A 690,666-nucleotide genomic window follows, 5' to 3' on the forward strand; every position below is an offset into this window, starting at 1 on the left:
TCGTAGAACTAGGAAAAAACTTCATTACTCCTTTTGACCGTGAAGATATTCACACATTGGCAACAGGATTAGATGATATCGCAGATTATATCTACGCTTCTACAAAATATATCTTCTTATACAAATCTCCTGAGATGAAAGCTTATTCAGACTTCTCTCTGTTGATCCACAAAGCATGTCTTGAAATTCAGAATGCAATGAAGAACCTTAAAGGCTTCAAGAACATGGAGCAGGTGAAAGAAGCTTGTATTAAAGTAAACTCTATTGAGAATATTGCAGATGATTTGCTTTCTAACTCAATGGTAGATTTATTCGAAACTAATGATGCCATCAACATTATTAAAGTTTCATCTGTATTGAACTATCTTGAAATCGTAACGGATAAAGCAGAAGATGTTGCCAATACAATTGAGAACATCATGATTAAATACGCCTAAAAGATAACAATACATAGCAAAAAATGGAATTTCCGATTTTACTTGTAGTTATTATTGCGTTGGCGTTAATCTTTGATTATATCAATGGTTTCCATGATGCGGCCAACTCGATTGCAACTATCGTATCTACAAAAGTTTTAACTCCATTCCAGGCTGTACTTTGGGCAGCACTTTGGAACTTTGCAGCTTTCTTTATTGCTGCTTATATTATTGGAGAATTCAAAATTGGTAATACAATTGCCAAAACAGTTAATGAGAATTTTATCACACTTGAAGTTATATTTTCCGGCTTGATGGCAGCCATTGCCTGGAACCTTCTGACATGGTGGTTTGGAATTCCTTCTTCGTCATCACATACCTTGATTGGAGGATTTCTGGGAGCAGCTTTGATGCATGCTTTCATGATGGACTATCATGATGTAGCAGCAGCACAACCAGGGCTTGGATTCTGGGATACCGCTAAAGAAGCTATGAGCCAGGTTACCCACCAGAGTGTTGTAAAGTTTGATAAAGTAATTCCTATCTTCCTGTTCATTTTTATGGCACCGATTATAGGGATGATTATCTCCATCATTATTACATTAATTATTGTTCATCTTTATAAGAGATCAAATCCACACAAAGCAGATAAATCTTTCAAGAGATTACAGTTGGCTTCGTCAGCACTGTTTAGTTTAGGACATGGTTTGAATGATGCTCAGAAAGTAATGGGGATTATTGGAGCTGCTGTAATTTATTATCACGTTAATATGCTTCAGGATGTACAGTATTTGGATATTCCTTCTGCAGAACGTTTTAATTACTTTGCACAGCACTATATTTGGGTTCCTTTAGTTTCATTTATTGCCATTGCCTTAGGAACAATGAGTGGTGGTTGGAAGATCATCAAAACAATGGGAACTAAGATTACTAAAGTAACTTCATTAGAAGGAGTAAGTGCAGAAACTGCAGGAGCTATTACTTTATTTATCACAGACCACTTTGGTATTCCTGTATCTACAACACACACCATTACAGGTTCTATCATCGGGGTAGGATTAACGAAAAGAATTTCTGCTGTAAGATGGGGAATTACGGTAAGCTTACTTTGGGCTTGGGTATTAACCATTCCAATTTCAGCATTGGTAGCAGCAATCACTTATCTTATTGTAACTTTCCTTTTTTAAGATAAAAATCACAATTATCATATAAACTTTGTCCATTTGGGCAAAGTTTTTTGTTTTATAGAGCCTTGAAAAATTGTATTTTTGTTCAAATTATAAGATTTTATGGAATTTTTAGACAGATATCAGCAAATTGTTGGTGACGCCATCAATAAGTACACTTTTAAAGATAAACCTACGGAGCTGTATGAGCCGATGAACTACATTATTTCCCATGGTGGAAAACGTCTTCGTCCCATTATGGTACTGATGGCTTGTGATTTGTTTGGCGGAGACCTGAAACAGGCTATAAAACCATCTTTGGCTATCGAGTTTTTCCATAACTTCACCCTGATTCATGATGATATTATGGATGAGGCTCCGTTAAGAAGAAATAAGCCTACAATCCACACACTACACGGGATCAATGTGGGAATTCTTTCGGGAGACGGATTAATGCTTAAAGCTTATAAATTCTTTGAAGATCTTGAACCTGAAATTTTTAAAGCTTGTATCAGAATCTTTACCCATACTGGACTTCTTTTATGTGAAGGACAACAGTATGATATTAATTTCGAAACCCAGGAGAATGTAACTTTTGATGATTATATCAGAATGATTACCTACAAAACGGGAGTGCTAAGTGCTTCTTCTTTTGAGATCGGAGCCTTAATTGCAAAAGCTGATTTTAAAGATGCAAAAGCAATTTTCAACTTCGGAAAACACATCGGAATTGCATTCCAGATTATGGATGATTATCTTGATGTATTTGGAGATCAGGCGCAGTTTGGTAAAAAACATGCCGGAGATATCTACGAAAATAAGAAAACAGTTCTTTACCTGTTAGCAAGAGAACATGCTACAGATGAGGAAAGAAAAGAGTTGGATTACTGGTATTCTAAAAAGACAGATAATATTGATAAGATCTATGGTGTTGAAAAGATCTTCAGAAGAACAAAAGTGGATGAAAAAGCACTTCGTTTGATCGAAAAACACAACGAAATCGGTCAGAGCTATCTTCAGAAAATTGATATTCCTGACGAAAAGAAAAAGCCGTTTATTGAGTTGGCAAATTATTTACTAAGAAGAGAAAGCTAAATAAGGTTGAAGATGATAGGTAGTAGGTGGCAAGATTGCCTGCCACCTATTACCTGCCACCTAATATCTATACAATGAAATTCAGAACCGAGGTTGATATCCCGAAATCAGAGAAAAAGATAGAAATTGAAGATCGAATATTTTCAATAGGTTCCTGTTTTGCCTCTGAAATGACTGAATTACTGAAAGATGGCCAGCTTCAGACCCTCAATAATCCTTTTGGGACGATTTTTAATCCCTTTTCTATTAATAATGCGGTAAAAAGACTCCATGATTCGGAGTTCTATGTGGAAGAAGAACTGATTACCTATAATGAAGAATATCTCTCATTAGATCATCATATGAGTTTTGATACGAGATATATTCATCAGACATTGGACAAAATCAATGGTTCTATTGAAGCAGGAAATGCCTTTCTTCAGGAAGCAGACTGGATCATTATTACGTACGGATCCTCTTTCATTTATGAGTTCCTTCCGAAACAAAAATTGGTGGCTAATTGTCATAAGATTCCACAGAAATTCTTTGAGAAGAGATTGTTATCACATCAAGAGCTTACAGGTTCCATTTACAATACCATTCTGGAACTTAAAGATATCTGCAAAGAAGGAGTTCAGATTTTATTTTCTGTTTCTCCGGTAAGGCATACCAAAGATGGAATGGTTGAGAATCAGTTGAGCAAATCCAAGTTAATTACGGCTGTTCACGAATCTATTTCTCTATTTGAAGACTGCCATTATCTGCCTGTTTATGAGATTTTGATGGATGATTTGAGGGATTATCGTTTCTATAAAGAAGATATGATTCATCCGAGTACTCAAGCCGTTAATTATATTTTTGATAAGTTTGGAGACTCTTATTTTTCGGAAGAAACAAAGGGATTCATTAAAGAAAATTTTAAGATTATGAGAGCATTGGAGCATAGAACCAATGATACAAAAGATCCGAAATTTATTGAATTCAGAGAAAAATTAGATCAGAGAATAGACCTACAACGTAAAAAGGTAAAACATAAAATATTTTAAATGCCTGATTTCACTGGAATTGATTATTTGAAAGATGGAAACGAAAGGCAAAGAAAAGCTTACGAACTTCTTGCAAAGCATCGTATTTTTGAAAAATTAAAAGATTATTCACCCATTTTAGCAGGAACTATTCCGATTGAAATTGATATAGAAGGAAGTGATCTGGACCTTATTTTTGAGGTGGATTTAAGATTTGAGGAAGACTTTCTGGATGATTTAATGTTTAGCAGGTTTATTCCTGATAATATAGAAGTAGAATATCCCATCATAAACGGTGAAAAATGTATTATTTTAAATTTTATGCTGGAAGGGTTTCCCATTGAGGTTTTCGGACAGAATAAACCTACAATTAAGCAGAATGCCTATCTTCATATGATTGCTGAACACAAAATATTAGAGGAAAAAGGAGAAGAATTTAAACACAAAATAATAGAGCTTAAAAAACAGGGAATAAAGACAGAACCGGCTTTCGGAATGTTACTGGGGCTTGAAAATCCTTACGAAGATCTATTAAAATTTTAAATAAAATGATTGATACACATACCCATTTATACGCAGAAGAATTTGATGAAGATAGAAAAGATGCTATCCAAAGAGCTTTAAATAAAGGAATTACAGAATTTTATCTTCCTGCTATTGATTCTGGATCTCACGAGAAAATGCTGCAGCTGGAAACAGACTATCCCGGGCAGATTTTTTCAATGATGGGGCTTCATCCTTGCTATGTAAAACAGGAATCCTGGGAAAAAGAACTGGAAATCGTTAAGAACTATCTTAACCAAAGATATTTTCCTGCGATAGGAGAGATCGGAATTGACTTGTATTGGGATAAAACAACTTTGGATATTCAGGTGAAAGCTTTTGAACAGCAGATTGATTGGGCTATTGAAAAAGACCTTCCGATTGTAATTCATACCAGAGAAAGCTTTGATGAAACATTCGAAGTACTGGAAAGAAAGAAACATCCGAAATTAAGAGGAATCTTCCATTGCTTTTCCGGAAATTTGGAACAGGCCCAGCATGCGATTGACCTGAATTTTATTTTAGGAATCGGCGGAGTAGTGACCTTTAAAAACGGGAAAATAGATCAGTTTTTGAGTGAAGTTCCGTTAGATAAAATCGTATTGGAAACAGATTCTCCTTATCTGGCACCGGTTCCGCACAGAGGAAAAAGAAATGAGAGCTCGTATCTTGATCTTGTAGCCGGGAAGCTTGTGAATATTTATGGTAAGGATTTTTCTGAGATAGATAGAATTACAACTGAAAATGCAAAAAGAATTTTTTTTAACAGTTAAAATCTATGGATAAATTATTAACCCCAACGTTGAATAAATCAATTTCCATTGTTTTATTCATTCTTTATTCTGCTATGAACCTTTCGTTTCTTGTAAAGTATGGGATAAGACAGTCTATTATACCAATTTATCTGTTGATAGCCGTATTTATTCTTGTTCATTTTCTTATTTTTAAATACAGTCATCAGATATTTTTAAAATTTAGAGAAAGACCTTTTATTTTGAAGGCTTTTATTGTGAGTGTTGCATTAGCTTATATTGGTTTGTCACATGTTTTTACAGACCCTTATAAACTCAATATAGACCGATGGCAGACCATAGAATACTCGCTTAGATATTGGCTTCACGGTAAATATATTTATGATACGGAAAACTTTGTAGGAAATTATCCTTCCTATCTTCCTGGGCAGCTTCTGGTGGCTGTAATTTTCTTTTTTATAGGAAATGTTGGCTATCTTCAGGTTGCAGCATTTCTTCTATTCTGTTATGCCATTATAAAAGAATTTAAAAATAGAGAAGTTAAATGGACTGGTATATTTCTTTTAGCTATTTCATTATCTTATATTTATGAAGTCGTTTGTAAAAGTGATCTTATTTCTTCATTTATTATAGTCTCTGCATTTATATTGTACTGGCATAGAAAATTTGAAAAAGACTATTTTAAGAATCCGTTTTTATTAGGGCTTTTATTGGGCTTTATCTGTCTTACAAGAAGTGTAGTTATTATTCCGCTTATCTTATTTTTTATGAAACCATTTTTGGCTACCCAAATAGCTAATAAGGTAAAAGTAGGTGTTGGCTTTGTCATTACATTTTCTTTACTGCTGGCTACAGTATTGCTTCCAGCAAAAGATTTTGATTATATTTTAAAATACAATCCATTACAGCTGCAGGGGCAGGCAAATAAATATGTTACATTATTTTTCCTGGCAGTTACCATTATTCTGTCTTTTTATGTCAATAGAGTAGAGCAGGTATTTTATCTGTCGTCAGTTATTATTTTTGCAATGATGGCATCCTATGTTTTTGAAACTATTATGCTGGGTTGGACATTTGATTATATGAACGTTTCTTATCTGGCTATAGCACTTCCATTTTGTATTATAGGATTTTGTTATACAAAACAGAAAAATATAGAATTTGAAAATATACAGTAAAAAAAGTCCTTTTCATTTTTGGAGGCCACTGAAAAAGTGATTTCAGAGATGACAAAAAAGAACGAAAACCGAAAGGTTTTCGTTCTTTTTTGTTGTATGTTAATATTGTAATTCAATGATTTATGGATGCTAGTTCAGTAACAAAATATTCAATTAAGTATTTACTCTGATTTATACGATCTGATTGTTCCAAAAGAAAAAATTCTAAACAAAATCAATTGACTTATTGATTTTTCATTCAACTACGAGGAACTTTTACATAAATATTGCCTGAACAGTGGGCGCAATGCCCAGAGTCTGATCAGACTGTTCAAATACTTGCTTTTGAAAACCATTTATACCGTTTCCGATGTAGATGTGGTAGAGAGCTCCCATTATGATATGTTGTTCAAATATTTTTTTGGAAATGGCTCCGGAAGAGGAGGTTATCAATTCAATTTCACTCACAAAATTCACAAAATTACGGTTGAAAGACACGGATCTGCTCAATGTATTGATTGCTAAAACCGTAAATGTCGCTATTGAAAAAGGTATTGTACTATCCAAATCTATCTACTCATACTTTGTCGAGATCCAATCCGTTTTCTGCCATCGAGGTGATTAGAGAACGCTCGAAACTACTTCACAAAGCGATTTATCAATTTGATGATGAATTTAAAAAACGGATGCCTTAAAAAAATGTTGAAAATGATATCAATAAAGAAATAGCTTACTGCAAAAATCTGGAGAAATGTATTGATGATGAACTATCTATAAGCTTGATCCCTGCGGTAAAGGAAAAACTAAACCTGCTGAAAGAAACCCTGGAAGATGCCGATGAAAATTTAATTTTATCAAAAGATTCCGATGCCAGAACAGGTCATAAATCTGCCGACAGGTCATTTTTTTGCTACAAAACGCATCTGGTGATGACTGAAGAACACATCATTACGGCAGCAGTGGTTACTTCGGGAGAAAAAGGAGATGCCTAAACTATTAGAAATAAGCAAAAAAAATGGAATAAAAGTAGATACCATTATTGGTGATGCTGCTTATTTGGGGAAGGAAAATCTTAAACTTGCCAATGAGCAGGAAGTTAAAGTTGTTTCAAGGCTGAATCCCTCCATAACACAGGGTTTTAGAAAGGACGAAGATAAGTTTGATTACAATAAAGATGCGGATCGGTTTGTTTGTAAGGCAGGGCATTTGGCAATACGAAAAGCAAGTCAGAACAAAAAAAATGTAGGCAAAAACCAAGTAGATACGTATTATTTTGATGTCGAAAAATGTAAAATTTGCTCTTTTAAAGAGGGTTGCTACAAAGATGGAGCGAGAACAAAAATCTATTCAGTGTTGATAAAATCAGAATTACATCAAGAGCAAATGGCTTTTCAGCAAACGGATTATTACAAAGAAAAATCAAAACATCGCTACAAAATAGAAGCCAAAAACAGTGAGCTTAAAAATGTTCATGCTTATCACAGAGCCACTTCTTACGGAATTGAAAATATGCAAATGGAGGGAGCTATGGCTATTTTCACAGTCAATTTAACAAGAATACTGAAATTAATGTAGAAAAAAAGCAATTTGCAAGGGCTGTGTAAAAAAATCAGTAAGAAGTTCAAATAAGCCTCATAAAACCTAACGAAAAAAGTAATCACAAAAGAAAATCCCTTATAACAGGATTTTAAATCTTGTTATAAGGGATTAAATATCATCTGAAAAAATCATAATCATCAAAATATGTGATTTTTTTCAGTGGCCTCCATTTTTGAAAGGGACTTTTTTTTATTTTTTTCGTGTAAAATTCTTATTCTTAGGCTTTTTAAATCCGGTAGAAGGTGTTTCGGAAGGATTTGGCTTCTTTTTATTTCTATTATTATTGGGTCTGGAATTATTATTCGGTTTCTGTGACCTCTCAGCACCTGCAGCAGCAGGTTTATTATTAGAATCTCTTTTCTGTGCTACAAGATTATCCGTATGGAACGGGTGATTTTTGATCACAGGAATTTTCTTTCCAATAAGCTTTTCCGTATTTTTCAGATTAAGAAGATCTAATCCGTCCACAAAAGAAATAGAAGATCCTTCAGCTCCGGCTCTTCCCGTTCTTCCGATTCTGTGTACATAGGTTTCAGAAACGTCAGACAGTTCAAAATTGATTACAAATTTCAGTTCATCAATATCAATTCCTCTTGCAGCAATATCAGTAGCTACCAGAACTCTTGTTTTCCCTGATTTGAAGTTATTAAGAGCATTCTGTCTCGCATTTTGAGATTTGTTCCCGTGAATAGCCTCTGCAGAAATTTCATCTTTCTGAAGCTTTCTTGCAATTTTATCAGCACCATGCTTGGTTCTGGAAAATACTAATACAGAATCTGCGATATCGTTTTGAAGGATATGAGATAAAAGATTCAGTTTGTTATCCTTTTCTACAAAATAAACAGATTGTTTAATGGTGTCAGCAGTAGAAGAGACAGGGGTAACTTCTACCTTTACAGGATTATTTAGGATAGAATTAGCCAGTTTCTGAATTTCTCCAGGCATCGTTGCAGAGAAGAAAAGAGTCTGTCTTCTTTGTGGTAAAAGCTTGATGATTCTTTTCACATCATGTACAAAGCCCATGTCAAGCATTCTGTCTGCTTCATCAAGAACGAATATTTCAAGATTTTTTAAGCTGATAATACCTTGCGCAATAAAGTCAAGAAGTCTTCCTGGTGTAGCAACCAGAATATCAACCCCTCTTTTTAAAGCAGCTTCCTGGTTTCCTTGTTTCACTCCTCCGAAGATAACAAGTTCTTTTAACGGAAGATATTTACCATAAGCTTGAATGTTTTCCTCAATCTGAATCGCCAATTCTCTGGTAGGAGTAAGGATTAAGGCTTTAATATTTTTGTTCGGTATTTTATTTTTAGATAGATTCTGTAGAATAGGAATAGCAAAAGCTGCTGTTTTTCCCGTTCCTGTTTGTGCACAGCCTAAAAAGTCTCTGCCTTGTAAAATTTCAGGAATAGATCTTTCCTGAATGGGTGTTGGAGTTGTATATCCTTGTTCCTGGATTGCCTTAGCAATAGGTTCTATTAAGTTTAAGTCTGTAAAATTCAAATGAATTATTTTAAAATTTAAATAAAAATTCTCTCTTTTTGAAAGAATTACATCCTGCAAAGGTAAGTTAAAAATTTAAGAATTGTATTTTAAGCTTCAATAACCTGTATGTAAAAGATGAAAGTTATTAAGGTTAAAGTATTGAGTTTCATTATGAGCTTATAAACAATTGCTTATTTGGCTGTTAGAATATCAACTTTCTGACAAAGAAGGAGTAATCATTACATCATCATAATAAGCAAAAATAAAGAGGAACAAAACAGCTCCTCTTTATTTATATTTAAAATCAAATTCTCAAATTTGAGATTATCCGTGTAACTGTTTCCAGATGGCATCCTTCAACTCTATAAGACCTTCTCCGGTAACTCCAGAAAAGAATAAAGGCTGTTTGTTCTCTGGGAATTCAGCAGCAATTTCCTTTTTCAGTTCATCATCCAAAAGATCGGATTTTGAAACAGAAATAATGAAATCCTTATCTAAAAGCTCAGGATTGTATTCCTTTAATTCATTTTCCAGAATTTTAAATTCCTGAAAGTGATCTTCAGAATCTGCTGGAATTAAAAACAAAAGGATAGAGTTTCTTTCAATATGTCTCAGGAATCTGTGTCCTAATCCTTTTCCTTCTGCTGCACCTTCAATGATCCCTGGAATATCAGCCATTACAAAAGATTTGTAATTTCTGTAATCCACAATTCCTAGGTTAGGGGTCAGGGTAGTAAAGGCATAGTTGGCAATTTTAGGTTTTGCTGCGGAAACAGAAGCCAGAAGTGTAGATTTTCCGGCATTCGGAAACCCAACCAATCCTACATCGGCTAAAATTTTAAGCTCGAAGACTATATAGCCTTCCTGGCCGTCCATTCCGGGTTGAGCATATCTTGGAGTTTGATTGGTAGAAGATTTGAAGAATTCGTTTCCTCTTCCTCCTTTTCCCCCTTCCATCAAAATGATTTCCTGCTTGTCTTCAAGAATCTCGCCGATAATTTCTCCTTCTTCATTTTTAGCGATAGTTCCGATGGGAACATCAATATAAATATCAGAACCATCAGCACCGGTAAGCTGGTTTTTTGCTCCGTTTTCACCACGCTCAGCTTTTATATGGCGGGTGTATCGAAGCGGAAGTAAAGTCCATTCCTGAGCATTTCCTCTCATAATGACGTGGCCACCACGACCTCCGTCACCTCCATCGGGACCTCCTTTTGGAATATACTTTTCACGGCGAAGGTGGGCAGAACCAGCACCTCCGTGTCCGCTTTTACAATGGATCTTTACGTAATCTACAAAGTTAGACATATAGTATTTGTTACGAGTTGCGAGCTACGGGACGAAAATACGAATCCCGTATCCCGAATCTCGATTATTTAATTTTCTCTACTTCAGCGAAAAGTTTCTCGGAAATTTCGTTAATTTCTCCTACACCGTTTACTTCAACATATTTACCTTGTTGCTTGTAAAGTTCGGCTACTTCTGCTGTTTTAGTATAATATTCTTTAATTCTGTTTTCGATGATCTCTACATTGCTGTCGTCTGATCTACCGCTGGTTTCTCCTCTTTTCAGAAGTCTTTCCACCAAAATTTTATCCTCTACGATTAATGAAAGACAAATATCTATTTCATCATTAAGTTCTTCTTTAACGATTTTTTCCAAAGCTTCTGTCTGAGCAGTAGTTCTTGGATATCCATCAAAGATAAAACCATTAGTATCGGTAGGTTTTCTGATCTCGTCAATCAGCATATCTGTTGTTACCTGATCCGGAACCAATTCTCCTTTATCGATGTAAGACTTAGCCAGTTTTCCAAGTTCAGTATCATTTTTCATGTTGTATCTGAAAAGATCACCTGTTGAAATCTGCTTTAGATTGAATTTCTCGATTAGATTCTGAGCTTGTGTTCCTTTTCCACTTCCTGGAGGGCCGAACAGAACTATGTTTATCATAATGTTGTTTCGCTTCCGGCAATTAGCAGCTGCTTTTTGCTTTTAGCTTTATTTAGTTAATATTTTACTTTATTTCGATTTAATATTTAAAGCTAAAAGCCGGTAGCTAGTAGCTATAGGCATTTTAATGATTAATTTGTCCGTCTTCTAATTGATATAAATTAGGTAGGTTTCTTCCCAATTCATCATAATCCAATCCATAGCCAAGAACAAATTTATTTGGAATTTCCTTTCCAATATAATCCAGTGTGAAATCCTTCTTGTAAATCTCAGGTTTCAGTAAGAAACTTGCAAGTTTTACAGATTTAGGACGTTGTGTTTCCTGAAAATATTTGAAAAGACTTTCAACCGTGTTTCCTGTATCAACAATATCTTCTACAAGAATGATGTGACGGTCTTTCACGTCTTTTGTAAGTTCCATTTTTTGATAAACAATCCCTGTAGATTCAGTTCCTACGTAAGAACTCATTTGAAGGAAAGCGATTTCGCATTCCCCAGGATAATATTTTAAAAGATCTGAGAAGAACATGATAACCCCATTCAAAACACCAATGAAAACAGGAACTTCGTCTTTGTAATCTTCATAAATTCTTAATGCTGTCTCTTTTACAATTTCCTGAATTTCGGCATCCTCTAAATAAGGAACGAAAGTTTTGTCGTGAACTTTAATACTTTCCATAAAAATTTTTAGTAGTTGGCAAAGTTACGGATTTTAGATTTTTCATTAAAATGTTTTTGTGTTTAATCACGGATTTATACTATATTTGTTCTTTTAAAACCCATAAATACAGACATGTAGGATATAATTTCTTTCACATTCAATGAAACAGTAACCAATGAGTTGCTGGTGTTTAACCTTTATTAAGAAAGAAATCATGATTTTACTACAAAATATATCCTTTGGGTTTCCGGGAGGGGAACTCCTTTTTAATCATACCAATTTAACAGTACCGTCTCAAACCAAATCGGCTTTGGTTGGAAACAATGGCGTGGGAAAATCTACTCTACTGAAGATAATATCAAATGAATTACAGCCATTAGAGGGAAGTATCAATATCCAGGGTGAAATTTTCTACGTTCCTCAAATGTTCGGAAATTTTAATCATTTAACGATCGCAGAGTGCCTGAATGTTGATCAAAAACTTTTTGCCCTTGAAAAAATTGCAGGCGGGGAAGTAGATGACCTGTATTTTGATATTCTAAATGATGACTGGGATATTGAAGAACGTTGTCAGAATGCATTGCTGTATTGGAACCTTCAGGATTTTGATTTAAACCAAAAACTAGAAGGATTAAGTGGCGGACAGAAGACCAAGGTTTTCCTTGCGGGAATTCAGATCAATCAGCCTGATATTATTATGTTGGATGAACCTACGAATCATCTGGACTTGGAGGGAAGAAAGCTGTTATATGACCTCGTTGAAAAAGTAAACGCTACCATTGTTATTGTTAGCCATGACCGAACATTGCTGAACCTTGTAGATACGATTTTTGAACTAAGCAATCAGGGAATTGCTACATACGGCGGAAATTACGATTTCTATACGGAACAGAAAGAAGTAGAAGATGAAGCCTTACAAAATGATATTCACGCTAAGGAGCGAGCTCTGAAAAAAGCAAAAGAAAAAGAACGTGAAACCATAGAACGGAAACAGAAACTTGATGCCAGAGGAAAACAGAAACAGGAAAAATCCGGGGTGGCCAGAATTATGATGAATACCCTGCGGAACAATGCTGAAAAAAATACTTCAAAGCTGAAAAGTGTACATACAGAAAAGATCAGTGGTATTTCAGGAGACTTGAGAGACTTGCGTTCTTCTATCAGGAATTCCGATCAGATGAAGGTCAATTTCAATGACTCCGGCTTACATTCAGGAAAAATTTTAATTACAGCTGAAGATATTAACTTTAGCTACGAAGAAGAAAAGCTCTGGAAAGAGAATCTAGATTTTGAAATACAAAGTGGAGACAGAATTTCCATTAAAGGCTCTAATGGTTCAGGAAAGACAACCCTCATCAAACTTCTTTTGGGTAGCATAACACCTTCTGTTGGAAGTATTAATCGTGCTGAATTCAACAGTATTTATATCGATCAGGAATATTCACTAATTGATAAGGTGCTTACGCTGTATGATTTTGTGCAAACATTCAATGACAGTGCTTTGCAGGAATCAGAAGTGAAGACATTGCTGTCCCGCTTTTTATTCAGTAAAGAAACATGGGATAAAAAATGTGGGGTCTTAAGTGGAGGAGAACGTTTGAGGCTGCTTCTGTGCGGGCTTTCTATCAGTAATAAAGCTCCAGATATGATGATCCTTGATGAACCTACCAATAATCTGGATTTACAGAATGTAGAAATTCTCACAAACTCTATCAGAGATTATCATGGAACATTGCTGGTGATCTCTCATGATGAAGTTTTTCTGGAAGAGATTGGAGTGAGCCGTGAGATTTTATTGGGCTCATAAAATATTTATATTGTTTGTCATTCCGCAGAAATCCGGATGAGCATAAGATTTCTGCGGAACAACAAAATTATTTAGTTTCTGATAATGTCCAGTTGAAATAGATGTTAGTGTTAATAAGATCAATAAGAATATCAGCCAGATTAGAATGTTTGCCTAGATTGACAGGTGTTTGTTTTAAAATTTCTTCCAATTGTTCTTTATTATAATAATGAAACTGTATTTTATTGTTTTCATCCCGAGTAGAATATCCAATTCTGTTTCTTAATAAAACGGTTATCAGGTTATTAAGATCTTCACTATCATCATCTCTGTATATATCATTGATTACTAGATGGTAATTGCTGTTTTGAATATTGTACTCTTTATGAAAAATTCTTATTAATCTTTCCTTATTTAATTTGGTGATTACTTCAATAAGAGCTTGTTTTACTCCTGTAGCACTTCCAAATTCAAATATTCTCCCATCTTTTTTTACAAGAAGTATTGGTCCCTGACCTATTAGCATTACTTTTTTATCTTTTGCTTGATAACCGAAGACAAAGATATCATCATAATCTTCTGTGTAACTAATCTCAACGTGATCTCCAGCATTATTTAATACATATTTTTCGGCTATTTTTATAATTTCAGTCATGGAATTTTCTTGCATTTTATTTTTTCATTTTCTTAATAGCATCCAGGTAAATCTTCTTGATGCTGTTTTTTTCTTCTTTTTCACTGATGTTCTCAAGGGCGGGGAGAAGAGTCTTATTGTGTGGTGTTTTCAGTTTCAGGATTTCTCCCAATGCCAAAGCAGCACTCCAACGGACAACCGTTCCTTCGTGTTCTGTATTGGCCAGCAGATTGGTAATGGCCAGGTCCAGATTCTCTGGAAATAATTGAGCTGTATTACCAATCACTTTGGCACTTTCCCATTTTATTCGGGGAGCCTTTTCATTAAGGGTATTGGTAACGAATGTGAATACGGCTTCATCTGCGAGGTTAGGATTCTGCTTGGTGGCATATTCCATAGCTTCTATGCAGGTTCCTTTTATAGGATCTTTTGCTTTCTCGGCAAAGGCGATCAGTTCATCTGTTGGTAAAGAAGTATTAATGATCCATTGGCTGATGATCTCTGTTTTCTCTTTTGCTTTGGTAGCATTATCTTTAAAAAGTTCTTCTATAGTCATGGTGTTGATTTTAATTTTTCCAGCGTTCTAATTTAGGAATTCCTTTGGAAAATAAACCGGCCAGAAAACCGGGGATTACAGAAAGTATAAAAGGCATTGCGAGGGAAACAAAACACCCAGTCTGTATGTTTCCTAAGAGAATCATCACTATTAAAAATAATAAGAAGCTTATTGATTCATTCTGCTTCTTTCCTCCTCATTCCCGAAATTTCTATCCTTAGATTTCAAATCATTATTTCCGAATCTGTAGCTTAATGAAAGCCTGAATCCTCTTGTATAATTATTGTTTCTGAAATTGGTTTCAATCCCATTAGACTGATAAGAGATCAGAGGCCTTTGGCTGTTCAGAAGATCAGTTCCGGTAAGAGATACTGAAAACTTTTTATCCAGACACAATACTTTTACGGTAACATCCAGAATATTCATCGTAGAAATATGGAAGATCTGGTATCTGCCCGGAAGTTGTAAGCCATAATTAACACTTAAGGAAACTGTTTTTTTCTTGTTAAGGGTAAAGTCATTATTGCTGTACATGTAAGCATTGTAACCATCAATAGAGGCTGTGTAAGGAACTTTAGATTTTACATTCTGATAATTAACATTAAACCCTGAAAAGCTGTTCCACCATTTTACAGCGCTGAAATTATAAGAAGTTGAAAAACCGATCTGATAAGTGTCAGCATAATTCATAGGTGTATTTCTGGTAACATTGGTTTCAGGATTTAAAATAGACAATGCCTGCCCGAAATCTGAAACTTTTGAATAATATAATGAAGAAGTCCATTTTTGTCCCTTGATATAGGAAAACTCTAAATTATCAATAATAGAAGGCTTCAAATAAGGATTGCCCTCAGAATAGTAAAACGGACTTGTTCTCACCACAAACGGATTCAGATAATCAAAATCCGGACGTCTGATCCTTCTGTTATAATTCAGTGAAAAAGAATGATTGGTATTCATGGTATACGTAAGATAAGCAGTTGGAAACAGTTTGATATAATCATTTTTATCAGTTTGATTACGGTTCTCAGAAAACCCGATTGTTTGAGTAGCTTCAGCGCGTAATCCAAGCTTAGCTTCCCATTGACTGTTGAATTTTCTGCTCAATGAAAAATACAAAGCTTCATTGTATTCCTTATAAATGAAAGTATTGGATTGATCCGTATTAAGTACAGCATTCCCTGTTTCTTTATTGTATGCTGAAAAATTATTGTCAGTACGGGTAAAAGAAAAACGGCCGCCGAAATTAAGATCTGCCCAAGAAAGTTTGGTTTCCAGATCTGCTTTCCCAGAATAATTTCGAATTTTGTTCACGTTGGAATTCAATGCTGAAAAATATGTGCCGGAAAGCATTTGCATGTGGGCGTCAAGTTCACTGCCATAGAAATCCCTTACATCATCCTTTTTATAGTTAAAGAAATCAAAATCTGTGGTTAGTACAGTTTTAGCACTGTCCATTTTTATAGTATTAAACCAGTTTAAGCTGTTAATATTAGGTTTATTGGAAGATTCAGTTTCAGAAGAAATGAAAGAAGTTGGCTGGGATGTTTCATAACTCATTCTTGATGTAAGTGGTGAACTTGAACCATTTTCTTTACTGAAACTACCCAAATATTTTACTCCGGTTGTCCATTGATCTGTGATTTTATAGTCAGCTCCAAAGCTGATGCCCAGATTTTTATTTTTACTTGTACTTTGAGTATTCATAACCCATAATTCGTTCTGATAATAAGTATTGGTTTGGGAACTCGAGTGAAACTTTTGTTGTTCTACATATACAGAAGATTGAAGAGAAAGTCTTCCATGATTATAATTAAACATTCCCTGAACACTGTTTCCGGCATAGAACCTCTGGGTATAATTGGTGCCTACACTGGCATTCCATGAATTACTTTTAGCTGTTTTAAGCTTAATATTGATGATACCGTTGTTTCCTTCCGCTTCATATTTTGCTGGTGGAGAAGTGATAACCTCAATACTTTTAATATTATCCGAAGGAATGGTTTTCAGGAAAGCAGCAACTTCACTGGCTGGAATTTTTTGAAGACGGTCATCAATCATAATCAATACATCACCTTTCCCCACGATGGAAATCGTTTCATCTTGAACTCTTACCATCGGAGCAGATTTTAAAGCATCCAAAGCGTTACCACCTGTTGAAGCAGTTGAGTTTTCAACATTATAAATCAATCGGTCTACTTTTCTTTCAATAATTTTTTTCTGCATTTTTATCACAACAGTTTCTAAAGAAGTTTCATTTTTGGTTTCCTTTTCCTGAGCATTCATTGTGTTTAAGAATAAAAGGAGTATCACTGGAAGGAGTAAAGTTTTCATGTCTTTATTTTTCAGTAAAACTGGGGCATTGAGCTAGCTGAAACCAATTTTATCGACGTTCCTGGGGTTTTTGTCGACAAACCCGTTGCGGAGCTTTTCCATAAAAACCTATTTTTACAAAAAAATAATAACCGATATGGGAAAACTATATCTGAATAAAAAGACAGAGGCTGGCCTGCATATCTTATTTTGGCTGCTGATTCTGTATTTTATGTTGGTGGGCAAACCACTTTCTTTCGAAATACCGGAGCTGGACCTATTCTTTAAAACCTATGCTGTAGTTTTTGTGCTGACCTTCTATTTTAATTATGTCATGGTAATGCCTAGGATCTTCAAAGATTTTAAATGGATAAAGCTATTGGCCGGAATTATCATTACTTATCTGTTCTTTACATTAACCCGATTTGTGATTGAACAAATTCTTACAGACTGGTGGCTAGGGCAGGTGAATTACACAAATCCGGTTCTGGGAAGCTATCTTCTGGATAATCTTGCCTACAGCAGTAAGCCTATTATTTTTAGCTCATTTTTATGGTTGATTATCCATGTGATAAGACTCTTAGAATATAATAAGGTGATTCTGGAAGAACAGAAAAATACGGAAATCAAATTCCTTAAAGCACAGATCAATCCGCATTTTATTTTTAATACCTTAAATAATATCTATTCAATGGTTCATTTCCAATCTCCGGAATCCCTTTCTGCTATTGAAAAGCTGAGCAGCATCATGCGTTTTACCACTTATGAGGCCCAAAAAGAACATATTGCCCTGTCAGAAGAGCTGGATTATATAAAAGCTTATATAGAGCTGGAGGAATTAAGACACTATGAAAATAATATCGTAAAATGGCAGTCCGGAATTAAAGATGAAAAACAAAGAATAGCACCCTATATTTTGTCGCCATTGATAGAAAATGCATTGAAACACGGAGCTTATTCAGAGAAAGATCCCATTGAAATCAATATAATTTCTGACGATAAGAATCTGAATTTTGAAGTCATTAATTCTATAGGAAATAAAAAAACAGATAAACTGGGCGGTATTGGCTTGGATAACCTTAAAAATAGGTTAGATATGCTGTATCACGGTAAATATAAACTGGAAACCATCCGTATTGAAAATAAATTTAAAGCATCCATACAAATTCAACTTTCATGAAACAAAAGATCAATTGTATTATCCTTGATGATGAACCCTTTGCGGTAAGGCTTTTAAATGATTATGCCCTAAAAACAGATCTGCTGAATATCATCTATGCCGGAAGTGATGTGTATGAAGTCATGAAATTGTTGGGTTCAGAAAGTATAGATCTTATTTTTATTGATATTCAGATGCCTGAACTTACAGGAATTGAAATGATGAAAATGTTCAATAAGAATCATAATTTCATCGTAACCACTGCCTATGCTGAATATGCTCTGGAAGCTTTCGATTTTCATGTTGTCGATTTTTTACTGAAACCTATTACTTTCAATCGTTTTTATCAGGGAGTACAGAAATTTATACAATGGCAGCAGGCCTTCATTCCCGAACCGCAGATGGATCATCTTTTTGTGCGGTCAGACAGAAAATACTACAAAATAGCCTTTGATGAGGTCATTTATATTGAAGGATTAAAAGATTATATCAGAATTCACACCATCAATGATAAAGTGATGGTGCTTGAAAATATGAAAGATATTTTAGAAAAGCTTCCTGAAAACAGGTTTATGAGGATTCATCGGTCTTACATCATAGCGACTGATAAAATCAAAGTCATTGAAGGAAACCGTATTCAGATGAGAAACCAGGACTTTGTGACAGTAGGAGAGACCTACCGGAAACTTTTCTCAGAATGGATTGAAAGCAGTGGAAGATAAAACCGCTAGATGTGTAAATAGGTTGTTTTTTTATTGACCTAGGAATCAGGAGCGTTAAGAAAATTTCAATGTAATCCGTTAAAAAATTCCCACTGTCTGAGCATGGCTGGCCCATCGAATCGAAGCTGTATCAAGCGATCCATGCGAGTTTGGGAATTTTAGGAGTATATTTAAATTTTTAGCAGATGATTCCAGTCTTGAACTTTTGTATACTTTTGTTTCAAGACAAAAGTATAACAAGAAAAATCTGCAAGAACCTATTGACAATGTTTCAACATCCAATAATAAATCTCATTCAGCACCTGTTCCCGTATCTCCTCATTTAAAATTTCATGACGCATTCCCGGATAGATCTTTGCATTCACATCCTGAAATCCATCAGCTTTTAAATGGTTAACGGTAAGTATAACTCCTTTACTGAAATCGCCAATCGGATCATCCTGTCCGCTTACAAACAGAAAAGGGAACGATGGCGAAATAGAAGCAGCCCAATTTCTTGAGGTTGCTCTTTTATAAACAGTAAACAGGGTATAAAAAGCATTGTGAGTGAAAGGAATTCCACACAATTCATCCTGTTCAAAAGCTGTCCTGTTTTTAGGATTAATGCTGAGCCAACTCGTATCACCAAAGTCTTTATCATTTTTAAAATGCTTATTGTTTACCTTCGTAAAAACAGAATTTAAAAAAGTACGATGATGAGGTGCTATCATATTAGCTAATGATAAGTAGCCTCTTAATACATCAATTCCCGGTAAAGGTCCGCCAGTACCTGTAATGATGGCCCCTGCAAATTTTTTACTGGCTCGCTGAAGAAGGCAACGGGTAATAAACGATCCCATCGAATGTCCCAATATAAAATGAGGAACATCCGGATATTGCGCTGCAAGATGATCTGCCATCATTTCTGCATCAGCAATTAATCTCTCATCCGGTTTCTCAAGCTGAAAGAAACCAATATCTTTTTTCTCTTTTACAGATTTTCCATGGCCCAGATGGTCATACGTAAGCACTGCAATTCCATGATTGGCAAAGAACTCTGCTATTTCTGCATATCTTCCACTGTGTTCCTGCATACCGTGTACGATGAGGAGGGTGGCTTTTGCTGTTTGTGGGAAAAATAGAGTGGAGAACAGCAGGGAGTCGCTGTTCATATTGGAGACTAAATAATCAGACTTTTTTAAAATAACCATATGTATTAATAATGAGATTTAAAAGCAAAATCAATTAAGGGCCTATTTGAGTTATCAATATTTACTATAAAATTATCAATTAAATCAAAAAAAGCTAATTTGTTTTCATTAAGAATTAGAATCTCAGTTGCAATTTGGGCATCCTTAATACTTTTACCACTGATGATCAAATTTATATTATCACTTGGAGTAAAAGTGTTTTCCTTAATAAACTTATTGAATATCTCTGTAAATTCTTTTGAATAAAATAGTATTTCTTTGAAGTTTTTAAAAGAATTTATTACGTTTTTAAGGCTTCCTTCTAGTTTTGTCAAACTTATATCATTTTCGAATTTATATTGATTACTTCTATAAAATTGATTAATATGTTCTTTAATGTAATATTTTTTAAATTCATAAGGGTATAGCTCAGATATTAATTCCAATAAGAATGTATGAAGACCTTTATGGTTATGTTTTTCTGCTAATTCTTTTAAAAAATCCTTTCGAGTTTCTTCATTTAAATTAAATATATATCTCGCAGCAAAATATTCTTGAATAGATCTATGAATAAAACTTAAAATATTTCCATCTTCAATTATTAGAGACATAGCGACTTTTAAATCTTCAAGGTAATTTTCAATATTAAGATTAATCTTATAATTTTTAATAATGTCTCTAATAATAGATTCAAATTGCAATTGGGTAAAATTAAATAGGTTTTGGAAATAGCTTATAAAGGCAAAAGCATTCAATAGAAATTCAAATTTTTCTCTTTCAAGTTTTGAAAGCTTTGGTCTTCGATAGCCACTTTTAGAATAGGTTTCATGTTTTTCAAATAGTGCATCAAATACTTGCCAATAAAATTGAGATTTTTTAGGAGGTATTTTAGGGTAGCTTTCATATGAATTCATAAAAAGAATTAAAAAAAGAGGATTATTAAGTAATTCTAAATATTTTGAATTAGCTTTTAGTTTTAAAGTGTTAATAACTGCAGAAGCTAATTCTTCATTGTTGAAAAGTTGTTTTTTTATAAATATTTTTACTTGCTCAAATCCTTCTATGCCACTTAAGTAAATATTAGTAAACCCTTCTAAATTTGTAGCAGCTGTAAATGGTCTCGTTGTTAAGATGAATTTGTTTTTAGAAAATTTAGTTACAAAGTCTGTGAAATCCTTTGTTATAATATTTTTGATTTCACTATCTAGTTCATCATAACCGTCAAGAAAAAAAATAAATTCACCACTTTCAAACATTTTTTCAAGTGTTTGAGTATCTAACCCTATTTTATTGAATATTAAATGGTCACTAAAAGCTATGAACATATAATTTTCAGTTATTTTTTTCTTCTTTGTGTTTTTAGAAATTTCAATTTCGTTGAAATCTCTAAAATTAAAAATCACAGGAATTTTATAGGATTTTACTACACATTCAATATAAAATTTTTTAATAAAGGTGGTTTTTCCTGATCCACCATTTGCAATTATAGTAACATTATTTGTCTTGTCTAGGAAGTCATTAAAGTTATTTATATTAAGGTTTAGATCAATATTATTAATTGTTTTTAATTTTAATGGGAAATAAATTTTGCTTAATAAAACATTTTCTTTGTGAAGAATTGTTTTTATATAAGAAAACTTTTTAGCATTACCTGTTGTATACTCGATGATTTTATTGCTAATTATTTGCTTTAATTTTGGCTCGACAATATTTTTTAATTTTTCACCAAGGTATTTAGCTAATTCAAAAGTTGTTTTTTCATCCATTGTTTAATGATACTTAATAGATATAAATTTAGCTAAAAAAAGTAGAATAAAAAGTTTGTTTTGATAGATGATTTTCACCCTACCCAAAAATAAATATCCCCTATAATTTGGCAGTCATTTTTTTTAAAAGTAATTTTGCACGAATCTTAAAACAAAAGTAAAATATGTCAACTTATGTAGTTGTAGGTCTTCAGTATGGAGATGAAGGTAAAGGTAAAATCACGGATGTTTTATCAGCAAAATCGGACTATGTAGTACGTTTCCAAGGGGGAGACAACGCTGGTCACACGGTATATGTTGGTGAGGAGAAATTCGTTCTACACCTTCTTCCTTCAGGAGTTCTTCAATGCAAAGGGAAATGTATCATTGCAAACGGAGTAGTGGTAAACCCTAAGTCTTTTATTAGAGAAGTTGGTCAAATCGAGAGCAAAGGCTTGAGAACAGATCACATTTTTATCAGCAGAAGAGCGCATGTGATCATGCCTTACCACATCCTTTTGGATACTTACCGTGAAGAGGAGCACGGAGGAACTCAGATCGGAACAACCAAAAAAGGAATCGGACCTTGCTACGAAGATAAAATCGCAAGAGTCGGAATCAGAATGGTTGACCTATTAAACCCTGAGATTTTAAGAGATAAAATTGAGAAAAACTTAAAATTTAAAAATTCTCTTTTTGAAAAATATTACGGAAAACCGACATTAGACGTTGAAGAAATTTACAACGAATATTTAGAGATCGGAAAACAGCTTCAGGACAGAATCGTTGATACTGAATTAGAGCTAAACGAAGCCATCAGAGACGGTAAAAACGTTTTATTTGAAGGAGCACAGGCTTTAATGCTTGATATCGACTTCGGTACTTATCCGTATGTAACTTCATCTTCTCCATCTACAGGAGGAGTTTGTTCAGGAGCAGGAGTTCCGCCAACATCGCTTCAAAACCTGATTGGTGTTGCAAAAGCATACTGTACAAGAGTAGGTAACGGACCTTTCCCATCTGAATTAGACAACGAATTAGGTGAGAAGATCAGACAAATTGGTGGTGAATTTGGAGCAACTACAGGTAGACCAAGAAGAACAGGTTGGTTAGACCTTGTTTCTTTAAAGCATGCTTGTATGATTAACGGGATCAATAACCTTGTCATTACAAAATTAGACGTTCTTACAGGAATTGAAAACCTTAAAATCGTTACGCATTACAAAACTGAAGACGGAAAAATTATCGATTACTTTACTTCGTCAACAGAGAAGTTATACAACTATGAGTCTATCTACCAGGATTTACCAGGTTGGGAGGAAGATATCACAAAAGCGAGAAGCTATGATGAACTTCCGGACAATGCTCAGAAATACATCGAGTTTATCGAGAAATATTTAGGAATCAATGTATACTTAGTTTCTGTAGGTCCTGAAAGAAGTCAGAACATCATCAGAAAAGAATTATTCTAATATTCTTAGACTATATAATAACAGAGAGGCTATCATTTGATAGTCTCTTTTTTTGTTTGCTATCTATGTTGACATAGATGATTAAACCTTGACATGGATAATAATGTACTCTCAAAATATTGATGTTATTGAAAAATCTTATATATAATCCAATGGAAAACAATAGAGTACCTCAATTTACAATGAACAATATTGTAATTAGCTTATACTTTACCATTGCATATGCTGTTTTGATAATTGTTTATTTAGGGCTGCCAATAAATATCCATAGTAATTTTCTGCCGATACTATTTATTGTTTGTAGCTTGTTGTTTAGCATTGCTGGTATTTATTTTGCCGGTAAAAGTTATAAAAGAGCAAAGATCAGTTCGGTAATTCTCATTATTATCAATACGGCGGGCTTATTAATACCATTGATAATGCTGCTGATGATTTTTACGTAATTCAATACCCTGGTGAATTTTAGGTATATATTTTCAATAGTTGAAATGTTAAAATTTAAACATTTTCATAAAATTTTATAATATTATGTTGTTTTGGTAAAATTCTGGCAAATATTTTGATATTGAAACATTGCTTATCGATAAGAACTAATAAAACTAATAATCACATTTTTTTAACAGTTTAAATAGTAATAGTGATGAAACACCAGAATCAGAACCAGGAATTTCGTTTTAATGAAGTTCTTTTTGAACACCGCAACAAAGAATACGGTGCCTATGTATTAAGAAACGAATCAGATAGAATACTAACCAAAGCACTTTTTGTAGGAGTAAGTTTATTGGCGGCAATTTCAATTACTCCACTTGCTATCTCAGCATTTAAAACAGAGCCTGTGGCAGAAGAACCGGGAGGAGTTATTATTGACTTTATGCCAGAGATTCCAGACACACAGGTTACTCCACCAGTAACAATTACACCTGTAAAGCCCGCAACGGCTCCGGATGTAAAAACATTTGACAGAACGGTTCCTACGCCATCAAGAGACGCTCAGGATAATGTAAAAAAAGATCCTGTTCCGGATGATGCTGTAGCAGGATTTACAAATCATTTTAAAGGAGATGTGGTAGAACCTAATACCCATGTTCCTACAACGCTGCCTGTGAGTTCAGGACCGGTAATCAATACGCCGCCACCAACAATTCAGGATCCGGTGGATAAAAATAAAATTGCAGAAGCAGGAGAACTTGGTGTAGAAGCCAATTTTAAAGGCGGAATAGATTCTTTCAGAAATAAAGTCATGAACAACTTCGATGGTTCGGGATTTGAATCAGAAGAAATAGTAAAAACTACAGTTACATTCATTGTAGAAATGGATGGAACAATTTCAGGGGTAAAAGCTAACGGAACCAATGCCGATTTTAACAATGAGGCAATCAGAACAGTGAAGGCAATTTCAAACAAAGGAACATGGGTTCCCGCCAAAAATAAAAAAGGTGAATTTGTGAGAAGTTACTTCAAGTTTCCAATCTCCATGAAGTTTGATAATTAATATCAAAAATCAATTTTTAATAGTTATCCACAAAGATTTTTTTTTGTGGATAATTTTTTTTATCGCTAAATTGCTTATTAACAATATTTTAACTCAATTTTGATTTTCCCCATCTATCGGGAGCGAAGAAAAAAGTGTATTTTTGAAACTTAAAGTTCTAATAATGGCAAAAATCATAGGTATTGCTAATCAAAAAGGTGGGGTAGGAAAAACTACTACCGCTGTAAACTTAGCAGCAGCATTAGGAGTATTGGAAAAGAAAATATTGATTATTGACGCTGACCCTCAGGCCAATGCAACATCTGGTTTGGGAGTAGAAGATGTTCAGTATTCCACATATAATCTACTGGAGCATAGTGCAGATACAAGAACCTGTATCAAAAGAACGGCAACGCCGAATCTGGATATTATTCCATCACATATAGACCTGGTAGCAGCAGAGATCGAATTGGTAGACAAGGAAGATCGTGAATATATGTTGAAAAAAGCCCTGGCCAGTGTAAGAGATGATTATGACTATATCATCATCGACTGTGCACCGAGTTTAGGTCTGATTACAGTGAATGCTCTTACTGCAGCAGATTCTGTAATTATTCCGATCCAGTGTGAGTACTTTGCATTAGAAGGACTTGGAAAACTTTTGAATACCGTTAAAAATGTTCAGAAGATCCATAACAAAGATCTTGGAATAGAAGGTCTCCTTCTTACTATGTATGACAGCAGATTAAGACTATCTAACCAGGTAGTAGAAGAAGTAAATCTTCACTTCCCGGAAATGGTTTTTGAAACAATCATCAGCAGAAACGTAAGATTGAGTGAAGCGCCGAGTTTTGGAGAAAGTATCCTAAACTATGATGCAGAAAGTAAAGGAGCGGTTCAGTATATTCAGTTAGCTGAAGAAGTTCTTTTAAAGAACGAAAATTTAGTAAAGAATTAAATTAATAATAAATGGCCAATGAGTGAATGCTAGGCATCACTTACCAAACATCATTTATCAATTATATCTATGAAGGACAAAAAAAGAGCTATGGGACGCGGCTTGGGCGCCATTTTAAGTGCAGAATCCAAAGCAACTGTCAATTCCGCTACAGATGAGGGAGCAGATAAGTTTGTGGGAAATATTGTAGAAGTTGCGCTTGAAGATATATATCCGAACCCAACGCAGCCGAGAACTTATTTTGATGAAAAAGCATTAGAAGAATTAGCACAGTCTATTAAAAATTTAGGGATCATCCAACCGATTACCCTAAGAAAAGACGGTGAAAAATTCGAGATCATATCTGGGGAAAGACGTTACAGAGCAAGTAAAATTGCAGGGTTAACAACCGTTCCTGCATATATCCGTTTAGTGAATGATCAGGAGCTCCTTGAAATGGCTCTTGTTGAAAATATCCAGAGAGAAGATCTTGATGCCATCGAAATTGCCCTTACTTATCACAGGCTTTTGGAAGAAATCGGTCTTACTCAGGAAAATCTAAGCCAGAGAATAGGAAAGGATAGAAGTACCATTACCAATTCAATCAGGTTGTTAAGATTGAATCCGGATATTCAGAATGCCATCAGAAGCGGGGAAATTTCTGCTGGACATGGTAGAGCTATCATCAGTGTTGAAAGTGAAGAAGATCAACAGGTTTTATTCGATTTGATCATTAAAGAAAAATTAAATGTCCGCCAGGCTGAACAGGCCGCGGCAGCATTAAAAAATCCAAAATCTGCGGTTGCTAAAAAAGTAAATGCAGAACTTTCCAATAACTATAAAAGAGCCCAGAAGACTATCGCTGACATCCTGGATGTAAAAGTGGAAATCAAGGCTTCTGGAAATGGTAAAAAAGGTAAAATTGTTCTGGACTTCAAAAATGAAGAAGAGCTGGAATATATTTTATCCCATATTAAATAAATGAAGAAAATATTTTTCACATTTTTCTTGTGTATCGCTGCATGGGCTTACTCACAAGTTGCCCCTATTGATACAGTTCGGATACAGACACCTCCGAAAGAAGAACTCCGTTTGGTAAAACCAAGCAAAACGGAAGCAAAGATTATTGAAGATCTTGAAAAAGCAAACGGACCTACCAGAGTAACTGTAAAACTTAACCCAACCAGAGCTGGATTATACTCAGCTGTATTGCCGGGTTTAGGGCAGTTCTATAATAAAAAATACTGGAAAATTCCAATTGTTTGGGGAGCTGTAGGAGCAGGAGTAGGGATTGCGATATGGAATGATAATCAATACAAGAAATACCGCGAATACTATATTGCTAAGCTAAACGGTACCCCCAATGAATTTGTGGATGCCCGTCCCTGGTTAGACAAGAGAGCGTTAGGAAATGCTCAGGACAGAGCAAAAAGGCAAAGAGATTATGCAATTGCCATTACAGGGCTTATCTATATATTGAATATTGTAGATGCCGTAGTAGACGCACATCTTTATGAAAGCCGCCATGACCCTGATTTGACCTTTAAACCATCGTTGATCCAAGATCAATATGGATTTGATACACCAAAAACAGGATTTGCTTTAAGTTATAGATTTTAATAGACAATACATACATAAAACCGAAAGGTGATGTGTAATAATAAACATAAAAAAGATTACATGAAAATAGCATTAGTTGGTTACGGTAAAATGGGTAAGATCATTGATGAGATCGCACAAAAAAGAGGTCACGAAGTAGTGGCCCGCCTGAAGGAAACCCCAACTGCTGAAAATCTTAATAATCCGGATGTTGTTATTGAATTTTCCTTACCGGAAGTTGCTTATGACAATATCAAAGCCTGTCTTGAAAATGAAATTCCCGTAATCTGCGGAACAACAGGATGGCTGGATCAGAAAGCTGAAATAGAAAAACTGGCTGTAGACAATGGTACAGCATTTTTATATGGTTCAAACTTTAGTTTAGGTGTTAATTTATTCTTTGCTTTGAATGAAAAATTAGCAGGTCTGATGAAGAACGTAGATGAATACTCTTGTCAGCTGGAAGAAATTCACCACATCCATAAAAAAGACGCTCCAAGCGGAACCGCCATCTCTATAGCAGAAGGAATCATCAATCACAATTCGAAATTTGATGCCTGGAAACTGGAAGAAACAGAAGGTAACCAGCTGGGAATTTTCGCTGTTCGTGAAGATGAAGTTCCTGGAACTCATAGTGTTTTCTACAGAAGCGAAGTGGATGAAATTGAGATCAAGCATACCGCATTCAACAGAAATGGCTTTGCATTAGGAGCAGTAGTAGCTGCCGAATGGATCAAAGACAAAAAAGGAAACTTCGGAATGAAGGACGTTTTAGGGCTTTAATTGTAACAAATTCTGTAAATTGCAGACCAATTATGAAAATGGTGAATAGTGAATTGTCAATAGCGGAAAAGCTGTTATCATTTATTACTCATCATTTATCATTTATATCATAAGAACAGGCACAAAAAAATTATGAATTATTTTTTAACGTATACAGTGTATGTCCTCATTTTATCCGTATTAATGGGGATTTCAACATGGAAGTTGTTTAAGAAAATGGGGTACAGTCCTTTATTTGCATTTATCCCTTTCTATAACTATTTTATTATCCTGAAAGAGACAAAACATCCGAAATGGTGGGCCATCCTTTCATATCTTCCGATTGTAGGACCAATCATGATGTCTGTTTTCCATCTTTATTTAGTGAAGAAATTTGGAAAAACACTTTTCAAGGATCAGATCCTTACCGTGATTCTTCCGTTTATCTATATGGCAACCATCAACTATTCTAAAGATGTAGAACTGGAAGATGAAAATGCAAATGACCTGTTTCTTACCGATGAAGAAAAAGAAGCAAAAAAGAAAGATACATTTTTGGGGTCTATTACCTTCGCAGTAGTATTTGCAACCATTATTCACGTTTTTGTAACCCAGCCGTTCGGGATTCCTACAGGTTCCATGGAGAGAACCCTTTTAGTAGGAGATTTCCTTTTTGTAAACAAATGGAGCTATGGATACAGACTCCCAATGCGCCCAGTAGCAATACCATTCCTTCAGGGAACAATTATGGATACAGGGGAGAAAGGGAATCCGAAAGATGATCCTAAATCCTATGCAGATGGAATTAAACTGCCTTATACAAGAATTTTACAATTCAATAAACCACAGAAAAATGATGTAGTAGTTTTTAACTATCCTCAGGATTCTGTTCATACAGCAATCGATAGAAAAGACCCTTATGTAAAAAGATGCGTGGCTACAGCAGGTGATACTTTTGAAATGAGAGCCGGAAGACTTTTTGTGAACGGAAAGCCTGAAGCAGTTTTAGGAGATCAGGAAGTACAGCACAGATATATTGTAACTACAGATAGTCAGTTAGACATTCCTACATTATATAAAGCTTATGGGTTTTTGCCAGTAGTGGAACAACAGCAGAATAACGGAGGATTTATTTATGCTTTTCAAGGTCTGACAGATAAGATTGCTAAAGATATTAAAGAGCTTCCTCATGTAATTACGATGAATGAAGATGTTTCGGTGAAAGGAGAAGCTGCAATAGCTTATAGAGATGAAGCCAGAACAAAAATCGATACAACACAGTCAATTTTCCCTGTTAACAAACCTTGGAATCAGGATTGGTACGGACCAGTAAGAATCCCTAAAAAAGGAGACGTGGTAGCCATCAATAATGAAACGCTTCCCATGTTCCAGTGGATTATTTCTGAATACGAGCATAACAGCTTAGAAAAGAAGAATGGAAAAATCTTTATCAACGGAAAAGAAGCGAATCAATATACTATTCAACAGGATTATTATATGATGGTAGGAGATAACAGAGATGCTTCATTAGATGCAAGGTTCTTTGGTTTCGTTCCGGAAGAAAATATCGTTGGAAAACCAATGTTTACATGGATGAGTCTTCAGGGAGCTTTTGCAGACAGCAGTTCTTCGTATCAGGCACCATTCAAAATCCGTTGGGATAGAATGTTTAAAGCAACAAACACAGGAGAAGCCAATAAAACTTCATATTGGTGGATTGCTGCAATGATTTTAGTATTATTCTTCGGTTGGGAGTATTTCGTGAAATTATTCAGAAAGAAAAAAACAGAAGACGAATTATAAATAAAATTAAACTTAAAATAGAATGAAGTATTTGAAAAAATACTTCATTTTTGCATTATGAATATGAAGAATGTTTTATTGCCGGTATTTTATATGCCGCCGGTTTCATGGTTTTCAGTGTTTTTAGATGCTGAAAATGAAGTAGTATTGGAACAGTTTGAGAACTTTCCAAAGCAGACCTATAGAAACAGAGCCAATATCTATGGGGCTAACGGGAAATTATCTTTGATTATTCCTATCAATCATAACGGGAAAAGAGAATTTAAAGATGTTGAGATTTCTTACAGGGAAGATTGGAGAACACTTCACTGGAAATCAATTCAGACAGCATATCAGAGTTCTCCTTACTTCGAATATTATGAAGATAAGTTCAGAAAAATATTTGATCTGAAAGAAAAGTTTCTTTTGGATTTTAACCTCAAAGGGCTAGAAGCCATCCAACAAATACTGAAAACAGAAAAGGCACACTCTTTGAATGAAGAATATATCAAAAATCCGGAAGGGATCAGTTTTAGAGAAAAATTTTCCGCAAAACTTCCTTCAGAATTTGAAATGGAAAGCTATTATCAGACTTTCTCAGATAAATTCGGATTTTTAGAAGATTTATCGGTTTTGGATCTTATCTGTAACAAAGGCCCCGAATCGCTTATTTACATAAAAAATATAAAACATTAATAGAAGGTCGTCAATACCTAAATTTCATTGCGAACAAACGGATGACGGCTGTTATATGACTTTAAAACAAATATCAATATATGAAAAAGGTATTATTAGCTGCAGTTTTTTTGACAGGTTTAGGATTTTCCTTTGCACAGGAGTCAAAAACTAAAAGTACTGATCCAAAAGAAGATAAAAATCTAATGATGTGGTATCACAAAGATTTTGCCACTTCAAAAGTGTATGGTGTTAATACAGAAAATGCATATAAGTATCTGGAATCAAAAGGGTTGAAGCCTAAAACGGTAATCGTAGGAGTTTTGGATAGTGGAGTACAGGTAGATCATCCGGGATTGGTTAAAAATATGTGGAGCAATCCTAATGAAGTGCCTGGAAACGGGAAAGATGATGATGGAAACGGATATGTCGATGATATTCACGGATGGAACTTCATAGGAGGGAAAAACGGTGATATTGATATCGATAATATGGAAGTAACAAGAGTTGTTGCCAAATACAAACCTCTGTTTGAAGGAGATGACTCTGCAAAAAACAAAGCTAATCAGGCTAAAATGCCGGAAGACTTTGCTATGTACATGAAAGCCAAAGATCTTTTCACAAAGAAAAGTGTTGAGTCTCAGCAAAACTTCAGAACGTACTCTATGATTAATGAGCTGATCCCAAATATGGTGAAGCTGTTGGGGGGGAAACCGGTAACTGCAGAAAATATTGCTTCCATTAATAAGCCTACGGATCAAAAGGATGCCGTTGCTCTGGAAGTGTTAAGCCAGGTTTCTCAAAGCCCGGACTTTAAAGGAAAATCTTCTGCAGAATTTGAAGAGAGAATGAAAAAAGATATGAAGGAGGCTATCGATCATTTTGCTCCTGCAGCAAAGCAATACGACCTTTCATATGATCCAAGAAAAGAAATTGTAGGAGATAATTATGATGACTATTCTGAAAAGAATTACGGAAACAATCATTATGAAGGACCTGATGCAGAGCACGGAACTCACGTAGCCGGAATTATTGCAGGGCTTCCTCAAGGTAAAGAAATTCAGCACGGTATTGCTTCAAGAGTTGCTAAAATTATGACAGTAAGAGCTGTGCCTAATGGAGATGAAAGAGATAAAGACGTTGCCAATGCAATTAGATATGCTGTAGATAATGGTGCTAAAATTCTGAATATGAGCTTCGGTAAGCCTGTTTCTCCTGGTAAAAATGTAGTTTGGGATGCATTCAAATATGCTGAAGATAAGGGTGTTCTTTTAGTAAAAGCTGCCGGTAATGAAAATGAAGACGTTGCAGAACATTTAGCATATCCTACCAACTATAAAAATGTTAATGATGAAAAACCATTTGTTAATAACGTGGTTGTAGTAGGGGCAAGTACAAATGATAACAATGCACTTAGAGCAAGCTTCTCTAACTTCAATAAGAAAATGGTAGATGTTTTTGCTCCAGGGGAAAGAATTTACTCAACAGTTAAAGGAAGTAAGTATGAATATTTAGACGGAACATCCATGGCTTCTCCGGTGGTATCCGGGGCTGCAGCAGTTCTGTTGGCTTATATGCCGAATCTTAAACCTGACCAAATTATTGAGTCATTAAAAAAATCAAGCAATCTGAGTGCAACTAATGGATTCGCTGATTTTTCTGTAGCAGGAGGTGTTATAGATGTGAAAAAAGCTGCTGAATATGCTTATAATAACTTCTATAACGGAAGCAAAGCTTCTGTTGTTAAAAAAGCAATCAAAGCCGTTAAAAAATAATTATTTATAAATGATTGAAGTATCCGTTTTATGAACGGAAAACTTAGAGATATAAAGGAAAAACCGCGATATAATGCTGTTTTGCTTTCTTTAAAAAAAAAGCTAAAATATTCATTTTTAAATATCTAATAAAAAAGTCCGAAATTTTTCGGACTTTTTTATTTTTTAATTACAATTTTGGCACGGTTTTTTGTAACTTTATTGTAACAAAATAATAAACAACAAAATGAAAAAGTTACTACTTGCAGGGATGTTAGGAACATCACTTTTTGCAGTGTCTTGTTCCTCTGTGAATAACGCAGCTACATCTCAGAATCAAAGAGCAGATTTTCTTAAATTAAAAGGAGATTGGCAGATTGTGAGCATAGACTACGATAAAGGGTATAAAATTAAGCCTTTTGACGAAGGGGCGGATGCGCAGTGTTTCGTTGGAAGCCACTGGAGATTAATTCCTAACAACTGGACAGGTGCTTACACTCTGAATGGAGGAGGAAGCTGCCCGGCAATTACACAGCCTATCAAGTTTGAAATCAAGAATGGTGATACATTTATGTTTAAAAAAGTTCTTGCAGGTACAAAAGCAAAACAGAATGTAGCAGGTTATACTTTATCGGTAATCAACCAAAGTACAGATCAGTTTTCTCTTCAGCAAGACGTTCCGTTTGAAGGAGGAAGTGTAAAAGTTGTTTACAACTTCGAAAGAACTGGAATGAAATAATTTAAATAACATAAAAGATTAAAAAAATGAAATTTACTAAAACATACGTAGGAGCCCTTTTCTTGTCATCAGCATTATTATTGACAAGCTGTGAAGCGGTTCAGAATTCTAATCACCAACAAAGAGGTACTGCTGTAGGAGTAGCTTCAGGAGCTGTACTAGGGGGAATCCTTGGAAACAATGTAGGAAAAGGTGGAAACGGTGCTATTGGTGCTGTACTAGGTGGTATTATTGGTGGTGTTGCTGGTAACGTCATCGGTAACAAAATGGATAAGCAGGCTAAAGATATTAAAGAAACTTTACCAGGTGCTCAGGTAGAAAGAGTAGGAGACGGTATTAAAGTTACGATGAATGAAAGTATCGTAAACTTTGCTTTCGACTCTTCAAATCTTACTTCTGTTGCCCAGAGTAATTTAGATAAATTAGCTAAAGTATTGGTTGATAATCCGGATACGAATATCAATATCTATGGTCACACAGACAGCGTAGGTAAAGATGCATACAACGTAGCACTTTCTCAAAGAAGAGCAGATGCTGTAAAAGCTTATTTAGTAGGAAAAGGATTGGCAGGAAGCAGAATGTTCACTAAAGGTGAAGGTAAAAATATGCCGGTGGCAAGCAACGATACAGACGAAGGAAGAGCTAAAAACAGAAGAGTTGAATTCGCTATTACTGCAAATGAAAAAATGATTAACGATGCCAAGCAAGGGCAGTAATTAATTTAACATATAAATATTTTCGTAAAAGACCGCCCCGGCGGTTTTTTTTGTATTTTTATGCCAGTCAATTTTTAATTTATTATTTTTGTAATTGAAATAACATAAATGAAAAAATATTTAAAACTGCTCCGTGTAGAGCAATGGGTGAAAAACCTTTTTGTATTTGTCCCTCTATTTTTCTCCGGTAATATTACCAACCTTGATTTACTTACCAAAAGTATCTTTGCTTTTATCATTTTCTCATTCGCAGCAAGTGTTGTTTATATTCTTAATGATTATAATGACATTGAAGCGGACAGGAAACACCCTGAAAAAAGAAGACGTCCACTGGCAAGTGGTGCCATCTCAAAATCTACTGCAATAGGAATCCTCATAGGGCTCGTGATTGCAGATATCGCTTTTGTAGGTTTTGCCCAGCTGTATTTTCAGCAGCCGCTGTGGAAATTCGCAACCATTATTGCTTTTTATGTGTTGATGAATCTTGCGTATACTTTCAGATTAAAGCATGTTCCAATCATTGATATTTTTATCATTGCTATAGGATTTGTACTGCGGGTTTTGGCAGGCGGTTACATTACCGGGATCAGTATTTCCCAATGGGCGATCTTATTAACTTTTGTTCTGGCATTAGTATTAGCTATCGGAAAAAGGAGAGGAGAACTTATCAATGCGCAGGTTTCAGGAAAAACAAGAAAAGCTCTGGATGGTTATAATGTACAGTTTGCAGACATTGCATTGTCTATATCCATCACATTGGCGATTATTTGCTATCTGATGTTTACCCTTTCACCGGAAGTACAGGCAAGATTCCATGAAAGAGTATTTTATACCGTAATTTTCGTTGTATTTGCTCTTCTAAGATATCTGCAGCAGACACTGGTGTACAATAGAACAGAATCTCCTACAAAAATTGTGTACAGAGACCGTTATATACAGGTTACTTTATTACTTTGGGTGGCCACATTTTTAATTCAAATTTACTTTAAGAAATGAAGCCGAATTTCACACAGAAAGTTACAAACTGGGGTAATTACCCGGTAGTAGAAAAAGAAATGAGATCTGAAGACAGCTTCAAAAACATAAAAGAATTCGTACTCAACCACAATGAAGTTATTGCAAGAGGAAACGGAAGATGTTATGGAGATGCTTCATTGGGTGAAAGCATATTTTCTACCAAAAAATTAAATAAATTCATCAGTTTTGACCGCTTGAACGGGATTATAGAGTGTGAATCCGGAGTATTACTCTCGGAGGTGCTTGAAATTTCAGTTCAGCAGGGATACTTCCTGTATGTAACTCCGGGAACAAAATTTGTTTCCGTGGGTGGAGCTATTGCTTCTGATGTACATGGAAAGAATCACCACGCAGAAGGTTGTTTTTCAGAATATGTGATTGAATTTAAACTGATGGTTGAGAATGGGGAAATTATTACCTGTTCAAGAGAAGAAAATTCAGAAAAGTTCTGGGCTACCATTGGTGGAATGGGACTTACAGGGATCATTCTGACTGCAAAATTTAAGCTTAAAAATATAGAATCTGCTTATATCCGCCAGGAAAGTATCAAAGCAGAAAACCTTGATGAGATCTTTAAACTGTTTGACGAAAGTGAAAGCTGGACGTATACCGTAGCATGGATTGACTGTCTTCAGAAAGGAAAAAATATCGGAAGAAGTATTCTGATGAGAGGAGAACATGCTTTCCAGCACGAATTGCCTCAGAGTATGGCAAAAACTCCTTTAAGATTAAAGAACAAGTTACAGCCTACTATTCCTTTTTATTTTCCGGGATTTGTATTGAATGCCTTGACAGTAAAGATTTTCAACTGGTTGTATTATAAAAAACAATCCAAAAAAGAAGTTAAGAACTTTATTGATTATGAAACGTTTTTTTATCCTTTAGATGCCATTAATGAATGGAATAAAATCTACGGGAAATCCGGGTTCATACAATATCAGATGGTGATTCCGAAAGAATCTGGAAAAGAAGGAATGAAAAGAATTCTTGAAACGATCGCCAACAGTGGAAATGGTTCATTCTTAGCCGTGTTGAAACTTTTCGGGAAAAATAACCCGGAAGCTTATAATTCTTTCCCTGTAGAAGGGTATACACTGGCACTGGATTTTAAAGTAAATTCAAAACTTAAAAAACTGGTAGAGGAGTTGGATAGTATTGTTCAGGAGTTTGGAGGAAGAATTTATCTTACCAAAGACAGTATGAGCAGATCCTCATTAACCAATTATCTGAAAAACATTCGAAGTCCTAAATTTGTGTCTTTACAGCACAAAAGAATCTTAAATAACAACAACTCATAATGATAGTTCTGGGAAGTACATCTGAAGTGGCACAGGCTTTTGTGGAAAAAGCACTTCAGGAAGGAGAAAAGTTTGAAAAAATCTATCTTTTTACCTCAAATAAAGAAACTACAGAAAGGTTTGCAAGACATATTGATGTGAAATTTCTGCAGCAGTCCGAAGTAATAGAGCTGGATCTGTTGAACGAAATTGATTATAACAAATTTGATTATATCAATTCAAATGTATTATTTTGTGCCGTAGGATATTTAGGAGAAGGAACCGAAGAAGGCTTGTATGATAATAAGAATACAGAGCGTATTATTAATATCAATTACTCTAAACTGATTCCGGTAATGAACTATTTTGCCCATAAATTTGAAAGCAGAAGATCTGGAACGATCATTGGGCTTTCATCAGTGGCAGGAGATCGTGGAAGACAGAGTAATTTTATTTACGGAAGTGCAAAAGCTGCTTTTACAGCTTATCTGAGTGGTCTCAGAAATTATCTTTTCAGTAAAAAAGTACATGTACTAACGGTAAAACCTGGGTTTATGGCAACTAAAATGACAGAAGGCCTGCCTTTAAATCCTAAATTAACCGCAACTCCCAAGCAGGCAGCAGCTTGTATTTATAAAGCGTTCAAAAAACAAAAGAACGTGGCCTATGTTTTGCCGATTTGGAGTCTTATTATGATGATTATCAGGAATATTCCTGAATTTATATTTAAAAAGTTAAAGCTTTAAAAAAATGAAAAAGTTGTATTGTTTTGATTTTGACGGAACCCTGACGTATAAAGATACCATGTTTATGTATCTTAAATTCTATGATTCTACAAAATATAGAATACAATTTTTAAGACATGTACCGCTTTTCATTCTGCTGAAACTTAAATTAGCAGAAACCGAAAAAGTAAAGAAAAGTTTTATCGGATCTATCCTAAAAGGGCAGACGCAGGAAAAAATAGAACTAAAATCCAAGCAGTTCTTTGAATTACATTATCCTAAAATTGTAAGAGAAAATGCGCTGGATTTTATTCAAAATATCGATAGGAATAATACACAGAGTTTATTGGTAACTGCCTCTTTGGATATCTGGGTGAAACCTTTTGCCGAGGTATTGAAAATGCAGCTTGTTTCTACACGGGCAGAGTTCAAGAACGGTGTCTTCACAGGAAACTTCATTGGAAAAAATTGTAACGGTAAAGAAAAACTGGTTCGAATAAAGGAAGAAATCCACGATTCCAAGTATGATAAAATTATTGCATTTGGGGATACTTCAGGGGATAAGCCAATGTTGAAATGGGCAAATGAGGGACATTACCAATTTTTTCACTAATTTTGGGTGATAAAAGTGTAAAAAATGAAAAGTCTGTTAATTGCATTTGCAGCCATCCTGATGAGCTGTGCAAGTACAACATCATCTCAACAAAAATCGTCTGATATGCAGCAGAAAGCAGAACTTCTTGTAACCAACTCTCAAGGAGGTGCTGAAAGGTCAGGTTTCAGGATCATTAAAGATGAAAAAGAATACCTTGCTTTGGGAAAAAGTGGTTTTCAACTTGTGGAAGAGGGAAAAGATCCTGCAGCCAATTATCCGAAATTTCCAAAAGACAAGAAAGTTGTAGTATATAATCTGGGAAGCTTCAGATCAGGCAGCCATAGCATCAATGAGATTAAAGGAGTGTCTGTAAAGAATAATATCCTGTATGTAGAAGTTCCGGCTGGTGAGCCTTCCGGCGGAATGGAAATTCAGGTGCTTTCCAATCCTTGGTTCGTTTTTGCTGTTCCTGCAGATTACCAGTTTACCTCCGTAGAATTAAAATATTCAAAATAATAATGGATAAAATATATTTAGATAATGCCGCAACCACTCCGCTTGCAGAAGAAGTTATAGATGCAATGGTTGGTACGATGAAGATGAACTTCGGAAACCCGTCTTCAACTCATAGCTTTGGACAGGAGGCTAAAATACTTATTGAAAATGTAAGAAGACAGGTTGCAGACTATCTTCATGTAACTCCTGCTGAGATCATTTTCACTTCCTGTGGAACAGAATCCAATAATATGATTATCAAATCCTCGGTAGAACACCTTGGAGTAGAAAGAATCATCAGCTCGCCTTTGGAACATAAATGTGTTTCTGAAAGTATCCTGGATATGAAAGCGAGAAAAGGAGTAGAGGTGAATTATATCCGTCCTAATGAAAAAGGAGATATTGATCTTAATAAATTAGAAGAGCTATTAAAAGCTTCAGATAAAAAGACTTTGGTAAGCTTAATGCATGCTAATAACGAAATAGGAAATATCGTTGATATTAAAAAAATTGCCGCATTATGCAAAGCAAATAATGCTCTTTACCATTCCGATACTGTGCAGACCATGGCTCATATGAATCTTGATTTTTCAGATATTCCTGTAGATTTCGCTTCATGCAGTGCCCATAAGTTTCATGGACCAAAAGGTTCAGGTTTTGCTTATATCAGAAAATCAACAGGATTGAAAGGAATTATTACCGGAGGACCTCAGGAAAGAAGTTTGAGAGCCGGAACTGAGAACGTTTGTGGTATCGTAGGATTGGGTAAAGCGTTGGAGCTTTCTCTGAATCATATGAATGAATATACCCAGCACATGCAGGAAATCAAAGATTATGCTATCGAAAGGTTGTCTGCAGAAGTTAAAGGGATAAAATTCAACGGAAGAAGTGCTGAAAAGGAAAACAGTCTTTATACGGTTTTAAGTGCTTTATTGCCTTATAAAAACCCTTTAATTGGTCTTCAGCTGGATATGAAAGGTATTGCGATTTCCCAGGGAAGTGCATGTTCTTCCGGAGCATCTAAACCATCAATGGTTATGATGATGGTTCTTTCTGAAGATGAAATGGATCATTGTACGCCATTACGTATTTCTTTTAGCCACTTAACAACAAAAGCTGATATAGATGCATTAGTCAATGCTTTAAAAGAGATTTCAAAGGACTATGCTATAGAAAAAACTAATGTTGAGCATAGATAGCCTTATGATGTAAAAGTCGTAATTTTGAAGACTCAATAGAAGAATTGAAAACAAGAAAATAATATTAATTAAAATAAAAGAGACAAAAATGGCTTTAGAAATTACAGACAGCTCATTTCAGGATACGGTTTTAAAATCAGACAAACCGGTATTAGTAGACTTCTGGGCAGTATGGTGTGGCCCTTGCAGAACATTGGGACCAATCATCGAAGAAGTTGCATCAGATTTCGAAGGAAAAGCAGTAGTAGGAAAAGTGGATGTAGACAACAACCAGGAAATTTCAATGCAGTATGGTATTAGAAATATCCCTACAGTTCTTATTTTTAAGAACGGAGAAGTAGTAGATAAACTAGTAGGTGTGGCTCCAAAAGAGGTAATCGCTGAAAAACTAAGCGCTCACTTGTAAAAAAATAAGTTTGATAATGAATGCCTTCCACCATTGGGAGGCTTTTTTTTTGAAAATAATTTGCAGGTAATAAAAAAAGGTGTAATTTTGCAACCACGAAAAAGAAACGACGTTCTTTCAAACAAAAACATGATCCGGTAGTTCAGCTGGTTAGAATGCCGCCCTGTCACGGCGGAGGTCGCGGGTTCGAGTCCCGTCCGGATCGCATAAAGTTTTTCAATCACTTTTAAAAAAGATTGATCCGGTAGTTCAGCTGGTTAGAATGCCGCCCTGTCACGGCGGAGGTCGCGGGTTCGAGTCCCGTCCGGATCGCAGAAGTTTTCTCAATTTCTTTTTAAAAAAATTGATCCGGTAGTTCAGCTGGTTAGAATGCCGCCCTGTCACGGCGGAGGTCGCGGGTTCGAGTCCCGTCCGGATCGCAAAAAGTCTTCTAGAAATAGAAGACTTTTTTTGTTTTTCCAGAACCGGGAGTTTTAATTTACTTACATGAAGTATTGATTGGATTATTAAGATAGTCTTTCCCCTGAGGTGGCTGCACAAAGTAAGGCGTTCCGTAGGTATTTCCTGGACGGAAAAAATCAGTGGAAACAACCTGGGCACCGCTGCTGAAAGCTGCTTTGGAACGGGTGAAATCATTAACCTTAGCTTCATAGGTTTCAATGTCCGATCTTGTTCTTACCATATACCCCTGTTTTACCAGATCCTGGATTTCTTTTTGTCTTACAATAGCATTATCCCTTAATATGAATCCGGCAAAGGAATCCTCAGGTTCACTGTTCAGAAACATGACTCTTTCTTTTAGAGAATTATTAATAAGATAAGGATTGTTTTTAGAAGATAAAGTCCCTGCACTTCCGGGTAATAGCATAAAGATGAACTTTCCTTTGCTCTCATTTAATGTTGGCCAGTTGTTATGGGTAACAGCTTCTTTTAATGTGCTGTATTTTCCCTGAACATCTTTTGGGGTAATGATCTTATCTTTTCCAAGATATTTTACAATTTCAGCATCCAGATCATTATAAGCTTTTTTATCAAATGCTAAAACCTTTGTGCTGTTTTCGAGAATCGGGAATCCTGAATCCTTTGCTTCAATCATCATAAAGACAGGAGTGTGTCCGGGATGCTGATCTGACCATGTTCGAAGAGTTGTAAGAGCATCTTTCAAAGTAGGATAATGGGTTCTGAAATCAATATCTGCCATGTGTAATACTTTAAAACCGGGTTGATCCAATCCTTTCGTGCTAAAAGGAGCTAAATCTGTTACCCCTTTCGCTTTTAAAACTTCATAAGAGGCAGGATGGCTGAATCTATTGCCTTCAGGATCATAATAAACATCTATTTCCAACCCGCGGAGATTGGCATTAAGCTGTTCAGTGAAATCAGGATGGTTATAGTTTAATCCCTCTTTTAAATCCATTCCGTTGGGGTGATATTCTTTGAACTTCGCTTTTTGTTCTTCAGACATCATACTGTCATATTTCTGCATCATTCCTTTAATGATTGGAGTGACCATATCCAAAACTTTGGGATCTACTGGTTGAGCATATGAATTATGTGTTCCTACAATCTGCAGCTGATTGATTTTTGGATTCTGACATTGATTCTGTGCTTGTAATAATGCTGTCATACAAAATGCAGCTCCGTATATATACTTTTTCATTGATGAATAAAATTTTCTGATTAGAAGTTGTAAGTGAATCCCATTTGTCCGCGCATTCCTGAATAGGAAATATTCTCTACACGGTCCTTAGCTCCCATATAGTAGCGGTTGGGTTCATTAAAAATATTGTTAAGTTCTAAAAATAGCCTGACTTTCTTTGAAATGCTGTAGGAAGTAGAAAGATCTACCGTGAAGTTTTTATCAAAATATTGGTAATGATCTGCGCCTGCCGCAGCTCTGATCTCACTTACATAGTTTCCTTTATAATTCCCGGCAACCCGAAGCATCAGCTTGCTGGTTTCATAAAATAATATGGTGTTGAAGATATGTTTGGCCTGATTAGGAATGGTAGTAGACATGGTTCCGGTCTGCTGGCCATTTTCATAGATTGGCATATTCATTTTGGAAGAGATATAGGTATAATTTCCCTCAAAACCCAAATTTTTCAAAAATCCCGGCAGGTTTTCAAAACGCTTGGAGATTCCAAATTCAAAACCAAATAATTTTGCCCCTTCCAGGTTTTTAGGAGCAGTGAAGGTGTAGGTTCTGCCACCAATATCCGTCACCGACTGATCTTTATAAATCAGATTGGTAATATCTTTGTAAAATACTCCGGCGGTAATAAGGTCCAGCTTTCCAAAATAGTTCTCAAACATAAGATCAAAGTTGTTGGAATAGGTAGGATTGAGTTTAGTATTTCCCTGAGTGATGATGTTGGTAATGTCGTTTACAATGGTTCCAGGGTTCAGATCATTGAAATCTGGTCTTGCAAAAGAACGGGTGTAAGCTAATCGTAGAATACGATCATTGCTGATATTCCATTTTAAATTGACCATAGGAAGCACAACATTATAGGTTTTGCTGTCTTTAATATCTTCCGTTTTATTATCCTTGTCTGAAACTACCTTTTTTCCCCAGAATGTAACGTCATTATATTCATTTCTGAAACCACCCAATACCTGAAGTTTATCGGTCACTTTCCAGGTTCCCATCATATAAGCTGCCCAAACATTTTCGGTTCCACGGTAAGAACTGGTGATATTGGAGCTGCTGTTTTTAGAGCTTACTTGCGTCAGTCCTAAGCTATTCTGTGTAGCGGGATTGTACATCTGATCGATCTGTCCATTGGTAATCTGATCGATGATAGCGGAATTATAAGGGTTTCCGAGAGGGTTCATAAAACCGCCTCTGTATGGAAATGCTTCACGTTCAAGTTGACTCAGATAGGTTATGGGAGCTCCGGGAATTCCAAGAGAAGATTTAGGCATCCATACCAGTAAAGAACTGTCGACGTTTTTGTTTTTATTGTTATATTTTGTTCCGAATTTAAGTTCAAAATTATCAGACACTTTATACTTTAGATCTACCTGTCCTCTGAGATCTGTTTCACTATTGTGGTTTTGGCTGAGTATAATTTGGTTTAATTTTAGTTTATCCGCTGCTATCATCTGTTGGTTATAAGGCTGAGTATAACTTCCGGTATCTCCAATACCATCCGGAGCATCCATCGCCATATATTTTCTTCCATCCACAGAAAGATTTCCATAGGTCATAGGCTGTACAAAATTAACCATAGGATAACCTCTTTCATTTTTGTCTAAATTCTCAGGAGAATTGAATCTGAACTCTGAGCGGGCTTTTGATAAAGACCAGTTTACTTCCAGGCGTTGCCCCACCTGATGATTTCCACCCAGCTGCATAGAATACAGGTCGGTAAGATAATCTGCATGGCGGGCCTGAAGCGTTACATTTTTATTGTCAAAATTAAAATAGGTTTCTCTTACCGATTGCCCGTCCTTGTATTGGCTGTATAAACCTTTAAAATATAATTTATTCCTGCTGTTTATCTCATAATCCAGACCTAGATTAAATCCCAGCGTTCTCCGGTTGGCCAGATAATCACGAAGCTGCAGCTGATTGATAGAGTAGGAGGCTGTTTTGTCTTTCAGTCCGTAGTTGAAAATATTTCTCATCTGATCTATAGCGGTAGAACGCTCCCAGATAACCGCAGAAGAAATAAATTTCAGTTTATCGGTAATCTTGTTTCCGTAGACAATGGAAGAGTTATACGTTGGGGATTTCGACATATTAACATATCCGGAAGACATACTAATGGCTAACGTTTCCTTATTGGGAGAAGTTTTGGTAATGAAATCTACATTTCCACCAATAGCATCTCCATCCAGATCAGGAGTTAAGGCCTTAGATAGGCGTACATTCTGAATAAGTTCCGAAGGAAAAATGTCCATTTGAACCCCACGGTTGGCATTATCACCGCTTGCACTAGGCATTCTGTTGCCATTTAAAGTAGAAGCAGTCCATTGTATAGGAGTTCCTCTTACAGCTACAAAGCGTCCTTCTCCCATATCGCGCTCAATAGATACTCCCTGCATTCGTTGTACAGCATCAGCGGCGTTACGGTCCGGAAGTTTTCCAATAGCATCTGCAGAGAGTACTTCTGTGATGGTATTGGAGTTTTTCTTCATTGTAATGGCCCTTGCTTGCGAGGCTTTGTACACGCTGGTAACCACTACTTCCTGAATACTGTTTTCTTTAAGTTTAGTACCGAATTTAACCAATCCAAGATCAACTTCCTTTTTATCTGTTACATTGAAAGGAATGTAAATAGTATCATATCCCTTGTATTCTACGATAAGTTTGTAGCTCCCATCATGAACATTACTCAGAACAAACGATCCATCAGTATTGGAAGTGACCTTTTGTCCACTGTTTTCAATATAAACCAGCGCATTGGGAAGGTTTCCCTGGCTGTCTACTACAGTTCCGTGAACTGAGGTCTGTGCAAAGGCTAAAGGGCCTAAAAGAAAAAATGCTGCTTTTGTTAGAAAAAGACTTTCTCGTGACATCTTAGTGAAATTTTATGCAAAGATGCCAGCTCATCAAAAAGTTTTAGTTCATTTAAATTTTATACTACTTTTTCTGTTGAGTTCGTGATGAACTGTATTGTAAATCAAGTATTTACTAATGTTAAATAATTGTAACTTAGTGAACAAGCTGAGATGGCAGACAGTCAAATTCCTTCTTAAAATATTTATAAAAAGTAGATTTGGATTTAAAACCACATTGAAAAGCAAGATCAATAACACTGGCAGAAGGATCCTCAGACAAAATCTGTTTAAAATGTTGAATACGGTTTCGGTTAGTATATTCGTGGAAATTGGTGTTGAGGTGTTTATTAAAGGTGATGCTGAGATCGGCTTTGCTTATTTTTAAATGGCTGGAAAGTTGATCCAAGGTAAATTCTTCATCCAGATAAACAAGGCTTTCCTGATAAAACGTGACAATAGCGTTCTGTACGGTATCAAAATCTATTTTTGAAAGATCTTTATACTGATAAGTTTCTTTAGGAGCTGAAAACTGAGGTGTATTCTGTTGTTCCAGGAGTCTGTGCTGGTACGTTAAAATATAAACATACAAAATCCATCCGAACTGGAAAAGGAATAGCAGATTGTAGATTTTCTGATAGATCAGAGTATTCCAGCCCAATTGATAAACAGCCCAAAATACAAGCACTCCTATTAATACATAACAAACCAGATAACGGAAATTGCTGGCTACCGGATGAGTAATGTTTTTACGGTATTTTGTCAGAAAATAGATGCAGGTAACAAGACATGCCACCCAATAAGAACTGTAATAAGTGAAATAAGCCTGATAAGATCTGATGGCCATATCTGCCCATGATAGATCTAAGATTTTTGCTGTAAGAGCAATGACATGATGAACAACCACTAATGTGAGCGGAAAGATCAGGTATTTAAGCTTGTCTCCCCATTTTGCATGAATTAAATAGGCTGAAATATATAAAAAAATCAGTCCTTTAAAAACACGAAGACTTCCCGGGATTTCATACAGAACAGATTCATAGCCAAATCTTTGGATGATGAAATATTCATATCCCATATCCAATGCAACGACTCCGATATACAATAACAGCATATTCAGAACAGATTCCCTGTTTTTGATGAGATAGAGTAATAAGGTGAGGGTGATAAGTGCCTGTAGTACAACTACCATAATGATGTATAACATGATAACTGATATTTTGTCAAAATTATAGATAATAAGGGTAGGGTATCTTTAACAAATTATTAAATATCAGCCAGACAATGAATGATTGGGTGTTTTGTAAAATCGGATACTTATTATTACCTTAGCAATTAATGCAAAATTTGATGTCAAAAAAGAAGTTCATATTATTATCCATACTGAAGACCTGGTTTTTCTCAACAGTTATTTCATCCATTCTTCTCATTGTGTTTATGAACCTTACTAAACCGGAGGTGACAGAATATCCGAGAAATTGTGATATGAGTGGTTTGGCTTATGGTCTTGTAATTATTTGGATTTTGTTTTTAGGTATTGCTTCATTCAGTAGTTTGCTTTCACTTGTAAGATCGTTTCAGAGCAAAATAAAAACAGCTCTTTGCTGGCTCTTGCTTCCGATTATTTTCATCATCTATTATTTCTTTATGATTACGGAAGGACAAAAAATCAGTGGAGAGGATATTCTGTTTTTTCTGATAGCGAACTTTCCATGGTTTGTCTTTTGGGTATTTTATTATTCTAAATTTAACAGGCTTTTCTTTAAACAGATTGATAGCTAATAATAGTAGCTTCAGAGTCGGTAGCTGTTTGCTTTTTATGAAGTTAAAAAATGATTTGATGAGTATAGGATCAAAAAAAATTACTGCCTGGTAGGACAGTAATAGTAAAAATCAGTGATATGGTGGGTGATCAGTTTGTAAGCAGAGATTTATGCTGTTTAAAAAGGCTGATCGGTGAGGTTGCTTTTAATTCAGTCAATTATTTAATATTTAGTCTGAATTAGGTGTCATTGTCTGAGTTATTTTACGATAAAAACTTGACGAATCAACTTTGTTTGGACCGAATCTTTGGCAACTTCTATATCATGGTTATTGATGACATTGTTGGTTTTGTTTTTCTAATTTGCTTGCGTGCTACATCTTCCAGATTCATCCTAATGATGGTATTTCCGAAAAAAAGGTACAACCATGCAAATCATTTGCAAATCTATATCACAGCATTTTGAGAATTACTACACTTTTGTGTAGATTTGTGGTATGAAAGCTAAAAACTATCCTTTAGTGTAGTAGTGAAAAAAGCTTTTCAAAAATATGGAACAGATTAAAAGATTTTTTAACGAAAAAAATGAGGTCAGTAAAGATGCTGACATTGATTTCAGCCAGGACGGAGAATATCTTGAGGCTGTAAAAGCTCTTGCCAGAACTACGTACCAAAGCTTGTATGTCATCAATTATCAGACTAGAGGATTTGAATATGTCTCAGAAAACCCTCTTTTTTTGTGTGGCAAAACCTCAGAAGAAGTAAAGAATCTTGGGTATGCATTTTATTTTCAGAATGTGAAACCGGAGGATGTGGAAATGCTGATTAAGATTAATGAAGCAGGATTTAAATTTTTTGACAAAATTCCGATAGAGGATAGAAAGCGGTACTATATTTCCTATGATTTCTATCTTATCAATGGTAAAAAGAATATGATTTTGGTGAATCATAAACTTACCCCAATGTTCCTTACAGAAGATGGCCAGGTGTGGAAGGCTCTGTGTGCTGTTTCATTATCCAATAATACGTCTTCCGGAAATGTAGTGCTTAGTAAAGAGGGTTCAGATGAAATCTGGAGATATGATCTTACAGCAGATAAATGGGAGAAAGATGAAAGAATAAAGTTATCTTCCCGGGAACATGAGATCTTGAGCTTATATGCCAGTGGCTTGACGATCAGTGAAATTGCTGAAAAACTTTTCATTACATCAGATACTGTGAAATTCCATCGTAAAAAACTTTTCGAAAAAATTGGAGTTAGTAATATTGCAGAAGCTTTATCTTATGCTAAAACCAATAAACTGCTTTAGAAAAAAAACTTGAATTACCGTTTTTTTACGGTATTTTTCAGAATGTCTTTTAGGATTCAATTTTAGGTCTGATATTTGTACTGGGTAGCCAAACTAAATGACCTATTTTATTTATGAAGAACATATCTGTGAAAAAAACATTTCTATACACCTGTTTATGCGTGTTATTCCTTGTTTCCTGTAAGAAAGAAATAGAAAAGATCAGCGATACTTTTAAAGATACAGTTTCTGCTTCCGAAACCCCGGAAACAGAAAAAGACTCTATAAAGAAAGATTCAGTACCTGTGGTGAAAAAAGAATCAGCTCCGCCTATGATGCAGGAGAATGGTTTTTATAATGCGTTTGTCCTTCCAAAAGATAAAAAAATGCGGGATTCTGTATATGCAGAATTCAGTAAAAAGTATGATGAGAAGGAACGTACTGCTATTTTAGCGTTAAACAGACTGGATTCTAAAAGCAAATGGAATGCTGATACCTTGGTAGTTCCTGCTAAAATAGATACCACTTTGATGGCGTATTCGCCGTTCCCTATGCAGCTTGATGTATTAAGCGGTGTGAAAAAATTTGTGATCTTCTCATATCCTATTCAGGCTTATGCGGTATATTCCAACGGAGGTCTTGTGAAATGGGGCCCAACGAGTATGGGTAAAAAGGCAGCACAAACAACAAGAGGACTTACTTTTGCCAATTGGAAAAAGAAACTGTCTATTTCCACGGTAAGCAGTGAATGGAAACTTCCTTATAACTTTAATATCCATAATATTGGCGGTATCGGATGGCATGAGTATACACTTCCCGGATATCCGGCATCACACTCATGCTTAAGGTTATTGAGAAAAGACGCCCAATGGTTATATTCTTATGCAGATACCTGGATCCTGAATCCCGGTGGTGCTACTACAAAAGCAAGAGGTACTGCGGTAATGGTATTTGGTGACTATAATTGGGGCGGAAGAAGGCCTTGGAAAAAGCTTTTGAATGATCCTAATGCCAATAATATATCTGTAGAAGAATTAACGAAATTATTAGAACCGGATGTCCCTAAAATGCTGAAAGAGCAAGCCAACAGAGAAAAAGTGGCTGATTCTATTAAAACCGCTAAAGCAATGGCAACCCCTATTCAGAATGAAAGACCTACAGATACGTTGTCTAAATAATCTTCTTTTCAAACTGTAAAGTAGATTCTTCGGCAAACTGTCTTAATTTAAGCATTTCATTTTTCCCTTTATGCTGCCCGAACCTTGCAGCAAGATAAGTGAGAAGAATAAAAAATAACATGACAAAAGAAGCGCTCAGTGCCCAAGGGTATTCAGCGCTTTTTATTTGTTTTTCAACGTAATACATGGTAAAGAAAGTCATCCAAAAAATTGAAAAAGAAAAATAAAGAAACATAAAGAATGTCCACACAGCAGAACTGGGACCAAAAACTCCTCGTATTACCGTTTCTTCATCTTCCATTTCAATACGCAAAGCAAGACGCGGTTTCCAGTAATTGTCATATTCTGTTTCCACCCAGATGGTGGCAACCTCTTTATTGATGTTACCAGAAAATTCATTTTTATGATCGGCGAGATATTTTTTCAGACTTTCGGCATACTCTTCCTTGGTAAGGTGCGTAAACATCTTAAATCTCGGGCGGGTTCTTATTCTGTCTAAGGTGGTTTCTTCAGTTGTCATATTATTTATTCTTGATACGGAATAGGGTCTTCCAAATTAAAACGGAAAGTTAATTTTTCTTCTTGTCTCTGAATAATCATGGTGATACTTCGCCCTTCAGAGGATTTCATAATTTCAAGGATTTTTTCAAGCGTCATGTCTGATGTTTTATCTCCATTGATGCTGATCACTTTGTCATCCTTTTTTAATCCTGCTTCATAAGCCGGCGAATCTTTTCTCACTCCTGCAATCGCAAATATGGGTTTCAGTCTGAATTTATATTGAAACGAATCTTCTTTATAGGCTTCATTTACTTTACCTGCTTCGGTAGTAGCCCGGGTATCAATTCTTACCCTGTCTTCCTGCCATTCCATTCCATCTTGTCTGAAATCCAGTCCGCTCATATTAAAGTGGAAAGGATCATCAAAGTTTCTGTTCTTCTTCAAATATAGCTTATTATTGGGATAATCGAAAATGAGAGAAAACCGTCTCATAATTTCACCGCCTACAGAGCCTTTTCTGTCTTTTACCAGATTCACATGTTGAATAGAGTATTCATCAGGCATTGCGGTAAGAGGTTTTTCAAATTTAAAATCACCAAGATAAAAATTATGGATTCTGCTTCTTTTGCCATAAATATCCCCATTGAATCCGCGGCCAAGAAAATCATCAATATTAGGTCTGTTATAAACAAAATCTTTAATAAGAGTAGGGAAGAGCCATATTGCATCACTGTTTCCAAGGTCAATCAGAAGTTTTGAGGCTTTCTTTTCACGGATCATTTCTACATCAGCATTAAGATAAGGCTTGTCCTTTTCAATACTGATCGGAAGCTTATCAAACTTTCTTACTTTTCTTTTAAATACATCTGTATTTTCGTACACTGTTATTTTTTTAGAAATATAATCAATAGCAATAGGATGATCTTTGAAAAAATGATAACCGATAACTCCGTTTACAGGAATTCCTACGTGGGAAGAAATATTGAATTCTTCACTAAGAATCACATAAAGAGACATGGAGGTATTAATCATTACATCTCCAATTCTAGCTAAATTACGCTCCGATTTTAATCCATCAATACTTAAGTTCCCTCCAAGCCCGGAAAACTTTATTTTTTCAACATTATCCAGTTTAAGCTCTTTATTTTCTAAGCTGAATAGAATGGTTTCCGCAACTCCGGTATCCACCATAAAAGTCAGATCTGCACCATTAATGTTGATGGGAATGAAAATAAGATTGTTGATGAGTTGAAAAGGGATTACCGCTTTTGGTGTATTGATTAGCCGGAAAGAGTTCTGGGCATGGATAAAAATACCCAAAAATAAACCCAGTAAAAGTAGCTTTAGTTTCATTTACTGAATTTACTGAATTTATCTTTATTGTAATAAAAAAAACATTCCAAATACAGGAATGTTTATATAAACTACAATGAAGTTGTTATTTTTATTGAATTTATTTGAAAATTAAAAACGGCCTATTTTGAGAAGAAATCCATTAAATCCATATAATTTTTCTGATTAACGCCATGTCCGCTCATGTATTCTCTGAATGTGAAATAACAGTTAAGGTCATAAAGCAGTTCTGCAGCCTTTCTACCCCAATCAATTGGAATCACTGCGTCATCTGTGCCGTGGGATACAAAAAATCTTAGTTTTTCCAGTTTCTTTTTATCTTTCACAATTCCGTCCAGGATCTTCTCTTCTGCATAAGCACTTAAACAGGCAATATTTGTAAATAACTCAGGATATTTTAGAGCCAACGCATAACATAAAATTCCTCCCTGGCTGAATCCGCATAAATGTACTTTGCTTTCAGTAAGACCGTAATTATTTACTATTTTTAATATGCTTTCCAATACAGCATTTAAAGATTCCTTAGCCTGAGAAACATCAATGAAATTTTCCGGATCATTAAAATTAATATCATACCATGAATATCCTTCAAACTGAGTATCTCTCGGGGCTCTGAAACTGATGATAATCCAATCTTGTGGAAGGGTTTCTCTAAAGCTGAAAAGGTCTTGTTCATTGCTGCCGTAGCCGTGAAGCATAAAAAGTATAGGAGTAGAAGAGGTAATATTTTCCGGCTCTCTTACTAAGTAATCTAAATTCATACAGCAAATATAATTAATAAATTACATTGTAAATCCCAACTTTTATGATTCGTGTAAAGGAGTTTAAAAAATCATTTTAAAAGATAAAAAATAAGGGTTAATCTTTGAACAAAAACACTATAATTCTATTTGTAATATTATTGGTTTTTATCAGTATTAAAATAATTCTAAGTATAAAGATGTTTTATGTTTAATAATTAGAGGATTACGTTGTATTATTGGGTTTTTAAAGCTTGATTTTGTTTTTATTGATTTGATATTTTTTGTAAAAAAATGTTGTAAAATTTTTATTAAAGATATTTTTATATTAATAAAAAACTTATATTTGGAACATTAAAAAATCTATTTGGAGAAATGAAGCAATTTTACAATTTAAAAAGTTTACTTAGACTTTCTTCTTTATTCGTTTTGTTATTTTCAGTGATTACTGTTGTCAATTCGTGTAAAAAAGATGACGATGATGAATTTCAGGATCATGTGGTTCAATTTTCAGCGAAAGCTACTACGGGATCAGAAATTATCTCTGTGGTAACTCAGGTAGGTACTGCCCAGAATACTATATTTAGTACTCCCACTGCTCCTTTAAAAGAAGGCTGGACAAGCGGAGATATGTGGGTTAATTCCAGCCAGGCACAGATTAATTTTGCGGCTAATGCTATGTTACCACAAGAAAATTCTGAACTTACAATTACTCTTATGATAGACGGAGAAGTTGTTAGAACTGCTAAAGTTACAGGGAAAGGTGATAACAAAGTTGTAAAGTTTGCCTACAGTTTCCTTGAACCATAAATAAACTTTACTATATAAAATAGAAACCGCTTTTTTGGAGCGGTTTTTTTATTTTTCAATAAGGTTATGCTCTATAGCTTGGTTTACGAGTTCGGTAGAGTTTTTAGCCTGAAATTTCTGAAGAAGATTTTTACGGTGAGTATCTACAGTAAGCGGGCTTAAAAAGAGCTCTTCTGCGATCATATTGCTTGTTTTTCCCTGTGCTACAAGGTGCAGAATCTGTTTTTCCCTTTTGGTGAGTCGGGGAATGGGGAAATCATTTTGAGGAGGTCTGCTGATGATCTGCTTGGTTTCATTACAAAAAACAATGTCTCCGGATAATGCTCCTTTGATACAGATGACCAATTCTTCAATAGATGTATTTTTGAGAAGGTAGCCACTGGCTCCATTTTGGATAGACTGCATGATGATACTTCTTTCAGAGCGGTTACTGAACATAATTACCGAAGTTTCGGGAGATATTTTTTTAATTTCCCTGCAAAGTTCTGTACCATTAGCATCAGGCAGGGTAATATCCAAAAGAATAATATCAATCTTGTTATTGCTGATAAAGTCAATAATTTCCGAACCGGAAATAAATGTTTCGGGAATATTAAAAGAAGGCTGGCTTTTCAGCATCATTTTCAGTCCTTCGATGACGATAGGGTGATCGTCTACGATAACAATATTTATTTTTTCATTCTCCATTTATGTTGAGCTCTATATTAATCGTTGTACCTTGACTGTCTGAACTGATCTCCATGTTTCCTTTCAGATAATCGACTCTGTTCTTTAAGTTGCGGAGTCCCATGCTTTTGTTTTTGGGTTCTTTGCTGCTTTCAAATCCTTTTCCATTGTCTTCAATAGTGATGAGAAAATCTTTTTCAGATTGGGAGCATTGTAATAAAATATTGGTAGCTTCAGAATGCTTGATAGCATTGGCCAATAATTCCTGTGCAATCCTGTAAATGTTAAGCTGAATATTTAAAGGCAGATTCTTTTCGATATTGATCGCCTGGAAATCAATTTCAATATCCTTTCTGTTGTAAAATTCACAAAGATCATTTAGGGCAGTTTCCAGCCCGAAATTAAGCAATGATTCAGGCATAAGGTTTCTTGCTACATGCCGAAGTTCACCTACGGAATTATCCAGCTGTCCCAGGATTTTATAAAACTCCTGATCTTTCTGAGGGTCCAAATGGCTGGCAGACCATGTTGAAAAATTGATTTTTACTCCGGCCAACATTCCGCCTAGACCATCATGAAGATCTCTTGCAATACGTTCTCTTTCCCTTTCTTCTCCTTCAAGAATGGCTTTGGTTAAAGAAAGTTCTTCCTTTTGTTTGATGTCATTAATCTTCTGTTCAGAGATTTTTTTATTTTTTCTAAAAATAATATAAAGGAAAATCAGGAGACTTACAACTAATAGTAAAATAAGGCTTAATCCCCATAAATAGGAATTTTTCTTATTAACTTCCAGCTCTTTTTGATTCTTTTCTGCATTTAATGTGGCTATTTTTCTTTCCTTTTCCGCAGCATTGAACTTAGACTCAATTTTATTGATCTCAAGCTTTACATTTTCAGTGTTCAGGCTATCATTAAGTTTGGAATATTTCTGTTCCCAAGCCAAAGCTTCCTTGGTATTTCCCATCTCTTCATTTAAAGAGGAAAGCTGTTTATAAATAGTTTTTCTGTTATTAAGATCAAGAACAAGGGATTTTTCGGTTAAAATGTCTTCCAAAGTGCCTTTAGCCTCGTTATATTTTTTTAATTTTCTTAAAATGTCATACTTATTGAAATAAAACATCTGTGCCAATAGATTTTGATTAAATCTTTTAGCATAAGAAAGTCCTTTTTCAATAACAGGTAATGCTTCAGGGTTCTTTTGTCTTGTAATACAATAAAGTGTTTTAGCATAATAGTAAAAAGCATTGACGGAGGCATCCGGATAAGGACTGATAAGCGCTTCGGCTTTATCCAAAAACTTTTTAGCTTCATCTCCTTTGGCCTGATAACAAAAATTGTTTGAATAATTTAGATAGGTGAAAAATAGTTCAGAAGAATTCGGATAGTATTTTTCAAGAATTTGTAAAGCTTTAGCGTTATACGCCTCAGACTTTTTAAGTTCGGCATTGTAAGTAAGGATGACGGCAAACTGAGTATACAAGAATCCTAGGTTCCTGCTATTCTCATATTTTTTAGCTAATGGGATACTTTTTTCAAGAATGGTCTTCACCAAAAAAGGATAACCTTCCTTGTCTTTTTGCGTTACTCCATAACTATACCACGCTGAAGCCTGGAGAAGATCAGATTCCTCATTTTTTATTTTTGATAAAGTATTGATCGCCTTTTGATACAAAACAGCTGCTTTTGCTTTATTACGGTCCAGATAATATTGCGCTTCGTAGAAATTATATTTAGCTGAAAGAAAAACATCACTTTTGATGAATATTTTTCCACTTTCCAGATATTTTTTGCTTGAAACTGAATCAATATTTCTGTAATAGTTTGATAAAAGAAAAGCGGCGTTTGCTTTCGATGTTGTTGTTCCGTTACTTCTTACAATGTTTTGCAAGCTATCTAAATAGGGCCTTTCATCAAGGGGAATCAGTTGCTGCGATTGTACACCAAAGGACAGGAATAGGTTTAACAGGATCAGTAATCTCTTCATCAGGTATCAGTTCTGTAGAATATATTTTTTATAAACGGTCAATTTAATTAAAAATTTCAGCATAAAAAATACCTGAATTTAGGTAGAAAAAATTACACAATTTTCAGGATTGATAAAGTTTCAGGACTCCAATAGTTTTGCAAGTACGGAATCACTAATCATAGACTATCAAATAAAGTAACTAAAATTTAAACAAAAAAATTATGAAAAAAACGAGAATAAACCAGCTGTTGAAAGGTACATTTGTAGTGCTTCTTGCAACAATGTTAATGGGATTTGTAGCCTCTTGTAGTAAAGATGACGATGATACCCCTAACGTAAATGGAGCAGGGAAGAGCCACAAAGTAGTTTTTAAAGCGATAGCTTCTGCGGGAAGTGATATAGACGTAGCAGTGTATGGAATTGATGGTAATCCAACTACCGCTTCCAGCCTTAGCGGAACAACATGGTCAAGCCCTGAAGTTACTGCAGAAAAAGGTGCCTATAATGCTAATGTAGCGGTAAATGCTGTAGGATCGAATGCTTCTTCTACCTTAAAGGTTCAGATCTGGGTAGATGGTGAATTGAAAAAAGAAGGAACTTCCAGCGGTCAGTATTTATCTGCTTCTGCAAGTTATGTATTTTAAAAAAACTAATACTTTCAAAATAAAAAGTGGCGCTGAGATTCATCTCAGCGCCACTTCCACTTTTATATGGTAGTAAAATTAAATAACCTTTACAATGAAATAGCTTTTCTTCCCTTTTTGAAGCAATAAGAATTTGCCGTCAATAAGATCCGTTTCATTAGCTGTAAAAGTATCATTTACTTTTTGCTTGTTAACAGAGATTGAATTTCCTTTGATTTCTCTTTGTGCTTCACTCTTAGATTTTAGGAATCCTGATTTTTCAGAAAGAAGATCAACAATGTTTATGCCTAATACATCAGCTTTTGCTACTTCTTTTTGTGGAACTCCGTCAAAAACTTCAAGGAAAGTTTCTTCATCAAGGCTTACCAAATCTTCAGCAGTAGAACGTCCGAAAAGAATTTCAGAAGCTTTAAGCGCTTTTTCATATTCTTCTCTTCCATGCACCCAAACGGTTACTTCTTCAGCTAATCTTTTCTGAAGTTTTCTTTCGTGGGCTGCTGTTTTATGTTCTTCAATTAAAGCTTCAATTTCCTCTTTTCCAAGGAATGTATAGAATTTAATGAATCTTTCAGCATCTTCATCGGTAGCATTCAACCAGAATTGGTAGAATTTGTATGGAGAAGTCTTCTTTTTGTCTAACCAATAGTTTTCTCCGCTTTCAGATTTTCCGAATTTAGAACCATCCGCTTTTGTAATCAAAGGAACAGTTAAGGCAAATGCTTCACCCTGAGCTTTTCTACGGATTAATTCTGTTCCTGTAGTGATATTTCCCCACTGGTCAGAACCTCCCATCTGAAGCTTCACATTATTGTTTTGATATAAGTGAAGGAAATCATATCCCTGAATTAACTGATACGTAAATTCTGTAAAACTCATTCCATCTGCACCAGATTCTCCTGAAAATCTTTTCTTTACAGAATCTTTGGCCATCATGTAGTTAACCGTGATGTTCTTCCCAACGTTTTTAGCAAAATCAAGGAAAGAAATATTTTTCATCCAGTCATAGTTGTTGACCAGTTCCGCTTTATTAGGCTCATTCCCTGCAAAATCAAGGAATCTTGAAAGCTGATTTTTCAAGCAGTCTACATAGTGTAAAAGAGTTTCCTCATCCAAAAGGTTTCTTTCTGCTGATTTTCCGGATGGATCACCGATCATTCCCGTAGCTCCACCTACCAAAGCAATCGGTTTGTGACCATGCTGTTGAAAGTGTGCTAAAATTTTTATCTGAATAAGACTTCCGATATGTAAAGAATCGGCCGTTGGATCAAAACCAATATATGCAGTAGTTACCTCTTTATTCAGTTGTTCATCGGTTCCAGGCATCATATCAGCAAACAGACCACGCCATTTCAGTTCTTCTATAAAGGAATTCATTGATTTTTTTCTTTAAAATTTTAAGTTGCAAAGATAATAAATTCAAAAGTATAAAGTGAAAAGCGTAGGAAGGTAAAATTGTAAAAGGATTGAAATAATAAATAAAATGAATACTTTCTCTGATTGACTATTCACTTGCGAAGCAAAATTCACTATTGACAGCTGATTGGGCTTTGCATTTTCAACCCAAATAATCTATATTTGTTATTAATGAACGACGAACAGCTATTTCTGCTCATTCAAAAGGCCAAAGATAAAGATCAGAAGGCCCAGACTAAACTCATTAATGTTTTTTGGGTGGATGTTTTCTCTTTTGTGATGAAAAAAGTGAAAGATGAAAATGATGCCGATGAAATCACTGTAAATGTTTTTTCCAAAGTATTGTCGAAGTTGGATATGTTCGATCCACATTTTCAGTTTAAAACCTGGATTCTAACCATTGCTCAGAATACGGTTATTGATTTTTGGAGAAAAAAGAGTCGTGAAAATGAAGACGCTGTTGAAAACCTTGATGAGGTTAAAAATCAATATGCAAAATCTCCCGAGGAACTTTTAATATCTGAAGAAGAGCAAAAGAAAATCATTAAAACCATTGAATCTCTGGATGCCAATTATCAGGATATCATCAAGCTGAGGTTTTTTGAAGAAAAAAGCATCAAGGAAATTGCAGAAGAATTGGGGATTTCTGTTGCCAATACTAAAGTTCGTGTGATGCGTGCTAAAAAGGTACTTGCCGAGTTGCTTAAGAATAATGAGTTTGAAGATAACTAAGAATGTTATTGGAAAATACAAAGACGCTAAATGTTATAGTATATTTAATGTAAGACTCAAGGATTTTATCTCTGATAAAATTGAATACTTTTTATGTCTTGCTGATTTTGCAGATCACGCAGATGACATTAGAAACCTCAAAATCATTTTAAAAAAGATTATTTTTATTACCACGCGAATAAGATATCTAAAGCTTAGTCCTAAAATCTCCGAGGTAAAAGAATATAATGTTATAAACCTGTTAGGTTTAAAGTTAATTGGGTGAAGCAACTCTATATATATTCCTGCATTTGTAGTAAACTATATGAAAATCTCCTGCTTTGTTTTAGGAAGTATAATTTTTACACTTTTATCATTTCTGTTCTGAAGATTGATCTTGACCCCCTTTTTAATGTATGTTTCTTTTTGAGAAGGCCCGTATTCTTTAGTATTATCAACATCATTCTTGAAATTAAGTTGTCCGGTAGAAAGATTAAAATCCACATTTTTGATATAATCTCCGGGTCTTCCAGAGCTTGAAGTATGTCCTATCAATTCAAAATGCCCGTTCTGATATCTGTATTTATCAGTATAGGCCCATTTCCAACTGCTGCCTCCGAAATGGTTTATAATTAAAACCCCTTTCTCTATGCTGGTTCCCGAATAAGGATCACCCATAATACCCCCGGATTCACTATCAAGAATTGCATTCGTTGATTTTTCGAGAATCGTCCATTGTCCATTAACTTTTTTCAGGATCTGAATTTCACGGATTTCGCCCAGTTCACCGGCATCCTTTGTATTATAGACGATTACTTTTTCCGGAATTTGATCTCCATCCAGGTCCCCATCCACAGTTTGCAGGATAGTGGAGCCTTTTGGCTGAAATTCTTTTTGAGCCCAACAAAAGGTACTGGAAATAAGTGATAAGATACAGAATATCGTCTTCATAAAATATTTTGAGCTCTGAAATTACAAAATTATATGTTTCATCAATATCTGTCTTTGATTGTTTCGATAAAAAAATCACTAACTTTGAACCTCAATTTGAGGAATAAATGGAAAATTTAGTTCAAGATACTACCGTTCAGAAACCAAAATGGATTCGTGTAAAACTTCCTACCGGAAAGAACTACAGAGAATTAAGGACTTTGGTTGATAAATATAAATTAAACACCATTTGCCAAAGCGGAAGCTGCCCGAATATGGGGGAGTGCTGGGGAGAAGGTACAGCAACATTCATGATTTTAGGAAATATCTGTACAAGAAGCTGTGGATTCTGTGGAGTAAAAACAGGAAAACCGCTTGATGTAAACTGGGATGAACCTGAAAAAGTGGCGCGTTCGATCAAATTAATGAAGATCAAACATGCAGTTCTTACTTCTGTAGACCGTGATGATATTAAAGATATGGGATCTATCCTTTGGGCAGAAACTGTAAATGCTGTAAGAAGAATCTCTCCGGGAACAACTATGGAAACCTTAATTCCGGATTTCCAGGGAATCACCAAACATATTGACAGATTGGTAGATGTTGCCCCGGAAGTAATTTCTCACAACATGGAAACAGTAAAACGTTTAACCAGAGAGGTGAGAATTCAGGCAAAATATGAAAGAAGCCTTGAGGTTTTAAGATATCTGAAAGAAGCTGGGCAAAGAAGAACCAAAACAGGGGTGATGCTTGGTTTAGGTGAAACTAAAGATGAGGTTTTCCAGACAATCGAGGACATTAGAAATGCCAATGTAGATGTGATCACTCTTGGACAATACCTGCAGCCCACTAAAAAACATCTTCCTGTAAAGAGATTCATTACTCCGGAAGAATTTGATGAACTGGGCGATTTTGCAAGAAGCTTAGGTTTCAGACATGTTGAAAGTTCACCTTTAGTAAGAAGTTCTTACCACGCAGAAAAACATATTCATTAAAATACAGACCGCTCAGTAATGGGCGGTTTTTTTTTTGATAGGAAGATAACAAATGATGAGAGATAATAGACGAATAGATAATAGATTTGGGAACATAGATTAGTACTTTTAAACTTTCTTAACTATTATCCATAAGGAATGGCTTCCATCATTCCCCTCCTCCGGAGGGGTGGCAAAAATTCAAAGCATTTTTGACGGGGTGGTTGATAACAATCCAATATCAAAATATCCCCAAACATCTGCGTCATTTGTAGGAAAAATAAAAAAACATCTAAGCTCGTAAAATGTAAATCTGCGTTATCAGCAAAATCTGCCGAGATAATACCAAAAACTATTTGTTACAAGAAGATTCCCGGTTAATCACTCCAATCCGCCCATTAATTTCAATAGGCTTAAAATGCTTTTTCTTGAATTCTGAAGGAGTTTCTCCTGTATGCTGTTTAAACAGTTTATTAAAATAGGAAAGACTTTCAAATCCCACCTGAAAACAGACCTCAGTTACAGAAGAATCTTTCAACAAAAATATTTTAGCCTGGTTGATTCTGTAATTATTAACAAAATCTGTGAATGTCATATTAGTTTGCTTTTTAAAATAACGGCAGAAAGCAGGTGTGCTTAAACTGACAATCTGTGCGATCTCGTTTACATTAGGTTTTTTATCATGATTTTCGTGGATGTAATCGTAGATCGTTCCCATTCTGATTTTATCATTCAGGAACCATTTGATTCTTGTATCTTCCTTATTAAGCTCATGCACCTCTGTGGAATTGGCCAGAATCTGTAGGATTTCAATTAATCCCATTAATGATTCAAAAGAGTTTTTTTCCTTAAGAAGCTGAAGTTTTTTAACAACAATATTTTTGGTTTCGCCAGAGAAAGATAACCCGAGGTAAGAATATTCTAAAAGGTTTTTAATATTCTCAAATTCAGGAACAGGAATAATGATATCCTGAAGAAAATTTTCCCGTATTTGCAATACCAATTGTTTACATTCCGTCTGTATACCATAATCAAAATTAAGATGAGGAACATTGGCGCCAATAAGAAGTAATTCACTGTCAGTAAAACCTGAAATATTTTTTCCCACATGTCGGATTCCGTTGGATGCTTCTACGTATACCAGTTCTATTTCAGGGTGATAATGCCAGAAAAAACAATTTTTCAGACTGGGAGCAAATACTTTGAAAGATTTACCCTTTTCAAACTCAATAGTCTCTTTCTGAATCTTCATTTTGTTCTGTTTTGATTGTTTGTAGATCTAAAATTAAGTAAAAAGGTTAATATGGAGCAAGTTTTTATCATTCAAAGAGGTGTGAAATTCAATCTTTCTTTCGAATTTTGCACTTTCAAAAATAAAGATGGCTCACCATTTTTAATTTCAATACATTAATTCAGAAAAGAACATACAATGAAGATTGATAAAAGGATAATACCGCTGGCGATTGGCGGATTGGGAATAGGAACTACGGAGTTTACCGTTATGGGGTTATTGCCGGATATCGCAAAAACCCTAGAAATCACAATTCCACAAGCAGGACATCTTATTGCTGCTTATGCAATGGGAGTGGTAATCGGAGCACCCATTCTTATAGGATACTCGGTAAAGTATCCACCTAAAAAAGTACTGATTGCTTTTATGATTCTGTTTACTTTATTTAACGGGCTTTCTGCTATTGCTCCTAATTATGGAACGATGTTAATCATCAGATTTATGTCTGGACTTCCTCACGGAGCTTTTTTCGGAGTAGGAACTGTAGTAGCCGCTAAAATGGGTGGAAAAGGGAAAGAGGCATTTTATATATCAATGATGTTTACAGGACTCACGGTAGCCAATCTGGTGATGGTTCCTTTGGTGACCTATATTGGACATACTTTCCATTGGCGATTATATTTTGCTATTGTCGCTTTAATTGGTGTTTTCGCTCTATTATTTTTAAAATTATGGCTGCCAGCAATTGAGGCTAATCAAAATACCCATTTCATGGATGAGTTAAAATTCCTGAAAAAGAAGCAGTCGTGGCTTGTATTGGCTATTACAGCGATTGGATTTGGAGGTCTTTTTACATGGTTGAGCTATATCACGCCTCTAATGACTGTTATTTCCGGAGTTGAAAGCAGTCAGATGGCCTATGTAATGGTTCTTGCCGGGGCCGGTATGGTGGTAGGTAACCTTGCGGGAGGAATTATTTCAGATAAATTAGGACCTGAGAAAACCTGTGCACTTCTGATCTTTTTAATGATGATCTCACTGGTAGGAGTGTTTTTGCTTTCAGAACATCAAAATATCGCTTTCTTATTGACTTTCATGTGTGGAGCTTTATCCATGTCAATTGCTGCACCCATTAATATTATGATGATGAAAGCAGCCCCGAAAAGTGAAATGATGGCCGCAGCTTTTATGCAGGCAGGATTTAATATTGCGAATGCAATGGGTGCTTTTTTTGGTGGAATTCCTTTGGAATATGGATTGCCGTTCAACTACCCATCGTTAGTAGGAGTAGGAATGACCTTTATCGGATTTGTAATCAGTGTAAGATATATGTACCTGTATGGTTCACAAACAGCAAATGAAGAAAAAGCGGTTTCAGAAGGTGTTTCGTGTGATAAATAGAAACTCATACCTATAAAAACCAAGCATAGATTATAGAAAATCTTATCTGTGAGAATATCCATAATTAAACATAAAAAAGGCTGTCCCAACGTTAAAAATAGACTTTTGAGACAGCTTTTTAAATTAATACATTATTTTGTCAGACTAGAATTTAAAAACACAGCCGCAAACGCTCATTTTGCTTTCTACAACTGTTGTCCATTGTCCGTTCCATGTACCGCCATAGGATGCACAGATAGCAGGACAGATTTCTTTAGCATCTTCGTTGTTCCAGATAGGTCCGGCTAAAACGTCTAGCGTATATTCTGTGCTGCCTGTTGGTTGAGTGTTTAATTCAACTTCTATAACGCTCATTTGTCCTTCTACAATGGTAGTCCATTGTCCAGTAAACTTTCCTAAGTGTGCCGCAGCAATACGTGGTCCTAATTTTTGGGCTTCGTCGTTGCTCCAAAGTGGTCCTGCAATAATGTTGGTTTTGAATGTTGACATGGTATAAATTTTTAGTTGGTTAATATTACAAATGTAATCACCATTTTGGGATATAATTACAGTATAATGTACCAAATTTATTATTAGGTGTTTTTACGTATCTGTTTGATATTGATTGTTATATAATGAAAAAGACTGCCTTTTAAGACAGTCTTTCATTGTTTTGTAAGGTTGATTAAACTTCCACCTCATTGCCATTTTTGCACCAATAAAGCGCATTGTATAAATTTTCTTTTGGAAAAGATTTAAACTCTCCCGGCATCAGAACACTGAAAATATCTGTAAAGTCCTGTATTGCTTTTTTATCTGTAACAATAGCGGTCCGATTCCATTTTGCAAGATTTTTTATTCCCAGCAAGAGGTCTTCAAGCCATGCTCCCATGGTAAACTTATCCAGATCGGTATCCAAATACAGTAAGTAATTCAGCTCACCAAATTGGTCTACTTTCTCTTTCACACGCGGAATTACCAGTTTTTCAAAATCTTCTTTCGTCACTTCCCCGGTTGCACTGAATGCCGCAACATTCTCCGGAGCTTCTGGAATAATTGTTATCATAGTAAATATTTTATGATGGTTGGAATTTAATAAAGCAACAATAATTAAACCATACATTCATCAAAAATTGTTAAAACAGGTATAAATATTGTTATTTTTAATATAAAAATAACAATATGGATCTCAAATCAAATGAACCTTTTTGGCTTTTAAAAAACGGACTGATTGCTACGTATCCTTCTTTAAAATCAGATGAAAACTGTGATGTCTTAATCATAGGCGGCGGAATTACAGGAAGTCTTATTGCCCATCAAATGGTAAAGGACGGCTATGAAACAATCCTCATTGATAAACGCGAGCTTTGTAATGGAAGTACCTCTGCCACCACTTCAATGCTGCAGTACGAAATAGATGTTCCTCTTTATGAATTAATAGGAAAAATAGGAAAAAAAGGAGCTGTTTCAAGTTATAAAGCTTGTTCAGATGCCATAGATATTCTTGAAACACTTGTAAGAAAAATACATTCCAATGCGGGATTCAAACGTAAAAAATCATTGTATTTTGCTTCGAAAAAGAAAGATACCGAATGGTTAAAGAAAGAATATGAAGCCAGAAAAAATGTTGGATTTGAAGTTCAATGGCTCAATGCAGATCAGGTTCTGGAGAGATTTGGATTTGAAAATACCTATGGTGGTATCTTATCAAAACAAGGAGCCAGTATTGACGCCTTTCAGCTTGCCCATGAACTGTGTAAACATAATGTAAGAAAAGGATTGAAAATCTTTGACAAAACTGAAATGGTAGAAGTAGAGTATCACAAAGGCTTCAATATTGCTAAAGTTGATAATGGTTTTCAAATCAGAGCAAAGAAAATAATTTATTGTATCGGCTATGAAAGCAAAACTTTACTGAAAGAGAATTTCGTTAATCTGAAAAGTACTTATGCTGTGGTTTCCGAAGTAGATCATGACAAATTTAAAAATATAACCAGTACTTTAGTCTGGAATACCGATGATCCTTACCTCTATATGCGGACTACAGATGATGGCAGATTATTGATAGGTGGTGGAGATGAAGATTTTTATGGTGCTGAGAAAAGGGATGTGATTCTCAACAAAAAAGAAAAAGAAATTATAAAGAATTTAAAAAAGATAAAACCTGATTATCATTTCTATCCAGATTTTGTGTGGGCTGGAACTTTTGGAGAAACAAAAGACGGACTTCCCTATATTGGAGAACATCCAAAATTCAAAAATTCTTACTTTGTATTGGGCTTTGGTGGAAACGGAATTACCTTTTCAGTAACCGGAATGGAAATGGCTTCTTTGTTTATGAAGGGAAAAAAACATCCATTGTCTCAATATTTCAAATTTGGACGATAGAACATTCTTTAATCATGAAAAAATACAAATAATGTATATAAATAAGTACACTTAAGCAGAAAAACAAAGGTTTTCAAAACTTAAGTGTACTTTATTTTACAAGGTTTACTTTAAGTGTTAACCCTTCTTGTATTGAGCTTTTTTATAAGCTATATCCATTTTTCTTTGCGAGTTCTTGTATAGAACTTTCAATGGCTTTTCCAAGATCATCAGAATCATTACTTCCTCTTTTTTTCATCTCATTATCAATGTAGGTCTGACGCTTTTTAGAGAGTTCTTCAATTTCTCTTTGAATTTTTTCACGCTCTGCTGATTTTATAGACACTGCTTTTTTTATTTCCTCCTTGCTTTTTCCTTTCAGTTCATCAGGAAGTTCACTTGCTTTCATATTGGCAATAAAGCTGTCATCTTTTTCTGCTTTGTCTATCAGGTCCCAATGCTCATTTTTGTAAGCATTCTTTTTAGACTTGGAAACCGTTCTTTCGACCAGATTAGAAACAGATTGTACTTCTGCGTTTTTATCCTGAGTAATTTGCTTCATCTTATATTCAGAACCACGATTTCCATAGTAAATATAGGTATCATTCAGTTTGGTGTTACATTCCGAAATCCTGATGTCATACGGCGTTTCAATATAGATCACCTTTTTATCACTGTCGATATTAAAATATTTTCCACCTCCTGTTGTTGCGCCATTCTGCCAGAAGCCCTGAATTCCTTCTTCCCGGCTTCCGCAGTAAATGGTATTGGTATAAATATTTTTATTTTTTGCTTTTGAGATGACTTCTTTATAGTCAATTCTTCCTTGGTTGAAAGGCTCATTACCCGCAATATAAATCAGTTTCATACTTTTCTCATTACCATCCCAGTTCAGATTGGCAGAGGCATCCCGGATGACAGCCCCACAATATTCACTTCCGCCATTAGTTCTTAAAGCAAATAATTTTTCAGAAACAAGATCAAGGTCCTGAGTAAGAGGAGTAACCTGACGAATATAGTTTTCATCCCGGATTCCGTCGTTTCCATATTCATAAAGGGCAATTTCAACTTGTGGAGTCTGGCCGTTATACTTTAATGTGGTTAATGTATTAACGATGTTCCAGAGTCTAGATTTTGCTTGGTCAATTAATCCGTCCATACTATTGGAAGTATCAAGTAAAAGAGCTACCTGGATTTTATTGTCCTTTGATATTGTGTTTACAGGGGATACGGAAGCATTTTGTACCGTTAACTCGGTATTTTTTGGATCACTTTTCGAGCAGCTGATGGCCGGATTGGTACCAGAGTTTAAAAAAGCTGCTGCAATGGCTAAGATTTTTAAAGTTGTCATATGATTATTTTTTAGGTTATCTGCTGTAATATTGGACCTGCATATCTCTTGGATACTTAACTTCATAAGAGAAGTTGATCTTTTCAGAACCTCCGGAACTGATGTTTTTGTTCCAAAGGATACTTCCTGTTTTTTCATCAAGACTTCCCCCACCAGTTTCTATAGCTTTCACTGAAATTTTAGAGTTTTCACTGATAGGAAGCTGATCTAGCACTTCCAGTTCTATACTTTCTTTGGTATTGTTTCTGATGCTGATCTGGTAGGCTTCAGATTCCCATTTATTGGAGTTCATCGGTTTCTGAGACGCTTTATCTTCCAGTTTGATTCTTTTTACTGTGATTCTTTCCTCCACACCAAGAGAAATCGGGAACTCATCTTTTACATAATTGCTGGTAATATTGGTTTTTCCAATATAATTATCTTCAAAATAGATGTTCGCTTCGCCATTAATCAGGTTGAGGTTCTGCCAGTTTTTTACAAAAGCTATCAGAAATACCTGATTGTTAAGTTTGGGAACTGTATGGTATTTGTAGGTGGCATCAATCTGTTTTTTATCCAGAATGACGTATTGTTCTTTTTCCTGACTTAGAATTGTTTGGTTGTAATTCAGTTCATAGAGCACATTCATTTGGTTATCAGAAACCGAAGCAATTGGGATCTGGCCTGGTTTTGCAGTGATGTCCTGTCTCATTTGGTAAACATTCATCAGTGCGGATTCTTTTTTAGACTTGTAATCGGCAACTTCGAGTATTGGATTATGAATCGTATATTCTGAAATATACAATGGAGAAAGAATAGGTCTGTCCTGATTGTATGATGGTCTGTAAGTGGATACAAACAATTTTATATTTTTCCAATCCTGTCCTGTTTTTTGGTAGATCTTGCCTTTATAAATCATTTCAAGAGGCTTCTTTACAGATTCGGCACGAAGATCATAAGAAGGTATCCATCCAGCATCGGAAACGATATAGCTGACCCCCAGATTCAGGCTGGTATCATTATCCGCAAGAATTTCAAGTAACAATTCTTTTCTGTTGGTGTTTTTATGAGTTTGTTCCTCATCAGATTGCTTATTTAGCTTTGCAATGCTCTCATCCAGTGTTGTTTTCTGCTCATTCAGTACAAAGACCTGATTATCAATTTCCAGCATTCTTTTCCTGTAAAATTCTGTAAGCTTAATCAGTTGTTCCTGCGGAGTAGATTTATCATTGGTAGATACTTTTAAATTATCATTGATGATATTCTGTTCTCCGGTAAGGTTTTTAATCTGAATACTTAATAGGTTTACCTGTCTCTGAAGCTTTTTTCTTTCATCAGCCAGTTTTTTTTCACCATCAGAAAGCTGATCTTCCTTCAAAAAATTACTTTGCGGAGTGATGGATAGGAGAGTGGTATTTTTTTCAAGATTGATTTTATAGGTATTTTCATCCAGATTGTTAGGTAGATTGACAATTCTTACCATATTTCGCCCCTTTTGAAGATTGACATTAGTATTTCCGAAAACTTTTGCTCCCTGAAGAAATACCGTAGCCTGCTTTACTTCAATTTCCTTCTTGATTTCCTGTGCCTTGAAGAAAACTACTGAAAATATTGTGATTAAAAGATAGCGTTTCATCGTTTATTATTTTAAATTATGAAGTAAAATTACCCGTATTTAAACCTGAAATTGGGGATACTTGGTGAAGAGAGGCTTTCACTTGGTGAATGGCTAACCACATATTTTTATTCTTTTTTGCCACGAATACCTTTTGTAAATCTAAAGGCATTCGTGGCCCAACAAAAACAAAAAAGGCTGCCAAAAATATGGCAACCTCTCTTAAATCTGTTATTTTAAAGAATTTCGTATCTCGTTTTGATACTATATTTTAACTTGATGTTTTCGATGTTGTCAAAAGAAATGTCTACCGGCGCATCTGCCATTTCAAGCTGTACATTGCTCATTCTACCTTTGTAGGCAACTGGCATCACCATGTCGCTGGTGTAATCTTCAATCTCAACAATTTCAAGAACATTCCCTACTTTTTTGCCCATGCTTTCCAACAGGTAATCTGCCTTTTCTTTCGCTGCTTTTAAAGCATTGATCTTTACTGCTTTTCTGAAATCTGCAATCTTGGTGTTCTTTACTTCTGAGATGCTCAGGCTGCTTACCCATTTCTGGTTCAGATCTTCAAAGATTTTGCTGAGGTTTGATTTTGCATTTGCTTTAAACACATAGTTCTTAGAAAACTTTCCGTTTTTGGCGTAAATATTCTGGTACGAAGATTTAAACTTGATATCCTCGTTCTTTACACCTGCATTCTTAAGGATATCGAACATCTTCTTCTCATTGTCTGCCAGATCATTTTTGTTATCTCCTTTTATTCCGATGCTGAAGGTAACTTCATCCGGTTCTACTTCCATTTCAGCAATACCTGTTACTTCAATTGCGTTTTTCTTTACTTCCTGAGCGCTTACAAAACTTCCCAGTGTTAAAATTCCGATTAATAAAAAATGTTTCAATTTCATAATTTCTTGTTTTTACTTTTAAATTCTGATGTAAAATTAGTTCGATCTGAAGCTGAAAATCGGGAGACTTGGTGAAATGGAACTTTCACTTGGTGAGTTGATATAAAATGAAAGTTTTTATTTAATAATGATATTTTAACCATTAAGCTTGATTAAGCTGTTAAGAAAAGTAAGATGAGCTCTGCTTTAAGAGCAAGATGCTTCTTTTAATATGAATAATTGTTGTAACTTATATAAAATCATGATTGATAGTGTTTTAATATAGAGAGTGGGTGAAACAAGGTTTTGACTTGGTGAAGGATAGAAGCTGATCAATAAAGTTTTACTTACTTTGCAGTAAAGATTTGAAATCCGTGAAATTAGTTTTTAAAATACTGTTTATTTCAATATTGATGGTGGGAAATTATTTCTCAGCACAGGATACTACGAAGGTTTCCCAAGCAGTGAAATCTGCTGCAAAATTGAAGAAAGCTGTAGATAAAAATGATGATAAAGGAGTTGCTGATACGTATGTGGGAATGGCCTCTGATTATTATAGTCAAGGGAATTATCCTAAAAGTGAAGAATACCTTATTAAAGCCAAAGCTTTGTATCAAAAGCTTAATGATAAAAAAAATCTTGAATCTGTTACCAGAAAACTAGCTCAATCACAGGAAAAACAAAATAAAATAGCGCCTGCGCTCAGCAATTATAGTAGGGCCGCACAGATGAGTTACAGTGAGAAAAGTAAGACGGTTAATTCCAATGATGTGGCAAGGCTTTCATCTCCTACACCCGAACTTCGGGCAGAGGCCATTCAGAACAATATTAATATAAGCAAAAAAGAAAACGATCAGGGCAATGTAGCAGAAGGATACAGTCAGCTGGCAGATGTCAATATACAGCAGAAAGACATGTATAAAGCCGAAGAAAACCTGAATAATGCTTATAAAATTTCAAAAAGAGAAGCCCCACAACAAGCTTTGGCCATTAATCAGAAACTGGCCGACCTGTATGTTGAAAATAAAAACTTTGATAAAGCCATCGAAGCTAAAAAGAAAGTTCTGAAGGAAGATTTTGTAAAGGAAAACTCACAGGAAAAAGTCAATCAGATTCAGGAACTGGCAGATATTTATATTAAAAAAAATGATCCGAAAGAAGCGGTAGACCTGTTGAAGAATGCATACGGAATTGCTTTGGATAAAGGTCATACATTAGAAGCTCAGAAGAGTGTGAAAAAACTGGACAGTTTGTATGCCATTTCAGGAAATGTTGATGCTTCCGTTCAGTTGTACAGAGACTTTCTGGGAAAACTTCCGAATCTGGTTTCCAAAGACAGAAGCCTGGTAGATAATAAGATTCTGGAAGATACGGAACAGAGAATTTCTCAGCTGGAGAAGGAAAAAGAGCTAAAGGACGAGCTTATTCGTAAGAAAAATGTCTTTAATTATGGTTTGATCGGAGCTTTGATTCTGCTGACCGGCCTGGTTATTTTCATTTTTAGAACCCTGAAGAAAGTTCAGAACAAAAATAAAAAAATAGCGCTTCAGTCTCTCAGACGGGAGATGAATCCTCACTTTATTTTTAACAGTCTGAATAGTGTTAATCACTTTATTGCTACTAATAATGAACTGGAAGCCAATCAATATCTGACTAAGTTTTCAAAACTGATGCGAGGAGTGATGGAAAACTCTACCGATGATTTTATCCCTCTCCAGCAGGAACTGGATTTGCTGCAAAACTATCTGGCGTTGGAAAAAACACGTTTTGCAGATAAATTTGATTATGAAATTGATGTAGATGAAAGCCTGAATCTTCAAAACCTACAGATTCCCGGAATGCTCGTACAGCCTTTCCTGGAAAATGCCATCTGGCACGGACTGCGTTACAGAACAGAAAAAGGGTTGTTAAAATTAAGCTTCAAGAAAAACGAACAACATTTAAAGATCATCATTGAAGACAACGGAATAGGAATTGAAGAAAGTAAAAAACAGAAAACCCAGCACCAGAAAACCCGCGAGGGGAGAGGTATGAAAAATACCCTGGAAAGAATTCAGCTGCTGAATGATCTGTACAAAAAGAATATTACCTGCTCTGTAAAAGATAAAGAGAATAATAAAGGTGTTTTGGTCATTATTCAAATTAATCTGCTATAAAAACAATACCATGAAAAAGCATATATCTCTGTTCACTCTGATGATGAGTCTGTTTTCGGGAATTTTATCTGCTCAGGACATTGACAGTATCAGACTTACTCATATTCTTGAAAGTCTGAAGCTTGACAAAATCAAGATAAAGGAGGAACTCTGTGTGGAAAAGAAAATGCCTAATGCAGAAGGTTCTTATATTGCGGTTATTCCGGTTGTGGTGAGTCAGGAAGAAGAAGATTATGTTTTTACCGTTCAGAACTATATACTCATTACAGACAATAATGGAACAATAAAGAACAGATATCTTGACCCTACTGAGCTTAATTCCGATGCTGTTAACCTAAGAAGCTTTGCCATTGATACTGGTTTATACAATATCAGTACAAACATCCGTGCATTTGGAGTAAAGGCAGATTTTGTAGGAAGCAGTAAACCTAATCCTTATGCTTCAGGTACAATTTCAATGTATTATCCGGAAGGAAAGACGCTTAAAAAAGTTCTCGATCAGTTTGAATTGGATTCTACAAGTGGTGAATGGGATACCCGATGTAACGGAGAATTTGAGGATACCCATTCTTATATTATTATGGATCAGTCCAAGACCAACAATTTTACCGATCTTAAAATAAAAACCATTTCAGTAGCCACAATCAATGAAGAAGTAAAAGGGGAATGTAATACTAAAGAAACCTCAAAAACATCTTATAAAACACTGAAGTTTAAAAATGGTTATTATCATTTTTAAACTGAGTTCGGATTACAGGAATTTTCTGATTCTTTTAACGTTGGGATCACAAAGATTTTTAATTAAAATTGAAAAGGATTTCGTTCGAAAAGGCATTTTATTTAGCAAAGGTATTGGCTGTTTCATTGCTGAATGAAACGTCTTTTCGGTCTTAAAAAATATGAGTATTCCAAGAATAACTTTGCGAGCTATTGCGTGATAATAATATACGTGAGCAAAGTATTCATCCTTCTCAGAGTGGTATCTATTCTATGTTTTTCTTGCCATTGCGGAATGCATTATAACCATATTGATCGTAGTGTACGCTTGGAAATGGAAAAGAATAGGGTTGGTATTGGGAAGATTGCGGGGTTGATCAAATATTCCTAATTTGCATCTGTAATGTAGTCCTTGTACCCTAATATTTAAACCCAATGAAGATTAAAGCTGTAATTGTAGATGATGAACTGATTGCAAGAGAGGTGTTGAGAACCTATCTCACCAAATACTGCCCACAGGTAGAAATTCTAGGTGAAGCTGAAAATATTAAAGAAGCTGTTCCTCTGATTGCTGAAAAGCAACCTCAATTGGTATTTTTAGATGTAGAAATGCCTTTCGGAAATGCCTTTGACGTATTGGAAGCTACCAGAGAGTTTTCCTACAAAACTATTTTCATCACTGCATTTTCACAATACTCTTTACAGGCTTTAAATAAATCTGCAAGTTATTATATCTTAAAACCAATTGATATTCAGGAACTCATTCTGGCCGTAAACAAAGTTGTTGAAAGTATAGAGAAAAAAGAAGAACTCAACCGGAATAAAATTCTGCTGGAGAACTTAAAATTAAAACCTGAAAAACAACAGCTTATCCTTCCCACCTTACAAGGATTTGATGTCGTAAAAACAGAAGATATTGTAAGGCTTCAGGCAGACGGAAATTTTACGCAGGTGTATCTTACAGATGGCTCAAAGAAAATGGTATGCAGATTTCTAAAGCATTTTGATGATCTTTTAGAAAGCCCTTTTGTGAGAGTTCACCGTTCCCATATCATCAATACATTTTTTGTGAAATCTTACCATAAAAGCGGAACTGTAATGCTTGCTGATGATACTGAAATTGAGGTTTCAGGAAGCTTTAAAGATAATTTTCTGAAAGTTTTTTCCTAGAATTTATCGTTCTTTAACAGCCCAAAGGCACTATTTTTGACGTTTTCATCACAACCACACAAAATTTTCTGTTATGAAGACCTTTCACAAAATAATCCTTCCTGTTTCATTGGGTGCTTTGGCCTATATGGCTTTTCATTCCTATTCTGTAGGAATTCCGAGAGGAGCTGTAGCAATAAAGAATTTTGATGTTAAAAAATATCTCGGAAGGTGGCATGAAATAGCCCGTTTTGATTACAAATTCGAGAAAAATATGGATAACGTTACTGCGGAGTATTCAGAGAATCCCAATGGCAGTATTCAGGTTAGAAATAAAGGATACGATTATATCAAAAAAGTATGGAATGAATCCATTGGAGAAGCTAAATTCGTTAAAAATGCTACTGAAGCAAGGCTGAAAGTATCCTTTTTTAAGCCTATCTGGGCTGGTTATAATGTCATTGATATTGATGAAGATTATCAATATGCTTTAGTCGCTGGAAGCAGTTTAAAATACCTCTGGATTCTCTCCCGTACCACAACCATTCCGGAAAGTATCAGACAACGTTTCATTGAAAAAGCTCAAAAAATTGGTTATAATACAGATGAGCTGATCTGGGTGAAACATCATCAATAATAAAGCAGAAAGGCAAAATTACCACATGGTAAATTCGCCTTTTATCCTTTTATTTTTTATCCTTTGATATACTCCTTCCATTCCTCAAAGCGGTAATCAATGACCTGTTTCATCAGATCATAATTTTCGTAGGTATCTTCAATGTGGTAGAAGGTTTCATATTCGTAATCATTATCTTCAGCTTTACCATCAAAAAGGTTCACGTAATCATCAGCAAAAGAACTGTATCTGTTGCCAAAATCAGTGTCATCTGCGTAATAATCCTTTGCAAAGCAGTTTCCAAGGTCATTAAGATCATATTCTGAGAATTTACCGTCACATGAATCCATGATAAATTCAGCCCCTGTAATTTCTCTTCGTTTTAATTTTTCAATTTCCTCTTCATTATCTTCTTTCAATTCATCGGAGATCAGGTTATTATGGATACACCAGTTCAGGAACATCCCGGTATGCGTTGCTCCGTTTTTCTGAGGAAGCCCCTCAGGAAAATCACCACCATAATGCCATGACGCATCATCATATTTAGACATAATTTTAACTAATTTTCGTCAAAAATAGAAAAAATCAATTTATATTGCCGCAGCCGCATATTTTTCCGTCCTTTGCAGGAGAATTTTTTTCAAGAATCTCATATATGGAAAAAGCAGTCCTAATCACTATTGGTGACGAAATCCTTTCCGGAAATACGGTAGATACCAATTCCAATTTTATTGCCTCTGAATTGAAGAACATCGGGATAAAGGTTGTACAGATCTTTACCATTTCAGACGAAATAGATATCATTAAAACTACATTAAGGACCGCTTTTGAACTGGGTGATCTTATCATTACTACTGGCGGGTTAGGCCCAACAAGGGATGATAAAACCAAAAAGGCGCTTGCCGAATTTTTCAATGACGAAATTGCGTTGGATGAGGTTACGTTTAATCACCTTAAAGGATACATGGAAAGACGCGGAAGAGCAGACATTCTGGAAAGAAATAAAGAACAGGCTTTTGTTCCTACAAAATCTATTGTTTTTCAAAACCATTTCGGTACTGCTCCATGTATGATGATGGAGTTGGATGGAAAACTGAGCTACAGTTTACCCGGTGTTCCTTATGAAGTAAAACCATTGATAAAAGATCAGATTATTCCTTATTTACAGGAAAAATTTAACCTTAATTATATTCATTCAAAAATTGTTTCCGTAGTGGGAATTCCGGAGAGTATTCTTGCAGATACTATTGAAGACTGGGAACTTGCCCTTCCTGAAAATATTTCATTGTCTTATCTTCCGATAGGAACCAGAGTGAAATTGAGGATAACGGCATCAGGAGACAATGAAGAAGCTTTACAACAACAGACTGAAGACGAGATTCAAAAATTACTTCCTCTCATCAAGGATAATGTGATTGCTATCTCTGAAGATAAAATCGAAAATATTCTGGCTGAAATTCTTACTGAGAGAAAACTGACTATCTCCACTGCAGAAAGCTGCACCGGTGGAGAGCTGGCAAAAATGATTACTTCAGTTTCCGGAAGTTCAAAATATTTTCTTGGTGGAATGGTAGCCTATGCCACGGATAAAAAAATCAAAATTTTAAATGTTTCCGGAGAAACGGTAGATCAGTTTACGGTAGTCAGTGAGCAGGTAGCCCAGGAAATGGCAAAAGGATGTCAGGAATTGTTTGATACCGATATTTCCCTTTCTACTACCGGTGTGGCAGGTCCTGGAAAAGGGGAGGATGGGAAAGATGTGGGAACCGTTTTCTACACCATTCGAATTAAAGATCAGGAAGTAACCTCAAAATTATATATGCCTCATCTGGAAAGATTGGATTTTATGAACTTCGTTTCCCAAAAGGTCATTCAGGATCTTGTGGGTCTTTTGATAAGTCCGTAAACGAAACGCTATTTTTTTAATGAATTTCAAGGTGATGTTCACACTTTTTGAAAATCATTCATTAAAATTTTAAAGTATGGAAAATTCCAAACAGATTTTTCAGACCAATAGCAAAAAACGCTGGAAAAGTGTACAAAGGGGAAGCCGTTTCTTTATTTTTATGGCGGTACTCCTGTTTTTGGCTTTAGGGCTGATGATGGCCGGGACAGAAGTCCTAAAATTCCTTTTAAAGAAGATTATAAAGCTGTAATTACAGCCAATAAGCCTTATCTTAAGGAAAATAAAATTTCTAAAGAATATAAAGGGTTCAGAAGCTTTATTTCTGAAAAAACAATGCATACCAATCTTGCCAAGATCGAAAAAGCAAGAGCCGAAAGACTTAAAAATCAAAAGAGAAACTGGGCACAATTTCCCGGTGGAATCCGTTCAGCATTCTATGTAGCATGGGATCCGCAGTCTTTGAGGTCTCTGAAACGAAGCATCAGACACGTCAATTTGGTTTCCCGGAATGGTTTTTCCTTGATCCTAAATCAGGAAATTTGAAAACCAATATCGATCCGGAAGGATACAAAATCATCAAAAGAACAGGAGTCGCAGCCATGCCGATCCTAAGTAACAACTCTGATCAGGAATTTCATGCTGAAGGGGTGGGGAAAGTATTGAATGACTCCAAAAAAAGCACTGCTCTTATCCAAAAACTTACCCAACAATGCTTGAAATACCACTTTAAAGAAATGTAAAAGAGATAGCAACATCTTAAAAGGCTGGAAGCAGGAAGTTACTTTGAGTTGTATGATGACTGAGAGTTACCATATAACTGATTTTTAAAAAGTTAAAAAGAGTTGTATTGGTTATTTTTTATGATTTTCATAACTTCCAGCTTCCATCTCCCAACTTCAAACCTGTCTGAATTATAAATTCGTATCACGCTCTGATGGTATTTGTTTAAATTTGTTTTACAAAAAAGTAACAAATAAGAAATAAATCATACATATTGTATAAATTGTTATCATAATGAAAAAACTAACGCTTTCTTTGTTTCTAATAGCAGGGATCTGCTCTCAAAATACAGTGAGTGCACAAGGTACAGCTGCTAAAGTAGCAGTAAATAACACAGATAAAGGTCTAGACCTTAGCTTAATGGATACATCAGTGCGTCCACAGGATGATTTTTATAATTATGTAAGTGGAACCTGGATGAAAACAGCGAAAATTCCAGCTGATAAACCAACTTGGGGGAGCTTCAACAAATTAGGAGAGGATACGGATAACAATTCCATGACCATCTTGAATTCTCTTTTGAAAGATAAGTTTACTGACGGAAGTGAGGGGAAAAAGATTCAGGATTTATACGCTTCTTACATGAATATGCAGAAGAGAAATGCTGATGGAATTAAGCCTATTCAGGAACATCTGAATAACATTGATGGGATCAAAAATATGGCTGACCTTCAGAATTATCTGGCTTCTGTAACAAAAGAAGGTGAAAATATTTTCTACGGATGGGGAGTATATGCTGATCTAAAGAATTCTAATATGAATGCTGTTTACTTAGGTGATGCTTCTCTTGGTTTAGGAAGAGATTATTATCAGAAAGTAAATGAAAAAAATACAGAAGCTATTGCTGAATATCAGAAATATGTAGCTTCTATGCTGAAGGAATTAGGGTATAAAAATGCTGACGAAGCAGCAAAAAATATCGTTAATTATGAAAAAAGCATTGCAAAGACGCTTTTAACAAACGAGCAAAGTCGTGATAATACCCTTCAGTATAACCCTAAAACAATGGCTGAGCTTTCTGCGTTGGTAAAAGGGGTGGATCTCCCGGCTTACCTTAAAAAGGTAGGGGTAAATACAGATAAAGTAATTATTGGAGAACTAGAATATTATAAGAACTTTGATAAATTGGTGAATGCTCAGAACCTTCCGATCATCAAAGATTATCTGAAATTCCACATGATCAATGGAAGTGCATCTTATCTAAGTGAAAAACTTGGAGATATGAAGTTTGCTTTCTTCGGTAAATATTTAAGAGGTCAGCAGGAGCAGAGAGCACTGAACAAAAGAGGCTTTGAATTGATCAATAGAAACTTAGGAGAAGCTTTCGGTAAACTATATGTTGAGAAATATTTCCCGGCTGAGGCTAAGGCTCAAATGGTTGAATTGATTGATTACTTAAAGAAGAGTTTTACACTCCATATCAATAACCTGACTTGGATGTCTTCTACCACTAAGGAAAAAGCAATGCAGAAATTGAATAAATTCACTGTGAAAGTTGCTTATCCGGACAAATGGAAAGACTATTCAAAACTGGAGATCACATCTGAAGCGAAAGGAGGTACATTATACAAAAACCTTCAGAATATCGGGGAGTGGCAGTATAATAAAGATTTAGCAAAAATCGGAAAACCGGTTGATAAAACAGAATGGGGAATGACTCCACAGACTGTAAACGCTTATTACAACCCGGTATACAATGAAATTGTATTCCCTGCAGCGATCCTTCAGCCGCCATTCTTTAATCCTCAGGCTGATGCAGCAGTAAACTTTGGAGGGATTGGCGCTGTTATCGGTCATGAAATAAGCCACGGATTCGATGATTCAGGAGCTCAGTTTGATGCAGATGGTAACCTGGTAGACTGGTGGACTCCGGAAGATAAAGCGAACTTCGAAAAAGCAACTAAAGCACTTGCTGCTCAATATGACAAATATGAGCCTGTAAAAGGAACATTCGTAAACGGCACCTTCACAAACGGTGAGAACATCGCTGACTTAGGTGGAGTAAACATCGCTTATGATGCCCTTCAAATGTACTTAAAAGATAAAGGAAATCCAGGAAAAATCAGTGGATTTACTCAGGATCAGAGATTCTTCCTAAGCTGGGCAACCGTTTGGAGAACTTTATCAAGTGAAAAATACATGATCAACCAGGTGAAGACAGATCCGCACTCTCCGGGCTACTTCAGAAGCTTCGGTCCGCTAATCAACGTTGATGCATTCTACAAAGCATTTGATGTGAAAAAAGGAGACAAATTATACAAAGCTCCGGAAGACAGAATCAAAATCTGGTAAAATAAATAAACCGTTCAGCAATGAGCGGTTTATTGTTTTCAGATAGCAGACTCGGAGAATCAGAATGAGTTGAAAATATTAGAACCATTAAGAGTTTGTAAGAAATTAAGAAAAGTTAAGACGTTAAAAAAAATCAAACCTAACCTATAGAATTAAAAGATAAATTTTTCTTTTTCTCTTCAGATTAACTCCAATTTTTTGTTCAGCCCCCAAGTTCCGGTGAAATTTACCTGAAAATAATGTAACAAACTGTAAATCAAATACACTTATAAGAGTGTAAAGTTAATACTATGAGAAAACTGATATTTTCCCTATTCTTACTTACGGGGATCTGCACTCAGAATTTGGTGGATGCACAGGCTAAAACGATTAAAACAGCAGTAAATACTATAGACAAAGGCTTAGACCTTGCTGCAATGGATACTTCAATACGCCCGCAGGATGATTTCTATAATTATGTGAATGGAAGCTGGATGAGAACAGCTCAAATCCCTTCGGATAAACCGGCTTGGGGAAGCTTTGACAAGCTTGCAGAAGATACGGACAACAATTCTATGACGATTCTGAACTCTCTTCTGACGGATAATTTTGCTGTAGGAAGCGAAGGTAAAAAGATTCAGGATCTTTATGCTTCTTACATGAATATGCAGAAGAGAAATGCTGATGGAATTAAACCTATTCAGGAGAAACTTAATAAAATTGATGCTATCAAAAACCTTATAGATTTTCAGAATTATCTGATTTCAGCGACAAAAGAAGGAGAAAATAATTTTTATGGATGGTCTGTGAGTGCAGATCGTAAAAATTCCAAGATGAATGCTGTTTACTTGGGAGTTCCGGCTTTAGGACTTTGGGGAAGAGATTATTATCAGAAAGATAATGAAAAAAACAGAGAAACTCTTGCAGAATACCAAAAGTATGTAGCATTGATGCTAAAAGAATTAGGATATATCAATGCAGATAAAGCGGCAAAAGGAGTTGTAGAGTATGAAAAAAGCATCGCAAAGACTTATTTGACGAATGAACAGAGCCGCGATAATACTCTTCAGTATAATCCACAGACTATGGCTGAGCTTTCAGATTTGGTAAAAGGAACAGATCTTCCTGCATATCTTAAAAAAGCAGGAGTCAATATAGATAAAGTGATCATCGGAGAGCTGAACTACTATAAAAATATGGATCAATTAATTAATGTAGAAAATCTTCCGGTGATTAAAGATTATATGAAGTTTCATCTGATTAATGGAAATGCAGCTTATTTAAGCGAAAAGCTTGATTCTATCAATTTCAACTTCTATGGAAAATATTTATTCGGGCAGAAAGAACAGAGAGCATGGGATAAAAGAGGCCTTGAATTGATTAACAGGAATATAGGTGAAGCATTTGGTAAACTATATGTTGAAAAATATTTTCCCGCAGAATCCAAAGCCCAGATGGTTGAGCTGATTGATTATTTAAAGAAAAGTTTTGCAGTTCACATCAAAAATTTAACATGGATGTCTGCAGCCACTAAAGAAAGAGCAATGGATAAGCTTAATAAATTTAGTGTAAAAGTAGGATATCCGGATCAATGGAAAGATTATTCAACATTAGAAATTATTCCTGGAAGTTCTTTATATAACAATCTTCAGAATATTGCGGCATGGAATTACAATAAAAAGCTGGAGAAAATAGGAAAACCTGTTGACAGGTCAGAATGGGGAATGACACCACAAACTGTAAATGCTTATTACAGAGCTGTAAACAATGAAATCGTATTTCCGGCAGCTATTCTTCAGCCGCCATTCTTTAATCCTAAAGCTGATGCAGCGGTAAATTTCGGGGGAATAGGTGGGGTAATCGGCCATGAAATAAGCCATGGATTTGATGATTCAGGAGCTCAGTTTGATGGTGACGGAAATTTGGTAGACTGGTGGATGCCTGAAGATAAAGCTAATTTTGAGAAAGCAACAAAAGCTCTTGCTGCCCAATATGCCCAATATGAACCTGTAAAAGGATCATTCATCAACGGAATCCACACTAACGGAGAAAATATTGCAGATCTAGGCGGGGTAAATATAGCTTATGATGCCCTTCAGATGTATTTAAAAGATAAAGGAAATCCTGGAAAAATCAATGGATTTACTCCAAGCCAGCGGTTTTTTATGAGCTGGGCTACGGTATGGAAAACAAAAGCTCCTGAAAAATATCTTCTTCTTCAGATAAAAATTGATAAGCATTCTCCGGGATATCTCAGAAGTTTTGCCCCACTCATCAATATCGATACATTCTACAATGCCTTTGATGTGAAAAAAGGAGACAAATTATACAAAGCTCCGGAAGACAGAATCAAAATCTGGTAAAATAAATAAACCGTTCAGCAATGAGCGGTTTTGTTTTTTAGGGATCAGGTAATAGGTAATAGGTAATAGGTAATAGGTAATAGGTAATAGGTAATAGGTAATAGGTAATAGGTAATAGGTAATAGGTCGGAACTTATGAACTACTTTAACCAAAATCCATAAGAAACGGCTTCCATCATTCCCATCCTTCTGAGGGGCGGCAAAAATTCAAAGAATTTTTGCCGGGGTGGTTTACAGGTCCACAATATTTCTATTTCCAGCCAACCCCAATTTACCTGCTAAAAAACTTTAAACCATAAACCTTAAACTTTAAACCCCAAAACTCATTATTATTCTCATCAATTCCCAATTATCCTTCATTACTTATCATTAAAGTTCGTATATTTGGTAAGTTTGTGTACAATCAAAAATTATCTTCAATGAAAAAGCTAAATATTGGTATACTTGCCTTTTCGGGTATAGTATTGCTAAATTCGTGTGGTGCAGCAAAGACTGCAGGGACAGAGACAAAAACAGAGGCTACAGCAAAAGTTGCAACGCCTGCAAAAGAAGAAGTAAAAGAGGAGGGAATCAATTTATCTTATATGGATACAGGTGTCCGTCCGCAGGATGACTTTTTTAGCTATGTGAACGGAAATTGGGTGAAAACTACACAAATTCCTTCAGATAAAGCCAACTGGGGATCTTTCAATGCTTTGAGAGAAAATGTAGATGATGCTTCATTGGATATTTTGAACAAAATCCTTACTGAGACATATCCTGCAGGTTCTGAAGGAGAGAAGATCCAAAGTCTTTACGCATCTTTTATGGATACATCCAAAAGAAATGCAGATGGATTAAACCCTATCAAAGCTGATCTTGCAAAAATTGATGCTATTAAAAGCCTTAATGATCTTCAGAAATACCTTTTAGAAGCTACAAAACTGGGAGATAACTCTTTCTATGGATGGAGAGCAGGAGCAGATATGAAAAATTCCAAGATGAATGCAGTATATCTTGGTGGGCCGGACCTTGGGTTGGGAAGAGATTACTATCAGAAAGTAAACGAAGCCAATACTAAAACATTAGGACAATATCAGGCTTATGTAGGAAAATTATTCGGAGTTTTAGGGTATAAAAATTCTACTCAGGCAGCGCAAAATGTAGTGGATTTTGAAAAACAACTGGCAAATTACTTACTGACACTGGAGCAGAACAGAGATGCCAATTTAAGATACAACCCTAAAAACGTTTCGGAATTATCAGGTTTAGTGAAAAACGTTGATCTTGCAAAATACCTTAAAGAAGCAGGGGTAAATACAGACAAAGTAATCATCGGAGAACTGAAATACTATCAGAACATGGATCAGTTCGTTACCCAGAAAAACTTACCTTTATTAAAAGACTATCTGAAATATCACCTGATTAACGGTAATGCCAGTAACCTTGATGAAAACCTTGAGCAGATCAGATTTGATTTCTATGCTAAAGATTTACAGGGTCAAAAGGAACAACGTCCTATGAACAAAAGAGGTTTAACTCTTGTAAACGGTGTTCTTGGTGAAGCTTTCGGGAAATTATATGTAGAGAAATACTTTACTCCGGAAGCAAAACAGCAGATGGAAACCTATATTGATTACCTTTTAAAATCATTTAAAACCCATATCACGAATATCGATTGGATGTCTCCTGAAACAAAAGTAAAAGCTCAGGAAAAACTATCCAAGTTCACGGTAAAAATTGCATATCCGGATAAATGGAAAGACTATAGCCAGTTAAAAGTAGAATCTCCAAAACAGGGCGGATCATTATATGCAAACCTGCAGAATGTATCAGCTTGGCAATATCAGAGAAATCTGGATAAAGTAGGAAAACCGGTTGATAAAACTGAATGGGGAATGTCTCCACAAACGGTAAATGCTTACTATAGTGGTTCAAACAACGAAATCGTATTCCCCGCAGCAATCCTTCAGCCTCCTTTCTACAATCCTAAGGCAGATGCAGCCGTAAACTTCGGTGGAATTGGAGCTGTAATCGGTCACGAGATCTCTCACGGTTTTGATGATAGTGGTTCCCGTTTCGATGGTGATGGAAACCTTAACAACTGGTGGACGGATGCTGACCGTAAGAACTTTGATGCAAAAGTGGCTCAGTTAGCTGCTCAGTACAGTGCTTATGAACCGGTAAAAGGAAGCTTTGTGAACGGCAAATTTACAAGTGGAGAAAATATTGGTGACTTAGGCGGAGTAGCAGTAGCTTACGATGCTCTTCAGATGTATCTTAAAGATAAAGGAAACCCAGGAAAGATCAGTGGATTCACTCAGGATCAGAGATTCTTCATGAGCTGGGCTACCGTTTGGAGAACAAAAGCAACCAATGAATATATGATTAACCAGGTGAAAACAGATCCGCATTCTCCGGGAATGTACAGAGCTTTTGGTCCATTGGTGAATCAGGATTCATTCATCAAAGCATTTGATATTAAATCGGGAGATAAAATGTACAAAGCTCCTGAGGAAAGAATAAAAATTTGGTAAGAGTACCAAAATATTGTTAGACAAGAAAGCATCCATCCCATATTGAGATGGATGCTTTTTTAATATGCTTTCTTATAATTCCGGATCACAAACTTTATTCCGGTTTCTATAATATCGCCCATTGTTTTGCAATACTTGAAATTGACATCGTAGGTAAGTTTCCGCAATGCTGTTTTTAACTCTGTAACATTGGCTTCCGGTGCAATATTGTCTTTTTTCATAATAGAAATGAGTTCATCAAATCTATTTTGGCTACTGGTTACTCTTTTTACAATTTGTGAGCGTACTTCCTTACGATACTGTTCTATAGAATTCGGTTTCAGTTTTTCCAGTACCATAGTAACCATCTGGTTGTTTTCTTTGAAATACTGAGGAAGATAAACTTTCAGATTCCCCTCATAGCTTTGCTGATCAAAATCGATGGGGCGAATTCTGTAAATAACCTGGTCAAAATCGTGTATAGGAATAACAACATAGTTATAAGAGCGCATGTCACCAAGCAGCCCAATGAGGCAGCGTTCATTGAACTTCACAAATTCCTTGGAAATCTGTGCCTTTTCCTGTTCTGTACAATGGGACATATGTTTCTGAATAAATACATCTCCGGGAATTCCTAAGATATGTTCCTCTATCAAAGTATTTTTGTAAATCAGAAAGTTAATCCGGTTGGGAGAAAGCAGGTCTTCCAATTCCAGTCCATATATACGGGAAGCATCAGCCTGTTTAATATAAAAGTTGGTATAATTATCGTTCAGAATATTTCTTACCCTAATTCTGAAAGGTTTAGAATTTCCGAAGGTACAGAAATCAATGGTATCTACTGTCAGGTAAGGTAAAGTAGCTTCATCTCCGTCAGAATGAAGGAGGGTGTAAATCTTATTTAGATTAGCCTCTATTTCTTTAAACTCAAATTCAGGATACAGTACACCCAGCCATAAAGTATCTTTACCTTCTTTATCCAGAATACGTACACTGTCACTGAATCTTAACAGGTCTTCATACAGAAACCGGATCTTGGTAGTTCTGTTATGTTTTTCCAAATACTGCTCTAATGCTTCCGAAACAGGATATATTGGTTTTCTGAATGCTATCTTTACATCTTTCATCACTCTGTTTACTTTATTTAAATATAAAGAATATTTTTCCTCATGTCAGAGAAATTCCTATTTAACACATATTTGTTGTTTTTTATCAATGCAAAATTGTACAAGGATTTTATTTTATCTCTTTATAGTTTGTTTTATTTATTTTTCATAGCTTAGTGACATCGTAAGACAGTGATTTTATGCTAAATAAATATAGATAAATTTAAATAATTTAAGAAAAATCTTGACAAAATTTTGTATGTTACAGTTTTTTTTTAAATTTAAACTCTGGATTTGTAATTTATTTGATTCATATGTAAATTGCTAAAAGACAGATCCAAACCCAAATAGTAAATCTCAAAATAATAATAATATGGCAATGTTTAATTATGGTGTTGGCGGAAACGAGGTAAAAGTAGACGCTAATGAAGCTATTCAGGAAATACAGGAAAATAAATCACTGATAGTAAGCCAGCTTACAACAGACGAATCTTATACCCCTGAAATTGTAACAGGATTAAAAACAGTGGAAGATGTGTTCAGACATTTTCAGCCTTCTGTAGCTGTACAGCACGAAACAGAAGATGGAGGAATGGTTGATGAAGAATTCCGTTTTCAAAATCTTGGAGACTTTACTCCTAAAAGCCTTACTCAGAAATCTGACTATCTTCAGCAGCTGAGCATGGAGCAGGAGCAGTACAACAAAATTGTACGTCAGTTGAAAACTAATAAAATTCTTCGTAATATGCTGGAGAACGACCAAACAAGAACGGCGTTCATCGAAGTATTGAAAGAAGTAGCACAAGAACTTGAAAAATAATTAAAGACTTACATTAAATCATGGATAGCAAATTACAGGCGCAAGAAAGCCAGCAGCAGGGACAGCAGCAGCAGCAGCACTCAGGGCAACCGAAAGGCAACCCGCTTGCTGAGCTCAATAAAATGGGAGGTTTTGGCTTTGTTGAATCCGTTGTAGACGGTATCGCCAATATGAACCCAACTAGAAAAGCAAGGAAAGAAATTTTCCTTAACGATAATAATAAATCAGACGAAAGAAAAGAACTTCTTCAGAAGATCAATCTTTGGGTAAGCCTTTTAGAAGGCAGCGAATCTGCAGATAAAATGGCTGATACGTGCAAAACTAAAGCACAACAGGCTGATCAGAACCTAAAGAAAAACCTAAAAAATACACTGGATGCCGTTCGTCTGTTGGAAACCAACTACAGAACTGTAGCTCAATTCTACAAAAATACAGAATTGGATAAAGTGGATAACGTAAGTATTGTTAATGCAAGCCTGGATCAGGTTTCAGACTTAGACAATCCTTTATTCATTGATGCCATTTCTGAAGAATTCAAAAATTACTACGACCGTTTAGACCTTAGAGATAACTATTCAATCCTTGCTATCCCTGGATATTTAGGATCTAATAAAGTTATTGAAAAGTGGGCTAAAATCTGTAACGAGAACAAAGTAATGATGGTTACAGACTTTGCGAACCTTGATAAGCCGGATGACGTAGTAGATTTATTCCATTCTGCAAACCTTACAGGTGGTGAACTTCACAGAAGTAACGTTATCATGACATGTAACTGGCTGGTAGGACGTGGAAAAGCTGAAGAAGTAGGTGAAGAAGAAAATGTAGAACTTCCACCTTCCACTTCACTAGCAGGAAAAATCCATAAAACACTGATGTCTCAGGTAGCAGCAGGTAAAAAACATGGTAATATCAACGAAGTGGACGCTGTAAAATTCGAATTGAAGAAAAGTGAAATTTCTCAGTTGGAAAAAATGGGTCTTGTACCAATGGTTAACGAATATGGTAAAATTATGGCTTTCTCTGCAAAGACATTATTTACAGGAGACAACATCGGTCTTCAGACATATTCAGTAGTTCGTGTATTTGACTATGTAACTAAAGTATTACTGGACTTCCTAAACAGAAGAGCCTTCGAAAACTGGAATGCTAAAAACGAAGACGATTTGAGAAGACAAATTGTAACGTTCCTTGACAATATCAAAGGACCGGACAAATTGATTGAGAAATTTAAGATCGTTCGTTTCGAACAGGATAGAGTAAACAAAGACAGAGTGTGGCTTGATATCCGTATGACCCCTTATTTCCCTACAAAAAGTTTCGTAATTAAATTAGACGGACACAAAGGAGATGACGGTAACGAATGGGATGCAGAATATGCTCAGGAATAATAACACCTTATTTTTAATAATAAAAACCGATGCATTTTTTACATCGGTTTTTTTCTACCAATATCTATGAATATTAAAATGAAAATTAAACTTACCATTGGCCTGCCTGTATTATTAATGGCTCTTTTAGTAAGCTGTGAAAAAAAATACCAAAGTCCGGGCCAGTACGAGGAAGACCTTTTTGCAGATGAACGTCAGGAAGGGAAGGCTTATATCATGGACGAAGAAGAGTGTTTCGATGGCAGTGAATTGGTCTTGGCAAGTTCAGAAGTAAAGCTTGCAGACAGTTCGAAAGGCCGTGGAAAAGCATTTTTTCTTTATAAGGTTAGCTCCGGAAGAATTTTGAAAACAGTAAGAGATTCCACATTGGATATGCCGATGATGTTTTTATCACCTCACAAGTTAAAGCTGAAAGAAGATTCCATGTACTTATACCTGAAAAAATTGGATGGATATCGTTTTATAGCCAAAGAAAGAAACCTGAAATATCAGTGGTTAAGGGGAGCTTCGGTATATTCAGTGAAGAAAAAATAAAATAAACCTATCTTTGTGGTCTTGAAATAATGCTCAGAGTAAAGAGATAAAAGTCTCTTCAAGGATTTAAACAGATTGGTTTTTGGAAAAGAATAATGCAGCCTCAGATTTTCTTCATATAGGAAACAGGCTTTTGGAATGGTATAGAAATAATGCAAGAGATCTGCCTTTCAGACAGACAAAAGATCCTTATAAAATCTGGATCTGTGAAATTGTATTTCAGCAGACAAGAATCAATCAGGGGCTTAATCATTATAATAATTTCATTAAAAGGTTTCCGGATGTAAAAACCTTGGCCGAAGCTGAGGAAAATGAAGTTTTGCTCTACTGGAAAGGCCTGGGGTATTATTCCAGAGCCATCAATATTCATAAAGCTGCCCAGCAAATTATGAATGATTATCATGGGGTATTTCCAAATCAGTATGATGAAATTTTAAAACTGAAAGGAATTGGAAAGTATACAGCTGCAGCCATTTCAAGTATCTGTTTTGGAGGCAAGATCCCGGCGGTAGACGGAAATTTTTACCGGGTTCTCAGCCGTTTGTTTGCAGACGATTTTGATATTTCAAACTCAAGGGCATTCACCTATTTTTCAGAACTGGCGACTCTTGTAATGCCGGATAACGTTGGAGATTTCAATCAGGCGATGATGGATATCGGTTCAGAGATCTGTAAACCCAAAAATCCATTGTGTGGAGAGTGTCCGATTAATGAAGACTGCCTTGCTTTTTCTCTTCAAAAAATAGCAAATTATCCTGTGAAAACAAAAAAAGTAAAGACTGAAGACCTTGCTTTAACCTATTATTTTGTTCACAGAAATGGAGAATTTCTAATCCGTCAGCGAAAAGATGACTTTATCTGGAAAAAATTATTTGAGTTCCCAATTTCTGTTTCTTCTGAAATGGAAACTTTTATTACAGGCTCGAAAACAGTTAACCATAAACTGACACACAAGAATTTAAGCATTGAAATATTTAAGGTTGAGGTAACTTCAGAAGAGATATGGAATCGTTTTGTTGCTGAAAATCAATACCAGATTACGGATGTTGAAGGTTCTCACGAAAAATCCTTTCCGAAGCCTTTGGAAAATTACATTCAAAACTCATTGAAAGACTGAAATTTGTCTTCCGAAATCTGAAATCTAATTTGTACTTTTGCAAAATGATTAAAAAAGTCATTTTTATTTTTGTATCACTGCTTTTAATTTCCTGTGGAAAAGATCCGGTTCCGAAACCGTACGGAGAACTGCGTCTGGAATACCCGGCACCGAAATACCAGAAGTTTGAAAACAACTGTGCTTATACTTTCGAGTATTCGGATTTTGCCAATATTACAGCAGCGAAAAAACCTTGTTGGTATTATCTGAACTATCCGAAGATGAAGGCAAAGGTTTTCGTAACCTATTATCCGATACAGAATGACTTTGCTCAACACATCAAGGAAGCCGAAAAAATGGTGTACGAACATACCATCAAAGCCAGTTCCATAGACACGAAATCCTTTGAATATCCTGAAAAAAAGGTATACGGAAATTTCTATGAACTGAAAGGACAGAGTGCTTCCAATCTTCAATTTTACATTACAGACAGTACGAAACACTTCGTAACTGCTTACTTATACTTTAATACGAGACCGAAACCGGACTCTCTGGCTCCTGCAGTAAACTATATCAAAAACGATATGAAACACATGCTGGACTCTTTTGAATGGAAAAAATAATTACTTTTAATATACATTGAAAAATATATGAAACTTTTAGTTGTAGGAAGTGTTGCATTTGATGCAATTGAAACACCATTTGGTAAAACGGACAAAATTTTAGGCGGAGCTGCTACTTATATTGGGATCACTTCATCTATTTTAGGCGTTAAATCCGGTATTGTTTCTGTAGTAGGAGGAGACTTTCCACAGGAACACCTTGATATGTTTACAAAGAGAGAAATAAATATCGAAGGAATTGAAATTGTAAAAGAAGGAAAAACATTCTTCTGGTCAGGAAAATATCATAATGATTTGAATACCAGAGATACTTTGGCTACAGAAGTAAACGTATTGGAGAATTTCGATCCTAAAATCCCTGATTCAATGCAGGATGCCGAAATTTTATTACTTGGAAATCTACACCCTGGAGTTCAGTTATCCGTATTGGAAAAAATGAACAACCGTCCTAAACTTGTTATCCTTGATACCATGAACTTCTGGATGGATTGTGCATTAGATATTCTGATGGATATGATTGCTAAAACAGATGTAATTACCATTAATGACGAAGAAGCAAGACAACTTTCTGGAGAATATTCTTTAGTGAAAGCTGCTAAAAAGATCCACACAATGGGACCTGAATATGTTATCATCAAAAAGGGAGAGCACGGAGCTTTACTTTTCCATGACAATAAAGTATTTGCAATCCCTGCACTTCCATTAGAAGATGTTTTCGATCCAACAGGAGCCGGAGATACTTTCGCAGGAGGTTTTGCTGCTTACCTTGCTAAAAAAGAAAAAATTGATTTCGAAACCATGAAATCTGCATTAATCGTAGGATCTGCTATGGCATCATTCACTGTAGAAAAATTCGGAACAGAAAGAATTCAGGAAGTAAATGAGTCAGATATGTTCAGCAGATTGAGACAATTTAAAGAATTGACGACATTTGATGTTGAACTGCAGTAAATAAGTCTTTTTAAGAAATATTTATAATAAAAAATTGAGTGAAATTCGTTAAGAATTCTAAATTTGCAACTTGTTAAAATAGTAAAATGACAAATAAACTAAAAATCACTTATCTTCTTGGGATTTTCATCATGATATTTTCATCCAATATGATGAATGCCCAGCTAAAACCGGGAGATTTAGTGGATGGTATTGCTGCTGTAATCGGAAATGAAATTGTTTTGGAATCAGATGTTACGGAGCAGATGAATTATGGGAAACAGCAGGGAGCTAATAACACAGATAAATGTGAGTTCCTTGAAAGCCTTATCAACAACAAACTTCTTGTATACGAAGCAAAAAAAGATACACTAATTGAAAACCGTTCTGCTGCAATCAAAGAGCAGGCTAATCAAAAATACCGTCAGTTGCTTTCTCAATTTCCGGATGAAAAAACATTATTAGCTGCTTATAAGTTCAGAAATTCTTATGAAATGAAAAACGCTATCGAGAAAATCGATACGGATCAATATTACGGACAGGCGAAATACCAGAGAATTACTGAGAAAGCAGATGTTACGCCTAACGAGGTTACTGACTTTTATAATATGTATAAAATGCAGTTGCCACAGGTAAAAGATGAAGTTACTTTAGCTCAGATTATGATGTATCCTACCTTAACGGAGGCTCATAAACAGGATCTTATCAACAGACTGAAAAAAATTAAGAAGGATATTCTTGGTGGAGAAACTTTTGAAAGCCAGGCAAGAATCTACTCTGAAGATGAAGGTTCCGCTTCCAATGGGGGATTATATAAAAACATCAATAAAGGACAGATGGTGAAGCCGTTTGAAGCTGCAGCATTAAACCTTCAGGAAAACGAAATTTCAGACCCTATTGAATCTGAATTCGGATACCACATCATTCAGTTACTGAAAAGATCAGGAAAAGTATATGATGCAAGACACATTCTTTTGAAAGCTACTCCTACTGATGAAGAAATGAAAACAGCAAAAGCAAAATTAGACAGCATCAGAGGTTTAATTATAGACGGAAAGATGACGTTTAAAGATGCAGCGTTCAAGTTTTCAGATGATAAAAAAACCAAGTTCAATGCAGGTGTAATTCCTGGTGGAGACGGTTCTGATAAAATTGAAAGAGAAAGTATCCCTGGAACTATCAGCTACGAATTGGCAGGTTTGAATAAAGGAGATGTTACCACTGCTTTTGAAGATGAAGATAACAGAAGAAAAGCGGTGAAAATCATTAAATTGGAAGATGTTATTCCTGCACACCAGATCACTCTTGAAACAGACTTTAGCCGAATCAAGCAGATGGCTCTTAATAAAAAGAAAAACGAAATGGTTGAGAAATTTGTCAACTCCAAGTTACCAAATACTTTCATCTCCATTGACGGACGTTACGATAGCTGTAACTTCAAATCCAACTGGAAGAAAGAATCAATCAAAAAATAAAATCAAAACCTTCAGAATTTCTGAAGGTTTTTTTGTATCCGAAAATAATTAAAGGAGGTCTTCCATTTATCAAGTAGAAGATTTGTTTTGTCATTCTGACGAAGGACGAATCTCTGTATATCTATTCAAAAATAATAGGTTGGATTTCTGAAGTGAAAAATAACAATACTCAAGATTATATGTAATCTTATCATTCCATAGGAATCTAAACAACGCATCTTACAAGCATACATAATGAATTTTAAAAGAACTTAAATGCATAAAGTCTGAAGTTTAATGTCTATAAACTATTACACAATTTTTATGATTTTTATAGTTGAACATCATAGATTATTTTCCAAATATTTCAGTCTTAAATTATTCTCGTAAAACCTTTGTTTTTAGTATTTTTACGCATGAGCAATTTTATAGATTTCAACGCAGCAAAAAAATTACATGATATGCAGGCCAGTCAAAATAGAATTTCAGAACTTTTTAATATCAAATATCCCATTATCCAGGCAGGCATGATCTGGCATTCCGGATGGAAGCTGGCATCAGCTGTTTCCAACTGTGGTGGATTAGGATTAATAGGAGCAGGAAGTATGTATCCTGATATCCTTAGAGAGAACATTCAGAAGTGCAAACAGGCCACTGATAAGCCTTTTGGGGTGAATGTTCCTATGCTGTATCCCAATATTGAAGAAATCATTCAGATTATTCTGGAAGAAGGAGTGAAAATTGTATTTACTTCAGCCGGAAATCCGAAAACATATACAGAAACCTTACAAAAAGAAGGTTTAAAAGTAGCTCACGTAGTTTCCTCTACCAAATTTGCCATAAAGTGTGAAGAAGCAGGAGTAGATGCAGTGGTTGCTGAAGGATTTGAAGCCGGAGGTCACAACGGAAGAGATGAAACCACAACCTTCTGCCTTATTCCAAATGTAAAAAAACATATTTCCAAACCATTAATTGCAGCTGGAGGAATTGCTTTAGGTTCTCAGATGAAAGCAGCAATGATTCTTGGAGCAGACGGAGTACAGATAGGTTCCCGTTTTGCCGCTACTACAGAAGCAAGTGCTCATGAAAACTGGAAAAAGAAAATCACAGAACTTCAGGAAGGTGACACTCATCTTACATTAAAAGAATTAGCTCCTGTAAGAATGGTTAAAAATAAATTCTTCAGCGAACTGGAAGATATTTACCAGGCTGGAAGAAACAAAGAGGCCCTTATTGCATCATTAGGAAGAGCAAGAGCAAAACGTGGAATGTTTGAAGGTGATATGGAAGACGGTGAACTTGAAATAGGGCAGGTTTCAGCCTTAATTGATAACATCCTTCCGGTAGAAACCGTCTTTAATCATTTGCTGAAAGAATTTGAGGAAACAAAAATGCCTTCTTTTTAAAAAATTGGGAGAGATAGACACTATTATATTTGAATTGATGGAGGAAAGAATCATTGATGTAAAAGGGAAAAAACTATACACAGAATATTATCATTCATTTGAAGGTAAGCCAACTATTGTTTTTTTGCACGATTCGCTAGGATCTGTACAACTTTGGAGAGACTTTCCTGCGAAATTATCACAATCCACACAATGCAACGTTCTTGTTTATGATCGTTTAGGATATGGAAAATCTCATCCGATGCCTACTCATGTAAGACCGGTAAATTACATGGAATTGGAAGCTGATCTCTTAAATGAGTTGTTAGTGGAACTCAATATTGAGAATGCTATTTTGTTTGGACACAGTGACGGAGGAACCATTGCTTTAATCACGGCAGCAAAATATCAGGAAAGAGTAGAAGCTGTTATTTGTGAAGCTGGACATATCTTTGTGGAAGAAGTAACTTTAAAAGGTGTTTATGATGTCTGGGAAGCTTATAAAACCACTAATCTGCCGGAACGTCTGCATAAATATCATGGTGATAAAGTCGAGACATTATTCAGAGCCTGGACAGAAACCTGGACCCGTGACGATTACAGAACCTGGAATGTAGAATATCTTTTAAAGGATATTAGCTGTCCGCTTCTGTTCATTCAGGGAGAAGCCGATGAATATGGTACTCTGGATCAACTGGAGAAAACAGTTTCTCAGGTAAGTGGCAATGCGGAAAAATATATTATTCCGGAAGTCGGGCATACACCACACAAAGAAATTCCGGACTTGGTTTTGGAAAAAGCTGTGGAGTTTATCCGTAATAATTCTTAAGCCGAAAAGACTTAACGAAATAAAAATAGGAAGCTATCTCACTTTGAGGTAGCTTTTTTAGGTATAAATGCATAATAAAACTTAATAAACCTGAGTTCTGGATAAGACATTTCTGTTTTTAGTAAGTAAGGAAGCCTGGAGCTTGGAGAGGGAAGTGAGTTGAGGTTAAAAAAAGCACTTACAACCCTGTCATTTATTATTCCTTTAAAGACTGCTTCATCAAATTTTACGGCAACGTCAGAAATTGTAGCTCCGATAGTAACTTCCAACCTCTCGCTTCCAGCTTCTAGCCTATTATCCTTAATTTTCTTATCCCGAACTCAGGTTAATAATGTATTCTGTGAGTTTTTTTCACTCTCTCTTATACTTGTTGTTACGCTTATACCTATTATATACTGTGAATTTGTACAATATGTATTTAAACAAGAATCAGAATGATTTAAAATATTTTAAGATGAAGAAGACAGTAGCCCAATTATTTTCTTAATATATAAAATTGAGTAAGATAGAGTATATGTGATTTTATGAAAAAATGAATGGCATTAATGTGCAGTCATAGTAATTATCTTGGCCTAAAATTACAATAAACATACAATAAATATCTCTATTATGGGATATAATATTTTATATTTTTGAAAATAAGGTTTTTAGTAGGTACGAAAATTAATGATGCAAATCATTAAATGTTTGTTTGAGATGAATGTGTGAAGAGATGCAATTTTGTATCTCTTTGCTTTTTAAGCTTACAATAACTGAATTTCAGCCGCAATATTTGATCTTGCCTGTGCTTCATATTTCTCTCTGAAATAATCAGTTTTAAAGATACTCTCGAATTCCAGAAAATGCTTAAGTACCTTTTTTCTGCCAGGCTTATAAAGAAGATCAGGATAAATAGAATATTCCTTTCTAATCATTCTGGTATACGCCAGATAAGTTTCAAGGTCTTTCCCTAAAATGGAAAGATCAGCATCTAAAAGATAATTGGTGTCTTCATCTTCTGATTTTTGATGATGTTTGGTGGCCAGAATTTGATCAGAAATAAGGATTATATTACTTTGACATAAACCAAGTTCAGTAAGCCTTTCCGTAGCTTTTAAAGCACTTTTCTCCTCATTGGATTTAGAGTTTGTATTATAAATAATATCATGATAGAAAACAGAAAAAGAAACCGTGGTAAAATCAGAAATATTACTTTTTACATTTTCAAACTCCGTGAACATGTTTTCAAGATGAAGAAGATTGTGATAATGTCTGTCTTTTTCAGCGTACTTAGTTTCAATCTCTTTCCATAGGCTATTGATTAAACTTACATCTTTGGTGAAAGGTAAACAAAGCTGTTCAAATTGGTCTTTTAGATTCATGATGAAAAGATATAAAAAAAGGAACTTTTAAAAAGTTCCTCTGTTTGCTTCAAGAACAGCTTTAAGCTCAGCCCAGCCTCCGCCGTTATAACCGTCCTTTAATCCTTGAGCACTTAGGTATTCCAATGCTTTTCCGCTTCTGTTTCCACTTCTGCAGAATAAGATTACCGGCTTTTCAATAGATAGGATCTCATCCTGTCTGTCTTCTACTTCACCCAGTGGAATATTTTTGGCACCATCTATATTTCCGTCCATTTCAAGCTCCATTGGCTCACGAACGTCGATCAATTCATAGTTTCCGGATTGTATTACTTCTATTAAAGACATAGTTGTTTGTTTTAAACATTAAATTATAGACGAAATTACGTAATTTTTTTTTGAAAAAATTCTTAATTAAAACATATATTTTAGAAAGAATGCTGTATTCAAATGAAACAGGAAGGGGATGACAAAACCTAAAGATTGATAAAATAATCTTAATTTTGCAGTGTGAAATTAATGAACGCTGGTGCTGAAAAATATTCCGGACTGATAAAATCCAAGGCTAAAAGCTTTGGATTCCAGAGTTGTGGCATATCTAGAGCAGACTTTTTGGAGGAAGACGCTACACCCCTTGAAAAATGGTTGAAAAACAATTTTAATGGGGAAATGAAATACATGGAAAATCATTTCGATAAAAGACTCGATCCAAGATTGTTGGTAGAAGGTTCTAAATCTGTAATTTCACTTTCTTACAATTATTTTCCTGAAGAAAAGATCCCTATTCTTGAGAATTTTAAAATATCAAAATATGCATACGCTGAAGACTACCATGAGGTCATCAAGGAAATTCTTCGTGAAATGGTTGCTGAATTGCAGGAAGAAATAGGAGAATTCGGATTCAGGGTTTTTGTAGATTCTGCACCGATAATGGAGAGAAGCTGGGCTAGAAAATCAGGAATTGGCTGGGTGGGGAAAAATGCAAACTTAATTACCAAACAGAACGGATCTTTTTATTTCCTGGCAGAAATTATCTGCGATCTTGAGCTTATGGCCGATCATGAAACAACCGACCATTGCGGAACCTGTAGAAAATGTATGGATGCCTGTCCCACAGATGCTATTGTGTCAGAAAAGATCATTGATGGAAGCAAGTGCATTTCTTATGCTACCATAGAACTGAAAAATGAAATTCCGGATCATTTCAAAAATAAAATGGAAGATTGGATGTTTGGCTGTGATATCTGCCAGGATGTATGTCCCTGGAACCGATTTTCTGCACCTAATAATCAGAGCAGATTCAAACCCAATGAGGCCCTGAAGAACTTCAAAAAAGGAGAATGGAAAGAACTTACTCAGGAAATTTTCTCCGAGATTTTCAGAAAATCACCTGTAAAGAGAACCAAATTTGCAGGTCTGAAGAGAAATATTGAATTTTTAGAGCGGTCTTCAGACTGATTTTTGCTTACCTATTTGGTGATAATTCCTACCTTGGAATTTTTTCAAGTTCCAAACAAAAGCTGATAATTGACCATTCCTTAGATTTTCAACACTAAGGAGGTTTTGATTTAACTGAATAAGTTGTCTAAAAATCCTTTCCTAAAAAGAAAAATTGATTTTCAGGAGATCAGAATCTCACCGAAAATCAACGTTTTTTTTGTATTCTTTTTGGAGCAGTTTTTACTCTTACTTTAAATCTTTTCTGTGACTTGGTATTTTTACGCATATTTGTGAATATTTCGTAATTAAATATAGCTATTTTTTCGATTAAAAAAAATACTTTTACGGAAAATTATATATTAAATTTTATTCAAAAACATGACTGTGAAAACCATTTTAATTTACACATTGAAAATTCTGGGAGTCATTCTGGGAATTGTAATTGTTTATGTTCTTCTGGGATTACTGATTCCGTTTATTCCGGTTTCAGCCAAAGATGATGGGGAGCCGAAAGATATTGCTATTTACATTTATACAAACGGTGTTCATACCGACATTGTAATGCCTGTAAAGAATGATATGAAGGATTGGAGTCTTATGATCCCTTTTGCAGATACAAAATCTAAGAAAACAGATTATAAATATATCGGAATAGGATGGGGAGATAAAGGTTTTTATCTGGATACGCCAACCTGGGCTGACCTGAAGTTCTCAACAGCTGTAAAAGCCGCTTTTTGGTTGAGTGATTCCGCCATGCATTGTACTTATTATTATGCCATGAAAGAAGGAGAAGATTGTAAAATGATTATGATCAGCAGAAGTCAGTATCAAAACTTAATTAAATTTGTAGAAGATAAATTCGATAGAGATCAGAACGGAAAATTCATGCTGATTCCTACCGATGCAGTATATGGTGATAACGATGCATTTTATGACGCCAAAGGAACCTACAGTTTCCTTTATACCTGTAATACCTGGTCAAATAATGCTTTAAAAGCTGCAGGGCAGAAAGCTGCTCTTTGGACTCCCTCAGATTTTGGGATTTTCCAGCATTATAAATAAATATAAATCTGTTTTACATAGTTGTTCTATTGCTTTATCATCAATAGAATGAAAATTCAGCAAAGCCTGTTTTGGTGTGGATGTATAATTAAAAAGAAGTAAGATGAAACATAAGCTTTTCCGTGAACAACAATTAAACTGTGATATAGAGACCGCCTGGAAATTCTTTTCCTTAGCCAACAATCTTTCAGAAATTACACCGAAGGATATGGGATTTACGGTATTGACAGAAATGGAAGATGATGAAATTTATGAAGGAATGCTCATTGATTACTATGTTTCTCCATTATTTGGGATTAAAATGAAATGGCAGACTGAAATCATCCATGTGGATTTTCAGAAAAGCTTCATCGATTACCAAAGAAAAGGTCCTTACAAATTATGGAATCATCATCATGAATTTATCCCAAATAATGAAGGTGTTTTAATGAGAGATACCATAGATTATGAGATTCCCATGGGATTCTTTGGCGAAATGGCCCATTCTTTATTCGTGAAAAATAAATTGGAATACATCTTTGATTACCGTTTCAGAGTGCTGAGCAGGTTGTTTTAAGGAAAAAAAATGTTCTGCCTGTCATTCTGACGGAGGAAGAATCTCATTGATTGTTTTTACAGATTCTTCATTCCACTCCTGAACTGCGTTTGCAGACCTTCAGTCTGTATTCAGAATGACAACAAATATTCATTCTTTGTCATGCCGCAAGAATCTCTAGATTTTTGCTCTCATAATATGCCAAAGACTCCAATTACTAAAAAAAACGTGATTTTATCGGCATTGTTTAAGTTTTTTTAACAGTTAAAAGGCAATAACTCCATCAAAATTTCTTATTTTTGCAGCACTATCGTTTTTTACTAAAAACTAAGTATTCTGATTGACATGGCAGGTCTGAGGTCACTTTTCTATTTCTATATCATAATGGTTTTTACCCTTTTCAATTCGAATTGGGCAGAAACATCATTACAGAATATTCCTCACCTTCCGCATGTAAGCAATATCCATTTGCTGGATGTTTATGAAGAAGCCGATATGAATACGCATGCATTGCCTGCAGCTTCTAAAATCGTAAAACATTCACTTCGTAAAGACGATCCTGCAGTGGGGGATTTCTCAGCAGCTTTAAAAATTGCTCCGAAAATTACTCTTCCTGATATTGCAGTTTCTGCGATTTGTGGAGTCAAATCCTTTCTCCATCTCCTCCAATTGTACTAGTTTAAGTTATTGAAATTCAGATTATTTTAACGAAAATTTTATAACTTAAACATTCAAAAATGTATTTTAAAAATGTAATAATTTGCAGTCTTGCAATATTATTCGCAGTGTCATGCAATAAAGACAAGAAACAAAACGATCAAAAAGAGAAAGAAGTTCCCGTACTGGAAATCAAGGAAAAAGATACCTTGGTAAGCAATCAGTTTGTGACCGATATTCAGGCTAAGAAAAACGTGGAGATGCGTTCCAGAATCGGTGGAATTATTCAGCATATTTATGTTAATGAAGGACAGTTTGTTCATCAGGGACAGCCATTGTTCAAAATCAATGATGCTGAGTTACAGATGGAACTTTTAAAGGCCAATGCTGCTTTGAAACAAACTCAGGCTGATGTCCGTATTGCTGAAGTAGAACTGAAGCAGATCCAGAGCCTTCATGCTAAAAAATTTGTAGCCAATAATGAGCTGGAGCTGGTAAAAGCTAAACTTTCATCCGCTCAGGCTAAGCATGCTTTTGCAGATGCTGAAAGAAGAGCCGTACTTCAGAAAATCAGTTTCACAAAGATTACAGCCCCTTTTGATGGAGTAATAGACGTTATTCCTCTTAAAGACGGAAGTTTGGTGGAAAATGGAACTTTATTAACAACCTTATCACAGCTTAACGAGGTTTACGCCTACTTTTCAATCCCGGAAAACCTTTATTTTGAACTTTTAGCCAATGATAAGATAGGAAGTCATCAGAAAATTGAATTAACGCTGCCAAACGGCGTGAATTATCAGTTTAACGGAGCTTTAAAAACCGCTGAAGGAGAAATCGACAGAACTACGGGATCTATCCGATATAAAGTTCTTTTCCCGAATCCTGACCGTCTGATTAAACACGGTACATCAGGTAAACTTATCATTTCCGAAAATCAGGATAATGCCATTCTTATTCCGCAAAAATCTACATTCTCCATTCAGGATAAAACCTATGTTTTTGTAGTGGATAAGCAGAATAAAGTGAAAATGACAAACATCAAGATCGGAGCCACTCTGAGAGATTCCTATATGGTGGAAAGCGGTCTTAAAAAAGGAGATTTAATCATTTATGAAGGTACTCAGTCCTTAAAGGATGGTGATATTATTAAAATTAAAAAGAAGTATTAATCTTTCATAATCTTTAAATCAACTTATTATGGTAGAGATGTTTATAAGACGAAAGGTTCTTTCGTTGGTTATTTCCATATTGTTTGTATTGCTGGGAATTATGGCGTTATTAAAGATGCCGATTACCCAGTTCCCGGATATTGTACCCCCTTCAGTAACAGTAACAGCAAAATATACCGGAGCCAATGCTGAAGTATCGGCCAATGCGGTTGCTCTCCCACTGGAGCGAGCCATTAATGGAGTTCCGGGAATGACGTATATGTCAACGGTAACTTCCAATGACGGGCTTACCCTGATTCAGGTTTTCTTTGAAGTGGGAACAGATCCGGATGTAGCGGCAGTAAACGTTCAGAACAGGGTAACAACTATCCTTGATGAACTTCCCGAAGAAGTAATTCGTGCCGGAGTAACTACTGAAAAGGAGGTGAACAGTATGCTGATGTACCTCAACATTACGAGTACAGATCCAAGTCAGGATGAGCAGTTCATTTATAATTTTACAGATATTAACGTTCTTCAGGAACTGAAACGTATTGATGGAGTAGGCCGTGCTGAAATCATGGGGCAGAAAGAATATTCTATGAGGATATGGCTTGATCCACAGAAGATGGCAGCCTATAATATTTCTGCAGATGAAGTCATTACTTCACTGCAAAAACAAAATATTTCGGCAGCACCCGGAAAAGTGGGAGAAACGTCCGGGAAAACTTCCAGTCAGCTTCAGTATGTAATCAAATATAAAGGGAAATTCTTTGAACCTAAGCAATATGAAGAAGTTCCGATCCGATCCGATGTAGACGGAACAATCCTGAAGCTTAAAGATATAGCTAAAGTGGAATTCGGGGCGATGAACTATGGAATGGTTTCCAAAACAGATGGAAGACCTTCTGCATCCATTATGATGAAGCAGCGTCCTGGATCCAATGCCTCTGAAGTAATTGAAAGTGTAAAAGCTAAAATGGAAGAATTAAAAGGGACTTCATTTCCACCCGGAATGGAATATAATATGGCCTACGATGTTTCCAGATTCCTTGATGCTTCCATCAGTGCAGTATTAACAACCCTTATCGAAGCCTTTATTCTGGTAGGAATTGTAGTGTTTATCTTCCTTCAGGACTGGCGTTCTACATTGATCCCTGTATTAGCCGTTCCCGTGGCATTGGTAGGAACCTTTGCCTTTATGAATATGCTGGATTTCTCAGTAAACCTATTGACATTATTTGCTTTGGTATTGGCTATCGGAATTGTGGTGGATAACGCCATTGTCGTCGTTGAAGCCGTCCACGTAAAAATGGAAGAAGGTATGAACGCAATGGATGCTACAATCAGTGCTACAAAGGAAATTGCAGGAGCAGTAGTAGCGATTACCATCGTAATGTCTGCTGTATTTATTCCGGTGGCATTTCTGGATGGTCCGGTAGGAGTATTTTACCGTCAGTTTTCATTAACGCTGGCGATCAGTATTGTTATTTCAGGGGTGAATGCATTGACACTTACTCCGGCATTGTGTGCCATTATTTTAAAACCACACAATCACAATAAAAAGAAAACGATTATTGACAGAGCTTTCCAAAGTTTCAATACCGGTTTTGAAAGACTGACGAATGGCTATGTTGGAATTCTATCAAAATTTGCCACAAGAACTACAGTTACTTTTGGGTTGCTATTCCTGTTCATTGGGTTAACGTTTGTAACCAGTAAGTTCCTTCCAACCGGATTTATTCCAATGGAAGACCAGGGAATGGTATATGTAAGTGTAACCACACCGCAGGGAGCAACTGTAGAAAGAACGGAAAAGGTACTGGATGAAGTAACGGTTATTGCCAAGAAAATAAAAGGTGTAGAAAACGTAACCACTCTTGCCGGATACAGTATTGTAACAGAAATTGCCGGTTCATCCTATGGAATGGCCATGATTAACCTTAAAGACTGGAAAGAAAGATCCATTTCTGTTAATGAATTGATTACCGAGCTTTCAGAGAAAACTAAAGGAATTGCTGATGCTCAGATTGAGATCTTTGCTCCGCCAACTGTTCCTGGATTCGGAAATACGAGTGGCTTTGAATTGCGTTTGCTGGATAGAACAGGAGGAACTATTGAAAATACGGATAAGATCACCAAAGATTTTGTCAAAAAACTGAATGAAGCTCCTGAACTGCGGAACAACTTTACCAGCTTTGATGCTACTTTCCCGCAATACATGATTAATGTAGATTATGATATGGCTGCGAAGAAAGGAATATCCGTAGATAATGCAATGTCCACATTGCAAACCATGCTGGGATCTTATTATGCCACCAACTTTATCCGCTTTAGTCAGATGTATAAAGTAATGGTTCAGGCAAGTCCGGAACATAGAGATACTCCTGAAAGTATCCTTAATTTATACCTGAAAAACGATAAAGGGGAAATGGTTCCTTTTTCAACATTTATCACCATTGAAAAAGTATATGGACCAGAAGTGTTAACGAGGTACAATATGTATATGTCAGCTATGATTAATGGTGAGCCTGCAGATGGCTATAGCTCGGGGGATGCTATTGCTGCGGTAGAGCGTGTTGCTAAAGAAACGCTTCCAAGAGGTTTCGACATTGAATGGTCCGGGATGACAAGAGAAGAAATCTTATCAGGAAATCAAACCGTATATATTTTCCTGATCTGTCTGTTGTTTGTATACCTTTTATTAGCTGCCCAATATGAGAGTTTCCTTCTTCCGATGCCTGTATTATTAAGCCTTCCAACCGGAATCTTTGGTTCTTATATCGCATTGGTATTGGCCGGATTGGATAATAATATTTACGCACAGGTTGCTCTGGTCATGCTGATCGGTCTTTTAGCGAAAAATGCGATTCTGATCGTAGAATTTGCTGTAGCCAGAAATAAACAGGGATATGATATTATTCCTGCGGCCATTGAGGGAGCAAGACAGCGTCTGAGACCTATCCTGATGACTTCCTTTGCCTTTGTGGCTGGGCTTATTCCATTGTGTATTGCTTCTGGAGCCGGAGCAATCGGTAACCGTTCCATTGGTACGGCGGCGGCAGGAGGTATGTTGATAGGAACTATCTTCGGATTGGTGGTTATTCCTGGACTGTATATATTCTTTGCAAAACTTGAAAATAAGAAGAAAGATGAAAAGATTAAATCATAAACATATATTGTACGGCATAGCTGCCCTAAGCTTGGTATCATGTGCTGTTCCAAAGGTTGCTGATATCAAAAAAGCGCAGACACTTCCGGAAATACCTGCTAAAACAGCAGGTTCAGAAGAATTTCAGCAACTTGATCTGAAAGCTTATTTTACTGATGCTCATTTATTGGAGCTTTTTAATAAAGTAGTCCAGGCCAATCCGGATTTTCAGATTGCACAGCAAAGAGTGGAAATTGCCAACAGTTTCCTGCAAAGATCAAAGATGGATCTTTTGCCTTCTCTTGAAGTAGGAGCAGAAGCTACCGGAAATCGTTATGGAAAATATACGATGGAGGGAGTGGGAAATTATGATACCAATCTTTCCCCCAATATCACGGAAGAGCAGAAAATTAACCGTGATTTCACTCCTAATTACTGGTTAGGAGCAAGAAGCAGCTGGGAAATTGATGCATGGGGGAAGTTGAAAAATAAGAAAATTGCCGCCCAAAAGAAGTATCAGGCTTCTACAGAAGGATTGCGATTACTTCAGGTAGAGCTTTTCACCGATATTGCTAACCTGTATTATCAGTTGGTAGCTTTGGATAACCGTTTGGCGATTTATCAGAAAAACTATAACCTTCAGCAGAGAGCTTTTGAAATTGTTCTGGCACAGCGTGAAGTAGGTAAAGCCACAGAGCTTGCCGTACAGCAGTTCAAAGCACAAAATAACAACTGGCTGGCAGAAATAGAACATATCAAAGTAGAGATTGTAACCGTTGAACAGGCTATTACTACTTTAACAGGAAGCTATGGCGGAGATGTGAAGCGTGGTAAAATCTTAATGCCTACCAATATGGATGTTTTAAGTAAAACCATTAATGTAGAAGCTGTTATACACTCAAGACCGGATGTGGCAGCCAATTATTATGTGTTGGAGGCTTCGCAGGCAGATGCAAAGGCTGCAAGAGCAGCTTTTTATCCGAAAATCGATCTTGGAGCCGGAATTGGGATCAATTCTTTCTCTGTAGAAACATTTTTCAAACCAAGTTCATTAGCAGGCCAGCTGTTGGGTGGGTTAATGGTTCCTGTTTTTAATAAAGGTCAGCTGAAATATGAGTTTAAAGTAGCCAGCAAAGAACAGGAGATTGCTTTTTTAAATTATCAGAAAAGTATCACCACAGCATTCAATGAACTTCAGTCTATTTTGAAACAGACCAGGATTTATGAAAGGGTTTTAAAATTAAAATCAGAAGAAGTAGGTTTTCTGGACCGTGGAGTTGAGGTTTCCAATGATCTTTACCTAACAGGATACGCCAATTATTTTGAACTAATTAACTCACAGAAAAGTAAATTGACCGCAGAGCTTGATTTGTTACAGTTCCAGCATCAGAATACGAGAAACAATGTTCTGTTGTTTAAAGCTTTAGGTGGAAAATTGAATTAAAAATAATCAATTACTTTTTCGGTTTTGTAAACCGACCATTTTTATTTTTTACGATGAATAAAGAGGCTGTCTCAGTATGAGGCAGCTTCTTTTGATTTTTAAAGAGATTATAATTTTTTTGTTAAATAATTCCCCGTTAGTAGAATATTATCATATTTAGAACTCAATTAAAACTATTTAACCCGAGTTCGGGATAATAAAATTAAGGATAATAAGCTGGAAGCTGGAAGCGAGAGGCTGGAAGTTACTATCGGAGCTACAATTTCTGACGTTGCCGTAAAATTGATGAAGCAGTCTTTAAAGGAATAATAAATGACAGGGTTATAAGTGTTTTTTTTAATCTCAACTCACTTCCTTCTCCCGGCTTACTTACTGAAAACAGAAATGTCTTATCCAGAACTCAGGTTATTTAACTATGAAAAATTTGAAAAAGTCTTAAAGGCTGCACAAGGTGTGGAATTATGGATTATTCGAAATTCGGACCTAAAACACAATTAAAAAGGTACAGTATAATCACTGAGATCCTGAGTTAACAGATGGTTGCCCATGTGTTTGCATTAGAATCTGATTTTCGTAAAAAGGTCTCCGCTTTGAGACAATGCTTTAATAAAAAAGAGACTGTCATTAAGACGGTCTCTTTTTGTATCGTTTAAAAACATATCTGCAATATATTACAGAATGTGTTTATCTTATTTAACAATCTGGATTTCAACTGCAGAAAATCCTTTTGGAGATTTTTCCTTTTCAAAAGAAACTTTGTTTCCTTTTTTTACCGGTTCTATACAGTTATTATTGTGGAAGAAGATATTTTCTTTGGAGTTATCTTCAGTAATGAAACCATATCCTTTTTCACTAAGGAAAGTAACAATTCCTGTTTTTCTTGGATCTTCTTCAATAATAGGAGCTGCTCCCAATTGAATATCATCAAGATTTACTTCCTGTCTTTGTTCAGGTGGAGTAGAAGTTAACCTTCCGAATTCATCTACATACATGAAGACATCCTCCGCTCCTTTGTTGTTGTTCGTTTTACGTTCTTCGCGTCTTAGCGCTTTTTCTTTTTGCTTTTGAATTTTTTTCTTGAAATTTTCCTTTTTAGAAAAAGAATCTGCCATAAATTATTTTTAGTATTTAGTTTCTATAAATTGTATTGTTCACTCTGGTCTGCCTTAGACCTTAAAGTCCGTCGATGTTTCCTGTTGTGGGGTTTCCTAATCATACAGAGCTTTAAAATTCCGACAAGTATTGTTCTGGGTAGAAAAATAAAAGTTTAAAATATGGCTGCTCAAAAAGCAAAGACAGAATACGTATATTCTAAGTCATTACAGAAAACAAAGTAGAGACTTTGGTTAATAATATGCAAATATACAATAATAAAATGAATAAAACTGTTTTTAAATGATTGATTATCAGAAATGGTTTTTATGAAAAGTTAACCGGATGTTCTTATTTACATAGGAATAAAGCAGCAATGGATGTTTTTCACAAAAAATCCTCAGATAAGCTGAGGATTTAAAAAAAATATATTAAGAATGAAATGGTGTGTGTTAATACGGGTGGGAGAGCATCAAATGCTGTGCCTAAAATTCACTTAAGCTGGAAAAGTTAAGCGTCTGTTTAATATTAGAAACCGAATTCAAACTCTATCTATCTGGTAGATAATAGGATATTGAGAGAAATATGTTTATATAAATTTTTTGATATTTTACAGAAGTTCTTATGCTTAAAATGGGATCTGTTTGAAATTCCCGAAAAATTCACCATGTTGAGATAGCTTTTATTATTCATCTTTGCTTCATCAACAATTAAAAATTAAAAAAATGTCAACACAAAATGTCAATGGAAAAGTTGTTTTAATAGCCGGGGGAGGTAAAAATCTTGGTGGATTATTGAGTAAAGGTTTTGCAGCAAAAGGAGCGAAACTGGCTATACACTACAATAGTGAAAGCTCCAGAGCAGAAAGTGAAAAAACGCTGGCAGAAGTTCAGGCACTGGGGGCTGAAGCATTTCTGTTTCAGGGAGACCTTACCAAAGTAGATAATATTGCTAAATTTTTTGATGAAACCATTTCCCGTTTTGGCGGTGTGGATATTGCGATCAACACAGTAGGAATGGTACTTAAAAAGCCATTCTCAGAAACTACGGAAGCAGAGTATGATACTATGTTCAATGTTAATTCAAAATCAGCGTATTTCTTTTTACAGGAAGCTGGTAAAAAAATAAATGACCACGGTAAGATTTGTACGATTGTAACTTCATTACTGGCTGCATATACAGGGCTTTATTCCACATATGCAGGAGCAAAAGCACCGGTAGAGCATTTTACAAGAGCAGCATCTAAGGAATTTGGAGCCAGAGGAATTTCTGTAACAGCTGTAGCGCCAGGTCCTATGGATACTCCGTTCTTCTATGGTCAGGAAACAGATGATGCAGTAGCTTATCACAAATCAGCATCTGCATTGGGTGGACTTACCGATATTAAAGACATTGCTCCACTAGTAGAGTTCCTGGTAACTGACGGTTGGTGGATCACAGGGCAGACAATCTTTGCCAATGGTGGTTACACAACAAGATAACTAGAACAACCCATTTAAATAAAAAGCTCACTGAAAATTATTTTCAGTGAGCTTTTTTTATTTTTTAAAGAGAAACTATATTGTTTTCATCTTTCTTTTTTCCAATATACTTTTAATAATGAAGAAAAGACCCAGAAGAACAAAAGGAATACTTAAAAGCTGTCCCATATTTAGGCTCATTCCATGTTCAAATTCTACCTGGTCTACCTTAATAAATTCAATCAGGATTCTCATAATAAAGATTAAAAGAATACTGATCCCGAAATAGAATCCTTTTCCAATTTTAAAGAGGTCTTTCTTGTAAATAAGATACACAAGAAGGAAAATAATAAAATAGGAAATCGCTTCATAAAGCTGGGCAGGATGTCTAGGAAGATTATCTACCTGGCGGAATATAAAGGCCCATGGAACATCAGTAGGAGTTCCAATGATTTCAGAATTCATAAGATTGGCAAGTCTGATAAAAACTCCTGCCAATGGAAGTACAATAGCAATGGCGTCCAAAACAGTCATTAATGGTATTTTAAACTTTCTGGCATAAATCAGAAGCATAATCATCAGTCCAATTCCGCCACCATGGCTTGCAAGTCCTGCAAAACCGGTAAAGTGGTAAGCTCCATCCGGCCCTTTCTGGATTGGTAAAAATATTTCTAACGGATGCTGGGAATAATAATCAAAATCATAAAAAATACAGTGTCCCAATCTGGCACCAGCTAATATTCCAATAAGTGCATACGAAAATAAGGCTTCATGTGCCTGTATACTTAAATTTTCTTTTTTATAAATGCTTTTTAAAATATTAAAGCATAAAACAAGCCCTGAAAGAAATAACAGGCCATAATATTTAAGGGAAATCCCTAAAATATTAACGATTTCAGGATTAACATCCCAGTTGATATATAATAAACTCATTGATATTGTTATCGGATTTTACGGTTGCAAAGATAAGAAAATAGGATTTTGAAGTAATAATGCTGTTTTTTTGAGTCTTATGTTTTGACTTGTAATGTTTTAAATGCTATTTTCTTGATGTTGTGAACAAACTTTGTACTATAAAATAGTTACTGTTTTTTTCATAAAAACTGAGGGTAATTTAAAATCATTCTTGAAGAAACATTTTATAACTTTAAGCTGAGTTTGAAAAGTTTTATTGAGTTGGCTCTGAAATAATTTTATACTTTTCATTTCCATACTTATAATCAAAATAACACCATACAGAAATTAATATGCATCATCAACTGGAAAAGCATTATGTAAACAGAATAGGCTGGCTTAGGGCAGCTGTTTTGGGGGCCAATGACGGATTGCTGTCCACTACAAGTATTGTCATTGGTGTTGCAGCAGCAGAGCCGGAGCGGAATATCATTATTCTTGCTGCTCTGGCAGGAATGATTGCCGGTGCAATGTCTATGGCTGCCGGAGAATATGTTTCTGTAAGTTCACAGGAAGATACGGAAAAGGCAGATCTGATCCGGGAACAGCGGGAGCTTGAAGAAATGCCGGAAGTAGAACTTCAGGAGCTGGCTAAAGTGTATGAAAAAAGAGGCTGCACGAAGGAAACAGCCATGCAGGTTGCTATTGAGCTTACCGAACATAATGCATTGGAAGCCCATGCTAGAGATGAATTGGGAATTAATGAAATTACACAGGCAAAACCTTTGCTGGCAGCAATAGCATCATTCGGATCATTCGCGGTAGGTGCACTGTTGCCATTTACTGTTTCTATTGTGGCGCCTATCAAGCAAATGGTTTACTTTCAATATGGTTTTTCTATTATATTTCTGATGCTTTTAGGGGCAATTTCAGCCAAAGCTGGTGGCTCCAGTATTAAAAATGCAGTATTGAGAATTTGTTTCTGGGGAACCGTGGCTATGGGGATTACGGCATTGGTAGGACATCTTTTCGGGGTGAATGTAGCATGATGTAGATTAAGTTTCTAATACACTATTTAAAGGGTTTTAAATGATAAGTAAATGATTTTCAGATTATATTTTACCTAACGATTGTTAGTCGTAGAAGTACTACACTTTTTGAAATTTCCATGTAATTTGTATTGCTGTATTGCAAATAGATCTATATTTGGTGATATAAAACAACGAATCACACAATATTAACGATTAAAATTTACAATCATGGCAGAAAGAAATTCAAGAGGAATTTTAAAATTCAACAACGGAGAAGGACAAAAGTTATTAAAACTTAACTACAGCGTAGCAAGATCTACAGACGTTTCAGGACGTGTAGCATCAGATCCTTCCAATGCTCTTATCAAAATTACAGTAGAAGCTACAGAAAAATCAGACATTCTGGAAAGCTTACTCAATGGAAAGTACAAACCTACAGTGGGAGAAATTACTTTCAACAAATCTCACGAGGAAGGAACATTAACAACCTTAAAGTGGCAGAACGGTTATGTAATCCAGCACGAAGTAGATTTCGATGCAGTGGATGAAAACAGTATGTATATCACTTTTGTTGTAAGTGCAGAACAAATTGATTTAGGAAACTCTGCTTACCATGGAGCTTGGCCTACAGCGTAAGAACCTAGTTTTTTAAAAAATCAAGTACATATAAACAGAATGGTATATTAAATACTGTTCTGTTTTTTTGGCTCTGATAAATACGTCAGAATCTGAGAAAACATTCTTGCTAATTTCCTGTGATTGTTAAAATAAATCAAGTAAAAGTGGATTTCATATTGTAAAAAATTTATAATTTTATATAAAGGCTATTGTTTATAGAAATTTTTTCTGAAAATAAAACCTACCAAACACCTTACATTAATATGACTAAAAATATCTCGAATTCCGAAAAGATTTCGGAGAATCATATTCCTGGAATCAACCGTGTGGTGAAGCTGGATATTGTGATTGAAGGCAAAATGATTAAACATTTCAAACACTTCCGCCTACAGCAGAGTGTAAAGAAGCACCATAATTTTGAACTGACATTGGCCCATGATACCTTAGATGGGGTACAAAAGCATGATCTGGAAGAAGCTCAGCAGTTTTTAGGAAAACGTTTAACTGTAGTTTTTAAATATAAAGATGTAGAAGGAAGTCCTGAAAGAACCTTCGTAGGGGTTATTACAAAAGTAGGATTCAGTCAGGAAAATCACAGTCTTGGAAATATTGTACTGAAAGGGTACAGTCCTACGATTCTCCTGGATTCCGCTCCTCATACCCAGAGTTTTGGAGGTGACCAACCCGTAAATATGGGAATTATTGCCACCGACGTCATAAAACAGGGCATCGAAAACAGTAAATTTGATGTGAAAGTGAATGCTAAAGCATCTGCTCAGATTTTGTACAGTTCCCAATACAATGAGACCCATTACAATTATCTCTGTAGAATGGCAGAAGCCTATGGTGAGCAATTCTTCTATGACGGTGAAATACTTCATTTCGGAAACATGCCACCCCAGAATAAAGCAGTAGAACTGATCTATGGAAGCAATGTTTCAGATATTAACGTAGAAATGAAGGCAGTGCACATCAAACCTCGTTTTTACGGATATAACAGCAGTTCCAATGCTAAATTGATTTCCGGAGAAACACCTATTAAGCATGTAGGAAATCTTGCAAAAACAGCTTATCAGAATAACGATAAGATCTTTAAAACCCCATCATTACAGGTTGCTCCAATAAAGGCAGCTACGGATATGGATGTGGTTATTTCCCAAACCAGCACAGCAGGAAGCAGAGCAGTAGATGTTTTTACCGTTTCAGGTGGCACCACCATTCCGTTTCTGTATCCCGGATGTGTGGCAGATATCAATATGAGGAAAACCGACAGCAATCAGACTTCTTATTTTACCAAATTAATGGTCACGGAAGTTATTCATGAAGTAGATACACTGGGACGCTATGAAGGAAGATTTGAAGCCATAGCCTCAGATACAGGATATATTCCAACTCCTGATTTTACCGTGCCTATTGCAGAAACTCAGATAGCAACAGTGATCTCTAATACAGATCCGCTGGGGCAGGGAAGAGTTACCGTAAGATTCGACTGGCAGCTGCATGATACCACCAATTTCATCCGTATGATGGCTCCTGATGCCGGAGGTACCGATCAAATTACTCAGAATAGAGGATATGTAGCCATTCCTGAGGTAGGAGATCAGGTGATGGTAGGTTTCGTTCATAATCATCCGGACCGTCCGTTTGTGATGGGCGGAATGTTTCATGGCGGAACGGCTCTTGGCGGTGGCTTAGACAATCATTTAAAATCAATCCAAACCAGAAGCGGGATTAGAGTTTTGATGAATGATGCTGAAGGAAGCGTTACCATCATTGATCCGAGTGGAAATAACTATTTCATGGATGGAAAAGGAAACATCATCGTAACCGCTCCAAAGAATATGACATTCAATGCAGGGGAAAACCTTACTATAAATGTCGGACAGGATATGAAGACTACCGTAGGAAATGATAATGCCATTAATATTACCAATAATCATAAGTTTACTTCAAGGAATTATAAACAGACCATTAATGAAAATAAAACCATCAATGTAACAGGTGATTTGAAGGAAACAACATCCACTACTACCCATAAGGCAAAGAATGGAGATATCCTGCTGCAGAGTTCAGGAATAGCCAAAATGTTGGGTAAAATTGATGCTAAAGTAAATAAAGGATAAAAAACACATGGCAATACGTCTCATGTAGTTTACTATTGAAGATTATAACGTGTTCATAATGAATAGAATAATAAAATACCTGTTAAGCTTTTTATTTTTTACCCAGATTTCGTGTCAGGAAAAAAAGGACCATAAAAAAACAGTAACAATGACAAAATATGAGTGGACTGAAGGGACTTCTGCTCCTTTAGGATATCCGATGGAAGTGTATAAAGGAGGAATAGAATGTGAAGGAGGAGAATGGGTAGGACTGGACATCGGGTTATCACCGGGAGGAAATACCTGGGGAACCATCAATAATGGAATGGGAAGTAGTTTTAAAGGTATTCCTACTCGTCTTGACTTTATCTGGATGTCGTATATGGAAAATCAGTTCTATATGATCGATAGTCAGATAGACACTGGAAAAATAAAAGAATATTTCAGTAAAGGATATGATATTAAAGCGAGCAATGGAAGTGGAAATATAAAGCATTTAAACTACAGTAAGATAGGCATAGGAATGGCTCCCGGAGGAATCGTTGTAGTGTGGGTAGCCGGTGTAGGGATGCAGAAAGAAATAGGAAGATATCTTGGGAAAAAAATAACCATTCCTGAATCGGAAATAGCTAAGCTGGACAGTCATGAGGACCGTTTTTTCAGAGATGATTATCTACAGGAAATTCATACCAGTGAAAAAAATGTTCCTTTAAAAATACAACAGGAAAACAAGGGGAAACCTATCCCTTTTGGCCTATGGGACTCTTATAGGATTCTGTATAACTGGAAACCTGCCTTCGAACTTCCGGAGAAAGGGAAACTCAATCCTCTGTCAGATGTAGGAATGACAATGATCAACGGTGAAATGGATCAGCTGGATTTTTCTAAAAACTCTCCTGGAGATAACGGACCTAAGGCGATACCTCAATCCTTTTCTTTTTCTGTAGTGGATGCTGGAGATACAAGATATGGAGCCGGTTGTAAACTTAATGAGAAGTCTGCTTTTGAAGCATTTTCAAAAGTTTTTGGAAGTGATCCGAAGTCTACGAAGGCCAGCCTGGTGATTAAAATAAACGAATCATACAGCTTTTTTACCGTACTGCTGAAAGGTGAAAACGGAAAAGAAGCTTTTATTAAGACAGAAAATCTGGAAATGTTTAAATCCAGAAAGAAATAATGCATATCGAACTATAATTAAATATTGATTATGGGAAAAACATTTGTATATAATACCGGAAATTCTTCCCCTCCGATTGATGAAATACATCTGGAGATAGGTGTTTTCTTTGATGGTACCCTTAATAGCCTTAAGAATACTGAAATGAGGGAGAAATATAGAGATGGTAAGAATAAAATCGAAAGTAAAGATACTGATGCTGAAGTTCTGATCAAAGAAGAAGCTATCAAGAAAACTACTGAGGAACAGGAAAAGCAGTATGAAGGATTGAAAAACAAAGACATCTCTGAAGGGGATAAAGAGTCCGACCGTTTTCTTAAGGCAAGTCACAGAGGATGGCTGGACAAACAAGGAGTGGATAATAGCTATAGTAATGATTATACCAATGTAGCAAGAATGTATAAATGTTCCCAAAGGGACGAATATGGGGTATACGTAGAAGGGATAGGAACATTGGATGGGCGCAGAGATGTAGATGACGGCTTTCAATATGGATCCGGGCAGACCGGAGTAAGGGGGAAAGTGAGAAAAGGCTGTGAAATGGTGGCAGACAGAATTGATGCCCTTAAGAAAAAATATTCTCCGGAAAAGATGCTCACTAAAATTACCATTGATACTTTCGGATTCAGCCGTGGTGCCGCTGCAGCCAGAAATTTTTCTTATGAAATCAATGGAAGAAAAAGGCCCCAAGATGTAGAAATCAAGAAAAAAATAAAATTTGCAGGGTACAGAGAAAGCCAGTCGTATGGAAATGATGGCCTGATTGCTGAGTATAAAGATATTTGGATAGATAAAGATAAAACAGAAGTAAATCCGGCTTATCTTGTAGATGGTAAGCTTCCTAAATTCGGTTTTTTAGGTTACTATCTTTTAAGCAAGGAAATTCTGACCAAAGAAGAATTGGAGGAATTAGAATTGGATGTCCGGTTTATAGGAGTTTATGATACGGTTTCCTCTTATGAGGAGTTTGGAGATATGGGTGCATTGGAAAGAGTGGGGTACCGAGGTCCTTTGCATGCTACATTTGGATCTCAACATAATTTCGGAGATGACAGTGAGCAGCTTCAGCTCAAAAACCCGGGACCTTATTATAAAGCCGTTCACTTTACGGCGATGGATGAACATCGTGAAAATTTTTCACTAACCAGATTTCCGGGAAGCGTTGAGAAAGACTTCCCAGGAGTACATTGTGATATTGGTGGGGCCTATGAAAACGGAACAGAAACCGTAGACGAAATAGAAGTCGCGGATAAACATCCTGGGATAGGATTCAATTCTTATAGTTCCTGGAATGCCCTGAAAAGGCTGGAGGAGAGAATGCAGGAAATTAAAGCTGGACATTGGTATCATGATGGTCAGATCAGTATAAAAAAAGAAAGTCATTTATGGATTTTCCAGTATCATAAAATAAGAGGAGTCCGTTTTCTTAGAAAAGAATACAGTTATATTCCGCTTCAGTTTATGGAAAAACATGGGATAGGTTATTATAATCATCAAATCATAATAAAAACCGATACTACTTATTCTATTAAGGGTGATGAGCATCTGCCGGCTGCAAAAAATCATCTGGAAAATTACGTATTTGGAGATGGAAAACCATGGCATTTTATCAAGGATGAGGATCTTGGAAAAGAAGCTGCCAGATTAAATGCTGAAGCAGCTTTGGAATCTCCGACTTATGGTAAAGATAAAGATGGAAACCGGATCGTCAATCTTCCAGCGGTGCAGGTTACTTCACAACGCTGGCAGGATTTACTGAGAACATTAAGGAATAAGTACCTTCATTGGTCGGCTAATAGAGACTGGATGGGAATGGATCCCAATAATGATTATCAAAGAAGGATATATTAGGTATGGCAGCAAACGTATTGCAAAATCTTCATCAGAAAACTTATCGGTTGGAGACCATTGTTACAGAGTGGAAAAATCCGGTGTACTCCACCCGGAAAAGCTATGCCAGAGAAGTTGAGGTTTATTATTATGGAAAAATAAAAGGAGAGCATGACTTTCAGGTTCTGGTTACCCATTTCGATTTTTCTGAAGAAGAAGGAACGATGGATAAATTTTTAAAAAAGATCAGCTATTTATTTGATGAAATAGAATGTAGGGTAGATGACGAAGGAAATATTACAACGATAGATAATTTGCTTTTCTTACGATTAAGATGGACAAAAATTCAGGCAGATTTGTCTGAAACCCATAAAGGAGATGCTGTAGACCGTTATTTCAGCCAGATCAGTGATCTGCTGGAAGATGAAACAAAGCTGATTGATTTTCTGGGAAGTTATCAGATGTTTGGATTGTTGTTTAATGGCCTGTTACAGGCATTTGATGCCAAAAAGAAAAGAGAATCTCCGGAAGGGTTTACAGAGATCATGACACCAGTGAAAGAAGGTAATAAAATGAGTTTAAAGATCTCTGCTGAAAATCTTGAACAGACAGATACCGATGACTTCAGGGGGCTATTTGTAAGCAGAGAAGACCAGCTTGAAGAAGGATTTATAGAAGTCAGAAAAAACAATTTCCATTTAAAACATTCATTATTATGGGTAGGGTAAATAACGACGGAGATAATACCGCTCCGGGAACTGTACCGGACAATGAGCAACAGAGGGAGGATAACAGAAGGAAGATGGATGATAAACGGGCGGAGGATGCTGAAAAAGAAAAAGCAGAAGCCGGCCTGAAAGTAGTCATCGATACAGCCACTTTGGAATGTACGCTATGCACCAATCCTAAAGGAATAATGGTTGTTAATTACAATACACCAACCATTCAGGAAAAGAAAACAGCTACAATAAAGGAAAAAGGTCCTAAAAGCCTCGTGTTTACCGGGAACTGTCTAAAAAGTCCTAATGCTGCTCTGCCTTGTGCTTCTGTGATGAATGTAGGGGAATGGCAAAAAGTAGGTACCTATCTTTCCCAGGAGCAGCTTGTATTGTTGCAGCAAAGCACAATTCCCTGTAATTACGGACAGATTGATATTAAAATTACTGATAGCGGACAAGTTCATCAGCCGGATAGTATCGAGGCAAAAGGAGCACCTGTTCCGGATCCGAAAACAAAAGATAAGAAATGCTATTGCAACCGGGATTTTACTCCTGAGGAAATGAATGAGATTGTTATTGAGCTAAGAAAAGGAGAGATCACGAGCTACATTACCAGAAAATCAGTAGAAATGGTAAATGGAGTTAAAAAGAAGGTATCCAAAAAAGTACCTTTCACAGTGTACGATCAACCCAATACCAAGGATTTGTTATTTGCCAATCAGTCTGATATAAAAAGAGCCGAACATTTATCTGTAGAAGATTCTTCCTATGAAAAAGTAACAGATATGATTAATAAGACTCTTAAAAAGTATAATATCAATACCTGTATCAGAAAAATTCATTTCATTTCACAGGCTTATCACGAATCACACAGATTCAGAGCCACATTTGAAGGGAGAACAAAAGATAATACACCATCCAATTACAGAGGAGGGTATAATTTTCAGGGAAGAGGATTTATGCAGTTAACTCATGACGATACTTATGTAAAATATTACAATAAGGTAAATGGCACCAATGAAGACACTAAGAATAAGAAATTTTATACAGAGACCCTTGTTCCCTTTGCTTCGAAAGTAGCAACTAATCTTGAATATGCTTTTGATTCTGCGGGTTGGTTCTGGCAAAATGATGATAAAGTAAATGCAATTAATGTCAATATGAATGAAGCTGCTGATAAAGATGACACCTTGTATGTATCTCAGGGAATCAACGGTAGGGTAAAACATCCCAATGGTCTGGAAGAAAGAATCAAATATGTAGCTGATCTTAAAAAAATTATGAATTATGAAAACTGTATCAGTAAAAAGAAATAAAATGGTTTTTCTGTGGATCTTTATGTTCATGGGAGTGCTGGCTAATGCTCAGGAAATAAAGATTTGGGATAAGACATTGAAGGCTAATATCATTGCTCATCAGAAAGTAACTGATGACAGCACCTTTTTATCTATAGACAGGAAAGAGAATAAATGGCTGGCCCAAAATGTAAATATAAAAACAGTCAATTACTGGAGTCGTGCTCCAATAGAAGTAACTTCAGATGGTTGCGGAAAAAATACCTTAATCATCAAGCGAACCTTCTTGGGAAATAGCATTGTTGGGGATAGACTTTATTTCAAGAAAAACAAAGGGAGATATTATTTTAAGGTTCTTAAAGAATTTGAACAAAAAGCTGAATAATAAAGATATACAGAAATAAGAATACAACCTTGAAAAAAAATATACTATTAATCCTATTGCAGTTATCTTCAATTGTTTTTTCTCAATCTGGAAAGAAACCTCCCGTCATTACTATATCCAAATTCTATAAGCTTGGTTTTAAAACATATGATAAAGAATTTAAAATGTATCAGAATCCTTTTATTTTAAATGGTCATAAAAAATATAAAATAGAAGGATATGGCAGTATGAATTATTCTGAGGGTGAATTGCTCGGAATTTCTCCTAATAAAAAATATATTGTACTGGATCATATTTCAAAAGGATATGCAGATGATGGAGTACATAAAAGACTCTATGAAAACTATTTGTGTGTAATTGTAGATGTTCCTAAGAAGAAAGTCGTCATGAATATGCAAAGCGATTGTAGTGGAGAATGGAATAAGAATAACCAATGGGTAAGTAACAATAATGTCATATTCCCATAAGTACAATAGGTAGATTAATTTTCTCACTATTTTTAGCTGTATTTTTCCATGTGCAGGCTCAGAATATTGCCGGAAGTTATTTTCCTGTGGAATCCAAATGCCGGATTCATTTAAAGATCGATAAAAACAACCATTTCACCTTTATTATAAAAAAGAAAAAAAAAGATACAGGGAGTTACAAAACTTTCAAAAGAAGATCGGGTTCTCTATCAAGGTACAGGCGGAATGTTTAGTAATGATACGATTGATATGCAAAATTCAGGAAACACTATGAATCCCTATCACCACTTTAAAGAGTGTGATGAGGTGTATATCCATTGGGCTAAAAAATCCATTTGAAATCTGTTCAGGAAACAATCCGGACCCCAATCAGGGAAATATTTTCAGTAAAGTTCCTTCAGAAAGATATTTTTCCCTGAATGGAGTAGATTATGTATTAAAAGCTTATACAACAACCATCCAGTTTATTATTTCATTTACAAAAGTATAATTTTAAGCTTTTAGAACACTTTTAAAATAAGCTCTTGATGCTAAAAGGTATCAATTCAGGTTAGAGTATCCACTTTTAGGAAAAGTAGAAAATTGATATTAAAATTTTAATCAAGATGTGGTCTTTAAATGCAAATATTTCTAGATAATGATAAACTTATAATATTTAATTTAAAGTTTATTTCTAAGCTTGATTTTAATTTATATATTGCGCTTCGATTTTATATAATATGGAAAATACTTAACGAAAATTTAAAGAAAAATAAATTAATAGAGAAATAGTCTCCCAAATACGAATTTTTGTTTTCCTAATTCAATTCCTTCTTTTATTTATGTATAAAACTAAACTACTAACTGTAACCACATTTCTATTTTTTATTTTTTCAAATATTTATGCTCAGGATAAAACTATTGATTCTTTGAAAAAAGAAATATTAAATTCTAAAATACATGATACCCTCAAACTCTCGAAAATAGCAAATCTGATAGATCAAATACCTTCAAATAGTCATACATCCGATGTATTGACCAAGATGATGGGGGAAATTGCGTCCAAAAATTTAAAGAAGACCAACAGTAAGGATTTACAAATAAAATACACCCAGTACTTAGCAATTTATTACACTAACTTATCTTCAATGTATGAAGCCAAAAGAGATGTTGTAAAAACATTAGAGTATGCTGATAAAAGTATAGCTCTTTTCAAATCAACCGGAGATTACTATGAAATGAATTATACCCTTGTAAATAAAGGTATATTCTATTCTCACATCAATGAATATGAAAAAGCAATATCATGTTTATTTACTGCACTGAAATATTTCGAGAAAGACAAAGACAAGAACCAGGAAGGAATTTCCTATGTAAATTCAGTAATGGGTACGGTTTATATTGACCAGGGAGAATATCTGAAAGCCATTGAATCCTTAAAAAAAACGGTTAATTACTTTGAAAAAAAGAAAAATCTGACGGGTAATGATAAATACACTTTAAGTATGGTATATTCCAATTGTGGATCTTCCTATTTATTATTAAAAAAATACCCTGAAGCAGTATCTTATTTCAATAAAGCACTTGCCCTTTCCAAAGAACTTGGAGATTATGCGACTAGCAGTATTATTCTGAATAAATTAGCACAGGTAAAGATAGAGGAAAAAGAATTTGAGGAATCGGATTCGCTTTTAAGAAAAGCTCTGGAAACAGATAGTGGAGAATTGTCTAAGGCCAATACTTATATCAATTTAGGAGATCTGTATTACCGGAAAAAAGAATTTATCAAATCTCAATCCTTTTTAGAAGAAGGATTTTCAATAAGTAAAAAAATTAACAATCTGCAACTTCAGGAAAAATCCTCAAACCTGTTATTTAAAGTTTATAAAGAAAATAATAATTTTAAAAAAGCACTGGAAGTATATGAATTTCAGAATAAGCTACAGGACTCCAGTAATGTTGAAGCTTCTAAAAATGCATTGGCACAACAGCAAATTAAATATGGTTTTCAAAAAAAGCAATTCAACCTGGAATTAAATGCGGAAAAGAAAACAGCAGCTAAAAACAACTGGTTGATTGCGCTTTCAGGAGCATTGTTACTGGTACTATTGGGCGGATATTTCTATTATCGTAATAATAGGCAGAAGCAAAAAATTACAATTCTTGAAAAAGACAGAATAAAACAGAAACTTTTACTTTCTCAAATGAATCCGCATTTTATTTTCAATTCGATAGATAATATTCAGAGTCTTATTATCAATGGGAAAGAAACTGTTGCGGTATCTTATTTGAATAGTTTTTCCAAATTAACAAGGCAAATTCTGGAAAATTCTAATGAGAATTATATCTCGCTGCAAGAGGAAATTGACATGGTTGAAAATTACTTATCCATACAGCAGCTTCTTTATAATGACAGATTTAATTATAGTATAGATATTGTAAATGTGTCTGATACGGAGTCTTATTTTATCCCGCCAATGTTAACACAGCCGTTTATAGAAAATGCTATTAAACACGGCATCAGAAATAAGGATGAAAAGGGAATGATCGAAATTGCTTTTTCTTTCAGTCAAGAGAAATTATTTTTTGAAATAATAGATAACGGTTTAGGATTTAATGATGTGAAAAAACAGTCCGGTCATAAATCAATGGCAATGAAAATCACCAAAGAAAGATTACTGAATTATACCCAAAATAAAGAATTTGAAGTACGATCAGAAAATAAAATTGACGCGGAAGGCAACATACAAGGCGCCAAAATTATATTTGAAATACCCTACATTCACGAAAACTAATATACCATGTTAAGAGCTATCGTAATTGATGATAACCAGGAAATCAGAAAGAAAAACTGTACTCTGATTAAAGCCAATTGTCCTAATATTACAATAATCGGACAGGCCGATTCTGTAGAATCAGGAGTCGAAATCATCAGACAGTTATCCCCCGATATTGTTTTTCTTGATATTGAGATGCCAGACGGTACCGGCTTTGACCTGCTTCAAAAGCTAAGTCCCATTACTTTTAAAATAATTTTCATTACAGGGTATGAAGATTTTGCCATAAAAGCTTTCCGTTTTTCAGCTATCGATTATTTATTAAAACCATTAAATGCCAATGAATTGGTGGAAGCTGTAAAAAAAGCTGAAGAAATATTGAGTAAAGATATTTTTGATATAAAACTCAATAATTTATTTGCCAATCTTGAACGTCCGAAGAATCTTCAAAATTTAGTTCTTAAAACTGCTGATAAGATATATTCTGTTAATATCCAGGATATTGTAAACTGTGAGTCAGATAAAAACTATACTACTTTTTATTTCATTAATGCGCCTAAGCTGGTGGTTTCTACCAATTTAAAAGAATATGAAAACCTATTATCCCCATTTAATTTCTTTAGAACACACCAGTCACATTTAATCAATATGGCCTATTTCGATCACTATATCAAAACAGACGGCGGGAATACCATAGTGATGAAGAATAAGGTGGCAATTCCGCTTTCGGTACGAAAAAAAGAGGACTTTCTTCTTTTGTTACAGAACCTTCAGGTTCAATGATTTTAAACAGATTTATTTAAAAAGCTAACGAATTTATTATCAATTCCGGCAAATGTTCATTTGTCGGAATTGTTATGACGTATTGTTTTATTATTGCATTGTGAATGTGGAAAATAGCAAGCTTAGAAGGAATAGATTTTTAATGGCTAAGTTCCTGAAAAAAACAAAAAACTAATAACCTTATCCCACGCTCTGATTTTATGGAGTTTGGGATTTTTCTTTTATATGAAAACTCAGAAAGCGCACGAATTTCCTCCAGATCCTTACGAATATTCATTTACTAAAATCCAGGGGAACTTTTATTCTATTTTTGAAAACGCTTTTAGCAAAGCATTATATAACTATTAACCATATGTAAAATTAACCAACAAATTTATGAGAGTGATAACTTTAATTTTCATGATTCTACCTAAGGCTTTATCTCTAATCGCATTTGTTGGGATAGTCATTTCTTCAGTTTGTGCTTTTATGAGCTGCAAATTATACCTTAAAAAACAAAAGGATATACAATCTATTACGCTGTATAAAATGTTCAGGCGTGCTATCAACACGATTGTATATATGAAATGTTTCCCTGAATGTATAAGAAATGGTATACCGAAAATTTCATTTCCAAGAGGTGAAGAGAGATCAGATAATAATGTAATTTTCAAAACGTCTGATACTATTTGCAATGAAAGCAAATCTCAAAAAATATACTCTATATTTGCCTACTATAAAAAAAATATAGAACTAAATAACCATTACAAACTTTTATTAAGATGAGGAAGAAAATTACCCTATCCTTACTTTTGATGCTTTTTCTCATGGCATCAAAAATTTCAGCTCAGTGCACAACAGGGATTCAATATCCTGCTGGGATTCATCAAGCGACTGGTGCAGCTGGCTCGAATACGATCAACTCCGATGCAAGAACCGGCGAATATACCAATGTGCATATTGAACCATCAAAGTATTATACCTTTTCCACATCGGTATCTACTGATTATATAACAATTACCAATAACACAGGTACACAAGTAATTGCCTCTGGGGTTACACCTGTAAGTTTTGTTTCGGCTTATAATCAAACGGTTCGGTATTACATTCACCAAAATGCACAATGCCAAACCACCAATCAGTTTGCACGAACAAGAAAAGTAACTTGGGTTACGGCTCAAGCGTGTTTAGATGTGACACCAACAGGTGTTTCGAATATTTCACCAGTATCATGCACAATCAATTATACTACGCCTGCCACTGCACCTGCTTTTGGCTATCAAGCTTATGTGAGTACTTCATCTGCCACGCCAGGAGCAACAGTACCAGTATTTACTTCTACAACAAATTCGCTTTTTGTTAATGATTTAAACCCAGATACTAGCTATCATTACTGGTTGCGTTCTGATTGTGATTATCAAAAAAGTGCTTGGATATATGGTGGGACTTTTACAACAATTTCTTCACTGTTATGTAATAGTGCCTATAATGGCATTTATCCTTCAGCTACCATTACACCAAACTGTACAGGGAGTGATGATTTTTTTGCCACGAATGTAAAAAGTGGTAGTTTTTCCAATATAGCTGTTGTTCCAAACACTCAGTATCAATTTAAAACCAATTATGGTACCGATTTTATTACCATTACTAACGCTTTAGGGACGGTTGTTTTGGCAAGTGGTACAAATCCTGTAAATTGGAATTCGGGCTCTACTTCTGGAGTTGTTCGTTTTTATTCTCATGACAATGCCCAATGTGGTTACGGTATGACTACAACAAATCCGCGTAATAAATATGTAAATTGTATTACAACATCTGTTACTTGTATACCTCCATCTAATTTGGCAGTGGCCAACATTACTTCCAATTCTATAAGAATGTCTTGGGCTGCTCCAACGAATGTACCAAGTAGTGGTTATGAAATTTATATGGTCACTACAAATACGGCTCCAACAGTCAATAGCACAGCTACACATACCAATACTACTACAACGAAAGACATTAATGGTTTAACAGCGGGTGTTACCTACTATTATTGGATTCGATCTAATTGTGGTACAGAAAAAAGCAGCTGGGCTTCAGGTGGCTCTTTCACAACAAACCAATCATTAAGTTGTAATGGAGCTATTTATGGTTTGTATCCAGATGCTGCTTTTACGCCTTCATGCACTGGTAGTGCGGAGACTATTACTTCTAGTGCTTTTGCAGGACAATATTCTAATGTAAATATTACTGCCAACCAACAATATGTGTTCTCTTCTTCCGTGGGAACTGATTTTATAACAATTACCAATAGTGCAGGAACTTCAGTTTTAGCAAGTGGCCCAACACCATTAAGCTGGTCTTCAGGTACAAATACAGGTGGGATACGTTATTATTTACATAGTAATTCTAACTGTGGATCACAAAATACAAACAGAACTAAATATATTCAATGTGCAACAGCTGTAAATTGTGGATTACCTTCACAATTATCGGTTTCTAATATTACATCAAATTCTTGCAGATTGAGCTGGACAGCACCAGCAACAGCGCCAACAAATTATGATATTTATATTATTACATCCAATACTGCACCAACAAGCACTACAACACCTTCTGCAACAACCACATCGGCAGGTGCGGGAGTATTGAATGGAATTTCGGCAGCGACAACTTATTATTATTGGATAAGATCTAATTGTAATGGAGCTAAAAGTGCTTGGGTTTATGGTGGAAGTTTTACTACACTTGCTGCTTTAACTTGTAATGGGGCAACGCATGGTTTATATCCAAATGCTACTTTTACCCCAACCTGTACTGGTAGTCCGCAACAAATTGTTGCCGATGCTTATGCTGGTGAATATTCAAACGTAAATGTAGTTTCTAATACACAATATACTTTTTTTAGTTCGAATTCCTCAGATTATATTACAGTAACCAATGCTTTAGGAAATACGGTTCTAGCATCAGGTACTACACCTCTAAACTGGGTTTCGGGTACTTATTCAGGAGTTGTTAGATATCATATAAATACCAATGCCTCTTGTGGTACACAAAATACAAATAGAATAAGATATATTCAATGTATGGGACTAGCTACTTGTGGAGTTCCTAGTAATTTATCAGTATCTAATATAACTTCAAATTCTTGCAGCCTTAATTGGTATCCGCCAGCAACTATTCCTACTAATTATGAAGTATATTTATCTGCAGTAAATACAGCACCTGTAAGTGGAACAGCTGCAACTTACTCAACAACTGGCCCTGGAATAGCTTCATTAAATCCATTAACATCTTCAACTACCTATTTTTATTGGGTGCGTTCTAATTGTAATGGAACAAAAAGCAACTGGGTTTCTGGAGGAAGCTTTACGACACTTCCTACAGGTTGTTGGAAAATGGTAAGTACAGGTATGAGTCATTCGCTTGGAATAAAATCAGACGGAACACTTTGGGCTTGGGGGTCCAATGATTTTGGGCAATTGGGTGATGGAACAACCATCGCAAAAACAGCTCCGGTACAAATTGGAACGGCAAATGACTGGCAAAGCGTGAGCGCGGGCACACTTCATAGTATGGCTATTAAAACCAATGGCACACTTTGGGGATGGGGAATTAACGGAAATAGCCGATTAGGTGACGGAACAACTAACGGTCGAGTTTTCCCTGGTCAGATAACTTCAGACACGAACTGGCAGAGTGTTTGTGCTGGAGATGTAAATACACTAGCCATAAAAACCAATGGAACGCTTTGGGCTTGGGGTTATAATGGGAATGCTCAATTTGGAGATGGAACAACTAACAACCGATCGACTCCTTATCAAATAGGAACAGCTACTAACTGGCGTAGTGTTGATGTAGGATCGGTACATACGCTGGCTACTAAAACTGATGGAACACTTTGGGCATGGGGAACCAATTCATACGGTCAGGTAGGAGACGGCACTACAGCTACTAGATTTACTGCCTTACAAATAGGAACCGAAACTGATTGGCAGGATGCTGCTGCTGGAGGTTTTCATTCCGTAGGATTAAAAACGAATGGGTTACTTTATACTTGGGGTAAAAATCTTTATGGACAGCTTGGTGATGGTACGAATACCTCTAAATCAGCACCTAATGCAGTGTATGATGGTGTTAAAAGTATTAGTGCCGGTTCTGATCATACTGTAGGAACTACTTCTTATGGAAATATGTGGTTCTGCGGTATGAATACCTTTGGTCAATTAGGTGATGGAACAACCGCTAGTAAAAACACTATTACAGTGACCAATTCAAACAATCATCAAAAGGCTATAACAGGATTTGATCATACTTTCTTATTAAATTATGATAGCTCTATTTCTAGCTGTGGTTTAAATGGAACAGGACAATTAGGTAATGGTTCCACAGCGAATAGTTCTTCGTTTGTATCTCTTACATGTCCTGTAAGTAATCTGGCAGTTGAAGAAACTATATCTTCAACAAATAATTTAAAAGTTTTCCCAAGTCCTGTAAGTGATATTTTAAATATATCTTCTGATCAAAAAATTATCTCAGTAACAATTTTGAATACTGCAGGACAATTGATCCTGACCAAAGTGATCAACAATAAAATAGCAACAGTTGATGTTTCAGGATTGATATCAGGAGTTTATATGGTGAAAATAAATTTAGATAACAGAAATGTAAAAACAGTGAAAGTAATTAAAAGATAAGTAAAATAAAGTATCAGATATGTTGATATCATATTTTTTTAACCATAATAATTGATTTTCAATTCTCTACAATAGAAAATGAAAAACAGAAGAGGCCGTCTCACAACTGAGGCGGTTTTTCTTGTTAAAAAGTAAATAATTTTTATATATTTTGATTTGTTTTTTTTTTTTTTTTTTTGTATATTTATTTGGTAATCAATCAGATGTATGGCTTTTAAACATTATAATCAAAATCAGCTGGTTTTATTTCCACATACTTTTGACGATCTGATTCCTATGGATCATCCTGTGCGGATTGTAAATGAAGTTTTAGACAAGATCAACATCAGCCCTTTATTAGATGCATACCGCAAAGAAAGTAACGCTAGCTATCATCCCCTGATGATGCTCAAAGTGATGGTTTTTGCGTATATGGAAAATATTTATTCCTCCCGTAAGATAGAAAAGGCCATGCGGGAAAATGTTTTGTTCATGTGGCTTTCCAATATGAATATTGCCGATCATAATACCATTGCCCGTTTTCGAAGCCAGAAACTGCAAACTGCATTTAAGGATGTCTTTACACAGGTGGTTTTTATGATGCATTTTTAAATCTATCTTATGATGAAGTTTTGAAGTTTTGGAAACATATACAAAATGAAACAGTCTTTTCTACAAAACATGGAACTAAAGGTGATGAATATAGAAATGTTTTAACAGTTATAGATGATACTGAATGGAAACAAGAGTATAACTTCAATAACTTTTTTAATGATTTAGAAGAAAAGGAGGAAAGGAAACTTCGTACACGTAATTTATTTTATGTAGAATGTTCCAGAGCAAAGGAAAATCTTGTAGTATTAATGTTGTCAAAAGTAGACGATTTAGCTCTTGAAAATATAAGAAAATGGTTTAAAGAAGAAAATATCTTAGATATAGAGGAATTTATTAAACCTGAATAAAAATATCTAAACAAATTATTATTTTAACAGAATATGAAATCACCTTTAAATATACATCCTCCTAAAAATTGGCAAGACTTTGAAACTTTATGCTTGAAGCTTTGGGGGGGAATATGGAAGATTCCCAATGAAATCGAATTTAATTCAGACAATGCACAAGGTCAAAACGGAGTTGATATTTATGGCCCGGTAAATAATGGATTAAATTATAATGGAATACAGTGTAAAAATAAGAAGTTAAATTTGATTAATGGTTTGCCTAATAGAATTACCATAAAAGATATTCAAGAAGAAATTGATAAAGCTAAAGGCTTTCAACCTAGTTTAAGTAAACTAATAATTGCAACTTCACTTCCTAAAGATCAAAAAGTTGAAGAATATGTTAGAACAACAAGTGTAGAAAATATAAAAAATGGCCTTTTCTCTATTTAAATTTGCTTCTGGGAGTTTTTTGAAAGAAAATTATCTGAATTTCCAGAAGTCTATAATTGGTATGTTAAAAATGAAGATTTTCATAGGGTTAGAAAGGTTTCTATAACTTTTGACAATGGAGGCAACGAAATTATTTGTCATCCAAAATTCCAAAAAAATATTAATCGTTATATTCTAAAGCCAAAAATAGAAATTTTAGAGGAGGAAGTTGATTATAGTGTTCCATTAAGTAGAGTTATAGATAAATATGATTCTTTAGACAAAGCAATTAATAGTATTCCTAAAAATAGCTTGAACGAGATGTTTAAAAAGATTAATTTTAATAACCACCCTCTTCATCTTAAATATAAATGGGAGCAAAATTGTTGGTTAAAACTTCAAATTACAAATACTGGTCAATCGGTAATTGAAGACTATAAAATTGAACTTGAATTTGAAGGAGATTTTGAAAAAGTTGGAGCGGAAAGCGGTCATTTCTTATATAATCCTAATTATATAAATAATGTTAAGGAATATAGAAATTCTAATAAGGCTTTGATTATTGTTCCAAAAGATCAAACACTTGTCCAAGGAGATAGTTTTACTTCCGGAAATTTTTATATTGAACCAAAAGTAGGAGAAGGTTCTGAAGTTAGATTAAATTGGAAATTATTATCTCGGGACTTTACGGATACAGGTAGTTTGATAATAAAAATTATGCCTAAATTTCATAAAGTTTTTTTAGATAATGAAATTGATAATATAGAAGATGTGCGCGAAGAAATTTCATATAAACTTATTGAGAGACCAGGAATGTCTCAAATAGGTTATGTAGATTATTTTGATAAAGAATCAGATTATAATTTTGAATAAAAACTATGTTAGTTAATCAATTTGACCAAATTATTACTTTAATAAAACAAGCTCAAAATAATGCTTTGAGATTGGTAAATAAAGAATTAATCAATCTCTACTGGAACATTGGAGAATATATCAGTAACAAAGTAGAGAATTCTGAATGGGGAAAATCCGTAGTTGAAGAACTTGCTAGTCATATTCAAAAAACAGAACCGGGAATAAAAGGTTTTTCAGATAAAAATCTTTGGAGAATGAAGCAGTTTTATGAAACTTATAAAGATTTTCCAAAACTCTCACCACTGGTGCGAGAAGTTTCTTGGACAAATAATCTGATAATTTTTTCGAGAGCAAAAACTAATGAAGAAAAAGAGTTCTATCTAAAATTATGTATAGATGAAAGGTTTAGCAAAAGAGAATTAGAAAGGCAAATTTCTTCTTCTCTTTTTGAGAGAATAATGATTGGAAATGAAAAACTCTTACCAGTGTTGAGAGAATTACACCCCAATATTTCAAATACCTTTAAAGACAGTTATATATTTGACTTTCTAAATCTTTCTGAAGCCCATAACGAAAGTGATTTGCAAAAAGGATTAGTCAGTCAGTTGAGAAATTTTATCTTGGAATTAGGTAAAGATTTTCTTTTCATTGGCGAAGAATACAAACTACAAGTTGGAAATAGTGATTTTTATGTTGATTTATTATTCTATCATCGAGGATTGCAGTGTTTGGTCGCTTTTGAACTCAAAGCGGATAAATTTAAACCGGAACATTTAGGACAACTCAATTTTTACCTTGAAGCATTAGATAGAGATGTAAAAAAGTCCAATGAAAATCCCAGTATTGGAATATTGCTTTGCAAAGATAAAGACAGCGAAGTGGTGGAATATGCTTTAAGTAGATCGCTTTCCCCTACGATGGTTTCAGAATATAAAACACAACTTCCGGATAAAAAAATACTTCAGAAAAAATTGCATGAATTGTTTGAAAAGTCTAAAAATATAGATTGGAATAAAGAAAGTTAATAAAAATTTAATCCCCTTTTTGGCTACCCTAAAAAATTAAAAACCTCTGAAAATAAAATAATTTCAGAGGTTTTTTGTACCCAGGACCGAACTACCATATTTTTTTAGTGAATTTTAATTAGTTTTAATTGTTCGTATATTGTTATATTTGAGTAAGATAAAATTTGATTGTTTAAATTTTAGTCAGTTTTTTTGATTTTAATTTTTAAAATGATCCCCTTTTTATTCCCCCTTTATTTTGTTTCATCTATTTTAAATTTAAAATGAAGTACTATTTCGAATTAAGAAAGGATAAAGTAACTCAAGATAGCTTAATGCCTATTCGTGTTTTAATAAAACATGAGAAGACAATAATCAAACGCAATACTGGTGAAAGTTGTGAGCTTAGATACTGGAATGGATTTAGAGTTTCACCAAACTCTAAAAAAGAAAAATACAATAATCATTTAGAAATTAATGAGACATTACAATCTCTTGAGAATAGAATTAATGACGTTTTTCTTTTTTTTAGAGCCAATAAAATTCCATTTAATAAAGAGACTTTTATTGAAAAGTTTGATTCCAAAGATGTAGTCGTTTCTAGTTTTGATTTCTTTACTTGTTTTGATGAATTTATTGAGATAGGTAAATTATCCAAAGCTTATAATACAACGAAAGCACAGACTACTGTCAAAAATTTTTTAAAGGAATTTGAAAATGATACTAATTACAAAATTGAATTTGAATCAATAAACGATCGTTTTTTTGAAGAATTATCCAGGTACTGCTTTATTGAAAGAGAAATAAAAAATAACTATTTTGCTAAGATTATTGCTGTATTGAAAACAATGCTCCGATTCTGTATTAAGAAAGGATATCATAATAAAAGAGACTTTGAGGATTTTAAGGCTACGGAGCATGATATTGATATTATATACCTAACATTTGATGAGCTTTTAAAGTTAAATAATCATGATTTCGATAATGATAGACTAAGCCATGTTCGTGATTTCTATTGTATGGGTTGCTTTACAGGCTTAAGGTTTTCTGATTTAGCAAAGCTCCATCTAGCCAATATTTCGGAGGATCATATTGTACTATCTATACAGAAGACGAAAACACAAAATCATGCTATAAAGATAAATAAGTACGCTAAAGCGATTCTTGATAAATATAAGGATACAATCTATGAGCCATTACCTTCAATTTCCCAACAGAAATTTAACGATTATATAAAGGAATGTTGTGAAAAGGCAGAGATTGATACAATGACAACTATAAATTGGTTTGTAGGTTCTAAAAAAGTTTCCAAAACAGTCCCCAAATTTGAGCTTATCAGTAGCCATACAGCCAGAAAGACCTTTATAACCAACTCTCTTCTATTAGGTATGGAACCAAAAGCAATTAAGAAGATTGCAAATATTAAGAAAGATGCTGTTTTGGATAAATATATGAAAGTTACTGAAGCGTTTACTGATGATCAAATGGATAAAGCATGGAAATAAACAAGTTGAATTTTACGAGATATTTATATAATTCTGAAGTGGCTCAAGTCACTTTAAATGAATATTTCTATGAGAATGCTGGTGTTTTAAATATGCTTGAAAAGTATGAGGACATTTCTTATTTAGATTTATCCTCACAGTTTTTTTTCTTATACCGAGAGAGAGAAAAATTTATCCATAATAACAGTCATTTTTTAAATTCCAATTTACAACATTTACAATCTGTTTTTGGACTTTTAGTCACATATGAAGCCAAACTGTATAATAAGGATGCCTCAGGTGTTTTTACGAAGTATGAATTGGCGAAAGGCGAATATTATTACCCAATTTCACTAACAGATTATTTTTTTCCAATCAAAGTTAATTTTGAATATGAAATAAAAAATATAAATGATGTAATTAATTATATCTATTTATTTCTAAGTATAGAAATCTTAAGAATAATAAATCTGATACTTCAGAGGTATCAAAGTTCTAATTACGGAAAATTAAGTTTGATGGGAAACTTTCAAAGTTTTAATGATAGAGAATTACTATTAATTTTTCCTTTTTTATTTAAAAATTTAGATGAATTAAAGAATGAGATCAAGCAGATTTTTGAAGAACAAGAGTTTGAAACAATTTTTGATGAAAAATTCGAAATTTTAAAAAATAAATTTAATAATATACTTGATGAAATTTCTCATAGAACAAAATATAACTATTTAAAATATTTCAATTTCTTTGAATTCAGAAAGAAAGGTTTGGATTTATATGATGAAAATGACGTAGTAGAAGAATATTTGAAAAGATTTAATTTCCCCCAAAAAGAAGCAGATTATTATATTACATTCTATAGAATATCGAATGATTTTCAGTTACCTAATATTGATTTTTTACAGGATTTTGACCTAGAAATTAACATTGAAAATTCTTGGCTTATAAATGAAGCTTTTCCGTCAAAATTTAAAACTGCATCTACAGAATCTCGTATAAAGACAATAGAAAACAGCTTGGGAAATCTAAGTCTGAAATCTAATTTGGAAATAATAATAGATACAAAAGAAGTCATAAAATTATTCGATAAATTTATTGATTTAACATTCTCTGGTGTAAAGCAACCGGAATTTAAAAAAGTATTTTCAGAACTAGTTTATTTTATAAAAAATGAAAATGCTATTGAATTACCCAAAATACAGAAAATGGATATTGAGGATATAAAATATTTTATGGGCTTTTTTGATTATTTTAAAGGGAAAATTTTCAATTATAAAATTAAAGAACTGAAGACTTTACTTCTTATCATATCTGATCAGATTGACCATTTTGAAAACTCTAGTATAGATAAGGCACATTTAAGAAACTTTAAATTAACAAAAGAAAAGATAAGGATACTAAATTCAACAGTCCCAATAGAATTTTTATAAAATTCTAAAACCCCTTATAAATAAATACATTGAGTATAAAATAGAGTCCCAAAATTATGGGACTTTTATTTTGCAGTCTTTTGATGATGAACTTTGGCTTTAGAAAAACCAATAAAAGTAAATTAAAATGTCAACACTACTTTATTCACATTCAAAAGGAGATTTAGAAAAGGCAGTAGAAATTATTCTTTCTAAAGCAAGCAACTTTATAATTCCTGAAAAGACAGCAGAAGATCAACCTGAAGATCTTATTTCTCAAACAGCAGCTTCGAAATTCTTGCACGTTTCAATTCCTACAATTATAGATTGGAGGAAAAACAAAAATCTTCCTCACTATAATTTTAGTGGCAGGTTCTATTATTCTAAAAAAGAGCTTTTAGAATATGGTCGAAATAATAGAAAACAATAATTCAGGGCAATGAAAGATTTACATCAGTTGATCAGAGAATTAGATTCGTTGCCTGATAATTTTAAGAGAAAACAGTATTTAGAAGACTTAGTAAAAGATCAAAATCTCCCAAAACATCACAATCGAAGAATAGCATGTAATATTCTTATTGAGGATAATTTTATAGAAAAGTATTACAGAAAGAATATTATTGAATTGCTAAAAGAGAAGTTTCAAAAGAGGATTATTCAAGTCAATTTATTGATATGGAGAATTTTAAAATTTTATAAAAGATGAATGAAAAAATTCCTTACCTCAGAATAGGAACCGTATATCACAAAACAGTTGAAAAACCTCTTATATCAGGAGATACTATATCAATTTTGGTTAAATGGACCAGAGAGGCAATTATAAATGATCATGGTAAAAGTTATATAGCAAAAGTTCCTAAATATGATGGCTTTTGCTGTGTTCCAAGCCATTTGAGTTATCAAAAAATAATTGCAGGATTTTACAATATATATAATGAAATGCCTGTGAAAATTTTTGAGGGTGAAACGGATGTTGAATCGTTAAAGCGATTAACTCCCTTTTCAATAGAGTTTATGAAACATATTTTCGCAGAACAGATTGAATTGGGTTTTGATTATCTTAAAATTCTTCTTGAAAGTCCTACACAAATATTACCAATTCTTTGTCTGGTAAGTAAGGAGCGATCTACGGGAAAATCGACATTTATAAAATGGCTAAAAGCAATCTTTGGATTGAATATGACTTATATTAAAGGAGACTCTTTTGCAAGTCCATTTAATGCTGATTGGGCAGCCATGTTACTTGTAGCAATAGATGAAGTTTTCTTTGATAAAAAAGAGATTACTGAACGCCTAAAATACCTTTCAACAACGAATAAAGATAAAATAGAAGCTAAAGGAAAAGACCGTGAGGAAGTCGATTTTTTTGCAAAGTTCGTACTCTGTTCGAATAACGAGGATTCTTTTATACAAATTGATGAAAATGAGATAAGGTTCTGGATTATAAAAATTAGTCCAATTAAATCTGAAAATACGGAGTTTCTGGATAGCCTTATTAAAGAAATACCTTATTTTCTAAGATTTCTATTTGAAAGGAAGTTCTATTCTGAAAAGAAAACTAGAATGTGGTTTTCTAAGGAAGAAATAAGAACAAAAGCCCTGCAAAAACTTGTCTGGAGAAGTAATAATAAGTTGGAATCCAAAGTGATTGAACTTTTTCATGAACTTTTTGAAACTGTAGAAGATTTGGAAGTTAACGTGATTCCTGCGGATGTTCTAAATATGTTGAATAAGATGTTTAAAAATTCTTATTGGGTAATAAATGATATCAGAAAACTCCTTAAAGAATCCTGGAACCTAGAGCCTCAGAAAAACTCTTTAGCCTATATTAAATATGATCTCGATCATGGTGGGAGCTTTTATCAGCAAAACCGTATTGGTAGGTATTTTACAATAAACAAAAAATTTATTTCTGAAAAATTTGATGAATTGATGAATTAATTGATAGTGAAAAGAAAATCAATAAGTTAATATTCATCAAACTTCTCATCAAATCTTTAAACCCAATTTTTTGATGAAGAAATGATGAGATGATCTACTAGAATTTGATGAGTTGATGAGAATCTGATGAGAGTGTAAGGTATTGTATTTTAATTTTTTACAGATGTTTCTCATCAATTCATCAAAAAAACACAAGAATTTAACCCAGCTTTTTAGATTATGAATTGTAAGCAATTTAACTCAATAAAATTGGAAGAGATTCTTTCTTCCTTGGGATATCATCCCACCAAACAAAGTCAAAAAGAATTATGGTTTTTAAATCCTTTCGGAGACGAAACTCAAGCTTCCTTTAAGATAGATATTAATAAAAATCAATGGTTCCTGTTTTCCGATGGGATAGGAGGTAATAATATTGATTTCGTTAGGAGATATCTTAATTGTTCTGTGAAAGAAGTGCTATCGTGGGCAGGTGAACGAAATTTTTTTTCTTTTCATCAGCAAACGGATATTCTTGAGCCAACATATAAAATAAATGAAGTTTCAGAACTTCAAAATTGGAATCTTAAGAAATATTTAAAAGAGAGAGGACTATCAAGTAAAATATATAGGTATCTACATGAAGTCAAATTTATAATGAACGGTAAAAAACTGTATGCCATTGGTTTTAAAAATGACTCAGGAGGATGGGAGTTTCGAAACTCTTTTTTCAAAGGTTCGATATTGAAAAAAGATATTTCACTAATTAAAAATGGATGTCAAAATGTCTGTGTTTTTGAGGGGTTCATTGATGCGCTTTCTTATATAGAAAAACAAGACCTTTTGGATGTTGATATACTTGTTTTGAATTCAGTTTCATTAATTAATAAAGCAATAGAAACTTTAAAAAACTACAATAAGATCTCTTTATTTCTTGATAATGACAAGGCTGGAATTAAGTGTAAAAATGAGTTTATTACTTCCTTTCCAGAGGCATTGGATTACTCTCATATTTATCAAAACTATAAGGATTTAAATGAGTATATAACTCATGAAAAACCGCAAATTATTAGGGTGGTTAAATAGCAAGACGGAACTGGGCTTTATGCCCTGTTCAGTCTTGCCCTACGGGGTTAAAAAATTGATAATCAATTTTTTACAATTTATTCGCCACTTTTTTTAACATATTATGAATATGTATTTTTTATAATGTGTTGATTGTCAAATGTAAATAATATAATACACACTATATGGAATCAAAAAAATCACAAAATAGCACACTTGCAATTTCTCACGCAGATAGTAAAGATTTGGAAAGGTTTTGTCAAAAAATTGGGATTACAAAAAAAGAATATATACGCCTATCTCTAAATTATTTTCGCCGTTATGGAATAGATCCTATGATAAATGAAAATCCTCATTCAGAGGTCACAAAAATATTAAAAAGGGTTGAAGATTTATTTGCATTTGGGAAAGCCCAGGAAACAAAAATTTTACTTCCATTTTTGAAAAGAATTGAAGAATTATTTCAAACAATAAAGGGGGAAAATGAACAAGAACAAATTAATTTAAAAATTATTTTATACATCTTATGTATTAAAGATTCCGAGAAATCCAACATTCCGAAAGTTGCAGAATTGTTTAAAAACAGATATGAGTTTATTGAGAATTTTGTAAATGAAAAAATCCCAAATGCACATTAAAATTCTCGGTGGTGGTAATAGTACTTATGCTAACACAGGAAGTTGCGGAGCACTTGTAAATTACTTACAACATGAAGACTATAAAATGATCTTTGATAATCAGCCTATCAATCATTTTTTTTCTTTGACAAGCGATAATGTGCCTCCCGATGAAGTACAAATTAGTATAGATCAGAACAAAGCAAAGCTTTGCAAAGATGATTCAAAGTTTTTTAGTGTTGTTGTTTCTCCAAGTCCTGATGAGATTAAAAACCTGGGTGACAACGAAAATGAAAGAATTGAAAATTTAAAAAGCTTTGTTCGGCAGGAAGTAATGCAATCTTACGCAGAAAACTTCAATAAAAATTTAAATAACGAGGATATCATGTTCTATGGTAAAATACACAGAGAAAGAGGTAGCGAGAGTAACGAAGACTTGCATGCTCATATCATTATTAGTAGAAAGACTATTGATAATAAAATAAAAATTAGTCCACAAACTAATCACAAGAATACTCAAAACGGGAAAGTTAAGGGTGGATTTAATAGAAAAGAATTTATGAATAAATGTGAAGTTTCATTTGATAAAAGGTTTCAATATCAAAGAAAATTTGAAGATAGTTTTGAGTATAAAAATGCTTTAAAGAATGGTTCTTTTGAATCTAAACAAAAGGCTTTTCAAAAAGCAGCAGAAATAAAGTATAATGAAGATACAAAAAAGCAAAACAGACCTAGAGAAATCAATCAAAAGATTGTTATAACCACTCAAAAAATAAAAAGATAATGGAAAATGGTTTTATTAAAAGTATGATGATCTTGTTTATACTCATGATTATCGTTTTGTCAGTGTTTTATGGCGTAAAAATCCTCTATGAAATTAATTTTGGTGGTTGGATTTATGGATTTAAAATTGTAAAAAGTATAATATTGAGCCCTAATAATATTAATTCATTAAAATTATGGAATTTGGCTTTTTGCATAGTAATGGAACTATTGATTTATTGGATTGAGTTATTTTTTCTTAAATTGATTTTTCCATCTTTAGTGCCTGTTTATAAAAAGTACACGGATTTTATTTTTTATCCTATCCGCCCTTTATTTACTAAATTTTCATTATTTAATTTTTCAAATAGCGTTATTACAAAGAAATCTACAATTGAAGAAAATAGTACAACAGTTGATTTAGAATTAATGAATGATGGAAAACTTACAATTCCTAATCCTTATAGGGGAATTTTAGTGATTGGTGGAGCAGGATCGGGAAAATCTGAAAGTATTGCAGTTCCATTAATCCGTGAATTTTCTAAACTTGATTTTACAGGTATTGTTTATGATTTTAAATTTCCTGCATTATCTGATGAAGTAGAAACATTCTATAGAAATAAGCCAGTAAAGCATTTTGTTTTGAATCTTAATAATGCCGAAAGAACTCATAGAGTAAATCCGTTACACCCTAAATATATGCCACATGTAGCTTATGCCCGGGAGTATGCAACTGCTATCATAAAAAACTTAATGAAAGAAAGTATCAAAAGGGAAGATTTTTGGAGTAGATCAGCGACTGATCTGTTAACAGCCTGTATTTGGTATATGAAACAAAATCATCCTCATTTTTGCGATTTACCTCACATCTTTAGTTTAATCACTTCAGACCATAAGAAATTAATTGAATTATTATCGAAGCATGATGAAACAAGAGATATGATAATTTCATTGGCTACAGCTTTAGAGAGTGGAGCAGGAGAACAAATTGCAGGAGTAGTTGGAAGTCTTCAGGGGGCAATATCACAAATAAATACGCCTGAATTTATGTACATTTTTGGAGCGGATGAATTTAGTTTAGATGTTAATGATCCCAATAATCCAATAGTCCTAACAGTGGGTAGTAACCCAACCATTGCCGGTGCTTTATCTCCTTTATGTTCTTTGGTTATTACTGTAGCATCCAAGCAAATGAATACACCTGAGAGACAAAGTTCTTTTATATTATTGGATGAGTCTCCAACTGTGTTTATTCCAAATATTGAGGTTGTTCCGAATACAGGAAGAAGTAATAAAATTTCAACAGTATTATTTTGTCAAGATCTTTCACAACTTAATGATAACTACGGAAAAGAGAAAGCAGAAGTATTATTTGCAAGTTGCCTTAATCATTTTTATGGTAGAGTTGCTAGTTCTCATACTGCGGATATATTAAGTAAGCAATTTGGAAAAGAAGATAAATATTTTGAGAGTAAAAATACGTCTCGTAGCACAAAGAATATTTTAATTAAAAATTATGGTAAAACTTATGCTGTACAAGAAAGAGAAATCTTTAGAAATTCAGAGTTTATGAATTTACCAGTGGGAGTTTTTATTGGGAAGATATCAGATAGTTCCAGACCTTTTTTCTACGAAAAATTTAAAACAGTTAATCCACGGCAGAAAGAAAAAACTATTAATAATCTTCCACAGCATAGTAGAACTGATATCTCAAATTTTTATAAGGCTGTTAAAGCTGATATTTCTGATATTTTTAATGGTATAAAGAGTCATTCTACAGAAGCAATTGATATTATACCTAAAAAGATCGAGAAAATTGAAAAAGATCAGATTGTCGAAGAAACTCAAAATTCAGATAATTCTCATGCAGAGACTTCGGATAATTCAAATGGGAATATTGATGATGAACTAACAAGATTGTGGAATAATTTAAAGAATTAAAAAATGAAAGGATTTTATATATATATGTTTTTAAATAAAGAGAATCAGCCTCTTTATATCGGCTTAACCACTAATTTAATAGGAAGGATTGAGGATAACCATTTTAAGCTTGTTAGTACAGGATTAGATGAGAGTTGTCTTAATGAAATTTCAAATATACTTTATCATGAATGCTTATCCTCTGAAGATATGAAGATAAAAGAAAGATTTTTGATAAATAAATTAAATCCTAAATATAACATCTCTTTTAATTCGAATAATGAGTTTTCATTTGACATTAATATAGATTGGTATTCTTATGATGAATTTGAAACGAGAATGAGACTGAAAAAATATGAAAAATTCTCTTTAGAAATTCAAAATATACTACTATCACAAGACTCTTTAGATTATTCGAAAACAACTAATGCAAAAATTTCGAATGAAGCTAATAATTTATTAAAGAGAATTTCATTTTCATCTGGCATTCCTGGATATAAAATTATTAGTAGCTTAATCATTGACTTTTATAATAAACATATTGAAGATTTTAGAATTGAAGTTTAAATGAAAAAAACCTCTATTATAAAGTATAATAGAGGTTTTTAACAAATAAAGGAACTGTTCAGACTCATAATCCTGCCGAAGCTGTTCAGATTATATTTGTCCTGTCCCTTTTGTAAATATAAATACATTTTATCAAAGAAACAATTTTTTCAGTCGTCACTTCCTCAGACTGCCCGTTTTTTCAAAACGATTGTCATTCGTTGCTTCTTTGTTCAAAATTTGTTTCTTGAGCCATAACTCTCACATATAATCCATTTGGAATTTCAATTGCTTTTTTAGAAGTTCTTTTCTTTCCAATAATTCCTAATCCCTCAATTCCATTTTCTGAGTATATCTTCATTTTTACAGGGTGGATTTTTTCATTAAACTTAATGGTATTAATTTCAATAAAGAGACGCCCGTCTTTTTCATTAGCAATCCCGGAAATTACTTGATTTTTTTTGATTTCCATTCCTGAAATTATAAGAGGTTCAAGTAGAATAAAAGTTAATGTTCTTCCATTTTGCACTTGCCCTGAAGTAATTAATCTAGCTTTAACTTGCTTTTCTAGAGTTTCAACTTTTGAAGTTAAAAAATGTGTGGGGATTGTTTTAACTGGGGAAATTGCAAAACTTAAGCTTCCAGCCATTAAACAGATTGTTAAAATTGTTTTTTTCATACTAATAACTTTTTGTGAATGTAAATTTTTTAAGTTTAAAAATCAATACCATTTATAAAGGATTATTTTTAAGAAAATTAGAATAGGAAATTCTTATTATATTTATTTCAAAATAGTAAATATGAAAAATATTATTAAAACACTGAGGATTATATTGATGCTTCCTTTTATATTTTTGCGAATGGTAATTGCAGCCATAATTTTAATAATAAAGTCGATAGCTCGTAGAATTCTGAAAAATGAATTTGAGGATGATCAGAAGTTTTTGGAAATTTCTGATCATAAGAGAACCGAACTGTATAAAGAGAATGAAATATTGATAGAAAGAAATAAACAGTTGTCTAAAAGGCTTGAACGCTTGAAGTATATTATTGAAAAAGATAATAATTCAAAAACTGAAGTTTCTTTAACTAAAAATGGTGAAATAGTTTTAATAACTTATTCTCAGATAAATATTTTTGATAAAATTTGTTTGTCAGGCGAAAATGGAGATGGTAAATCTTGGGATTGTGTAATGAGTTTTAAGAATTATGGCAGTGAAATTAAGATTGCTGACTTTGTAACCAAAAATGATTCAGAAAATAAAGGCTATGGCAGGGCTTTAATGAATTTTGTTATTGCGGAGGCAAAAAGAAAGAATATTAAATGTATAACAGGAGATCTTTCAAGTGTTGATTCTGACAGCTATGAATGGCTAATTCCGTTTTATGAATCATTTGGTTTTGATTGTATATTGTTTAATGATGATAAAAAAATAAGGGGAAGTATAAGACTAATGCTGGAGAGTCCTATAAAAAAGGTGAGTTAAAAATTAAAATTGTATAAGTTTTTAAACAGTTCTGTTAGTATTGGGCGGTATCAATACTAATATAATCGTAAAACTTTTCAAATCCGATTTTTTGACAAAGAATATTTGATTCGAGAATGTCGGCATCTGTCATTAGGTATATAGTTTTTTGCTGATTTAATAATAGATTAGAACAGTAACTTAAAAGTATTTGTCCATACCCTTTGTTACGGGATGATTTATTAGTAAATAATATCCCTGGACTTGAATCTTTTATAGAACAAAAGGAAATGATACTATTATCTGTTATATCGTTAATAGTGAAAATTTCATCTGATAAGATTAAGTCATTAATTCGCATATACATATCTTGAATTGTCTTGTCATTGTTGCCCTTATATTCTTCATGATAATACATTTGAAGCATTTTAGCCAATTCAGGAACTCTTTCAAAACCAGGTCTTTGAATATTGTAGGTTGAATAATCAAATTCTTTTACTGAAGAGCTTTTATAGAAGCTTCTTTTTTTTCCTATTTGATAATCTTTTATTTTTGCTTTATCAAGGATCTCAAGAATTAATTTTGAAGTTCCGGAAATAAAAGAGTGATTTTCTATATCAAAATCAAATGCTACTAAAATCTCATTTATTTGGTTTGCATCCCAGTTGCTACCATAGATTGAAACTAAACGATCTGTATTCACTATAATGATCCATTTTGAAGGATCATTGTTATCGACATTGACTAAAGAGTCTGAATAAATTTGTTCGTAACCATTTAAAACAGATTCTAATTGATTCTGTAAGTAAGTGTATTGATAGAGCGATTTATCTGCAAAATTTTGATTAAGGAAATCCCTGAAAAAGGATGGGTTATCATTTGCTATATAGTTCATTTATAATATGTTTATTTCAAAAATACAATATTTTTGTTGGTAGAAAATATTATTAAGCTAAGGAAAATAAAAAAATTACTAACAACATTTATTATCTTTCATTAAAAAGATTATATCTAAAATCTAAATCCTCCATTTTGTTAATCTTAACTAACGAAGATAAATTCATGCTATTTTTATTATTTGATACAATTTCATTATTGTAATTGTTGATATGGAAATCCTGCATGAATACATTTGTGTGAAGCAGATATGTATATCCTCCATAATAAAACTCATATAATCTATACTTTTCATGTAATTCTATATGTGGTTGCATGAAATGGAGTTGAGGGTTATCAAGATGTTCCTGATCGATAAATAGTATAGGTTGTAAAGGTTTCAAATAATATAAAGGGATATCATTCAAATTATATCGAGCAAACTCTCTGATAAAATTAAATTCTTCTGAATGAGAATCTCCACATATTCGTTCTCGTTCTTCTAAAAATATTTTATATATACCACGTTTGAAACTTCTTGCAAAGTTTTCTTGGAATTTGCTTTGAAATTTATATTTCACTCTAATACCAATCTTACGTTGCTCAAGATTAACCTTAAAATATTCTGAAGTAAATCTTTTGTAAGAACGGATATTTTTTTTATCCGAAATTAAAAACCTTGATAAGTTGAATATCTCCTTAATTGATAAATCTACTGAGGGCTGAAAGCTTTGCTTTTTTCCGAATGCAAAGTTACAATCATCACAAACATTTAAACAAATATTTTTTCCTCCTACTGATTGTGGAAAAGTATGTGCTATAGTATTAAAGTTTGTATTATTATCGTTTCGGCTACACCAAATGCATATCTTCATATATAGTTGTAGTTTGGACTTTTATTGGATTAATTTTTCAATTGAGATCAATTAAGCTAAGATACAAAATAAAGAGAAGTACTTTGTTTAGTATAATATTAAAAAGAACTAATAATAATTCTAGGGAAAATAAATTAGTTAACGATATTATTAACAGTAGTTAAAAAAAACAATCCCCTTTTTGATCCCCTAAAAATCAAAAACCTCTGAAAATCAAATGATTTCAGAGGTTTTTTGTACCCAGGACCGGGATCGAACCGGTACTCCTAAGAACTGGTGTTTGAGACCAGCGCGTCTACCAATTCCGCCACCTGGGCTTGATGTTTACTTCAAACGTGATGTTTGTTTCAAATTGGTGTGCAAATATAGGAACTTTTTTCAATGTTCAAAAGCTTTTTGAAAAAAAAGTTTTAAAAATTTATCTCCAAACCATCGTAGGCAAGGTGCATTCCGGGTGGAAGTAGTTTATCTTCAATATCATGCACCCCTAAATGATGACTGATGTGAGTTAAAAATAATTTTTTAGGTTGTAGTTCTTCAAACAGTTTGATAACATCGGGAAGGATAAAATGAGCCGGATGGGGATCAAATTTCCTGATACAGTTTAAAATCAGGACATCCAGATTCTTTAATTTTTCCTTTTCAGTGTCAGAAATAAAACCTGCATCTGTAATATAAGCCAGGTTTTTAAACTTATATCCAAAGACACTTATTTTAAAATGAATCACCTCAATAGGGGTAATTTCTGTATCTAAAACATGGAATGGCTTATTTTCAATCTCATGAAGCTCAAAAGCCGGCGCACCGGGATATCTTACATCTGTAAAAGCGTAAGGAAAACGGTTTTTAATCTCATGCGCGACTCTTGAATAACAGTAGAGTGGAACATCCTTTCCGCTTTTAAAAATAAGCGGACGCATGTCGTCAAGCCCGATTACATGATCGTTGTGTTCATGGGTAATCAGTGCGAGATCTACAGTATGTTCATGATTAGTAAGCATTTGTTGCCGGAAATCCGGACCGCAATCTATGAGTATTTTTTTATTTTCATCCGTAGTTACCATTACGGAAGAGCGAAGACGTTTGTCTTTTGGATTTTCGGAAATACACACCTCGCAGGTGCAGCCAATAACAGGCACACCCTGGGAAGTACCGGTTCCTAAAAATTTCAACTTCATTTTGTTTTGAGGTTGGTTTAATTTTGGTAAATTTACAAAAAATTTAATGTCCTAATGTATCAGAAACTAACTCCTAAACAAAAAGCATTAACAATTAATCTAGATCCTACTATTTATGGTACTTTCGCAGAAATTGGAGCAGGGCAGGAGACTGTTCGTCACTTTTTTAGAGCAGGGGGAGCTTCCGGTACGATTGCTAAGGCGATGTCTGCTTATGACAAAGATTTTAGTGATGCCATCTACGGAAAAGAAGTAAAAAACAGGTATGTTACCCAAAATAGACTTCGTAAAATGCTCCGCTATGAAGTAGCATTAATCGAAGAGAGAATTTCAAGGGATAACAATCCGGACAGAAAATTCTTTTCCTACGCCAATACAGTAACCACCATCAACTTCGACAAAACAGTAAAAGGCCACGGCTGGGTAGGAATCCGTTTTCAGACTAAAGAAAATGAAGATTACAATGAGATCGTTATCCATGTGAAATTCAACGAGAATGATGCTACTTTGCAACAGGAAACGTTGGGTAATCTTGGGGTAAACCTTATTTTCGGAGCTTTTAATTACTTTGATAATCCAAGAACTTTAGTAGAATCTTTATACGATGATGTGGCAAAAGACAACCTTGAGATTGATATGATCGATTTCAGTGGTCCTGCTTTTGAATATGTAGACAACAGACTGATGTCTCTTCAGTTAGTGAAGAATGGTATGACTGATGCGGTGATCTTCAACTCTCAGGGGAACAATATGCTTCCGGCAGATGTTTTATACAAGAAAAACATCTTTGCGGTAAGAGGAAGTTTCAGACCTGTAACGAAAGTAAATATTGATATGCTTCAGAACGGAATGGATATGTTCCTGAAAGATGCCATCTGTACCCATGAAGAAACAGAAGTTCTTATTGAAATTACCATTTCCAATTTGAGAGCAGATGGAGATATTGATGAAAGAGACTTTCTGGATAGAGTAGATATTCTGGGTAAATTAGGATATACTGTTATTATTTCAAACTTCTCGGAATACTATAGACTGATTGATTATTTCGCATCTTATACAAGTGGAAATATCGGGGTTGCAATGGGAGTAAACAACCTGTTGATGGTATTTGATGAGAAATACTATAAAAACCTTTCAGGAGGGATTCTTGAAGCATTCGGTAAATTTTTCCGAAACGGGATGAGGGTATATCTGTATCCTTACAAAGATCCTGAAACTCATCAGCTATTGAATTCTACCAATCTTAAAGTAGAAGAAAACCTTAAGGAATTGTATAAATATTTCATGCGTAATAATCGTATTGTAGATATTACAAACTACAATCCTGAGTTTTTAGAAATCTACTCAAGAGAGATTTTAAGAAAAATAGCATGTTGCATTAAAGGCTGGGAAACTCAGGTTCCGGAAGGTGTAGCAGAAATGATTAAAGAGCGTGGAATGTTCGGATATAAAGAAGAACTTCCTTTAAAACAATTCTCTTAAAAATATTAATATAATGTCAGAATTAAAGAAAAGACTTTCCTCTATTCTTGAAAGTCCAAAACATAATACAGAAGAGAAGCTTGAAAAAGTTTGCCACCTGCTAGATCAGGAAATCTCTTATTTTAACTGGACAGGTTTCTATTTTAAAAATGGAGATAAAGATGAATTGATCTTAGGTCCCTATGTTGGAGCTCCAACAGATCATACCATTATCCCTTACGGAAAAGGAATTTGCGGTCAGGTAGCCATTTCCAATGAAACATTTGTAGTGCCTGATGTGCATGAAGAAAGCAATTATTTAAGCTGTTCAATTGATACTAAAGCTGAAATTGTAGTTCCAATCTTTAAAGACGGGAAAAACATCGGTCAGATTGATATTGATTCTCACACGATTGATCCTTTTACGGCTGAAGACAGAGAATTACTGGAATGGCTTTGTAATGAAGTTTCCAAGATTTTGTAATCAAATTCAAAAGAATAAAACTCCGGCTCTTATGACCGGAGTTTCTTATTTTTATGGATTGTTGGTCGTGATAACAAACATGATTAAAGGTTCATTACCTGTATTTTCGATAGAATGATAACCTATAGAACTAATAGCTGTAATATCTCCTTTCTGAAGTTTTTTTGTACGAATTGGCCCGTCTGTTCCGGTTCTTTCACGATATTCTCCGGTTCCATGTACAACCACATACAATTCTTCTTCATTTCTTTCATTGTGAGTATGAAACCCGGATTCATCACCCTTGTTCAGTAGAACCATATAAGCAGCCAGACGATTATTAGCCAGTTCCTTCTGTTCGAACATCTGTATCATATGCACAGTTCCGTTTCCACCATACATGTTTTCGCGTTTATCGATGCGTGTGAAGGCTCGTTCATCCTTTCCAAATGGCATTACGTAAAGGTGAATGTATTTTGAAACCTCTCGTATAACGTGCTCAAATTCTGCTCCTTCAGATAATATAACAGTAACGGACATATGTTTTTTGTATTAATTCAGATCAATGTACCAAAAATTATAGGATAAGACAAGGAGTAATTTTTATGAGAGATTTTTTCTATTAAAAATCATATCTGCATAGCATGTATTTCTGCCAGTAATTCTTTAAAGTAATGCTCACATTTCGCAATATGAGTTCCATACCAGGAAAACGCTTCTCCATCCACAATCATAATCTTTTTTTCAGGATAGAAAGCCCGCAGCTCTTCAATATGCTTCTCTTTGAAAGGGAACGGCTCAGAAGATAGCATAATCACATCAGCTTTCTCCAGATCTTCAGTAGTAATTTCCGGGTATCGTGTTTTGTCTTTAAAAATATTTTCAAAGCCTATTTCCGTCAGTATTCTATGAATGAATGTATCTGAACCAATCGTCATATATGGGTTTTTCCAAATGAGATAGGCGGCTTTTACAGGATTCTCAAGCTTAGCCTGATTAAGCATTTCGTAGATTTTAAGATTGAAAAGTTGGGCTCTTTCTTCCTTTCCCAGAAGCTTTCCCAGACTTTTAAGCAGATAATAATTATCTTCAATAGTTTCTACATTGGTAACTATAACCCTGAAGTCATCCATTAAAGCTTCCACCTGTTCTTTGATATTTTCCTCTTTATTGGCAAGGATTATGTCCGGCTGTAGCGCTTTAATTTTTTCAATATTGATATTTTTTGTTCCCCCAATGATAGGAACATTTTTTATCCTTTCTTCGGGATGGATACAGAATTTTGTTCGTCCGATAACTTCATTTTCCGTAAGGCCTAAATCAAATAGCGCCTCTGTAATAGAGGGTACAAGTGAAACGATTTTCATATTGGCATTTTAGATGATGCCTAAAATTACAAAAGTTTTCCGGTTAAGAAAAGTCCGGCTACCGTAAAATAGATGATTAATCCTGTAACATCCACTAATGTCGCTACAAATGGAGCTGAAGATGTGGCAGGGTCAAGATTTAATTTCTTTAAAACAAATGGAATCATAGAACCTGATAAAGTTCCCCATAGTACAATAGCAATCAGGGAAACAGAAACACTCAATCCTACATATACCCAATATTGGCCATAATCGAAAAGACCAATCTTTTGCCAGAGCATAATCCTGATAAATCCAATGACACCTAAAATAGCGCCCAGACACAAGCCGGAAATGATCTCCTTTTTCATAACGTACCACCAGTCTTTCAGATTGATCTCCTGAAGGGCCATAGCACGGATAATCAAGGTTGCGGCCTGAGATCCAGAGTTTCCACCACTGGAAATAATCAATGGAACAAATAAGGCAAGAACAACAGCTTTTTCAATTTCTTTATCAAAATATCCCATTGCTGAAGCAGTCAGCATTTCAGAAACGAATAAAATAATCAGCCATGTTGCTCTTTTTTTAATCATTTCTGTCCATGAAGTTTGAGTATAGGGAAGGTCTAACGCTTCCAATCCCCCGAACTTCTGAATATCTTCGGTATTTTGCTGTTCAATCTGGTCAAGAATGTCATCAATTGTTACAATTCCTACCAGAACGCCAGCTTCTGTGATAATAGGAAGGGCTCCACGATCATATTTCTCGAAATACGTTACGGCATCCTCTTTAGATGTTGTAGTGGTAATGGCAACAAAATGATTGTCTGTCATATCAGAAACCAAAGTATCTTCCTCTTCCAATAATAAAGTTCCGATGGCAAGGTCGTCAATCAGGCGGTTTCTTTCATCCACTACATACAGATAGTTCATGGTTTCCACCTTTCTTCCTACCTTTTTAATTTGTTGAAGGCATCTTTTTACAGTCCATTCCTTACGGATTTGGATATAATAAGGCGTCATCAGACGGGCAATGGAATCAGAATTATAGCCCAATAGCTTCAAGGCAATCCTTCTTTCCTGTGGGTTAAGATGATTGATGGAATATTTAATCAGCTCATCAGGAAAGTCCTCAAAAAGGGAAGTCCTGTCATCAGGAGTCATTGCATTCAAAATTTCGGAAACCTCGTCACTTCCGATACTTCTGATTGTATCTTCTTGGAAATCAGGGTCGAGGTGGGAAAATACCTCTGCTTTGTACTCTTTTGGAACCTTCAGGAACGCAAGCAGCCGCTCGTCAGCTGGAAGTTCGCTGAGAGTTTCGGCAATGTCGGCGGGATTGAAGATAAGTTCGTCTCTGGAGTTCAAAACGTGAATTTTTAGGATATGCAAAAATAATTCAAATTTTTAAGACTGAGTAATAAACTGGGAAATTTAAGGATTTATTAAAGTCTAAAACTTGAAAAACAGCATTAAAAAACACCCACCGAAGCGGATGTTAAAAATTAAATTTAAAAAATATCCTTTTAATCAAGAATAGGTTCGCATTCTATAATAGGAGAGGGAAGGCAGAACCCACCCGTACAACATTCACCGGGATCACATTTAGGATAAGTACTTCTGCATTTTTTCATTTGTAAGCTTCCTTTTACTTCTTTTTGCTCCTTTCGGTTCAGTCTTTTAAGATTGAATTTTTCATGAGAATTGATTTTACCTTAAAAGCTCAAAATTATTCTTCAAAACAGATATATTCCATACATACTCCTTTGCAGCACATTCCGAAAATACATTGTGAGTGTTCTGTACATCTTGTAAGACCTGCTCCCTTAATTTGCTTTGCAGTTTCTCTGCTGATTTTCTTTAGATTTTTCATAGTTTTTTGGATTTAATTGTGATACTAAAATAATAAATATTTTCTAATTATTCATTTGATGGTGAAAATATTTAAATGAAAATAAGTATTTGATTTTTATTGTTTTGTATAAATGAAAAACACCTGAAAAACACAGGTGTTGAATTTCTTATCATAGTTTATTCCAAAGGGCAAGGGTATAAAACACATGTATTTCTGCAACATGATCCACCCGGACATTCAAAATGCTCAATGCATCGTTTGATGATTCCTCCTATAATTTCTTTTTGTGCTTGTCTGCTGATTTTCTTTAAATTTTTCATGTTATTCGTTTTTAAAGCTTAGTATTCCAGACAAATAAACGGTGAACAAACTCCATTACAGCACCATCCCACTGGACAAGGATTGGTTTCGCTACATCTTTCAATTTTTCCGCCATTAATTTGCTTTGCAGCTTCTCTGTTGAGTTTCTTTAAATTTTTCATATAATTTAGTTTTAATGTTAGACTAAAATAGTGATAATTTTTAAATTAATCATTATTTGGTGAAAATATTTATTTGATAATCAGTTTGTTATGTGTTTTTTTAATTTCTGTTATAAAAAAAGCATCTGCGAAAACAGATGCTAAATGTATTTTTACTTTCTAATCTATTATGGGGCACATGTAGGGACTACAAACACCATCACAACACCATCCTATTGTACACGGTCTTGTATTGCTACATCTTGCAATAGCTCCTCCATTGATTTGCTTTGCTGCTTCTCTGTTGAGTTTTTTTAAATTTTTCATAGATTTTTGGTTTTAATGTTAGTCTAAAGTAATAATTTTTTTTCAATTATTCATTATTTAGTGAAAATAATTAATTGGATATCAGTTGTTTGTTGCTATGTTTTCGAAAGAAGGAAAGCCTTTTTAGCATAAACGGGCATTATGCATTGGAGGTTAAAAAGGATTATAATTCTGGGCAAGGAGCATACATGCAAGCATTTGTGCAACATGATCCACTCGGACACTCGAAGTGATATTCACATTTTTGAATGCCTCCATTTCTACCTCCACCCAGAATCTCTTTCTGACTGTTTCTGGTTAATTTTTTTCAATTTTTCATAATGATTTAGATTAAATATAAAACTAAAGTAATGAAAGAAGAACAGCGGTGTAGAATGATAAATATGTATTGCAGGAAAAGAGCTATGAATAACAGTTATTTTTATTAATCTGTTATACTCTTACTGATGATTGAAAAATGAATGTAAAAGAGAAAATAGAATCTGTCCAAATCATTGGCGATTCTTTTGTGAGGTAAATTGATTATGTACTCAATAAGAGTAGGGGAATCAGAACGTTAAACTTAAAACATTAAACTCTACAATTCCGCTTCCGTAGGCTTCAGTTTTCTCAGTTTTTTAATGATTCCTTTAATAGCTCCTTCCGTACCTATTTTTACAGAATTTACCGTAGAACCCAGAAGACGCATATTTTTACGATAAGTATCATGATCTGTTTCTGCAACCAGATTTCCATCAGCTCCAAAAAGCTTCAGGCTTACTACTACCTGATTGGAGAAAACGTATTTCCCAAAACCTACTTTAAAGTAACGTACTTTAGAAACAATCGCAAAATCTGCATCGTTATTGGAGCAGTAGTCCATAATGGTTTGCTTATCTATACTATCAAAAGGAACCTGTACTTCTGCACGGAGCATTTTATTTCTTCTTCCGCTGAAATTATCAGAAACGGCATCAAAGAAAGCATTGTTGGTAGGCTCCTTAATTTCATCAATATCAGGCTCTACCTCGGGATTGAAGTATAGAACTTTTTTTATTTTATCATCGGTATTTCTTTGTGCTTGTACTGAAGTAAAGCCAATGAATAAAAAAGTAGTAACGGCTGTAAAGAATATAAATTTTCTCATTTGTAATTCGAATGCAAAATTACTGCCTTTTCGTTAAATTGTGTAAAATTTATTAAGAAATTTTTAACATTTTTTTCTATCAAATTTGATTTATGAAATCAATAATGTTTGCAGATTCAAAAAATAGTCGTAATTTTGCACCCGTTACATAATAATCATTAAACAATATTGGAATGTACTTAACAACAGACAAAAAGCAGGAAATTTTCGCACAACACGGGAAATCTGCACAAGACACAGGAAGCGCAGAAGGACAAATCGCTCTTTTCACTTTCAGAATTAATCACTTATCTCAACACCTAAAGGCTAACCGTCACGATTTCAACACAGAGAGATCTCTAGTGAAATTGGTAGGTAAGAGAAAAAGTTTACTAGATTACCTTAAGAAAAAAGATATCGCAAGATATAGAGCAATTATTGCTGCATTAGGACTAAGAAAATAATCTATAAAGATTTTCAAAATAAAGCAACTTCGAAAGAGGTTGCTTTTTTTGTTGCTTATGTCCCGTCCTGAAATAAGTTGATATGTAAACGTACTACTCAATTTTTTCATCCTCTATTTTCTACGCAAAAATATTGCGCACTATCTTTATTACTTTGCACTATCAAAAAATAAATAGCCTGGAAATAGGATTAACATAAAAATCAAAATAATTATGAAAATACGTTTCAAAGACAAAGAAATAGCTATAAGTGTAAATGCGCTTCAGAACGAGTATAAAGTTGTTGCTAAAGAAAAAGATCGGCAGGGTGAATATGTTTATACCTATTTTAATGATGAGTTGCATGTAATGAAAATATCAGATAGTTATATTGAAATTACCGATGATGATATGTCTGATATGGTACAGAGAAATGAGCTTGGTTTTGGGAGTGAATTTTATATTAATGAATTTTTTATACAATTGTTACCTTTAAATAATGGGCATTTTATAGATATAAGCCATATTTGGTCAGCAAGCAAGGTGTTCAGATATTTCGAAAAATATAATTATCAAATTCCGGATTCTTATAGAGATAAAGCTTTGAACGAAAATTATAAGATGGGACTTATTGAAGGTTTTCTGATGGCTATAAGACCTTATATGGAACGAAAATTTATAGGTGGAAATTATTTTGAAAGTTTCAAATTCTATAAAGGAAAAGCAGTCTCGGAAATTGAGCTTGAAATTAATGATAGTCTTGAAGAACTGAATATCATAGAATATAAACAACTTTTGAAGAATTTTATTGAAAAATATTTACATGATACTGAGGGAAATGCCTACAACTCCAAAGGATTTTCTAATACACTTTTTGCATTAATTGATGCTCTTTTTATCTACAATATCACCCGTATTTTTTCCTATAAAACCTTCTATGATAATTGTTTTGTCATAGAACATCAGAGTGAATATTATTACTTAAATCAGTTCTGGTGGGGATAAGCTTTCGATTTGATGTATTGGGTTAATTCACTTTAATATCTAATTATTTCACTTTTTCCCAATCTTCCCCAAATGTGTATTCTGAAAGCTATCCGGATATTTCAATCCATAGCCTAATATCCTGTCAAATGCAGAGTGTGAAAATAAAATAGCTCCTATCATCTGTAAATAGGGTATGGATAAGGTGACCCCAACAAGATAGACTATAACAGCTACACCAAAATGATGAAACAGGTTGTAACAGAATGCACCAACTTTATTATTAATTGTATATCCCAGCATGGAAATATCAGGAGCAAGGAACAAAGCTGCAAACCACCACCATGAATATCCTGTTTGGGAAAAGGCCAGAATTCCAAGGACTAAAAAAGCTGTGTATTCAAGTTTTAATTGGATGTTCATCAGAAAAAATTTAAGTGATCTATAAAATAGGTCGGAATTTCAGAAACAAAGTTACATACTGAGCGTATTGAAAGGCGAAATACCACTATTTGCTATAAGAATAATACAATAAATTCGGTTATTTATAGCTATTAAAAAGCAAATTCAAATATCTGCGGAATCAGTGAGATCTGCAAGAGAAATTTAGATTCCACGCTACACTTCGTTACGCTCTGAATGACAAAAATGGTTATTCTATTAATTAGCTATGGAATATCAAAATTTTATCTTTGATAAAATTCTTGTGCCCTATAGCAGTAAATCTGTCAAAAATCTTAGCGACTTAGCACTTTTCAACATTATTTTAGCTACAAATACACGAATGAAATAATGCTTTTATTAATGTATGTGCTTTAAAATATGAGAGCTATCATCACTAAGATACTAGACAAAAAATAGGCTGTTCCAGAGATGAAACAGCCTATAAATTTATTTATATGTATATTATTTAATGTCCTGTTTTAGCTTCAGTGCTTTCCACATGCCCAAGGTATTTGCTGCAGTAAGCTCCAAAAATTAAGATCACCAGATAACAGAATACAGGAATAATGAATGAATGCTGTACTCCAAACTGATCGGCAAGATAACCCTGGAAAATAGGAACGATAGCGCCTCCTAAAATCGCCATTACTACTAAGGATGATCCCTGGCTTGTATATTTTCCTAATCCTGAAATGGCTAAAGTATAGATGTTAGAGAACATAATGGAGTTGAAAATTCCGATTCCTAAAACACTGTACATTGCCATTTCTCCATGGTTAACCATTGTGGAAATCAATAGAATAACATTAATGGCAGCAAAAATAGAAAGCGTTCTTGCCGGAGCAGCTTTTCCTACAAAGAAGGCTGCAAAATTCAGTAATATGAATACCAGAAAGAAGCTGATTTGTTCAAAGCTAAGGTTGACAATGCTGAAGATGACAAGGAAGACTACTGCTGCAGCTCCTAACATAAAAACGGCTTTTTTAGCCTGGCTAATAGAGTGGTTTAATGAAATGGCTCCTAAGAAACGTCCGATCATCGCTCCTCCCCAATATAAGGAAAGATAATTTTTACTGATCGCTTCGTTGAATTTCATGGTTTCTTCAAGAAAACTGATAATGAAACTTCCTACGGCTACTTCACCACCAACATAGCAAAACATAGCAAAAACTCCGAATTTTAAGTGGTTGAATTTCAGAGCGCCCCAACCTTGAACCGTTTCTTCAGTTTCTGTTTGAAATGAAGGAAGCTTTACCCTTGAAATTAATAATCCTACTAATAGAAGTATTGCTGCAAAGATTAAATAAGGAATTCTTGTTGCTACTGCACTGAAAGTTCCGTCCGGCTCAGAAAATAATTCAAAAATTAAATGTCCACCCAATACCGGAGCAATTGTTGTCCCGAAGGCATTGAAAGCCTGGGTCATATTCAATCGGCTGGATGCAGAATCTTCTGAACCAAGTAATGAAACGTAGGCATTGGCAGTGATCTGTAACACGGTAAATCCTAAGCCTAAAATAAATAAAGCCCCCAGAAATAAAGGATAATAAGAGAATGTTGCTGCCGGGTAAAACAGGATACAGCCTAATGCTGCCAAACCGATTCCGAACAAAATTCCTTTTTTATATCCCACTTTGTTGATGGGGTCACCTTTAGAAATGGAAATCAGAAAATAAATCAGAGATCCGATAAAGTAAGCTCCGAAGAAACAGAACTGTACCAGCATGGATTCGAAAAAGGTGAGTTTGAAGAGTTGTTTCAGATAGGGGATCAAAATATCATTCATGCAGGTGATGAATCCCCACATAAAAAACAGCAGGGTGATGGTAATCAATGGAACCGTATAATTCCTGCTTTGAGTTTGTACTTCTTTATTCATAAACATTTATTTATTCCTTAGCTTTTCTGCCTACAGCATCTATTTGTTGAAGCAGGGCAAATATAGGGATCAGCCCAGGGTTCTGCAATTATTTTAAGTTTTTTTACAATGGAATTTATACTTTTTATGTGATTAAAATATTATTTCCATTTTTTGAGACAATAATACAAAAACACTAGAGTTTTTCAATACAATATCATAAAAAATAGTGTTTTATTTTCAGAAATGATGAGGATGTTTGAATTGCGGATGTTAATTTTTGAAACTTTCATAAAACTGATAGCCAAATTTTTGTATTTTGACAGCCTATTTATGCAATTGAAAAATTTAATATATCATTATTATATAGTACCTTTGCACACGAAATTTAAAGAGTTTAAATATTAATTCATACTCAATACGGAGTATTAAGAAGACAAATTTATGAGTATACCTCAAGCGTTTACAGAAATGATTACTCTTGCTGATGGCAGAGAAATCACTATTGAAACAGGGAAATTAGCAAAGCAGGCTGATGGATCTGTGGTAGTAAAAATGGGTGGAACAATGCTTTTAGCAACTGTTGTAGCCAATAAAGAAGCAAATCCTGGTGTAGATTTTTTACCTTTAACAGTAGATTACAGAGAAAAATTCTATGCAGGTGGAAGAATTCCTGGAAACTTCTTCCGTAGAGAAGCAAGACCTTCTGATCAGGAAATTTTAACAATGAGATTGGTAGACCGAGTATTGCGTCCACTTTTCCCTGAAGATTTCCATGCTGAAGTTCAGGTAATGATTTCTTTAATTTCTTATGACGGAAAAACAATTCCTGATGATTTAGCTGGTTTAGCAGCTTCTGCAGCGATTGCAATTACTGATATCCCTTTCAACGGACCTATGTCTGAAGTAAGAGTGGTAAGATTTGACGGACAACTTTCTATCAATCCAAGTTATGAAGAATTGAAAAATTCTGAATTAGATATTATGGTTGGAGCTACTAAAGACTCCATCGTAATGGTAGAAGGAGAAATGAAAGAAATTTCTGAGCAGGAAATGTTAGAAGCTATTAATTTTGGTCATGCTGAAATTAAAAAGCAAATTGAGGCTCAGGAGAGATTAGCAGAAAAAGTAGGTAAAGCTTTCCCTAAAAGAGAATATTCTCACGAAAATCACGACGAAGAAATTCGTGAAAAAGTATGGAAAGAGACTTACGATAAAGTATATGAAGTAGCAAGAACTCCATCTGGAAAAGAGGAGAGAGGTGAGAAATTCAAAGCAGTTCGTGAAGAATTCTTAGCTCAATATGCTGATAATGAAGAGGAGTTGGAAAGAGTAACGCCTTTCGTAAAAGTATATTATCATGATGTAGAGAAAGAAGCAATGCGTCAGATGATCCTGGAAGACAATATCCGTCTTGATGGTCGTGACCCTCAGACTATCCGTCCGATCTGGTCGGAAATTGACTACCTTCCGGGAGCTCACGGTTCTGCAGTGTTTACAAGAGGTGAAACTCAGTCTTTAACAGCAGTAACTTTAGGTTCTGTAAAAGATGCTAACATGGTAGACAGCGTAATCACACAACATGACGAAAAATTCTTCCTACATTATAACTTCCCTCCATTCTCAACGGGTGAAGCTAGACCTTTAAGAGGAACTTCAAGAAGAGAAGTAGGACACGGTAACCTTGCTCAAAGAGCATTACAGGCAGTTATTCCTGAAGAAAATCCTTATACAATCAGAATTGTTTCTGACATCCTTGAATCTAACGGTTCATCTTCAATGGCAACAGTTTGTGCAGGAACATTAGCACTAATGGATGCTGGGGTACAGATTACAAAACCTGTTTCCGGTATTGCAATGGGATTGATCACAGATGCAAAATCGGGTAAATTCACTGTGCTTTCTGATATCTTAGGAGATGAAGATCACCTTGGAGATATGGACTTTAAAGTAACAGGTACTGCAGACGGTATCACTGCTTGCCAGATGGATATCAAAATTCAGGGACTTTCTATGGATATCATGGAAAAAGCTTTGATGCAGGCTAGAGATGGAAGATTACACATCTTAAATAAAATTACTGAAACTATTTCTGAACCAAGAGCTGATGTGAAGCCTCATGCTCCGAAAATGGTTGTAATGGAGATCGCAAAAGACTTCATTGGTGCTGTAATCGGGCCTGGTGGAAAAATTATTCAGCAGATGCAGAAAGATACAGATACCGTTATTGCTATTGAAGAAGTTGGTGAGATCGGACGTATTGAAATTGCAGGAACAGACAGAGAAAAGATCAATGCTGCTGTTGCTAAGATCAATGAAATTACTTTCGTACCGGTTGTAGGTGAAGTTTACAAAGGTAAAGTAGTGAAAGTAATGGATTTCGGAGCTTTCGTTGCTATTGCTAAAGGAACAGAAGGTCTTCTTCACATTTCTGAAATTGAATGGGCTCGTTTAGACAAAGTTCCTTATGCTGAAGGTGATGAAGTAGAAGTTAAATTTATGGGTTATGATGATCGTAAGAAAATGAAGCTTTCCCGTAAAGTTCTTTTACCAAGACCTGAAAGAACTGAAAGACCTGAAAGATCTGAAAGACCAGAGGGTCAAGGTAGACCAGACGGACAAAGAAGACCAGAGGGGCAAAGAAGACCGGATGGACAGAGAAGACCGGAAGGACAAAAACCACAAGCTGAAAAACCAGCTGAAGATCAAACACCTTCTACTGAAGCTTAAGAAAATTATTCTTAGATATAAAGAAATCCCTCTATTTTGAGGGATTTTTGTTTTACAGAGGTATTATTATACTTGTTTTTCAATAAACAATACAACAACTCTTCATACTCTAGCTTCCTATTCTCTGTTTTAGATCTTCAGCTCCTCCGGTTTTTCTCGGCAGTCCGTTTTTAGAAGAACCGAAATTGTAAGTATAAGAAAGCGTCACCACACGAGTATCTCTTTTTACGGCAAAGTTTTCGAGATAATCATTATAAACGGTTTGTCCTTTTATATTGCTTGTAAAGAACATATCTGTGAAAGAAAATTTCAGAGTACTGTTATTTTTAAATTTCTTCTGGGCACCGATATTCAGATACCAGTTCGGGCTCATATCCAGGTAAGCGTACACTTCTCCTGCCTTATAATTTCCTGTAAGTTCAGCAGTGAAACCATTTCCAAGTTTGAATGAATTGATACTGTTGATATTGAAGGTGAAATTCCCTTTATTATTAATCTGTGTTCCTGAAACATTTCCAGTGTAGGAACCATAGTAGAAATTAGCGCTGTTGTTCATATCCCACCATTGGGTTACTTTCACAGGAGCAATGAGATATAATCCGAAATAAGATACAGAATTGAGGTTTTCAATCGTTTGTACAGTAACTACCTGCCCATTTTCTGCCACAGGTTTAAGAATATCCGTGATATTGTTTGAGGTTTTACTGTAGCTTAAAGTTGCAAAATATTTATTGCTCAGGCTGTATGTCAGCTCATAATTCATAGTGGTTTGTGCGTTCAGGTCAGGGTTTCCTGCCTTCAACGTAGTGGGATCAAGATAAAATTTAAAAGGATTCAGCTGGTTATAGCTTGGCCTTGTGATTCTTCTGCTGAAATTGACTTCAAGGTTGCTTTTATCCGTCAGATCATAAGAAAAAACAGCACTTGGAAATAATTGCGTATAATTTCTTTTGTTGATCTGATTGGTAGTAATTTGGGTACCTTTTACATTGGTGTTTTCCATTCTTAAACCTGCTGTGGCTTTAAATTTTTCCCATTTTTTAGAGAGATTTCCATACACTGCATTAATATTTTCTTCGTAAATAAAATGGTTGGTTTTGGAGAGGTCGGGGATAAGTACTCCGGAGCTGGCATCGAAGAATTTCAGATCATTATCTGTTTTTACAAAGCTGGTTTTAATTCCTGTTTCCAGTTTCCATTCATCTTTAAAATTCTTGGTAAGGTCAGATTTTAAGGAATAGATATTCAATTTTCCGTCCATATCCCCTTTAATAATATTCAAGTTATCCGTTCCACTATCTATTTCATGTGTTCTGGTATCAAAACTCTGCAGCGAAGAATTGGCGTAGTTGATATAGTCAAAATCAGTAGAGATTTCAGAACCTAAAGAATCGATTGTGTATTTATGATTAAGGTTGAATGAAAGATTGGTCCAGCGGTCATTGGAAGTGTTCGCTGTAGTGAATGTGCTTTCCGGAAGGCGATTACTGCCCAGTGTCAAATTAGAATTATCTCCATTGATATTGAATTTGTTGGAAACCAATCCTACAGAAAATCCCAGTACATTTTTATCATTCAAATCATAATCCATTCCTGCTTTGGCTACATGACTGTTGAATCTGAATTTCAGATAATTATCCTGTATATAGGCTTTTTTGAAATTGTTGTTTTCATAAAAATTTCTGTCCAGAACCAGTCCGTTGTAAGCTTCTCTGTATGCGAAGCTGTAATTCCCGAAAATATTGATTTTTTTATTTCGGTGGTTGATGCTGAAGCTGTTGTTGTTCTTTACATATTTTCCCATACCCAAAGAGGTTGAAATACTGCCGTTTGTGCCTTTTCTCTGCTCTTTTTTAAGCTTGATATTAATGATGGAAGATCCGGCTGCATCATATTTTGATGAAGGGTTCGTAATGAATTCTATTTTATCAATGGTAGATGAAGGTATTCCTTTAAGATAGTTGGCAAGATCACTTCCGGTCATTGGGGTATTTTTGCCGTCAATTTGGATCAGGAGGTTTCCTTTTCCTCGAAGGCTGATGTTATCATTGTTGTCAATACTGATTCCCGGTGCTTTTTCCAATACCTCAAAGGCAGAATTTCCGGTGCTGGCAATGCTGTTCTCTACATTCATAATCATTTTACCATCCTGCCTTTCAATCATAGGCTTGGCTTTGGTGATCGTTACGCCTTCAATAGATTTTATAGCAAGATCAATAGAAGGAAGAGTTGTGTTATCAGCCAATGAAATATTGTCTGAATGGTAAACCTCAGATCCGTTTCTGCTGATTTTGAGATGATAGGTTCCACCTTTAAGATCATTGAATCCGAATTTTCCATTGGAATCTGCAATTTCTGTTTTAATCAATTTATTATCAGCATCCAAAAGATTGATTTCCATTTGTTCCGCTTTGTCAGATTTAATGCTTCCTGACAGGGAAAAATTCTGTGTACTCTGTGCTGACAGTGCGCTGGTGAAGAACAGCAGCAACCAGAGAAATAGGAGTGAAGATATTCTGGCCATAGTGTTTTTATTGTTTAGGGTTGAGACAGTTTTCTGAAATTTTGAGTAAAGCGGAATACATCATTTCAAGCTCATCTTTGGAGACTCCTTTCAAAGCAACCTCTCGGTTGTTTTCAACGATATTCTGAACCTCTTTGATAACCTTTTTTCCGGAATCTGTTACTTCCAGATTCGTTTTTCTGCGGTCATCGGGATGAACGTGTCTTGTGACGTATTCGGATTTTACCATTAAATCAATAATTCTCGTCACAGAAGCGTTGTCCTTAAAAACAAGATCACCAATTTCATTCTGGGTAATTCCCGGGTTTTCCAGAATAGCTTTGATAATCAACCACTGATCGATGGTTATACTAAAACCATGGGCTTTCAGTTGGCGTTGTGCATAGTTTCTATAGGCTCTAATGGCTTTGTCTATGTTGTAGAATATGATTGAATTTAATTTTTCCATACTTTCAGATTAAAATGATGTATCAATTATTGATATGTCAATTAATTTGTTGATACAATTTTTATTTTGTTACAACTCCTGAAAAAATATTTTTATTAAAGGATTAAAAAATATTGAAAGATCTATATTCTTTTGTTGATATATAGGCGTTTTTAATGAAGAGGTTCAATTTGAAAAATACTATTCATATATCAAAGTCAATTTCAGTCTAACAAAGAAATAATAATTCAAACTATGGGGAAAACACCTATGTTTTTTTGATTGATTTTACTTATTATTGCATCATAAAAACACATATCCAAATGATAATTTATTATGTAAAAGAAGGACAATCCCTTGTTGACCTTTGTCATGAGGTACAGCTTGAAAATCCTGAGTATTTAAGGGACTATCATAATCAAAACTGTCCTTTGTCGGAATGTTTTGAGGGAGATATTGTTCAGGGAATGAAACTTTATATACCATTATCACAAGAAATCCGTGAAATTAACAAGAAGATCAGAGATGATAGCCAAAGCTTTTATGATTTCCCAGCTAATGGAAAATTCCCTTTTGACTTTAAACTTTGGGAGGGAACTTATCAAATTACCCAGACTACCTATTCCGATGATACAATCCTTGAAAAGTATGAAAACAAAGTAAGATTAGATCTTAAAGGAATTAAAGATGGGTATTATCACTTTCTCTTTTCAGCATTTGACTTTAGAAAAAATGAAGACACTTCAGATACCAAAGTGGATGCCCTTGCAAAAATGTGTATAGAGGTTATCTACCCAATTCGATATAGTATAGATTCTGAAGGAAAACTTATTGATATAGTACTGACAAAGAAAACAGAAGATATTGTTTCTGAATTGGATTCCATAAAGAACTTTTTTCCAGATCAATATTCTTCTGATTATATTGAAAAGATGAAAAGTATCATTGGAAATCCAGAAATCCTTTCTCAAAAGTTTAGAAATACACTATTTAGCTTTTTTATGTTTGGGACATTCTATAGAACCCAATTAGGAAACTGGACAAGTTCAGATGTTTATTATGATTTTTGTCCCTGGATTTTTGATGCTCAGCCGATAAGATTTGAATTTCAAAACATATTATTATCTAAAGATATTGTAGATGATGAAAGAGTAAAGATCCAGCAAAAAGGTATCTCTATTGATAGTCGAAACCTGGAAGGATTACACTTTATAGATTCCAAGTTCGATGAGAAAACAGATATAGAAAAGAAACCTATAGATTGTGAACATTTTGCAGAATATCTTTTTAACCGAGAGAATTTATCATTGTATAAAATTGAAGCAGGATTTCAATATTTCGGGCATGAAAATACCCAAAGAGAAGATTTTTTACTAGAAAGAATTACAGATAATTATTAAATTTGAAACCACCAAAATCACAATACGATGTCAGAAAATACTTCCCCTCACGATGGTAAATACTTCGTGGTCCAAAAAGGAAAAGTCCAGTGTAATCAAGGGAATCAATTTCCACAGTTTAAAGTTACCTCGCACCAAAAACATTATTGGAATAACAAAGAGGGACAAGCGGATTATTTAGCAGTGACAGAGGATGACGTACAGTTTAATCCACCTGGCCCTAGCTTCGGACAATGTAAACTGAAGCCAAGTTCAGGAGGCTATCTTCCCTGTACTTTTGCTCCTGCAGGAAAATGGTAAAAACCCTATGAGAAAACCAAAGTCATGAGCAAGAGTTGTATTACAGAACTCTCTGAACTTATGTGTGCAACAGGTGGGAAAATCACCATAAAAGAACATGGACAAACTGCGCAGATAACTAAGCAGAATGTCAGAAAGGCGGACCCTAAAGAGCAACAGAATATAAATCCACTGCTTGACTACAAAGAATTTCAGGATGAACAGGAAGAAGATGTAAACATCTGCGAATAAACACAAACACAAATATGGGAAAATTAACAATCATCGGAAACGATAAACCTGTGATAGGAAAACAGGAAATGTATTCTGTTTCTACAATAAATGGCTGGCTGAATCCTTTACAACCTATTAAAAACCCTTTGCAAGTACCCAAAGCACATTGGGAAGTTATGGTACAGACTAAAACAGGATGGAGAAAAGGCGGAAGCGATAAAGAAGGTCAAATAGTTCCTTATATTTTCGGACAGAAAAGTTTGCTCCATAAAGGGATAAAGATTGTAGTACAGCAAGGAAATGATAAAGGAGAGCTTATTGTACATCCACAAAGGGCTAAAGAACCTAAAATAACCAGAGTGGAACTTTTGGATGCCAACTATAAACCTATTCCAAAAGGTAAGAAGCTGAGCTACAAAGACACCATTATTGCAAGGGCATATTGTGTAGAAATGTTTGAGATGAATATTGCTTTTACCCTTTGGGAAGATGATGCTCAGGGAGAAGGACACAATCCCACAATAAATGCGTTGAACAAAATTAATCCCGTCCCCGTACTTAGCAGAGTGAATGAAAAAGGAATGGCAGAAGCTGTTTTCAGATTACCTTTTTACACAATGGCTGTACTGATTGCCAATGCACGCACTGCATCAGGTGATAAAAGTGAGGGACCCACTCACGAATATTATGTAACGGCTGATGTGGTTAGTAAACATATACAAAAAGCAAGTCCAAACATTAATATAGTTAACCCTACTCATAACCCCGAACCTCCAAGAAAAAGAGAGGCTCCTAAAGGACATACTCCCTCACCAGCAAAGCCTAAAACATCTCCTGCTCCAGAGAAGCCCAAACCCCAAACCAATTCTTCAAAGTTTCCAGTAACTACAGGTGGGAAAAAGAGTGATGATCCTCAAGGAAAGATACTGAGTGCCGAATTTGTGGATAACAATGGTAATAGACTCCATTCTTCGAAAGTAGGAACTACTGTAAGAATAAAGATTGTTGCAAAGGAGATGAAAGACAAAAAAGTGAAGGTAAAGATATGGGAAGAAGATAACTTTACATGGACCCATGATATGATTTTTGAAAAAGATTGTATTTTAATTGGTGACAATAATTACATCAATAATGTGCAGCTCACAAAGCAAATGTTTGATAAAGCCAAAGACGGTGGCAGTGACAGCGCAAGGCAGGATTATTTTATAGAAGTAATACATAATGATACGTCTGTGACTTCTGCCGTGATGCCTGTGAGTGCAGATGCAAAGCCTACGGAAGTAGAAAGTGGGAATAGTCCTGTGATGGTGAAGGAGCCGAAATTGGAAAAGAAAAAAGAAGAAACGGTATGTGAATGTGAAGCAAGGGTGAGAGCATTTATTAGGATGCTTAGGGTAAAAGAAGGTACTGAAAATGAAATCGGTTATACAACGCAATACAGTGGAAAACAATTTTCAGATTTCAGCGAACACCCTCAGGAAGTTGTAACCGATAGCAAAGGAAAACATCGCTCATCAGCAGCAGGATCCTATCAAATAATGACTGATACTTGGAAAAATTTGAAAGGCTATTATCAAGATAAAAATAAAAAATGGAATTATTCTGGAAAATTAGATTATGCAAAAAGATATAATATTTCAAGCTTTGATCAAGAATCCCAAGATAAATTTTGCCTAGTTATTATGAAGCACAACTATGTAGATGATCGTGCCGATAGTTTTTATAATCCCACAGTTTGGAAAGACAAAAAGAACAAGATTCATGATATTGCACAAGAACAAAAGCTTAAAGAATGGCGAAAAAGATTTAAAAAGCAGCAGGGTGATATTATTCAAATGATTATTGATAATGATATTAAAAGAGCTGCATTAATCTCCAGTCTGTGCTGGGCTAGTTTACCAGATTCTCCCTATGGTCAACAGAGCTCAACATATACTTTTGACATGGTAAAAGCTATTTATGAGGAAAAATTAGCCCAAGAACTTATTGAACCTAATAAAGAGTTACATTTGAAAAAAGGTTTTTTAAAAGAATTTGGTTATGGATGTTGTGGAGACAATATTAAAAAAGAAGAATTATTACCTAGTAAATGTCCTAACGACTGCTCACAATGTTTTGAGTATTCAGATGTAGTTCCTACTCCTAAAGTTAATGATCAAAGTGGTAATAAAAATCATAATAGATATAAAAAAGAATATAGAATCAAATCAAATGGTAAAAAGTATTATCATACTGGAACGGATATTTTAGCAGCTGTTGGTACAGAAGTACACTCAATGATGTGTGGAGAAGTAGTTCATATAAGAACGGACCTTCCACAAAATGATTATGTTAAAGGATATGAAAGCCCTACTAGTTATGGGAATACAATAACAATTAGATCTAAAGATAAAACTGGAAAAATTGTATATCATTTCTACGCTCATTTATCCAAGGTAAAAGTCAGCGTTGGAGAAAAAATAAAGCACAACCAAATAATAGGGTTATCTGGAAGTACAGGGAATGCTATGCATGTTGAAGTTAAACACAGACATATACATGTAGAGGCCGGAACCTCTTATTCTACTATAGGGGGATCTGATAATAAACAAAGGTGTAAATTGAATGCAGATTTGAATCCAGAAAATTATATGAAATCTAAATTTGACAATAAAGGCAATACATTATGAAGAAACTAATTAATATTTTTTATTTTTCTATATTAATATCAGGAGTTATTTCTTGCAATGGTCAAGAGAATAAAAAAAATATAGTTACAACTATTACGACTGAAAAGACTAGTAGTAAAAATCAAGCAATTCCTGATTTATTTGATAAAAAATATTTTCATGGCTATCAATTAAGTCCGGATTCAGATTATCCAATTTATACTTATATAGATAAAGATATTGGAAGTTTAACTGTAAATTTTATCAATAAAAATATTGAAAAACAAAAGGAATGGCTACAGTTTGATTTTACGAATGGCCTAGATGGTGGTGATGATCCTGATGATAAATATTTCAGTGATTTGGATAATATTATTAAAAGAAAATTAGAACCAAATTTAAAAGATTATGAGATAATTGCTGAGTATATTCCATTAAAGTATTTGCAAAAGCAAACACTCGATTTAATTTATCCTTATATAAAAACTTATTACTTATACAATAAAGAAAAAAAAGAATGGCAATTTATTAAAGAAATCAAGATTAATGACAGTTCTAATGAAAAGAATATTACTACATTACTAGAACTAAATTCAATGATTAATCTCAACCAGAAAGATAGTTCTCATATTCAAAATAATACAGTAACATTACCTCTTAAACAATATGATGGCGTATGGTTTTCTGATTGTAGATCAAATCTTCATGTATCCCTTTCTTCAACAATTACTAACGCTCAATTTATAATTCCAGAGCGATTTGCAATGAATGCTCAATTGAAAAAAATAGATACTAACAAATATGAATTGTATTTCACAGACTTTCCTCCAATAATTCCCTTACCTGACAATATGGAAGTTTGGGATAATATGGATAATAAAAAGCCTGTGGGTGTCATTGAGTTTATGGGAGAAGGCAAACTAAACTTAACATGGTTTGGATTTTATCATAAAAAATTGAAAAAGAATATTGAAACAGAAAATCCATTTGATAGTAAGCATACGACTATTGAGCTTATAAAATGTTCTGATAAATAATAATGTTTGAGTTTAAATATTAAAATGAGAGAGCTATTATTTATATTAAGCCTATTTGTGTTAGCAAACTGTAATTATCAGAATAAGAATTCAGATAATAAAATTTCGCATGCAGTTGTTGATAGTAATAAAAAAATAGAATTTGAAAAACTTTTTAATGAAGGCTCGATCATAAAATTTACTCCTAAGGATTTAAACTCTAATAATCCAGAAATTGTAGCATTTAAAAATTCATTGAATAATTTTGAAAAAACCAATCCTACACAAATAGATTTTAATTTAAACACATTACTATTACTTATCAATAATGAAACATTTAGTAATAATGAATATTACATTCATGATAGCTGGTTAAAATATTTTATTACTAAATATAAATTTGACAAACCTACAATTGATACATTGATGAGTACCGCAATTAAACAAGAGGATTTTGCAGCAATAAAAACACTTAGTGGAAATTACATTTTCTCAAAAAAAGAACTTAAGGATAGTCGAGAAAAAAAAGTATACAAAGACGCTCTAAATGGTAAATTAGATATTGATGAATATTATGATCCTACGTATTCCAAAATAGACGAAATAGTATCTTTTATTAGCCATAAACTTTCCCAATATACAATACAAGACCCAGATGGCTACACAAACCTAAGAAAAAATAAAAATACCTCCTCAGAAATTCTACAAAAAGTAAAATCAGGAGAACATATTGAGGTTTTGGATAATACTGGAGATTGGTTCTTAGTAAAAACTAAAGAAGGAAAAGAAGGATATATTCATAAAAGCAGAATAAAATCTCCAAAGTCATAAGACTTCGGAGATCATGGATTTTTAAATAATCCATCAATCTGTTTTCGGACAGCATCATTGGGAGAAACTTTATAGAATTCCTGAAGCAGATCCAAGGAACTCGGTTTTTTAGGATATTGATTATTATTAAGGAAGGCCTTCAATGCAATATTTACTTTGTTTTCGCCTATTAAATCGCTTAATTTCACCATCGCAACAGCTCCTTTGGAATAGGAGATATGAGGAACATCTCCGGTTGCTCTGTAGATGGGAAGGTTTTCAGATAATCCTTTTTCGTTATCATAGATTTGCTGGTGAACCTTTATTCTTTCCATCATTTGTTCCTTTCCGTGCATTTTTTTGTAAAGCATCATTTCGGTGTACATGGCAAGGGTTTCGGTAAGCATTACAGAGCCTTCTCGGTCATCGGGATTAATCTGGCTATTTCCCCACCAAAGATGGGAGAGCTCATGTCCTGCCAGTTCATTAATCACATCCTGTTTCTGATCGGCATGTATATTGGCGTGAAAGACCATATCTTCAGGCATAAAAATAGCAGACGGGTAGGCTGTGGCCGCAAAGCCTCTGGTAAAAGATGATATTTCTGCAAAATTGATGGTTTTGAACGAATATTTCCCAAAATTCTGCTGACAGTAATCCAAGGTGAGCTGAGCATTTTTCAAGAGATGATCTACATTTTCAAAATGATCTTTATGATAAAAAATATTGATGGAAATACCTTTATAATGGATACTTTTCATCTTATATTCAGCGGAAGAAACAGCAAAACGGAAAGGAATGTTTTCTGCTTGATACTGAAAATAATTCCGGTCTGATTGGGTCCATTTCTTTATCAGATCACCGGTTCCTATTGCACTTTGATGCTTTTCAGTGGAAATTACCATCTCAAGATTGATAAAGTCCTTTTTGAATACTTCCGGAGCCTCCGGTTTCTTTATTTTTCTCAATTTTCCAAGTTGATATTGATGGCGTACATCCTGATCCTGAATTTCATAATCCTTCTGGTAGCCAATGGTAGGGTAATATCTGCTGATTCTCATAAAAGATCCGTTTTCAATAATAGCATTAAAAGACTGATGTCCATTTACAGCGAACCATTGATAGGATATTTTGAAATCCAGAGTGGCCATGTCATTAGGTTTCAAAACATTTTTTAATGAAACTTCGGAAGTGTTTTCAGTGACAGTAATTGTTTCAGCTTCAGATTTAAAAGTAGCCGTTATCAGCTTCAGATCAGCATTAAAATTAACAAGAACTTTATCAATAGGCTGGTCTGTTTGGTTTTTAAGAGTATAGCGACCTATAATTTCATAGGCGTTTTGTGATGGATACAGTTTAATTTCAGTTTTAATATCTGTGATATCAGGTTGTGGAAGACTTTCATACTTACGGAAATCTTTTTCATATTGAACAGAATTCAAAATCTCTTTTTCATCATCTTTAGGAATATAACCTTTCATGAAATAGCTTCCAGCCACAACGCCTGAAGTGAATAGGATAGCAGTGAAAACATATTGAAGAACGGACCCCTTTTTAAGCTTAATAAAATCATTAATCAACCATAATAAAGCCATTATTCCAGCTCCAAACAAAAGTCTTTGTCCAAAAGCCTTTTCATAGATTCCATACCCGTTGAAATTACTGTAGCTCCCTTTAAAGTCTGAAAATATTCTTAAAACAGGATAGGAAAGAAGTTTACCGGAAACAGGACCTGCGAGCAGGAAAACAGCAAGAATAGAAATTCCCAGCGCAATAAATTTGTTCGGAATACTGTTATTAATTAACAAAGCAAATCCTGAAAATAAGATCACTGGAAAAGTATTGAAAAGAAAAACAGCGAGATAGGCACTCCAATCGATATGAAAGTACTGATAAGCAGCTTGAAAAATAAGACTTTCACCAATTAAAATTGCAGTAAAGAAGAACAACAGAATACTGATGGAAATAAAATGTCCAGCCAGTTTATTCTTTGAGAAAAAAGTACTGTTTTCAATGAGTGAAAATCCGGATGATTTCGATCTCCAATACAGATCGTTAAGAAAATAAGCAGCGATCATCAATCCGAGTAAGTGAAAGTTTTCCGATATGGTGGTTGCCATAAGCCCTGAGCTGGCATATTTCTGCGGCAGACGAATTCCTTTTTCAATTTCGGCATACATTTCCATTCCCACTGCAAATACCAAGAGAATAGTAACTGCAGGAACAGTGATACTTTTGAACAGATAAATCAGATCTATTTTGGCAAAGGATAGTATGGATTGCATGGTAGAAACCCTTCCATAATTAAGTTGTACTGAAGCATATTCGGATTTTAAGATCTTTGGTTGAAAATCGTATTTGAGGGGTGTTTTTTTCGCTTTTTGCTTTGAAGTATCAGAGAAAGAAAACAGCTTTAAACTCAACCATAAAAATCCTATAGATATCAAAAGGCAGAAACCCCTGTTGAAAATTAAATAGCCTGTGATAGGGACAAACTGTACATTTTTTTGTTCAGCAGTAAACGATCTTGCATTCAGAAAGTAAGAAGATAATCCAAAAGGGTCAAGTAGGGCTGAAAGCTGTTGGACTTCTAATGACTGTGGCATAGCTCCTGTCATGAATGGTGAATTGGAAAATAATAAGATAATCATGTAGAACACATACAGTAACAATCCGCCAATGACGACCAATAGCTTTTTCCGGTACATAAAGGCTATTAAAAAAAGAAGACTGCACACCAAGAGTGTATTAACCAATCCAAATATCAACAAAGGGTAGAGGTAGTAAAATATATTAAATCCTTCCTGCATTTCACTTCCGGTACGTAAGCTCTGGCCAATGATAAAACCAAGCATCAGAAATGAAAAACTTAAAAATGTCTGCAGAAAATAGGTCTGGAATTTTCCTTTGAGATAAGTCTGTTTTGAAAGTGGAAATGAAAATAAAACGATATCAAACCGGGAATCCTGCTCTTTAAATAAAAGCTGTAAAGAAAATATGATGGCAAAGAAAATGATGGAAAGACTCAGCATTCCGGTCATAAATCCAATGGTATAAGGTGAGTTTAAATAGATTCCTTCTCCCACAGAAAGGTTGAACTGATTCCCGCAGAAAATACCAAGTATTACAAGGATTAAGGCAATAAGATAGGTTAGCCAGTGCTTGGTATTGCGTCTGACTTCAAAAGAAAATATGACATTCATGGCTAAGGTTTTTGTGTTAAAGTATAAAAGTAAAAGTGCTCCAGTAAAGGATTTTCTGCATTAAAATCTTCAGGAGTTTCTTCGGAAAATATGGTGATATGATGATTTCTCTCTATTAATTGTCTGCTGATGACCTTGTAATGGGAATAATAGTTTTCCAGATCATTGTTATCAATAGAACGAGACCATATTTTATGTTCCAGTTCTGCCATTAATTGTTTCGGCTCGCCTTTTCTAAGGATTTTTCCATGATTCATGACCGCAATTTCTGAGCACAAATTTCTTACATCTTCAACCAAATGGGTGGAAAGAATAACAATTATATCCTGACTGATATCATTCAGGAGAATGTTGAAACGGTTTCGCTCTTCGGGATCTAAGCCTGCTGTAGGTTCATCTACAATAATAATCTTTGGATTTCCCAGTAATGCCTGAGCTACTCCGAAACGCTGCTTCATCCCACCGGAAAAAGTATGAACTTCCTTTTTTTGAAAATCAGAAAGATTTACTTTTTCAAGCAGATCCAGAATTTGCTTTTTACGACTGCTGCTGTCTGTAATTCCTTTCAATACAGCAATATGCTCTAAAAGATCATAGGCAGATATTTTAGGATAGACTCCAAAATCCTGAGGTAGAAATCCTAAGTTTTGTTTGATGAATTCAGGGGTTTTAACAATATCAACGTCATTAAAAAAAATGTTTCCCGAACTGGGTTTCTGCAATCCTACAATGGTTTTCATCAGGGATGATTTTCCGGCTCCATTCGGACCTAAAAGCCCAAACATTCCGTTGTTGATTTCCAGAGAAATGTTATCAATGGCCTGAAAACCATTTTTGTACGTAAGAGTAAGGTTGTTGATGGATAAGGTATTCATAATATTGAGTTTGGGTAATAGGAGGGTAGGTAATCCTGTTGAGGACTACTGATAGATTGAGTAATAGAGAGACGGATAGATAATAGACGAAGAGAGGAGAGACTTGGAGATTCGAAAATAAAGAACAAAGTGTAAGACTTTCGCTTTCAAATACCAGAATATTGAAAGAATGATAACCTTAAACTATGAACTTTAAACTCTTAGTCCTTATACTCCAGAATATCTCCGGGCTGGCATTCCAGGATTTTACAGATGGCCTCCAACGTATCAAAGCGTACTCCTTTGGCTTTTCCGGTTTTGAGGATGGAAAGGTTGACGGGGGTAATTCCCAGTTTTTCTGCCAATTCTTTACTCTGCATTTTTCGTTTGGCTAGCATTACATCTAAGTTGACTATAATTGGCATGTTAAATAATTAGGTCTTGTTCGTTTTGCAAATGTAGCCCTTGCTTAAAGATATTCGCAAGAAACAGACAGAAAATTCCAAGCATAAAGTGAATAAACACCAGTCCCCAGATGATACTTTCTACTTCCACAAAGAAACTCGCGACGATAACCAGAGGAAGTGGGATAAAAATATTAAAAAGGTAAAATCTCTTAAGTTGTTTTATATGTTCTTTTGTAAAAAGCTTAGGCTGGAAAAATACTTTGAAAACCTTTGCTGATAGCCAGAAAAAGATCCCATAAGGAATTAAAACCAGCAAAAATGAAAAGATGATATAGGGATAATTATCTTCTATATTCAGAAATGGTTGCTGGGTAAACGGATAATTGATATGTAAATATTGACCATTACCATAAGGCGTTACCGAGAACCCCGTGACAAGGCATAGCAGAGCATACAATGCTGTTATTAAATATCCCGCAGATAATATTGAGCAGATATAAAATAAAATTCTGGAAATATTTTTGGTCTGATTCATATCACGATCATTTATTAGTATTGCAAATGTATAATTAATTATCGCAAAACAATAATTAATTTAAATAAAATTTTATTTTAGTGCTTAATGAGGAATAAGAAACCGTTGCAAAAATCCTTATCTTTACTATTAAAATATAATCATCATGGCTTATAATATTGAACTGGCAGACAGGGTTCGTGAATGGCTGGCCCATGTGAATGATATTAAAATTGAAGAAAAGAAAATGTTTGGCGGGCTTGCATTTCTGGTGAATGACAAAATGTGTATCAACATCAGTCATGACAATCTGATGTGTCGCTATAATCCAGAAAAGGAAGAGGAAGTAGCAGAAAAAATAGGTTTTCTTCCTATGATTATGAGAGGAAAACAGCTAAAGGAATACTGCTATGTAGAACCTATCGGCTTTCAGAAACCGGAGGACTTTGAATATTGGATGCAGATCTGCCTGGATTACAACAAAATTGCCAAAGCTTCGAAGAAGAAGTAAGTTCCCTTTAAACATAAAAAATCACCGCTAAGGCGGTGATTTTGTCGTTATTTTGTATTCCTGTTTTCTTTGTTGGTTTCAGAAAGGTTCTTAAATTCTTTCTCAGTGACTTCCTTTCCTTCAAAGTAATACTTGATCTTCTGGATGCCGTCATTGGCAATGTAGGTAGATTTCCCGTGCCTCTTTTCGTCCTTCCAGCTTACCTCATTGGTGCTTTTGTTCTCATACCAAACGGACCTTATTTTATTTCCATTCTCATCATATTCCGTTTCAGAGTAGACAAAAGGAGTACCATCCTGTTCATAATTGAAATACTTATGAATGCCTATCCGATGACCGTCTTTAAAGTGGTCAACATGAATGATCTTGCCCTCTTTGTTATAATAGGTAGTATCAAAATTTGCATTTTTTACGGATTGCGTTTTACCATCAGGAAAATAAATGATTTCCTTGATGAATTTATCATTCTCATAATATGCCTCACTCTGAAGGTTTCCCATATCATCATAATATTTGTTGGAAATCCTTTTGTTCTGATCGTAGTTTTCCTGATTCTTTAAAAGATTATTACGCTGATAGAGTTCTTTTGCTCCATGCAGTTTGTCATCTTTATAGTTGGTAACATTATCCAGCTCTCCGCTAGGGTAGTAGGTCTTCCAGGTTCCTGTTTTCTTTCCGGTGTTATCGTAGTATTCCTCTGATTTTATCTTTCCAACATCATAATAATTTTTATGGGTTCCTATTGGTTTGCCGAAGCTGAAGAGATTCTTGGAAAGAAGTTCCCCGTTCCTATTGTATTTTTTTACATAGCCATTGAATTGATTGTTGAAATAAGTAGCGAAGAATCTTTTGACACGTTGTGGCTTTTTCTTCTCTGTTTTTTTATCAGACTGATTCTTTATGTCTGTAGGAGTATCAATGCTGTATACCGTATAAGGTCCATTTTTGATATCTCTTTCAATGATGTTATACCCTACAAGAGGGGTTCCATTGTAGGAAAGCTCAACCTGCCCTTTCTTGAAGTCAGAAGGATAGATGATGGTAAGGTTATCATTGGAGATAGACACAGGACCAATAATTTTACCGTTACTATAGTTCCCTTGAATAATATATTCCTTTGGCTCATAACGCTCCTCCGGATCGGAGAAATATACCTTTTTGATTCCATGCTTCAGGTTGTTCTTGTAGGGAACTTCGGAATAGAGTTTTCCGGATTCGCTGTATACCTTGTGTAGCCCATCCAGCTTCCCATTTTTATAAGAGATCTCCTGAAAAAGTATTCCGCCTGGATAATAAATCTTCTTTATGCCATCAATCATTTTGTTCTTGAAAGGAGTTGTGGAGTAGAAGTTCTTGTATAGTACTGTATTTACTTCAATCTTATCAGATTTTTCAAGATCTTCTTTCAACCCGGGATAATCTTTTTCAATCTTGTCAAGGTCTGTCAGAAAGTCTTCCGGAGTGAACATTTTATCTTTAAAGAACGCTTCTTCATAGGCTTTTGTTATCTCCTTGCTAAGAACAGTATAGGAAATCACTTCCGAATCATAATCGTAGTAATTCTGAGCTGATGCAAGGCTTGTGGTAAAAATAAGAAGCAGACTGTATTTCTTGAGTTTCATGGTTTAGTTTTTAAAATAAAGTTGACCTTGTTTGTTGGCGAATCCTAATAATTTTCCTTTCTCATCTTCCAGAATAATCATCATTGTTCCTTGTGGAATTCCGGCTGACGTATATTGGCTGCCGCGGTAAGGGTAGCTCATCAGGACATTACGAATAGGGTAGGAAAAGACAGGTTCAACTAAATTGTTTTCCATACTGCCGTTGGGGATGACGGGTTTCAGTAATCCATATTTTCCATCTTTTTTGATTTGAAGAAAACTTCCCGAGCCATAGGTTACCTTTTTATTGACGATTTCATCATACACAGGCTGAAGGATGTATTTACCAAGAGGATTGACAACTCCATATTTCCCATCCTTAATGACGGTCCAGTTACTATAATTATCGCTATAGAAAGGATCATTGAGGATGACATCATCAAATTCATCAGGAAAAATCATCTGTTGTAGATTATTGATCAGCCTATACTTCATTTTCCCATTCTTTTTGTTTCCTAACAGGAAAACCTGTCCATAGTATTGGGAATCGGATCCGGGGCTTATTACTTTAATCGTTTCAAATTCCGTAGGCTTCTTCTCACTGATAAGAATTTGGTTTCTATCTTTATGAATAAAGGTCATATAACTATAGTACGTATAGATGGTATCACCCACTTTTTTCTGTGGCAAACCGCTCAGACTTTCAATCTTAATGCCTTTTGAACCTCTTGGAAGTTTCACTCTCCTGGTTACTTTCTCATTTTTTATCTGGTTATAATGATAGGTGACATACGGAAAGTCATTCTCTATCGAATATGAAACTCCTACCTGTATAGGCTGTTTCTTCACTTCCTGATAGTCTGAACCATTGGAAACTTTTTTCCCCGATGAAGGCGGTGGAGGTGGTGGAGAGTAGTATGAACTTTTTACCCCTTCATCGTAACCTTTATATACTTCATAAATGGTATTCGGTTGTTTTATGGTTTCCTGATATGAACTTCCCAAATAATCTCTATTACGATTGGTGTCCTTTACGATTCTTTCATTGAAGTTTTTGGATGTGACGGGCTCCAGTTTCTTGTCATGCATTGTCATCTTTACTTCAGACAATGGATCGGTTTCGTTTTTTCGATATCTGATATCAAGTTCATAAGCATCTTTATTTTCCACAACAGAAATAGAATAGTAATCCTTAAAGACATACTGGGAAATCTTATGTTCCTTCGGGTCCCAGACGAAAAAATCTTCCTTCATGTTTTCATTCAGAACATGAAAAATAAAGCTGGTGCCAAATTTTTCTCCCATCCACATGGAAAGGACAGGGTTTTCAGTAATCTTTGTACCATCTTTATCCAAAATGACTCTACTTTTTTTATCATTGTCGTATTCCGCAATGATGAAACCTTTATAAGTAGGAAAGATATTCTTGAATTCGGGAAGGAGCACTTCTTTTCCACTCAACAGCATTCCTTTCTTTCCATCTTTGAAGCTGTGAAGAAGGTTGAAGTCATAATGATCCTGCTCATTGAACTGAATAGAATCAAATTTTGGAGCAATGATTTCACTGCCGGCATAATTGGAAACTCCCCACAGATTTCCATCCCTGTAAGGAATATACAATTCCTGTGCATAGGCAGATATACTTAAAAGAGAAAGTGAAAAAAAAGTAAATTTTCTTGAAAATATGAATTTCATTTTTTAGTTTTTGCAAAAATAGTTTAATTTATTCGTTGTAGAAGCCTATTGTGAAGGTCCTTAAATACTTTTTCTCCTACAAATAAAGAGCTTCACGGATATCAACCAAAATCTTTAAGGATTTTTGTGTATCAGGATAATCCGGAAGGTCAGAAATAGCATATTGTTCCTCAATGGATTGTATCAATTTCTCCGTTTTCTTCATCACCGCCTCATAAGACCAGTTTCCGGCTTTAATATCCAGTAATTCATCTCTGTTTTCTACACGAATTTGTAGGGAATGATTCCTAAATATCTGTTCGCATGATTGCAGCAAACGGATGGTGTGCATCATATTCTTACTGTCATAGTTCTGTCCATGCGTTTGATTGACGTTGTATCGGTCTTCATTGCGTTCTTCTACCCATTTCCAGTATTCCCTGTAATCTTTGCAGTAGGTAGAGTAGGCATCCAGATTACAGAACAGATAAGCTTCCGGTTTTTCATCCTTGGGAACAGAAGATACAGAAACCTGGTTGGCTTCTTCATGCTGGATAATTCCTTTATATTTCAATGTTTCTGAATCATCATAAAATAAAGCAAACATTCCTTTCGTATGGTCAATAGCTGTTAAGCCACATTTTTCCTGAACTTTCCGATATTCCGAAAGCCATTTTTTCAGAGGAACAGAACCTTGGCCGTCCAGAATAAAGCAGAAATCTAGAACGGATTTTCGTTCCTTGTCTATAGGATTCAGAATCTTTTTGTTAAGACCTTTCGCCTTTTTGATCTGGGAAACAGCATATCCGGCAAAGGTATCCTTGCACAGTTTGGAGAGAAAGTCTTCTGGTTTCAACAGGTCCATTAACGGATGTTTGTACAGAATACAGTCCTCAGGACTTGCCAGAACTTCCAGAATATTAGGGTTATTCTTTAGTAACAGCTCCACAAACCTCCCGATTTCATAATAAGTAATATCATTCATCTCATTAGAGATCTGTGAAATATAGTTCAGTCCAAAGAAATCTTCCTTCGGCAGATAATATACTCCACGGATATCGGTATCTGAAGTTTCAGTTGCCAGCCCGAAAGCCCGGCTTCCGGAGATGGCTTCAAAGAGGAGGAGGTTTTTATTTTTGAGGTCTTGGATGGTCATTTTAATTATTCAAATAACAATTTTTTTATAAAGTCTATTTTTTGGTAAGTGATGATGGTATCATCTACTTCAATTCTTTCCACATGATCTTGTGAGCGGCCTGCAACATATCCGGTTTTATCACCATTAATTATTAAAAACTCTTCGCCACCACAGGTCTTAAATGTGAAAATACCAATATAAAAAGGGATGGTTTTAAATTTGTTAAGACATTCATTCAAAAAGGAAAAATCAATATGGTTTGAAACAAATTGTTTTTCAAGCGGAGAATATTCGTAATTCCCTTCATTCAGCATATTTTGAAGTATTTTGGAATCAGTCTTTACACTTATACTTTGAGTAATAACAAATTCTACAAATTCCTTTGTATAGAATATCTTAAAATCGTCAGCATTTTTAAGCGCCTGATAGTAAATATTGGTCGATTCATCAGAAAATCGGACAAAATAGTTTTGTATGATTTGAGGAATTGTAATTCCATACTGAGCTTGTATGTGATCACAATGACTGATGAAAGTTTTATTCTGGTTCATTAATTCCACTTTTTAATAAGGATATTGTTCTTTTCTTTCTAAAATTCCTCTGATAACTTCCTGCAAAGGTCTAGGTTGTGTAAGAACTTTATATTTTATCCCTTTTGTTGTTTGATAAGATGATATGCAGTCTGCCACATTGCCCTTTTCTTCATTATTGAGAACCAGATGATCATAATGCCCTAGGTCCATAGTCATGGTTAATTCCTGACCGGACTTTTTGAACTCTTCATAACATTTGTTGATGAACTCAAAATCAGGGTTAGTTCTATCAAAATACTTTTCTTTCATACGATATTCATAAATAGCTTCATTAAGCTGCTCTGACAATTCAGTCAAATCGGCATCGGGTCCATGAAGTTCTTGGTATCGGGTAACGATCCATTCAATAAAGGCCTCTGTATAGAAAATGATAAAACTATCATCATCCACATGCCAAAAAATACTATAATAATAATTGTGTTTAGGCAGATCATACTTTTTGAAAGTTTCAATCACTGATAGAGGGACTTCAAGCCCTATTTCTTCCTTTAAGAATTGACATCTTTCAATAAATTCATGTATTTTTTCTTCCTCTTGAGGAATTGTTTTTTCAGTTTTTTTTTGAGGGATCTGGGTATCCTTCTTTTTGAAAAAATTAAGTATTTTCATTTTGTCTTTCTTTAAAGTTTCAATATCTCCCTAAAAACCCTCTCCATCTCAGTTTTATCCGGCTTCCCACTTGTCAAACCCTTAGATTTTTCCTCATTATAAGATATAGTCTTCTCTAAAAACTTAAACAACTCCCAATCATTCGGATGATAATAAGCTTCTCCTTTAGTAGCTTTTAAGGTTACGAGATCTTCTATTTTTGTTCTGGTTTTATCATCTGTTAAAACAAGCAATTCAGTGAACAATACTGGAGGAACGGTTCCTTTTTCTACGATCCATTTTCCGGTTAAGGTGGTTCGCAGACAATAAAAATAGCTTTTTAATTTTACTTCATCAGCTCTGCAGACTTCCAGGTATTTTTTGCTCATGCTTAAATAATGATAAGAAACGGCTACTGGTGAAAAGCAAGCATCAGCTAATGGTTTGAAAAGCTCTACAAACTTTGTGTTTTCCGTATAAACGATAGGAGAGTAGAACCAGCTCAATAAAGCGGCATTCGACTTCAATAAAAGATGAAATGTCTTTCTAAGATCCCATCCGGAGCCATCCAGATCATCTTCGGTCATAAATTCTATCGTTTCATCCTTATCCCAAGGCGAAAGATACCAGTCTTTTTCATTGCGGTATATAAAACGTATATCATAATCGCTGTCCGGTGATGCAAAACCCCATGCTCTGCTTCCGGATTCAACGGCAAGAAGGACTTCTACACCTCGTGCTGCCTCCACTTCTTTTATCTTTTCTAGTATTTTTGGTGTCATTGTTTTCAATTTTATAATGCAAAGTAAGGGTAATGGTGCGCAATGTTATTACGTAGTTGTTTTGAGTTTGATAGTGGAAGATTTTTAGAGTAGGAAAGTTCAAGGTTGGCAGTTATTGAATAGTTTCAAATCTAAAATCCGGGATTTTTGTCTCTCATCTCTTCGTCTATTATCTATTTTCCCTCTAACACATCCTTTATCCATTACCCAAAATACCCCTTATTTCACTAATATTGCACTTTCTCTATTTAACATAACTACTTTTACAACCATGTTGACAACAGACTTACAGCATAGAATTGATTTCAAGACAAAACCTTTAGGCGCATTAGGACATCTGGAACATCTTGCCCACAAAATAGGAATGGTTCAAAACACAACTTCTCCACAGCTTTCAAATCCTCATATGGTAATTTTTGCTGCCGATCACGGGATTGCAACAGCAGGAGTAAGTGCCTATCCGCAGGAAGTTACGTATCAGATGGTAATGAACTTTTTAGGCGGTGGAGCAGCTATCAATGTATTCTGCAGGCAGCATGGAATCAATATTAAAATTATAGATGCCGGAGTCAATTTTGATTTCCCGGAAGAGTTGGATTTAATGGATAAGAAAGTCAGAAAATCCAGCCGTAATATTCTGGAGGAACCAGCCATGACGTCTGAAGAATATCAACAGGCTTTGCAAAATGGAAGATCGGTAGTGGCTGATATTGCTGAAACAGGCTGTAATATTATTGGATTTGGTGAAATGGGAATTGGAAATACTTCCGCTTCTTCACTGATGATGAGCCAATTGTTTGACCTTCCTGTAGTAAGTTGTATCGGACGTGGAACAGGATTGAATGACGATCAGTTGCAGAATAAGATCAGTATTTTATCAGCAGCGATAGAGAAATATCCGGACATTAAAACTCCGGATGAAATTGCACAGACTTTTGGTGGACTGGAAATTGTTCAGATGATCGGTGCAATGGAAGAAGCCTTCCGTCAGAATATGCTGATTATGGTAGACGGGTTTATTGCAACTGTTGCAGTTGCCACCGCATGGAAAAAGAATCCTGATATTCTGAAAAACTGTATATCCTGTCATGTAAGTGACGAAAACGCCCATCTTCAGCTTCTGGATTTATTGGGACAGAAAGCTTTACTGAATCTTAATTTAAGACTGGGAGAAGGAACAGGCTGTGCATTGGCTTATCCGCTTATTCAAAGTGCTGTAAATTTCCTGAATGAAATGTCCAGTTTTGAAGATGCTCATGTTTCAAATAAAGAATAAATGAAGACCATAAAGAATGAACTGATCTACTTTGCAACGGCACTCATGTTCTTTACCAGAATTCCGGTTCCGTTCACGATTCCCTACTCAGGAGAGATCATGAATAAATCTCAGAAATACTTTGCATGGGTCGGTCTTTTGGTAGGATTGATAAATGCAGGGATTTTATATCTTTCTACTCAGCTTTTTAATCTGGAAATAGGAATTGTACTGATGATGATAAGCAGTGTTCTCCTAACCGGAGCATTCCATGAGGATGGTTTTACAGATATGTGCGACAGTTTCGGAGGCGGATATGGAAAAGAGAAGATCCTTACCATCATGAAAGACAGCAGGGTAGGAGCTTATGGAACTATTGGAATTATTTTATTATTTGCTTTAAAATTTCTCAGTATTCAGGCTTTGGGAGCTGTTGATCTGATGAAGACTTTGGGGATTATTATCCTGGCACATACTTCAAGCCGTTTTATTTCAGGAACGATGATCTATACCCATCAGTATGTGACGGATATTGACGTTAGCAAATCAAAACCTTTGGCGAATAAACCTTTGGATAGAATGGCTTTATTGGTTGGCTTTATCAGTGTTTTACTTTCCTTTGTTCTAATTCCTGATTGGAGATTAGTGCTGGCTTTTGCATTGGCTTATTTAGGGAAAATCTGTATGGGCTGGTATTTTAAAAAGCATATCGGCGGTTACACCGGAGACTGTCTGGGAGCTGTACAACAGGTCACAGAAGTATTATTTTACTTAGGAACAATGATTATATGGAAATTCATCTGATTCGTCATACGGCTGTAGATAATCCAGAAAATCTGTGTTATGGATTTGCCGAAATACTCTTACGAAAGGAATATCCGGAAGATTTTGAAAGCTTGGATCTGGATAACGATTTTAACTTAGTAATTTCAAGTCCGGCGCAGCGTTGCTGTCTTTTGGCGGAATATTTCAAGTTTAATTATTCAACTGATGAGAGACTTCGGGAAATGAATTTCGGAAACTGGGAGCTGCAGAAATGGACGGAAATTCCCGAGGAAGAAATCAATCCATGGTATAAAGATTTTATCAATGTTAAAGCTTCAGGCGGAGAAAATCTCCTTGAAATGCAAACGCGTGTCCTTAGTTTTTGGAATGAATTAATTACTAAAAAAGATGTAGAAAAAGTTCTGATTATTGCCCACGCTGGGGTAATTCGTCTGATTTTGCATTCAATACTGCAGTTTCCGCTAGAAAATATGTTCAGCATTCAGATTGATTATGGTAAGAAAGTGATTATTCAAGTGAAAGATGGAATTTTTTCTGTTGTAAATGTGAATATATGACAAACAGTGGTTTTAAAAATAAATCTGCGTTATCTGCAAAATCAGCGAGAGATAAAATAAAATCATCAGCTAAAATAAAAGCGCCATTCAAAATTTTTGAACAGCGCATTTTTATTTAAAAACTTTAATAAAGCTATCTTTTTCCAGACTCTCCAGAGAGAAGTCGAAATCAGCTTCTGCTCTTTCTGTCGTAATCTCTGCTCCCAGCTCTTTGATAAGCTCATTGAAGGACATTGCTTCATACCATTGCTGATACAATGCACTGGTTGCCATTACAGATACTTCCGTATTTCCTGAAACATGAGAATGACCCGCTCCGAAATTCAACAGTACGAAACATTGTTTTTCGCTTTTTGGCAGCAGCATTCCCAGAATCATTTGCTTTTGGACAGAATTACATCTGACTTCTGCAAAGAGATGGTTAGGATTCATCATATAATCATAAGAAATGTTGTCTCCTTTTCCGATAACGATTTTATATCCACAGTTGGCATCTCCGCTGAAAACGTTGTTCATTACAAGCGTTGGAGTACTCAGACCTTTATTGGCATAAAGATATTCAACAGCACCGTTAGGAGCAGAAGTCATATCTCCGGAATACATCAATTGTCCCTCACCATAATTATAAGCGGCATTCCAACCTATTTTTCCGGCGATATTCAATCCGGAAAGGTCCAAGTCATGAGCGCCCCATTGATCTTCCCAATAGACACCAACGGCTAGTCTATCTCCATAAAAACGGGTTCCGGTAGGAATGTTTCCAACAAACATTTTTTCAGAAGTTGGGAGTGCAAATTCTATATTCTCGGGAAAATAGAATTTCTTTCCGGAAATATTTTCATACTTCAGTTTCAGAAAATCTAAAATAAATTCATAGTTGAATTGATTCACATACGTTTCCTTACCTTTTTTAACCCATGATTTTCCGTTTCTGATTCTGTACACAAAAGTATCCTGACCATACATTCTTGAGTAACATGCTGACAATGCTTTAAACAATGCAAACGGTGTTGCATTTTCCAGCCAATGCCAATCGCTGTTTTCCAGCAAAGTATTGGTAGCATTATTCAATGGGTTTGAAATTAATGGCTTATGATGTACTTTAGACAGCTTCGAAATTTTATTAATCGTTTTCGGAGCTCTGTTTTTATAAGCCAGAAATAACGGCTTAAATCTGTTGAAAATTTCTGCCAGTTTTTCCATCCCAAAGCTTTCGAACAGATAGGTTGGGTTGAACTTACTCTGCTTAATTAAACCTATCAATTCATCATTTTTGATTAAAAGTGTTGTCTGGGTTGTCTTATAAATCACATAACGGAAAAACTCAACAGGATTTTCAGGATAAATGTCGTATAGATCAGCTATTTTTATAATGGCTTCTTTATTTCTGATATTTTCCTTTCCTGTAAAATCATATTCCAGTTCCGTATGCAGAATATACAGCAAATCATCAATTGTTTCTTCTTTTAAAGCAATTCCGGATTTCAATAGAGAAAGACATTTTTCCTGCATTTCTTCTACGGTATAAGCCTTTATTACTTTAAAAATCAACTTCATATCAGGAATATTCAATATTTCTGTAGGAATATAAATTTCACTCTGAAAATTACTTCCATAGGTTGAAATATAGTGTTGAATCTGTTCAAACAACAAGTCAATTCTGGAAGTGTTTTTTATTTTCTCCCAAGACTTATGGAACGTTTTATTCAAATCATTTCCATTCAGCTTTTCTTTTGAATAATAGGAGATGATTTCTTTTTTTGCCCAAACTGCATTAGGTTCAATAATAAAACCGCCATTAGAAATAAATGGCTCTGCATTCGATTCTTTGGCTAGTACAGCATTGAATAATTGTAGTGTTTTCATTGTTTTCATTTTAAAAAAATAAGTGAGGAGTATGTTCATTAAAAGTGAAGGGTATAGGAACTCCTTTTACCTATAGTTTTATAAAAGCGGGGAGTAATTTATCCGAAAAATATAGGAACTCCCTTTGCCTTATAATTTGTAAAAAGGCGGAAAGTATTTCTAACATATAGGAACTTTCTTTGCCTGAAATTTTATTGAGGAGCAGACAGGGCTCGAACCTGTGACACACAATTGGGATTCATAGGAACTTTATTTGCCTGCAGCGAAAAGTAATTTTGTTGCTCTACCATCTGAGCTACTGCTCCTGCCTTTATGAAAAAAGTTTTCATGAACCTTACAGGCTTTTACACCCGCAAGGCTTGGTCATTAGTTTTTTTAACAACCTTATAGATTTTCAAAAACCTATAAGGGGTACTATTAAAGTTATCAATTATGCTTTTCTATATTTTTTCTTTTTCTTCCACGGTGCATTTTTCTGAACGTCACCCGCCATAATACACCCGTAAGGCATCACTTCATCCAGTACTTCACAAAGTCCGTATTCTTCAATCTGTGCTCTTACATTGGCCGCACTTTTATAAGCGCTTGGCAGCTCAGAGATATCAATTTCATTGGAATAAAATCTGATATCCAATCCTGCAGTTTCCTCATTGAAGATCTCTTCAGTGGTTTTATGGGCCAGAGATCTTTTATGCTGACTTCTGCTGTAATTTCTTCCCGCTCCGTGTGGGGCAAAACCAAGGTTTCTCTCATTGGTCTTTCCCTGAACAATCAAAACCGGTTCAGCCATATTCAACGGAATCAGTCTTGGCCCGGTGATATCAGGCATGAACTTATCATCCAGCGGAGTAGCTCCTTTTGCGTGATAAAACAGATCTCCATCTTTGAAAACAAAATTATGCTCATTCCAATATCTGTTTTCTTTTTCAATTTTCAGTTTGTTCAATACTGCATCATGAATAGAAGTATGGTTTTCTTTTGTCCATGTTCTGATAAGCTGAAGAGCTTCCCAATAGGATTTTCCTTCTTCAGTATCATAAGGAATCCATGCATTTTCTCTTAACGTTTCAGGAGAAATATCCTGTCTGAAACGATTGGCTACTTTCATTCCTTTATCATAGAGTGCAGCACCCGGAGCTCTTGATCCATGATGCGTAACTAACATTGTATTTCCCGTATTTTTGGAAATTCCAACGAAAAGGAAATGATTTCCGTCTCCCTGCGTTCCCATATGAGAACGGGCAATGCTAATCAGTTTTTCATCTTTTAAGAATTCATTTTCTCTGAATGCATCCATCAATTCCTGAGACATAGGCATCTGTTCCCCTCTTGGTCTTCCTCCGTATCCGAAATGTGTCACAGAATGAGCCGCATCCAGAATATCTTTAGGATTAACCTTTCCAAAATCAGTAAGCATAACAGAACAACAGATATCTGCGCTATGGAATCCCGGGTGAATGGCATTTTTTGCAACCACTACACCTCCGACAGGAATCTGACCTTCAGGACCTGTAGGACAGGCATCAGGCATTAAAGCTCCGGCAGTTAGGGTAGGGGTTTTCATCAGCTTATTCATGGTTCTGATTACTTTCTCTACATTATCCGTTTCATTTTCATGCTCAGCTCTGATGTTAATGATAAACTCAGGAGCGGTTTCATGAAGTGGAATAAGCTCAGGCTGTTTAAACTGTTCCAGATATTCTTTGATCTGAATTTCATCCAGATGATTTTCATTAATATAAGTAATGGCATCTTTAAACCATTTAGCTGGTCTATATCCCAATTCGATTAAGTGATTTCCGTTAAATTCCATTGTTATGTCATTTTGATGATGCAAAGTAATAACGTTATTACGCAATAGTTTTGCGTAGATGTAAAATTTTTGATTATTTTTACAAAAAAATATAAAAAAGGCAAATTCGCTGATTTGAAAATTAGAGTCTTGGCCTTAAGTAAAGAAAATTAAAACTTACAACTATGATGTTATTAGAACAATTAAAGCACTTTCCTGAAACCGTTCAATTCAATGATGTGATTGCTTATATAGATGCCAACTACGATTTTACTCCTACAGCATTCAAAAACGGAAATACAAGAAATGAAGAAGGGCAGAATAACGGTTCATGTAAAATATTCGGTTTTGCTTCTTACCACGGCCTGACCAAAGAAGAAACGCTTCCGCTTTTCGGAGAATTTTACAGAGAAGATGTTCTTAAAAAACCTAATGGAACAGATCATCAAAATATCAGAAACTTCATGGAATTCGGATGGGATGGATTAATCTTTGAGGGAAATCCATTGAAGGAGAAATAGGTTTTTAAGTTAAAATAATCATTATGTCATCTAATAAAAACGCTCTGATCCGCTATAAAACATTAGATAAATGTCTCAAAAACAAATACCGGAAGTATACGCTGGAAGATCTCATTGATGAGTGTTCCGAAGCTTTGTTTGAATTTGAAGGCAAGGAGTCTTATGTGAGCAAAAGAACTATTCAGCTGGACCTTCAGAATATGCGGAGTGAAAAGTTCGGGTATGAAGCTCCAATTGAAGTGTATGAAAGAAAATATTACCGGTACAGCGATCCGGAATACAGCATTCATAATATTTCCGTGAATGAAAGCGATCTGAAGGCGATGAATAATGCTGTGCAGATCCTGAAACAGTTTAAAGACTTTTCAATGTTTAAAGAAATGAACGGTGTGATTCAGAAATTGGAGGATTCTATCCATTCTACCAGCCAGAAATCCATTATTCATTTGGATAAAAATGAACAGTTGAAGGGGTTGGAGCATATTGATATCCTGTATGAAAGTGTACTTAATAAAAAAGTATTGAAGATTTTATACAAAAGTTTTACGGCAAGAGAATCCAGTGTGTATACAGTTCATCCGCAACTGTTGAAGGAATATAACAACCGTTGGTTTCTGATTTGTCTTTACAAACAAAAAATGTATAATCTTGCATTGGATAGAATGGAAAGTATTGAAGTGGATGAGAAAGCTTCCTATATTGACAGGAATCTGGATGGTGATGATTATTTTAAAGATATTGTAGGTGTTACCGTTGCAGAATCTATAGTTCCTAAGAACGTAGTTTTTTTTGTAGATGCAGCGAATGCTCCTTATGTGAAAACAAAACCGCTGCATAAAAGCCAGGAAATTATAAGTGAAACAAAAGAAGGAACTCTTTTTAAAATCTGTGTACAGATCAACTATGAATTAGAAAGACTGCTGCTGGGCTTTGGAGACTCTCTGGTGGTACATAAACCTCATAAATTAAGATTGAGAATGGAAGAAAAATTCAAAGCTGGAAGTAAAAATTATCAGGAGTTGATAATTCCTGAAAAAAACTAGTTTTCAAAGGAATTCATAGGTTATTTATGGATTTAATCTACTATTTGTATGTAAATTATTTATGGAAAATTTCTCTCTGATTTTTATATTGGCTTGGTAATTGCAGTCACTAGGTACAAAATTACACTATGAAATCAAGAATATTTAAAGCACTTATTGCCATTATAGCACCTATAGCGATTGAGTATATCGTTAAAAAAATATCTGAGAAACTTGATAAAAAAGAAGATCAGAAAGAGAAAGAACCAAAGCAGATTACTGCTTAAACGCAAAAGTAGTTAAAATTTAAAATTTGAAAAGAGACTGTCATATTGGATGGTCTCTTTTTTTGTGGAATGATGAGATGGGCGAGAAGTTATGGGCATAACCACCCCGTCAAAAATTCTTTGAATTTTTGCCACCCCTCCGGAGGAGGGGAATGTGCAGTCCTTCAACTGAAATATTTATTGTGAAATTCAATGAAATCGGAGATTTTTAAAAACTTATGTGTGCATCTCAGCAGCCCTTATTTTAACTTTAAAAATAACTTAAGTGTTAAAAACTTTTGTGGTTAAATAAATTTTGACAATTTATATGAAGTCATAAACCCCGTTTTTCCATCCCAAAACCTTAGAAGAATCAGCCTTCAGCCAGTTTTTCAAAATGGTAGCGTAAACTTTTCTGAAATCTTCAGTATAGATCAGATCCCCTTCATTTAAATTCTGTAAATCAGGAAGGTTGTTCAGTAAACCTTTCTTTTTAAGGTTTCCACTAATGAAAAACATTTGGTTGGCTGTTCCGTGGTCCGTTCCGTTGCTGGCATTTTGAGCCACTCTACGTCCAAATTCAGAGAAAGTCATCAAAAGAATATTATTGAATAAGCCGTTGCTTTTCATATCCGCAACAAAGGATTCTACCGCTTCATTAATATCACCGAACAGTTTTTTCTGACGGTCATTCTGGTTCACATGAGTATCAAAACTTCCAATCGAAAGATAGTAGACTTGGGTATTGATATCTGATTTGATTAAAGAAGCCACTGTTTTAAAATCCTTTCCCAACTGAGAATTAGGATAAGTCTGCTCTGTTTTTTTTGCTTTACTTTTATCAAAGATATAGCCTGCATTATTAATGGTAGAACCTAAAGTCTGATAAAGGTAAGAAACCGTTTCGTCATCGTGATGATGGTCATAAAGTGATTTGAAATATTTCTCCTGACTGGTCTGATATAATCTTTTAGGATCTTTAAAGGCAAAAGCTTTGTTATTTTCTCCCTTCAGGGCAAGACTCAACATGTCATCTACTTCCAGTGCCTGAGTAGGATGCTCACAACGGTAGCATTCTTCATCTAAAAAGCGGCCCAGCCATCCGGTATCCAGAAATTCATCACTTCTGCTGGCGGATTGCCAGATATCCATGCTTCGGAAATGGGATTTATCCGGATTGGGGTAGCCTACATTGTTCATAACGGAAAGCTCTCCGTTATCAAAAAGTTCTTTAAAATAGGGTAGAGAAGGATTAATTCCCGCTTCATCAGTCAGTGATAAAGAATCCTGAACTGCAAGCGTTTTTCTTTCCCTGAAATAGATATCGTTTTTTGCAGGTATAATCGTGTTCAACCCATCATTACCGCCTGTAAATTGGAGGACCACCAGAATATTCTGATTGGAATTCAGAGCTTCATCCAGTGTCATAGCTTTTAAAAAGTTAGGCATTAAGAAGGAAGCTGTGGCCAGTGAACTTATTTTGAGGAATTCTCTTCTTTTGATTAACATAGTGTTGGATTTAAGTGTAGGTTACAGGTAACGAATGGTTTACATTAATTGATACTCCGGAGTTGACATCAGGTTAATAATAGTCATTTTCGTGCTTTTATCAGAGAAATTATTTACTGTATTCATATCCAGACTCTTGGGGTTTTGGATCAGATAATCTTCACAGTTTTTATGGGTAAAAACCTGATCTACACGGTTCCAGTCTATCGTGATATTCGGATTTTTAAAGCTTTTATTTAAAGCCGTTTCTTTAGATTTCATTCCCATATCAATGTCATCATCCTGTCGCGGACTGTATTCCAGTGGACGAAGACCCGACCAGATCTGCGGTACCTGAAGTCTTAGCATCAGGGTAGAACTGTCAATCCAGGCTCTTCCATTGGGCCATCCTGCAACATTGGGCGGATAGAGCAGCATTTGTCCTAACAGCTTTTGATATACGATGAGGTTTTCAGGATTCTGAATCTGCATCGGAAGTATCCGCATTATCCCGGCCATCAGTTCTATTGGGGATTTTATTCTGTTTCCGATATTTTTCTGATCGTAAAACCATGAGCTTGAAAAGATATCAGCCATCAGTTTTTTAATATCATAACCGGAGTTGTAGAAGCTTGTGCTTAGGGTATTCACAATATTCTGATCTACATTTTCATTGACGAAAAACTTATAGATCTTGGTAGTAATAAATTTTGCAGTTGCTTTTTGATTCAGAATACTATTTAAAATATCAGTACCACTAAAATTATCTGTTTTTCCCAAAAAGGTCTTGTTTCCTTCATCGTGCTGGTTCTTTCTTTCCTTAAAGTTTCCCTCTTTATCATAACTCCATCCTGTAAATGCTCTGGCTCCTTCTCTAACATCTTTTTCCGTATAATTTCCCCTTCCCATAGTAAAAAGTTCCATAACTTCACGGGCGAAATTTTCATTCGGATGATCCTTTTTGTTTTGCTGGTTATTCAGAAAGTTAAGCATGGCCGGAGACTGGCTTACCTCAAAAAGCAGATCTTTGAAATTTCCCAATGCATTTTTCCGGATGGTATTTAATAACTGTCGGTTGAATTTTGGATTAAGAACCCTCGATGCAAAATGCCCATGCCAGAAAAAAGCCATCTTTTCTCTCATCTGTTCCTTGCTGTTCACCATTTTATCCAGAAAATTGAGATTCAGTTCTTCGTTCTGAGCTCTATAGACCCGCTGCATTTCCTTTTTCTTTTCAGCAGGAGCAATAGTGTTCATTTCATCTGCAGTAGAATCTATATCTGGTGTATCATAGGTGATCTCTGTAAAGTGATCTTCTTTAAATAATTCATGAATCAGCATTTTTGTGTTTTTATTTTTCAAATCATCAATTTGATTAATTCCAACACCGAAGCCTGCGCGCCAGAGAAGATGTTTGTTTTTTAATAATGAATCAGCCATGGGGAGAGCATTTATTTTTTTGATGTTTCTGAAGAGAGAAGGTTAAAATGATAACGGGTTAAGGTTTGTTAATATTATAATGAGTAATGAGTGTGGGTGGTAGATGTGTTGGAAAACGCTAAAGGGCGCTAAGATTTTTTAGAGTATTATTATGTTTTTAAGGCGCAAGGGCTTTATCTGCGATAAAATTGAACCCTGTTGATCTCACGCTGATTTACATGTGCAGCAGATGATTATGAAATAATTATAAAATGTACATTTTAATCGCCACGAATACCTGAATAAAAAAGTTAATAAATAATTCGTGGCATTCGTGGCAAAAAATAAAGCAGTATCCTTGCTTAGAATCTTGGATTCTCTTGCACCTTTGCGTTTTCCAGGAATAGAATCTGTTTTATATCAATAAGTTGCGTTTTTTATTCTCCAAATTTTTAACTTTTTATACTTATTTCACATTTTAGGCTCGATTTTTTATAAAAATTGTTAAACAATCATTTAAAAATTAGCATAAAATAAATATCTGATAATCATTTTGTTGTGTTTTTTTAGAGTGTTAAAAGAGATGAAAAAGCCTCCAATGGCACGATTTTTACATCCTCTTGTTTAGTAAAATTTAAAAATTAGAGTTATGAAAATGTTTAAACAAGCAATATTGCTGGCTGGAATTTTAACAGCAGGTATAGCAAGCGCACAGAATTCAAAAATGAATAACATGATTAAAGTGGGCGCAAATGTTGGTTTAGCAGTTCCTGCAGATAACCTTTCTGCAGCAGTAGGAGTGGATGTAGCTTACCAGAACCTGATTACACCTGGATTTGGATTAGGTATCGCATCTGGATATACTCACTATTTTGGAAAAGAAAACAACGGTTATAAAAATAATGATGTAGGGGTAGTTCCTGTAGCTGCATTAATCAGAATTTATCCAAAACAAACAGGTTTCTATTTCGGAACTGACTTAGGTTACGGATTTTTAGTAGGAGATAAAACTGTTGCTTCTAACACGAATGTTGAAAGAGCAAGCGGTGGATTCTACATCAAACCGGAGATCGGATACCACAATAGAGACTGGAACTTCTTCGTACAATACCAGAAGGTTTTTGTAGGAACTAAAGGAGATTTAGCTGGTCAGGACTATAATGTGGGGAATATCGGCGTAGGATTCGGTTATAATATTCCATTAGGAAAGTAGTTAGATTTAATATATAAACAATTATTAACCAAAACCTTTTCACGAAAGTGGAAAGGTTTTTTTGTTCTGTGCAGGATTTACGAAAACAATTATTATATTTGGTAAAATTTGAGGTTATGATTCTGAATCCAAAATTTCCACTTTATTTACCAGGAGTAGAGAACAGTAATAATGATAATGTTTCTATCATTGGAGCAAGTCTTCGTGAAGATATAACAATCTTAGGCTATTTTGTTTCCGGTAACGGAGGTCTTGAGATTACACTACAAAATACTTATTCTACTAAGGAGTATGCTTCTTTTAATGACATCTTAAAGAAGTTTATTCAGGATAATCAGTTGGACAATGTAAAACGTCTGGGAATGGCTGTGCCAGGCCCTGTAATTGACGGAAAAAGTAATCCAGTAAGACTGGGCTGGAACTTAGATGTTGAAGAATATAAAAGAGAATTCGGTTTTGAAAAAGTAGAAATGCTGAACGATCTTGAAGCTTCTGCTTACGGAATGGCTCTTCTTGAAGATGATGACCTTGAAGCGATTTATACCAGCGGTCATCTTGAAAAAGGGAATGTAGCAATCCTTGCTCCAGGAAATGGATTGGGAGAAGCAGGATATTTCTTTGACGGAAAGAACTTAAGACCTTTCGCGACAGAAGGAGGACATTCTGAATTCTCACCAAGAACGAATGTGGAGGTTGAGTTTTACCAGTTTCTTAATAATATCTATGGTATTGTGAGTTGGGAAAATGTATTATCTAAGTCCGGGATATTCAATATTTATCGTTTTCTTAGAGATGTAAAAAGACATCCCGAGCCTGAATGGTTAGGAGAACGTCTTGCTAATGGTAATTTCGTTGAAGAACTTTACAAAGCAGCAGTAGAGGATAATGTATTGATCTGCAGAATTGCTTTAGATACTTTCCTTGAGTTTCTGGCAAGAGAAGCCAATAACTTAACGTTAAAGTTAAAAGCTACAGGAGGTCTTCTGATTGCAGGAGATATTCCTCAGATGGTAAGAGAATATATCGATAAAGCTAAGTTCTACGAAAAATTCAAGATCAGTGATAAAATGGAGGGAATGCTTAGAAACATCCCGATCTATCTGGTCAAGCAAAATCATACAGCATTAAAAGGTATGGCACTGTACACAGCCTACTATCAAGCATAAAAAGAAAACTCCGAAGAAATTCGGAGTTTTTTTATGGGATGATATTATTCATAAAAATAATTAAAATTCTTGATATAGATCAATGAAATCTATCAAATAAGTTGGCTACCTTTGTCCTAAACTTAATTAAAATAATTCTAAACAATGAAAAAAATATTTTTATTAGCAGTATTAGCTGGTGGTTTAGCTTTCGGACAGTCCAAAAAAGTAGTTGCATCTGATGTTCACTGGTGGGGATATAAAGTAGCAAAATCTGAGGCAAGTTCTCACGATGGAACGGTGAAAGTAAAATCAGGTGATATGGTAATGAAAGGCAACCAACTTGTAGGAGGAAACTTCGTATTGGATATGACTTCTATTAACGCTACTGATCTTACAGGAGAATATCAGCAAAAATTGAATGGACACCTTAAGAATGGTGACTTCTTTGAAGTTGAAAAATTTCCAACTGCTAGTTTCAAAATTACAGGTGTAAAGAAAAACAATGATAAAATCTACAACTCTTTAGTAACAGGAACCCTTACTTTGAAAGGAAAAACAAGCCCGGTTACTTTCCCTGCTAAAATTTCTTACAGCAAGGGAGTGGTAAGTTTAGTATCTAACAAATTCTCTTTCGACAGACAGAAATTTGATGTTGCTTACAAGTCTACAATGCAGGATGTTTTTGTGAAAGATGATATTGATATGGTAGTAAAAGTAACTGCTCAATAAATTAATCAAAAAAAGATTGTTAAAAGTGTAGAAGTTCTACACTTTTTTTTATTTTTGTTGAATTGTAAATAAAAAAGAATGAAAAGATTACTATTGTTTGCTATGGTGTGCGCAAGCATATCATTTGTTTCTGCCCAAAGGAAATTTGATAAAGTTTCAAAAGTGACTTCATCAGAGATCAGGTGGTGGGGATATAAGGTTGTAAAAACTGAGGCTTCCTCCCATTCAGGAACGATAAAATTAAAAAGTGGAAAATTCAACTTCGATCATACTGTATTGGTAGATGGTGAATTTATAATAGATATGAGAAGTATGATGGCTGGTGATGTTTCTGATGAAGATCAGATCAAACTAACCAATGACCTGAAAAGTACGAACTTTTTTGAAGTGAAGAAATTCCCGGTTGCCAAATTCCATTTGACTAAAATTATTCCATTAGCAAACAGTGAGTATAACTCTACAGTATACGGAGATCTTACCCTTAAAGGTGTGAGAAAAACCATTACTTTCCCAGCGAATGTATATGTAACTCAGTTTACTACAGTGATTGAATCTGCGAAGTTCTCTCTCAACAGAAGAGACTTTAAAGTATTCTATCAGTCTTCATTAAAAGATTACTTCATCAAGGACGAAATGGATATTCAGTTTAAAGTGTCTACTGAAAAGCTGGATAACGAAAACAGAGTTCCTGCAAAGAAGAAATAAAATAAAATTAAATGTTGATAAAAAAGCAGTTCTTAGGAGCTGTTTTTTTTGTTGAATGATGTCGTTTCCGATTGTGATATTTATCAGAGGGATAGCTTTTGTATGCTTTAGATTCTTGCAGAATAGCAAAGCGCGGGCATAGTGTACTGTATTTCTTTTTGATATTCTGAAAGAATCTCAGCATAGTTTAGAAGGCAGTATAGTCCTTTAAATAATTAAAAAATTATAGGTTAAATTCTTTTTAATCTCAATAGCCGCTTTTCTGCATTTTTTATAAATTAGTAGGATGAAAATTTATGTTGTAAGCGGTCTTGGAGCAGACTTCAAGGTACTTGAAAGATTACAATTTCCCAAGCATTGTGAACTTATTTTTATAGACTGGCTCATCCCGGAAAAAAATGAGCCTTTTCATGCTTATGTAGAAAGAATGGCAGAGAAAGTAGATACTTCGGAGCCATTCTGTTTGGTTGGGTATTCTTTTGGCGGAATTATGGTTCAGGAGATCAATCGTTTGAAACCAGCCGAAAAAGTAGTCATTCTGGGAAGCATCAAATCTGATAAAGAAAAATCCAAATTCATAAAGACTGGGGAAGTAACTAAAATCCCTAGAATATTACCCGTAGGACTGTTTAATACAAGGGCGGCCAATGTATATGCCGTACTCAGAAAATTATTTGATCCTAAAAATCCGAGGATCTTTCAATATTTCAGAGTAAGAGATCCTTATTATCTGAAATGGTCTGTAGAAAAGGTTGCTGAATGGAAATTTGAAGAGAATCCAAAGGTCATTCAGATATTGGGGGATAAGGATATTGTTTTTCCAATCAGAAATTCAAAACCTGATTATATAATTAAAGGAGGAACACATCTGTTTCCGGCCACTAAAGCCAAAGAGGTTTCTAAAATCCTGAATGAAATATTCAGTGAAAAAGCAATAATGTTATTAGATGAATAATTTTTAATGGGGTATTTGTTGAATAAATAGCTTTTTTATGATATTTATATGTAATTTTGATAGGGTTAAATATAAATTTTATGAAAATAGGATTAAAATGGATCGTTTCATTCTCACTTATTGCATTGGTTGCTATTGGAGGCTTGTTCTGGAATCCGGTTACAGATATTTCTGATAAAGGAGCGTTTTTAACTGAAGATAAAATTGTAGGAGCAGATGTAGCCTGGATTTTAGCAGCAGCAGGACTTGTATTGCTGATGACGCCGGGATTATCCTTTTTTTATGGAGGAATGGTAGGCAGGAAGAATGTAATTTCTACCATGCTACAGAGTTTTATTGCGTTAGGGGTTATTTCTATGGTTTGGGTGGTGGTTGGCTTTTCATTATCCTTCGGTGAATCTCTGGGGATTACCATTGCCGGGAAACATTATGGGATTATTGGAAATCCGTTAAGCTATCCTTTTTTTTATGGAGTAGGGAATCTGCCGCATAGCATGATGGCACCCACTATTCCTTTTATTCTGTTTGCCTTATTCCAGATGAAATTTGCCGTTATTACTCCTGCAATTATTACCGGATCTTTTGCAGAACGGGTTCGTTTCATTTCTTACCTTTTATTCATTGTTCTGTTCAGTATTTGTATTTATACTCCGCTTTGTCATATGGTATGGCATCCTGACGGTCTTTTAAACAAATATTTTGGTGTGAAAGATTTTGCAGGTGGTACTGTTGTGCATATGAGTGCTGGTTTTGCAGCACTTGCAGGAGCTTTGGTATTGGGAAAACGGAAAAATCCGCATCATGAACCTTCTAATATTCCCTATGTACTTCTGGGTACAGGAATGCTGTGGTTCGGATGGTTTGGATTTAATGCAGGATCTGCTTTAAGTGCTTCTGCTTCTGCAGCAACTGCTTTTGGAACTACTACCATTGCTTCAGCTTCTGCCATGATGACCTGGATATTTTTTGACAGGATCAACGGGAGGAGCATATCTGCCCTGGGAGCATGTATTGGTGCGGTGGTAGGTCTTGTGGCTATTACACCCGGATGTGGATTTGTCAGTATTCAGGAGAGTCTTTTCATAGGGTTTATTTCTGCCATTGTTTCTAATCTGATGGTCAATTGGAAAGCCTTAAACAGAGTAGATGATACCCTGGATGTTTTTGCCTGTCATGGAGTAGGAGGTATTATGGGAATGATTCTGACGGCCATTTTTGCTCATGGTGAAAAAGCAAGCCTTCTTCATGGTGGCGTTGAGGTATTCCTTCATCATCTGGCTGCATTATTTCTGGTGTCTGCATTTACTTTTCTCGGATCTTTGTTGTTGTATAAAGTTACCAATGCCATCATTACATTAAGAGTTTCGGAGGAATCTGAAAATATGGGACTTGATCTTTCCCAACATCAGGAGCGCTTTAATTGATGAATAAAAAATAGAGCCTTATCTGAAGGCTTCGATTAAAAAATATCATATTATGCGATAGAATGAATGGCATTGAAGATTTCATTTTTTGAGTTTTCAAAGATTTCGCCGCCAAATTCTTCGTTATCTAATGAAAAGATGGTCGTGTCTGTAATTCCCATGATTCCTAAAATATGTTTCAGATAGGTCGTCTGAAAATTGACATGTCCGTTTTTTTCATTTTCACCATATCCGGTGTCGCCGCGGGTTGATAATATAAATGCTTTTTTGTTTTCAAGCAGTCCTACATAATCACCATCAGGAACTCCGGATCTGAATTTCCACGTTTCATTAATTCTCATGATCTGATCTATATAGGCTTTTAATCCACTCGGGATAGACCAGTTGTACATGGGAACTCCAATAACATACACATCATGTTCTTTAAGCTCTTTTATCAATTCATCACTTAGTTGTAAAGCTTTTCTGTTTTCTTCTGTTCTGTCTGGTGTTTTTTTAAACGCACCGGCAATCCACCCTTCATCAATATTGGGAATGCTGTCAATTCCGGTTTCCCTGTAAGTGAATATATCGGAAGGACATTTTGTTTTCCAGTTTTCTACAAAAAGTTGGGTTAGTTTTCTGCTGTAAGATCTTTCACTTCTTACACTGGCATTGATAATCAGTATTTTCATTTGTTATGATTTTATAACAACAAAATTCCTGATTAATCATTAGGTAAAAATTGATCTAGTTCAAGAGGATTTATTTTTTTTCCTGATCCTGCTTATAAATTCTGCAGATACGCCTAAATAGGAAGCTATTAAATATTGTGGAACTCTGGAGGCAATATCCGGATAGGTTTCCATAAAATCATAATATCTCTGTTCCGCCTTAAGCATGTGGTTAAAAACAATTCTTTTCTCAAGAGTTCCCAAATAGCCTTCTAAAATAATTCTGAAGTATTTTTCCAAAGAGGGAATTTTTTCCAGCATTTTTTGAAAAGAGGGTTGACTGATCTGCAGAAGAGTTGTCTTTTCAACAGCCTGTATATTGTAAATGGATGCTTTTTGTTTGGAGAAACTGGAGATGTCGGTAGCCCACCAATGGTCAATAGCTAAAAAAAGAATTTCTTCATTTCCGTTTTCAGTATTGATGCAAAAAGCCTTTAAAACCCCTGAAACAATATAGCTGTCATGTCGGCAGATTTCTCCGTTTCTTAACAGGAAATCACCTTTTTCCAATGTTTTCTCTGTCCAGAAACTTTTACAAAGGGAAATCTCTTCCGGACTCAGTGTAACATGCTGTGTAATGCTCTTAATTAATGTTTCCATTCAAAATAATTTAAAGAGAACTTGGTCATGGAGATGAAACAGATAAAAGATATTGGCTAATTTACAAAAATACAGGTTAGCCATTTATTATATTCATGATGAAGGGCTGCTAATTGTGAAGTTTTACTATGCATATTATAAGATTTATCATGTATCTTTGCTTTGAGGAAAATGAAGAATCATTTATGGAATCAATATCGGTTTTTGAGATTATTAAAGTAGGGATAGGTCCGTCCAGTTCGCATACGATGGGGCCATGGAATGCAGCATCTGCATTTATCAGGATTATAAAAAGAGAAAGATCAATAGAGGAAGTAAAAGAAGTCTTTCTTGAGTTCTTTGGCTCACTTGCGAAAACGGGAATCGGACACGGAACAGATATTGCAGGAATGCTTGGTCTGAATGGAGAAGATTATAAGACGATCAATACTACCAAAATTGACGAGAAAGTAGATTACATCAAGAGTACTCAAACCATCAATCTTGGTGGCGAGAAGGTGATTCCGTTTATTTATGGGCATCATCTGATCCTGAATATGAAGAAATCTCTTGATTTTCACCCGAATGGAATGATCTTCAGAGCTGTTTTTGAGGATGGAACCGAGCTTGTTCAGGACTTCTATTCTGTAGGAGGTGGTTTTATTGCCAGTCAGGAGAAAAACTCAATTCAAAAACAATGTGTACGTACATTGTATCCTTGTCATAAAGCTTCGGATATTGCAAAATACTGTGAAAAGCTTGGGCTTAGCAAAATATCAGATTTAATTTTTATCAACGAAGAAAGCTGGAGAACTCAGGAAGAGACGAAAGCAGAAGCTTTGTATATCTGGCAGCAAATCAAGGAGTGTATTTACAAAGGAGTCAATAAGGAAGGTATACTTCCGGGAGGATTAAATGTTTCCAGAAGAGCAGCAGGAATCAACAGGAAGCTGCTTGGAGATAAAATATATAAGAATAAAGATGAATGGTTTCAGCAGGTTGTGGATGCCGAAGAAAACTTTACCAATATCAATAAATGGATTGCCTGTTTTGCACTGGCAGTGAATGAGGAGAATGCGAGCTTCGGAAGAATTATTACAGCACCTACTAATGGAGCAAGTGGTGTAATTCCGGCAGTTTTGATGTATTCTCAGGCGTTTACAGATTCTATCAGTGAAGATGATATCATTCGCTTCTTATTGGTGGCAGGAGAAATAGGGACATTATTCAAGAAAAATGCGACGATCTCAGCAGCAATGGGAGGCTGTCAGGCAGAAATCGGAGTTTCATCTGCTATGGCTGCAGCGGGGCTTACAGAGATTTTAGGTGGAAGCGTTGGGCAGGTATTGATGGCCGCAGAAATTGCTATGGAGCATCACCTTGGATTAACATGTGACCCTATCAGAGGATTGGTACAGATCCCTTGTATTGAAAGAAATACAATGGGTGCTATGAAGGCCATTACAGCTGCCAATATTGCATTGGAAAGTGATCCTGCCAAAGCAAAAGTAACTTTGGATGAAGTAATTCAGACGATGTGGGAAACCGCTCTTTCGATGAGTGACCGTTTCAAAGAAACTTCTGAAGGCGGATTGGCGATTGCCGTGAATGTTCCGGAATGTTAATTGAGAGTATTTATTTACAATATCAAAATCCTTAGATTGCTTGTCTAAGGATTTTTTGTTGGATATATTGATTTGTTGTGAGGTATAACCACCCCGTCAAAAATTTAAAGAATTTTTGCCCCCCTCCGGAAGAGGGGAATGATTACGTTTTCAACTGGAGTATTTGTGAAAAGCTACTTATTGGAGTGTTTTTTATTGAATACATATGTTTTTCCGCCTTGTATCATTTTGAGTTGGTGGTTTTCAGGATTGAAAGTGAGTTTTATTCCCGCTTTTTCAAAGGTAAACTGGTCTCTTTCTGCGGCAGTCAACGGAAACTCTGCCTGATTGGTAGCCTGAGCATATAATCCTTCTTCTTTGACGAATATTTTTAAGCTTAAATCAATATCCTTTGAAGTGTAATCACCCACATATTTTTCCAGATCAGCAACAGGAATTTTAGCATTATTAAATACCGGATATTGATAATCCCTGCCATATACCAGATTCATAAGGGCAATGTAGAAACTGTTGTGTGGAAAGTTCTGACCATTAATAGTTATGGCATATGATAATTGATCTGTGGGTTCAAAGGTTAAGATAGAATGACTTCCTGCTGTATCTCCTCCATGTCCGTAGGAAATAATATTGTAGAAGGGAACTTTCATGATCCCAGACCCAAATACTTTTTCTTTTTTATTGGAAATCATCATATCAAGAGTTTCTTTCTTTATGAATTTACCATTGAATAAAGCATTGATGAAAATATTCAGGTCTTCCGGAGTAGAGGTGATATCTCCCAATCCGATACAATTGTGAAAATCAAAATCTTTAACTTCTGTCCAGCTATCTTTTATAAATTCATAGGATCTGAAAATATTCTTCGGATTATCGAGTACAGAAAAAGTATGAGGCATAGGAGCTTTGTTCAATATATTTTCCTTTAAGATCTCATTATAAGGCTTGTTATGGATCTTTTCCAATATTCTGCTCAGTAGGAAATAGGCAGAGTTGGAATACCTCGCCCTTTCTCCGGGTTTAGATTGTATATCATTTTTTTTGATCACTTCAATAATGGCTTTGTCACCTACCGGACCTTCAAATAGCCAATTGTTTTTACCTGCTTTTCCTACATAATCTCCCAATCCGCTGGTATGATTCAGCATGGTTTGGATCGTGATCTTTTTAGCATTGGGAATTTCAGGATAGAATGTTGAAAGAGGCTCGGTAAGACTTAGTTTTCCCTGTTCTATAAGCTGAAAAAGCATCACTGCAGTCATAAGTTTACTGATGGAACCTATCTGATATCCGGTATTTTGGTCATAGGTTGTATTCGCAGGCAGCAGGTTTTGGCCAAAGTCTCTCTTATAAATTGGTGTTCCGTTTCTGAAAATAGCTATACTTCCGATTTCCTGATTATTCTGAACCATATAGTTTAAGAAGTCATCAATTTTTTGAGTGTTGATTGCTTTTCCGTTGAGGTAAGGGATGTTAGAACTCTCCGGTTTGCTATCTCTGTAAAGGTTAAGAGCTATTGTTCTTCCATTCTGAATCAGGTTTCCTTCAAAATGATCTGTTTTATAGATTCCTTTGTAACCTGCATTGATACTTCCTATTTCAAAACTGAGCTCATTATTGTTGAAATCTGTTTTTTCTACAGGAATTTCCCTTGAACTTTGTTTGGGGCTGATAAGAATAGAAGTGTAAGCTTTTGATTTTTTTGATATTTTAAAGATAACAGGAAGTTTAATGCTTTGGGTATCCAATTCACCGTTCCAGGTTCCTTCAATTTGGGCGTAAGAAATCTGTGCCAGACATGCCAGCACCAATAATAATTTGATTTTCATGGTATTTTAAATAATTTTATTAATTATGACTTGACAGACTAAAGTGCTCACCAATGAAACAACACAGAAGAGCACAATATGCTGCCATTTTTTGATATTGGTTGCTGTTTTAAACCCATTATAAAAAAGAGTGATGCTATAGATCAAAGTGATAATGGAAATAAGAGTCATGGAGATCATAATCAGGAAATCCAGAAAAGGAAAGGTTCCTGAAGGATCAGACTCATACTTGATAACATTTTTTCCAGCAAGCTTAATGTATGATATTTTTCCAATGCATTGAAAAAGGATCAGAGCAAGTTGGGAGATTAAAACGGTATTCACAATATCAATGATTCTTGTTTTACTGTTTAGAATTTTGCCTAAAATAAAAAGAACTACAATCGCAGCCAGAAAGCTTAGAAGGGTAGTAGTTGCTATTATTTTGAATGAAGCATTCTCCACATTGCTGATTCTGTAAATACTTGTAAAGGCAGTATTTGTCCAATATCCTGTTGCAATGGAAAGAATAACGGCCAAAATTCCGGTAAGGAGAAGATGTTTTTCATCAAACCTTTCAAACGGATTAAAAATAGTTTTCCAGTTCATTGTGTATAGGTTTACAGGTTATTTTTAAGTTGTTCAATCTTGGTAATCAGGTCATCCATTTTATTTCTCATGGTTGGGTAGGATAGACCTGCCTGCTTGGCCATTTCTTTAATGCTTCCGCTGGACAGGAAGAAATTAAGGATAAAATCCTGTTCATCACGATTCAGTTTTAGAAGAACCGGAAGTTCATAATCTCCGCTTACCTCAGTTTTACAGCTTGGGCATTTCATTTGGCTTACGTTAAGAGTGTTGTCACAGCTTGGGCAGACTATCGGTAACTTCATTGAATTTATTTTTTACGAAAATAATATATTTTTTAATAAAGTTAAAATATTTTTTAATTTTATTAAAGTTTTACTTAAAAAATGAACAAAAAAATAACTGCAAAAATTCCTTTTGCAGTTAATAATATACCGTTTTTAATAAGTTACATTTTGATTTTCAGTATGTTACCTTAGTATTCCTCTGATTCTGTTGGCATTGGTAATCAATTCTTCCAGATATTCATAGTTTTCTTTTTCTAAAGCAGATTTGAATTTTCTGAGCTGAGTGATATGTTCATTCAAAACATCCAGTACATTTTCTTTGTTCTGTTTAAAGATCGGAACCCACATTTCAGGATGTGATTTGGCAAGACGAACGGTACTGGAGAACCCGGAGCTGGCAAGCTGAAAGATGGTTTCTTCCTCACGTTCTTTTTCCAAAACTGTGTTGGCAAGAGCATACGATGTAATATGGGAAATATGGGAAATGTAAGCCGTATGAATATCATGATCTTCTGCATTCATGTAGATGGTATGCATTTCAAGGGCGTTCACAATGTTTTCAACTACATTCAATGCATCTTCTGCCGATTCTTCTTTATTGCAGATTACTCCTGCCTTTCCTGCGAAACTTTCAGCAATGGCAGATTTAGGTCCGTTGTTTTCGGTACCCCACATCGGGTGAAAGGCTACAAACCTTGAACGTTTCGGATGGTTTTTCACAGCACCTACAATTCCTGCCTTGGTGGAACCTGCATCCATAACGGTCTGATGATCTGACACAAGATCCAGTACGCTTGGTAACAGTTTTCTTGCAGCATCTACCGGAATAGCAAGAATAATAAGATCTGCATCTTTGACTCCCTGTTGCAGGTCTGCACCAGCATCAATTATTTTCAAATCTAATGCTTCGTTGATATGTTGTTGGCTGTTATCGATTCCGTAGATGAAGCTGGCGATGTTTTTTTCTCTTAACTTCAAGGCCATTGAACCTCCAATTAATCCCACTCCAATAATACTTATTTTCATCTTTTTAAATTTTTTTAAATAAAAAAACCTCGTCCTAGGACGAGGTTTTAAATTATGTTCATAAGAATCCCTATCCCAGATCTGAGTTAAAAATTCTATAATAATATGTTTCGTTGTTAAAATTCACAATGCGAAATTATAAAATATTTTTTAAAGTCGGGAACTTTTTATGATTTCTTTTTGAGAAGAATAGGAGTATTGTACTGCCAGTCATTGCTGGGTACTATTTCACTTTGGAGAAAATATTTTCCGTTTTTCCTGTATACAACAGCCAGAGTGTCGGTAGGAGAGTGGTTAGTCATAGAATTACCTTCAATTTGTCTGATGTATTTTACAATGATCTGTTTTTCATTTCCGGTGATGCTGCAAACGTCTGTAAAAAAGGTTTTATAGCCAAGTCCTCCAAAAGTACAGCTGTCTTTGGTGATGGTGAGATCATAATCCAATGTCATTTCAGCGTTTTCATCCAGTTTTCCAAAATCATGAGAGATGGAATATTTTCCTTTCCATTGGGCATGAAGGGAATTTCCAGCATCTTTTGAAGGTTCTTTCGGAAGACTTTTGCAGGAAATAATGCTTAAAGCAGTAAGAATAAAGAATATTTTTTTCATGATGTTGAATGAAATTTAATCAGCACTGTGAATGATGGTTCTTTTTACATCATTGCCTTTTTGTTCCAATTCAAGGGTAGTTACACCCCCTGCAAATAAGAATTCAATTTCAACTTTGTTGGGCGAAACTTTATAGCTGATGGCTTCCAATCCATCCTGATGAATTTCCTTTTCACTGCTTTGTTTGGGTAGTTCAGTAAGAAGAAGCTCTGCTTTTTCCACTGCTTTTTCCTTGATGGTTCTTTGGTAAATATCGTCCATTTTGCTTTTAGGAAAAATGCACTCCAGCTGAGTTTCATAATCAACTGTTTTCTCCGGGCATTCTTTTAATGTAGGGATGATCTTACTTTCTTCAACAGTCTTTTCTTCAACAGCTTTTTCTGCTACGGGAGCTTTCATAGCAGAACTGTCTTTTTTCATGGTTTCTGTTTCATTTACAGTCTGTTTTGTATCGTTTTTACAGCCTGTTATCAGTAACAGGGTAATCGCGATGAAGCTTATTTTTTTCATTAATAACAAGATTAAGTTTATTTAGTATTTCTACTGGATTTTCCCATAAAGGGTCTTCCTATGGATTTCAGGGGAACAGGTTTATGGAAAATACAGGTTTCAGGAATAGAAGGTTGTTCAGATGGTTTTATCAGTTCCCAATTCATTTCTTTGTAATCAACAGTCCAGTCTGAAAGTATAGCTTTTCCTTTATGGGCAGAAGGGTTAGAGGGATTGTGAAATTCTATTATAGCTTTTCCTTGTGATATAATTCCAGTAATGATTCCTTCCTCCGGTTTATCCTGTAGAGTAAACCTGTAGGTTCCTTTTATGCTGTCCCTATTTTTTGTATTTTCTAATGTAATACTGAATAATTCATAATCATGAGAGTATCCGGCTTTCCAAACTCCTGATATTGTGTCTTTAATAGTTTGGTCATTAGCAATCTGAGAAATTTTTTCTGCCCCAATACTGTCACGGATACTGATTTTGTCCTGCAGTGTCAAAGGTTTATTCTCCCCGTTTTTTTTACAGGAAAGTATTCCTAAAACAGATAGTAAAAATATGATTTTTCTTATTTTCATGATTCCAGCTATTTGTATGTACTTTTGATTTTATGGAGTACCATTTACTTTATGTTCTGAAGAGCTGAGTTTTGAAGTGAAATTTTCTCTCCATTCATTGGCTTTTACTTCATCATTTTCACTTTTTAGAGTAAAATGACTTAGGGTTTTCCAACTATTATCATTGTTATTATACTCATATAGAAATATAGTTCTCGGAATCTTTGGTGTGTATGGAGCATCAAGATTAGGAGTATGTTTCAAATACTTTTTGGGTGTATGAAAGATGAAAATATTAAACTCTTTACTAAGCCCTTTGAATGACTGCTGGCTGAGTTTTTTATCAATCATGGTATCTGCATCCTGATCTTTATACTGGCCTGCCTGCTGGCTGTACCATTTGGCAGCTCCAATTTTAGGAACAAGAATAAATAGGGTTTCTCCATCCCGGTAAGAGAAGTCAAAATTACGGTAAACTCCTTCTGTACCTGTACTGGTTATGCCTTCCAGATCATCAATAGGGTAGTTGATGAAATCTATATTTTCCTGTTGAGGTTTTACAATTGTTTGAGCAGGTTTTATAATATCATGTTCTTCTTTTTTCTCAGAAGCTTTGAGGGTTGGAGAAGGTGAAGCTGCTCCTTTAGTGTTGGTTTCAGTTGCTTTTTTACATCCTACCAACAATAATAAAAGATAAAGGGGAATAATCTTTTTCATGGGGTTGAATATACCCCTTTTTAAGTTTAGGTTTATTCACTGTTTATGGGGATTTTTGTCTTTAAAAATGATTTTAGGCATCATAGTACAAATCTAAGATCAGATGACCTTTTTCATCACACCATTTTATCCAGAAGTTATGATCATGGTCATCTTTTACCATCAGCCAGCTTCCTTCAATTTTAACAGGATAATAAAAGCTGTCTTTATCAAGTGGTTGTGATAGGGCTTTACTATCAGGTGCTGTTCTTAGAGGGTTTTCTTTTTCATTGAAATCAACTGAAAATACAGTCAGAATATGTTCTCCAGCGGTTTGATATACAAAATTAGAATCTGATACTTTAATATACTTGATGGTATTTTTATCTTCATTTACCAATACTTTATAGAGCCCATTTTCTTTGCCTAAGAATTTGAAAACTAAAAGAGTGTTTTCAGGTTTCATAGAGTAGGGGATTATGTTGTCATCATGGAAAGTATCCGTCATTTGAAACGATTTCCATATGGAATAATCTTCGTTATAAAGTTGGATAAAATCCTTTTGCTGATAAGTATTCTTTAAGACCACAAAACCTTTGTCTGTTTGCTGTGCAGGAACTTCTTGTCCATCTTTCTTTTCAGAAGGAGATATGCCTGATTTTTCTTTATTGAATTTGGATTGGAAAGAATTTGTTGTTTTTTTATCCTGACAGGAAAGCGTAAGCAAGGCTGTTAGAACAACAGTGGAAAGTATTTTTTTCATGGTGTATCAAATATACAAAGGAATGGATATAAATCTGTTTATTTGGATTGTATCCTGCTTTTATGAACATATCCTTTTTTTCCTTCTTTAGAAACTACCAACCACCAGTCTCCACTTTGATCTAGAACTTCAATTTTTTCCCCCGTTTTTATTTTTTGTATAATTTGAGACGAAGTATTTTTATCCTTTCTTAGGTTAGTAAAGCCATCGGGATCTATTATTGTTGAATATATTTTTTCTTGATTACCTTCTTGCAGAAGTTCATAATCTTTTGAATACTTTTCAAGAGAGGGATAACCATAATATTTGTTTTTTTGAAAAGAGTCTTTTAATTCAGGATGAGAAACATAGATATTATTTAATAACAAATATGATTTGTCTGATTGAATATCAATATCCTCTTTGCCAGTGAACCCAAGTTGTAAAAGATAGGCAATAGCTTTTTCTAATGTAGCATGAGGGATGCCATTAGTTTTTATAATATTTTCTTTATTATCAGCTAGATAACTTGTTAGTGCATTTAAAAAAGAATCTTTAGATTTTAAGCGTACTAACAACTTTTCTCTCAATTTAAATGAGTTTGTTGAGGTATTATAGAATACAAATGGTAATCTAGAGCTTTGTTCAATATCATCCCAATTCTGAATATTTCTAACTGCAGCGTTGAAAAGAACTTCATTTTTTTCATAATTAAATAAAACCACCAAATCGATTGCAAGATCTGGATTCTTAGCTGCTATATTTAAGATCGATGTCAAATCATTCTGATAAATAATTTTATTTAGAGATAATAATTCTTCAAAATAAGGAAGCTTTTTGTTGTTATTTATATCAACCTTAATGCTATCTAAATCCGGTAAAATATCATTACCTATTTTAATATATTTCCCCTGTTTTGATATTTGGTAGCTTCATTGAATGCAAGAAAATCATTGTATCCACCTTGAAGTTTCTCAGGTTTAATACCAAGTAGATCCACATTAATTTTATTGAATTGTTCCTCTGTATTCTTGAATTTATTATTCTTGAAATAACTTTCAATTGTTTTAGTTTCCTTATTTTCAGGGGAAGGAAGTGTAGATTCTTTCTGTTTGCCTGAACATGAGATTAAAATAAAGATTAGTGGGAGTAAGAAATTTCTCATTTGTGTTATATGTTTTTACTTCATTTTGTCTTTAACTCTTTGTGTTATTCCGTGCTCATCTTTTGATGGGCTCTCGATGAGAATATAATTGATATATATCTTATTACACTTAATAATAAAGATTATATTTCTCCATTTCAACATCTAAAGACTCATCCAGATAATGTAGAGAATCAGATTTGATTGTACCATCAACTCCTATACTGCTTTCTGTATAAGAAATAATACCCGCTGAATTTCCTCTAAGAGGATTTAAGGGAAAATATTTTATTTGTCTTTTTATTAAAATAAGATAGACAATTGTAATTGCCGAAACCATCTCCTGAAATATTTCTGTAAAACTGCATTGAGTCGGTTTTTTTATTGTTGAGGTAAGTAAAGAGATTTACTTTTACTGTATTTCTATCAGTTTGTTTTTCTTTTATAAGTTTAATGGAAATATTATTTTCTAAAGGCAAAGAAAGTTCATTGTTTTCAGCTAAAGAGTATTGTTTCAAATACTCTTCATTTTGTTTTTTTAATATTAAATATCCTTTTCCGTTTTTTAGGGAATTGAAATAATTTGCATTCGCAAGAATAGAATCTCCAACAAAATGACTTTTATTGTGTATGACGTTTTTTGGTGAAGTATCTATTGCCTGTTTACGGCATATGCTGACAGATATTGTCAATATCAAAGCGGAGTAGCTGTATATTTTTTTTACGTTTTTCATTTGTGTTTACATTTTTTATTTCATCCTATCTTTAACTCTTTGTGGAACTTTGGACATATCTTTTGATTGGCTGCTCATAAGATTATAATATTTTGTATAGGCTTCTTTTGACTCTTGTTTATTGTTAAGCCCCCATTTCGAATCAGCATAGTTTAACCAAGCTACAACCCTGTTAGGATATTGTGAAAGTATTCTATTAAGAATGAAAATAGAGTTATTGTAGTTCTTATTTTGCTCCTGATAGTAGGCTATATTATTATAGTCGTTAACTGTTTTTTTATTTAGAGGGTATTGTTTTAAAAGTTGAGTGATTTCATTATCATTTAATGATGAGGTACATTGATAGTCTTTATTAACCTTTGAAACGATATCCAATGCCTGTCTTAAATCCAACTTCCTAGTATACATAACCAGATCTTTTTCTGTAAATGTATTGATCTCGTCAGGGGAAAAAGCTGGACCATTTAAAGGTATATAAGTATATGACAGTTTACAAATATCATCCTGTTCCACATAAGTTTCCTTTGAAAAATCTATTTTATTTAATTGTACAGTATTGGAGCCTGATGTAAAATAATATTTATAAGTAAGAAGATTATGGGGATTATCATCTTCACTAGTCTTTTTTACTATGAGAGAATTATTTTCAAAATAAACATCATCTGATTTTGGAACAATGGATTTTGTTTCGAAGTTTACAGTGTAGTTATTGTCTTTTAAAGAAAATGTAAAATTAGTTTTATCTTTAATTATGGAGTTTTCTTTTTGTAATACGCATTCGTCTGGGCTATAGAATTGTCCTTTTGGAGACTTTATAATTTTCCATTTTAAAGTACCATCATCATTAATTATAATTTCAGCTTTTCCTTTGTCATTTTGATTGCTAAAAAAACTATAAAAATCAACAATAATTTTTCCATTATTTATAACCCCTTGGATGTTGTATTCTAAATCATTTTCGCAATCTATTTTGCCACCACTATTTGCAATTGCGCAATATTGTGCTTTTATACTATTATTGTTTTGGACAATATTCAATGTAAACATTTCTTCCGGTACACTAGAATTTTGTTGCTTTTTAACATATTTCCATTTTCCTGAAATATCAATAATTTTGGTATCGGATACTTTTATTGTAGAATCCTTTAAATTTGTTTTATCATCATTAATGGCTTTTGCATTATTCTCTTTACAACTAAAAAGAAACATTAATAATAAAATTAAAAATCTCATATTATGATAAAGTTTAAGTTATCATCAAGTTTATTATCCTTCTAAGAAAAGGTCTTGATCATTTGGTAGTATTAGTGATAAAGAAATTATTTTTTTAGAACTATATTTTTTATACCTAATAAGATGGTGAATGTTGTTTTTACTTACATATCTAAGCCAATTCCATCGCCTTCAGTCTTTGCATCATTCCAATACTTCTCAAAAGAAGGTAACCCATAATATTTTTGTTTTTTAAATTCATCCTCATATTTCTTTTGTAAATCTTCTGAAGAATGCTTGTGAAAAGTTCCCATAAATGCAAAAGTTAAACCTGTTTTTTCTTTATGTTTTTCTCCAAAATATAATAGGTAAGCTATAAGTTTAGATTTCTCATGAAAATCCAAATTTTCTAATTTTATTCTATCCGTCCTTATATCTTCTAAAACAGATACTATTTCTTTTGAATATTTTTCAGGGTCAGAATCCATGTATGAAAAAGTGTCGGAGTGGATATTGAAGCTCTTATCACAGTTTTTAGTATAAAAAACCTTTAAATATGTTTCTTTGTCATCTGAGTATTTTTCAATTCTGTTTCCTTTGACATACCATTCTAAAAGATCTTTATCTTTAACATAACCAAAATCTCTAACCAATGTTTCAAGAAATGCTTTATCATTAAATTTTAGCCATGCAAGATCAGCTTTGCTATCATTAAATAAATATTTATTTTGAGCAATAATGTTTTGAGGAATATGAGTAGAGTAGTTTTGTCCATTAATTGTGACAATATTTTTTAGTAAGATAAATGGTGTAAATAATTTATTCTTTTGATCAAAAAATATATTTCCTGTTTCAGCAGATGACTCAAATAAGTTATCTTCTAATGTACTTTGTGATCCGTCCAGAAGATTACCATGATATACAAGATATCTTGTGTTAATTTTTCCATGTTGATTACAGTTGATATTCAAACCAAAAATAGAGTTTATTTTTTTTGTGAAATTTTCGTTTGAGGGTTCTTTATAACCTTTGTTTTTTAAGTCTTTAATGATTAGGTCTGAAAGAACATTTAAATCTATTTCGGATAAGGTATATTTATCTTCGGTTTCCTCATTTTCCAAATAGGCTTGCTTATCAAGAATATCCTTGACTTGGTTAGTACTAATATCTCGTTTTATAACTGTATTCGTAGGTTTGACAACCTCTTCTTGTTCTTTTTTGTTTTTGCCAGAACATGAAATTAGAATAAAGATTATTAGGATTAAAAAGTTTTTCATTTGTGTTTTTTTATCAATAATGAACTTTATAGATCTCTACTTTAAATCCATCATTTTAATGTTGAATTTTTCGAATGGGATAAGCCCGAAATCTTTTGTAGTCAGTTCTGTTTTAGATTCTTTTTCATCTCCAGAAGACATTTCAGTAGTTAAGATGGAGTATCTATGCAAATAAATTCCTTTTTTAATCTTATCATATTTAAATGTTATAAAACTCCTATTAATGATACCACCACCTCCATTAGCTTGTTCTACTGTAAAGTAATTGTCTTTAATTTTAATATCAGAAAATCCTGATGCTACATTTTCAGGATAATAAGGCTCAATTATATTATCATTGGTTAATGTTGTAAATCTATTTTCGCTATTGCTTAATTTAACAACTACTTTGAAAAGCTTAGAATCACTGGGGGTTATTTCTTTATTCCATTGAGTGCTAAAGACCGTTATTTGGTCAAGTTTTCCGTCCTGATTAATATCAGCTTCTTTTTCACTAATAATAGAATATTTATTATCTTTTTCAATTCTAGAAAGTTTTATTTCTTCAATTTTCTTTAGTTGAAAATTCTTTTGTGATTGATTTAGGGAAACTTCAATATTTGCTATTTCTTTATTAAGAGACAACATAATTGTTTTTTTTTGTTTATTGCTTTCAGCATTTTCATTTTCATAAACAAAGTTTCCGTAATAATATAAACTCTTTTTTATATTGTTATATAAATAGACATGGAAAATTGAACCATAATAATCATCTCCCTCTATTAGAATAAAATGATTTTCATTATTTTTAAAATTCCAAATATTTATATCAGCACTTTCAATAGTAATATTGGTCTCATAAAGATTATTATTTACAAACAAATTTAAAGTTTGTTTTTCTGATGGAATTAGTTTACAAATGAGCTCTGAGAATTGATAGGAAAATTCATCTTTATCCTCTGAAATTATTTTTTGTAAGATGAAATTAGAGTGTATGCTTTCCTCTTTTTTCGATTCAATTTTTTCTAATTTATTCTTTTTATCTTGTCCATTGCAATTAAATAATGTTATTAATAGCAGTGGTAGAAACCATTTTCTTATTATTTCCATTCTTTTTCTTTTAATTTATTTTGAAAGTCAATTTCGCTTTTAGATAGTTCATTTTCTGTTTTGAAATGAAAATACATCGCAGGGTTACATTTTCCTTTAAGGCCAGCAGCTGATCCAACATTAGATACTTCAAAGTGTAAGTGAGGGTTTCTTGTGGTAAAGTTTTTACCTTTCCATCCAGATATTCCTGTCAAGCCAATTACATCATTATATTCAACAGGATCTCCTTCTTTGAAAAAATCATTTTTACTTAAATGCCAAAATGTTAAATAAATTGTTCCATTATGATTAAATTCTCGTTCTAATATTTCTCCTTTATTTTTATATGTGGGCTGATATGATTTGTTTTGTAAAGATTTAAATGTTTCTTTATCTAGTACTTCAATTACCACAACATTACCTGCCATAGATTCTGAAGTATATATTTTACTTATTTTTCCTTTAAAACAAGCATAAACTTTCGTTCCTGGAACTGCTAACAAGTCACAGCCTGTGTGATTTGCCGACCCATCCCTTATCTTTTCTCCAAATGACCCATGCCAAGGCTTATATCCTCCTCCTTGAGAATATAAACATAGCATTGGATTATCAATTGGCATCCTCCATTTGCCATTAGTCTGTGGTGAACTTTTTTTAGCATTATTTATTGTACATTGATCAATTTTAAAAACTTTTGATGTTATTGTGTCAAAAGTATCTTGCTTAGGCTGATGATTTTTTGATACTCCATTTCGAATCACATCATTTCCTACTAATGGACAAATTTTTCCTTTTACATCTCTTGTTGTATTAGCGAGTTCATTTATTTTTTTCCATTTAAAAAAGATCATTCCACTTGATACACATAAATCTATTCTTTCTCCAATAGCATCCGGATTTTTCAAAACATCAACATTATTGTATTTTAATGTATAAGGATTACAATATTTATAAAATCCTTTTCCAGTTACTTGTATTAAACCTCTACCTCTATAATTCCAACCATCATTTGGCTCTGTATTTTCTAACTCCTTAGCCTTTGCAGCAGGAGGGGAATATGCATAATTCGCAATTTTTATTTGAGTCTCTATTGGAACATCAATAGCTTTCGGGTCTTTTCTATCTCGTATTGCACGTCCCCAAAGTTTTGCTTTTTCTCGTCCTTCTTTAGTTTGAAAAGCTTTAAATGTACCAATAATCGATTCCCAATAATAATTAAACCCTTCTCCTTCTTTTAAATTAAGAGCATCCCCAGCTTCAACTCTAGCCTGTGCAAAGAAATGAGCTTTATTCCAGCAAGTATTCATTCCCAAGTCCTTCATGTACTTAGTATAGGTATCTGCCACAATTTTTCTATTAGCTTCAGAAGCATTTGGAAAGATGGTTTTTAAATCATCCACAGTTATGGCTTTATCACAATTAGGGCATCCTCCTGTCTTTGTCTCTGGCTTAGGATCCTTTTTCACCCCAGTCGCCGTATTCCCATTATTCTGTGGCTTCGGAACTTCCAGAATATCCACATCAATAGTTTGTGATTTAGCAGAGATATCTAGAAAGATGACTTCTGCAAAGATCTCCTGTTGGCCTCCTTTCCAATATTCTCCGCTATCCGGGTTTTTAGGATCATTTCCTATTTCCCCGGTTTTTTGCATTTCCTTTGTGAGAGGAATAAGAACATCTACATGGTTTGTTAGAAAAGTATGCTCTTTACTGTAGAGCAGATCATCTCCTATAAGATCATGTTCCCAAATTTTAAGTATGTACTTTTTACCTACAATGTTAAAAGAATCTATAGATACCCTTATGGTTTCCCCAAATTTAGGATTTTTAGTGAATTCTTTTCCATTTTTATCGGTTAGCTTTACTTTGGTAATTTTTCCATTTTTATCAGGTTGGTTATTAGGAGAATTAGGTCTCGTCGATCCTTTTGGAGAATCCGGTTTAGGCTTGGGTGGCGGTGGCTTTGGTTGTGACTTTCCACCATTGTTATTTCCTGTAGGTTTTTTAGGAGGAGGAGTAGGAGCTTTATACTCAGGATTATTGGCATTAGCATTATCTGAGGCTTTTAATTTCCCATTGTATTCTGCAGTCACATAATACTCGTGTTGTTTTTTATCATCTTCCCTTTTGTTGGCAATAGCAATATAAGTAGTAAGCAGTGCAAAATTCCAGCGGGCATTTCCCTGACTGTCTACCAATACAGGTGGTGATTTTAGGATAAACTGATTTTTTTTATTGTGACCATCGCCTTTCTCATCATCTTCCCAAAGGGTGAAGATGATACGCTCGCCTTCCATACCCTGGCATTTAGCTACTGCCCATAGGCGGTCCTGATAACTTAATTTCTTATTCACTGGGGTACCATCCTGGAAAGTGAGTTTTACGTTAAGGATGTTTTTTTCAGCAGAAGGCTGCTGTTCATTCTTTTGAGGCTGTACAATAATAGACATAGGATCTTTACCTTCTGGTTTGTCCAGATAGCCTTCAACTCTGTAAGTGTACTGCCAGGCATCTTTACCAAAAGTAAATTCGCCCACTTTTTTCTTGATATTTGTGGTGGTAAATTTTCCATCCGGTCTTTTTCTGAACAATTCCCAGGTAACAAGGGATTCTTTTCGTTCATTAGCCGGAGTATTGGGATACCATTCCGTTACTTTATACAATGCTTTTTCTCCTGTTTTGGGAGAAGTATTACCGGTGATTCTTGAAACGCCTTTTTTTGCCATGATCTTTTAGTGTTTGGGTTACCAGGCGTCTGCCTCTTGTTCGTCCGTTTCCGCTTTGAATTGATCAAAATTAACAACAGGATTATAAACCTGCTGTTCCTTTGTATCTGCGCTATTTACGTGGCTTTTACCAGCCTCACTTTGCTGGCCATGTTTTAAGATGGTTATTTTTCCACCTGTGGTACACATCAGTTCAGAGATTTCTGTAAGACAGCTCTTTCCCATGACCTTTACTTTTTCATAGGTTTTTTGCCATTTTCCGGCTGCTGCATAAGCACAGGGAAGATATCCTCCGGAAGTAGGTTTAAGCTTACATTGTCCAAAAGGTTGTGCAGGAGGATCTAGCTGTACATCATCTTCTGTTACGGCAAGATAATCAGCCTGTCCTTCCTGGTCATTCCAATAATGTTTCTGATGACTGGTTACCTTAAATTTTGGAAATTTGAAGCCCTGATTGCATTGTACCGTTCCTTTTTGGATGACAAAATATTTGCCTTCGTGAGGTCCGGAGCTGCTTTCTCCACCCTCATCTTTCTTTTCTTCTTTTTTATCCTGTTTTTCCGTTGCTTTTTCAGAAGATTGATTTTCATCAGAGGATTGTTCTGAAGAAGAATCTTCACCAATTCCTTCCTCTGTGGTTTCTTCCTGAGAAGATGCGCTGGGAGTATCTGTTTCTTCAGCCATAAGCTGAGGATCTTCCGGAATGATGATTTTCTTTCCCGGAATAGGCTCCTGCATGATATCCTCCTCTGAGCAGTGGAGATTATGATAGGTCTTTAAGATACCTTCATTTTTCAGCTTAAATTGCTGAGCCAGCGAGCTGAAGGTGTCGCCCTGCTGTATGACATAGTTTTTCATATTATCCTTGTGTTATGGTGATTTTGTGTTGTTGAAGAGATTCTTCTTCACGCCAAAGATGTATGCTGCCTGAAGCTTGAAGAAGATTTTTCTTATGAGTGGTGTATTCTATAATTATATTTCCTGAAACAGGCTCATCAACAGGCTCATTATACTTTGTTCCTGTTCTTAATTCCTGTAAACTGTAAAACTCTGCGCTGTTTCCTGTTAAAATGGTTGTTATATGATCCTTATCTTCATTGTTTTGTTCGATCGTCATATGGCAGAGGATTGAAAAGGAATTCTGGGAAAAATAGAATGATTCCGTCCAGTCAGCCTTCTTATAAAACCAATCCATTTTAGGGAATAAAGTCTGAAAGAGAAGGGTACTCTGAAACTGTTGCAGAAAAAGCTTTTTATCAGTGATTGTATTTTTAAAAGTATCCAGATAAGTTTTAGAGATTTCTCCAATGAAAAAATCCTCTAGGTTTTTACGTTGATCAGCAAAGGTTTGAAGGATCTTCTTATGATCGGCAAATCCAGTAATTTTACCCTGTTCATTTATTATAAAGTCAATAGGCATAATGCTTTTCATACAATTGATCGCAAGATCACTCATTTTAGAATCGGGGAGAGTGCCGTTCAAAACAAAGCGATCCTGGCTGTAGGATAGTATATAATGACTTGTATTTTTGTCTTTAAGCATCGTAAGATGGACGGTGTAGTCAATGGTTACAGAAGATTCCAATGGGCTTTCAAACGATTCTGAGACCTTATATTTCCTGGCAAAAAATGATTCTGATAGGTGTGAAAGCAGAAGTGCTTTTTTTCTTTCCTGATCTCTTTGCTTTTCGGTTTGGATATTAAGGGGAACAAAAACATTTTTTACTTCATTGAGGTTCTCAAACCAAATTCTATCCATTTTTCCACAATGAGAATTGTGAAATGATTTAAGCTCTTCTCCGGTGATACCTAACCGGGAAGCTATGGAGTTGAGGGTATCTCCATGGCGAACCTTATATTCTAAAAAATCAATTTCCATCAAGTGTGAATTATCGTATAAAACTATAAAAAAACTGAATTTGAAATGAATTTTTAAGGCAAAATCTGAAAAATTGTAGTAAAACTACGACAAAAGATTACCCCGTGTTTGGGATTAAATTTATAGAGAGATTTAGTAATTTTGTGAAAGATGAATCTAATGATGCCGGATAGAAACCATAACCTTTACATATAATGATATGAAGAATAAATATTTACAAAGCTTCCTGATAGTCCTGCTAACCTTCCATTTGGGGTACGCAGAAATATTTCTCCATACATCGCCGGATTCTTCCTTAAAAAAAGAAGATACCATAAGAATTAAGGAAAGTCTTCATGAAGAAGATATTGAAGCCAATGAATACCTGAAAGACCGGTTAAAACCCATTCAGGCTAATTTTAAAAGGATCAATTCTATTACCCAATGGACAGGTATTAAAAAGAAAGATATTGAAGGCGAGTCTGCGGAAGGCGGAGAAGCTACCTATTACTATAAAAACAAGCGCCTGGAAAAGATTATGGCCAGACATTATGGAGAAATGGGACAAGTTCTGATTGAATATTATCTGCTCAACGGAAAGTTATCCTTTGTTTTTGAAAAAGATTATGAATACAATCGTCCGCTATTCTATGATGCAAAAGCAATGAAAGAAAATAATGATACGGAAGCTTTTGATTTTGAAAAATCGGAGATTACAGAAACCCGGAATTATTTTGAAAAAGGAACCCTGATCCATATTGTAAACAGTCAGGATTGTGGGGCGCCATTCAGCGGAAGTTATATGGCTGAAGAGGAGAAAAGTATACTGGATGCCTTTGCAAGACTTATAAAACTGGAGAAAGGAAAATAAAAGTTTTCATTTTACTATATAGGCACAAATGATTCATTTTTTATTTTGAAAATCGTAGATTTTCAAAAACTTAAGTGCTCTTCTTAAGCATGAAGTCTTCAACTTAAAAACCTCAAGTGTTTAAAACCTTTTGCGACTTTTGTGGTTTAAAAATGAAGTTTATTTCATCTCTTTAATAAGGTTAAGGCGTTCCTCCACCTCTTTGATCCTACTGATCCAATAATTAATACCCTCCTGATTTGTCACCGTTTTCTTAAAAGCATCACGGTTCACTGCCCATAGCTTAGAGCCATTTTGTTGATATTCAATTTCACGTTCTCTTTTCGTTTCCGGTTCTATGCGGTATCTCCAATACACCAGCGAGTGCATATATTCTGCGCGGATTTTTTCAAGGTAACCGATAATAGCCTTCCGATCTTGCGGAATATATCCCGGTCCGGAACAGCCACAGGAATGAAAAGTAATTCCTACAGTATATAAATCCCTGATATGTGCCCATTGTTTATGATCATTCTTTGCCGGTGATTCAAAGTCAAGTCCCATATTGGCCATAAGGTTCCCACATTCTGGGCATTTGGCTTCTACAGAAACCTGTGCATCTCTGTCTACATCTTTTAAAACACGACGTTTGAAGGTTTTCTGACAGTTGAAACAAGCATAGTGACATTTATAAACCATCATGGCATATCGACACATAGGATAATCTTTGTTTTTATAGTTATTAATTATTTTTTCTCTTCATAGCTGATTCCCATAAAACTGCTGGCACTTCGAGGATCATAAACCGACCAGACACTTCCCCAGGGAAAAATGAAAGTACAGCTTGGGTAAGGTGTTTTCTTTTTCCGGGTTGGAGGCATTCCCAATATCAAAGTCAGAAATTTATTATTTCGGTAAAATACCTGCATTTCCTTTTCTTCCGTCCATTCATTCCAGTCTTTGGCATCAGTGCTTTCCCATGTATTCATGTGCATGCTGTGCAGCTGATCTCCCAAAAAGCAGAGACTCAAGGAAAGTTGATGGCTTTCAATGTCTATAGCTTTGAAATAATACAAAAAATATCCGGTTTTTACATCCCACATATTATGATACTTTTCTATATAAAAATCAGTCTGTTTCAGCTGATTCAGCGGCATTCCCTTGTACAATTGAGTGCTGAAATCTTCCAGTTTCAAGCCTCCATTTTCATTGTTAACCAGCATATTCAAAAAAATGAAGCTATAAATATACCCGTTTTTTCTTTACAGACAACGAATAATATTTACAGCTTCCAGTAGAAATAGAAAATATCGGTGTTACGGATTTGATATAATTAATGTTGAAGGAATATCAGAGAGCCAAAGACTCTTCGTATCGATCAGATTTTTCCAGCTTTTGCTGCTGATGAGCATCAGATCCTGAGAATTCAGGAATTCTTTTTCAATTTTTTTCTCGTTATACAAAGTGATGTGATTAGGAGCCACCTGTTCAATGCTTCGGATCAGTTCTTTCACCTCGATATTGTTACGGATTTGTCCTGCAGCATCAAGAATGATGATCTGAGAATTATTATTGTTAATTAGTCTTTTGGCATATTCAAGAAGATAGAAATCACTCAAATTGAAGATCGGAACAAATACCTTATCCGCAGCAGTGAAGTCTTTCTCCACCAATACACCTACAGGAATATTGGTTTTATCCAGGATCTGTAGCGTAAAGTCGTCAAAAGGAGAGTTATTGAAGATATTACCCTTGCCTTTTACTGTATTCAAAAGCTTTTCAGGGTTAATAATCTTGGTGGTAAAACCGAGTAGTCTTCCTAATAAACTTCCTTCATACATAGACTTTCCAAGCATAATAAGCAGAAGGTCATAATGTCCTTTATTGGTAATGCTGGTCAAGTCATTTTCTATATCGGTAGAGGCTTTAAAAAGGGTAGTGACCTCCAAATTCAATTCATGTGATTTTTCGATGACATTCTGAAACTGAGACTCTTCATATTCATCCATATCATAAGCATGCAGTTCGTCAACAGGAGCAATATTCATGGCTGTAATGCTTTTATTGCCATTCATTTTATGGGTGAAATCATGAGCCAGTTTTAATAAGGTACTTCCGGATTCCGGTTTGTCAAAGGATAATAATACCCTATATTTTGAATCGTTGGCAGGATCAAGAGGTTCATTTTCATCTTTTTTTGATTTAAAAATAAAATTAATGAAGTCTAGAGCCGGACCTGTCATAAAAGTGGTAAACAAGGCCATAATAACAAGCATTGCAAAGATTTCAGGGCCTAATACACCAAGATCATATCCAATGTTCAGAACAATAAGCTCCATTAAACCTCTGGTATTCATCAGAGCACCTATGGTTAAGCTTTCTTTCCAGTTTATTCCGACAAATTTAGCCGTGAGTGCACTTCCTGCAAATTTTCCAATAACAGCCGTTAAAATAATAAATCCGGCCGTCATCCAAAGGTGGCTGTCATTCAGTAAGCCGATTTGAGTACGAAGTCCTGTGAAAACAAAGAATAATGGAAGAAGAAGCACCAATGCCACATCCTCTACTTTATCGATAAATAACGTACGGAACTTGGTGTTTTCCGGCATAATCGCTCCGGCCATAAATGCTCCGAATAAAGCGTGAATTCCTATAACTTCAGTCACATATGATGATAAGATTAAAGTCAGGAAGAAAATGGCTACCATCGGTTTGCTGATGGTGTTTTTACCAGCCTGAAGATCTCCAATTCTTTTGAGGAATGGTCTTACGATTTTAATCATCAGAAGAACATAGGCAATAGCCATGATAATAACATAAATGGAGCTTGTAAAAGAACCCGCCTTTACAATAGCAATCACAGCCGCAAGAATACACCATGCAGTAATATCATCTGCTGCGGCACAGGTAATAACAATAGTTCCAAGCTTGGTTTTTTGTAAATTTCTTTCCTGAACAATCCTTGCCAATACCGGGAAGGCCGTAATACTCATAGAAATGGCAATAAATAAAGCAAAAGAGGTAAACTGTATCCCCCCAGGTGCAAATTCCTGATAGATAAAATAAGATAAACCAATTCCGAGTGCAAAAGGGATAATGATACTGGCATGGCTGATGACTACTGCATCATGGGCTTTCTTTCTTAAAACGCTAAGATCCAGTTCCATTCCCACAATGTACATGAATAGAATTAATCCTATCTGGCTCAGAAACTGTAAGTTTCCTAATGATTCTTTTGGAAAAAGAAATGCTGAAAATTCAGGAAAATACATTCCCAAAAGCGATGGTCCCAAAACAATCCCTGCAATCATTTCTCCGATTACAGAAGGTTGTTTGATCTTCATACAGAACCATCCGAAAAGCCTTGCAGTAAGGATAATGGTAACAATCTGTGCTAATAATAATGCTAATGGATGATGAAGATTTGTTTTAAATGATTCCTGAAAGTTATCCCAGGTAGATCCGGTGCTTGTTTTAGTGACAATATTCTCCTTAATCTCTAACGTTTGTCCTTCAATAATGAAGAAGTACATCAGACAGGAAAAGACTGCTATGGTAGTGATGTAGAAAATTAAATTTCTGTATTTCCCCAAATTCATGATTCCTTTATTTTGATGCAAAGTTGATAAGAATAAACTGAGATTAAAATAGTTTGTTTTTAAAATGTAATGAATACGGTAAAAAATGTAATAAAAATCTTAGTATTGAAATAAAGTTTTTAAATGTTCTTTTGTCTTGAAACAAAAGAACGAAAAATTCAAGACTTGGAAACTTCCGCTAAAAATGAAATCTGTTCTCTAAAAACTCTAAACTCGTGCGGTAGCTAAGTATTTTTATTATCAACATTTGTCCCGCACTCAGACAATAGAGTTTTCTTAACGTTCACAGATATCATTTTTTTAACGCTCCAGTTTCCTAGGTCGCTCAAAAAGTCATCTGATTAAATCTAGTTTATGGAATGAATTTTAGAAACTATTTTGTAAACAACTCCATTAATGAATTTTTGTAAGCATCACCAATCTGAAGCTTAAGAAAGTGATCGTCTTCTGAAGGAATAGTAGTGATAATTTCGTTGGTACCCAATACTTTGATAGAAGATAATGCAATGATTTCTTTTTTATTGACCTGTGCAAAATCCTTAGCCGGAAGCATTTCCAGAAGGTTTTTAAAATTAAGATTCTTTAAAACAATGGTGGTTCCGTCATGGAGAATAATATCCTTATCCCGGCTATCAATCTCAGATGTTTTGATATAAGCAATTTGTTCCGTTAAAATAACCGTTTTACCAATATTGCTATTCCATTCGATAAAGGTTTTCTTCTGAATCGTGTTGATTTGTTCTTTAGCCTTTTCAAAAGCCTGAATAAGACGTTCTTTTTTAATCGGTTTTCTTACATAATCCACCACATTGAGGTCAAATGCTTCTGCTGCATATTCTTTGTAGGCAGTGGTGAAGATAATTTTTTTGGAACCGGAGATGATTTCCGCAACCTGAAGTCCTGTCATACCCGGCATTTCAATATCTAAAATGCATAGGTTGCAGTCAAGGGAATCAATTTCGTTCAGGAAGATTTTAGGATCATTAAATGCTTTTACTACTTCTACGTCCTCAATCTGTTCGCATAGAAGTTTCAAATAGCTGATGGCTAATAATTCATCATCCAGAATAACGCATTTTATCATAGAATTCTCCTAAATTGATTTTTAATTCTGCAGTGAAGATACCGTTTTTTGAACTTTTTTCCAGATGATAATGGGTATTGTAGATCATTTTTAATCTCTGATCCAAAGACTGGCTTCCAAAACCGCTTTTTTCTTTTTCCAGACTATTCTTTAAGGAAGCTTTATTGCTTACTTTCATAGTGAATACTCTGTTTTCCAATTCCATAAAAATAGAGATAAAGGAATCCTGGGCCAGAAAATCTGTGTGCTTAAAAGCATTTTCAATAAGATCAACAGAAATAAGAGGAGCGAAAACCTTTTCTTCATATACCGAATCCGATTTATTGATCTTAAATTTAATTCTGAAGTCGAAGAGAGGGTTCACTTTAATTTTATTGATCTCAATAAGGCTTAAAGCGAAGTTTAATTCCTCTTTTGGGCTTACATATTTATTGTTGCTTTCGTATAAAATATAATCCAGAACATTCGCCAGTTTATCCAGAGACATATAGGTTTGGTAAGCATGAGACTGAACGGAATTAAGGATGTTTTTAAACAGATGCGGATTCAGTTTGGTCCCAATATGTTCTAAACGAACTTCATTCAGCCTTTGCTCAATGATTTTATTGGATTCTGAAAGTTTTGTATTTCTCTGAGTCAGCTTTTGATTTTTACTGAAGAGATAGATACTTGCAGCCAGAAAAAGGAAAATGGCAAAAACTCCGATGAAAATCAGATAATCATGAATCATGTAGTAATTGCCTTCCATAAAGTAAATTATTGAAACTATTTAAGCTTCTTAAGGCTGTTTACGGTCAATGTTTCTTCACACTTTTCAAAAGTGATCTCGTAAGACGGATTTTTTTCAGGATAGGTGATAAGATACTCCGGACATGGTTTCTTTTGAGCATGGCTTTTGTCAAAATCTACTTTTCCGTTGGTAATGATGCTGTCTTTTACAAACTTTTCATCAATCTTGTAAGTGCTCATTGCTGTTTTAGCCTCTTCAGAATATTTGAATTCTTTAGAAAGAGATTCGGCGATCACTCGGCTGTTGGGTAAATAACCGCTGCAGCTTGCGCCTTTTTTGTTTAATATAAAAAATACGAGAAGTAGACCCGGAACGAAGCCTATTGCATAAAATTTAAGTTTTTTCATTTAGAAAATTAAAAGATTGATATCGTGGTACGTAAGTCCGAAACGGTCACAGATGATCTTTTTGGTATGTCTTCCCTTGTACATATATAAGCTCTGCTTCATTTCATTTTTTCGGATCAGCATGTTTTCAAAGCCGCCCTCTTCGTCATAATTTAAAATATAGGAAAGGAAGAAGTTCGAGATAGCCTTTGTAGTGGTTCTCGGCATTCTTGAAGTAAGGTTAGGAAGTCCGCAGTGGATAACACCGTGCTTGATGATATAAGGATCTTCCATAGTGGTCAGTTCAGACGTTTCAATCACCTTACCGTTGTCTATCGTAATATCGATGATGACACTGCCTTTTTTCATGTTCATGACCATATCTTCAGTGACAATAGGCGTCATATTTAATCTTGGAAGTGCTCCAATCACTACATCAGCGCGTCTTAAACTTTTGCTGAACTCCTTAGGATCGATGATGGAAGTCGGTACACGGCTGTCTACCATTGTGTGAAGCCTTCTTAATTTTGATAATGAGTTGTCGAAAACCTTTACACTCGCGCCTAAACCAATAGCTGCCTTTGTCGCAAATTCACCTACAATTCCGGCTCCTAAAATAACTACTTCAGCAGGTCTTACTCCTGTAATTCCCCCAAGCATTAAACCGTTGGACAGCGCTAATAATTCTGAAGCATATAAAATAGAAACGGTTCCTGCAATTTCACCGATTAATCTTACCAATGAAAGCTGCTTGTATTCATCTACGATAAATTCAAAGGCAATAGCATTTATTTTTTTCTCTGCAAGTTTAAGGAAATACTCCTTGTCTCTAAGGTTGATCTGAAGTGCTGAAACCATATAAGTATTAGGCTTCATATAATCAATTTCATCCAGGGTAGGAGGGTTGATTTTCAGAATCAGATCCTGCCCGAAGGCTTCCTTCGGATCATTGGTGATTTTTGCCCCTGATTCAGAATATTGTAAATCTGTAAAAAATGACCCTTGTCCGGCGCCTGATTCTACAATGATCTCATGGCCGTGCTCTACCAATACCTGTACAGCGTCAGGACTAATGCAGGTTCTCCTTTCGTTAAGACAGGTTTCCTTAGGAATTCCAATGCTGAACTGTTTTCCTTTCTTTATAACCTCCAATTTTTCCTCTTTCGGCATCAATTCTTCTTCTGTGAAAGGAGTAAAAATATTTGTACTCATCCTTAAATTAAATTATGTCTTACAGATTGTTATTTTACACTCAATTAATAAGCAAAGATACATAATATTTACTCGAATGAAACTTCTCTGTTTTCACCTGTATTCACAATGCTCATTGTGTGATAGTTGAGCCCGTAGAGCTCTTCTTCGTACACTTCCGGCCACTCAATGATGCATAAAAAAGAGTTGTCAAGGTATTCTTCAATTCCAATATCATATACTTCTTCAATGTTTTTTAAGCGGTAAAGATCAAAATGAAATACTTTTCCTTTCGAAGTCGTATATTCATTAACAATAGAATAAGTTGGAGAACTTACTTCATCATTACTTCCTAGATTTTTAAGCAAAAACTGAGAGAAAGTAGTCTTTCCTGCACCCAGATTTCCCTTCAATAAAAGGATATTATGTTTTAATTTAGGAAGAATGCTGTTAACAACTTCCTGCCAGTCTTCGATTGTGTGTATAGTAAACTGCATAGGCTGATTTGTCTGCAAAAATAATGAAATAAGTTTTAGAGTGGGAGAGTTAAGAAGAAGTTTTAGAATTGTGAAATAGCCGGAAAAAGGTTGTCAAAATTTTATAAACCATTTATAACTCGAACTTATGAACGTTAATCCTTTTTGATGCTCAAATTCTATGATTTAAAGTTTATGAACTTTTTACATACTTCATAAACTTTTGCATAAAATACCTAATTTTGCAGCATGATTTCCAAGCAGACCATAGATAAAATATTCTCCACAATCAGGGTAGAAGAGATTGTAGGTGAATATGTGCAGTTGAAAAGAGCAGGGTCTAACTTTAAAGGACTCAGTCCTTTTCATGAAGAAAAGTCTCCAAGTTTTGTTGTTTCACCAAGTAAGCAGATCTGGAAAGATTTCTCTACCGGAAAAGGAGGAACAGCCATCTCTTTCCTGATGGAAATTGAAAACTTTACTTATCCCGAGGCACTTCGCCACGCAGCTAAGAAATACGGAATTGAAATTGAGGAAGATCTGCGTGAAATTTCTGAGGAAGCCAAACATGCCCAGACGGAAAAAGATCTGCTGTATAAAATTCATGAAGTTGCCAATACTTATTTTCAGGAAATCCTTTGGGATAACAAAGAGGGAAGAAGTATAGGATTATCCTACTTTAAAGAAAGAGAGCTTAAAGATGATATTATTAATAAGTTCCAGCTTGGATATTCTCCTGAACAAAAGAATGCATTTACAGCTTATGCTTTAGAAAAAGGATATACTAAAGAGATTCTTGAAAAATCGGGACTTTCTATTTTCCCGGAAAACACTCCGGCGGGAGTTGACAGATTCCGTGAAAGGGTTATTTTCCCAATTCATAGTTTCTCAGGTAGAGTACTTGGTTTTGGAGCAAGGATTCTTAAAAGTAATGTCAAAACGGCAAAATATCTCAACTCGCCGGAAACCGAGATTTACCATAAATCCAATGTTCTTTACGGATTAAACCAAAGTAAACAGGCTATTTCAAGAAAGAACGGCTGTCTTTTGGTGGAAGGGTATATGGATGTGATTTCCCTTCACATGTCAGGTATTGAAAACGTTGTAGCGAGTTCAGGAACTTCCCTTACCACTGAGCAAATCAAGTTGATTAAGAGACTTACGGAAAATGTAACAATTCTTTTCGATGGTGATAATGCCGGTATTAAAGCCAGTTTCCGAAGTATTGATATGTTGCTGACCGAAGGAATGAACATCCGCGTTTTGCTTTTCCCTGATGGGGATGACCCGGATTCTTTTGCCAGAAAACATCCACAGGAATATGTAGAAAAGTACATTGAAAATGAAGCGATGGATTTCATCGACTTTAAAGCGGAAATTCTGTTGAGAGATGTAGGAAATGATCCTATCAAAAAAGCGGAGGCGATTCGTGATATTGTAAAATCGGTTTCCTTTGTACAGAATGCGTTGAAAAGGGAAGTTTATCTGAAGGAAGTTTCCAATAAATTCGGACTTTCCGAGCAGAGTCTTTTCAATGAGTTGGATGTTCAGAAGCAAATTACCCAGAATCAAACCCATCATGTTCAGCAGCAACAGAAAGAAAAAGCTGCTCCAAAGCTGGAGATTGTTCCTCTGGATAAAGAAAAAGAAGATCCTTTCCTGTTTGAAGTATTGTTTATGGAGAATAAGCTTATTGAACACATGTTGGCGTTTGGAGATATTGTCCTGAAAAGGAGAAATGAAAATAATGAAGAATATCAGATCACCGTCATTGAAGAAATTCTGCATCATTTTGAAGAAGAACAGTATACATTTTTAGTCAAAGGAAATGAGATCATTATCCATCAGGTGAAAGAGGGAATTCAGAAAGATGAATTGAGAAGTGGAAACTTTTTTGTATCTTTTATGGACGAAGAAATTACCACAAAGGTTGTAGATGCACTGATTCCTTTGGATGAATTGGAAAACTGGGCTTCCAGAAATATTTATCCCCCGAATTATGGTGATAAGGTTGCAGATCAGATCACAGGTGACGTTTTGCTGCATAAATACAGATATATTGATTATCTGATTACAGAAACTGCTAAAGAACTGGATCAATACAGCAGCACTGATGAAGTAAAATATTATGAGCTCATCAAAAAAATCACCTTATTGAAACAGGCTTCCATCAGACTAAGTAATATCATTGAGTATTCTCCGATCAAAGGAATTTATATAGATAGAAAAAGATAGTTTAAAGACAAAAGGATTCCTGATTCTGTGACAAAAAGTCTTATAAAATTTTAGGAATAAATATTGTAATTTAAACTTTGCAAATATTTTTAAATAATACATAATATAAATATGGACATTAAAAAAGAATTCAGAGATTTCTCTGTAAAACATTTAGGAAACAACGGTTTGGCTACCGATCAGTATATGGGAATGTATGGCCCAACGAACTTAACTCCGTACATCATGGAAGAAAGAAGATTAAACGTTGCTCAGATGGACGTTTTCTCCCGTCTGATGATGGACAGAATTATCTTCCTTGGAACAGGAATAGATGATCAGGTAGCGAATATCGTTACAGCTCAGCTTTTATTCTTAGAAAGTGCAGATCCGTCTAAAGATATTCAGATCTATATCAACTCTCCTGGTGGAAGTGTATATGCAGGATTAGGTATTTATGACACCATGCAGATCATTAAGCCGGATGTAGCTACAATCTGTACAGGTATGGCGGCTTCAATGGGCGCAGTATTATTGGTTGCCGGAGAAAAAGGAAAACGTTCTGCACTTAAGCATTCAAGAGTAATGATTCACCAGCCTTCAGGAGGTGCTCAGGGAGTAGCTTCTGATATGGAGATCAACTTAAGAGAAATGTTGAAATTGAAGCAGGAGCTTTATGACATTATCGCTCACCATTCAGGACAGACTTACGAGTGGGTAGAAAAATCTTCCGACAGAGATTACTGGATGACTTCAGAAGAAGCGAAAAGTTTCGGAATGGTAGATGAGGTTCTTCAAAGAGCAGAAAAAAAATAATTGATTGTATAATCATATCGAAAAACGCATCCAAATCGGATGCGTTTTTTGTTTTAGCCATGAATGAACGAATTGTATTGGAACATCATGACAAAGTAAGTAGCATGAGGAAAGTTACAATTGAAGACCTAATAATTCCCCTGCGATGGGGGCGTCGAAAATTCAAAGAATTTTTGACGGGGTGGTTCAATAATTCCCCTCTCTACTTCTTCACAATCTTATGCACCGTGGAACCATTATTAGTCTTAATCTCCATCCAATATACACCAGCATTTAAAGATTTAACATTGATCTTCGTTGCATGGGAAGTCATTACTTTCTGTCCTAATGAAGAATACATATTGACTTCTATGATATTCTCAGGACTTTCAATCTGAATAAAATCACTCGTTGGATTAGGATAAATATTGAATAATGCTCTCTTATTTATTGTGGCAACAGACAATGTAGCGTTACTTGCTTCAGTAGGAGTGAAAGGTTTTCTGTCTCCAAAGCTTAATCCAAACCATGTATTGTTACTCAATTGGATTTGGCTCAGATCCGCCTTTTTCTGCCAGCTGGAAAGATCTTTTCCGGTGTATAATTTCCAGTTTTCCGCTCCGGAGTTGTTTCCGGTAAAGGTATTTAACGACAAATTGGAAATCTGATTGTTGCTGGAAGTGAAATTGAAATAAGGAGCTTGAGATTGGATAAGCTGTAAGGCCTGTTCTGCTGTTATAGTGCCATTATATTGAATTCCAAAAACAAAAGAGTTGGCATTACCATTAGAATTATGGGTTCCAAAATCTACAACAACAAGACTTCTGTTGTTTCCTGTTCCAATCCAATGGGTAATTTGAGATGAGGTGTACCATTGAGAACTATAAGCTGGTACTGGAGTGGATGGTGGGGTATCCATTTCATCAATACCATAGGTAATACCAAACCATAACCCGTCTGTTAAAGCAGTATAACCTACACCATTATTTTGATTAGACATGTTCCCGGCATTGGGACCAGTCCAGGTAATCCAGTAATCATCTGTACTTGGAGTATGGTGATTATAGGTAAAACTGTACAGAAATCCTGAAGGAATGTCAGCCTCTATTTTAGGTTCTGCCGCCACAATAGCGTTAATCATGTCTTCTGCCATTAAATTATCACCATCAAAGCGAAACCCCCATGCATAAGATGCAGGTGTATTACTGTCATTGAAATCGGCAATGAAATAAGCCTTTTTAGAACCGGTTCCTACCCAAAACTTAATGTCGTTTTCTGTGAATTGGGCAAAGAAAAACTGCGTACAAAGCAGTAAGAAAAAAAAATAGATTTTTCTCATGATATAATTAAATTAAAGTTTTATTCCCGAAACTTATGTATTAACAGGATTATCTTTAATCCTGAAATGTAAAGTGTGTTCAAGGCAGGTCTCCTGGCTCGCATCCTATAGCCAACCTTCCCGGAATGTTGATCCAGTGGTTCATTTTATAATAGCTATAGGTAAAAAACAGCTTACAGTTGCGGGTACAGCTCAAGATTTGAATGATATTCTCACTTGATTCCCTATTGTGAACAGTGTTCAACCTTAAAAACGATGCAAATATATCATATAATTTTTTGATGTCTGTTTTGTGAATTATATAGCCTGTTCTAGCAATTCTTAAGGCTAAATCGGGTTTTGTGATAATGGATTTAATTGATTGGTAATGAATTGTGTTTTTGGTTTTTATTTTCAGAGTTCAATGAGGTATTTTGTTGTTTATACTGAATTCATCTCAGGGTTCTATTGTTAAAATAGAATTATCATTGCATTCAAGATCAGTTTATAATCAATTTATACTTTCGCGCCATAAAAGTTAATATGAAAAAATTACTATTATCTGCTTTGGTGCTATCTGTAGTATGGTCATGCAGCAAAGATGATTACAACAATATAAATAATCAGGATATTAATTACTCTAAACTTCCTCAGGAGTTTCCTTTTTCGACGCTGGCAACAGTGAACGGAGTGGATGTAATTAATGGCGGATTCGGTTCCGGAGCGGCTGCTCATCCTACAAGAAAAGGAGAGTTTTATGTTATTACAGACCGTGGCCCGAATACAGATTACAAGAGCGGGAAAAAGTTTTTAGCACCCAATTTTACTCCTACCATTATGCATTTTAAAATTAATGCTGAAGGAAAGGTGGAAGTCATTAAATATATTAAACTTAAAAATCCATCCGGACAGCCTATTACAGGACTTCCAAACCCTATTGGAATGGGAAGTACAGGTGAAGTGGCTTATGATGCAGCAGGAAATGAACTGGGTACGGATAAATATGGATTAGACAGTGAAAGTATTGTGGCAGCACCTGATGGTACATTCTGGGTTTCCGATGAATACGGCCCACATATCGTTCACTACAATGCCGATGGAGTAGAGTTGGAAAGAATAAGCCCAATTGGTGTAAATACAGGAACAAGAAAGTTACCTGCTGTTTTAGCCAAAAGAAGAGCAAACAGAGGAATGGAAGGACTTTGTATGACTCCAGATGGAAAAACGTTGGTAGGAACAATGCAATCAATGATGCTTGTTCCGTCAAAAGCTCTGGCAACGAATACAACCTTAACGAGAATTGTAACTTTTGATATTAATACCGGGCAAACGAAACAATATCTGTATAAACAAGATGGTGGTGCTTCTGACTCGGTTTGTGATATTACAGCATTAGGGAATAATGAATTCCTTGTGATTGAAAGAGATGGTAATTTCGGAACACAGGGCGGAATTAAAAAGGTATACAGAATCAACCTAAGTGATGCAACGGATGTAACCGGAACTGACCTGGCAGCCGTAGACGGAATGAAGGTGAACGGAAAATCCTTGGAACAGTGCACTTGGGATGAGCTTACCAATGCAGGAATTAAACCTGTTTCTAAAAAATTAGCCGTAGACTTGGTTGCAAAACTGGGCTATGAACATGATAAGTTTGAGGGAATTGTTTATTTAGGAAATAATAAACTGGCTGTTTTCAATGATGATGACTTTGGTGTGGTGGATGACGGAAACGGAAATCCTAAGGCAAAAATTTTGCCTAAAACGGGTAAGGTTGATAAAGGAACTATGTATATAGTCGATATTCAATAATTAGATTTTTTTTAACGGAAAGCGGCGGAATTTATTCCGCCGTTTTTTATTGTATGCCCATTCATGGAATTATTCAATAGAAATGGCTTCAGCCTGTTTAAAGAATAAGAGCAATTTTCCGTTGGCTTTAACTCAAACCTATAATAAACCCTCTGAACAATTACTTCCAGAGGGTTCTTTTTATAATCTTGGTCATTGCGTAAGAATTTAAACTATAATGTAGAGATTCTTCCTTCGTCAGAATGACAAATTATATGTTTATTATTCTTCTTAATACTAATTAAAACCCTCAATAATTTTAGAGAAATCCTCTAATTTCAAAGCAGCACCTCCAATCAGACCACCGTCAATATCAGGTTGAGAGAAGATTTCCTTAGCATTATCCGGCTTCACAGAACCTCCGTAAAGGATAGAAACCTCATCTGCTACTTCCTGACCGTATTTAGCGGCAATGATGCTTCTGATGTGTGCGTGAATTTCCTGAGCCTGCTCAGGTGTAGCAGTTTCTCCTGTTCCAATAGCCCAAACCGGTTCGTAAGCAATTACTACTTTTTTGATCTCTTCAGCAGAAAGCGTGAAAAGAGCAACTTCAGTCTGGTTCTTTACCACTTCAAAGTGCTGTCCAGCCTTTCTTTGCTCAAGAGTTTCCCCGTTGCAATAGATTGGAATAAGACCTTTATCTAAAGCTAATTTTACTTTTCTGTTACAGTGAGAATCTGTTTCACCGTGGTATTGTCTTCTTTCAGAGTGCCCAATTAATGAACCCGTTGCGTCGATAGACTCCAGCATATCAGCAGAGATTTCTCCTGTGTAGGCGCCGCTTTCGTGCTCGCTCATATCCTGAGAGAATACTCCGATTTCATCCTTTTCAAAGATGTCTTTAGCCATCATTAAGTATAAAGATGGTGGAGCGATCCAAACTTCACAGTTGGTAGCATTATTGTTTTTATAGCTTAGTAACTGAATCATCAATTGTTGTGCATCAATTACATTTTTGTTCATTTTCCAGTTGCCTGCAACTATTTTTCTTCTCATAAGATTTATATTGATTTATTTTACTTTTTAATTAAACTCACTTTTTGAATCTGCATTATCTGCAAAATCTGCGAGAGCCTTATTGATTAATTCCTTCTAAATTTATCAATGTTAGATGTTATATCCTTGATCAATTTTTTTGATTTGAGGATGATTACAATCCCCATAAATTTTTCAGAAGGATATAGAAAGTATGTTCTTCTTCTGTTACCTTATTATCTGCTTTGATCAATGATTTTGCAAACTGAACAAACTTTAGTCGCTCATCTTCTGTAGAATCATCAAGGAAACATCTTCCATGAAATTCAAAGTGATCTTTCCATTCTTCAGGCTGTAAAAGAGCTAATGTATCAAGTTCATTATCAAGGTTCATTCTGAATGGAAACTCATCTGCCAGATATTGTTGTACCAGCATTCCTTCCTCAGGAGCAAACTCTCCGTCTACAGAAGAAAGGATCATTAATAAGTGGTAACCGGCGATAGATTTATTTGATTTTTGCATAAATTTTAAAATTAAGTTTAGTGTTTAAAGTTACAGCCTTTACAAGCTTGATTTTTTAGTCATTATTTCTGAAATTCATGATTGACTTGCAAAGCAGAATTGACTATTCATGTTTATTTTACATAATCCTTTGCAGGCTGTTTGTCAACTATTTTTCCGTTTTGAAGAATCAGTACAAAAGGGTTGCTTCTGGCGATAGTTTTAATGGCTGTACCGTCCATCATAGCATTTTTAATGGTTTTAAAAGTATTCTGGTCTGTAGAAACACCATAGAGAAGGGCTCCTTTCTGTGCATTTACTTTAGCCTCTACTTTTTTAAGAAGTTCAGCAGAAATCTCTTTCGGATGATAAGAAAATACTAAAATAGCTTTTGGAGCTTTGATGATTTCATCCGTAAGTTCCATTCCTGTAGGATCTTCAATCTTGAATTTTACAATCTCAGATTTATATCCTTCTTTCACAAGAACAGATTCATTTTTTCCTTCTTCAATTTTCCATGGTGAACCTTCTGCCCAGTATTTTGTTTCCTTGATGTAATCATCCTGATTCACCTTTAAAACTTCACCTGTTTTTTGATTTTTCAGTGAATAAAAAGTCTTGTATTCAGATGGATTTTTATTGATCTTTTCTTTCTCTTCTTTAATGTCTGTTCCTATTTTGTAATCACGGAAATCGATGACCGGTTCATGCATAATTCCCTGAGCCATAATATAGATCATCACCAGAGAAAATGCCGCAAAAATATAATATTTGAACTTACCTGTTGCTTGTTTTCTAGTGCTGCCATACTCATCTGTTTTACGGAAATCTTTTTTGTACAGTACAAACAGAATGATCAATCCTACAAGAAGTGCCACATCTTTAAAGAAACTCTGCCAAGGTGTAAATTTAATAGCATCTCCGAAGCAGCCACAATCTGTAACCACATTGAAATAGGCAGAATAGAATGTAAGGAAACCAAAGAACACACAAAGTGCAATTAAGGCTGATAAGGTAAATTTAAGCTTCATTTTCAGCAGCAGCATAAATCCTAAGAAAAGCTCCAGCACAACAACGATAATTGAAAACAGCAGGGCAAATTTTTCAAAAAACGGCATATTGAAGACTGCAGGTGAAAAATATTCCTCCATTTTAAAGGAGAATCCTACTAAATCCACAGCTTTTACAAAGCCTGAAAGGATAAAAATGACAGCGATAATAAAGCGTAATAAACCTTTGATCATATTAAATAGTTTTGGGTTCGAATTGGTTTTTTTGTTCTGAGAATTTAATCAGGCAGAAAACGGCATAATTCAGCATATCGAAATAATTAGCGTCAAGACCTTCAGATACGATGGTTTTTCCCTGGTTATCTTCAATCTGCTTGGTTCTTAATACTTTCTGGTAAATTAGATCTGTAATCGAGGAGATTCTCATATCCCTCCATGCTTCACCATAATCATGGTTTTTTCTTTCCATTAAAGCCTGTGCCTCATTGGAATATTTGTCATACAGACTTAAAATTTCTTCCTTATTTTCATTAAAATCATTGGAAAGTCCTTTTTCAAGCTGAATAAGTCCAATGATAGAGTAATTGACAATTGCGATAAATTCATCTTCCTCACTTTCATCCACCATTTTTACATCAGTCATTTGCAGCGTACGGATTCTATTGACTTTAATATAAATCTGATCCGTAATGGAACTTGGCCTTAAAACCCTCCACGCCGGTCCGTAATCCTGTAACTTTTTACTGAAAAGATCACGACACTGACTGATAATTTTCTCGAACTGTACTGATGTTTTTGACATATAATTTCTTAATCTTCCAAATATACGAATTCGGTTTTGTTTATGAAATGAGTTTGATTTGAATTATGTTTGAGAATTTAACGGTTTTAGAGTGGGAGCGTATTAGGGTTGGAGCGCATATGAGAATACAATATACGCCGGAAATTTGCTTCTTTTTTTTCTGATTCTCTGGTTTTCCATTCCCGTACAAATCACTAATTTTGCAGTATTATAAATCATTCATCACTTATCATTCATCAATCTCATGCTCTCTAACTCTCAAACATACTCTATCAACTGCAACGGCAGGCTTGTGCAACTGGACACCCCAAAGATTATGGGAATCCTCAATCTTACTCCGGATTCGTTTTCAGATGGAGGTAAATTTAACGATGAAAAACTGGCATTAGAGCATGCTGAAAAACTACTGAAAGAAGGAGCGGAAATTCTGGATATAGGCCCGCAGTCTACCCGTCCAAATGCTGAATTTTTGACCAGTAAAGAGGAGATTAAAAGAATTGGAAATGTGATTTCTAAGATCAAAAAAGAATTTCCGGAAGCGTTGATTTCTTTAGATACTTTCTATGCTGAAACAGTAAGGGTTGGATTCAATGAAGGGATAGATATGATTAATGATATTTCTGGAGGACAATATGATGAAAAAATGTTTGATACAGCTGCAGAAACAAGGCTCCCGTACATTTTAATGCATGTCAATCCGTCTTATGAAACAATGCATGATAAGATTAAGTTTGAAGATATAACGTTGGAAGTAAACCAATATTTTTCTGAAAAGACCAATGAACTGTTACAAAAAGGAGTGAAAGATATCATTTTGGACCCTGGTTTTGGATTTGGAAAAGCAGTAGAAGATCAGATGAAAATGATTAATGAGGTTGAATATCTTGGATTTGGAAAACTTCCTTTGCTTATCGGGATTTCAAGGAAATCATTTATCTATAAACCACTTGGGAAATCTCCGCTTAATATCACTGAAGAAACACAGAAATTACACATAAAAGTGCTGGAGCAGGGAGCGAAAATTTTAAGAGTTCATGATGTGGCTGAAACCAAAGAAACGGTTAATCATTTTTTACGAAAAAAATAAAAAGTATTAAAAAAGCTTGTGAGTTTTTAAAAAGTTTATACATTTGCAATATGAATTTTACGAATCAGAAAAATATTATTGTCATTTCTATTGCAGCTGTTGTCATTTACAACAGTCAGGAAACGGCATTTTAAAATAGATTTTTATTTAAATTATATATAAGCCGTTTCATTTTTGAAGCGGTTTTTTTGTTTTAATTTTTTAGAGTACAATTATGTATCAGTTATTCGCAGTAATTATTATCGTCATTATTATTCCCTTACGTGTGTGAGACGGAAGATGTATGACTGTACATATATTGAGCCCTCTCACACTGTGAGAGGGCTTTTTTTATTCCCATTTCTTAAATTTTAACCCACTATAACATGTATTACAACGACGACACAGTCATCTATTTTGATGGAAACTTCATGAAAGCCAAAGACGCAGGAACTAATCTTTACGGACAGTCCCTTCACTACGGATATTCGGTTTTTGAAGGAATTAAATCTTACCGTACAGCCCATGGAACAAGGATTTTTAAAGCCAAAGAACACTACGAAAGATTGAAGAGATCCGCAGAACTGATGCATATTCCCTTCGAATATTCAGTAGATCAGCTTACAGAACTTACTTATGAACTATTGGAGCTGAATGGCTTTACAGATGCTTATATCCGTCCTCTGGTAACCTGTTCGCCCAATATGTCCCTTTCAAAAGGTAAAGAATCTTACCTGTCTTTATTAGCATGGGAGTGGAGTAATGGCTATCTGGCAGATAAAATGAAGATCATGACTTCAGGCTTTCAGCGCCCTAATCCGAAAGCTTTTAAAGTAGAAGCCAAAGTCGGTGGACATTATGTGAACTCCATTCTGGCTTGTCAGGATGCAAAAGATAAAGGATATGACGAAGCTTTAGTTCTGGATGAAAATGGAAATGTTGCAGAAAGCTCGGGAGCCAATGTTTTTTTCGAAAAAGACGGAACCTTATTTACTCCGGCAAAAGGAAGTATTCTTCCCGGTATCACCAGACAGACTGTTTTTGAAATATGTGATGAACTGAATATTCCCGTTAAAGAAACCTTCTTTAAACCCGAGGAAATGAGAGGCACGGATGCCGCATTTTTCTGCGGTACAGCAGCCGAAATCGTTGCTCTGGATTCTTTGGACGATATTCCTTTCACCAAACAATGGGAAGATACAGCAAGTGAAAAGGTACAACAGGCGTATTCAAAATTAGTGAGAGTTCTGTCATTGTAAATTTTTAAAATTTAAATTATTGATTATTAATTAGTTATGATTGATTTTTAAATGGTTGGATATTGTATTTTTAGAAAAACTGAGAATTAAAAAAATATTACAAACTGTAGTTTTGAACGAAAATTAAATAAAAAAACAATCATTTAAACAGACTGGAAGAACAACAAACGCAGGAAAATATGTTAAATAAATATTCAAAAACATTCACACAAAACAGTGAACAGCCGGCTGCGAAAGCTATGTTATATGGGATTGGCTTTACAGAAGAGGATATGCAAAAAGCGCAGATCGGGATTGCAAGTATGGGATATGATGGAAATACCTGCAACATGCACCTCAACGATCTGGCCAGAGTGGTCAAAAAAGGAACATGGAATCATGGATTGGCAGGGTTGATCTTTAATACCATTGGGGTAAGTGATGGAATGAGTAACGGAACTGATGGGATGCGCTATTCACTGGTAAGCCGGGATGTGATTGCAGACAGTATTGAAGCCATTTGTGGAGCTCAGTATTATGACGGACTTATTGCTTTGCCTGGCTGCGACAAGAATATGCCGGGAACAATCATTGCGATGGGGAGGCTGAACAGACCTTCATTGATGGTATACGGTGGAACTATTGCTCCTGGATGCTACAAAGGTGAAACTTTGAATATTGTCTCTGCTTTCGAAGCTTTGGGTAAGAAGATTGCGGGGGAAATCTCAGAAGAGGATTTTGATGGAGTAGTCAAGAATTCTTGTCCCGGAGCAGGTGCTTGTGGCGGAATGTATACAGCCAATACGATGGCTTCTGCAATAGAAGCGTTAGGAATGAGCCTTCCCTATTCCTCTTCCAATCCGGCTTTAAGTAAAGAAAAACAAGAGGAATGTCTGGAAGCAGGGAAATACCTGAAGATCCTTCTGGAAAAAGATATCAAACCTTCAGATATCATGACCCGCAAAGCTTTTGAAAATGCACTTCGTCTGATTGTAGTTTTAGGAGGCAGTACCAATGCTGTTCTTCATTTCATAGCAATGGCTAAAAGTGTTGGAGTATCTGTTACTCAGGATGATTTTCAAACAATGAGCGATTGTACTCCTGTGTTGGCAGACCTTAAGCCAAGTGGAAAATACCTGATGCAGGATTTACATGAACACGGAGGAATACCGGCAGTCATGAAATATCTGCTGGAGGAAGGATTGTTACACGGAGATTGCTTAACCGTTACCGGAAAAACATTAGCAGAAAATTTAGAAGATGTTGATTCATTGGATTTTAATACCCAGAAGGTTATAAAACCATTATCAAATCCGGTAAAATCTACGGGTCATTTGAGAATTCTATACGGAAACCTTGCAGAAAAAGGAAGTGTTGCCAAGATAACAGGAAAAGAAGGAGAACGGTTTGTTGGAAAAGCCCGTGTATTTGACGGTGAGAAGAACCTCATCAAAGGAATTGAAGATGGAACCGTACAACAAGGTGATGTGATTGTGATCCGTAATGAAGGACCTAAAGGAGCTCCCGGAATGCCGGAAATGCTAAAACCTACAAGTGCTTTGATTGGTGCAGGGTTGGGAAGCAGTGTTGCTTTGATTACGGATGGTAGATTTAGTGGTGGAACTCATGGATTTGTTGTAGGGCATATCACTCCTGAAGCTCATGAAGGTGGACTGATCGCCTTTGTGGAAGATGATGACCTTATAGAAATAGACGCTGTAAATAATACCATACAGCTAAACGTTTCAGAGGAAGAAATTAAAAAAAGAAAGCAAGGCTGGGAAAAACCCGCTCTAAAAGTTAAGAAAGGATTGCTCTATAAATATGCATTAACTGTATCATCCGCGGCTGAAGGCTGTGTAACGGATGAAATCTAAAATCAAACATCATGAATAATTTACATCAATCAACAGCTACAGAACTGAGCGGAAGCCGGATTATCCTTGAAGCATTTCTTCATGAGGGTGTGAAAACCGTTTTCGGTTATCCCGGTGGGGCTATCATTCCCATTTATGATGCGCTTTATGATTACAAAGATCAGTTGGAGCATATTCTGGTTCGTCATGAGCAGGCAGCGGTACATGCCGCACAAGGATTGGCAAGAGTTTCCGGAAGAGTAGGCGTAGTAATGGCCACAAGTGGTCCGGGCGCAACCAATCTAGTGACAGGATTAGCTGATGCTTTATTGGATAATACGCCATTGGTATGCATTACAGGACAGGTATTTGAACATCTTTTAGGAACAGATGCCTTTCAGGAAATTGATGTTATGAATATCACCAGCCCCGTTACCAAATGGAATTATCAGGTAACAGATGCCAATGAGCTTCCTGAAGTATTAGCTAAAGCATTTTATATTGCAAAATCAGGACGTCCGGGGCCGGTACTTATTGATGTGACTAAAAATGCCCAGTTACAGAAAGTTTCATACAAAGGATATTCTCCGTGTAATTCTTTAAGAAGTTATAAACCGGATCCTGTTCCATTTCTGGAAAATATTGAGCAGGCAGCAGAACTCATTAATCAGGCAGAGCGTCCGTTCATTATTGCGGGACAGGGAATTATACTGGGAAAAGCCGAAAAAGAATTTCTGGAGTTTGCAGAAAAATCCGGAATTCCGGTAGCGTGGACGGTTTTGGGAATGGGCGTTCTTCCTACAGATCATCCACAGGCAGTAGGAATGGTTGGAATGCATGGAAATTACGGTCCCAATATTCTTACTAATCAATGTGACGTTCTGATTGCTGTGGGAATGCGCTTCGATGATCGTGTGACAGGAAGACTGGACCAGTATGCGAAGCAGGCAAAGGTTATTCACTTTGATATTGATCCATCAGAAATCAATAAGAATGTAAAAGCAGATGTTCCGGTTCTTGGAAACTGTAAAGAAACCTTACCGATTCTTACCGCATTGATTCAGGAAGGAGAACATCCGGAATGGCATCAAAGGTTTAAAGACTGCATGGAAGTGGAAAGCATCAACCTCATCAATGAGGAATTATATCCTAGTGAAGAAGAGATTACCATGGGAGAGGTGATCAGATGTCTCAATGAGATGACCAAAGGAAAAGCTGTGATTGTAACGGATGTAGGGCAACATCAGATGGTAACCTGCAGGTATTCCAACTTCCAACACCCACGGACTAATGTTACGAGTGGAGGATTGGGAACAATGGGTTTCTGTCTTCCCGCCGCAATAGGAGCAGCTTATGGAGAACGCAATCTTCCAGTTATTGCAGTAATGGGAGATGGAGGTGCCCAGATGAATATCCAGGAGTTGGGAACAGTGATGCAATACCATCCGGAGGTTAAAATTTTAATACTGAATAACAGCTATCTGGGAATGGTAAGACAGTGGCAGGAGTTATTTCATGAAGAACGATATTCTTTCGTGGATATTCAGAGTCCGGAATTTGTGCAGGTAGCAAGCGGTTATCATATTCCGGGAAGAAAAGTAACCCAGAGAGAAGATTTGAAAGAAGCTCTTGAAGAAATGTTTACTCATAAAGGGGCTTTTCTGCTGGAGGTGATGACAGGAAAAAAACACAATGTATTTCCAATGATTCCCCAGGGAAAAAGTGTTTCAGAAATTGTATTGAATCATAAATCATAAAATCAACAAAAATGAAAACAGAACATAAAGAATATACCATAACAGCCTATACAGAGGATTGTTTTGGACTGATGAGCAGAATCAATGCTATTTTTTCAAGACGGAGGATTTCCATCACTCATTTCAATATGGGACCTTCAGAAACAGAAAATATAAAAAAGTTTGTGATTACCATCAGAGAAACAGAGGAATCTGTTCAGAAGATTACCAGACAAATGGAAAAACAGATAGATGTATTGGAGGTTCATTATCATAAAAATCCATACCTCACAGCAATAGAATACGCTAGCTAAGCATAAAAACAGAACCAGTTATATGAACAGCTGAAATAACACTTAAGATATTTTAAGTCACAAGCTTGATGCATATCAAGTACACTTAAGTTTTTTGAAAATCTTTGATTTTCATCTTATGTGAACTTCTTATTCAGCATTATTTAAACTTACTAAAGTGAACTTAAGTGTTAGAATAAAATCTTTTTTCACTTACTATTTCTTAGAAAGGTAAGTGCTATCAATCAATAGTATAAAACAACAAAATAAAATTATAGAAAATGGCAAAATTAAATTTCGGAGGAGTAGAAGAAAACGTAGTAACAAGAGAAGAATTTCCATTAAAAAAAGCTCAGGAAGTATTAAAAGATGAAGTAGTGGCGGTAATCGGTTATGGAGTACAGGGACCGGGACAGGCATTAAATCAGAAAGATAACGGAATTAATGTGATTGTAGGTCAGAGAAAAAATTCTAAATCCTGGGATAAAGCATTGGCAGACGGTTTTGTACCGGGTGAAACTTTATTCGAAATAGAAGAAGCTTTGGAAAAAGGAACCATCATCTGCTATCTTTTGAGTGATGCCGCACAGATCGAATACTGGCCCAAAGTAAAACAGCATCTTACACCCGGAAAAGCATTGTATTTCTCTCATGGTTTTGGAATTACTTTCAGTGAACGTACCGGAATTGTTCCTCCAGCGGATGTGGATGTTTTCCTTGTAGCTCCGAAAGGCTCAGGAACTTCATTAAGAAGAATGTTTCTTCAGGATAGAGGCTTAAATAGCAGCTTTGCCGTTTATCAGGATGCCACAGGAAAAGCGAGAGAGAGAGTAACTGCACTTGGTATTGCGATAGGGAGTGGATATTTATTTGAAACAGACTTCAAAAAAGAAGTATACAGCGATCTTGCCGGAGAACGAGGAACATTGATGGGAGCGGTACAGGGAATATTTGCAGCACAATATGATGTATTAAGAAAAAATGGGCACAGCCCCTCAGAGGCATTTAACGAAACTGTAGAAGAACTTACCCAATCTTTGATGCCATTGGTTGCAGAAAACGGAATGGACTGGATGTATGCCAACTGTAGCACAACTGCTCAAAGAGGAGCTTTAGACTGGTGGAAACGTTTCAGAGATGCAACTTCTCCTTTATTTGAAGAATTGTATGACAATGTTGCTAAAGGAAATGAAGCTCAAAGATCCATCGACAGTAACAGTAAACCTGATTACAGAGAAAAACTGGAAGTTGAATTAACCGAATTAAGAGAAAGCGAAATGTGGAAAGCAGGAAAAACGGTGCGTAGCCTGAGACCTGAAAATAATTAATAAAAAAGAAGAATGAAGACGGGAGAAACCTATTTATCCGTGTTGGATAATGTGTACAAAGCAGCGGAAAGACTTAAAAATGTGTGCGTCATAACACCATTGTCTGTTAACAGAAATTTATCGGGAGTTCATAATGCTCAAGTGTACTTTAAAAGAGAAGATCTGCAAAGGGTAAGATCCTATAAAATTCGTGGGGCTTATAACAAAATGTCAACCATGGCTGAAAAGGAGCTTTCCACAGGAATTGTTTGTGCCAGTGCCGGTAATCACGCTCAGGGGGTTGCTTTTGCATGCCATACCATGGAAGTAAAGGGAACTATTTTTATGCCTTTACCCACTCCGGGACAAAAACTGGAGCAGGTTAGGATGTTCGGCGGGAACTATATTGATATTGTTTTGCATGGAGATACCTTTGATGAAGCAAAAGATGCCGCGATGAGGTTTTGTAATGAAAATAACGGAACATTCATTCACCCTTTTGATGATCCTGCGATCATTGAAGGGCAGGCAACAGCGGCATTGGAAATTCTTGAACAGTCAGATGAACCCATTGACTATCTTTTTGTACCTATAGGCGGTGGAGGATTGGCGGCTGGTGTTTGTTCTGTCTTTAAAGAATTGTCTCCTCAAACAAAAATCATTGGAGTAGAACCTTCAGCTGCAGCAAGCATGAAAAAAGCACTGGAAAATGGGAAACCCGTACATCTTGAAAAGATCAGTCGCTTTGTAGATGGTGCTGCCGTACAGCAGGTAGGAAATCTCACCTTTGAATTATGTAAAAATACATTGTATGATGTGGTTACGGTAGAAGAAGGGCTCGTGTGTGAAACTATTCTTTCCTTATATAATAAAGATGCTATTGTTGTGGAACCGGCCGGCGCTCTTTCTGTGGCGGCTTTAGAAAAGTATAAAGATCAGATAGAAGGGAAAAATGTGGTGTGTATCATCAGTGGAAGCAATAATGATATTACCAGAATGGAAGAGATCAAAGAAAAAGCTTTACTGTATGCAAACTTAAAACACTATTTCTTGGTAAGATTTCCACAAAGGCCGGGAGCATTGAAAACTTTTGTAATGGAGGTGCTTGGGCCTAATGATGATATTACCTTTTTTGAATACACTCAGAAAAATTCGAAGGAAAAAGGGATAGCCGTGGTAGGGATAGCATTGAAACAAAAAGAAGATTTTACTCCTTTGATGGATAACATGAAAAAACAGGATTTTTTTGTTAACTACCTCAACAATGATCCTTCCTTGATGAATTTGTTGATTTAATTTGAAATACATCCACATTTTTATTAGCCACAATTGCACGAATTATTGATTGTCTATAGATGAGGAAAACTAGATGCTGATATTTATGTAAGAAGAAAATGATAGCACTCAACTAAAAACCATTCTTTCATTCGTTGCATTATCAAAAGAAAACTCCGGCTCACATTCGTGAGCCGGAGTTGGTCATTTATCTTTCAAGCGTGAAATTCGAAATCACTTTCGGACGTTCAGCTTCATTAGCTACTTTCCATGATGTTCTGTACATCCATTCTGTCATTTTATACAGCTTCTTGTAGTTGATGTTTTCAGACTCATCCTGTGGAGTATGGTATTGGTCATGCAATACGCTGGTAAAGAATATTGCAGGAATACCCACTTTAGCATAGGGAAGATGATCACTTCTGAAGTAAAAATATTCAGCATGATTTGGGGAATCCCAATCTTTTAAATATTTGAATTTTGTACTTTCATTATTGGCATCTTCAGCCATTTTTACAAGCTCTTCAGAGTTTTTATGCGGAGCATTTCCTCCTAATAAAGCGGCTTCATTATTATCATTTCTCCCGATCATATCGCCATTAAGAACAGCTACGATATTTTCTTTCGGAACTACAGGATGAGCTGCATGCCATCTTGATCCCAATAAACCTCTTTCTTCAGCACCGTGGAATACAAACAGAATGCTTCTTTTTCCCGGTTGTTTTTTGTAAGCTCTTGCCATGGCCAGCATCGCAACGCAGGTACTTGCATTGTCATCTGCACCGTTGTAGATGGTATCGTTTTTTACAGGATGTCTGATGCCGTCGTGATCCTGATGTCCGCTTAATAAAACGTATTCTTTTTTAAGAACAGGATCTGTTCCTTCAATTTTCCCGATGATATTTACGGAAGGGTATTTGTAGGTTTCAGTCAGTAGATTCAGAGATACTTTAGGATTGTTTTTTACCCAGTTGGCATTCTCTCTTTTGATCCAGAGAACAGGAATATTATTCGTGATCTTTTCTCTTAATCCTTCCACGCCATACGTTCCTCTGGTCATTTGAGGAAGTACTTCCACCCAGCTTTTGTCTGAAATATCATCAGTAATGAAAATAATGGCTTTTGCTCCCAGTTCAGTAGCTTTATTGTAATATTTTGTTCTTACAAAACCAGGATATCTTCTTACAAAAAGAGTCATTTCTTTATCAATGTTCTTGTCAGAAGCATTTATTGCCAACACTTTTCCTTTAAGATTCAGTTTGGTAAGATCTTCAGGTTCTGTATTTCCAGCATAGACAATTTCTGCGTCTAAAGCAGCATTTACAGGCTCTGCAACTAGGAAATCTTTCCACAATTTCAATTGATTATCTCCAATCTTCAGATTGCTTTGTGGAGTCGTCTGATGTCTGTACATATCAAAAAACTGGAAAAAGGTACCATTATCACCAGCAGGTTTCATTCCGGCTTCTTTGGCTTTATCTGCCAGCCACATCGATACTTTTAATTCATCCAGAGTTCCTGCTTCACGGCCCCAGAACTGATCTGCTGCCAATTCATACATATCCTTTCTGAGATCAGCTTCTTTAATGGCTGATACCAGTGGCTTTTTATAGTTTTGGGCATTTCCGATACTGAATAAAAGAAGACCCAGTAAAGAAAAAATATAATTCTTATTCATTGGCTTTTAATTTAAACTGCCAAGCTTATCAGCAAACTGTTTGGAGAACTCTTTTCTGTCTTCTTCCAGTTTCTCTGTATTAGATGGCAAAATATAGTTGAAAAGGATTTTATCTTCGTTGTCTAAAAATATGATTTCTTTTTCATTTCCGTCAATCATTTGTGAGAAAATAGCCCACATGGAAGTATCTTTTAATTTTAATAATTCAAAAAAGCCTTCCGCTTTTATTTCTATTCTTTGCATATTCTTATAGGTATAATGTACGTTTTGAGTAATGGTAAGGAGTTAAAATTCAAGGAATTTTAGCTTAAACTGAATGGCAAAATTCTGTTTGAATTGCGGAGTCGCATAATAACCCACTCTGTAGAATAGTCCCAGATTGAAATAGCTGGAAAGGAAGTTATTCCATTCCAATCCCACTTCCTGATACAGATGATCCAGTTTTTTGAATTTGAACTGGTGGTATTCCGGATGTTTCATATCTCCAATGGTTCCACGCAGTACAAAATCGAAGCTTGAAACATTGTGTCCGAAACTTTTAAAGTACAACGGCAATTTATGGGTGAAATAATAGGCAACAAATTTGTCGTTGTAATATTTTCCACCTTCCAAAGTAGCAAAACCAAGGAATGAGGTAAGGTTAAAATTGAAATCTTTACCCGGAGAGGCAAGTCCGTTCATGGTGAAGTTCTTCCATATTGGAGCTTCTCCTAAAACAACCCCGCCATATAATCTGAAACCTGTGGTTCCTATTGGAGTTTTAAAATTATGTACAAAAAGGGCATCAAAACGTGAATAATTGAAACTTCCACCAGCCATTTTGTAGCTCTGCTCATAATTGAAATACAACTCCGGATATTTCTGATCAATCAGAGATTTTCCCTGTGGCGTCATAATATTGGTAGAGTTCGGCGAGTATTTTAATGTAAATAAGGTATTGAAATTCTTGAAGGAAGAACCACTATCTCTGAACTGATAATCAAACTGAGCTTCCTCAATATTTCTTCTTATGGCAAGTGCAAGGGTAAGTCCGTTGGTTACATCATTCAGATAAGATAATGAAGCCCCTTTGAAGTGGAAATATTTATCATTGTTCAGGTTATTTCCAAAGTTCATCATTCTCATTTTGAAGTTCCAGAGTCTTCTGTAGAATTCTCCTGACGCTGTTACATCATCATAAAAATCAAATCTGAAGAATGAATTTTTTTCCAAAGTTGTTTTGATATCTATTCCCATCCCATATTTCCATCTCCTGTCTTTTACGCCATACGCAAAATAATAGTCCGGTGAGAAATAAGGGTTGAAATTTTCATTGATCTTCACTTTTAATCCCAGCCTGAATCCTTCGTAGGAATTATAGTTGGCAATTTCGTCTACAGCAAAATCTAGAACACCCACTCTTATCTGCCCGTTAAGCAACCCCGAAATGATCTGTGCTTTGCTGTCAATTTTATATTTTTTACCAAGGCTGTCGATAGTCTTATATGTATTATATTCTCTTTCAGTGAGTTGTTCTGTTCTGTACTGATCCAGAGAATGTCCGTCAATACTTTTTACAGAGAAGGTATACCCTTTGAAATCTTTAGGCTTTTCTTCAATAGGAGAGGCAAAGTCAAAATATTTCGAGGTAAGGAAGGCATAAGTTCCAAAGCTTCTTTTATCCTTTTTGTCGGTATGTTCCTTGTCATCCATAGCCATTTTACCCATTTTAAGCTTGGTGGTTTCATGGGAAAGGAACCATTTGTTGTTGTAGAAAATCCAGGTACTGGTAATGATTCCATCATTCTTACTTTTACTGAAATTCTCAATTTTTTTAATTCCATAAGTATCAGTATCAATATAGATAGCTCCTGTGTATTTTGTTTTCTTATCAGGATTTTTATAATTGACTTCACGGAAGCGGATGACAAAGTTTTTTCTTCCGTCAAGTTCTATGGTATCGGAAAGGAAATATCGGTAAAGGCCTCTGTTTTCCGGTTTTACCTGTTCCGGAATAATATCTCTGTTACTTTGCTGAAGAGCAATCATTTCATAGACCGGCTGTTTCAGACCTGAAATTCTGTTGTCAAGAATATTGATCTTTTCGCCATACTTTTTGGAATACAGAAACTCCTGTGCTCTTTCCCAAAGGAAGAGTTTGCTTTTTGCGAATATCTTTCTTGCACTGATGTTATTCAGCGAGTCTTTTTCTCTCTTTTTCTTGAAGAAATTTAAATCATTAAAATACTGATTGAATTGAGTTAGGCTATCCTCATCAATATCCAAAGAGATTTTTTCGTAAGATTTATAAGCGTAAGAACCTAAACTTTTAGGGGAATTTTCATGGAACAGTTTGTTTACTTTTTTAAGGATTTCCAAAGCTCTTGGATCACTTTTGTCCTCAATCACTACTGTTTCAATATTGGTTGTTTTTGAAGATTTTTTACTTAGTGAAACCTCCATGCTGCTTTCTATAGGTGTTGTCCCATTTTGATACAACTCAGCTTCTACCTCAATGTTTTTGCATGCTGTTTTAAATTCCAGAACTCCCTGAGTATTGGTATAGCCAAGAATAGTATTGCCACAGAAAACCTTGGCATTAGAAATAGGCTTCTGGCTGGAGTCATCAACAACTTTAATTCTAAATTGTGAGTGCCCCCAAAAGCAAATCAGGAAAAATAATAACTGTAAACCCCTTTTCATGTAAAAAAACTAGGTCAAAATTAATAATATTTATTGTGGTATAAAAGTTTTTAACACAGTATAACATTGATTTAATCTAAGATAGGGATGGAATTTTCCCAAAAGATTAATTTTAAATTTTGAAGACAGATTATCTTTCTGAAGTTTCTGAAAATTCCCAATAAAAAACTCCTGAATTCTATCTGTTCAGGAGTTTTTTACCGTTGCTTAAATTCAGTATTATTTATTGGTCATCTAAAGCCTTCATAAATTCAATAATATGATCTATTTCAAGTTCAGTTAGCTGCAAAGGAGTATCAGAAAGTGTTTGGTTTTCTACCTTGAATCCGAAACCTTTTCCACCTCCTTTATTATAAAAGTTCATGACATCTTTCAATGTTTTATAACCTCCGTTGTGCATATAAGGTGCTGTTTTATGAATGTTTCTGAGAGTAGGAGTTTTGAAGGAATGCTGTAATGCAGCTACTGTTTCATGAAACTTTCCTCTTCCCAGGTCATTGTCAAATGTTTTATTGTCTCCATTCGTTGCTATCCCTAATATTTCCTGTTCTGTTTTTTTGAAAGTAGGGGGAACGGTACCATTGAACAAAGGAATAAAATGACATATTGCACATTGGGCTTTTCCAATAAAGAGGTTAAACCCTCGTTTTTGGTTTTCGGTCATTGCCGATTTATTTCCCTGCATATATTCATCAAAATTGGAATTGAACTTTGCCAAGGAACGGATATAGCTGGCTAATACATTCTGAAGCTGCCATACCTCTGTTTTTTGGGAATGATAAATCTTTTTAAATGCAGCCTGATAGTTTTTATCTTGGTTAATTTTGTCAAGAATGACATTTAAATCACCATGCATTTCTTCTTTATTAGAGATAACATCTGAGCTTTGCCCTTCCAGATCATCCTTCCTCATATCCCAAAACTGACCATGCTGAAATCCAGCATAGTTGAGGGAAGGAGAATTTCTTGCAAGTTTTGAATTTTCAAGCGACATAGATCTCGCAAGTCCATCAGTAAAAGCTTTTTCTGGAATGTGGCACGTTGCACAGCTGCGGTTGTTATTATTTGATAACATATTATCATTAAAAAGCTGCTGCCCAAGAGCTGCCTTTTGTTCAGAAAAAGCATATTCTTTTCCAGGTGTGAAAGCATTCGGATTGAAGGCATTTTTAGAAAAAAATGTATCAGCATTTTTGTTTAAGGCGGTCGTTACCTCTACATCAGGAATTTTTTCCTGATTTTTAAAATCAAGCATCAGAGCGGTGATCTTATTGAGATGATCCGGTATAAAGCTTATATAATCAAATGTATTCTTATCCGTATTTTTTTTCAGGACTTCTGTAGCAGCATTGATCTCCATTATAATACTTTTTAGAGCTTTATCTTTTGATCTTACGGTTGATATTTGTTCCAATGTTTCCCTAATACCTTCAAGTGAAAAAGGAATTTCCTTTAAAAAAACTCCGGAAATAGGGGTGTCAAAACCTGAAATACCTAAACTGGAAATTCTGAAAGCTTCCTGTCTCAAAGCATCAAAAACCTGATCTTTGCTGATGGTAATGACCTGAAAATTGGTTTTTATAGTGTTGCTTTTATTGATGAGTTTGTTCAGCATTCTGGTCACCTCATCTTTATTTTCTTTTTGGTAAGGATAAAACATTTCTTCCAGAACCTGCAGTCCTTCGGGTTCTATTTCTGTATGTTCATCCATTTCTATTTCAGGAAGTGCCGGCCCGTTAATGAATCGGGCAGAGTGGGGAAGAAAGTATTCTATAGCCCATTCCATTTTTTTGTAGGTCTTTCTGATATTTTCAAACTTCTCCTGAAGAAGTTTTTCATCAGAGTCCTTAGAAACAAGGGTTTTCAGTTCATTGATTTGTTTTTCAAAATCACTGTTGTTGGTAATGATTCTGTTTTTTACAGAACCCAGGTCTTCGTAAACCGGCTGCTGCTTTTCTCCTTTACAATATGAAAGGACAAGAAGTGCTGTTGCGGAATATAAAAGAAGAAGTATCGGATATTTTGAAAGTTTTTTCATAAGTATGAAAAAGTATCAACAGGGATTTTCTGTTGATACTTTGATTGATATGAAGTAATTAAAACTATTTTTCTACGTTTCGGATAATTACAATTTGTCCACCTTCTTTGTTGGTGTTGACTCCGGAACCGTCAGGGTTTTTAAATTTATCCAACTGCCATGTGTGAGAGTGGATATTAACGGCAAATGTATTAGGAACCCCGATGATATCAGAAATGTCAACCATTGCTCCATATTCCCATGAACCGAATTTCTGAAGGTCTCCGGATTGGTTGTATGCTGTATTCCATGCAGAATTACCTCTGTTATGTTTCATATTCAACCATGGCTTATATTGCTTTGTAGCGATATTCAATTGCCAGATATGAGAATCATGGTTGGCTGCTTTGTAATAGGAGTCTCCATCTTCCTGGATGTAAACATAATTTTCAGTTACACATAAATTATCAGGATTAATCAGGTTATTGCCCGGATTAGAATCTCCTTCCGCAACTACTTCTAATTTTCCTGTCAGCATATTGCTGGAGTTAAGAACAAGTTTGTACACTCTTCCCCACATTGTTAATCCCGGTTTTGGATTTACCCCATCGGAAGATTCTCCGGTAGCAGTAAAGTAGATCTCTCTTCCTTTTCCTGCCCCTTTTCTGTAATCTACGTCTTCTACCCTTGAAAAACGGATTGCATTATTATCAATGTTTTTCTGGTTGATCTGAGCTCCGGTAAGATTTTTGGCGTTAGGAATCTCAACAAACTCCACATCGTAGGTGTTTCCTTTCGTTATATCTGTTTCAGTATAATTATTATTTGTTCTTTTCAGAGCATATAGTTTACCGTTGTTCAGGTCTCCCTGAGTGTCTGCTACATACATGATCAGCTGTCCTGCAGACTGGTGAGATGAAGAATAAGACTGGTCTTCACCGATCAGGATATAAGATTTTCCATTGGAAACATCCTTAGGAAGGGGAACTGCATTTTCCATAGAAGCTTTTCCTAAAGCCGGTTTTACTCTGGTTTTATCGGATGCCTGAGATGCGGGAGCCAATGGGTCTAAAGCGTGAACCATACTTTCTTCACCAGATTCTCCTGCAGTAAGGAATGCACTGAAACCATGAATTTCAGGGGTTGCCAAGGTAGCAGAGCATAATCTTGTCATTCCGCCTGTTCCATTTAAAATATATTCTCCTTTTATAGGTCTGAAAGTTTTATCCAGATATACTCTTGATACAGATTGTTTGATCTCGTGGTTGGTAATCATCAGATAACCGTCAGATTTAGGATCTTTCATGATTCCCATTCCATCCGGCTGTCCTCCGAAAACAAAATCAGGAGAGCCTGGAAGAACATCAGAACTGGAAATAAGTGTGGTAATATTTAAGTTTTCAAAACCAGTCATCCCATACACAAAAGCGGACTCTTTAGAGAAGTTTTCAATCTTGACCTTGTCATTGATAGGAGTATTTTCACCTCCGTTATTGTCATCGTTACAGCCTTGAAAAACAAGGGCAGCAAAGATTAAGGTTCCAATAGTTTTGTTAATTTTCATAATTAATTTTTTAAATTTCGATTATGACAAAACTAAAGGTTTAGTGTTAATTAGACTTTACGGGGAGAAAACAAATAGCTTAAGATTAAGGAAGGATTTGTTAAGGAATAGTCAATAATTAGAACGAATATAAATAAAAAAACTCCTGAATTGAACAATTCAGGAGTTTTCAATATGTTGAACTATTTTTTAAATATTCAGAGCTTTTTGGTAAGCATTTTCCAATCCGTCAAGGTTTTTACCACCAGCAGTAGCAAAACCAGGATTTCCACCACCACCACCTTGAATTTCTTTAGCAAGATCTTTTACAATAGCTCCTGCCTGATATTCTGCTGCCAGATCCTCAGAAACTCCTACAGTAATCATTGGTTTACCATCGGCATCAGAAAGAATGATCGTTACCGAAGTTGGGATCTCTCTCTTCAACTGGAATACAATATCTTTAACAGAACCCGCATCCAGAGAAGTCTTTTTCACTAACAACTGCTTGTTGCCTTTCTGTTCGTAAGCATTCTTCCAGTCACCGATTTCTCCTTTTGCTTTTTCCTTTTTAAAAGCGTCTACTTCAGCCTTTAATGAGGCATTTTCCTCGATTAATTTCTCGATAGATCTTACAACATCTTTAGACTTCAGCAATTGAGAAAGTTCAATGATCTGTTGTTCAAGATTCTTAAAATATTCTTCAGATTTGTCTCCTGAAATCGCTTCAATTCTTCTGATCCCTGCAGCAGCAGACCCTTCAGAAGTGATTTTGAAAAGACCGATCTCGCTGGTGTTTTTAACGTGAGTTCCCCCGCAAAGTTCCTTAGAACTTCCGAACTGGATCATTCTCACATTGTCACCATATTTTTCTCCAAATAAAGCCATTGCTCCTTTCTCCAAAGCTTCCTTAATCGGAATACTTCTGAATTCCTGTAATGCAATGCTTTCTTTAATCTTGTGGTTTACTTTTTCTTCAATTAAAGCAATTTCTTCTTCAGTCATCTTATTGAAGTGAGAGAAGTCGAAACGAAGATAATCAGGACCTACGTAAGACCCTTTTTGCTCTACATGAGTTCCCAGAACATCTCTTAACGCTTCATGTAAAAGGTGAGTTACAGAGTGGTTGGCCTGAGAGTTCTTTCTGTCAGTAGCATTAACTTTAGCATAGAAAACAGCACCAGCATCTTTTGGAAGACCGTTAATTAAAGAAATGATAAGACCATTTTCCTTTTTAGTTTCCAGTACTTCGAAGCTTTCTGTAGCGTTTTCAAGAACACCCTTGTCTCCAACTTGTCCACCGCCTTCTGGGTAGAATGGAGAGCTGCTTAATACCACCTGGTAAAATTCACCGTCTTTATTTTCTACCTTTCTGTATCTTGTAATATACGTTTCAGATTCAATCTGGTCATATCCAACAAATGATTCAGGTTTTTCTTCTAAAACAACCCAGTCGTATACTTTCTGAGCAGAATCTGCTTTTGAACGAAGTTTTTGTTTTTCCATTTCAGCTTTGAAGCCTTCTTCATCAATCGTTAATCCTTTTTCCTCAGCAATAATTCTTGTTAAGTCATCAGGGAAACCATAGGTGTCATACAATACAAAAACCTCTTCGCTTGGTAATACTTTTAGATTATCAGCAATGGTTTGTTGAACTAATTTATCAACTCTGATCAGACCATTTTCAATGGTTTTTAAGAATGAATCTTCTTCACTTTTGATGACTTCAGAAACCAATTTTCCTTGCTTTTCAAGCTCAGGGAAGAAAGGTCCCATTTGTGATTGTAATACAGCAACCAATTTATAAAGGAAAGGTTCTTTCATTCCTAAGAATCTGTAAGAATAAGAAATCGCTCTTCTTAAAATTCTTCTGATCACATATCCTGCACCTCCGTTAGAAGGAAGCTGCCCGTCTGCAATCGCAAAAGAAACGGCTCTGATATGGTCTACTACCACACGGATTGCAATATCTTTTTCGTCTTCTAAAATTCCTGTGTATTTTTTTCCTGAAAGTTCTTCAACTTTAGAAATCAGTGGTGTGAAAACGTCTGTATCATAGTTGGAAGATTTTCCCTGAAGCGCCATACAAAGACGTTCAAAGCCCATTCCCGTATCAACGTGCTGAGCAGGAAGTTTTTCCAGAGACTTATCAGCCTTTCTGTTGAACTCCATGAAAACCAGATTCCAAACTTCCACAACTTGAGGGTGGTCATTATTCACTAATTCAAGCCCTGAAACTTTAGCTTTTTCTTCAGGAGTTCTCAAGTCAACATGAATCTCTGAACAAGGTCCGCAAGGTCCGCTTTCACCCATTTCCCAGAAATTATCCTTCTTATTTCCGTTGATGATTCTATCCTCTGCAATATGAGATTTCCAGAAATCATAAGCATCCTGATCTCTGTCAAGGTTTTCAGATGCATCTCCTTCGAAAATCGTTACATATAAATTCTCTTTTGGAATTCCGTATACTTCAGTCAATAATTCCCAGGCAAAAGCAATAGCCTCCTTTTTGAAGTAATCCCCGAAAGACCAGTTCCCTAACATTTCAAACATAGTGTGGTGGTAAGTATCTCTACCTACATCATCCAAATCATTGTGTTTTCCTGAAACTCTTAAACACTTTTGTGTATCGGCAATTCTTGGGGCCGTAGGTGTTTTGTAGCCAAGGAAAAAGTCCTTGAACTGCGTCATTCCTGAGTTGGAAAACATAAGAGTAGGGTCGTCTTTCAGCACAATAGGAGCTGAAGGAACGATAAGGTGCTCCTTACTTTTAAAATAGTCTAAAAATTTTTGACGTATCTCTTGTGATGTCATAGTATTGCTTTTGCTTTTTTTAGTATCAAATTTTGATAAGATGCAAATTTAAGATTTTTAGGTGATTTAATATCTAATATTTGATATTTTCAGGAGTGATTTATTAAATATTTGATATAATAGTTTCTTATCCCAATGAATATTTTGGTAATGTTCTTTTTAACACGCAAAGTTTTGTGAACCATCCCTAAATATTTTAAGGTGCAAGGAAATGTTTTTAATGTTGTTGGATTTTTTTAAACCATTAGATTCAATAAGGTGATAAGGGAAGTTAAGAATAGCTTTGCTTTAAGGATAAAGCTTATTAAAAATCGGAAGATTTTTTCTTAACTTAACTAAACTTCTTTAATAATCTTAAAGGTTTAAAATATACTTAGTTCATATAGTTTCAAATAAATAAAAATTCGTGTATTCGTAGCCAATAAACCAGTATACAATGTTATCGGAGATAAAATCTTTGCGGCTTAAAAACACCCTCATTATCTAAAATCTTTTGCGTCTTGCATTTCCAACAAGAAACCATTCGCTTCCAAAATGTTTTTTGTTCATCTCCATTTAACTTATTACCTTCGCTAAGATCTGAATAAGATAAAAAACATACATACAATGATGAAAAACGAGATCCTGAAAATCTGGATAGAACAATACTCCGGACCGCTTCTGAAGAAGGCTTTATATCTGCTTTCCAATAAAGAAGATGCTCAGGATGTTGTTCAGGATGTCTTTATTGCAGCCTTTTCCAATTATGATTCCTTTGAAGGGAAAAGCCAGCCGCTGACTTGGTTAATGGCTATTCTGAATAGAAAAATTGCAGATTTTTACCGGAAAAAATATAAATCGGAACCCAGTGTAAAATTGGATCATTTTTTTGATGAAACAGGATCATGGAAAAATAATGATGTATTAAATGATTGGAATGTTTCAACGGAATCTGAGCTTCTGGATAATCCGGATTTTAACAAAACCCTCGAAGAATGTATTGAAGAATTACCTGCCAGATGGAAAATTTTACTTAAAATGTACTACATCGAAGAAAAAAAAGCACCTGATGTGAGTCAGGAATTAAATTTTTCTACGACTAACCTTTGGAAGATTCTTCAAAGAAGCCGTATGCAGCTTAGAGAATGTCTGGAATTTAATTGGTTTTCAAGATTATAAAAAATGATAAGAAAAATTCTACATATGTTGTTTTTACCATGCATTGAAGCCACTTTGCTTATGGAAAAACGAAATGCTCAAACAATTTCTGCCGGAGAAAACAGAAGGTTGAGCATCCATATATTTGTTTGCAAATGGTGTAAGGTTTATAATGAAAAACTGAAACTACTGGATAATATTTTTAAAAAGACAATTACAGAAAAGAATACTGAAATTAATGAATCTGAAATTCAGGATTTTAAAAATAAAATGATGGATAAATTAAATTTCTAAGAAAAAAATTGTCAGGATTTTGAAATTGTTCCGACTATACTTTTGAAAATAATAAAAGTATTCATTCAAAATCTTAAAAAATGATAGGAACAGGAAAAACATCGGGCAAAAATCAATCAACGTATACTCTGGGGTATTATATTTCTCTTTTCGGAGCAGCACTCATCTTACTTTGGATTGGGATTTTCAAATTTACTCCAACTGAAGCCTCTGCAATAAAACCTTTGGTGGAAAACCATTTCTTAACTTCTTTCGTATATAAAGTAATGAGTGTTCAGACAGTGTCAAACCTTATCGGAACGATAGAAATTATCATTGCTTTACTACTCATATTTAGTGCGAAATTTGCTGTATTAAAAAGATACGCCGGAATAGGAATGATTGTCATTTTCCTGGTAACGTTAAGCTATCTGTTTACCACTCCCGGGACGTGGAAAATAGTGGATGGAGTTCCTGTTACAGACTTTTTTATATTGAAGGATCTGATGCTTTTAGGATTTGGACTCATGATTTTACAAAATAAACAATAATGAATAAAAAGCTAAATATGAAAAATATATTAATTGTACTCGGTATTATTCTGGGTATTGCAGTTTTTGCTGCAGAAAGTGGGCTTTTTAAAAAGAATAAGCCCGCTGAAACAGACGTGAAAAAAGAAAAACAGGAAATTATGGATAATAAAAACGTAAGGGAAATTTATTTTGCAGGCGGATGTTTCTGGGGAACAGAGCATTTTTTTCAACAGATTCGTGGAGTGGTGGGAACGGAAGTAGGCTATGCCAACGGGAAAACTCAGAATCCTACCTATGAAGAAGTAGTAAGCCATACAACAGGTTTTGCAGAAACAGTGAAAGTAAAATATGATCCTGAACAAGTGGATTTGAAGTTATTGATTGATCTGTATTTTAAAACCATTGATCCTACAAGTCTTAATCAGCAAGGGAATGACAGGGGTGACCAATACAGAACAGGAATTTATTATACAGATAAAGCCGATGAAGCTCTTATAAAAGGTGAAGTTCAGAAGCTGGCAAAAGGATATAGCAAACCGGTTGTAGTAGAAACAATTCCTTTGAAGAATTTCTACAAGGCAGAAGACTATCATCAGGATTATTTAGATAAAAATCCGGGCGGATATTGCCACATTGAACCGGGGCTTTTTGAAATGGCTAAAAAAGCCAACCCGCTTCCTAAAGCAACTACCTATCAAAAGCAGGATAAAAAAGTTTTAAAGCAAAAACTAACTGCAGAACAATATAATGTAACGCAGGAAAACGGTACAGAAAGAGCTTTTCAAAATGAATACTGGAATGAAACCCGGGAAGGCATTTATGTAGACATCACCACAGGGGAACCGTTGTTTATTTCAACAGATAAATTTGAATCCGGCTGTGGATGGCCAAGTTTTTCAAAGCCCATTACGAAAAGTTTGATTGATGAAAAACTGGATCGTACCCACGGAATGACAAGGGTAGAAGTAAGAAGTAAAATCGGGGATGCTCACTTAGGACATCTTTTTACGGATGGACCGGAAGATAAAGGCGGACTTCGTTATTGTATCAACAGTGCTTCCCTAAAGTTTATTCCAAAAGCAGAAATGGAACCAAAAGGATACGGAAAATATCTTCCGTTGTTAGATAAAAAGTAATGTGAAAGGAAGGCTGCCAATTGACAGCCTTTTATTTTTTGAATTAATGCCACATTTGAAATCGTTCTTTAATGCTGAGCATGGAGATATTCAGAAATATGAGAAATCCAAAAATAACATAGAATGACTGTTTGGGAAGATCAGGTAAATATTTTAAAGTATCAAAGCCTTTATAATGGCTTTCTTCGCTGTAATAAATAGTGTTGGCCTCAGTTCCACAAATATCATTATAATTTCTTTCAATTTTATCCGAATCTTTATATTCATGAAGAGCAAAAAAATGCCCTGTTTTTTCCATATCGACACCATACATTTCCTGATGAGAAAGTGTCATCGCATCAATAAGTGAAATAAAATCCTGATAACTATTATTATCGTTGATGATAAATTCTATTCCAGATTCTTTCTCATTTCTTGTCTGCAACTTTTTAAGTTCTGAAACATACAATTTCTGATTTTGCAGAGCCGTATTAGGGGAGACAATTATCTTTTTATAACTCCAGTTTCTGTAAGGCTCAAAAGTATTGTCAAAAGTTCTATTGGGTCTGACTTTCGCCGGAAGCCCAAGATCCATTACACTATATGGTGGATGAACCCTCTGATTTCCATAATACCAGAATAAAATAGGAATCAGTACAGCACTGATCAATCCGGGAACGTAGTATATTTTTTTCATGCTTAGTTTTTGACAAAGCAGAATGAAAATATTAAGCCAAAAAAAGTGATCCGAAATCGAACCACTTTACAATAATCTTTAAATATTTTAATTATTCAATCTTTAAATTCTAAACATTAAGATCTACCAATCTCTTTTCTTCAGAATCCAGTATGATCCAACGATAAAAACAGCACACCATACCAAACAGGCTATAAGGCTTTCTGTAGGATAGTGGAACTCATATTTCAGACCCATCATTTTGGCCATATTGAGCCTCATCATCGGATTGGGAATAAGATTAGACATGCTTTCCAATGGCAAAAGATGCGTGATAAAAAAGTCATTTTGTAGGATCTCATTTCTTTGTGGGCCCTGCATTCCTTTTACTTTTGTGAAAACTTCAAGCGCAGTTAAAATTCCTTCGCCAATCCAGAACACAAAAAGAGCCAGAAAAACGAAGACTGATTTTCTTAGCAAAATGGACAGGAACATTAAGAAACAGAAGAATGTAAATAGTTTCACAAAATAATTTCCAACGAAGAAAATTTCTCCGAAAACCTTTGATGACTCTGTAGTATTTGAATATTGATATCCTAATAACATCGTAATAACAAATACAATTATGGTAGAAAAAATGGTGAAAATACTTATCGTGAACAGTTTTGAAGTGATGAATTCTTTTCTGCTCAATCCGTCAATTGTATTTTGTTTGAACATCCGGTTGCTGAATTCCTGTGAAATGGAAAAAACAATGATCAGTCCCAGGAAAATTTTCAATAAAGCAACAATCCATGTGGTAAAGTTCCAGATTTCAGGAAAATTATAAATGCCCTGTTCTTTCAGGTTAACAGTTCCTCCAAAAACATCAAAATCTACCAAACCTATGAAAAGCAATGCGATAAGAATAGCAAAATAAAGAAGTGTGAAAACTTTAAAAGGTCTGTAGTTCAGATTTTTATAATATTCTAGTTTTAGTAATTTGATCATGATTAGTTTGTGTTTTTTACAAGTTCAAGGAATTGAGATTCAAGAGACAGCTTTTTCTTGGTCAGATGAGATAAGAAAACACCTTTCTCTGCCAATTTTTGATTCAAGGCCGAAGCCGAAATCGATGCATCATCACGGATCTGCGCTTTAATAAGCTCTCCTTCCTGATGTATGGAAGTAAACCATTGGAGTTCATTCAGGGTATTTAAAAGCAGGGCGTTGTTGTCTGCCTTTAATTCAAAATAACCATTGTTGGACGTCATCTCATCCACCCTTCCACAGTAGATGGAATTTCCCTCTTTCAATACAATCACATGACTGCATATTTTTTCAATTTCATCCAGAAGATGGCTGGCTATAATGATGGTAATGCCTTGTTTTGCAATATTATTGATGATATTCCGGATTTGAATGATTCCTTCAGGATCAAGTCCGTTTGTTGGCTCATCCAAAATCAGAACCTCAGGATTATTCAGCATGGCAGAAGCAATCGCAAGACGTTGTTTCATTCCTAAAGAAAAAGTTTTGAAAGTATCTTTTCTTCTCTCATAAAGGTTTACGATTTTCAATACCTCTTCAATCCTTGAGTAAGGAGTTTCTTTGATTTCCGCAACAATTTTAAGGTTGGTTTCAGCACTCAGATAAGGATAAAAGTTAGGCTGTTCAATAATGGCTCCTATTTTCTTTAACGTTTCAGGATCTGTCCCTTTCTTCCCAAACCAAAACCAGTCTCCGCTTGTAGGATTAATGGTTGAAAGTAACATCCCGAAAGTCGTGGATTTACCACTTCCATTGGGGCCCAGAAGTCCGTAAACATTTCCTTTTTCGACGTCAAAAGAAATATTGTTGACCACAACTCTCTTGAATTTTTTTGTCAGATTCTTTACTGATAAAATTTTTTCCATGTATTTTGTTTTACATAGTAGTAGTCTATATAAATTAGGGAATGTTACAGAATTATCATAAATCAATTTAAATTTAATGGTAAATACATTAAATTTGATAGAATTAATCAACAGTTATGAAGCTAATTAAACTCGCAGAAGAACTGAATGTTTCTGCAGAAGCGATAAAACAGTTTATACAGGATTTTGATCTGGAATTGGTAGACTGCATCAGTACCAACTTTGAAGTAAAAGAGGATTTTGAAAAATTTGCCCGTGAAAATGTAGATTTCTTAAGGCTGTATGAAAAAGATCTGGACAAGAATAAAACGTTGGAACAGATTGCTGAAGTCATCAACCAGCCAAAGGATAAAGTAGAAAAAGCAATTAAAGACAATAATCTTAATATTTTTGATAATGGTTTTTTCAAATCTTCCATTTCCAGTTATGGAATCGATAACAAGCTGGGTGGGAATTATCAATTTGTATATGACTATTTCGGACACAAAACCAGCCTCCAGCAAAGAGATTTTATAGGCTACAGAGACCTGTTTTTTTATACATCAGCAGTTCTTGAACCATTTTTAAATCCTCAACAGATTAAAGACTGGGGAATCAATAAACCAGCTGGAATTATTTTATATGGACCTCCGGGAAGCGGTAAGATTTTCTGGGCCAATAAAATTGCTGAAATCATAGGCTATCAGTTCAAAGAAGTGAAAAAACATTATCTGGGAACATCATTGATTGACGGTAATCAGATCAATTTCAGTGATTTTCTTTTAACTATGATGAAAGAAAATAAAATGCTGCTTTTCCTTGATGATTTTGATGAAATTATGATGCAAAGGAAAGCAGAGAATGATATTTCATCCTGTAATCTGGAAGCTCAGGAACTTATTCTCCACTATATCGAAAAATTTGAAAAAGAAGGAGTGCTGATGGTTGGTTCTGCGAACTCTGTAGCAGAAATTGATGAAGAAATTTTAGCTCCCGGAAGGTTTGATGTGATGATTCCCATATTCCCGCCTAATGCGTCAGAGCGTTCAGAGATTATTTTATACGCTATGACGAGAGGGCTTGAAGAAGATTCCTTGTTATATAAGATCCTTAAAAATAATAAAGCAGATAAAGTTCCTTTCTGGCATGATGCTGCTTCAAGAATGAAAACCTTTAGCAATACCATGCTGATTGATTTTACTCAAAGTTTAAAGAAACGAATTAAAAACCTTTATCAGAGAACCAGAAACGAAAAGCTTAAAATCGATCAGAAACTTATCAATGGAGCGTTAAGAGATGCCGCTGCAAAGCTCACTGAAGAATACCTCGATCAGGTAGCCCAATTTTTGGCAGATGTCATCATTAATAATTTTGACGAATTCCGTTTCAGAATTCAGGCTTTAAAAAATGAACTCGAAACCTATAAAGTGGTGGAAGAACCCAGACGTGCAATTGGGTTCCATCACAATGGAGAAAAGGAAGAATAGGCAGGATATGAGATTCGGGGTACGAGTTATGAAATGTTGGAATATCAGAAGTTAAAGCTGTAATCATCCAATAATTTCCTTTTTCAACCCCCTTTGTCTATCATCTATCCGTCTATTATCTCTTCGTCTCATGTCTTCCATTATCATCAATTACTCATCACTAATTACTCATGGTCAGCGTCTGGGAACAGGAAACCTTTTACCGTACAAGAGATATTATCATCATTGGGGCCGGATTCTCCGGGCTTTGGACAGCTATTTCCATTAAGGAGAAGTTTCCTGAGAAATCTGTATTGATTATTGAAAGAAATGCTGTTCCATTAGGGGCTTCCACACGAAATGCCGGTTTTGCCTGCTTTGGAAGCTTTACAGAAGTAATTGGTGACTCTAGAAAGATGGGTTGGGAAAAAACATTGGATCTCGTTAAAATGAGGTTTGAAGGGCTTCAAAAGATCAAACAGTATTTTAAAAGCGATGAAATAGACTTTGAACTCAGTGGCGGCTACGAAATCCTGAATAATGACGAACCTCTGCTACATATAAACGAAGTGAATGAAAAACTTAAGTCTGTAACCGGACTTGAAGAAACCTATTCCTTACAACAGAATAAAATAAAAGAATTTGGGTTGGGTAAATCTCAGTTTCTGATTGAGAATCCATGTGAAGGAAGCCTGCATTCCGGAAAACTGTTGCAGAAGCTTATGGAGAAATGCTACGAGTTGAAGGTTGAGTTTTTGTTGGGAACTGAAGTGAAAAATATAGAAGAAGCCTCTGATAAGGTGAATATCTACTTTTCAGAGGGAATTTCTGTAAAAGCCGATCAGTTAATCCATTGCACCAATGCATTCAGTTCAAAATTCCTGGAAAAGGAAAATATAGTGCCTGCCCGGGGACAGATTCTCCTGACGGAACCTATAGAAAACTTAAAGTTAAAAGGAACTTTTCATTATGATGAGGGCTTCTATTATTTTAGAAATCTAGGGAACCGTGTGTTGTTAGGTGGTGGAAGAAATCAGGATTTTAAAACGGAAGAAACCACCGCTTTTGAAACCACAGAGTTTCTGCAGCATCACTTAGAAAATTTCCTACAGGAAGTTATTTTACCCAATCAGGAATTTAAGATTGCATTACGCTGGTCAGGAATTATGGCGATGGGAAATGAAAAAACACCAATCGTAAAAAAACTTTCAGAAAGACAGCTTTGCGCAGTACGGCTTTCCGGAATGGGAGTGGCATTGGCTCCGAAAATTGGTGAAATGATTACCACTATAATTTAAATACAATGAAATATTTACCTTTTGAACATATTATTTATAGTACCAATTTGTCTGAAGAAGAAGTTATCACAAGACTTTCCGGCTGTGTTGAACCTACAAAATTTGGTTTTAGAAAAAGATCAGACAAAGAATACGAAGGGATATATATGAGAACGGTTTTGAAATCAATAGAATTATAAAAAACAGGAATTCTTTTGCTCCTGATATAAGTGGAATCATTCAGAAAAATAATAATAGGGTACAAATTGAGGTTAAAATGAGGCTGAAGTGGTATGTACTCATTTTTCTGATAGGTTGGTGTTCGTTAGTAATGCTTTTCTTACTGGTTATGTTAGCTAAAGAAAGAGATATAATAGACATTTTTCTTCCGATATTTATGCTGGTGTTTGTGTATGCTTTAACAATGATTGGCTTTAAAATAGAAAGTAATCAATCAAAAGATGATTTTAAAAAGTATTTTGAAGCAGAAATAAAGAGAGAATAAAAGACAATAGACGAAGAGATAATAGATGTGAGATAGAGAAAAAGGTTCTAAGAAAGATTAAAAGATGAGACTTGCTTTATTGGGAATTTTAAACTTCAAACCTTAAGTTTTAGATCACGAACCTTGAACATTGCTCTCTTAGCTTTCCACTCTAAAAGAATTCCTTATTTTTGCAAAAAAGAAAGAATCGTGATAAACAACGACCAGATAAAAGAAGTTCAATCCAGAATTGAAGACTTACATAGATATTTACAGATTGAAAAAAAGAAGATCGAAATAGCCAATGATGATGAAAAGACAGCGGCTCCTGAGTTTTGGGATAACCCTAAGACTGCAGAAGCTTTTCTGAAGCAGCTTCGTTCCAAGAAAAAATGGGTGGAAAGTTATGATGAAATTCATTCCCAGTTTGAAGACATGCAGGTATTGGTTGACTTTGCTAAAGAAGATCCCGATTCAGAAAAAGAATTGGATGAAACATTTCCACAACTGGTAGAAAAAATTGAAGACCTTGAGTTCAAGAATATGCTTTCCAATGAAGGTGATGAATTGTCTGCGGTTCTTCAGATCACTGCCGGAGCCGGAGGAACAGAAAGTTGTGACTGGGCATCCATGTTGATGAGAATGTACACGATGTGGGCAGAAAAACAGGGCTATAAAATCCGTGAACTGAACTTCCAGGAAGGAGATGTAGCCGGAGTGAAAACTGTTACCCTTGAAATAGAAGGAGAATTTGCTTTCGGATATTTAAGAGGCGAAAACGGAGTTCACAGATTGGTAAGAATTTCACCTTTTGATTCTAATGCAAAACGTCATACCAGTTTCGTTTCCGTGTATGTTTATCCTTTAGTAGATGATACGATCGAAATTAATATTAACCCTGCTGATATATCTTTTGAAACGATGAGGTCTTCCGGAGCCGGAGGTCAGAACGTAAACAAGGTAGAAACAGCAGTACGTCTTCGTCACGCACCTACCGGAATTATCATTGAAAACTCAGAATCCCGTTCTCAGCTTCAGAATAAAGAAAAAGCAATGCAGCTCTTACGTTCCAGATTATATGAAATGGAATTGGAAGAACGTATGAAGGCCAGAAATGAGATTGAAGCCAATAAAATGAAGATCGAGTGGGGAAGCCAGATCAGAAACTACGTCATGCACCCTTACAAATTGGTAAAAGATGTACGCTCAGGTCATGAGACCTCGGATGTGGATGCTGTAATGAACGGAAATCTGACTCCTTTCCTTAAAGCATTCCTGATGGCCGATGGTACCGCAGTTTCTGATGATGATCTCGACCTATAAATATTATTTGAAATTTTAGTTAAAATCTTATAATTAATTTTTGTTTCAGACATTTTAGACTTACTTTTGCTGTTCATCGATATATATGGAAGATTTCAATAGCTGGAAGGATTTATTAAACCCGGAGTTTTATATTAAAATGGGAGGGTTTTGGCTTATTTTATTTATTGTTTTTGCTGAAACAGGTCTTTTTGTAGGTTTTTTTCTACCCGGAGATTCACTATTGTTCGTTTCAGGAATTTATGCCGTTGAAATCATCAAAGAGACGTTTGGATCTACAGGAAGTGATTTCTTAGATACAACGATCCTTGCCTCCGGAGTAGCGCTTGCTGCCATTGTAGGAAATGAAGTAGGGTATTATTTTGGAAGAAAAACAGGTCCTGCTTTGTACAAAAGACCGGATTCAATGCTTTTCAAGAAGAAATATCTTTATCAGGCGCATGATTTCTTTGAAAAACATGGTGCGCTGGCAATTATTATGGCAAGATTCTTACCTGTGGTAAGAACCTTTACTCCAATTGTTGCAGGGATTGTGAAGATGGACAAAAAAGAATTCCTAAGAGATAACGTTATAGGAGCAGTTCTATGGTCATTTATTTTGATCTTTGCAGGACATTATCTTGATAAACTTTTCATGGAGCAGTTTAATATTAATCTGAAAGAAAAGTTAGAATACATTATCATTGTAATTGTATTGGTAACAACACTTCCGGTGATTATCAAATTTATGTTCGGAAAGAAAGAAGACTTTTCTAAATACGAAAACAAGGATTTTGAATAGAATTCAAATCCACTAAAAATACAAAGGCTGTCTCATTTCGGGATAGCCTTTTTTTTAGCCATGAATGCCCGAATAAAAAGATTTGTACATTTCGTGACTAACTTTTATATAAATTTAGTTTTTAGAGGCATGGATAGATTACTTGCTAATCCAATCCAGAATATTCGGATAGATAATACTGTCTCTTTTTCTTTTGCTGAAGAACCTCGGTGCATGGCCTGTTTTCTCCATAAAGACAAATTTGTGGGGAATATTCATAAGAGTAAGCGCTGAATCCATAGCAATACCCTGATGCTGGTTGACCAAAAAGTCATGATTTCCCTGAAATAATAAAGTAGGAACATGGGTGATATTGGCAATAGGACTGGCTTCTTTAAAGGCTTCTGAAAGATTTTTACGGTCAAATTTAGTCCCTACAACCTTTTGAATAGTAGGAGAGGTGTATTTAGAATAAAAAGAATTCAGATAGTCAGGGCTGTAAAAATCGGTAGGACCGCTTAAAGAAATAATTTTTTTAATCTGATCCGGATGCTGGTAACCATACAGTAAAGCCAGATGTCCGCCGGCACTTTCACCAAGAATAACATAATTATTGGGCTGAAGTTCTGCTTTTTCTGATAAAGAATTAAACTTTTCAATTACAGAGCTAATATCCTCAAGCTGTTGTTTATAAGTGATTTTTTTCTTTTGAGAAACCAATCGGTAATTCATGTTGATGCTTGGGATCTTATTTTTGAAAAGCATTTTCTGGATCTGGATCATGTGTTCCTTTTTTCCCAGTGACCAGGCTCCACCATGCACAATAAGAACAACAGGAGAGTTTTCAGCGTAATTTTTGGGAAGAAAAACATCCATTTTTTGTCTTTTATGCTCCCCATATTTTAAGTTGTAGATTTTCTGCTGACCTCCAGGGCCTACCCAAACTCTGAATTTTGTATTACAGGATTGCAAAAGGAAACTGATGCTTCCCATAACAAAAAAATGATACCTGAGAATGAACTTTTTCATTAATTAAATTTACAAAAAAATTGATGTATTATCAATGATAGATATCAAAATACTTAAAGTCTTTCAGCGGTTTTTGATGAAAGTCCTTTTTTGATGCTGATAACATCTTTTTCTCCTTTCTTGATAATGAAAGAAATTTCGCTGTCATCATCCTGCAGGAAAAATACATCCTCTTTTTCAGCCAGCATTCTCACTTTGGGAGTAGTAGTATTCTGAATAAAGAGCTGACCATTTTCGTACAGAATATGAATAATACTATCGTCCGCAAGTTTATAATTACCGGCATATTTTTTAAGTAAATCAGTACTTAAAGTGACTTCTTTCTTAGGTTGTGGAAGAGTATAGGTTTGATCTAAAAGTGCTGCTAAAATAGTGTTCCCAGCTTTTTCCAATTTTTTACTCGTGATATTATTGAGAAGAATAATGCTGAGATCCTCTTCAGGAAGCATAGCAAAATAGCTTGTAGAACCTTCGATATTTCCACCATGGTTGATGAGTTTTTTTCCATATAGATCATCAATAAACCATCCGTAACCATAGCCGCTCAAATAAGGTGTTGCAGCTTTTTTAAATGTTTCTTTGGATACAATTTTATAGTCTCTTAATCCTTTATAATAATTGTAAAGGTCTTCAGTCGTACTGTAGATCTGTCCTGCAGGTCCTGTTAATGTTGAATTCCAGACTTCTGTTTTTTCCTGTCTTGTATTTGAAATATAAGAATAAGGAACTGTTTTATACTGGCTTTTCAGAGCCAAGTAGTTAAATCCGGTGTGAGTCATATTCAGTGGATTTAAAATATTTTTCCTTATTGCATCTTCATAAGAAAGTCCCGTTATTTTTTCAATAATAATTCCTAGCAGGATATATCCTGAATTGGTATACGAGAATTGAGTACCCGGTTCAAAAGCCAGAGGTTCTTTTTTAAAAAAAGAAAGCTCTTTATCTTTGGTAATACTTTTTCCGGTGTGAAGCAGGCTGAAATATTCCTTGTTTTGTAATACTTCGTAGATGCCTGAACTGTGGGTAAGGAGGTGTTCAATGGTGATTTCATTTCCTCTTGGATAATCGGGAATATACTTTAAGATAGGATCATGTACAGAAAGTTTTCCCTCTTCACTTAATTTTATAATCATTAGCGCTGTGAAAGACTTGGTCAAAGAAGCAATCTGGTAGGCACTTTCGTTCTGATTGAGGATCTTTTTTTCTGCATTTTGCCAGCCGTAAGACTTTTCAAAAATGATTTTATTCTGATAATGGATTAAAGCTGTTCCATTAAATTTATTGATAGCTGTGTAAGCTCTTATGATACTGTCTATTTCTTGCTTTTTCTTTTCCTGATCTATAGTGCTGATATTCGTTTCAGTCTGGGCTTTTAAAGGAGAGCAAAATATGCTGAGCATAAAGATTGAGCATAGTAAGGCTAAAATGGAGAATTGACGGCGCATAGTATCAGATTTAAAAAACGGTTAAAAGTAAGCGGATTTTTTTATGTTGTTAGTACATAGTTTATTATCTATAAGAGTTTGAATACTAAACTGAAGATAGCTTTATAATTTATCTGGGAATTGTGTAGCAAGTTATAAGTTTTCAGCATAGCGACTCAGGGAATTATTGTATCTGGGTAAATGTTTTGAAATTGCTTTTAGGGTTAGTGATAATGCTTCTTTGTATTCTCCTGCTGAAGAAAGGGAAAGAGCTAGAAAAGAATCCACTGCATCATTCAGTTCATCCGAGTAGTTTTCTTTTTCTTCTCTTAAAATATGGATGCTTTCTTCTATTTTTCCGTTATTCCTTAATGTACTTGCTAGTTGAATCCTTGCCCTTCTTCTTCGTAAATCGGATAATCCCAGGTCTAATGCTGCTCTGTATAACGGTTCGGCTTCCTCTTCATGTCCGGTGGAGTCAAAGGCACATGCCACTTCAAACTCCGCAATGCCTTGTGAATCTGAAAGTAGGAGGACATGATCTTTAATCTGTTGAATAAATACTTCGTTAGTTATTGTCCCAAGCTTCTGCCAGATACTCTGTAATTGGATTTCCCAGTTTTCATCCATTCTATAGGTTTTAAACAAAGATATGAAATATTGAAAGTGGAGTAGTGTTTTATCATTCTCATCATTCTTAAAATTATTGTCATATTATGAATTAAAAAATGGAATTAAATATTTATTTTTGTTGAACTTAACAAAGATTAAAAAAACATTAAAATATGGCGTCAGGCTTTTTTGCAATTTTAGATGATATTGCAGCATTGATGGATGATGTAGCAGTTACCAGTAAAATCGCTACACAGAAAACAGCAGGAATTTTGGGTGATGACCTGGCTGTAAATGCAGAAAAAGCCACAGGCTTTCTTTCTTCCAGAGAACTTCCGGTATTGTGGGCTATTACCAAAGGCTCTTTTATCAATAAGTTGATTATTCTTCCTATTGCGTTTCTGCTCAATTGGCTCTATAAGCCTGCGATTGAGATGATCCTTATTCTGGGTGGTTTATATCTGGCTTTTGAAGGCGTGGAAAAAATTATTGAATTCCTGTTTCATCGCTCCAAAAAAGGACATGAGGTAGTGGAGGAGAGCAAAGAAGATGAAGACTCTGAGGTTTCTGAAAAAGCAAAGATCAATTCAGCGATCAGAACAGATTTTATTCTTTCCATTGAAATTGTAATCATTGCTTTAGGCACTGTTATTCAGGAGAACCACCCGTTAATTACACAGATTCTTACCGTTACTTTCGTATCATTTATTGCAACGGTGGGAGTTTACGGGATTGTAGCTCTTATTGTGAGAATGGATGATGCAGGTTTTAAACTTATCAAAAAGAGTAATGATAAAGGATTCTTTTCTACATTGGGACATCTTTTAGTAAAAGCATTGCCTATAATCATTAAAATTTTAGGCGTTGTAGGAACAATTGCTCTGATTCTGGTTTCAGGAGGCATTTTTGCCCACAATATTCATTATCTACATGAATTGCTTCCAACATGGCCGGATATTTTGAAGGAATTCACCTTCGGAATGGTAGGTGGACTGGCTGCGGTTCTTGTTTTTACGGCTGGAAAAGCAATCTATTCCTTAGCTACAAAAAAATAATTGAAGCAAAATAGAATAAAAGAATCCTGTATCATGTCGATACAGGATTTTTTATGGGTTTCATTCAAACAGAAATAAAACTCTCTGGATAATCTTACAACATACTATTTGTCACTCTGAAAGAATATAAATGGTTGAAAGGGTGGAATTTAACTTTGAATCCTTGTGAGAAAATAGAAGTACGGTGCAGAATATCTATACACTTTACACAAAAAAAGAGGCCTAAGCCTCTTTTTATATTAATTGAATAAATCTTTTACTTTATCAAAAAAAGTTTTCTCCTTTCCGGAAGGTTCTGCAACCATTTCTCCGCTGGACATTTGCTTTTCAAAGAAGTCCTTTTGCTCCTTAGTAAGCTTTTGTGGTGTCCATACATTGATATGAATAAACATGTCTCCTTTACCATAGCTGTCGATGCTTGGAAGACCTTTTCCTGCCAATCTTAAGATTTTTCCGGATTGAGTTCCAGGATCAACGGTAATTTTCACTTTTCCGCCAACAGTAGGAATTTCTTTTTTCGTTCCTAAAGCAGCTTCAGCAAATGAAACATACAATTCCTGGTGAAGATTGTCTCCTTCTCTCTTGATGGTTTGATCTACTTCCTCCTCAATGATTACTAATAAATCACCTGGAGTTCCGCCAAACGGAGCATCATTTCCTTTTCCTCTTACATTAAGCTGAATTCCGTCTCTTGCTCCTGCAGGAATATTGATGGTGATTTCCTCCTCATCTTTTACAAGACCTTGAGCATTAGCTCCAGTAGGAATTTTATCAGCAACTTTTCCGATTCCCTGACAAGTTCCACAGGTAGTCTGAGTCTGCATTTGACCAAACATCGTGTTCATCACTTTAAGCTGAACACCGGAACCGTTACAAGTAGGACAGGTTTTTGAAGTGGCACCTTCTGCCATCTTCATTTTTTTAACTTTAATGGTTTTGTGAGTTCCGTTTACCATTTCCTCAAGGTTCAGCTTGATTCTGATTCTTAAATTAGAACCCTTTACCTGCTGGCGGCCACCGCCACCACCGCCGAATCCTCCGAAACCACCACCGAAAATATCTCCAAACTGACTGAAAATATCTTCCATGTTCATTCCGCCTCCGAAGCCTCCGCCTCCGAAACCACCATTTCCGCCCATTCCGGCGTGACCGAACTGGTCATATCTGGCACGTTTCTGATCGTCGCTTAATACTTCGTAAGCCTCAGCAGCTTCTTTAAATTTTTCTTCAGCCTCCTTATCCCCTGGATTTTTATCCGGGTGGAATTTGATGGCCATTTTACGGTATGCTTTCTTTATTTCGTCGGCAGATGCAGATTTGCTGATCTCAAGAATCTCGTAATAATCTCTTTTTGACATGACAATTTAATAATTGATTGTTGATAAATGATAAAAGATATTGTAAAGCTAATAAGTGAAACATTCATCAATTATCACTCATCATTTATCATTTATGAATTTTAGTTTCCTGTTACTACTTTTGCAAAACGGATTACCTTGTCATTCAAAGTATATCCGGTTTCAATAACATCTACGATTTTCCCTTTCAGGTCCTCAGATGGAGCAGGAATTTGGGTTATAGCCTCATGGAAATCTACATTGAAGCTGTCTCCAGCATTTACTTCCATAGTTTTTAATCCTTTTTCAGTAAGTTTATTTTTGAATTTTTGATAGATAAGCTCAACCCCTTGAAGATCAGTTGGATTTCCGTTTTTAGCGATTTCTTTTAATGCTCTTTCAAAATCATCTAAAACGCCCAACATAGAAACTATCATATCCTGATTGGCATATTGGAAGAATTCCATTTTCTCCTTAGAAGTTCTTTTTTTATAGTTTTCGAATTCAGCATATAATCTGATGTAACGGTCTTTCTCTTCTGCCAAAAGTTCCTCAGCAGAAGGAGTAGTTGTCACATTGTCCTGAGGTGTAGCCTCATTCTGAATCGTGTTATCTTCCTGATTATTGATGCTTTCTTCGTTAATATCCTGATTTTCCATAATTCAATATTTATTTACTCAATTGTTTGACAAAGACTCTGCCAAAGGAAAAAATAGGACATTAAGGCAGAAAAATGATAGTGATTATATTGAAAAGAGATAAAACTACAGACGTAATAACATCATTAGCTTAATTACATAACACGATAATAAGCAGAATCGCTTTCATGTGCTCTAAAGAACCCGAAGAGCCATCATGTATTATTATAAAAAAGGAGTTTTGTTATTATTCATGATTAGTATTCCGGAAAATAGCCAAAATATCCTTGTAACTCATCAAACTCTATCATCTTCTAACTCTCACATCCCGGAACTCGAACCTCGTATCCCGTACCAAATTACTGCTCTCCCGTAAACGTCTGATACAACAGATATACATTTAAAACAATGATAATAAGGGAAATAATCCATACACAAACCTTTAAAAAGGGCTTGTTCACAAATTCACCCATTTTAGCCTTATCATTGGTAAACATTACGAGCGGAACTACAGCAAAACTTAACTGCATAGATAAAATAACCTGACTTAAAACCAATAATTCTGTGGTTCCCTGTTCTCCGTAAAGGATCGCAACAATTAACGCAGGAATAACGGCAATAAGCCTTGTGATCAATCTTCGTAGCCACGGTTTTAATTTAATATTCAAAAACCCTTCCATCACGATCTGACCTGCTAAAGTTCCTGTAAGGGTTGAGTTTTGTCCGGAAGCCAATAATGCGATCGCAAATGCAATACTTGCCATTGAAGCTCCTAAAATAGGAGTTAGCATCTGATAAGCATCGTGAATGTCGGCTACATGCTGATTTCCTGTAGTATGAAAAGTAGCAGCAGCCAGAATTAAAATAGCAGCATTGATAAAAAATGCCAGCATCAAAGATACTGTACTGTCTAAAGTTGCAAATTTGATGGCTTCTTTCTTACCTTCTCTATCACGGGTATAATCTCTTGTCTGTACAATACTGCTGTGAAGATACAAATTGTGTGGCATCACGGTAGCCCCTAAAATACCAATGGCGATATAAAGCATGGCCGGATTCTGAATGATTTCTTTTTGTGGAACCAATCCACCAAGAATTTCATTAAAAGCAGGTTTGGAAATAACAATTTCATAGGCAAAGCAGGCAAGAATTACAAAAATAAGTCCACCAACAATACTTTCAATCCATCGGAATCCCTTTGCCTGAAGGAGGAGAATTACCAATACATCTACAGTCGTAATCACAATTCCCCAAGTGAGAGGAATATGAAACAGTAGGTTTAAAGCAATTGCTGAACCGATGACTTCGGCAAGATCACAGGCGGCAATGGCTATTTCACAGAATATCCAGAGAATGAAATTAGTGGTAGGGTTGAAGTGGTCTCTACAGGCTTGTGCCAAGTCTCTTTCAGCTACTACTCCCAGCTTAACAGATAAATGCTGTAAAACGACTGCAAAAATATTGGAGATAAGGATTACAGAAAGCAGGGTATACCCAAATTGTGCCCCTCCGGCAATATCAGTAGCCCAGTTTCCCGGATCCATATAGCCTACAGCAATCATAAGCCCGGGTCCTGCAAAGGCTAAGTATTTTCTCCAAAAACTGGCATTTTTTGGGACTTTAATAGAAGAATAAACTTCTGATAAAGAGTGTGATGTTTTATCTTTTCGCCAGGCGCTTTTTAAATTGAAATTCATAAATGTTAGAAATGACTAACAAATTTAATTAAATAAATGTAAACACAAAAAAACATAGCATAAAAAAATCCCGGAAATCATTTTCCGGGATTCAATTTTTATTGATTCTAAAGATTATTTAGCAAATCTTACAGACATTTTTCTGTCAGCAGCTCTTTCAGCATCAGAAGCTTTTGCGTCTACTTTAGCAAATTTACTTCCGTAACCTTCAGCCCCAAGTACCTGAGCCCCAACTCCTGCTTTTGCTAAAGCAGCTTTGATGAAGTCGGCTCTTGCCTGAGAAAGTTTTACGTTAGAAGCTTCATTTCCTGTTTTATCAGTATATCCACCGATTTTGACTTTTGAATCAGGGAAAGCTTTAAGAATAGCTACTAAGTTATCCAACTGTCCTTGTGATCCAGCTTCTAATTCAGTAGAGCTACCCATTTTAAAGTTTACATGGTCGAAATCGTACCATTTGTCTTTCAATACAGCGTCATCTGCAGCATTCTTGTATCCTCCGGATTTCAGGAATGAAATCATCTGATCTTCCATACCTCCTTTGTATCCTTTCAGCATTACTCCGTTAAGGTCGATGTTTTCATCGGTTTTCGCTGCAGGAGCTGTGGAAGCTGGAGTGGATGTTGTTGCAGAAGCAGTATCTGTATGTGTTCCTGTTGAGTCTGAGGTAGAAGTCATTGTAGTAGTAGTTTGCTTCTTCTCACACTGTTTCCAAAGGAAATATCCAGCTGCTATTAATAATAAAAGCGGAAGCAACCATTTCCAGATTGAACCTCCGCCTTGATTATTATTATTGTTATTTTCAAACTGTTCTCTTATTTCTCTTGCTCCTTCACTCACATTTTCTCTTGCTGTAGCAACACCTTCAGCGATGTTATCTTTAGCAGTAGAAGTTACTGAAGAAACTGTTTCTTTAGCCTGACCGAACCAATTTTCAGCTCCTAATCCAAAAGAAGCCAAAGAAAGACCTGCCGGCAGTAAAGAAGAAATAATGCCTTTCTGATCATTCAGTAAGCCGGAAATACCTGAAGCACCCAGATTATTGTCTGCAGCATACTTTCCTACTGTGCCTACTGTAGCCCCGGTAACCAGGTTTAACAAAGAACCTGCAGAATTGTTGCTGATTCCCGAAAAACTGGCAATGGAGTTTACTAATCCGCCTATTTTATCTCCAAAAAGAGAAGATAATAAAGTGGAAATAATAGGGTTATTAGATGATCCACCTAATAAGTTTCCTAAAATTCCGCTTGAAGAGGCTTTTGTAATAGCATCCAGAACGCCAGGGTTGTCTGCGTTATTGGCTAAACCACCTACTACAGCAGGTAATAAGCCACCAATTGCTTTAGAAATACCGGATTCGCTTTCTCCAAACTGTGATGCAGCCTGTGAAACCAAAGCGGGACCTAATTGTCCTTTAATTAAATCAATGACATTTAAAGACATAATAATAAATTTTTTTGATTAATGTTGATATAAATTTAAACAAAAATCCGTCCAAATGTCACTTTTTTTTGAATATTTCTTTGAAAAGTAATGATTTTTTTTAAAATCATTAAAATTATTAATACGCTTTTGCGAATAACACACGTCTCTTAGAAGGTTTTCCGGAAATTAGAGAAATACCTTCTTCGATGTCATTATCCAAAGGAATACATCTGATAGTCGCCTTCGTTTCGTCCTTAATCTGCTCTTCCTCTTCAGCTGTACCATCCCAGTGGGCATAGATAAATCCTCCTTTTTCTTCAAGAACTTTCTTGAATTCTTCGTAAGTATCTACTTTAGTGATGTTATTTTTTCTGAATTCAAATGCTTTGTTATAAAGATCCTGCTGAATATTTTTTAATAATTCTTCAATATAAGTATCTATACCTTCGATAGAACGAACTTCTTTAGTAAGGTTGTCTCTCCTCGCGATTTCCACCGACTTGTTTTCAAGATCTCTTGGTCCCATGGCAATTCTTACCGGAACTCCTTTCAATTCATATTCCGCGAATTTCCATCCTGGTTTGTTCTGAGTGTCGTTATCAAACTTCACAGAAATACCTTTAGCTTTTAATTTAGCCTGAATATCTAAGGCCACTTCACTGATTTGTGCTAATTGCTCTTCTCCTTTGAAGATAGGAACAATCACTACCTGAATTGGTGCCAATGTTGGAGGCAATACCAATCCGAAGTCATCAGAGTGAGTCATAATTAAAGCTCCCATCAAACGGGTAGATGTTCCCCAAGATGTTGCCCATGCATGTTCAATTTTTCCTTCTTTGTTCGTGAATTTTACATCAAATGCTTTCGCAAAATTCTGCCCTAAGAAGTGAGAAGTTCCTGCCTGAAGAGCTTTACCGTCCTGCATTAATGCTTCAATACAATAGGTTTCATCTGCTCCTGCAAATCTTTCAGAAGGTGTTTTCAATCCCTGTACTACAGGCATTGCCATAAAGTTTTCTGCAAAATCTGCATATACTTTATTCATTTTTTCAGCTTCTTCTACCGCTTCTTCTTTGGTAGCGTGAGCTGTATGCCCTTCCTGCCATAAGAATTCTGCCGTTCTAAGGAAAAGACGGGTTCTCATTTCCCAACGTACAACGTTTGCCCATTGGTTGATAAGAATAGGAAGGTCTCTGTAAGACTGAATCCAGTTTTTATACGTATTCCAGATAATTGCTTCAGAGGTAGGACGAACAATAAGTTCTTCTTCCAATTTTGCATCCGGATCTACAATTAGTTTTGAAGGATTGTCAGGATCGGTTTTTAATCTGTAGTGGGTAACTACCGCACATTCTTTTGCAAAACCTTCTGCATTTTTTTCTTCAGCCTCAAATAAGCTCTTGGGCACAAAAAGCGGGAAGTATGCGTTAACGTGACCTGTTTCTTTGAATTTCTTATCCATTTCATCACGCATTTTTTCCCAGATTGCATAGCCATACGGTTTGATTACCATACATCCACGCACTCCTGAGTTTTCAGCTAAATCAGCTTTTACAACCAGCTCGTTATACCATTTGCTGTAATCTTCGCTTCTTGAGGTTAATTTTGCCATTATCTTTTAAAATTTTTTTAACTTTTGCACATTATTGTTATCTAAAAATAAAAATCTATTTTTGATAGATTTTTTAATCAGTATTGGTACATTTTTGGTACAGATTGCAAATATAATTTAAATTAAAAATTTTTACGTTATCATGAAAAGAAATATACATAAAAATTTGCTTGGTCTGCTAAAATCCAAAGGGATATTAGCAATATCAGGTGGATTGTTGCTTATGTCTTGTGGTGCTCAGATGGGAGGGTATAGCGAGACGGATGGGGTATATTATGACCCTAATAAGGATACGCTGCCGGAAGGAGTAATCATTAATGGTGGCGGAAATAGAGTAGGAGACTACTACGACTACTATCAGGATTCTAATGTGATTCAGAATGCACAGACGAATTCCAGAGAACAGCAAAATAAATATAACGATTGGAGTGATGTGGATGCCAATTGGGGAAATGCTACAAACTCTGACTGGGGAATGTATGCAGGTTCTCAAACCAATTACTATGACAATTCCTGGGGATATCCTGGAGGCTGGTATGGAGGCTATAATCCATATTGGGGCTGGAACCGTGGCTGGGGCTGGGGTGCTGGCTTTTCATGGGGTTGGGGCGGATCATTCGGCTGGGGCTGGGGTGGCTCTATCGGATGGGGAAGTCCATGGGGATATTCTCCTTATTGGGGCGGATATTATGATCCGTTCTGGGGAGGTTATTATGGAAACCCATATTGGGGCTATGGAGGTGGCTACTGGGGTGGTTATAACAGACCTTATAGAAGAAGTGGTTCAGATAGTGGATTCCGTAATACAGGTATAAATAATGCTGTATACAGAACGAATACGGCTAGAAACAACAACGGATTTAGAAATAGTTCCGGTGGTGGTTTCAGAGATCAAAATTCTGGAGGATTTAGAAACGGAAATTCCGGTGGATTTAGGAATGACAACTCTGGTGGTTTCAGAAATGGAAACTCCGGTGGGTTTAGGAATGGAAATTCCGGTGGTTTCAGATCTGGTGATTCTGGAGGATTCCGCAATTCTACCCCTCCACAACAACCAAGATACAACAATGGCGGTTTTAGATCCGGTGATTCTGGAGGCTTTAGAAACAGTGGCGGATTTAATAATTCCGGTGGTGGTTTCAGATCTGGTGGTGGTTCATCAGGCGGTGGCGGCTTTAGAGGCGGTTCATCCGGTGGCGGTTCTAGATCCGGTGGCTTCAGATAATATTCAACTTCATAAAAAACTATTAAAAAAATAATGTTAAAAAGATCTTTAGTATTAATGAGCATCTCTGCTGCTTTTTTTGCGCAGGCTCAGGATATATCAGTGATTAAAAACTCTGCTGAGGTTTACTCAAACTCCCCTAATATTGGTTCTTCCAAGTTTAATGCAATGGCAGGAGCAAATGGAGCATTAGGTGGTGATGCAAGTTCATTATTAACAAACCCCGCAGGTTTAGGGGTTGCTATTTCAGGAGATGCTTCTGGTACGTTGTCTATTAACAGTAATAAAAATACAAGTTCATTAGCAGGGTCTTCAGTAAAGTATACAGTTAATAAAACAGATATAGGAAATGCAGGTGGAGTAATCGCTATTCCATTGATGTCAAAGACTGGTTGGAAATTCATCAATATTGGGGTGAATTATTCCAATCAATCTATTGAAAATTACGTGGAATCTCCAGGAAATCCAAATGTAATTATTCCTAAGAAACTTACAAAGGATGGAGTTGATTATAATGCGAAAATGTCTTATTTAGGCCATAATTATGATAGATTAGGGAATCAGTCTAAAATGAACATTGGTGTTGGAGCAAACTATGAAAATCGTTTTTATATAGGGGCAGGATTAAATTTTCACTATGCCAGTATTGATCAAAGTGAGCATGCTGCATTCGGTTTGGATTTAGATAATTCTGTAGATACTTATAAAAAACAGTTTACTCCTTATTCTGAGCGTTCCAATGGTTTCTCAGCTAGTGTTGGGGTTATTGGGAAGGTTAGTAATCAATTGAGATTGGGGGTATCTTTAGAAACTCCGACTTGGTGGACTATTGACAGAGCATTCACTGAGTATTATGCAAATAAAGAAGATAATAATAATATTTATTATCAAAACTATGGTGAGGACAGATCATTTAGATCTCCTATGAAAGCTACCGTGAGTGCAGCTTTTGTTCCTAATAAAAACTTTGCACTGAATGTAGATTATACTTTAGGACTTACCAAGCCTAAATATACTGTAAGTGGTGATGCTGAAGCAGATTTGAACTCATTTTTCAATGATCTTTACAAAAATGTATCAGAAGTAAAGGTAGGAGCAGAATATAGAATTCAGAATTTCAGATTAAGAGGAGGTTATTCTTATGCTTCAAGCCCTTTTGATGCCTTTTCAATTAATGCATATAACAATGCAGGATCTGTTAGCAATACCAACTATAGTGATATGATCTTAGGTTCAAGAAATACAATAGGAGCAGGTATTGGGTATGATTTCGGGCAGTTTTATGTAGACGCTGCATATCAAAATATTACCTCTAACTATAAGAACCCGTTTTTATATGGTGATGCTGGTGCAGGAACAGGATATTATTCCGGAGACTTCGATGTTGCATCTTCTGCTTCAGTAGTTTCAGAAGTTAAAAACATTAGAAATAATTTCTTTGTTACAGTAGGTTGGAAATTCTAAACATTCTGTAATAAATGGCCATAAAATAAAAGCTCTGAATTTTAAAATTCAGAGCTTTTTTATGCTTAAAAATAAGTTTTAATGATGGTGGAAAAGGTGCATGATCAGAGCGAGAGAAACGCCTAATACTACGAGTCCTATTTTAACCCAGTCAATATTGTGGTTCTTATTGCTTTCAAAAATAATCACAGATGAGATGTGAAGGAAGATTCCGCCCACAATAGCCAGAAAATAAGGCTGAAGATTTGGGTTGAAATAATTTCCCAATAACATTCCCATAGGAGAAGCGAGGGCAAAAAGAGCTACAATCAATAGAGAAGGGTAAGAAGATGAACTTTTTGATTCTCCTTTTCTGTTGAATAAAAATGCTCCCAAAATAAATGAAATAGGAAGATTATGAAATACAATTCCTAAAAGATAAGGAGACAGCTCATGTTTTTCATTGGCCAATGGGATCCCTTCAATAAATGCATGAATGAAAAGTCCTACCATTAAAGCCATTGGTAGAATATTGTGCTCGCCATGATGATGGAAATGTCCGTGTTCAAAGCCTTTGGTAAGTGCTTCCAGGATCATTTGCAGGAGAACTCCCGCAATAACGAATATTCCCAGATTGCTGCCAACTGAAGAAGTATAAACCTCAGGAAAAACTTCGTTCAAACAGATTGTGATCAGGAAACCTGCACTTAATACCAATAGATTTTTAGCCAGCTTTTCCTTTTTACCAAAGTGTTTTCCCAGAAAAACTCCGGCTATTACACTTAAAATCAGTAAAAGTACTGTTATCATTATTTTTTCTTAAATAAGTTGATGCAACGTGGGGAATTTTCTTTATTAAATTCATTCAGCTGGTAATCTCCCCAGATTTTTATCCTTTCAAAACCACATTCTGACGCATAGGTATGAATAGCATCCAAAGTATGAAGCTTTACTTTTTCAAAGAAATGAAAAGACTGACCTTCTGTTTCGAAACGGATATCTTTAATAATATGTCTGCCTTCAATTTTTTTCAGAATTTTAAAATCAATATCACCACGGGTAATCATGGTTTCAGGAACCATTGTATTTCTTACATATTCCTCATTCAGATAATCCAGAACGAAGTATCCTCCGGGCTTCAAAGAATTGTATACAGATTGAAATACCTTTTTGTCATCATTTTCATTATCGAAATAACCAAAACTTGTAAACAGATTGAAAACAGCATCCATTGGATCTGCATCAATCGGGTTTCGCATATCATGAACCTGAAAAATCAAAGTTTGATTTTCATACTGTTTATCAGATTCGATACTTTGTCTTGAAAGATCCAGTCCCAAAACATCATACCCCAATTTGTTGAGGAAAACAGAATGTCTTCCTTTTCCACAGGCAAGATCAATGATCTTGGATTGAGGCGGAAGCTGTAGGTCCGCAGTAAGTTTTGTAATGAAGTTTTCAGCTTCAGTATAGTCTCTGTTGCTATAAAGCAAATGATAATAAGGGGTATCAAACCAAGATTCAAACCATTCCATAATGCAAAAATAACTAAATTTGTGGTCTTAAAAGAAAAGTATTTTATAACATGGAAAGATTGAAAAATTCAATTGACCGATGGGTTGGATGGTTAATCTTTTAATTATTAATGCTTTAAAACTTTTAAATCAAAATTATGGATATAGAAAATCTACAAATACAGATCAAAACATTCTTTGGACTGGAGCAAATTCTGGCGGAAGAAATCAAGAAATTAGGAGGAAGAAAGGTTGAAGTGAAAAATAGAGCGGTTAATTGTGAAGGGGATCTTGGTTTTCTTTATAAGATCAATTATTCTGCGAGAACGGCATTAAAAATCTTGGTTCCAATTCATCAGTTTAAGGCTTTTAACCAGCATCAGTTCTATGACAGATTGTTCAAATTTGAATGGGATGAATTTATGGATGTAGATCAGTCTTTTTCTATTGATGCTACAGTGAATTCTGAAACGTTCAAGCATTCTCAGTTTGTGACTTTAAAAATGAAGGATGCAATTGTAGATTATTTTCAGGAGAAACATAAAAGACGCCCGAATGTAGAAACAAGAACTCCGGATATTAAGTTCCATCTTCATATTGACAGAGAATTAGTGATGATTTCCATGGACTCTTCAGGTGATGCTTTATTTAAAAGAGGATACAGAAGAGAGCAGGGAGAAGCTCCAATTAATGAAGTTTTGGCAAGCGGAATGCTACAATTGGCTGGCTGGGATGGAAAAGGAAACTTCCTTGACCCGATGTGTGGTTCCGGAACATTGCTTATTGAAGCAGCGATGATTGCTTTGGATCTTCCGGCTCAGATTTTCAGAAAAAGATTCGGATTCCAGAACTGGAAAAACTACGATGCTGATTTATTCTCTAAAATTAAAGAATTCAGAATCAATAGAGTGAGACAGTTTGATGGTAAAATTGTAGGGTATGATATTGATTCCAGAATGCTGAATGCTGCAAGAATGAATGTGGAAGCTGCTGAAATGGAGGATGTGATTGAGATCAGAAAACAAAATTTCTTTGATTCTAAAAAAGATCTTTTCCCATTATTGATGGTATTCAACCCACCTTATGACGAGAGAATTTCAATCAACGATGATGATTTCTACAAAAAGATAGGAGATACTTTTAAAACGAATTATCCAAATACTCTTGCATGGTTAATTTCATCTGATCTGGAAGCGGTGAAAAAGATCGGTTTACGACCTTCAAGAAAAATCAAACTTTTCAACGGAAAGCTGGAAACACGATTCCTGCAGTATGAGATGTATGAAGGAACTAAAAAAATACATAAATTAGAGGACAAACAATAATATATGTCTTGGAACTTTCTTGATATATTGGGAACTGTAGCAGATGTAGTTTCTGTAGTAGGAACTAGCCCTGTGAAAGATTCTGATGCTCGTACCCGAAAGAAGGATAAGCAAAAAGATAAATATTTTACAGAGAAAGTCAGCGCAGGATTTATTCTTGCGTCTGCCATTCTCTTTTTCGTCGTTTTTCATAAACCATTGCCATCAGGAGATCAAACACCAGCTTTGATTGTAGCATCATTAATAGGAATAGCTATTTCAGCTTTACTATTTTTTGTTTTGAATGTCATGGAGCTTTATTATTTCAAAAGCATTTTTAAACTGCTTCTTTTCAGCTGTTCTGTGATTGCATTTTTTATTTCGTTAGTATTTTATATCTACTTTAAATCGGGGTTGTTTATCTAGAGAAATATTTCCAATTAAATAATAAACATAGGTTGTACTCATGTGGTACAACCTATGTTGTTTTATCTTGCGAGCGAAGGAGCAAAGCCATACTGTTTTTTAAAGGCATGTGAAAAATGGGAGAGGTCTTCAAATCCTACTTCCAGGAAAACATCGGAAGGCTTTTTATTTTTTTCTGATAAATGATAATAGGCCAGTTCAAGACGTTTTTGAGTAAGCCATCGCTGTGGAGTGGTTTGAAAAATCTTTCTGAAATCACGGTTAAACGTTGATAAACTTCTCCCCGTCAGATATCCAAATCGTTCCAAAGGCATATTGAACATATAGTTTTTTTCCATAAAACTAATCATATCTACTTTTCCCGGCTCGTCAAAATCAGCAAGTACAGAATCTATATCCGGATCAATTTCCCTTAAAATACTAATGGCTTCAGTGATCTTTAAATGAGCTATATTTTCAGGAAATGAACCTTCTATTTCAAAATAAGGAATGAGAGAGGCCAGGCAGCTGTTCAGAAGCGGATGACTGCTAAAGCTATAAATACTGGATTCCCGATATCCTGTTTTCTTTTGATCATCAACAGAGCTGTAAAACGCTTTCAGGCGTTCTGTTGTAAGATGCATAACCACCGCTTTATGAGGAAGCCCGTCTTTTGGATAGTTGATAATCGTGGCAAGATGATTCCTCGGGATCAGAAAAATATCTCCAGCTTTGAACAAATAGGTTTTATTGGCCTGAATAATTTTCGTTTCTCCTGATATAAACCAGACCAGCATATGATATTCAAAAACTGTTTCCGTTTTGAACAGCTTATCATCATAACTGGAAAGCTTGATATCCGGTGTCAGGTATTGTATCTGGAAATCCATTGTCAAAAGTTTTTCATTACAAATGTATTTAAAAAACAATTATTTGGTGTCAAAGCGGAATCCCAACATCTTTTCACTCAGTTTCCATAACTCTTCTGCATTTTTCTTGTCAATAGAATAGGGCTGTACCCCACGGATGGTAGCTGGTTCATTAAACCTGTGTTCAATTTGTCCTCTGTCGATCTCCGCAATATCACAGTTTTCACAATAAACTCCACCTATTTCGTTGAGTTGAGTACTTACGGCGCACCAGACTGTTGTTGCTGCTCCTTGTGGTAAGGTTTTCAGTCGTGCTTCAACTTCCGGTTTGATATTTCCGTTCTCATCATGTGTTCCAAGCTGTTTAAAAAGTTCAAGAGGTTCTTCTCTGCCCAGATCTGTTCCGTATACAGAACCCGGGTGAAGAGAATAAGCTCTGATATTGAATTTTTTTCCTCTTTCGTCAAGTTCTACCGCAAATAAATTACAGGCTGTTTTGGATTGCCCATATCCGGAAAGTGTGTCATAATCTCTTTTCTCAAAATTAGGGTCTTCAAAATTAAAAGAAGACATCTGATGTCCGTAAGACGAAACACTTATAACTCTTGCGCCATTCGCTTTTTTCAGAGCCGGCCATAGTTTTGCGGTAAGATGAAACTGTCCAAGGTAGTTCGTTGCTAGTTGAGATTCAAAACCCCTGGCGTCTCTGCGGAGAGGAACCCACATAATTCCTGCATTATTAATGAGGAGATCCAGACTTCTGCCTGATGCGACAAATCTTTCTGCAAAAGAATCAATGGATGCCGGATCCATCAGGTCCATTTTTTCAAGTTCAAAATTTTCAATTCCTGTAAGGTTTTTCTCCGCCTTTTCAATATCTCTGGCGGGAATAATAACATGCGCTCCGGCTGAAGTAAGGACTTTTGTGGCTTCAAGGCCGATACCTGCATAACCGCCGGTAATGATAATATTTTTTCCGGTAAGATCAATTCCTTGAATAACTTCCTGAGCTGTTGAAAACGTATTAAAGCCAGATTGAATAGGTTGCTGCAGCGAGTTGTTAGTTGGTTCCATTTTTTTGTTGTTTTAAATTTCTATAGCAAAATTAGGAGGGATTCCTCATGTTTATTTTGTTTAAAATGTCAAATAACTTGGCTTAGAATTTCATTTGTAATCTCCATGTATTAAGAAAAATAGAATTATATACCGTTAATTTCTCTGAATAAGCTGTTAAACTGTTTGTAGGTTGTTCTGTGAATAAGTAATTTTGAAAAATTTTCAATTTGAAACCTACTATTTCCATTATCGTTGCCATTTACAACCGAAAAGATGAACTTTTTGAGCTGCTGACCTCTCTTACCCAGCAGACAGATAAAGAGTTTGAGATCATTATCGTTGATGATGGATCAATCATCGATCTGAAGCCTACGATAAAAAATTTTGAAGAGATTTTAGATATTAAATATTTCAGAAAAGACAATTCCGGCCCGGGACTGACAAGAAATTATGGAGCGCAAAGAGCAGCTAATGAATGGCTGGTATTTGTAGACAGTGATGTGATTGTTGAAAAAGATTATATTGAACATATTAAAAAAGATATCCTGACGATTCCTTGTGATGCATTCGGTGGTGCTGATAAGGCTCATAAAGGCTTTAATTTGATGCAGAAAGCGATTTCTTATTCCATGACATCTGTTTTTACTACTGGAGGAATCAGGGGAAGTAAGAAGGCGGTTTCAAGGTTTCAGCCCAGAAGTTTTAATATGGGCGTGAAAAAAGCAGTCTTTGATAAAGTAGGTGGTTTTTCCGAAATGAGAATAGGAGAGGATCCGGATTTATCGATGACCCTTTGGGAAAACGGATTTACAACTGCATTTTTTGATGATATTGCTGTATATCATAAGCGTAGGGTAGACTTTGGGAAATTCTCAAAACAGGTGTATCAGTTTGGCTGTGCAAGACCAATTCTTAATCAGAGGCATCCTAATTATGTGAAAATCTCCTTTGCGTTTCCTACCTTATTTATGTTAGGTTACATCATGGGATTTATTGAATATTTTATGATGGGAAAAGGATTTATTCTTTCTTTCTATGGATTATATACTTTTCTGGTATTTTTTCATGCATTATTACTGACTAAAAATATCAGTATTGCAGGAATGGCGGTGATTTCTACCTATATTCAGATGTTTTCTTACGGATATGGATTCCTGAAATCCTGGATTTTACTGAATGTTGTGAGAATGAAGCCTGAGGATGCATTTCCGCATCACTATCATAAGAAGTAATGGCCCATTTTCGCTGTAATCTATGTTTCTATGTTGTTTAATAATTGGAATACACGGATTTCACAGAAGTTTATAATTCTAGGTGTTATATTGGGTTCTAAAGTCTATTCCTATTGATTTTTTTGATAATGATAATATCCGGTTTGTTATTCAGATATAGATAAACCTATTGAATGAAATTCGGGTTTGAATAAAAAATAAAACAGGCTGTTTCAAGTGAAATAGCCTGCTTTTGTACAATAAAATTTAGGATATAGAGATGTTTTCATGGTTAAGAACTCCTACTTTCAGCATGCATTCTTTCATTTTATGATAAGTTCTTTTGATGTCGTGATCCAAACCGATGGAGAATCTGATTAATCCATCAGAAATACCAATTGAAGCACGCTCTTCTTCCGGAATCTCGGACGAAGTTGATTTTCCTGAGCAGGAGAACAGGGTTTTGTAAAACCCTAAGCTCACGGCCAGATAACCAAGGTTTTCTGTCTGCATCATTTCCATTAGTTCATTGGCTTTTTCTGTAGTTCCGGCATCCAGTGTTAATAGCCCTCCGAATCCGTACTCTTCATCAATCATACTTTTCATGAGTTCATGATTCTTATGAGAAGGTAATCCCGGATATGACACTTTTAAACCATCCTGCTCAAATCTTTCAGCAAGATACAGGGCATTGTGGCTATGTTGTTTTATCCTGATATGAAGGGTTCTCAGGTTTTTCAGAATACTTGAAGCTCTTAAGCTGTCCATAGTAGGTCCCAGCAGCATGCATGCGCCGGAGTTTACATTTTTAGTATCATCAATAAATGCCTGAGTGCTGCAATATACACCACCAACAGTATCACTGCTTCCGTTGATGAATTTGGTTAAGCTGTGGATTACAACATCTGCTCCAAATAATTGAGGAGAGATGGAAAGTGGTGAAAATGTATTATCTACAATCAGTTTTAAATCATGTTTTTTACAGATTTCAGAAAGTTTTCTAAGATCTGCCACTTCAAGCAGCGGGTTGCTTACACTCTCACAATAGATCACTTTTGTGCTAGGAGTGATTGCATTTTCGATAGACTCAAAATTATTGATGTCCACGAAAGTAGTTGCTACATTGAACTGGGGTAAAAAGTTTTTAAGGAAGGCATAGGTTCCCCCATAAATAGTTCTGCTGGAAATGATATGGTCTCCACTTTTGCATACCTGCATCAAAACAGAAGTAATAGCTCCCATTCCGGATGCAGTAACGTTGGCAGATTCTGTATTTTCCATTTTTGCCAAAGCCTGAGCCAGATAAAGATTCATAGGTGATGAATGTCTGGAGTACAGATAGCATCCTTCCGCATTTCCTTCAAAAGTATCGAACATGGTCTTTGCAGAAAGGAAAGTGTAGGTAGAACTGTCAGAAATAGAAGGGTTTACACCTCCGAATTCGCCAAAATACTGAAGATCCTGGATCTCGTTGGCTGCGTTAAAGTTTTCCATAAGCATTGTTTTTGTTTTACCGGCCTAATTTGCGCTATTTTCCTAATTATTACAACATAAAATTGAATTTATAGAATATAAAACTGTAAAACATTGTTTATTTAGAAAATATAATTGCTATCTTCGGAAATATTAAATTTCCACCAAAAATTTATCTATGGAACTTGATGATATTGATAAAAAACTGCTTCTGTTTTTACAGGAAGATTGTAAACAAACCACCAAAGAACTTTCCGGTAAGCTCGGATTATCGGTAACAGCTATTTATGAGCGAATAAAAAAATTAGAAAATGCTGGTGTTATTTCAAAGTATGTAGCCTTATTGGATAGAAGTAAAGTACAGCGTAATTTTATCATTTTATGTCATGTGAAATTAACACAACATAAGAAAGAATTTGTTCTGCAGTTTGAAAAAGAAGTGATGAATCTTCAGGAAGTAACCGAATGTTTCCATGTAAGTGGAGATTACGATTATATTCTTAAAATAGGAGTAAGAGATATTGAAGACTATCGGAATTTTATGCTGACGAAGCTTACGACGCTTCAACACATCGCAAGCACGCACAGCTCATTTATGATTTCTGAAGTAAAAAATACAACAGCAATTGTTTTGTAAGAAATTTTTATTCCTTAAGCCTTCTGTTATTATTCATTACTCATCATTAGACAAGGACTCCGTTTTTAGAAGCAATTGGATCAGGAATCTCTGTTTCTCCCATCATTTGAAGAAGATCAATTTCAATTGTTCGGCAGATGGAAAGTATGGGAACATCAAACATTAATCCTGCAAAAGGATTTTCTGAATAGTCTCCTACCAATTCCATAATAATATAGATCCATCCAATAATAATACAGAAAGGAATAGAGGTCCAGATTCCCCAATCTCCCAGCTTAGCAAACTCATTCACAAGTCCTAAGGGAAGGAGGGTAATGAAAAGGATATTAAAGACAAACGCTGTACTGGCAAACTGTCTTGGCGAGGGGAATTTTTTGATTCTCTCTGCCTGTCCCTGAAAACCATAAAATTCATTCAGACTGTTTTGTAACTGTGTCTGATTGAAATCTGTGATGGCATTCATGTTTTTTAACTCATTAATATCTTTAGCCTGTTGTGAGATCAGGTAGGTCGCAAAATTTTTATATTCACTTTTCAACTCATATTCTTCTTCTGAAAGATATTTATGTAAGAAAATAGGAGCTCTTCCGTAATCTGGAAAACCTGCCTTAATCAATCTGTTTCTTCTGAGGTTGATATTCCCGAATTTATTATTTTCACTACTGATATGCTCCCATTCTGCTGGGATCAAAAGTTGTTCACGAAATGTATAAAGCCATGCAATATGACGGTTGATAATCTTTTTCTTACGATCTTCAAGATCAAAAATACCTATTTTTTCATTTTTAGTATCAAAAGCCTGTACCATGGAAGCAAATGAACGGCTGGAGTTTACAATTCCGCCCCATATTTTTCTGGCTTCCCAAAGTCGGTCATAAGCTTGGTTGTTTTTAAAACCTACTAAGAAGGCTTCTGCAGTACCAATCAATGCCACGGGAACCCATGGGATGGTCATCCAATGCCAGTTAAAGAAATAAAACAAGACAGCAATCAGAGTACACCAGATAGAGATTAAGATAAGATGTACACCGGATAGATTGAGAACCTGTTTGTAATTGACGTATTTTGTAGTGATCATAAAGGAAATTGTGTTTTGTGTGCAGACAAAATAAGTACCAAACTTTAGGAGGGAGTATCATATAATGCTTGCTATAAATTCATGTTTCGGGTTTCTTTGAGGGATAATGTTTTAAAATTGAGTTTGATAATCTTAAATAAAAGTAATGAAAAAAATGCATAAAAAAACCTCTAAATAATTTTAGAGGTCTCATTTTATATTGATTTAATATTGTAGCATTTCTTCGATCTTCTTGGAAAGCTTTTCTGCATTCGGAAGCATCTCTTTTTCCAGTACTAGATTGATAGGAACTGCCGGAACATCCAAGGCCCCCATGGTTTCTACCGGAGCATCCAGATATTTAAAGCAATTCTTAGAAATTCTGTGTGCGAAAGCTTCTGCAAACGAGTTGTTAAGTTGCTCTTCCGTCAAAACAATACATTTTCCATGAGTTTTTACTCTTTCAAACACTAATTCTTCATCCAAAGGTATGATGGTTCTTAAGTCTATCACTTCAACTTTTCCGTTAAAGTTCTTAGTCGCTTCTTTCGCCCAGTAAACCCCCATTCCATAAGTTACAACTAATAAGGTTCTGCCTTTTTCTGTTTCATTCTTATCGGCCTCAATCACAATTTTACCTTTTCCGAATGGTAAAACATAATCTTCAGCAGGTTCAATGGTCTTCGCATCTTCAGTTCCCGGAACTTTACTCCAGTATAGTCCTTTATGCTCTAACATAACCACTGGATTTGGGTCATAGTAAGCAGCTTTTAATAATCCTTTGAAATCTGCAGCGTTACTTGGATATGCTATTTTGATACCTTTAATATTAGCCAGAATACTTTCAACACTTCCACTATGGTAAGGACCGCCGCCGCCATAAGCTCCGATAGGAACGCGGATGATGTTGCTCACAGGGAATTTTCCACCGCTTAAGTAATTTGATTTTGAAATTTCTGTAATTAATTGGTTGATTCCAGGGTAGATGTAATCAGCAAACTGAACTTCAACGATAGGTTTCAGGCCTACAGCACTCATTCCTGTTGTAGAACCGATAATATAAGCTTCCTGAATGGCTGTATTGAAAACTCTTTTGCTTCCAAACTTCTTTCCAAGAGTTACCGTTTCACGGAAAACTCCACCAATTCTTTCACCTACATCTTGTCCGTAAAGAAGAGCTTCAGGATGTTTCCACATCAACTCCTGTATCGCATGAATAGCTGCATCTACCATTACAATCTTTTCACCATTAGCAGGCTCACGAGTTCCTACTTCCTCAGTAATTGGAGTAGGAGCGAAGATATGCTGCATTACAGTTTCAGGTTTTGGATCTTCAGCGTTTTTAGCTTTTTCAAAAGCTTCTTCAGCTTCAAGGCGTGTCTTTTTTGTGATTTGTTTTAAAAGATCCTCGTCTGTACCTGTTTCCAGTAAGTGTTTTCTAAGGATTTCTCCCGGATCTTTAGCTCTATGTTTTGTTAAATCTTCTTCGTCTCTATAGAATTCTCTTCTTACTCCTGAAGTGTGGTGTCCGATTAATACTGTTTTTGCACAAACAACCAGAGGCTTTCTCTCTGTTCTTACAAAATCTACAGCCTTTTTCATGGCTTCGAAACTTTCCACGAAATCAGTTCCATCAACTCTCATTCTGCTTAATCCTGTAAACCCTGCAACAAAATCGTAGGCATCACAGGTTCTGGCTTCTTCTTTAGTTACGGAAATTCCCCATTCATTATCCTGAACAAGGAAAATGATAGGAAGCTGATGTAATGCTGCAAATTGTAATGCTTCACTTACCTCACCTTCTGTTACAGAATTGTCTCCAAGACTACATACCACTACAGGATTGTTTTCAAACTGTTGAAGATTGAAATCCTGGATATATTTTATTCCCTGGGCAACACCAGTCGTAGGAATAGTCTGCATTCCTGTTGCAGAACTTTGATGAATAATCTTAGGTTTGTTTTCATCCCTGCTTGAAGGGTGAGAGTAATAGGATCTACCTCCTGAAAAAGGATCATCAGCTTTAGCCAATAATTGAAGCATCAATTGATAAGGTTCAAAACCGATTCCCAGAAGGATGCTTTCATCTCTGTAATAAGGAGAAATCCAGTCTTCTTTTTTTAATTGGTAGGCAGTTGCTAATTGGATGGCTTCGTGGCCTCTTGAAGTACTATGAACGTATTTACATATGTTTCTGTTTTCCTCATAAATGTCGGCCATTGCCTTAGCAAGCATCATATGATTGTACGCTTTAAGTAAAATATCCTGAGAAACTTTTTCGTGAAGTGTATTTTCCATAGGAAGCAAATATATATAAAAAAAACAAAATACTAACAACTGTTAGTATTTTGCAAAAAAAATATGAATTTGTTGATTATTCCTTAATGATTTTTTTAGAAATAACATCATTGTCGGTTTTTACTTCAATGATGTAAATTCCTTTTGTATGAGCCGATAAATCAACTACTTCCTTGTCACTGTTTATGGTGCCGTTTTGTAATTTTTTACCAGACAAATCATAAATTGTGAAGGTGGATTTTTTAGGTGCTTTCAGGATGTTTATTACGTCTTTTGTAACGGAAGGAGCAACAGCTAGATTGCTTAAAACTCCCGATTTAGACTCTTTGGTTCCTAATACTTCATTATGCCCTGTTACAATGATAGAATAATTTTGAGGAGCATTAGTGCCTGTATTGTTTTTCAGGGTTCCTTTATTATTAATGACGATCTTATAATTTCTTCCGGCTACCGGAGCGTCTACAATTACCTGTTCAACATTGTCCACTGTATTATCTCCTTTTAACGCAGTCATAGGATTGTTGTAATCAAGTCTCCATGGAAGGTAGGTGGTGTTATCTGTGGTGTCAACAATTCTTAAATCCAAATCATTAACTAACTTAGATGTTCTATTGTTGTGAACATTCACCCACTGGCTTGTGAAGTTTGTGAATTCAGGGTCTGTCCATGAAATAGTTACTTTTAATGGTTCATTTCCAGATGCTTTAACTGTCTTATTATTAGGGATTTCATTGTTTAATGTTTCATCGTTGAAAATAACAGTATTGTTGGATTTTCCTACAAGCAATTCTGCACCTTTTTTAGCATTAATAAATCCCCACCCAAAATGTGGATCAGGGCCTGGGTTTCCTGCTTCTAAAGCAGAATGGATCATGAGTGTTTTTGCAGAAGCTGCATTTAAAAGATTTCCGGAAAATAATTGTTTGTTAATCTGTGTCCATAATCCAATAATCCCTGTAACAACAGGTGCTGAATAAGAAGTGCCATTACCAACTGTAAGGCTCTGGCTTCCCGTTGTGTTATTATCTGAACTGGCACTTGCTACAGATGTTCCTACAGCACTAATATCAGGTTTTATACCACCATCATCTCTTGGTCCTGCACTACTATAAGAAGAATGGATAACGTCTGTTGAGGATGTATATCTTCCTTCATTAGTTGTAATTCTGTCAGTGGCTCCTACTACAATAATGTTTTTTGCCAAAGAGCCAATACCAATACAGTCATATCCTTGGGAGCAGTTGTTGGGAGGTAATGTATCTGTTGATGCAAATTCTACCAGATTTCCATTATCGTCTTCATAATATTTTTTATAATTACTGGTAGCTGTGCTTGGGCCATCTCCGTAAGAGTTTCCTGAAGATTTTACGATGATGTATGAGGGATTATTGTAAACAATTTGATCATAATCCCTGTCATTATTATGATAAGTACCTTGTGCATCATAAGAAGTATTTGGGCTGGTAAAAGCGCTATTCCATACCCATGCAGCTGCTCCATTGACTGCTCCTTCACTCCAACCGTAATTAGCTCCATACGAATGATTGGAAATATTAGGCTGTGCTTTAATTATTTTTTGAAAAATAGTACTTGGGCTTGTCTCACCGGGTAATGTTGTCTGTAAGAAAGCATAAGCATCTATAGTTGAATTAGGAGCAATGCCTTTAAAATTTACAGCTCTGGTGGTACCATTATTAAGGGTGACAGTATAAGGGTAATTTCTGGCTCCAATAAAGCCGGCAACAGATGTTGCGTGATCTCCATATATAAGAGTGGTAGCTTCTTTATTACTTATTCTGCCTGTAGCATTGTTGAAAAAGACGTGACCGTCAAATACTCTTCCTGGAGTACCAGGAATAGAGCTTCCGTCAAAAATAGTAAACTTAATACCTTCACCATTAAATGAGCCTGTTAAGCCGCTAATCGTACCTCCCTGTAAATAGTCGGAATTAGAATTCATAATCTGGTCCTGATCATAGGCCTTATAGAAATAAGGTTTGTTTTCAATAAAGCCAGCTAAGCTAATTCTTTGCTTTTCAATTTCTTTTAAATCTTCCGGATTTCTGTTTTGTCCATAGCGTTTGGCTATGTAAGCATCAAACTTTTTACTGTTTTCAATTCTCTGGTTTTCAAATTTTCTTTCCAGTATTTCATTGTTTTTTTGTGCACTTGTTAATGAAATAATCAAAGTGCTGATCGAAATAAAGATTTTCTTCATAATATTTGATAAATGTTTAAAGGTTGCTGTGTTTTTTCAAATATATGAATATTGTATTTTATTTCCTTTTTTAGTGTTTATAATTTTATTTTTTACATTGTTTATTGGGTTTTATTTTGCTTTTGATTTAAAAATTTAAATTATTTTTAATTTTTCTAGTTTAATTTTCGTTCAGGTTGAGATAAGGAATAGGTAGAATAGAAATAATTGAATAGGACTTTTAATGAAAAAGAGTATGAAGAATATGAGTTCTAGTAAAAAATAAAAAAGGATACCAACAGATGTCGGTATCCTCTATAAATTTATATTGTGTAAGATATTACTCTTTAATCACTTTTTTAGCCACTACATCTTTGTCGGTTTTTACTTCAACAATGTAAATTCCTTTTGGATGGGCAGATAAATTAATTGCTTCTTTTTCACTGTTGATATTTCCGCTTTGTAATTTCTTACCAGACATATCATAAATAGTGAATGTTGATTTCTTAGGAGCGTTTAAGATATTAGTTACATCTTTGGTAATAGAAGGGGCAACAGCAAGTTCGCTTAAAGCTTTAGCACCTTCTTTGGTTCCTAAAGATCCTGCGGTATGTCCTGTAACAATAATTGAATATTTTTGAGGAGCTGTAACACCTGGTGTAGCGTTGTTCACCAGTGTTCCTTTGTGAAGGACTTCAATCTTGTAACTTCTTCCTGCTACAGGAGATTCAATAACTACTTGCTCTACATTATCTACAGTATTGTCATCCTTAGTTGCAGGAGCTGTTGGATTAATAGGATTAAGCTTCCATGGCATATATACTGTATTAGTAGAGGTGTCAGTAATTCTTAAATCTAGATCATTTACAAGTCTAGAGTTTCGGTTATTGTACGCAGCTTCCCAACTGATACTTCCAGGAAGCTTAAATTCTGGGTCAATCCAGGAAATAGTTACTTTAAGAGGTTCGCTTCCTGAAGCATTTACTATTTGGGTGTTTGTACTTCCGTTGTTTAGGGTTTCCTCATTGAAAATTACAGTATTATTAGATTTTCCAACTAAAAGTTCAGCTCCTTTTTTCGCGTTGATGTATCCCCAACCATACCACGCATCAGGACCTACAGTTCCTGCTTCAGATGCTGAATGTACCATCAATGTTTTAGCTGTGGCAGCGTTCATATCTGCATTGTTAAACATTGATTTATATATTTGCATCCAAAGTCCGATAATCCCTGTTACCTGTGGTGCAGACATTGAAGTTCCACTGTTGATTTGCCAAGCAATGCTTCCTGTAGTGTTTTCTGCAGTTGATGCCATCCATATATCTGATCCCGGAGCTGCAATATCTGGCTTAATACCTCCGTCATCTCTTGGTCCAGCACTACTATAATCAGCTTTTACGACATCTGTTGAAGTGGTATATCTATAATTATTAGTAGTGATAACTTCTGTAGCAGCTACGACAATAATGTTTTTAGCTAGAGAACCAGGTCCTATGCAGTCTCCACCGTTACCACAGTTTGTTGCTGGAAGGGTATCTGTTGCTGTAAACAAAACAGGATTATTATTATCGTCTTTGTAATACTTAGGAGCTGTTGATCCACCCGGTAAGGCTGGTCCCATACCAAAATAATTACCTGCAGATTTTACAATAACATTTGTAGGGTTAGTGTATACAATGTTATCATAGTTTTGATCATTAGTAAAATAGGTGCCTTGTAGATCAAAAGTAGCATAAGGCTCAGTATCGGTAGCAGGATAGTAATCTCCATTCCAAACCAGAGCAGTTGCACCGGAAACAGTCGCAATAGTCCATCCTGAATTACTTCCATAAGAGTGGTTAGAGATTTTCGGCTGAGCTATGAGGATTTTTTCAAATACAGTACTGGTAGCTGTATTACCAGGTAATGTTGTTGTAGCAAATCTATAAGAATTCATTGTTGAATTTAATGCTATTCCCATTGCATTTCCAGTTTGTGTTGTCCCATCAGTTGCTGTTGCAGTTAGAGGAGATGATTTTGCCCCCACAATACTGGCAACACCGGTAGCATGTGCGCTGTACGCATTTGTAGCAGCTTCTTTGTTTGTAATTCTGCCAGCTGTATTGTCAAATGCAGGGTGTGCGGCGTAAATTCTTCCTCCGTCAAATATGGTATAAAGTATTCCTTCTCCCTTAAAAGATCCTGCCAGTCCAGCGACACTACCCGCTGTAGTTAAAGCATCTGCATTAGTGTTCAAAATTTGATTTTGATCATCTGCTTGGTAGAAATAAGGTTTATTACGGAAAAACCCTGCTAGATTAGCTTTTTCTTCTTCAATTGTTTTCTGGATGTCGGCAGATTTCGCAGTGCTTCCATACTTTTTTGCAACATAAGAGTCAAACTTAGCGCTGTTCTCTTTGTTTTGTCTTTCAAACTCTCTTTTTAATCCTTCATTGTTTTGCGCACTTAGCATTGAAATAGCTAAAGTACCGACCAAAAGTAAATGTTTCTTCATAATGGTTAGTAAATATTTAAAATTGTAACGGCTCAAATATAGGCTAAAATATTTATAAAATTCTATTTAGAATGATTAAACATTATTTTTTTTAATATTTTAATCAATGTTTTACATGTTTTTGAGTTAAATGTGTTTGATTTACTAAATGTATTTGATTTTTATATTGTTAAATTTATACAGTGTGGGTGTTGGGACTTTAAAGACAGTAAATTCGAAAAAATGAGTAACTTTACATTCTCTTTTTTATAAAAAGTTAGAAAATTATATGTATTTAATTTTTGACACAGAAACAACCGGTTTACCAAAAAATTTCAATGCTCCGCTTTCAGATTCAGAAAACTGGCCAAGAATGGTTCAGATTGCATGGCAGGTGCATGATGATGATGGTAATTTAATTGAAAATCAGGATTATATAATAAAACCTGAGGGCTATGATATTCCCTTTAATGCTGCCCGAATTCACGGAATTACAACGAAAATTGCTAATGATGAAGGACGTGATCTACAGGAGATTTTGGAAGAATTTTCAAAGGTTCTTGAAAAGATAAGAGTAGTTTCCGGACACAATGTTGAATTTGATTACAATATTGTAGGAGCAGAATTTTATAGAAAAAATATAAAAGACAATCTTCAGGAAAAACCCAGAGCCGATACGATGATTCTGGGAACAGACTTTTGCCAGTTAGGAGGAGGTCGTGGAGGTAGATATAAATCTCCTAAGCTTGAAGAGCTTTATGAAAAATTGTATGGTAATAAATTTGATGAAGCTCATAATGCTGCTGCCGATGTAAATGCTACCGCCAGAGCGTTTTTCGAAATGATGAGAATAGGAGTTGTTCCTGCTGAAACGTTAAAAATTTCAGAAGACCAGCTCGCTTATTTTAAGAGCCTTTATCCGGATCCGATAAAGCCTTTCAATATTGTTATCAGAAGACAGGTTGCAGATTTCCATAATAAGAAGAAACAACAGGATTTCGGGAGTATTGATGAAATTGATTTAGGAAAATATTTCAATTTTGACAACCATAGTGTTTTCTCAACGCTTACGGCTACTACAAGCATTAATGATCTGATTAAAAAAGCTTCTGATGAAAACTTTCCGGCTGTCGGAATGGTGGATCTTGGAAATATGATGGGAGCTTTTAAATTCGTTTCTGCTGTGGAAGGAGCTAACGGAGACAGAGCGAAAAAGCATAAAGAATATTTAGCCAAAAAACAGGAAGCAGAAGAAAATGGTACTCAATTTAATGAAGCAGAACCTGTTTCTACACCGTTGATTCCAGTTGTTGGCTGTGAATTTTATATTTCAGATCGTTATGAGCAAAAGCAGTTTACCAAAGATGATCCCGACAGGAGGACTCAGGTAGTGCTTTTGGCAAAAGACTTTAATGGATATAAGAACTTAGCAAAACTTTCAAGTATCGGTTTCTTAAAAGGATTCTATTTTGGGGTTCCAAGGATTAGCCGTGAACTGATTGCTGAATATAAAGAAGGAATTATCGCTTTAACTTCCGGAATTTTAGGAGATATTCCGGATGCTATCCTGAATACCGGGGAACAAAAAGGAGAGGAGCGTTTTAAATGGTGGAGTGAAACTTTTGGAGAGGATTTTTATGTTCAGCTTCAGAACCATAATCTACCTGAAGAAGAACACTTAAATGAGGTGCTGTTATATCTGGCAGATAAATATAACGTTAAAATCCTGGCTCAGAACGAAACCTTTTATACCAATAAAGATGATGCTAACATTCAGGATATTGTAAGCTGTATCAAAGACGGAGAAAAGCTTACAACACCTATCGGAAAAGGATTTGGGAAAAGAAGAGGACTTGCTACCAAAGAGTATTATATTAAAAACTCTGATGAGGTAAAAGAAGCTTTCCTTGCTTATCCCGATGCCTTTGAAGCCTATGAGGAGTTTTTTGCAAAATTTAAACCCTATACTTTAAAAAGAGACGTTCTCCTTCCAAAGTTTGATATCCCCGAAGAATTTATCCATACAGAAGATGAGGTAGACGGAGGAAAAAGAGGGGAGATGGCTTATCTTACCCACCTTACTTATGAAGGAGCGAGGAGAAGATATATTGAAACTGGAATTACAGATGAAATTAAAGAACGTCTGGATTTCGAATTGGAAGTAATTGCCAATACCGGATATCCGGGTTATTTCCTTATTGTTCAGGATTTTTGTAATGAGGCCCGTAATATGGGAGTGTGGGTAGGGCCCGGAAGAGGATCGGCAGCTGGATCGGCAGTTGCTTACTGTATCGGAATTACCAACGTTGACCCCATTAAATATGACCTCCTTTTTGAGAGATTCCTGAATCCTGAAAGGGTTTCAATGCCCGATATTGATATTGACTTTGATGATGAAGGTAGAGACCGGGTTATTAAATGGGTAATTGAAAAATATGGACAAAGCCAGGTAGCACAGATTATTACCTACTCCGTATTGGGGGGGAAATCCGCGATTAAAGATGCCGGAAGGGTGCTGGATGTTCCAATTCCTGATACAAACAATATTGCTAAACTTATCCCTTCTACACCAGGGATGAACATTGCGAAAGCATTAGCAAAATATGATAAACTGAAACCGGAAGAACAGATGCTTGTTGATGAAATGAGATATGTTCTGGAAAGTCCTGATGATGCACGTCACGGAGTACTGGCAAGTGCTAAAAAGATGGAAGGGTGTATCAGGAATACGGGGATTCATGCCTGTGGTGTAATCATTACTCCGGAGGATGTGAGTAACCTGGTTCCGGTAACTATTGCCGCTAAAGATGCTGATATTCTGGTCTCTCAGTTTGATAACTCGGTGGCAGAAAGTGCAGGTCTTTTGAAAATGGACTTCTTGGGTCTTAGAACCCTTACCATTATTAAAGATGCCTTAAAATTGGTGAAAGCAAGATATGGATTAGATATTGATCCGGATCTTATTCCGCTGGATGATACGAAGACATATCAGTTATTTAAAGAAGGAAGAACGGTTGGGATTTTCCAATATGAAAGTCCCGGGATGCAAAAGTACATGAGGGAGCTTAAGCCTACGGTTTTTGCCGATCTTATTGCGATGAACGCACTGTACCGTCCGGGTCCAATCAAATACATTCCGAACTTTATTAACAGAAAGCACGGTATTGAAGAGATTGTTTATGACTTACCGGAAACAGAAGAATATTTAAAGGAAACTTACGGAATTACCGTTTACCAGGAGCAGGTAATGCTTCTTTCCCAGAAGCTGGCCAACTTTACAAAAGGTGAGGCGGATACCCTGAGAAAAGCGATGGGTAAGAAACAGATTGACGTTCTTAACAAAATGTACCCGAAGTTCATTGAGGGAGGTAGAAAAAATAACCTTAATGAAGAAAGATTGGAGAAAATCTGGAATGACTGGAAAGCGTTTGCTGAATATGCCTTCAACAAATCCCACTCAACCTGTTATGCTTTTATTGCTTATCAGACGGCATTTTTGAAAGCCAACTATCCGGCAGAATATATGGCGAGTGTGATGAGTAATAACATCAACAATACCGATTCTATTACCATGTTCATGGAGGATTGTAAAAGTATGGGAGTCGATGTTTTAGGACCTGATGTGAATGAATCCCAATACAAATTCTCTGTAAACGAAAAAGGACAGATTCGTTTTGGACTGGGGGCAATCAAGGGAATCGGAGAAGGTCCAAGTGAAGCGATTACAAGAGAAAGAGAAAACGGAAGATTTAAAAATATCTATGATTTTTTTGAAAGGATATTGCCTTCCCAAATGAATAAAAGAGTAGCGGAAAGTTTAGTGGTTGCCGGAGCTTTTGATGAACTGGATGCATTCCACAGAGGTCAGTATTTCGATATTGATATGGCGGGAAAAACCAATCTGGAAAGATTAATCAGATATGGACAAAGTTTTCAGGAGAGCAAAAACGAGATGGAGCATTCTCTGTTTGCAGATTTTGCAGATGAAGTTCAGATTGAACAGCCAAAACTGCCTCCTTGCCCTGAATGGCCCAATATGCACAAGCTGAATAAGGAAAAAGAAACCATTGGATTCTATCTTTCTGCCCATCCGTTAGATGAATTTAAATATCAGTTCCAGTTTATGCAGGGAAGACTCTCTAAAAAGTCGGTTCTGGAAAAAGAGGAGGAAGAAAAGACTGCTGCTGATGAAGCTCCTGTTTTGGAACAGGATTCACAGGATGAAACTACAGATCTTACTGAAATTGTTTCTGATGAATTGTCTGTAGGAGAGGAAGAAATAATAGAAGAAACAACCAAAAAGGCAGAGCCAAAAGGAAATTTCTTATTCCTAAATCTTGATGAGGTAGATGCATATAAAGAGCAGGCTTTTGCTAATAAACAGGACGAGTTGTTTGAAGAAAAAAAGAAAGACTGGAAAACCCTTCAGAAAGAAAGAGAAAATGGAGGTGGCGGAAAAGAATATACGGTAGCAGGTCTTATCACAGAATACAGGGTTCAGGATGGCTTCAGAAGCGGTGAAAAAGTTGCTTTTGTGACTTTGGAAGACTATTCAGGTTCTTATTCTTTCAGATTAGGGGATAGGGATTATATGAGATTGAAGGAGAAACTTGAAGTACAGAGGTTTGTTATCTTTAAAATAAAATTTGCTCAGGTAAAAGACGGAAGAGTTTTTGTGAATGTAAATGATGTAATTGAGCTTCAGGAAGCATTTGAAAGATTTGCTAAGAGTATCTCTTTGGTAATGGATGTGATGGATGTAAGACCTGAGGATCTGGATTTCTTCAGAACAGTATTAGATAGAAATAAAGGAAATCAGAAACTGAAATTCTTCATTAAAAATATTGATGATGATTCTCATATTGAAGTTCAGTCTATGAAACATTCTGTAGATTTGAATGGAGATCTCATCAAAGAAATACAATTACTGAATAAATATGAGTTCTATCTGAACTAAAAAGATAAAATAAATGAACAAAAAAAGTGGCTTTTGGCCACTTTTTTTGTTTAAATAAGCTAAATATCTGATACTATTTGTTTTACATTAGAAATATTTTTTTATGTAAAGTTGTTATTTTTATATAGGTAGGGATTTGTTATTTTTTTTATTTAATTGTCTGATAATTAGTTTTTTATTTAAATTACTTCCAATTGATAAATAATTGTTAAAATTAAATAATTGTTTAATTTTATTTAAAAAATAATTAGTTTTTATGATTTAATAATTTATATTTTTTAATAATTTATGATATTTACTTAAATATTTTATATTTTTACCGCCCTAACTATTTTTACTATTTATGAAAAAACTTCTACTTGCGTGCATGCTGGTTCTTGGAATAGGAGCCTCTGCACAAGTTCAACTAGGGAATGGTGCTTCAACAACCAGCACCTCTGATGCAATACCCTGGAGTAATTATTACAAACTTTCCTATTGCCAACAGATTATTAAGAAATCAGAACTGAACACCAATGCAGGCAATATTACTGGTCTGAAATTCTTTCTGGGAAGCACTGCTTCTTTATTGAATTCTAATGAGATTGTAGTGTATTTGGGTCATACGCCGAATGATACATTTGCTAGTACAACGTCATGGATACCTGCCTCTTCTTTGACGCAGGTATTTGCGGGTACAGTTACCAATACTAATGGTGTTGTAGAAATCACATTTACAACACCTTTTGCTTATAATAATACGGATAATTTGGTTGTTGCTATAGATGAAAATAAAGACGGATATGATACCTCAGCATCATCGAGCGAGTATTTCTATAAATATTCAGTAGCTTCAAACTCCAGTCTTTATTACAGAAATGATACTACAAACCCTGACCCTAACAATCCTACAATTACAGGGACTAGATCAGGATACAGATCGGTAATGCAGGTCTTGGGGTTAATGCCGGCGACCCCTCCGGCATGTAGTACAATATCAACTCCTGCTACTGGGGCTACTGGGGTTTCTTTAACGCCTACTTTTAGCTGGGCTGCTGCTGCGGGGGCGAGTTCCTATGTAGTGAACGTGGGAACCACATCAGGAGGAAATAATATTGTGAATAATGTAGATGTGGGAAATGTTACAAGTTATACATTACCAACAGCCTCAGCGTTATCTTATATGACGACATATTATCTTACTGTTTCACCTAAGAATGCTGTAGGAGGAGCAACAGGATGTACTGAGACAAATTTTACAACAAAAAACATTCCTTGCCCGTCTGTTTCTGTTCCGTCTTCTTCTGCAACAGGTGTTTCCAGAACTCCTGTATTTACCTGGACTGCGTCCGATGGAGCCACAGGTTATAAAATCTCTATCGGAACAACCACCGGAGGAACTGATATTGCAAACAATTTGGATGTAGGTAATGTCACAACTTATAACTATAATACGCCACTTGGCTACAATACAAAGTATTTTTATACGATCAAAGCCTATAATGCGACTTTGACATCTTCGGGTTGTAGTGAAAGAACTTTTACAACATTATCATTCTGTCCTACGGTGTCTGCGCCAAGCTCATCGGCGACAGGAGTTGCGCTGAAGCCAGTATTTACTTGGTCTGCACATCCTGATGCAACAGGATATAAACTAACAATAGGAACAACACCTGGAGGAGTTGATATTCTGAATGGATTTGATGTAGGAAATGCACTTACCTATACGTATCCAAATGAATTGAATTCTAATACAAAATATTATTATACAATCAATTCTTACAATGCTACTCAGACTTCTTCAGGCTGTTCAGAAAGAAATTTTACGACTTTATCAATTTGTCCTACAGTTTCAGCACCGGCATCTTCTGCAACTGATGTTTCGTTGACCCCTACCTTCACATGGGCTGCTGTAACAGGGGTAAGCGGATACAAATTAAGAATTGGTACTACACCTGGAGGTACAGATATTATGAATAATGTAGATGTGGGAAATGTAACAACTTATACTTTACCTACTTCTCTTAATAATTCAACACTTTATTATTACTCAGTTGGTGCGTATACAGCTACCCAGAGTTTAACTGCATGTACCGAAAGAAGTTTTGTAACGGTCTGCAGTCCTGTTACAACATTCTTTGAGAATTTTGATGGGGTAGCATCTGGAAGCTGGCCTGTATGTTGGGGTAAAGTAGGTTCCGGTGGAAGTGCCAATACACAGACTGGGTCAATTGGAAGCTCTCCAAATGTCCTATATATGTATTCTACATCAACGAGTTCTATGGCGGTTGTGAAAATGAGACCTGTAAGTACATTAGATACTGGGATTTACAGATTGAGGTTTAAAGCCAGATCAAATTCAACAGTAGGTGGGAAAGTTGAAGTAGGGTATTTAACTGATCCTGCATTAGCCTCTTCTTTTGTAAGCCTTGGAGTATATACAACAACAAGCATCTCGGCTGCAGATACTTTTATTGTGAATAATATCACTGCCCCGGCCGGTATTACGACATTAGCTTTCAGACATACAGGAAGCCCGGCAAACAGTGTTCTTATCGATGATGTATCCTATGAATTGACTCCTGCTTGTTCTGAGCCAACGGCAATAGCTGTATCCAATATATCAACCCAAACTGCAGATATTGCATGGGCGGCTCCTACTTCAGCTCCTGGAAGTGGTTATGAAATATATTATTCGACTACAAATATAGTTCCTACAATGGCTACCACTGCCACTGTAACAAATATTGCTGCTACAAACAAAACATTATCAGGTCTTTTGCATAGCACAATGTATAATGTTTGGGTAAGATCAAATTGTAATGGTGTAGATAAAGGAGTTTGGATTGGGCCGCTTTCATTTACTACGGCATGTTCACCAGTTGTCCCTAATTATTCTAATGACTTCTCATCTTTCCCTGGTATATGTTGGTCAGTAGCTTCAGGAGGTTCACCTGCTACAGGGGCTACTGGTACTACTGCACTATGGGCGGCAGATGGTTTCCTTAATGTAGGAAGTACAGGTGCTGCTAAAATAAACCTTTATAGTACTGACAAAACAGGATGGTTGAAAACAGCCTCGTTTGATCTTTCTGCAGGAGGATATAAAGTTGAATTTGATTATGGTGTGACAACTTTTGGAGATACTACTTCTTCAGCTATGGGAAGTGATGATACGCTACAGTTTATTGTTTCAACTGATGGTGGAACTACATGGACCGTTTTGAAAAGCTGGGGAGCAGCTAACGCACCTTCCAATACATTGAATACATATACATTGGATCTTGCTGGGTATAATAATCCAAATACAATCTTTGCATTTTATGGATCCTCAGGTACTGTAAATGATTTGCAGGATTATGATTTCTTTATAGATAACTTTAAAATTAGTGCCTCACAGTTGTCAACCTCTGAAATAAAAATAAAAGAAGCTCTTAAAGTTTATCCAAATCCATTCTCTGAAACTTTAAATATTTCCGATGTTTCTAAAATAAAATCTGTTCAGATTATTGACGGAGCAGGAAGAATTGTGAAAACAATCGAAAATCCTTCTGCTATACTTCAATTAGCAGACTTGAAGCAAGGGATGTATTTAGTTGTATTACATATGAAAGACGGATCAAGACAAGTGGTTAAATCAATTAAGAGATAAAACCAATTAATATAATAATTTGAAGCAGTAACTTAATGGTTGCTGCTTTTTTTTAATATTTTTTTAATTTTATATTAAAATTATTATAAATTTGATAAATGTATTAACACCTTAAAAAAATGTATATGAAGAAAATCTTACTTTTGTGCTTACTGATGGTAAGTATGTTTTTAAGTGCACAAATTACCTTAGGACAAGGAAGCACTGTTATCGGAAAGGTTCCGGTTGACAGCTATTGGGAATACTCCTATTCCCAACAAATATTTACAAAGCAAGAAATCAATGCGAATGCCGCAGGAAACATTACAGGTCTCAAATTCTATCTGGATCCTGCTGGAGATATTACGAACTCATCAGATTGGGTTGTTTATTTAGGACATACCTCTAAAACTGAATTTGCATCTGACACTGATTGGGTTCCGGCTTCGGATCTTACAGAGGTATATGCCGGTACAGTAAGTAATGTGAACGGAATGGTAGAACTTACTTTTGCTACTCCTTTTTCTTATAATAATACACAGAATCTAGTGATTGCAGTTGATGAAAATAATCCTGAGTATGACGATGAGCGAGTGTTTTATGTACATCACCTTAATAATACATCTAGCAGATCTATTGGGAGTATAAGTAGCTTTTCAGATATTGATCCTTCAGATCCTGAGTATGGCAGTATATTTGATTATAGATCTGTTGTTACTTTTATGGGGCTAACACCTGGTGCAACACCTGCCTGTACTTCTTTAATATCACCAGCAAATAATGCTGTTATGATACCATTATCTCCTGATATTAGCTGGTATCCATCACCTGGTGCTACAAGTTATAAAATATCTATAGGGACCACTCCAGGAGGCTCTAATATCGTGAATCAGCAAACGGTAACTACAACGAGTTTTACTCCATCAGCACCTCTTTCTTTAGATACTACTTATTATGTGAGAATTATAGCAGTGGGAGCAGGAGGAGAGTCTTCAGGCTGTTCCGAAACAAAATTTTCCACCACACTATCTCCTCCTTTGAATGATGAATGTACTACAGCAGTTACATTAACGGTAAATCCGGACATGAATTGTGGAAGTAAAACATCTGGGCATACCTTTGAGGCTACTGATTCCAATGTACCTGTAGACCCATGTTATGGGGAAGCAGATGATGATGTATGGTACAAATTTACTGCAACCTCAGTATCTCATACAATTTCATTGAGTAATATGGTTTCTATTGGATCAGTGGAGAGCTATTCACTTATGTTTCAGGTTTTAAATGGTGATTGCAGTAATCTGGCAAATGTTGAGTGTTCAGATTATGATGAGTTTAAGGTAATTTCTGGTCTTACGGCAGGGGAAACCTATTATGTAAGAGTGTTTACCGATGGAGGAGCGGGTGAGGCTCAAAGCTTTGATATTTGCATAGGAACAATTCCACCACCACCAATAAATGATGACTGCTTAGGAGCGTTACCTGCTTCTGCATTCCCTTATGCATATACACAATCTGATGCAGCAGGAGCTACTAATAATAACGGATTTATTTCAATCTGCTCTAATAGTATGAATGATGGAACATGGTTTAAATTCACAGGAGATGGTACTGTTCATAATATTAAAGTATCAATGCCGGCAGGAAGCAATTTTGATCCTCAGATAGGAGTCTTTAGTGGTACTTGTGATAATTTAGTATGCGAAAGTACTATTGATAGTAATGGCCTGGGTAGTGCAGAAGAAATCTCAGTACCAACTGTGGTAGGAACTGTATATTATGTAAATGTAGGACATTATAGTAATGGCACAGATAATTTAGAGGGAGCATTTACTATTACTATTAATAAAGAAACTCTTGGAACGTCAGAAGTGTCTAAAGCTAAGAACGAGATTAAAGTATATCCAAACCCATTTGCTGAGGTATTGAATATTGCAAAAGCAGATCTTGTGAAATCAGTCTCTGTTATGGATGTTTCAGGCAGATTGGTGAAAACTATTGAAAGCCCTTCATCTGTTCTTCATTTAAGTGATTTGAAACAAGGTCTTTATGTAGTGGTTTTGAATATGAAAGACGGAACAAAGCAAACAGTAAAAGCAATTAAGAAATAATTAATTAATCTATTATAGAAGAAGGCGGATCGTTAGGTCCGTCTTTTTTTATCCCTAATAGTTGATTTACAGAAGTAAATATGATTGTTTTAATTAAAAAAACTATGTTTTGGTATAGAGAATGACTTTAAATTTTATTTTAACTTTAAGGTAAATGTGTAAAATAATAAATAAATGAATTGGATTTGGAAATAAAATGAACTGATTTGTCATTTTTTATTTGTTTTGGTTTGATTTTCAATATTTTAATAGGATTATTGTTAATTTGGTAATTAAGTTAACACCCAAAAATATATATATGAAGAAAATCTTACTCTTGTGCTTACTGATAGTAAGTATAATTTTAAATGCGCAAATTACCTTAGGAGAAGGAAGTACAGCAGTTGGAAATATTCCAATCAACACGAATTATAAATATTCCTATTCTCAACAGATCTTTACTAAACAGGAAGTTAATGCTGGTGCAGCGGGAAGTATTTCAGGGCTTAAATTTTATGTAAACTCAGCAGCAGATTTCAATAATTCATCTGCCTGGGTAATCTATCTTGGACATACCTCTAAAACAAACTTTACATCAGGTAGTGACTGGATTCCAGTGACGGGGCTGACAGCAGTTTTTTCAGGAGCTGTTACAAATACAAATGGAGTAATAGAGGTTGTATTCTCTATACCATTTGCTTATGATAATGTACAGAATCTGGTGGTTGCAGTGCATGAAAATACTCCGGGTTATGATTTTGATGATGACTCATTTTCTGTATATGGTCTTCCGGGTGTACAGAATAGATCTATTTTATATAAATCAGATAATAGTGATCCTGATCCTTCAAGTCCACCAGGAGGAAGCTTGCAGGAATACAGATCTGTTGTTAGTGTAATGGGGCTTACTCCAAGTGCAATACCTGTTTGTGCTGCTGTTATTTATCCGGCAAATAATGCTACTCAGGTGCCGTTATCTCCCGCTATTACCTGGAATGCATCATTTGGTGCTACAGGTTATCAAGTTTCCATTGGAACTGTACCCGGAGGAACAGATGTTGTCAACCAACAAACAGTAACTACAACAAATTTTACCCCCTCATCTCCACTTACGGCCAATGCCACTTATTATCTAAGAGTTGTTTCGGTAGGAGCCGGAGGGGAATCTCAGGGATGTACAGATATAAAATTTAAAACATTGCCACCTCCTCCCTCTAATGATGAATGTGCAGGTGCTGTTGTGCTTACAGTAAATCCGGATCTTAACTGTGGAAATGTTACAGCCGGAACAACCCTTTCAGCCACAAATTCAGGATTGGATCCGAATCCGTGTGATGGCAGTCCTGATGATGATGTGTGGTATAAATTTACAGCAACAGCTTCCAGCCATATCATTTCTCTTAAAAATATAGCCTCTGTTGGAGCAGAATCAGAAATTGATACCTATTTTCAGGTTTTCAGTGGAGATTGTGGGAATATGACCAGTATTTTATGTTCGGATCCCGATACTGGAACAGTTGATGGGCTTAATCCCGGAGATGTTTATTATGTAAGAGTTTACAGTTATGATGAGGGTGCAGAATATGCTCAAAGCTTCAATATCTGTATCAGGACTTTGCCTCCACCACCATCTAATGATGACTGCGATAATGCGGTTATGCTGACGGTGAATCCAGATATGAACTGTGGAGCTATTACTCCAGGAACAACACTTTCTGCAACGGATTCAGGAGTGGCACTAGATCCTTGTATTGGTAATCCTGATGATGATGTATGGTATAAATTCACAGCTACACAGTCTTCACATATTGTTTCGCTTAAAGATGTACAGTCCGCAGGAACAGGAACCAGTTCAGATATTTATTTTCAGGTTTTAAGTGGGGTTTGTGACGGTTTAGCAAGTGTTGTTTGTTCAGATGATGATTCAGGAATTGTAGATGGCCTTACAGCAGGAGAGACCTATTATATAAGAGTATACAGCTACGGAGGGACAGGGTATGCTCAAAGTTTCAATATCTGTATAGGAACATTGCCATCCCCTCCTTCCAATGATGAATGTGCTACTGCAGTTACATTAACGGTAAATCCGGATTTAAATTGCGGAAATAAAACATCCGGACATACTCTTGGGGCAACAGATTCAAGCCTACCTGTTGACCCTTGCGATGGAGAAGCCGATGATGATGTGTGGTTTAAGTTTACAGCAACTTCAACTGCCCATATAATTTCATTGAGTAACATGACCTCAATAGGATCAGAATCAAGTTATTCACTTTTATTTCAACTTTTCAATGGAGATTGTAATAATCTGACAAGTTTTACCTGTTCAGATTATGAGGATTCTGTAACATTAGATGGGCTTACTATGGGAGAGACTTATTATATAAGAGTTTATACAGATGGTGGTGCAGGAGAAGCTCAAAGCTTTGATCTTTGCGTAGGAACCATTCCTCCGCCTCCGGTAAATGATGACTGTTCAGGAGCTTTAATTGCATCGGTGTTCCCTTATGTGTATACACAATCTGATGCAGCAGGAGCTACCAATAATAACGGATTTATTGAAACCTGTTCTAATGGTATGAATGATGGAACATGGTTTACTTTCACTGGAGATGGTACAGTTCACAATATTGCTGTTTCAATGCCTTCGGGAAGTGGATTTGATGCGCAGATAGGAATATACAGCGGTACATGTACTAATTTAACTTGTGTAGATACTGTAGATAATGAAGGATATGGTGATACGGAAACATTGTCTGTTCCAACAGTTGTCGGAACCGTATATTATGTAAATGTCGGGCATTACGATGATAATGATGATGAGATGGAAGGAGCATTTACTATTACTATTAATAAAGAAACTCTTGGAACGTCAGAAGTATCTAAGGCTAAGAACGAGATTAAAGTATATCCAAACCCATTTGCTGAGGTATTGAATATTGCAAAAGCAGATCAGGTAAAATCAGTCTTCATTTTGGATGCTTCCGGAAGATTGATGAAAACAATTGAAAATCCTTCTTCAGCCCTTCATTTAAGGGATTTGAAACAGGGAATGTATTTACTGGTTCTGAATATGAAAGATGGATCTAAGCAAACAGTAAAAGCAATTAAGAAATAAATGCAGTTGACGGAACATTCAATGATGTAACGAATAGTATATTGGATTAAAAAAAGATGAGCGAAATTTTCGCTCATCTTTTTATTTTTAAATGATCTGTTATTGATCACTCATTACCTGTTACTCGTTATTTGTTCGGCACCGGCTGTATATCTCCCGTATTCATCAGGTCGAAAACAGTTGGGAAGAACATTACAAGAATAAAATAAATAATAATCATCAGCACTATTAATGCAAAAAGAATAATTACTAAACTATTCGGCTTGTTTTTCTTTGTTGATTCCATGACATTGTGGTATTTGGTGAATAGATTAAACTAACACCTAAATATCAAGCTAATTTCTTGCCACACTGTTTACAGTACCTTGCATCATCGTCAATATCCTCATTGCCGCAACGGTCACATATCTTTTCCAGATTCTGTCTTTTGTTTCGCATCTCTGCCGTTACAATTCCTGTAGGAACAGCTATAATAGAATAACCGGCAAGCATCAGTATAACAGCGAAAAATTTCCCCATAGGAGTAATAGGAGAGACATCTCCATATCCTACTGTGGTTACCGTTACTACGGCCCAGTAAATAGACTGTGGAATGGTTTCAAATCCCTGTCGGCCACCTTCTACCATAAACATAAGAGAACCTACAATCACTGAAAATATAATCAGGAAAAGAAGAAATATATAAATTTTTCTTGAACTGTTTTTTAAAGCCCTTACAATAAGATAACCGTCATTCATGAAGTCCAATAAATTGAAAATCCTGAAAACTCTCAGCATTCTCAACATTCTGAAGATCAGAAAATATTTGGTGATAGGAAAGAAAAAACTAAGGAAGAAAGGGGCTAGAGCAAGAAAATCTATAATCCCCATAAAACTGAAGAGATAATGTTTTTTATTTTTTACTACAGCAATTCGCATAGAATATTCTATGGTAAAAAAAATAGAGATAATCCATTCAAGAATCAGGAATGTATAATGAAATTTTTTATCAAGCTGAGGTACGCTTTCCATCATAATGATAGCAGTACTCACAAGAATTAAAGAAAGTAAAGTAATATCGAAAAGTTTGCCGAGTCTGGTATCGGAGCGATAAATTATCCGGTAAAGGTATCTTTTCCATAAAGTGTCCTCAGGAACAAGGTTGTGTTCTCTTTCCATTTTAATGGGTTTATTTCACGGCGAAGTTAATAATTTCTATTAAGTAGTAGGTAAAGATATGATTGTTAAAAGAAACTTACAAATGTTAATGAAGTTTCTATCATTAAAAAGTGAATTATTTGTATTTAAAATACTGTTTATCAATATATTATAATTAGTAAAGTACGGATAAAAAATGACATATAAAAATTTATTTCTTAACGTATTTTTAGTTTTAGTTTGTAATTTTATCCTACAAAACATAAGATCATGATAAAAATATTAACTTCGTTAGTGCCAATGTTCATATATGGTTTTGTATTTGGACAGGTTGGTATTGATACTACCACTCCCAATGGAGCGACAGTATTGGATATTGTGTCTCATCAGAAAGGTATTCTGATTCCTCGGCTTACAGATACAGACCGAGATACATACCTGGCTGATAATATTGCATCAACAGTGCCTCCTGCAGGTGTTGTGAATGCTAATCTTACTGCAGGAACTCTTATTTTTAATACGACAACGAATAATTTCCAGTATTGGGATGGTACCCTCTGGAGACAGCTTTTTGTTCCCACATCCTCTCAGGCTGGTAATGACGGTGTCGTTAAGGTGAATTCTGGAAACACAAATGTAAAACCCACTTTCAGTTTAGTTGCATCAGGAAATGGCTATGGTACAAGACAACAGGTAATTTATACCACTCCTTTGGTCTTTGCTGCCAGCCCTACTACAAGCTGGCCGGAAACTACTGTTCCATTTCCTGGCGTTACATCCAATATCTATACTGCTAATAATAAGTGGAGAGAAAATGAAATCTATGGTCAGGTTCATGTCTGGAGGTTGATTGCTAATATTATGCCCAACTCCAATTCAATAGGATCTTTAAAAGCAACATTCAAAAACCCTGATTCCGGATTTGAAGTTAATTCTATTCAGCTTGTTCCAAGCGGCTCCAATGGAGTAGGTAATCTTCTTACTTTTTATTTCTATACCATTGCAGACCCTGCGAGTCTTGATCCCGGAAGAGGTTATGAACTCTTTATGGAATCAGATATAAACTGTGGAGTAGAGATAGAATCCTTTACAAGAGTATCACTTTTTAAAGATTAAATGGCATTACATTATTTTTTCATCCTTAGCCGGTCTTCATCAGCCGGCTTTTTGTTGGTGTAGAATTTTTTTCTGAATCCTTCTAAAATTAATATCTTCGCTGTAACTGTAAAATATAGACGAATGAAGCTAAGAACTGTAATTTCAAAGATAGAAGAGGAAATAAGTATAAGACAGGCAGAAGATTTTGATAACGTAGGCCTCCTATGCGGAGTTCCCGATCGTGATGTATCCGGAATTCTGGTTTGCCATGATGCATTGGAAAATGTAGTACATGAAGCCATTGAGAAAAACTGTAACCTGATTGTATGTTTTCATCCTATTATTTTTTCAGGACTAAAATCTTTAACCGGGAAAAATTATGTAGAAAGAGCTGTTTTAAAAGCTATTGAAAATAAAATTGCCATTTACGCTATTCATACAGCTTTTGATAATGATTTCTTTGGAGTAAATCATGGAATATGCAGTCAGTTGGGATTAAAAAATATGAAGATCCTTCAGCCCAAAGAAAACAACTTAAAACAACTGACGGTTTTTGTACCTAAAGATTATTCCGAAAAAGTAAAGGAAGCCCTATTTTCAGCAGGAGCCGGAAGTATAGGGTTTTATGATGAATGTAGCTTTACCATTAATGGAAACGGAACGTTCAGACCTGTTGAAGGTTCTAATCCATTTTCCGGACAGCAGAATATTCGGGAGAATGCTGATGAAGATATGATTTCCGTTATTTTTGAAGGGTTTAAGCAAGGACAAATCGTGGGAGCCATGAAAGCGGCACATCCTTATGAAGAAGTTGCCCATCAGATATACAGTCTTGATAATAAAAATCATCATGTTGGTTTGGGAATGTATGGTGAGTTGGAAGAAGAAATGGATGAAAAGGATTTCTTAGGATTTGTAAAAGAAAAATTTGGTCTTGAAGTCATCAAACATTCTGCTTTTAATAACAAAAAAATTAAAAGAGTAGGAGTGTTGGGAGGTTCCGGAGCCAGTGGAATACGTGCTGCAGTTTCCAAAAAATGTGATGCTTATCTTACCGGAGATCTTAAATATCACGACTATTTTTTAGCAGAGTCTAAAATGTTAATCTGTGATATAGGACATTATGAATCAGAACAATTTGTCACTCAACAATTATTTGAAATTTTATCACAAAAATTTAGTACATTTGCAATTTCAAAATCTATTGAAAAAACAAACCCAGTAAATTATTTCATTTAAATATGGCAAAAACCAACGATATTTCAGTTGAAGAAAAATTAAGAGCTTTATACGATTTACAGATCATTGATTCAAGATTGGATGAAATCCGAAATACTAGAGGAGAATTGCCAATTGAAGTTGAAGATCTTGAAATTGAGATTGAAGGTCTTGAAAAGAGAGCTGAAAAATTTCATGCAGACATTAAAGATCAGGACGATCAGATCAAAACAAAGCATGAAGTGATTAACCATGCAAAAACTTTAATTGAGAAGTACAAATCTCAGCAGGATAATGTAAGAAACAATAAAGAGTTTGAAGCATTAGGAAAAGAAATGGAATTCCAGGATCTGGAAATTCAACTTGCTGAAAAAAGAATTAAAGAGTTCGGAGCTAAAATTGCTCACAAAAATGAAACTTTAAGTGAGTTGAATGGTAAGATCAACGATTTGAAAAACCACTTGAAATTCAAGAAAGAAGAATTAGAAGGTCTTGTTTCTGAAACTCAAAAAGAAGAAGAATATTTGTTAGAGCAGTCTAAAGAATATGCAGGTAAAATCGATGAGAGATTGTTAGCTTCTTACAACAGAATCAGAACAAACTCTATCAACGGTCTTGCTGTAGTAGGATTAGAGAGAGGAGCTCCAAAAGGATCTTTCTTCACTATTCCACCGCAAAAGCAAATGGAAATCGCTCAGAGAAAGAAAATCATAATTGATGAGCACTCTGGAAAAATCCTTGTTGACGATGAGTTGGTAATGGAAGAAAACGAAAGAATGAAATCTGTAATTAAATTCTAATTATTGATTTTCAACAATACAAAAGCTGTTTCATTTTGAGACAGCTTTTTTGTTTTGCTGAAACACGAATTATCCACCAGTTTTTTGTCATTGGCTACGCTGAATCTCCGATTTCCGATGAAGAGGGATCTCAACATGGTAAAATATAGGGTTGGATTCCAGCGGGAATGGCAAAGGGTGTATTAAAAAAATCTGCATAATCTGTGAAATCAGCGAGAGTGAAAAATTCAATAGCAACAGGCTTTAGCCAAAACCTAATTAAACTCCACAAAAAAACCGCTTCGTTTGAAGCGGTTGATATTATTTTAATCTTGATGATCGTACATCTTATTATAAAGGGCTATAAACTTCTCTTTTACCGCCTTTCTCTTCAGTTTCAGTGTGGGAGTCAGAAGCCCGGATTCGATACTCCAAATCTCAGGAGTTAGCTCAATTTTCTTAATTTTCTCCCAGTTTCCAAGGTGTTCATTAATTCCATCAATTTCTTTTTCAATTCTCTGTTTCAGTTCTGTGCTTTTTGCAATCTCTTCAGGAGTAGAACCAATATTGATATTGTTTCTCATTGCCCAGTTTTTTGCAAATTCAAAATCAGGTTGTACCAGAGCACATGGCATTTTTTCGCCATCACCTACAACCATAATCTGCTCAATGAATTTTGAGGCCTTAGCCAGGTTTTCAATAGTTTGAGGGGCAATATATTTTCCGCCAGATGTTTTGAACATTTCCTTCTTACGGTCAGTGATTTGTAAGAAGCCATCACTATCAATGTGGCCAATATCTCCTGTTTTAAAGAATCCATCTTCGGTAAATGCTTCCTTAGTCATTTCTTCATTCCGGAAGTAACCTTTAAAGACAGAAGGTCCTTTTACTGTAATTTCACCGTCTTCCTGAATTTTAACCTGTAAATTATCCAATGGAATTCCTACAGTTCCTACTCTCATTTTTTCAAAACTATTTACAGAAATTACAGGTGATGTTTCTGTTAATCCGTATCCTTCCAAAATAGGAATTCCTGCATTCTGAAACATTAAATTCAGTCTCGTAGACAAGGCCGCAGATCCGGAAACTAATGTAACGATTTCACCTCCTAAACCTTCTCTCCATTTTGAGAATACCAGTTTGTCAGCAATAAGTTCCTGAATTCCTGACGGCTTAGAAACAGACTTCTTTTTGGTAATCAAATTCAAAGCCCAGAAGAATATTTTTGATTTTAAACCTCCTGCAGAAGAACCGGTATTGTAAATTTTATCATATACTTTTTCTACTAGTCTTGGGACTACAGTCATATAATGAGGTTTAACTTCTTTTACGTTTTCACCCATTTTTTCGATGCTTTCAGCGAAGTAAAGAGAAAAACCGTTGTATTGATAAAGATAGAAAAGCATTCTTTCAAAAATATGGCAGATAGGAAGGAAGCTTAAAGCTCTTGTTTCCTTATAATCTATGCTTTTTTTCTTTGGAATTCTTGGAATTGCACCCAATACATTGGAAACAATATTATTATGAGTAAGCATTACTCCTTTAGGTCTTCCCGTAGTTCCTGAAGTATAAATAATAGTAGCTAAATCTTCCGTATTAATAGCATTGGAAAGATCTTCCACTTCAATTTGAGTAGATTCATCCTCACCAAGATCCAGAATTTCACTCCAGTTGGCAGCACCGCTTATTTTATCAAAAGTAAAGATTCCCTGTAAACTTGGGATGTTGTGCTTTACCTTCATTACCTTATTAAGAAGTTCTTTATCCGAAACAAAGCAATATTTTATTTCAGCATTGTTGAAGATAAATTCGTAATCCTCCGGAGAAATACTTGGATAAACCGGTACCGAAACAACACCGATTTGGGAAAGCCCAAAATCCATTATTGCCCACTCTGTACGAGAATTGGTGGTTATCAAAGCGATCTTATCACCCGGTTTTATACCTAACTTCAGTAATCCTCTGGATATTTTATTTCCTTCATTAATAAACTCCTGCGTAGAAGTTTTTTTCCATTCACCATTATACTTTGTTACAAACATATCCGTTTTAGGATATTTTGCTAAAGCGTAGTGCGGAATATCGAATAATCTCTTGATCGTCATGATTTTTTAAATAATTTATAAATAAATCTAAATATAAGCATTTTTTTTAATTGTATACATCTGAATTTGATAATTGGAAATAAGTTGAATGTGTGCCATAACAAATTCTGTGCAAAAGCGCTCTGGAAGCCGTAAAAATGGATTATCAGAATCTTTCTATAACAGAATATACCTCTTCATTATTAACAGGTGTTATCAATAACCTAACATCTGTTTTACAACCCATCAATATCACAAAATCCCGAATCCCGAACCCTGCATCCGGAATCTCTTCCATCTCCCTTTCCATCAGTCTTTTCCCTGCTTTTAATTTATTTTTTCAGATTTGCTTAAAAAGTGTAAATTTACGGCTATCTAATTATTTTTTTTATGGACTTTAATTTATCGGAAGAACAGCTGATGATTCAGCAGGCGGCAAGAGACTTTGCACAGAACGAACTATTACCTGGAGTTATTGAAAGAGACCGCGACCAGAAATTCCCTGTTGAGCAGGTGAAGAAAATGGGAGAAATGGGCCTTTTAGGAATGATGGTGGATCCTAAATACGGTGGTGCAGGTATGGACAGCGTTTCTTACGTGCTGGCAATGGAGGAGATTGCAAAAGTAGATGCTTCTGCAGCTGTTGTAATGTCTGTAAACAATTCATTGGTTTGTGCTGGTTTAGAAAAATTTGCTTCTGAAGAGCAAAAAGTAAAATATCTTACTCCTCTTGCAAGCGGACAAGTTATCGGAGCATTCGCTTTATCTGAGCCGGAAGCTGGTTCTGATGCTACTTCTCAGAAAACAACTGCTGAAGACAAAGGAGATTACTATCTTTTAAACGGAATCAAAAACTGGATCACCAACGGAGGTACGGCTACTTATTATATCGTAATTGCACAAACTGATCCTGAGAAAAAGCACAAAGGAATTAATGCCTTTATTGTAGAAAGAGGATGGGAAGGTTTTGAAGTAGGAGTAAAAGAAGATAAACTGGGAATTAGAGGAAGTGATACCCACTCTTTAATCTTCAACAACGTAAAAGTTCCTAAAGAAAACAGAATTGGTGCAGATGGATTTGGTTTCAATTTTGCAATGGCTGTATTGAACGGAGGTAGAATCGGTATTGCTTCTCAGGCATTAGGAATTGCTTCAGGAGCTTACGAATTAGCTCTGAAATATGCTAAAACAAGAAAAGCTTTCAAAACTGAAATTATCAACCACCAGGCTATTGCATTTAAATTAGCAGATATGGCTACTCAGATTACTGCTGCAAGAATGTTATGTTTCAAAGCAGCTTGTGAGAAAGATGCAGGACAAGATATCTCTGAAAGCGGAGCTATGGCAAAACTATACTCTTCTCAGGTAGCAATGGATACTACTATTGAAGCAGTGCAGATTCACGGTGGATACGGATATGTGAAAGAATACCACGTAGAAAGATTTATGAGAGATGCAAAAATCACTCAGATCTACGAAGGAACTTCTGAAATCCAGAAAATCGTGATCTCAAGAAGTATCGCAAAATAAATAATAATAAAACACAGTTTCTATGAAAAAATCTTTGTGGATCACCCTCGGTGTCGTACTGCTATTATTAGGAGTATTTGTATGGTATAAGTTCTTCTTCGTTTTTGGAGAAGGTGTAAAATCCGGATACCTGAATTATGCCATGAAAAAAGGCTATGTCTTCAAAACTTATGAAGGTAAACTGATTCAGGAAGGATTTGGAAAAGGAAAAACGGGAGGTATTACAAGCTATGAGTTTGAGTTTTCCGTAGATGACCATGAAGTTTTCAAACAATTGGAAACCAACAGTGGTAAAACCTTTGATCTCCATTACAAAGAATACAATGGCGCTCTTCCGTGGAGAGGAAATACAAAGTTTGTCGTAGACAAAGTAGTGAACATGAAATAATTTAAAAGGCTTCCGTTTTGGAGGCCTTCTTATTTTACAAGATCCATTGGTTCATACTCTGAAAATAACCCTGTTAATGTTATAGTATTTTTGATGATGCACTCATTTTTTTGAGCTTATTGTATTACAGGATACTAATCAATTTTGGTATTGTTTTTTTATAAATATTTTTACTAAGCATGATTTAGAAAGAAGTTTCATATTTTAAGAGGCTGCTGAATTTCAAAATAATTATGTATAGAATAGTGAAAATCAGTGATTTATTTTTGGTAATCAATAAGTTTATTACTTTTGATTCATTAAATAAATCACACTATGATGAAAACTTTATCTCTATTGCTTCTTTTTGGAGCAGTAATACATGTTACTTCCCAAATTGGAATCAATACACCGCAACCTACTGAAACATTAGACGTTAACGGCTCAGTACGTATACGAAACATTAAACAAACAGGTCCTAATGCTTCTGCAAAAGATTCTATTGTTGTATTTGATAAGGGTGGCGTTCTTAAAAGAGCAACGGCTTTCCAGATTATTACTCAGGGTAATGGATTAACCTCTGTAGTGACAGCAAGCCCGTTAACGGGAAACGGAACAGCTTCTAATCCGGTTATTCTTGGGCAGAATGGTGCGTCCAACGGACAGTTACTTCAATGGAACGGCACGACATGGATCCCTGTTTCAGCATCTGCTTTGGGAACTATAGCATTAAACCTTGGAACTTCAGGTAATGATATCAACATCTTAAATTCACCTGCTTCTTTAGGAGAAAGTATAAAGCTCAATGTGCCGGATGCAAGTACCACAGCGAGGGGAGTGGTTACTACAAGCAATCAGTCGTTTACAGGAACAAAAATGTTTTCAGCTGTGGGGATAAACACTTCCACACCTAATGCATCTTCACGACTGGATGTTAATGGTAATTTTAAACTGGGAAGTACCGGAACAGTTAATAAAAATGTGATTAATTTTTCAACATCGGTCAATAATTTGATCAGTAGCGGAGATTCAACATTTTTAACAGGAGCTTTTAATTCCTCAGGGATTTTGGACGTCAATGTGACGATCCCTGCGGCAAATAGGCCAACTTCTACACAGGCCATAGTAAGTGTATCCCCGAATTTTGATTTGCCGGGAGCTGTATCAATAGCTTCAGCAAGACTTACTTCTTCTTCCAATGTAAGAATACGTTTTATGAATACAGATAGAAATAATGCGCAGACTATATCCGGAACCCTGTTTATTACCATCAGTGAATTTTAATTAGAATTTTGTTTCCTATAAATTAATATTTTTTTGATGTCTCTCTCACGTATTGTCTTCTAAATATAGGGTTATTCCGCCGAAAGGGGCATGTATTTAAATGTATAATTTGCCTATTTGAACTAAAAGTTCCTGTTAACAGGAATACTCATCATTGAGATATCTGATATTGTTATCAATAAAAAAATCGATCTTGTGATGGATTTAAAACTTTAATGGGCATCTTTATCAGGAACATTTTTGTTTCTCTTTTTATAAAAATAATATCCAATACCACCAATCAGAAACACTGGCCATAACGGAAGCAGAAAAAGAAAGACTGAAGTAATTACATCCCATCCGGATTCAATGGCTGCCAAAGATTTTCCACCAAAAGTTTTAGGCTCCTTTTCCGCTTCAGTTTTATCAGTGATATTTACATCAATACTGCAAATGGTGTTGTCTGCATAATTACGTCCTGTAACCTGAATATCTCTGGTTTCAATATCTCCTATATTGCTGTTTAAAGCTTCCATTAATCCATCAAAATGCTGGATAGGAACTTTAATGTTCAGATTGTAGATCTTTTGATTTTCACCACGCTGATTGGCAGATTCAATATAAGACTGATTTTCACTTTTAATATATCCATTGTTTTTGATGGTTTCCTCTCTGATGATTTCTTTTACAGTTTCCACATTATCTGCTTTCACTACAAGATATCCTGTTTTTACCATTTTATCTTTAGGTACATTCAGTTCATAATTGTCGTTATTTGGTTTCTCTTTGTAAATGATTTTGGTTTCTTTAATCACTTTAGGAGCCGAAACGTTTGTAGCTACTTTCTCGGATTTCTTAACTAAAGAATCTTTTTTCTCAACTTTTGATTCCAGTTTGGTAGAAGCAATCTTATCGGATAATGAATCTACCATTTTGGAAGTACTTTCTATTTTCTCCTGGATATCATTTTTAGCCCCTTCAATATCTTTTATTCTTATACTTGCTGAATCAAGAGCCTGGTTAGCAGTTTTGCTGGCATTATCAATAGCTTCAGAAGCAACAGTAGCAGCGCTGTCTATACTATTTACAGTTTCCTCAATTTTAGATTTGGAAACTTCACCTTTTTGACTGCACGCAATAAAAGCGCCTGATATAGTAATGAGTAATATGAACTTTTTCATAACATTATTTTTTTTGATGAAGTAAAATTAGTCATGAAGCTTCTGAAGTACTTGTAAATGAAGTGTATTTTCATCGTAAAATTATAACTGTAGTATTTTCAGTGTTTTGTATTTGTTTTACAAAAGATTTACAAACCCCCTTTATATTAAATTTCAGACAATACAGTCTGACTTAAAACCAATATCACAATGAGAGCTGTTATAATTTCTCTCTTTTTGACGGGGTGTCACAAAAAATCCGCAGAAAAAACTTCTGCGGATCTCTATATTGTATTTAGCAATTTTGTTTTAATTAATTCTCTCTAAACTCACTGATAAAGTGAAGTTTCACATTCGGGAATTTTTCCTGCGTCATATGAATGGTGAAAGAAGAGTCTGCTAAAAATACCAATTGATTGTATTTATCTCTGGCAAGGAATCTTTGTTTTAATCTTGCAAATTCTTTAAACTCTTCAGATTTCTCATCAGCTTCTACCCAACAAGCTTTGTGCATTGAAAGTGGCTCATAAGTACATTTTGCACCATATTCGTGCTCCAGACGGTATTGGATAACCTCGTACTGAAGAGCTCCTACCGTTCCGATGATCTTTCTTCCGTTCATTTCTAACGTAAATAACTGGGCAACTCCTTCATCCATCAACTGATCGATACCTTTTGCCAATTGCTTAGCTTTAAGGGGATCATTATTGTTGATATAACGGAAATGCTCCGGAGAGAAGCTTGGTATTCCTTTGAAGCTTAGCTTTTCACCCCCTGTTAAAGTATCACCAATTCTGAAACTTCCTGTGTCATGAAGACCGACAATATCACCTGGGAAACTTTCTTCCACTACCTCTTTTTTATCAGCAAAGAATGCATTCGGAGAAGAGAATTTCATCTTTTTACCTTCTCTTACCAATAGATAGTTTTCGTTTCTCTTGAATGTTCCGGAAACAATTTTCACGAAAGCCAGTCTGTCTCTGTGCTTAGGATCCATGTTCGCGTGAATTTTGAAGACAAATCCTGTGAAAGTGCTTTCTTCCGGCTTTACTAAACGGGTATCGCTTTCTTTAGGCTGTGGCATCGGAGCAATGTCGATGAATGCATCCAATAACTCACGAACTCCAAAATTGTTCAAAGCAGAACCGAAGAATACAGGTTGTAGGTCACCTTTCATATAATCTTCACGATTAAACTCAGGGTAAACAGACTGGATTAAATCAAGCTCTTCTCTTAAAGTAGCAGCAGCTTTTTCACCAATCACATCATCTATTGAAGTGTCATTAATATCATCAAACTTAATAGAATCTCCAACCTTTTGCTTTTTTTCTTCTAAAAATAACTGAATATTGTCTTCCCAGATATTATAAATCCCTTGGAAGTCGCTTCCCATACCAATGGGTAAAGAAAGTGGGCAAACCGTCAATCCTAATTTCTGTTCTACTTCATCCAAAAGATCGAAGGCATCCTTACCCTCACGGTCAAGTTTGTTAATGAATACCAACATCGGAATGTTTCTCATTCTACACACCTTAACAAGTTTTTCAGTTTGTTCCTCAACCCCTTTGGCAACGTCAATAACAACAATTACTGAATCTACGGCTGTTAAAGTTCTGTAAGTATCCTCAGCAAAGTCCTTGTGACCCGGAGTATCAAGAATGTTGATTTTATGATCTCTATATTCAAATGCCAATACGGAAGTTGCTACAGAGATCCCTCTCTGTCTTTCAATTTCCATAAAGTCGGAAGTAGCTCCTTTTTTTATTTTGTTGGATTTTACCGCACCTGCTTCCTGGATTGCACCCCCGAAAAGAAGTAGTTTTTCCGTAAGAGTAGTTTTTCCGGCATCCGGGTGGGAAATGATCCCGAAGGTCTTTCTTTTTTGTATTTCTTTGATTAAGTCTGACATATCGTATTTTGAAGTTGCAAAAATCGTGATTTTTTACGAGGTTTTCAAATTTAAATTACGGGAATGTTGGTGGAGGAATCAGTGTTTTTGAGATTCAGGCTGAAAAGGCAGAAATAGAATTAATATTTTACGATCAATTTTTTAATTCAGCTAATAAAAATACAAGACCAAAAATGGCTCCACTGATCACAAATACTGCAAGAATTAAAAGCCAGCCTCCTAATGAAGTTCCTTTGCTATTGACTTTCCAGGTAGTAGGATCAATAGAAAAGCTACTGAGAGCCATAGGATCTATTTTTAAATCCGGACGAAAAACCGTAATTCCATGCATAAAATGGGCATATAAAGTAAATTTGTTCTTTACAACATGAAGGGGAAGGTTCATATCAATACGTCTTCTCGTTTCTTCTTTTTTTCCATGTTTTAAGGTTACTTCAAGAAAAGGAACAATGCTCCCTCCAACTGTTGTTACCGTATAAATATCAAAATCTTGATTTGAGGAACGAAGCTCTGTGTACAATATCTGTTCTACGATTTCATTTTTTGAATTGTAAAATAAAAGTCCGGTATTATCAACAACGATCTTCCTTGAAAGATTTTTTCTCTTTATGATATAGTACCGGGTAGCAGGAATTAAGATAAGAAGTGAAATTCCCCAGCATATCAATGCAGGTGAAAGCATAGTTTCAGATCCTCTTTTATAGATTCCATAAACGGGACCGAGGATAAGAAGGCTGAATAATAAAAACAGCATCCCGAAAAAAGTGGACTGAAGAATGAAAGTGGCCAACCTGTTAATTTTAGATTCAACACCGGCGAAAGGAATTGCTGTATTTGTTTTTATGATATTCATGGTACTGGGGCTAATTTAAGTATTTTCTTTTTTAGTTGCCTGTAGCATTCAAAAAAATTATCTTTGTTTCAATAAATTTTTACAGAAAAAAGAATGGAAAATAGCAGGTATCCGAAGTTTACTTTCACATGGCTGGGCGCTGTTACTTTAGTGGTTGGGTTATTTGTGGGAACGATGGCTGTGTCTTTATTCAGTACCTTTTGGAAAGTGGCTTTCAAAGAAAATCTTGAGTTGAAAGATTGGTTTCTCATGGTAGCCAATTCTGTAGGATTCATTACTGCCATTGCTTTCTTCGATTTTTTTATTGTGAGAAGAACTACCCAAAAGAAACTTAATTTCAATCTTTCATCCGTTAATTTTTATACGTACCTCCTTATTTTTCCGATGATGGCCGGGATGATGTTTATTTCAGAGTTTACCACAACGCTGATTCCTACATCAGGTCCCTTTTTCGGAGACTTTTATGAATATTTCATTCAACTTATGAGCCAGCTAACCGATAATCCTGTGGTGATGATTATCATGACGGTAATTATGGCACCCATTTTTGAAGAGATTATCTTCAGAGGGATTATTCAGAAAGGATTAATTAATAAAGGAGTGACACCATGGAAGGCTATTTTATATGCATCCATTATTTTTGGAGTAGTTCATGGAAACCCATGGCAATTCATCAGTGCTGTGATGCTGGGGTGCGTGTTAGGATTGGTATATCATAAAACAAAATCTTTACTGATGCCGATATTGTTGCATGCATTTAATAATCTGACATTGTCATTATTGGTACTGTATGGTAAAGATGAAAGCTTTGCAAAAGTTTTTAATGTTTCAGAATGGTTGATTTTGGCTGTAGGAATTGTACTTTTTTCTTTGTTCTACTATCTTTTTATGAAGAGATATAAAGTGCATTATTCTGAAATGTAATCAACAGCAGTTAAAAAGTAAAATTGAAAATGAATATAGAAATGGAATTATTGGTAGCTACACACAACGAGCATAAAAAAGAAGAGATTCAGCAGATTTTAGGGGATGATTGTATCGTTAAAAGCCTTACGGATTATAATATTCACGAAGAAATTGTAGAAGACGGAGACTCTTTTCATGCCAATGCCCTTATCAAAGCTAAATATTGTTTTGAAAAGACAAGGGTTCCAAGTTTGGGGGATGATAGCGGACTTGTTGTAGAATCTTTAGACGGTAGACCTGGGATATTTTCTGCCCGTTATGCCGGAGATCACGATTTTGCTAAAAATATCGAAAAAGTTTTGGAAGAAATGCAGGGAATAGAAAACAGAAAAGCTTACTTCGTTACTGTTTTATGCTATTATGATGAAAACGGAGCCCAATATTTTGAAGGAAGAGTTTATGGAAATCTATTGACAGAAAATAAAGGAGTAAAAGGATTCGGGTATGATCCGATCTTTGTTCCTGAAGGATATGACAGAACCTTTGCAGAAATGGAACCGGAAGATAAAAACAAGATCAGCCACCGGAAGCAGGCACTGGATCTGTTTATGGACTTTTTAAAAGTAAAATAATCAATATAACAGATAAATAAAAGTCATTTTTCCATGAAGGGGAAATGACTTTTTTTATGCATTTCCTGTTGAAATGTAAAGGTAAAATATATGTTTTAAAATTTCTGTCGTACATTTGTTACAAGAAACTATTGATTTGAGTACTTATTTAACAATATTAGGTTTTAATTCAGCGATTCCGACTATCAACTCCTCACCCACAGCCCAGCTGCTGGAAATGGAAGAAAGGCACTTCCTGATCGATTGTGGGGAAGGAACACAAGTGCAGCTGAGAAAAGCAAAAGCCAGATTTTCAAAAATTAACCATATTTTTATTTCTCACCTTCACGGAGACCACTGTTTTGGACTTCCGGGACTTATTGCCTCTTTTCGACTTTTAGGACGGGATAATCCCTTACATGTTTATGGTCCCAAAGGAATCAAAAAGATGATGGAAACTATTTTCCAGATTACAGAAACCCATCGTGGTTTTGAGGTGGTTTATCATGAACTGGATAAAGACTATTCAGAAAAGATCTATGAAGACAATAGGGTAGAAGTGTATACGATTCCTCTGGATCACAGAATCTACTGTAACGGTTATCTTTTTAAAGAAAAACCTAAAGACAGGCATTTGAATATGAAAGAGATTGCCAAGTACAGTGAAATTGAAAGCTGTGATTATCACAACATAAAAGCAGGGAAAGATTTCGTACTAAGTGATGGTTATATTCTTAAAAATGAGGTATTGACTCTCGATCCGACCCCATCTGTATCTTATGCATTCTGTAGCGATACCCGTTATCTTGAAAGTGTTATTCCAATTATTAAAAATGTTACGGTTCTGTATCATGAATCTACCTTCCTGCATGATTTGAAGGAAATGGCAGATTATACAGGACATACCACTGCATTAGAAGCGGCAACAATTGCTCAAAAGGCTCAGGTAGGAAAGCTTATCCTGGGGCATTTCTCTAATAGATATGCAGATTTAACAGTGTTTACTGATGAGGCCCGAAACATTTTCCCTAATTCATTCCTTCCAAAAGCTCTGGAAAGTGTAAAAATTTGAAAAAATTATGTTGAAGTTTGAAGAGCTTAGAAGTTTTCTGGATGAAAAGGCAGACCAATACAACGCTCCTGATTTTATAGAAAATGACCCAATACAGATTCCGCATCGTTTCTCATTAAAGCAGGATATTGAGATTGCAGGTTTTTTGGCAGCAACCATTTCGTGGGGGAATAGAAAATCGATTATCAATTCTGCCAATAAAATATTGGATATTATGGGGAATTCTCCTTATGATTTTGTGATGAATTATTCTGAAAAAGATGTAAAAGATATTCAGGATAAAAGCATTCACAGAACCTTTAATGGAGAAGATTTTTCTTATTTTATCAAGCAGTTCAATAGAATTTATACAGAGAATGAAAGCCTGGAAGATTTATTTAAAGTAAAAGAATCTGAAACCAATTTTCAGCACGCAATAGAAAGATTCAGAAACAGTTTTCTGGAGATGGAAAAACATAGAAGCCATAAACATATCAGTTCGCCTTACAAGAACTCTTCAGCTAAGAGAATCATTATGTTTCTGAGATGGATGGTGCGTAAGGACAAGCGTGGAGTAGATTTTGGAATCTGGAAAGATATTGATCAGAAATATCTGTCTATTCCATTAGATGTACATACCGGAAATATCTCAAGAAAGCTGGGATTGCTGGAAAGAACACAAAATGACTGGAAAACAGTGGAAGAATTGGATATTACCATCAGAAAATTTGATGATAAAGATCCTGCAAAATATGATTTTGCCCTGTTTGGATTAGGAGTAACTAAGGAACTGTTGTAAAAATTAAAAGGATGAAAAAATATAATGAAAAAGCAGAAGTTCTGGAAAAAATAGCAGACAGTATAACCTCATGGATAGGATCTATTCAGTCTCTGATAGTGCATACTCTCTTGTTTCTTACTTCGTTTTTGCTTCCGATGCTGCATATTGTTGATTTTGATAAAATGCTTCTGATTCTTACTACAGTACTTTCTCTGGAAGCTATTTATCTGGCGATCTTCATTCAGATGTCTGTAAATAAAAGTCATGAAAAAATTGAAGATATTCAGGAGGATATTGAAGACATTCAGGAAGATATTGAGGAAATTAGCGAGGATATTGAAGAAATTAGTGAGGATATTGAAGAGATTAATGAAGATATAGAAGATATCCAGGAAGACATTGAGGAAATTAGTGAAGATATAGAAGAAATTAATGAAGAAGAAGATGAAGAAGATCACAATGAAAAGGCCAAAAATGTGATCCTGAAAAGCAATGTAAATTCAAATAAAAATGAAATAAAGGCATTGAAGGATATTATTGCTCAACTTCGGAATGAAATTGATGAATTAAAAAAGGAAGAATAAAGAGTCTTTGAAATAAATCAATCATAAAAAACAGGTTAATACAATTGATCTGTTTTTTTTATGATGGAATATCTTTTTATTTACAATTAGTTTAAAAATAAAATATATTTATTGTGAATTTTTACTAAAAAGTGATTGATATGTATGTGAAATGCTGATTTGATATTGTTATTTTTGCTACATTTGAACAAAATCAAATTAAAATGTTGCATTATAGATTTAAACACTACTTTTTTCTTTTGGCTTTTTTACTTACTTCTGCTTCTGTATTCTCACAGGTTGGTCCTAGCAGAAAGCCTGCAAAAATAAAACCTACAGGGGCAAGTTTGAAAGCCGGAAATTTTATAGATGTGAATGTTGCGCCTTATCCGGCAACAGGTTATTTCCCGGAACAGCTGGTAAAAGATATTCTGATTAATGGAGGAAGTACCTGTACGACAGCAAATATTACCAATGTTACAGTATCTCCTAACCATACCATATTTGATGACAATAGATTTTGGGGGTATTTTAACAGAGGAACCGCAAATTTTCCCTTTAAGGATGGAATTGTATTAACTACCGGTTATGCAAAAGATGCAGGAAATAGCTTTAATGATAATATGAGTAAAGAACCTGGCTCGGGGAGTGATCCTGATCTTGTGGCGGCTACTAACGCTACGGTAGAATTGAAAGATGCAGTAGCGCTTGAATTTGACTTTGTTCCTAATTCTACTCAGGTAAGATTCAATTATATATTTGCTTCTGAGGAGTATTCCGGAGGTTATCCATGTACTGGTTTCTCAGATGCATTTGCACTTTTGCTGAAAAAAGTAGGTGATCCTACTTATACTAATTTAGCAGTTCTACCTGGAGGTGCCGGGCCGGTGAGTGCTACGAATATTGTTCCAGCAGGACCTAACTTCTCTTGTGGTCCGATTAATGAGGCTTATTTTGGAGGAATTAATACCCCCCACGTAGGAATCAATTATGCTGGGAGAACTATTCCTTTGACTGCTATTGCGACTGTAATTCCTGGAGAAACTTATCATTTCAAAATGGTTATAGCAGATGCTAAAGATCATAGCTTAGATTCTGCTGTTTTCCTGGAAGGAGGATCATTTGACATCGGGGTTAAAATTGTAGATGAAACCGGGGCAAACCTTCCACCTACTATCAATATGTGTGATAATACTCCTAAGACATTAAAAGCTCAGTTGGAATTGGTTCCGGGAATGACCTTCCAGTGGTATAAAGATGGGGTTTTAATTCCAGGAGCAACCAGTGTTGCTTACGTTACCACTGAGCCGGGAGTGTATTCCATAAAAGTGATGGTCCCTGGAAGCCAGTGTCCGGGAGAAGCTAAAATTACCGTTATAGGAGGAACGAGTCCTACAGTACAAAATGCAGTTCTTAAGCTTTGTACAACCCCTACCGTTACTACTTTTAATTTAGAGACTGCAATCCCTATGATAACGACAACGCCGGGAGCAGTAACTCGTTTTTATACGACTCTTTCAGATGCACAGGCTCAAAATAATAACTATATTAAAAATCCAACCACCTATGATGGAACGGATGGCCAGGTATTACATGTCCTTGTAACTAACGGAGGATTTTGTAGCAGAATGGCAACGCTTACTCTGAATAAGGAAGCAACCCCTACTGCTGGCCTGAATGTTGCAAAACTGAAGATATGTTTAGGAGAATCTGTACTAATGACAGCAACGGGTGGGGTAACCTATGAATGGAAAGATACAGCTTCTATTACAGATGGAACAAGAACTGTGAGCCCAACGAAAACAACAACCTATTCTGTATATGCTATCGGAGCTCAGGGATGTAAGTCTGCAAAGCCGGCAGAAGTTACTGTAGAGGTAGTGCCAGCTATTGTTTCTGCATTAAAGGGTGGCCATATCTGTGAAGGAGACAGAATTGTTTTAGATGCAGGTTCTGGTCCGGGATATACCTATGAATGGAATACAGGTGAAACAACACAGTCTATTTCAGTAAATAAGCCAGGAGAATATACAGTAACCATCAATAATGGAGTTTGTTCTAAAGAATTTAAAACGCAGGTTATAAAAGCTGTTGTCCCTGAAATTATTAATATTAATTATAATGACAGAGGAACGATGATTCTTACGGCAAGTAACCCTAGTAATGGGATATTGGAATATTCTGTAGATAACGGACTTACGTGGCAGACTTCCAATATATTTGCAAATGTGCCTAAAAATGAAATCATTTCCATTCGTGTCAGAGTGAAGAATACAAGCTGTGTAGGCTTTATTGAATACTTTACTTTTGTGATGAAAAATGTAATTACTCCGAATGGTGATAATATCAATGATCTTATTGATTTCAGAGGAATAATCGGATATAAGGATTTCAGTGGTAAAATCTTTGACCGTTACGGAAAAGAAGTGTTCAAGGCTGAGAAGGTAAGGCCGTATTGGGATGGTTACTTCCAGGGTAAACGATTGCCGTCTTCATCATATTGGTACCAGGTTACCTTTGAAGATCCTGCGAGCAAATTGCTAACTATGAAAACAGGTTGGATCCTGCTTAAAAATATAGAATAATTTAAAATGAGAATTGAAAGACTGACTGTTTTGTCAGTCTTTTTTTATGAGATTAAAATAAATAAAGTTGATATTCTACGATAAATAAATTTGAATTAGTAATAATGTAAATAATGTTAAATTGAATTTCAATCAAAAAAAATAGTATTTTTGTTTAAAATAATATAAAATGTTAAATAGGAGGAAAGGAAGTTTATTTTTAGTGTTATTTTTTGTTTTTATAGGAACCTTTATTTTTGCCCAGGACAGAGTGGTAAAAAAGAGCGTGCTCCCAAAAAATAATGGTGCTGCTGCTAAAGCTGGAGCCTTTATAGATATAAACACTTCCAATTATCCTGAGTCTTCTTACAGTATCACTCAGCTTGTAAAGGATGTCCTTATCTCAGGAGGGGGATGTGCCAGTAATAATGTAAGCAATGTGGTAGTGTATCCGAATTTGCCTCCATCTAATCAGAACAGAAGCTGGGGGTATTTTAATAAAGCAACTACAAATTTTCCATTCAGTAAAGGGATTGTTCTTTCTACGGGATTTGCTAAAAATGCAGGAAATTTCCCAGTTGCTGACCTTAATGATGATCTGGGAACAGGAGGAGATGATGACCTGGCGGGTGCTTTAGGTATTCCTCCAGACAAACTGAAGAATGCTACCTATATAGAGTTTGATTTTGTTGCTATTTCCTCTGAAATTACTTTTAAATATTTATTTGCTTCTAAAGAATATCAGGATAATTTCCCATGTAATATTACAGACGGTTTTGCTTTGTTTTTGAAAAAAGTTGGAGATCCTACCTATACTAATTTAGCCGTACTTCCAGGGGGTGCAGGACCAGTGAGTGTAACGAATATTCGTCCAGGGTATCCTAATTGCTTACCTAAGAATGAAGCTTATTATGGAGGGACCAATAGTATTCCTAAGATTGAAACTAATTTTGAGGGTCGTACCATTCCTTTAACGGCAAAAGCAACTGTAGTTCCCGGGCAAACCTATCATTTTAAAATGGTTTTAGCTGATTTTCAGGATCCTAATTATGATTCAGCTGTATTTTTAGATGCGGGATCATTTGATTTGGGGGTAAATATTCTTGGTCCTGGTGGAGTGAAGCTTCCAAGCTCGGTGAATATGTGTGATAATACCCCACAAACTTTCACAGCTTCCGTTCAGGTGCCTAATGTAACCTATCAATGGTTCTTAAATAATAATCCTATTTCCGGAGCAACCAATGCCAGTTATACGGCAACACAGCCTGGTGTGTACACTGTTAAAGTGTTTATACAGGGAAGTTCGTGTCCGGGAGAAGCAAGTATTACTGTTGTAGGAGGGACTTCTCCTACAGTACAGAATGCTACATTAACTGCTTGTTATGTTGCCGGAAATCCTACCTTTAATTTACCTATAGCGCAGCCAGCCATAAGCACAACAGCAGGTGCGGTCTTTACTTATTATACAACACAGGCCGATGCAGATGCGGGAAATGCCAATACAATTCCTAATCCTGCTGCTTATCAAAGTGCAGGTGGAAAGGTCTATGTAAGAGTTATGAATGGTTTCTGTGCAAAAGTAGCTGAACTGACTCTGGTGAAGGCTCCCCAAATGACAGTATCTATTGTGCCTCCTACAGTATTAACTTGTGCTAACTCTCAGATTACACTGGATGCTTCAGCTTCAGTTTACCCTGCCGGGGCAACATTTAATTGGGCTACTACAGGAGGAAATATTGTTTCAGGAGGAAATACTTTAAATCCTGTAATTAATGCACCAGGAACCTATACATTGACGATATCACAGGTGTATCAGCCTGGAAATATTACTTGTACAGCAGTGGGAGCAGTAACGGTGACAGGAAATAGTGCACCGCCTAATCCATCACTTACAGCTCCTAAGTTGAAAATTTGTAAAGGAGAATCAATAACACTTACAGCTTCAGGAGGAGCTACTTATAATTGGGGTGGTGGTCTTCCCGGAAATGGAAATACACAAACCGTATCACCTACAGTTACTACAACGTATACTGTAACTGCTATTGGAGCTAATGGATGTGCTTCTGCTACGCCGGCAACTATCACTATTGAAGTGTCAGAGCCATTTACAGCACAAAATGCTATTCTGCATAAGTGCTATCAACCGGGACTAACCTATAATCTTAAAGAATCAGAAGGGCAGATTACTACAGCTGCAGGGGTTACATTTACCTATTATGTGGATCAAAACGATGCTAATGCCGGTAATGGTAATTTTATTGCAGCTCCTACAACATATTCACCAATTTCCGCAAACCAGACCGTCTTTGTGAGGGTTAGCAATGGGGGGTGTAGTTATGTAGTTTCTCTGCAATTATTAAGAACTTCAGAAACCACTTTAACAATAGCTGCACCGCAGACGATTACCTGTACAACTCCTCAAATTACACTTAATGCATCTGCTTCTGTAATACCGGCAGGGTCTACCATTACCTGGACTACAGTTGGAGGAAGTATTTTGTCAGGGCTTAATACTCTTACTCCTGTAGTTAATGCAGGAGGAACCTATACATTAACTGTTAAAAATGTATTCCAGCCGGGAAATCTGAGTTGTTCATATACTGCAACAGTAACAGTAACTCAGGATAAAGTAGCGCCAGTGGCAACCTTGGTTTCATCACAATCCCGTATTTGTGAAGGTGAATCAGTAACCTTAACTGCATCTGGTGGAACTACCTATATTTGGGGGAATGGTCTTACAGGTACCGGAAATACACAAACCGTGTCTCCTACAAGCACTACAGTATATACCGTAACTGCTGTTGGAACTAATGGATGTGCTTCTGCCCCTGTAAATGTTACAGTTCAGGTTGGGCCTCCGATAGCAGGGGTTTCAGCGGATAAAGTGAAAATATGTGCCGGTGAATCTGTTACTCTTACCGCTACAGGGGGAATTACCTACAATTGGGTAGGGCTTACCGGAAACGGAGATACGCAGGTAGTAACGCCTACAGTTACTACAGAGTATTCTGTATTTGCATTAGGAGGAAACGGATGTAGCTCTCTCGCTCCTGCCAAGATAAAAATTGAAGTAGTTCCTGCCATTGTTTCTACATTGGAAAATGTATATGTATGTGCAGGAGATAATGGAACTCTTGATGCTGGAGCTGGGCTTAATTATACGTACCTGTGGAGTACAGGAGCTACTACACAGACGATTACTACAAAAATTGCCGGAACTTATTCTGTAACTATCAGCAACGGTGTATGTTCTAAAGTCTTTACGGCGCAGCTTATCAATCCTGATCTACCTGAAATTATCAATGTTGTACATAATAAGAATATACTGACGCTTACAGCAAGTAATCCAACAGGAGGAACTTTGGAGTACTCTATAAATAATGGAGTAACCTGGCAAGATTCAAATGTATTTAATGGTGTTTTGGATAATACAATGTATCATTTGATGGTTAGAGTGAAAAATGCAAAATGTGGAACTTCAATAGATTATTTCACTTTCGTACTCAGCAATGCCATTACTCCTAATTTGGATGGGAAAAATGATACAATAGACTTTAGCGGAATTAGTGGATATAAAGATTTTGCAGCTTCTATTTTTGATAGGTATGGAGCGGAGGTCTTCAAGGCAACAAAAGGAGATGTTATATGGCGAGGATCTCTAAAAGGAATCAATTTGCCTACAGGGACTTACTGGTATAGGGTTCAGTGGGAAAATCCTGCAAATAAGAAATTAGAGGAGCGTTCAGGTTGGATTTTATTAAAAAACAGAAACTAAAATAATTAAATAATTTAAAATAAACAGTAGAGCCCTTCATTATTGGAGGGTTCTGTTGTTTATTGTCTTAAATATAGATGGTGTTTTTAATATATTTTTCGAATAGTAGTGAATTTTATAAATTATATTTTGAATTTGAATTATCATTTTGTTAAAAATGGTCATATTGCTTTTAATTGTGTATTGTTGGTTGAAATGTTGTAGTTTTTTTATAAAAAATACAAATATGTGTATTGTATATTTAAAAAAAAATTAAATTTGTTGAAACAAAAATATTATGATAAGATACCTACCGCTTTGTTTGTTTTTTTTATTTATCTCAAATTTTTCTTTTTCTCAAAATCAACAACCCAGACAAGTCATAAAAAAACAAGCGTCTGCCCAGGCTAAAAAGGCAGGAGCTTTTATTGATGTGAATGCTCCGGGATATCCGGAATCCAATTTTACGATAGAAAAATTGGTGAAAGATGTATTGATTTCATCAGGAACCAATACTTGTATTACTCCGAATGTAACCAATGTGAAAATTACTCCTAATCATGCTGTAGGAGAAGCTGATAGAGCCTGGGGGTATTTCCATAAGGCAACAACCAACTTTCCTTTTAAAGATGGGATTGTGCTTTCTACAGGGTATGCAAGGAAGGCTGGTAATAGCTTTGAATCCAGTAACAGTGATACCAATGGAGGAGGTACGGATAGTGATCTGGCACAGGTTATTGGTGTAGCTGCAGATGATTTAAATGACGCGGTGCTTTTGGAATTTGACTTTGTTCCTACAACCTCTCAGATTAAATTTAATTATTTAATTGCATCTGATGAATACACGGGGACATTTCCCTGTAAATATGCAGATGCATTTATTATATTATTGAAGCCTACATCAGGAGGCCCTTATACGAATATGGCAATATTACCGGGAGGAGCCGGACCAGTAAGTATTACCAATATTCACCCGGCAATCGGAACTACCTGTGGGGCTGTTAATGAACAGTATTTTGGAGGGTATAATACTCCAAGTGTTGTTACCAATTTTAACGGAAGAACAGTTCCTCTTACAGCTATTGCTGATGTAGTAGCGGGACAGGAATATCATTTTAAAATGGTTATTGCAGATTATCTTGACCATAGTTTCGATTCTGCAGTATTTTTGGAAGGAGGTTCCTTTAATATTGGAGTAGACCTTTTAGGCCCTGGCGGAACAAAATTGCCTAGTGATATTAATGTTTGTGATAACGTACCTCAGGTGCTTACCGCTTCTGTAAATGATCCAAACTTATTATACCAATGGTATTATAACGGAACTTTGATTCCTAATGCTACAACCAACGTTGTTACTGCTACACAGCCCGGAGTCTATACGATTGAAGTAAGTGTTCCCGGAAACCCTTGTCCGGGTAAAGCTTCCATTGAAATTCATGGAGGAACAACACCTGTTGCCCATGATGCCACATTATTGCTTTGTAGTACACCGGATATTACAACATTTGATTTAAGTACCATTAAACCAACTATCAGCACAACGCCGGGAGCTGTATTTAAATTTTATGAAAATCAGGCTGATGCTTTGGCTGAAAATAATAATTATATCCAAAATATTCTGAACTATAATGGTACTGATGGCCAGATATTGCATGTAGTTGTTTCAAATGGCGGTTTTTGTAGAAAAATAGTTGAATTGAAATTATTTAGAGAAGAGACCCCTGTTGCCAAACTGAAAACATCCGCTATACAAATATGTCCGGGAGAAAGCGTAACGCTTACGGCTGAAGGAGGAGATACCTATCTTTGGGATAATTTCTCTGGAACAGGCAATATACAGACGGTTACACTACATCAGACTACTGTATTTACTGTATATGCAATAGGAGCAAAAGGATGTAAATCTCTTAACCCTGCAACCATAAGAATTGAAGTGGTGCCTGAAATTAAAAGTCCTTTAAAAGACGTTGAAATATGTGATGGAGACCTTGTAACCCTGGATGCAGGTGCAGGAAAAAATTATAAATATAAATGGAGCACAGGAGCTACTACACAAAAGATAGATGTAGAGAAATGGGGAATCTATACAGTTGAAATTGATAACGGATACTGTAAAAAAATCTTCTCTGCTCAGGTAATGGGAGCTGCTATTCCTTATGTGATCGGAATAGATTATCAGACATCTAAAAAGACACTGACAGTTTCTGCAGTAAACCCTCCAATGAATAATATACCAAGCAGTCTTGAATATTCTATTGATAACGGAATTACATGGCAGGAATCTAATGTATTTACAGGACTTTTAGATAATACCAATTATACCATCCTGGTGAGAAGAGTAGGAACCCACTGTATAGGAACTTTTGACTTCTTTACTTTGCAGATCAACAATTTTATTACTCCTAATAATGATGGAATTAATGATGTGTTGGATCTGAAGTCTTTGGGGCAGTTCAAAAACTTTACAGGTTCTATCTATGACAGGTATGGGGTAGAGATGTTCAGATTCACAAAAGAAACCCCGATTTGGGACGGAACTCTAGTCGGCAAGAGATTGCCTTCTGCAACATATTGGTATAAGTTTACTTACGAATATCCTAAATCTAAAACTCAGATGAACTGGTCCGGTTGGATCATGTTGAAAAACAGAGAATAATAAATAAAAGAGAGCCTTTCAGATGAAAGGCTCTCTTTATACAAATACCAATAAAAGCTCCTCTTTAAAGGAGCTTTGTTATATATATTATTGGTTTTCTTTCCAAAGATTTGTGAAGTGAATGAAATCAGATACACTGAGTTCTTCCGCTCTTTTATCTAAAAACTCATGACCTTTTAAAGCTTCGGGAATATTTAAAGTTTTCAAAGCATTGGATAGCTTTTTTCTTCTTTGGTTGAAGCCGGTCTTTACAATCTGTTTAAAAAGAACCTCATTTCCGGCTAAACCTTCTTTAGGGTTTCTTGTAAGACGGATAACGCCAGATTTTACCTTTGGTGGCGGATTGAAGACATTTTCATGTACCGTAAACATATAGGATACATCATAATAAGCCTGAATAACAACAGAAAGAATACCATAGTCTTTAGTCCTTGGAACGGCAGCAGTTCTTTCAGCTACCTCTTTCTGAAACATCCCTACCATTTCAGGAATCAACTCATAATGGTCTACAATCTTGAATAATATCTGAGATGAAATATTATACGGGAAGTTCCCGATAATAGCAATCTGCTCATCTTTGATAAAATTAAAATCCTGTTTCAGGAAATCTCCTACAAAAGTATTTTCCGTAACCTTAGAATAGTTGTTTTTCAGGTATTCTATAGATTCCGTATCAATTTCGGCAAGGTAAATGTTATGATCTTTTTCAAGAAGATATTTGGTAAGAACTCCCATTCCGGGACCTACTTCCATAATGTTATTATAGCTCTCAAAACTAAGACCTTCTACAATTTTCCTTGCGATGTTTTCATCCGTCAAAAAGTGTTGACCAAGATGCTTTTTTGCTTTTACACTCAATGTTTTTTATGATTTTATTAACAGTGATTTTCTCTTTTTCGTTCCCAAATTTCGGAAGATTTTTTCTATTTTAGCCAAAAATTTTAATATTAATGGCTAAATCTGTAGATGAGTTTAATAAGAAAAGGCTTCGGTCCAGCAATATTACAGTAGTGATAAGTATTGCCTTAGTGTTATTTTTGTTAGGGTTAATGGGGCTTATTTTAATTAATGCCCAGAAATATTCTGACTATATCAAAGAGCAGTTGGTGGTGAACGCCTACTTTGATGAAAATTATGACGCTAAAGATTCTGTAAAAATTGCAAAAATGGAGGAAGAAACTTTTAAAAAGGTACAGACATTAGCTCCTGTAAAAAAAGCAACCTATATTTCAAGAAGCATGGCCGCTACGGAAGCTAAGAAAAGTATGGGGATTGATAGTGATGCACTGTTTGAAGAAAATATCTTCCCATCATCTATTGAAATTGCTTTAAAACCTGAATACGTAGATCCTGCAAAAATTGATGAAGCAATCAAGGTAATAAAATCAGTTCCTGGTATCATTGATGTGAAGAATGACAGTACTTTGATGGTAGATGTTTACAATAACCTGAGCAGAATCTTAAAATGGATTTTTGGATTTTCATTACTGTTCCTTGTATTGGCTGTAGTGCTAATCAACAACTCGATCCGTCTGAAAATTTTCTCCAAGAGATTTATTATTAAAACCATGCAGTTGGTAGGAGCAAAAAGAAGATTTATTCTTAAGCCTTTTATCATTGAAGCAATTGTTTTAGGTGCTATAGGTTCTTTAATCGGGCTTCTTGCTCTGGGAGGGGTTTGGTATTATTTCACAAGCCAGATCGGATCAGCTTTTGTACAGGACAACAATCAGTATTTCTGGTTAGTAATCTTGGTGTTGGGAGTAGGAATTTTTATTTCTGTCTTAAGTACTATTTTTGCAACATGGAGATTCTTAAAATCAAACGTTGACGATTTATATTACTCTTAAAAATGAGCAAAAAAACAAATAAATTTTCTGCTTCAGACTTCGGAAGTGAAGCAGAAGCACCACAGGAAAACACGTTCTATTTCGGACAGCAGAACTTTAAATGGATGCTGATAGGGCTGGCATTTATTGTGGTTGGATTTCTTTTGATGATGGGGCCTGATGCTAATACTGTAGATGGTAAACTTGATCCCAATTCATGGAATGACGATATCTTTTCTATCAGAAGGATCAGAATTGCTCCGTTATTTGTTGTGATAGGTTTTGTAATAGAAGTCTACGCTATTTTAAAAAGAAAATAAATAAAAATTTATATTTTGAGATTAAGAGATTAAGGTATTTAGAGTCCCGTACTTTAAATATCTCAATCTCTTAATCTTTTAATTTTTGTAAAAGAATTATGGATATAATTAAAGCGATTATTATTGCTATCGTAGAGGGATTAACAGAATATCTTCCTATCTCATCTACAGCACATATGGGATTCACTGCCAATTTATTGGGCATGCCCGATGATGAATTTCTAAAAATGTTTCAGGTGTCCATTCAGTTTGGAGCCATCTTATCAGTTGTAGTGGCTTATTGGAAGAAGTTTTTCGACTTGAAAAATATTCAGTTTTACTTTAAGCTGGCATTTGCCGTAGTTCCTGCATTGGTGTTGGGGTATTTATTCGATGATAAAATTGAAGCTGTTCTGGGGAATCAGATTGCTATTTCTTCTGTATTGGTTTTAGGAGGTGTTGTTTTATTATTTGCGGATAAATGGTTTAAAAATCCTACTATTGATGATGAGAAAGGGATTACTATAAAAAAAGCAATTACCATAGGATTCTGGCAGTGTCTGGCTATGATGCCGGGAACAAGCCGTAGTGCTGCTTCCATTATTGGTGGTATGGCACAAGGGCTTACCAGGAAAGCCGCTGCAGAATTCTCTTTCTTCCTTGCTGTACCTACTATGTTAGCCGTAACGGTGTATTCCGTTTTTGTAAAAACATGGGGAAAGGAAACTCCTAATCCTCAGAAGGGATATGAAATGATTATGGCTTCTCAGGATCACATTATGATTTTTGTAATTGGGAACGTTGTGGCATTCATTGTAGCACTTATCGCGATCAAAGCATTCATTGGAGTGCTTAACAAATATGGTTTCAAACCTTGGGGATGGTACCGTATTTTCGTAGGAGTGGCTTTATTAATCTACTTTTATTTCTTTAAATAAAAAACATTCATCATCCATTCATGACGGCGGAAGAACTGAAATCAGGATACATATTTTTATTGGATAAGCCTTTGGACTGGACTTCTTTCCAGGCTGTCAATAAAATGAAATATAAATTGAAAAGGGAGTTTGACCTTCCTAAAAAATTTAAAATAGGACATGCAGGAACCCTGGACCCAAGAGCGACTGGACTTCTCATTGTTTGTTGCGGAAAATTCACCAAAAAGATTCCTGAAATTCAGGACGCGCCTAAAGAATATTGGACGGAGATCAAAATAGGAGTACAAACTGAATCCTATGATACTGAAAAACCGGAAATCCTTCAGCAGGATATTGCCCATATCACAGAGGAGCAGGTAAAAGAAGCTTTGGAAAAATTTGTTGGAGAGATTGAACAGAAACCACCGGTGTATTCTGCCATAAAGATTGATGGTGAAAGAGCCTATAATCTGGCAAGAGCAGGAGAGGAAGTGGAAATGAAATCCAGAAAAACTACGATTCATTATATCAATGATATTACAATAGACTTTCCTTTGATAAGTTTTACCGTTGGATGTTCAAAAGGAACTTATATCAGAAGTCTTGCCCATGATATTGGCCAGGAATTGGGAGTAGGAGCTTATTTGACACAATTGAGAAGAACGAAAATCGGAGATTATAAAATTGAAGATGCTACAGATCAGTTTTTAAGTAACGATTTTAGATTTTTAGCAAATGAAAAATGATATCAATTACGGTAGAAACTAATGGAAAAGACACGTATTAATAAATATTTATCAGAAGTAGGGTACTGTTCAAGAAGAGCAGCAGATAAGCTGTTGGAAGAAGGAAGAATTAAGATTAACGGGAAGATTCCTGAATTGGGAACCAAAGTTTCCGATGATGACCTCGTGGAAGTAGATGGAAAACCTATCAGAGAGCCACAGGAAAAACCTGTTTATATTGCTTTCAATAAACCTGTAGGAATTGTATGTACTACAGATACAAAACGTGAAAAGAATAATATTGTAGACTATATCAATCACCCAAAAAGGATTTTCCCGATCGGAAGGCTGGATAAACCCAGTGAAGGGCTTATTCTTTTAACCAGTGATGGTGATATTGTAAATAAAATCTTGCGTGCAAGAAACAATCACGAAAAAGAGTATATCGTAAGAGTAGATAAGCCCCTTAATCCGAGATTTCTTGAAAAAATGAGAAATGGAGTGCCTATCCTGGATACCGTGACTAAAAAATGTGAGGTGGAAAAGATTGATGATATGAATTTCAGAATTATTCTTACCCAAGGATTAAACAGACAAATCCGTAGAATGTGTGAATACCTTGGCTACGAAGTAAAAAAACTGAAAAGAATTCGTATCATGAATATCAAACTTGATCTCCCAATCGGAAAATGGAGAGACTTAACAGAGGATGAGCTGAAGTCATTAAACACTTTGCTCACAGATTCAAGTAAAACAATCGATTAAGATTATATAATTAATAAGCTATAAATGATAAGTAGGAAGTATTTTCCTACTTATTTTTTTGGGACGTATATACAAATTTTCATGATGCTTATTATTTAGTTAGTATGTACTGTCATTGACTACGTCGGCATAATATTCATCAACTAAAAGGAGATAATCTTCGATTTCTGACGAAGGAAGAATCTCATCTATGACTTAGATTGAATGACAATGGTGTAAAATTGTATATAAATACCTTTTTTAGTATCTGTTGTTATTAATAGGCTCCTTCTTGTACAGAAATAACAATTGGAAAGAAGGTTAAGTAATTAATGTTTATGAAATTCACAAATAAGTGTAATATTTTCAATTTTTTATTGAAATTGTATTATATTTATAACATGAATAACTAGATAACTGAAAATCATGAAATTAAAATTTAACCAAGTTCCCCTATTTATCATTATTTTGATGATATTTTCTAATTGTCAACATGAAAATCATCCAGAGATTCCACACGACACTGCTTTTTTTATTGATTATAGAAGTTTAACAGGCCAGTCAGATGGTATAGCGGTGATAGAGCTTGATCCTGAAGCTCCCGATTTTGGAAATATTAGTAATAAACTTGAGTTAGGTATTGGTGTTCTGCCTCATCATCTTTATTACAATCAGAACAAAAACAAATTGTATACAACGGCTTTGGGAGGCAGCTATCTTTATGAAATAAAAACAGAAAAAGATAAAATAGGACAGCCCAAATTAGTAAGTGCAACACCTATTGATACTGGAGAGAATACAGTGGGAGAAAATTTATTCTTCACCAATGACGGAAGATTCTTTATGACCTTTATGGGTGGAGCAGGAGGCCTAAAGGATGGAAGTGTAGGTGTTTTTAATGCTAATAATAATCAACTTATCAAAACCATCAAAGCTCCAATTCAAGACAATCCCAATAAATTTATTATGTATCCACATGGTATTTCTGTGAATGAAGAAAAAGGGCTCATGATGGTAACCTCTACCATTCACCCTGATCTTACCAGTGGTTTTGGAAACACCTGTACCTTAATAGATCTGAATACTTATGAATTAAAAGAAACCTATCAGGTTGCAGACTCACCAACGGATTTATCCAGCCCTGTCGAAGTTTTATTGCTTCGTGGAAAATTTCCACAATATGCCCTTGCCACAACAATGCTTGGAGGTGATATCTGGATTGCTCCATACAATGCTGCCACTAAGAAATATGATGCTTTTACCAAAATATTTGATGGAAGTACCCAAGGATTAGGCTGGACGCTCGAAATGTACATTGATGATAACAACAGACTCTATGTAAGTTTTGCAGATCCTGGAAAAGTTCTGGTCTTTGATATCAGTAATCTTCCGCAACTAAAACTTTTAAAAACCCTTACCGCAGATAAAGGAGCACATCACATGGTTTTCTTTAAAACTAAAAAAGGAAAAGAAGTGGTAGCAGTACAAAATAACCTGCTTGATATTCCTAACTTAAATTCCGGTACCATTAGTGTTATTGAAATTGCAACCGGAAAAACCCTTGGGACAGTTAATTTACGTTCCAAATATGGAATACTTCCTGAATCAATTGAAGGAACTAATGGTCCTAGTAATTATATGCATCACTAAAATATAAACCAATGTTTCAGATTAGAACTCTCCAAAATAGTAGTACTTGTTTTGGGGAGTTCTTATTTGTTGATATGATATGTTTACTCAATACCATATTATTTTAAATACAACTTCATCCTTTCTTCATATTCAGGTTTTAATTTCAGAAACTTTAGAATTTTCTTATCATCAGGATAAGTTGTCCGGTAGAATATGATTTTATCTGCGGAATATTTGAAATAGGGATGATCTTTAAGCCAATCTTCAGGAGCATCTGTTAATGTATATTTAGGAACATTGGAGGTATCCAATGGAGCAATGGATATTAATTTTTGAACCAATTCTTTATCAATATTATAAGTATCCAGAATCTGCTGTTTATTAACAAAACCCCTTAGCTTTTTTCTAAAGCCAATCATAGAACCGGCACTTTTTTCATCCAACCCAAATTCTATAAGCTGTTTGAACGTAATAGTGTTGAGATCTGTTTTTGAAAAATCCGTTTTTTCCTGCTGTATTTCCACTTTCTTTATAGTCTCGGGATTGAGTTTAATAAAAGGTCTCATCTCCTGAAACTTTTCTGCAGAAATGACAAAGCATTTTTGAATGTCATCCATGTTTTTAAAACTGCCATGAAGATTTTTATCGCGGTAATTGACGATAGTCTGAGCTTGTTTATCTGAAAAACCAAATGCTTTCCACCCTTCAACATCAAGGCGGTTCGGATCAAAAGTATAATATTGTACCTTTATCTTATCAGGATAATTGAAGCCGGAAGTCTTAAAATTTTCAGGAGTTTTTGAGGGTAACAGTAGATAAGGTTTCAGTTTATTGTAATTTTCCTGAGAAATGATAAAACATTCTTTGAATTTCTCCTTACTGATAAAGCTGCCACCCAAATAATTTTTATACTTTATAATAGCTTCGGCCTGCCTTTCACTGAATCCCATTTTGATCCAGTCATGGGAAGTTTTGAGATCAGGATTGAAGTTTCCGGAAACTATAATTTCTTTCTTTTCAAAGTTGTTAATACATTTTGAATTATCCTTTGCAGAAACCTCAGGAAGTAGAATGAAAGGTTTTATTTCTTCAAATTTTTCATCAGAAATAGCATAGCATTTTTTTAGCTGCTCTTTGGATGTAAAAGCTCCGCCTACAATATCTTTATATTTAAGAATAGTAGATACCTGTTTTTCAGAAAAACCAAGCTTTTGCCACCTTTCCGGAGTTAAAATATTCGGATTAAAATCTGTTAGGTTAGCAGTAACTGAGGTGCCGGCAATAAATTTTATATCAGGAAAAGGTTCTTTATTCCTGCTTGTATATTGCTGAAAAGCCAATAGAATAGTCAGTAAAATGACCATAAAAGCCAGTTTTTGGTAATAGTTTTTTCTCATCATATGTATAATGTATAAACATATTGATAAAAACCATGCATGGCAATGCCGAGGGTTGAAATGCTTGATATTAGAATACAAAAAATTGTAATCTGTTAAAAATTAATCCCTTGTATTCTTTGGCGTAGAATGATTTAAAGAAAAGTTGAAGAGGTTATTCAGTGTCTCTATCACCTAATGATTCTTTCAGCTTTAAAAGCTCTGCTTTTACAAACTCAAGGCGGTCAATAATGGTGATGGTTTCTGAAATTTTACTATTGGTAGTCAAGGCAACACGGGCTCCATCCAATGTATATCCTTTTTCTTTTACCAAATGATAGATCATCTGTAGGTTCTTGATGTCCTCAGGAGTGAAGTAGCGATTTCCTTTTTTATTCTTTTTAGGTTTGATGATAGGAAATTCCTGTTCCCAATAGCGTATTAATGAAGTGTTTACATCGAATGCCTTAGCGACTTCTCCTATGGAGTAATACAGTTTATCAGGTAAGTTTATTTTCATTTTACAGCTCCTAAACTTCAAAGATAAAAATTTTTTAAAGTTTTATCCAAATATATCTTGCAAAGTCCTGTGATAACCCGATTTTTTAATCAATAAATAAAATATCATTGTTTCGTGAAAAAAAATATAAGAGGAATGATATTTTTTATAACTTAGTGAAACACAAAAACCTACAATGATTATGAAACATTATTTCTTTATTCTTGCACTGATGATTCCTTTTCTGGGATTTTCACAGTGGAAAAGGACCGAACTTAGGACCGAAAAAGTTAAAAAAAGTCAGGAAAAACTCGAATTCTCAGGACTTTATTCACTTGATGCTAATCAGCTCAAACAACTTCTGAAAAGTGCACCTGCCCGCTTTTCAGGTCAAAAAGGAGCTGTTATTTCTCTTCCTACTGCTAAAGGTAGGTTGGAAAAGTTCCAGGTTTGGGAGTATTCTAATATGGCTCCTGAACTACAGGCAAAATATCCTGATATAAAATCCTATGTAGGAACTGCATTGGAAGATCCTAGCGTATATTTAAGATTCAGTTTGTCTCCAGTGGGGTTTTCTTCTATGATAACCCGTTCCGGGATATCAGAATTTATAGAGGTTTATACAGAAGACAGAACAGTATACGCCGTTTTTGACTCTAATGCAAGAAGAGGACAGGATAAAGAACCTTTTGAATGTTCCACAATGGATGACGTGACGAAACATGCTGTTGAAAAAAAAAACAATGCTGTAAATAAAAAAACAGCGGGGGTTAATACTTTTAGAATGGCTATAACCTGTACAGGAGAATATGCACAATATCATTTGAATGCTGCAGGAACTCCGGCTAATGCTACAGATATACAGAAAAAAGGAGTGGTATTGGCTGCAATGAATGCCAGCTTAACCAGAATGAATGCCGTTTTTGAAAAAGATTTGTCACTGCATTTTAATTTGATTGCTAACAATGATATAATTGTTTTCCTAGATCCCGCTACTGACCCTTTTGATGAAACGGATACAGATGATGGTAATGATTATGACCATATAGGAGCATATTATGCAATATCTGAACGTATTGGTGAAGAAGATTATGATATGGGACATTTATTTGATAAAAGAGGAGCGAACGGTGTTGCCGGATTAGGTGTAATATGTAATACTTATAAAGCAGCAGGATATACATCATGCAATTTTCCGGAAGGAGATACTTTTGATATTGATTATGTAGCTCACGAAATGGGACACCAATTAGGAGCAAATCACACATTTTCTTCATACTTAAATGGATCAGGTACCTCAGAAGTAGAACCTGGAAGTGGAACTACTATTATGGCGTATACGGGAATTACCGGAGGAAATACAGATGTTCAGTTTAATTCCCATGATTATTATCACACTTTTAATGTAACGGAGATTAAGAACACAATAAACGGGATTACCTGTGGTGTTAATACTCCTTTTACTACAGCAGCTCCTGCAATTAACGCCGGATCAGATTATACTATTCCAAAATCTACTCCTTTTGTTCTGAAAGGAACAACATCTGATGCTAATAATTCATCATATACATACACATGGGAGGAAATGGATGCTGCCGGAAATGCTGTAGTGGGAGCAAGCTCTGTTGCTTATTTAACAAAACCTTCCGGGCCAAACTTCAGATCTTTGCCACCAATCAGCACATCAACTCGATACTTTCCTGATTTTAATAAAGTATTAGCCGGAGTGCTTACCACTCGTTGGGAATCTGTGGCAGGAGTAGCAAGAAGCTTAAATTTTACACTAACAGCAAGAAATAATAATCCTATTGAGCCACAAACAAGTAAAGATGAGACAGTCGTTACTGTGAATGCAGAGGCTGGTCCCTTTCAAATAACAAGCCCTACCTTTGGGCAGTCATTAGGTTCAGGGAATACTTTCAATGTGGCCTGGGATGTTGCCAATACCACTCAAGCTCCGATTAATACTGCAAATGTTAATATCAAATTATCTACGGATGGAGGAAACACATTTACTGTAGTTGCGGCTAACACTCCTAATGATGGTAATGAGCAGATAACAATACCTACAGGCTCTACTTCAGCCAATGCTTTTATTATGATAGAAGCTGTTGACAATATTTATTATGCAGTGAGCCCAAGCTTTGTGATAGATTATAGTGTAACCGGTGAAAACTGTAGTACTTATACCTATAGCGGAGGTCCGATAACCATTAAAGATGGTCCTGGAGGAAGCAATATATCATCACCTATTGTGAAAGTCCCTTTAATGGTAAATAATTCCGGAGTTATTACCAAGATTAAAATAACACCTGCTGTTACCCATCCGAATGTAAGACACCTATCTTTGGGTATTGAAAGTCCGACAGGAGCTTCTGCTTTATTTTGGAACCGAAGCTGCAACAATTCTTCCGGAATTACAGCGGCATTTAGTGATGCCGGAGCAGCTGTTACTTGCGCTTCGCCAGTTCAGGGAGAAACTAAATCGTATGAAACTTTAGCTATTTTTAAAGGTCATAAAGCACAAGGAGAATGGGGCCTTTTTGCATCAGACAATAATCCGGGAAGTGTAGGGGCTATTACAGGATGGGCACTTGAAGTATGTACTCAACAGACAGAAACTTTAAATACCAGAGAGGTATCCTCTTCTCCATTAGCTGATGATATTAAAGTATATCCAAATCCAAGTGATGGTAATTTCTTTATCAAATCTCAGAATATAAAAGGCGAGGTGAAAGTTACTTTATTTGATTCAAGCGGAAGATTGATTTATTCGTCAGCTTATCAGAGTGAGGGAAATAATACCAAGGAACTGAATGTTAATGTACCGAAAGGAGTATATGTAATCAGCATTAACTCTTCCAAAGGAGTATACAACAGTAAACTGGTTATAAAATAATAAGCATTCAATAGTATAAAGAGGGTCGGCAATAGTCGATCCTTTTTTGTATTGGATTTGTAGCTTGGCTTTATTTATAGTACTTTTATCATCCATTTATTTATAGGATGAATTCTATTTCCGTTCTTCATATTGATCTTTTTCAGGGTAAGAATCCTTCGGATTTTTATTTTAATACGATGAAAAACCATTTGATTGTGGGACATCAGCATCTAGAAAAACCTCATAGGCACGATTTTTATGCAGCTGTTCTTTTTACTCACGGAAATGGTGTTCATGAGATAGACTTTCAGCGGTATGATGTTTCGGAAGGAAGCTTGTTTTTTCTCTCACCGGGACAGATTCACAGTTGGGAGCTTTCAGAAGATATAGAAGGGTATATTTTCTTTTGTTCCCAGGAATTTTACGAAATGCATTATGTGAATCAGAAACTGAGAAATTTTCCTTTTTTCGGCTCAGTATCTTTTCCTAGAAAACTGCAACTGGATGTCGTAGAATTGCAAAAGAACATCCATTTGTTTCAGGAACTGGGAAGGGAGCATCTATCTAACAATCTGATGAAAAATGGACTTATTCTATCATTAATGTCTCAGATTTTCATCAATTCAACCCGGCTGTTTTCAAAGGACTTCGATACACTAACCTCTTCTGCCGGACTTTCCTATTTTAAGCATTATCAGGACTTTGAAAGCCTTATCGAGCAACATTTTACTGAACATAAATCCATTGCTTATTATGCGTCTTTATTGGGCATTTCATCAAAACATCTGAACAGAACCGTACAGGCGGTAGTGCAGAAAACAGCTACAGAAGTTATCACAGAAAGGGTAGTGCTTGAAGCTAAGAGAATGCTGATGTACCTCGATGAAAACCTTGTAGAGATTGCTTTCAGGCTAGGTTATGAAGAATATTCCTACTTTGTAAGAGTCTTCCGGAAAAATTCCGGAATGACCCCTACTCAGTTTATGAGGAAATATAAGGCCTAATTTGGATTTAAAGTTCAAGGCTCAAGATTCGAAGTTTGAAGTTTATAGGGATGGTTATCAGTTGAAGATTGTATGTTATCTTTGTACATTCCAAACCCCGAATCTTACCTCTTTATCACAACACAAGCTTAAATGGTCCTTCAAACGTAGTTTCAAAAGAATCTACCATTTTTCCTTCTTCATCAAAAACACCAATCGTCATATTTTGTTTAGAGAATTTGATTTTATCTTCAGGGAAAGATATGTTGATATTTCCTTTTAAGATCTGGTCTCCTTTTAAAATAATCTTTTCAGATCCGAAATAAGTAATTTCAGCATCTTCAGGAGTGATGACTTTAATGGTCAAAACTTTTTTCTCATTAGATTTATTCAGAAGTGTATAAATGAAGGTATTGGTAATTTTACCATTTTTAATGAAGAATGTAGAACCAGCAGGCTTAATGAATTTAGCTTCCATAGAACCACGATCATACATTAAAAAGCCAAGGAATCCTACTAAAAGAGCAAGAATGACTGTTGTAGCCTTCATTCTAGAAGTGAATTTAAACTTTTCACGATTTTCAATTTCAGATTCAGTGGCATAACGGATCAAACCTTTAGGCAAGCCTACTTTATCCATAATCTCATCACAGGCATCAATACAAGCTGTACAGTTGACACATTCCAATTGCTGACCGTTTCTGATGTCAATTCCTGTAGGACAGACTACAACGCATTGATTACAATCTATACAATCTCCTTTACCAGCCGCTTTTCTGTCTTCATTGTTTCTCCATTTTGAACGGCCTTCCCCTCTTTTAAAATCGTAATATACGTTGATCGTCTGTTTATCAATTAGAACCCCCTGAAGTCGTCCGTAAGGACAAACCAGAGTACATACCTGCTCACGAAGCCATGCAAAGACAAAATAGAAAGTCATCGTGAAAAAGATCATTGTAATAAACTTTAACGGATGCTCTGAAGGACCTTCAACCATAATCTGGAAGACCTGTTCATATCCTACAATATACATGAACATGAAAGTAGAGATGGTAAGAGAAATCAGGATAAATACAGACCATTTTGTCAGCCTCTTTCTTATCTTTTCAGCATCCCATTCCTGTCTGTCGAGCTTCATTTGTTTGTTTCGGTCTCCTTCAATCCAGTATTCTATTTTGCGGAATACCATTTCCATAAATAAGGTTTGCGGACAAAGCCAGCCGCAGAATATTCTTCCAAAAACCACGGTGAACAGCATGACAAAAATGACAGAGGTAACCGCTCCCAAGGCAAGGATAAAAAAATCCTGAAGGTAAAATGGCTGTCCAATGATAAAGAACTTTCGGTCAATAACATTAAATAAGAAAAATGGATTATTGTTAATCTTTAGAAAAGGTAATCCGAAGAATAAAGCCAATAAAGCATAACTGGTATAGTTCCTGTAATTGGTATATTTTCCTTTCGGCTTTCTTGGGAAGATCCATTTTCTTTTTCCGGTCTCATCCATTGTTCCTACCGAATTTCTAAAATCTTCATTTTCAATTTCCAGGGATTTGATATTGTTGGACTCTGCGCTCATTATCGTATGCTATAAAAGTATTTTAGTAATATTTGTTATCCGGATCAATTCCTGTTTACCAAACTGAATTTCTATAGATAAACGGTATTGATTCCTCTACTGCAAAGCTCTGAATTATATCTGTCGACTCCTAATATGATCTACTTCAAAAATAGGACAATTGGGACATTTTGTGTTTTGTGAAATAATGTATCAATAGGAGAAAATATTTTTGAAAGCAAAAAAGCATATCGTAAATTGCAGATCTAAAAATGAAGTATGAAGAATATTTGTAAAGCAGGCCTGATTGGTTTGGTTTTCGCATTAGTAAACTGTCAATCAGTAAATAGTAGTAAAATGTTTTATGAAGGAGTAAAACCTAAAATGGTTTCTGATAAATTTAGTTTTACAGAAGGCCCGTCAGCAGATAAAGAGGGAAATGTATATTTTACCGATCAGCCTAATGATAAAATCTATTACTGGGACTGGAAAACCAATCAGGTTATAGAATTCTTAGATAAAACAGGAAGAGCAAACGGAACTCATTTTGATAAGGATGGTTTCCTGATTACCTGTTCAGATGATAATGGAGAAATGTGGAAGATCTCAAAAGATAAAAAAGTAGAAGTATTATTCAAAAATTTTGAAGGTAAAAGATTGAATGGTCCTAATGATGTGTGGAATGATGCTTTTGGAGGTATGTATTTCACAGACCCTTTATACAAAAGAGATTATTGGGTAGATTTTAAGGAAGAATTACCTAATAAAAGCCTTTACTACAGAAATAAAGACGGAAAGATGAATAAGTTAGACACCTTCACCCAACCCAATGGAATTGTAGGCAGTGAGACTTTAAAAAAATTATACCTTTCAGATATTGATGCCGGGAAAACGTATGTGTATGATATTCTGGGAGAAGGAAAATTGTCTGAGAAAAAATTATTCTGTGAAATGGGTTCGGATGGAATGACGTTGGATAAACATGGAAATCTTTATTTAACAGGAGACGGAGTGCATGTTTTTAACCGTGATGGAAAGAAAATTTATCACATCTCTATTCCTGAAAAATGGACTTCCAATGTGACCTTTGGAGGAGAAAATAATGATGTCTTATTCATTACGGCCTCAAAATCGGTATATACTTTTCCGATGAGAGTGAGAGGAGTAAAATAATTTTTGTGTCATTGCGAGGAGCATAGCGACGAAGCAATCTCTTATCATTCAACATGGTTGCAGGTATGAGATTGCTTCACTTCGTTCGCAATGACCATATGGTATTGAGTGGTAGGCTTAATAAGCAACTTCCATTTTTACTTTTTTTCCTTTCAGTTTTTCATTCTGGAGCTTTCTCAAAAGAGCATTTACCTTATTTCTGGAAACTGCAACATAAGAAGTAGTGTCTTTTACTTCAATAACACCCACATCTTCTTTTTGTAATTCTCCTTTTTTAAGCAAATATCCTACAATATCCACTTTATTAACCTTGTCTTTTTTTCCTGCACTGATGTAAATTGTCTGGAAAGGTGTTTTCTGTGGAACTTTAGTAAATCCGGCAACACTTTCTTCAGGGGTATCGTTTTTGATGAACGGAAAATTTTCTTCTTCCGTCATAATCAGATAGACAAAACCTTTGGCATTCATTCTTGCAGTACGTCCGTTTCTGTGAATGAAAGCATCTTCTTTTGGAGGAAGCTGATAATGTACAATAGATTCCACTTCAGGAATATCCAGTCCGCGGGCAGCAAGGTCGGTGGTAATTAGGATTCTTGCCGAGTCATTTCTGAATTTCAGTAAGGCACGTTCTCTTTCATCCTGTTCCATTCCGCCGTGGAAAGTTTCTCTGTCGATTCCCATTTGGTGAAGAAGCTCAGAGATACGGTCTACTGCATCGCGGTGGTTACAGAAGATCAGAGTTCTCTTGTTTCCGATTTTACAAACCAAATTGAATAATGTATCCAGTTTCTCCTCAGAAATAGTCATTACTTTTCTTAGCTGAATATCCGGTTTTACTTCATTCTCTTTAAGGAAACTGATTACTTTTTCATCTTTTAAACCAGTAAATGCAGGAATTTCATCCATTGCTGTTGCAGACGTTAAAATTCTTTGAGAAAGCCCTTTTAAAGAACTACAAATAAATTCCATATCATCATGGAAACCTAGTTCCAAAGCCTTATCAAATTCATCCAGAACTAATGTCTTGATTGTTTTAGGATCAAAATTATTATTTCTTACGTGATAGGTAATTCTTCCGGGAGTTCCGATTAAAACAGCCGGAGCTTCAATTAAATTATTGACTTCAATCTTTTTATCATGTCCACCATAGCAAACGGAAACTTTAAAATCAGTTCCCATTGATTTGAAAACCTGTTCAATCTGTAATGCCAACTCTCTGGCAGGAACTAATATTAATGCCTGAACACCTTGAACATTCTTTTTCAGGTTTCTAAGAACAGGAAGTAAAAAAGCAAGGGTTTTTCCTGATCCGGTAGGAGAGAGCAAAACAATATCCGTATTGTTTTCAGACGCTTTATAAGTAGATTTCTGCATCTGATTCATATCCTGAATCTGCAGCTTTTGATAAATTGATTGTAGTTCCATGGTGCAAAGGTAGTGAATTTAGAGAGCAAGTTTCGAGTTAGGGAATTTTTGAATTACGGTATGCTGATTTTCAAGGTGGGATAGTTTTAGGGTACAGAGTATGAGATTCGGGTATGAGAGGGAAAGAGGTTTAAGGTTGCAAGGATTTAAGGGTGGGGATATAGGGATAGTCAAATAATAACCCTAATCTCAGTGTAAACTTCAGTCTCAATCTGAAATTCTAATATCTTCCACCTATTTCAATCTACTGAGTATCTCTTTTCCCCTTAATAAAGTAATAGGATAAGCTTCCTCTGGTTTGGAAATGGCCTTTTCATAAAATTCTTTGGCGGTACTGGTGTTTCCCTGAGTGAAATTGATGAAGCCTGATATTTCGTACATGAAATTGCGGAGCCTGAGATCTTTTTCTTCTTTGGTCGAGAGGTATTTTAGAAGTTTTTCAGCGGAATCCAGACGGGTGTCTTTGTAGGGGTTGGCGTCATATCCGTTAGGTTTGCTGAACCAGTAATCCCACATGGCTCCATTATTGTGCTCGTTCCATGAGTATTTAATCAACTGTAGAGCCACTTCGAGGAGAGCTGGATCCAGATTTTTATTCTTGGAATCCGATTTTTCACTTTCAGCAATATAACGGTTGATTGTGGTATCAGCGCCTTTATCCTGTATTTCTTGAAAAATAAATTCTTTAAGGTATAAAGAATGGTTTTTTGAAAAATTTTCATAAGCGAATGAAGCAGGAAAATGATCCGCCAGATTTTCGATGCGGTAACCTTTTTTGAGTTCTGATTTTATATCAATTTTATATACCGTATTGTAGTCATGAAAAAGATATACATAGATAATTCCTTTTTTAAGGTCACAGATGGTAGAATATAAAGTATTCAGTTCCCCTTCCTGATGCGTCTTGTCTAAAATAGTTTTTAGAAATCCAATGGTGTTTTCCTTAGAGGTGGCAAGCATTTCATTGGCTATGTCCGGCCTTCTGCATGAAAGTTTTCCATTGATCATATTGCAATTTGAATTCACCTGAAAGTCACCTGTCTTTTCTATGATTCCTCCGGGGGTGATCACAATAGAATTTCCTTCTTTATCAGCAAGTAAGGCCTTGGCAGATATGGCATAATCATATTTTTTTAAAAAGACCATGGCTTCTTTTACGGTTTTGCATTTTCCTAGTATTTCCCACATCAGATCTCCTTTGTAAGGGTTCTTTAGGTGCAGTTTACTCAGGTCATAATTAGCTGCTGCAAAATCATAGAACAGGCCATATTCATTTATTGCTGCGGCAGTCTGCATATCAGGTGCTCCAAAGCTGATGGATCCATAGCGGTCTTTGGTAGCAGGATTATACCAGATTCTGGTAAATGGTGTGGTATCATCTTCATTAGCTGCAACAAATACTTCCCCAGCTCTGGAGCATGAAAATATAGTACAGGCTCTTATGGTATTGATACTACAGAATAGTATACCGATTAAAATAAAAAGATTTTTTCTTTGCATGATTTGTTGTATTTAATTAGACTGCTTAGCACAATGTTCTCTTATGGTAAAACAACTTTGCTAATAAATGTATTACATTAAAGTTAGATTTTCTATTGATATTCAATGAAAATAGAACGGGATATATTGTTTATCTTAAATAAAGAACGTATCTTTGCACCCACTTTTGTGGCGAAAAGGTTTGAAGAGTAAAATACTTATAATTAATTACTTCCGTATTTTTTAAATCCGCATTTATTCAAACCGTTAAAAAAGAAGGAATACAAATTTTATTAGAAAATGTCAAAAGAGACAAATTCAGCAGAGGTTATTTTAAACCAAAACGTAGCACCAGAACAATTTGATTGGGATTCTTTCGAATCAGGTCTTGATGCAGATGCAAGAAAAGAAAAAAGCGATTTAGAAGAAATCTACAACGGATCTCTTAACAGCCTAAACGATAATGACGTTTTAGTTGGTAGAGTTGTAAGATTAACTGATAAAGAAGCTATCGTAGACATCAACTTCAAATCTGAAGGTGTTATTTCTCTTAACGAATTCCGTTACAACCAAGGCCTAAAAGTAGGTGATGAGGTAGAAGTAATGGTTGACAAGAGAGAAGACAAAACTGGTCAATTACAATTATCTCACAGAAAAGCAAGAACGCTTAAAGCTTGGGATAAAGTAAACGAACTTCACGAAACTGGAGAAATCGTTAACGGTTTTGTTAAATCTAGAACTAAAGGTGGTATGATCGTTGACGTTCACGGAATCGAAGCATTCTTACCTGGTTCTCAAATTGACGTTAAGCCAATTAAAGATTACGATCAGTTCGTAGGAAAAACTATGGAGTTCAAAGTTGTGAAAATCAACCCTGAGTTCAAAAACGTAGTGGTTTCTCACAAAGCATTGATCGAAGCAGATATCGAAGGTCAGAAAAAAGAAATCATCGCTCAACTTGAAAAAGGTCAGGTTCTTGAAGGTACTGTTAAGAACATCACTTCTTACGGTGTATTCATTGACTTAGGAGGTGTTGATGGATTGATCCACATTACAGACCTTTCTTGGTCTAGAGTGAACCACCCATCTGAAATCCTAGAGGACGGACAAACTGTAAAAGTTGTAATCCTTGATTTCGATGATGAGAAAACAAGAATCCAATTAGGTATGAAGCAATTAGAAGCTCATCCTTGGGATGCTCTTTCTGCTGACATGAAAGTTGGAGATAAAGTAAAAGGAAAAGTAGTAGTTCTTGCTGACTATGGTGCATTCGTAGAAATCGCTCCAGGTGTTGAAGGATTAATCCACGTTTCTGAAATGTCTTGGTCTACTCACTTAAGATCTGCTGGAGATTTCGTAAAAGTAGGTGATGAAGTGGAAGCTGAAGTATTAACTTTAGATAGAGAAGAAAGAAAAATTTCTCTTGGTATCAAGCAATTGTCTAAAGATCCATGGGAAAACATCGAAGCTAAGTATCCGGTAGGATCTCAGCATGTAGGAACTGTAAGAAACTTCACTAACTTTGGTGTATTCGTAGAGCTAGAAGAAGGTATCGACGGATTAATCTACATCTCTGATCTTTCTTGGACTAAGAAAATCAAGCACCCATCTGAGTTCTGTGCAGTAGGTGATAAATTAGATGTTGTAGTTCTTGAACTGGATATCCAAGCTAGAAGATTATCTCTAGGTCACAAGCAATTGACTGAAAACCCATGGGATAAATTCGAAACTAAATATGCTGAAGGAACTATCCACGCTGGTAAAGCAGTAGAAGTTCACGATAAAGGAGCTTCTGTACAATTCGAAGATGCTGAGGTTGAAGCTTTCTGCCCTTCAAGATTATTAGAGAAAGAAGATGGATCTAAAATCAAAAAAGGTGAAGATGCTCAATTCAAAGTAATTGAATTCAACAAAGAATTTAAGAGAGTTGTAGTTTCTCACACAGGGATCTTCAGAGACGAAGAAAAGAAAAACGTTAAAGAATCTTCTTCTAGAAACGTATCTTCTTCTTCAAACAACGAAGAAAGATCTACTCTTGGAGACATCGATGCATTAGCAGAGTTGAAAAGAAAAATGGAAGAAGGTAAATAATCTTTGAACCATTTATAAATAAGGAGCCGCTCATTTGAGCGGCTTTTTTGTGTACTTTATTTTCAGGAGCTTTTTCCCGCTATCCACTCATACTCCTCGCGCCATCGCACTCCAACACCGGGATCCCCAAATTCTCCGGCTCATGCTGTGGGGTAACCGTTCCTATCGGGGCTAGGAAAGGATCACAATGATGAATAGTTGTAGATAAAATAACGGAAACAGTGAATAAACCTGTTAGGTTTATATTTTGGTGAAATTTTCATTATTTATTTAAAATAGATTAAAATACATCATGGTACTGTGATAAAAATACTGTTTTCATAAATCAAAATAAAATTTTAACCATGAAAAAAACTTTTTTATTCTTTCTTCTGACATTTTTGTAATGTCATGGAGTGGCTTTAAGGCACAACAAGGTATTGATTATGTCATCATGCTGGATAATTGAAGCTCTACTACTAATGATAGCTATACCAAAATGAAGCGTGTTGCAGAAAAGTTAATGGAGCAGCTCCTAGCTTGTAATCCCACACATAGAGTAGCTGTTGGTTTTGAAGCTAATTCTAAAGTGATTGTTAAAAAATAACTAACTATAATCAATTTGAAAGATCACCGCAAGCAAAGCTTGCGGCGATCTCATTTATCTATCATGTCAATACTTCAAAATAATTTAATTTATATGTTGTACCTTTGCAGGCTGTTAAAAAAATTATGAAGAAGAAAAATATACTAAAAGGTGTTTTATTTGTAGGAATTGGTGCTAGTATATACGGAATGTTGGCCACTTTTGTGAAAATGGCCTATCATGATGGTTTTACAACGTCTGAAGTAACTACATCCCAATTTGTACTAGGTTTAGCAGGACTTTTGATCCTGAATTTGATTCAAACCCTAACCTCAAAAAAGAAATTATCAATGCCAAGCTCCAAAGAGGTCAGAATGCTGATGCTTGCTGGAACATCATTGGGAGGAACAAGTTTGTTTTATTATATTGCAGTTCAGTATATCAATGTTTCCATTGCTATTGTATTGCTGATGCAGTCGGTATGGTTCAGTGTAGTAGTGGAAAGTATTATCACCAAAAAACTGCCGAATGTAAGAAAAATTGTTGCTGTAATTATCGTATTACTGGGAACTGTTTTAGCTACCAACCTTATTAACATGGAGATCGAGCTGGATTGGCATGGAGTCTTCTGGGGATTGATGGCGGCGGCTTCGTATACATTAACGATGTTTACGTCGAACACGTTGGCTACTCATCTGCCTGTTTTCAGGAAGAGTATTATTATGCTGGCAGGTGGCTCCGTTGTTGTTTTTGCATTCCTGTTCTTTGCACAGATAGGGCCTATGTATTTTGACGGATTAAAAGCTTTCTATTTAAATTTCACAGAAAATACAGAGCATATTCACTCTTTCAATTATTCAATATTCTTGACATATGGTTTTGTTTTAGCTTTGTTTGGAACGATTATTCCACCCATTCTGTTCAATATCGGTTTCCCGAATGCAGGACTAGGACTGGGAAGTATCGTTTCTTCATTGGAACTTCCGGTTTCAGTAACAATGGCCTTCGTTTTATTGGGTGAAGAAGTATTTTTAATACAGTGGGTAGGAATTGCATTGATTCTTTTCGCTATTGTTTTAATGAATCTTCCATCCAAAAAGGAAAAAGAAGTTTCTATGGCAGAATTGTCTTAAAAAAATAATATTTAACTAAAAATAACAGTTGAAAACCGTTCCTTTTGGAGCGGTTTTTTTAATTTTAAAAGCTTAAAGTAAAGTACCATGAGATATTTCAGAAATATATCCACTGCAATAGCATTCGTAGCCGGATCAGGAATCTTGTTTTCACAAATAAAACCACTGGATGCGATGTTGTCTGAGTATCAATATCCTTACGAAGTACATGTTAAGAATTTAAAATCACAGGATAACGATCTGAAGATGGCTTATATGGATGTGAAGCCTCAAAAAGCCAATGGGAAAACCATTCTGCTTCTCCATGGAAAAAACTTTAATGGTGCTTATTGGGAAAGAACAGCCAAAGATCTTTCAGAAAAAGGTTTTAGGGTCATTATTCCGGATCAGATTGGGTTTGGGAAGTCTTCAAAACCTCACAGTTATCAGTTTTCTTTTTCACAGCTGGCCGAAAATACAAAAGCTATTCTGGATGAATTAGGGATTGATAAAACAATTGTTCTGGGGCATTCCATGGGAGGGATGGTTGCTACAAGGTTTACCTTGCTTTATCCTGAAAAAGTACAAAAGTTAATCCTTGAAAATCCTATCGGGCTTGAAGATTATAAGACATTTGCTGCCTATCAGAATATAGATCAGGCTTACCAATCGGAGCTTAAGAATACAGCTGAAACCTATAAGAATTATCAGTTGAAATTCTATTATGACAACAAATGGAAGGCAGAATACCAGCCATGGCTTGATCTTATTGCCGGCTGGACTCTTCATAAAGACTATCCGCAGGTGGCATGGGATGCTGCTCTGACTTCCGATATGATCTATAACCAGCCTGTTTGTTATGAATTCAAAAATATAAAAGTCCCGACTTTACTGATTATTGGAACCAGAGACAGAACAGCAATAGGAAAAGACAGGGCTCCCAAGGAACTTCAGTCCAAAATGGGGCAGTATCAGGAACTGGGAAAGAAAACCCAGCGTGAAATTGCAGGATCCCAGTTGGTGGAACTTGAGAATGTAGGCCATCTTCCACATATTGAAGTGTATCCTAAGTTTTTTGATGCTTTATATAATTTTATTAGATAACTATATAGTTTTACACTAATTCTGTTATGATTGTGTCATTCTGACGAAGGAAGAATCTCGTATATTGCTTAGATTCTTCCTTCGTTAGAATTTCAATCGCGTAAAATTGTATATAATTTAAATAACCTGAGCAAATTTTTATCAAAATTATTTTTATGCAATCTGGCTGTAGCAAGGAGTTAAAACAATTGTATGACTTCCTATTTATCCAAAATGGGTGATAAACAGAATTTTATTAACTTTGGGGAAACACTAAAGATACGCTAAGTTAATAATGTCGGAGATCAGATTATCTAAAAAACAAATTTTACACAGACTAAATACGATCAAAATAAAACCTTCCGGACTTCAAGGGAGAAGGTATGGAGTATCTGTGAAATACTATTCCGGTAATGAGGAAAAACCTTCCAAAAGAATAGATTATACTATAGCAGCGAATTTGAATGTTGAATATGGAAAGGGATCATTAAGCATTAATAAGGAAGATATTTTTTACAACCAGCATGAAGCAGATCAGATCAATGAGATTATTTCATCAGCATTATCTGCTACTATTTACCCTGTGGAAGTAGATCTTAATGAAAAAGGAACGGGAACAGGTGAGATTATCAATCATGATAAGATGCTGGAAAGGTGGAAGATTCAAAAATCAAAAATATCTGATAAATACAGCAGTAAAGAATTGGATGATTTTTTTGCCGGTTTTGAAAGTAAGCTTCAAAATAAAGCAGTTATTGAACAAAGTCTGCACAATGACTGGTTCTGGAACCTGTTTTTTCATCCCAAATTCATTCATTACGGAGATACCAGAAGAGTAGAAAGAGATCTGTATCTTTCCGTGATTTCCTATCGAGGACCGCTGAAGTTTTCGGGAATACAGACCATCGATAAATTTCCTACAGATTATCATTCCTTTGTTATAGAATTTGAGAGCGAAGAATTATTGGCTCCGCGGTATTTTTACCCTGAGGGGCATCATGAAGATGGTACTCTTTATATGACGCTTAAGGTCACTTTCGATCATGATCTGTATCATCATTTTCCAATGCACACAAGAGCTTATTTTGAAGTATTCTCAAGAGATTGGTCGGGGGAAAAAGTGTTCGTGAAAAAGATACATTATACCCAATACCAGATTGGATCAGAGGAATATAAAGACCAAGTACTGGATGAGAGCAGTCCTTTTATTACGGGTGGCCTTGTAAAAGTTCCGCCTAATAAATGGGGATTTGATAATTTCGAAAGAATAGAAAATGATTGGTAGCCCTTATCAGTTCAACAAAAAGACTTATTTTTACAAAAACACACCAAAATGTCACTAAAAGAAAAAGTAGTACAGGGAGCAATCTGTCAATGTAAATTTGGCACTGCTCCGGATAAATTGAAAGTACTTACGCAAACCAAATATTATGTGAATGACAATGCTGGTAGCAGTAAGCTTGCTGCTACCCATAAAGATATCGGAGCTACCTTTGAGAAGAACACTTTCGGTTCATGCGCCAAAAAAAATAATACCCCATGTTCTGCTGTAGTAACCCAATGGAGCGGCTATTACGAAAAAGAACTCTACGATCCACCCGGAGGCTATATCCTGCTGCAAGACAGCAAAGCAACCTGTCCCATCGGAGGAACAGACTGTATTTCTATCATGAAATCCGGACAAATGGGAGAACCTACCAAAAAGAATCTTCAGAATGCGGATAGTGAATTGCAGTCGCATGTGAATCCGGTGATGGATATGAAGAACCTTGACAAAAAAGATCCTTATAAATTCTTAAATGCTGAATAATTATGCCAAGTAATATTGAAAATACAGTTGGATTGCAGGGCTGTTACTGGAAGGTCAACGGTCAAACATTTGAGCCAAAAAAGGGGGGGACTTATGTTTTATATACAAAAGATACGAATGAGTTCTTTGTGGATGAAACTTGTGTAGGGGGAAAATCAAAAAATCCCAAACATACTGTTGCAAATGCAAGATGGGCTTTTATATATGATATTTTTTTTCAGAGCTTTAAAAATGCAGAGCAGAAAGATATAACAACCAATCTTTGGGGCCCACTCAGTGGAGGGACAGAAGTTGTCAGCAAATATGCGCTGGGAACAAATTATAAGGTAGGAAACAGTATTGCATTCAATCCTCAAGGTGATGTTTATTATTATGGATATAAGCAGAGAATTGAGCTGTTTAGTGATAGCCCTGGAACTGGGTTTTATTTTTACATTGTCCCTGTAAATAAACCTTTGATTAATTTTGCATATTTCAATAAAAGTGAAGAATTAAGGCATTACGGGGAAACAGCTAATCTTACAGTGATGTTTCATGGGTTTAACTTTGATGAGAAAAATAGGTATAAAGCCAGGGTGTTTCTATTTGAAAATACTGGAAAAGAGGCAGCATTGACTGAAACCGGTGATTTTGAGGACTTAAATCTTTGGGAGAACATCATTATAAAAGAGTTAGAGCAATACGAATCTGATAGTAATCATAATATTTACCTACGCCACAATTTCAATATCAATATTGATTGGAAAAAAGGAGAGAATAAAAAGAAAGATTTTACGATAGCTGTTGAAGTACTAAAAACCCCTAAAGATAAGAAAAGAGAAGACTGGAAAAGAGTTGATTTTAAAAACTTTGCCAAAGAGCCTACAACTGATTTGGTAAATTACGATAGCAAATTACTAAAATTGCAGGATGTAGATAAAAAGAACTCCATTTCCAGCAGGTTTATGGTTTCCGAAGAGTTGATGGATCAATACCTTGAGCGTATTGAGAAGGAGAAAAACAACATGATTCAGTATATTGGGGATATTGAATATAAGCAAAGAGAATTCGATCCATGTGGATATTCAAAGATTACGGTAAAAGATGAGGATGATAAGGAAAGAGACCCTTTGGTTATATTTGATGAAATGGCAGCCGTTGGATCAATTGATAAAACTGAGCAAAGTTTTGCTATCATAACAGGAGATACCAGGAAGAATATTTCCATTACTCTCGATAAACTTACTACACAAGATACTTTTTGTCAAGGCTTATTACTTGAAGATGGGCAAAAACATTCTGAAAAAAAGAATGTCTTCCAAGTAGACAAAGTATATGCTGCCTTAAAAAATGGAGCTACCCATGTAAGACAGGCTGATGCTACTCACCATGAACAGCAGAAAGGTGCAGGAGTTGCAACAACCAAAGAAAATGAAAATGATACAGACGTTGTAAAAACAAATAATGTATATGAAGTTTCTGGGGTTCAGCAGTGGAAGGAAGGGACTGATTACAAGATTGATAGTAATGAGAAAATTACCTTGATGTTGAAGTATTTGTATAACAGAACGGCCTTAGAGGATACCCAAAAGAAATATCTGGGACCCAAAAATAATGGTTTAGTAAATACTTTGTGGTTATTTAGATATTTTATTCTATCTGATGATCTTGCTCAAACTTTTTTCTTGCCGGTAAGCACATGCAGATACCCTAACCAGCTGGTAAAGGTTAAAGTGTATCCGGATATTGAATGGGAACTGGCATTTTTAATTACTATTGGAGCTGGTTATTCTAATAAACTTAGATTTGAGAGAACTAGATTAAATGCATATCATAGAGGATACAACTTTAGGTATTTAAGAGATGAGCTGAATGTTGAAGTTAAAGAAACGGCTAATTTAGGTTGGTCTATTGCTGGTAAATGTGTAGAAAATGGCAATGAACACTCGTTAGGATTTGATGGAATAAAAAGAACTGTTGAGCTACTCGTTTCAGGTTTTAATGCGAGTCTTGAGGTTCTTAATATCTTAAATCCGGATGGTACAAATCCTGCAGATAGCGCGGCTGTAAGTAAAAAAATTATTGAGATAGATTTTGCTATAGACCCGCCTAATATTGGATTTGCCCTCAGTAAAAAATTTGGAGAAGCTACCACAAAAGAAATTGTACCTATTTATAAAGGTGGATTTAGGGCAGACCCTCTCATCGGAATAACGATCAGTGTTGATATGGTTCCTATTATTGGGAAGGCGGGATTAATAGGTAAAATTATAGATTGGATTATATTTGCAGTTGAAACTTTGACTAGCTCTGAAGTCTATATAACATTTGAAGCAGGTCTGGCAGTTAAATTTGATTTCACTTTATCCTATAATAGAGTGGATGGATTGGATAGTAGAAGCCATGGTGAACAAGTGGTTACTGTGGAAGTACCTATTAGTGTGAAAGCAGGGTGTAAAAGTGATGATGTTATTACAATTGCAGCTGTTACCAGAGGTGGAAGGACTTATCCTGAGCAAAAATTAGAAAAATGGAAAGTTGAAGGGCAGCTTAGTACCACTTTTACATTTACAAAGACCTACGGATATGATAAAGAGAAAAGTAAACAATATGAAACATCAAAAGGAGTCTGGAATCCTGCTGAAATAACTATTACTTGTTATATGATTACAGCCTCTAAAATAACTGGACAGCCAAAGAAAAGTGAAAAGTTTAAACTATTTGATGAGAAAACATTATTTGAAAATCCTAAAAATTATACAGATGAATAATAAAAAATATAATATCAAATTCTTCTTGCTATTGGCTTTATTTGTTGTCTTTCAAAACTGCCAATCCCAATTAAAAGAAAATCCTAAGTATCTAGGATCTAAGGAAGGGAGTATAGATTTAGATAAAGTAACTTTTAAAGAAAATATTGATACATTATTTTCAAAGGTTCCTCACGTTGAGCTGGATAGAACAAATGAAAAAAGTAAAGCTTGGTTATATCGAAATAAAATTGAAGATAAGAATGCTAAGGTATCCATAGTTAACCTTATGGAGCTTAGCAACAATCGGGTAGATGTAATTGCAGATAAAGACAAAAAAATACAAGCCTTTACATCATTTATAGAAACCAATAGAGATCCTGGTAATCTCATTAATGATTTGGATAAAAAATATGGTAAATATAGAGTTAAACTTAAACCCAATAAAAGATTGGAATTTTCTAACTCAAAACTTTATCAATGGAATTTTCCGGATAAAATTTATGCCATAACAATTTCTAAATTGCAAGAAAAAGAATACACAGTGAATATAGCTGTTGTTAAGTCTAATATCGATAAAAATACAATGTCAATAGATCTTTCTCCTATATGTTTGGATAAAGATTGTAAAGAAAATTAATATAACCACAATGCAGCATAACTATAAGAATCCTATATATGAGTTTTCAATTGATTCCCGTGAATGTTCAATTGATTTAAAAATAAATGGACTTCCTTGTTTTTCAAACTATGAACCAGGAGGTGTAGCAGTAGATTGGCCTGTAAACACTAATTTATTATCATCAGGCAAACAATTTTACTCATTAAGCCTGATGCCTTATGAAGATGAAGATTTTATAAATAAAAAAGCGATTGTTAAAGCTAAGATTTCCGTTAGAGATTCTTTAGATTTGTCTAAACCAAGATTATTGATTTCTGAAATTTCAATTCCTGATTTTTCAAAAGAAGAAGATTTAAGAAAAGAACTTCATATCAGAGGTGAATTTGATGCTAGTATCCCTTATAACCATGAAGGTTGGGTAAATTCCGTAAACATTATAAATGAAGATAAGGAACTGCTATTTGAAGAACTGAAAGATTTTTATGATGACTTGTACACTATTTTCAAGACTCACAACATCGATAAATATAAATCTCTAACCAATGTTCGATTTAGAGAATTATGCGGGTCGTTTTATCTTAATGATGAAGAAATGAAGAGAAGGGAAGTTTTGTTTATACCTAAATTTAAAGGAGCTATAGGCAAAGTATCTATTGAGAATTATGAAATGATTTTTTTAGCGGAAGGCAAGCTGGTTGCATTAAGAATACCTAATGAACCAATAGGATTAAAATTCATTTCCGATGATGATACTGATAATATTATCTATGAACAAGCTATTTTTCATCGAAAAAAGCCAGGTGATTCTCTTTCTCTGATAAGATAATAGCATAAAGATATATTCTAACGAATAGAGTGTTTCAATTAATGGTATTATTAATCTAAAATTAAATAGCTATTGTATGTTCTTAAATAAATACATAGAAGGAAACTTTCTAGTCATTGAAACGATTTTTTTCAAAGAAAAAATAAGAATTGATTCTATTGATGATGTTGTGATTTTTAATAAGTATCCTTCCAGAAAATATGCTATATATATGTTCTTTACTCAACCGATAAAATATGAAGCCAATAAAGGTTGGATTAATAGGATTTTCACGTTTATTCACGTGCACAATAATAATCCTTGTACGATCAAAAGAACCTATTACGATCATGAGATTGAGCCTTTACTTTTAATGATAAAGAAATGTCTTCCTGAGGCGCATTTGCCTGATTTGAAAGAAAGTTCATACTGGAGGACGGACGATGGAACGAATGTATTCTCCACGATGAAGGTTATTTATAGTCGAGAAAAACTTCTTTTAGCAAATATATTTAGAAAGCATGGGATGATGAAAGGATAAAATACTTTTATCTGTGTGAAGAGATTCAATAAAATAAAAAATGATGAGTAAAAATCTTTATCTTTTGTTCTTTCTAATAAATATTGGAGCGTTTGCTTGTTCCAATATTTATGGTCAGATAAAAGACGCAGCCATCAATTCCATCCATTCATATAGTACCACACCTGTCTATTCGCTACAAATGAATAAACAAGGATGCAAACTGGTTGTTGAAATGGAAAACAATGTTGACTATAGATTAACAGAGAATAGAGGAGAAAGTATTATGTTACCTTTAAACGTGATGATTACTAAAAGTGGTGAGCAAACTTTAAAAATTAAAATTTATCCAAAGGACGGAGACCAATATATTACTAAGTATGCCCATGTTAAAATTAATATTTTTAATGCACCTGATAAAAGTAGTTCTTTAAAAGATTACAAAAAAATAGCTGAATTTACTTTGCCAGAAGGATTAGAAAGTCAAAAACTTCCTTTTTATGAACATACAATTGATTTTGATGCTACAGTTCCTTTTGATTATAGTAAAGAGTTAGATAAGGCAGTTGCCCTTAATAAAATTCCTAATATTGAAGAGCTGGTGGTAAAAAAGTATAATGAAGTAAGAACCATTTGTGGAAAATCAGATGTAGCTGCATATACAAGCCTTAGTGCCCACTCTGCTGCCTTAGTATATAATGCAACATATACTGATATTCAGGAAGTGAAAAATAAAAGTGAGAATCAATATGGGATTGTAGATTCTAAACTAAAAAATAGAACTTTTATTCCTATTGAAAATTATTATATGCAATTCTATGCAAATAATAAAATTGTAGCATTATGGCAAAGAAACCACAACCCTTTATTGTATTTGAAAGGTGAGAACTCAGCAGGGAAAGTAATTGAAGGTGGCGATCCTTTATTTTTATATATGCCTGAAGGGAGTAATGAATTAAAAGCTTGGTAAAGGATTTTGATGGTTAGAATACATGGGCTTTTAGGATTTATAGTAAGAAATTTTTTTCTGTTTTTTCAAATATATGCTATCGTATATGTTTTTATTAACTCATATATTAATCAATGGTTTTCCCTAAATAGAGAATCTTTTTTTGAATTTGAAAAAGCCGTTGTTATCAATTTTTTTCAGGCAGAAATTTTATTCCTATATCTCTTTTATAAGAAGATTAGGAATAATAATAAGTCTGCTAAATTGAAAACTATTTATTTGAACTATCTGCATGATATGGAGAAACACGGAATTAATAAAAAGAAGGCTTTGATATCTATGTTGATTGCACTCATTATTTTAGTATCAATTTTTACTCTGTTGATATTGAAATCCCCATTTGGTAGCTTTATTGAATTAGTGATAGGACTTAATGAAATAATGATAAAAAATGTTGAAATATTGGTCCCATGTCTCTTATTTGCTGTTTTTCTATATTTTCAATTAAGATACGAGAGGCAAGATACCTCTTTCAGTGCCTATAGTCGATTTGGTATTATTATGTATAGCTTTTTTATTGCATTTCCAATATTTATTCTTCTATATGTTGTACGAGTTTATTTTTCGGGAAAAACAGAAGACTCTTTTGTGCCAGCAGGATTATTGGCCATTAATTTATCTTTTTTGATTACAATTATTAAGCAGAAGAGAATGGAAGGTAAACGAAATAAAGATATAGAACTTTCAAAAGTTGAGAAAAAGTAATGAATTGTAAATCATATGGTTGTAAAATAAATATTCCTGTTTTCAAATAAAAATAGAGTATATTCTGAGGCTAAAGTTAACTTACAATGAAATTAAGCGTAACTACAATGAAATTTTTAATATTCCTTTTATCCTTTACTTGTTTTTATGAGTGTGGAAAAGCTATGAAAAGCAAGCAAGAGTCTGTTGAATTGAAAAAGAAAACATATTATTTATATTACACCTTACGTGGAAATTATGAAGTTTTTTGTAACGGGATATCTCTATCTGAATATACGGATCAGGATGGTACTGCTATTGCCTCGGAATATTTAAATCCTCTAATCTCAGGTAAAGGAATGCAGACTGTCAGTATAAAAATAAATAGTTCTGATAGTAATATTTTGTCTCCGGAATATTTAAAAGGAGTAAAAATATCTCTTTATTATAGTGAAAATGGAGATGAAGGAGACTTGGTATTAGTGAAAGATTTCACCTTGAAGCCTTATAATGAAAACCAGCCAATGGTATTTGAAACATGGTCATTCAATGCAGATGTAGATTATGAAAATGAGAATCCATTAAATTCAGCAAGCGACTTAGCAAAAGAAGACTTACACAAACTGAGTGAAGATGTATTGAATAAATACAACGAGGTTTTATCTATTATTAATTCAGGTGATGCAAATAGATACAGTGAAATATATAAGAATTCTTTCAAAAGAGAAACAACTTCCATGTATTTGGATGTTAACGACACTCAAAAATATATAAATAATTTAAAGAGCAGAGTAATTGCCAGTAAAGGGTTTATGAAACCTATTGAAGGATATAAAATTAACATTAATCCTAATAATAAAATTGTAGAATTAACATCCAGCAAAGGTAAGCCCGTGCTTTATTCAATTGATGATAAAAGAAAAATCAAATTTTTCAGCTTACAGCTTTATCGCTCTTCAAAAACTGGAAAACTTGAGGTTTATTAAACCATGAAAAATAACAGTTTCTGGGTAAGCTTTTTCTTCCTTGTATGTATGCTTTTATTCCTTGGCTTCGGGGGAAAAGGACTTTATTACAGCTTAGAAAAATTTTATAAGCATACCAGTTTGGTGTTGAGTGGTGTAAAAACGGAAGGACATATTACAAGCTATACAGAAAGCAGAAAGCAAGAGAAGAATAAATATAAAAGGTTCTATTCTCCGATCATTAGCTATTATGACACTGCTAACAGGTCTTATACACTATATGCTGATTATAGCAGTAATAGTAAAGAATGGTCAAATGAAGTAACAATTTATTATGATAAAGCTGCTCCTTCAAAAGCCATTCGGGGTGGACTTTGGTATTTATGGTTTTCGCCGTTTATTGTACTGTGTCTGTCCTTGATTCCTCTGGGGCTAGGAATATATCTTCTTAAATATAGTATCAGAAATATGATGGGTGAAAAGTATAATAGAATTTGATTATTCACTACCCACAAAGCAACACTAAAAATACATAATGATGAATAGAATATTGCTTATATTTTTAATGATTTCTAGTTTTTCCTGTAGTCAGAAAACTAAAAGTGTATCAGCTGAAAACTCGAATGAGAATAAGACTTTTTACTTTATAGATTATGATTACAATAAAAAATGTGGTTTTGAAATATATATCAATGATATTCTTGTTCAGCGGTATACAAAACCCGCTGAAATAGCTAATGGAATCACTTCTATTAATTCATGTATCATAAGTTCCGGGAAACAGGATGTAAAAGTAATTTTATATCCTTTTAAGAATAAAGAAAACATAGAATCAGATGCTGATATTAGTTTGAAAGTCTTTTATTTGGATAATTATGATAAAAATAAAATCTTAACATCTTCGGGTCAGGGTAAAGTCATTTTTGATCTATCCAGTGCGGTAATAGATAAAAAGAATTCTAAGAAATGGAGTTATACTGGCCAGTTTCATATATCAAATATGCCTTATCATGTTGAGGGTTGGAGTAAATCCAAAAGCTTAAAGGGGATTCCTGGTATTGAAAAGAAAGTAAGAGATAAATTTGCCGTATTGCATAAAGCTTTGGATGAAAAGGACACCAAGCAATTTATGAAACAGTTGGCCAAAAGTATGAAAGAATCTAAAAGTTTTTATTATCTGACAGATAAAGATCAGGAAAATAGTATTAAGGAGCTTGAAGATCTTTTGTCTAAACCTAATATAAAAAGTGCACCTTTAGATAATACAGTTGTGAAATTTTATGCAAATGGACATTTAGCTTCATTAGAAACAATTGATGGCGAACCTGCATTAAGAATTATTCAGAAACAGGAAGGTCATAAATCAGAAGATGTTTTTCCTGTAATGCTTTTCATTCCACAAAACTCTGATGAATTAGAAGTGATAAGATAATCTTTAAATACAGATCTTTTACCATCCCTAAAACGCAATTTAATATGAGAAAAAAACTATTAATCTATTCTTTCCTATTGTTAGCAATTACTTCATGTCAGTCGCAGGAATATGGGAAGGATATTTTTGACTTAGAAAAGCTTTCTTTGACCCTGAATGTTGAGAAATTTTACAAAAAATCAATGGCAGGTTCAATAAGAGACCTCAATCATGTTGAAAAGAAGACCGTTAATGAATATGATGTAAGCTTGTATGGAGATAGAAATACAATAGTGGGAATAGAATACGATGTAAAAAGTTATTCACCTGAAGATACGGTCGCAAAGTTCAGGGAACTTACTTTTTCACAATTGGAGGCATTCACTACAGAAAAAGGGGATTTGATGCTAATGTCTGCTACAGGCCAAATCTCTTATGACAAAGTTCAAAATACAATAAATCAATTAACAAAAACCTACAAAGAACCTACTGTTGAAATACAAGAGTTCTCATTGTTTAAATCTTACCACTATACATGGGTTTTAGATGACAGATTAATCCAGATTGTCTCCGGAAAAAAGCTTGATTTTGATCAGCCGCATACCATATTAAGCGAAAAAGATAAGAAAGAAATCCAGGAAATAGAAAGTGATAATTTAGCACAAACGCATTTGTATATTTGTAATAAAGCGTATGTAAATCAATTGAAAGGAAAGTTGAACTCCGGAGATTGGTCTGACTTTAAATAAGGTATTTCATTTTGAAATTATCAGAAAATAAAAGCATTAGAACCTTTGGTTTTTTCGCTCCGGCTTTTAAATATGTCGGAATTATTTTCACATGGGTTAGCTTGATAAACAATGTGGATCCACAAAATTTCCTCACCGTTTTTGAAAAAAAGATTGAGTTTGAAATATTTCTGTTATCAGTCAGCTTTTTTCTAATAGGGCTTGGTCAAAATACCAAAACGAAAAATGATCCTGCAAATTATAGACTGTACATTATATTGTTTTCCTTATTCACCATAGGTTCTGTGATCGCAGTTTGGAATAATATTCAATTACTAACTTCAGTTCTTATCATTATGTTGACGAATCTGATAAGTTTTATAAGCCAGTCGGGTGAATATGGAATTTCAGCAAATGATATATTTATAAGTGGAAGAGGTTCAGTTTTTTGTTTTGTATGGGCTGTAATCTACGGAATTCCTGTCGGGCTGCTTTTAAAGTACTTCAACTTATGGGAAAATACTTTAATTTTAGGCACTGCAGTGATTGGCTATTACGTCGTATTATTGTTGTTTGAAATCAAATTTTTGTTAAAATCAAAATGATGAATAATACACCTAAAACCTAACAATCTATGTTTTATAAATTCTATTCAGAAGATCATTTTTTAATTCTTGAAAATCCATTCCTTAAAGAAAAAATAGCCTTTAATTCCATTGATGCTATTGTGATTTCTAGTCAATTTCCTTCCAGAAAATATTCTTTGTATATGTTCTTTACCCAGCCGGTGCAATATGAGGAGAAAAAAGGCTGGTGGAATAAAATCATCTGTGCCATCATTAATAATAACAATAATCCCTATCAGATCAACAGATCATATTATGACAATGAGATTGAACCCTTGCTTGTACTGATAAAGAAAGGTCTGCCGGAAGCAGATCTTCCTGATCTGAAAAATAGTCTGTTTTTGGAGAACAGATGATGGAACAAATATTTTTTCAAAAATGAAGGTGATGTATAGCAGGGAAAAGCTGCTATTGGCTGCTATTCTTAGAAAGCATGGGATGATGAGAGGATAATTGAATTTATCGTATTTTAACCATGAATAAATCAGCTAAAAACAGTTCTTTAGTGAGTAAACAGATTTTTATAATATTATTTCTGATGATAATCGGAAATGTTGGATGTTCAGGCAAATATAATCCCCAGGAAATTAAAAATGAAATCAGTATCAATCAGCCAATATACGAACTGGAGATTGAGGCTCAAGGGGCTTATTTCGAGGTGTATATTAATGATGTTCCTGTTTATTTTCATTATCAAATTGGTGCTACAGTATTCCGGATGCCTGTCAATAATTTCATACCCAAAAGTGGTGAACAAAAAATTTCATTAAAAATGTTCTCTATAGATGGAATATCATTTCCTTCCAATGCGGATGTATCTTTAGCAATTAATGAATATCCGAAAGGAGAGGCACAGCAGAGTAAATCTGTATTTTCTTATCAAACAATCGCTTTTGAGCCTAAAAATACTGGCAGTTTTAGCATAGAAAAATCATTTGAAGCCAATATTCCTTATCAATTGATTGATTGGAGACAAGGAGTTGATCTTACCAAGGAAGACCCGGAAGCAGTGAGAAAAGAAATAGAAAAAGTATATAGAGAGTATACGGAAGCATTTAAAAATGCAGATTTATCCAAATATAAAACATTGGCAAAATGGAGGCAGGAGAATATCTTTACTTCAATGTATTATACACAGGATCAGAAATCTCAGGTTGAGAAATCTTATGTTGATGGAATTCAAAACCAAAAAGTTAAACTTTTTCCATTAGAAAACTATAAACTTGTGTTTTATGGAAACGGAAAATTGGCCGGTCTCCAGAAGAAAAATGAAGCTCCGGGAATTTATATTGATAGTGAAAACAAAGACGATGCATTTTTGGAGTATATATTATTATACAGAAAAAGTAAAAATGCTCCTTTGGAAGTTATTCTGTAAAGAACTTAAGATGTTGCTGAAAGGCAAAAATTATATAATCAAATGAAAATCAAATATACACTCATCATTCTTTTTCTCAATCTGATGATGATTTCCTGCCAGTCAAAATCCGGACAAACAGATTTGAATATTCTGCAGGAACCTAAAAATGTTTTTAGTAATAAAACATATCCGTTGAGGTATCATAATTATATAGATGAGGTTCATAGTAGGGTTGTATTACAGGGCGCTCAGATTCAGGAAAAATGGCAGCCTTTCAAAGATCATAAGGTTGATTATATGGCTGTCTATTGTAATAAAGAAAGAATCATTGGTTTTAAAGGATATTTAGAAGCTGATGCGAAAAATAATAGAGATAAGACCTATCAGGATCTTGTAAAACAGATCTCAGCAGATAAGAATTATCGGCAGATTGAATTAAAAAAGGATGATCCGAATGTTGTAATCAATGAATGGGAATCAAAAGAATTGATACTTGGTTTAAAATATGAGAGAATAAATAAAAGTATTGCTTTGATAGCCGTACATAAAAGTGAGTTACCTTATTTTTATGATAAAGTCTTCTATGATGAATTTTTAACTTTAACAAAATTCAGAAACACTGATTCCAAGATTCATTTGAAAGAATTAAAAGTATTGCCTTCAGCGAATGATAAAAGTTTTTACAAAGAAAAATTTAAGGATCTGAAAAAGGAATATGAGACTAAATGAATCAGGAAACCAGTATAGAACAATGAAAAAATAGATAGCCCTTTGTTGTTTTTATCAACATATTATTCAAGAGAAAAGACCGCTTATAACTTAAACGGCCTTTTCTTTGGGGTAGAGGATCAATAAGGTAAGAACTCCAATTCCTGAAAAAATGAGACATGAAATTCCCAGATTCTGAATAAAACCTATACTTACCAAACCACTTCCTATCAGTACATAATAAATAAGCCCCAGCAAAGCTCCTGCGCTTCCGGTTTCGTTTTTATAATTGATTAACGCGGTGCTTAGAATATTTGGAATAGCTATACTGAAGGCCATCACAATAAAGAAGTAAGGAATCAGAAAATAAATTCCATAACCTGTTAAGACCCATACCAAAACAGATGCTGTAAATGACCCGGTCACACTGGAGGTAACCAAAACCTTAGGAGTAATATTCTTCAACAACAAAAATCTGTTCAGTTTTGCCCCCACAAAAGTTCCTGCAGCCAATATAATACTGCTGTATCCAAAAATATAGGATGAATACTGCTGTTCTTTGAAAATAAAAGGAGCCAGTGAATAATAGGAAAACAACAAAACATTAAAGCTCATAACCAATAAACAGCATCTGATGATTTCACGGTCTCTGAGCATTCGCTTTAATAAACCAGATAGAATCTTAAAATTGATTTCTTTTCTGGAATGGTGAGTTTCAGAAACATTTCTTCTGGAAAGAATATAAAATACCACTGCCACCAGATATAAAGTAATAAAAACCCCTTGATGGCCGGCTGAAGAAGACAGTACTGAACCAGTGGTCATTCCTATGACCGGACTGATGGATAAACCAATCCCAATCCATGAAAATACTTTGCTGATATGGTCTTTGTCATAGGTGTCACGCAGAATCGTCTGAGTAACGATGGAGCCTACAGAAATTCCAAATGCGGAAATAACTCTGGCTGTAAGTAAAACCATAAAGTTAGGAGCAAAAATGGCAGCAAAAGTCCCAATTCCATAAGTAATCAGCCCATATTCCAACGATTTTTTTCTTCCGATTCTGTCGCATTGTACACCCCAAAATGCCACTCCCAGAGCAAACGCGATAAAATACAGACTTATTGTTAAGGTTGTAGATTCTTCATTCACTCCAAATGTTTGCTGAACCATTGGCAAAACGGGACTGTAAATAGTTTCTACAAATTGAGGAAGCATGACCAGAAGCGTCAATAGCCAAAGCGGATTTGTCTTTTTCATTTTTTTCTGCAAAGTTTTGAAAAATTCAGTGTATATTTATAATGATATAAAAACAAAAAGTATCAAAAATAGGACATGGCGGTATTACAACAGAATGAAGAATTTGATGCTGATGCACTGAAAGGAAAAGTCATTGGAATTGCTTCCGATATGGTCATGCATGATTCCGGATTTCATAACCACAAAACAAAGGCGCAGCTGTTGTATGCACCTTCCGGCTGTATGACGGTAACTACTTCCGATCGGCAGTTTGTATTGCCGCCATTCAGAATGTTGTGGATTCCTGCTAATGAAAGTCACCGGGTAAATTTCCGAAATATTGTAGCCTACAGATCTGTTTATTTCGACAGTGAATATGCTGAGAAATATATGAGTTCCAGTCTTAGAGTTTTGCACGTAAACCCTTTGTTAAAAGAAATTATTGAAAGAATCTGCTTCTGGGAATGGACAGCTCTGAATACTACTCAGAAGAACCTTTTAAATGTATTCTGGGACGAAATAGGAAAGGCTCCTGAAGAAAGGCTGGAGCTTAAAATGCCTATTGATAGACGTTTTAAGAGAGTAGTAGAAGAGTGGACAACAAGAACCTCTATGCCTCCTATGCTGAAAAATCTGGCGGAAGAAACCGGAGCGGTGGAAAAGACAATCACCCGTATTTTTAAAAAAGAAACCGGACTTTCTTATCAGGAATGGAGACAACAATGGCGCCTTCAACGATCGATAGAGCTTTTAGTGGACGGAAACTCAATAGGGGAGGTGTCTCATCTCTTAGATTTCTCCTCAGACAGTGCCTTTATTGAATTTTTTAAAAAACACACCGGTTCCACACCATTGCAATATCTCATGAAGAACGGGTAAGCTGATATTTAAACTTAAATCATTGTTTATCAGTATATTTCTTGTCCTATGCATAGCCCTTTTAAAAATACTTTCTATAAAATTATATAAGCAAACTAAAATAGATACCATGAACGATTACACCAACACAATAGAAGTAAAAACCACTGCAGACAAAGCGTACAATGCCTTATCTCATCAGGTTTCCCTCTGGTGGTCAGAAATATTTGAAGGATCTTCAGCACAAGCGGGAGATAGGTTCTCAATAAGATTCGGAGCTGATATTTACAAAACAATGCGGGTGGAAGAAGCAAATCCTGATACGAAAATGATCTGGTATGTAGAAGACTCATTAATTGCCCTTCCTGAGTTAAAGAATCAGACAGAATGGATTGGAACAACCATCATTTGGGAAATAGAGCAAAATAGAGAACATACACAAATAAAAGTTACCCATCTCGGACTGAATCCAGATATTGAATGTTATGATGTCTGCTCCAATGGTTGGGTACAATTCCTTGGCAGCTTGAAACTCTTCCTGGAAACCGGAAAAGGAACACCATACAAAAAAGGATAGGATGATATTAGGATCTTTTCGCAAAGGCTATCAGAGATCTTTAAGAATACTAAATATTACTTATTGCTGATTGCTGATTATTCATTAATTATTAACCACAGATAATACAGATTCTCACAGATATTAATGGTAAATGTAAACTGAATTTTGACTGACCTAGGAATTAGGAGCGTTAAGAAAATTTCAATGTGATCCGTTAAGAAATTTCCATTGTCTGAGCATGGCTAGTATTTTTAATCGAAGCAGAACCGAATGATCCATGCGAGTTTGGAAATTTTAGGAGTACATTTCAATTTTTAGCGGATAATTCCAGTCTTGAACTTTTGTATACTTTTGTTTCAAGACAAAAGTATAGCGGGAGAAACAAAAGTTTATCTCTAACGTAGCAAAACAAATCAAATATTGAATTTGAATATCAATATTATTCTCATCATTCATTTAACTACAGATAGCACAGATTTTCACAGATATTAATGGTAAATGTAAACTGAATTTTGACTGACCTAGGAATTAGGAGCGTTAAGAAAATTTCAATGTAATCCGTTAAGAAATTTCCACTGTCTGAGCATGGGATATCTTTTGAATCGAAGCAGAACCGAATGATCCATGCGAGTTTGGAAATTTTAGGAGTACATTTCAATTTTTAGCGGATAATTCCAGTCTTGAATTTTTGCATACTTTTGTTTCAAGACAAAAGTATGGAGAGCGAAAAAGGAAAGTATGATTTAGATCCTTTCAGGATAACAAAACTGGCGGGAGAAACAAAAGTTATGAAATAAACATCTATCTCTCACGTAGCAAAACAAATCAAATATTGAATTTGAATATCAATATTATTCTCATCATTCATTTAACTACAGATAGCACAGATTTTCACAGATATTAATGGTAAATGTAAACTGAATTTTGACTGACCTAGGAATTAGGAGCGTTAAGAAAATTTCAATGTAATCCGTTAAGAAATTTCCATTGTCTGAGCATGGCTAGTATTTTTAATCGAAGCAGAACCGAATGATCCATGCGAGTTTGGAAATTTTAGGAGTACATTTCAATTTTTAGCGGATAATTCCAGTCTTGAACTTTTGCATACTTTTGTTTCAAGACAAAAGTATAAGTAAGAAAATTACTCATAAAAAAAGGAAGCTGTTTACATGTAAACAGCTTCCTTTTGCATTTATTGTTGTCTGAATTATTTCTTCTTGTAAGCAGCGTCTTTAATTCTCGCTTTTTTACCTCTAAGATCTCTGAAGTAATAGATTCTAGCTCTTCTAACTCTACCTCTTCTGTCAACCTCAATTTTCTGAAGTGCAGGCATGTTGATAGGGAATACTCTTTCTACACCTACATCACCAGACATTTTTCTGATTGTGAAAGTTTTTGTAGAACCAGTACCTCTTAATTGGATAACTGTTCCTTTGAAGAACTGAGTTCTAGTCTTTTGTCCTTCTTTAATTTCGTAATACACAGTAATTGTATCACCTGCTTTGAATTCAGGGAATTCTTTTTTCGCAATGTACTTGTCTTGTACGTACTTTAATAAATCCATTATTAATAAAATAAAATGTTAAAGCTAAGCAACTTACACGCTTATCGTCAGAGGTTGAATAACAGGCTGCAAATATACAAAATAGTTTTTGAATATACCAAATATTTAATGTGCTAAAAACAATAATTTTTTCATTCCCATTTCATTAAAAAATTAACAGATTCTTTAAGATTCCATCAGACAGAGTTTATATGGGACATCTACTTTTGCCCGAAATGAAAATCAGAGTGCTGATTTTTTTAAATTATTGATTTACACATTAAAACTCTATATGTCATTTTAAAATTAAGCTATTATGAAACATTATTTCTTCTTTTTTTGTTTCGCGGCTCAGATGGCGTTCGGACAGGTTTTGTTCCCCTATCTTCAAAACCCGACTCCGAATTCCATGATCGTCAATTGGAAGACCGCTTCCGATAACGAGACAACCGTGATCTATGGGGATTCCCCAACCAATCTGAATGTAACGGTAACCGGTACTACCAATATCTTTTCAGATACAGGCTACAACAATAATTACTATTATCACACGGCGAAGATTGCCAACCTGCAGCCGAATACCAAGTACTATTATAAGATTAAAACCGGAACTAATGAATCTACGGTTTACAATTTCAGAACACTTCCTTTACCTGGGCAGCCTGTAACAGCCAATGGAAAGATCCGCTTCCTGATTATGGGAGATAATCAAATCAAGGCTGAACCGAGATATGACAGTCTTACCCTGAATGCTTTTAAAAAATTAAAAGAGAAATTCGGAGCCAATACAGATCCATCCGATAATATTGCTCTTACTTTTATGGTAGGAGATCAGGTGGATGTAGGAACACTGGATCATTATGAGAATGTTCACTTTAAAAAGAATATCAAATTATCACCTTATTTACCAATCCAGACAACTGTAGGAAACCATGAGACATATGGAACTCTCGGAATGAATTCTTATTATGCACATTTCTATATTGATGAGATCAGATATAAAGGCATTACTTCAGGAAACGAGAATTATTATGCTCAGCAGGCGGGGAATGTATTGTTTATCAGCTTAAGTTCTGAACACACTGGATCTGCCCAGCATACTTGGTTGCAACAGGTTTTAAATGAAGCAAATAACGATCCTACAGTAGACTGGATCATCTCATTAAGCCACAGACCTTATCAGGCAGAGCAGTATGTAGGAGATATTTCTACGTGGGTAAGAAACAATGCCGTTCCACTTTTGGTAACTTCTGATAAATATTTAATGCATGTTGGAGCACACCACCATTTGTATCACAGAGGGCAATTGAAAAATACACCTAATTATCAGATTATTTCAGGAGGAACGGCTTGGGATCAGTATTGGGGAATGTCTAATGAACAGGATTTTGATGATGTTCAGAAAACATTAACGGATTGGACTTATCAGATCGTGGAAGTAGATATTCCAACCGGAAAAGTAGATATAGAATGTTATTCTATTGGTGGAAAATATACCAAGAAAAATAATGAACTGGTGGATTCATTCCATAGGTATAAAAATCAGTCAAAACCGGCAAAACCATCGGTTATAAATACATTCTCAGGTCCAGTTACTTTGCCTTTAACATTGAATGGAAGCGCTTTCTCATCATCTAACGGAGAGCTTCTAAACACCACTCAGTTCTTAATTAGTAAAGCAGCAGATTTTTCTGTGATTGAAAAGGAATTCTACCGTGATTTTGAAAACTGGTTCGGAAAAGACGGAAACGGAAATCCTGATAAAACCAAGAACTTAAATGAAGGGGTAGATATTACAAAAGCAACTTTAGCATCGAACTCAATTCCGAACGGAACTTATTATGTAAAAACCCGTTACAGAGACAGAAATCTTGAGTGGAGCGACTGGAGTGATGTTAAACAGTTTGAAATTACAGGAAGTGTGGTTTCGAATCCTACATTTACTTTAGATAAAACGGAATATGCTCAAAATGAACCTATTGTTGCTACTTTCACTGGCGGTCCTGGAAATCAGCAGGATTGGGTAGGAATCTATAAAAAAGGACAGACACCGGGAGGAGCTGCAACTGCACAGACCTATCTTTATACTAGCGGACAAACAGCAGGAACAGCTACTTTCAATAATGGTTTGCCTAATAAAGGTCAATATTTTGCAGGCTTTTTTGCCAACAACGGATATACGGATATTGCTTCAAGAAAAAGTTTCTATGTAGGTCCAAAGGTCCAATTGCAGGCTACAGCAGACACTTATCCGGTAGGCGGAACAGTAACCATCAATTTTACGAATGCTCCAAGTTTACAGAAAGACTGGATCGGAATTTATAAAATGGGACAGACTCCGGGCACTACAAATTCCATAAAATGGAGCTACGTAACCACTGCATCCGGAACACTTAATTTCACAGGACTTCCAAAAGGTTATTATTATGCTCAGTACTTACTGGAAGACGGATATAACGGAATTGGAGAAAAGGTATTCTTTAAAGTAGGAGATATCGTTACTGAATTATGGATCAACAAGCCTGTATTTTCATTAGGTGAAAATATTACCGCTTCATGGACGGATTCTCCGGGAATCATTAAAGACTGGTTGGGAATCTATCCTCAGAATATTCAGACACCGGATGATAACTTTGTTTCTTATACTTATTTTGATGGGGTAACACAGGGCACCAAAACGATTACAGGAAATGTAAACGGTGTGCCAACCGCACCAGGAAATTATTATATGGTGATGTTTACCAACGATTCTTATACTGAAGTTTCAAATAGAGTACAATTTCAGGTAAGCTCGGGATCTTTGGGAGTAGAGGAGGCAAAAAGTACAGAGAAAAATGTAATTCTGTATCCAAACCCTACAAAACCAGGTGAACCCACCTTCATTAAAAGTGATTATCCAATCGAGAAAATTGAGTTGGTATCAGCAGCAGGAGAATTACTATATGAATCAAAGAATATTCATAACCAGCGCTTCTCTTTAGTGAATGAAAGTCTACCGAAAGGAGTATATTTTGTAAAAGTTCACGCAAGAAAACTATTTACTTTAAAACTGATTATCCAGTAATCAAATAGTTTCATAATCAAATAAAACAGGCTGTCAGAAATGACAGCCTGTTTGTTTATGCTCAGTTGATATTTTTTCCCACAGATTATACAGGTCCCCATAGATTTTCCATAAACATCTTCAAAATCCGCTCAATCCGCTCGAGATAAAATCATTATAAATAAAACGTTCGCTTCATCAAATCAATGCTAATTGATTCCTCTTAGTTCCCTTAAAATATTTCAGTATCAATCATCAAACTTTGCGTTTTAAAAACATTAAGAAGAGTAAAGATTTTAAGGTAATTTAAGCTTCATCCAAGATGAATTTAAGATGCTGGTAAACAAATAGCTTTAGCTGTTTCTCTTAACTTTTCTTCACCTCTTAAAAAAACTTAATGGTTCAAATTCCCACAAATATCTGCGAAATTCGTGTAATCTGCGGGAAATAAAAAACATAGGTTTTTAAACCTAAAAAAAGCAGTTCCGAAAATGAAACTGCTTTATATATCTTTAAATGATTTTATTATTCAAAATCACTGTACAACTGATCCTCCTGAATGATAGTCTGGCTATCGCTAGATAAATAATCGTCACCAGTATCAGCCAAAATTTTAGAATCCTGAAGAAGTTTTCCGTCTACATTATAAACTTTTAATAGAATCCACTTTCCGCTGCGTTCAAGTTCTTTTGCCCCACTATAATCTTTTATTCTGATTTTCCCACTTTGAAGAATACCTCCTTTTACAGAAGCTTTGTTCGCTGGCTTACCTTTTATATACTGTACAATCTGACCTGTAAAACTGTAATCGTACTCATCCTCATTTACAGGTTGGTTATACGTGTACAAAATAGCACCTTTATTGTCATAGACTGTTGCATCGTAAGCGTTTTGCTTGGTGTTTAACTTCTTCTCAAACTTTAGCTTCTTCTCTTCAGTGTAGTTTCTTGTATTCACCAGAACACCATCCTTATACTGCATTTCAGTAAGCCCTTCATAAGCGGTACCATTGTAAGGCATATCTTCCTTATAAGTTAAGGTAGATCTTAGTTTTCCATCAGGAGAATAATATTTAATCTCCTGAGTAGAACCGTCCTTTAGAGTCTTTTCTGTAGTAAGCTTTCCTTCTTCATCAAAATCCTTATTAAGAATCTGTGAACCTCCTTTATAAACATCTATGGTTGAAATATAGCTGTAATCATAACTGAATTGATAATCTTCACCATCCAGAGGGGTATAGGTGTCATTTTCCTTATCATATTGATACGTCAGGTTTGCGATAATCTTTCCGGATTCATCATACGTGGTTTTGGAACCATCTTTTTTACCTCTTTTCTGCTCCTGAAGAACCTTTCCGCTTTTAGCATAGATAACACCTTCTTTGACGGTACCGTCGCTTTTGTATTTTTCAATTTTGGAAATCCTCATCGGATTATAATAATAGTCTACCAGTGTTCCATCGTTGTTGGATTCAGAACTGAGACTGCCAATATACTTCCCCTTTTCACCATAATATTTATTGACATAGTTACCGTCTTTACCGGTAATAGTTTCACTTCTGATCCCTTTGATATCCTCATCATAAATAATGGTTTGGGTGGGAGTGGAATTCTCATATAGAGTAAAGGTGTTGTAGTAATACTCATTTTCCGGATCTTTATAGCTGATCATTTTTCCTGAAAAAGTACCATCAGGCTTGTAAACCATATCCTCCAACAGCCTGCCTTTAGTGTCATAAGATTGGGATACTCCAACTTGTTTACCGTTAGAATAGGTTACAACACTCATTACTTTTCCTTCAGGCGTGTACCATGTTACTTTACCGTCAAAAACTTCGTTACTTGGAGTGGTATCAGAAGCCAGACCTTCCATTTGAAGTGTTCCGTTCTTATAAAAATCTTTAATTAAAGTAAGTTTACCTTTGGGAGACGTTTCACGGTAATATTCCATGTTTTCTTGGGTTGTCTTTTCCCAGTTTTCATCAAAATAAGTTTTTTCTTGTGCATATACGTTGATGCTGAGTACTAATGCAAGTAACGCTGACGTAAATAGTTTTTTCATGTTATATTAAGTTCTGATTTTAAGTTTGTGATGATTTGCTTTTGAATACCAATATGAATGAAAGCAAGAGGTAAAAGCATTGAAGAGACAGTGATTACACTGCCGGAAATAATTTCTATACTAATATTGTGTTTGTATCCGAGGATTAAAAAAATGATGTTTTTTGAATTTAAGCCTTCAAATATAAATCAATTTTACGAGATTTATGGAAAAAAATGAACCAGTTTGTTCACTTTTAGCGGTAAAAATCTGACTGTGATCTTTTTAATATGAAAATAAATATTCGGGATGGGATAGAGATCAGGATCTTTTTCCAATGATCACAGATACGATAAATTTTTATTAAATTTAGCCAACAGAAAAATCTAATATTTCATGATAGATAAAAGAGTAAAAAATGCAAAGGAAGCCATCGAAGGAATTAAAGATGGAATGACGCTGATGCTAGGCGGGTTTGGACTTTGCGGAATCCCTGAAAATTCAATAAATGCCCTGGTGGAAAGCGATGTGAAAGATTTGACCTGCATTTCAAACAATGCCGGAGTAGATGACTTTGGGTTGGGACTATTGCTTCATAAAAGACAAATCAAGAAAATGATCTCTTCTTATGTAGGGGAAAATGCTGAATTTGAAAGACAAATGCTTTCAGGAGAACTGGAGGTAGAACTTACTCCGCAGGGAACATTAGCTGAAAAATGCAGAGCAGCTCAGGCTGGAATTCCAGCTTTCTACACTCCTGCAGGCTATGGAACTGAAGTGGCGGAAGGAAAAGAAGTAAAAGAGTTCAAAGGAAAACCTCATATTTTAGAACATGCTTTTGACGCTGATTATTCTATTGTAAAAGCCTGGAAAGGAGATCATGCCGGAAATCTTATTTTCAAAGGATCTGCCAGAAACTTTAATCACCCGATGGCTGGTGCAGGAAAAATTACCATTGCTGAGGTAGAAGAATTAGTAGAACCCGGAGAATTAGATCCAAACGAGATTCATATTCCGGGAATTATGATTCAAAGAATTTTTCAGGGTGAAAAATTTGAAAAGAGAATAGAGCAAAGAACCGTTAGATCTAAAGAATAAATTTCTGAAGATTACGATTGAGAATAACAAAGCGCTGAATGTATTTTCAGCGCTTTCTTTATTGAGTAAATTTAGCTCTTTTAGGGTCCATTTTTTGTGCTGTCATTTTGGATGAAGCAACGCGGAATGAAGAATCTCAAGATGAAAATTTCCCGTAGATTACACAGATTTTTATAGATTCATTATCTGCCATGTCTACTTAACCTGCTAGATAAAGAAAAAATAAACATCGCCAATGATGATGGATGTAATTGACTATGCTAATTGTTTTTATGATTGAGATACAGTCGTTTTCCTTTCTCCAATCTGCTGTCTCCACATGGCATAATAAAGCCCTTTTTCAGCAATCAGATGATCGTGAGAACCTGTTTCTACAATTTGACCACGTTCCAGTACGTAGATTTTATCTGCATGCATGATGGTGCTTAATCGGTGGGCAATCAGAACGGTAATTTGTTCCCTTTCCTCTGAAATTTGCTTTATAGTAGAGGTGATTTCTTCCTCAGTAATACTGTCCAGGGCGGAAGTAGCTTCATCAAAAATCAATAGATGAGGTTTTCTTAAAAGTGCTCTTGCAATGGCAATTCTTTGCTTTTCACCACCACTCAGCTTTAATCCACCTTCACCAATAACGGTTTCTATTCCTTTTTCAGCTCTTTCCAATAATCCGGTACAGCTCGATTTCTGCAACGCAACGGTAAGTTCCTGCTCAGTAGCTTTAGGATTTACAAAAAGAAGATTTTCCTTGATTGTTCCTGCAAAAAGCTGAGTATCCTGCGTTACAAATCCAATCTGATTTCTCAGTTCATCAAAATCAAATTCTTTTCCGTTAATATCATTGTAAAAGATATTTCCTTCCTGAGGCCTGTAAAGTCCAACCAACAATTTTACCAATGTGCTTTTTCCAGATCCGCTTGGCCCTACAAATGCAATGGTTTCCCCATTTTTCACATCAAAAGAAATATTATTCAAAGCTTTATACTGAGCCGATTGATGCTTGAAAGAAACATGTTTGAATTCCAATTCTTCAATAGCACCAATTTGCTTTGGATGAAGTGGTTTTTCCTCCACATCCTTTTTCATTAAACGGTCGAAATTTTGAAGTGAAGCTTCAGCTTCTCTGTACGAAATTATAATATTTCCGATCTCCTGCATAGGCCCGAAAATAAAGAAGCCATAAAACATCAGGGAAAGGTATTGTCCCGGAGTAACAACATTTTTAAAGATCAGATACAAAAGCGTCAGGGTAATCATCTGTTGAAGAAAATTAACCATCGTTCCCTGAATAAAACTCAAAGAACGAATGCTTTTTACCTTTCTTAGTTCAAGTCCCAGAATTTTATAGGTGTTGTTATTCAGTCGTTTAACTTCCTGGTTGGTTAAGCCTAAACTCTTTACAATCTCTATATTTCTAAGACTTTCCGTAGTACTTCCGGCTAATGCAGTTGTTTCAGAAACAATATTCTTCTGAATGACTTTAATTCTTTTACTCAATAAATTAGTGATAAAAGCAATCAGAAAAATTCCACAAATATATACTGGCATAATCGACCAATGTAGACGGATAGCATACACCGAAACGAAAATAATGCTTACCAGAATCCCAAAGAAAATATTAATGAAATTGGTAATAAACTTAACTGAATCCTCTCTTACTTTGGTTAAAATAGATAAAGTTTCTCCACTTCTCTGGTCCTCAAATTCCTGATAAGGCAATGCCATTGAATGTTTTAGACCGTCTGTAAAGATCTTCGCCCCAAATTTTTGAGTAATAACACTCACTACATAATCCTGAAAAGCTTTGGCAATTCTGCTCACCATTGCAGTTCCGATAAGTAAACCTAAGAAATAGAAAGCTCCATGGTATATTGAAGTTCCATAAAGGTATTCATCTATATTTCTGGGTAACAGTTTTTCCTTGTCAAAGAAATTAGGATGGGTGACCAGCTGGTCCAAAATATTCCCTGTAATTGCAGGAGCAAATAAAGAGAAAACCTGGTTAATGGTGGCCAATAGCAAAGAGATGATAATCAGCCACTGATAAGGTTTAAGGTATTTTAAAAGTATCTTCATTCTAGTAAATAATGAGGCAAAATTAATGATATTATTTTTACTAACGATGTTAATTATTAATGACAATGATCTGTTGTTGAGGAAGATTTGACACTGGATGACGGAAGAATGAAATTATAAAGTATATAAGTAACTCTGTTTTTTTTTAATCTAAATGAAGAATAGTATGGTAGTTTTTTGACCAATACTAACCTCCAGCCTCCTGCTTCCAACTTCCTGCCCGATAAACCCCTTTTGTATTCGGCTGAAAATAATTAAATTGCAGTCTAAGTTTTAATTATGCTTACAAAAGAACAAATTGCCAAAAGAATTTCAAAAGAACTGAGAGATCGTTATTATGTAAACCTGGGAATCGGAATTCCTACTTTGGTTGCCAACTATGTTCCGGAAGGTATTTCCGTAGAATTCCAGAGTGAAAATGGAGTGTTGGGAATGGGACCTTTCCCTTTCGAAGGAGAAGAAGATGCAGATATCATCAATGCCGGAAAACAAACCATTACTATTTTAGAAGGAGGTTCGTTCTTCGATTCTGCTTTTAGTTTTGGGATGATTCGTGGACAGAAAGTAGATCTTACCATTCTTGGAGCAATGGAGGTTTCCGAGAATGGAGATATTGCCAACTGGAAAATTCCGGGAAAAATGGTGAAAGGAATGGGGGGAGCTATGGACCTGGTAGCCTCTGCAGAAAATATTATCGTTGCCATGATGCACGTAAATAAAGCCGGAGAAAGCAAGATCCTTAAAAAATGTACACTGCCTTTAACGGGAGTAAACTGTGTGAAAAAAGTGGTTACTGAATTAGCCGTATTGGAAGTAACTCCAAAAGGGTTCAAACTGCTGGAAAGAGCGCCGGGAGTTTCAGTAGAAGATATTATCAAAGCAACAGAAGCAGACCTTATCATTGAAGGTGAAATTCCTGAAATGCAATTTTAATACAATACAAACCTTGTCAATGGCAAGGTTTTTTTTATTTTTACCAGTAGTTTTTCTGTCATTCTGGATGAAGCTACGCGGAATGAAGAATCCCTTTGAAAACAATTATTTTCTCTCGCAGATTCTGGAGATTACACAGATTTTTATTAGTGGCGAATATCATACATCTTAATCAGCAGATTGGTCTCCGTCTTTACTCACTTAAAATCTATTTAAGATATAAATAAAAAGGTTGCTTCCCGTATGAAACAACCTTTTATATTCTTTTTAACTTTAATTTATCTATTAGCATCCTGCGCTCCGAAAACCTTCTGCAATATGCTTGTTGTTCTCATAGCCGGTGTATTTCTGATTCCGCTTTCTTTATCAGCTACCATTTTGAATACTCCATTGATGGTTTCTGTAGTCACATATTCATTAAGATCAGTAGTTACAGATTGTCCTGTAAAAGTGTTATATTTTGAAATCAGGTTTTTCCAAACCGCATCAGCACCTACTTTTCCTAAAGAAGCCTTTACTTTGGGCTGAAAAGCGGTAAATAATTGGCTCTGGGTTTTACTTTGCAGGTAGCTTGTTGCCGCATTATTATTCCCTAACAGAATATTTTTAGCATCAGTGATTGTCATAGAAGTAATGGCATTGGTGAAAATAGGTGCCGCTTCCGTTACAGCATCTTCTGCTGCTCTGTTTAATAATTTTACGCCTTCATCAGCCAGACTGCCCAATCCTACAGAACGTAAAGTCATATCAACCTTTCTTAATTTTTCAGGCATTAAGATTTTTACAGCTTCATTTTTCAGAAAACCGTCTGTTAAAGCCAGTTTCTTCACTCCATCCGTTACTCCTACACTTAAAGCTTCTTTTAATCCGGAAGAAATCTGAGTTGAGGTAAGGTTTCCAACATTAAGAGGAGACGTTTTTGTTGAAGTAGAAATGGGATTTGTTGTGGTCGTGTTTGTTGTAGTAGCGGCTGTGGAACCTTTAGTAGCCTGTGGATTGTTAAGATCAATTCCTGTTTTGTCTTTAACCGTTGATTTTAAAATATCAAGAAGTTGTGCCTGTGTAGAAATTGAAAGGAATAATCCGGCTGTTATAAAAATGCTTTTTCTCATTGTATTTTTTTACAAATTTAGATGTTTAATCTTGTAAGTGACGTAAGCTTATCAAAAAATAAACCATAATTTTTTTCTGAATTTAAAAAAGAGGATATTGTTGATGTAAATGTTTGATTTCTAATTTATTTTAAAGTTAAATAAATCTTATGCAATGATTGGGTTATTGATGGAAATTAATAGTCTTTCAGAAAAAGGGAATGGTTTTTTTTACCACTAATTCTGTCATTTTTCAAGCGGCTCAATAATGATTTCCTTTAGGGTTAAATATAGAATCTGAACCATTTAAAAGTATTGGAAAATAAGTATATTAGCTAAAACTTTAACCCCATCCAATGGTACGAACCTTTTTAGTATTTTTTGTGTTGCTTTCAAACCTAGTATTGGCTCAAGATAAATTGAATCTCATTCCTTATCCTCAGAAAGTTGAATTTTTAAATGGAGAATTTATCATTCCTGAAACCTTTATATTGGAAGGAAAACCTTTAAAAGAAGAAGGATATATCAAAAAACACTTTACTAAGTTTAAATACGGCAAAAAAGATGAAGCCCATTTAGTATTCGGATTGTTTCCGCCATCAATAATGCCTTTAACAGAAGAGCAGAAAAAAGAAAAATACGCGATTGAAATTTCATCCAGAGGTATTGCTATTCAGTCTTATACAGAGCAAGGTCGTTTTCTGGCCCTTCAGACAGTTATTCAAATGATAGAGCAATATAAGGAAGTTGGGAAAATCCCTGCTATGAAGATCGAAGATCAACCTAAATTTGCATGGCGCGGAATGCATCTTGATGTCTGTCGTCACTTTTTCACCGTAGATGAGGTAAAACAGTATATTGATTATCTGGCGATGTATAAACTGAATACTTTTCACTGGCATTTAACCGATGATCAGGGATGGAGAATTGAAATTAAAAAATATCCTAAGCTTACTCAGATAGGCGCAAAGCGTAAAGAATCAATGATAGGAGCTTACGTGGATAATACCTTCGATGGAAAACCATATGGCCCTTATTTTTATACTCAGGAACAGATCAAAGACGTTGTGAAATATGCCAAGGAAAGACATATAACAGTGGTTCCGGAAATTGAAATGCCTGGCCATGCCCTCGCAGCTTTGTCTGCTTATCCGGAATTGGCCTGCACCAAAGGTCCTTTTGAATCTGCTACGAAATGGGGCGTTTTTGATGATGTTTTCTGTCCTAAAGATGAGACCTTTAAATTTCTGGAAAATGTTTTGGATGAGGTTATGCAATTATTTCCGTCACAGTATATTCATATCGGAGGGGATGAATGTCCTAAAACAAGATGGAAAGAATGTACCCATTGTCAGGAATTAATTAAAAAGAATAATCTGAAGGATGAACACGGGTTGCAAAGCTATTTCATTCAAAGGGTTGAAAAGTATATCAATAGTAAAGGACGAAAAATCATTGGTTGGGATGAAATCCTGGAAGGAGGATTGGCCCCTAATGCCACTGTAATGAGCTGGACTGGAGTAAACGGTGGAATTGAAGCAGCAAAAGCAAAACATTTTGCTGTGATGACACCTGGAGCTTACTGTTATTTTGACCATTATCAGGGAGATCCACAGTCTGAACCTAATGCATTTGGCGGATTTACCCCATTGGATAAAGTATATTCTTATAACCCAATTCCTGCAGAATTAAATGCTGAACAGGCTCAATATATTCTAGGCGTTCAGGCCAATCTATGGACTGAATATATTCTGGATTTCAAACAGGTGCAGTATATGATTTTTCCAAGATTGATGGCGCTTTCCGAAGTTGGATGGGGTACTTCAGATCCTAAAAACTATAAAGATTTTGAAAACAGAGTTATCAGCCATTTCAAAATACTGGACAAAATGAATGTTAACTACGCGAAAAGTATCTATAATATCTCAGGAAAAGTAATTCCTTCAAATAACGGAATTGCCTACGAACTTTCTACTTCACAGAATTCAAAAGGAATCAGATATACTTTAGACGGAACTGTTCCAACGATTAATTCCAAGACCTATCAAGGTTCTCTTTCCATCCCAAATTCTTTAACGGTTAAATCTGCTTATTTTGAAGATGGACAATTGAAAAGTGCAGTTTCTTCACAAGAGTTTACCATATCGAAATCAACAGGAAAAAAGATTACCCTTGAACAGCAGCCAAGTGAAAATTACTCCTTCGGTGGAGCTTTTACGTTGGTAGACGGAATTATCGGAAATGTAAAGAAGCTGGGCAAAACATGGCTGGGCTTTCAGGGAAAAGATGTAGTGGCAACCATTGATTTTGGTCAGAAAACCGACTTTTCAGAAATCTATTTTAATACCTTGGAAAATAAAGGAAGTTGGATTCATCTTGCAAAATCTGCTAAAATTTTTGTTTCTGACGACAACAAAGATTTTAAAATCATCAAAGAAATAGGAAAGGAAGACATTCAAAATACCAAAGGAAAAATACAATTGAAACTAGGTAAGCAAAATGCAAAATATCTGAAGGTTATGATTGAAAATGCAGGAATTATCCCAGCAGGGAATCCCGGTGCTGATTCTAAAGCGTGGCTGTTTATTGATGAAATTGGCGTAAATTAGCCCTATTCAATTAAACAACATGCAGGATACCATACTTTCTTCAGAATTTTCTTCTTCACCAGATCTGGTAGAAAAACTCTATCAGTACGGAATCACTAAAAATTATCATGAAGGAGATATTATTTTAGATGAAAACGCTTCCATACGTTCCATTCCCATTGTAATGAAAGGGATGATGAAGGTGATCCGAACCGAAGAAGATGGACGCGAGATCCTGTTGTATTATATTAAAGCAGGGGAGAGCTGTATCATGTCTTTTCTGGGGGGAATGCACCATGAAAAAAGTATTGTAAAAGCAGAAATAGAAGAAGACGCTGAAATTCTTTTCCTTCCGATAGATAAGGTTGCATTATTCATCAAAGAACATCCGGAATGGCTGGATTATATTTTCAGACTTTATCACAAACGCTTTGAAGAATTACTTGATATTATCAACGCCATTGCCTTCAAAAAAGTAGATGAAAGACTCCTGAATCTTCTCCACAAAAAAGCGGAACTTACCAATTCTAATACTATAAATACTACTCATGAGCAACTCGCCAACGAATTGGGAACCGCCAGAGTGGTGGTATCAAGGCTTCTGAAGCAGCTTGAAGAAGACGGCAGACTAAAACTGGGTAGAAACAAAATCACTCTTCTGAAATCTACCAATTAATTACAATTTCTCTTCTCTTTTCTAAATTCCGGTTAATAAACACTCATATTCCCCTCCGGAAGGTTGTCAATCCTTATGTAACAAAAGTAGCTGTAGTTCTTCTCAAACAATTCCATTTTTGCATTATAATAGTTGAACAAATGGAAATTATAGGATATGCAGCATCCGTTTTAATTGGTGTTTCTTTAGGTCTAATTGGTGGTGGTGGAAGTATTCTGACTGTCCCCGTATTGGTGTATCTTTTTGGAATTGATACCCTGCTGGCTACAGAATATTCTCTTTTTATTGTGGGGATAAGTAGTGCCGTAGGTTCAATAACCTATTTTAAAAAAGGATTGGTTGATTTTAAAATGGCTCTGATATTTGGAGTACCCTCTGTTATTTCAATTTTTCTAACCAGAATGTATCTGTTACCTCTCATTCCGGAAGACCTTCTCAGGATAAAAAGCTTTATAGTAACTAAAAATATTTTTCTGCTGTTGATTTTTGCCGTTTTGATGATTCTTGCCTCCTATAAAATGATTAAGGGTAAGATTTCCGAAGATATGGATGGAAGTGATTTTAATAGCAATAAAGCTCTGCTGGCTGCCGGAGAAGGAGCAATAGTAGGTGTTTTAACTGGGTTGGTGGGGGCAGGAGGAGGTTTTATGATTATCCCTGCATTGGTTAACCTTTTAAAAGTTCCGGTGAAAACTGCGATAGGAACTTCACTGGTTATTATTTCTTTAAACTCTCTGATTGGCTTCTCTTCATCCATCAACCATGTAAAAGTAGAATGGAATTTATTGCTCTCTATTACAGCTATTGCTGTCATTGGGATTATCATAGGCTCAAAGATTTCAAAAAAGATTGATGGTAAAAAACTGAAACCGGCATTCGGATGGTTTATTCTGGTGATGGGAATTTACATTATTACCAGGGAAATATTTCTTTAAACTTGCTTGTGTAACAAAAGTAACTGTAGGAGAAAACAGAAAAAGGGAACTTTGTATAAGAAAACAAATTCAAAAATAAAATAAGATGAAAATAGAACAGATTTATACAGGATGTTTGGCTCAGGGAGCATACTATATTACTTCAGCCGGAGAAGCTGCCATTATCGATCCTTTAAGGGAAACCCAGCCTTATGTGGAAAGGTTAGAAAAAGATGGAGTGCAGTTAAAATATATTTTTGAAACCCATTTTCATGCAGATTTTGTCAGTGGTCATCTAGATTTAAGCAAAAAAACAAATGCTCCAATCGTTTACGGACCCACTGCAAGACCTGAATTTGAGACCATCATTGCAGAAGATGGCGAGATATTTGAAATTGGAGATATCAAGATAAAAGTACTTCATACACCCGGACATACATTGGAAAGTAGTTGTTATCTGCTGATTGATAAAGAGGGAAATGAAAAAGCACTTTTCAGCGGAGATACCTTATTTCTGGGAGATGTTGGTCGTCCTGATCTTGCCCAGAAAGCGACGGATATGACGCAGGAAGAACTTGCGGGATTGCTATATGATAGTTTATACCATAAAATATTACCTTTAAATGACGATATTACCGTATATCCTGCCCATGGAGCAGGTTCTGCATGTGGTAAAAATATGCAGAAGGAAACAATTGATACATTAGGGAACCAGAAGAAAACAAACTATGCTCTTAATCAGAACAACAAAGAAAACTTTATTAAGGCTGTAACAGATGGACTTTTACCACCGCCTGCCTATTTTGGAATGAATGTGATGATGAATAAAAAAGGATATCATAGCTTTGATGAAGTATTGTCTAAAGGATTACAGACTCTTACGCCTGAGAAGTTTGAAGCAGTAGCAGAAGCTTCCGGAGCCTTGATTTTGGATGTTAGAAATAATGGTGAATTTGCTGGAGGATTTATTCCGCAATCAGTCAATATAGGATTGGATGGTGATTTTGCACCATGGGTAGGAGCCTTGATTGGAGATGTAAATCAGCCTATTCTGTTAGTCACAAACCCCGGAGATGAAGAAGAAGCGGTAACCAGATTAAGCAGAGTAGGGTTCGATCATATTCTGGGCTTTTTAAATGGTGGTTTTGATGCTTGGAAGAACAGTGGAAAAGAAACTGATTCTGTAAACCGTATTTCTGCAGGACAATTTGAAAGAGAGATAGAAGGTAGAGAAGTTAAAATTATTGATGTAAGGAAAGAAAGTGAATATGCTGCTGAACACGTAAATGAAGCTTACAGCAAACCTTTGGCTTATATTAATGAATGGATTGATGAAATCCGGACAGAGGAACATTTCTATCTTCATTGTGCCGGCGGATACAGAAGTATGATGGCAGCCAGTATTCTTCAGGCAAGAGGATACAGAAACTTTACAGAAATTGAAGGCGGTTTTAATGCCATTGCTTCTACAGGAGTTTCCAAAAGTGATTTTGTCTGTCAAACTAAAGTTTTAAAATAATAATAAAATAGATATGTTGGAGATCATAAAAGAACCGTGGCCATGGTATATTGCGGGACCTTTAATTGGATTAACTGTTCCTGCCTTACTGATAATGGGTAATAAATCCTTTGGAATCAGTTCCTCGCTGAGACACATCTGTGCAGCTTGTATACCTGTCAATGTCAACTTTTTTAAATATGACTGGAAAAAAGAAGCCTGGAACCTGTTTTTCGTATTGGGAATTTTCTTGGGAGGAATGATAGCAGCCAATTTTCTACTGAATCCATCGGAAATTACTGTTAATCCAGATCTGAAAACCGAGCTGGCCGGCTACGGAATTACAGATTATACCAATCTGGTTCCGGCTCAGCTCATGAATTTTGAAAGTCTTTTTACTTTAAGAGGATTTATCATGATGGTAGTAGGTGGATTTTTAGTAGGCTTTGGAACCCGATATGCAGGTGGATGTACCAGCGGCCATGCCATTATGGGGCTTTCCAATCTGCAATGGCCTTCTTTGATAGCTACTGTTTGCTTCATGATAGGTGGATTTCTAATGGCCAACATTATTCTGCCGATGATCCTTTCCTTATAAGTTTAATTTTTTAAGAATCAAATCAATGTTAAAAGAACAAGAACAAAATATCCGCCATCAGGATGCTGTTTGTGTCAATGAAAGTACACTAAATCATCCATGGTATTACCATTTAAAATATCTGGCAGCGGGAATCATATTTGGAATAATCTTCGTAAAAGCTGAGGTTATCAGTTGGTTCAGGATTCAGGAAATGTTCCGTCTGCAATCGTTTCACATGTATGGAATTATCGGAAGTGCTGTTTTGGTAGGAATGGTTTCAGTAGGGCTGATTAAGAAATTCAATATCAAAACAATCCACGGAGATCCCATTACATTAACCCCTAAAAAGTTCAATAAAGGTCAGATTTATGGTGGATTGATTTTCGGTTTTGGCTGGGCGATTACCGGAGCCTGCCCGGGACCACTTTTTGCCCAAATCGGAACCGGAGCTTTGGCAGTGTCTGTTACCCTTTTAAGTGCCATTGCCGGAACCTGGGTATATGGATATTTCCGAGATAAACTGCCACATTAACACTTATATTCATTACTGATAATCGTAGATTTTCAAAAACTTAAGTGTCAATGTTTTGTAGTTCAATGAACATATAAAACAAAAAAAGACAGCGAATATTAATTCGTTGTCTTTCTGTACAAAATTATGAAAAAATGAAGTTTTGTGCGCCCAGAGCCATATAAAGATTGATGCGTTCCATTTTATCCTGAAGTTCCAGGTTGATAAGATTTATCTCATTTTTAAGAAGATCCCGTTGCTTACGGATCAGCATGAAACTGTTATTGGTTCCTACCTTAATTTGTTTTTCAGTGAGGCTGATATTTTTTTTCAGTTCATTGATGGCTTTACGGTTAAAACCGCTCTGCTTTTCAATAGAATTCAGGTTTGCTAATGATGATTCCACTTCATTTAACGCATTCAGAACTGCTTTTGAATACTCTTCAACAGTCTGTTTTTGCTGGGAATTTTTTATTTCTACATTCTTTTTAAGCTTTCCACTATTGAAAATAGGAGAAACTAACCCACCACCTACTCTCAGTAAAGGATTCGTAAATAATGAATTAATAGATTCTACATTACTGCCGGCAGTCCCTAGTGAAGAACTTATGGTAAGAGAAGGAAGTCTTGCTGCATTAGCCTGCTGAACCTCATAAAAAGCCTTTTCTATCTGAAAATGATAAGCCTGTATGTCTGATCTGCTTTCTAAAAGCTCCAAAGGAAAAGAAGAAGGGATATTATGTTGTACAGGATTAAAAAAACGCTGTGTTGTTAATTTTCCTTCAGGATATTTTCCGGTCAGCAGCTCAAGAGATCTTCTGGATTGCATGTTGGCGTTTCTGATTTTTTCAAGATATCCCTGCAAAGAAATAATTTCTGCAGAGATATTAGATAAGTCAAGAGCATTGGCAGTTCCCACTTTTTTCTGAATACCATATAATTTTTCCAGCTCTTTCGTTTTCTGAATATACCCTTCAATCATTTGCTCCTGAATGTTTCCGGTAATATTGAGATAATACGCCTTTGCAATCATAGCAGCAATAGACTGATGTAACAGGGTGTTTTTATGCTTGGCAGAAAAATAATCGCTGGTACCGACCATTTGCGCAGACTTATTTTTACCCCATAAATCAATTTCCCAGCTGGCTTTCAGTGCGAGACGGCTGATCTGGCTTTCACTCACCAGATTATTGGATGTATTGGCAACCGCACTCACACTGGGATAAAGATTAGTTCCTGCAATTTCCATCGCCAGTTCAATCTGATTGAGGTTTTCCTTAGCAATAATAATATCAGAATTATACTGCATCCCTTCATTGATAAGTGCTTCCAGTTGAGGTGTCTTAAGATCCGTAATCCAATCATAAGAAAGAGATCTTGAATTAGCATTTCGGTCAAAAATCCAGTCATCCGGAATGGTAATATGAGAGGCTATTTCACTGTTTTCCTTCAACTGATTTATATTTTCTTGGGTAGGCTCCTTGTAGCCTATGCATGAGCTTAGACTTACAGCCAGGATTCCTGCCATGATGAATCTTTTGTACATATTAATGAAGTTTAGGAATAAGGAAGTTAATTTTGCTGCTGATTCGTACCATTACTTTACGGATAAGATGTAGAGGTTTAATATGATCCGAATAAATAACCGCTGTTCCTCTGGCTCCAACTGTCAGTTGTTTTTGGTTATCTTCCAGAACAAACTTGGCAATCATCTTTCCATCCGTTTCCGGTAATTGTCTGGCGGTATCAGGAAGTCCTGCTGTAGATCCATTTCCACCAAGCATTCCTCCGGCATTGTTCATAATACCCTGGCTGGTAGCGTCAATAACATATTCAAGTTTAGCCTTAACAACCTTTCCCGGTTCTGTTTTAAGAGCAAGTTCTACTTCATCACCATTCTTTACAGCCTCAAGTTCGTTTTGGGCAAAGAATCCGATGACAGACTGCTGTTTCTGAATCAGAACAAAAGCAGATTTAAACGGAGCCATAATAGCCCCTTCATTAAGCTGAACATTGGGAATAATCCCATCGGTAGGTGCTAAAACAACAGTTTGAGATAAGTTCCATTTAGCCTGATCCAGTTTAGCCTGAATTTCAGATACAGAAGAGTTTTCTCCATTATAAGAAGCATTAGACTTTGTTTCAAGAGATTGTTGCTGAGCCTGCGCAGCACTGATACGGGATTGTAAATCCTGAACATTCGTCATCGCCTGTTCCAGATCAAACTTGTTGGCAGCCCCTGCTTCTACTAATTCTTTATATTGACTCACTCTTTTGTTAGCCAGATCAAGTTGTGACTGTAAACCTGCAATATTTTTTCTGGATGCAGAAATATCCGTGTTGTAAGAGTGTACAGTAGCTTTCATATTACTGAGTTTTGCTTCCAGAGATTTAATTTCCTGTACATAAGGTTCTCTGTCCAGAACAAATAATGTATCTCCTTTTTTAACTTCCTGATTGGTCTTTATATATACTTTTTTAACTTTCCCCAAAACCTGTGTAGTGATATCCACACTTCTGTTTCCTACCTTTACATCAGAAGTAATAGGACAATAGTAATTAAGGCTTAATATTAAAGCTATAGATCCAAAAATAGGAAGAGAGTACACCACAACCTGTGTGGTAAATGTCCAGGGAATCAGTTTAAATTTTTTGATAAGCAGCCAGCAGATTCCGGCATATATGGCAACGAGTAATTCTAGCATGTTGATTAATTTTCAATTGTGTTAAGTTCTTCTTCCTGTTCTTTAAGAGTGTCAGGGGCATTTTTGGGTTGATTTTGATTGCCATAATCATAATTCGCCCAGATTAAAGCAACCGGCCATAAAAGGCCTCCAAAAATAAGAGAGAGGAGGCACATGCTTTTTATGGCGTTGAGCTGAGGATGATTCTTTTTTTCGGCTACTTTTTCCGGATAAATGTGAACTTTCCAGAAAAGGTAGATCCCGGCCAAAGGTAAAACAAGTAAAATGAGCCAGGATGCACCATCAGCTATATTGTCTTCTATTCCGCCTGTTGATGCCTGAACAAAATTGCATGAGAGTAACAGGCAGAGAAGTAAGGATATTCTTTGCATAATATATTGGTATAAGGTAATATTTAAAGGTAAAACAAGGGGGTAACCGGACTGTAAATGCCAGTCAGTTAGCTTATATCTTAATGAAGATTAAAGAGGATTCAATATGATAAATTGTCGTCAATGATATTTTTCTCATTTTTTGCTTTTAATAAATTGGGTAACAGTATTTTGAGTAAGCAAAAATAGATCGAATAAAATGAGAAAAAGTATTCCTAAGTTATTTTTTTCTGTCGTTCCTTTTTTTATGAACCCTTGCAGTCATCCTTGAGAGAGAATTGGGAGTAATGCCCAGAAAATTGGCAATATACTTTCTGTTGGCATTTTGAGAAGTAAAGGGACGGTTTTGCAGAAACTCTTCATATCTGGAATGAGGAGAAGTAGAGCAAAACTGTTCAGTACGTACCTTTAATATATTGATAACCTGTTTTAAAGATCTCAGGTACATATTGTAAATACCTCTGTGCTTAAATGCAGCTTCTTCAAATTCATTTTTGTCGAATAAAAAGATTTGAGTTTCTATAACAGCTTCTATCGTATATTTTCTCTCACTTTCCTCAGCGTAGGATTCCGGACTTGCCATAATAACAGCTTCCTTTTCCGAGGGTAAAAACAGATTGGTTTCAATGCCGTTTTCATCATCAAAGAAAAATCTCAGTAATCCGTTGGAAAGGATAAAAAGTTGACTAAAAGACTGTCCTGGCTCTACCAGTTTTTGTTTTTTTTGAAGAAGTTTTGGTGTACTAATGTTGATCAAAACATTAATTTCCTCATCAGATAATTCCTGAAAGAAAACAATATTCCTGAAAGTCTTAAATAGGTCCATTACGTCAGTAAAGATAATCAAAAATCAGATATAGATATTCGTTGCCTCATCTTAAGGATTTCAAAGAAGTTTTTTTTAGATTTGTTATCACTATAATTTTGATATACAATGAACAATAACCGAAGAAATTTTATCAAAAAACTGGGAATCGCAACTGCAGCACTGGCTGTAAATCCATTGGATCTGATGGCGAAAGAATTGCCTGAAAACAATACCGTTACCAATAAGCCCATCGTTCTCTCAACCTGGAATTTCGGGATAAAAGCCAATGAAGAAGCCTGGACGATCCTTGGAAAAGGAGGAAAAGCGCTGGATGCCGTTGAAAAAGGAGTTCGATTGGTAGAGCTGGATCCCAAAGAGAGAAGCGTAGGTTATGGTGGTCGTCCTGACAGAGATGGCAGGGTAACATTAGACGCCTGTATTATGGATGATAACTACAATATAGGTTCAGTGGCCTGTCTTGAAAACATTAAAAATCCTATTTCTGTAGCCAGAGCTGTGATGGAAAAAACACCTCATGTCATGCTGGTAGGAGACGGAGCATTACAATTTGCTCTTTCACAAGGTTTCAAAAAAGAAAATCTTCTCACTGAAGAATCCGAAAAAGAGTGGAAAGAATGGCTGAAAACAAGTAAATATAAACCCATTGCCAATATTGAAAATCACGATACCATAGGAATGATTGCCCTGGATGCAAACGGAAATCTTTCCGGAGCCTGCACTACCAGTGGAATGGCTTTTAAAATGCATGGAAGAGTAGGAGATTCTCCCATTATCGGAGCTGGTTTATTTGTAGATAATGAAGTAGGAGCAGCTACAGCAACTGGGCACGGTGAAGAAGTAATAAGAACTGTAGGAACTCATCTTGTGGTAGAATTAATGAGACAGGGAAGAACTCCGCAACAGGCCTGCAAAGAAGCTGTAGATAGAATTGTAAAGATCAATCAGAGAAGAAATAAAAATCTGAAAGATATTCAGGTAGGTTTTATTGCGATCAATAAAAAAGGAGAGTATGGAGCTTACTGTATTCAGGACGGATTTAACTTTGCCGTATACGATCAGAAAGGAAACCGCCTCGAAACACCTGAATTTGCCGTGAAATAATATACAAGTGTTATAGCCACAAGTAAAAGGATAAACTCATTTGTGACTAAAGACAGTATGAAAAACAAAATCACTTGCGCATTTGTGTAAACCAATAAATTTAGACAAAAGATAAACCGATAATATAGAATATGAAAAGAACGATTATCGCTTCCCTGTTTTTAATAATAGGATGTAAAGAAGAAAAGAAAGAAGCATTAGTTACCCAACCGAAACCCGAAGTGAAAGAAAATGTAGTCCAGGAAACTACGCCTCAGATAAATGAGTCAGAAGAAGCGAAAAAATGGCTGGAAAAAAGTATCGAAGACTACTTTAAATCAGATCTTGGTAATCTGGATAAGAATATGCAGAAAATAACCACCAAGGATTATTACGATTATAAGGGAGATGCCATGGGTGTTGATATGGATGTAGATGGAAGTCTTACTGAACAGGAATTCAAAGATAAATGGAAAGGAAAATTTGATATTAAAAAAGCAGGTATTGGAGTTGGATTCTTAATTGCAGGCCAGGACTGGTCTAAAATAGAAGTAACAAAATGTCAGTTGATCTCAGAGAATGAAAACAGCTATCTGTTTGATGTTGTTCTTACTGATAAAGATCCGAAAGCTGTATATCCGATAAAAGTAAAAGTAATTAAAGAAAACGGATCTTTTTTAATTGCTGATGTATTACAGGATGTTCCTGAATTTAATTAAAAGATAGAAAGATAATGTCAAAAATAGAAATAGCATGCTTTAATCCAGAATCAGCAATGATTGCTTTTGAAAATGGAGCTGACAGAATAGAATTATGTGCAGGATTAAGCGAAGGGGGAACAACTCCTGATTTTAAATCTACAAAAGACTTAAGAGAAAAGATACACATTCCAATCTTTGTCATGATCCGTCCGAGAGGTGGTGATTTTACCTATTCGGATGCTGAATTTGAGCAGATGAAGAAAGATATAGCCGCTTTGAAATCATTGAATGTCGATGGTTTTGTATTCGGTATTCTGGATGAAAATGATGAGGTGAATATGGAGCAAAATAAAGCATTGGTTGAATTGGCTTCACCACTTCCATGTACATTCCACCGTGCCTTCGACAGAGCAAAAGGTCTTGAAGAGTCTTTAGAACAAGTAATTGAGTGTGGTTTTACAACCATTCTCACATCAGGTCAGAAGCCTAATGTATCAGAAGGAAAAGAAAACCTGAAAAAATTAGTTGCCGTTTCTAATGGAAGAATTGAAATTCTTGTGGGGGGAGGCCTCCGTTCCTCAAATATTGAAGATGTAAGAGAAGCTACAAAAGCTGGTTACTTTCACTCTTCAGCAATTACAGATGGCAGTTCCTTTGCAAACCCTGATGAGGTGGTCGCTTTGAAGAACAAATAATTATTATATACTTCATTTGTCATTCTGAATATAGACTGAAGGTCTACGAACGTAGTTCAAACGCAGAATGAAGAATCTTAAAACATTGTAGAGGTTCCATGTTCCTCGGAATGACAAAACTAATTAATTTTTTAATTTAAACGCAAAGTTTTATGTTATAGACTTTTATATTTTAAGGAAGCAAAGTATGGCGGCAAAGCCACTGAATAAGCAGATGAATAACGTTCGCTTCATCATAATCGATTGCAAATCGATTTCCTCTTAGCTCCCTTAAAATTAAAGCATACTCAAAATAAAAACTTTGCGTTAAAAAAATACACACAAATGACCGAAAACGAATTGTTTTACAGAATAATATATAGTTGTAAAAGTTCATTGTCTTTGAAGAAATAAATAATTATTACTCTAAACGCAAAGTTTTATGTAATAGACTGTTATATTTTAAGGAAGCAAAGTAAGGAGGCAAAGCCGCTGAATAAATAGATGGATAACGTTCGCTTCATCACAATCGATTGCAAATCGATTTCCTCTTAGCTCCCTTAAAATTAAAGTGTACTCAAAATAAAAACTTTGCGTTAAAAAAAATAAACACACAAATGACAGAAAACGAATTGTTTTACAGAATAATATATAGTTGTAAAAGTTCATTGTCTTTGAAGAAATAAATAATTATTACTCTAAACGCAAAGTTTTATGTAATAGACTTTTATATTTTAAGGAAGCAAAGTAAGGCGGCAAAGCCACAGAATAAACAGATGGATAACGTTCGCTTCATCACAATCGATTGCAAATCGATTCTCTCTTAGCTCCCTTAAAATTAAAGCGTACTCAAAATAAAAACTTTGCGTTAAAAAAATAAACACACAAATGACAGAAAATGAATTATCTTACAAAATAATAGGAGCAGCCATAGAAGTTCATAAAAACTTAGGCGTTGGATTATTAGAAAGTGCATATGAAACAGCTTTGGCTTATGAATTAAGAACACTAAATCTCAATGTAAAACAACAAGTCGTTTTACCATTACAATACAAAGAGATTGCAATAGAAAATGCATATAAAATTGATCTTATTGTAGAAGATAAAGTGATTGTAGAGGTTAAATCTGTATTAGAATTACATCCTATTTTCCATGCACAGGTTTTGACTTATTTAAAGCAGACCCATATAAAACTTGGACTTCTTATTAATTTTAATAGTGAACTCATTAAATATGGAATTCACAGAATTGTAAACAAAATTATTGATGCATAAAACTTTACTTTTTGCCTTTCTTATGATTCAGAATATTCTTTTTGCCCAATATTCTGAGAGAAGTCTCTCTTCTGAAAACTGGAAATTCAAAAATTCAAAAGATAAAAACTGGCTTCCGGCAAAGATCCCCGGAACAGTTCATCAGGATCTTATGGCTAATAAACTTATTCCAGACCCATTCAAGGATGAAAATGAGAAGAAAGTTCAATGGGTAGAAAATGAAGATTGGGATTATCAGACTAACTTTGAGATTTCACTCAAGGAGTTTGATTATGATAATATTGACCTTGTTTTTAACGGACTGGATACATTTACAGAGATTTATCTTAACGGAACACTCCTGAGAAAAACAGATAATATGTTCAGGAAGTGGGAAATTCCGGTGAAAGAATATTTGAAACAAGGGACAAATCTTCTACAGATAAAGTTTAAATCTGCTGTTAATGAAGGAAAAGAACTGGCAAAAAAAGTCCCGTTTACCATGCCTGAATCGCCACGAAGTTTTGTGAGAAAAGCCCAATATCAGTTTGGCTGGGATTGGGGACCCAGATTGGTAACAGCAGGAATCTGGAAAGAGGTAAAGCTGGAGTTCTGGGGAAATGCAAAGGTTAAAAATATTCAGGTTCAGCAGAAGTCTCTCTCCGATACTCAGGCTGAAGTGTCATTTAATATGAACATTTTTGCTGAAGAAGAAGGAGAATATTTTACGTGGTTCAACTTAAACAGAGGAATGCATAAATTCCATCTCAATAAAGGTTTAAATACCATTATCCTACCTTATAAAATTAAGGATCCGAAGAGATGGCAGCCTAACGGAAGAGGAAAGCCTGATGTATATACAACAAAGATTACCTTATATAAAAAAGGGGGAAGAATTATTCGTGATATCAACGTGACTTATGGGTTGAGAGATATTGAACTTATTCAGGAGAAAGATGAAAAAGGAAAATCTTTTTATTTCAAAGTCAATGGAAATCCTTTATACATCAAAGGAACCAACTGGATCCCTGCAGACAGCTTCTCTCCAAGAATCACAAAAGAAAAATATCAGAAACTGGTTAAAGCTGCTAAGGAAGCTAATATGAACATGATCCGGATTTGGGGGGGCGGAATCTATGAAGATGAAGAATTCTATAAAGCCTGTGATGAAAACGGAATTCTGGTTTGGCAGGATTTTATGTTCGCTGGAAGTTTTTATCCTGCAGATAATGAGTTTCTGGATAATGTGAAAGAAGAAGTAAAAGATCAGGTCAACAGACTTCAGAATCATCCATCCATTGCATTATGGTGCGGGAATAATGAAATTGATGAAGCGATTGTCAATTGGGGATATCAAAAGCAATTTAAATATTCAAAAGAAGATTCTATACAGGTATGGAAAGATTATAAAAAGCTGTTTCATGAAGTTATTCCTAATGTGATGAAGCAAAGCCTTACACCGGATAGAAACCTGTACTGGCCAAGCTCTCCGTCAATAGGATGGGGACATAAAGAAAGCTTAACAGAAGGAGACTCTCACTATTGGGGAGTTTGGTGGGGAGAACAACCTTTTGAAATTTATAATGAAAAAACAGGCCGGTTTATGTCTGAATATGGATTCCAGGGAATGCCAACGTTAGCAACAACAAAATCAATGTTCTCAGGAGTTTCAGATCTGGACTTACAAAATCCAACCATTAAAGCTCATGAAAAACATGCAAGAGGCTGGGAGATCATCAATAAATATATGGAACGGGACTATAAAATCCCAACGGGTTTTGTGAAATATAATTATGTTTCTCAATTATTACAAGCTAGAGGAATGCAGATTGCAATAGAAGCCCATCGTAGGGCAAAACCTTATAATATGGGAACATTATATTGGCAGCTTAATGATTGCTGGCCGGTGGTTTCATGGTCGTCCATTGATTATTTAGGAAATTGGAAAGCATTTCACTATCAGGCAAAAAGAAGTTTTGAATCAGTGTTAATTTCAGTTGCAGAAAGCAATAAAGCCTATGAAATCTATCTGATTAGCGATGTATTGAAAGAAATAAAAGTTGACGTGAAATTTGAACTCATGGATGTTGAAGGAAAGCAGTTATGGAAATCCAATATCACCAAGGATCTAAAGGCTGATGTAAGTGAGAAAATTTTCAGTATCAACAAAGCAGATTGGGCAAAATTTGATTTGTCTAAAGCGGTTTTAAAAATAAGCTCAGACACTGAAGATGCGAAATTCGAGAAGCATTTCTTTCCGGTAAAGCCTAAGGATTTAAAACTATCAAAACCCAATATTACCATTAAAAAAATATCACCAACAGAAATTGAAGTTTCAACAGATGTTTTAGCAAAAGACGTATATCTTATCGGAGATGCCCATTTCAGTGATAACTTTTTTGATCTGTTGCCGGGAACCTCAAAAAGGATTACTCTTTCCAGATCTTTGGAGAAAGTTGAGGTGATGAGCTTGTTTGATATTTTTTAAAAAACATTATTTTGAATTACCAAAAATTGGTAACTTTGATGTGTTGAATTTAAAATCAGAATACTATGGGACGTAATACATCCGTTTCTTTGGGAGATTATTTTGAAGATTTTGTAGATCATAAAGTCTCAGAAGGTAGGTATAAGAACGCGAGTGAAGTTATTCGTGCCGGATTAAGACTGCTGGAAGAAGAGGAAAATAAAATTCAGCTTCTTAAAAATGCAATTCAGGAAGGAATTGACAGTGGAATTGCAACAGACTTTAATCCTGAAAAGCATCTTGAATCTCTAAAGTCTAAAATCAAAAAATAAATGGGTACTTATTTTTTTACCCATAAAGCCATTGAAGATCTTGCTGAAATTTATGAATATACATATGAATTTTGGTCAGAAAAGCAGGCAGATAAATATTATGCCGAGTTAATCTATTGCTGTCAGATGCTTTCAGAAAACCTGAGGGTGGGAAAGGTTTACAGTGAAATTGGAAGTGATATTCAAGGCTTTCTTTCTAAGAAGCATATCATTTTTTATAGGATAAGAAGTTTGGATGAAATAGAAATCATCAGAATTCTTGGAGCAGAAGTAGATATTAAGAACAGGATAAAAGATTAAAATATACAGAGACTGAAATCTGCTTAATCCCCAATAACCTGCGAGAGAAAATCATCATGTCTCATAGGCTTGTGGAACAGATAAATCCTAAGTAAGACCTAAAAAATGACATTTTTCCATTCCCAACTCAAAAATCAGCCGTAAATTTGTCCTACATTATTCTTTTACAGTTATGGTAAATTTTGTTCTGATTGCAGTATGTATTATTGCAGGAATGGTATTCAAAGCAACAAAATCTATCCACCCGGATGCCCACAAGGGGATCAATACCTGGATTCTTTATCTTGCTCTACCGGCAGTTTCATTTAAATATCTGCCCAAAGTACAATGGACAACAGAGATGCTTTTTCCGATTGTCGCTACTTTTTTAATCTCTGTATTCTGCTTCTTTTACGTGATGTTTTACAGTAAAAGCCGCGGATATTCAAGGCGTTCAAGAAGTACGCTCGAATTAGCAAGCGGGTACAGTAATACCTCTTTTATAGGGTTTCCTTTGATTAGTGCGTTCTATGGTGAAAGTCTTCTGAGTATTGCGATTATATGTGATCAAACCATGTTTTTTGCCCTTTCAACATTAGGAATTATTGCCGCAGTGAAAGGAGGCAGCAAATCTGGAAAAGTGAGTGCCGCGTTTATTTTTAAGCGATTAATTACATTTCCACCATTAATTGGTTGTATTTCTGCCCTGGTATTGTCTCAATTCTTCGATTTAACCTTTGCAGAACCGCTTTTTGATAAATTAGCTGCTACAGTAAGCCCATTAGCTTTATTTTCGGTAGGTTTACAATTGAAGTTCAATGGTTGGAAAAAACTGATTCCTCAAATGTCAGCTTCTATGCTGTATAAACTGATTTTAGCTCCGGCCATCGTGTTAGGAATGGCTTTATTGTTAGGGATAAAAGGAGATGTCGCAAAAATTACTGTATTTGAAGCGGCCATGCCTACTTTAGTGACTTCAAGTATCATTGCAGAGCAGTTCAGGCTCAATACAAAACTAACCAATCTGATCATTGGAGTCAGCATCATTGTTGGATTTTTTACCTCTGCTTTTTGGTATGAAATAACCCAGCTTCTTTTTTGATAAATAAAGGTGAACAAAAATGTCCACCTCAGTATGTTTATTTTATTTAGGGTCGTCAGGATTCCAACCTCCGCCTACACATGAGACTTTATGAGTGAAATCATAAGTATTCACCCCATTGTTGAATTCGTAATTAAGTGTTTCTCCTGGGCCTAAGAAATAGGTTGCACTGGTAATCTTTAGTCTAAAGTTTCCTGTTTTTATTTCAGTAAATTTTCCGCAAGGAACAAAACTTTCCAGCTGACAAGCAGTATCTAATGTAGCCCATGTTTCCCCTTTAGGAATGATAACAATTGCCCAGGGATTAGGTACGGATAAATAATTGCCATTTTGGTTTTTTTGTTGCAAAGTCAACTTAAATTGAATATCATATGGAGCAGGCTGAGAAATATGTAATTGGACATTCCTGTTATCCAGTAAAGAATTATAACAAACAGGAGTTATAGGATCCATATTTAAAGTTATGATTGTATTATTTGAAGTTGTTTTTTTTGCAATTTTTGATAATGTCAGATCGGAATGCTTTTCTAAAGAAACATCTTCTGACCCTTCATTATGACATGATGCAATCATGAATAAAAATGATGATAGTACTACTAGTTTTTTCATGGAATTATTTTTTTCACTAATTAATGAAAAAATATAAAGCAATCCAAGGTTGAGAAAGAACAAAAATGAAATGAGATATAATTTTGCAGTTCTCTCTGGAAACATTTAATTTTACACCTTAAATATTTCCCTTGACATACGCTCAAATTGTTTTACCGCTGAATTTAAAAGGATCCTTTACCTATAAGGTTCCGGAAGAACTGATTTCTGAAATTCAATTGGGAATGCGGGTTCTGGTACCATTTGGCGGGAAAAAGATCTATACGGGAATCATTTTTGAACTTCATGATAATGCTCCGGATAACTTTGTGACGAAGGATATTATCAGTATTTTGGATGAAAAGCCAATACTTCCTGAAGAACAGATCCTTTTCTGGAACTGGCTTTCCGATTATTATCTTTGTAATCTCGGAGAAATTTACAGGTTGGCTTTTCCATCTTCATTAAAGCTGGAGAGTGAAACCTATTTAAAATTAAAACCTGGTGTAGTTGTTGACTTTGAAAATCTGGATGTCAACGAAATGTATCTTATTCAGGCATTGGAAGTGAGGCAACTTGTTAATCTAACAGACATTGAAGCCTTTATTCCAAAGAAGGAAATTATCAAAACCATCAATTCACTGATTGATCTTCAGTATATTGAGATTGATGAGAAAATTGCAGAGAAATATAAGGCTAAAGAAGTAGCTTATGTAAGAATTAATGGTGATGTTTTGAACAATCAGAACCTTACAGAAATTCTTTTAAAATTAAATAAAGCCCCTAAGCAAAAAGATCTATTCCTTCTTATTCTGGAGAAGCAGACTGAAAAACCTGATCTTAATATAAAAAAAGCAGAGCTGTTTGAAGACGGTTACTTTGGAAGTTCTCATTTCAAGGCACTGGCAGAGAAAGGTCTTGTTGAGGAATATTATATGCAGAAAGACAGGATTGAAAGTTACGAAGGAGAAATTGAAGAGATCGAAGAACTTTCTGAAGAACAGAAAACCGCAAAATCCGAGATAGATGAAGCTTTTGAAGAAGGAAAAAATGTATTGCTTCACGGGGTAACATCGTCCGGGAAAACCCATATTTATTTAGAAAAGATTGAAGAATGCATCAGAGAAGGGAAGAATGTTCTGTTTTTGCTTCCTGAAATATCATTGACCAAGCAAATTACCCAAAGACTGGAAAAGAAATATGGCAGGCAATTAGGTTTTTATCATCAGAAACTGACTGATTTTGAACGGGTAGAAGTATGGAGAAGAATAAAGCAAAATGATATCCGTATCCTTGTAGGAACCAGAAATGCCCTGTTTTTACCCTATCAGAATTTAGGTTTGATTGTGGTAGATGAAGAACATGATTCCGCGTATAAGCCAAGAGAAGTCTCGCCTTATTTTAATGCTAAAGATGCCGCTCTGGTTTTGGGTGGTTTATATAATGCCGGAGTTATCCTGGGCTCTGCAACACCTTCTGTTGAAAGTTATTACAGAGCCAGAAAAGATAAAATGAAATACATTTTCCTGAATGAAAGATTTGGAAATGTAAATCTTCCTGAATATGAGCTGATTAATTTCAAAGAAGCTCAGGAATCTAAGAATGTGTCCGGGAATTTTTCCTCAAGACTTATTGAGGCCATCAAGCATACCATTGATGAAAAGAATCAGGCTATTGTTCTTCACAACAGACGAGGTTATGCCAATGTTATAGAGTGTGAAACCTGCGGTTATGTGAATTACTGTTCCAATTGTGATGTGGTAATGACCTATCACAAGGCGGCCAATGAAATGAAATGCCATTACTGCGGTCAAAGAGCTTCAAAACCAAGAACCTGTCCTAAGTGTAATTCCGAAAACCTGAATGAAAGAGGAGTAGGAGTAGAACAGATTCATGAGGAAGTTTCTAAGCTGTTTCCGGAGAATGAGGTGGACAGAATGGATGTAGATTCTATGCGCAAGAAATTCGCTTACGAAAAACTGTATGAAAAGATTGAAGATGGGGAAACCGATATTGTAGTAGGAACCCAGATGATTTCCAAAGGGCTTGATTTTGACCATATAGAATTGGTAGCCATTCCTAAAGCAGATTCCTTATTATATGTACAGGATTTCAGAGCTGAAGAACGTGCTTATCAGTTGATTACACAGGTTGCCGGAAGAGCGGGAAGAGCTTCAGGAAAGGGTAAAATCCTGATCCAGACCTATAATCCCGATCATTCTGTTTTTCAGTTGATTAAAATGAATAATCCGGCGAAGATCTATAAATATATCCTTACCGAACGGCAGAAATTCCATTATCCGCCATTTACCAAGCTGATTATGATTGAACTGAAACACAGAAGAGATGATAAGGTAGACCGTGCCTCTCAGTTTCTAGGTTCAATCCTGAGAAAATATCTTCCTGAAGAATGCATTTTAGGTCCGGAAAGAGCTCAGATTGCCAGATTGAATAATTTATATCAGTTCCAGATTTTACTAAAATTACCACGCGGGAAAAACTATGAGAAGTTTAAAAGCATGGTATTGATAAGTTTGAAAGAATTTGATGAAATTACTGCTTATCAAAGCATTAAAAAAGATGTTTTTGTTGATTTTTAACAATTTTTAACAAACTTTACAGTCTTTTATAAGACGTCTGTGGTCCGTTATATAACAATAATTTCTACTTTTGATCGTTGATTAAGTGTTTGGCTTTTTTATTGAATGATTTAACTTATCATTTTCTACAGGCTCAAACTATAGAACAAAAAAAGGATAGATGGTAAATTTCAGAAAATATATTTCAAGTGCAGCGGTGTTGGCTTCCGGTCTTTTCCTGGCTCAATCTACCGTTTCTACTGTTCTTTACTCTCAGAATTACGACAATCAGAAAAACAGCTTAAACCTTCCGTCGCCCGTAAGTTCGATGGTGGAGAGAAGCGTATTGTCGGCTAAAGAACTTGTAGACATTAATGTAAACACAATGATGGCGGATCCTGTGCTGAAAAATGCAAACTGGGGATTCGTGGTGTATGATCCGAAAACAAAGAAGGTGATCTCTTCTTATAATGAAAGCTCTCCGTTGGTTCCGGCTTCCACTACAAAGTTGCTGACTACAGAAACAGCATTAAACCTGTTAGGGGAGAACTACCGTTGGCTTACTCAGTTAGAGTATGCAGGAACTGTAGATGAAAACGGAACATTAAACGGAAACCTTTATATAGTAGGAAGTGGAGATCCATCCCTGGGAACAAATAAAGCAGGAGCAGGATCTTACAGAGACATTATTTCAGATTTCATAGGTGGGCTTTCACGTGAGGGAATCAGAAAGGTAAATGGTGATATTATCATTCAGACAGCGCTTTTCAAAGGCAATATTGCAATGCTTCCGGAAAATGTTGTATGGTTGGAAAATAATAATTACTATCTGCCTGCAGGAACTACCCGCGCAATTAATCCGGCTAATGAAAAACTGATCGTAAAGAAATCCGGTTTCTCTACAGAAAAGAAGTTTTTCTACGTTTCACCATATGCTCATCAGATGGTATATGCTGAAAAGTATGACGGCGATGGGGGTTTAACAACAAAACTTCCGGATGCACCGGCTTACCTGGCCAATTCTTTCAGAACTACCCTGGTAAAAAGCGGAATTCCTGTTACCGGAAAAGTATTCGCAAAAATGACAGATCCGGCTCCGGAAAACAGAAAAACGATCTCTGCTTACAAATCTCCTACGCTGGGTGATATTGTGTATTATACCAATCAGCATAGTGACAATTCTTTGGCAGAGGCTTTATTAAGAACAGTTGGATTCCAGAAATTGGGAGATCAGACTTCAGAATCCGGAAGAGTAGTAGTGACAGATCACTTAAAAGATGCCGGTTTTGATATGTTGGGACTTACTTATATGGATGGAAGCGGACTTTCAAGAAGCAATAATGTGACTCCCATTTCTCAGGTGAAGTTTTTAACTTCCTTAATGGATGAAAAATATTACAGATCTTATTTAACATCTTTACCTATCGGCGGACAGTCCGGAACACTGAAAAGAATGTTCATAGGAACCGGAAACGGACAGGTTTTCGCGAAAACAGGAACTTTAAATAAAGTGAAAACATTAGCCGGTTATCTGAAAACAAATTCCGGTAAAACCTTAGTTTTTTCGCTGATGGTGAATAACTATTCAGGATCGGTAGATATGGTGAAGAAAAGAATGGAAAAAATTCTTGAGCCGGCTCTTGACCTTTAGAAAGGATTCAATAATTTATTAATCTTCAAGATTATAAAAAAACTAAAATCATGATGTATAGACTATTATTACTATCAATGTTTGTTTCTATATTTGTAAAATCACAAAATATTGTAGGAGTACAAACAAATTATACAACAGCTTTGTTATCTGATTTTGACGCTTTTCAAATAGATAAGCAGGCAAATGTATACCATCTCGAGTCTCCGACTTATCCAAGAAAGCTCAAAAAAATAACACCTAATGGAGACTATGATACAAACTTTGGAGTTAATGGTGTTTTGACGAGTTCTTTAAGTAATACATTTAATGATTACAGGGCAGATTATTTAGTTACGGATAGTAATATTTTTTTTATTAAAAACAATTTTGTTGAGAAATTTAATTCATCAGGAAATTTAGACACTAGTTTTGGTAATAATGGTATTCTTTCATTGCAAATTGATAAACTTGCAGGGTATAATGGTAACTTTATTTTTTTTAATAATGGAAACATTATTAAAAAATTTGATAAAATTAGCGGAATCGTTGATCCTACTTTCCAAATTCCTCTTGCTAATAAATTTATTATTACAGATCAAAATATAATTTATACCACTAGCGGTAGCACTGTAAAGAAATACGATATTTCTACAGGTACTTTGGATACTACTTTTGGTATTCAAGGGGTCTATACTGATACTCGAAGTGGTGAATTTATTGTGGATAATGGTACAAGCAATTTGTATTTTTATTTTACTTCCTCTGGTTCGAATGGGATTAACAGATTTTTTTCTAATGGTCAGTTAGATAGCACATTTTCAGTTCCTCAGATGGAGTTAAACCTTGCAATTCAACAAGATGGTATTAATGGTGTTTCAACTGATAGTGCTGGTAGGGTTTTATTTTTTGGAGGTGATCTTATTTCTAGAATAGGATTGATATTCCGTTTATTAAATAATGGTACAATAGATAATACTTTTAATGCTGGAACTTTCTATTATCGAAAAAGTGATGGTTTCTATCTAAGGGAGGTAAGACTAGTTGACGATAATACTTATATTGGTACGTATAGAACTAGATTAGGTTTAAGTAGTTCAAAGTATGGTAATGTAAAATATGTGAGAACTTCATCATCACTTGGTATAAAGGAGGTTAATAATACTACAGTATTAATTTATCCTAATCCTGTAAAACAATACGTAAACATTGAATTGAAAAACAATGAGAAAATTGTGAATTTACAAGTGGTAAGTATGGCTGGAACATCACAAGTTATTGATGTTAAGAATATTCAAAATAATAAAGTTAACTTAGATTTTTTACCGATAGGGAATTATATTTTAAATATTACAACGAATAAAGGTACCTATACTCAAAAAATATTGAAAAAGTAAATTCCTATTTAAGCTTTTTTTAGGGAAAAGCTACCATAAAATCAGCAATTTAGAGTTGTTGTATTTTGTTTATTGAGAAAATAAAAACTTAAACAAGTTTATTATAAAAACCTTTTAATCAATGATTAAGAGGTTTTTTTTATATTTGAATACTACAATACTCCTACATATGAGAAAATTCTATCTTCTGATGCTGAGTTTTTTAATCACTCAGCAGGTTTATGGCCAAAAACAGGATCATCATATTGAGATGAAAGGATTCACTGAAAAGGAAACGAAATCTTTCACCCAAAAAATGGGCGCTGGCAACATAAACCCCAATACTCTGAATTATGATCTGCAATATCAGAGGATGGATTTAAATATTGACCCTGCTGTTTACTATATTTCCGGATCTGTGACTTCGCATTTCAAACCTAATCAGAGTATGGGAAACATTTATTTTGATTTTACCAATCTTCTGACGGTTTCCCAGGTGCAATACCATGGAAACAACATTCCGTTTCAGCAGCTTTCTACCCAGGAGATCAAAATAGATTTTCCTGCTTCTCTATCAGCCAATGTTTTGGACTCATTAACGATTCATTATTCCGGTGCTCCGGCAAACAATACGGTCAAGGTTGGAAATCAGGGCTCTAATTCAATACCTGTTTTCTCCACTTTAAATGAGCCTTACGGTGCACAAGACTGGTTTCCTACCAAGCAAAGCTTGAATGATAAAATTGAAAAATTTGATTTTAAAATTACCACTCCACAACAGTATAGTGTAGCGGCCAATGGAAAACTGATGTCGGAAATTATTACAACAGCTACCGGGAAGAAGCTGACCTTTTGGAGAACAATGTATCCTACGGCTGCCTATCTCATTGCTTTGTCTATCACAAATTTTGCTAAGCTGAACAGTACTATAGGAAATCCACCATTTCCGTTTGTCAATTATATTTATCCGGCAACAGTCGGAAATCCGGAATTGATGTCCAATATTGAATGGACAAAACAGATTATGGATGTTTTTGAAACCTATTTTGGTCCTTATCCTTTCCGCAATGAAAAATATGGACATATGGAATATATTAATGGCGGCGGAATGGAGCATCAGACAATGTCTTCTATGATTGGCTGGCCTAAATACCTTATTGCCCATGAGCTTGCCCACCAATGGTTTGGCGATAAAGTAACCTGTGGAAAATGGAATGACATATGGCTGAATGAAGGCTTTGCCCATTTTGGAGAGTATGTTGCCAATGAAAAACTGATTATGACCCATGATGAGTTTATGAATTATCTGAAAGGCCGGATTGATTATATTACCAATAATCCAGGAGGCGCAGTCTATGTTCCAGATACACAGCTTAATAATATAAACCGAATTTTTGACAGCAGGCTAACCTATACTAAAGGAGGTTATGCCTTAAGAATGTTAAAGTGGATTTTAGGTGACAATACCTTTTATCAAGCACTGAAAGATTATCATGAAAGACCGGCGCTGGCTTATAATTATGTAAATACAGCCGATTTTAAAGCTTCTTTACTTCAATCAACCGGAAAAGATTTCACAGAATTTTTTAATGACTGGATCTATGGGGAAGGATATCCTACTTATGCGATAAAATGGAAACAAACAGGAAACCAGCTGGCATTTAAAGTTTCTCAGACCCAAAGCAGTTCTACGGTAAGCTTTTTCGAAATGCCTCTGCCTGTAAAAGTAACCGGAACAGGTGGGCAGATTACTTATGTAGTGCTTGATAATACTTCCAATAACCAATATTTTACTGAAAATATATCGTTTCCCGTTGCTGATGTTCAGTTTAATTATGAATACCAGATGGTAGAAAAAAATTCTACTGTTGTTCAGGATAATACTTTAAGTGTTTCTTCTGTAGACATGGATGACTTTGGCCTATATCCTAATCCTGCCAAAAATGAACTTTATCTTAGAGGCATTAATAGAGAGACAGTCTATTCAATTCATGGGATTGATGGTAAACTGATAAGGAAGTCAGTATTCAAACCGGGAAAGGCTATACAGATCGGGGAACTGATTCCCGGAGCCTATATTGTTAGTATAAACGAAAAACATATTAAGTTTATTAAACATTAGGTAATTATATACAGTTTTACACTAATACGGTTATCTTATTATTATGATTCTGTCATTCTGAATGTAACGAAGTGAAATGAAGAATCTAAGCCATATTATGAGATTCTTCCTTCGTCAGAAATCGAAGATTCGACGTAGTCAATGACAGTGGTGTAAAATTGTATATAGTCTCCAAACATTAAATATACGATAGATATAAAAGCTTTCAGATCAGAAAGCTTTTATGTTTTTTGAAAGCTTTTGTACCTCTTCTCTTAGCCGCTTTTACCTTGTATCTGAACCATTTTTCCTTAAACATATTCCGCATGATATTATCAAAATTTCTTGTAATAACCAGGTTCTTAAAACCACGCCATTTTTCAAGAAAACTTGATGGCAAAGCCCTGACAGATACAGAATATCCGCCGGTTTCATATTGGATGTAATGCCACCATCCGGAGGGTATGTAAAGCGTTTCACCGGGATGAAGGACAGCCTCATAGCCATTTAAATAAAGTAAGCCTGGATATTGTCTGTAATCTGGCGTTTTTATATTAGGTAAGCTGTGAAAATTATAGGGTAATTTATACATCAGATCAGATTGTTCCCATGGAAACAGCCAGATCCGTTTAATTCCTTCAAATTGAGTGATGAAAACATGGGACATGTCAATATCAATATGATTTCGGGTAGCAGACCCTTCACCACCGAAAAACATAAAGGGTAACCATTTTAATATTTTGCCATTGGTAACATCATTATAGATAATATCATTTTTAAGTTCGGGCTTTATGCTCAACAGATTAAATAAGAACAAACGATGTTCAGTAGGAGTGGAGTCTATCAGATCAAGATAATCGGAGAAAGTAGTCTGTGCAATGGGCTGGCTCGCCACTCTGTCCATAGAATCCATTTCGCTGCCATATATATCTACTTGTTGATCTCCTGCTATTTCCTTGAAATACTCATAATTCCATTTTTTGAAAGCTGGGCTTTCAGGATCTACAAAATCTTCTATAATGACAGGGATCTGAGATTTCATATGATGAGTTATAAAGTTTCTTGGAACAAGTTTCTTTGTTTTCTTTACCGGAATCAATTGCATATTCAGAAATTTTAAACAAATATAAATATTATCCTACTGAATTAGTGGACTAATAATGTTAAAAAATAAACTTAAGATCAAATTTTAGAATTAAGCCTATAAAAGGTTTTATTTTACTGCCTTTTTAGTAAATTAGCACATCTAAAAAATTACTAAAAATGATTTCTGAAAAATACCTACAACATTTACAGAACGAACTTCAAAATATTGAGAACGACGGACTTTACAAAAGAGAAAGAATCATCACTTCTCAACAAAGTGCAGAAATTGAAGCGAACGGAAAGAAGCTTTTGAACTTTTGTGCCAATAATTATCTTGGATTATCTAACAATCCGGAGGTTATGAAAGCTTCTCAGGACATGATTCAGTCTCATGGTTATGGGATGTCATCTGTACGTTTCATCTGTGGAACACAGGACATTCACAAAGAATTAGAGAAAAAGATTGCTGATTTCTTAGGACTTGAAGATACTATTCTTTATGCAGCTGCTTTTGATGCGAATGGAGGTGTTTTCGAACCATTATTTACTGAAGAAGATGCTATTATTTCAGATGAATTGAACCATGCTTCTATCATTGATGGAGTGCGTCTTTGTAAAGCAGCAAGATACCGTTATAAAAACAATAATATGGCTGATCTTGAAGCACAGTTGATTGCTGCTTCAGAAAAGAAACACCGTTTCAAAATTATCGTAACAGATGGAGTTTTCTCTATGGACGGAATTGTAGCAGACCTTAAAGGAGTTTGTGACCTTGCTGATAAATATGACGCTTTGGTAATGGTTGATGATTCTCACGCAACCGGGTTTATCGGAAAAACAGGAAGAGGAACTCATGAGGCTAATGAAGTAATGGGTAGAGTAGATATTATTACTTCTACGTTAGGAAAAGCTTTAGGAGGTGCTCTAGGAGGATTTACTTCCGGTAAAAAGGAGATCATTGATATGTTGAGACAACGTTCTCGTCCTTACTTATTCTCGAATTCATTAGCGCCAGGAATTGTAGGTGCTGCTTTGAAGGTGTTGGACATGATTTCTGATAATACTTCTCTTCGTGATAAAGTAATGGAAAATGCAGAATATTTCAGAACAGAAATGAAAGCCAAAGGTTTTGATATTCCTGATGGTGATGCTGCAATTGTTCCGGTAATGCTTTACGATGCACCACTTTCTCAGAAAATGGCAGAAAAGCTAATGGATGAAGGAATCTATGTAATCGGATTCTTCTATCCGGTAGTACCGAAAGGAAAAGCAAGAATCAGAGTTCAGTTATCTGCTGCTCACACGAAAGAGCACCTTGATAAAGCCATTGCTGCTTTTGAAAAGGTAGGAAAAGAATTGGGAGTGATCTCTTAATTTTTGAGTTGAATAAGACCAATGAAATATAATCTTCGGCTCGGGGCGGCTTTGCCGCCCCGAGCCGAAGTATTTTTTTATATAGCTGTACTATTGAATGACTTTTGATCGGAATATTAGCTTTTCTCAATCAAAAGAAAATTATTTTTAAAAATTATATAATAAGCTTATCTTTGCTGTTAATTTTTTCTGAATGCTTTATACAATCATCAAAGCGCTGCACATCATTTTTATGGTAAGTTATTTTGCGGGAATTTTTTATCTCGTGAGAATCTTCGTTTACTATAAGGATACCGATGAATTTCCTGAAGAAAAAAAGAAAATTCTGAGGGAGCAGTATACATTTATGGCCAGAAGGCTATGGAATATTATCACCGTTCCTGCCGGAGTAATCATGGCAGTATGTGGATTGGTTATGATCTTTTTAAATCCGGGACTGATGAAAATGGGCTGGTTCCATTTAAAACTCACCTTCCTGATCGGACTTGCCATCTATCACTACTGGTGTTGGAAAAAAGTACTGAAGTTGAAGGCATTGAATGGAAATACATTAGAAACTGCTAATATTAAACTGAGACAGACCAATGAAATTGCTACATTCATTTTATTCCTGGTGGTATTCACTGTAATCCTGAAATCGATGGCAATTGAGTATTGGTGGCAATTAATTGCAGGATTTTTCGTTCTTGTATTTCTGATTATGATGACTGTAAAACTCGTTAATAAGAATAAAAAAAAGAAATAATTGTTTAAGTGAAAGAACAGGTGTGCTTTACATCTCTTTGCTTTTTACATTTTACTAAAAAACTATGATTGCAATTTTAAAGAAAGAACTTTGGAGTTACTTTGGAAACTGGAGTGCATGGGTAATCATTGCCGCTTTCAGTTTAATAGGGACTCTTTTCCTGTTCTTTTTCGACAACGATTCCAATATTTTTGAGATCGGGGCAGCCTCGCTGCAGAGCTATTTTGTGTTGGTTCCATGGCTTTTAATGTTCATTATCCCGGCACTTTCCATGAAAACTTTTGCTGAAGAACAACAAACAGGAACGCTGAACTGGTTATTTTCACAACCATTGAAAGTTTCAGAACTGATAGCGGGAAAATTCCTATCTGTATGGATTGTTGGAGTCCTGTGCCTGATTCCTTCATTAATTTACCTTTATACTGTTTATGTACTCGGCGTTCCGGAGGGTAATATAGACCTTGGAATGACCTTTGGAAGTTATATTGGACTGATTATTTTAATTGCTGCCTTCTCAGGAATCGGGATTTTAGCTTCTTCATTATCACAGAATCAGATTATGGCTTATCTGTTGGGTGTTTTCATGTGCTTTATCATGTATTTTGGAATCGAACAGCTGGCAAGCTATAAACTTCTTGGTGGAGCAGATTTTATCCTTCAGAATATTGGTTTTTACCAGCATTTCCTTGGGTTTACAAGAGGACTTATAGATCTGAAAGATGTTGCCTATTTTATTCTGGTCATCAGTGCGTCATTAGTATTGTCTAATCATTTTATTAACAAAAAGAAGTAGATTATGAAGAAGATCAATGCTAAATCTCCGTTGGGAATTTTCTTAATTGCAATTATCCCTCTGGTTATTATTCTTACTTATTCAGGAATAAGACTCGACTTAACAAAAGAAAAAAGATATACCCTTTCTGAAAGTACCATTAAAGTATTGGAATCTGTGAAGAAGCCTTTAACGGTAGAAGTTTACCTTGAAGGTGATTTCCCGGCAAGCTTTAAACAGCTTCAGGGAGAAACGAAATTCATGTTGGAAGAGTTCAGAAAGATTAATCCAAAAATCGATTTCAAATTTATCGATCCTATTAAAACAAAGATGTCTCAGGATACTTTGATGGCAATGGGAATGCAACCCTCAATTCTTCCAGACGTAAAAGATGGAAAAATTTCACAAATCACGCTTTTTCCGTATGCTGTTATAAAATATGACAATGACGGAGTTTCTATTCCGTTGGTTGTACAGCAAGCAGGGATTGATGCAGATCAACAGTTAACCCGTTCTATTGAAGGTCTTGAATATAACCTGGTTTCAAACATTAAGAATATTGCTACTAATAAAAGGAAGAAAGTAGGGGTTCTGGTTAATCAGGATGAACTAAGTCCGGATGAATTCCAGGGATTCATGCAGCTTGCTATGGAAAATTATGATGCAGGGCCTATTATTCCTAAAAATCAGACTGAGCTTAGCGTAGCGGATATTCCATTATTAAAGCAAATGAGTGCTCTGGTGATTGCAAAACCAAGAAAAGCTTTTACAGACAATGAAAAGGTAATTCTTGACCAATATATCATGAACGGTGGGAAAACGCTCTGGATGATTGATGCGGTAAATGCCGAAATGGATACGCTGACGAGATCTAAAAAAGTAATGCCTTTCCCGGTGGATATCAATATGACTGATTTCTTCTTCAACTATGGATTAAGAATCAATAATGCGTTGGTAAAAGATGTGAAGAAATTTGCTTTATTAAGACTGGTAACAGGAGAGGTAAGTGGAAATCCGCAGTATACAAGTTTACCATGGCCTTATTATCCTCTTGGAATTGCTGAAAATAATAACCCGATCACCAGAAATATCAACCCTGTAAAATTCGAGTTCCCAACTTCTATTGATACATTGGGTGGAAGAAAGAATATTAAAACAAAAGTTCTTTTTGAATCAAGCGAAAGAACACTGTTGAAACAGGTGCCGAATTATGTTGATTTGAAAGAAATTGCCACTGTAGACAGTCTTGGACAAATGGAAAAACCAAGCACTCCGAAAATCTTTGCAGTAGCAGTAGAAGGAAAATTTAACTCTGCATACGCTTCAAGGATTGAAAGGAAATCTTATCCCGGCTTTAAAGCAGCAAGTCCTGAAAATAAAATGATCGTAATTGCAGACGGCGATATAGGACGAAATAAAATAATTAAAGGAAAACCACTTCCATTAGGAGTAGACATGCTGACGAACGAACAGTTCGGAAATGAGCAGTTCCTGAGAAACGCCTTAGATTATCTGCTGGATGACAGCAATCTGATGGAGCTGAGAAACAGAAATATCGAAGAAAGACTTCTGGACAGACGAAGAATAGAAGAAGAGAAAACCAACTGGCAATGGCTGAATTTATTACTTCCATTAGCTATTATTGGCCTTATCGGAGGATTGTTCTTCTGGCTGAGAAAGAAGAAATTTGGATAACATAAAAGAGAAGCTGTGAGGCTTCTCTTTTTTATTTAGGGTTTTATTTTTACAATTTTATTATCTCTGATAATGACAATTTCACTATTACTTTTTCTCTTGAAATCAAGCATCTTTTCATAAGCTTTTTCAAGTCCTTCTAAAATTTTTATTTTTCTTTCAGCTCTATCTTGTTTTGTCATAATAATTTTTTATTTCATTGAATTTTTCATTGTAGTAAATAACAATGTCTTCATTTATATTCTTCTCAGCAATGAGAATAGGATTACATCTTCAGGAATATTATGTCCACCTTCTTTAACTCTGCTTTTTACTCGTTCCTTTGCTAGCTCAATATTTTTTAGCCAAAAAAATAAAAGAGTAGTATTATAACCTTCTTTTTTAGCTGCTAAAACTTTCTGCTTATATATTCTGGTAGCTAATGTTGTTTCAAAAGCAAAATTCTAGAAGCTCATCAACTCGAGAAAGCATAATTCTGCCAGCTTCAAAAGCAACTTTTTCAGGCTGGAAAGGTGATAACCCTCTTGCAATTTCATCTGCATTAACAAATTCTTTACAATCTAGAATTTCAGGTAGAATGGTAAACGATGCTGTTGTTTTTCCAGCTCCATTACACCCTGAAATTATGTAAAGATTTTTTTCTTTCATCAATACAAATTTAGGACTTATTTTTAATTTTCATTATTAATATTACTGTTCATTATTTTTCTTACTTAAATTTAGTTGATATTTCTCCAACACATTCCATATCCCATAAAAAGCATCATTTCCTTTCTTATCCGAAAAATTAGTATTGAAAATCATGATTCTTCCCAGACTATTTTTAGGATCAAAAAACATCATCGACATGACTCCCGGATCTCCACCCGTATGACCAATATAACCCGTATAGCCAAATCCCATGAATATTCCTACATTATAAGATTCACTATAAGGATTTTGAGTATTTCTTTCGGTAAAGTTAGCATCAGAAAGTTGTGGCTTGAAATATTCCTGATAGCTTTTTCGGCTCAGAATTGTTCCTTTTCCATTATATCCTTTGATTAATTCAGTTAAATACTTACTTAAATCAGTAATGCTGGTGATAAAGCCACCATCAGGATAGGTTGCAGAAAAGTAATAAGGTAAAACTGTTTTAGGATTTTCGTAAAGTTTGGAGAATTTCGAAAATTGAATCTCTTCAAAATTCCAGCCCGAATTGTTCATTTGTAAAGGTTTCAGAATATATTGTTTGGTAAATGAACTGAACTCCTGACCGGTTGCCTGTTCAACAATAAAAGCAGCCAGTGCAGTCCCTACATTGGAGTATTCATAGATTTCTCCCGGTTTATGGGTAGAAAAACTGTTTGTATTCCATTTTCCATGTTCGGACAATACATTTTCTAAAAAAGTGGACATAGCAAAGGCAGAATCAGAAGGATTAAATAGCTGTTCATTATTAAAATTGAGTTTTTCCCCCTCCAGATTTTGATTAGATTTTAAGAAATAGTTTTTAGATAAATAAAATTCATTGTCTAGAATAGAAGAGGTATGAGTAGCCAGCTGACGAATGGTTATGGGTGTCTGTGGGAATTGAGGATTGATAATTTTAAATGGTACATATTTTTGAACAGGATCATCCAAATTAAGTTTTCCTAATTCCTGAGCTTTCAAAAGAGCAATTCCAACCAATGTTTTAGAAACAGAAGCAATATTTTGAATCGTATTTACGGTGTAGGCTTTCTTTTCTTCTGCATCCGCAAAGCCAAATCCTTTCTGATAAAGTATTGATTGGTCATTAACAATAGAGACAGAAAAGCCATTGAAATTCCCTCGTTGATATATTTTATTGATTTCCAGGTCTAAAGAGTCACTGGTCCTATGAGAAGCAGTAGGTGAATTGGTTTTCATGAACTGACATGAAATCAACAATAGAGAAGTCATAAACAAGATGAAACTTTTTCTCATAAGCTTTTAATAATAAGACATTTGAGTATGGTATTTTATTACAATATGATTAAAGAATAATGAGAGAAGTTAAGAAATTATCGATATTCAACAACAAAAGTTTTTCAAACATACCAACTTTAGTTCATTGAAGAAAGCTCAAATTATTGTATGAAAAAACTCACCAAAGATGAATATCTATTATTTTCATAAAACTTTTGGGACTTTTGTGGTTTTTTTTAGTAATGAAGATAAAAAAAGAGAAACTCTACTGCTTCTCTTTTATTTTTTATTCTTCTAAGTTTTACTTCTCGGGTTATTAATGATTTTCCAATACAGGAATAAGATGTTCCCAATTCAGCTGTTTGGCATAATCCAGTGCTGTTTTTCCGGCTTTAGATTGGATGTTTTTATCAGCGCCAGCTTCCAGTGCAGCCTTTACGGTAGTTAAATTTCCGGCAATGGTTTCTCTGTGAAGAAGGGTTTGCCCGTTGTCGTCAATTTGTTTGATTTCATCCGGATATTCCTGTAAGAATTTAGTGAAATCGTCTTTCATATTTCTGCTCATAGGATGCTCAATAAGGTTTTCAGGTTCTTCTTTCTGTTTATTCACAACTAGAATATCATTGAAATCTCCGAAATCCAGCTGCCAGGCATTATCGTGATCCTTTCTTTCCGAAGCAGACATATCTGAACGCATTTTTTGAATGGTAAATCCACCATAAGACTTCGGAAGCGGATCAGCTGATGAAGAGAATAATTTTGAAAGGCCCTTAGGCTTCTGTACACTGGGAGTGATAGCAAAAAGCCAGTCGCTGATTTCAGTAAGGGGAATATCAATAAAATCTCCAACCTGAACATTTCTTAGTGTATTGGGTTCGTTAATTAAACATCCGGTTACACGGTCACCATCAAAACCAATATCATTAATCCACATGTGCTCAATATTGGGTTCTCCTGTTTCCGTTTCTTCTGAAAACATTGCTTTTACGCATGAAACATCAAGTCCCGGAATAATTCTTCTGTATTCCCAGGATTGCTCACGCCAAAAATATTTAAAAGTTTCCTGTGCTTTTTTGTAGGCCTCTATCATTTGCGGGTCACTTCCGTCTGCCCAAAAAATAGGATTGTCTTCCATATAAAAATAAATTGTGGTTGTTTGATGTATTAAAAATTAATTCTTGTAAGCCTCTTTCGGAAGCAATGCTGCCGTTTTGTAATAGCTGATATCCACCGGACATTTTTCCTGAAGCTCATGAAAAGTTTCATAATCATAATGAGCCCAGTTCTGTTCATTATCAGGATCTGAAGTTTTATCAACCGCCAATTCAAGCGTTCCGTCTTCTTCATAGCTGCATTCTAGAGCGGCATACTTTTCTCCGTTTTTATCCATAGTATACCAGCATTTTACAGTTCTTTCAAGCTGTGGCTCGTGAGTTTCGTTGTCAATAACCTGTGAACATATAAAATTTTCAGGATCATCCGTTTTAAAAACAGTTTTGGATATCAAAGGAAGATCGTCTACAGACAGCGAATACAGTTTATTGGTAGTAACAATGAATCCGTCGGCAATTTCCTTTTTTTCGATGTCAAAAAAATCAGATTTTTCTTTCAGGTATTCCAGAACTTCATCCTCATTGTCTCCTTCGTGTAAGAAATAGTTGATGTTGTATATACTTTCTTCGTTGATGAATTCAATCTCTTTCAGTATATCAGAATCACTTTCGTAATAATACAGATGATATTCATCTAGCTTTGTAGCTTTGCTTTTGGAGATGACTTCTCCAAAAATGTTTTTGTACACTTTTCTCATTGTTAATCATGTTTAGTTTCATCTATTAGTTTAAGTGGTATAGAGCAAAGATAGTTTTCTTTTTTATCTTAACCTAAAGTGTAAAACGGTATTTATTTCGTAATTATTTCAGATGTCCTTTATAAAATCCTCATATTCGTAATAAAATCTCTCAAACCCATCCATTTTTTCAACGAAGAATTCAAAAATTTCCTGCCAAGTATTTCTATTGAAAATTGAAACCCCGTGTTTTTCCACCCAAATCCGACTGATGACCTTTCCGTTTTCCAGCGTAAAATATTCGTCTTTCTGAAAATCTCCTATAAAATCTTTTAAAATGTCTTCCAAAGACCATATTTTTTCATAATAAGCATTACGGAAAATCTCATCTTTCATTTCTATATCAAGAGAAACCTCTACTTTTTTATTGTCTGCAGAGAATTTAAATGCCATATCCTTGACCTTTGTGTCATACAGGATCCATTTTCTTGGAAAGGATTTTCCAAAAGCTGTCCAAAATTCCTTTTTGAGTTGTTGTGCTTCTTGTTTACTGAACATAGGGCAAACATAACGATTTAATAGGAAAAAGGCAAAACTATGAAGGAACAAAAAGCTAAAAAACAAAGCTATTTATGAGCCCTTTTGTAATTTTGTCTTTTAACTTAAACATATTAAACAATTTTCTTATTTTTGCTGTAATGCTATCAAAAAAATCTCAATATGCGTTTAAGGCACTTTCATATCTTGTAGAAAAAAGAAATGAAGGTCCGGTTCTTATTTCCGAAATTGCGGAACACAAAAAGATACCTTTAAAGTTTTTAGAAAATATCCTGCTTGAACTGAAGAAAGCAGAGATCCTTGACAGTAAAAAAGGAAAAGGAGGCGGATACTTCTTGAAGGAAAATCCTGAAAATGTGAAGTTAGCTAAAATTATACGCCTTGTGAATGGTCCTATTGCCATGCTTCCCTGTGTGAGTCTGAACTTTTATGAAAAATGTGAAGACTGCAACGAAGATCACTGTGGTTTGCATGATGTATTGATAGAGGTTCGGGACGCTTCACTGAATATTCTTGAGAAGAAAACTTTAATGGATCTGGTCGACTGACCTGATCCTTTTTTTTGAAATATTAGTCTACTTATTTTGTAGGATAATATTTTTATTGGATATTTGCATGACTTCAAAAGAATAAATTATGATTCCAAAAGAAGATGCAGAAATGATGAGCCCCAACTGGAAAGGAGAGATGTTGAATGACGATTTGAATGTAAAGAAAAACAAACTTACAATTTTAGAGCTATGGTGATTACAAGAAAAATTCAGATAAGGCTCAATGTATTGTTTGTAACAATTGCCCTGGTATCAGTAGCCGTTTTTTCCCTCTATGAACTGGGCTATTTTGATGATCTGCAACAGATTCTGGCGAAGGATCATCATATTTTTTACTGGATGCTTCTGGTGGGTGTTTTTGCAGAAATTGTAGCCGGATCAATGGGAATGGGTTATGGAGTAATCTGTACCACCACATTGTTGCTCCTGAATATTCCTCCTCATATTGTAAGCGCCAGTATTCACTCCGCAGAAAGTTTTACCACGGCTGCAGGAAGTATAAGCCATATTAAGCTTAAGAATGTAAGTAAGAGTCTGGTGAAAAAATTAGCTGTTCCAGCAGTTATTGGAGCAGTTATCGGGGCGGTTAGTCTTACTTATCTTGGAGAATATTACGCGAAGATTACCAAAACATTGATTGCTTTTTACACCCTATATCTTGGATTTCAGATTCTCTCTAATGCTTTTAAAGGTAAACAGAATAAAGCACTTAAAAGAAAAACCAACCTTACAAGGCTTGGAGTAATTGGAGGATTTATAGACTCTTTTGCCGGAGGAGGATGGGGCCCTTTGGTAACCGGAACCCTTATTAAAAATGCTTTTACGCCAAGATTTGCTGTAGGAAGTTCTACGGTTGCAAAGTGTATCCTGACCATTACAGCTGCTGTTACTTTTTTCTTTACTCTCGGAATTCAGCACTGGAATATTATTTTGGGGCTTTTAATTGGTGGAATTATTACTGCACCTTTCTCGGCTATGCTTACGGCAAAGCTTCCGGTGAAGAAGATGTTTGTTGTCATTGGAACTTTAGTAATTGTGATGAGTTCTATAACTATTTATAAATCAGTATTCAGTTAAAAAATATGTAGGAAAGTGTAAAAATAAAAGGGTCAAAAATAAATTTGATTTTGAAAATATTTTACTTTTACCTCAATAAATATTAGAATATGAACTTACATATCATTGCACTTTTTAAGTTTAATGAAAACTATCTGATGGAAGCCGTAGAGCTTTTTCAAAACCTGGTAAAAGAAACAAGAAAAGAAGAAGGATGCCTGCAGTATGACCTTATTGAAGATAAAGACAACAAAGGGACATTCTTCCTGATTGAGCTTTGGGAAAGTGTTGACCATCATAACAGACACAACGGACAGGATCACTTGCTGGACTTCCGTAAAGATGCTTCCAAAATCATGGAAAGTGGAGCGGAGGTTTACAAAGGATTTAAAATATACTAAACCAATAAAAGGCGGCTTCAGTATTCTGAAGGCCGCCTTTTTATTAGAAAAAATAGAAAGTATTGTGAGTAAAATATTATTTCACGATAAGTTTTTTGGTATCTGAAGTACCACCATAGGTAATTTTTACCATATAATTGCCTGAAGTAAGATGAGACAGGTTCAGATCCTGTTTGTAAAATCCTGTTTGATTGGTTAATTCAGCAGCGTGTACCTTTTTTCCGGTAAGGTCATATACTTCTACACTCCCTTTATTGCTTGCCTTTTCTTTAACATCAAATAGAACTGTTACTTTTTTATCTGCGGTTGTAGGGTTTGGGTAGATTCCGAAAGAAGCTTTTTTACTTACTTCTGTAATGCCCAGCGATCCTGTAATTTTTTTATACTTGAAAAACATGTTTCCTGTACTGGAACCGTCACTTTGTGTAAAATACATTCTGTAATAATCGCTGTCTTTTTTCACATAATAAACAACATTATCCTTTAAAGTTGTAATGCTTTTCCATGAATGACCAATGGATGTAATATTAGATGAGAAATTATTAGCTGCAGGGATATTTCCATTGGCTATCTGCTGAGTTTCCGGGGCTACCATTGCTACTTTTATACCAGGGCTTTGAATTGCTCCTGCCACAGGGTACATCTGAATACCATTATAGAAAGTAAAATATTTTGTAAATACTAAATCCCATGTGTTTCTTGGAGGTTCCATATTAGGAACTTTTGCTCCGGTATCAAATGAAAAATAATTGAAGAAAGCATCATCTGTTCCGTTAGCTATAGTCCTTGTTTCCGTAGGACTCCACGCTGTACCATTCCACTTAGAGTATTTGAATGTGTATCCGGCAAACGCATCTTCAATTGCGAATTTAATATAAATTCCTGAAGCATATTTTAGAACAAAAATCGCTTTTCCCTGAACATGATGAGTTAATGTATTATAAACTCCCCATCCTGTAGAAGGAATATTAGGATTAGGAGCTGTAATAGGTCCCTGTTCAAAAGCTCCCTGGCTCCAGTCTGTAGTTTGGTCCGGGTTATAAAGAGGAGCTCCCCAAGAGCTTTCATTATTGATATCGATATTATCCCATTCAGCTAAGCTGGTTGCAGCGGTATATACTTCAATGTTCTTAGCATCATTAATTCTTGTTCCCGTTGTGTAAGGAGAAACTCTATAGAATGCTACATCCCACGCATTTGCAGGCTGAGACACCATATTTCCATCAGTAAAATTAAAGAATGAACGATTCTGGTATCCACTTCCCAATGTCATATTTGCTTGGGTGTATCCTAATGCATCTGTCTGTGCCAAAACGGTCTGTTGAACAGTAAGGGCAAGCATCGAAGCCAATAATAGTTTTGTTCTCATAATTTATTTTTAACATTATTATTTAGAATGATTCAACAAAAATATATAATTATTTTTAATCATTCTAAATAAAAACATGATTTTTGTCTTATTTTAAACTTTTATAGAAATAAAAAAGCCGAAAGGAAATTTCCTCTCGGCTTTATAAAGGCCAATAATAGTCTAATAAACCTTATTTTTTAATAAATTTTGATTGAATCGTTTTTCCATCAGCACTTTCAATAGTGATGTAATAAACACCTGTCTGAAGCGTACTGATATTGAATTTTTGTCCGCTAAGTTTCCCTTCTGCTACTTTCTGCCCTCCGGAAGAATAAATGTGTACGTTTTTAAGATCTTTCTTACTTCTAAATTCCAGGAAGGTATTATCAGAATTGAGTGCAAACCTAATTTCATCTTTTGATATTTCTCTGTCGCTTACTCCTAATGAAGCTGATATATCATACACTACATCATCAATTTGAATCGCCGTATGTACAGAAGTTGGGGTGAATTTGAATACAATATAAGAAGCGGATGAAGCTGGAATATTTACATTTGAATTAAGAATAGTCCCAACTTGAGTCACATGAATAGCGTTTCCTACTGGTACAAATGTAGACATATCAGCAGGATTAGATGCTAGTCCTACCTGAATTGTTCCTGTACCAGGTGATGAAGCTACCAATGTTGCTGTAAATGCCAGGTTTTTATCTCCTGTTGGAGACTGTATTTGTGGGGTAATTAGATAAGATGAATCTGTAGGGTTTGTTCCAGAATAAGATTGAACAGATTTATTGGCAGTACCTGCCACAATCATTCTTGGAGAAACTGGAGGGGGCCCGGGAATAGTAATCATAGGTGCTACAATCGCAGACCAGCCAAATTGTGGGAATGTTGTATTTCCTATAGTGAAATTATCAAAGTTTTCGTGGATTGTGGGTAGCTGAGCTTTAGCAGTAAATGCTGTAAGTAGCAGAGTCCCTAATAGTAATTTTAATTTCATAGCTCAATATTTATTTAGAATTATTATACAAAAGTATATATTTATTTTTAATCATTCTAAATAAAAAGTTTTATATTTGTCGAAATTTTTACCCTTATGAAGAAGAAAGTGCTTTCCGTTCTGTCATTATCCATTGCTTTTTGGATGAATGCACAAGAAAAGGATTCTCTTAATCAAAAGAAAGTTGAAGAAGTTGTTATTACAGGGCAGTATAAACAACAATCTATCAATAAATCTATATATAAAGTGGATGTCATAGATGCCACACAGATCAAAAATATGGCAGCTGCCAATGTTGCTGATGTTTTAAATCAAAGTCTTAACATTCAGGTTACTCCGGATTCCAAATCAGGAAATTCTACCGCCAATATCATGGGACTTGATGGGGATTATGTAAAGATTCTGATAGACAATATTCCGATGGTAGGAGATACAGGATTGGGCAGTAATATTGACCTTACAAAAATTGCTTTAAGTAATATTGAGCGTATTGAGATTGTAAAGGGAAGTATGGGAGTAGAATACGGAAATGGTGCTGTAGCAGGGGTAATTAATATCATTACGAAGAAAAACAATACAAAGAAGGTGAGTGTAAGAGGTTCACTTCAGGAAGAAACAGTAAGGAACAATTATGATCTTAAGAAAAGAGGGCAAGGAAGACATATTCAGAATCTGAATGTTGATTATAATATTAATAAGGAATGGTTTGCCAATGTGAACTTCAATCATAACCAATTTATGGGATATGAAGGAAATAGTGAAGGGTATAAATATTTTGGACAGGATGGTAGAAGAGGATATGAATGGAATCCAAAAGATCAGTACGAATCTTCCGCATTGATAAGATATTCAAAGGATAAAACAACATTTTTTTATAAGATGTCTTACTTGAAAGAGAATTTCAATTTCTACAATCCGGAGGTTAGCAGACGTCCGCTGAATGATGGATTGGGGGGAGTAGAATATGAAAGCAGGGATAGAAAATACAATACACATCGTTGGGTTCATCAGTTCAATATTCAGACTAACCTTGGACATATACGATATATGGGGGATTTCTCTTACCAAAATCAGGATAGGAAATATTTTGACTACAATTATGATATTCCGAACAGAACCATCAAGAGCCAACAAGAAGAAAAATCTTATTATAAAACAGATGTGATTTATTCAAGAGGGATGTTTAGTAATTTCCTTGATAGTAAAACTTTTGATTTCCAGCTTGGTTATGAATTGGATTATACCAGTGGATATGCTGCACTGATTGCCGGAGATTTCTTTGAAGAGGCAGTGAAAAGAAAAATTTTCACCTATTCCAACTTCCTTTCCGCAGAATGGAATATCTCAGATCGTTTTTCTGTGAGACCAGGGGTAAGACTTTCTTTAAGTGAGAACTTTGAGAATCAGTATAATTATTCCCTTTCTGCAAGATATAAAACTTCTGAAAATTCAAACCTGAGAGCGATCGTAGGATCTGCAAACCGTTTTCCAAAATATGATGAGCTGTATACCTATTTCGTTAATCTTAACCATGATATACAGGGAAATGCAGACTTAAAACCAGAAACCGGGTTTTCAGTAGGAGCATTCTGGGATCAGAACTTTACAACAACTAATGACTGGAGAATTGGCTATAGCGTAGATGCATTATATCTTGACGTACGTGACAGAATTGATATGATGATCATCAAAGAACCTTCTACTTATAAATATATGAATATCAATAAGTATAAGAACATGTTGTTATCAGCTAATGTAGACTTCAGAAAAGATCAGTTTGCTTTTTCCATAAGAGGATCGGTAAATGGGAGATCCATTTCGATGAATGAAGTAACGAATGATTCTGCTGATGACTTCCAATATATTATGCAGGCAGGAGCCTCTGCCACCTATAAACTGAAAAATACAGACACTAACTTCTCACTTTACTACAAATATACAGGAGAGGATAGACTTTATGTTGCAGATGCAGCGGGTGGTGTGCGTCTTGGGAAAACAGATTCGTTCCATATGATGGATTTCATTGTAAGCCAGCCTTTCTGGAACAACCATTTTGAGATTTCTGCAGGAGTTAAAAATATCTTTGATGTAACTAGTGTAAAATCTACTGCTCTTCCTGGATCATCTCATACTGCAGCTTCCGGAACAATTAATTTATACTATGGCAGAAGCTATTTTGCAAGACTAATGTTTCAATTTTAAATAACAGTATTATGAAGTATTTAAAAATAGTATCTCTCCTTTCCATTATGGCTGCTACACAGTCATGTCTTTCTGCTGATGAAGATCCTGTGGCGGTTCGCCCTATGACGGGATCTGAAGTAAATGTTGCAGTAGGTGGAGCTACAGAACCTAACCAGGTTTGGATTGATTTAAGTGATCATGATAAGCCAAGTGTCAATAAAAGAACAGATTGGGATCTTGGATTTTATTCCGGAGATGATTTCCGGGTAATTATCAATGGTTCTTTGGCAATGACTGTTATTAAGATTCCTGATGCTACAGATCTTAATAAAGTAAAGGAGGTTAATGTTGCAAGTTTAAAGGAAATTGCCCAGGTGGGAACTTTTGATGCTGAAAATCTGAAATATATTGATAATCCAAATGGTAATTTCCTGACACAGACTTCAGGTATTGAGACTATTAAGGAAAACGATGCTGACAATCCGATTTATCTGGTTAATATGGGTAGAGAAATACCTGCTGTGGGTAGTATAGCACCAGGATCTGTAGCATTATCCGGAGATGAGAGAGGCTGGAAAAAAATTCAGATTGTAAGAGCTCCAAACGGCTACAAAATCCGCTATGCTGATTTAAATGCTGATAACGCAAATATTAAAGAATATATCATTACCAAAGATCCTGAATACAACTTTACATTCTTTAATCTTAAAACAGCTTCTCCTGTAAAAATTCAGCCTAAAAAGAAAAACTGGGATCTGGTATTTACCACATTTACCAATGAAGTGTTCATGGGTCCTGGAAACAGTGCAGGAAGTTATTTCTATGCAGACTTTATTGCAACCAATACCCTTAATGGAGTAGGTGCTTATCAGGTAAATGTAACGGGAAGCTTGGATGAAGCGTACAGTGCATTCAAACTAAAAGATGTAGATGCTTCCAAATTTGTTTTTAATGACCACAGAGCCATCGGGGATAAATGGAGAACTACTACCGGAACAGCTGCAAATCCAGTTCCTTTTGTATATTCAGATCGTTTCTTTGTATTGAAAGATGCTGAAGGGTTCTATTTTAAGCTGAGATTCAATACCATGAAAGACAGTAAAACAGGTGAACGTGGCTTTACTAATTTTGAATTTGAACCCTTATAAAAAGTCAGATAATTATATCAGAATTTAGAAAAATAAAATATATATCTATGAAGAAATTTATCCTTGCAGCTTCTGTTCTTGTAGCAGTGTATTCATGCAAAAAAGAAGAAGGTGTTAAAAAAGAAAATACAACGGAAGCTACTTCTGAAGCTCCAAAAAGCAATAATAAAATTGTAACCCTAAGCGGCGGAATTACAGAGATTGTAACTGCTTTAGGTCACGAAAAAGAAATCGTTGGAACAGATGTTACAAGTACTTATCCGGCAAGTTTAAAAGCTACAGCTAAGGATCTTGGACATGTAAGATCTATGACTATTGAACCGATTATGGCCGTAAGCCCTACTTTAATTCTGGCTTCAGATAAAGATATCAACCCGGAATTATTAGGAAAAATCAAGACATCAGGGATCAAAACTGAAGTTTTCAAACAGGAATATACCGTTGAAGGAACTAAAAAACTGATTGAAGAGGTAGCCAAAGCAGTAGGGAATACAGATTATCAGAAACTGAATGATAAAATAGATGCTGATCTGAAGCAGATTCAGCCTCTTACTAAAAAACCAAAAGTATTATTCATTTATGCAAGAGGAAATATGCTGATGGTAGCAGGTAAAAATACCCCAATGGCCTCTTTAATTAACCTTGCAGGTGCAGAAAACGCAGTTAATGACTTTGAAGATTTCAAACCATTAACACCGGAAGCAGTTGTAAAAGCTAATCCTGATGTATTGTTCTTCTTTGAAACAGGATTACAAGGAGCAGGTGGAAATGAAGGAGCATTGAAGATGCCGGGAGTTTCCCAGACAAACGCCGGAAAAAATAAGAAGATCATCGCAATGGATGGAGGGTTAGTGTCAGGTTTTGGACCGAGACTAGGAGAAGCAGCAGTTGGATTAAACAAACTTTTAATTGAAAACACAAAGTAAATTATATTTTTACCTTACTATAAGTACCATATTTCTGGTAATTCTGGCAATTTCGGCACTTTATATCGGCGTTTATGATTTTAACGGAGTGTCACCGTTTACCATTTTGGGACAGTATATTAAAGGAGAACCCCAATTGTCACTTAGTGATAAATATGTAATCTGGGATGTAAGAAGTTCCAGAATTGTAATGGCCATTTTAATAGGAAGTATGCTGGCTGTATCCGGAACCACATTACAAGGATTGTTCAAAAACCCGCTGGCAACAGGGGAGGCAATAGGTTTAACATCAGGAGCTACATTATTAGCGGCATTTGCCATTGTGCTGGGCGGGCATTTTAAACAGTATCTTCCTGAAGTAATCCAGTTTTCATTAGTAGGTATTTCTGCTTTTATAGGAGCTTTGCTAGCTATGATGCTGGTGTACAGAATCTCTACAAGCGCCGGAAAAACAAATGTGGTAATGATGTTGTTGAGTGGAGTTGCAATCACGTCCATAGGGTTCTCCATTACCGGATTTCTAATTTATATTTCAAAGGATGAACAGTTAAGAGACCTTTCATTCTGGAATATGGGAAGTCTTGCAGCAGCAACGTGGACGAAGAATATTGTTCTGGCAGTAGTGATTGTTATTTCCTATACTATTTTGCTTCCGAAGGGAAAAGCATTGAATGCAATGATGTTAGGAGAGAAAGATGCACAGCATTTAGGAGTTAATGTAGAAAAACTGAAAAAGCAGATTGTGATTATTACATCACTGATGATAGGAACCTCTGTGGCATTTTCAGGGACAATCGGTTTTGTAGGTCTTATTGTGCCTTATATTTTAAGACTTTTATTCAAATCGAATTATGTCTTCATTCTGCCGTTGTCGGCGGTGTTGGGAAGTATTCTGCTTTTAATTGCAGATACCATCAGCAGAAGCATTGTGGCTCCATCAGAATTACCGATCGGTATTTTAACCTCCTTGATCGGCGGACCAATTTTTATTGCTATTTTAATTAAATTTAAAAAATCACTCTAAATGATAAAAGCACATCAGATCAATTATCTTCACAAGGATTTTAAAATTCTTGATAGCGTTGATGTCTCTTTGGATTACGGAGAGTTTTTGGCAATCGTTGGCCCGAACGGAGCAGGGAAATCAAGCCTTCTCAGCGTATTAGCCAATGAAGTAAAGCAAGGGAAATCTAAAATTTTATTTAAAGATAGATCCATTGCTGACTGGGGAATAAAAGAGCTGTCTCAACACAGGGCTAAGTTCTCGCAGCACAATTCCAATGAAATTCCTCTGCAGGTAAAAGATGTTGTGATGATGGGAAGGTATCCTTACTTTGATGCCCAACCCGGAAAGGAAGATCTGGAAGCTATGAATAATATGATGTATGAAACTGATGTTTTTCATCTGAAAGACAGGGATTACAATACCTTATCCGGAGGAGAGAAACAACGTGTTCACCTTTCTAGAGTGATGGCCCAGCTTCAGAATGGAATTGCTCACAAGATGGTTTTTATGGATGAACCTCTGAATAATCTGGATATAAAGCATCAGTACAAAGCACTGGAAATTATAAAAAACTTTACTAAAAAAGCCAATAGTGCGATCGTTGTTTTACATGATTTGAATCTTGCCGCTCAGTTTGCAGATAAGATTTTGCTTATGAAATCAGGAAAAGTGTCTGCTTATGGAACTCCGGATGAAGTTTTTACTTCCGAAAATATAAGTAAGGCTTACAATTTTCCTTGTACTATTTGTGGACATCCTATTACCAATAACCCAATGATCATTTTTGGATAACCATGAAAAAAGAAGAATTAAAAATCCTGGCACAGAATCTAGCCAATCCTCAGGGAGAAAAAGGCGTAGAGATTGGTGAAATGATGAATGCCACTAACATCGGTATGACGTTAGAAAGTATCAGAACTCTTTTGATAGAAGACGATGAGAATATCCTTGAGATAGGACATGGAAATGCAGACCACGTAAAAAGTATTTTGAACCTGGCTACTGGGTTGAAATACACAGGGGTTGATATTTCTGAAACCATGCATCTGGAAGCCAAAAGACTGAATCAGAAGTTTGAAGATCAGGCAGATTTTGTACTGTATGAAGGGAAAGTACTTCCTTTTGCAGATAAGACTTTTGATAAAATATTTACCGTAAATACGGTTTATTTCTGGGAAGATCCTGTTGGTTTTTTAAATGAAACTTACAGGGTTTTAAAAGATGAGGGATCTTTTGTTTTAACTTTTGGTCAAAGAGATTTCATGGAGAAACTGCCTTTTACAGCCTATAATTTTAAGCTTTATAATAATGATGAAATGGAAGAACTGGTTTCTAAAAGTCATTTTAAAAGAATGAAAACTTCAGAAAGAGAAGAAAAAATAAAAAGCAAAACAGGAAACGAAACAATACAAAGAATCTATACAATTTTAACTATAAAAAAATAAAATAATGAGCATATTAGTGAATGATTTAAAGGAAAAATGGGAAGCTCTGAAAGCTGAAAATCCACATGTAAGAATAAGAAATGCAGCAGCACAATTTGGAGTAAGTGAAGCTGAATTATTGGTAACAGGTATAGGAGAAGGAGTAACAGTTCTGAACCCTGACTTTCCGGGAATTCTTACAGAGGCAGAGAAATTAGGAAAAGTAATGGCTCTTACCCGTAATGATGAGTGTGTTCATGAAAGAAAAGGAATTTACCAAAACGGAGATTTCAGCAGTCCCCACGCCCAGCTTTTCGTAGGTGAAGATATTGATCTTAGAATTTTCCTTAACCACTGGAAGTTCGCATTTGCAGTAGTAGAGGGAGATAAGAAAAGCCTTCAGTTCTTTGGAAAAGACGGATTGGCGCTGCATAAAATCTACTTAACTAAAAACAGTGATGAGGCTGCTTTCGATGCTATCGTAGGAAAATTTAAAGCTGAAGAGCAAAACCACGCTTTCACCTTTGAAGCCGTAGCTCCAAAACAAGCAGAAAAGCCGGATGCGGAAATAGATGTTGAAGGATTCAAAAAAGCATGGACAGAATTAAAAGATACACATGATTTCTTCATGATGACGAGAAAATTTGGGGTAAGCAGAACTCAGGCTTTAAGATTGGCCCCGGAAGGATTTACCCAGAAAATTGATAACTCAAAAGTTGTCAACATCCTTGAAGAAGCTTCAGAAAAGGGTACACCAATTATGGTTTTCGTTGGAAACAGAGGAATTATTCAGATTCATACCGGAAATGTAAAGAAAACCCTTTGGCACCAGCAATGGTTCAATGTAATGGATCCTGATTTTAATTTACACCTGGATGTTACCAAAATTGCAGAAGCATGGATTGTGAAAAAACCAACTGAAGACGGAGAAGTTACCGCTATCGAAGTATTCAATAAAGAAGGAGATTTCATTGCTCAGTTCTTTGGAAAAAGAAAACCAGGAATTCCTGAACTTCAGGAATGGAAAGATCTTGTAGCAACTCTTGAACAATAAGTAATTAGATGATTTTAAGGGGGCCGTTTTGTTTGTAATATTCAAAGCGGTCTTTTTCTTTTAGATTTTGGAAGGCATTGTAAAAAGCCCCAAAATATTACGTAATTTATGGTTAAATTAAAATAGAAAAGATAAACAATGAAGAATATTTTGATAGCAATTTTGCTGACGGGTTTCTGTTCACTCAATGCACAGAACTTTAAAGCGTATCAGTTTTACGACCAAAAGGGTAAAGAGATAAAAACAGATAAATTGGTTAAGGAATTGGCAGATTATGATGTAGTTTTCTTTGGAGAAAATCATAACAGTTCAATCAATCACTGGCTTCAGCTTAAAATAACAGAAGCTTTGTATGAAAAGAAAAACGGACAGCTTATTCTGGGCGCTGAAATGTTTGAAAGAGATAATCAGGCTCAGCTGAACCAATATTTAAACGGAAAATTTGATGCGAAAACATTGAAAGACTCTGCCCGTTTATGGAATAATTATGCAACAGACTACAAACCGCTGGTAGATTTTGCTAAAAATAAAAAGCTGAGCTTCATTGCAACAAATATTCCGAGAAGATACGCCTCACAAACAGCAAAAGAAGGAATTGAATCTTTGAATAAATTAAGTGATAAAGAAAAAACATACATTGCTCAGTTACCCATCAAAGTAACTTTGGATACCCCAGGATATCTTGAAATGAAGGCGATGATGGGAGATCATGCAGAAGGGACTAAAGTGATGAACTTTATCTCTGCACAGGCTACAAAAGATGCTACCATGGCTGAATCTATCCTGAAAAATATTCAGGCAGGAAAAACCTTTATTCATTATAACGGTAATTATCACAGCAAAGAATTTGGCGGAACCTATTGGTATATCAAACAGAAAAATCCAAATTTAAAGATGGCAGTAATTTCTGTTTTTGAATCGGAAGATTCTGAACTGAAAGTTCCTTCAAAAGACTATATTCCAACGGAATTCAATCTTGTTATTCCTGGTGATATGACGAAGACTTTTTAATTTTGTTTCTTGATGATTGCGAAAATTTGAACCATTAAGATTTTTGAGAGATGAAGAAAAGTTAAGAAAACAGCTAAAGCTATTTGTTTAGCAATACCTTAAATTCATCTTGGATGAAGCTTAACTTACCTTAAAATATTTATTTTCTTAATGGTTTAAAATCCTTTCTTTTTTATATCTCAAAGATCACACTGATTTTGCAGGGTTTTTAAATATAATCTTTGTCATTCCGTAGGAATCTAGCCTTATATTTTAACCTTATTGTGTTGGTAATTTTCTGAATTAAAGGATGTTGTATGGTTTATTTCGGTTATGGAAACAACTGCTATCAGAAAAATATCAAATTCAAGAGGAACGGGTAACCCCTGAGCGTAGTCGAAGGGTAGCCCGTTCTTTCTTTATATAAAGATTCCAATGTCTTTAGCCAAAATCTTAATAACCACATTATAAAATTAAAGAGCTAACAGTAACCCCCAGCCTCACTCTTCCATCTTACCGCCTTAAAACGCCAACATCATTACCCATTTTCACCCAACAATCTCTACCTTTGTACTACATTCGGTTTGTATGAAAAAAATATCCATTCTATTTATACTTTTTGTAGGGCTGCTTAATGCCCAGAAATTAACATCTGATGAACTGTCTATTATCAATCAGGGGAATGCAGATTCAGCGTTACCGATCTATCAGACTACCGATACTCATCAGCATAAAACCTTACTGAGTCTTTCTTCGGAAATCAATCCGACCGATCCAAGTACTGCTGTTCTGGTGAAAAGAATGAAGGAATCTCTTCTTTCAACCGATGGTGGAGTAGGTATTGCAGCTCCACAGGTGGGAATCAACAGAAAAGTAATTTGGGTACAACGCTTTGACAAAGAAGGAACTCCTTTGGAATACTTTATCAATCCGGTGATTGTATGGCGGTCTGATTTACAGAACTTGGGACCTGAAGGAGATCTATCAATTCCTGATTTCAGAGACCAATTTTACAGAAGTAAAGTCATTCAACTGGAATATGTAGATTTGAAAGGGCAGAAATATTCAGAAATTGTAGAAGGCTTCACCGCTGTGATCTTCCAGCACGAAATTGATCACCTTTTCGGAATTTTAATTTCCGATAAAAAAGAAAAAGAGAAAAACGATTCTTACAAAAAGGTAGAGGCCTACCAGAAAAGTGATCTGAATAAGAGATAAAACTTAATATGAGTAATGAGTAATGAGTAATGAGTAATGAGGTGCCAGCTAGACAGAATGCTTCATCGAATCGATGTATCGATTGCCTCTTTGCTCACTTAAAAATAAAACATTACGAAAATCAAACTTTGCGTTTAAGAAAACACAAATTACACTAATGCTTAGCACAAATCACACAAATTTTGCATTGAGAATATCCACAATCATCAGTGTTCATCAGAGAAAATCTGTGGTTAAAATAAAAAATGAGCTGTTTTTGAAATAAAAACAGCTCATTTTAATATAATTATAAAAAAATTGGATTAATCATTGTTGGTTACAGAAAGCTTAACCTCAATATTGTTTCTTGTTGCATTAGAATAAGGGCAAATCTGATGCGCTTTCTCCGTTAAAGACTGAGCTTCTTCAATAGAAACTCCCGGAATATTAACATCTAATTCCACTGCTAATCCAAAACCTCCGTTTTCAATTTGTCCTATGCTTACCTGAGCTGCAACAGTTGTTTCACCTGTTTTTACTTTAGCCAGACTAATCACTCTGTTCAAAGCACTATCAAAGCATGCTGAATATCCGGCTGCAAATAGCATTTCAGGATTTGTGAAGTCATCATTGGCTCCACCTAATGCTTTTGGCATTTTTACTTCAAGGTCCAGCACTCCGTTTTCACTTTTTACATGACCATTTCTTCCGCCTGTAGCAGTGACTTTTGTTGTATATAACGTTTTCATTATTTTTCTATTTTTTTTAGTATTTTTAAAACTGTTTCTTTGAGCTCCAACAGTTCTTCAGGCTGTATCCCGATCTTTTCCTGGATCTTACCCGGAATTTCGCAGGCCTTTTTCTGAAGCTGTTTTCCGGCTTCGGCTAGAAATACTTCAACAACTCTTTCGTCCTCTTTTTTACGTTTTCTTATGATAAATCCTTTTGTCTCCAGTCTTTTAAGAAGGGGAGTCAGTGTTCCACTATCCAGAAACAGTTTTTCTCCGATATGAGTTACGGTAAGTCCGTCTCCATTCCATAATATCATCATGACGAGGTATTGTGGATAAGTGATGTCCAGTTCATCAAGAAAAGGTCGGTATAGACCGGTGATCTCCTTAGCAATGACATATAACGGGAAACAGATCTGGTTTTCTAATTTTGGGGTATTTGAATGTTCCATAAGATTGAATACGAAAGATTCGTGAAGGTATTACTTTTTAATGATAAACTCATCCATTGAAATACGGACTTTTTTCATAGAAGACAGCCAGTCATTGGCTTCGTCGCGGTATCCAAGGTATAAAAGACTTACACTTTTTAAGCCTAATTCTTTTAATCCCAGTATTTCATCTACCACTTCATTACTGAACCCTTCTGCCGGAGTGCTGTCAATTTTAAGTTCAGCAGCCTGGGCAAGAGCAATTCCTAAAGCAATATAAGTCTGGCGGGCAGTGTGTGCAAAGTGCTGTTCAGGAGTTTGCGCTCCATACATCTCTTTGATTTTATCTGTATAACTTCCAAAACGTCCTCTTGGAAGATCTCTTACATCAGTATGATGATCGTATACTTTGTCAATTTTTTCATTAGAATAGCTGTCCCAGGCAGCAAATACCAAAACATGAGAAGAATCTCTCATTACTTCCGGGTTTAGAGCTCCGGCAACCATTTTATCTTTTAATTCCTGATTCTCTACTACAATAATACGGAAAGGCTGTAGTCCTGATGAAGTAGGAGCCAGTCTTGCTGCTTCCAGGATCGTATTTAAATCTTCGTTTGATACTTTTTTAGTTGGGTCATAAGCTTTTACGGCATGTCTCCAGTTTAAGTCTTCTATTAATGACATTTTCTTTTATTTTAAATTAAACTATTTGATGATTATTTATTTCCAAATTTTACTTTGTGATCAATTAACTATGCAAATATACAAGCAATTAAATTGTGTGCAATTTAATTTTGAAAGATTTTATTGATAACTATTATTTATTTTATAAAAAATATATAAATAACCTGAGTTCTGGATAAGACATTTCTGTTTTTAGTAAGTAAGGAAGCCTGGAGCTGGGAGAGGGAATTGAGTTGAGGTTGAGAAAACCACTTACAACCCTGTCATTTATTATTCCTTTAAAGACTGCTTCATCAAATTTTAGGGTAACGTCAGAAATTGTAGCTCCGATAGTAACTTCCAGCCTCTCTCTTCCAGTCTATTATCCTTAATTTTCTTATCCCGGACTCAGGTTAGGTAGATTTTTGTTTTTTTTCAGCATGTTTCGGATTTTTTTCCATCATAGGGATTCCAATCTTTGTATTAGAATTTTAAAACTAAAAACAATGCAGAGATTTAAAAACAAAACAGTAATTATTACTGGTGGAACTAACGGAATGGGTTTAGCTACCGCTCAGAAGTTCATAGAAGAGGGCGGGCGTGTTATTATCAGCGGCCGAAGTGAAGAAACAGTTAACAATGCTTTGGAGAGATTAGGAGAAAATGCTTTTGGAATTATTTCCGATGCAGGCAACATGAAGGACTTACTGAATTTACAGCATGAGGTTAGAAAATATACAGAACAAATTGATGTTATTTTTGCCAATGCTGGGTATGGAAAATTTGCTCCGGTAGAAAATGTTGATGAAAACCAATTTGATGAACTCTTCAATGTTTTAGTAAAAGGACCTTTTTTCACTGTCCAGCAGTTGCTGCCATTGATGAAAACAGGAAGTTCAGTTATTTTTAATACTTCTGTTGCTACAGAGATTGCCATGAACAGTTTTTCAGTATATTCTGCAGCGAAATCAGCAGTGCAGTCTTTCATTAAAACGTTTGCGGTAGAATTTACAGAACGCGGAATTCGGGTGAATGGGGTAAGTCCGGGGCATATCAAAACCAATATTTTTCATAATACGGGTTTGGGGCCAGAGCAAATTGAAGCTGCGGTTCAGGATATTATTCCTACAATACCTTTTAAAAGACAGGGCAATCCTGAGGAAATTGCCAGTGTAGTCCTGTTCCTTGCATCAGAAGAGGCTTCTTATATTCATGGTGCAGAAATCAAGGTAGATGCAGGAATTTCTGTAATAAGATCATAGATTGAGATCATGTAAAGCTTACTTCACCTCATTGATTTGTTTGATGATATTGGTTTTACTTTCAATACCAATATTATAGGTTTTACCATTTTTAAAACTCAGATTAACCTTTTCCATTAATGCTTTATAATCAGAAGATTTTTTTGAAAGATAAAAGACCTGAGCACTTATTCCTATGGCTACACGTACAACTTCTTCCGGTTTATCCGGATCTTCAAGGATGTTGTTGATAGTAGCATTATTATACCAGGTTAATTTCTGGGATTCAGGGTTAGAAGAACAGGATGTAATCATGGTAAACAGTAATAATAAATAAGTCCAGACTTTCATAATAATAAGTTATTGAGTAAAAAGCTCCTGCAATATAAAAATAAATGCAGGAGCTCTATAAAAATTTAGTTAGAATCCGCAATGTGCAGTACTAGGTACCGAAGCAAAACAGCCTGAAAGAGCTGAGAATGCTGTTAATGTACAATTGGTATTAACCAGATTGTTATCATATAATAAAGATCCTGATGGACTTCTGTAGTAAACATTTCCTGCTGTATTAGCATAAGAAGAAACAGAAGTAGAGCCACAAGTAGAGTTGGTACACGCCGCTCTCCATGCAGTATCAGTGATAGGACCTGTTGAATTTAGAGAAGGGTCAATAATTCTTTTTTCAACAACTCCAGATGCATTTTTAAAGCTTACCAATACAGCAACGTGATATACCCATGATACACAGCAAGTACCGGTAGAAGCTCTTAAATTACCATATACGAATTGTTTTTCACACTCATATCCGGCATTGTTTAAGATCTGTCTCATTTTGTGAGCTCTTGCATAACATCCGTCTACAGGAAATCTGAAAGTGATACAAGGAGAAGAAGCTGTAGAAGTTCCGCAAGATTGATTTTTGATCTGAGTAAATAAACTGTTTAAAGTCGCCAAGTTAGGAATAACACTCGTTAATTTTCTGTTTGCGCTGCCTTCTGCTTTTACTTCTTTAGTTAAAGCAGATTTAAAGAAGCGGATGTCTTCCAATGTTGGGCTTCCTACCTTCGCAATTTCATTGGAATTAGCTTTAAGGAAAATATGAACCGGAGATTCATTTTTTACGGCCTCGCTAATCATAGAAATATAAGCTTCGTTTTCCTTAGTGTCTTTAATTTCATAAGGCTGAGCTGAAAGGATAAAGGAAACTTTATATTTTCCGTCTTCTTTATCGAGTCCTACAGGAACAGTTCTTCCGAACTCTTTCATTGCAATTTCTTTAGATTGCGGATTTACAGTTTCCTGATTCGCACTGGAATCTGAACAGGAGTTGATGGACAGTACTGATACAAATACCATCAGGGATAGCAAAATTTTTTTCATAGTTCTCATATTTTGGTGGATAATGATTTTCTAAATAGCATCTTGTTTATTCACTATTTAGTGATAATAAAATTATGAAAAATTCAAATATATGCAAGTAATATTTTCAAAAAATAATTAATATTTAAAAATGATTCACAAAAAAATCCCTATGCATCGACTGCATAGGGATTATGATATTTAAAATTTATTTTTATTTGTAAATCAATTCTGCCTGGAATACATCTGCAAAATGTTTTCTGATTTTTGCTTTTATATCTTCCATTTCTTCCGGTGTTAACTCTCTTTCAAGTTCTCTTTTTAAAGAAGTAACCTGCTTATCCTTAATTCCACATGGAACAATGTATTCAAAGTAACGCATATCAGTATTCACATTCAGTGCGAAACCATGTAGCGTTACCCATCGGGAAGCTTTTACTCCCATTGCACAGATCTTTCTGGCATAAGGTTTCCCAACATCCAGCCATACACCGGTTTCTCCCTGGGAACGTTCTCCTTTAAGCCCGTATTCCCCAATAGTTCTGATGATAACTTCTTCAAGATTTCTCATATACAAATGAATATCTGTAAAGAAATTCTCAAGATCCAGAACTGGGTAACCCACAATCTGACCATAGCCATGATAGGTGATGTCTCCGCCACGGTTGGTTTTTACATACGTGGCTTCTATTTCCTTCAGTTTATCAATTCCGGCCAGCATATTTTCTTCATGTCCGCTTTTTCCTAAGGTATACACATGAGGATGCTCTACAAAAAGAAGGTGGTTCGGAGTAGTGATATGCTGTTCTGCAGGCAGGTCACGGTTCTTTATTTTAGTCTCAATAATATCTTTCATCAGTTTTTCCTGATAGTCCCAAGCGGGCTGATATTCTTTAACTCCTAAATCTTCAAATTCTACTGCTTTATTTTGATTTGTATTCATTTCAATTTTTGATATACAAATTTAGTGAATTTTAAGCTTTTATGGAATGGATAAAATCTATGGCATTTTTCTTCCAATCTTTATCCTGAAGCAAAACATTCACAAAGGCTGTTCCGATAATTCCTCCATCTGCTTTCTCCGTTACATTTACAAAATCTTCTTTTGATTTTATTCCGAAACCAATCATTACCGGGTTTTTAAGAGGTAGATCAGCCAATCTAGTCAGATAGTTTTCATTTTTTAAAACCGTATTTTCGTTTCCGGTAGTGGAAGATGAGCTTACTGCATACAGAAATCCTGAACTTAATGAATCCAGATACTGTATTCTATCATTCGAAGTTTCCGGAGTCACCAGAAATGTGAAATTAAGGTTGTGCTTTTTCAGAATATGCTGATAGTTTTTCTCAAATTCGATAGGAGGAAGGTCTGGAAGAATAAGCCCTGAAACTCCACTTTCCGAACATTCTTTACAGAATTTTTCAAAACCAAAGCTCAATACGGGATTGATGTATCCCATTAAAATAACCGGAACTTTTATTTCGTTTTTTATTGTTTTTAACTGAGAGAAAAGCTTTTCGATGGTCATCCCGTTTTGAAGGGCCAGTTCATGGGCTTTTTGAATTACAGGCCCATCTGCTACAGGATCAGAATAGGGCATTCCAATTTCAATCATGTCTGCTCCGGAAGCCTGGATCAGTTGTATAATGTCTGCAGTATTTTCCAGTTCCGGAATTCCTGCAGTGAAATATATATTTAGTTTCTTCATTTCTTTATAGTATAATATATAATGTACAATGTTGTACAAATAGAATAATAAATCAGATCGATTATAAATTTTTAAGATATGTTTCCATATCCTTATCTCCACGGCCGCTCAGGCAGATGACAACGATATCATCTTCTTTGAATTTCTTCTTGTCTAAAACAGCAAGAGCGTGAGAACTTTCCAAAGCAGGGATAATTCCTTCAAGTTTGGTGAGTTCAAAAGCACATTTTAGAGCTTCATCATCATTGATACTGAAAAACTCAGCTCTTTTTTCCTGAAATAAGTTGGCATGGAAAGGTCCTATTCCAGGATAATCAAGTCCTGCAGAGATGGAATGGGGTTCAATAACCTGTCCATATTCAGTTTGCATTACAAGACTTTTACTTCCGTGAAGCACTCCAAGAGTTCCTAAGAATGTAGTAGCAGCAGATTTCCCTGAGTCAACTCCAAGTCCTCCGGCTTCAGCAGCAATAATTTTTACTTCTTTTTCGTCTACAAAATGGTAAAATGTTCCGGCAGCATTACTTCCACCCCCTACACAGGCAATCACATAATCAGGATTTTCTCTTCCGATTTTCTCTTTAAGCTGTTCCTTGATTTCTTTTGAAATGATACTTTGAAATCTTGCTACAAGATCTGGGAAAGGGTGGGGCCCAACCACACTACCAATCACATAATGAGTAGTGACAGGGTGGTTGATCCAATCTCTTAAGGCTTCATTTACGGCATCCTTCAGCGTTTTTGATCCTGAAGTAGCTGCTATAACTTCTGCTCCTAACATCTTCATTCGGGCTACATTGGGTGCCTGTCTCTGAATATCGATTTCTCCCATGTAAACAATACATTCAAGACCAAGCAAAGCACATGCTGTTGCAGTGGCTACACCATGCTGCCCGGCTCCTGTTTCTGCGATAATTCTTGTTTTTCCAAGACGTTTTGCCAAAAGAACCTGCCCTAAAGCATTATTGATCTTATGAGCTCCGGTATGGTTAAGATCTTCGCGTTTTAAATAGATCTGGGTATGGTATTTTTCACTTAAATTTTTAGCAAAATATAGCGGTGTTGCTCTGCCTACATAATTTTTAAGCAAATCCTGATATTCATTCTGAAACTCTTCAGACTCAATAATTTCAAGATAATTCTTTTGAAGTTCTTCTACATTCGGATAAAGCATTTCGGGGATAAAAGCTCCTCCAAATTCTCCATAATATCCGTGTTCATCAGGGTTTTTATAATTCATTTCTTTATTCTTTAGTAATTAAATAAGCGTTATGTTGTGCACTCAAGCTACTGAGTTGTTCTTTTTCTTTTTGAGAAACATTAAAAATTAAAATATCATCATCTTCCGAATTGATCCATTCAGAACCTGCATGTTCCTTAATGGCTTTTGCCTTGTCATACAGAATTTCAATATTGCATTTTTCATAAAACGGACGAAGATTGGCGTGGCAGAAACCAATCGTTTCCAGATTTCTTTGGATAACATTTTCTTTAAACTTCTGTACCAATATTGCTCCATATCCTTTTTGCTTATGAGTAGCAACCAGTCCTACGGTTTCTGCAAAGGCATATTGATTTCCGGAAATCTCCAGTACAAAATCAAAATTGAGACGGAGAACTGCCAGAATCTCTGATTGCGAATCCAACAGAAAATGAAACTCCGAATCTTTAAAAAAGGTACGGAAATAAGGCCGTTTCATTGTATTCCATGCAGAAATATCCCATAGTTTTAGGATATGTTCAATATCGCTGTCTGTTAATTCATTAATTTGTTTAATCTGGTATTTCATGAATTTTTAATAATAATCAAAATTAATAAAGAGTCCCAACGGGACGATTTAACCGATAGCAAAGGATGAAATCCTTAGCTATAATCATTGTATCTAATCCCACAAAAATTTTTCATCATATTCCATTTTATGTTTTTCCAGTATTTCAACAAATTCATTTTTAAAATCCTGTTTTTGATGATGCTGGCGTTGATTTTTAATATATTTTGTCACAATATGAATATCTTTTTCACCCACTGAAAATGCACCATAACCATCCTGCCAAAAGAAATCCTCATATTTTTTACCTTTTGTCTTGATCCATTTTGAGGAATGTGCCTTTATCTCCTGAACCAATTTCATTAATGCAATCTTCCTGGACAATCTACAAAGAATATGAATATGATTATCTGTTCCGCCTATCTGTAATGCATGACTTTCAAAATCTTTACATAATGTGGCTATGTAGGCATACAATTCTTTTTCTATGTTTTCATCTATAAAATCGTTCCTGTATTTTGTGCTGAATACAATGTGGATGTAATTTTTTACTAATGATTGTGGCATTTGTGTGTTTTTTGGTGGTTGATATTAATATGTTGTCATGTATGTGTTTGTTATTAATATTAATTGGAATGTTTCCAATTCTGGGTTAAATCGCCCCGTTGGGACTCTGATGAATGTTGGATTTAAAATTTTTGATCCTGTTTACATCCTTATCACCCGGGGCGATTTCAAATTTTGAATTAATATCTAAGGCAAAAGGTTTCTGTTTCAATCCTTCCATATTTTTGATGTTCTCTTCTGAAATACCGCCGCTCAGAAAATAGGGTAGTGGCATTTCAAATTGATTTAATAAGCTCCAGTCAAATTGTTGTCCTGTCCCTCCAAATGCCTTACTGTCTGTATCAAATAGGTAATAGGAAATAGGTTGCTGATTCTGAGTTTCAGAGTTGTTACTGAAAGTATGTGCTATTTTTCTCTTATTTTCAGAGGAATCGTTTCCGATTCTTATCACCTTGATTATTTTAACATTGGGATTCAGCTGTTTACTTAGTTCAATAATTAGACTATCTTCTTCATCACCATGTAACTGAATCAGGTTAAGCTTTGCTTTTTCTGCAATTTCAACAATTGTTTCAACTTTTTCATTGACAAAAACCCCAACTTTTCCCTGATGATTAATTTGTGCAATATCTTCCAGCCTCAAATGTTTCAAAACATATCTCGGTGATTTTTCATAGAAAATAAAACCTAAAAAATCTACGTTCATGGTTATTAATTCCTGAATCTGATCTGGTTTTGTCAGGCCACAGACTTTGAGAGCAGAAGAGATGTGAGTGGTTGGTTGCTGGTTCATAGGAGTTGATTGAGAAGTGACGATATAGATTTTTAGTAATGCTGAGAAATATTTATTTTCAAATTAATAAAGAAAATTCTTCAAATGCTTTTGCAGGATCTGTATCCCTCATAAAATATTCTCCCATCAGGAAACCATCAAATCCCTTTTCCTTTAAAAATTTAAAATCTTCAAGACTATAAATCCCGCTTTCTGCAACAGATAAAGTATCTTTAGGAAGTTGATCTTTTAGCTGAACGGAATGTTGTAAATCAACTTTAAAATCGTTCAGGTTTCTGTTATTAATTCCCACCAAGTCAATATTAGAATTAAAATGCTTTAGTTCTTCTTCGGTATGAATTTCCAATAAAACTTCCAGATCCAGTTCGTGAGCCAGTGCTGTAAACTCCTGAACCTGATTCGGTGAAAGACAAGATGCAATCAGTAAAATAACATCAGCTCCCATGCTTTTCGCTTCATAAAACTGGTATTCATCAATCATAAAGTCTTTACGCAGAATAGGAATATTGATGTGTTTTCTTACATTCAGAATATCCTCAAAACTTCCGCCAAAAAAGTCTTTATCTGTAAGGATAGAAATTCCGCTGGCTCCAAATTTTTCATAAGCTGAAGTAACATCCAAAGGCTGAACACTATTATTAATGATTCCTTTAGATGGAGATTGCCTTTTAAACTCAGCAATAATTCCACTTTTGTTTTTAATGGACTCTTTCAATGAAGAACTCTTTCTTTCGAAAAAGTCTGAGCTTCTTAACTGATCGATAGAAATAGCTGCTTTTGAAACGGCAATTTCCTCTTTTTTTCTTTCAATAATTTTATCTAGTATGGTCATTTAATACAGAAATTTAATAAGATGGTGAAAAATTATAAACCATTAAGGGACATTAAGATGATAAGATAGATTAGGCTCTATCAAAGATCAGTAATAAAGAATACTGTTGAATAAATAGCTTTAGCTATGATCTTAACGATTCTTCATTCCTTAAAAATTCTTAATAGTTCAGAAAATAATAAGACTAATTAATTAAAAGTTCAAAGGTTTTTAATGCTTTTCCGCTTTCTAAGCTTTCCTGAGCCAATAATAAGCAATCATCATATGTTCCGTATTTGTGTGTATGGTAAAGGGCTACAGAAGCATTAGCTAAGACCACAGAGTTTTGCTGTTCGCTTCCTTTTCCTTCCAGAATATTCATAAAGATTTTTGCAGTTTCTTTGGTTGTGTTTCCTGCTTTAATATCTTCCAATGTTACAGGATTGAAGCCTAAGTCTTCTGCAGAATAAATTTCTTCTCCTTTTTTAGTGATAATTTTGCTGTCGTGGGTAAGGCTGATCTCATCATAACCATCCAATCCGTGAACTAAAATAAACTCCTGTTCCTCTTTTTGCAAAAGGTATTGATAGATTCTTGCAATTTCCAGATTATACACTCCAATCATGGAATATTGAGGCTTTGCAGGATTCACCAAAGGTCCCAGCAGATTAAAGAAGGTTCTTAATCCCAGTGATTTTCTCAATAATCCAACTGATTGAAGAGCAGGGTGGAAGTAGGGGGCATGCAAAAAGCAGATATTAGCTCTTTCAAGATCTTCATTCAGCTGCTCTGAACTATTCTTGAACTGATACCCCAGTTCTTCCAATACATTGGATGAGCCTGTAGTGGTTGAAGCCCCGTAATTTCCATGTTTTGTTACCTTCTGCCCGGCTCCGGCCACCACAAAGCTGGCCAACGTTGATATATTGATTGTGTTTTTTCCGTCACCTCCCGTTCCTACGATATCAATGGCATTGCTGGCATCAATGTGTATAGGAACAGCCATCTGCAACAGAGCTTCTCTAAAGCCTTCAAGTTCTTTCAGTGTGATATTTCGCATCAGGAAAACACTGATGAAAGCTGTTACTTCTGCTGCATTGAACTTATTCTGTGCGATTTCAATCATCATGGCCTTTGCCTCAGACTTTGACAAAGTATTGTGATTGAACATATATTGCAAAATTTCTTTCATTTGAGGAGTTTTTATGGTTGATGGATGTTGTGTTGTTGTTTTCATATTAGGCTTACTTCATTAGACTTTGGTTGAAATGATAATCAACTACTTTTAAATAGATTTTTACTGATTTAGAAAGTTTCGGATGATTATTTCTCCGTCGGGAGTTAGGATACTTTCAGGATGAAACTGTACTCCGTGTACATCATAAGTTTTATGTTGAAGAGCCATAATCATCCCATCTTTATCGACTGCTGTAACTTCCAATTCATTAGGGAAGTTTTCAGGATTAACAGCCCAACTGTGGTATCTTCCTACCTCAAGTCCTGATGTTAAGTCTTTAAAAAGTTTAGTATCTTCTTTTATCAATTCAGTGGTAGTTGCCACTCCGTGGAAAATTTCAGAAAGGTTGATGAGGTTTCCGCCGAAAGCTTCTGCAATGGCTTGCTGTCCTAGACATACGCCTAAAATGCTTTTAGTAGGCGCATATTTTTTAATCAGCTCTAATAAAATTCCAGCTTCTTCCGGAATTCCCGGGCCTGGAGAAAGGATGATCTTATCGTATTGTCCAACTTCTTCCAAGGTAATCTGATCATTTCTTACCACATCCACTTTCTGATTCAGAATTCTTTCGATGATCTGGACAAGGTTGTAAGTGAAGCTGTCATAGTTATCGAAAACAAGAACTTTTACCGGTGATTGCTGAGCGTTTATATTGTTGTTCATTTCTTTTTTGTTGTAGGGTTAATGAGTGAAGAGTTGATGAAGTTTTTAATTTTCTACTATTTTTTCTGCTTTCTCCACTGCTTTTTTCAGAGCATTTAATTTGTTATTCACTTCCTGCAGTTCACTTTCAGGTACAGATTTCGCAACAAGGCCGGCTCCTGCCTGATAATACAGTGTATTGTTTTTGCTTAAAAAGGTTCTGATCATAATGGCCTGATTACAGGTTCCGTTTAAACCTACTATACCAATACATCCTCCATAATATCCACGGGAATCTTTTTCATATTGATTGATAAGTTGAAGAGCTTTATGTTTAGGGGCGCCACTTAAAGTTCCCTGTGGGAAGGTTGCAGAAATCATGTCAAGAGGGTTGATCTGTTCCGGAAGATCAGCGGTTACTTCACTTACCATGTGAATCACATGTGAGAAAAGCTGAATTTCTTTTAGTTTGGTAACGGTTACGTTTTTGCCGAGCTTCCCAAGATCATTACGGGCAAGGTCTACCAGCATGGTATGCTCTGCATTTTCTTTAGGATCATTTTTTAATATTTCAATTGCCTTAAGATCAGCTTCAAGATTCCCTGTTCTTTTAGAAGTTCCTGCAATAGGGTGGATAATCGCTTTGTTATCTTTAATGATTAATTGGCTTTCAGGGCTTGATCCGAATAGTTTGTAGTTTCCATAATCAAAATAAAACAGGTATGGAGAAGGGTTGATATTTCTCAAAGCACGATACACATTAAACTCATCTCCTTTAAACTTCTGTTCAAACCTTCTGCTCAGTACCAATTGGAATACATCACCTCTCATACAATGTCTCTGTGCTGTTTTTACCAGTTCGATATAATCTTCATCCGTAAGATTGGAAGTCTCCTGGCCATTTTTTTCAAATGGATACACCGGGGTATTTTGGTTTTTGATGAGGTTTTCCAAAAGGTGAAGTTCAGATTTCACCCCTTCCATTTGATTCTCAATAATATGCATTTCATCATTGAAGTGGTTAATGGCAATCACATATTGGTATAATCTGTATCTGAGAATCGGAATTTCTACTTCCGGGCTTTGTGCTTTTAAATTGATATTTTCAAAGAATTGTACGGCTTCAAAACTTGTATATCCGAAAAGACTTTGTGCAGTCTGTTCAATAGGGTTGTTAGTTTTTTCACAGTCAAAAACAGTACGGAAATCTTCAAATATATCCGTGATATTGCGTTCCATAATGAACTGCTTTGCAGGAGTAGAGTCAGGGAATTTAATCTCAAACTCATTTAAATTTTTCACTTCAATTCCTGCAACGGCATTGATGGCTATAAAGGAAAAATTATTGTCAATACTTTTTGAATCGGAGCTTTCCAGAAGAATAGTATCTCTGAACTTATCTCTTATCTTAAGATAAATATTCATGGGAGTATGAAGGTCTCCAAGAGTTTTTTTCGAAACGGTTTTTATTTTGATTTTCTGTGTAAACATCTGCTGTTTTATTTTTTTGTAAGATTTTAGGAATAAAAAAAGGCTTCAACGGTATCCGTCAAAGCCTTGTATATTGTTTTGTTTATATCTGCTGTTGGGTTAGCAACATGACAATACCTTCAGACCCGACGAAGAGTTTGAAAGCCACCACCAAATATTGTTGCTCATTGTAAACATGGGACAAATGTAGAAATTTTTTTAATACAAAAAACAAAAAATTCAAAAAAAATAAAAAACTTAATATTTAATTTGTTTTATTTCAATTGTTTAAGTTCTTTTTTGAGTTCTTCAAGCTTTATTTTATAACTTTCCTCATCATAAGATGCTGTATAATCTTCCAACGCTTTGATGTATTCTGCAATGAATACTTTATTGGTTCTGTCTGCTTCATATTTGATTCTTGCAGAATTTACCGGAGCTAATTTAGAGTATTTAATGAGTGCTTTTCCTTCTTCTGATTCATTGTAAAGAATCACAATATTTTTTTCATATCCCGGAATGTATTTTACGGGGAAACTTATTTCCGTTCGTGGAATTCTGATGGCGTTTTCAATGGGGTAAATTGATGCTGAGGTTGTAGAAAAGAAGGTTGAAATATACTTTCCATCCTGTTTTTTAACTACTGCTTCATAATCGTGAATGTACATGTCATTTAATGTTGAATTGGTCTCCACATCAGAAGTAATGATTGCTGTACTCTCCACTCCATATTTGTTGAGAAACCACGCATTCAGAAACTGACCACAAAACCCGTTTAAAATGGAAAGTGGAATAGCAAGAACCAAAAACCAGATTTTTTTAGTGAGATAAGATAATAATCCCAAAATCAAAAAAAGAAGAATCACAGTATAAAAACCATGATGGCTGGTAAAAAACAGAATTTTTGAGATTAAAACCATATCCAAATTTTACAGTAATTTCTTTGAGATAAATCTAGTTTAAACTTATCAAAAAAATAGGAAAGGAGCAATATTTATTTACTTATTTCGGATAGGGAGCTATACAAAGAGATTCGGAAGAATTAAACGCAGGGTTTAGCAAGATTTTGTTTCCATTACTTTACAAAACCCTGTGTTATATCTTTTAATGCACAGGTTCAGACAGAGGAATGTCAGTGGCTCCGCTGTAAAAGACAATTAAAGTAGCACCTTTTTCTCCGGTTTTGCCTCTGTGAGCAATATTAACCATTTCCGGAAGAACCTGCCCTTTTTTTACCCATTGTGTTTTACCATCTTCTTTTCTTTCTATCTGGATTTCTCCTTTTTCCACGTAAGCCGCATTGATAACAGGGTGTTTATGCCAGTCCAGTGCTTTGTTAGGCGGAACAGAGATTTTAAGAACAGAGATTTCAGGCTGTCCGGTCGGGTAGCTGGCATACAGTGTTCCCTCCCATGATTTTGTGGTTTTCAATAATGTTACAGATTCAATTTTGTCTGAATATTCTGATTTGGGCTGTTCATTATCAGAGTCATGACAGGATAGAGGGAAGGAAAGGATAGCTGACAAAATAGCTGTTCTGAATAAATTTCTTTGAGTCATACATTTTAGATTAATAGTTTGTATTTTAATGTGATCTGTTATACAAAAATAATAACCTAATTTAAATTTTCCCTATTTATTGAATTATTTTTTGTTAAAAAGATAAAATATCCAAACTCTTAAAATATTTTTCAAAGAAAACATTTGTCATAAGCTGAAACGTTTATTTTTTATATTTTTGCTTTCAAATTAGAAAAAAATGAAAAAAGTATTCGCAATCGCATTTATTGGAGGTTTATTATTAGCAAGCTGCTCTAAAAAAGCAGATCACTCATTACAGGACAGCAACACTATGCTTGAAGAGCCGGCAGCAACTACCGTTGTAGATTCTACTGCTAAGCCTGCTGCTCCAGTTGCTGCAACTCCTGCTCCTGAAGCTGCTAAAACAGATTCTACAGCGAAGAAATAATGAAAAATTTATTTTTGGCGGGAACTTTAGGTCTTGTGATCTTTTCCTGTTCTAAAAAAGAAAATACAACAGAAGTAGCGTCTTCAGATGCTGCATCGGTGTCCGCTCCAGCTCAGTCCAATCTTTCCGGTGATCAGATCATGGAAACATTGGATTGTTCGGGGTGTCACTCTGTTAATGAGAGAATGATAGGACCTTCTTATCAGGAAATAGCTGCTAAATATTCTGATAAGGATATTGAATTGTTGGCTTCCAAGATCATAGAAGGCGGTAGTGGAGTTTGGGGCGGAGTCCCTATGGCTGCTCATCCACAGGTATCTAAAGAAGATGCTAAAAAAATGGTGGAGTATATTCTAAGCCAGAAAAAATAAAAGATGTCCACAGAAAAATCCAGTCTGCACACAAGAAATCTGCATCGTAATCCCTATGATTTTGATCTGCTTATTTCTTGTGTGCCAGAACTGAAACATTATGTCTTCGTGAATGTTCACGGGATAAAAACTATTAATTTCAGTATTTCTGAGGCTGTAAAATTACTCAACAAGGCCTTACTTTTTCATTTTTATAATGTTAAAAATTGGGATATTCCTAATGCCAATTTGTGTCCTCCCATTCCGGGACGTGCAGATTATGTACATTATATTGCTGACTTGCTGACGGAGCAGGGTGAAATTCCAACAGGTCCCTCTGTAAAAGGATTGGATGTTGGTGTAGGAGCTAATCTTGTTTATCCTTTAATTGCCCATCAATCTTATGGTTGGGAAATTGTCGGTACAGATATTAATGAAGAGTCATTAAAAAATGGCCATTATATTCTGGATCAGAATCCAGATTTATTATCAACAATTCAATTACAGCATCAGCCAGATTCCAAATATGTATTCAAGAATATAATAGGTTCTGAAGATAGGTTTACATTTTCTATGTGTAATCCTCCTTTTCATGACTCAAAAGAATCTATGATAAAAGGAAATCTTCGGAAAACAAAGAATTTAACTAAAGGAAAGGATCGAAAAACGGTACTTAATTTTGGTGGACAACAGTCAGAATTATGGTGTGAAGGCGGAGAATTGGCATTCATTACCAATATGATTCATGAAAGTGTTCAATATTCATCTCAGGTTCTTTGGTTTACCTGCCTGGTTTCTAAAAAGGATAATCTTTATAAGCTGACTACACTTTTAAAGAAGGTAAAAACAGTAGAATTTAAAACTATTGATATGGCCCAGGGACAGAAAATAAGCAGAATCCTGGCCTGGACATTTATTCCTAAACAGAAACGAACCGAATGGTTTAGTAGGAAATAAAGCTTCTGAATGTAAAGATTGTGATTTAAGTTTTGTTTGGTCTAGAATTATTCGGAAAACTTAAACTACCCGTCAAAAATTCTTTGAATTTTCGCCACTCCTCCAGAAGAGGGGAATGATGATACTTTTCCATTTCAATATTTGCAAAAAGTATCGGTTTTTAAAGTTGATTCTTTAATTTTTGACCTTGAATTCAATTGTAAGATTTCGTGTCTCTTATCTCTTCGTCTATTCTCTTTATTTTAGCTTCTATAGCCCAAAGTTTTCCCTGTTCACCATCTTCATTTTAAAATTTCTGAAAAAATCAATTGACGGTCAACTCAAAAATGCCTAAATTTGTACGCTTTTAGAAAAATAAGAAATGCAATTATCAGAACAAGAAATCATTAGAAGAGAAAAGCTGAATAAGCTTACTGAAATGGGGATTAATGCGTTCCCTGCGGATGAGTATACCATTACAGATACTACAGAATCTATAAAACAGGACTTTTCTGAAAGTAAACAGGTGAAGATCGCTGGTAGATTAATGTCCCGCAGAATTCAAGGAAAGGCTTCTTTTGCAGAATTGCAGGATTCTAAAGGAAAAATTCAGGTTTACTTCAACAGAGACGAGATCTGTCCGGGAGAAGATAAAGAATTATATAACGAAGTGTACAAACACCTTCTAGATATCGGTGATATTATTGGTATTGAAGGAGAGTTGTTTACCACTCAGGTAGGAGAGATGACGGTTTTAGTAAAGAACTTTACGCTTCTTACTAAGGCTTTACGTCCGCTTCCTCAGGCAAAAACAGACGAAAATGGTATTGTACACGACGGATTTACAGATCCTGAATTGAGATACAGACAGCGTTATGTAGATTTAACGGTAAACCCACAGGTAAAAGAAATTTTCGTGAAGAGAACAAAATTGTTCAACGCGATGAGAACTTTCTTTAACGATGCAGGATATTTTGAAGTAGAAACTCCAATTCTACAGTCTATTCCTGGTGGAGCAGCTGCTAAGCCTTTCATCACGCACCACAATGCATTGGATATTCCATTATATTTAAGAATTGCGAACGAATTATATCTGAAAAGATTGATCGTAGGTGGTTTTGACGGAGTATATGAGTTTTCTAAAAACTTCAGAAACGAAGGGATGGACAGAACTCACAACCCGGAATTTACTGCAATGGAAATCTATGTAGCTTATAAAGACTACAACTGGATGATGGATTTCACAGAAAAACTACTGGAATTCTGTGCTATTCAGGTAAACGGAATTACAACAGCTACATTCGGAGAACATGAAGTAGATTTCAAAGCTCCTTATCCAAGAGTTTCCATGACGGAAGCTATCCTGAAATTTACAGGTTTCGATATCACTGGCAAAACAGAGAAGGAATTATATGACTTTGCTAAGTCTATTGGAATTGAGGTGAATGAGACAATGGGTAAAGGGAAATTAATTGATGAGATTTTTGGTGAGAAGTGTGAAGGAAACTTCATCCAGCCGACTTTCATTACAGATTATCCTGTTGAAATGTCTCCACTGACTAAGAAACATAGAAGCAAAGAAGGTTTAACTGAGCGTTTTGAATTGATGGTGTGTGGTAAAGAAATTGCCAACGCTTATTCAGAGCTTAATGACCCAATCGATCAGAGAGAACGTTTTGAAGCTCAGATGGCTTTATCTGAAAGAGGTGATGATGAAGCAATGTTTATCGATCAGGACTTCTTAAGAGCTCTTGAATATGGGATGCCTCCTACATCAGGATTAGGAATCGGTATGGACAGATTAATTATGTTCTTAACGAACAATGCATCTATCCAGGAAGTATTATTCTTCCCTCAAATGAGACCGGAGAAAGCAGTTCCTCAAATTGAGTTAGGAGAAGATGAAAAAGTGATACTAGAAATCCTTAACTCTCAGGAAGAGGCTATGTCTTTAGCGGAAGTAAAGGATAGAAGTCAGTTATCCGGTAAGAAATGGGATAAAGCTTCTAAGACTTTAACAAAGAATAATATTGTGAAAGTAGAGAAGATTGATGAAAATCTTCTGATGAAACTAGCATAGTTTTATACAATATAATAATAAAAACCGGTGCGGAATTATTCTGTACCGGTTTGTTTTTTCCATTTTCTTAACTGTGTTCCGAAGTTCTGGTATTAGTAAATAATGTACTAAAAATACTATCTTTGGAAAAAAACCATGAAAAAAACGTTTCTATTTCTTTTTCAACTAGTGGCAACAATTGTTATACATGCCCAATTTATTGCCATAGACGAAAACTATACATCAGTTCCACTTGCAATTTCCTCAGGAGTGTCAAATAATTATGATTTTACAACTGATGGAGTGGCGTATGTATCAACCACAGGGAATATTATAAACAAATATACGCCCAATGGAACTTTAGATTCAAGCTTTGGCATAAATGGTAGCTTAGCATCACCTCTATCTGGGAGTAAACCACAGGTAAAGGTCACCCCAAATAATCTATACATATTCTCGCAGAATAAAATAGTTAAATATTCTTTAGACGGAATATTGGATACAACTTTTGGAACTAATGGTATAGTTACGTTTGATTTAAATGATGTGATTAGTAGTATTGTTGTAAATACAGATTCTTCATTGTATGTGAATGTAGGAGGTCATTTAAGTTCTGCGAAAGGGATAAAAAAAGTTTTACCTACCGGATCGGTAGATCCATTATTTCTTATAGCTGGTAATAATGTCGATTTTATGTCAATGTCCAGAACAAGTAGTAACGAGATACTTACTTATTGTAGTGAGGGTCCTCCTTTTGGGAGTAAGGTTTATTCTATTAGAAAATATAACACCCAGGGAAGTCTAGATACAACATTTGGTAATCAGGGAAGTCTAGGAGCGAGTGTATTCATGCTTAATGATGAAATAAATGTAGATAGTAATAATAACATTTATATTTTTGATGAAAATTTATTTGAGCATAAAATATATAAATATACATCTAATGGAGTGAAAGATTCTGGCTTTGGTAATAATGGTACATTGTCTTTATCTTCGAATGTAATTGGTATTGGTGGTTTATCTAGTATGGATATAGATGAGAATGATAAATTAGTAATATTTGCAGGCGGAATTGTGAGAATCAATAGCAATGGAACTTTAGATAATACGTTGCATAATGGTCAATATTATTGCTTGTGGGCACCTGCAGCTTCTTTTCCACCAGGTGCAGGTTCAGGATCTATAAGTACAAATTATGGTAAAAGTCTCAAAAATGGAGAATATATTGTTGAGCTTAGAAAACGAATAAACCTATCTATTAGTGAGTTTAAAACATTCAAACTTATTAGGAGTAATGTTAATACTTTGGCAACAGATGAATCTTCAGCAGAACTTCCAAACTTCCAAGTTTACCCGAATCCTGTTAATGATATTTTACATATAAAGTTAGAATCCCGTGAAAAATTGCAAAAAGTAAGTATCTATTCTATGGATGGAAAACTCATTTTTTTGGGAACAGATGCGAAGATGGATTTGGGAACATTGTCCTCAGGAAATTATTTAGTAGAAATTAAAACGGATAAGAATGTATATACTAAAAAAGTAATTAAAAAGTAACAATTAATTTTTAGTGTTAAAAAAACCGGTGCAGAATTATTCTGTACCGGTTTGTTTTTTCCATTTTCTTAACTGTGTCCTAAAGTTTTTAAACGGAGCTACAGTATTAATATGTATCCATTTCCAAACTGGCCATTTGGCGGGTGTTGTTGCCCATTTTCTTTGTTCAGGTTCAAATAGGATTTGGTCATCAAGTTTTTCAATCCATTCAATAATTTCATTGACCTGTTTTTGCAAGAGCTCTTTTTGTTCTGCTAAACTATAAGAACCATATTGTTCATAGAAAGACTGATATAATCCTTTTAGATTATTCCATTTATATTCAGGAGTAGGTGTTTTTACTTCCATTCCTTTCTTTTCATCAGCTTCCCACTGCAGAAGCAGATGGGTCCAGCCAATTTGATAGGATATATTCTGAGACGGCGTTTTATCAACACCTGGTTTTAGCATATCTTTTTCATCTTCTTTAATATCATCAAACTCCTGATCATAGAGAAGGAATCTTGTTTTGATCTCTTCAACAAGTTCTGTTTTGTTCTTATAATCCTGCATATTACTTTATTTTCTAAGCTTACTGAAAGAAGCCATAAGGTAAAATAAAAACGGAAGAATAAATAATGAACCCAGCATCAATGCCCACCCCAATGCTGAAATGGTTTTTTCAGGAGCCATATGCTCTAATAGCGAAAGATGCTGTCCATTCCCTAATAAAATAATATCCGGATTATGCTGATAGGTTGCTGCCACAAGGATCATCACCATCTGGAAACCTGCCAAAGCTCTTACAGGAAGTAATTTTTGGTTACTCAAAGCTCTTAAAATAAGTAATAAGGCAACGGTAGCAAAGGCAATCGCCATAATTCCTAAAGGCTTTGAAAATACCCACATCAAAAGAGGAATATCAGAAAGGTAAGCTGTAGCAAACACAAGGATTCCTGTAATCACCACAAAGATCATCGTTTGCTTTGATTTTCTGATCATTAATAATAACTCTTCCTTACCACGGGTTTCTCTCAATGAAAAAATAGAAGCCAGATAAGCACAAAGCGCTACCGTAAATAAACCTACAGAAACTCCAAACCAGTTCAGCCAGCTGTAAATATACAGATCCAGAAAGGTGGTTGCATCAGGATTAATAGAGTGTGATACTGTTGCTGCTGCTATTAATCCCAGGAAAAAAGGAGTTAATAGACTGGCATAATAAAATATCTGTGTATATAAAACCTGCCAGTTATCCTTTACCGCATCATAATGCCTGAATGTAAAAGCTGTCCCTCTTGCAATAATTCCTACAAGCATTAAGACTAAAGGGATATGAAGGTAGGTAGACATGGTGGTATAAATTTCAGGAAAGCCAACAAAAAGGATTACAATTGCAATAATCAGCCACATGTGATTCGCTTCCCAAACAGGAGCAATAGATTCATACATGATCTCATGTGTTTTATGGCGGGCTTTTTTATTGGTGAACATCTCTACAATGCCTGCTCCAAAGTCAGCACCTCCCAGAATAATATAAAGACAGATGGAAAGCCAGAGAAAACCTATAACAATGTAGATCATGATTTTTTGTTTTTATCGTTAAACTGTGGGTCTGTTGGATCATAAAGTTTTGGTACCATCTGTACCTGTCTTCTTAAAAGGAAAACCAGGATCAATGATAATGATATAAATATCGCAGTGAAGAAATAGAAAGAATATTGTATTCCCGGCATTGGGGTTACGGCATCAATCGTTCTCATGACTCCATAAATGATCCATGGTTGTCTTCCTACTTCAGTTACTGTCCATCCTGCTTCCAGAGCAATATATCCAAAAGGAGTAGCAATAAGGAATGTTTTTAATAACCAGTTTTTAGTCAGCCATTCTTTTTTGAAAAAGAAAGCATACAAATAAATAGCTCCTATACCTATCATCACTACTCCAAAGAAGATCATGATCTGAAAAGCATAATGAACAACGGCAATCGGGGGCCATTCATCTCTCGGGAAATCTTTAAGACCCTTTACTTCAGTATTGAAGTCGTTGCTTACCAAAAAGCTTAGTACCTTTGGAATTTTAATAGCATATTTTATTTCCTCTTTTTCTTCATCAGGAATTCCACCAATCACAAAGGCTGCTCCTTTTTCCGTTTCAAAGTGAGCTTCCATTGCAGCAAGCTTGATAGGCTGTCTCTTTGCTACAGATTTTGCAGCCACATCACCACTCAAAGGGGCTCCGAATGCTCCAATTAAAGCAAAACCTACTGCAATCCTGAATGCTTTGGTATGAAACTCCACATTCTTTTTTCGCATAATTAAAAAGGCATGAACTCCGGCTACAGCAAATCCTGTTGCACAAAAAGCTGCAACTGTCATATGAAGAGCCTGTGGAAACCATGCATCATTGAACATTGCTTTAATAGGATCTATATTAAGGTATTGTCCGTTGATATAATCGAAACCGGTAGGAGAGTTCATCCACGCATTGGCAGCTACCACCAGAATACCAGATGCCAATCCACTTACTCCTACAAGAAAACCACAGAACCAGTGAAACCATTTATTGAATTTATCCCATCCATATAAAAAGAATCCGATGGCGATAGCTTCAATAAAGAAAGCTGTCCCCTCTAATGAGAATGGCATTCCAAAGATAGGACCTGCATGTTTCATAAACCCGGGCCATAGAAGTCCCAATTCAAAGGAAAGCATAGTTCCTGAAACAGCTCCTGTAGCAAATAAGATGGCAACCCCTTTGCTCCAGGCTTTTGTTAATCCTTTATATATTTCATTATTAGTTTTTAGGTATTTCCAATGGGCAAAAGCCATTAGAAAAGGCATCACCATTCCCACACAGGAGAATATGATATGGAAGCCAAGAGAAAGCGCCATCTGGGCGCGGGCAGCTATAAAATCATCCATAATATCAACTTTTCAGTAAATAAATTTACGCATAAATTATTGATGTTGAGTATGATTTAAAACAGTAGAGATATAACAAATACATTTTAACTTTGAATCTTTTATTGGTTAGCTATTTCTTATGTTTCCTCTAAGAAAACTCAACATTTTTTTGACACTTTTTAACTTTCATACCTCGAAAAAAATCACGATATTTGTAAGTCTTTGCATATAGCAAGATTTTTAATATTTAATATGAGTCAAAAACAATATACAGCTAGTAGTATTCAGGCATTGGAAGGAATGGAGCACGTACGTATGCGCCCTTCAATGTACATTGGTGATGTAGGATTAAGAGGCCTTCACCATTTGGTTTATGAAGTAGTAGATAACTCTATCGACGAAGCATTGGCAGGATTCTGTGACACGATATTCGTTGCCATTAAAGAAGGAAACGGAATCGAGGTTAGCGATAACGGTAGGGGTATTCCGGTTGACTTCCACGAAAAAGAACAAAAATCTGCTCTTGAAGTTGTAATGACGAAAATTGGAGCCGGTGGTAAGTTCGATAAAGATTCTTACAAGGTTTCAGGAGGTCTTCACGGAGTAGGGGTATCGTGTGTGAATGCACTTTCCAACGAAATGATTACTACTGTTTACAGAGACGGGAACGTTTACCAGCAGATATATTCAAAAGGAAAAGCTCAAACAGGAGTAGAAGAGATCGGAAACAGTGATAAAAGAGGTACAAAGCAGTTCTTCCAGCCGGATGATACTATTTTTACAGAATTAGTTTACAATTACGATACATTAGCAACCCGTTTAAGAGAGCTTTCTTACCTTAATAAAGGAATTACGATTACCCTTACAGACGAAAGAGAGAAGGGAGAAGATGGTTCTTTCAAATCAGAAATTTTTCATTCTGAAGGAGGGTTAAAAGAATTCGTTGCTTACATTGATGGAAACCGTGAATCTATTATGGAGCACGTGATTTTCATGGAAGGAGAAAGAGATAATATCCCTGTAGAAGTAGCAATGCGTTACAACACTTCTTTCAACGAGAATCTTCACTCTTATGTAAATAACATCAACACTCATGAAGGAGGAACTCACCTGGCAGGTTTCAGAAGAGCTTTAACAAGAACTTTAAAGAAATATGCAGACGAATTGGGGCTTCCGGCAAAAGAAAAAGTAGAAATTACAGGAGATGACTTCCGTGAAGGATTAACCGCTGTAATTTCTGTAAAAGTAATGGAACCTCAGTTTGAAGGACAGACCAAAACGAAATTAGGGAATTCTGAAGTTTCTGGTGCTGTAGATAAAATTGTAGGGGAGATGCTTACTAACTTTTTGGAAGAGAACCCTAATGAAGCTAAGACTATTGTTCAAAAAGTTGTTCTAGCTGCAAAAGCAAGACAGGCTGCTAAGAAAGCCCGTGAAATGGTTCAGAGAAAATCTCCAATGGGAGGTTCAGGACTTCCCGGAAAACTATCTGACTGTTCATCTAAAGATCCGGCAGAATCAGAAATATTCCTTGTAGAGGGAGATTCCGCAGGAGGAACCGCTAAACAAGGACGTGACAGACACTTCCAGGCGATTCTTCCATTAAGAGGAAAAATTTTGAACGTAGAGAAATCTATGCTTCATAAAGTATATGATAACGAAGAGATCAGAAATATCTATACTGCTCTTGGAGTTTCTGTAGGAACAGAAGAAGATAGCAAAGCACTGAACATGGCTAAATTGAGATACCATAAGATCGTTATCATGACCGATGCCGATATTGATGGATCTCACATTTCTACCCTGATTCTTACTTTCTTCTTCAGATATATGAAGGAACTTATTGAGAACGGATATATTTATATTGCTCAACCACCTTTATATTTATTGAAGAGAGGGAACAAAAAGATATATGCTTATAACGAGAAAGAACGTGAAGAGTTTACTCTAGAAATGTCTCCGGACGGAAAAGGAGTTGAAGTACAACGTTACAAAGGTCTTGGGGAAATGAACCCAGAGCAGCTTTGGGAAACAACTCTTAACCCTGAACACAGAATTCTGAAGCAGGTGACTATTGATAATGCAGTAGAGGCAGACAGTGTTTTCTCAATGTTGATGGGAGATGAAGTTCCACCAAGAAGAGAATTTATCGAGAAAAATGCGAAATATGCAAAAATTGATGCATAAACGTTTTTAAAATATCAAAGAAAAGCTTCTAATTATTTAGAAGCTTTTTTTATATTTGAACAAACCAATAAAAAATAATAATATGTTAACTCTTTTACAAACAGACCCCTACAATGGGGTAGATGCAGTTTCTGGTGCAGCCGCTGCGGGATTAGGGATTGGATCAATGTTTATTAGCTTACTGGTATATCTGTTTTACGGGTATTGTATGTTCAAAATCTTTAAAAAGGCAGGCAGAGAAGATGCGTGGGCAGCTTTCGTTCCTATCTACAATGCTATTGTTATGCTGGATATTGTGAAAAAACCAATATGGTGGATCATCTTATTCTTAATTCCATTCGTAAATCTTTATGCCGCATGGGTAGTCAACGACAGATTGGCTAAAGGTTTTGGAAAAGAAACACCCCTTTATACAATTTTGCTATTTTTCTTAGGATTTATTTTTATTCCCGTGCTTGGGCTTGGAAGTGATACTTACGACAGTAAAAGAATACCGAATGATTAATTAAATAACAAAAGAACAAAAGAACAATAAAGACTTCAGAAATGAAGTCTTTATTGTTTGATATATATTAGGATATAGTATTAATTGTAATCTTTTGTAATATTAATTCTACAAATATTGAATTATTTAGATTGCTATTTATCCTAAATTTGGAAACGCAGACAATATGAAGTTTACCATTTCATATTTAAAAATTAATCTTAAATGATTAAAAAGGAATAATACATTCAAAACGTCATTTCTGTTTGTATAAAAATAACTTTTGATTATTTACAGCCTTATATTAAGGTAGATTTAGGATAGTGCTTTTTTAAGTATTAGTTGAGGCTCCACATCGTGGAGCCTCTTTATTTCATCAATTAGAGAAAATTATATATTGTAATTAATTGAAAATCAATATGTTTTTGCTTTGTTTTTAGTGAGGTTAATTTTTTTTGATATTATTTTTTTAACAGTTATTAGGATTTTATTATTTTTGCCCAATTATAATGACCATGATGAAAATATTATTTCTTGGGGCCTTGTCTACAGCTTCAATGTATTTCGCCCAAATCTATCCGGCATCTTCAATTCCAGAAAACTTAAAGAAAAATGCTAATGCAATCATCAGAAAAAATCTAACAACAGTTCAGATTAATAAAATAGATGAAATAAAATACCAATACAACACCATAACTACAGTTTTAAATAAAGATGGAAGTGAAAAAGCAATAGCTTATATTCCTTATGATAAAGCAAGAAGTATTTCTGATATAAAGGTTATTATCTACGATGAATTTGGTAAGAAGATAAAAAGCTATTCAAAATCGGACTTTAGCGACTTTGCCAATAATACACAAGGAGTGTTTTATTCTGATAACAGGGTAATGGTATTTTCATATACTCCTGTTCAATATCCTTATACTATTGATTTTTCATATGAGTCTGAAGATAAAAATACCATTTTTATTCCTGACTTTGTACCATTTTATTCTACCAATACATCTTTGGAAGAAGCACAGATGAAAATTATCAATACTTCTGGAATTGACCTTCGAACCAAAATTTATCCGTCAAAGTATAATTATACCTCAGTAATTGAAGGAGGAAACGGAAATGAAAAAACGTATTCTTATAAAAATGTTCCAGCAATTGGTGAGGTTTCAATGATCCCGGAAACTGTTAAAATATTACCTAAAGTAAGTTTTGCGCTTACCAAGTTTAACCTGGCTGGAAAACACGGAACATTGAATAACTGGACAGATTTCGGAACCTGGTATTATAACAATCTTATTGATCCGGTGGCGGTATCCACTCCTGATATTAAAGCTGAAGTGGCAGCTTTACAGCTTCAGGGTTCGGTAGAAGAAAAAGTAAAGAAGATCTATCAGTATATGCAGACCAAAACCAGATATATATATGTGGGATTAGGAATTGGCGGCTGGCTTCCTATGATGCCAGATGAGGTTCATAAGAAAGGATATGGAGACTGTAAAGGTCTTACCAATTATATGAAAATCTTATTGGATGAAGCTGGAATTCCTTCTTATTATTGTGTTATCAATTCAGGATTTTCTCAGGTTTCTTTTGATCCGGACTTCCCTAAAATGGGTGGAAACCATGCTATTTTAATGGTTCCTACAGAAAAGGGAAATATCTGGCTTGAAAATACTTCACAACAGACGGCATTTAATCATTTGGGATATAGTACGACGGACAGGAATGTACTTTCCATAAAGAAAAATGGAATAGAGCTAATTAATACTCCGGTATATTCAGCGGATCAGAATAAGGAAAAACAAAAACTGAAAATAAAGATAGGAGAGGATAACAGTATTACAGGGGAAGGAAATTTTTTCTACACCGGAAGTCAATATGATTACAATCTTGGATTTGTAAACTTTAGTCCGAAAGAAAAGAATGATGCCTTGAAAAAAAGGCTTGATGTCTTAAACTTTGAGAAAGTTGAAATGAAAAACTTTGTTAATAACAAAGACAATGCTGTCATTACCTATGATATCGATTTTAAAACCAATAATTATTGTAAAAATGCAGGTAGCAGTCTTATATTCAGAGCGGTTCCTATTTTTTCAGACAGTGTTTACAAAACAGATGAAAACCGTGAGCTTCCTTTTGAAATAAGACAATCTTTTGAAGATGAATATGAGATCAGTTTTATGATTCCTAAAGGTTATAAAACTGATGAAACTCCTGATGATTCCAATATCAGCTCTGAATTTGGGAATTACAAACTAAGTTTTGTTAAAAATGGAGAAGAAATAAAAGTAATGCGGAAGATTCAGATCAATAAAGGAACTTATCCAAAAGAGAAATACAATGATTATGTAAGGTTCAGAAAAAAAATAATCAACCTGGATAACTCAAAAATTTTAATCACAAAAATATAAAAGATGAAAAAAATAATATTAGTGCTGATATGTTCAGCAAATGTAATGATGGTTCAAGCTCAGAAGCATGAGTTTCTAAACCCACCTAAATTTTCTGATTCAGATCTTTCCAAAGCAAAATCATTATTAGATGAAACAGCTTCTGCAGAGATTTTATATAAGTCTGTACATTTTATGATTGATAGTTCTACAGGGTACCTAAATAAAAAAGTATTTTATAGAATAAAGATTTATGATAAAGATAAGGCAGAAGATTGGCTTAATCTTGAAATTCCTCTTTATCAGATGAGTAGCAGTAATCAGGAAAAACTGAACAAATTCAAAGCTTTTACTTACAATCTAGAAAATGGAAATGTGGCCCAGACAAAAGTAGAAAAAAGCTCTCAGTATAAAAGTAAAGAGAGCAAAAATGTAAATATAACGAAGTTTGCTTTTCCTAATGTGAAGAATGGCTCTGTATTAGAATATCAATATGAGGTTTTATCTCCATTTTTGTATTCAATTCCAGAAGTTTTGATTGAAACAGATACGCCTTCTCTTTATACAGAATATATTTTTGATACGCCAATGAGTATTGCTTATAATATTAGCTATACCGGAGGTTTAGCTCCTAAATATAAAGTGATGGAAGAACAGTCTATTTACGGAGGTCAATATAAAACGTTTAGGTTTGCGTATGAAAATGTAAAAGGATTTAAAACAGAAAAGTTTGTTAGAAATGATAGAAATTATAGGACAAAAGTAAGTGCGGAGTTGAATTCCACTTATTTTAGTCAGATGAATACATATTCTCCTTCAGGAGGAGATCTTAAACTTTATTCATCTTCATGGGATCAAATTCGCAAAAGACTATTTGAAAATGAAGATTTTGGATTAGAACTGAAGAAGACAAGATTAGCCAAAGAGAATATGCCTTCAGGTATAATGGATATGAAAACGGATATTGAGAAGGCTAATTCTATTTTTTCATACGTTCAAAAAACATTTACATGGAATAAAAATAAAGGTATTTACGTAGAAGATGGTATTAAAAGGCTATTGGAAACAAAAGTAGGTAATGCTGCAGAAATTAATTTATTCCTTATTATGCTCTTGCGTGAAGCGGGCATTAAGTCTGATCCGTTGATTATTTCTACTGTAGAAAATGGGTTTATTAATCTTTTGTCACCCAATGTTTCTAATATGAATTTTGTATTAGCAGTAATAGATGTCAATGGTGAATATCATACTTATGATGCTACTTCTAAGCAGTCTTCTGTAGATCAGTTGCCTTTGAGAGACTGGAATCAATATGGAATTCTATTAGCAAAAAATAAAGCTGAGCAGATTCAAATGAAAAATATAAAGCCAAGTAGTACTTTCCTTACAGTAGATGCAAAGATTAATGATGATGGGAGTATTTCCGGATCTTATTCCGACAGAGATACAGGAACTTTTGCCATGCATGTAAAAGATAGCTATGATGAAAATCCTGAAAAATATAAAAAACAATATAAAGAGAATTTCTCAATAGATTTTACCCAAATTGATGCTAAAGTATTAGATACTGGAGAATTTGAATGTGCAATGAACTTTTCTTCATCCAATTTAATAGATAGAGTAGGAAAAAAAATAATCGTCAACCCAATGTTATTTTTAAGCAAAACATTTAATGAATTCGATCAAATGGAGGTTAGAAAATATCCTATTGACTTCGGAGCACCTACTACAAAAGTTAAAAAGGTGACACTTGAAATCCCTGAAGGATATACCATCGAAGAATTACCTAAGAATAAAAGAATTGTGACTGACGATAAACAGATAGAATACAGTTATATGATTGAGCAAAAAGGAAATAAACTAGAAGTAACATCTACTACAAAGATTTCCAGTGCCGATTATCCAAAAGAATATTATCCTGCATTCAAACAAATTTGGGGAGTAGCTTCTAAACATGAAAATCAGGTGATCAGCTTAGTAAAGAAGTAATTGTGAACTATTTGTAACCGTAATTTTATTTTTTTTGAATAATTTTTTTTAAAACCATTCATCTTTTGAATGGTTTTTGTATTGAATACCAAAAATTAGAATTATGAAAAATACAATAGCTGTTCTTGCACTTTCGTCATTATTTGTTTTTACTGCCTGTAAGAAAAATGAAACAGCAGCAACATCAACGGAGAAAACAGAAAATAAAAAATCTGAAGAATTTGTAGTAGACTCAGTAATAATAAAAGATTCTACAAAAATTACCGATTCCTTAAAGCTTAATTATACTTCCAAACTGTTGGTGTTTCCTACTATAAAAGATAAAAAGCTGTTAGACAGTATCTATTTCCAAAATGATAAAATAAAAGACTTTTCCAAGACTGGCCTGCAGGCTTATCTGGAGACTGAAAAAAATAATTACTTCAGCTCTGTAAAAAATGACAGTAAGGATTGGGCTTCAGATATTACCTATGCCCAGGATTGGTATTCAAGTTCCCATATGAACCTCGTATCCAATAGTAACGGCTATATGCATATTCAATATACAGGAAGCGGATATGAAGGTGGGGCACATGACAATTATGGATTTTCAGAAAGAATATTTGACCTTAAAAACAATAAAAAATTAGAATTAAAAGATATTACTTCCACTTCAAAAGCTAAACTTGAAGAGATGCTGATGAAAAATATCAATAACATCAACAGCGGAACCATGGACGGAGACGGAAGTGTAAAAAACTCAGAAATGTTACTGGTAGAAAAGATTCCGGCTTCAAACAACTTCTATTTTGATGATAAAAACCTATATTTTCACTACAGTCCATATGAAATTGCAGCATTTGCAGCAGGAGATATCACCATTCCTATTTCATGGGAAGAGTTGAAAGGCACTTTAAATGTAGAATTTAAAGAAAGAATGAAAATTAAATAGCTTAATGCTTCCGGGTTCAGGAAGCATTTTCTATTTTTGTGGTAATGGAAAAAGTAGCTTTTATCATCAATCCTTTTTCGGCCAAAAAGAATTATCAGCCGTTTTTGAATGAACTTAAAAACAAGGTAGGTAATCCTTTGTATTATGTCTCCGAATCTATTCCGGGAACAGACGAATTTATCAGAACATATTTTGATAAAGTAGATATTTTCGTAGCCATTGGAGGTGACGGAACAATTTCTACCGTGGCAAAGAATCTGATTTCTACAGATAAAATACTGGCTATCTTCCCGGCAGGATCAGGAAATGGATTTTCCAATGAGACCCGTTTCAGTAAGAATCTGGATGAACTTTTAGAGAAAATAAAAGCTAAACAATCCAGAAAGATTGATACTTTTACTGTCAACGACAGGCTTTCCATCAACGTTTCAGGAACAGGGTTTGACGGAAAAGTGGTAAAAGAATTCGAAAAAACCAGTCGTGGTTTTAAAAACTATATCAAAGTTTCACTGAAAACATTCTTTAACTATAGACCGATTAAGGTTACCTTTTTTGATGAAGAATATAAACAGTACAATGGCAGATACCTGATGCTGAATGTTGCTAATACCCGCCAATTTGGAAATAATGCCTATATCGCACCCAAAGCTAGTAAAAGTGATGGATTGGTAGACATGGTTTTGGTTAAGAAATTCCCTTTGACCTATTCCGCTTTGTTCGCTTTCAGAATGTTTACCAAAAGATTAAAGGATGATGAGTATGTAACTTATCTTCCTGTTTCAGAGATTTCATTTAAAGTCAATACCAAAAACTGGCACCTTGATGGTGAGTTCAATAAGATAGAATCACCAGTTCATGTGAAAGTACAGCCAGCAAGCTTGAATATTTTAGTTTAAAGTTATTGGGTGTAAATTTCATCATTCACTATTCACTTGCGAAGCAATATTGACTATTGACAGCCACTGCAGTCCCGTATCTTTTATTTTTTTATTTGGAAATCTCCTTCCAACTCTTTTTCAATTACATCAGGATTATCCAGACAATACTGTAACTGCTTTTTATCCAGCTGCTTTTCCCAATTTGCCACAACAACAGTGGCCACAGAATTTCCGATAACATTCGTTAAGGCACGACATTCACTCATAAACTTATCAATTCCTAAGATAAGTGTCATTCCAGCTATTGGAATTTCCGGGACAACCGCTAATGTTGCTGCCAATGTCACAAAACCTGCACCGGTAACACCTGCTGCACCTTTTGAACTTAGCATGGCTACCAGAAGAAGCATCAGTTGTTTTTCAATGGGAAGGTGAATGTTGAGTGCCTGGGCTATAAACAGTGATGCAAGTGTCATATAAATATTAGTTCCGTCAAGATTGAAAGAATACCCCGTAGGAACCACAAGGCCTACAATCGTTCGGGAGCAGCCTGCTTTTTCCATTTTTTCCATGATTCCCGGAAGGGCAGATTCCGAAGAACTTGTTCCCAAAACCAAAAGAAGTTCTTCTTTAAGATAAAATAGCAGCTTAAAAATATTGAATCCGTTGTACCAAGCCACCGATCCTAAAACTAAAACGACAAAAAGGAAAGACGTAATATAGAAAGTAGCCACCAGGAATATAAGATTCAAGACAGAATGAAGACCATATTTTCCTATGGTAAATGCCATGGCTCCAAAAGCGCCGATGGGGGCAAGTTTCATTAGAATATGAACAATTTTAAATATCGGAGCAGACAGGTTCTGAAGGAGATCAGTTACTTTCTGGCTTTTTTCCTTTGTTAAAACCAATGCAACACCCATTAAAATAGCAACAAGAAGAACCTGAAGAATATTATCACCTACCAAAGGGCTAAAAAGCGTTTCTGGAATGATATTCATAATAAACCCTGTAAGCGTAGATTCATGAGCTTTCTCCTGATATTCAGATACATTTCCTGAAAGGGTTGCCGGATCAATATTTAAACCATGACCGGGCTGTAAAAGGTTTCCAACCACGAGACCAATGATAAGGGCTAGGGTAGAGAAGGTAAAAAAATAGATCATTGCTTTTATGGCAATCCTTCCTACTTTTTTGAGGTCAGTCATATGAGCAATTCCCAAGGTAAGTGTAATGAAGATGACCGGAGCAATAATCATTTTTACCAATTTGATAAATCCATCCCCTAAAGGTTTCATTTTTTCTCCCAATTCAGGATAGAAGTTTCCGAGTAAAACACCTGCACTAATTGCGACGATAACCTGGAAATAAAGCTGATTGTGTAAGTTTTTTGCTTTCAATGAACAGTCGTTTTGTTTTTTTAAGGGCGAAAATTAAGAAATTTCATCTAAAAAACTGACAAAAGTCATGGGAATTAATCTGTTGCTTCTTACTTGATAGATGTAAAAAAGACTTCGGCTTTATTCTTTGCAGACAAAATCGTCTATAGAATGAAGCCGAAGTTATATTGTTGGTAAGGTAAATATTTATTCTACTGCTACAGAGTCATCACCACGCCCGTCTGCCACAGCATGGATGTTTCCGCTTTCGTCAATGACAATCACTTCTGTTTTTCCGATTTGTTTTACCTTTTCAAAGGTGTAGTTTTTCTTTTTCAGTTCTGCGATCGTGCTTTCAGGGAAATTGTTTTCCACTTTTATTGTTTCTGGCAACCATTGGTGATGGAATTTAGGAGCGTTTACCGCAATATTAGCGTTTTGCTTAAAATCAACTACATTGACAATAGATTGATACACAGAAGTCGGAATTGTAGTTCCTCCCGGAGTTCCCACTACCATATAAGGTTTTCCATTTTTAAGCAGAATAGTAGGCGTCATGGAAGAAAGCATTCTTTTATTGGGCTGAATAGAATTTGCTTCTCCGCCTACCGCTCCAAACATGTTCGGAACTCCTGGCTTAATGGAGAAATCATCCATTTCATTATTTAAAAAGAAACCGGCTCCAGAAACGAGTACTTTACTCCCATAATATCCGTTTAGGGTAGTGGTTACAGATGCAGCATTTCCATCCTTATCAAGCACAGAAATATGAGTGGTTTGAGTTGATTCTTTAGGCTGTTCTATGATTTTTCCGACTTCTGCACTTGGAGTTGCCTTATCAAAGCTGAAACTTTTCCATCTTCCTTTTAAGTATTCGTCAGAAATCAGATAAGTAGTTTTATCCTGAATAAAATCCGGATCTCCCATATATTCAGCTCTGTCAGCAAAAGCTCTTCTTTCCGCTTCAGTCATGATCTGAACAGCTTGTGCTGAGTTCTGTTGGTACTTTTCAAGGTTTTCAAAGCTAGCCATTCTCAACATTTGGGCAAGAAGTAACCCACCGCTTGAAGGTAAAGGCATTGAAACTACGTTATTTCCCTTGTATTCAAATTCCAGAGCTTTTCGTTCTGCAACCTTATAGTTTTTAAGGTCTTCCAAAGTAATGATTCCGTTCCCTCTCTTCATTTCATCGATCAGAAGATCCGCTGTTTTACCTTCATAGAATCCTTTTGCGCCCAGTTTTTGGATCAGTTTTAAAGTTTCTGCCAGGTCTTTCTGTATTAAAAGGTCGCCTGCTTTCCATGGGACATTCTTTACAAAAATGATGGCCGATTTATTATGTTTCTTAAAATGTTCCGTATTATTGTTAAGCATCTCAGCTTCCTGTTCAGTGATGGCGAATCCCTGTTCTGCCAGATCAATAGCTGGCTGAATGATCTTTTCCATTGGAAGTTTACAGTATTTCAGCGTAGCAAAGAATCCGGCCACACTTCCTGGAATACCTACTGCCAGACGTCCGTTTTGAGATAAGTCTGTGTTGGCTCTTCCGTTTTTATCGAGATACATATCTATGGAAGCCTTTTTAGGAGCTGTTTCCCTGTAATCCAGCGTGAATTTTTCACCATTATTCTTTACACCCACTAAAAATCCACCACCGCCAATATTTCCTGCCTGTGGATACACTACAGCTAATGCGTACTGAGTTGCTGTAATGGCGTCATAAGCATTTCCACCCATTCTCAGGATTTTTGCTCCCGCTTCACTGGCTAATGGATGTGCAGATACTACTACACCTTTATTCTTAACCTTTACCTCTTTTACAATATTGATATCTGTAAACTGAGCCCAGCTAAGCTGGCTGGCTAATATAATCGAAGCAATTAAAATCTTCTTCATACTGATTGTTTTTCTTATAACAAAAATATGGAAATTACATCAATAACCTTAGCTTGAGGTAAGGAAAATAATACCATGAAGTCAGGAAGTTGGCAGAGAGATACTGGAAGCTTGTAATGGGGTAATAAATTGTAAATAGCCTTTACGATTGAAGTATATTAGTTCGGGGATTTTTAAAATAATTGTTTCATTTTCAGTGATTTAATGTTTTTTTTTTATTCTTGCTTCAGGCTTCCTGTTGTGATGAGAAATAGAAATGTTTTATCAGAGTTTAAGTTAAATAATTTTCACGGCAATTGGGAAATATATTTTAAATACACCTTTATTATTATGGTTGACATGTTTTTTTTACTTTTGTACAATTCTAAAAAAAATCTAAAAAATGGAATCCTATACGGAAAGAATACTGATTACAGGTGCTTTGGGACAAATCGGCACCGAGCTTACCAATAGACTTGTTGAAATTCACGGAGCGGAAAATGTTGTCGCTTCTGGTCTGGATAGATGGCAGGAGGGAATTACTTCTGCAGGTCACTATGAGAGAATGGATGTTACCAACACTCAATTAGTGAGACAGGTTGTAAAGGATTATGATATCACTACAGTGTATCACCTGGCATCGCTTTTATCCGGAACTTCGGAAAAACAGCCTATTTTTGCATGGAAACTGAATCTTGAGCCTCTTCTTCATTTTTGTGAAATGGCGAAAGAAGGGCTTCTTAAAAAGATCTTCTGGCCAAGTTCCATTGCGGTGTTTGGAAAAGGAATTCCAAAGCATGATGTAGGACAGGATGTAGTGCTGAATCCAACAACTGTTTATGGAATCTCTAAGATGGCAGGGGAGAAGTGGTGTGAATACTATTTCGATAAATATGGAGTGGATGTAAGAAGTATCAGATACCCTGGATTGATTTCCTGGAAGACTCCGGCAGGTGGTGGAACAACTGATTATGCTGTTGAGATTTTTTACAAAGCTATTGAAGACGGAAAATACACAAGTTTTATTTCCGAGAACACAGGAATGCCAATGTTGTATATGGATGATGCCATCAATGCAACTCTGAAATTAATGGACGCTCCAAAGGAAAGTGTAACCGTTCGTTCATCTTATAATTTAGGAGGAATGTCATTTACTCCAAAAGAATTGGCGGAAGAAATTAAGAAAGAAATCCCGGATTTCAGCATTGATTATAACCCGGATTTCAGACAAGCTATTGCAGATTCCTGGCCAGCTTCTATTGATGATTCTGTAGCTAAAAAAGATTGGGGACTAGCTTATGATTTCGGAATTTCTGAAATGACGAAAGATATGATTAAGAATCTCAAAGTAAAACTAGCTAAGTATTAATAACGTTAAGTAATACTTTGATTAAATATTATTTTAACATCTGATTTTTAATTTATTATAACTTTTATCTAAAATTTAATTTAAATGGTTTTATTAACTTTTAACATTACAAATATTGAGTCAGAAGCAAAAAACGGCTCTCAGATTAGCAGTGGTGAAAGGTTGAAAATTACCGAAGAGAATACAAAAGCGATTCTCAGAATTTTAGATATTCATGATACAAAAGCAAGTTTTTTTGTAGAGGTTTCTCTCACTGAAAAACTGCAGAATCTTATAAAAGCAATTTCATCCAAAGGGCATGAAATTGCTTTTTATAATCATGGTTCAAATCTTGAAGAAATAGAAAATGCCAAGAAGAATATTCAGGAACTTTTAGAAAAACAGATACGTGGAATTCGTCAGAAAGATGTAAAAATCTCACAGGAAAGTCTGAAGCTTTTGGAGTTCAATTATGTCTCTAATATAGATAATGCCAATATTCTTTTTCCGTTCAAACGCCTGAAAAGAGATACCGAAATTACAGAAGAAGATGGGCTGAGTATTGTGCCGGAAAGTATCTCTCCTTACAGTCAGTTGCCTTACAATGATTTTGTATTTCAGATTCTGCCAATGAAGTATTACCAGAACATGGTATTGGAAACATTGCAGAATGAAGAATTTGTTTTGATCTATCTTAATGCATGGCAGTTTACGGATTTCAAGAAATACCGTTTTGATATTCCTTTTTACCGAAGCTTATTTTCGGGCAAAAAAATGGAGGACAAATTAGATGCCCTCCTTACTTTTCTTAACGAGAAAGATATGGCTACTTCCCGTATGAAAGATTATATATTTTAGGTTATAGGGATTAGGTTGTAGAGATCAGAGGAACGCTGTTTGTCATGGTTGACTATATTTAGTTTCTTAATTTCCAACTTAAGCCTTAAACTTTGAGCTCAACTAGCTTAGTTCAAAAAGAGTGATCTCCGGTAAAACACCCACTCTTCCCGGGTATCCCAATACTCCGAACCCTCTGTTTACATACAGTAACTTTCCTTCGCTTTCATAAAGATCTGCCCATTTTGGGTAACGATACTGAACAGGTGACCATTTTACATTTTTAAGATCCAGTCCAAACTGCATTCCGTGAGTATGTCCTGAAAGGGTTAAGTGGATGTTTCCGGGGTGTTTTTTTACCACATGATCAAAATGGGTAGGGTCATGGCTCATTAATATTTTTGCTGCGGATTCCGGAACTCCTTTTAAAGCGTCATCAATTTTGCCGAACTGAGGGAATGGTTTTAATCCCCAGTTTTCAACCCCAAGAATGTATAGTTTTTCTCCGTTCTTTTCAATGATTCTGTGCTCGTTTCTCAATAGATCAAATCCTGCCTGTTTTTCATAATCAATCAGGGTGTCAAGGTTCTTTTTCTTGGCTTCCGGAGAATCCCAGGTTACATAATCAGCATAATCATGGTTTCCCAATACAGCAAATTTACCGTCTTTAGCCTTAATTTGTGAAAACAAAGGAATGAATGGTTTGAACTCATCAGCTACATTGTTAACCATATCTCCGGTGAATAAAACAAGATCGGGCTTTTGCTCGTTGATCAGATCAATAGCATGTTGCAGTTTGCTGGGATCAGAGAAGCTTCCACTATGAACATCAGAGATCTGAATAATTTTATATCCTTTAAAACTTTTTGCAAGATCGGGGAATTTAACCTTTACTCTTCGCACCTTATGGCGGTATTTCCCGAATGTAATACCATCAATGAACAGGGCAGAAAACACTCCACTCATACCCAATCCGACAAGGCTCAGGAATTTTCTCCTTTCCGGGAAGAAATTTTCAGACGGTTTTGCAAAGCCCACCAAATAACCTCCGGTTCTTACAATATCATCAATCAAGAGGAATAAAACAATAAAAACTTTTGGAAGAATAAATATCAGAAATACTGAGATCATGATCTGAGCTCTCAGCATGCTTCGGTCTGATCTCTGATAATGGGTAACTTCATAAGCGAAGATGGCATACACAATTAAAGATACTGTCCAATACCCCGTTCTTATCCAGAAGTTGTCTGTAAGGGTTCTGATGGCCTGATAGATGTAAATCTCCAAAAACAGGAAGATTCCAGCGGTGATTAAAAGATTCTTTGGCATATTCTGATTCAAAAAAAGCACAAAAGAAGACTTCCTTTGTGCTTTTTATATTTTTAATTAAAATTATTTTTAAGGAAATCTGTAAACGATAGCATTGATGTTCATTCCGGCACCTACCGAAGTCATTACAATGTTACCATTCTCTTTAAACGATTGACCTTCCATTTTTCCTTTAATTATTAAATCATACATAGTAGGAATGGTAGCAACAGATGTATTTCCAAGGTTTTGGATCGTCATAGGAGAGATGGCGTGATCGTATTCTTTCACATCGTAAAGTCTGTGAAGTCTTTCAATCATAGCGTAATCCATTTTAGCATTAGCCTGGTGGATAAGAATTTTGTCGATATCTTCAATAGAAAGTCCTGCGTCAGTAATGGTGTCTTTAATAGCTACAGGAACGTTTTTAAGAGCGTATTCATAGATTTTTCTACCTAACATTCTTACGTAAAGACGCTTTTGATCTACTTCTTTGTTAATAGATGGCTGATTTTCAAGATAATTCAATTCAGGACCATTGTCGCAGATGGTATTGTGAGCAATGATTCCTACATTTTCCTCATCTGTTGCTTTTACGATTACCGCTCCGGCACCGTCAGCAAAGATCATTCTGTTTCTGTCATGCGGGTCAGTTACGCGGCTTAAAGTTTCAGCTCCAATAATAAGAATAGTTTTGGCAACCTTAGCTTTAATAAGGTTGTCTGCTAAAATCATACCTTCTACCCATCCCGGGCAACCGAAAATCATGTCATACGTTACACATTTTCTGTTTTTAATTCCTAGTTTGTTCTTAACTCTTGCTGCCATTGTTGGCATAAAGTCCGCGTATCCGTTCTCGGTAACTTCCCCGAAATTACTTGCGTAAATAATATAGTCCAGTTCTTCGCCGTCTACTTTTGCATCCTCAAGGGCAATTTTTGCGGCTTCATAACCGATCTGTGAATTGGAAAGATCATCTTCAATAAATCTCCTGTTTTCGATTTCTGTAATTTCTACAAACTTCGCAATGGTCTCTTCCACAGGTTTTTCAATCTTTACTCCATCTTCGGTGTAGAACTCGGAATTCATGAAGTAATCTCTACCAACAACTCTGTTCGGAATATAACATCCAGAGCCAATAATGATCGTATTCGACATTCGTTTATATGATTTTTTTAAAGATGCAAAGTTAATAATTAATATTAATAACAGAGAATTAAAAATATTATTAAATTTGCAAAAATTGTACTTTACAATCTATGAAAAACAACCCATCCTTAAAAGGCTTACTTATTGCAGGTGTGGCGTTTATCGTTGCCTTTGGGATCTACTTCCTTTTTTTAGCCAAGAAGAATTATTATGTTGTAGATAATCCTACCCCCAACACGTATTACTTTAAAATCAATAACGGTTCTGAAGGAGTTATATCAGCGGGGCAGTATGTGCATGTGGATTTGAATAAGGGAAAAAACTCTATTCAGGTTTTCGATCAGAATAAAAAAATGCTTTACGATTCGGCATTTGAAGTAAACAAACTTCGTGGTCTGCTTAATATTGCGCATCAGGATTACTACGTGAATGAACAGTACTACGGGTATAACCTTAAAAAAGATTCGTTATTGACAGCGCTTGACAAGACTGTTATTGACGGTAAGGATTACTACGGAGGAGCAAAGCGTTTCAATAAGCTTTACACAGAAGATTTTTATTACAATGTAGATGAAGATTATGACAAAGTGATTAAGAATGTCCAGAAAGTGGAATCAAGATCAAAAGTCTTCAGAAAGCAGGATTTCCTAAATTATTATAAAGAATATTACAAGTTTTAAGTTTTGACAAAAGATATCACTAAAGTTACTCCCTACAATTCTGAGGCTACTAAGAAGAGCCAGGTAGAGGATATGTTCGACAATATTGCACCAAAGTATGACCTTTTGAACCATGTTTTATCCATGAAAATTGATGTTTTATGGAGAAATAAATTGGTAAAATGGATGAAAAATGATAACCCGCAGGAAGTGCTGGATGTGGCTACAGGAACGGGAGATCTCGCAATTACGATCGAAAAAGGAACCGGTTCAAAAGTAGTTGGTTTAGATTTATCACAACAAATGCTCAATGTTGGCGTTATTAAAATAAAAAAACTTAAATTAGACGGCAAAATTTCCATGCAAAAAGGAGATGCAGAAAATTTACCTTTCGAGGACAATAGATTTGATGCTGTTTCCGTTGCATTTGGAGTAAGGAATTTTGAGAACCTTCCCAAAGGTTTGGCAGAGTTAAGAAGAGTAGTTAAAGATAACAAGAGTGTTTATATACTGGAGTTTTCAAAGGTTGAGGGTTTCATGGGGCCATTTTATATGTTTTATTTCAAAAATATATTGCCTGCAATAGGTAAACTGGTTTCCAAAGATAATAGGGCGTATACATACCTTCCGGATTCTGTAAATGCTTTTCCTTTTGGGGAGAAGATGAAGCAAATTCTTTTAGATACGGGATTTAAGAAAGTTGAATATAAAAAATTAAGTTTGGGTATAGCCACAATTTATAAAGCAACAAAGTAACCTATGAATAAATTTCTATTAAAAGCACTGGTTTTAACCTCAGTAAATGTTGCCGTTTTTGCAAACGCGCAATTTAGAACCCGAAACAGAATGGATAAGTTGGAAGATTTCGACGAGCAGAAATTCAGTTGGGGTTTTTATTTGAACGGGAATAAACTTGGCTACCGAATCGTATTACATCCAACCTATGGGATGAAAGATAATCAGAATCTTGTTACCAGTACTAAAGAAAGTTACAGCTTCGGTGCCGGGCTTATCGCCAAATGGAGACTGAATGATTATCTGGATGTAAGAGTAGAGCCGGGGCTACAGTTTGCACAAAGACAGCTGACTTTTAATACTCAATCCAATGATGTGTATGCAGGTGGATCTGTAACTAATCCTCCTTTTACACCAATCCCTTTACAGGAAAAAGATAAAGTAAGGGATATTAAATCTACATTGGTTGACATTCCGGTACTTTTGGAGCTTCACGGAAGAAGATGGTACAACTCAAGACCATACGTTGCAGCTGGGGTAAACTATGTAGTGAACCTACAGTCTAACTCAAGTTCTACGGATGATAATATGCAGCAGATCTTCAGAACGACTACTCACAACTTTGCGTGGTCTGCAGAAATGGGAATCCAGTTTTATTTCAATAAATTTAAACTGACCCCTGCTATTAGAGGAACATTTTTCATGAACAATGAAAAAGTAGCTGATAATGCTACGACACCTCCTTACTGGGCTTCTGCAGTATCTACATTACAGACCAGAGCCATAATGTTTGTACTGAAATTTGAATAAGAAATTATCATATTAAAAATACTCAGGAGATGCTTTTGCATCTCCTTTTTTGTTGGAAGATCAAAATATAGGACTATTTATTTTTGTTAGTGTTAATATTTTTTTATTTTTGCTTCTAGTTAGAATATACAAACCTGAAATGCTTCAAGATTTAGAAAACAATTTTTCAGAATTAGAGAGAAAAATTTCGACTCTGCAAAAGAACTATAAGAATCTTACCGAAAATTTGGCAGAATTAAGTTTTGAACATGAAGAATTGAAGAAGAAGTATGATGAGGAAAGAAGAAGAAATCAGGTATTAGCAGAAGAACAAAAAAATATAAAGCTTTATTCAGCAATATCAGGAAATCCTGAACACAATAGGTTAATGAAAAACCATATCAACAGATTGGTAAAAGAAATTGATTTCTGTATTGCTCAGCTTCAAAACAGTGGATTATAATGGAGGTAAGGAGAATAACCGTAAACATTGCAGGAAGAGTGTATCCGCTGAACGTACCGGCAGCAGAAGAAGAAACTTTGCGTAAGGTAGGGAAGCAGATCGAGAATATGATTAAAGATTTTGAACAGAACTTCGATGTAAGAGATAAACAAGATGCTTTGGCGATGTGTGCCCTGAAACTGGGGACCAATGCAGAAGTAGTTTCTCTTAACTACGAGAAAAATATTAATTCTACCAACGAAAGATTACAACAGATCAATCAATCGTTGAATGAAATCGGGAAATAGATTTTTTTTCCTGAACAAGCTGCCTACAATAATTCTAACACATTAAAGGTAAACTCAACGCTAAACAATTACCGAACAAATGTCCATCGAATGGCGTGCCGGTCTTCCGGATTACAGACAGTGGAAATCAGTTCAAATCGTGTTGATTAGGAGTTTACTCTCAATCTCTGGATTATTGTAGGCTTTTTTTATTTTTAAAGGATATGAATACAATTAAAACTCAATATACATTATGATAGAAGTTATAGTCGGTGTTGTATGTTTAGTAATCGGGGCTGCCGTGGGAATGATGTTCTCAAAAAGCTCTCTGAATACTAAGGCAAAATTTATTATAGATGATGCTAAGAAAAACGCCGAAAACCTTATAGAAAAAGCTAACGTACAGGCTGAATCCATAAAGAAAGAAAAGAATCTTCAAGCTAAAGAAAAATTCCTTGAATTGAAATCACAGCATGATGCTGATATCCAGTCCCGCGAAAAGAAAATGCAGGAAGTTGAAAAAAGGACTAAAGACAAGGAGCATAAGTTTAATGATGAGCTTAGCAAGATTGGAAAACTTGAAAAAGATTTAGACAAACAGATTGCTGATTATTCTAAGAAGAATGAAATTTTAGACAGAAAACAACAGGAATTAGATATAGCAACCGCTAAAAAAGTAGAAATACTTGAAAAAATCTCTAATTACACTGCTGATGAAGCTAAAGCAGAATTGGTAGAAACCATGAAAGCTGAAGCTAAAACAAGAGCTCAGGCACACGTTCAGGGTATCATGGAGGAAGCTCAGATGAATGCTAAGAACGAAGCGAGAAAAATTGTTATTCAAACAATTCAGAGAATCGGAACAGAGCAGGCTATCGAGAACTCAGTATCAGTATTCAATATTGAATCTGACGAAGTAAAAGGTAGAATCATTGGTAGAGAAGGTAGGAATATCCGTGCTTTAGAAGCTATAACAGGAGTGGAAATTATCGTTGATGATACTCCGGAAGCGATCCTTCTTTCATGCTTTGATCCGGTAAGAAGAGAAATCGCAAGACTATCCCTTCACAGATTGGTTACCGATGGTAGAATTCACCCGGCAAGAATCGAGGAAGTAGTAGAAAAAACAAGAAAACAAATCGAAGAGGAGATCATTGAAGTAGGAAAGAGAACGATCATCGATTTAGGAATCCACGGATTACACCCTGAATTAATCAAGATCGTAGGTAGAATGAAATACCGTTCTTCTTATGGACAAAACTTACTACAGCACTCAAGAGAAGTAGCTAATATCGCTGCAACAATGGCTGCTGAATTAGGATTAAATGTTAAGTTGGCTAAGAGAGCAGGTCTATTACACGATATTGGTAAAGTTCCTGAGCAGGAATCAGAATTACCACACGCGTTATTAGGAATGCAGTGGGCTGAGAAATACGGAGAAAATCCAGAGGTCGTAAATGCTATTGGAGCTCACCATGACGAAATTGAAATGAAGTCTCTATTATCTCCAATCATTCAGGTAGCCGATGCGATCTCAGGAGCAAGACCAGGAGCAAGAAGACAGGTATTGGAATCTTATATCCAGAGACTGAAAGACCTTGAATCTGCAGCATTAAGCTTCGATGGAGTATCTAGCGCTTATGCCATTCAGGCCGGTAGAGAATTAAGAGTAATGGTAGAAAGTGGAAAAGTGAATGACGAAGTAGCTTCTCAACTGTCTTACGATATCTCTGAAAAGATCCAGAATGAACTTACTTACCCTGGACAGGTGAAAGTAACCGTAATTAGAGAAACAAGAGCCGTGAATATTGCAAGATAATAATCGGATAAAGATATTTTATAAAAACCTTTCAAGAAATTGAAAGGTTTTTTATTTTTATCAAAACTTAACAATGCAAGAACTATCACTGTCTTCAAAGCTGAAATACATTTTCTCTATTCCTGTTATTATCTCGGCCCTGGGCTATTTCGTAGATATCTATGACCTTCTCCTGTTTGGGATTGTAAGAATTCCCAGTTTAAAAGCATTGGGGCTTAATCCGGATGCAGACGGAACTTTTATCCTGAACTGTCAGATGGTAGGGCTTCTTATTGGCGGAGTATTCTGGGGAATCTTCGGAGATAAAAAAGGAAGGCTTTCTGTACTCTTTGGCTCTATTCTGGTGTATTCTCTGGCGAATATTGCCTGTGGTTTTTTACCTTATTTTCCAAAAGAGCATTTGGTGTATCAATATGCTGCTTTAAGATTTATTGCAGGGATAGGTCTTGCTGGAGAGCTTGGGGCAGGAATTACCCTGGTTTCTGAGAGTCTGCCGAAGAATTTAAGAGCAATTGGTACTTCAGTAGTGGCAGGTTTTGGATTGATGGGGGCTGTTGTGGCCCAATTAACCGTAGAATTAGCCGGAGGATGGAATATTTCCTACATCATTGGCGGAATAATGGGAATCCTGTTATTGCTGTTGAGAATAAGTGTTTCAGAATCCGGGATTTATAAGAATATGGAACATAAAAACGTCTCCAAAGGAAATTTCCTATCTTTTTTTACCCATAAAGACAGATTGATACGATACTTGAAATGTATTGCAGTAGGACTTCCTACCTGGTATTGTATAGGGATTCTGGCTGTTTTAGCCAATCAATTTGCCCCTGAGTTCGGGATTAAAGACATCAGCCCCGGAAAGGCAATTATGTGGGCTTATGTAGGGATTTCTGTGGGAGATCTGGCGAGTGGTTTTATTTCCCATGCTTTGAAGTCGCGTAAAATGGCCATATTCTATATGTTGCTTTTCACTCTGGTCGGAGTTGGGATTATGTTATTGGGAAATACCAATACAGAGACAAAATATTATATTTTCTGTGTGTGGCTGGGCTTGGGTACCGGATATTGGGCGATGTTCGTTACCCTTGCAGCAGAGCAGTTTGGAACTAATATCAGAAATACAGCTACCACTACGGTTCCGAATATGGTAAGAGGATTGGTTCCTGTAATGATCCTGGCTTTTGATTTCCTTAAAAGGAATTTTTCTGTAATAGAAAGTGCTGCTATTGTAGGTGCTGTAGTATTTGGATTGGCATTCTATTCTTCACTGACGATTTCGGAAACCCATAATAAAGATCTGGAGTTTATGGAATAGATTTTATGTTGTTTAAAAAATATAAGTAATATTGTCTTGTTTTGTAATCTCATAATCGTATTACAATCAATAAATTATTATAATTTGAATTTATTTTTGTTGCAAATAATTTATTTTTGTTTAACTTTGGAGAGTAACTAAAACTAAATCACATGAACATTATTAAAAATGCCAAAAAGCTAAAAAAACAAGATCTTAAAAGTATTACAGGAGGAATAAGCGGTAAGCCGGATTTATCTCTTTGCGGATGCAGCTGCTCAGGCGCTGTAACAGGACCTGAATATTGCTCTCAATATATGGGTTGTCTGCAGGTTTATACTTGCGGGGAGGTTTAAGAAATTATTTCAATACGAAATAAACATTTCCACATTTAATAGGCAGCACCCTTCTGATTTCAGGAGGGTGCTGCTGTTTTTATTGAATAATATATAACAGGCTTCCGATACTGATGGTAACCCAAAGCAATACAGCGGTAAGCAAGGGCTTAAAACCTATTGTTTTTAAAGTTTGGATGGAAAGGGTAGAACCGATAAAGAATAAGGTTAAATTCAGCCCGGATTTAGCAAAGGAGGTAATGGCAGTGCTAAATTGATCCATAAAAGGAAAATAAGTGTTCAGTAGAATAGCCAGAATGAAATACCCGATAAACCAAGGGATTTTAATTTTTGAATCCTTACTTTTAAAAATGAACATGGTTATTAGAGAAACAGGGATGATCCATAAAGCACGGGCCAATTTAACCGTAGTTGCTATTTTTAAAGCTTCATTACCATATTTACTGGCTGCTCCTACCACTGAACTTGTATCATGAATTCCAACCGCGCACCATAGCCCAAACTGTTCCTGTGACAGATTCAAAAGATGCCCGATAGCCGGATAAACGAATAATGCGATAGAGTTTAATGTAAAAACAATTGCTAATGCTAAAGAAATTTGTTTTGTGCTCGGTTTGATGATAGGAGAAACTGCTGCAATAGCACTTCCTCCGCAAATAGCAGTTCCGGCAGAAAGAAGATAGGATAATGGTCTTTCGAGTTTAAAGATCTTTCCTAAAAAATATCCAAGAACCATTACACTGATAATACTTACAACAGTTAGCATTAATCCTGTTTTTCCTGCATGAAGTGCTTCATTCAGTTTTAATCCAAAACCTAATCCGACAATAGAAATCTGTAACAGCAGATGAATATATTGATGTAAATGTTTTTCAAATGGATTTCCCATAAAAACCGCCAGGGCAAAACCTAATGTAAGGGCAATGGGAGAAGAAATTAATGGAGTAAGGCATAAAACAGCCAGTCCAATAAAAATTACTTTTTGTATTCTTTCATTGAGAATGAAATCTTTCATATTGTGAACTTTTAAAATCTGGTTCAAAATTCGGCAATATGTTATTATAAAGTAAATTGTATTTTGTTATGTTGGATAACTTTAAGTTATAAAAGATAAAAGATAAAAGATAAAAGATAAAAGATAAAAGATAAAAGATAAAAGATAAAAGATCTTGTCGTTAAACAACCATTATCCTGCACACATCCATCCGGATATCAACATCAATAGGGGTGGGCTATAATCCTGAGCATAAACAGAAGGTTTACGAACGAAGTTCACGAAGGAAGCCCGGCTGCTCAACAAATTAAATCATTCCATTGGCTTTAGCCAACACCTAAAAAACACATGGAAAATGATAGTTTTTTTGTTTGATTAAAAGATTTAGCATTGAGAAAAACTACTCTGCAAATCTTAAAAACAGTTCTATTAGTTCAGACTGTTCTCCTTTAGGTAAAATAAAATGAAAATCTCTTTCAATGCTGAAGTTTTTAATGTCAATAACAGTCAGAACATTATTTTTAAGTTCATTTAAAATAGTGCTGATAGAAAGGAAAGCCATACAATCCGAATGAAGCAGGTAATTTTTGATACTTTCACTACTTCCCAGCTGGATGACGGTGTTCAGTTCATGAATATTAATGTCCTTTTCCTTTAATCGGTTTTGGATAAATTCAAGAGTTCCGGAGCCTTGTTCGCGGAAAATAAGGCTAAGCTGATACAAGTCTTTTACATTGAGCGTTTTATGTGCCAAAGGATGATCTGATTTAGCTGCCAGAACAATTTCATCAGGTTTAAAAGTTTTGTAATCAAAATAAGAAGACTGTGATTCTCCTTCAATAATACCCAAATCAATCTTTTCATCTTTTAAAAGAGATGAAATGGCTTCAGTATTCCCTGTAAGAAGCTCAATTTTAATGTCTTTATAATAAGCATTGAACTTGGCTAAGGTTTCAGGTAAAATATATTGGGCAACTGTGGTGCTGGCTCCAATAATAAGTTTTCCCTTGTGTTGCTGATTAACCTGACTGATCTCAAATTCCAGATCACGATAGATATTTCTAATCTTTTCAGCATATTCATACAGGATTTTCCCACTTTGTGTCAGTTGTATGGAAGTTCCTTTTCTGTCAAATAATTTAGTGCTCAGCTGCACTTCAATTTCTTTGATGTGTTTGGTAACTGCCGGCTGCGAAATATGAAGCTCCTCAGAAGCTTTAGTAAAACTCAATCTGGAAGCTACCGTATGGAAAACTTTTAACCTGTAATCGAACATAGCACAAAAGTACGGATTATAGTTGTATTTCGAAGAGTAGAGTTTGTGATACGGGTTGTCTAAAAGGTATAGTATACAATGGGTAACCATTCCGCCGGAGGGGTGGCAAAAATTCAAAGAATTTTTGACGGGGTGGTTTACAAATCAATTTTTAGTTTCTCCAATCTCTATTCATTCTTACAAAAAATCAGAAACAGATCTGTCCTGTTGGTTTTCATACCTCCTGTTTTTAGCCTCTCCAATCTTTTGCTTACTGTAAATACTGTTATGCCCTGAAAGAAGATAGGAAACAACACAGGCTATAGCCACATAAACGCCACATTCTGCTCCGAATAATTCAATTCCCATCAGCATACAGGCCAATGGAGTATTGGTGGCTCCGGCAAATACGGCAACAAACCCCATTCCAGCCAATAATCCAAAAGGTAATGGAATAAATAGAGATAATGCACTTCCCAGTGTAGCCCCAATAAAGAATAAGGGTGTCACTTCACCTCCTTTGAATCCTGCTGAAAGAGTAACAATGGTAAAAACCATTTTTAGAGCAAAATCATATAAGGGAAGCTGTTTTTCAAAAGATTCAACAATCACAGGAACTCCAAGACCAATATATCGTGTTGTGCCTATGAACAAAACTGCCAAAGCGATAATAGTTCCTCCAACAACGGGACGAAATGGCGGATATTTAATTTTTGATTTAAAGACAGAACCTGCCCAATGAATAGTTTTACTGAAAGCCGCTGCACAGATTCCAAAAGCCATACCCGCTAAAATGCTATACAGAATTGGCAAAAATTCCAGTTTTGGAATAAAATCAATATAATAATGGGTATGTTTTACATTCCACAGGTTAGTAGCCCAATCGGCAAGTATAGCTGATGCAAAAGCCGGAAATATGGCATTGTAACGTATTCTTCCGATCAGAAAAACTTCAAGTCCGAAAACGGCTCCAGCCAAAGGAGTTCCGAAAACAGAGCCAAATCCTGCAGCAATGGCGGAGATCATCAATATTCTTCTTTCGTTCCTATCAAGTTTAAAAGGTTTACTAAGTTGATCTGCAATAGCCGCCGCCATCTGAAGCGCTGTTCCTTCACGGCCAGCTGAACCTCCAAAAAAATGAGTGACAATGGTTCCCAGATAAACAAAAGGGGCCATTTTGAACGGAATAATCCCTTTAGGATCATGAATATTGTCAATCAGAAGATTATTTCCTGCTTCAATATCTTTGCCCCAATAATAATACAGCAGCCCAATTAAAAAACCGGCAACTGGAAGCAAAGCAATCAACCATAGATGACTTTCCCTGAAATTAGTAGTCCATTCCAATGACTGTAAAAATCCTGCAGAAGCACTTCCTACCAAGGCTCCAATGATAAGACTGATGACCAGCCATTTAAAAATATAAGGGATCGCTGGAAATTTTCTGAAAAAAAATTTTATATGAAAAATTGCTTTTTGACCAAGTGTTCGTTGATTTTTTGACATAATAATCCTGATTAGTTATTGTTTAATAATCTCTCAATCAGGCGTCATCAGCTTTTGTAAAGCGGTTGGGTAAGGAAGAACACCATTTCCTTTTGATAATGCAAATATAAGAATTAAGGATAAAAGATAAAAGATAAAAGATAAAAGATAAAAGATAAAAGATAAAAGATCTTGTTGTTAAACAACCATTATCCTGCACACATCCATCCGGATATCAACATCAATAGGGGTGGGCTATAATCCTGAGCATAAACAGAAGGTTTACGAACGAAGTTCACGAAGGAAGCCTGGCCGGCCGGTCAAATAAATTAACATTTCATTGGCTTTAGCCAAAACTTAAAAATATCGTCTGTCTGTAATCCAAATCCAAAGAACTTAGTGGAAAATTAAAGGAATTGGTGATTAATATATAGGATAATGCATTGCTTTATCTATCTCAATCGGATTATTGTATTTTCTTATCACCTCCTGCATGCTCTTGGTTTGAGTATTCAGCTCATCCACATTATGAATTTCCTTGCCATTAATATTAATTCTAAGATCGTTATTAGATTTGCTGAAATTATTCCTTTCAAAGGCAAAAGGATCACTGTAAAACTCCATCATCAGCTTCTGTTTTTGCTTTTCGTTGATAGAAATCGCTTTATTTCCAAAATTGGATTCCAAAAAATCTGAAGTGGAGGAGATTTCAGGAAGTTTTCTGCTTTTGATAAGAGTATACATGAAATTTTTCTTAGCATCTGATAATTCAAAGATCAAACCGGGTAATCCTCGTAATTTAAATGGTCCTTCATTAAAAGGAATATCTTTACAGAACCATGCAGTCCAGCTTCTTCCGCCAAATGTAGTGGTTGCTTTTTGTAAGGTGTAGTTTTCTATCTTTTTAGTTTCATCAGTAATCGTCCAATTGATTTTATCGGTGGTTTTAAATGAATAATACCCATTTTTGATATTGATGAAATTTTCGTGATCAAAGGAATTGATCTTTCTTTTCACTACCTGTCCTGTCATATCAGTATAGCTGGAATTCATTCCGAATTTCTTATTCAGGGAATCTGTAGTGGCGAGACCCTTCCCATAGAACTTCACTTCTTTAGGGGTGATATCCAGAATCATATTAAGTTTTTCATAGCCAGCCTCAGTAGAATCCATCTTATACTGAAGTTCATAGATAAATCTATGCGTCTGTGCCTGAATAAAAACCATCAATAGAATGGCTGTGATTGTAAGAATATTTTTCATGTTATACTTGGAATGGATTGATACTAAATTAGATAATCCTAATTTATTGTACAATGAAATAATGTGAAAAGTAGATGTATGATTTTATATCTTATTTCTGATGCTTATTTCCTCAAACACAAATTGCCCTCAAAAACTCGCATCCCGTACCTCGTATCATTTTCCTTAAACACTTTCACCCTAAAGCCTTCAAACTTTATCCCTATTATAAAAAAGGCTTCATCTCATCCTCAATTTGTGTTCTCAGTTCCATCAGGCGTTTAGCATACTGTTCCTTTTGTTTTTCCTCTTCTGTTTCAGGAATCCATTTGGGGACAGGCAGTTTTTTACCATTCTCATCTACAGCTACAAAAACAATGATGCAGTGGGTTTTTTTATCAAAAGTAGGTTGTTTCAGGTTTCGGGAAAATACATTAATGGAAATGTGCATGCTTGAGGTACCCGTATAGATTACCTGAGCTTCTACTTTTACCACTTCACCGATTTTAATCGGATCATAAAAACGAATTCCTCCCACATATACTGTTACGGAATAATTTCCACTCCAGGTGGTGGCACACGCATAGCCTGCCTGATCAATCCATTTCATAACGCTTCCTCCGTGCACATTTCCACCATAATTAACATCTGATGGCTCTGAAATAAACTGAAAAGTAATAGGTTTGTTCTGCATCTTTATAAAATTTGAATAAAGTTATTTAATAATTTCGAAAGTTTTAGATTAAATCCTACTTTTGAAAGACGAAATAATAATGAAGTAGAATTTTAACCAATAACAGACAAGAATAGCAATGAAGAAAGTATTTTATCTGAATACCTGCGATACCTGCAGAAAAATTTTAGCACAATTTGACCTCACAGACTGGGAACTTCGTGAGATTAAAAAACAGCCTATTACCAAAGAAGAATTAACAGAAATGCATACACTCACAAAGTCATATGAAGCTTTGTTCAGCAGAAAATCTACTCAGATCAAGTTGAGAGGGCTGGATGTGAAGTCTTTGGGAGAAAAAGATTTTAAAGAATTACTATTAGATCACTATACTTTTCTAAAACGTCCTGTATTTATGACTGATAAGGAGATTTTTGTAGGAAATGATAAAAAGAACGTAGAAGTTTTGCAGGCATTTTTCAATGTAAATTAAATTTCCCCTCGTTTAAGATTATTCATTTTATAAATTGACAGCTGAACATTCATTGTGATGCTTATAGTAAAACTGCTGTAAAGGTAAAGCCATCGAAAATAGTAAAAAGTAATAAAGCTTTATATATACTTAGCTATCTAAAAACTTTTGAGACCCATACAAAAGAATATATTGGAAAAGATACAGCCACAAACCATCCGGAGTTTTCCGGATTCAATGGACAGTACTTTTGTGGCCAAGCCTTTATTTAGATTTTTGGATATCAGTTATCTTATCATGAATGAAACTAAAAGAGGGTTATCCAGAAACCGGAACTGCCTTATAAAACAATGAGCTTCTATAATCAGAGAAACAAGTTTTATTTTTCCGAATCTGAAGGTGGTTTTATGGAGCCAGGATTGTGAAAAATATTTTGATTTATCAATAAAGAATAGTTCAATGGATAAAGAGCCATACACCGCAGATATTCTGTGGTGTTTTTGTGTAGAAAGATTGTTATCTGTAAGTAGTTGATTTTTAAATAACAGCTTAGTGTTTAGGGGGATTTACCCCTGTATTGGTTACTAAGAGTAAGAAGAGGTTGCAGCAAAGCAATCTTTTTTTGTTTAGTGAATTTGAAAATAAATATCCGTTTTTATTATTAATGTGGTTTAAAAAAAATATTTATTTGTAATGTTTATGTCATTTTTTTTATTGATAATATTTATTTAGTTGATGGCGTGGTTGTTTTTGATTATTATTTAGTTGTTTTATTGGTAAATTTGTAAATTAGCGAATACGAGGCGCTGAAATTTCTCTGTACCTTAAAAAACACATTTCATTCTTTTAAAATAAAATAATTAAAACGATTATGATGGAAAAACAATTTAATCCTGTGATTAAAGCTGTACAAAGCTTAAGGAAACTTTCATTAGATATTAAGACAACAAATAAAGAAATCCAATCAAGTGATAACGAAATAAGACGGGAAATTGAAGACTGCGGAAAGCTAATTGCCACTACAAATGACAATATGATCATTAATTTATGGATAAAAGAAAAAGCGAAGCTTATAGAGAATGCTAATGCATTGCTTAAGATCTTAGAAAAAATTGAGGAAAAGTTTAAAAAAAAAGAAACTTTAGGTTTAACGGAAGTCTGGGAGACCCATGAAGAGTATAAAAATTTAGTGTTAGATAATTTTGTTACAATGGAAAGAATGGGGACTGCCATTTTTATTGACAGCAATCTTGAAAAATGGGAAGGTATCTGGAAAGATATAAAGAGTTCATTAAATAAAATACTTTCAATATCTGAAACTTATCATCTCAAACTAAAAATGATGGAGGCGCTGAAGCCTGATGAGATTGATGATTTAACAGTAGATATTCTTAATCATATTCCCTGGAATTATTCTGATGAAGATGCTTTTAAATATGAACAAGACTATTTGGTTGCCTATAATGAAATAAAAGAATCCCAGTCTAAGAAGAAAAATCTTTGGGATAAAATTTTAAATGCATTAGCTGGAGGAATAGAAGAAACGCCGGCACATAGAGTACAAATGCGAAGGTGGATGGAAGGTGAAGGAGGTAATAAATAGTAGGGTTTCACCTGTCTAAAAAATAATTGATAAAAAACCGCAGTTTAATATTTATCTGCGGTTTTTTTGTGTTACAATCATTTAAGGCCTCATTTTTCTTGGAATTACAATATTCAAGGCCAAGTGCACATGAAAAATAATGTGAAATTAAAAATCTATAAAAAAATCAGAATAGGAAAATTCCTACTCTGATTTAAGTATATTATGAGTTGTAAAACGGGTCTTAGAACTCGTTATTTTATACAAAAGGAGCTTTTACCACTTTAGCAGGGATATTCTTATTTCTTACCTGAATAAAAATTTCAGAACCTAATTTGAAGTGAGGCTTGTCTACATAAGCAAGACCTAAACCGATCTTTTTCATTGGAGACTGTGTTCCGGAAGTTACTTTTCCGATTACATTTCCTTCAGCATCTACAACAGGATAATCATGTCTTGGAACTCCCTTGTCCGTTAGTTCAAAAGCTACTAATTTTTTAGTAACACCTTCTTCTTTCTGTTTTGCGAAAACTTCTTTAGAAACAAAATCTTTATCAAATTTTGTAATCCATCCTAAACCAGCTTCAATTGGAGAAGTAGTATCATCAATATCATTTCCGTATAGGCAGAATCCTTTTTCTAGTCTTAAAGTGTCTCTGGCAGCCAGTCCGCAAGGAATAATTCCTTCAGCTTCACCGGCTTTCATTACTTCATCCCAAAGTTTCTCTGCGCTTTCGTTTTTGAAATAGATTTCAAAACCTCCGCTCCCAGTATATCCAGTGTTGGAAATGATGATGTCATTTACTCCTGCAACACTTCCTACTGTAAAGTTATAGTAAGGAATTTCAGAAAGGTTTACATCAGTAAGTTTTTGAAGAATTTCAGTAGCCTTAGGACCTTGAATGGCTAATAACGACATGTCATCAGAAGCATTGGTCATTTTTGCTCCGAAAGTATTGTATTTAGAGATATGATTCCAGTCTTTGTCAATATTGGAAGCGTTAACTACTACGAAGTATTTGTCATCCTCCATTTTGTAAACGATAAGGTCATCCACAATTCCTCCGTTTTCATTTGGAAGACATGAGTACTGAGCTTTTCCATTTTCAAGAGCATCTACATTATTAGTCGTCACGAATTGTAAAAGATCTTTAGATCCAGGACCTTCTATAAAAAATTGTCCCATGTGGGAAACATCAAACAATCCTGCTTTTTCTCTTACTGCAAAATGCTCTTCTGTTACTCCTGAATATTGTACAGGCATTTCAAAACCTGCGAAAGGTACGATCTTAGCTCCTAATGACGCATGTTTGTCGTATAAAGCTGTTTTCTTCATATTTAATTTTTATTTCTTTATTTTAAAACTGTTAAAAGTCTCATTAAATAGGGTCATATAGTTTCCGTTCCAGAATTTCTGACCACAATTAATAGTGACCAGGTACAAGTCCTTATCTTTTTGAAAGGCTCTTGTAATCCAGAAAAGTTTTTCTTTTTCATCAAAATATTCGTAGAAATATTCTGTATATCCTTTTTTACCTCTGCTTTCCTTTACCTTTTTTTCCGCATCTTCAGATTTATAAAGTGCCAGAATGAATTTCTTCGTTTCGGTTTTAGGAAGATTCAGGTCGTGATATTCGGAAATGGTAATCGCTCCGATTTCATTGGTAGGGAAAATATTAATGATATCACTGTCATTGGTAGATTTCCAACCTTCAGGAACATTGATAGAGTAGTTCGTACTGTCATAAGTTGTTGCTTTTTGAGCAAAAAACAGACTTCCTGATAAGATGGCAGTAAAAAGAAGTATTTTTTTCATCGTTAAAAATGGTGTTTATATTCTTCAAGGATGATTTTAAACCATTCCGTAAAGTGTCCAGGATTTTCAGAAATCTCTTTATCCAGGTCTTCAGGAGAAATAAATCTTACTTCTTCCACTTCCTCTTTATTCAAATTAAAGTCAGATTCATAGTTTCCTACAAAAACATGGTCTAGTTCATGTTCCCAAAGGCCACTACCTACATCTGCTTTGTAAATAAAGCTGAATTTCTCTGAAAGTTCCGTATCTATTCCCAGTTCTTCTTTTAATCTTCGCTGGGCTCCGGCAAGATAAGTTTCCCCAATTCTGGGGTGTGAACAGACCGCATTGGTCCATTGATTCGGAGAATGGTATTTTCCTGATGCTCTTTTCTGAAGAAGCATTTCGCCCTTACTGTTGAACAGGAATACAGAAAAAGCCCGGTGTAGCAGGCCATTAACGTGAGCTTGCTGTTTTTCCATCAAGCCCAGAACTACATCATCAGGATTTACTAAAATTACTAATTCTTCCATTTTTACAAATGTAAGAGTAATAAATGTATTTTGGAAATTTTTAGGAAAACATTATATCATGTTGAATGGGTAGGAAAGGGCATAAAAAGTAAAGTTGAAACCTAAGACAAGATTCATTAAACCCTCAAATATTCTCTATTTCAACATATAAACTAAAATTTAAAAAGAAAAATTTTAATCATAAGGCATTAAATTATGAATAAAATGTTTATATTATTCACTAAATAGCGATTTTTGTAGTAAATTTTTAACATAAACTAAGATTAATACACCTGATTGATATAAAAGCCGTAACTTTGTCACTCAAATTTTCGTGATGGAATTAGAATACATAGAGCACATCAGTCCTATTCTTAAGGATGGAGTTAAAAATTACTTAATTGATATAGACGGAACCATTACGGATGACGTTCCTAATGAAGAACCTGAAAGAATGGTTACCTGTGAACCCTATCCGGATGCTTTGGAAACTATTAATAAATGGTATGATGAAGGACATCAGATCTGTTTCTTTACCTCAAGAACCGAAAACCTGAAGCAAATCACAATTGATTGGCTGGATAAGCATGGGTTCAAATACCACAGTGTACTCTGCGGAAAACCAAGAGGAGGAAATTATCACTGGATTGATAATCATTTGGTAAGAGCAACAAGATACAAGGGAAGATTTACAGACCTGGTAGAAAAGCAAGTAACCATTGAAGTGTTCAAAGAAGACGAAGAATAAATTTAATATAACGAAAGATTTAAAAATTGAATGGAGTGTATCCTTTAATTTTTAAATCTTTCAACTTTTAAAACAGTTGTATTTATGAAAGTTTTAGCTAATGACGGCCTAGACCAATCTGGAATTGATGCATTAACAGAAAAAGGATTCGAGGTGATTACTGTAAAAGTTCCACAGGAATTTTTAGTAGATTATATTAACGAGCACCAAGTTCGTACTTTATTGGTAAGAAGTGCTACGCAGGTAAGGAAAGATATTATTGATGGCTGCCCATCGCTGGAAATCATTGGAAGAGGGGGTGTAGGAATGGATAATATTGATGTAGACTATGCAAGAGAAAAAGGGATTCATGTCATCAACACACCTGCAGCTTCTTCAGAATCCGTTGCTGAGCTTGTTTTTGCGCATTTATTTTCAGGGGCGAGATTCCTTCAGGATTCCAACAGAAAAATGCCTTTGGTAGGAGATACAGAGTTTGCTGGTCTTAAAAAAGCATATGCATCAGGGATTGAATTGAGAGGGAAAACCATCGGAATCGTTGGGATGGGAAGAATTGGCCAGGAAGTGGCAAGAATTGCCCTTGGACTTGGAATGAGAGTGGTTGCAGCGGATAATAATGTAGGAAGAGCAAGCATTAAAGTGAAATTCTACAACAATCAGTTCATTAATGTAGATATAGAAACAGAACCTTTACAGGAAGTTTTAAAACATTCAGACTTTATTACGCTTCACGTTCCGGCTCAGAAAGACGGTTATATGATTGGTAAGAATGAGTTTGAAATCATGAAAGATGGAGTGGCGATTGTTAACTGTTCAAGAGGTGGAGTAATTGATGAATCTGCTTTAATTGAAGCTTTGGATTCCGGGAAAGTGAGATTTGCTGGCCTTGATGTTTTCATTAACGAACCAACCCCTTCTAAAGAAATTCTTAATCATTCTAAAATCTCTTTGACGCCACACACAGGTGCTTCTACTCTTGAAGCTCAGGATAGAATTGGACTTTCTCTGGCAGATCAGATCTCAAGCATTTTACAGATCCAGTAATTGGACTTATAAGATAAAAAGTAAAAGCACCTTCACATGAAGGTGCTTTTATATTGTAAACTGTTAATGAACAGATTATATATTGTTTTTGCTTTTCAATAAATCTCGGATTTCTGCTAATAGCTTTTGATCGTCTGTAGGTCCTGCAGGAGCCGGAGCATCTTTTTTGTTAACTTTATTAGCTCCTTTAATGATAAAGAAAAGAACTATAGCAATACACAGGAAGTTGATAACTGCAGACAGGAAGTTTCCATAAGCAACACCATTCCAGGTAAGTTTAGCAATGTTTTCTGCACCTGCCGCTTTAAGCGCAGGGTTTAAGATCAAAGGGGTAATAACATCTTCCACTAAAGATGAAACAATTTTACCAAATGCTGCACCAATGATTACACCTACAGCAAGATCGAGAACATTTCCTTTAAAGGCAAACTCTTTAAATTCCTTAACAAATCCCATAATTTATATTTTTTTAATTAGTATATACACAAAAATATAATTAAAAAATGTAAAAAACACTACTTTTTATAGTTTTTTATCCCAAAAAACAGGATTTTTATTCTAAATTGATATTATCATTTTTGATAGAAATTGTAACTTTAACCTTATATTTTATCTCATTAATGATGTCCCTGTATTTTTGTTATCGGGACCTTATCGTAATGAAATATCTTTTATAATTTATTTAAAAGCTAGATTCACTTATGAAAATATTCACTGCCGGACAAATCAAGAGTTGGGATCAGTTTACAATATCCCATGAACCTATCAATTCTATTCAATTGATGGAAAGAGCCTCGATGGGTGTAGCCAATTGGATATCTGAACACTGCAAAGTTCATAGGAAGGCGGTTGTCCTTTGTGGTAATGGAAATAATGGCGGTGATGGGTTTGCTATGGCAAGAATGCTGTATCTGAAAGGTTTTGATGTAGATGTATTTGTTAATGATCCTAAAGGAAAATTCTCAGAAGATGCAGCTGTGAACCTTAAAAGATTACAAGGGATTTCTGGGATTTCCGTAGGAAGCTTTAATCAAATTGAACAATATCACTTTGATGATAAAACAATTATTATTGATGCACTTTTCGGAACCGGATTATCAAGACCTTTAGCTGATGAATATAAAGAGTTGGTAGACTGGATCAATAAGAAAAATAACATTAAAATGGCAATAGATCTTCCTTCCGGACTTTCTGCTGACGGACTTTTGGATGGTGATTCTGTTGTTTTAAAAGCCAATTATACATTAAGTTTTCAATCCTGGAAAAGAAGTTTTCTTCATCCGGAAACAGGAAAATACACCGGAAAAGTAGTTATTCTAAATATCGGACTCAGTGAAAATTATCATGAGGCAACTGAAACAGATTATTTTGCAACTGGTGACTCCTTTGCGGCATCTCTTTTTAACCTCAGAAATGATTTTGCTCACAAAGGAAATTACGGTAAAGCAATTATTGTGGGTGGGAGCTATGGAAAGATAGGTGCCGTAGTGCTGGCAACAAAATCTGTCTTGAAAACCGGGGCCGGACTTACTTTTACATTAGCTCCTCAATGTGGGTATGAGGTATTGCAAACCACTTGTCCGGAAGCCATGTTTATAAAAGGTGGCGAGCATTTTATTAAGAGTTTTGAGATTGATAAAGGAAAAACGGTAGGAATTGGTCCCGGTTTGGGAACTCATAAAGAGACTCAAAAAGCTCTTTTGGCTTTCCTGAAAGATTATCAGTCACCATTAGTTTTGGATGCTGATGCATTAAATATTATTTCTGAAGATCAGAAAAACCTTCAGTTAATTCCTGAAAATTCAATTATCACTCCTCACCCCAAAGAGTTTGAAAGACTATTCGGGGCAACGGAGAATTCATTTAAAAGATTAGAGCTTGCAAGAGAAAAAGCTAAGGAACTGAGTATTTATATTGTATTAAAAGATCATCATACGCAAGTGATTACTCCCGAAGGAGATGTTTATTATAATCTGACTGGAAATGCCGGATTGGCCAAAGGCGGGAGCGGAGATATTCTGACCGGAATTCTGACGTCTCTCCTGGCACAAGGTTATTGCGAAAAAGATACCTGTATTCTAGGAGTCTGGATACATGGAAAAGCGGCTGATTTTGCAGCAGAAAAACATTCAAAAGAGTCTATGCTGCCTACAGATGTAATTGATGAATTGGGAAATGTTTTTACAGAACTAAATAGAAAAACACACAGAAGTTTATAAGTTAAGAGGAAGAATATCATAAAACTTAAATGCAAAAAAGGCAAATCTGTAATGAACAAATTTGCCTTTTTATATTTTAAAACCTAGAATATTTATATAGTCTAATTATTCAGGTTTTGCATTTTCTGCTTCCGTAATTTTAAATTTCTTGGAAATAATCATGATAATAAACCCGGCAAGCATAAACGGAATAGATAGAACCTGTCCGGTATTTAAACCTCCAATCTGGATGAATTCATCACCCTGAGGTTCTTTCAGGAATTCAACGAAGAATCTGATCGCCCAAAGAATGATAAAGAATAACCCAAATAGCCATCCTTGCTGGTATTTTTTATTTGTTTTTCTATAAAGAACCCATAATAAAATGAAAAGAGCAACATATCCTACCGCTTCAAATAACTGGCTCGGATAACGAGGAACGGTAAGTCCGTATTCGCTGCTTTGCTGTGGGAAAAGTAAAGCAAAAGGAGAATTAGGATCAGCTGGTTTTCCTACAATTTCAGAATTGAAGAAGTTCCCCATTCTTACAAACGCACCGCCTAAAGCTACTACAATCCCTAATCTGTCATATACCCAGAAAGGATTTTTTTTGATGATCTTATATGAATAATAAAGAGTGGTAAGGATCAATGCTATTGTTGCTCCATGGCTTGCCAATCCTGAAAATCCGGTAAATTTGATCCCATTTTTGGTGCTAATCGGTAAAAATACACTCCAGAAGTCCTCTTTAAACAGTTCCGGCTGATAGAAAATAACGTGTCCTAATCTTGCTCCAAGAATAGTTCCTATCAATGTCCATGTGAAAAGCGGCTCAAGATATTTCTGGTTAACATTATCAATTTTAAAAATTTTGGTCATTAAAATATACCCGAAACCAAATGCTAAGACAAACATTAAGCTGTAAAAGTGTAATGTAAATATCCAGAGATGGATACCTTTTGAAGGATCCCATATTTTAAAGGATGTTTTAAGTTCTACTTTATCAGTATCAGAGATAGGTTTTGCAGATTTTACAGCATATTTGTATGTGGTGATATTATCCTTGGTAGGAGCTGTGTCAATCAATTTAAAGTTTTTATCCAGAAACTGATATTGTGAATCCTTGAATCTTGCCAGTGTTGAAACGCCGTAATTATAGTAAGCAGGCTCAAAACTGGATTCGTTAAGGATGACAAGAACATTCTCTTTAATTCCCCTGTCGGGAAAAACAGCCAGATCCCCCATTTCTGTAGTGGAATAGATTTTCACGGGAACATTATTTCCATTGACATCTAGAGTTCCGTCAGATAGACCTCCTGGGTATTCCTGTGCAAACAGACACTGAGTAACCAATGCAAATATGACAAGGTAAATTCTGAAAAAAATATTACTCATTTTTCTATTGATTTAATAGTTTGTTATTTCTTATTGATGCTTGTGTTTAGGTGGAACAGGATCATAACCGCTTCCTCCCCACGGATGACATCTTAAAATTCTTTTAAATCCCAGCCAGAAACCTTTAAATATACCATGAACCTGTAAAGACTCTATCATATAATGAGAGCAGGTAGGTTCGTAACGGCAGTTTTTAGGAAGTAGGGGCGAGATAAACCACTGGTAAAATTTTATCAAAATTACCATAGGAAATGTAATGATTTTATTGAATGTAAGTTTCAAAACAATGCAAAAATAGGGTAAAAAAATGAAAATTAGTTTAATTTTGTTAGAAGTTTCAGACCATAGAAATCTGAAATATTGATCTTAAAAATAAAATACTTTGAATCAAAATATTCCATTAGCTGAAAAATTAAGACCTAAAACCCTGGATGAAGTTTTGGGACAGGAACATCTTACCGGCGAAAAAGGGACGATCAGAAAAATGATCGAAAATAATACCTTGAATTCCCTGATCTTTTGGGGACCTCCGGGAACAGGAAAAACCACGTTGGCAGAAATTATTTCTGAAAGTTCAGGGCGGAAGTTTTATAAGCTTTCTGCAGTTTCTTCAGGGGTGAAAGATGTGCGTGATGTGATTGAAGATGCTAAAGGACAGAATTTATTTTCCGGAAAATCTCCCATCTTATTTATTGATGAGATCCATCGTTTCAATAAATCCCAACAAGACTCGCTGTTGCATGCTGTAGAAAAAGGCTGGATCGTTTTGATAGGAGCTACTACAGAAAATCCAAGCTTTGAGGTAGTTTCTGCTTTGCTGTCCAGAAGTCAGGTGTATATTTTGAAGGCGCTAAGCTTTGAAAAACTGGAAGAACTTATTGATATTGCTTCTGAACGATATAATAAAGATGAAGGGACGGATTTTAAAATTCTTGAAAAAGAGGCTCTTATTCAGTATTCAGGAGGAGATGCCAGAAAGCTGATTAATTCTGTAGAGTTGGTTTTGAATCAGTATAAAAATACAGATACCCAAGAGATTATCAATTCAGATGTGCTGGAAGTTCTTCAGGAAACAATGGCGCTGTATGATAAGAATGGTGAGCAGCATTATGATATTATTTCTGCTTTCATTAAATCAATGCGTGGAAGTGATCCCAATGGAGCTGTGTATTGGCTGGCGAGAATGCTTGTTGGAGGAGAGGATATTAAATTTATTGCAAGAAGAATGCTTATTCTGGCAGCGGAAGATATTGGATTGGCTAATCCTAATGCGTTGGTAATTGCCAATAACTGTTTTCAGGCGATCAATGTGATCGGAAATCCTGAGGCAAGAATTATTCTAAGTGAAACGGCTGTATATCTTGCTGTTTCTCCTAAAAGCAACTCTGCCTATATGGCTATTAATGAAGCAATGGCATTAGTGAAACAAACTGGAAATTTACCAGTACCTCTCCATTTAAGAAACGCTCCCACCAAACTGATGAAGGATTTGGATTATGGAAAAGAATATAAGTATGCCCATTCCTATGGAGGGAATTTTGTAGATCAGGATTTTCTTCCTGAGGAAATCAAAGAGGTGAAACTGTATGAACCTGGAAACAACGCTACAGAAAAAAAGATCTACGAAGAACTGAAAAAGAAGTGGGGAAAGAAATATTAAATAAAAAAGGATAACATGAAAATGCTATCCTTTTTTGTATTGTTAAAAACTACTTTGTTGTATAAATAAATAAAGTTGATTTTCCGTTGTAATCCTTCTTCTCCGATTTTGCCATAATAGCTGTGAATATTTTAGTAGATGAATCTGTAAATTCATGTCCATCAATAAAAACAGAATTATCAGAAGGAATATCACTTTGTTGGTTTAGCTGTGCTAATGTCATCCTATCAAAACCAAGGCTTTTATTAAGTTTATATACGGTAACACCGTTGGTAAAAACAGAACTGTATTTTTTCAAATTAGCAGGAAGGCTCGCTGCACTATTATAGGTCTTTAGGACCTGTGTGCGAGGACTTGCAGACTTGAACAGATCTTCTGTTCCAATCATATTGTCAGCCACAGCAAGCTTTTTTTGTGCAAATAAAGTTGCAGATGACAGTATTAAAAAAGAATAGAGTAATTTTTTCATAATCAGAATATGTAACTGTTAAAAACGTGATAAATATAGTTATTTTTTGTAAAATGTGAATTAAATATTGGAATGTTTTACATTTTATTTAGAAATAAAAACCTTTAGCCTAATTATAATTCCTGGTTTTTTTCATTTTTTTCTTTGGTGTCAACCATATTTTTGATAATGTTTTTAAGACGCTGAAAAGTGAATGAACTTAATAACAGGATAATTCCCAGAGCAATGAATGCGCTGATTCTTGAGATGTTATCCATTTGCCAGACATCATAAGCGTAAAGCTTTAAAACCATTAAACCAATCAGGGCAAACCCAACTTTGTTGTATTCCTGAATGTTTTTTCTCAATCCTATATAAATAAATATACTCGCAAGAATGGCCCAGAGGATAGGTAAATAAAGAATGTTGAAATGATTTCTTATGGCATAAGAATCTTCTACACCATGAGATGCCGCCAATACATATAAGTGATGAAGTTCACAGCTGACCGAAACAATGAATGCTAGAGAAACGACCCAATATGATATCTTTGATTGATGAAATCCCGTATCAGGAATAATTTTTAAAGATACATATATAAGAGGGATCCATTGAAGCAGATGTAATAGATAAAAACTGTGCTTAAGTTGTTTTGATAAAATATCTGTAACTATTGATGAGGTGGAAGCAGAAATGTTAATCATTATAAGGAAGAAGAACAGGTAGATCAGCCCTGTTTGAAGATCTTTGGCGATACTTAGTTTTTTTCTGAAAAATAATAATATAAAAATATAATAGATGCTGTACAGTAGTGCTACACTGGTTATTGCGGCCCAAGGTAGGGTGTTGATGTGATAAATGATTTCAAGAAGAATGGCGGTGTAAATAACCCCATAACTTGCAGCTGTAATGAGATCTTCAAAAAAAGTATGAGTTCCCGTTTCTGTTTCTTTACTGGTGTTTTTTAATAAATATAAATTAATCCCGGTGGAAACAATAGTTACCAGACTCGTTAAAAATACAGGGTTGAATACAATGTTGAGGTTTGTCGCATTGAAATATTCACACCAGGTAATAAGCTGTGCGAAAATAACCAACGGGAAAAGGACATGAAAACATGTTTTAAAAATTTTATGGCCTGTTTTTTTCCATATAAAAAGGAGTAGGGTTGCTTCTATAGCCCAAACGCTGGTGATAAGATGAGCTTTAAACTGTAGAGCAATAGCTATTGTAATCAGACTGACGGTTACTCCTGAAAAAACAGAAAAAGGAATCCCAAAGTCTCTTTTTCCATATTCCCTGAAAAGAAAAACAGCATTCACTAATGCAAAAATAAGGGGGAAGATAATCACAGGATCATATTGTAATTCATTAAAGATATAAGTCAGGCCTATAATACTTGAGCAGTTGATAAGAGCAAGCATTAAAATATCCGGAATAGAAAGCTCAGTTTTTCTGAAATAATCAAGAAGAGCAAAAATGTAGAAAATAATATAGCTGATAAGATAGAACGTAATGCTCAAAAGTTCAGGAAGTTCTATTGTCCAGTAAAAAAGGTATATGCTGGTAAAGATATAAGCTGTCCATCCTACACTTTTCCAGTGCTGAAGGAAAGCAACGGCCAGCATTCCAATATTTAATAAAGTAAGGTAAGTGAAAAGGAATATATAGTTATTTTCTCCTGTGCTAATCATTAGAGGCGCTGTAAAACCACCTATCAATGAAAAGATGATTAAAACTTCACTTCTGTAATAATAGGATAAAATGATGGCAGCAGCGGTAATTAATGAAGTGGTAAGAAAGGCTGTATTCTGGCTGAAAAGATGATATTCTCTGAAAGCAATAGTTGTTGTGAAGTATAAAACAGCAATTCCACCTCCGGTGATGATGGATGCAAATGTTTTATAGTTTTTTCTGAGAAAATGTCCTGTAAGGATGATGGCTGTTCCGGTACAAAGACCAATTCCGGCTCTTGCAGTTTCTCCAATCCAGTTTTTATCAATAGCGTATTTTACAAAGTAGCCTATTCCGAGAACTAAAGTGAAAATACCAACAACAGTAAGGATGTTTTGTTTCAAAAATTCAAAAACAGGACTTAGCCAGTCTTGTTGAGGTATTGGAGGGTGTTCGGGATTTTCATTAGGAGTTATAGTTTCCTTGTGGGGTTCAAATATTGGTGCTTGCGATGGTGTGGAGGTTTCTTCAGGAGAGGTGACTTCCTGAAGGATCTCAGGTTGTGTTGTCCTTTTATTGACTTTTGAACTAAGGTCTGATACCTCTTTTTCAAGTTTCCGAATTTTGGTATTCAGGTTGTTGAAAATAATGGCAATGACTACAATCAGGATAACCGCAAGATACTCATTCATTATATAGTTTTTATCAAATATAAAGAATTTTGAAATGGTATTAAAAAATTAACCCATCACAACAGCGGCGATGGGTTAACGATATAGATAACTAACAATATGTCTAATTAATTAGATACTTTATAGATATAGAATGAAGAAACAGTGGATGCTAAAATCGATAGGTTTAGAAGGTTGCTTCCTGTAAGGCCAAAGCTTACTTTGTCTCCTGCCTGGAAAGAGTATAGTGAATTTATACTCGACTCAGATATGGTTAGACTTACTAGCCCTAAATCAAGACCTGTAAACGGTCGGCTGTCAATAATTGTACCAATTCCACTTCTTGTTCTTGCTATTCCAATACCATAACCGTTTACAAGAAGGTTTGCCTGTAATCCGGTTCCATATCTGAAGGTGTATCCTATCATATAAACTCCTGTAGATGGAATGATGAAAGAACTGTCTGAATTAGAAAACATACTTGCTGATCCTATTGTTCTTTCATCTGCCTGGAAATTGACAGGTCGGAAGTTTGATGGAAATAGTGTGATGTCTATAAGACTGATTCCAGCTGTTTTTTTAGCCGCAAACATTGCTGAGTTAACATTAGCTGCTCCTATTAACAATTGTGGATCCATAGCAAATACTTCTGTAGTTCCATTGTCTTGAACCAAAAGCTTATACCCGGGTACTGTAATTGCTGAAGGTGTGTTTCGAACCTTCATGTTTCCATTGATATCCAATGTTGCTGTCGGGGTATTGGTATTAATTCCTACTTGTGAAAATAATGGTAAGGTAGCAAAAGCTACAATTAGGCTGTAGATTTTAGTTTTCATGATCAAATTTTTATTTAGTTGCTAGCAAAGATACAAAAATACTAAACTTGATATTATGAATTTTTTACTTTTAACGTTAATATGGTATTAAATATTTAAACGTATGTTTATATTTTAGTGTATATTATTACATATTTTAATTACGAATTATTTTTTTTGTTTGATTAAATGAATGTATATGAGGATTTTGAAAAATAAAATTATCCCTTTTGTGTGGGTTACTTTTTGGGAGTTATTTATTGTTGTCAGCCAGATATTGTTTTATAATAATAAAAAAGCACTGTTGAGGTAACAGTGCTTTTGTAATGAATATGTTGGTTTATTTTAACTCTCTAAAAGGAATTCTTTATAATTTCCAAGAAAATCAATATCTGCATTGATGGATTCGAGTTCCTTCAAAGCATTCCCATGGAGTACATCTTCCCACGGACCTTCTACATTAATAAAGAAGAAATAATTGCCCAGCCCGGTCTTTAATGTTCGGGATTCAATCTTGCTGAGGTTCATTTTTCTCCATGCGAAAACCGATAAAACCTGGTGAAGTCCTCCCGGATGGTCTTCAGGAAGGGTTACAAGCATTCCAGATTTCTCTCCTAATGTTTCCAGTTGGCTGTTGTCGTATTTATTTTGCTGTTTAGAGATGATGATAAATCGGGTATGATTTTGTTCAAAATCCTGAATATTACGGTTGATGATGGTTAACCCATATAAATTGGCTGCAAACTGATTTGCTACTGCAGCAATTTTAGAATCTTTGTTTTCTGAAACAAATTTAGCTGCTGCTGCTGTAGAAGAAAAGTCCTGCTTGGGAATTCCTTTATAATGAGTGTCTAAAAAATGGAAACTTTGAGCCAGTGCCTGTGGATGCGAATAAATCCTTTCTATCTCCTCAATAGAGTTTTCAGGATGAATCATCAGATGGTGGGCAATCGGCATTACAGCTTCCGCTTCAATTTTTATAGACGGTGTCTTATACAAATAATCCAGCGTCATTGATACGGTTCCTTCTATGGAGTTTTCCAAAGGAACAACAGCTTTAAGTGCGTCTCCGCTTTCTACTGCCCCAAAACAGTCCAGAATGCTGGCTTGTGGTAAAAGCTCATCATCAGGAAAAAGCTGTGCTGCGGCAAGCTGGGTAAAGCTGGCATGAGGCCCTAAAAATGCTATCTTCATAAGTAAATATATAAGGTGTTGTTGTCAAAAGACAAAGGTGCGAATTATAGTTCAAAGTGCAAGGGGAGAGTGTTTAAAGTTCGAAGTTTAAAGTGGCAGGCTATAGAGATTAAGTTTTGTATCTCCACTCTTTATATCTCCTGTCTCAAACCTCTATAATGTATCTTCTGTTGTATCCTTCCAATTAGATTCAATCATCTTCATCAGGAAATCCGGACATTTGATGACTTTATTGGTTTTGGCATCTAAAAAGAAAAGGGTAGTGGAAGCTTCGGTAATTTTAATATGTTCTTCATTGTAAATTTCATATTCAAATTCAATTCTTACACCGGGGATTTTTTTTACATAAGTATGAATTTCTAACTTTTGGTCATACAAAGCTGGACGAATATACTTAATTTTGTAATCTGAAACAGGTAGCCAAATTCCTTGGTTTTCAATTTCATCGTATGAAATTCCTATACTTCTGAAGAGCTCAACCCGGCCCACTTCAAAGTACTGAGCGTAGTTGCCATAGTAGACATATTTCATGGGGTCTGTTTCTGCGTAACGTACTCGTATTGAGTGTGTTGTATGTATCATTTTAGGTCTTTAATTATACATACAAATATATTTTTAAATAATCAATACCTGCAATATTTTTTTTTAAAAAGAAAATATTGGACCTTTGTCTCCCTTCTGAAAACAGTACAAACAAAAGAATAATCAGGGCATAAAAAATGGATGACAATTTAATGATGATATGGCAGAAGTGCCTTCAGTTTATGCGTGATAACTTGAACGCAGCTGAAGATAATTCTGACCTGAAAAAACTTGAAAAATCTTTCGATATGTTATTTGATAAGGTACAGCCACTTTCATTAGTGTCTAATAACCTTACACTTATCGTACCAAGCGATTTTTACAAGGAATATATAGAGGACAATTACTTGTCCTTACTTTCTGCTGCCCTGAAGAAAAATGTAGGAAAAGGAGTTAAATTATGGTATTCCGTAATGGAAAACAGACCAAAAGGTGAGGAAAAACCGGTTACCATGAATATGAAGGGACAAAGCGTTCCTACTCCAAAAACACAGGAAACAATGCCACAAGGATTCTCAGCTAATATTGTAAACCCTTTCGTGGTCCCTGGAATTAGAAAAGTAAATATTGATTCTAACCTGAAACCAGACTATTCTTTTGATAGCTATGTAGAAGGAGAAAGTAATAAATTTGCAGCTACCGTAGCAAGATCTATTGCAAAAAGACCAGGAGCTACAGCATTCAACCCATTATTCTTATATGGAGGATATGGAGTAGGAAAAACACACTTAGGCCAGGCAGTTGGTCTTGAAGTAAAGAATCAGTTTCCGGACAAAGTCGTTCTTTACTTATCTTCAGAAAAATTCATTCAGCAGTTTATTTCAGCTGCAAAAGCACATAAGCAGACAGAATTTGCTAACTTCTATCAAATGGTAGATGTATTGATTATCGATGATATTCAGTTCTTATCAGGAAAATCAGCAACTCAGGATAGTTTCTTCCACATTTTCGATCACCTGCATCAAAATGGAAAGCAGATCATCCTTACTTCTGATAAAGCACCTGCAGATATTATGGATATTCAGGATAGAATTGTTTCCCGTTTTAAATGGGGACTTTCTGCAGAGATCAAATCTCCGGATTTATCTACAAGAAGACAGATCATTGAAGATAAATTAAGCAGAGACGGAATTGTTCTTCCGGGAGATATGCTTGATTTCCTTGCTGTTGAAACTAAGACAAACGTAAGAGAATTAATCGGGGTAATTAACTCAGTAATTGCATATTCTACAGTATATAAGAGAGATTTAAGTCTTGAATTATTAAAGGAAACCATCAATAGAATTGCTGCCAATCAAAAGAAGGTAATCAATATTCCTTATATTCAGGAAGTGGTATGCGACTATTTTGGAATCAAAAAAGAGCAGCTTCTGTCTAAAACAAGAAAAAGAGAGATTGCGTTACCAAGGCAATTGGCGATGTATTTTTCAAAGGAGTTCACGAACTCCACATTCACTAAAATTGGTGAAGAAATGGGTGGTAAAGACCATTCTACAGTAATGTATGCTTGTGATACCATCAAGGATGTATCGAAAATTGATAAAGAAATCAAGAAATATGTTAAGGATCTTACCGAAAGAATTAAGCAGTAAGATGATCTTAAGCTAAAATATTAAAAAATGAAGAATAGTTTTATTCTTCATTTTTTATTTAGATTTGTTGAAACAAATAAATGTTTATTACAATTTAATAAATATCAGACTATGAAAATCCTGATGGTTTGTCTCGGAAATATATGCAGAAGCCCTTTAGCAGAAGGAATTATGAAAACAAAAGTGCCGGAAAGCTTTGTGGTAGATTCTGCCGGAACGATTTCTATGCACGAAGGTGAATATCCGGATAAAAGAGCCATTAAAACTGCTGCCCATCACAATATTGATATTTCCAGACAAAGATCAAGACCCATTACAAGAAGAGATTATGAAACTTTTGATAAGATTTTCTGTATGGATATAAATGTCCTTGAAGATGTTGTTACCAACGCTAAAAATGAAGCGGAACGTCAGAAAATATCATTATTCCTGGAAGTATTGGGAGACCATAAAAATGCTGAGGTTCCGGATCCCTATTGGGGAGATATGAAAGATTTCGAAAATGTTTTCCAGCTTTTGGATAAAGGATGTGATGCTATTAGAAACCAAATCCTAATAACATAACCATGAAAAAACTACTATTATTACTTGTGCTAAGCTTTAATTTCTCTTTCGCTCAAACCAAAGATGAAACAGAAATACTTAAAGTAATGAATGACTTTATGGAAAGTATTAAAACAAGGAATGAAACTCAATATCTGTCCTTATTTCAGGAACCGGTACTCTGGACCGGAATTTACAAAGACAGAACGCAGGCTAAACGCCTCGAGAAAAATCCCAAGGCAGAATATTATTTTGCCGATGATTATAAAGCTTTCATCAAAGGCTTTAAAGACGACAAGTCTGAAGAAAAATTTGACAATATTAAAATCGTTGAAGATGGAGCAGTAGCTTCTGCTAATTTCGATTACAGCTTTTGGTATAACGGTAAAATGGAAAACTGGGGGAAAGAAATCTGGACGCTGATGAAAATTAACGGAATCTGGAAAATAACTTCTGTCACATTTTCCATGGACCTTGCAAAATACTTCCCACAACCTTCACTAAACGAAAGAACTAAAAAATAAAACAATGCTTTTTTTACTCCCTGCTTATTTATCAGAAAACACCTCTGTTACTCATTTTGCACCTGTTATTAAGGATTATATCATGCAAACGGACTACTTCTTCGTGGAGAACGAAAAAACTGCCAGAAAGGTTGTTAAATATTTCGCTCCTGAAAAGAAACAGGCAGATTTAAAACTGTTTTTATTAGATAAGTATACAGAAAACGCAGATATTAAAGAAGCCCAGCAACTGATGTTGAAAGGGCAGGACTTTGGATTACTTTCAGAAGCTGGACTGCCATGCATTGCAGATCCTGGAAATCTGATGGTAAAATGGTGTCATGAGAAAAACATACAGGTAGTTCCTATTTCAGGGCCGTCATCTATTATTTTGGCCCTAATTTCCAGTGGATTCAACGGGCAAGAGTTTACCTTTAACGGATATCTTCCAATTGATAAAGGAGAGAAAAAGAAACAGATTCAACAGCTGGAAAGCTTAGTTCAGAAAACAGGCTACTCCCAGATCTTTATGGAAACTCCTTACAGAAATAATCAGCTTATTGAAGATCTGACTAAGTTTCTGTCTCCTAATACGAAGCTTTGTATTGCTGCCAATATTAATGATCCCGAGCATGAGTTTATTAAAACAAAAACAATCAAAGACTGGCAAAAACAGAAGCCTGAGCTTCATAAAGTGCCTGCTGTATTTGTATTAGGAAAATAAAAAAATAACGATGAAAAATAACCCGTTCCTTACTATTTTTCTATTGTTTTGTATTCAGGTATTGCTTGTCAAATACCTGGATTATATAGATTTTGAGATGGGGGAAGGCTTATCTTTAGCTTTTATGTGTTTTTTAATTCCAATCGTTTCTATAGTTCTTAATTTGTTTATCGGAGAATCCGGGTATAAAAAACCATTCAGGTATTTTACTTTTTTTATTGTAATCATTTCCCTTTTGGCATTTGTAGCATTGTCTTATTTAGGTGCTTTAGGAAGAGCTTACCAGCATTAAGAATATGAAAAAAACAACCATAGATTATCTGAATTTTTGTCTGGCAGGTGTTTTTATTGTGCTGGTTCTTCTCTATGGAATTGCTTTGCTGAAAAAAAAGGAATTTAATAAGGTAAGCTGGTCAGCGAAGATCGTAAGTAAGGAGCTGAATTCAAAAGATGATAAAGCAAATATGCTTAAGATCATTGATGTGGTTTTTATCAATACTTTTAATCATTCCAAAAATACATTACATTTTGATTCTCCAAAATTAATTGTTTCAAAAGGATCTGATTCTGCCTATTTTTGGACACAAGATGATCTTTTACCGGATTCTTTATCCATTAAATACTTTTCAGTTAATGAGAAAAAGTTTTATCAATTGAATACAAAGCTTCACTTGGAAAAAATGCAAAATTCTTTGGAAAATAAGAATGAAGGAGCAGATGTAAAGATGGAAATTCAAACGAAAGGTAAGATTTCTGTGATGATTGAACAGCCGGGAAATAAAAATTTCGGATCAAAATTAATTCAAAGTTTTCAGGCAAAAGAAGTTCAGGGAACGCTGAGAATGTTGGTGTATAGCCAATATGAAAGGAAGGAATATAATGATTTTCCTTCCCTGAAAGACGTTTCAGATTATTCTGATATTCTTATCCAAAAATACCCATGGATAGTGAAAATTGAGACTGAAAACACTGAGAAAATTTCAGAAATTTCTGCTTATGCTTTTGATGGAAAATCAATGAGAACTGACAATGAAACCTTTGAGGATGTGAAACTTAGAAATCTTCCCAATAGGTTTTCTATTGACTGGGGAAATACACAGAGATATGGAAGTAATTATTCCTTTGACAGTCAGGAAATTTTGAATGCTTTTAAAGATTTAAATCAGATAAAGAGTAACGAGCCCATACTGATTACTTTTAAATTGTTAAAAAATGCTTATCCGAAAGCTGAAATCTCTAAAGGAGGAAAAACGATCCCTTTAAAAGATCTTTACCCGGATATTCCAACAAAATATGCGCGTTAAAATAAAAACCGAAGCTCCGTAGAGATTCGGTTTTATTAGTTTATGTAAGGAAATTTATTGCTTTTTCTTTTTCCATTTTCTCCATAGAGCAACAATAAGAGGAATCAATAATAAGAATGGCCAAAAAGAAATAATCCCTAAGAAAAAGGCTACAAAACTGTTCCAGCCTTCTGTTATGGAATCTACAAAACGGCTCCCAAATCCGATTTTAGAGGTGGCAGAACTTCTTACCTTTTCTTTGTATAGGTTTAGATTTAAAGTGCTGTAATTCACCCTGTCATCTATAAAGCGAAGCGTTCCTTCAGCCACATCAATTTCATCTTCCAGTGCACGGATTTTTTCCTGAATCTCCAGCATATCTTTAGTGGTGGTCGCACTTTTGAGCATATCCCGATATTTTTCAAGATAAATTTTCTTGTTGGCTAATTTAATGGATACATCAGTATATTCCTCGGTGACATCATTAGAAGAAATGTTTTTTGACAAAACAGTACCCATACCATCTGAAAATGAACTGATGAGCATATCAAAGTGTTTGTGGGGAACTCTGATCGTCAGTTCCAGATTATCATTCATATCTGTATTTTGAAATTCTTCTTTTTGAATATAAGCGCTATTCTTTTTTATAATTTCATACACCTGATTTTGAGCTTTTTTTATATCTCCCACCTGAATTTTCATCTCTCCGTTTTTAATAATTTTTCTGGAGACAGTATCAGTTTCTTTTAAAGTAGGAAACGAGGTAATGCCAGATTCAGTCTTCTCAGAAACGATGTGAGGTGGAGAAGGAGCTTTAGTTTCAGGAATAATTTCCAAAAGATCTGCATTTACAGACTGTTTGTCAGGTTCTTTTTTGCTGCAATGGATAAGAATTAGACAAAATAAAGATAAAAGTATATTTCTCATATATAGTTTTTGAAATTTTATCAAAAACTGTGCTTTAAATAATGATTATCTTAAAATAAATTGATTTTTACACGATGAGAACCGTTTTATCTCTCAATATTGTTATAATTAATATCTGATTCCGGTTTTTTTCAGAATAAAACCTAACAGCCAGATGGGTCCGATCAGTAGAAACTGAATATCCTTCAGGAAAGATGGTTTTTTCCCTTCAATCTTATGCCCGATAAACTGAAAGATCCATGTAACAATAAAAACACTGAGATAAAGCATCCAGGATTTTTTACCAAGGCTAATATTGGTAAGATAAATACAATGTTCTGCCAAAAGCATAATCAAAATCATGGTAATCCCAATTAATAAAGATAACCTTAGATAATACAGACTAATCAGAATAATGGCAACTAAGCTTACAATACTGATACATCCAAGATAGGAAATACAGAAATGGGGCGAAGGAATCAAAGAAATAAACCCTAGAATAGAACAAAAGATTAAAGGCACACAAAACCAGTGAATGAACTTGTTAGTCGCATTTCTATGGCTTTTGCTATATTCTGCAAATAATAAATCAACCTTTCTCATACTGACAGGAATTGGATTAATGCTAAAATAATAAAATTTTGTAATCAGTGATAAGTTTGCTTACATTTGTGTTATGTCTGCCTTAGAAAAGTTCGGAGTTGAAATTTTTACGCAAAAAAATATTTTCGAGAGAATTGCTGTTGATAAGCCTTTCCGTCCCGATAATCCGGCTTTTATTTTTATTAAATCAGGTACTATAAAACTTCGCCAACACTTCAGTGATCTTGAGGTTTCTGCCAATATGTTTATGGTAACCGATCCCCAAACCATCTATGAAGTGATATCAGTAACTGACGATTTTCAGTCCAGAATGGTTTCTTATAAGAGAGAATTTATTTCTGCTTTATCGTTAAAGTTCAACAGACTGATTACGTATCGATATTTCAGACAGCAGATGAATAAAGGAGTTCCTTTTCCTGAAAATGAAATGGAAGTGGTCTGGAAAAGTGTCAATTTTCTGAAATATATTTTGGATTCTGAAACGGATATGCTGTATAAAAAAGAAATGGTAGAGCATCTCTTCTCTGTTTTCTGTTATCAGATGGCTGGAATCATATCTAAGGAAGATACTAATTCTATGAACCAGATGTCCAGGCAGGAAGAAATAGTCTTTGTATTTCTTACAGACCTTTCCGAATATCATCTTACAGAAAGAACAGTAGAGTTCTATGCCGAAAGACAATCCATTACAACCAGACATCTTTCTTCGGTAGTCAAAGAAGTAACAGGAAAAACAGCAAGCCATATCATAGCTTTAATTGTTATGAATGAAGCCAAAGTACTCCTGAACTCTTCCAATAAACCTGTTTCAGAGGTATCGTCTATCCTTGGTTTCAGTGATCAGTACGCGTTTTCACACTTTTTTAAAAAACATATGGAAGTGAGCCCTAGGCAGTACAGACATCAGTTTGAAAACTAAAATCCTACATTTGAACATCTTTTTCCAAATATCAAACATTTGATTGATTTTGTTGTTGTCCTAACTTTGCATCTGTAAAACAAGGTAAAATGACAAAGAAAATAAAAACAGCACTATCAGTTCTGATAGCAGCTTTTCCTGCGCTGTTTTTTTCGCAACAGGTTAAACAGCTGACCGCAGGTGAGATTGCTGAACTGGCAGTTCAGAATCATCAGCAGTTGAAAGTTTCAGCTCAGAATATTGATATTGCCAAACAGAATATCAATGTGGCTAAGCTTCAGAAACTTCCAACAATTACGGCTTCTACAAGCCAATTCTATTTGGGAGATGCCGTAGCCATTGATAAAGATTTTTCAAATTCTACAAAGGTTCCGATGCCTCATTACGGAAGTTCGTATGCGGTTCAGGCAACACAGTTGATCTTCAAAGGAGGATTGGTGAATAAATCCATTGAAATGGCCGGGCTTCGTGAACAGCTTTCCGAACTGGATCTGGAGAAAAATAAGCAGGATGTGAAATTTTTAGTGATTTCCAATTATCTGGATGTCTATAAGATCATCAATCAGCAAGAGGTTTTTCAGAATAACAAAAAGTTAGCTCAGGAACGTCTTAAAAATATCCAGAAGTTCTATCAGCAGGGAATGGTGACCAGAAACGAGGTGATTCGTGGTGAGCTAGCTCTTAAAAACCTGGATCAGGGAATTCTGACACTTTCAAACAATAGAAAAATCCTTAATTATAATTTAAATATTGCATTGGGTTTATCTTCTGACACAGAAATTGTTCCTACTGAAAATCTGGAGAACAAAGAATCTGGAATCGGGATGGATTATTATATGAATCTTGCTCATGACAGCAATCCAGTGTTGAAATCAGCACAGAAAAATATTGCAGTAGCCGATAAGAATATTGAAATTATAAAAACCGATAATATGCCTACTCTGGCAGGATTTGGTGGCTATACTTTACAAAGACCAATTACTACGAGAAACCCTGTTTTGGATATGTATTCAGGAGGTTGGCAGACAGGAGTTTCTCTTAGTTACAATATTGATACCCTGTATAAAACAAAGGAAAAAGTAAAATTAGGGGAACTGCAGAAAAATCAGGCGAATGATGCCATGACTTTGGTACAGCAGAATGTAGATATGGGCGTGAATGCAGCATATACCAAATATCAGGAAGCTATTCAGCAGGCAGACATTCTTAATGATTCTAAAAGGCTTGCGGAGGAAAACTACAAAATTACCGAAGCCAAATACCTGAATCAATTGGCTGTACAGGCGGAAATGATTGATGCCCAGAACCAGAAACTACAGTCAGAACTGGATTATGCCAATGCAGAGATTAATGTTTTGTATCAATATTATAACCTTTTGAAAGCTACAGGAACACTTTAATTTTTTAAACTGAAATCAACACAATGGAAAACAAGGAACAAACTACTCAAAATACTGCACCAACTCCCGCAAGACCAGCGGCAGATAGCAAAAAAAAGCAGAACAAGAAAAATAAAATCAGAGCGATTATTTCCAATATCATCGTTTTTCTGGTAATCGGATTCGGATTATTCTGGTTGATCCGTGAATACTTCCACATCGGAAACAAAACTTATACGGAAGCGGCTCAGGTAGAAGAATTCATTAACCCGATCAATACGAGGGTTTCTGCTTATATTAAAGAAATTAAATTTATTGAACACCAAAGAGTAAAAAAAGGAGATACATTGGTTATTTTGGATGAACGTGAAATCCTTACCCAATTAGGACAGGCTGAAGCGGCTTATCAAAATGCTATGGCTCAAAAAACAGCAACAAGTTCTTCCGTAAACACAGTTTCCAACAACATCAATGTAATGGAATCTAATATTGCCGGAGCAAAAGCAAGACTTTGGAATGCTGAACAAAACCTGAACAGATACAAAAACCTTTTATCTGCGGAAGCAGTAACAAGACAACAATACGATCAGGTGAAAACAGAATATGATGCTCAAAAGGCAGCTTATGAAACGTTGGTAAATCAGAAACAATCTGCAAACCTTTCCACTACAGAAGTGAAAAGTAAATTAGGGATCAATGATGCAGAGATCAAAAGAACAAAATCTGCGCTGGACATGGCCAGAATCAATCTTTCTTATACTGTGATTACTGCCCCTTACGATGGAGTGATGGGAAGAAGAACGATTTCTGAAGGACAGTTGATTCAACCGGGTCAGCAAGTGGCAACCATCGTATTGAACGGTCAGAAATGGGTAACAGCTAATTTCCTTGAAAGCCAGATGCCGAATATTAAAGTGGGAGAGAAGATGACAATGACGGCAGATGCTTTGGGTGGAAAACAGTTTGAAGGAGTGGTAACTGCGGTTTCTGCAGCTACAGGATCAAGATATTCAAGTGTACCAACCGATAACTCAACGGGTAACTTTATTAAAGTACAGCAGAGAATTCCTGTAAGAATCGAGTTCACGGCTTCCAATAAAAAAGAAGACCTTGAGAAGCTGAGTGCAGGGATGAATATGAATGTGAACATTAATTAAGACTAAATGATGGAAGATATCAGATTTCAGACATTATGCAGCATGGAAAGCTAAGGTTGAATGTTTAGAAAGTCTGTTCTCTGATATCTGAAATCTATCATCTAAAAAAATATGTACAACAAAGGATTATATAGTGACTGGGTACCCAAACCCGTACAGCTTCTGCTGATTGTATTGCTGCTTGCCGTAGTAATGCCGATTGGTGGGGTGTATACAGGAAACATCAGTTATCTGGTGAGTGGTACCGGAGCTATGACAGAATATTTTATGTGGGCGAATTATGCAACCACTATTGGAATGGGAGCTTGTATGCCTGTTGTCCTCAGAATCAAAATGAGGTTCAAAGTAAGAGATAAAATGGTGCTGCTACTGGTTCTTTTAGGATTACTGAGCTATATCAACGGAACTACTTTACAGCCTATGATCTTCGTGTTTTCAGCCTTATTGATTGGATTTATGAAGATGATGGTAACTATAGAACTCTTCCTGCCATTGATGGTAATGATTGGGAACAGAGGAATTTTTTATGGAGCATTCTATACATTTGTTCTCGTGATGAATCAGGTGGCAGTGTATTACTCAGCAGAGTTTGCTCTTCTTTATAACTGGCAGCAGTTTTATATTTTTACAGCAGTTTTATGCTTTATATTAGCATTGATACACTGGATTTTCATGCATAACAAATACTTTGCTCTGAAAGTTCCATTGCATTATATCGACTGGCTGAGTATCCTGCTTTTCATTTCAACGTTTATGTTTTCGGCTTATGTGTATGCATTCGGAAGACAGCAGGACTGGTTGAATTCGAAGAATATTATTAATGCAAGTATTGCAGCCTTTGTGAGTTTTGCATTGCTTTCCATTCGTCAGTTAACCTTAAAGAGACCTTATCTTTCATTCAAAATTTTTACAAAAAGTAATGTGCAGAACGGTTTATTTATGCTGTTTTGGCTGGGAATGTTCTTAGGAACGGCTTCTCTTCAGAATACTTTTGCTGTAGGAGTTTTGGGATATGACCCATTGACTAATGCCAAGCTGAGTATGATGATGATTCCCGGAATCATTGTAGCCGGAGTAATTGCTATATTTTGGTTTAAAAAAGAAAAACCATTGAAAATGTATATTTTTTCAGGGTTTGCAGGGATGATAGGATATGCAATCATTATGTACTTTTCCATGGTACTGGAATTCAGCTATGATAATTGGTATCTGCCTATGTTCTTAAAAGGCTATGGAATGTGTTCTCTGTTTATCTCTGTATGGTTCTATACTCTGGATAAGCTTGAAATGGATGAAATGCTTGCAGCTATCGGATTGGTATTGGTTTGGAGAACATTTTTAGCGGTAGGTATTTTTTCAACCTTGTATTCTTGGTTACAATACCGTTTTCAGGTTACAGCAGTAGGAGATCTGGCTGTTTATATGGATGGAATGACGGTAACTCCGCAGAATGTGATGGCTAATATGAAAGCCATTCAGCTTAATGCTATTTTGATAGCAACCAAAAAGATATTCGGATTTATTATTCTTATTGGTTTTGGAGTCTTGATTTATGTAATCACACACCATTTTGGAGCCAAAAGATTTCAATACTTCAGATTTGTCAGAGTTCTTGGCGGTAAATCTGTTATTGCAAGAAGAAGACTTCGTGAACGCAAAAAATTATTAGAAGAAATAAAAGACGCAGCAGGGCCTGCGATGTAAAGATACCTTGTTTTTCACAGTAAGATCCTGGTCCTTAGTTGGGCTGGGATCTTATGATTTTTAGGAAGGAAGCTGGTGGCTGGAAGTGGGAAGTTATGATAGACGGTTTATAACTGTTACCCTTTTAATAACCTTTATCCCAAAAGAAGTTATTACAACTTTTAGAGGTTCTGGGTTTACAGATAACTTCCATCTTCCATCTTCCAACCTTTACACCAAAAAAGAGAAAAATTTCACCCTTTCTTATTTTTATTGTTTCTAAATAAAAATTATCTTTGTGGGATTATAAAACTTTGATTTGAAGGAATGAAAAAGCATTATGCATTCATAGGTCTGTTAGCATCGGGATTGATGTTTTCCCAAAATGTTAAAGACTCTGTAACCTCTAAAGGAATAGAAGATGTTGTGATTGTAGCATCCAGAAAACCTACCAAAATTTCTGAAATTCCCGGTACCGTTTGGGTCGTTCAGAAAGAAAAAATTCAGGAACAGGCTAAAAGTGGAGTTCCGATTAAGGAAATGTTATCCATTTTAATTCCAAGTATGGATATCGGGCCACAAGGAAGAACCAATTACGGACAGAACATGAGAGGACGTTCTGCTCTGGTAATGATAGATGGGGTTTCTCTGAACAGTATCCGGGCAATCAGCCGCCAGTTGGATGCCATTGATCCATTTAATATTGAAAGAATAGAGGTGCTTTCCGGAGCAAGTTCTATTTATGGAGGAAATGCAACCGGTGGTATCATCAATATCATTACAAAAATACCATCGAAAAAAGGAATCAGCGGAGAAACTGAATTGGGAATACGTACAGGATTTATGGGCAAAGATGACCATGATTTCCGTGCAGCTCAGTCTATTGCAGGAAAGGGAGAAAAGTTTTTCGGAAGGCTGGGAGTTGCCTATCAGCAAAATGGTGGAGTGTATGGGGCAGATCAGAAACAGCTGTTTACAGACATTACCCAAACCGATCTTCAGTACAATCAATCTATTGACATCTTGGCGACCGGAGGGTATCAGTTTAACAATAAGCATAAAATAACGGCTTCCCTTCAATATTATAACTCCAAATTTAATGGAGACAGAAGCTTGTATTTAGGTGAAAACTTAGGTGCTTTTATCAAGAAAGACGGGAATTTACTGGAAATGAGAGATGGTTTTTCTTCCGATAAAAATGTGGGTACAGAACGCTATATGGCAACAGTAGCCTATAATGGAAACGGAATTCTTGGAGGACAGGATCTGTATATTCAGTTAGCCACGAGAGGTGAAAAGTTAGGATTTTATCCTTTTCCTGGAAATGTAGCTCTGGCAAATAAAAAAACTGCAGCTTATATGTCTTCATCTCAACAGGACACCTATTATTCAGGGATAAAGGCACTATTATCAAAATCATGGAAAGGATTGAACGTTACCTATGGAGCTGATATAGATTTTGAAAAGTTTGAAGGAACCCAATCAGTATATGATATTACAAAAACAATGTCCAGTGGTGGATTAATCAACGAGACTCAATACAGGCTTGGAAGATATCCTACTAACCACTCACAAAGTTATGCAGGATATGTTCAGGCAAAATATAATATCATTCCTAAACTACAGCTTAATGCAGGAGTACGTTACCAGCACATTAATGTAAAAATGGATGATTTTGTAGGTTCTGAACAGCAAACACAGATTGCCATGGGATATGGAACTTCTGCTTCTGCTATTCCGGGAGGAGAAAGCTCTTATAACGTAACATTAGCGAATGCCGGATTACTCTATAAAATCAATGAGAAGCACCAGGTCTGGGGAACATTCTCTCAAGGGGCAAGTTTAGCAGATCCTGCTAAATTCTACGGAATTGGGAAATATACCCTGAATGGAACGAATTGGGATGTCATTTCAAGTATCAATGTAAAAGATCAGCCTTTACAAGCCATCAAAACCAATCAGTTTGAAGTGGGGTATCGTATTAATAAAGGGGGATTGAGAGCACAGATTGCCGGGTTCTTAAGTAATTCTGACAAGACAGTAGCTGTAGATAAAAAAACATTCCAGATTCTTGTTAACGATTTGAAATTAAGAAATATGGGAATTGAAGCAGAGATTTCCTATTCCATGAATAATGGAGTTTATTTCGGAGCAAGCGGATTATTAATAAAATCTGAGGTCGACAACAAAGGAGAATGGCAGAAACAGGAAATTTATAATGCATCACCATCCAAATTGGTAACCTATATTGGATATAATGTAAAGAACTGGTCATTTAGATTCCAATCATTACAGAATTTCAAGCAGAAGGATGAACTTAAGAATGTTGTTGAAGGATACAATACATCAGACCTTATGATAGGTTACCGATTCCAGTTTGGAAAATTCAACCTTGGAATTCAGAACCTGTTCAATACAGATTATCAGACCATCTGGAGCAAGCGTTCCCAGGTTTTATATTCAAGCTACGGAATTCCGGACCTGTTTAATTATAAAGGAAGAGGCAGAACATTTAACCTGTCTTATACTTTTGAATTTTAAAAAATAAGATTAGGGTAATAATGCCTTAGTCTGAATCAAATAATTTCTACAAATCCGGTTTCTGATATTGATTGGAAGCCGGATTTTAACTTAAAAATTAATTCAGTTATGGCTCAAATTTCAACAGGGCAATTCATTGCCGAAGTCACACGAAAAGAATACATCACCGATCATTTTATCAGAGTGTATCTGTATTCTCCGGAAGTTCATTTGTTTAAAAATACTACTGTTGGGGATAATAATAAGATTGCGATTCCTCCGGTTGGATTAAACGAAGTTCATTTTCCGACTATAGAAAATGATGAATGGGTATATCCGCCAAAAGAAGTGGCTCCATCTATCAGAACTTACACACACAGAGGAATTGATCTGGAAAAGAATGAAGTGTTCATTGATTTTGTGGATCATGGAGACGGAGGTCCGGCCTCAAAATGGGTAAGAGATGCAGAAGCAGGATCAAAACTTGGTGTAATGATGCGTCTGGATGGAAAAGAGTTATATCCTGAAGCAGAATGGTATTTATTGGCAGGTGATGCTACCGCAATTCCTGTTTTGAGTGCTATTTTAGAAACTCTTCCTGAAACAGCAAAAGGAATCTGTATTATTGAAGTTCATGGAAAAGAAGATGAACAGATATTGGAAACCAAAGCAGATATTGAATTTAAATGGCTTCATAATTCCAATCCTCAAATCAGCAGCGAAATTGCTGATGTGGTAAAGAATATTGATATTCCTGAAGCTTCAAAATTCGGGTATGTAGCTTGTGAATTCTCCAGCGTTAAAGAAATACGTACTTACCTTCGAAAAGAAAAAAACTGGACTTCAAAAGAGCTCTATGCATTTTCTTACTGGAAAGCAGGGAAAGCAGAAAACGAGTCACAGGCAGACAGACACGAAGAAAAGGAATCAATAGTATAAGAGAAGATAGGGGAGATGAATAGATGATAGACGGATAGATAATAGACGAGGAAAGAAAACTTAGAGTTTTAAATTTGAGACCATTGAATGAAGAACAACTTTAAACCTTGAACTTTGAGCCTTGCGCTTTGAACTTTACTGCTTGAAGCCGTATCTTTGCCGCTATGAAAGATTTAATGGGCCAAGCCATCTGGGATTATTATCATGATGAAAATCCTGAAGACCTGCAGACGGAAACGTCAATTTCTGAATTGGATGAACTTCCTGTAGATTATTTGTTCAGGGATTTTGAAGATATGAATGATATTGAGCAGAAAGCATTGCAGCTATCTAAAGGGAAAGTTTTGGATATTGGAGCCGGAGCCGGTTCACATGCTTTATATCTTCAGAATGAAGCTGATTTTGATGTTACAGCTTTGGATATTTCTCCAAAATCAATTGAAGTTTGTCAATTAAGAGGAGTTGAGAAGGCTGTTTGCAAGAATATTCTTGATTTTTCAGGAGAAACATTCGATACTGTTTTGTTATTGATGAATGGTACCGGAATCTTTGAAGGATTATCTAAAATTGATATTTATCTTCAGAAACTGGGAACTTTACTGAATGAAGGCGGACAGATTCTGATTGACAGTACAGATATTCTTTATATGTTTGACCGTGATAAAGATGGTGGAGTCTATATTCCTGCCGGTGGGTATTACGGAGAACTGGAATATGTTATTCACTATAAAGGACAATCTGAAAAACCGATCACATGGCTTTATCTTGATTTCAATACTTTGAAAAATGCTGCTGAAAATAATGGATTTACAGTAGAAAAAGTATTGCAGGATGAAGATTCTTACTTGGCAAAACTGACTAAAACACAAGCATAAAGTTTGTCGAATCTCAGTACCATTTATAAAAGCATAATCTAGATTCCTACGGAATGACAAAAAATAAAAATTTAATCCTGAAATTATGTTTCAGGGTCTTTTTATTATAAAGTTAGAATAAAAAAATAAGACTGGTGATTCCTATAAAAAAGGCTGCTTCAAAATGAAACAGCCTTTAATTTTTATATTTAGATATTAATTATCCAATCTCAATACCGTTTTCAACATTGCTGTCATCCGGCGTTACGAAAGATAATTTACCATCCGGTTTAGTTGTTAATAGCAACATTCCCTGAGATTCAATGCCTCTGATTTTTCTCGGAGCAAGGTTTAATAAGATCATTACCTGCTTACCAATTATTTCTTCAGGGGTAAAGCTTTCTGCAATACCTGAAACTACAGTTCTTACATCTACTCCTGTATCTACAGTAAGTTTCAGTAATTTATCAGCTTTTTCTACTTTTTCAGCTTCTAAAATGGTAGCTGTTCTAAGATCTATTTTAGTAAAATCATCAAAAGTGATTTCTTCTTTCATTGGATTGGCGTTAGGGTTTGTTTTCTTATTGTTTTGTTTGGTGTCTTCCAGCTTTTGAACTTGAGCTTCAATTACATTGTCTTCAATTTTTGAGAATAGAAGAGAAGACTCATTGATCTTATGACCTGTTTCAATTAAAACAGATTGCGTTTCAACCTCACTCCAGCTTTTCTTTTCAACATTGAACATATTCAATAGCTTTTCAGAACTGAAAGGCATGAATGGTTCACATAACTGAGCTAAACCAACGGCAATCTGAGCTCCCACAAATAGAGACTGAGCTGCTTTCTCTGGATTATCCTTGATGGTTTTCCAAGGCTCTTCATTCTGAAGATACTGGTTTCCGAATCTTGCAAGGTTCATTAAAGCAGATAAAGCATTTCTAAATTCATAGTTATCCAGGAATCCTGAAATTTCTGCTGCTGCTTTATTGATCTCTTTTAATTCCGGACTGTTTACGTCTCCCTGAGGAACAACTCCGTCGTAATATTTATGAATAAGAACAGCAACTCTGTTGATGAAGTTTCCGAAGATTCCAACCAATTCAGAATTGTTCTTTGTCTGGAAATCCTTCCATGTAAAGTTATTATCCTTAGTTTCAGGAGCTGAGGAAAGAAGAGCATATCTTAAAACATCCTGTTGTCCCGGGAAATCTTCTACATATTCGTGTGCCCAAACCGCCCAATTTCTTGATGTTGAGATTTTATCATTCTCAAGGTTCAGGAATTCAAAAGCAGGAACGTTTTTAGGCATAATATAATCTCCGTGTGCCTTCATCATTGCTGGGAAGATAATACAATGGAATACAATATTATCCTTTCCGATAAAGTGTACCAGATCACTGCCTTCACTTTGCCAGTAATCTTTCCAGTCTTTTCCGTTTTTCTCAGCCCATTCTTTCGTGAAAGAAATATATCCAATTGGAGCATCAAACCAAACATAAAGAACTTTTCCTTCTGCATCCGGAAGGGGAACAGGAACGCCCCAGTTCAGATCTCTGGTCATGGCACGTGGCTTCAATCCGTCGTTTAACCATGATTTAACCTGACCGTATACGTTAGGTTTCCAGTCATCTTTATGACCTTCAATAATCCATTCGTTTAAGAAATCTTCGTATTCATTAAGTGGCAGATACCAGTTCTTTGTATCTTTAAGAATAGGAACGTTTCCGCTAAGCATTGATTTCGGGTTGATCAGTTCAGATGGAGAAAGGGTAGAACCACATTTCTCACACTGGTCACCGTAAGCATTCTCATTGCCACAGTTCGGGCAAGTTCCTACAATATAACGGTCAGCCAAGAATTCTCCTGCCTGCTCATCAAAATACTGTTCAGAAACTTCTTCCGTAAATTTCCCTTTTTCATAAAGAACTTTGAAGAAATCCTGGCTGGTTTCATAATGCTTTGGAGAAGTCGTTCTTGAATATTCATCAAATGAAATTCCCAGATCAGCAAAAGATTTTTTAATAATCCCGTGATATTTGTCAACGATATCCTGAGGAGTAACTCCCTCTTTTTTAGCTCTTATGGTAATAGGAATACCGTGTTCATCCGAACCACAGATAAACGCTACATCTTTTCCTAATCTTCTCTGAAATCTTGCGTAAACATCCGCAGGAATATAAACACCTGCCAAATGTCCTATATGAACAGGGCCGTTTGCATAAGGCAAAGCTGCCGTAATCATCTTTCTGTTTGACATTTATAGTAAAGTTTTGACTGCAAAGATAAGGATTATCTCTTGAATACCGCTCTTTGTGGAGTTATTATGATGAATCTTGCCGTTTTTCAGAGTTCAATATGAAATTAAGTTAAACAAATGTTTAACTTTTTGTTAAACTAAAACAAATGTTATGCATCGCATACTATCGTGTAATAAATTGAACCGTATAATTTTAACTAAAAACGGTTTCGTAATATACATAATTTTATCATAATTTATATTAAAATTATAATAATTCTAATTTTTTTTTAAATTGCAAGACTGGCTACAAGCCGGATTTAAGACTGAAAAAACGAAACTATAAAAATAAAATTGTGAAAAATTTTACAACGGTATTAAAGATAGCACCTGCATTTTTACTGGCAAGTACAGTAATGCAGGCGCAGATTAAAGACTCTGCCACCAAAGAGAAGAAAATCGAGGAGGTAGTCTTGATTGGATATGGTAAACAGAAGAAGTCGGATCTTACAGGTTCTATTACTTCTGTAACAGCCAAAGATTTTAACGGTGGAGCAACGTCTGCAGGACAGCTTATCCAGGGTAAGACACCCGGGGTACAGATTACCAATAACAGTGGTGCTCCCGGTTCAGGAACTGCTATAAGAATTAGAGGTACAGCATCTTTAAATGGAAATAATGCTCCATTAATTGTAATTGATGGTGTGCCACAGGACTTTGTAGGGGTAAACGGAGCTTCTGATCCTTTATCATTAATAAATCCTAGTGATATAGAATCTTTTGACATTCTAAAAGATGCTTCAGCTACTGCAATCTACGGTAACAGAGCAACAAATGGGGTTATCTTAATTACGACTAAGAAAGGATCTGCAGGAAGATTTAAAGTAAATTTCTCTACAGTAACTTCTGTTTCTACCAAAATGAGTAATGTAAATGTTTTGGATGGTGATCAGTTCAGGGATTTTGTGAATGCAAATGCATCTGCTGCCTATAGAGCTAAATTAGGAACAGCTAACACGAACTGGCAGAATCTTATCTATCAGGCTGCCTGGGGAACAGATAATAACGTGTCTTTCTCAGGAGGTGTTAAAGGGCTACCATACCGTTTGTCATTAGGGTATAATGAACAAAATGGTATTGTAAAAACGAATTCATTTAAAAGAACTTCAATTGGATTAAACTTGAACCCTAAGTTTTTTGATAATCACCTTTCTGTAAACGTTAACGCAAAAGGAACCTTTACAGATAATAGATTTGTAGACGCAGGAGTAATTAGAGCGGCTACTTACTTTGATCCTACGCAGTCAGTATATTCCGGAAACTCCAAATTTGGTGGTTATTATGAATGGCTGGATGCAGGTGCTCCTAATGGATTTAATGTGAATGCTACATCAAATCCATTGGGAATGCTGAATGGTATCCGTGATGTTTCTTCCGTATGGAGGGGACTTGGAAACATTCAATTAGATTATAAGTTTCATTTTCTTCCAGATCTACATTTTAATGTAAATGCAGGATATGATTATACAAAAAGTGACGGCCAAAAATCTGTTAGTCCTATTTTCAGACCAGGAATAAATGATATGGGAAGTTCCAGATTATATAGTATGGAAAAGAAGAATAAGTTATTGGAAACTTATTTTAACTATCTTAAGAAAATTACCGCCATCAATACAAGTGTAGATCTTACAGCAGGGTATTCTTATCAGGATTTCCTTACGGTTATACCAGGAGAAACTAATTATAAAGGAAATGCAGCAACTCAGGTTAACAGAGATTTTGAAACAAGAAATACATTACTTTCTTTTTATGGAAGAGCTATTTTTACGATTGCTGATAAGTATGTAATTTCCGGATCCATGAGAAGAGATGGTTCTTCAAGATTCTTTAATGGAACCAGAGATAATGTTTGGGGTAACTTCCCTGGGGTATCTGTAGCCTGGAAATTAAATGAAGAAAGCTTTATTAAAGATATTTCAGCCATCAGTAATTTGAAAATTAGAGCGGGTTGGGGGAAAACAGGTCAACAGGAACTTCCTGGATTGGATGGGAACAGACCTAATAACTATCCTGCTTATGCTTCATACGCTGGAAGTAATCCGGGAGCTTATTATGAATTAGGTAGCCAATATTATTATATGTTCCGTCCTACCAATTATAACCCTAACTTAACTTGGGAGACAACTACCACTAAAAACATTGGGGTGGATTTCGGTTTTGCTAAAAATAGAATTACAGGTTCCATTGATTTATTCAGAAAAGATACAAAAGACCTTTTGGTATACGTGAATACACCTGCCGGAGGAGTGAGTAATGCGAACTGGATGAATGTTGGAAACATGAAAAATGAAGGGATAGAAGGAAGTGTTACTTTCGTGCCTATTAAAACTGAAAAAACAACCTGGGAAGTAAGCTTTAATGCAACCCATTATAAACCAGTTGTTACAAACCTTTTACAGAGAGCAGACGCGTCTTTTAATATTGCTGTTGGCGGTATAGAAGGAGGAGCAGGAAATATGATTCAGGCTCATGCAGTAGGACAGGCACCAAACTCTTTCTGGGTGTTCCAACAGGTATATGATGCGAATGGTAAGCCTGTTGATGGAGCCTATGTAGACAGAAATGGAGACGGGAAAATAGATACTGGTGATAAGTATTATTACAAATCTACCACTCCAGATGCATTATTAGGATTCTCAACAAAACTTAATTATAAAAACTGGGATTTTGGATTAAGTGCAAGAGCTGTATTAGGAAATTATGTGTATAACAATGCGGCATCAAACAGTTCATTACAGTCTGCATCTACCAATGAATATCTTCAGAATGTCTTTTATACTGCGCCAGAATATGCTCTAAAAGATTCCAACAGATATTTTTCTGATATATATGTAGAAAATGCTTCTTTCTTTAGATTAGATAATCTGAATGTCGGATATAATTTCGGAAATATTTTTAATAAAAACAGTAATCTGAAAGTATATGCAATGGCACAAAATGTTTTTGTAATCACTAAATATAAAGGGGTTGACCCTGAGGTGTTTGGTGGTATTGATAATGGATATTATCAAATGCCTAGAATTTATTCCTTAGGACTTAATTTTCAATTTTAAACTAGAAAGAAATGAAGAAATCAAATATAAAAATCAAAAGTTTAGTAATAACAGCAGCTGTAGCTATGTTGTTTTCTACAACTTCCTGTATAAAAGATCTTGAAAGAGAACCTATGACTGATGTTACAGCAGATGTTGTCTTTAAGGATTTTGGAAATTATCAGAATGTATTAGCTAAATTATATGGAGGACTGGCCATGGGTGGCCAAGTATCAGGAGACGGAGGGAATTATCCGGATAGTGATATAAGTGGGATCAATGGCGGATTTTCACAGTATACAAGATTGATGTATACATTAAATGTTGTTTCTACAGATGAAGCGGTAATTGGTTGGAATGACGGGAATTTACATACTATTCATAAGATGACATGGGATTCTTCTAACGAATTCATCACTGCAATGTACTATAGAATCTATACAGAGATAGGACTTTGTAATGAGTTTTTGAGAAATGTAACTGATGAGAAGCTTGCACAGAATGGTATTACAGGAAGCAACCTTACTGAAGCTAAATATATGAGAGCGGAAGCTCGTTTCCTAAGAGCACAGTCTTATTATCATGCCTTGGATATGTTTGGAAATGTACCTTTTGCAAAAGAAGATTATCTTCCAGGAGCAGTGGACGGACCTCCAAGAATAGAAAGAGCAGCTTTATTTAATTTCGTAGAACAGGAATTGTTGGCCAGTGCGAATGACATGAAGGAAGCAAAAACAAGTGTGTATGGACGAGCTGACAAAGCCGCTGCATGGGCTTTATTAGCAAGGCTTTATCTTAACGCAGGGGTTTATACGGGAACGCAAAGAAATAATGACTGTATCACGTACTGTAATAAAGTAATAGGGGCAGGATATACCTTGAAATCTGATTATAAATCACTGTTCCTTGCAGATAATGATCAAAACAATCCGGAAGCTATTCTAACGGTTAATTTTGATGGTATTAATACACAGACAAACGGAGGAACAACTTATTTGGTTCATGCTGCAATAGGAGGTTCAATGAAAGCTTCTGACTTTGGGGTTAATGGGGGTTGGAGTGGTCTTAGAACCACTAAATCATTTGTTGAAAAATTCCCGGCTAATGGTGCGGATAAAAGAGGAAACTTTTATACAGACGGACAAAATCTGGAAATTAATGATTTAGGATCATTCAATGATGGATATGCATTCATTAAGTATAAAAACGTTAAAAGCAACGGATCTGCTGGATCTAATACAAACTGGGTTGAAGCAGATATTCCATTGTATCGTTTAGCAGATATTTACTTGATGTATGCCGAAGCAACTCTTAGGGGTGGAAACGGAAATATGACGACTGCTGTAGAATATGTAAATCAGCTGAGACAAAGAGCTTATGGAAACGGAAGTGGGAATGTTTCATCTATTAATTTAGACTTTATATTAGATGAAAGATCAAGAGAATTATCCTGGGAAATGACAAGGAGATCAGATCTTATCAGATTTGGGAAGTTTACATCCGGAGACTATTTATGGCCTTGGAAGGGAAATGTGAAAGGTGGAAAAGCGGTTGAAAGCTATAGGAATCTTTTCCCTATTCCGGCTAAAGATATCATCGCGAATCCTAATTTAATTCAAAATCCAGGTTATTAATTCTAAAAACGTCTATTTAAAATGAAAAATATATTTAAAATAGTAAGTATGGTTTTCATAGGATTGTTAGTGATTTCCTGTGAAAAAGATGAAGATCAGGCCGTGCTTCAGCAAACAAAAAACTCTGCTTTGGCTGCAGATGCAAAAACTCTGGTTCTTCTCAGAGATAATGAAGCAGATAAAGCGGTTAAATTTGATTGGACGAACCCACAATATAATATTTCTGTTGTCTATAATAATTCATTGGAATTTGCAAAGAAAGATACAGGATTTAAAGATGTTAAAAGTGTAGATGTTAACGCAAAAGATCTATCTACAACTTATAGTGTTAAAGAGTTCAATAAAATAATGAATGATGCGGGCTTTTTGCCTGAAAAAGTAGTGGATGTTGATGTTAGAATGAAAACATCTGTGGGTAACGCAGTGTTTTATTCTAATGTAATTTCTATGACTGTCACACCCTACCTTGCTGAATATCCACCATTTTATTTAGTAGGAGAAGCTTCTGCAGTGGGATGGAATGCTGGAAGTGCGCAGTTGCTTTATAAAGATGAGAATATCTCTACAATCTATACCTATCTGGAGAAAGGAAAAGCGTTCAGATTTTTAGGACAACAAGCTTGGGATCCTACTAATTATAGCTTGGATGCAGCAGGAATAAAAGATGGTAATAAATATTTCAAAACATGGTCCACAAACTTATCAGCAGCAGATGCTGAAAATATTAAATTTAATGGAGAGTCTGGGATTTACAAAATTGTTGTTGATTCAGAGCCAGTGAAGAAAACCCTTACTATTTCATCTTCTTCAATTAGTCTTTGGAATCCTACAAACTTATATTTAGTAGGATCCGTTAATGGTTGGAATATTGGAGGTGCTATCCCAATGACAAATTTAGGCGATGGTAAATTTGAACATATTATTGCTCTTTCAGCGGGAAGCCAATTGAAATTCGTAGGCCAGCAGAGCTGGGGAGAACTTGAATGGGGAGACCTTAAAGCTGATAGCAATACAGGGTATTTGGCTCCTAAAGGGAGTAATGGTAATATCAAGTTTGATGGGACAGGAGGAAACTATAAAATCATTGTAGATTTAAAATTAGGAGTGTACTCTATAAAGCCATTATAAAACATTAAGTTTAATTATAAAAGCAAAGTGCTGCTTTACCGCAGCACTTTATCTATTTTTTTAAGTTAATAAATAGTCATTATGAAGAAAATTACAGTTGGAGCACTCTTGCTCTCAATGATGTTTACAGGTGTGAAAGCACAATCTTTAAAATCGCCGGACGGTAAATTTGAAATGAATTTCCAGTTAAAAGATGGAGTTCCTTTCTATAATCTGAAATACAATGGTGCGGTGGTAGTTGAAGATTCAAAATTGGGATTGAGATTATTTAAAGACACAGCCATAAAATTTGCTTCTGAAATAGCCAAACCAGAAGATGCAAAATACGACCTTAACAACGGTTTTGCGAAGGTAGATGAAAAAAGAGACTCTAAAAACGAAACCTGGCAGCCGGTTCTTGGAGAAAAGAAAAATTATATCAACAACTACAATGAATTAGCGGTGACGTTAAATCAGGCTTCTACAGACAGAAGTATTGTAGTAAAATTCAGACTTTTCAATGATGGTCTTGGATTCAGATATGAATTTCCACAACAGAAAAATCTTAATTATTTCGTGATCAGAGAAGAAGATTCTGAAATTGATTTCCCAACCGATATGAAGGCTTGGTGGATGGTAGCAGATTATGATTCTCAGGAATATCAGTATCAGGAAACAAAAGTTTCCGAAATTCCTGCAAAATGGGACAAAGCATTTGATGCCAATGCTTCTCAGAGCTTGGTGAAAAATGCAGTTCAGTCTCCATTGATGCTTAAGAAAGAGGGAAAATCACCTTTATACATCAACGTTGCAGAAGCGGCAGTATTGGATTATCCGGTTTCACATCTTGAAGTAGATGCTCAGAACTTTAAGTTCAAAACACACTTAACGGCAGACAGACAAGGAGCAAAAGGGTATATCCAGACTCCATCAGTAACTCCTTGGAGAACGATTATCGTGGCGCCAAAAGCTGAAGAGGTAATGGATTCCAAAATGATCTTTAACCTGAACGAGCCTACAAAATATACGGATACCTCTTACATTCACCCTACAAAATACATGGGTGTTTGGTGGGAAATGATTATCGGAAAATCTCAGTGGGCGTATTCTACCGCTGAAAATGTTCATTTGGGTAAAACAGACTTTGCGAAGTTAACTCCAAACGGAAAACATGCAGCAAACAATACGAAAGTTAAAGAATATATCGACTTTGCTGCGGAAAACGGATTCCAGGGATTACTGATCGAAGGATGGAATATTGGCTGGGAAGACTGGTTCGGACATTCTAAAGAGTTTGTTTTTGATTTCATCACTCCTTACCCGGATTTCGATATCAAAATGCTGAACGATTATGCTCATTCAAAAGGAATTAAACTGATCATGCACCACGAAACTTCAGGTTCTGCTACGAACTATGAGAGATGGGCGGATAAAGCTTTCCAAACGATGAATAAATATGGTTATGATGCTGTAAAAACCGGATATGTAGGAGATATTATACCAAGAGGAGAGCATCATTATTCTCAATGGACCATCAACCATTATTATAGGATTGCTGAAAAAGCAAACGACTATAAAATTATGGTGAACTCTCATGAATCTGTACGTCCTACCGGAGAAAGCCGTACCTATCCGAACTATATTTCTGCAGAAGCAGCGCGTGGAACAGAGTATGAAGCATTCGGAGGAAACAAGCCGGATCACCAGACAGTACTTCCGTTTACAAGATGGATGGGAGGATCTATGGATTACACACCGGGAATTTTCCAGACGAAATTAGACTATTATTTCCCTGGAGATACACGTTTTGTAAAAACTACATTGGCCAAACAGCTTGCATTATATGTAACAATGTATATGCCGCTTCAGATGGCTGCAGACCTTCCTGAGAACTATAAAAAGCATATGGATGCGTTCCAGTTCATCAAAGATGTAGCTGCTGATTGGGATGATACGAAAATCTTATCTGCAGAACCGGGAGATTATGTAATCACTGCCAGAAAAGCAAAAGGTACAGAAAACTGGTTTGTAGGAGGAATTACGGATGAAAACAAACGTGAATACACGGTAGATTTCTCATTCCTGGATAAAGGTCAAACCTATGAAGCAACCATCTATGAAGATGGAAAAGATGCTGATTATATCAATAATCCTCAGAGTTATCATATTTATAACAAAACAATCACAAGCAAATCAAAAATTAATTTTAAAATGGCTAGAAGTGGTGGTTTTGCAATAACAATCAAAAAAAAGTAATTATTTTGTAAAAGTTTTATTTTTCGTTTGATAAAATATCTATATTTGGAGAATTATTATAATTTATTAACCAAAACTATTTTATCATGAAAAAGAAACTAAAAATTACCAGTAACTTAGAGCAAAAGAACATCCTTAAAAAAGCAATGCAGTCTTCTGAAAATGTAGATTTGTATAAATCTATTTTCGGTGGCGGAAATACTGTTATCATCTCACCTGATAACTGTAGCGTAACAGCCAGATCAGGAGCGTCTGCTGCCTATAACAGAGCTGATCAATTCTTATTAGCTACCACTAAGCTATAATTACTAAATTAAAATGTATAGTTCTTCGCTATGGCGGAGAACTATTTTTTTATTCTATAGGATATGATTACATCTTTTGTATTAAAGGTTGCAAGTAGATGCAATCTCAACTGTTCGTATTGTTACATGTATAATTTGGGTGATAAAACGTATTTGAAGCAGCCTAAATTCATGTCAATTGATACTATAAAAGTTTTTGCTGCTAAACTTAATGAATATTGTCTGGATAATAATTTGAATAATATACAGATTGTTTTTCATGGAGGAGAGCCCTTATTAATATCCAAAGAGTTTTATCGTGAATCTATCAGAATTTTCACGGAAATACTTCCCGATAATTACTTTGATTTTGTGATCCAGACCAATGGTGTTGGGTTAGATGACGAGTGGTATCAACTCTTTAATGAATTGGATATCAGGGTGGGGATCAGTATAGATGGTCCCAAAGAATATCATGATAAATACCGTGTTTTTCACAATGGAAAAGGTTCTTATGATGAGGTAAAGGAGGCCATTGTCTTGGGACAAAATTATGGACTTAATGGGGTTTTGTCTGTCATAAATATTAAAATTCCTCCTCAGGAATTGTATAATGAAGTGAAGAATCTTAACGTAAAAGGTCTTAATATTCTTCTGCCGGATGGTCATTTTGATCAGCTTCCTGATGGGATGGAAAAGGAATTGGTTAATACGAAAAATTATACCCCCTATGCTGATTGGCTCATAGAGTTATTCAAGATCTGGAAAAATGATAAAGACAGGATGAGTGTCAGATTTTTTAAAACACTTATTGATCTGATTGTGGGTGAGGATGAAGGCGATCAGATTTTAGGTAAAAACATCAATGGAGTTGCTGTACTGGAAACCAATGGTAATTTAGAAGTAGCAGACTTTATAAGAGCTTGCTATGAAGGCATCACCAGAAATAATATTAATATTCATACCCATGCTATTGGTGATGTTTCTAAAGATAGGCTTTTTGATGTTTATATGAATGCTCATTCAATGGTATCGCAGAAATGCCTCAACTGTTCCATTTATGATTTTTGTGGAGGCGGATTTTTAGGCAATCGTTATTCTAATGAAAGAGGTTTTGATAATCCTACTATTTATTGTCATGACATGATTAAACTTATTACCTATATTCAGAATGATATTATAGATGGAATTCCAAAAGAGGCCCAAGAGGAAATGGAATTGTCTAAAGTTTCTTATGATGATATAGTTAATGAGCTGGAATTTGAAACTGAAGAAATTATGATTGAAACTGAAGTTAAAGAGAAATTAATGCATTATCGTTTAGCATGAATCTAAAGAAAGGAATGTATTTGGCTGGTGATTCTTGCTCTAACTGGAAAAATCAGCTTAAAATCAATAAAGGAGTAGTGGCCGAAAAAATCGTCAATACAGGAATTGAGTATTTTGATAATGCCTATTTACCCGATGATAAATGGCGGGATCTTACTGAATCTGAATACAAAATTCTTTCTTATTCAGAGAAAGGAAATAAAATGTTCAATACCTTAGGGTTGGGCGAGATACCTGATGAATTGAAAACCTTGTTTAAAGCAATAAAGCTGGAGGAGTGCAAGACTCTTTTTGATGTGCAGCCTAAGTTTCAGGAAGATGAACAACTTACATTAAAGCTTAATAAAGTTTTAAATCAATTTCTTAATCAAAAATCTGATACTCAGAAATACAATTTTCATCGCATTACAAGATGTCTTCCGGATATGCATACTACTACTTTTCATCTCCATAATAGGGAGCATATAAAGTATACAGGTTTGCATATAGACCAGAGTACAAAGTTTACTCCCAATACAGCGTATAAATCGGACAATAGGATTTCAATCAATATTAGCGAAGAATCCAGATATCTGTATTTTGTAAACTTAACATTGAAGCAAATTTACACAGATGTTAAGAAGCATTATCAGGATATTGCTGTTACCTCAGATAATATTGTAGAATTATTTTTCTCTCTGTATCCGGATTATCCGATAATCAGAATAGAAGTAAAACCTTATCAATATTATATTGCTCCTACAGATAATTTCATTCATGACGGAAGTACGCTGGGGAACAAGAAGTTTGATATAACCATGGTATTTGTGGGAGAATTTAATAATTACTAATCACTATGAAACTAAAATCAGGAATCAAAATATACGGTGAGAATTTAGAAGATGTCTTAGAAATTAATTCTGGTCTTGTTCATCATTCAGAACAGGAACCTGTAGAAATTGTATTCAAAGACCTTAAGTTCAAAGCGCAATATGAACCCAATGCACATCTGGCAAAAAGAGACTGGAGAAAACTTTCAGAGAAGGAACTTGATACTCTAAAAGGAGATCATATCAATAAGAAAGATTATAATTCGGTTTTTATAGGAGAAATTCCTGAAGAATTGAAAGATATGTTCCATCAACTTAATCTTCATTCCGCTACTTCAGATAGTGATGCATTTCAAAAATTCATTGAAAATAAAGACTTGGTTCAGGAACTAAATACCCATCTTAATGGCGTGTTGGATGAAATCTCATTAGCGCCTTATAGATTTATGAGTATTGCCACCAACTACCCCAATAGTGAAGTGGTTTCTTTAAATAAAAGAAAATTACCTGAAAATTATACCTTTAAAGACATCCATTATATAGGAGTGCATAAAGACAGTTCTAAAGACATGACTCTGCATACCTGTTATCAGTATGGGAACAGATTTACCATCAATTTAGGTGAACAGCCCCGATATTTTTTATTTATTAATCTTACGATGAAGCAGGCATGTAACATGCTTAAAGAAAAAGAAGAACTTAAGGATGTAGAAATAACCAATGAAAATATTACAGATTATTTTTTAAAGCATTATCCGGCCTATCCTGTGATTAAAGTAAAGCAAGAACCTTATCAGTTTTATATTGCTCCTACGGATAACTGTTTTCATGATGGTACCACAATAGGCAATACAGCCATAGATGTTGTAATGACTTATTTGGGTAAATTTTGTATATAATTTAAATAGTATTGAGGTATGAAGTCTTTTTTATCATTATTGCTTGTCTCGTTTTTAACTTCCTTTTCATTCGCCCAGAATAAATTACTTGTTCTAAAAGCAAATGGACCTAAAGCCGTCATTTATGAAAAAGATAATGGCTTAAAAACAGACTGGAATATAGATCCTAAAATTAATCCGGATGTCTATACGGTATCCAAAATAGCCGCTTCTAATAAACGGGTTACTATAAAAACAGATATAGACTCTCTTATTATAGATCTCAAAAAAGGAGAAAAAAAAGACTTTATCATTCTTTTGAAGGGTAAAGACTCTGCGCTGACAAGAATTGAGTCTCTGCCACCGAAAGATTTTAGTAAAATGTCCTTTAAAGACACTCTGCAGCTTCATATTAATGAGCAGAATACGATATTCGTAAAAACAGTACTTAATAAAGTGGATACCCTTTTACTCAATTTTGATACGGGTACAAGTGATCTTGTTCTTACGCAGGAAACATTGAAGAATAAAATCAAAAGCTCATTAAAATCGGGGGCCAATATTCTGCAGATCGGAAAAAAAGAATATCAGGGTTTCAATATTTATCCGGCACAACTTACCGGTCATGGTACAGATGGTAGATTTGGTTGGGATTTATTTGATGGAATGATTGTAGAATTAAATCATGATAAAGGTTTAATGGTAGTGCATTCTCAGCTCCCATCCAAAGTAAAATCTGAATATTCTCAGGTTCCGATAAAATATTATAATAATGTCTTTCAGGTTCCGGTAGATATTGTTCAGGGTCAGGCTAAAAATAAAGATTGGTATCTGTTTGATACAGGATATCAAAGAACAGCGATGCTGGATGGCCCTTTATTGAATGAACAAGGTTTTCCAACAGATAAAATGACAGTCATTAAAAAAGTAATCATGAAAGGAGCACAAGGCAATGAAATTCCTGTTATGACCTCCAATCTTCAAACTTTATCATTAGGAAAAACAAAACTAAAAGACATTCCTGTACAGCTATTGTCTCAAAGTAGACCCGTAACGGGTACCAGGATGAATATTTTGGGTAATGAAATCCTGAAAAGGTTTAATATATTTCTGGACTTTCAAAAAAATATTGTTTATCTGAAGCCTAATAAACTGGTTGATGTTACTTACATTGAAAGTAAATAATCTGAGTTCTGGATAAGACATTTCTGTTTTTAGTAAGTAAGGAAGTCTGGACCTGGGAAAAGGAAGTGAGTTGAGGCTAAAAAAACACTTACAACCCCTTAATTTATTATTCCTTTAAAGACTGCTTCATCAAATTTTATGGCAATGTCAGAAATTGTAGCTCCGATAGAAACTTCCAGCCTCTTATCCTTAATTTTCTTATCCCGAACTCAGGTTGAATACATTTTTTTAGATCTGTGTTTTTAATATACAATTAACAAATAAAAAGTCCCCAAGTTATATATAGCTTGAGGACTTTTTATTTTAATTAGGAGTATATTCAGGCTCAGTAGCTTCTTTCGGTTCAGCTTGGGCAGGTAATGGTTTATTTTTCACCTTTTCTTTATATTCCTTCTGGAACTGTTTTACGGTTTTACCAGTTCCGTCATGTCTCCATCCCGGCGAATAGAAGAGATATTTCAGACGGTCTTTGAAAGAAAGTCCCGGTTGTCTCAGGTCTTTTCCAATTCTTCTCCATTCGTAAAACAGGACTGTGGCCGGATCTTTAGACTTCATTTTAGGATAAATACCATATTTTACAGGAACTTCTGGATCTTCCTTTTCAAATGTTCCAAAGATTTTATCCCAGATGATCAATCCCATTCCCATGTTACGGTCAAGGTATTTAATATTACAGGCATGATGCACTCGGTGATGAGAAGGCGTTACTAAAATATATTCCAGAAAGCCCATGCTTTTTATAGATTGCGTATGTACAAAGGTTCCATAAATCTGAATAGCAGAATAAGCTACCATAACATGCAGTGGATGGAATCCGATGAATGCTAATGGAGAGAAGAATAAATACCTGTACAAAGGTTGAAATACAGGACTTCTGAACCCTGTAGTGATATTGAAATAATCAGAATTATGATGGGTAATATGTACCGCCCAAAACACACGGGAATGATGGTCTACATAATGATGAACATAATAAGCAAAATCCTGAGCCAGGAATACAGCAATCCAATACCAGATTCCAACCTCCCAGTCAAAAATACGATGATAGTAAAAGAACATCATCACAAGCATGGAAAAACCTTTCATAATGATGTCAAGGCTATAATTTAAAAGAGCCAAAAGCACATTGGTAGCTACATCTTTCGTTTCATAAAGTTTCTCTTTATTGAAGTGGCTATACACCATCTCTATAAAAATAATACCTGCGAATAAAGGAATAGCCCAAGGGTAAACAATGTCTGGTCCATCACTTTCAAACATCTTACTAAAATCAAACATTTTTTCTGTAAATTTAAAAATAAAACCGTTAAAAATTGCTTATTTTGGATTAAATATCTTTTTAATGTGATAATTTAATGAAAATTTAATAAAAAAATAGAACGCGAATTGTGAAATATTGTTGATTTCTTTTAAAACAGGTTGTCAATGCCATTCTATTTCTGTACTGAATTTTATCAAACCAAAGAATCTTTGTAGGATTGATGGATAAAAGAGAATTCTGCTCATCATTTTATAATAACTCTAAAGTTTTTTTCGTAATTTGCTGCTAAGTTGTTCATACTTAAATTGTTGAGTGTTTAAATGTAACTTGCTGGTTTTCAAAATAATGAGCAGTATTCTTAATGGCATTCTATAGTACACAGCTAATCATTAAATTGGAGATTACAACTAAGTTATGAGAAAAATATATACGTTTTTTGCCCTTTCCGCTGCTTCAATAGCTTTTTCCCAATCAACAATGTTGGAAAAAGTAGAACCGGCTTTCTGGTGGAAAGGAATGAAAAATCCTGAACTTCAGATTCTTGTTTATGGAAAAGGAATTGCCAATAATGAGATCTCTCTTTCAGATGGTGTACAGATTAAAAATATTCAAAAGGTAGAAAATCCAAACTACGTTTTTATCACAATCAATACCAATGAAATCAGCGTTCCGAAGTTTAGCATCAATATTGAAAAAGATAAAAAAAATCTGGGTTCTTATACCTATGAACTGAAACCAAGAAATTCAGGAGCTGCAGACCGGGAATCTTATACTTCAAAGGATGTGATGTACCTGATTATGCCGGATCGTTTTGCCAATGGAAACGAAAAAAACGATTCTGTTCCGGAATTAACCGAAAAAGCAGATCGAACTTTACCCAACGGAAGACACGGCGGAGACCTTCAGGGAATCATCAATAATTTGGATTACATTCAAAACCTTGGTGTAACAGCTGTTTGGTTAACACCTGTGAATGAAGACAATGAAAAAGTATATTCCTATCATGGATATGCCCAGACAGATCTGTATAAAATTGATGCCCGCTACGGAACCAATGATGACTACAAAAAGCTTTCTCAGGAATTAAATAAAAGGAATATGAAACTGGTGATGGATTATGTCACCAATCACTGGGGTATTTCTCATTGGATGATAAAAGACCTTCCCACAAAAGACTGGATTCACTGGTTCAAAGAAGGAGAGGATGGTTTCAAAAGATCCAATTACAAAATATCTACACAGTTTGATCCCAATGCTTCGGATATTGATAAAAAATATGCACTGGATGGATGGTTTGATAAAACAATGCCGGATCTTAACCAGAAAAATCCTTTGGTTTTAAAATATTTAACCCAAAATGCTATCTGGTGGATTGAATATGCAGAATTAGGAGGTTTTCGTGTAGATACCTATCCTTACAATGACAAAGAAGCCATGGCAAAATGGGCCAAAGCCATTACCGATGAATATCCCCAATTTAATATCGTAGGCGAATCTTGGTTGTATACCGCAGGACAGATTTCAGCTTGGCAAAAAAACTCCAAGACAGGAGAAGCAGCCGGATATAATTCAAACCTGCCCTCTGTAATGGATTTCATGCTTTTTGGAGATATGCCGAAAGCCTTTAAAGAAAAAGAGGGCTGGAATGCAGGAATGATTAAACTTTATGATTCTTTCAGCAGCGATTTCCTTTATCCGGATATCAATAACATCATGGTCTTCTTTGAAAATCATGATACTGAAAGATGGAATGAAATCTTCAATGCAGACCCGAACGTTTACAAAATGGGATTAACCCTTATCTCAACAGTCCGTGGAATTCCGCAGATCTATTACGGTTCAGAAGTAGGAATGCGGGGAAATAAAGAAAAAGGAGGCGATGCTGATATCCGCAGAGATTTCCCGGGAGGCTGGAAATCTGATAAACAAAACGCTTTCAACCCAGCTACACAAACCTCTGAACAAAAAGAATTCTATCAGTTTACCCGGAAATTATTGAACTGGAGAAAAGGGAAAGAAGTCATTCATACCGGAAAAACGAAAAATTTTGTTCCGAAAGATGGAGTATTTACCTATTTCAGATATAACGATAAAGAAAGTGTAATGGTGGTCATCAACAATAATAAAAAAGATCAGACGTTAGACTTAAAATATTTTGAAGAATCTTTAAAAGGGTTTTCCAAAGGCAAAGAGGTGATTTCAGGCAAAGAATTTTCATTACAGAATACTTTAACAATTCCTGCTAAAACACCATTCATAATTGAACTAGAAAAATAAATAATACTATGAAAAAATTAATAGCTGTTCATACTCTTATCCTGTTTTTATTCGGATTTACATCAGTATCAGCACAATCAGACAAAACATTTGAAAAAGAAAAATCAGAGATCAGAACGATGCTTGATGCTTTCAACGTAGCTGCTGCCAAAGCTGATTATATAGGTTACTTCAATTTTTTTGCCGATGAGTCCACATTTATTGGAACGGATGCTACAGAAGTCTGGAATAAAAAAGAATTTATGGTGTGGGCAAAACCTCATTTCGATAAAAAGAGAACCTGGAATTTTACAGCATTGAAAAGAAATATCTACTTTAGCAAAGATGGAAAGCTGGCTTGGTTTGATGAATTATTGGATACTCAAATGAAAATCTGCCGTGGTTCAGGAGTGGTAGAGAAGATCAATGGACAATGGAAAGTAAAACAATACGTCCTTTCTATGACGGTTCCTAATGATGTTGTAGATAAAGTAGTAGCGGAGAAAACAACTCTTGAAGATGTTTTGATTAAAGAATTAAAAACAAAATAAGCATAAAGGTAGCTATGGCTGGAAAAATGAAACCGGAACTTTCACTTACTCAGATCATCAATATGAGTATGGGATTCCTCGGAATCCAAATGGCATTCGGATTACAGAATGGAAATGCAAGCCGTATTCTTGCCAATTTAGGAGCAGATGTTCACGAACTGTCATGGTTCTGGCTGGTAGCTCCTATTACAGGACTCATTGTTCAGCCTATTATCGGACACATGGGAGATAACACCTGGAGCCCGTTGGGAAGAAGAAAACCTTATTTCCTGATTGGAGCGGTCTTGTGTGCTATAGGATTGGTATTATTGCCTAATGCAGCTTCTGTAACCCAGATGTTTGTAGCCAATGCCCTTTTATTGGCCGTAATTTTCCTCGCGATGATGGATGCTTCCGTTAATGTTGCCATGGAGCCCTTCAGAGCATTGGTGGGGGATATGCTTCCAAAACATCAGGGAACCATCGGTTTTTCAGTACAAACCATTCTGATTGGGTTTGGTGCAGTACTGGGGTCGTATTTGCCGGATTGGCTGACTAAGCTTGGTGTTTCCAACGTAGCACCTAAAGGTTTTGTTGCAGACAATGTCATCTATTCCTTCTATGTGGGCGCAGTATTGCTGATTATCTCTATTCTGTATACCATCATCACAACTAAAGAATATTCTCCGGAAGAATTTGCAGCCTTTGAAGATGGAAAAGAAATAGAACATGAAAAATCTAAATTTTCAGATATTTTCAAAGATTTCGCCGGCATTCCTACTCAGATGAAAAAGTTGGGAATTGTTCAGTTTTTCTCATGGTTTGCCCTATTTACCATGTGGGTGTTTACTACCAGTGCTTTGGCAACCCATCATTTGGGACTTTCTCCGGAAGATACCCATTCAAAAGCATTCAATGACGCAGGAGATTTAACCGGTAAACTCTTTGGAATGTATAACCTTTGGGCTATTCCATTTGCCTTTTTATTGACACCAATTGCCAAATGGATCGGTAAAAAACAAACCCATGCTTTGGCTTTGTTATGTGGTGGTTTAGGACTAATTTCCATGTATTTTATCAAAGACGTAGATAACCTATGGATTTCAATGGTTGGGTTAGGATTTGCATGGGCAAGTATCCTTGCAATGCCATACGCCATGTTGATTGAAGTGATTCCACAAAGAAAAATGGGAGTTTATATGGGAATATTCAATTTCTTTATTGTCATTCCGCAGATCATCAATGGTTTGTTTGGCGGACCTATTGTAAGCAGTGTTTTTGGGAAACAAGCTATGGATTATGTTGTGGTAGGAGGTATCTGTATGCTGATTGGTGCTGTAGTCACAATGATCTTCGTTAAATCTGAAGATGAAACTCCTAAAGAAATCGAAGAAGAGATTAAACAAGTACATTTTTAGTCTGGAGCAAAGAAAACAGAAGTTGGAAATAGACCATCTATAAAATAAAAACATTATTAATCAAATTCAATAGAAGCGGGCTTTAGCCCGCTTTCATATTTAAAATACATTTCAATTGGGCTTTTGCTAAAACTTATTTATATTTATAATCCTTTATGAAGGTAAAAAAGAAAAAATGTCAGAAAACGAACTTAATAAATTTGATAATCTTGGGTTTACTCAGGAAGAATTAGCTGAATATGATGAACGTGTAGATTTCTTCTATACCAATATCATCAATGCATTAATTCTTTTTACTTATAATGTAGAAGAATTAAATAAAATGACACCTATTTTAATAGATCCGCTGACAGAGCTATACGAAGAACTTGATTATGCTTTTTTGCCTGTGTTATTTGAAACAGTTTTCAGGAATAAGCTTATTGAAGCATCCTTAAAAGAAGAACTCTTACTATTCAAAAAGAAAATAGATGATACTCCCAATGAAATCTGGGATTGGGAATTTTTAGATGCTCATGAGTTTTGGAAAAATATAAGACTTGATGCTGAAAAGCTTCTCCATAAAATGAATATAGAAACCAGAGAATATAATGCGGAATATACTACAATAATTAAAAGATGATAATTAAATCTAAATAAAATGTTTTTGTATGGATACAGTATGAAAATCTGCAAAATCTGTGTGATCTGGGAGAAAACGATATCCATAATTTTTTCAGATTTCTTAGCATTCTTAGGTTTCTTTGCCACCTTGCCTTCTTTCTTATCCTACATCAACTTTTTTTCACCTCCACATCCCTTACATTTGTACCATAAATAATCACAGAAATGAAAACAGTATATCATAAAGCAGATTCAAGAGGCCATGCTAATCATGGCTGGTTAAACTCTTACCACACATTCAGTTTTGCGAACTATCAGAACAGAGACAGAATGAACTTTGGGGTACTAAGAGTATTGAATGACGATACCGTTTCTCAGGGAATGGGATTCGGGACACATCCACACAGGGATATGGAGATTATTTCTATTCCTTTGGAAGGAGATTTGGAGCATAAAGATTCAATGGGAACTACTGCGGTAATCAAGAAAGGGGAAATTCAGGTGATGAGTGCCGGAACAGGAGTACAACACAGTGAATACAACAAAAATAAAGATGAAGAAGTAAAATTTTTACAGATCTGGGTTTTTCCAAAAGAATTGGATGTTGAACCACGATATGATCAGAAAAGTATCAAAGAAGGTGAAAAAGTTAACGGATTCCAACAGATTTTATCTCCTAATAAGAACGATGATGGAGTCTGGATTCATCAGGATGCCTGGTTTAATATTGCCAATTTCAAAAAAGACAATGGTAAAAACTATATGTTGAATAAAAAAGGCAACGGAGTTTACGCATTTGTTTTAAAAGGAAGTGCAAAAATAGGAGACCGTATCCTGAATGAAAGAGACGGATTGGGAATCTGGGATACTCAGAGCTTTAATATTGAAGCAGTAGAAGACACAGAAGTGTTATTGATGGAAGTCCCAATGGAATTGCCTTCTTATCTTAAATAAAAAACTAAATTTGTATCCTTAAAATAAGAATAAAATAGAATCACTATCAGCAAAGTGATCCTTTAATTCATAACTTAAAAATTTAATACGAAATATGAAAATCTTAGCAATAGCAGGAAGTAACTCAGAAGTTTCAATGAACAAACAGTTGGTAGCTTATGCATCAACATTATTTGATAAAGCAGAAGTGGAAGTGATTGATTTGAATCCTTTCGAAATGCCAATCTATAAGCATGAAAGAGAATTAGCAGGTGGAGTTCCTCAGGAAGCTCATGATTTTGCAGCTAAAATTGATGGGGCAGACTTACTGTTGGTTTCTTTAGGAGAACACAACGGAACGTATTCTACAGCATTCAAAAATGTGTTCGATTGGGTATCTAGAATTAAAGACAGAACCGTATGGAATGAAGTACCTATGTTATTGATGTCTACATCACCTGGAGGTAGAGGTGGAGCTGGAGTTTTGGAAGCTGCATCTAAACGTTTCCCTTTCCATGGTGGAAATGTGGTAGAAACATTCTCGCTTCCTTTCTTCAATGATAACTTTGATAAAGCTGAACAAAAAATTTCTAACGCTGAGAAAGACAGTGAATTAAAGGAGAAAGTAAAGAAGATTGCGGCTATTGAAACCATCCTTGAAAAATAGAATTTGAATATTCATTTAAAATTACTATTTTTGCAAAAAGAAAAGAGATGAAAATTCAGACCTCCTATAAACAATGTTTTTCTCATAAAGGGAAAATTGTGGGCTCTGAAATTCTGAGATAAAATAACGGCCGATAATCTGAAAAGATTGTCGGCTTTTTTATTTTCTAAATCGAATATAAAAAGTAAAAATATAAAAGTGAAATGCATCAGTATGCCAATGCAATAATATACCAATTTTCCGGTTTTCAAAATTAGACTATTGTTACATTGTTAAACTGATATACTGTTACATTAAATAAATTATTAAGCATGAGCAACACTTACAAATCAGCAGGAGTAGACAAAGAAGAAGGATACAAAACGGTTGACAAGATTAAAAAAGCAGTTGGTGAAACCCACAATTCCAATGTGTTGAACCACTTGGGGAGTTTTGGTGCTTTCTACGAAATCGGTGGATACAAAAATCCGGTTCTTGTTTCAGGAACAGATGGAGTAGGAACAAAACTTAAAGTTGCTTTGGATACCAAAAAATATGATTCTATTGGGGTAGACTGTTTCGCAATGTGTGCTAACGATATTCTTTGCCATGGTGCTAAACCTTTATTCTTCTTAGATTATTTAGCTTGTGGAAAGCTTGATTCTGAGATTGCAGCTGAAATCGTTTTAGGAATGGTAGAAGCTTGTAAAGATAACAACTGTGCATTAATTGGTGGAGAAACTGCTGAAATGCCCGGAATGTACCAGCCCGGAGATTATGATGTTGCCGGATTCTGCGTAGGAATCGTAGAAAAAGACCAGATCATTGACGGTTCTAAAATCAAACCAGGTAACAAAATTATCGCATTGCCAAGCTCAGGATTCCATTCCAACGGATTCTCTTTAGTAAGAAAAGTATTCCCGAACTTCGAAGAAGAATTTGAAGGAAAACCTTTATATGAAACCCTTTTAGTTCCTACAAGATTATACTTCAAAGATATTCATAAAGTATTGGAAGAAGTAAAAGTAGAAGGAATTGCTCACATTACAGGAGGTGGTCTTTACGAAAACGTTCCAAGAATCATCCCTGAAGGACTTTGTGCTTCTATCGACGAATCAAAAATCAGAATTCCTAGTGTAATGCTTGAGTTGGAGAAGAGAGGTGGCGTTACAAGAGAAGAAATGCATGGAACATTCAATATGGGTGTAGGTATGGTGATTGTTGTAGATGCTGAACATGCTGAAAAAGTATTACACCTTTTAGATGATGCTTACGAAATCGGAGAAATCACTGAAGGAACTGAAAAAATAAATCTTTCATTTTAATGTACCAATTTAACACTGTAACATTTTACCAATTTAAAAAATTGTTACATTGCTAGACTGATACATTGCTACATTAATTTATGAAAAACATCGTTATACTCGTTTCAGGTTCGGGAACCAATCTGCAGAGAATCATAGATACCATTGACAGCGGAGAGATCCAGAATGCAAAAGTAAGTTTGGTAGTTGCTGACAGAGAATGTTTCGGATTGGAAAGAGCAAAGAATCATAATATAGAAACCCTACTTATTCCAAGAGGAAAGAATTTCAGCAGTGAATTGGCTAAAGTAATCCCACAAGATACAGATCTTATTGTATTGGCAGGATTTTTATCCATTTTAAAACCTGAGTTCTGTGAAAACTGGAATGGTAAAATAATTAATATTCATCCGGCATTGCTTCCAAAGTTCGGAGGAAAAGGAATGTGGGGAATGAACGTTCACAATGCAGTGATTGAAGCCAAAGAAGTAGAAAGTGGGGCAACAGTACATTTTGTAACACCTGGTATTGATGAAGGAGCAGCTATTCTTCAGAAATCTTTTGAAGTAACAGCAGATGATACTCCCGAAACATTAGCCCAGAAAGTTCACCAGATTGAATATGAAATTTTTCCTTTAGCGATTAATAAAGTCCTGGGAAATTAATAAATATAACAATGTACCAATGTACCAGTTTACCAAATTAAAGGTATTGTTACATTGCTAGACTGGTACATTGCTACATTAATAAAAAAAATCTAAGTAAAATAAAAAGTAATTCGGAGGTGAAAGACCCGGATACAGTTTGAAATAACTGTGAAAAGTAAAAATTGAAAGTAATGAGTAAAAAGAGAGTTTTAATCAGTGTTTCTGACAAAAGTGGATTAATTGAATTCGCACAGTTTTTGGAAGCTCAGAATTATGAGTTGATCTCCACAGGAGGAACGTTCAAACATTTGAAAGACGCTGGTTTAAATCCAATTCAGATTGATGAGGTAACCAATTTCCCTGAAATGTTGGATGGCAGAGTGAAAACTTTACACCCAAAAGTTCACGGTGGACTGTTAGCCGTTCGTAACAACGAAGAGCACATGAAAACCGTTCAGGAGCATGGAATTGGTCTGATTGACATGGTTATCGTAAACCTTTACCCTTTCTTTGAAAATGTGAACAAAAACATTTCTTTACACGAGAAAGTAGAGTTTATCGATATCGGTGGTCCGTCTATGCTTCGTTCTGCAGCGAAAAACTTTGATTCTGTTACCGTAATTACTGATGTAGAAGATTATACAACTGTAAAACTGGAAATGGAACAAAACGGGGATACTTACATTGAGACTCGTAAGAAACTTGCAGGAAAAGTATTCAACCTTACATCAGCTTATGATGCCGCTATTTCAAGAATGCTTTTAGATGAGGAATATCCAACGTATTTAAATGCATCTTACAAAAAGGTTTCTGACTTGAGATACGGTGAAAACCCTCACCAGTCCGCAGCTTACTATGTTTCTACTTTCGAGAACGGAGCAATGAAAGACTTCGAACAGCTTGGAGGGAAAGAACTTTCTTTCAACAACCTTCGTGATATGGACCTTTGCTGGAAAGTAGTTACTGAGTTTAAAGAAGAAATGGCTTGTTGTGCTGTAAAACATTCTACCCCTTGTGGAGTAGCTATCGGTACTTCAGCATTGGAAACATACCAAAAAACTTTCGAATGTGATCCGGTTTCTATCTTTGGCGGAATTGTTGCAATGAATTATAAAATTGATGCGGCAACAGCTGAAGAACTAAACAAAACATTCCTTGAGATTGTAATGGCTCCGGATTTTGAAGAAGAAGCTCTTGAAGTTTTAAGAAAAAAGAAAAACCTAAGAATCATCAAAATCGTAAATCCTGTTTCCGACAAGAAAACCTGGGTTAAAGTAGATGGAGGTATCTTGGTTCAGGATAATGATTTACATTTCTCTGATGACATCAAAGTAGTTACTGAAACTCAGCCTACGGAGGAACAGAAAAAAGCATTGCTTTTCTCTCAGAGAGTTGTAAAATATGTAAAATCTAATGCTATTGTGGTTTCCAACGGAATTCAGGCTTTCGGAATCGGAGGCGGACAGGTAAACAGAATCTGGGCTACACAACAGGCAATAGAAAGAGCAAAAGAAAAATTCACAGGAGATTTAGTATTGGCATCAGATGCATTTTTCCCTTTCCGTGATGTAGTAGATTTCTGCGCTCAGGAAGGTATTAAAGCAATCATTCAGCCAGGAGGAAGTGTAAAAGATCAGGACAGTATAGAAGCTGCTAATGAGCACGGTATTCCAATGATGTTTACGGGTGTTAGACACTTTTTTCACTAATTAAAATAGAATTAAAAAATAATTAGGGATTGTAATTATAGCATCCAAAATTATATATTTGTAGAATAAGACTAGATAATAAATAAAGTATGAGAATATTAATCATAGGTGAAGGTGGTAGAGAGTCTGCTTTAGCAGCAAGGCTTCAGAATGACCCGAGAATTTCTAAAATGTTTTTTGCTAACGGGAATGCTACTACCGATGCAATAGGGAAAAATGTTCATTTATCAGAAATCAAAGAACTTAGAGATTTCGCTATTAAAGAAAAGGTTGATTTAACAATCGTTGGACCAGAAGCTCCATTAGTAGCTGGGATCAAGGATGAGTTCAAAAAACACGACCTTAAGGTTTTCGGACCTACTCAGAAAGTAGCAAGTCTGGAAGGAAGTAAGGCTTTCTCTAAGAAATTCATGCAGACCTATGATATCAAAACAGCTAAAGCGGTAGTATTTGATTCATATAATGATGCTAAAGAATACATCCAGACACAGCAGTATCCTCTAGTGATCAAAGCAAGTGGTTTAGCAGGTGGAAAAGGTGTTGTAATCTGCGATAACCTTGAAGAAGCTGAAGCTACGATCCACGATTTCATGATCAGAAGAATCTATGGAGACGCTGGTATCCGTTTAGTAATCGAGGAATATTTACAAGGATTTGAAGCATCTATCATCGCTTTCTCAAACGGTGAAAAATTGTTTCCTTGTATCGCTGCAAAAGATTATAAGAAAGCTGGAAACGGTGATACAGGACCAAATACAGGAGGTATGGGGTCAGTGGCACCAAGCCCGGAATTTACTCAGGAGCACTACGCTGATTTTGAGCAAAATATTTTAGAACCTACTATTAAAGGTCTTAAAGCTGAAGGTTTCAGTTTCAAAGGAATCATTTTCTTCGGATTAATGGTCACTAAGAACGGAGCTTACCTTCTTGAGTACAACATGAGATTCGGAGATCCTGAAACTCAGGTATTGATGGCTCTTATGGAAAACAACCTTCTAGATGTGATCCAGGATTGTATGGACGGAAAAGACATCGAGCTTAAGTTTAAAGACGAAAAAGCAGTTTGTCTTGTAATGTGTTCAGGCGGTTACCCAAGAAACATTGAAACAGGTTTCGAAATTACAGGAGAAGATAAAGTAAAACACAGTAAGCTGTTATATGCAGGAGCTGTCACAAAAGGAGATAAAGTAGTTTCCAATGGCGGTAGAGTCTTGAACATTGTAGCTACAGGAACAACTTTCGAAGATGCCCGCAAAAAAGTTTACGAAGACGCAGGTCATGTACATTTCGATTACGGCTTCTACAGAGAAGACATCGGAAAGTTTTAATAAATCACGAAAAAAGATTTGGAGCCATTCCAAGTCTTTTTTTGTAAAACAGTTAATATTAGAAATAAGAGTTCAGATACTAGATTCCAGACTTCAGACCAAAAATCTGAAATCTGATGTCTTAAATCTGAAATCTTTCAAACAAATCAATTATCAAAAATGAACAACGGTATTATTATTTTAGATTTCGGATCCCAGTACAACCAGCTTATCGGAAGAAGAATCCGTGAGATGGGAGTGTACTCTGAAATCTTACCTTTCAATACACCTTTACAAGATATTATAGCAAAACAGCCAAAAGGAATTATTCTTTCAGGAGGACCAAGTTCTGTAAATGCAGAAAACGCTCACCTTGTTGAAAAAGAACTATACGAACAGGGAGTACCTGTTTTGGGGATTTGCTACGGAATGCAGATGACAGCCCACCTTTTAGGAGGAAAAGTAAACAAGGGAGAAAAAGGTGAATACGGAAAGGCTAATCTTGAGATCGTTAAAGAGAGCTCTTTATTAAAAGGAGTGACTCAGAACTCTGTAGTTTGGATGAGCCACTTTGATGAGGTGGGAGAGCTGCCTGTAGGTTTTGAATTAAATGCAAAATCAGGAGTAATTGCTTCTATTTCCAATGAAGATAAGAAAATCTTCTGCGTTCAGTTCCACCCGGAAGTTTCTCATACGGAAGAAGGAGGAAAAATGCTTGAAAACTTCGTATTTGGAATCTGTAATGCGGAGAAAAACTGGAAGCTGACAAACTATATTGAAAAAACAGTTGAAGAAATCCGTGAAAAAGTAGGAGACAACAAAGTAATCCTTGGTCTTTCAGGAGGTGTTGACTCTTCTGTAGCAGCAGTTTTGATCCATAAAGCAATCGGAGATCAGTTAACTTGTATCTTCGTAGATACGGGATTATTGAGAAAGGATGAAGGCAAGAAAGTAATGGATCAATATGGAGAGCACTTCCATATGAACATTAAAATGGTGGATGCTCAGGAAAGATTCCTTTCAAAATTAGCAGGAGTAGATGATCCGGAAGCGAAGAGAAAGATCATCGGAAACGAATTTATCCACGTATTTGATGAAGAATCTCATAAAATTGAAGGTGCTAAATTCTTAGCTCAGGGAACCATTTACCCAGACGTTATCGAAAGCCAGTCTGTAAACGGACCATCTGCAGTAATCAAGTCTCACCACAATGTTGGAGGACTTCCTGAAGATATGGACTTCGAATTACTAGAGCCATTAAGAGAGCTTTTCAAGGACGAAGTAAGAAGAGTAGGAGAAGAATTAGGGATTCCTCATCACTTGGTATACAGACACCCTTTCCCAGGTCCTGGATTAGGAATCAGGGTACTAGGAGCTGTAGATGCTGAAAAAGTAAGAATCCTTCAGGAGGCTGACGATATCTTTATCGAAGAATTATATAAAAACGATCTTTACGAAAAAGTATCTCAGGCTTTCGTAGTATTGCTTCCTGTAAAATCTGTAGGAGTAATGGGAGATGAAAGAACTTACGAATACACAGCTGTAGTTCGTTCTGCTAATACGATCGACTTTATGACTGCAACATGGAGCAGGCTTCCTTATGAGTTCCTTGATACTGTTTCAAGCAGAATCATCAACGAAGTAAGAGGAATCAACAGAGTAGCTTACGATATTTCAAGCAAACCACCTGCAACAATTGAGTGGGAATAATTTCAACTTGAATGTAAAATATAAATCCTACCCGCTTGGGTGGGATTTTTTTGTTAAATGTTTTTATTATCTCTGAAAAAAATACGTATTTAGCAGAAAATAATCATGAATACTAATTGAAATGGATTACTGTTAATAGAAAACAAAATCCATGGAAATCTAAATAGATATATGAGAAACACCCTGACTCTATTATTGCTTCTGACGATAACTGGTATCTTCGCACAATCTAAAAAGTTTATCATTGAAGAATTAAACTTACCGGATCCGGTACAAACCATTTCCAATTCCAATTATAATAGAATTAAACTTCAGGATATTCGGATTGATCCGGCAGACTATGGGGGTGTGATGAAAGGAGTTTCGGATAGAAAAGCAAAAGTTAAGTTTAGCCCAAGCTTTGAAGATCAGTTATCCAGTATGTTTGATAAAGGGATTGAAAAGTCTTCGGTTGGAGATCAAGAATTACTGGTGCAATTAAGAACCCTAAATTACAAGGAAGTTACTATTGATATGGTGCAGTATGGATATTTTAATTTCAGAGCGCTGATTTTTGGAGGTAAAGAAAATCAATACCAATTGCTCAAGAAAATTGATACTACGATGGTCCTGTTTAAAATGGATGTGACTAAAAAGCTGGAAGAGCAGTCCTTGGATTATCTCAATAAAACTATTTTCGAAACTGTTTCTGCTACTTCTATTGATAATAAAATCTATACACAGGAAGATATTAATAATTATGATAAAATAGCAAAATCACAGTTACCGTTATATACCCAACCTAAATTAAAAGATGGGGTTTATATGAATTATAAATCTTTCAGTGCTCAAGTTCCTGATAAGCCTATTGATGAAATACAAGTAAACCTTGGGATGATTACTAAAGTGGTTTATGTTGATGATAAAGGGAAAAAGAAAAATGCCAAAACTGAATCTTACGCAGTGGTTACTCAAGGGAAAGCATATATAATGTATGAAGGAGAATTATATCCTATGAGAAAAACCTCCGAAGATTTTTATTTTATTTCAAAAATATATGACAGGCCAACTGGAGAAAGGCAACTTATATCCGGTACTACAGGGGCAATGATTGGTGGTGTTATAGGTGTTTTAATTGCCGGCGGAAAACCCAAAACATATGAATGTCAATTAGATTACTTTAATGGGAAATATGAGATTGTGAGAGAAATTAAACCTCAGAAACTGAAAGAAGTCTATCACTTAAATGAAGAATAAGTGATTATTAAGTGGGAAAAATTTTCAATTTAATTTTAAAATAATGATCCTGCCCATTTAGGTAGGATTATTTGTTGAGTTTATAAAGTCTTAATTTTTGTGTCATACTTTTATTTTTTGATCAATTAGCTCTTGTGTATTTAAGATTCTGTTTAAGTATAGATGCTTATTAGTTATAAAATTTTCACTAAATTTAAGTAAAAATATACCCAATGCAAATAGATACAAGACCTCTGACTGTTCAGGATTATGATGAGCTGGCAGAAACAATGAAAAGAGCCTATCCGCAAATGTCAGAATCCATATGGTCTAAAAAAAGCATAGAAAAACTGACAAGAATATTTCCCAATGGACAAATCTGCATTACAGTAGACGGAAAATTAGCGGCAGTAGCGCTTTCCATTATTGTCAATTATGAAGAATTTGGGGATGATCATACCTACAGCGATATTACAGGAAATTATACCTTCAACACCCACTTATCTACCGGAAATGTTTTATATGGAATAGAAGTCTTTGTAGACCCCGAATTTCGTGAATTACGCCTTGGAAGAAGACTTTATGATGCAAGGAAAGAACTTTGTGAACAGCTAAACTTAAAGTCTATTGTCCTTGGAGGAAGAATCCCGAATTATCATAAGCATAGTCACGAGTTTTCTCCAAGAGAATATATCCGAAAAGTAAGAGATAAAGAGATTTATGATCCGGTATTGTCTTTCCAGCTTTCCAATAACTTTCTTCCGATAAGAATCCTGAAAAAATATCTTCCTGAAGATGAAGCATCGAGAGAAAATGCGGTTCTCTTACAATGGAACAACATCTATTACAGCAGAAAACCTAATACCATGCAGGACAGCATTATCCGTCTTGGACTCGTGCAGTGGCAGATGAGACACTTCAAAGATATAGAAGCTTTTTATGAACAGGTGGAGTTTTTCGTGAATGTAATGGGAGATTATAAATCCGATTTTGTTCTTTTCCCTGAACTCTTTAATACACCTTTGCTGGCTCCTTTCAACAGTCTTTCCGAAAGGGACAGTATGATAGAGCTTGCAAAACTTACTGAAGATATTAAAAAGAAAATTTCTGAGCTGGCCATCAGTTATAATGTCAATATCATTTCCGGAAGTATGCCTGTTTTTGATAATGATACTAATGATTTGTATAATGTCAGCTATCTTCTTCACCGTGACGGCCGTATGGATGAATACCGAAAAATTCACATCACACCGAATGAGAAACGATATTATGGGATGAAAGGAGGTAATGAAATAAAAGTTTTTGATACAGACTGTGGTAAAATAGGTCTTGTCATCTGCTATGATGTGGAATTTCCGGAATTACCAAGAATTTTAGCAGATCAGGGCATGAAAATATTATTTGTACCTTATCTGACCGATACTCAGAATGCCTACATGAGAGTTCGCCACTGCGCAGCAGCCAGAGCCATAGAAAATGAATGTTACGTTGCGATTGCGGGTTGTGTAGGAAACCTTCCGAAAGTAAATAATATGGATATCCAGTTTGGGCAGGCCGCTGTATTCACCCCCTCAGATTTTGCATTTCCATCCAATGCAGTGAAAGGAGAGGCTACTCCGAATACGGAAATGACATTGATTGTAGATGTAGATTTGAATTTACTGAAAGATCTCCATCACAACGGCTCGGTTCAGGTGATGAAAGACCGCAGAAAAGATCTTTATGAAACCTATCTTAAATAACAAAACAGAATGCGAAAGCATTCTGTTTTTATTTACCTAAAATTTTTTGAGCGAATTATTTATACTGTGGGCAAACTACCGCAGGACAAATCAATCCAGGGCACTGTGGAAGTCCATCAGTAGGGCAGCATTGGTATGAGCATTTACCACCGATAATGATTCCGCTTCCGGAAACGGTTTTTAATTGTTCTCTTGAAAGTTTGCTGTTACGTAAATTTTTCATGTTGTAATACTTTTATTGGTTTGTTTTAATATTTTTACTCTGTAAATATATAAATTATTATTATACATGACATTCTTTTTTCATTATGCTTAGAAATAACAATCTAAAATACTGATTATGTGATGGTATTTTTAATCTCTGTATAGTGATTTTTTGTCGGTTTTGTAATAAAATAACCTAAGTTTAGGGTGGAAATTTTTGCTCAAATGAGCATGAAGTTAGTAATTGAAAGCGAGAATTAATAAAAGTTATCAACGATGATTCTATCTGTGGTTTCATTTTTTAGAAAATTTAATAATGAGACAGATAGTAATGGTAGGGATAAAAGTAACTTCCAGCCTCAAGCTTCCCACTTCCCACTTTTAATTTCGGCTTTCTTATCCAAGCTCAATCTCAAGTGAAAATAAGATTAGGAACAGTTTTTGGAGTAAATTGCACCTACTATTGATATATTATGTTTGATAAGCAACAAAGAAAACTGAAAAGATCCGCAAGACTGATTTCTGTATTAAGCAAATACGGCTTTAAAGATATGCTTGCAAGAATGAATGGTGGAAATAAACAGGAAGAAGTTTCCGGTAATTCGGATGAGGTTATTTCAAAAGGAACGGTTTATGAAAGGATCAGACTCGCTTTGGAAGAATTGGGACCTACTTTTGTAAAGCTTGGACAAACATTCAGTAACAGAGAAGATCTGTTGCCACCGGAACTGATTCAGGAGCTGCAGAAGTTGCAGGATAAGGTTGAAACGGTAGATATGGATGTAGAAGAAGCTCTGGAAAGTGAGTTTAATATTTCCGTGAAAGATCATTTCCTGGAAATTCAGAAAGAGCCGTTGGCTACTGCCTCTATTGCACAGGTGTATAAAGCCGTATTACTGGATGGAAGTCCTGTTATTTTAAAACTCAGAAAACCTGATGTACAATCTGTAATCGAAGATGATTTATTACTCATCAAGGACATTGAAAAATTAATTTCAGCCTATTCGGAAATTGGAGAGAAGCTTAATCTCAAACAGGCGATTTCTACTTTTGAAAGATCTCTATTAGAAGAAGTTTCTCTGATTAATGAGAAGAATAACATCCAACAATTCAGACTCAATTTTAAGAATAACAAAGAAACCTATGTTCCTAAGGTTTATGATGAATTTTCCAACAATAATATTCTTTGTATGGAATTCATTGATGGGATCAAGGTAACCGATAAATCTGTTCTTTTAGCCAATGATATTGATCCTGTAAAAGTTTCTGAAGCCGGGCTGAGACTTTTTGTTTCTCAGATCCTAGACTATGGATTCTTTCATGCCGATCCACATGCAGGAAATATTTTAGTAAAAAAAGATGGACGAATTGTCTTTATTGATTTTGGAGCAGTAGGAAAGATTCAACCCAACGATAAGGAGATTCTTGAAAATCTTATCGTAAGCTTTGTCGCTAAAAATCCACATAAAATAGTCCGTTATCTCAAAAAAATGGCGGTGAGCTATGAAATTCCTGACGAAAGAAGATTTGAAAACGATGTAGAAGATATTTTGAATTTCGTACACAGTTCTTCATTACAGGAGATCAACGTACAGGTGATTATTAATAAAATGAAGGATATTTTGAAAGATAACAGACTTTATATGCCTGATTATTTTTATCTTTTATTTAAAGGAATTAGCTTGATAGAAGGAGTAGGAAGAAATATAAATCCTGATCTGGATATCGTAAAAAGCCTTCATCCCTACACTAAAAAAATATTTACCAAAAAGATCAATCCGAAAAACCTTTTAAAAACAGGAATGGATCGGATGATGAATTTCACAGACAATGTAGATGAAATCCCAAGAGAACTTCGTTCAGTACTCCAAAAGCTGGATGAAAATAAATTTACAGTCTCCAGTGAGATTAAAAATATAGAAAAGACCAATCAACTGATCAAATCCAGTGTGGTTAATCTGATTTTAGCAATGATTTTAGCAGCAAATATTATCGCGACGTCTATTGTTTTTACATCAGAATCCGGACCGAGAATAGGAGAGTTATCTTTGGTGGCTGTTCTGGGCTTCATTTTTTCAATCATTTTAATATTGATACTTTTGCTGAGAGTAACGAGGAAATAAACGTGTTACGGAATTTGCTTTTTGAATTATATGCCTTTTATATTTCGCACCAAAAATAAAACAATGAAAAAACTAATGATACCTATTATACTTTCCTGCAGTGTATTTGCCATGGCTCAGGAAGGAAATGAAGAGAAGACCCAAGGAGACTTTGATGGAAACGGAACAAAAGAATATGTGTATGTTAAGGTCAGTGATTGCAGTGATGAATGTGATGGGAAATGTGATACTACCGTTTATTTCAGTGATAAAAATATAAAGCCATTCACTATTTCGATGGCTAAAGGCGGTACTTTATACAACCTTGGGGATCTTAACAATGACGGAAAGGATGATATTGGCTTTTATCCCAATTGGTGTACCAGCTGCTGGCATCCGTTTTATACCTATACTTTAAGCAAAACGGGATGGAGACCATTGGTAGACCCTATTTCCACTCATTGTAACCAGTGGGAAGAAGATAAATTCCCTGTTAAAAAAGACCCTAAAAAGACCGGAAATGTTATCATCACTACCAGCGAATGGAAAGATGATGATATTAAAATAAGCAGTAAAAGCGTAAAGGTACATTGAGGCAGGTAAGAGATTAAAATTCAAGGGTAATATGAGTTTTAAAGCAGATGTTTTATACCTTACTTCTTGAAATCTTGTGTCTCTCTTCTTCTTATCCCTTTTCTGTTTTCTAAAACCTGATTTTACATTATAATATTAATACCTATCTTTGCAAAATGGAAAAACTCACTTTTGCAGATTTTGACCTGCCGGTTAAAATTCTTGATGTTTTAGCAGATTTAGAATTATTTGAGCCTACTCCGATTCAGGAAAAAAGTTTGAAGCCTATCCTTTCCGGGAGAGATGTAATGGGAATTGCTCAAACCGGAACCGGAAAAACATTGGCGTATCTTTTACCCGTTCTTAAAACGTGGAAATATAGTAAAACTGGAAATCCAACTGTTTTAGTATTGGTTCCTACAAGAGAATTGGTGGTACAGGTAACGGAAATTCTTGAGAAACTGACTGAAAATATTACTGCAAGAGTAATTGGAATATACGGTGGAAAAAATATCAATACCCAGAAACTATTATTCAATGATGGCTGTGATATTTTAGTAGGCACACCAGGAAGAGTAATGGACCTTTCCATAGATAATGCCATTTCTCTTAAAGAAGTTCAGAAGCTTATCATCGATGAATTTGATGAGATGCTTAACCTGGGGTTCAGACCACAGCTTACCCATATTTTTGAAATGATGAAAGAGAAGAGACAAAATATTCTTTTCTCTGCAACCATGACAGAAGCTGTAGACGGGATGTTGGAAGAATATTTTGCCAGCCCTATAGAAATTTCATTGGCAAAATCAGGAACTCCGCTTGAAAAAATTGAACAGACTGCCTATAAAGTTGAAAATTTCAATACTAAAATTAATCTTCTTGAGCACTTATTGAAGACTAATGCAGACATGTCTAAGGTATTGATTTTTAACAATAATAAAAAACATGCAGACCTTCTTTTTACTAAGATTGATGAGCTTTTCCCTGAACAATTTGATGTTATTCACTCTAATAAATCTCAAAACTACAGGCTTAAGGCGATGAAAAGCTTTGAAAATGAAGAAATCAGAGGTTTAATTACAACCGATGTAATGGCGAGAGGTCTTGATATCTCAAATATTACCCATGTTATCAACTTTGAAACACCTGATATCCCTGAACAGTATATCCACAGAATCGGTAGAACAGGTAGAGCTGATAAAGAGGGTAAAGCAATAACTTTTGTTACCAAAAAGGAAGAACCTTTAATTCTGGATATCGAGCTTTTAATGGATAAGGAATTACAGTTTAATGACTTCCCTGAAGGCGTTAAAATTAATCCGAACAAAATTGCTTCAGAAAAAGATGAAGTAGTGATGAAAAATCCTGCACAGGTAAAACTGAACGATGGAGGAGGAGCATTCCATGAGAAAAAAGTGAAGAATACAAAAGAAAACTGGGGTGGACCTTCAAAAAGAAAAGTACCCAAGAAGTTTGGAGCTAACAGATCACAGCAGAAAGCAATCTCTAAATCGAAGAGAAAGAAATAATAAAAAAAGCGGCAAATCTGCCGCTTTTTTATTTCATATAAGGAGTAATTACCTTAGTCCAGATCTGGTATCCTTCAGGTTTAAAATGAAGCATATCCTCTACAAAAATATCTTTTCTTACATTTCCGTTGGTATCTTCCATTGCTTTGGTTACATCTATGAATTCTGCATTGGGCTGTTTTTTCATAAATGCTTCAATCCTGGCATTGGCTTCTTTAATCTGAGACCAAATTTTCTCTCTGCTGGGAGAGTATTTCATCGAAATATAATCTACTTCAATATTAGGGAATCTTGCACGTACTTTTTTATAAAAGCTTTTGTATCTCTTTACTACTTTTTCTGCTTTCAACTGATGGTTATCAGCAAAATCATTTTCACCGCAATAGATAATGATCTGCTTAGGCTGGTAAGGAGATAAAAGATCATCTGCAAAATAATTAAGATCAGTAAGCCTTGAACCTCCAAAACCTCTGTTGATAATAGTTTTAGTTGGAAAATAATCTGCTACATCAGTCCATTTCGTAAAAGATGAACTGCCTATTAATAAAATAGCGTTTTGGGGAGGTGGACTCTGTTGATCTTGTTTTTTGAATTCCTGGATGTCATGCCAGAACATTGGCTTTTTTTCCTGCGAAAAGGCAATAGTAAAACACAGCAATAGAAATGCTGATAGAATCTTCTTCATTGTATTCAGTTTTAAAATTTGAGATAAAAGTAATAAAAAACTCCCGATGTACGGGAGTTTAAGTTTTATCTTTTATAAGTAATGTAGGTGACATCTATAATCTTGTCTCCGTTTTTATCATAATTCCCAACCAGTTGTGTGAGTCTAAGCTCGGTTTGGGTAAGCATATCAACTCTGAAGCTCATATTGTCAGCCTCATCTCCTTCTCCTTTAAGTTGGATATTCAGGGCTTTAGAATCGGCATCATAAGTATAATTTCCTTCATTTTTAGCAGCAAAGTGGCAGTTCGTTCCTGCTGCATCACCATCATATGCCGTATAACTTACATAATTGTCAGTTCTGAAGAAAAGTGTATTTTTCGCGGTGCATCCTTCCGGAGTTGTAGTTTCAAGCACAGTTTTATTATCTTTTCCTGAAATAATTTCTGTCTTTACTTCTTTCCAATCCCCTTTCATAATATCCATTTCATAGGCGGTAAGGTTATCATCATCACAGGAAGTAAACGCCAGAGCTGAAAAGGCAAATAAAAGTAGCTGTTTTTTCATTTTTACAAATTTAAGAATATGCTAAAATATAAATAAATTTGAAATATATATGATGAAATGATCTTTTTTTAAACGAATGTTTACAAATAAGTCAATTTTTGAAAGGCTGTTTGAGATTTTAAATAGATATGGATCTAAAAAGGAATATTTGTCTTAAGATAAAAGATAAAAGATAAAAGATAAAAGATCTTGTCATTAAACAACTATTATCCATTAGGATACCAATATGAATAAAGGGTGGGCTCCCTTTGAAGGATTATAACCCACCCTAAAATATATCAACGAATCCATTGGTTCTAGCCAAAACTTAAAGTAGAAACCTTTAAACCTTGAATCCTCTAATAGCTCATCTCTACAATCTTGGAAGCATCCTGAGGAGTTAGTTTTTTATACTCTCCAAGTCCCAGCCAGTTTCTATCTGTAAAGGCTTTCTCCACTCTTTCAGCTGTACCATTATAGTCTTCCGTGTAATCTGAAAGTTTGGTTTTGATATGCAGACTGTGGAAGAATTCTTCAAGTTTTTTAATTCCCAGTTCCGCTTTTTCTTCAATGCTTCCTTCTTTAATTCCCCAAACTCTTTCCGCATACTGAGCCAGTTTCCCTTTTTTATCTTCAAAATTATAACGGTAGTGAGAAGGGGCAATGATAGCTAGTGTTCTGGCATGGTCAATACCGAAGTAAGCGGTTAGTTCATGACCCATAGCATGTACAGCCCAGTCTGTAATAACGCCTTTCTGAATTAGTCCGTTTAATGCCATTGTACAGCACCACATAAAGTTTCCGGCAGCATCATAATTGAAATCATCAGCCAATACTTTTGGAGCTGTTTCCTGAAGACTAATCAAGATACTTTCTGCAATTCTTTCCTGAAGATCAGCAGAAGAAGGAGCCGTCATATATTGTTCCAATACATGGGTGTACGCATCTGTAATTCCGTTAACGATCTGGTTTTTTGGGATAGACTTGATGACTTCAGGATCTAACACAGAAAACTTAGGGAAAAGTCCCGGGCCGCCGGAAGATAATTTTTCATTGGTTTCTCTTCTGGAAATAACATATCCTGAGTTCATTTCCGAACCGGTTGCCGGAAGTGTCAGAATACTCCCAAATGGCATTCCTTCCCCTTCAAAAGTTCTCACCTGTTTCCTCAGAATATCCCAAGGTTCACCATTATAATTGGCTGCTGCAGAGATAAACTTAGTTCCGTCAATCACAGATCCACCCCCTACGGCAAGAAGATAATTGATATTATTTTCCTTAATAAAGCTAATGGCATTAATTAAAACTTCATATTCAGGATTGGCAGGAACTCCACCGAATTCATAGAGTTCATGATCTTTTAAAGCCTCTTTTACCTGGTCATAAACACCATTATTTTTAATACTTCCACCACCGTAGATCATTAATATTTTGGCATCTTGAGGGATTTCTTTGGAAATTTTAGCGATTTCTCCCTTTCCGAAAAGTATTTTGGTTGGATTTTTAAACTCGAAATTAAGCATTGTTCTAAATTTATTTTACTCAAATTTACGGAATGAAAAAGGAAAATTAAGTTAATGAAAGTTTAAAATTGCTATTACAGAATTTCATAAAAGCTATTAAAAGCTGATCTCCCAACCTGTCTCCATGGATAATTAATTGACTGTCTTTATTTAGACTCACAGGAAAGATAACTTTTGGCTCTTTTAATAAAGTTTTCTTTATCCTTTTTAATATCTTCCAGCAGTTTCTTTCTCTCTTCAGGAATCGTTAGATATTTGTCACCCCATAGATTGATTTCAACAATAATCGGAACCAGATCAATTCCTTTTTCTGTAAGATGGTATAAGATCTTTAATTTGTTTTCAGGATGGTTCTTTTTATCAATAATTCCATTTTCCAATAGATTCTGAAGCCTTGTCGCCAGAATATTGGACGCAATTTTTTCATCAGCTTTTTGAAGCTCACCATAAGTACATTGCTTTTTAAGCATCAGATCACGGATGATTAATAACGACCATTTATCACCCCATATTTCCAGAGAGCAACTGATAGGACAGTCTGACCTTTTTTTACTCATTTTTTTAATTTAAAAAAATATTACTTGCAAATTGAAAGTGTTTATCTTAATTTTGCTTTTGTTTTGCAAGTAAATTTAATCATAAATAATTAATAAATCAAATGGAAAACTATGATATTGCCGTGATTGGCTCAGGACCCGGAGGATATGTAGCAGCGGTAAGAAGCGCACAATTAGGCTATAAAACAGTAATTATCGAAAAATATGAAACATTGGGCGGAACCTGTACCAATGTAGGCTGTATTCCAACAAAAGCTTTGCTGGACAGCACGCATCATTATGCAGAAGCTCATCATAAGTTGAAAGAACATGGAGTTAAGCTTGATAAGGTAGAACTTGATTTTATCCAGATGTATAAAAGGAAATCTGAAGTAGTAGCTAAGAACACCAGCGGACTCGATTTCTTAATGAGTAAAAATAAAATTACCCGTCTGAGAGGTACAGCGGGTTTTATCAGTAATACCACCATACAAGTGGTTAATGAAACGGAGTCTAAAGAAATTACCGCCAAAAATTATATCATTGCAACAGGTTCAAAACCATCCACTATTCCGGGAGTGGAAATTGATAAAAAGAGAATAATTACTTCTACAGAAGCCTTAACTCTGAAAGAAAAACCGAAATCTATGATTATCATTGGCGGAGGTGTAATTGGAGTGGAAATGGCCTCCATCTTTAACCGTATCGGAACTCAGGTCATCATTCTTGAATATGCAGACCATCTTATTGCGGCTATGGATCATGAATTAGGGAAAAATCTTCAGAAAATTCTAAAAAGGGAAGGAGTTGATATCCGTTTAGGACAATCAGTGTATAAAACGGAAAGCTCAGATGCTGGAGCTAAGGTCTTTTTTAAAGATAAAAATGGAACGGAAAATGAATTGGAAGTCGATTACATTCTGGTTGCAGTAGGAAGAAGTCCTTATGTAAAAGGATTGGGGTTAGAAAATACAGATGTACAATTAGATAAACGTGGGTTTATTCAAGTTGATAAAAGTAACCGAACTTCCGTTTCTAATATCTATGCCATTGGAGATGTGATTGGCGGAGCAATGCTTGCTCATAAAGCGGAAGAAGAAGGCGTTTTGGTTGCGGAGACCATTAACGGACAACAACATCATATCCATTATGATCGTATTCCTTCCGTTGTATATACCTGGCCGGAAGTAGCATCCGTTGGGTATACTGAAGAATATCTCAAAAAGAATAATATAGCTTACAATGTGGGTAAGTTCCCGTTTTCAGCCAGTGCAAGGGCGAGAGCTTCCATGGATACTGATGGGTTTGCGAAAGTTTTAGTTGATCCGAAATATGGAGAAGTCCTGGGAGTGCATATTATCGGAGCAAGAGCTGCAGATCTGATTGCACAAGGAGTCATTGCACAGGAATATGAAGTGACAGCAGAAGATATGTTCCGTATTTCCTATGCGCATCCTACTTATTCAGAGACACTGAAAGAGGCTTATCTGATGGCATCAGGACAAGGAGCAATTAACATCTGATACTGAACCATAAAAGCTTTATCTAAGATAGATTGTTTACCGTTAAATATCCTTTTCAATTGCCACGAATGTACTAATAATGTAACTCGTGTATTCGTGGCAAAAAATAATGGGTATTCTATTGAAATTTTATAGCCTGGTGCATTTCAGATACTATAAAGTGGTACAATCCTCACTTTTTGAATAGACTCCGTTGCTTTTGGCTTCCAGTTTGCCGGTCTTACTATTAATCTTAATTAAAAATGATTCCTTAGTCACAGGGCAGCCTTTAGACTGTAAAGCATATAAGGAAATAGAATGGTCTTCAATTTTATAAGAACCTGTAAAACGATTTTGAGTATCGATGGAGTAGCCATAAGTTTTAGCCAGTAAAATAGCTTCGGGAAGATTATCAACCGTTCCGATAAAATCCCTTAATTGCTGTTCATTGGAAAAATAAACAGATCTTTCTTTTCTACATGCCAAAATATAGGAAAAACAGTTATTTCCAATGCATTTCTGAAAAAAACCTTTTTCCGGAACCGGCTCATTAATCGTCATAAAATCTGGAGCCTGACTTTCATAGATCACGGCTTTGTCAGGATCAGGATCATTGGTGAGGACTCTCCAATAAGCGTATTCTTTATTGGGAATGACGAATGGATACAGATATTCAGGAGTGTCCAGAATATCAGGGATTTTTTTATAATCATCAGGAACCTTGATCTGTGCAGAAAGCAGATTGGAAACGATCAGGGAAAGTGTGATGATAATTTTCATAAAGAAAGGTGTTTTCAGAGCAAATTTACGAAAATAACTGATGTTGCTTAGTCCATCAGGAAGATTATAAAAACTTCATAGGGTATCCTGTCTTAATATTTCCATTGATAATTTTCTTCAGTCTGGATTCAATCATTCTTCTTGTCAGCGGTTTTAAATGATCGATATATAAAACTCCCTGCGTATGGTCATGTTCATGTTGGATGATTCTTGCTGTTAATCCGGTGAAGGTTTTGGTATGTTTGATGAAATTCTGATCGAGATATTCAATGGTAATTCCCCATGGTCTTTTCACCTTTTGAGACAGACCGGGAATACTTAGGCAGCCTTCATAATCTTCCCAGGTTTCTTCAGAAGAATCAATAATCTTAGTATTAATAAAGGTTCCTCTGATCCCTTTATTATTCTTTTCAAAATAGAGAAGCTGACTTTCAGTATCAAGGTTTTCAAAAGTAATTTGACTGTCAACAATAAAAAGTTGCAAAGGCTTATTAATTTGAGGAGAGGCAAGTCCACATCCGTTAGAATTTTCCATGGTTTCCCACATATTGATAATGAGGTCCTGTATTTCCTGGCTGTTTTCACTAATCTGCATGCATTTTTGTTTTAAAATGCGGTTCCCATAGGCTATAATAGGTAAATTCATTGAAATTATTTTCTGCAAAGTTCAGCTGAAGAGAACAGATATACAATGAACCTATGTTAATTAATCTGCCTGCGGATTCTGCTTAAAGCTTGTGGAGTAATTCCGATATAAGAAGCAATATATTTCAGGGGAACACGCTGTAATAGCTCAGGTTGCTCAGTAAATAATTTTAAATAACGTTCTTTTGCAGTAAATTTCAATAAAGAAAGTTCTCTTTTGCTCTTGGCAAGAAACAGTTTCTCAGATGCAAAACGTCCTAAATGATTTCCTACATTCGTCTGGCTGTAAATTTTCTGTAAGTCGTTATATGAGATTTGCCATACTACGGTCTCGGTTAATGCCTGCATCTCATATTCAGAGGGAGTTTGGGTAAGAAAAGAATCATAGGCACAGGTGAATTCCTTTTCAAAACTAAAGCTGAAAGTATAACCATGTTCATCATCAGGAATATAAAACCTTACCAGTCCGGATTCTATGAAAGACAGATAGTTTTCCGTATCGCCCTGCTGGGTAATGATATCGTTTTTAGCATACACTTTTCTGCGGAAATATCCTGCGATAAATTCCCACTCAGATTCCTGTAGCTTTACGATTTGCTCATAATATTCTCTCATGTAACCCATATTCGAAAATTTTAATGTAATCTCTTATTCAAGAATAAATCAAAGGGCAAAGTTACGAAATGTTTAATTGAGGATATCGATAGGAATGATGTATGGAGCGCCTAACTTTTTATGTTAAAACAGGATATAATCCCCCTTATTATTTTTATTTTTCAGGTTACAATAAAGTTTTTATTTTTTGTCATTTATCAATTCAACTAATTCCAAAATCACTTACATTTGTTATTATGAGACACGACCAACGCGCAGAAAAATTCAGGCAGATCGTGGAAAATAAATTCCAGATCTACAATTCATTATTTATGAGCCTGCCTTATGATAAAATGACTAATATTGGGATGCTGCTTCCTTTTCTTTATGAGGAAAGCAAAACCGGCTACGAAGGCGGCAAAACACCCGAAGAAATTGTTGAAGAATTCTTTAAAAACCATACCGATCTTCAGACTGAAGAACAGAAACTTGAACTGCTTTTTAAAATCATCCAGTATATAGAAAGACAGGTGGTTTTATTTGATAGTATCGAAGATGCAGCGTTTCCGAATCTGCATTCAGAAAGTGATGGCGGAACTGTTACCAATCTCTTTGAACGTTCCTTCCAGGATCATAAAATTGAAAAAGTACGGGAAAAGCTAAAGGATTTCAGTGTGAAGGTAGTGTTTACAGCTCACCCCACTCAGTTTTACCCAAGTTCAGTACAGAGAATTATCCAGGATCTCAGAGGAGCCATTACAAGTGATTCTGTTACCCAGATTGATACCCTTTTACAGCAGTTAGGAAAAACCCCTTTTGTAAACAAAGAAAAACCAACTCCTATTGACGAGGCTTTGAGTATTATTTCCTACCTGAGATATGTGTATTACGATACAATCGGTGAGTTATTTACCAAGATTAAAAAAACTTTTGGAAATGGAAATTTTCATCTGCATGAAGATATTATCCAGCTTGGCTTCTGGCCGGGAGGAGATCGTGACGGAAACCCCTTTGTAACAGCAGATGTTACCAAAAGAGTAGCAGAGGAGCTTCGTTCAGCCATTCTGAAATCTTATTACAGTCACTTGAAATTCATCAGAAGAAGGTTAAGCTTCAGAGGAGTTTCAGAAGTACTGACAGCGTTGAGTGAGGAATTGTATGCTGCTATTTTTGACGGTAAAACCATCACAGCCGAAGATATTTTAAAGAAAACCGACGAGGCTGAAAAAATATTAGTGAATGAGCATAATGCACTGTTTTTAGATCTTTTGGTTAATTTCAGGGATCGTGTGAAGATTTTCGGAACTCATTTTGCGACATTGGATATCCGCCAGGACAGCAGAATTCACCAGAAAGTAATTGATGAGGTTTTTGCAAAAGTTTATGGAAGTGAAGAAGCGGATTACGAACAGAAATTCAATAAGCTGATTAAGGTTTCAGGCCCTGTAAATGCAAATGATTTTGAAGACATTGTAAAAGATACATTGTTAACAGTGTCTCAGGTCTCTGAAATTCAGAATTTAAATGGGTTGAGAGGAATGAACCGCTATATCATCTCCAATTCCGATGCGGTGAAAGATGTAATGAACGTTTATGCTTTCTTTAAGATCTGTGGATATCAGGATGAAGACATCAATATGGATATTGTACCGCTTTTTGAAACCATGGAAGGGCTTGATAATGCAGAACATGTGATGAATGAGCTGTATCAGAATCCTGTTTATAAAAAACATCTTGAAAGAAGAGGAAACCAACAAACTATTATGTTGGGCTTCTCTGATGGAACTAAGGATGGTGGTTATTTAAAAGCCAACTGGGAAATTTATAAGGCTAAAGAAGTGCTGACAAAACTTTCAGAACAAAATAATATCAAAGTTGTGTTTTTCGATGGTAGAGGCGGACCTCCTGCAAGAGGTGGTGGCAAAACCCACGATTTTTATGCTTCCCAGGGAAAAACGATTGCCAATAATAAAATTGAGCTTACCATTCAGGGACAAACAATTACAAGTATCTTTGGAAATAAAGAACAGGCAAAATACAATTTTGAACAGCTTTTGACAGCCGGAGTAGAAAATGATGTATTTAAAAATGCTAAAAAAGACCTTACAGATAAAGAAAGAGCTTTAATTATTGAACTGGCAAATATCAGTTATCAGAAATATTCAGATTTGAAGGCGCATCCAATGTTTGTTCCTTATTTACAGGAAATGAGTACCCTGGAATATTATGGTAAAACCAATATCGGAAGCCGTCCATCCAAAAGAGGAAACGGAAATGAACTGAAGTTTGAAGACTTAAGAGCCATCCCGTTTGTAGGGTCATGGTCGCAATTGAAGCAGAACGTTCCTGGATTTTTTGGGTTTGGCTACGCAATGCAGCAGATGAAGGAGCAGGGTAGATTTGAAGAAGTAAGAGAATTGTATAAAGGATCAGACTTCTTTAAAACCTTAGTGCTGAACTCCATGATGAGTATGAACAAGTCTTATTTCCCATTGACTTACTACATTAAAAAGAATCCTAAGTTTGGAGCCTTCTGGAATATTCTTTTCAGTGAATATGAACTTTCAAGAGATATCATGCTGGAGCTTACCGGGTTCAAAATGCTTCAGGAAGAAGACCCGTTATCCAGAAAATCTGTAAAAATCCGTGAAAAAATTGTTCTCCCATTGCTAAGTATTCAGCAATATGCACTGATGAAAATTCAGAAAGGAGAGGGAAATAAAGAAGCCTATGAAAAATTAGTGACAAGATCATTATTCGGAAATATTAATGCGAGCAGGAATTCAGCTTAAAAGAAATAAACTCATAGATAACTTGAATAAAAAGTGGCAGCCTCATTTGAGGCTGCCACTTTTTATTCTTTAATGAACTTTTCATAGTAAACTTTATCTTTTGAGAGGATTTTGAGGTAATATACTCCTTTTGCAAAATCATCAATCTTTACAGATTTTTGATGGTCTACTTTTCTTATCAGCCTTCCCAGATTATCGTAAATTTCCAGTGAGTTGATCTCGTTTTCTGAAGCAATATTCAGGATATTTTTAACAGGGTTAGGAAACAGAGCAAATTTTTCTTTTTTAACAACTTCAGACGTATTTAATACACTGTTATATAGGCTTCCGAAATTAAGAATACCATATCCCATCTGATCTGTATGGTTAGGATATAATGAAGCTGTTTGTCTTAGTTTGGATTTAAGCTGGTCTCTGTTCATGATAGGAAATGCCTGAAGAAGACAGGCAACTCCACCAGCGGCAATGGGAGTAGCAAGGGAAGTTCCGTTAGTTGAATAGGTGGTATTCCCTAAAACCGTTGCTGTCGCAGTTCCCCGTGTACTTCCGTCCGGTTTAACAACTCCAAGTGAGTTAGGACCATAAGATGAAAAAGTAGAAGAATTCCCTGAAGAATCTACAGCGCCAATGGTAAACACTTTAGCATTGTCTGAAGGGGTAAGAAGATAATGCCAAGAACCAGTTCCGGAATTTCCTGCGGCAGCAAGAACAAAAATCCCTTTTTCTGCAGCAATTCCTGCTCCTCTTGCAATAAAAGAGGTGTTTCCGTTCAGGTTAGCATAAGTGTAATTGTATATTGGATTATCAAAAACATTATATCCAAGTGATGTGGTGATGATTTCTACGCCTTTTCTGTCTGCTTCTTCAGCTGCTTCAATCCAATAGAGTTCTTCTTCCGGAATTTCAGCCGTTGTATTTTCACTGCGGTACAGATAAAAATCTGCATCAGGAGCTGAACCTACAAATACATTTTCGAGATAGCCACCTATAACACCTAAAACGGTTGTTCCATGGGCATTCAGAGAAGGGTTGTAAATGTCAGTAGATTTAGTGACAAAGTCATAACCTCCTTTTATTTTGTTATTATTTCGTAATCTTAGAAAAGCATCTCCGGTATTTACGGTAGGAAATCCGGTGTCAATAACGGCAATAGAAACTCCGGTTCCGGTATAGCCGGCCAGATGAAGAGGTCTAATATTGCTTTGGTCTATCTGCGCTGTACCAGTACCATATTCAAAAGTGGTAAGAATCTTTTGAGTATTTGTAGGCATTTTCCATTTATTGACAGGTGCTGGCTGTACGGTAGGAGCTCCGTTTCGGGCAAAACTTTCTACAGACAAAACAAAAGGCTGTGTTTGTAAAAGAGTAATTTGAGCAGGAGTTGCATTTACCGCAGCTCCATTAAGCCATTTAGAATAATCGGTGACAGTAAATCCCAGATTCTGAAGATTTTGTATATAGGATTGTTCTATAGGAGCATCCTGGTCATTAAGCGATATCCCTAATGTAGTTCGTCTGTCAAGTGATTTTTGACTAAGCTCAGAAAGAGGATTGGCAAAAAATGCAGCTTTATTAGGCTTATCCTTAAAAAACACAAAAACAAGCTGAGTTTGTGCAAAGGTATAGGAGTAACCTGTTAGGAAACAAAAGAGTAAAATTTTTTTCATATAAATTTTTGTATAAAGATAAAAACAAAATCAATAAAATTTTTGATAGGATTTTAAAATCCTTATTTTTACAGAAATAATTTATTTATGAAAAAAATTCAGATGGTTGACTTGCAAAGTCAGTATTACAAAATAAAGAATGATGTAGACAATGCAGTTTTAAATGTAATGGATTCCGCAGCTTTTATCAACGGTCCTGAAGTAAAGTCTTTCCAGAATGAATTGGAGTCTTATTTAGACGTAAAACATGTTATTCCATGTGCTAATGGAACTGATGCATTACAGATTGCTCTTATGGCGTTGGATTTGAAGGAGGGAGACGAAATCATTACTGCTGATTTCACTTTTGCTGCAACAGTAGAGGTGATTCATCTGCTTAAATTGAAGTCTGTTTTGGTAGATGTTGACTATGATACATTTACAATTTCAACAGAAGCTTTAAGAAAAGCAATTACACCAAAAACAAAGGCTATTATTCCTGTACATTTATTCGGACAGTGTGCGAACATGGAAGAAATCCTTAAAATTGCTGAAGAGCATAATTTATACGTAATTGAAGACAATGCACAGGCAATTGGTGCAGAATATACATTCTCTGACGGAACTACAAAATATGCCGGAACAATGGCAACCGTAGGAACAACCTCTTTCTTCCCTTCCAAAAACCTTGGATGCTATGGGGACGGAGGTGCTATTTTTACCAACAATGACGAGCTGGCACACCGCTTAAGAGGAATTGTAAACCATGGAATGTACGAAAGATATTATCATGATGAGGTTGGAGTAAATTCTCGTTTGGATAGTATTCAGGCTGCAGTGTTAAGAAAAAAATTACCACACCTGGATTCATACAATGAGGCGAGAAGAAAAGCAGCTGATTATTATGATGAGGCATTCGCTGGTAATGAACATATTTTAACTCCACAGAGATCTGAGAGTTCTACTCACGTATTCCACCAGTATACACTGAGAATTCTGAACGGTAAGAGAAATGAACTTCAGAAGTTCCTTACAGAAAAGGAAATTCCTGCAATGATCTACTATCCGGTAGCATTAAGAAAGCAAAAAGCGTATTTCCAGGAGAGCAACGCTGCTGATTTTGTGAATACAGATAAGCTTTTGGATCAGGTAATCTCTTTACCAATGCATACGGAATTAGACGAAGAACAGTTGAAGTATATTACAGACGCTGTACTTGAATTTATGAAATAATGAAAAAAAAGATTTTTCAATATGGATTAGTGTATTGGCTGGCTATTTTGATCAATGGAATAATATCGTTCTTTTATCTTGCCTATTCCTATTCCATATTGATAAGTCCTGAGATTGATCCTAAGGATATCATTCCTCTAATATTAATTGTTTTGATAGGAGTATTTTCTCCCATTCCGCTGTATTTTTTAATAAGGAAACACAGACTTGCAGTTTTAACTTATTCAATACTATTAATATTAGTTATTACAAACTTTTTAGGTTCGGTACTTTGGATTGTTATATCTGAAGGAAAAACCAAGGATGGTTTGCCTCAGTCAGATTATCTTTTATCACTTGGGATATACCTGCTGATTTTCGGATTATGGCTTATCATTGTCAGAAAATATAGGTTTAAAGGAATGAAAACTGATCTTGAAATAGAAAATATAGGAAAACACGAAGATTAAAAAATGGCGATACTTGTTACAGGAGGACTTGGATATATTGGTTCTCATACCGTTGTAGAACTGCTTAATAATGGCTTTGAAGTTGTTATTGTAGACGATCTGTCCAATTCGGAAAGGTTTATTTTAAATAATATTGAGGAAATTACAGGTAAGAAGCCTGTTTTTTATCCTTTTGATCTGAAGCGTAAAGAACTTCTTGCTCAGGTTTTTGATGCCCATACCATTGATGGCTGTATTAATTTTGCAGCTTTTAAAGCGGTAGGAGAGAGCCAGGTAAAACCTGTAGATTATTATGAAAATAATTTATTTTCTCTTATTAATATCCTACAGGAGTTTAAAGAAAGAGAAATCTCAAACTTTATTTTCAGCTCTTCATGTACTGTATACGGACAGGCAGAGGTAATGCCGATTGATGAAAATACGCCATTAAAAATGCCTGAAAGCGTTTATGGGAAGACCAAGCAAATGGGTGAGGAGATCCTTATCGATTTTGCTAAGGCATATAATCGTAAAATCTCTTTGTTAAGATATTTTAACCCAATTGGTGCACATCCGTCTGCAAAACTTGGAGAGTTGCCAATAGGAATCCCTAATAACCTTGTTCCTTATGTAATGCAAACTGCTGCAGGAGTTCGTGAGAAACTAAGTATCTGGGGAGATGATTATCCAACCGAAGATGGAACAGCTGTTCGTGATTATATCTATGTTGTAGACCTGGCTAAGGCTCACGTAGCAGCCTTGAAAAAACTCATAGAAGACCAATCTGGTGAAGCTGTGATTGATACTTATAACCTGGGAACAGGAAGAGGATCATCCGTTTTGGAAGTGGTGAAAGCATTTGAAAAAGCTAATAACGTAGAAGTTTCTTACCAGATCTGTGATAGGAGAGAAGGTGATATTACAATTGCTTATGCAGATCCTTCCAAAGCAGAAAGAGAGCTTGGCTGGAAGTCTGGCACATCTTTAGAAGAGTCTTTAAAGACCGTTTGGGAATGGCAAGAATATCTCAATTCGAGAAACTAAATTCATAAATTCAATCATTATGGCTTGGAATCCTGAAGTATATGACCAATTTAAAGAAGAGCGTTCAGCGCCTTTTTTTGATCTGTTAAAGCTTGTAGAATCAAGAACGGGAATATCTGTTATAGATCTGGGATGCGGAACCGGAGAGCTTACCTCAAAACTTTTAGATTATTTGGAAGATTCAAAGGTTTTAGGAATAGATTCTTCTGAAGAAATGCTTCAAAAGGCAGCTCAGTTCAAAACAAGCAGGTTGACCTTTGAAAAAAGAAGTATTGAAGAGCAGCTTCATTTGGGAGATACTTATGATTTGATAATTTCCAATGCTGCCATCCAATGGTGCAGTAACCATAAAGAACTTTTTCCCAGAATTATCAGTAAAATTAAAGAAGGTGGACAATTAGCAGTACAGATTCCCTCTAATCACGAATATGTGGTACATCAGCTCCTTAGAAAAGTGGCAGGTACAGAACCTTTTAAAAGTGCTTATAATGGATGGGAAAGAGAATATGCTGTTTTGACAATTGAAGAATATGCCCGGATATTATTTGAGAATAAAGGAAAGGAGATTACTGTATTTGAGAAAGTATTCCCTCATGTTCTTGAAGATGCACAAGCAGTATTTATCTGGGCTTCCGGAACAGCGATGCTTCCTTATATAGAAAAGCTTCCTGATGAAATGAAAGAAGAATTTAAAAACAATTATAAACAACAATTACAAAATATCTTCCCTGAATCACCGGTCTTTTATCCTTTTAAAAGAACATTTATTTCGGCGAAGTTTTAATTTTAACATTAATATGAAGACACAAAGAATAGGTATTACATTTTCCTCATTTGATTTATTACATGCAGGACATATCAAAATGCTTGAAGAAGCAAAAACAGTGTGCGATTATCTGATTGTTGGACTGCAGATTGACCCATCTCACGACAGACCAAATAAAAACAAGCCAAGCCAGACAATTGTGGAGCGCTATATTCAGCTAAAAGCTGTAAATGCAGTAGATGAAATTATTCCTTACTACACAGAAGAAGATTTGTTGGATATTTTAAAATCTTTTGTAATTGATATAAGAATCATTGGTGATGATTATATAGACAGAGATTTTACAGGTAAGCAATACTGTGAAGAAAAAGGAATTGAGATCTTTTACAACAAAAGAGATCATAGGTTTTCCACCAGCGACTTAAGAAAAAGAATCTACGAAGCTGAAAAAGAAAAAGCTGAAAGAACTGAAACTGTAAAATAAAAAGAATAAAAAACCCGAAATTTAAATTTCGGGTTTTTTTTGTATTACATTGGACCGCCGCCCTGTTCGTCATCTCCTTTAGTATTGGAGTTAATATCTTTTTTAATCTTTGGTTTGGCATCAACCTTTTCACCCTGCTTAAATTTGTAAGTGAAAGACAGTGCGAATTGTCTCGGCTGCCACTGCATCTCCATTTCTCTGGTAAACTGAGCGTTATCAGAGAAGTTTTTCATCTTTCTTGTATTAAATATATCTCTGATATTGAATCCGATAATTCCATTTCCTTTCCAGATCGTCTGGCTTATCCCTAAATCTACACCATACATCGCTTTACGATTGTTCATAGCTGTTTTCTCTGCAGCTCTGTAGAAACTTTGAATTTGTAAGCTTAGGGTCTTTGTAGGCTTGAAGGTATTGTTAAAACGTAGTCTATAAGAGAAACCGGTACCTGAGAAGTCATTTAAGGTTTTTGGATTATCAGGGAATAAGTTATAGCTTCCAGTATTTTTATACCCGTAAAGGTCGGCAGAAAGCATTATTTTCCACCAGTTGAATGGATCATAAGTTCCATTCAGATCCAAACCGTAATTAGTTTCTGTACCTACGTTGAAAGGAATTGTATTCACTGCACCTGTCTGATCTATATACTGATATCTGTTTTGCTCGTCTTCAGACTTTCTGAAATATAAAGTAGGATTGAAAGTAATCTTTTTATTAGAAAGGTTATATCCTAGCTCGAAAGAGTTTTCGTAGGTTGGGTTTAAGTTGGGATTTCCTCTGAAATAGTTTCTGTCATCATCAAAAGACATAAAAGGAATCAAAGAAAAAGCTCTCGGACGGTTGATTCTTCTTGAATAATTTAACAAGATCTGATTGTTCTTAGCCAGATCATAGCTTAAAAATACAGATGGGAAAAACTTAGTATAGTTTTTATTGACTTCCGGAGTATTTGCCGGATTTCCATTTAAATCATAATTTTGAAAGTTAACATCAATTTTTGAAGTTTCACTTCTTAATCCTAGCTGATAAGCAAATTTTTCTCCGATTTTACTTTTAAACTGTGCATAAACACCCAAAATCTTTTCAGAATATACTGTGTTACTTGTGAAATCATACCTAGTATATGCAGGCTGCCCGTTATCACTTTGATCTACAAAATAATTGTAGGTATTTCTGTTATAATCATAACGCGCTCCAGATTCTAATTTAGACTTTTCTCCTATCGGAAGTTCATAATCTATTTTTCCGATGAATGTATCAGTTTTAGAATCTGTGATTACATTATTAATAACGCCGTTTGGTTGTAAAATATTTTGAACGAATGTTCTTTGAACAATTTGGTTAGCTCCATCTGTTTTGTTCGTCTGGTAACTTGCAGATGCTGATAATAATTGTCCGTTATCTCCAATTTTCTGATCAATTCCAAAGTCTAACTGAGTAGCCAGGTTTTTATTGTTTCCATAGCTGTTTCTATCTCTTAAAACATTAATTACACCAGAAGAAGAGCTAGTGTATAGTCTTTCGTTATAAGCATTAAGCCCTGTTTGGTCAGTATCAAAGCTTCTGATCATTCCGGAGAAGTTGATGGAAGTCTTATCGCTGAAATCATGGGTAAAACCTGCTGTAACATTGTAAGTGTCACTTTCTCTTGTCGTTTTACCATTTTGTTGAGAATACTGTGTAAAAGGGAACGCATCAGAAGACAAACTACTGATGTCATCCTTTCTCGTAGTGGTATTCTTCATGGTGCTTTCGTTTTTCTGATAGCCGCCACCACCATTCAGGAACCATGTCCAGTTACCTTTTCTCCAATTAAGATTGGCATTTAGATTGGTTCTTGGAAGGTAACCTAGCGTCCCGGTTATAGTACCATTGAAGCCCATCTTTTTATCCTTTTTAAGAATAATATTCAGAATACCTGCTGTTCCACTTGCTTCAAATTTGGAAGAAGGGTTGGTGATTACCTCAATTCTTTCTATCTGATCAGCCGGAATACTTTGCAGAGCATTGGCTCCATCATCTATTCCAAGAAGAGAAGATGGCTTTCCGTTAATCAAAAATTTTACGTTGGAATTTCCTCTCATAGAAACCGTTCCGTCCGTATCTACAGAAACTGAAGGCACATTGGTTAAAACATCCTGAAGGTTTCCTCCTTTACTTACAATATCCTGTGAAGGATCATAAGTTTTTTTGTCAAGTTCTACTTTATAAGCTTTGGTTGATGAAGCTGTGATAACAACGCCCTGTATTTCATTGGTTTTGCCGTCAATAGTAGAAGTAGTTTCTGCCTCAATAGATAATGCTCCGATATTACCTGCTGCTGCAATATTTTTGCTGACAACATTTTTTTTGTAATCAATAGCCTCTACGGTAATGTCATAACTTCCGGGAGTAAGCTGTAATTTATATTGTCCTTTTTCATCCGTCAATACAGCATCGCTTAATGATTTGTTAGCTTTATTACTAAAGGTTACAGAGGCATAGGGTACCGGCTGGTTCTTCTTATTGACAATGGTTCCTGAAACATCAGCCTTCTCCTGGGCAAAAGCCATAGCAGCAGCCGAGAGTACTAAAGTAAGTCCTAGTGTTTTTCTGGTAAAAATATTGACAATTTCTGTCTTATTCTTCATAGGTTATTTTTTTGTATAAAATCGTGAAAGGATAACCCTTAACATTTTGAAAATTAATATTTATTTGATTTTCAAAATGTTATGATTTATTTATTGTTTTTTTGATCTATAAAATATGGGTGTCCGCTAAGCCTATTTTATGTTTTTTGAATTCAGCCAATCCTGATAAGCTTTTGCATTTACAGCATGCTCTTCCGCACTTGCCGTAAACTTATGGTATCCAAATCTTGCAGGATCTGCACACATAAATATATAATTATTATTTTCTGCATTTAAAACCGCATCTACTGAGTTTTTATCCACCACACAAATTGGTCCCGGAGGAATTCCTGCATTAGCGTAGGTATTATATGGAGATGGAGTAGACAGATGTTTATATAATACTCTTTTAATTGATTCTTTAAAGTTCGTCTGCTTATTGATTGCATAAATTACAGTTGGGTCAGACTGAAGTTTCATTCCTTTTCTGTAACGGTTTAAATATAAACCGGCAATGGTTTTCATTTCATCCTTTTTTCCTCCCGATTCTTTATATACAATGGATGCAAGGGCATAAATTTGTTCTCTTGAAAGCCCTAATTGCTGTTCTTTATTTTTTCTTTCACTGGTCCAGAACTCATTGTACTGATCTTCAAATTTTGCAAAAAATTCTCTTGGGCTTACAGTCCAGAAAAAATTATAAGTATCAATGAAGAAATATTTCTTTAGATCTTCAATGTCTTTATATCCTTTTTGTTGTGCCACCAGATCCAGATCATGTACAAAATGAAGAGAATCCAATTCTGTTTTTTTGGTAACCTTTCCAATCATCTGGTACATATCTCCAAAATCTCCGATTCTGAATGAATTTGCTGTTTGGTTACCAGCTTTAATCATATTAACAAGGTCTGTATTTCCTTTTCCACTTTGGATATGATAACGTCCTGCTTTAAAATTAGCAGCAAGGCCTTTATCTTTAGCTACCACTTCAAAAGATTCACGGTCTTTGATGTAGGGAGCAATAGAATCCATGATCTGATTAAAGTTTGCCTTATGAGGGATCAAAACATAACCGTCCTTTTCTACATTGTTTCCAAAATATTTATTATAAAATCTCAATCCAAAAAATCCTGCTACTACAAAAACAAGCAGAATGATAATGAGAATAGCTTTTTTCATTCCTAATATTATTGATTAAAAGTTTTTGATTTTAAAGAAGCTCTACCTTACCTTTAAAAACTTGCTTTGCAGGACCTTCCAGCCAGATGTTACAGAAAGAATCACCACTTTTTTCAGCATATACCTTAAGATTTCCACCTAAAGTTTTAACTTTTACAGAAGTTAGATTGTCTTTTTGAAGAAAAGTTAAAGCAGAAGCCGTAACTCCTGTTCCACAACTGTAAGTTTCATCCTCAACGCCTCGTTCATAGGTTCTTACAAAAATCTCATTGTCCGAAATTTTTTCTACAAAGTTGACATTAATCCCTTTTTCTTTATAATTTTCCGAATTTCTAATGGCATGCCCTTGGGTATAAACGTCATAATCGGCAATATTTTCTACATATTGTACGTAATGAGGAGAGCCGGTATTTAGAACAGCATCATTTCCATCATGTGAAATGGTGTCTACATCAATCATTTTTAGTTTAATGATCCCGTTGTGAATTTCTGCTTCATGTTCACCATCTATGGCAATAAACTTACATCTATCTTCAAAAACGTCAAGGAAAAAAGCAAAAGCTACAAGACATCTTCCGCCATTTCCACACATGGTGCTTTCTCCGCCATCAGAATTATAGTATACCATTTTAAAATCATAACCAGGATCGTTTTCCAGAAGGATAAGCCCGTCGGCACCTATTCCGAAACGTCTGTCACATAGTTTTTCAATGGTGTTTTTGTCTTTAGGAAACTGAAGGTCACGGTTATCTACCATTACAAAATCATTTCCCGTTCCCTGATATTTATAAAATTCCATATTGTTTTTTGTCTAAATGAAGAAACAAAATTAATATATTAAAACGAAAAACGAACAGTGTTAACTGTTCGTTTTCTTATTTATAATTGTTATTTATAATCATTTTATCTAAAGCCACCGCTGCTTTGTTGTCTGACTGAACCTGAGTTTGAATTGGAGTTAGAACTCGAGCTTGGGCTGCTGCTGGAACCACTTCTGAATCCACCATTTGATGATGATTCAACTCTTCCGGTGTTTGTGTTTCCTGAACTTCTGAACCCACCAGAGTTTGTTCCTCTGTTTTCAAAGGTGTTGTTCTGATTTCTGAACCCGCCGTTGCTTTGGTTATTCTGATTTCCCTGATAACCGTTGTTTGAGTTTCTGAACCCACCACTGCTGGTATTTTTAGAATTTCGGTCATTGTTATTATATCTTCCGTTATTATATGAATCACCATTATTACGGAAGCCATTATTAGGTCTCTGTGAAGTAACTGTAGTTTTTCTTTCTACATATACTTTTCTTCTGGAGTTATTATAAGTGTCATAATAGTAAGGAATACCATTATCATAGTAGTAATTAACGTTGTTTCTATAATAATAGCCGTCATTACCATAATATCCGCCACTACCATAATATCCGGAAGGGGCATAGTAATAACCATTGTTATAATATGGGTCACCATAACCATTACTGCCATAACCATCTGTATAGGCAAGGCAAGATGTTAAAGTGCTTATAGCAAAGATACTAACTGCTATTTTTAATAAATTTTTCATAACTTTATTGTACTTTTTTTTCTTTAAAACTTTTTTTCCAACTAAGGTATCCTAGGATAGCCATTATAGTAAATACCAAATATTGAACCGAAGTGATACCAAGACCCTTAAAAATCATCATAGGAATGCAAATAATATCTCCGATAATCCAGAAAATCCAGTTTTCAATGCGCTGTTTGGCCATAAACCACATTCCTACTAAAAATATTGAAGTGGTAAAAACATCCATCCAATTGGCCCAATCCAAATGATATAATCCGAAGTTGGTACCTTCCATTGAAAAATGATTGTCAATATAAGGTTTATAATAATAAATAAGAGTAACCAGTCCCAGACTTAAAATAAAAAGAATAATGGCGTAGTTCCATTCCTTTTGAGTAGCCCAGGTAACATCTACATGGATACGATCTTCAGAATTTTTGGCCCACAAAATCCAGCCATAGACGCTCATTATCGTATAGTATACATTAATCAGGCAATCTCCCAGTAACCCGAAATTGAAAAGAATATATACATAGATCAGGGTTGAAATAATGCCGGTAGGGTATACCCATATATTTTTTTTAATGGAAAAATATACGCTCAAAGTTCCGAAAATAGCACCTGACGCTTCCAGCATAATCTGTAAAGAATCGTAGCTTTCATAAGGTTTTACAAAAAGATCATATAAATTCATGCGATCAAAAATAAGCAAAAATATGGACTTTTTAAAATGGATTAAATAATGTGTTGTTCAGGTTTTTAAAGGCTTTAATGTAAAATAAATGATGAAAGTTTAACGATAAACGTGGGAGTTCCTAAATTTTTTATATTTTCGTAAATCCTTAATAAATAAAAAAACATGTCGAAAATTTGGGTTAAAAAACCACTAAGTGCCTATGAGGCAGATATGAAGAAAAGTGAGCTGAAAAAAGTCCTTGGAAAATGGAGTTTAACAGCAATAGGAGTAGGTGCTATCATTGGAGGTGGAATCTTTGTTCTTACGGGAACAGGAGCCTATTATCATGCAGGGCCAGCACTTGCAATATCCTTTATTATCGCAGGTATTGCCTGCGTTTTTGCAGCATTATGCTATGCGGAGTTCGCTTCCATTATTCCTGTTGAGGGATCTGCCTATGCCTACGCATATGGAACAGTAGGAGAAATTTTTGCATGGGCAATGGGCTGGTGCCTTATTCTGGAATATGCAATGGCCAGTATGGCTGTTTCTGTGAGTTGGTCCGGATATTTTACCAAATTTCTGAAGATTTTTGGGGTTCATTTACCGGCTTATCTAACTTCCGATCCTGCCAGTTATACAGGAGAAGGCTTTTCTATGAATCTGCCAGCATTTATCCTTGTATTACTGATTACTGCATTGTTGGTAAAAGGAACCAAGGAAGCAGCAGGAGCTAACAACCTGATTGTTTTAATGAAAACCTCTGCAGTTGTATTTGTAATTATTGCAGGAGTATATATCATTTTTTCTAATACTGATCTTTACAATGCTGTAGATGGCGTTAAAAACTGGAAACCTTTTATTCCTGATCAGATAAAGCTTAAAAACTCTGAGGGGGACATGGTTTCTGCTTATGGTATTAAAGGGATTATATCCGGAGCGGCGGCCATTTTCTTTGCTTATATTGGTTTTGATGCTGTTTCTACCCAGGCAGGAGAAGCAATAAACCCTAAAAAGGATGTTCCTTTTGCAATTATTACTTCATTGTTGGTTTGTACAGCTTTATATATTTGTGTATCTCTTGTATTAACAGGAATGATGCATTATACAGACTTTAATCCTGAAGGAAAATATCCGGATGCAATTAAAGCACCTGTGGCTTATGCTTTTGAAATTGCCGGAAAACACTGGGCAAGTAACGTGGTAACAATTGCCGCAACGGTAGGTTTGATTTCTGTAGTAATGGTAATGATGATGGGGCAGTCCAGAATCTTTATCGGAATGGCAAAAGACGGGTTGATTCCTCAATTCTTCGGTGAGCTTCATCCAAAAACAAAGACGCCTTACAAAGGAATTATTTTGCTAGGAGTAGTGGTAGCATTTATTGCAGCTTTTACACCAATTTCTACTTTAGCAGATATGACAAGTTTCGGAACTCTGTTTGCATTTACGCTGGTTTGTATTGCTGTTTGGGTGATGAGAAAAAAAGAACCGGAATTAATCAGACCGTTTAAAGTTCCTGCATATAAATTAATTGTAACATTGGGAGTGGTTATCAATATTTATTTAATTTTTAACCTGAGTGCCCATGCGTTGGAGCTTTCTGCAGTATGGCTATTTTTAGGAGGACTGGTATATTTCCTTTATGGAAAATCAAACAGTAAACTTAACAATCCTGAAAAGTATAAAGACGTAGACTAAATATATAAACCGCTTCGGCGGTTTTTTTGTTGGAAATTAGCCATAATAAAATATATGAAAAAGTTTTTGTCCCTTGTATTCCTATCTGTAGGAATCACTGCATTTTCCCAACAGGTGGAAAGTATTGAAACAATTCTTAATGATAAAATTAGCATCAGAGCTATTGAACTCTATGATAACAAAGTCTGGTACAGTGGTTCTGATTCTAAATTCGGGTTTGTGGATCTCAGCAATACCAAACATCAAAAACAAATTAGACTTTCTGATGAAAAGCTGGAATTCAGAACCCTGGGACAGGATAAGAATTCATTTTACACCATCAATATTGTGAGTCCGGCCCGTTTTTTCAAGATCAATAAAAAGGATTTGAAATCACAGATTGTTTATACAGATTCTGCAAAAACAGCTTTTTACGATGCTTTGCATTTTGTGAATGATAAGTTGGCGTATACTTTTAGTGATGCAGATAGTGACCTGTTATTAAAATTGGCTGTTTATAAAGATGGCAAATGGAAAATGTTTACGAATAATGTAAAATTGAATGATGGTGAAGCTGCCTTTGCTGCCAGTAATACGAATATTTCTTCTACCAGAAAATATGTATGGATTGCAACAGGAGGTAAAGCTTCAAGAATCTTAAGACTGAATCTTAAAACTGAAAAGCTCGAAATTTTTAACACCCCTTTTATTCAGGGAGAATCTTCCCAGGGGATGTATTCCATAGATTTTAATGATGACCAATTCGGAGTTGCAGTAGGCGGTGATTATACCAAGCAGGAAGCTAATATTAATAATATTGCTACTACGCATGATGGTGGAGAAACCTGGCAGATTCAGGCTTCAGGGCAAAATGCAGGATATATGACCTGTGTGAAAATCAAACCGGGTTCAAAAGGGAAAGAGATGATTGGAGTAGGTGATCAGCATATTAGTTATTCATCAGATTTTGGAAAGACGTGGAAGAAAATTTCCGATGAAAAAGGATTGTATGTCGGGCAGTGGATTGATGGGAATAAGGTAGTGGTTGCAGGAAAGGATAGAATTTTAGTAATGAAGATAAAGTAAGAGTTTAACATCTCAATATAAAAGATTCACAAGATAGTGTTTCCTCATTGATGCCGGAACTCAGATCAAAAAAATAAATGAAGCTAATAGAATTTATCACTATCTCTATAACAGGTTTAGTTAGTGTATTTAGACTCATTCTAAACTATAACCTAATATAATTCATAGGTTAAAATTCATAACTAATGGTTAATTTTGTAGGATGGAATTTTAATAATGTTAAACTTCCTCACCTTATAAAATTTTATTTTTCAACATGAACTCTTTAATAGATAAGTATAATATTCCCGGACCCCGTTACACATCTTATCCTACGGTTCCTTATTGGGATGAATCTACATTTTCACCGGAAAGTTGGAAGGAGAGCGTAATCAGGTCGTTTCATGAAAGCAATGCAGAGGAGGGAATTTCTATTTATATCCATTTGCCTTTCTGCGAGGCATTGTGTACATTCTGTGCATGTCATAAACGTATTACAAAACAGCATAGTGTTGAAGTTCCGTATCTGGAAAGTGTTTTAAAAGAATGGAAACTTTATCTTGAGCTTTTTAATGAAAAGCCAAAACTGAAAGAATTACACCTTGGTGGCGGTACTCCTACATTTTTCTCTCCTGAAAACCTGAAAATTTTATTGGAAGGAATCTTTTCCACTGTAGAGATTGCAGAACACCCGGAATTCTCATTTGAAGGACATCCGAATAATACCACGAAGGAGCATCTTCAGACTTTATATGACCTAGGTTTCAGAAGAGTAAGCTTCGGAGTTCAGGATTATGATCCTAAAGTACAGAAAGCGATCAATAGAATTCAGCCTTTTGAGAATGTGAAAAACGTAACGGAATGGGCTAAGGAAATTGGGTACAGAGGGATCAGCCATGATTTGGTCTTCGGACTTCCACATCAAACCTGGGAAGCGATGGAGCATACCATCAGAAAAACTATGGAGCTGAAGCCGGATAGGCTGGCATTTTACTCTTATGCACACGTTCCATGGGTAAAAGGAGTAGGGCAGAGAGGTTTTGATGAAAATGATCTTCCAAGTGGAGAAGAGAAACGCCGTTTGTATGAAGATGGTAAAAAGTTGCTTCAGGATTTGGGATACATTGAGGTAGGAATGGATCACTTCTCTTTAGAACATGATGATTTATATCAATCTTTGATTCATAAAAAGCTTCACAGAAACTTTATGGGGTATACTTCAAGCAATACGCAGCTTATGGTAGGGCTTGGGATGTCTGCTATTTCAGATTCATGGTATGCTTTTGCTCAGAATGTGAAAACTGTAGAGGAATATCAGACGATGGTAGAAGAGGGTAAAATTCCTGTTGTGAAAGGACACGTTCTGAATGAAGAAGACCTGATGGTAAGAAGACATATTTTAAATCTGATGTGTCAGCTTGAAACTACTTTTACCGTAGAAAATTCTTTCCCTGAGCTTGATAATGCATTAGATATGTTGAAAGAAATGGAAAATGACGGATTGGTTGAAATCTCCGGCAAAGAAATTAAAATTACAGAAGCAGGTAGAGCTTTCACCCGAAATGTAGCGATGGTTTTTGATCTCAGAATGATGAGAAATAAACCGGAAACGAGAATCTTCTCAATGACGATATAAAACAAAAGCGATTCAACACTGAATCGCTTTTTTATTTGCTTATAGTTGTAATGTATTCTGTTTAGGGAAGTAATAAAATGTGTGAGGATTTTTTAACGCAACACTAGCAAGGGGATTTTGCGTTGTGTATTATTTTCGTCTGCAGCGGCATAATGTTAGTCTTGGCTGAGTGCAACATCCTTGCAAACTTTTTGAAAAGCATTATTGTTAAAATACTTAGCGCACCCTTTAGCGTTTAAAGCAAACTATTTCTACTTAATAACAATTTTCTGGCTGTAAGATTTATAATCACCCGATTTCAGATTGATAAAATAAACTCCAGGAGTAATTCCGGAAATATCAATCCCTTTTTCATTAATGATGTGATCTTTTTCTAAAACTTTTCTTCCCTCTGTGCTAATGATCTCTGCGGTTAATTTTTTATCTTTAATTCCACTGATGAAAACTTCTTTTGAAGCAGGATTTGGATAAATTTTTATTGCTTCTGAAAGATCATTTTCACGGGTACCTAATGACCCTGTTGTAATTTTAAATACTTTCCCGCTATTCACTGCGGCAACATAAAGTTCTTTTTGAAGATCCTGCCCGAAAGTAGAGAACCCATTTCCGCTGTAGGCAGACGTCCATATAATCGAATTATCAGCATTCAGGATGCCTATCTGGTCAGAACAAAAGTCTGCAAAGAAATATTTCCCCTGAAGTGATGGATATAGAGAGCCTCTGTACACATAGCCGCCGGTAATGGAGCATTTTCCGCCGGAATGATCGTATACAGCAATGGGAAACGTCATTGAAGACTGAGTTGGGCATCCTGCTGTGTTGTAAGCATTATTTCCTTCATAACAACGCCATCCGTAATTGATGCCTGCTTGTGATAAGGGCATTTTATTGATTTCCTCAATGGCTCCCTGTCCTACATCTGCAATCATGGCATTGCCGGTAGTGAGATCAAATGAGAATTTCCATGCATTTCGAAGGCCATAGGCCCATACTTCATCGGCTCCGTCAACACCAGCACCTGCAAAAGGGTTGTCGGATGGAATATTGTATGGGGTTGGGTCTGTTGCATTCACATCTATTCTCAGCATTTTCCCCAGTAATACATTTTTATTCTGAGCATTGTTATTGGGGTCTCCGCCACTTCCGCCATCTCCGGTTACGGCCCAAAGTTTTCCATCAGGAGCAAAATGAATACTTCCCCCGTTATGGTTGGCAAATGGCTTGGGAATATTCAGCAGTATTTTTTCAGAATTAGGATCAGCTATATCCGGATTAGTTGGATTAACGCTATATCTTGCCAGTACAATATTTCCCGCCGTGTTGTTATAATACACAAAAAAATACCCATTGCTTGAGTATTGCGGGTGGAATGCGAGTCCTAAAAGACCTCTTTCTCCATTAAAAACAATTTTTGAGGAAATATTCAAAAAATTAGTTGGATTAATAGTCCCGTTAGGATGAATTATTTTTATCATTCCGTTCTGTTGAACTACAAATAACCGGCTGTCATTAGCGTTTGTAATCTCGACCGGACTGGTTAATCCGGTGGCAAATTCTTCCAAATTAATGCTTTGAGCATTAACGATTAAGGAAGAAAAGATACTTAGAGCAAAAAGTGTTTTTTTCATAATATTTTGATAGTTAAGGTGTTGAAGTATGAATGAAATTTTTATACCAATTAAATATTATAGACTTCACTAAGATACTCTAAAATAATTGTTAAATCTTAAATAGAAATCAGAATGCTGATATATCTGAAAATAAACCATTTCTGTTGTTAAAAATTCATAAAATACAAGAAAATCATTATATTTGCCGACTTAATTTAACGTAGTTATAACAAAATGCAAGGAAAAGGACTTATTACAATTGTTGCTATTGTCCTGGGGTTGATTTGCTTAAACGAGCTATTACCAACCTGGTACGCCAGCAAAATTGAATCGCAGATCGAAGCTGCGAAAGGAAACGAGAAAGAGATCAAACGAATCAAGGAAGATACTCTTAATCTTGGGTATACGAAGCTTTATTATTCAAAAGCTAAAGACAAGGAAATGAAATTGGGTCTTGACTTAAAAGGAGGGATCAACGTTCTATTGGAAATCAACCAGAGAGATTTGGTAAATGATTTAACCAATTTTTCTACAAATCCTATTCTTATTGAGGCTTTAAACAAAACTGATGAAGCTCAGAAAAACTCAACAAAATCTTACATCGACAACTTCTTTGAACAGTTCGATGCGATTAACAAAGCGAAAGGAACAAACCTAAAGCTTGCTGATCCGGAACTTTTCGGAAACACAAACTTATCTGAAATCAAGTATAATACTACTGATGAGCAGGTAAAAAGTATTGTTAAGAGAAGAATTGATCTTTCTGTAGGAACAGCTTTCGAGGTAATCAGAACGAGAATTGATAAGCTTGGAGCGATTCAGCCAAACGTTCAGAGAGTACCTGGTACAGCTAGAATTTCTGTAGAAATGCCTGGTATGAAGGATATCGACAAGGTAAAGAAAATGCTTCAGACTTCTGCAAAACTTCAGTTTTGGGAAGTACAGCAAGTTACTGAAGTGGCTCCTTATTTCCAGACATTAACAACTATGGTTGCTGCAAAAGGAGATTCTATGGGAGTTGCAAAGAATGTAAACTTCATGAACCTTTTACAGCTTGACAAATTAAGAAGTAATGGTGTTGCGAACGTAAAATTGTCTGATACAGCTGCTGTAAATAAAATCTTGAACAGCAAAGTAGGAATGGCTTTACGTCCTGCAAACATTAAATATACACAGTTCATGTGGGGTTACAAACCTGAAGCTACAAGTCCTGATGATTTAGTATTGTATGCAATCAGAAGTAACATCAACCAAAAAGCTCCGGTAGACGGTGCAGTAGAAACTGCAAACATCAGCTACGACGAACTTGGAAGAGTTGTGGTAGACATGCAGATGGATTCTAAAGGAGCAAAAGAATGGAAAACTTTAACGGAGAAAAACGTTGGAAAACCAGTCGCTGTAACGCTTGATAACAGAGTGTATACTGCTCCAAACGTTGTAAATGCTATCCCTAATGGTAGAACTCAAATCTCTGGTAACTTCTCTCAGGAAGAAGCTAAAGAATTGGTTGACGTTTTGGGTGCTGGTAAATTACCTGCAGGTGCTAAAGTAGTTCAGGCTACTCAGGTAGGTCCGTCATTAGGACAGGAGTCTATCAACGCTGGTATGATTTCATTTGCAATCGCATTCTTAATTATCATTGTTTATATCATTTTCTATTACGGTGGTGCAGGGGTGTACGCTGTAATTGCGATGGTAATTAACCTTTTCTATATTTTCGGAATTATGGATTCCGGAGACTTCACCCTTACGCTTCCTGGTATCGCTGGTATTGTATTAACGATGGCTATGGCGGTAGACACGAACGTAATTATCTATGAAAGAACGAAAGAAGAATTATTTGCTGGTAAGAGTATCTTAGAAGCTTATAAAGACGGTTTCAAGCACGCATTAAGCGCGATTATTGACGGTCACTCTACTACGTTACTAACAGCAGTTGTATTGTTCTTCTTCGGAACAGGACCTATTAAAGGTTTCGCATTGACATTGATGATCGGTATTATCATGACATTGTTTACTTCTGTATTATTATCAAGAGTAATGATCTTCAGCAGACTAAACAAAGGTAAGACCCTTTCTGTATGGACTGCTCCTACGAAGAACCTATTCAGAAATACATGGATCGATTTCATTGGAAAAAGAAAATACGCATACATCATCTCTGCAGTATTAACAGTAATCTGTGTTGTTTCTATTGTAACTAACGGATTCAAATATGGTATCGACTTTACAGGTGGTAGAAACTATGTTGTAAGATTTGATAAGGAGGTTAATGCTAATGATGTTGAAGAAAAATTAGTTAAACTATTCAAAACAGAAGATGGTAAAAACTCTTCTGTAGAAGCTAAAACTTTCGGAAATGCTAAGCAGTTAAAGATCTCTACAGATTACCTTATCGAAGATGAATCTTTAAAAGCTGACCAGACTATCGAGCAGAAGTTATATGAAGGATTAAAAGGAGATCTTCCTTCTAATATTACTTTAAATGACTTCAAATCTGCAGACAAAGATCACGCAGGTATCATTTCATCTGAGAAAGTAGGACCTACTGTTGCTGATGATATTCAGACACACGGTATTCTTGCAGTAGTGGCTGCATTGGCTGGTATCTTTATCTATATTTTATTCAGATTTAGAAAATGGCAGTTCTCTTTAGGTGCTGTTGCAGCATTATTCCACGATGCGGTTATTATTTTAGGAACGTATTCATTACTTCATAAATATATGCCGTTCAACATGGAGATCAACCAGGATTTCATTGCTGCAATCCTTACGGTATTAGGATATTCAATCAACGATACGGTTATTATCTTCGACAGAATTAGAGAATACCTAAGAGAGAAGAAATCTTTAACACTAGCTGGATTGTTTGATGACTCTATTTCAAGTACATTGGGTAGAACATTCAACACTTCATTCACTACGATTTTGGTGATCCTTGCGATATTCATCTTCGGTGGTGATAACCTAAGAGGATTCATGTTTGCTATGTTAATCGGTATTGGATTCGGTACTTACTCATCAATTTTTGTTGCATCGGCAATTGCTTATGACTTCCTTAAAAAAGGAAAAGAAGATGAAGTACACGGAAAAACGACCTCCGATAAAGAAGTACTTGCTTCAAAATAATACAAACTACAATAAATTAGTAAAAGCCTTTCGAAAGAAAGGCTTTTTTTATTTTCTGCGCACACCTTAGTTCTTCCTCTATGAGTAGAAGCACCTATCAATAATATTACAGTCCTAAGTGATAAACTTATGTGGGTTTTGTGCTGCCTATAGACTCATAAAATAAATAGGAATGTTTTCCATCTTGATATACTTGTTATTATTTCCATAATGCCTATTTTTCATTGTTTATTACTTATTTTTCCTTACGTTTCCCAACTGTACATTTTTGAACATTTTTTTTCGTCAAAAAAAATGATGAAATTTAACATAAATTAGACTTATTATTGAATAAATCTAACTCTGGAGATTAAAAATTTCGCGCAAAACATTAATAATAAGTATTTTTTTTAAATGTTGCATGTGTATGATTATTTTAGTTAAAAAAAATCAAATAAATGTAGAATTATGTGTTAAATTATTATATATTTACATAAAACAAAACAAAAATGAAATTCGAAAAATTATTCGTGGCTGCGGCACTATGTGCTGGCAGCGTTATTACTGCGCAGATAGGAATTGGTACTCCCAATCCTGATAAAAGTTCTGCTTTAGATGTGACTGGCACCAATAAAGGTGTATTAATCCCTAGAATTTCCGATCTCACCACAGTGGCCACTCCAGCAAATGGTCTATTGGTTTATGATCTGAAAAGGCAGGCATTAACCCAAAACATTGGAACACCCGCTACACCAAACTGGGTTCCCATTAGTGGAAACATCGTTAAGTTCTTCTACATGCCCTCTATCAGCATTGATACTTCTACGTTGGGTACAGGTAGAACATTGGACCTATACCAATTGTATAAAACACAGTTTTCTACTCCGAAAGTTACAAGTACAGGAGCTCCAGCAGCCATTCCTTTCTTTGTGAATGCTACAGATCTGTACTATTATGTAACGGATTTTGATGGAAATGTTTTAAGAAATGTAAGCATTGATGCCAATGGTATCCTGCGCTATGACGTAGTGGGAACGGCTACAGCATGCTCGTTTGTTAATATTGTATTTGTAATCAAATAGTTTTAAGTGGCATACAGTCATTGCGATCATCTCTGATTAGGTAGGGATGAGTATTATTTCGTGTACAATTAACAGCTTAAAATTATCAATGATGAAAATAAATTCAATATTACGTTATACTTTTATAGCGCTATGCTTTCTGGTGTCAAACAAGATGCTTTCTCAGGAAATGGTCTCCCTGCCCAATGGTGGCTGCGGAAGACTGTTGGATACTAATACTTCAAGTGCAAATAATGGTGGATTTCTATGTTTCAGGCTAGGAAAAGAAGCTGCTAATCCTACTAATATGACAGATACTGATGTAAATTCTTTTGCCTCTTTAAAACCGGGGACAGGTGCAGGTCTTTTTTGTAATATGCATGTGGGAGTAGGAACAACAGGTGCTGATTTCCCAGCAAATAAACCTGTTTACATTGATTTTGCTTCTGATGGATTTAATTTTAATCCTAGTTTTAATGGTGGTAATTTTGTGTTTTACAATAATGGTACTGAGGTTTATAGAACTGGTATTAATGGGCACTTTTTCTTTGATTTTGGAGATAACCAGGAACGTCGGATTATTAAAGTGATTCCAACTGTAGCATGGGATGAAGTGAGGCTAGCTTTCGGAGAGACTATAGGTATTGGTTTCTCATTTAGTCAGATGAGGGTTTATAATATTCTTTCAGAGTATTATATTGATCCTATGACCTATTTATCTCAACCTTCAGATAGAACAGTCCCTGTAGGTGGATCTACTACGATGACAGCTGTTATCAGCAATACGGATATTGATGAAACACCTGCAAATGTTACCTATCAATGGCAGATTCTCAACGGAAGTACATGGACAGATCTGGCGAACAATACTAATTACAGCAATGTTACGAGCTCTACACTCAATATCAATAATGTTCCTGTAGGATTTAACAATAACCAATATAGAGTAGTTGCAAAGTCAAGTTTTTATACTTGCTCATTTCAAGCTATTTCCAATATTGGTAGGTTATTTGTGAACGCAGTGAACAATCCGGGAACGATTGGAACAGATCAAACGGTTTGTCTGGATATCAATAGTGATCCGGCAGCGTTTACAGTAACTGCAGCTGCTCAGGTCACCGGAAATGCAGAATATCAATGGCAGAGTTCAACAGATAATGTAACTTTTACAAACATCACCAACGCTACTTCTGCAACATATGATGCTCCGGCTGTTACACAGACTACCTATTACCGTCGTGGAGTAAGATCAACCCTTAATGGAAATATTACAGCTTATCAATTCAGCAATGTGGTAAAAGTTACTCTTAAGAAGAGCTGTCTCATCAAATGCATCATAACCAACCGTATGATTTCTGCAAAACCTAATAGTAATTAACACTATATATTAACTTAATGGTAAAAAAGACCTGTTTCATGTTCATTTGAAATCAGGTCTTTTTATTTTATGGTTATCAGATCTTTAATTTCCTGTCCTTAGAGTTGTTGGAAATAATATAAAAACATAGTGTTTTTTAAGATGATTCTGTTATTCAATATTATACTTATTTAATATCGTAAAATTTAGAACCATTATTTTTAAGATTTGATTAATTTTGCACCATCATGGAAAATTCAAAGAAAAAAGCTGCAATAGGCTTTATATTTATTACTTTACTGATTGATATTACGGGCTGGGGAATCATTATTCCTGTTGTTCCCAAATTAATTGAAGAGTTGATTCATGCAGATATCAGTGAAGCCGCAAAATATGGTGGCTGGTTGGGATTTGCCTACGCATTTACACAATTTATCTTTTCTCCACTGGTGGGAAATCTGAGTGACAAATATGGGCGTAGACCTATTATTCTGATTTCGCTTTTCGGGTTTGCAATAGATTATATTTTCCTTGCACTGGCCCCAACTATCTGGTGGCTGTTCCTGGGAAGAATTATTGCAGGAATTACGGGGGCAAGTGTAACCACTGCGAGTGCTTATATTGCAGATATTTCTACGGACGAAGACAGAGCAAAAAACTTTGGACTGATAGGAGCAGCCTTCGGTTTGGGTTTCATTATAGGACCGGTTTTGGGGGGCGTTTTAGGACATTACGGCGCAAGAGTTCCTTTTTATGCAGCAGCAGCTTTATGCCTTCTTAATTTTCTTTACGGCTATTTCATTCTTCCTGAAAGTTTGGATAAAGATAAAAGAAGAGAATTTAACTGGAAGCGCGCGAATCCTGTGGGATCTTTCAAATTTTTAGGAAAACATCCGGAAATTTCAGGGCTTATTACTGCTTTGATTCTGATCTATATTGCAGGGCATGCCGTACAGAGTAACTGGAGCTTCTTTACCATGTATAAGTTCAACTGGACAGAAAGAATGGTCGGGATCTCATTAGGAGTTGTAGGTTTACTTGTTGGTTTGGTACAGGGACTTTTAATCAGATGGACTACACCAAGGCTGGGAGAGCAGAAGAGCATTTATTATGGTCTTGCTATGTATGCTATAGGATTGTTATTGTTTGCATTTGCTTCAGAAGGGTGGATGATGTTTGCTTTCTTAGTTCCGTATTGTCTGGGAGGAATCTGTGGTCCTGCTTTACAGTCAGTGATTACGAAAAGTGTACCTTCTAATGAGCAGGGAGAACTTCAGGGAGCATTAACCAGTTTAATGAGTGCAACATCTATTATTGGTCCTCCAATGATGACCAATCTGTTCTACTTTTTTACGCATGATGAAGCACCCTTCGAGTTTTCAGGAGCACCATTCTTCCTGGCATTTATTTTAATGGCCATTAGTGTAGTGATTACATATTCTGCTTTTAAGAAAAAAGGAAAGATTTAATAAACCTGACTTTTAGCTGGATAATGAATCAAAATTATTGCTTTTAAGATGTAAATTGTATTTCTCAATACAAGCCGGAATAGTTCAAATCAATTCTTCATCTGGATTGGGAAGGTAGAAATTGGGAAAAAATAAGGTTAATATATCATAGGATTTTAGCAATTAGATAGACGTAAAAAATTATATTATTGGATTTTCTTTTTTGTTATTAATTTTTATCGTAATATTGCGATATAATTATTCAAACTATGGGAGCAACGAAAACGGACCATTTCACAGATAAGCAAAACAAGATAGCTACAATTGCAAAAGCATTAGGGCATCCTGCCAGAGTTGCTATTATTGAATACCTGCTAAAGGTAGACACTTGTATATGTGGAGATATTGTTAATGAACTTCCTCTAGCACAAGCAACGGTTTCCCAACATTTGAAAGAATTAAAGAATGCAGGGCTAATAAAAGGAAACATTGAGGGGACTGCCATCTGTTACTGTATTGATGAAAATACTTTTGGAATATTAAAAGATTATTTTTCAAATATAATACTGACTGTTTCCAATCAAAAATGCTGTTAAGCATTTTTTTATTCACATTTATCGTAATATAGCATTTAACCAATAAATAAAAAAACAATGAAATTATCTGAAATCAAAGCAATTTTACCAACATTAGCTAATGTTGAATTTCAATTAGAAAACGGAGATTTTGTTCCCGAGCATTTTCATATTACAGAAGTAGGAACTGTAACAAAACACTTTATTGATTGTGGGGGAAAAGTCCGCCATGAAAAGGTGGTTAATTTTCAATTATGGAATGCCAATGATTTTGAACACAGACTAAAACCTGGGAAGCTTTTAAATATTATTAACCTTTCTGAAGAGAAACTGGGTATTGAAGATGATGAAATTGAAGTTGAATATCAAAATACTACTATTGGAAAATATGATTTAGAGTTTAATGGAAAAACTTTTGTTCTTAAAAATAAGACAACAGCTTGTTTAGCTCAGGATTCCTGCGGTATTCCTGCAGAAAAGCAGAAAGTGAGATTATCTGAATTATCTTCAAGCCCAACTTGCTGTACGCCAGATTCCGGATGTTGCTAAAACTGAATAACTCAAAATAAATAAATTATGTATTCCCAATTATTAGAAACAATAGAGTTATTAAACAATCAAGAAATTAGCGAAGATAGAAAAGCTATTGTAAGACCCTTAATTGACTTTATTCAGAAAAATTCTGATGACAAGAAAGCAATTGATATTAATTTTATCTGTACCCACAACTCAAGAAGAAGCCATTTATCGCAAGTTTGGGCACAGGCAGCAAGTACATATTTTAATATTCCGAATGTAACTTGTTATTCAGGGGGAACGGAAGCAACCGCAATGTTTCCTAAAATTGCAGAAACTTTAATGGAGCAAGGTTTTTTAATCATGAAAATTTCAGATACAGAAAATCCTGTATATGCTATCAAGCATGACGAAGATCTACATCCCATTATAGGTTTTTCTAAAAAGTATGATAGTGTATTTAACCCTACACATGGTTTTGCTGCAGTTATGACTTGTTCGCAGGCAGATGGCGGATGTCCTTTTATTCCAGGAGCTGACAAACGTATTTCTATTACTTTTGAAGATCCCAAAATTTCAGATGGTACTCCTGAACAGGAAAAGATTTATCATGAAAGAAGTTTGCAGATAGGAGCAGAAATGTTTTATGTTTTTTCACAAATAAAAAAAATAAAATGAAAATAATTTCAATTGATAGGGATCATTATCCGGATATTTCCAATATATACAAACAAGGTATTGATACAGGTATTGCAACGTTTGAAATCTCTGTTCCATCATGGGAAGTCTGGAATGAAAGTAAACTACCACACAGTAGGTTAATAGCAGTTCAGGATGATACTGTATTGGGTTGGGCTGCCTTATCTAAAGTGAGTAGTCGTTGTGTTTATGAAGGTGTAGCTGAAGTAAGTGTTTATGTATCTGAAAATCATAGAGGAAAAGGTGTGGGCAAAGCTTTAATGCAATATCTCATAGAAGATAGCGAGGCTAATGGGATCTGGACCTTACAGTCGGGAATGTTTCCGGAAAATGAAGCTACTATAGCATTGCATGAAATTTTTGGATTTAGAATGATTGGATATCGGGAGAGAATAGGAAAACTCCGAGGTATATGGAGAGATAGCGTAATGATGGAAAGAAGAAGTAAAGTAGTAGGGATAGATTAAATACATAGTATGCAGCCAAAATTAAAATTTCTGGATAGATTCCTTACACTTTGGATATTTTTAGCAATGTTTTTAGGGATAGGTTTAGGCTATTTCTTTCCGGGCATGTCAAATATAACCAATTCTTTGTCCGTTGGAACTACAAATATTCCGCTGGCAATGGGTTTAATAGTCATGATGTATCCACCATTAGCAAAAGTTGATTATGCTCTATTACCAAAAGTTTTTACAGATAAAAAAGCTATAGGAATTTCCTTATTATTAAATTGGGTAATAGGTCCGGTATTAATGTTTGTATTGGCTGTTGTTTTCCTTAGAAATGAACCAGATTATATGATTGGTTTAATTCTCATTGGCTTGGCAAGGTGTATTGCAATGGTACTCGTGTGGAACGATTTAGCAAAAGGTAATCGTGAATATGGAGCATTATTAGTTGCTTTGAATAGCATATTTCAAGTGCTTAGTTATAGTTTTATGGTTTGGTTTTTTATCAATATTCTACCTAAAAAATTAGGCCTGGCTAATTTTAATGTAACGGTATCCATGGGAGAGGTTACGGAAAGTGTTTTTATATATCTGGGTATTCCTTTTATAGCAGGTTTCTTAAGCCGTTATTTATTAATCAAATTAAAAGGTCTGGAATGGTATAACAGGAAATTTGTTCCTAAAATTTCTCCACTCACTCTGTATGCTCTTTTATTTACAATTGTAGTAATGTTCAGTCTGAAAGGAGATAAGATCCTAGAGCTGCCATTAGATGTTTTAAAAGTAGCTGTACCATTAATAGTATACTTTGTTCTGATGTTTTTTGTGAGTTTTTTTATCAACAAATCATTCAATGTTCCTTATGATAAAAATGCTTCCATAGCCTTTACAGCAACAGGTAATAATTTTGAATTAGCTATTGCGGTGTCTATTGCGGTGTTCGGGATTCATTCTCCACAGGCATTTGTTGGAGTGATCGGGCCATTGGTAGAAGTTCCCGTTTTGATATTACTTGTAAAGATAAGTTTATGGTTAAAAAAGAAATATTATTAGTAAAAATAGATGTACTTTTCCCAATATCAGAAAATGATTGATTTACTCTATTAATAATAATGATGTGAATTTCTAAGAAATTTTCTCAGACATTTGCTAATGTAAATAGTTAAAGTTAAAATCATGGATGATTTAAAATTAGACAAATACCTTAAAAGAATTCATTATTCCGGCGATTTGGGAGCGAATATGGAGGTTTTAAAAAGAATCCATCAGCTACATCCTCAGTATATACCTTTTGAAAATATAGATTCCTATACAGGAATAGTTCCGTCACTGGATTTAGAGTCTATTTTTCAGAAGTTGGTGGTTGAATCCAGAGGTGGATATTGCTATGAGCAGAACCTGCTTTTGAGCGAAGTACTGACATATCTTGGGTTTAAGGTACAATTGCAGTTGGGTAGAGTATTGTGGAGAAAAGATGAAAACAGCAGTGCTGCTAAAACACATCTGTTGCTGATTGTAGAATGGGAGAGCCAAAAATATCTTGTAGACTGTGGTTTTGGAATCGCTACATTGACCGGTCCTTTACTCCTGAATGAACAGGAACCACAGGAAACTCCTAATGAACAATTTAAAATTTTGCATAAAAACGGAACCTATACACTCTGGATCTGGAAGGAAAAGTGGCTGCCCGTTTATCGTTTTGAGCTGGAGCATGTAGAACCTCTTGATCTTGAGATTTGTAATTGGTATCTGTCCACTCACCCGGAATCTAATTTCAGAAAAAACCTGGTTTTTTCTAAGGTTGATCCACTTGCGAGGTACACGTTTAGTGATCATACATTAAATATCAGAAAAAAGGCTGGGGGGAAAGAATCGGTTTCTATTGAAAGTGAAGTCCAACTGGCTGAAATGCTGAAGGATGTATTTGGGCTTAATGAAAATGCCATAGAACTTCTGAAACAGAAAATATAAAAACAAACTTTCATTATTGATTATAATTATATAAATAAAGGGAAGCTGCTAACAGACTTCCCCTTTATCATTTTAAAAATTTTATATTCTATGAAACTAAGGATATAATGATTTGTATCCATTGCTTACCATATTACTGCCCAATCCTGAGAACGATACAGAGAATTTGCTGGCATTAAAGCTTAAAGATCCTGTTGGAGTACAAAGTCCCAATGCATACTGACATTGTCCGTAAGCACCTGTTTTCTTAGTAACCTTACTTTCACTTTTTGCTTTTCCTAAGCTGATGTTGGACCAGTCGTTAACATCTGTGTTGGATACAGATGAACCAGTATAGTAGATGGTAATCTGATAGCCCATTTCACCTCTTTTAGATCCCCAAAGCCATTTGGCAGTCCACCATTCTTTATACCATTTGGAGACTACTTTTGCAGCTGCTGTATTTGAATTTTCTACGGTTCCTCTTGTATCCATCATGATTAATCCTCCAAGAACATTATCCCAGATAATTCCTGAATCATTATAGAAGCAAAGACTGGTGAATTTCCCATTTTTGTTGCTCCAGATTACTTCCATAACGTTGGTTCCTGTTTTTATTTCTTCAGTCACCATTTCTTTTAATCCGGTTTGGGCAATGTTAAGATCATCACCTACATAGAGATCACCAATTCTTCCCAATTTTACAGTTGAAAGATCCATAAGATTTCCTACAGCAATAAATTGATCCTTGTCAGAAATAAGGTTTTTTGAAATTTCAATTCCTTTTTGAGTCGAAATTTGTCCTATCACCTTCACACCAGCCATTTGTATATCACTTTTCAGATATTTTTCAAGGCTTTTTTGTGATTCATCTAACTGAGCCTGTACAGTACTGGGAACAGCTTGTGAAATAGAAGTGGTTTCTCTTTGCAGATCAGCAGTGGTAATTTTTGTCTGAGCAGTTTCCTGTTTGGTGATTTCATTGTTCTCATCACTACAGCTGCTAAGTGATAATACCGATAAAACGGCCATCAATTTAAAGACAGTAACTAATTTTTTCATAATATATTTAATTTAGGTTGTGCATAGTAAATATACTTAAACCTTGTGTAATTCTCAATATTTTGAATTAATTATTTGTTAATTTGAAAGTAATTGTTGTTCGAGAGAAAGGATTTGAAAAAAGAACAGGGGTTGGAGAGATAATAGACGATAGAAAAGTAGAATGGAATTTAGAACTGAGATTTGAGATTATTGAAAAAATCTAAGTATTGAACTTTAAATTCAAAACGAGCAATCAGGCACTTCATGAAATAAACTTTGAACGATGAACCTTGAACTTTAAACCTGCTTCCCATTCAAAATCTTAAAATTTGTTTAAATTTTTAGTTTACGGCAAATAAATGTATAATCTTTTGTAATTTTACAGCATGGAATTAAGCATTGGAGAAATGGCATTGATTGCAATAGCAATCGTTGTATTATTCGGTCCGGATAAACTGCCTCAAATTGCACGTGACTTGGGTGCAGGTGTTAGAAAAATGCGTGGTGCAGTGGAAGATATCAAAACTGAGATCATGAAGGAAACAGACAACCCTGTTTCTGAAATTAAACGTGAAATTGAGAAAGTAAAAGATGCTGCCAAAGATTTCAACCCGATGAAGGACATTGAAAAAGATGTTCTTACAGAGCCTGCTTCTACTACTCAGGAACCTCCAAAACCCAAGCCTGCCGATGACGAAACCTATGAAGGGCCTGTAAGCAGATAATGTATGGAGGAAATTATTCAGGAAGATAAGCAGGTATTTCTATACCTTAATAATTTGGGCGACCCGGCCTTTGACCAGTTTTGGATGCTGATATCCAGCACATGGATCTGGGTACCGCTTTATAGTATATTCCTTTATTTTTTATACAAAAACTACAAACTAAAATCTTTAGTTTTTATTCTTATATTTTTAGCACTTGGAGCAACGGTTTCAGACCAGCTTGCAAGTGTGTTCAAATATGGAGTGGCAAGGCTAAGACCATGTCATGATTCCAGTTTGGAACATTATATGAGAATTGTGAAATGTGGGGGACAGTATGGATTTTATTCTGCACATGCGTCCAATACATTCTTTTTAGCTGCATTTTTAAGTATTTTGCTTAAAAATAAACTTAAATGGTTTCCTTATGCTATATTTGTTTGGGCTATAGTGGTTTCCTACAGCCGAATATATTTAGGAGTGCATTTTCCAATTGATATTTTGGTGGGGGCGTTTGTTGGATCTTTATTGGGAGTGATATTTGGTGCACTCGCGAGAAAAGTAATCAACAAACAAAATATAACTTCATGAAAAAATATTTATTAGTTTTAGCTTCCCTTAGCTTCTCCTTAAACGTCTTTTCCCAGGATAAAAAAATGGCTGAAGAATGTTTTAAAAAAGCAGATTATAAATGTGCTGAAGAACAGTATTCCAAACTGTCAGAGAAGGAGCAGATCCGAAAAATTCAATCAGAATATTATAATTATCTCGGAACAGCGCAAAGAAGATTAGGAAAAACCAATCTTGCTTTTAAATCGTATGATATGGCTTTAAAAACCAATCCGATGTCTGTCTCTGTATATGAAAATCTTTCTTCATTATACAGCCAGAAAGGGGATAAGAAAAAGGCATTGGAGTATATTGAAAGCGGACTTAAAGTAGATGACAAAAGTCCTGATTTATACCTTACCCGTTCCAAGATCTATGAAGCCCAGGATAAAAAAGATTTGGCTAAAGCAGACCTTAATCATATCCTGACTTTTGCTCCGGATTATATTTTTGCCCAAACCGGTTTAGCCAATCTGAAAAAAAATAATGGCGAACTGGAAGATGCATTGAAAGATTACAACAAACTCATTGCCGAAAAACCTGAATCATTGCTGTATAGTGGAAGGGCAGATGTTTATCTGAAAATGAAAAGAAATAAAGATGCACTTGCAGACGTTAATAAAGCGATTTCTATTGATCCGAAATTTGCCCAGGCATTTGTAACAAAAGCATTGATCTTATTTAATACGGCAAAGCCAAAAGAAGCTTGTGAAAATCTCGACAGAGCTGTTAGTTTAGGTTATGAAAAAGCCATATTAGCTGAATATTATGCTAAATGCGTTAAAAAATAAGATATCTCATCACTACAATACCTGCCAATAGGATTGTTTTACCGTGAAAAATAATATTAATTAATAGAAAACAGTTGAATATAGCTATACATCTATCTTCAGCTGTTTTTGTTCATATAAAAAATAACATGTTAAATGTCGTTCTTGTAGAACCCGAAATCCCCAATAATACAGGAAATATCGGGCGCTTATGTGTGGGAACAGAATGTAAACTGCACTTAGTTCATCCCTTCGGATTTGTAATTAATGATAAAAACCTGAAGCGGTCCGGATTGGATTATTGGGTTCATCTTGATGTTACTGAATATGCCAATGTAGAGGAATGGATAAAAAGTATTCCGGATCCGTCACGTGTATTCTTAATGAGTTCTCATGCAGAGAAATCATATCTGGAAAATGATTTTCAGGATGGAGACTGGCTTGTTTTCGGAAAGGAAAGTGTTGGGCTGAGTGAAGAGATCTTGAACCAATTTGAATACCATCTAACCATTCCAATGTCTAAGCTGATCCGAAGCTTTAATATTGCCAATTCTGTAGCTTTTGTAGTAGGAGAAGCCAAAAGACAGATCGGTTTAAAAGGATAGACTATTATTTACAGGTTAAGAAATAAGTGACTTTTAATCATTATGATAAGGCTTTCCCTGAAGAATCTGATCTGCACGGTAAAGCTGTTCCACAATAAAAAGGCGGATCATCTGATGGGTAAAAGTCATTTTAGATAATGACATTTTTTCATTAGCTCTGCTATAGATATCTTCTGAAAAACCATAAGCACCGCCAATCAGGATATGTACTTTTTTTACAGAAGAATTCATCCATGTATCAATTTTATGAGAAAATTCACGGCTGGTAAACTGTTTCCCTTTTTCGTCAAGAATAACAACCAGATCATTTTTATCAATATGATTAAGAAAAAGCTTGGCTTCCTCTTTTTTAAGAAGATCCGGTGACAGGTTTTTGGCATTTTTAACATCAGGAATCTCAGTAATTTCAAAATTCCAGTGCTTGGGAAGGCGGTTAAGGTAATAATTAATCAGGGATGTTATTTCCTTATCATCCGTTTTGCCGATACAAAGTAAGCTGATTCGCATTGTAAGAAGTTTCAGGCGGCAAAGATAGTGATTTTTACCGGTTGGAGCTGGGTGATAAACGTTTCAAATCATTGTAGCGATTACTGTAGATATTTATGATAATTTAAAGCTTAGCAGTTAACAGTCTGAATACATTTTTAATTATTTTAATAGTCTGCAGTTAATTTGAAAAAGGCCATAACTATAAAAAGGAAATGATCATGATTTTTATGGTGAATGTCAATAAGTCTCCATTCTCTATAATTTGCATGGTGGAGCAGGAGAGGGAAAATGTTTATATTTGTAAGAGATAGAGAAAATATCTTTAAAACTCATCATTTGGGTTTGATATTTGATCTTTTGACTAATCACGAAATTGCAGCAATAGATGAGTGTAAAAGTTCCCAGATTTATCCTGAAAGTTCAGGCGTTTTTTGATAACATCCATATTCCTGTTTTGGGAATATCGCTTTGGCAGATGTTTCAGATTTATATCTCCGGGATTTTTAAAGGAAAGATAGGGCGAAAAGCTGCTGCTATTTCCTGGAGCTTTACCATAAGTTTATTCCCTTTTATTCTGTTTTTACTTTCGGTCTTGCCTTATATGCCACATTATGACAAGCTTCAGTTCTATATTTTTGATGTGTTGATGCATAATGTTTTCCCATCCAATATGGAAGGCGATGTGAGAGGTTATATTGAAACCAATATCATCCCCAATATGAAAGGAATCAGTAATCTGACCATTGTATTGGCACTCATTTTTGCCACAAATGGTACTTTTTCCCTGATTAACGGATTTAATGAGAATGCAGAAGAGAAACTCAGCGATGTAAAAGAATTTATTCTTTCATTCTTTATTACAATAGGTTTTATTACCATTGTGTTTTTAACGCTTTTTGGAGTCTATTATGTAGAGGTTGTAATGAAGCTTTTCACACCTGCTTATGATGTAAGCTGGCTGGTAGATAACCTTTCCAGTATCATCGGATTTGTCTCTTTCCCATTGTTTTATTTTATCCTTTTAACCCTGTTTTACTGGTTGGGAACTGTGAAAATTACAAGATTCAGACAGGCTGTTCCGGGAGCGATTCTTACAACCGTCTTATTTGTGCTTACCACCTATATTTTTGCGATCTATGTGAAAGATATTGCCCGATATAACGTTCTTTACGGATCCATTGGAAGTATGATTCTGCTGATGGTTTGGGTGAATGTGAATGTCTATCTTTTGCTTTTCGGGAATGAGTTGAATATGGCGATCAGAAAGCTGAGAATAGAGAAGTTGCTGTCTGATGAGATTCAAAAGGAAACAGTTTACTATCATGCTCCGATTACAGAACCGGATTTTGAAAATGATGAAGAACACCAAAGAAAGCTGGAAGACCAGAAGAAGAATTAATCTTCCTCCGGTTCCATATTTTCTTTAGAACTTAGACTTAAGATCGTAAACCCTAGAATGGCTGCAATAAAAGAGGCAATCAGAATCGCAAATTTAGCTTCATCCTGAATCACAATTTCTCCTTTAAATGATAATAAGGCAATAAAAATGGACATCGTGAATCCGATTCCTGCCAAAAGACCTACACCAATCATCTGAGCCCAATTACTGTTTTGAGGTAAAGAACTAAGTTTTAATTTGATGGCAATCAAAGAGAATAAGTTAATTCCGATCAGCTTTCCAAGAATCAATCCGCAGATAATTCCTAATCCTAATGTACTCGTAACGCCTGCTAACATTTCACTTGAAAAAGTAATATTGGTATTGGTTAAAGCAAAAATAGGCATGATTAAAAAACTTACCGGAACATGAAGCTGATGTTCCAGTTTTTCCAATGGTGAAATTTCTACATTTGAAGCATTGGTTGGGATTGAAAATGCCAGTAAAACCCCTGCTATGGTGGCATGAATTCCGGAGTGATGTAGGAAATACCATAAAAATAATCCAGGAATAATATAAAATATCGTTTTGGTAACTTTTAAAAAGTTGAAGATAAATAATAGAGCTGTTACTCCAAAAGAGAGTAGAAGATAGCTCCAATGGATCTGGTCTGTATAAAAGATAGCGATTACAAGAATAGCTCCCAGATCATCTACAATGGCTAATGCTGCAAGGAATATCTTGATTGAATTAGGGATTTTCTTTCCCAACATTGAAATAATAGCCAAAGAAAAAGCAATATCAGTAGCCATCGGAATTCCCCAGCCATTGCTGTATTCTGTCCCGGAGTTGAAAATACTGTAAATAACTGCAGGTACAACCATTCCGCCTACTGCTGCAAAAATAGGTAATGATGCATTCTTGAAAGAAGAAAGTTCGCCTTCTACAAGCTCTCTTTTTATCTCCAATCCTACCAGAAGGAAGAACACTGCCATCAGGCCATCATTGATCCAGATGCTGACAGGATAGTTCAGATCAAACAGGTGAGTGCCTACTTCCTTGTCTAAAAAGCTCTGAAAGCTTCCGGCAAGAGAAGAGTTGGCAATAAGTAATGAAATAAGCACGCAGAAAATAAGAATGATTCCTGAGGCTTGACTGTTGTTGAAAAATTTTTTAAAATAAAGTGATAAATTCATGTTTAAGATTGTAGTCGTCTCACTCTCGAGACTCCATTAATATTCTTGAGCTTCTTGAAGGTTTCCTCCAATTGCCCCTTATTCTTGACTTCAAGATTGATGTTTCCGGTGAAGACGCCGTTGTTGGATTCAATAGACAGGCTCTTCATATCCATTCCCATGCTTCCGCTGATGACCGTAGTAATATCATTAATCATACCCATTCTGTCAAGGCCTTCAATCTCGATTTTTACTCTGTTCTTGAAGCTTTCTTCATTAACCCATTTAGCTGGAATAACACGATAATCATATTGTGCTCTAAGGTTAATAGCATTCGGACAGTTGTCACTGTGTACTTTAATTCCATCGGAAATGGTAATGAATCCGAAGATTTTGTCTCCCGGAATTACGGTACAGCATTTTGCATAGCTATAATTCAGTTTTTCCTCATCTTTTCCAAAGACAATCATGTCAAGGTTTTGTTCTTTCGGCTCCTCGTAATGAGTGTTTTTGGATGGAGATTTCCTGAATCTGGAAAGTAAGTTGTTGAATACGTTTTTACTTTCAATATATTTCCTTAAACTACTTGCATCCAGTTCATTGGTCTGGAATTTAAGGAATAGTTCCTGTGATGATTTTAAATTAAAGAACTTCTGTAATTTATTGATTTCTTCATCATTAAAGTTGATTTTTGCATGACGAAGTTTTCTCTGTAAAGTTTCTTTTCCTTCTTCTACCAGCTGATTTTTCTGGGAATTCAGATAACTTTTAATCTTGGATTTAGCTTTTGAAGTTACTACAAATTCCAGCCAGTCCGATTTAGGCTTCTGATTCTGAGAAGAAAGAATATCTATCTGATCTCCATTTTGAAGAACGTAGGAAATAGGAACCAACTTGCCATTAATTTTAGCACCCAAACACTTCATACCCAGATCCGAGTGAACAGAAAATGCAAAATCCAGTGCCGTTGCATTGGTTGGCAGGATCTTGATTTCTCCTTTTGGAGTAAATACAAATACTTCTTTTGAATAAAGATTCAGTTTAATATTATCCAGAAGCTCGGAAGTAGAAAGGTTTTGCTGCTGTTCAAGCACTTCACGGATTTCCGTAACCCATTTTTCAAAATTACGGTCATCTGAGCTTTGTTTATAGCCTTCTTTGTATTTGTAATGTGCTGCAACCCCTTTTTCAGCAATTTCATCCATACGTTCGGAACGGATCTGTACCTCAATCCATTTTCTATCAGGGCCTAAAACTGTCAGGTGCAAACTTTCATATCCTGTAGAGCGGGGTTGAGTGATCCAGTCGCGCATTCTTGATGGGTTACTGTGATAAACATCCGTAACGATGGAATAAATCTTCCATGCCAGAAATTTTTCGTTTTTAGCATCCGATTTATAAATGATTCTGATGGCATAGTTGTCGAAAACTTCTTCAAAGGGAACCCCCTGTTTCAGCATTTTTCTGTAAATAGAAGAAATAGCCTTTGCACGGCCTTTGATTTTAAAGTTTAAACCTTCTTCACTAAGTCTTTCAGAAGCTTCTTTTTTGAATTCTTCAATGTACCTTTCACGGCTTTCCTTGGCCAATTCTAATTTCTCCGTGATTTCATTGTATACCTCAGGATTATTGTATTTTAAAGAAAGATCTTCCAGCTCGGATTTGATATTATACAATCCAAGACGGTGTGCCATCGGAGCATAGATATAAACTGTTTCTGAAGCAATTTTTTTCTGCTTGTCCGGAGCCATGCTCTCCAGGGTCCGCATATTGTGAAGACGGTCTGCAATTTTAATCAGAATAACCCTGAAATCTTCAGACAGGGTGAGCAACAGTTTTCTGTAGTTTTCCGACTGTACAGAGATATTCTGATGGTTCATAATGGATATTTTGGTTAATCCATTCACGATACTGGCGATTTTCTCACCAAAGATCTTTTTCAGATCCTCATAGGTGTAGTCGGAATCTTCAATTACATCATGCAGCAATGCACAGGCAATAGAGGTAGCTCCCAAACCGATCTCTGTAGCTACAATTTTGGCTACAGCGATAGGGTGGTAGATGTAAGGCTCCCCGGATTTTCTCCTTTGGTCTTTATGAGCATCCAATGCAATATCGAATGCTTTCCGGATAAGCTTGTTATTTTCCTCATCCAGTGTTCTGTATGTGTTAGAAATCAGATCCTTATACCTTGCAAGGATCTCTTTGTTCTCTTGTTCTAAATCGTAACTCATTTGTGCAGATGCCTATATTTAAACGAAAATACGAAAATTTTTACTTTTTTCAAACATAAAAAATCCGTAGCACGCACTACGGATTTCCGGTTATTTAGTTTTATGTTGATTAGAATTTCACCTCTGAATTCATGCCGTCACTTGCGGTCTTGATTTTAATATCAGGGCTGTTGTGGATTTCGGCTTTGTTTCTGGCATCAATGTACTTTTTAATTGTATCGTAATTGGCCTGCTCAATGCTCATATTTTCGAATAAATAAGTTTTAATAACAGCATTTTGTGAAAAAATGCTCCGGGCACTATCCACCTGGCCATTGTCCTTTACCGCCACACTTACCAGGTATTGGGCGTTACTCGCTTCACTGTTAAGGTATACAATGTAATCGGAAATAGGAATTCCTGAATTTTCCAGATCACTCTCAAGCTTTTTGTAATCGCTATGGTGCTCAAATAGCCCAGCTAATATATTTGACATAATTAATGGGTTTTAAAGTTGTTATTAAAGTTACTGAAAATTTTCTTATTTTTTTAATGTAAATGCAATAAAATTTATCTATTAATATTTTATCTATAATGTAATGTTAAAGTATTTGAAAACATCTATTGAACATACGTTTGAATTAGAGATGTCAGCAAAATAATTTTCATTAACTTTCATTCAATACTCTGCTTTTAGCAATACTATTATTTTGAAACCATTATCAAAATCATAAGAAAATGCATATAAATGAACTGGAAATAAGTGAAAATCTTGTTCAGTCCCTGCTGGATAAGCAGTGTTCTCGTTGGGCAAAATTACCATTAAGCCGTGTTTCTTCAAACGGAACTGTGCATACCCTGTATCGCCTGGGTAAAGAATTTATTATTCGTCTTCCCAGAATTGAATGGGTAGAGGGAACTGTGAATGATACTATTGAAAAAGAATTTAAATGGATCCCTTTGCTCAGTAAATTGGTTGATGTTTCTCTTGGAGAACCTGTATTTAAAGGCGAAGCAGATGAAAATTATCCATGGTCCTGGACCATTGCAACATGGAATGAAGGGGATAATCCGGATTTTGAAAAGGAAAATGAATACAACGTATTGGCGGAAGATCTGGCGGATTTTTTAAATAGCTTACATACAATAAAATTATCTGGCGGTCCTTGGTCCAGAAGAGGTGTTCCTTTACAGGCGCAGGATGTAGACACAAGAAAAGCCATCGCAGAATTAAAGGCTGAGATTGATGTCCGGGCTGTTACTGAATTATGGAATCAGTTGCTGGAAACTCCTCAATGGAATCAGGATCCTTTATGGGTGCATGGAGATCTTTTACCGGGAAATATTTTAATCCGGGATAACCGTCTTACTGCTATCATTGATTTTTCTGACCTTGGAATTGGAGATCCGGCATGTGATTTAATTATTGCGTGGAGCTTATTTAATCATTCTTCACGACAGGTATTCCGGAATTATTTGCAGTATATTGATGAAGATACCTGGAAGCGTGGAAAAGGATGGGCACTTTCCATAGCATTGATTATGTTACCTTATTATAAATATTCAAATCCTTTTATGGCTTCATTGGCAGAACGTATGATTGCTAATATATTGAATGATAAATGATTTTTTTTGATAAAAAATAAAAGCCTTGGGAAGAGTTTGGGTTCTCAAGGCTTTTGTTATATATTTTAAATTGAATTAAATCCTTTCATTCTTGATTTCATCTACAATTTCCGGGTTCAGTAATGTGCTGGTGTCTCCGAAGTTGCTAAAGTCTCCCTCGGCAATTTTTCTAAGGATTCTACGCATAATCTTACCGGAACGTGTTTTCGGAAGCCCTGAAACGAACTGTATCTTATCCAGTTTGGCAATAGGCCCGATCTGATCGGAAATCAGTTGATTGATTTCCTTCTTCAGATTTTCCTTATCACGGCTTTCCCCCGTTTCTTTAAGCGTTACATAGCCATATAAAGCATTTCCCTTAATGTCATGAGGATAGCCTACAATGGCAGATTCAGCAACAGCGGGATGCTGGTTGATACTGTCTTCAATAGGTGCCGTTCCCAGATTATGCCCGGACACGATGATAACGTCATCTACACGTCCTGTAATTCTGTAGTAACCCACTTCGTCTCTAAGAGCGCCGTCTCCGGTGAAATATTTTCCAGGGAAAGCGGTAAAGTAAGTTTCTTTATATCTTTGGTGGTCACCCCAGATGGTTCTTGCAATTCCCGGCCATGGAAAACGGATACATAAGTTTCCGGTTACCTGATTCCCTGTGATTTCATTGCGCTTATCATCCATCAGAACAGGCTGAATTCCCGGTAGAGGAAGAGTTGCATAAGTAGGCTTGGTAGGAGTAACAAAAGGAAGTGGCGAAATCATAATTCCTCCAGTTTCAGTTTGCCACCAGGTATCAACAATAGGGCATTTTTTCTTACCAACATGATCGTTAAACCAGTGCCATGCTTCATCATTAATAGGTTCTCCTACAGATCCAATCACTTTCAAAGAGCTCAGGTCGTGCTTGTCTACCCATTCTGTGCTTTCTTTAGCTAAAGAACGGATAGCAGTAGGAGCAGTATAGAATTGAGTAATTTTATGCTTTTCAATAACTTCCCAGAAGCGATCCGGCTCAGGATAGGTAGGAACTCCTTCGAAAATGACTGTAGTGGCACCATTCAACAGTGGACCGTAAAGAATGTAGGAGTGACCGGTAATCCAGCCAATATCAGCTGTACACCAATAAATATCATTTTCCTTATAATTAAATACGTTTTTGAAGGTATAGGCGGTGTAAACCATGTATCCGGCACAGGTATGAAGCATTCCCTTTGGTTTTCCTGTAGAACCGGAAGTATAAAGAATGAAAAGCGGATCTTCAGAATCCATAATAACGGTTACAAAATCAGGAGAAGCCTTTTCGTACAGATCAGCCAGCCAGTAGTCTCTGCCTTCTTTCATTTTGATTTCGTTGTGGGTTCTCTTAACTACCAGAACCTTTTCAACAGTTGGAGTCTTTTCCAGTGCTTCATCAATAATGCTTTTCAGATCCAGAACTTTACTTCCTCTGTAACTTCCATCGGCTGTAATCACCATTTTGGCTTCACAGTCATTCACTCTTGAAGATACCGCAGAAGCAGAGAATCCGGCAAAAATAACGGAATGAACTGCTCCCAGTTTAGCACATGCGAGCATGGTAACAGCAAGTTCCGGAATCATCGGAAGATAAATACATACTCTGTCTCCTTTTTCAATTCCCATATCTCTTAAAACATTGGCTGTTTTATTGACACGGGCGTATAATTCGTTGTAGGAAATATGCAGAGCTTCCTCCTTAGGATCGTTTGGTTCCCAGATAATAGCTGTTTTGTCTCCTCTTATGGAAAGATGTCTGTCCAGACAGTTTTTGGTAATATTAAGCTTGGCGTTTTTGAACCACTCGATTTTAGCTTCATTCATATCGTACTTAACAACCTTGCTCCATCTCTGATACCATACAAAGTTCTGATCGGCTACCTTGTCCCAGAATTTCTTCGGATTTTTGATAGACTTTTTATAATCTTCAAAATATTGTGGTAAATCTTCTATTAAGTAATTTCTCATATCCCTTTCGTTTTTTGAAATTTGAATTGTATTGATAATTTGTTTTTTGACTTTAGGTTTTGGTCGTAATTTAAATCAAAATGATATTTAAATATATGTTTAATTTTTCGTTTAGACCCCATATTCACTGATCTTTTGCTGGATTTCTTCAATGATTTTTTCATCATCAATCGTAGATGGAATCTGAAAATCTTTTCCATCCAATAATGTTCTGATGAGCTTTCTTAAGATCTTTCCCGATCTTGTTTTAGGTAAGCGTTTGACAACCATTACTTTTTTCAGAAAAGCTACAGCGCCGATCTTTTCGCGAACCATTTGGATAATATTTTTTTCAATTTCCTCCTCGGTAATAGCAGACCCATTTTTTAAAACAACGGTTGCAAAAGGAACCTGACCTTTTAAATCATCATCAATTCCCACCACAGCACATTCTGCAACATCAGGATGTGAAGAAACAATCTCTTCCATTTCTGATGTGGAAAGTCGGTGACCTGCTACGTTGATGACATCATCCACTCTTCCTGTGATAAAAATATAACCATCTTCATCCTGTATGGCTCCGTCACCGGAAAAATAATATCCTTTGTATTGTGATAAATAACTGTTTTCAAAGCGGTTGTAATCCTTCCAGATTCCCAGCATGGCTCCTGGCGGAAGAGGAAGCTTTATGACTAAGTAACCTTCATGGTGTGGATCGAGCTCCAGCCCATTTTCATCAAAAATTTTGATGTCGTATCCCGGAATAGGTTTTCCGGCAGAAGCTCTTTTGATCTGGTAGTTTTCATCAAAAGTCAATAACCCAAGCATTGGCCATCCAGATTCTGTCTGCCACCAGTGATCAATAGCGGGAACTCCAATATGTTCTGCAAACCAGTCTAAGGTAGCTACATCACATCGTTCACCGGCAAGGAATTGCTTTTTGAAGTTTGACAGATCATATTTTTTAACCAGTTCACCATTCGGATCTTCTTTTTTAATGGCTCTGATGGCTGTGGGAGCTGTAAACATAACCGAAACCTTATATTCTGAGATGATTCTCCAGAAAGTTCCTGCGTCAGGTGTCATAATAGGCTTTCCTTCGAAGACGATTGTTGTATTTCTATTAATGAGTGGTCCATAAACAGAATAACTGTGTCCAACGGCCCATCCAAAATCGGATGCAGCCCAATAGGTTTCGCCGGGTTCAACACCATATATGTATTTCATGGAGAATTTCAATGCTGTGGCATAACCGCCGGTATCACGAACAATTCCCTTGGGTTTTCCTGTTGTTCCGGAGGTGTAAAGCAGATAGAGCGGGTGAGTGGATTCTACAGGAATACAATCGATGGGTGCTGATTTTTGAACCAGCTCTTCATAATCAATAAGTCCGTCAAACATTTCATTTTGATTATCTACTAATTTCCGGTTGTAAACGATGATGTTGTCTACTTTATCCTGTGCCAGTTCAATGGCTTTTTCTACCAATGGAAGGTAAGGGATTCTTTTGGCGATTTCCACACCTGCAGTAGCTGTAATTAAAGCTTTAGGTTTGCAGTCATCAATCCTTACCACAAGCTCATGAGGAGCAAAACCTCCGAAAACAACATTATGGATCACTCCAATCCTTGCACAAGCAAGCATGGTAAAAAGTGTTTGTGGGATCATAGGCATATAAATAACAGCAGTATCTCCCTTTTTTAGTCCTAAAGATGCTAGCCCGCCTGCTAATTTTGATATTTCTTCCTTAGCCTGATTGAAGGTGTATATTTTCTTCTGACCTGTTACCGGAGAATCATAAACAATGGCATTCTGATCTCCAAAACCATCTTCAATATGTTTGTCAATACATACATAGCACATATTCAGTTTTCCATCGGCAAACCACTGTGGATAGTTGTTGGTATCTTTTGAAAGGATCTGTTGAGGGAACTCAAACCATTGTATTGCATCGGCCTGTTCTTTCCAGAATTTTTCTTTGTCTTCTATGCTTTGTTTAAATAAAATATTTGTATTCATATCAATAGTCTTGTGTTTGGTGTTTTTTGTTATCCTTGTCTAGGTTTTAAACCTTGACAAGGATCATTTTTCTCTAAAACATCTCTTCAATCTGCTGCATCAGTTTCTTAATAGAATAAGGCTTTGTTACGTACGCGTCAGCTCCCATTTCAAGACCTTTTTCAATATCTCTCGGGTTGTTCTTCGCACTCAGAAAAATGACTTTTGTATTTTTTAGATTTTCGTCCTGTTTGATCAGGTCTAATGTGCTGTATCCATCAAGATTAGGCATCATGATATCGAGTAGGATCACATCCGGAACCATTGTTTTTAAAAACTCCAGAACCTCTGTTCCATCACGGGCAATGTAGACATCGTAACCGTTCTTTTTAAAACTGTATTCCAGTGACATTAATATTTTGTGTTCGTCATCCGCAATGATTATCTTTTTCATAAAGGCTTTTTAAAGGTGTTCAACTTCATTTTTAATCTCGTTTATTATTCTGTCGGGAAGGCTGATGGTAAAGGTTACTCCGAGACCGCTGTTTTCAGCTTTTATACTTCCGCTGTGGGCTTGTATTATTTTTTTTGAAATGGCTAGTCCAAGTCCGCTTCCTATAGGTTTTAAAATATTCTGATTTTTGGATTGATAAAACTTGTCAAAGATCATTTCCAGATCTTCTTCAGGAATGTGTTTCCCTGTATTGAAAATGGTAATCACCAATTGATTTTCCTTTTCAAACAGTTTAGTCTGTATCGTTCCCTGTTCATCTGTAAATTTTAAGGCATTTCCCCATATATTCTGAAGAAGCTGGATCATTCTGGCTTCATCATATTCAAATATAACCCGATTCAGGAGATTGACTTCACTTAAATGGATGTTTTTCTGTTGTATCAGATGGAGGAGAGGCTTTAATGCTTTTTTATAGGTTTCAAGAATGTTGTTTTGTTGGATGCTTAATAAGATTTCACCATGCTGAAGCTTATCAAGGTAAAGAATATCGTTGATGATTTCACTTAGTCGGTCAGATTCTGTGATAATATTATTTAAAAACTCCTGTTTGATCTCAAAGGGAATGTCATCGTCGTCAGCTAAAATTTCCCCTGCAGAACGGATTGCGGTGATGGGAGTTCTTAGTTCATGAGCAACAGAATCGAGGAAGTCATCTTTTTGACGGTCTTTAACGATCAGGTTTTCATTAGCATTTCTGAGATCATCAGAAAGTTTCTGTAATTCTTCAGACTGTTCCGTTAGCTTTTTGTTTAAGGTGATGTTTTCCTTAGATTCTTCAAGGATATTTAAAACTTCCTTCAGAGAGATTTTATCCTCTTTAGTTACCCCTTCAATCAAAATCTTAGCTGAAGCAGTTCCGATTCTTCCGGCCAGAAGGTTTTCCGAGAACTTGATGAATCTTGAATCGGCCGTCTCTGTTTTAGAATCAATATTATATTTTAAATTGAAAATTCTTAAGGCCTGTTCGGTTTTATTTTTACCTAAAAACCGTTCCAGAATATTCTGAATGTCTGAAATATAGGCAGTTCCTCTCCAGATAAAAGCATTTTCATGGTTTTGAATGTATTTATCAATGTCTACATACAGCTCAGCAAAGTTTCTTTCACGGTAATTCCCCTTAGTGCTCACTGAAATAATGGTAAACAAACCTGTATTCACTAGAATTGACCAGAAAAAGATCTGTGGTATCCTCGCCAGATAAGGAATCGTGAAGAAGGTGAAAGAATTGTACATATCTCTTAAAACTCCTTTGAATTCCTGGTTGTAGGAGAAATAATACTGTGGAATGATTAATCCGAAATAACAGATGGCTAATCCGGCTGCAAGTCCAATCACAGCGCCTTTATAGCTTCCTCTTCTCCAAAATATAGCTCCGAAAAAGGCAGGAGCAAGCTGTGCAATAATAACAAAAGATATTAAACCTACAGAATCCAGCGATGTTTTTAAAATGAAATATTTATAAAAAACAAAGGCCATAATAATCAGGGCAAAAATGCTGAATTTTCTGATGTTAGTGATACTTCTTGTGTTTTGTACTTCATTTTCAGACTTCAGTTTTCCAAGCAAACCATAAGGAATAATAAGGTTGTTGGAAAGCATGATAGATAAAGTAATTGCCGAAATAATAATCATGGAAATACATGAACTTAATCCACCAAGAAAAACCAAAACGGTGATTAAAGTATTGTCAAAATGTTGTGGAATTAGAATAGAATAGAACTCCGGATTTACTTTTTCACCATCAAAAATTAATCTTCCGCCCCATGCAATAGGAAAAATAAATATGGTGAAGATCAGTAAATAAAGCGGGAAAAACCAGATGGCTGTTCTGATGTGTTTTTCCTGTCTGTTCTCAACAATCGCTGTGTGAAACTGTCTGGGCAATATGCAGATAGCTGTAGCTGAGATCATACATAAAACCATCCAGTTCATCGCGCCTTCAATACCGTTGAAGGTGTTTTTTTGTTTAAAATCTTCAAAACGGCTCGCTTTCTGGTAAATGTCATTGAATCCGTCAAAAACATAATAGATCACAAAAAGCCCAAGAATAATGATGAAAAAAAGCTTTAAAAAGCTCTCCAAAGCAATGGCAGAAATAATTCCCAGTCGTTTTTCCGAAGCATCTACATATCTCGTTCCATAATAGGAAGAAAATAAAGCAATTAAAATAACAACAAATGTCGCGTTATCGGTTAGGATATTCTTGGACATAGGAGTTTCGGTTACCAAATGAAAAGTTTCAGATATTGCCTTGATTTGCAATCCGATATAAGGAACAATTGCCAGAAGACAAACTACAGTGATAATGGCGCCCATGCTTCTGCTGTTTCCATATCGCAATGAGATAAAATCTGCAAGGCTGCTTATTTTATTAACCCTGGCAATTCTTACAATTCTGGTGTTGATATAAATCCATGCAGGAATAATCATAGCAGGGCCAATATAAATCGGTAAATAATTTAACCCGCCTGTAGCCGCTACACCAATGCTTCCGTAGTAAGTCCATGCTGTACAATACACCGCCAGTGACAATGCATAAATGTAGGGATTGTTGATCCAGAACTTACTTCTTTTCTTTTCCGCCAGATAAGCAACTAAGAACAAAAGAGCAAGATAGAACAGAACCACAAAAAATAATGCGAAACTACTCATCATACCTTTTTACAATTACAAAAGAAATGACAATGGAGATCATCCATATAATGAACAGGTAAATCAGAATCATGGGATAGCCCAGAACCTCTTTCTCACTGTTGAAAAGAAGAGAAATAGGAATACTGAAAGCAATCATCATTCCGATGCTCAGGATAATCAGTTTTTGTTCATGTCTCTTTTTCATAACTATTTTAGTTCTTTACTGAAGCATATGGCTTCTTCACGTCCGATGTAAATTCCATAATTTTCAATGACCTTATATCCATTTTTCAGATAAAATTTCACGGCATTTTCATTTTTTTTACGGGTTTCCAGATAGATGTATTTATAGTCAAATTGTTTTGCAGCTATTTCTAAGGCTGAGAGAATCTTTCCGCCTAGCCCTATGTTTTTTTTCATGGAGAACATGCGTTTAACCTCACATATTTCTGGTGAGAGGGGGCGAAAGCCTCCGCAGGCTATAGCTTTTTCATCACTTACAGCAATCAGAAACAAAGCTTTCTCCTGTATAAAGTCTTCAAGGTTTGCACTTTTGCCTCCACTCTCACCGGAGATTGTAATAAGAGAAGTATTTAATCTATGGACTAGATCAATAACTCTTTTATCTTCAGAGGGACGAGGAATTGCTTTAATTGTGATGTTCATTTTTTATAATTGATAACAGATAATTGATAAATGTGGCATCCATCAATTATCTGTTTTATATTGCTTTTAAATTTTTTCGTCAGAATATTCTCCTGTTAAAGCATAATAACCGAAAACAGCCATTCCGCCTGAGATAATCGGCATCAGTACAAACAGGATGATGATTCCGAAAACCAGATCTTCCTGTTTTCCTGAAGTGATCTTGGGAATTCCCATTACTGTAATTCCAAAATATCCTACGATCACTGCAATTGCGATCCAGAGGATGCCTAATATTTTTTTTAGTCCGTTCATTTTAGTAGTTTTAAAATTAATAAAAATTTAAGTGATTCAATGATTAATCGTGAAGATTATTGTTCTTATTTTTAAGATAAATTAATCCGATAATCAGACAGACTGTTGCCACTCCAATCGGATACCATAACCCTTCGAGATACCATGTTGCATGTCCGGCTTCTTTTCCGGTAGTCACCAGATAAGTAGCTACGGCAGGAAGAAGGCCTCCAAATACACCATTTCCAATATGATAAGGCAAAGACATAGAGGTGTAACGGATTCTCACCGGGAACATTTCAACAAGGAATGCTGCAATAGGTCCATAAACCATTGTTACGAAGATAACCTGTATGAATACCAGGAAGACCAGATACCATTTTGTACTATTGCTCACTTTTACAGATTGTGAAACCTTTGGCTCTTCAGCTTTTCCATCTTTCATAACCGGGCCGCTTGGTGACCAGTGAACAATACTGTCTTTTTTAATGAGAGTTCCATCTGTGAAAAGAGTTTCCTTATGGAAGGTAACAAGGCTGTCTGTAGCGATATCCTTGTGAATTTTAGCGGTTCTTTTTTCTGTAATTCCGCTGGAAGCTACTGTTTTATTTTCGAGACTTACACTTTTGAACATGCTGTCATAAATCGGCCTATAGGCTAAAATAGCCACCAGCATTCCGGTCATCATCACGGCTTTTCGTCCGATTTTATCTGATAACCAACCGAAGAATACAAAGAAAGGAGTTCCTAAAAATAATGCGGTGGCCATTAAATAATCTACCTGAGTAGAATCAATATTCATTACTTTCTGCATGAAGCTCATCGCGTAAAACTGCCCTGTATACCAGATTACCCCTTGCCCCATAGCAGCTCCGAAAAGAGCAAGCAAAACAAATTTAAAGTTGAATTTATTACCAAAGCTCTCCTTCAAAGGATTTTTAGAAGTTTTTCCTTCACTTTTCGCCTTTGCAAAAAGCGGAGACTCTTTCATATTTTTTCTGATAATATAGGAAACCCCTACCATTAGAATTGAAATCCAGAAAGGAACTCTCCATCCCCAACCATCGAATTCTTCGGGAGAAAGCGTGCTCTTGGTGATTAAAATAACGATCAGTGAAATAAAAAGCCCGGCTGTGGCTGTAGTTTGGATCCATGAAGTCCAATAACCTCTTCGATGGGGTTGTGCATATTCTGCTACATAGGTGGCAGCACCTCCGTATTCCCCTCCAAGAGCAAGACCTTGTAATAATCTCAGGATTAAAACCAAAACCGGAGCCAGAAATCCAATGGTTTCATAACTTGGGATACATCCGATAAGGAAAGTGGAGAAGCCCATGATCAATAAAGTAACAAGAAAAGTATATTTTCTTCCGATAATGTCACCAAGTCTTCCGAAGAATAGAGCTCCAAAAGGTCTTACTACAAATCCCGCTGCAAAAGTGGCTAGTGTAGATAAAAATGCTGCAGTCGGATTATCTGCCGGGAAAAACTTGGTGGCTAAAACAATGGCTAAACTTCCGAAGATATAGAAGTCATACCATTCTATCAGTGTTCCGAGTGATGAGGCGGTGATAACGCTCCAAATGGTTCGGTTTTTCTGCCTGTCAGTCATATTTTCGTAGCTTTCGTGATGATTTTCGCTCATATTGATTAGTTTTTGATGTTAGTAAAGTAATTTTGAATTCTTCCAAATACCGTTGGATAGATTTTCTTTCTGAACCATTAAGGAATTTTAAGTGCTTAAGGATAATTAAGAATATAGCTGAAGCTATTTTAACAACAGCTTCTTCATCATCCTCCTTGATGAGGTTTAACTTTTCTTAAATTCTTCATCCTTCTTAATGGTTTTAATTTTATAAGTAAATTTGGAACTGTACAATGAATTCTCCTTTTGAAGACGGGCTTTCAGTAGGATTGGTGTAAACCGGTCTTGTGGAGTATTGTGTTGTGATTTTTGCATGATGCCCGTCAATAAACCAGTTCGCTCCAATATCAAACTGAGAAGATGATTTATCAAAAGCCTCGAAGTTTTTATGAGTATAAGCTGCAAAGGGCTGTATTCTGATTTTTGGTTTCTCTGCCTGACTTGGCAATAGTAAACCGGCCTGCGCGTAGATAATATTACCTGTTCCGATAGTTGGTTGTAGATTTCCGGGGCCTGCAATGGCTTTATTGCCTGTAAAATTAGGATCAGAAGCTGCAATATTCATTGTTCCCAGATTTCTTACATAGTTTGGACCGAAATTGTAGTTATAATATCCGGCGTAAGCAGAAACTGCCATTTTGTTTTTTGCTTCTCCCAGTGGAATATCTGCAAAAGCATCTACTGCAAAAAGAGTAATGTCATGTTTTTCAACATTTGAATTCACGGAAGTTCTGGTTCCATCTGCCTGATGATAAAACCCGGCTCCCACATTGAAAACTTTCTTCGTTCCCAGATAAGATCCTACTTTGAAAGGTAAGGTGTTGGATTCCTCATCAAGGAATTGGTATTCAACATATCCTGCTTTTGAAAAACTTGGATTTCCATTATTGTCTACCGCTACAGCCTTTGACGGATCGGTTACATTCGCAGGAGCAAGGTCTGTAGCAAAAGGTTTGTTTAAGCTGAAACGATATTCCAGTTTTCCGTATTTACCCTTGGCGAACATTCCAATTTGCCTTCCAAACTGATCCGAATTATCAATCAATGGCCAGGAGAATACCGGAGAATCTACGGTAAGGAAGTTAAGAGTAGAAGCCATGGTCATGCGGGAAAGTCCCATGTAATAATGAAGCCCTGCCCCTAAAGATAAACTGAATTTTCCTGCTTCTCCAGGTAAAATAACTGCGTATTCGTTCCAGGCATCATGAAAAAACAGCTGGGTTTTTTTTCCGTTTCCATAACCTCCTGTTCCAGACGTACCTGATGCACCGCCGTTAATGAACGTTTGATTATTGATTCCAAAATGAAGAAGGATCATATATCTTTTGGAGATCTGTGCGTACGTTAAGGCACGTAATCGTCTGTTTCCCAGATTCCATGTATTGTCTGTAGGTTCATTTCCAACCATACTTCCGGGATTCATGGCGCTGTTTCTTAGCCAAAGCTGATCCCATAAAATAAATCTGATGAATTTGTCTCCCTCGGGATTGAGGTTTATTTTTAATCCACTGCCGTAATCTGGAGAACCCTGCGAATACATAGAACCGCTGATTAAGGCTACTCCAATTAATGTAAGTAATTTCTTCATAAATTATCAATTTTTGGCGTTGTTTTTTGTGAAAGCCAAATTGGAATTAATAATTTGTTTACGAAAATTTAATATATATTAGTGGTAATAGTATAGGTATGATTTGTTGCGTGTTGCAAGTTTCGGGTTTCGTGATCCGGATTTTTGAATTTGTTTTATGTTTAAATTTATGATAATTAAGCTATTAGTATTTTTGACTCTAGCGCTTAGTGCCTCGTATCTCGCTTCCTGAACCCCAAATCTACTTCTTAAACCTTTCCCACTTAATCAGCATATACTTATCTGCAAATTGAGTAATGATAATCCCGGCGTTTTTGATATTCTCTTCTTTAGCAATATATTCAATTAATTCATTTTGTTTCAGTATTTTATAAACAGGATGGAATTCCGAATGTGGAGGCCTTGTGATGTTGTATTTTTTGATCCATGAACTTATGGTGACATGAGAAACCCCGATAATTCTTTCAATTTCGCGGTAGCTCAAGCCTTCAAGATATAGCTGTAATGCCTTGGTTACATAATAGTCATCAATCTGTTTTCCCAGTTTTTTAACAGTAAAATAATAGTTGCAGCTTTTGCAGTGAAACCGTTGTTTCTCGTTAACAATACCGCTTTTAACTACTTTGTTGCTCTTGCATTTTGGACATATATTTTCCATAACTATATTATTTTAGCAAATATATAATAAATTAGCAAATATATATTTCTGAATAAAGATAATTTTACCTGTATAATTTTTTAAAACAAAAAAAATATCTTTTTAATTTGGTTTTTAAAGGAATTATATTTTAAATTTGCCAAAAAAATTAGATAAATAAATGGAAATAGAAATTTCCTCATGCGAACATCTAATGTATGTGAGTGAAATACAGCAGGAAATGTATGATTCTGCACAGCGTAGAGGAACGGGAATCGCAAAACGTTCCATAGAATATTTGAGTAAGAAGATTTCAGAAGGCAATGCTGTGGTAGCTACTGAAAACGGAGAGTGGGTGGGCTTCTGTTATATAGAGACCTGGTCACATGGGAAGTTTGTGGCTAATTCGGGATTGATTGTATCCCCAAAATTCAGGCATGGTGGAGTTGCTACTCAAATTAAGCATAAAGTTTTCCAGTTATCTAGAGAAAAATATCCGGAAGCAAAAGTATTTGGATTAACAACAGGTCTTGCGGTAATGAAAATCAATAGTGATTTAGGGTACAAGCCGGTGATTTATTCTGAACTAACTCAGGATGAGGAGTTCTGGAGCGGTTGTAAGAACTGTGTGAACTATGAGATTTTAATGAAAAAGGAACGTAAAAACTGCTTATGTACAGCGATGTTGTTTGTTCCGGAAAATATAAAAAAGAATGAGGTTGTAAACAATCAGCCTGATGATAATAAAATAAACAGTGTTGCGAATACGCAGCCAGAAATTAAATATAGCAATGAACAAGAAAGTCATCTTAGCGTTTAGTGGAGGTTTAGATACTTCCTACTGTGCAAAATATCTTAGCGAAACACTGGGGTATGATGTGTATGCGGTTACTGTAAATACCGGAGGTTTTTCCAAAGAAGAAGAAAAAGAACTGGAAAGAAAAGCTTTAAACCTTGGGGTAAAAGAGTACAGGTGCGTAGACGCTCAGGAAGATTATTACAATTCTTGTGTAAAGTATTTAATTTTCGGGAATGTACTGAAAAATAACACGTATCCTCTTTCTGTAAGTGCTGAACGTACCATTCAGGCGCAGGAAATTGCAAAATATGCCATTGAAATAGGAGCAGATGCTATTGCTCACGGAAGTACAGGCGCAGGAAACGATCAGGTTCGCTTTGATCTGATTTTTCACGTAATGTGTCCGAATATCGAGATCATTACACCGATCCGTGATATGGCTTTATCCCGTGAAGAAGAGATTGAATTTTTGAAAAGCCATGGCTATGAAATGGAATTTCATAAAGCGCAATATTCGGTGAATAAAGGACTTTGGGGAACTTCTGTAGGAGGAAAAGAGACTTTAACATCAAGAAATTATCTGCCGGAAGAAGCGTTTCCATCTCAGGTTCAGGAAATTCAACCTTCAGAATTGGAGATTGAGTTTAAAAATGGAGAGGTTGTAGGGGTGAATGGAGAATGCTTTGAACATTCTGTATATGCCATTCAGAAGATAGAAAAATTAGCTTCTGCTTACGGAATTGGTCGTGATATTCATGTGGGAGATACTATTGTAGGAATTAAAGGAAGAGTAGGGTTTGAAGCGGCGGCAGCCTCAGTGATTATCAAGTCTCACCATTTATTGGAGAAACATACGCTTTCAAAATACCAGCAAATGATGAAATCCCAGTTATCAGACTGGTATGGAAACTGGCTTCATGAAGCGCTTTTCTTAGATCCGGTGATGAGAAATATTGAATCTTTCTTAACGGATTCTCAGAAAACAGTGAGTGGAAAGGTGTTTGTAACCCTTCATCCATACAGATTTGTTTTAAACGGGATTGAATCTGATCACGATTTAATGTCTGATAAATTCGGAAGCTACGGAGAAGCCAACAGAGCATGGACAGGAGAAGATGTAAAAGGATACACGAAAATTGTAAGCAACTCCTTAAACATATATCACCAAATCAACCAAAATATCAACTAAAGTTCCGAAGGAACGGTTTAACCCAAGATAGGACGCAGTCCTGTCAGTTTGAAAATGAAGAAAACAGTAGGAATAGTCGGAGCCAACGGTTATACAGGAAGTGAGCTGATACGCTTACTGGCTTTTCATCCCCATGTGACATTGAGTTTTTTATATAGTCGTTCGAATTCGGGAACAAGAATTTCTGATTTGTACCCGGATTTAACGACAGTTTGTGAGCAGGTGCTTACAGATCAACCGGAAGAGGTGGATGTTCTTTTTCTGTGCCTTCCCCATAAGGAAAGTCAGAACTGGCTAACTCAAAATCCGGTTAAAGAAGAAACATTGGTTATTGATTTAGGAAATGATTTCCGTTTGGATGGAAACTTTGCAAACAGAAGTTTTATCTACGGATTGCCGGAAATCAATAAAAAACAACTGTCAGGATCAAAAAGTATTGCCAATCCGGGATGCTTTGCCACAGCCATTCAGTTAGCATTATTGCCATTAGCAGGAAAAGCGTTGTTAGATGAGGTATTCACCACCGGAATTACGGGTTCTACAGGAGCGGGACAGTCTTTACAGACGACAACGCATTTTACCTGGAGGAATGATAATATATCAGCTTATAAAACTTTAACCCATCAACATGTGGAGGAGATTTTACAACAGTTGATTTCATATAATAATAAAGAAGTAAACCTGAATTTTGTTCCATGGAGAGGAGATTTTGCAAGGGGGATTTTTACAAGTTCTACAGTGAAAACAGATTTGGAGCTTAAGGAGATAGAACAATTGTATCAGGATTTTTATGCGGAGGCGCCTTTTGTTACAGTTAGTGAAAAGGCAATTGATTTAAAGCAGGTTGTCAATACCAATCGCTGTGTGATTCAGATTGAAAAGAGTGGGAATGTTGCCGTTATTCACTCAGCGATTGACAATTTGTTGAAAGGAGCTTCAGGGCAAGCTGTACAAAACATGAATATCGCGATGGGCTGGGAAGAAAATACAGGTTTGAATTTGAAACCAATAGCATTTTAATGCAGTAATGTATTAGCTGAAATGTACAGGAACGCATAAACTCGGACCTCGTATCATTAATCATTTATCAATTATCATTTATAAAAAGACATGAATTTATTCAACGTATATCCATTATTTAATATAAACCCGATTAAAGCCCAAGGATCTTTCCTTTGGGATGATAAAGGAGAACAATATCTTGATTTTTACGGAGGGCATGCTGTAATCTCTATTGGTCACAACCATCCGCATTATCAAAACAAACTGAAAGAGCAGCTAGAGAAGATTTCTTTCTATTCCAACTCAGTTCAGAATGAATTACAGGTAGAATTGGCCAACAAACTGGGAAAACTTTCAGGATATGAAGATTATAACCTTTTTCTATGTAATTCAGGAGCTGAAGCCAATGAGAATGCATTAAAATTAGCTTCTTTTCACAATGAAAAAAGCAAAGTGCTTTATTTCTCAGGATCATTTCATGGAAGAACTTCTGCAGCAGTTTCGGTAACGGATAATCCTAAGATTGTTGCTCCTGTGAACTTTTCAGAACGATTCATCAAATCTGAATGGAATGACATCAAACAGCTGGAAGAAACCTTTACCGTACATGGAAATGAGATTTCATCAGTAATCATTGAAGGGATTCAGGGTGTAGGAGGAATCATGATTCCAACGGCAGAGTTTTTATCTAAAATTAAAGAGTTATGTGAAAAATATAACGCTGTGTTGATTTTGGATGAAGTACAGTCAGGATACGGAAGAAGCGGTTATTTCTTTGCTCATCAGGAATTTGGAATAGAAGCAGATATCATTACCATAGCCAAAGGAATGGGGAACGGATTTCCGGTTGGCGGAGTTTTAATTCATCCTAAATTCCAGGCAAGTAACGGTTTGTTGGGGACAACGTTTGGTGGAAATCATTTAGCTTGTGTAGCATCGATTGCGGTTCTGGATGTCATGAAAGATGAAAATCTTATCGAAAACGCTCAACAAATGGGTGAGCATATTGAAAGTGAAATTAAAGGTTTACCACATATTAAATCTATCCGAAGGAAAGGGTTGATGATCGGAATAGAACTCGACAGAGACTGTTCAGAAGTAAGGAAGAGCTTACTGTTCGATCATCATATCTTCACCGGAAACTCTAATGATAAAACCGTGTTGAGGGTTCTTCCTGCACTGAATATCAAAAAAGAGGAAACGGATCTTTTTATCAATGCTCTGAAAACAGTATTGGAAAGCATTGAAGATTAAAGAGACTAGGAAGGCAGAATACAAAATAAGAAAGGGAAGATAAAATTCTAGCGCAATATTTGTCATTCCGTTGGAATCTAAACAGAGTAACTAGCCTTCAAAATCTTTAAACCACAAAAGTAACAAAAGTGTTTAAGTAAAATTTTTGTGGTTGAATCAAAGAATTATAGGTAGAAATCTTTAAAATCAATTTAAAATGAAAAAATTCACCGCTGTAAGTGATGTAGAAAACTTACAGGAAATCATAAAAAAAGCTTTAGAAATAAAAGCAAACCCGCTTTCAGAAACAGAAAAAGGAAAGGGGAAAACTATAGGACTTGTATTTTTAAATTCAAGCTTAAGAACCCGTTTAAGCAGCCAGATTGCAGCACAGAACCTTGGTTTGAATATATTGACGTTAAATGCAGCACAGGAAGCATGGAATCTTGAATTTGCTGACGGAGCTGTGATGAACGGAGATACTGTAGAGCATATCAAAGATGCTATTGAGGTTTTAAACCAATATTGTGATATCATTGCAGTACGTTGTTTTGCAGGAATGAAGAGCAAGGAGGATGACGTGAATGAAAGCATTTTAAGCCAGTTTGAGCAGCATGCAAAAGTTCCTGTTATCTCTTTGGAATCAGCAACCCGTCACCCGTTACAAAGTCTTGCTGATTGCATTACCATTACAGAAAACTGGAAAAAAGATCATAAGCCAAAAGTAGTTTTAACTTGGGCTCCACATATCAAACCGATTGCTCATGCTGTAGGAAATTCCTTTGCAGAATGGATGCAGGAAATGGATGTTGAGTTGGTAATCACTAATCCGGAAGGATATGATTTGGATCCGGCTTTTACAAAAGATACAAAAGTGATTCACAATCAGGAGGAAGCATTAAAAGATGCAGACTTTATTTATGTAAAAAACTGGTCTTCTTTTGATGACTATGCTGCAATGCCTGAAGTAAAAGAAGATTGGATGCTTACCAATGAAAAACTGGCGAATACCAATCAGGCAAAAGTAATGCACTGCCTTCCGGTTCGTCGTAATGTAGAATTAAGTGATGAAGTAATGGACGGAGAAAATTCCATCATTTACCAACAGGCAAAGAACCGTATTTTCTCAGCACAGGCTGTCTTCAGCGAAATTTTAGACGAATTGAAAACTGAATAGTTATTTAAATCAACCATGTCAAGGTTTAAAACCTTGACATGGTAAACAATAGAAACAGAGTCCCGAAGGGACGATTTAACCCAAGATAGGAATTTATTCCTATCAGTCTACCAATACAATAAATGTAAAATAAAAATGAAACAGAAAATATACATCATAAAAATAGGCGGAGCGCTCATTGATGATGAACGATTGCTGGATCAGTTTTTAGATCAGTTTTCCGAAATTAAAGAAAAGAAAATCCTTGTGCATGGCGGAGGGAAGTTGGCAACTACTTTGGCTGATAAACTTGGCATAAAGCAGAAGATGATCAACGGAAGGAGGATTACGGATAAAGATACATTGGATATTGTAACGATGGTATATGCTGGTGGAATCAATAAAAATATTGTTGAAAAATTACAGCAGAAAAAATGTAATGCCATAGGGTTTTCTGGAGCAGATGGAAATCTGATTAAAGCTAAAAAAAGAGAACATCCTGAAATAGACTTCGGATTTGTGGGTGATATTAATAAGAAGAGTGTGAATAAGAAGCTTGTTTCAAAATTCATTAAGTTGGACCTTATTCCTGTCTTTTCTGCTATTACCCATGACAAAAAAGGAAATCTCTTTAATACCAATGCAGATACGATTGCTTCTGTGATGGCACAGGCTTTATCGGAGAAATATGAAGTAGAACTGTTGTATTGTTTTGATAAGCAGGGAGTGTTGGAAAATGTTGATGATCCGGAATCTCTTATCAAAAGTATTTCTGAAGAGGATTTTACAACGCTGAAAGAAGAAGGAAAGCTTCACAAAGGGATTTTGCCCAAACTTGAAAACGCTCTTGGAGCCATAAAGAATAATGTAAATAAAGTGTTTCTGATTAAAGAAACAGAACTGAAAAACCATATAGAGAATCATCATGCAGGAACTGAAATCTGTTTATAATAAAGAAGAATTGTTGAATAATGCTGTTGAGCTGCTTAAAAAGCTGATTGAAATTCCTTCATTCAGTAAAGATGAATTCAATACATCGGTGGAGATTGAAAACTTTTTCAAGAAACATCAGATCCCAACTAAGCGTTTTAAAAACAATATCTGGGCGGTGAATAAAAACTTTGATGTATTTAAACCATCAGTTTTACTGAATACACATCATGATACGGTAAAGCCTAATAAAGCTTACACCCTTGATCCGTTTGTACCAATTGAAAAAGACGGTAAACTTTTCGGATTGGGAAGCAATGATGCCGGAGCTTCTCTGGTTTCTATGGCACAGGTTTTTTTACATTTTTATGATAAAGAAGATTTAGAATATAATTTAGTGATTGCGTTGACAGCAGAGGAGGAGATTTCAGGTTTTGACGGAATCGAGGCTCTGTTTCCACAGTTACCCAATATAGAACTTGCCATTGTAGGAGAACCCACGCAGATGAATCTGGCAATAGCTGAAAAAGGACTGTTGGTAATTGACGGAGAGATGAAAGGAACTCCTTCTCATGCTGCTCATCCTAATGACGATAATTCCATTATAAAATGTATGCAGGATCTGCAGGGAATTTTAAATTTTAAATTTCCGAAGGTTTCAGATTACCTGGGTGAAGTTAAAGTAACTCTGTCCGGAATTCATGCCGGAGTACAGCATAATGTTGTGCCTGAATCCTGTCATTTCACATTGGATGTAAGGGTAACAGATGAATATTCCAACAAAGAAGCCTTTGAAATTATCCAGTCACAGATGAAATCAATGCTTACTGCGAGGTCTTTCAGGTTGAATTCATCGAAAATAGAAATGGATCACCCGTTCGTAAAAGCAGGCTTGGAAATAGGAAGGACAACCTATGGTTCACCAACATCTTCAGATCAGGCCATCATTCCATGTACATCTGTAAAATTAGGTCCCGGAGACAGTAGGCGCTCGCATACAGCAGATGAATTCATCTATATCAATGAAATAGAAGAAGGAATTGAGATCTATATCCAGATTTTGGAAAAAGTGTTATAAAGGATGGAAGCGGGGAGCTTGAAGTTGGAAGTTATTTCAGTTGATAATGAAATTTCAGTCTCTTAATTCAGCCTTCTTCAAATATATTTTGACTACGCTCAGCAGGCATTAAAGTTTCGTTTTTAATAAAGATTTATGCAAAAAATACCATTAGAAAGGAACTTTAAATAATAAGGAAATGTTTTTTTATAGTTAATAGTAATAAGGATCGCCTTGCTGGGCCAGTCAAAATCAATCAAATATTTTAAATCGGACTGTGATAAAATCGGTAAACGATGTGTGCAGTCTTAGAAAATCAAAACTTACTTATGAAAAAAATATGGCAAAAGGACGACCTGGCCACCAATATATTAGTCAATAACTTTACCGTAGGAAAAGACCTTGACTTTGATGAACGTTTAGCGAAATATGATGTTAAAGGTTCTATGGCACATTGTAAAATGCTTGCAGAAACCGGAATTATTTCTCACGAAGAATCGGAACAGATGCTGACGGTATTAAACGATATTTTACAGGAAATTGAAAGCGGAAATTTTGAAATTGATAAAGAAGCTGAGGATATCCATTCTCAGGTAGAAGCAATCCTGATTACAAAATTAGGAGACACCGGAAAAAAAATCCATACAGCAAGATCAAGAAATGATCAGGTTTTATTGGATATTAAACTGTATTTATTGGATGAGATTCGTGAGATAACAGCTCTTACCGATGAGTTTTTCCAGATTTTAATCCAATTGGCAGATCAGCATAAAAATGTATTGCTTCCGGGGTATACCCATTTGCAGATCGCCATGCCTTCCTCTTTCGGATTGTGGTTTGGGGCGTATGCCGAAGCACTTTTAGATGATGTTGAAATGCTGTTTTCAACCAAAAATATCATTAATAAGAACCCACTTGGTTCAGCAGCAGGGTATGGTTCCTCTTTCCCGATCAACCGTGAGAGTACTACTTATAATCTGGGATTTCAATCCATGAACTATAATTCGGTGTATGCTCAGATGACTCGTGGAAAATCAGAAAAGTTATTGGCAATGGCAATGGCAACTTTAGCAGGAACACTTGGGAAATTCGCCTATGATGTGTGTCTGTATCTGAACCAGAACTTTGATTTCATTAGCTTTCCAAAAGAATTTACAACAGGAAGCAGTATTATGCCCCATAAAAAGAACCCGGATATCTTTGAACTGGTTCGAGCACGATGCAACAGAATTCAGGCGTTACCGAATGAACTGATCTTATTAACGAATAATCTTCCATCCGGATACCACAGAGATGGGCAGCTGACAAAAGAAATTCTTTTCCCTGCAATTGATTCATTAAAAGAATGTCTGGAAATCTTAAGCTATACCTTGCCGAATATTCAGGTAAAAGATGGAATTCTGGAGGATGAAAAATATAAATACCTGTTCAGCGTAGAAAAGATTAATGAAGAAGTGAAAAACGGAAGCTCTTTCCGAGATGCTTATGTAAAAGTAGGGCAGGAGATTGAAAACAATGAGTTTGAATTTGAGCCGGGTGCTTTGGATCATACTCACCAGGGAAGTATAGGTAATCTTTGCCTGGATAAAATAGAATACCAGTTCAATAAACTGAAGAATAAATTATTAGGTTAAAATCTGAACCATTAAGATAATAAAAGCTTGAGCGAACATAAAAATCTAAAAATTACTTTAGAACCGCCTTATGTTTTATCGTTGTGAAATCCTTAAATCTTAATTGCTTAAGCGGTCTTAATGGTCGGATTTTATTTTGATCTTTGAATTTGATGATTGTGATGAGAACCAGAAAGGTTCTTGAAAGAACTTTAAGATATGATGAGTTAAGAAAAGTTTGAAATTTAACGCATAGCTTTGTCATTCGCTTGCGAATATTCTTAACTTTTCTTCACTACTTAAAGTTTCTTAATGGTTTAAAAATTTAAAAATTATTCAAGATCAATCTTGAACTTGGTAGATTTTTTCACCTCATGAAGGACGATGGAACTGTGATACTGTCCGATATTAGGAATGTTTGAAATAACGTTGACAGCAAACTCATTATAAGAGTTGATATCTTTGGCAATAATCTTCAGCATGTAGTCATACTCCCCGGAAAGACTGATGATTTCCTGTACTTCATCATACTTTCCAATATGTTTTTCGAAGGTTTCCAAAACTTTCTTGGATTGCTCTTTAAGACGTACGTTACAGTAGACTACAATATTCAGACCCAGTTTCTCACGGTTTAAAAGACCTACATACTTCTGAATGATCCCCTGCTTCTCCAATTGTTTGATTCTTTCATACGTTGGAGTAAAGGTAAGACCAATCTTTTCTGAAATTTCTTTCACTGATAAAGTAGAGTCTTCCTGTATAATGCTGAGAATCATTTTGTCTTTTAAATCCATAGAATAATGTTGCGTTGTAACAAAAATATTAATTTTAAATGAGAATAAGGAAATACTCAGGGTTTTAATTTATTTTAAACTTTGTTTTTGTAGGTTCATAAAATTGTTGTATCTTTGCACCTAATGAATAAAAAAGCATTTATATCATTAGATTTACCGGGCGAAAGCGCCCTTTACGATATTTATTGTTATTAGCGAAGATTGTTGTCTTCGCTTTTTTTATGCTTAAAAATTAAGATTATGTTTACGATTACAGAACTAAGTACCGAGAAAATCAACAGTATACTGACAGAAGCACTGGCTTTCAGTAATGGAAAAACTGCTAAAATTGAAGGCGAAGTTTTTTGCTCCAATCTTTTCTTCGAAGATAGCACAAGAACAAAGACAAGCTTTGATATCGCAGAAAGAAAATTAGGATTGCAGGTTGTTCCTTTTGATGCGTCGCACAGTTCTGTAAATAAAGGAGAGAGTCTTTATGACACTGTTAAGACGATTGAAAGTCTTGGAGTAAATCTGGTAGTGATCCGAGATAAGAAAGACAGATATTTTGAGGAACTGAATAATATTAAAATTCCTGTAATCAACGGTGGAGACGGAACAGGAAATCATCCTTCACAATGTATGCTGGATCTGATGACCATTTATCAGGAATTCGGAAAGTTTGAAGGATTAAAAATAGGAATTGTAGGAGATGTAAAACACAGCCGTGTTGCCAACTCAAATGCTGAAGCCTTAAGAAGATTAGGCGCTAAAGTATATTTTTCAGGACCCGAACAATGGTTTGATGAAGGAGCATTAATTAACGGAACTTATCTTTCAGTAGACGAACTGATCGCTGAAGTAGATGTTCTGATGTTATTGAGAATTCAACATGAGAGACATGATGCTGCGATGAGCTTCACAGCATCTGACTATCATAAAAGATATGGCCTGACTAAAGAAAGAGAGCAGGCTATGAAAAAAGAAGCAATCATCATGCATCCGGCACCTATCAACAGAGGAGTTGAAATTGACTCAGATTTAGTAGAATGTAAGCGTTCAAGAGTTTTCAGACAAATGGAAAACGGTGTTTTCGCCAGAATGGCCATCTTAAAAGATGCATTGGAAGAAAAAGGATTTACCTTTAAGTAAAAGAGCCAAGATAAAAGTAAAAAGTACGGTGAGCTCCGTAGGAGCGACCTGTTAATAGCCATGGGGTGAAACCCCTGGAAGATAATAAAGACAATGATTATGTGAGCCCCGTAGGGGTGACCTGTTAATAGCAATTGTAGGGACACCTCCCTATTAATAACTATTAATAACAATAGGGTAAAACCCTTGGGATATAAAAAAGCCTCGTAGAGGCAACGTGTTAATAAAAAAGAAAATCTAAATAGAAAAAATGAAGAAAAAATTAATACTGGAGTCCGGTGAAGTGTTTCATGGAGAAGGTTTCGGAGCAGAATTGGAAACTGCAGGAGAAGTAGTTTTCAATACCGGAATGACAGGGTATCAGGAATTGATCTCTGACCCATCTTACTGTGGTCAGATAGTTTGTATGACCTATCCGCTTATCGGGAATTATGGTATTAACCGTGATGATTATGAAAGTATTGAGCCGGCAATTAAAGGACTTATCGTAAAAGAACTTTGTGATCTTCCTTCCAACTTCCGTACTCAGATTACTTTAGATGAATTATTTAAAAAGAAAAACCTTTCAGGAATTTCAGGAATCGATACAAGAAGACTAACAAGAATTCTTCGTAACTCAGGAGTTGTGAAAGGAAAAATCGTGAATGCAGATGCAGACGAAGCAGCGACAGCTGCAGAGCTAAAAACAACCACTTTCCCAATCAATCAGGTGGAAGAGGTTTCTACTAAAACACCTTACGCAAACCCTAACAGAGGTTTCAAAGTAGTATTGGTAGATTTTGGTGCTAAATTGGGAATCATCAGAGAATTATCTCAAAGAAATTGTGACATCATCGTGGTTTCTCACGATACTACAGCAGAAGACATTCTGTTGATGGACCCAGATGGAATTATGCTTTCAAACGGTCCTGGTGACCCGGAAGATGTACCACACGCATTAGATATGATCCGTGGATTATTAGGAAAAGTTCCAATCTTCGGAATCTGTTTAGGACACCAGCTAATTGGTCTTGCTTGTGGAGCAAAAACATTTAAACTGAAATTCGGACACAGAGGAGGAAACCACCCGGTACTGGATTTAGCGAAAAATACGGTAGCAATAACCTCTCAGAACCATGGATATGCAGTAGATCAGGAAAGTTTGAAAGGAACAGATCTTATAGAAACTCACATCGCTCTGAACGACAGAACCAACGAAGGATTAAAACACAAAATCCACCCTTGTTTCTCAGTTCAGTATCACCCTGAAGCGAGCCCGGGCCCTGAAGATGCAAACTACTTATTTGATGAGTTCATCCAGTTAATGGAAGACTTTAAGAAATAAGAAAGACTTCAGATATTAGACATCAGATAACAGACTTTATCATGCACAATTTTGAAAAACTGGTTTTTTGGCAGAAATCGATTGAACTTGCAAAACAAGTTTACACCATTTGTGCAGAATTACCTAAAGATGAAAAGTTTGGTTTAATTTCTCAAATTAAAAGATCTGTAATTTCTATTCCTTCAAATATAGCAGAGGGAGCAGGAAGAAATAATGATAAAGAATTTTATCACTTTCTTGGAATTGCAAATGCGTCCTCTTTTGAGTTGCAGACACAGTTAATTTTAACTAGAGAATTAAATTTACTTGACGTAGAAAAAGTCAATAGTCTAATATCAAATCTGAATGAAATTCAAAGAATGATTTATACATTCAAATCTAATTTAAAAAAGTAAAACATCCTGTTGGAAGTCTGAAATCTGACATCTAACATCTTGTATCTAAAAAAAGAAAAATGGCAAAACGTACAGATATAAAAACAATTTTAGTAATCGGTTCAGGACCTATCATCATCGGTCAGGCAGCTGAATTTGATTACGCAGGAACGCAGGCTTGTCTGTCTTTGAAAGAAGAAGGCTATAAAGTAATCTTGATTAACTCAAACCCTGCAACAATCATGACAGATGTGGAAATCGCTGATAAAGTATATATTGAGCCGATTTCATTACAGTTTGTAAGCCACATCATCAGAAAAGAGCGTCCGGATGCATTACTACCAACACTTGGAGGCCAGACTGGTCTTAATATGGCGGTAGAACTGGAAAAATCAGGAATTCTTGAAGAATGCAAAGTAGAAGTATTGGGAACTAAGCTTTCTGCCATCAACAGAGCAGAAGACAGAGACCTTTTCCGTGAATTGATGAGAGAATTGAATGAGCCGGTTCCGGAATCTGATATTGTAAACACAGTAGAAGGAGCATTAGCCTTTGCTGACGAGATCGGATATCCTGTAATTGTTCGTCCTGCCTTTACCATGGGAGGAACAGGTGGAGGTATTGCTTCCACTGAGGCAGAATTGAAAGAGATTGCTGAATTGGGACTAAAACACAGTCCGGTTACACAGTGTCTTATCGAGAAATCAATTGCAGGTTTCAAAGAAATTGAGTACGAAGTAATGCGTGATGCAAACGACAACGCGATTGTAGTTTGTAACATGGAAAATATTGACCCGGTAGGAGTTCACACAGGAGACTCTATCGTAGTAGCACCTTCTCAGACCCTTTCAGACAGAGAATATCAGTTATTGAGAAATGCTTCTTTAAAAATTATCAGAGCATTGGGAATTGAAGGTGGATGTAACGTACAGTTAGCTTTAGATCCACATTCATTCGATTACTATATCATTGAAGTAAACCCTAGAGTTTCCCGCTCATCAGCTTTAGCAAGTAAGGCAACAGGATATCCGATTGCAAAAATTGCTGCAAAGATCGCTGTAGGATTAACTCTTGATGAAATCATGAACCCGGTAACAGGAAAAACATACGCATGTTTCGAACCTGCTTTGGACTATGTAGTTACTAAATTCCCAAGATTCCCATTCGATAAGTTCGAAACGGCAGACAGAAGACTTTCTACTCAGATGAAGGCTACTGGTGAAGTAATGGCGATCGGAAGAAACTTTGAAGAGTCTTTACAGAAAGCGATCCGTTCATTAGAAACAGGAATCAAGCATTTAGGATTAAAGACTAAGCAGGCTCAGGCACTTACTGCTGAAGAAATCGAAAGAAGAATCAGAGTGTGTGATGATGAGAGATTATTCATCATCGGAGATGCTTTAAGAAGAGGATACGACTGGGAACAAATCGTAGAATGGAGCAAAATTGATAAATTCTTCATCTGGAAGCTGAAAAAGCTGGTAGACTTCGAAAAAGTTATTGCTGAAAACAAATTTGATAAAGAAACATTAATCGAAGCTAAGAGATTAGGTTTTGCAGATATCAATATCGCAGTTCTTTGGGATGTGAAAGAGCGTGAAATTTTCAACTTCAGAAAAGAAAACGGGATAATGCCGGTGTACAAAATGGTAGACACCTGCGCCGCTGAGTTTGAAAGTGAAACTCCTTATTTCTACGGAACGTACGAAGAAGAAAATGAAAGTGTAGTTTCTGATAAAGAAAAGATCATCGTTTTAGGTTCAGGACCTATCAGAATCGGACAGGGAGTTGAGTTTGACTACGCAACAGTTCACTCAGTGTGGGCAATCAAAGAAATGGGGTACGAAGCGATCATCATCAACAACAACCCTGAAACAGTTTCTACAGACTTCTCTATCTCAGATAAATTATACTTCGAACCCTTAACAGAAGAAGATGTAATGAACATCATCGAGCTTGAAAAACCTAAAGGAGTAGTAGTACAGTTCGGAGGACAAACAGCAATCAACCTTGCAGATAAATTAGCTTCTCACGGAGTACAGATCTTAGGAACTTCGTTAGAAGATCTTGACAGAGCTGAAAACAGAGATAAATTCGAAAAAGCATTACAAGAGCTTGGAATTCCTCAGCCAAAAGGAAGAACTTCAACCTCAAAAGAAGAAGCAATAGAAATTGCCAATGAAATCGGTTATCCGGTATTGGTACGTCCAAGTTATGTTTTGGGAGGTAGAGCAATGGAAATTGTGTATACCGAAGCCGAGCTGGCGCACTATATGGAATTTGCAGTAGAAGCAAGCCCTGAGCATCCTATCCTTGTTGATAAATACATGGTAGGAAAAGAAATTGAAGTAGATGCGATCTGCGATGGTGAGACAGTGGTCATTCCAGGGATTATGGAGCACATCGAAAGAGCAGGGGTTCACTCCGGAGACTCTATCGCAGTATATCCGCCACAGAACATTTCTCAAAGTGAAATAGATACTTTAGTAGATTATACTCAAAGATTAGCAAAAGGATTGAAAGTGATTGGATTGATGAACATCCAGTACGTACTTTTCGAAGGAAACGTGTATGTGATCGAAGTAAATCCACGGTCATCAAGAACAGTTCCTTTCTTATCTAAAATCACAGAGGTTCCAATGGCAAACCTTGCAACAAAAGCGATCTTAGGACAGAAATTAGCAGATCTTGGGTACAAAAACGGTTTAGTTCCGAATAAAGAAGGAGTCTTTGTAAAAGTACCGGTATTCTCTTTCTCAAAACTGACAAAGGTTGACATCTCTTTAGGCCCTGAAATGAAGTCTACAGGAGAGGTTATGGGGAAAGATACTACTTTAGAAAAAGCCCTTTACAAAGGATTGGTAGCAGCAGGAAGAAAAGTTCCAATGCACGGTTCTATCTTGTTCACAGTTGCAGACAAGCATAAGCAGGAAGCAGCAGATTTGGCAGCAAGGTTCCATGAAGTAGGTTTCAGAATCTGGGCTACAGAAGGGACAGCGAAATTCTTCGAAGAAAAAGGGATTCCTTGTAAAATAGGATACAAAATAGGAGAAGAAAGCGTAAATCTTATCGACCTGATCCAGAAAGGAAAAGTTCAGTATGTTGTAAACACCACTACTAAAGGTAAACAGGCAGAAAGAGATGGATTCCAGATCAGAAGAATGAGTGTGGAAAACGGAGTTCCTTGTTTAACTTCAATGGATACGGTAGAAGCAATTCTAAAAGTAATCGAAAGCATGAGCTTCAAAATGGAGACCATGTAATTTCGGAAAACAAATATTCCCAATCCCGCAGGTTATCTTGCGGGATTTTTTTATGTAAAGAATTGATCTCTAAATATTTTGTTTGCTTAAAAGTTTTAAATTAGTGAAGGAAATTTATTTGGGTTAACTGATATTGAGTTCTGTTTCGTACATTGATTTTCAGATTCAGCAATGCAGATATGGTTAAAAACCTTTAAAAAACAAAAGATTAAAATTATCGATTATGAAAAAAATTGTATTACTTTCCTTCTTCTTTCTTTTCTGTGAAACTTTTTCGCAGGAAATGAAAATAAAAAAAGAAAAATGGCATTGGAACAACAATAAAGTTAAACAAGACACCATTGCAGGTTATGCACAGGTATTAAAAGTTGATAATATTTTATACATTTCAGGAGCTGTAGCAAGCGAAATAACTCCAGAAGGAATTACATCTGTATATAATGATTTAAAAGCTTCATTGGCTAGTTTTGGAGCAACATTTGAAAATGTTGTAAAAGAGAATCTATATACAACAGATATAGATGGAATGAAAAAATTAAATTACGTCAGGAAAAAATTTTACAAAAAAGACTTTCCTGCAGCTACCTGGATACAAATACAACGATTATATATGCCTTCAGCCAAAGTAGAGGTTGAATTAATTGCCCATCTGCCGAAATAATTGTCAATAAATCCGTGAGCCTTTTTTGCGGGTACAGAAGAAACCATTCTAAAAATAATCTATTTATTTTTAGAAAAACCATCTAAACTAAAATGAGTATTAAGGCAATTACTTTAGGATTTTTAAGTTCTATTTTCGTTCTGATGCTTTTAGGATGTTCTTATTTGACCGAGTTTTATATTCAAAACCAGACCGGAACCCCCAAAATAATAATGATTAATTATAATTACCCGATTTCAAAAGCCATTAAGGATGAGCCTGCCGGCTTCGGATTTAATTATGAAAACGGAATATTGTCTCCCCGAGATTTTCGAAAAATCAAAAACCTTAAGTCCATTGAAAAAATAGAAGTAAAAGATTCTGCCATTATTTTGGAAGTTCAGCCCAATTCAACTACAAGGATTGACAGAAGCCATAACGGAAACTGGAGATATAGGATTAAAAGCGTTGAGGTTAATGGAAAAACCTTTAGTCCGGAAGAATTGAAGAATAAGACTAAGTTCATCAGTAATGATTATGTTTATAAAATTGAATGAATATTTTGTGAGATATAATTTCTTATTAATGCTTGAAAATAAACCTAACAGGTTTCAAAAACCTGTTAGGTTTAGAATACAAATACACGAATTTCCTTACAGAATACTCAATGACAACCGGAGAGCACTATTTAATTATATTCGAAAACAATCATATAAAATCTATTCAGAAGAATGTTGGGCATTATGATTGAAAAAGATTGAGCTCACATGTTTGATATTTATTATCAGCAACAATTTGCGATATCAATTGTAGGATTTCAAATTTATTATTCAGATAAAATAATTGTATAAAAATAATCTAAATTGCTGCCTAGGCCGTATATTAGCATAAAGAGATGTACATCACCATGAAATACAAATATTTAGTTTACATTCCGTTATTGACAATTACTTCCTGTAATAAGTCTGAGAAAAAAGTTGAAGCTTCTAATTCTGTACTCCAAAAAAAATACATCACTTTGGCATCCGTGAAAAATCCGTCCGGGAAAGAAATATCCTGGAAAGGATTTCTGAATGGAAAAACCCCGGTGTTTATCCATTACCAAGTGGATGGTAATCTAATTGTCGGAGAAATTACCTACCTGAATACTAAAAATAAATTGCCTATAACACTTTTAGGAACCATTGAAGATGATAATAGCTACAGAATTTTAGAATTTGAAAAATCTGGAAATATAACGGGCGTCATTACCGGAAAACCAGCGGAAGGCACTTTCAAAGGAAGTTGGTTTTCACCAAAGACCAGAAAAGAGCTTGTACTTAATCTTGTAAAGAAGGATACTGCTCTCGTTTCAGATGGGATAGAAACAAAGTTAGGAGATCTGTTCGGTCGTTACCGTTACCAGTATAGTGAAGCAGGCTATCAGGGAGATTTAGAAATTAAGAGATTGCCAGATTCAAAAGCTGTTTTTGGAATAACATCAGTTACCGGGGAACCGGCAAGAAATCTTGCACAAATAGACGATGACACCATCAGCCTGAAAGCAACCGATTTTGTATATAAACTGGCGGATACAGATGATTGTGAATTTAGAGTGAAGTTCTACAAAGGATTTGCTGTGGTTCAGTATACCCAGGGAGTATGCAGCGGGCAATTCGGAATGAATGCCACTATTGAAGGAATATATCTGAAAACAAAATAATCAACAGTATTCTGGCCATTTATTGTTACCCGGTACTAGTGGCAGAGAAAGTTTGTATTTGATAACGAAAAATGGAACTATCGGTTCGGATAAAATGGATATAAAAAGTAAACTATTTAATTTTTTTTGCTGATTTATGTAAGAGGTTGTAAATTAGGGGATCATAAATAAATTATTCAGGAATTATGATAAACTGATCAAATTCCATCAAACTATAAAACAACCATGGCAGAATATTACGCAAAATCTAGTGATTCTTTATCCTTTGAACTCATCAATGATGCTCAACTGACAGGAAAAATTACCTATAAAAGTTGGTTTAATTTTAATGCTGTGATTGAGCTGGCGGACCATCAAAGTTTTCAGGTTGAGCCCAAGGGTTTATGGGGAACAACCATTGAATTGAAGGACAACGAAAAGGTTCTTTTAAAGTTTAGAATGAACTGGAATGGCGAAATAATTGTGCAAACCTATTTTGATGGAGTAAAAGAAAGCTTTGTATTTAAGCACAGAGGGGTTTTCAAAGATTCATTTGTACTTACAGATAAGGTGGGAACAGAACTCTTAGTAATGAAACCTCAGTTTAAATGGAACCTTCTGAATTATGAATATCAGATCACTACTTCCAATGACTTTGAGATGTATTCCAATAAAGATATTCTATTGCTTACTTCATTACACTGTGCAAACTATTATATGTCTATGATGGTTGTTGTTTAAATAATAGAAATGAATTAGATAAAATGTAAATACATTGATATAAAATATACTGTTTAAATTTCATGCAGTATTGAAATAAAAGGGTTTGTGAGCTTTCATAAACCCTTTATTAATGGGCTTTTTCAATAAGATAATTTTATGATTTCTGTCATGTTTTTATTTAGAATTAATAAAAATAAAGTAATTTTGCGGCACTAAGCTTAATTATAAAAATGAAAAAAACTATTATTTCTGTATCATTATTAGCCGTCACCATGTTAAGTGCACAGGAAAGTGATACCCTTAAAGTAGCCGAAATCCAATCAGTATCCCTTCAGGGAACCCATAATTACAGAACCAAAAAATCCGAATCAGTAGCAAGACTTCCTTTGGAAAACCTTGAAAATCCAACGGTTTACAATCTTGTTCCTAAAGAAATCATCAGTGAAATGAATGCTACAGATTTCAATACCGCAATGGCATCAGCGCCGGGAGTGGTAGTTAGCAATAGTGTGAACGACAGTGGTAATGATATTTTTTTGAGAGGCTTCAGTTCCAATGCCAGTTTCAGAAACGGATTGATTCAAAACCCAAGAGTACAGTCGGAAATTACAAATGTTGAAAGAGTAGAAGTAATCAAAGGACCATCAGGAACATTATTCGGTGGAACCTTAGCAAATTATGGCGGGGTAGTGAATATTGTGACCAAAAAACCGCAGGAAAATTTCGGGGGAATCATCAATTATACTACCGGAAGTTGGGGAATGAACAGAATCACAGCAGATGTAAATACCCCTTTAAATAAAGAAAAAACAGCATTGGCAAGATTCAATGTAGCAGCGTACTCTCAGGATTCTTTTCAGGATGCAGGATATAACAAAGGAGTGTTTTTCTCAGGAAGTATTTTATATAAAGTAAGCGATAAAACTACAGTAACCTTAGACACAGAATTCCATGCTCCGGAAAAAACATTGAATGCTTATGTAAGACAGTCTGAGAAATTGACTTACCATTCGATGAAAGATCTTGCTGCCATTCATGGCAGATCATTTACCAGTAATGATGTTGGATCGAAAAGAACCAATTTTGTGACGATGGCTGAAGTTACCCATAAATTCAATGATCAATGGACTTCCAGAACATCATATCAAAGAGGAGAAGCCAACGAGAAAGAGTCCATCTTCTTGGTTTTAAACTATATGGATGATAATAGAGTGAGCAGAAGCATACGTCCTTTTGACAACTATAAGATCACAACAGACAATATTCAACAGAACTTTATGGGTGACTTTAAAATTGGAGGTTTAAGAAACCGTCTGGTAGTAGGATTGGATTATTTCCAACAGACCAGCAAAAACCAATATCCTGTATTTACCGTGGGTAAAAATACAAACTCAGCCTTTGCTCCTTATCCTTTAAATGGAGTAATTGGAGAAAATTATGGAACAGAGAAAGGAAATGATATTATTCAATTGAATGCTACTTCTGATTGGACTCCTATCTCCCGTGATGTTGTGAAGAAACTCCCAAGAACCGGAACAAAATATGAAATTACACAATACAGTACTTACAGTGCCTATGTTTCCAATGTATTAAATGTTACAGATAATTTACTTGTAATGGCCAGTTTAAGAATGGATCATTACAAAAATGATGATATTAAAAGAAATGGAGTAGCTGGAAATGACGGATATAGCCAGACACAATTCTCTCCAAAATTTGGTTTGGTATATGAAATTAAAAAAGATGAAATTTCATTCTTTGCCAACTATGTAAATGGGTTTAAAAATATTGCTCCGGGTCTTAATCAGGATGGTGTTCTTACTAAATGGGATCCGGAACAGGGAAACCAGTTTGAAGCCGGGTTTAAATTAGATCTGTTGGGTAAAAAACTATTATCAACGATTTCCTATTATAACATGAGAGTTAAAAATAGAGTTATTGCTGATCCGGGAGGACTTGGAAGCAGACAGGATGGTAATATTAAAAATCAGGGATTTGAAATGGACCTTGTAATTAACCCGGTGAAAGGTTGGAATATCGTTGGTGGATATGGGTTTAATGATAACCGTTATGATGACAGAAGTAAAGATGCTGGAAAAAGAGTAGCATGGGCACCTAAACATGTCGCTAATCTATGGACTAGTTATAAAATCATGGGGGGAACCTATGAAGGATTAGGTTTCGGAGCTGGATTTAACTTTGTAGATAAAACGTATATCAACATTAGCAACCATTTCCTTGCACCGGCTTATACAACAGTAGGGGCTACCGTGTTCTACGACAAGAAAAAATACAGAATTGGTCTCAAGATGAATAACGCGCTGAATCAAACCTACTGGAACTTCTACGGACAGCCACAAAAACCAAGAGAACTCCTGGCCAACTTTGCATTTAAATTCTAACCCCTTTAAAACCATAAACAAATTGTCTCAAACTTAAAGTTTGTTGGAAACGCATAATGACACAAAGAAAGAACTGAAATACTGCTTTAAGGCGTTAGAAAATCAAAGATTTTAAGTAGGTAATAAACCATCATTATATTAATTTTAGTAATTATATATAGAGTTACCTTAATTTTTAATAGATAATGCAATCTTCTCCAACATCCACGTAATCTGTGAGATCTGCGGGAGACAATACAATGCAGTCTAAAATTTTATCGAAGATAAAATCTTTCCGTCCTTATAGCATAAACATGCTGCAGAATATTTGCGCTCTTGCATTTTCCAACAACAATAATCGAAAGACAACCCTCTGATTTAGATATGGAAAATAAAAAAACTACCCCCAAGAAAAAACAGGGAAAATCCCTGACCAAAAGAATTACAGGATGGCTCCATCTCTGGCTCGGACTTGTTTCCGGGATTATTGTACTTACCGTTACACTTTCCGGAACGGTTTTCGTGTTTTGTGATGAGATTGTTGACCTTTGTGCCGGAAGTGCCAAATATGTTCAGACTCCGGCCCATACAAAAAAAATGACTCCGGAAGAATTACTGGTTAAATTTCATGAACAGGTTCCGGACAGAAAAGCTTTCTATTTTGATAGCTATAGAGATGCAGACAGAACTTTTCGAGTAGCCTCTGCTACCAAACCGCCAAAAGATAAGAATGCTGAAAAAACAGAAAAATCTAAAGGTAAGGGGCGTGGTCCGAGAGGTGTTTTCGCCTACCATTATCTTGATCCTTATACCGGAAAAGTAATGGGATCTACAAAAAGCTATGAATTTTTCTATGTGGTAGCCCACATTCATGCCCAATTGCTGGCAGGTAAATTCGGAAAAACAGTGGTAGGAGTAGCTTCCATTATATTTTTCATTCAATTGATTGGCGGCTTAATTCTCTGGTGGCCAAAAAAATGGAATAAAACAACAAGAACCACTGCATTTAAGATCAAGTCAGGAACCAAGTGGCGTAGAAAAAATTACGATTTCCATAATGTTTTCGGGTTTTATTCACTCTTGCCAGCTGTGTTTATTACCATTACCGGGCTGATTATGGCTTATAAAGTTTTGACGGACCTTACTCAGGTTACTTTTGGAGGCGCTCCTGATGCCCATAAGATTGCAGAACAATATGATCCGGTATATGATCCTGATAAACAGGCATTACCTTTTACAGATTTTATAGACCGTAGTTTTAAAGAGATTCCTATGGCACAACAAGTCAGAATGAGTGTCCCACGTAAAGATTCTGCAACAGTTTACAATGTGGTAGCTGCTCAATTTATAGGATTGAAAAGTATTATTGATGGAAAAAGTAAAGAAGTCAATAAGTATACAGGAGACGAAATTAATTATCCAAAAGAAGTGCTCATGCATGAAGTAATTGAGCATATGAACTTTGATCTTCATGTAGGATATTGGGGCGGAATGTTCGGGAAGATCTTCACATTCGTTATCGGAATTATCTGTACCAGTCTTCCGGTTACTGGATTTCTGATCTGGTGGGGAAGAAGGAACAAATCCGGTAAAAAAGGAAAAGAAATTAAAAATATTCATCAACACAGAAAAGAGTCACAACATGAACAATTGGTTTAAAATTTTATTTTTATCTGTATTTTCATTCTTCACATTGGGGAAAGCTCAGGAAAAGCTTATAATAGGAGAGAAGCAGACCTTATTTTCTAAGGTTTTAAATGAAAACAGGGAAATCTGGATTCATCTTCCTAAAACGTATAATGATACAACCATCAATCCTGCAAAATATCCGGTTATCTATCTTTTAGACGGTGAAATCAACTTTGAATATTATACAGGACTGACAGATTTTATTGCCAGAACACCCTATGCGGATATTCCGGAATGTATTGTAGTGGGAATTAAAAATACAGAACGTACAAGAGATCTTACCCCAACAAAATCACAAAAGAAAAGTCCGGTAAATCCTGCTGTAACTCTTTTTGCAGACAGTGGCGGAAGCGAAAACTTTGTGAAATTCATGCAGGAAGAACTAAAGCCATTTATTAGCAAAAACTACAGAACACAGGAGTATTCAGTTTTGGTAGGGCATTCATTCGGTGGATTATTTGCCATCAATGTTTTTCTTACCCATCCCGATTATTTCAATGCATATGTTGCCAATGATCCAAGTTTATGGTGGGATAATGAAGTAACCATTTCAAGAACACAAGCTTATTTGGAAAAGAATAAAAAATTTCCGGCCAACAAATCTTTATATGTTTCTCAGGCAGATAACGAAGAACAACAGAAAAACTGGAATTCAGATATGACCCAGGCCATTGAAAGATTTAAAGGAATTGTAGAGAAAAATGGTACTTTGAATTATAAACATAGCTTTTTTGAAGGCGAGACCCATGGAACGGTTTCTTATCCTGGAAATTACGAGGCTTTAAAATTTATATTCAAAGGTTTCAGAACAGACATTAAGCAGCTTGCTAAAAATCCGGGTTTATTGGAATCAGAATATAACACATTTTCAGGAAAAATGGGGTCAGAGTTTACGCCTTCAGAATCTTATCTGAATGTAGCTCTTAAATTCATGAAAAGTAATGACTTCAAAGAATCCGAAACTTATTTTATAAACCTGAAAAACAAACTTTATCCTAAGGTTAAATAATTGAAATATGCTATAAATAGGATGTAATTGGGGGTAGATTGATACAGATTCAATCTACCCCCATGTTTATTTTGACTTATTGGTTCTTTAAAAGGCTTTGCAAATCCCTGTTGAACTCCTCCTGTGAAGTTTCAAGCTTTGAAAAGAACTCGCGATCAAAATTTTCAACAGCAATCACTGCTTTTTTAATCGTTTTCTTTCCGGTTTCAGTTATTTCAATAGTTTTAGCTCTTGTGTCCGTCGGATGTTCTTTTCTGCAGATAAACTCTTTCTTTTGTAAAGCTCTCAATACCTGAGAAGTCGTCATTGGATCTATTTTGGTATGATGTGAAAGAATGATCTGGGTAACTTCAGTTTTTTGAAGAGACAGCCAATGAGTGCTGGCTAATATAACAAATTGTGAATGAGTGAGATCAAACGGCAATAATGCTTTCTTAATTTCCCGCTGCCAAAGATTGGTAACCTGCCACAGTAAAAAACCGGAACTGTCCTCAGCTTTCTGTACACTGAATGTATTATCCTTATTCATTTAGATCATTTTTGAAGCAATTAAATTAAAATCTTTTTCAGAAATTTCAAAAAGCCCGTAACGGAACGGATAACCCCAGAATTTTTTATTCTCAATGAAATCAAGCTGATCAATCAGCGGAATGATGGAACATTCTTTACAGTCATAAAATTCTATATCTCTTCTGAACGGATTAAATGTTTCTGTCATTTGAAAAGAATAGACTTCCTCACCCATTACTTTTCCTATTGCTGTGAAATTCTGTAGTTTTTCAGAACTATTCATTTTTATTTTGGAAGAATACACGATAATATAGTCTCCCTTTTTCATTCGCTGCAACGGAGCCTTCTTCCCATGGCAAACCTGTATAAAGTTACCTTCAACTCCACGTTCTGTATGTTCTTTAGACACAGAGGCCATCCAGTATCTTATCATAATTTTTTTGCATTTTTAATTTGATTGGCAATATCTTCCGGGAGATGTTGTACAATATCATTTGCTACCAGTTTTATCCAGAGTTTAGATAGTAATCCTGTAACAGTCATAGTGATTGTAATCCTTAGTCCATTTTCAGTTTCTTCATAGATGTGCTCTCCATACATTTTAGCTAAAGGAAATGAGGTTAAATCAGTAAATTTTTGTAAAGGAATTATTTCAATAAGCTTGATTTTTACTTTTGGACCTCCTTTAGGTTTCAAAATAAAAGATTCTCCCTCCTTAAACTCTCCTAAAAGGGTTGAATACTCAACTGTTTCATCCCAATCTTTCCAACGATCAACGTCTGTTGCCAATTTCCAGATCTGCTCTCTTGTAACTTCTTTTGTATGTACTGAATATGATTTTTTCCACATAATTATATTTTGTAAGTACAAATATAATAAGTGTACATATTAAATACAAACAATGCATACTGTTAATTTAAAGAATAAATTGTAATGTTTTGTTTGTTAGTGTTTTAAAGTTGATTATTCCTGTCTTATAAAATAAAGACAGGCAAAATTAAAAAATGCCATGGGTATCCAGAATGGAGATGCCAGTACTGTCGCAAAAATAAACATAGGAATTACTCCTTTTAACCCGGCAGTTATTATGGTGTCTGTTGGTAAGCGGTTACCCATTGAAGTAAAAATACAGGCGATTAATAAGGCAGAGAGGCTTAGAACTGCTGAAATTCCAGCCAATTTCCATCGTTCATATTTTTTAGGATTTATGCTTAATTTATAAAATGCAATTCCATAAATTATGAATACAAACAGTGAAATAAGGATATTATAAAGGAAAGGTAAATCCGGAAAAATAATGATTAATATGATGTTGCCAATCAGTAAGTTAATGAAAATGCAGAGCATAAACAGGAGTATATTTTGTTTCATAATTGTGCTTTTGTGTTGTGATAAAATTACATTATTTTTTGATTCTGAAAACTGTCTCTGCAAAAAAAAGCAAACCTGTATATTCACAGATTTGCTTTTGAAGTTATTTTCATGAAAAATCTCTCACAGATAATGCTGATTGACCATATCTGCGCATGAATTTTTCTGTTCAGTAATTTTAATGTCTGTTATCACAATTAATACTAAGCTCTGTACTTTCTTTATCTAAAAAGGTAATGGCCCGACATCCGAAAGAAGGCGAGATAAAATTAAAGACTACCGGTGCCTTTCCTTTAAAAAGTCTGCCTGTCCATTGAGCATAATAATTCGTTTCCTCATTGGGCATTTTTTCAAGAGGATTAAACTCTGCACCATCCTCAATGGTAAATGTTTTCTCAAACACTTTTTCATGATGATCGTTAATGACTACCAGTTTGCGTTCCTGAGGACCATATTCTTCAAGAAGATCCTGTACATAATAGGTTAGGTTTTCATAGGTATATTGATAAGTGCCACCATACTTAAGCGTGGAACCGGAAAAATATTTTTTCTGAATATCGCCATCTGCCTTTTCCCATTTAATCATCTTCATCTTATTTTCTACAAATGGACTTTTACTGCCAAAATAGGCAATTACATTCATGTATTTATCAAAAATATCGTTGCCTTTTTGAGTGCCAATTTGGAATCCAACCATGTAGGATTCAGGATCAATTTCTTCCCCTTCACCCATATAAGGAGAAAGATAGGCAACTGCTTTTAATTTACTTACAGGTATTTTTTGCAGTTTATTCTTTTCGTAGTTGTAAAGATAAAGTGAATCATTTTCAGTAATGTGAATGCCATCCAGTATTTTTTTTCTGTACGTAGGATCCAGTTCAATATAAGTCATCTTTTCAAAAGGAACGTCCTTTTGTTTCTTTAGAAAGTCTGCCGGAATAGTATTTTTGCCGTTGTAAATGTCCGATACGGAGATAAAAGTATCCATAAGATCCTTACGCTGCATGGTGGAAACATTGAAAATGTTGAAATTCTTAAAATCTATTTCCTCTTCCGTTGTAGCCGTTTTTACAGAATCTTTTACAATGGCTGGCTGATCCTGAATTGGTTTTTTGTCGTCCTTTTTACAACTGATAATCATCAGCTGTGAACATAAAAGCACTAAGGCTGTGTTAATCTTCATTATTAAGAATGTTTTGAATTTAATTTATAGTAAGGCTCAGAATAATATTTACTGGGTTTAATGTATGCCACTTTCCTGTCAGCATCAAAAATCCAGATAAATCTTCGCATCATGTCTGCGCCAAAATAACTAACATTTTGATTCTTAAGATCTCCTGCAAAAAATCCTACAGGAGCCTCTCTGAAAACAAAATCACCAAGTTTGAAAGATGGAAGAATTCCCTGTTTAATAACCAGAAGCTTATTACTGGAATTTTTCAGCGTTTTTTCTCCAATAATCTTTAGTTTTTTGTTGAGATCATATTTTTCAGCAAAATCATTACTATACAATATACCTCCTGAGTAACCGGATTGAAGCACAAAATAAGTTCCCTGCTGCTTATCTCCATCTATAACATTATCCCCAGAAATGTGAAAAACTTCGTTCTCAAAAGTAATTTTAATAGGCTGAAACCCTTTCAGATCAGGTTTCTGATTATAAATCACAAACTGGTTGCTGTCATAATCAATCTTAAAGATCTTTCCCTCAAAAAGTCCTGTTCCAATTTTTCCATCAGCTTCCAAACCAGCCAGCTGATTGTCTGTAAACGTAATGTCTCCCCAGCTCATGCTGCCAATATCTACTGTATTATGTTCACTTATTTCCTCTTTATTAAAAATAATGTGATCTGCTTTCCGCTGCCGTTCCGGAGAAATAGCACCATCCTTCATGGCAATTTGAAACATCAGATCTAAAGAATCCTTTTTGTTTACAAGTGTTTTTACAATGATGTTATTATATTTTGTAACCCGGAAAGGAATAGTTTGCTGGGCTTTTATGCAGAAAAATCCAAAGGAAAGAAGCAGTGAAAAAACTGTTTTTTTGAGCATTATTCGTGATTGGTATTTAAACCTTTAAATTTACCCATTATCTTTGGAACACCAAATAATAAAATGATATGATTGAAAAGTTACTTCAAAGCGGAATTCATTGGGAACATAAAGAATTTAAAAGGAATGAATTCCTGAAGACTTCAGGAAGTACGGATACTTATATTTATTTTATCGAAAAAGGAAGTGTGAGGATCTTTATGACAGATGAAAGTGAAGAAAGGATTATCCGTTTCGGATATGCCGGAAATATTATTGTCTCTCTGGATTCTTTCCTTTCCGGGAAACCTTCGGAACTTTATATTCAGGCCATCAAGAAAACAACGGTAAAAGTGTCTTCAAAAAAAGATTTCTATGAATTTATTCAATCTAATGAAGAGCACATGAAATTTTGGATAACTGTTTTGGAAGATCTTGTACTGCAGCAGCTGGAAAGAGAAAAAGATTTACTGATCAATGCTCCGGGTGAACGTTTTGAAAGAGTTTTAAAAAGAAGTCCGAAGCTATTTCAGGAGGTTCCCAATAAATATATTGCCAATTATCTCAGGATGTCTCCGGAAACCTTATCAAGGCTTAAAAAATCTTGAGTTCAATCAAGATTTAAGAATAAACCAATTCGGAAATTTGTAAAAAAACAGTAATGAAAATCTCAACTACAGTATTGTTAGACGAATTAAAAAGCAGAACCGGACAACATTTGCAATATGCTGAAACTCTTTTATTGAAACCGGAAAATGAACTGAATTTCAGAATGACTGCTGATAGCTGGAGTACTTTGGAGTGTCTGGAACATCTCAACCGTTACGGAGACTTTTATATTCCTGAAATCTCACGTAAAGTTTCTTCTTCCAACACAACCCCGAAATCTGACTTTAAGCCCGGAATTCTAGGAAACTATTTTGCTAAAAGCATGCTTCCCAAAGAAAAACTAAATAAGATGAAGACGCTTAAAACCATGAATCCAATTCATAGCGAGTTAAATAAAGAAGTTGTGAATGAATTTATAAAACAGCAGCAGCAATTACTGGATCTACTGGACCAAGCAAGGTATATTAATCTGGAAAAAATGAAAACTGCTATCAGTATTTCAAAATTAATAACCCTGAAATTGGGAGATACTTTCCGTTTTGTTATTTATCATAATGCAAGGCATATAGCCCAGGCAGAAAGAGTTTTAAAGAATATATAAAAGAGAGCGTATGAATTCCGGAAAAGTAGTAATTTTAAACTAATGGAAATCATACACCAAAAAACGATACAGACTCCATTGGGAGAAATGATAGCCTGTGCTATAGATCAGGGCATCTGTTTGCTTGAGTTTACAGACAGAAAAAATATTGAGAAGCAGCTCAAAGCTTTATCAAAGCAACTGAAAGCTGAAATTGTAGAAAAGGAGCACACCCATTTTCAACAGCTGGAACAGGAGTTAAAAGAATATTTTGAGGGCAACAGATCCAAGTTTGAAGTTCCTTTATTTACCACAGGTACAGAATTTCAGGAAAAAGTATGGCAGCTGCTTCGTGAAATACCAATGGGAGAGATCAGAACCTACAAGCAGCAATCAGAATTTCTGGGGAATCCAAAGGCAATACGTGCTGTAGGAACAGCCAATGGAATCAATAAGATCGCTATTTTAATTCCATGTCATCGTGTTATTGGCTCCAATGGGGAATTGGTAGGTTATGCAGGCGGAATCTGGAGAAAACAAAAGCTCTTGGAACTGGAAAAAGCCATTTTATTTTAAGTTGATGGAAGCAGGATGTACTGTAAGTCGTTTAATGAATGGTGTTTATTGTGAAATCTGGTCAAAAGCTTAGATATATCACTTAAATTGACTTAAATTATTGACTTACTTTCAATAACTTCCAGCTTCCTGCCTCTAACTTCCTTACTCAAAAAAATACCTGTTCATTTTTCGGTTGCAGCCACCTGAACAATCTTCCTACTTTTGAATAAAAAAGATAATGATCAGTTTCAAAAATTTACACCAAAATAATGAACCTCTATTATTGGGCAATGTATGGAATGTACAGAGTGCAAGAGTATTAGAAAAGGCTGGTTATAAAGCCCTGGCAACCTCAAGTTCGGCAGTTGCGATGAGTTTAGGATATGAAGATGGAGAACAGATGAGCTTTGAAGAGTATTTTTATATCATCAAAAGGATAAAAGCATCCGTTTCAATCCCTTTATCTGTAGATTTGGAAGGCGGATATGGAAATACCCATGAAATAATTGTTTCCAATATCATACAATTACTGGAAATAGGTGTAGTAGGAATAAACTTGGAAGATAGCTGTATGGTTGACGGAAAGAGAGAGCTTTTAAATAGCGATGTATTTTTTAAAAAATTAAGTAATATTCTGTCAGCATTGAAGGAAAGAAGGAGTGAAATCTTTATCAATGTAAGAACCGATCCTTTTTTATTAGGAATAGAAAATGCATTGGAAGAAACAGTAAAGAGAATTGAACTGTTTGAAAAACTGGATGTAGATGGAGTATTTGTTCCCGGAATGACCCATATTGAGGATATTAAAACAGTTGTAAACGCCACATCTCTTCCAATTAATGTGATGTGTTTAGCTGATCTCCCGGGTTTTGAAATCTTAAAAACATTAGGAGTAAAAAGGATTACTTCAGGAGCTTTTTTAAACAATCATATTTACCGCGAGCTCGAAAGAATCAGCAATACAGTTACAAATAACAAAAGCTTTGCAGCACTTTTCATCTGATTATGGAACTTACAGAACAAATTATGTACGATGCTTCCTTTCGTAAGGATTCTTCGTTTGAAGGAATTTTCTGGATGGGAGTTAGGACAACCGGAATATTCTGCCGGCCAACCTGTACTGCCCGTAAACCCAAATTTGAAAACGTAGAATTTTTTTCCAATACAAAAGAGGCTATGTTGAAAGGGTATCGTCCCTGTAAAGTTTGTAAGCCGCTGGAAACCATGAATGTAACACCTTTGTATATCAAGGAGTTGCTGCAGGAGATTTCTGGTGACCCTACTTTAAAACTTAAAGATTATGATTTAGTGAAAAGAGGGTTGGAGCCGGCAACGATACGCAGATGGTTTCTGAAACACCATGGAGTAACATTTCATACTTTTCAGAGAATGTCTAAACTGAATACAGCATTTAAAAAACTTCAGCAAGGAGAACTTGTTACAGAAGTTGCTTTTGATTCAGGGTATGAAAGTTTGAGTGGCTTTAATGAAAGCTTTAAAAATATTTTCGGAGTTTCGCCTGGCAAAAATAAAACAGAAAAGATTATTGATCTGAAAAGAATTGAAACCATGCTGGGAACAATGGTTGCCTGTGCTGATGAGCATGGAATTTGTCTTCTTGAGTTTTCAGACAGAAAAGCTCTTCCTACAGAACTGAAGAATATTTCAAAATCCTTTAATGCTAATATTGTGCAGGGAGAAAATCCTCATTTTACAAAGTTGGAAAAGGAACTCTCCGAATATTTTGAAGGGAAAAGAACTGAGTTTACAGTTCCTCTTTCTCCGGTAGGAACTGCTTTTCAGAAAGAAGTATGGGTGATTCTACAACAAATTCCTTACGGTAGAACAAGAAGTTATCAGGAGCAGGCTGATATTCTCGGAAATTCTAAATCAGTTCGGGCTGTAGCCAATGCCAACGGATTAAATAAAATATCCATTCTGATTCCCTGCCATAGAGTTATTGGAAGCAATGGCCATCTAACGGGCTATGGGGGTGGAATCTGGAGAAAACAAAAATTATTGGAGCTAGAGAAAGCTATTTTATTTTGATTTTCGTAATTTTAAACAAAAATTTACACGTGAAAAAGTTATTAGCAGCAGTTTGTATTTCAGTTTCAGCGTTCACTTTCGCACAGGATTATTCTGTACCAGCGGCAAGTCCGCGTCAGAAAGTAGAACAGCAGTTTTCTATGTCTAAAATTTCTGTCGACTACGGAAGACCGGGAGTAAAAGGACGTAAGATTTTTGGAGAACTGGTTCCTTATGGCCAGATTTGGAGAGCAGGAGCTAACTCATCTACAAAAATTACATTTGGACAGACCGTTAATTTTGGCGGGAAAAATGTTCCGGCAGGTACTTACGGATTATTCATTGTTCCTACTGAAAAAGAATGGAAAGTAATTCTGAACAAAGATTTCCAGCAGTGGGGCGCATATACTTATGACCCGAAACAGGATGTGGTAGATGTTACAGTACCGGTAAATAAACTGGCAGACAAACAGGAATGGTTTGAAATTACCCTGAACCCAACAGATGAAAACTCAGGAAATCTTGTGATTAAATGGGATATGAATCAGGCTGAAATTCCGTTGAAACCGGCGAAATTAGATACAGTAATCAAGATTTCTGATAAGTTGAAAGAAATCCAGAGAATAGAATCAGACTCTAACAAAAAAGGCTAAGCATGAATTTTTCTATTCAGCCTGTTTTAGAGAATGAAGAATTTCAATTAATCCCCTTACAGCAAGGGGATTTTGAATCTTTATATGAAGTAGCATCAGATCCTAAAGTATGGGAACAGCATCCTAACAAAGACCGTTATCAAAGAGAAGTCTTTGAAAATTTCTTTCTGGGAGCCATGGAAAGTAAAGGCGCCTTCAAAATTGTTGAGAAAGCAACGGGAGACGTACTGGGAAGCAGTCGTTATTATAACTTTGATGAAAATGACAGTCATATTTTCATCGGCTATACTTTCTATGGTACAAAATCTTGGGGAAAAGGAACCAATCCGAAGGTTAAGAAACTGATGTTGGATTATATCTTCCAACATGTAGATAAAGTTCATTTTCACATCGGAAAAGAAAATTTCCGTTCACAGAAAGCACTGGAAAAACTTGGTGGGATAAAAATAGCGGAAGAAGAAGTGGCTTATTTTGCAGAACCTACAAGAACCAATTTTGTATACGAGATTAAAAAAGAAGATTGGGCATGAAAAAATATAAAATCCAGCAATCACCATTTGTCGTTCCTACTACAGATGGAAAACTGATTGAAGAACATTGGGGAAATTCTACAGGAAATTCTAATATTTCCATTGCCCACATGGTAGCTCCCCCGGATTGGAGCGAGCCTCATCAAACTCCTGAATTTGATGAATTTACTTACATCATTTCAGGGAAAAAACAGTTTGAAATTGACGGAGAAATTGTAGTACTTGAAAAAGGAAACAGTATTCTTATAGAAAAAGGAGCAAGAATCCGTTACAGTAACCCATTTTCAGAGCCTTGTGAGTATCTTGCGATCTGTCTGCCTGCATTTTCAATGGAGCTGGTAAACAGGGAAGTGGAAGGAGTAGATTAAAAGTATTTATGGTGACACAGATTTGTCCTGAATGTAAGGGGAATTCTTTTACATGGTGCTCTCGCTGTAATACAATACAAAAAATAGAAAAGCTGTCTCGAAACTGAGATGGCTTTTTTGTCTTAAAACTGAGTAGAATATTTTAATTAAAAACAATAAAAAAAATATTTTAGATATCAGTAAGTTATCTTTTTGATAAGGATATCATCATCTGTAGATACCGATTGTTATTAATTATTTTGTAAGTTCGCGCGCCGAAAATAAGTAGGTACATTTAACTTTTTAATAAAATATATGAAAAACAATCTATCCCTTGTATTGTTGTTAGGCATTGCGCTTTCCACAACTTCTTGTGCAACCATTTTTACAGGAACCCGTGATAAAATTACTTTCAATTCCACTCCTGAAGGAGCTAAAGTAATTCATAATGGAGAGGAAAAATGTGTGACACCTTGTACTGTACCTATTTCTAGATCTTTAAGTAAGCAATTCGTTACTATTGAAAAAGAAGGCTTCGATTCACAGAAAGTAAAGCTGGATAAGTCATTTAATGCAGTAACGCTTCTTAATATCCTGTTTGGAGGGGCAATAGGCGTTGGAATTGACGCTGCAACAGGCTCTCTGACAAAATATTCTACTAAGAAATATAATATTGAATTAGAGGCAAAGCAACCATAAAATAAAGATGTAAAAATAATAATGTACCAATGAATGACTCACGCCAAAGCATTGGTACATTGCTATACTGTTATATTGTTACATTGAATTTACTTCAGTATTTCCTTTAAAAACATCAAGGTATGATTCCAGGCTCTTTTAGCCATTGTTTCATTATAATCCGGAGATTTAGGATCTGTGAAAGTATGTTTAGAATGAGCGTAAGTAATGATTTGCCAGTCTGCATTTCCCTCATTCATTTCTTTGATGAGGTTGCTGTAATCTTCAGGTGTTACTCCTTTGTCATCTGCCGGATTTTCAACCAAAATTTTAGCATTTAATTTTTCATTTTTTCTGCTTTGATCTCTTCCCAGGCTTCCATGAATAGAAACTACTCCGGCAACAGGTAAATTTCCTCTGGCAGATTCCAGTGCGCCTGTTCCTCCGAAACAATATCCGATAATGGCTGTTTTATCAGCAATGGCTCCATTCTTTTTCAGCTGTTCTAATGCCAGTGAAATTCTTTTTTGATATTCTGCATAATTCTTTTTGTAATACCCTGAACTTTTAGCTGCCTCTTCACTGTTAGCAGGAATTTTTCCTTCCCCATAAATATCTGCAATGAAAGCAATATACCCTTGTTTTTCAAGTTCAAGGGCTGCTGTTCTGGCTTCTTCATCAATGCCCTTCCAGGCGGGAAGAATAAGGACTCCGGGAAGTTTTTTTCCTGCATTGGAAGTTATTAAACCATTCAGTTTTTGTGAACCGTCCTGATAGGAAACCGTTTTAAGGTTTTGGCTGAAAAGGCTTCCTGAAACGATAATACATGCGGTTAATAAGATTGAACGTATCATATTTTTTATTTTTTGTGATAGTTTAGGAGTATTAAAATTGCTTATAGCTCAATGTTTCAATTACTAATAAACTTTTTTTCATATTGACTGTATTACTTATCTAAATTAATGAAAATAACTTAGTTGAGAATTATTAAATATTTATAATGTAGAGAATCAGATCTCAACACCCAGATGAGCCAGTTCCTGCTTCAGATCTGTATCCGGCTGAATATGGATGGTATTGAATCCAAGCGCTTGTGCCATTTCAATATTCTTAGAATTATCATCAATGAAAACAGATTCTTCTGCATGGATGTTATATCTTTCCAGTAAAACGTGCCAGATTTTAGGATCAGGTTTAATCAGTTTTTCCGTTCCGGAAACCACAATTTTTCCATCAAAAAGCTGGAAGAAATCATAATTTTCCAAAGCATAAGGAAATGTTTCAGCAGACCAGTTCGTTAACCCGAATAACTGATAATCTGTATTTTTTAATTGTCTTAAAACGTCAACATTCTGAGGGATATCGCTTTTCAGCATCACAGTCCAGTTATCATAATAAGCCCTGATGTCCTTTTCCCATTCCGGAAACTTTTTCACCTGGATTTCAGTTCCTTCCGAAAGACTTCTTCCTCGGTCCTGTTCAATATTCCATTCATCCTGAGCGATATTTTCCAGAAAATATTCCATTTTTTCATCATCCCTGAAATAATCCTTAAAGAAATATCTAGGATTCCAATCCATTAAAACCCCTCCGAAATCGAATATTATATTTTTAATTTTCATATTGATATTTGTTCTTTATTTTTTGCTCAAACTTTAGTCTGGTTTATAAAACACATATTGCTCATTTTCATAGTAGGCATGAATATGCTGAAGCCCATTCGTTAAGATGATTTCTTTAGCTCCGATAATAGAATTATATCGGGCAGTTTGTTCAAATGTTTTTTCCGTTAATTTGATTTGCGGAGCTTTACATTCGATAAGAATTACAGGTTCTGTTTTTTCGGTCACTAAAAGGTCAATTCTTTTGGTAAGACCATTGAGAACGATCTTTTTTTCAGTGATTAAAGCGGATGCAGAGTAGGACTTTACAGTAAGATAATAGTGGATCCAATGTTGCCTTACCCATTCCTCAGGAGTGAGCAGAAGATAAGTTTTACGAACCAAATCATAAATAAAAAACTTATCTTTGTCTTTCTTGAATTTAAAATCAAAAGTTTCCTGAAAATTCAGTTTTGGAAGTTCCATTAATAAGATGAAAGAATTAGATTTAATCCTCAAAAATATTAAAAATAAAGAAGTTTTACCTATTTATTTTTTCCACGGAGACGAAGCCTACTTTATTGATGTTGCCGTAAAAGCCCTTGAACATAACTTTTTGGAAGAGGATGAAAAAGCCTTTAACCAAACCGTTACGTATGGAAAAGATACTTCTTATCAGGAAGTTCTTTCACTGGCAAGACAGTTTCCTATGATGGGAGATAAACAGGTAATTATCGTAAAAGAAGCTCAGGATCTGAAGTTCAATGAAGAGGAAAACAGAATTCTGGATGCTTATGTTGAAAATCCTGTTCCTTCTACAGTTTTGGTTTTTGCTCATAAACATAAGAAGTTGGACAGCCGGAAAAAGGCTGCTAAAGCTCTAGATAAAGCCAAAGCGCTTTTCCTTAGTGAATCTGTAAAAGAAAGCAACCTTCCGAAATGGATTTCTGATGAATGTATAAAGCTGAAAATTAAAACCGCTCCTAATATTTCCCATCTTTTAGCAGAATATCTGGGAAACGATCTTTCAAGAATTGCCAATGAACTAAATAAACTGAAGATTATCCTTAAAGAAGGAGAAGTACTGGACGGAACCATTGTTGAAAACCATATCGGGATCAGCAAAGAGTACAATATTTTTGAACTTCAGAAGGCATTGGGAACAAAAAATGCTAATACAGCCTTTAAAATTGCCCATTTTATGGGTAAAAATCCCAAGAATAACCCTTTTGTGATGATGCTGGCAAGCCTTTACAATTATTTCTCCAATGTGATTATTTATCAGACGATGGCAGGGCAGCCACCACAAACCATAGCGTCTCAAATGGGTGTGAATCCTTATTTTGTGAAAGACTATGCAGAAAGTGCAAGATTATATCCTTTAAAACATGCCACAAGAGTCATTTCCATCCTGAGAGAGTTTGATATGAAAGGAAAAGGTCTTGGAGCTGTGAATATGGGAGAAGCAGAACTTATTAAGGAACTGGTGTATAAAATTATCAATGTAGATAAGATTAAAATGAAGGTCTAATTCTATGTTTGAGATAAGAGACCGAGATATGAGAGGCGAATAGATAATAGACAGGGAATAGATATCTTAAAAATAAATTATCAACTTTAAACCTCGTATCTCGTAACTGGCATCTAGCCCCTAAAAGCTATCTCTTATACCCTTATTGACAATCCACATATCTCTTATTGACAACTATCATTAAAATAACTTTAAAAAGCCGACAAAAATTACGAAATTAGCGGTCTTAATTTAATTACATCTTTTTTCGAACAAGTAAATTATGGAGCAAAACATTTTAGATTGTGTGATCGTTGGATCTGGGCCTTCTGGTTTCACAGCTGCTATTTATGCAGCAAGAGCAGACTTAAAACCTGAATTGTATACAGGTTTGGAGCCGGGCGGACAATTAACTACAACTACTGAGGTTGATAACTTTCCAGGGTATCCAGCAGGGATTACAGGTCCTGAAATGATGATGGATCTGCAAAAGCAGGCAGAAAGATTTGAAACTAAAGTGCATTATGAAATGATCACTAAAGCTGAGTTCTCAAAAGAAGTTGGCGGTGTTCACAAATTATACGCTGGAAATAAAGAGATCTTTGCTAAAACTGTAATTATTTCTACAGGAGCAACAGCAAAATATTTAGGTCTTGAAGATGAGAAGAAATATGCAGGAGGTGGAGTTTCTGCTTGTGCTACTTGTGACGGATTTTTCTACAGAGGAAAAGATGTAGTGGTAGTAGGAGCTGGAGATACAGCCGCTGAAGAAGCTACTTATCTTGCTAAACTTTGCAGAAAAGTAACATTATTAGTGAGAAAAGACGTTTTCAGAGCTTCAAAAGCAATGATACACAGAGTAGAAAGTACTCCCAATATTGAAGTGAAATTTCACCATGAGCTTATCGGAATTGAAGGAGAAAACAGCTTAGTAGAAAGAGCGGTAATTATCAATAACCAGACTCAGGAAAAGTCTACTGTAGATGTTGAAGGAATCTTCATCGCTATTGGCCACAAACCGAATACAGATATTTTCGTAGGTCAGGTAGATCTTGATGAAAACGGATATATCGTAACAGAAAAAGGTTCTTCAAGAACAAATCTACCGGGAGTTTTTGCGGCAGGAGATGTTCAGGATCATATCTACAGACAGGCTATTACAGCTGCAGGAAGCGGATGTATGTCCGCAATGGATGCAGAAAAATATTTAGCTGAATTACACTAATTATTTAGCTTTCAATTATACAAGGCGTGCCCAATGGGTGCGCTTTTTTGTTATTAATAACGAAGTGCTTTGGTTGGAAAACGCTAAGATTTTCAACTCTGTAAACTTATTAATCCTTCAAATAAAGTAGAGTAATGTAATGAAAACATTAATATATTTGCGAAGTTTCAAAATGATTGAATATAAAACTTAGTAAAACAACAGGCATGAAAAAAGTAACCGCAATTGGAGGTATTTTCTTTAAATGTAAAGATCCGGAACAGGTAAATGATTGGTATAAAACCCATCTTGGCGTGGAAACCAGTCCATACGGAGCTAAATTTGACTGGAGAGAAGCGGAATCTGATAAAAAAAGATACACGCTATGGAGTCCGTTTAAAGAATCTACCCAATATTTTGAACCTTCAGAAAAGGATTTTATGATTAATTATCATGTGGCGGATATTGAAGCCTTGGTAGAGGAGTTAAAGAAGGAAGGTATTACGATTCTGGATGAAATTGCAACGTATGAATATGGAAAGTTTGTTCATATTATGGATCCCGAAGGAAATAAAATTGAACTGTTTGAACCGGCAGGAGAGTAGAAGTCTGTGGCATAGTAAAAATAGGAACTGTTTCTGAATGGAGCAGTTTTTTTGTTTTTCGGAACTTCAATCTATTGTGAAATAATAAAGCATTGCGTATATTTGATTGTTAGGTGATATTTTACGAAAAATCATTGTAAAAGAAAATGGAGGAAATTTTTAAAACATTCAGGCCTCAAAGTTCTATTGTTAGAAAATATGTTGACTATTATTATTTGGACATTAAAAATAATAATACAACCAATGAGTTTCAATGTTTTCCGCACTTTAATAACTCGATTTCTCTTTATAAATCCCATATCAGATTAGAAACCAAAGAAGTGATTTATGATGAAAACGCACCTCCATGTCAAATTTTTACACCAATTCGGGAAAAAGTTCTGCATGTAAAACAATCCGGAAAAGTGTATAGAATTGTAGTTGTGTTTCATCCTTTGGGAATTCATCAGTTTTATGAAAACCTCGATTTTACGGACTATATTACTGGCTATGATTTTTTTACTCAGAATGAACTGAATGAAATTTTCTCAACAACAGACACTGAAATTCATAAAAGCCTATTGGATGGGTTTCTTGAAAAAAGATTCAAGAAATTTGAAAATGTAATTCTAGAGAAATCTATTGATTATATTTTCAATCATTACGAAAACTTTTCAGTGGAGAAAATCTCGAGAGAAATTGGTGTTAGCCGACAGCATATAAACCGACTTTTTCAGGCTCATTTGGGAGTTTCTGTTAAAAAATTCAACGAAATTGTCCTGTTCAGACAAACCATCAATCAGAAACTTTTTGAAAATCCTGACCGTAATTTTACAGAGCTTGCTCACGAGTTTAATTTTAATGACCAGTCTCATTTCAATAAGACTTATAAAAACTTCACAGAAAATTCTCCAAAATCCTTTTTCTCTAAAGGAACTATCTTGGGGCAGGAAGATACACTCTTCTGGCATTTACTACCTTAAATAATAATGTTCCATTTTTACAAGTTTTTCTGATTTGCTGTTATTAGTTTTGTCTCATAAATTTTATTGATGAGATATGGTATAATGATGCTTCTGATTTTTTTTGGCTTTTTTGTAGAAGCACAGGAAAATTATTCTACAATTGCTGAAAAGGCATCGGAATTAATGGAGGAGGCTAAAGATGAAGCAGGTTATAGAAAAGCATTTGATCTGTATGAAAAGGCATTCAAAATTTTTCCTGAAAGTATTGATAGTGAAGGATTGTATAGCGCATCAATTCTGGCTTCAAAACTGAAAAGTAATGATAAAGCATTTCAGTATCTTATATCACTTTCATCAGTAAAAGGCGATGGGAACAGCTTTCCTGGCTGGAATTACATTCTTGAAGAGGATGCTGAAAAAGAGTACAAAAATCTGCTCTCAGATCCAAGATGGAATGCATTGAAGCAGCAGACTGAAAAATATAAAACGCAGTTTTATAATGAACTACAGGAAAAAGAAAATGAGTTTTATGATGTTAATAAAAATAATCTGAAGGAAATTAAAGACTCTGAGGTACTATACAGAGCAATTAGAAATTTCAATCCTTACCAGCCGAAAAAGGATAGGGATTATTCTATTGCATTCAAAATAAATGATACTGTTAAAACCTCATTTTTTATTCATTTTCCTGCTCATTATAATCCTCAAAAGAAATATAGTTTACTGTTTTTTCTTCATGGGGCTGTAAGGAATAATGAATTGATAGACTATCAGCTGGCTGATTGGAATTTAAGCGGCTGGAACAGGTATTATAAAAAATATGCAGACTGGAATGATGTGATTATGGTTTTTCCAAGAGCTAGCAAACAATACAACTGGATGCTGTCTGATACTGGATTTTTTATGATTCCTGAAATGCTTAAACAGATTAAAAAGACGATTAATATTGATGATAACAAGGTTTTTATATCAGGACACTCCAATGGAGCAACAGGTTCTTTTTCTTATCTGATGAAGCAGCCCACGCAGTTTGCAGGCTTTTATGGATTGAACACCTATCCTAAAGTTTTCACAGGAGGAACGTTTGTGGAGAATATTAAAAACCGTTCGTTTATCAACTTTTCAACCGATAAGGATTATTATTATCCACCAAACGCAAATGATGATTTTTCAAAACTGATGAAGGGAATACATGCTGATTACCAGGAATTCCGTTACAGTGGATTTCCACACTGGTTTCCTCAGTTCGACGAATCTGAAGTAGCTTATCAGATTATTTTTAAAGATCTGAAGAGTAGAGAAAGAAATCCATTTCCCTTGGAAATTTCATGGGAATTTGATGATGAAAGATATGGAAATATAGATTGGATTTTCAACATTAAATTAGATACACTGAGTAAGAAAGCGAACTGGCACAAAGAACTGAATTTTAAAATCAATAAGTGGCTGGCTTATGATGATCATGATAGTTTAAAAGTTCAGAACGTAGATAAAAAGGCATTTGATTTTCCAAGAAAATCAGGTAAAATAAAAGCAGAATATGAGCGGAATATTTTCCGGATTGAAACCTCTGATATTAAATCTCTTTCAATCAATATCTCACCGGAAACAGTGGATTTGAAAGAAAAAGTAAAAGTGTATGTCAACGGAAAACTTTATTTCGACGAAAAAATAAACTACAACCATGAATACTTACTTGAGAATTTTTTTAATACTCAGGACCGGGAGCAAGTCTGGGTTAATTATATTGATGTAAAAATATAATACCCTATTGATTTCCGGGAAAGTAAAAACCTGTTTCGAAAGAGACAGGTTTTGTTTTTATGTATATTGAAAACTCATTAATCCAAAATATAAATTTTCTTTTCCTTAAGATTAAAGCCTAGTTTCTTACCCAGCCAGTTAATACTTGTTTTGCCCTCATAGATCAGGCCTTCCACAAAGAATACATTGGGTTTATCTACTTTCGCAAACGAATTGGAAACAGTGTTTACACTTCCTTTGTAGAACTTATTGGTAATCGCAGGATTGAACTCGCTTTTCTTTTCAATAAGCTGAAGTCCTTCTTTCTTAATGTTTAAAGTATTCATAAGACGCTCACTCAGCCAGAAAGAATCATTTCCGGCACCGGAGTCCAGCAGAACATTGATTTTGATATCGTTGACGTTAATATAAGTGGTGATATCCAGAGACTGGTCTGCATTGGTAGACAGTTGAATATCTACGACTTTCTTACCACTTAATTTTTCTTTTGGAAATACAATTTCTTTAGTTGTATAATCTATAATGAATTCAGTGTCATAAAGCATGGGCAGGGAGATAAGTCCGTCTATTCCCTTGATCTCCATATCGTGGGTAGTGTACCAGGTGTTTTTAAATGCTTTACCGTTAAAAACAATCTCTTTTGATTTAAACATCGGTACCGTAAGCTGTTCCCCGGTAGCACGAAAAGCGGTAAGGAAATTATAAGAATCCTTTTGACTAAGGTCTTTGGAGAAATTATTCAGAAAAAGATTAACACCCCCGCCGGTATCAAAAATAAAATTTCCTTTTTTACCCTCTACCTCGGCTTGAACAATAAGATGGCCGGATGGTAATATATTGAGCGGTGATTTTTGCGCGAATGCAGTCGAAGAGTATAGAAATACAGATGCGGCAAGAACTGTTTTTTTTTAATGATTGATTGAACATTGATAATGTAGTTATTGTTTTTAATACTGTTCACCATTAATTGATGAATATTGCAAATATAAAGTAAAGTCATTTAATCAGAGCTTTTGTAATCGTCGATTCTTGCCATAAGGCAAGCCGACCAACAAATCAATTTAATTTAATAGCTTTACTAAACTAACTGATACAAAAAATATTACATATGACTCCCCAATTTGAAGCAGGAATTAATATTGCCATTAAAATTCCGAAAAGTAAATACGAGAAGACCATAGCTTTTTACAGAGATATTTTAAAATTACCTGTGGAGGAAAAGAAAATTAATAACCCCACGGTCTCCAGAACCCATGAAGTGAAATTCGGGAACAATATCATCTGGTTAGATTGTGTGGATAATTACACGCATTCAGAAACCTGGTTGCAGCTCACTGTTCCTAATGTTGAAGAAGCAACACAATATCTGCGGTCAAACGGAGTGGAAACCTGCGATGAAATTGAGGAGCTTCCTGAAAATATGCATTGGATTACGGATCCGGCAGGCACGGTGTTTAATGTACAGCAAACTTCATCCTGAGATAAAAACAAAATAGCTCACAAATACAAGAAAACCTACTGTAATGAGTAGGTTTTGTTTTTATAGAGAAAGAAAATTGCTGTGTTTTAATACTTTTCCAAATCAGAAAAACTTAAATCCTGAATTTTGGGCAATGATTTTATTTTGATCTTTTGAGTTTTCTTATTTAATATTTTATCTGAGCCTAGTTCTTGCTGAAACTCTAATTTAGTTTGTGCTAAGAAGTCTATTTTAGCTTCAGACGTAGTATTTTTCCCATCCCAGATTACCCGTGATATTTTAATCAGTTTAAAATTATTTTGATTAAGCCTGAATTCATAAGAACTTTTCCGGTTATTAATATCAGTAAGCATTTTTAAGTTACCGTCTTCAATAAAAAACTCAGGAATGTTATTTCCGTTATGTTCCCCTTTTTTATGGGCGGGATATTCACTTTCAATGATTTTGGTAGAAGATACTACCAGCTGAAGTTTTTTATTGGGTTGTGAGAGGAATATTTGTATTTTTAATGGTCTGGTCTCATCCTTTACATCCATTTCTACAACAACTTTGTCATGAGCTTATCTTTATTCAGATCTCCTTCTTCATTTTGTACCTGAGTGGTATAATTATTTTTATCAGCCGTTTTTTGTGAGTATATATTGATTGTTGCTAAAAGAAGAAATAAAACAATATACAGCGATGATTTTTTTTATATTTTGTTTATGATAAGGATTTGGTTTATAGATACTTTAGTTGTATTAGTTTGACATAAAAGTGGAATCCGATCCGCGGTTATTGGGTTTTATCGTTCACCTAGAGGAATATCTATTAATCTCTCTTGTTTCATTCTGAACTCAGTTTCGTTAATCGGTTTATATACCACTTCAGTGCTTACGGGATATTTTGCAAGAAGGCTTTTGGGCCTGATCGGACGCTTTTCCAATCCACCACCACAGTTTGGGCACACATTTTTAAAAATATTGTCAACACAATCTTTACAAAAGGTACATTCAAATGTACATATCATGGCTTCAGGAGAATCATAGGGTAAAGGTTTCTTACAATTTTCGCAGCTGGTTCTGATCTCTAACATGTATTAAATGGTTCTGATTATTTGAAATACGAAGTTAGCTTAAATTTAGGAGAGATAGAGGTATTTTTATGATTATTGGGTTTGTTTATTTTGCTGGATTCTTATGAGTTGTATATCTAAGTTTATTCCAAAATAATCCTAGCCAAAACTCTTTATTTAAATGCTGTAATATATTTGGCAACCAAATCCAAAATTTTCGTGGAACCTGCTCCAATCAATATATTATTTTCGTCTACATTATTTTTCTTTGCCAGTTCGGAGACTAATTCTGGTGCAATATTCCAATTATATCTATTGGTTAATTTAATATCGGTTGAAATAGCTTTTAAAGCAAGAGGTGAGGGGGGCATAAGGATTTTCGTTTGAACGCAGAATAATAGATGAGTTGTAGTTAAAGATTGATGAGAGATAATTTTGAAAATGGTATGTATAGAGTACTTATCATGAGTGAAGTTTTTCAAGTAATCATTTTCAAATAGGAGAGAAGGGATTGTTTATGCCAAAAAAAGAGCCCTTATAAAAAGGCTCTCTTAGCGGAGAGTGAGGGAAATGAATCTTGTTAAAATCACCATAACTCATTTTGTGTAAGTGTTATATTTATCAATGTTTTACATGTGTTTGTGTAAGTGAAAATATATCGTTTTATGGTTAAATGAAAAATAATAAAGTCCCTGATAAAATCATTATGAGTTATACAGGTCATACCAGCTTAGAGGTGTTCAATAATTATTACCGTCCGAGTGAAGAGGATAAGATTAATTATATGAATGAGGTATTTAAATAATCCGTAAGCTTTGATGATAGCTCAAAAAATATTATTTTAGAGAATGGATCAAAAGAAAGTTTACGGACGTTGGAATTTTTGGGAAGAATTTGCAGGTTTTCCTATGATGATTTATTATTGGATCAGGGGTGAAAGGATTCAGAAAATGTTGTCGAACAGGATTGAAAAAGCCTAGTATAAAGCCAGCCAATTGATTCTAACGGAAAAAATGAAACATGAGTTTCTTATTGATTATGAAAAGCTGGATAACTTTTTCAGCTTCCACTTTAAAGAAATTGATACATCCAGAAGTCATAATTTTGACGAGAAAATTAAATACTGTTTACATCAGCACAGAAAAGAATCATCCAGACAATTAAGTTCAAGCAATTTAATGAAGCTTCAGGAGAATTTCTTGAGTGGTACTGAAGCTACGCTATTTCTGTACTTTGTATTGGATAGCAAGGTAAAAAGAGAGATCCGGTTGTCTGATATTATGATTGGAGAAAACAGCTCAGAAATTTTCTTGATTTTTTAAAGCTTAAAAGTTTATTGATGAAATCATAATCTACTGGTCGATCAAAAATTCTCAGTGATAAGAATACACAGATTCTTAAAAGACAACCACATTATTAATCCTGATTTTCAAGATACAACAATCATGGAAGCTATGGAAAATGAGTACAATACCAACTTTGATAAAGGAACATTTTCCAGAGCCATCCTTGTAATACCCAGAAAATATGAACCGAGCAATTTTAAAACAAAATTGCTCGGCTCCTTATCTTTTTATGCTTAGAAAATCTTCACTTCTCTATATTTTACGAATGTGCCTAAACAGACTCTTAGTCTTAGAAACTAAAACCAGCCATGAATGAAAAATAATTGAATAAAATTTAAAATACTATGGAGTTATTTTAACATAACTAACAGAAGACCTCCCATTTATATTATTAATTATTTGAGTATCTCTAAGAGAACTGCGAACTCCCACATAATATGTAGTAGGGTTTGCAATCGTTATTACTAAAGTTCCTGTTCCCGTTCCTCCGTCCTGAGCGGCACTAACTGCATAAAGTAAAATTTCGGTATTAGGTACTGCATTTCCTGCAGAAGGAGCAGTACTGAGAAATCCTGTTGCAAACCCTTGACCTGTTTCCCCTGATGTATTAATCACCTGTGCTCGTAAACTATAAGTTATAAGGTATGTACCACTTGTTGGCAAAGTAAAGCTGAATACATTGTAATTAGTTGTGCCAGCTGTAATGTTTATGTTTGCACCAACCAATAACTCTCTTCCAAAAGCGGGTGTAAATGAGGAGCCTTGAACAGTAACTATATTCCCAGAATCATCTACCCCTAAGGTAGCTCCACTTGATACAGGAGATGTAGAAGTAAGATTTGTGAATTTAAGTCCTGATACATCCGCATTTCCTGAGTTTATTTCTAATTTCGATGTAGGAGACAGAGTTCCTAATCCTATATTTCCAGCAACATCAATAACCATATCATTTTCAGTTTGTGCTAAAGAGGGCACCCCTACTAATGGATTATCTTTTGCCCCGTCTACGTGAAATATTTGTTGAGGATTTGGAGTATTAATACCTATCTGTGAAAAAAACAAACCAAAACATAGGACTGAAGATAAGGTAATAAATTTTTTTTTCATTACTTTTTAATTTGAGATGTTAAATTTGACTATTAATTTATGTATTTAGAATCATTTTCTATCTAAAGACTTGCAAGTATACAAAAAAAACGTAATATCAATTGAGATTATTAAGAGCCTATTTAAATTTAATGGCTAACTAACATTTATTTTCAAATAGGAGAGAAGGTATTGTTTATGCACAAAAAAAGAGCCTTTATAAAAAGGCTCTCTTAGCGGAGAGTGAGGGATTCGAACCCCCGGACCTGTTACAGTCAACAGTTTTCAAGACTGCCGCAATCGACCACTCTGCCAACTCTCCTTAAACTCCGACTGTATCGTTGTTTTCAGTGGTGCAAATATAGAACGATTTTTAGTTTATGCAAAACTTTTCCCGCATAAATTTAAACAAAACTCAATAATCGGCTAAAAATCAGATTGATTATTTTTATTGATCCTTGCAAAGTGATGGAGATTTCTCTCTATTTAGTTGTGTTCATCGAGTTTTTGAGTGAAAAGCTTTTGCCTTTTTCTAGCGTAAAAGAAGCAAGAAAGAGAAATTGTTCTCAAATTTTTTATTTGGTGCATTTTTTGCAATGCCTGTCAGACTTAAAAAATTAATTATTTATGAAATTATCTTATCTGGGAGCGGGTATTTTAAGTATGGCTTTAACATTCACTTTGGGGTCTAATGTTGTTTTTGCGAATCAGCCTTTTGCAAGCACTATAGAACATGTACAGAATGATTCTGATTCCGTAAAAGTTGAGAATCTGGCTAAAGAACTGAAAAAGTTGAAGCCTATTAATACCAATGATTTTAAAAGCAAATTTAAAAAAGAGATTAACGGTTTTAAACTTACAGAAGTTACGGCTTTTGAAGATAAAGAAACAGGGTCTTATGCTACAGCGAATTATGCAAAAGGATCTCAGAATGTCTATTTAATGGTAACTGATGGCGCCGGAGTGGGAGCTGAGCAGGTGAAAGGAAGTCTTTTAAGTTATTTGGAGCTGAAAGCAATGGAGGAACCTGGTGATAAAACCAATATTAAAAATTATAAAGGCTGGTTGGTTTACTTTGATCATAGTATGTATGAAAACGATAAAATGACAAGTATCCAATATCTGGAAGGAAACAGATATGGAGTAGTCGCTTCAGGAAATAATATCTCCCTTGAAGAACTGAAAAGTCTTTTAGATAACGTTAGTTTATAAAATTACTTACAACAAAATATAGGCTCTGATTTATGAAAATAAATCAGAGCTTTTTTAATTGTAGAATAATCACTATAGTAATTATACCTAAAAATAAGTTTCAGCCTTTAATTTTAGTTATTTATTCCCTGAATTCCCTTATTCATCTCTTTATTTCCTTGGTTCATTGTTTTGAATATCTCTTAAAACCCTTTACTCAGGATCATTTCAAAAAAGCATGAGATAAATTCTTATGGTTAAAAAAAACGGATTCTGAAGAGCATGAGGTATTGGCGAAACTTCAACAGCTATTGAGCAATAATCAATCGGGGGGAAATTATAAAAAACGCTTTACGGTAAATACTTATCAGGGTATTTACTTCCTGAATACAGGAGATATTGCCTTCTTTGAGACCGATGAAGGTATTGTCTTCGCAGTCGAAATATCTGGTAAGAAGCATTTACTCAACGAATCTACATTAAAGGATATAGAAAAGTTACTCAATCCTTCAGGATTTTTTAGAATTAACCGCAGGGAGCTTGCACATAAACAACATGTTGAAAGAATAGAACAGTATAATAAATATACACGGGCTATTCAGGTGAAAGAGTATAAAAAAATCACCTGATTACAAGTAAGGGGAGTACTATTGCTTTTTGTAAGTGGATTGAAGATTAATCTAAGCACTTAATAAAGCATTAATTATAAATATTCCTGTCCGATATTTGTGCGTCCCAATCCCTATAAAAACATATCTTAAAATATTTAGAGCGAATTTTTTTTACATCTATTCTAAAAAAATAGATTTACATTAATGAAAAGCCTAGGTTTTATAGGCTTTTTGATGTAAATTAGATCTGAATTTGTTTCTTTTTATCAGAAATTTTATATTATTAAGTAGACAAAAATTAATTTAACTTTGTCAATTGAATAATATATGAAATTATTGAATTTTTATTAATAATATTATATTGTTTAAGACTAATAAAAGGGACTTGAGAAAACAGAAGATTAATTTACGTGGCAGTAGATATGAAATATAAATTCTTAAATTTTAAATTAAGGAAGGTTGTTCATTACTCGTTGATTATGTGTATCTTGTTGATACAGGTGATTATAGGTGTATTTTTTTACAATGAGTTTGTGAATGAGAAAAAGCTGCAGTTTATCAAAAGGCAGTTGGAGGATAGTAGGGCATTGGGAGGACTGACGGATAATTCAAGGAAGGATTTCATGGATGCGCAGGAGCATCTTCAAAGATATATGGTGAGCCAGGATAATAAGGACCTGCAACTTTATTTTGAGTCATTAAGAAAACTTAAAAAGAATTTTGATAAGATCGGGGAGTATGAAAATACAAGCCCAAGGCTGAAAAATACTCTGGCTCAGAAGAAAATGGATACCATGAAGGTAACCAAACTGAAAACCCTTATAGATTCTGTATACGAAACCTCTTTGAAGCTTCCTGCAAAGATTGAGGATCAGAAGTATGAGCCTGCAAAGTATAAGAATGACTTTGAGAACTTGAATGTACAAACCCGTACCTACGCTGATACTATTAAGAAAAAAGGTTTTATGGGGCGTTTGAAGGATGCTATAACAGGAAAGGTGAACGTTCAGAAAGAAAGTACTGTAATTACTTTAACGAATAATAAAACCATAGACATTTCCAATGTAAAAACTGAAATGGATAAGGCTTTAAAGTCCATGGATAAGCATTATGCTACAGAAGTAAAGAAAGCACAGCAATATGCAATTAAAAATCAGCGTGAGAATATTCAGTTTTACAGCAATTTCAGTAAGCTGTTAGTGTATAGTAACGGATTGATTGATGTATATGAAAATGCCATTAAAGATTTCAAATCTGAACTTGAAAAAGAATATACCAAACAAAGTTCTGACAATAATAAAATCAGAAGATATCTTGTACTTGGGCTGATGGTCTTAATGTTCATTGTATCCATTCTTATTATGTACTTTACAAGAGTAGCCTTCGTCTACGAAAGAAAACTTGATGCAGCCAATAAAGAAATTAAGAACAACCTGAATTTCAAGAACAGAATATTGGGGATGTTGAGCCACGATTTAAGATCGCCGTTGAAGATCATTAATATCTTTATTGATAAGATTTACAGATCAACAGGGGATGAAACGATTAAAGATTATCTGAAGTCGATTAAGTTTACAAACAGTACGCTTCTTCTGCAATCTAACCAGATTCTGGAATATACAAAGAATCAGGATGCTGAAAAGAAACTGATAAAATCCGTGTTTAATCTTAAAGAAGAGATCGGCTCCATTGTAAAAGTGATTTCCCCTTATTTGGAGACACGAAACAATAAGTTTGCTGTAACAGACAGAATTCCTGAAGGAGTTGTCGTATTTTCGGACAATATCAGAATTAACCAGATCTTTATGAATATTCTGGGGAATGCCAACAAGTATACAGAAAACGGAAAGATTGATCTTGTGATGACCACAGAGCCGCTGGGAAATGATAAAATCACCTTGATTACAACAATAGGAGATTCTGGAGTAGGAATTTCAGAATCTGATTTGAAAAAGATTTTTGATCCTTATTATCAGGGAACGGTTTCAGATGAGGTTGATAATCTTGGAGTAGGATTAGGACTGAATCTTGTAAAGGAAATTGTAGAATTGTTTGAAGGTGAAATTTCAGTTTCCAGTAAACTACATAAAGGAACACAGGTGACATTCAGAATCAATTTAAATATCAATAATAAATAATGGAAATGCCAATTGAAAACAAGGAAACCATATTCCTTTTAGCAGATGATCACAGTATTGTACGGCAGGGAATGGAGATCGTTATTAATGATATTGCTCCCAATGCAAAAGTATACCATACTTCATCTTTACAGCAGGCCATGGAGCTGATAGAAACAAAGGGAATTGAAATCGCTATTATTGATGCTCATTTTCCCGAAGGAAACAGTCTGCATATTTTACCGCAAATGAAAAGGGCAAACCCAGATATTAAGATCCTTATTTTTACAGGACTTGAAGAAGATCTGTATGCCCTAAAGTTTATAAAAGCTGGTGCCAATGGATATCTTAGTAAATTAAGCGAAGAGGAAGAGGTAAGAGAAGCTGTTTCTCAGTTTATCCAGAAAGGAGAGTATTTTTCAGATCTGACAAGAAATTTATTAGTACAGTTCATTTACAACCCGAATGTAATAAGCCCACTGAGCCATTTAACCAAAAGAGAGCTGCAGATTGCAGAACTGTATGCAGACGGATTTGGAAACCTGGAAATTGCGAATAATTTAAATATAAAGCAAAATACAGTAAGTACAATCAAAAAAAATATCTTTGAAAAGCTGAAAATAGAAAATATTGTAGAGCTGATTGATCTTATCAAAACGCATCATAAAATATAGAACTTCCAACGTCTATTCCGCACTTCTTTATTGGTTCAGTTATTTTTATCGATAAATATCTATACCCCATCTGATATGTATCGATGGGGTTTATAGATGATATTATCCTGCGATGTCGTTACTTTGTAGTATAAAATTTACCAAATGAATTGCTAATGCTTTTTTTAGTTTTTTCACTTCATTTGAACCCGTAAATTGAAGTAACTATAAAAATAATAAACTATAGTTATGCAAAACACAAAACACAAGTGATGAAAAGGAATTAATACAAGTGATGAGATTAATATAGAAGTGTATGAATGACCTTAAACGTGGATTTCTTGAAAAAACCAAATGATAAGAAAAAAACACAAATTACTATAAAGAAATCCAAGGTGTGGTTACCAGTACAAGAGAAAAGGGAGGCAATGAAAGCCTCCTTTTTTTATGATTATATATGATCTGTTTTCAACTTAAAACCATTATCAATTCTTTTGCTTTTTATATAGCGTAAGCTTAGTATTAGCATTACGGTTAGGGTTATAATTATCATAATTATATGATAATTCAACCATTTGTGTTTCTGTTTCCCATATAACTTTGGATGGGTTTTCAGAAACAGGTTCTCCCAATTTTTGTTTTAAGAAGGCGTGTAGCCATTCAAATTTAGGGGCAAAGATTTTGTGGGTATCCAGATTTTGCCAGGCCTCAAAATTATCCTTGTTATGAATGGTTGCTCTGGATTGAGTTTTCCATTGGAATTCAATAAGCTTCAGTGATTGATTCTCCGGAGAATAAAAATAGGAGGTTATCAAATGGATGTACTTGCGCTCTATTTTCTGATAAACTCTTGGAATTTCATCACATGACGTACTACAGCAATCACTACAACAATCATCACATATAGAATATTGAGTAAGATTCAATGCATTTTCTTTTTTTTCAATGCGATCAATCTGTTGGATAGATAAAGTATTAAAATGAGTGTAAAAATCCATGAAGTTCTTTTCAACCCATGATTTTGTGTAAGGCTCTCCCAATATGGGTTCCTGATATTTATTTTTGAGCGTAATTATATTGAGTTTGTTTTTGTCTATTTCAATAATTCCGGATCGGTTAGGATCGCTGGTAGAAAACGGAAGAGTCTGGTATTCATTTCCTGGGACATAGTTCATCTTTGTATAAGGTGACCGGTAAGAACCAAACTCATCTTGATATCCAATATATGGAGAATAGACATTTTTTTCATAAAGGGGGTGGTAAGGACGGATATCATCTTTAATATCAAAAATATTGATCAAATTATCATCTTTTAAAACAACTATTTTAGTGGAGCCACCCTCCGAATACAGGTGATAGAGATTTTGCTTCACTACAAAAGATGTTGCCAGAGAAGATTGAAACATAAACATACCAGAAAATTTATTTTGGTATAAAACTTCGGTTCCTTTTTGTGGGTCATCTTTAGAAGTTGGATGGTGATCAGCATTAAACCTTCCACTGGCCTCCAGTTTCTTTGGATCTTGGATTTTGAGAATCATAGTAGGTGTGCTGAGGTAATAAACATTATTAAGTTTATTGACTATCGCATTTTCTGTAAAGACTTCATATTGCTGTCCGGTCTTATTATCCTTAAACCACGTTTTAGAGCAGCAGTCGTCTAAACTACGATTGAATACCGTATAATTTTGATCTTTGAAAATAATATTTGATGTACTTAAATCTCTTATCCATTTCTTTTTTTTCTCATCAAGATAAAATGAAGCATAGCTCTTGTAATTGGTGGTGAAAATAGTATCATTCCTTACCGTTAGATTGTAATCTGAAAACTGAATAGGGGGCGGCGGAATGGTAGCCTTAACTTTTCCACTCTCATCCAGAATGTAAAAGTTTACAATGGTATATTTGCCCAACGGATTGTCTTTTTCAAAATAACAGTAGTATTTTGATTTATGCTTTAGAGACGGTCCTAAAGTTCCCGGAATATTGATTTCTATTGTTTTAAAGCTTACTTTTAACTCATCCGACTGGCAGGATTGCAGTAATAAAAGGACCATAAAGGCCTGAAGAATATATTTCATGGATTGGTTTGAAGTCCTAACTTACGAAAAATACTACAAACTGTAAAGTAAATATGAAATTAGAAAGAATCCGGAAGAGGGTAAAAGCTCATTATTGGAAACTATTACTGGATAAGAATTCCTACTTCCGGCTTCCTTCTTTATTTAAATTTCTGAATGGCTTCAGCGCTTACCGGAGTAAAAAAATTAATCAGATTTCCATCCGGATCACAAAATAGAAGAGAACGGTTGCCCCAAGGCATTGTTGTAGGTTCCTGTATAATATGATCTGTCAGATTTTTAATCCTTTCATATTCACGATCAACATCAGCAACCAGAAATTCTATAATGATAGTACTTTGTCCTTTTGATTCTGTAGGGTGCTCACCACCAAACATTTTCATAGTACGCATGCTTCCGATGGCTATAGTTATGGTATTTGTACTAAGTTCAGCGAAGTCTTCCGTATACCATTGAACTGCGAGTTCCATTACTTTTTCATAAAACTGAACCGATTGCTTAATATCTTTTGTGATGATTCTTAAAGATGCTAATTTCATATAATTCTGTATTTAAAATAATTTGATACAAAATTAAGAGCAGGTTATGACAACGGGATGTCAGTAGGGTTTTGAAACGGAAAGTTAAAACAATTAAAGTGATCTCTTAGTAAAAATTAGCAATGTGAATGAGCTGCTTAAAATCAAGAATACATATTTTTCGTCCTTCAGATTTGATGAGCTTTTCCTGCTTGAAATCATTCAGAATACGGGCTAGCGTTTCTCTGGCTGTTCCTACCATATTGGCAAGGTCTACGCGGGATAGAGAAATTAATACCTCCTCTTCTGGGAAGTCATTAGATTTATATTTGTCATGAAGGATTAATAAGCTTAGTGCAGCTCTTTCTCTTACGGTACGGTGCGATAAAACGGCAATAAGATTGGCCATCACACTGAATTCATGACTTAAAGATTTTAACAAAAGACCCGAGAAAACAGAAGACTGATTAAGGATTTCCAGAAAATTGTCTTTTGAAATAAAAGAAATGACAGAATTTTCAAGAGTGGAAGTGGTATCTCCATAAGATTCCTGGCTCAAAATGGCCGAGTATCCGAAAAATTCCCCGGAACTGTAGATATAGATGATCTGTTCCCGCCCATCATTATCTACCTTATATTTTTTTATTTTCCCTTCATTCAGATAATAGATGCCATTGGGTTTTGTACCATCTGTGAATATAGCTTCGTTTTTGCGGTAGTTTTTAGTTTTCATGGCTTTTAGAAGCAAATCCTTATCATATTCAGGAAGTTCATCAAAAAGATACTGATTGTTGAAAATAAATTTTGAGATCATAATTTTTCTACGCAGGCTATTGAATAAACGTTCAGTTTGTAACTTAAATCACATTTTAAACCAATATAAATCACCAGATTTTCTGTCTGAACGAATTAATTTTACAAAAGTAATGAAATAGATTTTGAATGGAGATGCATAAGGGTTCTAATCCCTTAATCCCGATAAATAAAGAGGTAAAAGAGCACTGGATAAAAATTTAAGTTGACATGTTTTTCACAGCGGTTGCTGACATTTCTAAATTATTTTTTTTTACTTATTTATTTTATCCAGTTTTTTTAATAAATATTTTTCAGGTTTGAGAAAAAATAAACGGTTACTCCAAAGTATTGGAATAACCGTTGTTATTGTAATAATAGGAAACCTATTGAATCTGCGTAACCAGAGATCTTACAGTATGTGCGGAGAAATATCCCAAAGCTCCATTACTGATATTACTGGGTGGGTTGGAAGGAGTAACACTGCCTCCATACCCTTCCGATATTTTAAGAAGGGCACTGTAATAGGTAAATATATTAGTGTCAATAGACTGCATTTCAACATGAATAACATCACCAACTACCACTTCATGATCTCTACCTTTATTGTCATCATTAGGAAGTCCCAAAGTCCATTGATTCGGTAGTCCGTTGTTTAAGTTGTCAGAAAGAACATTGATGTACTTTTTAGGTAGATTATTGATGGTAAAGCTGAAAAGATAACGGTTACCCAATTCTGCTGGATCTGTAAAAACGGGCAACAGAGTATAACTTTTCTTATCTCCGAACATAAAAGAATCCTGTACAAGGCCTTCCAGTTCCACAGCTTGGGGCATGGTGCTTTGGGCTGTGTATTGTTTTCCTTCCGCCTGTACTTTGAGTGTATAGGTTCTTCCCGGTACTCCCTGAAGGGTATTCGTTTTATATTCTCCGCCTCCTGTATACTCCAGAGTTTCTGTTTGTCCGGTGTTATCACTTAGAATAACCTCAGCACCTGTAACAGCCGGATATTGGTTAGGTTGAGAAAAACCAACAGATTTAGTGATTTTTACCGTATATGATCCTGCAACATCAGTAATGTTGCCTTCAATGACAATGTTTCCACTTTGGTCAGCCAGATCCAGGTCAATCTCTTTTTCACAAGAAATTAATGTAAAGGCGGATAATATGATAAAGAATGCTTTTTTCATGATTTAAAATTTGAAATTGTAAGTGATGTTAGGTACCCAACGGAATAGGGAAGTCTGCATGGCGCGGGTTGTTCCAGGATTATTCGGATTATCTTCAAAAGTAATGGTGTAGGCATTTTCACGGCCATACAGATTGTAAATTCCGAATGTCCATGATCCGCGGAAACGCTTATTCGATTCCGGTTCGTAGGTGGCGCTAATATCCATTCTGTGATAAGCAGGCATTCTGTCTGCATTTCTGCTGTTGTATTGGAATATGGTCTGCCCGTTCAGTTCATATTTTCCGATAGGGAAGGTTACCGCATTTCCTGTACTATAAAGGAATAACCCGGATAGCGTCCATCTTGGGTTGAGCTGATAAGTAGCTACCACAGAAAGGTCGTGGGTTTTGTCCATTCTGGCATTGTACCATTGGTTATCATTAATTCCGTCAATCTTTCTTTCTGTTTTGGATAGCGTATAGGAGATCCATCCTGTAAGCTTTCCGCTTTTCTTTTTAGCGATAAGTTCCAGTCCGTAAGCTCTTCCTTTTCCAAACAGCAATTCACTTTCTACATCTGCTGCAGTACTGAAGCCAATCTGAGCTCCATTTTTAAAATCAATCTGATTCTGCATAGATTTGTAATAGATTTCAGCATTCAATTCATAATTATTGTTATTGAAGTTTCTGCTGTACCCCATACTGATCTGATCTGCAATTTCAGGTTTTACAGAATAGCTGCTTCCAATCCACTGGTCTGTAGGATTTCCACTGCTGCTGTTGCTCAAAAGGTGAAGGTTCTGAGTATTTCTGGAATAACCTCCCTTCACGCTGCTCACCTCATTAATACGATAATTCGCTGTAATACGCGGTTCAAGGTTGGTATATGTTTTTCCGAATTTTCCTTTTTCTAAATACTGACTTCCTGTAAGCACCCCATTTTCATAAGTGTTGAAAGTATCTCCACCCAATACACTGAATAGGGAAAGTCTTAGTCCATAATTAATGGTTAATTTTTCTGTGGCTTTAAAATCATCATTAATATACAGTGCATTTTCCCATGAATATCTTGAATTCCTAGGGAAAGAATTGACAATCGTTCCTGAAGCACTGCTTGGAGTCAGGGTATGATAAATAGACTGCAGCCCGAAACGTACAGAATGTTTGTTTCCTGCAAACCAGGTAAAGTCCTGCTTAAGATTCCAGTCCTGTATCTTCGAGTTTAAGTTGAACTCACTTTCATTATTTTTCAATCCGATTTTATAATCATAATTACTGTAGATAAAGGAAGTATTGGAAAATAATTTACTGTTGATAATACTGTTCCATCGTAATGTGGCTGTAGTATTTCCCCAATCGGTATTGAATGTATCACCCAGTCCTAATACATCTCTTCCGAAATATCCCGAAATATAAATACGGTTATTTTCATTAATCTGATAATTAGCCTTCAGGTTAAGATCATAAAAATATAACTTGTTGTCTTTATAATCTTTAGAAGACTTAAGGAATAAATCGGCATAGGTTCTTCTTCCGGATACAATAAATGAAGACTTTTCCTTCTGAAGGGGACCTTCTACACTCAGTCTGCTGCTGATCAGCCCGATTCCACCGTTGATGTTATAGCCTTTGTTGTTTCCATCCTTCATTTTCACATCCATCACAGAAGAAAGACGGCCTCCATATTGAGCAGGACTGTTTCCTTTGATAATACTGGCATCCTTCAAAGCATCACTGTTGAACGTGCTGAAAAAACCAAGCAAATGCGAAGCATTATAAACCGGAGCCTCATCCAGTAAGATCAGGTTTTGATCTGTAGCACCACCTCTTACACTGAATCCGCTGCTTCCTTCACCATTACTTTTAATACCCGGCAAAAGCTGTATGGTTTTCATAACGTCCTTTTCACCAAATAATACAGGAAGCTTCTCTATATTTTTGATGCTTAATGTTTCAGTTCCCATCTGGGCGCTTGAAAGATTCTTATCCTTTTTAACTCCGGATACAACCACCTCATCTATCGTATTGGATTTTTGCTCTTCCTGGTTAAGAAAAAGATCCAGTTTCATGTTCTGTTCAACGTTGATTTGTTGCTCAAAATCTTTGTAACCCGGATAAGAAATAACGATGGTATGATTTCCTTCCGGCAGTGACAGTGAATAAAAACCATATTCATTGGCTACAACGTTAATCGAAGGATCATCGCTCACTTTTACTGTTACACCAATCAGCAATTCGCCGTTTTTTTTATCCTTTACTGTTCCGCTTATGGAGCGGGCTTGCTGTTGAGCCATCACCAAAGTGCTGAAACAGAGCGCAGCAGTGGCTGCGGTAATTTTGAAAAAAGATGTTTGCATTAGTTTTTTTTAAAGTAGTAGATCTCTTCTATATTGAGCTGGAGTTTATTGTTTCCTGATGATTAGTTGAATGAATGGGAAATTAGTTACATTCAAAATCTTGATATTATCCAAAAAATAACACTTTTCTTATTGTTAATCAAAATTTTCGGAAATTTGAATGTGAAAGATTATGGAAAAAGCTGTGGTAAATGTATTCATTTTAAAGTTATTGTATTTTTAATTAATTAAAAATATAAGTGTATGAATTTATTGTCTTATTTATTGGTATTAATTTTCTTAATCATACAACGGGAAAAATTGTTTAATATTTTAATCTTGACAGGCTAAAATGATAGATCAGTTGGAAAATATTTTTCCTTTTTTAAGATTCCTCAATCCAAATATTAAACTTATCTTGCCTGAGAAGAATGATTAGAAGAATATGGGAAATCTTAAAAAGTGGGTGAAGAGTAATCTTTCCACTATACTATTGACGGTTTTATTCGTTGTCATATTGGTTAATCCGGATGCTAAAGCATGGCTGATGAGACAGGTTGCTTCCACAGGAATTCTCAACTCCAGCATTTCCGAATCATCGGAAAAATCAGGAAGTATAGCCGCTTATACAGGTCTGATGCTGAAGAGTGAAGACGGAATCCTTATTGATTCCTCTCATCTGAAAAATAAAGTTGTTTTTATCAACTTCTGGGCATCATGGTGTCCTCCCTGTCGGGCTGAGTTTCCGTCAGTTGAAAAACTGTACAACAAATACAAAACTAACGCTGATATAGTATTCCTTACGGTAAATCTTGATGATAATCCTGCTCTGGGGAAAGCCTATTTAAAGGAAAAAGGATTTACAGTCCCTTTTATAACACCTGCGGGGAATATCCCTGGAGAACTTTATAACGGCTCATTGCCAACTACCGTTGTACTGGATAAAAAAGGAAAAATCCGTCTTCATCATACCGGAGTTGCAGATTACAGCAAAGATTCTTTTTACCAGCAAATTGATTCATTACTGAAATAAACAGTAACAATACATAAACACTTAGAGTAACCGGAAATATGAATTTGTATACCTTATTTTCCTTTCACCCGAAAGAAGAGTATTATTTCTCTGTGATCGATAAACAAGGAAGTATTTTTGATAAATTTCAGCTTCCCGAATGCCGGGAAATCCCAATCCGAAACAATATCATTCCTATTAAAGAAGAATTTAGCAAAGAGTATTCTCTGAATCTTGATGATTTTTTAAAGGATTATGATCTATATACCTGCTATACTGGTGGTATAGGAGATTTATTTTCAGAGAAGGCCGTTTCTGCTTTAAGAAAAGAGCTTCAGGATGAAGTTGAATTTATTCCCTGTACGCTGAAAGGTCAGCCAGTACCTGTGTATGCAGCATTGTTCCTGAAAACAGCTCTTATTGTAAAAGACTTTGAAGGAATGGGCTTTACTTTTGAGGGCACTTCGTTACCGGATGTGAAATATGCCGTTCAGGATGAAAATAAAGGCATTAAGTTTGTTACCCAGGCTTTTGTAGAGCTTGTAAAAAAATATAATTTGAAAATTGAGTGTAAACAACAAACTCATGATAAAGCCTAACAATGATTTCATTTAAAATATTACCCATCGAAGAAATACAGGTTGAGGTTTTAAAAGAAAAAGGCAACATACAGAATTTCCCCAAAAACATTGACTTCCCCTTTCCCGAACGTTATAAAAAGCTGGTTACTCTGATAAAAACAACAGAGATTTCATCAGAAGCTATTTTATACAATGCTGTAGAAGCGGAGAATGAAAATAAAGAATTTATACTGCCGGATTATTGGTGTTTTGCAGGAAACGGACAGGGAGACCGTTGGTTTCTGGATAGAAACGGAGATGCTTTCTTTTATGACCATGATTATGATGAAAAATTAGAACCCATGAACATCAGCTTTGAACAATGGCTGCAGATGGCGTTCATTGTTCAGCAATTGGATCTGTATCTTGATGAACACAATGAAGTTTCAGAACCTGTCAGACAAAAATTCTATAAAGCTCTGAATGCCATTCATCCCGGGTTAAGTAAAGTTTATCCTTTTACTGTTTAACTTGAGCTGAAACAGAACCTTTACGATTGCAGAACCTTATAAAATCTACTATTTTTGAAGTCAAAAGAAAGTTATTTACCCATGAATGTAGACCAACTGAAGGAAAAAGCACAGCCTATGATCCGTAAAGCACAAGTATTTGTTTCAGCCCATGAGTCTGATGAAAAAACAGCTTATGCCAATGAAGATGAACCTGTTCGTTTTCTGGTGAAATATTTAGATCAATGGATGGGTCTTATTGAAGATCAGGATGAATTCAGTTTTTCACCTGTTAACCTAGAATCAATTGATTTACATAAATATACAGCGTTAAAGGAAAAAGATATAGAGATTTATCCGCCATTTGAAACACTGATGCATTACGGAGATGAAGAAATCCAGCAATGGATTGCTGAAAATGATGGGGATAAAGATGACCTGTTCAGCCTGTTGGCCTTTGCATCAGATGAATATACGGATATCTGGATGGATTCTCACCCTATCTATTCTAATGATGGGATCTTTGCTTATCAGGGTGGCTGGGCAATGACCTGGCCGGAGGATGATACACCTGTGCAGTGGAATGAAGACCTGGAGTTTCTTTTTCAGATCGGATTACAGGATGAGCCGTTTGTAGAAATATTCTATGACAAAAATAATTCTTCTTATATCTGTATGGAACGTAATACTTAAAATCAAATTATTAAAAAACCAATGAATTTAACAGAATTAGAACAGAAATATAACATTCAATATCCTGAAATCTACAGGCAGTTAGCTGAAAATAATATGCTGGATTGGGGAGTGTCCGGATCAAACTGGTATCGTGACACTTTTCCGAAGTTAAAAGAAAATCCTCCTTTACTTTTATTTGGATACGATATTGAAATCTGGAATGACCAGAAACTGGTTGAAACCTCTATTGATGAAATGGAGGACGAGGAAGATTACAGGAATATTCATCCGGATTATCAATTTATTCCGTTTGCACAGAATGGAGCAGGAGATCTGTATGCCTTTCAGTTTGATTTGCAGAAGAACGGGGAAGTACCTATTACTTTCATACCTCATGATGATCAGGAAGCTGAGCTATTAGCCGGAAATTTTCAGAATTTCATTTTCCGCCAGCTTTTGGAGTCTGTAACAGAAATAGATGAAGATTCTATGTTTTATGAAGAGGATGAAGAAGATCTGAAACAGAACCTCTTCAACCAGTTGAAAACACATGAACCTTATCTCACGGCAAAGCAGACAGAAATTCTCCATACTATTTATCAACGTGATATTTTTGAATACACCTATACAGTTCCCAGTGGTAGTTCCTTTCAAACAGAAGGATTGGTAACATTTGATGAAGTAGAGGAAATCTTAAACCAGCAGATCTCTTTTGAACAATTGAACAGAAGATTTAATTATACAGAATCTCCAAAATTATAAAAAAGTATTTATAGCAATAAAAAAGGAAAACCTGTAGTTTTAATCTGCAGGCTTTCCTGTTTTATTGGGTAATGATCGATTTATATAAATACCAGCCGTGATTTTCTTCATGAAAAAACAGTATTTTTATGCTTTAAGAAATAGAATATGCCGGATAGGTTAAGAGCTCATATCGAAAAGATCCTTCCTCTTAGTGATGAAGAGTTTGATTTTATATCCTCTTGTTTTACTTATAAAAAATACAAGAAACATCAGTTTCTAGTGCAGGAGGGGGAACTTGCATCTTACAATTACTTTGTGCTGAAGGGCCTTCTGAAATTAGTTTATACCGATGAAGCAGGAAAGGAGCATATTGTAGGATTTGCGATGGAAGACTGGTGGGAAACCGATTTCTCTGCCTATTATCAGAACCAAAAAGCAACCATGTCTTTGGAATGTGTAGAAGATACAGAAGTATTATGTCTCACGCTTGAGGATTACAGGAAAATATGCAGTATTCATCCTAAAATGGAGCATTTCTTTCTGGAAAAAGCCTATATGGGATTTGTTTCTGCACAACAACGCATTATTTCTACCATGACAACAGGAATAAAAGAACGTTATGAGCAGCTGTTGGAAAAATATCCATCTCTCGTACAGCGTGTTCCCAAATCATTGCTGGCTGCTTATCTGGGAGTTTCCAGAGAAACGCTGAGCCGTTTGCCACTATAAACTGTGATTTCCGTCACCTGATAATCGTGATTCCAATCACAGAGTTTTGCGATGTCTATTCTGCAATTTTGTAAGGTAATAACAAACAAAATTCAACAATGGAAAAAAGAACCGTAAACCCATGGAAATGGCAGGAAGAACGCAGCTACTCACAGGCTGTAGAAGTGAAAAATGCGGAAGCTACTCTATACTGCTCAGGACAGGCAGCCATCGATCCGGATGGTACTTCCAGCAATAAGGATATGAAAAGCCAGCTGGAGCAGGCAATCGCCAATCTTGAAGAAGTAATTACAACCGCAGGGTATGAGTGTAAAGGAATTGTAAGATTAAATATCTACACCACTTCAACACAGGAGCTATGGCCTCATTTTCCCATTCTTCAGAGCTGGATTGTGGCACATCATATGGAGCAGGCTGTTACCATGCTTGAAGTCAATAGCTTATTTGAAACACTGAAAGTGGAGTTGGAAGCTACAGTTGTGAAGTAATCCTTAGAATCGTTTTAAAACTTAAGAGGTTGCTTCAAAAGTCAAAAATAAACCTGTGTTGAGAAGGAAGTCTCTTTTTTCTTACCTTTATATCACTAATTTGTAATCATATAGAGCGTATGAATATTCAACTTTTTTCAAAAAACGCGCTGGTAGGAGGGGCTACACAAGGAATAGGAGCAGGCATTGCTGTTGAACTGGCAAAATGTGGAGCCAATGTGACCATAATGGCCAGAAATGAAGCAAAACTAAAGGATTGTATGGCATCATTACCGATTGTTAATTCGGAGCAGAAACATGAGTACCTCGTAGCCGATTTTTCAGACTTTGAGAATTATAGAAAGATCATTACAGGATATTTTAACACCCATTCTATAGACATTCTGGTTAATAATACCAATGGTCCGGAACCAGGACTGGCAATTGATAAAAATGTTGAAGATTATCAAAAAGCTTTCGATCTTCTTTTTAAAACTGTTTGTGAAACTACTTTACTGGCTTTACCCTATATGATTGGGCAGAAAAACGGGCGGATTATCAATGTTTCTTCACTTTCTGTAAAAGAACCCATCGGGAATCTGGCACTTTCCAATTCTATTCGTTCCGCCGTAATGGCATGGGCGAAAACATTAGCCAATGAAGTAGCTCAGCATAATATTACCGTCAACAATATTTTAACGGGATATTTTGATACAGCACGCATTCAGAGTCTGATTCACCATGATGCTCAAAAAGCAGGGATGTCTGAAGATGAGATCAAACAAGTGAGAGAAAATAAAATCCCGATGAAAAGATTCGGGAAACCTGAAGAATACGGTCATCTGGTAGCTTTTCTCGCTTCAGAATATGCTTCTTACCTTACCGGAGCTAATATTCCTTTGGATGGCGGACTGAATAATACCTATTAAATGATAGGAAAGGAAGCTGGAAGCAGGAAGTGGTTGAAAAATAACTTGTAGATAAGCTATTGAAATTTTCTAAAGACAATTCCCATTAGTATTAAGTCTAATAGTAATTTCCAGCCTCCCTCTTCCTGCTTCCAACCCTTACTTCATTTTATTAAAAAAAGTCACAAGTTGATGTAATATTCTTTTCACACCAGTTGTCTTATCAATATTGGAAAATATTATATGAAAAACTGGTCTTTTAAAAAATGGAACACCGTACTGGGATTGTTCCTTTTCACTATTGCTTTGATTACTTATTTCTCTACAATGGAGCACTACCTGAGTTTTTGGGATTGTGGAGAGTATATTTCTTCTGCGGCTAAACTTGAAGTAACTCACGCTCCCGGAGCAGCTTTATTTCAGATTGTAGGAGCAGTGGCCAGTATATTTGCATTGGGTAATAGCAGCAATTATTCTATAGTGATTAATGCCATGTCTGCACTTTTCAGTGCATTTACAATTTTGTTTCTGTTTTGGACCATTACTCATTTTTTAAGAAGACTTTTAAATAAAGATTTTGAAAACATTACAAGACATCAGGAGATTTCAATTTTGTTTGCAGGAGCTATCGGAGCATTATGCTTTACATTTTCAGATACGTTCTGGTTTTCAGCGGTAGAAGGAGAGGTGTATTCAATGGCTTCTTTATTTATTGCGATTTTAGTCTGGCTCATTACCCAATGGGAAAATGAATATAAAGCTGCAGATAATGAAAGATGGATTATCCTTATTTTCTTTATTATCGGGCTTTCGGTGGGAGTTCATATGATGTGTATGCTGGCTATTCCGGCCATATGTCTGGTGTATTATGCCAGAAACTATCCATTTAGCTGGAAGAGCTTTATTCTGGCCAATCTGATAACACTTGGAGTATTGGCGTTGGTTTTTAAGATTATTTTTCCATTGATTATGACGATGTTTGGGCAGCTGGAAATCTTCTTTGTGAACGGACTAAGTCTTCCTTTTCACTCCGGAACCATTGTCGCTTTTATTGTAATGGGGGCCATTTGTTATTTCATGATTAAATATGCCAGGAAGTTAAAAAAGAATATATATCAGACCATTGTTTTATCTGTTGTGTATATGGTTATAGGTTTTTCATGCTGGTTGGTGATTCCTATCAGGGCCAATGCCAACCCGCCTATGAATCTTAATGATCCTGATACAGCCATCGGGATGAAAGATTATTATAACAGGGAACAATACGGAGACTGGCCCACTGTTTACGGACAAAATTACACTGCTGCTCTTGACAGAAAAGGATTGGAAAAAAATGAAGATGGCAGTTACAAAAGGAATGTAACCGGAGAAATGTACGAAAAAGATGAAAAAACCAGAACGTACAGGAAAACAGGGGAAAGATTTAATTATGTCTACAATAAATCTCATATAAGCTTTATGCCCAGGATGTTTAGCGAAGATAAAGAAGTGATGGCCAATTATATGTCGATGTATGGAGCTCCTGATTTTACATTCAATTATGATAATGCAGAGGTAGCTGATGATCCACAGGCTAAGCAGGTTTTTGAGGAGTTAAGGGCAAAATATGAAGATGATTCTATCACCGTTGAAGATTATATGAAAGTAAAGCCTTACGACCTTATCAATGTCCAAAAGCCCTCATTCGCTCAGAATATGGATTACTTCTTTTCCTTTCAGAACGGATATTATTTTGTAAGATACCTGATGTGGAACTTTGTAGGAAGACAGAATGATTTTCAGGGGCATCTGGAAAATACCCAAGGGAACTGGATTTCAGGATTTTCTTTTATTGACAATGCTCTATTAGGAAATCAGGATCATTTACCAGCTAAATTTAAAAATGAAAGTACTGTAAAATTCTTTTTCCTCCCATTAATATTGGGATTAATTGGTTTCTTCTTTCAGCTGAATAGGGATTTTGGAAGATTTTATGCACTTCTTTCTCTGTTTATTCTGACCAGTATCGGAATTGTTTTCTATACAGGAGTAAAACCATTTGAAGTAAGAGAAAGAGATTATGCTATGGTTGGTTCGTTCTATGCTTTTGCTATTTGGGTCGGGTTGGGAGCCGGAGCAGTGCTGTGGTTTATTCAATCCAGGATAAAATCTAATGTTGCTAATATTATAACGGGCATAATTTTATTGGGAATTCCTTTCATGATGGGTTTCCAGAATTATGTCCCGCATGACCGTAGTAGGAAATCCGCTGCCTATGACTCAGCTTATTCTTTCCTGGCATCCCTCCCTAAAAACGGTATAGTTTTTACTTATGCCGATAATGATACCTATCCGGTTTGGGGAATTCAGGAGACGGAAAGGTTCCGGGATGATGTGAAAACTGTGAACTTTACCCTGCTGGCTACTCCGTGGAATATCGATCAGGTGAAACGAAGAACTTACAATGCTATGGGAGTTCCGGGGGAATTAACTCATGAGGATTACAGGGATGGAGTAAACGATCAGGTTTATCTCATGAAAAAGGAAGATTGGGAAGGGCTTTTTGCTATGTTAAAAGATCAGGGGGCTCCGGATACAGAGTTTCAGGAATTCAGAAAATACCTGACTCAGGATTCGATGACTTTAAAAGATGCACTCCAATTTTTGAAATATAAATCTCCGGCAAAAGATGAGTTGCTGAAAATGTATTTCGGTGAAAAAGAGTATGAAAAATACAATATCATTCCGGTACACAAATTCATTCTTCCGGTGAATAAAGAAAATGCAGTAAAATCAGGGGTTATGAACCAAGCTGATCTTTCTGATGCAGTTGATCAGATTGCCATCAATTATGAAGCCAATACCCTTTATAAAAGTCATCTCATAATGCTGGATATACTGGCCAATTTTGATTGGAAACGGCCGATCAGTTTCTCGTCCGGAGGAATGTATGACAATGAAAATATCTTTTACCTTGATGATTATCTTCAGTTTGACGGCTTTAGCTATAGGCTGGTTCCTATCCGTACCACTCAAAGTCCGGATGGGGATAAAGGCAGGGTAGATGCCCATTCACTTTATAATGTAGTGAAAAACTACAAGTGGGGTAATTTTAAAGATCTTAGTATCCACTATGATGACACTGGTATATCTGATATTATGAATTACAGGATGTCAGTGAGTAGAGCTGTTTCTGCACTAGTGGAGAATGATGAAAAAGCAAAAGCTTTAGAATTGCTCAACCTTATCGGGAAAGAAATCCCTACAGAAAAATATAATGATCCCCGTTCATTAAGTTCAATAGTTACGGCTTGTATTGTCGCAGGTCAGGAACAGAAAGGCCTTCAGTTGGCTGAGAGCCTTAAAAAAGAAGTTTTTTATGAATATGACTATTACCTGAGTCTTTCTCCTAAATTCAGGGCAGCGGCCAGAAGACAGATGAGATCCAAACCTATGGAATATTCCCTTGTGGTTTCTGCGGTAACGGAAGCTTACAGAAGGTTAGGACAGAATGATAAAGCTAAGAACTATTTGTTGGAATCTGTAGAACCGGTTGACAAAAAGTTTAATGCTTTCATGAAGAATCTTCAGCAGATGGACAAGGAAAAAGCGATGAAAGAATCTGAAAATGTTCAGAAAATTACTCCTTTTTATCAGTATTTATTCAATGTAATGGAACCGTTTGACTCTACCTATTCAAAGAAAAAAGAAGAACAGATTACTACAGCGATCATTAAAGCAACACAATAGTAAAAAAATATAACCATTAAGATGAGGTAAGGCTTTCAGGACAAAGGATTTTGTTTTTATAGTTTCGTTTTAAAATCTTAGATTTTACCTTGTACATTCTGAATCTTATCTGCTTAATGGTTATTTAATACAGCCTTTGAATATTGAATTTAAAGGCTTTTTTATTGAATAAATGTGAACGTTATCACTAATACCCCAGTTGAAGGGCTACGTATTCCCCTCCTCTGGAAGGGTGGCAAAAATTCAAAGAATTTTTGACCGGGTGGTTCCTACCCACATACCCCCAAAAGATCAAAAAGCCTTACTACTTTTCCTAAGATCCGAAGGTCTGGATTGGGTAAACTCACGAAAAGTATCACTGAAAGCACTAATGGAACTGTAACCAACATCATCAGCAATTTCGTTTATAGATTTGTCTGTATTGAGCAGCAGTTCAATAGCTTTGATAATCCTTAATGTTTTCAGATACTGAAGAAAGGAAATGTCCATATCCGCTTTAAACAGACGGGACATGGAGCGTTCACTCAATCCAAATCTTGCACTTACATTTGAAAGAGTCAGTTTTTCTCCGATATTCCATTCAAGATAAGAGACTATTTTCATCATCTGCTTATTGTGGGTAGCAGGAAGAATAATAGGTAAGGGCTGTTTATGGGTTTTAGGGAGAATCTTTTTTAAGGCAACCAGAAATTCAAAGTTTTCATCTTTATCGGTAACATGTTTTTCATCCCACATCTCCGAATATTTAATCATTTGAATCAAAAGTTCTGAAGCAGGATAAATTCCCAGTCTGCTGTAAAATGGATCTGAAATATCGTCGTGAGCATAAAAATACAGCGAACGAAGAACAGTTGCGGTATGTCCTATTTCCAAGATATGTTCCATTCCTTGCGGGATCCAGAAGAAGTGTCTGGCAGGTACCACATAAGTCCGGTTATCAATAGTAATATAGGCAATACCACCTTCCACATAACTCAGCTGTCCCTTTGTATGTTTATGAAACGGAATCAGTTTCTCCGATTTTTCATGCATTACAAATACACTTTTCTCGTGTTTGTCAATATCCGGAAGTGCTGCAATTAATCCCATAGAAAAATCAAAATAAGAATGAAAATACAAATATAATCATTTGGCCGGAATCATGTAAAACTTGACTATTTTAGATAAAAATAATTTCCGGATTGAAGATAAATTTGCAGTGCAATAATTCGAAAAATTCAAATGAAAATCTATGTCACCGGACTGCTGATGTTAGGAGCTTCCTGCTTTATATCGGCTCAGACAGGCAGTCCACGAAATGATACCATCCGAATCTCCCTAAAAGACGCATGGCAAAGAGCTGAAGAAAACAGCCGTCATATTAAAATCAATACCATTAGTGTAGACATTGCGGAAGCAGAAGTAAAAGATACTAAGAGAGAAAGGCTTCCGGAAATACAAGTGAAAGGATCAGTAGAAAAAGCATCCAACATTCCCATCTATGAAAGCGGAATTTTTTCCAAACCTAGCCAACATGAGGTTATTCACACCCTTTACAGAATGGGAGCCGATTTTTACCTGAATATTTACAACGGAAATAAGCTCAATCTTAAAATCAAAGAAAACCAGACTTTACAGAAAGTTAAAGAAATTAAGAAAGAACAGGCCGTTTCCGATATCCATTACAAAACAGCAACCCTTTATCTTGAACTTCAGAAAACATTTATCTTCAGAGATCTTATCAAACAGGATATTAAAGATCAGGAAGTACAGCTTAAAGAAATTAAGTCCTTGTATAAAAACGGAGTGGTTTTAAAAAGTGATGTTTTAAGGATAGAACTTGAACTTTCAAAACGGAAAATGACTCTGATAACTATTGAAAATGATATTCTGATCGCCATGCAGAAACTGAATATTATTCTGGGAGTTCCTGATGAGCAGGTAGTTATTCCTGAATCGCCTGCCAATCAATGGGATGCCAATACAACGTATGCAGAATATCTGAAATTGGCATTGGAACATTCATTTGATTACCATGTTTCCGAAGAACAAACGGAATTAAGCAAGATTAAACTTAAGCAGGTAAAAGCGAATGTGAGCCCTAAAATTGGAATGTATGGAGAGTTTTATTACGCCAATCCACAGATCTTCCTTTATCCTTATAATCCATATTGGTATTCATTGGGAATTGTTGGTTTGAAAGCTTCATTTTCTATTTCATCTCTTTACCATAATACCCATAAAGTGAAAGCGGCGAAGCTTGAGTTTGAAAAAGAAGAAGAAGCACATAAAGATACGGAAGATAGGGTGAGGCAACAGGTAAAAGAAGCGTATTTAAGATATCAGGAAGCTCTTGAACAAATTAAAGTTGCGGAAACGAATGTGGCTCAGGCTAAAGAGAATGCCCGAATTATCAAGAATACTTATTTCAACCAAACTTCTCTGATCACAGAACTTTTGGATGCAGATATCCAGTTACTCCAGACAAAATTTGAATTGGAAGCTGCGAAAATTATGGCACAGAACAATTATTATTTACTACAAAATATCACAGGCGTTTTATAAATACAATGAAAAAAAAATATACCCCTACCGACAGATTGATCACAAAGGTTACAGGATGGATCTCAGTTTTAATCGTTGCCGCACTTGCTGTTTGGGGCGGTTTTACCCTTAAGAATTATTATAAATATGAGCAGACCAATGATGCTCAGGTCCAGGAATATGTAAATCCGGTGATTTCAAGAGCTGGCGGGTTCATTGTAGCCGTAAAATTTGAGGAAAATCAGGAAGTTAAAAAAGGAGATACCCTTTTATTGATTGATAACCGAGAATATGTTCTTCAGCAAAAGCAGACTCAGGCTGCTCTTCAGAAAGCCCGTGCACAGCTGAAAGTTTTACAGAGTAATACCGGAACCACAGAGAAAGAAGCAGCTGCTGCACAGGCACAGGTAGATGCTAATAAAGCAAAAGTATGGAAACAACAGCTTGATTATAATCGGTATAAAAAGCTTTATGATGAAGAATCTGCCACTAAACAGAGATTGGAAGATGTAAAAGCAACATTGGATGTTAATGAAAGTGATTATCAATCGTCTCAGGATAATTATGCTGCTTCTATATCTAAAATTAATGATATTCAGGCTGAAAAAACAGTGGTACAAGCTGAAATTGCAAGATTGGAAGCCTTATTAGACCGTCATAAATTAGATGTGAGTTATACAGCAGTAGTGGCCTCATATGATGGAAGAATGGGAAGAAGAACTGTTGAAATAGGGCAGATGATTGATGCCGGAGAAACGCTGGCCTTTATCGTTAATAATGAAACAGATAAATGGGTGGTGGCTAATTATAAAGAAACGCAGATCAAGGATATGAAAATTGGAGATCAGGTGAAAATAGTTGCAGATTCTTATCCTGACAGAGAATTTCAGGGAACTATTATTTCCCTTTCACCGGCAACAGGTTCCAGTTTTTCATTATTGCCACCTGATAACTCTACAGGGAACTATGTGAAAATTGTACAGCGTATTCCTGTGAGAATCAAAGTGGAAGGAAAAAGAAAAGATATCGATATTCTTAAAATGGGGATGAACGTCAACGTTTATGCCAATAAAAAACATTCCTGATGACTAAAAGACAAATGCCCTTTTTTAAAAGATGGGTGCCGGAATGGCTTGTGAAGATCATACTTTTTTCCATGACCTTACCGGGAATCATCATATTCTTCCTGCCGCTGACGAATATTAATGCGGCGGCAGGGTACTATGGAAGCGAGCCTGCTGATATCCAGTTTTCAGTAGCGTTATTCTATGCGGGATATGTGGGTTTTTACAGTCTGGAAAGAAGGTTTTTCAGTTTTCTGGCCGCGAAGGAATATTTTCTCTTATTCACCACTTTGCAGATTGTAGCCTGTCTTATATGTTATTTTACCCGTGAAGTGTATGTTCTTTTTCCGGTACGTTTTATCCAGGGAATGTTGTTTGCAGGGAATGTTAATCTTTCATTGACTCTTATTTTTACCCGGTTAAATAGTGAAAGAGGAAGAGAGATCAGTTTTTCAGTATTCTTTGGGATCCTGATTTGTGCATTACCCTTCAATAATCTGATTACAGCAGATCTTATTGATTCTTATAATTTTAATATTGTTTACAAAACAGCGATATTTTCTTATCTTCCTGGACTTATTTTCCTGTCTTTGGCCATGACAAATTACAGGCCCAATGTGAGATTTCATTTGTATAAACTGGATTGGCAGAGCTTCGCAGTTTTCAGTACAATCTTGGTGCTGGTAGGATATATCACAATTTTCGGTCAGGAATATTATTGGTTGGAAGATAACAGAATTTTAGGAAGTGTAATCACCATCATAGCATTAGTGGGAATATCGATCTTCCGTCAGAACTCGATTAAAAGACCTTATATAGATCTTCGGGTTTTCAGATACAGAAATTTTAAAGTAGGGCTGTTGATTCTCTTCGTCATGTATATTTGCCGTTTCGCTTCGGGAATTACCAATAATTATTTTGCAACGGAGCTGCATCTGGATCCGTTTTATATCTCTTATATCAATGTTTTTAATCTTTCGGGATTAGTTATTGGGGTTATTATTGCCTGTTGTATGGTTTTACAGAAGAAAAAAATACAGTATGTCTGGGTGCCCGGTTTTCTCATGTTGCTTTTGTTTCATGCCTTGATGTATTATTCCTTTGATGTACAGGCAGATGAATTCAATTATTATATTCCGTTATTCCTTCAGGGATTAGGGGTGGGATTAATCATGGTTCCTACGATTATATTCATCATATCTTCAGTTCCTGCTTCTATTGGACCTTCAGCAGCTGCAACGGCACTGGCGATCCGTTATTTTGGCTTCTGTGTGAGTATTGCGCTCATCAATTTTTTTGAACTTTTTGAGAAAAGCCGCCACTACAATGCATTTCAGGATCATTTAAGTGCTGTAGACCCTTCGGTGAAAGAGTTTCTTCATAAGCAGACCGCTAAATTGGTCGCTAAAGGAATGCTTGAAGATCATGCTGTAAAAGCATCCAATAAATTGTTAGTGAGCAGAATGAATGTTCAGGATCATGTACGTTTTGCGATGGATTATTACGAAATGATGGTATGGCTTCTGGCAGGAGCTCTGCTGTTAATTCTTCTTTTTCCATACCTGAATCGTACAGCTCTTTATTTGAAATCCCGCAGATTATCTCCTGCATAAATAGTAATTTAAAAAGTATAGCTTAGTTTAGCTAATTTTATAGTGAGAGTGCTGAGGCTGTCTTTTTAAGGCAGTCTCTTTTGTTTTGTTCCAGAAAGTTAAAATAGAAGGTGGCCGAAACTGTTCATTATTTGTCATTGCAGCCAGATGACATTCTTAGTACATTTGCATCATAGAGATTGAGACATGAACAATGCTGGACAACAAACAGGAATAAAAAATATAGCAATTTTGGTATTACCACAAGTTCAGTTGTTGGATGTTGCCGGCCCTTGCGATGTGTTTACAGCTGCTAATCTCTTTTTATCCGATGACAAAGTTGGTTTGAGGTATCAGGTTCATTTGATATCCGGAACCTCAGACAAAATAATATACTCAAGTTCAGGAATTCCTTTACCATGTACCCATACCATTTATGATATAGATTTTCTGGTAGATACTTTGCTGATTGCCGGTACTGAACTTAGTATATTGGATAATATCAATCCTGATCTTTATTCTTATCTGCAAAATAGGATAGGAGATGTAAGGCGTGTAGGCTCCGTGTGTGTCGGAGCTTTTGTTTTGGCTAAAGCAGGATTACTAACTGGAAAACAGGTAACTACTCACTGGAAATATGCTGATCTTCTGCAACGGACTTACCCCGAGCTGAGTGTGAATGTCAATCCATTTTTTATACAGGATCAGGGAATATACACTTCAGGAGGTGTCTCTTCCGGAATAGATTTGGCATTAGCATTATTGGAGGAGGATTTTGGAAAACCAATCGCTTCAGAAGTGGCCAAACATCTCGTTTTATATTTGAAAAGGCCCGGAGTGCAATCTCAGTTTGGAAATGCTATTTCAGACTATGAAATGTTATCTCCCTTCACAAAAGAAATCAGGGATTTGCTTAAAGATAAGCTCGGACAAGCTATCAGCATAGAATTTATGGCTGAATCTGTACATATGAGCGTTCGTAATTTCTCCAGGGTGTTTTTGAAAGAATCGGGAATGACTCCCGGCCGGTTTCTTGAGAAAATGAGACTGGATCAGGCGAAAAGCATGTTGGAATATACAGATATGAGCATCGATATGATTGCTGAAAAATGTGGTTTCCGTACTATGGTCTCTCTTCGGAGGTTATTTTTGAAATACCTCTCTATTTCTCCGTCCCAATACCGGAAAAACGGTAACGGAGCAGAATAATTCTTTTCATTTTTGAATGATGAAAGCTGATAATCAATTGTCAGCAGGGAAAACTATGTCTTTATTTAAACAATTAATTTTTTAGAATAACATTATGAATCAACAACAAAAGAACAAGACAATGAATGTAGCATTTTTAATTTACGATCAGGTAGAAGCTCTTGATCTGAATGGCCCGCTGGACGTTTTTATTAAAGCAGATTTAATCTCTACAGGAAGTTATAACTGCTATACAGTGGGGAAAACCAAAGAAGCCGTATCGATGGAGGCCAATACAATGTCAATTATTCCCACATATGACGTGAAAACAGCTCCTCAACCGGATATGATCGTCATTCCAGGGGCCAATCCGGATCGCGTGATGGAGTGTCTGCAGGATGATGATTTCCAGAATACAGTAATACACTGGATAAAAGATCAGTATCATAACGGAACTACTGTTTTCACGGTCTGTACGGGAAGTATGCACTTATCCAAAACGGGTATATTAGACCATCATGAAATTACAACCCATTCCATGCTGTTAGATACATTGGAACAATATAATCCGAAAAGTATCGTGAAAAGAGATGTGAGGTTTGTAGATCAGGGGCAATTGATTACTACAGCAGGAATAACAGCAGGAATAGATGCAGCTTTGTACCTGGTAGGAAAACATCATGGGCAGGAATTGGTAGAAACCATTGTAACGCTTTTTGAATATCAGCAGCGGGAATTTAAACATTAATCACACGAGTGCTTTCAAAAATAACACAAATCATAGCTGTTTTTATTATTGAAAATGGTCTGCACATCTGAATAACATACTCAAAAAAGATCTGCGTATTCTGTGAAATCGAGAAGCTGAAAAAATCAAAAGTTTCGGCGGGCCAAAGGCCCGCCGAAACTCAGTTATAGAATATTAAATTTTATAAAACTCCACTTTCCAATATAGAAAAAGTTTGATCCATACAATTGATTTCAGCCAATCTCCCATACGGAATGGTAAAAGCAGGGCATGTGTGCCCAAAATCCATCTGAGTAATAACAGGCAAATCATTATAAGCCTTCTTCATCCAGTACCTTTAATAAATCAGTTTCATATTCTTCCGCATACAGGTTGTCATAAGATCTTCCGAAAATAATTCCTTTGGCATTTTTTAGAATTCCTGTAGTAGCGTAATTCCGAAGCCTGCAATAAAACAGAGGATTTTGTTTGAGAATGATTTAAGTGTTTGGAAAATAAACCTATAATGACCTTTTATGACTACTTTGTTTAAAAATAGAACATCTTTATAAAAAATCCAATGATAAACAGTAAAAAAAGGACAATTGAATTTTGACCTGGGTATTTACAAATTTCGATTTATAAAGAGATTCTTTGGAGAATTAATACTTGATTGCATTTTTTTAGGAAAAAATAATTTTCATAATTAATTTATAAACAGATATTTGCTGATTTGGAGTGAAATTTCATGACAAAAAAACTTCAAAAATCTTGGAAGTAAAGGAGTTTTTCCTATCTTTGCAGTCCCTTAAACAAAGGGATTTACTTAAAAAAGTAAGTGGCCGACTCGGTAGCTCAGCTGGTAGAGCAATACACTTTTAATGTATGGGTCCTGGGTTCGAATCCCAGCCGGGTCACAAACAAAAAGCTGCTGTTTTTAGTGGTTTTTATAAAAATAATAATTTACTTGAAAAAGTAAGTGGCCGACTCGGTAGCTCAGCTGGTAGAGCAATACACTTTTAATGTATGGGTCCTGGGTTCGAATCCCAGCCGGGTCACAAACAA

Annotated in this window: 624 protein-coding genes, 8 tRNA genes, 3 pseudogenes and 2 riboswitches (1 of these 637 cut by a window edge); of the genes and pseudogenes, 383 read left to right on the forward strand and 252 right to left on the reverse strand. The window is 35.4% G+C overall.

From position 1 onward, the window contains the following. The 8 genes and pseudogenes from J2772_RS04020 to J2772_RS04055 form a co-directional block, all read left to right on the forward strand. Positions 1-437, forward strand: partial view of a DUF47 domain-containing protein gene (locus J2772_RS04020; protein ID WP_045494045.1) — the 3' portion only. The gene continues 202 nt to the left of window position 1, outside the view; 437 of the gene's 639 nt are visible here — the last part of the coding sequence; its start codon lies off the left edge, out of view; its stop codon occupies positions 435-437. A gap of 23 nt (positions 438-460) precedes the next feature. Then, positions 461-1,603: an inorganic phosphate transporter gene (locus tag J2772_RS04025; protein ID WP_209913558.1), complete on the forward strand. Its 1,143-nt coding sequence runs from the start codon at positions 461-463 to the stop codon at positions 1,601-1,603. Between the two features lie 102 nt (positions 1,604-1,705). Then, entirely contained in the window at positions 1,706-2,677 is a 972-nt protein-coding gene (locus J2772_RS04030; RefSeq protein ID WP_209913560.1) for a polyprenyl synthetase family protein, read from the forward strand. Between the two features lie 74 nt (positions 2,678-2,751). After that, complete coding sequence (locus J2772_RS04035) at positions 2,752-3,702, forward strand: GSCFA domain-containing protein (protein ID WP_209913561.1); 951 nt, start codon at positions 2,752-2,754, stop codon at positions 3,700-3,702. Next, positions 3,703-4,224: a DUF4269 domain-containing protein gene (locus tag J2772_RS04040; RefSeq protein ID WP_209913563.1), complete on the forward strand. Its 522-nt coding sequence runs from the start codon at positions 3,703-3,705 to the stop codon at positions 4,222-4,224. It begins immediately after the preceding gene. A 5-nt stretch (positions 4,225-4,229) separates the two neighbouring features. Continuing rightward, a complete protein-coding gene (locus tag J2772_RS04045) occupies positions 4,230-4,997 on the forward strand; it encodes a TatD family hydrolase (RefSeq protein ID WP_209913565.1) in 768 nt (255 codons plus the stop codon). 5 nt (positions 4,998-5,002) lie between these two features. Beyond that, entirely contained in the window at positions 5,003-6,154 is a 1,152-nt protein-coding gene (locus J2772_RS04050) for a hypothetical protein (protein WP_209913567.1), read from the forward strand. 225 nt (positions 6,155-6,379) lie between these two features. After that, positions 6,380-7,708, forward strand: a pseudogene (locus J2772_RS04055) (transposase). 213 nt (positions 7,709-7,921) lie between these two features. Here J2772_RS04055 and J2772_RS04060 read toward each other — a convergent pair. The 4 genes from J2772_RS04060 to J2772_RS04075 form a co-directional block, all read right to left on the reverse strand. Then, positions 7,922-9,235 carry a DEAD/DEAH box helicase gene (locus J2772_RS04060; RefSeq protein ID WP_209913568.1) on the reverse strand — a complete coding sequence of 438 codons (1,314 nt, stop codon included), beginning with the start codon at positions 9,233-9,235 and terminating at the stop codon, positions 7,922-7,924. Between the two features lie 306 nt (positions 9,236-9,541). Beyond that, positions 9,542-10,525: a GTPase ObgE gene (obgE, locus tag J2772_RS04065; protein WP_209913570.1), complete on the reverse strand. Its 984-nt coding sequence runs from the start codon at positions 10,523-10,525 to the stop codon at positions 9,542-9,544. A 64-nt stretch (positions 10,526-10,589) separates the two neighbouring features. Continuing rightward, positions 10,590-11,168 (reverse strand): adenylate kinase, encoded by a 579-nt coding sequence (locus J2772_RS04070; RefSeq protein WP_045494076.1) that lies wholly within the window; start codon positions 11,166-11,168, stop codon positions 10,590-10,592. Positions 11,169-11,292: 124 nt separating this feature from the next. Then, positions 11,293-11,847, reverse strand: a complete 555-nt coding sequence (locus J2772_RS04075) for a phosphoribosyltransferase (protein WP_209913572.1) — start codon at positions 11,845-11,847, stop codon at positions 11,293-11,295. A gap of 196 nt (positions 11,848-12,043) precedes the next feature. Between J2772_RS04075 and J2772_RS04080 the strand changes: the two genes are divergently transcribed. Then, the gene (locus J2772_RS04080; RefSeq protein WP_209913574.1) at positions 12,044-13,636 is read left to right on the forward strand and encodes an ABC-F family ATP-binding cassette domain-containing protein; all 1,593 of its coding nucleotides are present in this window, start codon (positions 12,044-12,046) and stop codon (positions 13,634-13,636) included. Between the two features lie 67 nt (positions 13,637-13,703). On the opposite strand, the gene J2772_RS04085 is transcribed toward J2772_RS04080, so the two are convergent. The 3 genes from J2772_RS04085 to J2772_RS04095 all read right to left on the reverse strand — a co-directional run bounded on the left by J2772_RS04085 (position 13,704) and on the right by J2772_RS04095 (position 17,139). Further along, positions 13,704-14,270, reverse strand: a complete 567-nt coding sequence (locus J2772_RS04085) for a hypothetical protein (RefSeq protein ID WP_209913575.1) — start codon at positions 14,268-14,270, stop codon at positions 13,704-13,706. 16 nt (positions 14,271-14,286) lie between these two features. Beyond that, a complete protein-coding gene (locus J2772_RS04090; protein ID WP_209913578.1) occupies positions 14,287-14,805 on the reverse strand; it encodes a HEAT repeat domain-containing protein in 519 nt (172 codons plus the stop codon). A gap of 168 nt (positions 14,806-14,973) precedes the next feature. After that, a complete protein-coding gene (locus J2772_RS04095) occupies positions 14,974-17,139 on the reverse strand; it encodes a TonB-dependent receptor domain-containing protein (protein ID WP_209913579.1) in 2,166 nt (721 codons plus the stop codon). Between the two features lie 136 nt (positions 17,140-17,275). On the opposite strand from J2772_RS04095, the gene J2772_RS04100 reads away from it, so the two are divergent. Together J2772_RS04100 and J2772_RS04105 are read left to right on the forward strand one after the other, a co-directional pair. Further along, positions 17,276-18,298, forward strand: coding sequence for a sensor histidine kinase (locus tag J2772_RS04100; RefSeq protein WP_209913581.1), 1,023 nt, complete (start codon positions 17,276-17,278; stop codon positions 18,296-18,298). Further along, complete coding sequence (locus J2772_RS04105) at positions 18,295-18,999, forward strand: LytR/AlgR family response regulator transcription factor (protein ID WP_209913584.1); 705 nt, start codon at positions 18,295-18,297, stop codon at positions 18,997-18,999. The genes J2772_RS04100 and J2772_RS04105 overlap by 4 nt, the downstream gene beginning before the upstream one ends. Before the next feature lie 257 nt (positions 19,000-19,256). Here the strand turns inward: J2772_RS04105 and J2772_RS04110 are convergent, their stop codons facing one another. Next, a complete protein-coding gene (locus J2772_RS04110; RefSeq protein ID WP_245365120.1) occupies positions 19,257-20,150 on the reverse strand; it encodes an alpha/beta fold hydrolase in 894 nt (297 codons plus the stop codon). Between the two features lie 44 nt (positions 20,151-20,194). Next, a complete protein-coding gene (locus J2772_RS04115) occupies positions 20,195-21,934 on the reverse strand; it encodes an NACHT domain-containing protein (RefSeq protein WP_209913588.1) in 1,740 nt (579 codons plus the stop codon). A gap of 164 nt (positions 21,935-22,098) precedes the next feature. Here J2772_RS04115 and J2772_RS04120 point away from each other — a divergent pair, with 164 nt between their 5' ends. From J2772_RS04120 to J2772_RS04220, 21 genes are all read left to right on the forward strand, one after another. After that, positions 22,099-23,385, forward strand: coding sequence for an adenylosuccinate synthase (locus J2772_RS04120; RefSeq protein WP_209913590.1), 1,287 nt, complete (start codon positions 22,099-22,101; stop codon positions 23,383-23,385). 640 nt (positions 23,386-24,025) lie between these two features. After that, on the forward strand, positions 24,026-24,877 hold the full coding sequence (locus J2772_RS04125) for an energy transducer TonB (protein WP_209913592.1): 852 nt from the start codon (positions 24,026-24,028) through the stop codon (positions 24,875-24,877). Positions 24,878-25,040: 163 nt separating this feature from the next. Then, entirely contained in the window at positions 25,041-25,814 is a 774-nt protein-coding gene (locus J2772_RS04130; RefSeq protein ID WP_209913594.1) for a ParA family protein, read from the forward strand. A 69-nt stretch (positions 25,815-25,883) separates the two neighbouring features. Further along, entirely contained in the window at positions 25,884-26,774 is an 891-nt protein-coding gene (locus J2772_RS04135; protein WP_209913596.1) for a ParB/RepB/Spo0J family partition protein, read from the forward strand. Then, positions 26,775-27,413 carry a DUF5683 domain-containing protein gene (locus J2772_RS04140; RefSeq protein ID WP_209913597.1) on the forward strand — a complete coding sequence of 213 codons (639 nt, stop codon included), beginning with the start codon at positions 26,775-26,777 and terminating at the stop codon, positions 27,411-27,413. A gap of 60 nt (positions 27,414-27,473) precedes the next feature. Next, entirely contained in the window at positions 27,474-28,175 is a 702-nt protein-coding gene (gene dapB, locus J2772_RS04145) for a 4-hydroxy-tetrahydrodipicolinate reductase (RefSeq protein WP_209913599.1), read from the forward strand. Positions 28,176-28,307: 132 nt separating this feature from the next. Continuing rightward, positions 28,308-29,957 carry a signal peptidase I gene (gene lepB, locus J2772_RS04150; RefSeq protein ID WP_209913601.1) on the forward strand — a complete coding sequence of 550 codons (1,650 nt, stop codon included), beginning with the start codon at positions 28,308-28,310 and terminating at the stop codon, positions 29,955-29,957. A gap of 57 nt (positions 29,958-30,014) precedes the next feature. Next, positions 30,015-30,632, forward strand: coding sequence for a WbqC family protein (locus J2772_RS04155; RefSeq protein WP_410494384.1), 618 nt, complete (start codon positions 30,015-30,017; stop codon positions 30,630-30,632). 80 nt (positions 30,633-30,712) lie between these two features. Continuing rightward, positions 30,713-32,386, forward strand: a complete 1,674-nt coding sequence (locus J2772_RS04160; RefSeq protein WP_209913604.1) for a S8 family serine peptidase — start codon at positions 30,713-30,715, stop codon at positions 32,384-32,386. 226 nt (positions 32,387-32,612) lie between these two features. Further along, entirely contained in the window at positions 32,613-33,104 is a 492-nt protein-coding gene (locus J2772_RS04165; protein WP_045494128.1) for a lipocalin family protein, read from the forward strand. 26 nt (positions 33,105-33,130) lie between these two features. After that, a complete protein-coding gene (locus J2772_RS04170; RefSeq protein ID WP_209913606.1) occupies positions 33,131-33,820 on the forward strand; it encodes an OmpA family protein in 690 nt (229 codons plus the stop codon). 108 nt (positions 33,821-33,928) lie between these two features. Continuing rightward, positions 33,929-34,816 (forward strand): decaprenyl-phosphate phosphoribosyltransferase, encoded by an 888-nt coding sequence (locus J2772_RS04175; protein ID WP_209913608.1) that lies wholly within the window; start codon positions 33,929-33,931, stop codon positions 34,814-34,816. Beyond that, entirely contained in the window at positions 34,813-36,135 is a 1,323-nt protein-coding gene (locus tag J2772_RS04180; protein WP_209913610.1) for an FAD-binding oxidoreductase, read from the forward strand. The genes J2772_RS04175 and J2772_RS04180 overlap by 4 nt, the downstream gene beginning before the upstream one ends. After that, a complete protein-coding gene (locus J2772_RS04185; RefSeq protein ID WP_209913612.1) occupies positions 36,135-36,860 on the forward strand; it encodes an SDR family NAD(P)-dependent oxidoreductase in 726 nt (241 codons plus the stop codon). Before J2772_RS04180 ends, J2772_RS04185 begins: the two co-directional genes overlap by 1 nt. A 4-nt stretch (positions 36,861-36,864) precedes the next feature. After that, positions 36,865-37,452: an HAD family hydrolase gene (locus J2772_RS04190; RefSeq protein ID WP_209913614.1), complete on the forward strand. Its 588-nt coding sequence runs from the start codon at positions 36,865-36,867 to the stop codon at positions 37,450-37,452. 24 nt (positions 37,453-37,476) lie between these two features. Next, on the forward strand, positions 37,477-37,950 hold the full coding sequence (locus tag J2772_RS04195) for a hypothetical protein (protein ID WP_209913617.1): 474 nt from the start codon (positions 37,477-37,479) through the stop codon (positions 37,948-37,950). Positions 37,951-37,952: 2 nt separating this feature from the next. Further along, entirely contained in the window at positions 37,953-39,128 is a 1,176-nt protein-coding gene (locus tag J2772_RS04200) for a cysteine desulfurase family protein (protein ID WP_209913619.1), read from the forward strand. 88 nt (positions 39,129-39,216) lie between these two features. Further along, positions 39,217-39,534, forward strand: coding sequence for a thioredoxin (trxA, locus tag J2772_RS04205; RefSeq protein ID WP_027374941.1), 318 nt, complete (start codon positions 39,217-39,219; stop codon positions 39,532-39,534). 131 nt (positions 39,535-39,665) lie between these two features. After that, a tRNA-Asp gene (locus tag J2772_RS04210) sits at positions 39,666-39,739 on the forward strand. 33 nt (positions 39,740-39,772) lie between these two features. After that, a tRNA-Asp gene (locus J2772_RS04215) sits at positions 39,773-39,846 on the forward strand. A 33-nt stretch (positions 39,847-39,879) separates the two neighbouring features. After that, positions 39,880-39,953: transfer RNA gene (locus J2772_RS04220), tRNA-Asp, on the forward strand. 59 nt (positions 39,954-40,012) lie between these two features. Here J2772_RS04220 and J2772_RS04225 read toward each other — a convergent pair. The 3 genes from J2772_RS04225 to J2772_RS04235 form a co-directional block, all read right to left on the reverse strand. Continuing rightward, entirely contained in the window at positions 40,013-41,194 is a 1,182-nt protein-coding gene (locus tag J2772_RS04225) for a phosphatidylinositol-specific phospholipase C domain-containing protein (RefSeq protein ID WP_209913621.1), read from the reverse strand. Between the two features lie 20 nt (positions 41,195-41,214). Further along, positions 41,215-44,061, reverse strand: coding sequence for a TonB-dependent receptor (locus tag J2772_RS04230; RefSeq protein WP_209913623.1), 2,847 nt, complete (start codon positions 44,059-44,061; stop codon positions 41,215-41,217). A 136-nt stretch (positions 44,062-44,197) separates the two neighbouring features. Beyond that, complete coding sequence (locus J2772_RS04235) at positions 44,198-45,247, reverse strand: helix-turn-helix transcriptional regulator (RefSeq protein ID WP_209913626.1); 1,050 nt, start codon at positions 45,245-45,247, stop codon at positions 44,198-44,200. Between the two features lie 143 nt (positions 45,248-45,390). On the opposite strand from J2772_RS04235, the gene J2772_RS04240 reads away from it, so the two are divergent. The 3 genes from J2772_RS04240 to J2772_RS04250 all read left to right on the forward strand — a co-directional run bounded on the left by J2772_RS04240 (position 45,391) and on the right by J2772_RS04250 (position 48,269). Then, entirely contained in the window at positions 45,391-45,822 is a 432-nt protein-coding gene (locus J2772_RS04240) for a hypothetical protein (RefSeq protein ID WP_209913628.1), read from the forward strand. 531 nt (positions 45,823-46,353) lie between these two features. After that, positions 46,354-47,112, forward strand: coding sequence for a response regulator transcription factor (locus tag J2772_RS04245; protein WP_209913630.1), 759 nt, complete (start codon positions 46,354-46,356; stop codon positions 47,110-47,112). Positions 47,113-47,225: 113 nt separating this feature from the next. Next, a complete protein-coding gene (locus J2772_RS04250) occupies positions 47,226-48,269 on the forward strand; it encodes a L,D-transpeptidase (protein ID WP_209913632.1) in 1,044 nt (347 codons plus the stop codon). Here the strand turns inward: J2772_RS04250 and J2772_RS04255 are convergent. The 3 genes from J2772_RS04255 to J2772_RS04265 all read right to left on the reverse strand — a co-directional run bounded on the left by J2772_RS04255 (position 48,262) and on the right by J2772_RS04265 (position 50,884). Beyond that, positions 48,262-48,789, reverse strand: coding sequence for a hypothetical protein (locus J2772_RS04255; protein WP_209913634.1), 528 nt, complete (start codon positions 48,787-48,789; stop codon positions 48,262-48,264). The genes J2772_RS04250 and J2772_RS04255 overlap by 8 nt on opposite strands. 5 nt (positions 48,790-48,794) lie before the next feature. Next, positions 48,795-50,123 carry a PDZ domain-containing protein gene (locus J2772_RS04260; protein WP_209913636.1) on the reverse strand — a complete coding sequence of 443 codons (1,329 nt, stop codon included), beginning with the start codon at positions 50,121-50,123 and terminating at the stop codon, positions 48,795-48,797. Between the two features lie 122 nt (positions 50,124-50,245). Further along, positions 50,246-50,884, reverse strand: coding sequence for an alpha/beta hydrolase (locus tag J2772_RS04265; RefSeq protein ID WP_209913638.1), 639 nt, complete (start codon positions 50,882-50,884; stop codon positions 50,246-50,248). 354 nt (positions 50,885-51,238) lie between these two features. Here J2772_RS04265 and J2772_RS04270 point away from each other — a divergent pair, with 354 nt between their 5' ends. Next, positions 51,239-51,673: a hypothetical protein gene (locus tag J2772_RS04270; RefSeq protein WP_209913640.1), complete on the forward strand. Its 435-nt coding sequence runs from the start codon at positions 51,239-51,241 to the stop codon at positions 51,671-51,673. A gap of 48 nt (positions 51,674-51,721) precedes the next feature. Here J2772_RS04270 and J2772_RS04275 read toward each other — a convergent pair whose 3' ends face one another. Next, positions 51,722-52,360 (reverse strand): response regulator transcription factor, encoded by a 639-nt coding sequence (locus tag J2772_RS04275; protein ID WP_209913642.1) that lies wholly within the window; start codon positions 52,358-52,360, stop codon positions 51,722-51,724. Next, complete coding sequence (locus J2772_RS04280; protein ID WP_209913644.1) at positions 52,350-54,323, reverse strand: ATP-binding protein; 1,974 nt, start codon at positions 54,321-54,323, stop codon at positions 52,350-52,352. The genes J2772_RS04275 and J2772_RS04280 overlap by 11 nt, the downstream gene beginning before the upstream one ends. A 203-nt stretch (positions 54,324-54,526) precedes the next feature. Between J2772_RS04280 and J2772_RS04285 the strand changes: the two genes are divergently transcribed. Then, complete coding sequence (locus J2772_RS04285) at positions 54,527-54,949, forward strand: hypothetical protein (RefSeq protein ID WP_209913646.1); 423 nt, start codon at positions 54,527-54,529, stop codon at positions 54,947-54,949. A gap of 78 nt (positions 54,950-55,027) precedes the next feature. Here the strand turns inward: J2772_RS04285 and tyrS are convergent, their stop codons facing one another. Beyond that, positions 55,028-56,323 (reverse strand): tyrosine--tRNA ligase, encoded by a 1,296-nt coding sequence (gene tyrS / locus J2772_RS04290; protein WP_209913648.1) that lies wholly within the window; start codon positions 56,321-56,323, stop codon positions 55,028-55,030. Between the two features lie 210 nt (positions 56,324-56,533). Here tyrS and J2772_RS04295 point away from each other — a divergent pair, with 210 nt between their 5' ends. Next, positions 56,534-57,094, forward strand: a complete 561-nt coding sequence (locus J2772_RS04295; protein ID WP_066698570.1) for an RNA polymerase sigma factor — start codon at positions 56,534-56,536, stop codon at positions 57,092-57,094. Positions 57,095-57,394: 300 nt separating this feature from the next. On the opposite strand, the gene J2772_RS04300 is transcribed toward J2772_RS04295, so the two are convergent. Further along, complete coding sequence (locus J2772_RS04300; RefSeq protein ID WP_209913650.1) at positions 57,395-58,024, reverse strand: hypothetical protein; 630 nt, start codon at positions 58,022-58,024, stop codon at positions 57,395-57,397. A 107-nt stretch (positions 58,025-58,131) separates the two neighbouring features. Here J2772_RS04300 and lipA point away from each other — a divergent pair, with 107 nt between their 5' ends. Beyond that, positions 58,132-58,998 (forward strand): lipoyl synthase, encoded by an 867-nt coding sequence (gene lipA / locus J2772_RS04305; protein WP_045494196.1) that lies wholly within the window; start codon positions 58,132-58,134, stop codon positions 58,996-58,998. 331 nt (positions 58,999-59,329) lie between these two features. Here the strand turns inward: lipA and J2772_RS04310 are convergent, their stop codons facing one another. Beyond that, positions 59,330-60,229, reverse strand: a complete 900-nt coding sequence (locus J2772_RS04310) for an AraC family transcriptional regulator (protein WP_209913652.1) — start codon at positions 60,227-60,229, stop codon at positions 59,330-59,332. A 177-nt stretch (positions 60,230-60,406) separates the two neighbouring features. Between J2772_RS04310 and J2772_RS04315 the strand changes: the two genes are divergently transcribed. Next, a complete protein-coding gene (locus J2772_RS04315) occupies positions 60,407-61,609 on the forward strand; it encodes an MFS transporter (protein ID WP_209913654.1) in 1,203 nt (400 codons plus the stop codon). Positions 61,610-61,753: 144 nt separating this feature from the next. Here J2772_RS04315 and J2772_RS04320 read toward each other — a convergent pair whose 3' ends face one another. Next, positions 61,754-62,098 (reverse strand): mannan-binding lectin, encoded by a 345-nt coding sequence (locus J2772_RS04320; RefSeq protein ID WP_209913656.1) that lies wholly within the window; start codon positions 62,096-62,098, stop codon positions 61,754-61,756. 175 nt (positions 62,099-62,273) lie between these two features. Continuing rightward, on the reverse strand, positions 62,274-62,654 hold the full coding sequence (locus J2772_RS04325) for an STAS/SEC14 domain-containing protein (protein ID WP_209913659.1): 381 nt from the start codon (positions 62,652-62,654) through the stop codon (positions 62,274-62,276). Between the two features lie 116 nt (positions 62,655-62,770). Between J2772_RS04325 and J2772_RS04330 the strand changes: the two genes are divergently transcribed. Further along, entirely contained in the window at positions 62,771-63,976 is a 1,206-nt protein-coding gene (locus tag J2772_RS04330) for an NAD(P)/FAD-dependent oxidoreductase (RefSeq protein WP_209913661.1), read from the forward strand. Between the two features lie 142 nt (positions 63,977-64,118). On the opposite strand, the gene J2772_RS04335 is transcribed toward J2772_RS04330, so the two are convergent. From J2772_RS04335 to J2772_RS04345, 3 genes are all read right to left on the reverse strand, one after another. Next, positions 64,119-65,306, reverse strand: a complete 1,188-nt coding sequence (locus tag J2772_RS04335; protein ID WP_209913663.1) for a VWA domain-containing protein — start codon at positions 65,304-65,306, stop codon at positions 64,119-64,121. Between the two features lie 16 nt (positions 65,307-65,322). Continuing rightward, complete coding sequence (locus tag J2772_RS04340) at positions 65,323-66,921, reverse strand: DUF4139 domain-containing protein (RefSeq protein WP_209913665.1); 1,599 nt, start codon at positions 66,919-66,921, stop codon at positions 65,323-65,325. A gap of 215 nt (positions 66,922-67,136) precedes the next feature. Then, positions 67,137-67,811, reverse strand: coding sequence for an SIMPL domain-containing protein (locus tag J2772_RS04345; RefSeq protein WP_209913667.1), 675 nt, complete (start codon positions 67,809-67,811; stop codon positions 67,137-67,139). 353 nt (positions 67,812-68,164) lie between these two features. On the opposite strand from J2772_RS04345, the gene J2772_RS04350 reads away from it, so the two are divergent. The 4 genes from J2772_RS04350 (at position 68,165) to J2772_RS04365 (ending at position 72,449) form a co-directional block, all read left to right on the forward strand. Next, on the forward strand, positions 68,165-69,946 hold the full coding sequence (locus tag J2772_RS04350; RefSeq protein ID WP_317194482.1) for a histidine kinase: 1,782 nt from the start codon (positions 68,165-68,167) through the stop codon (positions 69,944-69,946). A gap of 10 nt (positions 69,947-69,956) precedes the next feature. Next, the gene (locus J2772_RS04355) at positions 69,957-70,685 is read left to right on the forward strand and encodes a hypothetical protein (protein ID WP_209913669.1); all 729 of its coding nucleotides are present in this window, start codon (positions 69,957-69,959) and stop codon (positions 70,683-70,685) included. 413 nt (positions 70,686-71,098) lie between these two features. After that, positions 71,099-71,833 carry a LytR/AlgR family response regulator transcription factor gene (locus J2772_RS04360; RefSeq protein ID WP_209913671.1) on the forward strand — a complete coding sequence of 245 codons (735 nt, stop codon included), beginning with the start codon at positions 71,099-71,101 and terminating at the stop codon, positions 71,831-71,833. A 73-nt stretch (positions 71,834-71,906) separates the two neighbouring features. Beyond that, the gene (locus tag J2772_RS04365; protein WP_209913673.1) at positions 71,907-72,449 is read left to right on the forward strand and encodes a lipocalin family protein; all 543 of its coding nucleotides are present in this window, start codon (positions 71,907-71,909) and stop codon (positions 72,447-72,449) included. 56 nt (positions 72,450-72,505) lie between these two features. On the opposite strand, the gene J2772_RS04370 is transcribed toward J2772_RS04365, so the two are convergent. Next, a complete protein-coding gene (locus J2772_RS04370; RefSeq protein ID WP_209913675.1) occupies positions 72,506-72,979 on the reverse strand; it encodes a hypothetical protein in 474 nt (157 codons plus the stop codon). A gap of 104 nt (positions 72,980-73,083) precedes the next feature. Between J2772_RS04370 and J2772_RS04375 the strand changes: the two genes are divergently transcribed. From J2772_RS04375 to J2772_RS04405, 7 genes are all read left to right on the forward strand, one after another. Continuing rightward, on the forward strand, positions 73,084-74,334 hold the full coding sequence (locus tag J2772_RS04375; protein ID WP_209913677.1) for a CinA family nicotinamide mononucleotide deamidase-related protein: 1,251 nt from the start codon (positions 73,084-73,086) through the stop codon (positions 74,332-74,334). A 76-nt stretch (positions 74,335-74,410) separates the two neighbouring features. Next, complete coding sequence (locus J2772_RS04380) at positions 74,411-74,584, forward strand: hypothetical protein (RefSeq protein WP_209913679.1); 174 nt, start codon at positions 74,411-74,413, stop codon at positions 74,582-74,584. An 83-nt stretch (positions 74,585-74,667) separates the two neighbouring features. After that, positions 74,668-74,877, forward strand: a complete 210-nt coding sequence (locus J2772_RS04385) for a hypothetical protein (RefSeq protein WP_209913681.1) — start codon at positions 74,668-74,670, stop codon at positions 74,875-74,877. Next, complete coding sequence (locus tag J2772_RS04390; RefSeq protein ID WP_209913683.1) at positions 74,874-75,074, forward strand: hypothetical protein; 201 nt, start codon at positions 74,874-74,876, stop codon at positions 75,072-75,074. Before J2772_RS04385 ends, J2772_RS04390 begins: the two co-directional genes overlap by 4 nt. A 274-nt stretch (positions 75,075-75,348) precedes the next feature. Next, complete coding sequence (locus J2772_RS04395; protein WP_209913685.1) at positions 75,349-77,406, forward strand: M13 family metallopeptidase; 2,058 nt, start codon at positions 75,349-75,351, stop codon at positions 77,404-77,406. Between the two features lie 290 nt (positions 77,407-77,696). Continuing rightward, positions 77,697-79,748, forward strand: a complete 2,052-nt coding sequence (locus J2772_RS04400; protein WP_209913687.1) for a M13 family metallopeptidase — start codon at positions 77,697-77,699, stop codon at positions 79,746-79,748. 419 nt (positions 79,749-80,167) lie between these two features. Beyond that, entirely contained in the window at positions 80,168-82,264 is a 2,097-nt protein-coding gene (locus J2772_RS04405; RefSeq protein WP_209913689.1) for a M13 family metallopeptidase, read from the forward strand. A 59-nt stretch (positions 82,265-82,323) separates the two neighbouring features. Here J2772_RS04405 and J2772_RS04410 read toward each other — a convergent pair whose 3' ends face one another. After that, positions 82,324-83,370, reverse strand: a complete 1,047-nt coding sequence (locus J2772_RS04410) for a hypothetical protein (RefSeq protein WP_209913690.1) — start codon at positions 83,368-83,370, stop codon at positions 82,324-82,326. 352 nt (positions 83,371-83,722) lie between these two features. Here J2772_RS04410 and J2772_RS04415 point away from each other — a divergent pair, with 352 nt between their 5' ends. From J2772_RS04415 to J2772_RS04455, 9 genes are all read left to right on the forward strand, one after another. Continuing rightward, the gene (locus J2772_RS04415) at positions 83,723-84,169 is read left to right on the forward strand and encodes a type VI secretion system contractile sheath small subunit (RefSeq protein WP_209913692.1); all 447 of its coding nucleotides are present in this window, start codon (positions 83,723-83,725) and stop codon (positions 84,167-84,169) included. A gap of 20 nt (positions 84,170-84,189) precedes the next feature. Beyond that, a complete protein-coding gene (locus J2772_RS04420; RefSeq protein ID WP_209913694.1) occupies positions 84,190-85,557 on the forward strand; it encodes a DUF5458 family protein in 1,368 nt (455 codons plus the stop codon). Between the two features lie 78 nt (positions 85,558-85,635). Further along, positions 85,636-86,091, forward strand: a complete 456-nt coding sequence (locus J2772_RS04425; protein WP_245365122.1) for a hypothetical protein — start codon at positions 85,636-85,638, stop codon at positions 86,089-86,091. Between the two features lie 82 nt (positions 86,092-86,173). Further along, positions 86,174-87,208 carry an A/G-specific adenine glycosylase gene (mutY, locus tag J2772_RS04430; protein ID WP_209913698.1) on the forward strand — a complete coding sequence of 345 codons (1,035 nt, stop codon included), beginning with the start codon at positions 86,174-86,176 and terminating at the stop codon, positions 87,206-87,208. A gap of 44 nt (positions 87,209-87,252) precedes the next feature. Further along, on the forward strand, positions 87,253-87,810 hold the full coding sequence (gene gldD / locus J2772_RS04435) for a gliding motility lipoprotein GldD (protein ID WP_209913700.1): 558 nt from the start codon (positions 87,253-87,255) through the stop codon (positions 87,808-87,810). A gap of 27 nt (positions 87,811-87,837) precedes the next feature. Beyond that, on the forward strand, positions 87,838-88,761 hold the full coding sequence (locus J2772_RS04440) for a PfkB family carbohydrate kinase (RefSeq protein ID WP_209913702.1): 924 nt from the start codon (positions 87,838-87,840) through the stop codon (positions 88,759-88,761). 86 nt (positions 88,762-88,847) lie between these two features. Continuing rightward, the gene (locus tag J2772_RS04445) at positions 88,848-90,215 is read left to right on the forward strand and encodes a peptidylprolyl isomerase (RefSeq protein ID WP_209913704.1); all 1,368 of its coding nucleotides are present in this window, start codon (positions 88,848-88,850) and stop codon (positions 90,213-90,215) included. 395 nt (positions 90,216-90,610) lie between these two features. Then, a complete protein-coding gene (locus tag J2772_RS04450) occupies positions 90,611-91,600 on the forward strand; it encodes an NAD(P)H-dependent flavin oxidoreductase (protein ID WP_245365124.1) in 990 nt (329 codons plus the stop codon). 4 nt (positions 91,601-91,604) lie between these two features. Further along, a complete protein-coding gene (locus tag J2772_RS04455; protein ID WP_245365126.1) occupies positions 91,605-92,408 on the forward strand; it encodes an alpha/beta fold hydrolase in 804 nt (267 codons plus the stop codon). Between the two features lie 38 nt (positions 92,409-92,446). Here J2772_RS04455 and J2772_RS04460 read toward each other — a convergent pair whose 3' ends face one another. From J2772_RS04460 to J2772_RS04470, 3 genes are all read right to left on the reverse strand, one after another. After that, positions 92,447-92,677, reverse strand: coding sequence for a hypothetical protein (locus J2772_RS04460; protein ID WP_209913706.1), 231 nt, complete (start codon positions 92,675-92,677; stop codon positions 92,447-92,449). A 474-nt stretch (positions 92,678-93,151) separates the two neighbouring features. Beyond that, complete coding sequence (locus J2772_RS04465; RefSeq protein ID WP_209913707.1) at positions 93,152-93,769, reverse strand: hypothetical protein; 618 nt, start codon at positions 93,767-93,769, stop codon at positions 93,152-93,154. A 27-nt stretch (positions 93,770-93,796) separates the two neighbouring features. Next, the gene (locus J2772_RS04470; protein WP_123859517.1) at positions 93,797-94,096 is read right to left on the reverse strand and encodes a rhodanese-like domain-containing protein; all 300 of its coding nucleotides are present in this window, start codon (positions 94,094-94,096) and stop codon (positions 93,797-93,799) included. A gap of 171 nt (positions 94,097-94,267) precedes the next feature. On the opposite strand from J2772_RS04470, the gene queG reads away from it, so the two are divergent. From queG to J2772_RS04505, 7 genes are all read left to right on the forward strand, one after another. After that, a complete protein-coding gene (gene queG, locus J2772_RS04475; protein ID WP_209915027.1) occupies positions 94,268-95,206 on the forward strand; it encodes a tRNA epoxyqueuosine(34) reductase QueG in 939 nt (312 codons plus the stop codon). Positions 95,207-95,566: 360 nt separating this feature from the next. Continuing rightward, positions 95,567-96,250: a TIGR02117 family protein gene (locus J2772_RS04480; protein ID WP_209913709.1), complete on the forward strand. Its 684-nt coding sequence runs from the start codon at positions 95,567-95,569 to the stop codon at positions 96,248-96,250. Positions 96,251-96,353: 103 nt separating this feature from the next. Then, entirely contained in the window at positions 96,354-96,806 is a 453-nt protein-coding gene (locus J2772_RS04485; RefSeq protein WP_209913712.1) for an SRPBCC family protein, read from the forward strand. A gap of 324 nt (positions 96,807-97,130) precedes the next feature. After that, positions 97,131-97,463: a hypothetical protein gene (locus J2772_RS04490; protein ID WP_209913713.1), complete on the forward strand. Its 333-nt coding sequence runs from the start codon at positions 97,131-97,133 to the stop codon at positions 97,461-97,463. A gap of 59 nt (positions 97,464-97,522) precedes the next feature. Continuing rightward, positions 97,523-98,611: an efflux RND transporter periplasmic adaptor subunit gene (locus J2772_RS04495; RefSeq protein ID WP_209913714.1), complete on the forward strand. Its 1,089-nt coding sequence runs from the start codon at positions 97,523-97,525 to the stop codon at positions 98,609-98,611. Positions 98,612-98,639: 28 nt separating this feature from the next. After that, positions 98,640-101,762 carry an efflux RND transporter permease subunit gene (locus J2772_RS04500; protein ID WP_209913716.1) on the forward strand — a complete coding sequence of 1,041 codons (3,123 nt, stop codon included), beginning with the start codon at positions 98,640-98,642 and terminating at the stop codon, positions 101,760-101,762. After that, on the forward strand, positions 101,743-103,185 hold the full coding sequence (locus J2772_RS04505; protein WP_209913718.1) for an efflux transporter outer membrane subunit: 1,443 nt from the start codon (positions 101,743-101,745) through the stop codon (positions 103,183-103,185). Before J2772_RS04500 ends, J2772_RS04505 begins: the two co-directional genes overlap by 20 nt. A gap of 689 nt (positions 103,186-103,874) precedes the next feature. Here J2772_RS04505 and J2772_RS04510 read toward each other — a convergent pair. Then, entirely contained in the window at positions 103,875-104,297 is a 423-nt protein-coding gene (locus J2772_RS04510; protein WP_045494312.1) for a cold shock domain-containing protein, read from the reverse strand. Between the two features lie 705 nt (positions 104,298-105,002). Here J2772_RS04510 and J2772_RS04515 point away from each other — a divergent pair. Continuing rightward, positions 105,003-105,758, forward strand: a complete 756-nt coding sequence (locus J2772_RS04515; RefSeq protein WP_209913721.1) for an SDR family oxidoreductase — start codon at positions 105,003-105,005, stop codon at positions 105,756-105,758. Positions 105,759-105,833: 75 nt separating this feature from the next. Here the strand turns inward: J2772_RS04515 and lgt (J2772_RS04520) are convergent, their stop codons facing one another. Next, positions 105,834-106,670, reverse strand: coding sequence for a prolipoprotein diacylglyceryl transferase (gene lgt, locus J2772_RS04520; protein WP_209913724.1), 837 nt, complete (start codon positions 106,668-106,670; stop codon positions 105,834-105,836). Between the two features lie 314 nt (positions 106,671-106,984). Between lgt (J2772_RS04520) and J2772_RS04525 the strand changes: the two genes are divergently transcribed. The 27 genes from J2772_RS04525 to J2772_RS04655 all read left to right on the forward strand — a co-directional run bounded on the left by J2772_RS04525 (position 106,985) and on the right by J2772_RS04655 (position 137,401). After that, positions 106,985-107,680: a VIT family protein gene (locus J2772_RS04525; RefSeq protein ID WP_209913726.1), complete on the forward strand. Its 696-nt coding sequence runs from the start codon at positions 106,985-106,987 to the stop codon at positions 107,678-107,680. A 210-nt stretch (positions 107,681-107,890) separates the two neighbouring features. Next, on the forward strand, positions 107,891-108,298 hold the full coding sequence (gene tssD, locus J2772_RS04530) for a type VI secretion system tube protein TssD (RefSeq protein WP_089732652.1): 408 nt from the start codon (positions 107,891-107,893) through the stop codon (positions 108,296-108,298). 245 nt (positions 108,299-108,543) lie between these two features. Beyond that, positions 108,544-110,403 (forward strand): type VI secretion system Vgr family protein, encoded by a 1,860-nt coding sequence (locus J2772_RS04535; protein ID WP_209913728.1) that lies wholly within the window; start codon positions 108,544-108,546, stop codon positions 110,401-110,403. 58 nt (positions 110,404-110,461) lie between these two features. Further along, the gene (locus J2772_RS04540; protein WP_209913730.1) at positions 110,462-111,559 is read left to right on the forward strand and encodes a DUF2931 family protein; all 1,098 of its coding nucleotides are present in this window, start codon (positions 110,462-110,464) and stop codon (positions 111,557-111,559) included. Between the two features lie 30 nt (positions 111,560-111,589). Then, positions 111,590-113,410, forward strand: a complete 1,821-nt coding sequence (locus J2772_RS04545; RefSeq protein WP_209913732.1) for a phospholipase effector Tle1 domain-containing protein — start codon at positions 111,590-111,592, stop codon at positions 113,408-113,410. Between the two features lie 2 nt (positions 113,411-113,412). Further along, complete coding sequence (locus J2772_RS04550; protein ID WP_209913733.1) at positions 113,413-114,117, forward strand: hypothetical protein; 705 nt, start codon at positions 113,413-113,415, stop codon at positions 114,115-114,117. Beyond that, positions 114,105-115,424: a PAAR-like protein gene (locus J2772_RS04555; protein ID WP_209913735.1), complete on the forward strand. Its 1,320-nt coding sequence runs from the start codon at positions 114,105-114,107 to the stop codon at positions 115,422-115,424. Before J2772_RS04550 ends, J2772_RS04555 begins: the two co-directional genes overlap by 13 nt. Next, entirely contained in the window at positions 115,396-115,788 is a 393-nt protein-coding gene (locus J2772_RS04560; protein ID WP_209913736.1) for a hypothetical protein, read from the forward strand. Before J2772_RS04555 ends, J2772_RS04560 begins: the two co-directional genes overlap by 29 nt. Before the next feature lie 29 nt (positions 115,789-115,817). Beyond that, positions 115,818-116,255, forward strand: coding sequence for a hypothetical protein (locus J2772_RS04565; RefSeq protein ID WP_209913738.1), 438 nt, complete (start codon positions 115,818-115,820; stop codon positions 116,253-116,255). Between the two features lie 301 nt (positions 116,256-116,556). Next, a complete protein-coding gene (locus J2772_RS04570) occupies positions 116,557-116,745 on the forward strand; it encodes a hypothetical protein (RefSeq protein ID WP_209913740.1) in 189 nt (62 codons plus the stop codon). Positions 116,746-117,382: 637 nt separating this feature from the next. Continuing rightward, positions 117,383-119,029: a tetratricopeptide repeat protein gene (locus J2772_RS04575; RefSeq protein ID WP_209913742.1), complete on the forward strand. Its 1,647-nt coding sequence runs from the start codon at positions 117,383-117,385 to the stop codon at positions 119,027-119,029. Positions 119,030-119,035: 6 nt separating this feature from the next. Continuing rightward, entirely contained in the window at positions 119,036-119,794 is a 759-nt protein-coding gene (locus J2772_RS04580; protein ID WP_209913744.1) for a LytR/AlgR family response regulator transcription factor, read from the forward strand. A 1,376-nt stretch (positions 119,795-121,170) separates the two neighbouring features. Then, positions 121,171-124,452, forward strand: coding sequence for a fibronectin type III domain-containing protein (locus J2772_RS04585; RefSeq protein WP_209913746.1), 3,282 nt, complete (start codon positions 121,171-121,173; stop codon positions 124,450-124,452). A 207-nt stretch (positions 124,453-124,659) separates the two neighbouring features. Then, positions 124,660-125,043 (forward strand): transposase, encoded by a 384-nt coding sequence (locus J2772_RS04590; protein ID WP_209913747.1) that lies wholly within the window; start codon positions 124,660-124,662, stop codon positions 125,041-125,043. 20 nt (positions 125,044-125,063) lie between these two features. Further along, complete coding sequence (locus J2772_RS04595) at positions 125,064-125,393, forward strand: hypothetical protein (RefSeq protein ID WP_209913748.1); 330 nt, start codon at positions 125,064-125,066, stop codon at positions 125,391-125,393. A gap of 33 nt (positions 125,394-125,426) precedes the next feature. Continuing rightward, positions 125,427-125,825, forward strand: coding sequence for a hypothetical protein (locus J2772_RS04600; RefSeq protein WP_209913750.1), 399 nt, complete (start codon positions 125,427-125,429; stop codon positions 125,823-125,825). Positions 125,826-126,125: 300 nt separating this feature from the next. Next, complete coding sequence (locus J2772_RS04605) at positions 126,126-126,677, forward strand: hypothetical protein (protein WP_209913752.1); 552 nt, start codon at positions 126,126-126,128, stop codon at positions 126,675-126,677. 5 nt (positions 126,678-126,682) lie between these two features. After that, entirely contained in the window at positions 126,683-127,684 is a 1,002-nt protein-coding gene (locus tag J2772_RS04610; RefSeq protein ID WP_209913753.1) for a YhcG family protein, read from the forward strand. A 263-nt stretch (positions 127,685-127,947) separates the two neighbouring features. Beyond that, positions 127,948-129,168 carry a site-specific integrase gene (locus tag J2772_RS04615; RefSeq protein ID WP_209913754.1) on the forward strand — a complete coding sequence of 407 codons (1,221 nt, stop codon included), beginning with the start codon at positions 127,948-127,950 and terminating at the stop codon, positions 129,166-129,168. Beyond that, a complete protein-coding gene (locus J2772_RS04620; RefSeq protein ID WP_209913756.1) occupies positions 129,159-130,574 on the forward strand; it encodes a hypothetical protein in 1,416 nt (471 codons plus the stop codon). The genes J2772_RS04615 and J2772_RS04620 overlap by 10 nt, the downstream gene beginning before the upstream one ends. Before the next feature lie 127 nt (positions 130,575-130,701). After that, entirely contained in the window at positions 130,702-130,983 is a 282-nt protein-coding gene (locus J2772_RS04625) for a helix-turn-helix domain-containing protein (protein ID WP_209913758.1), read from the forward strand. Positions 130,984-131,255: 272 nt separating this feature from the next. After that, a complete protein-coding gene (locus J2772_RS04630) occupies positions 131,256-132,494 on the forward strand; it encodes a primase-helicase family protein (protein WP_209913760.1) in 1,239 nt (412 codons plus the stop codon). 249 nt (positions 132,495-132,743) lie between these two features. Continuing rightward, the gene (locus J2772_RS04635) at positions 132,744-133,556 is read left to right on the forward strand and encodes a toprim domain-containing protein (RefSeq protein WP_209913761.1); all 813 of its coding nucleotides are present in this window, start codon (positions 132,744-132,746) and stop codon (positions 133,554-133,556) included. Between the two features lie 164 nt (positions 133,557-133,720). Beyond that, on the forward strand, positions 133,721-134,173 hold the full coding sequence (locus J2772_RS04640; RefSeq protein WP_209913763.1) for a BfmA/BtgA family mobilization protein: 453 nt from the start codon (positions 133,721-133,723) through the stop codon (positions 134,171-134,173). After that, positions 134,148-134,936, forward strand: coding sequence for a DUF5712 family protein (locus J2772_RS04645; RefSeq protein WP_209913765.1), 789 nt, complete (start codon positions 134,148-134,150; stop codon positions 134,934-134,936). The genes J2772_RS04640 and J2772_RS04645 overlap by 26 nt, the downstream gene beginning before the upstream one ends. Further along, on the forward strand, positions 134,936-136,855 hold the full coding sequence (locus J2772_RS04650; protein ID WP_209913767.1) for a type IV secretory system conjugative DNA transfer family protein: 1,920 nt from the start codon (positions 134,936-134,938) through the stop codon (positions 136,853-136,855). Before J2772_RS04645 ends, J2772_RS04650 begins: the two co-directional genes overlap by 1 nt. A 3-nt stretch (positions 136,856-136,858) precedes the next feature. Continuing rightward, on the forward strand, positions 136,859-137,401 hold the full coding sequence (locus J2772_RS04655; RefSeq protein ID WP_209913769.1) for a GIY-YIG nuclease family protein: 543 nt from the start codon (positions 136,859-136,861) through the stop codon (positions 137,399-137,401). Positions 137,402-137,594: 193 nt separating this feature from the next. Here the strand turns inward: J2772_RS04655 and traM are convergent, their stop codons facing one another. Continuing rightward, positions 137,595-138,059: a conjugative transposon protein TraM gene (gene traM / locus J2772_RS04660; RefSeq protein WP_209913771.1), complete on the reverse strand. Its 465-nt coding sequence runs from the start codon at positions 138,057-138,059 to the stop codon at positions 137,595-137,597. Positions 138,060-138,180: 121 nt separating this feature from the next. Here traM and J2772_RS04665 point away from each other — a divergent pair, with 121 nt between their 5' ends. Further along, positions 138,181-138,867, forward strand: coding sequence for a GNAT family N-acetyltransferase (locus J2772_RS04665; RefSeq protein ID WP_209913773.1), 687 nt, complete (start codon positions 138,181-138,183; stop codon positions 138,865-138,867). Positions 138,868-138,901: 34 nt separating this feature from the next. On the opposite strand, the gene J2772_RS04670 is transcribed toward J2772_RS04665, so the two are convergent. The 4 genes from J2772_RS04670 to J2772_RS04685 all read right to left on the reverse strand — a co-directional run bounded on the left by J2772_RS04670 (position 138,902) and on the right by J2772_RS04685 (position 141,775). After that, the gene (locus J2772_RS04670) at positions 138,902-139,741 is read right to left on the reverse strand and encodes a GNAT family N-acetyltransferase (protein WP_209913775.1); all 840 of its coding nucleotides are present in this window, start codon (positions 139,739-139,741) and stop codon (positions 138,902-138,904) included. Between the two features lie 91 nt (positions 139,742-139,832). Further along, entirely contained in the window at positions 139,833-140,597 is a 765-nt protein-coding gene (locus tag J2772_RS04675; RefSeq protein ID WP_209913777.1) for an HNH endonuclease, read from the reverse strand. Positions 140,598-140,834: 237 nt separating this feature from the next. Next, a tRNA-Leu gene (locus tag J2772_RS04680) sits at positions 140,835-140,914 on the reverse strand. Between the two features lie 93 nt (positions 140,915-141,007). Further along, on the reverse strand, positions 141,008-141,775 hold the full coding sequence (locus tag J2772_RS04685; RefSeq protein WP_209913778.1) for an MBL fold metallo-hydrolase: 768 nt from the start codon (positions 141,773-141,775) through the stop codon (positions 141,008-141,010). 54 nt (positions 141,776-141,829) lie between these two features. On the opposite strand from J2772_RS04685, the gene J2772_RS04690 reads away from it, so the two are divergent. Then, on the forward strand, positions 141,830-143,257 hold the full coding sequence (locus J2772_RS04690) for a TonB-dependent receptor (RefSeq protein ID WP_209913780.1): 1,428 nt from the start codon (positions 141,830-141,832) through the stop codon (positions 143,255-143,257). A gap of 13 nt (positions 143,258-143,270) precedes the next feature. Further along, a complete protein-coding gene (locus J2772_RS04695) occupies positions 143,271-143,720 on the forward strand; it encodes a GAF domain-containing protein (RefSeq protein WP_209913782.1) in 450 nt (149 codons plus the stop codon). Positions 143,721-143,771: 51 nt separating this feature from the next. Here the strand turns inward: J2772_RS04695 and J2772_RS04700 are convergent, their stop codons facing one another. The 8 genes from J2772_RS04700 to J2772_RS04730 form a co-directional block, all read right to left on the reverse strand. After that, on the reverse strand, positions 143,772-144,239 hold the full coding sequence (locus tag J2772_RS04700; protein ID WP_209913784.1) for a cupin domain-containing protein: 468 nt from the start codon (positions 144,237-144,239) through the stop codon (positions 143,772-143,774). Between the two features lie 89 nt (positions 144,240-144,328). Further along, positions 144,329-145,066 carry an ABC transporter substrate-binding protein gene (locus J2772_RS04705; RefSeq protein ID WP_209913786.1) on the reverse strand — a complete coding sequence of 246 codons (738 nt, stop codon included), beginning with the start codon at positions 145,064-145,066 and terminating at the stop codon, positions 144,329-144,331. Positions 145,067-145,092: 26 nt separating this feature from the next. Beyond that, on the reverse strand, positions 145,093-146,415 hold the full coding sequence (gene mgtE, locus J2772_RS04710) for a magnesium transporter (protein WP_209913788.1): 1,323 nt from the start codon (positions 146,413-146,415) through the stop codon (positions 145,093-145,095). A gap of 361 nt (positions 146,416-146,776) precedes the next feature. Further along, the gene (locus J2772_RS04715; RefSeq protein ID WP_165601924.1) at positions 146,777-146,920 is read right to left on the reverse strand and encodes a bacteriocin-like protein; all 144 of its coding nucleotides are present in this window, start codon (positions 146,918-146,920) and stop codon (positions 146,777-146,779) included. A gap of 158 nt (positions 146,921-147,078) precedes the next feature. After that, a complete protein-coding gene (locus tag J2772_RS04720) occupies positions 147,079-147,222 on the reverse strand; it encodes a bacteriocin-like protein (RefSeq protein ID WP_209913791.1) in 144 nt (47 codons plus the stop codon). Positions 147,223-147,240: 18 nt separating this feature from the next. Next, a complete protein-coding gene (locus J2772_RS04725; protein ID WP_209913794.1) occupies positions 147,241-147,384 on the reverse strand; it encodes a bacteriocin-like protein in 144 nt (47 codons plus the stop codon). A 159-nt stretch (positions 147,385-147,543) separates the two neighbouring features. Then, entirely contained in the window at positions 147,544-147,690 is a 147-nt protein-coding gene (locus J2772_RS24395) for a bacteriocin-like protein (protein ID WP_410493398.1), read from the reverse strand. A gap of 577 nt (positions 147,691-148,267) precedes the next feature. Then, the gene (locus J2772_RS04730; protein ID WP_209913796.1) at positions 148,268-148,816 is read right to left on the reverse strand and encodes a pyruvate decarboxylase; all 549 of its coding nucleotides are present in this window, start codon (positions 148,814-148,816) and stop codon (positions 148,268-148,270) included. 173 nt (positions 148,817-148,989) lie between these two features. Here J2772_RS04730 and rpsO point away from each other — a divergent pair, with 173 nt between their 5' ends. Next, entirely contained in the window at positions 148,990-149,259 is a 270-nt protein-coding gene (gene rpsO, locus J2772_RS04735) for a 30S ribosomal protein S15 (RefSeq protein WP_045494446.1), read from the forward strand. A gap of 213 nt (positions 149,260-149,472) precedes the next feature. Next, complete coding sequence (locus J2772_RS04740; RefSeq protein WP_209913799.1) at positions 149,473-150,243, forward strand: hypothetical protein; 771 nt, start codon at positions 149,473-149,475, stop codon at positions 150,241-150,243. A gap of 48 nt (positions 150,244-150,291) precedes the next feature. Here J2772_RS04740 and J2772_RS04745 read toward each other — a convergent pair whose 3' ends face one another. After that, on the reverse strand, positions 150,292-150,645 hold the full coding sequence (locus J2772_RS04745) for a DUF4260 domain-containing protein (RefSeq protein ID WP_209913801.1): 354 nt from the start codon (positions 150,643-150,645) through the stop codon (positions 150,292-150,294). Between the two features lie 487 nt (positions 150,646-151,132). Continuing rightward, positions 151,133-152,545, reverse strand: coding sequence for a sugar MFS transporter (locus J2772_RS04750; protein ID WP_245365129.1), 1,413 nt, complete (start codon positions 152,543-152,545; stop codon positions 151,133-151,135). A 423-nt stretch (positions 152,546-152,968) separates the two neighbouring features. Here J2772_RS04750 and J2772_RS04755 point away from each other — a divergent pair, with 423 nt between their 5' ends. Beyond that, the gene (locus tag J2772_RS04755; RefSeq protein WP_209913806.1) at positions 152,969-155,254 is read left to right on the forward strand and encodes a polyribonucleotide nucleotidyltransferase; all 2,286 of its coding nucleotides are present in this window, start codon (positions 152,969-152,971) and stop codon (positions 155,252-155,254) included. Positions 155,255-155,363: 109 nt separating this feature from the next. On the opposite strand, the gene J2772_RS04760 is transcribed toward J2772_RS04755, so the two are convergent. Next, positions 155,364-157,778: a TonB-dependent receptor gene (locus J2772_RS04760; RefSeq protein WP_209913807.1), complete on the reverse strand. Its 2,415-nt coding sequence runs from the start codon at positions 157,776-157,778 to the stop codon at positions 155,364-155,366. Positions 157,779-157,785: 7 nt separating this feature from the next. Next, positions 157,786-158,226: a MarR family winged helix-turn-helix transcriptional regulator gene (locus tag J2772_RS04765; protein ID WP_209913809.1), complete on the reverse strand. Its 441-nt coding sequence runs from the start codon at positions 158,224-158,226 to the stop codon at positions 157,786-157,788. 302 nt (positions 158,227-158,528) lie between these two features. On the opposite strand from J2772_RS04765, the gene J2772_RS04770 reads away from it, so the two are divergent. From J2772_RS04770 to J2772_RS04790, 6 genes and pseudogenes are all read left to right on the forward strand, one after another. Further along, complete coding sequence (locus J2772_RS04770) at positions 158,529-159,605, forward strand: hypothetical protein (protein ID WP_209913810.1); 1,077 nt, start codon at positions 158,529-158,531, stop codon at positions 159,603-159,605. 27 nt (positions 159,606-159,632) lie between these two features. Further along, positions 159,633-159,905, forward strand: coding sequence for a DUF4280 domain-containing protein (locus tag J2772_RS24135; RefSeq protein WP_245365131.1), 273 nt, complete (start codon positions 159,633-159,635; stop codon positions 159,903-159,905). Between the two features lie 18 nt (positions 159,906-159,923). After that, positions 159,924-160,136 (forward strand): annotated as a pseudogene (locus J2772_RS24140) (DUF4280 domain-containing protein); the annotation flags it as partial. A gap of 158 nt (positions 160,137-160,294) precedes the next feature. Continuing rightward, positions 160,295-162,787 carry a peptidoglycan DD-metalloendopeptidase family protein gene (locus J2772_RS04780; protein WP_209913812.1) on the forward strand — a complete coding sequence of 831 codons (2,493 nt, stop codon included), beginning with the start codon at positions 160,295-160,297 and terminating at the stop codon, positions 162,785-162,787. Beyond that, positions 162,784-163,803, forward strand: a complete 1,020-nt coding sequence (locus tag J2772_RS04785; RefSeq protein WP_209913814.1) for a hypothetical protein — start codon at positions 162,784-162,786, stop codon at positions 163,801-163,803. Before J2772_RS04780 ends, J2772_RS04785 begins: the two co-directional genes overlap by 4 nt. Before the next feature lie 24 nt (positions 163,804-163,827). Beyond that, positions 163,828-164,613 (forward strand): SH3 domain-containing protein, encoded by a 786-nt coding sequence (locus J2772_RS04790; protein WP_209913816.1) that lies wholly within the window; start codon positions 163,828-163,830, stop codon positions 164,611-164,613. Between the two features lie 11 nt (positions 164,614-164,624). Here the strand turns inward: J2772_RS04790 and J2772_RS04795 are convergent, their stop codons facing one another. The 4 genes from J2772_RS04795 to J2772_RS04810 all read right to left on the reverse strand — a co-directional run bounded on the left by J2772_RS04795 (position 164,625) and on the right by J2772_RS04810 (position 169,591). Then, on the reverse strand, positions 164,625-167,795 hold the full coding sequence (locus J2772_RS04795; protein ID WP_209913818.1) for a M1 family aminopeptidase: 3,171 nt from the start codon (positions 167,793-167,795) through the stop codon (positions 164,625-164,627). Between the two features lie 2 nt (positions 167,796-167,797). Then, positions 167,798-168,670: an ABC transporter ATP-binding protein gene (locus tag J2772_RS04800; RefSeq protein ID WP_209913820.1), complete on the reverse strand. Its 873-nt coding sequence runs from the start codon at positions 168,668-168,670 to the stop codon at positions 167,798-167,800. Between the two features lie 200 nt (positions 168,671-168,870). Beyond that, positions 168,871-169,074 (reverse strand): helix-turn-helix domain-containing protein, encoded by a 204-nt coding sequence (locus J2772_RS04805; RefSeq protein ID WP_047487719.1) that lies wholly within the window; start codon positions 169,072-169,074, stop codon positions 168,871-168,873. Between the two features lies 1 nt (position 169,075). Continuing rightward, the gene (locus J2772_RS04810) at positions 169,076-169,591 is read right to left on the reverse strand and encodes a DUF2975 domain-containing protein (RefSeq protein ID WP_209913822.1); all 516 of its coding nucleotides are present in this window, start codon (positions 169,589-169,591) and stop codon (positions 169,076-169,078) included. Positions 169,592-169,736: 145 nt separating this feature from the next. Here J2772_RS04810 and J2772_RS04815 point away from each other — a divergent pair, with 145 nt between their 5' ends. Beyond that, positions 169,737-170,081, forward strand: coding sequence for a TfoX/Sxy family protein (locus J2772_RS04815; protein WP_209913824.1), 345 nt, complete (start codon positions 169,737-169,739; stop codon positions 170,079-170,081). A gap of 47 nt (positions 170,082-170,128) precedes the next feature. Here J2772_RS04815 and J2772_RS04820 read toward each other — a convergent pair whose 3' ends face one another. The 6 genes from J2772_RS04820 to J2772_RS04845 form a co-directional block, all read right to left on the reverse strand. Next, complete coding sequence (locus J2772_RS04820) at positions 170,129-171,703, reverse strand: toxin-antitoxin system YwqK family antitoxin (RefSeq protein WP_209913826.1); 1,575 nt, start codon at positions 171,701-171,703, stop codon at positions 170,129-170,131. A 3-nt stretch (positions 171,704-171,706) separates the two neighbouring features. Further along, a complete protein-coding gene (locus J2772_RS04825) occupies positions 171,707-173,377 on the reverse strand; it encodes a WG repeat-containing protein (RefSeq protein ID WP_209913828.1) in 1,671 nt (556 codons plus the stop codon). A gap of 76 nt (positions 173,378-173,453) precedes the next feature. Beyond that, complete coding sequence (locus J2772_RS04830) at positions 173,454-174,512, reverse strand: DNA polymerase beta superfamily protein (protein WP_209913830.1); 1,059 nt, start codon at positions 174,510-174,512, stop codon at positions 173,454-173,456. Positions 174,513-174,517: 5 nt separating this feature from the next. Beyond that, entirely contained in the window at positions 174,518-175,045 is a 528-nt protein-coding gene (locus J2772_RS04835) for a hypothetical protein (RefSeq protein ID WP_209913832.1), read from the reverse strand. A 12-nt stretch (positions 175,046-175,057) separates the two neighbouring features. Next, entirely contained in the window at positions 175,058-175,696 is a 639-nt protein-coding gene (locus tag J2772_RS04840; RefSeq protein WP_209913834.1) for a hypothetical protein, read from the reverse strand. An 11-nt stretch (positions 175,697-175,707) separates the two neighbouring features. After that, on the reverse strand, positions 175,708-176,457 hold the full coding sequence (locus tag J2772_RS04845; RefSeq protein ID WP_209913836.1) for a DNA polymerase beta superfamily protein: 750 nt from the start codon (positions 176,455-176,457) through the stop codon (positions 175,708-175,710). A 115-nt stretch (positions 176,458-176,572) separates the two neighbouring features. Here J2772_RS04845 and cobT point away from each other — a divergent pair, with 115 nt between their 5' ends. Genes cobT through cobC form a run of 3 tightly spaced genes read left to right on the forward strand, consistent with a single transcriptional unit; the run spans position 176,573 to position 179,055 of the window. Next, complete coding sequence (gene cobT, locus J2772_RS04850) at positions 176,573-177,733, forward strand: nicotinate-nucleotide--dimethylbenzimidazole phosphoribosyltransferase (protein ID WP_262899057.1); 1,161 nt, start codon at positions 176,573-176,575, stop codon at positions 177,731-177,733. Next, positions 177,734-178,516 (forward strand): adenosylcobinamide-GDP ribazoletransferase, encoded by a 783-nt coding sequence (locus tag J2772_RS04855; RefSeq protein ID WP_209913841.1) that lies wholly within the window; start codon positions 177,734-177,736, stop codon positions 178,514-178,516. It begins immediately after the preceding gene. After that, entirely contained in the window at positions 178,501-179,055 is a 555-nt protein-coding gene (gene cobC, locus J2772_RS04860) for an alpha-ribazole phosphatase family protein (protein WP_209913843.1), read from the forward strand. The genes J2772_RS04855 and cobC overlap by 16 nt, the downstream gene beginning before the upstream one ends. 111 nt (positions 179,056-179,166) lie before the next feature. Here the strand turns inward: cobC and J2772_RS04865 are convergent, their stop codons facing one another. The 3 genes from J2772_RS04865 to J2772_RS24400 all read right to left on the reverse strand — a co-directional run bounded on the left by J2772_RS04865 (position 179,167) and on the right by J2772_RS24400 (position 182,152). After that, the gene (locus J2772_RS04865; protein ID WP_209913844.1) at positions 179,167-180,921 is read right to left on the reverse strand and encodes a hypothetical protein; all 1,755 of its coding nucleotides are present in this window, start codon (positions 180,919-180,921) and stop codon (positions 179,167-179,169) included. Positions 180,922-181,118: 197 nt separating this feature from the next. Beyond that, positions 181,119-181,226 (reverse strand) — tRNA-OTHER (locus J2772_RS04870). Positions 181,227-181,351: 125 nt separating this feature from the next. Continuing rightward, complete coding sequence (locus tag J2772_RS24400) at positions 181,352-182,152, reverse strand: RtcB family protein (RefSeq protein ID WP_410494391.1); 801 nt, start codon at positions 182,150-182,152, stop codon at positions 181,352-181,354. Positions 182,153-182,901: 749 nt separating this feature from the next. On the opposite strand from J2772_RS24400, the gene J2772_RS04880 reads away from it, so the two are divergent. The 3 genes from J2772_RS04880 (at position 182,902) to J2772_RS04890 (ending at position 184,543) form a co-directional block, all read left to right on the forward strand. Further along, entirely contained in the window at positions 182,902-183,234 is a 333-nt protein-coding gene (locus tag J2772_RS04880; protein WP_209915030.1) for a HopJ type III effector protein, read from the forward strand. 23 nt (positions 183,235-183,257) lie between these two features. Continuing rightward, positions 183,258-184,277: a helix-turn-helix transcriptional regulator gene (locus J2772_RS04885; protein ID WP_209913848.1), complete on the forward strand. Its 1,020-nt coding sequence runs from the start codon at positions 183,258-183,260 to the stop codon at positions 184,275-184,277. Between the two features lie 128 nt (positions 184,278-184,405). Then, entirely contained in the window at positions 184,406-184,543 is a 138-nt protein-coding gene (locus J2772_RS04890; protein WP_002980888.1) for a hypothetical protein, read from the forward strand. Positions 184,544-184,846: 303 nt separating this feature from the next. On the opposite strand, the gene J2772_RS04895 is transcribed toward J2772_RS04890, so the two are convergent. Both J2772_RS04895 and J2772_RS04900 read right to left on the reverse strand, forming a co-directional pair. After that, positions 184,847-186,031, reverse strand: coding sequence for a DUF1501 domain-containing protein (locus J2772_RS04895; protein ID WP_209913850.1), 1,185 nt, complete (start codon positions 186,029-186,031; stop codon positions 184,847-184,849). A gap of 39 nt (positions 186,032-186,070) precedes the next feature. Next, positions 186,071-187,450, reverse strand: a complete 1,380-nt coding sequence (locus J2772_RS04900; RefSeq protein WP_209913852.1) for a DUF1800 family protein — start codon at positions 187,448-187,450, stop codon at positions 186,071-186,073. Positions 187,451-188,078: 628 nt separating this feature from the next. Here J2772_RS04900 and J2772_RS04905 point away from each other — a divergent pair. The 6 genes from J2772_RS04905 (at position 188,079) to J2772_RS04930 (ending at position 193,603) form a co-directional block, all read left to right on the forward strand. Next, positions 188,079-188,642, forward strand: a complete 564-nt coding sequence (locus J2772_RS04905; protein ID WP_209913854.1) for a hypothetical protein — start codon at positions 188,079-188,081, stop codon at positions 188,640-188,642. A 116-nt stretch (positions 188,643-188,758) separates the two neighbouring features. After that, positions 188,759-189,808 carry a glucokinase gene (locus tag J2772_RS04910; RefSeq protein WP_209913856.1) on the forward strand — a complete coding sequence of 350 codons (1,050 nt, stop codon included), beginning with the start codon at positions 188,759-188,761 and terminating at the stop codon, positions 189,806-189,808. Between the two features lie 144 nt (positions 189,809-189,952). Continuing rightward, positions 189,953-190,519, forward strand: coding sequence for a YceI family protein (locus J2772_RS04915; protein ID WP_209913858.1), 567 nt, complete (start codon positions 189,953-189,955; stop codon positions 190,517-190,519). A gap of 78 nt (positions 190,520-190,597) precedes the next feature. Next, positions 190,598-191,224 (forward strand): YceI family protein, encoded by a 627-nt coding sequence (locus J2772_RS04920; protein WP_209913860.1) that lies wholly within the window; start codon positions 190,598-190,600, stop codon positions 191,222-191,224. Between the two features lie 286 nt (positions 191,225-191,510). Then, the gene (locus J2772_RS04925) at positions 191,511-192,179 is read left to right on the forward strand and encodes an alpha/beta hydrolase (RefSeq protein ID WP_209913862.1); all 669 of its coding nucleotides are present in this window, start codon (positions 191,511-191,513) and stop codon (positions 192,177-192,179) included. 80 nt (positions 192,180-192,259) lie between these two features. Further along, positions 192,260-193,603, forward strand: coding sequence for an ammonium transporter (locus tag J2772_RS04930; RefSeq protein WP_209913864.1), 1,344 nt, complete (start codon positions 192,260-192,262; stop codon positions 193,601-193,603). A gap of 50 nt (positions 193,604-193,653) precedes the next feature. Here J2772_RS04930 and J2772_RS04935 read toward each other — a convergent pair whose 3' ends face one another. Both J2772_RS04935 and J2772_RS04940 read right to left on the reverse strand, forming a co-directional pair. Beyond that, the gene (locus J2772_RS04935) at positions 193,654-194,277 is read right to left on the reverse strand and encodes an FMN-dependent NADH-azoreductase (protein ID WP_209913866.1); all 624 of its coding nucleotides are present in this window, start codon (positions 194,275-194,277) and stop codon (positions 193,654-193,656) included. 60 nt (positions 194,278-194,337) lie between these two features. Then, positions 194,338-194,916, reverse strand: coding sequence for a Crp/Fnr family transcriptional regulator (locus tag J2772_RS04940; protein WP_209913868.1), 579 nt, complete (start codon positions 194,914-194,916; stop codon positions 194,338-194,340). Between the two features lie 185 nt (positions 194,917-195,101). Between J2772_RS04940 and J2772_RS04945 the strand changes: the two genes are divergently transcribed. Further along, on the forward strand, positions 195,102-196,520 hold the full coding sequence (locus tag J2772_RS04945) for an L-serine ammonia-lyase (protein ID WP_209913870.1): 1,419 nt from the start codon (positions 195,102-195,104) through the stop codon (positions 196,518-196,520). A 173-nt stretch (positions 196,521-196,693) separates the two neighbouring features. Here J2772_RS04945 and J2772_RS04950 read toward each other — a convergent pair whose 3' ends face one another. The 18 genes from J2772_RS04950 to J2772_RS05035 form a co-directional block, all read right to left on the reverse strand. Next, on the reverse strand, positions 196,694-198,346 hold the full coding sequence (locus J2772_RS04950; RefSeq protein WP_209913872.1) for a serine hydrolase domain-containing protein: 1,653 nt from the start codon (positions 198,344-198,346) through the stop codon (positions 196,694-196,696). Between the two features lie 6 nt (positions 198,347-198,352). Then, on the reverse strand, positions 198,353-198,934 hold the full coding sequence (locus J2772_RS04955) for a YIP1 family protein (protein WP_209913874.1): 582 nt from the start codon (positions 198,932-198,934) through the stop codon (positions 198,353-198,355). A gap of 11 nt (positions 198,935-198,945) precedes the next feature. Beyond that, positions 198,946-199,218, reverse strand: coding sequence for a DUF2089 family protein (locus J2772_RS04960; RefSeq protein WP_209913876.1), 273 nt, complete (start codon positions 199,216-199,218; stop codon positions 198,946-198,948). Positions 199,219-199,383: 165 nt separating this feature from the next. Beyond that, the gene (locus J2772_RS04965) at positions 199,384-200,226 is read right to left on the reverse strand and encodes a prephenate dehydrogenase (protein WP_209913878.1); all 843 of its coding nucleotides are present in this window, start codon (positions 200,224-200,226) and stop codon (positions 199,384-199,386) included. A gap of 167 nt (positions 200,227-200,393) precedes the next feature. Continuing rightward, the gene (locus J2772_RS04970) at positions 200,394-200,837 is read right to left on the reverse strand and encodes a DUF5991 domain-containing protein (protein ID WP_209913880.1); all 444 of its coding nucleotides are present in this window, start codon (positions 200,835-200,837) and stop codon (positions 200,394-200,396) included. A gap of 15 nt (positions 200,838-200,852) precedes the next feature. Further along, entirely contained in the window at positions 200,853-201,347 is a 495-nt protein-coding gene (locus J2772_RS04975) for a hypothetical protein (protein ID WP_209913883.1), read from the reverse strand. Between the two features lie 17 nt (positions 201,348-201,364). Further along, positions 201,365-201,910, reverse strand: a complete 546-nt coding sequence (locus tag J2772_RS04980) for a hypothetical protein (protein WP_209913885.1) — start codon at positions 201,908-201,910, stop codon at positions 201,365-201,367. Positions 201,911-201,940: 30 nt separating this feature from the next. After that, positions 201,941-202,606 carry a hypothetical protein gene (locus J2772_RS04985; protein WP_209913887.1) on the reverse strand — a complete coding sequence of 222 codons (666 nt, stop codon included), beginning with the start codon at positions 202,604-202,606 and terminating at the stop codon, positions 201,941-201,943. A 73-nt stretch (positions 202,607-202,679) separates the two neighbouring features. Continuing rightward, the gene (locus tag J2772_RS04990) at positions 202,680-203,348 is read right to left on the reverse strand and encodes a hypothetical protein (protein WP_209913889.1); all 669 of its coding nucleotides are present in this window, start codon (positions 203,346-203,348) and stop codon (positions 202,680-202,682) included. 38 nt (positions 203,349-203,386) lie between these two features. Next, positions 203,387-204,106: an SH3 domain-containing protein gene (locus tag J2772_RS04995; RefSeq protein ID WP_209913891.1), complete on the reverse strand. Its 720-nt coding sequence runs from the start codon at positions 204,104-204,106 to the stop codon at positions 203,387-203,389. Positions 204,107-204,219: 113 nt separating this feature from the next. Then, positions 204,220-204,492, reverse strand: coding sequence for a hypothetical protein (locus J2772_RS05000; protein ID WP_209913892.1), 273 nt, complete (start codon positions 204,490-204,492; stop codon positions 204,220-204,222). Positions 204,493-204,734: 242 nt separating this feature from the next. Continuing rightward, complete coding sequence (locus J2772_RS05005; protein ID WP_209913894.1) at positions 204,735-205,205, reverse strand: hypothetical protein; 471 nt, start codon at positions 205,203-205,205, stop codon at positions 204,735-204,737. Between the two features lie 15 nt (positions 205,206-205,220). Beyond that, positions 205,221-206,438 carry a tetratricopeptide repeat protein gene (locus tag J2772_RS05010; RefSeq protein ID WP_209913896.1) on the reverse strand — a complete coding sequence of 406 codons (1,218 nt, stop codon included), beginning with the start codon at positions 206,436-206,438 and terminating at the stop codon, positions 205,221-205,223. A 143-nt stretch (positions 206,439-206,581) separates the two neighbouring features. Beyond that, the gene (locus J2772_RS05015; RefSeq protein WP_209913898.1) at positions 206,582-207,694 is read right to left on the reverse strand and encodes a hypothetical protein; all 1,113 of its coding nucleotides are present in this window, start codon (positions 207,692-207,694) and stop codon (positions 206,582-206,584) included. A gap of 36 nt (positions 207,695-207,730) precedes the next feature. Continuing rightward, entirely contained in the window at positions 207,731-208,783 is a 1,053-nt protein-coding gene (locus J2772_RS05020) for a hypothetical protein (protein ID WP_209913900.1), read from the reverse strand. After that, positions 208,774-211,488 (reverse strand): M23 family metallopeptidase, encoded by a 2,715-nt coding sequence (locus J2772_RS05025; protein WP_209913903.1) that lies wholly within the window; start codon positions 211,486-211,488, stop codon positions 208,774-208,776. The genes J2772_RS05020 and J2772_RS05025 overlap by 10 nt, the downstream gene beginning before the upstream one ends. A gap of 18 nt (positions 211,489-211,506) precedes the next feature. Next, on the reverse strand, positions 211,507-212,346 hold the full coding sequence (locus tag J2772_RS05030) for a PAAR-like protein (RefSeq protein ID WP_209913905.1): 840 nt from the start codon (positions 212,344-212,346) through the stop codon (positions 211,507-211,509). A 1-nt stretch (position 212,347) separates the two neighbouring features. Further along, a complete protein-coding gene (locus J2772_RS05035) occupies positions 212,348-213,367 on the reverse strand; it encodes a LysM peptidoglycan-binding domain-containing protein (RefSeq protein WP_209913907.1) in 1,020 nt (339 codons plus the stop codon). A gap of 199 nt (positions 213,368-213,566) precedes the next feature. Here J2772_RS05035 and J2772_RS05040 point away from each other — a divergent pair, with 199 nt between their 5' ends. Continuing rightward, complete coding sequence (locus tag J2772_RS05040; RefSeq protein WP_245365135.1) at positions 213,567-214,217, forward strand: hypothetical protein; 651 nt, start codon at positions 213,567-213,569, stop codon at positions 214,215-214,217. Between the two features lie 159 nt (positions 214,218-214,376). Here the strand turns inward: J2772_RS05040 and J2772_RS05045 are convergent, their stop codons facing one another. From J2772_RS05045 to tsaE, 8 genes are all read right to left on the reverse strand, one after another. Further along, positions 214,377-214,898 carry a hypothetical protein gene (locus J2772_RS05045; RefSeq protein ID WP_245365137.1) on the reverse strand — a complete coding sequence of 174 codons (522 nt, stop codon included), beginning with the start codon at positions 214,896-214,898 and terminating at the stop codon, positions 214,377-214,379. A gap of 44 nt (positions 214,899-214,942) precedes the next feature. Continuing rightward, the gene (locus J2772_RS05050) at positions 214,943-215,419 is read right to left on the reverse strand and encodes a hypothetical protein (RefSeq protein WP_209913911.1); all 477 of its coding nucleotides are present in this window, start codon (positions 215,417-215,419) and stop codon (positions 214,943-214,945) included. 93 nt (positions 215,420-215,512) lie between these two features. Further along, the gene (locus tag J2772_RS05055) at positions 215,513-217,795 is read right to left on the reverse strand and encodes a cation:proton antiporter (RefSeq protein WP_410494386.1); all 2,283 of its coding nucleotides are present in this window, start codon (positions 217,793-217,795) and stop codon (positions 215,513-215,515) included. A 373-nt stretch (positions 217,796-218,168) separates the two neighbouring features. Further along, positions 218,169-218,879: a LytR/AlgR family response regulator transcription factor gene (locus tag J2772_RS05060; protein ID WP_209913913.1), complete on the reverse strand. Its 711-nt coding sequence runs from the start codon at positions 218,877-218,879 to the stop codon at positions 218,169-218,171. Beyond that, the gene (locus J2772_RS05065; protein WP_209913915.1) at positions 218,854-219,627 is read right to left on the reverse strand and encodes a sensor histidine kinase; all 774 of its coding nucleotides are present in this window, start codon (positions 219,625-219,627) and stop codon (positions 218,854-218,856) included. Before J2772_RS05065 ends, J2772_RS05060 begins: the two co-directional genes overlap by 26 nt. A gap of 17 nt (positions 219,628-219,644) precedes the next feature. Then, a complete protein-coding gene (locus tag J2772_RS05070) occupies positions 219,645-220,016 on the reverse strand; it encodes a DUF4258 domain-containing protein (protein ID WP_209913917.1) in 372 nt (123 codons plus the stop codon). Further along, complete coding sequence (locus J2772_RS05075; RefSeq protein WP_209913919.1) at positions 220,017-221,207, reverse strand: alanine dehydrogenase; 1,191 nt, start codon at positions 221,205-221,207, stop codon at positions 220,017-220,019. 68 nt (positions 221,208-221,275) lie between these two features. Continuing rightward, positions 221,276-221,683, reverse strand: a complete 408-nt coding sequence (gene tsaE / locus J2772_RS05080) for a tRNA (adenosine(37)-N6)-threonylcarbamoyltransferase complex ATPase subunit type 1 TsaE (protein ID WP_209913921.1) — start codon at positions 221,681-221,683, stop codon at positions 221,276-221,278. 228 nt (positions 221,684-221,911) lie between these two features. Between tsaE and dnaG the strand changes: the two genes are divergently transcribed. Then, positions 221,912-223,897 (forward strand): DNA primase, encoded by a 1,986-nt coding sequence (dnaG, locus tag J2772_RS05085; protein ID WP_209913922.1) that lies wholly within the window; start codon positions 221,912-221,914, stop codon positions 223,895-223,897. Positions 223,898-224,008: 111 nt separating this feature from the next. Continuing rightward, entirely contained in the window at positions 224,009-224,692 is a 684-nt protein-coding gene (gene clpP / locus J2772_RS05090) for an ATP-dependent Clp endopeptidase proteolytic subunit ClpP (protein WP_089732822.1), read from the forward strand. A 202-nt stretch (positions 224,693-224,894) separates the two neighbouring features. Here the strand turns inward: clpP and J2772_RS05095 are convergent, their stop codons facing one another. After that, on the reverse strand, positions 224,895-226,010 hold the full coding sequence (locus J2772_RS05095) for a T9SS type A sorting domain-containing protein (RefSeq protein WP_209913924.1): 1,116 nt from the start codon (positions 226,008-226,010) through the stop codon (positions 224,895-224,897). A 65-nt stretch (positions 226,011-226,075) separates the two neighbouring features. Then, a riboswitch (cobalamin riboswitch) is annotated at positions 226,076-226,274 on the reverse strand. A 258-nt stretch (positions 226,275-226,532) separates the two neighbouring features. Between J2772_RS05095 and J2772_RS05100 the strand changes: the two genes are divergently transcribed. Beyond that, a complete protein-coding gene (locus J2772_RS05100; RefSeq protein WP_209913926.1) occupies positions 226,533-227,801 on the forward strand; it encodes an esterase-like activity of phytase family protein in 1,269 nt (422 codons plus the stop codon). 276 nt (positions 227,802-228,077) lie between these two features. Here J2772_RS05100 and tpiA read toward each other — a convergent pair whose 3' ends face one another. The 4 genes from tpiA to J2772_RS05120 form a co-directional block, all read right to left on the reverse strand. Continuing rightward, positions 228,078-228,836: a triose-phosphate isomerase gene (tpiA, locus tag J2772_RS05105; RefSeq protein ID WP_209913928.1), complete on the reverse strand. Its 759-nt coding sequence runs from the start codon at positions 228,834-228,836 to the stop codon at positions 228,078-228,080. A gap of 154 nt (positions 228,837-228,990) precedes the next feature. Further along, entirely contained in the window at positions 228,991-229,338 is a 348-nt protein-coding gene (locus tag J2772_RS05110; RefSeq protein WP_209913930.1) for a TerB family tellurite resistance protein, read from the reverse strand. 113 nt (positions 229,339-229,451) lie between these two features. Beyond that, positions 229,452-230,561: a BT_3928 family protein gene (locus J2772_RS05115; protein ID WP_209913932.1), complete on the reverse strand. Its 1,110-nt coding sequence runs from the start codon at positions 230,559-230,561 to the stop codon at positions 229,452-229,454. Between the two features lies 1 nt (position 230,562). Beyond that, positions 230,563-231,129 carry a DUF1599 domain-containing protein gene (locus tag J2772_RS05120; RefSeq protein WP_209913934.1) on the reverse strand — a complete coding sequence of 189 codons (567 nt, stop codon included), beginning with the start codon at positions 231,127-231,129 and terminating at the stop codon, positions 230,563-230,565. 316 nt (positions 231,130-231,445) lie between these two features. Between J2772_RS05120 and folP the strand changes: the two genes are divergently transcribed. The 7 genes from folP to ilvA all read left to right on the forward strand — a co-directional run bounded on the left by folP (position 231,446) and on the right by ilvA (position 239,921). Beyond that, a complete protein-coding gene (gene folP / locus J2772_RS05125; RefSeq protein WP_209913935.1) occupies positions 231,446-232,216 on the forward strand; it encodes a dihydropteroate synthase in 771 nt (256 codons plus the stop codon). Positions 232,217-232,581: 365 nt separating this feature from the next. Then, positions 232,582-233,454 carry a branched-chain-amino-acid transaminase gene (ilvE, locus tag J2772_RS05130; protein WP_209913937.1) on the forward strand — a complete coding sequence of 291 codons (873 nt, stop codon included), beginning with the start codon at positions 232,582-232,584 and terminating at the stop codon, positions 233,452-233,454. A gap of 179 nt (positions 233,455-233,633) precedes the next feature. Then, entirely contained in the window at positions 233,634-235,310 is a 1,677-nt protein-coding gene (gene ilvD / locus J2772_RS05135) for a dihydroxy-acid dehydratase (RefSeq protein WP_209913940.1), read from the forward strand. An 11-nt stretch (positions 235,311-235,321) separates the two neighbouring features. Then, positions 235,322-237,046 carry a biosynthetic-type acetolactate synthase large subunit gene (ilvB, locus tag J2772_RS05140; protein ID WP_209913943.1) on the forward strand — a complete coding sequence of 575 codons (1,725 nt, stop codon included), beginning with the start codon at positions 235,322-235,324 and terminating at the stop codon, positions 237,044-237,046. Between the two features lie 11 nt (positions 237,047-237,057). Beyond that, positions 237,058-237,339, forward strand: coding sequence for an ACT domain-containing protein (locus J2772_RS05145; RefSeq protein ID WP_209913946.1), 282 nt, complete (start codon positions 237,058-237,060; stop codon positions 237,337-237,339). 260 nt (positions 237,340-237,599) lie between these two features. Next, complete coding sequence (gene ilvC, locus J2772_RS05150) at positions 237,600-238,646, forward strand: ketol-acid reductoisomerase (protein ID WP_209913949.1); 1,047 nt, start codon at positions 237,600-237,602, stop codon at positions 238,644-238,646. A 12-nt stretch (positions 238,647-238,658) separates the two neighbouring features. After that, positions 238,659-239,921 (forward strand): threonine ammonia-lyase IlvA, encoded by a 1,263-nt coding sequence (gene ilvA / locus J2772_RS05155; RefSeq protein WP_209913953.1) that lies wholly within the window; start codon positions 238,659-238,661, stop codon positions 239,919-239,921. A gap of 187 nt (positions 239,922-240,108) precedes the next feature. Here the strand turns inward: ilvA and J2772_RS05160 are convergent, their stop codons facing one another. The 6 genes from J2772_RS05160 to alaS all read right to left on the reverse strand — a co-directional run bounded on the left by J2772_RS05160 (position 240,109) and on the right by alaS (position 250,634). Beyond that, positions 240,109-241,578, reverse strand: a complete 1,470-nt coding sequence (locus J2772_RS05160; protein WP_209913956.1) for a M20/M25/M40 family metallo-hydrolase — start codon at positions 241,576-241,578, stop codon at positions 240,109-240,111. Between the two features lie 6 nt (positions 241,579-241,584). Next, entirely contained in the window at positions 241,585-241,821 is a 237-nt protein-coding gene (locus J2772_RS05165; protein WP_209913958.1) for a hypothetical protein, read from the reverse strand. Positions 241,822-241,863: 42 nt separating this feature from the next. After that, on the reverse strand, positions 241,864-244,260 hold the full coding sequence (locus tag J2772_RS05170) for a hypothetical protein (RefSeq protein WP_209913961.1): 2,397 nt from the start codon (positions 244,258-244,260) through the stop codon (positions 241,864-241,866). Positions 244,261-244,483: 223 nt separating this feature from the next. Continuing rightward, positions 244,484-246,298: a cytochrome-c peroxidase gene (locus J2772_RS05175; RefSeq protein WP_209913963.1), complete on the reverse strand. Its 1,815-nt coding sequence runs from the start codon at positions 246,296-246,298 to the stop codon at positions 244,484-244,486. A gap of 64 nt (positions 246,299-246,362) precedes the next feature. After that, on the reverse strand, positions 246,363-247,841 hold the full coding sequence (locus J2772_RS05180) for an alkaline phosphatase PhoX (RefSeq protein WP_209913966.1): 1,479 nt from the start codon (positions 247,839-247,841) through the stop codon (positions 246,363-246,365). A 189-nt stretch (positions 247,842-248,030) separates the two neighbouring features. Further along, a complete protein-coding gene (gene alaS, locus J2772_RS05185) occupies positions 248,031-250,634 on the reverse strand; it encodes an alanine--tRNA ligase (RefSeq protein WP_209913968.1) in 2,604 nt (867 codons plus the stop codon). 606 nt (positions 250,635-251,240) lie between these two features. Here alaS and J2772_RS05190 point away from each other — a divergent pair. The 4 genes from J2772_RS05190 to msrB all read left to right on the forward strand — a co-directional run bounded on the left by J2772_RS05190 (position 251,241) and on the right by msrB (position 253,713). Next, positions 251,241-251,792: a sigma-70 family RNA polymerase sigma factor gene (locus tag J2772_RS05190; protein ID WP_209913970.1), complete on the forward strand. Its 552-nt coding sequence runs from the start codon at positions 251,241-251,243 to the stop codon at positions 251,790-251,792. 3 nt (positions 251,793-251,795) lie between these two features. Then, complete coding sequence (locus tag J2772_RS05195) at positions 251,796-252,065, forward strand: hypothetical protein (RefSeq protein WP_209913972.1); 270 nt, start codon at positions 251,796-251,798, stop codon at positions 252,063-252,065. 80 nt (positions 252,066-252,145) lie between these two features. Next, entirely contained in the window at positions 252,146-252,595 is a 450-nt protein-coding gene (locus J2772_RS05200; protein ID WP_209913975.1) for a DUF417 family protein, read from the forward strand. 17 nt (positions 252,596-252,612) lie between these two features. After that, a complete protein-coding gene (gene msrB / locus J2772_RS05205) occupies positions 252,613-253,713 on the forward strand; it encodes a peptide-methionine (R)-S-oxide reductase MsrB (RefSeq protein ID WP_209913978.1) in 1,101 nt (366 codons plus the stop codon). 43 nt (positions 253,714-253,756) lie between these two features. On the opposite strand, the gene J2772_RS05210 is transcribed toward msrB, so the two are convergent. The 3 genes from J2772_RS05210 to J2772_RS05220 form a co-directional block, all read right to left on the reverse strand. Then, the gene (locus J2772_RS05210; RefSeq protein WP_209913980.1) at positions 253,757-254,389 is read right to left on the reverse strand and encodes a hypothetical protein; all 633 of its coding nucleotides are present in this window, start codon (positions 254,387-254,389) and stop codon (positions 253,757-253,759) included. 123 nt (positions 254,390-254,512) lie between these two features. Continuing rightward, positions 254,513-255,358 (reverse strand): ABC transporter permease, encoded by an 846-nt coding sequence (locus tag J2772_RS05215; protein ID WP_209913983.1) that lies wholly within the window; start codon positions 255,356-255,358, stop codon positions 254,513-254,515. Between the two features lie 2 nt (positions 255,359-255,360). Beyond that, positions 255,361-256,263 (reverse strand): ABC transporter ATP-binding protein, encoded by a 903-nt coding sequence (locus tag J2772_RS05220; RefSeq protein ID WP_209913988.1) that lies wholly within the window; start codon positions 256,261-256,263, stop codon positions 255,361-255,363. Between the two features lie 116 nt (positions 256,264-256,379). On the opposite strand from J2772_RS05220, the gene J2772_RS05225 reads away from it, so the two are divergent. The 5 genes from J2772_RS05225 to J2772_RS05245 all read left to right on the forward strand — a co-directional run bounded on the left by J2772_RS05225 (position 256,380) and on the right by J2772_RS05245 (position 261,573). Continuing rightward, a complete protein-coding gene (locus tag J2772_RS05225) occupies positions 256,380-257,729 on the forward strand; it encodes an AAA family ATPase (RefSeq protein WP_209913991.1) in 1,350 nt (449 codons plus the stop codon). A gap of 170 nt (positions 257,730-257,899) precedes the next feature. After that, positions 257,900-259,006 carry an NAD(P)/FAD-dependent oxidoreductase gene (locus J2772_RS05230; RefSeq protein WP_209913993.1) on the forward strand — a complete coding sequence of 369 codons (1,107 nt, stop codon included), beginning with the start codon at positions 257,900-257,902 and terminating at the stop codon, positions 259,004-259,006. Between the two features lie 328 nt (positions 259,007-259,334). Continuing rightward, positions 259,335-259,490 (forward strand): hypothetical protein, encoded by a 156-nt coding sequence (locus J2772_RS05235; RefSeq protein WP_209913996.1) that lies wholly within the window; start codon positions 259,335-259,337, stop codon positions 259,488-259,490. Positions 259,491-259,679: 189 nt separating this feature from the next. After that, on the forward strand, positions 259,680-260,792 hold the full coding sequence (gene prfB / locus J2772_RS05240; protein WP_209913999.1) for a peptide chain release factor 2: 1,113 nt from the start codon (positions 259,680-259,682) through the stop codon (positions 260,790-260,792). 85 nt (positions 260,793-260,877) lie between these two features. After that, the gene (locus J2772_RS05245) at positions 260,878-261,573 is read left to right on the forward strand and encodes a DedA family protein (RefSeq protein ID WP_209914002.1); all 696 of its coding nucleotides are present in this window, start codon (positions 260,878-260,880) and stop codon (positions 261,571-261,573) included. A gap of 138 nt (positions 261,574-261,711) precedes the next feature. On the opposite strand, the gene J2772_RS05250 is transcribed toward J2772_RS05245, so the two are convergent. The 3 genes from J2772_RS05250 to J2772_RS05260 form a co-directional block, all read right to left on the reverse strand. Continuing rightward, positions 261,712-262,581, reverse strand: coding sequence for an alpha/beta hydrolase (locus tag J2772_RS05250; RefSeq protein WP_209914005.1), 870 nt, complete (start codon positions 262,579-262,581; stop codon positions 261,712-261,714). Positions 262,582-262,634: 53 nt separating this feature from the next. Then, a complete protein-coding gene (locus tag J2772_RS05255; RefSeq protein WP_209914008.1) occupies positions 262,635-264,026 on the reverse strand; it encodes a serine hydrolase in 1,392 nt (463 codons plus the stop codon). A gap of 132 nt (positions 264,027-264,158) precedes the next feature. Next, on the reverse strand, positions 264,159-264,635 hold the full coding sequence (locus tag J2772_RS05260; protein ID WP_209914009.1) for a tetratricopeptide repeat protein: 477 nt from the start codon (positions 264,633-264,635) through the stop codon (positions 264,159-264,161). A gap of 155 nt (positions 264,636-264,790) precedes the next feature. Between J2772_RS05260 and J2772_RS05265 the strand changes: the two genes are divergently transcribed. Continuing rightward, positions 264,791-265,672, forward strand: a complete 882-nt coding sequence (locus J2772_RS05265; RefSeq protein WP_209914012.1) for a DUF808 family protein — start codon at positions 264,791-264,793, stop codon at positions 265,670-265,672. A gap of 239 nt (positions 265,673-265,911) precedes the next feature. Here the strand turns inward: J2772_RS05265 and dnaJ are convergent, their stop codons facing one another. The 5 genes from dnaJ to proS form a co-directional block, all read right to left on the reverse strand. Further along, positions 265,912-267,030, reverse strand: a complete 1,119-nt coding sequence (gene dnaJ, locus J2772_RS05270) for a molecular chaperone DnaJ (protein ID WP_209914015.1) — start codon at positions 267,028-267,030, stop codon at positions 265,912-265,914. A 101-nt stretch (positions 267,031-267,131) separates the two neighbouring features. Then, a complete protein-coding gene (locus tag J2772_RS05275; RefSeq protein ID WP_245365139.1) occupies positions 267,132-267,668 on the reverse strand; it encodes a nucleotide exchange factor GrpE in 537 nt (178 codons plus the stop codon). A gap of 338 nt (positions 267,669-268,006) precedes the next feature. Beyond that, complete coding sequence (locus J2772_RS05280) at positions 268,007-269,344, reverse strand: Nramp family divalent metal transporter (RefSeq protein ID WP_209914018.1); 1,338 nt, start codon at positions 269,342-269,344, stop codon at positions 268,007-268,009. A 114-nt stretch (positions 269,345-269,458) separates the two neighbouring features. Then, positions 269,459-270,787 carry an OmpA family protein gene (locus tag J2772_RS05285; RefSeq protein ID WP_209914021.1) on the reverse strand — a complete coding sequence of 443 codons (1,329 nt, stop codon included), beginning with the start codon at positions 270,785-270,787 and terminating at the stop codon, positions 269,459-269,461. A 118-nt stretch (positions 270,788-270,905) separates the two neighbouring features. After that, positions 270,906-272,381, reverse strand: a complete 1,476-nt coding sequence (gene proS, locus J2772_RS05290; protein ID WP_209914023.1) for a proline--tRNA ligase — start codon at positions 272,379-272,381, stop codon at positions 270,906-270,908. Between the two features lie 142 nt (positions 272,382-272,523). Between proS and J2772_RS05295 the strand changes: the two genes are divergently transcribed. Beyond that, positions 272,524-273,606 carry a prolyl-tRNA synthetase gene (locus J2772_RS05295; protein WP_209914026.1) on the forward strand — a complete coding sequence of 361 codons (1,083 nt, stop codon included), beginning with the start codon at positions 272,524-272,526 and terminating at the stop codon, positions 273,604-273,606. Positions 273,607-273,639: 33 nt separating this feature from the next. Continuing rightward, positions 273,640-275,070, forward strand: coding sequence for an OmpP1/FadL family transporter (locus J2772_RS05300; protein ID WP_245365141.1), 1,431 nt, complete (start codon positions 273,640-273,642; stop codon positions 275,068-275,070). A gap of 78 nt (positions 275,071-275,148) precedes the next feature. On the opposite strand, the gene J2772_RS05305 is transcribed toward J2772_RS05300, so the two are convergent. Both J2772_RS05305 and J2772_RS05310 read right to left on the reverse strand, forming a co-directional pair. Further along, positions 275,149-275,856, reverse strand: a complete 708-nt coding sequence (locus J2772_RS05305) for a ZIP family metal transporter (RefSeq protein ID WP_209915042.1) — start codon at positions 275,854-275,856, stop codon at positions 275,149-275,151. Positions 275,857-275,858: 2 nt separating this feature from the next. Then, a complete protein-coding gene (locus J2772_RS05310; protein ID WP_209914029.1) occupies positions 275,859-276,584 on the reverse strand; it encodes a class I SAM-dependent DNA methyltransferase in 726 nt (241 codons plus the stop codon). A 137-nt stretch (positions 276,585-276,721) separates the two neighbouring features. On the opposite strand from J2772_RS05310, the gene J2772_RS05315 reads away from it, so the two are divergent. Together J2772_RS05315 and J2772_RS05320 are read left to right on the forward strand one after the other, a co-directional pair. After that, positions 276,722-277,888, forward strand: coding sequence for a class I SAM-dependent RNA methyltransferase (locus tag J2772_RS05315; RefSeq protein WP_209914032.1), 1,167 nt, complete (start codon positions 276,722-276,724; stop codon positions 277,886-277,888). Positions 277,889-277,891: 3 nt separating this feature from the next. Further along, positions 277,892-278,293 carry a branched-chain amino acid ABC transporter substrate-binding protein gene (locus J2772_RS05320; RefSeq protein WP_209914035.1) on the forward strand — a complete coding sequence of 134 codons (402 nt, stop codon included), beginning with the start codon at positions 277,892-277,894 and terminating at the stop codon, positions 278,291-278,293. Between the two features lie 62 nt (positions 278,294-278,355). Here the strand turns inward: J2772_RS05320 and J2772_RS05325 are convergent, their stop codons facing one another. Both J2772_RS05325 and J2772_RS05330 read right to left on the reverse strand, forming a co-directional pair. Then, a complete protein-coding gene (locus tag J2772_RS05325) occupies positions 278,356-279,162 on the reverse strand; it encodes a helix-turn-helix domain-containing protein (protein ID WP_209914038.1) in 807 nt (268 codons plus the stop codon). Between the two features lie 39 nt (positions 279,163-279,201). Next, positions 279,202-280,215, reverse strand: coding sequence for an SDR family NAD(P)-dependent oxidoreductase (locus J2772_RS05330; protein WP_209914041.1), 1,014 nt, complete (start codon positions 280,213-280,215; stop codon positions 279,202-279,204). Positions 280,216-280,424: 209 nt separating this feature from the next. On the opposite strand from J2772_RS05330, the gene J2772_RS05335 reads away from it, so the two are divergent. Continuing rightward, entirely contained in the window at positions 280,425-281,429 is a 1,005-nt protein-coding gene (locus J2772_RS05335) for a glycosyltransferase (RefSeq protein WP_209914045.1), read from the forward strand. 246 nt (positions 281,430-281,675) lie between these two features. Here J2772_RS05335 and J2772_RS05340 read toward each other — a convergent pair whose 3' ends face one another. After that, complete coding sequence (locus J2772_RS05340) at positions 281,676-282,902, reverse strand: aminotransferase class I/II-fold pyridoxal phosphate-dependent enzyme (RefSeq protein WP_209914048.1); 1,227 nt, start codon at positions 282,900-282,902, stop codon at positions 281,676-281,678. A gap of 157 nt (positions 282,903-283,059) precedes the next feature. Between J2772_RS05340 and J2772_RS05345 the strand changes: the two genes are divergently transcribed. Beyond that, positions 283,060-283,518: an Lrp/AsnC family transcriptional regulator gene (locus tag J2772_RS05345; RefSeq protein ID WP_209914051.1), complete on the forward strand. Its 459-nt coding sequence runs from the start codon at positions 283,060-283,062 to the stop codon at positions 283,516-283,518. A 46-nt stretch (positions 283,519-283,564) separates the two neighbouring features. On the opposite strand, the gene J2772_RS05350 is transcribed toward J2772_RS05345, so the two are convergent. The 4 genes from J2772_RS05350 to J2772_RS05365 form a co-directional block, all read right to left on the reverse strand. Continuing rightward, on the reverse strand, positions 283,565-284,596 hold the full coding sequence (locus tag J2772_RS05350) for a bestrophin family protein (RefSeq protein ID WP_209914054.1): 1,032 nt from the start codon (positions 284,594-284,596) through the stop codon (positions 283,565-283,567). A gap of 204 nt (positions 284,597-284,800) precedes the next feature. After that, entirely contained in the window at positions 284,801-286,873 is a 2,073-nt protein-coding gene (locus tag J2772_RS05355) for a thiamine pyrophosphate-dependent enzyme (RefSeq protein ID WP_209914057.1), read from the reverse strand. A 76-nt stretch (positions 286,874-286,949) separates the two neighbouring features. After that, a complete protein-coding gene (locus J2772_RS05360; RefSeq protein ID WP_209914060.1) occupies positions 286,950-289,091 on the reverse strand; it encodes a S8 family peptidase in 2,142 nt (713 codons plus the stop codon). 319 nt (positions 289,092-289,410) lie between these two features. After that, complete coding sequence (locus J2772_RS05365; RefSeq protein ID WP_209914062.1) at positions 289,411-291,564, reverse strand: S8 family peptidase; 2,154 nt, start codon at positions 291,562-291,564, stop codon at positions 289,411-289,413. A gap of 268 nt (positions 291,565-291,832) precedes the next feature. On the opposite strand from J2772_RS05365, the gene dnaE reads away from it, so the two are divergent. From dnaE to J2772_RS05385, 4 genes are all read left to right on the forward strand, one after another. Beyond that, the gene (gene dnaE / locus J2772_RS05370) at positions 291,833-296,500 is read left to right on the forward strand and encodes a DNA polymerase III subunit alpha (protein ID WP_209914065.1); all 4,668 of its coding nucleotides are present in this window, start codon (positions 291,833-291,835) and stop codon (positions 296,498-296,500) included. 343 nt (positions 296,501-296,843) lie between these two features. Then, a complete protein-coding gene (locus tag J2772_RS05375) occupies positions 296,844-300,131 on the forward strand; it encodes a T9SS type A sorting domain-containing protein (RefSeq protein ID WP_209914068.1) in 3,288 nt (1,095 codons plus the stop codon). Positions 300,132-300,256: 125 nt separating this feature from the next. After that, complete coding sequence (locus tag J2772_RS05380) at positions 300,257-302,221, forward strand: T9SS type A sorting domain-containing protein (RefSeq protein WP_209914072.1); 1,965 nt, start codon at positions 300,257-300,259, stop codon at positions 302,219-302,221. Between the two features lie 298 nt (positions 302,222-302,519). Then, a complete protein-coding gene (locus J2772_RS05385; RefSeq protein WP_209914075.1) occupies positions 302,520-305,318 on the forward strand; it encodes a T9SS type A sorting domain-containing protein in 2,799 nt (932 codons plus the stop codon). A gap of 127 nt (positions 305,319-305,445) precedes the next feature. Here J2772_RS05385 and J2772_RS05390 read toward each other — a convergent pair whose 3' ends face one another. Together J2772_RS05390 and J2772_RS05395 are read right to left on the reverse strand one after the other, a co-directional pair. Beyond that, positions 305,446-305,604, reverse strand: a complete 159-nt coding sequence (locus J2772_RS05390; protein ID WP_209914078.1) for a hypothetical protein — start codon at positions 305,602-305,604, stop codon at positions 305,446-305,448. A 44-nt stretch (positions 305,605-305,648) separates the two neighbouring features. Continuing rightward, entirely contained in the window at positions 305,649-306,476 is an 828-nt protein-coding gene (locus tag J2772_RS05395; protein WP_045494811.1) for an ion transporter, read from the reverse strand. A 249-nt stretch (positions 306,477-306,725) separates the two neighbouring features. On the opposite strand from J2772_RS05395, the gene J2772_RS05400 reads away from it, so the two are divergent. The 3 genes from J2772_RS05400 to J2772_RS05410 all read left to right on the forward strand — a co-directional run bounded on the left by J2772_RS05400 (position 306,726) and on the right by J2772_RS05410 (position 309,571). After that, entirely contained in the window at positions 306,726-307,571 is an 846-nt protein-coding gene (locus J2772_RS05400; RefSeq protein ID WP_245365145.1) for a hypothetical protein, read from the forward strand. 123 nt (positions 307,572-307,694) lie between these two features. Further along, entirely contained in the window at positions 307,695-308,792 is a 1,098-nt protein-coding gene (locus J2772_RS05405) for a Nif3-like dinuclear metal center hexameric protein (RefSeq protein ID WP_209914082.1), read from the forward strand. A gap of 2 nt (positions 308,793-308,794) precedes the next feature. After that, a complete protein-coding gene (locus J2772_RS05410; RefSeq protein ID WP_209914084.1) occupies positions 308,795-309,571 on the forward strand; it encodes a zinc ribbon domain-containing protein in 777 nt (258 codons plus the stop codon). 305 nt (positions 309,572-309,876) lie between these two features. On the opposite strand, the gene J2772_RS05415 is transcribed toward J2772_RS05410, so the two are convergent. Both J2772_RS05415 and J2772_RS05420 read right to left on the reverse strand, forming a co-directional pair. After that, positions 309,877-311,655 (reverse strand): AMP-dependent synthetase/ligase, encoded by a 1,779-nt coding sequence (locus J2772_RS05415; protein WP_209914087.1) that lies wholly within the window; start codon positions 311,653-311,655, stop codon positions 309,877-309,879. A 145-nt stretch (positions 311,656-311,800) separates the two neighbouring features. Then, the gene (locus J2772_RS05420; protein WP_209914090.1) at positions 311,801-311,944 is read right to left on the reverse strand and encodes a hypothetical protein; all 144 of its coding nucleotides are present in this window, start codon (positions 311,942-311,944) and stop codon (positions 311,801-311,803) included. Between the two features lie 80 nt (positions 311,945-312,024). Between J2772_RS05420 and J2772_RS05425 the strand changes: the two genes are divergently transcribed. The 3 genes from J2772_RS05425 (at position 312,025) to J2772_RS05435 (ending at position 314,815) form a co-directional block, all read left to right on the forward strand. Next, the gene (locus tag J2772_RS05425) at positions 312,025-313,164 is read left to right on the forward strand and encodes an acyl-CoA dehydrogenase (protein ID WP_209914093.1); all 1,140 of its coding nucleotides are present in this window, start codon (positions 312,025-312,027) and stop codon (positions 313,162-313,164) included. Between the two features lie 22 nt (positions 313,165-313,186). Then, entirely contained in the window at positions 313,187-313,552 is a 366-nt protein-coding gene (locus J2772_RS05430) for a hypothetical protein (RefSeq protein WP_209914095.1), read from the forward strand. 315 nt (positions 313,553-313,867) lie between these two features. Next, positions 313,868-314,815 (forward strand): hypothetical protein, encoded by a 948-nt coding sequence (locus J2772_RS05435; RefSeq protein WP_209914098.1) that lies wholly within the window; start codon positions 313,868-313,870, stop codon positions 314,813-314,815. Positions 314,816-315,027: 212 nt separating this feature from the next. Here J2772_RS05435 and J2772_RS05440 read toward each other — a convergent pair whose 3' ends face one another. From J2772_RS05440 to J2772_RS05450, 3 genes are all read right to left on the reverse strand, one after another. Then, positions 315,028-315,975, reverse strand: a complete 948-nt coding sequence (locus tag J2772_RS05440) for a DUF4349 domain-containing protein (protein WP_209914101.1) — start codon at positions 315,973-315,975, stop codon at positions 315,028-315,030. A 292-nt stretch (positions 315,976-316,267) separates the two neighbouring features. After that, positions 316,268-317,863: a peptide chain release factor 3 gene (locus J2772_RS05445; RefSeq protein ID WP_209914104.1), complete on the reverse strand. Its 1,596-nt coding sequence runs from the start codon at positions 317,861-317,863 to the stop codon at positions 316,268-316,270. A 133-nt stretch (positions 317,864-317,996) separates the two neighbouring features. After that, positions 317,997-318,716 carry a hypothetical protein gene (locus J2772_RS05450; RefSeq protein WP_209914108.1) on the reverse strand — a complete coding sequence of 240 codons (720 nt, stop codon included), beginning with the start codon at positions 318,714-318,716 and terminating at the stop codon, positions 317,997-317,999. Positions 318,717-318,809: 93 nt separating this feature from the next. On the opposite strand from J2772_RS05450, the gene J2772_RS05455 reads away from it, so the two are divergent. From J2772_RS05455 to J2772_RS05490, 8 genes are all read left to right on the forward strand, one after another. Then, entirely contained in the window at positions 318,810-319,640 is an 831-nt protein-coding gene (locus tag J2772_RS05455; RefSeq protein ID WP_209914111.1) for a CPBP family intramembrane glutamic endopeptidase, read from the forward strand. 29 nt (positions 319,641-319,669) lie between these two features. Further along, on the forward strand, positions 319,670-320,254 hold the full coding sequence (rdgB, locus tag J2772_RS05460) for an RdgB/HAM1 family non-canonical purine NTP pyrophosphatase (RefSeq protein ID WP_245365147.1): 585 nt from the start codon (positions 319,670-319,672) through the stop codon (positions 320,252-320,254). Between the two features lie 136 nt (positions 320,255-320,390). After that, the gene (locus tag J2772_RS05465) at positions 320,391-321,305 is read left to right on the forward strand and encodes a ribonuclease Z (RefSeq protein ID WP_209914114.1); all 915 of its coding nucleotides are present in this window, start codon (positions 320,391-320,393) and stop codon (positions 321,303-321,305) included. A gap of 7 nt (positions 321,306-321,312) precedes the next feature. Further along, positions 321,313-322,083 carry a TIGR02757 family protein gene (locus tag J2772_RS05470; protein WP_410494387.1) on the forward strand — a complete coding sequence of 257 codons (771 nt, stop codon included), beginning with the start codon at positions 321,313-321,315 and terminating at the stop codon, positions 322,081-322,083. Between the two features lie 11 nt (positions 322,084-322,094). Beyond that, on the forward strand, positions 322,095-322,649 hold the full coding sequence (locus J2772_RS05475) for a DUF1003 domain-containing protein (RefSeq protein ID WP_209914116.1): 555 nt from the start codon (positions 322,095-322,097) through the stop codon (positions 322,647-322,649). A 239-nt stretch (positions 322,650-322,888) separates the two neighbouring features. After that, on the forward strand, positions 322,889-325,213 hold the full coding sequence (locus J2772_RS05480) for a choice-of-anchor L domain-containing protein (protein ID WP_245365148.1): 2,325 nt from the start codon (positions 322,889-322,891) through the stop codon (positions 325,211-325,213). Positions 325,214-325,382: 169 nt separating this feature from the next. Continuing rightward, entirely contained in the window at positions 325,383-328,967 is a 3,585-nt protein-coding gene (locus J2772_RS05485) for a choice-of-anchor L domain-containing protein (RefSeq protein ID WP_209914121.1), read from the forward strand. Between the two features lie 277 nt (positions 328,968-329,244). Then, positions 329,245-331,602, forward strand: a complete 2,358-nt coding sequence (locus J2772_RS05490) for a choice-of-anchor L domain-containing protein (RefSeq protein ID WP_209914123.1) — start codon at positions 329,245-329,247, stop codon at positions 331,600-331,602. A gap of 87 nt (positions 331,603-331,689) precedes the next feature. On the opposite strand, the gene rsmA is transcribed toward J2772_RS05490, so the two are convergent. Next, positions 331,690-332,460: a 16S rRNA (adenine(1518)-N(6)/adenine(1519)-N(6))-dimethyltransferase RsmA gene (rsmA, locus tag J2772_RS05495; RefSeq protein ID WP_209914126.1), complete on the reverse strand. Its 771-nt coding sequence runs from the start codon at positions 332,458-332,460 to the stop codon at positions 331,690-331,692. Between the two features lie 92 nt (positions 332,461-332,552). Between rsmA and J2772_RS05500 the strand changes: the two genes are divergently transcribed. The 6 genes from J2772_RS05500 to J2772_RS05525 all read left to right on the forward strand — a co-directional run bounded on the left by J2772_RS05500 (position 332,553) and on the right by J2772_RS05525 (position 337,766). Continuing rightward, a complete protein-coding gene (locus tag J2772_RS05500) occupies positions 332,553-333,452 on the forward strand; it encodes a cell division protein FtsX (protein ID WP_209914128.1) in 900 nt (299 codons plus the stop codon). 2 nt (positions 333,453-333,454) lie between these two features. Continuing rightward, positions 333,455-333,751: a DUF3098 domain-containing protein gene (locus tag J2772_RS05505; protein ID WP_209914131.1), complete on the forward strand. Its 297-nt coding sequence runs from the start codon at positions 333,455-333,457 to the stop codon at positions 333,749-333,751. A 98-nt stretch (positions 333,752-333,849) separates the two neighbouring features. Then, positions 333,850-334,668, forward strand: coding sequence for an undecaprenyl-diphosphate phosphatase (locus tag J2772_RS05510; RefSeq protein ID WP_209914133.1), 819 nt, complete (start codon positions 333,850-333,852; stop codon positions 334,666-334,668). Positions 334,669-334,688: 20 nt separating this feature from the next. Beyond that, positions 334,689-335,393, forward strand: a complete 705-nt coding sequence (truB, locus tag J2772_RS05515; RefSeq protein WP_209914136.1) for a tRNA pseudouridine(55) synthase TruB — start codon at positions 334,689-334,691, stop codon at positions 335,391-335,393. 21 nt (positions 335,394-335,414) lie between these two features. Then, positions 335,415-336,137 carry a 23S rRNA pseudouridine(2604) synthase RluF gene (gene rluF, locus J2772_RS05520; RefSeq protein ID WP_045494868.1) on the forward strand — a complete coding sequence of 241 codons (723 nt, stop codon included), beginning with the start codon at positions 335,415-335,417 and terminating at the stop codon, positions 336,135-336,137. Between the two features lie 405 nt (positions 336,138-336,542). Next, a complete protein-coding gene (locus tag J2772_RS05525; RefSeq protein ID WP_209914140.1) occupies positions 336,543-337,766 on the forward strand; it encodes a YncE family protein in 1,224 nt (407 codons plus the stop codon). A 98-nt stretch (positions 337,767-337,864) separates the two neighbouring features. On the opposite strand, the gene J2772_RS05530 is transcribed toward J2772_RS05525, so the two are convergent. Together J2772_RS05530 and J2772_RS05535 are read right to left on the reverse strand one after the other, a co-directional pair. Continuing rightward, complete coding sequence (locus tag J2772_RS05530) at positions 337,865-339,112, reverse strand: helix-hairpin-helix domain-containing protein (protein WP_245365150.1); 1,248 nt, start codon at positions 339,110-339,112, stop codon at positions 337,865-337,867. Positions 339,113-339,299: 187 nt separating this feature from the next. Continuing rightward, positions 339,300-339,644, reverse strand: coding sequence for a MerR family transcriptional regulator (locus J2772_RS05535; RefSeq protein WP_066693449.1), 345 nt, complete (start codon positions 339,642-339,644; stop codon positions 339,300-339,302). Positions 339,645-339,825: 181 nt separating this feature from the next. On the opposite strand from J2772_RS05535, the gene J2772_RS05540 reads away from it, so the two are divergent. Both J2772_RS05540 and J2772_RS05545 read left to right on the forward strand, forming a co-directional pair. Further along, positions 339,826-342,522, forward strand: coding sequence for a reprolysin-like metallopeptidase (locus J2772_RS05540; protein ID WP_209914143.1), 2,697 nt, complete (start codon positions 339,826-339,828; stop codon positions 342,520-342,522). Between the two features lie 107 nt (positions 342,523-342,629). Then, positions 342,630-343,508 (forward strand): AraC family transcriptional regulator, encoded by an 879-nt coding sequence (locus J2772_RS05545; RefSeq protein WP_209914146.1) that lies wholly within the window; start codon positions 342,630-342,632, stop codon positions 343,506-343,508. Positions 343,509-343,623: 115 nt separating this feature from the next. Here J2772_RS05545 and ccoG read toward each other — a convergent pair whose 3' ends face one another. Beyond that, the gene (ccoG, locus tag J2772_RS05550) at positions 343,624-345,066 is read right to left on the reverse strand and encodes a cytochrome c oxidase accessory protein CcoG (RefSeq protein WP_209914149.1); all 1,443 of its coding nucleotides are present in this window, start codon (positions 345,064-345,066) and stop codon (positions 343,624-343,626) included. 258 nt (positions 345,067-345,324) lie between these two features. Between ccoG and J2772_RS05555 the strand changes: the two genes are divergently transcribed. Further along, complete coding sequence (locus J2772_RS05555; RefSeq protein ID WP_209914152.1) at positions 345,325-346,218, forward strand: SMP-30/gluconolactonase/LRE family protein; 894 nt, start codon at positions 345,325-345,327, stop codon at positions 346,216-346,218. A gap of 117 nt (positions 346,219-346,335) precedes the next feature. On the opposite strand, the gene J2772_RS05560 is transcribed toward J2772_RS05555, so the two are convergent. Beyond that, entirely contained in the window at positions 346,336-347,643 is a 1,308-nt protein-coding gene (locus tag J2772_RS05560; protein ID WP_209914154.1) for a DEAD/DEAH box helicase, read from the reverse strand. 234 nt (positions 347,644-347,877) lie between these two features. After that, positions 347,878-349,143: a hypothetical protein gene (locus J2772_RS05565; protein WP_209914157.1), complete on the reverse strand. Its 1,266-nt coding sequence runs from the start codon at positions 349,141-349,143 to the stop codon at positions 347,878-347,880. A 279-nt stretch (positions 349,144-349,422) separates the two neighbouring features. On the opposite strand from J2772_RS05565, the gene rpsA reads away from it, so the two are divergent. From rpsA to J2772_RS05660, 19 genes are all read left to right on the forward strand, one after another. Beyond that, entirely contained in the window at positions 349,423-351,213 is a 1,791-nt protein-coding gene (gene rpsA, locus J2772_RS05570; protein ID WP_045494893.1) for a 30S ribosomal protein S1, read from the forward strand. Between the two features lie 711 nt (positions 351,214-351,924). After that, positions 351,925-352,911, forward strand: a complete 987-nt coding sequence (locus J2772_RS05575; RefSeq protein WP_209914161.1) for an EamA family transporter — start codon at positions 351,925-351,927, stop codon at positions 352,909-352,911. 87 nt (positions 352,912-352,998) lie between these two features. Continuing rightward, a complete protein-coding gene (locus tag J2772_RS05580) occupies positions 352,999-353,994 on the forward strand; it encodes an alpha/beta fold hydrolase (protein WP_209914164.1) in 996 nt (331 codons plus the stop codon). Positions 353,995-354,268: 274 nt separating this feature from the next. Next, positions 354,269-355,258: a hypothetical protein gene (locus J2772_RS05585; RefSeq protein WP_209914167.1), complete on the forward strand. Its 990-nt coding sequence runs from the start codon at positions 354,269-354,271 to the stop codon at positions 355,256-355,258. A 48-nt stretch (positions 355,259-355,306) separates the two neighbouring features. Then, positions 355,307-355,783, forward strand: a complete 477-nt coding sequence (locus J2772_RS05590; protein ID WP_209914170.1) for a DUF4280 domain-containing protein — start codon at positions 355,307-355,309, stop codon at positions 355,781-355,783. 2 nt (positions 355,784-355,785) lie between these two features. Next, a complete protein-coding gene (locus J2772_RS05595) occupies positions 355,786-358,533 on the forward strand; it encodes a hypothetical protein (RefSeq protein ID WP_209914172.1) in 2,748 nt (915 codons plus the stop codon). Beyond that, positions 358,526-359,152 (forward strand): hypothetical protein, encoded by a 627-nt coding sequence (locus tag J2772_RS05600; RefSeq protein ID WP_209914175.1) that lies wholly within the window; start codon positions 358,526-358,528, stop codon positions 359,150-359,152. Before J2772_RS05595 ends, J2772_RS05600 begins: the two co-directional genes overlap by 8 nt. A gap of 10 nt (positions 359,153-359,162) precedes the next feature. Then, a complete protein-coding gene (locus J2772_RS05605; protein ID WP_209914179.1) occupies positions 359,163-359,960 on the forward strand; it encodes a hypothetical protein in 798 nt (265 codons plus the stop codon). Between the two features lie 76 nt (positions 359,961-360,036). Continuing rightward, positions 360,037-360,480 (forward strand): hypothetical protein, encoded by a 444-nt coding sequence (locus J2772_RS05610; RefSeq protein WP_209914182.1) that lies wholly within the window; start codon positions 360,037-360,039, stop codon positions 360,478-360,480. Positions 360,481-360,523: 43 nt separating this feature from the next. After that, positions 360,524-361,429 (forward strand): hypothetical protein, encoded by a 906-nt coding sequence (locus J2772_RS05615; RefSeq protein ID WP_209914186.1) that lies wholly within the window; start codon positions 360,524-360,526, stop codon positions 361,427-361,429. 9 nt (positions 361,430-361,438) lie between these two features. Then, on the forward strand, positions 361,439-362,173 hold the full coding sequence (locus J2772_RS05620; protein WP_209914188.1) for a hypothetical protein: 735 nt from the start codon (positions 361,439-361,441) through the stop codon (positions 362,171-362,173). Between the two features lie 107 nt (positions 362,174-362,280). Further along, a complete protein-coding gene (locus J2772_RS05625; protein WP_209914191.1) occupies positions 362,281-363,138 on the forward strand; it encodes a hypothetical protein in 858 nt (285 codons plus the stop codon). A 3-nt stretch (positions 363,139-363,141) separates the two neighbouring features. Then, a complete protein-coding gene (locus J2772_RS05630) occupies positions 363,142-363,615 on the forward strand; it encodes a DUF3592 domain-containing protein (RefSeq protein WP_209914194.1) in 474 nt (157 codons plus the stop codon). 40 nt (positions 363,616-363,655) lie between these two features. Then, entirely contained in the window at positions 363,656-364,549 is an 894-nt protein-coding gene (locus J2772_RS05635) for a hypothetical protein (RefSeq protein ID WP_209914197.1), read from the forward strand. A 44-nt stretch (positions 364,550-364,593) separates the two neighbouring features. Further along, positions 364,594-365,277: a hypothetical protein gene (locus tag J2772_RS05640; RefSeq protein WP_209914200.1), complete on the forward strand. Its 684-nt coding sequence runs from the start codon at positions 364,594-364,596 to the stop codon at positions 365,275-365,277. Positions 365,278-365,288: 11 nt separating this feature from the next. After that, positions 365,289-365,861, forward strand: a complete 573-nt coding sequence (locus tag J2772_RS05645; protein WP_209914202.1) for a hypothetical protein — start codon at positions 365,289-365,291, stop codon at positions 365,859-365,861. Positions 365,862-365,890: 29 nt separating this feature from the next. Further along, positions 365,891-366,238, forward strand: coding sequence for a hypothetical protein (locus J2772_RS05650; protein WP_209914205.1), 348 nt, complete (start codon positions 365,891-365,893; stop codon positions 366,236-366,238). A gap of 182 nt (positions 366,239-366,420) precedes the next feature. Then, the gene (locus J2772_RS05655; protein WP_209914207.1) at positions 366,421-367,260 is read left to right on the forward strand and encodes a hypothetical protein; all 840 of its coding nucleotides are present in this window, start codon (positions 366,421-366,423) and stop codon (positions 367,258-367,260) included. Positions 367,261-367,302: 42 nt separating this feature from the next. Then, positions 367,303-367,971 (forward strand): hypothetical protein, encoded by a 669-nt coding sequence (locus J2772_RS05660; protein ID WP_209914211.1) that lies wholly within the window; start codon positions 367,303-367,305, stop codon positions 367,969-367,971. Between the two features lie 90 nt (positions 367,972-368,061). Here the strand turns inward: J2772_RS05660 and J2772_RS05665 are convergent, their stop codons facing one another. Beyond that, positions 368,062-369,210, reverse strand: a complete 1,149-nt coding sequence (locus J2772_RS05665; protein WP_209914214.1) for an MFS transporter — start codon at positions 369,208-369,210, stop codon at positions 368,062-368,064. Between the two features lie 75 nt (positions 369,211-369,285). On the opposite strand from J2772_RS05665, the gene J2772_RS05670 reads away from it, so the two are divergent. Both J2772_RS05670 and J2772_RS05675 read left to right on the forward strand, forming a co-directional pair. Beyond that, on the forward strand, positions 369,286-370,068 hold the full coding sequence (locus J2772_RS05670) for an AraC family transcriptional regulator (protein ID WP_209914217.1): 783 nt from the start codon (positions 369,286-369,288) through the stop codon (positions 370,066-370,068). A 109-nt stretch (positions 370,069-370,177) separates the two neighbouring features. Then, positions 370,178-370,624 carry an SRPBCC family protein gene (locus tag J2772_RS05675; protein ID WP_209914220.1) on the forward strand — a complete coding sequence of 149 codons (447 nt, stop codon included), beginning with the start codon at positions 370,178-370,180 and terminating at the stop codon, positions 370,622-370,624. Positions 370,625-371,813: 1,189 nt separating this feature from the next. Here J2772_RS05675 and rplS read toward each other — a convergent pair. Next, complete coding sequence (gene rplS, locus J2772_RS05680; protein WP_002980648.1) at positions 371,814-372,170, reverse strand: 50S ribosomal protein L19; 357 nt, start codon at positions 372,168-372,170, stop codon at positions 371,814-371,816. 295 nt (positions 372,171-372,465) lie between these two features. Here rplS and J2772_RS05685 point away from each other — a divergent pair, with 295 nt between their 5' ends. Further along, a complete protein-coding gene (locus J2772_RS05685) occupies positions 372,466-375,213 on the forward strand; it encodes a fibronectin type III domain-containing protein (RefSeq protein WP_209914223.1) in 2,748 nt (915 codons plus the stop codon). Positions 375,214-375,717: 504 nt separating this feature from the next. On the opposite strand, the gene J2772_RS05690 is transcribed toward J2772_RS05685, so the two are convergent. After that, the gene (locus J2772_RS05690) at positions 375,718-377,253 is read right to left on the reverse strand and encodes a membrane-binding protein (protein WP_209914227.1); all 1,536 of its coding nucleotides are present in this window, start codon (positions 377,251-377,253) and stop codon (positions 375,718-375,720) included. A 375-nt stretch (positions 377,254-377,628) separates the two neighbouring features. Here J2772_RS05690 and J2772_RS05695 point away from each other — a divergent pair, with 375 nt between their 5' ends. Further along, positions 377,629-378,330, forward strand: a complete 702-nt coding sequence (locus tag J2772_RS05695) for a CoA transferase subunit A (protein WP_209914228.1) — start codon at positions 377,629-377,631, stop codon at positions 378,328-378,330. A 270-nt stretch (positions 378,331-378,600) separates the two neighbouring features. Here the strand turns inward: J2772_RS05695 and J2772_RS05700 are convergent, their stop codons facing one another. Then, positions 378,601-380,403: an ABC transporter ATP-binding protein gene (locus J2772_RS05700; RefSeq protein WP_209914231.1), complete on the reverse strand. Its 1,803-nt coding sequence runs from the start codon at positions 380,401-380,403 to the stop codon at positions 378,601-378,603. A 279-nt stretch (positions 380,404-380,682) separates the two neighbouring features. On the opposite strand from J2772_RS05700, the gene J2772_RS05705 reads away from it, so the two are divergent. After that, positions 380,683-381,336: a CoA transferase subunit B gene (locus J2772_RS05705; RefSeq protein WP_045494942.1), complete on the forward strand. Its 654-nt coding sequence runs from the start codon at positions 380,683-380,685 to the stop codon at positions 381,334-381,336. 278 nt (positions 381,337-381,614) lie between these two features. Here J2772_RS05705 and J2772_RS05710 read toward each other — a convergent pair whose 3' ends face one another. After that, positions 381,615-382,448, reverse strand: coding sequence for a DUF4197 domain-containing protein (locus J2772_RS05710; RefSeq protein WP_209914234.1), 834 nt, complete (start codon positions 382,446-382,448; stop codon positions 381,615-381,617). A 335-nt stretch (positions 382,449-382,783) separates the two neighbouring features. Between J2772_RS05710 and J2772_RS05715 the strand changes: the two genes are divergently transcribed. From J2772_RS05715 to J2772_RS05740, 6 genes are all read left to right on the forward strand, one after another. Further along, the gene (locus J2772_RS05715; RefSeq protein WP_209914236.1) at positions 382,784-385,036 is read left to right on the forward strand and encodes a family 20 glycosylhydrolase; all 2,253 of its coding nucleotides are present in this window, start codon (positions 382,784-382,786) and stop codon (positions 385,034-385,036) included. Between the two features lie 19 nt (positions 385,037-385,055). Further along, positions 385,056-385,691, forward strand: a complete 636-nt coding sequence (locus J2772_RS05720; RefSeq protein WP_209914239.1) for a Crp/Fnr family transcriptional regulator — start codon at positions 385,056-385,058, stop codon at positions 385,689-385,691. Positions 385,692-385,831: 140 nt separating this feature from the next. Continuing rightward, the gene (locus tag J2772_RS05725) at positions 385,832-386,626 is read left to right on the forward strand and encodes a sulfite exporter TauE/SafE family protein (RefSeq protein ID WP_209914242.1); all 795 of its coding nucleotides are present in this window, start codon (positions 385,832-385,834) and stop codon (positions 386,624-386,626) included. 85 nt (positions 386,627-386,711) lie between these two features. Then, the gene (locus J2772_RS05730; protein ID WP_209914245.1) at positions 386,712-388,124 is read left to right on the forward strand and encodes an MBL fold metallo-hydrolase; all 1,413 of its coding nucleotides are present in this window, start codon (positions 386,712-386,714) and stop codon (positions 388,122-388,124) included. A 13-nt stretch (positions 388,125-388,137) separates the two neighbouring features. After that, positions 388,138-388,701 carry a YeeE/YedE family protein gene (locus J2772_RS05735; protein WP_209914248.1) on the forward strand — a complete coding sequence of 188 codons (564 nt, stop codon included), beginning with the start codon at positions 388,138-388,140 and terminating at the stop codon, positions 388,699-388,701. Between the two features lie 25 nt (positions 388,702-388,726). Next, positions 388,727-389,215, forward strand: coding sequence for a DUF6691 family protein (locus J2772_RS05740; RefSeq protein ID WP_209914251.1), 489 nt, complete (start codon positions 388,727-388,729; stop codon positions 389,213-389,215). A 124-nt stretch (positions 389,216-389,339) separates the two neighbouring features. On the opposite strand, the gene J2772_RS05745 is transcribed toward J2772_RS05740, so the two are convergent. The 4 genes from J2772_RS05745 to J2772_RS05760 form a co-directional block, all read right to left on the reverse strand. Further along, the gene (locus J2772_RS05745; protein WP_245365151.1) at positions 389,340-390,722 is read right to left on the reverse strand and encodes an efflux transporter outer membrane subunit; all 1,383 of its coding nucleotides are present in this window, start codon (positions 390,720-390,722) and stop codon (positions 389,340-389,342) included. Positions 390,723-390,741: 19 nt separating this feature from the next. Then, the gene (locus tag J2772_RS05750; RefSeq protein WP_209914256.1) at positions 390,742-391,899 is read right to left on the reverse strand and encodes an HlyD family secretion protein; all 1,158 of its coding nucleotides are present in this window, start codon (positions 391,897-391,899) and stop codon (positions 390,742-390,744) included. Positions 391,900-391,904: 5 nt separating this feature from the next. Then, on the reverse strand, positions 391,905-392,270 hold the full coding sequence (locus J2772_RS05755; protein ID WP_209914259.1) for a DUF3302 domain-containing protein: 366 nt from the start codon (positions 392,268-392,270) through the stop codon (positions 391,905-391,907). Between the two features lie 220 nt (positions 392,271-392,490). After that, positions 392,491-393,096, reverse strand: a complete 606-nt coding sequence (locus J2772_RS05760; RefSeq protein WP_209914262.1) for a Crp/Fnr family transcriptional regulator — start codon at positions 393,094-393,096, stop codon at positions 392,491-392,493. Between the two features lie 108 nt (positions 393,097-393,204). On the opposite strand from J2772_RS05760, the gene J2772_RS05765 reads away from it, so the two are divergent. The 8 genes from J2772_RS05765 to J2772_RS05800 all read left to right on the forward strand — a co-directional run bounded on the left by J2772_RS05765 (position 393,205) and on the right by J2772_RS05800 (position 400,988). Further along, positions 393,205-394,200, forward strand: coding sequence for an isoaspartyl peptidase/L-asparaginase family protein (locus J2772_RS05765; protein ID WP_209914264.1), 996 nt, complete (start codon positions 393,205-393,207; stop codon positions 394,198-394,200). A 131-nt stretch (positions 394,201-394,331) separates the two neighbouring features. Continuing rightward, positions 394,332-394,898, forward strand: coding sequence for a hypothetical protein (locus tag J2772_RS05770; RefSeq protein WP_209914267.1), 567 nt, complete (start codon positions 394,332-394,334; stop codon positions 394,896-394,898). Between the two features lie 14 nt (positions 394,899-394,912). Next, a complete protein-coding gene (locus J2772_RS05775) occupies positions 394,913-395,575 on the forward strand; it encodes a copper homeostasis protein CutC (RefSeq protein WP_209914270.1) in 663 nt (220 codons plus the stop codon). A gap of 867 nt (positions 395,576-396,442) precedes the next feature. After that, complete coding sequence (locus J2772_RS05780) at positions 396,443-396,829, forward strand: GxxExxY protein (RefSeq protein ID WP_209914273.1); 387 nt, start codon at positions 396,443-396,445, stop codon at positions 396,827-396,829. Continuing rightward, positions 396,822-399,296 carry a beta-mannosidase gene (locus J2772_RS05785; protein ID WP_209914277.1) on the forward strand — a complete coding sequence of 825 codons (2,475 nt, stop codon included), beginning with the start codon at positions 396,822-396,824 and terminating at the stop codon, positions 399,294-399,296. The genes J2772_RS05780 and J2772_RS05785 overlap by 8 nt, the downstream gene beginning before the upstream one ends. A gap of 65 nt (positions 399,297-399,361) precedes the next feature. Further along, positions 399,362-399,607 carry a type II toxin-antitoxin system ParD family antitoxin gene (locus J2772_RS05790; protein ID WP_209914279.1) on the forward strand — a complete coding sequence of 82 codons (246 nt, stop codon included), beginning with the start codon at positions 399,362-399,364 and terminating at the stop codon, positions 399,605-399,607. Beyond that, entirely contained in the window at positions 399,608-399,907 is a 300-nt protein-coding gene (locus J2772_RS05795) for a type II toxin-antitoxin system RelE/ParE family toxin (protein ID WP_209914282.1), read from the forward strand. It abuts the gene before it with no gap. Between the two features lie 172 nt (positions 399,908-400,079). Then, positions 400,080-400,988 (forward strand): AEC family transporter, encoded by a 909-nt coding sequence (locus tag J2772_RS05800; protein ID WP_209914285.1) that lies wholly within the window; start codon positions 400,080-400,082, stop codon positions 400,986-400,988. Between the two features lie 42 nt (positions 400,989-401,030). On the opposite strand, the gene J2772_RS05805 is transcribed toward J2772_RS05800, so the two are convergent. Further along, positions 401,031-401,597 (reverse strand): hypothetical protein, encoded by a 567-nt coding sequence (locus J2772_RS05805; protein WP_209914288.1) that lies wholly within the window; start codon positions 401,595-401,597, stop codon positions 401,031-401,033. A 131-nt stretch (positions 401,598-401,728) separates the two neighbouring features. On the opposite strand from J2772_RS05805, the gene priA reads away from it, so the two are divergent. From priA to J2772_RS05825, 4 genes are all read left to right on the forward strand, one after another. Then, on the forward strand, positions 401,729-404,176 hold the full coding sequence (gene priA / locus J2772_RS05810; protein ID WP_209914293.1) for a primosomal protein N': 2,448 nt from the start codon (positions 401,729-401,731) through the stop codon (positions 404,174-404,176). A 160-nt stretch (positions 404,177-404,336) separates the two neighbouring features. Next, the gene (dacB, locus tag J2772_RS05815; protein ID WP_209914295.1) at positions 404,337-405,806 is read left to right on the forward strand and encodes a D-alanyl-D-alanine carboxypeptidase/D-alanyl-D-alanine-endopeptidase; all 1,470 of its coding nucleotides are present in this window, start codon (positions 404,337-404,339) and stop codon (positions 405,804-405,806) included. 50 nt (positions 405,807-405,856) lie between these two features. After that, entirely contained in the window at positions 405,857-407,182 is a 1,326-nt protein-coding gene (locus tag J2772_RS05820) for a T9SS type A sorting domain-containing protein (RefSeq protein WP_209914297.1), read from the forward strand. 169 nt (positions 407,183-407,351) lie between these two features. Continuing rightward, complete coding sequence (locus tag J2772_RS05825) at positions 407,352-409,283, forward strand: M1 family aminopeptidase (protein ID WP_209914302.1); 1,932 nt, start codon at positions 407,352-407,354, stop codon at positions 409,281-409,283. Positions 409,284-409,488: 205 nt separating this feature from the next. Here the strand turns inward: J2772_RS05825 and J2772_RS05830 are convergent, their stop codons facing one another. Beyond that, on the reverse strand, positions 409,489-410,367 hold the full coding sequence (locus tag J2772_RS05830; protein WP_209914305.1) for a cupin-like domain-containing protein: 879 nt from the start codon (positions 410,365-410,367) through the stop codon (positions 409,489-409,491). 158 nt (positions 410,368-410,525) lie between these two features. On the opposite strand from J2772_RS05830, the gene kbl reads away from it, so the two are divergent. The 4 genes from kbl (at position 410,526) to gldG (ending at position 414,934) form a co-directional block, all read left to right on the forward strand. Continuing rightward, on the forward strand, positions 410,526-411,722 hold the full coding sequence (kbl, locus tag J2772_RS05835) for a glycine C-acetyltransferase (protein ID WP_209914309.1): 1,197 nt from the start codon (positions 410,526-410,528) through the stop codon (positions 411,720-411,722). Between the two features lie 193 nt (positions 411,723-411,915). Beyond that, a complete protein-coding gene (locus J2772_RS05840; RefSeq protein ID WP_209914312.1) occupies positions 411,916-412,467 on the forward strand; it encodes a CopD family protein in 552 nt (183 codons plus the stop codon). A 64-nt stretch (positions 412,468-412,531) separates the two neighbouring features. Continuing rightward, positions 412,532-413,260, forward strand: coding sequence for an ABC transporter permease subunit (locus tag J2772_RS05845; RefSeq protein WP_066691783.1), 729 nt, complete (start codon positions 412,532-412,534; stop codon positions 413,258-413,260). A gap of 3 nt (positions 413,261-413,263) precedes the next feature. Continuing rightward, the gene (gene gldG, locus J2772_RS05850) at positions 413,264-414,934 is read left to right on the forward strand and encodes a gliding motility-associated ABC transporter substrate-binding protein GldG (RefSeq protein ID WP_209914314.1); all 1,671 of its coding nucleotides are present in this window, start codon (positions 413,264-413,266) and stop codon (positions 414,932-414,934) included. Between the two features lie 35 nt (positions 414,935-414,969). Here the strand turns inward: gldG and J2772_RS05855 are convergent, their stop codons facing one another. The 6 genes and pseudogenes from J2772_RS05855 to J2772_RS05880 form a co-directional block, all read right to left on the reverse strand. Next, entirely contained in the window at positions 414,970-415,116 is a 147-nt protein-coding gene (locus J2772_RS05855) for a hypothetical protein (protein WP_185245722.1), read from the reverse strand. Further along, a pseudogene (locus J2772_RS05860) lies at positions 415,100-415,582 on the reverse strand (zeta toxin). The gene J2772_RS05855 and the pseudogene J2772_RS05860 overlap by 17 nt, the downstream one beginning before the upstream one ends. Before the next feature lie 42 nt (positions 415,583-415,624). After that, positions 415,625-416,881 (reverse strand): serine hydrolase domain-containing protein, encoded by a 1,257-nt coding sequence (locus J2772_RS05865; RefSeq protein ID WP_209914316.1) that lies wholly within the window; start codon positions 416,879-416,881, stop codon positions 415,625-415,627. Positions 416,882-417,179: 298 nt separating this feature from the next. Further along, complete coding sequence (locus tag J2772_RS05870; protein ID WP_209914318.1) at positions 417,180-417,998, reverse strand: DUF2314 domain-containing protein; 819 nt, start codon at positions 417,996-417,998, stop codon at positions 417,180-417,182. Between the two features lie 36 nt (positions 417,999-418,034). Continuing rightward, entirely contained in the window at positions 418,035-418,673 is a 639-nt protein-coding gene (locus tag J2772_RS05875) for a hypothetical protein (protein WP_209914321.1), read from the reverse strand. Between the two features lie 108 nt (positions 418,674-418,781). After that, positions 418,782-419,210 (reverse strand): DUF4268 domain-containing protein, encoded by a 429-nt coding sequence (locus J2772_RS05880; RefSeq protein WP_209914324.1) that lies wholly within the window; start codon positions 419,208-419,210, stop codon positions 418,782-418,784. Positions 419,211-419,350: 140 nt separating this feature from the next. Here J2772_RS05880 and J2772_RS05885 point away from each other — a divergent pair, with 140 nt between their 5' ends. The 3 genes from J2772_RS05885 to J2772_RS05895 all read left to right on the forward strand — a co-directional run bounded on the left by J2772_RS05885 (position 419,351) and on the right by J2772_RS05895 (position 421,218). Beyond that, positions 419,351-419,758 carry an RrF2 family transcriptional regulator gene (locus J2772_RS05885; protein WP_045502189.1) on the forward strand — a complete coding sequence of 136 codons (408 nt, stop codon included), beginning with the start codon at positions 419,351-419,353 and terminating at the stop codon, positions 419,756-419,758. A 192-nt stretch (positions 419,759-419,950) separates the two neighbouring features. Continuing rightward, a complete protein-coding gene (locus tag J2772_RS05890) occupies positions 419,951-420,838 on the forward strand; it encodes a sulfite exporter TauE/SafE family protein (RefSeq protein ID WP_209914327.1) in 888 nt (295 codons plus the stop codon). Between the two features lie 89 nt (positions 420,839-420,927). Next, entirely contained in the window at positions 420,928-421,218 is a 291-nt protein-coding gene (locus J2772_RS05895) for a putative quinol monooxygenase (protein ID WP_209914331.1), read from the forward strand. Positions 421,219-421,294: 76 nt separating this feature from the next. Here J2772_RS05895 and J2772_RS05900 read toward each other — a convergent pair whose 3' ends face one another. Continuing rightward, positions 421,295-422,587 (reverse strand): T9SS type A sorting domain-containing protein, encoded by a 1,293-nt coding sequence (locus J2772_RS05900; RefSeq protein ID WP_209914334.1) that lies wholly within the window; start codon positions 422,585-422,587, stop codon positions 421,295-421,297. A gap of 172 nt (positions 422,588-422,759) precedes the next feature. Beyond that, the gene (locus J2772_RS05905) at positions 422,760-423,572 is read right to left on the reverse strand and encodes a T9SS-dependent choice-of-anchor J family protein (protein ID WP_209914343.1); all 813 of its coding nucleotides are present in this window, start codon (positions 423,570-423,572) and stop codon (positions 422,760-422,762) included. 96 nt (positions 423,573-423,668) lie between these two features. On the opposite strand from J2772_RS05905, the gene J2772_RS05910 reads away from it, so the two are divergent. From J2772_RS05910 to J2772_RS05950, 9 genes are all read left to right on the forward strand, one after another. Further along, positions 423,669-425,774, forward strand: a complete 2,106-nt coding sequence (locus J2772_RS05910) for a TonB-dependent receptor plug domain-containing protein (protein WP_209914346.1) — start codon at positions 423,669-423,671, stop codon at positions 425,772-425,774. An 11-nt stretch (positions 425,775-425,785) separates the two neighbouring features. Then, positions 425,786-426,904, forward strand: a complete 1,119-nt coding sequence (locus tag J2772_RS05915) for an HmuY family protein (RefSeq protein ID WP_209914349.1) — start codon at positions 425,786-425,788, stop codon at positions 426,902-426,904. Between the two features lie 47 nt (positions 426,905-426,951). Next, a complete protein-coding gene (locus tag J2772_RS05920) occupies positions 426,952-427,830 on the forward strand; it encodes a hemin ABC transporter substrate-binding protein (RefSeq protein WP_209914352.1) in 879 nt (292 codons plus the stop codon). Next, on the forward strand, positions 427,814-428,854 hold the full coding sequence (locus J2772_RS05925; protein WP_209914355.1) for a FecCD family ABC transporter permease: 1,041 nt from the start codon (positions 427,814-427,816) through the stop codon (positions 428,852-428,854). Before J2772_RS05920 ends, J2772_RS05925 begins: the two co-directional genes overlap by 17 nt. Further along, complete coding sequence (locus J2772_RS05930) at positions 428,855-429,628, forward strand: heme ABC transporter ATP-binding protein (protein ID WP_209914358.1); 774 nt, start codon at positions 428,855-428,857, stop codon at positions 429,626-429,628. A 2-nt stretch (positions 429,629-429,630) separates the two neighbouring features. Further along, complete coding sequence (locus J2772_RS05935) at positions 429,631-430,281, forward strand: class I SAM-dependent methyltransferase (RefSeq protein WP_209914360.1); 651 nt, start codon at positions 429,631-429,633, stop codon at positions 430,279-430,281. A gap of 4 nt (positions 430,282-430,285) precedes the next feature. Next, positions 430,286-431,314: a hemin-degrading factor gene (locus J2772_RS05940; protein WP_209914363.1), complete on the forward strand. Its 1,029-nt coding sequence runs from the start codon at positions 430,286-430,288 to the stop codon at positions 431,312-431,314. A 138-nt stretch (positions 431,315-431,452) separates the two neighbouring features. After that, complete coding sequence (locus J2772_RS05945; protein ID WP_209914367.1) at positions 431,453-432,325, forward strand: ChaN family lipoprotein; 873 nt, start codon at positions 431,453-431,455, stop codon at positions 432,323-432,325. 567 nt (positions 432,326-432,892) lie between these two features. Beyond that, a complete protein-coding gene (locus tag J2772_RS05950; RefSeq protein WP_209914369.1) occupies positions 432,893-433,522 on the forward strand; it encodes a peptide deformylase in 630 nt (209 codons plus the stop codon). A 302-nt stretch (positions 433,523-433,824) separates the two neighbouring features. Here the strand turns inward: J2772_RS05950 and J2772_RS05955 are convergent, their stop codons facing one another. From J2772_RS05955 to J2772_RS05965, 3 genes are read right to left on the reverse strand one after another with little or no spacing between them, the layout of a single operon-like run. Next, positions 433,825-434,250: an organic hydroperoxide resistance protein gene (locus tag J2772_RS05955; RefSeq protein ID WP_209914372.1), complete on the reverse strand. Its 426-nt coding sequence runs from the start codon at positions 434,248-434,250 to the stop codon at positions 433,825-433,827. Beyond that, positions 434,250-434,684, reverse strand: a complete 435-nt coding sequence (locus tag J2772_RS05960; protein ID WP_209914375.1) for a MarR family winged helix-turn-helix transcriptional regulator — start codon at positions 434,682-434,684, stop codon at positions 434,250-434,252. Before J2772_RS05960 ends, J2772_RS05955 begins: the two co-directional genes overlap by 1 nt. A gap of 30 nt (positions 434,685-434,714) precedes the next feature. After that, positions 434,715-435,347, reverse strand: a complete 633-nt coding sequence (locus J2772_RS05965) for an NAD(P)H-dependent oxidoreductase (RefSeq protein WP_209914379.1) — start codon at positions 435,345-435,347, stop codon at positions 434,715-434,717. A gap of 485 nt (positions 435,348-435,832) precedes the next feature. Here J2772_RS05965 and J2772_RS05970 point away from each other — a divergent pair, with 485 nt between their 5' ends. Continuing rightward, positions 435,833-436,588, forward strand: coding sequence for an SDR family oxidoreductase (locus tag J2772_RS05970; RefSeq protein ID WP_209914381.1), 756 nt, complete (start codon positions 435,833-435,835; stop codon positions 436,586-436,588). 18 nt (positions 436,589-436,606) lie between these two features. On the opposite strand, the gene J2772_RS05975 is transcribed toward J2772_RS05970, so the two are convergent. From J2772_RS05975 to J2772_RS06040, 14 genes are all read right to left on the reverse strand, one after another. Beyond that, positions 436,607-436,918, reverse strand: a complete 312-nt coding sequence (locus J2772_RS05975; RefSeq protein ID WP_209914384.1) for a hypothetical protein — start codon at positions 436,916-436,918, stop codon at positions 436,607-436,609. 69 nt (positions 436,919-436,987) lie between these two features. After that, the gene (locus J2772_RS05980) at positions 436,988-437,947 is read right to left on the reverse strand and encodes a protein-glutamine glutaminase (RefSeq protein WP_209914387.1); all 960 of its coding nucleotides are present in this window, start codon (positions 437,945-437,947) and stop codon (positions 436,988-436,990) included. 193 nt (positions 437,948-438,140) lie between these two features. Beyond that, positions 438,141-438,869, reverse strand: coding sequence for a lipoyl(octanoyl) transferase LipB (gene lipB, locus J2772_RS05985; protein WP_045495090.1), 729 nt, complete (start codon positions 438,867-438,869; stop codon positions 438,141-438,143). Positions 438,870-438,900: 31 nt separating this feature from the next. Then, positions 438,901-439,635 (reverse strand): tryptophan synthase subunit alpha, encoded by a 735-nt coding sequence (gene trpA, locus J2772_RS05990; RefSeq protein WP_209914391.1) that lies wholly within the window; start codon positions 439,633-439,635, stop codon positions 438,901-438,903. 61 nt (positions 439,636-439,696) lie between these two features. Continuing rightward, positions 439,697-440,875 carry a tryptophan synthase subunit beta gene (trpB, locus tag J2772_RS05995; RefSeq protein ID WP_209914394.1) on the reverse strand — a complete coding sequence of 393 codons (1,179 nt, stop codon included), beginning with the start codon at positions 440,873-440,875 and terminating at the stop codon, positions 439,697-439,699. Positions 440,876-440,879: 4 nt separating this feature from the next. After that, positions 440,880-441,425 carry a GNAT family N-acetyltransferase gene (locus J2772_RS06000; RefSeq protein ID WP_209914396.1) on the reverse strand — a complete coding sequence of 182 codons (546 nt, stop codon included), beginning with the start codon at positions 441,423-441,425 and terminating at the stop codon, positions 440,880-440,882. A 93-nt stretch (positions 441,426-441,518) separates the two neighbouring features. Then, positions 441,519-441,971, reverse strand: a complete 453-nt coding sequence (gene tnpA / locus J2772_RS06005; RefSeq protein WP_209914399.1) for an IS200/IS605 family transposase — start codon at positions 441,969-441,971, stop codon at positions 441,519-441,521. A gap of 85 nt (positions 441,972-442,056) precedes the next feature. Beyond that, on the reverse strand, positions 442,057-442,764 hold the full coding sequence (locus J2772_RS06010; RefSeq protein ID WP_209914402.1) for a phosphoribosylanthranilate isomerase: 708 nt from the start codon (positions 442,762-442,764) through the stop codon (positions 442,057-442,059). 58 nt (positions 442,765-442,822) lie between these two features. Then, complete coding sequence (trpC, locus tag J2772_RS06015) at positions 442,823-443,596, reverse strand: indole-3-glycerol phosphate synthase TrpC (protein WP_209914404.1); 774 nt, start codon at positions 443,594-443,596, stop codon at positions 442,823-442,825. Between the two features lie 184 nt (positions 443,597-443,780). Beyond that, positions 443,781-444,767: an anthranilate phosphoribosyltransferase gene (gene trpD / locus J2772_RS06020; protein ID WP_209914407.1), complete on the reverse strand. Its 987-nt coding sequence runs from the start codon at positions 444,765-444,767 to the stop codon at positions 443,781-443,783. 105 nt (positions 444,768-444,872) lie between these two features. Continuing rightward, positions 444,873-445,475, reverse strand: a complete 603-nt coding sequence (locus J2772_RS06025) for an anthranilate synthase component II (protein WP_209914410.1) — start codon at positions 445,473-445,475, stop codon at positions 444,873-444,875. Between the two features lie 45 nt (positions 445,476-445,520). Next, the gene (locus J2772_RS06030) at positions 445,521-446,945 is read right to left on the reverse strand and encodes an anthranilate synthase component I family protein (protein ID WP_209914413.1); all 1,425 of its coding nucleotides are present in this window, start codon (positions 446,943-446,945) and stop codon (positions 445,521-445,523) included. Positions 446,946-447,199: 254 nt separating this feature from the next. Next, entirely contained in the window at positions 447,200-447,844 is a 645-nt protein-coding gene (locus tag J2772_RS06035) for a hypothetical protein (RefSeq protein WP_209914416.1), read from the reverse strand. Between the two features lie 184 nt (positions 447,845-448,028). Continuing rightward, entirely contained in the window at positions 448,029-448,484 is a 456-nt protein-coding gene (locus J2772_RS06040; protein WP_209914418.1) for a cupin domain-containing protein, read from the reverse strand. Between the two features lie 199 nt (positions 448,485-448,683). Between J2772_RS06040 and J2772_RS06045 the strand changes: the two genes are divergently transcribed. The 5 genes from J2772_RS06045 to J2772_RS06065 all read left to right on the forward strand — a co-directional run bounded on the left by J2772_RS06045 (position 448,684) and on the right by J2772_RS06065 (position 453,795). Beyond that, positions 448,684-448,893: a hypothetical protein gene (locus J2772_RS06045; protein ID WP_209914421.1), complete on the forward strand. Its 210-nt coding sequence runs from the start codon at positions 448,684-448,686 to the stop codon at positions 448,891-448,893. Then, a complete protein-coding gene (locus tag J2772_RS06050; RefSeq protein ID WP_045495124.1) occupies positions 448,893-449,264 on the forward strand; it encodes a c-type cytochrome in 372 nt (123 codons plus the stop codon). Before J2772_RS06045 ends, J2772_RS06050 begins: the two co-directional genes overlap by 1 nt. A gap of 3 nt (positions 449,265-449,267) precedes the next feature. Beyond that, on the forward strand, positions 449,268-450,200 hold the full coding sequence (gene rlmF, locus J2772_RS06055) for a 23S rRNA (adenine(1618)-N(6))-methyltransferase RlmF (protein WP_209914424.1): 933 nt from the start codon (positions 449,268-449,270) through the stop codon (positions 450,198-450,200). 361 nt (positions 450,201-450,561) lie between these two features. Continuing rightward, positions 450,562-452,259: a lysine--tRNA ligase gene (lysS, locus tag J2772_RS06060; RefSeq protein ID WP_209914426.1), complete on the forward strand. Its 1,698-nt coding sequence runs from the start codon at positions 450,562-450,564 to the stop codon at positions 452,257-452,259. 135 nt (positions 452,260-452,394) lie between these two features. Then, on the forward strand, positions 452,395-453,795 hold the full coding sequence (locus tag J2772_RS06065) for a T9SS type A sorting domain-containing protein (RefSeq protein ID WP_209914428.1): 1,401 nt from the start codon (positions 452,395-452,397) through the stop codon (positions 453,793-453,795). Positions 453,796-453,831: 36 nt separating this feature from the next. On the opposite strand, the gene J2772_RS06070 is transcribed toward J2772_RS06065, so the two are convergent. Genes J2772_RS06070 through J2772_RS06080 form a run of 3 tightly spaced genes read right to left on the reverse strand, consistent with a single transcriptional unit; the run spans position 453,832 to position 456,698 of the window. Continuing rightward, positions 453,832-454,347: a ClbS/DfsB family four-helix bundle protein gene (locus J2772_RS06070; RefSeq protein ID WP_209914431.1), complete on the reverse strand. Its 516-nt coding sequence runs from the start codon at positions 454,345-454,347 to the stop codon at positions 453,832-453,834. A 6-nt stretch (positions 454,348-454,353) separates the two neighbouring features. Next, complete coding sequence (locus tag J2772_RS06075; RefSeq protein WP_209914434.1) at positions 454,354-455,358, reverse strand: cytochrome d ubiquinol oxidase subunit II; 1,005 nt, start codon at positions 455,356-455,358, stop codon at positions 454,354-454,356. Next, a complete protein-coding gene (locus J2772_RS06080; protein ID WP_209914437.1) occupies positions 455,355-456,698 on the reverse strand; it encodes a cytochrome ubiquinol oxidase subunit I in 1,344 nt (447 codons plus the stop codon). The genes J2772_RS06075 and J2772_RS06080 overlap by 4 nt, the downstream gene beginning before the upstream one ends. A gap of 234 nt (positions 456,699-456,932) precedes the next feature. Between J2772_RS06080 and gyrB the strand changes: the two genes are divergently transcribed. The 6 genes from gyrB to J2772_RS06110 all read left to right on the forward strand — a co-directional run bounded on the left by gyrB (position 456,933) and on the right by J2772_RS06110 (position 465,554). After that, a complete protein-coding gene (gene gyrB / locus J2772_RS06085) occupies positions 456,933-458,867 on the forward strand; it encodes a DNA topoisomerase (ATP-hydrolyzing) subunit B (protein WP_209914440.1) in 1,935 nt (644 codons plus the stop codon). Positions 458,868-458,949: 82 nt separating this feature from the next. Then, positions 458,950-459,372: a DUF5684 domain-containing protein gene (locus J2772_RS06090; RefSeq protein WP_209914442.1), complete on the forward strand. Its 423-nt coding sequence runs from the start codon at positions 458,950-458,952 to the stop codon at positions 459,370-459,372. Positions 459,373-459,866: 494 nt separating this feature from the next. Continuing rightward, positions 459,867-461,759 (forward strand): DUF3857 domain-containing transglutaminase family protein, encoded by a 1,893-nt coding sequence (locus J2772_RS06095; protein WP_209914445.1) that lies wholly within the window; start codon positions 459,867-459,869, stop codon positions 461,757-461,759. Positions 461,760-461,762: 3 nt separating this feature from the next. Next, complete coding sequence (locus tag J2772_RS06100; protein ID WP_209914448.1) at positions 461,763-463,727, forward strand: transglutaminase-like domain-containing protein; 1,965 nt, start codon at positions 461,763-461,765, stop codon at positions 463,725-463,727. 103 nt (positions 463,728-463,830) lie between these two features. Next, positions 463,831-464,658, forward strand: coding sequence for an RsiV family protein (locus tag J2772_RS06105; protein WP_209914451.1), 828 nt, complete (start codon positions 463,831-463,833; stop codon positions 464,656-464,658). Positions 464,659-464,702: 44 nt separating this feature from the next. Further along, positions 464,703-465,554: a diacylglycerol/lipid kinase family protein gene (locus J2772_RS06110; protein ID WP_209914454.1), complete on the forward strand. Its 852-nt coding sequence runs from the start codon at positions 464,703-464,705 to the stop codon at positions 465,552-465,554. 83 nt (positions 465,555-465,637) lie between these two features. Here the strand turns inward: J2772_RS06110 and J2772_RS06115 are convergent, their stop codons facing one another. Further along, positions 465,638-466,936 carry a dicarboxylate/amino acid:cation symporter gene (locus tag J2772_RS06115; RefSeq protein WP_209914457.1) on the reverse strand — a complete coding sequence of 433 codons (1,299 nt, stop codon included), beginning with the start codon at positions 466,934-466,936 and terminating at the stop codon, positions 465,638-465,640. Positions 466,937-467,122: 186 nt separating this feature from the next. After that, positions 467,123-468,811, reverse strand: a complete 1,689-nt coding sequence (gene ggt, locus J2772_RS06120; RefSeq protein ID WP_209914458.1) for a gamma-glutamyltransferase — start codon at positions 468,809-468,811, stop codon at positions 467,123-467,125. 382 nt (positions 468,812-469,193) lie between these two features. Between ggt and J2772_RS06125 the strand changes: the two genes are divergently transcribed. Together J2772_RS06125 and J2772_RS06130 are read left to right on the forward strand one after the other, a co-directional pair. Beyond that, positions 469,194-470,159: an NAD-dependent epimerase/dehydratase family protein gene (locus tag J2772_RS06125; RefSeq protein ID WP_209914461.1), complete on the forward strand. Its 966-nt coding sequence runs from the start codon at positions 469,194-469,196 to the stop codon at positions 470,157-470,159. An 84-nt stretch (positions 470,160-470,243) separates the two neighbouring features. Next, complete coding sequence (locus tag J2772_RS06130; protein ID WP_209914464.1) at positions 470,244-470,996, forward strand: polysaccharide deacetylase family protein; 753 nt, start codon at positions 470,244-470,246, stop codon at positions 470,994-470,996. Between the two features lie 102 nt (positions 470,997-471,098). Here J2772_RS06130 and J2772_RS06135 read toward each other — a convergent pair whose 3' ends face one another. Next, positions 471,099-472,304 carry a metallophosphoesterase gene (locus J2772_RS06135; RefSeq protein WP_209914467.1) on the reverse strand — a complete coding sequence of 402 codons (1,206 nt, stop codon included), beginning with the start codon at positions 472,302-472,304 and terminating at the stop codon, positions 471,099-471,101. 69 nt (positions 472,305-472,373) lie between these two features. Next, a complete protein-coding gene (locus tag J2772_RS06140; protein WP_209914470.1) occupies positions 472,374-473,441 on the reverse strand; it encodes a 3-oxoacyl-ACP synthase III family protein in 1,068 nt (355 codons plus the stop codon). Positions 473,442-473,542: 101 nt separating this feature from the next. Between J2772_RS06140 and J2772_RS06145 the strand changes: the two genes are divergently transcribed. From J2772_RS06145 to J2772_RS06180, 8 genes are all read left to right on the forward strand, one after another. Next, the gene (locus J2772_RS06145) at positions 473,543-474,112 is read left to right on the forward strand and encodes a hypothetical protein (protein WP_209914473.1); all 570 of its coding nucleotides are present in this window, start codon (positions 473,543-473,545) and stop codon (positions 474,110-474,112) included. A gap of 3 nt (positions 474,113-474,115) precedes the next feature. Continuing rightward, a complete protein-coding gene (ubiE, locus tag J2772_RS06150) occupies positions 474,116-474,847 on the forward strand; it encodes a bifunctional demethylmenaquinone methyltransferase/2-methoxy-6-polyprenyl-1,4-benzoquinol methylase UbiE (RefSeq protein WP_045495173.1) in 732 nt (243 codons plus the stop codon). A 3-nt stretch (positions 474,848-474,850) separates the two neighbouring features. Continuing rightward, positions 474,851-475,636 (forward strand): porin family protein, encoded by a 786-nt coding sequence (locus tag J2772_RS06155; protein WP_089733222.1) that lies wholly within the window; start codon positions 474,851-474,853, stop codon positions 475,634-475,636. Positions 475,637-475,775: 139 nt separating this feature from the next. Continuing rightward, entirely contained in the window at positions 475,776-476,078 is a 303-nt protein-coding gene (locus J2772_RS06160; protein ID WP_209915057.1) for a hypothetical protein, read from the forward strand. Continuing rightward, a complete protein-coding gene (locus J2772_RS06165; protein ID WP_045495179.1) occupies positions 476,078-476,365 on the forward strand; it encodes a cell division protein ZapA in 288 nt (95 codons plus the stop codon). Before J2772_RS06160 ends, J2772_RS06165 begins: the two co-directional genes overlap by 1 nt. A gap of 232 nt (positions 476,366-476,597) precedes the next feature. Next, entirely contained in the window at positions 476,598-478,163 is a 1,566-nt protein-coding gene (gene rny / locus J2772_RS06170; RefSeq protein ID WP_209914476.1) for a ribonuclease Y, read from the forward strand. Positions 478,164-478,236: 73 nt separating this feature from the next. Then, complete coding sequence (locus tag J2772_RS06175; protein ID WP_209914481.1) at positions 478,237-479,478, forward strand: MFS transporter; 1,242 nt, start codon at positions 478,237-478,239, stop codon at positions 479,476-479,478. 152 nt (positions 479,479-479,630) lie between these two features. Next, on the forward strand, positions 479,631-479,813 hold the full coding sequence (locus J2772_RS06180) for a hypothetical protein (RefSeq protein WP_209914482.1): 183 nt from the start codon (positions 479,631-479,633) through the stop codon (positions 479,811-479,813). Between the two features lie 79 nt (positions 479,814-479,892). Here the strand turns inward: J2772_RS06180 and J2772_RS06185 are convergent, their stop codons facing one another. The 5 genes from J2772_RS06185 to J2772_RS06205 all read right to left on the reverse strand — a co-directional run bounded on the left by J2772_RS06185 (position 479,893) and on the right by J2772_RS06205 (position 485,483). Beyond that, a complete protein-coding gene (locus J2772_RS06185; protein WP_209914485.1) occupies positions 479,893-480,828 on the reverse strand; it encodes a YeiH family protein in 936 nt (311 codons plus the stop codon). A gap of 379 nt (positions 480,829-481,207) precedes the next feature. After that, positions 481,208-482,083 carry a LysR family transcriptional regulator gene (locus J2772_RS06190; RefSeq protein WP_209914489.1) on the reverse strand — a complete coding sequence of 292 codons (876 nt, stop codon included), beginning with the start codon at positions 482,081-482,083 and terminating at the stop codon, positions 481,208-481,210. A gap of 177 nt (positions 482,084-482,260) precedes the next feature. Next, complete coding sequence (locus J2772_RS06195) at positions 482,261-483,568, reverse strand: voltage-gated chloride channel family protein (RefSeq protein WP_209914491.1); 1,308 nt, start codon at positions 483,566-483,568, stop codon at positions 482,261-482,263. A gap of 31 nt (positions 483,569-483,599) precedes the next feature. After that, positions 483,600-483,667: riboswitch (Fluoride riboswitch) on the reverse strand. A gap of 303 nt (positions 483,668-483,970) precedes the next feature. Then, entirely contained in the window at positions 483,971-484,810 is an 840-nt protein-coding gene (locus J2772_RS06200; RefSeq protein WP_209914494.1) for a GLPGLI family protein, read from the reverse strand. 205 nt (positions 484,811-485,015) lie between these two features. Then, positions 485,016-485,483 carry an acyl-CoA thioesterase gene (locus J2772_RS06205; RefSeq protein ID WP_129055936.1) on the reverse strand — a complete coding sequence of 156 codons (468 nt, stop codon included), beginning with the start codon at positions 485,481-485,483 and terminating at the stop codon, positions 485,016-485,018. Between the two features lie 118 nt (positions 485,484-485,601). Between J2772_RS06205 and J2772_RS06210 the strand changes: the two genes are divergently transcribed. Next, positions 485,602-485,955 (forward strand): arsenate reductase family protein, encoded by a 354-nt coding sequence (locus tag J2772_RS06210; RefSeq protein WP_209914498.1) that lies wholly within the window; start codon positions 485,602-485,604, stop codon positions 485,953-485,955. Between the two features lie 853 nt (positions 485,956-486,808). Then, positions 486,809-487,537: a hypothetical protein gene (locus tag J2772_RS06215; RefSeq protein WP_209914501.1), complete on the forward strand. Its 729-nt coding sequence runs from the start codon at positions 486,809-486,811 to the stop codon at positions 487,535-487,537. A 238-nt stretch (positions 487,538-487,775) separates the two neighbouring features. On the opposite strand, the gene gcvT is transcribed toward J2772_RS06215, so the two are convergent. Genes gcvT through idi form a run of 3 tightly spaced genes read right to left on the reverse strand, consistent with a single transcriptional unit; the run spans position 487,776 to position 489,844 of the window. Then, complete coding sequence (gene gcvT / locus J2772_RS06220) at positions 487,776-488,852, reverse strand: glycine cleavage system aminomethyltransferase GcvT (protein WP_209914504.1); 1,077 nt, start codon at positions 488,850-488,852, stop codon at positions 487,776-487,778. A 9-nt stretch (positions 488,853-488,861) separates the two neighbouring features. Beyond that, complete coding sequence (locus tag J2772_RS06225) at positions 488,862-489,332, reverse strand: hypothetical protein (protein ID WP_045495196.1); 471 nt, start codon at positions 489,330-489,332, stop codon at positions 488,862-488,864. A 2-nt stretch (positions 489,333-489,334) separates the two neighbouring features. After that, a complete protein-coding gene (gene idi / locus J2772_RS06230) occupies positions 489,335-489,844 on the reverse strand; it encodes an isopentenyl-diphosphate Delta-isomerase (protein WP_209914507.1) in 510 nt (169 codons plus the stop codon). Positions 489,845-490,160: 316 nt separating this feature from the next. On the opposite strand from idi, the gene J2772_RS06235 reads away from it, so the two are divergent. After that, a complete protein-coding gene (locus J2772_RS06235; RefSeq protein ID WP_066698346.1) occupies positions 490,161-490,571 on the forward strand; it encodes a phosphoheptose isomerase in 411 nt (136 codons plus the stop codon). Positions 490,572-490,655: 84 nt separating this feature from the next. Beyond that, positions 490,656-491,615, forward strand: a complete 960-nt coding sequence (locus J2772_RS06240; RefSeq protein WP_209914510.1) for a D-2-hydroxyacid dehydrogenase — start codon at positions 490,656-490,658, stop codon at positions 491,613-491,615. Between the two features lie 75 nt (positions 491,616-491,690). Here the strand turns inward: J2772_RS06240 and mscL are convergent, their stop codons facing one another. Beyond that, a complete protein-coding gene (gene mscL, locus J2772_RS06245) occupies positions 491,691-492,071 on the reverse strand; it encodes a large conductance mechanosensitive channel protein MscL (protein WP_209914513.1) in 381 nt (126 codons plus the stop codon). A 245-nt stretch (positions 492,072-492,316) separates the two neighbouring features. On the opposite strand from mscL, the gene J2772_RS06250 reads away from it, so the two are divergent. Then, positions 492,317-493,834, forward strand: a complete 1,518-nt coding sequence (locus J2772_RS06250; protein WP_209914515.1) for an NAD(P)H-hydrate dehydratase — start codon at positions 492,317-492,319, stop codon at positions 493,832-493,834. A 105-nt stretch (positions 493,835-493,939) separates the two neighbouring features. On the opposite strand, the gene lgt (J2772_RS24275) is transcribed toward J2772_RS06250, so the two are convergent. After that, positions 493,940-494,788, reverse strand: a complete 849-nt coding sequence (gene lgt / locus J2772_RS24275; RefSeq protein WP_317194490.1) for a prolipoprotein diacylglyceryl transferase — start codon at positions 494,786-494,788, stop codon at positions 493,940-493,942. Positions 494,789-495,238: 450 nt separating this feature from the next. Then, a complete protein-coding gene (gene yidD, locus J2772_RS06260) occupies positions 495,239-495,454 on the reverse strand; it encodes a membrane protein insertion efficiency factor YidD (protein ID WP_045502213.1) in 216 nt (71 codons plus the stop codon). A gap of 136 nt (positions 495,455-495,590) precedes the next feature. Between yidD and J2772_RS06265 the strand changes: the two genes are divergently transcribed. Beyond that, entirely contained in the window at positions 495,591-496,868 is a 1,278-nt protein-coding gene (locus J2772_RS06265; RefSeq protein WP_209914521.1) for a replication-associated recombination protein A, read from the forward strand. A gap of 49 nt (positions 496,869-496,917) precedes the next feature. On the opposite strand, the gene J2772_RS06270 is transcribed toward J2772_RS06265, so the two are convergent. The 5 genes from J2772_RS06270 to J2772_RS06290 form a co-directional block, all read right to left on the reverse strand. Further along, positions 496,918-497,337 (reverse strand): hypothetical protein, encoded by a 420-nt coding sequence (locus tag J2772_RS06270; RefSeq protein ID WP_209914523.1) that lies wholly within the window; start codon positions 497,335-497,337, stop codon positions 496,918-496,920. 113 nt (positions 497,338-497,450) lie between these two features. After that, a complete protein-coding gene (locus J2772_RS06275) occupies positions 497,451-499,682 on the reverse strand; it encodes a DUF2339 domain-containing protein (RefSeq protein WP_209914526.1) in 2,232 nt (743 codons plus the stop codon). A 107-nt stretch (positions 499,683-499,789) separates the two neighbouring features. Next, entirely contained in the window at positions 499,790-500,497 is a 708-nt protein-coding gene (locus J2772_RS06280) for a hypothetical protein (protein WP_209914529.1), read from the reverse strand. 324 nt (positions 500,498-500,821) lie between these two features. Beyond that, a complete protein-coding gene (pheA, locus tag J2772_RS06285; protein ID WP_209914530.1) occupies positions 500,822-501,670 on the reverse strand; it encodes a prephenate dehydratase in 849 nt (282 codons plus the stop codon). Between the two features lie 153 nt (positions 501,671-501,823). Then, positions 501,824-502,252, reverse strand: a complete 429-nt coding sequence (locus tag J2772_RS06290) for an acyl-CoA thioesterase (RefSeq protein WP_209914533.1) — start codon at positions 502,250-502,252, stop codon at positions 501,824-501,826. A gap of 137 nt (positions 502,253-502,389) precedes the next feature. Between J2772_RS06290 and dnaA the strand changes: the two genes are divergently transcribed. From dnaA to J2772_RS06320, 6 genes are all read left to right on the forward strand, one after another. After that, positions 502,390-503,844 carry a chromosomal replication initiator protein DnaA gene (gene dnaA, locus J2772_RS06295; protein WP_045495212.1) on the forward strand — a complete coding sequence of 485 codons (1,455 nt, stop codon included), beginning with the start codon at positions 502,390-502,392 and terminating at the stop codon, positions 503,842-503,844. 111 nt (positions 503,845-503,955) lie between these two features. Next, complete coding sequence (locus J2772_RS06300; RefSeq protein WP_209914537.1) at positions 503,956-504,408, forward strand: low molecular weight protein-tyrosine-phosphatase; 453 nt, start codon at positions 503,956-503,958, stop codon at positions 504,406-504,408. A 2-nt stretch (positions 504,409-504,410) separates the two neighbouring features. Further along, complete coding sequence (locus tag J2772_RS06305) at positions 504,411-504,911, forward strand: nuclear transport factor 2 family protein (protein WP_209914540.1); 501 nt, start codon at positions 504,411-504,413, stop codon at positions 504,909-504,911. Between the two features lie 4 nt (positions 504,912-504,915). Next, complete coding sequence (locus J2772_RS06310) at positions 504,916-505,614, forward strand: SAM-dependent methyltransferase (RefSeq protein WP_209914543.1); 699 nt, start codon at positions 504,916-504,918, stop codon at positions 505,612-505,614. Positions 505,615-505,624: 10 nt separating this feature from the next. Continuing rightward, positions 505,625-505,906: a hypothetical protein gene (locus J2772_RS06315; RefSeq protein WP_209914545.1), complete on the forward strand. Its 282-nt coding sequence runs from the start codon at positions 505,625-505,627 to the stop codon at positions 505,904-505,906. A gap of 4 nt (positions 505,907-505,910) precedes the next feature. Then, positions 505,911-506,918, forward strand: a complete 1,008-nt coding sequence (locus J2772_RS06320) for a hypothetical protein (RefSeq protein ID WP_209914548.1) — start codon at positions 505,911-505,913, stop codon at positions 506,916-506,918. 54 nt (positions 506,919-506,972) lie between these two features. Here J2772_RS06320 and J2772_RS06325 read toward each other — a convergent pair whose 3' ends face one another. Both J2772_RS06325 and J2772_RS06330 read right to left on the reverse strand, forming a co-directional pair. Further along, positions 506,973-507,824, reverse strand: a complete 852-nt coding sequence (locus J2772_RS06325) for a DUF4349 domain-containing protein (RefSeq protein ID WP_209914550.1) — start codon at positions 507,822-507,824, stop codon at positions 506,973-506,975. Between the two features lie 108 nt (positions 507,825-507,932). Next, positions 507,933-508,406: a DUF962 domain-containing protein gene (locus tag J2772_RS06330; protein WP_209914554.1), complete on the reverse strand. Its 474-nt coding sequence runs from the start codon at positions 508,404-508,406 to the stop codon at positions 507,933-507,935. A 73-nt stretch (positions 508,407-508,479) separates the two neighbouring features. On the opposite strand from J2772_RS06330, the gene J2772_RS06335 reads away from it, so the two are divergent. The 7 genes from J2772_RS06335 to J2772_RS06365 all read left to right on the forward strand — a co-directional run bounded on the left by J2772_RS06335 (position 508,480) and on the right by J2772_RS06365 (position 517,878). Next, a complete protein-coding gene (locus J2772_RS06335) occupies positions 508,480-509,325 on the forward strand; it encodes a helix-turn-helix domain-containing protein (RefSeq protein WP_209914557.1) in 846 nt (281 codons plus the stop codon). 89 nt (positions 509,326-509,414) lie between these two features. Further along, positions 509,415-510,725 (forward strand): TolC family protein, encoded by a 1,311-nt coding sequence (locus tag J2772_RS06340; protein ID WP_209914560.1) that lies wholly within the window; start codon positions 509,415-509,417, stop codon positions 510,723-510,725. Between the two features lie 23 nt (positions 510,726-510,748). After that, the gene (locus tag J2772_RS06345; protein ID WP_209914563.1) at positions 510,749-511,861 is read left to right on the forward strand and encodes an HlyD family secretion protein; all 1,113 of its coding nucleotides are present in this window, start codon (positions 510,749-510,751) and stop codon (positions 511,859-511,861) included. Positions 511,862-511,972: 111 nt separating this feature from the next. Then, positions 511,973-513,565, forward strand: coding sequence for an MFS transporter (locus tag J2772_RS06350; protein WP_209914566.1), 1,593 nt, complete (start codon positions 511,973-511,975; stop codon positions 513,563-513,565). Positions 513,566-513,871: 306 nt separating this feature from the next. Next, the gene (locus J2772_RS06355; RefSeq protein ID WP_209914569.1) at positions 513,872-516,085 is read left to right on the forward strand and encodes a TonB-dependent receptor; all 2,214 of its coding nucleotides are present in this window, start codon (positions 513,872-513,874) and stop codon (positions 516,083-516,085) included. A gap of 108 nt (positions 516,086-516,193) precedes the next feature. Beyond that, entirely contained in the window at positions 516,194-517,003 is an 810-nt protein-coding gene (locus tag J2772_RS06360; RefSeq protein ID WP_209914572.1) for a siderophore-interacting protein, read from the forward strand. Between the two features lie 164 nt (positions 517,004-517,167). Continuing rightward, a complete protein-coding gene (locus J2772_RS06365) occupies positions 517,168-517,878 on the forward strand; it encodes a class I SAM-dependent methyltransferase (protein ID WP_209914575.1) in 711 nt (236 codons plus the stop codon). Between the two features lie 199 nt (positions 517,879-518,077). Here the strand turns inward: J2772_RS06365 and metG are convergent, their stop codons facing one another. Then, the gene (gene metG, locus J2772_RS06370; RefSeq protein ID WP_209914577.1) at positions 518,078-520,114 is read right to left on the reverse strand and encodes a methionine--tRNA ligase; all 2,037 of its coding nucleotides are present in this window, start codon (positions 520,112-520,114) and stop codon (positions 518,078-518,080) included. Positions 520,115-520,449: 335 nt separating this feature from the next. Between metG and J2772_RS06375 the strand changes: the two genes are divergently transcribed. From J2772_RS06375 to J2772_RS06415, 9 genes are all read left to right on the forward strand, one after another. Beyond that, complete coding sequence (locus J2772_RS06375) at positions 520,450-523,206, forward strand: SusC/RagA family TonB-linked outer membrane protein (RefSeq protein WP_209914580.1); 2,757 nt, start codon at positions 520,450-520,452, stop codon at positions 523,204-523,206. A gap of 11 nt (positions 523,207-523,217) precedes the next feature. Beyond that, positions 523,218-524,819 (forward strand): RagB/SusD family nutrient uptake outer membrane protein, encoded by a 1,602-nt coding sequence (locus tag J2772_RS06380; RefSeq protein WP_209914582.1) that lies wholly within the window; start codon positions 523,218-523,220, stop codon positions 524,817-524,819. 21 nt (positions 524,820-524,840) lie between these two features. Further along, positions 524,841-525,947, forward strand: coding sequence for a SusE domain-containing protein (locus J2772_RS06385; protein ID WP_209914585.1), 1,107 nt, complete (start codon positions 524,841-524,843; stop codon positions 525,945-525,947). 81 nt (positions 525,948-526,028) lie between these two features. Further along, positions 526,029-528,182, forward strand: a complete 2,154-nt coding sequence (locus J2772_RS06390; RefSeq protein WP_209914588.1) for a glycoside hydrolase family 97 protein — start codon at positions 526,029-526,031, stop codon at positions 528,180-528,182. A gap of 86 nt (positions 528,183-528,268) precedes the next feature. Then, positions 528,269-528,487: a hypothetical protein gene (locus J2772_RS06395; RefSeq protein WP_123860153.1), complete on the forward strand. Its 219-nt coding sequence runs from the start codon at positions 528,269-528,271 to the stop codon at positions 528,485-528,487. A gap of 63 nt (positions 528,488-528,550) precedes the next feature. After that, on the forward strand, positions 528,551-529,795 hold the full coding sequence (locus J2772_RS06400; RefSeq protein WP_262899058.1) for a radical SAM protein: 1,245 nt from the start codon (positions 528,551-528,553) through the stop codon (positions 529,793-529,795). Next, positions 529,792-530,625: a hypothetical protein gene (locus J2772_RS06405; protein WP_209914594.1), complete on the forward strand. Its 834-nt coding sequence runs from the start codon at positions 529,792-529,794 to the stop codon at positions 530,623-530,625. The genes J2772_RS06400 and J2772_RS06405 overlap by 4 nt, the downstream gene beginning before the upstream one ends. A 5-nt stretch (positions 530,626-530,630) precedes the next feature. After that, complete coding sequence (locus J2772_RS06410; RefSeq protein WP_209914597.1) at positions 530,631-531,503, forward strand: hypothetical protein; 873 nt, start codon at positions 530,631-530,633, stop codon at positions 531,501-531,503. Between the two features lie 18 nt (positions 531,504-531,521). Further along, positions 531,522-532,667 (forward strand): hypothetical protein, encoded by a 1,146-nt coding sequence (locus J2772_RS06415; RefSeq protein ID WP_245365155.1) that lies wholly within the window; start codon positions 531,522-531,524, stop codon positions 532,665-532,667. Between the two features lie 303 nt (positions 532,668-532,970). Here J2772_RS06415 and J2772_RS06420 read toward each other — a convergent pair whose 3' ends face one another. Further along, a complete protein-coding gene (locus tag J2772_RS06420) occupies positions 532,971-533,945 on the reverse strand; it encodes a sterol desaturase family protein (protein WP_209914600.1) in 975 nt (324 codons plus the stop codon). Positions 533,946-534,342: 397 nt separating this feature from the next. On the opposite strand from J2772_RS06420, the gene J2772_RS06425 reads away from it, so the two are divergent. The 13 genes from J2772_RS06425 to J2772_RS06485 all read left to right on the forward strand — a co-directional run bounded on the left by J2772_RS06425 (position 534,343) and on the right by J2772_RS06485 (position 549,948). Next, a complete protein-coding gene (locus J2772_RS06425) occupies positions 534,343-536,205 on the forward strand; it encodes a glycoside hydrolase family 13 protein (RefSeq protein WP_209914603.1) in 1,863 nt (620 codons plus the stop codon). Between the two features lie 8 nt (positions 536,206-536,213). Further along, positions 536,214-536,735 carry a nuclear transport factor 2 family protein gene (locus tag J2772_RS06430; RefSeq protein ID WP_209914606.1) on the forward strand — a complete coding sequence of 174 codons (522 nt, stop codon included), beginning with the start codon at positions 536,214-536,216 and terminating at the stop codon, positions 536,733-536,735. Positions 536,736-536,749: 14 nt separating this feature from the next. Beyond that, positions 536,750-538,132: an MFS transporter gene (locus J2772_RS06435; RefSeq protein WP_209914610.1), complete on the forward strand. Its 1,383-nt coding sequence runs from the start codon at positions 536,750-536,752 to the stop codon at positions 538,130-538,132. A gap of 175 nt (positions 538,133-538,307) precedes the next feature. Beyond that, the gene (locus tag J2772_RS06440) at positions 538,308-538,754 is read left to right on the forward strand and encodes a hypothetical protein (protein ID WP_209914612.1); all 447 of its coding nucleotides are present in this window, start codon (positions 538,308-538,310) and stop codon (positions 538,752-538,754) included. A 206-nt stretch (positions 538,755-538,960) separates the two neighbouring features. Then, the gene (locus J2772_RS06445) at positions 538,961-539,689 is read left to right on the forward strand and encodes a pirin family protein (protein ID WP_209914615.1); all 729 of its coding nucleotides are present in this window, start codon (positions 538,961-538,963) and stop codon (positions 539,687-539,689) included. A 94-nt stretch (positions 539,690-539,783) separates the two neighbouring features. Beyond that, positions 539,784-540,335, forward strand: a complete 552-nt coding sequence (locus tag J2772_RS06450; RefSeq protein ID WP_123870680.1) for an NADPH-dependent FMN reductase — start codon at positions 539,784-539,786, stop codon at positions 540,333-540,335. 311 nt (positions 540,336-540,646) lie between these two features. Continuing rightward, on the forward strand, positions 540,647-541,639 hold the full coding sequence (gene purM / locus J2772_RS06455; protein ID WP_209914618.1) for a phosphoribosylformylglycinamidine cyclo-ligase: 993 nt from the start codon (positions 540,647-540,649) through the stop codon (positions 541,637-541,639). 80 nt (positions 541,640-541,719) lie between these two features. Then, complete coding sequence (purN, locus tag J2772_RS06460; protein WP_209914622.1) at positions 541,720-542,283, forward strand: phosphoribosylglycinamide formyltransferase; 564 nt, start codon at positions 541,720-541,722, stop codon at positions 542,281-542,283. A 173-nt stretch (positions 542,284-542,456) separates the two neighbouring features. After that, positions 542,457-543,974 carry a bifunctional phosphoribosylaminoimidazolecarboxamide formyltransferase/IMP cyclohydrolase gene (gene purH, locus J2772_RS06465; RefSeq protein ID WP_209914625.1) on the forward strand — a complete coding sequence of 506 codons (1,518 nt, stop codon included), beginning with the start codon at positions 542,457-542,459 and terminating at the stop codon, positions 543,972-543,974. An 89-nt stretch (positions 543,975-544,063) separates the two neighbouring features. Further along, positions 544,064-545,302 (forward strand): phosphoribosylamine--glycine ligase, encoded by a 1,239-nt coding sequence (gene purD / locus J2772_RS06470; RefSeq protein ID WP_209914628.1) that lies wholly within the window; start codon positions 544,064-544,066, stop codon positions 545,300-545,302. A gap of 159 nt (positions 545,303-545,461) precedes the next feature. Then, entirely contained in the window at positions 545,462-546,991 is a 1,530-nt protein-coding gene (guaA, locus tag J2772_RS06475) for a glutamine-hydrolyzing GMP synthase (protein WP_209914630.1), read from the forward strand. Between the two features lie 171 nt (positions 546,992-547,162). After that, positions 547,163-548,227, forward strand: a complete 1,065-nt coding sequence (locus J2772_RS06480) for a hypothetical protein (protein WP_209914634.1) — start codon at positions 547,163-547,165, stop codon at positions 548,225-548,227. Between the two features lie 212 nt (positions 548,228-548,439). After that, positions 548,440-549,948: a bifunctional GNAT family N-acetyltransferase/carbon-nitrogen hydrolase family protein gene (locus J2772_RS06485; protein ID WP_209914637.1), complete on the forward strand. Its 1,509-nt coding sequence runs from the start codon at positions 548,440-548,442 to the stop codon at positions 549,946-549,948. Positions 549,949-550,003: 55 nt separating this feature from the next. Here the strand turns inward: J2772_RS06485 and J2772_RS06490 are convergent, their stop codons facing one another. Continuing rightward, entirely contained in the window at positions 550,004-550,171 is a 168-nt protein-coding gene (locus tag J2772_RS06490; protein ID WP_209914639.1) for a hypothetical protein, read from the reverse strand. A 454-nt stretch (positions 550,172-550,625) separates the two neighbouring features. On the opposite strand from J2772_RS06490, the gene J2772_RS06495 reads away from it, so the two are divergent. From J2772_RS06495 to J2772_RS06505, 3 genes are all read left to right on the forward strand, one after another. Then, positions 550,626-552,275: an ABC1 kinase family protein gene (locus tag J2772_RS06495; protein ID WP_209914642.1), complete on the forward strand. Its 1,650-nt coding sequence runs from the start codon at positions 550,626-550,628 to the stop codon at positions 552,273-552,275. Positions 552,276-552,338: 63 nt separating this feature from the next. Then, the gene (locus J2772_RS06500) at positions 552,339-552,848 is read left to right on the forward strand and encodes a hypothetical protein (RefSeq protein WP_245365157.1); all 510 of its coding nucleotides are present in this window, start codon (positions 552,339-552,341) and stop codon (positions 552,846-552,848) included. 155 nt (positions 552,849-553,003) lie between these two features. Further along, complete coding sequence (locus tag J2772_RS06505; protein ID WP_209914645.1) at positions 553,004-554,356, forward strand: DEAD/DEAH box helicase; 1,353 nt, start codon at positions 553,004-553,006, stop codon at positions 554,354-554,356. A 28-nt stretch (positions 554,357-554,384) separates the two neighbouring features. Here J2772_RS06505 and J2772_RS06510 read toward each other — a convergent pair whose 3' ends face one another. The 4 genes from J2772_RS06510 to J2772_RS06525 form a co-directional block, all read right to left on the reverse strand. After that, complete coding sequence (locus J2772_RS06510) at positions 554,385-555,041, reverse strand: GDSL-type esterase/lipase family protein (RefSeq protein WP_209914648.1); 657 nt, start codon at positions 555,039-555,041, stop codon at positions 554,385-554,387. 65 nt (positions 555,042-555,106) lie between these two features. Next, a complete protein-coding gene (locus J2772_RS06515; RefSeq protein WP_209914651.1) occupies positions 555,107-555,586 on the reverse strand; it encodes a lipocalin family protein in 480 nt (159 codons plus the stop codon). Positions 555,587-555,924: 338 nt separating this feature from the next. After that, the gene (locus tag J2772_RS06520) at positions 555,925-557,088 is read right to left on the reverse strand and encodes an iron-containing alcohol dehydrogenase (RefSeq protein ID WP_209914653.1); all 1,164 of its coding nucleotides are present in this window, start codon (positions 557,086-557,088) and stop codon (positions 555,925-555,927) included. 146 nt (positions 557,089-557,234) lie between these two features. Beyond that, positions 557,235-557,645, reverse strand: coding sequence for a winged helix-turn-helix transcriptional regulator (locus J2772_RS06525; RefSeq protein ID WP_209914656.1), 411 nt, complete (start codon positions 557,643-557,645; stop codon positions 557,235-557,237). 101 nt (positions 557,646-557,746) lie between these two features. Here J2772_RS06525 and lpdA point away from each other — a divergent pair, with 101 nt between their 5' ends. Continuing rightward, positions 557,747-559,147, forward strand: coding sequence for a dihydrolipoyl dehydrogenase (gene lpdA / locus J2772_RS06530; RefSeq protein WP_209914660.1), 1,401 nt, complete (start codon positions 557,747-557,749; stop codon positions 559,145-559,147). Between the two features lie 153 nt (positions 559,148-559,300). Here lpdA and J2772_RS06535 read toward each other — a convergent pair whose 3' ends face one another. The 3 genes from J2772_RS06535 to J2772_RS06545 form a co-directional block, all read right to left on the reverse strand. Continuing rightward, complete coding sequence (locus J2772_RS06535; RefSeq protein ID WP_209914663.1) at positions 559,301-559,906, reverse strand: hypothetical protein; 606 nt, start codon at positions 559,904-559,906, stop codon at positions 559,301-559,303. A 64-nt stretch (positions 559,907-559,970) separates the two neighbouring features. Beyond that, positions 559,971-560,552, reverse strand: a complete 582-nt coding sequence (gene def / locus J2772_RS06540) for a peptide deformylase (RefSeq protein ID WP_209914666.1) — start codon at positions 560,550-560,552, stop codon at positions 559,971-559,973. A gap of 56 nt (positions 560,553-560,608) precedes the next feature. Continuing rightward, positions 560,609-561,175 carry a Crp/Fnr family transcriptional regulator gene (locus J2772_RS06545; RefSeq protein WP_209914668.1) on the reverse strand — a complete coding sequence of 189 codons (567 nt, stop codon included), beginning with the start codon at positions 561,173-561,175 and terminating at the stop codon, positions 560,609-560,611. Positions 561,176-561,402: 227 nt separating this feature from the next. Between J2772_RS06545 and J2772_RS06550 the strand changes: the two genes are divergently transcribed. Beyond that, on the forward strand, positions 561,403-563,937 hold the full coding sequence (locus J2772_RS06550) for a phosphoenolpyruvate carboxylase (protein ID WP_209914671.1): 2,535 nt from the start codon (positions 561,403-561,405) through the stop codon (positions 563,935-563,937). Between the two features lie 62 nt (positions 563,938-563,999). Here J2772_RS06550 and J2772_RS06555 read toward each other — a convergent pair whose 3' ends face one another. Further along, the gene (locus tag J2772_RS06555; RefSeq protein WP_209914675.1) at positions 564,000-565,604 is read right to left on the reverse strand and encodes a S8 family peptidase; all 1,605 of its coding nucleotides are present in this window, start codon (positions 565,602-565,604) and stop codon (positions 564,000-564,002) included. 87 nt (positions 565,605-565,691) lie between these two features. Between J2772_RS06555 and J2772_RS06560 the strand changes: the two genes are divergently transcribed. The 5 genes from J2772_RS06560 to J2772_RS06580 are packed head-to-tail and all read left to right on the forward strand — an operon-like array spanning position 565,692 to position 569,538. Continuing rightward, positions 565,692-566,816, forward strand: coding sequence for a DegT/DnrJ/EryC1/StrS family aminotransferase (locus J2772_RS06560; RefSeq protein ID WP_209914678.1), 1,125 nt, complete (start codon positions 565,692-565,694; stop codon positions 566,814-566,816). Continuing rightward, positions 566,816-567,265 (forward strand): hypothetical protein, encoded by a 450-nt coding sequence (locus tag J2772_RS06565; RefSeq protein ID WP_209914680.1) that lies wholly within the window; start codon positions 566,816-566,818, stop codon positions 567,263-567,265. Before J2772_RS06560 ends, J2772_RS06565 begins: the two co-directional genes overlap by 1 nt. Positions 567,266-567,268: 3 nt before the next feature. After that, the gene (gene galE / locus J2772_RS06570) at positions 567,269-568,288 is read left to right on the forward strand and encodes a UDP-glucose 4-epimerase GalE (protein ID WP_209914683.1); all 1,020 of its coding nucleotides are present in this window, start codon (positions 567,269-567,271) and stop codon (positions 568,286-568,288) included. Between the two features lie 19 nt (positions 568,289-568,307). Then, a complete protein-coding gene (locus tag J2772_RS06575; RefSeq protein ID WP_209914686.1) occupies positions 568,308-569,072 on the forward strand; it encodes a methyltransferase domain-containing protein in 765 nt (254 codons plus the stop codon). Between the two features lie 13 nt (positions 569,073-569,085). Beyond that, positions 569,086-569,538 (forward strand): adenylyltransferase/cytidyltransferase family protein, encoded by a 453-nt coding sequence (locus J2772_RS06580; RefSeq protein WP_209914688.1) that lies wholly within the window; start codon positions 569,086-569,088, stop codon positions 569,536-569,538. Positions 569,539-569,582: 44 nt separating this feature from the next. On the opposite strand, the gene J2772_RS06585 is transcribed toward J2772_RS06580, so the two are convergent. From J2772_RS06585 to pnuC, 5 genes are all read right to left on the reverse strand, one after another. Next, on the reverse strand, positions 569,583-572,168 hold the full coding sequence (locus tag J2772_RS06585) for a TonB-dependent receptor domain-containing protein (protein WP_209914691.1): 2,586 nt from the start codon (positions 572,166-572,168) through the stop codon (positions 569,583-569,585). Between the two features lie 132 nt (positions 572,169-572,300). Continuing rightward, positions 572,301-573,326 (reverse strand): endolytic transglycosylase MltG, encoded by a 1,026-nt coding sequence (gene mltG, locus J2772_RS06590; RefSeq protein WP_209914695.1) that lies wholly within the window; start codon positions 573,324-573,326, stop codon positions 572,301-572,303. A gap of 31 nt (positions 573,327-573,357) precedes the next feature. Continuing rightward, positions 573,358-574,125 carry a diaminopimelate epimerase gene (dapF, locus tag J2772_RS06595; protein ID WP_209914696.1) on the reverse strand — a complete coding sequence of 256 codons (768 nt, stop codon included), beginning with the start codon at positions 574,123-574,125 and terminating at the stop codon, positions 573,358-573,360. Positions 574,126-574,229: 104 nt separating this feature from the next. Further along, positions 574,230-574,883 (reverse strand): hypothetical protein, encoded by a 654-nt coding sequence (locus J2772_RS06600; protein WP_209914699.1) that lies wholly within the window; start codon positions 574,881-574,883, stop codon positions 574,230-574,232. A gap of 4 nt (positions 574,884-574,887) precedes the next feature. Next, the gene (gene pnuC / locus J2772_RS06605; RefSeq protein ID WP_209914702.1) at positions 574,888-575,559 is read right to left on the reverse strand and encodes a nicotinamide riboside transporter PnuC; all 672 of its coding nucleotides are present in this window, start codon (positions 575,557-575,559) and stop codon (positions 574,888-574,890) included. Positions 575,560-575,724: 165 nt separating this feature from the next. Here pnuC and J2772_RS06610 point away from each other — a divergent pair, with 165 nt between their 5' ends. The 3 genes from J2772_RS06610 (at position 575,725) to hemN (ending at position 579,922) form a co-directional block, all read left to right on the forward strand. Next, positions 575,725-577,242: an amino acid permease gene (locus J2772_RS06610; protein WP_209914705.1), complete on the forward strand. Its 1,518-nt coding sequence runs from the start codon at positions 575,725-575,727 to the stop codon at positions 577,240-577,242. A 54-nt stretch (positions 577,243-577,296) separates the two neighbouring features. Beyond that, the gene (locus tag J2772_RS06615) at positions 577,297-578,307 is read left to right on the forward strand and encodes a WD40/YVTN/BNR-like repeat-containing protein (RefSeq protein ID WP_209914707.1); all 1,011 of its coding nucleotides are present in this window, start codon (positions 577,297-577,299) and stop codon (positions 578,305-578,307) included. A 256-nt stretch (positions 578,308-578,563) separates the two neighbouring features. After that, positions 578,564-579,922, forward strand: a complete 1,359-nt coding sequence (gene hemN, locus J2772_RS06620; protein WP_209914710.1) for an oxygen-independent coproporphyrinogen III oxidase — start codon at positions 578,564-578,566, stop codon at positions 579,920-579,922. Positions 579,923-580,173: 251 nt separating this feature from the next. Here the strand turns inward: hemN and J2772_RS06625 are convergent, their stop codons facing one another. Then, complete coding sequence (locus tag J2772_RS06625) at positions 580,174-581,550, reverse strand: PQQ-dependent sugar dehydrogenase (RefSeq protein ID WP_209914713.1); 1,377 nt, start codon at positions 581,548-581,550, stop codon at positions 580,174-580,176. 216 nt (positions 581,551-581,766) lie between these two features. On the opposite strand from J2772_RS06625, the gene secD reads away from it, so the two are divergent. The 10 genes from secD to J2772_RS06675 all read left to right on the forward strand — a co-directional run bounded on the left by secD (position 581,767) and on the right by J2772_RS06675 (position 592,719). Beyond that, entirely contained in the window at positions 581,767-584,661 is a 2,895-nt protein-coding gene (gene secD, locus J2772_RS06630) for a protein translocase subunit SecD (RefSeq protein ID WP_209914717.1), read from the forward strand. A gap of 488 nt (positions 584,662-585,149) precedes the next feature. Beyond that, positions 585,150-585,722, forward strand: a complete 573-nt coding sequence (locus J2772_RS06635; RefSeq protein ID WP_209914719.1) for a hypothetical protein — start codon at positions 585,150-585,152, stop codon at positions 585,720-585,722. Between the two features lie 91 nt (positions 585,723-585,813). Further along, positions 585,814-587,079 carry a hypothetical protein gene (locus tag J2772_RS06640; protein WP_209914722.1) on the forward strand — a complete coding sequence of 422 codons (1,266 nt, stop codon included), beginning with the start codon at positions 585,814-585,816 and terminating at the stop codon, positions 587,077-587,079. A 227-nt stretch (positions 587,080-587,306) separates the two neighbouring features. Beyond that, entirely contained in the window at positions 587,307-588,527 is a 1,221-nt protein-coding gene (locus J2772_RS06645; protein ID WP_209914724.1) for a TCR/Tet family MFS transporter, read from the forward strand. Between the two features lie 248 nt (positions 588,528-588,775). Continuing rightward, the gene (locus J2772_RS06650; protein ID WP_209914727.1) at positions 588,776-589,102 is read left to right on the forward strand and encodes an ArsR/SmtB family transcription factor; all 327 of its coding nucleotides are present in this window, start codon (positions 588,776-588,778) and stop codon (positions 589,100-589,102) included. A 57-nt stretch (positions 589,103-589,159) separates the two neighbouring features. Next, positions 589,160-589,630, forward strand: coding sequence for a DUF6428 family protein (locus tag J2772_RS06655; protein ID WP_209914730.1), 471 nt, complete (start codon positions 589,160-589,162; stop codon positions 589,628-589,630). A 27-nt stretch (positions 589,631-589,657) separates the two neighbouring features. After that, entirely contained in the window at positions 589,658-590,275 is a 618-nt protein-coding gene (locus J2772_RS06660; protein ID WP_209914733.1) for a low molecular weight phosphatase family protein, read from the forward strand. After that, positions 590,272-590,763 (forward strand): GNAT family N-acetyltransferase, encoded by a 492-nt coding sequence (locus J2772_RS06665; RefSeq protein ID WP_209914736.1) that lies wholly within the window; start codon positions 590,272-590,274, stop codon positions 590,761-590,763. The genes J2772_RS06660 and J2772_RS06665 overlap by 4 nt, the downstream gene beginning before the upstream one ends. A gap of 9 nt (positions 590,764-590,772) precedes the next feature. Further along, entirely contained in the window at positions 590,773-591,801 is a 1,029-nt protein-coding gene (arsB, locus tag J2772_RS06670; RefSeq protein ID WP_209914739.1) for an ACR3 family arsenite efflux transporter, read from the forward strand. A 123-nt stretch (positions 591,802-591,924) separates the two neighbouring features. Then, a complete protein-coding gene (locus tag J2772_RS06675; RefSeq protein ID WP_209914741.1) occupies positions 591,925-592,719 on the forward strand; it encodes an arylamine N-acetyltransferase family protein in 795 nt (264 codons plus the stop codon). A 96-nt stretch (positions 592,720-592,815) separates the two neighbouring features. On the opposite strand, the gene J2772_RS06680 is transcribed toward J2772_RS06675, so the two are convergent. Further along, positions 592,816-593,760, reverse strand: coding sequence for a hypothetical protein (locus J2772_RS06680; RefSeq protein WP_209914744.1), 945 nt, complete (start codon positions 593,758-593,760; stop codon positions 592,816-592,818). 368 nt (positions 593,761-594,128) lie between these two features. Here J2772_RS06680 and J2772_RS06685 point away from each other — a divergent pair, with 368 nt between their 5' ends. From J2772_RS06685 to J2772_RS06700, 4 genes are all read left to right on the forward strand, one after another. Continuing rightward, positions 594,129-594,467, forward strand: coding sequence for a twin-arginine translocase TatA/TatE family subunit (locus tag J2772_RS06685; protein WP_123908190.1), 339 nt, complete (start codon positions 594,129-594,131; stop codon positions 594,465-594,467). Positions 594,468-594,470: 3 nt separating this feature from the next. After that, positions 594,471-595,037: a phosphatase PAP2 family protein gene (locus tag J2772_RS06690; protein ID WP_209914746.1), complete on the forward strand. Its 567-nt coding sequence runs from the start codon at positions 594,471-594,473 to the stop codon at positions 595,035-595,037. Beyond that, on the forward strand, positions 595,034-595,846 hold the full coding sequence (locus tag J2772_RS06695; protein ID WP_209914750.1) for a tetratricopeptide repeat protein: 813 nt from the start codon (positions 595,034-595,036) through the stop codon (positions 595,844-595,846). The genes J2772_RS06690 and J2772_RS06695 overlap by 4 nt, the downstream gene beginning before the upstream one ends. 128 nt (positions 595,847-595,974) lie before the next feature. After that, positions 595,975-596,430, forward strand: a complete 456-nt coding sequence (locus J2772_RS06700; RefSeq protein WP_209914753.1) for a tRNA (cytidine(34)-2'-O)-methyltransferase — start codon at positions 595,975-595,977, stop codon at positions 596,428-596,430. 33 nt (positions 596,431-596,463) lie between these two features. Here the strand turns inward: J2772_RS06700 and J2772_RS06705 are convergent, their stop codons facing one another. Beyond that, positions 596,464-596,937 (reverse strand): 23S rRNA (pseudouridine(1915)-N(3))-methyltransferase RlmH, encoded by a 474-nt coding sequence (locus tag J2772_RS06705; RefSeq protein WP_209914756.1) that lies wholly within the window; start codon positions 596,935-596,937, stop codon positions 596,464-596,466. Positions 596,938-597,304: 367 nt separating this feature from the next. Between J2772_RS06705 and J2772_RS06710 the strand changes: the two genes are divergently transcribed. Then, entirely contained in the window at positions 597,305-598,318 is a 1,014-nt protein-coding gene (locus J2772_RS06710; RefSeq protein ID WP_209914759.1) for a YihY/virulence factor BrkB family protein, read from the forward strand. Here the strand turns inward: J2772_RS06710 and nhaA are convergent. From nhaA to J2772_RS06725, 3 genes are all read right to left on the reverse strand, one after another. Beyond that, positions 598,315-599,493 (reverse strand): Na+/H+ antiporter NhaA, encoded by a 1,179-nt coding sequence (gene nhaA, locus J2772_RS06715; protein ID WP_209914762.1) that lies wholly within the window; start codon positions 599,491-599,493, stop codon positions 598,315-598,317. The genes J2772_RS06710 and nhaA overlap by 4 nt on opposite strands. 2 nt (positions 599,494-599,495) lie before the next feature. After that, positions 599,496-601,706: a RelA/SpoT family protein gene (locus J2772_RS06720; protein WP_209914765.1), complete on the reverse strand. Its 2,211-nt coding sequence runs from the start codon at positions 601,704-601,706 to the stop codon at positions 599,496-599,498. Positions 601,707-601,815: 109 nt separating this feature from the next. After that, complete coding sequence (locus J2772_RS06725) at positions 601,816-602,181, reverse strand: hypothetical protein (protein ID WP_209914768.1); 366 nt, start codon at positions 602,179-602,181, stop codon at positions 601,816-601,818. Positions 602,182-602,423: 242 nt separating this feature from the next. On the opposite strand from J2772_RS06725, the gene J2772_RS06730 reads away from it, so the two are divergent. After that, positions 602,424-603,311, forward strand: a complete 888-nt coding sequence (locus J2772_RS06730) for an aminoglycoside phosphotransferase family protein (protein ID WP_209914772.1) — start codon at positions 602,424-602,426, stop codon at positions 603,309-603,311. A gap of 75 nt (positions 603,312-603,386) precedes the next feature. On the opposite strand, the gene acs is transcribed toward J2772_RS06730, so the two are convergent. The 10 genes from acs to J2772_RS06780 form a co-directional block, all read right to left on the reverse strand. Beyond that, on the reverse strand, positions 603,387-605,315 hold the full coding sequence (acs, locus tag J2772_RS06735; protein WP_317194491.1) for an acetate--CoA ligase: 1,929 nt from the start codon (positions 605,313-605,315) through the stop codon (positions 603,387-603,389). 90 nt (positions 605,316-605,405) lie between these two features. Further along, positions 605,406-607,292, reverse strand: coding sequence for an AMP-binding protein (locus tag J2772_RS06740; RefSeq protein ID WP_209914777.1), 1,887 nt, complete (start codon positions 607,290-607,292; stop codon positions 605,406-605,408). Between the two features lie 73 nt (positions 607,293-607,365). Continuing rightward, entirely contained in the window at positions 607,366-607,725 is a 360-nt protein-coding gene (locus J2772_RS06745) for a response regulator transcription factor (protein WP_045495369.1), read from the reverse strand. Positions 607,726-607,734: 9 nt separating this feature from the next. Continuing rightward, on the reverse strand, positions 607,735-610,437 hold the full coding sequence (locus tag J2772_RS06750; RefSeq protein WP_209915067.1) for an ATP-binding protein: 2,703 nt from the start codon (positions 610,435-610,437) through the stop codon (positions 607,735-607,737). Then, on the reverse strand, positions 610,430-610,624 hold the full coding sequence (locus tag J2772_RS06755; protein ID WP_209914780.1) for a hypothetical protein: 195 nt from the start codon (positions 610,622-610,624) through the stop codon (positions 610,430-610,432). Before J2772_RS06755 ends, J2772_RS06750 begins: the two co-directional genes overlap by 8 nt. A 2-nt stretch (positions 610,625-610,626) precedes the next feature. Then, on the reverse strand, positions 610,627-611,085 hold the full coding sequence (locus J2772_RS06760) for a GNAT family N-acetyltransferase (RefSeq protein WP_209914783.1): 459 nt from the start codon (positions 611,083-611,085) through the stop codon (positions 610,627-610,629). Between the two features lie 66 nt (positions 611,086-611,151). Beyond that, on the reverse strand, positions 611,152-611,379 hold the full coding sequence (locus J2772_RS06765; protein ID WP_209914785.1) for a DUF6814 family protein: 228 nt from the start codon (positions 611,377-611,379) through the stop codon (positions 611,152-611,154). A gap of 43 nt (positions 611,380-611,422) precedes the next feature. After that, positions 611,423-613,003, reverse strand: coding sequence for an MFS transporter (locus tag J2772_RS06770; protein ID WP_209914788.1), 1,581 nt, complete (start codon positions 613,001-613,003; stop codon positions 611,423-611,425). A gap of 208 nt (positions 613,004-613,211) precedes the next feature. After that, the gene (locus J2772_RS06775) at positions 613,212-614,591 is read right to left on the reverse strand and encodes a porin (RefSeq protein WP_209914791.1); all 1,380 of its coding nucleotides are present in this window, start codon (positions 614,589-614,591) and stop codon (positions 613,212-613,214) included. Between the two features lie 241 nt (positions 614,592-614,832). Beyond that, a complete protein-coding gene (locus J2772_RS06780; RefSeq protein ID WP_209914793.1) occupies positions 614,833-615,249 on the reverse strand; it encodes a helix-turn-helix domain-containing protein in 417 nt (138 codons plus the stop codon). A gap of 160 nt (positions 615,250-615,409) precedes the next feature. Here J2772_RS06780 and J2772_RS06785 point away from each other — a divergent pair, with 160 nt between their 5' ends. The 8 genes from J2772_RS06785 to argH all read left to right on the forward strand — a co-directional run bounded on the left by J2772_RS06785 (position 615,410) and on the right by argH (position 624,228). Continuing rightward, complete coding sequence (locus tag J2772_RS06785) at positions 615,410-616,048, forward strand: GNAT family N-acetyltransferase (protein ID WP_245365159.1); 639 nt, start codon at positions 615,410-615,412, stop codon at positions 616,046-616,048. After that, positions 616,020-617,216, forward strand: a complete 1,197-nt coding sequence (locus J2772_RS06790; protein WP_209914796.1) for an argininosuccinate synthase — start codon at positions 616,020-616,022, stop codon at positions 617,214-617,216. The genes J2772_RS06785 and J2772_RS06790 overlap by 29 nt, the downstream gene beginning before the upstream one ends. 54 nt (positions 617,217-617,270) lie before the next feature. After that, positions 617,271-618,236 (forward strand): N-acetyl-gamma-glutamyl-phosphate reductase, encoded by a 966-nt coding sequence (gene argC / locus J2772_RS06795; RefSeq protein ID WP_209914799.1) that lies wholly within the window; start codon positions 617,271-617,273, stop codon positions 618,234-618,236. A 90-nt stretch (positions 618,237-618,326) separates the two neighbouring features. Next, positions 618,327-619,472, forward strand: a complete 1,146-nt coding sequence (locus tag J2772_RS06800) for an aspartate aminotransferase family protein (RefSeq protein WP_209914802.1) — start codon at positions 618,327-618,329, stop codon at positions 619,470-619,472. Between the two features lie 196 nt (positions 619,473-619,668). Further along, positions 619,669-620,628, forward strand: coding sequence for an N-acetylornithine carbamoyltransferase (locus tag J2772_RS06805; protein WP_209914805.1), 960 nt, complete (start codon positions 619,669-619,671; stop codon positions 620,626-620,628). 135 nt (positions 620,629-620,763) lie between these two features. Continuing rightward, on the forward strand, positions 620,764-621,558 hold the full coding sequence (gene argB / locus J2772_RS06810) for an acetylglutamate kinase (protein ID WP_209914808.1): 795 nt from the start codon (positions 620,764-620,766) through the stop codon (positions 621,556-621,558). Further along, the gene (locus tag J2772_RS06815; RefSeq protein WP_209914810.1) at positions 621,533-622,615 is read left to right on the forward strand and encodes a M20 family metallo-hydrolase; all 1,083 of its coding nucleotides are present in this window, start codon (positions 621,533-621,535) and stop codon (positions 622,613-622,615) included. Before argB ends, J2772_RS06815 begins: the two co-directional genes overlap by 26 nt. A 308-nt stretch (positions 622,616-622,923) precedes the next feature. Next, positions 622,924-624,228, forward strand: a complete 1,305-nt coding sequence (gene argH, locus J2772_RS06820; protein WP_209914812.1) for an argininosuccinate lyase — start codon at positions 622,924-622,926, stop codon at positions 624,226-624,228. A 311-nt stretch (positions 624,229-624,539) separates the two neighbouring features. Here the strand turns inward: argH and J2772_RS06825 are convergent, their stop codons facing one another. Then, positions 624,540-625,001, reverse strand: a complete 462-nt coding sequence (locus J2772_RS06825) for an Lrp/AsnC family transcriptional regulator (RefSeq protein WP_045495405.1) — start codon at positions 624,999-625,001, stop codon at positions 624,540-624,542. Between the two features lie 240 nt (positions 625,002-625,241). Between J2772_RS06825 and J2772_RS06830 the strand changes: the two genes are divergently transcribed. The 11 genes from J2772_RS06830 (at position 625,242) to J2772_RS06880 (ending at position 639,216) form a co-directional block, all read left to right on the forward strand. Continuing rightward, a complete protein-coding gene (locus J2772_RS06830; protein WP_245365160.1) occupies positions 625,242-626,132 on the forward strand; it encodes an aspartate carbamoyltransferase catalytic subunit in 891 nt (296 codons plus the stop codon). Between the two features lie 250 nt (positions 626,133-626,382). Beyond that, positions 626,383-627,456: a carbamoyl phosphate synthase small subunit gene (locus tag J2772_RS06835; RefSeq protein ID WP_209914815.1), complete on the forward strand. Its 1,074-nt coding sequence runs from the start codon at positions 626,383-626,385 to the stop codon at positions 627,454-627,456. Between the two features lie 41 nt (positions 627,457-627,497). Further along, complete coding sequence (locus tag J2772_RS06840; RefSeq protein WP_209914818.1) at positions 627,498-627,851, forward strand: four helix bundle protein; 354 nt, start codon at positions 627,498-627,500, stop codon at positions 627,849-627,851. A gap of 59 nt (positions 627,852-627,910) precedes the next feature. Then, positions 627,911-631,093 (forward strand): carbamoyl-phosphate synthase large subunit, encoded by a 3,183-nt coding sequence (carB, locus tag J2772_RS06845; RefSeq protein ID WP_209914821.1) that lies wholly within the window; start codon positions 627,911-627,913, stop codon positions 631,091-631,093. Positions 631,094-631,376: 283 nt separating this feature from the next. After that, the gene (locus tag J2772_RS06850) at positions 631,377-631,754 is read left to right on the forward strand and encodes a RidA family protein (protein ID WP_245365161.1); all 378 of its coding nucleotides are present in this window, start codon (positions 631,377-631,379) and stop codon (positions 631,752-631,754) included. A 92-nt stretch (positions 631,755-631,846) separates the two neighbouring features. Then, positions 631,847-632,290, forward strand: a complete 444-nt coding sequence (locus J2772_RS06855) for a hypothetical protein (protein ID WP_209914827.1) — start codon at positions 631,847-631,849, stop codon at positions 632,288-632,290. 350 nt (positions 632,291-632,640) lie between these two features. Next, positions 632,641-633,435 (forward strand): hypothetical protein, encoded by a 795-nt coding sequence (locus tag J2772_RS06860; protein ID WP_209914830.1) that lies wholly within the window; start codon positions 632,641-632,643, stop codon positions 633,433-633,435. A gap of 225 nt (positions 633,436-633,660) precedes the next feature. Then, positions 633,661-634,155 carry a hypothetical protein gene (locus J2772_RS06865; protein ID WP_209914833.1) on the forward strand — a complete coding sequence of 165 codons (495 nt, stop codon included), beginning with the start codon at positions 633,661-633,663 and terminating at the stop codon, positions 634,153-634,155. 212 nt (positions 634,156-634,367) lie between these two features. Next, the gene (locus J2772_RS06870; RefSeq protein ID WP_209914835.1) at positions 634,368-636,539 is read left to right on the forward strand and encodes a TonB-dependent siderophore receptor; all 2,172 of its coding nucleotides are present in this window, start codon (positions 634,368-634,370) and stop codon (positions 636,537-636,539) included. 363 nt (positions 636,540-636,902) lie between these two features. Continuing rightward, positions 636,903-638,177, forward strand: a complete 1,275-nt coding sequence (locus tag J2772_RS06875; protein WP_209914838.1) for a PepSY-associated TM helix domain-containing protein — start codon at positions 636,903-636,905, stop codon at positions 638,175-638,177. Continuing rightward, complete coding sequence (locus J2772_RS06880) at positions 638,161-639,216, forward strand: alpha/beta hydrolase (RefSeq protein WP_209914841.1); 1,056 nt, start codon at positions 638,161-638,163, stop codon at positions 639,214-639,216. The genes J2772_RS06875 and J2772_RS06880 overlap by 17 nt, the downstream gene beginning before the upstream one ends. Positions 639,217-639,292: 76 nt before the next feature. Here J2772_RS06880 and J2772_RS06885 read toward each other — a convergent pair whose 3' ends face one another. The 6 genes from J2772_RS06885 to J2772_RS06910 form a co-directional block, all read right to left on the reverse strand. Beyond that, complete coding sequence (locus J2772_RS06885) at positions 639,293-639,745, reverse strand: MarR family winged helix-turn-helix transcriptional regulator (RefSeq protein WP_209914844.1); 453 nt, start codon at positions 639,743-639,745, stop codon at positions 639,293-639,295. After that, positions 639,746-640,159: an EVE domain-containing protein gene (locus tag J2772_RS06890; protein ID WP_209914847.1), complete on the reverse strand. Its 414-nt coding sequence runs from the start codon at positions 640,157-640,159 to the stop codon at positions 639,746-639,748. It abuts the gene before it with no gap. Then, positions 640,156-640,575, reverse strand: coding sequence for an SRPBCC family protein (locus J2772_RS06895; RefSeq protein ID WP_209914850.1), 420 nt, complete (start codon positions 640,573-640,575; stop codon positions 640,156-640,158). The genes J2772_RS06890 and J2772_RS06895 overlap by 4 nt, the downstream gene beginning before the upstream one ends. Before the next feature lie 114 nt (positions 640,576-640,689). After that, positions 640,690-641,097: a hypothetical protein gene (locus tag J2772_RS06900; RefSeq protein WP_209914853.1), complete on the reverse strand. Its 408-nt coding sequence runs from the start codon at positions 641,095-641,097 to the stop codon at positions 640,690-640,692. Between the two features lie 178 nt (positions 641,098-641,275). Further along, the gene (locus J2772_RS06905; RefSeq protein WP_209914856.1) at positions 641,276-642,280 is read right to left on the reverse strand and encodes a hypothetical protein; all 1,005 of its coding nucleotides are present in this window, start codon (positions 642,278-642,280) and stop codon (positions 641,276-641,278) included. A gap of 2 nt (positions 642,281-642,282) precedes the next feature. Further along, positions 642,283-643,149 carry a hypothetical protein gene (locus J2772_RS06910; RefSeq protein WP_209914859.1) on the reverse strand — a complete coding sequence of 289 codons (867 nt, stop codon included), beginning with the start codon at positions 643,147-643,149 and terminating at the stop codon, positions 642,283-642,285. A 68-nt stretch (positions 643,150-643,217) separates the two neighbouring features. On the opposite strand from J2772_RS06910, the gene J2772_RS06915 reads away from it, so the two are divergent. From J2772_RS06915 to J2772_RS06955, 9 genes are all read left to right on the forward strand, one after another. After that, positions 643,218-643,736 (forward strand): Crp/Fnr family transcriptional regulator, encoded by a 519-nt coding sequence (locus J2772_RS06915; protein WP_209914862.1) that lies wholly within the window; start codon positions 643,218-643,220, stop codon positions 643,734-643,736. A 53-nt stretch (positions 643,737-643,789) separates the two neighbouring features. Next, the gene (locus tag J2772_RS06920) at positions 643,790-644,338 is read left to right on the forward strand and encodes a DinB family protein (protein WP_209914865.1); all 549 of its coding nucleotides are present in this window, start codon (positions 643,790-643,792) and stop codon (positions 644,336-644,338) included. A gap of 42 nt (positions 644,339-644,380) precedes the next feature. Further along, positions 644,381-644,893: a methylated-DNA--[protein]-cysteine S-methyltransferase gene (locus J2772_RS06925; protein WP_209914868.1), complete on the forward strand. Its 513-nt coding sequence runs from the start codon at positions 644,381-644,383 to the stop codon at positions 644,891-644,893. Positions 644,894-645,113: 220 nt separating this feature from the next. Continuing rightward, the gene (locus J2772_RS06930) at positions 645,114-645,878 is read left to right on the forward strand and encodes an isocitrate lyase/phosphoenolpyruvate mutase family protein (protein ID WP_209914873.1); all 765 of its coding nucleotides are present in this window, start codon (positions 645,114-645,116) and stop codon (positions 645,876-645,878) included. Between the two features lie 2 nt (positions 645,879-645,880). Next, a complete protein-coding gene (locus tag J2772_RS24340) occupies positions 645,881-646,924 on the forward strand; it encodes a bifunctional transcriptional activator/DNA repair enzyme AdaA (protein ID WP_209914876.1) in 1,044 nt (347 codons plus the stop codon). 29 nt (positions 646,925-646,953) lie between these two features. Next, positions 646,954-647,556 carry a DUF2911 domain-containing protein gene (locus tag J2772_RS06940; protein WP_209914879.1) on the forward strand — a complete coding sequence of 201 codons (603 nt, stop codon included), beginning with the start codon at positions 646,954-646,956 and terminating at the stop codon, positions 647,554-647,556. Between the two features lie 2 nt (positions 647,557-647,558). Next, positions 647,559-648,086, forward strand: coding sequence for a GNAT family N-acetyltransferase (locus tag J2772_RS06945; RefSeq protein ID WP_209914882.1), 528 nt, complete (start codon positions 647,559-647,561; stop codon positions 648,084-648,086). Then, a complete protein-coding gene (locus J2772_RS06950; RefSeq protein ID WP_209914884.1) occupies positions 648,083-648,454 on the forward strand; it encodes a cupin domain-containing protein in 372 nt (123 codons plus the stop codon). The genes J2772_RS06945 and J2772_RS06950 overlap by 4 nt, the downstream gene beginning before the upstream one ends. A gap of 294 nt (positions 648,455-648,748) precedes the next feature. Next, the gene (locus J2772_RS06955; protein ID WP_209914887.1) at positions 648,749-649,132 is read left to right on the forward strand and encodes a PEGA domain-containing protein; all 384 of its coding nucleotides are present in this window, start codon (positions 648,749-648,751) and stop codon (positions 649,130-649,132) included. Between the two features lie 89 nt (positions 649,133-649,221). Here J2772_RS06955 and J2772_RS06960 read toward each other — a convergent pair whose 3' ends face one another. The 3 genes from J2772_RS06960 to J2772_RS06970 form a co-directional block, all read right to left on the reverse strand. Next, a complete protein-coding gene (locus J2772_RS06960; RefSeq protein ID WP_209914890.1) occupies positions 649,222-649,965 on the reverse strand; it encodes a dienelactone hydrolase family protein in 744 nt (247 codons plus the stop codon). Between the two features lie 156 nt (positions 649,966-650,121). After that, complete coding sequence (locus tag J2772_RS06965; RefSeq protein WP_209914893.1) at positions 650,122-650,733, reverse strand: HAD family hydrolase; 612 nt, start codon at positions 650,731-650,733, stop codon at positions 650,122-650,124. A 33-nt stretch (positions 650,734-650,766) separates the two neighbouring features. After that, positions 650,767-651,198: a type I restriction enzyme HsdR N-terminal domain-containing protein gene (locus tag J2772_RS06970; RefSeq protein WP_209914895.1), complete on the reverse strand. Its 432-nt coding sequence runs from the start codon at positions 651,196-651,198 to the stop codon at positions 650,767-650,769. A gap of 7 nt (positions 651,199-651,205) precedes the next feature. Between J2772_RS06970 and holA the strand changes: the two genes are divergently transcribed. The 5 genes from holA to J2772_RS06995 all read left to right on the forward strand — a co-directional run bounded on the left by holA (position 651,206) and on the right by J2772_RS06995 (position 656,739). Further along, a complete protein-coding gene (gene holA / locus J2772_RS06975; protein WP_209914898.1) occupies positions 651,206-652,243 on the forward strand; it encodes a DNA polymerase III subunit delta in 1,038 nt (345 codons plus the stop codon). A 262-nt stretch (positions 652,244-652,505) separates the two neighbouring features. Next, positions 652,506-653,447, forward strand: coding sequence for a thioredoxin-disulfide reductase (gene trxB / locus J2772_RS06980; RefSeq protein WP_209914901.1), 942 nt, complete (start codon positions 652,506-652,508; stop codon positions 653,445-653,447). A gap of 206 nt (positions 653,448-653,653) precedes the next feature. Further along, the gene (locus tag J2772_RS06985) at positions 653,654-654,031 is read left to right on the forward strand and encodes a VOC family protein (protein WP_209914904.1); all 378 of its coding nucleotides are present in this window, start codon (positions 653,654-653,656) and stop codon (positions 654,029-654,031) included. A gap of 146 nt (positions 654,032-654,177) precedes the next feature. Beyond that, positions 654,178-654,993: a helix-turn-helix domain-containing protein gene (locus tag J2772_RS06990; RefSeq protein ID WP_209914906.1), complete on the forward strand. Its 816-nt coding sequence runs from the start codon at positions 654,178-654,180 to the stop codon at positions 654,991-654,993. A gap of 69 nt (positions 654,994-655,062) precedes the next feature. Further along, positions 655,063-656,739, forward strand: a complete 1,677-nt coding sequence (locus J2772_RS06995) for an alpha/beta hydrolase-fold protein (protein ID WP_209914909.1) — start codon at positions 655,063-655,065, stop codon at positions 656,737-656,739. Between the two features lie 77 nt (positions 656,740-656,816). On the opposite strand, the gene J2772_RS07000 is transcribed toward J2772_RS06995, so the two are convergent. After that, on the reverse strand, positions 656,817-657,392 hold the full coding sequence (locus tag J2772_RS07000) for a hypothetical protein (protein ID WP_209914912.1): 576 nt from the start codon (positions 657,390-657,392) through the stop codon (positions 656,817-656,819). Positions 657,393-657,847: 455 nt separating this feature from the next. On the opposite strand from J2772_RS07000, the gene J2772_RS07005 reads away from it, so the two are divergent. After that, on the forward strand, positions 657,848-658,219 hold the full coding sequence (locus tag J2772_RS07005; RefSeq protein WP_209914915.1) for a VOC family protein: 372 nt from the start codon (positions 657,848-657,850) through the stop codon (positions 658,217-658,219). 86 nt (positions 658,220-658,305) lie between these two features. On the opposite strand, the gene J2772_RS07010 is transcribed toward J2772_RS07005, so the two are convergent. The 3 genes from J2772_RS07010 to J2772_RS07020 all read right to left on the reverse strand — a co-directional run bounded on the left by J2772_RS07010 (position 658,306) and on the right by J2772_RS07020 (position 659,644). Then, on the reverse strand, positions 658,306-658,755 hold the full coding sequence (locus tag J2772_RS07010) for a hypothetical protein (RefSeq protein ID WP_209914918.1): 450 nt from the start codon (positions 658,753-658,755) through the stop codon (positions 658,306-658,308). A gap of 248 nt (positions 658,756-659,003) precedes the next feature. After that, entirely contained in the window at positions 659,004-659,294 is a 291-nt protein-coding gene (locus J2772_RS07015) for a DUF1272 domain-containing protein (RefSeq protein WP_209914921.1), read from the reverse strand. 152 nt (positions 659,295-659,446) lie between these two features. Beyond that, the gene (locus J2772_RS07020; protein WP_209914925.1) at positions 659,447-659,644 is read right to left on the reverse strand and encodes a hypothetical protein; all 198 of its coding nucleotides are present in this window, start codon (positions 659,642-659,644) and stop codon (positions 659,447-659,449) included. A 477-nt stretch (positions 659,645-660,121) separates the two neighbouring features. Here J2772_RS07020 and J2772_RS24280 point away from each other — a divergent pair, with 477 nt between their 5' ends. The 3 genes from J2772_RS24280 to J2772_RS07030 are packed head-to-tail and all read left to right on the forward strand — an operon-like array spanning position 660,122 to position 660,856. Beyond that, positions 660,122-660,253, forward strand: a complete 132-nt coding sequence (locus J2772_RS24280; RefSeq protein WP_262899060.1) for a hypothetical protein — start codon at positions 660,122-660,124, stop codon at positions 660,251-660,253. Between the two features lie 33 nt (positions 660,254-660,286). After that, positions 660,287-660,595, forward strand: coding sequence for a hypothetical protein (locus J2772_RS07025; RefSeq protein ID WP_209914928.1), 309 nt, complete (start codon positions 660,287-660,289; stop codon positions 660,593-660,595). Between the two features lie 54 nt (positions 660,596-660,649). Then, complete coding sequence (locus J2772_RS07030; RefSeq protein WP_209914931.1) at positions 660,650-660,856, forward strand: hypothetical protein; 207 nt, start codon at positions 660,650-660,652, stop codon at positions 660,854-660,856. A 105-nt stretch (positions 660,857-660,961) separates the two neighbouring features. Here J2772_RS07030 and J2772_RS07035 read toward each other — a convergent pair whose 3' ends face one another. Further along, positions 660,962-661,726, reverse strand: a complete 765-nt coding sequence (locus tag J2772_RS07035) for a hypothetical protein (RefSeq protein WP_209914934.1) — start codon at positions 661,724-661,726, stop codon at positions 660,962-660,964. A 216-nt stretch (positions 661,727-661,942) separates the two neighbouring features. Continuing rightward, positions 661,943-662,027, reverse strand: a tRNA-Ser gene (locus J2772_RS07040). A gap of 305 nt (positions 662,028-662,332) precedes the next feature. On the opposite strand from J2772_RS07040, the gene J2772_RS07045 reads away from it, so the two are divergent. From J2772_RS07045 to J2772_RS07060, 4 genes are all read left to right on the forward strand, one after another. Next, entirely contained in the window at positions 662,333-662,917 is a 585-nt protein-coding gene (locus J2772_RS07045) for a hypothetical protein (protein WP_209914937.1), read from the forward strand. Between the two features lie 269 nt (positions 662,918-663,186). Continuing rightward, complete coding sequence (locus J2772_RS07050; protein ID WP_209914941.1) at positions 663,187-663,525, forward strand: LytR/AlgR family response regulator transcription factor; 339 nt, start codon at positions 663,187-663,189, stop codon at positions 663,523-663,525. Between the two features lie 461 nt (positions 663,526-663,986). Further along, on the forward strand, positions 663,987-665,645 hold the full coding sequence (locus tag J2772_RS07055) for a sensor histidine kinase (RefSeq protein ID WP_245365162.1): 1,659 nt from the start codon (positions 663,987-663,989) through the stop codon (positions 665,643-665,645). Between the two features lie 5 nt (positions 665,646-665,650). Next, positions 665,651-666,298 carry a response regulator transcription factor gene (locus J2772_RS07060; RefSeq protein ID WP_245365163.1) on the forward strand — a complete coding sequence of 216 codons (648 nt, stop codon included), beginning with the start codon at positions 665,651-665,653 and terminating at the stop codon, positions 666,296-666,298. A gap of 464 nt (positions 666,299-666,762) precedes the next feature. Here J2772_RS07060 and J2772_RS07065 read toward each other — a convergent pair whose 3' ends face one another. From J2772_RS07065 to J2772_RS07085, 5 genes are all read right to left on the reverse strand, one after another. Continuing rightward, positions 666,763-668,358 (reverse strand): hypothetical protein, encoded by a 1,596-nt coding sequence (locus J2772_RS07065; RefSeq protein WP_209914951.1) that lies wholly within the window; start codon positions 668,356-668,358, stop codon positions 666,763-666,765. Between the two features lie 140 nt (positions 668,359-668,498). After that, positions 668,499-668,897 carry a VOC family protein gene (locus tag J2772_RS07070; protein WP_209914955.1) on the reverse strand — a complete coding sequence of 133 codons (399 nt, stop codon included), beginning with the start codon at positions 668,895-668,897 and terminating at the stop codon, positions 668,499-668,501. 106 nt (positions 668,898-669,003) lie between these two features. Then, on the reverse strand, positions 669,004-669,690 hold the full coding sequence (locus J2772_RS07075; protein ID WP_209914959.1) for a Crp/Fnr family transcriptional regulator: 687 nt from the start codon (positions 669,688-669,690) through the stop codon (positions 669,004-669,006). A gap of 364 nt (positions 669,691-670,054) precedes the next feature. Continuing rightward, positions 670,055-670,858: a DUF4249 domain-containing protein gene (locus J2772_RS07080; protein WP_209914962.1), complete on the reverse strand. Its 804-nt coding sequence runs from the start codon at positions 670,856-670,858 to the stop codon at positions 670,055-670,057. A 3-nt stretch (positions 670,859-670,861) separates the two neighbouring features. After that, positions 670,862-673,195 (reverse strand): TonB-dependent receptor, encoded by a 2,334-nt coding sequence (locus J2772_RS07085; protein ID WP_209914967.1) that lies wholly within the window; start codon positions 673,193-673,195, stop codon positions 670,862-670,864. Positions 673,196-673,619: 424 nt separating this feature from the next. On the opposite strand from J2772_RS07085, the gene J2772_RS07090 reads away from it, so the two are divergent. From J2772_RS07090 to J2772_RS07130, 9 genes are all read left to right on the forward strand, one after another. Further along, positions 673,620-674,207, forward strand: a complete 588-nt coding sequence (locus J2772_RS07090) for a TlpA family protein disulfide reductase (protein WP_209914970.1) — start codon at positions 673,620-673,622, stop codon at positions 674,205-674,207. 38 nt (positions 674,208-674,245) lie between these two features. Beyond that, entirely contained in the window at positions 674,246-674,785 is a 540-nt protein-coding gene (locus J2772_RS07095) for a hypothetical protein (protein WP_209914974.1), read from the forward strand. 2 nt (positions 674,786-674,787) lie between these two features. After that, positions 674,788-675,276, forward strand: coding sequence for an SMI1/KNR4 family protein (locus J2772_RS07100; RefSeq protein ID WP_209914977.1), 489 nt, complete (start codon positions 674,788-674,790; stop codon positions 675,274-675,276). Positions 675,277-675,330: 54 nt separating this feature from the next. Next, on the forward strand, positions 675,331-675,948 hold the full coding sequence (locus tag J2772_RS07105; protein WP_245365164.1) for a hypothetical protein: 618 nt from the start codon (positions 675,331-675,333) through the stop codon (positions 675,946-675,948). Positions 675,949-675,969: 21 nt separating this feature from the next. Beyond that, entirely contained in the window at positions 675,970-676,692 is a 723-nt protein-coding gene (locus J2772_RS07110) for an SMI1/KNR4 family protein (protein WP_209914980.1), read from the forward strand. Positions 676,693-676,839: 147 nt separating this feature from the next. After that, on the forward strand, positions 676,840-677,403 hold the full coding sequence (locus J2772_RS07115; protein ID WP_209914983.1) for a Crp/Fnr family transcriptional regulator: 564 nt from the start codon (positions 676,840-676,842) through the stop codon (positions 677,401-677,403). Between the two features lie 98 nt (positions 677,404-677,501). Then, complete coding sequence (locus J2772_RS07120) at positions 677,502-677,891, forward strand: RidA family protein (protein WP_209914986.1); 390 nt, start codon at positions 677,502-677,504, stop codon at positions 677,889-677,891. 119 nt (positions 677,892-678,010) lie between these two features. Then, positions 678,011-678,799: an SDR family oxidoreductase gene (locus J2772_RS07125; protein WP_209914990.1), complete on the forward strand. Its 789-nt coding sequence runs from the start codon at positions 678,011-678,013 to the stop codon at positions 678,797-678,799. Positions 678,800-679,021: 222 nt separating this feature from the next. Continuing rightward, positions 679,022-682,507 carry a DUF2723 domain-containing protein gene (locus tag J2772_RS07130; protein WP_209914993.1) on the forward strand — a complete coding sequence of 1,162 codons (3,486 nt, stop codon included), beginning with the start codon at positions 679,022-679,024 and terminating at the stop codon, positions 682,505-682,507. A 291-nt stretch (positions 682,508-682,798) separates the two neighbouring features. Here J2772_RS07130 and J2772_RS07135 read toward each other — a convergent pair whose 3' ends face one another. Beyond that, entirely contained in the window at positions 682,799-683,596 is a 798-nt protein-coding gene (locus J2772_RS07135; protein ID WP_209915076.1) for an AraC family transcriptional regulator, read from the reverse strand. 132 nt (positions 683,597-683,728) lie between these two features. Here J2772_RS07135 and J2772_RS07140 point away from each other — a divergent pair, with 132 nt between their 5' ends. The 5 genes from J2772_RS07140 (at position 683,729) to J2772_RS07160 (ending at position 689,622) form a co-directional block, all read left to right on the forward strand. Beyond that, positions 683,729-685,051 carry a TolC family protein gene (locus tag J2772_RS07140; RefSeq protein WP_209914995.1) on the forward strand — a complete coding sequence of 441 codons (1,323 nt, stop codon included), beginning with the start codon at positions 683,729-683,731 and terminating at the stop codon, positions 685,049-685,051. Positions 685,052-685,056: 5 nt separating this feature from the next. Beyond that, positions 685,057-686,115, forward strand: a complete 1,059-nt coding sequence (locus tag J2772_RS07145; protein WP_209914997.1) for an HlyD family secretion protein — start codon at positions 685,057-685,059, stop codon at positions 686,113-686,115. Beyond that, on the forward strand, positions 686,115-687,707 hold the full coding sequence (locus J2772_RS07150; protein WP_209915000.1) for a beta-carotene 15,15'-monooxygenase: 1,593 nt from the start codon (positions 686,115-686,117) through the stop codon (positions 687,705-687,707). Before J2772_RS07145 ends, J2772_RS07150 begins: the two co-directional genes overlap by 1 nt. Before the next feature lie 186 nt (positions 687,708-687,893). Beyond that, positions 687,894-688,895 (forward strand): GlxA family transcriptional regulator, encoded by a 1,002-nt coding sequence (locus tag J2772_RS07155; protein ID WP_209915003.1) that lies wholly within the window; start codon positions 687,894-687,896, stop codon positions 688,893-688,895. A 94-nt stretch (positions 688,896-688,989) separates the two neighbouring features. Next, positions 688,990-689,622 carry a DJ-1/PfpI family protein gene (locus J2772_RS07160; protein WP_209915006.1) on the forward strand — a complete coding sequence of 211 codons (633 nt, stop codon included), beginning with the start codon at positions 688,990-688,992 and terminating at the stop codon, positions 689,620-689,622. Positions 689,623-689,803: 181 nt separating this feature from the next. Here the strand turns inward: J2772_RS07160 and J2772_RS24160 are convergent, their stop codons facing one another. Next, positions 689,804-689,950, reverse strand: a complete 147-nt coding sequence (locus tag J2772_RS24160) for a hypothetical protein (RefSeq protein WP_245365166.1) — start codon at positions 689,948-689,950, stop codon at positions 689,804-689,806. A 495-nt stretch (positions 689,951-690,445) separates the two neighbouring features. Here J2772_RS24160 and J2772_RS07170 point away from each other — a divergent pair. Further along, positions 690,446-690,518, forward strand: a tRNA-Lys gene (locus J2772_RS07170). Positions 690,519-690,586: 68 nt separating this feature from the next. Beyond that, a tRNA-Lys gene (locus J2772_RS07175) sits at positions 690,587-690,659 on the forward strand. The last annotated feature ends 7 nt before the right edge of the window (positions 690,660-690,666 follow it).

It is taken from the genome of Chryseobacterium jejuense (assembly GCF_017877355.1).
GTDB classification, from domain to species: Bacteria; Bacteroidota; Bacteroidia; order Flavobacteriales; family Weeksellaceae; genus Chryseobacterium; species Chryseobacterium jejuense_A.

Coding starts and splice junctions, on each gene's coding strand:
- J2772_RS04025 (WP_209913558.1), top strand. CDS start 461: ATGGAATTTCCGATTTTACTTGTAGTTATTATTGCGTTGGCGTTAATC.
- J2772_RS04030 (WP_209913560.1), top strand. CDS start 1,706: ATGGAATTTTTAGACAGATATCAGCAAATTGTTGGTGACGCCATCAAT.
- J2772_RS04035 (WP_209913561.1), top strand. CDS start 2,752: ATGAAATTCAGAACCGAGGTTGATATCCCGAAATCAGAGAAAAAGATA.
- J2772_RS04040 (WP_209913563.1), top strand. CDS start 3,703: ATGCCTGATTTCACTGGAATTGATTATTTGAAAGATGGAAACGAAAGG.
- J2772_RS04045 (WP_209913565.1), top strand. CDS start 4,230: ATGATTGATACACATACCCATTTATACGCAGAAGAATTTGATGAAGAT.
- J2772_RS04050 (WP_209913567.1), top strand. CDS start 5,003: ATGGATAAATTATTAACCCCAACGTTGAATAAATCAATTTCCATTGTT.
- obgE (WP_209913570.1), bottom strand. CDS start 10,525: ATGTCTAACTTTGTAGATTACGTAAAGATCCATTGTAAAAGCGGACAC.
- J2772_RS04070 (WP_045494076.1), bottom strand. CDS start 11,168: ATGATAAACATAGTTCTGTTCGGCCCTCCAGGAAGTGGAAAAGGAACA.
- J2772_RS04075 (WP_209913572.1), bottom strand. CDS start 11,847: ATGGAAAGTATTAAAGTTCACGACAAAACTTTCGTTCCTTATTTAGAG.
- J2772_RS04080 (WP_209913574.1), top strand. CDS start 12,044: ATGATTTTACTACAAAATATATCCTTTGGGTTTCCGGGAGGGGAACTC.
- J2772_RS04085 (WP_209913575.1), bottom strand. CDS start 14,270: ATGACTGAAATTATAAAAATAGCCGAAAAATATGTATTAAATAATGCT.
- J2772_RS04090 (WP_209913578.1), bottom strand. CDS start 14,805: ATGACTATAGAAGAACTTTTTAAAGATAATGCTACCAAAGCAAAAGAG.
- J2772_RS04095 (WP_209913579.1), bottom strand. CDS start 17,139: ATGAAAACTTTACTCCTTCCAGTGATACTCCTTTTATTCTTAAACACA.
- J2772_RS04100 (WP_209913581.1), top strand. CDS start 17,276: ATGGGAAAACTATATCTGAATAAAAAGACAGAGGCTGGCCTGCATATC.
- J2772_RS04105 (WP_209913584.1), top strand. CDS start 18,295: ATGAAACAAAAGATCAATTGTATTATCCTTGATGATGAACCCTTTGCG.
- J2772_RS04110 (WP_245365120.1), bottom strand. CDS start 20,150: ATGAACAGCGACTCCCTGCTGTTCTCCACTCTATTTTTCCCACAAACA.
- J2772_RS04115 (WP_209913588.1), bottom strand. CDS start 21,934: ATGGATGAAAAAACAACTTTTGAATTAGCTAAATACCTTGGTGAAAAA.
- J2772_RS04120 (WP_209913590.1), top strand. CDS start 22,099: ATGTCAACTTATGTAGTTGTAGGTCTTCAGTATGGAGATGAAGGTAAA.
- J2772_RS04125 (WP_209913592.1), top strand. CDS start 24,026: ATGAAACACCAGAATCAGAACCAGGAATTTCGTTTTAATGAAGTTCTT.
- J2772_RS04130 (WP_209913594.1), top strand. CDS start 25,041: ATGGCAAAAATCATAGGTATTGCTAATCAAAAAGGTGGGGTAGGAAAA.
- J2772_RS04135 (WP_209913596.1), top strand. CDS start 25,884: ATGAAGGACAAAAAAAGAGCTATGGGACGCGGCTTGGGCGCCATTTTA.
- J2772_RS04140 (WP_209913597.1), top strand. CDS start 26,775: ATGAAGAAAATATTTTTCACATTTTTCTTGTGTATCGCTGCATGGGCT.
- dapB (WP_209913599.1), top strand. CDS start 27,474: ATGAAAATAGCATTAGTTGGTTACGGTAAAATGGGTAAGATCATTGAT.
- lepB (WP_209913601.1), top strand. CDS start 28,308: ATGAATTATTTTTTAACGTATACAGTGTATGTCCTCATTTTATCCGTA.
- J2772_RS04155 (WP_410494384.1), top strand. CDS start 30,015: ATGAATATGAAGAATGTTTTATTGCCGGTATTTTATATGCCGCCGGTT.
- J2772_RS04160 (WP_209913604.1), top strand. CDS start 30,713: ATGAAAAAGGTATTATTAGCTGCAGTTTTTTTGACAGGTTTAGGATTT.
- J2772_RS04165 (WP_045494128.1), top strand. CDS start 32,613: ATGAAAAAGTTACTACTTGCAGGGATGTTAGGAACATCACTTTTTGCA.
- J2772_RS04170 (WP_209913606.1), top strand. CDS start 33,131: ATGAAATTTACTAAAACATACGTAGGAGCCCTTTTCTTGTCATCAGCA.
- J2772_RS04175 (WP_209913608.1), top strand. CDS start 33,929: ATGAAAAAATATTTAAAACTGCTCCGTGTAGAGCAATGGGTGAAAAAC.
- J2772_RS04180 (WP_209913610.1), top strand. CDS start 34,813: ATGAAGCCGAATTTCACACAGAAAGTTACAAACTGGGGTAATTACCCG.
- J2772_RS04185 (WP_209913612.1), top strand. CDS start 36,135: ATGATAGTTCTGGGAAGTACATCTGAAGTGGCACAGGCTTTTGTGGAA.
- J2772_RS04190 (WP_209913614.1), top strand. CDS start 36,865: ATGAAAAAGTTGTATTGTTTTGATTTTGACGGAACCCTGACGTATAAA.
- J2772_RS04195 (WP_209913617.1), top strand. CDS start 37,477: ATGAAAAGTCTGTTAATTGCATTTGCAGCCATCCTGATGAGCTGTGCA.
- J2772_RS04200 (WP_209913619.1), top strand. CDS start 37,953: ATGGATAAAATATATTTAGATAATGCCGCAACCACTCCGCTTGCAGAA.
- trxA (WP_027374941.1), top strand. CDS start 39,217: ATGGCTTTAGAAATTACAGACAGCTCATTTCAGGATACGGTTTTAAAA.
- J2772_RS04225 (WP_209913621.1), bottom strand. CDS start 41,194: ATGAAAAAGTATATATACGGAGCTGCATTTTGTATGACAGCATTATTA.
- J2772_RS04230 (WP_209913623.1), bottom strand. CDS start 44,061: ATGTCACGAGAAAGTCTTTTTCTAACAAAAGCAGCATTTTTTCTTTTA.
- J2772_RS04235 (WP_209913626.1), bottom strand. CDS start 45,247: ATGTTATACATCATTATGGTAGTTGTACTACAGGCACTTATCACCCTC.
- J2772_RS04240 (WP_209913628.1), top strand. CDS start 45,391: ATGTCAAAAAAGAAGTTCATATTATTATCCATACTGAAGACCTGGTTT.
- J2772_RS04245 (WP_209913630.1), top strand. CDS start 46,354: ATGGAACAGATTAAAAGATTTTTTAACGAAAAAAATGAGGTCAGTAAA.
- J2772_RS04250 (WP_209913632.1), top strand. CDS start 47,226: ATGAAGAACATATCTGTGAAAAAAACATTTCTATACACCTGTTTATGC.
- J2772_RS04255 (WP_209913634.1), bottom strand. CDS start 48,789: ATGACAACTGAAGAAACCACCTTAGACAGAATAAGAACCCGCCCGAGA.
- J2772_RS04260 (WP_209913636.1), bottom strand. CDS start 50,123: ATGAAACTAAAGCTACTTTTACTGGGTTTATTTTTGGGTATTTTTATC.
- J2772_RS04265 (WP_209913638.1), bottom strand. CDS start 50,884: ATGAATTTAGATTACTTAGTAAGAGAGCCGGAAAATATTACCTCTTCT.
- J2772_RS04270 (WP_209913640.1), top strand. CDS start 51,239: ATGAAGCAATTTTACAATTTAAAAAGTTTACTTAGACTTTCTTCTTTA.
- J2772_RS04275 (WP_209913642.1), bottom strand. CDS start 52,360: ATGGAGAATGAAAAAATAAATATTGTTATCGTAGACGATCACCCTATC.
- J2772_RS04280 (WP_209913644.1), bottom strand. CDS start 54,323: ATGAAGAGATTACTGATCCTGTTAAACCTATTCCTGTCCTTTGGTGTA.
- J2772_RS04285 (WP_209913646.1), top strand. CDS start 54,527: ATGAAAAAAACGAGAATAAACCAGCTGTTGAAAGGTACATTTGTAGTG.
- tyrS (WP_209913648.1), bottom strand. CDS start 56,323: ATGAATTCCTTTATAGAAGAACTGAAATGGCGTGGTCTGTTTGCTGAT.
- J2772_RS04295 (WP_066698570.1), top strand. CDS start 56,534: ATGAACGACGAACAGCTATTTCTGCTCATTCAAAAGGCCAAAGATAAA.
- J2772_RS04300 (WP_209913650.1), bottom strand. CDS start 58,024: ATGAAGACGATATTCTGTATCTTATCACTTATTTCCAGTACCTTTTGT.
- lipA (WP_045494196.1), top strand. CDS start 58,132: ATGGAAAATTTAGTTCAAGATACTACCGTTCAGAAACCAAAATGGATT.
- J2772_RS04310 (WP_209913652.1), bottom strand. CDS start 60,229: ATGAAGATTCAGAAAGAGACTATTGAGTTTGAAAAGGGTAAATCTTTC.
- J2772_RS04315 (WP_209913654.1), top strand. CDS start 60,407: ATGAAGATTGATAAAAGGATAATACCGCTGGCGATTGGCGGATTGGGA.
- J2772_RS04320 (WP_209913656.1), bottom strand. CDS start 62,098: ATGTCAACATTCAAAACCAACATTATTGCAGGACCACTTTGGAGCAAC.
- J2772_RS04325 (WP_209913659.1), bottom strand. CDS start 62,654: ATGATAACAATTATTCCAGAAGCTCCGGAGAATGTTGCGGCATTCAGT.
- J2772_RS04330 (WP_209913661.1), top strand. CDS start 62,771: ATGGATCTCAAATCAAATGAACCTTTTTGGCTTTTAAAAAACGGACTG.
- J2772_RS04335 (WP_209913663.1), bottom strand. CDS start 65,306: ATGACAACTTTAAAAATCTTAGCCATTGCAGCAGCTTTTTTAAACTCT.
- J2772_RS04340 (WP_209913665.1), bottom strand. CDS start 66,921: ATGAAACGCTATCTTTTAATCACAATATTTTCAGTAGTTTTCTTCAAG.
- J2772_RS04345 (WP_209913667.1), bottom strand. CDS start 67,811: ATGAAATTGAAACATTTTTTATTAATCGGAATTTTAACACTGGGAAGT.
- J2772_RS04355 (WP_209913669.1), top strand. CDS start 69,957: ATGAAAAAGCATATATCTCTGTTCACTCTGATGATGAGTCTGTTTTCG.
- J2772_RS04360 (WP_209913671.1), top strand. CDS start 71,099: ATGAAGATTAAAGCTGTAATTGTAGATGATGAACTGATTGCAAGAGAG.
- J2772_RS04365 (WP_209913673.1), top strand. CDS start 71,907: ATGAAGACCTTTCACAAAATAATCCTTCCTGTTTCATTGGGTGCTTTG.
- J2772_RS04370 (WP_209913675.1), bottom strand. CDS start 72,979: ATGTCTAAATATGATGATGCGTCATGGCATTATGGTGGTGATTTTCCT.
- J2772_RS04375 (WP_209913677.1), top strand. CDS start 73,084: ATGGAAAAAGCAGTCCTAATCACTATTGGTGACGAAATCCTTTCCGGA.
- J2772_RS04380 (WP_209913679.1), top strand. CDS start 74,411: ATGGAAAATTCCAAACAGATTTTTCAGACCAATAGCAAAAAACGCTGG.
- J2772_RS04385 (WP_209913681.1), top strand. CDS start 74,668: ATGCATACCAATCTTGCCAAGATCGAAAAAGCAAGAGCCGAAAGACTT.
- J2772_RS04395 (WP_209913685.1), top strand. CDS start 75,349: ATGAAAAAACTAACGCTTTCTTTGTTTCTAATAGCAGGGATCTGCTCT.
- J2772_RS04400 (WP_209913687.1), top strand. CDS start 77,697: ATGAGAAAACTGATATTTTCCCTATTCTTACTTACGGGGATCTGCACT.
- J2772_RS04405 (WP_209913689.1), top strand. CDS start 80,168: ATGAAAAAGCTAAATATTGGTATACTTGCCTTTTCGGGTATAGTATTG.
- J2772_RS04410 (WP_209913690.1), bottom strand. CDS start 83,370: ATGAAAGATGTAAAGATAGCATTCAGAAAACCAATATATCCTGTTTCG.
- J2772_RS04415 (WP_209913692.1), top strand. CDS start 83,723: ATGGCAATGTTTAATTATGGTGTTGGCGGAAACGAGGTAAAAGTAGAC.
- J2772_RS04420 (WP_209913694.1), top strand. CDS start 84,190: ATGGATAGCAAATTACAGGCGCAAGAAAGCCAGCAGCAGGGACAGCAG.
- J2772_RS04425 (WP_245365122.1), top strand. CDS start 85,636: ATGAAAATTAAACTTACCATTGGCCTGCCTGTATTATTAATGGCTCTT.
- gldD (WP_209913700.1), top strand. CDS start 87,253: ATGATTAAAAAAGTCATTTTTATTTTTGTATCACTGCTTTTAATTTCC.
- J2772_RS04440 (WP_209913702.1), top strand. CDS start 87,838: ATGAAACTTTTAGTTGTAGGAAGTGTTGCATTTGATGCAATTGAAACA.
- J2772_RS04445 (WP_209913704.1), top strand. CDS start 88,848: ATGACAAATAAACTAAAAATCACTTATCTTCTTGGGATTTTCATCATG.
- J2772_RS04450 (WP_245365124.1), top strand. CDS start 90,611: ATGAGCAATTTTATAGATTTCAACGCAGCAAAAAAATTACATGATATG.
- J2772_RS04465 (WP_209913707.1), bottom strand. CDS start 93,769: ATGAATCTAAAAGACCAATTTGAACAGCTTTGTTTACCTTTCACCAAA.
- J2772_RS04470 (WP_123859517.1), bottom strand. CDS start 94,096: ATGTCTTTAATAGAAGTAATACAATCCGGAAACTATGAATTGATCGAC.
- queG (WP_209915027.1), top strand. CDS start 94,268: ATGAACGCTGGTGCTGAAAAATATTCCGGACTGATAAAATCCAAGGCT.
- J2772_RS04480 (WP_209913709.1), top strand. CDS start 95,567: ATGACTGTGAAAACCATTTTAATTTACACATTGAAAATTCTGGGAGTC.
- J2772_RS04485 (WP_209913712.1), top strand. CDS start 96,354: ATGAAACATAAGCTTTTCCGTGAACAACAATTAAACTGTGATATAGAG.
- J2772_RS04490 (WP_209913713.1), top strand. CDS start 97,131: ATGGCAGGTCTGAGGTCACTTTTCTATTTCTATATCATAATGGTTTTT.
- J2772_RS04495 (WP_209913714.1), top strand. CDS start 97,523: ATGTATTTTAAAAATGTAATAATTTGCAGTCTTGCAATATTATTCGCA.
- J2772_RS04500 (WP_209913716.1), top strand. CDS start 98,640: ATGGTAGAGATGTTTATAAGACGAAAGGTTCTTTCGTTGGTTATTTCC.
- J2772_RS04505 (WP_209913718.1), top strand. CDS start 101,743: ATGAAAAGATTAAATCATAAACATATATTGTACGGCATAGCTGCCCTA.
- J2772_RS04510 (WP_045494312.1), bottom strand. CDS start 104,297: ATGGCAGATTCTTTTTCTAAAAAGGAAAATTTCAAGAAAAAAATTCAA.
- J2772_RS04515 (WP_209913721.1), top strand. CDS start 105,003: ATGTCAACACAAAATGTCAATGGAAAAGTTGTTTTAATAGCCGGGGGA.
- lgt (WP_209913724.1), bottom strand. CDS start 106,670: ATGAGTTTATTATATATCAACTGGGATGTTAATCCTGAAATCGTTAAT.
- J2772_RS04525 (WP_209913726.1), top strand. CDS start 106,985: ATGCATCATCAACTGGAAAAGCATTATGTAAACAGAATAGGCTGGCTT.
- tssD (WP_089732652.1), top strand. CDS start 107,891: ATGGCAGAAAGAAATTCAAGAGGAATTTTAAAATTCAACAACGGAGAA.
- J2772_RS04535 (WP_209913728.1), top strand. CDS start 108,544: ATGACTAAAAATATCTCGAATTCCGAAAAGATTTCGGAGAATCATATT.
- J2772_RS04540 (WP_209913730.1), top strand. CDS start 110,462: ATGAATAGAATAATAAAATACCTGTTAAGCTTTTTATTTTTTACCCAG.
- J2772_RS04545 (WP_209913732.1), top strand. CDS start 111,590: ATGGGAAAAACATTTGTATATAATACCGGAAATTCTTCCCCTCCGATT.
- J2772_RS04550 (WP_209913733.1), top strand. CDS start 113,413: ATGGCAGCAAACGTATTGCAAAATCTTCATCAGAAAACTTATCGGTTG.
- J2772_RS04555 (WP_209913735.1), top strand. CDS start 114,105: ATGGGTAGGGTAAATAACGACGGAGATAATACCGCTCCGGGAACTGTA.
- J2772_RS04560 (WP_209913736.1), top strand. CDS start 115,396: ATGAAAACTGTATCAGTAAAAAGAAATAAAATGGTTTTTCTGTGGATC.
- J2772_RS04570 (WP_209913740.1), top strand. CDS start 116,557: ATGAGGTGTATATCCATTGGGCTAAAAAATCCATTTGAAATCTGTTCA.
- J2772_RS04575 (WP_209913742.1), top strand. CDS start 117,383: ATGTATGAAGCCAAAAGAGATGTTGTAAAAACATTAGAGTATGCTGAT.
- J2772_RS04580 (WP_209913744.1), top strand. CDS start 119,036: ATGTTAAGAGCTATCGTAATTGATGATAACCAGGAAATCAGAAAGAAA.
- J2772_RS04590 (WP_209913747.1), top strand. CDS start 124,660: ATGGCTTTTAAACATTATAATCAAAATCAGCTGGTTTTATTTCCACAT.
- J2772_RS04600 (WP_209913750.1), top strand. CDS start 125,427: ATGAAATCACCTTTAAATATACATCCTCCTAAAAATTGGCAAGACTTT.
- J2772_RS04605 (WP_209913752.1), top strand. CDS start 126,126: ATGTTTAAAAAGATTAATTTTAATAACCACCCTCTTCATCTTAAATAT.
- J2772_RS04610 (WP_209913753.1), top strand. CDS start 126,683: ATGTTAGTTAATCAATTTGACCAAATTATTACTTTAATAAAACAAGCT.
- J2772_RS04615 (WP_209913754.1), top strand. CDS start 127,948: ATGAAGTACTATTTCGAATTAAGAAAGGATAAAGTAACTCAAGATAGC.
- J2772_RS04620 (WP_209913756.1), top strand. CDS start 129,159: ATGGAAATAAACAAGTTGAATTTTACGAGATATTTATATAATTCTGAA.
- J2772_RS04625 (WP_209913758.1), top strand. CDS start 130,702: ATGTCAACACTACTTTATTCACATTCAAAAGGAGATTTAGAAAAGGCA.
- J2772_RS04630 (WP_209913760.1), top strand. CDS start 131,256: ATGAATGAAAAAATTCCTTACCTCAGAATAGGAACCGTATATCACAAA.
- J2772_RS04640 (WP_209913763.1), top strand. CDS start 133,721: ATGGAATCAAAAAAATCACAAAATAGCACACTTGCAATTTCTCACGCA.
- J2772_RS04645 (WP_209913765.1), top strand. CDS start 134,148: ATGAAAAAATCCCAAATGCACATTAAAATTCTCGGTGGTGGTAATAGT.
- J2772_RS04650 (WP_209913767.1), top strand. CDS start 134,936: ATGGAAAATGGTTTTATTAAAAGTATGATGATCTTGTTTATACTCATG.
- J2772_RS04655 (WP_209913769.1), top strand. CDS start 136,859: ATGAAAGGATTTTATATATATATGTTTTTAAATAAAGAGAATCAGCCT.
- traM (WP_209913771.1), bottom strand. CDS start 138,059: ATGAAAAAAACAATTTTAACAATCTGTTTAATGGCTGGAAGCTTAAGT.
- J2772_RS04665 (WP_209913773.1), top strand. CDS start 138,181: ATGAAAAATATTATTAAAACACTGAGGATTATATTGATGCTTCCTTTT.
- J2772_RS04670 (WP_209913775.1), bottom strand. CDS start 139,741: ATGAACTATATAGCAAATGATAACCCATCCTTTTTCAGGGATTTCCTT.
- J2772_RS04675 (WP_209913777.1), bottom strand. CDS start 140,597: ATGAAGATATGCATTTGGTGTAGCCGAAACGATAATAATACAAACTTT.
- J2772_RS04685 (WP_209913778.1), bottom strand. CDS start 141,775: ATGAAGTTGAAATTTTTAGGAACCGGTACTTCCCAGGGTGTGCCTGTT.
- J2772_RS04690 (WP_209913780.1), top strand. CDS start 141,830: ATGTATCAGAAACTAACTCCTAAACAAAAAGCATTAACAATTAATCTA.
- J2772_RS04695 (WP_209913782.1), top strand. CDS start 143,271: ATGTCAGAATTAAAGAAAAGACTTTCCTCTATTCTTGAAAGTCCAAAA.
- J2772_RS04700 (WP_209913784.1), bottom strand. CDS start 144,239: ATGTCCGTTACTGTTATATTATCTGAAGGAGCAGAATTTGAGCACGTT.
- J2772_RS04705 (WP_209913786.1), bottom strand. CDS start 145,066: ATGAAAATCGTTTCACTTGTACCCTCTATTACAGAGGCGCTATTTGAT.
- J2772_RS04715 (WP_165601924.1), bottom strand. CDS start 146,920: ATGAAAAATCTAAAGAAAATCAGCAGAGAAACTGCAAAGCAAATTAAG.
- J2772_RS04720 (WP_209913791.1), bottom strand. CDS start 147,222: ATGAAAAATTTAAAGAAAATCAGCAGACAAGCACAAAAAGAAATTATA.
- J2772_RS04725 (WP_209913794.1), bottom strand. CDS start 147,384: ATGAAAAATTTAAAGAAACTCAACAGAGAAGCTGCAAAGCAAATTAAT.
- J2772_RS24395 (WP_410493398.1), bottom strand. CDS start 147,690: ATGAAAAATTTAAAAAAACTCAACAGAGAAGCAGCAAAGCAAATCAAT.
- J2772_RS04730 (WP_209913796.1), bottom strand. CDS start 148,816: ATGAGAAAATTTATATTCTTTACAGCCGTTACTACTTTTTTATTCATT.
- rpsO (WP_045494446.1), top strand. CDS start 148,990: ATGTACTTAACAACAGACAAAAAGCAGGAAATTTTCGCACAACACGGG.
- J2772_RS04740 (WP_209913799.1), top strand. CDS start 149,473: ATGAAAATACGTTTCAAAGACAAAGAAATAGCTATAAGTGTAAATGCG.
- J2772_RS04745 (WP_209913801.1), bottom strand. CDS start 150,645: ATGAACATCCAATTAAAACTTGAATACACAGCTTTTTTAGTCCTTGGA.
- J2772_RS04750 (WP_245365129.1), bottom strand. CDS start 152,545: ATGAATAAAGAAGTACAAACTCAAAGCAGGAATTATACGGTTCCATTG.
- J2772_RS04755 (WP_209913806.1), top strand. CDS start 152,969: ATGAGTATACCTCAAGCGTTTACAGAAATGATTACTCTTGCTGATGGC.
- J2772_RS04760 (WP_209913807.1), bottom strand. CDS start 157,778: ATGGCCAGAATATCTTCACTCCTATTTCTCTGGTTGCTGCTGTTCTTC.
- J2772_RS04765 (WP_209913809.1), bottom strand. CDS start 158,226: ATGGAAAAATTAAATTCAATCATATTCTACAACATAGACAAAGCCATT.
- J2772_RS04770 (WP_209913810.1), top strand. CDS start 158,529: ATGATAATTTATTATGTAAAAGAAGGACAATCCCTTGTTGACCTTTGT.
- J2772_RS24135 (WP_245365131.1), top strand. CDS start 159,633: ATGTCAGAAAATACTTCCCCTCACGATGGTAAATACTTCGTGGTCCAA.
- J2772_RS04780 (WP_209913812.1), top strand. CDS start 160,295: ATGGTACAGACTAAAACAGGATGGAGAAAAGGCGGAAGCGATAAAGAA.
- J2772_RS04785 (WP_209913814.1), top strand. CDS start 162,784: ATGAAGAAACTAATTAATATTTTTTATTTTTCTATATTAATATCAGGA.
- J2772_RS04790 (WP_209913816.1), top strand. CDS start 163,828: ATGAGAGAGCTATTATTTATATTAAGCCTATTTGTGTTAGCAAACTGT.
- J2772_RS04795 (WP_209913818.1), bottom strand. CDS start 167,795: ATGAATGTCATATTTTCTTTTGAAGTCAGACGCAATACCAAGCACTGG.
- J2772_RS04800 (WP_209913820.1), bottom strand. CDS start 168,670: ATGAATACCTTATCCATCAACAACCTTACTCTTACGTACAAAAATGGT.
- J2772_RS04805 (WP_047487719.1), bottom strand. CDS start 169,074: ATGCCAATTATAGTCAACTTAGATGTAATGCTAGCCAAACGAAAAATG.
- J2772_RS04810 (WP_209913822.1), bottom strand. CDS start 169,591: ATGAATCAGACCAAAAATATTTCCAGAATTTTATTTTATATCTGCTCA.
- J2772_RS04815 (WP_209913824.1), top strand. CDS start 169,737: ATGGCTTATAATATTGAACTGGCAGACAGGGTTCGTGAATGGCTGGCC.
- J2772_RS04820 (WP_209913826.1), bottom strand. CDS start 171,703: ATGAAACTCAAGAAATACAGTCTGCTTCTTATTTTTACCACAAGCCTT.
- J2772_RS04825 (WP_209913828.1), bottom strand. CDS start 173,377: ATGAAATTCATATTTTCAAGAAAATTTACTTTTTTTTCACTTTCTCTT.
- J2772_RS04830 (WP_209913830.1), bottom strand. CDS start 174,512: ATGACCATCCAAGACCTCAAAAATAAAAACCTCCTCCTCTTTGAAGCC.
- J2772_RS04835 (WP_209913832.1), bottom strand. CDS start 175,045: ATGAACCAGAATAAAACTTTCATCAGTCATTGTGATCACATACAAGCT.
- J2772_RS04840 (WP_209913834.1), bottom strand. CDS start 175,696: ATGAAAATACTTAATTTTTTCAAAAAGAAGGATACCCAGATCCCTCAA.
- J2772_RS04845 (WP_209913836.1), bottom strand. CDS start 176,457: ATGACACCAAAAATACTAGAAAAGATAAAAGAAGTGGAGGCAGCACGA.
- J2772_RS04855 (WP_209913841.1), top strand. CDS start 177,734: ATGAAGACCATAAAGAATGAACTGATCTACTTTGCAACGGCACTCATG.
- cobC (WP_209913843.1), top strand. CDS start 178,501: ATGGAAATTCATCTGATTCGTCATACGGCTGTAGATAATCCAGAAAAT.
- J2772_RS04865 (WP_209913844.1), bottom strand. CDS start 180,921: ATGAAAACACTACAATTATTCAATGCTGTACTAGCCAAAGAATCGAAT.
- J2772_RS24400 (WP_410494391.1), bottom strand. CDS start 182,152: ATGGGAACGCAGGGAGACGGAAATCATTTCCTTTTCGTTGGAATTTCC.
- J2772_RS04880 (WP_209915030.1), top strand. CDS start 182,902: ATGTTATTAGAACAATTAAAGCACTTTCCTGAAACCGTTCAATTCAAT.
- J2772_RS04885 (WP_209913848.1), top strand. CDS start 183,258: ATGTCATCTAATAAAAACGCTCTGATCCGCTATAAAACATTAGATAAA.
- J2772_RS04890 (WP_002980888.1), top strand. CDS start 184,406: ATGAAATCAAGAATATTTAAAGCACTTATTGCCATTATAGCACCTATA.
- J2772_RS04895 (WP_209913850.1), bottom strand. CDS start 186,031: ATGTTAATCAAAAGAAGAGAATTCCTCAAAATAAGTTCACTGGCCACA.
- J2772_RS04900 (WP_209913852.1), bottom strand. CDS start 187,450: ATGGCTGATTCATTATTAAAAAACAAACATCTTCTCTGGCGCGCAGGC.
- J2772_RS04905 (WP_209913854.1), top strand. CDS start 188,079: ATGAAAATGTTTAAACAAGCAATATTGCTGGCTGGAATTTTAACAGCA.
- J2772_RS04910 (WP_209913856.1), top strand. CDS start 188,759: ATGATTCTGAATCCAAAATTTCCACTTTATTTACCAGGAGTAGAGAAC.
- J2772_RS04915 (WP_209913858.1), top strand. CDS start 189,953: ATGAAAAAAATATTTTTATTAGCAGTATTAGCTGGTGGTTTAGCTTTC.
- J2772_RS04920 (WP_209913860.1), top strand. CDS start 190,598: ATGAAAAGATTACTATTGTTTGCTATGGTGTGCGCAAGCATATCATTT.
- J2772_RS04925 (WP_209913862.1), top strand. CDS start 191,511: ATGAAAATTTATGTTGTAAGCGGTCTTGGAGCAGACTTCAAGGTACTT.
- J2772_RS04930 (WP_209913864.1), top strand. CDS start 192,260: ATGAAAATAGGATTAAAATGGATCGTTTCATTCTCACTTATTGCATTG.
- J2772_RS04935 (WP_209913866.1), bottom strand. CDS start 194,277: ATGAAAATACTGATTATCAATGCCAGTGTAAGAAGTGAAAGATCTTAC.
- J2772_RS04940 (WP_209913868.1), bottom strand. CDS start 194,916: ATGGAAACATTAATTAAGAGCATTACACAGCATGTTACACTGAGTCCG.
- J2772_RS04945 (WP_209913870.1), top strand. CDS start 195,102: ATGGAATCAATATCGGTTTTTGAGATTATTAAAGTAGGGATAGGTCCG.
- J2772_RS04950 (WP_209913872.1), bottom strand. CDS start 198,346: ATGAAAATCAAATTATTATTGGTGCTGGCATGTCTGGCACAGATTTCT.
- J2772_RS04955 (WP_209913874.1), bottom strand. CDS start 198,934: ATGAACTGGAAAACTATTTTTAATCCGTTTGAAAGGTTTGATGAAAAA.
- J2772_RS04960 (WP_209913876.1), bottom strand. CDS start 199,218: ATGAAGTTACCGATAGTCTGCCCAAGCTGTGACAACACTCTTAACGTA.
- J2772_RS04965 (WP_209913878.1), bottom strand. CDS start 200,226: ATGAAAATAAGTATTATTGGAGTGGGATTAATTGGAGGTTCAATGGCC.
- J2772_RS04970 (WP_209913880.1), bottom strand. CDS start 200,837: ATGAAAAAAATATTCTTTATTCTTACTGCTTTAAGCATTATTTCCTGC.
- J2772_RS04975 (WP_209913883.1), bottom strand. CDS start 201,347: ATGAAAAAAATAAGCTTCATCGCGATTACCCTGTTACTGATAACAGGC.
- J2772_RS04980 (WP_209913885.1), bottom strand. CDS start 201,910: ATGAAAATAAGAAAAATCATATTTTTACTATCTGTTTTAGGAATACTT.
- J2772_RS04985 (WP_209913887.1), bottom strand. CDS start 202,606: ATGAAAAAGATTATTCCCCTTTATCTTTTATTATTGTTGGTAGGATGT.
- J2772_RS04990 (WP_209913889.1), bottom strand. CDS start 203,348: ATGAAAAAAATACTTTCCACTGTTGTTCTAACAGCCTTGCTTACGCTT.
- J2772_RS05000 (WP_209913892.1), bottom strand. CDS start 204,492: ATGAGAAATTTCTTACTCCCACTAATCTTTATTTTAATCTCATGTTCA.
- J2772_RS05005 (WP_209913894.1), bottom strand. CDS start 205,205: ATGAAAAACGTAAAAAAAATATACAGCTACTCCGCTTTGATATTGACA.
- J2772_RS05010 (WP_209913896.1), bottom strand. CDS start 206,438: ATGAGATTTTTAATTTTATTATTAATGTTTCTTTTTAGTTGTAAAGAG.
- J2772_RS05015 (WP_209913898.1), bottom strand. CDS start 207,694: ATGAAAAACTTTTTAATCCTAATAATCTTTATTCTAATTTCATGTTCT.
- J2772_RS05020 (WP_209913900.1), bottom strand. CDS start 208,783: ATGGAAATAATAAGAAAATGGTTTCTACCACTGCTATTAATAACATTA.
- J2772_RS05025 (WP_209913903.1), bottom strand. CDS start 211,488: ATGGCAAAAAAAGGCGTTTCAAGAATCACCGGTAATACTTCTCCCAAA.
- J2772_RS05030 (WP_209913905.1), bottom strand. CDS start 212,346: ATGAAAAACTATGTCATACAGCAGGGCGACACCTTCAGCTCGCTGGCT.
- J2772_RS05035 (WP_209913907.1), bottom strand. CDS start 213,367: ATGGAAATTGATTTTTTAGAATATAAGGTTCGCCATGGAGATACCCTC.
- J2772_RS05040 (WP_245365135.1), top strand. CDS start 213,567: ATGAAGAATAAATATTTACAAAGCTTCCTGATAGTCCTGCTAACCTTC.
- J2772_RS05045 (WP_245365137.1), bottom strand. CDS start 214,898: ATGATGGTTTATAAATGTCACTATGCTTGTTTCAACTGTCAGAAAACC.
- J2772_RS05050 (WP_209913911.1), bottom strand. CDS start 215,419: ATGCTGGTTAACAATGAAAATGGAGGCTTGAAACTGGAAGATTTCAGC.
- J2772_RS05055 (WP_410494386.1), bottom strand. CDS start 217,795: ATGAATTTGGGGAAATACAGAAATTTAATTTTCTACATCACTACCATA.
- J2772_RS05060 (WP_209913913.1), bottom strand. CDS start 218,879: ATGATAAAATGCGTTATTCTGGATGATGAATTATTAGCCATCAGCTAT.
- J2772_RS05065 (WP_209913915.1), bottom strand. CDS start 219,627: ATGGAAGGCAATTACTACATGATTCATGATTATCTGATTTTCATCGGA.
- J2772_RS05070 (WP_209913917.1), bottom strand. CDS start 220,016: ATGAAAAAACTTAAATTTTATGCAATAGGCTTCGTTCCGGGTCTACTT.
- J2772_RS05075 (WP_209913919.1), bottom strand. CDS start 221,207: ATGAGTACAAATATTTTTACTCCTTTCACAGAAGAAGAATTGATGCCG.
- tsaE (WP_209913921.1), bottom strand. CDS start 221,683: ATGCAGTTTACTATACACACAATCGAAGACTGGCAGGAAGTTGTTAAC.
- dnaG (WP_209913922.1), top strand. CDS start 221,912: ATGATTTCCAAGCAGACCATAGATAAAATATTCTCCACAATCAGGGTA.
- clpP (WP_089732822.1), top strand. CDS start 224,009: ATGGACATTAAAAAAGAATTCAGAGATTTCTCTGTAAAACATTTAGGA.
- J2772_RS05095 (WP_209913924.1), bottom strand. CDS start 226,010: ATGAGAAAAATCTATTTTTTTTTCTTACTGCTTTGTACGCAGTTTTTC.
- J2772_RS05100 (WP_209913926.1), top strand. CDS start 226,533: ATGAAAAAATTACTATTATCTGCTTTGGTGCTATCTGTAGTATGGTCA.
- tpiA (WP_209913928.1), bottom strand. CDS start 228,836: ATGAGAAGAAAAATAGTTGCAGGCAACTGGAAAATGAACAAAAATGTA.
- J2772_RS05110 (WP_209913930.1), bottom strand. CDS start 229,338: ATGCAAAAATCAAATAAATCTATCGCCGGTTACCACTTATTAATGATC.
- J2772_RS05115 (WP_209913932.1), bottom strand. CDS start 230,561: ATGATCAAAGGTTTATTACGCTTTATTATCGCTGTCATTTTTATCCTT.
- J2772_RS05120 (WP_209913934.1), bottom strand. CDS start 231,129: ATGTCAAAAACATCAGTACAGTTCGAGAAAATTATCAGTCAGTGTCGT.
- folP (WP_209913935.1), top strand. CDS start 231,446: ATGGGAATCCTCAATCTTACTCCGGATTCGTTTTCAGATGGAGGTAAA.
- ilvE (WP_209913937.1), top strand. CDS start 232,582: ATGTATTACAACGACGACACAGTCATCTATTTTGATGGAAACTTCATG.
- ilvD (WP_209913940.1), top strand. CDS start 233,634: ATGTTAAATAAATATTCAAAAACATTCACACAAAACAGTGAACAGCCG.
- ilvB (WP_209913943.1), top strand. CDS start 235,322: ATGAATAATTTACATCAATCAACAGCTACAGAACTGAGCGGAAGCCGG.
- J2772_RS05145 (WP_209913946.1), top strand. CDS start 237,058: ATGAAAACAGAACATAAAGAATATACCATAACAGCCTATACAGAGGAT.
- ilvC (WP_209913949.1), top strand. CDS start 237,600: ATGGCAAAATTAAATTTCGGAGGAGTAGAAGAAAACGTAGTAACAAGA.
- ilvA (WP_209913953.1), top strand. CDS start 238,659: ATGAAGACGGGAGAAACCTATTTATCCGTGTTGGATAATGTGTACAAA.
- J2772_RS05160 (WP_209913956.1), bottom strand. CDS start 241,578: ATGAATAAGAATTATATTTTTTCTTTACTGGGTCTTCTTTTATTCAGT.
- J2772_RS05165 (WP_209913958.1), bottom strand. CDS start 241,821: ATGCAAAGAATAGAAATAAAAGCGGAAGGCTTTTTTGAATTATTAAAA.
- J2772_RS05170 (WP_209913961.1), bottom strand. CDS start 244,260: ATGAAAAGGGGTTTACAGTTATTATTTTTCCTGATTTGCTTTTGGGGG.
- J2772_RS05175 (WP_209913963.1), bottom strand. CDS start 246,298: ATGAAAAAACTTTCAAAATATCCGATACTTCTTCTTTTATATTCCGCA.
- J2772_RS05180 (WP_209913966.1), bottom strand. CDS start 247,841: ATGAAAATTAACAAAACTATTGGAACCTTAATCTTTGCTGCCCTTGTT.
- alaS (WP_209913968.1), bottom strand. CDS start 250,634: ATGACATCACAAGAGATACGTCAAAAATTTTTAGACTATTTTAAAAGT.
- J2772_RS05190 (WP_209913970.1), top strand. CDS start 251,241: ATGATGAAAAACGAGATCCTGAAAATCTGGATAGAACAATACTCCGGA.
- J2772_RS05195 (WP_209913972.1), top strand. CDS start 251,796: ATGATAAGAAAAATTCTACATATGTTGTTTTTACCATGCATTGAAGCC.
- J2772_RS05200 (WP_209913975.1), top strand. CDS start 252,146: ATGATAGGAACAGGAAAAACATCGGGCAAAAATCAATCAACGTATACT.
- msrB (WP_209913978.1), top strand. CDS start 252,613: ATGAAAAATATATTAATTGTACTCGGTATTATTCTGGGTATTGCAGTT.
- J2772_RS05210 (WP_209913980.1), bottom strand. CDS start 254,389: ATGAAAAAAATATACTACGTTCCCGGATTGATCAGTGCTGTACTGATT.
- J2772_RS05215 (WP_209913983.1), bottom strand. CDS start 255,358: ATGATCAAATTACTAAAACTAGAATATTATAAAAATCTGAACTACAGA.
- J2772_RS05220 (WP_209913988.1), bottom strand. CDS start 256,263: ATGGAAAAAATTTTATCAGTAAAGAATCTGACAAAAAAATTCAAGAGA.
- J2772_RS05225 (WP_209913991.1), top strand. CDS start 256,380: ATGAAGCTAATTAAACTCGCAGAAGAACTGAATGTTTCTGCAGAAGCG.
- J2772_RS05230 (WP_209913993.1), top strand. CDS start 257,900: ATGGTCAGCGTCTGGGAACAGGAAACCTTTTACCGTACAAGAGATATT.
- J2772_RS05235 (WP_209913996.1), top strand. CDS start 259,335: ATGTTAGCTAAAGAAAGAGATATAATAGACATTTTTCTTCCGATATTT.
- J2772_RS05245 (WP_209914002.1), top strand. CDS start 260,878: ATGGAAGATTTCAATAGCTGGAAGGATTTATTAAACCCGGAGTTTTAT.
- J2772_RS05250 (WP_209914005.1), bottom strand. CDS start 262,581: ATGAAAAAGTTCATTCTCAGGTATCATTTTTTTGTTATGGGAAGCATC.
- J2772_RS05255 (WP_209914008.1), bottom strand. CDS start 264,026: ATGCGCCGTCAATTCTCCATTTTAGCCTTACTATGCTCAATCTTTATG.
- J2772_RS05260 (WP_209914009.1), bottom strand. CDS start 264,635: ATGGATGAAAACTGGGAAATCCAATTACAGAGTATCTGGCAGAAGCTT.
- J2772_RS05265 (WP_209914012.1), top strand. CDS start 264,791: ATGGCGTCAGGCTTTTTTGCAATTTTAGATGATATTGCAGCATTGATG.
- dnaJ (WP_209914015.1), bottom strand. CDS start 267,030: ATGTCAAAAAGAGATTATTACGAGATTCTTGAGATCAGCAAATCTGCA.
- J2772_RS05275 (WP_245365139.1), bottom strand. CDS start 267,668: ATGGAAAATCAGGATATTAACGAAGAAAGCATCAATAATCAGGAAGAT.
- J2772_RS05280 (WP_209914018.1), bottom strand. CDS start 269,344: ATGAATTTCAATTTAAAAAGCGCCTGGCGAAAAGATAAAACATCACAC.
- J2772_RS05285 (WP_209914021.1), bottom strand. CDS start 270,787: ATGTCTTTAAATGTCATTGATTTAATTAAAGGACAATTAGGTCCCGCT.
- proS (WP_209914023.1), bottom strand. CDS start 272,381: ATGGCAAAATTAACCTCAAGAAGCGAAGATTACAGCAAATGGTATAAC.
- J2772_RS05295 (WP_209914026.1), top strand. CDS start 272,524: ATGAAAAGAAATATACATAAAAATTTGCTTGGTCTGCTAAAATCCAAA.
- J2772_RS05300 (WP_245365141.1), top strand. CDS start 273,640: ATGTTAAAAAGATCTTTAGTATTAATGAGCATCTCTGCTGCTTTTTTT.
- J2772_RS05310 (WP_209914029.1), bottom strand. CDS start 276,584: ATGGAATGGTTTGAATCTTGGTTTGATACCCCTTATTATCATTTGCTT.
- J2772_RS05315 (WP_209914032.1), top strand. CDS start 276,722: ATGGATATAGAAAATCTACAAATACAGATCAAAACATTCTTTGGACTG.
- J2772_RS05320 (WP_209914035.1), top strand. CDS start 277,892: ATGTCTTGGAACTTTCTTGATATATTGGGAACTGTAGCAGATGTAGTT.
- J2772_RS05325 (WP_209914038.1), bottom strand. CDS start 279,162: ATGGATTTCCAGATACAATACCTGACACCGGATATCAAGCTTTCCAGT.
- J2772_RS05330 (WP_209914041.1), bottom strand. CDS start 280,215: ATGGAACCAACTAACAACTCGCTGCAGCAACCTATTCAATCTGGCTTT.
- J2772_RS05340 (WP_209914048.1), bottom strand. CDS start 282,902: ATGGAAAACTTTAACGCAGCCAACGAGATCCAGGATCTTCAGTATTTT.
- J2772_RS05345 (WP_209914051.1), top strand. CDS start 283,060: ATGGAACTTGATGATATTGATAAAAAACTGCTTCTGTTTTTACAGGAA.
- J2772_RS05350 (WP_209914054.1), bottom strand. CDS start 284,596: ATGATCACTACAAAATACGTCAATTACAAACAGGTTCTCAATCTATCC.
- J2772_RS05355 (WP_209914057.1), bottom strand. CDS start 286,873: ATGGAAAATACACTTCACGAAAAAGTTTCTCAGGATATTTTACTTAAA.
- J2772_RS05360 (WP_209914060.1), bottom strand. CDS start 289,091: ATGAAGAAAATCTTTATTTCGATCAGCACTTTGATTATTTCATTAACA.
- J2772_RS05365 (WP_209914062.1), bottom strand. CDS start 291,564: ATGAAGAAACATTTACTTTTGGTCGGTACTTTAGCTATTTCAATGCTA.
- dnaE (WP_209914065.1), top strand. CDS start 291,833: ATGTATTTAATTTTTGACACAGAAACAACCGGTTTACCAAAAAATTTC.
- J2772_RS05375 (WP_209914068.1), top strand. CDS start 296,844: ATGAAAAAACTTCTACTTGCGTGCATGCTGGTTCTTGGAATAGGAGCC.
- J2772_RS05380 (WP_209914072.1), top strand. CDS start 300,257: ATGAAGAAAATCTTACTTTTGTGCTTACTGATGGTAAGTATGTTTTTA.
- J2772_RS05385 (WP_209914075.1), top strand. CDS start 302,520: ATGAAGAAAATCTTACTCTTGTGCTTACTGATAGTAAGTATAATTTTA.
- J2772_RS05390 (WP_209914078.1), bottom strand. CDS start 305,604: ATGGAATCAACAAAGAAAAACAAGCCGAATAGTTTAGTAATTATTCTT.
- J2772_RS05395 (WP_045494811.1), bottom strand. CDS start 306,476: ATGGAAAGAGAACACAACCTTGTTCCTGAGGACACTTTATGGAAAAGA.
- J2772_RS05400 (WP_245365145.1), top strand. CDS start 306,726: ATGATAAAAATATTAACTTCGTTAGTGCCAATGTTCATATATGGTTTT.
- J2772_RS05405 (WP_209914082.1), top strand. CDS start 307,695: ATGAAGCTAAGAACTGTAATTTCAAAGATAGAAGAGGAAATAAGTATA.
- J2772_RS05410 (WP_209914084.1), top strand. CDS start 308,795: ATGGCAAAAACCAACGATATTTCAGTTGAAGAAAAATTAAGAGCTTTA.
- J2772_RS05415 (WP_209914087.1), bottom strand. CDS start 311,655: ATGACGATCAAGAGATTATTCGATATTCCGCACTACGCTTTAGCAAAA.
- J2772_RS05420 (WP_209914090.1), bottom strand. CDS start 311,944: ATGGAAAGGGAGATGGAAGAGATTCCGGATGCAGGGTTCGGGATTCGG.
- J2772_RS05425 (WP_209914093.1), top strand. CDS start 312,025: ATGGACTTTAATTTATCGGAAGAACAGCTGATGATTCAGCAGGCGGCA.
- J2772_RS05430 (WP_209914095.1), top strand. CDS start 313,187: ATGAAAAAATCTTTGTGGATCACCCTCGGTGTCGTACTGCTATTATTA.
- J2772_RS05435 (WP_209914098.1), top strand. CDS start 313,868: ATGATGAAAACTTTATCTCTATTGCTTCTTTTTGGAGCAGTAATACAT.
- J2772_RS05440 (WP_209914101.1), bottom strand. CDS start 315,975: ATGAAAAAGTTCATATTACTCATTACTATATCAGGCGCTTTTATTGCG.
- J2772_RS05445 (WP_209914104.1), bottom strand. CDS start 317,863: ATGTCAGACTTAATCAAAGAAATACAAAAAAGAAAGACCTTCGGGATC.
- J2772_RS05450 (WP_209914108.1), bottom strand. CDS start 318,716: ATGAATATCATAAAAACAAATACAGCAATTCCTTTCGCCGGTGTTGAA.
- J2772_RS05455 (WP_209914111.1), top strand. CDS start 318,810: ATGGAAAATAGCAGGTATCCGAAGTTTACTTTCACATGGCTGGGCGCT.
- rdgB (WP_245365147.1), top strand. CDS start 319,670: ATGAATATAGAAATGGAATTATTGGTAGCTACACACAACGAGCATAAA.
- J2772_RS05470 (WP_410494387.1), top strand. CDS start 321,313: ATGTTGAAGTTTGAAGAGCTTAGAAGTTTTCTGGATGAAAAGGCAGAC.
- J2772_RS05475 (WP_209914116.1), top strand. CDS start 322,095: ATGAAAAAATATAATGAAAAAGCAGAAGTTCTGGAAAAAATAGCAGAC.
- J2772_RS05485 (WP_209914121.1), top strand. CDS start 325,383: ATGTTAAATAGGAGGAAAGGAAGTTTATTTTTAGTGTTATTTTTTGTT.
- J2772_RS05490 (WP_209914123.1), top strand. CDS start 329,245: ATGATAAGATACCTACCGCTTTGTTTGTTTTTTTTATTTATCTCAAAT.
- J2772_RS05500 (WP_209914128.1), top strand. CDS start 332,553: ATGGCTAAATCTGTAGATGAGTTTAATAAGAAAAGGCTTCGGTCCAGC.
- J2772_RS05505 (WP_209914131.1), top strand. CDS start 333,455: ATGAGCAAAAAAACAAATAAATTTTCTGCTTCAGACTTCGGAAGTGAA.
- J2772_RS05510 (WP_209914133.1), top strand. CDS start 333,850: ATGGATATAATTAAAGCGATTATTATTGCTATCGTAGAGGGATTAACA.
- truB (WP_209914136.1), top strand. CDS start 334,689: ATGACGGCGGAAGAACTGAAATCAGGATACATATTTTTATTGGATAAG.
- rluF (WP_045494868.1), top strand. CDS start 335,415: ATGGAAAAGACACGTATTAATAAATATTTATCAGAAGTAGGGTACTGT.
- J2772_RS05525 (WP_209914140.1), top strand. CDS start 336,543: ATGAAATTAAAATTTAACCAAGTTCCCCTATTTATCATTATTTTGATG.
- J2772_RS05530 (WP_245365150.1), bottom strand. CDS start 339,112: ATGGTCATTTTACTGACTATTCTATTGGCTTTTCAGCAATATACAAGC.
- J2772_RS05535 (WP_066693449.1), bottom strand. CDS start 339,644: ATGAAAATAAACTTACCTGATAAACTGTATTACTCCATAGGAGAAGTC.
- J2772_RS05540 (WP_209914143.1), top strand. CDS start 339,826: ATGAAACATTATTTCTTTATTCTTGCACTGATGATTCCTTTTCTGGGA.
- J2772_RS05545 (WP_209914146.1), top strand. CDS start 342,630: ATGAATTCTATTTCCGTTCTTCATATTGATCTTTTTCAGGGTAAGAAT.
- ccoG (WP_209914149.1), bottom strand. CDS start 345,066: ATGAGCGCAGAGTCCAACAATATCAAATCCCTGGAAATTGAAAATGAA.
- J2772_RS05555 (WP_209914152.1), top strand. CDS start 345,325: ATGAAGAATATTTGTAAAGCAGGCCTGATTGGTTTGGTTTTCGCATTA.
- J2772_RS05560 (WP_209914154.1), bottom strand. CDS start 347,643: ATGGAACTACAATCAATTTATCAAAAGCTGCAGATTCAGGATATGAAT.
- J2772_RS05565 (WP_209914157.1), bottom strand. CDS start 349,143: ATGCAAAGAAAAAATCTTTTTATTTTAATCGGTATACTATTCTGTAGT.
- rpsA (WP_045494893.1), top strand. CDS start 349,423: ATGTCAAAAGAGACAAATTCAGCAGAGGTTATTTTAAACCAAAACGTA.
- J2772_RS05575 (WP_209914161.1), top strand. CDS start 351,925: ATGAAGAAGAAAAATATACTAAAAGGTGTTTTATTTGTAGGAATTGGT.
- J2772_RS05580 (WP_209914164.1), top strand. CDS start 352,999: ATGAGATATTTCAGAAATATATCCACTGCAATAGCATTCGTAGCCGGA.
- J2772_RS05585 (WP_209914167.1), top strand. CDS start 354,269: ATGTCGGAGATCAGATTATCTAAAAAACAAATTTTACACAGACTAAAT.
- J2772_RS05590 (WP_209914170.1), top strand. CDS start 355,307: ATGTCACTAAAAGAAAAAGTAGTACAGGGAGCAATCTGTCAATGTAAA.
- J2772_RS05595 (WP_209914172.1), top strand. CDS start 355,786: ATGCCAAGTAATATTGAAAATACAGTTGGATTGCAGGGCTGTTACTGG.
- J2772_RS05600 (WP_209914175.1), top strand. CDS start 358,526: ATGAATAATAAAAAATATAATATCAAATTCTTCTTGCTATTGGCTTTA.
- J2772_RS05605 (WP_209914179.1), top strand. CDS start 359,163: ATGCAGCATAACTATAAGAATCCTATATATGAGTTTTCAATTGATTCC.
- J2772_RS05610 (WP_209914182.1), top strand. CDS start 360,037: ATGTTCTTAAATAAATACATAGAAGGAAACTTTCTAGTCATTGAAACG.
- J2772_RS05615 (WP_209914186.1), top strand. CDS start 360,524: ATGAGTAAAAATCTTTATCTTTTGTTCTTTCTAATAAATATTGGAGCG.
- J2772_RS05620 (WP_209914188.1), top strand. CDS start 361,439: ATGGTTAGAATACATGGGCTTTTAGGATTTATAGTAAGAAATTTTTTT.
- J2772_RS05625 (WP_209914191.1), top strand. CDS start 362,281: ATGAAATTTTTAATATTCCTTTTATCCTTTACTTGTTTTTATGAGTGT.
- J2772_RS05630 (WP_209914194.1), top strand. CDS start 363,142: ATGAAAAATAACAGTTTCTGGGTAAGCTTTTTCTTCCTTGTATGTATG.
- J2772_RS05635 (WP_209914197.1), top strand. CDS start 363,656: ATGAATAGAATATTGCTTATATTTTTAATGATTTCTAGTTTTTCCTGT.
- J2772_RS05640 (WP_209914200.1), top strand. CDS start 364,594: ATGAGAAAAAAACTATTAATCTATTCTTTCCTATTGTTAGCAATTACT.
- J2772_RS05650 (WP_209914205.1), top strand. CDS start 365,891: ATGTTTTATAAATTCTATTCAGAAGATCATTTTTTAATTCTTGAAAAT.
- J2772_RS05655 (WP_209914207.1), top strand. CDS start 366,421: ATGATAATCGGAAATGTTGGATGTTCAGGCAAATATAATCCCCAGGAA.
- J2772_RS05660 (WP_209914211.1), top strand. CDS start 367,303: ATGAAAATCAAATATACACTCATCATTCTTTTTCTCAATCTGATGATG.
- J2772_RS05665 (WP_209914214.1), bottom strand. CDS start 369,210: ATGAAAAAGACAAATCCGCTTTGGCTATTGACGCTTCTGGTCATGCTT.
- J2772_RS05670 (WP_209914217.1), top strand. CDS start 369,286: ATGGCGGTATTACAACAGAATGAAGAATTTGATGCTGATGCACTGAAA.
- J2772_RS05675 (WP_209914220.1), top strand. CDS start 370,178: ATGAACGATTACACCAACACAATAGAAGTAAAAACCACTGCAGACAAA.
- rplS (WP_002980648.1), bottom strand. CDS start 372,170: ATGGATTTATTAAAGTACGTACAAGACAAGTACATTGCGAAAAAAGAA.
- J2772_RS05685 (WP_209914223.1), top strand. CDS start 372,466: ATGAAACATTATTTCTTCTTTTTTTGTTTCGCGGCTCAGATGGCGTTC.
- J2772_RS05690 (WP_209914227.1), bottom strand. CDS start 377,253: ATGAAAAAACTATTTACGTCAGCGTTACTTGCATTAGTACTCAGCATC.
- J2772_RS05695 (WP_209914228.1), top strand. CDS start 377,629: ATGATAGATAAAAGAGTAAAAAATGCAAAGGAAGCCATCGAAGGAATT.
- J2772_RS05700 (WP_209914231.1), bottom strand. CDS start 380,403: ATGAAGATACTTTTAAAATACCTTAAACCTTATCAGTGGCTGATTATC.
- J2772_RS05705 (WP_045494942.1), top strand. CDS start 380,683: ATGCTTACAAAAGAACAAATTGCCAAAAGAATTTCAAAAGAACTGAGA.
- J2772_RS05710 (WP_209914234.1), bottom strand. CDS start 382,448: ATGAGAAAAAGCATTTTTATAACAGCCGGATTATTCCTTTCAATTTCT.
- J2772_RS05715 (WP_209914236.1), top strand. CDS start 382,784: ATGGTACGAACCTTTTTAGTATTTTTTGTGTTGCTTTCAAACCTAGTA.
- J2772_RS05720 (WP_209914239.1), top strand. CDS start 385,056: ATGCAGGATACCATACTTTCTTCAGAATTTTCTTCTTCACCAGATCTG.
- J2772_RS05725 (WP_209914242.1), top strand. CDS start 385,832: ATGGAAATTATAGGATATGCAGCATCCGTTTTAATTGGTGTTTCTTTA.
- J2772_RS05730 (WP_209914245.1), top strand. CDS start 386,712: ATGAAAATAGAACAGATTTATACAGGATGTTTGGCTCAGGGAGCATAC.
- J2772_RS05735 (WP_209914248.1), top strand. CDS start 388,138: ATGTTGGAGATCATAAAAGAACCGTGGCCATGGTATATTGCGGGACCT.
- J2772_RS05740 (WP_209914251.1), top strand. CDS start 388,727: ATGTTAAAAGAACAAGAACAAAATATCCGCCATCAGGATGCTGTTTGT.
- J2772_RS05745 (WP_245365151.1), bottom strand. CDS start 390,722: ATGGCAGGAATCCTGGCTGTAAGTCTAAGCTCATGCATAGGCTACAAG.
- J2772_RS05750 (WP_209914256.1), bottom strand. CDS start 391,899: ATGCTAGAATTACTCGTTGCCATATATGCCGGAATCTGCTGGCTGCTT.
- J2772_RS05755 (WP_209914259.1), bottom strand. CDS start 392,270: ATGCAAAGAATATCCTTACTTCTCTGCCTGTTACTCTCATGCAATTTT.
- J2772_RS05760 (WP_209914262.1), bottom strand. CDS start 393,096: ATGGACCTATTTAAGACTTTCAGGAATATTGTTTTCTTTCAGGAATTA.
- J2772_RS05765 (WP_209914264.1), top strand. CDS start 393,205: ATGAACAATAACCGAAGAAATTTTATCAAAAAACTGGGAATCGCAACT.
- J2772_RS05770 (WP_209914267.1), top strand. CDS start 394,332: ATGAAAAGAACGATTATCGCTTCCCTGTTTTTAATAATAGGATGTAAA.
- J2772_RS05775 (WP_209914270.1), top strand. CDS start 394,913: ATGTCAAAAATAGAAATAGCATGCTTTAATCCAGAATCAGCAATGATT.
- J2772_RS05780 (WP_209914273.1), top strand. CDS start 396,443: ATGACAGAAAATGAATTATCTTACAAAATAATAGGAGCAGCCATAGAA.
- J2772_RS05785 (WP_209914277.1), top strand. CDS start 396,822: ATGCATAAAACTTTACTTTTTGCCTTTCTTATGATTCAGAATATTCTT.
- J2772_RS05790 (WP_209914279.1), top strand. CDS start 399,362: ATGGGACGTAATACATCCGTTTCTTTGGGAGATTATTTTGAAGATTTT.
- J2772_RS05795 (WP_209914282.1), top strand. CDS start 399,608: ATGGGTACTTATTTTTTTACCCATAAAGCCATTGAAGATCTTGCTGAA.
- J2772_RS05800 (WP_209914285.1), top strand. CDS start 400,080: ATGGTAAATTTTGTTCTGATTGCAGTATGTATTATTGCAGGAATGGTA.
- J2772_RS05805 (WP_209914288.1), bottom strand. CDS start 401,597: ATGAAAAAACTAGTAGTACTATCATCATTTTTATTCATGATTGCATCA.
- dacB (WP_209914295.1), top strand. CDS start 404,337: ATGGTAAATTTCAGAAAATATATTTCAAGTGCAGCGGTGTTGGCTTCC.
- J2772_RS05820 (WP_209914297.1), top strand. CDS start 405,857: ATGATGTATAGACTATTATTACTATCAATGTTTGTTTCTATATTTGTA.
- J2772_RS05825 (WP_209914302.1), top strand. CDS start 407,352: ATGAGAAAATTCTATCTTCTGATGCTGAGTTTTTTAATCACTCAGCAG.
- J2772_RS05830 (WP_209914305.1), bottom strand. CDS start 410,367: ATGCAATTGATTCCGGTAAAGAAAACAAAGAAACTTGTTCCAAGAAAC.
- kbl (WP_209914309.1), top strand. CDS start 410,526: ATGATTTCTGAAAAATACCTACAACATTTACAGAACGAACTTCAAAAT.
- J2772_RS05840 (WP_209914312.1), top strand. CDS start 411,916: ATGCTTTATACAATCATCAAAGCGCTGCACATCATTTTTATGGTAAGT.
- J2772_RS05845 (WP_066691783.1), top strand. CDS start 412,532: ATGATTGCAATTTTAAAGAAAGAACTTTGGAGTTACTTTGGAAACTGG.
- gldG (WP_209914314.1), top strand. CDS start 413,264: ATGAAGAAGATCAATGCTAAATCTCCGTTGGGAATTTTCTTAATTGCA.
- J2772_RS05855 (WP_185245722.1), bottom strand. CDS start 415,116: ATGACAAAACAAGATAGAGCTGAAAGAAAAATAAAAATTTTAGAAGGA.
- J2772_RS05865 (WP_209914316.1), bottom strand. CDS start 416,881: ATGAGAAAAAGTTTCATCTTGTTTATGACTTCTCTATTGTTGATTTCA.
- J2772_RS05870 (WP_209914318.1), bottom strand. CDS start 417,998: ATGGAAGACAATCCTATTTTTTGGGCAGACGGAAGTGACCCGCAAATG.
- J2772_RS05875 (WP_209914321.1), bottom strand. CDS start 418,673: ATGAGAAAAGTGTACAAAAACATTTTTGGAGAAGTCATCTCCAAAAGC.
- J2772_RS05880 (WP_209914324.1), bottom strand. CDS start 419,210: ATGTTCAGTAAACAAGAAGCACAACAACTCAAAAAGGAATTTTGGACA.
- J2772_RS05885 (WP_045502189.1), top strand. CDS start 419,351: ATGCTATCAAAAAAATCTCAATATGCGTTTAAGGCACTTTCATATCTT.
- J2772_RS05890 (WP_209914327.1), top strand. CDS start 419,951: ATGGTGATTACAAGAAAAATTCAGATAAGGCTCAATGTATTGTTTGTA.
- J2772_RS05895 (WP_209914331.1), top strand. CDS start 420,928: ATGAACTTACATATCATTGCACTTTTTAAGTTTAATGAAAACTATCTG.
- J2772_RS05900 (WP_209914334.1), bottom strand. CDS start 422,587: ATGAGAACAAAACTATTATTGGCTTCGATGCTTGCCCTTACTGTTCAA.
- J2772_RS05905 (WP_209914343.1), bottom strand. CDS start 423,572: ATGAAATTAAAATTACTATTAGGGACTCTGCTACTTACAGCATTTACT.
- J2772_RS05910 (WP_209914346.1), top strand. CDS start 423,669: ATGAAGAAGAAAGTGCTTTCCGTTCTGTCATTATCCATTGCTTTTTGG.
- J2772_RS05915 (WP_209914349.1), top strand. CDS start 425,786: ATGAAGTATTTAAAAATAGTATCTCTCCTTTCCATTATGGCTGCTACA.
- J2772_RS05920 (WP_209914352.1), top strand. CDS start 426,952: ATGAAGAAATTTATCCTTGCAGCTTCTGTTCTTGTAGCAGTGTATTCA.
- J2772_RS05930 (WP_209914358.1), top strand. CDS start 428,855: ATGATAAAAGCACATCAGATCAATTATCTTCACAAGGATTTTAAAATT.
- J2772_RS05935 (WP_209914360.1), top strand. CDS start 429,631: ATGAAAAAAGAAGAATTAAAAATCCTGGCACAGAATCTAGCCAATCCT.
- J2772_RS05940 (WP_209914363.1), top strand. CDS start 430,286: ATGAGCATATTAGTGAATGATTTAAAGGAAAAATGGGAAGCTCTGAAA.
- J2772_RS05945 (WP_209914367.1), top strand. CDS start 431,453: ATGAAGAATATTTTGATAGCAATTTTGCTGACGGGTTTCTGTTCACTC.
- J2772_RS05950 (WP_209914369.1), top strand. CDS start 432,893: ATGAAAAAAATATCCATTCTATTTATACTTTTTGTAGGGCTGCTTAAT.
- J2772_RS05955 (WP_209914372.1), bottom strand. CDS start 434,250: ATGAAAACGTTATATACAACAAAAGTCACTGCTACAGGCGGAAGAAAT.
- J2772_RS05960 (WP_209914375.1), bottom strand. CDS start 434,684: ATGGAACATTCAAATACCCCAAAATTAGAAAACCAGATCTGTTTCCCG.
- J2772_RS05965 (WP_209914379.1), bottom strand. CDS start 435,347: ATGTCATTAATAGAAGACTTAAACTGGAGACATGCCGTAAAAGCTTAT.
- J2772_RS05970 (WP_209914381.1), top strand. CDS start 435,833: ATGCAGAGATTTAAAAACAAAACAGTAATTATTACTGGTGGAACTAAC.
- J2772_RS05975 (WP_209914384.1), bottom strand. CDS start 436,918: ATGAAAGTCTGGACTTATTTATTATTACTGTTTACCATGATTACATCC.
- J2772_RS05980 (WP_209914387.1), bottom strand. CDS start 437,947: ATGAAAAAAATTTTGCTATCCCTGATGGTATTTGTATCAGTACTGTCC.
- lipB (WP_045495090.1), bottom strand. CDS start 438,869: ATGAATACAAATCAAAATAAAGCAGTAGAATTTGAAGATTTAGGAGTT.
- trpA (WP_209914391.1), bottom strand. CDS start 439,635: ATGAAGAAACTAAATATATATTTCACTGCAGGAATTCCGGAACTGGAA.
- trpB (WP_209914394.1), bottom strand. CDS start 440,875: ATGAATTATAAAAACCCTGATGAACACGGATATTATGGAGAATTTGGA.
- J2772_RS06000 (WP_209914396.1), bottom strand. CDS start 441,425: ATGAAATACCAGATTAAACAAATTAATGAATTAACAGACAGCGATATT.
- tnpA (WP_209914399.1), bottom strand. CDS start 441,971: ATGCCACAATCATTAGTAAAAAATTACATCCACATTGTATTCAGCACA.
- J2772_RS06010 (WP_209914402.1), bottom strand. CDS start 442,764: ATGAACCAGCAACCAACCACTCACATCTCTTCTGCTCTCAAAGTCTGT.
- trpC (WP_209914404.1), bottom strand. CDS start 443,596: ATGACCATACTAGATAAAATTATTGAAAGAAAAAAAGAGGAAATTGCC.
- trpD (WP_209914407.1), bottom strand. CDS start 444,767: ATGAAAGAAATTTTGCAATATATGTTCAATCACAATACTTTGTCAAAG.
- J2772_RS06025 (WP_209914410.1), bottom strand. CDS start 445,475: ATGAACAACAATATAAACGCTCAGCAATCACCGGTAAAAGTTCTTGTT.
- J2772_RS06030 (WP_209914413.1), bottom strand. CDS start 446,945: ATGTTTACACAGAAAATCAAAATAAAAACCGTTTCGAAAAAAACTCTT.
- J2772_RS06035 (WP_209914416.1), bottom strand. CDS start 447,844: ATGGTTTTAATCTCAAAAATTCTGTTTTTTACCAGCCATCATGGTTTT.
- J2772_RS06040 (WP_209914418.1), bottom strand. CDS start 448,484: ATGACTCAAAGAAATTTATTCAGAACAGCTATTTTGTCAGCTATCCTT.
- J2772_RS06045 (WP_209914421.1), top strand. CDS start 448,684: ATGAAAAAAGTATTCGCAATCGCATTTATTGGAGGTTTATTATTAGCA.
- J2772_RS06050 (WP_045495124.1), top strand. CDS start 448,893: ATGAAAAATTTATTTTTGGCGGGAACTTTAGGTCTTGTGATCTTTTCC.
- rlmF (WP_209914424.1), top strand. CDS start 449,268: ATGTCCACAGAAAAATCCAGTCTGCACACAAGAAATCTGCATCGTAAT.
- lysS (WP_209914426.1), top strand. CDS start 450,562: ATGCAATTATCAGAACAAGAAATCATTAGAAGAGAAAAGCTGAATAAG.
- J2772_RS06065 (WP_209914428.1), top strand. CDS start 452,395: ATGAAAAAAACGTTTCTATTTCTTTTTCAACTAGTGGCAACAATTGTT.
- J2772_RS06070 (WP_209914431.1), bottom strand. CDS start 454,347: ATGCAGGATTATAAGAACAAAACAGAACTTGTTGAAGAGATCAAAACA.
- J2772_RS06075 (WP_209914434.1), bottom strand. CDS start 455,358: ATGATCTACATTGTTATAGGTTTTCTCTGGCTTTCCATCTGTCTTTAT.
- J2772_RS06080 (WP_209914437.1), bottom strand. CDS start 456,698: ATGGATGATTTTATAGCTGCCCGCGCCCAGATGGCGCTTTCTCTTGGC.
- gyrB (WP_209914440.1), top strand. CDS start 456,933: ATGAGTCAAAAACAATATACAGCTAGTAGTATTCAGGCATTGGAAGGA.
- J2772_RS06090 (WP_209914442.1), top strand. CDS start 458,950: ATGTTAACTCTTTTACAAACAGACCCCTACAATGGGGTAGATGCAGTT.
- J2772_RS06095 (WP_209914445.1), top strand. CDS start 459,867: ATGATGAAAATATTATTTCTTGGGGCCTTGTCTACAGCTTCAATGTAT.
- J2772_RS06100 (WP_209914448.1), top strand. CDS start 461,763: ATGAAAAAAATAATATTAGTGCTGATATGTTCAGCAAATGTAATGATG.
- J2772_RS06105 (WP_209914451.1), top strand. CDS start 463,831: ATGAAAAATACAATAGCTGTTCTTGCACTTTCGTCATTATTTGTTTTT.
- J2772_RS06110 (WP_209914454.1), top strand. CDS start 464,703: ATGGAAAAAGTAGCTTTTATCATCAATCCTTTTTCGGCCAAAAAGAAT.
- ggt (WP_209914458.1), bottom strand. CDS start 468,811: ATGAAGAAGATTTTAATTGCTTCGATTATATTAGCCAGCCAGCTTAGC.
- J2772_RS06125 (WP_209914461.1), top strand. CDS start 469,194: ATGGAATCCTATACGGAAAGAATACTGATTACAGGTGCTTTGGGACAA.
- J2772_RS06130 (WP_209914464.1), top strand. CDS start 470,244: ATGGTTTTATTAACTTTTAACATTACAAATATTGAGTCAGAAGCAAAA.
- J2772_RS06135 (WP_209914467.1), bottom strand. CDS start 472,304: ATGCCAAAGAATCTTTTAATCACCGCTGGAATCTTCCTGTTTTTGGAG.
- J2772_RS06140 (WP_209914470.1), bottom strand. CDS start 473,441: ATGTCGAATACGATCATTATTGGCTCTGGATGTTATATTCCGAACAGA.
- J2772_RS06145 (WP_209914473.1), top strand. CDS start 473,543: ATGAAAAACAACCCATCCTTAAAAGGCTTACTTATTGCAGGTGTGGCG.
- J2772_RS06155 (WP_089733222.1), top strand. CDS start 474,851: ATGAATAAATTTCTATTAAAAGCACTGGTTTTAACCTCAGTAAATGTT.
- J2772_RS06160 (WP_209915057.1), top strand. CDS start 475,776: ATGCTTCAAGATTTAGAAAACAATTTTTCAGAATTAGAGAGAAAAATT.
- J2772_RS06165 (WP_045495179.1), top strand. CDS start 476,078: ATGGAGGTAAGGAGAATAACCGTAAACATTGCAGGAAGAGTGTATCCG.
- rny (WP_209914476.1), top strand. CDS start 476,598: ATGATAGAAGTTATAGTCGGTGTTGTATGTTTAGTAATCGGGGCTGCC.
- J2772_RS06175 (WP_209914481.1), top strand. CDS start 478,237: ATGCAAGAACTATCACTGTCTTCAAAGCTGAAATACATTTTCTCTATT.
- J2772_RS06180 (WP_209914482.1), top strand. CDS start 479,631: ATGAACATTATTAAAAATGCCAAAAAGCTAAAAAAACAAGATCTTAAA.
- J2772_RS06185 (WP_209914485.1), bottom strand. CDS start 480,828: ATGAAAGATTTCATTCTCAATGAAAGAATACAAAAAGTAATTTTTATT.
- J2772_RS06190 (WP_209914489.1), bottom strand. CDS start 482,083: ATGTTCGATTACAGGTTAAAAGTTTTCCATACGGTAGCTTCCAGATTG.
- J2772_RS06195 (WP_209914491.1), bottom strand. CDS start 483,568: ATGTCAAAAAATCAACGAACACTTGGTCAAAAAGCAATTTTTCATATA.
- J2772_RS06200 (WP_209914494.1), bottom strand. CDS start 484,810: ATGAAAAATATTCTTACAATCACAGCCATTCTATTGATGGTTTTTATT.
- J2772_RS06205 (WP_129055936.1), bottom strand. CDS start 485,483: ATGCAGAACAAACCTATTACTTTTCAGTTTATTTCAGAGCCATCAGAT.
- J2772_RS06210 (WP_209914498.1), top strand. CDS start 485,602: ATGAAGAAAGTATTTTATCTGAATACCTGCGATACCTGCAGAAAAATT.
- J2772_RS06215 (WP_209914501.1), top strand. CDS start 486,809: ATGGAAAAACAATTTAATCCTGTGATTAAAGCTGTACAAAGCTTAAGG.
- gcvT (WP_209914504.1), bottom strand. CDS start 488,852: ATGAAGAAAACAGCTTTATACGACAAACATGCGTCATTAGGAGCTAAG.
- J2772_RS06225 (WP_045495196.1), bottom strand. CDS start 489,332: ATGAAAAAAATACTTCTTTTTACTGCCATCTTATCAGGAAGTCTGTTT.
- idi (WP_209914507.1), bottom strand. CDS start 489,844: ATGGAAGAATTAGTAATTTTAGTAAATCCTGATGATGTAGTTCTGGGC.
- J2772_RS06235 (WP_066698346.1), top strand. CDS start 490,161: ATGGAATTAGAATACATAGAGCACATCAGTCCTATTCTTAAGGATGGA.
- J2772_RS06240 (WP_209914510.1), top strand. CDS start 490,656: ATGAAAGTTTTAGCTAATGACGGCCTAGACCAATCTGGAATTGATGCA.
- mscL (WP_209914513.1), bottom strand. CDS start 492,071: ATGGGATTTGTTAAGGAATTTAAAGAGTTTGCCTTTAAAGGAAATGTT.
- J2772_RS06250 (WP_209914515.1), top strand. CDS start 492,317: ATGAAAATATTCACTGCCGGACAAATCAAGAGTTGGGATCAGTTTACA.
- yidD (WP_045502213.1), bottom strand. CDS start 495,454: ATGGTAATTTTGATAAAATTTTACCAGTGGTTTATCTCGCCCCTACTT.
- J2772_RS06270 (WP_209914523.1), bottom strand. CDS start 497,337: ATGAAAAAATTACTCTATTCTTTTTTAATACTGTCATCTGCAACTTTA.
- J2772_RS06275 (WP_209914526.1), bottom strand. CDS start 499,682: ATGAATGAGTATCTTGCGGTTATCCTGATTGTAGTCATTGCCATTATT.
- J2772_RS06280 (WP_209914529.1), bottom strand. CDS start 500,497: ATGAAAACTAAAATCTACAGCCTAATTGTAGCTTTTGCTACCTTACCA.
- pheA (WP_209914530.1), bottom strand. CDS start 501,670: ATGAAGATAGCATTTTTAGGGCCTCATGCCAGCTTTACCCAGCTTGCC.
- J2772_RS06290 (WP_209914533.1), bottom strand. CDS start 502,252: ATGATACATACAACACACTCAATACGAGTACGTTACGCAGAAACAGAC.
- dnaA (WP_045495212.1), top strand. CDS start 502,390: ATGGATGACAATTTAATGATGATATGGCAGAAGTGCCTTCAGTTTATG.
- J2772_RS06300 (WP_209914537.1), top strand. CDS start 503,956: ATGAAAATCCTGATGGTTTGTCTCGGAAATATATGCAGAAGCCCTTTA.
- J2772_RS06305 (WP_209914540.1), top strand. CDS start 504,411: ATGAAAAAACTACTATTATTACTTGTGCTAAGCTTTAATTTCTCTTTC.
- J2772_RS06310 (WP_209914543.1), top strand. CDS start 504,916: ATGCTTTTTTTACTCCCTGCTTATTTATCAGAAAACACCTCTGTTACT.
- J2772_RS06315 (WP_209914545.1), top strand. CDS start 505,625: ATGAAAAATAACCCGTTCCTTACTATTTTTCTATTGTTTTGTATTCAG.
- J2772_RS06320 (WP_209914548.1), top strand. CDS start 505,911: ATGAAAAAAACAACCATAGATTATCTGAATTTTTGTCTGGCAGGTGTT.
- J2772_RS06325 (WP_209914550.1), bottom strand. CDS start 507,824: ATGAGAAATATACTTTTATCTTTATTTTGTCTAATTCTTATCCATTGC.
- J2772_RS06330 (WP_209914554.1), bottom strand. CDS start 508,406: ATGAGAAAGGTTGATTTATTATTTGCAGAATATAGCAAAAGCCATAGA.
- J2772_RS06335 (WP_209914557.1), top strand. CDS start 508,480: ATGTCTGCCTTAGAAAAGTTCGGAGTTGAAATTTTTACGCAAAAAAAT.
- J2772_RS06340 (WP_209914560.1), top strand. CDS start 509,415: ATGACAAAGAAAATAAAAACAGCACTATCAGTTCTGATAGCAGCTTTT.
- J2772_RS06345 (WP_209914563.1), top strand. CDS start 510,749: ATGGAAAACAAGGAACAAACTACTCAAAATACTGCACCAACTCCCGCA.
- J2772_RS06350 (WP_209914566.1), top strand. CDS start 511,973: ATGTACAACAAAGGATTATATAGTGACTGGGTACCCAAACCCGTACAG.
- J2772_RS06355 (WP_209914569.1), top strand. CDS start 513,872: ATGAAAAAGCATTATGCATTCATAGGTCTGTTAGCATCGGGATTGATG.
- J2772_RS06360 (WP_209914572.1), top strand. CDS start 516,194: ATGGCTCAAATTTCAACAGGGCAATTCATTGCCGAAGTCACACGAAAA.
- J2772_RS06365 (WP_209914575.1), top strand. CDS start 517,168: ATGAAAGATTTAATGGGCCAAGCCATCTGGGATTATTATCATGATGAA.
- metG (WP_209914577.1), bottom strand. CDS start 520,114: ATGTCAAACAGAAAGATGATTACGGCAGCTTTGCCTTATGCAAACGGC.
- J2772_RS06380 (WP_209914582.1), top strand. CDS start 523,218: ATGAAGAAATCAAATATAAAAATCAAAAGTTTAGTAATAACAGCAGCT.
- J2772_RS06385 (WP_209914585.1), top strand. CDS start 524,841: ATGAAAAATATATTTAAAATAGTAAGTATGGTTTTCATAGGATTGTTA.
- J2772_RS06390 (WP_209914588.1), top strand. CDS start 526,029: ATGAAGAAAATTACAGTTGGAGCACTCTTGCTCTCAATGATGTTTACA.
- J2772_RS06395 (WP_123860153.1), top strand. CDS start 528,269: ATGAAAAAGAAACTAAAAATTACCAGTAACTTAGAGCAAAAGAACATC.
- J2772_RS06400 (WP_262899058.1), top strand. CDS start 528,551: ATGATTACATCTTTTGTATTAAAGGTTGCAAGTAGATGCAATCTCAAC.
- J2772_RS06405 (WP_209914594.1), top strand. CDS start 529,792: ATGAATCTAAAGAAAGGAATGTATTTGGCTGGTGATTCTTGCTCTAAC.
- J2772_RS06410 (WP_209914597.1), top strand. CDS start 530,631: ATGAAACTAAAATCAGGAATCAAAATATACGGTGAGAATTTAGAAGAT.
- J2772_RS06415 (WP_245365155.1), top strand. CDS start 531,522: ATGAAGTCTTTTTTATCATTATTGCTTGTCTCGTTTTTAACTTCCTTT.
- J2772_RS06420 (WP_209914600.1), bottom strand. CDS start 533,945: ATGTTTGATTTTAGTAAGATGTTTGAAAGTGATGGACCAGACATTGTT.
- J2772_RS06425 (WP_209914603.1), top strand. CDS start 534,343: ATGAGAAAAATATATACGTTTTTTGCCCTTTCCGCTGCTTCAATAGCT.
- J2772_RS06430 (WP_209914606.1), top strand. CDS start 536,214: ATGAAAAAATTAATAGCTGTTCATACTCTTATCCTGTTTTTATTCGGA.
- J2772_RS06435 (WP_209914610.1), top strand. CDS start 536,750: ATGGCTGGAAAAATGAAACCGGAACTTTCACTTACTCAGATCATCAAT.
- J2772_RS06440 (WP_209914612.1), top strand. CDS start 538,308: ATGTCAGAAAACGAACTTAATAAATTTGATAATCTTGGGTTTACTCAG.
- J2772_RS06445 (WP_209914615.1), top strand. CDS start 538,961: ATGAAAACAGTATATCATAAAGCAGATTCAAGAGGCCATGCTAATCAT.
- J2772_RS06450 (WP_123870680.1), top strand. CDS start 539,784: ATGAAAATCTTAGCAATAGCAGGAAGTAACTCAGAAGTTTCAATGAAC.
- purM (WP_209914618.1), top strand. CDS start 540,647: ATGAGCAACACTTACAAATCAGCAGGAGTAGACAAAGAAGAAGGATAC.
- purN (WP_209914622.1), top strand. CDS start 541,720: ATGAAAAACATCGTTATACTCGTTTCAGGTTCGGGAACCAATCTGCAG.
- purH (WP_209914625.1), top strand. CDS start 542,457: ATGAGTAAAAAGAGAGTTTTAATCAGTGTTTCTGACAAAAGTGGATTA.
- purD (WP_209914628.1), top strand. CDS start 544,064: ATGAGAATATTAATCATAGGTGAAGGTGGTAGAGAGTCTGCTTTAGCA.
- guaA (WP_209914630.1), top strand. CDS start 545,462: ATGAACAACGGTATTATTATTTTAGATTTCGGATCCCAGTACAACCAG.
- J2772_RS06480 (WP_209914634.1), top strand. CDS start 547,163: ATGAGAAACACCCTGACTCTATTATTGCTTCTGACGATAACTGGTATC.
- J2772_RS06485 (WP_209914637.1), top strand. CDS start 548,440: ATGCAAATAGATACAAGACCTCTGACTGTTCAGGATTATGATGAGCTG.
- J2772_RS06490 (WP_209914639.1), bottom strand. CDS start 550,171: ATGAAAAATTTACGTAACAGCAAACTTTCAAGAGAACAATTAAAAACC.
- J2772_RS06495 (WP_209914642.1), top strand. CDS start 550,626: ATGTTTGATAAGCAACAAAGAAAACTGAAAAGATCCGCAAGACTGATT.
- J2772_RS06500 (WP_245365157.1), top strand. CDS start 552,339: ATGAAAAAACTAATGATACCTATTATACTTTCCTGCAGTGTATTTGCC.
- J2772_RS06505 (WP_209914645.1), top strand. CDS start 553,004: ATGGAAAAACTCACTTTTGCAGATTTTGACCTGCCGGTTAAAATTCTT.
- J2772_RS06510 (WP_209914648.1), bottom strand. CDS start 555,041: ATGAAGAAGATTCTATCAGCATTTCTATTGCTGTGTTTTACTATTGCC.
- J2772_RS06515 (WP_209914651.1), bottom strand. CDS start 555,586: ATGAAAAAACAGCTACTTTTATTTGCCTTTTCAGCTCTGGCGTTTACT.
- J2772_RS06520 (WP_209914653.1), bottom strand. CDS start 557,088: ATGCTTAATTTCGAGTTTAAAAATCCAACCAAAATACTTTTCGGAAAG.
- J2772_RS06525 (WP_209914656.1), bottom strand. CDS start 557,645: ATGAGTAAAAAAAGGTCAGACTGTCCTATCAGTTGCTCTCTGGAAATA.
- lpdA (WP_209914660.1), top strand. CDS start 557,747: ATGGAAAACTATGATATTGCCGTGATTGGCTCAGGACCCGGAGGATAT.
- J2772_RS06535 (WP_209914663.1), bottom strand. CDS start 559,906: ATGAAAATTATCATCACACTTTCCCTGATCGTTTCCAATCTGCTTTCT.
- def (WP_209914666.1), bottom strand. CDS start 560,552: ATGAATTTACCTATTATAGCCTATGGGAACCGCATTTTAAAACAAAAA.
- J2772_RS06545 (WP_209914668.1), bottom strand. CDS start 561,175: ATGGGTTACATGAGAGAATATTATGAGCAAATCGTAAAGCTACAGGAA.
- J2772_RS06550 (WP_209914671.1), top strand. CDS start 561,403: ATGAGACACGACCAACGCGCAGAAAAATTCAGGCAGATCGTGGAAAAT.
- J2772_RS06555 (WP_209914675.1), bottom strand. CDS start 565,604: ATGAAAAAAATTTTACTCTTTTGTTTCCTAACAGGTTACTCCTATACC.
- J2772_RS06560 (WP_209914678.1), top strand. CDS start 565,692: ATGAAAAAAATTCAGATGGTTGACTTGCAAAGTCAGTATTACAAAATA.
- J2772_RS06565 (WP_209914680.1), top strand. CDS start 566,816: ATGAAAAAAAAGATTTTTCAATATGGATTAGTGTATTGGCTGGCTATT.
- galE (WP_209914683.1), top strand. CDS start 567,269: ATGGCGATACTTGTTACAGGAGGACTTGGATATATTGGTTCTCATACC.
- J2772_RS06575 (WP_209914686.1), top strand. CDS start 568,308: ATGGCTTGGAATCCTGAAGTATATGACCAATTTAAAGAAGAGCGTTCA.
- J2772_RS06580 (WP_209914688.1), top strand. CDS start 569,086: ATGAAGACACAAAGAATAGGTATTACATTTTCCTCATTTGATTTATTA.
- J2772_RS06585 (WP_209914691.1), bottom strand. CDS start 572,168: ATGAAGAATAAGACAGAAATTGTCAATATTTTTACCAGAAAAACACTA.
- mltG (WP_209914695.1), bottom strand. CDS start 573,326: ATGAAAAAAGCTATTCTCATTATCATTCTGCTTGTTTTTGTAGTAGCA.
- dapF (WP_209914696.1), bottom strand. CDS start 574,125: ATGGAATTTTATAAATATCAGGGAACGGGAAATGATTTTGTAATGGTA.
- J2772_RS06600 (WP_209914699.1), bottom strand. CDS start 574,883: ATGAAAAATTTATTAAAAATAGCAGTTAGTATCTTTGCTATAAGCACT.
- pnuC (WP_209914702.1), bottom strand. CDS start 575,559: ATGAATTTATATGATCTTTTTGTAAAACCTTATGAAAGCTACGATTCT.
- J2772_RS06610 (WP_209914705.1), top strand. CDS start 575,725: ATGTCGAAAATTTGGGTTAAAAAACCACTAAGTGCCTATGAGGCAGAT.
- J2772_RS06615 (WP_209914707.1), top strand. CDS start 577,297: ATGAAAAAGTTTTTGTCCCTTGTATTCCTATCTGTAGGAATCACTGCA.
- hemN (WP_209914710.1), top strand. CDS start 578,564: ATGAACTCTTTAATAGATAAGTATAATATTCCCGGACCCCGTTACACA.
- J2772_RS06625 (WP_209914713.1), bottom strand. CDS start 581,550: ATGAAAAAAACACTTTTTGCTCTAAGTATCTTTTCTTCCTTAATCGTT.
- secD (WP_209914717.1), top strand. CDS start 581,767: ATGCAAGGAAAAGGACTTATTACAATTGTTGCTATTGTCCTGGGGTTG.
- J2772_RS06635 (WP_209914719.1), top strand. CDS start 585,150: ATGAAATTCGAAAAATTATTCGTGGCTGCGGCACTATGTGCTGGCAGC.
- J2772_RS06640 (WP_209914722.1), top strand. CDS start 585,814: ATGAAAATAAATTCAATATTACGTTATACTTTTATAGCGCTATGCTTT.
- J2772_RS06645 (WP_209914724.1), top strand. CDS start 587,307: ATGGAAAATTCAAAGAAAAAAGCTGCAATAGGCTTTATATTTATTACT.
- J2772_RS06650 (WP_209914727.1), top strand. CDS start 588,776: ATGGGAGCAACGAAAACGGACCATTTCACAGATAAGCAAAACAAGATA.
- J2772_RS06655 (WP_209914730.1), top strand. CDS start 589,160: ATGAAATTATCTGAAATCAAAGCAATTTTACCAACATTAGCTAATGTT.
- J2772_RS06660 (WP_209914733.1), top strand. CDS start 589,658: ATGTATTCCCAATTATTAGAAACAATAGAGTTATTAAACAATCAAGAA.
- J2772_RS06665 (WP_209914736.1), top strand. CDS start 590,272: ATGAAAATAATTTCAATTGATAGGGATCATTATCCGGATATTTCCAAT.
- arsB (WP_209914739.1), top strand. CDS start 590,773: ATGCAGCCAAAATTAAAATTTCTGGATAGATTCCTTACACTTTGGATA.
- J2772_RS06675 (WP_209914741.1), top strand. CDS start 591,925: ATGGATGATTTAAAATTAGACAAATACCTTAAAAGAATTCATTATTCC.
- J2772_RS06680 (WP_209914744.1), bottom strand. CDS start 593,760: ATGAAAAAATTAGTTACTGTCTTTAAATTGATGGCCGTTTTATCGGTA.
- J2772_RS06685 (WP_123908190.1), top strand. CDS start 594,129: ATGGAATTAAGCATTGGAGAAATGGCATTGATTGCAATAGCAATCGTT.
- J2772_RS06690 (WP_209914746.1), top strand. CDS start 594,471: ATGGAGGAAATTATTCAGGAAGATAAGCAGGTATTTCTATACCTTAAT.
- J2772_RS06695 (WP_209914750.1), top strand. CDS start 595,034: ATGAAAAAATATTTATTAGTTTTAGCTTCCCTTAGCTTCTCCTTAAAC.
- J2772_RS06700 (WP_209914753.1), top strand. CDS start 595,975: ATGTTAAATGTCGTTCTTGTAGAACCCGAAATCCCCAATAATACAGGA.
- J2772_RS06705 (WP_209914756.1), bottom strand. CDS start 596,937: ATGCGAATCAGCTTACTTTGTATCGGCAAAACGGATGATAAGGAAATA.
- J2772_RS06710 (WP_209914759.1), top strand. CDS start 597,305: ATGAGTGTAAAAGTTCCCAGATTTATCCTGAAAGTTCAGGCGTTTTTT.
- nhaA (WP_209914762.1), bottom strand. CDS start 599,493: ATGAATTTATCACTTTATTTTAAAAAATTTTTCAACAACAGTCAAGCC.
- J2772_RS06720 (WP_209914765.1), bottom strand. CDS start 601,706: ATGAGTTACGATTTAGAACAAGAGAACAAAGAGATCCTTGCAAGGTAT.
- J2772_RS06725 (WP_209914768.1), bottom strand. CDS start 602,181: ATGTCAAATATATTAGCTGGGCTATTTGAGCACCATAGCGATTACAAA.
- J2772_RS06730 (WP_209914772.1), top strand. CDS start 602,424: ATGCATATAAATGAACTGGAAATAAGTGAAAATCTTGTTCAGTCCCTG.
- J2772_RS06740 (WP_209914777.1), bottom strand. CDS start 607,292: ATGAATACAAATATTTTATTTAAACAAAGCATAGAAGACAAAGAAAAA.
- J2772_RS06745 (WP_045495369.1), bottom strand. CDS start 607,725: ATGAAAAAGATAATCATTGCGGATGACGAACACAAAATATTAATGTCA.
- J2772_RS06750 (WP_209915067.1), bottom strand. CDS start 610,437: ATGAGTAGTTTCGCATTATTTTTTGTGGTTCTGTTCTATCTTGCTCTT.
- J2772_RS06755 (WP_209914780.1), bottom strand. CDS start 610,624: ATGAAAAAGAGACATGAACAAAAACTGATTATCCTGAGCATCGGAATG.
- J2772_RS06760 (WP_209914783.1), bottom strand. CDS start 611,085: ATGAACATCACAATTAAAGCAATTCCTCGTCCCTCTGAAGATAAAAGA.
- J2772_RS06765 (WP_209914785.1), bottom strand. CDS start 611,379: ATGAACGGACTAAAAAAAATATTAGGCATCCTCTGGATCGCAATTGCA.
- J2772_RS06770 (WP_209914788.1), bottom strand. CDS start 613,003: ATGAGCGAAAATCATCACGAAAGCTACGAAAATATGACTGACAGGCAG.
- J2772_RS06775 (WP_209914791.1), bottom strand. CDS start 614,591: ATGAAGAAATTACTTACATTAATTGGAGTAGCCTTAATCAGCGGTTCT.
- J2772_RS06780 (WP_209914793.1), bottom strand. CDS start 615,249: ATGGAAAATATATGTCCAAAATGCAAGAGCAACAAAGTAGTTAAAAGC.
- J2772_RS06785 (WP_245365159.1), top strand. CDS start 615,410: ATGGAAATAGAAATTTCCTCATGCGAACATCTAATGTATGTGAGTGAA.
- J2772_RS06790 (WP_209914796.1), top strand. CDS start 616,020: ATGAACAAGAAAGTCATCTTAGCGTTTAGTGGAGGTTTAGATACTTCC.
- argC (WP_209914799.1), top strand. CDS start 617,271: ATGAAGAAAACAGTAGGAATAGTCGGAGCCAACGGTTATACAGGAAGT.
- J2772_RS06800 (WP_209914802.1), top strand. CDS start 618,327: ATGAATTTATTCAACGTATATCCATTATTTAATATAAACCCGATTAAA.
- J2772_RS06805 (WP_209914805.1), top strand. CDS start 619,669: ATGAAAAAATTCACCGCTGTAAGTGATGTAGAAAACTTACAGGAAATC.
- argB (WP_209914808.1), top strand. CDS start 620,764: ATGAAACAGAAAATATACATCATAAAAATAGGCGGAGCGCTCATTGAT.
- J2772_RS06815 (WP_209914810.1), top strand. CDS start 621,533: ATGCAGGAACTGAAATCTGTTTATAATAAAGAAGAATTGTTGAATAAT.
- argH (WP_209914812.1), top strand. CDS start 622,924: ATGAAAAAAATATGGCAAAAGGACGACCTGGCCACCAATATATTAGTC.
- J2772_RS06825 (WP_045495405.1), bottom strand. CDS start 625,001: ATGGATTTAAAAGACAAAATGATTCTCAGCATTATACAGGAAGACTCT.
- J2772_RS06830 (WP_245365160.1), top strand. CDS start 625,242: ATGTTTACGATTACAGAACTAAGTACCGAGAAAATCAACAGTATACTG.
- J2772_RS06835 (WP_209914815.1), top strand. CDS start 626,383: ATGAAGAAAAAATTAATACTGGAGTCCGGTGAAGTGTTTCATGGAGAA.
- J2772_RS06840 (WP_209914818.1), top strand. CDS start 627,498: ATGCACAATTTTGAAAAACTGGTTTTTTGGCAGAAATCGATTGAACTT.
- carB (WP_209914821.1), top strand. CDS start 627,911: ATGGCAAAACGTACAGATATAAAAACAATTTTAGTAATCGGTTCAGGA.
- J2772_RS06850 (WP_245365161.1), top strand. CDS start 631,377: ATGAAAATAAAAAAAGAAAAATGGCATTGGAACAACAATAAAGTTAAA.
- J2772_RS06855 (WP_209914827.1), top strand. CDS start 631,847: ATGAGTATTAAGGCAATTACTTTAGGATTTTTAAGTTCTATTTTCGTT.
- J2772_RS06860 (WP_209914830.1), top strand. CDS start 632,641: ATGAAATACAAATATTTAGTTTACATTCCGTTATTGACAATTACTTCC.
- J2772_RS06865 (WP_209914833.1), top strand. CDS start 633,661: ATGGCAGAATATTACGCAAAATCTAGTGATTCTTTATCCTTTGAACTC.
- J2772_RS06870 (WP_209914835.1), top strand. CDS start 634,368: ATGAAAAAAACTATTATTTCTGTATCATTATTAGCCGTCACCATGTTA.
- J2772_RS06875 (WP_209914838.1), top strand. CDS start 636,903: ATGGAAAATAAAAAAACTACCCCCAAGAAAAAACAGGGAAAATCCCTG.
- J2772_RS06880 (WP_209914841.1), top strand. CDS start 638,161: ATGAACAATTGGTTTAAAATTTTATTTTTATCTGTATTTTCATTCTTC.
- J2772_RS06885 (WP_209914844.1), bottom strand. CDS start 639,745: ATGAATAAGGATAATACATTCAGTGTACAGAAAGCTGAGGACAGTTCC.
- J2772_RS06890 (WP_209914847.1), bottom strand. CDS start 640,159: ATGATAAGATACTGGATGGCCTCTGTGTCTAAAGAACATACAGAACGT.
- J2772_RS06895 (WP_209914850.1), bottom strand. CDS start 640,575: ATGTGGAAAAAATCATATTCAGTACATACAAAAGAAGTTACAAGAGAG.
- J2772_RS06900 (WP_209914853.1), bottom strand. CDS start 641,097: ATGAAACAAAATATACTCCTGTTTATGCTCTGCATTTTCATTAACTTA.
- J2772_RS06905 (WP_209914856.1), bottom strand. CDS start 642,280: ATGAAGATTAACACAGCCTTAGTGCTTTTATGTTCACAGCTGATGATT.
- J2772_RS06910 (WP_209914859.1), bottom strand. CDS start 643,149: ATGCTCAAAAAAACAGTTTTTTCACTGCTTCTTTCCTTTGGATTTTTC.
- J2772_RS06915 (WP_209914862.1), top strand. CDS start 643,218: ATGATTGAAAAGTTACTTCAAAGCGGAATTCATTGGGAACATAAAGAA.
- J2772_RS06920 (WP_209914865.1), top strand. CDS start 643,790: ATGAAAATCTCAACTACAGTATTGTTAGACGAATTAAAAAGCAGAACC.
- J2772_RS06925 (WP_209914868.1), top strand. CDS start 644,381: ATGGAAATCATACACCAAAAAACGATACAGACTCCATTGGGAGAAATG.
- J2772_RS06930 (WP_209914873.1), top strand. CDS start 645,114: ATGATCAGTTTCAAAAATTTACACCAAAATAATGAACCTCTATTATTG.
- J2772_RS24340 (WP_209914876.1), top strand. CDS start 645,881: ATGGAACTTACAGAACAAATTATGTACGATGCTTCCTTTCGTAAGGAT.
- J2772_RS06945 (WP_209914882.1), top strand. CDS start 647,559: ATGAATTTTTCTATTCAGCCTGTTTTAGAGAATGAAGAATTTCAATTA.
- J2772_RS06950 (WP_209914884.1), top strand. CDS start 648,083: ATGAAAAAATATAAAATCCAGCAATCACCATTTGTCGTTCCTACTACA.
- J2772_RS06955 (WP_209914887.1), top strand. CDS start 648,749: ATGAAAAACAATCTATCCCTTGTATTGTTGTTAGGCATTGCGCTTTCC.
- J2772_RS06960 (WP_209914890.1), bottom strand. CDS start 649,965: ATGATACGTTCAATCTTATTAACCGCATGTATTATCGTTTCAGGAAGC.
- J2772_RS06965 (WP_209914893.1), bottom strand. CDS start 650,733: ATGAAAATTAAAAATATAATATTCGATTTCGGAGGGGTTTTAATGGAT.
- J2772_RS06970 (WP_209914895.1), bottom strand. CDS start 651,198: ATGGAACTTCCAAAACTGAATTTTCAGGAAACTTTTGATTTTAAATTC.
- holA (WP_209914898.1), top strand. CDS start 651,206: ATGAAAGAATTAGATTTAATCCTCAAAAATATTAAAAATAAAGAAGTT.
- trxB (WP_209914901.1), top strand. CDS start 652,506: ATGGAGCAAAACATTTTAGATTGTGTGATCGTTGGATCTGGGCCTTCT.
- J2772_RS06985 (WP_209914904.1), top strand. CDS start 653,654: ATGAAAAAAGTAACCGCAATTGGAGGTATTTTCTTTAAATGTAAAGAT.
- J2772_RS06990 (WP_209914906.1), top strand. CDS start 654,178: ATGGAGGAAATTTTTAAAACATTCAGGCCTCAAAGTTCTATTGTTAGA.
- J2772_RS06995 (WP_209914909.1), top strand. CDS start 655,063: ATGAGATATGGTATAATGATGCTTCTGATTTTTTTTGGCTTTTTTGTA.
- J2772_RS07000 (WP_209914912.1), bottom strand. CDS start 657,392: ATGTTTAAATCAAAAGAGATTGTTTTTAACGGTAAAGCATTTAAAAAC.
- J2772_RS07005 (WP_209914915.1), top strand. CDS start 657,848: ATGACTCCCCAATTTGAAGCAGGAATTAATATTGCCATTAAAATTCCG.
- J2772_RS07010 (WP_209914918.1), bottom strand. CDS start 658,755: ATGGATGTAAAGGATGAGACCAGACCATTAAAAATACAAATATTCCTC.
- J2772_RS07015 (WP_209914921.1), bottom strand. CDS start 659,294: ATGTTAGAGATCAGAACCAGCTGCGAAAATTGTAAGAAACCTTTACCC.
- J2772_RS07020 (WP_209914925.1), bottom strand. CDS start 659,644: ATGCCCCCCTCACCTCTTGCTTTAAAAGCTATTTCAACCGATATTAAA.
- J2772_RS24280 (WP_262899060.1), top strand. CDS start 660,122: ATGGATCAAAAGAAAGTTTACGGACGTTGGAATTTTTGGGAAGAATTT.
- J2772_RS07025 (WP_209914928.1), top strand. CDS start 660,287: ATGAAACATGAGTTTCTTATTGATTATGAAAAGCTGGATAACTTTTTC.
- J2772_RS07035 (WP_209914934.1), bottom strand. CDS start 661,726: ATGAAAAAAAAATTTATTACCTTATCTTCAGTCCTATGTTTTGGTTTG.
- J2772_RS07045 (WP_209914937.1), top strand. CDS start 662,333: ATGAAATTATCTTATCTGGGAGCGGGTATTTTAAGTATGGCTTTAACA.
- J2772_RS07055 (WP_245365162.1), top strand. CDS start 663,987: ATGTGTATCTTGTTGATACAGGTGATTATAGGTGTATTTTTTTACAAT.
- J2772_RS07060 (WP_245365163.1), top strand. CDS start 665,651: ATGCCAATTGAAAACAAGGAAACCATATTCCTTTTAGCAGATGATCAC.
- J2772_RS07065 (WP_209914951.1), bottom strand. CDS start 668,358: ATGAAATATATTCTTCAGGCCTTTATGGTCCTTTTATTACTGCAATCC.
- J2772_RS07070 (WP_209914955.1), bottom strand. CDS start 668,897: ATGAAATTAGCATCTTTAAGAATCATCACAAAAGATATTAAGCAATCG.
- J2772_RS07075 (WP_209914959.1), bottom strand. CDS start 669,690: ATGATCTCAAAATTTATTTTCAACAATCAGTATCTTTTTGATGAACTT.
- J2772_RS07080 (WP_209914962.1), bottom strand. CDS start 670,858: ATGAAAAAAGCATTCTTTATCATATTATCCGCCTTTACATTAATTTCT.
- J2772_RS07085 (WP_209914967.1), bottom strand. CDS start 673,195: ATGCAAACATCTTTTTTCAAAATTACCGCAGCCACTGCTGCGCTCTGT.
- J2772_RS07090 (WP_209914970.1), top strand. CDS start 673,620: ATGGGAAATCTTAAAAAGTGGGTGAAGAGTAATCTTTCCACTATACTA.
- J2772_RS07095 (WP_209914974.1), top strand. CDS start 674,246: ATGAATTTGTATACCTTATTTTCCTTTCACCCGAAAGAAGAGTATTAT.
- J2772_RS07100 (WP_209914977.1), top strand. CDS start 674,788: ATGATTTCATTTAAAATATTACCCATCGAAGAAATACAGGTTGAGGTT.
- J2772_RS07110 (WP_209914980.1), top strand. CDS start 675,970: ATGAATTTAACAGAATTAGAACAGAAATATAACATTCAATATCCTGAA.
- J2772_RS07115 (WP_209914983.1), top strand. CDS start 676,840: ATGCCGGATAGGTTAAGAGCTCATATCGAAAAGATCCTTCCTCTTAGT.
- J2772_RS07120 (WP_209914986.1), top strand. CDS start 677,502: ATGGAAAAAAGAACCGTAAACCCATGGAAATGGCAGGAAGAACGCAGC.
- J2772_RS07125 (WP_209914990.1), top strand. CDS start 678,011: ATGAATATTCAACTTTTTTCAAAAAACGCGCTGGTAGGAGGGGCTACA.
- J2772_RS07130 (WP_209914993.1), top strand. CDS start 679,022: ATGAAAAACTGGTCTTTTAAAAAATGGAACACCGTACTGGGATTGTTC.
- J2772_RS07135 (WP_209915076.1), bottom strand. CDS start 683,596: ATGGGATTAATTGCAGCACTTCCGGATATTGACAAACACGAGAAAAGT.
- J2772_RS07140 (WP_209914995.1), top strand. CDS start 683,729: ATGAAAATCTATGTCACCGGACTGCTGATGTTAGGAGCTTCCTGCTTT.
- J2772_RS07145 (WP_209914997.1), top strand. CDS start 685,057: ATGAAAAAAAAATATACCCCTACCGACAGATTGATCACAAAGGTTACA.
- J2772_RS07150 (WP_209915000.1), top strand. CDS start 686,115: ATGACTAAAAGACAAATGCCCTTTTTTAAAAGATGGGTGCCGGAATGG.
- J2772_RS07155 (WP_209915003.1), top strand. CDS start 687,894: ATGAACAATGCTGGACAACAAACAGGAATAAAAAATATAGCAATTTTG.
- J2772_RS07160 (WP_209915006.1), top strand. CDS start 688,990: ATGAATCAACAACAAAAGAACAAGACAATGAATGTAGCATTTTTAATT.
- J2772_RS24160 (WP_245365166.1), bottom strand. CDS start 689,950: ATGAAGAAGGCTTATAATGATTTGCCTGTTATTACTCAGATGGATTTT.